Source organism: Haloarcula regularis, assembly GCF_029338315.1.
GTDB classification, from domain to species: domain Archaea; phylum Halobacteriota; class Halobacteria; order Halobacteriales; family Haloarculaceae; genus Haloarcula; species Haloarcula regularis.
Genome location: NZ_CP119794.1, coordinates 1 through 899,703, shown reverse-complemented (window position 1 = coordinate 899,703; position 899,703 = coordinate 1). Strand labels below are relative to the sequence as shown.

The 899,703-nt window shown below is 66.5% G+C and carries 843 protein-coding genes, 15 tRNA genes, 3 rRNA genes, 1 other RNA gene and 115 pseudogenes (1 of these 977 only partly in view); 509 read left to right on the top strand and 468 right to left on the bottom strand.

Annotation, left to right across the window (positions count from 1 at the left end; all coding sequences use genetic code 11):
* A protein-coding gene (locus P1N55_RS04900; RefSeq protein WP_276277844.1) for a cytochrome c oxidase subunit 3 crosses the window boundary here: on the bottom strand, nt 1–130 show its 5' portion. It extends 734 nt beyond the left edge of the window; the window shows 130 of its 864 coding nt (coding positions 1–130); the start codon lies at nt 128–130; the stop codon falls past the left edge of the window.
* Between the two features lie 92 nt (nt 131–222).
* Here P1N55_RS04900 and P1N55_RS04895 point away from each other — a divergent pair, with 92 nt between their 5' ends.
* From P1N55_RS04895 to P1N55_RS04885, 3 genes are all read left to right on the top strand, one after another.
* Nucleotides 223–1,602 carry a hypothetical protein gene (locus P1N55_RS04895; RefSeq protein ID WP_276277843.1) on the top strand — a complete coding sequence of 460 codons (1,380 nt, stop codon included), beginning with the start codon at nt 223–225 and terminating at the stop codon, nt 1,600–1,602.
* Nucleotides 1,599–1,901 (top strand): C2H2-type zinc finger protein, encoded by a 303-nt coding sequence (locus P1N55_RS04890; RefSeq protein ID WP_276277842.1) that lies wholly within the window; start codon nt 1,599–1,601, stop codon nt 1,899–1,901. Before P1N55_RS04895 ends, P1N55_RS04890 begins: the two co-directional genes overlap by 4 nt.
* A gap of 63 nt (nt 1,902–1,964) precedes the next feature.
* Nucleotides 1,965–2,249 (top strand): DNA-directed RNA polymerase subunit L, encoded by a 285-nt coding sequence (locus tag P1N55_RS04885; RefSeq protein ID WP_276277841.1) that lies wholly within the window; start codon nt 1,965–1,967, stop codon nt 2,247–2,249.
* A gap of 36 nt (nt 2,250–2,285) precedes the next feature.
* On the opposite strand, the gene P1N55_RS04880 is transcribed toward P1N55_RS04885, so the two are convergent.
* A complete protein-coding gene (locus P1N55_RS04880) occupies nt 2,286–3,134 on the bottom strand; it encodes a hypothetical protein (protein WP_276277840.1) in 849 nt (282 codons plus the stop codon).
* Nucleotides 3,135–3,147: 13 nt separating this feature from the next.
* Here P1N55_RS04880 and P1N55_RS04875 point away from each other — a divergent pair, with 13 nt between their 5' ends.
* Nucleotides 3,148–4,368 carry a hypothetical protein gene (locus P1N55_RS04875; protein ID WP_276277839.1) on the top strand — a complete coding sequence of 407 codons (1,221 nt, stop codon included), beginning with the start codon at nt 3,148–3,150 and terminating at the stop codon, nt 4,366–4,368.
* A gap of 132 nt (nt 4,369–4,500) precedes the next feature.
* Entirely contained in the window at nt 4,501–4,824 is a 324-nt protein-coding gene (locus P1N55_RS04870) for a transcriptional regulator (protein ID WP_276277838.1), read from the top strand.
* Nucleotides 4,825–4,842: 18 nt separating this feature from the next.
* On the opposite strand, the gene hisF is transcribed toward P1N55_RS04870, so the two are convergent.
* The gene (gene hisF / locus P1N55_RS04865) at nt 4,843–5,658 is read right to left on the bottom strand and encodes an imidazole glycerol phosphate synthase subunit HisF (protein ID WP_276277837.1); all 816 of its coding nucleotides are present in this window, start codon (nt 5,656–5,658) and stop codon (nt 4,843–4,845) included.
* A 401-nt stretch (nt 5,659–6,059) separates the two neighbouring features.
* Here hisF and P1N55_RS04860 point away from each other — a divergent pair, with 401 nt between their 5' ends.
* Together P1N55_RS04860 and P1N55_RS04855 are read left to right on the top strand one after the other, a co-directional pair.
* On the top strand, nt 6,060–6,569 hold the full coding sequence (locus tag P1N55_RS04860; protein WP_455429087.1) for a DUF7344 domain-containing protein: 510 nt from the start codon (nt 6,060–6,062) through the stop codon (nt 6,567–6,569).
* Between the two features lie 53 nt (nt 6,570–6,622).
* Entirely contained in the window at nt 6,623–6,823 is a 201-nt protein-coding gene (locus P1N55_RS04855) for a DUF7550 family protein (RefSeq protein ID WP_276277835.1), read from the top strand.
* A gap of 64 nt (nt 6,824–6,887) precedes the next feature.
* Here the strand turns inward: P1N55_RS04855 and purL are convergent.
* Nucleotides 6,888–9,048 (bottom strand): annotated as a pseudogene (purL, locus tag P1N55_RS04850) (phosphoribosylformylglycinamidine synthase subunit PurL).
* Between the two features lie 116 nt (nt 9,049–9,164).
* Here purL and P1N55_RS04845 point away from each other — a divergent pair.
* Together P1N55_RS04845 and P1N55_RS04840 are read left to right on the top strand one after the other, a co-directional pair.
* Nucleotides 9,165–11,750 (top strand): PAS domain S-box protein, encoded by a 2,586-nt coding sequence (locus tag P1N55_RS04845; protein WP_276277834.1) that lies wholly within the window; start codon nt 9,165–9,167, stop codon nt 11,748–11,750.
* Between the two features lie 58 nt (nt 11,751–11,808).
* Nucleotides 11,809–12,432, top strand: coding sequence for a DUF7344 domain-containing protein (locus tag P1N55_RS04840; RefSeq protein ID WP_276277833.1), 624 nt, complete (start codon nt 11,809–11,811; stop codon nt 12,430–12,432).
* On the opposite strand, the gene P1N55_RS04835 is transcribed toward P1N55_RS04840, so the two are convergent.
* The gene (locus tag P1N55_RS04835; protein WP_276277832.1) at nt 12,416–12,670 is read right to left on the bottom strand and encodes a HalOD1 output domain-containing protein; all 255 of its coding nucleotides are present in this window, start codon (nt 12,668–12,670) and stop codon (nt 12,416–12,418) included. The genes P1N55_RS04840 and P1N55_RS04835 overlap by 17 nt on opposite strands.
* A 102-nt stretch (nt 12,671–12,772) precedes the next feature.
* Nucleotides 12,773–13,336 carry a hypothetical protein gene (locus P1N55_RS04830; RefSeq protein WP_276277831.1) on the bottom strand — a complete coding sequence of 188 codons (564 nt, stop codon included), beginning with the start codon at nt 13,334–13,336 and terminating at the stop codon, nt 12,773–12,775.
* Between the two features lie 89 nt (nt 13,337–13,425).
* Between P1N55_RS04830 and P1N55_RS04825 the strand changes: the two are divergent.
* Both P1N55_RS04825 and P1N55_RS04820 read left to right on the top strand, forming a co-directional pair.
* A pseudogene (locus P1N55_RS04825) lies at nt 13,426–13,661 on the top strand (DUF2249 domain-containing protein).
* A complete protein-coding gene (locus tag P1N55_RS04820; RefSeq protein WP_276277830.1) occupies nt 13,658–14,020 on the top strand; it encodes a cupin domain-containing protein in 363 nt (120 codons plus the stop codon). The pseudogene P1N55_RS04825 and the gene P1N55_RS04820 overlap by 4 nt, the downstream one beginning before the upstream one ends.
* Here P1N55_RS04820 and P1N55_RS04815 read toward each other — a convergent pair.
* Both P1N55_RS04815 and P1N55_RS04810 read right to left on the bottom strand, forming a co-directional pair.
* Entirely contained in the window at nt 14,017–14,286 is a 270-nt protein-coding gene (locus tag P1N55_RS04815) for a glutamyl-tRNA reductase (RefSeq protein WP_276277829.1), read from the bottom strand. The two genes, P1N55_RS04820 and P1N55_RS04815, sit on opposite strands and share 4 nt — an antisense overlap.
* Entirely contained in the window at nt 14,283–14,621 is a 339-nt protein-coding gene (locus P1N55_RS04810) for a DUF2249 domain-containing protein (protein ID WP_346430002.1), read from the bottom strand. Before P1N55_RS04810 ends, P1N55_RS04815 begins: the two co-directional genes overlap by 4 nt.
* A gap of 10 nt (nt 14,622–14,631) precedes the next feature.
* Here P1N55_RS04810 and P1N55_RS04805 point away from each other — a divergent pair, with 10 nt between their 5' ends.
* Nucleotides 14,632–15,930, top strand: a complete 1,299-nt coding sequence (locus P1N55_RS04805; protein ID WP_276277828.1) for a hypothetical protein — start codon at nt 14,632–14,634, stop codon at nt 15,928–15,930.
* Between the two features lie 8 nt (nt 15,931–15,938).
* Here the strand turns inward: P1N55_RS04805 and P1N55_RS04800 are convergent, their stop codons facing one another.
* From P1N55_RS04800 to P1N55_RS04790, 3 genes are all read right to left on the bottom strand, one after another.
* Complete coding sequence (locus tag P1N55_RS04800; protein ID WP_276277827.1) at nt 15,939–16,232, bottom strand: DUF7521 family protein; 294 nt, start codon at nt 16,230–16,232, stop codon at nt 15,939–15,941.
* A 69-nt stretch (nt 16,233–16,301) separates the two neighbouring features.
* Nucleotides 16,302–16,604 (bottom strand): DUF7521 family protein, encoded by a 303-nt coding sequence (locus tag P1N55_RS04795; protein WP_276277826.1) that lies wholly within the window; start codon nt 16,602–16,604, stop codon nt 16,302–16,304.
* Nucleotides 16,601–16,978, bottom strand: coding sequence for a helix-turn-helix domain-containing protein (locus tag P1N55_RS04790; RefSeq protein WP_276277825.1), 378 nt, complete (start codon nt 16,976–16,978; stop codon nt 16,601–16,603). The genes P1N55_RS04795 and P1N55_RS04790 overlap by 4 nt, the downstream gene beginning before the upstream one ends.
* A 166-nt stretch (nt 16,979–17,144) precedes the next feature.
* Between P1N55_RS04790 and P1N55_RS04785 the strand changes: the two genes are divergently transcribed.
* From P1N55_RS04785 to P1N55_RS04765, 5 genes and pseudogenes are all read left to right on the top strand, one after another.
* Nucleotides 17,145–17,714 carry a hypothetical protein gene (locus tag P1N55_RS04785; protein WP_276277824.1) on the top strand — a complete coding sequence of 190 codons (570 nt, stop codon included), beginning with the start codon at nt 17,145–17,147 and terminating at the stop codon, nt 17,712–17,714.
* Nucleotides 17,715–17,778: 64 nt separating this feature from the next.
* Nucleotides 17,779–18,099, top strand: coding sequence for an Htur_1727 family rSAM-partnered candidate RiPP (locus P1N55_RS04780; RefSeq protein WP_276277823.1), 321 nt, complete (start codon nt 17,779–17,781; stop codon nt 18,097–18,099).
* The gene (locus P1N55_RS04775; protein WP_276277822.1) at nt 18,096–19,322 is read left to right on the top strand and encodes a TIGR04347 family pseudo-SAM/SPASM protein; all 1,227 of its coding nucleotides are present in this window, start codon (nt 18,096–18,098) and stop codon (nt 19,320–19,322) included. The genes P1N55_RS04780 and P1N55_RS04775 overlap by 4 nt, the downstream gene beginning before the upstream one ends.
* Nucleotides 19,323–19,558: 236 nt before the next feature.
* Nucleotides 19,559–20,243 (top strand): annotated as a pseudogene (locus P1N55_RS04770) (PHP domain-containing protein).
* Nucleotides 20,243–21,370: an asparagine synthase C-terminal domain-containing protein gene (locus P1N55_RS04765; protein ID WP_276277821.1), complete on the top strand. Its 1,128-nt coding sequence runs from the start codon at nt 20,243–20,245 to the stop codon at nt 21,368–21,370. The pseudogene P1N55_RS04770 and the gene P1N55_RS04765 overlap by 1 nt, the downstream one beginning before the upstream one ends.
* On the opposite strand, the gene P1N55_RS04760 is transcribed toward P1N55_RS04765, so the two are convergent.
* Genes P1N55_RS04760 through P1N55_RS04750 form a run of 3 tightly spaced genes read right to left on the bottom strand, consistent with a single transcriptional unit; the run spans nt 21,327 to nt 23,269 of the window.
* Nucleotides 21,327–21,752: a universal stress protein gene (locus P1N55_RS04760; RefSeq protein WP_276277820.1), complete on the bottom strand. Its 426-nt coding sequence runs from the start codon at nt 21,750–21,752 to the stop codon at nt 21,327–21,329. The genes P1N55_RS04765 and P1N55_RS04760 overlap by 44 nt on opposite strands.
* 31 nt (nt 21,753–21,783) lie before the next feature.
* Entirely contained in the window at nt 21,784–22,260 is a 477-nt protein-coding gene (locus P1N55_RS04755) for an NUDIX hydrolase (protein WP_276277819.1), read from the bottom strand.
* A 40-nt stretch (nt 22,261–22,300) separates the two neighbouring features.
* Nucleotides 22,301–23,269 carry a transcription initiation factor IIB gene (locus tag P1N55_RS04750; protein WP_276277818.1) on the bottom strand — a complete coding sequence of 323 codons (969 nt, stop codon included), beginning with the start codon at nt 23,267–23,269 and terminating at the stop codon, nt 22,301–22,303.
* Between the two features lie 224 nt (nt 23,270–23,493).
* On the opposite strand from P1N55_RS04750, the pseudogene gatC reads away from it, so the two are divergent.
* Nucleotides 23,494–23,770, top strand: a pseudogene (gene gatC, locus P1N55_RS04745) (Asp-tRNA(Asn)/Glu-tRNA(Gln) amidotransferase subunit GatC).
* A gap of 1 nt (nt 23,771) precedes the next feature.
* Nucleotides 23,772–25,049, top strand: coding sequence for an Asp-tRNA(Asn)/Glu-tRNA(Gln) amidotransferase subunit GatA (gene gatA, locus P1N55_RS04740; RefSeq protein ID WP_276277817.1), 1,278 nt, complete (start codon nt 23,772–23,774; stop codon nt 25,047–25,049).
* Here the strand turns inward: gatA and P1N55_RS04735 are convergent, their stop codons facing one another.
* Nucleotides 25,050–25,220, bottom strand: coding sequence for a HalOD1 output domain-containing protein (locus tag P1N55_RS04735; protein WP_276277816.1), 171 nt, complete (start codon nt 25,218–25,220; stop codon nt 25,050–25,052). It abuts the gene before it with no gap.
* A gap of 255 nt (nt 25,221–25,475) precedes the next feature.
* On the opposite strand from P1N55_RS04735, the gene P1N55_RS04730 reads away from it, so the two are divergent.
* On the top strand, nt 25,476–25,658 hold the full coding sequence (locus tag P1N55_RS04730) for a hypothetical protein (protein ID WP_276277815.1): 183 nt from the start codon (nt 25,476–25,478) through the stop codon (nt 25,656–25,658).
* A 13-nt stretch (nt 25,659–25,671) separates the two neighbouring features.
* Here the strand turns inward: P1N55_RS04730 and P1N55_RS04725 are convergent, their stop codons facing one another.
* Together P1N55_RS04725 and P1N55_RS04720 are read right to left on the bottom strand one after the other, a co-directional pair.
* Nucleotides 25,672–26,193 carry a helix-turn-helix domain-containing protein gene (locus tag P1N55_RS04725; protein WP_276278677.1) on the bottom strand — a complete coding sequence of 174 codons (522 nt, stop codon included), beginning with the start codon at nt 26,191–26,193 and terminating at the stop codon, nt 25,672–25,674.
* 13 nt (nt 26,194–26,206) lie between these two features.
* On the bottom strand, nt 26,207–29,905 hold the full coding sequence (locus tag P1N55_RS04720; protein ID WP_276277814.1) for a PAS domain S-box protein: 3,699 nt from the start codon (nt 29,903–29,905) through the stop codon (nt 26,207–26,209).
* Between the two features lie 225 nt (nt 29,906–30,130).
* Between P1N55_RS04720 and P1N55_RS04715 the strand changes: the two genes are divergently transcribed.
* The gene (locus P1N55_RS04715; protein WP_276277813.1) at nt 30,131–30,469 is read left to right on the top strand and encodes a DUF7344 domain-containing protein; all 339 of its coding nucleotides are present in this window, start codon (nt 30,131–30,133) and stop codon (nt 30,467–30,469) included.
* Nucleotides 30,470–30,581: 112 nt separating this feature from the next.
* Here P1N55_RS04715 and P1N55_RS04710 read toward each other — a convergent pair whose 3' ends face one another.
* Both P1N55_RS04710 and P1N55_RS04705 read right to left on the bottom strand, forming a co-directional pair.
* Nucleotides 30,582–31,700: a glycosyltransferase gene (locus P1N55_RS04710; RefSeq protein WP_276277812.1), complete on the bottom strand. Its 1,119-nt coding sequence runs from the start codon at nt 31,698–31,700 to the stop codon at nt 30,582–30,584.
* A gap of 70 nt (nt 31,701–31,770) precedes the next feature.
* Complete coding sequence (locus tag P1N55_RS04705) at nt 31,771–32,820, bottom strand: glycosyltransferase family 4 protein (protein WP_276277811.1); 1,050 nt, start codon at nt 32,818–32,820, stop codon at nt 31,771–31,773.
* An 85-nt stretch (nt 32,821–32,905) separates the two neighbouring features.
* Here P1N55_RS04705 and P1N55_RS04700 point away from each other — a divergent pair, with 85 nt between their 5' ends.
* From P1N55_RS04700 to P1N55_RS04690, 3 genes are read left to right on the top strand one after another with little or no spacing between them, the layout of a single operon-like run.
* A complete protein-coding gene (locus P1N55_RS04700; RefSeq protein WP_276277810.1) occupies nt 32,906–33,193 on the top strand; it encodes a ribonuclease P protein component 4 in 288 nt (95 codons plus the stop codon).
* A gap of 53 nt (nt 33,194–33,246) precedes the next feature.
* Complete coding sequence (locus P1N55_RS04695) at nt 33,247–33,495, top strand: YhbY family RNA-binding protein (RefSeq protein WP_276277809.1); 249 nt, start codon at nt 33,247–33,249, stop codon at nt 33,493–33,495.
* Nucleotides 33,495–34,364 (top strand): mechanosensitive ion channel family protein, encoded by an 870-nt coding sequence (locus tag P1N55_RS04690; RefSeq protein WP_276278676.1) that lies wholly within the window; start codon nt 33,495–33,497, stop codon nt 34,362–34,364. Before P1N55_RS04695 ends, P1N55_RS04690 begins: the two co-directional genes overlap by 1 nt.
* A gap of 404 nt (nt 34,365–34,768) precedes the next feature.
* Here the strand turns inward: P1N55_RS04690 and ffs are convergent.
* Nucleotides 34,769–35,083: signal recognition particle sRNA (gene ffs / locus P1N55_RS04685), an RNA gene on the bottom strand.
* A gap of 66 nt (nt 35,084–35,149) precedes the next feature.
* Nucleotides 35,150–35,563, bottom strand: coding sequence for a DUF7548 family protein (locus P1N55_RS04680; protein WP_276277808.1), 414 nt, complete (start codon nt 35,561–35,563; stop codon nt 35,150–35,152).
* A gap of 78 nt (nt 35,564–35,641) precedes the next feature.
* On the opposite strand from P1N55_RS04680, the gene P1N55_RS04675 reads away from it, so the two are divergent.
* From P1N55_RS04675 to P1N55_RS04665, 3 genes and pseudogenes are all read left to right on the top strand, one after another.
* Nucleotides 35,642–35,917, top strand: a complete 276-nt coding sequence (locus P1N55_RS04675) for a DUF5798 family protein (RefSeq protein WP_276277807.1) — start codon at nt 35,642–35,644, stop codon at nt 35,915–35,917.
* Nucleotides 35,918–36,006: 89 nt separating this feature from the next.
* Nucleotides 36,007–36,081, top strand: a tRNA-Arg gene (locus P1N55_RS04670).
* Nucleotides 36,082–36,186: 105 nt separating this feature from the next.
* Nucleotides 36,187–36,411, top strand: a pseudogene (locus P1N55_RS04665) (IS5/IS1182 family transposase); the annotation flags it as partial.
* Nucleotides 36,412–36,970: 559 nt separating this feature from the next.
* On the opposite strand, the gene P1N55_RS04660 reads toward P1N55_RS04665, so the two are convergent.
* Nucleotides 36,971–37,837 (bottom strand): SDR family NAD(P)-dependent oxidoreductase, encoded by an 867-nt coding sequence (locus P1N55_RS04660; RefSeq protein ID WP_276277806.1) that lies wholly within the window; start codon nt 37,835–37,837, stop codon nt 36,971–36,973.
* A 186-nt stretch (nt 37,838–38,023) separates the two neighbouring features.
* On the opposite strand from P1N55_RS04660, the pseudogene P1N55_RS04655 reads away from it, so the two are divergent.
* Nucleotides 38,024–39,426 (top strand): annotated as a pseudogene (locus P1N55_RS04655) (TIGR00366 family protein).
* 42 nt (nt 39,427–39,468) lie between these two features.
* Nucleotides 39,469–39,711: a hypothetical protein gene (locus tag P1N55_RS04645; RefSeq protein ID WP_276277804.1), complete on the top strand. Its 243-nt coding sequence runs from the start codon at nt 39,469–39,471 to the stop codon at nt 39,709–39,711.
* Between the two features lies 1 nt (nt 39,712).
* On the opposite strand, the gene P1N55_RS04640 is transcribed toward P1N55_RS04645, so the two are convergent.
* Entirely contained in the window at nt 39,713–40,546 is an 834-nt protein-coding gene (locus P1N55_RS04640) for a patatin-like phospholipase family protein (RefSeq protein WP_276277803.1), read from the bottom strand.
* A 557-nt stretch (nt 40,547–41,103) separates the two neighbouring features.
* On the opposite strand from P1N55_RS04640, the gene P1N55_RS04635 reads away from it, so the two are divergent.
* Complete coding sequence (locus P1N55_RS04635) at nt 41,104–41,790, top strand: ZIP family metal transporter (protein WP_276277802.1); 687 nt, start codon at nt 41,104–41,106, stop codon at nt 41,788–41,790.
* A gap of 112 nt (nt 41,791–41,902) precedes the next feature.
* Complete coding sequence (locus tag P1N55_RS04630; protein ID WP_276277801.1) at nt 41,903–42,139, top strand: hypothetical protein; 237 nt, start codon at nt 41,903–41,905, stop codon at nt 42,137–42,139.
* A gap of 42 nt (nt 42,140–42,181) precedes the next feature.
* Here the strand turns inward: P1N55_RS04630 and P1N55_RS04625 are convergent, their stop codons facing one another.
* Nucleotides 42,182–42,532 carry a hypothetical protein gene (locus tag P1N55_RS04625; RefSeq protein WP_276277800.1) on the bottom strand — a complete coding sequence of 117 codons (351 nt, stop codon included), beginning with the start codon at nt 42,530–42,532 and terminating at the stop codon, nt 42,182–42,184.
* A gap of 428 nt (nt 42,533–42,960) precedes the next feature.
* A complete protein-coding gene (locus P1N55_RS04620; protein WP_276277799.1) occupies nt 42,961–44,301 on the bottom strand; it encodes a cation:proton antiporter in 1,341 nt (446 codons plus the stop codon).
* Between the two features lie 439 nt (nt 44,302–44,740).
* Here P1N55_RS04620 and P1N55_RS04615 point away from each other — a divergent pair, with 439 nt between their 5' ends.
* Nucleotides 44,741–45,226, top strand: coding sequence for a cation:proton antiporter regulatory subunit (locus P1N55_RS04615; protein ID WP_276277798.1), 486 nt, complete (start codon nt 44,741–44,743; stop codon nt 45,224–45,226).
* A gap of 8 nt (nt 45,227–45,234) precedes the next feature.
* On the opposite strand, the gene P1N55_RS04610 is transcribed toward P1N55_RS04615, so the two are convergent.
* Together P1N55_RS04610 and P1N55_RS04605 are read right to left on the bottom strand one after the other, a co-directional pair.
* Complete coding sequence (locus P1N55_RS04610) at nt 45,235–46,431, bottom strand: cation:proton antiporter (protein ID WP_276277797.1); 1,197 nt, start codon at nt 46,429–46,431, stop codon at nt 45,235–45,237.
* Between the two features lie 90 nt (nt 46,432–46,521).
* Entirely contained in the window at nt 46,522–47,013 is a 492-nt protein-coding gene (locus tag P1N55_RS04605) for a cation:proton antiporter regulatory subunit (RefSeq protein ID WP_276277796.1), read from the bottom strand.
* 432 nt (nt 47,014–47,445) lie between these two features.
* On the opposite strand from P1N55_RS04605, the pseudogene P1N55_RS04600 reads away from it, so the two are divergent.
* Nucleotides 47,446–47,963: pseudogene (locus P1N55_RS04600) on the top strand (DUF21 domain-containing protein).
* 241 nt (nt 47,964–48,204) lie between these two features.
* Here P1N55_RS04600 and P1N55_RS04595 read toward each other — a convergent pair.
* From P1N55_RS04595 to P1N55_RS04565, 7 genes and pseudogenes are all read right to left on the bottom strand, one after another.
* Nucleotides 48,205–48,477, bottom strand: a complete 273-nt coding sequence (locus P1N55_RS04595) for an FmdB family zinc ribbon protein (RefSeq protein WP_276277794.1) — start codon at nt 48,475–48,477, stop codon at nt 48,205–48,207.
* A 107-nt stretch (nt 48,478–48,584) separates the two neighbouring features.
* Nucleotides 48,585–48,880 (bottom strand): annotated as a pseudogene (locus P1N55_RS04590) (NAD(P)-binding protein); the annotation flags it as partial.
* A gap of 65 nt (nt 48,881–48,945) precedes the next feature.
* Nucleotides 48,946–49,938 (bottom strand): TrkA C-terminal domain-containing protein, encoded by a 993-nt coding sequence (locus tag P1N55_RS04585; protein ID WP_276277793.1) that lies wholly within the window; start codon nt 49,936–49,938, stop codon nt 48,946–48,948.
* 4 nt (nt 49,939–49,942) lie between these two features.
* Nucleotides 49,943–50,188: a hypothetical protein gene (locus tag P1N55_RS04580; RefSeq protein ID WP_276277792.1), complete on the bottom strand. Its 246-nt coding sequence runs from the start codon at nt 50,186–50,188 to the stop codon at nt 49,943–49,945.
* Nucleotides 50,185–50,673 carry a cation:proton antiporter regulatory subunit gene (locus P1N55_RS04575; protein ID WP_276277791.1) on the bottom strand — a complete coding sequence of 163 codons (489 nt, stop codon included), beginning with the start codon at nt 50,671–50,673 and terminating at the stop codon, nt 50,185–50,187. The genes P1N55_RS04580 and P1N55_RS04575 overlap by 4 nt, the downstream gene beginning before the upstream one ends.
* Nucleotides 50,674–50,824: 151 nt before the next feature.
* Entirely contained in the window at nt 50,825–51,412 is a 588-nt protein-coding gene (locus P1N55_RS04570) for a hypothetical protein (protein WP_276277790.1), read from the bottom strand.
* A 66-nt stretch (nt 51,413–51,478) separates the two neighbouring features.
* Nucleotides 51,479–51,886, bottom strand: a complete 408-nt coding sequence (locus P1N55_RS04565) for an adenine nucleotide alpha hydrolase family protein (protein WP_276277789.1) — start codon at nt 51,884–51,886, stop codon at nt 51,479–51,481.
* Between the two features lie 660 nt (nt 51,887–52,546).
* Here P1N55_RS04565 and P1N55_RS04560 point away from each other — a divergent pair.
* The 3 genes from P1N55_RS04560 to P1N55_RS04550 all read left to right on the top strand — a co-directional run bounded on the left by P1N55_RS04560 (nt 52,547) and on the right by P1N55_RS04550 (nt 54,435).
* On the top strand, nt 52,547–52,741 hold the full coding sequence (locus tag P1N55_RS04560; RefSeq protein WP_276277788.1) for a toxin-antitoxin system TumE family protein: 195 nt from the start codon (nt 52,547–52,549) through the stop codon (nt 52,739–52,741).
* A complete protein-coding gene (locus tag P1N55_RS04555) occupies nt 52,725–53,144 on the top strand; it encodes an HVO_A0114 family putative DNA-binding protein (RefSeq protein ID WP_276277787.1) in 420 nt (139 codons plus the stop codon). Before P1N55_RS04560 ends, P1N55_RS04555 begins: the two co-directional genes overlap by 17 nt.
* 307 nt (nt 53,145–53,451) lie before the next feature.
* A complete protein-coding gene (locus P1N55_RS04550) occupies nt 53,452–54,435 on the top strand; it encodes a Gfo/Idh/MocA family protein (protein WP_276277786.1) in 984 nt (327 codons plus the stop codon).
* A 523-nt stretch (nt 54,436–54,958) separates the two neighbouring features.
* On the opposite strand, the gene P1N55_RS04545 is transcribed toward P1N55_RS04550, so the two are convergent.
* Nucleotides 54,959–56,032 carry a TrmB family transcriptional regulator gene (locus P1N55_RS04545; RefSeq protein WP_276277785.1) on the bottom strand — a complete coding sequence of 358 codons (1,074 nt, stop codon included), beginning with the start codon at nt 56,030–56,032 and terminating at the stop codon, nt 54,959–54,961.
* A 184-nt stretch (nt 56,033–56,216) separates the two neighbouring features.
* On the opposite strand from P1N55_RS04545, the gene P1N55_RS04540 reads away from it, so the two are divergent.
* The 3 genes from P1N55_RS04540 to P1N55_RS04530 all read left to right on the top strand — a co-directional run bounded on the left by P1N55_RS04540 (nt 56,217) and on the right by P1N55_RS04530 (nt 57,708).
* On the top strand, nt 56,217–56,492 hold the full coding sequence (locus P1N55_RS04540) for a HalOD1 output domain-containing protein (RefSeq protein ID WP_276277784.1): 276 nt from the start codon (nt 56,217–56,219) through the stop codon (nt 56,490–56,492).
* Nucleotides 56,493–56,788: 296 nt separating this feature from the next.
* The gene (locus tag P1N55_RS04535; RefSeq protein ID WP_276277579.1) at nt 56,789–57,469 is read left to right on the top strand and encodes an IS6 family transposase; all 681 of its coding nucleotides are present in this window, start codon (nt 56,789–56,791) and stop codon (nt 57,467–57,469) included.
* 74 nt (nt 57,470–57,543) lie between these two features.
* Nucleotides 57,544–57,708, top strand: a complete 165-nt coding sequence (locus P1N55_RS04530; protein ID WP_276277783.1) for a hypothetical protein — start codon at nt 57,544–57,546, stop codon at nt 57,706–57,708.
* 90 nt (nt 57,709–57,798) lie between these two features.
* On the opposite strand, the gene P1N55_RS04525 is transcribed toward P1N55_RS04530, so the two are convergent.
* From P1N55_RS04525 to P1N55_RS04510, 4 genes are all read right to left on the bottom strand, one after another.
* Nucleotides 57,799–58,221 carry a universal stress protein gene (locus P1N55_RS04525; RefSeq protein WP_276277782.1) on the bottom strand — a complete coding sequence of 141 codons (423 nt, stop codon included), beginning with the start codon at nt 58,219–58,221 and terminating at the stop codon, nt 57,799–57,801.
* A gap of 88 nt (nt 58,222–58,309) precedes the next feature.
* A complete protein-coding gene (locus P1N55_RS04520) occupies nt 58,310–59,404 on the bottom strand; it encodes a sodium:phosphate symporter (protein WP_276277781.1) in 1,095 nt (364 codons plus the stop codon).
* Between the two features lie 212 nt (nt 59,405–59,616).
* Nucleotides 59,617–60,084, bottom strand: coding sequence for a pyridoxamine 5'-phosphate oxidase family protein (locus tag P1N55_RS04515; protein ID WP_276277780.1), 468 nt, complete (start codon nt 60,082–60,084; stop codon nt 59,617–59,619).
* A 113-nt stretch (nt 60,085–60,197) separates the two neighbouring features.
* Complete coding sequence (locus P1N55_RS04510) at nt 60,198–60,842, bottom strand: phosphoribosyltransferase (protein WP_276277779.1); 645 nt, start codon at nt 60,840–60,842, stop codon at nt 60,198–60,200.
* Nucleotides 60,843–60,944: 102 nt separating this feature from the next.
* Here P1N55_RS04510 and P1N55_RS04505 point away from each other — a divergent pair, with 102 nt between their 5' ends.
* A complete protein-coding gene (locus tag P1N55_RS04505) occupies nt 60,945–61,586 on the top strand; it encodes a dienelactone hydrolase family protein (protein WP_276277778.1) in 642 nt (213 codons plus the stop codon).
* A 43-nt stretch (nt 61,587–61,629) separates the two neighbouring features.
* Here P1N55_RS04505 and P1N55_RS04500 read toward each other — a convergent pair whose 3' ends face one another.
* Nucleotides 61,630–62,049 carry a DUF2267 domain-containing protein gene (locus tag P1N55_RS04500; protein ID WP_276277777.1) on the bottom strand — a complete coding sequence of 140 codons (420 nt, stop codon included), beginning with the start codon at nt 62,047–62,049 and terminating at the stop codon, nt 61,630–61,632.
* Between the two features lie 352 nt (nt 62,050–62,401).
* Here P1N55_RS04500 and P1N55_RS04495 point away from each other — a divergent pair, with 352 nt between their 5' ends.
* Nucleotides 62,402–63,820, top strand: coding sequence for an FAD-dependent oxidoreductase (locus P1N55_RS04495; protein ID WP_276277776.1), 1,419 nt, complete (start codon nt 62,402–62,404; stop codon nt 63,818–63,820).
* Between the two features lie 22 nt (nt 63,821–63,842).
* On the opposite strand, the pseudogene P1N55_RS04490 reads toward P1N55_RS04495, so the two are convergent.
* A pseudogene (locus tag P1N55_RS04490) lies at nt 63,843–64,620 on the bottom strand (SDR family oxidoreductase).
* 114 nt (nt 64,621–64,734) lie between these two features.
* Here P1N55_RS04490 and P1N55_RS04485 point away from each other — a divergent pair.
* From P1N55_RS04485 to P1N55_RS04475, 3 genes are all read left to right on the top strand, one after another.
* Nucleotides 64,735–65,241 carry a metal-dependent hydrolase gene (locus P1N55_RS04485; RefSeq protein WP_276277775.1) on the top strand — a complete coding sequence of 169 codons (507 nt, stop codon included), beginning with the start codon at nt 64,735–64,737 and terminating at the stop codon, nt 65,239–65,241.
* Between the two features lie 73 nt (nt 65,242–65,314).
* Nucleotides 65,315–65,932 carry a class I SAM-dependent methyltransferase gene (locus P1N55_RS04480; protein WP_276277774.1) on the top strand — a complete coding sequence of 206 codons (618 nt, stop codon included), beginning with the start codon at nt 65,315–65,317 and terminating at the stop codon, nt 65,930–65,932.
* A gap of 48 nt (nt 65,933–65,980) precedes the next feature.
* Entirely contained in the window at nt 65,981–66,478 is a 498-nt protein-coding gene (locus P1N55_RS04475; protein WP_276277773.1) for a hypothetical protein, read from the top strand.
* A 20-nt stretch (nt 66,479–66,498) separates the two neighbouring features.
* Here P1N55_RS04475 and P1N55_RS04470 read toward each other — a convergent pair whose 3' ends face one another.
* The 4 genes and pseudogenes from P1N55_RS04470 to P1N55_RS04455 form a co-directional block, all read right to left on the bottom strand.
* On the bottom strand, nt 66,499–66,873 hold the full coding sequence (locus tag P1N55_RS04470; RefSeq protein WP_276277772.1) for a tautomerase family protein: 375 nt from the start codon (nt 66,871–66,873) through the stop codon (nt 66,499–66,501).
* Between the two features lie 67 nt (nt 66,874–66,940).
* Nucleotides 66,941–67,384, bottom strand: coding sequence for a universal stress protein (locus tag P1N55_RS04465; protein WP_276277771.1), 444 nt, complete (start codon nt 67,382–67,384; stop codon nt 66,941–66,943).
* Nucleotides 67,385–67,444: 60 nt separating this feature from the next.
* A pseudogene (locus P1N55_RS04460) lies at nt 67,445–69,010 on the bottom strand (SLC13 family permease).
* A gap of 78 nt (nt 69,011–69,088) precedes the next feature.
* Nucleotides 69,089–69,331, bottom strand: coding sequence for a hypothetical protein (locus P1N55_RS04455; protein ID WP_276277770.1), 243 nt, complete (start codon nt 69,329–69,331; stop codon nt 69,089–69,091).
* A 341-nt stretch (nt 69,332–69,672) separates the two neighbouring features.
* Between P1N55_RS04455 and P1N55_RS04450 the strand changes: the two are divergent.
* From P1N55_RS04450 to P1N55_RS04430, 5 genes and pseudogenes are all read left to right on the top strand, one after another.
* Nucleotides 69,673–69,996: pseudogene (locus P1N55_RS04450) on the top strand (outer membrane protein assembly factor BamB family protein); the annotation flags it as partial.
* 57 nt (nt 69,997–70,053) lie between these two features.
* Complete coding sequence (locus P1N55_RS04445) at nt 70,054–71,232, top strand: outer membrane protein assembly factor BamB family protein (RefSeq protein WP_276278674.1); 1,179 nt, start codon at nt 70,054–70,056, stop codon at nt 71,230–71,232.
* A gap of 175 nt (nt 71,233–71,407) precedes the next feature.
* Nucleotides 71,408–72,106 carry a hypothetical protein gene (locus P1N55_RS04440; RefSeq protein WP_276277769.1) on the top strand — a complete coding sequence of 233 codons (699 nt, stop codon included), beginning with the start codon at nt 71,408–71,410 and terminating at the stop codon, nt 72,104–72,106.
* Nucleotides 72,107–72,196: 90 nt separating this feature from the next.
* A pseudogene (locus tag P1N55_RS19620) lies at nt 72,197–72,956 on the top strand (proteasome assembly chaperone family protein).
* Nucleotides 72,957–73,039: 83 nt separating this feature from the next.
* Nucleotides 73,040–73,480 carry a universal stress protein gene (locus tag P1N55_RS04430; protein ID WP_276277767.1) on the top strand — a complete coding sequence of 147 codons (441 nt, stop codon included), beginning with the start codon at nt 73,040–73,042 and terminating at the stop codon, nt 73,478–73,480.
* Nucleotides 73,481–73,569: 89 nt separating this feature from the next.
* Here the strand turns inward: P1N55_RS04430 and P1N55_RS04425 are convergent, their stop codons facing one another.
* From P1N55_RS04425 to P1N55_RS04410, 4 genes are all read right to left on the bottom strand, one after another.
* The gene (locus tag P1N55_RS04425; protein WP_276277766.1) at nt 73,570–73,782 is read right to left on the bottom strand and encodes a DoxX family protein; all 213 of its coding nucleotides are present in this window, start codon (nt 73,780–73,782) and stop codon (nt 73,570–73,572) included.
* Nucleotides 73,783–73,848: 66 nt separating this feature from the next.
* Nucleotides 73,849–74,253 (bottom strand): helix-turn-helix domain-containing protein, encoded by a 405-nt coding sequence (locus P1N55_RS04420; RefSeq protein WP_276277765.1) that lies wholly within the window; start codon nt 74,251–74,253, stop codon nt 73,849–73,851.
* Between the two features lie 70 nt (nt 74,254–74,323).
* Nucleotides 74,324–75,349, bottom strand: coding sequence for a sulfite exporter TauE/SafE family protein (locus P1N55_RS04415; RefSeq protein ID WP_276277764.1), 1,026 nt, complete (start codon nt 75,347–75,349; stop codon nt 74,324–74,326).
* A gap of 3 nt (nt 75,350–75,352) precedes the next feature.
* A complete protein-coding gene (locus P1N55_RS04410) occupies nt 75,353–75,514 on the bottom strand; it encodes a DUF7512 family protein (RefSeq protein ID WP_276277763.1) in 162 nt (53 codons plus the stop codon).
* A 369-nt stretch (nt 75,515–75,883) separates the two neighbouring features.
* On the opposite strand from P1N55_RS04410, the gene P1N55_RS04405 reads away from it, so the two are divergent.
* Nucleotides 75,884–76,726, top strand: coding sequence for a universal stress protein (locus P1N55_RS04405; RefSeq protein WP_276277762.1), 843 nt, complete (start codon nt 75,884–75,886; stop codon nt 76,724–76,726).
* Nucleotides 76,727–76,736: 10 nt separating this feature from the next.
* Here the strand turns inward: P1N55_RS04405 and P1N55_RS04400 are convergent, their stop codons facing one another.
* From P1N55_RS04400 to P1N55_RS04375, 6 genes are all read right to left on the bottom strand, one after another.
* Nucleotides 76,737–77,918, bottom strand: coding sequence for an inorganic phosphate transporter (locus tag P1N55_RS04400; RefSeq protein ID WP_276277761.1), 1,182 nt, complete (start codon nt 77,916–77,918; stop codon nt 76,737–76,739).
* Between the two features lie 11 nt (nt 77,919–77,929).
* Entirely contained in the window at nt 77,930–78,400 is a 471-nt protein-coding gene (locus tag P1N55_RS04395; RefSeq protein WP_276277760.1) for a DUF6691 family protein, read from the bottom strand.
* 7 nt (nt 78,401–78,407) lie between these two features.
* Nucleotides 78,408–78,893: a YeeE/YedE family protein gene (locus P1N55_RS04390; protein ID WP_276277759.1), complete on the bottom strand. Its 486-nt coding sequence runs from the start codon at nt 78,891–78,893 to the stop codon at nt 78,408–78,410.
* An 8-nt stretch (nt 78,894–78,901) separates the two neighbouring features.
* Nucleotides 78,902–80,095: an MBL fold metallo-hydrolase gene (locus tag P1N55_RS04385; protein ID WP_276277758.1), complete on the bottom strand. Its 1,194-nt coding sequence runs from the start codon at nt 80,093–80,095 to the stop codon at nt 78,902–78,904.
* Nucleotides 80,096–80,396: 301 nt separating this feature from the next.
* Nucleotides 80,397–81,167, bottom strand: a complete 771-nt coding sequence (locus tag P1N55_RS04380; RefSeq protein WP_276277757.1) for an FAD-binding domain-containing protein — start codon at nt 81,165–81,167, stop codon at nt 80,397–80,399.
* Between the two features lie 163 nt (nt 81,168–81,330).
* Nucleotides 81,331–81,564: a hypothetical protein gene (locus P1N55_RS04375; RefSeq protein WP_276277756.1), complete on the bottom strand. Its 234-nt coding sequence runs from the start codon at nt 81,562–81,564 to the stop codon at nt 81,331–81,333.
* Nucleotides 81,565–81,641: 77 nt separating this feature from the next.
* Here P1N55_RS04375 and P1N55_RS04370 point away from each other — a divergent pair.
* The 4 genes and pseudogenes from P1N55_RS04370 (at nt 81,642) to purF (ending at nt 84,592) form a co-directional block, all read left to right on the top strand.
* Nucleotides 81,642–82,699, top strand: a pseudogene (locus P1N55_RS04370) (M20/M25/M40 family metallo-hydrolase).
* An 81-nt stretch (nt 82,700–82,780) separates the two neighbouring features.
* Nucleotides 82,781–82,963 (top strand): LSM domain-containing protein, encoded by a 183-nt coding sequence (locus P1N55_RS04365; protein ID WP_276277755.1) that lies wholly within the window; start codon nt 82,781–82,783, stop codon nt 82,961–82,963.
* Nucleotides 82,960–83,133: a 50S ribosomal protein L37e gene (locus tag P1N55_RS04360; protein ID WP_276277754.1), complete on the top strand. Its 174-nt coding sequence runs from the start codon at nt 82,960–82,962 to the stop codon at nt 83,131–83,133. The genes P1N55_RS04365 and P1N55_RS04360 overlap by 4 nt, the downstream gene beginning before the upstream one ends.
* A gap of 44 nt (nt 83,134–83,177) precedes the next feature.
* A pseudogene (gene purF, locus P1N55_RS04355) lies at nt 83,178–84,592 on the top strand (amidophosphoribosyltransferase).
* A gap of 53 nt (nt 84,593–84,645) precedes the next feature.
* Here the strand turns inward: purF and P1N55_RS04350 are convergent.
* Together P1N55_RS04350 and P1N55_RS04345 are read right to left on the bottom strand one after the other, a co-directional pair.
* Nucleotides 84,646–84,993: a hypothetical protein gene (locus P1N55_RS04350; RefSeq protein WP_276277753.1), complete on the bottom strand. Its 348-nt coding sequence runs from the start codon at nt 84,991–84,993 to the stop codon at nt 84,646–84,648.
* Nucleotides 84,993–85,538, bottom strand: a complete 546-nt coding sequence (locus tag P1N55_RS04345) for a hypothetical protein (protein ID WP_276277752.1) — start codon at nt 85,536–85,538, stop codon at nt 84,993–84,995. The genes P1N55_RS04350 and P1N55_RS04345 overlap by 1 nt, the downstream gene beginning before the upstream one ends.
* Nucleotides 85,539–85,648: 110 nt before the next feature.
* Between P1N55_RS04345 and P1N55_RS04340 the strand changes: the two genes are divergently transcribed.
* The gene (locus P1N55_RS04340) at nt 85,649–86,029 is read left to right on the top strand and encodes a DUF2237 family protein (RefSeq protein ID WP_276277751.1); all 381 of its coding nucleotides are present in this window, start codon (nt 85,649–85,651) and stop codon (nt 86,027–86,029) included.
* 100 nt (nt 86,030–86,129) lie between these two features.
* The gene (locus P1N55_RS04335; RefSeq protein ID WP_276277750.1) at nt 86,130–88,895 is read left to right on the top strand and encodes an AAA domain-containing protein; all 2,766 of its coding nucleotides are present in this window, start codon (nt 86,130–86,132) and stop codon (nt 88,893–88,895) included.
* Between the two features lie 47 nt (nt 88,896–88,942).
* Here the strand turns inward: P1N55_RS04335 and P1N55_RS04330 are convergent, their stop codons facing one another.
* From P1N55_RS04330 to P1N55_RS04285, 10 genes and pseudogenes are all read right to left on the bottom strand, one after another.
* Nucleotides 88,943–89,857: a methyl-accepting chemotaxis protein gene (locus P1N55_RS04330; RefSeq protein ID WP_276277749.1), complete on the bottom strand. Its 915-nt coding sequence runs from the start codon at nt 89,855–89,857 to the stop codon at nt 88,943–88,945.
* A gap of 15 nt (nt 89,858–89,872) precedes the next feature.
* Nucleotides 89,873–90,790 carry a methyl-accepting chemotaxis protein gene (locus P1N55_RS04325; RefSeq protein WP_276277748.1) on the bottom strand — a complete coding sequence of 306 codons (918 nt, stop codon included), beginning with the start codon at nt 90,788–90,790 and terminating at the stop codon, nt 89,873–89,875.
* Nucleotides 90,791–91,091: 301 nt separating this feature from the next.
* Nucleotides 91,092–91,733: a spondin domain-containing protein gene (locus P1N55_RS04320; protein WP_276277747.1), complete on the bottom strand. Its 642-nt coding sequence runs from the start codon at nt 91,731–91,733 to the stop codon at nt 91,092–91,094.
* A gap of 146 nt (nt 91,734–91,879) precedes the next feature.
* Nucleotides 91,880–92,149 (bottom strand): annotated as a pseudogene (gene trxA, locus P1N55_RS04315) (thioredoxin); the annotation flags it as partial.
* Between the two features lie 8 nt (nt 92,150–92,157).
* Nucleotides 92,158–92,286: a hypothetical protein gene (locus P1N55_RS19890; protein WP_407067204.1), complete on the bottom strand. Its 129-nt coding sequence runs from the start codon at nt 92,284–92,286 to the stop codon at nt 92,158–92,160.
* Between the two features lie 70 nt (nt 92,287–92,356).
* Nucleotides 92,357–93,611 (bottom strand): annotated as a pseudogene (locus tag P1N55_RS19615) (M20 family metallopeptidase).
* Nucleotides 93,612–93,615: 4 nt separating this feature from the next.
* Nucleotides 93,616–94,014, bottom strand: a complete 399-nt coding sequence (locus P1N55_RS04300; RefSeq protein ID WP_276277745.1) for a helix-turn-helix domain-containing protein — start codon at nt 94,012–94,014, stop codon at nt 93,616–93,618.
* Between the two features lie 98 nt (nt 94,015–94,112).
* Nucleotides 94,113–94,667, bottom strand: coding sequence for a class I SAM-dependent methyltransferase (locus P1N55_RS04295; RefSeq protein WP_276277744.1), 555 nt, complete (start codon nt 94,665–94,667; stop codon nt 94,113–94,115).
* A gap of 167 nt (nt 94,668–94,834) precedes the next feature.
* Complete coding sequence (locus P1N55_RS04290) at nt 94,835–95,299, bottom strand: DUF6691 family protein (protein ID WP_276278673.1); 465 nt, start codon at nt 95,297–95,299, stop codon at nt 94,835–94,837.
* 3 nt (nt 95,300–95,302) lie between these two features.
* A pseudogene (locus P1N55_RS04285) lies at nt 95,303–95,791 on the bottom strand (YeeE/YedE family protein); the annotation flags it as partial.
* A 260-nt stretch (nt 95,792–96,051) separates the two neighbouring features.
* On the opposite strand from P1N55_RS04285, the gene P1N55_RS04280 reads away from it, so the two are divergent.
* Both P1N55_RS04280 and P1N55_RS04275 read left to right on the top strand, forming a co-directional pair.
* Nucleotides 96,052–96,309 carry a sulfurtransferase TusA family protein gene (locus P1N55_RS04280; protein WP_276277743.1) on the top strand — a complete coding sequence of 86 codons (258 nt, stop codon included), beginning with the start codon at nt 96,052–96,054 and terminating at the stop codon, nt 96,307–96,309.
* Nucleotides 96,310–96,360: 51 nt separating this feature from the next.
* The gene (locus P1N55_RS04275; protein ID WP_276277742.1) at nt 96,361–96,936 is read left to right on the top strand and encodes a DsrE/DsrF/DrsH-like family protein; all 576 of its coding nucleotides are present in this window, start codon (nt 96,361–96,363) and stop codon (nt 96,934–96,936) included.
* Between the two features lie 35 nt (nt 96,937–96,971).
* Here P1N55_RS04275 and P1N55_RS04270 read toward each other — a convergent pair whose 3' ends face one another.
* Nucleotides 96,972–97,100, bottom strand: coding sequence for a hypothetical protein (locus P1N55_RS04270; RefSeq protein WP_276277741.1), 129 nt, complete (start codon nt 97,098–97,100; stop codon nt 96,972–96,974).
* Nucleotides 97,101–97,189: 89 nt separating this feature from the next.
* On the opposite strand from P1N55_RS04270, the gene P1N55_RS04265 reads away from it, so the two are divergent.
* From P1N55_RS04265 to P1N55_RS04255, 3 genes are all read left to right on the top strand, one after another.
* A complete protein-coding gene (locus P1N55_RS04265) occupies nt 97,190–98,233 on the top strand; it encodes a DHH family phosphoesterase (protein WP_276277740.1) in 1,044 nt (347 codons plus the stop codon).
* A 44-nt stretch (nt 98,234–98,277) separates the two neighbouring features.
* A complete protein-coding gene (locus P1N55_RS04260; protein WP_276277739.1) occupies nt 98,278–99,612 on the top strand; it encodes an MFS transporter in 1,335 nt (444 codons plus the stop codon).
* 147 nt (nt 99,613–99,759) lie between these two features.
* Nucleotides 99,760–100,041 carry a YgaP family membrane protein gene (locus P1N55_RS04255; RefSeq protein ID WP_276277738.1) on the top strand — a complete coding sequence of 94 codons (282 nt, stop codon included), beginning with the start codon at nt 99,760–99,762 and terminating at the stop codon, nt 100,039–100,041.
* 21 nt (nt 100,042–100,062) lie between these two features.
* Here P1N55_RS04255 and P1N55_RS04250 read toward each other — a convergent pair.
* Nucleotides 100,063–101,984: pseudogene (locus tag P1N55_RS04250) on the bottom strand (beta-CASP ribonuclease aCPSF1).
* Nucleotides 101,985–102,216: 232 nt separating this feature from the next.
* On the opposite strand from P1N55_RS04250, the gene P1N55_RS04245 reads away from it, so the two are divergent.
* Nucleotides 102,217–102,387: a DUF5786 family protein gene (locus P1N55_RS04245; protein ID WP_276277737.1), complete on the top strand. Its 171-nt coding sequence runs from the start codon at nt 102,217–102,219 to the stop codon at nt 102,385–102,387.
* Nucleotides 102,388–102,564: 177 nt separating this feature from the next.
* Here the strand turns inward: P1N55_RS04245 and P1N55_RS04240 are convergent, their stop codons facing one another.
* From P1N55_RS04240 to P1N55_RS04215, 6 genes are all read right to left on the bottom strand, one after another.
* Nucleotides 102,565–103,206, bottom strand: a complete 642-nt coding sequence (locus P1N55_RS04240) for a PH domain-containing protein (RefSeq protein ID WP_276277736.1) — start codon at nt 103,204–103,206, stop codon at nt 102,565–102,567.
* A gap of 1,275 nt (nt 103,207–104,481) precedes the next feature.
* Nucleotides 104,482–104,820, bottom strand: coding sequence for a glutaredoxin family protein (locus P1N55_RS04235; RefSeq protein ID WP_276277735.1), 339 nt, complete (start codon nt 104,818–104,820; stop codon nt 104,482–104,484).
* 28 nt (nt 104,821–104,848) lie between these two features.
* A complete protein-coding gene (locus tag P1N55_RS04230) occupies nt 104,849–105,130 on the bottom strand; it encodes a BolA/IbaG family iron-sulfur metabolism protein (RefSeq protein ID WP_276277734.1) in 282 nt (93 codons plus the stop codon).
* Between the two features lie 96 nt (nt 105,131–105,226).
* On the bottom strand, nt 105,227–105,637 hold the full coding sequence (locus tag P1N55_RS04225) for a CoA-binding protein (RefSeq protein WP_276277733.1): 411 nt from the start codon (nt 105,635–105,637) through the stop codon (nt 105,227–105,229).
* Nucleotides 105,638–105,813: 176 nt separating this feature from the next.
* Nucleotides 105,814–106,797, bottom strand: coding sequence for a patatin-like phospholipase family protein (locus P1N55_RS04220; RefSeq protein WP_276277732.1), 984 nt, complete (start codon nt 106,795–106,797; stop codon nt 105,814–105,816).
* Nucleotides 106,790–107,653, bottom strand: a complete 864-nt coding sequence (locus P1N55_RS04215) for an SDR family oxidoreductase (RefSeq protein WP_276277731.1) — start codon at nt 107,651–107,653, stop codon at nt 106,790–106,792. Before P1N55_RS04215 ends, P1N55_RS04220 begins: the two co-directional genes overlap by 8 nt.
* A 206-nt stretch (nt 107,654–107,859) precedes the next feature.
* Between P1N55_RS04215 and P1N55_RS04210 the strand changes: the two genes are divergently transcribed.
* A complete protein-coding gene (locus P1N55_RS04210) occupies nt 107,860–108,039 on the top strand; it encodes a hypothetical protein (RefSeq protein WP_276277730.1) in 180 nt (59 codons plus the stop codon).
* A gap of 21 nt (nt 108,040–108,060) precedes the next feature.
* Here the strand turns inward: P1N55_RS04210 and P1N55_RS04205 are convergent.
* Nucleotides 108,061–108,433 (bottom strand): annotated as a pseudogene (locus P1N55_RS04205) (winged helix-turn-helix transcriptional regulator).
* Nucleotides 108,434–108,535: 102 nt separating this feature from the next.
* Between P1N55_RS04205 and P1N55_RS04200 the strand changes: the two are divergent.
* A complete protein-coding gene (locus tag P1N55_RS04200) occupies nt 108,536–108,694 on the top strand; it encodes a hypothetical protein (RefSeq protein ID WP_276277729.1) in 159 nt (52 codons plus the stop codon).
* 82 nt (nt 108,695–108,776) lie between these two features.
* Nucleotides 108,777–110,195, top strand: coding sequence for an FAD-dependent oxidoreductase (locus P1N55_RS04195; RefSeq protein WP_276277728.1), 1,419 nt, complete (start codon nt 108,777–108,779; stop codon nt 110,193–110,195).
* A 168-nt stretch (nt 110,196–110,363) separates the two neighbouring features.
* Here P1N55_RS04195 and P1N55_RS04190 read toward each other — a convergent pair whose 3' ends face one another.
* The 3 genes and pseudogenes from P1N55_RS04190 to P1N55_RS04180 all read right to left on the bottom strand — a co-directional run bounded on the left by P1N55_RS04190 (nt 110,364) and on the right by P1N55_RS04180 (nt 114,049).
* Nucleotides 110,364–111,773 (bottom strand): dihydrolipoyl dehydrogenase, encoded by a 1,410-nt coding sequence (locus P1N55_RS04190; protein WP_276277727.1) that lies wholly within the window; start codon nt 111,771–111,773, stop codon nt 110,364–110,366.
* A 75-nt stretch (nt 111,774–111,848) separates the two neighbouring features.
* Complete coding sequence (locus P1N55_RS04185; protein ID WP_276277726.1) at nt 111,849–113,066, bottom strand: iron-containing alcohol dehydrogenase family protein; 1,218 nt, start codon at nt 113,064–113,066, stop codon at nt 111,849–111,851.
* A gap of 25 nt (nt 113,067–113,091) precedes the next feature.
* Nucleotides 113,092–114,049: pseudogene (locus tag P1N55_RS04180) on the bottom strand (ring-cleaving dioxygenase).
* A 122-nt stretch (nt 114,050–114,171) separates the two neighbouring features.
* Between P1N55_RS04180 and P1N55_RS04170 the strand changes: the two are divergent.
* The 9 genes and pseudogenes from P1N55_RS04170 to P1N55_RS04135 all read left to right on the top strand — a co-directional run bounded on the left by P1N55_RS04170 (nt 114,172) and on the right by P1N55_RS04135 (nt 119,380).
* Entirely contained in the window at nt 114,172–114,360 is a 189-nt protein-coding gene (locus P1N55_RS04170; RefSeq protein WP_276277723.1) for a hypothetical protein, read from the top strand.
* Complete coding sequence (locus P1N55_RS04165) at nt 114,357–115,199, top strand: BKACE family enzyme (RefSeq protein ID WP_276277722.1); 843 nt, start codon at nt 114,357–114,359, stop codon at nt 115,197–115,199. Before P1N55_RS04170 ends, P1N55_RS04165 begins: the two co-directional genes overlap by 4 nt.
* A 244-nt stretch (nt 115,200–115,443) precedes the next feature.
* Nucleotides 115,444–116,235, top strand: a complete 792-nt coding sequence (locus P1N55_RS04160; protein WP_276277721.1) for an electron transfer flavoprotein subunit beta/FixA family protein — start codon at nt 115,444–115,446, stop codon at nt 116,233–116,235.
* On the top strand, nt 116,232–117,257 hold the full coding sequence (locus P1N55_RS04155; RefSeq protein ID WP_276277720.1) for an electron transfer flavoprotein subunit alpha/FixB family protein: 1,026 nt from the start codon (nt 116,232–116,234) through the stop codon (nt 117,255–117,257). Before P1N55_RS04160 ends, P1N55_RS04155 begins: the two co-directional genes overlap by 4 nt.
* A pseudogene (locus tag P1N55_RS04150) lies at nt 117,250–117,900 on the top strand (FAD-dependent oxidoreductase); the annotation flags it as partial. The gene P1N55_RS04155 and the pseudogene P1N55_RS04150, both read left to right, overlap by 8 nt.
* Nucleotides 117,887–118,087: pseudogene (locus P1N55_RS19610) on the top strand (FAD-dependent oxidoreductase); the annotation flags it as partial. The pseudogenes P1N55_RS04150 and P1N55_RS19610, both read left to right, overlap by 14 nt.
* 81 nt (nt 118,088–118,168) lie before the next feature.
* Nucleotides 118,169–118,606, top strand: a complete 438-nt coding sequence (locus P1N55_RS04145) for a hypothetical protein (protein ID WP_276277718.1) — start codon at nt 118,169–118,171, stop codon at nt 118,604–118,606.
* A gap of 1 nt (nt 118,607) precedes the next feature.
* Nucleotides 118,608–118,922 (top strand): ferredoxin family protein, encoded by a 315-nt coding sequence (locus tag P1N55_RS04140; RefSeq protein WP_276277717.1) that lies wholly within the window; start codon nt 118,608–118,610, stop codon nt 118,920–118,922.
* Between the two features lie 110 nt (nt 118,923–119,032).
* Nucleotides 119,033–119,380 (top strand): FUN14 domain-containing protein, encoded by a 348-nt coding sequence (locus P1N55_RS04135; protein WP_276277716.1) that lies wholly within the window; start codon nt 119,033–119,035, stop codon nt 119,378–119,380.
* Between the two features lie 24 nt (nt 119,381–119,404).
* Here the strand turns inward: P1N55_RS04135 and P1N55_RS04130 are convergent, their stop codons facing one another.
* Nucleotides 119,405–120,133, bottom strand: a complete 729-nt coding sequence (locus P1N55_RS04130) for a ribosome assembly factor SBDS (protein WP_276277715.1) — start codon at nt 120,131–120,133, stop codon at nt 119,405–119,407.
* Between the two features lie 112 nt (nt 120,134–120,245).
* On the opposite strand from P1N55_RS04130, the gene P1N55_RS04125 reads away from it, so the two are divergent.
* The 3 genes from P1N55_RS04125 (at nt 120,246) to P1N55_RS04115 (ending at nt 123,104) form a co-directional block, all read left to right on the top strand.
* On the top strand, nt 120,246–120,995 hold the full coding sequence (locus tag P1N55_RS04125; protein WP_276277714.1) for a hypothetical protein: 750 nt from the start codon (nt 120,246–120,248) through the stop codon (nt 120,993–120,995).
* A gap of 90 nt (nt 120,996–121,085) precedes the next feature.
* Nucleotides 121,086–121,964, top strand: a complete 879-nt coding sequence (locus P1N55_RS04120; RefSeq protein WP_276277713.1) for a DUF7139 domain-containing protein — start codon at nt 121,086–121,088, stop codon at nt 121,962–121,964.
* A 96-nt stretch (nt 121,965–122,060) separates the two neighbouring features.
* A complete protein-coding gene (locus P1N55_RS04115; RefSeq protein WP_276277712.1) occupies nt 122,061–123,104 on the top strand; it encodes a disk-shape morphogenesis protein volactin in 1,044 nt (347 codons plus the stop codon).
* 281 nt (nt 123,105–123,385) lie between these two features.
* Here the strand turns inward: P1N55_RS04115 and psmA are convergent, their stop codons facing one another.
* The 5 genes from psmA to P1N55_RS04090 form a co-directional block, all read right to left on the bottom strand.
* Nucleotides 123,386–124,162: an archaeal proteasome endopeptidase complex subunit alpha gene (gene psmA, locus P1N55_RS04110; protein WP_276277711.1), complete on the bottom strand. Its 777-nt coding sequence runs from the start codon at nt 124,160–124,162 to the stop codon at nt 123,386–123,388.
* 2 nt (nt 124,163–124,164) lie between these two features.
* Nucleotides 124,165–124,644 (bottom strand): Rpp14/Pop5 family protein, encoded by a 480-nt coding sequence (locus P1N55_RS04105; RefSeq protein WP_276277710.1) that lies wholly within the window; start codon nt 124,642–124,644, stop codon nt 124,165–124,167.
* A gap of 105 nt (nt 124,645–124,749) precedes the next feature.
* Nucleotides 124,750–125,448 carry an RNase P subunit p30 family protein gene (locus tag P1N55_RS04100; protein WP_276277709.1) on the bottom strand — a complete coding sequence of 233 codons (699 nt, stop codon included), beginning with the start codon at nt 125,446–125,448 and terminating at the stop codon, nt 124,750–124,752.
* On the bottom strand, nt 125,448–125,873 hold the full coding sequence (locus P1N55_RS04095) for an RNA-binding protein (protein ID WP_276277708.1): 426 nt from the start codon (nt 125,871–125,873) through the stop codon (nt 125,448–125,450). The genes P1N55_RS04100 and P1N55_RS04095 overlap by 1 nt, the downstream gene beginning before the upstream one ends.
* 7 nt (nt 125,874–125,880) lie before the next feature.
* Nucleotides 125,881–126,063, bottom strand: a complete 183-nt coding sequence (locus tag P1N55_RS04090; protein WP_276277707.1) for a DUF1918 domain-containing protein — start codon at nt 126,061–126,063, stop codon at nt 125,881–125,883.
* Nucleotides 126,064–126,267: 204 nt separating this feature from the next.
* On the opposite strand from P1N55_RS04090, the pseudogene P1N55_RS04085 reads away from it, so the two are divergent.
* Nucleotides 126,268–126,827, top strand: a pseudogene (locus P1N55_RS04085) (NUDIX hydrolase).
* 48 nt (nt 126,828–126,875) lie between these two features.
* On the opposite strand, the gene P1N55_RS04080 reads toward P1N55_RS04085, so the two are convergent.
* The 5 genes and pseudogenes from P1N55_RS04080 to P1N55_RS04060 all read right to left on the bottom strand — a co-directional run bounded on the left by P1N55_RS04080 (nt 126,876) and on the right by P1N55_RS04060 (nt 130,242).
* Nucleotides 126,876–127,154, bottom strand: a complete 279-nt coding sequence (locus tag P1N55_RS04080) for a glycine zipper 2TM domain-containing protein (protein ID WP_276277706.1) — start codon at nt 127,152–127,154, stop codon at nt 126,876–126,878.
* A gap of 46 nt (nt 127,155–127,200) precedes the next feature.
* Nucleotides 127,201–128,025, bottom strand: coding sequence for a hypothetical protein (locus tag P1N55_RS04075; protein WP_276277705.1), 825 nt, complete (start codon nt 128,023–128,025; stop codon nt 127,201–127,203).
* A gap of 219 nt (nt 128,026–128,244) precedes the next feature.
* A pseudogene (locus P1N55_RS04070) lies at nt 128,245–129,071 on the bottom strand (molybdopterin synthase).
* 83 nt (nt 129,072–129,154) lie between these two features.
* Nucleotides 129,155–129,628, bottom strand: a complete 474-nt coding sequence (moaC, locus tag P1N55_RS04065; RefSeq protein WP_276277704.1) for a cyclic pyranopterin monophosphate synthase MoaC — start codon at nt 129,626–129,628, stop codon at nt 129,155–129,157.
* A gap of 44 nt (nt 129,629–129,672) precedes the next feature.
* Nucleotides 129,673–130,242 (bottom strand): MogA/MoaB family molybdenum cofactor biosynthesis protein, encoded by a 570-nt coding sequence (locus tag P1N55_RS04060; RefSeq protein WP_276277703.1) that lies wholly within the window; start codon nt 130,240–130,242, stop codon nt 129,673–129,675.
* Between the two features lie 235 nt (nt 130,243–130,477).
* Between P1N55_RS04060 and P1N55_RS04055 the strand changes: the two genes are divergently transcribed.
* The 10 genes and pseudogenes from P1N55_RS04055 (at nt 130,478) to P1N55_RS04015 (ending at nt 141,173) form a co-directional block, all read left to right on the top strand.
* A complete protein-coding gene (locus tag P1N55_RS04055) occupies nt 130,478–132,271 on the top strand; it encodes a vWA domain-containing protein (protein ID WP_276277702.1) in 1,794 nt (597 codons plus the stop codon).
* Nucleotides 132,271–134,635, top strand: a pseudogene (locus P1N55_RS04050) (VWA domain-containing protein). Before P1N55_RS04055 ends, P1N55_RS04050 begins: the two are co-directional and overlap by 1 nt.
* Nucleotides 134,632–135,315 carry a chromosome partitioning protein gene (locus P1N55_RS19605; RefSeq protein WP_346430001.1) on the top strand — a complete coding sequence of 228 codons (684 nt, stop codon included), beginning with the start codon at nt 134,632–134,634 and terminating at the stop codon, nt 135,313–135,315. Before P1N55_RS04050 ends, P1N55_RS19605 begins: the two are co-directional and overlap by 4 nt.
* A gap of 2 nt (nt 135,316–135,317) precedes the next feature.
* On the top strand, nt 135,318–136,208 hold the full coding sequence (locus P1N55_RS04045) for a DUF7502 family protein (RefSeq protein WP_276277700.1): 891 nt from the start codon (nt 135,318–135,320) through the stop codon (nt 136,206–136,208).
* Nucleotides 136,205–137,146: an AAA family ATPase gene (locus P1N55_RS04040; RefSeq protein WP_276277699.1), complete on the top strand. Its 942-nt coding sequence runs from the start codon at nt 136,205–136,207 to the stop codon at nt 137,144–137,146. The genes P1N55_RS04045 and P1N55_RS04040 overlap by 4 nt, the downstream gene beginning before the upstream one ends.
* Before the next feature lie 52 nt (nt 137,147–137,198).
* Complete coding sequence (locus tag P1N55_RS04035; RefSeq protein ID WP_276277698.1) at nt 137,199–138,065, top strand: DUF58 domain-containing protein; 867 nt, start codon at nt 137,199–137,201, stop codon at nt 138,063–138,065.
* Between the two features lie 128 nt (nt 138,066–138,193).
* Nucleotides 138,194–138,538 carry a HalOD1 output domain-containing protein gene (locus P1N55_RS04030; RefSeq protein WP_276277697.1) on the top strand — a complete coding sequence of 115 codons (345 nt, stop codon included), beginning with the start codon at nt 138,194–138,196 and terminating at the stop codon, nt 138,536–138,538.
* A 286-nt stretch (nt 138,539–138,824) separates the two neighbouring features.
* Nucleotides 138,825–139,748, top strand: a complete 924-nt coding sequence (locus P1N55_RS04025) for a S49 family peptidase (protein WP_276277696.1) — start codon at nt 138,825–138,827, stop codon at nt 139,746–139,748.
* Between the two features lie 2 nt (nt 139,749–139,750).
* A complete protein-coding gene (locus P1N55_RS04020) occupies nt 139,751–140,743 on the top strand; it encodes a DUF4350 domain-containing protein (protein WP_276277695.1) in 993 nt (330 codons plus the stop codon).
* 178 nt (nt 140,744–140,921) lie between these two features.
* Entirely contained in the window at nt 140,922–141,173 is a 252-nt protein-coding gene (locus P1N55_RS04015) for a hypothetical protein (protein WP_276277694.1), read from the top strand.
* Nucleotides 141,174–141,403: 230 nt separating this feature from the next.
* Here the strand turns inward: P1N55_RS04015 and pyrI are convergent, their stop codons facing one another.
* Nucleotides 141,404–141,871, bottom strand: coding sequence for an aspartate carbamoyltransferase regulatory subunit (pyrI, locus tag P1N55_RS04010; RefSeq protein ID WP_276277693.1), 468 nt, complete (start codon nt 141,869–141,871; stop codon nt 141,404–141,406).
* Complete coding sequence (pyrB, locus tag P1N55_RS04005; RefSeq protein ID WP_276277692.1) at nt 141,868–142,782, bottom strand: aspartate carbamoyltransferase; 915 nt, start codon at nt 142,780–142,782, stop codon at nt 141,868–141,870. Before pyrB ends, pyrI begins: the two co-directional genes overlap by 4 nt.
* 88 nt (nt 142,783–142,870) lie before the next feature.
* On the opposite strand from pyrB, the gene P1N55_RS04000 reads away from it, so the two are divergent.
* From P1N55_RS04000 to P1N55_RS03990, 3 genes and pseudogenes are all read left to right on the top strand, one after another.
* A complete protein-coding gene (locus P1N55_RS04000; RefSeq protein ID WP_276277691.1) occupies nt 142,871–143,386 on the top strand; it encodes a MinD/ParA family ATP-binding protein in 516 nt (171 codons plus the stop codon).
* Nucleotides 143,387–143,525: 139 nt separating this feature from the next.
* Nucleotides 143,526–144,153, top strand: a pseudogene (locus P1N55_RS03995) (RAD55 family ATPase).
* A gap of 177 nt (nt 144,154–144,330) precedes the next feature.
* Complete coding sequence (locus P1N55_RS03990) at nt 144,331–145,560, top strand: glycosyltransferase family 2 protein (RefSeq protein WP_276277690.1); 1,230 nt, start codon at nt 144,331–144,333, stop codon at nt 145,558–145,560.
* A 33-nt stretch (nt 145,561–145,593) separates the two neighbouring features.
* Here P1N55_RS03990 and P1N55_RS03985 read toward each other — a convergent pair whose 3' ends face one another.
* The 3 genes and pseudogenes from P1N55_RS03985 to P1N55_RS03975 form a co-directional block, all read right to left on the bottom strand.
* Nucleotides 145,594–145,779 (bottom strand): hypothetical protein, encoded by a 186-nt coding sequence (locus tag P1N55_RS03985; protein ID WP_276277689.1) that lies wholly within the window; start codon nt 145,777–145,779, stop codon nt 145,594–145,596.
* A 64-nt stretch (nt 145,780–145,843) separates the two neighbouring features.
* A pseudogene (locus P1N55_RS03980) lies at nt 145,844–146,825 on the bottom strand (FKBP-type peptidyl-prolyl cis-trans isomerase).
* 51 nt (nt 146,826–146,876) lie between these two features.
* Nucleotides 146,877–147,899 carry a threonine ammonia-lyase gene (locus P1N55_RS03975; RefSeq protein WP_276277688.1) on the bottom strand — a complete coding sequence of 341 codons (1,023 nt, stop codon included), beginning with the start codon at nt 147,897–147,899 and terminating at the stop codon, nt 146,877–146,879.
* Nucleotides 147,900–147,979: 80 nt separating this feature from the next.
* Here P1N55_RS03975 and cyaB point away from each other — a divergent pair, with 80 nt between their 5' ends.
* The 6 genes from cyaB to P1N55_RS03945 all read left to right on the top strand — a co-directional run bounded on the left by cyaB (nt 147,980) and on the right by P1N55_RS03945 (nt 153,259).
* Nucleotides 147,980–148,525: a class IV adenylate cyclase gene (gene cyaB / locus P1N55_RS03970; protein WP_276277687.1), complete on the top strand. Its 546-nt coding sequence runs from the start codon at nt 147,980–147,982 to the stop codon at nt 148,523–148,525.
* A gap of 60 nt (nt 148,526–148,585) precedes the next feature.
* The gene (locus P1N55_RS03965; protein WP_276277686.1) at nt 148,586–149,788 is read left to right on the top strand and encodes a methionine adenosyltransferase; all 1,203 of its coding nucleotides are present in this window, start codon (nt 148,586–148,588) and stop codon (nt 149,786–149,788) included.
* 225 nt (nt 149,789–150,013) lie between these two features.
* The gene (locus P1N55_RS03960; protein ID WP_276277685.1) at nt 150,014–150,415 is read left to right on the top strand and encodes a carboxymuconolactone decarboxylase family protein; all 402 of its coding nucleotides are present in this window, start codon (nt 150,014–150,016) and stop codon (nt 150,413–150,415) included.
* Nucleotides 150,416–150,479: 64 nt separating this feature from the next.
* Nucleotides 150,480–151,667 (top strand): tRNA sulfurtransferase, encoded by a 1,188-nt coding sequence (locus P1N55_RS03955; RefSeq protein ID WP_276277684.1) that lies wholly within the window; start codon nt 150,480–150,482, stop codon nt 151,665–151,667.
* Between the two features lie 27 nt (nt 151,668–151,694).
* The gene (locus tag P1N55_RS03950; protein ID WP_276277683.1) at nt 151,695–152,237 is read left to right on the top strand and encodes a DUF5804 family protein; all 543 of its coding nucleotides are present in this window, start codon (nt 151,695–151,697) and stop codon (nt 152,235–152,237) included.
* Nucleotides 152,238–152,497: 260 nt separating this feature from the next.
* Nucleotides 152,498–153,259 (top strand): helix-turn-helix transcriptional regulator, encoded by a 762-nt coding sequence (locus P1N55_RS03945; RefSeq protein WP_276277682.1) that lies wholly within the window; start codon nt 152,498–152,500, stop codon nt 153,257–153,259.
* On the opposite strand, the gene P1N55_RS03940 is transcribed toward P1N55_RS03945, so the two are convergent.
* Nucleotides 153,256–154,167: a PLP-dependent cysteine synthase family protein gene (locus P1N55_RS03940; RefSeq protein ID WP_276277681.1), complete on the bottom strand. Its 912-nt coding sequence runs from the start codon at nt 154,165–154,167 to the stop codon at nt 153,256–153,258. The genes P1N55_RS03945 and P1N55_RS03940 overlap by 4 nt on opposite strands.
* A 137-nt stretch (nt 154,168–154,304) precedes the next feature.
* On the opposite strand from P1N55_RS03940, the gene P1N55_RS03935 reads away from it, so the two are divergent.
* The 3 genes from P1N55_RS03935 to P1N55_RS03925 all read left to right on the top strand — a co-directional run bounded on the left by P1N55_RS03935 (nt 154,305) and on the right by P1N55_RS03925 (nt 156,117).
* Nucleotides 154,305–154,700: a thioredoxin family protein gene (locus P1N55_RS03935; protein ID WP_276277680.1), complete on the top strand. Its 396-nt coding sequence runs from the start codon at nt 154,305–154,307 to the stop codon at nt 154,698–154,700.
* A 48-nt stretch (nt 154,701–154,748) separates the two neighbouring features.
* Nucleotides 154,749–155,090, top strand: coding sequence for a cupin domain-containing protein (locus P1N55_RS03930; RefSeq protein ID WP_276277679.1), 342 nt, complete (start codon nt 154,749–154,751; stop codon nt 155,088–155,090).
* A 61-nt stretch (nt 155,091–155,151) separates the two neighbouring features.
* Nucleotides 155,152–156,117, top strand: a complete 966-nt coding sequence (locus P1N55_RS03925) for an NADPH:quinone reductase (protein ID WP_276277678.1) — start codon at nt 155,152–155,154, stop codon at nt 156,115–156,117.
* Nucleotides 156,118–156,135: 18 nt separating this feature from the next.
* Here the strand turns inward: P1N55_RS03925 and P1N55_RS03920 are convergent.
* Nucleotides 156,136–158,273, bottom strand: a pseudogene (locus P1N55_RS03920) (thioredoxin domain-containing protein).
* 103 nt (nt 158,274–158,376) lie between these two features.
* On the opposite strand from P1N55_RS03920, the pseudogene purD reads away from it, so the two are divergent.
* The 3 genes and pseudogenes from purD (at nt 158,377) to P1N55_RS03905 (ending at nt 161,872) form a co-directional block, all read left to right on the top strand.
* Nucleotides 158,377–159,670, top strand: a pseudogene (purD, locus tag P1N55_RS03915) (phosphoribosylamine--glycine ligase).
* 115 nt (nt 159,671–159,785) lie between these two features.
* Nucleotides 159,786–161,279, top strand: a complete 1,494-nt coding sequence (locus P1N55_RS03910) for a TrkH family potassium uptake protein (RefSeq protein WP_276277677.1) — start codon at nt 159,786–159,788, stop codon at nt 161,277–161,279.
* A gap of 38 nt (nt 161,280–161,317) precedes the next feature.
* Nucleotides 161,318–161,872 carry an acyltransferase gene (locus P1N55_RS03905; RefSeq protein WP_276277676.1) on the top strand — a complete coding sequence of 185 codons (555 nt, stop codon included), beginning with the start codon at nt 161,318–161,320 and terminating at the stop codon, nt 161,870–161,872.
* On the opposite strand, the gene P1N55_RS03900 is transcribed toward P1N55_RS03905, so the two are convergent.
* The 3 genes from P1N55_RS03900 to P1N55_RS03890 all read right to left on the bottom strand — a co-directional run bounded on the left by P1N55_RS03900 (nt 161,869) and on the right by P1N55_RS03890 (nt 164,643).
* Nucleotides 161,869–162,663 (bottom strand): mechanosensitive ion channel domain-containing protein, encoded by a 795-nt coding sequence (locus P1N55_RS03900; protein WP_276277675.1) that lies wholly within the window; start codon nt 162,661–162,663, stop codon nt 161,869–161,871. The genes P1N55_RS03905 and P1N55_RS03900 overlap by 4 nt on opposite strands.
* Nucleotides 162,664–162,665: 2 nt before the next feature.
* Nucleotides 162,666–163,478 carry a diadenylate cyclase DacZ gene (gene dacZ, locus P1N55_RS03895; protein ID WP_276277674.1) on the bottom strand — a complete coding sequence of 271 codons (813 nt, stop codon included), beginning with the start codon at nt 163,476–163,478 and terminating at the stop codon, nt 162,666–162,668.
* 133 nt (nt 163,479–163,611) lie between these two features.
* A complete protein-coding gene (locus tag P1N55_RS03890; protein WP_276277673.1) occupies nt 163,612–164,643 on the bottom strand; it encodes a nicotinate-nucleotide--dimethylbenzimidazole phosphoribosyltransferase in 1,032 nt (343 codons plus the stop codon).
* A gap of 85 nt (nt 164,644–164,728) precedes the next feature.
* On the opposite strand from P1N55_RS03890, the gene P1N55_RS03885 reads away from it, so the two are divergent.
* Nucleotides 164,729–164,953 carry a DUF7385 family protein gene (locus tag P1N55_RS03885; RefSeq protein WP_276277672.1) on the top strand — a complete coding sequence of 75 codons (225 nt, stop codon included), beginning with the start codon at nt 164,729–164,731 and terminating at the stop codon, nt 164,951–164,953.
* Between the two features lie 217 nt (nt 164,954–165,170).
* Here the strand turns inward: P1N55_RS03885 and P1N55_RS03880 are convergent.
* Nucleotides 165,171–165,254 (bottom strand) — tRNA-Leu (locus tag P1N55_RS03880).
* An 86-nt stretch (nt 165,255–165,340) separates the two neighbouring features.
* Between P1N55_RS03880 and P1N55_RS03875 the strand changes: the two genes are divergently transcribed.
* Nucleotides 165,341–165,649, top strand: a complete 309-nt coding sequence (locus P1N55_RS03875; RefSeq protein ID WP_276277671.1) for a transcription initiation factor IIB family protein — start codon at nt 165,341–165,343, stop codon at nt 165,647–165,649.
* Here the strand turns inward: P1N55_RS03875 and P1N55_RS03870 are convergent.
* The 5 genes from P1N55_RS03870 to P1N55_RS03850 all read right to left on the bottom strand — a co-directional run bounded on the left by P1N55_RS03870 (nt 165,592) and on the right by P1N55_RS03850 (nt 169,734).
* Nucleotides 165,592–166,137, bottom strand: coding sequence for a phosphopantetheine adenylyltransferase (locus P1N55_RS03870; RefSeq protein ID WP_276277670.1), 546 nt, complete (start codon nt 166,135–166,137; stop codon nt 165,592–165,594). The two genes, P1N55_RS03875 and P1N55_RS03870, sit on opposite strands and share 58 nt — an antisense overlap.
* Before the next feature lie 111 nt (nt 166,138–166,248).
* A complete protein-coding gene (locus P1N55_RS03865) occupies nt 166,249–166,755 on the bottom strand; it encodes a winged helix-turn-helix domain-containing protein (protein ID WP_276277669.1) in 507 nt (168 codons plus the stop codon).
* Between the two features lie 384 nt (nt 166,756–167,139).
* Nucleotides 167,140–168,219 carry a glutamate--cysteine ligase gene (locus P1N55_RS03860; RefSeq protein ID WP_276277668.1) on the bottom strand — a complete coding sequence of 360 codons (1,080 nt, stop codon included), beginning with the start codon at nt 168,217–168,219 and terminating at the stop codon, nt 167,140–167,142.
* Between the two features lie 49 nt (nt 168,220–168,268).
* Nucleotides 168,269–168,901, bottom strand: a complete 633-nt coding sequence (locus P1N55_RS03855) for a fibrillarin-like rRNA/tRNA 2'-O-methyltransferase (RefSeq protein WP_276277667.1) — start codon at nt 168,899–168,901, stop codon at nt 168,269–168,271.
* Nucleotides 168,898–169,734, bottom strand: a complete 837-nt coding sequence (locus P1N55_RS03850; RefSeq protein ID WP_276277666.1) for an NOP5/NOP56 family protein — start codon at nt 169,732–169,734, stop codon at nt 168,898–168,900. The genes P1N55_RS03855 and P1N55_RS03850 overlap by 4 nt, the downstream gene beginning before the upstream one ends.
* Before the next feature lie 170 nt (nt 169,735–169,904).
* On the opposite strand from P1N55_RS03850, the gene P1N55_RS03845 reads away from it, so the two are divergent.
* Nucleotides 169,905–170,333 (top strand): Hsp20/alpha crystallin family protein, encoded by a 429-nt coding sequence (locus tag P1N55_RS03845; RefSeq protein ID WP_276277665.1) that lies wholly within the window; start codon nt 169,905–169,907, stop codon nt 170,331–170,333.
* Nucleotides 170,334–170,512: 179 nt separating this feature from the next.
* A pseudogene (locus P1N55_RS03840) lies at nt 170,513–172,494 on the top strand (AMP-dependent synthetase/ligase).
* Nucleotides 172,495–172,512: 18 nt separating this feature from the next.
* Here P1N55_RS03840 and P1N55_RS03835 read toward each other — a convergent pair.
* The 5 genes and pseudogenes from P1N55_RS03835 to P1N55_RS03815 all read right to left on the bottom strand — a co-directional run bounded on the left by P1N55_RS03835 (nt 172,513) and on the right by P1N55_RS03815 (nt 180,590).
* On the bottom strand, nt 172,513–172,899 hold the full coding sequence (locus tag P1N55_RS03835) for a secondary thiamine-phosphate synthase enzyme YjbQ (protein ID WP_276277664.1): 387 nt from the start codon (nt 172,897–172,899) through the stop codon (nt 172,513–172,515).
* Between the two features lie 48 nt (nt 172,900–172,947).
* Nucleotides 172,948–174,941, bottom strand: a pseudogene (locus P1N55_RS03830) (SpoVR family protein).
* A complete protein-coding gene (locus tag P1N55_RS03825; RefSeq protein ID WP_276277663.1) occupies nt 174,938–176,248 on the bottom strand; it encodes a YeaH/YhbH family protein in 1,311 nt (436 codons plus the stop codon). The pseudogene P1N55_RS03830 and the gene P1N55_RS03825 overlap by 4 nt, the downstream one beginning before the upstream one ends.
* Nucleotides 176,239–178,518 carry a PrkA family serine protein kinase gene (locus P1N55_RS03820; RefSeq protein WP_276277662.1) on the bottom strand — a complete coding sequence of 760 codons (2,280 nt, stop codon included), beginning with the start codon at nt 178,516–178,518 and terminating at the stop codon, nt 176,239–176,241. Before P1N55_RS03820 ends, P1N55_RS03825 begins: the two co-directional genes overlap by 10 nt.
* The gene (locus P1N55_RS03815) at nt 178,518–180,590 is read right to left on the bottom strand and encodes a PrkA family serine protein kinase (protein ID WP_276277661.1); all 2,073 of its coding nucleotides are present in this window, start codon (nt 180,588–180,590) and stop codon (nt 178,518–178,520) included. Before P1N55_RS03815 ends, P1N55_RS03820 begins: the two co-directional genes overlap by 1 nt.
* Nucleotides 180,591–181,049: 459 nt before the next feature.
* Between P1N55_RS03815 and P1N55_RS03810 the strand changes: the two genes are divergently transcribed.
* The 3 genes from P1N55_RS03810 (at nt 181,050) to P1N55_RS03800 (ending at nt 184,556) form a co-directional block, all read left to right on the top strand.
* Nucleotides 181,050–181,427: a DUF5820 family protein gene (locus tag P1N55_RS03810; protein WP_276277660.1), complete on the top strand. Its 378-nt coding sequence runs from the start codon at nt 181,050–181,052 to the stop codon at nt 181,425–181,427.
* 32 nt (nt 181,428–181,459) lie between these two features.
* On the top strand, nt 181,460–181,909 hold the full coding sequence (locus tag P1N55_RS03805) for a UPF0179 family protein (protein WP_276277659.1): 450 nt from the start codon (nt 181,460–181,462) through the stop codon (nt 181,907–181,909).
* Between the two features lie 106 nt (nt 181,910–182,015).
* Nucleotides 182,016–184,556: a PAS domain S-box protein gene (locus tag P1N55_RS03800; RefSeq protein ID WP_276277658.1), complete on the top strand. Its 2,541-nt coding sequence runs from the start codon at nt 182,016–182,018 to the stop codon at nt 184,554–184,556.
* A 48-nt stretch (nt 184,557–184,604) separates the two neighbouring features.
* On the opposite strand, the gene P1N55_RS03795 is transcribed toward P1N55_RS03800, so the two are convergent.
* Nucleotides 184,605–185,408, bottom strand: a complete 804-nt coding sequence (locus P1N55_RS03795) for a M14 family metallopeptidase (protein WP_276277657.1) — start codon at nt 185,406–185,408, stop codon at nt 184,605–184,607.
* A 62-nt stretch (nt 185,409–185,470) separates the two neighbouring features.
* Nucleotides 185,471–185,950: a DUF309 domain-containing protein gene (locus P1N55_RS03790; RefSeq protein WP_276277656.1), complete on the bottom strand. Its 480-nt coding sequence runs from the start codon at nt 185,948–185,950 to the stop codon at nt 185,471–185,473.
* Nucleotides 185,951–186,053: 103 nt separating this feature from the next.
* On the opposite strand from P1N55_RS03790, the gene P1N55_RS03785 reads away from it, so the two are divergent.
* From P1N55_RS03785 to P1N55_RS03765, 5 genes and pseudogenes are all read left to right on the top strand, one after another.
* A complete protein-coding gene (locus tag P1N55_RS03785) occupies nt 186,054–186,569 on the top strand; it encodes a DUF21 domain-containing protein (protein WP_276277655.1) in 516 nt (171 codons plus the stop codon).
* 204 nt (nt 186,570–186,773) lie between these two features.
* Nucleotides 186,774–186,857, top strand: a tRNA-Leu gene (locus P1N55_RS03780).
* A 204-nt stretch (nt 186,858–187,061) separates the two neighbouring features.
* Nucleotides 187,062–187,265, top strand: a complete 204-nt coding sequence (locus P1N55_RS03775) for a hypothetical protein (protein WP_276277654.1) — start codon at nt 187,062–187,064, stop codon at nt 187,263–187,265.
* Between the two features lie 110 nt (nt 187,266–187,375).
* A complete protein-coding gene (locus P1N55_RS03770) occupies nt 187,376–188,212 on the top strand; it encodes an inositol monophosphatase family protein (RefSeq protein ID WP_276277653.1) in 837 nt (278 codons plus the stop codon).
* Nucleotides 188,213–188,291: 79 nt separating this feature from the next.
* A pseudogene (locus P1N55_RS03765) lies at nt 188,292–189,439 on the top strand (DUF63 family protein).
* A gap of 27 nt (nt 189,440–189,466) precedes the next feature.
* Here P1N55_RS03765 and P1N55_RS03760 read toward each other — a convergent pair.
* The 3 genes from P1N55_RS03760 to P1N55_RS03750 are packed head-to-tail and all read right to left on the bottom strand — an operon-like array spanning nt 189,467 to nt 194,308.
* Nucleotides 189,467–191,173, bottom strand: coding sequence for a YcaO-like family protein (locus tag P1N55_RS03760; protein WP_276277652.1), 1,707 nt, complete (start codon nt 191,171–191,173; stop codon nt 189,467–189,469).
* Nucleotides 191,174–191,224: 51 nt separating this feature from the next.
* Nucleotides 191,225–192,040, bottom strand: coding sequence for a transcriptional regulator TbsP (gene tbsP, locus P1N55_RS03755; protein WP_276277651.1), 816 nt, complete (start codon nt 192,038–192,040; stop codon nt 191,225–191,227).
* A 39-nt stretch (nt 192,041–192,079) separates the two neighbouring features.
* Entirely contained in the window at nt 192,080–194,308 is a 2,229-nt protein-coding gene (locus tag P1N55_RS03750) for a hypothetical protein (RefSeq protein ID WP_276277650.1), read from the bottom strand.
* 251 nt (nt 194,309–194,559) lie between these two features.
* Here P1N55_RS03750 and glyA point away from each other — a divergent pair, with 251 nt between their 5' ends.
* Nucleotides 194,560–195,813 carry a serine hydroxymethyltransferase gene (gene glyA / locus P1N55_RS03745; RefSeq protein WP_276277649.1) on the top strand — a complete coding sequence of 418 codons (1,254 nt, stop codon included), beginning with the start codon at nt 194,560–194,562 and terminating at the stop codon, nt 195,811–195,813.
* Between the two features lie 17 nt (nt 195,814–195,830).
* Here glyA and P1N55_RS03740 read toward each other — a convergent pair whose 3' ends face one another.
* Nucleotides 195,831–196,106 (bottom strand): hypothetical protein, encoded by a 276-nt coding sequence (locus P1N55_RS03740; RefSeq protein ID WP_276277648.1) that lies wholly within the window; start codon nt 196,104–196,106, stop codon nt 195,831–195,833.
* A gap of 181 nt (nt 196,107–196,287) precedes the next feature.
* Between P1N55_RS03740 and P1N55_RS03735 the strand changes: the two genes are divergently transcribed.
* Nucleotides 196,288–196,845, top strand: coding sequence for a hypothetical protein (locus tag P1N55_RS03735; RefSeq protein WP_276277647.1), 558 nt, complete (start codon nt 196,288–196,290; stop codon nt 196,843–196,845).
* Here the strand turns inward: P1N55_RS03735 and P1N55_RS03730 are convergent.
* Nucleotides 196,842–196,982, bottom strand: coding sequence for a hypothetical protein (locus tag P1N55_RS03730; protein ID WP_276277646.1), 141 nt, complete (start codon nt 196,980–196,982; stop codon nt 196,842–196,844). The two genes, P1N55_RS03735 and P1N55_RS03730, sit on opposite strands and share 4 nt — an antisense overlap.
* 244 nt (nt 196,983–197,226) lie before the next feature.
* Between P1N55_RS03730 and P1N55_RS03725 the strand changes: the two are divergent.
* Nucleotides 197,227–198,119: pseudogene (locus P1N55_RS03725) on the top strand (bifunctional methylenetetrahydrofolate dehydrogenase/methenyltetrahydrofolate cyclohydrolase).
* A 120-nt stretch (nt 198,120–198,239) separates the two neighbouring features.
* Here P1N55_RS03725 and P1N55_RS03720 read toward each other — a convergent pair.
* Entirely contained in the window at nt 198,240–198,959 is a 720-nt protein-coding gene (locus tag P1N55_RS03720) for a DUF7117 family protein (RefSeq protein ID WP_276277645.1), read from the bottom strand.
* A 59-nt stretch (nt 198,960–199,018) separates the two neighbouring features.
* Here P1N55_RS03720 and P1N55_RS03715 point away from each other — a divergent pair, with 59 nt between their 5' ends.
* The gene (locus P1N55_RS03715) at nt 199,019–199,165 is read left to right on the top strand and encodes a hypothetical protein (RefSeq protein ID WP_276277644.1); all 147 of its coding nucleotides are present in this window, start codon (nt 199,019–199,021) and stop codon (nt 199,163–199,165) included.
* Nucleotides 199,166–199,367: 202 nt separating this feature from the next.
* On the opposite strand, the gene P1N55_RS03710 is transcribed toward P1N55_RS03715, so the two are convergent.
* The gene (locus P1N55_RS03710) at nt 199,368–199,643 is read right to left on the bottom strand and encodes an amphi-Trp domain-containing protein (RefSeq protein WP_276277643.1); all 276 of its coding nucleotides are present in this window, start codon (nt 199,641–199,643) and stop codon (nt 199,368–199,370) included.
* Nucleotides 199,644–199,857: 214 nt separating this feature from the next.
* Here P1N55_RS03710 and P1N55_RS03705 point away from each other — a divergent pair, with 214 nt between their 5' ends.
* Complete coding sequence (locus tag P1N55_RS03705) at nt 199,858–200,133, top strand: PadR family transcriptional regulator (protein ID WP_276277642.1); 276 nt, start codon at nt 199,858–199,860, stop codon at nt 200,131–200,133.
* A gap of 7 nt (nt 200,134–200,140) precedes the next feature.
* Here the strand turns inward: P1N55_RS03705 and P1N55_RS03700 are convergent, their stop codons facing one another.
* Nucleotides 200,141–201,406 (bottom strand): AI-2E family transporter, encoded by a 1,266-nt coding sequence (locus P1N55_RS03700; protein ID WP_276277641.1) that lies wholly within the window; start codon nt 201,404–201,406, stop codon nt 200,141–200,143.
* Nucleotides 201,407–201,532: 126 nt separating this feature from the next.
* Here P1N55_RS03700 and P1N55_RS03695 point away from each other — a divergent pair.
* Nucleotides 201,533–202,797 (top strand): annotated as a pseudogene (locus P1N55_RS03695) (MgtC/SapB family protein).
* 15 nt (nt 202,798–202,812) lie between these two features.
* Here the strand turns inward: P1N55_RS03695 and P1N55_RS03690 are convergent.
* The gene (locus P1N55_RS03690) at nt 202,813–203,136 is read right to left on the bottom strand and encodes a hypothetical protein (RefSeq protein ID WP_276277640.1); all 324 of its coding nucleotides are present in this window, start codon (nt 203,134–203,136) and stop codon (nt 202,813–202,815) included.
* Between the two features lie 152 nt (nt 203,137–203,288).
* Between P1N55_RS03690 and P1N55_RS03685 the strand changes: the two genes are divergently transcribed.
* The 3 genes from P1N55_RS03685 (at nt 203,289) to P1N55_RS03675 (ending at nt 206,814) form a co-directional block, all read left to right on the top strand.
* Nucleotides 203,289–205,175 carry a sensor histidine kinase gene (locus tag P1N55_RS03685; protein ID WP_276277639.1) on the top strand — a complete coding sequence of 629 codons (1,887 nt, stop codon included), beginning with the start codon at nt 203,289–203,291 and terminating at the stop codon, nt 205,173–205,175.
* A 54-nt stretch (nt 205,176–205,229) separates the two neighbouring features.
* On the top strand, nt 205,230–206,165 hold the full coding sequence (locus tag P1N55_RS03680; protein WP_276277638.1) for an HhH-GPD family protein: 936 nt from the start codon (nt 205,230–205,232) through the stop codon (nt 206,163–206,165).
* A gap of 85 nt (nt 206,166–206,250) precedes the next feature.
* The gene (locus P1N55_RS03675) at nt 206,251–206,814 is read left to right on the top strand and encodes a nitrous oxide reductase accessory protein NosL (protein ID WP_276277637.1); all 564 of its coding nucleotides are present in this window, start codon (nt 206,251–206,253) and stop codon (nt 206,812–206,814) included.
* Nucleotides 206,815–206,856: 42 nt separating this feature from the next.
* On the opposite strand, the gene P1N55_RS03670 is transcribed toward P1N55_RS03675, so the two are convergent.
* The 7 genes and pseudogenes from P1N55_RS03670 to P1N55_RS03655 all read right to left on the bottom strand — a co-directional run bounded on the left by P1N55_RS03670 (nt 206,857) and on the right by P1N55_RS03655 (nt 211,015).
* Nucleotides 206,857–207,675, bottom strand: coding sequence for an ABC transporter permease (locus tag P1N55_RS03670; RefSeq protein ID WP_276277636.1), 819 nt, complete (start codon nt 207,673–207,675; stop codon nt 206,857–206,859).
* Nucleotides 207,672–208,394 carry an ABC transporter ATP-binding protein gene (locus tag P1N55_RS03665; RefSeq protein ID WP_276277635.1) on the bottom strand — a complete coding sequence of 241 codons (723 nt, stop codon included), beginning with the start codon at nt 208,392–208,394 and terminating at the stop codon, nt 207,672–207,674. Before P1N55_RS03665 ends, P1N55_RS03670 begins: the two co-directional genes overlap by 4 nt.
* Entirely contained in the window at nt 208,391–208,561 is a 171-nt protein-coding gene (locus tag P1N55_RS19600) for a hypothetical protein (RefSeq protein ID WP_346430000.1), read from the bottom strand. Before P1N55_RS19600 ends, P1N55_RS03665 begins: the two co-directional genes overlap by 4 nt.
* A gap of 156 nt (nt 208,562–208,717) precedes the next feature.
* Nucleotides 208,718–208,828, bottom strand: a pseudogene (locus P1N55_RS19595) (hypothetical protein); the annotation flags it as partial.
* 122 nt (nt 208,829–208,950) lie between these two features.
* Nucleotides 208,951–209,292, bottom strand: a pseudogene (locus P1N55_RS19590) (right-handed parallel beta-helix repeat-containing protein); the annotation flags it as partial.
* 349 nt (nt 209,293–209,641) lie between these two features.
* Nucleotides 209,642–210,316, bottom strand: a complete 675-nt coding sequence (locus P1N55_RS19585; protein ID WP_346429999.1) for a nitrous oxide reductase accessory protein NosL — start codon at nt 210,314–210,316, stop codon at nt 209,642–209,644.
* 102 nt (nt 210,317–210,418) lie between these two features.
* Nucleotides 210,419–211,015 carry a nitrous oxide reductase accessory protein NosL gene (locus P1N55_RS03655; RefSeq protein WP_276277634.1) on the bottom strand — a complete coding sequence of 199 codons (597 nt, stop codon included), beginning with the start codon at nt 211,013–211,015 and terminating at the stop codon, nt 210,419–210,421.
* 368 nt (nt 211,016–211,383) lie between these two features.
* Between P1N55_RS03655 and P1N55_RS03650 the strand changes: the two genes are divergently transcribed.
* From P1N55_RS03650 to P1N55_RS03630, 5 genes are all read left to right on the top strand, one after another.
* Nucleotides 211,384–211,962: an NADPH-dependent FMN reductase gene (locus tag P1N55_RS03650; RefSeq protein ID WP_276277633.1), complete on the top strand. Its 579-nt coding sequence runs from the start codon at nt 211,384–211,386 to the stop codon at nt 211,960–211,962.
* A gap of 129 nt (nt 211,963–212,091) precedes the next feature.
* Nucleotides 212,092–212,709 (top strand): YIP1 family protein, encoded by a 618-nt coding sequence (locus P1N55_RS03645; RefSeq protein ID WP_276277632.1) that lies wholly within the window; start codon nt 212,092–212,094, stop codon nt 212,707–212,709.
* Nucleotides 212,710–212,747: 38 nt separating this feature from the next.
* Entirely contained in the window at nt 212,748–213,011 is a 264-nt protein-coding gene (locus tag P1N55_RS03640) for a hypothetical protein (RefSeq protein WP_276277631.1), read from the top strand.
* Nucleotides 213,012–213,087: 76 nt separating this feature from the next.
* Nucleotides 213,088–215,274 (top strand): OB-fold nucleic acid binding domain-containing protein, encoded by a 2,187-nt coding sequence (locus P1N55_RS03635; RefSeq protein ID WP_276277630.1) that lies wholly within the window; start codon nt 213,088–213,090, stop codon nt 215,272–215,274.
* Between the two features lie 41 nt (nt 215,275–215,315).
* On the top strand, nt 215,316–215,804 hold the full coding sequence (locus P1N55_RS03630; protein WP_276277629.1) for a cupin domain-containing protein: 489 nt from the start codon (nt 215,316–215,318) through the stop codon (nt 215,802–215,804).
* 66 nt (nt 215,805–215,870) lie between these two features.
* Here the strand turns inward: P1N55_RS03630 and P1N55_RS03625 are convergent, their stop codons facing one another.
* Nucleotides 215,871–216,503 carry a hypothetical protein gene (locus P1N55_RS03625; protein WP_276277628.1) on the bottom strand — a complete coding sequence of 211 codons (633 nt, stop codon included), beginning with the start codon at nt 216,501–216,503 and terminating at the stop codon, nt 215,871–215,873.
* 136 nt (nt 216,504–216,639) lie between these two features.
* Here P1N55_RS03625 and P1N55_RS03620 point away from each other — a divergent pair, with 136 nt between their 5' ends.
* Nucleotides 216,640–218,304 carry a tRNA uridine(34) 5-carboxymethylaminomethyl modification radical SAM/GNAT enzyme Elp3 gene (locus P1N55_RS03620; protein WP_276277627.1) on the top strand — a complete coding sequence of 555 codons (1,665 nt, stop codon included), beginning with the start codon at nt 216,640–216,642 and terminating at the stop codon, nt 218,302–218,304.
* Between the two features lie 25 nt (nt 218,305–218,329).
* Here P1N55_RS03620 and P1N55_RS03615 read toward each other — a convergent pair whose 3' ends face one another.
* A complete protein-coding gene (locus P1N55_RS03615) occupies nt 218,330–218,698 on the bottom strand; it encodes a hypothetical protein (RefSeq protein ID WP_276277626.1) in 369 nt (122 codons plus the stop codon).
* Nucleotides 218,699–218,748: 50 nt separating this feature from the next.
* Nucleotides 218,749–219,915, bottom strand: a complete 1,167-nt coding sequence (locus tag P1N55_RS03610) for an outer membrane protein assembly factor BamB family protein (RefSeq protein WP_276277625.1) — start codon at nt 219,913–219,915, stop codon at nt 218,749–218,751.
* A gap of 216 nt (nt 219,916–220,131) precedes the next feature.
* Between P1N55_RS03610 and P1N55_RS03605 the strand changes: the two genes are divergently transcribed.
* The 8 genes and pseudogenes from P1N55_RS03605 to P1N55_RS03570 all read left to right on the top strand — a co-directional run bounded on the left by P1N55_RS03605 (nt 220,132) and on the right by P1N55_RS03570 (nt 228,612).
* Nucleotides 220,132–220,842 carry an MBL fold metallo-hydrolase gene (locus P1N55_RS03605; protein ID WP_276277624.1) on the top strand — a complete coding sequence of 237 codons (711 nt, stop codon included), beginning with the start codon at nt 220,132–220,134 and terminating at the stop codon, nt 220,840–220,842.
* A gap of 51 nt (nt 220,843–220,893) precedes the next feature.
* Nucleotides 220,894–221,924 (top strand): annotated as a pseudogene (locus tag P1N55_RS03600) (NAD(P)/FAD-dependent oxidoreductase).
* Nucleotides 221,925–221,961: 37 nt separating this feature from the next.
* Nucleotides 221,962–224,084: pseudogene (rqcH, locus tag P1N55_RS03595) on the top strand (ribosome rescue protein RqcH).
* Nucleotides 224,085–224,266: 182 nt separating this feature from the next.
* Nucleotides 224,267–224,968 carry a DUF4013 domain-containing protein gene (locus tag P1N55_RS03590; RefSeq protein ID WP_276277623.1) on the top strand — a complete coding sequence of 234 codons (702 nt, stop codon included), beginning with the start codon at nt 224,267–224,269 and terminating at the stop codon, nt 224,966–224,968.
* Between the two features lie 85 nt (nt 224,969–225,053).
* Nucleotides 225,054–225,395: a DUF6713 family protein gene (locus P1N55_RS03585; RefSeq protein ID WP_276277622.1), complete on the top strand. Its 342-nt coding sequence runs from the start codon at nt 225,054–225,056 to the stop codon at nt 225,393–225,395.
* A gap of 117 nt (nt 225,396–225,512) precedes the next feature.
* Nucleotides 225,513–226,235, top strand: a complete 723-nt coding sequence (locus tag P1N55_RS03580; protein WP_276277621.1) for a DUF4013 domain-containing protein — start codon at nt 225,513–225,515, stop codon at nt 226,233–226,235.
* A 39-nt stretch (nt 226,236–226,274) separates the two neighbouring features.
* The gene (locus P1N55_RS03575; RefSeq protein WP_276277620.1) at nt 226,275–227,342 is read left to right on the top strand and encodes an mRNA surveillance protein pelota; all 1,068 of its coding nucleotides are present in this window, start codon (nt 226,275–226,277) and stop codon (nt 227,340–227,342) included.
* Between the two features lie 115 nt (nt 227,343–227,457).
* Nucleotides 227,458–228,612: a sensor histidine kinase gene (locus P1N55_RS03570; protein ID WP_276277619.1), complete on the top strand. Its 1,155-nt coding sequence runs from the start codon at nt 227,458–227,460 to the stop codon at nt 228,610–228,612.
* 4 nt (nt 228,613–228,616) lie between these two features.
* On the opposite strand, the gene P1N55_RS03565 is transcribed toward P1N55_RS03570, so the two are convergent.
* Complete coding sequence (locus tag P1N55_RS03565; protein WP_276277618.1) at nt 228,617–229,381, bottom strand: MBL fold metallo-hydrolase; 765 nt, start codon at nt 229,379–229,381, stop codon at nt 228,617–228,619.
* Between the two features lie 263 nt (nt 229,382–229,644).
* The gene (locus P1N55_RS03560; protein WP_276277617.1) at nt 229,645–230,508 is read right to left on the bottom strand and encodes an ArsR/SmtB family transcription factor; all 864 of its coding nucleotides are present in this window, start codon (nt 230,506–230,508) and stop codon (nt 229,645–229,647) included.
* A gap of 146 nt (nt 230,509–230,654) precedes the next feature.
* Between P1N55_RS03560 and P1N55_RS03555 the strand changes: the two are divergent.
* The 4 genes and pseudogenes from P1N55_RS03555 to P1N55_RS03540 all read left to right on the top strand — a co-directional run bounded on the left by P1N55_RS03555 (nt 230,655) and on the right by P1N55_RS03540 (nt 236,402).
* Nucleotides 230,655–233,401, top strand: a pseudogene (locus P1N55_RS03555) (ATP-dependent helicase).
* 74 nt (nt 233,402–233,475) lie between these two features.
* Complete coding sequence (locus P1N55_RS03550) at nt 233,476–234,102, top strand: beta-class carbonic anhydrase (protein ID WP_276277616.1); 627 nt, start codon at nt 233,476–233,478, stop codon at nt 234,100–234,102.
* A 63-nt stretch (nt 234,103–234,165) separates the two neighbouring features.
* The gene (locus P1N55_RS03545; protein ID WP_276277615.1) at nt 234,166–234,627 is read left to right on the top strand and encodes a PH domain-containing protein; all 462 of its coding nucleotides are present in this window, start codon (nt 234,166–234,168) and stop codon (nt 234,625–234,627) included.
* The gene (locus tag P1N55_RS03540) at nt 234,624–236,402 is read left to right on the top strand and encodes a PH domain-containing protein (protein ID WP_276277614.1); all 1,779 of its coding nucleotides are present in this window, start codon (nt 234,624–234,626) and stop codon (nt 236,400–236,402) included. The genes P1N55_RS03545 and P1N55_RS03540 overlap by 4 nt, the downstream gene beginning before the upstream one ends.
* Here the strand turns inward: P1N55_RS03540 and P1N55_RS03535 are convergent.
* The gene (locus P1N55_RS03535; protein WP_276277613.1) at nt 236,388–237,614 is read right to left on the bottom strand and encodes a lactate racemase domain-containing protein; all 1,227 of its coding nucleotides are present in this window, start codon (nt 237,612–237,614) and stop codon (nt 236,388–236,390) included. The genes P1N55_RS03540 and P1N55_RS03535 overlap by 15 nt on opposite strands.
* A 156-nt stretch (nt 237,615–237,770) precedes the next feature.
* Between P1N55_RS03535 and P1N55_RS03530 the strand changes: the two genes are divergently transcribed.
* Nucleotides 237,771–239,345 (top strand): ATP-binding protein, encoded by a 1,575-nt coding sequence (locus P1N55_RS03530; protein WP_276277612.1) that lies wholly within the window; start codon nt 237,771–237,773, stop codon nt 239,343–239,345.
* 2 nt (nt 239,346–239,347) lie between these two features.
* Here P1N55_RS03530 and P1N55_RS03525 read toward each other — a convergent pair whose 3' ends face one another.
* From P1N55_RS03525 to P1N55_RS03515, 3 genes and pseudogenes are all read right to left on the bottom strand, one after another.
* A complete protein-coding gene (locus P1N55_RS03525) occupies nt 239,348–240,073 on the bottom strand; it encodes a hypothetical protein (RefSeq protein ID WP_276277611.1) in 726 nt (241 codons plus the stop codon).
* A gap of 101 nt (nt 240,074–240,174) precedes the next feature.
* Nucleotides 240,175–242,084, bottom strand: a pseudogene (locus P1N55_RS03520) (ABC transporter ATP-binding protein).
* A gap of 126 nt (nt 242,085–242,210) precedes the next feature.
* Nucleotides 242,211–242,561: a winged helix-turn-helix transcriptional regulator gene (locus P1N55_RS03515; protein WP_276277610.1), complete on the bottom strand. Its 351-nt coding sequence runs from the start codon at nt 242,559–242,561 to the stop codon at nt 242,211–242,213.
* Between the two features lie 136 nt (nt 242,562–242,697).
* Between P1N55_RS03515 and glpK the strand changes: the two genes are divergently transcribed.
* The 3 genes from glpK to P1N55_RS03500 all read left to right on the top strand — a co-directional run bounded on the left by glpK (nt 242,698) and on the right by P1N55_RS03500 (nt 246,089).
* Nucleotides 242,698–244,230 carry a glycerol kinase GlpK gene (glpK, locus tag P1N55_RS03510; protein ID WP_276277609.1) on the top strand — a complete coding sequence of 511 codons (1,533 nt, stop codon included), beginning with the start codon at nt 242,698–242,700 and terminating at the stop codon, nt 244,228–244,230.
* Nucleotides 244,231–244,408: 178 nt separating this feature from the next.
* On the top strand, nt 244,409–244,921 hold the full coding sequence (locus P1N55_RS03505; RefSeq protein WP_276277608.1) for a halocyanin domain-containing protein: 513 nt from the start codon (nt 244,409–244,411) through the stop codon (nt 244,919–244,921).
* Between the two features lie 598 nt (nt 244,922–245,519).
* Nucleotides 245,520–246,089 carry a flavodoxin domain-containing protein gene (locus P1N55_RS03500; RefSeq protein WP_276277607.1) on the top strand — a complete coding sequence of 190 codons (570 nt, stop codon included), beginning with the start codon at nt 245,520–245,522 and terminating at the stop codon, nt 246,087–246,089.
* Nucleotides 246,090–246,093: 4 nt separating this feature from the next.
* Here the strand turns inward: P1N55_RS03500 and P1N55_RS03495 are convergent, their stop codons facing one another.
* The 4 genes from P1N55_RS03495 to P1N55_RS03480 all read right to left on the bottom strand — a co-directional run bounded on the left by P1N55_RS03495 (nt 246,094) and on the right by P1N55_RS03480 (nt 251,579).
* Nucleotides 246,094–247,218 (bottom strand): bactofilin family protein, encoded by a 1,125-nt coding sequence (locus tag P1N55_RS03495; protein ID WP_276277606.1) that lies wholly within the window; start codon nt 247,216–247,218, stop codon nt 246,094–246,096.
* A 288-nt stretch (nt 247,219–247,506) separates the two neighbouring features.
* Nucleotides 247,507–249,165 (bottom strand): AMP-binding protein, encoded by a 1,659-nt coding sequence (locus P1N55_RS03490; RefSeq protein WP_276277605.1) that lies wholly within the window; start codon nt 249,163–249,165, stop codon nt 247,507–247,509.
* Nucleotides 249,162–250,292 carry a glycoside hydrolase family protein gene (locus tag P1N55_RS03485; RefSeq protein WP_276277604.1) on the bottom strand — a complete coding sequence of 377 codons (1,131 nt, stop codon included), beginning with the start codon at nt 250,290–250,292 and terminating at the stop codon, nt 249,162–249,164. Before P1N55_RS03485 ends, P1N55_RS03490 begins: the two co-directional genes overlap by 4 nt.
* Nucleotides 250,293–250,388: 96 nt before the next feature.
* Nucleotides 250,389–251,579, bottom strand: coding sequence for a CaiB/BaiF CoA transferase family protein (locus P1N55_RS03480; RefSeq protein ID WP_276277603.1), 1,191 nt, complete (start codon nt 251,577–251,579; stop codon nt 250,389–250,391).
* A 137-nt stretch (nt 251,580–251,716) separates the two neighbouring features.
* Between P1N55_RS03480 and P1N55_RS03475 the strand changes: the two genes are divergently transcribed.
* From P1N55_RS03475 to P1N55_RS03465, 3 genes are read left to right on the top strand one after another with little or no spacing between them, the layout of a single operon-like run.
* A complete protein-coding gene (locus tag P1N55_RS03475; RefSeq protein ID WP_276277602.1) occupies nt 251,717–252,952 on the top strand; it encodes an ABC transporter substrate-binding protein in 1,236 nt (411 codons plus the stop codon).
* 59 nt (nt 252,953–253,011) lie between these two features.
* Nucleotides 253,012–254,061 (top strand): mannonate dehydratase, encoded by a 1,050-nt coding sequence (locus P1N55_RS03470; RefSeq protein ID WP_276277601.1) that lies wholly within the window; start codon nt 253,012–253,014, stop codon nt 254,059–254,061.
* Nucleotides 254,062–254,107: 46 nt separating this feature from the next.
* Nucleotides 254,108–254,896 (top strand): SDR family NAD(P)-dependent oxidoreductase, encoded by a 789-nt coding sequence (locus P1N55_RS03465; RefSeq protein WP_276277600.1) that lies wholly within the window; start codon nt 254,108–254,110, stop codon nt 254,894–254,896.
* On the opposite strand, the gene P1N55_RS03460 is transcribed toward P1N55_RS03465, so the two are convergent.
* Entirely contained in the window at nt 254,893–255,558 is a 666-nt protein-coding gene (locus P1N55_RS03460; RefSeq protein WP_276277599.1) for an RraA family protein, read from the bottom strand. The genes P1N55_RS03465 and P1N55_RS03460 overlap by 4 nt on opposite strands.
* Nucleotides 255,559–255,686: 128 nt before the next feature.
* Here P1N55_RS03460 and P1N55_RS03455 point away from each other — a divergent pair, with 128 nt between their 5' ends.
* Complete coding sequence (locus P1N55_RS03455) at nt 255,687–256,871, top strand: AGE family epimerase/isomerase (protein ID WP_276277598.1); 1,185 nt, start codon at nt 255,687–255,689, stop codon at nt 256,869–256,871.
* A 2-nt stretch (nt 256,872–256,873) separates the two neighbouring features.
* On the opposite strand, the gene P1N55_RS03450 is transcribed toward P1N55_RS03455, so the two are convergent.
* Nucleotides 256,874–257,884, bottom strand: coding sequence for an aldose 1-epimerase (locus tag P1N55_RS03450; protein ID WP_276277597.1), 1,011 nt, complete (start codon nt 257,882–257,884; stop codon nt 256,874–256,876).
* A gap of 43 nt (nt 257,885–257,927) precedes the next feature.
* A complete protein-coding gene (locus tag P1N55_RS03445) occupies nt 257,928–258,929 on the bottom strand; it encodes a TIGR03560 family F420-dependent LLM class oxidoreductase (RefSeq protein ID WP_276277596.1) in 1,002 nt (333 codons plus the stop codon).
* 127 nt (nt 258,930–259,056) lie between these two features.
* Between P1N55_RS03445 and P1N55_RS03440 the strand changes: the two genes are divergently transcribed.
* Nucleotides 259,057–259,515, top strand: a complete 459-nt coding sequence (locus P1N55_RS03440) for a MaoC family dehydratase (RefSeq protein ID WP_276277595.1) — start codon at nt 259,057–259,059, stop codon at nt 259,513–259,515.
* Between the two features lie 54 nt (nt 259,516–259,569).
* Nucleotides 259,570–260,592 carry an aldo/keto reductase gene (locus tag P1N55_RS03435; protein ID WP_276277594.1) on the top strand — a complete coding sequence of 341 codons (1,023 nt, stop codon included), beginning with the start codon at nt 259,570–259,572 and terminating at the stop codon, nt 260,590–260,592.
* Between the two features lie 18 nt (nt 260,593–260,610).
* On the opposite strand, the gene P1N55_RS03430 is transcribed toward P1N55_RS03435, so the two are convergent.
* Complete coding sequence (locus tag P1N55_RS03430) at nt 260,611–261,078, bottom strand: universal stress protein (RefSeq protein ID WP_276277593.1); 468 nt, start codon at nt 261,076–261,078, stop codon at nt 260,611–260,613.
* A gap of 138 nt (nt 261,079–261,216) precedes the next feature.
* A complete protein-coding gene (locus P1N55_RS03425) occupies nt 261,217–261,552 on the bottom strand; it encodes an L-rhamnose mutarotase (protein WP_276277592.1) in 336 nt (111 codons plus the stop codon).
* A gap of 79 nt (nt 261,553–261,631) precedes the next feature.
* On the opposite strand from P1N55_RS03425, the gene P1N55_RS03420 reads away from it, so the two are divergent.
* Complete coding sequence (locus tag P1N55_RS03420; RefSeq protein WP_276277591.1) at nt 261,632–262,600, top strand: mannonate dehydratase; 969 nt, start codon at nt 261,632–261,634, stop codon at nt 262,598–262,600.
* 1 nt (nt 262,601) lies between these two features.
* Here P1N55_RS03420 and P1N55_RS03415 read toward each other — a convergent pair whose 3' ends face one another.
* The 4 genes from P1N55_RS03415 to P1N55_RS03400 form a co-directional block, all read right to left on the bottom strand.
* Nucleotides 262,602–263,390: an SMP-30/gluconolactonase/LRE family protein gene (locus P1N55_RS03415; protein WP_276278672.1), complete on the bottom strand. Its 789-nt coding sequence runs from the start codon at nt 263,388–263,390 to the stop codon at nt 262,602–262,604.
* 153 nt (nt 263,391–263,543) lie between these two features.
* On the bottom strand, nt 263,544–264,377 hold the full coding sequence (locus P1N55_RS03410; RefSeq protein WP_276277590.1) for an ATP-binding cassette domain-containing protein: 834 nt from the start codon (nt 264,375–264,377) through the stop codon (nt 263,544–263,546).
* Nucleotides 264,374–265,315 (bottom strand): ABC transporter permease, encoded by a 942-nt coding sequence (locus P1N55_RS03405; RefSeq protein WP_276277589.1) that lies wholly within the window; start codon nt 265,313–265,315, stop codon nt 264,374–264,376. The genes P1N55_RS03410 and P1N55_RS03405 overlap by 4 nt, the downstream gene beginning before the upstream one ends.
* Nucleotides 265,316–265,426: 111 nt before the next feature.
* Nucleotides 265,427–266,560: a sugar ABC transporter substrate-binding protein gene (locus tag P1N55_RS03400; RefSeq protein ID WP_276277588.1), complete on the bottom strand. Its 1,134-nt coding sequence runs from the start codon at nt 266,558–266,560 to the stop codon at nt 265,427–265,429.
* Nucleotides 266,561–266,723: 163 nt separating this feature from the next.
* Here P1N55_RS03400 and P1N55_RS03395 point away from each other — a divergent pair, with 163 nt between their 5' ends.
* The 5 genes from P1N55_RS03395 to gfo6 all read left to right on the top strand — a co-directional run bounded on the left by P1N55_RS03395 (nt 266,724) and on the right by gfo6 (nt 271,302).
* A complete protein-coding gene (locus P1N55_RS03395) occupies nt 266,724–267,500 on the top strand; it encodes an SDR family NAD(P)-dependent oxidoreductase (RefSeq protein ID WP_276277587.1) in 777 nt (258 codons plus the stop codon).
* A 52-nt stretch (nt 267,501–267,552) separates the two neighbouring features.
* Entirely contained in the window at nt 267,553–268,209 is a 657-nt protein-coding gene (locus P1N55_RS03390) for a transaldolase family protein (RefSeq protein ID WP_276277586.1), read from the top strand.
* Between the two features lie 51 nt (nt 268,210–268,260).
* On the top strand, nt 268,261–269,226 hold the full coding sequence (locus P1N55_RS03385) for a carbohydrate kinase family protein (protein WP_276277585.1): 966 nt from the start codon (nt 268,261–268,263) through the stop codon (nt 269,224–269,226).
* A gap of 75 nt (nt 269,227–269,301) precedes the next feature.
* Nucleotides 269,302–270,057 carry an IclR family transcriptional regulator gene (locus P1N55_RS03380; RefSeq protein WP_276277584.1) on the top strand — a complete coding sequence of 252 codons (756 nt, stop codon included), beginning with the start codon at nt 269,302–269,304 and terminating at the stop codon, nt 270,055–270,057.
* 162 nt (nt 270,058–270,219) lie between these two features.
* Nucleotides 270,220–271,302: a D-xylose 1-dehydrogenase Gfo6 gene (gene gfo6 / locus P1N55_RS03375; protein WP_276277583.1), complete on the top strand. Its 1,083-nt coding sequence runs from the start codon at nt 270,220–270,222 to the stop codon at nt 271,300–271,302.
* Nucleotide 271,303: 1 nt separating this feature from the next.
* Here gfo6 and P1N55_RS03370 read toward each other — a convergent pair whose 3' ends face one another.
* From P1N55_RS03370 to P1N55_RS03360, 4 genes and pseudogenes are all read right to left on the bottom strand, one after another.
* Entirely contained in the window at nt 271,304–272,164 is an 861-nt protein-coding gene (locus P1N55_RS03370; RefSeq protein WP_276277582.1) for an MBL fold metallo-hydrolase, read from the bottom strand.
* Between the two features lie 93 nt (nt 272,165–272,257).
* The gene (locus tag P1N55_RS03365; RefSeq protein WP_276277581.1) at nt 272,258–273,283 is read right to left on the bottom strand and encodes a substrate-binding domain-containing protein; all 1,026 of its coding nucleotides are present in this window, start codon (nt 273,281–273,283) and stop codon (nt 272,258–272,260) included.
* A 145-nt stretch (nt 273,284–273,428) separates the two neighbouring features.
* Nucleotides 273,429–273,635, bottom strand: coding sequence for a hypothetical protein (locus P1N55_RS19885; protein WP_407067195.1), 207 nt, complete (start codon nt 273,633–273,635; stop codon nt 273,429–273,431).
* Between the two features lie 28 nt (nt 273,636–273,663).
* A pseudogene (locus tag P1N55_RS03360) lies at nt 273,664–274,413 on the bottom strand (ABC transporter permease); the annotation flags it as partial.
* A gap of 143 nt (nt 274,414–274,556) precedes the next feature.
* Here P1N55_RS03360 and P1N55_RS03355 point away from each other — a divergent pair.
* Complete coding sequence (locus P1N55_RS03355) at nt 274,557–275,237, top strand: IS6 family transposase (RefSeq protein WP_276277579.1); 681 nt, start codon at nt 274,557–274,559, stop codon at nt 275,235–275,237.
* Nucleotides 275,238–275,284: 47 nt separating this feature from the next.
* The gene (locus P1N55_RS03350; RefSeq protein WP_276277578.1) at nt 275,285–276,082 is read left to right on the top strand and encodes an ATP-binding cassette domain-containing protein; all 798 of its coding nucleotides are present in this window, start codon (nt 275,285–275,287) and stop codon (nt 276,080–276,082) included.
* Between the two features lie 71 nt (nt 276,083–276,153).
* Here the strand turns inward: P1N55_RS03350 and P1N55_RS03345 are convergent, their stop codons facing one another.
* The 3 genes from P1N55_RS03345 to P1N55_RS03335 are packed head-to-tail and all read right to left on the bottom strand — an operon-like array spanning nt 276,154 to nt 277,836.
* On the bottom strand, nt 276,154–276,396 hold the full coding sequence (locus P1N55_RS03345; protein ID WP_276277577.1) for an amidohydrolase family protein: 243 nt from the start codon (nt 276,394–276,396) through the stop codon (nt 276,154–276,156).
* Complete coding sequence (locus tag P1N55_RS03340; protein WP_276277576.1) at nt 276,393–277,025, bottom strand: amidohydrolase family protein; 633 nt, start codon at nt 277,023–277,025, stop codon at nt 276,393–276,395. Before P1N55_RS03340 ends, P1N55_RS03345 begins: the two co-directional genes overlap by 4 nt.
* A gap of 4 nt (nt 277,026–277,029) precedes the next feature.
* Nucleotides 277,030–277,836, bottom strand: coding sequence for an SDR family NAD(P)-dependent oxidoreductase (locus P1N55_RS03335; RefSeq protein WP_276277575.1), 807 nt, complete (start codon nt 277,834–277,836; stop codon nt 277,030–277,032).
* Nucleotides 277,837–277,981: 145 nt separating this feature from the next.
* Between P1N55_RS03335 and P1N55_RS03330 the strand changes: the two genes are divergently transcribed.
* The 4 genes and pseudogenes from P1N55_RS03330 to P1N55_RS03315 all read left to right on the top strand — a co-directional run bounded on the left by P1N55_RS03330 (nt 277,982) and on the right by P1N55_RS03315 (nt 283,543).
* A complete protein-coding gene (locus P1N55_RS03330) occupies nt 277,982–279,157 on the top strand; it encodes a mandelate racemase family protein (protein ID WP_276277574.1) in 1,176 nt (391 codons plus the stop codon).
* A 1,226-nt stretch (nt 279,158–280,383) separates the two neighbouring features.
* Nucleotides 280,384–281,825: pseudogene (xacF, locus tag P1N55_RS03325) on the top strand (2,5-dioxovalerate dehydrogenase).
* A 414-nt stretch (nt 281,826–282,239) separates the two neighbouring features.
* Complete coding sequence (locus P1N55_RS03320) at nt 282,240–282,398, top strand: hypothetical protein (RefSeq protein ID WP_276277573.1); 159 nt, start codon at nt 282,240–282,242, stop codon at nt 282,396–282,398.
* A 158-nt stretch (nt 282,399–282,556) separates the two neighbouring features.
* Nucleotides 282,557–283,543, top strand: a complete 987-nt coding sequence (locus P1N55_RS03315; RefSeq protein ID WP_276277572.1) for a zinc-dependent metalloprotease — start codon at nt 282,557–282,559, stop codon at nt 283,541–283,543.
* Here the strand turns inward: P1N55_RS03315 and P1N55_RS03310 are convergent.
* From P1N55_RS03310 to P1N55_RS03300, 3 genes are all read right to left on the bottom strand, one after another.
* Nucleotides 283,521–284,081, bottom strand: a complete 561-nt coding sequence (locus tag P1N55_RS03310; RefSeq protein WP_276277571.1) for a DUF420 domain-containing protein — start codon at nt 284,079–284,081, stop codon at nt 283,521–283,523. The genes P1N55_RS03315 and P1N55_RS03310 overlap by 23 nt on opposite strands.
* Before the next feature lie 123 nt (nt 284,082–284,204).
* Nucleotides 284,205–286,475, bottom strand: coding sequence for a CDC48 family AAA ATPase (locus P1N55_RS03305; protein WP_276277570.1), 2,271 nt, complete (start codon nt 286,473–286,475; stop codon nt 284,205–284,207).
* Nucleotides 286,472–286,723 (bottom strand): Hsp20/alpha crystallin family protein, encoded by a 252-nt coding sequence (locus P1N55_RS03300; protein ID WP_276277569.1) that lies wholly within the window; start codon nt 286,721–286,723, stop codon nt 286,472–286,474. Before P1N55_RS03300 ends, P1N55_RS03305 begins: the two co-directional genes overlap by 4 nt.
* A gap of 151 nt (nt 286,724–286,874) precedes the next feature.
* Here P1N55_RS03300 and P1N55_RS03295 point away from each other — a divergent pair, with 151 nt between their 5' ends.
* Nucleotides 286,875–287,648: an alpha/beta fold hydrolase gene (locus P1N55_RS03295; RefSeq protein WP_276277568.1), complete on the top strand. Its 774-nt coding sequence runs from the start codon at nt 286,875–286,877 to the stop codon at nt 287,646–287,648.
* Here the strand turns inward: P1N55_RS03295 and P1N55_RS03290 are convergent.
* From P1N55_RS03290 to P1N55_RS03275, 4 genes are all read right to left on the bottom strand, one after another.
* Nucleotides 287,637–288,341 carry a protein sorting system archaetidylserine synthase gene (locus tag P1N55_RS03290; RefSeq protein WP_276277567.1) on the bottom strand — a complete coding sequence of 235 codons (705 nt, stop codon included), beginning with the start codon at nt 288,339–288,341 and terminating at the stop codon, nt 287,637–287,639. The two genes, P1N55_RS03295 and P1N55_RS03290, sit on opposite strands and share 12 nt — an antisense overlap.
* 50 nt (nt 288,342–288,391) lie before the next feature.
* Complete coding sequence (locus P1N55_RS03285; protein ID WP_276277566.1) at nt 288,392–289,081, bottom strand: metal-dependent hydrolase; 690 nt, start codon at nt 289,079–289,081, stop codon at nt 288,392–288,394.
* A gap of 124 nt (nt 289,082–289,205) precedes the next feature.
* A complete protein-coding gene (trxA, locus tag P1N55_RS03280) occupies nt 289,206–289,577 on the bottom strand; it encodes a thioredoxin (RefSeq protein WP_276277565.1) in 372 nt (123 codons plus the stop codon).
* A 70-nt stretch (nt 289,578–289,647) separates the two neighbouring features.
* Nucleotides 289,648–290,082 carry an SRPBCC domain-containing protein gene (locus tag P1N55_RS03275; RefSeq protein ID WP_276277564.1) on the bottom strand — a complete coding sequence of 145 codons (435 nt, stop codon included), beginning with the start codon at nt 290,080–290,082 and terminating at the stop codon, nt 289,648–289,650.
* A 129-nt stretch (nt 290,083–290,211) separates the two neighbouring features.
* Here P1N55_RS03275 and P1N55_RS03270 point away from each other — a divergent pair, with 129 nt between their 5' ends.
* Nucleotides 290,212–290,511 carry a PRC-barrel domain-containing protein gene (locus P1N55_RS03270; RefSeq protein WP_276277563.1) on the top strand — a complete coding sequence of 100 codons (300 nt, stop codon included), beginning with the start codon at nt 290,212–290,214 and terminating at the stop codon, nt 290,509–290,511.
* On the opposite strand, the gene P1N55_RS03265 is transcribed toward P1N55_RS03270, so the two are convergent.
* Nucleotides 290,508–291,965, bottom strand: coding sequence for a DHH family phosphoesterase (locus P1N55_RS03265; RefSeq protein ID WP_276277562.1), 1,458 nt, complete (start codon nt 291,963–291,965; stop codon nt 290,508–290,510). The two genes, P1N55_RS03270 and P1N55_RS03265, sit on opposite strands and share 4 nt — an antisense overlap.
* 196 nt (nt 291,966–292,161) lie before the next feature.
* On the opposite strand from P1N55_RS03265, the gene P1N55_RS03260 reads away from it, so the two are divergent.
* Nucleotides 292,162–292,235: transfer RNA gene (locus P1N55_RS03260), tRNA-Lys, on the top strand.
* A 240-nt stretch (nt 292,236–292,475) separates the two neighbouring features.
* Entirely contained in the window at nt 292,476–292,715 is a 240-nt protein-coding gene (locus tag P1N55_RS03255) for a hypothetical protein (RefSeq protein ID WP_276277561.1), read from the top strand.
* 18 nt (nt 292,716–292,733) lie between these two features.
* Here the strand turns inward: P1N55_RS03255 and P1N55_RS03250 are convergent, their stop codons facing one another.
* Nucleotides 292,734–293,168: a GNAT family N-acetyltransferase gene (locus P1N55_RS03250; protein ID WP_276277560.1), complete on the bottom strand. Its 435-nt coding sequence runs from the start codon at nt 293,166–293,168 to the stop codon at nt 292,734–292,736.
* A 105-nt stretch (nt 293,169–293,273) separates the two neighbouring features.
* On the opposite strand from P1N55_RS03250, the gene P1N55_RS03245 reads away from it, so the two are divergent.
* Nucleotides 293,274–293,498, top strand: coding sequence for a hypothetical protein (locus P1N55_RS03245; RefSeq protein ID WP_276277559.1), 225 nt, complete (start codon nt 293,274–293,276; stop codon nt 293,496–293,498).
* 25 nt (nt 293,499–293,523) lie between these two features.
* Here P1N55_RS03245 and guaB read toward each other — a convergent pair whose 3' ends face one another.
* Nucleotides 293,524–295,008 carry an IMP dehydrogenase gene (gene guaB / locus P1N55_RS03240; protein WP_276277558.1) on the bottom strand — a complete coding sequence of 495 codons (1,485 nt, stop codon included), beginning with the start codon at nt 295,006–295,008 and terminating at the stop codon, nt 293,524–293,526.
* A gap of 385 nt (nt 295,009–295,393) precedes the next feature.
* On the opposite strand from guaB, the gene P1N55_RS03235 reads away from it, so the two are divergent.
* From P1N55_RS03235 to P1N55_RS03225, 3 genes are all read left to right on the top strand, one after another.
* Entirely contained in the window at nt 295,394–296,281 is an 888-nt protein-coding gene (locus P1N55_RS03235) for a DUF5794 domain-containing protein (RefSeq protein WP_276277557.1), read from the top strand.
* A gap of 40 nt (nt 296,282–296,321) precedes the next feature.
* On the top strand, nt 296,322–296,549 hold the full coding sequence (locus P1N55_RS03230; RefSeq protein ID WP_276277556.1) for a DUF5795 family protein: 228 nt from the start codon (nt 296,322–296,324) through the stop codon (nt 296,547–296,549).
* A 54-nt stretch (nt 296,550–296,603) separates the two neighbouring features.
* Nucleotides 296,604–296,783: transfer RNA gene (locus P1N55_RS03225), tRNA-Trp, on the top strand.
* A gap of 784 nt (nt 296,784–297,567) precedes the next feature.
* Here the strand turns inward: P1N55_RS03225 and P1N55_RS03220 are convergent.
* On the bottom strand, nt 297,568–298,188 hold the full coding sequence (locus P1N55_RS03220) for a helix-turn-helix domain-containing protein (protein ID WP_276277555.1): 621 nt from the start codon (nt 298,186–298,188) through the stop codon (nt 297,568–297,570).
* A 120-nt stretch (nt 298,189–298,308) separates the two neighbouring features.
* Here P1N55_RS03220 and P1N55_RS03215 point away from each other — a divergent pair, with 120 nt between their 5' ends.
* Nucleotides 298,309–299,520 carry an FAD-dependent monooxygenase gene (locus tag P1N55_RS03215; RefSeq protein WP_346429997.1) on the top strand — a complete coding sequence of 404 codons (1,212 nt, stop codon included), beginning with the start codon at nt 298,309–298,311 and terminating at the stop codon, nt 299,518–299,520.
* A 781-nt stretch (nt 299,521–300,301) separates the two neighbouring features.
* Here P1N55_RS03215 and P1N55_RS03210 read toward each other — a convergent pair.
* From P1N55_RS03210 to P1N55_RS03195, 3 genes are all read right to left on the bottom strand, one after another.
* Nucleotides 300,302–300,457: a hypothetical protein gene (locus tag P1N55_RS03210; protein WP_276277553.1), complete on the bottom strand. Its 156-nt coding sequence runs from the start codon at nt 300,455–300,457 to the stop codon at nt 300,302–300,304.
* Between the two features lie 428 nt (nt 300,458–300,885).
* Nucleotides 300,886–301,542 carry a hypothetical protein gene (locus tag P1N55_RS03205; protein WP_276277552.1) on the bottom strand — a complete coding sequence of 219 codons (657 nt, stop codon included), beginning with the start codon at nt 301,540–301,542 and terminating at the stop codon, nt 300,886–300,888.
* Between the two features lie 1,075 nt (nt 301,543–302,617).
* Complete coding sequence (locus P1N55_RS03195) at nt 302,618–304,507, bottom strand: NADH-quinone oxidoreductase subunit D (RefSeq protein ID WP_346429996.1); 1,890 nt, start codon at nt 304,505–304,507, stop codon at nt 302,618–302,620.
* A gap of 114 nt (nt 304,508–304,621) precedes the next feature.
* On the opposite strand from P1N55_RS03195, the gene P1N55_RS03190 reads away from it, so the two are divergent.
* The 3 genes and pseudogenes from P1N55_RS03190 (at nt 304,622) to P1N55_RS03180 (ending at nt 307,586) form a co-directional block, all read left to right on the top strand.
* Nucleotides 304,622–305,278 (top strand): helix-turn-helix domain-containing protein, encoded by a 657-nt coding sequence (locus P1N55_RS03190; RefSeq protein WP_276277551.1) that lies wholly within the window; start codon nt 304,622–304,624, stop codon nt 305,276–305,278.
* 131 nt (nt 305,279–305,409) lie between these two features.
* Nucleotides 305,410–306,320, top strand: a pseudogene (locus tag P1N55_RS03185) (alpha/beta fold hydrolase).
* 804 nt (nt 306,321–307,124) lie between these two features.
* Complete coding sequence (locus P1N55_RS03180; RefSeq protein WP_276277549.1) at nt 307,125–307,586, top strand: DUF4870 domain-containing protein; 462 nt, start codon at nt 307,125–307,127, stop codon at nt 307,584–307,586.
* Nucleotides 307,587–307,688: 102 nt separating this feature from the next.
* Here P1N55_RS03180 and P1N55_RS03175 read toward each other — a convergent pair whose 3' ends face one another.
* Nucleotides 307,689–307,946 carry a hypothetical protein gene (locus P1N55_RS03175; RefSeq protein ID WP_276277548.1) on the bottom strand — a complete coding sequence of 86 codons (258 nt, stop codon included), beginning with the start codon at nt 307,944–307,946 and terminating at the stop codon, nt 307,689–307,691.
* A 253-nt stretch (nt 307,947–308,199) separates the two neighbouring features.
* Between P1N55_RS03175 and P1N55_RS03170 the strand changes: the two genes are divergently transcribed.
* The 3 genes from P1N55_RS03170 (at nt 308,200) to P1N55_RS03160 (ending at nt 310,954) form a co-directional block, all read left to right on the top strand.
* A complete protein-coding gene (locus tag P1N55_RS03170) occupies nt 308,200–308,931 on the top strand; it encodes a DNA methyltransferase (protein ID WP_276277547.1) in 732 nt (243 codons plus the stop codon).
* 87 nt (nt 308,932–309,018) lie between these two features.
* Nucleotides 309,019–310,269 carry a DNA methyltransferase gene (locus P1N55_RS03165; RefSeq protein ID WP_276277546.1) on the top strand — a complete coding sequence of 417 codons (1,251 nt, stop codon included), beginning with the start codon at nt 309,019–309,021 and terminating at the stop codon, nt 310,267–310,269.
* 67 nt (nt 310,270–310,336) lie between these two features.
* Nucleotides 310,337–310,954, top strand: a complete 618-nt coding sequence (locus tag P1N55_RS03160; RefSeq protein ID WP_276277545.1) for a hypothetical protein — start codon at nt 310,337–310,339, stop codon at nt 310,952–310,954.
* A 31-nt stretch (nt 310,955–310,985) separates the two neighbouring features.
* Here the strand turns inward: P1N55_RS03160 and P1N55_RS03155 are convergent, their stop codons facing one another.
* The 3 genes from P1N55_RS03155 to aroC are packed head-to-tail and all read right to left on the bottom strand — an operon-like array spanning nt 310,986 to nt 313,276.
* Entirely contained in the window at nt 310,986–311,390 is a 405-nt protein-coding gene (locus tag P1N55_RS03155) for a hypothetical protein (RefSeq protein ID WP_276277544.1), read from the bottom strand.
* Nucleotides 311,391–311,448: 58 nt separating this feature from the next.
* A complete protein-coding gene (locus P1N55_RS03150; RefSeq protein WP_276277543.1) occupies nt 311,449–312,075 on the bottom strand; it encodes a uracil-DNA glycosylase in 627 nt (208 codons plus the stop codon).
* 1 nt (nt 312,076) lies between these two features.
* A complete protein-coding gene (gene aroC / locus P1N55_RS03145; RefSeq protein ID WP_276277542.1) occupies nt 312,077–313,276 on the bottom strand; it encodes a chorismate synthase in 1,200 nt (399 codons plus the stop codon).
* 120 nt (nt 313,277–313,396) lie between these two features.
* On the opposite strand from aroC, the gene P1N55_RS03140 reads away from it, so the two are divergent.
* The 3 genes from P1N55_RS03140 (at nt 313,397) to P1N55_RS03130 (ending at nt 314,857) form a co-directional block, all read left to right on the top strand.
* On the top strand, nt 313,397–314,065 hold the full coding sequence (locus P1N55_RS03140; RefSeq protein ID WP_276277541.1) for a helix-turn-helix domain-containing protein: 669 nt from the start codon (nt 313,397–313,399) through the stop codon (nt 314,063–314,065).
* A 144-nt stretch (nt 314,066–314,209) separates the two neighbouring features.
* The gene (locus tag P1N55_RS03135; protein ID WP_276277540.1) at nt 314,210–314,563 is read left to right on the top strand and encodes a DUF7344 domain-containing protein; all 354 of its coding nucleotides are present in this window, start codon (nt 314,210–314,212) and stop codon (nt 314,561–314,563) included.
* A gap of 3 nt (nt 314,564–314,566) precedes the next feature.
* A complete protein-coding gene (locus P1N55_RS03130; RefSeq protein WP_276277539.1) occupies nt 314,567–314,857 on the top strand; it encodes a HalOD1 output domain-containing protein in 291 nt (96 codons plus the stop codon).
* Nucleotides 314,858–314,898: 41 nt separating this feature from the next.
* Here the strand turns inward: P1N55_RS03130 and aroA are convergent.
* Nucleotides 314,899–316,189, bottom strand: a pseudogene (aroA, locus tag P1N55_RS03125) (3-phosphoshikimate 1-carboxyvinyltransferase).
* Between the two features lie 185 nt (nt 316,190–316,374).
* Between aroA and P1N55_RS03120 the strand changes: the two are divergent.
* The 5 genes and pseudogenes from P1N55_RS03120 to P1N55_RS03100 all read left to right on the top strand — a co-directional run bounded on the left by P1N55_RS03120 (nt 316,375) and on the right by P1N55_RS03100 (nt 320,168).
* Nucleotides 316,375–317,091: a hypothetical protein gene (locus P1N55_RS03120; RefSeq protein ID WP_276277538.1), complete on the top strand. Its 717-nt coding sequence runs from the start codon at nt 316,375–316,377 to the stop codon at nt 317,089–317,091.
* Nucleotides 317,081–318,334 carry a thiol-disulfide oxidoreductase DCC family protein gene (locus tag P1N55_RS03115; protein ID WP_276277537.1) on the top strand — a complete coding sequence of 418 codons (1,254 nt, stop codon included), beginning with the start codon at nt 317,081–317,083 and terminating at the stop codon, nt 318,332–318,334. The genes P1N55_RS03120 and P1N55_RS03115 overlap by 11 nt, the downstream gene beginning before the upstream one ends.
* 50 nt (nt 318,335–318,384) lie before the next feature.
* Nucleotides 318,385–319,558: pseudogene (locus tag P1N55_RS03110) on the top strand (M24 family metallopeptidase).
* A gap of 199 nt (nt 319,559–319,757) precedes the next feature.
* Nucleotides 319,758–319,919 carry a hypothetical protein gene (locus P1N55_RS03105; RefSeq protein WP_276277536.1) on the top strand — a complete coding sequence of 54 codons (162 nt, stop codon included), beginning with the start codon at nt 319,758–319,760 and terminating at the stop codon, nt 319,917–319,919.
* A gap of 39 nt (nt 319,920–319,958) precedes the next feature.
* Nucleotides 319,959–320,168: a ribbon-helix-helix domain-containing protein gene (locus P1N55_RS03100; RefSeq protein WP_276277535.1), complete on the top strand. Its 210-nt coding sequence runs from the start codon at nt 319,959–319,961 to the stop codon at nt 320,166–320,168.
* 1 nt (nt 320,169) lies between these two features.
* On the opposite strand, the gene P1N55_RS03095 is transcribed toward P1N55_RS03100, so the two are convergent.
* A complete protein-coding gene (locus tag P1N55_RS03095) occupies nt 320,170–320,580 on the bottom strand; it encodes an MPN domain-containing protein (RefSeq protein WP_276277534.1) in 411 nt (136 codons plus the stop codon).
* Between the two features lie 44 nt (nt 320,581–320,624).
* Nucleotides 320,625–321,304, bottom strand: a pseudogene (locus P1N55_RS03090) (hypothetical protein).
* Nucleotides 321,305–321,392: 88 nt separating this feature from the next.
* On the opposite strand from P1N55_RS03090, the gene P1N55_RS03085 reads away from it, so the two are divergent.
* A complete protein-coding gene (locus P1N55_RS03085; protein ID WP_276277533.1) occupies nt 321,393–322,079 on the top strand; it encodes a VOC family protein in 687 nt (228 codons plus the stop codon).
* 7 nt (nt 322,080–322,086) lie between these two features.
* Here P1N55_RS03085 and P1N55_RS03080 read toward each other — a convergent pair whose 3' ends face one another.
* The gene (locus P1N55_RS03080; RefSeq protein WP_276277532.1) at nt 322,087–322,389 is read right to left on the bottom strand and encodes a DUF5779 family protein; all 303 of its coding nucleotides are present in this window, start codon (nt 322,387–322,389) and stop codon (nt 322,087–322,089) included.
* Nucleotides 322,390–322,496: 107 nt separating this feature from the next.
* The gene (locus P1N55_RS03075; protein WP_276277531.1) at nt 322,497–324,311 is read right to left on the bottom strand and encodes a formate/nitrite transporter family protein; all 1,815 of its coding nucleotides are present in this window, start codon (nt 324,309–324,311) and stop codon (nt 322,497–322,499) included.
* A 188-nt stretch (nt 324,312–324,499) separates the two neighbouring features.
* On the opposite strand from P1N55_RS03075, the gene P1N55_RS03070 reads away from it, so the two are divergent.
* The 11 genes and pseudogenes from P1N55_RS03070 (at nt 324,500) to pfkB (ending at nt 335,194) form a co-directional block, all read left to right on the top strand.
* Nucleotides 324,500–325,696: a LeuA family protein gene (locus P1N55_RS03070; RefSeq protein ID WP_276278670.1), complete on the top strand. Its 1,197-nt coding sequence runs from the start codon at nt 324,500–324,502 to the stop codon at nt 325,694–325,696.
* 344 nt (nt 325,697–326,040) lie between these two features.
* Nucleotides 326,041–327,801, top strand: coding sequence for a biosynthetic-type acetolactate synthase large subunit (gene ilvB / locus P1N55_RS03065; RefSeq protein ID WP_276277530.1), 1,761 nt, complete (start codon nt 326,041–326,043; stop codon nt 327,799–327,801).
* Nucleotides 327,802–327,815: 14 nt separating this feature from the next.
* Nucleotides 327,816–328,403 carry an acetolactate synthase small subunit gene (gene ilvN, locus P1N55_RS03060; protein WP_276277529.1) on the top strand — a complete coding sequence of 196 codons (588 nt, stop codon included), beginning with the start codon at nt 327,816–327,818 and terminating at the stop codon, nt 328,401–328,403.
* The gene (gene ilvC / locus P1N55_RS03055) at nt 328,396–329,427 is read left to right on the top strand and encodes a ketol-acid reductoisomerase (RefSeq protein WP_276277528.1); all 1,032 of its coding nucleotides are present in this window, start codon (nt 328,396–328,398) and stop codon (nt 329,425–329,427) included. Before ilvN ends, ilvC begins: the two co-directional genes overlap by 8 nt.
* Nucleotides 329,420–329,719, top strand: coding sequence for a hypothetical protein (locus P1N55_RS03050; protein ID WP_276277527.1), 300 nt, complete (start codon nt 329,420–329,422; stop codon nt 329,717–329,719). Before ilvC ends, P1N55_RS03050 begins: the two co-directional genes overlap by 8 nt.
* Nucleotides 329,716–331,135: pseudogene (leuC, locus tag P1N55_RS03045) on the top strand (3-isopropylmalate dehydratase large subunit). The gene P1N55_RS03050 and the pseudogene leuC overlap by 4 nt, the downstream one beginning before the upstream one ends.
* Nucleotides 331,132–331,776: a 3-isopropylmalate dehydratase small subunit gene (leuD, locus tag P1N55_RS03040; protein ID WP_276277526.1), complete on the top strand. Its 645-nt coding sequence runs from the start codon at nt 331,132–331,134 to the stop codon at nt 331,774–331,776. The pseudogene leuC and the gene leuD overlap by 4 nt, the downstream one beginning before the upstream one ends.
* A gap of 206 nt (nt 331,777–331,982) precedes the next feature.
* Entirely contained in the window at nt 331,983–332,351 is a 369-nt protein-coding gene (locus tag P1N55_RS03035) for a hypothetical protein (protein ID WP_276277525.1), read from the top strand.
* A 110-nt stretch (nt 332,352–332,461) separates the two neighbouring features.
* Nucleotides 332,462–333,443: pseudogene (locus P1N55_RS03030) on the top strand (isocitrate/isopropylmalate dehydrogenase family protein).
* A gap of 78 nt (nt 333,444–333,521) precedes the next feature.
* Nucleotides 333,522–334,283 carry an HTH-type transcriptional regulator GlpR gene (glpR, locus tag P1N55_RS03025; protein WP_276277524.1) on the top strand — a complete coding sequence of 254 codons (762 nt, stop codon included), beginning with the start codon at nt 333,522–333,524 and terminating at the stop codon, nt 334,281–334,283.
* Nucleotides 334,280–335,194 (top strand): 1-phosphofructokinase, encoded by a 915-nt coding sequence (pfkB, locus tag P1N55_RS03020; RefSeq protein ID WP_276277523.1) that lies wholly within the window; start codon nt 334,280–334,282, stop codon nt 335,192–335,194. The genes glpR and pfkB overlap by 4 nt, the downstream gene beginning before the upstream one ends.
* A 20-nt stretch (nt 335,195–335,214) precedes the next feature.
* Here the strand turns inward: pfkB and P1N55_RS03015 are convergent, their stop codons facing one another.
* The 5 genes from P1N55_RS03015 to P1N55_RS02995 all read right to left on the bottom strand — a co-directional run bounded on the left by P1N55_RS03015 (nt 335,215) and on the right by P1N55_RS02995 (nt 338,646).
* Nucleotides 335,215–336,348 (bottom strand): hypothetical protein, encoded by a 1,134-nt coding sequence (locus P1N55_RS03015; RefSeq protein WP_276277522.1) that lies wholly within the window; start codon nt 336,346–336,348, stop codon nt 335,215–335,217.
* Between the two features lie 218 nt (nt 336,349–336,566).
* The gene (locus P1N55_RS03010) at nt 336,567–337,007 is read right to left on the bottom strand and encodes a DUF5799 family protein (protein ID WP_276277521.1); all 441 of its coding nucleotides are present in this window, start codon (nt 337,005–337,007) and stop codon (nt 336,567–336,569) included.
* A 71-nt stretch (nt 337,008–337,078) separates the two neighbouring features.
* Nucleotides 337,079–337,474, bottom strand: a complete 396-nt coding sequence (locus P1N55_RS03005) for an OsmC family protein (protein ID WP_276277520.1) — start codon at nt 337,472–337,474, stop codon at nt 337,079–337,081.
* 138 nt (nt 337,475–337,612) lie between these two features.
* Nucleotides 337,613–338,323, bottom strand: coding sequence for a metal-dependent hydrolase (locus P1N55_RS03000; protein ID WP_276277519.1), 711 nt, complete (start codon nt 338,321–338,323; stop codon nt 337,613–337,615).
* Between the two features lie 59 nt (nt 338,324–338,382).
* Nucleotides 338,383–338,646: a hypothetical protein gene (locus P1N55_RS02995; protein WP_276277518.1), complete on the bottom strand. Its 264-nt coding sequence runs from the start codon at nt 338,644–338,646 to the stop codon at nt 338,383–338,385.
* 284 nt (nt 338,647–338,930) lie between these two features.
* Here P1N55_RS02995 and P1N55_RS02990 point away from each other — a divergent pair, with 284 nt between their 5' ends.
* Nucleotides 338,931–339,824 carry a S1C family serine protease gene (locus P1N55_RS02990; protein ID WP_276277517.1) on the top strand — a complete coding sequence of 298 codons (894 nt, stop codon included), beginning with the start codon at nt 338,931–338,933 and terminating at the stop codon, nt 339,822–339,824.
* A 46-nt stretch (nt 339,825–339,870) separates the two neighbouring features.
* On the opposite strand, the gene P1N55_RS02985 is transcribed toward P1N55_RS02990, so the two are convergent.
* From P1N55_RS02985 to P1N55_RS02975, 3 genes and pseudogenes are all read right to left on the bottom strand, one after another.
* Nucleotides 339,871–340,752 carry a hypothetical protein gene (locus P1N55_RS02985; protein ID WP_276277516.1) on the bottom strand — a complete coding sequence of 294 codons (882 nt, stop codon included), beginning with the start codon at nt 340,750–340,752 and terminating at the stop codon, nt 339,871–339,873.
* Nucleotides 340,749–341,926, bottom strand: a pseudogene (gene priS / locus P1N55_RS02980) (DNA primase small subunit PriS). The gene P1N55_RS02985 and the pseudogene priS overlap by 4 nt, the downstream one beginning before the upstream one ends.
* Nucleotides 341,927–341,965: 39 nt before the next feature.
* Nucleotides 341,966–342,445, bottom strand: coding sequence for a GNAT family N-acetyltransferase (locus P1N55_RS02975; RefSeq protein ID WP_276277515.1), 480 nt, complete (start codon nt 342,443–342,445; stop codon nt 341,966–341,968).
* 134 nt (nt 342,446–342,579) lie between these two features.
* Here P1N55_RS02975 and P1N55_RS02970 point away from each other — a divergent pair.
* A pseudogene (locus tag P1N55_RS02970) lies at nt 342,580–343,675 on the top strand (DoxX family protein).
* A gap of 50 nt (nt 343,676–343,725) precedes the next feature.
* A complete protein-coding gene (locus P1N55_RS02965; protein WP_276277514.1) occupies nt 343,726–345,186 on the top strand; it encodes an RtcB family protein in 1,461 nt (486 codons plus the stop codon).
* A 14-nt stretch (nt 345,187–345,200) separates the two neighbouring features.
* Here the strand turns inward: P1N55_RS02965 and P1N55_RS02960 are convergent, their stop codons facing one another.
* Nucleotides 345,201–345,638 carry a type IV pilin N-terminal domain-containing protein gene (locus P1N55_RS02960; protein ID WP_276277513.1) on the bottom strand — a complete coding sequence of 146 codons (438 nt, stop codon included), beginning with the start codon at nt 345,636–345,638 and terminating at the stop codon, nt 345,201–345,203.
* Nucleotides 345,639–345,724: 86 nt separating this feature from the next.
* Here P1N55_RS02960 and P1N55_RS02955 point away from each other — a divergent pair, with 86 nt between their 5' ends.
* The gene (locus P1N55_RS02955; protein WP_276277512.1) at nt 345,725–346,576 is read left to right on the top strand and encodes a translation initiation factor eIF-2B; all 852 of its coding nucleotides are present in this window, start codon (nt 345,725–345,727) and stop codon (nt 346,574–346,576) included.
* A gap of 42 nt (nt 346,577–346,618) precedes the next feature.
* On the opposite strand, the gene P1N55_RS02950 is transcribed toward P1N55_RS02955, so the two are convergent.
* Complete coding sequence (locus P1N55_RS02950; protein WP_276277511.1) at nt 346,619–346,813, bottom strand: hypothetical protein; 195 nt, start codon at nt 346,811–346,813, stop codon at nt 346,619–346,621.
* A gap of 207 nt (nt 346,814–347,020) precedes the next feature.
* Between P1N55_RS02950 and P1N55_RS02945 the strand changes: the two are divergent.
* Nucleotides 347,021–348,009: pseudogene (locus tag P1N55_RS02945) on the top strand (mechanosensitive ion channel family protein).
* Here the strand turns inward: P1N55_RS02945 and P1N55_RS02940 are convergent.
* Nucleotides 347,970–348,413 carry a universal stress protein gene (locus P1N55_RS02940; protein WP_276277510.1) on the bottom strand — a complete coding sequence of 148 codons (444 nt, stop codon included), beginning with the start codon at nt 348,411–348,413 and terminating at the stop codon, nt 347,970–347,972. The pseudogene P1N55_RS02945 and the gene P1N55_RS02940 overlap by 40 nt on opposite strands.
* Before the next feature lie 128 nt (nt 348,414–348,541).
* Here P1N55_RS02940 and P1N55_RS02935 point away from each other — a divergent pair, with 128 nt between their 5' ends.
* The 7 genes from P1N55_RS02935 to P1N55_RS02905 all read left to right on the top strand — a co-directional run bounded on the left by P1N55_RS02935 (nt 348,542) and on the right by P1N55_RS02905 (nt 352,285).
* Complete coding sequence (locus P1N55_RS02935) at nt 348,542–348,781, top strand: DUF5816 domain-containing protein (RefSeq protein WP_276277509.1); 240 nt, start codon at nt 348,542–348,544, stop codon at nt 348,779–348,781.
* Between the two features lie 72 nt (nt 348,782–348,853).
* Nucleotides 348,854–349,168 (top strand): DUF7116 family protein, encoded by a 315-nt coding sequence (locus P1N55_RS02930; protein WP_276277508.1) that lies wholly within the window; start codon nt 348,854–348,856, stop codon nt 349,166–349,168.
* A 24-nt stretch (nt 349,169–349,192) separates the two neighbouring features.
* Nucleotides 349,193–349,723, top strand: a complete 531-nt coding sequence (locus P1N55_RS02925) for a mechanosensitive ion channel domain-containing protein (RefSeq protein WP_276277507.1) — start codon at nt 349,193–349,195, stop codon at nt 349,721–349,723.
* A gap of 40 nt (nt 349,724–349,763) precedes the next feature.
* A complete protein-coding gene (locus P1N55_RS02920) occupies nt 349,764–350,678 on the top strand; it encodes a metal-dependent hydrolase (protein WP_276277506.1) in 915 nt (304 codons plus the stop codon).
* Nucleotides 350,679–350,763: 85 nt separating this feature from the next.
* On the top strand, nt 350,764–351,384 hold the full coding sequence (locus P1N55_RS02915) for a hypothetical protein (protein WP_276277505.1): 621 nt from the start codon (nt 350,764–350,766) through the stop codon (nt 351,382–351,384).
* Nucleotides 351,381–352,049 (top strand): hypothetical protein, encoded by a 669-nt coding sequence (locus tag P1N55_RS02910; protein WP_276277504.1) that lies wholly within the window; start codon nt 351,381–351,383, stop codon nt 352,047–352,049. The genes P1N55_RS02915 and P1N55_RS02910 overlap by 4 nt, the downstream gene beginning before the upstream one ends.
* 35 nt (nt 352,050–352,084) lie before the next feature.
* The gene (locus P1N55_RS02905; protein ID WP_276277503.1) at nt 352,085–352,285 is read left to right on the top strand and encodes a dodecin; all 201 of its coding nucleotides are present in this window, start codon (nt 352,085–352,087) and stop codon (nt 352,283–352,285) included.
* Here P1N55_RS02905 and P1N55_RS02900 read toward each other — a convergent pair whose 3' ends face one another.
* The 3 genes from P1N55_RS02900 to hisD form a co-directional block, all read right to left on the bottom strand.
* Nucleotides 352,286–352,606, bottom strand: a complete 321-nt coding sequence (locus P1N55_RS02900; RefSeq protein WP_276277502.1) for a hypothetical protein — start codon at nt 352,604–352,606, stop codon at nt 352,286–352,288.
* Nucleotides 352,607–352,764: 158 nt separating this feature from the next.
* On the bottom strand, nt 352,765–353,139 hold the full coding sequence (locus P1N55_RS02895; protein WP_276277501.1) for a HesB/IscA family protein: 375 nt from the start codon (nt 353,137–353,139) through the stop codon (nt 352,765–352,767).
* A 42-nt stretch (nt 353,140–353,181) separates the two neighbouring features.
* Nucleotides 353,182–354,453 carry a histidinol dehydrogenase gene (gene hisD, locus P1N55_RS02890; RefSeq protein ID WP_276277500.1) on the bottom strand — a complete coding sequence of 424 codons (1,272 nt, stop codon included), beginning with the start codon at nt 354,451–354,453 and terminating at the stop codon, nt 353,182–353,184.
* Nucleotides 354,454–354,552: 99 nt separating this feature from the next.
* Here hisD and P1N55_RS02885 point away from each other — a divergent pair, with 99 nt between their 5' ends.
* Nucleotides 354,553–355,101 (top strand): DUF1684 domain-containing protein, encoded by a 549-nt coding sequence (locus tag P1N55_RS02885; RefSeq protein WP_276277499.1) that lies wholly within the window; start codon nt 354,553–354,555, stop codon nt 355,099–355,101.
* A gap of 72 nt (nt 355,102–355,173) precedes the next feature.
* Nucleotides 355,174–355,998 (top strand): CPBP family intramembrane glutamic endopeptidase, encoded by an 825-nt coding sequence (locus P1N55_RS19575; protein ID WP_346429995.1) that lies wholly within the window; start codon nt 355,174–355,176, stop codon nt 355,996–355,998.
* 8 nt (nt 355,999–356,006) lie between these two features.
* Here the strand turns inward: P1N55_RS19575 and P1N55_RS19570 are convergent.
* Nucleotides 356,007–360,554, bottom strand: a pseudogene (locus tag P1N55_RS19570) (glycoside hydrolase family 15 protein).
* A 209-nt stretch (nt 360,555–360,763) separates the two neighbouring features.
* Between P1N55_RS19570 and P1N55_RS02865 the strand changes: the two are divergent.
* The gene (locus P1N55_RS02865) at nt 360,764–361,129 is read left to right on the top strand and encodes a DUF7510 family protein (protein ID WP_276277497.1); all 366 of its coding nucleotides are present in this window, start codon (nt 360,764–360,766) and stop codon (nt 361,127–361,129) included.
* Here P1N55_RS02865 and P1N55_RS02860 read toward each other — a convergent pair.
* Nucleotides 361,083–362,175: pseudogene (locus P1N55_RS02860) on the bottom strand (glycosyltransferase family 4 protein). The gene P1N55_RS02865 and the pseudogene P1N55_RS02860 overlap by 47 nt on opposite strands.
* Before the next feature lie 135 nt (nt 362,176–362,310).
* On the opposite strand from P1N55_RS02860, the pseudogene malQ (P1N55_RS02855) reads away from it, so the two are divergent.
* The 4 genes and pseudogenes from malQ (P1N55_RS02855) to P1N55_RS02840 all read left to right on the top strand — a co-directional run bounded on the left by malQ (P1N55_RS02855) (nt 362,311) and on the right by P1N55_RS02840 (nt 366,662).
* Nucleotides 362,311–363,800 (top strand): annotated as a pseudogene (gene malQ, locus P1N55_RS02855) (4-alpha-glucanotransferase).
* Between the two features lie 39 nt (nt 363,801–363,839).
* Nucleotides 363,840–365,030, top strand: a complete 1,191-nt coding sequence (thrC, locus tag P1N55_RS02850) for a threonine synthase (protein WP_276277496.1) — start codon at nt 363,840–363,842, stop codon at nt 365,028–365,030.
* A gap of 72 nt (nt 365,031–365,102) precedes the next feature.
* Complete coding sequence (locus tag P1N55_RS02845; protein WP_276277495.1) at nt 365,103–365,816, top strand: CPBP family intramembrane glutamic endopeptidase; 714 nt, start codon at nt 365,103–365,105, stop codon at nt 365,814–365,816.
* A 39-nt stretch (nt 365,817–365,855) separates the two neighbouring features.
* Entirely contained in the window at nt 365,856–366,662 is an 807-nt protein-coding gene (locus P1N55_RS02840) for a cytochrome c oxidase subunit 3 (RefSeq protein ID WP_276277494.1), read from the top strand.
* A gap of 8 nt (nt 366,663–366,670) precedes the next feature.
* Here P1N55_RS02840 and P1N55_RS02835 read toward each other — a convergent pair whose 3' ends face one another.
* Nucleotides 366,671–367,189, bottom strand: coding sequence for a hypothetical protein (locus P1N55_RS02835; protein WP_276277493.1), 519 nt, complete (start codon nt 367,187–367,189; stop codon nt 366,671–366,673).
* A pseudogene (locus P1N55_RS02830) lies at nt 367,182–369,466 on the bottom strand (DUF6789 family protein). Before P1N55_RS02830 ends, P1N55_RS02835 begins: the two are co-directional and overlap by 8 nt.
* 144 nt (nt 369,467–369,610) lie before the next feature.
* On the opposite strand from P1N55_RS02830, the gene coxB reads away from it, so the two are divergent.
* From coxB to P1N55_RS02810, 4 genes are read left to right on the top strand one after another with little or no spacing between them, the layout of a single operon-like run.
* Entirely contained in the window at nt 369,611–370,321 is a 711-nt protein-coding gene (coxB, locus tag P1N55_RS02825; protein WP_276277492.1) for a cytochrome c oxidase subunit II, read from the top strand.
* A 46-nt stretch (nt 370,322–370,367) separates the two neighbouring features.
* A complete protein-coding gene (locus tag P1N55_RS02820; protein WP_276277491.1) occupies nt 370,368–371,723 on the top strand; it encodes a phosphohexomutase domain-containing protein in 1,356 nt (451 codons plus the stop codon).
* Between the two features lie 57 nt (nt 371,724–371,780).
* A complete protein-coding gene (gene cdd, locus P1N55_RS02815; protein WP_276277490.1) occupies nt 371,781–372,167 on the top strand; it encodes a cytidine deaminase in 387 nt (128 codons plus the stop codon).
* Nucleotides 372,164–372,988 (top strand): nucleoside phosphorylase, encoded by an 825-nt coding sequence (locus P1N55_RS02810; protein ID WP_276277489.1) that lies wholly within the window; start codon nt 372,164–372,166, stop codon nt 372,986–372,988. Before cdd ends, P1N55_RS02810 begins: the two co-directional genes overlap by 4 nt.
* A 233-nt stretch (nt 372,989–373,221) precedes the next feature.
* Here the strand turns inward: P1N55_RS02810 and P1N55_RS02805 are convergent.
* Nucleotides 373,222–374,383 (bottom strand): annotated as a pseudogene (locus tag P1N55_RS02805) (NAD(P)/FAD-dependent oxidoreductase).
* Nucleotides 374,384–374,537: 154 nt separating this feature from the next.
* The gene (locus P1N55_RS02800) at nt 374,538–375,071 is read right to left on the bottom strand and encodes an HTH domain-containing protein (RefSeq protein WP_276277488.1); all 534 of its coding nucleotides are present in this window, start codon (nt 375,069–375,071) and stop codon (nt 374,538–374,540) included.
* A 123-nt stretch (nt 375,072–375,194) separates the two neighbouring features.
* On the opposite strand from P1N55_RS02800, the gene P1N55_RS02795 reads away from it, so the two are divergent.
* Nucleotides 375,195–376,112, top strand: coding sequence for an NAD-dependent epimerase/dehydratase family protein (locus P1N55_RS02795; protein WP_276277487.1), 918 nt, complete (start codon nt 375,195–375,197; stop codon nt 376,110–376,112).
* A gap of 52 nt (nt 376,113–376,164) precedes the next feature.
* Nucleotides 376,165–377,079: an arginase gene (rocF, locus tag P1N55_RS02790; RefSeq protein ID WP_276277486.1), complete on the top strand. Its 915-nt coding sequence runs from the start codon at nt 376,165–376,167 to the stop codon at nt 377,077–377,079.
* Here the strand turns inward: rocF and P1N55_RS02785 are convergent.
* The 4 genes and pseudogenes from P1N55_RS02785 to gyrB form a co-directional block, all read right to left on the bottom strand.
* Nucleotides 376,994–377,563 carry a glycerophosphodiester phosphodiesterase gene (locus P1N55_RS02785; RefSeq protein WP_276277485.1) on the bottom strand — a complete coding sequence of 190 codons (570 nt, stop codon included), beginning with the start codon at nt 377,561–377,563 and terminating at the stop codon, nt 376,994–376,996. The genes rocF and P1N55_RS02785 overlap by 86 nt on opposite strands.
* Nucleotides 377,533–377,856, bottom strand: coding sequence for a glycerophosphodiester phosphodiesterase (locus P1N55_RS02780; RefSeq protein WP_276277484.1), 324 nt, complete (start codon nt 377,854–377,856; stop codon nt 377,533–377,535). The genes P1N55_RS02785 and P1N55_RS02780 overlap by 31 nt, the downstream gene beginning before the upstream one ends.
* A gap of 16 nt (nt 377,857–377,872) precedes the next feature.
* Nucleotides 377,873–380,325: pseudogene (gene gyrA, locus P1N55_RS02775) on the bottom strand (DNA gyrase subunit A).
* Nucleotides 380,322–382,248 (bottom strand): annotated as a pseudogene (gene gyrB / locus P1N55_RS02770) (DNA topoisomerase (ATP-hydrolyzing) subunit B). The pseudogenes gyrA and gyrB overlap by 4 nt, the downstream one beginning before the upstream one ends.
* A 252-nt stretch (nt 382,249–382,500) precedes the next feature.
* Between gyrB and P1N55_RS02765 the strand changes: the two are divergent.
* The 3 genes and pseudogenes from P1N55_RS02765 (at nt 382,501) to P1N55_RS02755 (ending at nt 386,699) form a co-directional block, all read left to right on the top strand.
* Nucleotides 382,501–384,886, top strand: a pseudogene (locus P1N55_RS02765) (DNA topoisomerase VI subunit B).
* A 1-nt stretch (nt 384,887) separates the two neighbouring features.
* Nucleotides 384,888–385,994 (top strand): DNA topoisomerase IV subunit A, encoded by a 1,107-nt coding sequence (locus tag P1N55_RS02760; RefSeq protein WP_276277483.1) that lies wholly within the window; start codon nt 384,888–384,890, stop codon nt 385,992–385,994.
* 102 nt (nt 385,995–386,096) lie between these two features.
* On the top strand, nt 386,097–386,699 hold the full coding sequence (locus P1N55_RS02755) for a class I SAM-dependent methyltransferase (protein ID WP_276277482.1): 603 nt from the start codon (nt 386,097–386,099) through the stop codon (nt 386,697–386,699).
* Between the two features lie 25 nt (nt 386,700–386,724).
* Here the strand turns inward: P1N55_RS02755 and P1N55_RS02750 are convergent, their stop codons facing one another.
* The 6 genes and pseudogenes from P1N55_RS02750 to P1N55_RS02720 all read right to left on the bottom strand — a co-directional run bounded on the left by P1N55_RS02750 (nt 386,725) and on the right by P1N55_RS02720 (nt 393,895).
* Nucleotides 386,725–387,468: an MBL fold metallo-hydrolase gene (locus tag P1N55_RS02750; RefSeq protein ID WP_276277481.1), complete on the bottom strand. Its 744-nt coding sequence runs from the start codon at nt 387,466–387,468 to the stop codon at nt 386,725–386,727.
* A 48-nt stretch (nt 387,469–387,516) separates the two neighbouring features.
* Nucleotides 387,517–389,175, bottom strand: a complete 1,659-nt coding sequence (gene ligA / locus P1N55_RS02745; RefSeq protein ID WP_276277480.1) for an ATP-dependent DNA ligase LigA — start codon at nt 389,173–389,175, stop codon at nt 387,517–387,519.
* 38 nt (nt 389,176–389,213) lie between these two features.
* A complete protein-coding gene (locus P1N55_RS20105; RefSeq protein WP_455429086.1) occupies nt 389,214–390,008 on the bottom strand; it encodes a DUF7282 domain-containing protein in 795 nt (264 codons plus the stop codon).
* Between the two features lie 793 nt (nt 390,009–390,801).
* Nucleotides 390,802–391,095: pseudogene (locus tag P1N55_RS02730) on the bottom strand (type II secretion system F family protein); the annotation flags it as partial.
* 559 nt (nt 391,096–391,654) lie between these two features.
* Nucleotides 391,655–393,274, bottom strand: a complete 1,620-nt coding sequence (locus tag P1N55_RS02725; protein WP_276277478.1) for a type II/IV secretion system ATPase subunit — start codon at nt 393,272–393,274, stop codon at nt 391,655–391,657.
* A 120-nt stretch (nt 393,275–393,394) separates the two neighbouring features.
* Nucleotides 393,395–393,895 (bottom strand): TIGR04206 family protein, encoded by a 501-nt coding sequence (locus P1N55_RS02720; protein WP_276277477.1) that lies wholly within the window; start codon nt 393,893–393,895, stop codon nt 393,395–393,397.
* Between the two features lie 125 nt (nt 393,896–394,020).
* On the opposite strand from P1N55_RS02720, the gene P1N55_RS02715 reads away from it, so the two are divergent.
* Nucleotides 394,021–394,446 (top strand): DUF5793 family protein, encoded by a 426-nt coding sequence (locus P1N55_RS02715; protein ID WP_276277476.1) that lies wholly within the window; start codon nt 394,021–394,023, stop codon nt 394,444–394,446.
* A 48-nt stretch (nt 394,447–394,494) separates the two neighbouring features.
* On the opposite strand, the gene P1N55_RS02710 is transcribed toward P1N55_RS02715, so the two are convergent.
* The gene (locus tag P1N55_RS02710; RefSeq protein WP_276277475.1) at nt 394,495–395,250 is read right to left on the bottom strand and encodes an NAD-dependent deacylase; all 756 of its coding nucleotides are present in this window, start codon (nt 395,248–395,250) and stop codon (nt 394,495–394,497) included.
* Between the two features lie 90 nt (nt 395,251–395,340).
* Between P1N55_RS02710 and P1N55_RS02705 the strand changes: the two genes are divergently transcribed.
* Complete coding sequence (locus P1N55_RS02705; protein ID WP_276277474.1) at nt 395,341–395,628, top strand: hypothetical protein; 288 nt, start codon at nt 395,341–395,343, stop codon at nt 395,626–395,628.
* A 6-nt stretch (nt 395,629–395,634) separates the two neighbouring features.
* On the opposite strand, the gene P1N55_RS02700 is transcribed toward P1N55_RS02705, so the two are convergent.
* Nucleotides 395,635–396,189 carry a VIT1/CCC1 transporter family protein gene (locus tag P1N55_RS02700; RefSeq protein ID WP_276277473.1) on the bottom strand — a complete coding sequence of 185 codons (555 nt, stop codon included), beginning with the start codon at nt 396,187–396,189 and terminating at the stop codon, nt 395,635–395,637.
* Between the two features lie 86 nt (nt 396,190–396,275).
* Here P1N55_RS02700 and P1N55_RS02695 point away from each other — a divergent pair, with 86 nt between their 5' ends.
* From P1N55_RS02695 to P1N55_RS02675, 5 genes are all read left to right on the top strand, one after another.
* A complete protein-coding gene (locus P1N55_RS02695) occupies nt 396,276–396,713 on the top strand; it encodes a universal stress protein (RefSeq protein WP_276277472.1) in 438 nt (145 codons plus the stop codon).
* 132 nt (nt 396,714–396,845) lie between these two features.
* Complete coding sequence (sucC, locus tag P1N55_RS02690; RefSeq protein ID WP_276277471.1) at nt 396,846–397,994, top strand: ADP-forming succinate--CoA ligase subunit beta; 1,149 nt, start codon at nt 396,846–396,848, stop codon at nt 397,992–397,994.
* A complete protein-coding gene (gene sucD / locus P1N55_RS02685; protein ID WP_276277470.1) occupies nt 397,991–398,863 on the top strand; it encodes a succinate--CoA ligase subunit alpha in 873 nt (290 codons plus the stop codon). The genes sucC and sucD overlap by 4 nt, the downstream gene beginning before the upstream one ends.
* A gap of 42 nt (nt 398,864–398,905) precedes the next feature.
* Nucleotides 398,906–399,901, top strand: a complete 996-nt coding sequence (locus P1N55_RS02680) for an ATP-binding protein (RefSeq protein ID WP_276277469.1) — start codon at nt 398,906–398,908, stop codon at nt 399,899–399,901.
* A 170-nt stretch (nt 399,902–400,071) separates the two neighbouring features.
* A complete protein-coding gene (locus tag P1N55_RS02675) occupies nt 400,072–400,308 on the top strand; it encodes an HVO_2901 family zinc finger protein (RefSeq protein ID WP_276277468.1) in 237 nt (78 codons plus the stop codon).
* 44 nt (nt 400,309–400,352) lie between these two features.
* Here P1N55_RS02675 and P1N55_RS02670 read toward each other — a convergent pair whose 3' ends face one another.
* Nucleotides 400,353–400,787: an SRPBCC family protein gene (locus P1N55_RS02670; RefSeq protein WP_276277467.1), complete on the bottom strand. Its 435-nt coding sequence runs from the start codon at nt 400,785–400,787 to the stop codon at nt 400,353–400,355.
* A 60-nt stretch (nt 400,788–400,847) separates the two neighbouring features.
* Here P1N55_RS02670 and P1N55_RS02665 point away from each other — a divergent pair, with 60 nt between their 5' ends.
* The 6 genes and pseudogenes from P1N55_RS02665 to P1N55_RS02640 all read left to right on the top strand — a co-directional run bounded on the left by P1N55_RS02665 (nt 400,848) and on the right by P1N55_RS02640 (nt 406,707).
* Complete coding sequence (locus P1N55_RS02665; RefSeq protein WP_276277466.1) at nt 400,848–401,750, top strand: ABC transporter ATP-binding protein; 903 nt, start codon at nt 400,848–400,850, stop codon at nt 401,748–401,750.
* Nucleotides 401,751–403,621 (top strand): annotated as a pseudogene (locus P1N55_RS02660) (ABC transporter permease).
* Nucleotides 403,614–404,697: pseudogene (locus P1N55_RS02655) on the top strand (ABC transporter permease). The pseudogenes P1N55_RS02660 and P1N55_RS02655 overlap by 8 nt, the downstream one beginning before the upstream one ends.
* 40 nt (nt 404,698–404,737) lie before the next feature.
* On the top strand, nt 404,738–405,715 hold the full coding sequence (locus tag P1N55_RS02650; protein WP_276277465.1) for an aldo/keto reductase: 978 nt from the start codon (nt 404,738–404,740) through the stop codon (nt 405,713–405,715).
* Nucleotides 405,716–405,866: 151 nt separating this feature from the next.
* The gene (locus tag P1N55_RS02645) at nt 405,867–406,298 is read left to right on the top strand and encodes a DUF7522 family protein (RefSeq protein ID WP_276277464.1); all 432 of its coding nucleotides are present in this window, start codon (nt 405,867–405,869) and stop codon (nt 406,296–406,298) included.
* 121 nt (nt 406,299–406,419) lie between these two features.
* Nucleotides 406,420–406,707 carry a hypothetical protein gene (locus tag P1N55_RS02640; protein ID WP_276277463.1) on the top strand — a complete coding sequence of 96 codons (288 nt, stop codon included), beginning with the start codon at nt 406,420–406,422 and terminating at the stop codon, nt 406,705–406,707.
* Nucleotides 406,708–406,719: 12 nt separating this feature from the next.
* Here P1N55_RS02640 and P1N55_RS02635 read toward each other — a convergent pair whose 3' ends face one another.
* Both P1N55_RS02635 and P1N55_RS02630 read right to left on the bottom strand, forming a co-directional pair.
* Nucleotides 406,720–406,992 carry a hypothetical protein gene (locus tag P1N55_RS02635; protein WP_276277462.1) on the bottom strand — a complete coding sequence of 91 codons (273 nt, stop codon included), beginning with the start codon at nt 406,990–406,992 and terminating at the stop codon, nt 406,720–406,722.
* Entirely contained in the window at nt 406,989–407,492 is a 504-nt protein-coding gene (locus P1N55_RS02630) for a macro domain-containing protein (RefSeq protein WP_276277461.1), read from the bottom strand. Before P1N55_RS02630 ends, P1N55_RS02635 begins: the two co-directional genes overlap by 4 nt.
* Before the next feature lie 93 nt (nt 407,493–407,585).
* On the opposite strand from P1N55_RS02630, the gene P1N55_RS02625 reads away from it, so the two are divergent.
* From P1N55_RS02625 to P1N55_RS02605, 5 genes are all read left to right on the top strand, one after another.
* The gene (locus P1N55_RS02625; RefSeq protein ID WP_276277460.1) at nt 407,586–408,266 is read left to right on the top strand and encodes a YqjF family protein; all 681 of its coding nucleotides are present in this window, start codon (nt 407,586–407,588) and stop codon (nt 408,264–408,266) included.
* 44 nt (nt 408,267–408,310) lie between these two features.
* Complete coding sequence (locus P1N55_RS02620) at nt 408,311–409,012, top strand: DUF2071 domain-containing protein (RefSeq protein WP_276277459.1); 702 nt, start codon at nt 408,311–408,313, stop codon at nt 409,010–409,012.
* Nucleotides 409,013–409,064: 52 nt separating this feature from the next.
* Nucleotides 409,065–409,859 (top strand): HAD-IIA family hydrolase, encoded by a 795-nt coding sequence (locus P1N55_RS02615; RefSeq protein ID WP_276277458.1) that lies wholly within the window; start codon nt 409,065–409,067, stop codon nt 409,857–409,859.
* Between the two features lie 65 nt (nt 409,860–409,924).
* The gene (locus P1N55_RS02610; protein ID WP_276277457.1) at nt 409,925–410,518 is read left to right on the top strand and encodes a DJ-1/PfpI family protein; all 594 of its coding nucleotides are present in this window, start codon (nt 409,925–409,927) and stop codon (nt 410,516–410,518) included.
* A 61-nt stretch (nt 410,519–410,579) separates the two neighbouring features.
* Complete coding sequence (locus tag P1N55_RS02605; RefSeq protein ID WP_276277456.1) at nt 410,580–411,167, top strand: hypothetical protein; 588 nt, start codon at nt 410,580–410,582, stop codon at nt 411,165–411,167.
* 3 nt (nt 411,168–411,170) lie between these two features.
* Here P1N55_RS02605 and P1N55_RS19565 read toward each other — a convergent pair whose 3' ends face one another.
* On the bottom strand, nt 411,171–413,213 hold the full coding sequence (locus P1N55_RS19565) for a PQQ-dependent sugar dehydrogenase (RefSeq protein ID WP_346429994.1): 2,043 nt from the start codon (nt 413,211–413,213) through the stop codon (nt 411,171–411,173).
* A 113-nt stretch (nt 413,214–413,326) separates the two neighbouring features.
* Here P1N55_RS19565 and P1N55_RS02590 point away from each other — a divergent pair, with 113 nt between their 5' ends.
* The 5 genes and pseudogenes from P1N55_RS02590 to P1N55_RS02570 all read left to right on the top strand — a co-directional run bounded on the left by P1N55_RS02590 (nt 413,327) and on the right by P1N55_RS02570 (nt 417,113).
* Nucleotides 413,327–413,575: an MTH865 family protein gene (locus P1N55_RS02590; RefSeq protein WP_276277455.1), complete on the top strand. Its 249-nt coding sequence runs from the start codon at nt 413,327–413,329 to the stop codon at nt 413,573–413,575.
* A gap of 106 nt (nt 413,576–413,681) precedes the next feature.
* The gene (locus P1N55_RS02585; protein ID WP_276277454.1) at nt 413,682–413,831 is read left to right on the top strand and encodes a hypothetical protein; all 150 of its coding nucleotides are present in this window, start codon (nt 413,682–413,684) and stop codon (nt 413,829–413,831) included.
* A 68-nt stretch (nt 413,832–413,899) separates the two neighbouring features.
* Entirely contained in the window at nt 413,900–414,613 is a 714-nt protein-coding gene (locus tag P1N55_RS02580) for a metal-dependent transcriptional regulator (protein WP_276277453.1), read from the top strand.
* The gene (locus P1N55_RS02575; RefSeq protein WP_276277452.1) at nt 414,610–415,317 is read left to right on the top strand and encodes a TMEM165/GDT1 family protein; all 708 of its coding nucleotides are present in this window, start codon (nt 414,610–414,612) and stop codon (nt 415,315–415,317) included. The genes P1N55_RS02580 and P1N55_RS02575 overlap by 4 nt, the downstream gene beginning before the upstream one ends.
* 61 nt (nt 415,318–415,378) lie before the next feature.
* Nucleotides 415,379–417,113 (top strand): annotated as a pseudogene (locus tag P1N55_RS02570) (ABC1 kinase family protein).
* An 18-nt stretch (nt 417,114–417,131) separates the two neighbouring features.
* Here the strand turns inward: P1N55_RS02570 and P1N55_RS02565 are convergent.
* Nucleotides 417,132–418,660 (bottom strand): annotated as a pseudogene (locus tag P1N55_RS02565) (cryptochrome/photolyase family protein).
* A gap of 204 nt (nt 418,661–418,864) precedes the next feature.
* Between P1N55_RS02565 and P1N55_RS02560 the strand changes: the two are divergent.
* Complete coding sequence (locus P1N55_RS02560) at nt 418,865–419,401, top strand: halocyanin domain-containing protein (protein WP_276277451.1); 537 nt, start codon at nt 418,865–418,867, stop codon at nt 419,399–419,401.
* Between the two features lie 311 nt (nt 419,402–419,712).
* On the opposite strand, the gene P1N55_RS02555 is transcribed toward P1N55_RS02560, so the two are convergent.
* Nucleotides 419,713–419,786, bottom strand: a tRNA-Arg gene (locus P1N55_RS02555).
* 80 nt (nt 419,787–419,866) lie between these two features.
* Nucleotides 419,867–420,106 carry a twin-arginine translocase TatA/TatE family subunit gene (locus P1N55_RS02550; RefSeq protein WP_276278667.1) on the bottom strand — a complete coding sequence of 80 codons (240 nt, stop codon included), beginning with the start codon at nt 420,104–420,106 and terminating at the stop codon, nt 419,867–419,869.
* A gap of 206 nt (nt 420,107–420,312) precedes the next feature.
* On the opposite strand from P1N55_RS02550, the gene P1N55_RS02545 reads away from it, so the two are divergent.
* From P1N55_RS02545 to P1N55_RS02535, 3 genes are read left to right on the top strand one after another with little or no spacing between them, the layout of a single operon-like run.
* A complete protein-coding gene (locus P1N55_RS02545) occupies nt 420,313–420,786 on the top strand; it encodes a redoxin domain-containing protein (RefSeq protein WP_276278666.1) in 474 nt (157 codons plus the stop codon).
* 44 nt (nt 420,787–420,830) lie between these two features.
* Complete coding sequence (locus tag P1N55_RS02540) at nt 420,831–421,643, top strand: HD domain-containing protein (RefSeq protein ID WP_276277450.1); 813 nt, start codon at nt 420,831–420,833, stop codon at nt 421,641–421,643.
* A gap of 49 nt (nt 421,644–421,692) precedes the next feature.
* A complete protein-coding gene (locus tag P1N55_RS02535; protein ID WP_276277449.1) occupies nt 421,693–422,091 on the top strand; it encodes a hypothetical protein in 399 nt (132 codons plus the stop codon).
* 90 nt (nt 422,092–422,181) lie between these two features.
* Here P1N55_RS02535 and P1N55_RS02530 read toward each other — a convergent pair.
* From P1N55_RS02530 to P1N55_RS02520, 3 genes are all read right to left on the bottom strand, one after another.
* Nucleotides 422,182–422,252: transfer RNA gene (locus P1N55_RS02530), tRNA-Gly, on the bottom strand.
* 66 nt (nt 422,253–422,318) lie between these two features.
* Nucleotides 422,319–422,975 carry a class I SAM-dependent methyltransferase gene (locus tag P1N55_RS02525; RefSeq protein ID WP_276277448.1) on the bottom strand — a complete coding sequence of 219 codons (657 nt, stop codon included), beginning with the start codon at nt 422,973–422,975 and terminating at the stop codon, nt 422,319–422,321.
* A 141-nt stretch (nt 422,976–423,116) separates the two neighbouring features.
* Entirely contained in the window at nt 423,117–424,151 is a 1,035-nt protein-coding gene (locus P1N55_RS02520) for a tyrosine--tRNA ligase (protein ID WP_276277447.1), read from the bottom strand.
* 91 nt (nt 424,152–424,242) lie between these two features.
* Here P1N55_RS02520 and P1N55_RS02515 point away from each other — a divergent pair, with 91 nt between their 5' ends.
* On the top strand, nt 424,243–424,680 hold the full coding sequence (locus P1N55_RS02515) for a hypothetical protein (protein ID WP_276277446.1): 438 nt from the start codon (nt 424,243–424,245) through the stop codon (nt 424,678–424,680).
* A gap of 72 nt (nt 424,681–424,752) precedes the next feature.
* Nucleotides 424,753–425,790: an aspartate-semialdehyde dehydrogenase gene (gene asd / locus P1N55_RS02510; RefSeq protein WP_276277445.1), complete on the top strand. Its 1,038-nt coding sequence runs from the start codon at nt 424,753–424,755 to the stop codon at nt 425,788–425,790.
* 71 nt (nt 425,791–425,861) lie between these two features.
* On the opposite strand, the gene P1N55_RS02505 is transcribed toward asd, so the two are convergent.
* On the bottom strand, nt 425,862–426,815 hold the full coding sequence (locus tag P1N55_RS02505) for a D-2-hydroxyacid dehydrogenase (RefSeq protein ID WP_276277444.1): 954 nt from the start codon (nt 426,813–426,815) through the stop codon (nt 425,862–425,864).
* Nucleotides 426,816–426,956: 141 nt separating this feature from the next.
* On the opposite strand from P1N55_RS02505, the gene P1N55_RS02500 reads away from it, so the two are divergent.
* The gene (locus P1N55_RS02500; protein ID WP_276277443.1) at nt 426,957–428,315 is read left to right on the top strand and encodes an NAD(P)/FAD-dependent oxidoreductase; all 1,359 of its coding nucleotides are present in this window, start codon (nt 426,957–426,959) and stop codon (nt 428,313–428,315) included.
* Between the two features lie 246 nt (nt 428,316–428,561).
* Here P1N55_RS02500 and P1N55_RS02495 read toward each other — a convergent pair whose 3' ends face one another.
* Nucleotides 428,562–428,891, bottom strand: coding sequence for a hypothetical protein (locus P1N55_RS02495; RefSeq protein ID WP_276277442.1), 330 nt, complete (start codon nt 428,889–428,891; stop codon nt 428,562–428,564).
* On the bottom strand, nt 428,892–429,269 hold the full coding sequence (locus tag P1N55_RS02490) for a hypothetical protein (RefSeq protein ID WP_346429992.1): 378 nt from the start codon (nt 429,267–429,269) through the stop codon (nt 428,892–428,894).
* Nucleotides 429,270–430,863: 1,594 nt separating this feature from the next.
* Between P1N55_RS02490 and P1N55_RS02485 the strand changes: the two genes are divergently transcribed.
* The 6 genes from P1N55_RS02485 to P1N55_RS02460 all read left to right on the top strand — a co-directional run bounded on the left by P1N55_RS02485 (nt 430,864) and on the right by P1N55_RS02460 (nt 435,488).
* Nucleotides 430,864–431,133: a type II toxin-antitoxin system HicB family antitoxin gene (locus P1N55_RS02485; RefSeq protein WP_276277440.1), complete on the top strand. Its 270-nt coding sequence runs from the start codon at nt 430,864–430,866 to the stop codon at nt 431,131–431,133.
* A 3-nt stretch (nt 431,134–431,136) separates the two neighbouring features.
* The gene (locus tag P1N55_RS02480) at nt 431,137–431,388 is read left to right on the top strand and encodes a type II toxin-antitoxin system HicA family toxin (RefSeq protein WP_276277439.1); all 252 of its coding nucleotides are present in this window, start codon (nt 431,137–431,139) and stop codon (nt 431,386–431,388) included.
* A gap of 644 nt (nt 431,389–432,032) precedes the next feature.
* Nucleotides 432,033–432,521 carry a type II toxin-antitoxin system death-on-curing family toxin gene (locus P1N55_RS02475; protein ID WP_276277438.1) on the top strand — a complete coding sequence of 163 codons (489 nt, stop codon included), beginning with the start codon at nt 432,033–432,035 and terminating at the stop codon, nt 432,519–432,521.
* A gap of 25 nt (nt 432,522–432,546) precedes the next feature.
* Nucleotides 432,547–432,687, top strand: coding sequence for a hypothetical protein (locus P1N55_RS02470; protein WP_276277437.1), 141 nt, complete (start codon nt 432,547–432,549; stop codon nt 432,685–432,687).
* 405 nt (nt 432,688–433,092) lie between these two features.
* Nucleotides 433,093–435,039, top strand: coding sequence for an SLC13 family permease (locus tag P1N55_RS02465; RefSeq protein WP_407067190.1), 1,947 nt, complete (start codon nt 433,093–433,095; stop codon nt 435,037–435,039).
* A gap of 224 nt (nt 435,040–435,263) precedes the next feature.
* The gene (locus tag P1N55_RS02460; RefSeq protein ID WP_276277436.1) at nt 435,264–435,488 is read left to right on the top strand and encodes a hypothetical protein; all 225 of its coding nucleotides are present in this window, start codon (nt 435,264–435,266) and stop codon (nt 435,486–435,488) included.
* Nucleotides 435,489–436,004: 516 nt separating this feature from the next.
* Here P1N55_RS02460 and P1N55_RS02455 read toward each other — a convergent pair.
* A pseudogene (locus tag P1N55_RS02455) lies at nt 436,005–436,362 on the bottom strand (winged helix-turn-helix transcriptional regulator).
* Between the two features lie 62 nt (nt 436,363–436,424).
* Here P1N55_RS02455 and P1N55_RS19560 point away from each other — a divergent pair.
* From P1N55_RS19560 to P1N55_RS02440, 4 genes are read left to right on the top strand one after another with little or no spacing between them, the layout of a single operon-like run.
* Nucleotides 436,425–436,778, top strand: a complete 354-nt coding sequence (locus P1N55_RS19560; RefSeq protein WP_346429991.1) for an NAD-dependent epimerase/dehydratase family protein — start codon at nt 436,425–436,427, stop codon at nt 436,776–436,778.
* Entirely contained in the window at nt 436,676–437,125 is a 450-nt protein-coding gene (locus P1N55_RS02450) for an SDR family oxidoreductase (protein WP_276278664.1), read from the top strand. The genes P1N55_RS19560 and P1N55_RS02450 overlap by 103 nt, the downstream gene beginning before the upstream one ends.
* A complete protein-coding gene (locus tag P1N55_RS02445) occupies nt 437,125–437,544 on the top strand; it encodes a DoxX family protein (protein WP_276277435.1) in 420 nt (139 codons plus the stop codon). Before P1N55_RS02450 ends, P1N55_RS02445 begins: the two co-directional genes overlap by 1 nt.
* Nucleotides 437,545–437,554: 10 nt before the next feature.
* Nucleotides 437,555–438,400 (top strand): VOC family protein, encoded by an 846-nt coding sequence (locus P1N55_RS02440; RefSeq protein WP_276277434.1) that lies wholly within the window; start codon nt 437,555–437,557, stop codon nt 438,398–438,400.
* 301 nt (nt 438,401–438,701) lie between these two features.
* Here P1N55_RS02440 and P1N55_RS02435 read toward each other — a convergent pair whose 3' ends face one another.
* Nucleotides 438,702–439,109 carry a (R)-mandelonitrile lyase gene (locus P1N55_RS02435; protein ID WP_276277433.1) on the bottom strand — a complete coding sequence of 136 codons (408 nt, stop codon included), beginning with the start codon at nt 439,107–439,109 and terminating at the stop codon, nt 438,702–438,704.
* 152 nt (nt 439,110–439,261) lie between these two features.
* A pseudogene (locus tag P1N55_RS02430) lies at nt 439,262–439,543 on the bottom strand (SDR family oxidoreductase); the annotation flags it as partial.
* Nucleotides 439,544–439,545: 2 nt separating this feature from the next.
* On the opposite strand from P1N55_RS02430, the gene P1N55_RS19880 reads away from it, so the two are divergent.
* The 7 genes from P1N55_RS19880 to P1N55_RS02400 all read left to right on the top strand — a co-directional run bounded on the left by P1N55_RS19880 (nt 439,546) and on the right by P1N55_RS02400 (nt 447,379).
* Nucleotides 439,546–439,908, top strand: a complete 363-nt coding sequence (locus P1N55_RS19880; RefSeq protein WP_407067189.1) for a CPBP family intramembrane glutamic endopeptidase — start codon at nt 439,546–439,548, stop codon at nt 439,906–439,908.
* A gap of 397 nt (nt 439,909–440,305) precedes the next feature.
* The gene (locus tag P1N55_RS02425) at nt 440,306–440,878 is read left to right on the top strand and encodes a DUF998 domain-containing protein (protein ID WP_276277432.1); all 573 of its coding nucleotides are present in this window, start codon (nt 440,306–440,308) and stop codon (nt 440,876–440,878) included.
* 5 nt (nt 440,879–440,883) lie between these two features.
* On the top strand, nt 440,884–442,860 hold the full coding sequence (locus tag P1N55_RS02420) for a serine hydrolase domain-containing protein (protein WP_276277431.1): 1,977 nt from the start codon (nt 440,884–440,886) through the stop codon (nt 442,858–442,860).
* 57 nt (nt 442,861–442,917) lie between these two features.
* A complete protein-coding gene (locus tag P1N55_RS02415; protein ID WP_276277430.1) occupies nt 442,918–443,583 on the top strand; it encodes a type II CAAX endopeptidase family protein in 666 nt (221 codons plus the stop codon).
* Nucleotides 443,584–443,857: 274 nt separating this feature from the next.
* Nucleotides 443,858–444,667, top strand: coding sequence for a CPBP family intramembrane glutamic endopeptidase (locus tag P1N55_RS02410; protein ID WP_276277429.1), 810 nt, complete (start codon nt 443,858–443,860; stop codon nt 444,665–444,667).
* A 99-nt stretch (nt 444,668–444,766) separates the two neighbouring features.
* Nucleotides 444,767–445,066, top strand: a complete 300-nt coding sequence (locus P1N55_RS02405; protein WP_276277428.1) for a universal stress protein — start codon at nt 444,767–444,769, stop codon at nt 445,064–445,066.
* A 132-nt stretch (nt 445,067–445,198) separates the two neighbouring features.
* Nucleotides 445,199–447,379: a heavy metal translocating P-type ATPase gene (locus P1N55_RS02400; RefSeq protein ID WP_276277427.1), complete on the top strand. Its 2,181-nt coding sequence runs from the start codon at nt 445,199–445,201 to the stop codon at nt 447,377–447,379.
* A gap of 65 nt (nt 447,380–447,444) precedes the next feature.
* Here P1N55_RS02400 and P1N55_RS20100 read toward each other — a convergent pair whose 3' ends face one another.
* Both P1N55_RS20100 and P1N55_RS20095 read right to left on the bottom strand, forming a co-directional pair.
* Nucleotides 447,445–447,870, bottom strand: coding sequence for a DUF7351 domain-containing protein (locus P1N55_RS20100; protein ID WP_455429085.1), 426 nt, complete (start codon nt 447,868–447,870; stop codon nt 447,445–447,447).
* Between the two features lie 230 nt (nt 447,871–448,100).
* Nucleotides 448,101–448,268 (bottom strand): annotated as a pseudogene (locus P1N55_RS20095) (DUF7347 domain-containing protein); the annotation flags it as partial.
* A gap of 134 nt (nt 448,269–448,402) precedes the next feature.
* Here P1N55_RS20095 and P1N55_RS02385 point away from each other — a divergent pair.
* From P1N55_RS02385 to P1N55_RS02375, 3 genes are all read left to right on the top strand, one after another.
* Nucleotides 448,403–448,897 (top strand): hypothetical protein, encoded by a 495-nt coding sequence (locus P1N55_RS02385; protein WP_276277424.1) that lies wholly within the window; start codon nt 448,403–448,405, stop codon nt 448,895–448,897.
* A 161-nt stretch (nt 448,898–449,058) separates the two neighbouring features.
* Nucleotides 449,059–449,916, top strand: coding sequence for a CPBP family intramembrane glutamic endopeptidase (locus P1N55_RS02380; protein WP_276277423.1), 858 nt, complete (start codon nt 449,059–449,061; stop codon nt 449,914–449,916).
* Nucleotides 449,917–450,169: 253 nt separating this feature from the next.
* On the top strand, nt 450,170–451,216 hold the full coding sequence (locus tag P1N55_RS02375) for a CPBP family intramembrane glutamic endopeptidase (protein ID WP_276277422.1): 1,047 nt from the start codon (nt 450,170–450,172) through the stop codon (nt 451,214–451,216).
* A 181-nt stretch (nt 451,217–451,397) separates the two neighbouring features.
* On the opposite strand, the gene P1N55_RS02370 is transcribed toward P1N55_RS02375, so the two are convergent.
* Entirely contained in the window at nt 451,398–451,718 is a 321-nt protein-coding gene (locus tag P1N55_RS02370) for a hypothetical protein (protein WP_276277421.1), read from the bottom strand.
* A 494-nt stretch (nt 451,719–452,212) separates the two neighbouring features.
* On the opposite strand from P1N55_RS02370, the gene P1N55_RS02365 reads away from it, so the two are divergent.
* The 3 genes and pseudogenes from P1N55_RS02365 (at nt 452,213) to P1N55_RS02360 (ending at nt 454,347) form a co-directional block, all read left to right on the top strand.
* Nucleotides 452,213–453,208 (top strand): PAS domain-containing response regulator, encoded by a 996-nt coding sequence (locus P1N55_RS02365; RefSeq protein ID WP_276277420.1) that lies wholly within the window; start codon nt 452,213–452,215, stop codon nt 453,206–453,208.
* A pseudogene (locus P1N55_RS19875) lies at nt 453,169–453,315 on the top strand (hypothetical protein); the annotation flags it as partial. The gene P1N55_RS02365 and the pseudogene P1N55_RS19875, both read left to right, overlap by 40 nt.
* Nucleotides 453,313–454,347 (top strand): two-component system sensor histidine kinase NtrB, encoded by a 1,035-nt coding sequence (locus P1N55_RS02360; protein ID WP_346430023.1) that lies wholly within the window; start codon nt 453,313–453,315, stop codon nt 454,345–454,347. The pseudogene P1N55_RS19875 and the gene P1N55_RS02360, both read left to right, overlap by 3 nt.
* A 32-nt stretch (nt 454,348–454,379) precedes the next feature.
* On the opposite strand, the gene P1N55_RS02355 is transcribed toward P1N55_RS02360, so the two are convergent.
* The 3 genes from P1N55_RS02355 to P1N55_RS02345 all read right to left on the bottom strand — a co-directional run bounded on the left by P1N55_RS02355 (nt 454,380) and on the right by P1N55_RS02345 (nt 455,812).
* Nucleotides 454,380–454,658 carry a hypothetical protein gene (locus P1N55_RS02355; RefSeq protein WP_276277419.1) on the bottom strand — a complete coding sequence of 93 codons (279 nt, stop codon included), beginning with the start codon at nt 454,656–454,658 and terminating at the stop codon, nt 454,380–454,382.
* Nucleotides 454,659–454,842: 184 nt separating this feature from the next.
* Complete coding sequence (psmB, locus tag P1N55_RS02350; RefSeq protein WP_276277418.1) at nt 454,843–455,565, bottom strand: archaeal proteasome endopeptidase complex subunit beta; 723 nt, start codon at nt 455,563–455,565, stop codon at nt 454,843–454,845.
* Between the two features lie 76 nt (nt 455,566–455,641).
* Complete coding sequence (locus P1N55_RS02345) at nt 455,642–455,812, bottom strand: hypothetical protein (protein WP_276277417.1); 171 nt, start codon at nt 455,810–455,812, stop codon at nt 455,642–455,644.
* A 275-nt stretch (nt 455,813–456,087) separates the two neighbouring features.
* On the opposite strand from P1N55_RS02345, the gene P1N55_RS02340 reads away from it, so the two are divergent.
* From P1N55_RS02340 to P1N55_RS02330, 3 genes are all read left to right on the top strand, one after another.
* The gene (locus P1N55_RS02340; protein ID WP_276277416.1) at nt 456,088–456,456 is read left to right on the top strand and encodes a DUF555 domain-containing protein; all 369 of its coding nucleotides are present in this window, start codon (nt 456,088–456,090) and stop codon (nt 456,454–456,456) included.
* 73 nt (nt 456,457–456,529) lie between these two features.
* The gene (locus P1N55_RS02335; RefSeq protein ID WP_276277415.1) at nt 456,530–457,072 is read left to right on the top strand and encodes a CBS domain-containing protein; all 543 of its coding nucleotides are present in this window, start codon (nt 456,530–456,532) and stop codon (nt 457,070–457,072) included.
* A gap of 122 nt (nt 457,073–457,194) precedes the next feature.
* A complete protein-coding gene (locus P1N55_RS02330; RefSeq protein ID WP_276277414.1) occupies nt 457,195–457,353 on the top strand; it encodes a hypothetical protein in 159 nt (52 codons plus the stop codon).
* A gap of 6 nt (nt 457,354–457,359) precedes the next feature.
* Here P1N55_RS02330 and purM read toward each other — a convergent pair whose 3' ends face one another.
* The 3 genes from purM to P1N55_RS02315 are packed head-to-tail and all read right to left on the bottom strand — an operon-like array spanning nt 457,360 to nt 460,573.
* Nucleotides 457,360–458,373, bottom strand: coding sequence for a phosphoribosylformylglycinamidine cyclo-ligase (gene purM, locus P1N55_RS02325; RefSeq protein ID WP_276277413.1), 1,014 nt, complete (start codon nt 458,371–458,373; stop codon nt 457,360–457,362).
* Between the two features lie 50 nt (nt 458,374–458,423).
* Nucleotides 458,424–459,056 carry a zinc metalloprotease gene (locus P1N55_RS02320; RefSeq protein ID WP_276277412.1) on the bottom strand — a complete coding sequence of 211 codons (633 nt, stop codon included), beginning with the start codon at nt 459,054–459,056 and terminating at the stop codon, nt 458,424–458,426.
* Entirely contained in the window at nt 459,053–460,573 is a 1,521-nt protein-coding gene (locus P1N55_RS02315; RefSeq protein WP_276277411.1) for a TraB/GumN family protein, read from the bottom strand. The genes P1N55_RS02320 and P1N55_RS02315 overlap by 4 nt, the downstream gene beginning before the upstream one ends.
* Before the next feature lie 334 nt (nt 460,574–460,907).
* Here P1N55_RS02315 and P1N55_RS02310 point away from each other — a divergent pair, with 334 nt between their 5' ends.
* The 3 genes from P1N55_RS02310 (at nt 460,908) to P1N55_RS02300 (ending at nt 461,996) form a co-directional block, all read left to right on the top strand.
* The gene (locus P1N55_RS02310) at nt 460,908–461,183 is read left to right on the top strand and encodes a PadR family transcriptional regulator (protein ID WP_276277410.1); all 276 of its coding nucleotides are present in this window, start codon (nt 460,908–460,910) and stop codon (nt 461,181–461,183) included.
* Nucleotides 461,184–461,307: 124 nt separating this feature from the next.
* On the top strand, nt 461,308–461,763 hold the full coding sequence (locus P1N55_RS02305) for a hypothetical protein (protein ID WP_276277409.1): 456 nt from the start codon (nt 461,308–461,310) through the stop codon (nt 461,761–461,763).
* A gap of 56 nt (nt 461,764–461,819) precedes the next feature.
* Nucleotides 461,820–461,996, top strand: coding sequence for an HEWD family protein (locus P1N55_RS02300; RefSeq protein WP_276277408.1), 177 nt, complete (start codon nt 461,820–461,822; stop codon nt 461,994–461,996).
* A 122-nt stretch (nt 461,997–462,118) separates the two neighbouring features.
* On the opposite strand, the gene P1N55_RS02295 is transcribed toward P1N55_RS02300, so the two are convergent.
* Nucleotides 462,119–465,160, bottom strand: a complete 3,042-nt coding sequence (locus tag P1N55_RS02295; protein ID WP_276277407.1) for an oligosaccharyl transferase, archaeosortase A system-associated — start codon at nt 465,158–465,160, stop codon at nt 462,119–462,121.
* Between the two features lie 174 nt (nt 465,161–465,334).
* On the opposite strand from P1N55_RS02295, the gene aglG reads away from it, so the two are divergent.
* Both aglG and P1N55_RS02285 read left to right on the top strand, forming a co-directional pair.
* Nucleotides 465,335–466,270 (top strand): glucosyl-dolichyl phosphate glucuronosyltransferase, encoded by a 936-nt coding sequence (gene aglG / locus P1N55_RS02290; RefSeq protein ID WP_276277406.1) that lies wholly within the window; start codon nt 465,335–465,337, stop codon nt 466,268–466,270.
* A 2-nt stretch (nt 466,271–466,272) separates the two neighbouring features.
* Nucleotides 466,273–467,415, top strand: a complete 1,143-nt coding sequence (locus P1N55_RS02285; protein WP_276277405.1) for a glycosyltransferase family 4 protein — start codon at nt 466,273–466,275, stop codon at nt 467,413–467,415.
* Here the strand turns inward: P1N55_RS02285 and P1N55_RS02280 are convergent, their stop codons facing one another.
* The 5 genes from P1N55_RS02280 to P1N55_RS02260 are packed head-to-tail and all read right to left on the bottom strand — an operon-like array spanning nt 467,416 to nt 471,693.
* Nucleotides 467,416–467,862 (bottom strand): sulfatase/phosphatase domain-containing protein, encoded by a 447-nt coding sequence (locus P1N55_RS02280; RefSeq protein WP_276277404.1) that lies wholly within the window; start codon nt 467,860–467,862, stop codon nt 467,416–467,418. It abuts the gene before it with no gap.
* Complete coding sequence (locus tag P1N55_RS02275) at nt 467,859–468,761, bottom strand: sulfatase (protein WP_276277403.1); 903 nt, start codon at nt 468,759–468,761, stop codon at nt 467,859–467,861. The genes P1N55_RS02280 and P1N55_RS02275 overlap by 4 nt, the downstream gene beginning before the upstream one ends.
* A 55-nt stretch (nt 468,762–468,816) precedes the next feature.
* The gene (locus tag P1N55_RS02270; protein ID WP_276277402.1) at nt 468,817–470,256 is read right to left on the bottom strand and encodes a lipopolysaccharide biosynthesis protein; all 1,440 of its coding nucleotides are present in this window, start codon (nt 470,254–470,256) and stop codon (nt 468,817–468,819) included.
* Nucleotides 470,253–471,389 (bottom strand): sulfatase-like hydrolase/transferase, encoded by a 1,137-nt coding sequence (locus P1N55_RS02265; RefSeq protein WP_276277401.1) that lies wholly within the window; start codon nt 471,387–471,389, stop codon nt 470,253–470,255. Before P1N55_RS02265 ends, P1N55_RS02270 begins: the two co-directional genes overlap by 4 nt.
* The gene (locus P1N55_RS02260) at nt 471,304–471,693 is read right to left on the bottom strand and encodes a sulfatase-like hydrolase/transferase (RefSeq protein WP_276277400.1); all 390 of its coding nucleotides are present in this window, start codon (nt 471,691–471,693) and stop codon (nt 471,304–471,306) included. The genes P1N55_RS02265 and P1N55_RS02260 overlap by 86 nt, the downstream gene beginning before the upstream one ends.
* Nucleotides 471,694–471,735: 42 nt before the next feature.
* Here P1N55_RS02260 and P1N55_RS02255 point away from each other — a divergent pair, with 42 nt between their 5' ends.
* Entirely contained in the window at nt 471,736–472,713 is a 978-nt protein-coding gene (locus P1N55_RS02255; RefSeq protein WP_276277399.1) for an alkaline phosphatase family protein, read from the top strand.
* A gap of 3 nt (nt 472,714–472,716) precedes the next feature.
* Entirely contained in the window at nt 472,717–474,171 is a 1,455-nt protein-coding gene (locus tag P1N55_RS02250; RefSeq protein WP_276277398.1) for a sulfatase, read from the top strand.
* On the opposite strand, the gene P1N55_RS02245 is transcribed toward P1N55_RS02250, so the two are convergent.
* A complete protein-coding gene (locus P1N55_RS02245) occupies nt 474,162–475,013 on the bottom strand; it encodes a TrmB family transcriptional regulator (protein ID WP_276277397.1) in 852 nt (283 codons plus the stop codon). The two genes, P1N55_RS02250 and P1N55_RS02245, sit on opposite strands and share 10 nt — an antisense overlap.
* 122 nt (nt 475,014–475,135) lie before the next feature.
* Between P1N55_RS02245 and aglJ the strand changes: the two genes are divergently transcribed.
* Nucleotides 475,136–476,137, top strand: coding sequence for an S-layer glycoprotein N-glycosyltransferase AglJ (gene aglJ, locus P1N55_RS02240; RefSeq protein WP_276277396.1), 1,002 nt, complete (start codon nt 475,136–475,138; stop codon nt 476,135–476,137).
* Nucleotide 476,138: 1 nt separating this feature from the next.
* On the opposite strand, the gene P1N55_RS02235 is transcribed toward aglJ, so the two are convergent.
* Both P1N55_RS02235 and P1N55_RS02230 read right to left on the bottom strand, forming a co-directional pair.
* Nucleotides 476,139–476,465, bottom strand: coding sequence for a DUF5789 family protein (locus P1N55_RS02235; protein WP_276277395.1), 327 nt, complete (start codon nt 476,463–476,465; stop codon nt 476,139–476,141).
* A 49-nt stretch (nt 476,466–476,514) separates the two neighbouring features.
* Complete coding sequence (locus P1N55_RS02230; RefSeq protein WP_276277394.1) at nt 476,515–476,862, bottom strand: winged helix-turn-helix transcriptional regulator; 348 nt, start codon at nt 476,860–476,862, stop codon at nt 476,515–476,517.
* Between the two features lie 136 nt (nt 476,863–476,998).
* On the opposite strand from P1N55_RS02230, the pseudogene P1N55_RS02225 reads away from it, so the two are divergent.
* Nucleotides 476,999–477,417: pseudogene (locus P1N55_RS02225) on the top strand (DoxX family protein).
* A 108-nt stretch (nt 477,418–477,525) separates the two neighbouring features.
* On the top strand, nt 477,526–479,184 hold the full coding sequence (locus tag P1N55_RS02220) for a rhomboid family intramembrane serine protease (RefSeq protein ID WP_276277393.1): 1,659 nt from the start codon (nt 477,526–477,528) through the stop codon (nt 479,182–479,184).
* 1 nt (nt 479,185) lies between these two features.
* Here P1N55_RS02220 and P1N55_RS02215 read toward each other — a convergent pair whose 3' ends face one another.
* The 3 genes from P1N55_RS02215 to dph2 all read right to left on the bottom strand — a co-directional run bounded on the left by P1N55_RS02215 (nt 479,186) and on the right by dph2 (nt 482,889).
* Nucleotides 479,186–479,812, bottom strand: a complete 627-nt coding sequence (locus tag P1N55_RS02215) for an METTL5 family protein (RefSeq protein WP_276277392.1) — start codon at nt 479,810–479,812, stop codon at nt 479,186–479,188.
* Nucleotides 479,813–479,865: 53 nt separating this feature from the next.
* The gene (locus tag P1N55_RS02210; protein WP_276277391.1) at nt 479,866–481,779 is read right to left on the bottom strand and encodes a sensor histidine kinase; all 1,914 of its coding nucleotides are present in this window, start codon (nt 481,777–481,779) and stop codon (nt 479,866–479,868) included.
* Between the two features lie 63 nt (nt 481,780–481,842).
* Nucleotides 481,843–482,889: a diphthamide biosynthesis enzyme Dph2 gene (dph2, locus tag P1N55_RS02205; protein ID WP_276277390.1), complete on the bottom strand. Its 1,047-nt coding sequence runs from the start codon at nt 482,887–482,889 to the stop codon at nt 481,843–481,845.
* Nucleotides 482,890–483,003: 114 nt separating this feature from the next.
* Here dph2 and P1N55_RS02200 point away from each other — a divergent pair, with 114 nt between their 5' ends.
* From P1N55_RS02200 to P1N55_RS02180, 5 genes are all read left to right on the top strand, one after another.
* Nucleotides 483,004–483,402 (top strand): YlbF family regulator, encoded by a 399-nt coding sequence (locus P1N55_RS02200; RefSeq protein ID WP_276277389.1) that lies wholly within the window; start codon nt 483,004–483,006, stop codon nt 483,400–483,402.
* Nucleotides 483,403–483,507: 105 nt separating this feature from the next.
* Nucleotides 483,508–484,338: an MBL fold metallo-hydrolase gene (locus tag P1N55_RS02195; RefSeq protein ID WP_276277388.1), complete on the top strand. Its 831-nt coding sequence runs from the start codon at nt 483,508–483,510 to the stop codon at nt 484,336–484,338.
* Nucleotides 484,339–484,419: 81 nt separating this feature from the next.
* Nucleotides 484,420–485,616, top strand: coding sequence for a hypothetical protein (locus P1N55_RS02190; protein ID WP_276277387.1), 1,197 nt, complete (start codon nt 484,420–484,422; stop codon nt 485,614–485,616).
* Nucleotides 485,617–485,657: 41 nt separating this feature from the next.
* Nucleotides 485,658–486,554: a hypothetical protein gene (locus tag P1N55_RS02185; protein ID WP_276277386.1), complete on the top strand. Its 897-nt coding sequence runs from the start codon at nt 485,658–485,660 to the stop codon at nt 486,552–486,554.
* A 48-nt stretch (nt 486,555–486,602) separates the two neighbouring features.
* Entirely contained in the window at nt 486,603–487,220 is a 618-nt protein-coding gene (locus P1N55_RS02180; protein WP_276277385.1) for a class I SAM-dependent methyltransferase, read from the top strand.
* Between the two features lie 10 nt (nt 487,221–487,230).
* Here the strand turns inward: P1N55_RS02180 and P1N55_RS02175 are convergent, their stop codons facing one another.
* The 6 genes and pseudogenes from P1N55_RS02175 to P1N55_RS02150 form a co-directional block, all read right to left on the bottom strand.
* Nucleotides 487,231–488,154, bottom strand: coding sequence for an ABC transporter permease (locus tag P1N55_RS02175; protein ID WP_276277384.1), 924 nt, complete (start codon nt 488,152–488,154; stop codon nt 487,231–487,233).
* Nucleotides 488,151–489,131 (bottom strand): ABC transporter ATP-binding protein, encoded by a 981-nt coding sequence (locus tag P1N55_RS02170; protein ID WP_276277383.1) that lies wholly within the window; start codon nt 489,129–489,131, stop codon nt 488,151–488,153. Before P1N55_RS02170 ends, P1N55_RS02175 begins: the two co-directional genes overlap by 4 nt.
* The gene (gene nosD, locus P1N55_RS02165) at nt 489,118–490,500 is read right to left on the bottom strand and encodes a nitrous oxide reductase family maturation protein NosD (RefSeq protein ID WP_276277382.1); all 1,383 of its coding nucleotides are present in this window, start codon (nt 490,498–490,500) and stop codon (nt 489,118–489,120) included. Before nosD ends, P1N55_RS02170 begins: the two co-directional genes overlap by 14 nt.
* A 2-nt stretch (nt 490,501–490,502) precedes the next feature.
* Nucleotides 490,503–491,279 carry a hypothetical protein gene (locus tag P1N55_RS02160; RefSeq protein WP_276278661.1) on the bottom strand — a complete coding sequence of 259 codons (777 nt, stop codon included), beginning with the start codon at nt 491,277–491,279 and terminating at the stop codon, nt 490,503–490,505.
* Between the two features lie 33 nt (nt 491,280–491,312).
* A pseudogene (gene nosZ / locus P1N55_RS02155) lies at nt 491,313–493,289 on the bottom strand (TAT-dependent nitrous-oxide reductase); the annotation flags it as partial.
* A 3-nt stretch (nt 493,290–493,292) separates the two neighbouring features.
* Nucleotides 493,293–493,811: a plastocyanin/azurin family copper-binding protein gene (locus P1N55_RS02150; RefSeq protein ID WP_276277381.1), complete on the bottom strand. Its 519-nt coding sequence runs from the start codon at nt 493,809–493,811 to the stop codon at nt 493,293–493,295.
* A 558-nt stretch (nt 493,812–494,369) separates the two neighbouring features.
* Between P1N55_RS02150 and P1N55_RS02145 the strand changes: the two genes are divergently transcribed.
* From P1N55_RS02145 to P1N55_RS02125, 5 genes are all read left to right on the top strand, one after another.
* A complete protein-coding gene (locus tag P1N55_RS02145) occupies nt 494,370–494,567 on the top strand; it encodes a DUF7511 domain-containing protein (RefSeq protein ID WP_276277380.1) in 198 nt (65 codons plus the stop codon).
* Between the two features lie 337 nt (nt 494,568–494,904).
* The gene (locus P1N55_RS02140) at nt 494,905–495,438 is read left to right on the top strand and encodes a DUF7344 domain-containing protein (RefSeq protein WP_276277379.1); all 534 of its coding nucleotides are present in this window, start codon (nt 494,905–494,907) and stop codon (nt 495,436–495,438) included.
* A gap of 393 nt (nt 495,439–495,831) precedes the next feature.
* On the top strand, nt 495,832–496,419 hold the full coding sequence (locus tag P1N55_RS02135) for a metal-dependent hydrolase (protein WP_276277378.1): 588 nt from the start codon (nt 495,832–495,834) through the stop codon (nt 496,417–496,419).
* 95 nt (nt 496,420–496,514) lie between these two features.
* Nucleotides 496,515–496,802, top strand: a complete 288-nt coding sequence (locus P1N55_RS02130) for a HalOD1 output domain-containing protein (RefSeq protein WP_276277377.1) — start codon at nt 496,515–496,517, stop codon at nt 496,800–496,802.
* 213 nt (nt 496,803–497,015) lie between these two features.
* Nucleotides 497,016–497,294 (top strand): DUF5658 family protein, encoded by a 279-nt coding sequence (locus P1N55_RS02125; RefSeq protein WP_276277376.1) that lies wholly within the window; start codon nt 497,016–497,018, stop codon nt 497,292–497,294.
* 25 nt (nt 497,295–497,319) lie between these two features.
* Here the strand turns inward: P1N55_RS02125 and P1N55_RS02120 are convergent, their stop codons facing one another.
* Nucleotides 497,320–497,853, bottom strand: a complete 534-nt coding sequence (locus P1N55_RS02120; RefSeq protein WP_276277375.1) for an HTH domain-containing protein — start codon at nt 497,851–497,853, stop codon at nt 497,320–497,322.
* 670 nt (nt 497,854–498,523) lie between these two features.
* On the opposite strand from P1N55_RS02120, the gene P1N55_RS02115 reads away from it, so the two are divergent.
* From P1N55_RS02115 to aglF, 4 genes are all read left to right on the top strand, one after another.
* The gene (locus P1N55_RS02115; RefSeq protein ID WP_276277374.1) at nt 498,524–498,733 is read left to right on the top strand and encodes a hypothetical protein; all 210 of its coding nucleotides are present in this window, start codon (nt 498,524–498,526) and stop codon (nt 498,731–498,733) included.
* Nucleotides 498,734–498,837: 104 nt separating this feature from the next.
* Entirely contained in the window at nt 498,838–499,458 is a 621-nt protein-coding gene (locus tag P1N55_RS02110) for a 3-keto-5-aminohexanoate cleavage protein (protein ID WP_276277373.1), read from the top strand.
* A complete protein-coding gene (locus P1N55_RS02105) occupies nt 499,428–499,697 on the top strand; it encodes a 3-keto-5-aminohexanoate cleavage protein (protein ID WP_276277372.1) in 270 nt (89 codons plus the stop codon). The genes P1N55_RS02110 and P1N55_RS02105 overlap by 31 nt, the downstream gene beginning before the upstream one ends.
* A gap of 43 nt (nt 499,698–499,740) precedes the next feature.
* Complete coding sequence (gene aglF / locus P1N55_RS02100; protein WP_276277371.1) at nt 499,741–500,469, top strand: UTP--glucose-1-phosphate uridylyltransferase AglF; 729 nt, start codon at nt 499,741–499,743, stop codon at nt 500,467–500,469.
* Nucleotides 500,470–500,511: 42 nt separating this feature from the next.
* Here the strand turns inward: aglF and P1N55_RS02095 are convergent, their stop codons facing one another.
* Nucleotides 500,512–502,047: a right-handed parallel beta-helix repeat-containing protein gene (locus P1N55_RS02095; RefSeq protein ID WP_276277370.1), complete on the bottom strand. Its 1,536-nt coding sequence runs from the start codon at nt 502,045–502,047 to the stop codon at nt 500,512–500,514.
* 122 nt (nt 502,048–502,169) lie between these two features.
* Nucleotides 502,170–503,528, bottom strand: coding sequence for a hypothetical protein (locus P1N55_RS02090; RefSeq protein ID WP_276277369.1), 1,359 nt, complete (start codon nt 503,526–503,528; stop codon nt 502,170–502,172).
* A 109-nt stretch (nt 503,529–503,637) separates the two neighbouring features.
* Here P1N55_RS02090 and P1N55_RS02085 point away from each other — a divergent pair, with 109 nt between their 5' ends.
* Nucleotides 503,638–504,009, top strand: coding sequence for a hypothetical protein (locus P1N55_RS02085; RefSeq protein WP_276277368.1), 372 nt, complete (start codon nt 503,638–503,640; stop codon nt 504,007–504,009).
* 58 nt (nt 504,010–504,067) lie between these two features.
* On the opposite strand, the gene P1N55_RS02080 is transcribed toward P1N55_RS02085, so the two are convergent.
* From P1N55_RS02080 to P1N55_RS02070, 3 genes are read right to left on the bottom strand one after another with little or no spacing between them, the layout of a single operon-like run.
* Nucleotides 504,068–505,045: a hypothetical protein gene (locus tag P1N55_RS02080; protein WP_276277367.1), complete on the bottom strand. Its 978-nt coding sequence runs from the start codon at nt 505,043–505,045 to the stop codon at nt 504,068–504,070.
* Nucleotides 505,046–506,296, bottom strand: coding sequence for an antibiotic ABC transporter permease (locus tag P1N55_RS02075; protein WP_346429990.1), 1,251 nt, complete (start codon nt 506,294–506,296; stop codon nt 505,046–505,048).
* Nucleotides 506,293–507,378 carry a DUF354 domain-containing protein gene (locus P1N55_RS02070; protein ID WP_276277366.1) on the bottom strand — a complete coding sequence of 362 codons (1,086 nt, stop codon included), beginning with the start codon at nt 507,376–507,378 and terminating at the stop codon, nt 506,293–506,295. Before P1N55_RS02070 ends, P1N55_RS02075 begins: the two co-directional genes overlap by 4 nt.
* 810 nt (nt 507,379–508,188) lie before the next feature.
* Between P1N55_RS02070 and P1N55_RS02065 the strand changes: the two genes are divergently transcribed.
* The 3 genes from P1N55_RS02065 to P1N55_RS02055 all read left to right on the top strand — a co-directional run bounded on the left by P1N55_RS02065 (nt 508,189) and on the right by P1N55_RS02055 (nt 514,086).
* On the top strand, nt 508,189–509,697 hold the full coding sequence (locus P1N55_RS02065) for a lipopolysaccharide biosynthesis protein (protein WP_346430022.1): 1,509 nt from the start codon (nt 508,189–508,191) through the stop codon (nt 509,695–509,697).
* A gap of 75 nt (nt 509,698–509,772) precedes the next feature.
* Entirely contained in the window at nt 509,773–511,167 is a 1,395-nt protein-coding gene (locus P1N55_RS02060) for a sulfatase (RefSeq protein ID WP_276277364.1), read from the top strand.
* Nucleotides 511,168–511,428: 261 nt separating this feature from the next.
* The gene (locus P1N55_RS02055; RefSeq protein ID WP_276277363.1) at nt 511,429–514,086 is read left to right on the top strand and encodes a hypothetical protein; all 2,658 of its coding nucleotides are present in this window, start codon (nt 511,429–511,431) and stop codon (nt 514,084–514,086) included.
* Nucleotides 514,087–514,184: 98 nt separating this feature from the next.
* Here P1N55_RS02055 and P1N55_RS02050 read toward each other — a convergent pair whose 3' ends face one another.
* The gene (locus tag P1N55_RS02050) at nt 514,185–515,093 is read right to left on the bottom strand and encodes a hypothetical protein (RefSeq protein WP_276277362.1); all 909 of its coding nucleotides are present in this window, start codon (nt 515,091–515,093) and stop codon (nt 514,185–514,187) included.
* 303 nt (nt 515,094–515,396) lie between these two features.
* Between P1N55_RS02050 and P1N55_RS02045 the strand changes: the two genes are divergently transcribed.
* Nucleotides 515,397–517,253, top strand: a complete 1,857-nt coding sequence (locus tag P1N55_RS02045; RefSeq protein WP_276277361.1) for an asparagine synthase-related protein — start codon at nt 515,397–515,399, stop codon at nt 517,251–517,253.
* Here P1N55_RS02045 and P1N55_RS02040 read toward each other — a convergent pair.
* Both P1N55_RS02040 and P1N55_RS02035 read right to left on the bottom strand, forming a co-directional pair.
* The gene (locus tag P1N55_RS02040; RefSeq protein WP_276277360.1) at nt 517,234–518,196 is read right to left on the bottom strand and encodes a glycosyltransferase family 2 protein; all 963 of its coding nucleotides are present in this window, start codon (nt 518,194–518,196) and stop codon (nt 517,234–517,236) included. The two genes, P1N55_RS02045 and P1N55_RS02040, sit on opposite strands and share 20 nt — an antisense overlap.
* Before the next feature lie 69 nt (nt 518,197–518,265).
* Nucleotides 518,266–519,621 (bottom strand): polysaccharide deacetylase family protein, encoded by a 1,356-nt coding sequence (locus tag P1N55_RS02035; RefSeq protein WP_276277359.1) that lies wholly within the window; start codon nt 519,619–519,621, stop codon nt 518,266–518,268.
* Nucleotides 519,622–519,941: 320 nt separating this feature from the next.
* Here P1N55_RS02035 and P1N55_RS02030 point away from each other — a divergent pair, with 320 nt between their 5' ends.
* Complete coding sequence (locus P1N55_RS02030) at nt 519,942–520,964, top strand: DUF1616 domain-containing protein (protein ID WP_276277358.1); 1,023 nt, start codon at nt 519,942–519,944, stop codon at nt 520,962–520,964.
* Between the two features lie 127 nt (nt 520,965–521,091).
* Here P1N55_RS02030 and P1N55_RS02025 read toward each other — a convergent pair whose 3' ends face one another.
* Nucleotides 521,092–522,222, bottom strand: a complete 1,131-nt coding sequence (locus P1N55_RS02025) for a Gfo/Idh/MocA family protein (protein WP_276277357.1) — start codon at nt 522,220–522,222, stop codon at nt 521,092–521,094.
* 268 nt (nt 522,223–522,490) lie between these two features.
* On the opposite strand from P1N55_RS02025, the pseudogene P1N55_RS19555 reads away from it, so the two are divergent.
* Nucleotides 522,491–523,671 (top strand): annotated as a pseudogene (locus P1N55_RS19555) (FG-GAP repeat domain-containing protein).
* Here the strand turns inward: P1N55_RS19555 and P1N55_RS02015 are convergent.
* Complete coding sequence (locus P1N55_RS02015) at nt 523,638–524,507, bottom strand: glycosyltransferase family 2 protein (protein ID WP_276277355.1); 870 nt, start codon at nt 524,505–524,507, stop codon at nt 523,638–523,640. The pseudogene P1N55_RS19555 and the gene P1N55_RS02015 sit on opposite strands and share 34 nt — an antisense overlap.
* A 139-nt stretch (nt 524,508–524,646) precedes the next feature.
* Between P1N55_RS02015 and P1N55_RS02010 the strand changes: the two genes are divergently transcribed.
* From P1N55_RS02010 to P1N55_RS01995, 4 genes and pseudogenes are all read left to right on the top strand, one after another.
* Nucleotides 524,647–525,795 (top strand): glycosyltransferase family 4 protein, encoded by a 1,149-nt coding sequence (locus tag P1N55_RS02010; protein ID WP_276277354.1) that lies wholly within the window; start codon nt 524,647–524,649, stop codon nt 525,793–525,795.
* A 376-nt stretch (nt 525,796–526,171) separates the two neighbouring features.
* Nucleotides 526,172–527,279 (top strand): annotated as a pseudogene (gene wecB / locus P1N55_RS02005) (non-hydrolyzing UDP-N-acetylglucosamine 2-epimerase).
* Nucleotides 527,276–528,310, top strand: a complete 1,035-nt coding sequence (locus tag P1N55_RS02000; protein ID WP_276277353.1) for a nucleotide sugar dehydrogenase — start codon at nt 527,276–527,278, stop codon at nt 528,308–528,310. Before wecB ends, P1N55_RS02000 begins: the two are co-directional and overlap by 4 nt.
* 64 nt (nt 528,311–528,374) lie before the next feature.
* Nucleotides 528,375–528,554 (top strand): annotated as a pseudogene (locus P1N55_RS01995) (UDP binding domain-containing protein); the annotation flags it as partial.
* 440 nt (nt 528,555–528,994) lie between these two features.
* Here P1N55_RS01995 and P1N55_RS01990 read toward each other — a convergent pair.
* The gene (locus tag P1N55_RS01990) at nt 528,995–529,852 is read right to left on the bottom strand and encodes a glycosyltransferase family 2 protein (protein WP_379690414.1); all 858 of its coding nucleotides are present in this window, start codon (nt 529,850–529,852) and stop codon (nt 528,995–528,997) included.
* A 479-nt stretch (nt 529,853–530,331) separates the two neighbouring features.
* A complete protein-coding gene (locus tag P1N55_RS01985; RefSeq protein WP_276277351.1) occupies nt 530,332–532,161 on the bottom strand; it encodes a COG1361 family protein in 1,830 nt (609 codons plus the stop codon).
* A 234-nt stretch (nt 532,162–532,395) separates the two neighbouring features.
* Between P1N55_RS01985 and P1N55_RS01980 the strand changes: the two genes are divergently transcribed.
* Entirely contained in the window at nt 532,396–532,677 is a 282-nt protein-coding gene (locus tag P1N55_RS01980; protein ID WP_276277350.1) for a HalOD1 output domain-containing protein, read from the top strand.
* Nucleotides 532,678–532,731: 54 nt separating this feature from the next.
* Here the strand turns inward: P1N55_RS01980 and P1N55_RS01975 are convergent, their stop codons facing one another.
* Nucleotides 532,732–533,013, bottom strand: a complete 282-nt coding sequence (locus P1N55_RS01975) for a winged helix-turn-helix domain-containing protein (protein WP_276277349.1) — start codon at nt 533,011–533,013, stop codon at nt 532,732–532,734.
* 159 nt (nt 533,014–533,172) lie between these two features.
* On the bottom strand, nt 533,173–533,718 hold the full coding sequence (locus tag P1N55_RS01970) for a DUF7344 domain-containing protein (protein WP_276277348.1): 546 nt from the start codon (nt 533,716–533,718) through the stop codon (nt 533,173–533,175).
* Between the two features lie 611 nt (nt 533,719–534,329).
* On the opposite strand from P1N55_RS01970, the gene P1N55_RS01965 reads away from it, so the two are divergent.
* Nucleotides 534,330–534,908, top strand: a complete 579-nt coding sequence (locus P1N55_RS01965) for a DUF7344 domain-containing protein (protein WP_346429989.1) — start codon at nt 534,330–534,332, stop codon at nt 534,906–534,908.
* 223 nt (nt 534,909–535,131) lie between these two features.
* Nucleotides 535,132–536,931 (top strand): glutamine--fructose-6-phosphate transaminase (isomerizing), encoded by a 1,800-nt coding sequence (glmS, locus tag P1N55_RS01960; RefSeq protein WP_276278659.1) that lies wholly within the window; start codon nt 535,132–535,134, stop codon nt 536,929–536,931.
* A gap of 896 nt (nt 536,932–537,827) precedes the next feature.
* Here the strand turns inward: glmS and P1N55_RS01955 are convergent.
* On the bottom strand, nt 537,828–538,559 hold the full coding sequence (locus tag P1N55_RS01955) for a DUF7260 family protein (protein ID WP_276277346.1): 732 nt from the start codon (nt 538,557–538,559) through the stop codon (nt 537,828–537,830).
* Nucleotides 538,560–539,143: 584 nt separating this feature from the next.
* On the opposite strand from P1N55_RS01955, the pseudogene P1N55_RS01950 reads away from it, so the two are divergent.
* The 3 genes and pseudogenes from P1N55_RS01950 (at nt 539,144) to P1N55_RS01940 (ending at nt 542,263) form a co-directional block, all read left to right on the top strand.
* Nucleotides 539,144–541,095, top strand: a pseudogene (locus P1N55_RS01950) (archaea-specific SMC-related protein).
* Nucleotides 541,096–541,140: 45 nt separating this feature from the next.
* Nucleotides 541,141–541,761: a rod-determining factor RdfA gene (gene rdfA / locus P1N55_RS01945; RefSeq protein WP_276277345.1), complete on the top strand. Its 621-nt coding sequence runs from the start codon at nt 541,141–541,143 to the stop codon at nt 541,759–541,761.
* Between the two features lie 169 nt (nt 541,762–541,930).
* Nucleotides 541,931–542,263: a hypothetical protein gene (locus P1N55_RS01940; protein WP_276277344.1), complete on the top strand. Its 333-nt coding sequence runs from the start codon at nt 541,931–541,933 to the stop codon at nt 542,261–542,263.
* A gap of 621 nt (nt 542,264–542,884) precedes the next feature.
* Here the strand turns inward: P1N55_RS01940 and P1N55_RS01935 are convergent.
* From P1N55_RS01935 to P1N55_RS01915, 5 genes and pseudogenes are all read right to left on the bottom strand, one after another.
* Nucleotides 542,885–545,286, bottom strand: a pseudogene (locus P1N55_RS01935) (DUF2309 domain-containing protein).
* Nucleotides 545,276–546,760 carry a proton-conducting transporter transmembrane domain-containing protein gene (locus P1N55_RS01930; protein ID WP_276277343.1) on the bottom strand — a complete coding sequence of 495 codons (1,485 nt, stop codon included), beginning with the start codon at nt 546,758–546,760 and terminating at the stop codon, nt 545,276–545,278. The pseudogene P1N55_RS01935 and the gene P1N55_RS01930 overlap by 11 nt, the downstream one beginning before the upstream one ends.
* Nucleotides 546,761–547,201: 441 nt before the next feature.
* Entirely contained in the window at nt 547,202–547,687 is a 486-nt protein-coding gene (locus P1N55_RS01925) for an Lrp/AsnC family transcriptional regulator (RefSeq protein WP_276277342.1), read from the bottom strand.
* Between the two features lie 249 nt (nt 547,688–547,936).
* Nucleotides 547,937–548,977 carry a tyrosine-type recombinase/integrase gene (locus P1N55_RS01920; protein ID WP_276277341.1) on the bottom strand — a complete coding sequence of 347 codons (1,041 nt, stop codon included), beginning with the start codon at nt 548,975–548,977 and terminating at the stop codon, nt 547,937–547,939.
* Nucleotides 548,974–549,389: pseudogene (locus P1N55_RS01915) on the bottom strand (DUF5805 domain-containing protein). Before P1N55_RS01915 ends, P1N55_RS01920 begins: the two are co-directional and overlap by 4 nt.
* A 1,385-nt stretch (nt 549,390–550,774) precedes the next feature.
* On the opposite strand from P1N55_RS01915, the gene P1N55_RS01910 reads away from it, so the two are divergent.
* Complete coding sequence (locus P1N55_RS01910; RefSeq protein WP_276277340.1) at nt 550,775–551,062, top strand: hypothetical protein; 288 nt, start codon at nt 550,775–550,777, stop codon at nt 551,060–551,062.
* A 3-nt stretch (nt 551,063–551,065) separates the two neighbouring features.
* Nucleotides 551,066–551,587 (top strand): winged helix-turn-helix transcriptional regulator, encoded by a 522-nt coding sequence (locus P1N55_RS01905; protein ID WP_276277339.1) that lies wholly within the window; start codon nt 551,066–551,068, stop codon nt 551,585–551,587.
* Here P1N55_RS01905 and P1N55_RS01900 read toward each other — a convergent pair.
* The 5 genes from P1N55_RS01900 to P1N55_RS01880 form a co-directional block, all read right to left on the bottom strand.
* Nucleotides 551,584–552,123, bottom strand: coding sequence for a hypothetical protein (locus P1N55_RS01900; protein ID WP_276277338.1), 540 nt, complete (start codon nt 552,121–552,123; stop codon nt 551,584–551,586). The genes P1N55_RS01905 and P1N55_RS01900 overlap by 4 nt on opposite strands.
* Nucleotides 552,123–552,410, bottom strand: a complete 288-nt coding sequence (locus tag P1N55_RS01895) for a hypothetical protein (RefSeq protein ID WP_276277337.1) — start codon at nt 552,408–552,410, stop codon at nt 552,123–552,125. Before P1N55_RS01895 ends, P1N55_RS01900 begins: the two co-directional genes overlap by 1 nt.
* A complete protein-coding gene (locus P1N55_RS01890; protein WP_276277336.1) occupies nt 552,394–553,263 on the bottom strand; it encodes an FAD:protein FMN transferase in 870 nt (289 codons plus the stop codon). The genes P1N55_RS01895 and P1N55_RS01890 overlap by 17 nt, the downstream gene beginning before the upstream one ends.
* Before the next feature lie 5 nt (nt 553,264–553,268).
* Complete coding sequence (locus P1N55_RS01885; RefSeq protein WP_276277335.1) at nt 553,269–553,523, bottom strand: hypothetical protein; 255 nt, start codon at nt 553,521–553,523, stop codon at nt 553,269–553,271.
* A gap of 507 nt (nt 553,524–554,030) precedes the next feature.
* On the bottom strand, nt 554,031–554,711 hold the full coding sequence (locus P1N55_RS01880) for a helix-turn-helix domain-containing protein (RefSeq protein WP_276277334.1): 681 nt from the start codon (nt 554,709–554,711) through the stop codon (nt 554,031–554,033).
* 219 nt (nt 554,712–554,930) lie between these two features.
* Between P1N55_RS01880 and P1N55_RS01875 the strand changes: the two genes are divergently transcribed.
* The 7 genes and pseudogenes from P1N55_RS01875 to P1N55_RS01850 all read left to right on the top strand — a co-directional run bounded on the left by P1N55_RS01875 (nt 554,931) and on the right by P1N55_RS01850 (nt 564,633).
* Entirely contained in the window at nt 554,931–556,121 is a 1,191-nt protein-coding gene (locus tag P1N55_RS01875; RefSeq protein WP_346429987.1) for a cytochrome P450, read from the top strand.
* A gap of 27 nt (nt 556,122–556,148) precedes the next feature.
* Nucleotides 556,149–556,355, top strand: coding sequence for an amidohydrolase family protein (locus P1N55_RS19550; RefSeq protein ID WP_346429986.1), 207 nt, complete (start codon nt 556,149–556,151; stop codon nt 556,353–556,355).
* A 402-nt stretch (nt 556,356–556,757) separates the two neighbouring features.
* Nucleotides 556,758–557,887 (top strand): annotated as a pseudogene (locus tag P1N55_RS01870) (pyridoxal-phosphate-dependent aminotransferase family protein).
* 222 nt (nt 557,888–558,109) lie between these two features.
* Nucleotides 558,110–560,689, top strand: a complete 2,580-nt coding sequence (locus tag P1N55_RS01865; protein ID WP_276277333.1) for a heavy metal translocating P-type ATPase — start codon at nt 558,110–558,112, stop codon at nt 560,687–560,689.
* A gap of 68 nt (nt 560,690–560,757) precedes the next feature.
* On the top strand, nt 560,758–561,717 hold the full coding sequence (gene kdgK1 / locus P1N55_RS01860) for a bifunctional 2-dehydro-3-deoxygluconokinase/2-dehydro-3-deoxygalactonokinase (RefSeq protein WP_276277332.1): 960 nt from the start codon (nt 560,758–560,760) through the stop codon (nt 561,715–561,717).
* 132 nt (nt 561,718–561,849) lie between these two features.
* Nucleotides 561,850–563,616 carry a pyruvate kinase gene (pyk, locus tag P1N55_RS01855; RefSeq protein ID WP_276277331.1) on the top strand — a complete coding sequence of 589 codons (1,767 nt, stop codon included), beginning with the start codon at nt 561,850–561,852 and terminating at the stop codon, nt 563,614–563,616.
* 45 nt (nt 563,617–563,661) lie between these two features.
* Nucleotides 563,662–564,633, top strand: a complete 972-nt coding sequence (locus P1N55_RS01850) for an ROK family protein (RefSeq protein WP_276277330.1) — start codon at nt 563,662–563,664, stop codon at nt 564,631–564,633.
* Nucleotides 564,634–564,642: 9 nt separating this feature from the next.
* Here the strand turns inward: P1N55_RS01850 and P1N55_RS01845 are convergent, their stop codons facing one another.
* A complete protein-coding gene (locus tag P1N55_RS01845; RefSeq protein ID WP_276277329.1) occupies nt 564,643–565,818 on the bottom strand; it encodes a Cdc6/Cdc18 family protein in 1,176 nt (391 codons plus the stop codon).
* A 409-nt stretch (nt 565,819–566,227) separates the two neighbouring features.
* On the opposite strand from P1N55_RS01845, the gene glpA reads away from it, so the two are divergent.
* Genes glpA through P1N55_RS01830 form a run of 3 tightly spaced genes read left to right on the top strand, consistent with a single transcriptional unit; the run spans nt 566,228 to nt 570,583 of the window.
* Nucleotides 566,228–567,955, top strand: a complete 1,728-nt coding sequence (gene glpA / locus P1N55_RS01840; protein ID WP_276277328.1) for an anaerobic glycerol-3-phosphate dehydrogenase subunit GlpA — start codon at nt 566,228–566,230, stop codon at nt 567,953–567,955.
* Nucleotides 567,945–569,216 carry a glycerol-3-phosphate dehydrogenase subunit GlpB gene (glpB, locus tag P1N55_RS01835; RefSeq protein WP_276277327.1) on the top strand — a complete coding sequence of 424 codons (1,272 nt, stop codon included), beginning with the start codon at nt 567,945–567,947 and terminating at the stop codon, nt 569,214–569,216. Before glpA ends, glpB begins: the two co-directional genes overlap by 11 nt.
* Entirely contained in the window at nt 569,213–570,583 is a 1,371-nt protein-coding gene (locus P1N55_RS01830; protein WP_276277326.1) for an anaerobic glycerol-3-phosphate dehydrogenase subunit C, read from the top strand. Before glpB ends, P1N55_RS01830 begins: the two co-directional genes overlap by 4 nt.
* Nucleotides 570,584–570,666: 83 nt before the next feature.
* On the opposite strand, the gene P1N55_RS01825 is transcribed toward P1N55_RS01830, so the two are convergent.
* The 3 genes from P1N55_RS01825 to ppc all read right to left on the bottom strand — a co-directional run bounded on the left by P1N55_RS01825 (nt 570,667) and on the right by ppc (nt 575,859).
* Nucleotides 570,667–572,430 (bottom strand): hybrid sensor histidine kinase/response regulator, encoded by a 1,764-nt coding sequence (locus P1N55_RS01825; RefSeq protein ID WP_276277325.1) that lies wholly within the window; start codon nt 572,428–572,430, stop codon nt 570,667–570,669.
* Nucleotides 572,431–572,613: 183 nt separating this feature from the next.
* A complete protein-coding gene (locus P1N55_RS01820) occupies nt 572,614–573,066 on the bottom strand; it encodes a universal stress protein (RefSeq protein ID WP_276277324.1) in 453 nt (150 codons plus the stop codon).
* A gap of 96 nt (nt 573,067–573,162) precedes the next feature.
* Entirely contained in the window at nt 573,163–575,859 is a 2,697-nt protein-coding gene (gene ppc, locus P1N55_RS01815) for a phosphoenolpyruvate carboxylase (RefSeq protein WP_276277323.1), read from the bottom strand.
* Between the two features lie 217 nt (nt 575,860–576,076).
* On the opposite strand from ppc, the gene P1N55_RS01810 reads away from it, so the two are divergent.
* The 4 genes from P1N55_RS01810 to malQ (P1N55_RS01795) all read left to right on the top strand — a co-directional run bounded on the left by P1N55_RS01810 (nt 576,077) and on the right by malQ (P1N55_RS01795) (nt 580,413).
* Entirely contained in the window at nt 576,077–576,880 is an 804-nt protein-coding gene (locus tag P1N55_RS01810; RefSeq protein ID WP_276277322.1) for an alpha/beta fold hydrolase, read from the top strand.
* A complete protein-coding gene (locus tag P1N55_RS01805) occupies nt 576,873–578,435 on the top strand; it encodes an AMP-binding protein (RefSeq protein ID WP_276277321.1) in 1,563 nt (520 codons plus the stop codon). Before P1N55_RS01810 ends, P1N55_RS01805 begins: the two co-directional genes overlap by 8 nt.
* Before the next feature lie 110 nt (nt 578,436–578,545).
* Complete coding sequence (locus P1N55_RS20090; protein WP_455429082.1) at nt 578,546–578,866, top strand: DUF7344 domain-containing protein; 321 nt, start codon at nt 578,546–578,548, stop codon at nt 578,864–578,866.
* Nucleotides 578,867–578,907: 41 nt separating this feature from the next.
* Entirely contained in the window at nt 578,908–580,413 is a 1,506-nt protein-coding gene (malQ, locus tag P1N55_RS01795; RefSeq protein WP_276277319.1) for a 4-alpha-glucanotransferase, read from the top strand.
* 113 nt (nt 580,414–580,526) lie between these two features.
* Here malQ (P1N55_RS01795) and P1N55_RS01790 read toward each other — a convergent pair whose 3' ends face one another.
* From P1N55_RS01790 to malA, 4 genes and pseudogenes are all read right to left on the bottom strand, one after another.
* Nucleotides 580,527–580,982, bottom strand: a complete 456-nt coding sequence (locus tag P1N55_RS01790) for a ferritin-like domain-containing protein (protein ID WP_276277318.1) — start codon at nt 580,980–580,982, stop codon at nt 580,527–580,529.
* Nucleotides 580,983–581,073: 91 nt separating this feature from the next.
* Complete coding sequence (gghA, locus tag P1N55_RS01785; RefSeq protein ID WP_276278657.1) at nt 581,074–581,991, bottom strand: glucosylglycerol hydrolase; 918 nt, start codon at nt 581,989–581,991, stop codon at nt 581,074–581,076.
* Nucleotides 581,888–583,463 (bottom strand): annotated as a pseudogene (gene gghA / locus P1N55_RS01780) (glucosylglycerol hydrolase); the annotation flags it as partial. The pseudogene gghA (P1N55_RS01780) and the gene gghA (P1N55_RS01785), both read right to left, overlap by 104 nt.
* 3 nt (nt 583,464–583,466) lie before the next feature.
* Nucleotides 583,467–585,407 (bottom strand): alpha-amylase MalA, encoded by a 1,941-nt coding sequence (gene malA, locus P1N55_RS01775; RefSeq protein ID WP_276277317.1) that lies wholly within the window; start codon nt 585,405–585,407, stop codon nt 583,467–583,469.
* Between the two features lie 210 nt (nt 585,408–585,617).
* Between malA and P1N55_RS19545 the strand changes: the two are divergent.
* Nucleotides 585,618–590,139 (top strand): annotated as a pseudogene (locus P1N55_RS19545) (glycoside hydrolase family 15 protein).
* A gap of 117 nt (nt 590,140–590,256) precedes the next feature.
* Here P1N55_RS19545 and P1N55_RS01750 read toward each other — a convergent pair.
* Both P1N55_RS01750 and P1N55_RS01745 read right to left on the bottom strand, forming a co-directional pair.
* On the bottom strand, nt 590,257–590,454 hold the full coding sequence (locus P1N55_RS01750) for an HVO_0649 family zinc finger protein (RefSeq protein WP_276277312.1): 198 nt from the start codon (nt 590,452–590,454) through the stop codon (nt 590,257–590,259).
* A 91-nt stretch (nt 590,455–590,545) separates the two neighbouring features.
* The gene (locus P1N55_RS01745; RefSeq protein ID WP_276277311.1) at nt 590,546–591,796 is read right to left on the bottom strand and encodes a mandelate racemase/muconate lactonizing enzyme family protein; all 1,251 of its coding nucleotides are present in this window, start codon (nt 591,794–591,796) and stop codon (nt 590,546–590,548) included.
* A 149-nt stretch (nt 591,797–591,945) separates the two neighbouring features.
* Between P1N55_RS01745 and P1N55_RS01740 the strand changes: the two genes are divergently transcribed.
* The 6 genes from P1N55_RS01740 (at nt 591,946) to P1N55_RS01715 (ending at nt 599,518) form a co-directional block, all read left to right on the top strand.
* The gene (locus P1N55_RS01740) at nt 591,946–592,914 is read left to right on the top strand and encodes a sugar phosphate isomerase/epimerase family protein (RefSeq protein WP_276277310.1); all 969 of its coding nucleotides are present in this window, start codon (nt 591,946–591,948) and stop codon (nt 592,912–592,914) included.
* A 12-nt stretch (nt 592,915–592,926) separates the two neighbouring features.
* A complete protein-coding gene (locus P1N55_RS01735) occupies nt 592,927–594,036 on the top strand; it encodes a Gfo/Idh/MocA family protein (RefSeq protein ID WP_276277309.1) in 1,110 nt (369 codons plus the stop codon).
* 81 nt (nt 594,037–594,117) lie between these two features.
* Nucleotides 594,118–594,834, top strand: coding sequence for a TIGR00266 family protein (locus P1N55_RS01730; RefSeq protein WP_276277308.1), 717 nt, complete (start codon nt 594,118–594,120; stop codon nt 594,832–594,834).
* 43 nt (nt 594,835–594,877) lie between these two features.
* On the top strand, nt 594,878–595,957 hold the full coding sequence (locus tag P1N55_RS01725) for a M24 family metallopeptidase (protein ID WP_276277307.1): 1,080 nt from the start codon (nt 594,878–594,880) through the stop codon (nt 595,955–595,957).
* A 75-nt stretch (nt 595,958–596,032) separates the two neighbouring features.
* Nucleotides 596,033–597,730, top strand: a complete 1,698-nt coding sequence (locus tag P1N55_RS01720) for a glycoside hydrolase family 13 protein (protein ID WP_276277306.1) — start codon at nt 596,033–596,035, stop codon at nt 597,728–597,730.
* A gap of 81 nt (nt 597,731–597,811) precedes the next feature.
* On the top strand, nt 597,812–599,518 hold the full coding sequence (locus P1N55_RS01715) for a glycoside hydrolase family 13 protein (protein WP_276277305.1): 1,707 nt from the start codon (nt 597,812–597,814) through the stop codon (nt 599,516–599,518).
* A gap of 119 nt (nt 599,519–599,637) precedes the next feature.
* Here P1N55_RS01715 and gfcR read toward each other — a convergent pair whose 3' ends face one another.
* Together gfcR and P1N55_RS01705 are read right to left on the bottom strand one after the other, a co-directional pair.
* On the bottom strand, nt 599,638–600,273 hold the full coding sequence (gene gfcR / locus P1N55_RS01710; protein ID WP_276277304.1) for a transcriptional regulator GfcR: 636 nt from the start codon (nt 600,271–600,273) through the stop codon (nt 599,638–599,640).
* Between the two features lie 101 nt (nt 600,274–600,374).
* Nucleotides 600,375–601,178: a hypothetical protein gene (locus P1N55_RS01705; RefSeq protein ID WP_276277303.1), complete on the bottom strand. Its 804-nt coding sequence runs from the start codon at nt 601,176–601,178 to the stop codon at nt 600,375–600,377.
* Nucleotides 601,179–601,431: 253 nt separating this feature from the next.
* Here P1N55_RS01705 and P1N55_RS01700 point away from each other — a divergent pair, with 253 nt between their 5' ends.
* From P1N55_RS01700 to P1N55_RS01645, 12 genes and pseudogenes are all read left to right on the top strand, one after another.
* A complete protein-coding gene (locus P1N55_RS01700; RefSeq protein WP_276277302.1) occupies nt 601,432–602,508 on the top strand; it encodes a TrmB family transcriptional regulator in 1,077 nt (358 codons plus the stop codon).
* Nucleotides 602,509–602,719: 211 nt separating this feature from the next.
* Nucleotides 602,720–604,279: an extracellular solute-binding protein gene (locus P1N55_RS01695; RefSeq protein WP_276277301.1), complete on the top strand. Its 1,560-nt coding sequence runs from the start codon at nt 602,720–602,722 to the stop codon at nt 604,277–604,279.
* A gap of 87 nt (nt 604,280–604,366) precedes the next feature.
* Nucleotides 604,367–605,353, top strand: a complete 987-nt coding sequence (locus P1N55_RS01690) for a carbohydrate ABC transporter permease (protein WP_276277300.1) — start codon at nt 604,367–604,369, stop codon at nt 605,351–605,353.
* A 1-nt stretch (nt 605,354) separates the two neighbouring features.
* Nucleotides 605,355–606,343 (top strand): annotated as a pseudogene (locus tag P1N55_RS01685) (carbohydrate ABC transporter permease).
* 7 nt (nt 606,344–606,350) lie between these two features.
* Nucleotides 606,351–607,547, top strand: a complete 1,197-nt coding sequence (locus P1N55_RS01680; RefSeq protein WP_276277299.1) for an ABC transporter ATP-binding protein — start codon at nt 606,351–606,353, stop codon at nt 607,545–607,547.
* Between the two features lie 5 nt (nt 607,548–607,552).
* Nucleotides 607,553–607,747, top strand: coding sequence for a hypothetical protein (locus P1N55_RS01675; RefSeq protein ID WP_276277298.1), 195 nt, complete (start codon nt 607,553–607,555; stop codon nt 607,745–607,747).
* Nucleotides 607,748–607,785: 38 nt separating this feature from the next.
* Nucleotides 607,786–608,856 carry a Gfo/Idh/MocA family protein gene (locus P1N55_RS01670; RefSeq protein WP_276277297.1) on the top strand — a complete coding sequence of 357 codons (1,071 nt, stop codon included), beginning with the start codon at nt 607,786–607,788 and terminating at the stop codon, nt 608,854–608,856.
* 55 nt (nt 608,857–608,911) lie between these two features.
* On the top strand, nt 608,912–609,976 hold the full coding sequence (locus P1N55_RS01665; RefSeq protein WP_276277296.1) for a glucose 1-dehydrogenase: 1,065 nt from the start codon (nt 608,912–608,914) through the stop codon (nt 609,974–609,976).
* A gap of 248 nt (nt 609,977–610,224) precedes the next feature.
* A complete protein-coding gene (locus P1N55_RS01660) occupies nt 610,225–611,613 on the top strand; it encodes an ABC transporter substrate-binding protein (RefSeq protein ID WP_276277295.1) in 1,389 nt (462 codons plus the stop codon).
* Between the two features lie 140 nt (nt 611,614–611,753).
* A pseudogene (locus tag P1N55_RS01655) lies at nt 611,754–612,895 on the top strand (ABC transporter ATP-binding protein).
* 52 nt (nt 612,896–612,947) lie between these two features.
* The gene (gene trmB / locus P1N55_RS01650; protein ID WP_276277294.1) at nt 612,948–614,000 is read left to right on the top strand and encodes an HTH-type sugar sensing transcriptional regulator TrmB; all 1,053 of its coding nucleotides are present in this window, start codon (nt 612,948–612,950) and stop codon (nt 613,998–614,000) included.
* Nucleotides 614,001–614,079: 79 nt separating this feature from the next.
* The gene (locus P1N55_RS01645; RefSeq protein ID WP_276277293.1) at nt 614,080–614,793 is read left to right on the top strand and encodes a dolichyl-phosphate hexose transferase; all 714 of its coding nucleotides are present in this window, start codon (nt 614,080–614,082) and stop codon (nt 614,791–614,793) included.
* A 37-nt stretch (nt 614,794–614,830) separates the two neighbouring features.
* Here P1N55_RS01645 and P1N55_RS01640 read toward each other — a convergent pair whose 3' ends face one another.
* The 6 genes and pseudogenes from P1N55_RS01640 to P1N55_RS01615 form a co-directional block, all read right to left on the bottom strand.
* On the bottom strand, nt 614,831–615,370 hold the full coding sequence (locus tag P1N55_RS01640) for a gluconate 2-dehydrogenase subunit 3 family protein (RefSeq protein WP_276277292.1): 540 nt from the start codon (nt 615,368–615,370) through the stop codon (nt 614,831–614,833).
* A pseudogene (locus P1N55_RS01635) lies at nt 615,367–617,371 on the bottom strand (ArnT family glycosyltransferase). The gene P1N55_RS01640 and the pseudogene P1N55_RS01635 overlap by 4 nt, the downstream one beginning before the upstream one ends.
* On the bottom strand, nt 617,368–618,498 hold the full coding sequence (locus tag P1N55_RS01630) for an ABC transporter ATP-binding protein (RefSeq protein WP_276277291.1): 1,131 nt from the start codon (nt 618,496–618,498) through the stop codon (nt 617,368–617,370). The pseudogene P1N55_RS01635 and the gene P1N55_RS01630 overlap by 4 nt, the downstream one beginning before the upstream one ends.
* A complete protein-coding gene (locus P1N55_RS01625; RefSeq protein WP_276277290.1) occupies nt 618,498–620,120 on the bottom strand; it encodes an ABC transporter permease in 1,623 nt (540 codons plus the stop codon). The genes P1N55_RS01630 and P1N55_RS01625 overlap by 1 nt, the downstream gene beginning before the upstream one ends.
* A gap of 1 nt (nt 620,121) precedes the next feature.
* On the bottom strand, nt 620,122–621,282 hold the full coding sequence (locus tag P1N55_RS01620; protein WP_276277289.1) for an extracellular solute-binding protein: 1,161 nt from the start codon (nt 621,280–621,282) through the stop codon (nt 620,122–620,124).
* Nucleotides 621,283–621,325: 43 nt separating this feature from the next.
* Complete coding sequence (locus P1N55_RS01615) at nt 621,326–622,489, bottom strand: alpha-1 4-glucan-protein synthase (protein ID WP_276277288.1); 1,164 nt, start codon at nt 622,487–622,489, stop codon at nt 621,326–621,328.
* Between the two features lie 244 nt (nt 622,490–622,733).
* Between P1N55_RS01615 and P1N55_RS01610 the strand changes: the two genes are divergently transcribed.
* The 3 genes and pseudogenes from P1N55_RS01610 to P1N55_RS01600 all read left to right on the top strand — a co-directional run bounded on the left by P1N55_RS01610 (nt 622,734) and on the right by P1N55_RS01600 (nt 625,385).
* The gene (locus P1N55_RS01610) at nt 622,734–623,480 is read left to right on the top strand and encodes a beta-ketoacyl-ACP reductase (protein ID WP_276277287.1); all 747 of its coding nucleotides are present in this window, start codon (nt 622,734–622,736) and stop codon (nt 623,478–623,480) included.
* Between the two features lies 1 nt (nt 623,481).
* Nucleotides 623,482–625,060, top strand: a pseudogene (locus tag P1N55_RS01605) (acyl-CoA carboxylase subunit beta).
* A 1-nt stretch (nt 625,061) separates the two neighbouring features.
* A complete protein-coding gene (locus tag P1N55_RS01600; RefSeq protein ID WP_276277286.1) occupies nt 625,062–625,385 on the top strand; it encodes a hypothetical protein in 324 nt (107 codons plus the stop codon).
* Between the two features lie 9 nt (nt 625,386–625,394).
* Here P1N55_RS01600 and P1N55_RS01595 read toward each other — a convergent pair whose 3' ends face one another.
* Nucleotides 625,395–625,760, bottom strand: a complete 366-nt coding sequence (locus P1N55_RS01595; protein ID WP_276277285.1) for a winged helix-turn-helix domain-containing protein — start codon at nt 625,758–625,760, stop codon at nt 625,395–625,397.
* Nucleotides 625,761–625,881: 121 nt separating this feature from the next.
* On the opposite strand from P1N55_RS01595, the pseudogene P1N55_RS20085 reads away from it, so the two are divergent.
* A pseudogene (locus P1N55_RS20085) lies at nt 625,882–626,259 on the top strand (helix-turn-helix domain-containing protein); the annotation flags it as partial.
* A gap of 88 nt (nt 626,260–626,347) precedes the next feature.
* Entirely contained in the window at nt 626,348–626,560 is a 213-nt protein-coding gene (locus P1N55_RS01590) for a helix-turn-helix domain-containing protein (protein ID WP_276277284.1), read from the top strand.
* On the opposite strand, the gene P1N55_RS01585 is transcribed toward P1N55_RS01590, so the two are convergent.
* Entirely contained in the window at nt 626,543–627,832 is a 1,290-nt protein-coding gene (locus P1N55_RS01585) for an RNA-guided endonuclease InsQ/TnpB family protein (protein ID WP_276277283.1), read from the bottom strand. The two genes, P1N55_RS01590 and P1N55_RS01585, sit on opposite strands and share 18 nt — an antisense overlap.
* 204 nt (nt 627,833–628,036) lie before the next feature.
* Here P1N55_RS01585 and P1N55_RS01580 point away from each other — a divergent pair, with 204 nt between their 5' ends.
* Nucleotides 628,037–628,483, top strand: coding sequence for a pyridoxamine 5'-phosphate oxidase family protein (locus P1N55_RS01580; RefSeq protein WP_276277282.1), 447 nt, complete (start codon nt 628,037–628,039; stop codon nt 628,481–628,483).
* Nucleotide 628,484: 1 nt separating this feature from the next.
* Here P1N55_RS01580 and P1N55_RS01575 read toward each other — a convergent pair whose 3' ends face one another.
* Complete coding sequence (locus tag P1N55_RS01575; RefSeq protein WP_276277281.1) at nt 628,485–628,631, bottom strand: DUF7560 family zinc ribbon protein; 147 nt, start codon at nt 628,629–628,631, stop codon at nt 628,485–628,487.
* A 150-nt stretch (nt 628,632–628,781) separates the two neighbouring features.
* Complete coding sequence (locus P1N55_RS01570) at nt 628,782–628,964, bottom strand: DUF7836 family putative zinc-binding protein (protein WP_276277280.1); 183 nt, start codon at nt 628,962–628,964, stop codon at nt 628,782–628,784.
* A gap of 134 nt (nt 628,965–629,098) precedes the next feature.
* Between P1N55_RS01570 and P1N55_RS01565 the strand changes: the two genes are divergently transcribed.
* Nucleotides 629,099–630,250, top strand: a complete 1,152-nt coding sequence (locus P1N55_RS01565) for a thiolase family protein (RefSeq protein WP_276277279.1) — start codon at nt 629,099–629,101, stop codon at nt 630,248–630,250.
* Entirely contained in the window at nt 630,247–630,624 is a 378-nt protein-coding gene (locus tag P1N55_RS01560; protein WP_276277278.1) for a Zn-ribbon domain-containing OB-fold protein, read from the top strand. Before P1N55_RS01565 ends, P1N55_RS01560 begins: the two co-directional genes overlap by 4 nt.
* Before the next feature lie 16 nt (nt 630,625–630,640).
* Here P1N55_RS01560 and P1N55_RS01555 read toward each other — a convergent pair whose 3' ends face one another.
* The 3 genes from P1N55_RS01555 to P1N55_RS01545 form a co-directional block, all read right to left on the bottom strand.
* Entirely contained in the window at nt 630,641–631,084 is a 444-nt protein-coding gene (locus P1N55_RS01555) for an HTH domain-containing protein (protein ID WP_276277277.1), read from the bottom strand.
* A gap of 70 nt (nt 631,085–631,154) precedes the next feature.
* Nucleotides 631,155–631,637 (bottom strand): HTH domain-containing protein, encoded by a 483-nt coding sequence (locus tag P1N55_RS01550; RefSeq protein ID WP_276277276.1) that lies wholly within the window; start codon nt 631,635–631,637, stop codon nt 631,155–631,157.
* Nucleotides 631,638–631,717: 80 nt separating this feature from the next.
* Nucleotides 631,718–632,296: a DUF7547 family protein gene (locus tag P1N55_RS01545; protein ID WP_276277275.1), complete on the bottom strand. Its 579-nt coding sequence runs from the start codon at nt 632,294–632,296 to the stop codon at nt 631,718–631,720.
* A gap of 89 nt (nt 632,297–632,385) precedes the next feature.
* Here P1N55_RS01545 and P1N55_RS01540 point away from each other — a divergent pair, with 89 nt between their 5' ends.
* Nucleotides 632,386–632,523 (top strand): hypothetical protein, encoded by a 138-nt coding sequence (locus tag P1N55_RS01540; RefSeq protein ID WP_276277274.1) that lies wholly within the window; start codon nt 632,386–632,388, stop codon nt 632,521–632,523.
* A 12-nt stretch (nt 632,524–632,535) separates the two neighbouring features.
* On the opposite strand, the gene dpsA is transcribed toward P1N55_RS01540, so the two are convergent.
* On the bottom strand, nt 632,536–633,069 hold the full coding sequence (dpsA, locus tag P1N55_RS01535; protein WP_276277273.1) for a DNA starvation/stationary phase protection protein DpsA: 534 nt from the start codon (nt 633,067–633,069) through the stop codon (nt 632,536–632,538).
* A gap of 112 nt (nt 633,070–633,181) precedes the next feature.
* The gene (locus P1N55_RS01530) at nt 633,182–633,571 is read right to left on the bottom strand and encodes a hypothetical protein (protein ID WP_276277272.1); all 390 of its coding nucleotides are present in this window, start codon (nt 633,569–633,571) and stop codon (nt 633,182–633,184) included.
* Nucleotides 633,572–633,726: 155 nt separating this feature from the next.
* On the opposite strand from P1N55_RS01530, the pseudogene acs reads away from it, so the two are divergent.
* A pseudogene (gene acs, locus P1N55_RS01525) lies at nt 633,727–635,831 on the top strand (acetate--CoA ligase alpha subunit).
* Nucleotides 635,828–636,898, top strand: coding sequence for a phosphotransacetylase family protein (locus P1N55_RS01520; RefSeq protein ID WP_276277271.1), 1,071 nt, complete (start codon nt 635,828–635,830; stop codon nt 636,896–636,898). Before acs ends, P1N55_RS01520 begins: the two are co-directional and overlap by 4 nt.
* Before the next feature lie 270 nt (nt 636,899–637,168).
* Here P1N55_RS01520 and bioB read toward each other — a convergent pair whose 3' ends face one another.
* The gene (bioB, locus tag P1N55_RS01515) at nt 637,169–638,284 is read right to left on the bottom strand and encodes a biotin synthase BioB (protein ID WP_276277270.1); all 1,116 of its coding nucleotides are present in this window, start codon (nt 638,282–638,284) and stop codon (nt 637,169–637,171) included.
* 51 nt (nt 638,285–638,335) lie between these two features.
* On the bottom strand, nt 638,336–639,118 hold the full coding sequence (gene panB, locus P1N55_RS01510) for a 3-methyl-2-oxobutanoate hydroxymethyltransferase (RefSeq protein ID WP_407067188.1): 783 nt from the start codon (nt 639,116–639,118) through the stop codon (nt 638,336–638,338).
* Between the two features lie 112 nt (nt 639,119–639,230).
* On the opposite strand from panB, the gene P1N55_RS01505 reads away from it, so the two are divergent.
* Nucleotides 639,231–639,458: a DUF5822 domain-containing protein gene (locus P1N55_RS01505; protein ID WP_276277269.1), complete on the top strand. Its 228-nt coding sequence runs from the start codon at nt 639,231–639,233 to the stop codon at nt 639,456–639,458.
* On the opposite strand, the gene P1N55_RS01500 is transcribed toward P1N55_RS01505, so the two are convergent.
* Genes P1N55_RS01500 through P1N55_RS01490 form a run of 3 tightly spaced genes read right to left on the bottom strand, consistent with a single transcriptional unit; the run spans nt 639,437 to nt 641,688 of the window.
* On the bottom strand, nt 639,437–639,979 hold the full coding sequence (locus tag P1N55_RS01500; RefSeq protein WP_276277268.1) for an HAD family hydrolase: 543 nt from the start codon (nt 639,977–639,979) through the stop codon (nt 639,437–639,439). The two genes, P1N55_RS01505 and P1N55_RS01500, sit on opposite strands and share 22 nt — an antisense overlap.
* Before the next feature lie 46 nt (nt 639,980–640,025).
* Nucleotides 640,026–641,153: an acyl-CoA dehydrogenase family protein gene (locus P1N55_RS01495; protein WP_276277267.1), complete on the bottom strand. Its 1,128-nt coding sequence runs from the start codon at nt 641,151–641,153 to the stop codon at nt 640,026–640,028.
* Nucleotides 641,154–641,190: 37 nt separating this feature from the next.
* The gene (locus tag P1N55_RS01490; protein WP_276277266.1) at nt 641,191–641,688 is read right to left on the bottom strand and encodes a helix-turn-helix domain-containing protein; all 498 of its coding nucleotides are present in this window, start codon (nt 641,686–641,688) and stop codon (nt 641,191–641,193) included.
* Nucleotides 641,689–641,821: 133 nt separating this feature from the next.
* Between P1N55_RS01490 and P1N55_RS01485 the strand changes: the two genes are divergently transcribed.
* Nucleotides 641,822–641,906 (top strand) — tRNA-Leu (locus tag P1N55_RS01485).
* A 479-nt stretch (nt 641,907–642,385) separates the two neighbouring features.
* Here the strand turns inward: P1N55_RS01485 and P1N55_RS01480 are convergent.
* The 7 genes and pseudogenes from P1N55_RS01480 to P1N55_RS01450 all read right to left on the bottom strand — a co-directional run bounded on the left by P1N55_RS01480 (nt 642,386) and on the right by P1N55_RS01450 (nt 647,742).
* Nucleotides 642,386–642,481: transfer RNA gene (locus P1N55_RS01480), tRNA-OTHER, on the bottom strand.
* Nucleotides 642,482–642,572: 91 nt separating this feature from the next.
* Nucleotides 642,573–644,398: pseudogene (locus P1N55_RS01475) on the bottom strand (FAD-binding protein).
* A 22-nt stretch (nt 644,399–644,420) separates the two neighbouring features.
* Nucleotides 644,421–645,305 (bottom strand): succinate dehydrogenase/fumarate reductase iron-sulfur subunit, encoded by an 885-nt coding sequence (locus P1N55_RS01470; protein ID WP_276277265.1) that lies wholly within the window; start codon nt 645,303–645,305, stop codon nt 644,421–644,423.
* Between the two features lie 2 nt (nt 645,306–645,307).
* The gene (locus tag P1N55_RS01465) at nt 645,308–645,673 is read right to left on the bottom strand and encodes a succinate dehydrogenase hydrophobic membrane anchor subunit (protein ID WP_276277264.1); all 366 of its coding nucleotides are present in this window, start codon (nt 645,671–645,673) and stop codon (nt 645,308–645,310) included.
* Nucleotides 645,673–646,092, bottom strand: a complete 420-nt coding sequence (gene sdhC / locus P1N55_RS01460) for a succinate dehydrogenase, cytochrome b556 subunit (RefSeq protein ID WP_276277263.1) — start codon at nt 646,090–646,092, stop codon at nt 645,673–645,675. The genes P1N55_RS01465 and sdhC overlap by 1 nt, the downstream gene beginning before the upstream one ends.
* A gap of 125 nt (nt 646,093–646,217) precedes the next feature.
* The gene (locus P1N55_RS01455; RefSeq protein WP_276277262.1) at nt 646,218–646,481 is read right to left on the bottom strand and encodes a HalOD1 output domain-containing protein; all 264 of its coding nucleotides are present in this window, start codon (nt 646,479–646,481) and stop codon (nt 646,218–646,220) included.
* Nucleotides 646,482–646,716: 235 nt separating this feature from the next.
* The gene (locus tag P1N55_RS01450; protein ID WP_276277261.1) at nt 646,717–647,742 is read right to left on the bottom strand and encodes a succinylglutamate desuccinylase/aspartoacylase family protein; all 1,026 of its coding nucleotides are present in this window, start codon (nt 647,740–647,742) and stop codon (nt 646,717–646,719) included.
* 111 nt (nt 647,743–647,853) lie between these two features.
* Here P1N55_RS01450 and P1N55_RS01445 point away from each other — a divergent pair, with 111 nt between their 5' ends.
* Nucleotides 647,854–649,206 carry a RimK family alpha-L-glutamate ligase gene (locus P1N55_RS01445; RefSeq protein WP_276277260.1) on the top strand — a complete coding sequence of 451 codons (1,353 nt, stop codon included), beginning with the start codon at nt 647,854–647,856 and terminating at the stop codon, nt 649,204–649,206.
* Here P1N55_RS01445 and P1N55_RS01440 read toward each other — a convergent pair whose 3' ends face one another.
* The 3 genes from P1N55_RS01440 to P1N55_RS01430 all read right to left on the bottom strand — a co-directional run bounded on the left by P1N55_RS01440 (nt 649,207) and on the right by P1N55_RS01430 (nt 651,788).
* Nucleotides 649,207–649,818, bottom strand: a complete 612-nt coding sequence (locus P1N55_RS01440; protein ID WP_276277259.1) for a DNA-3-methyladenine glycosylase family protein — start codon at nt 649,816–649,818, stop codon at nt 649,207–649,209.
* A 47-nt stretch (nt 649,819–649,865) separates the two neighbouring features.
* Entirely contained in the window at nt 649,866–650,420 is a 555-nt protein-coding gene (gene epsC, locus P1N55_RS01435) for a serine O-acetyltransferase EpsC (protein ID WP_276277258.1), read from the bottom strand.
* A 210-nt stretch (nt 650,421–650,630) separates the two neighbouring features.
* Nucleotides 650,631–651,788: an acyl-CoA dehydrogenase family protein gene (locus P1N55_RS01430; protein ID WP_276277257.1), complete on the bottom strand. Its 1,158-nt coding sequence runs from the start codon at nt 651,786–651,788 to the stop codon at nt 650,631–650,633.
* Nucleotides 651,789–651,901: 113 nt separating this feature from the next.
* On the opposite strand from P1N55_RS01430, the pseudogene P1N55_RS01425 reads away from it, so the two are divergent.
* Both P1N55_RS01425 and P1N55_RS01420 read left to right on the top strand, forming a co-directional pair.
* Nucleotides 651,902–653,868 (top strand): annotated as a pseudogene (locus tag P1N55_RS01425) (3-hydroxyacyl-CoA dehydrogenase NAD-binding domain-containing protein).
* A 154-nt stretch (nt 653,869–654,022) separates the two neighbouring features.
* Nucleotides 654,023–654,131: transfer RNA gene (locus P1N55_RS01420), tRNA-Glu, on the top strand.
* A gap of 60 nt (nt 654,132–654,191) precedes the next feature.
* Here the strand turns inward: P1N55_RS01420 and P1N55_RS01415 are convergent.
* Together P1N55_RS01415 and P1N55_RS01410 are read right to left on the bottom strand one after the other, a co-directional pair.
* Nucleotides 654,192–655,097, bottom strand: a complete 906-nt coding sequence (locus tag P1N55_RS01415) for a phosphatase PAP2 family protein (protein WP_276277256.1) — start codon at nt 655,095–655,097, stop codon at nt 654,192–654,194.
* Between the two features lie 203 nt (nt 655,098–655,300).
* Complete coding sequence (locus P1N55_RS01410) at nt 655,301–655,915, bottom strand: universal stress protein (protein WP_276277255.1); 615 nt, start codon at nt 655,913–655,915, stop codon at nt 655,301–655,303.
* A 112-nt stretch (nt 655,916–656,027) separates the two neighbouring features.
* On the opposite strand from P1N55_RS01410, the gene P1N55_RS01405 reads away from it, so the two are divergent.
* Complete coding sequence (locus tag P1N55_RS01405) at nt 656,028–656,546, top strand: DM13 domain-containing protein (RefSeq protein ID WP_276277254.1); 519 nt, start codon at nt 656,028–656,030, stop codon at nt 656,544–656,546.
* A gap of 303 nt (nt 656,547–656,849) precedes the next feature.
* Here the strand turns inward: P1N55_RS01405 and P1N55_RS01400 are convergent, their stop codons facing one another.
* Entirely contained in the window at nt 656,850–657,692 is an 843-nt protein-coding gene (locus P1N55_RS01400; RefSeq protein ID WP_276277253.1) for a hypothetical protein, read from the bottom strand.
* Nucleotides 657,693–657,887: 195 nt separating this feature from the next.
* Nucleotides 657,888–658,463 carry a hypothetical protein gene (locus P1N55_RS01395; protein ID WP_276277252.1) on the bottom strand — a complete coding sequence of 192 codons (576 nt, stop codon included), beginning with the start codon at nt 658,461–658,463 and terminating at the stop codon, nt 657,888–657,890.
* 187 nt (nt 658,464–658,650) lie between these two features.
* On the opposite strand from P1N55_RS01395, the gene P1N55_RS01390 reads away from it, so the two are divergent.
* The 3 genes and pseudogenes from P1N55_RS01390 (at nt 658,651) to P1N55_RS01380 (ending at nt 663,599) form a co-directional block, all read left to right on the top strand.
* Nucleotides 658,651–660,201 carry an SLC13 family permease gene (locus tag P1N55_RS01390; protein ID WP_276277251.1) on the top strand — a complete coding sequence of 517 codons (1,551 nt, stop codon included), beginning with the start codon at nt 658,651–658,653 and terminating at the stop codon, nt 660,199–660,201.
* Between the two features lie 166 nt (nt 660,202–660,367).
* Nucleotides 660,368–661,179, top strand: a pseudogene (locus tag P1N55_RS01385) (ABC transporter ATP-binding protein).
* Complete coding sequence (locus P1N55_RS01380; protein WP_276277250.1) at nt 661,176–663,599, top strand: CPBP family intramembrane glutamic endopeptidase; 2,424 nt, start codon at nt 661,176–661,178, stop codon at nt 663,597–663,599. Before P1N55_RS01385 ends, P1N55_RS01380 begins: the two are co-directional and overlap by 4 nt.
* Before the next feature lie 18 nt (nt 663,600–663,617).
* Here P1N55_RS01380 and P1N55_RS01375 read toward each other — a convergent pair whose 3' ends face one another.
* A complete protein-coding gene (locus P1N55_RS01375; protein WP_276277249.1) occupies nt 663,618–663,752 on the bottom strand; it encodes a hypothetical protein in 135 nt (44 codons plus the stop codon).
* 392 nt (nt 663,753–664,144) lie between these two features.
* A complete protein-coding gene (gene ddh / locus P1N55_RS01370; protein WP_276277248.1) occupies nt 664,145–665,074 on the bottom strand; it encodes a D-2-hydroxyacid dehydrogenase in 930 nt (309 codons plus the stop codon).
* Between the two features lie 339 nt (nt 665,075–665,413).
* On the opposite strand from ddh, the gene P1N55_RS01365 reads away from it, so the two are divergent.
* Nucleotides 665,414–666,307, top strand: coding sequence for a substrate-binding domain-containing protein (locus tag P1N55_RS01365; protein ID WP_346429985.1), 894 nt, complete (start codon nt 665,414–665,416; stop codon nt 666,305–666,307).
* Between the two features lie 331 nt (nt 666,308–666,638).
* On the opposite strand, the gene P1N55_RS01360 is transcribed toward P1N55_RS01365, so the two are convergent.
* From P1N55_RS01360 to P1N55_RS01330, 6 genes are all read right to left on the bottom strand, one after another.
* The gene (locus P1N55_RS01360) at nt 666,639–666,962 is read right to left on the bottom strand and encodes a DUF7521 family protein (RefSeq protein WP_276277246.1); all 324 of its coding nucleotides are present in this window, start codon (nt 666,960–666,962) and stop codon (nt 666,639–666,641) included.
* Nucleotides 666,962–667,303, bottom strand: a complete 342-nt coding sequence (locus tag P1N55_RS01355) for a winged helix-turn-helix domain-containing protein (protein ID WP_276277245.1) — start codon at nt 667,301–667,303, stop codon at nt 666,962–666,964. Before P1N55_RS01355 ends, P1N55_RS01360 begins: the two co-directional genes overlap by 1 nt.
* Nucleotides 667,304–667,409: 106 nt before the next feature.
* On the bottom strand, nt 667,410–668,249 hold the full coding sequence (locus tag P1N55_RS01350) for a hypothetical protein (RefSeq protein WP_276277244.1): 840 nt from the start codon (nt 668,247–668,249) through the stop codon (nt 667,410–667,412).
* Between the two features lie 1,125 nt (nt 668,250–669,374).
* On the bottom strand, nt 669,375–670,253 hold the full coding sequence (locus tag P1N55_RS01340) for a hypothetical protein (protein ID WP_276277243.1): 879 nt from the start codon (nt 670,251–670,253) through the stop codon (nt 669,375–669,377).
* Nucleotides 670,246–670,452 (bottom strand): hypothetical protein, encoded by a 207-nt coding sequence (locus P1N55_RS01335; protein ID WP_276277242.1) that lies wholly within the window; start codon nt 670,450–670,452, stop codon nt 670,246–670,248. Before P1N55_RS01335 ends, P1N55_RS01340 begins: the two co-directional genes overlap by 8 nt.
* Nucleotides 670,453–670,493: 41 nt before the next feature.
* Complete coding sequence (locus P1N55_RS01330; RefSeq protein ID WP_276277241.1) at nt 670,494–671,441, bottom strand: NAD(P)/FAD-dependent oxidoreductase; 948 nt, start codon at nt 671,439–671,441, stop codon at nt 670,494–670,496.
* Between the two features lie 615 nt (nt 671,442–672,056).
* Between P1N55_RS01330 and glmU the strand changes: the two genes are divergently transcribed.
* The 3 genes from glmU (at nt 672,057) to P1N55_RS01315 (ending at nt 674,556) form a co-directional block, all read left to right on the top strand.
* On the top strand, nt 672,057–673,238 hold the full coding sequence (glmU, locus tag P1N55_RS01325) for a bifunctional sugar-1-phosphate nucleotidylyltransferase/acetyltransferase (protein ID WP_276277240.1): 1,182 nt from the start codon (nt 672,057–672,059) through the stop codon (nt 673,236–673,238).
* 65 nt (nt 673,239–673,303) lie between these two features.
* The gene (locus P1N55_RS01320) at nt 673,304–673,489 is read left to right on the top strand and encodes a DUF7576 family protein (protein ID WP_276277239.1); all 186 of its coding nucleotides are present in this window, start codon (nt 673,304–673,306) and stop codon (nt 673,487–673,489) included.
* 152 nt (nt 673,490–673,641) lie between these two features.
* Nucleotides 673,642–674,556: a DUF6544 family protein gene (locus tag P1N55_RS01315; protein WP_276277238.1), complete on the top strand. Its 915-nt coding sequence runs from the start codon at nt 673,642–673,644 to the stop codon at nt 674,554–674,556.
* 177 nt (nt 674,557–674,733) lie between these two features.
* On the opposite strand, the gene P1N55_RS01310 is transcribed toward P1N55_RS01315, so the two are convergent.
* Both P1N55_RS01310 and P1N55_RS01305 read right to left on the bottom strand, forming a co-directional pair.
* A tRNA-Glu gene (locus P1N55_RS01310) sits at nt 674,734–674,808 on the bottom strand.
* A 99-nt stretch (nt 674,809–674,907) separates the two neighbouring features.
* Complete coding sequence (locus P1N55_RS01305; RefSeq protein ID WP_276277237.1) at nt 674,908–676,056, bottom strand: helix-turn-helix transcriptional regulator; 1,149 nt, start codon at nt 676,054–676,056, stop codon at nt 674,908–674,910.
* Nucleotides 676,057–676,263: 207 nt separating this feature from the next.
* Between P1N55_RS01305 and P1N55_RS01300 the strand changes: the two genes are divergently transcribed.
* From P1N55_RS01300 to P1N55_RS01275, 6 genes and pseudogenes are all read left to right on the top strand, one after another.
* Entirely contained in the window at nt 676,264–677,394 is a 1,131-nt protein-coding gene (locus tag P1N55_RS01300) for a branched-chain amino acid ABC transporter permease (RefSeq protein ID WP_276277236.1), read from the top strand.
* A pseudogene (locus P1N55_RS01295) lies at nt 677,391–678,669 on the top strand (branched-chain amino acid ABC transporter permease). Before P1N55_RS01300 ends, P1N55_RS01295 begins: the two are co-directional and overlap by 4 nt.
* On the top strand, nt 678,662–679,495 hold the full coding sequence (locus tag P1N55_RS01290; RefSeq protein ID WP_276277235.1) for an ABC transporter ATP-binding protein: 834 nt from the start codon (nt 678,662–678,664) through the stop codon (nt 679,493–679,495). The pseudogene P1N55_RS01295 and the gene P1N55_RS01290 overlap by 8 nt, the downstream one beginning before the upstream one ends.
* Nucleotides 679,492–680,247: an ABC transporter ATP-binding protein gene (locus tag P1N55_RS01285; protein WP_276277234.1), complete on the top strand. Its 756-nt coding sequence runs from the start codon at nt 679,492–679,494 to the stop codon at nt 680,245–680,247. Before P1N55_RS01290 ends, P1N55_RS01285 begins: the two co-directional genes overlap by 4 nt.
* Before the next feature lie 73 nt (nt 680,248–680,320).
* Nucleotides 680,321–680,584: a hypothetical protein gene (locus P1N55_RS01280; RefSeq protein ID WP_276277233.1), complete on the top strand. Its 264-nt coding sequence runs from the start codon at nt 680,321–680,323 to the stop codon at nt 680,582–680,584.
* A 93-nt stretch (nt 680,585–680,677) separates the two neighbouring features.
* Nucleotides 680,678–681,997, top strand: a pseudogene (locus P1N55_RS01275) (nickel pincer cofactor-dependent isomerase, group 22); the annotation flags it as partial.
* Between the two features lie 63 nt (nt 681,998–682,060).
* Here the strand turns inward: P1N55_RS01275 and P1N55_RS01270 are convergent.
* The 4 genes from P1N55_RS01270 to P1N55_RS01255 form a co-directional block, all read right to left on the bottom strand.
* The gene (locus tag P1N55_RS01270; protein WP_276277231.1) at nt 682,061–683,458 is read right to left on the bottom strand and encodes an ABC transporter substrate-binding protein; all 1,398 of its coding nucleotides are present in this window, start codon (nt 683,456–683,458) and stop codon (nt 682,061–682,063) included.
* A 103-nt stretch (nt 683,459–683,561) separates the two neighbouring features.
* Entirely contained in the window at nt 683,562–684,305 is a 744-nt protein-coding gene (gene thyX / locus P1N55_RS01265; protein ID WP_276277230.1) for an FAD-dependent thymidylate synthase, read from the bottom strand.
* A gap of 56 nt (nt 684,306–684,361) precedes the next feature.
* Nucleotides 684,362–685,021, bottom strand: a complete 660-nt coding sequence (locus tag P1N55_RS01260; RefSeq protein WP_276277229.1) for an RAD55 family ATPase — start codon at nt 685,019–685,021, stop codon at nt 684,362–684,364.
* 10 nt (nt 685,022–685,031) lie between these two features.
* Nucleotides 685,032–685,613 carry a HalX domain-containing protein gene (locus tag P1N55_RS01255; RefSeq protein ID WP_276277228.1) on the bottom strand — a complete coding sequence of 194 codons (582 nt, stop codon included), beginning with the start codon at nt 685,611–685,613 and terminating at the stop codon, nt 685,032–685,034.
* A gap of 143 nt (nt 685,614–685,756) precedes the next feature.
* On the opposite strand from P1N55_RS01255, the gene P1N55_RS01250 reads away from it, so the two are divergent.
* Complete coding sequence (locus P1N55_RS01250; protein ID WP_276278655.1) at nt 685,757–686,332, top strand: MBL fold metallo-hydrolase; 576 nt, start codon at nt 685,757–685,759, stop codon at nt 686,330–686,332.
* Nucleotides 686,333–686,412: 80 nt separating this feature from the next.
* Nucleotides 686,413–686,637: a hypothetical protein gene (locus P1N55_RS01245; protein WP_276277227.1), complete on the top strand. Its 225-nt coding sequence runs from the start codon at nt 686,413–686,415 to the stop codon at nt 686,635–686,637.
* A 79-nt stretch (nt 686,638–686,716) separates the two neighbouring features.
* Here P1N55_RS01245 and P1N55_RS01240 read toward each other — a convergent pair whose 3' ends face one another.
* The 4 genes from P1N55_RS01240 to P1N55_RS01225 all read right to left on the bottom strand — a co-directional run bounded on the left by P1N55_RS01240 (nt 686,717) and on the right by P1N55_RS01225 (nt 690,025).
* Nucleotides 686,717–687,520, bottom strand: coding sequence for an ATPase (locus P1N55_RS01240; protein ID WP_276277226.1), 804 nt, complete (start codon nt 687,518–687,520; stop codon nt 686,717–686,719).
* Nucleotides 687,517–687,786 carry a DUF5827 family protein gene (locus P1N55_RS01235; protein WP_276277225.1) on the bottom strand — a complete coding sequence of 90 codons (270 nt, stop codon included), beginning with the start codon at nt 687,784–687,786 and terminating at the stop codon, nt 687,517–687,519. Before P1N55_RS01235 ends, P1N55_RS01240 begins: the two co-directional genes overlap by 4 nt.
* Before the next feature lie 87 nt (nt 687,787–687,873).
* Nucleotides 687,874–688,485 (bottom strand): superoxide dismutase, encoded by a 612-nt coding sequence (sod, locus tag P1N55_RS01230; RefSeq protein WP_276277224.1) that lies wholly within the window; start codon nt 688,483–688,485, stop codon nt 687,874–687,876.
* 112 nt (nt 688,486–688,597) lie between these two features.
* Entirely contained in the window at nt 688,598–690,025 is a 1,428-nt protein-coding gene (locus tag P1N55_RS01225) for a cryptochrome/photolyase family protein (RefSeq protein ID WP_276277223.1), read from the bottom strand.
* A gap of 88 nt (nt 690,026–690,113) precedes the next feature.
* Here P1N55_RS01225 and P1N55_RS01220 point away from each other — a divergent pair, with 88 nt between their 5' ends.
* Nucleotides 690,114–690,908, top strand: a complete 795-nt coding sequence (locus P1N55_RS01220) for an enoyl-CoA hydratase/isomerase family protein (protein ID WP_276277222.1) — start codon at nt 690,114–690,116, stop codon at nt 690,906–690,908.
* Nucleotides 690,909–690,996: 88 nt separating this feature from the next.
* On the opposite strand, the gene P1N55_RS01215 is transcribed toward P1N55_RS01220, so the two are convergent.
* Complete coding sequence (locus P1N55_RS01215; RefSeq protein ID WP_276277221.1) at nt 690,997–691,278, bottom strand: UPF0058 family protein; 282 nt, start codon at nt 691,276–691,278, stop codon at nt 690,997–690,999.
* Between the two features lie 73 nt (nt 691,279–691,351).
* Nucleotides 691,352–691,567: a ribbon-helix-helix domain-containing protein gene (locus P1N55_RS01210; protein WP_276277220.1), complete on the bottom strand. Its 216-nt coding sequence runs from the start codon at nt 691,565–691,567 to the stop codon at nt 691,352–691,354.
* 175 nt (nt 691,568–691,742) lie between these two features.
* Here P1N55_RS01210 and P1N55_RS01205 point away from each other — a divergent pair.
* Both P1N55_RS01205 and menD read left to right on the top strand, forming a co-directional pair.
* A pseudogene (locus tag P1N55_RS01205) lies at nt 691,743–693,079 on the top strand (isochorismate synthase).
* Nucleotides 693,076–694,854: a 2-succinyl-5-enolpyruvyl-6-hydroxy-3-cyclohexene-1-carboxylic-acid synthase gene (menD, locus tag P1N55_RS01200; RefSeq protein ID WP_276277218.1), complete on the top strand. Its 1,779-nt coding sequence runs from the start codon at nt 693,076–693,078 to the stop codon at nt 694,852–694,854. The pseudogene P1N55_RS01205 and the gene menD overlap by 4 nt, the downstream one beginning before the upstream one ends.
* A gap of 92 nt (nt 694,855–694,946) precedes the next feature.
* Here menD and P1N55_RS01195 read toward each other — a convergent pair whose 3' ends face one another.
* Genes P1N55_RS01195 through P1N55_RS01185 form a run of 3 tightly spaced genes read right to left on the bottom strand, consistent with a single transcriptional unit; the run spans nt 694,947 to nt 696,206 of the window.
* Complete coding sequence (locus P1N55_RS01195; protein ID WP_276277217.1) at nt 694,947–695,486, bottom strand: hypothetical protein; 540 nt, start codon at nt 695,484–695,486, stop codon at nt 694,947–694,949.
* Entirely contained in the window at nt 695,398–695,868 is a 471-nt protein-coding gene (locus P1N55_RS01190; protein WP_276277216.1) for a DnaJ domain-containing protein, read from the bottom strand. Before P1N55_RS01190 ends, P1N55_RS01195 begins: the two co-directional genes overlap by 89 nt.
* Before the next feature lie 56 nt (nt 695,869–695,924).
* The gene (locus tag P1N55_RS01185) at nt 695,925–696,206 is read right to left on the bottom strand and encodes a hypothetical protein (protein WP_276277215.1); all 282 of its coding nucleotides are present in this window, start codon (nt 696,204–696,206) and stop codon (nt 695,925–695,927) included.
* A gap of 81 nt (nt 696,207–696,287) precedes the next feature.
* Here P1N55_RS01185 and P1N55_RS01180 point away from each other — a divergent pair, with 81 nt between their 5' ends.
* The 6 genes from P1N55_RS01180 (at nt 696,288) to P1N55_RS01155 (ending at nt 701,958) form a co-directional block, all read left to right on the top strand.
* Nucleotides 696,288–697,247 carry a 1,4-dihydroxy-2-naphthoyl-CoA synthase gene (locus tag P1N55_RS01180; RefSeq protein ID WP_276277214.1) on the top strand — a complete coding sequence of 320 codons (960 nt, stop codon included), beginning with the start codon at nt 696,288–696,290 and terminating at the stop codon, nt 697,245–697,247.
* Between the two features lie 81 nt (nt 697,248–697,328).
* A complete protein-coding gene (locus tag P1N55_RS01175) occupies nt 697,329–698,288 on the top strand; it encodes a 1,4-dihydroxy-2-naphthoate polyprenyltransferase (RefSeq protein WP_276277213.1) in 960 nt (319 codons plus the stop codon).
* A complete protein-coding gene (locus tag P1N55_RS01170; RefSeq protein WP_276277212.1) occupies nt 698,285–699,337 on the top strand; it encodes a mandelate racemase/muconate lactonizing enzyme family protein in 1,053 nt (350 codons plus the stop codon). Before P1N55_RS01175 ends, P1N55_RS01170 begins: the two co-directional genes overlap by 4 nt.
* Nucleotides 699,330–700,805: an o-succinylbenzoate--CoA ligase gene (menE, locus tag P1N55_RS01165; protein ID WP_276277211.1), complete on the top strand. Its 1,476-nt coding sequence runs from the start codon at nt 699,330–699,332 to the stop codon at nt 700,803–700,805. Before P1N55_RS01170 ends, menE begins: the two co-directional genes overlap by 8 nt.
* Nucleotides 700,806–700,844: 39 nt before the next feature.
* Nucleotides 700,845–701,582: an NRDE family protein gene (locus tag P1N55_RS01160; RefSeq protein WP_276277210.1), complete on the top strand. Its 738-nt coding sequence runs from the start codon at nt 700,845–700,847 to the stop codon at nt 701,580–701,582.
* Between the two features lie 25 nt (nt 701,583–701,607).
* Nucleotides 701,608–701,958, top strand: coding sequence for a helix-turn-helix transcriptional regulator (locus P1N55_RS01155; protein ID WP_276277209.1), 351 nt, complete (start codon nt 701,608–701,610; stop codon nt 701,956–701,958).
* Between the two features lie 118 nt (nt 701,959–702,076).
* Here the strand turns inward: P1N55_RS01155 and P1N55_RS01150 are convergent, their stop codons facing one another.
* The 4 genes from P1N55_RS01150 to P1N55_RS01135 form a co-directional block, all read right to left on the bottom strand.
* A complete protein-coding gene (locus P1N55_RS01150) occupies nt 702,077–702,490 on the bottom strand; it encodes a hypothetical protein (RefSeq protein WP_276277208.1) in 414 nt (137 codons plus the stop codon).
* Between the two features lie 41 nt (nt 702,491–702,531).
* Complete coding sequence (locus P1N55_RS01145; RefSeq protein WP_276277207.1) at nt 702,532–702,831, bottom strand: hypothetical protein; 300 nt, start codon at nt 702,829–702,831, stop codon at nt 702,532–702,534.
* On the bottom strand, nt 702,828–703,844 hold the full coding sequence (locus P1N55_RS01140; protein WP_276277206.1) for a DUF7490 domain-containing protein: 1,017 nt from the start codon (nt 703,842–703,844) through the stop codon (nt 702,828–702,830). Before P1N55_RS01140 ends, P1N55_RS01145 begins: the two co-directional genes overlap by 4 nt.
* 63 nt (nt 703,845–703,907) lie before the next feature.
* Nucleotides 703,908–704,663 carry a DUF2797 domain-containing protein gene (locus P1N55_RS01135; protein ID WP_276277205.1) on the bottom strand — a complete coding sequence of 252 codons (756 nt, stop codon included), beginning with the start codon at nt 704,661–704,663 and terminating at the stop codon, nt 703,908–703,910.
* A gap of 167 nt (nt 704,664–704,830) precedes the next feature.
* Here P1N55_RS01135 and P1N55_RS19540 point away from each other — a divergent pair.
* Nucleotides 704,831–705,192 (top strand): annotated as a pseudogene (locus P1N55_RS19540) (YbhB/YbcL family Raf kinase inhibitor-like protein).
* A 6-nt stretch (nt 705,193–705,198) separates the two neighbouring features.
* Here the strand turns inward: P1N55_RS19540 and P1N55_RS01120 are convergent.
* Both P1N55_RS01120 and P1N55_RS01115 read right to left on the bottom strand, forming a co-directional pair.
* Nucleotides 705,199–706,125, bottom strand: coding sequence for an NAD-dependent epimerase/dehydratase family protein (locus P1N55_RS01120; protein WP_276277203.1), 927 nt, complete (start codon nt 706,123–706,125; stop codon nt 705,199–705,201).
* Between the two features lie 450 nt (nt 706,126–706,575).
* A complete protein-coding gene (locus P1N55_RS01115; RefSeq protein ID WP_276277202.1) occupies nt 706,576–706,995 on the bottom strand; it encodes a hypothetical protein in 420 nt (139 codons plus the stop codon).
* Nucleotides 706,996–707,219: 224 nt separating this feature from the next.
* Here P1N55_RS01115 and P1N55_RS01110 point away from each other — a divergent pair, with 224 nt between their 5' ends.
* A complete protein-coding gene (locus tag P1N55_RS01110; protein WP_276277201.1) occupies nt 707,220–707,564 on the top strand; it encodes a pyridoxamine 5'-phosphate oxidase family protein in 345 nt (114 codons plus the stop codon).
* Between the two features lie 202 nt (nt 707,565–707,766).
* Complete coding sequence (locus tag P1N55_RS01105) at nt 707,767–708,498, top strand: hypothetical protein (RefSeq protein WP_276277200.1); 732 nt, start codon at nt 707,767–707,769, stop codon at nt 708,496–708,498.
* Nucleotides 708,499–709,219: 721 nt separating this feature from the next.
* Here P1N55_RS01105 and P1N55_RS01100 read toward each other — a convergent pair.
* Entirely contained in the window at nt 709,220–709,885 is a 666-nt protein-coding gene (locus tag P1N55_RS01100) for an AIM24 family protein (protein WP_276277199.1), read from the bottom strand.
* A 241-nt stretch (nt 709,886–710,126) separates the two neighbouring features.
* Between P1N55_RS01100 and P1N55_RS01095 the strand changes: the two genes are divergently transcribed.
* The 4 genes from P1N55_RS01095 to P1N55_RS01080 all read left to right on the top strand — a co-directional run bounded on the left by P1N55_RS01095 (nt 710,127) and on the right by P1N55_RS01080 (nt 713,323).
* The gene (locus P1N55_RS01095) at nt 710,127–711,158 is read left to right on the top strand and encodes a sensor histidine kinase (protein ID WP_276277198.1); all 1,032 of its coding nucleotides are present in this window, start codon (nt 710,127–710,129) and stop codon (nt 711,156–711,158) included.
* Between the two features lie 54 nt (nt 711,159–711,212).
* Nucleotides 711,213–712,208 (top strand): GAF domain-containing protein, encoded by a 996-nt coding sequence (locus P1N55_RS01090; protein ID WP_276277197.1) that lies wholly within the window; start codon nt 711,213–711,215, stop codon nt 712,206–712,208.
* Nucleotides 712,129–712,779 (top strand): bacterio-opsin activator domain-containing protein, encoded by a 651-nt coding sequence (locus P1N55_RS01085; protein ID WP_276277196.1) that lies wholly within the window; start codon nt 712,129–712,131, stop codon nt 712,777–712,779. Before P1N55_RS01090 ends, P1N55_RS01085 begins: the two co-directional genes overlap by 80 nt.
* Before the next feature lie 88 nt (nt 712,780–712,867).
* Nucleotides 712,868–713,323, top strand: a complete 456-nt coding sequence (locus P1N55_RS01080) for a hypothetical protein (protein ID WP_276277195.1) — start codon at nt 712,868–712,870, stop codon at nt 713,321–713,323.
* A 126-nt stretch (nt 713,324–713,449) separates the two neighbouring features.
* On the opposite strand, the gene P1N55_RS01075 is transcribed toward P1N55_RS01080, so the two are convergent.
* Nucleotides 713,450–714,028, bottom strand: a complete 579-nt coding sequence (locus P1N55_RS01075) for a response regulator (RefSeq protein ID WP_276277194.1) — start codon at nt 714,026–714,028, stop codon at nt 713,450–713,452.
* 153 nt (nt 714,029–714,181) lie between these two features.
* Between P1N55_RS01075 and P1N55_RS19535 the strand changes: the two genes are divergently transcribed.
* The 4 genes from P1N55_RS19535 to P1N55_RS01060 all read left to right on the top strand — a co-directional run bounded on the left by P1N55_RS19535 (nt 714,182) and on the right by P1N55_RS01060 (nt 717,541).
* Nucleotides 714,182–714,535, top strand: coding sequence for an ArsR/SmtB family transcription factor (locus tag P1N55_RS19535; protein WP_346429984.1), 354 nt, complete (start codon nt 714,182–714,184; stop codon nt 714,533–714,535).
* A 285-nt stretch (nt 714,536–714,820) separates the two neighbouring features.
* Nucleotides 714,821–716,473, top strand: coding sequence for an ATP-binding protein (locus P1N55_RS01070; protein ID WP_276277193.1), 1,653 nt, complete (start codon nt 714,821–714,823; stop codon nt 716,471–716,473).
* A 182-nt stretch (nt 716,474–716,655) separates the two neighbouring features.
* The gene (locus tag P1N55_RS01065; RefSeq protein ID WP_276277192.1) at nt 716,656–717,069 is read left to right on the top strand and encodes a DUF5518 domain-containing protein; all 414 of its coding nucleotides are present in this window, start codon (nt 716,656–716,658) and stop codon (nt 717,067–717,069) included.
* Nucleotides 717,070–717,217: 148 nt separating this feature from the next.
* Nucleotides 717,218–717,541, top strand: a complete 324-nt coding sequence (locus tag P1N55_RS01060) for a hypothetical protein (protein ID WP_276277191.1) — start codon at nt 717,218–717,220, stop codon at nt 717,539–717,541.
* 346 nt (nt 717,542–717,887) lie between these two features.
* Here P1N55_RS01060 and P1N55_RS01055 read toward each other — a convergent pair whose 3' ends face one another.
* Entirely contained in the window at nt 717,888–718,133 is a 246-nt protein-coding gene (locus P1N55_RS01055) for a HalOD1 output domain-containing protein (RefSeq protein ID WP_276277190.1), read from the bottom strand.
* A 257-nt stretch (nt 718,134–718,390) separates the two neighbouring features.
* Between P1N55_RS01055 and P1N55_RS01050 the strand changes: the two genes are divergently transcribed.
* Nucleotides 718,391–718,714: a hypothetical protein gene (locus P1N55_RS01050; protein WP_276277189.1), complete on the top strand. Its 324-nt coding sequence runs from the start codon at nt 718,391–718,393 to the stop codon at nt 718,712–718,714.
* Nucleotides 718,715–720,051: 1,337 nt separating this feature from the next.
* Here the strand turns inward: P1N55_RS01050 and P1N55_RS01045 are convergent.
* Entirely contained in the window at nt 720,052–720,792 is a 741-nt protein-coding gene (locus P1N55_RS01045; protein WP_276277188.1) for a hypothetical protein, read from the bottom strand.
* 230 nt (nt 720,793–721,022) lie between these two features.
* On the opposite strand from P1N55_RS01045, the gene P1N55_RS01040 reads away from it, so the two are divergent.
* The 3 genes from P1N55_RS01040 to P1N55_RS01030 all read left to right on the top strand — a co-directional run bounded on the left by P1N55_RS01040 (nt 721,023) and on the right by P1N55_RS01030 (nt 724,638).
* Nucleotides 721,023–721,400, top strand: a complete 378-nt coding sequence (locus P1N55_RS01040) for a hypothetical protein (RefSeq protein ID WP_276277187.1) — start codon at nt 721,023–721,025, stop codon at nt 721,398–721,400.
* Complete coding sequence (locus P1N55_RS01035; protein WP_346429983.1) at nt 721,397–722,518, top strand: outer membrane protein assembly factor BamB family protein; 1,122 nt, start codon at nt 721,397–721,399, stop codon at nt 722,516–722,518. The genes P1N55_RS01040 and P1N55_RS01035 overlap by 4 nt, the downstream gene beginning before the upstream one ends.
* Before the next feature lie 755 nt (nt 722,519–723,273).
* Entirely contained in the window at nt 723,274–724,638 is a 1,365-nt protein-coding gene (locus P1N55_RS01030) for a sensor histidine kinase (protein WP_276277185.1), read from the top strand.
* A 760-nt stretch (nt 724,639–725,398) separates the two neighbouring features.
* On the opposite strand, the gene P1N55_RS01025 is transcribed toward P1N55_RS01030, so the two are convergent.
* The 5 genes from P1N55_RS01025 to P1N55_RS01005 form a co-directional block, all read right to left on the bottom strand.
* Nucleotides 725,399–726,238, bottom strand: a complete 840-nt coding sequence (locus P1N55_RS01025; RefSeq protein WP_276277184.1) for a CPBP family glutamic-type intramembrane protease — start codon at nt 726,236–726,238, stop codon at nt 725,399–725,401.
* Nucleotides 726,239–726,318: 80 nt separating this feature from the next.
* Complete coding sequence (locus P1N55_RS01020; protein WP_276277183.1) at nt 726,319–726,573, bottom strand: PRC-barrel domain-containing protein; 255 nt, start codon at nt 726,571–726,573, stop codon at nt 726,319–726,321.
* 504 nt (nt 726,574–727,077) lie between these two features.
* On the bottom strand, nt 727,078–728,040 hold the full coding sequence (locus P1N55_RS01015; RefSeq protein ID WP_276277182.1) for a CPBP family intramembrane glutamic endopeptidase: 963 nt from the start codon (nt 728,038–728,040) through the stop codon (nt 727,078–727,080).
* 178 nt (nt 728,041–728,218) lie between these two features.
* Entirely contained in the window at nt 728,219–728,554 is a 336-nt protein-coding gene (locus tag P1N55_RS01010; protein WP_276277181.1) for a hypothetical protein, read from the bottom strand.
* Nucleotides 728,555–728,917: 363 nt separating this feature from the next.
* Nucleotides 728,918–729,322 (bottom strand): hypothetical protein, encoded by a 405-nt coding sequence (locus P1N55_RS01005; RefSeq protein WP_276277180.1) that lies wholly within the window; start codon nt 729,320–729,322, stop codon nt 728,918–728,920.
* A 244-nt stretch (nt 729,323–729,566) separates the two neighbouring features.
* Between P1N55_RS01005 and P1N55_RS01000 the strand changes: the two genes are divergently transcribed.
* From P1N55_RS01000 to P1N55_RS00990, 3 genes are all read left to right on the top strand, one after another.
* Nucleotides 729,567–730,625, top strand: a complete 1,059-nt coding sequence (locus P1N55_RS01000; RefSeq protein ID WP_276277179.1) for a peptidase — start codon at nt 729,567–729,569, stop codon at nt 730,623–730,625.
* A 189-nt stretch (nt 730,626–730,814) separates the two neighbouring features.
* Nucleotides 730,815–731,843 carry a DUF6498-containing protein gene (locus tag P1N55_RS00995; protein ID WP_276277178.1) on the top strand — a complete coding sequence of 343 codons (1,029 nt, stop codon included), beginning with the start codon at nt 730,815–730,817 and terminating at the stop codon, nt 731,841–731,843.
* Complete coding sequence (locus P1N55_RS00990; RefSeq protein WP_276277177.1) at nt 731,840–732,091, top strand: hypothetical protein; 252 nt, start codon at nt 731,840–731,842, stop codon at nt 732,089–732,091. The genes P1N55_RS00995 and P1N55_RS00990 overlap by 4 nt, the downstream gene beginning before the upstream one ends.
* Nucleotides 732,092–732,100: 9 nt before the next feature.
* On the opposite strand, the pseudogene P1N55_RS00985 reads toward P1N55_RS00990, so the two are convergent.
* A pseudogene (locus P1N55_RS00985) lies at nt 732,101–732,609 on the bottom strand (IS6 family transposase); the annotation flags it as partial.
* A 95-nt stretch (nt 732,610–732,704) separates the two neighbouring features.
* Between P1N55_RS00985 and P1N55_RS00980 the strand changes: the two are divergent.
* The 9 genes and pseudogenes from P1N55_RS00980 to P1N55_RS00935 all read left to right on the top strand — a co-directional run bounded on the left by P1N55_RS00980 (nt 732,705) and on the right by P1N55_RS00935 (nt 739,393).
* Nucleotides 732,705–733,350: pseudogene (locus P1N55_RS00980) on the top strand (DsbA family protein).
* A complete protein-coding gene (locus P1N55_RS00975) occupies nt 733,347–733,904 on the top strand; it encodes a tRNA (cytidine(56)-2'-O)-methyltransferase (RefSeq protein ID WP_276277176.1) in 558 nt (185 codons plus the stop codon). The pseudogene P1N55_RS00980 and the gene P1N55_RS00975 overlap by 4 nt, the downstream one beginning before the upstream one ends.
* A gap of 25 nt (nt 733,905–733,929) precedes the next feature.
* Nucleotides 733,930–734,199 carry a hypothetical protein gene (locus P1N55_RS00970; protein ID WP_276277175.1) on the top strand — a complete coding sequence of 90 codons (270 nt, stop codon included), beginning with the start codon at nt 733,930–733,932 and terminating at the stop codon, nt 734,197–734,199.
* Nucleotides 734,200–734,225: 26 nt separating this feature from the next.
* The gene (gene tfe / locus P1N55_RS00965; protein WP_276277174.1) at nt 734,226–734,753 is read left to right on the top strand and encodes a transcription factor E; all 528 of its coding nucleotides are present in this window, start codon (nt 734,226–734,228) and stop codon (nt 734,751–734,753) included.
* Entirely contained in the window at nt 734,753–735,424 is a 672-nt protein-coding gene (locus P1N55_RS00960) for a DUF2110 family protein (protein WP_276277173.1), read from the top strand. Before tfe ends, P1N55_RS00960 begins: the two co-directional genes overlap by 1 nt.
* 7 nt (nt 735,425–735,431) lie before the next feature.
* Nucleotides 735,432–736,212: pseudogene (locus P1N55_RS19870) on the top strand (DUF5803 family protein).
* Nucleotides 736,213–736,273: 61 nt separating this feature from the next.
* Nucleotides 736,274–736,969, top strand: a complete 696-nt coding sequence (locus P1N55_RS00945) for a competence/damage-inducible protein A (RefSeq protein WP_276277171.1) — start codon at nt 736,274–736,276, stop codon at nt 736,967–736,969.
* A gap of 213 nt (nt 736,970–737,182) precedes the next feature.
* A pseudogene (locus tag P1N55_RS00940) lies at nt 737,183–738,252 on the top strand (ATP-NAD kinase family protein).
* 106 nt (nt 738,253–738,358) lie between these two features.
* On the top strand, nt 738,359–739,393 hold the full coding sequence (locus P1N55_RS00935; protein ID WP_276277170.1) for a phosphate uptake regulator PhoU: 1,035 nt from the start codon (nt 738,359–738,361) through the stop codon (nt 739,391–739,393).
* A gap of 14 nt (nt 739,394–739,407) precedes the next feature.
* Here the strand turns inward: P1N55_RS00935 and P1N55_RS00930 are convergent, their stop codons facing one another.
* Nucleotides 739,408–740,589 (bottom strand): LEA type 2 family protein, encoded by a 1,182-nt coding sequence (locus tag P1N55_RS00930; protein ID WP_276277169.1) that lies wholly within the window; start codon nt 740,587–740,589, stop codon nt 739,408–739,410.
* 86 nt (nt 740,590–740,675) lie between these two features.
* Between P1N55_RS00930 and P1N55_RS00925 the strand changes: the two genes are divergently transcribed.
* The 5 genes from P1N55_RS00925 (at nt 740,676) to P1N55_RS00905 (ending at nt 743,592) form a co-directional block, all read left to right on the top strand.
* Nucleotides 740,676–740,891: a DUF7525 family protein gene (locus P1N55_RS00925; protein WP_276277168.1), complete on the top strand. Its 216-nt coding sequence runs from the start codon at nt 740,676–740,678 to the stop codon at nt 740,889–740,891.
* A gap of 66 nt (nt 740,892–740,957) precedes the next feature.
* On the top strand, nt 740,958–741,182 hold the full coding sequence (locus tag P1N55_RS00920; RefSeq protein ID WP_276277167.1) for a DUF7123 family protein: 225 nt from the start codon (nt 740,958–740,960) through the stop codon (nt 741,180–741,182).
* 38 nt (nt 741,183–741,220) lie between these two features.
* Nucleotides 741,221–741,652, top strand: coding sequence for an SRPBCC family protein (locus P1N55_RS00915; RefSeq protein WP_276277166.1), 432 nt, complete (start codon nt 741,221–741,223; stop codon nt 741,650–741,652).
* Nucleotides 741,649–742,464: a carbon-nitrogen family hydrolase gene (locus P1N55_RS00910; RefSeq protein WP_276277165.1), complete on the top strand. Its 816-nt coding sequence runs from the start codon at nt 741,649–741,651 to the stop codon at nt 742,462–742,464. Before P1N55_RS00915 ends, P1N55_RS00910 begins: the two co-directional genes overlap by 4 nt.
* Nucleotides 742,465–742,542: 78 nt before the next feature.
* Nucleotides 742,543–743,592, top strand: a complete 1,050-nt coding sequence (locus P1N55_RS00905; RefSeq protein ID WP_276277164.1) for a DUF4349 domain-containing protein — start codon at nt 742,543–742,545, stop codon at nt 743,590–743,592.
* Nucleotides 743,593–743,813: 221 nt separating this feature from the next.
* Here P1N55_RS00905 and P1N55_RS00900 read toward each other — a convergent pair whose 3' ends face one another.
* Nucleotides 743,814–745,940: an AAA family ATPase gene (locus tag P1N55_RS00900; protein ID WP_276277163.1), complete on the bottom strand. Its 2,127-nt coding sequence runs from the start codon at nt 745,938–745,940 to the stop codon at nt 743,814–743,816.
* An 85-nt stretch (nt 745,941–746,025) separates the two neighbouring features.
* Here P1N55_RS00900 and P1N55_RS00895 point away from each other — a divergent pair, with 85 nt between their 5' ends.
* A complete protein-coding gene (locus tag P1N55_RS00895; protein WP_276277162.1) occupies nt 746,026–746,160 on the top strand; it encodes a DUF7128 family protein in 135 nt (44 codons plus the stop codon).
* Nucleotides 746,161–746,207: 47 nt separating this feature from the next.
* Here P1N55_RS00895 and P1N55_RS00890 read toward each other — a convergent pair whose 3' ends face one another.
* Nucleotides 746,208–746,639, bottom strand: a complete 432-nt coding sequence (locus tag P1N55_RS00890; protein WP_276277161.1) for a DUF5796 family protein — start codon at nt 746,637–746,639, stop codon at nt 746,208–746,210.
* Between the two features lie 99 nt (nt 746,640–746,738).
* Between P1N55_RS00890 and P1N55_RS00885 the strand changes: the two genes are divergently transcribed.
* From P1N55_RS00885 to P1N55_RS19530, 4 genes and pseudogenes are all read left to right on the top strand, one after another.
* The gene (locus P1N55_RS00885) at nt 746,739–747,617 is read left to right on the top strand and encodes a shikimate kinase (protein ID WP_276277160.1); all 879 of its coding nucleotides are present in this window, start codon (nt 746,739–746,741) and stop codon (nt 747,615–747,617) included.
* Nucleotides 747,614–747,901: a chorismate mutase gene (locus P1N55_RS00880; protein WP_276277159.1), complete on the top strand. Its 288-nt coding sequence runs from the start codon at nt 747,614–747,616 to the stop codon at nt 747,899–747,901. The genes P1N55_RS00885 and P1N55_RS00880 overlap by 4 nt, the downstream gene beginning before the upstream one ends.
* A 257-nt stretch (nt 747,902–748,158) precedes the next feature.
* Nucleotides 748,159–748,388: pseudogene (locus P1N55_RS00875) on the top strand (hypothetical protein).
* A gap of 9 nt (nt 748,389–748,397) precedes the next feature.
* Nucleotides 748,398–748,812: pseudogene (locus tag P1N55_RS19530) on the top strand (PIN domain-containing protein).
* Nucleotides 748,813–749,022: 210 nt separating this feature from the next.
* Here the strand turns inward: P1N55_RS19530 and P1N55_RS00860 are convergent.
* The 10 genes from P1N55_RS00860 to P1N55_RS00815 all read right to left on the bottom strand — a co-directional run bounded on the left by P1N55_RS00860 (nt 749,023) and on the right by P1N55_RS00815 (nt 759,383).
* Nucleotides 749,023–749,703 carry a carbonic anhydrase gene (locus tag P1N55_RS00860; RefSeq protein WP_276277155.1) on the bottom strand — a complete coding sequence of 227 codons (681 nt, stop codon included), beginning with the start codon at nt 749,701–749,703 and terminating at the stop codon, nt 749,023–749,025.
* A 206-nt stretch (nt 749,704–749,909) separates the two neighbouring features.
* On the bottom strand, nt 749,910–750,647 hold the full coding sequence (locus P1N55_RS00855; RefSeq protein ID WP_276277154.1) for a DUF7289 family protein: 738 nt from the start codon (nt 750,645–750,647) through the stop codon (nt 749,910–749,912).
* Nucleotides 750,644–751,102 (bottom strand): DUF7266 family protein, encoded by a 459-nt coding sequence (locus tag P1N55_RS00850; protein ID WP_276277153.1) that lies wholly within the window; start codon nt 751,100–751,102, stop codon nt 750,644–750,646. The genes P1N55_RS00855 and P1N55_RS00850 overlap by 4 nt, the downstream gene beginning before the upstream one ends.
* A 1-nt stretch (nt 751,103) precedes the next feature.
* Nucleotides 751,104–752,087 carry a hypothetical protein gene (locus tag P1N55_RS00845; RefSeq protein WP_276277152.1) on the bottom strand — a complete coding sequence of 328 codons (984 nt, stop codon included), beginning with the start codon at nt 752,085–752,087 and terminating at the stop codon, nt 751,104–751,106.
* Nucleotides 752,075–752,695: a DUF7288 family protein gene (locus P1N55_RS00840; protein ID WP_276277151.1), complete on the bottom strand. Its 621-nt coding sequence runs from the start codon at nt 752,693–752,695 to the stop codon at nt 752,075–752,077. The genes P1N55_RS00845 and P1N55_RS00840 overlap by 13 nt, the downstream gene beginning before the upstream one ends.
* A complete protein-coding gene (locus tag P1N55_RS00835) occupies nt 752,692–753,222 on the bottom strand; it encodes a DUF7287 family protein (protein ID WP_276277150.1) in 531 nt (176 codons plus the stop codon). Before P1N55_RS00835 ends, P1N55_RS00840 begins: the two co-directional genes overlap by 4 nt.
* The gene (locus P1N55_RS00830) at nt 753,223–755,259 is read right to left on the bottom strand and encodes a type II secretion system F family protein (protein ID WP_276277149.1); all 2,037 of its coding nucleotides are present in this window, start codon (nt 755,257–755,259) and stop codon (nt 753,223–753,225) included.
* Nucleotides 755,260–755,589, bottom strand: coding sequence for a P1/P2 acidic ribosomal protein (locus P1N55_RS00825; protein WP_276277148.1), 330 nt, complete (start codon nt 755,587–755,589; stop codon nt 755,260–755,262).
* Nucleotides 755,590–755,592: 3 nt separating this feature from the next.
* Complete coding sequence (locus tag P1N55_RS00820) at nt 755,593–758,217, bottom strand: type II/IV secretion system ATPase subunit (RefSeq protein ID WP_276277147.1); 2,625 nt, start codon at nt 758,215–758,217, stop codon at nt 755,593–755,595.
* A 542-nt stretch (nt 758,218–758,759) separates the two neighbouring features.
* Nucleotides 758,760–759,383: an RAD55 family ATPase gene (locus tag P1N55_RS00815; RefSeq protein WP_276277146.1), complete on the bottom strand. Its 624-nt coding sequence runs from the start codon at nt 759,381–759,383 to the stop codon at nt 758,760–758,762.
* A 506-nt stretch (nt 759,384–759,889) separates the two neighbouring features.
* On the opposite strand from P1N55_RS00815, the gene P1N55_RS00810 reads away from it, so the two are divergent.
* From P1N55_RS00810 to P1N55_RS00795, 4 genes are all read left to right on the top strand, one after another.
* Nucleotides 759,890–760,303, top strand: coding sequence for a type IV pilin N-terminal domain-containing protein (locus P1N55_RS00810; RefSeq protein ID WP_276277145.1), 414 nt, complete (start codon nt 759,890–759,892; stop codon nt 760,301–760,303).
* Nucleotides 760,304–760,514: 211 nt separating this feature from the next.
* A complete protein-coding gene (locus P1N55_RS00805) occupies nt 760,515–762,221 on the top strand; it encodes a DUF7289 family protein (RefSeq protein ID WP_276277144.1) in 1,707 nt (568 codons plus the stop codon).
* Nucleotides 762,222–762,311: 90 nt separating this feature from the next.
* Nucleotides 762,312–762,485, top strand: a complete 174-nt coding sequence (locus P1N55_RS00800) for a hypothetical protein (RefSeq protein ID WP_276277143.1) — start codon at nt 762,312–762,314, stop codon at nt 762,483–762,485.
* 63 nt (nt 762,486–762,548) lie between these two features.
* The gene (locus P1N55_RS00795) at nt 762,549–763,103 is read left to right on the top strand and encodes a sugar O-acetyltransferase (protein ID WP_276277141.1); all 555 of its coding nucleotides are present in this window, start codon (nt 762,549–762,551) and stop codon (nt 763,101–763,103) included.
* On the opposite strand, the gene P1N55_RS00790 is transcribed toward P1N55_RS00795, so the two are convergent.
* The 5 genes from P1N55_RS00790 to P1N55_RS00770 form a co-directional block, all read right to left on the bottom strand.
* Nucleotides 763,090–764,004 carry a DMT family transporter gene (locus tag P1N55_RS00790; RefSeq protein WP_276277140.1) on the bottom strand — a complete coding sequence of 305 codons (915 nt, stop codon included), beginning with the start codon at nt 764,002–764,004 and terminating at the stop codon, nt 763,090–763,092. The genes P1N55_RS00795 and P1N55_RS00790 overlap by 14 nt on opposite strands.
* Before the next feature lie 79 nt (nt 764,005–764,083).
* On the bottom strand, nt 764,084–765,133 hold the full coding sequence (locus P1N55_RS00785) for a lysylphosphatidylglycerol synthase transmembrane domain-containing protein (RefSeq protein WP_276277139.1): 1,050 nt from the start codon (nt 765,131–765,133) through the stop codon (nt 764,084–764,086).
* Between the two features lie 34 nt (nt 765,134–765,167).
* The gene (gene surE / locus P1N55_RS00780; protein WP_276277138.1) at nt 765,168–765,965 is read right to left on the bottom strand and encodes a 5'/3'-nucleotidase SurE; all 798 of its coding nucleotides are present in this window, start codon (nt 765,963–765,965) and stop codon (nt 765,168–765,170) included.
* A gap of 64 nt (nt 765,966–766,029) precedes the next feature.
* Nucleotides 766,030–767,433 (bottom strand): small ribosomal subunit Rsm22 family protein, encoded by a 1,404-nt coding sequence (locus tag P1N55_RS00775; protein ID WP_276277137.1) that lies wholly within the window; start codon nt 767,431–767,433, stop codon nt 766,030–766,032.
* Entirely contained in the window at nt 767,430–768,158 is a 729-nt protein-coding gene (locus tag P1N55_RS00770) for a prephenate dehydrogenase/arogenate dehydrogenase family protein (protein ID WP_276277136.1), read from the bottom strand. Before P1N55_RS00770 ends, P1N55_RS00775 begins: the two co-directional genes overlap by 4 nt.
* Nucleotides 768,159–768,313: 155 nt before the next feature.
* On the opposite strand from P1N55_RS00770, the gene P1N55_RS00765 reads away from it, so the two are divergent.
* Entirely contained in the window at nt 768,314–769,087 is a 774-nt protein-coding gene (locus tag P1N55_RS00765) for a fumarylacetoacetate hydrolase family protein (RefSeq protein WP_276277135.1), read from the top strand.
* Between the two features lie 61 nt (nt 769,088–769,148).
* Nucleotides 769,149–770,779 (top strand): annotated as a pseudogene (locus P1N55_RS00760) (GMC family oxidoreductase).
* A gap of 5 nt (nt 770,780–770,784) precedes the next feature.
* On the opposite strand, the gene P1N55_RS00755 reads toward P1N55_RS00760, so the two are convergent.
* Both P1N55_RS00755 and P1N55_RS00750 read right to left on the bottom strand, forming a co-directional pair.
* A complete protein-coding gene (locus P1N55_RS00755; protein ID WP_276277134.1) occupies nt 770,785–772,734 on the bottom strand; it encodes a methyl-accepting chemotaxis protein in 1,950 nt (649 codons plus the stop codon).
* A 175-nt stretch (nt 772,735–772,909) separates the two neighbouring features.
* On the bottom strand, nt 772,910–773,365 hold the full coding sequence (locus tag P1N55_RS00750) for a transporter (protein ID WP_276277133.1): 456 nt from the start codon (nt 773,363–773,365) through the stop codon (nt 772,910–772,912).
* 121 nt (nt 773,366–773,486) lie between these two features.
* Here P1N55_RS00750 and hisC point away from each other — a divergent pair.
* The 4 genes and pseudogenes from hisC to P1N55_RS00730 all read left to right on the top strand — a co-directional run bounded on the left by hisC (nt 773,487) and on the right by P1N55_RS00730 (nt 776,256).
* Nucleotides 773,487–774,568, top strand: a pseudogene (hisC, locus tag P1N55_RS00745) (histidinol-phosphate transaminase).
* The gene (locus P1N55_RS00740) at nt 774,565–775,071 is read left to right on the top strand and encodes an adenylate kinase family protein (protein WP_276277132.1); all 507 of its coding nucleotides are present in this window, start codon (nt 774,565–774,567) and stop codon (nt 775,069–775,071) included. Before hisC ends, P1N55_RS00740 begins: the two are co-directional and overlap by 4 nt.
* Nucleotides 775,068–775,676 carry a CDP-alcohol phosphatidyltransferase family protein gene (locus tag P1N55_RS00735; RefSeq protein ID WP_276277131.1) on the top strand — a complete coding sequence of 203 codons (609 nt, stop codon included), beginning with the start codon at nt 775,068–775,070 and terminating at the stop codon, nt 775,674–775,676. Before P1N55_RS00740 ends, P1N55_RS00735 begins: the two co-directional genes overlap by 4 nt.
* 46 nt (nt 775,677–775,722) lie before the next feature.
* Nucleotides 775,723–776,256, top strand: a complete 534-nt coding sequence (locus P1N55_RS00730) for a multiprotein bridging factor aMBF1 (protein WP_276277130.1) — start codon at nt 775,723–775,725, stop codon at nt 776,254–776,256.
* Here the strand turns inward: P1N55_RS00730 and P1N55_RS00725 are convergent.
* Nucleotides 776,253–776,783 (bottom strand): response regulator transcription factor, encoded by a 531-nt coding sequence (locus P1N55_RS00725; RefSeq protein ID WP_407067187.1) that lies wholly within the window; start codon nt 776,781–776,783, stop codon nt 776,253–776,255. The genes P1N55_RS00730 and P1N55_RS00725 overlap by 4 nt on opposite strands.
* Before the next feature lie 126 nt (nt 776,784–776,909).
* Between P1N55_RS00725 and tpiA the strand changes: the two genes are divergently transcribed.
* Nucleotides 776,910–777,557: a triose-phosphate isomerase gene (gene tpiA, locus P1N55_RS00720; protein WP_276277128.1), complete on the top strand. Its 648-nt coding sequence runs from the start codon at nt 776,910–776,912 to the stop codon at nt 777,555–777,557.
* Between the two features lie 21 nt (nt 777,558–777,578).
* Here the strand turns inward: tpiA and P1N55_RS00715 are convergent, their stop codons facing one another.
* A complete protein-coding gene (locus tag P1N55_RS00715) occupies nt 777,579–779,366 on the bottom strand; it encodes an ATP-binding protein (RefSeq protein WP_276277127.1) in 1,788 nt (595 codons plus the stop codon).
* Nucleotides 779,367–779,512: 146 nt separating this feature from the next.
* Here P1N55_RS00715 and P1N55_RS00710 point away from each other — a divergent pair, with 146 nt between their 5' ends.
* The gene (locus tag P1N55_RS00710) at nt 779,513–779,860 is read left to right on the top strand and encodes a hypothetical protein (protein ID WP_276278654.1); all 348 of its coding nucleotides are present in this window, start codon (nt 779,513–779,515) and stop codon (nt 779,858–779,860) included.
* Between the two features lie 15 nt (nt 779,861–779,875).
* Here the strand turns inward: P1N55_RS00710 and dinB are convergent, their stop codons facing one another.
* Nucleotides 779,876–781,216 (bottom strand): DNA polymerase IV, encoded by a 1,341-nt coding sequence (gene dinB, locus P1N55_RS00705; RefSeq protein ID WP_276277126.1) that lies wholly within the window; start codon nt 781,214–781,216, stop codon nt 779,876–779,878.
* A 17-nt stretch (nt 781,217–781,233) separates the two neighbouring features.
* Between dinB and P1N55_RS00700 the strand changes: the two genes are divergently transcribed.
* Nucleotides 781,234–781,752 (top strand): site-specific integrase, encoded by a 519-nt coding sequence (locus P1N55_RS00700; protein ID WP_276277125.1) that lies wholly within the window; start codon nt 781,234–781,236, stop codon nt 781,750–781,752.
* Nucleotides 781,753–782,040: 288 nt separating this feature from the next.
* Nucleotides 782,041–782,208, top strand: coding sequence for a hypothetical protein (locus P1N55_RS00695; protein ID WP_276277124.1), 168 nt, complete (start codon nt 782,041–782,043; stop codon nt 782,206–782,208).
* A gap of 401 nt (nt 782,209–782,609) precedes the next feature.
* On the opposite strand, the gene P1N55_RS00690 is transcribed toward P1N55_RS00695, so the two are convergent.
* The 4 genes from P1N55_RS00690 to P1N55_RS00675 all read right to left on the bottom strand — a co-directional run bounded on the left by P1N55_RS00690 (nt 782,610) and on the right by P1N55_RS00675 (nt 786,359).
* Nucleotides 782,610–783,437, bottom strand: coding sequence for a hypothetical protein (locus P1N55_RS00690; RefSeq protein ID WP_276277123.1), 828 nt, complete (start codon nt 783,435–783,437; stop codon nt 782,610–782,612).
* Nucleotides 783,438–783,795: 358 nt separating this feature from the next.
* A complete protein-coding gene (locus P1N55_RS00685) occupies nt 783,796–784,449 on the bottom strand; it encodes a restriction endonuclease (protein WP_276277122.1) in 654 nt (217 codons plus the stop codon).
* Nucleotides 784,449–784,793: a hypothetical protein gene (locus P1N55_RS00680; RefSeq protein ID WP_276277121.1), complete on the bottom strand. Its 345-nt coding sequence runs from the start codon at nt 784,791–784,793 to the stop codon at nt 784,449–784,451. Before P1N55_RS00680 ends, P1N55_RS00685 begins: the two co-directional genes overlap by 1 nt.
* Before the next feature lie 687 nt (nt 784,794–785,480).
* Nucleotides 785,481–786,359 (bottom strand): phage NrS-1 polymerase family protein, encoded by an 879-nt coding sequence (locus P1N55_RS00675; RefSeq protein WP_276277120.1) that lies wholly within the window; start codon nt 786,357–786,359, stop codon nt 785,481–785,483.
* 939 nt (nt 786,360–787,298) lie between these two features.
* On the opposite strand from P1N55_RS00675, the gene P1N55_RS00670 reads away from it, so the two are divergent.
* Nucleotides 787,299–787,997 carry a hypothetical protein gene (locus P1N55_RS00670; RefSeq protein ID WP_276277119.1) on the top strand — a complete coding sequence of 233 codons (699 nt, stop codon included), beginning with the start codon at nt 787,299–787,301 and terminating at the stop codon, nt 787,995–787,997.
* A gap of 534 nt (nt 787,998–788,531) precedes the next feature.
* Here P1N55_RS00670 and P1N55_RS00665 read toward each other — a convergent pair.
* On the bottom strand, nt 788,532–788,960 hold the full coding sequence (locus P1N55_RS00665; RefSeq protein WP_276277118.1) for a CBS domain-containing protein: 429 nt from the start codon (nt 788,958–788,960) through the stop codon (nt 788,532–788,534).
* Between the two features lie 80 nt (nt 788,961–789,040).
* Here P1N55_RS00665 and P1N55_RS00660 point away from each other — a divergent pair, with 80 nt between their 5' ends.
* The 23 genes and pseudogenes from P1N55_RS00660 (at nt 789,041) to P1N55_RS00545 (ending at nt 806,567) form a co-directional block, all read left to right on the top strand.
* Nucleotides 789,041–789,793, top strand: coding sequence for a glycosyltransferase family protein (locus tag P1N55_RS00660; RefSeq protein WP_276277117.1), 753 nt, complete (start codon nt 789,041–789,043; stop codon nt 789,791–789,793).
* A 26-nt stretch (nt 789,794–789,819) separates the two neighbouring features.
* A tRNA-Ser gene (locus tag P1N55_RS00655) sits at nt 789,820–789,903 on the top strand.
* A gap of 320 nt (nt 789,904–790,223) precedes the next feature.
* Nucleotides 790,224–791,603 (top strand): hypothetical protein, encoded by a 1,380-nt coding sequence (locus P1N55_RS00650; RefSeq protein ID WP_276277116.1) that lies wholly within the window; start codon nt 790,224–790,226, stop codon nt 791,601–791,603.
* Between the two features lie 52 nt (nt 791,604–791,655).
* Nucleotides 791,656–791,954 (top strand): annotated as a pseudogene (locus P1N55_RS00645) (DUF5785 family protein).
* Nucleotides 791,955–792,053: 99 nt separating this feature from the next.
* On the top strand, nt 792,054–792,305 hold the full coding sequence (locus P1N55_RS00640) for a hypothetical protein (protein ID WP_276277115.1): 252 nt from the start codon (nt 792,054–792,056) through the stop codon (nt 792,303–792,305).
* A 37-nt stretch (nt 792,306–792,342) separates the two neighbouring features.
* Nucleotides 792,343–792,615 (top strand): hypothetical protein, encoded by a 273-nt coding sequence (locus tag P1N55_RS00635; protein ID WP_276277114.1) that lies wholly within the window; start codon nt 792,343–792,345, stop codon nt 792,613–792,615.
* Nucleotides 792,616–792,623: 8 nt separating this feature from the next.
* Nucleotides 792,624–792,977, top strand: coding sequence for a DUF7344 domain-containing protein (locus P1N55_RS00630; RefSeq protein WP_276277113.1), 354 nt, complete (start codon nt 792,624–792,626; stop codon nt 792,975–792,977).
* A 27-nt stretch (nt 792,978–793,004) separates the two neighbouring features.
* A complete protein-coding gene (locus P1N55_RS00625) occupies nt 793,005–793,766 on the top strand; it encodes a GTP cyclohydrolase III (RefSeq protein ID WP_276277112.1) in 762 nt (253 codons plus the stop codon).
* Between the two features lie 79 nt (nt 793,767–793,845).
* Nucleotides 793,846–794,421 (top strand): CBS domain-containing protein, encoded by a 576-nt coding sequence (locus tag P1N55_RS00620; protein WP_276277111.1) that lies wholly within the window; start codon nt 793,846–793,848, stop codon nt 794,419–794,421.
* A 49-nt stretch (nt 794,422–794,470) separates the two neighbouring features.
* Nucleotides 794,471–794,938 carry a GNAT family N-acetyltransferase gene (locus P1N55_RS00615; protein ID WP_276277110.1) on the top strand — a complete coding sequence of 156 codons (468 nt, stop codon included), beginning with the start codon at nt 794,471–794,473 and terminating at the stop codon, nt 794,936–794,938.
* Between the two features lie 32 nt (nt 794,939–794,970).
* A tRNA-Thr gene (locus P1N55_RS00610) sits at nt 794,971–795,044 on the top strand.
* Nucleotides 795,045–795,468: 424 nt separating this feature from the next.
* A pseudogene (locus P1N55_RS00605) lies at nt 795,469–795,903 on the top strand (bacteriohemerythrin); the annotation flags it as partial.
* A 132-nt stretch (nt 795,904–796,035) separates the two neighbouring features.
* Entirely contained in the window at nt 796,036–797,040 is a 1,005-nt protein-coding gene (locus P1N55_RS00600; RefSeq protein WP_276277108.1) for a protoglobin domain-containing protein, read from the top strand.
* A complete protein-coding gene (locus P1N55_RS00595) occupies nt 796,989–797,507 on the top strand; it encodes a methyl-accepting chemotaxis protein (RefSeq protein WP_276277107.1) in 519 nt (172 codons plus the stop codon). The genes P1N55_RS00600 and P1N55_RS00595 overlap by 52 nt, the downstream gene beginning before the upstream one ends.
* Nucleotides 797,508–797,653: 146 nt before the next feature.
* Entirely contained in the window at nt 797,654–798,754 is a 1,101-nt protein-coding gene (locus P1N55_RS00590) for an AI-2E family transporter (protein ID WP_276277106.1), read from the top strand.
* Between the two features lie 106 nt (nt 798,755–798,860).
* Nucleotides 798,861–800,735, top strand: a complete 1,875-nt coding sequence (locus P1N55_RS00585) for an ABC transporter substrate-binding protein (RefSeq protein WP_276277105.1) — start codon at nt 798,861–798,863, stop codon at nt 800,733–800,735.
* Complete coding sequence (locus tag P1N55_RS00580; RefSeq protein ID WP_276277104.1) at nt 800,732–801,700, top strand: ABC transporter permease; 969 nt, start codon at nt 800,732–800,734, stop codon at nt 801,698–801,700. Before P1N55_RS00585 ends, P1N55_RS00580 begins: the two co-directional genes overlap by 4 nt.
* Nucleotides 801,700–802,874 (top strand): annotated as a pseudogene (locus tag P1N55_RS19525) (ABC transporter permease). The gene P1N55_RS00580 and the pseudogene P1N55_RS19525 overlap by 1 nt, the downstream one beginning before the upstream one ends.
* Entirely contained in the window at nt 802,871–803,926 is a 1,056-nt protein-coding gene (locus tag P1N55_RS00565) for an ABC transporter ATP-binding protein (protein WP_276277101.1), read from the top strand. Before P1N55_RS19525 ends, P1N55_RS00565 begins: the two are co-directional and overlap by 4 nt.
* A pseudogene (locus tag P1N55_RS00560) lies at nt 803,895–804,707 on the top strand (ABC transporter ATP-binding protein); the annotation flags it as partial. The gene P1N55_RS00565 and the pseudogene P1N55_RS00560, both read left to right, overlap by 32 nt.
* A 55-nt stretch (nt 804,708–804,762) precedes the next feature.
* Entirely contained in the window at nt 804,763–805,233 is a 471-nt protein-coding gene (locus P1N55_RS00555) for a hypothetical protein (protein ID WP_276278768.1), read from the top strand.
* Nucleotides 805,234–805,329: 96 nt separating this feature from the next.
* Nucleotides 805,330–805,740, top strand: coding sequence for a peptide-methionine (R)-S-oxide reductase MsrB (msrB, locus tag P1N55_RS00550; RefSeq protein WP_276277100.1), 411 nt, complete (start codon nt 805,330–805,332; stop codon nt 805,738–805,740).
* An 86-nt stretch (nt 805,741–805,826) separates the two neighbouring features.
* Complete coding sequence (locus P1N55_RS00545; protein WP_276277099.1) at nt 805,827–806,567, top strand: hypothetical protein; 741 nt, start codon at nt 805,827–805,829, stop codon at nt 806,565–806,567.
* Here P1N55_RS00545 and P1N55_RS00540 read toward each other — a convergent pair.
* The 6 genes from P1N55_RS00540 to P1N55_RS00515 all read right to left on the bottom strand — a co-directional run bounded on the left by P1N55_RS00540 (nt 806,558) and on the right by P1N55_RS00515 (nt 809,525).
* Nucleotides 806,558–806,797, bottom strand: a complete 240-nt coding sequence (locus P1N55_RS00540; RefSeq protein ID WP_276277098.1) for a glutaredoxin family protein — start codon at nt 806,795–806,797, stop codon at nt 806,558–806,560. The two genes, P1N55_RS00545 and P1N55_RS00540, sit on opposite strands and share 10 nt — an antisense overlap.
* Nucleotides 806,798–806,866: 69 nt before the next feature.
* The gene (gene ndk / locus P1N55_RS00535) at nt 806,867–807,331 is read right to left on the bottom strand and encodes a nucleoside-diphosphate kinase (protein WP_276277097.1); all 465 of its coding nucleotides are present in this window, start codon (nt 807,329–807,331) and stop codon (nt 806,867–806,869) included.
* The gene (locus P1N55_RS00530; RefSeq protein WP_276277096.1) at nt 807,331–807,696 is read right to left on the bottom strand and encodes a 50S ribosomal protein L24e; all 366 of its coding nucleotides are present in this window, start codon (nt 807,694–807,696) and stop codon (nt 807,331–807,333) included. The genes ndk and P1N55_RS00530 overlap by 1 nt, the downstream gene beginning before the upstream one ends.
* 3 nt (nt 807,697–807,699) lie before the next feature.
* Nucleotides 807,700–807,927, bottom strand: a complete 228-nt coding sequence (locus P1N55_RS00525) for a 30S ribosomal protein S28e (protein WP_276277095.1) — start codon at nt 807,925–807,927, stop codon at nt 807,700–807,702.
* An 11-nt stretch (nt 807,928–807,938) separates the two neighbouring features.
* On the bottom strand, nt 807,939–808,301 hold the full coding sequence (gene rpl7ae, locus P1N55_RS00520; RefSeq protein WP_276277094.1) for a 50S ribosomal protein L7Ae: 363 nt from the start codon (nt 808,299–808,301) through the stop codon (nt 807,939–807,941).
* A 213-nt stretch (nt 808,302–808,514) separates the two neighbouring features.
* Complete coding sequence (locus P1N55_RS00515) at nt 808,515–809,525, bottom strand: NAD(P)H-dependent flavin oxidoreductase (protein ID WP_379690263.1); 1,011 nt, start codon at nt 809,523–809,525, stop codon at nt 808,515–808,517.
* A gap of 78 nt (nt 809,526–809,603) precedes the next feature.
* On the opposite strand from P1N55_RS00515, the gene tmcA reads away from it, so the two are divergent.
* The 3 genes from tmcA to P1N55_RS00500 are packed head-to-tail and all read left to right on the top strand — an operon-like array spanning nt 809,604 to nt 812,493.
* The gene (gene tmcA, locus P1N55_RS00510; protein ID WP_276277092.1) at nt 809,604–811,844 is read left to right on the top strand and encodes a tRNA(Met) cytidine acetyltransferase TmcA; all 2,241 of its coding nucleotides are present in this window, start codon (nt 809,604–809,606) and stop codon (nt 811,842–811,844) included.
* A complete protein-coding gene (locus P1N55_RS00505) occupies nt 811,841–812,332 on the top strand; it encodes a DUF456 domain-containing protein (protein WP_276277091.1) in 492 nt (163 codons plus the stop codon). Before tmcA ends, P1N55_RS00505 begins: the two co-directional genes overlap by 4 nt.
* Nucleotides 812,329–812,493 carry a hypothetical protein gene (locus P1N55_RS00500; protein ID WP_276277090.1) on the top strand — a complete coding sequence of 55 codons (165 nt, stop codon included), beginning with the start codon at nt 812,329–812,331 and terminating at the stop codon, nt 812,491–812,493. Before P1N55_RS00505 ends, P1N55_RS00500 begins: the two co-directional genes overlap by 4 nt.
* A 1-nt stretch (nt 812,494) precedes the next feature.
* Here the strand turns inward: P1N55_RS00500 and P1N55_RS00495 are convergent, their stop codons facing one another.
* The 31 genes and pseudogenes from P1N55_RS00495 to P1N55_RS00345 all read right to left on the bottom strand — a co-directional run bounded on the left by P1N55_RS00495 (nt 812,495) and on the right by P1N55_RS00345 (nt 836,405).
* The gene (locus P1N55_RS00495) at nt 812,495–813,226 is read right to left on the bottom strand and encodes a GNAT family N-acetyltransferase (RefSeq protein ID WP_276277089.1); all 732 of its coding nucleotides are present in this window, start codon (nt 813,224–813,226) and stop codon (nt 812,495–812,497) included.
* Between the two features lie 80 nt (nt 813,227–813,306).
* On the bottom strand, nt 813,307–813,666 hold the full coding sequence (locus P1N55_RS00490) for a hypothetical protein (RefSeq protein ID WP_276277088.1): 360 nt from the start codon (nt 813,664–813,666) through the stop codon (nt 813,307–813,309).
* Nucleotides 813,667–813,678: 12 nt separating this feature from the next.
* Nucleotides 813,679–815,335: pseudogene (locus P1N55_RS00485) on the bottom strand (FAD-dependent monooxygenase).
* Nucleotides 815,328–816,986 carry an electron transfer flavoprotein subunit alpha/FixB family protein gene (locus tag P1N55_RS00480; RefSeq protein ID WP_276277087.1) on the bottom strand — a complete coding sequence of 553 codons (1,659 nt, stop codon included), beginning with the start codon at nt 816,984–816,986 and terminating at the stop codon, nt 815,328–815,330. The pseudogene P1N55_RS00485 and the gene P1N55_RS00480 overlap by 8 nt, the downstream one beginning before the upstream one ends.
* Before the next feature lie 2 nt (nt 816,987–816,988).
* Nucleotides 816,989–817,843, bottom strand: a complete 855-nt coding sequence (locus P1N55_RS00475) for an electron transfer flavoprotein subunit beta/FixA family protein (RefSeq protein WP_276277086.1) — start codon at nt 817,841–817,843, stop codon at nt 816,989–816,991.
* 203 nt (nt 817,844–818,046) lie between these two features.
* Complete coding sequence (locus P1N55_RS00470; RefSeq protein ID WP_276277085.1) at nt 818,047–818,376, bottom strand: 4Fe-4S dicluster domain-containing protein; 330 nt, start codon at nt 818,374–818,376, stop codon at nt 818,047–818,049.
* Between the two features lie 44 nt (nt 818,377–818,420).
* Nucleotides 818,421–818,624 carry a hypothetical protein gene (locus P1N55_RS00465; RefSeq protein ID WP_276277084.1) on the bottom strand — a complete coding sequence of 68 codons (204 nt, stop codon included), beginning with the start codon at nt 818,622–818,624 and terminating at the stop codon, nt 818,421–818,423.
* On the bottom strand, nt 818,624–819,301 hold the full coding sequence (locus P1N55_RS00460; protein WP_276277083.1) for an alpha/beta hydrolase: 678 nt from the start codon (nt 819,299–819,301) through the stop codon (nt 818,624–818,626). Before P1N55_RS00460 ends, P1N55_RS00465 begins: the two co-directional genes overlap by 1 nt.
* Before the next feature lie 72 nt (nt 819,302–819,373).
* Nucleotides 819,374–821,107: a glutamate--tRNA ligase gene (locus P1N55_RS00455; RefSeq protein ID WP_276277082.1), complete on the bottom strand. Its 1,734-nt coding sequence runs from the start codon at nt 821,105–821,107 to the stop codon at nt 819,374–819,376.
* A 172-nt stretch (nt 821,108–821,279) separates the two neighbouring features.
* On the bottom strand, nt 821,280–822,221 hold the full coding sequence (locus tag P1N55_RS00450; RefSeq protein ID WP_276277081.1) for an ArsA family ATPase: 942 nt from the start codon (nt 822,219–822,221) through the stop codon (nt 821,280–821,282).
* 81 nt (nt 822,222–822,302) lie between these two features.
* Nucleotides 822,303–823,343 (bottom strand): geranylfarnesyl diphosphate synthase, encoded by a 1,041-nt coding sequence (gene idsA3, locus P1N55_RS00445; RefSeq protein ID WP_276277080.1) that lies wholly within the window; start codon nt 823,341–823,343, stop codon nt 822,303–822,305.
* A 4-nt stretch (nt 823,344–823,347) separates the two neighbouring features.
* Nucleotides 823,348–824,693, bottom strand: a pseudogene (locus P1N55_RS00440) (RNase J family beta-CASP ribonuclease).
* Between the two features lie 261 nt (nt 824,694–824,954).
* Complete coding sequence (locus P1N55_RS00435) at nt 824,955–826,151, bottom strand: prolipoprotein diacylglyceryl transferase (RefSeq protein ID WP_276277079.1); 1,197 nt, start codon at nt 826,149–826,151, stop codon at nt 824,955–824,957.
* A 53-nt stretch (nt 826,152–826,204) separates the two neighbouring features.
* Nucleotides 826,205–826,960 carry an isopentenyl phosphate kinase gene (locus P1N55_RS00430; RefSeq protein ID WP_276277078.1) on the bottom strand — a complete coding sequence of 252 codons (756 nt, stop codon included), beginning with the start codon at nt 826,958–826,960 and terminating at the stop codon, nt 826,205–826,207.
* Nucleotides 826,957–827,940 (bottom strand): mevalonate kinase, encoded by a 984-nt coding sequence (gene mvk, locus P1N55_RS00425; RefSeq protein WP_276277077.1) that lies wholly within the window; start codon nt 827,938–827,940, stop codon nt 826,957–826,959. Before mvk ends, P1N55_RS00430 begins: the two co-directional genes overlap by 4 nt.
* Nucleotides 827,941–827,988: 48 nt before the next feature.
* A complete protein-coding gene (locus tag P1N55_RS00420; RefSeq protein WP_276277076.1) occupies nt 827,989–829,326 on the bottom strand; it encodes a cytochrome P450 in 1,338 nt (445 codons plus the stop codon).
* A gap of 61 nt (nt 829,327–829,387) precedes the next feature.
* On the bottom strand, nt 829,388–829,768 hold the full coding sequence (locus P1N55_RS00415; protein WP_276277075.1) for a DUF5518 domain-containing protein: 381 nt from the start codon (nt 829,766–829,768) through the stop codon (nt 829,388–829,390).
* Nucleotides 829,769–829,820: 52 nt separating this feature from the next.
* Complete coding sequence (locus P1N55_RS00410) at nt 829,821–830,201, bottom strand: DUF5518 domain-containing protein (protein WP_276277074.1); 381 nt, start codon at nt 830,199–830,201, stop codon at nt 829,821–829,823.
* 105 nt (nt 830,202–830,306) lie between these two features.
* Entirely contained in the window at nt 830,307–831,107 is an 801-nt protein-coding gene (gene rpsB, locus P1N55_RS00405; RefSeq protein WP_276277073.1) for a 30S ribosomal protein S2, read from the bottom strand.
* Nucleotides 831,104–832,309: a phosphopyruvate hydratase gene (gene eno / locus P1N55_RS00400; protein ID WP_276277072.1), complete on the bottom strand. Its 1,206-nt coding sequence runs from the start codon at nt 832,307–832,309 to the stop codon at nt 831,104–831,106. The genes rpsB and eno overlap by 4 nt, the downstream gene beginning before the upstream one ends.
* Nucleotides 832,306–832,485 (bottom strand): DNA-directed RNA polymerase subunit K, encoded by a 180-nt coding sequence (locus P1N55_RS00395; RefSeq protein ID WP_135303168.1) that lies wholly within the window; start codon nt 832,483–832,485, stop codon nt 832,306–832,308. The genes eno and P1N55_RS00395 overlap by 4 nt, the downstream gene beginning before the upstream one ends.
* Complete coding sequence (locus P1N55_RS00390; protein WP_276277071.1) at nt 832,482–832,682, bottom strand: DNA-directed RNA polymerase subunit N; 201 nt, start codon at nt 832,680–832,682, stop codon at nt 832,482–832,484. The genes P1N55_RS00395 and P1N55_RS00390 overlap by 4 nt, the downstream gene beginning before the upstream one ends.
* A gap of 12 nt (nt 832,683–832,694) precedes the next feature.
* The gene (locus tag P1N55_RS00385; RefSeq protein ID WP_276277070.1) at nt 832,695–833,093 is read right to left on the bottom strand and encodes a 30S ribosomal protein S9; all 399 of its coding nucleotides are present in this window, start codon (nt 833,091–833,093) and stop codon (nt 832,695–832,697) included.
* Nucleotides 833,087–833,524, bottom strand: coding sequence for a 50S ribosomal protein L13 (locus tag P1N55_RS00380; RefSeq protein WP_276277069.1), 438 nt, complete (start codon nt 833,522–833,524; stop codon nt 833,087–833,089). Before P1N55_RS00380 ends, P1N55_RS00385 begins: the two co-directional genes overlap by 7 nt.
* A complete protein-coding gene (locus tag P1N55_RS00375) occupies nt 833,521–833,871 on the bottom strand; it encodes a 50S ribosomal protein L18e (RefSeq protein WP_276277068.1) in 351 nt (116 codons plus the stop codon). Before P1N55_RS00375 ends, P1N55_RS00380 begins: the two co-directional genes overlap by 4 nt.
* Before the next feature lie 24 nt (nt 833,872–833,895).
* Nucleotides 833,896–833,980 (bottom strand) — tRNA-Leu (locus P1N55_RS00370).
* 103 nt (nt 833,981–834,083) lie between these two features.
* Nucleotides 834,084–834,863, bottom strand: coding sequence for a DNA-directed RNA polymerase subunit D (locus tag P1N55_RS00365; RefSeq protein WP_276277067.1), 780 nt, complete (start codon nt 834,861–834,863; stop codon nt 834,084–834,086).
* Between the two features lie 3 nt (nt 834,864–834,866).
* Nucleotides 834,867–835,256: a 30S ribosomal protein S11 gene (locus P1N55_RS00360; protein ID WP_276277066.1), complete on the bottom strand. Its 390-nt coding sequence runs from the start codon at nt 835,254–835,256 to the stop codon at nt 834,867–834,869.
* Nucleotides 835,253–835,768 (bottom strand): 30S ribosomal protein S4, encoded by a 516-nt coding sequence (locus P1N55_RS00355; protein ID WP_276277065.1) that lies wholly within the window; start codon nt 835,766–835,768, stop codon nt 835,253–835,255. The genes P1N55_RS00360 and P1N55_RS00355 overlap by 4 nt, the downstream gene beginning before the upstream one ends.
* The gene (locus P1N55_RS00350) at nt 835,768–836,298 is read right to left on the bottom strand and encodes a 30S ribosomal protein S13 (protein WP_276277064.1); all 531 of its coding nucleotides are present in this window, start codon (nt 836,296–836,298) and stop codon (nt 835,768–835,770) included. The genes P1N55_RS00355 and P1N55_RS00350 overlap by 1 nt, the downstream gene beginning before the upstream one ends.
* Nucleotides 836,299–836,320: 22 nt before the next feature.
* Nucleotides 836,321–836,405, bottom strand: a tRNA-Ser gene (locus tag P1N55_RS00345).
* Nucleotides 836,406–836,618: 213 nt separating this feature from the next.
* Between P1N55_RS00345 and P1N55_RS00340 the strand changes: the two genes are divergently transcribed.
* Nucleotides 836,619–836,933, top strand: coding sequence for a hypothetical protein (locus P1N55_RS00340; RefSeq protein ID WP_276277063.1), 315 nt, complete (start codon nt 836,619–836,621; stop codon nt 836,931–836,933).
* Nucleotides 836,934–836,996: 63 nt separating this feature from the next.
* Nucleotides 836,997–838,062: pseudogene (locus P1N55_RS00335) on the top strand (Mrp/NBP35 family ATP-binding protein).
* Between the two features lie 33 nt (nt 838,063–838,095).
* Here the strand turns inward: P1N55_RS00335 and P1N55_RS00330 are convergent.
* From P1N55_RS00330 to cofD, 5 genes are all read right to left on the bottom strand, one after another.
* Nucleotides 838,096–838,287 carry a 30S ribosomal protein S17e gene (locus tag P1N55_RS00330; protein ID WP_276277062.1) on the bottom strand — a complete coding sequence of 64 codons (192 nt, stop codon included), beginning with the start codon at nt 838,285–838,287 and terminating at the stop codon, nt 838,096–838,098.
* Between the two features lie 211 nt (nt 838,288–838,498).
* A complete protein-coding gene (locus P1N55_RS00325; RefSeq protein ID WP_276277061.1) occupies nt 838,499–839,110 on the bottom strand; it encodes a DUF447 domain-containing protein in 612 nt (203 codons plus the stop codon).
* Nucleotides 839,107–839,943, bottom strand: a complete 837-nt coding sequence (locus tag P1N55_RS00320) for a triphosphoribosyl-dephospho-CoA synthase (RefSeq protein WP_276277060.1) — start codon at nt 839,941–839,943, stop codon at nt 839,107–839,109. Before P1N55_RS00320 ends, P1N55_RS00325 begins: the two co-directional genes overlap by 4 nt.
* A complete protein-coding gene (locus P1N55_RS00315) occupies nt 839,943–840,689 on the bottom strand; it encodes a tRNA-dihydrouridine synthase (protein ID WP_276277059.1) in 747 nt (248 codons plus the stop codon). The genes P1N55_RS00320 and P1N55_RS00315 overlap by 1 nt, the downstream gene beginning before the upstream one ends.
* The gene (gene cofD, locus P1N55_RS00310) at nt 840,689–841,681 is read right to left on the bottom strand and encodes a 2-phospho-L-lactate transferase (protein ID WP_276277058.1); all 993 of its coding nucleotides are present in this window, start codon (nt 841,679–841,681) and stop codon (nt 840,689–840,691) included. The genes P1N55_RS00315 and cofD overlap by 1 nt, the downstream gene beginning before the upstream one ends.
* Before the next feature lie 145 nt (nt 841,682–841,826).
* Between cofD and P1N55_RS00305 the strand changes: the two genes are divergently transcribed.
* From P1N55_RS00305 to P1N55_RS00290, 4 genes and pseudogenes are all read left to right on the top strand, one after another.
* The gene (locus tag P1N55_RS00305; protein WP_276277057.1) at nt 841,827–842,366 is read left to right on the top strand and encodes a protein-tyrosine phosphatase family protein; all 540 of its coding nucleotides are present in this window, start codon (nt 841,827–841,829) and stop codon (nt 842,364–842,366) included.
* A gap of 42 nt (nt 842,367–842,408) precedes the next feature.
* A complete protein-coding gene (locus P1N55_RS00300) occupies nt 842,409–843,632 on the top strand; it encodes an HD domain-containing protein (protein WP_276277056.1) in 1,224 nt (407 codons plus the stop codon).
* Nucleotides 843,633–843,652: 20 nt separating this feature from the next.
* Nucleotides 843,653–844,675: an amidohydrolase family protein gene (locus tag P1N55_RS00295; protein ID WP_276277055.1), complete on the top strand. Its 1,023-nt coding sequence runs from the start codon at nt 843,653–843,655 to the stop codon at nt 844,673–844,675.
* Nucleotides 844,676–844,731: 56 nt separating this feature from the next.
* Nucleotides 844,732–845,206, top strand: a pseudogene (locus P1N55_RS00290) (universal stress protein).
* A 28-nt stretch (nt 845,207–845,234) separates the two neighbouring features.
* Here P1N55_RS00290 and P1N55_RS00285 read toward each other — a convergent pair.
* Together P1N55_RS00285 and P1N55_RS00280 are read right to left on the bottom strand one after the other, a co-directional pair.
* Nucleotides 845,235–846,164, bottom strand: coding sequence for a biotin--[acetyl-CoA-carboxylase] ligase (locus tag P1N55_RS00285; RefSeq protein ID WP_276277054.1), 930 nt, complete (start codon nt 846,162–846,164; stop codon nt 845,235–845,237).
* Nucleotides 846,165–846,343: 179 nt separating this feature from the next.
* On the bottom strand, nt 846,344–848,176 hold the full coding sequence (locus tag P1N55_RS00280) for an acetyl-CoA carboxylase biotin carboxylase subunit (protein WP_276277053.1): 1,833 nt from the start codon (nt 848,174–848,176) through the stop codon (nt 846,344–846,346).
* Between the two features lie 85 nt (nt 848,177–848,261).
* Here P1N55_RS00280 and P1N55_RS00275 point away from each other — a divergent pair, with 85 nt between their 5' ends.
* Nucleotides 848,262–849,176 carry an ADP-ribosylglycohydrolase family protein gene (locus tag P1N55_RS00275; protein ID WP_276277052.1) on the top strand — a complete coding sequence of 305 codons (915 nt, stop codon included), beginning with the start codon at nt 848,262–848,264 and terminating at the stop codon, nt 849,174–849,176.
* Between the two features lie 8 nt (nt 849,177–849,184).
* Here P1N55_RS00275 and P1N55_RS00270 read toward each other — a convergent pair whose 3' ends face one another.
* Both P1N55_RS00270 and P1N55_RS00265 read right to left on the bottom strand, forming a co-directional pair.
* A complete protein-coding gene (locus P1N55_RS00270; RefSeq protein ID WP_276277051.1) occupies nt 849,185–849,484 on the bottom strand; it encodes an acc operon protein in 300 nt (99 codons plus the stop codon).
* Nucleotides 849,485–849,486: 2 nt separating this feature from the next.
* A pseudogene (locus P1N55_RS00265) lies at nt 849,487–851,036 on the bottom strand (acyl-CoA carboxylase subunit beta).
* Nucleotides 851,037–851,150: 114 nt separating this feature from the next.
* On the opposite strand from P1N55_RS00265, the gene P1N55_RS00260 reads away from it, so the two are divergent.
* Nucleotides 851,151–851,774, top strand: a complete 624-nt coding sequence (locus P1N55_RS00260; protein WP_276277050.1) for a uracil-DNA glycosylase family protein — start codon at nt 851,151–851,153, stop codon at nt 851,772–851,774.
* Nucleotides 851,775–851,842: 68 nt separating this feature from the next.
* Nucleotides 851,843–852,346: a DUF555 domain-containing protein gene (locus P1N55_RS00255; protein ID WP_276277049.1), complete on the top strand. Its 504-nt coding sequence runs from the start codon at nt 851,843–851,845 to the stop codon at nt 852,344–852,346.
* An 81-nt stretch (nt 852,347–852,427) separates the two neighbouring features.
* Here P1N55_RS00255 and P1N55_RS00250 read toward each other — a convergent pair whose 3' ends face one another.
* On the bottom strand, nt 852,428–852,664 hold the full coding sequence (locus P1N55_RS00250) for a UPF0058 family protein (protein ID WP_276277048.1): 237 nt from the start codon (nt 852,662–852,664) through the stop codon (nt 852,428–852,430).
* A 186-nt stretch (nt 852,665–852,850) separates the two neighbouring features.
* Between P1N55_RS00250 and P1N55_RS00245 the strand changes: the two are divergent.
* Nucleotides 852,851–853,254 (top strand): annotated as a pseudogene (locus P1N55_RS00245) (translation initiation factor IF-2 subunit beta).
* Here the strand turns inward: P1N55_RS00245 and P1N55_RS00240 are convergent.
* The 3 genes from P1N55_RS00240 to P1N55_RS00230 form a co-directional block, all read right to left on the bottom strand.
* A complete protein-coding gene (locus tag P1N55_RS00240; protein WP_276277047.1) occupies nt 853,255–853,434 on the bottom strand; it encodes a DUF7836 family putative zinc-binding protein in 180 nt (59 codons plus the stop codon). It abuts the pseudogene before it with no gap.
* Nucleotides 853,435–853,530: 96 nt separating this feature from the next.
* Nucleotides 853,531–854,502 carry a transcription initiation factor IIB gene (locus tag P1N55_RS00235; protein ID WP_276277046.1) on the bottom strand — a complete coding sequence of 324 codons (972 nt, stop codon included), beginning with the start codon at nt 854,500–854,502 and terminating at the stop codon, nt 853,531–853,533.
* Nucleotides 854,503–854,710: 208 nt separating this feature from the next.
* Nucleotides 854,711–854,995: a DUF357 domain-containing protein gene (locus P1N55_RS00230; protein WP_276277045.1), complete on the bottom strand. Its 285-nt coding sequence runs from the start codon at nt 854,993–854,995 to the stop codon at nt 854,711–854,713.
* Between the two features lie 102 nt (nt 854,996–855,097).
* On the opposite strand from P1N55_RS00230, the gene P1N55_RS00225 reads away from it, so the two are divergent.
* The 3 genes from P1N55_RS00225 (at nt 855,098) to P1N55_RS00215 (ending at nt 857,042) form a co-directional block, all read left to right on the top strand.
* Nucleotides 855,098–856,147, top strand: a complete 1,050-nt coding sequence (locus tag P1N55_RS00225; protein ID WP_276277044.1) for an NAD(P)/FAD-dependent oxidoreductase — start codon at nt 855,098–855,100, stop codon at nt 856,145–856,147.
* A gap of 67 nt (nt 856,148–856,214) precedes the next feature.
* Nucleotides 856,215–856,679: an SRPBCC domain-containing protein gene (locus P1N55_RS00220; RefSeq protein WP_276277043.1), complete on the top strand. Its 465-nt coding sequence runs from the start codon at nt 856,215–856,217 to the stop codon at nt 856,677–856,679.
* A 75-nt stretch (nt 856,680–856,754) separates the two neighbouring features.
* Entirely contained in the window at nt 856,755–857,042 is a 288-nt protein-coding gene (locus tag P1N55_RS00215; protein ID WP_276277042.1) for a DUF7545 family protein, read from the top strand.
* 56 nt (nt 857,043–857,098) lie between these two features.
* On the opposite strand, the gene P1N55_RS00210 is transcribed toward P1N55_RS00215, so the two are convergent.
* The 5 genes from P1N55_RS00210 to P1N55_RS00190 all read right to left on the bottom strand — a co-directional run bounded on the left by P1N55_RS00210 (nt 857,099) and on the right by P1N55_RS00190 (nt 860,394).
* Complete coding sequence (locus P1N55_RS00210) at nt 857,099–857,263, bottom strand: hypothetical protein (protein ID WP_276277041.1); 165 nt, start codon at nt 857,261–857,263, stop codon at nt 857,099–857,101.
* 65 nt (nt 857,264–857,328) lie between these two features.
* Complete coding sequence (locus tag P1N55_RS00205; RefSeq protein ID WP_276277040.1) at nt 857,329–857,988, bottom strand: 2,5-diamino-6-(ribosylamino)-4(3H)-pyrimidinone 5'-phosphate reductase; 660 nt, start codon at nt 857,986–857,988, stop codon at nt 857,329–857,331.
* A gap of 49 nt (nt 857,989–858,037) precedes the next feature.
* Nucleotides 858,038–858,298: a DUF7513 family protein gene (locus P1N55_RS00200; protein ID WP_276277039.1), complete on the bottom strand. Its 261-nt coding sequence runs from the start codon at nt 858,296–858,298 to the stop codon at nt 858,038–858,040.
* Nucleotides 858,295–859,872, bottom strand: a complete 1,578-nt coding sequence (locus P1N55_RS00195) for a Na+/H+ antiporter NhaC family protein (RefSeq protein WP_276277038.1) — start codon at nt 859,870–859,872, stop codon at nt 858,295–858,297. The genes P1N55_RS00200 and P1N55_RS00195 overlap by 4 nt, the downstream gene beginning before the upstream one ends.
* A gap of 63 nt (nt 859,873–859,935) precedes the next feature.
* Complete coding sequence (locus P1N55_RS00190; RefSeq protein WP_276277037.1) at nt 859,936–860,394, bottom strand: hypothetical protein; 459 nt, start codon at nt 860,392–860,394, stop codon at nt 859,936–859,938.
* 257 nt (nt 860,395–860,651) lie between these two features.
* Here P1N55_RS00190 and P1N55_RS00185 point away from each other — a divergent pair.
* The 4 genes and pseudogenes from P1N55_RS00185 (at nt 860,652) to P1N55_RS00170 (ending at nt 864,892) form a co-directional block, all read left to right on the top strand.
* A pseudogene (locus tag P1N55_RS00185) lies at nt 860,652–861,930 on the top strand (Single-stranded DNA binding protein).
* Nucleotides 861,927–863,687, top strand: a complete 1,761-nt coding sequence (locus tag P1N55_RS00180) for a hypothetical protein (RefSeq protein WP_276277036.1) — start codon at nt 861,927–861,929, stop codon at nt 863,685–863,687. Before P1N55_RS00185 ends, P1N55_RS00180 begins: the two are co-directional and overlap by 4 nt.
* 40 nt (nt 863,688–863,727) lie before the next feature.
* A complete protein-coding gene (locus tag P1N55_RS00175) occupies nt 863,728–864,465 on the top strand; it encodes a metallophosphoesterase (protein WP_276277035.1) in 738 nt (245 codons plus the stop codon).
* 214 nt (nt 864,466–864,679) lie between these two features.
* Nucleotides 864,680–864,892, top strand: coding sequence for a hypothetical protein (locus tag P1N55_RS00170; RefSeq protein WP_276277034.1), 213 nt, complete (start codon nt 864,680–864,682; stop codon nt 864,890–864,892).
* Nucleotides 864,893–864,953: 61 nt separating this feature from the next.
* On the opposite strand, the gene P1N55_RS00165 is transcribed toward P1N55_RS00170, so the two are convergent.
* Nucleotides 864,954–865,724 (bottom strand): creatininase family protein, encoded by a 771-nt coding sequence (locus P1N55_RS00165; RefSeq protein WP_276277033.1) that lies wholly within the window; start codon nt 865,722–865,724, stop codon nt 864,954–864,956.
* A 114-nt stretch (nt 865,725–865,838) separates the two neighbouring features.
* Between P1N55_RS00165 and P1N55_RS00160 the strand changes: the two genes are divergently transcribed.
* Nucleotides 865,839–866,462 carry a hypothetical protein gene (locus P1N55_RS00160; protein WP_276277032.1) on the top strand — a complete coding sequence of 208 codons (624 nt, stop codon included), beginning with the start codon at nt 865,839–865,841 and terminating at the stop codon, nt 866,460–866,462.
* A gap of 88 nt (nt 866,463–866,550) precedes the next feature.
* Nucleotides 866,551–869,385: a DEAD/DEAH box helicase gene (locus P1N55_RS00155; RefSeq protein WP_276277031.1), complete on the top strand. Its 2,835-nt coding sequence runs from the start codon at nt 866,551–866,553 to the stop codon at nt 869,383–869,385.
* A gap of 8 nt (nt 869,386–869,393) precedes the next feature.
* On the opposite strand, the gene P1N55_RS00150 is transcribed toward P1N55_RS00155, so the two are convergent.
* Nucleotides 869,394–870,011: a zinc ribbon domain-containing protein gene (locus P1N55_RS00150; protein ID WP_276277030.1), complete on the bottom strand. Its 618-nt coding sequence runs from the start codon at nt 870,009–870,011 to the stop codon at nt 869,394–869,396.
* 262 nt (nt 870,012–870,273) lie between these two features.
* On the opposite strand from P1N55_RS00150, the gene P1N55_RS00145 reads away from it, so the two are divergent.
* Both P1N55_RS00145 and P1N55_RS00140 read left to right on the top strand, forming a co-directional pair.
* On the top strand, nt 870,274–871,071 hold the full coding sequence (locus tag P1N55_RS00145; protein ID WP_276277029.1) for a plastocyanin/azurin family copper-binding protein: 798 nt from the start codon (nt 870,274–870,276) through the stop codon (nt 871,069–871,071).
* Between the two features lie 51 nt (nt 871,072–871,122).
* A complete protein-coding gene (locus P1N55_RS00140) occupies nt 871,123–872,877 on the top strand; it encodes a MutS-related protein (protein ID WP_276277028.1) in 1,755 nt (584 codons plus the stop codon).
* A 47-nt stretch (nt 872,878–872,924) separates the two neighbouring features.
* On the opposite strand, the gene P1N55_RS00135 is transcribed toward P1N55_RS00140, so the two are convergent.
* The 3 genes and pseudogenes from P1N55_RS00135 to P1N55_RS00120 all read right to left on the bottom strand — a co-directional run bounded on the left by P1N55_RS00135 (nt 872,925) and on the right by P1N55_RS00120 (nt 876,263).
* Nucleotides 872,925–875,303: a heavy metal translocating P-type ATPase gene (locus tag P1N55_RS00135; RefSeq protein ID WP_276277027.1), complete on the bottom strand. Its 2,379-nt coding sequence runs from the start codon at nt 875,301–875,303 to the stop codon at nt 872,925–872,927.
* A gap of 6 nt (nt 875,304–875,309) precedes the next feature.
* A pseudogene (locus P1N55_RS00130) lies at nt 875,310–876,079 on the bottom strand (sulfite exporter TauE/SafE family protein).
* Nucleotide 876,080: 1 nt separating this feature from the next.
* Nucleotides 876,081–876,263, bottom strand: coding sequence for a hypothetical protein (locus tag P1N55_RS00120; RefSeq protein WP_276277025.1), 183 nt, complete (start codon nt 876,261–876,263; stop codon nt 876,081–876,083).
* Nucleotides 876,264–876,422: 159 nt separating this feature from the next.
* On the opposite strand from P1N55_RS00120, the pseudogene P1N55_RS19520 reads away from it, so the two are divergent.
* The 7 genes and pseudogenes from P1N55_RS19520 to P1N55_RS00085 all read left to right on the top strand — a co-directional run.
* Nucleotides 876,423–876,798: pseudogene (locus P1N55_RS19520) on the top strand (halocyanin domain-containing protein); the annotation flags it as partial.
* A gap of 39 nt (nt 876,799–876,837) precedes the next feature.
* Entirely contained in the window at nt 876,838–877,644 is an 807-nt protein-coding gene (locus P1N55_RS00110; RefSeq protein WP_346430019.1) for a halocyanin domain-containing protein, read from the top strand.
* Between the two features lie 4 nt (nt 877,645–877,648).
* A pseudogene (locus tag P1N55_RS00105) lies at nt 877,649–878,174 on the top strand (cytochrome c oxidase subunit II).
* On the top strand, nt 878,174–879,859 hold the full coding sequence (locus P1N55_RS00100) for a b(o/a)3-type cytochrome-c oxidase subunit 1 (protein ID WP_276277023.1): 1,686 nt from the start codon (nt 878,174–878,176) through the stop codon (nt 879,857–879,859). Before P1N55_RS00105 ends, P1N55_RS00100 begins: the two are co-directional and overlap by 1 nt.
* Nucleotides 879,860–879,889: 30 nt before the next feature.
* Nucleotides 879,890–880,447, top strand: a complete 558-nt coding sequence (locus tag P1N55_RS00095) for a hypothetical protein (protein ID WP_276277022.1) — start codon at nt 879,890–879,892, stop codon at nt 880,445–880,447.
* 48 nt (nt 880,448–880,495) lie between these two features.
* A complete protein-coding gene (locus tag P1N55_RS00090) occupies nt 880,496–880,813 on the top strand; it encodes an Hsp20/alpha crystallin family protein (RefSeq protein WP_276277021.1) in 318 nt (105 codons plus the stop codon).
* A gap of 23 nt (nt 880,814–880,836) precedes the next feature.
* Nucleotides 880,837–881,247, top strand: coding sequence for an archease (locus P1N55_RS00085; protein ID WP_276277020.1), 411 nt, complete (start codon nt 880,837–880,839; stop codon nt 881,245–881,247).
* Here P1N55_RS00085 and P1N55_RS00080 read toward each other — a convergent pair.
* The 5 genes from P1N55_RS00080 to P1N55_RS00060 form a co-directional block, all read right to left on the bottom strand.
* A complete protein-coding gene (locus P1N55_RS00080; RefSeq protein WP_276277019.1) occupies nt 881,244–882,431 on the bottom strand; it encodes a zinc ribbon domain-containing protein in 1,188 nt (395 codons plus the stop codon). The two genes, P1N55_RS00085 and P1N55_RS00080, sit on opposite strands and share 4 nt — an antisense overlap.
* A gap of 48 nt (nt 882,432–882,479) precedes the next feature.
* Nucleotides 882,480–883,520: a zinc ribbon domain-containing protein gene (locus tag P1N55_RS00075; RefSeq protein ID WP_276277018.1), complete on the bottom strand. Its 1,041-nt coding sequence runs from the start codon at nt 883,518–883,520 to the stop codon at nt 882,480–882,482.
* A 50-nt stretch (nt 883,521–883,570) separates the two neighbouring features.
* Entirely contained in the window at nt 883,571–884,635 is a 1,065-nt protein-coding gene (locus tag P1N55_RS00070) for a PP2C family protein-serine/threonine phosphatase (protein ID WP_276278652.1), read from the bottom strand.
* A 2-nt stretch (nt 884,636–884,637) separates the two neighbouring features.
* Nucleotides 884,638–885,873 carry a serine/threonine protein kinase gene (locus P1N55_RS00065; protein ID WP_276277017.1) on the bottom strand — a complete coding sequence of 412 codons (1,236 nt, stop codon included), beginning with the start codon at nt 885,871–885,873 and terminating at the stop codon, nt 884,638–884,640.
* A 66-nt stretch (nt 885,874–885,939) separates the two neighbouring features.
* Nucleotides 885,940–887,124: a vWA domain-containing protein gene (locus P1N55_RS00060; protein ID WP_276277016.1), complete on the bottom strand. Its 1,185-nt coding sequence runs from the start codon at nt 887,122–887,124 to the stop codon at nt 885,940–885,942.
* A 118-nt stretch (nt 887,125–887,242) separates the two neighbouring features.
* Here P1N55_RS00060 and P1N55_RS00055 point away from each other — a divergent pair, with 118 nt between their 5' ends.
* Nucleotides 887,243–887,671, top strand: coding sequence for a CopG family ribbon-helix-helix protein (locus tag P1N55_RS00055; protein WP_276277015.1), 429 nt, complete (start codon nt 887,243–887,245; stop codon nt 887,669–887,671).
* 158 nt (nt 887,672–887,829) lie between these two features.
* Nucleotides 887,830–888,321, top strand: a complete 492-nt coding sequence (locus P1N55_RS00050) for a cupin domain-containing protein (RefSeq protein ID WP_276277014.1) — start codon at nt 887,830–887,832, stop codon at nt 888,319–888,321.
* An 8-nt stretch (nt 888,322–888,329) separates the two neighbouring features.
* Here the strand turns inward: P1N55_RS00050 and P1N55_RS00045 are convergent, their stop codons facing one another.
* The 4 genes and pseudogenes from P1N55_RS00045 to P1N55_RS00030 form a co-directional block, all read right to left on the bottom strand.
* Nucleotides 888,330–888,938 (bottom strand): hypothetical protein, encoded by a 609-nt coding sequence (locus tag P1N55_RS00045; protein ID WP_276277013.1) that lies wholly within the window; start codon nt 888,936–888,938, stop codon nt 888,330–888,332.
* Nucleotides 888,928–890,043 carry a DUF3179 domain-containing protein gene (locus tag P1N55_RS00040; protein WP_276277012.1) on the bottom strand — a complete coding sequence of 372 codons (1,116 nt, stop codon included), beginning with the start codon at nt 890,041–890,043 and terminating at the stop codon, nt 888,928–888,930. Before P1N55_RS00040 ends, P1N55_RS00045 begins: the two co-directional genes overlap by 11 nt.
* Before the next feature lie 139 nt (nt 890,044–890,182).
* Nucleotides 890,183–890,825: pseudogene (locus P1N55_RS00035) on the bottom strand (alpha/beta hydrolase).
* Between the two features lie 105 nt (nt 890,826–890,930).
* Complete coding sequence (locus P1N55_RS00030; RefSeq protein WP_276277011.1) at nt 890,931–891,773, bottom strand: VOC family protein; 843 nt, start codon at nt 891,771–891,773, stop codon at nt 890,931–890,933.
* Between the two features lie 75 nt (nt 891,774–891,848).
* Here P1N55_RS00030 and P1N55_RS00025 point away from each other — a divergent pair, with 75 nt between their 5' ends.
* Nucleotides 891,849–893,942 carry a beta-glucosidase family protein gene (locus P1N55_RS00025; RefSeq protein ID WP_276277010.1) on the top strand — a complete coding sequence of 698 codons (2,094 nt, stop codon included), beginning with the start codon at nt 891,849–891,851 and terminating at the stop codon, nt 893,940–893,942.
* Between the two features lie 96 nt (nt 893,943–894,038).
* Here P1N55_RS00025 and P1N55_RS00020 read toward each other — a convergent pair whose 3' ends face one another.
* The 4 genes from P1N55_RS00020 to P1N55_RS00005 form a co-directional block, all read right to left on the bottom strand.
* Nucleotides 894,039–894,254 carry a hypothetical protein gene (locus P1N55_RS00020; RefSeq protein WP_276277009.1) on the bottom strand — a complete coding sequence of 72 codons (216 nt, stop codon included), beginning with the start codon at nt 894,252–894,254 and terminating at the stop codon, nt 894,039–894,041.
* Between the two features lie 285 nt (nt 894,255–894,539).
* A 5S ribosomal RNA gene (gene rrf / locus P1N55_RS00015) occupies nt 894,540–894,662 on the bottom strand.
* 122 nt (nt 894,663–894,784) lie between these two features.
* Nucleotides 894,785–897,716, bottom strand: a 23S ribosomal RNA gene (locus P1N55_RS00010).
* A 362-nt stretch (nt 897,717–898,078) separates the two neighbouring features.
* Nucleotides 898,079–899,548, bottom strand: a 16S ribosomal RNA gene (locus P1N55_RS00005).
* Together the 16S, 23S and 5S rRNA genes form the textbook arrangement of a ribosomal RNA operon.
* Nucleotides 899,549–899,703 lie beyond the last annotated feature (155 nt).

Below are 899,703 nucleotides of genomic sequence, written 5' to 3'. Positions count from 1 at the left end.
TGCCCGATGCGCCGATGGCCGTCACGAACGGCCACCAGCTCGCCTCGCCGAACCCGCGGGGCCAGTCCTCCGTCGCCGGGAGGTGGTGTTCCCCGTGACCACCGTCTGTGCGTTCTTCGGTCGTACTCATACCCGGTCCTTGCGAGTCGATTACTAAAAGCCCATCCAATTCGCTCGCCCGATGTCGGAACATACAGGGACGGGAGGAACCAATCGGAACCGATGACAGTGCGTCGACGCCGGGTCGTCGGCAGCGTCCTGTGTGCGGCGGTGGGGCTCCTCGCGGCCGGCACGGCGAGTGCACACGGGGGGAGCCTGGCCGGCGGCGGCCGGGAGACGCTGACGGTCCCGACCTGGCTCTTCCTCTCGACGGGCGGGGCGGCGGTCGGTGCCTCGTTCCTGCTCGCGTCGTTCGTCACGGACCGGTCGTTCATCGAGCGCGTCCATGCCTGGGGCGTCCCGCTCGCGTCGGGCGGCGAACGGGGCCTGGTGCTGGCTGGCCGGGCCGTCGGCCTTGTCGGCCTCGTCGCTATCCTCGTGACGGGCTTTTTGGGTCCGACGAACGCCCGGACCAACCTGGCGATCCTGCTGGTGTGGGTCGGCTGGTGGGCCGGCCTGGCGATGACGACGTACCTGCTGGGCAACACCTGGTCGGTGCTGAACCCCTGGAAGACCCTCGCGGGGCTGTTGCCGTCGCTGGACCGGGCGTACCCCGACCGGATCGGCGCCTGGCCGGGCGTCGCGGGGCTGCTCGCGCTCGTCTGGGTCGAGGTGGTCAGTCCGCTGGCCGACGACCCGCGCCTGCTCGCGACGGTCGTCGTCGCGTACTCGGTGGTCACGCTCGCGGGCGCCGTCGTCTTCGGCCCGGCGACGTGGTTCGACCGGGTCGACCCCGTAGAGCGGGTGTTCCGGTACTACGGCCGCGTCGCGCCGGTCGGCCGGGGCGACGACGGCTACCGCCTGCGCCTGCCGGGGATGGACCTCTCGACGGCGCGCCTGGTCGACGGCGCGGACGAAGTGGCGTTTATCGTCGCGCTCCTGTGGGTCACCACCTACGACGGCCTGGTCACGACGCCGGCCTGGCGTGACCTGACGACGCCGCTCGTGGCCGCGGGGCTGCCGGCCCACCTGCTGTATCCGCTCGCGCTCGTCGCGGGGTTCGGACTCTTCCTCGGCGTCTACCGCCTCGCCGTCCGGGCCGCCCGGCGGACAGCCGAGACGTACCTCGCCCCGGCGGTCCTGGCCCGGCGGTTCGCGCCGCCGCTGCTGGCCATCGCCGCGGGCTATCACTTCGCCCACTACCTCGGCTACTTCCTCGTCCTCGCGCCGTCGCTGGCCGTCGCGCTGGCGGACCCGCTGGGCTCGCCGGCCCTCGTCCCGGTGCTCGATCTGCCGGGGTGGTTCGGCGGGGTGGCGCTGGCGTCGGTGGTCGTCGGGCACCTCGTCGCCATCTGGGTGGCCCACGCGGCGGCTTACGACCTCTTCCCCGCACGCCTGCAGGCCGTACGGTCGCAGTACCCCTTCATCGCGGTGATGGTCTTCTACACGATGACGAGTCTCTGGGTCGTCTCGCGTCCGGAGGTGCCACTCCCACACCTATGAGCGACACACGACTCGACGACGGCGTCGATACCGTGCCCAGGAGCGACGCGGCCTACGACGTCCCCGAGGGCGCGACGACCTACGAGTGTGGCTACTGCGGGCGGCCGTTCGCCCGCGAGTCCTGGCTCGCGCTCCACCGGGGGCTGGAGCACCCGGGTGCCCTCACGGACGCGGAGGTCGCGGCGTTCCGGACGGCCCACGCCGACGAGGAGGAGTCGCTTGGCACGTTCCGGCTGAAGGCGCTTGGCTCTCTCATCCTGCTGTACTTCGGGCTGTTGATGGTGTACGCGCTGGTCTGACACCGCCGGGTCCGGCACGCGGGAAACGACACGTTGATGGGCCGCAGGCGTCCAAACGTGGACATGGACCTTCGCGTCATCGACAAATCCGACACGGAACTCTCGCTGGAGATCGCCGGCGAGGACCACACGTTCATGAACGTCATCAAGGGTGCGCTGCTCGAGACCGAGGGCGTGACGGCGGCGACCTACGACGTGAACCCCGAGCAGTCCGGCGGGCAGACCGACCCCGTGCTGACCATCAAGACGGAGACGGACGTCGACGCGCTCGACGCCCTCGAGGACGGCACCGATCGCGTCATCGAGAAGGCCGACGCCTTCACCGACGCCTTCGAGTCTGCGGCCTGAACGCACTCTCTCTCTCAGCAGATCACGTCGCTCTTTTCAGCAGACCACGTGCGTGACGAACACGCGCCCGTCAGGCGCGACGTGGACGTCGACACCGACGGTGCCCGTCTCGGCCGGCCGGTAGGCCGCGCCGCGCTCGGCGTAACTGTCGACCAGCGCCGTCGCGAACGCGGTCTCGTCGTCGAAGTCGGCGACCGACTGGGGTGTTCGGTCGAAGGCAACCTCGTAGGCGACGACGCTCGGCCGCGAGCAGGCAAGATCGAACGCCGCGAACGCCTCGCGGTCCGGTCCCTCGCCGCCGCCGTAGCGGGCGTCGACGCGCGCCTTGTTGTAGTAGGCTGCGGCCTCGTCGGCCGTCGCGTTCCTCGACACCGTACTCGCGCCGGCGGCACCGCGGCGTTCGTTCAGGACGGCGACGTAGGCCTCCTCCGTCGCGGCGAGGTCCAGCCCCTCGACCACGTCGGCGCTTCCAGGGGCGTCCGGGACCGCCGGCGGGGCTGCCGGGGCGTCGGTTCCGAACCCCGGTAGCGAGACGAACCCGAAGGTCGTGGCGACGATGAGCGCGAGCAACGCGGCGACGGCGAGGTAGCCGAGGACGTACTTCGGCTCGATGACGTCGCGCCAGGACGTCGCGATCTCGTCCAGCGGGTCGCTCTCGGGCGGGCCGACGCGGCGCTCGAAGTCGGAACCGCCACAGCGGCGACACGGCGGCCGGTTGCGGACGTGCTCGCGCCCACAGTCCTGGCACACCCAGACGGCGCCGCCTTCGACCACCTCCTCGTTCACCTGCCGGACGGCACGCTCGTAGGTCCCGTGGCCGCAGTTGTCACAGGGCGGGTCGTTCTCCTCGTGGGGCTTGCCGCACCACTCACACCGCCATTCCATCGAGTAACCCTAGGTGACCCGTGTACAAAGCCCTCGCGGCTTCCACCTCGCTCGCGCCCCGGCGAACGATGGCTATTTCAGCCTCGGCGGGGACGCCGTGGATACCGATGTTCCTGCGTCGCCCCGCGAGGTGGTCTGGCTGATGGTCGTCCCGCTGCAACTACCCGGACTCGGGCCCCTCGCCGTCGAACTCCTGCTGAGCGCGTTCGCCGGCGGTCTTCTCGGCGCCGCGCTGGGGGCCTACGGGGCCTTCGCGCTGGCCGGCCTGGTCGTCGTCGCCGGCGAGGCGGCGACACTCGTGGGGCGCAGCGTGGGCGCGGAGACGGCGGCCGTCGACCCCTCGCTGCCGCTGGCGGCCGCCGGCCTGACCGGGAGCGTCGGCCTGGGGCCGGTGCTGGGCCCGCACGTGGCATTCGCAGGCGGGGCCGCCGCCGCTGCCTTCGCCGCGCGCCGGGGTGACGTGCCCGCGGACACCGAGTACCACCCGGCCAAGGCCGTCGGCGTCTCGCTGGGAGCCGACCCCGCCGTCCTCGTCGCCGGCGGCGTCTTCGGCGCCTTCGGCTACGCCGTCGCGGCCGTCTCGGGGTCGCTGCTCGCGCTCCCGCTTGACCCCGTGGCCCTCGCCGTCGTCGTCTCCGGGTTCACCCACCGCCTCGTCTTCGGCTATCCACTCGTCGGCCGGCCCGAGGGCGGTTGGCTCGACATGTCGGCCTACGATGGCGAGCGGACTCGCGAGGGCGGCGAGCGGCCGGTGGTCGAACCGTTCCTGCCCCACCAGTCCGGATGGGCGAGGGCGCTGGTGCTCGGCGTCGGCACGGGCCTGTTCGGCGCGTACGTCGCCTACCGGACCGCCAGCCCGTACCTGGCCTTCGGCCTCGCGAGCGTGACGCTCGCGCTGGTCGTCGTCGACAACTACCGGCCGCCGGTGGTCCTGCACATGGCGCTGCCCGCGTCCCTGGCGGCGCTCTCGCTCGTCCCGGCTCAGTACGGCCTCGGCGAGATGACGCCCGCCCTCGTCGCCAGCGAGGTCCCGTTCCTTGCGGCGCTGCTCCTGGGCGCGGGCTTCGGGGCGCTCGCCGGGCTCGCCGGCGAGTTCTTCGGCCGGACGCTGTACGCCCACGCCGACACCCACCTCGACCCGCCCATGGCGGCCGTCGCCGCCACCACCCTGGTCCTCGGAGTGCTGGTGCTCGCCGGCGTCCTGCCGAACGGCGTCGTCCTGCCGATGCCCTGAGCGGGCCCCGGCAACCACCGCCCGGCCGCGGTCGACGGCCGTGCAGCGAGGACTCGACAGACACTACGGTTTGACACACAGATGTTTCGATTCTCCCAAAATATTATCCAGTTGGACGTACCTTATTGACACATGAGTGGAGTGGACGTCTGGCAGCGGGTGCTCCGGTCCCTGGAACACCCCGTCCGTCGGCGGCTGCTGGTCGCCCTCCTCGATCACAACCCTCAGTCCGAGGTCGTGGCGATCCCCGACGACGTCCGCGAGGGCCGTGTCGATCCGGAGACGCTACAGGTGGAGCTCGAACACGTTCATCTTCCGTTGCTCCGTTCGCACGGTTATATCGCCTGGGACGAGGGGCGGGGACAGGTCACCACGGGACCGTCGTTCGAGGAGATTCGACCGGTTCTGGAGCTGTTCGAGGGTCACCGGGACGACATCCCGGACGGGTGGCGCTGATACGTCCCGTCCCCGGCGTCAGAGCCTGACCGGGATACCCACGCTGTCGAGGTACTCCTTGGTCTCGGCGATGGAGTACTCGCCGAAGTGGAAGATAGAGGCGGCGAGCCCGGCGTCTGCGCCGGCTTCGACGAACACCTCCTCCATGTCCTCGGGACTGCCACAGCCCGAGGAGGCGATGACGGGCGTCGAGACGGCGTCACAGACGGCCTTCATCAGCGGGATGTCGTAGCCGTCCTTGGTGCCGTCGGCGTCGATGGAGTTGACGAATATCTCGCCCGCGCCGCGTTCCTCGGCCTCGATGGCCCAGGCGACGGCGTCGATGCCGGTCCCCTCGCGGCCCCCCTTGACGGTGCACTCGAACCAGCACTGCTCGCCGTCGACCTCGACGTAGTGCTCGCCCTCGTCGTCGAAGCGGCGGCGGGCGTCCAGCGAGATGACGATGCACTGGCTGCCGAAGGCGGCCGCTCCCTCCTCGATGAGCTCGGGCCTGGCGATGGCCCCCGAGTTGATGGAGACCTTGTCGGCGCCGGCCCGGAGCGTCTCCTTGATGTCCGCTTTGGTCCGGATGCCGCCGCCGACCGTCAGGGGAATGAAGACCTCGTCGGCGACCGCAGCGACGGTCTCGAGCATCGTCTCCCGGCCCTCGGCGGAGGCGGTGATGTCCAGGAAGACGAACTCGTCGGCGCCCGATTCGTTGTAGGCCTTGGCCATCTCGACCGGGTCGCCGGTGTACTCTAGGTCCTCGAAGTTGACCCCCGTGTAGACCGCCGCGTCCCCGTTCTCGTCGACGTCGACGTCGATGCAGGGGATGATTCGCTTGGTGAGCGTCATTCGGAGAAAGGTTCGCCACATGGCCGTTTGACGGTTTCGACTGGCGCAAGTGAGACTCAGGGCCGGTAATCTCGACTTTCCCGTTTCACGACTGTGTCTGTCCGGCGTTGGCCCCGCTCGGTCGGCGGCGGGCGACGATTTATTTCGTTTACCCCCTGTGTGAATCGAGTGTCCGTCGTCGCGTGAAACCCCTCTCCGTCGGGCGGTCCGGGCGAGATAAGCCGAGCGAAACCGGCCGACTGTGTGTAAACACGAGTGTACTATTCCTCCGGTTGAAGTACCGATACGTCTAACGGCTCTCTGTGACACGCCATGGGACGCAGTGATACGCTCACCGACCTGCGCGGTCGACAGGAGTCCCCTGTCCCCACGCAGTCGGCCGCACTGAACGATGACGACGGATCAGAACTGCCGACCGACGCCGTCTTCACCCTCCTGAAAAAAACGAGCGTCGGCGACGCGTGCTCGAACACCTCGACGGGGCCGAGGGACCGGTCGGTCTCGGCAGGCTGGCCGAGACGATCGCCGCCGAAGAGAACGACGTGACCGTCGCGATGATCGGGTCGGCGGCCCGAAAGCGCGTCTACGTCGCACTCTACCAGTGTCACCTCCCGAAGATGGCCGACATGGGCGTCGTCGACTACGACAGGCGCGGGGGACGGGTCGAGCTGACCGACGAGGCCGAGCAGGTCCTGGAGATGGCCCGACGCGAACCGGACGTCGACCGGCCCTGGCACAAGTACTACGGCGGCGTCGGGGCCGGGGCGACGGTGCTTTTCGTCGCGAACTACCTCGCTCTCCTGCCGATCCACCTGGCGGCCAACGCCGTGAGCGCGTTCGTCGTCGCGTCGCTCGTCGTCCTCTCGACGGCCCACGGCGTCCTCTCCCGCCGGCGGTCCGATGGGGCCTGACCTCGACACGAGAATCCGACAGTTACTCCTACCCGCTCGGAAAACGCACGAGTATGGCAGACGACCACGACGACCACCACGCGGAGTCACGTCCGGACTACGACCCCGAGAACGTCAGCCTGCCCGAGCGAGCACCGCCGCTTCGCTCGACGGCCCCACAGAGCGACTTCACGACGTCCCAGGTCCTGACCGGCGCCGGCATCGCGCTGCTGGGCCTGGTCCTGACGTTCGGCATCGCGTTCGCACTGGTCTGAGACCTGCTGCTGCACGCCCGCGTGTCCTGCGGCCAGATACTCGGCCGTTCGTCCGGCGACGCCGTCAGGCTAGCTCGTCGTCGATGGTCGAGCGGAGGTCGGCGATCTCGCTGGCGTGGTACTGCAGCCGCTCCTCGTTGACCGTCAGTTCAAGGTGGTTCGAGCCGTCGGCCTCGCCGACGACTGTCACGGGCGCGACGCCGTCGAACGCCTCGGCGACCGCCCTCGGGTCGGTGGTCTCGAAGACCACGCGCCCGGGCTGTTCACCGAAGAGCAGGCGCTTACGCGTCCCGCGCTCGACCGTCTCGATGTCGACGCTGGCGCCGGCGTCCTCGTGGACCATCTCTGCGAGCGCGACCGCCAGGCCCGTGGCTCACGTCGTGGGAGGCGAGTACGTGGTCCTCGTCGGCCACTTCGGCGACGGTGCTGACGAACCCCTTCGGGTCGTCGTGCAGGTCGGGGAAGGCGTCGGTGCCGCCGAAGACGGCGCAGTACTCCGAGCCGCCCAGTCTCGGGTCGGCGTCTCCCTCGAGCGCGTGGTCGCCGACGACGACGAGGGTCCCCTCGCCGGACAGCGACATCGGCGGAGCGTCGTACCCCGCCTTGACGCCGACCATCGCGAGCGTCGGCGTCGGCGGGATGGGCCCGGCCTGGGAGTCGTTGTACAGCGAGACGTTCCCGCCGACGACGGGCACGTCGAGGTCCGCACACATGTCGGCCAGGCCGTCGACGATGCCCTTGAACCCGCCGTAGACGTCGGGTTTCTCCGGGTTGCCGCCGTTGAGACAGTCGACGGCGGCGTGAGGGGTCGCGCCCTTCGCCGCGACGTTGGTCGCGTTCTCCAGGGCGGCGGCCCGGGCTCCCTCGTAGGGGGCGGCGTCGGTCCAGTTCGGGTCGGCACCAGCCGAGAAGGCCAGGCCCGTGCCGGCTTCACGGATGGCCAGCAGCGCGGCGTCGTCGCCCGGCAGGACGCTCGTGCGGACCTGGACCTCGTGGTCGTACTGGCGGTAGACCCACCGTTTCGAGGCGGTGTTCGGACTGGCGACGATACGCTCGAAGGCCTCGGTGAGGTTCACGGTCGGGAGGTCACGCTCCTGTGTCGGGGGTTCCTCGGCGGGCAGGTCGTTCATCGGGGCGCCGTCGCCCAGGAACGCCGCCTCGACGTCGACGACCGTCTCTCCTTGGAAGGTGCAGACGTAGTTCGTCCCCGGCTCGGTGAGCTCGCCGATGACCGAACAGCCCAGGTCGTAGCGTTCGGCGAGTTCCGCGACGCGGTCGACGTTCTCCGGAGCCACTTCGTAGACCATGCGCTCCTGGCTCTCGGCCAGGAGAATCTCCGTGGCGTTCATGTTCGGCTCGCGCTGGTGGACGCGGTCGAGCTCGATCTCGGCACCGAGGCCGCCCTTCGCGACGAGTTCAGAGGACGCCCCACCGAGGCCGGCCGCCCCGAGGTCACGGGCCGACTCGACCAGGTCCTCGTCTAACAGCGCCTCGTTGCACTCGATGAGCAGCTTCTCTGCGTAGGGATCGCCGACCTGGACGGCCGGGCGGTCCTCGGTCTCGGCGTCTTCCGCGAGGTCCTCGCTGGCGAAGGAGGCACCGCCGAGGCCGTCCCGGCCGGTCGCGTTCCCGACGAGGACGAGCTTGTTGCCCGGCTGCTGTGCCTCGGCAGTGAGCGTTCGCTCGGGGTCCAGCAGGCCGATACAGGAGACGTTCACGAGGGGGTTGCCCTCGTAGCCGTCGTGGAAGGCGACCGACCCGGCGACCGTCGGGACGCCGATGCAGTTCCCGTAGTGGGAGATGCCCTCGACGACGCCCTCGAAGAGATAGCGGGAGTGCTCGCGCTCGAAGTCGCCGAAGTAGAGACAGTCCGCGAGCGCGATGGGATAGGCGCCCATCGAGAGGGTGTCGCGGACGATGCCGCCGACGCCCGTCGCCGCGCCGTCGAACGGGTCGACGTACGAGGGGTGGTTGTGTGACTCGATGCCCATCGTGATGTACATCTCCTCGCCGTCGTGGGCCGGCAGGGAGACGACGGCGGCGTCGTCGCCGGGGCCGATGACGACCTGGTCGCCCTCGGAGTCGAACGCCGAGAGGAGCGGCCGCGAGGAGCGATACGCGCAGTGCTCGCTCCAGAGGTTCTCGAAGAGGGCCGCCTCCGCCCGGGTCGGCTCCCGGTCGAGTTCGTCGACCACGATGTCGTGGTCCGCGTCGGACAGGCTCATTACCGGCCAGTCGCCGCCGGCCGGCTAAATTGCTTTCCATGCGCCCTCGTCCGACCCCGTCAGACGACGAGTTCCGCCGGCGGAACTGTTATGTCGGTCGTCGACGATTCCGGTGCATGGCAACTCGGGCGGGGGACGTCTACGAGGCGACGCTCGCGGTCTTCGACGAGTCCGCGGATCCACAGGAACCACGCACGACGACGGAAGTGGCGGCCGAGCTGGACTGCGGCCGGCGCGGCGCGTACAAGCGACTGGAGACGCTGGTCGACCGCGGCGAACTCGAGACGAAGAAAGTCGGGGCCAGCGGGCGGGTGTGGTGGCGGCCGGGAGCGGCGGCGTCGGACCTCGGGGACGAACTGGCCCGGTACCGGCGCCTCTTCGACGCGCTGGGCGACCCGGTCTACGAACTCGACGCGGCCGGCCGGTTCACCTACGTCAACGACGCGGCCGTCGAACTCTCGGGGTACGACGCCGACGAGCTGCTGGGCTCGTCCGTCGCCATCGGCATGTCCGAGGCGACGATCGAACGCGTCACGAGCATCATCGGCGACCTGCTGGTAAACGAGACGGCCGACAGCTTCACCGTCGAGTACGAAGCGATACCGAAAGACGGCGACCCCATCCCCGTCGAGAACCACATCGCGTTGCGGCGGGACGAGGAGGGGACCTTCCAGGGGACGACGGGCGTCATCCGTGACATCTCCGAGCGCCGGGCACGCGAGACCGAGATCGACCGGACCCAGAACCTCCTGCGGAACGCAGAGCGCATGGGCAAGGTCGGTGGCTGGGAACTGGACGTGGCGTCGGACGCGGTCACCTGGACGGAGGGGACCCGCCGCATCCACGAGGTCGACGACGTAGAGTTCGACCCGGAACTGGGCGACGGGCTGGACTTCTATCATCCGGACGACCGGGCCGTGATGGCGTCGCGCATCGAGCGCTGTATCGATGCTGGCGAACCCTACAGCGAGGACCTCCGGCTGGTCACGGCGGCCGGGAACGAGCGCTGGGTCCGGGCGGCCGGCGAGGCGCTCGTCGAGGACGGCGAGACCCACACCGTACGGGGGTACATCCAGGACATCACCGACCGCGTCGAGCGCGAGCGGGAACTGCAACGGACGACCGACCTGCTCGAACACGCGGAAGAACTCGCGAACGTCGGCGGCTGGGAACTCGACGTCTCGGAACCGCCGTACGAATCGGTCTGGACCGACGAACTGTTCGAGATATTCGAGATGGAGCCACGAGCGTCCGTGACACCGAAGGCGGTTCTCGAGGCGGTCCACCCCGAGGACCGCGCCCGCGTCGAGCAGGTGATGGACGCCTACCTCGACGGCGAGCAACGCCTGGAGACCGAGTTTCGCATCTGTCCCGACGAGGAGACGGTGAAGTGGCTCCGGGTGTTCTCCGAGCGGGCCGCCGGGACAGACGACGTCGTCCGTGGCGCGATGCTCGACATCACCGACCAGAAGACCCGCGAACGGGACTTAGAGCGCGAGCGAGCCAGCCTCGCCGCGCTCAACAGTCTCCACGAGACCGTCCGGAAGATAACCGAGGCGGTGGTCGACGGGTCGACGCGCGGGGAGATAGAGCGCGCCGCTGCCGACCAGCTCGCTGCGTCCGACTCGTACTCGTTCGCCTGGGTCGCCGACGTCGACCCGCGGACCGGGATGGTCACGCCGCGCGTCGAGGCGGGGGTCGACGGCTACCTGGACCGCGCTCGAATCGCCGTCGACTCGAGTTCGCGACGGGGAGGAGGTCCCGGCGGGCGGGCGATAGCGACACAGGAGATGCAGGTCTCCCGGAACGTCTTCGAGGACCCGACGTTCGAGCCCTGGCGCGTCCTCGCAGAGGAGTACGGGTACACGTCCGTCGCCGCCATCCCCGTCTGTTACGAGGGGACGCTGTACGGCCTCGTGGGACTGTATTCGGACCGCCAGGACGCGTTCGGGGAGACGGAACGTCGGGTCGTCGGCCAGCTCGGCGAGGTTCTCGGCCACGCCATCGCGGCCGTCGAGCGCAAGCGGGCCCTGCTGAGCGACGACGTCGTGGAGATAACGCTGCGTGACCGCACCCGTTTCGAGCGGCCGTCGCTCCCGGACCCGGGCGAGGGGACGGTCACGTTCGACCGGACGATTCCGCTCGACGCCGACCGATATCTCGTCTACGGGCGGGCCACGGGCGACGCGGTCGACATCATGGAAGGCCTGGTCGCGTCACCGGCGGATCCACACTGGGAGGCCATCGAGGTGATCGGAACCGAGTCCCGGACGACACGGATTCAGGCGACCCTGGCCGACCCGCCCGTGCTCGGGCCGGTGGCACGGCACGGCGGTCGCATCAGCGAGGCGACGTTCGACGACGGCATCCTCCTGCTGGAACTCAGCCTCCCCGCGGACGCCGACACCCAGCTGGTCGTCGACCGTCTCAGCGAGCGGTCCCCGGAGATAGAGATGCTCGCCCGCCGTCAGACCACCGGTCGGACGGCCGACGGCGTCGCCGAGTCGGCACTGACAGAACGGCTCACGGACCGCCAGCGGGCCGCACTCGAGGCGAGTTACTACGCCGGCTACTTCGACTGGCCCCGCGAGAACTCCGGCGAGGACGTCGCGGCGTCGCTCGGTATCGGGTCCTCGACCTTCCACCAGCACATCCGCCGGGCACAGAAGCAGGTCTTCGAGGGATTACTCGGCGACGAGTAAACGGGTACCGAATATTTCCGGCAGCGTACCCATTATCGAGTAACCTCAATCATCGTTCATGAGCAAGTCAGGCAAGGGTACGAGGGTCGACCCGCTTCTCATCTCCACTATCCTCTCTGACACCCGGCACCGCCGGATTCTCTCGCTCGTCGCGAACGAACCCGGCCCGATGACGGAACGTGACCTCGCTATCGAACTGGCCGCGCTGGAGGAGCGAACGCCGCCGGGACGGGTGACCGACGACGAGCGAGAGCGGCGGCGCATCGACCTCTATCACTGCCACCTCCCGAAACTGGAGTCGGCCGGCCTGGTCGTCCGGTCGGGCGCCGGCATCAGACTCGTCCCCCGGTTCCCGATCGACCTGGATGCGTTCGATATCTCGCTCCCGTCGCCCGACCGGCCGGATGACCCGCGGTGGGACGTCATCGCCGCCTTCGTCGCCCGCCCGTATCGGCGCGACGTCGTCGAGCTGGTCGCCGATCGGACGGATCCCCTGTCGCTCGAGGACCTCTCGGAGCGACTCGTCGCGGAGGGGGCTGACGGAGCTGTCGAGCGTCCCGACACCCTCCGGCTCCGACTCCATCACGTCGATCTTCCGAAACTGGACGCGGTCGACGTGGTGTCTTACGACGCCAGCGAGCAGCAGGTCCGCCCGGGGCGAGCGCTCACTGCAGTTCTCTGAGGTGGACGCGTCCGGGTTCGACGGTGACCTCGAACTCCTCGTAGACGAACTCCAGCCGCTCGACGCCCGGGCTCTCGAACAGCTGGTTCAGCGCCTTGACGTCGACTGCATCCTGCAACGGTGCCAACTCGAGAACGTCACAGCCCTTCTGTGACGCGACGTTCCGGAGCACGACGTCGCTCGGTCGCTCCTCACCGCCGACGTGGAAGCCGTCTTCACCCCCGCTTGACGTTGTCATCGTTCGATATCGGGGGGAGGATGCCGGCTCACTTTAATTCCCCGACTTCGACGAGACCGCTGGATAGCGGCCGCTTCGGGCGGTATACATATAGCCCCTTTATTATGAGGGTTCCTGTCCGGGATCCTCGGCCGTCTCGACGGCGGCTGGAACCGACCCGGTCTCCCGGTAGCCCCGTTCGATCTGCGCGAGGCGGCCGTTGATGGCCGGGCTCTGGTCGTGAGTCTCGCCGACGCGGACCCGGACGAGGTCGTACTCGTGTCGGTCGGCGAGGTCGTTCCACGCGCGGAAGGCACCGCGGGTCAGCGCGTCGCTCTGCGGACAGAAGGCCGTCGTCGGGACGAACGACGCCCGGAGCACCCGCCGATCACCTGCGTCCGACCGCGCCTCGGCCGTCGCGTCGCGCTCGACGGCGTACCGGAAGCCGGCGTCGGGGTGGCGCCGGTCGAGGTTCAGTCGTGCCAGATTGTACCCGAACGTCGCGTCGTAGACGCCGCGTTCCTCGAAGAGGGTCCGCGTGAGCCGGTGGAAAGCCGCGTGTGCCCGGCCCGTGAGGACCTCGTGGCCCTCGAGGAAGGGCCCAGGGGCCGGAAGGTGGGCCGGGTCGAAGGTGTCGTAGTCGTCGAACCCGCTGTCGGTGCCGCGCACGCCCGAGAGGAATCCCATATTCGTGTGGACGGCCCGGGGCACACAGAACGTGCTGCCGAACGTGTTCGCCGGAACCCCCTCGTCGGGACGGCCCCAAGCCGACGACGATGCCTGCCACGACGCTCGACCTCAGGGACCTCCCGCCGGCACAGCGCCACCAAGAAGTACACGCGGCCTTCGAGGCACTGGACGACGGGGAGACACTCGAGATCGTCAATGACCACGACCCACGGCCGCTCTACCTCGAGTTCCGGGCCGACGTCGAGGCCTTCGACGCCGAAACTACGAGTGTACCGAGGAACAACCGGGCAAGTACGTCGCGAAACTGCCAAAGAGACGATGACCGACAGCAACCTGACAGAGGACCAGATTCCCGACGGCGAACGGGACGCCGACGACACCCAGGGCATCGACCACGTCTCCCTCGAGGACCTGGAGCGAACCGGGCGGACGCGGGTGTTCGAGGGGGAACCCCGGACGGTCCGCCTCGCGCTCCCCGCGGGGGAGACGGTGCCGGCCCACACCCACCCGGGCCGTGACATCGTCTTGCACCTCGTCGAGGGCGCCGTAGACGTGACCGTCGGCGGGACGGCCAGATCGCTCTCGGGGGGTGACGTGATCCGCTTCGACGGCCGGCACGAGGTGTCGCTGACGGCGACGGACGACAGCGAGGCGCTGCTGGTCCTGGCACCGCAGTTCTAGCCGAACAGTTCCATCGCCGTCTCGACGGTCTCGACGTCGTCGGCGCGGTCGGCGGCTCTGAGGCTCTCGCGTGGGACCGCGAGTAACCGCTCGACCAGGCGCTCGCTCAGTCGCTCGACCGCCTCCCGCTGGGCGTCGGTCAGATCGCCGTCGGCGCGCAACGTCTCTATCGCCCGCTCTACCTGGGCCGACCTGACCGTCGCGCCGCGGTCGGACAGTCGTTCGACGGCCTGTTCCACGTCCGGCGTCTCGTCTGTCCCTGTCATCCCTTCCATATCACTGTCACCGTCTCGTCGGTCGTCTCGACTGTCTCGAAGGCGTAGCCCCGCGACTCGAGCCGGGGGTAGAGGTGCCGTGGCGCGCGGTCGTTGTGCTGGACCAGCACGGCGTCGTCGGGTAACTCGGCGAGGCGTTCGAGCGTCCGCGTGAGTGGTTCGGGCGGCCCGAGCGACCCGACCTCGAGGTGTTCGACCGGGGCGTCCGTCGGTGCGTCCGTCTCGGTGAGGGGTGTCTCCGAGGCCATGTATCCCGGTACCGGCGCCGCGCCGGGGACGGTTTCCCCGAACGTGTTCGCCCCCAGGTCCAGCAGGGCCCCGCCCAAGGGGCGACCGATGAACGCGATCCCTGGACCCGTCGACGCCGACGCCGGACCGCCGACGACCATCCCGCTCGCGCACTTCGTCGTCGGGCTCGGGTTCCTGCTCGCGGGGGTTGCGGCCGGGCTCGGTGGCGGGCGCGCGGCCCACCTCGCGCAGGTCCACCTGCTGCTGGCCGGCTGGGTCTGTCTCACCATCCTCGGGGCAATGACGCAGTTCGTCCCGGTGTGGACCGGGACGGCCCTCCACTCGCGACGGCTGGCGGCGGCCCAGTTGCCGCTGTCGGCGCTCGGGTTCGCCGGCCTCGCCGCGGCGTTCCTGACCCACCGTCGACTGTGGCTCCCCGTTGCCGGCGCCCTCGCGCTCGCGGGCGTGTGGACGTTCGTCTACAACGTGGGCCGGTCCCTGCCCCGCGACGAGTGGGACGTGACGACGAGGCACTTCGCAGTGGCGCTCGGTTTCTTCGTCCTGGTGACGGTCGCCGGGGCGGGCCTCGCCCTGGACCGCGCGGTCGGCCTCACGCCGGTGGCCGGCGTGACGCGCGGCCCCCTGCTCGCCGCCCACGCCACGCTGGCGGTGTTCGGGGCCGTCCTGACGACGGTGACCGGGGCACTGGCCCAGCTCGGGCCGATGTTCACGCAGGCCTCGGACTGGGGCCCCGAGCGGACGCTCCTGCGGGCCGAGACGGTCGGGTATCCGCTCGGGGTCGTCCTCCTGGCGGCCGGCCGACTGTTCGGCGTGACCCACCTCGCCCGCCTCGGCGGCCTGCTGGTCGCAGCCGGCCTGTGTGTCGTCGGCGCAGTCCTCGCCGCGCGACTCGTCCGTGGCCCCGTCGAGTGGTCGCCGATGCTGACCCGGTACGCTGTGGTGGCCCTCTCGTTGCTCGTCTGGGCGCCGATCGCGGCCCTCACGTGGTGGCGCGCCCCGCTCTCGCTGGCCGGTCTGTTCGGGGGGCCGGCCGGCGGGACGCTGTTGCTCGCCGGCGTCGTCGGCTTCACCGTCTTCGGGACGCTCTACCACGTCGTCCCCTTCCTCGTCTGGGTCGACCGGTACAGCGACCGGGTGGGACTCGAGGCCGTCCCGACGATAGACGACCTCTACGACGGGCGTCTGAGCCGCCTCGACGCGACAGCGCTGGTCGTGGCCGGCCTGCTTTCGGTCGCACACGAGGGCGGCCTCGCTATCGACGTGCGACTCGCCGGTGGAATTGCGTTCCTGGGGACGGCGGCGTTCGCCGCCAACATGCTCTCGGTGCTGGCCGTCCACGACCCCCGGTCGCCGGTGGCGACCGAGGGTGACGCGCCCGACGGGTGAGTCCTCACTCATCCCTCGCTCGGTTGCTCGGTGTACAGCGAGTAGGTGAGCACTACGAACCCGGCCGCGGTGAAGATGCTCTCGACGGCGACGCTCGTCGCCACGGGGACGTTCAGCACCTGGTGGAGGCTCCCGGCGAATACTGCGCCGGCGGTCACGAAACTGATACCGATCCACAGGGCTCGCATCGCCGGCGACGCGGTCCGTCGGTACGCCTGGTAGGTCAGGTACGTGAGGACCGCCCCGCAAACCAGCGTGACTGTCTTGGCTGCGACCAGCAGGACTGTACTCGTTTCGACCATCGTAACCTGACGGACGACACGCCCCTCCATATAAACTACCCCCAATTTTTAGCCATTGGGAACGGTCCCCTACCGGACGTACAGCGAGTAGAGGATGATGCCGAGGCCGATCGCGGTCATCGAACTCGAGATGAAGACGCTCGTGTTGATGAGCTCGACGTTCAGGTAGGTGCCGACGAGGATGTCCAACACCCCGCCGAGTATCGCCCCGGCTGTGACCACCCCGAACCCGTAGGTGAGCCACTTGTGTTCGGGCGATCCCGTGCGCCGGTAGGCCTGGTACGCGTAGTAGGTGATCAGCCCACCGATGATGAGGATGAGCGTCTTCGAGACGACGATACCGACCTGTGAACTGGGGATGTGTGGACTCATGTCTCTTTTCGCACCTCCGACCAGAGGTTCTCGAGTCGCTGGTCTGGCGACCTGGCCCGGTGAGATATCTCGACGGCGAAGTCCCGGTCCTCGTCGAGCGCGATGACCACTTCCTCGAAGTCGATGGCGTACCGGCTCGCGTGTTGCCCGTCCGAGCGCACCTCCACGCCCTCGTAGAGCAGCGACGACTCGGTCAACAGCTCGAGCTTCCGGTAGGTCGTCGAGAGCGGGATGCCGCTCTCCTCGGAGATCTTGCTCGCCGTCATCGGTTCGTCGAGGACGCTGACGATGGCCCGACAGTCCTCGTCGTCGAGCGCGTCGAGGACCGTCTCCAACTCCGGCGTGTCGTCGTCAGCGAACGGGTCCCGAACCATCCTTGCCCGAACCTGACCCCCCGAACCCTTTAACCTAACCGACTCGTCGGCCCGGTTCCGTCGCAGTCGTGTGGTCTCGCCCGACCCAAACCGTTATTTAGCGGGTAGATCCGTCCGCTGCCCGCGGGTGTGGCTTTGATACTGTTGGGCCGCGTACAGGTAGCGCATGGTCGATGCGCTCCCCTCGTCCCTGACGCGTCTCGGCGCCGCCGTCGGACTCGCCCAGACCTACGGCCTCCCGTTTCGCTGGAACCGCGGGCCGGCCGCCACCTGGTGGGAGCCGCTCCGGCGGGCCGCCTCGCAGGCCCTCGGGCGACGCTTCGACGACCGGCTGGGGCCCCGCCCCATCACAGAGGGCGAGTACGCCGGGTCGCTGCCGGAGTCCCTCGCGACCGCGGAGGACCGCCTCTGGACGGCCGGGTTCGTCAGGAACCCCTTCGCACGGCTGAAGACCCGCGAGGGGGCGCCCGAGCACGCGTCGTGGGTGTACCGCGACGGCCCGCTGGCGCGCAAACAGCTGCACCTCATGCTCTTTCCCGGCCCCGACGGGACGACCGACGTCTACGCCCACGCCGAGCCCTCGAGCGTCAACCCGCTGCTGGCGGGGGCCCACCTGAACGGGGTCGGGCAGAACGTCCGCGAGGGCGTCGAGCGCGCCCGCGAGCGGCTCCCGCTGGACACGGACGGGGCGCCGACGAGGGCCCCCGACGGCCCGTGGGACGCACCGCTCGACTGACGCCGTTCTCAGGCGGTGGGAACTCGGTGGACCCGTTTTTTATGGGGCCTTCTAGAAGGCCCGTATGGAACGCCTGGACGACGAGGTAGACGCCCCCCGCGGAGCGACGAGTCGGGAGTGGGAACTGTTCGTCAGCGAGGACCCGGCGGAACCGCTCACCCACGCCGGGAGCGTGAGCGCGCCGACGGCGGCCGTCGCCCGCGAGCAGGCGAGTGCCCTCTTCGCTCACAGCGTCGAGCGCCTGTGGCTCTGTCCGGCCGACGAGACGCGCCGGTTCCAGACCGCCGAGCAGTCCCTCGTGGCCGACGACGCCCACGCGGACGCCGACGCCACCATGGACCACGAGGAGATGGCCGCCGAGACGCTGCAGGGGGACGCGGAATGATCTCCGTCTCGAAGCTCCTCTGTGACCTGGACGCGGAGGGCGACGGCCTGCGATACGACGCCGCCGACGAGTCCACGAAGTCCCAGATCCGCGACGAGAAACAGCGCCGGCCCGTCGTCGTCTGGAACGTCACCAAGCAGTGCAACCTCTACTGTGACCACTGCTATGCCGCCGCCGACACCGACATCGCCGACGGCGAGCTCTCGACGGCCGAGGGGAAGGCCCTGCTGGACGACCTGGCGGACTACGGCGCGCCCGTGGTGCTGTTCTCCGGCGGCGAACCGCTGGTCCGCCAGGACCTGGAGGAACTGGTCGCCTACGCGAACGAGGTGGGCGTCCGCCCGGTCCTCTCGACGAACGGGACGCTCATCACCGAGGAGCGCGCCGCCTCGCTGAAAGCCGCCGGGCTGAAGTACGCCGGCGTCTCCGTCGACGGCCTCCCCGAGCGCAACGACGACTTCCGCGGCCTGGATGGGGCCTTCGAGGGCGCGGTTCGGGGCATCGAGAACTGTCTGGACGCCGGTCTCAAGACCGGCCTGCGCTACACCATCACCGAGCGCAACGCGCCGGACTTAGAGGGCGTGGTCGACCTGCTGACCGACGTGGGCGTCGACCGCTTTTGCTTCTATCACCTGGACTACGGCGGGCGCGGCACCGAGATCGTCGACGCCGACCTCACCCCCGAGGACCGCCGAGCGGCCGTGAAACGCGTCTGTGACATGACCCGTGCGTACCACGATCGGGGTGAGGAGATCGAGACGCTACTGGTGGGCAACTACGCCGACGCGGCCTACCTCGTGGAGTACGCCCGCGAGCACATGAGCGAGGCCCAGGCCCGCCGGGTCTACGACTACCTCCGGGTCAACGGCGGCGACCCGACCGGCGAACGCGTCGCCGACGTCGACTACCAGGGCAACGTCCACCTCACCCAGTTCTGGCAGGGCTACTCGCTGGGCAACGTCCGGGACCGCCCGTTCGGCGCCATCTGGGAGGACGAGTCCAACCCACTGCTGCGCCAGCTGCGGAACCGCGAGGCCCACCTGAAGGGCAAGTGCGCCGACTGTCGGTACGCCGGCGTCTGCCGGGGCGCCTCCCGCCTGCGCGCGCTCACCACCGAGGACGACCTGTTCGCGCCTGACCCGCAGTGTTACCTGACCGACGACGAGGTCCACGGTCCGGCGCCGTTCGACGCGGGGACCGACGTGGCCAACCCCGCGGACTGAGGCCTCGCCTTTCAACCCCCGAAATCGTCGGGGTGTCCGTTGATTCCCGTCGCGCCTGTATAATCGATCGCAGTCACGACCTGTGAGCGGTCGTACTGCGCACCTGTGTCCAGCCTGGTGACTGGACGGGGGACAAAACTGGTCGATCGGGGCGCCGTCCGGTGGGCACGGACGGTCGGTTTTCGGCCGCGACGCGTATCGGGGCGTTTTTGCCCGGCCATTGCTTACCGCCATCTGTGCTGTCGGTCGAGCTCCACACGCATTCGTCGCTGTCCTACGACGGCCGAGACTCCGTCGAACTCCTCTTAGAGCAGGCCAGCGCCGTCGGGCTGGACGCGCTCGCGGTCACCGACCACGACGAGATCGACGCCAGTCTCCGGGCCGCCGAACTCGCACCGGAGTACGACCTCGTCGGGATTCCGGGCATGGAGGTGACCTGTGCCGCCGGCCACGTCCTCGCGCTGGGCATCCAGGAGGCGATCCCGCAGGGCCTGTCCTTCGGCGAGACGCTCGACCGCATCCGTGACCAGGGCGGCCTCGCGGTCGTCCCACCCCTTCCAGGAGTCGCGCCACGGCGTGTTAGAACACATCTCGAAGGACGAACTCGCCACGGCCGACGCCATCGAGGTGTACAACTCGCGCCTGCTGACCGGCCGGTCGAACCGGCAGGCCGAACGCTTCGCGCGCCGCCGGGGCCTGCCGATGACGGCCGGGAGCGACGCCCACATCGCGGAGATGGTCGGCCAGGCGGTCACGAACGTCGACGCCGACGACCGCTCCGTCGCGGCCATCCTCTCGGCCATCGCGGACGGCCGGACCACCGTCGAGGGCGAGCGAACGCCCTGGCGCATCAGCTTCCGCCAGGCCGCCGGCGGCGCGAAACGCCGCGTCGTCAACCGCCTCACCACCTACCTGGACTGATGCAGGGCGCCGACGCCGACGTCGTCCGGGCCGCGCTCGAATCCGGGGAGCCACTGCCGGGGGCCGGCGGGTTCGCCGGCGAAATCGACGGCGCACTCGTCCGCGACGTGCTGGGCCGGTACCCGCTGTTCGTCGAGCGCGACACACCGGCCTCCGAGCCCCTCCCGGCCGATGCCTGGAGCCACGACCCGGGCGACCTCGAGACGCCGGACCCGTTCCCCGCCGGCCACGTCCGCGACGACGCGGGGACCCGCCGGGCGTGGACACTCCCGGACCCGGACCCGTACGCGGACCGCGAGACGGCCGTCGAGGCCGTCCGGACGGCGGTCGAGGGGAGCGTCGACGCCGTCGACGCCGAGGACCTGGCCATCGCCTTCTCGGGCGGCGTCGACTCGGCGCTGCTGGCGGCGCGCCTCGACGCGCCGCTGTACGTCGCCGGGTTCCCGGAGAGCCACGACGTCGAGGCAGCTCGCTCGGCCGCCGCCGCGCTCGACTGTGACCTGACCGTCGTGGAACTGACTCACGACGCGCTCGAACGGGCGGTCCCCGAACTCGTCGCCGCCACCGGCCGGACGGACGCGATGGCGATCCAGATCGCCCTCCCGCTGTATCTCACGGCCGAGCGGGTCGCCGCGGACGGCTTCGACCGCCTCGCCGTCGGCCAGGGTGCCGACGAACTGTTCGGCGGCTACGCGAAGGTGGCGAAGGCCCCCGAGGACCCCCGGGTCGAGGCAGACACGGTACGGGGCGCCCAGCGCGAGGTCGTCGCGACGCTGCCAGCCCAGCTCGAGCGTGACGTCCTCGCGCTGCGGGCCGCGGGCGTCGAACCGGTCGCGCCGCTGTTACACGACGACGTGGTCGGCGCGGCGCTTCGCCTCGACGACCGGATGCTCGTCGACGGCGAGACGCGCAAGTGGGCGCTCAGACAGGCGGCGCTGGGCTCGCTCCCCGAGGCCGTCGCGACACGTGACAAGAAGGCCGCGCAGTACGGCTCGCTGGCCGCGCGCGAACTCGACCGGCTGGCCCGGCAGGCCGGCTACAAGCGCCGGATGGACGACCACGTCACGCAGTACGTCGAGTCGCTCACGCCGTCGACTCGACCGTTCCGCCGACGCCGCTCCCCGTGACCGTCACCGGCCGGTCGGAATCGAGGATGACGGCCTGACTGACGCTCCCGAAGACGAGCGCACCGAGCGGCGACCGCTTGCGCCCGCCGAGGATGATCATGCTCGCCTCGCGTTCCTCGGCGACGTTGACGATCTGTTCCTCCGGGTCGCCGTGGACGCTCACCGTCTCGACGTCGACGCCCGCGTCGCGCAGCATCTCGAGCATCTTCTTCCCGGAGGTCGTCTGTTCGATGGACGTCTTTTCCGCGGTCGTCTCGTCCTCGAAGACGTGCAGGATTGTCGCGGTCACCGAATCGCTGGCGTGGGGCAGGTCGAGCACGGCGTTGGCCTGGGCCGTAGCCCGTTCTACGTTGCTGTCGATGGGGAGCAGAACACGGTACATGCTAGCACGTTCGTGTCAATTTGTTAAAAATTTACCGCCCCTCGACCGTCGCGATTGCCCGCTGTCCCACCTCGACCACGTCCTCGGGGAACCGGTCCGCGTCGTCCCGCAGGGCCTCGGGCGTGAACCAGCCCCAGTCCTCGGCGGGTTGCTCGCCCGGGCCGGGGTCGATGTCGCGACTCCCCGCTGCGCCGTAGAAGATGAAGTCGATGTGCTGGTGGCCCACGGCCCCGCTCGCGTCGACGTTGATGTCCTCGAGCAGGAAGTGCTGGGGCTGGGGTATCGAGCGGACCGTCTCGCTCTCGATAGCCTCCTCCGGGGCGACCAGGTTCACGTCCAGGCCAAGCTCCTCGCGCGTCTCCCGCAGGGCCGCCTCGTGGGGCAGTTCGTCCCGGTCGATGTGGCCGCCCGCGGGGAGCCACATCCCCAGTTTGTCGTGTTCGTGGAGCGCGACGGCGCCGTCGCTGACGACGTAGACGGTGGCGACGAAGTGGCGGGTGGTCTCCATACCGGTCGGAGGGCCCTCCCGGACGACTAGGTTACGGTCCTCAGGGGTGGACGCTGTCCTCGGCCTCGAGCAGTTCGTGGTAGCGGTTGCGGATGGTGACCTCGGAGATGTTGGCCACCTCGCTGACCTCGCTCTGGGTGACCTTCTCGTTTGTCAGCAGGGAGGCCGCGTAGACGGCCGCGGCCGCGAGGCCCACCGGAGATTTGCCCGAGTGGACGCCCTGTTCCTTGGCGTTCTGGAGGAGCTGGCGGGCCCGGCGCTCGACCTCCTCTGAGAGGTCGAGATCCGAGGCGAAGCGGGGGACGTAGCTCTCTGGGTCGGCGGGCTGGATCTCGAGGCTCAGTTCGCGGACCACGTAGCGGTAGGTGCGGGCGATCTCGTCTTTCTCGACACGGGAGACGCTCGTGATCTCGTCCAGCGAGCGGGGGGTCCCTGCCTGGCGGGCGGCCGCGTACAGCGAGGACGTCGCGACGCCCTCGATGGACCGGCCGGGCAGGAGGTTCTCATCGAGGGCCCGGCGGTAGATGACGCTGGCCGTCTCCCGGACGTTCTCCGGGAGGCCCAGGGCAGAGGCCATGCGGTCGATCTCACCGAGGGCCTGTTTGAGGTTGCGCTCCTTGGAGTCGCGGGTGCGGAACCGCTCGTTCCAGGTGCGCAGGCGCTGCATCTTCTCGCGCTGGCGCGAGGACAGGGAGTTCCCGTAGGCGTCCTTGTCCTGCCAGCCGATGTTGGTCGACAGCCCCTTGTCGTGCATCATGTTCGTCGTCGGCGCGCCGACGCGGGACTTCTTGTCTTTCTCCGTCGAGTCGAACGCACGCCACTCGGGGCCGGGGTCGATCTCGTCTTCCTCGACCACGAGCCCGCAGTCTTCACAGACGGTTTCGCCGCGTTCGCTATCTGAGACCAGGGAGCCACCACACTCCGGACAGACGACTGCCGCTTCCTCCTCGGCCTGCTGGTCTTCGGTTTCGCGCTCACTCGTATATCGGCGGATGGTCGTATCGGTCATTGGTTACGGACAGACGGGTCTGAGGCCCGGAAAACGCCTTCTGTATCCTTCTGTTGTGGCTCGGGCGACTTAAATCCTTTGCTCTTATTCGAAGGGAATTTTGTCGATTCCATAAATTCTGTTGTTAGATGTATTGGTGAGCCTCCGGCTTCAGTAACCACCCAACCTAGTTTGGGGGTCGTCGTTTCGAAACGCTTACCGCCGGGCCAGTCCACCCCGGTGACATGAGCGACAACGCCGTCGACCCCGACGAGGTCCGACACGTCGCGGACCTCGCCCGCGTCGACCTCGAAGACGACGAGGTCGAGCGGTTCACCGAGCAGTTCGGCGACATCCTCGAAGCGTTCGAGGCACTCGACGAGGTGCCCGCGACTGAACGCGACGCCGACCTCGCGAACGTCATGCGCCCGGACGAGGTAACGGAGTGTCTCAGCCAGGACGAGGCGCTCCGGAACGCCCGAGTCCGAGGCGGGGCAGTTCAAGGGGCCGAAGGTGTCGTGAGATGACCGACTACAACGGCTACGTCACGACCGAGCGCATCGAGGGCAGTGACGACGGCCCGCTGGCTGGGCGTACGGTCGCCGTCAAGGACAACATCTCGACCGAGGGCGTCCGGACGACCTGTGGCTCGAAGATGCTCGAGGACTACGTCCCGCCGTACGACGCGACAGTCGTCGAGCGGCTCAAAGACGCCGGTGCCACCATCCCCGGCAAGACCAACATGGACGAGTTCGGGATGGGGACGACGACGGAGACGTCGGCCTACGGGCCGGTCGAGAACCCAGTCGCCGAGGGCCGGGTCCCCGGCGGGTCATCGGGTGGCTCCGCCGCGGTCGTCGCCGCGGGCGACGCCGACCTGGCACTCGGCTCGGACACCGGCGGGTCCATCCGCTGTCCGGCGGCCTTCTGTGGCGTCGTGGGAATCAAGCCCACCTACGGCCTGGTCTCCCGGTACGGCCTCGTGGCCTACGCCAACAGCCTCGAACAGATCGGCCCCATCGCACCGACCGTCGAGGAGGCCGCCCAGCTGCTCGAGGTCATCGCCGGGCCGGACGAACACGACGCGACGACCCGTGAGGCACCCGACAGCGAGGGGTCGTACGCGGACGCCGCCGACGGCGACGTCGACGGCCTCTCCATCGGCGTGCCGACCGAACTGCTCGACGGGGCCGACGAGGCCGTCGTCGAGACGTTCTGGGACGCGATGGACGACCTGGAGGCCCAGGGCGCGACCTACCACGAGGTCGACCTCCCCTCGGTCGAACACGCCGTCGAGGCTTACTACGTCATCGCCATGTCCGAGGCGTCCTCGAACCTCGCACGCTTCGACGGCGTGCGCTACGGTGTCTCCGGCGGCTACGAGGGCAACTGGAACGAGTCGTTCGCGCGGGCCCGCGAGGAAGGGTTCGGCGAGGAGGTCAAGCGCCGTATCCTGCTCGGTACGTACGCCCTCTCGGCGGGCTACCACGACAAGTACTACAAGAAGGCTCAGGACGCCCGCGCGTGGGTGAAACAGGACTTCGACGAGGCCCTCGAGGACGCCGACGTGCTGGCCTCCCCGACGATGCCGGTGCCACCGATGAAACGCGGCGAGAGCCTGGAGGACCCGCTGACGATGTATCTGGCCGACGCCAACACGACGCCGGTCAACCTGGCGAACCTCCCGGCCATCTCGGTGCCCGCCGGCGAGACGCCCGAGGGCCTCCCCGTCGGCCTTCAGCTCGTGGGCCCGGCGTTCGGCGAGCGGACCGTCATCCGGGCCGGCAGCGCGCTGGCCTGATTAGTCCACGTCGTCGGGCGGCGAGCCGAGTTTCCGCATCGTTATCGACCCGTCCTGCGTGACCGTGATCCGGTAGCCGTAGTACGAGAACGTGACCTCCGTCTGGGCCTCGTCGGCGGCGGGTCGCTGAAGAGGTTCTTCAGCATCTCGTCGAGCCGTGAACACAGACACGGGAGGTCGGTGTCCTCGACAGTCTCTACGTCGGCGACTGTCTCCAGGAGCCGGATGTTTGCTTCCCCCGGAACCGGCCCGACCTGGCGCTCGATGATTTGCTCTCTCGGGTCGGCGTCACCGCCTCGGGATACCTCCCTCTCATATTCCATCCTCTGCATCAATCAATATGCAAATAGGCACCGCGACAACGTCGCCACCGGGGCCGACCTCCTCGCTGGTAGCTTTTTGCCCGCAGAGCCCGTATCACACGTGATGAACGTGGCGCGTCTCGGCGTCGACTGGCTCCACTGGCCGACCGTTCTCAAGGGCATCGCCCTGGGAGCCGGCGTCGGTCTCGTCCTGGCGGTCGTCCTGGGTGACTTCTACTTCGGCCTGGCACTTGGCCTGGTCAACGGCATCGCCTTCGGGGTCGGACTGAGCCACTCGCGCGAGTAGCCAAGACGGGCTCTCACGCGCTCTCGCCGACCTCCACGTGCGACTCCGACAACACCGCCTCGAGTACCTTCCGCTCTGCCTTCCGAAGGTGCTGGTGGAAGGTTGGCGGGGCGACGCCGAGCGACTCGGCGACGGCCTCGCCGTTCGCCCGGCGGGGCCACTCGAAAAAGCCCGCGTGGAAGGCCGCGGTCAGGGCCGTCCGCTGGCGGTCCGTCAGGGATTCGACGAGCGTGCGCTGGATGGCCGCGTTTCCCCGGTCGGTCCGCGTCCGCTGCCGGCGTCGCATGAGGGTCGCGGACGGGTAGTCCGACTGGATCGCTTCGACGACCCGCCGAACCTCCGTGTCGGGCGAGAGGTGGACCGTCAGGTGGTAGGCCCCGTCCTCGAGAGTCGCCGACTCTATCCGTCCGCCCACCTCCGCGAGCGTCGAGAGAATTGGCGGATCGGTCGCGTGCAGCTCGAAGGCCGTCTCCGTGCCGCCGTCGCGGAGCGTCAGGTCCGACCAGTCGGGCATCGCCGCGACGACCTCGGGCAGGGACGCGGCCGCGTCAGATGACGCCGTCCCGTAGATGATGTACTCGTCCCCCCCCGACCAGTACGGACTGTTCTATCTCAATGGTTCCCGCCGGAGCGGTGACACCGGGGATCCCCTCGAACAGGTCGCGGACGACGAACTCCAGCTCGACGACTTCGTCGCCGATGAGCGCCCGCTTGCGCTCCGTCGCGGCGATGGCGTGGCCCACCATCTCACCGAGCTGGCTGACGACGTCCTGCTCGGCCGCCTCGAAGGCGTCGGGCCGGGCCGAGTAGACGTTCAGGACGCCGTAGACGTTCTGGCCCTGGGTGAGCGGTATCGCCGCGGACGACCGAACCTCGGTGGCTGCCACCCGGTCGCGCCATGGGCGGTGGCGCTCCGACTCGACGAGGTCCCGGCAGACCTGCATCTCGCCCGTCCGCAGTGCGCGCCCGGTCGGCCCCTGGCCGCGGGGGTCCTCGGGGTCGGCCGTGACGGTGATGTCCTCGAGGTAGTCGTCGGCCCCGGACGCCGTACGGACGGTCACGGTGTCCGTGCTGAGGTCGGGGACGCCGACCCAGGCGAACTCGTAGGAGTCGGCCCGGGCCAGATTCTCGCAGACGACCGACTCGATCTGGTCCCGCGTGGGCTGTTCGATGGCCGCCTTCGTTGTCTCGCGGACGACCGCGTTGAGACTGTCGAGCGCGGCGAGCTGCTCGCGATGCCGCCGCAGCGCGGCCTCGTCCTCGTGACGGTTGCGCGCGGCCGCCAGGACGTTGGCGACGGACTGGACGAATTTGACGTCCGTCTCCGAGAGCGACCGGACCTCGGTGTCGTGTGCGCCGAGGATGCCCCACGGGTCGCTCGCGGACCCGATGACGGTCGAGATGCCGCTCCTGACGTCGTGGTCGGTCAGCAGGTCGGGGCCCGAGAAGCGGTCTTCGGCGGTCAGGTCCTCGACGACCACCGGGTCGTCGACACCGAGAGTGTAGGCCGCCTGGCTCTCGTCGTCGAGGGCCGATATCTCGGCGCTCCCGACGACGCCGTCGGCCCAGCCGACCCCCTGGCGCAGTCGGAGCGTCTCCCCGGAGTCGGCCAGTTCCAGCACCTTGCAGTAGTCCGTATCGAGGACGTCGGCGACCATGCGCGTCGCTTCGGCCATGAGGGTGTCGACGTCACTGTCGTCGAGCGCGCGCTGTCCCAGTTCGGCGACCATCTCCTGCTGTGTCAGTCGGCGCTCGAGCTCGCGCTCCTGTTCGAGCCGGTCGGAGATGTCGCGCACGACCCCGCAACGACCGCCCTCCGGAGCCGACTCGACAAGGGTGAATCGCGTCTCGCAGGGCACGGTGTCGCCGTCTTTGGTGACGACGTCGACCTCGACGCTCCCCACCTCCCGCTCCCCGGCGGCGATTTCGCGGGCCTGGGACTCCGCCTCGACCGTGATGTTGTCTTCCTGAACCTTCGAGGCGTGGGCGCCGAGCAACTCCGCCCGGTCGAAGCCCGTCAATCGGACGAACCCGTGGTTGACCAGCGTGAACCGGCCCGCCCCGTCGACCGCGTAGATGCCGTCGTCGATGGTCTCGACGATGGTCTCGTACTGCTCCAGGCGCTGTTCCCGGGCCTTGCGCTGGGTCACGTCGCGGACGACGCCGACGCGCTCGTGGCCGTCCGTGCCGGTGTCGATGAGTCCGAACGTCGCCTCGGCGATTATCTCGTTGCCGTCGTTCGTGGTGAGTTCCGCCTCGAGTCGCGCCGTCCCACACTCGCCGGCGGCCAGCTCCTCGTGGAGTCGCCGGGCCTCGGCCGAGACGTCGGCGTCGACGATGTCCGCCGCGTTCATGCCGAGTACTTCGTCGGGGGCGTACCCCAGCAGCTCCGCGTAACTCTCGTTGGCCATCGTTATCGTCCCGTCGTCGTCGATGACGTAGACACCGTCACTCATGGTCTCGACGATGGTCTCGTAGCGCTCGAGTTCCTCCTCTCGGCGCTTGCGTTCGGTCACGTCCTGGAAGTACACCGACAGCCCGTTCTCCGACGGATAGGCGCTGACCTCGAACCACGTCTCGAGGGGCGCGAAGTACTCCTCGAAGGTGACCGACTCCCCTGTCTCCCGGGCGCGCCGGTACTCCTGTTCGAACCGCGTGCCGTGGGCCGCGGGGAACCGTTCCCAGATGCGCTGGCCCATGAGTGCGCCGGCGGACTCCTCTAACAGCCCCTCGGCCGCCTCGTTGACGTAGGTGAACCGCCAGTCGTCGTCGAGCGCGACGAAGGCCTCGTCGATGCGCTCGAACATCTCGTCGAGCTCGGCGCTGAGCTCGTCGCGCTGGCGCTCCAGCTGGGCCTCCTGTTCTTTCAGGTCGGTGACCTCCTCGCCGGCGATGATGACGCGCTCGAGTTCGTCGTCGGCCCCGAAGACCGGTCTGGCGCTGAGACGCACCCAGTGGCGTCGCCCATCCGGGTCGTCGTGCTGGACCACCGTCTCCGCCGGCTCGCCCGTCTCGAGGACCTGGGGGACGGGGTGGTCGGCCGTCGAGAGCGGTTCGCCGTCGGCGTCGTAGAACTCCAGGTCGTCGACGTCGAACTCCGCGACGGACTCGGCGTCGAGTCCCACACGCCGCCGCGTCATCGAGTTGACCCGCTCGAGGGTCCCGTCCGCCCGGTAGATGCCAAGCCGCACGGGGGCCGTCTCCAGCAACTCGTGGGTCAGGTCACGTTCCCGCCGGAGCTGGCGCTCTCGCTCGCGCCGTTCGGTCGTGTCCTTCGTTATCTTGATGTAGCCGCTGTGTTCCCCGTCCGTCTCGACGGCCCGGATAGTGACGTTCGCCCAGAACCGGCTCCCGTCGCTCCGGCGGCGCCACCCCTCGACTTGTATCGACCCGTCCTGACGCGCCTGTTCGAGATTGGACTCCGGCACGCCGGCCGCCCGGTCCTCCTCGGTGTAGAACGTCGAGATGTGTTCGCCGAGCACCTCGTCGGCAGCGTAGCCCTTGAGCCGGCGGGCACCGGCGTTCCAGCTCTGGACGCAGCCCTCGACGTCCAGCCGGAAGATGGCGTACTCGTCGACGGCCTCGATGAACGACTCGAACTGTGCCCTGCTCGTCTCCTGGTTCCGCTCGACCCGGTAGCGTGCGGTGACGTCCTGGTAGAACTCGATGCGACCGCCGGCGAACGTCCCCGACTCGATGGGTCTGCTGCGGTGTTCGAGCCACCGGTCGCCCTCGCCCTTGACCCCCGTTACGTGGCAGTCGAATGTGAGGCCGGTGTCCGCGCCGTCGTACACCGGGAGGACGCGTTCTGCGAACTCGTCGGGGTTCGCGACCCGGTCGAGAATCTGCGACCGGACGACGTCGGGTTTGTGCCGGCCGACGATCTCGCCCGCGTCGATGCCGAAGTACCGCTCGATGGTCTCGTTGACCCACGCGACGTCGTACGACTCGTCGAGCACGACGACCCCGATGCCGCTCCCGTCGAGGACGTTATCGATGACGGACGTGGCGTCGAACCCGGTTCCTGGGCCCCCTGGCGATGTGCCTGGAGGCCGCCACCACACCCGGGCGCTCGCTCCGACCTTCTTCGTCTCGAGGTGGTCGGTCGCCGAGAGGCGGTCGAGTCGCTCGTAGGTGCTCCGGCGACCCAGCTCCAGTCGGTCCGCGACCTCGCTCGTGGTCAACGGGGTCCCGTCACCCTCGAACACGTCGAGCGTCTCCCGGAGGGCATCTGTCAGTGGCTCCATACACATATGCCCGTACACAGACCCGCTTCCGTCATCAACCCTCCGCCGGCGGAGGCACCTCTCGGCACGTCTCCGTCACGAAGTGGTACGTATCTGAAATAAAACTGTCGGCGGGGGGAGCCCCTCACTTGACAATGGAAAATATCATACTCCGCCTCGGGAGCCTAATATATTAGCAAGTCGGCTTAGGGGGCAAGGGAACCTTTGTCCAAACACGATCCAAGGATGCCTGCCTACGACCACACATCGGAAGTCCCGGAGACGATGTTTCCCCTCGCGACCGCCGACGTCACGTTGACCGATACCGAACGGCACCAGCTGCTCGCGTCCGAGCGCCGGCGTCTGGCCATCGACGTCCTGTGCGACCTGGACGCACCGGTCGCCCTCTCCGACCTGGCGGCCGAGATCGCGTCACGCGAACAGCACGCCGGGCGGTCCGATGCGGACCTCGTCGAGACCGTCTCGATAGCCCTCCACCACAACCACCTCCCCAAGATGGGGGCACTCGGTATCCTCGATTACGCCCCGGAGACAAACACCGTCGAGGCGGTTCGCGTCCAGTAACCCGCTGACGCTCGCCCGCCCGATGGGCCCCGATCGATGGTCGGACAGTTCCCCGCTGACGCTCGTCCTCGCATCCGAATCCCACTCCGTCAGTCCCCCGCTGGCGCACAACTCACTCTCGCGCCGACGCCAGCACGTCGGCGTAGACCGACTCGAGTCGGTCGACCGCGTGGTCGACGCTGACCTGCTCCCGCCGGTCGAGACACCGCCGTCTGAGCGCCTCGCCCTCGTCCAGAACGCGCTCGACGGCCCGGCGGAACCCCTCGATGTCCCCCTCCTCGTAGGAGTACCCGGTCTGGCCGTCGTGGATGGTGTCCCGGAGCGCGCCCGCGTCGACGCCGGCCACGGGCGTCCCACAGCAGTTTGCCTCCAGGGCGACCAGCCCCTGGGTCTCGACCGGGCTCGGGAACGCGAAGACGTCGAGCGCCGCGTACAGTTCGGGCAGCTCCGCCCGGTCCAGAAACCCCAGGAACCGGGCGTCCAGGTCTCGCTCTCGGGCTTCCGCCTCGAGGTGTTCCCGGGCCGGCCCGTCCCCGCCGAACACGACGGTGACGTCGAGGCCTTCGCAGGCCTCGAGGATGTCGCCGAGACACTTCTCGTAGCCGTGTCTGCCGGTGTAGCCCACGAGCGGTCCGTCCGGCAGGTCGTGGCGGTCACGGAACGCCGTCGCGTCGACGGGTTCGAAGAAGCCGGTGTCGACGCCGTTCGGAATGACCTCGACGCGCGCGTCGGTGCCGACCGTCTCCCGGACGTGCGCGGCCGTGCGCTCGCTCGGCGCGAGGACCACCGCGGCGCGGTCCAGGAACCACCGCTCGTAGCTCTCGGCGCCCGCCTGGACCGCCGTCTCGACGGCGCCGTTGAACGCGACGTACTCGGCGTACTCGCCGGTCGGCGTGTGGTAGGAGGCGACCAGCGGCACCTCGAGCTTGCGCGCGAGGCGCTGGCCGCCCATGCCGAGGCTGAAGGGGGTGTGGGCGTGGACCAGGTCGGCGTCCGCCACGGCCTCGGGAATCTGTGGCATCCCCAGGCGAAAGCCCTCGTAGAACGGGAACGGGAGGCTCCGGACGGGGTATTCGCCGTCCCTGGCCTCGTGGTCGCTCTTCGGGTAGACGACGTCCATCCGCCCGCCGCGGGCCCGCCAGCGGTCTCGCCACGTCTCGACCGTGTAGGTCACGCCGTTGACCGTCGGCAGGTACGTATCGGTGAACGCGGCGACGTGCGGCAGTGCCATCCTCGCGGCGTACCACCACCAGCGGCTAAACCCTTGTCATTGGCCGACTGGGGACCTGTCGGCGAATCGGCTAGACCAGTGCGTCGTAGGTCTCGACCAGGCGCTCGCCGACCCGGTCCAGGCCGTGGTCGCTGGCCGTCTCTCGAGCGTTCTCGCCGAGGCGCTGGCGCAGGTCCGGGTCGTCGGCCAGTCGTTCCAGCGCCGCCCGGAACTCCGCCCGGTCCGCACAGATGAGACAGTCGTGGCCGTCCTCGTAGTACTCGCGGAAGACGGGGATGTCCGAGAGCACGACGGCCTTCCCGCAGGCCATCGCCTCGAGGACGGCGATTCCCTGGTTCTCGTTCTTGGTGGGAAAGAGGTAGACGTCGCCGGCCCCGTACGCCCCGCGGATATCGTCTATCCATCCGGTGAACGTGACGTTCTCGGGCGGGTCCGAGGTCCACTTGCGGACCGTCGCCGAGGCCTGCGGCCCGTCGTCGTAGGGACCGAACCAGGCGAAGTCGTAGTCGGTCGCTTCGGCGAGTTCGCAGAACGTCGTCAGCCCCTTTCGCTCGAAGACGTTGCCCACGGCGAACACCACCATCCCCTCGAGGTCGTAGCGCTCGCGGTAGGTCTCGCGGGTCGACTCGAACCCCTCGAGCGCGCCGACGTCGACGCCGTTGGTGACCGGCCGGATGGGCGCGTCGACGGGGTAGTCCTCCAGGACGCCCTTCGTGTACTCGGAGGGACACAGGACCAGGTCGGCCTGCGAGTAGAACCACCGCAGGTACTCGCCCAGCGCGGGCGCGACCAGGTTCGACCCCCGGAAGCTGTCCCGGAAGTCCTCGCGGGTGACGTGGGCGTGGAGGACGAGCGGGACGTCGTTTCGCTTCGCGTGACGGGCGACGGCCACCGACCCGGGGCCGATCATGTTGCAGTGAGCGACGTCGTACGCCCGGAATACCGGGTCGTCGAAGGCTACTTTCCCGCCCAGCGCCCAGGCGGGGTGCCCGTCGCGCCACGGCGACGTGACCACGTCGACGTCCGTCTCGGCCAGCGCCGCCCGCTGGTGGTCCACCGAGGTGCCGATGCCCGACCGGTCCAGGCGGGACTCCAGTTCGAGGTAGTTCAGGACGCGCACACCCTGGTGCTCGCCGGCCCCGCCGAAAGTCCTACCGACTTCACGCTTCGGAAGGCATTTTCCGGCCCCTCCCGGAGGGGCGACCATGACCGACGAGGCGACCATCGCCCGCGAACGCATCGAGCGACTCCGGGAACTGGCCCGGGAAGCCGTGCTCTCGGGCCACGAGGAGCGTGCCCGGGAGTACGTCCGGCGGGCGCGCCGCGTCGGCGAGCGCCAGCGACTGCGACTGCCGCGCACCTTCGAGCGGTCGACGTGTTCGGCCTGCGACACCTACCTCGTCCCGGGGCGCAACGCGAGGGTGCGGACCCAGGACGGCCACGTCGTCGTCACCTGTGACTGTGGCGCACAGTCACGGTACCCGTACTCGTGACCGGTCGTGTTGGGCACGCTTTTAAAATCCTCGCGATAATTACTCCGCACACAATGGTCGCTGACAACACGGAACGGAAACTTCACGAACTCGACGCGACGCTCCGGGTCGGCAAGCACGGCATCGACTCTGTCGCCGACGAACTCGCCTCGCAACTCGAGGACGCCGAGTTCGTGAAGGTCAAGTTCCTGCGCTCGTCCCGCGGCGGGACGACGACGGAGGCGCTGGCGGACGATCTGGCGGACCTGGTCGGCGCCGAGGTGGTCCGCGTTCGCGGGCACACGGCGGTGTTCGAGAAATGATGCAGGTCGGCCCCATCGCCGAGTTCCTCGACGGGGTCGGGGTTCCGGCGGCCGTCGCCATCGCCTCGGCCGTCGTTTTCGTCGTCGCGTTCGTCGTCATCTACGTCGTCGGCAAGGCGGTCGTGCTCCCCATCGTCGACCGCTCGCTGAAGTCGCGCAACTTAGACGAGCACGCGCGCAAACCGCTCCGGAAGCTGACGAGCATCGCCATCGTCTTCGTGGCTATCTCCGTCGCCTTCGGCCTCGCCGAGTACGGTGACTTCCTCCAGTCGCTGGCGACCATCGCCGCGGCCGCGACGCTCGCCATCGGCTTTGCCATGCAGGACGTCCTGAAGAACTTCGTCGCCGGCATCTTCATCTACACGGACAAGCCCTTCCGCATCGGCGACTGGATCGAGTGGGACGGCAACTCCGGCATCGTCGAGGACATCAGCCTGCGCGTCTCCCGCGTTCGGACCTTCGACAACGAGCTGCTGACAGTCCCGAACTCGAACCTGACCGACGGCGTGATCAAGAACCCCGTCGCGAAAGAGCAGCTCCGCCTCAAGTTCGTCTTCGGCATCGGCTACGACGACGATATCGACACGGCGACCGAGATCATCATCGAGGAGGCCGAGGCCCACGAGGGAATCATGGAAGATCCCGGCCCGTCGGTCCGTCTCGTCGAGCTCGGCGACTCCTCTGTGGGCCTGCAGTCCCGCATCTGGATCGACGACCCGAGCCGCGCCGACTTCGTGAAGACCCGCGGCGAGTACGTCCAGGCGGTCAAGGAGCGCTTCGACGAGGAGGACATCGACATCCCCTACCCGAACCGCACCATCGGCGGCGGCCTGGAGCTGTCCAGCGTCGAGGGCCTGGTCGAACCCTAACCACTTTTTACTGCGGGGGGTTTCCTCGCTCGCTACGCTCGCTGCGGGAACCCCCCATTGCAAAAACGTGGGGAAAAACTGCCGGAAGGCGCGGCTTCGCCGCGCTTCCGGTGAATCGCCTCGCTCCGCTCGGCGGATGCTGGACCGCAGCGGACTGTTTTCTCTATTACGTATCGTCCGTGGGATCGTTCGTCATGGCCGGGAGTGGCCTCCGTGCCACGTCCCGGGGAAGGGCAGGCGGTCGAGAAGTATACCGCGCCGGAGGCGCGGTTTCACCGGACTCGAGACCGGAGGTCGAGAGTCCGGCAGTTTTTCCCCACGTTTTTGCAAGGAGCGGTGCCCGCAGCGAGCCGAAGGCTCGCGAGGACACCCGACGCAGCAAAAAGTGGTCGCGTATGAATGGAAAGTGGACCCCGGGAATTGCCCGACGTTCGGACGAGGGTAATCCCGTTTGCCTCCTCCACCCCGCGACCCCACGAGCGACGGGTGTCCGATGGTCCGCTGCTCACTTCCGTGCCTGGCGGAGTGCCATCGATTAACTACGAGGGCACATCCCTGCAGATGCGACCGCGTAGACCGCCGTCCCCGCGGGACGAGGCTTCCACGTTGGCTCACGGGGTCCACGCCCGTCAGACCGGACGCCCCCCCGGGTTTCGGTCCCCGCTGATGACCATAGTGCGGGTATCGAGGGGGGCCAAACCCCCCGACCTAGTCCACGTGGTGATTCCGCCGCCGCCCCATAAGGGCCTTTCGAATATCCCGCAAACTGACAGACGACGCCCCGCTCACAGCAGGCCGAGCGCGCGGGCGAACCACGCAGACCCCACCGGGATGGGCATGCCGGCCGCGACGACGGCCCACCGGTGGTGTTCGATGAGCGTCGACTCGGTCAGTCCCAGCACGAGGTCACCCGGGACGGTCACGGCCCACGCGAGGCTCAGTCCCACGACGAAGAGGCCGACCACCAGGCCCGCGCCAGCGGCGACGCTCGGGTCGGTCCGCCCCTCGCGCCCGGCCGCCAGGACGATGATGGCGACCAGCGAGAGCACCCCGAGGACGAGTGGCGAGAGCACCCCTGCGCCGTAGTAGGCGCTGACGGCGGTCGGCTCACCGACGATGACGTACGGCGCGGCCAGCGAGAGGAGGAACAGCACACAGCCGACGATGCCGACGATCGGCGCGACGCGCAACGCGTTCATACCGGCGCTCGGAACGGCGTGGTCTTAACGGCGGCGTTCGAGGGAAACCGGGAAATGGCTCCCCCACATAGCGAGCCCATGGGATTGGGTTCGACGGCAAAGAAGATACAGAAAGTAGCGGACGTCGCAGACGATGTCTACACCAAGGTCAACGAGCTGAAGACGCAACTCCAGGACCTCCGCCAGACCGTCGAGGCGACCAACGACCGCGTCGACGACGTCGACCGGGAACTCGCCGAGCAGCGGGCCCTAATCGAGGCACTGGCCGAAGAGCAGGGCATCGACACCGCCGCGGTCCTCGAGGACGCTGCGTTGCCGGCCGAGGAGGAAGCGACGCCCACAGAGACCCAATAAGTGGCAGCCGGTGGCCGTGTGACTGGCTCACCCGGCCCCGTCTCGAACCGGTTGGTTTAAACCACAACGTCGGCATAGCCTTGCACGTAGGGCGCTTAGCTCAGCCTGGACAGAGTGCTTGGCTTCGGACCAAACCGTCGGGGGTTCAAATCCCTCAGCGCCCGTCGCAGGTTTTCGGGGTTCAAATCGACAGATAGCGGTGGGTCTGTTTTCTACCTGAGCGAGATGGAGGATTGCTTTCGTTCGGATGGCGAACGGAGCTGAGTCAACACGAGATTAGCCCACTGATCAAGCATCGTGAGTTCACATCGCTCCACAAGGTATGGAACGCACGCTTAGACGCTGATCTCTACCCCCAACGGAGTCAATCTGAGACCATCAACTCAACACTCAAGCGGAAGCACGGCGCGTTCGTCCGGTCACGCCGCTGGTGGAAACAGTTCCGTGAACTCACTATCCCCTGTCTCATTCATAACGTAGAGCGATCACTCTAAACGGTCAATACAGCAGTCATACTGAGCGGCTGTTTCAACTGCTCAATCTTGCACACTGATTCCAATATATCAGAATTCGGTCACATTTGGAAGTAAGATGGCTTACGCTACTCCCTATGAAGCGATTCACCTCTCCGCTTGGTCAATTCTTTGATTTGAGCGGGTGTCATTGCTCCACAATTCGGACACTCGTAGGTCTGAGAATCAGCGAGGACGCGGATGAGCCAGTCGTCATTAATGCGACTTTCGTGACTACACTCAGGGCAATAGAGCATCACCTTGCCGACCGGCTCTCGCTCAGTAATGGAAATAGAGGGCGTCATTTCCTTACCTTCTCTCCAGACAGGGATAACCATGTCGCACTTCTGCCCGAGTGCCGACTCGTCACCGACGATGGACAATGGACCGGAGACGAAATTGAGTAGTTCGCAGTCTCTATCGACCGGCGTTTCAGCAGGATAATATGTCGGAAGGATAGGATTTCAACAGAGCTGATGTGAAAGTGGACGGTATGCCCGTTCCGTTTCAATCGACGCGCTTAGCTCCCACACGTAGCGTATCAGTACGTCAGGCTCATCCCTCCTTCGTGGGTCATATCTCCACCGTTGAGATGCTTGCTGTGGTGGGAACAGCCCATGACGAACAGATTTGCCACCTCGTAGGGCTCCATCATCTCCTTAACTCGGGTTCGTTCGAGCATTACCTTCTCGACGACCTCGTCGACCGTCATTCCACGACGGTCAGCGGTGTCCGGGAGTTGTTTGGCGACCAGCGCGGTCTTCACATATGCGGTACTGACGGTGAATGCTCGGACTTTGCCATCGCCTTCGGCGGCGATCGACTGTGTCAGCCCCCGTAACCCGAACTTCGTCGTATTGTACGCGACCTTGTCCTTCGTCACGATATGACCGTGGACAGAACACATGTTGCCGATTGCACCTCGGCCGTCGTCGTTGTCCCGAATATGCGGGAGACAGTATTTCGTGAGTACCAACGGCGCTCGCTGCATAATGTCGTGCATCAGATCGTATTTTTCGATTGGGAACGATTCGATGGGAGCGACGGTCTGGATACCGGCATTATTGATGAGATACCGTAACGAGCCCTGATCTGTGGCGGTTTCGACAATGCGCTCGAGGTCGTCATCGTCCGTTAGATTCGCGGTCACAGTAACTACCTCTCCCGGTAATGATAGCTCCGTCGCCCTGGTCTGGACGGCGTCGAGTCCGTCCTCGTCACGGTCTGTCGCAACCACTGTGAGGTCGTTCGCGGCGAGCGCCAGGGCTGTTGCACGGCCAATACCCGCACCGCCGCCAGTCACGATTGCAACGTTTTCGGGCGTGTAGTTCGGATCGTTTATCGTCAACAGATCCTCGCGTGTCAACTCACTGGGGCCGTACTTTGCCATTGCCTCGTCGACAGTCATGTCAGCCATGGTCCGACCGTCGCGCCATACTGGGGAATAGTTACTGGAACAGTGTACAGCTGTCTGTCTGAAAACACTCGACGATGCCGATCGAAAAGCACGACGGTCCCCGTCGCTCTATTCTCATTGCCGGAAAATCAGAGAGGGAGTCGGTGTCTTGATACGTAGCGGTACTGTTTCACCTGCATGCTTGATCTACTCCGGCGATTTGGAGGACTCTGCTCTGATTTGTCGGAAGAGTACATCCCCGATCCGTATGTCATTGCGATACTCTTGACGTTCATTGCCTCGACTGCGGCGCTGCTGACCGGAGCTGGGCCCAGGGAGACGCTTGTCGCGTGGAACAAGGGTGTCTGGACGCTGCTACCGTTTATGGCTTCTATCGCCGTGTTACTGATGGCGGGGGACGCGATCGCCAAGTCACCGAAGTTCACCAGCCAACTCGAGAAGTTGGCACGTATCCCGAACTCCCAGTTTACCGCGGTCTGGTTCGTCGGATTCGTGGCGATGGCTGCCGCACTCGTCTCGTGGGCTATCGGCCTCATCGTCGGTGCGATTATGGCCAAACGTGTCGCCTACGAGTGTCGGGAGAAGGGTATCACCGTCCACTACCCGTTGCTAGCCGCGGCAGGATACACGAGCCTGATGATATATCACGGTGGGCTCACGTCCTCGGTGAGCCTGATGATGGCCGACTCGACACTCATTCCCACGGCCTGGGCTCCGGAATTCCGCCAGATGATTCCGCTCTCGGAAACTATCGGCTCGACGGCGAACATCGTCACCACCGGGACATTGCTTGCGGTTATTCCCGTGGTCATGGGCCTCCTCCATCCCAAAGACGGAATCACGCAGCTCCCTCGGCCGGATTTCAAGGAGATTGACAAAATCGTCCACGCGGCAGACGAGAAACCGACCTCTGCGGTGACGGCCGATGGCGGTCGAGAGCGATTCGCCGACAGGCTGAACGATTCGCGACTCATCGGCCTCGCTATCGCTCTGTTTCCCGCATTTTTCGTACTCAACGCGTGGGTATTGACCCCGGGCGGGGTCTCCAATCTGACGCTCAACAGCATCAACGCGTTGTTCATCACGCTCGCTGTCCTGCTGTGGGTCCGACCGATGGCGTTAGTCGATCAGATGAAACAGAGTGTCGGCAATGTCTCCGGCGTTATTTCCAGTTCCCGTTTTATGCCGGGATCGCCGGTATTCTCACGGGAACTGGTCTCGCGACGCTCATCGTCGAATTCGTCGGTGGATTCGCGACGCCAGCAACGTGGCCAGCTATCGGTGTCTTAGTCGCCGGCTTCGTCAACATCTTCATTCCCTCTGGTGGTGGGCAGTGGGTCGCGATGGGGCCGATAATGCTCGAAATCACCGCCCAGATGGGAATGGAACCGCGTGATGCCTTGCTCATCGAGATGCTCGGAGACCAACTGACGAACATGATACAGCCGTTCTGGGCGATTCCGCTACTGGCGATCGCGAACCTGCGAGCCCGTGACATCATCGGCTACACCACCGTGTCGATGTTGGTCGGCCTCATCGTGGTTTGTGGCTGGCTGACCCTGTTCCTCGTTGTCCTCTAAGCTGAGCGAACTGTATCGACGACACTCGATGGCGTACAGGGAATGACACGACGGCTGTTCGTCGGCGCGGTCGGCGTTGCTGTCGTGCTACTTGGTTGGATTGCGAGTTCGACCGCAGTTCACAGTGCCGGCCATGCAGATTGTTCGGCCCCGGACCCCAGTGAGAAAACGAGGAAACCCGAATACGACGCCAGCGAGAGCGATATGTGCGTAGAGAAAGACGGAGCGGCTCGCGTCTGTTCAGCTGACGACGGGGCACTGGGTGAGGCCAACGTGGCGGCCTGACTCACCTGAGTTGCTGGAGGAACGTTTTCCCCTGTTCGCCATCAGTAACGAGTCGTTCCAGGAATTCGGGGTCACGATCAAGTTTCGTCCGCCAGTCGAGTTTGCGACTCTTCGGGAAGCGAATTCGGCGAATCTCGGTATGTGTGTACCTATCGGGGAGGTATCCTTTATTAATGAAATCGTTGATACGTTCGATAAACCGTATCTCGGCGGTCATCGAGAGGTTTCCGGAGAGCTCGTTCCGGCGGTTGTGGATTCCCTCCATACTGCGTGGCACCTCTGCCCGCTCCTGTGGGTTGATTTTGATGAGCCAGATTTCGTCGGGGTCCGGATTGTCGCTGGCTTCCATGAACTCCTGCATAGGCGGATTCTTCGAGAACAGACCATCCCAGTAGTGGCGGTCGTCGATCTCGACCGCCTCAAACAGATGGGGTTCGGCGGCCGATGCGATGATAGCGTCACTGGAGAGATCCTCTTCGCGGAAGATTTCGAAGGTGCCACCGCAGACATCGATTGCACTGAGGAACAGGCCGGGTTCAGTTCCATCGAGTAGCTCCGGAACCGAGTCGAAATCGATGTAGGAGTTAAGCAGTTCACGGAACTCGTTTTCGCCCCACTTCGAACCTGGTGAGTCGGCCGGGCTAATATCCGGCAGCGGAACACCGGCTCGCTGGAGGGTGATAGTCCATCGGATGATATTGTTTGCAGCCCGATGCAGCGGTGAGGAAGCTGAGAGGTCCTCCCAGAATCCAGAAAGCAATTCGCCCGGGTCCTCCTCGGGATGGATGTGACCATACCAGGCCAAGGTCGCACAGGCAGCGCCCAGACGTACCACTAAAACCGACGATGTTGTACTCGTCGGGCATGTTTCGAAGCAGTTCTCGTAATACACCTGCGGTGAAGGCAGTGTGACTACCGCCACCCTGACAGGCGATAGCGACGTTTGTCTGGCCAGTGGTCATCTACAACTGGTCTTTGGCGAACTGCATTAAGATGCCCGTCTCGGTAGCGGTCGGTGTGGTATTATTTGTAGATATCTAAACATTTTCGTGTGAGGGGATTTATCCACCAGGCCTTCACAGGACTCTCCGAGCAATCATTTAGGCACTCGAGCGGGTTTCGAGTGAGAGCAGAAGCGCCTTCGGCCCTACCAGCAGGTCTTCCTGCTGTCTCGACGGCACCTGATCCGCTGTCACACGGGACCGGTGAGCACGTTCGTCTGTCACTTACGGACCAAATCTTGAGTGTCCTCCTGGTTGGCCTCTCAACTGGGCCGTTGCTCGGCATCCCTCTCCTGTATGGTCTCTATCCACAATCGGTGGAATATTCCCTTACCAGGAGAGGAAGGTGAATGTGGTCTCTCCTGCTTTAGTGCAGTCACTCACGTATACGATGGTTGCGGTCGTCGCAGCCCTCATCGGTGGAATCATCGCTATCTTCCGCTCTCCAGGGGAATATGGCAAGAGTTACATCCAGCATTTCGCTGCCGGCGTCGTGTTCGCTGCGGTTGCCGCCAAACTCTTACCGGATGTCCACGATCGAGCCCCAGTCTGGGTCGTCGTCGGGTTCGCAGTCGGTATCGCCACAATGCTCACTGTCCATCAGCTGAGTCGGTACATCGAGAAATCCGGCGTCGGTGGCGGATTCGGCGGTGCGACGAGCCTGATAATCACGGTCAGCATGAACATGATAATCGACGGGCTGCTCATCGGGGTTGCATTCCTGAACGCGCCAAAGACCGGCGTCATAATCACTATCGCCCTCGCCATCGAAACGCTATTCGTCGGTGCAGCAGCTGTTGCGATTCTCCCGAAGGAACTGGCCGTGTACAAGAAACTTGCTGTACCGCTCCTGTTTGGCTCCCTGCTAATTCTGGGTGTCACCAGTGGGACACTCTTCTTCAGCGGTCTAACCGGTGCTCCTATCGCAGTCGTACTTGCCTTCGGTGCGGCAAACTTGATCTATCTCGTGACCGAGGAACTTCTCGTCAAAGCACAGCAGGTTCCAGAGACGCCGGCGAGTACGACGCTGTTCTTTCTCGGATTTTTGTTGATTTTCGTCTTCGACATGCTCTATTGAGAAATACCGCGCGTATTCCACACGTTTTCCGACGCTGAGCAGCTATCTCGGGTTTCTACAAGACCAGGTTTATATACTCCTGTCCAATTTGTGTTGTCGAGGTTACTCAATTATGGGACTTCTCGATTCGTTTGGAGCGCTTGTCAGTAGTATCATCGCGTCGATCGTACTGTTGGTGTTCGCTATCCTCAGCTTCTTCATCACTGTATTTATCGTCCAAGTCGGAGCCGGATTGGCTGGATACTCTCCGAGTGGTGATTTCGTGGTGCTTTCTGCCGCGATTTTGGCGACCGGTGCAATCGTCGCAGGTGCAACACCACTGTCCGGACTCACCGGAATCAGTGAATAAATATTGAAGGATAGCTGAGGAGTTCAGGTTCGGAGCTTCGGTCTATTCGGGATTTTCTTCCAACGTGACCGTTTCTGGGCCAGTGGCCACAGGGTCGGTCGCTTGCCGTCGCTGCTGGATTGTTTTCACGACTGCGAGACCAGTGTGTTTCACAGCACCAGCTACATGTTTTGCAGCAGTGACTGCTTCTCCTTTGGCTTCTACGACATCTTCTGCCGCTTCGTCGATGTCTTCACTTGCTTCTGCACTATCCACAGCAGCGTCAGTACCCTCTTCAGGTCCGCTTTCGTCCTCGATTGTCTCTTCTGAGCGTCGTTTCCGTAGCTTCCGAAGCGTAACAATTCCGATAGCGGCCCCGGTGACTGCAAGGAGGCCTGTTTTAATTTTACTCACACCTCAACTTGACCGGTCACACATAAAAGGCCGTGCTTATACTATTAATATTTCCAAACGCCGATTATCGTATTCTGTCCTACAGCAGGCGCGTGCCACTTGCTGCGATCGATGCTAGCGACTGCATCGGTTCCCATGCCGAAGCTCTCGCCGCTGTCGGCGATGATGTCCTCGCCGTTGAACAATCGCCAGCAGAACTCCCCGCCCTATCCTCTTACATGCTGAAGATAGTCTTGTTTTCGATCAGGGCGGCGATGGCCGCCTGAGCGGGGTGATTCTGTGGCGAAAGTCGAGTCGAACCACACGTCTCAACGCTGTTCTCAGATGGGTTGTGGGTTCGCCGGGACAAACTACAATGTGAACAATCGAACGAAGTCACGGCCACCCACCCGAAACTGATGTCCGAAGCGAAAGATTGTGATGGCAAATTACACCGTCCCAGAGGGTACGTCGTCCGGAAGGTTCGCGAGCGCACGCCGGAGCAGTGGTGGTGTCATAACGGATGTGGCGATGGCGACGAGCACGATGACGGCATAGATGGTGGGCGTGAGGATTCCGATTGCCAGGCCCAGGGCAGCCACGACGAGCTCCATCGCGCCGCGAGCGTTGAGGCCGATGGCAAGGCAGATGGTTTCTGCTCGGGAGAGGTCCGTAAATCTCGCTCCGAGTACCACACCAAGTGCCTTTCCCAGCACGGCAACGGCGAGTGTGACGCCTGCGACCAGAAGCGTATCCAGCGTGAACAGTCCGCTCAGGTCGACCCGCAACCCGGCCGTCGCAAAGAAGATGGGTGCGAACAGTCCGAGTGCCACCATCTGAAATACTCGTTCGGTCTCCGCGTCGAGTCGAGTTCTTACGAGAACGCCAGCGAGGAACGCACCGAGAACGGCTTCCAATCCAAGTGCGAGCGAGCCGCCGGCCATCGCAAGCCCGACGACGACGACGATCGAAAATCCGGTCAGCACTGGTGATCGAACGTATGCGGTGACATCGAAGAGTGCCTCGACGAGTCGCGGTCCGAGAACAACAGTAACCCCGACGAATACACCGAGGACGACCAGTGTCCGACCGACTCCAAGCGGATTTATCTGCCCCTCACGAGCGATGTCAGACACTATCGTGAGCGCAATCCAGCCCGCTGCATCGATAACGACGGCGACCGTGAGGGTGAGCTGGCCAACTGTTCGGTCCATCGCGTCGAGGTCGATAAGTACGCGTACGGCGACAGGGACCGCCGAGATGCTCAGTGCCGTCGCCAGGAACAGTGCGAACGGCAGTCGCTGTCCGGGTTCGACGAGAAATCTCACGGGGAGCGCCAATCCCAGGGCGAACCCCAGAAGGAACGGCACGACGGAGGCTCCGGTAGCGAGCGCTATCGTCGGTCGGGCATAGCGGCGCACCGTCTGAACGTCAACTTCCGTTCCAGCCAATACGAGGAGGAGAATGAGCCCAAGCGACGCGATGGCTGCCAGTCGATCGGGGACAGGGACGACGATAGCCGTGACCGCAGGAGCAACGAAACCGAGAACCGAGGGGCCAAGCACCAATCCGGTGAGGAGTTCTCCGACGACCGGAGCGAACCCGAGTCGATCAGCGACGATTCCAAGCGTATGTGCAACGGCCAAAACGAGTGTTAGCCCGGCAAGAAACGGAAGTAGCAACTCCGACTCAACGGCCATGTATGTCTTCCTCCAATCGCTCACATTCGAGACTGATATCCTTGACGCACCCCTCGATTTGCCGGAATAGTGCCTCGCTGTCAGCACCATCAGATTTCGACTCTAATGTCGCAGCAAGATAGATGGGATCATTCATTCCGTTCATTGTGAATATGGCCGGTGAGAGGATAGTAGCCCGAATTTCTGATGTGGTCCTGTGCAGACCAACCGAGCGAACCATTCCCTCTCAGATGGAATCACCAAATCAGTCTGACATCTTGTAACTATCGACAACTGATTGAACACGAGTGCTGACTATCTTGCGAGTGTCCAGTTCGCAGTGCCTGTTTGACGCAAGCGGGTACGACTAATTCTGACGGTAGGTCGGCACGTATCTCTTCCATACCGTTGACGCGTCATCCGGGAGGACTCCAGCCACGTCATCATTAGTGCACGCATACAACGGCCCACCATCAGTACGATTCCACGCCCACCGGTGGCTGATACGAGTGGACAGTGCTATTATCTACGTCGCCGGCAGACGGTAACTATGGCAGTCTACGAAACGGATCTCCCCGGCGTTGGTCGCAAGTTCGACCTCGAACTGTCCGACGACACACTCGCGTCGATCGTCGTCCACCACGACGGCCGCTGCGAACTCTACCGCCGTCCGAACCGCGAGGCGAGCGGTGAGAAACTTCTTGAACTGACTGGCGACGAGGCCAACAAGCTCGGCTCGATTCTCGAAGGGGCGTACTTCGAGTCCGTGACCGTCGACGAATTGACGGTTCCACTCGGTGATGCCATCATCGAGTGGGTCGAGGTTCCCGAGGTGTCACACCATGCCGGCGAAACGCTCCGAGAGAGCGACATCGAATCACGGACGGGAACGACGATAATCGCCATCCAGCGCGCGAACGAAACTATCTCGAACCCGGCCCCTGACTTCGAACTCGCGTCTGGAGACATCCTCGTCGCTATTGGGACGCGTGAGGAACACAACGAGCTAACCCAGATCGTTCGCGGGAGCGCCTAACTCTCTGCTCACCCGTCCGAGTATCTGCGAGCAACACGTTCGACGAGGTGCGAGTTTTGCATGAGTACGGTCCCGATGATGCTGGTCAGGAGGACGTACCCGACGGTGAACGCGGGAATCGTCTCTCGAAGGGCGTCTGTCGTGCCGGCTGTCACGAGAAACGCTGCGATAACCAGCGAGAACTCACCGCGAGGGGCGAGTGCACTTGCCATCCGTGACGCCTGTTCGACCGAGAGACCATAGCTACGCCCGGCGAAGAACCCACTGACGAGCTGGCAGAGCAGCGTGACGACAACTGCAACGAGGACGAATCCTGCGACGGAGACGACCACTCGCGGGTTCGTCTGAAGACCGATGACGAAGAAAAACACCGCAGCGAAGAGATTTCGGCTCGGAGCGAGCAGGCTCTCGATGCGATTGACGTGGCTCGTCTGTCCAAACGCCGCTCCGACGACGAATGCGACGATCGCTTCACTGATCCCAGCAGCAAGCCCGAGCCCAGCGACGAGCGCTGTTACGCCGAGCACGCCGAGCAGGAACAGCTCGCTCGACTGGAGATTGAACACTCGGTCTATCCACTCCCCGCCGTAGTAGGCCACCAACCCGAGTACGAGGAGGACGATCGCTGCCTGTCCGAGCGTCCGTGCGAGGGACGTGATATCAGCTGCGCCGAGGACAAAGGCCGAGAGGACCGCAAAGACGGCGGCAGTGAGGATATCCTCGATGACGACGACACCCAGGATCGCCTCGCTTTCTGGATTGGCGATCCACTCCAGATCGATGAGCGACTTGGCGATAATGACCGTCGAGGAATTGAACACGATGAGACCAACGAACAGCGCCTCTAACAGCGTGAAGCCAAAGAAGAGACCGACGAGGATGCCTACCGGGAAGCTGATTCCGACGTCGATGGCACCGGCGCGAGTGAATCGGGTTCGCTTCTGAATCAACGATGCCAGACCCAGTTCGAGTCCGACAAAAAACAGGAGGAGAACGACCCCCAGGTCGGCCAGCAGCCGAATGAACTCGGGGGACTCGATAAGCGTGAGCGAGACACCGCCGACCGACGGTGCGAAGGGGCCGAGTAGAACTCCGACGAGGATGTATGCCGGAATCACCGACTGACCGACGCGCAGGGCGAGCAGTCCACCGACGGCGAGACAGGTCAGAAAGAGCCCGGCAGTAAGGACGAGGTTCGATGTCACCACGACTATGAACAGAATAGCCAGATAGAGACCAATTACAGTTCCGGTGTCTCCGAGGGGTATTCGAGGAGTGAAATCCCTGCCTCGTATTCAGCCGTGAGATGTGTCAGGAGCGAGGAGTTCCTCGAACGCCTTGTGTGCTTCCCCACTTCCGACGACTACGAGGACGTCTTCCGCGCGCAACTCGGTTCCTGGGGTCGGATTCGGAAGTGTCTGCTCGCCTCGCTCGACGGCGAGGATCGAGACGCCCGTCCGGGTCCGAACACCCACGTCACTGATCGTTTTGCCGATGACTGGCGATCCGCTGGGGATAGACACCCACTTGATACGAGCGTCCGAGAGCGCGTCATCGAGTTCATCGTCGACGGGTTCGAAAAAGGTGCCGTCGAATATTTCTGCGAGTTTCTGTGCCTCGCGCTCCGTCGTGGTGAAGAGTTCCTCGCTGTCCGCGTCGGAATTCTCTCGCCAGAACACGTCTCGCTGACCGTCGTTGTGAATGAGGATGGTGAGCGCCTTTCCCTCCGAGAAAGACACCTGGTATCGTCGTCCGACGCCAGGGAGCTGTGTCTCGAATATCTTCATACTCGTTCTCGTTCCACTGGAGTAATGATTGTTTGGTCCAGGTGCGTCGCAGGCGGCGGCTCTCGCACACCGCATCGGGTAGATTTCGACCAGATATCAGATGATAACTCCCTGCGCGAGCGGTTGTCGAGCCCACGAAGCCGATAGAGGAACTTTCGGAGCGGAATCTGAGCCCGATGAACTCAAGGAGACGGTCGTTGAGTCGATCCACGAGTACGTCATTGAATCGGACATCGACACTTGAAGCCCGAAAGCAAGAAGTAAACGAAGCATCTGGACTTCCGATCAATCTGGCTAGTTTTCACTAAATATTTTCACAGTATCCTCCTCAAGTCTCTACCAGAATTGTTCGGGTTAGTAACCGCTTTTTTCTTGTTTACCGCGTGGATTCGACCACCGCTATTTATACACCCATCAACGGACGAATTAGATATGAGTACATTTTCGATCGTGGTACCGTCGCTCCTCGCAGTCATCATTTTGTTGTCATTGAGTGCGTTCTTTTCTAGTAGTGAGTCGGCTATCTTTTCGCTCCCAGAAGAGTGGATTCAGACTGCTACGACGGACAGTACAGGAGAAAGCCATACACTCCAGCAACTTCGCGCGAACCCGCATCGACTGCTTGTCACGCTGCTAGTCGGTAACAACCTCGTCAACATCGCCATCACCAGCATCATCACACTCCTCGTTGCACAGTTCGTTCCCCCTGGGTTCACCGTTGTGATAGCAACACTCAGCGTCAGCGTTCTCATCCTCGTCTTCGGAGAAATCGTGCCAAAATCCTACGGTCTCGGCCATGCAGAGTCGTGGAGTCTCCGTGTCGCTCGTCCGATTTCGTACGTCGAACGTGCATTGGGTCCATTAGTTGGCTTGTTCGATATCGTCACCCGGTGGCTGACGACACTCATCGGGGCGACCAACACATCGAGAAACCATACCTCGACGACTGAGTAGTCGGATTATTCATAGGTTGTATTGACCACAGCTGGGTCAGAACATCTCCCCTGCCGAGGATTCCAACAGAGCAAGGGCGGTCAATTTACTTGTGAATCGGTATCGATATGTGGAGAATCAGACCAGCTTGAGCGGACGATGTCCTCGTCGTGGTCGGTACCGATGAGGCCCATAGCGCAGTCGGGGATCTGCTATCGCAGTCGTAGCAACGCGCGACGGTTCCCCGACGTGGATGTGCTATCCCTCTCGCCGAAGTTGTGTACCGCACTTCGGACAGTACTGAACCGCCTGAAAAATCGGATGAAAGTATTTCACTTCGAATTCGCGACCACACTTCGGACACTCGTGTTTCGGTGGCTCTCGAATCCAGATCGTTCGCTCGGGTTCCGGCTCCTTCTTTCTGATTTTCTCGTCGCCAGCGAGAGCATTGAGTAGTTTTCGAACGAGCTGTTTTGGGGCATCGAGAAGCGAGGCCAGTTCCCCCGTCGTATACGGTTCAAGCGGCTCCATCGACTCATATACCTGATCAGCAGCTAAACCCGAGTCATCCGAGGCCTCGTCTCGAGGATTCGACATGTGAACAATACGTGTATCGGGGTAGTAATCCTATCCCTGTGTTACTCGGCGTGGAGATCGACTCCAGTACCGTCATCATCCGTGAACGACGATTCGACGAGCATTCGGGCGCCGAGTGCAATCGGGCTAATAACAGTATCAGCCCCCGCGTGTTTGAGCTTCTGGATGTTCTCATGTTTCGTCGCGGCCGGACGTCCGGGTTCAACTCACACGCTGTCAACACAGCGAGGGAATCCGCACCATCGTCATTCGTTGCAACCAGCACAGCCCGGGCACGTTCAATTCCGGCCTGAAGAAGCGGGGATTCGTCACTCGGGTTGCCAGTGAGCACGTCAATCCGAGCCACGTCAGCGGCGAGTGAGTAGGATAGGGTAGTTCAAACCTGTGTATTCCGCCGTACCATCATTTGTCTCGCTCTCCCACCACATGTTCGGGTATTGGATCTTCACTGAGATCCCAGTCAAGAGCAGCTTCGGCAGCTGCTTCCACCTCTTTATCATTTTCAACTATCTGTATGCCGTTGGCGGCCTCCAACTTACGGAGCTCGTCTGGACGACCCATCGTGAACAAATCGTCCCCGGACTGAATCAACCGCCCGCTATCGGGCATCGTCTCTATTTCTCCACTGGATGACCGGATTGCGATGATCGTGACATCGACCGCACTGACCGGGAGACCGACGAGCGGACTCTCCTCACCGATTCCGACGATACTCATCGTCTCATCGCCGCGTCGGAGCATCGCTGCGAACTCCCGATCGGGATGCCCATCCGCCGAGAGCGTCATGAGCCGATACTCGACTGTCGGGCCGATCCGATCGGCGATCGATTCGTCCGTCACGACAGTCGTTATCTGGCCAACGCTCGCTCGAAGTTCCGCCATTCCAAGTCGTTTCTCACCATCGTCATCTTTGTACCATAGCTGTAGCGTATCACCCGGTGACGCACTAAAAGGCGGATCAGCACGAATTGCGACTACGGCCGATTTCGGGGGAAGTGTCGGCCCGATTCCCGCCGGGCGCTGACCGACTGCTAGGTATTCGACGGTTCCATCTGCAGTGATATCGAGGTCGACGTAGCCGATATCGTGTTCCTCTCTGAGCCGAGATGTGAGTGCTGACTCGAGTTCGGAGACCGTCAATCCACGAGGGAAATCCAGCTTCCGGCCTTTGAGACCTTTCTTGGAGTCATCAGCAACGGGATCATAGCCTTCGATATCGTCGATTTCGTGCGGAAGCGTGATCGTGATAAACCTACCTGCGGCTCGCACGATAGGGCTAAAGTCTGGTTGGAGCCACCCCCAAGAGAGCCGATCAGACGTTCCAAGAGTATCGCCGAGGTAGCGGCCACCGTACGCCGCAATACCCGCAGCGACAAACACCGTTACGTTGACCATCGCCTCACTGACCGATAATGGATCGCCGGTTCCCCCAGCATATTGGATAAATGAGTCGCGTGTTGAGGTAGATTGCGACGACACCAAGCCCAAGAATCAGTGTCGCACCATCAGGAAATTTGTTTCGAACCCTGACTCTGTAGACAAACGTCGCAATCGTCGTCGCAGCGCCGGCCAAAAGCGCCACTCCCACGATTCGAAAGAGGGCGGCAATTATCGGGTGTGTGAGGAGCGTCCCAATAATATTCATGTCGCCACCTCCTCGAAGGTCTGAAGCTGACTAGATCTCCCGACAATGATCAGTGTATCGCCTGCTAAGAGTTCAGTCGCGCCACGCGGTGCGATGAGCCGCTCAGTCGCTCGCCGAATCGCCAGGATCCCGACACCATAGGTATCCCGTACCTGTGCAGTGCCGATAGTCGTCCCCGAAAGCGTACTTTCGTCACCGATCGTGACTTTTTTGAATCGGTTCCCGTGTTGCTTGAGGACGCCAATCGCTTCGTATTCTCGCTGCTTTCCCCGCGAGTGGACGATCATCGGCGCAAAATCTGCCCCGACGACCCGTCGGGCTTCCCCGGCCGGTAACGCCACACTCACCTGCCCTTCACCACCAGTCGTCGTCGATGTTGTTAACGTCGGCTTTTTGAGATTCTCATCCGACTCGTCATCTTCTGCTTCCGTTGGTGCTGGCTCCGGATCTTTCGACGCTTCGACCCCATTTGTACGGGCACTCACGACTGGACCGGTTACGCCGCCGTCAGGAAGTTTGACCGTGACGGAGTCTCCCCGAGCGACACCCGTCGGCAGGAGCGTCTGTATCGAGACGGCCCGTTTCCCGGAAGGTATTCGACGAGAGAGCCCAGCCGCACTCGGCGCCGCGGATATTTCAGCTCGCCCGCTTGTCGACTACCACTGCCACCTCCGCCAGTTCGTGGTCTGTCGTGAGTCGCTCTTCCAGACGCGTTTCCAGCTCAGTTAGGGACAGATCCGCTGGAAATTTCCAGGAGCTGGTGCGTAATTGTTCGCGAAGGTTCTCTGGGAGTGGCGGGTATCCTTCGATATCGTGAATGTCTCCAGTTGGCCGGATCCGAATCTGACCGTAGGAGTCGACCCGCTCGGCGAGCTCAGCCGAGAGTTGACTCTCCCGGAGTGATTTGAGTGTGAGACGACGAGGAGTCGCGGCACCGAGTTTATCACCCTGACTGTGTGCCCAGAGACAACCCATCAAGATGACGAGAATTGCAGTAATACCCGCCCAACCGCTGGCCAACTGTGGGTCGATCAATCCCATGAGGCCACCAGTGACACCGGCGAGTGTTCCACCTAGGGCGACGACACCGAGCCCTGGCACGGTGACATTCGTGAAGTATTTGAATCCAAAGCCGATCGAGAACGCGATAAACGACGGAAAGAGGGCCGCAATCAAGCCAAGATACACACCGACGAGAATCTCCGAGATTGGTAACGGAGCCATTGGAACGAGTAAGTGACGTACTGCCTAAAGAGGTATTGTTTCGATTGAGGCAGGGATAGGATTGCCTTACTGTTCGTCGGGGATTACATGGATTTCCACATCCAGCTGCTTTGAAAGAAATGATTCGAGATCCACCTCGAAATCAAACGCTTCGCGGAGGAGCTGTTGCCAGGCGGCCCGACGCCGTTCGCTGAGCACGATATGGTCCACCTGCTGGCGAATCGCTTCGTCTAAAACGGCTTCTTCATACAAGAAGCCATCTCGGACGACATAGTGGGCGGGAATGGTTCCGAATTCGGCTTCTACGGTTTCGCGAAGAGTGCTTCGCGGTATCCGGTCATCCTTGTAGAGCCGATTCACGTAGACGATGAGCAGTTCGGGGTCTGACTCGTCTGCGACAAGTTCGAGACCTTTCTCGATGGCTCGCTTATTCCGATCAGTTAGCGGATATCGAACCGGGATAAGAACAGTCATGACTAGTTATCTACCGATTCAACTCCACTCCCTCGCGTGATATCTACATCACCAAGCTGAGCGTGGTCAACCCGTGAGTGCCAGCGGCACTGTCTTAGCGGCGAATCCATCCCTTCCCGACCCTCCGGAGACGCCGAACTGGGGTTCTCTGCTCGGTTTCGTCACTATCGCCAGTTGCTGTCGTGCGCATTTCGTCGATCCCCGTCTCGACGTACTCGACGGCTTGTACACCCGCAGTTCGAGCATGAGACACAGCCGCAGTCGCATGCTCAACGGCCGCTTGTGCCTCAGTCCGAACCGCTTGGGCCGATGTTTCTTCGTCGTCTGGTGTCCCACGCCGTTGACGGAGCGTGCGCAGCGTTAATATCCCGACGGCGACCCCTGTAACAGTAAGTAATCCTGTTTTGAGTTTGTTCATACGGTACCCAACCCTCGAACAAATATAAGGTACGTGACTACCTCGAAGAGTCAGATAAGAACACACCGGCGGGTACTCGTGTTGTAGCTCGTACCAACATTTACTGCGTTGGGCCCTGTAACAACATCTGTGACAGGGGACGATGCACAGCAAATTATCAACGTCACGCGGGACTTCGGTGACCGCTACGCTGAGATCACTGCCTATCAGGTCCCCACGTCTGACCGCTATCCGGAGGCATCATGTACTCGATGCAGTACGGGAATGCAGTCGGTGAAACCATCATCCGGTACGATAACTTTCCCGACCACCCCGACGCAGCACACTACCACAAGCATCGTGCTGATGGAGCCGTTGTCGATGTCGACTTCGATGGACTCCAGCCCCTCTTTCAGCGGTTCAAATCAGCGGTGATTGACCATGGCCACGACTGGTAACTCCGATACGACTGTCCGTACGCTCCACATCCGATTCCAGGCGGGTAGCGACGACGACCTCGAAGCGGCCCTCGCTGCACTCGATCAAGGCGAAACGCCAGAGCCGCATCTCGAAGTCGTCTATCACGACCCAGCCGATGTCCACCGGGTCACCCGACCAAAATCGCTCGAACTCTTACGAGCAATCGTGCAGCACGATCCTGGCAGTATCCGCGAAACTGCCCGTCTCGTTGAACGGGATGTGAGTCAGGTTCACCGAAATCTGACTGAACTCGAAGAACTCCACCTGGTCGAGCTCGTCGATGATGGCCAGTCCAAACGACCGTCGGTCTGGTACGAGGCAATCGATATCGATCTGCCGCTCGTGACACCGGACGTCGGGTCTGACGAAGTGACGGTATAATCGCGGTCGGTCTCTGGGACGGGTTAGTGCTGTGTCAGCAGCATGAATCAAGAGCATATTCTGAAAACTGATATATCCGCCAGTAGTCAACCCCTCGAATTCGGACGTCTCAGGGCCAACAAGGGACTTCGTTCGCCAGTCGACCGAGCGCCCTCAGCGCCAGTACCGTTCCGTTATGGGTTGCGCGTGGCAGACGGCCGGAGGGCGTTTACAAACCGCCTTCGACGCCGCCCGATATTGTGACGTCTCGGTCGGCAGATCGGGTACGTGAGTACCTATTTATATACCGTCTGCGAACGCACCCAGCATGCGATTCGGCGTTCTCGGGACCGCTTCCATCGCTACGAGCGCGTTTGTACCTGCCGTCCGGAACACTGAACATAAAGTGTCGGCCATCGCATCCCGCGAGGCAGACCGTGCGGCCGCGGTAGCCAGGGAGTTCGACATCCCCGAGTGGTACGATGATTACGAAGAATTGTTGTCCGATGATGAAATCGAAGCCGTCTACGTCCCGCTTCCGAACTCGCTTCACGCGAAGTGGACGATAAAGGCTGCCGAACAGGGATTACACGTCCTCTGTGAGAAGCCGCTTGCAACCAGTCCGGGGGAGGCGGAAACGATGTGCGACCGATGTGCGGAGGCGGGAGTCCAGCTCATGGAGGCTTTCATGTACCGATACCATCCGCTAACCGAGCGAGCGCTCGAGGTGATACGCGACTACCTGGACGACGTTCGCTCGATGACAGCGTGCTACCAGTCCCCTCGGTCGGGGAACCTCGTCAGCCTGACTCCAGAGCTGGGCGGCGGAAGTCTGATGCACAACGGGTGCTATGCGGTGGACGCAGCGCGTGCGGTTCTGGGGAATCCGAGACGGGTGTACGCAACCGAGTCAGACGCGCAGAATGCGGGAGTCGACACGCAGTTTGTCGGGTTGCTCGAATACAGTGACGGTGCCACTGCGGTCATCTCGTCGGGATACGATACACACCGGTCGGTCGCACGGTATCGAGTGGAAGCGACGAATGGGTGGCTGGAGACGAACACGGCGTTCATCACGTCGACCACGACCGAGGGCGAGCTGAGATACGCCATCGGTGACCGGTCCGCGGTGGAGACATTCTCGCCCGTAGATCCGTATGCGCGTGAGATAACGCATTTCGTGGAGTGTGTCCGGACAGGCCAGGCACCGCGAACCAGCGGCAAGCAGGGGATAGCGAACATGACACTGATCGATGCCCTGTACGAGAGCGCGGCCAGCAGCCGGGCAGTCGAGGTCGGGCGGGACGACTGAAGGCTGAGGCCGGAAGGGATGTCACTGCGTTCACCCGTTGTAATCGCTCACACCGACGAACGGCTCGGAACGGGATCACCATGGATTCTGGGAGACGGTTCACGCCGGAGAGCGCGGACGAATATATTCGTGTGTCCTCCGGCCCGTACCCGAAGACGCTGTAGGGGCACGCTATTGGTCGTATGCAGTGGTAGCTCTCCTCGCACTATGCACGGAGGCAAGGGAGTGGGTGGTTCCCGGCGAGGATTTCGGGGTGCCGTTGTAGCCCAGTGACGCGTCCGACTGGGCGTCAGCGGCTCCATCGAGATTCAACGTGGCGACGCCTCGTCGAGAGGGCGACTGAACGCAGGTCACCGGAGTGGACAAAGTGGAACCAGCGACGGCGATTCGAACCAGGAAGTCCGTGATGATTGTCGGTCGCTGGGTAATCGCCAGCATCGGGTCGGACGCGACGAGTGGTACCGGTGACACCCCTCGGTCACGGTGACTGCGTTCCCATCCACTGCCGAACTCGCCGTCGCGGTCAGTCGGTCCGAATCTCGAGGCCGTAGGCAGCGACGTCTTCGAGCACGGCGTCCCACCCGCCGACGCTGACCCGGCCGCTCTCTGTCTCGACGGTCAGCCGGGCTATCTCGGGGAGGACGGTCCGGTAGTCGGCGTCGCGGTCTGCCTCCATCCGATAGTCGACGACTGGGCCGACCCACGTCCCGGGCTGTCCCGTATCCGTGTCGTTACCCTCGACGTATGCCTCGACCGGCGTGGCCGATTCCAGCGACGACTCGTAGTCGATGATCGCCCGCCAGGGAGTGAGGTACCGGCGTGGCCGGTGGGTCGGCGTCGCTATCTCCCGCGATCCGAGCCACAGTTGCTCGCTGTATCGCTGGAACATCTCGACGATGCTCCTGTCACGGGTCACCAGCGACGGCCGGCTGACCGACGGGGCAGAGAGGCCACGGAAGATGCCGTAGTCCCGGTCCGCGGCCACGACGAGGTCGGCGTCCTGCCGGCAGTTGACGAGCAGGTCCTCGTGGTACGTGGTGTTCTCGACCGTCGCCAGGTCGTCGGTCTGGACGAGCAACCGGACCGTCACGCCGCGATCCAGAGCCTCGCGAACCTCCGCTTTGAACGCGCCGTACCACTCCATCGGGAGCGACAGAAAGAGCCACCAGTCCGCCGTCTCGATGACTCTCGACACGTGTCGCCGTGCCGACGACTCGTGGTTGACGACCGTCACGTAGCCACTCGGCCGGTCGACGTCGCCCGCAATCGTGTCCAGCTGGTTCATCGCCCGCTCGAAGCGCGATTCGAACTGGCTGACCTGCTGGTTTTTCAGTTCCTCGAGGCCCACCTCCGGGGGTACCGCGACCGCTTCCTTCCCGGTGCTGGCCTCGTTGACCTCGACGAGGCCGAACTCCTGCAGGTCGTCGACGACGTCGTAGATGCGCTGCTGTGGGATCTCGGCCTCCTCGGCCAGTACGGTGAACCGGGCCGTCCCGAGACGGACCGAGGTAACGTAGGCTCGGGACTGGTACTCGGTCAGGCCGACACCCTGGAGTGTCTTCTCGATCTCGTCGGTCATGTGGTTGCTTCGGTCCATCTCTCGGCCGTGCCGTCTCTCGTCCGCACTCCTCCATCCCCGGTACGAAATAACCATCGCATGTCACGTGTAGCAATCGTGGGCACAGACACGCGCCGGACTCCCCTGAGCGAAATAAACTACTGAACGTGGTGATTATCTCGAACCTGCCGGACTTTATTATCTCCCAGAAATCATGTCGTCTATGGAACGGATTTCGTCGCTTTCTTCTCGCATTGCCGAGCGTATCGCAGAACGTGAAGGAATCGACCCGGTAGAACTGTCTCCGCCGCTGTACGAGGTACTCGACGTCGAACAGGTGGCTCGGTTGGTGACGAAATCGAACGCCGATGTCCGCGTCGAGTTCACCTATCTGGGATATCGGGTCGCCATCGAGGACCCGAACGAACTGGTGATCACCGAACGACGGACCGGCGACGGGACAGAGCCCCAGCAGGCCGCGGGCTCCTCGATAGACTAGTCGCTGACGGGGTGGCGCCTTGCGACAGCATCGGTCCCCCTTGGCCCGCACGTTCGAGCGATAGCGTTGCAGGGGCCTCACACCCCTTCACCGCGCGAGTCGACGGGTTCCGACCTTTCTGTATGCGTGTCGCCCCGTCCGGTCTGTGTCCGGCTCTCCCGAAGAGCGGCACGCTTGCGGCGGTCAGTCCAACGGACCCGACTCGTCCAGCCCTGGATGCGTCTGCCGGACGCTCTCGACGGCACTGTCTAGTTGAGCGAGTTTGAGAAGCGAGGAGGCCGTAGCGAGAAGTGTCCATGCAACTCGCAGACCTCCTCAGCGAGACGTTAGATGAGGACAGTCAAGACGTTTGGGAGAACGAGCGCACCCCGACACCCGTCCGGCGGTTTGGGGTGCGTCTCCATACGGCGGGGCTGTCGATCAGGGAGACGGTCGCTATCTTAGACCTGCTGGGAGTCGATCGCTCTCACGGTGCGGTCTGGAACTGGGTTCATACGCTGTCTGAAGCACAGAGCGACCCGCCGACGGCAGCGCCGTCGCGGGTCGCGGTCGACGAGAAACAGATCAAGGTTGACGGTGAGAAAAAGTGGCTCTATGCCGCCGTCGACGTCGATTCGAAGCTGTTGCTAGAAATCGACGTGTTCAGTCGCCGCGGGACCGACCCCGCGGCGGCGTTCCTGCATCGACTCACCGAGAAACATGATGTTGCCGATACAGTGTTTCTCGTCGATGCTGGCGGCTATCTGACTGCCCTCTCACGCCACGATTTGAGCGGTCGGCTCGACTACCGAATCCGGAACCACATCGAAAAGTGGTTCCAGACTGTGACTATGCGAATCGACCGCTTCCACTCCTTCTGGAGGGGCAGTCAGTCCAGCGCGAAACAGTGGCTACAACGCTTCAGATACCACTACAACCATGAACGACCAAACCAAGCACTCGACGGCCGAACGCCAGCTGAGGAGATTCAGAACTAGACAGTGCCCTCTCGACAGTCTTGTTGGCTAGCCGACAGTACTACGGTGCCAGCGCGAGAAACGCCGGTCGGGCCATGAGCGACTCAGACAACATGGACGACGCGGTACAGCGCATCAGAGATGCCTTCGACGACGTCGTCGAGGAGGCCGAAGAAGTGAGCGAGCAGGCGCAGGCGGGCGTCCACGAGGCCATCGACGACCTGGAGGCGCGCATCGAATCGCTCCGCGGCGACGAGTAATCGACGCGCACCTCGCTGACGGTCGCGACCTCGCCCCCGGACGCCGACCGACCGGCACTCGGGGGGACGACGCGGTCGGTCGTCCCCCGGTCACCTGACGACGGTCACCGGAACCGGCGCCTGTTGCACGACGCGCTGCGCGACGTCGCCGAGCAGTACCCGGGAGACGAGCGAGCGGCCGTGGCCGCCGAGGACGATGACGTCGACGTCGTTGTCGCCGGCGTACTCCGGAATCACCCGCGCGGGCTTGCCGAACTCCGTGACGGTCTCGACCGTCCCCTCGTGGTCTCGTGCCTGTTCGCTGGCCTCCGCGAGCAACTCCTCGGCCTTGCTCAGCGCACGTTCGCGGATCTCCGTCGGACCCACGAGCATCTCGGCCCCGTAACTCTCCTCGATGTAGTCGACGACACGCAGGAGCGTGATCGTCGCGTCCGGATGGACCTCGAGGGCGAACTCCAGCGCACGCCGCGAGAGCGGTGACCCGTCTATCGCGACCAGTACGTGGTCGACCATGGCTCAGACTACGGGCGACGGGCGGATATGTCCTCGGCGCGGACACGCTGGTCGGTGCGTCGGGACAGCCGACGCACTCGGACGGGGGTCACCGGAGTACCTGCGGGACGACCAGGAGTGCAACTGGGAGAAAAACGAAGGCGAGCACCACGGCGACGAACGCGCGCCGGTCCTCGAGGACCCGGTCGTCGATGGCCCCGACGATACGGGCGTACGTGTCGTGGACGGCCAGTGCGCCGAGTGTCAGCGCCGTCGCCGTCGCCAGCAGCACGAGGACCACGGCGAAACCGACAGACGACTCGAGCACGGCCGCCACGAGCAGCGTGTCGAACAGCGTCCCCAGGTTCGCACCGAGGACGTACGGGATCAGTTCGTCGCGTTCGATGTACTCGCGGTTGTACAGTGGGACGATGACGCCGAGCGAGAACGCCACGCTCGTCGTGACGCCCGTGATCACCAGGCCGATGGCGAACGAGACCCACGTCCGCCGGAAGTGACTGAAGAACCGACGACGGAGCGTCGACGTGTCGACCCCGGCAAGGAGGCGGTCGAACAGTTTCAGACTCCCGAACAGTAACCCGACGGCCACGAGCACGGCCGGACCGGGTCCGATAGTCGTCGTGATCGTCACTGTGAGCGGTTCGAACAACGAAAGCGGCCTGAGGCCGACGGTCCAGTGCTGACCTACCGTTCGAAACGGTCCGCGCAACACCGGGAGCGTCAGGTACCCGACCACGGTGGCCGGCAGGTATATCGAGAGCGTCAGCAGGAACGCGAGCGTGCCCATGCTGACCGACTTCCGCAGGGAGTAGCGCTCTTTCTGGACGTAATCCAGCGCACCGATGAAGACGACGATGGCCGCGGCGCCAAGCCGCGACCCCGCGACCATCAGGAACAGCTGTGCCGGCGAGAGAACGTCGACGGTGAAAAGCGAGAGCGCGAGCGCGGCGACGACTGATCCGTTCGCGAGGACGTACGCCCCGAGCCAACTGAGCCCCAGGGCGGCGGCGTCGGCGACCAGGACGCGAACGAGAACCGCCTCGAGCACCGGTTGGGCCGACTCCGTGGCCGTCCCCAGCAACTGGACGGCAAACAGGAAGAGGACAACTGGCCCGACGCCGGTCAGCGGGAACAGCCGCGAGGCGGTGAGGCGGTCGACCGCGGCGGCGACGCGCTCTCTCATGCTCCCCAGTCGAGCGTCTCCGCTTCCCGTGACGACCAGATCGGTACCATAGACGGCCTTCGACGGCGCGCGGACTAAACTGTGGGTGGTGGTCCGAGCGTGGGGCCGTCTCGTCCCCCGCGGGCCCGGCCGGCACCGCGACTTCGAACGGCCGACACGCAGGGTCGTCAACCGCGGTCCGGGAACGCCCAGCCGACGAGACGGGGGCGTCTTCACGCCGTCTCGGAGTCGTTCGAAACGTCGTCGCTCGCGGTCTCGACCCGCCGACCGCTCACCGCTGTCGGTTCGAGTTCGTAGAGTCGGCGCTTCAGTTTCGGTCGGTCGCGCGCGCCGGGTTCCCGACGGACTCGGGGACACTGTTCGCGGTGTTCGACGGAAAGCTCCGACCGGGACACCTCCTGCAGGGTTCCGACGGCCACGACGCTCCAGTAGACCGGCGGCGCGGCCTCGTAGACGATGACGCGCGCTCGCGGGTCCGTCGCGAGCACCGCCCGTCTCTCGGTCTGCCGGGGCGGCGTCGGGCGCAGGAAGAACCGACAGGCGTCCGCTTCGTAGCCGTACGCTGCCGGGGTCGCGTACGGTTCGGCGGAGTCCGTAAGCGAGAGGACGGCGGTCTCGTGCCGGTCGAGAAGCGCGTCGCTCTCCGTCCTCGTGAGGGTCGTTGCCTCCGTCGGTGCCATCGTCTCGTGTTACCAACAGACGGGGCGGGGGTCAAAATATTGTCCCATGGGTGTTGGCTGTTCCAAACACCGGTACGGCCGATCACCCGGACCGCCGAACGGACAGGCCGACTTCAGTCCGCCCCCTGGTCGAGATAGGCCATCGCCGCCTCGTCCGACACCTGGTCGAACCGGTCGTAGAACTGCCCGACCCCGCTGAAGTGCTGGGGCGTCCACAGGCAGACGACCTCGTCGGCCAGCTGCCCCAGTTCCGCGACGGTGTCGGGCGGGCCGACGGGTATCGCCAGGGCGAGCCGGTCGGCGCCGTTCTGCCGGAGCAGTTCCAGGCACGCCCTGGCGGTCGACCCGGTCGCCACGCCGTCGTCGACGACCGCGACGGCCTTGCCCCGGACGTCCGGTTCCGAACTGCCCTGGCGGTATCGATCGGCCTTCTGTCTGGCGTTCTGGGCTTCCTTCTCGCGCTCGCGTTCGAAGTACTCCTCGCCGGGGTCGACCTGCCGGAGCGCCGACTCGTTGCGCCACACGCTCCCGTCGCTGGCGACGGCACCGATGGCGTACTCCGGATTGTGCGGCGCCCCGATCTTCTTCGCGACGACGACGTCGAGTGGCACGTCCAGCGCGTCCGCGACGGCGTGCCCCAGCGGGAGCCCGCCCCTGGGAATCGCGAGCACGAGGTCGACGTCGATGTCTCGCTCTCGCAGCGCCGCTCCGAGCTGTTCGCCCGCCTCGCTTCGGTCTGTGAACTGACGCGTAGCCATTGTCCCGGCGTACCTTGGGCCGACAGACGCCTACCGGTTACGGTCAGTTCAGTACGACGACAGGTCCGCACCGCTCAAGGTGCTCGAGTGTGTGCCACTCTCATGGGACAGCAGCACGGAACGAACGTGGCTATCCCGGTCGGCGACGTCGAACTTGACGGGATATTGGCGATACCACCCGACGCGTCGGGTGTCGTCGTGTTCGCTCACGGCAGTGGGTCGAGTCGGCACAGCCCACGGAACAACTTCGTCGCGGAGGTCCTCCGCGACCGCGGCCTCGGGACGCTCCTGTTCGACCTGCTGACCGAGCGGGAGGACGAGGTCCGCGAGAACCGCTTCGACGTCCCGCTCCTGACTGACCGCCTCGTTGCTGCCACCCGGTGGCTCTCGGACCTGGCGGACGCGCACAACCTGCCAGTCGGCTACTTCGGCGCGAGTACCGGCGCCGCTGCTGCCTTGCGCGCGGCGGCACGGGACCCAGAGGGCGTCGCGGCCGTCGTCTCGCGCGGCGGGCGCGTCGACATGGCCACCGACGCGCTCGCCGCCGTCGACGTGCCGACGCTGTTCATCGTCGGGGGCGCCGACACGCAGGTCCTCGACCTGAACCGCGAGGCCTCCGACCAGCTCACCTGCGAGAAAGAATTGCACGTCGTCGATGGGGCCGGTCACCTCTTCGAGGGCCCCGGCGAGCTCGAGGAGGTCGCCGACGTGGCGGCCGACTGGTTCGAGGCGACGCTCGCGTGACCGCCGCCAGGCCGGTCCCGCCAGAGCGCGAGTTCACGTCAGGTCAGCGTTCGCTCCATCCGCCGCCGTCGACGATCTCGAAGAGGTTCCCCCAGTTCTCGTCGTCCTCGCTCTCGGGAAGCGCGTCGCGGAGCTGCTGGAAGTCGGAGGCAGGCACGACGCTCTCGACCAGGTCCACGATGACGCGAGCGTGATGGGCCGCGTCGGCGGGGTCCGACCCCTCGATTTCGCTGACGCGCTCGACATACTCGGCCCAGTCGAAGTGCTGGCCGTGTTCGTGGACCGCCCCCGCGAGGTACCACTTTATCTCGATGGGGAGCGACGCCGCGAGGTCCTCGGCGTGCCCCGCCGAGAGCCGCTGGCCCAAGGGTAGTAACGTCGCCCGAATCGCCCGGACGCTCTGGCCAGTGTCGGCCAGTTCGAGTCGATGCTGTACCTTGCCGGTGAACTCGTCGAAGTTCATACACACAATTTATTTTTCAATGACATTAATTGGGGGGTGAGTCCCGACTCCCGGGAACGGCCGGGACGGGATCCCCGTGACGGTGTGCCCGGTGTCCCCCCGCGGGAGCGTGCACACTCAGGCCCGGTATCCGTTCGGGACAGGGAGTAGAATTGTATATCAATTGCAATATTGGTGTCGGGGGCCGTGGGTACTCTGAGACGGAACACTGGTGCTTCGTGTCTTCAAATCCTCGTTCTGTGTTTCGAATCCCGTTTCTGGGTCGTGTCTGTACTCTCTGCAGTACTATTGCTCTAATGATAGTTCAAAACTAACACAATACTATTTGTGCCTGGCGGACGAACCATTCGGTATGACCGATCCGTTCGTAATCGTCGGTGGTGACGCTGCGGGGATGAGTGCCGCGAGCAAGTTCAAACGCGACGCACCCGACCGGGACGTCGTCGTCTTCGAGCAGGGCGACTGGGTCTCCTACGGTGCGTGCGGACTGCCCTACTACGTCAAGGGAGACGTCGAGACGCTCGACGACCTCGTCTCGATGACGCCGACAGAGTTCATCGAGGACCGCGGCATCGACCTGCGCACCGGCCACGAGGTGACCCACATCGACCGGGAGCGTAAGGTGGTGACAGTCGACGGACCCGACGGGGCCCTCGAACAGCGATACAGCGACCTGCTGGTCGCCACCGGTGCCCGGGCGGTGCAACCGCCGCTCGACGGGATGAACCTTGCGGGCGTGTTCACCCTCCACGGCATGGACGAGGGGGCCGAGATACGCCGGGCCCTGGGCGAGCCGACGCCGACTGCGAGCCGCTCGGAGACCGGCTACGGGTCCGTCGCGAGCGAGTACACCTCGGCCGAGGAACCCGAGACCGTGGGTATCATCGGTGGCGGGTACGTCGGTATCGAGATGGCCGAGGCCTTCGCCGCACACGGGCTGGACGTGCACCTCTTCGAGATGCTGCCCCACACCCTCCAGCCCTTCGGGGCCGAGTCCGCCGCCGTCGTCGAAGACCACCTCCGCGAGCAGGGCGTCACGCTCCACCTCGACACGTCGGTCGAGGAACTCGTCGGTGAGCGAGCAGTCGAGGCGATAGCCGCCGGCGACGAGCGGGTCCCCGTCGACCTCGCGCTGGTCGGCGTCGGCGTGGCGCCGAACACGGACCTCGCCGAGCGTGCCGGCATCGAGACGGGGCCGACCGGGGCCATCGCGACCGACGAGTACGGCCGGACGAACGACCCACACGTCTACGCCGCGGGCGACTGTGCGGAGGCAATTCACGTCGTGACCGGCGCGCCCGACCACGTCCCGCTCGCACTGACGGCGAACCGTGCCGGCCGTGCCATCGGGCAGACCGTAGCCGGCGACCCGCTCCCCGTCGGGCAGATCGCCGGGACGGCGGCGGTCAAAGCGTTCGACCTCGAGGTCGCACGGACGGGCCTCATAGACGAGGCGGGGGCCGTCGATGCGGGGTTCGACCCCGTCTCCGTGACCATAACGACCGAATCGCGGGCCCACTACTACCCAGGCGGGACGGAGCTACAGGTCACGCTGGTCGGCGACCGACAGAGCGGCCGGGTGCTCGGTGCGAGCATGGTCGGGGCCGAGGGCGTCGCAAAGCGCATCGACACTGTCGCGACCGCGCTCCACGCCGGCATGACGGTCCACCAGCTCTCGTCCCTGGACCTGTCGTACGCGCCGCCGTTCAGCCCCGTCTGGGACCCCGTGCTGACGGCCGCGAAGGTGCTCGAGGGGAAACTCGCCGACTGAGCGCGTCGGGGCCGGGCGGTGGTCAGCGCCAGCTCGTCCACCCGCCGTCGACCACGAGCGACTCGCCGGTGATGTAACTCGCCAGATCGCTCGCGAGGAAGGTCGCGGCCCGCGACGTCCTCCGGTTGCCCGTAGCGACCGAGCGGGACCATCCGGGTGAACTGCTGAGTCTGCTGGGCGGCCGCCTCCTCGTCCTCGACTTCCCCGCCGATTCTGGTCTGAATGCCGCCGGGGTGGATTGCGTTGACGCGGACGCCGTCGTCGCCGAGCTTGTGGGCCAGCGAGTAGGTGAACGTCGTGAGCCCGCCCTTCGAGGCGGCGTAGGTCGGCCAGTCGCCGTTCCCGAAGAGGCCGGCGATGCTGGAGACGTTGATGATGGACCCGCCACCCTCGTTCTCGACGAGTCGCTCGCCCGCGATCTGTGACCCGAAGTATGCGCCCTTGAGGTTGATGTCCATCATGTGCCGGTAGTCCGCCTCCGACACCTCGAAGAAGTCCTCGGCGTGCCAGATGCCCGCGTTGTTCACCATCACGTCGATTCCGCCGGCCGCCTCGGCGGCCTCGACCGTCTCGTGGAGGTCCTCCTGGTTTGTGACGTCACACTCCACGAACACCGCCTCCGTGTCAGTCTCGTCCCGGAGCAACTGGTGGGTCGGCGGACCGCCCCCCTTCGGGTCTTTCCGAACGTCGGCGACGACGACTGCCGCGGCGCCGTGCTCTGCGAACCCTCGTGCGATACCGCGACCGATACCTGAGCTGCCGCCGGTGACGACGGCCGTCTTTCCGTCGAGTAGTTTCATCGGTGATGTCCCGACTGGAGAGACGCGCGTGGTCCTGTTAAATCAGAAGGGTGTCCGAGGGCGGTGACGGCGAGCCACAACGCTTTCCCTTCGGTCCCGCCACTCTCCACGCGGATGTACCGGAACGGCCACTACGGAGTGAATCTCCTCCTCTATGCGCCGTTGGGCGCCGGGATCCTGGTCCTGGGAGAACCGCTGCTCGCGGTCGTCGGCTGGGCGCTCGCCGTCGGCCTCGCGACGGCGCCGGACGTCGACCACCGACTGCCGCTCGTCTCGCACCGTGGCATCACGCACACGGTCTGGGCCGCACTCGCCGTCGGTCTCGCCTGTGGTGCAGTGCTCTCGCTGTCGGCGGAATCGGTTGGCCTGTTCACGACGACGGAGGGGGCACTCGTCGGGACCGTCGGCGGGACGGTCGGTATCCTCGGCCACGTCGCGGGCGACGCGCTGACGCCGATGGGCGTGACGCCGTTCACGCCGCTGTCGACGACTCACTACTCGGCGAGTCTGTGGACGGCCGACAACTCCGTTGCGAACTACGGTCTGCTCGTGGTCGGCGTCTTCGTCACCTCGCTGGTCGTCGTGGTCGCGTTGCAGACGGGGTCCGTCGCACCAGTGTGATCCGGGAAGTCGCCGTCGGCCGGAGTGTCACGACTTCGAGAGACACTTACAGCGTCGCCGTCTCCACTCTCGTATGGACCCCGACGAAGTGCGTGAGGACTGGGCCGGTCGATCCGGTCGCTTCTCGCCGCGCTACTACGCCGAACTCGGCCCCAACGAGGTCAGCGAGACGATTCTCGACGCCCTCCGGTACTACGTCTCCGACGACGCCGCGATTCTGGAACTCGGCTGTGGGTCCGGACGCCACCTCGAGCACCTCCGTTCCCACGGGTTCGAGAACCTCGCCGGCATCGACATCAACGACGAGTCCTTCGAGGTGATGGCCGACGCGTTCCCGACCCTCGCCGAGACGGGGACATTCCAGGCCGGTGCCATCGAGGACCTCCTCGGCGAGTACGACGACGACGCCTTCGACGTCGTCTACTCCGTCGAGACGCTCCAGCACATCCACCCGGACGACGAGTGGGTCTTCGAGGACGTCGCCCGCGTCGCCGGGGAGCTTCTCGTCACCGCCGAGAACGAGGGCAACAGCCCAGAGCGCGGGCGCGGGGAGACCGAAGTGAGCTACGTCGACGACGAGTTTCCGCTGTACTACCGCAACTGGAAGCACGTCTTCGCCGAGTACGGCTTCGCCCAGGTGGTTCACGAGCCGACCAAGCGCGACACGATCCGGGTCTTCCGGGCGCCGTAAGCGACCCGCGTGGCAACTGGCTTCAGCCTGGAGCGCCTAGGACCGACGATGGACGACGATAGCGCGCCGCTCTCCGTCGAGGAACTCGCCGACTACTGTCGGACCCAGGCCCGATTTCTCTGGGGCCGCGTCGAGTCGCTCACCCGGGAGGCAAACGAACTGCTCGAGGCGCTCGACGAGGACATCGAGGAGGTACGAGAACGCCTCTCGGAGCGGTCGTCGACGGGCGACGCGAGGCCGGTCTCCCCCTCCGCGGCGACCGGCGGGCGCGCCGACGCCGACCTCGCCGAAATAGAGTCACTGGAGGACGACATCGAGGAGGCCCAGGCAGTCGTCGCGGCCACCCAGGCCCGCCGGGACGCCTTCGAGCGGCTCGCGACGGCCTACACCGACCTCGCGGACGAGGTCGACTCGACCGCGTCGGACGGGCAGACGGCGCTCACGCGCGTCGTCGAGTTCGAGCGTGACCACGACGCGCCGGCGTACTTCGAGGACCAGCGGACGCTCATCGAGGTGGTCGCCGAGTCCGCGACGTCCGAGGAGTGAGCGGCCCGACGACGTCGCGCTCACTCCTCGGTCCACTCGCCCCCGACGCGGTCCACGCCCATCATCGCCTCGCCCGGGTGTTCGGTGAACACGACCTTCATGTTCTCGTCGGGGACGCCGAACCGCTCCGCGGCATATTCCATCGTCGCGAGCGCGAAGGCGCGTTTTCGTTCGAACGGCCGCCCACGGCGGATATCGGCGTCGAGGAAGAGCAGCGGCCCGTCGACGGCACGGCCGAGCGAGAGGCTGGCCCGGTCGTGGGTGCGGACGACGACGGCGACGTGGCCGCTCGTCGTCGCCATCTCGGTGGTGTAGCAGTCGGTCACCCGGTCGGTGAATCCCGATCTCTCGGCCGCGGACAGCGACAGCGTCGTATCGAACTGCAAGAGCGGCATACGTGGTCTCCTCGGGGCATCGAGTTGGCTGTTTTGGCCTTCGCGTGTCGCCTCTCGCGCCCGCGAGTCACTCTCTGCGGACGTAGGTCACCGGACAGGGTGCGTCGAAGAGGACCGTCTGGACCGTCGACCCGAACACGGCCTTGCCGGTCGGGGACCGTTTGGGCCCGCCGACGACGGCGTGGTCCGCGTCGGCCGCCATGTCGACGATGGTCTCGCCGTGCGGGCCGGTCCCGAGGCGGACGTCGAAGTCGAGACCCGCGGCCTCGAGCCGTTCGAACACCGTGCCGAAGGTCCCGTGACGTCCCGCCAGTTCGGACGTCCGGACGTCCTCGAGATCGTCGACGCCGAGGCTCGTCACGGTCGCCCGGTACTGCTCGTCGGTGAACACGAGGCCGACCTGGGGGCGGGCCTGTGCCGCCTCCGCGATGTCAATCAGCGTCTGTGCGAGCCGGCTGCCATGTCCCTCGTCACCCGGACGGACGGCGAGCAGGACCGTATCGAGTGCCATGTATCAATGATACATTTACCCGCGGTTAAACGTACTGGCATCCGGGCGCGGCGCCGTCGCTCACCAGAGGAAGGCCGGCCAGACGAACTGGAAGAGCAGCCAGATCAGGCCGGTGAGCACCAGCGTCATCACGATGTTGAGGACGACGCCCGCCCGCATCATGTGTTCCTGCTTGAGGTGGCCGCTCCCGAAGACGATGGCGTTGGGCGGCGTCGCGACGGGGAGCGCGAACGCAAAGGAGGCCGCGATCGCCCCGCTCACGGCGAGGAAGATGCTGGCCGAGACCTCCGCGAGGCCGAGGATGGACGCGAAGATGCCCCCGATGCCGATGAGGACGGGCACGATGATGGTCGCCGTCGCGGTGTTGGAGGTCATCTCGGTGAGGAAGATGACCAGCAGGACGATGGCGCCGACGACGAGCACGATCGGGGCGTTCGTCAGGTTGCCGAAGATGGACCTCGCGATCCACTCGGTGGCGCCGGTCTTCGCGAACGCGTCGGCCAGGGCGATGCCCCCGCCAAAGAGGAGGATGGTCCCAGTCGATGTCGACGATGTCGTCCCACTCGACGGTATCGGCCAGCACCAGCGCCGGGATGGCGTAGAGCCCGACCATCACGTAGTAGAGCAGGCCCTGATGGCCGGCGACGCCGAAGACGGTCTGGCCCTCGCTGGTCCCGAAGAGCGTGTTGAACCACACCTCGGGGAGCAGACCCTCGAAGAGGATGTCGAGGCCGCCCAGCACCCACAGGCCTGCCGTAGCGACGAAGATGTAGGTGACACGCCGGCCACGGGCGTCGAGTTCGCCCTCCTCCTCGAGGTACCGCTGTGCCTCGGCGCGCGCGTCGCTGACGTCTTCGATCTGTGGCGGGTACAGGTGGAAGGTGAGGATGTACCAGACCAGCGGAAGCGTGAGGGCCACGACGGGCAGGCCGATGAGCAGCCAGTCGACGAACCCGATCTCGTAGCCCAGGATGGCGTTGGCCTGGGTCGCGACGACGGCGTTGGGCGGCGTCCCGATGAGCGTGCCGACGCCCCCGACGCTGGCGGCGTAGGCCGTCCCCAGCAAGGTGGCGATCTGCATGTTGTAGAACGCGTCGCCCGCGGCGTCCTCCTCAAGGACCTGGTCTCGGCCCATCACCTGGCCGAGCACCCCGAGCGCGATGGGGTCATCATCGCCGTCGTGGCGGTGTTCGAGACCCACATCGAGAGGAACGCCGTCGCAAGCATGATGGCGGCGATGAGCTTGCGCGGCGAGGTCCCCATCCGGCTCATTATCCACAGCGCGATGCGCCGGTCGATGTCGTACTTCTGGAGCGCGTTCGCCAGCATGAACCCCGCGATGAAGAGGAAGATGAGGTGGTCCGCGAAGCCCGACAGCGCCGGGTCGATGTCGTCGTAGACGCCAAAGGCGGTCAGCAACACGGGAATCGAGAGCGCCGTCACCGGCAGCGGCAGGGTCCCGGTCACCCAGAGGCCGCCCGCGAAGAACATGGTCGCGACGGCGTACTGTCCGCGGACGGACAGTCCCTCCGGCGACGGGGCGAAGGCGATAAGTGCGGTTCCGAGTGCCACTACCACGAAGAGCGTCAACCTGCCGCGTGAGGTGCCTGTCAGGCGCTGTATCATTGATACAGGGCGCTATTCCGAATATTGATTAATAACTGTTATCATTGATACACCGTCTGCTAACGCACCGCAAACGGCTCAGAAGTTGTCGACGATGGCCCGGACCTGTTCCGGGTCGAGTTCGTCCGTGTACAGCTCGAACAGCACCTGCCGTCGCGACTGCGAGAGGCCACGGGACCCGCTCTCGAGCATCGAGAGGTGTGCCTGCATCAGGTCGTCGACCGCTCGCTCGACGTCGCGCTGGCTGAACCCGGCGGCGACCCGGAGCAACCGCCACGCCATCGGCGAGACGTCCGCGAGGTCGAAGTCCGAGACCGACATCTGTCACCTCCTATCGAGGGGGAGACTCAAAGGTCATCCGCTTCGAACGGTCGTGGACGGGCCCGAAGCCACCCGATTCGGACCGGCCGACCTATTCTCGCGGGTCGAGAACCGCCGAACAGTATTCGGTTGCTGTCGACGTAGTGACACCATGGTCCGGACGTCACGCCGGTCCCTGGTCGTCGCCCTGCTCGCCCTCGGCGTCGTCGCGGCCCGTCGCCGGCCTCGCGGGAGCGACCCAGGTCACGGACTGGTCAGGCCCGCGGCACGACAGCGCGAACACGGGCGCCAACCTCGACGCGCGGGCGCCGACGACAGACGTCGGTCCCGCGTGGACCGCTCGTGTGGGCTCGGCCGGCATGGCGCTCGTCGGCCCGACAGTGGGCGACGGGACGGTGTACGTGGGCAACGGCGACGGCGTCGTCTTCGCGTTCGGCGCCGACGGCGAGCGGCAGTGGCGCACTGACGTCGGCGGAAGCGTCGAGTCGTCGGTCGCCCTGGGCGCCGAGTACGGCTACGTCGTCGTGCGCGACACCGAGACGGACGTCGTGGAGCTCGTGGCACTCGACCGGGCCGGTGGCGACGTCGCCTGGCGGTACGAACTCACGAGCGACCGACCGTACTCCGCGCTACGCGGCCAGCCGGTCGTCGCGGACGGAACCGTCTACGCCAGCGGCGACACGTTCGGGCCCGAGGTCGAACCGCGCCGGTTCCTCGTCGCGGTGGCCGACGGCAGCGAGCGCTGGCGGGTCGACGTCGGCAGCGACGGCCTGACCTCGCCGTCCGTCGCGGACGAGCGAGTCGTCGTCGGTGCTTACGACCCCGACGGCGAGGCGGGCCGTGTCCTCGCCGTCGACAGGGCCGACGGGAGCGTCGTCTGGGAGACGCCGCTGTCGACCCAGCCCGCGCGGGCACCCGCCATCGTCGACGGCGAGGTGTACGTCCCCACGTGGACGGACGTGACGGTCCTCGACGCCGGGGACGGGACCGTCCTGCGCACTCTCGACGTGGCCGCCGGCAGCGAACCCATCGCCGTCGCCGACGGGACCGTCTACGCCGTCGCGGACGACCGTCTCGTCGCGGTGAATGCGACCACCGGGGCCCGCCGCTGGACCGCCGGCGAGTCGTTCGTCGACACGCCGCCTGTGGTCGCCGCGAACGCCGTCGTCGTCGGCGCCGACGGTGCCGTGGTCGGCCTCGACCCCGAGACGGGGCAACGACAGTGGGCCTACGTCGTCGACGAGCGGGTCGGCGTCAGGGCCCACCCCGCAGTCGTCGACGGCGCCGTCTACGTCGGGCCGACGAACCGACGCCTCTACTCACTCGTCGAGGGCGGGTCGGCTGTCCCCGGCGGTCTGGCCGGACAGGTCGGGCACGCCATCCTGAGCGACACGCTGCTGGGGACCCTCGCGGCACTCGCGGCCGCCTCGCTCGTGGCTGGGCTCCTCGCCGGCACGGTCACGCTGGGCCTCGCCCGACTTCGGGGCTACTCCTGGGCCCCGCCGCGCGTGGTGGCCTCGCGAGTGCTCCGGCGACCGTACGCGGACACTGGCCGACTGGCCGCCGCGGCCGTCCACGTCGTCCTCGCCGTCGTCGTCCCCTTCGTCCTCGGCGCGCTCTTCCTGGGCGTGTCCATCGCGGTGCCGGCGCTCGGACTGCCCGCGGTCCCGCTTCTCGGCGGCGGATTGGTCTACGTCGGAGCCCTGCTGGTCCTGACCGCGGCGGGCGGCTGGGCGCTGCTCACCTCCCGCTGGCTCCCGGCGGCCGCGAGCGCGGCCGACGTCGAGCTCGGTCGCCTGCGCCGGCAGGCAGCCGTGGTGGTCGGCACCTACGCCGTGGTCACGGGGCTCGTCTACCCGCTCCTGCTGTTCCTCGCGATGATGCTCGTCTTCTTCCGGTAGTACCGTCGTGCAGCTATTTACTGTCGGCCGGCGAACACGCTCGCGTGCACACCCGGTCCCGAACCGCTCGCCAGTTCGACGAGGTAACCGGCGCCTCCCGGAACCTGCCGGGCACGGGGGCACTCGGCGCGGCTCGCCGTCGGAGCCGAAGGTCCGCCCGTCTCGGCGGATCGGTATGCGAGTGACGCACCAGCTCCTCGTCGTCCTCGCCGTCGGCGTCGCCGTGGTGACCCTCATACTGGCGGCACCGGTGCTCTCGCCCGACCCGACGGTATCGGACAGCGCCTACGGGTACTCGCTGTCGTTCGACACGAACGCGACGCTGCAGAACGCGACCCTCACCGTGCCGCTCCCCGCCGCGGCGGACGGCCCCAACCCGGTCGTCGAGGCGATTCGAGCGGGTCGTCTCGAGGGGCCCGACGCCTGGCAGTACCGGGTCGTCGAGACGGACCGTGGGCCGGCCCTCGAGGTCACGGCGGGGGAGGTCTCTGCGGCGCGACGACCCGACGGCCGGCGGTACTCGTCGTACCTCGTCGGCGTCCGGGCCCCCGTCGACCACGTCATCGAGACGGCTAGCCCCTACGGCCACGAGCCGACCATCGGCCCGGTTGACGGCCGGCGGACCCGCCCCTGTCCCAACCGGGCCGCGCCGGCGCCAGAGACGAAGTGCTACGCCTTCGACGCCCGCCTGTTCGTCTCCTACGACGCCCCGGCGGCGGCCGACGTGTCCTTCGTCGTGGTCCACAACGGGGTGAACACGTACGCCGGCGCCGGCCACGAGATGTACTACGAGCGCCTGCAGGGCGGGCTGGACGGTCCACAGGACGGCTGGGTCGAGGTCGACGGGTTCGCACGGGTCGAGGGCGAACGGTGATTGGCACTCCGCGGCCCGCACGACGAACCCGTCGACGGGTCCGCCGAGGCAGTGACTATTATTGTCCTATCAGGTGAAACACAAGACGACATGGCGACTGCAGCACCATCGTTCGACATCGTGACGGCCCCCGACGCGGACGTCGGCGACACCCTCATTCTCGGCACGGCGAATCTCGGTCTCGCGGGCCTCACGGCCATCGACTATCTGGTCTCGAACACGCTCACCGAACAGGTCGGGCACGTCAGGACGAACAACCTGCCCGACATCACGCCCTTCACCAGCGGCGAACCACGCTTCCCGATGCGACTGTACTCGGCAGACGGGTCCGACATCTCCCTGCTTATCAGCGAGATACTCGTGCCCGTGTGGGCGGGCGAACCGCTCGCTGATGGCGTGTCGGCGTGGGTCGAGGCCCAGGGCATCGAGGAGGTCTGTCTCCTCCACGGCGTCCCGTTCCCACGGCCCCGACGAACACGTCGTCTTTCACGTCGGGACCGACGAGTTCCGGGCCCGTCGCATCGGTTCGGCCGACCTCCAGCCCCTCGCGGGCGGGTTCTTCGACGGCGTCGTCAGCGAACTCCTCCTCCGGAGTCTCGAGGGCGAGACGCCGCCGACCGGCGTGTTGACGACGCCGACGCACCCGCCGGGGCCGGACTTCGAGGCTGCGCTTCGGTTCCTCGACGCGCTCGAGACGCTCTACGGCCTCGAGGTCGACGAGACGGAGCTCCAGGCCCGCTCCGAGGAGATGAAACGCTACTACGAGGAGCTCGCGACCCGGATGCAGTCGATGGAAGGACGCGACGCGTCCGGCGGCCGGGACTACCCTGAAGACCGGATGTTCATGTAGCCTCCCGCGGGACGAATGCGACCGACACGGTGTCGCCGGAGCCCCGGGCCACACCTATGACTGTTCGGAACGTAGACACGTCCATGTACGACCGGATACTGGTGCCGACGGACGGGAGTTCGGACGCCGACCGAGCCGTCGAACACGCTTTGGATCTGGCCGAGACGTACGGCGCGGACCTGTACGTGCTCTACGTCGTCGACACGAATTCCCTCCCGCTCGATCCGCGCACCCAGCAGGTCGTCGGGTACCTGGAGGAAGCGGGCCGGCGCGCGGAGGAGAAGGTCCTCGAACGCGCCAGCGGGCGAGACGTCGATACCGTCATCACTGATGTCCTGGAAGGGTCCCCGCACCAGGTCATCCTCGAGTACGCCGACGACAACGACGTCGACCTCATAGTCATGGGGACCCACGGCCGGCGCGGCCTCGACAGAGTTCTCCTCGGGAGCGTGACCCAGCGCGTCCTCCGGACGGCCGACGTCCCGGTGCTGGTGGTCCGCCCTCCGTCGGACGACGAGGCCTGAGAGTCCCGCACTCGGCGTCGTGTGGTGTGCCAGCGAGGGAGCAGACCGACGCCGGACGCCCCCCGGGCACCGTTACGGCGACGGCACGACTACTCCGGACTCGACGACCGGTCGGTGTACCACCACGCCCAGGCGACGAGGACGGCCTGGAGCGGCAGCCGCGCCCACAGCGCCGCATCGGGCGGGTCGCACAGCGGTTCCGGCACCCCCTCGAGGGTCAGGTCGTCGGTCACCGCCATGTAGACGAGACCCAAGAGGAACCGGGGCGGCCGTTGCCATCTCGAGAGTCGGTGTTGCGACACTGCCCGTCGGTAAGGAAGCGGCCGAGGAATGCCTTCTTCCCGGACCCGGCGTGGCCCGACCCGGCCTCAGCGCTCTACCTGGGCCGCCGACTCGGTGGCCGCCGCGTACTTCGTCTCGAACTCCTGGATGAGCTGGCCCATCTTGGCGTACCAGTCGTTGAGCACGCGCCGCATCTGGCCGGCGATCTCCGACGGGTCCGTCGGGGTGTACACGTGACAGTACCCGCCGTGCTCGTAGTTCAGCTGCTCTTTCTGGATGAAGCCAGCCTGGAGGAGGCGCTGGACCGACCGATAGGCCGTCGAGCGTTCGCGCTCGACCGACTCGGCGACCTCGTCGACCGTCAGCGGCTCCTCGGCCTCGACGAGCGCCTGGAAGCACTCGGTGTCGAGCTGTGAGAGCCCGTGGAAGCACTCCAGCAGGCCCTCACACACCATATCCTGGCGTAACTGTTCGCTCATCGAATCTGGCATTGGTCTACCGGCGACTACGTTTCGAGGGCGTAAAACATTTGTGTGCTTTCTGTACAATACTACGGACGATTCATGCCGGCGAGGACGTCCGTGCCTCCTCCCGCAGCGCGGAGATGCTGCTGTAGACGACGGCGCCGCTGACCAGCAGCGCCGACCCGAGGATGAGCACGAGGCTGACCGTGTTCAGCACGTCGATACCGTAGACGTTGCCGACCTCGCGGACCGCGACGGCCAGCGCGCCACCGAGCAGCATCAGGCCGAAGTAGACCTTGATGTCGTCCTCGTCGACGATGCTGGTCGCGGCCGATCCGACGCGGGCCCCGAAGGCGCTCCCCGCGAGCAGCGGGACCACGATGGAGAGGTCGACGCCGCCGTCGAGCGCGTACAGGAAGCTCCCGAGCCCGCCCGAGAAGACGATCTCGAAGAGGTCGGTCCCGACGGCGATGGGCACCGGCACGCCGATGAGGTAGAACAGCGCGGGCATGCGGATGAACCCGCCGCCGACGCCGAGGAAGCCCGAGAGGAGTCCGGTCACGAACGCGACGCCGAGGATCATCCACAGCGACACGCTGACGCCGCCACGGAGCGATATCATGGGCGGGACCCGGTAGGACTGTATCTTCTTCGCGATGTCCGGGATGTCGTCAGCGTCGACGTCGTCGTCCGCGGCGTCGTGGTCGATGCCGCCGCCACCGCCGCCCTTCAGCGCCTCGTAGGTGACGAAGGCGCCGATACCGCCCAGCAGGACGACGTACGTGACGCTGATGATGCTGCCGGCCATTCCGAGCGACTCGAGGTGCAGGACGATCTCCTTGCCGGCCTCGATGCCGGCGGTCGTCCCGGCGATCATCAACACGCCCAGTTTGTAGTCGACCTGTCCGAGGTCGCGGTGTTTCAGGGTCGCGATGACCGAGGTCCCGAAGACGAAGGCGAGGCCGCTCCCGACGGCGACGCGGGTGGGATACCCCATCACCAGGAGCGCCGGCGTGACCAGGAACGACCCACCCATGCCGAAGAACCCGAACAGAACCCCGATGAGGAGCCCGAAACCGACGAACAGTGCGACCATCGCCAGACCGAGTCCGAGTATCTCCATCTGTTACTTGCCCCGTATCTGTTTGACCACCACGTGTCCGAACGCCTCTTCGACCGCACCGTACCCAACGTAGAGGATAGCGGCCTCGACGAGCACGATGCCGATGAGCGTCGCCGCGTCGACGGCGCCGTCGCCCATCGACGCGAGGGCTCCGAGATCTACCATCTGACATCACCGATACACTTGTTTTGCTCTGTGAATATCATACTTTTCTACTCACCCCACCGTAACCCGAGGAGCCTGATAACGGTTTTGGGTCCGGCGCACAATATTATTGAGAAGTATCTAATCGCTAACCCACCGAAATATTCGGATACGTTATCGAAATATCGGCGTCAGACAGAAATTGTTGAAAGCGTCGTTCGGAGCGCGAAATTAACTTGCGCGCGGCCGTGGAGTCAGGAGCACCCGACACGATCTCACGGCCGTTTCTTGCGACCGTGTCCGAGCCGAATCCACGTTCTGCCCGTCAGGCTGTGTGGATTGTATTGCCCAATCAAAACAATATTAATGCCAGGTATCGTACCCTCGGGTATGAGGGCGATATACGCGACAGACCTCTCGGCGGCGAGCGAAGCAGCGATAGAGAACGAGACGTGCCTCGAGTGTCTCGGCCGCATCGGCGTCGAGACGATCCACCTCGTCACGGTCATCCCGTCCAACGTCCACGCGGGGATGCCCGGGATGGACTTCAGGGAGCGGCGCGAGCGTGGACTCGCCCGGTACCGGAAGGTGATGGAAGACGCCGGGTTCGCGACCGAGACCCACGTCGTGCGCGGGACGCCCCACCGGCGCATCAACGGCATCGCCGAGGCCGAACGCGCCGACCTGACGATAATCGGCTCGCGCGGGCAGAGTCCGCTCGAGAACCGCGTCATCGGGTCGACGGCTCGCAACCTCGCGCGGACCACCGTCGTGCCGCTCCTGGTCAACCGCATCGAGCGCGAGGCCGAGGACCCGGACGTGCTCAGGGAGCACCTGTTCCAGCGGATTCTCTACGCGACCGACTTCTCAGCGAACGCCGAGCGCGCGTTCGACGCGTTCTCGTACCTCCGACACGCCACCCAGGAAGCGACGCTCGTCCACGTCGAATCACCGAAAGACGCCACCGGCGACGCCGAGAACCCGGTGGACCGCCTCGACGAGCTCGCGGCGACGCTGTCGCAGTGGGACATCGACACGACCGTCGAGGTCCGGCGCGGTGACCCGGCCGACGAGATTCTCGACGTCGAAGCGACGGTGCGACCGACGACGACGCTCGTCGGCTCCCGGGGCCGGAGTCGGATGCGCCGGCTGTTGCTCGGGAGCGTCTCCGAGGACGTCGTGGCCCGTGCGAAGGGGAACGTCTACCTCGTCCCGCCGCCACGAACCGCCTGAGCGCCCCGACTTACAGGGCGCTCATGGCCGTCATCGACCCGTAGCCGACGGCCAGCGAGAGGCCGAAGGAACCGGCCCAGGCGCCGACCGTGACCAGGACCTTCCGCGGGTCGACGGCGCTGCCGCCGCCGACCGCGGCCCCGCTGCCGATGATTGCGCTGACGATTATCTCGTTGAACGACACCGGCACGCCCAGGAACACCGCGGTCTGTGCGATGAGAAACGAGGGGACGAGAGCGGCGATGGATCGACGGGGGCCCAGCGAGGAGTAGTCCTGGGCGAGCGACTTGATCATCCGCGGCGCGCCGGTCCACGACCCGACGAGGATACCGACGCCGCCGCCGGCCAGCACGACCGCCGGCGACAGCGTGCCCACCTCGTCCAGCAACGGTAAGAGGGGGCCCACCGCGAGGCCGACCTGGCTCCCGCCGGCCGAGAACGCCACCAGGGAGCCCAGCGCCAGGAGGACGTGTCTGAGCCCGGCCGCCTCGTCGCGACGGATGTCCCGGTACACCGCGACCCAGACGACGAGGGCGACGGCTCCGGACAGGAGGACGGCCGCGACGAGCCCGTCGAGACCGAGGACCCGCTGGCCGAACCCCGCGAGCGACCCGGGGGCGCCGTCGGGGCCGAGGAAGGCGAACTCGACGTTGGCGAGGACGACGCCGACGACGGCAGCGAGAGTGGGTATCGTCGCCGCCTCCGGGACCGACGGCCGTGGCAACACGCTCGCGATGCCGTAGGCGACCCCGCCACCGACGACGGGCGTCAGGACCCACACGGTCGCTATCTGCTGGTACTTCGCCCAGACGGGTGCCCCCCCGAGTGCCAGCCCGACGCCGATGACCGCGCCGGTGACGGTGAAGGCCGTCGCGATGGGATACCCGGTGTAGATGCCGACGGCCATGAGCCCCGCCCCGGCGAGGAGCGCGACGATGACCCCGACCGCGGGGAGACTCACGCCGCCGACGAGGCCGCGACCGACGGCTTCCGAGACATTCGCCCCCTGTGTCACCGCGCCCGCCAGCCCGAAGATGCCGACGACGAACGCCGCGCGCATCGTCGAGATAGCGTTGGCGCCGACCGCGGGGGCGAAGGGAGTCGCACCGCTCGAACCAGCGCCGATGACCCAGGCCATGAACAGACTCGCGAGGCCAGCGACCAGAAAGAGCGCGACGACGGAGACCTCCATCGGTCTGCAGGTCAGTCCGCCCCGGTGGCGGCAGGGTCGGCGGTGTCTGTTCGGCTGCGCCACCACCCCTGTGCGTAGGCCCCGAGGAACATCCCCGCGATGGCCCACAGGATGGTCACGTTGCCGATGCCGAGACTCGCGTAGGCGGCGCCGGGACAGATGCCCGACAGCCCCCAGCCCACGCCGAAGATGCCCCCACCGACGAGGACGTTCCGGTCGAAGGGCTTCAGCCGGCGCTCGAATCGGTCGCCGGTCAGCGGCGCCCGGTCCAGCACGCGCGGCGTGACGAAGAACGCGAGGCCCGTCACCGCCGCGCCGCCGAACATCACGAACAGCAGGCCGAAGTCCTCGAACTGGAGGAAGTTCAGCACCACTTCGGGCCGGGCCATGTGGCTGAACCCGAGGCCGAACCCGAAGATGATGCCGCCGACCAGCACGAGCGGGACGAACATCGGGTGGCGATCCGACGAAGCCCCCGCCATCACGGCGTCACCCCCCCAGCGCGGCGACCACCTGCGCCGTCAGTATCGCCGTGGCCAGGAAGGCCAGTACCCCCGCCAGCGACGTCTTCGAGGCCGAGCCGACGCCACAGACCCCGTGGCCGGAGGTACACCCCTTGCCGACGCGGGTCCCCACGCCGACGAGGACGCCGCCGGCAAGCAGTCGCCACCAGGCGACCTCCGTCGTCCAGGCGCCGCCCTGGTAGACCACCGCGTAGACGGCGGCCCCGAGGACGATGCCGAGCGTGAACACGAGCCGCCAGTCGCGCGAGGCGACGTACTGCCGGAACCGCGACTGGCCGGAGACGTACGACAGCGTCGACTCGAGGAACGTGCTGGCGCCGGCGCTGATGCCGGTGCCGACGTAGATGACCGCCGCCCCGAGGCCGACGAGGAGCCCGCCGACGGCGTACCGACCGATGCCGTTGGGGAACAGGTCGGCGGCGACCTGGAGCGCGACTAGTTCAGGGACCATCACCCGCCTCAGTCACCCGCGAGGGACTCCTGGCTCGCTGCACAGTTGTTCGGCCCCAGCTCGAGCGTGAACGCCCGGTCGTCGTCGACGGCGTTCTGCCCGAGGTTCGTCGCGATGATGTCCTCGTAGTTGGCCGGGCGGGGCGGCATGTCCGACAGGATGAGCTCGACGAACTCGTCCTCGTCCATCGTGAGCGCGTCCATCTCATCGATCAGCTGGCCGATGGGGGCGGTGTAGGTGCCGTCCGCGGCCGGTTCGGCGGCGTCGCTGAAGTGAGCTCCTCCGACGAGCGTGTCGTCGGACAGCGAGAGCACGCGCTCGTTGAGCGACTCGTAGAGCATCCGCGCGGCGTCGGGGGCGCCCTCGTCGCCCTCCTCGAGGTCGGGACGGGCGACGCTCTCGACGAAGAGCCCGTCACCGGTCGCGAGCAGGCTCCCGTCGACCAGGTAGGAGGTCATCCCCGTGGTGTGGCCGGGGGTGTGGACGGCCTCGATGGTGACGTCGCCGACGGAGAACGTGTCGCCGTCCGCGGCGGTCGTCAGTTCGTCCGCGTAGGTGACCCCGCGGTCGACGGCAGCGGCCGGGATGACGCCCTCGACGCCCGCCTCGTCCAGGTCGCGCACGCCCGAGATGTGGTCGGCGTGGATGTGGGTGTCGAGCGCGTACTGCAGGTCGACGCCCAGTTCCGCGGCGTCCTCGAGGTAGCGGTCCGTGAACGCACGGAGCGGGTCGATGACCGCCGCTTCGCCGTCGTCGTAGACCAGGTAGCCCAGACAGCCCGAGGAGGGACGCTGGTACTGGAGGAGGGTGCCCGCACCGTCGTAGTCCGTGACCTCCATGGCCTCGTAGATGCGCGCCCAGCCGTTCATCCCCTCCTCGAGGTGTTCGACCTCGTAGTCGTGCTCTGCGAGACGGCCGGCGACGTACTCGCTGGCCCCGCCTTTCGCACACAGGACCGTCACCTCGCGGTCGTCGGGCACTGTCTCGAGGACGTCCGCGTCGATCTCGTCGTCGAGGAACTCGTAGTACGGGACGTTGAAGGACGTGACGTTCTCGCCGTCGATGGCCCACTCCTCGTAGTCCGATTCCATCCGGGTGTCGAGCAGTGTGACGTCGTCACCGTCGTCGATGCGCTCTTTGAGCGCGGCAGGTTCGACGGTTTCCACTTCTTCGTCCGGGGTCGGGAAGTCTTCTGGATTCATGTCGTCACCCCCACCTACCGGATGGGTGTACTAAACGTTTGCATAGTAATCCAACTTCTATACAATACTACTGAGCGCAGGGCTCGACAGGGGTTCGCCTGTTTCTCCGTCCCCAGAACACGAACGATGAGTACAGTCTGCGATTTCTTCGTGAATTTCGACGCCTCTCGGAGGACGTGCAATGTTCCCAATCGCTCTTGGTCTTGCAAACAAATTCCAATACAGGGCCTCCCGATAGACGCTGTCGACAGCGGACAGGGGCCGAGGTACCACTGTCGAGGTCGGGCGTGCCCGGCCGCGTTCAGAACGAGAACAGTGACGTCTGCGGCCCGTCGTCGTCTCCTGGGTCGTCGTCGTGCCCGCCAGCGGAGTTATTTGTCCGGCCACGCAGGGATAGCGACGCGCGCCGGGCGACCTCGGGATCGGACAGCGCGGCCTCGGCCCTGTCCTGGAGCGACTCGACCTCGTCCAGGCGCGCCTGTCGCGCCGCCTCGTACTCGACCACGGGGTACGGGTGGTCCTCGCCGATGGTGATCCCACACTCGTCCTGGACGTGCAGCGGGGTCTTCTCGGGCTGGTCCAGGTGTTCGACCGGAAGCGGATCGAGTTCCGGCACCCACCGACGGACGAACGCACCCTCCGGGTCGTTGTCACGGACCTGCTTGCGCGGGTTGTACGTGCGCAACATGTTCGTCCCGACGACGCCCGCCTGGCTCTGGAACTGCGTGTAGTTTATCGCCGGGTCCGCGTCGACGACGTTCTCGAGCACCGCAATCGGGTCGCCGTGGGCGCGGGTCAGTTCGCCGCCGCGGTCGGTGTACTGCTCCCGTAGGTCGGCGAGACACTCGTGGAGAAAGCGGATTCGGGCGTCGCAGGCCAGGGATGCGTCGCCGTAGAAGTGCGGGTCGAAGACGAACAGCGGGCAGAGTGTGTCGTACTCACGGGCCGCCTGGCTCAGGGCGGGGTGGTCGGTGGTACGGAGGTGGCGGCGATGCCAGACGATACAGCCGCTGCCGTCCGTCGGCGGTGCGGGCGACGCGGGCGCGGGACGCGGCAACGGCGGGTCCGCCATAGATCTGCCCGGAGTTAGGACTGGGCCGGGTTACCAGGCGGGTTCGTCCCGCTCGCTGGGAGGGCGACTGCTCGTCTCTCGTCGTCACGTCGACGGCGGCTCCGCGACGAACCGTCCGGTACTAGTCGTCGCTCCAGCCGGGAGCACTGCCGTCCCCGTCCGGTCAGTCGGCGTCGGCGTCGCCGCCGAGCATCTTCTTCGCGGCGACGGCGGACGCGAGCGCGAGGACGACCCCGAGCACGGCGAGGAGGGTGACGGGGACGGCACCCGTCCCCTCGTCGGCGACTTCCCCGGTGTCTTCGTCGCTTTCAGTGGCCTCGCCGACCCCGCTGTTGGGGGCGTTGGCGGTGAACTGGGACCCTTCGAGGTGGAGTTCGAACAGCGTAACGTCAACCATGCTGGTAGTTCTCCCCCGTCGACCTTATCGGTTGCCCCGTACCGCCCTTTCATGACGGCCGGGGCCTAACGCCGGGCATGGACGAACCACAGCGTGCGTTCCTCGAGTCGTTGCTCGAGACGCCCGGGCCGTCGGGTTACGAGGCGAACAGCCAGCGGGTCTGGGTCGACTACGTCAGCGAGTTTGCGGACGACGTGTACACGGACGACTACGGGAACGCGGTGGCGAAGCTGGACGGGGCGAGACGTCGGTGGCGCTCGCGGGCCACGGCGACGAGATCGGCTTCATCGTCCGCGACCTCACGGACGACGGCTTCGTCCGGTTGAGCCGTATCGGCGGGTCCGACAAGACGGTCACGCGCGGCCAGCACGTCACGATACACACGGGCGACGGCCCGGTCAACGGCGTCGTCGGGCAGACGGCCATCCACCTCCGTGACCCCGACGACGAGGACGTCGCGGAGATCAGCGAGCAGTACGTCGACGTCGGGGCCGAGGACGGCGACGAGGTGGCCGACATGGTCGACCGGGGCGACCCGGTGACGTTCTCCCAGGAGATTCGCACCCTCGCGAACGGACGGCTCTCGGCCCGCGGGATGGACAACCGCATCGGTATCTGGGCGGCCGCCGAAGGGCTCCGCCGGGCGGCCGAGCGCGGCACCGACGCGACGGTCTACGCCGTCTCGACGGTCCAGGAGGAGGTCGGCCTCCAGGGCGCGAAGATGGTCGGTTTCGACGTCGCTCCCGACGCTGCGCTGGCCATCGACGTGACCCACGCGACCGACGCCCCGGAGTCGCCGGGCAAACGCTCGAACGGTGTGGCACTCGGCGGCGGGCCGGTCGTCTCCCGCGGGAGCGCGAACCACCCGGTCGTCGTCGACGCCCTCCGGGACGTCGGCGAGACGGCGGCCATCGACGTCCAGTTGCAGGCCACTGGCACCCGGACCGGGACGGACGCGGACGCGTTCTACACCTCGCGTGAGGGGATCCCCTCGGTCAACGTCGGCCTGCCGAACCGCTACATGCACACGCCGGTGGAGGTCATCGACCCCGACGATCTGGACGACCTCGCGGACCTGGTGGCCGGGTTCGCCGCCGATGCCGACGCGTACGCCCCCTTCAGTGTCGAGGTTTGAGACCGTCGCGCCGGGCAAAGGCCCCGGGCGACAGGCCGGGCAAGCGGTACGTTTAAGCGGCCATCACTATCCCAACCGAACATGAGTGGACGACCGCTTGACGTACTCGAGGCGTCACTGGGCGAAGAGGTCACCGTACAGCTGAAGGGAGGCGAGATATTCGAGGGCGAACTGACGGGCTACGACCAGCACATGAACCTGGTCATCGAAGACGAAGACACAACGATTATACGCGGGGATAACGTCGTCTCGATTAATCCATGACTGGTGCAGGAACTCCGAGCCAGGGTAAGAAAAACACCACGACACACGTGAAGTGTCGCCGGTGTGGGGAAAAGTCCTATCACAAGAAAAAGAAGGTCTGTGCGTCGTGTGGCTTCGGCAAATCCGCGAAACGACGCGATTACGAGTGGCAGTCAAAGGCCGGCGAGTAACGGTCTGACATCCCACAAATGCACGAAAGTGCGGCGTCGTCGGCATCTCTCTTCAGGACCGAAGTGCCGCCCGCCCGCTCTACTACTCACTGTATGCCCTCCAGCACCGCGGCCAGGAGTCGGCCGGCATCGTCACCCACGACGGCTTCCAGCAACACAGCCACGTCGAGATGGGACTGGTCGGTGACGCGTTCGCTCCGGACGACCTGGAGTCGCTGAACGGGTCCAACGGCATCGGCCACGTCCGCTACCCGACCGCGGGTAGCGTCAACTCCAGTTGCGCCCAGCCCTTCTCGGTCTCGTTCAAGTCCGGATCGCTGGGACTCTCGCACAACGGGAACCTCGTCAACGCCGACGAGATCGGCGACGAACTGGCCGAACTGGGTCACGCCTTCACCTCAGACGGCGACACCGAAGTCATCGCCCACGACCTCGCTCGGAACCTGCTGGAGGAGGACCTCGTGCGCGCGGTCAAACGGACGATGAACCGCATCCACGGGTCCTATTCGCTGACAATCATGCACGACGAGACGGTGCTCGGCGTCCGCGACCCCGAGGGCAACCGACCGCTCTGTATCGGCGAACTCGACGACGGCTACGTCCTCGCCTCCGAATCGGCGGCAATCGACACCCTTGACGGCGACCTCGTCCGCGACGTCGAACCCGGCGAACTGGTCGTCCTCTACCCCGACGGGACCGGCTTCGACACCTACCAGCTCGTCGACCAGGAGCGGACGGCCCACTGCTTCTTCGAGCACGTCTACTTCGCCCGACCGGACTCGACCATCGACGAGAACCTGGTCTACGAGATTCGGCGGGAACTGGGCCGCAAGCTCTGGGCGGAGTCGGGCATCGAGTCCGACGTCGTCCTCCCGGTGCCCGACTCCGGTCGGGCGTTTGCTTCCGGGTACGCCGAGGCCGCCCAGGACGACGGTTCGGACATCGAGTTCGCGGAGGGCCTGATGAAAAACCGGTACGTCGGCCGGACGTTCATCATGCCGACGCAAGACGAGCGCGAACGCGCCGTCCGCCTGAAACTCAACCCCATCAAGTCGACTATCGAGGGGAAGTCGGTCACCATCATCGACGACTCCATCGTGCGCGGGACCACCTCGACGCACTCATCTCCCTGCTGAAAGACGCCGGGGCGGAGGCGGTCCACGTCCGAATCGGCTCGCCGCCCATCGTCTCGCCGTGCTACATGGGCATCGACATGGCCTCCCGCGACGAGCTCATCGCGGCCGGCCGGTCCGTCGAGGACATCCGCGACGACATCGAGGCCGACACGCTGTCGTACCTCTCCATCGACGCCATCGCGGCGGCGCTGGGAGAGAGTCGCGCCGACCTCTGTCTGGGCTGTGTCACCGGCGAGTACCCCTACGACATCGAGGGCGAGGCGACCGACCGCGACGTCGTCCGCCCGGACATCACCGGGAACCCGACGCCCGCGGACGACTGACGCCTCACTGCCGTTCGCTCACTGCCGAGAACCGTCGTGAGCGTGCCGTCCGGTCAGTTCGTCCGCTCGCGGCCGTCCCCGTCGGCCCGTCGCGGTTCCTCGGTCGGCCCGTCGCCCTCCCGACGCGCCCGCGTCCGGGTGCCTGGTTTCGGCCCCCGCACGCGGGTGTCGTACGGCTGGCCGGCGACGCTGTCGGGAATGGCGACCCACGCGAACACGGCGCCCAGCGCCGTCGTCCCGACGAAGACGCCGGCGACGACGGGCAGGGCCGCGCCGCCGTATACCGTCACCATCGCCATCGAACCGCCGACCAGGAGCGAGAACCCGATCTTCAGCCGCAGGAGGAACTGCTCGCGGTCGGCGTCGGTGATGGACGGCCCGACCATCAGCGGCCCGGTCATCAGTAGAACCCCCGGTCGACGTCCTCGTCGATGAGGTCCTCGAACTCGGCATCGAGCAGCTCTTCGGCCTCCTCGAAGGTGTCGGTCAACCCCTCCATCCGTTCGGGGCGGTCGTACTGGTCGAACTCCATCGGGCCGTAGGCCGGCGAGTCCACGGCGTCGAGCACGTCCTCCATCAGCGCGCGTGGCGTGGTCGGCGCGTCGGCGTGGGTCTCGAGGACCGTCTCTAAGTTCTTTGCCTTCTCCTCGGCCTCGTCCTCGTCCTCGACGCCCTGCTGGACGCCGAAGATGCCGGTCCCCTCCTCGGGGAACAGCGGCTCGATGTCGTCGTCGATGCGCCGGGCGACCTGTGTCCCGACGCCCTGGACCTCGAAGGGGTTCTTGGCGTAGGTCTTGAGCTGGTAGACTCCGGCGTCCGGGTGGCCGAAGTAGATGTCCTCGCCGATGCCGTTCGCGCGGTCGCCCCCGACGGCGCGCCAGCCACCGGGGTCGGCGGTGCTCTCCGTCACGTCTTCGATGATGTCCTGCCAGTCGCGAACGCGCATTCGTACCTGCGGGTTAGGTCCCCGCGAGAATGAAGCCATCGGTCTCTCCGACTGGCTACACCTTCACTCCGTACCGAACCGTTATACCGGCGGCCCCGACCACTCGACGCATGGAGAGCGAAGCCAACGTCCTCGGCGGCGACCTCGCGGCCTGTTCCACGGACCCGATAACGGGGTTCATGCGGGACGGCTACTGCTACCCGGTGGCCCGGGACCCGGGCCGCCACGAGATCTGTGCCGTGCTGACCGACGAGTTCCTCCAGTTCAGCAAGGCGCAGGGCAACGACCTGGTGACGTCCCGCCCGGAACTGAACTTCCCGGGGCTGGAGCCGGGTGACGCCTGGTGTCTCTGCGTGCCCCGGTGGGTCGAGGCCCACGAGGCGGGCGTCGCGCCGCCCGTCGTGCTCGAGGCGACCAGCGAGGCCGTCCTCGAGGACGTCCCGCTCGAGACGCTCCGTGAGTACGCCCACGACGACGCGGCCGAGGAATGAGCGGGCGCGAACGACTTTTGGGTATCGGCGCCGTCCCCGTGACCGTGCACGAGAGTCAGGGACCGGCGAGTCGCGCTCGCCGACGACGGGAGGCCGGGCCGTGAGCGGGGCCGACGACCTCCGGGGCGTCGTCGTCGGCGTCGACGGCCCCAAGACCGTCCAGACGAGCCACGGCGAGAGCGACCTCTGTGAGGTGACGTTGCGGCCCGAGAAGGGGGCCGGCGAACCGACGACGGTCACGCTGTGGGGCAAGTGGACCGAGACGGGCGAGGTCGTCGAGCCGGGGATGGAACTGGCCGTCTACGACGCCGAGGAGCGGACCTACCGCGGCGAGACGCAGTACTCGGTCGGCAGCGACGCGGCCGTCGTCGTCGAACCGGACTTCCTCGTCGACGTGACCGACGTCCGCGCGTGGGTCCAGTGCCCGCGGATGTACTACCTCCGGAAACTCGACGGCGCAGACCTCGCGTACCCGCTCGTGAAGGGGACCGTCGTCCACGAGGTGTTCGGTGACCTCCTGCGGGGCCAGGACGTCGAGACGGCAATCGAGGACCAGGTCCGCGAGGCGGGACTGGACATCGGCCTGCTCGGCCGCGAGGCCGACGAGGTGGCCGGCGACGTCCGCGACCACGCGAAAGCCATCGAGGGGTGGCTAAACCAGGGGACGCTCACCGAACACGACGACTGGCGCTCCGAGATGACGCTCATCTCGGAACGATACGGGATAAAAGGGCGGGCAGACGCCGTCCGCCGGGGGATGCCAGTGGAACTGAAGACCGGGAAGAACACGAAGCGCGAACCGCGCTTCCAGGACAAGATCCAGGCGACGGCGTACGCCTTGATGCTTGGCGAGCGCGCGGCGAACTCGCTTGCCGCGAGCGACGTGATGGCCGGCGACGGCGGCTCGCAGAGCCCGATAGAGGCCGCCCCGAACACCGGGACGCTCCTCTATACCAAGAACGCGGCCATCGACCGCAACGAGGAGAGCGGTGACCTCTCGCCGGCCAAGGAGTTCTCCATCGGCCCGGGCCTGCTGAACTACGTCATCCGGACGCGCAACGCCATCGCCGCACTGGAACACGACACCGACGTGCCGACGGGTTACGAGGCCAACGCGAAGTGCGAGTACTGCTTCGAGCAGGACACCTGCATGGCCGTCTCCGGCCGGCTCGACCAGGAGTCCAAGGCCGGCCAGGTCGGCGTGGCCATCCCAGACGAGGAACGCGAGTATTTCGAACGCTTCTACGAGGCCATCGAGGCCGAGCGCCGCGCGGTCCACCGCGAGTACGCGAAGCTCTGGGAACAGACGCCCGGTGAACGCGCCGACGACGACCGGGCGCTCGTCGACCTGGAACCGACGGGCCGGCGAGAACTCGACGGCGGCCGCTGGGAACTGCGCGCCCGCGGGACCGGCGCAGTCTCGAAGATACGCGAGGGGAACCTCGTGCTCGCCAGCGACGGCGACCCGATAAACGGCGACGCCGAACTCGCGCGCGTCGAGCGGCTGGGTGGGATGGACTTGGGGGACCCAGACGACGCGGGCGGCCAGGAGATAGTCGTCACCGCCGACGAACCGCTGGACCTGCGCCGACTCGACGTCTACCCTTCCGAGCTCACCACCAGCCGGCTCCAGAACGCGCTGCACGACGCGCTCCTGAAGCAGTCCGCCGAGGCCAAGGACGTCCTCTTTGGCCGGCGTGAACCGGCGTTCGACCCGCCCGGGGAGACGTTCATCGACAACAACGACGCCCAGGACGAGGCCGTCTCGCTCGCCGTGGGGGCCGAGGACGTCGCGCTGGTCCACGGGCCGCCCGGCACCGGCAAGACCTACACGCTGGCCCGGATGGTCCGGGCGCTCATTGCGCGTGGCGACAGGGTGCTCCTCTCTGCGTTCACCAACCGCGCGGTCGACAACGCCATCGAAGCCCTGGAGGACCAGGGGTTCACCGACATCGTCCGCGTCGGTACCGAGAGCGGCGTCCGCGAGGACATGCAGCAGTACCGCCTGGAGACCGGCGGCGACCCCGGCGAGTGTGCCGCCCGCCTCCAGTCGGCGGACGTCGTGGCCGCCACGACGGCGACCTGCGGCGGCACCGCCCTCCAGAGCCAGTCGTTCGACGTGGCCGTCGTCGACGAGGCCGGCCAGCTCACCGAACCGGGGACGCTGGCCGCGACGACCTTGGCCGACCGGTTCGTCCTGGTGGGTGACCACCAGCAGCTCCCGCCGGTCGTCCAGTCCGAGGCCGAGACGCTGACGACGTCGCTGTTCGAGCGCCTCATCGAGACCTACCCGGACGCCGGCGTGATGCTCGACAGGCAGTACCGCATGGCACAGCACATCCAGGCCTTCGCCTCACAGGAGTTCTACGACGGCGCGTTGCGCCCGGCGAACGGGGACGTAGCCGGCCAGCGCATCGACGACCTATCGGGCGTCTCGCTGGACGCGCTCCCGTCGCACCTGCGCGACCGCGTCTCGTTTGTGGACCCCGACGGCGCGCAGGTCGGCAACACGAACCCCACGGAGGCCGACGCCGTCGCCGACGTGGTCGCAGCCTACCGCGAGGCCGGCGTCGAGGCGGCCGACGTCGGCGTCATCGCGCCCTACCGCGCACAGGTCTCGGAGATATCGCGGCGCCTCCCCGACGTCGCCGTCGACACCGTCGACCGGTTCCAGGGATCGAGCAAGGAGGTCATCGTCGTCTCCTTCACCGCCACCGGGGCGCTGGACGGCCCGCTGTTCGAGGACTACCGGCGCATCAACGTCGCGTTGACGCGGGCGAAGAAGTCGCTCGTGCTCGTGGGCGACGCCGACGCGCTGTCGACCGACCCGGTCTACGGGCGGATGGTCGCGTGGGCGTCGGGGTGACCGGCTGTCCAAACAGGGTAGGTATCACCGATAGCCGGCCGGAGGGCTTAGATAGTGTATGGAAACTCCCACGTTCGAATTCGTCGGCGACACGGTCTCGATGGCGACCGACGTGCCCGGCGAGTGGCTGGTCGCTGACTGTCTCGTCGACCTGGGCGACTGGCGGTAGTCACTCGAAGTCGGCGGGGGTCAGCGTGTCGGGGCCCTCGCTGTCGTCGGTGCCGCCGGCGTCCTCGGTGCCACCCGTGTCCTCGGTGCCGCCGGCCGCGGTAGACTCGCCCGACGGACGTGATCTGTGCCTCGGCGACGGTGGCGGCGTCGTCGACGTTCGCCGACTCGTCTTCCGCCAGGCGGAACAGGTCCACGAGCTCGTGCAGATCCTCGCTGACGCCGCTGAGGTACTGCGCCCGGTCCGCGACCTGGTCCATCGCCTCCGTCTGCTCGTCGACGCCCGCGGCGATCTCCTGGATGGCGGCGCTGACCTCCTGTGCCATCGCGGCGGTGTCGTCGAAGACCGCGCTGACCTCCTCGGCGTCCTGTGCCTGCGAGTCGACCGCCGCCGTGATCTCGTCGACGCCCTGGTTCGTCGCGCGGATGCTGTCTCTGAGCGTCTCGATGCTCTCGACGGCGTCGTCGACGGAATCGGCTCCAGTCGAGACCCGCTCGTTCGCGTCCTGGATGCTCGTCACGAGGTGCTCGGTCATCTCCTGGGCGTCGCCGATGATGTCGACGATCTCGTCGGCGGAGTCCCGCGACTGCTCGGAGAGGCTCTTGACCTCGTTGGCGACGACGGCGAACCCGCTCCCGGCCTCGCCGGCGCGCGCCGCCTCGATGTTGGCGTTCAGCGCGAGGATGTTCGTCCGGTCGGCGATGTCGCTTATCATCTCGACGATGTCGCCGACCTCCTGCATGTGTTCCTCCAGCCGGTCCATCTCCGACGCGACCTCCGAGGAGGCGGCCATCGCGTCGCGTATCTCCTACAGGGCCTGCCTGATGTCGGTCACGCCGGACTCGGTGAGGTCGGTGGCCTCCTCGGAGCGGGCGCGTATCTCCTCGGCCGTGGCGGTTATCTCCTCGATAGAGGCCGAGAGATCGTCGACGGTCTGGTTGGCCGTCTCGGTGTCGCTGGCGAGGCGCTCGGCGCTGTCGGCCATCTCGTCCGTCGACGCGTCGATCTGCTGTATCGACGCGGTGACCTCCTCGCTCGAGGCGCTCAACGTGTCGCTCGTCTCGGCGACGGCCCCGGTCTGGTCGGTGAGCGACGTCAGCACCTGACCGAAGTTCTCGACCACGCGACGGACGTCGTCGTTCATCCCCGAGAACTCCTCGTAGACGGTCTGGAGTTCGTCGTAGTCCACCTCGGGCGGGTCGACCGACGGGTCGACGGTCAGGTCGCCGTCGGCGAGCTTCGCCAGGGTCGCCCGGAGGTCCTCGAGCAGGCTGACCTGGTACTGCTCGAGCGCCTCGGTCCGTTCGCGGCGCTCGATGCGGGCCTGGATGTCGCGATCGACCTCGACGGCGCCGACGCACTCGCCGTCCTCGAACACCGGCGTCACGGTCCGACTGACCGGGATCGCCTTGCCGTCGACGACGAACTCCTCTTCGCGGTCCTGAATCTCGGACCCAGTGGTGATCACCTCCTCGGCGGCGCTACTCACCGTGCTCTCCTCGTCGAGCAGCGCCTCGGGGTGGTTGCCCACTGCCGCCGTCGCGTCGACGGCGAAGAGTGCTTGCGCTTCGTCGTTCAGTCGCGTGATTCGCCCCTGGGTGTCCGTCACGAGTGTCGGAAACCCGAGCCCTGCCAGGACGGAGATGGACTCGCTCTCGGCCGCGTCCGCCGTCTCCGCCATTTCAGTCGTGTCGTCCGGCGATTTTCCGTCGCCGAGCGTACTCATCAGGAACCCCATTCTACAGCGTCATCAATTATCCGTATTAACTGACACCCTCGAATTCTCATAGTTGAGAGCCGGACATCGTTCAGACGATTTCACGGCGTCGATACGGGCCCTTTGGCCGCTCGACCGTACATATTCGGGCCCGGTCAGGTCACGGCGTCAGGTGCCGCCCGACGGGGTGATCTGGACCCGGATGACGGTGTCCGGCGCCGGGTAGTCGTACCCGTTGACGGCGTCGATGTGGGCGACAGTCCCGCGTTCGACCAGGCCGATACCGGCGGCGCGCTGTCGCGGGGCTTGGTCACCCGACGCCGGGTTCCTCGTTTATCTCCGTCCCCGCGTCCCAGAGGCTCACGTGCTCGGTCACGTTCCCGGCGAGCGGGGCGTTGCCGTCGAACAGCGCCATCCCGGTCGGGCCGCCGAGCGCGTAGAACAGGTCGTTCGACTGGACGAACATGGTGACAAGCGAGAGGTACTGCGTCGGTCGTCCCCGCGTGCCCGTGACCTCGAACTCGTAGGCCTCGCCCGGGAACAGGGGTGCAGGCCCGTCGCCGCCGACGGGCGTGGTGAACGCGCCGCTGCTGACGACGCTGTCACGCTGTGCGATAGCGTCCGCGAGACGGCCCGGAGAGCCGTCCTCGGCGATCTCCTCGAGACCGTTGTCGCGTTCGTGGGCGCCGCTGCTGAAGATGGGTTCGTCGCGCGTGTGGACGGCGTAGACGCCCGGGGAGAGCGGGACCGGTTTCCCACCGTCTGTCGTCTGGAGCGCCGATCCGTCGGAGACGTTCTCGATGCGCACCCTGAAGGTGCGAGTGCCGTTCGCGCCGTCGGTCTGGGCGGCGGTCGCGCCGATGCCCACCGCGCCGAGGCCGACGGCGCCGGTGGCGAGCAGGAACCCGCGCCTGCTCATCCCTGCTGTGGGTGTGGATTGCTGGGCAGTCATGTGGTCTCTGTCCCGGATGGGACAGGCCGACAGTCGGCCGCGACCGACATATCGATTTTTCTGAATTACCGCCGAGTCTCTACCAATTCCGGTTCGATTCCCGCCCGGATGGCGCCGCTCACGCCGTCACGGACCGGCGGGCGACGTCACTGGTATCGCTGGATGAGCGACAGCAGCGCGTCCTTGCCCTTGACACCGACCACCTCTTCGACCTGCTCGCCGTCGGCGAACAGCACCAGGGTCGGGACGCCGCGAACCCCGTACTGAGCGGCCAGTTGCTGGTTGGCGTCGACGTCGACCTTGGCGACGGCGACGTCCGTCTCCGCGGCGATCTCCGCCACGGTCGGTGCTATCATCTTGCACGGACCACACCAGTCCGCGTAGAAGTCCGTGAGGACGATGTCGTATTCACCGACCGCCTCGTTCAGTCCTCGACCGAGTGTATCTGTATCGGTTCTGACGGGGAAGGCGCTTCTGAATCGTTTTCGGTACCGTTCTGGAGTTCCTGACGTTTCTTCTCTCGAATCTCCTCTAGTGACTCGTCGTTGCTCATCGAGTGTTCCTTGGTGACCGACGCCCTTAATTGTTTTGTGTGTATGTTGCAATACTACTCGCTCGGACGGTCAGCCAGCGAGCGCGGTCGCGAAGGCTTCCGGCAGTCGCGCGTAGACGGTCGCGTTCGCCACGAGCGCCCCGACGGTGGTGTACTCGTCGACGCCGTGGACGGTGTCTGTGCCGACGCCGAACTCGACCGTCGGGATGCCGGCGTTGCGGAACGTCTTGGCGTCGCCGCCGCCCGTGGCGCTCCGCCGGTAGATACGCTCGCCCGTGACCGCGCCCGCCGTCTCGGCCACGGCGGTCGGGAGCGGGCTATCTATCGGTTCGTACGTGCCGACGCTCCAGTCGGCGTCCTCGATGGTGATGCCCTCGCAGTCGGCGACGCAGTCGCGGATGCGCGCGAGCAGGTCGCTCGTGTCGACTCCGGCCGTCAGGCGGACGTCGACGCGGGCGGTGGCCTGCGTGGGGACGCTGTTGATGCTGTGGCCGCCCTCGAGGACCCCCAGGTTCACCGTCGGCGTCTCGAAGAGCTCGGTGGCGACGTCGGCGCCCATCGTCCCCTCGTAGTAGGCGACCGACTCCTCGACGATGGGGCGCAGTTCCGGGCGCAAGGCCAGCGGTTCGTCGCCGAACTGCGTCCGGATGCGCTCGACGGCGCCGTAGAGGCGGTCGATGGCGTTCTCGCCGAGCATCGGCCGCGACCCGTGGGCGCCCCGGCCCGTCGCCGACAGCGTCAGCCAGATGCTCCCGGTCGGCCACTGTCACCGCGTAGCGGTCGCTGTCACAGGTCGTCTCGCCGATGACACAGCCGGCCGCCGACAGGTCGCGCTGGTCGAGCACCGACTCCAGTCCCGCCGGCCCGCCCGTCTCCTCGTCGCTGACGAAGAGAAACTGCAGGGTGACCGGCGGCGTCGCGTCCGTCTCGACGAACGCCGCGGCCGTCTCGAGCATCGCGGCGACCTGGCCTTTCATGTCCGTCGCCCCCCGCCCGTAGAGTCTGTCGCCGTCACGTTCGCCCAGCGGGTCGCGTGTCCACTCGCCTTCGTCGTAGGGGACGGTGTCGAAGTGGCCGTTGTAGAGGAGGGTGGTGTCGCGCTCGCCGGGCAGCGTCGCCAGCAGGTTCGGTTTCGCCGGGTCGACCGTCAGTCGCTCCGTCGACAGCCCCAGCGCCTCGAACCGGTCCTCGACGAGCGACGCGAGCGCGGCCGTCTCTCCGGGTGGGTTCTGCGTTTCGACAGCGAGGAAGTCGAGCGCCGTCTCCGCGAGTGTCTCGCGGCGGGCGGCGAGGTAGGCCGCGACCGCGTCCGTCGCGTCGGTCACGTCGCTACTGCTCGGGCGCGGCCCGCTCGGGCTGGTCGTACTTCGTGCGGAACTCCTGGATGAGCTGGCCCATCTTCGCGTACCAGTCGTTGAGCATCCGCTGCATGTCGTCGGCCATCTGGTCGGGGTCGGCGGGGAGGTAGACGTGGTAGTAGCCGCCCTGGTCGTAGTTGACCTGCTCTTTCTGGATGAACCCCGCCTGGAGCAGGCGCTGGACCGCCCGATAGGCCGTCGAGCGTTCCCGGTCGACCGCCGCCGCGATCTCGTCGACGGTCAGCGGCTCCGAGGCCGACGCGAGGACGCCGAAGATCTCCCTGTCGAGCGCCTTCAACCCGTGGAAACACTCCAGCAGCCCCTCACACTCCATGTCCTGCTTTAGGTATTCACTCATTGATTCTGGCATTCTATATCAACGTACGGGCGTCGCGAGCATAAGTGTGTGGATTCTATACACTACTGTTGCGCCGGCAGCACGTCGGCTCCGAGAACCGGCTCGCGGTCCTACGCGACGGCGACGACCAGGAGCGTATCCGGCCGTTCCTGCGTGACGGGCACGTCGAAGCCGGCCGCCTCGAACTGCGCACCCGTCTCGGCCGCGCTGAACCGTTCGTCCATGTGCGGGCCGGCCTCGCCCGTGCCGTTTGCCGACCAGTCGACGGTCACGACGCGGCCGCCGTCGGCCAGGGCCCGGCGAAGCTCCGCGAGGGCCTCGGGCGACGCGAACTCGTGGAACGTCATCGTCGAGAAGGCGGCGTCGAGGTGACCGTCGTCGAAGGGCAGGGACGCGACGTCGCTGGTGACCAGGTCCACGTTTGCCGGGACGCCGTTCTCGCGGTGCCAGTCGTGCATCTCGGCCTGGACGTCGACGGCATAGAGCGTCCCGACGAACGGCGCCACCTCGCCGGTGTAAAAGCCCGTCCCGCTACCCAGGTCGGCGACGGTGGCCGTCGGGTCACACGCGAGGTGGCCGACGAGCTCGTCGCGCGAGCAAAACCGGAACCGCGAGACGTCGTCGAGCAGGTCCGCTTTGTCCGCGTCGAAGGTGTGAAAGCCCACGTCAGACCACCCCGATCCCGGTGACCGGACCGCCGGTGAGCAGACGATTCGTCGGGGCGAGTCGGGACCGGACCGCTGGGTTCGGTGCCATCGTCCCGGTGTCGTCGTCGCGGGACAGTAGGCCTGTCGTCTGGCGCGACGACGGGCGTGAGGGAACGCTGGCCATCTCAGTCGGCGGCCACGCTACTCGCGCTGTCACGCGAGCGGCGCGCCCGCCAGTACCCCTGCGCGTAGGCGCCAACGAACATGCCGGCAAGGCCCCAGAGTATCTGGTAGTTCCCGATGCCGACGCTCGCGTAGCCCGCGCCGGGACAGATACCCGACAGGCCCCAGCCGACGCCGAAGACGACGCCGCCGACGGCGACGTTCCGGTCCATCGACTTGACCCGCTTGGTGTAGGCCCGGCCCGTCAGCGGTGCCCGGTCGCCGAACGTCGTCGCGGCCCAGAAGGTCACCCCGGCGGTGACGGACGCCGCCCCCATCACGAGCAACAGCCCGAAGTCCTGGAGCTGGAGGAACTCGAGGACGACCTCGGGCCTGGCCATCCCGCTGTAGGCCAGCCCGAACCCCTCGATGAGGCCCCCGGCGACGATGAGCAGGGTGAAGTACGGGCCGCGGCCGGCGTCGCTCATCAGGGACGCACCCAGCGCCGCGACGCCGAGCGCGACGAGGATAGCGGTCCCCAGGAACAGGGCGACGTTGGCAATCGACGTCCGCGAGACGGAGCCGACGCCACAGACGCCGTGTCCCGCGGTACACCCTTTCCCGATGCGGGTGCCGACGCCGACGAGGACGCCCCCGCCCAGGAGCCGCCACCACTGCACCTCGGTGACGAAGACGGTCGGGTCGAAGAGGGCCTTGTAGGCGACGGCCCCGAGGACGATGCTCACGGTAAAGACGATCCGCCAGTCCCGCGACTGGACGAACCGCGGGATGTTGAACCGCGGCAGTTTCGAGACGTAGGAGAGCGACGTCTCCAGGAACGTGCTGTTGCCCGCGATGATGCCGGACCCGAGGTAGATGACGCTGATACCGAGGCCGACGAAGAACCCGCCGACGAGGTACTGGACGATCCCGTTGGGGAACAGCTCGGGTGCGAACGCGACCTGTGCGAGCGCCGTCATCGGCGCCCGAGCACCTCCGAGTAGCCTGCCGCTGTGGCCGGTGGTCTGTGGACGGTATCGCGGTGAGTTAGGTGGGACATCGTTACATGAGTCTTGTATAGTACGCAAAATAAGACTTTGGATACGCTGGGATATATCGCCATAGAATGGGTCTGAAATACGTTTCGTGCAGGTAATCTAGCCACTGTATTGGAACTGTCGAGCAATACTATCGCAGGGTTTTTATCGTACTGGCCAATACTACCGGGCGAGGAATCACGATGAACTCAGATATCGACGTGTCAGAGACACTCGACGTGCGTGGAGAGAACTGCCCGATGCCGGTCGTCAAGACCAAACAGGCGGTCGACGACATCGCCGAGGGCGAGACCCTCGAGGTGCTGGCGACGGACCCCGGGAGCATGAGCGACATCGGGGGCTGGGCCGAGTCGACGGCCGACGTGGAACTGGTCGACCAGCAGGAGACAGCGGAGGGTGGCGAGACGATCTTCCGGCACTTCGTCGCCAGGGTGGCCTGATGATGCCGGCCAGTTCGCCGACCACGACCCGCGGGGAGGGTGAGCGCTGAGATGAGCACCGACGACACCACGGCGAGCGAACCGACGCCGGACGTGGCCCGACTCGAGTCACGCGTCGAGGAACTCGAGGCCGAGCTCGCGGCCGTCAAGGACGACGTCGGCGACGACCCCAAGAAGATGGTCATCATCGCCACGAAGGGCACCCTCGACATGGCGTACCCGCCGCTCATCCTCGCGAGCACGGCGGCGGCCTTCGGCTACGACGTGACCGTCTTCCACACGTTCTGGGGCCTGGAGATACTCCACGAGGACCACTCCTCGGACCTCCAGCTCAGCGCCGTCGGCAACCCGAACATGCCGATGCCCAACGCCATCGCGGCCCTGCCCGGCATGGACGCGATGACCACGCGCATGATGCGAAAGCGCATCGCAGACAACGACGTCGCCACCGTCGAGGAACTCATCCAGATGTCGCTGGACACCGGTGTCGACCTCCAGGCGTGCCAGATGACCATCGACCTGCTGGACTACGACGAGGACGACTTCTACGACGGCGTCACCACCGGCGTCGGGGCCGCGAGCGCCTTCCAGGAGATGGTCGAGGCCGACATCCAGCTGCTGGTCTGAGCGGCTCCGTTTTGCTGCGCGGGTCCAGCCGCGTCTCAGAACGCACTCGCGAAGTGCAGGATGTCGACGACGACGACGAACAGCACGACGAGCAACAGCAGGAGGATGACTACCTTCAGGTACCACGGGAGGGCGGTCACGTCGTCACCACGGGTTTCGTCCATACCGTCCGTTGGGACCGGAGGACCGAGAACCTTGGCGCCGCTCGACCGGCGGGGAGGGTATTTCACCCTGTCGCCGCAAGCAGTACCTGATGAGCGAGCCACAGGACCTGCGGTCGCTGCTCGTCGAGGGCGAGGAGATAACCATCGTCTGTCACAACAATCCGGACCCGGACTGTCTGGCGAGCGCGTTCGCGCTCGGCCGCATCGCCGCGATGGCCGGCATCGACGAGCGACGCATCGTCTACAGCGGCGACATCTCACACCAGCAAAACAGGGCATTCGTCAACCTCCTCGAGATAGACCTCCAGCCGTTCGACCCGGAGGTCGTCACCGGCCGCGAGAGCGGGTCCCTGGTCGCCTTCGTCGACCACTCCGTCCCGGGCGAGAACAACCGGGTCCCTGAGGGCACGCCGGTCGACATCGTCATCGACCACCACCCCGCGGAGGACATCACCGCCCGCTTCGTCGACCACCGGGAGGAGATCGGGGCGACGGCGAGCATCCTCACCGAGTACATCGAGGAACTGGGCGTCGACGTCGACGCCACGCTCGCGACGGCCCTGCTCTTTGCCATCCGCCAGGAGACCCTCGGCTTTCTCCGCGGGACGACAGGGGCCGAGTACGACGCCGCTGGGTACCTCCACGACTTCGCCGACGGGGAGCTGCTCAGACAGCTGTCCTCGCCGGCGGTCAGCGGTGCGACGGTCGACGCCATCGCCGACGCTATCGAGAACCGCGCGGTCCGGGGATCGGTGCTCCTCTCGCACGTCGGCCGGACGAGAGAGCGCGACGCGCTCCCGCAGGCAGCCGACTACCTCGCGACGCTGGAGGGCGTCGACACAGCCATCGTCTTCGGCATCATCGACGACGAGATCCAGTTCAGCGGCCGGTCGACCGACGCGCGCGTGCACATCGGCGACGTCCTCGACGAGGCGTTCAGCGACGTCGGCAGCGCCGGGGGCCACCGCGAGATGGGTGGCGGGCAGATACCGCTCGGCATCTTCGCCGACTACACCAGCGACGACGCGCAGCTTGTCGACATCGTCGAACAGGTCGTCAGCGCCAGACTCCTGGGCGCGCTCAACCTCGCCGAGAGCAACGACAACAGTCGGGGGGAGACGACCGAGGAGTGAGCCCCCGGCCGAGCCACTAAGTGGGGCGTGCCCGAGATGCACCTATGGCCAAACACCGGTGGTTGCTGGCGTGGGGACTGGGGTCTATCGCCGCGGGGGCGGCGTCGCTGCTGGTACCGCTCTACATCGTCCAGCTCGGGGCGACGCCGTTCCAGCTGGGCCTCCTCGGTGCGGTCACGGCGTTCGTCGGGGCTCCGGGAGCGCTCTTCTGGGGCCGTCTGGCCGACCGCACGGCCAGGCCCCGCGTGCTCGTGCTGTTCAGTCTCGTCGGCGTCGCTGCCCTGCTCGCCGCCGCGCCGCTTCTCACGTCGATTCCGGTCCTCATCGCGGTCAACGCGGCCCTGTGGCTCGTCTTCGCCGCCGCAGGACCGGTCCTGACGCTCCTGGTCGTCGCCGACGTTCCCGAGTCGGCGTGGAACCGCGAAATCGCGCTCCTCAACACCTACCAGGGCTACGGCTGGGCCGGGGGGCTGCTGCTCGGCATCGTCTGGTCCGCGACGGCCGGCCGCGTGCTCGCTCCGAATCTCGCTCAGCAGGGCCTGTTCGTCGCCGCGAGTGCAGCCGCGGCGCTCGCGGCCGTCCTCATGGTCCGGTGGATGCCGTCGCCGTCGGCGAGCCGCCTGGCGGACGTCGACCCCGAGCGCGTCGCGCGACTCCTCTCTGCCGGCCGCCGGGGTGTCCGCGGTGCCACCTTCCTGTTTAACCCCACCCGGCTGTACTGGTCGACCAGGACGGTCCGCCCGCGCGCGCTCGCCGACCGGTTCACACCGACGCTGGCGACGTACTTCCTCGCCGTCGTGCTCTTTTTCACCGGCTTCGCGGCGTTTTTCGCGCCGCTCCCTCTCTATCTGACCGACGCGGGCTTTACCGCTGAGGCGGTGTTCGGGCTCTATCTCGTTTCGAGCCTCGGCTCTGCGGTGTTCTATTCCGGCGCCGGACGCCTCAGCGGCCGGTACGACCTGCGGGGCCTGCAGGCCGGGTCCCTCGGCGTGCGGTCGGTAGCGATGCCGCTGGTCGTCGTCGCCGGTGGGGTCGCCGGCGAACTCGCCGGCACGCTGGCTGTGGGTGCACTGTTTGCGATCATCGGGCTCTCGTGGGCCGTCATCGCCGTCACTGCGGGGACCATCGTCACGCGCGTCGCACCCGCGGCCGTCCGTGGCGAGGCGCTCGGCGTCTACGCGGCCCTGTCGACGCTCGCGACCGGCATCGGGAGCGTCCTCGGCGGGACGCTGGCCGACGTCGCCGGGTTCGGGGTCGCCTTCCTCGGTGCGGGTGCGGCCGTCCTGGCCGGCGCGCTCCTGGTCGGCTCGCTCCGGGGGCTCTCTCCCGACGGGGCACTGGGCCGGGCCACCGTACCCCGCCCGTCCGACCACGAGTGACCGGCCGTGCAACGGCCGGCCGACGGCCTGGCTTCGGCGGCGGCAGCCGCCATCTGGGCCGTCTCGTGGCCACGCGTTCTCGTCTTCCGGGAACGACCAGCACCCTTCATAATGATGGGAGTCCTATACAATAGTGGAGACGTAGTCATGCAAAAGAACGTCGGCGGAATCGACAGAATCGCTCGCCTCGTGCTCGGACCGGTCCTCCTCGTCGTCGGTGTGGCCGCCATCGCCGGCCTCCTGACCATCGCAGCGGGGACGACAGGGCTCGTCGTGGCCGCCCTGCTGCTCGTCGTCGGCGCGGTGCTGACGGTGACCGGCCTGACCCAGAAGTGCCCGCTGAACTCGCTCATCGGGCTCAACACGTTCCGGTCCGGTGGGTCCCACTCGACCACCGAAGACGTGGGTCCGGAATCGAAGTCCGACTGAGCCCGTTTTTCGAACCCCGTCTCAGACGAACCGGAACGTCTCGAGGTTCTTCGGGTTGAACGTCCGCATGTTGAACTTCTGGTAGAGCGCCGAGGACGCTGGTTCGTCGAGGACTCGTCGCCGTGGACACAGAGCACCTTCTCGGGACGGGGGTGCATCGTCTCGACGAACGTCTCGAGACCCTGCCGGTCGGCGTGGCCGGAGAAGCCGTCGACCGTCTCGACGCCCATCTTCAGGCTGACCCGCTCGGCGCGCGGGCCGCTGTTGTCCGAGAGCGTGATCTCGTCCTGGCCGCGCTGGATCTGCCGTCCGAGCGTCCCCTCGGCCTGGTAGCCGACGAACACCATCGTGTTGTCCGGGTCGCCGCCCAGCAGGCGGAGCCACGACATGACCGGGCCGCCGGTGACCATCCCGGAGGTGGTGAGGACGATGCATGGCTCGTCGTCGGCGATGTCCTGACGCATCTCCTCGCCGCCGTCGACCTGGGCGAACTGCTCGGCCAGGAACGGGTTCTCGTCCTCGTAGAGGATGCGCTGGCGGAGGTTGCTCCGGAGGTACTCCGGGTAGGCCGTGTGGATGGCCGTCGCCTCGCGGATCATCCCGTCGAGGTAGACGGGCATCGTCGGGATGTCGCCCTTCCGCATCGCCTCCTCCAAGACGAGCATCAGCTCCTGGGAGCGCCCGACGGCGAACGCGGGGATGAGAATCTTGCCCTCCTTCTCGTGGGCCTCGTTGATCACCTTCCTGAGGACGCGCTCGGAGTCCTCCTGGTCGGTCTGGTAGTCGTTCTTCCCGCCGTAGGTCGACTCGAGGACGAGCGTCTCGACGCGCGGGAAGTCGTTGACCGCGCCGTCGAGCAGCCGGGTGTCCTTGTAGTGGATGTCGCCGGAGAAGGCGACGTTGTACCGACCTTCGCCGATGTGGAAGTGACAGACCGCCGAACCCAGGATGTGGCCGGCGTTGTGCATCGTCAGCTTCACGTCCGGCGCGATGTCGGTGACGTTGCCGAACTCCAGCGGGATGGTGTGTTTCAGGGCGTCCCGCACTTGCTGGCTCTCGTAGGGCGGGGTGCGCCCCTCCTTGGCGGCCACGTCGAGGTAGTCCAGCTGGAGGAGGCCCATCAGGTCGCGGGTGGGTGCGGTGGTGTAGATGGGGCCGTCGTAGCCGTACTTGAAGAGGATGGGGATGAGCGCGGAGTGGTCGAGGTGCGCGTGGGTCAGGACGACGGCGTCGATGGAGTTGGGCCCAGCGGCGAGCGCCTCGGGCACCTGGAGGTAGGGCACCTCGCCCTGTGCGCCCGGCTTGTCGCCACAGTCGATGAGGATGCGCGACTCCGGGGTCGAGAGGATGAAGGAGGCCCGGCCGACCTCGCGACAGCAGCCCAACGTCGTCAGTCGCACCCAGTCCTCGTCGGCGGTCATCGGGCGGTTGATCTGCCGGCCGACCCGTTCTAAGATGTCCCGGCGTTCGTCCCGTTCCTGTTTCAGGAAGTTCCGGACGTTCGAGACCGTCGAGGACTCCATCGGCGGTGTCCGGACGACCTCGGGCGTCCACCCGACGCTCGCAGCGATCTGGTCCAGCGTCTCGCCGTGGCGCCCGATGACCCGCCCGGGCTTCTCGGCCTCGATGAACACCTCGCCGGTCTGGGTGTCGAAATCCAGGTTCTGGACGCCCGCGTCCTCGGGGATGATCTCCTCGATTCGGGGCTGGGCCTCCTTCGGGGGGACAAGCGCGTCCTGGGTGGGACGGACGTTGATTCGTTTCCGGAGGGTCTGGGCGAGGTTCCGGACGATGCCGTCGCGGTTCGCCACCGTCTGGGCGTCCGGCGTGTAGATGACCAGTTCGGGCCCCTCGAACGTCACCGACTCGATGGTGATGTCGCTGGGCGTCTCCGATTCGACCTGTGCTTTGATCTTCGCCAATGTCTCGTCTGCAGTACTCATGATACGGGAAACCTGTCCGTTGAAGATTACGTCGCCGTCGCGAGAACGACGGCTCTCGAGTATCGTTGTCTACCGAAAAGCCGAGGAGAAACAAGAACCTTTGCTTCCCGGAGTCCTGGGCGCGCCCGTGTTTCGCCAACGCAATGGACGCTCGCGAGACGGGACGCGGTACCACACGCCGGAGGCGCTGGCTACCGGACGTTTTTTCCCGCTGGTTCCCCCAGTCTCTCGTATGGGTTTTGGAAGCTACGACGAGTCTGAGCAGAAGGACCAGAACGTAGATACCGACGACAGCGACGGCGTGGCCGTCCACGAGAACGACCACGACGGTGAGGTGTCCTTCGAGACGGAGGCCTCCACCTCGGACCTCGTCGAGAAGCTCGGCGAGATGAAAGACGACTGAGACGGTCGCAAAACGTTCGACCGTGCCGTCACGTGTGTGATAGAAGAGCTGTTATGCCTGCCGAATGAACGCTTTGTGCAGTGAACACATCTCACAGAGTCGAGTCCGTCTACCGTTACTTACCGAGAAACGTCCCAAAAACCGTGAGAACCTGTCAGGTACTTTCGGCTGGGTGGTTCAGACGAGATTCCGGATCTCGTCGGCGAAAGCAGTCGGCGAGTAGATGTTTTGGATGACGATTTCCAGCGTCCCGCCGCCGCCGGACGCGACCCGGACGCTCCCCAACCCGACTAACGCTTCCCAGATGCTTTTTCGTTCCTCGACACCGCGAACCTTCTCGAACGGGAGTTCCTGTCTTACCAGGGACAGGAACCGATATTCCTTGATCAGCCGATGGGTGGTTACGTAGTAGACGATCAGAGTGTTCGTCCAGTAGGTGTGCAATCCCGTGGAAAACAGGAATAATCCGACCACGAACGTGCCAGTTGGATAGACGTAGGGCTTAAACGTAAAAAACAGCAGGTAGCCGGTCACCAGCAGCATACTAAATCCGATCGCGGTTTTCGCAGCTGCGGCCCGCTGTGCCGGATTCCGCGTGTCCAGAACTTCTTCGTCCTCCTGCATAGTGGGTGGCTCTGGAGCCGCGAGAAAATGGATGTACAGGCCGACGAGAATTACGAACGCCCCGAACGCTAACACTGGTAGTCCTACCTCTTTCGGGACAGCGAGACTTGGATTCTGTATATAGACGTGCGCTCCTCCTATCACGAACGGTGCGCCCAACAGCGTGCTCCAGAACGCTGGTAGTCCTCGCGCCATCGTTACGATCCCCCAACCATCTGGTGGACGATTCCGCCCACCGAGAGGAGGAATCCCATCGTGGTCAAATTGAATGGGTTCGATAGAAATTCCGGCTCATTTCCGGAGTTTGAAAGGAAACCACGCTGTCGCTTGTCCGGCCCGCTGGCACTACTCTGTCGGGCAGTTGGCGTCTCACTCCGAGAGGATCGTGTGGTGGTGCCAGTGGATTTCGTTCCGCCGTCGTCGGAACCTGATTGACCTGTGCTATCCCGGGAAGACTGTGTTGCGGTACTGGTTGGCGTAGGCGTCTCGTCGCTGCCATTCACCCTCACGTCCGGATACTGGGTCGGATTTGGCACGGTTACCTCGACCTCCCTTTGCTCGTTGACGAGTATCGTCTGGAGCGGGTCCGGACTTCCTGACTGGTGTGGGGCTGGACTTCAACTCTCGTCCTCCCTGCCAGTTCGACGCCGGTTTGTGAAGCGCCAGTGAACTTCACCATCCCTGCAGGAGTCGTCGTGAACGCGCCGGGACGTACCCCTGACCCGTTCTCTGCCCGGAAATTTACAGGCAGGTTCTCGATGGGGTTCCCCCCGGTGGTGACACAGCGCACAGAGACCGGGTGGCCTTCTGGGAGGACGAATTCACCGAGATCGCCACTCTCGGAGATCCGTCGTTCAGTGAAAGTACGCGAGCGGCAGATCGTCCGGCTTTCTGACCAGACCGGTCGCATCCGTCTCGTTGAAGTACACGATGTGGTACGATCCGGATCCGGGAAGTGAGCCACTGAAGCGCCCGTCCGATCCGATCGTGGTCCGGAGGCGCTGGCGCGGATTCGATATATTGAACAGTTCCACCTTCGTTCCCGCTGGATCTGCTCCGGCCTCGGAGCGCACTGTCCCACTCACTTGTATTTCCTCTTGGGCAACTGCTCGGCCAGCGGAAGCGCAGGCCAAGCCAGTCGCCGTCCCGACAGTTTTCAGACAGAATCGCCGTCGGCTGAGGTCCATAGCAAGCGTTTTCTGATGAAACTAAATAATTATTCCCATCTTTGTGTAATTAGATAAATTGGGTATTTAATTAAATATTCTAGACCATCAGGACTGTCGATCTGCCGGTCATATCCAGTCGTTGGTTGACCGTCCTTCCGACTGTACGTATGATCTCAAACGAGTCTCGAATCGCCGGGTATGGGTAACTGTACCTTCCGACAGCCGTTTCGAAGAACTAGTGTGGTGTTTCGCTTCAACCGTCTGGAAATACAAACCCTGAGTGGAGTGTCTGCAACGCTCTTCAGGGCTGCAGGGTCGACTCCAGTTCGCCGCGTTCGTCGAGCTGCTCTAGGATGTCGCTCCCGCCGACGAACTCCCCGTCGACGAACGTCTGGGGAATCGTCTCGCGGTTGCTGTACTCCGAGAGCGCGGCCCGGAAGGCGTCTGTCGCCTGCAGGACGTCGACCGTCTCGACGTCCTCGCGGTACTGCGTGATGAGGCCCAGGGCCTTCCGCGAGTAGCCACACTGGGGCATCAGTTCTGTGCCCTTCATGAACAGGGCCACCTCGTTTTTCGCGATGGTCTCGTCGACTATCTCCGTGACCTCCTCCTCGGTGAGCGTTTCGGGTTCGAACGACATGCTCTCCCGTAGTGCGACCAGGGGTAAATCAGTGGCGCTGGTGGGGCCCGCGTGGCGTCGCCGGCTCAGTTCGAGGCTCCCTCGGGGCGGCCGTCGTCAGTTCGATGGCGTGGATGTCGCGGGTCAGGTGCTCGCCCAGCGCGTCGTGGACCAGCTGGTGTTGTTCCACCAGTGTCTTGTCTGCGAACTCCGGGGAGACGACCGAGATGGCGTAGTGCTTGTCGTCGTCCGGGTCCCGCGGCGTCGTGACGGTGACGCGCGCGTCGGCGATGTGCTGTTCGATGAGGGCGGCGACTTCGTCCGAGTTCATACTGACCCGGAGGGCGGGAGCGGGCAAAACCCTTGGCCCACCGACTGGCGCCGTGGTGCTGGACCTGTCTACCCGGTCGCCCCAGGTCCGTGTGCCTTACGCCATCAGCTGCTGGTGGGTCGGCTTCATGCAGCGGTCTTGGACCACCTGGCGGCCGGCCGCCTCGGCGCGTTCCACCGCGTCGTCGTCGTGGATGCCCAGCTGCAACCAGATGACCGCGTCCTCGTCCCGTTCGAGCGCCGCGTCGACGATGTCGCTCACCTCCTCGCTGGGCCGGAACACGTCCACGATGTCTATCTCGCCGGGGACGTCCGCGAGCGAGTCGTAGGCCGTCCGGCCGAATATCTCGTCGGCGAAGGGGTTGACCGGTATCACGTCGTAGCCCTTCTCGAGGAGGTACTTCGGTATCTCGTGGGCGTCCTTGCCGGGCGTCGTCGAACACCCGACGACGGCGACGCGCTCGCGTCCCAGAATCTCGCGCAGTTCGTCCGTATCCGTGACTGGCATACTGTCACGTACGCGAGCCGAGCGGATAAGCGCCCTGGGGATGCGTCCGCCCGGCACACAGGCCGCGGAAGGGGTGAGATGGCGGGCATCGCCGGGCACTGCTATGGCTGGGACTATTCGAGCATCCCCGACGAACTCCTCGAACAGGCCGTCGACTTCCACACCTACGGCGAGCCCTAGTCCTCGCGACTCGCGAGGAACTCCTCCGCTCGCTGCTCGCCCAGCGCCTGCAGTTCCGCCAGGAAGTCGGGGTCGCGGTCCAGTTTCGTCGCACAGCCGTAGCGTCGCCCCTTCTGAATCCGGCTGACGTCCGTGTGCGTGAACTCGTCTGCCGGCAGGGTCCCCTCTTCGATCCAGTCGTTGACGCGCTCGATGAAGCGCAGCTCCTGGTTGAGCGAGAGGTTCCCCGACAGCTCGTTCCGGCGGTCTGCGATGACGTCCGTCGTCCGCGGTTCGCCCTCGAATGTCTGCTCGTTTATCTGGATGACCCACAGCTCCTCGGGTTTCCGCGCCGGGGCGACGTGGAACAGGTCGCTGACCGGCGGATTCTGGGAGAACAGGCCGTCCCAGTGCAGGTGGCCGTGGACCTCGACGGCCCGGAACAGGTTCGGCACCGCCGCCGACGCCAGCACCGCGTCGACGTCCACGTCGCCGTCGGTGAACGTCTCGAAGACGCCGGCGTTGATGTCGACGGTGCCGACGACCAGCTTCGGGACGCGCGACTCGCAGAGCTCGGGGATGGCGTCGAAGTCGATGTGGCGTTCGAGCACCGCTCTGATTCGTCGTTTGGCGACTTCGGGCCCCGGAACCTGGTAGGGACTCACCGACGGAATCGGGTAGCCGGCACTCTCCAGCCGCGAGGTTCCCGTCAGGACCTCGTTCGTCCAGCGGTCCTGGGGGGTGGAGGCCGCCAGGTCCTCCCACAGCGCGTCCAGCAGGTCGCGCGCGTCGGCTTCGTCTCCGGTCACGAGACCGTACCACACCGCCAGCGCGTTGAACGCGCCCCCGGAGGTGCCGCTGATGCCGACGAGTTCGTGGTCCTCGTCCCACTCCCGCAGGAGCGTCCGCAGGACTCCGGCGGTGAACGCCGTGTGGCTCCCGCCGCCCTGACAGGCGATGGCGACGCGCGTCGGGCCGCCCTCGCGTTCGGCGTCACTCATACGTGGTGGTGTAGCCGCCGTCGAAGAGCAGGTCGGCGCCGTTGAGGTGCTTCGCGTGCCGGGAGAACCCGAAGACGAAGAGGTTCGCCACCTCGGCCGGCGTCATCAGTTCCTTGGTCCGTGCCTGGCCGAGCATGACGTCCTCGACGACCTCGCGTTCCGAGATGCCCCGCTCCCGGGCGGTGTCCTCGATCTGGTTCACCATCAGCGGCGTCAGCACGTAGCCGACGCTGACAGAGAAGCCCCGCAGCGTCCCCCCGCCCTCGGCGGCGATGGCCTTCGTGAGCCCGTGGATACCGTGCTTGGCCGTGATGTAGGCGGGTTTGTCCCTGGTGGCGTAGTGGCCGTGGACCGAGGACATGTTCGCGATGGCACCGACGCCGTCGTCGGTCGCCCGGATGTGTGGCATCGCCTCCTGGGACATCTTGAACGGGGCCCGCAGCATGATGTCGGTCAGCAGGTCATACTTCTCCATCGGGAACTCGTCGATGCCGGCGATGTGTTGCATCCCGGCGATGTTCGCGACGAACCGGAGGTCGCCCTCCTCGGCGGCGGCCTCGACGACGGCCGCGACGTCGCCGTCGTCGGTCAGGTCCGTCTCGACGCCGTGGACGGTGCCGGAAGCGTCACACTCGGCGGCGACGTCGCCCGTCTCCTCGAGTCCATCGGCGTCGATGTCGGCGCCGACGACGGTGAGCCCGTTGGCGGCCAGCGCGACGGCTGTCGCCCGCCCGATACCTGACGCGGCTCCCGTCACGATAGCCACGTCGTCCCCCGAGAAGTACGGGTCGTCGACGACGAACAGGTCCTCGCTCGTCAGGTCCGGTGCGCGCAGGTCGAACTCGGAATCGGGCATGTATTATCACTCGGGATACAGAACGGCCGCCTCTCAGTTAATTGCAGCTCACGTGCGGATAACGCCTCCTGCCCGCTCCCCCGCGGGTGGGCGTGGGAGTCGGCGGGTTTCGGGCCGGTAACCCGGTAACTACCAGCATACGCAGGTGTTAAGGGTTACCGAGTGGTACTAGGTGATGTAGAGTAACCAAACTGCCGCCACCCCCAATGTCTTCCAGAACTCGCGACACCGACGACCGACTCCCCACGACCGGCCCCGACAGCGAGCGCTACGACCGGTACAGACTCGTCACCACCGGCAACGACGAGGCCATCATCTACGACACGGAGTGTGAGGACGCGTGGATACAGACGGCCATCGTCGTGAACCTGGACGACTGGTGCTGAAACGGGCCTGGTCCCCGCCGATTACCTGATGCCGCCGTCGGGGTCGGTTGGTTCCGTGAGGTGCTCTTGCCCACTGGGCCATCGAGGTGATGACGTCCTCCAGGGACCGGCCCCGCTCCGTCAGCGAGTACTGGACTCGGAAGGGCTGTTCGCTGATGACCTTCCGGTCGACCAGCGTCTTGTCCTGGAGGTCCTCGAGGCTGTCCGAGAGGACCTTCGAGGAGATGCCGTCGACGTCGTCTTTGAGCTCGTTGAACCCGGACGGGCCCGAATCGAGCAGGCGGTGGATGATGACCGGGTGCCACTTCTTGCCGATGAGCGTCGCCGTCGTCGTGATCGGACACCAGTCCTCGCCGGCACACCACACTTCGAGTCGCTCGGGTGAGTCGCTCATGTCTGTCACGCTATTCGTCTGGCATCCGTTTAAAGTTACTGCGCGTAAGCGAGTAACGGTGTGTTACCGTGGCTTCTCGGACCGGGAGCGCGTCGGTCGCACATGGCCCTCGATTCGTTCCGTGCGCCGGACGGGGTACCGGTCACGGCGGTCTCCGCGGGTGAGATGCATGGAGTCGGCCGGGTTGCGGTCGAGACGTACGGCGTCGACGGTCGCGTGGTCCTCGACTGGCCCGCGACAGACCTCGGCAGGGCCGCGTGACCCGCGTCTCACGGCGTCGCGACGGGACCGGTCTACCTCGGGGTAACGCAGATATTAGTGGCCCGCAGTCCAGTATCCGGATATGACCGACCCGTTCGTGGTCGTCGGCGGTGACGCCGCCGGCCTCAGTGCCGCCAGCAAGTTCGCTCGCGAACGCCCGGAGCGCGACGTCGTCGTCTTCGAGAAAGGGGAGTGGATCTCCTACGCCCACTGTGGGACGCCCTACTACGTGAAAGGCACCGTCGAGCACATTACGGACCTGCTCTCGCTGTCACCGGCCGACGCCACGGAGCGCGGTATCGACGTCCGGCGGAACCACGAAGTCGTCTCGGTCGACACCGACGAGGGGGCCGTCACCGTCCACCACCACGGCGAGGAGCTGGTCCAGCCCTACAGCGACCTGCTGGTCGCCACCGGCGCCCACGCGCTGACAGCCCCCATCGAAGGGAGCGCGCTCGAAGGGGTGTTCACGATGCACGGCCTGGACTCCGCCGCGGCGGTCCGGGCGGCGCTCTCCGAACCGGGCGAGTCGGCCGTCGACACGTCCGTCGACGCCGGCGACACCGCGCTCGTCGAGCGGTACACGGCCCGCGAGCCGCCGGAGACCGTCGCCGTCGTCGGCGGCGGCTACGTCGGCGTCGAGATGGCCGAAGCCTTCAGCGAACACGACCTGGACGTCCACGTGTTCCAGCGGTCCGGCCGACTCCTCCCCCCGTTCGGCGAGGCCGTCGGCGAGCGCGTCGCCGACCACCTCCGCGAGCATGGCGTCACGCTCCACCTGGCCACCGAGGTCGAACGACTGGATGGCGAGGACGAGATCGCCAGCGTCATCCACGCCGACGGGCGCGTCGACGTCGACATGGCACTCGTCGGCATCGGCATCGAGCCAAACACCCGACTGCTCGAGGGGACCGGCGTGGAACTCGGCGACTCCGGTGCGGTGGCAGTCGACGAGTACGGCCGCACCTCCGTCGAGGACGTCTACGCCGCGGGCGACTGCGCGGAGATGCACCACACCGTGACGGGCGACCCGGCCTGGGTTCCCCTGGGACTGACGGCCAACCGGGCCGGCCGTGCTATCGGACAGACGGTCGCCGGGGGCCCGGAACCGGTCGGTACCGTCTCCGGGACGGCCGTCGTCAAGGCGTTCGACCTGGAGTGTGGGCGCATCGGCCTGCTGGACCACGCGACAGTCCGTGACGCGGGCTTCGACCCGGTATCGAAGACCATCACGGCGGGGTCGCGGTCGGGCTATTACCCCGGGGGCGACGAGACGACGGTGACCTTGACGGCGGACCGCGAGAGCGGCCGGGTGCTCGGCGGGGCCATCGCGGGCCGCGACCGGGCGGCTATCCGCATCGACACGCTCGCGGCGGCACTGGACGGCGACGCCACCGTCGCCGACCTCGAACGGATGGACCTCGCCTACGCCCCGCCCTTCAGCCCGGTCTGGGACCCGATTCTCGTCGCGGCGAAGGTGTTGCGCGGCCAGCTGGAGTGACGCCACGACGGGGTCCGTCGATGGTTCCCGTCTGGGTTCCCGCCCGCGTGCCGACGAATGATGGGAGGAGGGCCAGACCCCAGTCGACGACGGCGCCGCAGGCCCCGATTATGGCGGTTCTGGACGTGGGCTAACCCGGGCACCCGGACGAAGGGTGCGGTCGGACGGTCACTCGTGGGCGTGGCCGTGGTGTCCCTCGTCGGCCATCGGCCGCCGGAACCGGCCGGCGAACGCGCGGTCGACGACCTCACTCAGCGCCGGGTGGACGTGGACGGCGCCGGTTATCGTCTCGACGGTCCCGCCGCTGTGCATCACCGGCACCACCTCGTGGATGAGCGTCGAGGCCTCGGGGCCCATGACGTGACAGCCCAGAATCGTGCGGTCGTCGGGGTCGATCAGCACCTTCACGAAGCCGTCGGTCTCCTTGAGTGCGCCGCCCATCGCGGTATCGGCGTAGTCGTAGGTCCGGACACCGTAGTCGCGTCCGGCCGCCCGGAGCGACTGTTCGGTCTCGCCCACGCCGGCGACCTCCGGGTTCGCGAAGACCGCGTGGGGCATCACCGTGTAGTCGACCGGTTCCAGGTGGTCGTCGACGAGGAGGTTCCGGGCGACGGTGCTGGCCTCGTGGTTCGCGGCGTGGCGGAACTGGTGGACGCCGAGGATATCGCCCAGCGCCCAGACGTTCTCCGCCGAGGTTCGCAGGTACTCGTCGACCTCGACGTAGCCCTCGGCGTCCGTCTCGACGCCCCCGTTCTCGACGGCCAGTCGGTCCGTGTTCGGAACCAACCCGGCGGCCACCAGGAGTTCGTCCGTCGTCACCTCCTCGACGCCACCGTCCGGACCGGTGACCGAGGCCACGAACTCGTCGCCGCGGTGTTCGACCGCCGTCACCTCGTGGCCGACCCGCACGTCGTGGCGCCTGCCGAACGCGTCGGTGAACGCGCGCTGGACCTCCTCGTCCTCGTCGGGAAGGAGGAACTCGTGGCGGCCGACGACGGTCACGTCCGTCCCGAAGGCGCCGAAGTAGTAGCCCAGCTCGGCACCGATGTAGCCGCCGCCGACCACCAGGAGCCGGTCGGGACGGGTCTCCAGGCGGAGCGCCTCCGCGCTCGTGATGTAGTCGACCTCGTCGATGCCGTCGATGGCGGGGATCTTCGGGCGCGCCCCGGCGGCGATGACGACGTGCTCCCCGCGGATGCGCTCACCGTCGACCTCGAGGGTCCGTTCGTCGACGAACCGGCCCTCGGTGTGATAGAGGGTGTGCTGGTCGGACTGCTCGAGGCCGCGCTCGATGCGGTCCGCGTCGTCGGTGACGTCCTCGGTGACCTCCCGGACGGCCCCGGCGAAGTCCACCGACGCGACGGTGGCCTCGATGCCGAACTCGTCGGCTCGCCGGATGGTGTCCATCACGTCGGCCCGGTGGATGAGCATCTTGGAGGGGATGCACCCGCGGTTGAGACAGGTCCCGCCGAGCGGGCCGTCCTCGACGACGGCGACGTTCATTCCCCGGGAGACGGCCGCCGACGCGACGCTCAGTCCTGCGCCGGAACCGACGACGATGAGGTCGAACTCGTCCATGCCCAATAGTGACACTCTGGGAACAAATACCTGCGCCCCCTGTCCGTCGACTGACCACGGCCGCCTCCCGCCCGCCTACCACGCCGCCTCGAGAATCCCCTCGACGTCTTCTCGTGTCGGTTCCAGTCCCGGTGGTCGGTTGGCCACGAACGCGTCGTCGAGGACCGCCTCGGCGACGGTCCCGAACTCGGCCGGTTCCGGACCGTCGACGTCGCGGAGTCGCGTCGGCAACTCGAGGGCGTCGACGAGTGTCTCGACTCGCTCGACGACCGCCGCCGCGGGGTCTGTGGCGTCACCGACGCCCAGTGCCTCGGCCAGCAGCGCGCGGCGGCCGTCCACGTGTGCGAAGACGTACTCGAGGACACGCGGAGCGACGACGGCGTGGGCAGCCCCCTGCTGGACGTCGTAGGTCCGGGTGAGGCCGTGGCCGAAGGCGTGGACGAGCGAGAGCGTCGTCGCGTCCGGCCTGGCGATGCCGTACTGGAGGAGCATGATCCCCTTCGTGAGGCCGGCGTAGACCCCGAGGTCCGTCTCGCCCTCGCCGAGGGCCTCCAATCCCGCCACGAACAGCTCGAGCCCGCGCATCGCCGTCGCGTCGGTCACTGGCGTCGCCGTCCCGGCGTACAGCGTCTCGATGCCCTTGTCGAACCCGTTCATCGCCGAGGCGGCCAGAATCGGCTGGGGCGTCGTCGCCAGCAGTTCGGGGTCGTAGCACACGGCCGCGGGCATCAGCGAACGGTGGGAGATACCGCCACTCACCGGACGCTCCACAGGACAGCTCGTCGGGTCGGCGGTCACGCCCGCGCCGATGGAGAGGTCCGCCCCGGCGAGCGTGGTCGGGACGGCCACGACGGGTGGCAGTCCTTCTTCGGGGATCGACAGCGTTCCCGTCTCCTCGAACGCCGCGCCGACGGTCTCGGGGGCCTCGTCCGTCGCGGCCAGGACGCTGAGAACTTTCGCGACGTCCAGGCTGCTTCCGCCGCCGAGGCTCACGACCGCGTCGGCGTCTGTTGCCTCGAAGCGTTCGAGCGCGTCGTAGGCCGTCCCGAGGCGCTTGGCCGGCGTCGTCTCCGCGAACACGCCGGCCAGTCGGTCGCCCAGGCCCTCGCGGACCGGGTCGATTACCGCCGCTGTCTCGCCCACAGTCGAGCCACAGACCACGAGCGCGCGCTCGAGGCCCCGCGTGGCGAGCTCGTCACCGAGGTCCGTGACGCAGTTCGCTCCGTAGCGCAGCACCGCCGGGTCGTACTCGAAGCGGAACGGGCCCGAGTACGCGTCGACTGTCTCCTCCATGCGCTGGGCTCTCACCCCTGGGGCTTCACTCCTCGGTCGGCACCGTGGGCCCGTCGAACGGGAGCAACTGGCGTTCGATGACGTCCCGGTCCGTCTCCAGCCACGCCGGGAGGGCGAGCGACGTCCCCAGCTCCTCCAGGTCCTCGTCGACGGTGAAGCCGGGGTCCGGCGTGGACAGTTCGAAGAGGACGCCGCCGGGTTCGCGGGCGTAGAGCGCCCTGAAGTACGTGCGGTCGATTATCTCGCTCGGCTTCATCCCCTGCTGTTTGTACGCCTCGCGGAAGGCCCGCTGGGCCGCCTCGTCGACCGCCTCGAACGCGACGTGGTGGACGGACCCCACGCCCATCCGCCCGCGGGGCAGGTCCGTCTCGACCAGGTCGACGACCGACCCGGGGCCACCCGTGGCGCTCCGGTAGCGGCGGCGGCCGTCCTCGGTCGCCTCGTGTTCGTACCCCAGGACGTGGGTCAGAATGTCCGCGGTCGGCTCGAACTCGTCGACGGCGAGGGTCACGCCGTAGAACCCGCGGAGCTGGTGGGCCTCGGGGACGGGGCCGTCAACCCAGGGGACCGCGTCGGCGGGTGCGTCGGCGGCGACCAGCTCCAGGCCGGTGCCGTCCGGGTCCTCGAACTGGAGCACCGTCTCGTCGAACCGCTCCGTGCGGGTCACCGCGACGTCGTGTGCCGCCAGTCGGTCCGTCCAGTAGTCGAGCGAATCCCAGGTCACGAGATACGCCGTCCGCTGGGTCTGTCCCGCTCCGAAGGTGCCCCCATGGGCGTCCTCGCCCCACGGGAAGAACGTGATGTTCGTCCCGGGCGTGCCCTCGCCGTCACCGAAGTAGAAGTGGTAGGTCCCGGTGTCGTCGTGGTTGACGGTTTTTTTTCACGAATCGCAGGCCGAGGACGCCGACGTAGAAGTCCGCGTTGCGCTGTGGGTCGCCCGCGATGGCAGTGACGTGGTGGAGGCCTGGCGTGGTGGGTGTCATACCCCTCCCTTGGCGGTCAGCGGGGAAAGAGTTCGCTATCGGACACGTCGGCAGCAGCTGTCAAAGACCGGGCGGCACCACTGCACGTGAACTGTTAATCTGGACCGGCCCCTATCGATACCATGACCTGTCCGTTTCTGGAGTACCGGGACGCCGATGGCGAGATGCGGTTCGACACCGGGCGCGCCTACTGCACCGCGGCCTCTCGGTTCGTCCAGCCGATGCGTGCGGACGTCTGCAACGACCGCTACGACCTCGACCACAGTCGTCACTGCGAGATATTCCTGGCCCACGAGGAGCCAGCACCGTGAGTTACGACCGCTTTCTCGCGGGCGACCCGGTGATCGTCACGGCCGCGCTCACCGGCGGCGTCCACGGCAAGGAGGCCACCCCGAACCTGCCCGAGACGCCCGCGGAGATCGGCCGGGCCGCGGGCGAGGTCGAGGCGGCCGGGGCCTCCGTCGTCCACCTCCACGCCCGGCGCCCCAACGGGGAGCGGAGTTTCGCCACCGAGCGCTTCCAGGCGATAGACGACGCCGTCCGCGACCACACCGACGACGTCGTCATCCAGCACTCGACCGGCGGGACCGCGGTCCCCGACGACGAGCGCCACCGACCGCTCCGGACCGACCCGCCGCCGGAGATGGCGTCGCTCGACATGGGCCCGCTCAACCGCTACGACCACCTGACGAGCGAGAACACGCGGGCCCTGGTCGACTCGCTGCACGCAGAGATGGTCGACCGGGGCATCAAGCCCGAGCTCGAGGTGTTCAACGACGGTCACCGCAACGAGGTCGCGGGGCTGCTGGAGCGCCGGGACCTCGACGCACCGGTCTATACGACGCTCATCTTCGGGCCCGGGACGCTGACGCCGCCGACGCCCCGGAACTTCCTCACGGCCATCGACGGCCTCCCCGAGGGCGCACTGTTCAACACTCTCGGGTTCGGCCGCCACCAGTTGCCCTTCGCGACCATGGGCATCCTCTTTGGCGGCCACGTCAGGGTTGGCCTCGAGGACAACGTCTACTATCGCCGCGGCGAACTCGCCGCCAGTAACGCCCAGCTCGTCGAGCGGGTCGTCCGGGTCGCCGAGGAACTTGGCCGACCGGTCGCCACGCCGGCCGAGACGCGGACGATACTGGGGCTGTAGGTCCACACGCCGGAGCAGCGTGCGGACTGGTTCGCCCTGCTTCCGCTCCACTTCGACACCGGTCCGGTCGACTCGGGGCCCTCCACAGGACTGTCGGGAGTTTCCATCCGCGGACCTATATAAATTTACCGTCTGTTCCTGGCTCTCAGGAGTGCGCGTAATTGCTTACCAGAGGGGGTCGAGAACTTTCACGTGACGCACAGGGCGACAAATCGGCAGTGAGAAACAGTCTGAGAATGAATCTATGACAACCGATCCCACGATTGTCGTCGGTGTGAAGCAGGTCCCCGACGACGACGAGGTCGGTATCGACCCGGATACCGGCCACCTGGACCGAGCGAGCGCACCGGCAGTGATGAACCGGCCGGACCGCAACGCGCTCGAGGCGGCGCTGGCGCTCCGGGACGAGACCGGCGGCGAGGTGCTGGCGATGACGATGGGACCGCCGACGGCCACCGACGTCCTCGAGACGGCCGTCGCGCTGGGGTGTGACGACGCCGCCCTCATCAGTGACCGAAAGTTCGCCGGGAGCGACACCTGGCCGACCAGTCTGACGCTCGCGGCCGCCGCCGAGGCGCTGGACGCGGACGTCGTCGTCTGTGGGGAGGAGACGACCGACTCCTCGACCGGGCAGGTACCGCCGGGCATCGCGGCCCATCTCGGCTGGGCCCAGCTGACCTACGTCGAGGCGCTGGAACCAGAGCTCGAGGACGACACACTCGTCGCCATCCGCGACGTCGAGGGCGGCCACGAGGTCGTGGCGGCCGACCTCCCGGTGGTCGTGGCCGTCGCCTACGGGGAAAACGAGCCACGGGCGGCCGGCCTCCACCGCAAGCTCTACGCGGAAAACGAGTTCGAACCGCTCGAACTGTCGGCGGACGACCTCGGCCTCGACGAGAACGAGGTCGGCATGGACGCCTCGCCCACGGAGGTCGGCGGGATGGAGACGGTCGAACCCGTCGAGCGTGAACGCGAGGTCGCCGACGACGTCGACGACTTGCTCGCGTCCCTGCGGGAAACGGAGGTGCTGGCATGAGCGACGACGGCACGGTCGACGTCGACGAGTACAGCGACGTCTGGGTGTTCGTCGAGTCCCACGACGGCGACGTGATGAACGTCTCCTGGGAACTGCTCAACGAGGCGTCGATCCTGACCGAGCAACTGGGCGAGGACCTGGTCGCGCTGGTCGTCGGCGAGGGCTGTGACGACGTCGCCGAGGCGGCCATCGAGCGCGGCGCCGACCGCGCGCTCGTCGCCGACGACCCGGTCTTCGAGCCCTACCGGGCCGACCCGTACGGCGAACAGTTCCGCGCGCTCGTCGAGAAGCGCAAACCCGCCATCGTCCTCATCGGCGGCACGCACACCGGGCGGGACTTCGCCGGTCGGGTCGCCGTCCCCGCCCACGCCGGACTGACCGCGGACTGCACGGAGATCGACGTCGACGAGGACGGCCTGTTGCAGGCCCGACGGCCGGCGTTCGGCGGCAACGTCCTCGCGACGATTCTCTGCAAGGACCACCGGCCACAGATGGCGACCATCCGCCCCGGCGTCTTCGAGGCCAGCGACCCCGACCCCGACCGCGAGGGCGAGATAGAGCGCGTCGACGTGGTCGTCGACGAGGCGGACACGATGTCGGCGGTCCGCGAACGCGAGGTCGGCGACACCGCGGATATCACGGAAGCCGACCGCATCGTCGCCGTCGGCGGCGGGTGTGACGGCGACCTCGAACCGGCCCGACGACTCGCCGATGCGCTCGACGCGGACCTCGCGGCCAGCCGAAAGGCTGTCGACGAGGGCTGGATCGAGGGCGCTCGCCAGGTTGGCCAGACCGGCAAGACCGTCCGGCCGGACCTGTACGTCGCGGTCGGCATCTCCGGGGCGGTCCAGCACGTCGAGGGCCTGAACGACAGCGGCGTGGTCGTCGCTATCAACAACGATCCGAACGCGCCGATCTTCGAGCACGCGGACTACGGCATCGTCGGGGACCTCTTCGAAGTGTGCCCCGACCTCGCGGAACGCATCGATGCCGAGGGACTCGTGGAGGTGACCAATGACTGAGACACTCGACCGAACGGACCGCGAGACTGCGACGCCGCGGTACGACGACGCGTTCGACGTCATCGTCGTCGGTGCGGGGCTCGCCGGGAGCGCCGCGGCCGTCACGATGGCCGACCGCGATCTCGACGTGTTGCTCGTCGAACGCGGCCGGTATCCCGGCGCGAAGAACGTCTTCGGCGGCGTGCTCTACACGCCGACGATACGCGAGCTGGTCGACATCGACGAGGCGCCCCTGGAGCGGTACATCGCCGAGCGCCGCTTTGGAATGTTGACCGACCGGGACGAGACGGCGGTCTCCATCAGCCCGGGCGGGTGGCACGAACCGCCGCACAACGATTCCTACACCGTGCTGCGCGGGGAGTTCGACGAGTGGTTCGCCGACCAGGCGGTCGACGCGGGGGCGACCTTGCTCACCGAGACGACCGTCACGGGGCTGGTAAAGGAGGACGGCCGCATCGTCGGCATCGAGACCGACCGGCCCGACGGGACGATCCGCGCGCCCTACGTCGTCCTCGCGGAGGGCGGCAACTCCCTGGTCAGCGAGGGGGCAGACCTCCGGAGACGGGAGTCCCGCGAGAACGTCGCCGTCGGCGTCAAGGAAGTCCTGGAGTTCCCACCACGAGAACGCCATCGAGGAGCGGTTCCGCCTGACCGGCGAGGCCGGCGCGTCCTACCACTACTTCGGCGAGGGCGCGGTCGGCGAGGCCTTCGGTGGCGGGTTCATCTACACGAACGAGGACACCGTCAGCGTCGGCCTGGCCTACCGGCTCTCCGACGCCGCGACCACCCAGCCGGACCCCGAGGGCACGCTCAACGCCTTCAAGACCCACCCGAAGGTCGCACCGCTGCTCCGTGACGCCCGGACCGTCGAGTACACGGCGAAGACGATCCCCGAGGGCGGCGTGGAGTCGATGCCCGAACTCGTCCACGACGGCGCAGTCATCGTGGGCGACGCCGCCGGCCTCGTCCTCAACAACGGCGTCCACCTCGAGGGGACGAACATGGCCGTCGAGAGCGGCTTCCACGCCGGGAAGGCCGTCGCCGAGGCGGCGTCGGGCGCCAGGCGCGACGACGCGGCGCTGACCCAGTACCGCGAGGACCTCACCGACTCCTTCGTCGTCCGGAACCTGGAGCGATACGACTGGCTGATGGAGACGGTCCAGTCCGACCGCGAGTTCCTCTTCGAGGAGCTCCCGCGGGCGGTGGCCGACGCCGGCAGCGAGTACTTCCAGATGGACAGAGCACCGAAAGAAGAGCACGCGTCCGCGGCCCGCCAGCGGCTGCTCGAGGCCGTCGGCGGGTACACCGGTGCGGCGAAACTGGCCTTCCGATACCGGAACCTGATCTGACATGAGCGCACAACCCACGACCCCGACGATAGAGAACGACTCGCTCGAAGACCGACTGTACACGGTCAAGTACGAGGACCCAGGCGAGTCTCACCTGGACGTGAAGATCCCCGGCCTCTGTGCCGAGAAGTGTGTCACCTACGAGTGTACGTCGGTGTGTCCGGCGAACGTCTGGCGGGAGGACGACGACGGCGTGCCCCAGATCGCCTACGAGAACTGCCTGGAGTGTGGCAGCTGCCGGTTCGCCTGTCCGCACGGCAACGTCGACTGGTCCTACCCGGAGACCGGCGCCGGCGTGACCTACAAGAACGGGTGACAGCTGGCGGCACGCTCGACAGGGCCTGGACTGCTCTGGTCGCGCTCGCAGTCACAGATACGGACGCCGAGAGGCACAAAGGATTTAAAATCAGGTGGTAAGTATCCGATATGGTAGAGTTTGCGTTACAGCTTGACGGCCTCGGTCTCCGGCAGATGGGACTCGAGTTCGGCGGCGGTGGCCTCATCGGCGGCATCATCGGCTACGCCGCGAAGAAGGTCGCGAAGATAATCGCGATCATCGTCGGTCTCGAACTCGCCCTGTTCAAGTTCCTCGAGACGCGCGGCGTCCTCCAGGTCAACTGGGGCGCCATCACCGGGGCGGCACAGGACACTGCGGCGTCCGCGGGCAGCGCGGCCGCGGGACAGCCCCCCTCCTGGCTGCTGTCGCTGCTCTCTGCGCTCCCGGTCAGCGCGGGCTTCACCGGCGGCTTCATCATCGGCTTCAAGAAGGGATAACGGCGGCTTCCCCGGTCGACCGGCTCAGCCCCGGGTGTTCAGGTCGTCCTCGTCTTTGATGATTCGGGTCTCGGCCTGTCCGCTGGTGTGTTCGTTGACGAGGTCGTAGAAGTCGTTTTGCAGGCCGGCCGGGAACGTGAGGACGCCGACCCACGACCCGTCTGACTGCCACTCCTCGCGTTCCAGGTCCCCGAACTGTCGTATCTGTGCCTGAGCGCTCCCGGCGTAGTCCGGCGGCACCTGGACCGCGACGGTCACCTCGTCGAACCGGATGGGGATCACCGGCCGGAGGGCGTCGAGCGCCTCGTCGACCTGGCTCTCGACGGGTTCCATCGGGTCGACCCGGAAGTCCGTCTCCTCGAGGGCAGATTCGATGCGTTCGGGCGGGTGGGGCGCGTCGTCCATCTGCGGGTTCACCGCGTTGCGCGTGATGCGCTGGACGAGCTGTTTGTGCTTTTGCGTCTGCATCTCCCGGCGTTGCTCGGCGGTGATCTGTATCTCGCCGCGCTCGACGACCGCCGGGATTATCTCCATCGGGTCGGTCGTCTCGAACACCTTCTTCAGCATCTCCTCGGGGGGGCGGTCCCCGCGGGAGGCGTCCTCGAAGACGTCCTCCGCGGCGATGACGTCCTCGAGCTCGCCGTCGAACTCGCCGCGTTTCATCGCCAGCGCCGCGTCCGGGTCGACGAGTACCTCGAACCGCTGCCCGTGGGATTCGAGGCGGGCCGTCACAGCCTCGTCAAGCGATATCATACCTGTCGGTTACGGGGGCCGGCTTAAAGGCCTTACTGCGTCGGGAGTGGGGGACGGGAGCGTCAGACGGTCGGGAACCTTTATACCGACGTCTCTGCAAGAGAGGACTCGAATGCGGTCACTGGAACTCACTGTCGACACAGAGACCGCACGGTCGCTCGCGGTCGAGGCGGACGTGCTCGGGTTCGACGGCATCGACGGCTACCTCCGGTGGCTCGTCACGCACCGACTGGACATCGCGGCCGACGGCGAGACGGGCCATCGCCTGGCGGAGTACGCCGACCGGGTGACCGACGTCGAGGCGGACGACGACGTGGCGGCCGTCGCCGAGGCGGCGGTCACAGACGGGACGGGTACCGACGACCGGAACGGCGTCACGGCGCGAATCCAGGACGACCAGCTGACGGCGGCCGCGGATGCACTCTCCTCTGTCGAGGGCCAGCGACTCGATCTGTTCGCTCAGCACGCTATCGCCAGGACGCGCGAGCAGCTGGGCGACGGCGGCACCGGCGAGTACCGGTCGAACCGCCCGCTGGTCGGCGAGAAGCCGCCGGGCGCGGACATCACCGACCTGGACGCCATCGACGTTCCGGGGTGGGACGAGGAGCGGACGGAGCGCCGACAGAAGGCCGTCGGGGCGGCGCTCGCCTTCCTCAGGTCGGAGTCCGAGGCCACGCGCAGCGAGTTCGTCGAGGCGCTCTACGAGGACTACCCCGCCGGGTACGACAGTCCGGACAGCTGGTGGGAGTGTATCACCCAGGGCCTCCGGCAGGTCGACCGGGTTGACCCGGCACACCGGGACAGTCGCGTCTGGCGGTTCCGGGAGACGCCCGGGCGCGTCACCCGGATCTCTTTCGAGTGACCCGCGGTAATCACTGCATACCCGCCCAGGAAAGATTGATTACGAGATGCCGGCAATACTGTTGTATCCGCCTATCACGACCGATGCTCCATGACAGATCAGAACGCTGACGGACGACTTTTCGAGTGGTATCGACGCTACATCGGCGAACCGGACCGTGAGGTGGACGTCTACGTCGGGTTCGCGCTCTTCTTCGGCGGTATCGGGCTCGGCATCGCGGCCTTCCTCATCAGCGCCGCGGGCCAGTTCGCCGGCGCCGAGGGGTACGTCTTCCGCGAGGCGGCCTTCGCCGTCGGCATGATCGCCCTCCCCGCGACGCTCTCGAGCGTCATCGTCCTCCTGCCGGTCGGCCGACGCGCCGTCTACGGCGGCGTGGTCGGGTCGGTGGTCTGTCTCGCGGGCATGGCCTTCTTCGTCTTCGCGTACCCGTTCAACTGGGCGTCGGGGCCCGGCCCGCAGTACGCGATTCACGTCATGTTCGTCTACGGCGCGGGCCTGACCGCACTGCTGGCCTCGACGGGTGGCGCGCTGGTGGCGTACCACGTCGAGCGCGCGCGGCCTGGACCGGGCGACATAGAGGGCATCGAGGACGACGAGAGCGAGACGGTCTCCGACGAGGACATCGAGCGCGACATCGAGGAGGCGATGGCGAACGTCGACATCACCTGGGGCGGCGTCGAACGCCACGAGGGGACCGCACTGAAACTGAACTCCGACCTCGATGACATGGATACCTCGGGCATGGACGTCGAGGCGGACCGGGTCCACCGGAGTTCCGTCGATACGCAGGTAAACAGCCTCCAGAGCCTGAAGGGTGGGAAGAAACAGTCCGACCGGTCGACCTCGACCGTCGACGACCAGACGGACCGCCTACAGGAACTGCGCCAGCGCCAGCGTGAGGAGGCCGAGCAGACACAGGATACCTTGCTCGAACGCGTCCTGGCCCGAATCGCGGCCATCCTGAACTGACGTCGGTCGCGTTCTGGTCGTTCGAGTAACGTGTCATTAATCCAACCTACAGGTAGATTTATCTGTCGAAACGTCCGACGTTCCTAACGTATTACCATGGCTAAAGGTCTCGACGTGGGAACGATGAACTTGATTTCCGCGCAACAGGAAGGTAACGAAACCGTATTCGTCCAGCAGCGGAACTCGTTCGTCGAAATCGAGTATAGCGATATGGCCGAACAGATGCTGTCGCGGTCGGAAGTACTTCACATCCGGAAGGACGACAAGGTGTACGTCCTCGGCGACGACGCCCTCAACTTCGCGAACATCTTCAACCGCGAGACACGACGCCCGATGTCCCAGGGCATCCTCTCGTCCTCCGAGAAGTCCGCGATTCCGATGATGAAGCTCATCATCGAGCAGGTGGTCGGGTCCCCGGACTACCCGAACGAGAAGCTGTACTTCTCTTCGCCTGCCGACCCGATGGACTCGGACCTCAGCACGCTGTATCACCAGAAGACGATCGAGTCGTTCCTCAACGAGATGGGCTACGACGCCGAACCCATCAACGAGGGGATGGCGGTCATCTACTCCGACCTGGCCGACAACGACTTCACCGGCCTGGGCATCAGCTTCGGCGCCGGGATGACGAACGTCTGCCTGGCGTACTACGCCGTGCCGGTGATGAAGTTCTCCGTCGCGCGCGGTGGTGACTGGATCGACGAGCAGGCCGCCCAGGCGACCGGGCGCTCGGTCGACAAGGTCACCTCCATCAAGGAGGACGACTTCGAACTCGACTTCCAGACCGACGTCGGCGGCGTCGAGGGCGCGCTCGCGATCTACTACGAGAACCTCCTGGACTACGTCATCGGCAACATCGTCGAGGAGGTCGACGAGGAAGACGTTGAGGAGGGCCTGGACGTGCCCGTCGTCGTCACCGGCGGCACCTCCTCACCCAACGGATTCGCCCAGCTGTTCGAACAGCACCTGGAGGACGCCAACATCCCGTTCTCCATCAGCGACGTCCAGCACGCCGACGAACCGATGTACAGCGTCTCCCGCGGTGCGCTGGTCGCCGCCCGCTCCGACGAGGGCGAACGCGAGCGACAGGCGAGCCAAGAGCAGGACGACGCCGAAGAAGCGGAAGCGAGCGACGACTGAGGTCTCTTTGGGGTGGGACGGGTTGTCACTGACTGAGCGGTAGCGCTGCTGCCCGCGCCCGACAGTAGGCACTGTTTTGCGGTCGTACTGGTGCGGGCAACTTTCCCGTCGACGGTCTGTGACGGGGTCTATACGATACTCCCCTCGCACGGGGTCGCCCTTGCTGTCAATCCAACTGGTAACTCGAACCGTGGCAGGGACGCCTGAATATGTCGCCATGACTGTTCGTCGCGACCCGAGCGAACAGTCACGAAGCGCTCGGCGCCGTCGACCGGCGGCGGTTACTCCTCGGACTCGCCGGACGCGTCGGTCTCGTCGTCCTCGTCGGTCGCCAGGAGGCCCGCCTCCTCGAGGTGGGCGCGCTTCTCGTCGTCGGTGAGCTCGTGGAACATCTCGGTGTCGACGTCGATGGTCGCCACCCCGATGCCTTCGGGGGCCAGTCCTTCCTCGTTGACGGACTCGAGTGCCGCCAGCGCGAGGTCGATGCCCGCGTCGAGGTCCATCTCCTCGGAGTAGTGCTCCTCGAGGTACTCGCGGATGTCGCCGCGGTCGGCGCCGACGGCCAGCGCCTTCCACTCGTAAGGTGTCCCCGACGGGTCCGTCTCGTAGAGGCGCGGTTCGCCGTTGGCGATGCCGGCGATGATGAGCGCGACGCCGAACGGGCGTGCGCCACCGACCTGCGTGTACTGCTGGATGTAGTCGGTTATCTCCTTGGTCAGCGTCTCGACGCCGACGGGCTCGCCGTAGCGCAGTTGGTTGACCTGGGCCTGTCGCCGGGCGAAGTCGATGAGCTGGCGCGCGTCGGCGACGTGGCCGGCCGAGGCGATGCCGATGTGGTCGTCGGCCTTGTGAATCTTCTCGACGGAGGAGCGCTCCATCAGCGGCGAGCGGATGCGCTTGTCGACGGCGAGGACGACGCCGTCGCTCGTCCGGACGCCGATGCTCGCTGTGCCTCGCTTGACCGCCTCGCGGGCGTACTCGACCTGATAGAGACGTCCGTCCGGAGAGAAGATGGTGATCCCGCGGTCGTACGCCTGCTGTTGACTTTGTCCCTGCATAGTTATCTGAAATCGAGTGCGGTCGTGCCCGCGAACGCGTCGTCGGTCCGAACGTCGATTCGTTCGCCCCGTTCGACGGCCCGACGGTCCTGGTTCTCGAACACGACCTGTCTCTTGGCAGGTGCTTCCGGCGGGCCGCGTATATACTTTTCTTCACAGGCACGCACGGTCCCACTAATACCGCGGACGCGGAGGCCCACCGGGTCGTCGCCGACGCTGTCGAGACAGGCCAGCGCGGCACGGGCCTCGTCAGTGTGGCCTCGCCGGGTGCGGACGATGGCGGTCGCCTCGCCGTCAGTCCGGTCGAACGAGACGACGGTCAGGTCGACCTCGGCGCTGCCGGTGTCTCCCAGCAGGTTCTGGGCGGCGTACCACAGGTCGCGCTGGAGTGCCCGGCGGTCGAACGAGGCGTCCGGCCAGGACTCGATGGCGACCGCGAGGTATCGCCAGCGAGGCCGGAGGTGCTTCGGGAGGTGCTTCACTGCCGGTCGCCCCCGGCCTCTTGACTGCTGTCCATACCGGTCCCAGCGGCGGCCCGGACAAGAAGTGTGTGGTCCGCAATGTGGGCCCCCCTCGCTCGCCAGTCGCTACTCGTCGTCGTTCTCGAGGCGGACGCCCGGCTCGACGAACGACTCGGACTGGCGGTCGCGATTGCGCTCTGCGAGTCGGCCCCACTCCGCCAGGCCCGCACGCACCGCCTCGGCCTCGAACCCGACGGTTTCACCCACGGCGACGAGCTCACGCGGGGCCCGTAACTGCAGGTGCGTGAACGGGTCCGCGCTGACGACGTACGGCGCGTCGGCGTCCGCGACGAGTTCCCGGAGTTTCCGGAGGTCCTGGATCGCCCGCACTCGACTGCCCCCCTCCGCGCGGAGGACGCGGGCCAGCGAGAACTCGACGCGGACGCCGTTCTCGGCTGCGGCGGCCGCCAGGACGTGATTGAAGTCGCCGTCGCCACGCATCGGGTGGGCGAGCACGTCGACTGTCGGCTGTTCGACCGCGAAGCGGTTCATCCGGACGTCGCCGCCGTGGACGGCGACCAGCGTCTCGCTCGATCGCGCGTTCCCGACGAGGCCGCTGGCCCGCGAGGGGTCCTCTGCGCGGACTTCGACGCCACTGACCACGTCGACGTCGTACTCGGCCGCGATGGCGTCCCTGTCGTATGTCGCCCGTTCGTCGCTGTGGTTCCGGACGACGATGCCGTCGAATCCGTACTCGGCGGCCGAAAGCGCCTGTCTGGCGACGGTGCTCGCTCCGTCGGGTCGGGCGTGGACGGCCTCGTACATCACAGCTCGTCCAGCAGTTCCCGCGCGTTCGCGACGGCCGTCTCCCGTTTCGCGGGGTAGGCTTCCACCTTCGCGCGGAGCGTGATGCCGTCGCCGCGGGCCACGTCGCCGCGGAACGCGGCCTGCTTGTCGAACGTGAGGAAAAACGAGCAGTTGTCGTCGACCCGGTCGTCCAGTTCCGCGCGCACCTCGTCGATGTCCTCGAGCGTCGCGACCTGCGTGAGGACGTGCCTGACGTCGTCGGCGTTCTCGACCCGCGCCGAGAGCACCACGATGCGGTCCCCGTAGTGGCCCTCGTTCTCGACCCGTTCGATGGGGTAGTCCTCCGGGAGGAAGGTACGGAGAGCCTGCTCGACGCGTTTCTCGTCTTCCGTCGCGTAACAGAAGGTCCGGAGGTCGACGTAGTGGAAGGGGACCGACGACATCGGGGCCTTACTCCTCGACGGCTTCGAGGTTGTCCTCGGGGACGCCCTGCTCCTGGCCGTCCTCGAACGAGACGGTGTAGTTCGCGTCGCCGAACATCGTCTCGACGACCTGCGTGATGGTGCCTTCCTCTCCGTCGTAGTCGCTGTGCTCGTCGTGGAGAATGACCTGATCGTCTTCTTCGAATGCCATAGGCGCCGGTACTGGACGACTCGTCAAAAAGGGACTGATTCGCCCCGGCATCGGGGCGCGAGGGGCACCGAGCGTGCGGTAACGCCGCGGTTATTGTCGAAGACTTATAGGTAATAATCCCCTACGCCGAGCTATGACCTACTCGTCTACACTTCCCCGTCCACGGTATCGTTTCGGGAGCCCGCACGCCGACTCGCTGGACGGATGACGACCGTCGACAGCCTGTGGTACCTCGCCGACGTCGCCAGCCAGCAGGCCGAGCAGACGTATCACGACCTGGCGACCGCCCACGAGGAGTTCGTGGAGTTCACCCGCCACCGGCGCGTCCCGCGCCACCGGTTCAAGCGGGTGGCCACCGACGCCAAGAACCACGGCGCCCCCTTCGGCGCGCACACGCTGACCTACCGGCCGCCCGGCGACCTCCTGCTCGTCCGCCACGACGGCGTCGGTCAGTGGGTCCTGCCCGGGGGCGAGCTCGACGGCGACGAGTCCTTCCAGGAGGCGGCGCTGCGCGAGCTCGGCGAGGAGAGCGGCGTGGAGGCCACTATCGAGGGCCTGGGAATGCTCGGTCGCGTCGAGTTCTACTGCGACGGCAACGAGACGTGGGGATCCTACCGGTGTTTGAGGCGCGCGCGGAGACGACGGCCGTCAGCGTCTCGGACCCCGACGGCGAGATAAGCGAGGCTCGCTGGTTCGAGACGCTCCCGGAGGACACGCGCGACCGCGAGGAGATCCTGCGGTGGCGCGACCGGTTCTTCGACTGAAGGGCCGCTCCGGGACGGCTCACCGCGGCCGTCTGCGCCCGCGACCGTCTACCGCCGGCCGGGGACGCGGGACTTCGCTTTCGCCTTCGCCTTCTCGACCATGGGCCCGGCGACGGCCCACTCCTCGTCTGCCTTCGAGCGGGCCCGCTGGACCACGGGGGCGGCCGACGCCCACTTCTCGCCGAGAATCGCGCCGACCAGCGCGCCGGCCCCGGCCGCAGTGCTCGCGCCGCGCGCGCTGAACAGCCCGCCGATAGCGCCACCGATGGCCCCGCCGATAGCTGCGTACTTTGCCCTGTTGAATACACGACTGATGCGTTCGCGCATACTAGATATGTCGCGCGGCGAATAGATAAAGATACCCGCGATTCCGTCAGTTCGGGCCGAAGGACTGCCCCTCGCGCGCGTCGGCGTTCACCCGGCGGACCGTCGCCCGGGCGTTGCTCGCGTCGTAGCCGAAGAGGACGCTCTCACCGTACTCCGCGGCCACTTCGGCGGCCTTCGCGAGGTCGTCGATGTCCACGTCGACGGCGTACAGTTCGACGCTGAACGGGGTCGAGAGGCGGTCACGGAACCCCGTCGCGAGTATCTCGAGCCAGTAGGTCGTCGAGTAGGCCATGTCGTAGATGGGGACGACGAACTCGTCGACGTAGGGGTCGAGGTCGTCGATGGCGACGCCGCTGCGGGCCTCCAGGTGGCCGGGGTAGGGGTCCGGATACAGCGTGAGATAGAGGTCACCGGGGACCCGTTCGCGCGCCGCGGCGACGAAGGAGGTGATGACCTCGGTGCGCCAGGCACTCCACTCCTCGAACTCGCTCTCGGCGAAGCGGCGTTCGCAGCGGTCGCAGTGACAGTACTCCTCGCGGGGGAAGCCGACGTCGTCGAGGCGGACGTCCTCGTTGACCGCGGCCGCCTCCTCGATGATGTCGAGCAGGCCCTCGCGGTACCGGTCGTGGGTGGGGCAGACGTAGGTCCAGTCGAAGTACGGCTCGTTGCGGGTGGCCGCTGTCCCCTCGTCGTCGAAGGCCAGCAGCTCCTCCTCGCCCTCGACGGCGTTGTCCCCGAAACACGACACCATGTTGACCGCGCCGGCGACCGGTTCGGCGGCCCGGCCGGTGACGTCCTTGACCTCGTAGAACGCGCGGTCGAACTCCGACCACCCGGTCTCGTCCTCGTTGCGCGTGACGACGCCGTACATGGCGACGGCTACGGCGCTGTCGCTCCTAAGGGTTCGGAAACGTGATCGGAGGGCGGTACCACTGGGAACGTGCCGTCGCTAATCGCGGTAGACGTACGCGAGTGCCAGGAGGGCGATAGCGACGATGGCGATGACCTTCTTCGACATCACATGATACTACGACGATGACTGTAATAGTCCTGTCGCCTAACCGACCGGAACGCCCTCTGTCCCGGCCACCTATCGCTCGTGGGCCCAGAACTCGTCCTCGACGGTGACCTCCTTTTTGAACAGCGGGATCTCCTCTTTCAGTCGGTTGATGCCGTCCTCGACGGCGCGAAAGGCCTGGCCGCGGTGACCGGCCAGGACGACGACGAAGACGATGTCCTCGCCGGCCTCGACGACGCCGGTCTTGTGGTGGAGGCGGACGTCGAACACTCCGTCACGGGCCTCGAGGTCCCGGCGGAGCGCGGCCATTTTCTCCTGGGCGACGCCGTCGTAGCGCTCGAACTCCAGGAACTCCGTCGGCGGGTCGTCGTCGCCGTCGCGGGCGCGGACCCGGCCGGTGAAGGTGGCGATGGCCCCCGAGCGGTCCTCGTCGGGACTGCGCTTTACCTCGCGGACGAGCGACTCCAGGGTCACGTACGGGTCGCGGGCGTCGGTCGCCTCGAGAATCGCGTCGACGTCCGCCCGCTCGCCGTCGGTGGCGCGGTGGACGACAGGGTCGGCCGCCTGCCGGTCCCCGAGGACGACCTTCGGGACTGACGCGCCGGAGCAGCCCTCGACGAACGCGTAGTCGAAGTCCGGCGCCACTCGTCGAGCGTCTCGGCGAGCGTTCGGGACTCGCCGGTGGCGAACCACTCCCCGTCGTCCGTCGTCGCGACGGTGGTGGCCGCGCCGGCCGCGCGATGGCGGGCGGTGTCTTTCCCTTCCGTGTCGACGTCGGGCGCGTGGTCGCAGTGCTTGACCGTCGCCACGCGGTGTGTGTCGGCCCGTCGTGAGACGAGGCGCTCGACGAGTGTCGTCTTCCCGGTGTCTGCGTGCCCGACGATGCCGAGGACCTGCATGGACCTTCCTTGTCGGTACAGATACCTATGTGTTTTCGAAGGGTGAACGTCCTGCTGTCCCGACCCGGGGCCGGGGCCTCGGACTACCTGTCGACCGACTTCTCGACGACGCGGACGTCCTCGATGGCCGTCGACGGGTACCCGCCGTCGGCGTCTTTCTCGTTTGCCTTCACCATGTCCCAGACGACGTTCAACCCGGTCGTCACACCCTCCAGAGCCTCCATCTCACAGCCAGTCTTGCCGACCGTCTCGACGGCCACCGTGACCTCGACGGCCGAGTCGCCGACGTCGAACGCCACGTCGACGTTCGTCACCGGAATCTGATGGCACATCGGGATGGTCTCCCACGTGTGTTTGACGGCCTGGATGGCGCCGACGCGGGCCGTCGCCAGGACGTCGCCCTTCTCTACCTCGTCGGTCGCGATGGCCTCGAGAGTCCCCGACGAGAGTCGGATCTCCCCGCGGGCGACCGCCCGGCGCTGGCTGTCTGCCTTCTCCCCGACGTCGACCATCTGGGCCTGTCCCTCCTCGTCGACGTGTGTGAACTCGTCGGTCATCGGGTGTCCGTTACAGGGCGGTCCGCAAAACCGTACGGGTGCCCTCAGCGGCGGACCAGCCCGAGGAGGTGGCCGACGGCCGGCGCGACGAGGCGCTCGGCGCCGGTCCGGGCGGCGTTCTCGCTCCCGGGCAGGCAGAAGACCAGGTGCTCGTCGACGACGCCGGCCGTCGCGCGCGAGGCCATCGCCATCGGCCCGACCTCCTCGTAAGAGAGCCAGCGGAACAGCTCGCCGAACCCAGGCACCTGCCGGTCGAACAGCGGCCGGAGGGCCTCGACGGTGACGTCGTCGGGTGTCAGCCCAGTCCCGCCCGCCGTCACGACCACGTCGGCGTCGTCCTCGTCGATGGCCGCCGCCACCGCCTCGACGATTGCATCCCGGTCGTCGTCGACCAACTGCCGTCCGACGACGTCGTGGCCCTCGCCCTCGCAGGCCGCCGCGACCACGTCGCCCGCGGGGTCCTCATCGAGCGTGCGCGACGAGGAGACGGTCAGGACGGCGACGGCGACCGCCGACGCGTCGTGTGCGTGGTGGTCGTCGTCCTGGTGCTGGTCGTGTTCATCGGCGTGGTCCTGGCTCTCGTCGTCCCGGTCGTGGTGGTGCTCGCCGGTCATGGTCCCCGTCTGTCACGCGGGCACAATAACTCTCGGCCTTCACCCGGTGTAGGGCTCCAGCGACGTCGCTCGAGTCCCTGCCAGGCGGTCCGTGGACTGAGCCGCCGGGCGACCCAGGGCCGCCGTGACTCGCCGTCGGCGCCCACCGGCTCGCCCCGGTGGCGCCCCTCGACCGGTCCGTCTTCGTGCTAATTCAGACACAACATAAATACGGGTGCCGGGTGTTGTGCCGCCAATGGTCCTCTCGGACGTCTTCCTCTCCCCGCTCGGTCTGGCGGCGCTCGCCCTCGCCGTCCCAATCGTGGTGCTGTACTTCATCCGACCGGAACCCCAGCGGATGGAACTGCCGACCTTCCGGTTTCTCGCCAGTGAGGAACGCCAGCAGGCGACCAACCCGCTGCTCGAACGGCTCTCGCGGAGCCTGCTGTTGCTCCTCCAGTTGCTGGCGCTGCTCTTGCTCGCGGTCGGCCTCGCGACGCCGTACGTGATGGTCAACGAGCGCGCCACGGTCGAGGAGACGGTCCTGGTCGTCGATACGAGCGCGAGTATGGCGACGGCCGACGGGGGGACCACCCGGTTCGCCCGGGCGCTCGAGACGGCGGACGCGGAGGTCACGAGCACCACGTCCGTCGTCGTCACCGGGGACGGGGGTGAGGTCGTCCTCCAGCGGGGACCGCCGAGCGAGGCGCGAGAGACGCTCGACCGGCTGGCGGTGACCGACGCGCCCGGCGACCTCGACGGCGCCATCTCACAGGCGACCGCGCTGGCCGGCGAGAACGCGCGAATCGTCGTCCTGAGCGACTTCGCCGGCGACGACTGGACCGACGCCGTCGCCACCGCCCGCGGTCGCGACCTCTCGGTGGACCTGCGCCAGTTCGACGGCGGTGGCGACGCGAACGTCGGGTTCGTCGACCGACAGTTCTCCGGGTCGGAGGTGACGCTCTCCGTGGCGAACTTCGGGAGCGAAACGGTCACGCGGACGGTCACGCTCGGCACCCGGGAGGCCACCGTCGAACTCGCGCCGGACGACCTGGAGACGGTGACCTTCCCGGTTCCCGCCGGCCGCAGTCAGGCGCGCCTCTCGCCCGGTGACAGTTTCGCGACCGACGACACCGTCGCCATCGCCGCGCCAGCCGACCCCACCGTCGAGGTACTGGTCTTGACCAACGACCCGAACCGGTACCTCATCACGGCACTGGAGGTCAACGACCAGGTGGCAGTCACCGTCGACCGGCCACCGACCACCGTGACCGAGGAGTACGACGTCGTGGTCTACAGCAACGTCGACCCGAACGCGCTCCTTCCCGGCAACGTCGAGGCCGGGCGCGAGGTCATCGAGCGCGGTGGCGGGGTCATCGTCCAGGCCCAGCCGGAACTCCCGTCGCGGTACGGCGACCTCCTGTTGCTCGACCCGGGGCCGGTCAGGACCGCCGCCACGGTCGAACCGACGCCCCCGAACGAGCTGACACGCGGTATCGAATTTCAGCCGCCGAGCGAGTACGTCAGCGGATCGCTCCGCGAGGGGCAGGCCGTGGTCGAGCTCGGCGACGGGACGCCGCTCGTCGCCACCGCCGAACGCGACGGCGGCCGACTGCTGTACTACGGCTACATCGAGGACAGCTCGAGTTTCAAGTTCAACTACCAGTACCCGGTGTTCTGGAAGCGGGCGATCTTCCACCTGGCGAACCGCGAGCCGTTGCCCGCCCTGAACTACGAGACCGGCCAGACCGTCCGGTTCGACGCCGACCGCATCGAGGGCCCGGACGGCCCCGTCGCCGGGCCGACCAACTCGCTCCAGCGGACGGGCTTTTACTCCACGGACGCCCGGACGGTGAGCGCATCGCTGCTGGACGAACGCGAGTCCGACACTGCGGTCGACCCGCTCTCGGATCGGCCGGGCCAGACCGGGAACCTCACGAGGGAGGAACGTCGCAGCGTCCCCCAGCCGCTCACTGAGTTCGCCGCGCTGGCGGGCCTGTTCGTAGTGCTGCTCGAAGTGGGCTTCCTGCGATACCGGGGTGACCTCTGATGCGCGCCACGTACACACTCTCGGACGGCCTGACGCTCGGCGTAGAGCACATCTGGCCGCTCGCCGCGCTCCCCGTCGCAGTCGCGGTCCTCGCGTACGTCGTCTTCCGGAGCGAGCGGGGCTCCCGCTCGGCGTCGGCGCGGAGTCGTCGGCTGCTGTTCGCGAGTCGCGTGCTCGTCGCCACGCTCCTCGTCGTCGGAGCGATGGGGCCGTACACGGTCCAGACCCGCGAGACGCCCGGCGAACCGAGCGTGACGCTGCTGACCGACGAGTCCGCGAGCATGGACGTCTACGCCGACACGCGAGAGTCGCTGGTCGCGGACATCGAGGCAACCGGCGTTCCGGTGACTACCACGACGGTCGGGAGCGAGGACGCCTCGCGTCTCGGCGACGGCCTGGCCGCGAACGTCCAGGAGAACGGGACGGTGGTGGTCCTCTCCGACGGGCAGGTCACCGACGGCCGGAGCCTGGCGGTCGCAGGGGAGAACGCCCGGCAGCTCAACGCGACGGTGAGCGCCGTCGAGCTCATCCCGCGGCGGCGCGAGGCCGCCGTCTCCGTCGCCGGCCCGGAGACCGTGAGCTCGGGCGTCCCGTCGCGGTTCGTCGTCTCCGTCGACGGCGTCCGGCTGCCAGAGGAGTCGACCGTCGAAGTGGCCATCGACGGCGAGGTGGTCGCCACGAAGACGGTCGGCGAGAACGGGACGGCGGCGGTCACGCACACGTTCGACGACCTCGGATCTCACCGGGTGACGGCGACACTCGAGAGCGAGGACGTCTTCGAGCGCAACGACGTCTTCTACAAGAGCGTCCGCGTCGTCGAGAAGCCCGACGTCCTCTATGTCTCGGCCCGGTCGTACCCCTTCGAGAACTTCTTGCGCTCGCTGTACGACGTGACGACGGCCGACTCCGTGCCCGCCGACCTCTCGGGATACTCGACCGTCGTCGTCCAGGACAGTCCCGCGGCGCGGTTCGGGAACGTCAGTTCGCTCCAGGAACACGTCATCGAGGGTGGCGGGCTCGTCGTCGTCGGCGGCGACAACGCCTACGAGAACGGCGGTTACGGCGAATCGCCCGTCGCGTCGATGCTGCCCGTCTCCGTTGGGAACGCCACCGGCGGCACGACCAACATCGTGTTGCTCATCGACGTCTCGGGCAGCGCCGAGCAGGGCATGGCCATCCAGAAGTCCGTCGCCCTCGACGTCCTCGACCAGCTGGGCGACGAGAACCGCGTCGGCGTCGTCGCGTTCAACTTCCGGGCCTTCCGCGTCGCCGAACTCGCCCCGCTGGCCGAGAACCGGGCGACGGTCGGCGAACAGATCCGCCGCCTCACGAGCGGCGGCGCGACCGACATCTCCGTCGGCCTCCAGGGGGCGGACGAACTACTCGGCCAGCGCGAGGGGACCATCATCCTCCTGAGTGACGGCCAGGATCGCCTCGACCGGGCGGCCGCCGTCTCGAACCAGCTCGGGCGGGAGGGGACCCGCGTCGTCAGCGTCGGCGCCGGTCGGAAGGTAAACGAGCGGACGCTGCGGGAGATCGCCGCCGAGTCGGGCGGATCGTACTTCGCCGCCACCGAGACGAACCGCCTGCGCCTCCTCTTTGGCGGTGGGTCGCGCCGGTTCCAGGGCGACAAATTGACCATCGTCACCCGGGACACGTTCATCACCTCTGGCGTGGAGCTGACCGCCAACCCCGGCCAGGCGAACCGCGTCACGGTCAAACCTGGCGCCGACTACCAGGTGGCGACGGCAGACGGCACCCGCAATCGCGTCGTGGCGCTTCGGCCTCGGCCGGGTCGTCTCCATCACGGCCTACGGGAACGACGGCACGCTCGACGGCCTGCTCGAGCGGCCGGACTCGCTGGTGCTGACCAAGTCGGTCAACTACGCCATCGGCGATCCGGCGCGAACCCAGACGGGCGTCACGTCGATCGGCGACGCTCGCGTCGGCAGGGAGACGTCGCTGGTCTACCGCGGCGAGACCCGCCCCGAGGCGCCCGGCGTCAGGTTCCGACAGGTCGCCGAGGATCGCTACCGCGGCGAGTTCACGCCCGCGGAAGCCGGGTACGGGAGCGTCGTCGACGCGGAGTACGCCGCGAACTACCCCGTCGAGTACGGCACGTTCGGCCAGTCGGAGTCGCTGACGAGCCTCGTCGAGGAGACGGACGGCCGACTGTTCGCGCCGGACGAGGGCGCCGAAATCGCTCGACTGGCCCGCCAGCAGTCGACGCGCATCCGGACGGTCCGGGACTCGTGGTCGTGGGTCTTCCTGCTGGCGGCGCTGCTGCTGTTCGTGACGGAGGTGATCGCCCGACGCGTTCAAGTGTACCGCGGGCGCACTACCCTGGAGAGTGGTCTCCCGTGAGCGTCATCGGCCGCACCCTGAACCTCGGACTCGTCGCCCTCATCGTCCTGGCAGTGGCGGGCACCGCCGGTGCCACCGTCTTCTATCAGGACTCGACGGGCGAACTGCAGACACAGAACGACCGCCTGAAAGATGACAACGCCGAGCTCCGCGAGGAGCTGGAAGAGACGCGCGAGGACCTGCGCGAGAACCGGTCGCGCGTCCGGGAACTCCAGCGGACGCTGGAGACGCGGACCCAGGACGTCGACCAGGTCGCGGCCGACCTCGAACGCACGGAGTCCCAGCTCAACGCGACAGAGAGCCAGCTGGCCGAGACCAGACAGGAACTGCGAGCGAGCCAGGAGCGCGTCGGTGAGCTGCAGACCGCCGCGAGCGACCTGCGCGCGGAGAACCGGCGCCTCGAGACGCGGGCGAACAATCTCGAAGACGAGGTCGAGGAACTCGAGACCGACCGTCGGCAGCTCCAGGACGACGTGGAGAACCTCCAGGACGACGTGGAGAACCTCCAGAACGAACTCGAGGACCGAGAGGACGAGGTCGACTCCCTGGAGCAAGAGGTCATCAACCTGGAGGACGAGAACGAGGACCTGCGCCAGGAGAACCGGGAACTCGACGACGACCTCGCCTCGCTGTGCAACAAGGACGACAACGGCCAGGAACCGGAGTGTGACGGGTACTGACGATGGGTAAGAAAGACAGGCCGGTCGGCGAACGGATGCGCGCGGCGCTGCGGGCGGTGCGTCTCGAGGCCTGGAAGGCGGCGATCGTCTACGCCGTCGTCGACGCCGTCGCCCTCTTTCTGGTCGCGAACCTGCTCGTCGCGGCATTCGACCCAGCGGCAATTCCCGCGCAGGTGTCGGTACCGGACCAGCTGACCGACGCGGTCATCACCGTGACCGGCGCCTCGCTGTCGGGCCCGACGGTCCCGGGGTCGGCGCTGGTCGCGCTCGTCGTCGGTGTCGTAACCCTGGTCGTCGAGCTCTGGGTCCGCCTCAGGCGGCCGTTGATCGAGCAGTTCGAGGCGGTCAACCCCGACATCGCAGAGGCGTTGCGGACCGCCCGCGACGCCATCGCCGACGAGCAGGACTCGGCGATGGCCGCCAGGCTCTACGAGGACGTCCTCGCCCAGCTGCGCGAGACGTCCGGCGTCGCGCTGGTGAACGTTTACCGACTGGCGGCCACCGTCTTCGTCATCGCCCTCGTGAGTCTGGCGACGGTCCAGGTGGCCGCGGTGGACCTCGCACTGCTCGACGGGGACGGGCCGGGGTCGCCGACAGACGGCACCGACCGGCCCCGGGAGTTCGAGGGCCTCGAGGACGGCGACTCGGTCCTGGGCGACAGCGAGGACGTCCAGGCCGGCGACGAGAACCTGACGGCCCAGATAGAGTCGACCGGTGGCGAGGAGGAGGTCGACCCGACACAGCAGTTCCCGTCCGAGGAGGGGACCGGCGACCTGAGCGGTGACTTCGAGAGCCAGCAGGCCGGGTTCGCCGGGTCGGAGGACCTGGAGGACGCCGAGCTGATCCGGGAGTACAATCTCCGGATACGTGAGGACGAGGAGGCAGATACATGAGTACGACACACGACATCGACACGATTCAGCGGAAGCTACAGGACGCGAGAGACCAGATACGCAAGCGAATCGTCGGGCAACGCGAGGTGCTGGCCCAGCTGCTCGTCTGCATCCTCGCCGACGGGAACGCCCTCCTCGAGTCCAACCCGGGCCTCGGGAAGACGACGATGGTCCGGACCATCGCGGAGGTGACCGACCTCGATTTCTCGCGCATCCAGAACACGCCCGACCTGATGCCCTCGGACATCACCGGCACCGAGATCATCCGCGAGACAGACCAGGGCCGGGACTTCGTCTTCGAGAAGGGCCCCGTCTTCGCCAACGTCGTCCTGGCCGACGAGATAAACCGTGCCACGCCGAAGACGCAGGCGGCGCTGCTGGAAGCGATGCAGGAGAAGCAGGTCACCGCTGCCGGCGAAACCTACCAGCTCCCCCGCCCCTTCTTCATCCTGGCGACGCAGAACCCAATCGACCAGTCGGGGACCTACGCGCTGCCCGAAGCCCAGACCGACCGATTCATGCTGAAGATTCTGGTCGACTACCCGAACTACGAGGAAGAGCGCGACATCGTGGAGATGTTCACCACCGGGACACAACAGGTGCCAGTGGAGAAAGTGCTCACCAACGACGAGATACAGGCCGCCCAGCGACACGTCCGGGACGTTCCCATCGCCGACGACCTGCAGGACCGCGCAATACGACTGGTCCGGCGAACCCGCGAGGAGGACACCATCGAGTTCGGGGCGAGTCCCCGGGCGAGCATGGCGCTCGTGCTCGCGTCGAAGGCGCGGGCCTTCCTCTTTGGCCGGTCGCACGTGGCCAGTGAGGACATCGAGGCGCTGGCCGCGCCGGTGCTCAGACACCGCATCCTGCTTGACTTCCGCGCCGAACGGGAGGGACAGACGGCCGACGACGTCATCCAGTCGCTCATGGAGTGACGATGGCCGGAGTGTGCTGGCACGGGGGCCGTGTGCCGGTGGAGGGCGACCCGTGACCATCGACCCGGATTTCCTCGACGAGCTCGGGCGGTTCGACGCGGCGCTGAACCGGGTGTCGACGGCGCTGCGCCAGGGCGACCAGGAGTCGCCCCGCATCGGCGAGGGCCTGACGTTCAGCGACTACCGCCGGTACTCGCCGGGCGACGACACGAGACTCATCGACTGGAAGCTCTTCGCCCGCACCGAGGAGTACTTCATCAAGCAGTTCGAGGAGGAGCGCAGTCTGACCGTCCACGTCCTGCTCGACGCGAGCGCCTCGATGGACTACGGCGAGGGACCGGCCGACAAGTTCGAGTTCGCGGCGAAGCTCGGCCTGGGATTTGCCTACCTCACCGCCGAGGAGAACAACGATTTCCTCTTCGAGACGTTCCGCGAGACCGCCGACCGCCTGGACACCGGACGGTCGAACCGGGGCGAACTGCTGAATCTCATCGACGTGTTGAACGATCTCGAACCCAGTGGCTCGGCCGACTTCGAGACGGTCCTCTCCGAGTACGCCGCGCGCATCCGGTCGCGCTCGCTGGTGGTGGTCCTCAGCGACTGTCTGGCCGACCCGGAGGAAATCGAGGCCGGCGTCGCCGCGCTGGTCCGCAACGAGGTGGACGTGCTGGTCGTGCGCGTCCTCGCCCCCGACGAGCGCGACCCCGGGGCCGTCGGCGACGTCCTCTTCGCGGACCCGGAGAGCGACCAGACCCGCCGCTCGTACTTCAGCGGGTCGATGGCCGACACGTACCAGTCGCGGTTGCAAGCGCACGTGGACGCCGTCGCGAACCGTATCACCCGACTCGGGGGCGACCATGTCCTCGTCGACACGGGCGAGGATTATTTCGACGCGTTCGCGAGCGTCTGGTTCGAGTGACTTTGATTGAGGTCCCGTCGAAACCTTCGACCGGGGATCGGTTTCAGGAGGCGTGCTGCATACATGCTACTATCCTGCTGTCGGATTATCAACCTCAATTATATATATCGTTGTAATGTAGCGACCATATGAACAAAACGGGGCAACTATCCGTCTATCGGGGATGCGTACCGGTTGTCGATGCTGAGTACGATAGCACCAGTGGTCGCCCACCGACAGAGACCATCATCAGGGCTCTGGCGGATGCTGCTGGTGTTGAGCCAGTCGATCTCCCGCCGATATACGAGTACGTTGACCCGGAAGCGCTCGATGCCCTGTTCGAGGGACACGACGGAGACACGGACAGTGACACTATCCTCAGTTTCCAGGTAGACGCTTGGAACGTTTTCGTCCACTCGGATGGCCGTATCCGCATCTGTGATGCGAACCAGCGGACCGATCCAGTACCGGTCTTCGAATCTACCAACGCCTGACACGGTTCCGTTTTGCAGTAGGCACAGCTACACGTCTGCGAACCAGGTGGATTGCTGACCGCAGCGTGACGCAAATCTAGCGTCCTCGCTTCCGCCTCTGTATCGGTCATGCGGTTCCTGACAGCAACTGAGCAGTTGTCGAGGGAGTTGCTGCATACAGGGCGCGGCTCTCCCACAGAGCGACATTCCGATCATGGGCCGGCGAGTCGGTCAGTACAGCTGCGAAAACGATCCCAGACCAGAAATTTTTAAATCCAGAACAAAATATCAAAAACGGACGCCCTCCATGGATAATCCAATCGATAGTAGAGTTGCAACTGCCCTCCAGTCGTATACGGTCCTCGCGGTCGTTGCGATTCTGGTCGGCGCGGCACTCGTCCCGTTTGCGACGGGTGTCGTGGCCGAGGACGAACAGTACGTCGCTGTGGTGAACATCGACGAGACGATCAGTGAATCGACGGCACAGGATACGATACAGCAACTCCGCGAGGTGCGGAGTAACGAGTCTGTCAAGGCCGTCGTGCTTCGGATATCGAGTCCGGGCGGGAGCGCCGCTGCCAGTGAATCGATGTACATGGCAGTCAAGCGCCTCGCGGACGAGAAACCCGTCTATACCAGCGTCGGACAGTACGCTGCCTCCGGCGCGTACTACACTGCCGTGCCGAGCGACAAGATCTATGCGACGCCGGGCAGCATCGTCGGGCACGTCGGTGTCATCGGGACGGCACCGAGTGGCGGTCTGAGTCCGGCGGCGACAACCGGTCCCGACAAGGCCCACCGCGGCATGACCAGAGACGAGTATTACGCCAGTCTCGAATCGATGAAGCGAGCCTTCGTCGGTGCGGTCATGTCCGAGCGTGGCGACCGAATAACCGTCTCTCGCGAAACCGTCGCCGAGGCATCTGCGTACAACGGTCTCCGAGCCGTTCAGACCGGCTATGCCGACGACATCGGCGGCTTGGAAGCCGCTATTGACGACGCGGCGACCGAGGCCGGTCTCAGCGAGTATCAGGTCGTCTACCACGACCCGGCACAGCCACGCGGGCTTATCTTCGCTGCCTCGAGCGCACAATCCACGAACGGGAGTGCCGGCAGCGAACAGGCCCCGTACACACACCGCGGCGTCGATTCAGTTCACTTCCTCATGATCTACGGAACCCCCGAAGAGCAACGTGTCGTGTCGAACACCACCGCTGCGGGAGGTGCCTGAACGTGGTCGATACTGGCGTCGTCACGCGTGTCGGCTTCTTTGTCGGCGTGCTCGTCCTGGCTGCCGTGGCGGGCTCATTCGCAACCGGCGGATCTGCTGGGGCCGCACCAGCCGTCAACCAGATCGAAACACCGTCGTTCGACGCGAACGAGTCGGCCGCGACGGCCCCTGCACAGACCGGCGAACTGACGATGGCTGCGAACGCCTCCGGCGAGGTGATCCTCATCGATGCGGGCCACGGTGCGGAGATCGACCGTGAAGCACTCGCCCCGATCGTGACGACACTCACCGAGAACGGTGCGACGGTGCAGTACCACGTCGGGAAACGACAGGGTGGCCGGTCGCTCAACGCCTCGTTACGTGAGGCGGACGCGTTCCTCGTACTCGGTGCGGAAAGCCGGTACACTGAGGCCCAGCTTGCTGGCTTGGACGCGTTCACCGACGCCGGTGGGCGTGTACTGGTGATGAACGAACCCGCCCAGGCGAGTTACGGTGGGTTGGCGCTGTTTGGAATGCCACGTGGCGGGAGCAGTGTGACGAGTCCGCTCGCACCAGTTCTGTCCCAACACGGGCTTGCCTACGACAACGGCTACCTGTACAACATGCAAGAGTACGCGCTCAATTATCGGAGTGTCTACGCGACCCCGACTGGCAGTTCGCCGCTCACTGAGGGCGTCGACCGAACGGTGTTGTACACGTCGACACCCGTGACTGGGTCCAACACGCTCCTGACGACAACCGATGGGACGACCCTCTCACAGACTCGGCGACAGGGCACGTACGGTGTCCTCGCGCGGTCCGGGAACGTCGTCGCCGTCGGTGACGGCAGCATTGCCACGCAGGAATTCCTCTACCGTGCTGATAACGAACAACTGGTCGGGAATCTGCTGGACTTCCTCGTCTCCGGCGAGAAGTCCCCAGCTGACGCCCCACAAAAACCGGAACCGTCATCCGAGACTGGTTCGACGCCGGGCCCCGAGCAGACTCGGCCCTGAGAGATCGGGAATCGACTGCTCGAATTTTTTCGCCTCGCACACGCGCTGGCTGACTGTTCGGAGCATCGCCTCCGATACATCGTTCGGTACAGGAGGAGCACTTCCCGACGGGGAACAGGGACCGTACTAGTCTATCTAGTCCGGGGATATTTACCAGTGAAGTTAGAACCGTGCCGACATGTCTGATAAGCCCTCCATTCCTCAGGCACAAGCGGTATCGTCATATATCGAAGACGGCGCACGTATTGCGGCAATTCTCATCATCTGGGGAGTTCTCTCTGCGGTGTTCACATACGGAGTAAGTGATCTTGGACTGCCCTTCGAGCAACTCTGGCTCCAACTCGGGCAGGTCTTTGCTGTTACTGGTGTGCTTAACGCTGTCCTGTATCTCCTGTACCGCGCCACCGATTACTGGCACAACACCGCCTGACTCTCACCATACCTTTGGAGTAGCGATCAATCTGCAGGTTTACTGAGCGGGTAGTCCATCGGCTTCGAGTCGACACAGACCCGTCGTCTCGCTGCCCGTCCGCTCTACATCCGACACGCGTTTTCTGCTCACTCCCGAGGGTTTCAACAGAGCCTGGTCTGCTGTACCCCGTTTGCAGCTGTATCGCCGACGGCGGGTGATACCGAAACGCCGGACACGGGTCTTGCGGACTACTCCGCGAGGATGTGTGCCGGCAGGTCGTCGCGGATGATGGTGTTGCAGTACTCACAGCGCACGCCGTCGTCGGTGACGGCAAAGCGGGACTCGACGGGTTCGTTTTCGGTGGTGATGCAGTTGTGGTTGGGACACTCGAGGATGCCGACGACGACGTCGGGGCGCTCGACGCGGTGTTTCTCGACGACCTCGTAATTGCGGACGATGTTGATGGATGCGGCGGGCGCGATGAGCGAGAGGACGTCCACCTCCTCTTGGGAGAGCTCGCGGCCTTCCACTTTCACGATGTCCTTGCGCCCGAGGCGTTCGGATGGCATGTTCATCGCGACGGAGACGGAGTCGCCGCTGGTGCCGTCGATGCCGAGGATGGCCAGGACGTTCAGCGACTGGCCGCCGGTGATGTGGTCGATGACGGTGCCGTTGCGGATCTTCGAGACGCGTAATTGTCGGTCGTCGTCAGTCATTGTTCGCCTCCGAGCATCAGGTCCAGGAGCGCCATCCGGACCGGGACGCCGTTGTGTGCCTGCTGGAAGTACTTCGCGTAGGTCGTTCCGTCGACGTCGTGGGCGATCTCGTCGACGCGCGGGAGCGGGTGCATCACGGTGAGATCGTCGGACGCTGCCTCGAGGGTATCGGCGTCGATCTGGTATTCGCCGGCGACGGCGCGGTACTCGCTCTCGTCGGGGAAGCGCTCGCGCTGGATGCGCGTGACATAGAGCACGTCCAGTTTCGGTAGCACCTCGTCTAAGTCGGTGTGTTCACGGACGTCGGCCCCCTCGTCGTGGAGATCGACGCGGACCGACCGCGGCAGCTGGAGCGACTCGGGGCTGATGAAGTGCTGGCGCGCGTCGACGGTGGTCAGGGCGTGGGCCAGCGAGTGGACGGTCCGCCCGTACTTCAGGTCGCCCATGATGCCGATGGTCAGGTCGTCGAAGCCGGCGTTCTCGCGGATGGTATAGAGGTCGAGCAGCGTCTGGGTCGGGTGCTGGCCCGCCCCGTCGCCGGCGTTGACCAGCGGGACGTCGACGAACTCGCTGGCCATCTTCGCCGAACCCTCCATCGGGTGGCGCAACACGAGCGCGTCGGCGTAGCCCTCGACGACGCGGACGGTGTCGGCCAGCGACTCGCCTTTCTTGACGCTCGAGGACTCGACCGACCCCATGTCGACGATGTCGCCCCCCAGTCGTTTCATCGCCGTCGTGAAACTCATCTTGGTCCGGGTGCTGGGCTCGAAAAAGAGCATCCCGAGCAGTTTGTCCGAGTGCCGGTCGGCGTACGCACTCGGCTCCTCGGCGATGTCGGCCGCGTGGTCGAGCACCGCCTCGATGTCGGCCCGTGTGAGTTGTGTCGCGCTGATGATATGGTCGTGCCGCATCTCACACGGAACGGCGCTCCCGATGGTCTTGAATCCCCCGACACGCACGGACCGAGGGTTCAAGTCCCATGCAGGGACCACACCCGCCATGCTCGCGATCGCAGGCGGGAAGGGGGGCTGTGGGAAGACGACGACGGCGCTGGGCATCGCACGCGCCGTGGCGAGGACCGGGCGGCGCCCCGTGGTGGTCGACACCGACCTGGACATGCCCGACCTCCACCGGCGGGCCGGCGTCTCGCGGACGCCCGGCGTCGCGGCCGCCGCGGATCGGGATGCACCGCTGGCCACCGCGCAGGCGTCACCCCGAATCGACGGCGTCGACGTGTTGCCCGGTGCCGGGGCGTCCTCGGCCGCCCTGGCGTCGGTGCTAGACGCGCTCGACGCCAGTGTCCGCCCGGTCCTGCTCGACTGCCCGGCGGGGCCGGTCCGGATGGTGCGACACCGTTGCGCGCCGCGGATCGGTGCGTGCTGGTCTCGACGCCGACGCGACAGAGCCTGCTGGACGCGGTCAAGACGGCGGCGATGGCCCGCCAACTCGATGCGCCGCCGGCGCTCACCGTGGTCTCACAAAGCGACGGTGCCGTCGACCCGGCGCCGCTCCTAGGACCTCACCCTGCGGTCCACGTCCCCGACGTATCACTACCTCCACTCGAAGCGGGGGAACCGGCCGTACAGTACCGAGCGATGGCGAAAAACCTGTACAAGCGGAATGCTTAATCGTGTGGCTGTACGATATTCAGTGAATGGTGAACCGGCTGCGTACGGGCATCGAGGTTCTCGATCGGAAGCTCGACGGCGGTATCCCAGCCGGCAGCATCGTCGCCCTGACGGCCGACCCGGCCAGCCAGGCCGAACTCTTCCTGTACGAACTGACGGCCACGCGCGGGACGCTGTGGCTCTCGCTCGACCGCACCGCCGAGTCGGTGGTCGCCAGCATCGAGCAGACGCCGGCCAACACCGGCGACCCGACGGTGCGACACATCTCCGGGGAGGCGCCGCTGGACAACGCCGGGAAGCTCGTCTCGGCGCTCCCGGAGACGTCCAACCTCATCGTGGACCCTGGACGTCCTGGAGGCCCAGGAGCCCCCGTCCAGGTTCCGCGCGTTCATGAACGACCTCCAGAACCACATCGTCAACACGGGCAGTCTGGCCATCCTCCACTGCCTGGACGGGCGGAGCATCCCGCCGCTCCGGGACACCACCGAGCACTTCGCCGACGTCATCTTCCAGCTCGACACCCGCGTCCGCGGCGACGAGGTGGAGAACCGCCTCGCCATCCCGAAGTTCCGCGGCGGCCGCGCCCCGAAGGACGTCATCAAACTGGACCTCGACGAGGAGGTCAGCATCGACACCTCGCGCGATATCGCCTGAGCGGACCGTCTCTCCGCCGCCGGCGCCGTCCGCCGCTCGTCGTGTCGGTGGTCGCTGTACGGATGTCCGTGCACGTAGCGGCGGCTCCGCCAGACCTCCCAACATCTCGGGGCCTTTCTCGGACGGAGTTACACCAGATATGTACCACTTACCGTCACGCTAATGTGGAGGTACTCCATGGTCGGGATAGGGCTGTACGGGTTGGCGTGGGATTCGGCGTACACACTCTTCGCGTGGACGACGCTCGGTATCTTCTTCGTCGCCACCGTGTTCTGGTTGTTCGAGGTCCTGGTGCTCAGTCGCGCTCCGCGTGGGCCGGTCGAACACGGGCTCGAAGACATCGAAGTCAGGGTCGTGACCGTCGATGCGGCGGCGGTGGTCCAGGGGACGGTGAACGCCCTGCCAGAGGGGTTCGCGGCGGTGCGCGTCGTCGCCGAGCGGGACATCGACGTCGCCGGCGCGGACGTGCGGAACGTGCCGGCGTCGTTCTCGTGTGCCGCCACCCGGAAGGGGCGGGCACTCGAGTGGGCGCGACGCAACGTCGCGTCGACGGCGCCGTACGTCCTCTATCTCGACGAGGACACGATTCTCCGGGAGTGTCCCGGCCTGCCGGACGCGGACGTGGTCCAGCTCTCGGAACAGCCGGTCCGCAGCGGGTCATGGGTCGCGTACCTGGCCGAGATATTTCGGATGGGGTTCCAGATAGAACAGGCCGTGTTCCCGCGGTTCCGGTATCCGCTCTACGCGTGGGGCGGCGGGTTCGCCGTCAGGCGCGACCTGGAGGACCGCGTCACCTGGGACGCCGAGACGGTCACGGAAGACACGAACTTCCTCTGGCGCGCGTTCCAGGACCCCGACGTCGACCTGCAGTTTCTGAACGTCCGCGCGATGAACCAGGCCCCGCCCTCCGTCCGCGAGATGGTCCACCAGCGTCGCCGGTGGATATCGGGGGCCGCCGCAGACTCGCATCTCCTGCCGCTTCGATACAGGCTGCTCTCGCTCCTCCGGAACGCAGCGTGGGGGCTGGTGTTCGTCTCGCCGGCCCTCGCGCTGCCGTTCGTCACGCCGCTGTCTATCGTCGCGTTTCCCGTCGTCTACGGTTACACGGTCGCCTTCCAGCTCGTGGGGCTGTTCGGGTGGGCGTTCCTCGGGTACTGGTACTACGGCGAACGGGTCCGCGTGCTTGCGGCCCTCTTCCTGACGATTCCTGTCGTCGCTGTCGTCCACGCCGTCGGGGCGTTCTGGGCCATCTTCTCGCCCACCACGAACTTCAGAGTCACGGAGAAGGTCGCCCCCGAGTATATCCCGGACCCCCGAATCGACGCGGAACTGGTCGGCGACGAGTCCGACGACGATCCCGACGACCGTGCCCAGGAGCAGGTCGTCGAACCGCCCCGGACCCAGTGACGCCGGACGCCCGGTCTCGCGCCCGAGCGTCGGCTACGGCTCCAAGTTGGGCTCGCCGACCTCCGTACCCAGGACCACCAGGGCGAGCACGAGACCACCCACGGAAACGGCGGCGGCGACGCCCCAGGCGACCCGGCCGGTCAACAGGGTGACGCCGATGCCGAGGGCGATGCCCGGCGGGAGCGCGAAGAGTGCCGGGTAGACGAGCGACGTGCGCATGACTCGTCGTCGCGTGTGGGCCTGAAAACCGTGGTGTTTCGGACCGAGGGCCGCGCCGGCGCCCTTACTCCTCGACGTCGTCGATCTCGTCCATGATCTCCTCGGCGTCGACGTCGGCGTCCTCGAGGGCGTCCTCGATGTCGCCCATGCCGCCACCGCCGCCCATGCCGCCCATCATGCCGGGCATGCCCATGCCCATCCCGCCCAGCTCCTCCTGGACGATGATGCGGTCGATGTCGAGCAGCTGGGTGAGCTGTTGGGCGATCTGCTGTTTGCCCATCATCCACTGCTGGTTCATGGTCAGCTGCGGCGTAGCCTCGATGTAGAGCGTCTCCTTCTCGACCTCGACGGTCTCGTACTCGGGCTCGCTCGCTTCGGCGGCTTCGCCGCCTTCGTCCGAGGCTTCTTCCGAAGCCTCGCTCTCGACGAGCTGTTCTTCCTCGACGGTGTCGGTCTCGAACCAGACGTCGAGCTTCATGTCGAGCATGAGGTCGAGGATGCCCTGGGCCTTCTCCTCTCGGTCGGTGACCTCGGCGACGATCTCGTAGTCGTACTCGACGTCCTCGCCGGCCAGCGGGTGGTTGAAGTCGACGCGTGCGCGCCCGCCGATGATGGTCTCGACGTGGCCGTGCTCGCCGTCGATGTCGACGTGGCCGCCGGGGTAGCGCTCGTCTTCGGGGATCTTGTCCTTCGAGACGGTGCGGACCTCCTCCTCGTCGTATTCGCCGAAGGCGTCGGCGGCCGCGACGGTGACGGTGCCCTCGTCGCCGACCTCCTTGCCCAGGATGTCCTCCTCGACGTCCGGGAAGATGTGGGCCTCTCCCAGGACGATGGTGCGGGGCCCCCAGTCCTGCTGCTCGGTGTCGATGCCGTCCTCCTCCGCGACCGACTCGTCCGTCGTGTCGACCAGCTGGCCGCCGTCGACGGTGCGGGCGGTGTAGGCGAGCTTTGACGACGTCGCCCTCCTGAAGCCCGTCTGTCTGTTCGTCCGCCGTGTCTGCCTCTTCCTCCACCGCTTCCGCGTCGGCCTCGGACTCGTTGCTCATACGGAACTGGTCTGTCGTGGCACTCTTAAGGACAACGTTTCGGGGCCGTCGTCAGTCCGCACCCAGCAGTTCGGCGAGCTTCTCGGCGGCGATGTTCCGCCCGGAGACGGGGATGACGACCGTCTCCCCGGCGAGGTCGTCGCCTGCCTGTCTGGCGGCCGCGACGCCCGTCGCACAGGCTCCCTCGATGACGATGCGCTCGTCGACGAGGAGGTCACGGACGCCCTCGCGGATGGCCGACTCGGAGACGAGGCGGAAGTCGTCCAGCCGCTCGCGGAGCACCTCGAGCGTGAGCGCGAAGGGGACCCGAGTCGCGACGCCCTCGGCCATCGTCTCGACGCGCTCGTGGGGGTCGAGGGTGCCGTCGCGCCAGGCGTCGTGGACGGCCGGCGCCGCCGCGGCCTGGACGCCGACCACTTCGGCGTCCGTCAGCGCGCCGACGGTGAGGCAGTACCCGGCGGCCGTGGAGCCGCCGCCGACGGGACAGAACACCCGGTCGACCGAGGGGAGTTCGTCGACGACTTCGAGGCCGGCCGTGCCGACGCCGGCAACCAGTTTCGGTTCGTTCCCCGAGTGGACGTACCGGGCCCGTCGTTCGGCGGCCAGGTGTTCGATGTGCTCGCGCACGGCGTCGTAGTCGGGGCCGTGCTGGATGACCTCGGCGCCGAACTGCTCCATCGCGGCGACCTTCTCGGGGTTCGCGTCGGCCGGGACGCCGATGGTCACCGGCACGTCGAACTCGCGGCCCGCCCAGGCGATGGACTGGCCGTGGTTGCCCGTACTCGCCGCGAGCAGGCCCCGCTCGCGGAACTCGTCGTCGAGTGTTGCGACCAGGTTGACGCCGCCACGGACCTTGAACGCGCCCGTTGGGAGCGTGTCGTCGCGCTTGAGGTACACATCGGCGCCGAGCTCGGCCGAGAGGGCCTCCGAGCGGACCAGCGGCGTCTCGGGGAGGTGTTGCCGGACGACCTTCCGTGCGGCGGCCACGTCGGCCGTCGACGGCGGCGTCAGGTCGTGATAGGGGAACACTGTCGTCTCGTCCGGCGATTCGACAGGGGTGTACCGGCTGTCCATACCTCCCCTCTCGGGGCCGGGACAGTAAATCACGCGGTCGGAGCGGACCGCTTTTGGGCGACCCGTCCCCACCCCGTGGCATGTACGAAGTCGAAGTGAAGGTGCCCGCAGACCTGGCACGAGTCGGGCGCGCCCTCGCCGACCTCGGGGCCGAGCAGGCGGGCGCGGTGGTGCAGGTGGACACGTACTACGACGCGCCCCACCGGGACTTCGCCGAGACCGACGAGGCGTTGCGCACGCGGGCGGAGACCCGAGACGGCGAGACGACGACGAAGCTCACCTACAAGGGACCGCTCGTCGACGACGAGTCCAAGACCCGCGAGGAGTTCGAGACCGTCGTCGCAGATCCGACCGCGACCGCGAACATCTTCGAGCGGATGGGCTTTGCCCCGGCAGCGACCGTCCACAAGGACCGGCAGTTCTACCGGTACGACGGCTACACCGTGACGCTGGACGACGTCGAGGACGTGGGGGAGTTCGTCGAGGTCGAGACCGAGACCGACGAAACCGGCGTCGAGCGGGCCCGAGAGGGCGCCTACGAGGTCCTCCGTGCACTCGACCTCGACCCGGACGACCAGGTTCGGACCTCCTACCTCGGGATGCTGCTCGAAAATGCAGACGAGTAATCATCGCTGGGCGAACTGTTCCCGTAAGTTATAGAACCCACCGTAGCAAAGGCACGCGCAATGACCGATCGGAACATCCACGTCCAGCCCGAACACGGGCTGGCAGTCGAAGACCAGGACGTCGAGATCGTCGAGCGGAAGGGAATCGGTCACCCCGACTCTATCTGCGACGGCGTCGCCGAGACCGTCGCACGGGCGCTCGCACAGGGCTACATCGAGCGCTTCGGGAAAGTCCTCCACTTCAACACCGACGAGACCCAGCTCGTCGCCGGGACGGCCGCGCCGGCCTACGGCGGCGGCGAGGTGCTCGAACCGATCTACCTCCTCATCGTCGGTCGCGCGACCAAGACATACGACGGACAGCGGTTCCCGGCCGAACGCATCGCACTCGAGGCCGCCCGCGGCTACCTCGACGAGACGTTCCCCCACCTCGACGCCGAGAGCGACATCATCGTCGACGTCCAGCTGGGCGAGGGCTCGGGCGACCTCCAGACGGTCTTCGGCGAGGCGGGTGCCGTCCCGATGGCCAACGACACGAGCTACGGCGTCGGCCACGCGCCGCTCTCCGAGACCGAGCAGATCGTCTACAACACCGAGCGACGGCTGACCGGCGAGTACGCGGCCGACAACCCGGTCGTCGGCCAGGACGTGAAGGTGATGGGCAAGCGCGAGGGCGACCACGTCGACGTCACCGTCGCCGTCGCGATGATCGACGAGCACGTCCCCGACCTGGAGACGTACAAGGCGGCCGTCGAGGACGTCCGCGAGTACGTCCGGACGCTCGCGACGGAGTACACCGACCGCGAGGTGACCGTCCACGTCAACACCGCCGACGACTACGACGAACAGTCCATCTACCTCACGGTGACCGGCACCAGCGCCGAACAGGGTGACGACGGCTCTGTCGGCCGGGGCAACCGCGCGAACGGGCTCATCACGCCCAACCGGCCGATGAGCATGGAGGCAACCTCCGGGAAGAACCCCATCAACCACATCGGGAAGATATACAACCTGCTCTCGACGGAGATCGCCCATTCGGTCGTCGAGGAGGTCGACGGAATCCGCCAGCTCCAGCTGCGTCTGCTGTCCCAGATCGGCTCGCCCATCGACCAGCCACACGTCGCCGACGCGATGCTGGTCACGGAGGACGGCGTCGAAATCGGCGACATCGAGGCCGAGGTCCGCGCGGCCGTCGACGAGGAACTGGCGGCCGTGACCGACGTCACCGAACAGGTCATCGAGGGCGACGTCTCGACGTTCTAAGTCGGCTGTAAGCCGCCCGTCACGTCGCCGGTCGATACTCGGATTTCTGGTACGTATCTCCTCGACCGTCGGGTCGCCGGAGACGTCAGGTATGCCACAGTTAGCATCGGGTAGCGAGCCTACTGTTCAGCGGTGTTAACACATAACAAAGTTCGCCCGCTCCATAGCTGCAGTGCCACCAAGGCACCGCACCGACGACGAACCACGACACAGCGACACCCGACAATGGCGACAACAGAGTCAGCGACAGACGTCCGAGAGGACATGGAGGAGACGTTCGGGATGGTCCCGTCCCCGCTGGATTCGATTCCGGAGGGGGACGTGGCCTCCGAGTGGCCGTTCTTCAAGAAGTACACGGTCGGCGAGTCCGAGATCCCCCCGAAGTACCGCGAACTGATGGGCCTGGCCGTCGCGGCCAACATCAAGTGCCCATACTGCCTGCACTTCCACCGGACGGCGGCGGAACTGCACGGCGCGACCGAGGCGGAACTGGAGGAGGTGGTCTCGCTCGCGAGTCTGACCTCGCGGTACAGCGCGATGCTGCACGCGTCCGGCAAGGACATCGCGGAGTTCGAGGCGGATCTGGCAAAGATAGTGGACCACCTCGAGGCCCAGGGCGGCGACTGAACCGGCGACGAACAGTCGGCAGGGAAGCCGACACCCATTTATTTCCCATCCGGGTACCTCGGATATGTACCCGCCCGGCGCCGACGTGGTCCTCGTCAGACACGGCGACATCGGTGTCAAGAGCGAGCAGGTCCGCCGGAAGATGGAGACCCGACTCGCGGCGAATCTCCGAGCCATGCTCGAGGACCGGGGCGTCGACGGCGACGTCGAACAGCGGCGCAACCGGCTGTTCGTCCACACGACCGACCCCGAGGGCGCCACCGCGGCCGCGGCCGACACGTTCGGCGTCTCGTCGGCCTCGCCGGCCGCGACCGTCGACCCGACGCTCGAGGCCATCTCCGGGGCGCTGGCGGCCGCAGCGCGTGACCACTACGACGGCGGGGCGTTCGCGGTCAGGGCCCGACGGGCGGGACCCGCCGACGCACACCCGTTCGCGAGCACCGACATCGAGTCCGAAGGCGGCGCGGCGGTCTGGGACGCGATCGCGGCGCTTGGCGAGGACCCCGTCGTGGACCTCGAGGACCCGGACTTCGAACTGTTCGTCGAGTGCCGGGAGACGGAGGCGTTCGTCTTCCTCGAACGTCGCGACGGCCCGGGGGGACTCCCGCTGGGGAGCCAGCGCCCCGTCGTCGCGCTGGTCAGTGGCGGCATCGACTCGCCAGTGGCCGCCTGGCACCTCATGCGCCGTGGCGCCCCGGTCGTCCCGGTCTACGTCGACCTCGGTGACTACGGCGGGGTCGACCACGAGGCTCGCGCGCTGGCGACCGTCGAGACGCTGGCCGCCTCCGCGCCGACCGAGGACCTCTCGACGCACGTCGTCGACGCGGGCGACGTCGCAGCCGACCTGGACACCACGATGGGCGACTTGCGGATGCTCGCGCTCCGCCGGTTCATGCTGTCGGCCGCTGAGGCCGTCGCGGAGGACGTCGGCGCCGTCGGCATCGTCACGGGCGAAGCCATCGGCCAGAAGTCCAGTCAGACAAGCGCGAACCTCGCCGTCACCGACGCGGCCACGGCGCTCCCGGTCCATCGGCCGCTACTCACGGCCGACAAGCCCGAGATCACCCAGCAGGCCCGCGAACTCGGCACCTTCGGCGACGCGACCGTCGACGCCGGGTGTGACCGCCTCGCGCCGTCGCTTCCGGAGACGGACGCATCGCTCGAGGCGGTGCGAGCGGCCGAACCCGACGACCTGCTCGAACGCGCCAGGGCGGCGGCGCGCGACCGGTCGGTCGTCCCCATCGAAAGGTAAATCTCCGGGGCGGGCGAGGGCACTGACATGACGCAGGTCTGTCTCGTCGGGAGCGAGGACATCAACCTCCGCTACGAACTGCTCTCGCGTGAGACCGCCCGGAACGCGCTGGCGACCTACGACCTGCAGGAACCGTTCGAGAACTGCCTGGCCGTCGAGACGGTCAGTCTGGGCGCGGCGGTGGCCCTGCTGAACGACCTGAACTGGTACCTCGTCCGGTTCGTCGACGCCGCCTTCGTCCGCGAACCGTCGATTCACGAGACCGAGTGGCTCTCTCGGGACCTGGCGACGGCCGTCAGGGACGACGCCGTCGGCCCCGACGAGACGGACCGGTTCCTCACGGTGTACGGCGTCGTCAGGGACGACGAAGCCGACGTGGAAGACGCCGACGACGACGCGGAGACGGACGCCGGCACGCCGTCTGCGGAGCCGCCGGCCCAGGAGGGTCCGCCACGGCTCGTCGAGCCGATGCTCGTGGCGCGGACGGGCGACGGCATCCCCGAGTACGACCTGCGCGAGGTGGACGACACGCTCGTCGTCAGAGTCACCGAGGACGAGTTCGGCGCGTGACCACCGTACGGAAACGACGGAAGCGCCCGTGTGTCAGAGGCACGACCCATCTGGTTTCCAGCGGGCGCTTCGCCGGGCCCGTTCGTGCCGCCGAACCGGACCCACTCCTATCGTTTCAGTTCAGGGGTACATATACCGAGGGACCGGCAATTCTCCCGGCCCCTGAGCGTGGCCCCGTGTTCGCGGTGTTTTCACCCGCGTGAGTGACAGCATGGCGACCGAAAACGAGTTATTATCCGACGGCGAATATGTAGAACAAAATGTGTGATGTGTCGGCGACGGCTGACATCGTCGCGAAGCGGACCGACGTGCTCCGGGCACTCACGACCCCGCTGACCAAACCTGAACTGGTCGAGGCGCTCGACACGTCCCGGTCGACGGTGGACAGGGCCGTCGGGGCGCTCCAGGACTGCCGCCTCGTCGAACGAGAGGGGAGCCGGTACCGCGTGACGTTCGCCGGCGAGGAGGCGCTCGCGGCCTACGAGGGGTTTCTCGACCGTCTGGAGACACTGCTCGCCGCACAGCCGGTACTGGCCGCGCTCGACGGGCACGTCGACGTCGACCCGGCGATTCTACACGGCGCGGACGTCGTCGAGTCGACGCGGGCCGCCCCCGAGGCCCCCATCGAACACACGATCTCGCTGTTCGAGGGCGCGACGAAGTTCCGTGGCACCGGCCCGGCGGTCATCCCCCGCTACATCGACGCGATGGTCGGCCTCGTCGAGCGGGGGGCGACGGTCGAACTGGTCGTGACCCAGACGGTCGCCGACGCCCTGGAGAGCGAGTATCCGGACGGCCTGGCCGACCTGACGGACGCGGCGACCCTCTCACTGTTTGTCACCGACGAGCCCATGTCGACGGCGGTGTGGACGGCCGAGCGCCCGTCCGGGACCGTCAGCGGCCTGGTGACCTACGCGGACGCTGGCATCAGCGGCGTCGTCAACAACGACACCGAGACGATGAACGCGTGGGCCGCCGACCAGTACGAGGCCTACCGGGAGTCCGCTACCCGCCTCGACTAGTCGAACATCCCGGTCGACATGTACCGCTCGCCGCTGTCCCAGAACACTGTGACGACCAGCGGGTCCTCGACGCCCTCGTCGCGGAGGCGCCGTGCGACGTCGTAGGCCGCGACGTTCGACGCGCCGGAGGACTGGCCGACGAGAATACCCTCCTCGCGGGCGAGTCGACGACACTCGGTCTCGGCTTCCTCGAGGGTGACCGTCACGACGTCGTCCAGGAGGTCGACGTCCAGGTTCTCGCTGACGAAGCCCGGCCCCATCCCCTGGAAGCTGTCCTCGCCGGTCCCCGGTTCCATGCCCGAGAGCACGGCGTTGTTCTCGGGTTCGACGGCGATCACCTCGAGGTCCGGGTACGCCTCCTTGAGCCGGCGGCCCGTGCCGGTGATGGTGCCGCCGGTCCCGACGCCCGCGACGAGCGCGTCGACGGTCCGGTCGCCGACCTGGTCGACGACCTCGACGCCGGTCGTCTGGTAGTGGGCCTCGGGGTTCGCGGGGTTCTCGAACTGGCGCAGCTGGACGTACCCCTCCCGCTCGGTCAGTTCGTCGGCGCGCTCTTTCGCCGCCGAGATGTCCCCGTCGACGAGCTCGATGTCGGCGCCGTAGGCCTTCATTATCTGGCGGCGCTCGGGCGACTTCGAGGACGGCATCACGAGGACGACGTCGTAGCCCTTCGCGGCGCCGACCATGGCCATCCCGATGCCGGTGTTGCCGCTGGTCGGCTCCACGAGCGTGTCGCCGTCGGCGAGCGTCCCCTCGCGTTCGGCCCGCTCTATCATGAACCTCGCCGGGCGGTCCTTCGCGGACCCGCCGGGGTTGAACGATTCGACCTTCGCGGCGACTGTCGCGCCCTCGGGTGCCCGCACGGAGACCAGCGGGGACCCGATGGTGTCGACGATAGACGCGTCCATTGGCGGGGCGTACGCAACCCCGGCATAAACCCCTAGTGGCACCGCCAAAGCGTGCGGGGAGTCACGGGTCTCGGCAGCGTTTTCCGACGGCCCGACAAGCCGGACATTTCAAGCCTCCCGACGTGCTAGGCGTCACCATGAGCGAGACGGAGCGGCTCGAGACGATGGAACCGAACCCGGTGTGGGTCGCCGACGCCTACACCGACACCGTGGACACCCTGAGCGAGTACGGTGACGACCTCGTCTTCCGCGTGTGGGGCGGCGACTGGTGCAAGGACTGCCGGTCGCAGCTGCCCGACTTCGGCGCGGCCCTGAAGGCCGCCGAGGTGCCCGAGGCGAACGTCCACCACTACCCGACCGAGAAGGCCGAGGACGGTTCGAAGACCGGTCCCGGCGTCGAGGCGTACGGCATCGAGTACATCCCGACGGTGGTCGTCGAGTACGACGGCGAGGAGATCGCGCGGTTCGTCGAGGACGAACCCGTGCCAATCGCCGTCTACCTCGCCGAGCGGATCGCCGACGCCCTCGAGTGAGCGCCGCGCCTCGGATACTATTTTCACGGTGGGTCGTGCAGGAGGGATATGAACGTCGTTGCCGACGATTCGTTCGAAGAGGTCGAGGTCGAACCGGGCGTCTACCTCGCACAACTGGCGGGCGGCGAGGAGATGAGCATCCAGCACCTCCGGATGGAACCCGACGCGCTCATTCCGGAGCACAGCCACCACCACGAGCAGGTCGGGTACGTCTACCAGGGCGAACAGACGTTCATCCTCGCGGACGGCGAGGCGGTGACCGTCGGCCCCGGCGGGTCCTACCAGCTCGCGAGCCACGAGGTCCACGAGGTCGAGAACCGCGGCGACGAGGAACTGCTCGCCGTCGACATCTTCAGTCCGCCACGGACCAACCCAGACTGGATGGAGTGAGCCGCGACCCGCCGGTGCGGGGCCGCCCAGTTTTATGTCGGGGCCACGTCTCTCCCCGGACATGCGAGCCGTACGCCTCGACAAACACGGTGGGACAGACGTACTGAGTGTCGAAGAGACCGAGCGACCGGAGCCGGTGGCAGACGAACTCCTCGTCGAAGTCGGCGCCGCCGGCGTGAACCCCGTCGACACGTACTTCCGGGACGGGTCGTACACGCCGGTCTCGCTGCCCTTCACGCCGGGTGTCGACGTCGCGGGCGTCGTCAGCGCCACCGGCGACGCGGTCTCCGGGTTCGAGCCGGGCGACCGCGTCTACGGGACCGGTATCGGGAACGGCTCCTTCCAGGGGGGCTACGCCGAGTACGCGACGGTCCCGACTGACAGGGTCGTCCACCTGCCCGACGGCGTCGACATGGCGGAGGCCGGCGCGGCGGGCGTCGTCGCCGTCACGGCCTGGCGCGCGCTGGTCGACCACGCCGGCCTGGACCCCGCCGAGCGCTGTCTGATCCACGGGGGCTCGGGCGGCGTCGGTCACGCGGCCGTCCAGATCGGTGCAGCGGTCAGCGCCCGCGTCGTCACGACGGCGGCCCCCGAGTACCACGAGACGCTGGCGGACCTGGGCGCCGAGACGGTGCTCGACTACGCCCGTGACGACCTGGCGGATGCCATCACCGAAGCCTCCGACGGCGGCGTCGATGTCGTTCTGGATCACCGCCTCGACGACTACCTCCAGCTGGACGCCGACGTGGCGAACACGGGCGCCCGCGTGGTCGGCATCGGGGAGAACCAGCCCGACCCCGCCTTCACGAACGACGGGGCCGCTCGCTCGAAGGACGTCAACTACCAGTTCATGAGCATGTTCAACACGCCGGACCTTCGGGTCCCGCTTCGCGGGGTCGCCCACCTCATGGACGCCGGCGCGCTGTCGATAGAGATCGCCCGCTCGTACGACATGGAGGAGGCCGCTGAGGCCCAGCGGGCGGTCATGGAGGACAGCTTCATGGGCAAGCTCGTCGTCGAGCCCTGAGCGAAGGCCCGCGTCCCGTCAGTTCTGCCCCCACTCCAGCGCCGCCGTCAGGTCGTGTTGCGGCGGCGAGCACGCGAAGTTCCGGCAGGCGTAGACCGTCGGCTCGCCGTCGACCGGGCCGCGACCGGCCCAGATAGGCGGTGCGTCCTCGAGTCCGAGCGATTCGAGCCAGTCCTCGAAGTCCGCCCCGTCGGCCGGCCGCCAGGCGAGCAGGCGACGCGGGACGTACCGCTGGGCCAGCGTTCGCTCCCACTCGGCCGGCGGGGCCTCGACGTCGCCAACGAGCGTGAGTTCGAGCGCGCCCTGCTGGTAGGTGTCCGTCGCGAGCGTCAGCGAAGCGTGCTGGAGCGGGTTCGAGGAGACCCGGTCCGCGTGGGTTCGGACGACTGCCTCGGCCACCGACTCGAAGCGGTCCTCGGCCCCGAAGTGCGAGAGCGCGAGCAGGAGTTCGACGGCGACGCCGGTGCTGGAGGGCGTCGACTGGTCGGTCAGCTCCTGCGGCCGGGCGACCAGCGACTCGCCGCCGGTGGGCGTGAAGTACAGCGTCTCCGCGTCGGCGTCCCAGAACGCCTCGCAGATGGCCGTCGCCAGGTCGCGGGCGAACGCGAGGTGCTCGACGTCGCCGGTGGCCTCGAAGAGGTTCAGCGCGCCCCGCCCGAGGAAGGCGTAGTCCTCCAGGTAGCCGTCGATGGCGACGTCGCCGTCCTTGTACCGGCGCCGGAGACGGCTCTCGTCGGCGTCCCAGAGGTGATCGCGGACGAACGAGAGCGCGTCGGCCGCCACGTCGGCGTACGCGTCGTCCAGCACGATAGCGCCCTCGGCGAGCGCCGAGATCATCAGGCCGTTCCACCCCGCGAGCACCTTCTCGTCGCGGGCGGGTCGCGGGCGCGACTCGCGGGCGTCGAAGGCCTGGTTCAGCGCGGTCTGGAGGTGTGAGAGCACCTCGTCCTCGGTCAGGTCGAACTCCTCGGCGACAGCCCCGACGGGCTTGCGGACCGCCAGGACCCGCGCGCCGTCGAACTGGCCCCTGCCGTCGACGCCGTAATACGCACAGAAGACGTCCGCGGCCGTCTCGTCGTCGATGGCCGCGTGGGCCTGCTCGGGGGTCCAGACGTAGAACGCGCCCTCCTCGGTGTCACCGTCCGGGTCCTCCGGCGGGGCGCTCACCGCGTCGAGCGTGCTGAAAAAGCCCCCATCGGGGTGCTGGAGTTCGCGCTGGACGAACGCGAACGTCTCCCTGACGACCGACGCGTACCGTTCCGACCCGATGGCCTGGTAGCCCGCGAGGAACGCCCGGGGGATCTCGGCGTTGTCGTAGAGCATCTTCTCGAAGTGGGGGACCGCCCACTGCGGGTCGGTGGCGTAGCGGTGGAAGCCGCCGCCGACGTGGTCGTACAGCCCCCGGTCGGCCATGACGTCCAGCGTCTCCTCGACGACCTGGAGGTAGTCGTCCTGGCCACCATCCGCGTGTGCTCTGAGGAGGGCGTGGATACGTCCGGTCTGTGGGAACTTCGGCCCGCCCGACCCCAGCCGCCGTGCTGGCGGTCCGCCCCCCGGTGAGCGACCGTCGCCGCGGTCTGGACGAGGTCCTCGTCGGGGTCCGCCGGCTGGCCGGCCGTCGCCTCCAGGTCGCTCTCGATGGCGTTGGTCCACTGCCGGGCGCGGGTCTCCATCTCCGCGCGCTGTTCGGGGTCGGCCCAGGAGTTCGCCAGGTCGCGCAACAGGTCGCGAAACCCTGGCTGGCCGCGTTTCTCCTCTGGCGGGAAGTAGGTCCCGACGTAGAACGGCTTCCCGTCGGGCGTCAGCCAGGCCGACAGGGGCCACCCCCCGCCGCCGGTCACCTGCTGGCAGATGCTCATGTACACCGAGTCGACGTCCGGCCGCTCCTCGCGGTCGACCTTGATGGGGACGTAGTGCTCGTTGAGCAGTTCCGCGGTGGCCTCGTCCTGAAAGCTCTCCTCTTCCATGACGTGACACCAGTGGCAGGCGGCGTAGCCGATAGAGAGGAAGATGGGGACGTTCCGCTCCCGCGCGGCCTGGAGCGCCTGTTCGTCCCACGGCTGCCACTTGACAGGGTTGTCCGCGTGCTGGCGGAGGTAGGGGCTCTGGGCCTCGTCGAGGCGGTTCCGTCGCGTCGGGTCCGTGCTGTCGCTCATGCCCGTCACTCGGTGTCGCGCCCGGAAAAACGGTCCGACGAGACGGACGACCGGTCGCCGTGAGAGAGCAATACTTACGTCCACGCCCATCCGGCCTACGAACATGACAGAGACTGTGCTGCTCGTTGGCGGTGGCGGGCGCGAACACGCCGTCGCTCGCGCGCTGGCCGACTCAGACGCCGCGCTGTACGCCTGTGCGGGCAACCGGAACCCGGGCATCGTCGCCCTCGCCGACGGGTTCGAGGCGCTCGACACGACGAACCCAGGCCGTGACGACCTACGCCCGGGAGGTCGACGCGACGCTGGCCGTGGTCGGCCCCGAGGCACCGCTCGCGGCTGGCGTGGCCGACGCGCTCGACGACGCCGGCGTCTACGCCTTCGGGCCACAGGAGGCCGAGGCCCGCATCGAGACGGACAAGGCGTTCCAGCGCCGCTTCATGCGCGAACACGACATCCCCGGCTGTCCAGACTTCGAGACGTTCGAGGACATGGAGGCCGCCTGCGAGTACATCGACGCGTACGACGGCGACCTCGCGGTCAAGCCGGCCGGCCTCACCGGCGGCAAGGGCGTCCGGGTCATCGGCGACCAGGTGACCGCCGAGGAGGCCAAGGAGTACCTCCGGACCTCGGACTACGACCGCGTCGTCCTCGAGGAACGGCTGGTCGGCGAGGAGTTCACCGTCCAGGCGTTCGTCGCCAACGGCGACCTGCGGGTCACCCCGGCCGTCCAGGACCACAAGCGCGCCTACGAGGGCGACGAAGGGCCGAACACCGGCGGGATGGGGAGCTACTCCGACGCCGGCCTCGCGCTCCCGTTTATGACCGAGGACGACTACACCGACGCCGTCGAGGTCATGGAGGCCACCGTCGAGGCGCTCGAGGGCTACAAGGGCGTCCTTTACGGCCAGTTCATGCTCACCGAGACGGGGCCGCGCGTCGTGGAGTTCAACGCCCGCTTTGGCGACCCCGAGGCGATGAACACGCTCCCGGTCCTGAACACGGACTTCCTGGACGTGCTCACGGCTGCCCGCGAGGGCGACTCGCTCCCGCAGCTGTCCTTCCAGCCGAAGGCCACCGTCTGCAAGTACGCCGTCCCGGACGGTTACCCGACCGACCCCGAGTCCGGCGCGAAGGTGACTATCGACGAGGAGAACGCGGGCGAGGCGCTGCTGTTCTACGCCAGCGTCGACGACCGCGAGGACGGCATCTACACGACGACCTCACGGTCCTACGCCGTCGTCGGCGTCGCCGACACCATCACCGAGGCCGAGGAGATCGCCGAGGGCGCGCTCGAACGCGCCGGCACGGAGGGCCTGCGCGTGCGCCACGACATCGGGAAGCCGGACCTCGTCCAGCAGCGCATCGATCACATGGACGAGATCCGCGGCGGCGACTGACTCCCTCGCCGGCCCGGTCGGACTGGGGGTTCAAGTCCCACCGGCCGGTACGGGGTTGCGTGAACGCGACGCCGGGGGCCGGACCAGTGGGCACGTCCGGGGGAGGTACTCGACGGTGGCGCTGACGTCGGTCAACGTCGGCGCGTCGCTGAACATCGTCGGGTCGATTCTCCAGTGGCTCGCCGTTCCGCTCACGATTCCGCTCGCGACGGCCGTGCTCTACGGCGAGGATCCCGTCCCCTACCTGGCGGCCATCGCGGTGGCGCTGGCCGTCGGGACGGCACTCGCCCAGTTCCGGCGCGAGGGTATCTACGACCGCGAGGCGTTCCTGGCCGTCTCGCTGTCGTGGCTCTCCATCGCCCTCGTCGGCGCGATTCCGTTCGTGCTCGAGGGGACCGGCGTGTTCGCGAGCCCGGTCAACGCCCTCTTCGAGAGTATGAGCGGCATCACGACGACGGGCGCGACGGTCGTCCGGGACTTCGGAGCCCACTCCCAGGGGCTGTTGATGTGGCGCCAGGTCATCCAGTGGCTCGGCGGCCTCGGGGTCCTCCTGCTCGCGACGGCGGTCCTCTCGCGGCTCTCCGTCGCCGGCGCGCAGCTGATGGAGACCGAGACGCGCACGAAGAACGTCACGAAGCTCACCCCGGCCATCGGCGAGACGGCCCAGATAATCGTCACGCTCTACCTCGGGTTGACGGCCGCGGCGGCGCTCCTGCTGGGCCTGCTCGGCGCGGTCGGGCTCGCACCGGAGATGACGGCCTTCGACGCCATCGCCCACGCCTTCACGAGCATCGCCACGGCCGGCTTCTCGCCGCGGGCCGAGAGCGTGGGCGCGTTCTCCCCGGCCGTCCAGTGGGCCATCATCTGCATCATGGTCGTCGGCGCGACGAACTTCATCCTCATGTACGCCGTTCTCCGGGGTGACGTCTCGCGCCTGCGCGAGAGCGACGAGCTCCACTTCTACCTGGGGATTCTCGGCGGCGGGAGCGCGCTCATCCTCGGCCTGCTCGTGGCCAACGCGACTATCGCGGGTCCGGAGGCGTCGGTCCGCCACGCCGTCTTCCAGGTGGTCTCTATCGTGACGACGACTGGCTACGCCTCGACGGACTTCAACCTCTGGTCGGCCGCCGCGAAGAACGTCCTGTTCGTGGGGATGTTCGTCGGCGGGATGGCCGGCAGCACGACCTGTTCGATCAAGTCGCTGCGCTGGCTGCTGGTCACGAAGTCCTTCTGGCGCGACCTCAACGTCTCGGCGCACCCGCGGACGATCCGCCCAATACGGCTGGGCGGCGAGGTGGTTGACGAACAGACCGTCCAGAACGTCTACGCCTACACCCTGGTCGCGCTCGTGTTCTTCATCCTCGGGACGGTCCTGCTCATCGCTGACGGCGAGCGAGCGGGTGCGCCACTCACGGAGTTCGAGGCCCTGAGCGCGTCGGCGTCGACGTTCTTCAACATCGGCCCCGCCTTCGGCAAGGCGGGCCCGTACGGGACCTACGAGGGGTTCGCCCGGTCGAGCAAGCTGTTGATGGTCCTGCTGATGTGGGTCGGCCGCATCGAGATCATCCCGGTGCTGGTGCTGTTTACCCCCGCGTTCTGGCGGCGGTAGGGCGGGGAGTTCAAGAGGGGACCGTCCTACAGACTGCCGTGACAGCCCGCGACGGTACCGACGACGACGGGACGGCCTCGACCGACGGGGAGCGGCGCCACGACAGACTCACCCGCCACCCCACGACCGGGCCGCTGAACTCGCTGTACCACTGGACCGACGCGCGCCACCCGGTTCGCGTGATGGTCAACTACGCCGTCATCTTCCTCTGTCGAATCCTTCCCAGCATGCGACTGAAGAACGTCCTCCTGCGCCGGCTGGGGATGACCGTCGGCGACGGCGTCGCGTGGGGCTTAGAGTCGACGCCGGACGTCTTCTGGCCCGACCTCATCACCGTCGAGGACCACGCCATCATCGGCTACGACGCGACGGTGCTGTGCCACGAGTTCCTCCAGTCGGAGTACCGGACCGGCGCGGTCAGAATCGGCGAGCGGGCGATGATTGGCGCGGGCGCTGTCGTCCTCCCCGGCGTCGACATCGGCGCGGGCGCACAGGTCGCGGCCAACTCGCTCGTGGTCGAGGACGTGCCCCCGGAGACGACCGTCGCCGGCGTGCCGGCGGCACCGGTCGGAGAGACAGACAGCGACGCCTAGTCGCGTATCCGGACGACGCCTTCACGGAACACCTTCTGGTTGGGGATGACGTGTTCGCGGCCGTCGCTCTCGACGTGGGTCACGAACATGTCGATCTCCTGGACGATTCCCTGCCGGTCCCCGATGACGATCTCGTCGCCGATACTGTAGGGTTCGGTCAGCAGGACGTAGACGCCCGCGGCACTGGCCGTGAGGACGTCCCGGAGCGCCAGTCCCACGAGGAAGACGAGGCCGAACGCGTAGGCTGCAAGCAGGATGAGCAGCGCCAGCGTGTCCACGCCCAGCTGGCCCAGCGCGATGAGGACGGCCAGGTAGAAGATGCTGTACTTGACCAGTTCCGGCACCACCGTCGCTTCCGGCAGTTTCACGCTCCGCAGGCGCTCCGAGACGATGAGTCTGGCCTTGTCGCCGGCGATGAGGCCGATGATGAGGGCGAAAGCGGCGATGAAGAGGTCGGGCAGGAAGGCGGTAAACCGCGTCCAGTACGCTTCGGGGTCGACGAGCTGGGCGATGTTCAGCGCGACGGTGATGGCGGTGATGTAGACGAACAGCGCCGCGAGGTTCGAGACAATGCCGACCGTCGACGTGCCGAGACTGCGGGCCGTCCGCTCGAAGGGTGTCCCTTCGACGGCCTCGGGGACTCCAAGTTCTCGCATGAACTGCCGGAGCGAGCGCCAGACGAAGTACCCGAAGATGGCGCCGACGACCAGGACGGCCAGCGACAGGACGAACGCGCCCTCCGGCGAGAACACGGTCCGGACGAGTTCCGGCCAGTCGATTCCGAACTGCATCGTCAGTACTCCTCTGGGTCGACTTCGAGGATGAGCTCCCCGCCTTTGAACGCTCGGACCAGCCCGTCGCTCTCGGAGAGCACTATCGCGATCGCGTTGGTGTCGCGGGTGATGGCCCCGCCGGCCATGTGGCGTGCACCGAGCCCCTTCGGGATGTCGACGCCCTCAGCGGAGGGTTCGAGGTACCGGTACGCCGAGACGATCTTCCCGGCGTCGGAGATGACGAAGGCCCCGTCGAGTCGCGAGAACTCCTTGAGCATCACGTTCACGATGGGGTCCCCGACGTGGACGTGGGACTTCTCGAAGGGGTTGTACGACAGCGGCCGGGACTTGTTCATCACCTTGCCGGCGTCGCCGACGACGAACAGCGCGCCGACGGGCTTGCCCTTCTGTCCTTTCTTGCCCAGCTCGACCGCGACCTCGAAGACATCGCGGACGACGCCCGGCTCCGCTCGCGAGTTCACGAACAGGTCGTAGACGCCCGACGGGGAGAAGTCGCTGGTCTCGACGCGTACAACGGTGTTTGCCGTGCCGCCGAGCATGTCTGCCACGCAGACTACCTCCGCCCCCTCGTCGACCACGCCCTGCTCGAGTGCTCCTTCGATGCCAAAGCGAACCCGCCCCTCGATGTCCGTAAACTCCAGCGGGAGCTCGACGAACGGATCAGCGTCGACGGTGTTGTCCGGCGCCACGACCACCACGTCGACGTCGTCGAGCTCCCCGAACTGCTCGGCGTACGAGGCGTTCGGCGAGAACAGGAACACCGCGTCGACGTCTGCGACCACGCCGTCGAGCAGGTCGCGCAACTCGGTCATTGTACCTATCGCCTCGCTTAAGAGGAAAAAAGGTTGCGGGTAGTCTGCCGTCCGGCAGACGCTGGTCCCGGCCACTCTTTCATACTATATCTGATACTATTGGACCCCGGACGACGCAGGCCGCTCCCTCTCCTCAGCTGTCTCCGCCGGCGGGTGGTGCTCCCACCAGGTCGTCGTACACCGCCGCGAACCGCTCGCGGACGGCTTCCAGGGGAACCCCGGCCCGGTCGGCCAGCGCCAGCGCCCCGCCCATCCCGACCCCCTCTTTGGCCTCGCCGGCGACGAACCGCTCCATGGCCACGTGGTCGGCCGCCTCGAACCCTGGGTCGGTCACTGTCAGGTCCAGCGACAGCGTCTCGGCGTCCGCTCGGAGCGTGGCCGTCCCGTCCTCGGCGACGTAACTCGTCGTCGCCAGGCCGAGTCGCCCCTCGTAGCCTCCGTGTCGGACAAGCGCCGCGACGGCGAGTTGCTGGCTCCCCCCGGCCAGCGTCACCGCGGTGTCCGTCTCGACGGCCCCTGCCGTCAGGCCCGCGAGCGTCGCCAGCACCGGGTCGCCCATCCGCCGCAGCGCCCGTTTTGGCTCGCCAGCCGCGTCCCCGGTCTCCATGGAACTCGCCGCGAGCCCCTCGGCGACGACGGCTTCCTTCTGTTCGACCGGGTTCTCCGGCAGCGACGACGACACCATCGACGTCTCGCCGAGTGCCCGCAACACCCCCAGTGCGGTGGTCGTGCCCCCGGGAACCGACTCCGCGAGCCACAACTCGTCCGCCGGGAGCCGGCGACCGAACTGTCGGGCCGCCTCGAAGGCTCCGTAGGCCGACGGCACCGGGTCCTGCTCGGCGATGTCCTTCCCGGGCCGCGCCCCCACCGTGACCGTCGGCGCGCCGGTCCGTTCGGCCAGCCCCCCGTCCACGACGGCCAGGTCGAAGCCGAGCACTTCCCGCACCGCCCTTGTGACCAGCGCCGGCGTCGGGCACCCACTGGGGCTGACCGGCACCGTGTCGGTCCTGACCGGTCGCCCGTAGGTGACCAGTTCCGCGTCCGCCGCGGGCGTCGTCGCCATCAGGTCCGGGTCGGCACCTGCGGCGCTGATTCCGTCTCGCTGGGCCGTCTCCGTCGTTCCGGCGACGAGGACGAACCTGATTCCGTCGGGGGCTCGGCGCATGTGGTCGTGAGTTACTGCAACCGGACTTGAACGCGTCGGTGCGGGCCGGCGTATGTTTTATACGCACGCCCCTCGCCGCTCTACTATGGACGACTTCGAAGAACTCGTCTCCTCGCTGACGCCCCGCGAGGACAACGAGGCCATCAAGTCCTACCAGAACACCACGGCCGTCGCCTGCCCGGCCTGCGAGAAGCCGTTCGACGACATGGTGGTCTGCAAGCGGGACCTGACGTCCTTAGAGATGGACTTCGAGATGGACCTCTGTACAGGCATCCACGACGACTCGGTGATCCTGTTCACGCATCGCTAGGTAGGTCGCGGGACCGGATTCGAACCGGGCGAAGACTCGCTTCGCTCGTCTTCCAGAGTTCATCTCCGTCGGCCACAAAAGTTGTTCGCGAAGCGGTGTGCGGGACCGGTTTTGAACCGGAGCAAGAAATGCTCGCTCACGTCCGTTCGCTGCGCGTTCCTTGCAGGGTTCAAATCCGCTGGCGCAGACACGTCTCTCACGTCCGTTCGAGACGGGATGCGCGGGACCGGATTTGAACCGGCGGACCCCTACGGGATAGCGTCCTAAGCGCTACGCCTTTTCCTGGCTCGGCAACCCGCGCGCACCCGCCAGTTTCCCCGAGGGAGGCAAGAACCCTTCGCTTGCGGGCGACGAAGGTTTAGGTGGCCCGGCGACCAACCCCTGCCCATGTACCGTGCGAGCGATCGGGTGGAACACGACGAGTGGCTCTCGGATATCGAGACGGCGGCGGACAGCCTCGGCCTCGGGACGGCGGCCCGGTCGCACGCGGTGGACCTCTTCCTTTCGACGATTCCTGACGAGGACCGCTCGAAGCGGGCGACGATGGCCGCGAGCGTCTACGTGGGGGCGTTGTTGGCGAGCGAGGAGCGGTCGCAGTCCGCCGTCGCCGAGGCGACGGGCGTCTCGCGGTTGACGATTCAGCAGCGCTGGAAGGGGTTGCTCGAGAGCGCCGGTCTCGAGGCGCCGGACTGGTAGTTACGACGGCGTCCCGCGCCCCTCTCGCTCGGGGTGACGTTGCCGTGCTGGTCGATCTCGCCCTTGACGATGCGCGTCGAGGAGATGATGTCGCCGTCGTCGGCGAGCACGTGGTCGACGACCTCGATCTCCAGCGGGTCGTGCCCGCGTTCGGTGCGTATCTCGTTGATGCGCTTCCCGCCGGTCTCCGTCTCGGGCGAGACGACGAGGACGTCGAACTGCGGTTCGGTGGCGATGCCGGTCGGCTCGTCGAGTTCGCGGATCTGCCACGCCCGGTCGTGGCGCCCGGCGAGGTCGTCGAGTTCGTCGGCGAGTTCGGCGCGGCGCTCGTCGAACGGTCGGATGTGGCGCTGGTCGTGGCGCGTCTTCGGGGCGAGGTCGTCGCTGGTGAGGCCGACTGTCACGTTCCCCAGTTCGAACGCCCGCTCGAAGAGGGCGCGGTGCCCGTCGTGGATAGGGTCGAAGGTCCCGCCCAGCGCGACTTCCATACACCGGGGAATGGCGGGGTCGGATTTAGTGGTGTCGACTTTCGCAATCTTCGTCACTGCGTCCCACGAGTGCGGGGCGAACCGGAGCCCGCCTATCGATACGGTCCGTCCTCACTCTTCGGCGTCGTCCCGCTCGTCCTCGTCGGCGTCCTCGACCGAGATGGTGACCGGTTCGCTCCCCGAGTCGATCTCCTCGTGTTCGCCGCCGAGGTACTCGTCTAGGTTGAAGACGGTGTTCAGTTCCGTCTGGACGTCGCCGACGATGGCGTTGACGAGCTCGCTGGGTGCGATGGCGCTGTACTCGTACGGGTTGTTGCCCGCACCGTCGCTCTCTCGCTTGGTCCGTGTCACCTTCGCCTCCTCGTGGAGTTCGGCCAGCGCCTCCCTGACCGTGCTGGGGTACAGGCCCGTGCCGTCGGCGACCTCCTCGCTCGTGCTCTGTGGATGCTGCCGCAGGTGGACGTAGATCCGCGCCCGCGTCTCGGTGTCCAGCACCCACGAGAGCAGGTCGACGATGCCCTCGTCGAACTGCTCGACCGCGCGGTCGGCCTCCTGTTCGAGTCGGTCGCGTACGTCGCCGCTCTCCCGAAGTTCCTCGTCTGTGTCGTCGTCGGACATGCGTTGTCTCTGTAAGGACGGAAGTTCTGTCGAGATAAAAATCCTTGCCTCGTGTCGTCAGGACCGGACCGCGCCACCAGCTCCCGGCGACGGGCACAACGGTATTCTCCAGAGAGCATTGTATATAAATGCCCCGAAATCGGCGTCCTGCTATCGCCGCTGAAACCGTCCCTCGGGTATTACTTCACTGTAGGTGGTATGGGAGTGCGTCGGACGATTCGACCCGCGCTCGGGGTCGTTCGTCCGCTGCCCGGCCGGTCTGTCCACCGGTGGGACACAGGCCGCACGCCAGGTACGCTCCGGGTGCTGCTCGGAGTGGGGAAACGTGGTGGCTCCCAAAGCCCGACACGCGATTCTCGCCGACCGGTTCGCGACCCGTTCGCGCTACCCGCCGAGTCTGACGTCGTCACAGACAGCCTGGATGCCCTCGCTGCGGAGCCGTCGCTGTCTGGCCGCGCCGCTCTCCCGGTCGATCATCGTTCGGAGGCCGTCGACGCCGAGCCGGTCACACTCCTCGTCGACCAGCGTCGCCACGGACGCCGTCTCCGAGCAGTCTGGTCTGAGCAGGGCCGCCGACTGGCCGTGTCGGAGGGCACGCCACTTGTTGTCGTCGAGGAACTCGCGTCGAATCTCGGTCCCGGACTCCCCGTCCTCGTAGCGGGCGGCGTAGTCGGTCACGAGCGCGTGGACGTACTCGACGAACGCGAGGACGCGCTCCGGGTCGGCCTGTGCGTCGGGTGCTCTGACCTCGACGGTCCCGTGGCCCGAGTGGGGCCGCACGTCGAACCAGAGCTCGCCCCGATCGTCGATGCTCCCGGTCGCGATCATCCGCTCCTCGTAGCGCTCGAAGGCCGCGTAGTCCTCGAAGGCCGTCGGCATCCCGGTGTTCGGAAGCCCCTCGAAGATCTTGGCGCGGGCCGACTGCAGGCCCGTGTCGAACCCGTTCCAGAACGGCGAGTTCGCCGAGACGGCAAGCAACAGCGGGACGTGCCAGCGCAGTTCGTTGGCGACCCAGACGGCCTTGTCGGGGTCGTCGACGCCGACGTGGACGTGCAGGCCCGCCGTCGTGTTCCGGTGCTGTGGGTACTGAATGCGGTCGAGCTGGGCGCGGTAGCGCGGTTTCTCGGCGTGTTCGAGCTCGCGCCACTTCGCGGCGGGGTGCAGACCGGCGGCGGCGATACCGAAGCCGTGGGCCTCGGCGTGGTCGACCAGCGCCTCGCGGACGCCCAGCAACTCCTCGCGGGCGTCCGCAGGGGCCTCGATGAGCGGCGTCTGGGTCTCGATGACGCACTTGAACAGTTCGTGGTCGAGTCGCCCCGCGAGCAGGTCCGGAGGGTCGCCCCCGTAGACGAGTTCGTCGGTCCCCGACGTCGGGCGTCCGTGCTCGTCGACCACGTAGAACTCTTCCTCGATGCCGAGCGTCCCCATCCGGGTGAAGTTCTCGGCAGACCCCGTCTCGTCCATCGAGTCGTGCATCGCAATCGAGGCGCTAAAGCCTTCCGTCACCCGGCGGTTACCGGTCTCGAGGCGTGGCCACCACGCCGAGGTGGTCGTCGTGGTACGGGTCGAGTTCGTTCGTCTCCAGCACCTCGTATTCCGCCTCTATGTCCGCGAGCACGTCGTCGAACACCGCCCGTGGGTCGGCCGTCACGTCCTCGCTTCGTGCCTTGATGGCCGCGAGCAACCGCCCGTCGTCGCCGAGGAACTGCCGGTTGAGTGTCGCCACGCGTCCCTGGCCGCGGGTGGCGACGTCCTGGACCACGACGTCGACGGGTTCGACGACGTGGGCGTAGGTCTCGGGTTTCCGGGCGTCTTTCAGCAGCGGGAAGAGCCGCGGTCGGCTCTCGGCCGCGGCAAGGAGGTCCCGCATCGGCCGCGGGGCGAACTCCACGGCGTACGTCGGGCCACAGAAATCCGCGACGTGGCTGACCGTCGTCCCCGCCGCCGCACCCAGGTACAGGACCGTCTCGCCGCCCGTGAGACCGGTCGCCATCCCGAGTTCGAGCATCGCGCCCAGTTTCGAGCGGTGGGGGTCCCAGCGCCGCCAGGGGCCGTCGGTCGGTTCCCCGTAGACCGGTTCCCCGCGGGTCGCGATGCCCGTCTCGCCGTCGAACTCGTGGTGCTCGACCCCGTCGGGGAGCGTCACGCGTCCGCACCCCCGCGTGCCTGGATTGTTGCGATGCGGTCTTCGAGTTCCTCGGCCAGTTCCGGCCGGCGGTCACCGCTGTAGTGGTCGATGCGCGCCGCGATGCTGAGCTTGCCCGCCAGCGCCCGCGACGCGGACCCGCGGTCCTCGGGCCGGGTCCCGCGGACGTACTCGTGCGTGTAGATGACCCCGTGTTTGGGCGAGGGGGCGCCGCCCTGGAGGTGGGCGAACAGCGCGTCCTCGGCGCCGAGCAGCTGGACGGTCCCGCTGGGCTTCTTCGCGAGCGCCTCCAGGCCGCCGGCCAGCGCGACGAGGCGGGCGGCCAGCACCGGCCCGGCGAGCATCGAGAGGTTCGGCGCGACCGCCGGGGCCGTCCGCTCGATGTACGCCCTGAGCGAGTCGGCCTCGTCAGCCAGCGCGACGGTCCGCTCGGCGAGCGAGCGCAGCGCCCTGTCGGCGTCCGCGTCGTTCTCGCGGGTCGCCACCGCGCGGGCGCAGTCGATACCACTGCCCGACTCGCCGTAGCGGCTCCCTGCCCACTCGGCGACCCGTTCGGCGAGTTCGTTCGCGGTCCGCTCGCAGTCGGCCATCGCTCGGACGGCGTGGACGAGTTGCCTGTCGTCGGCGCCCTCGCGTTCCCGGACGGCCGTCTCGGCGGCCGCCATCGTCGCGTCCTTCAGCCGGTCGTAGTACGCTGTCTCGTCCGCGACGAACCCGGTCTCGACCGCCCGCGTCGGCCAGTCGTCGGGCCCGTCGGCGCGCCCGTCCCGGACCCGTGCCGCAGCAGCCGCCACGTCGTCGGCGTCGACGCCGGCGAACCACCCGTCTGTCATATCTCTCCCTTGCCGGGGCCCCGGGAAAAGGGGCCCGGTTACGTGGTGCCCCGCGACGAACGTGGCGCGCGCTGTCCACGCCCGTCCGTCGGTGTACACAGCTGGACCGGCCCGTTGCTAGCACAGGTGAATACTACTTTATATTTTCAAACGACCTTCAGTAGGGTGTTATGGCAATCCGACGATACCCCTTCGACAGCATGGAACAGTTCTTCGACCAGATGCGCCGCGAGATGTTCGGCGGCTGGGACGAGATGATGAGCGACTGGGACCGACAGGACCTCGGGCGGGTCGACGCCTGGGACGCCGGCATCAGCGTCGAGGACACCGACGACGGCTTCGTCGTGCTGGCCGACATCCCCGGATTCGAGCGCGAGGAACTCTCCCTGCGACTCCACGACGACGTCCTGGTCATCCGCGGCGAACACGAGGTGGGCGACGAGTACGGCTCCCGCAGCCGCACCGTCCACGAGCGCATCTCGCTGCCGGCCCGGCCCGACCCCGAGCACGTCAGCGCGAGCTACCGCAACGGCGTGCTCGAAGTCGAGTTCAGCATCGATGACGATTCCGACGAAGGAACCAGCATCGACATCGAGTAGATCCGGGGCTCGACAGCCCGGCCGACCGATTCTGTATTGCGATGGCCCGAAAGCGGGTTACGGTGGCAGGAGAGTGGGTGACGGATGCGGCTGACCGTGGGCTTCGAGAGAAACTCTTCGAAACGTGGAATCTGTTAACTTCCCTTATATATTTGACCCGGTAGGTCGAAACGGAGGGTATGGCAGGTGACGACCCGCGCCCAGCGTGGCGCGACGCCGAGGAGCGCTACACCGACGAGGTCGTCGGGGACGACACCATCGGCGAGATGTTCGCGGCGAGTGCCCGCCGAAACGCCGACCGGCCGGCCCAGATGTACAAGGGCGGCGTCTACGACCGGACGCTGACGGAGTCGGTCATCGCGACGGCCCCGAACGGCGAGTACGGCACTATTTCCTACGAACGAATGCACGACATCGTCAAGCACCTGGCCGCCGGGTTCCGCGACCTCGGCGTCGGCGCGGACGACCGGGTGGGTCTCTTCGCGAGTACGCGCATGGAGTGGGCGCTCTGTGACTTCGGCGTGCTCTCGGCCGGCGGCGTCGTCACGACGGTCTACAGCGAGTCCTCGCCGCGACAGGTCCAGTACCTCCTCGACGACCCGGACGCCGACGCCGTCGTCGTCGAGAACGAGGAGCACCTCCGTCGCGTCCTCGAGGTCGAAGACGACCTCTCGCTGTCGTTCTACGTGGTGATGGACGACACCGACGTCGACCGCGACGACGTCTACTCCCTGCAGTCCGTCCACGATCGTGGGGCGGACGTCTTCCAGGAGACGGCCTACCAGTCGTGGCTGGACGAGCGGTCGCCGACGGACCTCGCGAGCCTCATCTACACCTCGGGAACGACTGGGCGCCCGAAGGGCGTGGAACTCACCCACCGGAACTTCCGGTCGAACGTCAACCAGGCCCGCAAGCGACTCGGGCCCCGGCCGGACAAACACCCGGACCTGCCGAGCGTCCGGCCCGGCATCCGCTCGATATCCTTCCTCCCGCTCGCGCACGTCTTCGAACGGCTGGCCGGGCACTTCTTCGTGTACGCCTCGGGGGGGGACGGTCGGCTACGTCGAGAGCCCGGACACGCTGGCGGACGACATCCAGCAGATCCGCCCGAACATGGGGGCGAGCGTCCCCCGGGTCTACGAGCGCATCTTCGACACGATGCGGACCCAGGCCGCCGAGTCGCCGGTGAAGGAACGCATCTTCGAGTGGGCGATGGACGTCGCGCGGGCCTACACACGGACCGACGACCCCGGACCCGTCCTCGGGCTGAAACACGCCGTCGCCGACCGCCTGGTCTACAGCACCGTCGCGGAGAACCTGGGCGGCGAACTCGAGTTCATGGTCAGCGGGGCGGGACGCTCTCGAAGCGCCTCTGTGCCACCTTCCTCGGTATGGGCCTGACCATCGTCGAGGGCTACGGGCTCACCGAGACGTCGCCGGTCGTGACCATCAACCCGCCGGAGAACGTCCGCCCGGGCACACTCGGCGTCCCGGTGGTCGACGTCGACGTCCGAATCGACGAGTCCGTCGTCGACGCGACCCAGTTCGACGACGTCGAGGGCCCCCTGGGTGAGCTCCTCGTCGACGGCCCGAACGTCACCCGCGGCTACTGGAACCAGCCGGGGCCGACGGAGCGTGCCTTCACCGAAATCGACGGGAGGCACTGGTTTCGCACCGGCGACATCGTCGAGCAGACCGACGACGACTTTCTGATTTACCACGACCGAATCAAAGAGGTGCTCGTGCTCTCGACGGGCAAGAACGTCGCCCCCCCAGCCCATCGAGGAGCAGTTCGCGACCAGCGACCGGGTCGAACAGATCATGGTCGTCGGCGACGACCAGAAGTTCGTCGGCGCGCTCGTCGTCCCGAACTTCGAGCAGCTCGAGCGGTGGGCCGAGCGCGAGGGTGTGGACCTGCCGGCGGACGACTACGCCCGGTGTTCCGACGAGCGGGTCCGGGCGTGGGTCAAGGAAGCCGTCGACGACGTCAACGAGGACCTAGAGAAGGTCGAGCGCATCAAGCAGTTCGAACTCGTCCCCGAAGAGTGGACGGCCGAGAACGACCTGCTGACCCTCGATGAAGAAGAAGCGCCGCAACATCCGGACCGAGTTCGAGGCCAAGCTCCGGGAGATTTACGGCGAGGACTACAAGCAGCGGTGAGCCGGGCGCGTCGTGCCGTCACCAGACGACGTCGAGCGCCCGTTCTCTGGGCCCGTCGCAGTCGACCAGCAGCACCGACTGCCACGTCCCCAGGTCCAGGTCGCCGTCGACCACCGGCACCGTCTCGCTGGGCCCGACCAGCATCGCCCGTACGTGTGCGTCGGCGTTGCCGTCGAGGGCATCGTGCTCCCAGCCCTCGTCGGCGACGAGGTCGGACAGTGCCGACGCGAAGTCGTCCAGCAGTCTCGACTCCGCTTCGTTGACCGTGACGCCGGTGGTCGTGTGCCGGGCGAAGACGGTGCAAGACCCCTGGAGGTCGGACGGGACTGCGTCCTGTACGCGGTCGGTGACGTCGACCACCGAGAGCCGGTCCTCCGTCGAGACGAGGATGCGTGACGTTCCCATACCCCCCGTATGGGCGGCTCCCCCGAAAACGTCACGGCGACCCGCCGGTCAGGCGAGCCACTCGTCGGGCTTGGTGCTGTAGTCGATGTCCGTCGCTGCGAGGTGTTCGACCTCGGTCCAGTCGACGTCCCTGATGACCACCTCGGACCCGTCGTACTCGATGCGCTTGCCGACCTCCCTGGGCTCGGGCTCTCGGTCGCGCCGCCGGGCCACCTCGACGTCGTGGTCGTCGAACTCCTTGACGATGGTCAGGAGGTTCACCGGCCGCCCCCAGAGCTCGAAGACGCGCTTCAGGACGTCCGTGGCCTTGCTCATGTTCAGCATGACGCCGTTGTACTGGTGGGCCAGCAGCAGTTCGTTGCGGTTCCGGTAGTTTCCGTCCTCGACGACGATGGTCGGCTTGCCGAAGTTGGTGAACTGGAGCATCAGCTTCTTCTTTACGTCCTCGTGGTCCGTCGAGGTGACCCGGTAGTCGCCCGAGGCGTGGGTGTACTCGTAGGTGAAGTAGTCGTTGTCGTCGACGAACTCCTGGGTGAGAAACTCGTCCAAGAAGGTCACGTCGTTGTGGCTCTCGCGGATCTCGCGCATCCGTTCCCACCCACGCGTGTAGTCGACGTCCGCGAGGGCGGCCTCGATGGAGTCGTATCGCGCGTCGTCGAACATGTACCGCGAGACGCGTTCGAGTTCCGACTTGCCGATGCGCGAGAGGAACCCCCGGAACTGCGGTCTCAGGAGCGAGTAGTGGCGCTGTGCCATCCCCTCGTAGGAAAGCACCTTCCAGGGATACATCTCGACGTCGACGTCGCCCGCTCGGGCCGCCGCCAGGGCCTCGGCGTCGACACGCGGATCGTCCGGGTCAAGGGCCTCGAGGTGGCCGACGACGTCGGTCAGCCACTCGGGGGGTTCCAGCAGGTCCTGGATCTCCCGGAAGTCGACGACGTCGGTGAAGTTGCGCCAGGAGATTCCGTCGACCCTGAGGAGGCGCTCGACGACCTCCCGCCTGTTCTCGGTGTTCTCGACGTACTCCCAGAGCTCGAGGCCGAGCTTGTACGGATTCAGCCCCGGCGACCCGAGGACCTGGGCCATGTGGTCGGCATAGAGGACGAACTCGTCGTCGCCGGCGAACCGCTCGCCGGTCATCATCAGCGACTCCCAGTACGCCGCCCAGCCCTCGTTCATCACCTTCGTCATCTTCTGGGGGGCGAAGTAGTACGCCTCGCGGCGCAGCAGCTCGAGCAGGTCCGTCTGCCAGTCGGTCATCTCGACGGCGCGTTCGGCCTCCTCGTCGTAGCGCTTGCCGTGCTTGCGGAGGAAGCCCAACACGTCCTTCTCCGGTTCGGCGGGGAAGGTGACGTTGTCGCCGTCTGGCGCCTGGGCCTCGAGCCACTCCTCGTCGAAGACCTGTCGCCGCACCTCCTCGGAGAGGTCGAGGTTCTCCAGTTGCTCTGCCGGGTCGACGCCCTCGATCTCCTCGAGGCGCTCCTCGACCGTCTGGACCGGACTGTACGGCTTGTGCTGGTCGATGTTGTCCTCCAGACAGAGGACGTGGTCGATGAACTGCTCGACGTCCTCGCGGGCGATGTCCGGGTCCTGCATGTACTCCCGGATGGTCTCGCCGTGGCGCGCGAGCATGCCGGCCGCGTCGGGGTTCTCGGCGAACAGCCCGAACCACTCGTTGTTGGCAAAGAAGTCCGCGTGGGCCTCGACGTGGGTGATGACCGCCTTCTGGTCGGCCAGCGTGTTCGACTCCTGGAGGAACGCGTGGGCCGGGTCGTCGTTGTTGACGATCTCGAAGGCCTTCCCGCCGAGGAACTGGCCCTGTTTCTGCTGGCGGTCGTACTGCATCCCCCAGCGCCAGTGCGGGTAGCGGTTCTGGAACCCGCCGTATGCGATGAGCTCGTTCATCTCGTCGTAGTCGACGATCCAGTAGTTCACCGCGTACGGCGAGAGACCGAGCTCCGGGCGAGGTTGCCCGCCTCGGTGACGGGTTCCTCCAGCTCGTCGGCGATGCGCTGTTTCGCGAATCTGTCGTCTGTCGTCATTGGTCCTCCGTGCTGAGAATCTCGTAGATGGCGTCGATGACGTCCTCCGGCGAAGTGACGTATGCCACGGCGACGTTCTCGGTGTCGCGGAAGTTGCGCTCGACCTCCTCGGCGTGGGTGGCGTTGATGGCGTTGCCGCTGGGCTGGGTCTCAACGTATGCGTGGAGGTTCGCAGGGATCTGTTCCATCAGCGGAATCACCCGCTCCTCGGTGTCGTTCGAGGAGTTCTCGCTGTCGCCGGCGGCGAATACGTAGCGGTTCCACTCGCTCCAGGGGTACTCCTCCTCGAGCTTCTGGGCGGCGAGCTCGTAGGCGCTTGAGATGCGCGTCCCGCCGCCCGAGCGGATGCCGAAGAACTCCTCGCGGTCGACCTCCCAGGCGTCGGCGTCGTGGGCGATGTAGACGAACTCGGCGTTGTCGTACTTCCCGGTCAGGTACCAGTCCAGCGGCGTGAAGGTCCGCTCGACGAGTTCGCGCTTCTTCTGGCGCATCGACCCGGAGACGTCGCGGATGTTCACGACGACGACGTTCTTTTCTCGCTCCTCGATGATCTCTGGGTAGCGGTAGCGTTCGTCCTCGCGGCGGAACGGTATCTGCTCGATGCCGTCGCGGCGGATGCGGGTCGGCGTATCCACCATCTCGACGTTCGCCTCCATCTCCTCGATTGAGTCCCAGGTGGCCTTCTCGTCGGCGTCGAGCTCGTCGTAGGCGTCGTCGATCCAGGCCTTCGAGACGGGCATGTGCTTCTCGCGGGCCCACTCGAAGACCGTCGCCGGGCCCCATCCGTCTACTTTCAGCGCCTCGCGGACGTACTCCTCGTCGAAGTCCATCGCGAGCTTGCGCTTTAACCCCTGCTTGAACAGGCGCTCGAAGTCGAGCGTACTCGAGGGACCGGTCCGGGTGATGTCGGTGTAGTCACCCTCCATCTCCTCGATGACCTTCTTGCCCTTCGGCTCCAGGTCCAGGCCGAGCTGCTCGTCCAGCTCCTGGGCGAACTCCTCGGGGTCCATCTCGTAGTACTCGTGCTCGCCCCCCTTCTCGCCGGGTTCGCCGTCCTCGTCGCCGTCGCCCGGCTGGGGCTGTGGCTGGCCGACAGGGTCGCCCGGCTGGGCGCCCTCGCCCTGGCCGACGCCGCCCTTGTCACGCTGGTCGTACTCGAAGGACGGCAGGTCGATTATCTTGATCGGGATTCGCACCTCGTCGCCCCGGGACTGGCCCAGGTCGCCGTACTGGATGAACTCCGCGAGGTCCTGTCTCCGTTCCTCGCCGACCTCACGGTACCGCTCGAGGTCGTCTTTCAGTCCCATCGGTAACTCACCTGTTTCATGACGTGTCGGCTGGTCAGTTCGGCCGACGCGTGGCTGTAGCCGTGCATCTCTACCATGTTCTCCGTCGCCGTCTCCTTGAGGCGGGCCGTCTGGGTGCCCGACGGCGGGTTGTCCCACTGCCGGGGGTCGAAGTCCTCGTAGGTGCGCCGGACGTCGTCCCAGTCGTGGCTTCCGAGGACGGTCTTGATCACCGGGATCTCCTTGGGGCTGACGTCGCCGACGCGAAACTCCTCGTCGCGTCGCTGCCAGGCGTGGCGGTTCAGCGCGGTGATTATCTTGTCCGTCCGGAACGAGCGGACGGCCTCGTCGGGGTCGTTGCCCTCGTAGTTGGATTCGTCGAACCGCCCCAGGTGCTCTATCTCGAAGACCTTCATCTTCAGCGGGTCCGGGTCGACGAACTCGCCACGCTCGTTGGTGATCTGGTCGTCGGACTCCCAGGCGTAGACGTGTTCGATGTACTCCTCGACGGTGGCCTCGTCGACGCGCTTGTCACGCATCAAAGCGTCGAGCACGTCCCGTTCCTGCTCGCTGAATATCTCGTTCACCTGGACGACCCGTTCCTCGTACTCGCCGGCCTCGCCGGCCGAGAAGACCGGCGCGTCGCCGAGGCCGTCGGCGATGGCGTTGAGCACGTCGCGGGGCATGATGACGTGTTCGACCGGGAGGTCGGGATGGTGGCGGTCCTGGGTCTCGTGGAGCAGGTCCGCGATGACGTCCCGGACGTAGGTCACCGGGATGCCGTGCTCGCCGTCGTCGTCGGTCGGTTCGAGGTCGTAGTCCTCGATGTCCAGCCGCTCGTCGCCCTCCATCAGGTAGCCCCGGTCGAACAGCAGCGCCTTGTCCACCAGGTCGAGGCCGCCGGGCAACTGGGCGGTATCCAGGCGTGAGACGACGGCATACAGGGCCGCTGCCTCGACGGTGTGGGGCGCCAGTTCCTTCTCGGCGACCCGGTCCATGTCGCTCCGGACCGATATGCGCACGGGCTCCTGGATTCTCGCTTCGAGGTCGTCCCAGGAGGCCGGGTCCCAGACGGCAGTCTCGTTGGTCAGCTCGCGGCGGAGCAGCTGGGCCTCGAGCGAGACGTTCGTCAGGTAGGTAAACTCGTGTTTGTCGAGGCGCCGCTTCAGCGCCTTCAGCGGGTCCTGGCCCTCGCGCTCGGCGTGCTGATTGAGCTGGGCCTCGAGGTCCGGATTCGAGATGATGACCAGCTGCGTGTCGATGTCCATCCCGATGCCCTTGTCCAGTTTCACCCGACTTTCGTCGGGGACGTTCAGCAGCTTCTGGAGCAGGTCGGCGTGCTGAGCGGCGTCCTCGACGATGGTCAGCAGGCCGTTGCCCTGCGAGAGGACGCCGTCGTAACTGAACGCCTGGGGATTCTTCCGGCCCCGTGAGTCCAGTTCGCGGAGCATGCCGTGCATCCACGACCCGACCAGGCGCTCTTTGGGGGTCCCCTCGTCCTCCGAGTGGAGGATACCGATACCCTGGCCGACGTCGGCGACGAAGTTCTTCACCCGGAGGTGTTTCGGGTCGGTCACCGCGGAAAACAGGTTGGTGACTCCCTGGCGGCGGTACTGCTCCTCGAGGTAGTCGTACGCCTCCCGGGAGAAAGGGTCCAGCTGGCCGTCGACGCGGATCTCGATGTGGTCCTCGAGGCGCTCGTTGAGGCTGTCGACGATCTCCCCGCGCACGTCGTCGGGGAACACCGTCAGCGGGTGGACCTGGACCGGGCTCTCGTACCAGTCGTCCTCGTCCTCGACGGTCTGGTCTCCGTAGGTCAGCCCGGGGTCGTCCTCGCCGGCGCCGGCGACGTTCCACTCGATGGTGTAGCGCCGGCCGGCTGGCGTCTTCGAGAACTCCCGCAGGCCGTTGATGAGACAGCGCTTGAGCTCGGACTTGCCCGTCGCCGTGGGCCCCTCGAGCCAGATTATCTTCTCGTCTTTCCCGCGGCCCGCCGCGATAGAGCGCAGGTCGTCGACGAAGCCATTGAGCACCTCGGTGTTGCCCAGGATGGCGTGCTCGCCGTCGTTGTAGGGGTCGTCGAAGAACCGGTAGCGCTGTTTCTCCTCGCCCTCCTCGATGACCGTCCGGGTGCCGGCATCTTCGATGGCCGCGAGCAGGTACTTCGAGGCGTGGGACGCTATCTCGGGCGCCTCGAGGACGGCGTCCACGTACTCGCCGAGGCTCATCGGCGCCTCGTAGGTCCTGTCGAGCGATTCGTCCGCGCGGTCGATGAACTCCTCACCCGACATTACTCTTCCATCTCACTCTTTGCGACCTCGGCACCGGCGAACTCCAACACCTCCTTTGCACCCTCTTCGCCGTAGCCCTGTTCGATCAGCGCGTCGATCCACTTGTTGCGCTCGTCGTCGTCCATCTCGGAACTCGACACCAGCGCCGAGAAGTTGATGTTGTGCTTCTTGTCCTCCCAGAGCTTGCGTTCCAGAGCGCGGCGCAGGCGGTCGTTGTCCTGCGGGTTGAACGTGTCGCCCTCGCGGGCGCGCCGGGAGACCCAGTTCGAGACCTCCTGGCGGAAGTCGTCCTTGCGGTCCTCGGGGAGGTTGAGCTTCTCCTCGACCGACCGGAGGAACTGTTCGTCGGGTTCCTGCTCGCGGCCGGTAAGCTCGTCCTCGACGGTCGCGTCGTCGATGTAGGCCATCACGTGGTCCATGTACTTCTCGCCCTGACGCTGGATCTCGTCCATGTCGTAGGCCAGCGCGTGGCGGACGTCCTCGATGGCGCGTTCCTTGTACTCCTCGCGCACGAGTTCGAGGTAGCGGTAGTACTCGTCGAACGAGTCGGCGTCGATGGAGCCGTGGTTCTCGAGGTTGCCCTCGAGGTGGTTGAACGTCGTCAGCGGCGAGAGGAACTGCCGGTCGCGGTGCATCGAGTCCATGATGGCCTCGGCGATCTCGTCGCCGATGAACCGCGGGGAGACGCCGTCCATCCCCTCGCCGATGTCGGCCATCTGATCGGCCTCCTCGCGGAGCTTCTTGACGTCGATGTCGTCGGCCTCGTCGATCTCGCCGTTGTAGGCCTTGGCCTTCTGGACGAGGTCGATGGACTTCGAGTCGGGTTCCTCGATGCGGGTCAGCACGCCGAACAGGCCCGCCATCTCGAGGGTATGTGGCTCGACCTTGATGTCCGGCAGGTCGGCGTTGCGCAGCATCTTCCGGTAGATGCGGGCCTCCTCCTCGTACTGGAGGACGTACGGGAAGTCGATGCGCTTCGTGCGGTCGTTGAACGCCTCCATCTTCTCGTCGCCCTTCTTGTCCCGGTACTCGGGCATGTTCGTCCGGCCGACGATCACCTGGTCGATGTCGATACGTGGGTTGTTCTTGGGCTTGATCGTCTGTTCCTGGCTGGCGTGCAGGAAGTCGTACAGGAACTCCCGCTGGAGTTTCAGCAGTTCCTCGCCGGAGAACAGGCCGCGGTTGGCGTTACAGAACGCGCCGGAGTAGTCGAAGGCCCGCGGGTCGGACTCGCCGTAGATGGCGATCTTCGAGTAGTTGACGTCACCCGTGAGTTCGGTCTCGTCCTGGTTCTTCTTGTCCTTCGGTTCGAACGTCTCGATGCCCTGGCGCTGGTTCTCGTCGGCGACGAAACGGACGATCTCGATGTGGTTCTCGAGGACGGCCTGCAGGTCGTCGTCGTAGTGGGCAAGCAGGCTGTCCATGTAGAACTCCGAGGCCGGGTCGAGCGCCTGCTCGTTGCGAATGGTATACGGGGCGTCAAGCTCCTCGTTGATGTCCTCGATGACCCTGTCGCGCTGTTCCTGTGGCAGCAGGACCAGCGGATCCTGGTTCATCGGGGACCGGACGACGTCGTCGGCCGGGTCCTGGTCGTGGACGACGTCACAGAGGTTCGTCCAGCGGAAGGTGTACATCCGCCCCTCGTCGCGGCGGGTGTAGTCCTCGAAGTAGCGGCGCAGCTGGCGGTCGAAGTCGGACTTGCCCGACCCGACCGGGCCAAGCAGGAGTTTGATGCGTTTTTCGGGGCCAAGGCCCCGGGCACCGGACTTGACCTTGTTGACGAACTCGTGGATGGCCTCGTGGATGACGCGACCGTAGAACGTGTTCTCGCCGTCGTTCAGCGGGTCCTCGCTCGCGAGTTCGTACTCGACGACGCCGGCGTCCTCGTCGTAGGACGTCCCGTAGAAGTCGAACATGTCCGCGACGCGCTGGTGGGCGTTCCGGGCGATGCGCGGTTCGTCGTAACACTGTTCGAGGTACCAGTCGAACGTGTGGGTCGTCCGCAGGTCGGCCGGTATCGAATCTCGGTATTCCTTGCTCAGCGCTTCGAGTGTCTCTTTGTTCTTGCTCATGCTATGGTGGTTGGTGCTTCTCGAAACAGCACGCAGTGGTCTGTGACCACGGGCCGCGGCGGACGGCGTCCGCCTGATGGTGTCGGTCGCAGTCGGGCCGCCGGTTCATCGACCGCTCTGGGCATGCGTGCCGACGGCCGACGACCGACCCGTAGCATCGGGGCGGCGGTTGTACGAATCCTTGCCATGTCTGACGCCCGGGCGGGGTAGGACGTTCGCCCGGGGTGGTAGCGGGGACAGTGTGCGACTGTTTCCGATACTATTTATTGTATGAGGGCTTCAACAATAAGAGCCTTTTCCCCGCCACGGTTATATTCCGTCTTTTTACAGTCACGTTTCGAGTTGAAATACGGCTACGGCGCGGCGATGGTATGGTAACACAACGCATGGCAATGCTGGCTGGTTTATAAATGCCCCCGCCATCGCGGGCTTCTTGGTCGCCCGGGCGAAGAGAGTGGTATGGGACTCGACGCACTGGCCGAGGACTGGACGGTCTGGACCGAGAGCACAGAGAAGGTCGTCCTCGCCTACCGGCCGGACGTCTTCGACGGTGACGGGTTCCCCGCGCCCTGTCTGCCGACGCTCTACCTCACTCGCGGCAGGCGGACCCGTCGGCCGGGCGCCGGCCGGAGCGGCGACGACTGGTTCGTCACGCTCTACCTCGAACCGGAGGTCGACGCAGGGACCGAGCGGTACGGGGACCGCGGGAGTGCCGTCGCGGGAGCGGTCGACCTCGCGAACCGGTTCGCCGTCGGGGACGTCGACTACCGAGCGCTCTATCAAGTCCCCCGCGACGACTACCTCGCCGAACTCGACGAGCGGACCGGCCGTTCCTGACGCTTAACTTCCGCCACCGAGTACGTATCGCTATGTCGACCGTCACGCTCGTCGGAACCCGCCTCGCCGACGTCGGCGAGGAGTTCGTCTACCACGGTGAGGCAAGCGGCTGTAGCGGCTGTCCGTACCGGACGCAGTGCCTCAACCTCACGCCCGGCCGGCGCTATCGCATCGTCGACGTCCGCAAGAACGGCCAGACATTAGACTGTGCGGTCCACGAGGGCGGCGTTCGCGCCGTCGAGGTCGAACCCGCCCCGATACGCGCGAACGTCCCGACAAAAGGCGCCTTCGCCGGCAGCAAGGCCTCACTAGCCGGTCCCTGCCCGCACACCGAGTGCCCGAGCCACCCCTTCTGTGAGCCCGCGGGTGCCGACTTCGACGACGAGTACCGCATCGAGACCGTCGTGGGTGACCCGCCCCACGACTACTGCATGTTAGACCGGGACCTCACGATGGTGGAGTTCGAGGCGCCCGAGGAGTAAGGGCGCCGCGACGCGCCGCCCAAAGTTTTCTTCCGGACCCGGCCCCGTTCGCAGCCGTGATAAATGCCACCAAACTATTATTATCTCCATTCTCGATGGGCGGGTAATGGCTGCCTCGACTGGTGCAATACGGGTGCTGCACGTCGACGACGAGCCCGACTTCGCAGCGCTGGTGGCGACGTTCCTCGAACGGGAGCACGCCCAGTTCGACGTCGAAACAGCCACCAGCGCGGACGCAGGGCTCGACCGCCTCGAGTCTACCGACTTCGACTGCGTCGTCTCGGATTACGACATGCCGGGGCGGGACGGCATCGAGTTCCTCGAGGCTGTCCGCGAGCACGACCCGGACCTGCCGTTTATCCTCTATACCGGCCACGGGAGTGAAGCCGTCGCCAGCGACGCGATCTCCGCCGGCGTCACCGACTACCTCCAGAAGGAGGCGACCCCCGAGCAGTACTCCTTGCTGGCAAACCGCATCGAGCAGGCGGTCTCCCGGCGGCGGGCAGAACTCGACTACCGCGAGATATTCGAGAAGGCCACCGACGCCATCCTCATCCACGACCCGGAGACGGGCGAGGTCATCGACGCGAACCGCCGGTTCTGTGAGATGAACGAGTACTCGCGGGAGGAGGTCCTGGGCATGCACGTCGGTGACTTCTCGGTGGACGAACCGCCGTACACGAACAGCGAGGCGGTGCGACGCATCGGCAACGCCGTCGACGGCGAGCCCCAGGTCTTCGAGTGGGTCAACGAGACGGGGACTGGCGAGCGCCTGCCGGTCGAGGTCCGACTGAAACACACGCGCATCGGCGGCAAGGACCGCGTGCTCGCCCTCGTCCGGGACGTGAGCGACCGTCGGAAGCGCGAGCGCGAGCTCGAGGCCATGGACACGCTCTTCGAGACCTTCGTCGGGGGACTGCCGATGGGCGTCATCGTCGAGGGGGCCGACCGCGAGATCCGCATGGCCAACGACGCGCTCTGTGACCTCTTCGACCTGGACGTCAGCGGCGCCGACCTGGTGGGTCGCGACTGTCAGCAGGCCGCCGAGGAACTGCAGGATCACTTTGCCGACCCGGCGGCGTTCCTCGCGGACATCGAGCGGACGCTGGCGGAGCGCGAACCGGTCAGTAACGAGCGCCTCGAGCTCGCCGACGGTCGGACCTTCGAGCGCGACTACGTCCCGTACGAACTACCCGGCGGCGAGGCGAACATCTGGCTCTACCGCGACATCACGGCCCGGGAGGACCGCCGCCGCGAACTCGCCCGCTACGAGGCCATCGTCGAGAACACCGAGGACGGCGTCTACCTCTTTGACGCCGACGGAACCGTCGAGTTCGTCAACCGGCGCGTCGCCACGGTCTCGGGCGTCGACAGGGACTCGCTCGTGGGCGAACACGTCTCGGTCTTCCGGGACCGCAGCGTCGTCACGGAGGGGGAGTTTCGGACCGTCGAGGACGCCATCGCGGCCATCGCGGCGGGCGAGACAGACGACGTGCGCGTCGAGCTCGGACCCGAGACCCCCGACGGGAAGATCGCCATCTCGCTCCGCCTGACCGCGTTCGACGCCGGCGGTGAGGACAGGAAGGTCCTCGGGTTCTCGAGGGACGTGACCGAACGGAAGCGACGCGAGCGTCACTTCGAGGCCCTGTTCGAGAACGCCTCCGTCCCGATGGTCTACACCGAGTTCGCCGACGGCGAGCCGGTGGTCCGGGACGTCAACGCCTCGTTCGAGCGGGTCTTCGGATACGATGCCGACGGGGCGATGGGACGAAACCTCGATGACCTACTGGTTCCCGACGACAGGCGGGCCGGCGCCGCGGACCTCAACGAGCGGGTCCTGACGGGTGAGCAGTTCACCGCGGAGGTCCAGCGCCAGACGGCGGACGGTGTCCGTGACTTCGTGCTCCACTCGGTCCCGCTCCAGCCCGACGAGGGCAGGACCCACTCGTACGGCATCTACTACGACGTCACCGAGCGCAACGAGTACCGCCACGAGCTCGAACGGAAGAACGACCGGCTCGAGAAGTTCGCCAGCGTCGTCTCCCACGACCTCCGGAACCCGCTGACAGTCGCGACGGGACATCTCGAGCTGGCCCGTGACGAGTGTGAGTGCGGGGCCGATGCCCACCTCGCGTCCGTCCGCGACGCGCTCGACCGGAGTCAGGCGCTCGTCGACGACCTCCTGGCGCTCGCGCGCCACGGTGACGAGGTCGGTGAACGGAGCGACGTCGACCTCGCGCAGCTCGTCGCGGAATCCTGGGAGGCCGTCGACGCGGCCGAGGCGCGACTCGAGGTGGCGTCGCTACCCGTCGTCCGCGCCGACGACCGCCGCCTGAAACAGCTGCTCGAGAACCTGCTCCGGAACACGGTGGAACACGGCGGTGGGGACGTCACCGTGCGGGTCGGCGGTCTCGCGGACGGCTTCTTCGTCGCCGACGACGGGCCGGGCGTCCCCGAGAGCGAGCGCGAGCGCGTCTTCGAGACCGGCTACACGACCGCCGAGGACGGGACCGGTTTCGGCCTCTCGATCGTCACGGACATCGTCGAGGCCCACGACTGGGAGATTCGCGTCACCGAGAGCGATGGCGGCGGGGCCAGGTTCGACGTCACCGGCGTCGACGTCGTCGAGACCGGCACGTCACGGTGACCGTCCCGCAGGGTCCGGGCGACGTCGAGTGCCGGTCCCGGCGTCGGATCACTCGGCCGCGTCCGATTTCAGCACCCCGACCTCCGTGCCCCGGTACCCGAAGACGTCCTCGTAGCCCTCCGGCGAGAGCAGGACGGGGTGGAACGACTCGTCGGCGACCACCGGTTTGCCGTCCATGGACGCGAACTCCTCGCCGGCGTCCACGCGCTCGAAGTTCCGGACGTACACCTCGTAGCGGTCCGCCGCCGACTTCGGAATCGGGTCGCCCAGCTGGAAGACGGGGAGTGACTCGTTTCGCGTCGTCTCGTAGTCCTCCGTCACGCCGACGGCCGCGAGGAACTCGCGAATGACCTGCTCGGCGTTGGCCGACGCTTGGGCCGAGCCCTGGTACCCGCACTCGACCTCGATCGCCTCCGGGGCCACCGAGAAGAGCCGCCCCTCGTTTTTCCCCTTGGTCCGGACGACGGCGTCGACGGACAGCTGGGGGATGACCGCCCGCGCCAGCGGCGTCACCTCGTCGACGAGCGCGAACATGTCGTCGTAGGACTGGGTGGAGTGCAGGGACAGCACTGTGCAGTCGCGTATCTCCGCCGCCAGCTCGGCGGCGAGGCGGACTTCGCGCACGTCGCTGTCCGGGTCGCCGGGGAAGATCCGGTTCAGGTCAACCTCCACGTAGCGGCGGTTCGCCGCCAACGCCTCCTCGTTGACCACGATGAACTTCACCGGTCGGTTCACTGTCGGTGGGTCGGCGAGCACTGCCTCGATGCCGTTGCGACCGCACGGCTCGTCGCCGTGGATGCTCCCGACTATCGCGACGTCCGGCTCGCCCGCACCCAGCTGCTCGACTCGCATCTATCGGGTGCTTACAGGGCCAGCCTTTAGAGTCGTGTGGATTCGCCGTGTCGACCGCCGTCTCAGTCGAGAGCCTCGGCGTACTCGAAGTCGACGTCCCTGGCGGTGGGATAGCCGCCGTCGAACCGAATCTGCCACCCCTCGAGCACCGTGGGGTCCGAGAGCGCGTTGGTCACGGTGGTCCGGACGTCCAGCAGGTCGACGCCGTAGTAGTCGTTTGGCACCCCGCGGAAGTACTGCAGCGAGGTCCGAAAGAGCGAGCGCATGCCGTCGTCGTCCTCGAAGTCGAAGTGCTTGTAGGCGCCCGCGGCCACCTGGACCATCCCGTGGAGGAACTTGCTCTCGGTGCTCCCGCGACCGTAGTTGTACCACTCGTCCTCGAAACAGTCGTGTGACTCGTGGAACTCTCCGGAGTTGTACAACCGGACCCCGTGGACCACGGCCTGCCGGAGCGTCGCGTGCTCCCACTGGCCGTCGCCCCGCCACCCGGCCGGGTTCCCGCTGGGAGGCGCGACGGTCGGGTCCCGCGTGTGGTCGTCCATACCGCCCGTACGCTCGCAGGCCGGGTGAATCCTCCGGTGGCTGGCAGCCGTCGCCCGCAACCTGTAGCGACGGCTTCAAGACTAGGCTCTGTGATGACAGGCCATGAGCAGTGCTCTCACCGTCGTCGGGGGCGCCCTGGCCGTCGTGGTGTTACTCTCGCTGAGTGCGTTCTTCTCGAGCTCGGAGATCGCCGTGTTCTCCCTGCCGCGCGAGTGGATCGAGACACAGGCGGCGGCCGGGGACGACCGTGCGGTACTGCTCAAGGAACTGCACGACAACCCGCATCGCCTCCTCGTGACGCTCCTCGTGGGGAACAACATCGTCAACATCGCCATCTCGAGCATCGTGACGGTCCTCGTGGCCCAGTCCCTCGATCCGGGTCCGGCCGTCGTCGCGACTACCGCCCTCACGAGCGTGCTCATCCTGCTGTTCGGGGAGATCGTCCCCAAGGCGTTCGGCCTCGCCAACGCGAAACGGTGGTCGCTGACCGTCGCGTCCCCGGTCCGGGTCGTCGAACTGGCCCTCTCGCCGCTCATCACTCTGTTCGACGGGGTCACCAGGCGGCTGAACGCGTTCATCCCCGTCGAGACCGACATCGAGAAGCCCTATCTCGAGTGACACCGGTTCGAGCGCCGGGCCACCCACCGGCGTCTTGGATGGTCCACACGAGGGCGGGACCGTATCGGCCGTCGGGACTCACGTTTGTCACGACAGGTCACGGGCCAGTACTGTTTCCGTGGCACATTTATACGAGTCTGCGCGAGTCACTAGCGAGCCAGTCACGGTACCCGACCCTGGACGGTGGTTGGCCGACAGACGCGTGCGAGGGTAGCCAAGCCAGGAAACGGCGGCGGACTCAAGATCCGCTCCCGTAGGGGTCCAAGGGTTCAAATCCCTTCCCTCGCATCGCACGAGGCGCACCGTCGCGCCGAGTAAGATGCAGGAAGACTCGCTCGGAGCGGTCTTCCCTCGCAAATTCCTACCTGCCTCACAGAGTAGTCGTTGCAGTGGACGAGGCGGACTCGAGCTCCGCTCTTGGAGGGCCGTGGCGCTCGTTCGACCGCCGCACACGGGCCTACCTTTATACTGTTTGGTGAGTGATTGACACACATGGCTACGGATCAGTCCGGGACACCCGGCCTCGACGGCCATCCGTTCACCAACGCCGCGGTCATCACAGCCGAGGATACCGAGGAGGGGTACGTCCGGATCGAGCAGTCGCTGGGCAACCAGCTGCGCTACACGCCAGCAGAGGCCGAGGCTATCGCCCAGGAGATTCTGGAGACCGCGAGGGACGCGGACGAGCGGCGCTGACAGCGACCGTGGGGGTCTATCGCCGTCGGTCAAAACTGCTCGACAGCCCCGGGTGACGGTCCCGGACGGGATACCGGGGGTGTTAATGGGGTGGCCCCGAACACGCCGACATGGCCGATGAACACCACCGGGCGGCGGTCGCGGAACGCGCCGCGCGGTCGGGGGGCGTCGTAGCGCGCGAGTCGTTCCGCGGCGAGGTGGCCGTGGAGACGAAAGCGAACAAGAACGACTACGTGACCGAGGCAGACAGGGACGCCCAGCGGCAGGTCGTTGCGACCGTCCGCGAGGAGTTCCCCGGCGACGGGTTCGTCTGCGAGGAAGACCTCACCCAGCTCGTGGGCCCCGAGTCCGGCGAGGACGAACCGACGGCGCTCGAGACGGTGCCGGACAGCGGGGCCGCGTGGATCGTCGACCCGATCGACGGGACGGCCAACTTCGTCCGCGGGTTACACACGTGGACGACCAGCGTGGCGGCGACCGTCGACGGGGTGGCGGTCGGATCGGCGACGTACCTCCCGTCGACGGGCGACCTGTACGCGGCGGGGCCCGAAAGCGTCACCCGCGACGGCCGGACGGTGTCGGTCAGCGAGCGCACGGACCCCGAGACGTTCGCCGTCGCGCCGGCCGGCTGGTGGGACCGGGACGACCGCACCGAATTTGGCGATCTCTGTACCGCCGTCGTCGAGCGCTTCGGCGACATGCGTCGGCTGGGCAGCTTCCAGGCCACGCTGGCGGCCGTCGCCGACGGCGCGCTGGAGGGGACGGTCTGTACCACCCCGACGTACCTCTGGGACACCGTCGCCGGCGTCCACCTGGTCCGCGAGGCGGGCGGGACGGTGACCGACGTAGCGGGCGACCCGTGGGACTTCGACAGCGACGGACTCGTCGCCTCCAACGGCCGGGCCCACGACGAACTGCTCGACGCGGCCGCGGACGCGCTGGACTGACGCCGGCCCGTCGGTCGTTTTCGCGCCTCTGTCGCACGCGACCGGAAGCCTGAAATCTCCCCACGCCGGTCTGTGACCCATGAACACCTTCGGACGAGTCGTCGACGAGTACGGTCCGGAACGGCTCTGGATCGGCTCGTTCGTCACCATCCTCGTCGTGGGAATCGGTGCAGCCCTCGCCGTCCCCCGAGTCGTCTGGGACCGCTTTCTTTGGCGGTACTTCTGGGGCCCGTCTACGCAGACGCCAAAGCGGCCAGCTGTGCCGTGATGACCCCTTCCGGGCCCGAGGCGCTCACGAGCGGCTGTGCCGCCGCCATCCGGGAGGGGCGTATCGTCGCCGAACCCGGATACACCATCGTCTCCGAGGTGGGGTACATGCTCATTCTCATCTTCATGCTGGTGGGCGTCTACCTCCTGCTCGAGAACTTAGAGATCGCCGACGACCCCACACTCTTCTTCGCGTTCGTCCCGTTCATGCTGCTTGGCGGGGCGCTGCGGACCGTCGAGGACGCCACCGACCGCGCGCTCGAGTCGGGCTTTACGCCGATCATCGAGTATCCGCTCAGTTCGCTCATCATCAGCCCGGTCATCTACGGCACCGTCTTCCTGCTGACGCTCGCGACGCTCGTGGCCGCCGTCTGGGCCGAGAAGGAGGGCTACATCGAGAACTACTCGCGCGCGACGGCCGTCACCGGGTCGGTGCTGGTGGTCGTCACCCTGGCGTACCTCTCCGTCGTCGCCGCGACGACGGAGTACTCGACGGCGTACCCGTCGGTGTTGCTGGTCACCGTCGGCATCGCCACCGCCCTCTCGTATGGCCTCTATCGCGCCTTCGACGCTTACAAGCCGGAGATCAACTCGGGCACCGGCCGCATCGGCCTGCTTGTCATCTGGGGGCACGCTATCGACGGCGTGGCAAACGTCGTCCTCGCCGACTGGCTGGACGCACTGAACGTGCCGCTGACGTACTACCCCAAGCACCCGGCCAACGCCTTCATAATCGCGACGACGGAGGCGCTCCAGCCCGCGAACGTCACCGCGCTCGTGGGCACCTCCTGGCCCTTCCTCGTCGTGAAACTGGTCGTCGCGTCCGCCGTCGTGTGGCTGTTCAACGAGGAGTTCTTAGACGAGAGCCCGCGTTACGCTCTGCTCCTGCTCGTCGCGGTCACGGCCGTCGGCCTCGGTCCGGGGACCCGCGACATGCTGCGGGCGACGTTCGGCATCTGAACCATTTTCGCTCCCGGCACCGCTGACCTACGGGAACGGGTGGTGCTCCCGGTCCAGTCGCGCCTCGAAGCCCATCGCCTCTGGCACGCGCTCGGCGCGCTCGCCGAAGAAGGCGTCGTCGAAGAAGAGCGGCTGGGCCGTCGGACAGACGACCCGCACCGCCTCGAAGCCCAGTGCCTCGACGTCCCGAGTCGTGATTCGGGCGCCGTACGGGTCGAAGTCGGCGGCGGTCACCCGGTCGACGAGGGCGGTCAGTTCCGCCTCGCCCTCGGGGATGGTGTCGGGCCCGACGCTGTCTATCGGGACGGTCGTCTCCGTCTCCAGGAACGACGCCGCGGCGTCCGGTCGCTGCGCGAAGTGGCCGATGGCGCCGTCCGAAGCCTGCGCGCCCTCGGGGCCCATCCCGTCGAGTTCCATCCAGTTCTGTAGCGCCTCCTCCAGTGCACCCGTGGCCGCGTCGACGGGATCCAGCGCCGCCGCCGACCCGAGGGCCAGTGCCGGCCACTCGTCGCCGCTGAGCGCGACGGCGACGACGGGGACGTCGACGTCCTGGGTGAGCAGGAGCGTCGTCACGTCCAGGTCCTCGGACCGTGCCCGCCGGCGCAGTGTCTCGAACGTGTCGTGGCCCTCGACGGCGACGGCGAGGGGGTCATATGTCGAGTACCACGAGAGCATCGCCGCGTCGCGCTCGACGACCTCGTAGAGGCCCGACAGCAGCGCCTCCGTGCCCGTGTTGCCCAGGCCAAGGCCGGTGGTGACCGGCGGCCGGACCCGGCGCGAGGGCGGCGGATAGAGCACTGTCTCGGCCGGGAGGTGGACCCCCTCCCCGGTCTCGAGTCGTTCGGCGGGGTACCACTCGATTGACTCGCCGTCCCAGGCCCATCCGTCGGGGCGGACGAACCTCGTGGGGAGAACCGGGTTCTCGATGCGTTCGGGCGGCCCGGTCGGGAGCGACGCGCTCCGGTAGACGGCCGCGGCGTAGCGCTCGTAGCTCTCCCCCAGCCCCTTCATGAACGCCGCGTTCCAGTCGTCGGCGACGCCGGCGGCCTGGCGTGGCGCCGTCGCGTCGCTGAACCCGGACGTATCAGCGAGCGTCGCGAGATAGTAGGGGGCCGGGAACGACTCGGCCTCCCCGACCTCGTGGACCACGCCGACGCGCTCGTCGAGTCCCTGCTGAGCGCGTGCGAGCGCCGGGTCGTCGGGCGCGTCGTGGTCACGTCGGAGCGTCCTGTCGGGGGCCCCGGCGCAGTCACAGCCCGGGACGGGCAGGAACTGGCGCTGGGCGTGTGGCACCTCCGTGACGGTCCCGGGCAAGGCCGCTTCGCCCGCGAGGAACTGCTCGATTCGGTGGCCCGCCAGTGCGCCGACGAACCGCTGGACGCCGGGCGACGGGGCCTGGGCGGGCGCTTCCTGCTCCGCCACGTTCGCGGCGACACGCGTGGAGAGACAGTCGAAACATCCGGTCTCGGGGGCGAAGCCGCTCACCGCGGCGTCGACGACTGGCACGCCGCCGATGCCGCCCAGCTCCACGGCGACCCAGGGCGTCCCCACCGCTCGCGCTCGGTCGGTGGCCCGCGCGAAGCGGTCGCTGGCGACTCGCTCGACGAGGACGGCCAGGTCGGCGCCCTCGAAGTCGAGTTCGTCTTCGTGTCGTACCTCCGTATCCGTGTCGGCGAGCGCCGCGAGGAGGGCGTCGGCGGCCGGCCCCGTCCCCGCGACGTCGATGGTGGTCATGCGCGGTGAGACACGGAGGGGACAGAAAAACCTACAGCCAACGACGGCCGGTCAGGCGGCCAGGATGCTCTGGGTGATGCTCGCCAGGTCGTCGCTGTCGGCCTCCTTCAGTCGCTCGTCGCCGAGCATGAGGCGGAGTCGCGGTCGACCCACGTCGATGGGGACCTTCTCGGTGTCGATGAGACCCATGTCCTCGAGCTTGGTCTTCGTCCGGGAGAACGTCGCCTTGCTCGCGAGGCCGATGTCCTCGCCCCACTTGCTGATGTCGTATAGCAGTTCGCCGTTCTTCGCGGCGACGAGCAGCGCGATGGTCACCTCGTCGAGCCCGTTTCCGTTGCCCCGCGCCGTCGCGAGCGACCCGAGGACGGCGTCGAAGTCGTCGGCTGTCTCCGGGCCGATGTCCGCCTCGAGGGTCTCACGGACGCGAGAGAGCGGCGGCGTCCGGAGTGTGAACGTCTCGGCGTCGTCCCAGACGTCGGCGTAGAACCCGTAGGCGTCGCTGACGAACTCGTCGTCGTCGGTGCCGAGGCCGGCGACGGTGTCGCCGACGGTGACCAGCGCGTACACCTCGTCGCTCGTCACCGCGATGGAGTGGTTCGGCCCCGCCTCGAGCAGCCGGAGCGAGAGCGACTCGGATTCGATGAGGTCGGCGGCAGTGCTCGCGACGATGAAGTCGTCCATGACGCCCTTGAGGACACTCTCCGCGGCCAGCATCCGTACCTCCGGGTGATCGGGATGTTCGTCCAGGGTGCTGATAAACTCCGAGATCGTCTCTCCGGAGGGATTGACGACGTACAGGGTCTCACCGGTGTCGAAGACCGACGTGAGAATGGTCCCGATGTCGTCCTGCACAAGATTTGTACTCATTGTTCTTGCTAGATATATAGTCCAGTATCATATTTAATTTTATTGGCCAAATTCCGTTGAATTCATCCGCGAGAACCCCTCCATCACAGGTCGACTGTTCGGATCTGTCGGGGGAGCGTCGTTATCACACCGCTGAACCTCGTCGGCAGCGTCGACAGTGGCGCCACTCCGCTGCCCGGAACCGCGACACGACGCTGCCTGACGGGCGACAGCGCGGAGAACCGCGGCACTCACACCCGTCTCGAGCGCGTCCGCCAGCTCGTCCGACCAGTAGAACTCGTCGTCGAAGATGACCGGAAACGACGCCTCGCGCAGGCCGGATCGCAGGGTGGCTTCGTCGACGGTGAACCGCCGGTTCGTTCCGTTGAGCGTCCGTTCGTCGGCGAACGGGACCCGGTAGTTCCCGCCCGCCGACCGCGGCGTGACGACTTCACAGGACAGTTCGAAACCGTCGTCACACTCCGAGAGCCACACGACGGTCGGTTGCGTGTGCTGGGCGACGAGTGCGTACGTGCCGTCACCGACGACGGCGTAGTCTTTCCCCATCATGATACGCCGCCGGGCCAGTTCGATGGCCCGCTGGAGGCAAAAGCCGTTGCTCAGCAGGTGGGCGAACGCCGTCCCGACCATCGCCGCGTGGCTGTTGAGCACGTCGGTGAACGTCACCGCGCCGGCGACGGCACCCCGCTCGACGAGTGCAAGTCCCTCGTCGTAGGAGCCACACGCGTTGAGGAAGAAGGTCCGTGTCCGGACGTCACGCAGCGAGCCAGTGGCGAGGTTGCCGTCCGGGCAGCGCAACCCGTCGGCGTCGCAGTGGCCGATGAAGTGGACGAAGTCGTTCTCGTCCTCGAGGACCGACGCCAGTTCGGCCGTCGTCAGTCGCTCGCAGACCGCGACGTCCATCGGGAGGTCCGCACCGCGGTATATCTCGGCGACTGCGTCGTGTTCGTCTCCCATCGCGTCGTCGTTGCGGACGACGGTGACCTGCATCTCGCCCGTCTCGCGGTCCCGGTAGCGAAAGCGGTTCTCGAAGGCCGCCGGCGTCGGCTTGAACGCGTCGATGGGCGTCCCCGGCGCCATCCATGCCTGTGACCGACCGGCACCGAGTTTCGGCGCCAGCACCGACCCGGGTGGCGAATCGGCCCCGCGCGTGGGGAACGCGTCCGTCAGCGTCCGGTCGAGAAGGTCCTGCGGTTCCATCTCCGCCCCCTCGGCGATGTACACCAAGCTGAGCTTGTCGAGCAGGTAGGGGAGACACTGGGTCCGCGACAGCGACGGGCGGACGTGGGTCGAGAGGTGCCAGTCGGGCAGCTCTTCCCGCAGCGGGGCTGTCGGCACCTCGAGGTACCGCTCGAGGCGGCCGGCCGGCGAGAGCGACCGGACCGTCCCCGGGTCGAGGTCCAGTCGGTCCAGCAGGCCCTCGGCGGCCGTGTCGGGGTCGAGCCGCCGCACTAGGCAGTCGAGATAGAACACGCGCCGGAGGACACCCGCGACGTCCGCCTGGAACTGTGGCAGCCGGTCGAAGGTCCGCCTGACGTCCGTGTCCGCCGCGGTCAGGACAGCCCTGTCCCGGTCACCGACACACAGGTCGGCCCCCAGGTAGTACGCGAGGGGTGCGGCGACGAACAGGTCGGCGACGGAGGCCGGCACCCGCAGTTCGATGCCGGTCTCCGCTCGCCGGTCGCGGACCGACTGGGGGACCGAGAGCGTGTCGTCGACGGTCACCAGCGGCGGGTGTCGACGGCGGCCCGGATGTGACCGCGCCGGCCCCATCGTCTCGTGGGCCACGCTCAGGTACGACAGGCCCGCCGCGACGCCCGACACCGTCTCTGGGACCCGTATCCGGGCCGGCCCTGTCTTGTCGTCGGTCCGGCACCCGACCGTCACGGCGGAGCTCCCTCGCAGCGTGACGCGCGTGCCCTCGGCAACCGGCCGGATGGAGGCCGGCCCCTCGAACTGGACCAGCAACCCCGTCGAGTCCCGGGTCTCGCCGCCCGGTTCGAGCGTCACCGTGAGCAGGTACGTGCCCGACGGCAGCGTCACCGTCGACGTCGGCCGCACCACCCCGCCGACGTCCAGGGTCTCAACGGTCGGTGTGCCCCCTGGCACCACGAACTCGGTGGCTTCTCCAGCGTACTGTTCGTCCGTCGCGCGCCGGATCGGGCGGACCACGTCGTCGGTCAGGTCGTCGGCCTGTCGCAGTATGGTTGCGACTGCCTCCGATGGCTCGCCGGTCCACCCGTCGGCGTAATCGTCGTTCAGTCCCACGAACGCTGTCACCCTGGTGACTACGGTACCAACTCTGCGAGTCTCCACTAAATACGTACTGATTCGTGTTGCCGATCCACAATATTTCGGCTCATTATATACCGCCCCGAAACACGGTTCTAAACACCGTTTTCGGGAACGGAAGAAACAATGACAACCGGACCTGACAGGTCGGAAACCCGGTCCGTCACGCGCTATCACACGGTCCTCCAAAGGGTAGCTTATTGTCCGGCGGGTCCAGAGAACCCGATATGACCTACGACACAGTCCGCGAGACGGACCCTGCTGTCGCAGACGCACTAGCTGGCGAACGGGCCCGACAGAACGACACGCTGGCAATGATCGCGAGCGAGAATCACGTCAGCGAGGCCGTTCTCGAGGCCCAGAGTTCCGAGCTGACCAACAAGTACGCCGAGGGCTACCCGGGCTCGCGGTACTACGGCGGCTGTGAGTACGCCGACGAGGTCGAACGGCTCGCCATCGACCGCGCGACGAAGCTGTGGGGCGCCGACCACGTGAACGTCCAGCCCCACTCGGGTTCCCAGGCCAACATGGGCGTCTACCTGGCCGTACTGGACCCGGGCGACAAGATTCTCTCGCTCGACCTGACCCATGGCGGCCACCTCTCGCACGGCCATCCGGCGAACTTCGCCGGCCAGGTCTACGAGGTCGAGCAGTACGAGGTCGACGAGGAGACGGGCTACATCGACTACGAGGGCCTGGCGGACCAGGCCGAGGCGTTCGACCCCGACATCATCGTCTCGGGCTACTCGGCGTACCCGCGCGAGGTCGACTTCGAGCGCATCCAGGACGCCGCCGACGCCGTCGACGCATACCACCTCGCGGACATCGCGCACATCACCGGCCTCGTCGCCGCCGGCGTCCACGAGTCGCCGGTCGGCGTCGCCGACTTCGTCACCGGGTCGACCCACAAGACCATCCGCGCCGGCCGCGGCGGCATCATCATGTGCGACGAGGAGTACGCAGACGACGTCGACTCGGCCGTCTTCCCCGGCTCCCAGGGCGGCCCCCTGATGCACAACGTCGCCGGCAAGGCCGTGGGCTTCGGCGAGGCGCTCGAACCCGAGTTCGAGGCCTACGCCCGCCAGACCGTCGCCAACGCGAAGGCCCTCGGCGACCGCCTCCAGGAACACGGCCTGGACCTCGTCTCCGACGGCACCGACAACCACCTCGTCCTCGTCGACCTCCGGCCCTCGCACCCGGACACGACGGGCAAGGACGTCGAGGCGGCACTGGAGGACGCCGGCATCGTCCTGAACGCAAACACCGTCCCCGGCGAGACGCGCTCGGCGTTCAACCCATCGGGCATCCGCGCGGGCACGCCCGCGCTCACCACCCGTGGCTTCGACGAGGAGACCTGCCGCGAGGTCGCGGACCTCATCTACGAGGTCGTCGACGCCCCCCACGACGACGAGGTCGTCGCCGAGGTCAGCGAGCGCGTGGACGAGCTGACCGACGAGTACCCGCTGTACGACGCCGAGTAGTCGTCCGACGCGGCTCGCTATCGGTGGTACCGATTCCCGTCACCGACGCCCCTGAACAGCATCGTGATCGGGACCAGAATCGCCATCGCGAGCGCGAGGAGCACGAGGATTGGTGTGGGCGGCAGGATAGCCAGCGCCATCGCCAGGGAGTTCCCCTCGGCGGCGTCCATCGCGGCGACGGACCCGCTGTCGTAGAAGACGGTGTAGAGAACGCCGAAGAGTACGGTCATGAACGTGATGTTGAAGAGCGTCCGAATCGGGTGGGTGACGATGTTGACCGCGTTTCGCTTCACTCTGCTCACGTCACGCCGTGCGCCGCGAGTCGTGTCCCTGACGAGCCAGTTTAGCAGACGTCCTGCAGCCATGAGAGAACATGGCCCGCTGACACTATGACTGTAGGCCCTGACAGTGAAAGCAGTCGCCGGTCGTGACGTCTCCCCGCGAAGTTTTCACTGCTCGCCGCGTTGGGCCGGTGTGACCGACCACGACGGGACCAGACGCGCCGTCCTCCTGGCGGGGGCCGCGGCTCTGGTGACGCTCGCGGGGTGTCGTGACGGGCCTCCCTCGGCGGCGCAACCGTCCGACACCGTGACACAGCCGCCGACCGAATCGGCTGCTATGCCGACCGCCGCACCGACCGACGAGCGAACGACCGAGGCACTGGACCTCCGTGAAGCGAACGTCACCGACGTCGCCGTCGAGGCGACCGGAGCCGGCGACCTCCGCTTCGACGTGACCCGCTATCACGACGACGACGGCGAGGACGGCTACGCCGACTGGTGGCAGGTCGAGACGCTCGACGGTGAGCGCCGCGGCCGGCGGGAACTGCTCCACGCCCACTCGACGGCCCCGTTCACGCGGTCGGAGACTATCGCCGTCCCGGCGGCCGTCGACTGCGTCGTCGTCCGGGGTCACGACCAGACGCACGGTTACGGCGGGCAGGCGATGCTGGTATCGGTGGAGAGCGGTGCGACGCGGGCCGTCGACCAGGGGCCGGAACCACGGTCGATGGCCGACCAGTCCTGTCCCTAGGGCCGGACGGGCACGAATACCGTCGACCGTATCCAGGCGTCCTCGCGGTCGACGTCCTCGATGCGGACTACGCGCTCGCCGGCACACAGGAACTCGCCGTACGCGAGCTCGGAGGTGCGCGACTCGCCGTCGGTCATCGGTCGGTCCCCTGCCAGTCGCCGGACACTGCCGTGAACGGACGCTCACTCATGGGTCGTTGGCCCTCGTAGCACGGAGTCGGGTATGGCTGTGACGACAATACGTATTCACTGCCGGGGAGTCGACGCTATCTATATTCACCGTCGCGATAGCCCCGTCGACGGCGCCCCATGCGTGCTACGCCGAGGCATGCGCCGGGCGAATCCGCACCTTAGAAAACCCCCGGTGACGCCACACTAGACAATGACAGCGATTATCGACGGCGACGCGCTGGCCCAGTCGGTCCGCGACGGCCTCGCCGAGAGCATCGACCAGCTCGACGACGCCGGCGTGCGCCCATCGCTCGCCACCGTCCTGATGTCAGACGACCCCGCGAGCGAGACGTACGTCTCGATGAAGCAGGACGACTGCGCGGAGGTCGGCATCGAGGCGATCGACATCGAGATCGACCCCGAGGCCGACGCGGCCGAACTCTACGACACCATCGACGACCTGAACGCCGACGAGAACGTCGACGGCATCCTCGTCCAGATGCCGGTCCCCGACCACGTCGACGACCGACGGGTGCTCCGGGCCATCGACCCGCTGAAGGACGTCGACGGCTTCCACCCTGAGAACGTGGGTCGACTCGTCGCCGGCAACGCCCGGTACAAGCCCTGTACGCCACACGGCATCCAGAAAGCTCATCGAGTCGGCCGGCGTCGACACCGAGGGCAAGGACGCCGTCGTCGTCGGCCGGTCTGACATCGTCGGCAAGCCGATGGCGAACCTCCTCATCCAGAAGGCCCGGCGGCAACGCCACGACGACGGTCTGTCACTCGCGGACGGCAGACCTCGCCGCGGAGACCCGCGACGCGGACATCGTCATCGCCGCGGCGGGCGTTCCCGAGATGATAGACGGCGAGATGATTGCTGAGGGCGCGACGGTCATCGACGTGGGTATCAACCGGGTCGAGGCAGACACCGAGAAGGGCTACGAACTGGTCGGCGACGTCGACTTCGAGAGCGCGAAGGCGAAAGCGGGCGCCATCACGCCGGTCCCCGGCGGCGTCGGACCGATGACCCGCGCCATGCTGCTGTACAACACGGTCAAGGCGGCCAGCCTCCAGCACGACGTCGACGTCGACCTGCCCTGAGACGGGTCCCTGAGTGGTGCGGGTGCCCCTCGTCCGGTGAGCGTACCCGGACGGGCTTCGGGCGGTCCGGGGACTTTGCCGTCGTCCAGCCCGTCGAGGGGACCGCACGGCGCGCCTGCGCTACAGCACGCCGCCCTCGATGCCGGTGAGCCAGTTGTCCGCGGTGACATACGCACTCTCCTCGCCGGTGACGTACCGACCCAGGTCACGTGTGGCGTGGAGCAGTCGGTTCGCGTCGGCCGGGTCGACGTCGCCGTCGAGGGCCTCGATTCGCTTGCGGTGGTCGCGGATGCGCCCGGAGAGGCGCCTGGCCGTCTCGTCCTCGTCGTCGTTGAGGACCGTTCGGACGTCGCGCTGGTAGGCCTCTACGGCGTGAGTCATCGCCAGTCCGAAGGGGACCCGCAGCGACGACGGGACCGCGTCGGCACCGGGTCTGTCGCCCTGGTCGGCGCCGCCCAGCAAGTCCAGGAAGTACAGCTCCTCGTCTTCGGTGACCCGCATCTCCCTGCCCACGTGGGCACCGATGTATTGGAGAACAGTCGCGGCGACGAACGTCTCGTCCAGCGGCTGGAGGGTGCCGGCGTCGATGAATCCCCGTTGGCGCGTATACTCCCGGCACCGCTCTGCCGCAGCCGTCGCGACGTCACGCGTCGATTCGGCGTCGATGCGGCCGCGGACCGGCGTCAGGTCGAGCGTCACCGGCGCGTCCGTGTGTCTGGTCGGTTCGTCGACGCCGACGCTGTGGACGCTCTCGCACTCGGGGCAGGCGATGCTCCCGGTCTCGTAGTACGACCAGCGCGTCCCGCAGTCCTGGCACTCCCGCTCGCCGCGTACTTTCATATCTCCCCCTCGGCGTTCGGGCCTCAAGATTGTTCCGCGCCCGCACCGTAGCCGTGGGTATGCGTTCAGAAGCCGAGATCCGGGACCAGTACGAGTTCCTGGCCGAACAACTGGAAAGCGAGGAGATGCGACACGAGCGGGTCAGGATGATGTTTACACACTACAAGCGGGCGCTGGGGTGGGTCCTGGAGGAAGACCACATCTGAACCGCGGCACCGGAACCGCCGCTCTCGGCTGGCAGGTCGGCGGCGGTCCGGTACTTTTAAGTTATTCTCCCTCTATCTTCCAAGTGACGCTTCGCTTGGAGGGCCGAAGCGTCAGCGGGGACCAATTCAGGGCGGCAAGCGGCCGCATTTTCGGCGGCCGCTTTCCACTTACTTCGCTCGAAATCCGGTAGCCACCGCCTTCTCACTCGATACTCAGTTCACCGTCGTCGCTCGGGTTCTCGGGCCACTCGAGTTCGACCTCGATACTCAGTTCGCCGTCGCCGTCGACGGGCCCCTCGCGTTCCGCTTTGACCTCGAACTCGACGCGAGCCGGCGGGTCGAGCGTCACCGACTGGTCGCCGGCACGGAGTGTGACGTCCGACCCCGAGTCTAAGTTGTCCGCGAGCGTGCGGAGGTAGTCGGCGACGTCGCTTCGGTCCATGACACGCTCGGTCTCGAACAGCACTTCTTCGGGCATACCCGACGTTTGTCAGCCAACTTAATAATCCCGTCGGGCCACCGTTCGACGAGTATGATATGCTGTTGACTCGAATGGTCGACAGGTGCGAACGCCCGAATACAGCCACCTGTGTCCCGATGACCCCGATTTCCTGGAGGTCCGGCGAGTCGAAATCTATCGGATTCGACATAGTTAAACGTTTCAGACACTAACAGATTACTAGAACGTACCGATGCACGACCTCACGGGATTCCAGCGAGACCTCCTCTACGTCATCTCCGGGCGAGAAGAGCCACACGGCCTCGCGATAAAGGAAGAACTGGAAGCGTACTACGAGAAGGAGATCCACCACGGTCGGCTGTACCCGAACCTCGATACCCTCGTCGACAAGGGCCTCGTCGAGAAGGGGCAGCGCGACCGGCGGACGAACTTCTATACGCTGACCCGTCGCGGTCGCCGCGAGATCGACGCCAGGCGGGACTGGGAAGACCAGTACGTCGACCTCTGACCGGGACTCACTCGCTGGTCGGGTCGGCCGACGGCGCCGGCCCTCCCTGCCTGCCGGCCCTCCCTCCGGACTGGTCGGCGTCTTCTGACTCCATAGCGGACGCCGTCGCGTCCGTATCCTGGCCCGCGAAGTTCGTCGGGTCGATCACTCTGGGTTCGATAGGCTGGCCCTCGAGCAGTTCCGGGAGGACGAACCGGGCGAAGTGGACGACGAGGACGAGAATCATCGGCGCCAGGAAGATGCCGTACCAGCCAAACATGAACGGCCCCAGGATGTACGCGAACATCAGTGTCCCCGTGTGCAGCCCCGGCTGGTCCTCGAACTGGCCCGTCTTCGTTCCGAAGGGTCCGATAGACAGCGACCCGCCGCCCGAGACGTAGGGTCGGATGATGAGATCCGGTATCGTATCGACCACGACGAGCGCTACGGCGACAAACAGGCCGACGAACCACCAGCCGTCGCCCTGGATGCCCGCTCCGAGCGCGAGGTAGCCGGCCATCGGGACGTAGACGATCTTCATCCCGATGACGGGGATGAGACTGGCCGCGCCGGCCAGCAGGCCCGTCAGCGCGGGATACGGAACAGAGAGGCCGGCCGGCGCCACTGCGTCGACGAGGCTGAACGCGATGGCACCGATGGCCCCGGTCACGATGGCGTTGAGGATGTTCCCGTAGAACACCCGGTCGAAACTGCGATCCACCTCCGAGAAGTAGCGATCCAGGTTGCCCCGATGGTCCAGGTAGTTCTTGCACCACTCCGCGAGCCGACCGCCGTCCCGGAGCATGTAGAACGCGAACGCCAGCATGACGAACCCGTGGACCAGTCCCGTCCCGATGATGCCGAGGAAGTTGAGCAGCTGGGCAGCCGAGTCGACGAACACGCCCGTGCTCCCGGCGTCGGTGAGCAGCGCCTGCGGATTCTGGACGAGCGCCGAGACGTTGACGTACGGAGAGACGAACTCCTCGAACGGCCCGAAGTTCGCCGACTCCGCGAACCGGCTGAACTCCTGAACCGCGATGGCGAGCGTGTAGTACAGCAGGACGATGAGCGGGAGCGCGAACAGCGACAGCGAGAGGGTGGCCGCGAGGGTCCGCTGGCGAACCCGTCTGTGGACGCGCCGGTAGATGGGGCGGGTCGCGTAGTAGAGGAACACCCCGAAGACGAACGTGCCGATAAACGAGTAGAGGACGAACAGGAGGACGGCCGCGAGGACCACCCCGAACCCGATCCAGAAGGCACGGGGCCAGTCGATGTCGAGGTCGGACGAAACCATGCTCGCCCGTACCACACGGGTGGGGAAAAAAGTGTGCTGCGGTGACTGATCGTCCCGGCTCCCTTCCTTCCCGACGCGCACGGGCGACCGTGGGATATTAAATCGGTTCCGTGAGATCTCTCGGTGATGGGACTCCAGCTCGGGGCGATCCCCCTCGACACGGCGGTGCTGCGGATCTCGCTTGCGGCGGCGCTCGGGATGTTTCTGGGGCTCGAACGCGAGTGGTCGCACAAGTCCGCCGGCATCCGGACCTTCGCCCTCTTTAGCCTGCTGGGGGCGGTGTTCACTATCGTCGGGAGCGAGACGCTGCTGGTCCTGGGCGGCGTGCTCGTCATCGTCCACGGGGTCTTGCTCGCCGTCGAGGGGCTGCTCACCGGCAAGGAGGAGAGCCTGGCACTGACGACGTCCGTCTCGCTCCTGGTCTCCTACGGCATCGGCGTCCTCGTCGCCAACGACTACATCCTGGAGGGCGTCGTCGTCACCGTGTTCTCCTCGCTGTTGCTCGTGCTCAAGCGGGAACTGCACGGGTTCGCCTGGGGGCTGAGTCGGGCCGAGCTGCGCTCGGCGACCGAGTTCGCCATCCTGGCGTTCGTCGTCTTCCCCCTCCTGCCCCGCGAACCGGTGCCCCTGCCGGGGCGCTCTCGGCGGTCACGCTCGAACTCCGGGTCATCTGGCTGATGGTGGTGTTCGTCGCCGGAATCGGCATCGTCAACTACGCTATCGTCCGGTCGTACGGCGGGCGGGGCATCGTCGTCACCGGGTTCTTCGGCGGCCTCGCCTCCTCGACGGCCGTCGTCGGCACGATGCTCGACCACGTCGACCAGCATCCCGCCGCGGCCACGTACGCGCTCGCGGCCATCCTGCTGGCCGACGCGGCGATGGCGTTCCGGAACCTCCTCATCGCGCTCGTCTTCACCCTCCAGGAAGGGGCGCTCCTCGCCGCCCTCGTCCCGCTGGTGGTCATCGTCGTCGGGACGGTAGCCGTCGCGACCTACACGGCCGACTGGTCGGCGTCGGTCGAGATGGACCTCGAGAGCCCCTTCTCGCTCCGGAACGCACTCGGCTTCGGCGGTGTCTTCCTCGTTATCGTCGTCGTCGGCGGCGTCGCCAGCGCGCGGTTCGGGTCGGCGGGGCTGGCGGTCACCTCGGCCGTCACCGGGCTGGTCTCGAGCGCGGGCGCGACCACTTCTGCGGTCCTGCTCTACCGGGCCGGCGACATCGGCCAGCAGACCGCGATGGTCTCGATACTGACCGCGACGGCCGCGAGCGTCCTCGTCAAGGCCGCGCTCACCGCGACCGGCCCCGACCGACGACTGGCCGGCCGGGTCGCCCTCTGGAGTGTGGCCGTCCTCGCGGTGGCCGGGCTGTCGGCCGTCGTGTTGCTCGTCTGACCGGGGAGTCGTCGCTCAGAACTGATAGCGCCTGTCGTCGTCGTCCTGCTGGGGCGTCGGGCCACCGGTCATCTCGTCGTAGGTCATGCCCGAGAGGTACTCGTCGTAGGTACAGTCGTACCCCGACCGGAGATGGAAGTCGAGCGTGCCGCGTTCGACGGCCGACTGGAAGAGCATGTGGACGGCCCGCCGGACCAGCTCGTCGGTGTCCTCGGGATCGAGTGCCACCGACAGCATCGCCAGTTCGTTCTTCGTCTCCCGGTCCAGGCCGACGGCGAGTTCCGAACCGAAGTCGGCGTAGGCGTCCGTGACATCGTCCTGCAGGTCTTCGAGGGACATGAGACGAGTCAGCAGTCGGCCGAACAAACGCCTTCCGACTCGCGTCCGGTCGCTGTCGGTCGTGCCGGCGCCCGGATATGACAACGTTTAATATAAAATCGCGGTAAATGCTTGCACCTGACTCGCCGACAGGTTCTCGGTGAGATTCGACCATGGGGAACGACGGGGAGCATGGGTCGTCCGACAGCGGGGCCGGTGTGAGTGGGTCGGGGAGCGACGAAACTCTCGATTCGGCCGGCACTCGCCTGGGCGCGTTCGCGAACCGCTACGTGGCGAAGCTCGCACTCGCACTCCTGCTCGTCGTGCTGTTCGTCTCTACGGCCGGGGCAGTGAGTTACGTCCAGACCTACAACGACGTCTCCGCGGAGGCGACGGAGAACCTGGAGGCGACCACGGAACGGCGAGCGGCGTCGGTCGGCGAGTGGCGCGCGACGCTCGAAGCGCAGGTGCGGGACTACTCGGTCGCCGACGTGTACGGGAGCAGTCCGGAAGCGACGACCCGCTATCTGCGCGAGGTCCACGCGACGGCGGCCGAACCGGTCCTCGCCCTTCATTACGTGGATACGTCCGGGTCCGAGCACCGCGTCGTGGCCAGCACGGAACCGACCGCCGGCGAGACGGGCGCGCCACGGCACGCTGACTGGCACGCCCTGGTCGAGCGGGTAGCGAGCAATGCCTCGGCCACCACGGCCGTGAGCGTTTCGGGCACCGCATACGAGCGCGACGGCTCGCTCGCACTGTCGGTCGCGAGCCCCGTCAGGAACGCCTCCGGCGTGCTCGTGCTGGTCGCCAGCGCCGCGGAACAGCGCCGTCTCCTCCGGACGGGTGACGACGAGACTCCGTCGGTGGTGCTGAACGGGTCGGGCGTCCCGGTGCTCGGGGCCGACGGGGCGACCGCGGACATCCCGATCGCCGACGAGCAAGTAGCGCGGGCGCGACGTGGTATCGCGACGACCGACCAGCAGGGCGACGCGGTGCTCGCCTACGCTCCGGTGGGGAACTCCCGCTGGGTGGCCGTCACCGCCGCCGAGGCGTCGATGCTCTACGATACCGCCCGGACCGTCCGGAGCGCGGTGGTGCTGCTCGTCGGGACGGCCGTGGCCTCGCTGGCGCTCGTCGGCGTCGTCATCGGCAGACAGACGGTCACGCCACTGGTCGAACTCCGGCGACGGACCCGCGAGATGGAGCGCGGGAACTTAGACGTCGACCTCGAAACCGACCGCGACGACGAGGTCGGGCGCCTGTTCACGTCGCTTTCCAGCATGCGCGACGCCCTCCGCGAGCAGATACGCGAGGTAGAGCGGGCCCGGCAGGCGGCCGAACGGTCGAACCGGGAACTGGAACGACAGAACGAGCGCCTGGAACAGTTCGCCTCGACGCTCTCCCACGATCTCCGCAACCCGCTGACGGTCGCCCGCGGGCAGGTCGAACTCCTCGAGGCGGAACTGGCGTCCCTCGAGGAGGCCGACCAGGAGGCGATCCGGGAGCACACCGAGTCGCTCGAACGCGCTCACGACCGGATGGAGGCGATAATCGAGGACGTGCTGACCCTGGCCCGCGAGGGGGCGACCGTCCGGGACCCGTCGCCCGTCTCGCTGCGCGAGGCCGCCGAGGACGCCTGGGCGAGCATCGACGGCGAAGCGGCGACGCTCACCGTCACGGCCGACCGGATCGTCGAGGCCGACCGCTCGCGGTTGCTCCGCGCGCTCGAGAACCTCTTCCGGAACGCCGTCGAACACGGCGGCCCGGACGTCTCGGTCGAAGTCGGCGACCTCGACGACGGGTTCTACGTCGCCGACGACGGCCCCGGCATCGACGAAGACGCGGCCGGCGACGTCTTCGACTACGGGTACACGACCAGCGAGACGGGGACGGGACTGGGGCTCTCTATCGCCGAGACCATCGCGCAGGCACACGGCTGGCGCCTGTACGTGGATACGACCGCCGGGGACGGGGCGATGTTCGTCTTCGCGGACGTGACCGACGGCGAGGACGCCGCCGACGAGCGGTTCGAGTGGGGCGGCTCCGACGAGGACTGACTCGCCCGCCACGGACCGCCAGGTCCATACCGGGACCCGCCCAACCCTCGCTGGATGACCGACCAGTCGACAGCGACGGACCTGCCCGGCGACCTGCCGGCCGACCCGGCGGCCGTCCAGCGAGCGCTCGTCGAGTGGTACGACGACGACCACCGGGACTACCCGTGGCGCCGTACCGACGACCCCTACCCGATTCTCGTCTCGGAGGTGATGAGCCAGCAGACCCAGCTCGACCGGGTGGTCGACGCCTGGACGGACTTCCTCGAGCAGTGGCCGTCGGTCGAGGACCTGGCTGCCGCCGACCGGGCCGACGTGGTCGGGTTCTGGACGGACCACTCGCTGGGCTACAACAACCGGGCGAAGTACCTCCACGAGGCCGCGCGACAGGTCACAGCGGGGTACGGCGGGGCGTGGCCCCGCGACCCCGACGGCCTCGCGGACCTGATGGGGGTCGGTCCGTACACCGCCAACGCCGTCGCCTCGTTCGCGTTCAACAACGGCGGCGCGGTGGTCGACACCAACGTCAAGCGGGTGCTCTACCGCGCGTTCGGCGTCCCCGACGACGACGCGGCCTTCGAGACAGGCGCGGCCCACCTCATGCCCGAGGGCGAGTCGCGCACCTGGAACAACGCGATCATGGAACTTGGCGGCGTGGCCTGCGGGAAGACGCCACGGTGTGACGAAGCCGGCTGTCCGTGGCGACAGTGGTGTGGCGCGTACCAGTCGGGCGATTTCACCGCACCGGACGTGCCCACCCAGCCGGCGTTCGAGGGGAGTCGCCGGCAGATGCGGGGCCGCGTCGTCTCGGTCCTGAAAGAGTACGACGAACTGCCCCTGGACGACCTCGGTCCGCGCGTCCGGGTGGACTACGCGCCCGACGGCGAGCACGGGCGCGCGTGGTTGCGCGACCTGTGCAGCGACCTGGCTGCCGACGGCCTGGTCGAACTGGACCGCCGCGACGGCCAGCCCGTCGCGCGGCTCCGGTCCTGAGACGGCGATTGCGCCAGGTGCTGGGCACGACAGTTTCGACGGCTGCACCACGAGTGCTTTCTGCCGGTGCCACGTAGCCTCCCGTATGAGCGACCACGAGCCTACCGGCGTGTCCCGGCGCCGCCTCCTGGTGGCCGGGGCCGGCCTCGCCGCAGTCGCCGGGTGTCTCGGCAGTGCGGACCGCCCAGCGCCGATCGCGCTCGACGCCGGCCAGCACTGCGACCAGTGCGGGATGATAGTCGACCAGCACCCCGGCCCGTCGGGACAGACGTACTACCGCGACAACTCGCCGGCGGGACACGACCCACCGGCGAGGTTCTGCAGCACCATCTGTACCTACCGGCACCGCTTCGCCGCGAGCGATCGGGGGTGGCAGGTCCGGGTCACGTACCTCACCGACTACGCGACGGTCGACTACGCCGTCCAGACCGAGGGCGGGTCGCAGTTCGTCTCGGCACATCTGGGTGCCGAGGCCTTCGCGCCCAGCGACGAGCTGGAGGTGGTCGTCGGGTCCGACGTCGTCGGGGCGATGGGGCCCGCGCTCGTGCCTTTCAGCGACCCCGACGCCGCCGACGCGTTCATCAACTCTTACGGCGGTGAACGCATCCCCGCCGAGTCCATCTCGCGCGAACTCCTCGAGAGTCTCTGACTGGTCGTCGACGGTCGACGCTCCGAGGGGGAGACTGGACTCTCAGCGGTACTCGACGGCGGCCGTGGCCCCGGCGAGCGAGAGGACCACCCAGCCGACCAGGCTGACCCAGGCGAGTATCGGGGCGACGAACCCCGACCGCCCCTCGAAGGCGACGTACAGCACCGTCTCGAAGACCAGCCCGCGATAGGCGCTGGTCGGCGAGAGCGCCAGCGCGGCGCCCAACCCGCCCTCGCTCGCCAGGCCCGCATCCAGCGCGCCGAAGAGCGCGACGTCCGTCCCGACGACGACCAGCAGGAGCCCCGCGACGGCCAGCAGGATGGCGCTCCGGCCCGACCCCGCCACGGCCGACAGCGCCAGCGCGATGGCAAGCGACACCAGCGCCAGCAGCGCCGTCAGGGTCAGGAAGCGCACGTAGAGGAACGGCGAGTCGATGCCCCGGTGGCTCGCGAAGACGGTTATCTCTGGCCCGGACGTGGTCGCCACGTGGACGCCCAGCAGTGCAAGCGGGACCACCGTGACCGCGAGCAGCGCCACCGCCCGGCCGACGTAGACGCCGGTCACGTAGGCCCACGTCGGCAGCGGGTACGTCCTGAGGACGTCGAGTTCGCCCCGGACCGCGTCGTCGACGATGGCGCGGTAGCCGACGGCGAAGGCGACGGTTGGGACGAGTACCTCCACGACGAGCAGGACGTCGACGACGGTGGGGACGTAGCCCCCGGACGGCCCGCCGCCCGCCCGGGCCACGCCGAAAGCCACGCCGGTCAGCGCCAGGGCCAGGAAGACGTAGGTCCGTGTCCGGACCGCCCCGCGGAGTTCGCGCCGGACGACCGTCCACAGTCGGGCTCGCGTCCCCGTCATTCCCCACCCTCCACCTGGGCCCGGACCGGTTCGGCGTCGCGGTCCAGGAGTGCCGAGAACGTCTCGTGGAGCGGGCCTCCGGTTCGCTCGCGGAGCGCCGCCGGCGTGTCCGTCGCGACGACGGCCCCCTGGTCCAGGACGACCACGCGGTCGGCCGTCGCCTCGACCAGCGGCAGCTCGTGCGAACAGAGCACGACCGCCCGGCCGTCCGCCGCGATGGAGTCGACCACGTCGAAGACGTGCCGGCTCATCTCCGGGTCCAGCCCGCTCGCGGGTTCGTCGAGCGCGACCACCGGCGGGTCGCCGGTCAGCGCCTGCGCGATGCCGAGCAATCGCGTCATCCCGCCCGAGAGCGCCTCGACACGACGGTCGGCGACCGCGTCGAGGCCCACGCGTTCGAGCAGTCGGTCGGGGTCGTCGTCGACCAGGTCGGCGTAGAACGCAAGCGTCTCGCGGGCGGTAAAGCCCGGACGGAAGGTCGGCCGCTGTGGAAGGTACCCCAGCCGGCGCGTCGCCGACGGCCCTTCGTAGGCGATGGTGCCCGTGGTGGGTGAGTCGAGGCCGACGAGCAACCGCAACAGCGTGGTCTTCCCGGACCCGTTCGGGCCGACGAGCGCCGTGATGGCGTCGGCGGGCACCTCGACGGTCACGTCCGAGAGCGCGGTGACATCGCCGAAGCGTCGCGTCACGCCCTCCGCCGTCAGTGACGGGTCGGTCACGCCGGGGCACCTCCGGGTTCGGTCTCGTTGCGCGCCGACGCCAGCAATCCCGGGTTCGCCGGGTCACGAAGCGGAGCGAGGTCCACGATGCTCGCCTTGCGGAAGCCGGGCGTCGTCCCCCGCAGTGCCCGGACGCCACGGACGCTGGGCGCGGCGCTCAGCGTCACGGCCGCGTCCGTTCGGTGGAGTCGCCTGTCGACGGCGTCCGTGGGCGAGTAGGCCCGGTCGAGTGTGGCGGCAGTCCCGGCCATGTCGTACGCGCCCGCCCAGTAGTTCCCCCGGCCGTCGTGGGTGTAGATGCGCAGCGGTCCGGTACCGGCAGTGGCGTGGCGGTCGTTCGCGACGAAGTCGTTCCCGACGACACGATTCGAGGGGATGACGTTCTCGGCGACGACGCCGACCTCGTTGTCGTAGAGCACGTTGTGCTCGTACAGCGACTGGACGGCGTTGGTCGTGATGCCCCGTCGGGTTCCGACGACGACGTTCTCGGCGACGTACTCCGTGACCCAGCGGTGGCGATACCGCTGCCCGAGTGACGCACGTCGTTGCCGACGACGGCGTTCCCGGTCGGTTCGGTCATGACGACGATGCCGGAGTACAGCTGCCCGCGGGCCCGGTTATCCGCGACCAGGGTGTCGGAGGTGTACATCAGGTGCGTCCCGAACCGGCCGCTCAGGAAGGTGTTGTTCCTGACGACGGTGCCGTGGGCGCGGTGGAGGTAGACGCCGTCGCGGCCGCCCCGCAGCGTCGAGTCCTGGACGACCACCGGCGCGTTCATGGCGATGACGCCCATGAATCCGTCACGCCACTCTGCGGTCCCGTTGACGGTGACGTCGCGCACGACGGTCCCCTCGCTCCGGCGCAACAGGATGCCGTTGGCCGGCGTCTCGACGGTCACGTCCGCAACTAGCAGCGACGATGCGTTCACCGCCGCGACGCCGGCATCGCCGCCGCCGTAACTGTGCAGAATCTTGGTGTCCCAGCCGCCCGTGCCGTCGGTGCCCTCGGTGCGGGTCGTGCGGTTCAGCGTGGCGTTCCCGACGCCGGAGATCGCGAGCCCGGTCAGGGTGACCCGGTCGGCCGTCACCCGGACGACGGTCCCGTTCCCGGACCCGACGAGACTCGCGTTCTGCCCCCGGACGGTGACCGGCTTGGCTATCCGAACCTCCTCCCGGTAGGTCCCCGCGGGGACGAGGACGGTCGTGTTCGGTGGCGCCGCGTCGACGGCCGCCTGTATCGTCGGTGCGTCACGGCCCACGACGACCGAAACGGGCCGGTCCAGCGTGGGCGAGCGCCTCGACGCGCCGGTCTGCCAGGGCGCGCCGGTCGTCGACCCGCTCGCGCACGTCGGTCGCCCGGAGCAACTCGAAGTCGCGCTCGCGGAGCGTGGCCCAGTCGACCGTCTCCCCGCCACACCGGTCGGCGAACGCGGCCGCGCTGTCGGGCGACGCGAACGGCACGACCACCGGCCCGGACGGGATGCGCGCATCGCTCCCGACGACGAACGTCGCGTCCTGGGCCGCCACCCAGTCGGGTCTGCGCGAGGCCGTCAGCGACCCGTCGTCCCGACACGTCGGCGTCACCTCGCTGTAGTCGGAGACGTAGACGGCGAGCGGGTAGCCGAACTGCTGTTCCCGGCCGGGTTCGTTCAGCGCGGCCACCGCCTGTCCCACGCCGGCGTACCCGACGACGAAGCGGTACTGCGAGTAGAATATCTCGGCCTTCGGGATCGAGAGGTCGCGGTGGGCCGCCGCCTGTTCGGTCTCCATCGACGCCCCGAGTTCGACGGTGTCCTCGAACGGCACCGGGTCTGGCGTGGCCGCGCTCACGTCCACCGCGAACGATCCGACGGCGAGGCTCACGACGACCACAACCGCGGTGGCAACGGCCCAGTCCTCGACGGTCGCGTCTTCGAGCCACATCAGTGTATCCTGTCTACTCTCGTGGCGGGTGAAAGTCCTCGCGGTGGCCGTTCGGCCAGCGGGACCGCTCGCGACACCGCCCCCGCAAGCCTCATCGCCCGGTCACCCCTCCTCGAAGAACCGGCCGCGGTACTGTTCGGCCAGTTCGCGGTCGAAGGCCTCGATGCCGACCACGTCGTCGGCCGTCAGGTAGTCCACGGCGTCGACGTACGCCACGGCATCCGCCCGGTCGGCGAATGGCGCGGGGTTGCGCATCATCGGGTCGTCCACCCGGTCGGGGTCGGTCTCCAGCGCGTAGTGGGCGGTCAGTCCGTCGATGGTCTCGCGGGTCTCGAAGTCGGTGACCCAGACGCCGCTGATAGGGGCGTCGGTGGCGGCGAACCGGTCGGGCACCGCGTAGTAGGCGACTAGACAACCGCTCGTGTCGAAGAAGGCCCGCTCGCCGTCCTCGTGGACCACCTGCGCGTTCCAGTCGGGATAGTCCGCGGGGACCATCTGACAGACCGGACAGGACCCCTCGGCCGGGACCGTGACCGGTTCGTCCAGCGACGCCGCGGGCGTCTCGGTCCCGGTGGCCGTCGTCTCGTGGGCGGCGTAACTCGTACACCAGGCTTCGGGGGCGATGGTCCCCTCGACGACGGCACACGCGCCCAGGCCGTCCCCGTTCTTGTCCGGGATGTAGAGTGGCAGTTCGAGCACTGCTGTCCGTCGCTCGGTTCCTCCTGGTAACTGACGGCCGACTTCGAGACGAGCGACGAGGGATCGCGCTGGCTGCCGCCGAGGCTGGTCGCCGTCTCGTAGGCCGCCGGGACGCCCTCGCTCTCGGTCGGCGTGGGCGTGTCGGTGGGAGTGGGCTCGCCGTCGCCACCACACCCGGCGAGACCGACTGCGAGCCCGCTTCCCAGTAGAGCGAGTAACCGCCGCCGGTCGGTCTCGGAGGGTCGGTCTTCCATACGGGTTCGTACGTGGCTGACAGTATTGTACGCTATGGTGCAGGCGTCGAAAGCGCGCTGCGGTGGGTCGCCGCCACCGCTGGTCGTTTATCCCCGGCGCGCGTTCGAAACGGTATGACCGGACCACACGTCGTCGGTATCGTCGGTAGCCTCAGGGACGAGAGTTACACGCGCGTCGGCATCGAACGGGCGCTCGCGGCCGCCGAGGCGACTGGCGCGACGACGGAACTGCTCGACCTTCGGACGTTCGATCTGCCCGTCTTCGACGCGGACGACCGGTCGGCCGGCGACGCCGACGCGTTCGCCCGGCGGGTGCGCGACGCCGACTCGATGCTCCTGGGGACGCCGGTCTACCACGGGTCGTTCTCGGCGCCGCTGAAGAACGCGCTCGACTACTGCGGGTTCGACGAGTTCGAGCACAAGACGGTCGGCCTGCTGGCCGTGGCCGGCGGCGGCTTCCCGATCACCGCCCTCGAACACCTCCGGTCGGTCTGTCGGGCGCTCGACTGCTGGGTCATCCCCCACCAGGCGGCCATTCCCCGTGCCAGAGACGTCGTCGAGGACGGCCGGATCACCGACGACGGCATCGAGGACCGCGTGGTCAAACTCGGCGAGGAGGCCGTCCAGTTCGCGAACATCGAACCTGACCCGCCGAGCTTCGAGAGCACGGAGAACGTCGGTGCAGAAGAGTAGCCGTGCGGGCCGCATTGCGTGCCCGAACCGTAGGCCCCCGTCGCCCGCTGTACGCCCACACCGCCGTCGAACGCCGGCCGTACGGGCAGAGAAGGAAACGGTCAAAGCCACCCAGTCTAGTTGCCGGGTGTGACACAGTGGGTCGAGAACCCGACCGGTGGGCGTGACCGCGGTCCGGCCGCAGTCCTCCGCGCGTGGGCCGAGATACTCGTCCGGCCGCGGCGGTTCTTCGAGGTGGGCGTCGCGCCCGGCGACCAGGCCCCCGGACTCGTGTTCGCCGCGGGTGTCGTCTTGCTCGAGGAGGCCAGCCGGTTCGCGGTGGCGAGGCTGGCGGCGCGGGGCGTCGTCTCGACCGGTCCGTTCGCGTATCCGGCGATCGGCGACTTTTCGCCCGGCGTCGCCCTCCTGGCGATGCTGGGCGTCGTCGTCTTCGTGATGCCCGCGACGGTGCACCTGACCGCGGCGCTCCAGACGCTCCTGCTGGCCCCCGTCGCCGAGAACCGCGGCGGGGTCAGCGAGACGGTCCAGGTCATGTGCTACGCGATGGCGCCATGTGTCCTCGCCGGCCTCCCGCACCCGGAGGTCAGAGTGCTCGTGACCGCGTGGGGCGCGGGACTCTACGTTATCGGGACGACGGTGGTCCACGACGTCGGCCTCGGGAAGGCGGTTCTCGTCGGCGCCGTCCCCGCCGCTATCGTCTTCGGGTACGGGTTCCGCGGCTTCCTCGCACTCTCGGTGCTGTTCTGACGGCGGGGTTTTTATGCCAGGCGCGCCCGCCTTCGGCTATGCTGAGTCTGGACATTGACGACTTCATGCTCGAACTGAAAGACGGCGCGTTCAAGAACATCGGCGCGTCGAACAAGCGGGCGACGGTCAAGCTCTACGACGTCGAGGGGGTGGACGTCCGGGAGTTCGGCGACGAACGCGTGAAAATCGCCTTCGAGGACGACCAGGGCAGCGTCGTGGAGGTGGCGCTGTTCCCGGAACAGGTCCAGGCGGTCGCTGACGGCCTCGAACTGCTCGAATCCGAGAGCGACCTGGTCGAGTGAACACCCGGTCGGTCGCCGGGAGATTCTCGCAGTAATTTCGACAACAGTTTTAGGGCCGAACTATTCACTCCTCTCAATGGGTTCGTGTATCATCTGCGGCAAATCTGTCGACGGAAGCATCTGTGACATCCACGAAGAAGACGCGCTGTTCGAGTTCCGCGGCCACCGCCCCGACCAGCTGACGGTCGGCCGGTACTACCGGGGGAACGTGGACGGCTTCGCCGAGTTCGGCGTCTTCGTCAACATCGGCGACAGCGTCACCGGCCTCCTCCACCGGAGTGAACTGGACCGACGGCTCGACTCCCTCGACTGGGAGCCGGGCGATACCGTCTACGTCCAGGTCAAGAACGTCCGGGACAACGGGAACATCGATCTCGGCTGGTCCATCCGCCAGTCCGAGCGCGAGTTCCGTGGCGTCCTCGTCGACGACCCCGAGATCGGCCACGCGGTCGAGCTCGAGGAACTCGAGGGGGAAGCCGACCACACAGATGCCGACGACGTACAGACCGACGACCGACCCTCAAGTGACGACACACAGGCCGACGACGCGGAGGCCGACGACACACAGGAGGGCGAGCGGGACGACGAATCGACCACCGACCCCTCCGCCGGCGAAGTGAGCCAGACCGGCGACGCCGACCGGGTAGAGGGCGCCGGCGGCACCGTCGGGACGACCGACGAGAGCGAGACCACGACGTCGACCGGTGGCGGTGCCGCCGTCGTCGAGCAGTCGGAGTCGGAGTCGGAGACGGCGGCCGAACCGGTCGCCGCCGACATCGGCGACCTGGCGGACCACGTCGGCGAGGACGTCCGCCTCGAGGGCGAGGTCGTCGGCATCCGACAGACCTCTGGGCCGACGGTCTTCGAGCTCCAGGATACGACCGGCACCGTCGACTGCGCCGCCTTCGTCGAGGCCGGCGTGCGGGCGTACCCCGACGTCGAGGAGACCGACCTCGTGACGCTCGAGGGCGAGGTCCGGCGGCGTCGCGGCGAGATCCAGGTCGAGACGGCGGACCTGACGGTGCTGGAGGCCGAGGCGCGCGACGAGGTCGAACAGCGACTCGCCGACGCCTTAGACGAGCAGGCCCGGCCCGACGCCGTCGACCCGCTGGCCGAGGACGAGGTCGTCGAACAGCTCGGCGAAGAACTCATCGAGGCCGCGACGCTCATCCGCCGGGCGGTCCTCACCGACCGGCCGGTCATCGTCCGCCACGCCAACACCGCCGACGGCTACCTCGCGGGGAGCGCCCTGGAGCGCGCGACGCTGCCGCTGGTCACTGACGAGCACCGCCGGGTCGACGCGCAGTACCACTACTTCGACCGCCGGCCGCTCGAGGGCGGCGTCTACGACATGGACGACGCCACGAAGGACGTGACGACCATGCTGGACAACCGCGAGCGCCACGACGAGAAGCTCCCGCTGTTCGTGTTCGTCGCCGCCGGCGGCACGCGCGAGAGTCTCGACGGGTTCGACCTGCTCGAGGTCTACGGTGCCCCCACCCTGGTCGTCGACGACATCGCCGTCGACGACGAAATCGCCGCGGCCGTCGACGCCGTCGTCTCCCCGTCCGCCTCCGGTGCGGCGACCACGACGGCGACCACGCTGGCGGCAAACCTCGCCGCCCACGTCAACGAGGCCGTCCGCGAGGACCTGCGCCACCTCCCGGCCGTGAGCTTCTGGGAGGACGCTCCCGACGCCTACGTCGCCCTCGCTGCCGAGGCAGGCTACGACGCCGGGGCCATCGCGCAACTGCGCGAGGCCGTCGCCCTGGAGGCGTTCTACCAGTCCTACGAGGACAAGCGCGAACTCATCACCGACCTCGTGTTCGGCGACGAGGACGAGGACATCGGCGACCTGGCGGGCCACATCGCCGAGCAGTTCCGCGAGAAGGTCGACACCGAGGTGGCGACGGCCCGCGCGAACCTCGACTACCAGACGGTCGGGGACGCACGTATCGCCGTCCTCGACACGGACGCGTTCTCCCACCAGTACGAGTTCCCGCCGGAGACGCTCCTGCTCGACGAACTCCACCGCGACGTCCGCGACGAGGCCGACGCGCTGGTCGGCATCTCGACCGACACGCTGTACGTCCGCACCGACGCCGACGTCGACTTACACGACCTGGCGGAGGCGGTCGCCGCGGAGGCCCCCGAAGGCGGCGTGGCGACCCGGAGCGTCCGCGAGGGGTCGGTCCGGTACCTCGCCGGCGAGCGCGGTGCCGTCCTCGACGCGACGCTGAAGGTCCTCTCGGACCGCCTGTAACGCGCCGAGACTTTTTTGCGGCCGGCGCCGTCCTGTCTGCCATGAGCGACGGCCCCGTCAACGTCGCGGACCTCGAGTGGACCGATTACGACCACGGCGACCGGCAGTTCCGGCGCAAGCAACTCGGCGCGGCCGCCGGGGGCGAGGAACTCGGGACGAGTCTCTATACCGTCCCCGTCGGGAAGCGACTGTGGCTCAGACACTACCACGAGGGAAACGAGGAAGCGATCTTCGTCCGCGAGGGCGACGGGACCCTGTGGCTGGGCCCCGACGCCGACGAGCATCGGCTCGCGGCCGGTGACTACGTGGCACTGCCCGCCGGCGAGGCGGGCACCCACGAGATCGAGGCGGGCGAAGACGGTCTGGAGTTCCTGATGGTCTCGACGATGAACGAGCCCGACATCACCGTCTATCCCGACCGGGAGATGGTCGGGCTGTACTCCGGTGCGGCCCCAGGCGACGACGGCGAGGAGCGGCGCCTCTCGAAGTTCGTCGACGCCACCGCGGAACTGGAGTACTGGGAGGCGTAGCGAGGTGTCGACGACCCGGGACGACGGGCGTCGGCGTCTCCGGTCTCTTCGCGGCGGTCGAGCGCCTCAGCGGGATTCCAGCTCCACCGCAACATCGTCGACGTAGTGCGTGGCGTCGCCCTCCCAGATAACGCTCGTCCCGGCGGCGACGTAGAGCGTGTCGGCGTCCAGTTGCGGGGTCGTCCACTCGAAGGCGTACTCGCGCCAGCCCTCGGACAGCCAGAGCGGTTCCCGGAGCCCACCGTAGGGAGTCTCGCCGAGTTCGGTCGTGTTGACGCCCGGATGCGGGAAGTCCTCCTCGCGCGCCGGTCGCTCGGGCCCCAGGCGGACGACGGCGTCCCGGAGCGTGTTGAACGACTCGGACTCGCTCCAGAACTGGACGGTCACGCTGGCCGTGTAGGCCTGGCCGGGCTCGACGCCGACTGGGTGGACACCCCAGGTGACACCGTCGTCGTAGTCACCCTCGTTCCAGATACGCAGCGAACGGCTCCCGGATGCGGCTTCGGCGTCCGAGACGCCCAGTTCCCACTCGAACTCCTCTAGTTCGACCTCCGGGCCGATGGCGGCCCCGCTCTCCCAGTCCCCGATACCGTCCTCGAACCCCTCCTCGAACGCTGCCCCGTCGTCTCCGCCACTGCACCCGGCCACAGTCGCGGCTATCGTCGCCGCACCAGCCCGGAGCACATCACGTCGTTTCATCGACATTATCTACCCGACGAATTGATAAATATGTGAGGGGGCGCGGTACCACACCGCGCCGGTGGCGAGCACGACGGGTCGCGTTCGTCCCCGAGCGACACGCTTATTCGCGCGAGACGACGAAATCCCACAACCGATGCGCACGGAGACGCCGGACCCCGAGGAGACCGAGGCCTTCCAGCAGGTCTGTGCGGAACTGGTCGACCGCATCCTCGCCGGCGACGTCGAACGCGACGACGTCGAATCGGCCAAGATCGACGTCTGCCGGGAGTACTCGGCGCCGAAGGTCCCCCAGAACTCCGAACTGCTCGACTACGCCCCTCAGGAGCACCGCGAAGTCCTGGAAGAGGTGCTCCAGCGAAAGCCCGTCCGCACCGCGTCGGGCGTCTCGCCCATCGCCATCATGACCTCGCCCGAGCGGTGTCCCCACGGGAAGTGTCTCTACTGCCCCGGCGGCCCCGACTCGGAGTTCTCCTCCGCGCAGTCCTACACCGGCCACGAACCGGCCGCCGCCCGCGGCGAGCAGAACGACTACGACCCGTACGGGCAGGTGACCCTGCGACTCAACCAGCTCCGGGAGATCGGCCACCCCGTCGACAAGGCCGAACTCATCGTCATGGGCGGGACGATGACCGCCCGGAGCCACGACTACCAGGAGTGGTTCGTCAAGCGGGCCCTAGAGGCGATGAACGACTTCGACGTCGACGCCGACCCCAGTCCCGCCGAGGAGGTGTCGTTCGCCCAGGACCGCGAGGAGTACGAGTGGCAGTACCTCGAGGACGTCATCGCCGAGAACGAGACGGCCGACGTCCGCAACGTGGCGACGACGTTCGAGACCAAGCCCGACTGGTGTGACCCCGAGCAGATCGACCGGATGCTCGACCTCGGCGGGACGAAGGTCGAGGTGGGCGTCCAGACGACCTTCGAGCGCATCAACCGCGAGATGCACCGCGGCCACGGCGTCCAGGCCTCCATCGACGCCAACCGCCGCCTCCGTGACTCGGCGTTCAAGGTCGGCTTCCACATGATGCCCGGCCAGCCGGGGATGTCGAAGGAGATGTGCCTGGAGGACTTCCGGCGCATCTTCGAGGACAGCGCGTGGCGGCCCGACTACCTGAAGATCTACCCGACGCTGGTCGTCCCCGGAACGGTCACCTACGACTGGTGGACGAACGACGAGTTCGAGCCGCTGGGCAACCAGGAGGCCGCCGAACTGGTCGCGGAGATCAAGGAGATGATCCCCCGCTACACGCGCCTCCAGCGCGTCCAGCGCGACATCCCCGCGGACTTCATCGAGGGCGGCGTCTGGAAGTCCAATCTCCGGCAACTCGCCTGGAAGGAGATGGAGAAACACGGCTGGACCTGCGAGTGCATCCGCTGTCGCGAGGCGGGCCACAGCGACGAGGTGGCCGAAGACGTCGAACTCGACGTCATGACCTACGAGGCCTGTGGCGGCACGGAGCACTTCGTCTCCTTCGAGGACTTCGAGCGCGACGTCCTCGTGGGCTTTTGTCGCCTGCGGTTCCCGAACGACCCCGTCCGGGCGGAACTCCAGGATGCCGCCCTCGTCCGGGAACTCCACGTCTACGGCAACGCCGTCGGCATCGGCCAGCAGGGGGCCGACGGGGACCACCAGCACAAGGGATACGGCAAGCGACTCCTCGCGGAGGCAGAGGAGATCGCCCGCGACGCCGGGTTCTCGAAGCTCGCGGTCATCTCGGGCATCGGCGTCCGCGAGTACTACCGGGAGAAACTCGACTACCAGCAAGACGGGCCGTACGTGTCGAAGCGCCTGGACTGACCATCCGGCGACGCAGCGGCTACAATCACCCAGACTTCTCGGCCAGGCCGATGGCCCCGAAGAGCACGGCGCTCGCCCCGCCCAGGACGACCAGGAGCGTGTAGGCCAGGCCGGACGCGCCGGGTGGAACCCTCGCCAGCCCGCCGAGGATCGCGACGCCGACGGCCGCGTCGCCGAGCGCGCTCAGTGTGTAGCGGGTCACCCGCCGGTCTCTCACCCGGAGCGACCGCTCCGCCGACGCGACCAGAAAGAGGCACCCGGCGATCCCCAGGCCGCCCACGAAGACCGCTCGCCCCGGCGTCGCGAGGAGGGTGCCGGGTCCAGCCAGCGCCCCAGCCGCAGCGACGCCGCCCAGACAGAGCAGTCCAGCCAGGAGGTCCAGTTGGTTCACCACGACCGTTCTTCGCTCGCTCGCGACAACTGCGTTTCGAGCGCTGCGCCGACTCAGCCGTCCGTCGAGCCCGGGCGGAGGGCCTGGAGCCCCATCGGCCCCACGACGAACGCTCGGCCTGCCGCGATTACCGGTGAGGCGTAATCGTGGGCGTGGACCGAGCTGGTCCGCCAGCGCAGGCGATCCGGTTCGAACAGGCCCCCGACTTCCCGGCGGTAGGCCCGGACGTCGCCCGACACGACGAGTACCGATTCGTCGGTCACGACGGGCGCGGCAGTCCCCTCGCTGGGGACGTGTGCCTGCCAGTTCGTCTCGCCGGTCGCCAGGTCGAGCTCGTGGACGTCGCCGGGAACGACGTAGACGACGTCGTCGGCCGCCGCGGCCGCGGCCCGGGTCCCGAGTGAGCGGCGCCAGCGCTCCTCGCCGCCGGGGTCGACGGCGACGGTCTCTCTGTGGCCGGTCTGGACCACTCCGCCGTCGTCGGCGACGACCGGGGCCGCGTACGCCGTGTCGACGGCGACGCGCCAGCGCTCCCGGCCCGAATCCGGGTCGAGTTTCACCAGCGCGTCGCGGTCGGGGACGTAGACGCCGTCCCCAGTCACCGCGGGGGCGACCTGCGTGGCGGTGAAGTCGCCGAGGTTGTACTCGTCGTAGACGAGCGGGTCGAGCGAGCGCCGCCAGCGTTCGGTGCCGTCCGGGGCCAGTTTCACACAGGCCGTCGCGCTTCGGACGTAGACGGCGCCGTCGACGACGGTGACGCCGTACGTCCGGCGCGTGCCGACGCGGTACCGGTCCCGGACACTCCCGTCGCCGAGCGAGAGGACGGCAACGAACGCCGGTGCGGGGTCCGGACCGCTCGTCGCGGGGACAATCCGCGTCGGGACGTAGAGTCGGTCGCGGGCCGGGTCGATCGCGGGGGCGCCGGACAGCTCGCCCTCCAGAGACTGGGACCACTGCTCGACTCCGTCGACGGTGACGGCGACGCCCTCACGTTCGCTCACGAAGTACGCGACGCCGTCGTGGACGGCCGGCGGCGCGTACGGCCAGCTCGCGCCGGCGAGAACGGATCCCTCACTTGATTCCGGCGCGCCGCCGGGGACCCGGTTCGGGTTCGTCGGGCCGTTGGCGAAGGAGTGCCAGTCGCCGTCGTGGAACGGCACCGTTCCGGAGTCTGGGGCGAGGGCGCTGCACCCGGACAGTGCTGCCGTGGCGGCCGCCACGCCAGCCGTCGCGAGGAACCTGCGACGCGACGTGTCGCGCCCGCTCGACTCCGACGGTACTAGCTCGGCCGGGGAAGGGCCAGGCTGGGGTGGAGGGGGATCTGCGGGGGACACGTTCCGGAATTCTAAGCGACGTGGAAAGAATCTTGTGCCGCCGCTACGGGCCGTTCGGCGGCGGACCCGCAGGGTTTTCCCGCTCAGTCCCCTCCTACCGGTATGACGCGACGGCTTCGCGACGGGGTGTGGCTGCTCGAGCTCGGCCTGATTCCCCCGTTCGCGTCGAACGCCTACCTGGTCGACGAAACGGCCGTTGGCGACGGGGACGGCGACCTCACCCTCGTCGACACGGGGCTGTGGTGGAACGAGCCGACCATCGTCGACGAGCTGGGTGCCGCCGGGTTCGCGCCCGCTGACCTCGACCGTGTGTTGATAACCCACTACGACCTCGACCACGTCGGGGGGCTGAACCGACTGGTCCCCGAGTTCGACGGGCCGGTGTACGTCGGGACCGCCGACCTGGACCTCCTCAACGGGGACGCCCACCCGGCCTGGCTCCACCACAAGGGGCTTTTCCACCGGGTCACGCGACAGCTGTTCCCCCTCCCGGACCTCGACCTCTACCCCGTCCACGACGGGGACGGAGTCGGTCGCTTCACGGCCTACACCACTCCGGGGCACAACCCCGGGCATGTCGTCTACTACCACCCGGACGTCGCCGCGGCGTTCCTGGGCGACCTGGTCTGGGAGGACGACGGAGTGCTGACGACGCCGATCCGGTTCGACTCCTACGACATGGTCGAGCTTCGGGCCAGCGTCGTCGAGCTGGCCGAGCGGATTCCGCCCTTCGAGGTGGCCGCGATGGGCCACGGCGACCCGCTCTCCGTCGGTGGGTTCGAGGCCCTCGCCGCGCTCGCGAGCGAGCACTGACACCGCTCGTTTGGGGGTGGATTTTTACTCGCAGCGCGTCTGACAGCTTACATGACCGAGCGATTGGCGGTCGTCGGCGCCGGCGCAGCGGGCGCCGCGGCGACGTACGCCCTCCGGGACGACCCCGTCGAGGTGACCGTCTTCGAGAAGAGCCGCGGCGTCTGCGGTCGGGCGGCGACCCGCCGGAAGGACGACTGCGTCTACGAGTACGGCGCCAACTACCTCAAACCGGGTGACGACCGGGTGACCGACCTCGTCACGGAAGAGTGTCCACCGACGGCCTCGTGGACATCGCGGAACCCGTGTACGCCTTCGCGGCCGACGGCGACATCACTCCCGGTCGCGACGCGGACGAACACAAGTGGACCTACGAGGCAGGCATCACCCAGCTCGCCAAGCGGCTGTTCGGCGCGACAGACGCCACGGTCGAGAACGAGGTGCGCGTCGAGGTACTCGACAGGCGCGCCGACGGCTGGCGGGTCGTCGACAGCGAGGGGACCGACCGCGGAGACTACGACGTCGTCCTCCTGACCCCGCCGGCGCCACAGACGGCCGACCTCCTGGGCCAGGCGGCGTGGGACCACGACGACTGCCGGGCGCTCAGACAGACCGTCGCGTCGGTGCCCTACCGGACCGTCGTCGCCGGCGTCCTGCACTACGACTTCACACTCGACGTCCCGTGGTACGGTGCGGTGAACGCGGACAAGGCCCACGACGTCGGCTGGGTCTCGCGCGAGGAGTGCAAGCGCGGCCACGTCCCCGACGGCGAGTCGCTGCTCGTCGTCCAGATGAACGAGTCGTGGTCGGTCGCGAACTACGACCGACGCCCCGAGACGCTGGTCGAAGCCATCGCCGAGCGGGCGGCCGCGCTGGTTGGCGACGACCGGCTGACCGACCCCGACTGGACGGACTACCAGCACTGGCGCTACTCCCAACCCGAGGGTGAGGTCGACCACGACGCGCTCGCGGGCGCTCGGGACCACGACCTGTACTTCGCGGGCGACTGGGTCGCCGGGGAGGGACGCATCCACGCGGCACTCAGGTCCGGGCTGGACGTCGCCGCGGACATTGCCGGGCGCTGAACGGAACGCCTTTGCGTCGGGGCCGTCAGCCACCGACATGGACCACAAGCGGGAACTGACGAGCGTCGACCTCGCGGCGCTCGAGACGGAACTCGGGGCCTACGAGGGCGCGAAGCTCGACAAGGCGTACCTCTATGCCGACGACGACCTCGTCAGGCTGAAGCTGCGCGACTTCGACCGCGGGCGCGTCGAGTTCGTCATCGAGCTCGGCGAGGTCAAGCGAGCCCACGTCGTCGCACCCGACCACGTCCCCGACGCCCCCGGCCGGCCGCCGGACTTCGCGATGATGCTGCGCAACCGACTGTCGGGGGCCGACCTCGTCCGCGTCGAGCAGTTCGAATTCGACCGCATCATCGAACTGGAGTTCGACCGGGCCGACGGATCGACGACTATCGTCGCGGAGCTGTTCGGCGACGGGAACGTCGCGGTGGTCGACGAGTACGGCGACGTCGTCGACTCGCTGGAGACGGTCCGCCTGAAGTCCCGCACGGTGGCGCCCGGCGCGACCTACGAGTTCCCCTCGGCGCGGTTCAACCCGCTGACCGTCGACTACGAGGGGTTCGTCGCCCGCGTCCGGGACTCCGACGCAGACCTGGTACGGACGCTCGCGACCCAGCTGAACTTCGGCGGTCTCTACGGCGAGGAGTGTGTTCCCGGGCGGACATCGAGTACAACGTCGACGTCGACGAGGTGACCGACGAGCAGTTCGAACGGCTCTACGACGTGGTCACCGACCTCTCGACCCAGCTTCGGGAGGGGAATCTCGACCCGCGGGTCTACTACGAGTCGACGGGTGAGGGCGAGGAGTCGCGCCGGCGGGTCGACGTCACGCCGGTCCCCCTCGTGGAGTACGAACACCTCCACAGCGAGTCTTTCGACTCGTTCAACGCGGCGCTGGACGACTACTTCTTCCACGTCCAGCGCGAGAGCGAGGTCGAAGGCGGCGAGGCAAAACGACCGGACTTCGAGTCCGAGATACAGAAACACGAGCACATCATCCGCCAGCAGGAACAGGCCATCGAGGACTTCGAGGCCGACGCCGAGGCCGAACGCGAGAAGGCCGAACTGCTCTATGCCCGCTACGATCTGGTCGACGAGGTGCTCTCGACCGTCCAGGCCGCCAGGGCCGACGACGTGTCCTGGGACGAGATCCGCCAGACGTTCCGGGAGGGGGCCGACCGTGGCATCGCCGCCGCCGAGGCCGTCGTCGACGTCGACGGCAGCGAGGGGACGGTCACGCTGGAGATAGACGACACCCGGGTGACCGTCGACGCGTCGACGGGCGTCGAGAAGAACGCCGACCGCCTCTACCAGGAAGCAAAGCGTATCGAGTCGAAGAAGGAGGGCGCGATGGCCGCCATCGAGGACACGCGCGAGGACCTGGCGGACGTCAAGGAGCGCCGTGACGCCTGGGAGGCCGACGACGGAGACGAGGAGGAACCCGACGACGCGGCCGACGACGAACCGACCGACTGGCTCGCGGAACCCTCGATCCCCGTCCGCCAGACCGAGCAGTGGTACGAGCAGTTCCGCTGGTTCCACACCTCGGACGGCTTCCTGGTCATCGGCGGCCGCGACGCCGACGAGAACGAGCAACTCGTCAAGAAGTATCTGGAACGCGGTGACAGGTTCTTCCACGCCCAGGCCCACGGCGGCCCGGTGACGATACTGAAAGCGACGGGCCCGAGCGAACCCTCGAAGGACGTCGACTTCCCGCAGTCCTCGCTGGAGGAGGCCGCACAGTTCGCCGTCTCGTACTCATCGGTCTGGAAGGACGGGAAGTTCGCCGGCGACGTCTACATGGTCGAGAAAGACCAGGTGTCGAAGACGCCCGAGAGCGGCGAGTACCTGGAGAAAGGCGGGTTCGCCATCCGCGGTGACCGGACCTACTTCGAGGACACCGAGGTGGGCGTGGCCGTCGGCATCACCTGCGAGGACGAGACGCGGGTCGTCGGCGGCCCGCCGACGGCCATCCGCCCGCAGGCGGCGACGAGCATCACCGTCGAACCGGGCCAGTACGCCCAGAACGACATCGCCAAGCGCCTCTACCGGGAGTTCAAGTCCCGTTTCGCCGACGAGACGTTCGTCAGGAAGGTCGCCAGCCCCGACCGCATCCAGGAGTTCCTCCCGCCCGGGGGGAGCCGGATGGTCGACGAGTGACCGGCACCGGGCCCAGTGAGCCACTCCGTAGCGTGATAGCGACACGCATCTGATACGTACGGTTATATACTTGTTGGTTGTACTAGACGAACGAAGATACTACGTGGTACCTGTGGCAGTCGGCGGACATCCGACGTTCGCCATCGTCGCCCGTAGCATCCCGATCCCACTGGAGGGTCACAATGTTCCAAGAAGCACTCAACTATCCACGCAACGGTGACAGCGCGATCAAGAACATCGCTATCGGCGGCCTCTTGCTGCTCTTTAGCTTCTTGCTCGTCCCGACGTTCCTCGTCATGGGTTATATCGTCCGGGCGCTCCGGATGGTCATGGACGGCGAGGAGGAACCGCCTGAGTTCGACGAGTGGGGCGAACTGCTCACCGACGGGCTGAAGGTGTTCGTCATCGGGTTCGTCTACGCGCTCGTCCCGGCCATCATCGCCTTCGTCGCGGTGATCGCCAGCGGCGCGTCCATCGGCCTGGGCGGCGACAGCGCGGCCGGCGGCCTCGCCGCGGGGCTCATCTTCCTCGTGGCGTCGCTGGTCCTGTTCGTCGTCTCCCTGGCGCTGGCGTACGTGCTCCCGGCCGCAGTCGTGTCGTTCGCCCGTGAGGACAGCATCGGCGCGGCGTTCTCCTACGGCGACCTGCGCCCCATGCTGTTCAGCCGGACCTACGCGACCGGCTGGCTCGTGGCGTTCGGTATCGCCATCCTGAGCGGCGTGATCATCGGCGTACTCAACGCCGTCGTCATCGGTGTCATCCTGGCCCCGTTCGTGTCGTTCTACGCGAACCTCGCCGGGACCCACGCCATCGGCGAGGCTGTCCGAGAGATGCCCGCCATGGAAGAGGGCCCCGACTCGACCGCCGGTCAGGCCGCGATCTAAGCGCGGAGCGGTCTCTCGGTCGATTTTTCGTGTTCGAGTACACGGTGTTCGGGATTGATAGGTCTGGGCCGCGCCGCGCTAGACGATGGAACTCCTCTTCGCGGCGGTCGTGACCTGGCTCGTAATCCACGAGCTCGACGCAATGTACCACCACGAGTGGCGCTTCTTCTTCGCACCGATCCCGGTCACGGACGAGACGGCGTTCCGCATCTTCACCGCGCTCCACGCTCCCGCACTCCTGGTCGTCCTCTGGGTCTTCGAGACTCCGGACTTCCAGCGGGGGTTCGACGTGTTCGTTATCGCTCACGCCGGGGCACACCTGGTCCTGCGGGACCACCCGAAGGTCGAGTTCGATACCTGGTTTTCCGCGGGCTGGATATACGGCGGCGCACTCCTCGGTGCAGCACATCTCTACACGACGCTCTGAGGGGTCCGCGAGTCCTGTTGGCAAATATTTATATTTCTGCTGAGTCAATCGCCGAGTGCCTACTGTCACACGGCGGTCCCCGCCGTCCTCCGAACGGTCACGACAGTACCTGAAACCATGTTAGAAGATGCACTCAAGTTCCCGTGGAAGGGCGAGAAGAACGTCGAGACAATCATCATCGGTGGCGTCCTGAGTCTGCTGGGCGTCTTTATCATCCCGACGCTGTTCGTCTACGGCTACCTCGTCAGGGTCATCCGGCAGGTCGGCGCGGGTGACGACGAGGTCCCCCCGGTGTTCGACGAGTGGGGCGAGTTGCTCGTCGACGGCGTCCTGGCGTTCGTCATCTCGCTCGTGTACTTCCTGGTTCCGGCCATCGTCATCTCCGTCGGCGTCCTGGCCTGGATTCTCCCGGTCGGCGTCGGCACGAGTGTCGGCGGGACCGGCGGGAACTCCGTCGCTATCCTGGGTGTGCTGCTGGCGTTCGCCACAGCCGCCGTGGGGGTGCTCACGCTGCTGGCCGCTGTCTACCTCTTCCCCGCGGCCATCGCGGCGTTCGCCCGGACGGGCTCGGTCGGGGCGGCGTTCTCGCCCTCGACGATCCGCACTATCGGCACCAGCGAAGACTACGCAGTCGCGTGGCTCATCGCCATCGTCATCGGTGTCATCGCGCAGATCGTCGCGGGTGCCGTCGCCGTCACGGTCCTCGGACTCATCTTCGTCCCGTTCATCACATTCTACGGCAACATCGCCAGTGCCTACGCGATCGGCCGGGGTATCGAAGACGCGGACCGGCCGGGTGAACAGGCGGGCGAGTCAGCGACCGGACGGCCGGCGGTCTGAATAGCAGGGCACTTCTGTCACCGCGGTCGAGAGGATCGTATGCAAGTCAAGAGTCGGGTGGCGACCACCGAGGGGCGCGAACGCGCCGAGGTGGTGCCCGAGACGCTCGACGACCTCTGGCATCTCTCCTACATCGTCGAGCCGGGCGACCTGGTTGCGGGTGACACGACCCGGCGCATCCAGCGCGACGACGACACCCTCCGGGACACGGGCGGCGAGCGCGAGCCCATGTGGCTGAAGATCGAGGTCACCGACGTCGAGTTCGCGAAGTTCGCCAACCGCCTGCGCGTCGGCGGCGAGATCGTCGACTGCTCCCGCGAGGACCAGCTGGGCTTTCACCACACGCTCAACGTTGAGGAGCACACCGAACTCGAGATAGAGAAACGCTGGAAGCCCGATCAGAACGACCGCCTGGCGGAGGCCGAGGAGGCCGCCGAGAACCCGGACGTCGCCATCGTGACCGTCGAGGAGGGCGAGGCCCACGTCCACACCGTCGCCCAGTACGGCACCGAGGAGCGCGCGAGCATCACCTCGACGACCGGCAAGGGAGAGTACGCCCGCCCCCGCAAGGAGCTGTTTGCCGAGCTCGCAGAGGTCGTCCGCCGCCAGGACGTCGACGCCTACATCCTCGCCGGCCCCGGGTTCACCAAGCAGGACGCACTGGATTACTTCCGGGAGGAGATACCGGATATCGCCGAGCAGATGACGGTGGTCGACACCGCCAGCGTCGGCGACCGTGGCGTCCACGAGGTACTCAAGCGGGGGGCTGTCGAGGACGTCCAGCAGCGGACCCGCATCGCCGAGGAGGCGGACCTCATCGACGAGCTGATGGCCCGCATCGCACAGGGGAGCGAGGCCGCCTACGGGCCCGAAGACGTCGCCAGGGCCGCCGACTTCGGCGCCATCGAGACGCTGCTCGTCTTAGACGAGCGACTCCGCCTGGAGCGGGCCGGCGAGGGCGACTGGGACGTCGACGTCGACCGCATCATCGAGACGACCGAACAGAAGGGCGGGTCGGTGACCGTCTTCTCCGCCGAGTTCGCCCCGGGCCAGCAGCTGTCCAACCTGGGCGGCATCGCGGCACTCCTCCGGTACCGACTCGACTGAACTGGCGTCGCCGGTCGCCCGCGGCGCGTTCTCGCTCGCCGGGAACTATCCAAACCGGTAATTACCGGCGGTCCCAAAGTCGGCCAACCACGGTGCGGGCCGGGGGTTGCACACAATGTCATTCGAAGACCAGCGTGATTTCGCGAGCCAGGTCGCCGATCTCAACAAGTACGGCCAGGCACTCAACCAGTGTTCGACCGTCGAGGAAGTCGTCTCGCTGACGCTGGAGGCGATGTCCGTGCTGTTCAAGTTCTCACACTCGACGTTCGTCGAGGTCCGGGGCGGCGACCCGCGGGTGGTCCACAGCACGAACCCCAACCTGGCCCCGGGCGACCCGCCGTCCGACATCGCGATGCGGGCCTTCGAAACCGGGAGCGTCGCCACCGAGACGGGGGCCGGGGCCGGCGTCGGCGACGACTCGGAGGTGACCGCGGCGCTTGCCGTCCCGGCCCTGATGGGCGACGACGTGACCGCCATTCTCGAGACGCGCTCGACGTCCGTCGAGTCGTTCGGAGACGAACACAGCAGGCCGATGACCATCCTCGCCTCGCACGCGGCAACGGCCATCAGCAACATCCGCTCGCGCGAGCGACTGGAACGGGCCCGGCGTGACCTCGAGACCCGGAAGGAACTCATCGAGATGTACGATCGCCTGCTTCGCCACGACCTCGGCAACGACCTCCAGGTCATCGCCGGGTTCGCCGACGCCGTCGCCGCCGACGTCGACGGACAGACGGCCGACCACGCCGAGAAGATACAGCGGGCCGCCGAGAGCGCCGCCGACCTCATCGAGCGTGTGGGAGACCTCGTCTCGTCGCTCGAATCGCAGGACGAACCCCAGCCGCGTGATCTGCAGGCGATTCTGTCGGAGGTCGTGGCCGACGTCGAGGCGTCCTACCCGTCGCTCACCGTCGAGTTCGACCCCGGTGAGGCCGACTACCGGGTGTTCGGTGGCGACCTGCTCGACTCGGTGTTCCGGAACGTCGTCTCGAACGCCGCTGTTCACAACGAGGGCGCGGTGACTGTCGAGCTGCGCGTCGAGAGCACTCAGGACCAGGTGGCCGTCACCGTCGCCGACGACGGGGCGGGTGTCGACGAGGCAGTCCGGGACGAGCTCTTCCAGATGGGACGCAAGGGGCCCGACAGTGCCGGCAGCGGGTTCGGCCTCGGATTCGTCCGGGCGCTGACAGAGTCCTACGGCGGGAGCGTCAGTGTCGGCGACAGCGCGGCCGGCGGCGCGGCCTTCCATATCACGCTCGACCGGGTGTGAGCGCTCAGTCGGCGTCGGAAAGCGATATCGTCAGGCCGTCCTCGGCGAAGCGGACGTCGCCGTCGTAGTGGCGCCCGAGCGACGCCAGCATCTCGTCGTGTCGCCCCTCGGTGTGTGGATAGAGGTGCGTCAGATAGATGCGCCCGAGGTCAGCGTCCGCGTCTGCGAGCGTCTCGCCCAGCGCGGACGGCGTCGGGTGGTTCGAGACGTCGACGTCGTCGGGGAACGAACAGTCGTGGACGAGGACGGCCGTCCCGTCCGCGAACGCGACGAGATCGGTGAACGCCTCGGAGTCGCCGCTGAGGGTCACGGTCGGGCCACCGCCGGCCGGTTCGACGCGGTAGGCGAAACACTGCATCGAGTGGCGCGTCTCGGTGGCTTCGAGGGCGAACCCGGGGAGATCGAACGCGCCGGCCTCGACGTCGCGTAGCGTCAGGTCGAGACGGCCCTGCATGTACTCGTGGACCGAGAGGAGGTCACGGACCAGCTGCCCGGTGCCCGGCGGACCGACGACGGTGAGGTCCGTCTCGCCGGCCAGCCAGCGGGCTTTCAGCAGGACGTCCAGGTCCGAGACGTGGTCGAGGTGGTGGTGGCTCAGGAGGACGGTGTCGACGCCCTCGTACCCGACGTCGGTCCGGGCCAGCGTCGAGAGGACGCCGCTCCCGCAGTCGACGAGGAGCGATCGCTCGCCGGATTCGACGAGGTAACCGGTCTGTGCGCGCGTCCCGGTCGGCATGGCACTGCCGGTGCCGAGGAACGTGAGTCGCATAGCGGGAGAGAACGACCGGACGGGAATAGGCGTTTGTATCGGTGGAGGGTGACACTGGGACGCCAGGGACCAGCGTAGGGGCGCCAGCGGAGTGGGGGAAGGGGCCGTTCCGGAGAGAACGGCGATGGCTCGGGCAGGTGTGGCCATCGTCGGGGAGCGGGGAACCAGGGCGGCGGTTCCCGACCCCGTCGACGGCGCAGATAGACGTAGGGAGGGGAGTATCAAAAGCCCACCTTACGGTAAAAACTCCGTTTGAGCGACCGTCAGCGGTCGTACGCCCAGACGGCGGCCACGACGGCGACGACCAGCAGGCCGCCGAGGAAGAAGACCAGGCCCGGCGGGACGTCGAATCCGCCGGCGGCGCCGGACACCTCTGCGAGTTCGGTGGCGACGTCCGTGGGGGTCGTCGCCGGTTCGGATACCGGGGCCTCCGTCGGGGTCACCGTCGGTTCCTCCGTGGGGACCGGCGTCTCGGTCGCCTCGGCGATGCTGACCCCACCGTCGTCGCCACTCGGGGTCTGTGTCTCGGTCGCCTCGGCGATGCTCACCCCGCCGCCGTCACCGCCGGCCGTCGCCGTCGGTTCGGCCGTCGGCTCTGCGGTCGTCGAGAGCGTGGGGTCCGCGCCGGCGTCGCCGCCTCCGCTCGCGGCCTCGCCCCCGTCGCCGCTCGCGGACTGCCCGACGAAGGGGACGCCCTCGGTGATGACCTGCACGGCGACGCTCGCGGCGGTGAGGATGCCGACGACGGGGACGAGTCGCCTCGCGAGCGCGCGCAGCGACCGCTTTCGCTCGCGGGTCCCGACGAACAGCACCAACGGGTCGTCGGGCGGCTGGTACACCTTCATCTCCTGGCCCTTCTCGGAGTAGCGGGTGCCGGCGACGGCGATGAGTTCCTCCTCTTCGAGTTTCTCGAGGTGGTAGGAGACTTTCTGGATAGACATCCCGAGCCGGTCGGCCAGTTCGGAGGGCGTTCCCGGATCGTCGTATACCGCGTTGAGTATCTCGCGGGCCGTCTCGGAGGAGAGCGCGTCGATGACGGCGGAGACGTCCTCGTCGACGCCGACGATCTCGAGTTCGCCGTCCTGGGAGGTGCTCGCCTCGGGACCGCGCGAGGGTAGCAGGGACATATATCGGAATCAGTGACCCCCAGCGGTATATATCTCGTGGAGACTGTGATGGAAATTTCACGGTTCCTGGCGGACCCACGTTCACTTTCACTCCGCGGTCGGAACCCACTTCCCTGCACGGCCCCACGTCACCACCAGAGTGCGAGATGGGAGGACGAGCCCACCTGGCGGAGCTGGACCTGCCCTTCGACCCCGCCACCGTCGATGTCGACGACGAGCCGGTGCTGGACCTGCTGGCACCCGTCGTCCAGGAGTGGTGGGTCGAGCAGTTCGGCGAGTTCGTCCCCGGAAACGGCGGCTTCTTCACCCCGCCCCAGAAGGAGGCCATCCCGCTCATCCACGAGGGGGAGAACGCGCTCATCTGTTCACCGACGGGGTCGGGCAAGACGCTCGCGTCCTTTACGGGCATTATCAACGAGTGTTCGCGAAGGCCCGCGAGGACGCCCTCGAGAACTCCGTGTACTGCCTCTATGTCTCGCCGCTGAAGTCCCTGGCAAACGACATCCACCGGAACCTGGAGGTCCCGCTCGCGGACATCACCGACCGCCTGGCCGACCGGGGCGAGGACGTCGACATCCGCCACGCCATCCGCCACGGCGACACCAGCGACAGCGAGCGCCAGGCGATGCTGGAGACGACGCCGCACATCCTCAACACGACGCCGGAGACCCTGGCGATACTGCTCAACTCCCCGAAGTTCAAGCGGAAACTGGAGACCGTCGAGTACGTCATCGTCGACGAGATACACAGCCTCGCCGAGAACAAGCGCGGTACCCACCTCTCGGTGTCGCTCGAACGGCTGGAGGCGATGGCCGACACGTCGCCCACCCGCATCGGCTGCTCGGCGACGGTCGAACCGCTCGAGGACGTCGCGGAGTTCCTGGTGGGCCGCGAGGAACCGGGTGGGCCGCCCCGCGACTACGAGCTCGTCGACACGCGGTTCACCCGGGACTTCGACGTCGAGTTGACCTGTCCGACCGACGACCTCATCAACACGCCACGCGACGTCGTCACGGGCCGGTTCTACCAGCAGCTGCACGACGAGATACAGTCCCACACCAACACGCTCGTGTTCACCAACACGCGCTCGGGGGCTGAACGGGTCCTCCAGACCCTCCGCGAGCGGTTCGACGACTACGACGAGACGAACTCCGGATGTCACCACGGATCGCTCTCGAAGGACAAGCGCCACGAGGTCGAGGAAGCGCTGAAGGCCGGCGCCCTCGACGTGGTGACCACCTCGACGAGCCTGGAACTGGGCATCGACATGCCCCACATCGACCTGGTCGTCCAGGTCGGGTCACCGAAGTCCGTCGCCGCGCTCCTCCAGCGCATCGGCCGGGCGGGCCACCAGCTAGGCGAGACGGTCGAGGGCCGCGTCGTCGCGCTCGACCGGGACGAACTCGTCGAGTGTGCCGTCATGCTCGAGAAGGCCGAGTCGGGGTTCGTCGACCGCGTGTTCGTCCCGGATAACGCCCAGGACGTGGCCGCCCAGCAGGTCTACGGCATGGCCATCAACCAGGTCCGCCCGGAGCGCGAGGTCAGGGCCATCCTCCAGCGGGCCTACCCGTACCGGAACTACACGGACGAGGACTGGGAACAGCTCTGTCGCTATCTCACCGCCGACTACCCGGGCCTGGAGGACAAGAACGTCTACGCGAAGATCTGGCGCGACACCAACGACCCGCCGGACGGCGAGTACCACTACGACGAGTACGACGTGGGCGAACCGCTCGTGGGCAAGCGCGGGCGCCTCGCTCGCGTCATCTACATGACCAACGTGGGGACGATTCCAGACTCGTTCACCTGTGACGTCTACACCCGGGGCGACAGCCGCTGGGTGGGCCAGCTCGACGAGCAGTACCTCGACACCTTGGAGCAGGGTGACGTGTTCGTCCTTGGCGGCGACCGCTTCGAGTACCGCTACCGCCGCGGGTCGAAGGTGTACGTCGACCCGACAAGCGCCAGGCCGACGGTACCCTCGTGGTTCTCCGAGCGTCTCCCCCTGTCTTACGACATGGGCCGCGAGATGCTCGCCTTCCAGGCGACGCTGCTCGAGAAGCTGGAGGCCGGCGGGATGTCGGAGGTGCGCAACTGGCTCCGGACGTTCCCCGTCGACGAGAACACGGTCCGTGCCATCGCCCGCATGTTCCGCGAACAGGTGGCCTACGCCGGGTCGACGAGCGTCTCGACGCCGGACCGCCTGGTAATCGAAGAGGCGCTGGACCACGACGAGTACGAGCGCCACTATTACGTCCACTCGACGTACGGCCGGCGGTTCAACGACGGGTTCTCGCGGCTGGTGGCCTACTACGTCGCCCAGCGGGCCACCGCCAACGTCCAGGTGGCCGTCGCGGACCACGGCTTTACCCTCTCGATGCCGCTGAACCGGAAAGTCGACGTCGCGGGGCTCGTCAAGGCCATCGATCCGGCCGACGTTCGCGAGGACCTCAGAGCCAGCCTCGAGGGAACGGACCTGCTCCAGCGGTACTTCCGAATCAACGCCACCCGGTCGCTGATGATACTCAAACGCTACAAGGGCTACGAGAAGTCCGCAAGCGAACAGCAGGTCTCCTCGGAGATGCTGCTGGGATTCGCCTCGGACCTCGGCGAGTTCGCCGTCGTCGAGGAGACCTACCGCGAGATTCTGGAGGACAAGCTCCACGTCGACGGCATCGAGGCCGTCGTCACGGACATCGACCGCGGGGCAATCGAGGTAGTATCGACCCGTGTCGAGTCCCCCTCGCCCAGAGCCTTCGGCCTCGCGACCCTGATGGCCAGCGACGTGGTGCTGGCCGAGGACGAGTCGGAGGTCCTCGCGGAGTTCCACCGCCGCGTCCTGGCCGAGATAGACGACGACCGGCCCGGCGAGACGGCGGCGACGACGGACTGAGCCGCGTCACAGACGCCGGTACGTGTTACCTGAACAACTAGTTCGAGGTGGGTTCCCCCCCTTCGTATCGCACGATGCCACATCACACGCACGACCACGACGCCGAATCGCCCGAACCGGGACACGTCCACGCGGCGGTCGACCGAGACATCGACGTCCGCGACGACTGGGCGCGCCGGCGACGGAAGGGGATTCCCACCGACAAGCAACTCCTCGTCGTCGCCTGCATGGACGAGCGAATCCCGGTCGAGGAGGCGCTGGGACTGGACCTCGGGGACGCGCAGGTGTTCCGCAACGCCGGCGGGAAGGTCACCGACGACGTCATCCGGTCGGCGGCGCTCACGACGCAGTTCTTCGACACGACCGAGATCATCGTCGTCAACCACACGGATTGCGGGATGATGAGCGCCCCGGACGAGGCCGTCGTCGAGGGCCTCGAAGCCGCCGCCGGCGGCGACATAGACGCCGTCGACGTAGACCCCGCGCTCCCCGAACTGAACCTCGGCGGGGCGAGCCTCTCGGACTGGGTCCGGATGACCGACGACATCGACGAGGCCTGTCGCACACAGGTCGAACTGCTTCGTGACCACCCGCTCGTCCCCGACGCGGTGACGGTCTCGGGCTACGTCTACGAGGTCGAGAGCGGGCACCTCCGCCGCCCCGGCGAGCGCGTCGCCGACCAGGTCAACGAGCGGGTCTGACCGGGTCGCCGCGGTCCACCGCGGTCCAAACTATTAATCCGACGGTCGTTCCACGAGTGGTGTATGGAGTCGTTGCACCCCCGCGTCAGGATGCTGTGGGTCGGTCGCCGGGTGATACAGGCGACGGTGCTTGCCGCCATCGCGGTCGGCATCGACCGCTTTCTCCTCACGCTCCCGCCCACGCTGGTCGCCGCCGGCTGGCTCGTCCTCGTCGTCCTGGGGACTGTCCACGCCGTCGCCGCCCACCGCATCTGGCGGTTCGAACTTCAGGACGACGCCCTCTATCTCGTCCGGGGCGTCGTGACCAGGACCGACACGTCCGTCCCCTACGTCCGCGTCCAGCACGTCGACACGCGGCGGGGCCCTATCGAGCGGACCGCCGGCCTGTCGAGCGTCGTCGTCTACACGGCGGGCTCGCGAGGGGCCGACATCACCATCCCAGGGCTCCGGCCCGAGCGGGCGACCGAACTGCGCGAACGCCTCCGTGACCTCGCCGGCGAGAGCGAGGCCACCGACGCAGTATGAGACGCCTGCACCCACGGAGCGCGATTCTGCGTGTCGCCCGGGCGGCGGTACAGGGCGCCATCTTCGGCTTCTTCGTCGGCACGGCTCTCGCGGGCGTGCTCGGACTCCCGGCGGTGGCCGTTCCGCTCCTCGCGCCGCTCGCGGCCACCCTGTTCGGCGGCTACGGCTTGCTGCGCTACCTGCGCTTCCGGTACGAGGTCGACGACGACACGCTCAGGGTGGAGTCGGGCGTCGTCGCACGCCAGTCGCGCGAGATTCCCCTCGGGCGCGTCCAGAACGTCGACACCCGACAGGGCGTGTTCAACCGGATGCTTGGCCTGACCGTGGTCGAGTTCGAGACGGCCGGCGGGAGCGCGACGGAGGCCACCCTCGACGCCGTCGGCGTGGCCGAGGCAGACCGCCTCAGGCGACTCGTCCAGGGGTACGACCGCCGGAGGACCGACCCAGCCCGGGCCGCCGACGCGGCGGACCGAGGCGAGACTGGGGCCGCGGACGAATCGCCCGGTGTCGCCGCGGAACTACTCTTTACGTTCTCCTGGCGGGATCTGCTCACGTACGCCGTCGTCTCGGTGCGACCGGCCGCGCCGGTGCTGACGCTCGTCGGCCTGCCGCTGGGGTCGGACGTCGTCGTCGCGGTGTTGCGGTTCAACCTCCGCCTCCTCGCGGCGAACGGCAGCCTCGGGATACCGATGCTCCGCGACATGGCGACGCCGCGACTGGTCGTGCTCGCCGTGCTGACGGGCGTGCAGTTCGTGCTCGTCGCGCTGGTCGTCAGTGCCGTCTTGACCGTCGTCGAGTACTACCAGTTCACGCTCACTCGCGAGGACGACGACCTGCGGTACGAGCGGGGGCTGTTGCGCCGTTACAGCGGGACTATCCCCGTCGGGAAGGTCCAGACGGTCAGCATCCGCGAGAACGCGCTGATGCGCCGGTTCGGGTACGCGACGCTGGTCGTCGAGACGGCCGGGTACGGGCCACAGAGCCAGCAGTCGAGCCAGGGCGTCGCCGTGCCCATGGCGCCCCGCGAGGACGTCTACGAACTGGCCCGCGACGTCGCGCCCTTCGGCGACCTGGCGTTCGAACGGCCGCCGAAACGCGCCCGCCGCCGGTACGCGTTCCGGTACGGCTTCGTCGCCACCGTGCTCGTCGTCGTGGGCTACGCGGTCGACACGTTCGTGCTCGAATCGGGCCGCTGGTGGGTGCTGCTGGGCCTGTTCGCCGTCGTGGTGCCGGGCGCGTACTACCACTGGATCCACCGCGGATACGCGCTGGACGACGACGTGCTCGCGACCCGGACGGGCTTCTGGCGGCGGACCACGCGGGTCGTGCCGTACTACCGCATCCAGACCGTCTTCGTCCGCCGGACGCCGTTCCAGCGCCGTCGCCGCCTCGCCACCGTGACCGCCGACACGGCCAGCTCCTCGAGCCTCGTCGGGGGGAGCGCGAGCGCCTACGACGTCGACGCCGACGTCGCCGGTGACCTGCGGGACGAACTCCGCGAACGCCTCCGGACCGACCTCCTGGAACGGAAAGCCGCGGCCCGGGCACGCGCTCCCGTAGACGAGGCGCCCGCAGAGACGACGAGCGCAGCGGACGAGTCGTCGGGTAGCGAGACGGGCGCCGACGACTGGCCGGACGACGAATGGGGGCCGCTGACCGAGGGGACGGACGACGCCACCGAAGGAGCGGACGAAGCGGACGAAGACGAACCGGACGCTGAGGAACCCGACACCGCCGACCCAAAGACGCGCGACGGGGACTCACCGGACGAGTAGCGTGTTCAGTGCGTCGGGGACGACGAGGACGTCGCTTCCCGGTTCGATGGCGTCGGCCACGTCGTCCGCGGCGTGCATGAGACACTCCTCGACGACGTCGGGTGCCTCGCTGTTTGTCACCCAGACGTCGTAGTCCCGCAGGACCCGTGTGACGACGAAGGCACGCTGCGCCCCCGGTTCGTACCCCTCGGCCATCGTCTCGTAGAGGTCCTCGGCGCTGTCCGCGCCCGAGAGCCAGTCGTAGAAGCGCTGTTCGCCGGTGCCCTGGCCGACGCCCTCCGCGAGTTCGGCCGGCACGACGATGCGACCGCCCTCAGTCAGCGGGTCGTAGTCGCCCAGCGCGACGTACGTCGCGGCGCGGGTCGCCTGGTAGAGGTTCGCGTCCTTGGGCGCGCCGACGCCGGCCACCACGGCGTCGTAAGTGCCCTCGAGAGAGACCGAGAGCGCCTCGCGTGCGCTGGCCGAGAGGTGGCGGACGACGGCCCGCGGGTCGCCGGCCGCCGCGTCGAGGATGCCGGCGGGGCCGTGCGTGACGTTCAGACAGAAGTCGACGCCGACGGCGTCGCCGGCCCGGTCCAGGAACGAGCGGAACGGGTTGCCGTCGACGCGGCCCAGGCGGACCCCTGCTCGGCCGATGAGGTCCGGGCCGTGGGTATAGCCGATCTGTGACTCGCCGCCGGCGCCGACGACGACGGTCTTCGCGCCGCCGGAAAAGCCCGCGTACTGGTGTGGCTCGACCATCCCCGTCGCGAGGACGTGGTCGGCGGCCGCCACCGTCTCGTGGACGTCGACGTCGACGCCGTCGACCTCTCCCACCGTGACAGTCGCCTCGGGGTCGTGGTTCACCGCCAGGTCGGCGTGTTCGCCCAGGGCCGCCGCCAGTTCGTCGTCGGTCATCGGCCGGTGCAGCCCCAGCCCCACGACGACGCTCACCTGCTCGCGGTGGACGCCCGCGCCGGCGAGCGACGACAGCAGGTGCTCAACGAGCACGTCGTCGGGCGTCGCCCGCGTCACGTCCGTCACGACGATGGCGACGGTGTCGTCGGGATCGACTCGTGCCTGGAGTTTGGGCCCGTGGGGGTCGGCCATCGCCGCGGCGGCCGCCTCGTCCGGGTCGACGGCCTGGCCGCCCGGCGGGCGACACACCGTCACCGAGCAGTCGGGCAGCGACACCGCGACGGCCCCGCCACCGCAGGGTACTCGAACGGTCATCGGGGGTAGTTCGGACTCGAGCGTCGAACAAGTGTCGATTTTGTCGATAGTTGATAGGTGGTCGGCCGCGGACGCCGGTGTGTCATGCCGACGATTCTCACGATTGGTATTCGATGACGAACTTTATTGTACGTGGTTTGTAACTATCCGGATACTATGAGGCGACGGCTCAACGCCAGCGGACTCGTCATCGCGGTCATCGGGTTCGTGCTCACCCGGTTCACCGTCGCGCTCGCAATCTACGAGGACCCGGTGCGCTTCTTTCTGGCGGGCATCGCACCGCTCGCGCTCGGTCTGGGACTTGCGGCCTTCGGGGTCGCGCTCTTCGTCGCCGACGTCGACCGGGCCACCGTCCGGACGACCGCGCTGTGGTGTGTCCTCGGCACCGCCGCGATGACGGTCCTGCTCGTCCTGACGGTGCTGGGGTCGAAGACTGCCGACATGTCCAACCTGGCGACGATACGGTCCCAGTCGTACCTGTCGACGTTCCTCATCGGGGGCAGTGTCGGGGGGACGCTGACGGGCATCTACGCCGCACGCAACCGGCGCCAGCGCGGCACGCTCCAGCAACAGACGAACCGGCTGGTCATCCTCAACCGCATCCTCCGACACGAGATTCTCAACGCGCTCACGCCGCTGCGCGGGTTCGCCACCGTCGACCCCTCGGACCACCCGCAAGCCGAACGGGTCGTCAACGACCGGCTCGACGACATCCAGCGGACCGTCGAGGAGGTGAAGTATCTGGTCAGGCACGCGGGCCACGCGCGGGCCGCTGGCACCCCCGTCGATCTCGAGGCGGCCATCGCCGAGAGCGTCGAGACCATCGAGGCGCGGTATCCCGATACCGAGATTCCGCCGGTCGACTGCCCGCCGGGCCTCCAGGTGTACGCCAACGAGCGACTGTCCAACGTGTTCACGAACCTGCTCGAGAACGCCGTCGTCCACGCCGACGACGCGGCCCCCGAGATATCCGTCTCCGTCACGGGCCCGCGGGTCCGGATCAGCGTCAGCGACCAGGGTCCGGGCCTCCCGGAGAGCCAGCGCAAACTGCTCGAGACCGGCGACATCGGGGAGTTCGACGACCCGCGAGGCGGGTACGGGCTGAACGTCGTCCGCCTCCTCGCCGAGAGCTACGCGGGCGACATCGAGACGGCCACGGGCGAGTCCGGGACGACGGTCACCGTCGACCTCGCTCGCGTCACGCCGGACGCCGCCAGCCTCCGGCCGTCCCAGGCGACGCTCTCCCGCCTCCGACCGGCGACGCCGCACCTGCTGGTCGCGGTCGTCAGCGCGCTCCTCGCCGGCGTCGTCTACGGCGCCGTCTCCGAACTGCTGGGCGGGTCCATCGCCGGCATCGGCGTCTTCTACGGCGTCGCCAACCCGCTCGTCGGGTGGATAACCCACGAGTTCCACAGCGTCGTCTTCGGGTTCGTCTTCGTGAGCCTGGTGACCCTGGCCCCGGAGGAGCGCCGGGACGACCTCTCGACGTACGTCGGCGTCGGACTCCTCTGGGGCGTAGTGCTCTGGGCCGTCGCGGCGAGCGTCGTCGGCCCGATGTGGCTGCGCCTGCTCGGGATTCCCGCCCCGATACCGCGTTTCTCGACCTCGATACTGGTGAGTCACGTCGTCTGGGGCCTCTCGCTGGGACTGCTCACGGCCTGGGGCTACCGGAGTGCCGTGCCGCGGCTGCAGCGCCTCCGAGAGCGGCTTGCCGGCGAGCGAACCCGGTGACGTCAGCGCTCGGTGACCGACGTCTCTGGGCCGGTCACGGCGCGTTCGACCCGTGACCTGATACCCCGGAGCATCCCGACGGTCATGAGGACGGTGACCGGATCGAGCACCGCCTCGCTGAGCACCCGCAGGAGGGGGTTCTCGGGCAACCTGACACGGGCCCTGACGAGCAGTCGCGTCTCGTTCTCGCCGACGGGCTCTAAGACGAACGCCCAGACCCACCACGGCGGGTCGTCCGGCGTCTGCAGGACCAGCGAGGCCGGGGGGTTCATCGACGCCACCTCGAGCTCCGCGTCGGGGAACCGGTCGGCACGGCCGAGTCGCACTGTCTCGCCGACGGCCAGGTCCTGGTACTCGGGGACGATCTCGTCGGCGTTCCGGATGCCCAGCCCGACGAGGTTCTCCGCCCAGGTGTAGCTGTAGAACCCGCCGCGTTCCTGGCCCAGCTGGCGCAACCAGGGCCACACGTCCTCGGGCGTCCCGTCGACGGTGACGGCCATCGTCGAGACGCCGTCCGCGTCGGGGAGCAGGGCGTCGCCGGGCAGGTAGCGCCGAACCTCCGACGGGGTCGCGCCCCAGTTCAGCAGGCGTGGTCTCACGGCGGCCCAGTAGAGCGCGCCGACGAGCGCGAGGCCAGCGAGTTGCCGAAGGCGATGCGGGCGGGTGCGGGGTCGGTCGCTCGCCCCGGCGGCGGCCGCGGGCGAACGCGAACGGGAGACTGTTTTCATGTCGTTCACCTCACTAGTCCGTACGCGCTGGTCCGGCATATACGGCTCTGTCAGTCGAAGTTCGAGGGGATGCCGTGCCGACGACCGGGGGCGCGGTCGGCTCAGTCCGTGCTCGAACTGCCTTCGATGGCGGCCCGGCGCGCCACGGCGGCCTCGAAGAAGGAATCCGGCAGTTCCTCCAGATCGCCGGCCTGGACGCGCCAGAGGTTGGCGTAGAGGCCGTCCTCGGCCAGAAGGTCGACGTGCGTGCCCCGTTCGACGATGCGACCGCCCTCCAGGACCAGAATCTCGTCGGCGTCTTTCACCGTCGAGAGCCGGTGGGCGATGGCGACGGTCGTCCGGTCGCGCGCGAGGTCGCGGAGACTGCGCTGGATGATGGCCTCCGTCTCGGTGTCGACGTGGCTCGTGGCCTCGTCGAGGACGAGGATGGCGGGGTCCTTCAGGAAGGTCCGCGCGAGCGCGACGCGCTGGCGCTGCCCGCCCGAGAGTTTCACGCCGCGCTCGCCGACCAGCGTGTCGTAGCCGTCGGGGAGGTTCTCGATGAACTCGTGGGCGGCGGCCCGCCGGGCGGCCGCGGTCACGTCCTCGTCCGTCGCGTCGAAGGTCCCGTAGGCGATGTTCTCCCGGACCGTCCCGTAGAAGAGAAACGGGTCCTGGGCGACGTACCCCACCCGGCGGCGGAGGCTCTCGAGCGAGAGGTCGCGCACGTCGTGGCCGTCGATGCTGACGGTCCCCGACTCGGGGTCGTAGAGGCGCACCAGCAGTTTCACCAGCGTCGACTTACCGCTGCCGGTTGGACCGACGATGCCGACGGTGTCGCCGGGAGCGACAGCGAAGGAGACGTCGCGGAGGACTGGGTCGCCCGTCGGCGTCTCGTCGCCCCCGGTCGATGCTTCGGCCCCGTCGTCCCCTGCGGCGTACCTGAACACGACGTCGTCGTACTCGATGCGGCCGGCCACGTCGTCGAGCGTGCGCGCGTCGGGCAACTCAGTGATCCCTCCTTCGGCGTTTAACAGCCCGTAAACGCGGTCGCTCGAGGCTTTGGCCTTCTGGTAGTTGTTGACGATCTGCCCGAACTGGGCGAGCGGCCAGATGAACTGCTGGGTGTACAGCAGGAAGGTCACGAACGCACCGGGGCTGACGGTCCCCGAGAGACCCAGGGGCGGGCCCTGCAGGACCCAGAACGCGCCCACACCGAAGGTGAGCGCGAAGCTCAGGCCGGAGATGGCCGACAGCCCCGGGAAGAACGTGATGCGCGTCTTGATCGCGTCCCAGTTGGCGTCGTAGTAGGATTGGGACGCCGCCGCGACGCGGTCGGCCTCGTAGGCCTCGGCGTGTTCGGTCTTGATGACCTCGATGCCACCGACGTTGTTCTCCAGGCGGGCGTTCAAGTCGCCGACGCGCTGGCGCATGGTGGCGTACTTGGGCTGGACTCGGCGGACGAACAGGAACGTGAACGCCCCCAGGACGGGCACGGCGAGCAGCGAGACCAGCGCCAGCCACGGGTTCAGGACGACCATGACGACGCCGACGCCGACGACGAGCGCGACCAGTCGAATCGCCGAGCTGACCCCGTCGGTCAGGAACGACTCCAGCTGGTTCACGTCGTTGTTGAGCACCGCGAGGATCTCGCCGGTCCGCGACGCGTCGAAGAACGCCCGGTCGAGGGCCTGCATCCGCTCGTAGGCGTCGACGCGGAGCGCGTGCTGGATGTTCTGGGCGAACCGGTTCCAGCCGTAGTTCTGGAGCCACGACGCGATGGCACCCCGACAGTCACCGCTACCAGGAGGGCGACGACGACCCACACCTGTCCGGTCGCCGTCGTCGGCAGCCACGTGGCCGGGACCAGTGGGAGCTCGAACGGGCGGGTCCCGAGCAGGATGGCGTCTATCGCCAGGCCGAGCGCGAGTGCGGGGACGAGTCCGGACGCCCGGGCGACCAGCGCCATGCCCGTCCCGAGGACGGCGAAGGCGCCGTTCTCGCGGCCGTACTCGGCGTACAGTTGCCACATCGACCCAGCACCGTCTGACCGTGACGGCTCACTCGTCACGTCCGCCTCCGGCCTCTCGCGCGTGTCGTCATTCACCCCTCGCTACGATTCGCGAAGCGATGTACTGGTCAGTCCAGGCCCGGAGAGTCACTTCCGCCCTCCGAAGCGAGCGGACTGGTCCGCCGGTCGCTCGTGCGTGCGGGCCCACTCGCGGAGCTCGCGAAACACGGGCGCGAGGTCGGCCGCCTTCGCCGTCGCCGCGTACTCCACCCGCGGTGGACTCTCGTCGTACTGTGTCCGTGTGACCAGGCCGGCCTCGGCGAGTTCCTCGAGTCGCGTCGAGAGCGTGTTCGGCGAGAGCTCCAGCGCTCGCTGGAGTTCGGTGAACCGCCAGGGCCGCGCGTCGGCCCGGACCAGTTGGTGGAGGATTCCCATGGTGTGTGCCTTCCCGAGCAGCGTAAAGAACGGGGCCGCAGGGCGAGTCGGCTTCGTTTGCATCCGTGTGACTACGGTCCCTGCAGTGATTACGATGTCGGGAGCCATCGATGGACAATACTTATCTGCGCTCCATCTGAGTCTGGGGGTGAACACGGCGCTTTCGTCGCGTCTTTCGCGAGCTGCTGGAGAGCAACCCATGACAGAGACATACATCGGTTCGATAGACCAGGGGACGACTGGGACACGGTTCATGGTCTTCGACCACAGCGGCCAGGTCGTCGCGAACGCCTACCAGAAGCACGAGCAGATTTACCCCGAACCGGGCTGGGTCGAACACGACCCGATGGAGATCTGGGACAACACGAAGCAGGTCGTCCAGGACGGCCTCGAGGCCGCCGGCCTGTCTGCCAGCCAGCTCGAGGCGCTCGGCATCACGAACCAGCGCGAGACCACCATCGTCTGGGACAAGGATACCGGTAAGCCTGTCCACAACGCGCTGGTCTGGCAGGACCGCCGCACCACCGACCGCGTCGAGCAACTCCAGGAGGAAGGGAAGGTCGAGTGGATCCGCGAGAAGACCGGCCTCGAGTGTGACGCGTACTTCTCGGCCACCAAGACGGAGTGGATCCTCGAGAACTCGGACCCGATAAAGACCGAACGCTCCCGCCCGGAGGACACCCGCGAACGCGCCGAGAACGGGGAACTCCTGATGGGAACCATCGACTCCTGGCTCATCTACAACCTGACGGGCAACCACATCACGGACGTCTCGAACGCCTCGCGGACGATGCTGTACAACATCCGCGATCTCGAGTGGGACGACGAACTGCTCGCGGAGTTCGGCGTCCCCGCGTCGATGGTGCCGGAGGTCCGCCCCTCCTCAGACGAGAGCTACTACGGAACCACAGACCCGGACGGGTTCCTCGGCGCCGAGGTGCCAGTCGCGGGGGCGCTGGGCGACCAGCAGGCGGCGCTGTTCGGCCAGACCTGCTTCGACGAGGGCGACGCCAAGAACACCTACGGCACCGGCTCGTTCTACCTGATGAACACGGGGACCGACGCCGTCGAATCCGACCACGGCCTCCTGACGACCATCGGCTTCCAGCTCTCGGGCGAACCCGTCCAGTATGCCCTCGAGGGAGCCATCTTCATTACGGGTGCGGCCATCGAATGGCTGGAGGACGTCGACCTCATCGAGAACGCCGCCGAGACGGAGGAGCTGGCACGGTCGGTCGACTCGACGGACGGCGTCTACGTTGTGCCGGCGTTCACCGGCCTCGGTGCGCCACACTGGGACGGGCGTGCTCGGGGGACCATCGTCGGGATGACGCGTGGCACCCGCCGCGAGCACATCGTCCGGGCGACGCTCGAGGCCATCGCCTACCAGACCCGGGATGTCGCCGAGGCGATGGAAGCCGACTCCGGCGTCGAGACGACCAGCCTCCGGGTCGACGGTGGCGCCGTCAAGAACAACTTCCTCTGCCAGCTCCAGTCGGACATCATCCAGACGACGATAGAGCGCCCCGAAGTCGACGAGACGACGGCACTGGGGTCTGCCTATGCCGCCGGGCTGGCCGTCGGCTACTGGGAGTCCGTCGACGAACTCCGGCAGAACTGGCAGATGGACCGCGAGTTCGCCCCGAAGACGGACGCTTCGGCGGCCGACCGGATGTACGAGCGGTGGGGCAAAGCGGTCGAGCGCTCGCTCGACTGGGCCAAAGAGGAGTGAGCGGCGTCACCACGCTGCCTACCCGTTTCGAGGAGAGCGCCGCTGGCAAACGCGCCCGCCCGAGTGCCCTAAAACCTCCGTTTGCGACGGTAAGGCCGACGTTCTCTATCACCGGAGGAGAAAGTCATCTGTAACTAACTATTAGGCGTGCATCACTCACTCTATGCCAAGTCACATATTGACACGGCGACACCTCCTGCGGGGAGTCCTTGGCGGGTCGGCGGCCGGGCTGGCGGGCTGTTCGAGCGACGGCGGGGACGGTGGTGACGGCGGGGACTCCGTCACTGGCGACGACTACCCGGTCATCGACCGGTGGCTCACAGAAACGGACCTCGGGGGTGCGGCGGACAACTACGACGGTACCTTCGCGGACGAACGGGGCACAGACACCGTGACGGTCGACGTGGGTGCGGAGGGCAACGGGGGCGCCTTCGCCTTCGGACCGGCAGCCGTTGTCGTCAGTGCGGGCACCACCGTCGAGTGGCGCTGGACCGGCGAGGGGAACCCCCACAACGTCGAAGCCCTGCCCGAGGAGCAACTGGGCGAGTCGGACTACGAGTTCAGTTCCGGCGAGGCAGAGGGTGGGTCCGGCGTAAAGTACACCCGGACGCTCGAGGACCCGGGTATCGCCCTCTACCACTGCGAACCGCACTTCGCCCTCGGGATGAAGGGCGGCATCGCCGTCGAGTGAGTCGACAGTGGAGACGCCCCGGACAGACCAGTCCGGAACCTACCCACTCGAACTATTCGATCAGACATTCCAGAAGTGACCTATCGAGGACTCAAATATGGATATATGAGTATAAAATGCCACTTTCGGATAGAACTAACTTTCTAAAGGACATTATCGTACTCGAAATGGCAATTCTAAACTAGCGTGTGCCCATCTATACCTAGATATACTCTGGACTACGTGATCAATACATCTTTGACGGTTGCTTGGCTACAGGACTGGCTTCAGACGACGACCGTCTTCCTCCTGAGTCAGTGTGCCCGGCTGTCCGGGCGGTCACTCCTCGCTGTCGGCCCCGCCACGGCGGCGGGCGGCGATTGCGACGATGGCGACGATGGCGACGATGGCGATGAGTTTCGTTCGGGACATGACAGATAGACGTCCGTCCGAGAGGTGTATAAATATTCGTGTCACGTCTGACGGAGTCGGACGGTCCGTGGGAGGCCCGATGCAGTCCACCGGTTTTCCCGCTTCGCTCACGATCGGTCCGACCGCGAGAGACCGGACCAACCACCGCTGTAATAGTACATGCCGACAAACAGGTCCGTGAGTACTAATGTCAACGTTTCTCGTCGCATACGGAACCAGCGAGGGACAGACCGAGAAGATCGCCGAACGCGTCGTGGCGACGCTGACCGACCGTGGCCACGACGCCAGCGCCCGCGATGTCGCGACACTTCCGGCGGCGTTCGACCTCGAGGGGTTCGACGCTGTCGTGGTCGGGTCGTCCATCCATCTCGGCAAACAGCAGGACTCGGTGGTCGCGTTCGTCGAGCGCCAGCGCGAGGACCTGCGGACGCGGCCGACGGCGTTCTTCCAGGTGTCTCTCTCGTCGGCGGTCGACAACGAGGCGCGCCAGGCGGAGGCAGCCCAGTACGTCGAGGACTTCGTCGCGGCGACGGAGTGGCACCCCGACCGCATCGCGCTGTTCGGCGGCGCCCTGCGGTACTCGCAGTTCGGGTTCCTCAAGCGACTCATGCTCAAGCGCATCGCCAGGGACGCCACGGGCGATACTGACACCGCCCGCGACTACGAGTACACCGACTGGGACGAGGTCGACGCTTTCACGAACGACTTTGCGGCGTTCGTCGAGGGTCGGCTGGGCGTCTCACCCGACACCTCGTAGCGGTCTACGCCGTCGGCGTGTCGCCGGCCGTCTCGTCGAGGGTGGTCTGTCGACCGCCCGACGTCTCGCCTTCGCCGCGGTTCCGGTAGCTCTCCCGGAGGCCGAGCGCGAACGCACCAAGTCCCAGCAGGAAGGCCACCAGTTCGAGGAGGCCACCGAGGAAGGGGATGGTTCCGAGGATGGCGAAGGCGACCAGACCGACGACCAGCGCCAGCCAGCGGTTGGGCGACCCTATCCGGGTCAGCGCCCACGCGGCGATGGCGTACTGGCCGTAGACGCTCCCGACCCAGACGGCGATACCGAACGCGACGGCCCCGAGGATAGTCAGCGGGATGCCGACGATGGTGATCGCCAGCAACACGAGCAGTACCGGCACGGCGATCAGGGTCAGCAGCCCGACCCCGCCGCTCTGGAGGGGCTCTTCGGCGACTCTCGACGCGACACCCGTCGAGAACCGCGGGAATACCCCGAGGAGGACGACGCCGAGCAGGAGACTGGCGACGAGTCCGTAGACGACGCCGACCCAGGACGGGATACTCAGCGCCTGGAAGTCCGGGCCGCCGGACGCCCGGATGTCCGGGTCGCGGACGACACCGCCGGCGACGGCGGCGTCGGGGTCCTGGGTGAACGTCCCGGCGTCGTAGCGGAAGGTGCCGCCGACGTCGGCGTTGGGGCCCAGATCCAGCGTCTCGGCGCCGATGGTGACGTCACCGGCGACGGCCCCGTCGACGAGCGCGTAGTTCGCGCCCGCCTGCAGGTTCCCGCCGACGGACCCGGTCTCGCCGAGTTCGACGGTCGCACCGGCGACGTCGACGTCACCGGCGACGGTGCCGTCGATTCGCACTGTGGCGGCGGCGACCTGCAGGTTACCGTCGACGCGACCGGACTCGGTGACGTGGATCGTCCCCGCAGCACCGGAGACGTCCCCGGTCACGGTCCCGCGGACGACGATGGTACCCGCGACGGCTTCGATACTCGATACGGTCTCGCCCTCCTCGACGACGATGGTCTCCGCAGCGCCCTCGACAGACTGGGCCGCGGCTACGCCGGTCCCTGCCTGGAGGAGGAGTGCGAGGACGACGACGAGCACGAGGGCCCGTCGCCGGAGGGCAGTCGATGTCAGTGCCATGTGGAACAGTTCGTGGAACGAGGTAATAAATTTTCACTGACATTAACTGTCAGGCACGGACGACCATCCGGTGCCAATAGGTCGGTTTTGTCCGCACAACGCACACATTGCGTTCGTAACTATTCTCTCGGACATGTTGCTGATTCCGGCCCCTTCCTCGGCCGTCGAGAGCCCACTCGAGGGCGCGCGGTTCCGAGACGTGCCACCGACAAGGGGACGACGAACGGGCGGCCGACTGCGGGGTCGGCCGCGAGGTGCCTCTTAGACCCACACCGCGGTCAGGGCCGCTCAGGTTCCCGACCGGTCCGTCTTGTCGGTCCGCGTCGTGGGGAGGTCCGAGACGAACTCGACCACGTGGGGTTTCTTGTGGGCGCCCAGCTGGTCGGCGACAGCGTCCCTGAGCGCGTCTTTCAGGTCCTCGTCCCCGCTCCCCTCGCCCGTGAGGACGACGGACGCGACGACGCGCTGGCCACGTTCGGGGTCGGGTTCGCCACTGACGAGCGCCGCCGCGACCGACGGGTGGTCCGTGAGGACGGCCTCGACCTCGAGCGGGCTGATACGGTACCCGGAGGAGACGACGAGTTCGTCCGCCCTGCCCAGGTGTTCCAGGGTGCCGTCGGCGTCGATCCGACCGAGGTCCCCGGTCCTGAGCCACCGGTCGTCCAGTACCGCCTGGGTCGAGTCGGGGTCGTCGAGGTACCCCACCATCACGACCGGGTCCGGACGGGCGACGGCGATCTCGCCCACCTCGCCGTCGGGGACCGGGTCGCCGTCGTCGTCTATCACGGCGACGTGGTGGCCGGGATAGGGGCGACCGAGGCCGTCCTCGACCCGCGGATAGACGCCCTGGGATTCGCCCGCGAGCGCGTTGGCCTCCGTCTGTCCGTAGGCCTCGTTGACCTGTACGCCCAGCGTTTCCTCGGCCCACGTCGCGACGGCGTCTGGGAGCGGTTCACCGCCGCTCATCACGACCGACAGGGAGGTCGCCCGGTCGGCGTCCACGTCCGTCGATTCGCGGAGCTTCCGGAGTGCGGTCGGCGGGAGGAAGGCGTGGGTGACGCGCTGGCGCTCGACCACGTCCAGCGCCCGGTCCGGGTCGAACCCCCGTCTGCGGACCGAGGAGACGACGGTGCCGCCCACGGCGAGTGTCGGGAACACGACGTCGAACAGCGCCCCCGCCCACGCCCACTCCGAGGGCGTCCACACCCGGGCCGCCGCGGCCGCCTCGGGGTCGAAGAGGTCGTACCAGCAGTGATACCCCGGCATCGACCCGAGGAGGTACTGGTGGCCCTGGACGACGCCCTTCGGGTCGCTCGAGGTCCCGGAGGTATAGAGGACGAGCGCAGGGTCCTCGGGCGCCGTCTCGGCCATCGGCGGGGTCGCGCCGCCGCCCGCGTCGCTGGCGAACCGCGAGAGGCCGCCCAGCGCCGACCGGTCCGCGTCGACCCTGACGGTCACCGTCGTCTCGGGCCGCCGGATGCGGTTCAGGTCCGCCCGGTCCCAGCGCCGCTCGTCGACGAACAGCGCCGACGGCGCGGCGTGAGTCAACGTGTGGTCGAACGCCCCGTCGCCCACGAGCATCGACACCGGGACGACGACGGCCCCGAGGCGGTAGGCAGCGAGGTGGACCACGACCTGTTCGGGACACTGCGGGAGACAGACCGCGACCCGGTCGCCGGGTTTCACGCCGTCGGCGGCCAGTCGGAGCGCGACGGCGGCCGACGCCGACGCGAGGTCACCGTACGTGACGGTCCGCGTCGGTCCACTGACGGCGGCCGAACTCCCCCGGTCGGGGACGTGGCGGAGCGCCACCGCGTCGGGGTCGCCGTCGAGGGCGACGGCGGCGATGTTGTAGGTCTCGGGCACCTGCCACGCGAACCCCGCACGCAGCGCCTCGTAGTCGGTGGGGGCCTCCGGTATCGTGTAGCCGGTCCAGTTCCCCGTCATTCCGGGAGCACGCTCGCGAGGGCCTCTGCCAGGTAGTAGGTCGACCAGACGAGTTCCGTGTCGGTGGCGTAGCCACCCGGCCGGTTGAAACAGCCGTGTTCGACCCGACCGCGGGCCGGGTCGTCCGGGTCAGTGCGGAGGTACGACTCGACGAGCGAGTCGAGGATGTCGTCCCCGACCGACCGGAGGTTCGCGACCCGCGGGTCCCGCTCGCCCGCCGTCGGGTCCTCGAGGTGGACGAGCAGACCGTAGGCGGCCAGCGCGGCGGCGCTGCTGTCCCGTGGTTCGCCCTCGGGGGCCGGGACCTCGAAGTCCCAGTGCGGGACCAGGTCGTCGGGGGCGTGGTCCAGGTAGTACTCGACGTTGGCCTCGAGGGCGTCCAGATAGCGGTCGGCACCCGTCGCGGCGTAGGCCGCCGAGAGCCCGGCGATGCTCCACCCCTGGCCGCGCGCCCAGCAGGTGTCGTCGCTGTGGGCCAGTTCGTTGTACTGGCGCTCGAGTTCCCCGTCGGCGTCGAACACCGCGTGGTGCCAGGTCCGGCCGTCCTCGCGGACGTACCAGTCGAGGTGCCGGTCGGCGTGTGAGACGGCGACGTCGCGAAAGCGCGGGTCGCCGACCTCGTCGTAGGCACGCCAGAGCGGTGCGACGGCGGTGTAGAGGTTGTCGACCGCGCCGATGCGGTCCCCCGGGGGGCCGTGGTCGGAGTCGGGCCCGCGGAACTGTTCGGGCCCCTTGATCGCGAGCTTCCCGAGGGGGACCTGTCGCGCGCCCTCGTGGAAGGCGTCGACCATCGCGTCGGCCCCCTCCAGGCCGACCCCGAACAGCGTCCGGTCGCCGCTGTGGTCGTACCCCCGGAACCCGGCGTAGGCGAAGTTCATCCCGCAGAACATCGAGTCCCGTGGCATCGCCGCACGCAGTCGCTCGGTGTGGGCCCGCGCCGCCCGTTCGAACCGCTCGCGGTCCGCCGGGGTCTCGGCGTGGGCACTCGCCAGCCAGAGGAGGCCGACCCAGTGGCCGCCACACCAGTTGCCGTCGGCCGTCGTCTCCCAGGCACCGTCGTCCCGGTCGAACACGTAGGGGAACCGCGAGCCCGTGGCTTCCAGCGTGGTCTCGACGCGGTCCAGCAACGCGGCCAGTGCTCCGGTGTACGACTCGCGAGCCCCCCCTATCCATACGCGTTACTGTGCCGGTGATAGTATTTAAACTCCGCCCTGGAACGCAGTTCAGGGACGTCCGACGACCCCGGCCTCGACCAGTGTCTCGCGCTCGCCCTCGTCGTAGCCGATCTCGGCGAGCACCTCGTCGGTGTGCTCGCCGGGACGGGGCGGGGGTGACCGAATCTCTCCCGGTGTCTCGGACATCTCCGCCGGGATACCGGTGGTCGTGAACGTCCCGTCTTCGGGGTGGTCCAGTTCGACGAGCATCTCGTTGTGCCCGACTTGCGGGTCCGCGGCGACGTCGTGGAAGTCGTTGACCTCGGCGGCCCAGACGTCCGCCTCGAGAAGCGTCTCGAGGAGCTCGTCCGTCGGGCGCTCGCGCGTATACGCTTCCAGCGTCCGCTTTATCTCGTCGCGGTGCTCGAAGGTCTCCTCGGGCGTCCCGTACTCGGCCAGCTCCGGGAGGTCCAGCGTCTCCGCGAGCGCGTCCATGGGCGCCATGGCGATGGCCACGTGGTCGTCCGCCGTCTCGTAGATGCCGTACGGTGCCCCGAGCCAGGCCTGCGCGATGCCTTCCTCGCTGCGTTCGAACTCGACGTCCATGTTGAGCGCGGCGGTGAGCTCCTGGCACTGGAAGTCAAGGGCCGCGTTCAGCAGGTTCACGTCGACGCGCTGGCCCTCGCCGGTGCGTTCCCGGTGGAACAGAGCGACCATCGTGTGAAAAGCGATGAGCATCGCCGCGTGCTCGTCGACGACGGCGGTGCCGGCCGGCGTCGGCGGGTCGCCCTTCCGGCCGGTGTAGTTCGCCAGGCCGCTCATCGACTGCAGGAGGAGGTCCTGGCCCGGGCGCTCGACGTAGGGGCCGTCGCTGCCGAACCCGGTCGCAGAGACGTAGACGAGCTCCTCGTTGACCTCGCGGACGTCCTCGTAGCCCAGACCGAACCGGTCCATGACTCCCGGTCGGAAGTTCTCGACGAGGACGTCGGCCTCCCGCACGACGTCGAGGGCCACGTCCCTGCCCTCGTCGGTGGTCAGGTCGATTGTGATGCTTCGCTTGTTGCGGTTCATCGCGAGGAAGAAGGGGCTCACGTCGTCGAGCAGCCGGCCGCCGGCCTCGAGGGTCCGCTCCCACTCGCCGCCCAGTCGCTCGATCTTGACGACGTCGGCACCCATGTCCCCCAGCTTCTGCGTCGCCCACGGACCCTGCATCATCTGGGTGAAGTCCGCGACGACGACGTCTTCGAGTGCGCGATCCATGTTCGTGCTTCTCTCGCCTGCCAGTATATGTTCTTTGCCCGTTTCGGGTGAGAAGGTGGTAACTACCGGGGCCTGATCACTATCGTCGTCGTTCGGCCGTGGGGTACCTTCAAGTGTGCAGTCGTGTCACTCGTACTATGGTAACGTTACGGCTCGTCGGACGTCCGTTCGAGGGGTTCGAACGCGCACTAAAACGCCAGATGGACTCCTTCGCCGCGTCCGTGGACGCCGACGTGGAGTTCGTGCGGGAACATCGCCCGCTCCCAGAGATACACGAGGACCTCGTGGCGACGGGCGACATCGCCGACGGCACCTACGACCTGTTGCTGTGTCTGAGCGACTGGCTCCCGATGCTCGCCGACGCCGGCTCCCTGACGCCCCTCGACGAGTCCCTCGAGAGCGATCCACCGCCTGACTGGCCGGACGGGTGGGCCGAGAGCCTGCGGGGGTTGATGGCCTACGAAGGCACCACGTACGGCATCCCGTACCACGACGGTCCGGAGATATTCCACTACCGCGTGGACTGCTTCGAGAGTGTCTCCGAGCAGCGCGCCTTCCGCGCCGAGTACGGGCGGCCGCTCTCGGTGCCACGCACCTGGGACGAGTTCCGCGAGGTGGCCGAGTTCTTCACCCGGCCAGACGAGGACCTCTGGGGGACCGTGGTGGCGGCCAAGCCCGACGGGCACAACGACGTCTACGACTTCTGCATCCAGCTGTGGAGTCGCGGGGGGCGACTGCTCGACGACGACGGGATGCCCGCCTTCGACAGCCCCGAGGGGCGGGCGGCGCTCGGGTACTACCACGACCTGATCCACGAACACGAGGTGGTTCCTCCCGAGTCCGTCCAGATGGAGAGTGTCGAGACGGGCCAGTTCTACGCCGACGGGAAGGCCGCGATGATGTGGAACTGGTCGGGCTTTGGCGCGATGGCCGAGGCCTCGGACTCTGAGGTCTTCGGACGGACCAACTACGGCCTCATCCCGCGGTCCGAGAGCCCTGCCGGCGAGCACACCTCGCTGACCGTGACATATGGCCTGACGGTACCGAGCGGGAGCGAGCAAGCCGACCTCGCGTACGACTTCATCCGCCACGCCGCGTCCCCGGAGAACGACCTGGTGACGACCCGCGAAGGTGCGTCGGGGACCCGGTTCTCGACCTGGCGCGACCCGGAAATCCTCCGGGAGAATTCCTTCTACTCCATGGTCGAGGAGGTCAACACGGGCCCGGTCAACACCCTCCCGCGCATCCCCGAGTACGTCGACCTGAACGAGATACTCGACGAGATGGTCGAGGCGGCAGTCGTCGAGCGGTCCGTCTCCGTCGAGGCGGCCCTCTCCGAGGCGAGCGAGCGCGCCGAGCGGTTGCTCGCGTAGGCGACCGTCGAACCGTCAGGCTGGACAACGCTTATGCTCGCGTTGTGGCTTCTACTAGTATGAGCCAGCAGACAGATAGCCCCGCGACCGACTTCGAGTCGCTCCCGCTGCGAATCGGCCTCGGGCAGTTCATGGACCCGACCGCGGACAAGCTCCGCTTTGCCAAGCAGCTGGGCGTCGACGACGTCCTCCTGAACATGTATCGGTACACGCCCGACTACCCGCACATGCCCGACAACGAGCGCATCCCCCTGGAGGGCGACGAGGAGTGGGCCTACGAGAACCTCGTCGAACTGCGCGAACGCGTCGAGTCCTACGGCCTCCGGCTGAACGCCATCGAGAACATCCCCATCTCCTTCTACGACAAGATCATGCTCGGCACGCAGGGCAAAGAAGAGCAGATGGAACACGTCAAGACGACGATTCGCAACATCGGCCGGGCCGGCATCCCGATGTTCGGGTACCACTGGATGCCAAGCGGCGTCTGGCGCAACGTCGACGTCGAGGTCCGGGGTGGGGCCAGTGCCTCGGGCTTCGACCTCGACGCCGTCGACGACGAGCTCACCCACGACCGGGAATACACCGAGGCCGAGCTCTGGGAGAACTACGAGTACTTCCTCTCGGAACTGCTCCCTGTCGCCGAGGCGGCCGGCGTGAAGATGTGTCTGCACCCGAACGACCCGCCCGTCGAGTCCCTTGGGGGCATCCCGCAGCTGTTCCGCAACTTCGAGAACTTCAAGCGGGCGATGGACCTGGTCCCCAGCGAGAACCACGGCCTCGAGTTCTGTCTCGGCTGCTGGTCCGAGATGGGCGAGGACCTGCTGGAGGTCATCAGGTACTTCGGCGAGCGCGACAAGCTGTTCTACGTCCACTTCCGGGACGTCGACGGCACGGTCCCGCGGTTCAACGAGACGTTCATCGACCTGGGGAACTACGACGCCTACGAGATCCTCTCGCTGCTCGACGAGGTCGGGTTCTCGGGCATGGTCATCCCGGACCACACGCCACACGTCGACGACGACACCGACTGGGACCACCGCGGGCGGGCCCACGCGGTCGGCTACCTCAACGGGATGCTCACCGCGATTCGCCACGAGCGAAACGAGTGACGTGGCGGCGACCAAAATATAAGCCGTTCGCGTGCGAGTCTGCGGTATGGAAGCCCAGCGACACGTAGACCGGACGGTTATCGTCACCGGCGCGGCCAGCGGCATCGGTCGGGGCATCGCACGGCGGTTCGGGACGGAGGGCGCGAACGTCGTCGTCGCGGACGTCCGCCGCGACCCGAAACAGGGCGAGCGATACGACAGTGACGAGACGGTCCCGACCGATCAGGTCATCACCGAGGAGACCAGCGGCGACGGGACGTTCGTCGAGACGGACGTCGGCGACCCCGAGAGCGTCGAAGCGATGGTCGAGACGGCCGTCGACACCTACGGCGGGACCGACGTGCTCGTCAACAACGCGGGCATCCAGGTCGTCGGGGACTCACAGACCACCGACGTCGAGGACTGGGCGCGGTCGCTCGACGTGGACCTCAGCGGCGTCTTCTACGCCGTGAAGTACGCCGTCCCCCACATCGTCGAGCGGAGCGGCCAGATCATCAACATCGGGTCGGTTCGGGGCTTCGAGGGCGGCGGCGGGCCCGCCTACGCTGCCGCGAAGGGCGGCGTCGTGAACATGACGCGGGACTTGGCCGTCGAACTCGGCGACGACGGCGTGCGCGTCAACTGCATCAACCCGGGTTACGTCGAGACACCCCTGCAGGACTACCTCACCGAGGAGGACATCGCGCAATCCGCCGAACACACTCTCCTCCCGCGCTTCGGCACGCCGGAGGACATCGGCGACGTCGCCGTCTTCCTCGCCAGCGAGGAGGCGTCGTTCATCACCGGGGCGAACGTCCCCGTCGACGGCGGGTGGCTGGCCCACAGCGGCCTCTAGAAGACGCCGTACTCGTCGTAGGCGGCCAGCGGGGCCATCCCATCGCGGACGGCGTCCCGGACCTCGTTCTCCGTCGCAGCCAACTCCTCGGCTTCCTCGAGGACCGACAGCCGCACTTTCTCGGGCACGACCACGACGCCGTCGACGTCCCCGAGGACCACGTCGCCCGCCGAGACGTCGACGCCGCCGACGACGGCGCTGTCACCCCACTCGAGAATCTCCCAGCGCGGCACCGCGTCGGCCGGCGTCTGGTACGCCGAGAACACCGGGAAGTCCTCTTCCAGGATGTACGAGACGTCCCGGACGCCCCCGTCGAGGACGGCACCCTCGACGCCGGCGGCCTTCAGGGCGACGACCGAGAGTTCGCCCAGCTGTGCCGCGTCGCCGTCGTCGTTGGTCTGGTATGCGAGCACCCCGTGTTCGGGCGCCTCCCCGAGCATCCGGAGTATCCGGCGCATGTTCGCCTCTGGATCGACGCTCCGGTTGGGCCGGCCGACCACCGGGTACGCGATGCCCGCGGTCCGCATCTCGTCGCGGAGCGGTGCGATGTCGGCCCGCATCGTCTGGTCCGCGAACCCCCGGTCGTCGAGCACGTCGACGACGGCCCCGGGGTAGAGTGCCTCGTACCTGCTGGTCAGTTCCGCGAGTGACGGCTCGTCCATAGTCGCCCGTCGGCCGGCAACGGCATAACAGTACGCTCCCGCCTGCGCTCTCGCGGGCTGTCGTCGGTCCCTCGACGCGGCGGTTCGGGTCACGTAGAGTTTTATGCCGTCCGGCGGTACCGACGCCCATGCCTGAGTCACGCTATCGAGACCCCGACTGGCTCCGCCAGCACGTCCGTGACGTCCTGTCGTTCTACTACCCGTCGTCGATCGACATCCACTTCGGCGGCTACGCCGCGCAGCTGGACGAGCGTGACGGTCACTGCTACGACTCGCGGACCCGTCACCTCGTGGCGACGGCGCGGGCCGTCCACAACTTCAGCGTCGGCGTCCTTCTGGACGGACCGGTCTGGTGTCGCACCGCCGCCGAACACGGCCTGACGTTCCTCGAGACCGGCCACTGGGACGAGACCCACGAGGGGTACGACTGGCTCCTCGAGGGCCGCGAGACGGTCGACGCGACCCGGCATTGCTACGGCCACGGCTTCGTGATGCTGGCCGGCGCGCGGGCCCACCAGGCCGGCATCGAGGGCGGGAAGGAGACGCTGGAACGCGCCTACGACGTCGTCGACGAGCGGTTCTGGGAGCCCGGCCACGGCCTCTGTGCGGACGAGGCCAGCGGCGACTGGAGCGACCTGTCGCCCTACCGCGGCCTGAACGCGAACATGCACACCTGTGAGGCCCTGCTGGCGGCCTACGAGGCCACCGGTGAGGACCGCTACCTCGACCGGGCGCGCACCATCGCGTCGACGGTGACCAGGGACCTCGCGGAGGACGACACCGGGCGGCTCTGGGAGCACTTCACCGAGGACTGGGACCCCGACATGGCGTACAACCGCGACGACCCGGCCCACCAGTTCCGGCCGTGGGGCTACCAGCCGGGCCATCACGCGGAGTGGGCCAAGCTCCTGCTCGTACTCCACGAGCACGACCCGGCGGACTGGCAGGTCCGACGGGCCACCGAACTGTTCGACTACGCCACCGAGGCGGGCTGGGACGACGAGCACGGCGGGTTCTACTACACCGTCGACGGGGACGGTGACCCGGTCGTCGACGACAAGTACAGTTGGGAACTCACCGAGGCCATCGGCGCCGCCGCGTTGCTCGCACAGCACGACGACGCCTATCTCGAGTGGTACGACCGGATCTGGGAGCACTCGACGGCCCACTTCGTCAACCCTCGTCACGGGAACTGGTACGCGCGACTGACCCGGAGCCACAAGCGCGACGACCCGAACCGCGGCGTCGCCGTCGAACCCGGCTACCACCCGCTCAACAACGCCTGGGTCGCGATGCAGGCCTTCGGCGAGTAGGGCTACGCTATGGGGTGGGTTTCGAAGGTGACCGTCGACTCACGCGTCTCGCCGGGGGCGAGTGACTCCGCGGTGCCGTTCTCGACGGCCGCTTCGAGGCCGGCGTTGGGAATCGACGTACACGGTTCGAGACCGACGTTGTAGGTGCGCCCGAAGAAGGGCGCCTCGTCGAACCCGCCGAAGGGTTGCCAGTACCAGAGGTACTCGTAGAGCGACTCGGGGAAGTGGACGGTCACGCCGAGGTCCAGCGTCGGGTTCGAGACGGTGTAGCGGCCCTCTGCGAGGTCGGTCAGTGCCACCAGGTCGTGGACGCGCTCGGAGCGCGGCGGGAATTCCCGGAGGTCGACGGGGCCCTCGGGCGTCTCACAGACCGGCCACGCGTAGGACTCGCCGGGCGGCAGTCGCGCGTTGTCGCTGGTCTGGTCGGGGTCGACGAGCACCGTCTCGCAGGGCACCTCGAGGCGGGCGTCGGGACCGACGAGCGGTTCGCCGAGCGCGACGTGCTGGAGCCACGAGTAAGGGACGGTTACTTCCCCTTCGTTCCTGACCGTCTCCGTGACTCGCAGCGCGGATTCGCCTGTCTCGAGTTCCATCTCGCGCTCGACGGTAAACGGGTAGCGCGTGAGCGACGTCGAGAACTCGACGGCCACACGCTCGTCGGAGTCGGTGGTGATTTGGACGTCCCACGGGACGAGGCTCGACTCGCCGTGGAGCGCGAGGGTCGCGCCGGCGACCGACGTCGGCCCGCCCGCGGCGGGGAGGACGGTCTGCCACCCCCCGGGATAGTGGTCGAGAAAGGCGAATTCGCCGTCGGGCGCGCCGGTTGGGCCGGTACCCGGCGGCCGCCACTCGTGTGGCGCCTCGAACAGGACGTTCGTATCCGTACGCTTGTCTCGGATCTCCGTGACGTCGCTCCCCTTCCCCGCGAGCACCTCGACGCGGAGGTGGTCGTTCTCCAGGAAGACGGTATCGATGCCCCGACGCTGGTACTCGTCGGTGACGGTACAGCCCATGGGCGGCCTTCGACGCCGGGCGACAAATAGCTCGGTCGGCGCGTTACTGGAACTCGGGGGCCACTTCGTCGCCGAACAGTTCCATGCTCCGCTCGCTGGGGAAGTCCAGAAACATCAGCTGGAGGCGGTCGAAGCCCAGGCCCTGGATGCGTTCGATCTGGGAGGCGACCTGCGAGGGCGTCCCGATGAGCATGCTGCCCTTCTCGCGGGCGTCGTCGGCGTCGCTCAGCTCCTCGTTCATATCCGACTCCTCACCCCACGGGAGCGGGAAGATGTCGTCGACGGCCGCCTCGACGGCCGCCTCGTCCTCGCGGACGAGCACGTGGGCCAGCCAGGAGCGGCGGACGTCGTCGGGGTCCCGCCCCTCGTTTTCCAGATACTCGTCGAACTTCCGGACCTTGAAGTCGATGGGCTTGCCCCGCGCCCGGGCGCTGATCTCGACGTTCCACTCGTCGGCGTGGCGGGCGATGAGCCGGAGCATCCGGGGACCGGCGCCGCCGATGACGATTGGAGGGTGGGGCTGGCTCGTCGGTTTCGGGTTGTTGAGCGCGTCGTCGATCTGGTAGTGCTCGCCCTCGTAGGTGGGATGTTCCTCGGTGAACATCGACTTCACGACGTGTATCGCCTCCTCCAACATCTCGATGCGGGTGCCGATGTCGGGGAACTCGAAGCCGTAGGCGTGGTGTTCCTCCTCGTGCCAGCCAGCACCCAGGCCGAGTTTGAGCCGTCCTTCGGAGAGGATGTCGACGGTGGTCGCCATCTTCGCCAGCAGCGCCGGGTTGCGGTAGGTCACCGACCCGACGAGGGGGCCGATGTCGACGTCGTCGGTGCGTTCGGCCAGCGCACTGAGCAGCGTCCAGACCTCGTACTCCTCGGCTTTCGGGCCCAGCATGAAGTGGTCCGGGGCCCACAGGCCCTCGAGCCCGGTGTCGACGGCGGCGTCGACCCCGTTCAGTACTGTCTCGCGCTCCACGGTCTCGAGCATCGGCGTGTCCCGGTGGACGCCCGCGCCGGCGTAACACTGGACCATCCAATCGAACTGCATGTGCGCCCCATCGGACCGGAGTGCATAATCCCTTTGGGTCGGGGACCCGTGGAGTGGCTCTCAGGCCTCCTTGCCGCAAGCAGCGTCGTCGCCTGGATTTAATATCGTCTCCGGCGTCACTGGAGACATGGACGCACCCGCCAAGGATACCGACCGGTACTTCGAGGCCATCGAGGAGGGCGAGACCTTCACCGTCGAGGCCGCCCGGACTATCACTGAAGCCGACATCGTGAACTTCGCCGGCCTCTCGGGGGACTTCCACCCGCTCCACATGAGCGCAGAACGCGGCGAGGCGTCGGACTTCGGGGAGCGAATCGCTCACGGCAACCTTGTGTTCTCGGTGGCGGAGGCGCTCGTCGCCGACATGAACCCTCGGTCGTTCTCCTATGGCTACGACTCGCTGCGCTTTGTCAACCCCGTCGGCATCGGGACCACGCTGACCGTCCACCGGGAGGTCGTCGAGACGGAGGTCTACAACGACGAGCTTGGTCGGGTGGTCTACGAGTACGTCGTCGAGGATCAGGAAGGGACGACGCTGCTGGCCTGCGAGCACATCACGCTCGTCGAGCGCGAGTCCGCCGAGTGAGACCTGCCGAGTGACGAAAGCTCCTTTACCGAACCAGACGGACATCTCGACGAGATGGACTACCGACAGCTCGGCAACACCGGCACCCGCGTCTCCGAACTCTGTTTCGGGACGTGGCGCTTCGGCAAGGAGACCAGCGGCGTCGTCGAGACGGACCGCGAGGAGGCCCACGAACTCCTCGATACGGCCTGGGAGCACGGCATCAACTTCATCGACTCCGCGAACGTCTACGGGACGCCCCACGGTCGCAGCGAGGCGTACGTCGGTGACTGGCTCGCAGACCACGACCGGGAGGACTTCGTCGTCACGTCGAAGGTGTACTTCCCGTACAACGGCGACGGCGAACCCGGGCCCAACGACCGGGGACTGGGGCGCAAGCACATCCGCGCCCAGATCGAGGGGACCCTAGAGCGCCTGGGGACGAACTACCTCGACGTCTACTACATCCACCGCTGGGACGAGCACACGCCCATCGAGGAGACGCTGCGGACGCTCGACGAACTGGTCCGCGAGGGCAAGGTCCACTACCTGGGCGCGTCGACGATGGCGGCCTGGCAGCTCACCAAGACGCTGTGGACCAGCGACGTCGAGGGCCTGGAGCGCTTCGAGGTCACCCAGCCGCTCCACCACGCCGGCTACTACGAGGACGTGAAAGAGTACCTCGAGGTCTGTGCCGACCAGGACCTCGCGGTCTGCAACTACTCGCCGCTTGCCGGGGGCTTCCTCACCGGGAAGTACGAGCGGGCCGACCCCGACGACCCCGAGGCCGTCGAGGCCCCCGACGGCGCGCGCGGGAGCTTCGACGACTTCTTCGGCGACTGGTACGCCTCCGAACGGGGCTGGAAGGTCCTCGAGGCGGTCCGTGCCGTCGCCGACGAGGTGGACGCGACGCCCGCACAGGTGGCGTTGCGGTGGGTGATGGACTGGGACGAGTTCACCTGCGTCCCGATCGTCGGCGCGCGGACGCCCGAGCAACTCGAGGAGAACGTCGCCGCCACTGACGTTGACCTCTCGGACGAACAGTGGGACCGAATCATGGACGCACGCTACGACCCCGAGGGCGACCTCTGGGGCTGAGCGTCGACGGGCCGCCTCTCAGTCGCTCCGTCCCTCGGGTTTGACGTAGGTGACGGGACAAGGCGCGTCGAGCAGGACCGTCTGTGACGTGCTCCCGAAGACGGCCTTCCCGACCGGCGTTCGCGTCCGGCCGGAGATGACGACGCGGTCCGCCTCGCGCTTCTCGGCCAGGGTGACCAGTTTCTCGGCCGCGTTGCCGACGAACCCCTCGACCTCGTAGTCGACGTCGTGCTCGTCGAACACGTCTTCCATGTAGCGGACCGACTTGTGTCGGTCGACGATGTCGTCGATGTCCTCTTCCGTGGCGCGGGGGTAGTCGAGTTCCCGGGCGAACTCCTTGAACTCGTCGCCGGTGAACACGTGTGAGAGGATGACCGTCGCGCCGGTCGGTTTCGCGACCTGGAGGACCGTCCGCGCGAGGGTCTCGAGCCTGTCGTCGTCACGTGGGCCGATGGCCAGTACCAGAGTGTCGAACGAAGTATCCATACACGTTTTGCTTCTCGGGGGTCCGAAAAAACACCTCCGGTCGTTACCAACTGGTGAGGACGCTGTCGGGCCGAACGCGGCGGCGAGGCAGGCGAAGGTCCACAGTAGTGTGGGTCTGGTCCGCCGCCGGTGGCCGCCTCAGTCCTCCGGTTCGAACCGCCAGATGCGGTCCATGAACGGGATGCCGGACTCGGGGTCGGCGTCGGGGTCGACGCCCTCGCGCTTGAACTGACCGGTGTAGCGCTCCCACTCGGCGACCGCCTCGTCCCCGTCGACGGCCTCGAGGTACTCGTCTACGTCCTCACACTCGAGGATACAGACCGCGACGTCGTCTCTGAGGTAGAGCTCGAACTCCTCGACGCCACCACGCTCCATCGCGTCTGTCACTCCCTCGGGCACGTCCTCGTGGGCCTCGACGTACTCGTCTCGCTGGGTGGGGTCGAGTCGCTGGATGTAGACTGCTCGTTCGGTCATAACGGGGGCGAGGGCTTCGCCGCCGAAGAGTGTTTGGGCCCACCGTGAGACTTACAATACCCCCACTCCCAGCCCCCCTATGGTAGCTCCAGCACTAATATTGCCGCCAGAGCCGGACGAACGATGGCAGCTCGCGAAACAGATGGGAGTTCACAAGACTGTCATCCACCCACTCGAGATCGGCGACGGCCGGACCCACTGGTCGTACGACGACCTTCTGGGCCTCGACAACTGGCTCACCGACGCGGGCCTCGAGTTCTCGGTCCTCGAGGGCTCGGTCCCCATCTCCGACCGGGTCAGACTCGGCCGGGACGGACGCGACGAGGACATCGAGACGTTCAAGCGGTTCCTCCGGGACTGCGGCGAGGTGGGCATCCCCGTCGTCGCCTACGACTGGATGGCCGGCGTGCGGTGGGCCCGGACCGCCGCCCACGTCGAGTCGCGCGGCGGCTCGTATACGACCGAGTTCGACAACGCGAAGGTCCAGGGCGGGCCGCCGTCGGACGCGGCCAGCGCGACCCACGAGGACCTCTGGGAGGCCCTGGAGTACTTCCTGCAGGAGGTCACGCCCGTCGCCGAGGAGGCCGGCGTGAAACTCGCGCTCCACCCGGACGACCCGCCACGCGAGGAGCTCCGTGGCGTGCCCCGCATCATCAGGAGCGTCGACGCCTACGACCGGGTGCTCAACGCCTACGACAGCGAGCACAACGGCATCACCTTCTGTCAGGGCAACTTCGCCGCGATGGAGACCGACGTCCCGGCTGCCATCGAGCACTTCGGCGACCGGATCCACTTCGTCCACTTCCGCGACATCCGCGGGGACGCCGACCACTTCGTCGAGACGTGGCACGACGAGGGCCAGACCGACATGCTGGCGGCGATGCGCGCCCACGAGGAACACGTCGGCGACGACGTCCCGATGCGGCCAGACCACGTCCAGACGATGGCCGGCGAGGACAACTCCAACCCCGGCTACCACACCCTCGGGCGCCTGTTCGCCATCGGCTACATGCGGGGCCTGCGGGAACAGACGCAGAGCGACCGGTAGGTCAGCCCTCGATAGCCGAGCGGAACTCCGGGACGCCACCCACGCCGAGGTCGACGGTGTAGAGGCTGCCCGCGCCCGCCCCCTCCGTCTCCCGGGTCTCCACGCACGCGGTGGTCACGTACGCCGTCTCGTAGTCCGGGCCGCCGAAGGTCAGCGACGACACCTTCCGCGGGGCGAATTCGACGGTCTCCCGGTGCTCGCCGGCCGGCGAGAACCGGTGGAGCGCGTTGCCGTCCCAGAACGCCGACCAGACGTCGCCGGTCTCGTCGACGGTCATGCCGTCCGGATACCCCTCGAACCCGCCGCACTCGACGAACACCTCGGGGTCCGAGATCGCTCCGGTCGCCCCGTCGTAGTCGTAGCGGTAGATGTTCCCCGGGTTGTCCGGGTCGACGAGACCGGTGTCGGTGAAGTAAAACTGTGCCCGGTCGGGCGTGAATCCCATCCCGTTGGGGAGGGTACACGCCTCGCGGACGAGTTCGAACGTGCCGTCGGTGTCGAGGCGGTACAGCTGGCCGGGGCGGTCCCGGTCCGTGTCGGGCATCACGCCGGCGAACACGCGCCCCTCCGGGTCGGCGATCACGTCGTTGAACCGCTCGTGGAAGCGGTCGGGATCCGGGTCGACCACCGTCCGGGTGGCCCCGTCGGCCTGGTCGAGACGGCGGACGGCCCCCGCCTCCTGAAACAGCAGCAGCGAGCCGTCCTCCTGGAAGGTGAAGCCGCCGATACGCTCTGTCTCGTCCTCGTAGACGAGTTCGTGGGTCCCGGTGTCCGGGTCGTACCGGTAGATGCGCCCCTGGGGATGTCAGCCCAGTAGAGACGCCCCTCGTCGGGGTGCCAGAGCGGTCCCTCGCCCGTTTCGCAGGTGACGTCGGCGACTATCGACGGGTCTGTCATAGCCGAGATATCGGCGGAGGACACCTTAAGAATGGGTGGCGGGCGGTCAGTCGTCGCCGCGGATACCCTCGCGGAGCGTCCCGGTGGTCATCAGGTCGTTGAGCGGTTCGAGCCCCGTCTCGGACGGGTCCAGGATGTCGACCAGCTGTCCCTGGTAGAGGACGCCGATGCGGTCGGCCAGTTCCAGCACCGACTCGATGTTGTGACTGACGATGACGATGGTGATGCCCTGTTCCTTCGAGAGCGTCTCGATGGTGTCCTGGACGAGTCGCGTCGCGTCGACGGACAGCGCGCTCGTCGGCTCGTCTAAGATGATGACCTCGGGGTCGAACGCGAGCGCGCGACCGATGGCGACCAGTTGGCGCTGCCCGCCCGAGAGAAACTCGACCTCGGTGTTGAGGTCGATGTCCCGACCCAGGCGCTCCATCATGATCTCCCCGGAGCGCTCGAACGTCTCGTCCCAGTCGATGTACTTGATGGGGCCAAAGCCCTTCATCGGGAACTGGCCCATGAAGATGTTCGTCGCGATGTCCAGGTCGTCCATCAGCGCGAGGTCCTGGTACACCGTCTCGATGCCCTTCGCGCGGGCCTCGCTCGGGTTCGAGAACGAGACTGCCTCGCCGTCGACGTACATCGACCCCGAGGTGGCCTGGTGGACGCCGCTGAGGATGTTCATCAGCGTCGACTTGCCGGCGCCGTTGTCGCCGATGAGCGCGAATATCTCGCCCTCCTCGATGTCGAGCGTCACGCCGTCCACCGCGGTGATGCGGCCGAACGTCTTCACGACGTCTTCGACGCGGATTTTCGGGGTCCCGCTGACCGCCGGCGCCTCCATCTGTGCCACGCTCTCCGAGTCGGAGGTGGCGTCGTCGGCGCTCATACCGAACCACTCGCGAGGATGCGAGAGCGTATCTTGCTCTGCGTGCTGTACAGCAGGATGGCGACGAGCAGGACGAACCCGTTTATCATCTGAATCTCCGTCGCACCGACCGCGGTGCTGTTGTTCAGTGCCGACTGGACCAGCTGGATGAGGATGACCCCGCCCAGCGCGCCCGTGATCTTTCCGCGGCCGCCAAACAGGCTGATCCCGCCGATGACGGCGCCGGCGAACGCCTGGAACACCAGCCCCTCGCCGATGAGGGGTGGCACGACGCCGACGAAACCCGTAAGCATCAGGCCCGCGATGGCCGAGAGCACGCCGCTGATGGTGTAGATGACGATGATGAGCCGCGAGGTGTCGATGCCGACCTCGCGGGCCGACTTCTCGGAACTACCCAGCGCGTAGACGGCCTGTCCGAACCGCGAGAACCGCATGAGGAGACCGAACGCGAGGAACGCGACCAGCAGGACACCGATGGCGAAGTTCGGCGTGCCGCCGACGTCTAAGTACAGCGCCGGCAGCCCCGTGACCGGCTGGGTCTGCATCGCCGTCTTCGCGCCCTCGAAGATGATGAGGAAGGCCAGCGTCTGCAGGAACGGGTTCAGGCCGACGCGAGCGATCATCACGCCGTTGGCCAGGCCGATGAGTGCGCCCGCGACGAGGATGATGCCGAAGCCGATCCACGGGCTGGAGACGACGTTCCAGCAGCTCGGGCAGGTCCCCAGCAACATCCCGGTGAACATCGCCGAGAAGCCCGCGATCGACCCGATAGAAAGGTCGAAGTGGCCCGAGAGCAGACAGAGGCTCTCGGCCAGCACCAGCAGTCCAAGCGGCACGGCGGCCCACAGCAGGAGCTGGACCGACCGGACGTTCCGGAGCGTCTGCGGGACGAAGACGAGCACCCCGACGATGACCAGGCCCAGGATGGGCCATATCATGTTGTCCAACAGTGTCAGTACGGCGTCGTCCGTGTCGCCGAAACGGCTACGTATGAATCCTTCTTCGGTAGACATGATGTAGTGGAGTCCTGAAGATAGTCGTGGGTCGGTTCAGCCCCAGACGTTGCCCCAGAGGAACGGCTGGTCGTAGTTCTCCTGGGTGATGACGATGCTGTTGGTGCGGAACCACGGGTGCCCGTTCTGCTCGCGCATGATTCCGGGCTCCCAGATGGGTTCGGACCACATCTCGACGCCCTTGTGCTGGCCGGACTCGATGGTGAGGTCGTCCGAGGTGACCTCGGACCCGACCTCCGGGATGACGCTGTCGTCGTTGCCAGCCTCGACGTACTGTTTCATGTACTGCATCGCGATGGGGTTGTAGAAGTAGTTGGGCTGGTCGACGGCCGCGTCGATCATGCCCTCCCCGACGAGCGGGTTCACTTCCGGACTGCCGTCCATCTGGGTCAGGACGACGTGGCCGTCCTCGCCCTTCGGCACGAGCATGTCCTGGTTCCGCAGGGCCTGGACGACGCCCAGCCCCATCGAGAGGTTTCCGGAGTAGATACCGTCGACGCGCCCGTTGGCGTTGATCCACTGCTGGACCGTCGACTGGGCGACGTCGCGGGCGTACTCGCCGTTGAGCGTCTGGACGACCTCCACGCGGTCGTTATCCGCCATGACGTCGAGGAAGCCCTGCGAACGCTGGTTGGCAGACTGGTTGCCCTGGATGCCACGGACGTTGAGGACGCGCCAGGTGTCCTTGTCCGGGTACTGCTCTTCGAGGGCCGCGACCATCTGCTCGGCCGAGGACGCGCCGCCGTCGTAGTTACTGAACCCGACGTAGAGCGGAATCTCCGAACTCGAGGTGTCGGCGTTCGTCGCGAACACCGGCGTCCCCTGCTCCATGGCCTGGTTGATGGCGCCTTCCGCGGCACCGGTCGACCAGACACCCACGAGGATAGCGTCGTGGTCCCCGTTGGTGAAATCACGGATGTCCTGGACCTGTTTCTGTGCGCTCTGCTGGTTCGGCCGGACCTCGAGTTCGATGCCGAGGTCCTCGGCGTAGAACTCCGCGGCTTCGATGTACGCCGTAATCCACGCACCACCACGGACGTACGCCGACATCCCGACTTTCTCGAGCGTGTTGCTCCCGCCCCCGGGGCCGGCGGAACAGCCGGCAATCGCTGTCGCACTGACCGCTGCGCCGGTCGCTTTCAGGAACGCTCGCCTGTTGGTGTCTACCATGCGAACGACGATTCTGCTCCTATTAATATAAAAGTTTATGCGGGATGGCGATTTCACCTATCGAAATTCTATGCTCGATTGAATAATCCGTTGGTTTTGCTGACACGTCTCACACAGTCCACGAAGCCGCAACGGTCATGTGATCCGGTGCCACAGTTCCACTATGGCACTCGACGGTCGGACGGCACTCGTCACGGGCGCCTCGAGCGGCATCGGACGCGGCATCGCCGATCGGCTGGCCGCAGCCGGTGCGAACCTCGTGGTCGCCGACGTCCGCCGTGCTCCGAAGCAGGGCCAGTACTTCGAGACGGACGTTTCCGTTCCCACCGACGAGCTGGTCGTCGACGAACACGGCGTCGAATCGCTGTTCGTCGAGACCGACGTCAGCCACGAGGGCGACGTTCTGGAACTCGTCGCCGGCACGCTAGACCGGTTCGACCGCCTCGACATCCTCGTGAACAACGCCGGCATCCAGATACCGGGCACCACACAGGAGATCTCGCTCGACGAGTGGTACGAGGTCCTCGGGGTGAACCTCACCGGCGCGTTCACCACGGCGAAGTACGCCATGCCGTATCTCGACGAGGCCCCGGCTGGCCGAATCGTGAACGTCTCGAGCGTCAACGCCCACTTCGGCGGGGGCGGCGCGCCCTACGCGGCGACGAAGGCCGCGCTGGTCAACCTCACGCGGGAGCTGGCCCTCGAGGCCGCCGAGGCGGGGACGACGGTCAACACCGTCCTCCCGGGAGTGGTCAAGACGCCGATGCAGGACTTGAACGACGAGGCGACACAGCAGCGCGAAGCCGAGAAGACACCCCTCTCGCGCCTTGGCGAACCGGCAGACGTGGGCAACGCCGTCCGGTTTTTCTGTTCGGACGAGGCGGCCTGGATCACCGGCGCCCAGCTGCTCGTCGACGGCGGCTACAGCGCCGGCCGCTGAGGACAGGGGCGGGCGATACCTTCTTTGAACCCGCCCGCCCAGGACCGGACGAATGAAACTCTACCTCGATACGGCAGACGTCGAGCAGATCCGCGCCGGCGACGCGCTCGGCGTCGTCGACGGCGTCACGACCAACCCGTCAATCGTCGCGGCGTCGGGACGCTCCTATCGCGAGGCCGTCGCCGACATCGCCGCCGTGACCGACGGGCCCGTCTTCGCGCAGGTCATCGCAGACACGGCCGACGAGATGGTCGAGCAGGCCCACCGGTACCAGGAGTGGGCCGACGACGTGGTGGTGAAGATTCCGGCCAGTCGGGCCGGGGTCGAGGCGCTCGCTCGCGTCCGCTCCCAGGGCGTCCCCGCTGGACTGACCGTCGTCTTCTCCGTCGAGCAGGCGATGCTGGCCGCGAAGAACGACGCGGACTTCGTCGCCCCGTACGTGGGCCGACTGGACGACGCCGGCGCCGACGGCCTCGCGACGGTCACCCGGATGCAGCGGACCTTCGACCGCCAGGGGTTCGAGACGGACGTCCTCGCGGCGAGCGTCCGCAACACGACCCAGGCCACGGCGCTGTACGAGGCCGGCATCGACGCCATTACGATGGACCCGCCCCTGCTCGAAGCCCACGTCGACCACCCGAAGACTGAAGCGGGCATCGCGGGGTTCGACGACGACTGGGGCGACCGGGGCAGTCCCATCGAGGACTGAGTCGCCGCTCGCGCGACATGCTATAAGTACCACGGGGGCGACAGTGCCGGTATGGCCGAAGACGGAACTATTCTGGTCGCTGGCGACACGCTCGTCGACTTGCTCCCGGACGAACCGGGGCCGCCCGGCGAAGCAGGGGGGTATACGCCGAACTTCGGCGGGTCGGGGGCGAACGTGGCGCTCGCGCTCGACAGACTCGGCGTCCCGCCGACGTTCTGGACGCGACTGGCCGACGACGACTTCGGCACCTTCCTCCGTGGCCACCTCTACGACTCGGCGATTCCGCCGACCCACCTCGTCACCGACCCCGACGCCCGGACCACGCTGGCCGTCGTCTCCCACGACGCCGACGGCGAGCGCTCGTTCAACTTCTACCGGGGCGACGGCGCCGACACGCGGATGCAGGCCGGCGAGGTCCCGGACGCGACGCTGGCCGAGACCGACTGGGTCCACACGACCGGCGTCACCCTCAGCGTCGAGTCGAGTCGCACCGCCACGCTGGACCTGCAAGAGCGTGCCTCCGGGACCGCGACGGTGTCGCTGGACCCCAACTGGCGACCCGAGATGTGGCACAGTCGCCAGGAGTACGCCGCCGTCGTCCGGGGTGCCCTCGGGAACGTCGACGTCCTGAAGGCCTCCGCCGAGGACCTCGGTCCCGCCGGGTTCGACGACGACCCCGCCGCTGTCGCGGAGGCGGTGACGGCGCTGGGTCCCCACACGGTGGTCCTGACGCGGGGCAGCGACGGGGCGGTCTGTTACGGAACCGAGGAGAGTCCGGTTTCCGGCCTGGTCGAACACCCCGGGTACGACGTCGACACCGTGGACGCGACAGGGGCGGGCGACGTCTTCCTCGCGGGCTTCATCGCGTCGCTCACCAGCGGCGTCCGGGATCCGGAGCGACTGCTCGGTCTCGCCAACGCCGCGGGCGCCGTCGCGACGACCCGACCGGGTGCCGTCTCGGCGCTGACCGGCCTCGACGAGATACGGGAGTTTCACGACGACATTCCGTGGGAGTGAGTCATCGTTCGCCTGGGTTGATAATCCGTTCGGACGAACTGAACAGTTAAGTACCGGGATCCGGTATGGTTCACTATGTCCTCCCAGGCGAACACCGTCAACGCGACACGGACGTCGTTCCGCATCATCGAGGTCCTGAAACGACTGGACGGGGCCGGCGTGACGGCCGTCGCGAGCGAGCTGGACATCCCGAAGAGTACCGTCCACAACCATCTCCAGACGCTGCTGGAGGAGCGGTACGTGCTCAAGGAGGGCGACACCTACAGCGTCGGCCTCCGCTTCCTCGAACTCGGCGAGTTCACGCGCAACCGGATGGACATCTACGAGACGGTCCGTCCCGAGACAGAGACGCTCGCCGAGAAGACCGGCGAGATGGTCAACGCCGCCGTCGAGGAACACGGCCAGGGCGTCTACATCACCCGCCACGAGGGTCAGCAGGCGGTCAGCGTCGACACGTACGCTGGCAAGCGGGTCTATCTCCACTGCACGGCGCTCGGGAAGGCGATACTGGCCGAACTGCCCGAGCCACGCGTCGACGAAATCCTCGACGAACACGGGATGCCCCAGCGGACGGAGAACACCATCACCGACCCCGACGAGCTGAAGGCGGAACTCGAGACGATTCGCGAGCGGGGGTACGCCTACGACCGCGAGGAACGCCTGCCCGGCCTCCGGTGCGTGGCCGCGCCGGTCGTCACCGACGGCGTGGTGGCCGCCCTCAGCGTCTCCGGCCCGACGACGCGCATCAAGGGCGACATGTTCCACGAGGAGATCCCCGAACTGCTCCTCTCGGCGGCCAACGTCGTCGAGATCAACATGGCGTACTCGTGAGCACGGTCTCGTCCGGGCTGAGAGCCAGGTGGGTCTCCCCGGACCTGTCGAACCGACGTCCTCGACGTTGACGGTCGGTCCCCGCGCCGCGCTCAGGACGCCGTCGCCGGGGCAGGCGGTGGGCGCCAGTAGTTCTTTCTGGAACGCGATCGAACGACCCGTATGGAGGTTTCCGCACTCACCGAGGACTTCGACCGACGCGACTGGCAAGACCTGACAGAGACCGACGATCCCGTCAGGTTCGCGATGGTGGGACTTGGCTGGTGGACCCGCGAACAGGCGATGCCGGCCGTCGCCGCCGGCGACCTCTGTGAGACGACGGTGCTGGTCAGCGGCGACCGGGAGAAAGCCGCGTCCGTCGCCGCCGAGTCCGAGACCGTCGAGCACGCCGTCACGTACGAGGAGTTCCACGACGGCGCTGCCAGCGACGCCTACGACGCCGTCTACGTCGTCACGCCGAACGCCAAGCACCTCCCGTTCGTCGAGAGCGCCGCCGCCCTCGGCAAGGACGTCCTCTGTGAGAAGCCCATGGAGGCGACCGTCGACCGGGCAGAGCAGATGGTCGCCGCCTGCAACGAACACGACGTCACGCTGATGATCGCCTACCGGATGCACACCGAACCGGCCGTGCGACGGGCGCGAGACCTCATCGACGCGGGCTACGTCGGCGACCCGGTGTTCGTCCACGGCAACATGACCGAACCCATCCTCGAGCTGGTCCCCGACCCCGACCAGTGGCGGCTCGACTGGGAGCTGTCGGGCGGCTGTGCGGCGATGGACATCGGCATCTACTCGCTGAACACCGCCCGGTTCCTGCTCGACGCCGACCCGGTACGCGTCCAGGGCTCGGTCGCCTCCGTCCAGGCGGAGTTCGACGACGTGCCCGACGAACACGCCGCCTTCCAGGTCGACTTCCCGGACCACACGTACGCCCACTGTACGGCCAGTCAGAACGCGACCATGGCGAGTCACATCAGAGTGACCGGCACCGAGGGCGAGGTGCGCGTCGAACCGGCCTTCTACCCGTGGGACGAGCGGGAGCTCCACGTCTCCCACGGCGGGTCCGACGTGGACGTCGCCTTCGAGCAGATCGACCAGATGGAAGAGGAGTTCGAGTATTTCTCGCACTGCCTGCTGACCGGCGAGGCGCCCTACGCCGACGGCGAGCACGGGCTCGTCGACATGCGGACGCTCAAGGGCGTCTACGAGGCCGCGGCCGACGGGCGCGCGGTCGACCTTCGATAGGTCAGCGGTGCGTCGACGGCGGGACGACACCGGGCGCATCGAGGTCGACTCGGTCGCCGACGCTGACGACCTCGAGTGCCCGGGGGTACTCGTAGGACGCGGCGTGTTCGTGCAGCCCCTTCGGGTCGCCGGTAACGCCTTTCCACATGTCGAAGTGCGTGGGCAGCAGGCGGGCCAGTCGGAGGTCGTTCGCGGCCTCGACGACCTCGTTCTCGGACATGTACCACTTCGTCGGCCTGGTCTCGCTGCCCTCGCTGTGGTGGATGCGGCCGACGGTGCCGAAGGCGAGCACGCCCAGGTCGATGTCGAACTCGTCGCCGATGGCCGCGAAGGCGTCGGCCGGCTTGCTGTCGCCCGGGTGGAAGAACGTCCCGGCCTCGTGCTCGACGACGTACGAGACGGGTTCGATGGCGTCGGGGTCGTCGGCGCCGCGGACGTGGACGGTGAAGTCGCCGACCGTGAACGAGTCGCCCTCGCCGACGACCGAGCGTCGGTCTTCCGTGACCCGCAGGTCGCCCTCGTAGTCCGGTTCGTCGTAGGACGCCTGCGGCGCGTGGAGTGTCCCGTCGTCCTCCAGGAGCGGGCCGTACGACGGCGGGTGCATGTGGTCGATGTGCTCGTGGGTCACGAGGACGGCGTCGGCCGCCGCGTCGGCGGGGTCCATCGGGACCGGAATCATCCGCACGAGTTTCGGCGGGTCGCCGTCCCCGAAGTACGGGTCGACGTACAGTGTCGCCGCCTGTGACTTGAGGACGACGCTGTTGCAGCCGAGATACCAGACGGCAACGCCGTCCGGCGTCGCGCCCGTTATCTCTCCGGCGAGCCAGTCTCCCCACGTCGCGTGAATCGTGTCCTGTGTCATGTTCAGGGAGCCTCCGTCGGTGCTACGGGCCGTCCACTCTCACCGACGCCGCTTAAAATCTGGTCCGGTGGCGGTCGAACGGCACCGACCCGCTCAGCCGAAGTACTGGCTGAGGTAGTCGGATGCGTTGTCCTGGGTGACCTCGAGGCCCTCGATGACGATGGTGTCCTCGACGTCCTCGCCGGCGAGGTGGGCCTTCCCCGTCTCGATGGCGGTGTTGACCATCTCCTCTGGCAGCTGCGCGATGGTCCCGTAGAACTCGTTGTCCGAAAACCGCTGGACCCACGCTTCCGTGCCGTCGATGCCGGTGACCGGCACCGACATGTCCGCGTTCTGGAGCGCCTGGTGAACGCCGAGCGCCATCAGATCGTTCTGACAGAACACGCCGTCAATCTCGTCGCCGTACTGGGTGATGAAGTCCTCCATGACGCTCAGGGCGTTCTGCGTGGAGAACTCGCCGGTCTGACTGGCGAGGCGGCTGAGACTGTCGTTGTTGCTCACGGCGTTGCTGAACCCTTCGCCGCGGTCGTTGGTCACGCTCGCCCCTGGCGTCCCCTCGAGCTGGACGATGTTGTAGGTGTCCTTCTGCTCCATCTCCTCCATGAAGCCCAGACACAGCTCCGTCGAGCGACGGCCCAGCTGGACGTTGTCGGAGGCGACGTAGCTCACCGTCTCCCCCTGAGCGACGTTCCGGTCGATGGCGACGACGGGGATGTCGGCCTCGTTGGCCTGACTGATGGCGTTGATGACTCCCTCGGCCGTAATCGCCGAGATGAGCAGGAGGTCCACCTCGTTCGAGATGGCCGTCTCGACGTCGGAGACCTGCGTGCTCTGTGAGTTACCGGCGTCGTAGAACGTCGAGTCCGAGGCGATGGTCCCGTCGCTCTTGGCGGCGTCGAACGCGTTCTGCATCCGGGCGAAGAACGTGAACTCCAGCGACGGCACCGAGAGCGCGACCGAGGGGGGGGCCGCTCTCTGTGGTCGTCTGCTCGCCGTCCCCGCCGTCCATGCCGTCGTCGCCGTCCCCGCCGTCCATACCGTCGTCGCCGTCACTGCCGTCCCCGCCGTCGCCACTTCCGTCACCGCCGTCGCCGCCACCGTCGCCGCCGTCACCCCCACAACCGGCGAAGAGTGCCGTGCCTGCGATCGCGCTGGTACGGATGAACCGTCGCCTGGGAATGTCGCGTGACATACACTACCGCAATTTGACACGCCCTGTCAAAGAACTATCGGTATAAACGAACGTCCTTTCAGTTATCAGGTATCAGTCCTGGCCGACGACGTTCGCGAGGACGGCCAGCATCAGGACGATGCCCTGGGCGACCAGCTGGCCCGACGGGCCGACGCCCATCAGGTTCAGGCCGTTCTGGAGGATGCCGAGGATGAGCACGCCAACGAGCGTGCCGACCATGTTGCCTGAGCCCCCGAACAGGTTGGCCCCGCCGAGGATGACGGCGGCGATGGGCGGCAACAGGAGTCCCGCCCATCGTCGGGACGGCGCTGCCGAGGCGTCCGAGGGTGACGAGGCCGGCGATGCCAGCAAACAGCCCCGAGATGATGAGCGTCCCCAGCCGTACCAGCGGGACGTTGATACCCATCCGCTCTGCAGCCTGCCGGTCGCCACCGATAGCGTAGATGTAGAGGCCGAACTTCGTGTACGAGAGGAGCAGCTGTGACGCGACCAGCAGGGCGAGGAAGACGATGACGATGCTCGGGAACCCGAGCACGCGGGAGCCGCCGATGGCCGTCAGCGACGCCGGCAACCCGATGATAGGGCGGTTGCCCGAGACGATGAGACCGAACCCGTCGGCGAGAAACAGCATCGCCAACGTGGTCATGAACGACGGGACGCCGAACCGCGCGGTGACGAACCCGGACACGGCCCCGAAGGTGGCACCGAGCAACAGACCCACGAGTATGGCCGCCGGCACCGGGATGGCGAACCCCTCGAACAGCCGCGCACCGACCGCCAGCGTCGCGATCGTCAGCCCGCCGACCTCCATCACCTGGGCGATGCTCAGGTCGATCTCCGCACAGAGGATGGGGAAGGTGACGCCGATGGCCATGATGCCGATTATCGACACCTGCTGGAGCACGTTGACCTGGTTCCCGACTGTCAGGAACCTGTCGTTCAGCAGCGTGAACGCGACGTACAGTCCCACGAGCCCGATTATCGGCCCGTACTGGCTGATCTGTTTGAGCGTGACCTGCTCCCTGGCAGCACCGACGTCGACGGCCGTACGCGCCATGGTCGGGTGCTTCAGGCGACGCGGTAGTAAGTCTTTGGCCGAAGTGACATGTCTGCTCGCTGTCTGACGGTCCGCGACGGGGCCAACGGCACTGTCTAGTTGAGCGAGTTTGAGAAGCGAGGAGGCCGTAGCGAGAAGTGTCCATGCAACTCGCAGACCTCCTCAGCGAGACGTTAGATGAGGACAGTCAAGACGTTTGGGAGAACGAGCGCACCCCGACACCCGTCCGGCGGTTTGGGGTGCGTCTCCATACGGCGGGGCTGTCGATCAGGGAGACGGTCGCTATCTTAGACCTGCTGGGAGTCGATCGCTCTCACGGTGCGGTCTGGAACTGGGTTCATACGCTGTCTGAAGCACAGAGCGACCCGCCGACGGCAGCGCCGTCGCGGGTCGCGGTCGACGAGAAACAGATCAAGGTTGACGGTGAGAAAAAGTGGCTCTATGCCGCCGTCGACGTCGATTCGAAGCTGTTGCTAGAAATCGACGTGTTCAGTCGCCGCGGGACCGACCCCGCGGCGGCGTTCCTGCATCGACTCACCGAGAAACATGATGTTGCCGATACAGTGTTTCTCGTCGATGCTGGCGGCTATCTGACTGCCCTCTCACGCCACGATTTGAGCGGTCGGCTCGACTACCGAATCCGGAACCACATCGAAAAGTGGTTCCAGACTGTGACTATGCGAATCGACCGCTTCCACTCCTTCTGGAGGGGCAGTCAGTCCAGCGCGAAACAGTGGCTACAACGCTTCAGATACCACTACAACCATGAACGACCAAACCAAGCACTCGACGGCCGAACGCCAGCTGAGGAGATTCAGAACTAGACAGTGCCGGGCCAACCCTTTTATTGTACGGCCGACATCTCACAGCCATGGCCCAGGCGACAGCCGCCGACGTGGACCACATCGTCGAGATGGAGGGCATCACGAAGACGTTCGGCGAGGTGGTCGCGCTGTCGGACGTCACGTTCAGACTCCGCCGCAACGAGATTCTCGCGCTGGCCGGCGACAACGGCGCCGGCAAGTCGACGCTCATCAAGTGTCTCGCCGGGGCGCTTCAGCCGGATTCGGGAACCATCCGCGTCGACGGCGAGGTAGTCGAGATAGCGAATCCCCGCGCCTCGAAGGACCTGGGTATCGAGACGACGTTCCAGGACCTCGCCGTCGCCGGTAACCTCACCGTCACCCAGAACATCTTCCTCGGCCGCGAGTCGGTGTCGGGGCCCTCGGGGCTGTTCGGGGTCCTCAACAAACCGGCGATGCGAAAGCGTGCCCGCGAGCTGCTGGACGACCTCGAGATACGCGTCGACGTCGACGAGAAGGTGTCGAACCTCTCGGGCGGGGAACGACAGCTCGTCAGCATCTCCCGAACGCTCCTGTCGGACCCGAAGATCGTCATCATGGACGAACCGACGAGTGCGCTCTCGGTAGAGGGCGCCGACCGGGTCCTCGACCTCATCGACCGCATGCAGGAACAGGGTATCTCCATCATCCTCATCTCGCACAACCTCGACTACATCCGGCGGGCGGCCGACCGCATCCACGTCCTCCACCAGGGCAAGAGCGCGGGCATCGTCGACGCCGACGAGTTCGACCAGGACGAGATCGTCAAGCGGATGGTCGGCGGAATGCCGGAGGGTGAGCGCGGCGAGCAGGCGGCGGACGTCTGAGACGGCCGGCCGAAGTCAGCCGCGCTCTCGCGCACGCGGCGGCACCGCACTATCGAGGGCGAGCGCCCACGCTACGCCTCGTGGACCGACTCGAAGGTCCGGTGGGCCATATTCGCGTAGTCCCGGGCCGAGAGGAACGGGACCGCCTCGACCCAGGAGAGGCAGGCCTCGTAGTCGGCCCAGTCGTCCATCCACGGGTAGTCCGACCCGAGCATCAGTCGCTCGCTCCCGAACCAGTCGGCGAGGTGACGGACGTACCCCCAGAGGTCCTCGTAGGGCCATCCCTGATCGCTCGACCGGGGAAGCGAGCTCACCTTGACGGCGACGTTCTCGTGGGCAGAGAGCGCCTCGAAGTCGGTCCAGGGGACTCGTCGGGGTCGGTCGTCTCGTCCGGGAAGGCCATGTGGTCGACGACCAGCTGGACGTCCGGGTGGCGGCCCGCGAGCGTCTCTACCATCGAAATCTGTTCGGCCTTCGGGAAGACGAACACCGACGTGTCCAGCGCGGCCGCCTCGTTCCAGACGGGTTCGAGCGCGTCGTCGAGTATCCAGTCGGCTGTCCGGTCCAGCTCCGAAGCGTGTTCCTCGTAGGCCAGGCATGCGTGCATCCTGACGCCGAGCATCCGGTCGTGGCCGACGACGCGCCGGAGGTCCGCCCGGACCTGGTCGGGGTCGTCCCCGAAGAAGTCCATCAGGCCGACCCCCCACAGGCGGTCGGGGTAGGCCTCGATGGAGCGCATCGTGTACTCGTTTGCTCGCACGCCGCGGCCGTACAGCGGCGTCGTGACCATGACGCTCTCCTCGACGCCGGCGGCGTCCATGTCGGCGACCAGGTCGTGGGCGGTGTAGGCGCCCTCCCATCCCGGCGGCAGGATGTCGGCCGGCCAGGGCAGTTCCTCGGTGTCCGGGCCCCAGGTGTGGGTGTGGGTGTCGACGAACCGCATGGGACTACTCTAGGTTCCCCCCGCCGCTCACGCGGACGATGTCGCCGACGACGTAGTCCGCCCGGTCGCTGGCGAGCCACAGCACCGCGTCCGCGAGGTCCTCGGGCTGTCCGAGGCGGCCGAGGGGGCGTTTCTCCCCCCGCTCGCGGAGTACCTCCTCGGCGGTCCTGTCCGGGTGGTCCATCGCCGTCTGTTCGGCCTCGTAGCGGGTCTGTGCGGTTTCGGTGACGTCCGTCGAGATGGCGTTCATCCGAATGCCGTGTTCGGCCAGCTCCTGTGCCATCCGCCAGGTCAGCCCGTTTATCGACGTCTTCGAGATGCCGTAGAGACCGAAGGGGCCGGTGCGCCGGTCACCGGCCTGGCTCGTGTGGTTGACGATACAGCCCTCGATGCCCTCGGCGATCATGTGTTCGGCGACGAGCTTCGCGGCGTAGTACTGCGACCGGACGTTGACGTCCATCGTCCGGTTCCACTGGTCCAGCGACGATTCGACGAGCGACGCCTCCTCGGGCCACGTCGCAGCGTTGTTCACGAGGAGGTCTATCTCGCCGAAGGCGTCGACGGCGCTGTCGACCAGGTGCTCTATCGCCGCCGGGTCGCTGACGTCCGCGGTGACGCCGACGACACTTCCCTCCCCGTGGTCATCGAGTTCGTCGGCGACGTTGGCTACCTCCTGTTCGTCCCGGGCGTTGACGACGACGTTCGCCCCGGCCTCGGCGAGTCCCTCGGCGATGCCCCGGCCGATGCCCTTCGTCGACCCGGTGACGATAGCTGATTCGCCGGTGTAGTCGTACTCGGTGTGCCCTACCATGGCACGCGAACCGTCTCACTATGTCGTGATGAATCCACCGGTGGTTCCGAGAGCCCGGGACGGCGTCGGGACGTTCGCCCGACGCGACGCGGTAATCCTCGGGGAAGCACGCAGGTTTATTGTGGTGGTCTCTCTTGGGACCCGTATGGCACCAGAGATTACCAGCATCGAGTCAGTAGAGTTCTCCTACCCTATCGAAGACGTGGGGACGGACCAGCACGGGTTCAACCTCGTCTACGAACCCGGTTCGGTGACCGAACGGAAGCTGTTCGGGCTCAAGATCCACACCGACACGGGCATCACCGGGGAGTACGTCGGCGGGAACTCGCCGGGTGCGGCCCAGGTCAACATGTTCGCCGACTACCTCCTCGGGAAGAACCCGCTCGAGCGGGAACACCACTGGTCGGAGATCAAGCGCGCCCTCCGGAAGTACGACCGGATGGGGATGGGCCCCATCGACATCGCGCTGTGGGACTTCGCCGGGAAGTACTACGACGCGCCCATCCACGAGCTGCTCGGCACGTACCGGACGAAGTTCCCCGCGTACGCGTCGACCTACCACGGCGACGAGAACGGCGGCCTCGACACGCCCGAGGCCTTCGCCGACTTCGCCGAGGAGTGTCTCGAGATGGGCTACGGCGCGTTCAAGATCCACGGCTGGGGCGGGAGCGAGGGCTCGCGCGACCTGGAGCGTGAACTCGAGGCGGTCCACGCCGTCGGCGACCGCGTCGGCGACGAGATGGACCTGATGCACGACCCGGCCTGCGAACTCGAGACGTTCGCCGACGCGCTGAAGCTCGGCCGCGCGTGTGACGAGGAGGGCTTCTTCTGGTACGAGGACCCGTACCGGGACGGCGGCATCTCCCAGCACGGCCACCGCAAGCTCCGTCAGAAGCTCGACACCCCCATCCTCCAGACCGAACACGTCCGGGGGCTCGAACCGGCGACGGACTTCGTCGCCAACGAGGCCACGGACTTCCTCCGGGCAGACCCCGAGTACGACGCCGGCATCACCGGCGCGATGAAACGCGCCAACGTGGCCGAGGGCTTCGGCCTGGACGTCGAGTTCCACGCGCCCGGACCCGCACAGCGTCACTGCATCGCGGCCATCCGGAACACCAACTACTACGAGCTCGCCCTGGTGCACCCGGACTGTCCCAACACGCAACCGCCCGTCTACGAGGGCGACTACTCCGACATGATCGACACCGTCGACGAGAACGGCATGGTCGAAGTGCCCGACGGCCCGGGCCTGGGCGTCGACTACGACTGGGACTACATCGAAGCGAACCAGACGGGGAGCCTCCACACCTACGAGTGAGCTGACCGACGGGGCCGGTATCGTCGGGACCGGGGGTCTCGCCAGGATAGTCCTCGTCGGGATGTACGACGAGGAGACCGGCGGGCGTTCCCAACCGCTGTCCGCGACGTCGTCGCGGTCCTCGACGGGGACATCGAGAACCAGTCGACCGGCGTGGGAGCGGCCCGCCCGCTCGAGATCGTCGTCGCGTTCCCCGTCGCTCACCACACCGGTAGCCAGGTCTCGAGACCGCTCGACCGGCCACTGAAGGACGTGGCGATCACCTTCTGGTAACCGGTTCCTTCCGCTCTCGATTGGACGTCCTTACCGTGTTCACTTCGTGTGAACGATCACTCTCACCGATCTGCCCGATACTCTCGACAGGCGTGGCGAAAATCGCAGTACCCTGCGGCTCTCGGGCGGTCAGAACTGCCTCGCCCCCGGACCGCCCGCAGCCCTTATCCTGTCATGTAGAACAGGGATGTCGAATGGCTGAAAAGAGGTGTCCCCCGTCTCGCGGGAGAATCTCGCATAGATCGCGGGAGTCGAGGCGGTCCGCTTTCGCCTGTTCGGACGCAATCGAGATCGGCGACGTCGCTACGTAAGTCCCGCTCGTCTTCCCCGACCACGACCGACGGTCCGACCCGGCGATACGGGCGGCGTGGCCCCGGCCCTACCTGTGGACGGCCTGGCAGGTCCCCGGCAGTGGGGGGCAGGTGGTCGGTGGTCGGCTACGGCAGCGGGACCCCGACGCCGGTCACGCTCTGCGTACGTGCCGTCTTCCCTGACAGAATAGTAATTCATCCAGGGTGAACGAACAGTCACACAGACGGGAAATATCTTCGAAACCGGCTTAGGGGGCCTCAAACGCCCGAATTCTGTCGATCCCCGGCTGCTTCCAGGCGTGCGAACTCGGTCACTGGAATCCGAATTCCGAACACCGACGTATACTCTAACAAATGTACATATGTCACGAAACTTCGACTCTCTCACGAACGATCGTCAGAAATTCTGTTCATCAGTGGTGAATTCGTCCCGGAGCACTTCGGTCGCCCGTACTCACGCGGTCCGGGGCCACCGCTGGATGCCCTCGCACTCGGTCGAATCGCCGTCGAGCGTGGCTGGCCTCGCTTTAGGACCCTATACCTGGCTCTGCCCAGTTCGCCGCTCGGTCGTGCGCGACACGTGTGCGCGAAGCCCGACGGTCACCAAAACCTTCTCGTAGCCGGGGCGAGTCGCTCCCACTAATGGTAGAGACGTACCACAATTACGTCGACGGAGCGTGGATCGAAGCGGAGAGCGGCGAGACCTACGAGACGCACAACCCTGCGGCCCCCTCGGAGGTCGTCGCCCGGTACCAGCAGTCCGGGACGGCTGACGCCGAGCGCGCCGTCGAGGCTGCGGCGGCCGCCCAGGACGAGTGGGGCACCACACCGGGGCCACAGCGGGGCGCCATCCTGCGCGAGGCCTCGAACAACCTGGCCGCGCGCAAGGACGAGATCACCGAGACGTTGGTGCGCGAGGAGGGCAAGGCGCGCCCGGAAGCCAGCGGTGAGGTCCAGCGCGCCATCGACATCTTCGCCTACTACGGGACGAAAGCCAGCGAGGTCGGCGGCGATGTCAAGCCCGCCAGCGCCCGAGAAGACGCTGTACACGGTCAACGAACCCGTGGGCGTCGCGGGGCTCATCACTCCCTGGAACTACCCCATCGCCATCCCTGCCTGGAAGATCGCGCCGGCGCTGGCCGCCGGGACGACGGTCGTGTTCAAGCCCGCCTCCATCGCGCCCAGCGTCGCGCGCCAGCTGGTCGAGTGTCTGGACGAGGCGGGCCTGCCCGACGGCGCGCTCAACATGGTCACCGGTCCCGGTCGGACCGTCGGAAAGACGGTCTCGACGCACGAGGCGATCGACGCGGTGTCGTTCACGGGGAGTTCGGCCGTCGGGGAGACGGTCGGGTCGCAGGCCAACGAGTCGGGCAAGCGCGTCCAGCTGGAGATGGGCGGGAAGAACCCGGTCGTGGTGATGGACAGCGCCGACGTCGACGAGGCCGTCGACATCGCGGCCGCCGGAGCGTTCGGCGTGACGGGCCAGGCCTGTACGGCGACCTCGCGGGCGATCGTCCACGAGGACCTCTACGAGGCGTTCCTCGACGGTATCGTCGCCAAAGCGGAAGATATCGAGGTCGGTCCCGGTCTCGAGGGCGCCGACATGGGTCCCCACGTCTCGGAGGCGGAGCTCGAGGGGACGCTGGACTACGTGGAGGTCGGCGAGAGCGAGGGGGCGACATTGGAGACCGGGTCGCGAGGTCGAGGCGGGCGAGGGCGGCTACTTCGTGGAGCCGGCGGTGTTCTCGGACGTCGAGCCGGAGATGCGGATCGCCCAGGAGGAGATCTTCGGGCCGGTGCTGTCGGTCATCCCGGTCTCGAGTTACGAGGAGGCTGTCGAGGTGGCCAACGGGGTGCCGTACGGGCTGTCGGCGAGCATCGTCACGGAGGACCTCTCGGAGGCCCACAGTTTCGTCGCCGATGCCGACTCGGGCGTGGTGAAGGTCAACGAGAAGACGACGGGACTGGAGTTGCACGTGCCCTTCGGAGGGATGAAAGACTCCTCGAGCGAGACCTACCGCGAGCAGGGCGACGCCGGCCTGGACTTCTACACCATCTCCAAGACCGTCTACCTCAACTACTAAGACCGCCGTACCGGTATCCGATTTCTCACTCTGGTCAAAGATACCGTAAACTGCCGAATTATCCTCCAATTATGGACATGGGACACGGATTTCGACGACATTGCGGACCGATATCGAACTATCTCTAGTTCTGTAGACCCACTCTCGACTATTAGACAAATAAAACGTCTCGTTCGGGCGCTTGTCGAAATTATATCTGCATCCCTGTCGAATATAATCCCGAACTGAAAATAACGAGGCTATAGTTGGCACGGATAACGCTCGATAATACCTATCGAGTCACGGATTTGTCCGTTGAAACGTCACTCGACACCGGGAGAGGCGATAGCGGTAGGGAGTGTAAACCGTCACAGTCCGCGGCGTACGGGGGGTATGCGGCTCGTACTTTAGTGGAATCGTGGTGTCAAATGACGTATGACCGTCACTGATCACCGGGCGGCCGTCGAGGCCCGGCGTGCCGCAGTCCCCGAGAGCGACGACGACAGGTACTGCCGTCACTGCGAGGCCATCGGGCTCGCGTACGACCCGACAGCGGGCCGCGCTCGCTGTCGGTCCTGTGGCTCGCTGGTCTGACCGGCGCAGGCGGCCGCGGTTCCTCCACCACGATTCGTCGTGCGCGTCCGACAGCCATCTCAGTAGCCCCCGGTTACCGGTCCAGCGGCACCACAGTGCCGGACGGCGGGACGGCGAACGGGGAGAAGGCATATTTCGGCGCGTCCCGTCGATGGGGTATGGGACTGTACCACAGCGTCAGGGCCGTCGCGCGGGCGTCGGGCGACGGACCCATCGACTGGGAGGCCGTCGCCGCCGCGGCGAAAGCGGGGACGGACCCCGGTGACCTCGACGTCTCGACGGCCGAGCGTGAGGGGTACGCGACCGACGTCCGGGACGCGCGAGACCGCGTCCGGCGCGTCAGCGAGCTCGACTTCGACCTGCCCGAGACGGTCGAGATACAGAACCGCCACCACTGGATCGACGCCAACGTCGCCACCTTCGAGCGGGTGATGGCGCCGATCGAGCAGCAGGCGGAGTACATCCCGGGCATCGCCCGGGTCGTCAACACCGGGTCGATGGCCTTCGCGCTCTCGTTTCTGGGCAACAACGTCCTCGGGCAGTACGACCCGCTCTTGCTGGCCGACGGCGACGAGCACGCGCTGTACTTCGTCCGGCCGAACATCCAGCGCGTCGCCGGGCAACTCGACGTCGACGGCGACCGGTTCCGCCGGTGGATCGCCTTCCACGAGGTGACACACGCGGCGGAGTTCGGGGCCGCGCCGTGGCTCTCGGCCCATCTCGAGGAGTCGATGCAAACAGCCATCGACAAGTTGAGCGACGGGAACCTGGACCGCGCGTCGCTCGGGGAACTCGACACCACGATGACGGCCGTCGAGGGGTACGCCGAGCTGCTGATGGACCGGGCGTTCGACGACCAGTACGACGACCTGCGGCGGAAGGTCGACGAGCGCCGCAAGGGTCGGGGACCGGTGGCGACGCTGGTCCGGCGCCTTTTGGGCCTCGGGATGAAGCGCCAGCAGTACGAGCGGGGCAAGGCGTTCTTCGACGCGGTGGCCGACGACCGTGGCGTCGCCGCCGCGGGCCGGGTCTGGGACCGCCCCGAGAACCTGCCGACCCGGGAGGAACTCGACGCGCCGAACCTGTGGGTCGCGCGGGTCGACCCCGAGGTCCCGCCGCCGGTCACCAGAACACGTACAGCATGAGGTAGACCACGACACCCAGCGAGAAGGAGACGAGCCACAGCGTCGCCGCGGCCTTCCCCACTCGCGGGTGGTTGGTCTCGGACAGTCGGGCGGGCGGGTGCGAGAACGCGAGCAGGAGGACGTAGTACACGAGCGGGATGGCGACGATGGCCAGCAGGATGTGTATCGCGAGCAGCGGGAAGTAGACGTAGGTCTCGAGGACGGCGGGGCCAGCGAACTGCGTGGGCCCCTCGAAGATGACCCGGTAGAGATAGAGGACGAGGAAGGCGACGAACAACCCAAAGGTGGCGAGCATCAACCGCCGGTGCCGGCGGACGTCGCCGCGACGGATGGCGCGAACCCCGCCGACGATAGTGCCGATGGCGACGAGACTCAGGGCGGCGTTGACGTGGGGGATGGCGCCGACGACGGCGTCGGGGGGATGGGGCAGCACCGACCGGGGGATCGCACCAAGGACGGCGCCGAACACGACGGCGAGCGAGACGACCGTCAGGAGGCCGGTTATCGGCCCGACGTTGTCACGAACAGTCACCTGCATAGGTCGGGGTTAGGACAACGGCACAATGTGTATTGCGTTCTGCGACGCGGCGATGGGACTACCCTCGTCGCTGTAGACGGAGAAAACGAGCGAGCGAATGCGGACGCCCGGCCGAAACCGGCCCTACTGGAAGGTCCGGCCGACCCGGTCTTCGTCGGCCATGCCGGGTTCGTTACGCTGGAACTGCTCTTCGATCTGTTCGTAGCGGTCGCGGGTCTCCTGGGTGACGCTGGCGTTGACCTCGTCTAAGGCCTGCTCGAAGTGGTCCATCGTCACGCGGACGTTGCCGACGGTGTCGTCGATGTCCTCGGGGTCGACGCTGGCGATGAACTCGCGGGTCGCAGCCATCGACGCCTCGCGGGCGACGGCCTCGATGTCGGCCCCGACGTAGCCCTCGGTGCGGCGGGCAAGCCGGTCCAGGTCGACGTCGTCGGCCAGCGGCTTGTCGCGGGTGTGGACATCGAAGATGGCGCGGCGCGCCTCCTCGTCGGGCACCGGCACGTGGACGTGCCGGTCCAGGCGTCCGGGGCGCAGCAGGGCGCTGTCGATGAGGTCGGGCCGGTTGCTCGTCGCGATGACGACGACGTCCTCCATCTCCTCGATGCCGTCGAGTTCGGTCAGCAGCTGGCTGACCATGCGCTCGCCGACGCCCGAGTCGCCAGACCGGGTGCCCCGTTCGGTCGCGATGGAGTCGATCTCGTCGAAGAACACCACGGTGGGGGCGTTCTCGCGGGCCTTGCTGAACACCTCGCGGACGCCCTTCTCGGACTCGCCGACGAACTTGTTCAGCAGCTCTGGCCCTTTCACCGAGATGAAGTTCGAGTCGGCCTCGTTGGCGACGGCCTTCGCGAGCAGGGTCTTCCCGGTGCCGGGCGGGCCGTACAGCAGGACGCCCTTCGCGGCGTCTAAGTCCATCGCCTCGAAGACGCTGCCGTACTCGAGGGGCCACTGGATGGTCTCGCGGAGGCGTTCCTTGGTGTCCTCGAGTCCGCCGACGTCGGCCCAGGTGATATCGGGGACCTCGACGAACACCTCCCGGAGTGCCGAGGGCTCGATGCCCTTCTTGGCCTCCTTGAAGTCCTCGTCGGTGATCTCTAAGTGTTCCAGGACCTCGGCGTCTATCTCGTCGGACTCGAGGTCGAGTTCGGGACGGATGCGCCGGAGCGCGTTCATGGCGCTCTCTTTGGTCAGCGAGGCGAGGTCGGCCCCGACGAACCCGTGGGTGTTCTCGGCGTACTCCTCTAAGTCGATCTTCTCCGAGAGGGGCATTCCGCGAGTGTGGACCTGCAGGATCTCCTTGCGGCCGTCCTTGTCGGGGACGCCGATCTCGATCTCGCGGTCGAAGCGGCCACCACGGCGGAGCGCGGGGTCGATGGCGTCGACGCGGTTGGTCGCGCCGATGACGATGACCTGGCCGCGCTCCTCTAAGCCGTCCATCAAGGAGAGCAACTGGGCGACGACGCGGCGTTCCACGTCGCCCTGGGTCTCGCCGCGCTTGGGCGCGATGGAGTCGATCTCGTCGATGAAGACGATCGCGGGCGCGTTCTCCGAGGCCTCGTCGAAGATGTCACGGAGCTGCTCCTCGCTCTCGCCGTAGTACTTCGACATGATCTCCGGACCGGAGATGGTCGTGAAGTACGCGTCGATCTCGTTGGCGACGGCCTTCGCCATCAGGGTCTTCCCGGTGCCAGGCGGGCCGTGCAGCAGCACGCCCTTCGGCGGTTCGATACCGAGCTGCTGGAAGAGCTCGGGGTGGCGCATCGGCAGCTCGATCATCTCGCGGACCTGCTCGAGTTCGCCGTCGAGGCCGCCGATGTCCTCGTAGGTGACGTCGGGCGTCTCCCGGCCCTCGGCGGCCTCGCCGCCGCGGATCTGCTCGGCGGGTTTCTCGCTGACCTGGATCTCCGTGGAGTCGGTGACGACGACGGTCCCGGAGGGTTCGGTCTCGGCGATCTTCAGCGGGATCTTCTGGCCGGACATCGACGAGAGCGGACCGAGGCCGAAGCTCACGGGGACGGTCTGGCCCTGGGTGACGGCCTGGCCGCTGAGGTTGTTGCGGATCATCGGCCCGACGTTGCCCCGGACCCGGAGGTTCTGGGGCAGGGCGACGGTGACGTGGGTCGCCGGGTTCACGTCGGCCTTCTCGACCGAGACGCTGTCGTCGATGCCGACGCCGGCCTCCTGGCGGAGCTGGCCGTCGATGCGGACGATGCCGTCGCCGGTGTCCTCGGGGTAGCCTGGCCAGACGCGCGCGACAGCGCGGTTGCCCTGGCGCCCCTCGAGGACGATGTAGTCGCCGTTCTCGAGGCCCATCTCGTCCATCGCACCGCGGTCGATGGCTGCCAGTCCGCGGCCGGCGTCCTTCTGCTTGAGTGGTTTGACGGTGAGTTTCATCGAATCTCCTCCTCGGGGTCGGACAGCTCGATGGTGAGGACGCCGTGGTTGATAAACGCTCGTGCGTCCACACCCGCGGGGAGTTCCTGTTCGTACTGGTCGTCGCCCGCCACGACGATTATCGTCCCGTCGACGATGTCGACGCTGGCGTCGTCGACGGGTCCCACGTCCGCCGCGAACACGACGTGGTCGTCGTACTCGAACCGACGGAAGGGAACGTCGCCGAACAACGTACGTTCTGAATTCATCCTAACGCAAGGTAAGTCAGACAACTATTTAAAGTTTTCGCAAATACGCAACACGGCAGCGGTATGGTGATAATCGATTGAATGCGGTTCACACTCGTTCCGTGCAGTGGGCCACCGCGTTTATTCCCGGCGCTCGCGTGGAAACCGTTACATGGAGACCACGATGCACGACGGACGAGAGACGGCGTACCGTCACGCCCGCCCGGGAGTTGACGGCCAGACGACGCTGTACGTTCACGGAAGCGGCGCGACACACGCCGTCTGGGGACATCAGTACGGCACGGCCGGACCGACCCATCCGGCCGCCGCGCTCGACCTGAGCGGCCACGGGGCGTCCGACGACGTTGACGCCGGTCCGGCGGACGCGATCGACGCGTACACCGCCGACGTGGCGGCCGTCGCCCGGGCCGTGGACGCGGACGTGCTGGTCGGCAACTCACTTGGTGGTGCCGTCGTCCAGCGCGCCGCCACCGGGTGGAATCTGGACCTCTCGGCGCTCGTCCTGCTCGGTACCGGGCCGACCCTCCCGGTTTTCGAGGGCCTGCGGGAGTGGCTGGCGTCGGACTTCGACCGGGCCGTCGAGTTCCTTCACGGCCCCGACCGCCTGTTCCACGACGCCGACGCCGACACCCTGGCCCGGTCGGAGTCCCAGATGCGCGCCGTCGGCCAGCGAGTCACCAGACGGGACTTCCTGGCCTGTCACGGCTTCGACGGGCGCGACCGGCTGGCCGACATCGACGTGCCGACGCTCGCGGTCTGTGGCGAGCACGATCGGCTCACCCCGCGCGCGTACCACGAGGACCTGGCGGAGTCGATTCCCCAGGGGGAGTTCGCCATCGTCCCCGACGCGGCTCACCTCGCGATGGTCGAACGCCCAGCCGTCTTCAACGAGGCGGTCGAATCGTTCTTGGCGTCACTCGACTGAGGTCCCGTCCCCTTCCCAGTAGTAGCGCGGGCCGAGCGTGAGAAAGGCCAGCGCGACGACGAGCATCATCCGGGGTCCGAGCCGACCCAGCGCCGTCGGTGCGACGACGGAGACGGAGAGGACCACACCCATCGGTATCGCCGTCCTGGCACCCGGCTTGGGGAAGTCGAAGGGGGCGACCATCAACAGCGAGAGGACGACCGCCCCGGCTGCGAGGACCAGCGGGCTCGTGATTCCGGAGAGGTAGGCCGTCGCGAGGATGATGACGCCCAGCGTGTTGGGGATGCCGGGTCGTGCGTCGACGCCCTCGATGTACGTCGTGTAGAACGCGGTGCGGATGACCGAGAAGACGGCGTAGACTGCGGCGAGTAGCGTAATGGCGACGATCACCGGCGGGGACGATTCGCCGACGCCGCCGTAGGTGCCCGTCAGCGCGACGAACAGAAACAGGCTCGGCGTCGCCCCGAACGAGATGACGTCGGTGATGGAGTCAAGCAGGGGCCCGACCGCCGAACTGTCGCCCTCACGGGCGACGATGCCGTCCACGGCGTCGAGGATTATCGCGAGGAGCATGAGCCGAGCCGCGAGCTGGAGGTCGGTGGAGGCCACCGCGCCCGCGGCGAATCCGACCACCGCGTTGGCGAGCGTGACCGCATCGGCGACACTGAGCCGTCGGCGCACGTCGAAGCCCATGGGTGTCCGGTCGGCAACCGCCCACAAGAATGACCCGGAACGGCGCTGGCTCACTCCTCGGGCAGGTCGTGGCCGACGACGAAGCGAGCGGCGGTGGCGAGCGTCCCCACAATCAGGAGGTACAGTTGCCACCCGCCACGCGCGACGGGAAACACGCGGTCGACGACTTCCGGCTGTTCCTCGGCGCCCGGATTGGGGTCGATCCCCGTGCTCATCTGGACCTCGCTGGTGTTGCCGATCGACCGGAGCGTCGGCACGCCGCCACCGCCGCCTCCACCGTCACCGCCCGACGATGGCGGACTGGTCTCGACGAACGTCTGGACGATGCCGCGCTGGGTCGACAGCTCCAGCCGTCCGCGAATCTGGTAGAACTGGTCGTGCAGCGGCCACAGCAGGTTCGCGCCGCCGCCGACGGCGTCCAGCAGGACGTGCGCGACGGCGTAGACGAAGACGCAGAACCACGCGACGCGGATCCCGTAGGCTCCCCACCGCTCCCTGACGAACGACTCCTCGCGCACGTAGAGGTCGACGGCGAGGACGGCCGCCGCGACGGCGGGAATCACCAGGTTCGTCGTCGCCGTGCGATGGCCCGCCGTCGAGAACAGCGCGATGAACGCGTCGACGTCGGGAATCGTGACCACGGCCAGCGACACTAGGAGCGACCGCCGGTCGAACGCCGCCCCGAGCAACGTCGCCGCGAGCAGTCCGACCAGCGCGTAGTGGACCACCAGCGAGGGCATACGTTGTCACTCGTCACAGACGAGATGAGTGTTGTGGTCGATCCGACCACGTCCCCTCGGTCTCGCGGACACCTCCGGCGGTATCGGTTCGTGGTAGCCCCCTGGTGCGGAGCGTCGGCCGCTATCAGTCGTACTGCTCGATCAGTTCGCGCAACGTCGACTCGTCGCGCATCCCGACCAGGCGCTCGACCTGGTCGCCGCCGTCGTAGAGTAAGAGGGTGGGGATGCCCTGGACGCCGAACTCCCGGGCCAGCGAGTGGTGTTCGTCGACGTCGACCTTCGCCACGACGACCGGTGTCTCGGCGGCGAGCGTCGCCACGACGGGCTCGAGCATCTGACAGGGGCCACACCAGTCGGCGTAGAAGTCCACGAGGACGACGGCCTGGTCGGCGACCAGCGACTCGAAGTGCGCCCTGCTCTCGACGTGGACCGGCGCGTCGACTGATCGCGGGTTCGTGACCGGGACGTCGTCTGTATTCGGGCCTGCGTCATGCATACCGGCAGAGAGGGGCAGGACGGGTTTAGCCGGTCTGTCTCTGTGCTCCCGTGGTGCACGACCGCGGGAGTTACGTCTCTATGAGTTCGAGGGCTCTGCGCCGCAGGCCCACGTTCATCTGCTCGAAGCCCCGCCGCATCCGCCGCTCGAGTCGGCTCACGACCGGGGTGGCGAACCGGCCGTCGATTTGCTCGTGCTGGGTGAACCGCGTGCCAGCGCCCTCGTCGAGCGGTTCGAGCAGGAAGACGTGCTCGGCGGCGTGGCCGAACAGCGACGTGCGCCAGCGAACCTCCCTCTCGGGGACCACCGCGAGGATGGTGGGGGAAAACGAGACGGCCGGGAGTCCGGGTATCGACAGGCGAGCTGTCACCGTCTCCCGTTCGGTCAGGTCCCCGCGTACACGGAGGAGCGTATTCCACCGCGGGTACGCCTCGACGTCGGTCAGCACCTCCCACACCGTCGCTGGCGGTGCCGGGACGTCGATGGACGCTGCTATCACGGGCATCGGGACTGGCTAGGGACCCTCGACGCAAAAGGCTCCCGTGGGTCGCGTTGCCACGCGCGTCACTGGGGGACCGCCGGGAAGTGCTAGTCGCCGAAGAAGTTTTAAGACCCGTCCGTCCGACCTCCTTCTATGGACCCGGAGAGCGTACCACAGGAGATAACGACACTCGTCGGGCGCGAGGTGTACTCGAACAACGGCGTCTTCGTCGGCGAAGTCGAGGACCTCCGCCTCGACCTGGACCGCCAGGAAGTCACCGGCCTCGCCCTGCACCAGGTCAACACCGAGCTGTTCGACCAGGAGGTCCGAACAGCACGCGGCATCATCCTCCCGTACCGGTGGGTACAGGCCGTCGGCGACGTCATCATCGTCAACGACATCGTCGAGCGCCTGCGCAACCCCGACGACGAAGAAGAGGAAGTCCCGGCCTAACTGCCGTTCCCGTTCTCGCTCGAGCTGTCGACGCCCATCGCCTGGAACAGTTTCTGCTTGACCGCCGACTCCGTCAACTCCAGCAACGTGTCGCGGTTCCCGTCGCTCGTATCGAGGCCCGTGAAGATGCCCAGGGGAATCTCGACGCTCGCGTCCGTCGAGTGCCCGGCCGTCTCGCCCATCTCGCCGAAGGCGTCGCCCAGGACCTTGCCGATGTTCATGCGGATGTCCTTCGAGCGCGCGGCCAGGTAGATGGTGTCGTCGGCGATGGCAAAGACCGCCGTCGTCGTGATGCCCTCGAGGTTGAGGAGGTGCTGGGCCGCCTGCGAGAGGGCGTCCCGGTCGCGGATGAACCCCGCGTTCGAGACGAGGTGACTGCCCTGGACCTCCCGGTTCCGGATGGCCTCGGCCAGCACGTCCAGCGTCTCGGGGCTCATCGAGGGCGACTCGACCTGTTCTAAGGTGTCGTGGTCGGCAAACGGGTAGAGATACGCCGCCGCGGTCAGGTCCGCCGGCGTCGTATCGCGTTTGAAATCGAGCGTCTCCGCGCGAATCCCGTAGAGCAGCGCCGTCGCCACCGTCTCGCTCAGGTTCAGGTCCAGTTCCTGGATGTACTTCGTGAGGATGGTCGACGTCGCCGAGACGTTCGGCCGGACGTCAGAGAACGTCGCGTCGTGGTCGTCCTCGTGCTCGTAGTGGTCGATGATGATGTCGACGTCCTCGATGCTGGGTTCGCCGCCCTTCGCGACGTCGACGAGCGCGAAGGTGTCGTACTCGCTCAGGTCCACGTCGTCCCGCGCAGCGAGTTCGATGCCCAGCAGGTTGACAAACGCGCGGTTCTCCTGGCGGCCGATCTCCCCTTCGTAGACGATGTCGGCCTCGACGTCGCGGCTCTGGGCGATGGCCCTGAGCGCCGCCGCGGACGCGATGGAGTCCGGGTCGGGCGAGCGCTGGACGAGAATCGCCATCCGCTCTTCCGTGCCGTCGATGACGTCACCCAGCTGGGTCGCCTTGTACTCGAGTTCGCCGGTCTCTAGGGCACGCAGGGCCGAGTCGGCGATGACCGCCGAGGGGTTGATGACCACGTCGGCGCCCAGGTCGGCCAGCTCGTCGGCCGAGACGGGGTCGTCCGCCCGGGCGACGATGAACTGGTCGCCGTCGGCCTCCCGGATGTTCAGGACTGCCTCGGCGTTCGCCTCGACGTCGGAGGACATGATGAGGACGACGTCGCGGTCGCTGACCGTCTCGACGATGGTCTCCTCGGCGATGTCCGCCTGCTGGGCGTTCAGGTCCTGGTCGCGCAGGGCCTCGACGCGGCCCTCGTCGGCGTCGAGGATGAGGACATCCTTGCCTTCCTCGACGAGTTCCTCCGCCACGGCGTGGCCGACGCTCCCACACCCGAGGATGGCATAGGTAGACATCGAGGCCATCGTGATGCCGCTGGCTGCACTCATTGACTGTCACGTACGTACGGACGCACTTATATTACACCGTCTCAGTCCGGAGACAGCAACCGCGACAGCGGTCGCAAATGGTGGCCCGTACCCATCCGTGAACGGAGAGACCCGGCCCGCCGTCACCGGATTCCACCGGCCGAAGCGGGTTCGAAAGGAAACGTATTTACAACCCCCTCCGTAACGATGAGTTGCTGGGCCGGTAGCTCAGTCTGGCAGAGCGACGGCCTCTTAAGCCGTCGGTCGAGGGTTCAAATCCCTTCCGGCCCGTCTTCTGCTCCGAACCTTTCGTGAGGAGCGAGGCGTCTACGAAGCATTCGAACCCTGCAGTCGCGGCGCGAGTGTCGCGAGCAACCGTCTGTCTCCGGTTCAGATCCCCTCCGGCCGGCTTCCTCGCCACGGTTCTCTCGACCGTCTACTCACCGGAGTGGCGATCGACTCCCCCGCTGGACTGCTCTCCGAGTCCTATCAGACAGAAGGTATATATCCGACCCGGGAGAGCCACCGACCATGCCGCCCCTCCTACTGTTGCAGATGCCCGGTGCCATCGAACTGCTCATCGTCTTGTTCATCTTTCTCGTCGGCCTCGCGATTCTGGTCGGCGCGAGCTACTGGGTGTACTCCGACGCGTCGAAGCGCGGCAACGACAACGCCCTCATCTGGGCTCTCGCGACCGGCTTTGGCTTCTTCCTCGGCCTGCTGCCGGGCCTTCTGGTCATCATCCTGTACGTCGCTATCGGCCGTAGCTGACCGCCGCTGGCACTGACCCTACAGGGACTTCACCATCTCGACGTGCGGGATGCCGGCCTCCTCGAACTCCTCGCTGGCCGCCTCGTAGCCCAGCCCGATGTAGAACTCCTCGACGCGGCGCTGGGCGTGGACCAGTACCGACGTCGCGCCGCGCTCGCTCGCGTCCTGTTCGGCGGCCGCCATCACACGCTCGCCCAGTCCCTCGCCACGGTAGGCGTCGAGGACCGCGACCCGTTCGACCTTCACCGTCGTCTCGTCGACGAACCGGGTCCGCGCCGTCGCGACGGGAGTGCCGTCGTCGGTGACGAGAAAGTGCCTGGCTTCGGCGTCCTTGTCGTCCATCTCGATGCGCTCGGGGACGCCCTGCTCGTCGATGAACACTGTCCGGCGGACCGCTCGGGCCCGGTCGCCCAGTTCCGCGTCGGTGCCGCTGTGGAGGACGTAGGATGACACGACCGCATTTCGCGGACCGGGACTCTGTATCTTGCGTTCGACGGCGGCCCAGGATCCGAGAACGCCCGTAACTGTCAACAGCGTTCGTGTCGCATCCCTTCGTGTATGCAACTCGACCACGTCACCGACCACGAGCACGACCTCTCGGCCGAGTACCTCTATCCGGCCGACGCCGCGGTGCTCGACGTCGCCGAGCGCGACGGCGCCCTCGTCGTCACCGTGGCCGTCCCGTGTCCGACCTGTAGCGAGACGCTCGCGCTGACAGCGTCCGTGGATGCCGTCGAGGAAGCGGACGTGTCGCTGCCCCTAAGCGAGGAGTACTACGACTGACCGACGGGGTTGAGCGATTCACCAGCTAGCTCTCGGGGCTGTAGTTGGGCGCTTCGTCCGTGATCATCACGTCGTGCGGGTGGCTCTCCTGCTGGCCGGCCGCCGAGACGCGGACGAACTCGGCCCGTTCCTTGAATTCGGGGATGGTCTCGGCACCGACGTAGCCCATGCCGGACTGCATCCCGCCGACGAGCTGGTGGAGTTCGGAGGCGAGCGAGCCCTTGTACGGCGTCGCGGCCTCGACGCCCTCGGGGACGTACTCCTCGTTCTCGTCGTCGTCCTTCAGGTAGCGCTCGCCGCCGCCCTCGTTCATCGCGCCGACGCTGCCCATCCCGCGGTACTGCTTGTACTTCTTGCCGTTCATCGTGATGACGCGGCCCGGCGCCTCGTCGGTCCCGGCGAAGTACGACCCGAGCATGACGGCGTCGGCACCGGCCGCGATGGCCTTGATCGCGTCGCCGGAGTACCGGATGCCGCCGTCGGCGATGACGGGCACGTCGTGCTGACTGGCGACGTCGGCGACCTGTGCGACGGCCGTGATCTGGGGCATGCCGGCGCCGGTGACGACGCGGGTGGTACAGATCGAGCCTGGGCCGATGCCGACCTTCACGCCGTCGGCGAAGTCCACGACGGCCTCGGCGGCCTCGCGGGTGCCGATGTTGCCGACGACGACGTCGGCCTCGACCTCGGCCTTGATCTCGCGGGCGCTGTCGATGACGTTGGCGTTGTGCGCGTGAGCGCAGTCGATAAAGAGGATGTCGACGCCGGCCTCGTCGGCCGCTTGCGCGCGGTCGACCTCGAAGGGGCCGACGGCCGCGCCACAGCGAAGACTGCCGTCGTCGGCACGTGCGGCCTCGTCGTACTCGCGGCGCTGGAGGATGCCCTGCATCGTCACCAGGCCGACGAGCCGGTTGTCGCCGTCGACGATAGGGACCCGCTCGATCTTGTGGTCGTACATCAGTTCCAGCGCCTCGCGTGGCGTGACGTCCTCGGGCGCGGTGACGACCTCGTCGGTCATCGCGTCGCTGACGGCGTCGTCCTCACCGACCTCCAGGTACGGCCGGATGTCGGTCCCGGAGATGATGCCCAGCACCTCGTCGGTCTCCTCGTCGACGACCGGGGCGCCGGAGACGCCCTCCCGCTCCATCATCTCGTCGACCGCACGGACCGTCTGTGTCGGCCGTGCGGTGACGACGTCGCGGATGATGAGCTCGTCGGCGCGCTTGACGCGCTCTATCTCGGCGACCATCTCCGGGACGTCCATGTTGCGGTGGAGGACGCCGAGGCCGCCCTGCCTGGCCATCGCGATGGCCATGTCGCCCTCGGTGACCGTGTCCATCGCGGCGGTGAGGACTGGCTTGTGGAGATTGACCGATTTGGTCACACGCGTCGTCGTATCGGCCTCGTCGGGTTCGACGCGGGACTCCTTCGGTCGAAGCAGTACGTCGTCGAAGGTCAGCGCCTCCGGAACGCGGAGTTTCTCCGAAAAGGGCTCGGAATCGTTCGCCATGTAAACCGTCCAGTATCGCCGGTGAAAAACGTTGCGAGAGCAACCGAGACTGGCGAACGGTCACACACTCACACGTAGCGTACCGTCCAGATTTCGGACCGCTGGTGGGACACACGTTCACTTGTGTACGCTTCCCGTGGAACTCTCGTGGTGTATGCGGCCGAATCTCACACAACGCTTATACTAATATCAACGTTAATTACAGATATGCACTCGACCGAACCCACCCGCGCGGGCGCTGCCCGGCCACGGACGCTCTCTCCGGAGACCGTCGCGACATTTTCGGTGGGCTTCGGGAAAGGGAACTGGCTGTCCCCCCCTATCCAGCCAGTCCAGTGCCGTAGCCGCCCGACGGGAGTTGGGGTATCCCCGACCGTAGGACTCGATGAGTAGCTCCAGACACCCGGTCGCACTCGACGTCGAGCGGCAGGTCGGCCGCGGCGGCCGACTCCTCGCCACCGTCATGTGCCTCCCACTGGTCGACGGCATCTTCCCGGCGCTCGTCCTCGCGGGCGCGCTCTCGACGGCTACCGGCATGCTCGAGGTGGGCCTGCTCGTCTTCGGGGGGTCCGCGATGGTCGCCGTCGTCCTCGCGGAACTCGACGGCACGCCCCGCGAGCAAGCGAGAGTCGTGCTCCTCATCGGCGCCGTGTTGCTCCCGCTCGCCGTCCTCGAGGCCGCCCTGGCCCCGACGCTCGCCGCCGTCGTCGACCTCGCGACGTTCGAGCGGTTCGCCGGCATCGTCATCCTGGCCGTCGCGGCCCAGACCGCGAGCGCCCGCGTCGGCGAGTACCTGCCTCGGCCGGCCATCATCGTTGGTCTCGGGCTGCTCGCGAGTGTCGATCCGGCGGGCGCGCGACTCGTGGTCGATGCCAACACCGAGCTGATGGCTCGCGCGGCCGCCACCGCCGGTATCGGCGTCGGGTTCGCGCTGGCCGTCGCGCTCGCGAGTCCGTGGCTCCGCAACGCCGTCGACATCGACCGGTTCCGCTTCGGGAGCGCCGTCGCCCTGGGTGTCCTGGCACTGTCAGTGCTCGGCGTGATGCCGACGGCCGCGCCCGTCGCCCTGGCGGTGCTCGCCGTGACTGCGCTGCTCTCGTTCGACCCACAGGAGGCCCGCGAGCGCCACACGGAGTACCGCCCGGACCACGTCGACCTCACCGCCGCCTTCGCCGACGGCGGCGCCTCCCAGGGCGTCGCCGGCAGCGAGCGGACCGACCACGGCGCCGCGGTCGACTACGACCCCGACGAGGAACGCGCGCCCTGGCTCTGAGAACGGGAACTTTTAGGCCCGTCTGGCACCGGTGTCCGGTATGGCCGATAACCGCGTCGTGCAGGGACGGATGCAGACCCCCCAGAGCCTCGCCGAGCTCATCGAGGGCGAGAGCGTGATGGACGCCGAGCCGATCGAAGACGCCGACCGGGACTGCCCCGAGTGCGGCGAGAACGTCATCTCGGTCGGGTACATGCCCTCTGCCCTCGAATTCGTCACCGGCTACAAGTGCCAGGAGTGCGACTGGTCTGCCACCGACCGCGAGTGACCGCCGTCTGCCAACCGAAATCCCTTTAATGCAACTCGGGTAAGGCAGGAGTGCGGGGTCGTGGCCTAGTCCGGGAAGGCGGCTGACTCCAGAGGCCACGTGCCTGGGACGAGACTCTAGGGCTGATATACTGAGCGGCCGGCTGATCACCGGTTCGCGACGATGACCCTCTGGAGTTCCGAGGCACAGGACGGAGATATCAGCCGATCGGGGGTTCAAATCCCTCCGACCCCATTCAGTATAAAAGTACAGCGGTGCATTTTGCCGCTACTTTGGTGGTGGTTCTCAGTGAGTCGGGTCTCCGACTCGCCGGAGAGCCTCCCGCTCATCTGTGAGTTCTGTGGAACGGGCATCGAAGATCCAAAGCAGCGCTACCCCGCGCTCGACAATGAGGGGTGTCGGCCGTGAGCCCGCAGTGCGATAACTGCGGCGCGCAGGTCTCCGCCATCGCAATGGACGTGAAACGAACGAAATACGTCTGCTGAATACTGGAAACGTCTTTGGGCTTCAGCTACCGCGTTCTTACCCGTCCTGTAAAATGAATAATCGAATGGTGAGCTGCCTGTTTGATCGATTGCGAACGTGTTCTACACAGTCAGCTGAGTGTGCTGATAAGAACGCCTACAATCAGTAGCACCCCGACAAAAGAGAGTCCACCACCCAGTATCCTATTGTACGTTCGTCCGGCAGGGCTCAATTGTCGAGGGGATCTGCAGAGGGGACTCATTCGGCAAGTGAAGTCGATTACAGCCTGTGGTTTGAATACCGAGGGAAGTCCAGCAGCCACTGCGATGAATCCGACTATCAGGGCATCCAGATTCACTGACTTCGTGTATGTAATGGCTTTGTAAATTCTTTCGGGAAGTTTCTGTGGCACGCGATCAGTCCGTTAGCGATTGTAATGGTTCGGCTGGCACGCACTAAGTATCCAGCACAACCGTCGAAATCTATCATCGGCTGTGGATTTCGACGAGTCCTGAATTGCAGTTACAAGGCGTGGGTAACTGTCCGAGGGGACTCACCTGATGATCGTCTCGAAGACGCGCTGCTCTATCTTTCGAAGATGATCACCGACGGTCGACGGTGCCAACCCAACCGCATCAGCGACGTCTTCGTGAGTGGCCTCACGCGGTGCCTTGTAATAGCCGACATCGATGGCAGCCGTCAGTACCTCCTGCTGTCGGGCCGTCAGCACTCGCATGAACCGAGCAGTGGCAGGGTTGTACTCACCCGTCTCCTCAATCTCGAACGTGAACGATTCGGTCGACATCGACTGCTGATACAGCTCCCTGAATGACGCCTGATCGCCTAACAGGGTTACACGCTGGGAGCCATCGGCCAGAAACGGGATCGGCGTCTCGACGACGACATCTGCCTCCTGTTGCCATTCGAGTACCTGGCGGACGACTTCGTTCGGATCGAATCTGCTGACCGCCATCCAGCGGTCGTCCCCTGAGAGCATGTACTCGTGGACGAAAGAAGATGACGACATAATCTCCTCGTAGCGCTCTCGATCTCCGCTCCCCTCAGCGAGCGTTAGGACCGTGCCGTCATCGAGGAGTTCCACATGGTGGATCGCATCCCGCTGAACCGACGGTTCATCGGTGAGACGCTTCCCGAGCGGGTGGAACCCCGCCACTTCGGTGGGCGCTAAGCGGACTGTCAAATACCGCATATCAGAACCCATCGCAGCGATTGCCTTAAAATAGCGCGGATGACCCACAGAACCCCGTTCCGATTAACACCCGTACCTGGATATATGACGATGGAACAGTCACCCCCGCCGCACGACCAGACGACCCGGGACTTCGAAGCGAACGCGGATATCGCCATCGTAGGTGGTGGCATCTGCGGACTCACCACGGCGGTTGCGCTCGAACAACGGGGCATCTCGCCGACCTTGTACGAGGCCGCTGCCGAGTATAGACCCGTCGGCGCTGGCATCCTGCTCCAGACGAACGCCATGCTCGTCTTCGACCGCCTCGGCATCGCCACTTCGATCCGTGATGCCGGTGTCCCGCTCCAGAACGGTGGTCTACGGTCACTGGACGGCGAGTTCATGACGCGATTCGATTTAGACGGCGTCGAACGCAATGAGTTTGGCTACGGATCCGTCGCCATCCACCGTGCCGACCTCCAGCGCATTCTTCTCAGGAAGTTGAACACCGACGTACAGACCGGAATGGACTGCGTGGATGTCGTCACTACTGACCCGCCGAAAGCCCACTTCGAGGACGGCACGACGATCGAGCCGGACATCCTCGTCGGTGCGGACGGCATCCACTCGACTGTTCGTGAGGCGGTCGCCCCGGGAGTCGATCCGCGCCCCCTCGGGGCCGTCGCGTACCGTGCCCTCGTGACGCTTGAGCTTTCTGAACTGTACCGGACACAGGGATTCGAGGTATGGGGCACTGGCACGTACACCGGCGGTGCCCCCATCGATACGGATCGATTCTACTGGTTTGCGACCGCACCCGAACCGCTCACTGACGGCCAGGCAGACCCTGAAATACGTGAGGCTGCACTGCGTGACTACCTCGCCGAGTATCCCGAACCGATCCCGTCGATACTGGACGGGCTCGACCCCGCCGACCTCATCATCACCGAACTTACCGACCTCCCGGCGCTCGACTCCTGGTCCCGTGGCCGCGTTGTACTCGCCGGCGACGCCGCCCACGCAATGCTTCCGTTTGCCGGACAGGGCGCGGCACAGGCCATCGAAGATGGATTGACACTCGCGGACGCCATCGCCTCCCACGACGGTCACGAGGCTGCGTTCGCAGCGTACGAACGCGAGCGCAAACCGCGTGCGAACCGTGTCCGCCACGAATCTCACCGACTCGGCCGCTTGGGGACGATGCAGTCCAGTCTCGGCTGTCGACTCCGCAATTGCGTTTTCAAGGCCGTTCCTGACGCGGTGATTCGCCGGCTGCGACGCCGCCAGGTCGCCAACACTTCTCTCCCCCCCTGAGAATACGGCCGAGGAGAGTGACGCCACGCGTGACACCGCGATCTCACGGCGAATCTAGAACATGCAGTCGGCAGGACGATGCACGACGCTATCGTTCTGACGGCCACCCCCTGACCTCATCGAAGACCCTGGCGTCGAATCGTACCCGGAAACCACCCCTCATGCGTCGTTCCCACGGCTGATTAATCACGTGCGCTGAAACCGGATCCCGAGCGAACGAGATCGAGACGCAGAACGCCTCCGAGTGCCCGGTCATCAAGACTATCGATAAAGTCTAGTTCGATAACTCGGTTACATAGTCACGCCGTCCATGTCGTTTCCCCGCCCCGCGCGTCGTAGTGTTTCTCAAGGACATCAACGCTAACATCACAGCGCTCGTCGAGAGCATTCTTCGGCCAACCATGCTTCAGGTGGTCGGTGATAGCCCCACGTCGCCGACCACGTCGACGGTCGCCGCTGGCTCCGGCGCTCGGACGACCCGGTCGTGGTCCGGTCGATGCCTGGGCGCACGGTGTGTCGCTTCGCGGGCACGCTATCGATGGTGACGACGTCCGCGATCACGCGCACACGCACCGTGCTCGTCCGAGGAACGCCAGCCTCGTGACTGCCTGGACGCTTCGGCCCTGCCCGCGCAGGTCCGGTATGCGGTGTGTCTCAGCCGGGAGTGAATCGCCGAGTAGTGACCGACTCGCTCGTGTGGGAGCGACCGACGTCGAGTTGCTGGTCATCGGTGCCGTCGACCCGCTGGCGTCGGCCGGCGAGGGTGAGTGGGCTGTGTGCGTTATTGACCGCTCGGCGGGTCGTGGTCATCTGACAGAAAGATGCTCTGGCGGTTCGGGTCGAAATAGACCTCTAACGCCCGGAGCGTGCCAGCGTAGGCAGCGCCCATTACGAAAACGAACCCAAGCAGGGCCGGGAGGAGGTATTGGAGGACCATCGTTTGTGTGGTGTCACGAGCGGTCGATAAACAAATACCGGTCAGTGAGTCCGACCGCTAACCGGTCAGAGGGGACGTGCCAAATGCCGCCGAGGTGACTGACACGTCGCTGTCGACCGTGTACCGCGTGCTGCAACGGATGGGTGGTGTCTCCGAATCGACCAACGGCCACGTCCAGTTCGTGAGTAAACGCCTCGCAAAGAAGTCCTGGGCATCATCCAGTCCGTCGAGCACGCCATCGAATCTGCCGCCGACCGCGCCGCTGGACTGGTGCGCATGGACCTTCGGCAGTCGACCAGCAGTGCGTTCGACAAGTGGATCGCGACGTACGGCGCCGATATCGACTGACCAGCGCACGATCGTGATGTTCGACTCTCTTCGACGTCGCTAGACCAATCGGTCACTGACTGTGCGTTGTCAACTCCGAGTCAGGAATAGATCTCCTCTCCGATAAACGTCCGGTGACCATCAAAAGCCGCATCGAGGTTCCGTCGATGTTTCGTCCATCCCCAAGTGCCATCAGAATACTGCTCGGCGAAACCGGAGTCGACCAAATTCTGTATGCCACCGACCCAGTCACTATACTCTGTATCCATTGGGTAAAACATGATGTCTTTCCAAGCGTAATTTCGGGAAATGCGGCCATGGTCGACGGGATTGGCCTGATAAAACTTCGCGAGCCCGTCCCGAACACCAGACTCACTCAGCCCTTTCTCTTCGGGGAATCCCACCTCTAGCAATGCGTGAATCCGATCGTACTGTGGACTTTCGACGTTCACGATCCGCCACGGATATCCGTAACTGGAAAAAATCGAGGCCGCTAGAATGCACTGGTCACCACATCTACCACCGTGTTCCCACGTTGTTCTCGGTCTCCGGTACCCGTCGTGTTGATCGTAGTAACTGACCTGTGTTCGGAGATAGTTGTGAACTGCGGCTGCAAAATAGGCCCAATGCTCTTCTCGATTGGAATAGTCCATATTGTACTGATCCATGATATACTCCCCGATGTCATCTAGGTCTTCTTCGATATATTCGATATACCCCCGAAGATCCTCAGTGGTCCATTCAGTGCTGTTAGACATTACGATGCAGATGAGTTTACCAGGGGCAAATATATTTCCCCACGATAACTAACCTGAATTTTGCACGACGGTACTGAGAAGATCCGGTAAGGTCGACATCTGCCCCGGGACGTGTGTTCTCCTGTATCGACCGACGCTGTACGTACTGACGGGCGGTAATTCGTGGTGCATTCGCGCGATACGGCACAGCCATCCGGCGGTGCATCCACGTGAGTGTGCTGCGTACGAGTCCCCGGCCCGAGCCGCGGCGACTCAGTTCACGCCTTCGATAACTCCGCCCCCGCTTTGAATTTCACTTCGCTCGACGCCCCACCTGCGTTCACAAGATGCAAAACGGGCGCGTCGAGTGTGAGGTGTGTCACGACGTGGTCACCGCCGGTCACTCATTTCCGGCCCGGCTTCTTTCGAACGAACGAGTCATAGCCCTGCTTATCTCCCGCCGAGAGTACACCGTTCTCCACTAGCGCACCGACTGGCCCTGCGTCGAGTCGTGCTCCTCGTCGCTTCCGAGCGATGATTCGCCGCCGAGTGTCCCCGGTCGAGATCGCTCGCTCCACTTCGGCTCCGGGTCAAAGACCGGACCGTCACCGACGTCCCCGGCTCCAGACCAGTGATTTCGACGGGGATTTGTTCGTCTCTCAGCCCGTCCGCCGGCATCTCGATGGATGGGGTTCGGGAGACGAGTTGCACCCTGCGAGGGCTATCGAACCGGTACTCCCGACGAGTCGGAGGAAACGACGGCGGCGCAGAACCATACTGAGGTCCCGGACAGACGTCGAGCTGATCGTGGTTCCAGCAGGGCCGAGCTCCCGGTTACCCGTCCAGCCGCCCCAGTGTTGTTCAGTCCCCCGGGTCGAGACAGCCCGGCGTCGTAGCGAGGGGGGCGTCTCTCATCGCCTGATGCGGCTTCCGTTTTCCGAGATGTGTCTGGGTCATGAGCCTGTCGCGGCATCGGTGTTCGCTCGGCAAACCAGGCGCAGGACGGCCAGTACGATAGCACCTCCAGGAGGGAGAGTCACGTATTCGAGCTCTTACTTGATCTCTGCGTCTTCTGCTGCAAGCTCGCAGAACTGTCTCAGAAAGTCTTGCGGGTGGTTTGCCCGGCGTCGGCCGCCACGAGCATCGCTTCGAGTCCGTCGCGGTTCTGGTGGCAGCACGCACGGTGACAGGGTTTACAGAGGTACTCGAACTGCTTTTCCTCGCGGTCCCAGCGGTCACCGTGTTTGTCGTACTCACGTGCGTCATCGCGGTCGAGCGTCTCGCCGCAGGCGATGCACGTCACTTGGTGGGCGGAGTCGTCGCCCCACAGCGTCGAGGGTGTCATCGTCACCGATCCACCTCCCATGATGGTGTCGAGGCTCCCGAGGGTCGCGACCAGATCGGGAACGTACTCACCCGCTCCCATCGCCGGCAGTGCTGACAGATTCGAGAACGACGGCCCACGGATCTTGAACCGGGCGGGGGTGTCGGTGCCGTCGGCACGGATGTAGATCCCGAGTTCACCTTTGGCACCCTCGACGGCCCTGTAGCACTCGCCAGCGGGCCGTAGCGTCCGCGGAACGTTGGCCTGGCAGATGCGCTCCTCGTTTGGCCAGTCTTCGAGAAGATCCACGCACTGCTCTACGATGGCTGCCGATTCCTCGATCTCCCGCAGGCGGACGAGGACGCGCGCGAAGTTGTCGCACCCGTCCTCGGTGACGACGTCCCAGTCGAGGTGTTCGTAGTAGCCGTAAGGGTCGTCCCGCCGGAGGTCGTAGTCGATGCCGGAGCCGCGAGCGACCGGCCCCGTACAGCCGTATTGCTTTGCGACCTCGGGCGGCAGTTCACCAGTGTCAACACAGCGAACCTGGAACACTTCGTTGCTCGTCAGCAGCTTGTGATACTCCGCCAGCTTCTGTGGAAGGGTATCTGTGAAGGCACGCACGTTCTCGAAGAATTCCGCTCGGGGTTCGGGAATGTCCCAGGCGACGCCGCCGACCCGGAAGTAGTTAAACATCATCCGCTGGCCGGTCAGGTCCTCCAGGAGGTCCTGGACGACTTCCCGGTCCCGGAAGCCGTACATGAAGGTCGCGGTGAACTCGCCGCTGACGTCGAGGGCGTACATCGCAGTGGCCAAGAGATGCGAGAGGATGCGCGACAGCTCGGCGCTCATCGTCCGGATGACCTGGGCGTATTCGGGGACGTCGATATCGGCGAGATCCTCGATGACGCGGGCGTAGGCCCACTCGTTGAGCAGGCCCGCGCCACCCCAATCCCAGCGATCGGGATAGGGCATGATCTGGTGGCGGTAGGTTCCTCGCTGGCACATCTGTTCCTCGCATCGGTGGATGTAGCCGATATCCGGCTCGACGTCAGCTACCTGCTCGCCGTCGAGGACCGCCTCCAGGTGGAGCACGCCGTGGGTCGACGGATGGTGGGGACCGATATTGAGAAACATCGTCTCACCCTGCCGACTGTCATCTTGGAGGGGGTTGGCGCGCTCGCGCAGCGGCACGATCTGTGGCTGGTTCTGGTCGTCGTCTTTGCGGAGTGGGTGACCCTGCCACGTCTCCGGAAGCAGAATGCGCCGGAGGTCCGGATGACCCTGGTACTCGATTCCCACGAGGTCGTAGGCCTCCCGCTCGTGCCACTCGGCCGTCCGGTAGACCGGTGTGGCCGACTCGCTGACGGGGTCGTCTTTGGTCGTGGGGACGACGACCGACAGCTCGCGCCTCCGGTCGTCGTAGCTGGTGAGGTGATAGACCGTCTCGAAGCGATCGTCGTACTCCTGGGCAGTCACACACGAGCAGTGATCGAGCCCTGTCTCGGAGCGAAGTGTCGAAAGGACCTGCTGGACTCGGTCAGCCCGAATCACGAGTACGGGAGCGTTCTTGTGTGCATCACGGCTGCGGATTGCGTCGTTTGGGAGGGCTGTGACCGCCTCGTCGACGAACTGGCCGGCGGTCGAGCGGTGGTGCCGTTGCATCGTCCACAGAGTATCGGTTTCCGGTGTAGCTCAGTAGGCACGCTGCCTCATCCGTGGTGGAGTTTAAGTGCCGCTAAGCCGTGGTTGTTTAACTTCCGCGCTCCTGGTGCTCGTATGCGATATCTCACAGTGATCGTCAAACCAGATGGAGGAGGGGGGTTCCATCCACTCGGGGAGGAACTGTCAGACGACCCCTCTATCAATCGGAGGGCTATTCATCACATCGAACTGCTTGATGATGAGACGGTACTCCTCTTTGCCGAGGCGAGCGGCAGTAAGGAACGGTACGACCAGATCATGGAGGACTCCCCTCACGTCATCAGTTATCTCACGGCTGGAGACGAACGGTGGATGGCTGTGAGTCACTTAGAGCCGACAGAAGGGGTTCGCCGATCCCTCGAACTACAGCGGGAATCGCTTCTGGTAATCGAGACACCGATTCACTTCACGTCCGAAGACCATCTCAAGGTCACCTACCTGGGGACCGACGAAACATTCAGCAAACTGTACGAATATGCCGATGACATGGACCAGCTTACGTTTGATATTCTCAAGATGGGTGATTATACCGCCGACGGATCATCGTTCGACCGGCTGATCACATCGAGACAGGAGGAGGTGCTCGAGGCAGCAGTCGATCTGGGTTACTATCGTGATCCTCGCCAGGCGTCGCTCGAAGACATCGGCGATGCCATCGGTATTGCTCCCGGAACGGTCGGTGAGCACCTCCGGAAAGCCGAAGAGCGTGTGTTCACCGAACTCGTTCACTGACTCCTGCTCTTGGTCACCGGTTGTGCCGACGAAGTGAATATTCCCGACGTGGTGGGCCTCGAGCGCATAAAACGAGCCACATCGGTGTGGCAGTTCTCGTATTCGGTTCCGTCTCGTCTCTCTACCACGTGATGTCAGTCACGAAACCACCAACGACCGGCGGTACGGTCTCACACACGGATGCATCGTTACTCACCGAGTGCGATGTCGAATCCACCTATCGAGAGGTCAACGACGTGCAATTACACGTCGTCGCCGCCGGCGACCCCGACGCGCCACTGGTCGTCCTCCTGCACGGGCATCCTGATTTCTGGTACGGCTGGCGCGATCAGATCCGTTCGTTGGTCGAGGCTGGTTTCCGCGTGGTCGTCCCCGACCAGCGGGGCTGTAATCTGAGCGAAGCACCCGACGGGATCGATGCCTATCGACAGTCGGAACTGGTAGCTGACGTGCGAGAATTGATCCACAGCGAAGGACGTGAGTCGGCACACGTCGTCGGGCACGACTTCGGAGGATTCGTCGCCTGGAACCTGGCACTCCGTCACCCCTCCACTGTCGATCGAATCGGGATCTGCAACGTTCCACATCCGAGGGTGTATCGGGAGACGCTCCGATCCAGCCCCCAGCAGATCGTGCGGAGCTGGTACGTCTGGTTCTATCAGGTACCGAAACTCCCCGAATGGATGTTGGCTCGGAACGGGATGGCTAATATGGTTGATTCGCTCGAAATAACGTCCAACCCAGGAACGTTCGACGAAGACACGATCTCCTGCTACAAGGCCGCGTGGCGCCACACTGGAATCACACCGAGGATACACTGGTATCGTGGATTCCGTCGTTCTGACCACCCACCACGCGATACCGTTCCCCAGCCGACGCTGATCTGTTGGGGAGAAGACGACGTCGCACTCCTGTCCTCGATGGCCGAAAGAGCGTCGACTACTGCAAAGACGGGCAGCTACGGCTGTTCCCTGGCGCATCTCATTGGGTACAGCATGAGCGTGACGAAGTCACCGAAGCGCTACGCCGCCACATCACGTAACCACGGGACGCGAATCACCCGTGCCGGGGAAACCACACTGTGATTCTTCGACGAGAGCAACGATCGCCCTGTTGGCCCTCTCCGTCCGAGCTGCACACGGAGGGGCGAACGATACCGCTGTGGGTAAACTTTCTACGATCGACGAACAAGCAGGAATGCTCGAAAACACGCAACAGGACAGCTACGGTCCCGATACGTGTTTCGTCGGGGCACAAGATACAGGCCGCCGTGGGCTGTTGTGTCCGTATGGAACAGTCCCGCCCTGACAGCGATACGGAAGAAGACGACGAACAGAGAATCAACGAACGGCTGGATCGCATCGTCGATTTCCTTGCCACGTACCTCCCGTGAACCGCTCTGCAATTCGGCGACGGTGGGTCGGATAGTCGACTCTACTGCTGTTCGTCGCCGCCTCTCGACGCCTCACCCGGCGTCTGCCGCTGGCGTTGAGATGAACCCAATCGTTTCGATGGATTCGAAGACCTTGTAACCCAGACGTTCCCCGACTCATCCAGAACCACACTCGAACGTGTAACCCGGCGGGGTGCGCCCAACGGGTGAGACTGCTCGGTGCGCTCTTCCGACGGGTGTTCAGCGACAGCGAGGCAAAAGCGGAACTGGAGTGACCCGTGGCGGAGGCCGCCACCGCCAGTCACGGGACATCGAGACGACCCGAAGCAGTACGACGGTGTACTGACTCTCACTCGCTCGAACTGATTGTGACTCGGCCGTCGCCGGGCCCAGTCCACGGAACCGGTGCCCTGACACCCCACGTATTTTGTACCTGTCGGGTGACGAACGAGTATGGTCTCCGAACGAGACGACGACCCGGACCTGTCCGATCCCTCCAGTGACGACACCGACGACGGCGAGACGGTATCGGCGGACGCCACTGCCACGCCGGACACGGCGTCCGAGACGCGCGTCGTGACCGACGACGAGCAGACGTGGGCGGTCATCCTCCATGCGTCCGCGTTCACCGGTCTGATGGTCCCCTTCGGGAACGTGCTCGGACCGTTGCTGGTGTGGCTTATAAAGAAAGACGAGAGCGCGTTCATCGACGAGAGCGGGAAGGCGGCGCTGAACTTCCAGCTCACCTGGACGATGCTGATGCTCGTCGCGCTGTTGACGTTGCTCGTGGGCATCGGGTTCCTGCTCGTTCCCGTCGTGGCCGTCGCCTGGATCGTCATCGTCGTGCTGGCGACGGTGCGGGCCAGCGACCGGGAGGTCTACGACTATCCGCTGACCGTCGATCTCATCGACTGAGCGGGCCTGGGTACCGTCGGCCGGATGCGTCTCGGTTTTTGCCACGGAGCGTACTCCGCCTTCCAGCTCGGCCTTTCGAATGGTGGCTTCTGGGCCAGCATCTCACGGCGTGAGACGGTGCCACCAGAAGGTCTGCCAGGTCAGCAGGTTCTCGCTCCAGCGGTCCCAGACTGTCGCCGGGGACCACGGCGAGCGGGCCGGGCCGCGGGAGGAAACGGCAGTGTGACAGTCGGGGCACTTGAGCGTCCGCGTGCCGCGGCGGGTGACGACGCGCCAGTCACCCTCGTAGTGGCTCTGGTGTCCACAGGTCGGACAGAAGAACGTCCCCTTCGTCGGGGCCGGTCGGTCGGTGGATGTCATCGCTCGCGTTCCCGTCGGGGGGCGCTACCTAAAGGATCTGTCTAGGATGGGTCTATAGGGATAGGGAGACCTTTGTTTCATAATATCGTCCGCAGACTGCCCCGATGATAGCCTGCCATCCCATGCAATACACGGGTGGTGAACCGGCGTTCAGGGACGGGCCACTGCACACGACAGCGGCCAGCCGGGTACGGTCCGGCAGTCGGCCGGACCTTCAGAATTCATTTATACGGCGATAGTGTGAGTCCCGCCAATGACCGAGTCTTCCGTCGCCGACCGTGTCGAGTATACGCTCACCGATATGACCGAGTGGGACGGGGTCGACGCGGACCTCGCGATAACCGACCCACCCTTCGGCCTGGAGTTCGACGGGAAGGCGAGCAACTACAACCGCGACACGTCGCGTGTCGTCGACGGCTACGTCGAGTGGGAGACCGAAGAGTACAGCGCGAAGATCGACACCCTGCTGGACGTCCTCGCGCGCAACACCCACGACGAGGGGCAGGCCATCGTCTTCTCCGGGAAGGACAACAGCCACGTCGTCCACCAGGCCGTCCTCGGCCACGACGAGTGGCGGCTCGAGGGCAAACTCTACTGGGCATACAACTTCGCGCCCTACTGCAAGCTCCGGCCGGCGCACAACGTCTACGAGCTGTTCTGGATGGTCAAGGACGACGACTGGTACTACTCCAACGAGTGTTCCTACGATCACTGTCAGGAGGGCGAGGCCAACCTCTCGGTGCTCGACGTCAAGCGCAACTACCTCCGCGAGATGCCCAAGTATCCGACGCGACTGCCGCCGAAGGTGGTCGATATCCTCCTCGACCACTTCTCGGAGCCGGGCGATACGGTGTTCGACCCGCTTGCCGGGGCCGGCGTCGTCGGTATCGCGGCCGCCCAGCAGGACCGCGAGGCGGTGCTGGGCGACCTGAACGAGAACGCGAAAGACGTCTTCGCCGAGACGATGACAGCGCTGACCGACTAGGTGAGCGACGACGGACCGGCAGCCAGCGTGAGACCGACGAGTTACGTATCGCCGGGTTCAATAGCCGAACCGTCACAGGAGTGTCCAATGGGAAGCCTCGACGACATCCGTCCCGAGTGGCGGACGCTCAAGCGCAAGTGGGAGCACAGCTTCCACCCGATGTGTTCGTACATGGGGATGTTCCCCGCGTCGCTCCCGCACTACTTCATCCAGAAGCTGACCGACGAGGGCGACGTCGTGCTGGACCCGTTCTCGGGCCGCGGGACGACGGCGCTCCAGGCCTGCGTCGACGACCGGGTCGGTATCGGGAACGACCTCAACCCGATGGCGTACGTGCTGACGCGGGCGAAGGTCGACCCGCCCTCAGCTGCTGCGGTGCACGACCGCCTCGAGGAGCTGCGCCTGGCCTACGAGGCGCCCGCAATCGACCACGTCCCCGAGAAGGTCCGGATGCTCTATCACGACCATACGCTGGCTCAGCTCGTCTACCTCAAGCAGACGTTCGACCTCGGGACCGAGGGCATCCCCGAGGACCTGCGCTCGCTCTCGCAGGTCGACACGTTCGTCACGGCGCTCCTGCTTGGCATCATGCACGGCCAGAGCGGGCAGTACCTCTCGGTCTCGATGCCCAACACGTTCTCGATGTCGGAGGGGTACGTCAGCGACTACATCGAGGAGAAGGGGCTCGAACCGCCCCGGCGGGACGTCTTCGACAAACTCCAGCAACGCCTACGCACCATCTACAGCGACGGCGCCCCGGCCAGGAGCGGCCACGCGATCTTCGGGGACGCCCGGGACCTGCCCGAGACGCTCGCGGACCTCGACGACGTCGACGGTGTGGACCTCATCTTCACGTCGCCGCCCTATCTGAAGGTCCTCAAGTACGGTCTCTACAACTGGATTCGCCTGTGGTTCGTCGACGAGGAACCCGACGTCGTCGACGAGCGCCTCGACGACGAGCTCGACCTCGAAGCCTATCTCGAGTTCATGACCGAGACGTTCGCCGTGGCCGACGCGGTGCTCGACGACGACAGCGGCGTCGCCGCGTTCGTCATCGGCGACGTCGACCAGGGCGACGAGACCATCAACCTCGCCCGGGAGGTCGCAGACGAGGTCGTCGCCCCCATGGACGGGTTCGAGGTCGGCCGCATCGTCGAGGACAGGGTGCCGGACAACGAGAAGGTCTCACGCATCTGGGGGGAGACCAAGGGCGAGGCCACCGAGATAGACCGCATCCTCATCGCACATCGCGGCGACGTCCACGTCGAGGACGACCCGGACGGCCTGAAGACGAAGGTCCTCCCGGGGCGCCAGCAGACGCTGAGCTCGTTCGACTGAGCGCCGAGCGGCGACGCGACGTGGTCGCTCTGTCCGGTCGGTACCCGAGGCGACCTTGTGATCAAGATTGAGAGTCACACTCGAGGATTTATATCCATCTACTCGAAGGTGGACACATCATGGATGCAAGTTCGTACGCTATGGAACTCCAGAACGTCATCGACGCCGAACGGTACGCCCGCCTCATCGTCTCGCTCGGGTCACACTCAACCGCGCCCAGGACCGCTTCGACAAGTCCGACTTCATCGAACAGGGGGTCGCCGAGTTCTCCGACGGCCGCCTCCGGTGGGTCGACGAACAGGGCCGTGACTTCCGGGACGCCGAGTACGGGTTCGACATCGAGTTCAAGTACGAGTCGGACCTGATGTACACCGCGGCGCGAAAGAATCCCTCGAGCAGCATCAAGCCCAAGATAAAGAACAGCCTCGGGCAGAACAAGGGGACGGACATTCCGGACATGGCCGAGTTCTACCTGCTGGGCCAGCAGGACGCGCTGGCGCTCGTCTCGGCCGACACGCTCGAGGAGTACCTCGTCAGCGTCCCCGACGGCATCGAGGCCCACCTCGACTTCGACGCCCTCTCCTTTATCTTCCGGCCCGAGGACGTCGGCGACGTCGACCCGGTCGAGATAAACTACAAGACGCGCAAGATGGAGATGCAGCGGGAGATTCTCAAGTCGATCTGAGGGTCGCTCGACCCGGCGACGGCCGCGCGCCTCAGGCCGAATCGCCCGGGTCGAACACCGTCTCGAGGTACGACGAGAGCATCCCGCTCAGGTCCGGGGTCGCGGACGCGTCGACGGAGAAGCCGACGACGCGCTTGTCGTCGCCGACGAGGTGTATGACCAGCACCTCGTCGAACAGGAACGTCGCTGCGTGGAGCCGCGTCATCTCTTCGTCGGGTTCGACCGGCACCGAACCGACGCGCTCGGACTGGTAGAGTTCCTCGACACGGACGAGCCGCCCGTGGGCGACGGTCTCGTCGATGTCGTCCCTGAGGTAGTAGACGTCGTTCTTCGACGGGGCGTACTCGACGCAGCTGCGCAACCCGTCGCCGAAATCCGCCCGGAGGTCCTCGAGTAGCCGCGATATCTCCGGCGGGCAATCGGCGGCGGGGACCATGACTCCGCATAGGGTCCACGAATTTAAATAGTTTGACACGTGGGCGGCGTCGCTGTCCCTACCGGCCCCGCCGCCCCTTCGTCTGTCGGTAGTCGCGGCCGAGCGTCTCGCTGAAGTGCTCGAGGAACGCGGTCCGCTGCGCGTCGGTCTGGTCGGCCGGGTGGACCATCGGGACGATCTCGAACCCGCGGCCGCGGATGGTCGTCGCGTGCCGTTCGGTCACGTCTAGGTCGGCCGCGTTCTCGGTCGTGTACTCGAAGGCCAGCTCCTCGAGCGCCCGCTGGCCGACCGGGACCAGTATCTCGGGGTTTATCATCCGTATCTCGCTGTTGAGGTACGGCTCGCAGTTGAGCATCTCCTCCTCGGTCGCCTCGCGGTCGGGGTGGCGACACCGCGTGACGTACGTGAGGAAGGCGTTGGGCAGTTCCGGTTCGTCGGCGTCGGGGTCCTCGCACATGTCGACGGCGGCCAGGATGTCCAGCAGTTCCCGCTCGGTCGCGCCAGTGAAGGGGATCCCCGACGCGTCGGCCCCCTCACTCGGCGACGGGCCCAGGAACAGGAACTCCGCGCCGACGTCGCCGTAGCCGTGGACGACGTTCTCGCGGGTCGCACAGAGCGCCTCGCAGTTCCGGCACTCGGCGTCCATCCCGAAGGGATTCGACATCGACTCCTGGTTCGCGTCCATCTCAGTCCTCGTCGACGGTCTTCGCGTGGGTCCCGGCGTCCTCGGGGTCGTTCTGCGGGCTGGAGGGGTGATAGGCCGTGTCGTACTCGCCGGGGCGGTCGTCCAGCCGGTCCGGGTTGATGCGTCCGCCCAGGAGCATGAAGTCCAGCACGGTGCAGTACAGCATCGCCTCGACGACGGGTACGGCGCGCGGCGGCAAGACGGGGTCGTGGCGCCCGGTGACAGTGATCTCCTTTCGCTCGCCGGTCTCCCAGTCGACGGTCTCCTGGGTCTTCGGGATGGAGACGGGCGGGTGCCAGGACACCTCGCCGTAGATGGGCTGGCCGGTCGTGATGCCGCCCTGGATGCCGCCGTGGTCGTTGCCGACCGGGACGGGATCGCCGTCCGCGTCGAACTCCCAGTCCTCGTTGTATTCGCTGCCGGCGGTCGTCCGGGCCGCGCGGCCGATGCCGTACTCGAAGTCGTTGACCGCCGGGATCGAGTACATCGCCTGGGCCAGTCGCGAGGGGAAACTGTCGAAGCGAGGCGCGCCCAGCCCCGGCGGGACACCGCGGCACTCGAAGTAGATGGCGCCGCCGATGGAGTCGCCCTCTTTCTGGTACCTGTCGGCGACGTCGCGCATCTTCTCCGCGGCGTCGGGGTCGGCACACCGAACCTCGTTTGCCTCGCTGTGTTCGAGCATGTCCTCGAACGTGACCGGGCCGGCCTCGACGTCGCCGATCTGGCAGACGTGGGCCTTGATGGTCACGTCGTAGTCGGACTGGGCGAGCACCGCCTTCGCGACGCCGCCCGCGGCGACCCAGTTGACCGTCTCGCGCGCGGACGACCGGCCGCCCCCGCCCCAGTTGCGGGTCCCGAACTTCGCCGAGTAGGTGTAGTCGCCGTGCGAGGGGCGGGGAGCCGTGATGAACGGTTCGTACTTGCCCGACCGGGCGTCCTTGTTCTGGATGACCATCCCGATGGGCGTCCCGGTGGTGTAGCCGTCCTGGAGCCCCGAGTTGATCTTCACCTTGTCCGGTTCGCCCCGGGAGGTCGTTATCATCGACTGGCCCGGTTTGCGCCGGTCGAGGTCCGTCTGTATCTCCTCTTCGGAGAGTTCGACGCCCGCAGGGACGCCGGAGACCGTACACCCCATCGCCTCGCCGTGAGACTCGCCGTAGGTCGTCATCCGGAACAGACGACCGAACTCGTTGCCGTTCATTATACCGGTGTGAGGGACGGGGGCATTTGAACCTTGTAGATGACGGGACCACCGATCACCCGGTCTCCCGTGCCGATGCATGGGTTTATCATATTTCCGGAGCAAGTAGAGTCAGATCAGATGTCTGTAATCGCGAAGTTCACCATCGACTCCAGCGAATTCATCCTCGGCCAGGTGCTCTCGATGGACGCGGGGACACACGTCGAGATGGAGCGCGTCGTGCCGGCGTCGAGACAGGTCATGCCGTACGTCTGGGTCTCCGGAGTCGATCTGGACGACTTCGAGAAACACGTCCGGGCCGACGACAGCATCAAGTCGCTGACGGCGCTGGATTACGTCGACGGGGAGGGACTCTACCGGGTGCAGTGGAACGAGGACGTCGAGAGCCTGGTCTACGGGATGGCCCAGGTCAACGCCACGATTCTGGAGGCGAGCGGGAACGACCGGTGGAGCTTCCGACTGCGCTTCGACGACCACTCGGGGTTGGCGGACTTCCACAACTACTGTACCGAACACGACATCTCGTTCAACTTAGAGCGGGTCTACACGCTCACCGACGAACAGAAGGGCGGCTACTCGTTTGGCCTGACGGACTCACAGCGAAAGGCCCTGATGCTCGCGGTAGAGAACGGTTACTTCGAGGTGCCACGCGGGACCACACTCGGTGAGATCGGCGAGGATCTGGGCATCACCGAACAGACGGCCTCCGAGAACGTCCGGCGCGGTGCGAACAAGGTGTTGCGCAAAGTCCTTCTGGAGCAGTCGGCGACCGACCTGAGCGAGCGGTGACGGGGACCGAAAGAACGCCTTACTACCGGGGATAACAGGCCGCTGTCGGCAACTGGCCTGAGAAATCGGGGCTTACCCGCTACATAAAAGTCCTGAAATAACAAGGAGCACACTATTGCTAGTCTCTTGCTAAGAAGCACCTGAATGATTCAGACTGAGAAGGCAGACTGGGACCTGATATTCCGCGCACTCGCCAGCGAAGAGCGCCGGACGGTCCTCCGGACACTGTTCGAGAGGAACGGGGAACTGGCGGTGGAAGAACTGGCGACGGAACTGACGGCAGACGAGGCGACTGACGGTGGCACGGACGAAGCCGTCTCGGCCTACCTCCACCACACGGCGCTCCCGACGCTCGCGAGCGCGGGCCTCGTCGATTGGGAACCGACCGAGCGGACCGTGTCGCTGAACGCCTTGGCGTACCGGCTCCCCATCGGAACGGTCACGCCCCAGCTGGTACCTCCCCAGACTGCGGCTCCCCAGCAACGAGCAGACGATTGAGGGATGCGAGAGAAAAGCGACACTCCCGAGGCCCCGGGCACGTCGGTTCGAGATTCGTTCGACTCAGACGGAGACGCGAAACCCAGTGACCGGGTGGTGCAGACCGTCGCCGTACTGACAGACACCGACCCCGTAGACCTCCCTGCATTGTACGACGCCGTGGACCCGGAGGCCCTCAACCAACTCGTCAGCCCGGAGGCAGCCACCCACCTCAATATCTGTTTTACCTACGCGGGGACGGAAGTCTACTTCGGCGAAGACGGTGACCTCGAAGTCACTCTACTCGACGACTGACGCGACGAATCGGGACTGGACGGGGCCGCTCTACCCGGGGATCAGGCCCGCGTCACGGTCGCCCCGAGGTCAGCGAGCACGTCGAAGAAGCCCGGGAAGGAGACGTCCACGTGCTCGGCGCCGGTGACCGTCGTCTCGCCGTCGGCCACCAGTCCGGCGACGGCCAGCGACATGATGATGCGGTGGTCCGCGCGGCCGTCCACCGTCGCGCCGGTCAGGTCGCTGTCCTCGCCGTAAACGACCAGCGAGTCCTCGTGTTCTTCGACGACGGCGCCCATCGCGGTGAGCGCATCGGCCATCGCGCTGACGCGGTCTGTCTCCTTGTACCGGACGTGTTCGGCGTCGGTGATGCGGGTGACGCCATCTGCGGCGGCCCCGAGCGTCGCGATGGTCGGGAGCAGGTCCGGCGTGTCCTCGACGCCCACCTCGACGCCCGAAAGCGCCGACTTCCGGACGGTGAGTTCGCCCGCCTCGCGGTCCCACTCGAGGTCGGCGCCCATCCGCTCTAGCACGTCGACGATGGCGATGTCACCCTGGGCGCTCGGGAACGCCGACGTGATCCGGAGACCGTCGTCTGCGGCCAGTGCGCCCATCGCCAGTAGGTAACTGATGGACGAGAAGTCACCGGGGACGTGGTACTCGCCGCCCGCCGGGTCGTAGGTCTGGCCGCCCGCGACCGAGTACCCCGCGTCCGTCTGCTCGGCATCGACGCCGAACGCCCAGTACCTCGAGCGTGATGTCGACGTAGGGCGAGGACTTGAGCTCGGTCGTCAGGTCGACGTCGATACCCTCGTCGGTGACCGCCCCGGCCATCAGCAGCGCCGTGATGTACTGCGAGGAGACGTCGCCGGGGATGGCGACGGACCCGCCGCCGATGCCGCCGCCGACCACGAGCGGTGCCTGTCCGTTCCCGCGCGTGCTCTCTGCCCGCCCGCCGAGTTGCTCGATCGCGTCGAGCAACGCTCCCTGTGGCCGAGAACGGAGCGAGTCGTCACCGGTGAGCACCGTCAGGCCGTCCTGGAGCGCGGCGGTGGCCGTGACGAGTCGCGTCGTCGTCCCGCTGTTGGCACAGTCGATGACGTCGTCGGGCGTCTCGGGGCGGCCGTGGAAGCCCTCGACGTCGAGCGTCGACTCGTCGGCCGAGCGGTCGACGCTGCCGCCGTAGGCCTCGACGGCCCGCATCGTGGCTCGCGTGTCGGCGCTCACCAGCGGGTCGTGGACCTGGGCCGACTCGGCGTACCCGGCAGCGAGAATCGCACGGTGCGTGTAGCTCTTGGATGGCGGAGCCTGTGCCACCCCGGAGACCGTCGAGGTCGCGATTGTGACGTCCATATCCGCCCGTGGTGACCTGCTGCCAAGAGGATACCGCTCCCGGAAGCCGACGTAGCGACGACAGGCCCCGAAGGCCGCTTCGAACCGGGTAAGCGGGGAATACTTAGTTGCGGTGTGGGCGACTGCATCACGTATTACCACCATGTCAGATTCGCACCTCGAGGAGGCGGGCGGCCGATAGAATCATGCTACTCCAGTCTCTCATCGAGGTACTCCGGGCTTACGCCGGTCTCGTGCTTCCACTGGTATTCTTCGGATTCTTCGCCGTCGCCGGCCTCGCGCTCCTGTTCAACCGGCACCCGGAAGTCAGGCGAACGTTCGCCGTCGGGTTCGTCGTCGTCTTCCTGCTCTGCCAGGTCAGCCTCGTCCCCCTCACGGTGCCGCCGCTCACCACCTACCACAAGTTCTCGAACACGTGGGACCAGGAGCGCGTCGAGTACGAGTTCCGCGTCGTCGACGAGAACGGCCAGGAACTGCGGTTCGACGCGAAGTCGACGCTCGAGTTCGAGGGGATCCGGATGTCCCGTCTCCACCACCAGATGCTGACCGAGTACTCCGAGGAGGAGAACCGGGTGGTGGCGCGGTTCCTCCTGCAGAGCGCCCGGGAGTACCGCGGCGAGCTCGAGGCGGGCGGCGGCCGGAACTCCCTCGTCTGGTCCGACGGTGGCGTCAAGCTTCGCCACGCCACGAACTTCCCGGCCCACGGCCACGTGACTACCTGGACGCCGGCCGAACTCAGCCAGTACGGCGAGTTCGTCGGCCTCCGACTCTACCGCGTCGAGATCGAGTCGTCCGCCGACGGGTCCGAAGTCGTCTCCCAGTCCGAGGCGGTCGTCTTCGAGTACTACGACGAGGGCGAGCCAGGAGCCGCGGCCGAACTGGAGGCACGCGATGTTCGTTAACTACTTCGCCGACGAGGCGCGCTCGTCACCGGTCAACCTCGCGGTCGGGCGGACGATACTCACCGTGTGGCTCGTCTGGAAGACGGCGATGTACGACTGGAACGAGTTCTTCGAGGTGCCGTTCTACCTGACGCCGGAGTTCACGTGGGCGGTCCCACCGGTGGCGCCGGGCCTGTTCATGACCGTCGAGAAGTGGATGCTCATCGCCCTGCTTGTCCTCTTTGCCGTGGGCTATCGCATCCGCTTTACAGGCGGCGTCAGTGCCCTGATTCTGGCGCACTTCGGGACCGTCAGGGAGATACAGAACAACTCCGGCGAGTCCCAGGCGCTGTTCCTCGGGGTCTACTTCCTGTTGTTCTACAGTCTCTTCTCGGAGACGCACGCGCTCTCCGTCGACGGCCTGCGCCGGACGAGAGACTGGTCGGTGGACTCGCTGCGGTCTTTCATCGTCTCCGGGCGAGACTCCTACCAGCTGCCAGCGTTGAAGTGGTCGCTGCTCGTCATCGCGATGATCTACTTCGGGTCCGGGTTCAACAAACTGTTCCCGAACGGGCCGTTCGGCGGGTTCCACGCCGGCTACTTCGGACCGGTCACGCTCTCGCGCATCATCGTGGTCCGCGACGCCTTCTACCAGTGGCACGTTCCCCTCGGCCCGGCGCTGGTGGAGTACCCGGCGTTGATAACCGCCGGGTCCATCGGGACGCTCGTCGTCGAGATGGGACTGCTCGTCGCGGTGCTGCTCGGCGTCACGGTCACGCCCTTTATCATCGGCCTGCTGGGGTTCCAGACGGGCGTGTTGCTCCTGCTTGGCATCTTCGTCGACACCTACCCGCTCTTGCTGACGTTCCTGGCGTGGGACCGCATCTACGAGCGCGTCGTCAGCGACCGGGCCCTCGACGTGGTCTTCGACGGGCAGTGTTACTTCTGCATGCGGAGCCTGTACCTGTTCAGGATACTCGATGTCACCGACACGGTCCGGTTCATCCCGCAGGCGGAGGCGCCCGACGCCTACCGCCAGCGCGGCGACGTCGACTTCCAGAGCGCGATGTACGCGTTCGACGGGACGACGGCCTACGCGGGCTACGACGCCTTCCGTGAACTGCTCCGGCAGTTCCGGGTGTTCTTCCCGCTGGTCTGGCTGATGGGGCTCGCACCCGTCGCCCGCGCCGGTACCAGGGTCTACCGCTACGTGGCGGACAACCGCGGGACGCAGTTCACCTGCCAGGTCGAGAGCGACGACTGAGCGGGTCCCGTGTCGCCACGCCTATGCCCCTCGCCGTCGGTAGCCACAGTATGGACCCCGACCTCTCGCGCCTCGACACGTATCTCGACGACATCGGTGCGGACGGCTACTTCGTCGACGCGGACTCGACGCTGTCCGACCAGCTGTACCTCTCGGGGTTCGACGCGCCCGACCCGTTCATGACGCTGTACGACGGCGAGACGCACCTCCTCTTCCCGCGCAGCCTCGAGTTCGGCCGCGCCAAGCGGGAGTCGCGGGCCGACACCGTCCAGCGCTACGTCGACTTCGACCACGCAGACCACATCGAGGCACACGGCGCCGAGACGGCGGTCGCCTACGTCCTGGCCGATTTCCTGCGCTCGTACGACGTCGAACACGTCGCGGTCCCGCCGCGGTTCCCCCTGAAGACGGCCGACGGCCTCCGCGACCGTGGCATCGAGGTGACCCCCGACACGGACGGCATCGTCACCCAGATTCGGGCCACGAAGACCGACCCGGAGGTCGAACACGTCCGGACCGCACAGCGGGCCAACGAGGCGGCGATGGCCGCCGCCGAGGACCTCCTGCGCTCGGCATCGGTCCGGGACGACGACACGCTCGAGGCCGACGGGGAGGTGCTGACGAGCGAGCGCGTCAAGACCGAGATCGAGGTCACGCTCCTGCAGGCAGGGTGTTCGCTCGACGAGACCATCGTCGCCTGCGGAACCGACGCGGCGGACCCTCACGACCGCGGGAGCGGCCCGCTCTCGGCCGACGAGGCCATCATCGTCGACATCTTCCCGGGACAAGGCAACGAAGTACCACGCCGACATGACCCGGACGTTCGTGAAAGGCGAGCCCAGCGAGACCATCGCCGAGTGGTACGACCTGACCGAGCGGGCCATGGACGCTGCTTACGACGTCCTCGAGGCGGGCGTGACCGGCGAGGCCGTCCACGACGCCGTCTGTGACGTCTACGAGGAGGCCGGCCTGCCGACCCTCCGGAGCGACGAGCGGACCGAGACGGGGTTCATCCACAGCACCGGCCACGGCGTCGGCCTCGACGTCCACGAGCTCCCGCGTCTCTCGCCCGACGGCGGGGAACTGCGGCCGGGTCACGTCGTGACCGTGGAACCGGGGCTGTACGACCCCGACGTGGGCGGGGTCCGTATCGAGGACATCCTGGTGGTCACCGAGGACGGGTACGAGAACCTGACCGACTACGAGAAGCGGCTGGTCGTCTGAGGGAATCCGCCCGAGAGGGTGTGTGGGTAGATACCACACCGCAGAATAGTGGATAATAAATCATTAACGTTTATTACCGATGGCTCGTAACGGAGTAGTACGTCATGCTTGTACCCAAAGCAATTCGCCCGCCGGCACGCCACAGCGACTCGACCAAAGCCCGATCGACCGAACCAACACGACACTATCGACCCCCAGGATGACCACACAGATCACGACCCCGACCGACGACGACGCGTTCACGACCGACTCCGCTTCCTTCCCCGAGACTCGCTCGCGCAGCGACCGCGCACCCATGATGTTCTCGCCGACCAGCGCCGCCGTCATGGGACAGTTCGACACCGAGGCCGACCAGGCCTGAGAGGACAACTCCTTTCCCGTCGGCATCGTAGGATACGCTATGGCCGATTACACCACGGTCTCTATCCCGAAAGACCTCGCCGACCGCGTCGAGGAGACCATCGAGGGGACCAGCTTCTCCAGCACGTCGGACCTCGTTCGCTTCCTGCTCCGGAGCATCGTCGTCCAGCACCAGCGAGAGGGCGAGCTCACCGAGGCGGAGTTCCAGGACATCACCGACCAGCTACGCGACCTGGGCTACCTGGAGTAGGTCAGGCCAGGTACTCCTCGGGCGGTTCGACGTCCAGAATCCTGACGTCCTGCTTCCGGCCCGACCGGTCGAACGCCGCGAACGAGTCGTGGCCCCACGGCGGTATCCCGACGAAGACCACCTCGTGGAGGTCGTCGGCCTCGCTGATGCTCAGGTCGCCCTTCGGGTGCGAGACAAAGCGCCCCTGAGTCTGGCCGGCAGGCATCCCAAGGTCCATCCCGAAGACGGCGTTGACCGACCCTCCGGCCGACGGGAGGTAGAAGTCGGTGAACACCGGCGCCTCGTCGGGCAGCCCCGTCTCCGGCAACTCGCCGGCGGGGGTCACGGAAAGCGAGATGGTCACGTCGGACGGTTCCGCCTCGCCTGCCAGGCGCAACAGAGTGTCGACGAGGCCGCGGGTGATGTAGACCACACCCTACGTTAGCGCGGTGAGCGTAAAGTCCCGTCGGCGCCCCCTCACCCCATGACCAGCGACTTGACCGTCTTCGCGAACAGGCCCGGCGCCCGGGTCCGAGAGCCCTTGAGTGCGTCCGTCAGTGCCGCCGCCGCGTCGTCCATCACGCCGTGCCCGTGGCCGACCAGAATCCGCTCGGGGGCCAGCCGTCCGAGCTTCGTCGGCGGCGTCAGGCGGAGTGCCGGGTGGACGCCCAGGCGCTCCGACCCCACGAGGAAGAAGTCCGCCGTGCCGACGGCCTCCGCGACGACCAGTGTATCGTCGTCGTCCCCGTAGAGAGCCGCCTCCTGCCAGAGCGGGTTCTTGATGACCTTGTGGACGCCGTAGTCCGTATCCGGGAGCTGGCGGTGGACGCGCTCGACGGGGCCGCGAGGTCGTCCTCGACGCCGCTCATCCAGTCGGGGACGTAGACGGGGACGCCGTGCCGGGTGGCGACGGCGGCGCAGTCGCGCTTGTGGCGGTCCAGCAGGAGGACGACGCCGACGACGTCGCCGAACTCGGCGAACAGGTCGTCGATGCCCTCCGCGTCCACCGGGTCGACCACGAACACGCCCGCGTCCGTCGAGAGCACGTGGCTCGCGCGCTGCATCGGTTCGTCCGGGTACGCAATCCAGCTGACGCCGCGGTCCCAGCGGTCGACCGCCGTCCAGTCTGTCGCCGGACCGCTCTGCTTGAGTGACATGTGAGAGCGTACGGCCTTCGGGCAGATAAATGGGTCCGCCACTGGGTTAGGTACCGGGACCTTTGGGGCTGGGCGGCGTACGTCCGCCATGCTCTCTGCCCCGGCCTGGCTGACCCTCGAGGTGAAGTACGCCGACCGCGCGGCGGCGTTCTACGACGCCTTCCTCGAACTCGACGTCGTCGAGGAGTCCGAGTCCGAAGCCGTCCTCGCGGCCGGCGACACCGACCTCCGGTTGCGTGCCCCGGGAGTGGTCCCCCGTGGCGGCCTGCACACTCACTACGCGCTGACGATACCCGACAGCGAGTACGACGACTGGTACGAGCGCCTCGACGCGCAGTTCGACCTGGTCGAGGAGACGTTCGGCGGCGACCGTTCGCTGTACTTCTACGATCCAGAGGGCAACTGCGTGGAACTCGGCGAGCGCGCCCACGAGGGCCGTGGCGTCTCCGGGCTGTTCGAACTCGTCCTCGAGGTGGAGGATCTCCCGGCCGCCGTCGAGTTCTACACCGCGCTGGGCTTCGACGTGGTGGACGACGATCGGGAGTCCGGGCGGGTCAGGTGCACCACCGGCGACCTCGACTTGGAACTGTGGGCACCGCGACTGGGGATCGCCGACGCCCGCGGGGGCGTCCACGTCGACTTCGGCGTGGTCGCAGAGGACCCGGCGTCGACCGCCCGGGCCGTCACCGACGAGGCGCCCGCGGTGACGGCCGTCGAGGAGGGTGTCCGGATACGGGACCCCGACGGCCACTACCTGACGCTGGTCGACGAGTAGGTCGACGTCAGTCCAGGCGGTCGGTGTCGATGCTGACGCCGGGGGGCGTGACGACGAGGAACCCGCGGAAGTGCATGAGCTCGCCGCCGGCCTCGGTTATCGGACGGGCGAACCCCGACGCGAGTTCGTTCAGGTCCCCGTCGACGTGCAAGACGAGGACGGCCCCGCCGTCGACGGCGTCGATCCACTCCTCGTCCGCCGTCGTCCCGTCGAGGACGCCCAGGACCACGCGGTTGCTCCCGCTGGTGTCGGCGTCGACGTCCATCTGGTCCTCGACGGCCTGCAGGTCGAGCCCCTCGAAATCACTCATGCACGGGAGCAGACGTGGCACCAGCAAAAATCCACCGCAGCGCGGGCCGCGCCGGTCCTTTGCCGCCGGCCGGCCCTGGGTGGCCGTGGGCCGGACCCCCCGCCCCGTCAGCGACGGCCGAACAACCGCTCCGAGAGCGACCGGGGCGTCGCCCGCTCGGTGAGCAACACCGAACACTCGAGGTCGTCGACGACCGAGAGGTTCAGCGAGTCGTGGACGAGACGCGTAAGGAGGCCCCGTTCGGTCGCCCCGACGATGACCAGCGAGTGCGACCGGGCCTCGCGGGCGATTGCCGTCTCCACGTCGCCCGAGTCGTCGACCGTTCGCGTCGCGTCCTCGATATTCTGCTCGTGCGCCCAGCGTTTGAGGAACGCCTCCCCCGCCTCGCGTTCGTCGGGGCCGTCGACGACGTGCAACAGCGAGAGGTCGGCGCCGGCCACCGACCGGAGCGTGCGCCCGACTTGCGCGCTCAGCTCGCAGTTGCGCCCGGCCTCGATGGGGAGCAGGACGCGCGACGGGTCGAACCCGCGGTTCTTGAGGACGAGGAAGTCACAGGGGAGTTCGCGTGTCAGGTCGCTGAGCGACCGGGAGGCCCTCGCGGCGCCCCACACCCGGTCGTCGTCCCACTGCATCACGACCAGGTCCGCCTGGTTCCGGCGGGCCACCTCGAACAGGGCCTCGAACGAGCGCTGGGAGACGACCGTGGAGCTCTCGTAGTCGACGTCGTAGTCGGCGGCGACGTCCGCCAGGTCCGCCATCAGTCTGTCCGACTCGTCGACGACCTGCTGGCGCTCCCTCGAGCCGTACCTGCCACGCCCGTCGGGCGTCTGGACGATGTGGACCGGGGAGACGACCGCGTCCGGCCTGTCGCTCGCCAGGAGACAGGCCAGGCGGACGAGGTCACCTTCGGTCCTGGGGTTGAGGATGGGGACGAGAATCCGGTAGCCGTCCTCGTCGGCCACGGCGGGCGCGTCCTCAGTATCCAGCAGCGGCACATAGGAGCGCCCGGCGAGGCTCCCGAGCGTCCACTCCGGTATGGAGAGCTGTCGTTCAGCCCCTTCGAACCGGGCCGACGCGAGCCGCTCCTCGGTGGTCTGGAAGTAGTTGACCACGGTCACCAGCACGACGCCGCCGACAGTATTGCCGAGCAGCACCGGGAGAACGAACTCAGCGAGGCCGAGGCCGAGCGCGATGTCGCCGTGCAACACCAGGTAGGTCATCTCGGTGAAGGAGACGACGGAGTGGTACAGCCCTCCGAGCGGAATCGCGAGGAAGGCCAGGTAGACCACCACGAGGCGGGAGATGGTGTCCCGTGCGGCGTACTCGACCCAGACGACGCCGGCGACGATGAGCCCGGCGAAGGCGGCCTTGCTGAACAGGCTCCACCAGGCGGTGTCGACCCCCTCGCGGGCGATGTCGGCCGCGACCGTCGCGGCCTCCGGTGAGAGGACGCCGCCGAACGCGAGTGCGGCCGCCCCCAGTGCCCCGCCGGTGAAGTTCCCCGCGAGGACGACGAGCCAGTTCCGCAGGAGCGCCGGGACGCTGGCCAGGCGCTCGAGGGTCAGCGCGACGGGCGGGAGCGTGTTCTCGGTGTACAGCTGGTAGCCGCCGATGATGATGTAGATGAACCCGAGCGGATACAGGAGCGCGCTCAGCACCGGGTCCGACCCGGTCGAGGTCTTCATCGAGACGTACAGCATGAAGGTGATCGTGATCGCGAAGCCCGCCGCGAGTGCGCTGAAGAACAGTTCCCGGGACCCCGACGTGATCTCTTCGTCCGCGGCGGCGACGATGCGCTGGAAGACCTCGTCCGACGAGAACCGGTCCCGGACGACGCTGCCGACGGCGGGCGCCCCGCTCCGGGACCGCTCGACGGCCTCCCGCAGCGACTCGTCGCCGTCCGTCCTGTCGATATCGCTCATTGGTGGAACGACTCCGTGGCGCCACTAAGTAGTTCTTCAATTCCGTCGCCGGCCACGGGTGAGTGTGCGAATCCGCCGGAGTCGCGCCGGCTACGCCGGCGCCAGACGCCGACGCCCGCAACGGACAACTATAAGTACCGGAAGCGTCCAGAAAGAAGTGATTATGTCCAACAACGAGGGCACGTCGGATTCTCCGGCGGATCGAGTTCTTCCAGGGCACACTGGATTCCACGTCTGAGATAACAGACGCACGCATTTTCGACACCACGCTGCGCGACGGTGAACAGTCGCCACGCACGTCGTTCAACTACGAGGACAAACGCGAGATAGCCGCGCTGTTAGACGAGATGGGGACCCACGTCATCGAGGCCGGGTTCCCCGTCAACTCCGACGCGGAGTTCGAGGCAGTGCGCGACATCGCCGAGTCCACCCGGGGGACGACCTGCGGACTGGCCCGTGTTGTCGAGAAAGACATCGAGGCGGCGCTGGACTCCGGCGTCGACATGGTCCACACGTTCGTCTCGACGTCCGACGTACAGTTGCAAGATTCCATGCACGCCACCCGGCAGGAGGCGCTCGACGCGGCCATCGAGTGCATCGAGCGCGTCAAAGAGGCCGGCGTCGAGTGCATGTTCTCGCCGATGGACGCCACCCGGACCTCCGAGGGGTTCCTCATCGAGGTCATCGAGGAGACGTCCGCGGCCGGTGCGGACTGGATCAACATCCCGGACACCGTCGGCGTGGCGACGCCCCGGCGGTTCTACGATCTCATCGAGATCGTCGACGCACACACGACCGCGCGAATCGACGTGCACACGCACGACGACTTCGGGTTCGCCTCGGCCAACGCCATCTCCGGCTTCGAGGCCGGCGCGAGCCAGGCCCAGGTGTCGGTCAACGGCATCGGCGAACGGGCCGGCAACGCCGCCTACGAGGAGGTCGTGATGGCACTGGAGTCGCTCTACGACGTCGACACCGGCATCGACACGACCCGCATCACCGAGCTGTCGCGGATGGTCGAAGAGAAGTCCGACATCCCGGTGCCGGCCAACAAGCCCATCGTGGGCTCGAACGCGTTCTCCCACGAGAGCGGCATCCACGCCGCCGGCGTCATCGAGAACTCAGACACGTTCGAACCGGGCGTGATGACCCCCGAGATGGTGGGTGCCGAGCGCGAACTGGTGCTCGGGAAGCACACCGGGACCCACTCGGTGCGCGAACGGCTACAGGATGCCGGCTACGCCCCGACCGACGCCGAGGTCCGCGAGGTGACCCGCCGCGTCAAGGACTACGGCGCGGAGAAACAGCAGGTCACGATGACCGAGCTGGAGCGGTTCGCCAAGGAGCTCGGCGTCGACGAGGAGCAAGAGGAGGTCCGGGCGTAGGCCCATGACGCCGTCTCCGGTCAGAGTTCGTCCCCGCGAGCGACGCGTGGTTTCGGGGCGCCGATTTGTGCCCCGAACGCCCGCCATCGGCCGCCACGTGCGGCAAATCCTCTCACAGAACGCTTATTATCCGGGGCGATTTGGTTCCGTACGTGACGACTGCGCGTGCTGGACACCGCGACCGACCGTCGACCAGCCGCGCGTCCGTACTTCTCGACGAGGGTATCGTAGGGGCCTTCTAGCCCCACACAACCTCACATCCGACGCCGCTCGTACCGACTCGCTACCATCCAACTACAGAGCTATGCACACACCCACGACGATGCGACCCACAGGAGGAAGTTATGAGTGAACGCGCATCGGTCCCGAAAGAGGACCAGACAGAGACCGAACAGGACGACGACCGAGAGCCGATAACCACGGGGGCCCAGTCGGTCATCCGGGCGCTGGAGAACGCCGGGACGGACTACGTCTTCGGCGTCCAGGGCGGGGCCATCATGCCCGTCTACGACGCGCTGTACGACTCCGACATCACCCACGTGACGATGGCCCACGAACAGGGGGCCTCCCACGCCGCCGACGCCTACGGCGTCGTGACCGGCGATCCCGGCGTCTGCTTCGCGACGTCCGGGCCCGGCGCGACGAACCTGGTGACCGGCATCGCCGACGCCAGCATGGACTCCGATCCCATGATCGCACTCACGGGCCAGGTCCCGACCGACTTCGTCGGCAACGACGCCTTTCAGGAGACCGACACCGTCGGCATCACCCAGCCGATCACCAAGGAGAGCTACTTCGCGGGCGACTCGGACACCGTCGGCGACAACGTCAGCGAGGCGTTCGCGCTCGCCGCCTCGGGCCGGCAGGGGCCGACGCTGGTCGACCTCCCGAAGGACGTCACGCAGGGCGAGACGGACCGGGAGCCGATGGCGCCGACGACGCCCGACACCTACGACGTCCCCGAGGAAGCCGACGACACCGACGTCCAGGAGGCAGTCGAGGCACTGGCCGACGCCGAGCGCCCGGTCATCCTCGCCGGCGGCGGCGTGATCAAGGCCGACGCCTCGCCGGCCCTCCGGGAGTTCGCCACCGAATACGAGATTCCGGTCATCACGACGATGCCCGGCATCGGGTCGTTCCCCGAGGACCACGAGCTCTCGCTGGAGTGGGCCGGGATGCACGGCACCGGGTACGCCAACCTCGCCATCACGAACACCGACTGCATGCTTGCCATCGGGACTCGATTCGACGACCGCCTGACCGGCGGCGTCGACTCGTTCGCGCCGGACGCCGAGATCATCCACGTCGACATCGACCCGGCCGAGATCAGCAAGAACATCTACGCGGACCACCCGCTCATCGGCGACGCGAAGATGGTCCTGCGTCAGCTCTACGACGCGATGCCGCGTGCGCCCGACGCCGACGAGTGGCGCGAGCAGTGCCAGGACTGGAAGTCGGAGTACCCGATGACCTACGAGATGCCCGACGACGAACCGCTGAAACCGCAGTACATCGTCGAGACGTTCTCGGAGGTCACGGACGACGACACCATCGTCTGTACCGGCGTCGGCCAACACCAGATGTGGGCCTCCCAGTTCTGGGAGTTTACCGAGCCCCGCACCTGGGTTTCCTCGCACGGTCTGGGGACGATGGGCTACGGCGTCCCCGCAGCCATCGGCGCGAAGCTCGCGGCGCCCGACCAGGAGGTCGTCTGCTTCGACGGCGACGGCTCGTTCCTGATGACGGTCCAGGAACTCATCGTCGCGGTCCGCGAGCAACTCGACATCACCTACGTCGTCCTCAACAACGAGGCGGTCGGGATGGTCCGCCAGTGGCAGGACGGCTTCTACGAGGGTCGTCGGATGGCTTCGGAGTACCCGTGGATCCCGCAGTTCGACAAGCTCGCCGAGGCCTTCGGCGCCCGCGGGTTCCGACTCGAGGACGAAGCCGACGTCGAGGACACCATCCAGGCAGCGCGCGAGTACGACGGTCCGGCCGTCATCGACGCCATCATCGACCCGGCGGAGAACGTCTTCCCGATGGTGCCAAGCGGCGGTGACAACGGGCTGTTCGCGCTCGAAGAATCCCATCTGGAGATGCTCTAACGATGACAGGAGGAATGCCAGGCCCCGCACCTGACGAACGGATGCGCCCCGAGGGTCGACGCAACTCGCAGGGAATCCGCGTCGACCCCGAGGCCGAAGTGACTCACGACCCACGACAGGCCGTGCTCTCGGCGCTGGTCAAACACCGGCCCGGCGTGCTGGCCGAGATCTCGGGCCTCTTTAGCCGCCGGCAGTTCAACATCGAAAGCCTCACTGTCGGGCCGACGGTCGACGAGGATACGGCCCGAATGACCATCCTCATCGAGGAACCGGAACCCGGAATCGACCAGGCGAAAAAGCAACTGCAGAAGCTGGTTCCGGTCATCTCGGTCACCGAGCTCGAACCCGAGGCGGTCCGCCGCGAGCTGGCGCTCATCAAGGTCGGCGGGGAGAAACCCGACGACGTCAACGCCGTCGCGGAGATGTACGGCGGCCAGGCCGTCGACGCCGCCACGGACTCGGTGACCGTCGAGGTCACGGGAAGCAAGCAGAAGATCGACGCCGCAGTCGAGGCGTTCAAGCAGTTTGACGTGCAGGAAGTCGTCCGCACCGGTGCAGCGGCACTGGAACGGGGCGCAGACACACTGGAGAAACATGACTGAAGAATTCACCACCACGGTCTATCACGACGAGGACGCAGACGTATCGCTCATCGAAGACGAGACAATCGCCGTCCTGGGGTACGGGTCCCAGGGGCACGCCCACGCGCTGAACCTCAAGGACTCGGGCATGGACGTCGTCGTCGGCCTGCGCGAGGACTCCTCGTCCCGCGAGGCCGCCGAGGCCGAGGGGCTCCGCGTCGAGACGCCCGACGTCGCCGCCGCGGAGGCCGACCGCGTGGTCATGCTGGTCCCGGACACCGTCCAGCCAGCCGTCTACGAGGCCATCGAGGACGGCCTCGAGGCCGGCGACACGCTCCAGTTCGCCCACGGCTTCAACATCCACTACGGGCAGATCCGCCCGTCCGAGGACATCGACGTGACGATGTCGGCTCCGAAGTCCCCCGGTCACCTCGTGCGCCGGACCTACGAGCGCGACGAGGGGACGCCGGGGCTCATCGCCATCTATCAGGACGCGACCGGGTCGGCCAAGGAAGAATCCCTGGCGTACTCGAAGGCCATCGGCTGTACCCGCGCGGGCGTCATCGAGACGACGTTCCAGGAGGAAGTCGAGACCGACCTCTTCGGCGAGCAGGCCGTCCTCTGTGGCGGCGTCACCGAGATGGTCCGGGCCGGCTTCGAGACGCTCGTCGACGCGGGCTACGCCCCGGAGATGGCCTACTTCGAGTGCCTGAACGAGCTCAAGCTCATCGTCGACCTGATGTACGAGGGCGGCCACATGGGCATGTGGAACTCCGTCTCCGACACCGCCGAGTACGGCGGGCTGACCCGCGGCGAGGACGTCATCGACCGCGAGGGGATGGACAAGATCCTCGAGGAGGTCCAGAACGGCGAGTTCGCCCGCGAGTGGATCAACGAGAACCAGGCCAACCGGCCAGCCTACAAGCAGTACCGCAGCGCAGAGGAGAACCACCAGCTGGAGGAAGTCGGCGGCCGACTCCGCGAGCTGTTCTCGTGGAGCGAGGACGCCGAGCAAGAGACACAGGAAGCACCAGCAGATGACTAGCGAGAAACGCAGTTTCTCGGGGAACGCGAACGGCGAACGCCGTGAGCGAGGGACCGATACCATGCAGGACGTGGACCACACGCATCCACACACGAACGAGACGTTCGGCGCCGCCTTCGTCCGCGGCCCCGCAGTCGCCGCCGACGGCGGCGAGCGGGACGCTGTGGACCCGGACGGCGAGTCGACCGCCAGCGCCGACGAGACGATGGAGGACGTCGACCACGAGGCACCCGGTGAGGGCGTCTCCCGCGCCTACGAGCGCGGGACGGAAGGACGGGACGAGTCAGTATGAGTAGCGGCACGCTCTACGACAAGGTCTGGGACCGGCACAAGGTCACGACCCTGCCCAACGGGCAGGACCAGCTGTTCGTGGGCCTGCATCTGATCCACGAGGTCACCAGCCCGCAGGCGTTCGGGATGCTCCAGGAGCGGGGCCTCGAGGTCGCACGGCCTGACCTGACCCACGCGACGGTCGACCACATCGTCCCGACGGCCAACCAGGACCGGCCGTACAGCGACGACGCGGCCGAGAACATGATGGCCGAACTGGAACAGAACGTCCGGGACGCCGGCATCGAGTTCTCGGACCCGACGACCGGCGAGCAGGGCATCGTCCACGTCATCGGGCCGGAGCAGGGCATCACCCAGCCCGGCAAGACCATCGTCTGTGGCGACAGCCACACCTCCACGCACGGTGCCTTCGGCGCGCTCGCGTTCGGAATCGGGACCAGCCAGATCCGCGACGTGCTGGCGACCCAGACCATCGCGATGGAGAAACAAAAGGTCCGCAAGATCGAGGTCACCGGCGAACTCGACGAGGGCGTCGAGGCCAAGGACATCATCTTAGAGATAATCCGCCGACTCGGCACCGAGGGCGGCGTCGGCTACGTCTACGAGTACGCCGGCGAGACCATCGAGAACCTCGACATGGAGGGGCGGATGTCAATCTGCAACATGTCCATCGAGGGCGGCGCTCGCGCGGGCTACGTCAACCCCGACGAGACCACCTACGAGTGGATGAAAGAGACCGATTACTTCCAGGAACACCCCGAGAAGTTCGAGGAACTGAAACCCTACTGGGAGTCCATCCGCAGCGACGCGGACGCCGAGTACGACGACGTCGTGGAGATCGACGCCGGCGACTTAGACCCCGTCGTCACGTGGGGGACCACGCCTGGCCAGGGTATCGGCATCGACGACCCGATTCCGGCCCGAAGACCTCCCAGAGGACAAGCAGGACACCGCCCGGCGCGCCCAGAAGCACATGCGCGTCGAACCCGGTCAGACGATGGAGGGCTACGACATCGACGTCGCCTTCCTGGGCTCGTGTACCAACGCCCGCCTGCCCGACCTGCGACGGGCGGCCCGCATCGTCAAGGGCCGGCAAGTCCACGACGACGTGCGCGCGTTCGTCGTCCCCGGCAGCCAGCGCGTCCAGCGCGCCGCCGAGGAAGAGGGGCTCAAGGACATCTTCGAGGACGCCGGCTTCGAGTGGCGCAACGCCGGCTGTTCGATGTGTCTGGGCATGAACGAAGACCAGCTCGAGGGCGACGAGGCGTGTGCCTCCTCCTCGAACCGGAACTTCGTCGGCCGCCAGGGCTCCAAGGATGGCCGCACCGTCCTGATGAACCCCCGGATGGTCGCCGCCGCGGCGATCAACGGGAAAGTCTCTGACGTGCGCGACCTGAAGGAGGTGAGCCTCGCATGACCGACGCGACTGAGGAGATTCCGGAGGTCGACTACGTCGAGGGGACCGGTATTCCCATCCGCGGGAACGACATCGACACCGACCAGATAATCCCCGCGCGGTTCATGAAGGTCGTCACCTTCGACGGCCTGGGCGAGTTCGCCTTCTTCGACCTGCGCTTCGACGACGACGACAACCCGAAAGACCACCCGATGAACGAGGAGCGCTTCGAGGGCGCGAACGTCATGGTGGTCAACAACAACTTCGGCTGTGGCTCCTCGCGCGAACACGCCCCCCAGGCGCTGATGCGCTGGGGCATCGACGCCATCATCGGCGAGGGCTTCGCCGAGATCTTCGCCGGGAACTGCCTCGCGCTGGGCATCCCGACGGTCACGGCCGACCACGAGACCATCAACGCGCTCCAACAGTGGGTCGACGACAACCCTGGCGAGGAGATCGAGGTCGACGTGGCGGCCGAGACGGTCCGCTACGGGGGCAACGAGATTTCGGTCAGCGTCGACGACGCCCAGCGCCAGGCCCTCGTCGAGGGCATCTGGGACACGACGGCGCTGATGAAGGCCAACCGCAACGCCATCGAGGAGACGGCCGCGCAGTTGCCGTATCTGGACCAGACGCGGTCGGACCTCGAAGCGGACGATTGATCACGAGGACTTTCATGTCCGAGGCGGAAGCGTCCGGTTCGTAGAAGCGGACGATTAGAGAGCGTCTGCGTTTCGAAGACGCTCTGACACGCTGAGCGGTTCACCGCGAGGGGACTGCGTGGCGTTCCATCGTCCCGGTGGACGGTGACCGTCCGCTGACGCTCGGAATCGTGTAGTTTATCGGTCTCTCACCCGGTAGCACGGTCGTGAACCACTGGCTGCTCCTCGCGCTGTTGTTCGGGTTCATCGTCCCGGTCACGGTCGGGTCGGCCGTCGTCTGGGTCGCCTTCGACGCCGCGACGCGGGGCGTCGAGTGGCCGTGGAAGTGGATCTCGGTGATCGTGTTGACGTATCCGCTCTTTCCGCTGACGCTCCTGTATCTGCGACTCCGTCACGACCGGAAGGGGAAACCGGGGTCGAAGTACTACATCGCCCGGAACGTCGCGGTCGGGAGCATCATCGTCCCGGTGATCGCGGTCGCCATGTCGCCGCCCGACGTCATCGTCCAGATCTTCAGCTGGACGTTCGGTTTGCTGCTCGTCCTGGTCGGTAGCTACCTCTACGAGTGGCTCTGACGTGCTACGGGAGACGAGCGCAGAGTGGTCACGGCCAGGTCCGCCCGGGCCGGCCGGTCACCGTCTCGGATATCGACACCCTCTTTTCGGCCAGCGGTGGAAGTACGTCCATGACACACGAGATCGCAGTCATCCCCGGGGACGGTATCGGGCAGGAGGTTACGCCCGCCGCCGTCGAGGTACTGGAGGCCATCGAATCGGTCGATTTCGACTTCGTCGAGGGCGAGGCCGGCGACGCCGTGCAGGCCGAGACCGGCGAGGCGCTCCCAGGCGACACGGGACCTGGCGGCCGACGCCGACGCGACGCTGTTCGGCGCGGCCGGCGAGACGGCCGCCGACGTCATCCTCCCGCTCCGGCAGGTCGTCGACTCCTTCGCGAACGTGCGGCCGGCCGTCTCCTACCCGGCCCTCGACGCGGTCCAGCCCGACACGGACCTCGTGTTCATCCGCGAGAACACCGAGGGCGTCTACAAGGGCATCGAGAGCGAGATCACCGACAGCGTGACGACGTGTACGCGCGTCATCACCGAGGAGGCTTCGCGGGACATCGCCGAGTTCGGGTTCACGTACGCGAGGCAGAACGGCTACGACGACGTGACCATCGCGCACAAGGCCAACGTCATGCGCCAGACTGACGGCCTGTTCCTCGAGACGGCCGAGGCCGTCGGCGAGGAACGCGGCGCCGACTACGACACGGCGCTGATGGACGCGCTGGCGATGCACCTGGTCATGCACCCCGAGGACTACGGCGTGGTCATCTGCCCGAACCTCGCGGGCGACATGCTCTCGGACCTGGCGGCCGGCCTGGTCGGTGGCCTCGGCCTGCTCCCCTCGGCCAACGTCGGCCCGGAGAACGCGTTGTTCGAACCCGTCCACGGCTCCGCGCCGGACATCGCGGGCCAGGGGGTCGCCAACCCCTCCGCGATGATTCTCTCGGCGGCGATGCTGCTGGACCACCTGGGCTACGACGAGGAAGGCGACCGGGTTCGGGCCGCCGTGGAGACGGTTCTCGAGAGCGGCCCGCGAACCCCCGACCTGGGCGGCGACGCGTCCACCCGCGACGTCACCGACGCGGTACTGGGCGAACTGTAAGCTCCCGCCCGAAGCGCGCAGAAACGAAACGATACGATAGAAAGTGGTAAATCCGGGCCGGGAGAACGGACGAGCGAGATGCTCCCGGCCGAGCGAAAACGGACTATCGTGGAACTGGTGACGGAACGGGACGGCTGTTCCGTCGCACAGCTGGCCGACGAACTCGGCTTCTCGAAGGCGACCATCCGCCGTGACCTCCGTGACCTCGAGGCTGAGGGCCGGATCGAGCGCTCTCACGGGGGCGCCGTGCCGACGTCCTCGGTCGGGACCGAACGGCCTTACGACCAGCGGGAGGTGGAGCGACTGTCGGCCAAACAGGCCATCGCCGACCACGCGAAAGCGGAGGTCCGGGACGGACAGGTGGTGTTTTTCGACTCCGGCACGACGACCATCGAGGTGGCTCGTGCGCTGCCCGACAGCGGGTACGTTGCGGCGACGAACATGCCGACGCTCGCGACAGAGCTCTCCGAGCGTGGCGTCGACGTCAAGCTCACCGGCGGGACGCTTCGCTCCCGGACGCGGGCGCTGGTCGGCCCGACGGCGACGGCCTTCCTCGACCGGACGAACTTCGACCTCCTGTTTCTCGGGACGAACGGCATCGACGCGGCCGCGGGGCTCTCGACGCCCAACGAGGAGGAGGCGGAGGTGAAAGCGCGGATGGTCGAGCGCGCCGGGCGGGTCGTCCTCGTCGCCGACAGTTCGAAGTTCGAGGAGCGGAGTTTCGTCACCTTCGCCGACCTGGACCAGGTCGACGTGCTCGTGACGGACGCCGACCCGCCCGCGGCCCTCGCGGCCGCGCTCGAGGAAGCGGACGTACTCGTAGAGAGTGTCAGCCCATGATTGTCACAGTCACCTACAACCCGGCAGTGGATCAGACGATACAGTTCGACGAACCGATGGAACCGGACACCGTGCTCCGGGCCACCGAGGCGAAATTCGACGCCGGCGGCAAGGGCATCAACGTGGCCCAGATACTCGCGGCGATGGATCGACCGTGCCTCGCGACCGGTATCGTCGGCGGGTTCACCGGACAGTTCGTCCGCGACGACCTGCGAGAGGCCGGCGTCGAGGCGGACTTCGTCCACGTCGACGGGCCGACCCGGTTGAACACGACGGCCATCGCAGCCGGCGAGGAGTACAAGCTCAACCACGACAGCGCGCCGGTGGCCGAGCAGTCCGTCGACGACCTGGTCGAGGCTGTCCGGTCCGCGGACCCGGAACGCGTGGTCGTCGCGGGGAGCCTCCCGCCGGGTGTCTCGACGGCGGACGTCGACCGCATCGCCGACGCCGGCGACTGGGAGACGCTCGTCGACATGGGCGGCGCGTCCCTCACCCAGCTCGAGTCGTCTTACGCCCTGTGCAAGCCAAACCGGGAGGAGCTGGGCGAGGCCACGGGCGCCGACGTCTCGACCGTCGCCGGGTGTGCCCGCGCGGCCGACCGGTTCCGGAGTCGGGGCTTCGACCGCGTCCTCGCGTCGATGGGTGGCGACGGGGCCGTGCTCGCGACGGAATCGGCACTGTACCACGCCGATGCTCTCGACGTCGACGTCGTCGATACGGTCGGGGCCGGCGACGCCCTCCTCTCGGGGTTCGTCGGTGCCTGGGACGACGGGGCGGACGACCTGACGGCGCTCAGGACGGGCGTGGCCGTCTCCTCGCGCGTGGTCCAGCAGGCCGGCACCTCCGTCCCGGTCTTCGACGGGTTCGAGGACGTGCGCGACCGGGTCTCGGTCCGCCGACTCGACGAGTAGGCGCCGTTGAGGCGCTGCAGTCAGAACTTCGAGAGGTAGTCCTCGACGAACGTCCGGACGTCAGACAGCGACGGCTGGTCGGCCGTGCGGACGAAGTAGCCGGCGACTGCGTTCCCGAGCACGAGGGCCGGCGCCGCGTCGAGGCCGGTCACCAGACCCAGGCCCAACCCGGCGTTGAAGTGGTCGCCGGAACTGGTCGTCATCTCGGGTTCGTCGACCGTCGGGTTACCGACGCTGAAGACGCCGTCTGATGTCGCGACGGCCGAGCGCTCGAGGCCGTGGCCGACGAACCAGGTCGAGTCCAGCGCGTCGAAGGCCGCCCGGACGTCGCCCTCCAGCGACCGGTCGGCCGCGCCCGCGTAGGCGTCGGCCAGAACACTCGTCTCGGCCCGGTTCGACGAGACGACGACGTTCGTCACCTCGTCCAGGCGAGCGATTGCCTCGCTGCCGGCGCGGAGCCGATCGTCGTCGAGTTTGCGGACGTCCCCGGGATCGACGAGCACGTGACTCGGCGGATTCTCGACGTCGTCCCAGCGGTCGCACAGGCCCGCGAGGACGTCCGGCAGGTCGGGCGTCTCAGACCAGTAGCCGGTCCCGAGCAGGCGAGCGCCGTCGAGGCGGTCCACGAGCGTGTCGTGGCCGACTGCCTCGTCCAGTGTCGCCCAGTCTAACCCCATCGTGTCGCCCGTCTCGGTCAGCATGAGCTTGCCGTCGTCGAACTCGACGGCGTCGGTGACGCCGTGCTCGCCCAGCGAGTGCATCTCGTAGTCGCCGAACTCACGCTCGAAGGGGTCGGCGACGGGGGCGCCGTACATCCCGACCATCACCGGGTCGAACGCCCAGGTGCCGAAAGCACGGGAGAGGTGACAGGTGTGGCCGCCCGTCCGGGTGCCGTGCTGGAGCCACTCGAACGAGAGCGAGCTGTCGGCGGCCACCGACCGCTCGATGCGCTCGCCCAGCGCGGCCAGCGTCGCCAGCCGGTCGAACGTCTCCGGGTCCGACCGGTCAGCGACCATCTCGCGGACGCGATCGACGTACCCGTCGAAACCGAAGACGACGGGGCCGCGGTCGACGGCCTTCGGGAGAGCGGTCGCCTCGGGGAACTGTTCGAGGGCCCCCTCGACCGCCGCGCGCGTGTCGTCGTCTACGGTCATCGCAGACACCGCCCCGCTGCACACTCGCTGCTGCTCTTCGAACGTGCGGCCCGGGCGTCGTCGCTGTGCCTCCCGACGTCGGTCCGTGGGGGCGGACCGGCGCTAGCGTGTCGCATACGAAGGGTGTTCCCGGAATACGCACTAACCGTTTTCGATTGTGTACGTTTCGTATCGAACGTGCAGGCTCCGTCACGCCACACCGCGTGCGTCGCGGTCGGTCAGGCCGCTATCTCGCAGATTGCCTTCCAGCGCCCCTTGGATTCCAGTTCCTCCTGGAGCTTCTCGGCGTACTGTTGTGCCAGTTTCGCCGCCTCCTCCTTCCGTGCGCTCTTGCTCCCACCTCCACCGAGGCCCAGTGCGGCCTTGACGCCCGAGAAGATGCCGCCGCCGCTGGATCCGCCCGACCCGCCGCCGGCGCCCATCGGGGACTGCTGTTCGATGCGGTCCATCTCGGGCATGACACTCGAGAGCTTCGAGGTGTTGGCCACCACGCGGGCCTCGTCGGGGTTCTGCGGGTTCTCTATCTCGAACTCGACGGCGGTCATCACGAGGCCCCACTGCTGGCTCGAGAACGACGAGGCCTCGACGTGTTCGTTGAACTGCTGGTCGACGGACATCCGCTCGGCCGCGATGCGGTCGGTCCAGGATGAGTCACTCATGGCCCGTCCTTGGGGGGCCGTGCGTATGAGCGTTTCCCGGGACCGCCGCTGCGGTGCCCGTCGACGGCCGTTCAGACGCCGGACTCGATGGTGATGTCGGCGTGGAGCTCCTCGCGGAGCGCCGAGTGGACGTGACAGATCTCCTCGCCCAGCTCGACGATGGCCTCCTCGTCGTCGCCGAGGTCCTGTTCGACCTCGATGTGCCAGCGGATGGCCTCGAGGTCGTCGTCCTCGTCTAAGTCGGCCTCGACGTCGATGGTGACCGTCCCGATGTCGTCGTAGCCGGTCTTGTTCGCGGCGACGCGGAACGCCGGGATGTAACAGGAGGCGTAGTCCGCCGCCAGGACCTGGTTCGCCGACGGCCCGTCCTCGCTGAGTGCGTCCACGACGAGCTCCCACTCGCCGTCGATGACGCTCTCCACCGTGTACCCTTCCTCGCACGTGCTGGTGACTTCGATGTCTGTCATTGCGTTCGGCCACTCTCGGCCCGGCGTGGTAAGTGTTGCTGGGTGGCCCGCGCAGAACTACACAACTGGGACTGCGCCGTCTCGGCGGGGGTGACGACGGGCGGCTTCTACTGTGAGGGCTCTGGCGGGAGGTCGCGACTAGAGCGTGAACGTCTCGTCGCCCTCGAGGACGTGCACCTCGGCGTCGCTCCCGGCCGCTTTCACCTCGCGGGCGAAGTCCTCGACCTCGATCTCGATGGGCGGGAACGTGTCGTAGTGCATCGGGAACGCGTGGTCGACGTCGAGCCAGTCGACGGCGACGGCGGCCTGCCACGGGCCCATGGTGAAGTGGTCGCCGACCGGCAAGGCGGCGGCATCCGGTTCCAGGTACGGGCCGATGACCTCGCGCATCTCGGTCATCAGGCCGGTGTCGCCGGCGTGGTAGAAGGTCGTCGACTCGGCGTCGCTGACCTGCGTCGGAGTCGTATCGGAGACGACGTAGCCGGCCGGCATCCCGCCGCTGGCTCCGTAGGAGGTGTCCATCCCGTTGGTGTGGTCGGCCCGGTGCATCGTCACGAAGGCGTCCCCGAGTTCGATTGTCCCGCCGATGTTGAAGCCGATGGTGTCCGAGACGCCGTAGTTGTCCTCGCAGTACTCGACGACCTCGGGCGTCCCGACGACGGTGCTGCCCCGATAGCGGTCGACGTCGGCGATGTGGTCGGCGTGCCCGTGTGTGAGCAGGACGTAGTCCGGGTGGAGTTCCTCGGGATCGGTGTCGGTTACGGGGTTGTCGAAGAACGGGTCTATGAGCAGGTCGGTTCCGTCGACGGAGACGTGCCACGTCGAGTGGCCGTGCCAGGTTAGCTCCATAAGCGCCCGACGGTACACGTGGCTCGCACTTAACTGTACAGTGGGGTGGCAGGTCCCCGTCAGTCGAACAGGCTCGTCCGGGTGGGTTTGCCCTGCGCGTAGCGGATCCACTTTCGCATGTGCCGGTTCATCGCCCAGAAGAGGACCACCGTCATCGCGAGCAGGGCCACGAGCAGGACGACCCCCAGGACCAGCGGTTCCCGGGCCGGCAGGCCCACAAGCGCGACGATGATGCCGACGAGTGCCATCTCCACGCCCGCTCTGAGTCCGGGGAGGACGAACCCCGGCGAGGGGGTCTCGGACCCGGATGCGTTCTTTGCCATGAGGGGCGGTGGGCGGTCGACAGTATTGAGTCTTCGGCCGACCGTGGGATTCATCGGACTCGGTCCCGACGTAGGGACATGGACAGTTCCCTGTCTCGGCGCCGGTTTCTCGGTGCGCTCGGCGTCGGTCTGGCTGGGGCAGCCGGCTGTCAGTCGCCCGGGCAGGTCGAGGACCAGTCACGGGACCGCTCACTGACGACGTCAGCCCCGCCTCGGAGGCCGTCGGGCCCGAGACCGACGGGAGCAGGTACGCCGACGTCTACCGGCAGGTCGCCGGGTCGGTGGTGTCGATACGCGTCGTCACCGACGACAGTCGCGGGTCACAGGGCAGTGGGTTCCTCGTCGGCGACAGTCACATCGTCACCAACGAACACGTCGTCGCCGGCGGCGACGCCTACTACGTCCGATTCGCGGACACCGGCTGGCGGGAGGCGACGCTCGTCGGGGCGGACGTCTACAGCGACCTGGCAGTGCTCGAGGTCGCCGAGCCGTCGGCGGCCGCGACCCCGCTGACGCTCGCCGAGCGGGACCCCGCCATCGGGACGGAGGTCGTCGCCATCGGCAACCCCTTCGGCCTCTCGGGCTCTGTCTCGGCCGGTATCGTCAGCGGCGTCGACCGGACGCTCAGGAGTGCGAACAACTTCTCCATCGCGGACGCCATCCAGACCGACGCGGCGGTCAACCCGGGCAACAGCGGCGGCCCGCTGGTCGACCTCGAGGGGACTGTCCTCGGCGTCATCAACTCCGGCGGGGGCGACAACGTCGGCTTCGCCATCTCCGCCCAGCTGACCCGGCGGGTCGTGCCCGCGCTGGTCAGTCGAGGCACGTACGAGCACTCCTACATGGGGGTCCTCTTGCGGAGCGTCTCCCCGCTGGTCGCGCGGGCGAACGACCTGGCGACGGCGAGTGGCGTCTACATCGACGACACGGTCGAGGGTGGGCCCGCCAAGGGCGTCCTCAGGGGGAGCGACGGTTCGAGGGTCGTCTCCGGAACGGAGGTACCGACCGGCGGCGACGTGGTTCGGCGTCTCGACGGGGCGCCGACGGAGACACGGCAGGCGCTGGCGACGTACCTCGCCCTCGAGACCAGTCCCGGCGACACCATCGCCGTCACCGTCCAGCGCGAGGGACGCGAGCAGACCGTCGACCTGACGCTCGGCGAACGACCCGAGCCCTGACCGGTACAGCCCGCGCTGGCGGCGTCGATCTCTCTGCCCGTGAGCATCACTCCAGCGGTTCGGCGGCGTCCTGCTCGACCAGCGGGTCCGCGTTGTCGCTGGGGAGCGTGACCACGTCGTCCCGCGAGAGGTCGTACTCGCGCTCGTCGACCCCGAATATCTCGCCCACGTCGTCGGTGATGCGGACGGTCCGACGGGCCACGTCGTCCGGTGCGTCGCCCTCGGGGCCTTCCGTCGACGGACCGCTAGCCTCGTCACTGGCGGCGTCCACTGGTGGGTCCTCGTCGGGTACGTCCCGTGACGAATCGTCCGGTGACGTCGCGATAGCGGCCTCGTCCGGGGGCCGGTCACCGCCGACGTCGTCGGGGACTGGTGGTGACTGCGCCGCGGACTCGGACGCCGACGCGCCCATCACGTCCGCCGCGTCGACTCCCGACGGGTCGGTGTCTCCGGCACCGACCGTGTCGTCTGTCGACGGAGGGGTCCGGGACCCGGCGCTCCCGTCGGCCGACGTCCCTGTCTCGACGGGACTGCCACTCGCCTCTCCGGAGACGACGTCGAGAACGTGGTTGCGGTTGTCCTTGATCGCCTGGACCATCGTCTCGAAGAGGGTCCGTTCCTCCTGGGTGAGGCCGTCGTCTTCCATCGGCATGTCGGCAGCGGCCAGCGAGGCCATCTTGACGATCTTCCCGACGCGGCGCTCGTAGATGGCCTCGATGGTCTGTTCGGCCGTGTTGATGTCGTCGGTGAGGTGGTTCACTTCCGGGGCGTCGAAGGGGTCCTCGGCCCGCTCGGCCGCCCGCGAGCGCTCCTCGCGCAACTGGGCGATGAACTCCCCCGCCTCCTCGTAGAAGGTCGCGCGCAGCTGCTGGAGCTGGTCGGTCTGGCGCTCCCGGGATTGCACGGACTGGAGTTCGTCGAGATTCATTCCTTGCCCTTCTCGGCGCGCCCGCGGGCCATCAGGAAGATACCCACGTGCTCTGGTACTGATTGGATACCCGCCTCGACTGTAAACTATCGCCACCGAGTTCGGCCAGGCCGGGGTCGACGACGTCGACGGTTATCTCGTGGCCGCGGAACGTCTCGGGGACGGGGTCGACCAGCGGGTCGAAGGCCGCGATGTCGTCGCGGTCGAGGCGCTGGACCTCGAGGCCGCTCCCGCCGTGGAGCGAGCCCGGCAACCGGATGAGGCGGTTCGTGTCTGTCGTCACCGGTTCGTCGATAGGGGCGTTGTCGTTCGCGACCGCCTCGTGGTGGAGCACCCGCGCAATCTGGAAGAACGCGGGGTGGACGTCGATGTTGCCGGCCGCGAGCTGGTCGTAGTTGGTGCGGGCGGCGTTCAGGGCAGCCGACGCCTTGCCCTGGCCGATGCCGTCGTACTCCTGCAGGCGCTCGAGGGCCGCCTGCTCGTCCATCTCCAGCAATCTGTCGACTTCGGTCATGATGTGGCCGTGGGTGCGTTCGCCCCACCCGCCCTCGGTCACGAGCGTCCGTTTCTGTGCGGGACTGGAGCGCCCCGCCGTGCCGGAGACGGCCTGTTCGCTGACGAGCTCCTCGAACTCCAGGCCGATGCCCCGCACGTAGTCGACGATTTCGCGGCGCGCCTCCCGGTTCAGGCCGCGGACGCTCTCGTCGCGGACGTGGACGTGGTAGCCACGGCCACCCGAGAAGACGACGGTCATGTCATCGAAGTCGAAGTCGTCCTCGAGGAAGTCCAGCAGGCGCAACAGGGCGTCCTTGCACTTCTCGAGCATCTCGCCGTAGGTGTCCTCGCCCAGCACGACCGAGGGAAGGTGGTCGGCATCGAGGTCAAAGACCAGGTCCGACGAGCGCCACCCCTTGTCGCTCATCGTCGACGCGCTGGGGTCGTCGTACCGGCCGGCAGAGAAGTAGACGTGTCTGGGTTTCTTGCGCCCGAGGAACTCGGAGAGCTCGCCCAGGTCCAGCAGCGATCGGTGGCGGACCATCGTCTCGCCCGGGCCTTCGGTCCACGGGATGAACCCCCACTCGCGTTCGTTCGCGGCCGGCGGCGGCGTTATCGAGGCCCGCCGGTAGTGGTCACCGAAGCGGCCACGCAGGTACGAGAGCGTCCGCTCTTCCATCGGCTACTCCGTTGGTCGGTTCCACTCAAAAGCGTTCTCCTAGCCGCGCAGCAACTTCGACAGTTTGTCCCGAATCGTCTCCTCGCCCAGGCGGAGGTAGTAGGCGTCGCCGCCGTCCTCGTAGTAGTTGTCGATGCGACGCCGAATCTGGAAGCCGATGTGTTTGTAAAATCCCAGCGCCTCCTCGTTAGTCGTCCGGGCGTGACATGTCACGGTGCCGTAGTCCTCGGCGACGCGGGCGATGAGCCGCTTGCCGAACCCGTGACCGCGGTACTCGTCGTCGACGGCGAGAAAGAGTATGTAGCCGTCGCGCCGGACCGCCGCGAACCCGACCAGGCGGTCGTTCGAGCGGTCGATGTAGAGATACACCGTCGAGCGGCGGTACGCGTTGCGGAAGAACCCGTGTCGCTGGCGGAGGACTCCCTCCGACTGGCGGATGTCCTCCTTGAGCCGCCAGGCAGCATCGACGTAGTCGTCGCTGCCTCGCTCTACGATGCGCGTTTCGACGTTGACGCTCACTGGGGAGTACCTACCGCGGGGACGACCATAATTCCACCGCCCTGCCGGTGCTACGGGACCTCCGACCGCAGGACCGCGTGTGCCCCTCCGGCACACAAGGACAGGGTTAGGTGTCTGTGCCCGTACTCTCCCCCATGTCCCTCCGCCGGAGCGTTCGCCCTTTCGCCGCGGTCCTGCTGGTGCTCGCGTTCAGTCGCCCGGTCGCCGGCCACGTCGACTACGTCACCGACGGGCCGGGAGCGGCCGTCGACGCGGTCGAGTTCGCACTCGCGGTGCTGTCGAACCCGTTCAACGCGGCGCTGTTTGCCGGTGCCGGCCTCCTGACTGTCGCCGGGACCGCCGGCTACCTCTGGGCTCGGCCCACGATACCCGACATCGTGGTCCTGCGGAACACCCTCGCGGGCTATGCCGACCTCGTCCCCTGGATGATTCGCCTCAGCGTGGGCCTGCCGCTCGTCGGCGCCGGATTTCAGGGGTACAGTTTCGCGCCGATCGTGGCCTTCTCGACAACGGCCAACCCCGGCCTCCGGGTGCTGTTCATCGGCCTCGGGTTCGTCCTCCTGTTCGGTCTCGCTGTCCGCATCGCCAGCGCGGTGGGCCTGGCGACCTACGCCTGGACGCTTACCGTCGACCCCGCCGCCGTCATCGCTATGGAGTTCGTGCCGGCCTTCCTCGCACTGCTGATTCTCGGCGGCGGTCGGCCCAGCGCCGACCAGATGCTCCAGCAGGTCGCCAGCACGGAGGGGACACTCTACGGTCGCTTCGACCCGATCCACCTCCTCAAGGGCTTCCTCGACGACGTGACGGCCCCGTACCGCCGGTACGTCCCCGTCGTGCTCAGGGTCGGTGTCGGGGCGACGTTCGTCTACCTCGGCCTGTTCCAGAAAGCTCGCGACGCCCGGGAGCGCCCTGCTCGTCGTCGAGAAGTACGACCTAACCGCCGTCGTCCCAGTGGACCCCGGACTGTGGGTGCTCGGCGCGGGCCTGACCGAAGTCGCCGTCGGCCTCGCGTTCGTCGTCGGCCTGTTCACCCGCGGGGCCGCCGCCGTCTCGTTCCTGCTGTTTACGACCACGCTCTTTGGCCTGCCCGACGACCCGGTCCTCGTCCACGTCACCCTCTATGGCCTGGTCTCGGCGCTGTTCACGCTCGGGGCCGGCCCGCTCTCTATCGATCACTGGATCGGACGCCCGGCCGTCACCGACGGGGCGTCGCCTGCGGCGGCCGACTGACGCCCTGCCGTTGCACAGGTGACATTAGCCTGCGGGTCGGAGTGTCGAACATGACCACCTACGAGGCCGGCGACGTCACGCTCGAGAAGGTCCGGGACTACGTCTGGGAGATTCCCAAGCAGGGCGGGATGCGCGTGCCGGCGCGCGTGCTCGCCAGCGAGGCGCTGCTGGACGAGATAAGTGACGACAAGACGCTCGAACAGCTGCGAAACTCCGCCCACCTCCCGGGCGTCCGGAAGTACACGCTCTGTATGCCGGACGGCCACCAGGGCTATGGCTTCCCGGTCGGCGGCGTCGCCGGCATCGACGCCAAGGAGGGCTGTATCTCGCCCGGCGCGGTGGGATACGACATCAACTGCGGCGTCCGGATGCTGAAGACGAACCTGACCTACGACGACGTGCAGGGCCACGAGGAAGAACTGGTCGACGCGCTGTTCGACGCCGTCCCGTCAGGGCTGGGCGGTGGCGGCGTCCACGAGGGCACCGTCGAGGACGTCGAGGCGATTCTCGAACGCGGGATGGACTGGGCGCTCGAACACGGCTATGCCGTCGAGGACGACCTGGCCCACTGCGAGGACGAGGGCTACCGGCCGGAGGCGGACGCGTCGAAGGTCTCCGAGAAGGCCAAGAACCGCGGGCGCGACCAGGTCGGGTCGCTCGGGTCCGGCAACCACTTCCTGGAGGTCCAGCGGGTCACCGACGTGTTCCGGGCGGACGTCGCCGCGGACTTCGGCCTCTCGACCGACCAGGTGGTGGTCCTCATCCACTGTGGCTCCCGCGGACTCGGCCACCAGGTCTGTACGGACTACCTCCGGAAGATAGAGCAGGCCCACCAGGGTCTGCTGAACCAGTTGCCCGACAAGGAGCTGGCCGCCGCCCCTGCGGGGTCGCAACTGGCCGACGACTACTACGAGGCGATGTGTGCGGCCATCAACTTCGCCTGGGTGAACCGCCAGCTCGTGATGCACCGGACCCGGACGGTCTTCGAGGACGTCTTCGACCGCTCGTGGGAGGCCATGGGGATGCACTTGCTGTACGACGTCGCCCACAACATCGCCAAACGCGAGGTCCACGAGGTCGAGGGCGAAAAGCGGGAGCTGTTCGTCCACCGGAAGGGGGCGACACGCGCCTTCCCCGCCGGCCGGCCGGAACTGCCGCCCGCCTACGCCGACGTCGGCCAGCCCATCATCATCCCCGGGAGCATGGGCGCCGGGAGTTACGTGCTCCGCGGCGGCACCGAGTCGATGACGGAGTCGTTCGGGTCGACGGCCCACGGTGCCGGCCGGCTTATGTCGCGCACCCAGGCCAAACAGGAGTACTGGGGCGAGGACGTCAGAAACGACCTCCGGGAACACGAGCACGTCTACGTAAAGGCCCAGTCGGGCGCCACCGTCGCCGAGGAGGCCCCCGGCGTCTACAAGGACGTCGACGAAGTGGTTCGCGTCTCTGACGCGTTAGGCATCGGCGACAAGGTGGCCCGCACCTTCCCCGTCTGTAACATCAAGGGCTGACCCGGCGGGGACTGTCAGCCCCCGTTCCACTCGCTCAGCTTGGTCCGGTTGCCGCTCCGGTTGAGGTATATCGCTATCCGGTCGTCACGCTGGACGCTCTGCCCGTAAGCGTTCCCCGACCCGAGCTGTGTGATATCGCCAGGGCCGACCGTGGCCGTCTCGTTCCGGTTGGCCAGTTCCGCCCACGTGGCGTTGTTCCCCCGCCCGCGGAACTCGATGTTGCCCGCCTCGAGCTCGTCACCGCCGGCGTGGGTGACGATGAGGAGGCCGCTGCCCTCGACGTGGTCGTAGGTGAAGTTGGCCTGCGGGACGCCGCCGTCGTCCTCGCCGGAGAGGACGAGGACGTTCACCCCGACCATCGCCGTCACGGTTATCGTCAGGCCGATGAGCACCGCTACGCCGATGGCCTCTGACATCCCGAGCGTGTCGGTGCGCAGTCGTCGCCCACCCATCTCGTTCCACGGATGGGTGACCAGCGGTATAGGTCATTCGGGTCTCGTGGGGAAGACACATGACGGTCCGGGCCACAGCAGTTGGTATGATAGACGAGACGGTCAAGCAAATCGAGGAGATGCAGACCCACAGTTCTTCTGTCGTCGCCGTGAAAGCCGCCAAGGCACTCCAGACGCTGACCGAGCGGGACTATCCGACCGTGGAGGCGTACCTCCGGACCCTCGAACGGAACAGCCACGCCCTCCAGCGGGCGAACCCGTCTCACGCGTCGCTCCACACCACCCAGGAGGAGATCGTCCAGCGCGTCGGCGACGCGGACCCCGAGGACGTCGAGGCGGCGAAGGCCGTCACGCTCGCGGCCATCGACGACGTGGTCACCGACGTCGAAGGGGCGAAAGACCGGGCCGCCGAACGGGCGGCCGAGTTCATCGCCGACGACGACGTCCTCTTGCTACACGACTTCTCTTCGACTGTCATGGCCGCGCTGGACGAGGCGCTGGCCGGCGGCGCCACGTTCGAGATATACGTCACGGAGTCCCGACCCCGGATGCTGGGCCGGAAGGCGGCCCGCCAGCTCGCCCAGCGGGAGGGCATCGACGTGACGCTCATCGTCGACAGCGCGGCCGGCTACTACGTCAGCGAGTGTGACCGGGTCCTGCTGGGGATGACGTGTATCGTCGGCGACACGTACTACAACCGGGTCGGCACCTACCAGATATCGACGGCGGCGGTCGACGCCGGCGTCCCGATAACCGTCGTCGGCGCCGGCGCGAAACTCGTGGAGGGCGGGTTCGCCTTCAAAAACGAGTTCCGCCCCGTGGCCGAGGTGATGCGCGAACCGGCCGAGGGATTCGAGCTCGCGAACCCGGCCTACGACGCGACGCCGACGGAACTGCTCGACAGCGTGGTGACGGACGACCAGGTCTACGACTACTGACGGGCGTCGTCGGCCGCAGCGGCGAAAATCTGTTTTGCGTGGTCAGTCCGTGTCGACGACGGTCCGGCAGACCGGACAGCGGAGCTGCTCGTGGTCGCCACGCTCGTCGGACTCCCAGTCGTCTCGCAGGTCGATCTCGTGGCCGCAGTCGGGGCAAAACAGGACGGCTTTGCGTCGCTCGTCGGGGGGCGAGAACTCGTCGACGCCGTCCATGGTGAACGGCTCGGTGGAGGTCATCACCTAGAGGGAGGTGGCGAACACGGATATAAGTGTCGGGCAACTGTTTGATTGTTCACGACAGACCGCTCTCGTCTGGTGATTTTACTATCGTATAGATAGTTGATAACTCGTCTCATCCGTCGGTGGCCACGGGGACGATTCCAGGGGTCGAGCCCGCTGTTCCTGAGGGCAACCCTTTTCTCGGGGGCACGTGGATGGTGGGCTATGCGTGCCGGTTCCGTCTGGCTGTTCCAGACGACACCCACCGAGGCAGCCACGGACTTCGGCGGGTTGCTCCCCGTCGCCGTCCCGGTCTGGGTCAATCAACTGCTCTCGGCGCTGTTCGTGCTGGCCGTCGCCTTCGTCATCTCGCGCCTCCTCGTCCGGTTGCTCGGCCGGCGCATCGCCCAGCGCTTCCGCCGCCCCAGCCTCACCCGGACGGCGCTGCGGAGCATCCGCGCCTTCGTGTTCATCTTCGCGCTCCTGACGGTGATGAACATCTACGGGCTCCAGCTGGGCGACATCGCCCTATCGGTCACCGTCTTCTCGGCCGTCATCGGCGTCATCCTCGCGCCCATCGTCGGGAGCATCATCTCGGGGATGTTCCTGCTCGCTGACCAGCCCTACGAGATCGGCGACATGATCGAACTGGCCGACCGGAACCAGCGAGGGTTCGTCGAGGACATCACGCTCCGTCACACGAAGATATTCACGCTGGACAACACCTTCCTGGTGATTCCAAACGGCGAGATCCGCCAGCGGGACGTGATCAACTACTCCGCCGAGGACCCCCGGATACGGCTCTCACAGCAGTTCCTGGTCACCTACGAGAGCGACATCGACGAGGCACGGCGCCTCATCGAGCGCGGCGCACGGCGCTGTGACGACGTCATCGAGGGCGGCCCCGACATCCGTATCGGCGCCGCCCGGTACCCGGCGTCACCGACAGTCTACCTCGACAACTTCGCCGACCACGGCGTGTTGCTGACGCTCCGGTACTGGGCGATGGAACCGTACAAACTCCTTCGCGTCCGCTCGCGGATTCAGACGGCCGTCTGGGACGAGCTGGACGACGCCGACGTGGAGATCGCCTACACTCGCACCTGTACTTCGACGAGACCAGCGGCGAGATGCAGGTCTCGCTGGCCGACGACGCGCCGGCCGGCGGCGCGGGTCAGGCCCCGGAGGAACTCGACGAGGTGCGCGACGGCTGAGCGTCGGGGCTGACCGTCACGACGTCACAGTCGAGTTCCTCACGGAGGAAGTGGTCGATGTCCGGGTCGTCGACGAGTCTGCGGACCATCTTCCGCCACCGGCTGACCTGCTTGCTCCCGATGACGACGACGTCCGCGTCCTGGGCAGCCACCTCGTCCAGGATGGTCTCCTCGACGAGCAGGCCCGTCCGGACGACGTAACGGGTCCGCGGGAGGTGGCCGAACGACTCCTCGACGGCCCGCTTGAGGTCGGTGCGGGTCACGCGGGCGCCGTTCTGATAGAGATTCACGTGGAGAACTGTCAGGTCGGCGTCGTCCTCTGTTGCGACCTTGATGGCTTCCGCGAGCGTCGCTCGCGAGTTCTCCGACAGCGGATAGCGGACCGGGACGACGACCTGTTGCATCGACCGGTGGTTGGCTCTGGGTGTTTATATTCCTAGCGACAGGGACGTCTGCCTGCTGCGGGACCGGGACCACCGTCCGTGACTCCGGAGTCGTAGCACCTTAGCCCGTGGCCGACCTCCGGACACGTATGGACGCCTACGACGGGCCGACGGGGACGACGCTGTACGTCGATACCACCGACGGCGACATCGGGACCAAGGGACCGTTCTACGTCGTGTATGCCGACACAGCGGGCACGCGACGGTGGGGCTACTTCTGCAGTAACTGCGAGACGTTCGACAACGCCATGGACTCCATGGGGCGTATCCGCTGTAACGAGTGTAGCAACCTCCGGAAACCCGACGAGTGGGACGCCGCACACGAGTGACCGTTACCTGACTGTACGTGGATTCCTGTCAGTAGGAACGTTTATACCCTCCCCATTGGTACAGGTTGTCAGATGGGGGCCGTTACCACATCGCTAGGCGAGCAGGCTCGGTCGATATTCGACGAACTCGGTTACACCGTGTCGCGCACTGGCTCAGAGATCCGCGCGGAGTACAAGTGGCGCACCGTCACCGTCTCCGTGCTCGAACCGGACGAGATGCCACCTGAGACCGGCGAACTCCGGTGTTTCGTCACACGGGACGGTGACGTCGGCCGTCTCTATACCCGGTTGCGAGGGATGGACCTGTCCTACGAGTGGGCGCTCATCGGTGTCCAGGACGACGGGGAATACGAGGTGTTCCCCGCCGAAGCCACGCCCACATTTTAAGCCCGCGACGCTCGACTCGCCAGCGTGCAAGTCGACGTCCTCAATCGCGCGTTCGAGCAGATCGTCACCAACGTCACCGACGCGCTGCCGGACATCATCACCGGCATCGTCTTCCTCGCGATAGCCGCGGTGCTCATCAAACTCGTCATGGCCGTCGTCAGGACGGTCCTCGACAACGCGTTACCCGGCGAATCGCCCGTGTACCGACAGTTCATCGCCGTCATGGTGCTCGTATTCCTGTGGTTCGCGGCCGTGCTCTCCTTTCTCTCTATCGTCGGGCTCACCGCTATCGCCGCGTCGCTCGGCACGGCGGCCGGGTTCCTCGCCCTGGGTGTCTCCTACGCCCTGTCGGGGATGATCGCCGACGCCGTCGCCGGCGTCTACCTCCTCCGGGACCCCGACTTCAACCCCGGGGACCAGGTCACCGCCGGCGGCATCACGGGCGAGGTCGTCGCCATCGAACTCAGGAAGACCCGGTTCCTGGTCGACGGCGACACCGTCGTCAGAGCCAACGCTGACATCGAGAAGCAGTGGACGAAGAAAGCCAGCACGTGACACAGGGATAGTTAAGAGTCCTGACCACAAAGTACCTTCAATGTTCGTCGGACACGGGTTGCTGGCGTTCTCGCTCGTTGCCCTCGCCGCGGACCGGTGGGGGCTCCCGCGAGCACGTGCGCTGACCGTCGGCGCGCTAGCCGCGCTCTTTGCCACCGTGCCCGACGTCGACGTCGTCTACGCGCCGGTTGGCCTCCTCCTGCGGTCGGTCAACTCGCTCGGCCCGGACGTGTTCTGGGAGACGGCCAACGTCATCCACCGGGGGCCGACTCACTCGCTCGTGATGGGGGCGGTCCTGGCCGTCGCCGTCGCCCTGTGGGTGTCCGGCCGCGACCCGGCGCGGGTGCTCTCGGTTGGCGTGGTGGGCGGCCTCGTCGCCGTCGCGACGCTGTTCAGCGGCGTGGTGGGCGGCCTCGTGGTCCTCGTGTACGGCCTGGGCGGCCTCGCGGTGGCGCTCCTGACCGAGCGCCTCGACGTGGGGCCGCGCCAGGCGCTGGCCGTCGCGATGGTCGGCCTGCTCTCACACCCCTTCGGCGACCTCTTCACCGGGTCGCCGCCGCCGTTGCTCTACCCGTTCGAGGTCACGCTGGTCGCAGAGCGGGTCCTCCTGCACCCCGACCCGACGGGCCACCTGCTGGCCGCGTTCGCCGTCGAACTGGCGACGGTGTGGCTGGCCGTCTGGACCTACGCGCGACTGCACGGGCACACCCTCACGGCGCTGGTCTATCCCCGCGCCTCGCTCGGTGCGGGGTACGCCGTCGCCGCGTTCGTCCTCCCCGCCCCGACGCTCGACCAGTCGGCGCACTTCGTGTTCAGCGTGCTGGCCCTCGGTGCGGTCGGGACGCCCGTCCGGTCGTTCAGCGAGGGTGTCGACTGGCTGCAGGCGCTCGTGACTGGACTCGCCGCCGTGACCATCGCCGCCGTGGCGTACACGCTGACCTACGGCCTGCTCTGACCCCGTCGGACGCGTCTCAATCGTCGCCCGGGTAGACTGTTCGATAGCCGATAGCATTTTCGGGGTCGGGTCGCTTGCAGAGAGTATGAGCCGGGACGTCACCGACCTCCTGCGCGACAAGCAACTGAACGCGTTGGTCGGGTGGATCATCGTAGCGGTCCTTTTCGCCGTGGCCGCGACGAGTCTTCTCGAGGGAAACATCCTCTGGACGGTGTTCGCCGCGACGGTGGCGGTGCTGGCGTCGTTACCGCCATTCCTGCTCGTCAATCGCTACGCGATGTTGCCCTGGGAGATACTCCTGCTCGCCGCTCTCCCGGTGGTCGGGCGCCTGTTCGCGACGGTGCCGGTCACCGGGAACCTGGCCAGTTATCTCTCGGTGGCGGCCATCGCGCTCATCATCGCCGTGGAACTCCACGTGTTCACGCCGGTCCGGATGACGCCCCGCTTTGCCGTCGTCTTCGTCGCCATCGCGACGATGGCCGCGGCCGGCGGGTGGGCCGTGCTCCGGTGGGGGGCCGACGTCCTGGTGGGGACGACGTTCGTCCTCGACCCGGCGCTGACCGAACACGAAATCGAGGAGGCACTGATGTGGGAGTTCGTCGCCTCGACCATCGCCGGGGTCGGCGCCGGTCTCGTCTTCGCGTTCTACGTCCGCCGCCAGTTGGGGACACGTCGGATACCGTCGGAGGTGCAACCGGAGCCATGAGACTCCGCGACCGCATCGGCATCGGCCGCCGGCGACAGCGCCAGATATCGCGGTTCCTGACGCTCTGTCTCGTGGGCATCTTCGCCATCGGCCTGGAGCGTGGTAACTTGGGTATCCTGGTCAACACGGGCATCGGCCTGCTGGTCACGCAGTTGCCGCCGCTGCTCGAGCGCGACTACGGCATCGCGCTCGACCCCGCCCTGACGCTATGGATCACCTCGGCCGTCTTCCTCCACGCGCTGGGGGTCGTCGGTCTCCCCGGCGCCGAGCAGAACTTCTACGCCACGGTCCCGCTCTGGGACAACGTGACACACGCGCTCTCGTCGTCCGTGGTCGCCGCCGTCGGCTACACGACGGTTCGAGCTCTGGACAGGCACTCCGAGGAGCTCTACCTCCCGCCCCGGTTCGTGTTCGTGTTCGTCCTCCTGTTCGTGATGGCATTTGGGGTCCTCTGGGAGGTCATCGAGTTCTCCGTCTCGCTTTTCGCCGAGTCAACGGGTAACCAGACGATTCTCACTCAGTACGGTCTCCGCGACACGATGCTCGACCTGGTCTTTGACACCATCGGCGCCGTCATCGTCGCCGTCTGGGGCACCGCACACCTCACGGACGTCGTGGGCCACGTCGAGGAGTGGCTGGAAGGGCGAACCGACCTCCGGCCGTAGTTTTATGTCGTCACCGGGCGACTCGACAGTACGCCATGGTATTCAAGAAGATTACACTAATCGGTACCAGTCCCGAGAGTTTCGACGCCGCCGCCGACGACGCCATCGAGCGTGCCGAACAGACGCTCGACAACCTGAAGTGGGTCGAGGTGGAGGAACTGGGCGTCGAGATAGCCAGTGTCGAGGGCCGTGAGTACCAGGCCGAAGTCGTCGTCGCCTTCGAGCTCGAGGAGTAATCAGCGGTCGAGTCGTGTCCACTCGACGCCGTCGTGGACGAGACTGGCGACGAGCACGCGGGTGGAACCGGTCACGGCGACGTCCCGATCGGAGCGGAGTCGGCCGTCGGGCGTCGATAGCGCGACCGTCACGGGACTGTCGCTCGTGAGGCCGTAGGTCCGGGGGAGGACACCCCCGTAGGTGACCCTCTGACCGCCGAGTACAGTCTCGCTTGCTTCGAACAGGACCGTCCTATCCAGTGTGACCCGGACAACGAGACTTCGGCGGGAGTCCCGCTCGTTTCGGAGTCGCAGTGACGCCCCTTCGTCGGGCGGAGCCATCTCGCCGTCGTCGAGACCGGGCGTCGTCGCGTCCGGCGACGGGACCGGTGCCGGGGTGACCGTGTCCGTACGGCGGTCGCTCAGGGTGGTACAGCCAGGCAGTCCGGCGAGCGAGCCCCAGCCCGGTCAGGACCGCACGGCGGGAACGTGTCGGCCGGTCAGGTCCGGAACGATTCGCCACAGCCACACTCGCTGACCACGTTCGGGTTCTCGACGTGGAAGCCCGCTCCCTGGAGGCCGCCCTCGTAGTCTAACACCGACCCTTCGATGTAGTCGATGCTCGCGCCGTCGACGAACACGCGCAGGCCGTTGCGCTCGAAGACATTGTCCTCGGTCTCGGGTTCGTGCTCGAAGCGCATCCCGTACGAGAGGCCGGCACACCCGCCCTGCTGGACGTACAGGCGCAGCCCCGCGACGTCGAGGTCCATCCCTTCGCTCTCCATGAGCTCGCGCGCCTCGGCTGCCGCCTGTTCGCTGACGGCCACGTTCGTCCCGCCCGGTTCCGGTTTGCCGTCGTCGGCGGTGCTACTCATGGGAGAACGTGCGTTCCGGAACGGGTTAACACTGACGCCGACCTACTCCTCCGAGCGCCTGCGGACGCTCTCGGCGTGGGCCTCCAGCCCTTCGGCCTCGGCGAGCGTCGTGATAGTCGCCGAGAGGTCCTCGAACGCGTCCACTGAGAGGCGCTGGACGGTCGTCGAGCGGACGAACGTATCGACAGAGAGGCCGCCGGTGACCCGCGCGGCCCCGCCGGTCGGCAGGACGTGGTTCGTCCCGGTTGCGTAATCGCCAGCCGCGACCGGGCTGTACGGACCGAGGAACACCGACCCCGCCGAGGGGATGCGCTCCAGGAGGTCCTCGTCGTTCGCGGCCTGTATCGAGAGGTGCTCGGCGGCGTACTCCTCGGCGAAGAGGACCGCCTCGCTCATCGAACGGGCGAGGAACACGCCCGAGGCGTCGTTCTCGAGGGCCGCCTCGATGACCGCCTGGCGCTCCCGGTCGTCGACCTGGGCCGCGATCTCGCCTACGACCGCCTCGGCGAGCGCCTCGTCGTCCGTCACGGTCACCACGGAGGCGTTCTCGTCGTGTTCGGCCTGGGCGATCATGTCCGCAGCGACGAACGCGGGGTCGGCCGTCTCGTCGGCGACGACCATGATCTCGGAGGGGCCGGCGAGGAAGTCGATTGCGACGTCGCCCCGGACCGCGGCCTTGGCGGCCGTGACCCAGCGGTTGCCCGGCCCGACGACGATGTCCGTCCCGCTGACCGTCTCCGTGCCGTAGGCCAGCGCGGCGATGGCCTGTGCCCCGCCCACCTGGTAGACGGCGTCAGCGCCGGCGACGTGGATGGCAGCGAGCGTGACGGGGTTGACCGGGTCTGCCGGCGGCGTCGCGACGGCGACGTGGTCGACGCCGGCGACCGTCGCCGGGATGACGCCCATCAGCGCGCTAGAGGGATAGGCGGCCGTGCCACCGGGCGCGTAGACGCCGGCGCTCTCCAGGGGGCGAAAGCGGCGCCCGAGCTCCCGGCCGTCGAAGTCCTCACGCCAGTCCTCGGGGACCTGGCGCTCGTGGAACTCGCGGATGTTCTCGGCGGCCGTCTCGATGGCCGACAGCACCTCGTCGTCGACTTCCTTCACCGCGCGTTCGGCCGCGTCGGTGATGTCGACGTTCCCCACTTCGACGCCGTCGAACTCGCTGGCGAAGCGCCGCAGCGCCACGTCGCCCTCCTCGCGGACCTGATCGACGATGTCGCGGACGTCGTCGCGCACCGCCTCGACCCCGGCGTCCCGGTCGAACAGCGCTGCCCGCTCGTCCGGCGAGAGATCGGCAACCGTACGTACGTTCATAGGCGACGTTCGTGACGCGTGGAAAAACGGGTTTCCCTTTCGACGGGGCCGCCGAGCGCGCTCCAACAGACCCAAACTGCTGGCCGCGAACAGTTGCGTATGACCGACGCCACCGAGGACTGGGCCGAGCGCCTGCGCGCCAACCGCGCCGAGAAAGACCGGTTCCTCGCCGACCACGACCAGTCGCCCATCCCGCCGGACGAACGCGACGCCTTCGAGGGGCTGGCCTACTACGACCCCGACCCGTCCTACCGGGTCGAGGCGACGGTGACGGTCCACGACGACCCCGAGCCCGTCGAGATGGACACCACCGCCGGCCGCACCGTGCGCTACCTCCGCGTCGCGACGCTGTCGTTCGACCTAGACGGCGAACAGTACGAACTGCACGGGTACCGCCAGGCGGGCGACGACCCGACGTCGCTGTTCGTCCCGTTCCGCGACAAGACGACCGGACAGGAGACCTACCACGAGGGCCGGTACCTCGAACTGGAGGCCGACCGCGAACTGGAGGACGGCGACACCTTCCCCGTCGACTTCAACCTCGCGTACGCCCCGTTCTGTGCCTACAGCGAGACGTTCGACTGCCCGGTGCCACCGGAGGAGAACTGGCTCGAGACCACCGTCGAGGCGGGCGAGCGCAGTCGGTAGCCGTCTCCACTGGGCCCGGAACCCTCACCTCAAGAACGAACATTTTTCGTCGTACCGACAGTAGAGGAGGGTATGGAAACTGTCGCCCGAGAGCGCCCCGTCGTCCGGTCGGCCGTCGCACTCGTCGCGGCCGTCGGCCTCGGCGGCGGCGGCCTCTTCCTGGGGTTCGTTCTGGCCCTCCTCGCCGGGTTCGTCCTCTCGGCCGGCGTCGGCATCGAGATGACGCCGGTCCGGTTCATTGTCCTCAGCCTGATATTCGTCCAGGGTGTCGGCGCAGCCGGCGTCGCGCTGACGTATCGCAAGTATCGCCCGCGACTCGCGCCGAGGGTGTGGTCCGTGCTGGGTCTGTCCGGCGGCACCTCCTCGCTCTCGCTGCCGGCAGCGGTGCCGACGGTCGGCCAGGTCCTCGTCGTCGGCGTCGGGTACGTCGCCGCCATCGGTGCCGCTATGCTCGGTGGCCTCGTCGCCTCGGCGCTGAACGTCCAGACCGGCCAGAACGCCGCCGCGGAGGTCGGGATGCAGAACCCCGAGGTACTGCTGTTGCTCATCCCTGCCTCGATCCTCCTCATCGGGCCCGGCGAGGAACTGCTCTTCCGAGGCGTGGTCCAGGGACGACTCAAGGAGGTGTTCGGGTGGCAGGTGGCGGTCGTCCTCGCCAGCGTCATCTTCGCCGGCCTCCACTGGTTCGCGCTCAGCGGCGGGTCCACCACCGGGAACCTCGTCGTCCTCGCCGTGCTGGTCGGTCCCTCGCTCGTCTTCGGCCTGGCCTACGAGTTCACGGACAACATCGTCGTCCCGTCGCTCATCCACGGCGTCTACAACGCGACGCTCTTTACCCTGCTGTACGTCGCCATCGAGTACGGCGAGGGGCTGCCCGAGGCGGCCATGGTGTTCTGAGGGCCCTCTCAAAGCGTAAAGCGCGAGACGGTCGTCCCCGCTCGCTCCAGGTCTGTCCCCGACGCGGCGGCGACGATGCAGGTGTTCTCGCCGTACTCCATCTCGAGGCCCACCTCGAACACGCCGTCCTCGGGTTCGACGAGCGTCGAGTCCACCGGCGTCTTTATCGCCACGAGCGCGCCCGTGGTCTTGCCGCTGAAGACGATTCGGTCGCCCTGGAAGCGGGTGTCGACGCTGAGCGCCGGCCCCCGGTCGTGCTCGTGGACCTCCCGTTCGAGGTACCGCTCGCGGACGAACTCCGGCGTCTCGACGGGCTTGCCGGCGTCGATCCCGTGGGCCAGGCGGACGAACTGGGCCATCGCCCAGGCCAGCGGCGTCGCCGCGCCGGTCCCCTCGCCGAGCTCCCAGTCGTAGTCGGTGGTGTACTGGCGGTCCCAGACCTGTTCGGCGAGCATCCGCCCGGAGTTGGCGAAGCCGGCCATCGCGGAGAGGAGATCCCGGGTCGTCGCTCGCTGCTTCCCCCTCCGTGAGGAGCTCGTACTCCCCGCGCTCGCCGGTCAGGAGCGGCCAGAGCCGCCCCTTGCCGTTGTGCTCGACGGACCACGGGCCGCCCTGGTCGCCCCGCTCGCGCTCGCCGTAGCCGTCGCCGTTGTAGCGATAGAACGCCGGCTTGCCGTCCAGGTCGACGCGGATGGTCTTGTCGACCTCGGCCACCGAGTTGCGGACGACCGGGTCGTCCCAGGGTTTGATACCCAGACGGACCAGTTCGAGGAACCCACCGTCGATGATGTCCCGCTCGTCGAGCGTGGGGCCGCCGTTCGCCAGCGTCCGCTTGACCCCCGACTCCGGCTCGCCGTCGCGGGTCACCCTGACGTAGTACGGCGTGTGCCCGTGTTTCTCGGTGCCCGTCTCGGTCGCGGTCCAGGACTCGACGACGTTGGTCCACTGGTCGGCCAGTGCGAACCACGAGAGGGCGTCGGCGTCGTGGCCGGTGTCCATCGCCACCTTCCCGGCACAGACGAGGCCGGCTATCTCGGCGGCGATAGTCGAGGGGGAGTACCCCGCCTCCTCCTCCCAGCGTTCCTGTGAGGTCGCCGGCCCGTTCTGGACGACGTAGTCGGCCGACCGGCGCAGGTTCTCGAAGTCGTAGCCCACGTCGTCGAACGAGAGTCCCCGCTCCCAGAGGTGGTAGGCCATCACCTGCGGGAACGAGATGTTGTCCATCTGCTCGCCCACCCAGCGCGTCTCGCCGTTGACGTAGGTGTTCTGTGGCACGAACCCGTCCGGTTGCTGCTGGTGGTCGTAGACGAACTCCAGGTGGTCGATGGCCCGGTCTATGCCGTCGACGGCGTCGAAGACGGTAAAGACCTGGTAGAGGTCACGCGACCAGACGAAGTTGTACCCGACGCCCTGGGCCTTCGAGGCGGTGACCACCTCGCCCCAGGGGACCGACGGCGACGCGACAGAGGCACCCTCGAAGGTCTTGTCCTCGACGGCGAGCAGCGTCATCAGCGCGCTCCGGTACTGGGCGGCCAGGTCCGGGTCGTGGGCGACGGCCTCCGGCAGCGGCTTGTCCGCGAGGAACGACTGCCAGCTGTCCCGGTAGCCGTCCCGGATGGACTCGTACCCGGCCGCCAGCGCGCCCTCGGCCTCGCCGAGCGCCGCCGCGGTGTCGGCCTTGCCGGCGAACCCCAGCGCGATGCGGGTGTCCGTCGCCTCCCCGCTCCCGATGCGACCCACGAGGACGACGTGGTCGCTCTCGACGCTGTCGCGTTCGGCCGGTAGGTCCTCCTCGGAGAAGAGCGTCTGGAGGTGCTGGTCGCCGGCGACGCCGACCGTCGCCCAGTCGAAGCGGCGCTCGGCGGCCAGCGCGAGCGCCACCGAGTACCCCTCGCCGTTCTCGTCGACCAGCAGCGGCGGCGTGGCCGACTGCGTGTAGGCCTCCGCGTCGCGGGCGACCAGGTGGTGACCCGTCGATCCCGAGAGGCGGAGGCCTCGTTCCGTCTCGCCCGTCGTGCTCAAGGCGGTGTCGGCGACAGCGAAGACGTCGTAGCGCTTCCCGTCGCGGGCCTCGAACGTGACGTCGGCGACGACGGCATCGTGGTCGGGGTCGGCGGCGTACTCGACGGTCAGCGACCACTCGTGGCCGTGGCCGTCGCTCTGTTCGGTGATGACGTGCCGGAACAGGAGGGCGTCGTCGGCCGCCGGTTCGACGCGTCTGTCGACGGTGTCTGTACCGCTGCGCCGCCGGTTTTCCTTGTGGGTCCGGACGACGTACTGCTCGTCCCGGCAGCGCACGAGGAAATCCAGCGTCCGGAGGTTCATCAGGTCGACGCGCGGGAAGCGCGCCTCCGTCAGCGCGCCCTCGGTGAGGGTGAACCACACCCTGGAGGGGTCCGGACTGCCGTGGTCTGCGACGGTGCTGACGCCGTACTTCTCCCCGGTCGTCCACCGCAGTCGCTCCTCCGGCCCGGTCGGGGCGGGCGCGGTGGGCAGGGCGTTCTGTTCGCCCAGCACTGTCGTGGCCCGCAGTCTGAGGGCGTGGGCGGTGCCCAGCGGGGTCGCCCCGTCGAGCGTTCCGTCGTCGAAGACCTGCGCCGGCAGGTACCCCACGTCGCTGGTCAGCGGGCCGTCCTCCCGCAGGAGGTTGTACAGGTCGCTCCCCCGCTTGAGGAACGCCTCGCCGTTCCGGCCGTATCCCTCCAGCAGTTCACCGAGCGTGGCGGCGGCTGCGGCCCCCATCGCGGTCGCGAGTGGCCAGATCTTCTCGCTCGCCTGGTCCATGGTCCGCCAGCGGTCCCCCTCGAACCGGACGAGGCCGCCGACGGGGTTGCCACGCGGGTTCCGGTAGAGGCCGTTGAGCAGGGCGCCGACGTGGCCCGTCAGGCGGTCGAGGTCGGTCTCCGAGAGCGTCTCGCCCTCCAGCGAGGCGTAGGTCCTGAACGCGTCGACGAGCGCGAACGTCGAGGCGTCGAGGCGCCGGTCCGGGATGCCGTTGCCGTCCAGACGGCGGGCGAACGTCCCGGCGTCCTCGTCCCACAGCTCGTCCAGTCCCTCGTATACCCGGTGAGCACTGGCCGTCGCGGCGGCCTCCACCGCCGGTCCGACCGGCGCTCTGGCGACCGCCGCGTAGGCCTCGAGGTAGCAGGCCGCCGTGTGGGCGAACTGTCCCATCGCGTCCTCCCAGACGTTCTGACACAGATCGGGCAGGTCGTTCTGGTCCAGCGAGTCGTCCAGGGCGTCGACGGCGTCGGCGAGCGTCTCCCGGATCTCCCCGCCCAGGTCGTCGCCGACGTCGTCGCCCCGGGTCCGGAGGAAGCGAGCGAGGAACGCAGTCACCTGCGCCGTCTGGTGGGCCTGGTACTCGCCGGACGTATCGTCGTTCTCGACGTGTGCGTTGGCCCATCCCGGCGCCAGGTCACCGTCCGACGCCCAGACGCGGTGGGGCCATGTCCCGTCGTCGAGCTGGCCGGCACAGTAGAACGCGGCCTTCTCGCCGAGGCGGTCGGCGACGCCGAGGTCGACGCTGTCGTCGACCGCGAGCAGGTGTTTCGCGACGGTGGCGTCCTCGCCGAACCAGCAGTAGCCGTAGCCCCCGGAGTTGACGAAGAAGGGGTCGAAGTCGGGGGCCGAGACGTGCGCGCCCGTCGGGGCCAGCAGGAGGTCGAGGACGCGGAGGTCGGTCCGGACGAGCGAGGGGCGTGGCGACGCCTCGGGGACCGCCACGGACGTCCGTTCGCGGGCCGCCGCCCGGAGGTCGTCGGACGTCTCGTGCGTGCTGACGCAGTGTCTGAGGTCCTCGAGTGCCGCCTCGCGGGAGATGACGTCGTGGTCCGACAGTGGGTGACAAGGGAGGTCCGCGCCGCGCGACCGGTCTGTTCCAGCGGCGCGGTCACCAGAATGTCGCCGCTCAGGTGGGTGTCCTCGTAGCGCCGGGCGGCGACGTCGCGGGGGAACGAGACCGGTTCCTCGCCCAGGAGTTCGTCGAACCGCTCGGGGACCTGGCCGTGGACTTCGTCCAGGCCGGTCGAGGCCGTCACGTAGTCGTGCTCGTGGTGGTGGAACACCTCGACGGCCTTGCTCCCGTCGGGCCCGCCGTCCTGGTGGATGAGGCGGCCGACGCGCGTCTCTCGCCCCTCCGGCGCGAGCGTCATGAACGCGACGAGGTGGGCCTGTGACGGGACGGCCCCCCGGAGTTCGACGTGGGTGACGTGGGCCCGCCCCAGCGTCAGGTCGTACTGGTGGACGGTGAACTCGCCGACGTCGTACTCCGTCTCGACGAGGTTCGTCTCGCGGTAGTAGTGCTGGCGAATCGTGTCCAGGTCGCCAAACCAGTAGGTGTCGGTCTCGGTCCTGATGCCGAGCCGCGATCGGTCGATGCCGTACAGTTCGGAGAGCGGAGCCGAGAAGTCGCGGAGATAGCCGTCGGAGTCGACGTGTACCAGCCGGTCGCCGTGCCCGGAGAAGGCCCCCTCGGTGGTCCGCCGTTCCCCGGCGTACCTGTCGGGGTCGGACCGGTCGCGCTTGTAGTCGTTGAGCGCCGTGCGCAGCCGCATACCCCACCCCTACAGCGCGTCGTGTTTAGTAAATTGGGTGCTTTCCGGGTGTGGTGTCTACTATTGGGGCGAGCTCTCCGTAGCGCCAACGGTCCCGTTCGTCGAGAAACCGGCCCGCAGGGCTGTTCACACCGACGCCAGTTCAGGAACCACGGGCTTTCGGGCCGCGACGGGAGAATACCTAAGGGGCTCACACACCGAGTCGGGGTATGGCCGACCCTACAGAGCCGAGGGACACCGCGGAATCGACCGAGGCGGCGGAGACCGTCTCCTTCGACATGGACATCGTGGACGGCGAGACACGGATCGTCGTGTCGGGGGACCGCGACACCGCCGTCGTCGTCGTCTCGGACTCGGGCGAGAAGATATACCTGCCGCCGGAGGACTTCGACCGGCCGGCGGCCGAGGGCCGCCAGACACCTTACGACAGTCCCTACCAGTCACGGAGCGGGAGCGGCGACAGTCCGTACGACTCCCACCCCGACGCGACCTCCGTCACGGGGCTCGAACCGACCGCCGACGGCTACATCATCCAGCACCCGGAACCGGTGACGGACGTCCGCTTCCTCCGCTAGCTTCGAGCACGTCGTAGTAGAACTCGACGTGTTCCTCGCCGACCTGCTCCCAGGTCCGCTCCTCGTACTCGATGGGCGAGTCGATGTCCAGGGCGTACTCGATGCCCCTGGCGATCGAGTCGGAGTTCGGTTCCACCTCGATGACGCAGTCGTCCGGGAGGATCTCGCCGGCGCCGTTCTCGCAGGCGAGCACGCGCGTCCCGACCGAGAGCGCCTCGACGTAGGTGATGCCGAACGGTTCCGCGAGCGACGGCGAGACGAACAGGTCCGCGTTGGCGTAGTAGTCGCCCAGCTCCTCCTGGGGGATGTACCCCGGGAACCGGACCTGGTCCTCGACGCCGAGCAGCTCGGCGAACCGCTTGAGCTGGTCGGTGAGGTGGCCCGACCCACCCAGCACGAGGGTGACGTCGTCGCGTTTGAGCTTCGGGAGGGCATAGAGGAGATAGGCGATGCCCTTCTGGTCGGTGTGGCGGCCGACGAAACAGCATCTTCCCGTCGATGGCCAGTTCGGCCTTGATGTCCCGGCCAGTGGCCTCGACGGAGGAGAAGCCGTTGTAGATGACCGTCGCGTCGGCGCCGTACTCGGATTTTATCTTCCCGGCGGTGAACTCGCTGACGGCGATGAGGTGGTCGGATCGGTCGGCGACGCGCTGTTCGGTCTCGACCTCCCGCTCGGGCGGGTTGACGTTCCGGTCCGACGACAGGGAGTGGAAGGTCGTGATCCACTCGACGTCGTGGGCTGACTTCGCCCGCGAACCGGGATTGTAGCCGAACCAGTCGTTCGTGTGAATGATGTCCGCGTCTTCGGCGTGGTCGGCGAAGGCGCCCGCCAGCCGGCCGATGCGGGTGATGATGTCACCTTTCCCTGTCGGGACGCCGTGGATGTTCTCGCGCCCCTCCGGTGCGTACTCCTCGGGCAACACCAGCTCGAACTGGACGTCGTCGCGGGGTTGCATCACTTCGAACAGTTCCCCGATGGCCGTATCGAGGCCGCCGGTGATGTTCGGTGGGAACCCCCAGCCAAGCATCAGCACTTTGGGTGGCATATTCGGATACCCGAGTGGATGGCCGATGCGGTTATGTAACTTTGGGCGCGGCCGTCCAACGGGCCACAGCCCCGGTCAGCAGCCCCCTCGGAAAGTATCGGACCGTTGAAGAGGCAGTCCTGTGAACTCCTTCCCATGCGATTCGAACGACAGAGTGGACTCTTTCTCCACCACACGTCGCTGCCGAGCCCGCACGGCATCGGGGACCTCGGGGCCGGCGCGCGCCGGTTCGTCGACTTCCTCGAACGGGCCGACCAGTCGCTCTGGCAGTTCTGTCCGCTCGGGCCCACCTCGGCCGAGTGGGGAACTCGCCGTACCAGTCGTTCTCGGCGTTCGCCGGGAACCCGCTGCTGGTCGACCTGCGCGACCTCGGCGAGCGTGGCTACCTGGCCGACGACGAGCTCGACCCGCCCGAGGGCGTCTCCGAGCACTCGGTGAACTACGGGACCGTCGCCGAGTTCAAGCGCGACCGCCTCCGCAGCGCCTACGAGCGCTTCGACGAGGACGCGAGCGATACCGACCGGGAGGCGTTCGCGGCGTTCCGCGAGCGCGAGGCGGGGTGGCTCGACGGCTACGCGCTGTTCATGGCGCTGAAGTCCCACTTCGACGGCCAGATCTGGACTGACTGGCCCCACGAAGTCAAGACGCGCCAGCCGGATGCGCTCGAGGAGTACCGCGACGAGCTCGCCGACGAGGTGGGCTACCACGAGTTCGTCCAGTGGGTGTTCGACGAACAGTGGCAGGCCCTCTACGAGTACGCCAGCGACGCCGGCGTGCAACTGGTCGGCGACCTGCCCATCTACGTCGCGCTGGACTCGGCGGACGTCTGGGCGGCCCCCGACGCCTTCCAGCTGACCGAGGACAACGACCCGGCCGTGGTCGCGGGCGTCCCGCCCAACCCCGACGACAGCGGGCAGCGCTGGGGGAACCCGCTGTACGACTGGGAGACGCTGGCCGAGAACGACTACGACTGGTGGATCGACCGCCTGGAGCGCCTGTTCGAGATGGTCGACATCACGCGCATCGACCACTTCAAGGGCTTCGACGAATACTGGGCCATCCCCGCCGACTCCGAGGACCCCGCCGACGGCGAGTGGCGCGACGGGCCCGGCGCCGACTTCTTCGAGACGGTCGAGGCCGAGCTCGGCGACCTCCCCTTCTTCGCGGAGGACCTCGGGTTCATCGACGAGACCATGGTGTCTTTGCGCGACCGCTTCGAGTTCCCCGGCATGCGCGTCCCGCAGTACGCCGACTGGTGCCAGGAGGGGCACATGTACCAGCCGATGCACTTCCCGGAGAACGCCGTCGGCTACACCTCGACCCACGACACCGACACCATCGTCGGTTACTACCGCCAGCTCGACGACCGCCAGCGCGACTGCCTGCACTACAACCTGGGGACCGACGGGAGCGAGATCAACTGGGACATCGTCGAGGCGGTCTGGAACTCCAACGCCGTCGTCGCGATGACGACGATGCAGGACCTGCTGGGACTTGGCAGCGACGCCCGGTTCAACCTTCCGGGCAGCGCCACCGGCAACTGGCAGTGGCGCGTCACCGAGGACGGATTCGACGCGGACGTGGCCGAGCGCCTGCGCCAGGTGACCGACCGGACCATCCGGTAGTCCGGCAAGGGCTTTCTCCGGGCCGCTCGAACGCGGCGTATGGATCTCGACGTGACCTGTTATGCCTGCGGTTCGGACGGCCGGCTCGCCGACGGGACCCGCTGTGCCTGCGGCGAGCCTCACTGGCTCCGGACCGACGCGGCCGGCTTCGAGTGGCCAGAGACCGCCGAGCGTTCGCTGTGGCGGTACCGCGACCTGTTGCCGCCGGTCGACCCCCAGGGATTGGCCGCGGCCGCCGGCGGGACGCCGCTGGTCAGGGCCGACCGCTTGGACGACGATGTCGGCGCCCGCGTCCACGTCAAGTACGAGGGCGCGAACCCGACGGGGACGTTCAAGGACCGCGGCAGCGCCGTGGGCGTGACTGTCGCCGAGGCGGCAGGGGCCGCGGCCGTCGGTACGGTCTCGCACGGGAACATGGCCCGGTCGATGGCTGCCCACGCCGCGAGCGCCGGCCTGGATTGCGTGGTGCTCGTCCCGGCGGATATCCCGACCGAACGGCTCGGTCTCATCGCGCGCTACGACCCGATCGTCCTCCGCGTCGAGGGCGGCTACGACCGCCTCTACGAGGCCTCGCTGCGGGTCGGGCGCGACCACGGCGTCCGGTTCGTCAACTCCGACACGCCGCTCCGTGTCGCCGGGCAGCAGACGACGGGCCTGGAGATTCTGGAGGCGTTCGCGCCCGACGGGCCGGACGCCGTCGTGGTCCCCGTCTCCAGCGGCGGCCACGCCAGCGGCCTCTGGAAGGCGGTCCGGGAACTGGAGACCGCTGGCCTGCTCGCGGACCCGCCCGCGCTGTACTTCGTGCAGGCGTCGGCGTGTGCACCCATCGCCGAGGCGTGGGCCCGGGACGCCGACGCCGTCGCGCCCGTCGACGGCGGCGAGACGGTGGCCTACTCCATCGCGAACGCCGACCCACCCAGCGGGACCCGGGTGCTCGCGGCTGCCCGCGACACCGGCGGTGCCGTCCTCGCAGTCGCCGACGACGCCATCCTGGCGGCCCGGCGGACGCTCGTCGAACAAACCGGCCTGTTCGTCGAGTCGGCGTGCGCGACGGCGCTTGCCGGCGCCCGCGACCTGGCGGCGTCGGGGGCGTTCGACCCGACCGACGACGTCGTGCTGGTGGCCACGGGAACCGGCTTCGCCGAACGCGACGTCGACCCGGTCGACCCGACCGCCCGGACCGTCCACGTCGACGCGCTTGACGGGGCGCTCGAGTCAGTTCTCTCCTGAGTCGGCGTCGGCGAAGTTCGACACCCGATAACCAACCCATACTTTTCGCCGTCGTCCCCCAGTGTCAGGTGGATGTCGTCACCCGACCCCGACGCGAGCGCGCTCCGCTGGACGGTCCCCGAGGTCGTGGGCCTCACGGCCGTCGCCATCCTCATCTCGCTGGTTGCCGGCGTCGCCTTCGTCGTGCCCGTCCTCGCGCTCGGGTTCGACCTCGGGACGACGCCGGTCCTCGTCGGTGCGACGGCTGCCGGCCAGGTCGGCCTCCTGCTCGTTGCGTACGCGTTCGTCAGGCGCCGGACCCTCTCTGTCCGGGTCGCTCGTCCCTCTCGCCGGGAGGTCGGCGAGGTGGTCGGGTGGACGCTCGTCGCCCTCGTCGTCGCCGTCGGCGCCTCGGCGCTGCTCTCGGCCGCGGGGCTCGTCCCCGAGTCCGTGATCCAGACGGCCGCCGAGCGCGACCCGACCATCCTGCTCGCGCTGGCGCTCCTGTCGATAGTACTGGTCGCCCCGGCCGAGGAACTGCTCTTCCGCGGCGCCATCCAGGGACGTCTCCGCCAGCGGTACGGTCCGAAGCCGGCTATCGCCGGGGCAAGCGTCCTCTTCGGGTCGGTCCATCTGACGAACTTCACCGGGGCGCTGCCGCCGATTCTGGCCACCATCGCACTCCTGACGGCCGTCGGCGCCGTCTTCGGCGTCGCCTACGAACGGACCGGCAACCTTGCGGTCCCCATCGCGGTCCACGCCACGTACAACCTCGTCCTGCTGTCGGTCTCGTTCCTGTCACTGTAGTGGGAGGCGTTTATACCGACGGCGTCCATTGTGGCCGGTATGGCCGGTTCGACTGCCGGAGTGCACGCGAGCGGGAGCGACCACGAGCACGCGAGTCGCTGGCCCCTCGTGGCCGCGTTCGGTGCCGGCGCGCTGTACCTGGGGGTCGGGCTCGCCTTCGTCGGCCTCGACCTCGTCCCCGCCGTGATACCGGTCGCGCTGGGCGGCCTGGGGGCGGTTGGGCTGGTCGCGGGGCTCGCGGGCTGGGCCAACGAAGCGTTCGTTCGCGACTATCGCGCCGCTCGCGGCGCGTCGGGGTCGCTCTACGACACGACGATGGTCCTGTTCCTGGTCTCCGACGTGGCCACCTTCGCCGCGGGGTTCGTGTACTACGCGTTCGTCCGCGCCGGCCAGTGGCCGCCGGCGCACCTCCCGCCGCTCCTGAGCTCGCTGGTGCTCGTCAACACCGCCCTGCTGCTGGCCAGCAGCATCACGCTGCACTACGGACATCACGCGCTCGAGGGCGGCGACCGGCGGCGCTTCATCGCCCTGCTGGGGCTGACGGTGGCCCTGGGCGTGGTCTTCGTCGCCGGACAGGTCATCGAGTACGTCGAGTTCGTCGTCGGCGAAGGCTTTACCCTCTCCAGCGGCGTCTTCGCGAGCGCATTCTACGGGCTGACCGGGCTCCACGGCCTGCACGTCAGCCTCGGGGTGGTCCTGCTGGGCATCGCGTTCGCTCGCGCGCTCCGCGGCCACTACTCTCCGGAGCGTGACACCGCCATCCGGACGACGGCGCTGTACTGGCACTTCGTCGACGCCGTGTGGGTGTTCCTGGTCGTAGTCCTCTACGTCGGCGCGAGCGTCTGACCGGCGGGTTACCGGGCGCGTCGGTCCAGCGCCACGAGTCGCTGGTAGATGGGTGGCGTGAGGATCATCACGACTCCGAGCCCGATGGCGAACACGCCGAGCGGGAACTGAAGCGGCGCGGCCCGGAAACAGGGATTCTCCGAGACGGTGGTGACGTAGTGTCGCTCGCCCTCGTACGCGACGAGCGACCCGTTCCTGAACGCCGCCGCGTTCGGGAACTCGCCCGATACGTGGGCCTCGTTCCTCGGCGCAGTGAGCGCCTCCCGGAAGGCCGCTTGCTCGGCGGGCGAGAGGTCCTCGAACTGGAACTGTCGGAGGTTCGGTCCCTCCTCGCCGAACCGTTCGGTAGTCGCGTCTGGCCCTTCCACGGCGATGGTCGGTTCGCCACAGTTCAGCACCGGGCCCTCCAGGATGGCGTACCCGCCCGGCACTGCGGCGCCGATGCCGATAGCCACCAGCAAAACGCCGGCGAAGGGCGCGACGTAGGTGAACACCACCGACTCGCGCTCCCCGTCGCCGTCAGTCATCCGACTCGACACCCCAGAAGCGTGCCCGGCGCCGGGACTCGAGGTACTGGTAGGTCACGCTGAGGCCGAGGCCGTAGGCCCAGTGGGCCACGAGGACGAACCCCAGGTAGCCCACCAGCGCCAGGCCCCGCTGGCCCGTGTAGAACGCGACTGCAAAGCCCGTCGAGATGACCGTCGCGAACACGAGGCCCGTCTCGAACAGCAGGCGGCCCGGCAGGTACTCGGAGAACGCCAGGAACAGCAGCGGCCACGTGACGGTGCCCCCGACGAGAAACAGGACAGCGCCGAACAGCGGCCGGGCGGGCAGGCCGACGATCTCGGCGATCTCGCCGAACGACGCCGGGTCGAGCACGCCGACGAGCCAGGCGGTGCCCAGCCCCCCGGCCATGAGGACGGTGCCGACGAAGCCCCCGATGGCCGCGAGCCCCGCATTTCGGGTGACCGTCTGTGCGACGTTGCCCACGCTGCCCTCGGTGAACCCCTTCGGCTCGCCCTCGGGCGCGTACGAACGCCGCGTGCTCGTCGGTTCGGTGGGTTCGATGTCGTACGTCTCGACCAGTCGCCGCTCGAACCACCGCCACTCGCGGGTGAACTGGTTCGTCGCCTTCAGGTTCCAGGGGTCGGTCGTCTTCACGACGTCGCCCTGCCAGTACGACACCAGCATGTTGTAGAGCCACAGCAGGGCGCTCAACCCGATGACGTAGGCGCCGATGGTGGCTATCTGCTGGCCGAACTGGAGTTCGGGCGGGTAGACGGCCTGCCGGCGCGGGAACCCGAGACCCCCGATGACCGTCAGCGTGACGAACGTGACGAAAGAGCCAAAGATGAGGAGCACGGCCTGGAACCGCGCCAGGCGCGTGTCGTACCACCGGCCGGTGATGAGCGGGTACCAGTAGTAGCTCGCGGCGATCATCAGGAACGGGATGATACCGACGACGATGAGGTGGAAGTGCCCGACAACGTAGTAGGTCCCGTGGTAGAGGACGTCGACGGGGATGACCGCGAGGAAGACGCCCGTGACGCCACCGACGATGAACGTCGAGATGCCCCCCGCACAGAGGATGAACGGCGCGGTCAGCCGGACGTCGCCGTCCCACATCGTCGTGATCCAGTTGAACACCTTGATGGCGCTCGGGACGGCGATGGCGATAGAGACCGCCATGAACGAGGCCTTCAGCCGTGGGTCGACGCTCGTCGTGAACATGTGGTGGGCCCAGACGCCGAACGCGAGGACGCCGAGGCCGAGCGTCGAGTAGACGATGAACTGGTAGCCGAAGAGCTTCCGGCCGACGAACTTCGGGAGGATGGTACTCAACAGCCCGGTTGCCGGGAGGAAGAGGATGTACACCTCGGGGTGGCCCCAGAACCAGAACAGGTGTTGCCAGAGGATGGCCCCGCCCCCCCTCCGTCGCGAAGAACGTCGTCCCGAGGTTGCGGTCCAGCAGGAGCATCACCAGGGCGCTTCCCAGCAACGGGAAGGCAAACAGCGCCAGCCCGCTCGTGACGAGCATGTTCCACGAGAAGATGTCCAGGTTCGCCCAGGTGACGCCGTCCTCGCGCTCGTAGACGATGGTCGCGATGAAGTTGATAGCCCCGACCGTCGTCGCGATGCCCGAGAGGTGCAGGCCCAACAGGAGCAGGTCTATCTGTGGGTTCGGTTGCTGGACCGACAGCGGGGCATAGAGGGTCCACCCGACGCTCACCTCGCGGACGGTCAGGAAGAACTCGATGGCCTCGGGCGGGAAAGAGGGAGAGGACCTGTCCGCCGACCTGGACCAGCAGCCCCATCCGGGCCATCAGCAGCGCCGGCGGGAGCATCCAGAACCCGACGGCGTTGACCCGCGGGAAGGCCATGTCGTCGGCCCCGACGAGCAGCGGGAGGACGTAGTTCCCGATGCCGTAGAACACGGGGAGGACGAAGAAGATCAGCATCGTCAGCCCGTGGGTGGTAAAGAGCGCGTTGTAGGTCTCGGGCGTCCAGATGTCCGCGGGCGGTGTCAGCAGTTCCGTCCGGAGCATCATCGCGTCGACGCCGCCCCACAGGCCAGCAATGGTACCGAAAGCGATGTACAGCAGTCCGATGTCACGGTGGTTCGTCGTCGTCAGCCACCGGTACAGCTCGGACCCCACGCGGTCGACCTCGTACTGGAGCCCCTCGCGGGTGATCGCGCCGCCGTCGCTCTCGAGGCGCGCGTGCCAGCGCGAGCGGATCCACAGCGCCAGCACGGCGAGCGCGAGGAGGCCGAGCGCGGTCCCCTCGACGACGGCGCGGTTCACCGGCGGCCTCCCGTGTGCCCCGTGAGCACGGTACGAATTTCAGCCGAGAGACACATCTACCGACGTTGCCAGTGGCTCGATAATAAAACTACGCGACGGCGGCCTGGCGAAGTTATATGACAGTCCCACTACAATCGTGTGCTAATGCGTCTCAGTCGGGTCCTGTCCTGGTCGCTGCTGGCCGTGGCCGCGCTGGGCGCGCTCGCTTCGCCAGCGGCCGCCCAGTCACTCAACCGGGCGGCCATCGACGAGCTCAACGAGCAGCTGCTCTACGTCGCCCTGCCGCTGACGCTGTTCGTCGAGCTCACCCTCGTCTACGCCATCTACCGCTTCCGGAACAACGACGCCCCTCGTCCGACCGTCGACGACCCGGCGCTGGAGGTGACCTGGACGGCCGCGACGGGAGCCATCCTCGTGTTCGTGGGCATCTCGGCGTTCTTCGTGCTCGCGACGCCCTATATCAGTCCCGCCGCGGCGACACCCGCCGACGGAGACGGGGCCGCCGACATGGAGGTCGAAGTGCTCGCCTACCAGTGGGGCTGGGAGTTCCACTACCCGGACTCGGAGGTCACAACCCAGTCGCGACTCGTGATTCCCGTCGACAGGGACGTCAGGTTCCGGCTGCGCACGGTAGACGTGATACACTCCTTCTACGTCCCACAACTGGGCATCAAGCAGGACGTCTTCCCCGGCCAGGAGATGATTGCCCGGACCCATGCGACGGAGACAGGGTCGTACCGTCTCCACTGTGCGGAACTGTGCGGGTCCGGCCACAGTCGGATGGACGGGACGGTGGTCGTGCTGAATCGAAGCGAGTACGACCGGTGGGTCGCGAACCGGACCGCCGAGTCCTGAACTCGGGAGAACGGGGGAATTAAACCGCCCTCACGGAACGCACCGTATGGAGCTGTTCGGGACGGCCGGCATCAGAGGCCCCGTGGACGCCGACGTCACGCCAGAACGGGCACTGGCGGTTGGGCGGGCCGCTGGCCGGGACGGCAAGACGTTCGTGGTGGGGTACGACGGTCGCGTCACCTCCCCCGCGCTCGCCGACGCGGTAGCCGCCGGTCTCGAGAGCGCCGGCGCACGGGTGGTCGAACTCGGACGCGTGCCGACGCCGGCGCTCGCCTACGCCTCGCAGGGCCGGCGCGGCGTCATGGTGACCGCGAGTCACAACCCCCCGACGGACAACGGCCTCAAACTGTTCGTCGACGGCGTCGAGTACCACAGCGACGCCGAGCGACGCATCGAGGACCGCGTCGCCGCCGACGCGGCCACAGCATCGTGGGACCAGTGGGGCGCCTCTGACAACGAGGCCGTCCTGCCGGCCTACCGGGCGGCGGTGGCCGAGTACGCCCGCACGCTGGGGACCGACCCGTCGGCACTGACCGTCGCCGTCGACTGTGGCAACGGCGTGGCCGGCGTCGCCACGCCCCAGGTCCTCCGGGAACTGGGCGCGAACGTCGTGGCGACGGAGGCGAACGTCGACGGGCACTTTCCGGCCCGCGAGAGCAAACCGACGGCCGAGTCCCTCGCGGCCCTCCGGTCGTTCGTGCGAGATACCGACGTCGACCTGGGCATCGGTCACGACGGCGACGGCGACAGACTCGTGATCCTCGACGCCGAGGGCGAGGTCGTCCACGAGGACACCATCGTCGCGATGCTGGCCGAGGAGTACACCGCCCGCTCGAGTGCAGACGATCCGGTCGTCGTCACCACGCCCAACGCCTCGGGCCGTATCGACCAGCGCGTCGAGGCGGCCGGCGGCCGCGTCGAACGCGTCCGCCTGGGCGCCCTCCACGAGGGTATCGCCGCCGTTCGCGCCGACGCCGGCCGGGACACTGACGTGGTCTTCGCCGCCGAACCGTGGAAGCACGTCCACCCGGCGTTCGGTGGCTGGATAGACGCCGTCGCCAGCGCGGCTGTCCTCGCACGACTCTTCGCGGCGACACCGCTCTCGGAGCGCCGTGCCGTCGTGGACGAACGGCCCTACCGGAAGCTGAGCGTCCCGTGTCCGGCGGCGGCCAAGGTCGACGCGATGGAGACGCTCGGCGAGTCCCTTCCCGCGACCTTCCCCGACGGGGTGGTGTCGACCGACCACGGTGTCCGCCTCTCGTTCGACGACGGGGCCTGGGTGCTCGTCCGCCCGAGCGGCACGGAACCGTACGTCCGCGTCTACGCGGAGAGCGAATCCGTCGACGACCTTGTCGACCAGGTGGAATCGCTGGTGCAGACCGCTGTCGACGACGCGAGGTAGGGTCCGTGCCAGTTCACCCGGCGGTGGGTATTTCACCCGGCCAGTCCACCCGTGACCATGGACGACCTCATGCAGGCCGCGCGGGACGCAATCGACGCGTCCTACGCGCCCTACTCCGAGTACCGTGTCGGTGCCGCCATCGAGACGGCCGACGGCACTGTCTATACCGGCTGTAACGTCGAGAACGCGAACTACAGCAACAGCCTCCACGCCGAGGAACTCGCCATCGGGTCGGCCATCCGCGACGGCCACACCGAGTTCTCGCGACTGGCTGTCTCCTCTGCCGCTCGGGACGGCGTGACACCGTGTGGGATGTGTCGCCAGACGCTCGCGGAGTTCTGTGACGACTCGTTCCCCATCGTCACCGACGGCGACGACGGGACGGAGTACACGCTGGGGGAGCTCCTGCCGGCGACCATCTCGCCCGAGCACCTGGGCAAATGACCGGCGACAGCGAGGACCCCAGCGACGGGGTCCAGTACCACCTGGCAGTCGGTCCCGGCGACGTCGCCGACACCGTCCTGCTCCCCGGGAACCCCGAGCGCGTCGAAAAGGTGGTCGAGGGCTGGGACGACCACGACGTCGTCGGCGACCACCGCGAGTACCGCACCGCGACCGGCACCCACGAAGGGGCGCCGCTCTCGGTGACCTCCACCGGCATCGGGTCGCCCTCGGCAGCCATCGCCGTCGAGGAACTGGCCCGCGTCGGCGCGGAGACGCTCCTCAGAGTCGGGTCCTGTGGCGCCATCCGTGAGGAAGCAAGCGTCGGTGACCTCGTCATCACGACCGCCGCCGTCCGTCAGGAAGGCACCAGCAAGGAGTACGTCCGCGAGGACTACCCGGCGAGCGCGGACCACCGCGTCGTCTCGGCACTCGTCGCTGCCGCCGAGGAACTGGGCTACGACTACCACCTGGGCGTGACCTGCTCGACGGACAGCTTCTACCCCGGCCAGTCACGCCCGGGCTTCGACGGGTTCGAGGCCCGCGGAAGCGAGGAGAACCTGGAGGAGCTCCGACAGGCCGGCGTCCTGAACTTCGAGATGGAAGCTGCCGCCATCCTCACGCTCGCCAGCATCTACGGCCTCCGGGCCGGCGCGGTCTGTACCGTCTACGCCAACCGCGTCACGGGCGAGTTCCGGACCGAGGGCGAACGGAAAGCCGCCAAGTGCGCCAGCCTCGCGGTGACCTACCTCGAGCGGATGGACGAAGCGGTCGAGGCAAGCGACAGCGACCACTGGCACGCCGGGCTCTCGATAGAGCGATAGCGAGGCTGGGGCCAGGAGTGCGCTCCGTCGCATGATTCGGGGAAGGGCAGGCTCTCGGATACGGATCGGAATTGATATCGTGAGTAGTTGCATCCGGCGCCGAAGGCGCCGGTTCACCCGCAGCGCGCGGACTGCCGCGCGGCGACGCCGCGCGAAAGGAGCACGCAGCGATTTTTCCCCAAGTTTTTGCACGACTGAGGGCGCGAAGCGCCCGAAGGAGTTGCAAAGTGGGTTTACATATCCGGCCACGCCTTCGCGGCGCGACCGATGCCGGTGACGTCGGCGATCCAGCGGGTGGCGATGCCCTTCTTGAGAATCTTGGCCGGGAGGCCACCGAAGGTCGAGATGGGCACGCCCATCACGTCGTGGGCGACGGCCTTCTCGCCGACGGAGATGACGGTCCCCTTGTCCTTGTGGGTCCAGGTGGTCAGGGGCTGGCCGCGGACGGCGCGGGCGAGGTTCTCGCCGGCGACCTCGGCGGCCTGCCAGGCGGCCTGGGCCGTCGGCGGCGCCGGCTGTTCGCCGGGCTGGTCGATGAGGGCACAGTCGCCGATAGCGAAGACGCGCTCGTCGTCGGTCTGGAAGTCGCTCTCCGTGTGGATCCGGTGGTTGCGTTCGTCCTTGTCGACGGCGACGTCACGGATGGCGTCGCGACCGGTGATGCCGCCGGTCCAGACGAGGACGTCGTAGTCGAGTTCCTCGTCGTCACCGATGTAGACGGTCTCGTCGTCGACTTCGCCGATGAACTCGCCGCACATGATCTCGACCTCGCGCTCGACGAGGCGCTTGCGGAGCGAGCCCTGCAGTTCGGGGTCGTTGCCCGGGAAGATCTCGTCGAGCCCCTCGACGAGGTGAATCTCGATGGGGGCGTTGTGCATGTCACGGAACTCCGCGACCTCACCGGCGGTCTGGATGCCAGAGAGGCCCGCGCCGCCGATGACGACCTGGGCGGGGTCGTTCTGCGTGGCCTCGCGCGCGGCGTCCTGGATGGCCTCGTGGATGCCCAGCGCGTCGTCGAGACTCTTGAGCGTGTGGGCGTACTTCTCGAGGCCCTCGATGCCGAAAGGCCGTCTGGGAGCCGAGACAGACGAGGAGATAGTCGTAGTCGACGGCGTCGTTGTCGGCGAGTTCGACGACGCGCTCGTCGGTGTCGATGTCGACGACCTCGTCCTGGATGAACGACGTCGTCGGTTGCTTTATCTCGTGGACCGGGATCGTGATCTTGTCCTGGACGGACGGGTCGCGGATACAGCGGTGGGATTCGTGGAGAACGAGGTGGTAGTCCGTCTCCGAGATCCAAGTCAGGTCCGCATCACCGTTCAACTCGTCTTCGAAGCTCTTGACGGCGCCTGCACCGGCGTAGCCAGCACCGAGCACGACGACCTTATCAGTCATATCTCACCTTGAGAAGTGGGGTGATACAAAGGCTTTGAAACGTCTGCGAGAGTACCGTCTTCCCGCGATAATAATCATGTGAGATGGCGGTCGGCGTCGGCACTGGTCGGCGAGAGGGGAAACAGAGCGACCGAAGAAAGAAATCGCGACCGGACTAGTGCTCGGGTTCGCCCGCCGGTGCTCGCATGTCGTCGATGGTCAGGATGAGCTTGTTGTTGGTGTCGTCCTTTCCTTCGACGGTCCCGATGATCTGGAGTTTCGACAGCGGGGTCGGGCCCACCGTGACGGAGTCGCCCTCGTGGAACCCCGAGATCGAGCCCTGCAGCTGGATCTCGGCGCGACACTCCTCGGGGTGGTGGACGCTGGTGAGATCGATCTCCTCGACGTTCGAGTGCTCGACGAGGTCGCCGTTGTGTCGGAGGGGGACCTCCGCGGCCTGTTCCATGTCCTGTATCTGGAGGGCGTCGTAGGCCGTCGCGGTCGGCTTGTAGCCACCCTTCGGTCCGGGTACGCCCTCGACGAGCTGGAGGGCTTTGAGGCTCTGCATCTGGTTTCGGATGGTCCCGGGATTGCGGTCGACCTCGGCGGCGATGTCCTCGCCCTTGACGGCGGACTCGCTCTCCCGGTATAAGTTTACCAATTCCTGGAGGATGTTCTTCTGACTCGGAGTCAATTCGATTGATGACATATTGCCTCGTTCGGTGTAGCTGTCCTTAAACCCGGCGGTGAACATCATCAACAATCGCCGCTGTCCGGCAGCTTTCGTGCGGAAAACGACACCACTATGACGCCTGCTCGTGGGTGACTATCCATGAACGGCAATCGCGTGCTGGTGACCGGCGGCGGCGGGTTCATCGGGTCGAATCTGGCCAACGCGCTGGCCGAGGACAACGAGGTCGTCGCGTTAGACGATGGCTACCTCGGGACACCGGCGAACCTCGACGAAGACGTCGAATACGTCGAGGGGAGCGTGGTCGACGACGACCTCCCGACCGACGTCGACGTCGTCTTCCACCTCGCGGCGCTGTCCTCGTACGCGATGCACGAGGACGACCCGACGCGCGGGGCCCGAGTCAACGTCGAGGGGTTCGTCAACACCGTCGAACAGTCCCGCGACGACGGGTGTGAGACGGTCGTCTACGCGTCGACGTCCTCTATCTACGGCAGTCGGACCGAACCCTCCCCGGAGTCGATGGACGTCACGGTCAACACGGGGTACGAGGCCTCGAAGATGGCCCGCGAGACGTACGCCGAGTACTTCCAGAACCACTACGACCTCTCGCTTGCTGGCATGCGCTTCTTCTCGGTCTACCAGGGCTACGGCGGCGCCGAGGAACACAAGGGCGAATACGCGAACGTCATCGCCCAGTTCGCCGACGACATCGCGAACGGCGAGTCGCCGGTGCTGTACGGCGACGGCACCCAGACCCGGGACTTCACTCACGTCGACGACATCGTCCGCGGACTGGTGCAGGCGGCCGAACACGAACTGGACGGTATCTACAACCTCGGGACCGGCGAGGCCTACGACTTCCTCACCGTCGTCGAGATGATAAACGACGAACTGGGCACCGACGTCGGCCCCGAGTTCGTCGAGAACCCGATCCCCGACGACGTCTACGTCCACGACACCTGTGCCGACGCCTCGAAGATGCGGGAGGCCACCGGATGGGAACCCCAGATATCGTTCGAGGAAGGCATCGAGCGCGTCTGCGAGCAGTACACCTGAGTGCTATCGAAGGAGCACCGGGCTTTTTCTCGCCGCCCCGAGAACTCGGTGTATGCAGTCGAACGTCCGTATCCTGGGTGTGCCGATGGATCTCGGCGCCGACCGTCGTGGCGTCGACATGGGACCCTCCGCCATCCGGTACGGCGGGCTCGCCGGCCAGCTCGAGCGCCTCGGATACGACTGCGTCGACGGCGGCGACATCGCCGTCCCCAACCCCGAGGAACGCGACCCGGATTCGGCGGTTTTCGAACGCGGTCGTGCGAAGTACTTCGAAGCGACCCGCGACGTCTGTGCCGACGTCAGGACGGCTGTCGAGGCCACCGTCGCGGACGACGAGTTCCCGCTGGTGCTTGGCGGCGACCACTCCATCGCCATCGGCACCGTCGCCGGGGCGGCGCGGCCCGACGAGGAGGTCGGCGTCGTCTGGTTCGACGCCCACGGCGACTTCAACACGCCCGCCACCTCGCCCAGCGGGAACACACACGGGATGTCGCTCGCGGCCATCCTGGGGAGAGGCGAGTTCGCCGACCACGACTGGGCACCGACGCCGGCGGTCAGCGAGGAGAACGTCGTGCTGGTCGGCCTCCGGGACGTCGACGACGGGGAACGCCGCCTCATCAACGAGAGCGAGGTCACCGCCTACACCATGTCGGATATCGACACGCGGAGCGCCCCCGCCGTCGTCGAGGAGGCGCTCGACGTCGCGACCGAGGGTACCGACGCCATCCACGTGTCACTCGACATGGACTGGCTCGACCCTACCGAGGCGCCGGGCGTGGGGACGCCGGTCCGCGGCGGCGTCTCCTACCGCGAGGCCCACGTCGCCATGGAGTCCGTCGCCGACAGGCGCGAGTCGCTGCGCTCGATGGAGCTGGTCGAGGTCAACCCCATCCTCGACGACCACAACCGAACGGCGGAACTGGCCTGTGAGCTGGTCGCCAGCGCGTTCGGCAAGCGGACCCTCTAACCGGTGGTGTAGCGGTGGAGGTCCGGGTAATCGTCGATGATTCCGTCGGCCCCGCCGCGAGCGCCCGGCGGGCGTCCTGCCAGTCCCGGACCGTCCAGACGTTGACGGCCGTTCCGAGCGCCGCAGTCAGATCCACCAGTTCCGGATGGTCGACCTGCGCGAGTGGCACGTGGAGCGCGTCGACGTCGTAGCGCCGAGCGACCGTCGCCCCGGCCTTCCAGTCCCGCCGGCCGAACAGCGCGGCGAGACGGGCGTTTGGCCGGCGTGCCCGGACTGCCGCGAGCGCACCCTCGCAGAACGAGGAGAACAGGACCTCGGTCTCGCACTCGTCGGCCATGGACAGCACACGTTCGACGAAGGGCGTCCATCGCTCGCGGGCCGCCACCCGATCCTGTCCCGATAGCGCCTCGAACGGCCGGATGGCCGTCGTGCCGGGATTTTTCAGCTCGACGTTCAGGCCGACGTCTGAAGGGCGTGCCGCCACGACGTCGGCGAGCGTGGGGACTCGCTGGTCGGTTCCGAGGACACGCGCCCCGTGACGACGTCCGTCGGCCGGTCCCAGACCAGACCCTCGCAGTCGGTGACACCCCTGCTCTCGTCGGTGTCGCCGAGGTGGTTGTCGTGGAAGACGACGACGTCGCCGTCCCCAGTCGGCATCACATCCACTTCGACCACGTCCGCTCCGCAGTCGGCGGCGCCACGGACAGCGGCGACGGTGTTCTCGGGGAAATGGCCGGCAAACCCTCGGTGTGCGATGGTCGTCGGGGGGTCTGCCATCGGAACGGGTCGGTACTCAGGCCCCGTCGTCCACGGCGGGGACGACGGTCACGCTCGCGACGTGGTCGCCCGCCTCCAGGCCCATGATGGTGACGCCCTTGGTGTTTCGGCCGACCTGCGAGACGTCGCCGGCCCGGATGCGCATTATCTGCCCCGCTTCGGACATGATGACGAGGTGGTCGTCCTCGGTGACGGCCTTCGCCGTCGCGACGGGACCGTTTCGCTCGTCGGTCTTGATGTCGATGAGGCCCTTGCCGTACCGGGACTGGCGCCGGTACTCCGCGAGTTTCGTCCGCTTCCCGTAGCCGTTCCGGGTGACTGTCAGCAGCGCGCGCTCGTCGGCGTCGTCGGTGGCGACCATCGCGGCGACCCGGTCGTCGTCCCGGAGGTCGATGGCACGGACGCCGCGTGCCGACCGCCCCATCTCGCGGACCTCGTTCTCGTCGAAGCGGATGGTCATCCCGTGCTCGCTGGCGACGACGAGGTCCTTCGTCCCGTCGGTCACCTCGACGTCGATGAGCGCGTCGCCGTCCTCGAGTTTCGCGGCGCGGATACCGGTGGTGAGGATGTTTTCGAAGTCCGCCGCACAGGTCCGCTTGACGTAGCCGTGGCGCGTGACCATCGTGATACACTCGTCGGCCTCGAAGTCGTCGGTGGAGACGACGGCGGTTATCTCCTCGCCGTCGTCCAGGTCGATTACGTTGACCGCCGACTTCCCGCGGGCGGTCCGGGACATCTCGGGGACCTCGTAGGTCTTCAGCCGGTAGACCTGGCCCTGGTTGGTGAAACAGAGCAGGTAGTCGTGGCTGTTGGCCCGGAAGACCTTCGAGACCCGGTCGCCCTCCTTGGGGTCCGAGCCGATGATGCCCTTGCCGCCCCGACCCTGGGGGTCGAAGGCGTCGACGGGCATGCGCTTGATGTAGTCGTCCTCGGTGATGACGACGACGCAGTCCTCCTCGGGGATGAGGTCCTCGTGGGTGACCTGGCCCTCGTCCTCGACGATGGAGGTGCGTCGGTCGTCGTCGTACTCGGCTTTCATCTCCTGAAGTTCGTCGACGATGACGCCGTCCAGCTTGGCGCGGCTGTCCAGCACCGACTCGAGATACTCGATGGTCGCCTGGACCTCCTCGTACTCCTCCTCGATTTCGGCAGTCTCCATCGAAGTCAGCGAGCCGAGTTGCATCCGGACGATGTGGGCCGCCTGGTCCTCCGAGAAGTCGAACTCCTCGTGGAGGCCCGCGCGGGCGGCGTCCCGGTCCTCGCTGTTGCGGATGAGCTCGACCACGTCGTCGACGTTCTCTAAGGCCTTCAGCCGCCCTTCGAGGATGTGGGCGCGGTCCTCGGCCTCGGCAAGGTCGTGTTCGGAACGCCGGCGGACCACCTCGCGGCGGTGGTCGATATAGTGCTGGAGCGTCTCTTTCAGCGAGAGTACCTTCGGCTGCCCGTCGACCAGCGAGAGGTTGATGACGCCGAACGTCGACTCGAGGTGGTGGTCGAGCAGGCGGTTCTCGACCACGTCGATGTTCGCCCCGCGCTTGAGTTCGACGACGATGCGGACGCCGTTCCGGTCGGACTCGTCCCGGAGGTCTGCGATCCCCTCGATCTTGCCCTCGTTGACGTCGTCGGCGATGCGCTCGACGATGCGGGCCTTGTTTTCCTGGTAGGGGAGCTCCGAGATGACGATGCGTCCGTCCTCGCGGTCGACCTCGTACTCGGCGCGGACCCGGAGGCGACCGCGGCCGGTCGTGTACGCCGAGTAGATGGCGTCGCGGCCGACGATGTTGCCGCCGGTGGGGAAGTCCGGTCCCTTGATGTGGTCCATCAGGTCCTCGACGGTGGCGTCGGGGTCCTCGATGAGCGCGACGGTGGCGTCGACGAGTTCACCCAGGTTGTGGGGCGGGATGTTCGTCGACATCCCGACGGCGATGCCCGACGAGCCGTTCAGCAGGAGGCTCGGGACCTTCGCGGGCAGGACGTCGGGTTCCTGCAGGCGGTCGTCGTAGTTGCTCGAGAAGTCGACGGTATCTTTCTCGATGTCTTCGAGCAGTTCCTCGGCGATGGGGGCCATGCGGGCCTCCGTGTACCGCATCGCCGCGGGCGGGTCGCCGTCCATCGACCCGAAGTTCCCCTGGCCGTCGACCAGCGGGTAGCGCATCGAGAAGTCCTGGGCCATCCGGACCAGCGTGTCGTAGATGGCGCTGTCGCCGTGGGGTGGTAGTCACCCATCGTCTCGCCGACGATGGAGGAGGACTTCCGGTGGCTCGATCCCGACGTGATGCCCATCTCGTGCATCGCGTAGAGGATACGCCGGTGGACGGGCTTGAGGCCGTCACGGACGTCCGGGAGCGCCCGCCCCGCGATGACCGACATCGCGTAGTCGATGTAGGACTGCTCCATCTCGTCCTCGATGCGGACGTGTTTGATGCGCTGTGCCGGCGGCGTCGCGTCGTCTGATGCGTCCGAACTCATATGTCGACCCACTCCGCTTCCGGGGAGTGTTCCTTGATGAACTCCTTGCGCGGTTCGACGGCGTCGCCCATCAGGATGTTGAACATCCGGTCGGCGGCCGCCGCGTCCTCGATGGTGATCTGTTTTAAGATGCGGTTCTCCGGGTCCATCGTCGTCTCCCAGAGCTGGTCGGGGTTCATCTCGCCCAGGCCCTTGAACCGCTGGACCTGCGTCGGGTTCCCGTCGCACTTCTCCTCGACGATCTGGTCCCGCTCAGCCTCCGTCATCGCGTCGTACGTCTCGCCGCGATAGCGGATGCGATAAAGCGGCGGCTGGGAGGCGTAGACGTAGCCGGCCTCGATGAGCGGCTTCATGTGCCGGTAGAGCAGCGTCAACAGGAGCGTCCGGATGTGGGCCCCGTCGACGTCGGCGTCGGTCATCATGATGATCTTCTCGTACCGGAGGTCCTCGATGTCGAACTCGTCGCCGATACCGGTGCCCAGCGCGGTGATGAGGTTGCGGATCTCATTGTTCTCTAAGATGCGGTCCAGGCGGTGTTTCTCGACGTTCAGGATCTTGCCCTTGATGGGAAGGATGGCCTGGAACTCGGGGTTCCGACCCTGTTTGGCGCTGCCGCCTGCGGAGTCGCCCTCCACGACGAACAGTTCCGCTTCGCTCGGATCGCGGGTCTGGCAGTCGGCCAGTTTCCCCGGCAGGGCCGTCGAGTCCAGCGCCGACTTGCGCCGAGTCAGCTCTTCGGCCTTCTTTGCGGCTTTTCGGGCCTTCGCGGCCTCGACAGCCTTGCCGACGATGGCCTCGGCGGTGTCGGGGTTCTCCTCGAAGAACGTCGCAAGGCCGTCGTGCATCGCCGATTCGACGACGCCGCGGACCTCGCTGTTGCCGAGCTTGGTCTTGGTCTGGCCTTCGAACTGCGGGTCGGGGTGTTTCACCGAGATGACCGCAGTCAGGCCCTCGCGGATGTCGTCCCTTCAGCGTGTCGTCTAAGTCCTTCAGGAGGCCGTTGTCGGTCGCGTAGTCGTTGACCACGCGCGTGAGTGCGGTCTTGAAGCCGGTGAGGTGGGACCCGCCTTCGCGGGTGTTGATGTTGTTCGCGAAGGCATGTATCGAGCCCTGCAGGTCGGCGGTGCCCTGCATGGCGATCTCGACCTGGACGACCCCGTCTCCGATGTCCTCCTCGTCCTCGAAGTAGATGACGTCGGGGTGCAGGGGCTCTTTGGTCTCGTTCAGGTACTCGACGAACTCCCGAATCCCGCCTTCGTACTCGAATGTCGTGGTGTCGCCGTCGCGTTCGTCGACCAGCGAGATGGCGACGCCGGAGTTGAGGAAGGCCAGCTCGCGCAGGCGCGACTCGAGCGTCGAGAAGACGAACTCGCCGGTCTCGAAGATCTCGTCGTCGGGCCAGAACCGGACCGTCGTCCCGGTCTCCTCTCCGGGTTTCAGGTCGCGGACCCGTTCGAGTTCAGTCTCGGGTTCGCCGTGGTCGAAGCGTTGCTTCCAGACCGCGCCGTCGCGCTTGATCTCGACCTCGAGCCACTTCGAGAGCGCGTTGACGACGCTCACGCCGACCCCGTGGAGGCCACCGGAGACCTGGTAGGATTTGTTGTCGAACTTCCCGCCCGCGTGGAGGATGGTCATCACCACTTCGACGGCCGGGACGCCGTGCTCTTCCTGTATGTCGACGGGGATGCCGCGGCCGTCGTCGCTGACGGAGACCGAGCCGTCGTCGTGAATCGTCACGCCGATGGTGTCACAGTACCCCGCCAGCGCCTCGTCGATGGCGTTGTCGACGACCTCGTAGACGAGATGGTGGAGCCCCCTCGCGTCGGTCGAGCCAATATACATCGCGGGCCGTTTCCGGACGGCCTCGAGCCCCTCGAGGGTCTGGATAGACTTTGCGCCGTACTCATCAGACTCACCTGACATAGGAACTTACGAGGTCTAGTAGCGGGGGGGAATATAAAATCCCCGCACGCGCGTGCGGGAGCCGTCGGATTTCTCCGTCAAGAACTGCTCACACGGCCCAGATTCCCGTCGTCCGGGACGCCGATTCACCCCTGCCGTGGACGGTCGCTCTGGTCGTCTCCCCGACGGAGTGTCGACCCCGGGTTCGCCCGTTTCACTTTCACTCCCCTGGCGAACACCTTTTAAACTCGACGTCAGTACATTCCCACGTCAATGACCTCGTTTCAGTCGCAACTCGGTGAAGGCGAGGGAATCGCCGAGGAGCTGGCCCAGACACAGCGGGCCATCTCCATCGCCGAGTTCTTCGAGAAGAACAAGCACATGCTCGGGTTCGACTCCGAGGCCCGGGCGCTGGTCACGGCCGTCAAGGAGGCCGTCGACAACGCGCTCGACGCCTGCGAGGAGGCCGGCATCCTCCCCGACATCTACGTCGAGATCCAGGAGGCCGGCGACTACTACCGCCTCGTCGTCGAGGACAACGGGCCCGGCATCACCAAGGAACAGCTCCCCAAGATCTTCGGGAAGCTCCTCTATGGCTCCCGGTTCCACGCCCGCGAACAGTCCCGCGGCCAGCAGGGCATCGGCATCTCCGCGGCCGTCCTGTACTCGCAGCTGACCTCCGGCAAGCCCGCGAAGGTCACCTCCCGACCGAAGGGACAGTCCGAGGCCCAGTACTTCGAGCTCATCGTGGACACGGACACGAACGAACCGGAGATAAGCGTCGACGAGACGACGACCTGGGAGCGCCCCCACGGCACCCGCATCGAACTGGAGATGGAGGCCAACATGCGCGCCCGGTCCAGCCTGCACGACTACATCCAGGACACCGCCGTCGTCAACCCCCACGCCCGCATCGAGTTCGACGAACCGGGGCTGGACGAACCGCTGAAGTTCGAACGCGTCGAGGGCGCCGAGCTGCCGGCCGAGACGTCGGAGATACGCCCGCACCCACGGCGTCGAACTCGGGACGCTGCTGAAGATGCTCGACGAGACGGACTCGTACTCCATCTCGGGGTTCCTGCAGGGCGAGTTCACCCGGGTCGGCGCGAAGACGGCCGACAAGGTCATCGCGAACTTCAACGACTACCACTACGGTCGCGGCATGGCCTGGCGGCCACCGCAAGCCCACGAGGACACGGACGTCCGGGCGGCCGTCGAGGACGCCGTCGCCAACAAGGGCGCCGAGGCGACGGCGGCGTTCGCCGAGGCCGTCGCCGACGCCATCCGCGACGGCGAGCGCGTCGCCCACCACGAGATCGTGGCCATCGTCGACGAGGTCGCCGAGGACATCGAGGCCGAGTACGACACAACCTTCGGCGCGACGGTCACCGAGAACGCCGTCGAGGCCGCCTGGTCGGCCGTCGTCGCCGAGCGACAGAGCGACCTCTACGGACTGGTCGACGACGCGACGTCGACCCGCAAGGACGACGCTGCCGTCGAGGGCATCGCCAGCCGCCTCGTGGACAAGTTCGGTGACGGCCGCCACCGGGTCACGCGCAAGGACCTCCGGGACTACGTCGACCGGGCCGCCGACATGACCGAGGACCACGACGACGCCACCTTCGGCGAGACGGCCCGCGAGAACATCATCGATGCGCTCTGGGACGCCGCGGTCCCGGTCCCGGACGACCCGCCGAACGTCTCTGCCGTCGCCGACGACCGGGACACCGCGAGCGACCTCCTGACTGCGATGCGCGAGGCGGACATCATCGCCCCGCCGACCGACTGCCTCTCACCGATAACCGCGGAACTCGTCGAAGAGGGGCTTCGCAAGGAGTTCGACGCCGACTTCTTCGCCGCCTCGACCCGCGACGCCGCGGTCCACGGTGGCGACCCGTTCGTCGTCGAGGCCGGCATCGCCTACGGCGGCGCCCTGCCTGCGGAGGGCGCCGTCGACGTGATGCGCTTTGCCAACCGCGTCCCGCTGGTCTACCAGCGCGGCGCGTGTGCGACCACCGACGTGATCAAGAACATCAACTGGCGCAACTACAACTTAGACCAGCCCGGCGGTTCGGGCATCCCCAACGGCCCGGCGGTCATCATGGTCCACGTCGCCTCGACGAACGTCCCCTTTACCAGCGAGTCCAAGGACGCCATCGCGAACATCCCCGAGATGGAAGACGAGATCGAACTCGCCATCCGCGAGGCCGCCCGCGAGCTCAAGAGCTATCTCAACAAGCGCCGGTCGATGCAGCAACGCCGGAAGAAACAGAACAAGCTCGCCACTATCCTCCCGGAGATGGCCCGGAAGCTCACCGAGGTCACCGGGAACGAGGAACTCGACATCGACGACTCGCTGGCCCGCATCATGAACAACGTCCTCGTCGAGCGCGAGGTCGAGGACGGCCGGGTCCGGCTGATCGTCGAGAACAACGACGACCGGAACGCCGACGTCGAACTGACCGACATCGTGACCGCCGAGCCACAGGACACGAACGGGGCGACGGTCGTCGAGATGGACGGCGAATGGTTCGTCAAGTGGTCCCCGACGGTCGGGGCCGGCGAGCGTGCCGTCCTGGAGTACAGCGTGACAGACGAGGCCGAGTTCACCGTCTCGGTCGACGGCGTCGAAGACGAGAAACTGACGGTGAACGCCTGATATGAGTTCAGAGTCAGATATCCCACAGCAATCAGAGACGGCCCGCGAGCGACTCATCGACCTCGCGGCGGAGTTCTACGACCAGTTCGCCGGCGGCGAGGTGCCGTCGATGCGCATCCCAACGCGGACGAAGTCCAACATCGAGTACGACGAGGACAAGAAGGTCTGGGTCTACGGCGACCGCCACTCGACGCGGTCGGCCAAGTCGGTCTCGGGCGCCCAGAAGCTCCTGAAGGCCATCTACACAATCGACTTCCTCTCGAAACAGCTGGAGGAGGACCGCTCGTCGACTCTGCGTGAGCTGTACTACCTCTCCGAGTCCTGGGACATGGAGGACGCGCAGTTCAACGACCAGGACGAGTCCAACCAGCTCGTCGAGGACTTAGAGATCGTCTCCGAGGTCACGCGCGAGGACTTCCACATGCGCCCCGAGGAGTCCGGCGCGACTATCATGGGCCCGCTGAGGCTCCGCGAGCAGACCCGCCGGGGCGAGCGGGAGATTCACTGCCAGGAGGACGTCGGCGAGGGCGGCTACCAGATTCCGAACAACCCCGACACGATCGAGTTCCTGGAGAACGACGCCGACTTCGTGCTCTGCGTCGAGACAGGCGGCATGCGCGACCGGCTGGTCGAGAACGGCTTCGACGAGGAGTACAACGTCATCGTCGTCCACCTCAAGGGCCAGCCGGCCCGAGCCACCCGCCGCATCACCAAGCGCCTCCACGACGAACTCGACCTCCCGGTCACCGTGTTCACTGACGGCGACCCGTGGTCGTACCGCATCTACGGCTCCGTCGCCTACGGCTCTATCAAGTCGGCCCACCTCTCGGAGTACTTGGCCACGCCGGAGGCGGAGTTCATCGGCATCCGACCGGCCGATATCGTCGAGTACGAACTGCCGACGGACCCGCTGTCGGACTCCGACATCAACGCCCTCGAATCCGAGCTCGAGGACCCCCGGTTCCAGACGGAGTTCTGGACGGAACAGATCGAACTCCAGTTGGACATCGGGAAGAAGGCCGAACAGCAGGCGCTGGCCTCGCGTGGCCTCGACTTCGTGACCGACACCTACCTGCCCGAGCGCCTGACCGAGATGGGCGTCCTCTGAGGCCACGCCGGCTGTCTTCGCTGCGTGACTCGACAGCACCGCCAGCACGAGTGGCCACGCTGGGCAGAGGATTCATCCCCGCGCCGGCCCTCACTCCGTCGTATGGACTGGGACGAACGGTTCCGGAGCGGGTCGTACCCGCGAAAGCCCGACCCGCACCCGGTACTCGAGCGGTACCTGCCGACCTTCCCCGAGGGGCGGGCACTCGACATCGCGACGGGGACCGGTCGCAACGCGATTCCGCTGGCCGAGGCAGGCTACGACGTCGACGCGATCGACCAGTCGCGCGCCGGCCTCCGCGTCGCTCGCGAGAATGCGACGGAAGCCGGCGTCGCGGACCGCATCGAGTGGATCCAGGCCGACGTCCCCAGTTACGGGTTCCCCGAGTCGACGTACGACGTGGTCACCGTCAGTTTCTACCGCGTCGTCGACCGGTTCCCCGACGTCGTCGAGGCGCTCACCGACGGCGGCTGTTGCTTCGTCCAGCACCACCTCCGGACGACGGACGACGCCGACGTCGGGCCGTCGACGGACCGCTACCGGTTCGCCGCGAACGAACTGCTGCGGACCGGCCTGGGGTTGACCGTCCTGCACTACGACGAGCGCACGACGGCGCGTCCCGATGGCCGCCGGTCCGCGACGGCGCAACTGGTCGCGCGCAAGTCCAGCGGGGGGCGCCAGCCGTATCCCGACATCGGGGAGTGAGCGGACGGATTGGGGGCGACGCGCCCTACCGGTCGAGGACGACGGGCACGTGTCGGCTGGCGACGTCGGCCGCGAAGGCCTCGTCGTCGGCAGCGAGTGAGTCGAACGTGTTGTAGTGCATCGGGAGCACGAGGTCCGGATCCATCGCCTCGGCCAGGTCGGCGGCCTCGTGGCGGTCCATCGTGAAGCTGGACGCGATGGAGGGGACGAACAGCGATACGTCGAGTTCGGCGTGCCCGTCGAGGACGTCCGAGTCGCCGGTCCAGAAAACTCTCGTTCCGTCGAGGGAGACGAGGAAACCACAGCCGATCCCCTTCGGGTGGATGGGCGCCCCGTCTGGCTCGACGTTCGGTCCGTCCTCGTGGTTGTAGGCCGGGACCGTCCAGATCGGCGTCCCGTCGACGAGCAGTTCGTCCTCCATCGACACCTCGCGGACCTCGTAGTCCAGGTCGGCGAGCCGATCGAGGTCGCGGTCTGACTGGTGGACGTCGATGCCCTCGAACGCAACTATCGTCGCGTCGGACTTGGCGACACGGCGGATGCCGTCCGGATCGTAGTGGTGGATGTGTGTCACACAGACGATGTCGCCGTCACGGGCGTCGTAGTCCCGGGGGTCCGGGTGGCCCGCGTCGGGGTCGTCCGGTTCCCACTCGCCGGTGAGGACGCCGTATCGCCCCGGGTCGAAGTAGACGACGGTGTCGTCGGCCTCGAGTCGGAGCGTCGCGTAGCCGAGCCACTCGGCGGTGATGTTGTCGTGTCTGACAGTCATGTGTGACGATACACGCACCAGTCTGAAACAGATGTCGGTCGCGGCCGCTCACTGCCCCTCGGCGAGTCGCCCGAGGCGCTCGAGGGAATCCGCCTCGTCGGGCGGCTTGTCCTCACGCACGGCGACGAACCGGGGGAACCGGAGCGCGTAGCCCGAGTCGTAGTTCGAGGAGGCCTGTATCTCCTCGTAGCCCACCTCGAAGACGACGGTCGGGTCCAGGCGGACCTGCTGGCCGGATTCGGCCGTGACGAGGGGTTCGAGACGCTCGGTCAGTGCCTCGAGTTGCTCGTCGGTGATGCCCGTCGCGACGTTGCCGACCGTCGTGAACCCATCGTCGGTCCGCACGGAGAGTTCGAACGTCCCAAGCACGTTCGCTCGCCGGCCCTCGCCCCACTCGGCACCGGTGACGACGCAATCGACCGTCTCGACGTCGGGTTTTCGCTTGCGCCAGCGTTTGCCCCGCTTGCCGGGCGTGTAGGCGGCGCCGGGGTCCTTGAGCATGATGCCCTCCTGGCCGGCCGCCAGCGCCTCGCGTTCGATGTCGCCGATAGCGTCGGCGTCTGACTGGAGCGCGAGCGTCGAGACTGTCTCGCTCCCATCCGGAACCAGCGATTGCAGGCGGGCGTGGCGCTCTCGCAGCGGGACGTCGAGCAGGTCCTCGCCGTCAGCGTGGAGACAGTCGAACGCGTGCAGGCGGACGGCGACGTCGGCACGCGTTGCGGCGACGTCGTGTTTGCGTCGGAACCGCCGCAGCACCTCCTGGAAGGGCAACGGGTCACCGCCGTCGTCGACGGCGACTACCTCACCGTCCAGAATCGCGGGCACCGAGAGCGTCGACTCGACGGTCTCGACCACCTCCGGGAGGGGGTCGGTCACCTCCTCCATGTTGCGCGAGAACAGGCGGGCGGACTCGCCGTCGAAGTGGACCTGGACCCGAGCGCCGTCGTACTTCCACTCGACGGCGACCGTGCCCCAGTCCTCGAGCGCGCCGGTGATGGTCCCGGCCTGTGCGAGCATCGCCTGGACCGGCCGACCCACCTCGAGGTCGATGGCGTCGAGGCCATCGACGCCCTCGTCGCGGGCCACTGTCGCCACGTAGCCGTAGTCGTTCGAGACCTGGAGGGCCCGCTCGACGGCCGCGACGGGGACGTCGAACGCCGCGGCGACGGCGTCACGGACGGTGCCCGTCCCGACCCCGATGCGCATCTCCGAGAGGACGAGACGCGCCAGGTACCGGGCCTCCGTCGGCGAACAGCGGTTGAACAGGCCAAAGAGCATCTCGACTTTCGTCGACTGGCTCCCGTCGCCGTCGACGGCCGCCAGATCGACTAACTCGCGTGCCACCTCGGCCACGGTCAACTGCTCGCGTCCACCGGCCCCGAACGCCGCGAGGCCCTGCTGCCCGCCGAAGTCGTACGCGGCGGCCACGGCCCCGATCTCGCCGACCTCGGCCAGGCGGTCCTCGACGTCTCCGGCGGAGACGTTCTGTCCGGCCGCGCGGGCGATGGCCTCGTGGCAGAGCTGTGGCCCGATGTCGAGCGTGCGGGAGTCGTGAGCCGGGAACACCCGACCCTGGACGAAGCGCACGAGGTGGGCCAGGTCGTCGTCGGCGTCGGCCAGCAGGTCGGTCACCGCCGCGACGACGGCGGTGTCTGCGCTCTCGGCCTCGATTTCGGCGGCGGCATCGGCGAAGGCGGCGAACTCCATCTACCGCGTCTTCCCCGCTGACGACCGTAAACCCAGCGTCACTCGACCGTCAGTTCGACTGTCACGAACTCCGCGTTGCCGGTCGCGGCGTAGGGCTGGTCCGGGCCGCCCGCACCCTCGAAGTCGTAGTCCAGGGCCTGGTTCCCGTTGGTGTCCTGGTGGACCACCAGGACCAGCGGCGTGCCCGTGTTCACTGACCCGTCGAGTGAAATCCGGAGGTCACGGTGGGTGCCGGCCTGGAGGTACCCGGAGGTGCCGACCACCGGGCCCTCGGTGTCGCTCTCGTGGACCACGACGAACCCGCCGTCCGAGAGCGACGCCGATTCGACGGTCAGTTCGCCCCCGTCGACGGGCTGGTCGGCGACGGTCAGCGAGGCGACGGGCGAGGAAAGGAGCAGGAAGGCGACGTAGGCCACCCCGAGCAGGACGGCTGCGTGTTTTGCGCCGTCCTTGAGCGTCCCCTCGCCGAGCTGGCCGCCGATGAACCCGGTCAGGACGGCCTGGATGAGCGCCGTGTGGAAAAACACCAGCGTGTAGGCCGCCTTGTCGACCCTGCCGAAGCGGGCGAACTGGTCGACGCCGACGCCCAGGCGGTTCGCCGACCCGACCGGCGTCGGGACGTCCGAGGGGAGCGCCGGCACGAGTACTTCCTGGACGGCGACGATGATGACCAGGAAGACCAGAAAGGAGATGTATATGACCACCAGGTACGTCAGCATCTGCTGCCGGCGGCGCTTTCGCAGCTGGAGTTCGGAGCGCGCCTGGGTCGCGGCGATACGAAGGACCGGCCCCAGCTCCCCGGAGGCTCGCATCGAGTGTATCAGGAGCGTCACGACCCGGATAATCGCCGTCGTCTTGATGCGGCGCCCGAACCGGACCAGCGCGTCGTCGACGTTGGCCCATCCGGATGTCCGCCCAGATGCGCTTCACTTCTGGCGTGAGGACGCCGACGTCGTTCCCCCGGACGCGGCGGATGCTCTCGACGATGGTCATGCCCGCCTCGTTGAGGCTCGCCAGGCGCTCTAGCAACTCCGGCGTCGCCTGCTCGATACGGGCGACCCGACGGACGTAGACGAACCTGACGACGGCGAAAGCGCCCAGCACGAGCAACGCCGACTGGACGAGCAGGTCGTCGAGCAGTCGCACGTTGACGATCGAGGTCTGGAAGGCCGCCGGGGCGCGCAAGGCAAACGCCAGCACCGCGACGGGGACGGCGACGTAGAGCACCTGCGTCGGGTTCCAGACGAGCGTCTCGACCGGCGAGCGGAGTATCCGTTTCACCCGCCGGACCCGGTCGTACAGGCGCAGGCGGGCCCAGTTGTCGGTGGCCGTATCGACGTGGCCACCGTCGGTGACGCCGGTCTCGGGCCGTACCGCCGGTTTGCCGAACGTCGTCGTCTCCAGGCGGTCCAGCACGTCGGTCGTGCCGCTGTCGCTGATCCCGAGCGCTTCCATCTTCGACGAGAGGTAGACCATGAAGCCGGCGTTCGCGAGCGGGATGGCCAGATACGCGAGCAACTGGAGAAAGGGGAGCGTGTCGGTCGTCGTCAGGCCGAACACGAGCAGTATCGTGATGAGAAAGAGCACTCCGGCGACGAAGATCGTGACGTAGGCCTCCGCGATCGTGGCGAGGCTCTCGATGATGTCCGCCTGTCGCTGGGCCGCGTCCTCCTGGTGTCGCTCGTACTGGTCGCGGAGAAACGACTCGAGGGACTGCCCGCTCTGGAGGACGCTCGAGAGGTTCTCGGTGAACGTCTTCATCTTCTCGCTGGGCGTGCGGTGTGAGACGTGCTGGAGCGAGGAGATGACGTCCCGGCCAAAGAGGTCCATCTCGCGGACGGCGATGGATATCTCGCGGGACATGTCGCCGTAGATGTCCTGGTTCCGACCGAGCACCCGGACGATGTCGGGGAACGACATGCCGCCCCGGGCGAGCGCGTACATGAAGGCGATGTTCCGTGGCATCCCCTCCTCGATGTTGCGCCGGCGCACCGCCGCGGTGTTCTTCGGGAGCTCCCAGCGCAGTATGTAGGTCAGCCCGGCCGCCCCTGCGCCGGTGAAGACGCCACCGGCGGCGAGGACGGCGAGCGTCCGCGTCGGGGCCAGCACCAGTTCGAAGCCACGGATGCCCAGGGCGTTGACCATCGTGTTCGGCAGGCCCAGCAGCAGGTCGACGATGGTCGGAATCGCGAGCAGGAGCAGACCCACGAGGTAGGCCCCACCGAGTGCCCCGCACACCGCCGCGATCGCCGTAAACAGGTAGGTGCGGGCAGCGTATCCGCGGTAGGTCTCGCCGATGTACGCGGATTCCAGGACTCGCTTGCGCTCGGGTGAGGCCCCCACGTACCGGCCGAAGAGGCGCCGCGAGAACCGCGTCAGGCGGCGGTCCCAGGGCTCGCTGACGAAGCCGAGGCCGACGACCGAGAGGAGGACGACCAGCAGCGCGAGCGGTGTCAGGCCGAGCGGGTTCAGGGCCATCTCAGGTGGACTCGTCGTCGATGCGTTCCATGACCTGTTCGGCGTCGGCGTAGTACTTGTTGACCATCGCAGTGAACCGGCGATAGTCGGAGATTCCCTCCCGGCGGAGGTACTGGAGGAACCGTCGGCGGTTCTGCAGCTCCGTGAGCAACTCCGACTGGCTCCAGCCCCGTTCCGAGCGTATTTCGTCGAGCAGCTCGCTGTTCGACCGACTGAACTCGTCGCCGGTCGACTGCCAGGCGTAGGTGTTCGAGTAGTCCAGTTCGCCGGTCCGCTGGTCGATGCCCTCTATCTCGGCGATGGTCTTGGCCCGCCGGACGCGCTCGTCGCCCGACCGGGCGAGCACCTGGACACAGAGGATGTCGAGCGACTGGACCATCGGTCGGGGCACGTTGATGGGTTCGTTCTCCAGGCGGTTGATGACCGTCTGGACCGAGTCGGCGTGGAGCGTCGAGAACGTCGTGTGGCCGGTGTTCATCGCCTGGAACAGCGTGATGGCCTCCTGGCCGCGGACCTCGCCGACGACGATGTACTCCGGGCGGTGCCTGAGCGCCGAGCGCAGGAGGTCGTACATCGTGATGTCCGAGTCGTCCAGGCGTTCCCGGGTCACCGACGAGAGCCAGTTGTCGTGGTACAGTGAGAGCTCGCGGGTGTCCTCGATGGTCAGCACCTTCGACCGGGGCGGGATGAACATCGAGACGGCGTTCATCGACGTCGTCTTGCCGGCGGCGGTCCCCCCGGCGAAGATGAGCGACTTGTTCGACTCGATGGCCAGCCAGAGGTACGCCAGCATCTCGACGGAGAAGGTGCCGTACTCCAGCAGGTCGATCGGCGTGAACGGTTCGTCCGCGTACTTCCGAATGGTGAAGGCGCTGCCTCGCGGGGTCACTTCCTGGCCGAGCGCGAGTTCGATGCGGGACCCGTCGGGCAGCGTCGTCGAGACGACGGGGTCCGAGACGGAGACGTGCCGGCCCGAGCGCTGGGCCAGCTGGATGACGAACTCCTCGAGTTCCTCCGACTCGTAGGTGATGTTCGTCTCGACGTCGGTGTACTCGTCGTGGTAGACGAAAATGGGCAGGCCCGCGCCGTCACAGGAGATGTCCTCGATGGCCGGGTCGTGCATCAGGGGGTCGATGTAGCCATAGCCGAGAAACGAGCGGTAGAGGTAGTAATAGAGGCGGTAGAACGTCTCCGGTTCGATGACCACGCCGTACTCCTCGAGGCGAACGCGGAGTTCCTCGCGTAGCGCCGCCTCGGGGTCGCGGTCCACCGAGTCCCGGTAGATGAGCGGCCCGCGGATGTCATCGTACAGTCGGTCCAGCAGTTCCGCCTCGATGTCGGTCAGCGAGGGTTCGACCACGTGGTACCGGTTCTCGTCACGGTCGGGGTCGTGGTTGATAGAGACGAAGGCAAAGGGGGCGTTGAGCCAGTAGCGGTCGAGTTCTTCCTGGCCCGCCAGGCCGTCGAAGGCGACCAGCGAACCGTGTCGGCCCGGGTCGTAGTTCGACTCGGGGATGGCCCCGCCACTGAGCATGGTCGCCGTCCGCGAGAGCCACGACTGGATGTGGCCGAGCGGGTCCTTGACGACGTCACCTGGATCTGGTGTCTCGGGATTGGACATCTACTCAAACGACCGGTGATCGCGGCGTAGGCTACGGTCTGTCTTGGTTTGTTCGGCCTCCTACTTAAATTCGCTCTCCAAATTATCACGAGAGAGTACGGTATCGTCGCGCGAGCGGAGTCAGGTGCGGTCTATCGTCAACAGGAGATAGGCAAACAGGGCGGAGAGCGCCGCACCGACCGGGAGGGTGACACCGGGGAAGAACCGGACGAACAGCGCCGTGGCGGCCAGCGTCGCGAGCGCCACCAGTCCCAGCAGGCCGCCGAACAGACGCACTGGATCCAGCGGGAGCACGTCGCCGACCCGTTCCTCCTCGAAGTAGTAGTAGGCGCTCAGCGCGAACGGCAGGGCAAACAGGACCAGCGCGGCGAACCCGAGCGTCCCGGCGAGCGTGAGTTCGGACGACGTCTGGAACCGCGCCACCTCCCACGCCCACAGGAATGGGCGCTCGTTCTCGATGGTCGCCCCGAAGATGAACTGGAGTCGGAAGGGGAGAAAGCGCAGGGCGACGACGGTGAGATTCGACACCTGGAAGACGGAGACGGACCACGGCGCCAGCGCGACCAGCCACGTCGAGAGGACGGCCAGTTCGCCGGCGTACTCGGATTTGACCCAGGCCATGACGTCTCCAGAAGGATGGGGTGCCAGGGAAAAGCTACCGATACCAGCCAATCGGTTCGACCGGGTATCGTCACCCCGCCGCCGTTACGTTCATTGCATCGCGACACCTAGCGAACCGTACCCGAATGAGGCGCGACTACTTCACCGTCGACGTAGAGCCAGACCCGACCGACGGGGGGAAACCGACGATACGCATCGACTACAGCGGCCCGACAGAGGGATTGCGCGAGCGCCTCAGCACAGCCACCGGGACACTCGACGCCGACGAGATAGACGTCACGCTGCGTCGTCAGCCCGGCGACGAGGACGGCGTCGTCTCGCTGTCGACGCGGCTGACAGGCGAGTACATCCTCGAGGCGGCCGCCCCGACGGAGGCGATTCTGGCCCTCGTCAGCGCCGCCGAGGACCGCGAGGACGGCACGTACGAGGTCCGCCTGACGGACAGTGAGGGGCAGTCGATCGTCTACGAGAAGCGGACGTTGCTCGTCTACGATCACGACGGAAGCCTGCTTCGCAGTCAGAGCCTGATTCCCGGCGGCGTCCAGCTGTGATTACGGAGAACCGAGGAGAAAGCCCCGTGATTTAGCGCGGGGAGGATGTCAACGGACACGCCTGACGACGGCCGGCAGGACGGTCGTGACGTCGTCGCGGACGACGTGAGTCGCCTCGTCGTCTCGCGGCGTCGGGTCGTAGTTGACGACGACGAGCGTGCTCCCCGCTTGCGTGGCGACCCGGGGTAGGAGCGACGCGGGCCGCACCGAGAGCGAGGACCCGAGCGCCAGGAATACGTCGCTCTCCCGGGCGAGGCGCTGGGCCGCGTCCATCGCCTCGTCGGGCACGGACTCCCCGAACAGGACCACGTCGGGGCGGTAGACGCCGCCACAGTCACAGCGTGGCGGTAGGTCACCGTCTGCGGCCCGGTCGAACACTTCGTCTGCCGGCAGCCGGTCGCCGCAGTCGTCACACCTGACACGCCGGTGCGTGCCGTGGAGCTCGACGATCCGGTCGGTCCCGGCGGCGCGGTGGAGGCCGTCGACGTTCTGTGTAACCACGGCCTCGAGTAGCCCGTCTGACTCGAGGTCGACGAGCGCCTCGTGGGCAGCGTTGGGGGCCGGGTCGAGGTCGGCGTAGATCGCTCGGCGGAGGTCCAGTCTGTCACGCCAGAACCCCGTCGGGTCGGCGTCGAACCGTCGGCGGTGGAAAGACATCGGGTCGAACTCGTCCCAGACCCCGTCCTCGCCGCGGAACGAGGGGATGCCCGACGCCGTCGAGACGCCCGCGCCGGTCAGCGCGACCGTCGAGTCGGCGGTCTCTATCGCGCTGGCCACGTTCTCGAGTACGTCGTCCCCGGTCACGTCCGGGCGTACGACAGCGAGGCAAAGCGTCGACGGTACGACGACGGCCACGTCCGACGGGTTATACGGGTATCGGCCCCAGCGATGGGTATGTGTTACGACCGGTTGACCGAGGACGGGGTGGCCGAGACGCCGCTCCGTGTCCTGGTGGCGTCGGAACTGCGCTGTTCGCTCCGGAACGGCGGCCTGGCGGGGGCGCTCGTCCTCGGTGCCGCACTGTTCGAGGGGGCGGCCGCGTTGCTGGTCGTCGCGAGCGTGGCGGGCGCCGTGGCGCTGGGGGCCGTGGTGCACCTCTGTCTGTTCGTCGCCGGGGCACTCGTCCAGCGTGGGCGGGCCCGTCTCGGTGGTCGCGGCGAGGGACTCTTCGGATCGGCCTGAGTCTCGTCAGGCCAGGCCGCCGAGCAGTCGCCCGACGGTGAACGCGACGGCCGCGGCGAGCATCCCGACGACGAACATCTCGACGCCGTTGACGTACCAGGCGCGCCGGGTCACCAGACTCCGACTCGCCCCGACGAGGAAGAAGGCGACACCGGTGAAGCCGATGGACAGCGGGAAGGCAGGCGTGGCGGCGATGATGTACGGCACGAGCGGTGCCCACCCGGCGACGACGAACGCGCCGAACGTGACCAGCGCCGTCCGTCTGGGGGACTTCCCGCCGTCGAGGTCAGCCGGGGGGCCGTCCGACGAGTCGGCCCGTACCGACTCCCTGTAGTCGAGTTCGGACCGGCGGCTGAGGTAGTTGCTCATGCCCATCGAGAACCCGTCGGCAAAGAGGTTCGCGGCCCCGAGAACGAGGACGATGGAGGGGTTCAGGGCCGCGCCGGCGATTCCCGAGACGACGGCGAACGTCGTGACGATGCCGTCGTTGGCGCCGTAGATGACCTCCGCGAGGTACCGGCCGGGCGATTGCACCTCGTCGCCGAGGAGCCGTTCGATCACGTGCCGCGATAGGTCGGTGGCCGACAATTACGTTGTGCCATCGAACGGGGAGGAAGGTTTTGGACCCAGCGCCGCGAGCGTATCATATGGCCGAAGTTATTCTGGTCCCCTACGAGGGGTCCCCGCTCTCGAAGCGCGCGCTCGAACGGGTCCTCACTCACCACCCCGACGCCGAGATACACGTCCTCTACGTCGTCGACCCGATGCTCGCGGTTTACGACGCGGAGACGGAGGGACTCCCCGCCGCCAGTTCGTGGGTCGAGGAGATGGACGCGCACGCGGCGACACTCCACGCCGACGCGGAGGCGCTGGCGGCCGACTACGACTGCACGGTGACGACTGCCACCGTTACCGGCCGACCTGCCCGCGAGATACTGTCGTACGCCGACGAACACGACGTCGACCACGTCGTGATGGGGAGCCACGGGCGGTCCGGCGTCTCGCGACTCGTCCTCGGGAGCGTCGCCGAACAGGTGATGCGGCAGTCGCCGGTCCCGGTCACCGTCGTTCGAGAGGCTCCGTGACGGCCTCTGTGCCCCGAATCGCACGACCGGGAACACGGTGCCGAAACGACCGGCAATACTGTGGGTCGGGAACCGGCCGCCCCGTCGTGTACAGACGGATTTAAACCGTCCCCACTCCCCTTTCCGCATGACATGCGATTGCACGAATACCAGGCGAAGCGAGTCTTCGCCGACGCGGGCGTCCCCACTCCCGCATCGAGTCTGGCCGAGACAGTGGAGGAGGCCGTCGACGCGGCCGAGGAGATCGGCTATCCGGTCGCTATCAAGGCACAGGTACACGTCGGCGGGCGCGGGAAGGCCGGCGGCATCGAACTCGTCGAGAACGCCGAGGAGGCCCGCGAGGCCGCAAAGAACATCATCGGGATGGACCTCAAGGGCTACCACGTCAGGACCGTGCTCGTCGAGGAGGCCGTCGACTTCGTCAACGAGCTGTACGTCGGCGTGACCATGGACCGCGGTGAGGGCAAGCCCGTCGCGATGGTCTCGACGAAGGGTGGTGTCAACATCGAGGAGGTCGCCGAGGAGACCCCCGACGCCATCGCGCGCGAGCACATCGACCCCGCGTTCGGGATGCACCCCTTCCAGGCTCGGAAGGTCGTCTACGAGGCCGGCGTCGACCGCGACCTCGCCAACGACGTGGCGAGCGTCCTGCGCACGCTCTACCAGCTCTGGGACGACCGCGACGGCAGCGACGTCGAGGTCAACCCGCTGATGATCACCAGCGACGACGAGGTCATCGCGGCCGACGCGGTGATGAACATCGACGACGACGCGCTCTTTCGCCAGCCCGAACTCGCCGAGATGGGCGAGGAGGCGGCCGAGGGCGACGAGCTCGAACAGAAGGCCGACGAGTACGGCTTCGACTACGTCCGCCTGTCGGGCAACGTCGGCATCATCGGCAACGGCGCGGGCCTCGTGATGACGACGCTGGACCTCGTGGACCACTACGGCGGGTCGCCCGCCAACTTCCTGGACGTGGGTGGCGGCGCGAAGGCCGACCGCATCGCGAACGCGCTCGATATGGTGTTCTCCGACGAGAACGTCGACTCGGTCGTGTTCAACATCTTCGGCGGCATCACCCGCGGCGACGAGGTCGCGATGGGTATCAACCAGGCCCTCGAGCAGTTCGACGAGATTCCGAAACCCGTCGTCGTCCGACTCGCGGGCACGAACGCCGAGGAGGGTATGGAGATTCTGAACGAGGACCTGGTGACCGTCGAGCACACGCTGGAGGACGCCGTCCAGCGTGCCGTCGACTACGCCGGGGAGGTGGACAAATGAGTGTTCTAGTCGACGAAGACACGCGCGTGGTCGTACAGGGTATTACCGGCGGCGAAGGGAAGTTCCACACCGAGCAGATGCTCGAGTACGGGACCAACGTCGTCGCGGGAGCAGTGCCGGGCCGTGGCGGCCAGGAGGTCGCCGGTGTGCCGGTCTACGACACGGTCCACCAGGCCGCTCGCGAGGAGGACGCCAACGCCTCCGTCGTGTTCGTGCCGCCCGCGTTCGCCGCGGACGCCTGCTTCGAGGCGCTCGACGCGAAGGGGCTGGACCTCGTCGTCGCCATCACCGAAGGGGTACCGACCCAGGACATGTCGCGGGTCTACCGCAAACTGCAGGAGACCGACGCACATCTCGTCGGTCCGAACTGTCCCGGCGTCATCACGCCCGGCGTCGCCAAGCTGGGCATCCTCCCGGGCAACATCTTCTCCTCGGGGAACGTCGGGCTGGTCTCGCGCTCCGGCACGCTGACCTACCAGGTCGTCGACAACCTCACCGACCGGGGCCTGGGCCAGACCACCGCCATCGGCATCGGCGGCGACCCCATCATCGGCACCGGGTTCATCGACGCCCTCGAGCTGTTCGAGGCCGACCCTGACACCCACGCCGTCGTGATGTGCGGTGAGATCGGCGGCGAGGACGAGGAGGAGGCCGCGAGATACATCGGGGCCAACATGGACACGCCCGTCGCTGGCTTCATCGCCGGTCGGACGGCACCGCCGGGCAAGCGCATGGGTCACGCCGGCGCCATCGTCTCGGGGTCCGGGACCGGCACCGCCCAGTCCAAGATCAACGCGCTCGAGGACAACGGCGTCCCTGTCGGCGACACTCCCGAAGAGGTCGCCGACCACGTCGAGGACCTGCTGTAGGCGGCGACGGATTCATAGGGGCCCCTTTCGTAGCGGTCGGCAGTGAACCGAACGGGTGAGGCAGTACGGGTCGCCGTCGTCGGCGAAGCCACGACGCACTCGGAGCCCCTCGAGTCGGACCTCGACGCCGGGGCCGTGGATGTCGTCGCGTCCACGGAGACCGCGGCGGCGGCAGCCGACTGCGACGTCGACGCCGTGGTCGTCATCGACGCGCCGCCGGGCCACGACGGACTCGCCGAACTCGAGGCGGCGCGCCAGGCTGACCCGGCGCGGCCCGTGTTCGTCGCCACCGAGTCGACCGACCCGGCGCGCGTCGAGGCGCTGCTGTCGGCCGGCGCCACGGACGTGACGGTACTCGACAGTCCCGGGAGTCCGGCACAGCTCGTGGCACGGGTCAGTGCCCGGACGACCACGCCGACCGGCGACGGCCACCGCGTCGCACACCGCTGGAGCGACGTCGCGAGCAGCCTCGCCCACGACGCGAAGAACCCGCTGAACGTGGTCGTCGGGCGGCTTGAACTGATGGAGGTGGACCCGGTACACGCGGACGCGATCTCCCGATCGGTCGACCGCATCGGCTCGCTGCTCGAGGAACTGTCGACGCTCGGGTCGGCGAGCCGGCGGGTCACGGAGACGGAACGCGTCGACGTCGGCGACGTCGCCGAGACGGTCTGGCGGACCCTCGATGCCGGCGACGCGACCCTGGAGACCGACGACGACGTCACCGTCGAGGCAGATCCCGAGCGCCTGCAGACGTTGCTCGAACGCCTCTTCGAGAACGCCCTCGAACACGGCGGCGAGGACGTCACCGTCACCGTCACGGCGACTGACAGCGGCTTCGCCGTCTCTGACGACGGACCCGGCATCTCCGCCGACGACCGTGACCACGTCTTCGAGCAGGGGTACGCGACGACGGACGCCGGCGAGGGGTACGGCCTGTTCGTCGCCGCGACGATCGCCGACGCCCACGGGTGGACCCTCGAGGTCGGCGAGAGCGAGGCCGGCGGGGCCCGCCTGTCGGTGATCACCGGCCGCTGAGTGACGCCGCGGTAGGGCTGGCTGAACCGACCGCCCACGACGAGATGGGCGGACCGACGGACGCTACATCGACGCCGCTACCGAGAACGGAGATATCGGGGTAGGACCGCCGAAACGCTACTCGTGAACGTTCCGGTGTAGATATAAGGCATGAATATGTATCTTCCTCTATGCCTCACACTTGCCGGAACTGCAAGCGGACGTTCGGCACGGAACTCGAACTCGAACTCCACCTCGACACCTGTTCTGCGGGCCAGCTCTACTGCGACGAGTGTGGCGGGCGCTTCACGGAGCGCTCGGCCACAGAGGACGGGTGGTACTATCGCTGTCCGAACGAGGACTGCGACGGCGAGGGTATCGGCGAGGACATCCACAACGTCTCTGACGCGCGAGTAACGAACCGGTAGTCCTGCACCCGTCCCGACACAGGCACAGCACCCCCGAGCAGCGCTCAGGGGCCCACCGAGCGTCCGGCGGCGAGCGACGCCACGTTCCGGCAGGCTCGCACACACACCGGCACGTAGCCGGCGGCGAGTACGGGGATCTCGAAGACGACCCGCGAGCCGTGGGTCCCCGCGTCCGCCCGGTGGCCCGTCGCCGGAATCCGGGCGACGTCCCACGTCCACCGGTAGGCCCGGCACGCCGTCACTTCGAAGGGGAGCCAGAGGCCCCCGACGGTCCGAACCCGACCGGTCGTCCCGGCCTCGATGACCCGGATGTCGGCCTCGACGTCGGTGATGGAGGGCCCCCAGTCGGGCCACAGCGCCGTGTCGGTCAGGACTGTCCACACCGTGTCCCGCGACGCGTCGACGGGGTGGCTTACGACCAGTCGGCGTCCGTCCGCCGTGTGCCGTACCGAGACGTCCGTCTCGCCGATGGCGGTCATTATCAAAACCAATAGACCGGCGCCAAGGTATAGGTTCGTGCCGTCACAACCGACGCGCAGATGATAGACGCCCGTGATCTTCGCAAGGAGTACGGCGATTTCGTCGCCGTCCGGGGCAGTTCGTTCACGGTTGACCGGGGCGAGGTGTTCGGCATCATCGGCCCCAACGGCGCCGGCAAGACGACGACGCTGAAGATGCTCGCCGGCCTGTTGGACCCGACGAGCGGCGAGGCGACCATCGCCGGCTACGACACCGAGACGACGGAGATGCGCCGTCGCCTGGGCTTCCTCCCCGAGGAGTCGCCCCTCTACGAGGAGATGACCCCCCTCTCGTATCTGGACTTCTTCGCCGACCTCTACGACGTCGACCCGGACGTGGCCGACGAGCGGACCCACGAGACGCTCGACGAACTGGACTTAGAGCACCGCGACCGGAAGCTGGGCGACATGTCGAAGGGAATGAAACGGAAGGTAGCCATCGCCCGATCGCTCATCAACGACCCCGACGTGCTCATCTACGACGAACCAGCGTCGGGTCTGGACCCGCTGACGACCAACTACGTCATCGAGTTCACCGAGCAGCTGGCCGCCGAGGGCAAGACCATCGTCTTCTCCGCGCACAATCTCTTTCACGTCGAATCCATCTGTGACCGCGTCGCCATCATGAACGAGGGCGACATCGTCGCCCGCGGCGACCTGGCGGCACTCCAGGACGAGTACGGCGAGACGCGCTACCACGTCTACACCACCGTCGACGTTCCGGACGCCACCCGCGTCAACGGCAACTACGAGCGGGTGGTCGAGAGCATGGCCGCCGTCGAGGAGACCCGGGAGGCCGCACAGGCCGCGGGCGGCGAAGTGGTCGACATCCGGACCGAGGAGTCGAGCCTCGAGGAGGTGTTCCTCAACGTGGCCGACGCCGGCACGCGCGGGACGCGGTACGTGGGGGAGGACGCGACGTAGATGGAGTGGGACAAGCTCCTGCGCGTCGCGCGGTGGGAGGTGACCAAGAACGCCGGCGGCCTCGACCGGCGGACCGTCGCCGTCATGGCGCTGTCGCTGATTGCGATGGGCGGCGTCGCGGCCATCGCCGTCGGCGGCGGTGGCGCCGGCCTGGACGACGGCCTCTACCGCGTCGGCGCCGACGACGCGAGCCCGTTCTACGACGTGGCGGCCGCCGACGGGACGTTCGTCGTCCGGGACCCGGACCCGGCGGCCGTCGAACGTGGCGAGCAGGAACTGCTGTTCCGCGGGACCCGCCTGGTCAGCGTCCCGCGGACGCCGAAAGAACGCGCCGCACTCGACGAGTTCCGCTCCAGCACCGAGCGGTACAACGACCGGACGCTCGCTCGCGACGACAACCAGACGGCGGCGTTCCCCGTCTCGGTGACGCTGGTCTACCGGGAGCAGGCCGGTGCCGACGTGCTGGACCCGCGCGAGGACGGTGGGGCCGCGGGCAGCGATAGCGACAGCGACGACGGGGCCAGTGGCGGTGGCACCGGTGACGGCGGTGGGTCCGACGGCGGCGCGAGCGCGGGCGGCAGTGGTGGCAGCCTCGGCGAAGCCGGTGGTGGCGGGGCGAGCCTGAGCGGTCTCGGCGCCCGCTTGACCGGCGAGGTGCAGGGCGGTACGCCGTCGGACATCTCCCCGCCGTTCCCCTTCGAGTCGCTCGTGCTCGCCTTCCTCTATATCGTCCCGATGAACTTCGTCATCCAGGCCTACGGGTCGTCGATGCTCTCGGAGCGGCTGAACCGCCGGGGCGAGCTCCTGCTCGTGACGCCGGCGTCGCGGGCCGACATCATCGCGGGCAAGACACTCCCCTACCTGCTGGGCGCGGTCGGGGTGGCGACGGCCATCACCGCGACGCTGCGTTTCGGCGGCCTCGCGCCCGGTGGAAGCCCCATCGCCGTGCTGGCGGTGGTCCCGCTGGCACTGCTCTTCCTCGCGGCGACGTTCTGCGGGGCGATGTTCGCCCGGTCGTTCAAGGAACTGACCTTCGTCACCGTCACGATAACCGTCTCGCTGACCTCCTACGCGTTCGTGCCGGCCATCTTCACCGACATCACACCCATCGCGCTCATCTCGCCGCTCACGCTGGTCGTGATGGACCTCACCGGGCAGGCGATCAGTCCGTCGGCCTTCGCCTTCTCGACGCTCCCGCCGCTGGTGACGGCGCTCGTCCTCTTTGGCCTGGGGGCCGGCCTCTACCGCGAGGAGGACATGTTCACCCAGCGCCCCATCCCGCTGAAGGTGCTCGATGCGCTGTCGGGGCGCATCAGGTCGCGGCGGAGCGCGGCCAAGATGAGCGTCGTCCTCCTCCCGTTCGTCGTCGTCGCGGAGCTGGTCGCCATCGCGTTCCTGTTCGTCCTCGACTCGGTGTCGCTGAACGTCTTCGGGACGAACCAGACGCTGGGCGTCCTGCTGATTCTGGGCGTCGTCGCCGTCGTCGAGGAGGTGGCCAAGAGCCTGCACGTGTACGCTGGCTACGACGCCGCCCGGTACGAGCGGACGGTTCGCTCGGCGCTCGGGCTCGGCGCGCTCTCGGGGCTGGGCTTTTTCCTCGCCGAGAAGGGCCTCCTCATCGCCCGTCTCTCGGACCTCGAGAGTCTCTCCATCGGCCAGGCAGCGCTCCAGGGGCGACCCCGCCCGCCGGCGTCCCGCTGTGGGCCGTCGCCCTGCTGTTCTTGCTCGCGCCGCTCGTCTTGCACACGGTGACTGCGGCGCTGTCGGCTGTCGGGGCGACCCGGGGCCGGACGGGCTACCTCGCCGGCCTCGGGGCGGCCGTGGTCGTCCACTTCGCGTACAACCTCACGGTGGTGACCAGCCTTGTCTGATCGGCCGTGGTGGCGCGACCCGCGTCTCGTCGTGGCGAAGCGTGACGTCCTCTCGCTGTCCCGCGAGAAGACCATCGTGCTGGCGCTGCTCATCCAGCTGTTCGTCGCCGGGTTCTCGTCCTTTCTCGTCGTCGGCCTGACCTCGCTGTACGACCCGTCCTCGGTCGCCACCCAGGACGTCGAGATGGCCGTGACCGGCGACGCGCGGGCGGAGCTGCTCGAAGCGGCCCGCGAACAGGAGGGGGCCCGCGCCATCGTCTTCGAGGACCCCGACCGGGCCAGGCAGGCGTTCCAGGACAGGCGGGTCGACGCGGTCCTCGTCGGGCAGTACGTCTCGGCGCCAGACGGGGGCGGGCGGACGATAGACGTCATCGCGACGGCCCGAGGGGAGCATCCGGTCGACGCTCGTCGTCGTGGAGGTCAGGCGGGTCCTGAATGCGCTCGAACGCCAGGAACGCGTCGAGCGAGGCCGCTCGCTCGACGAGCCACCGGCCCCGCTCCCGCGCCAGATCGGTGCCAGTCCGTACTTCGGGTTCACCTACACCGTGTTGATCCCGCTCTTGCTCTTCTTGCCGCCCTTTATCAGCGGGTCTGTCGCCGTCGACGTCGTCACCGAGGAGATAGAGCGCGGGACGCTGGAACTCCTGCGGGTCGCGCCCGTCTCCCTGCTCGACATCGTCGACGGAAAGGCGCTGGGGATGGTCGTCCTGGCGCCGCTCCAGGCGTTGCTGTGGGTCCTGTTGCTCTCGACGAACGGCATCGCCGTCGCCAACCTGGGGACGCTGCTCGTCTTCGTCACCGCCGTCGCCCTGCTCGTGGTGACGTTCGGCGTCGTGCTGGGCCTGGCGACGAAGCGCCGACGGCCCGCTCAGTTGCTGTACTCGGTGCTGACGCTGGTCGTCTTCGGCGCGGCGGTGCTGCTCCCCGAGCACCCGGCGACGACGGTGGCCAAGCTCGCCGTCGACAGTTCGACGCTGCTGACCTACGGCCACGTCGTCGCCACGGTCGCCGTCGCAGCCGGGGCCTACGCCGTCGCCAGACGGTACGTCGGCGCCGTCGACCCCGAGGGGCTCTGAATCAGGTCCTCCCTTTTTATGCTCGGCGGTCGCCGTGGGTATGGAGTACACGACACTCGGTTCGACCGGCGTTGAAGTCAGCCGCCTCTGTCTGGGGTGTATGAGTTTCGGGACCTCCGACTGGCGGGACTGGGTCCTCGAGGAACCCGAGAGCCGCGAGATCATCGAGCGCGCCATCGACCTGGGCATCAACTTCTTCGACACCGCCAACATGTACTCGCTGGGCGAATCGGAGCGGGTCCTCGGGAACGTCCTGGCGGACTACGACCGCGATGCACAGGTCGTCGCGACGAAGGGATTCCACCGGATGGACGAGGACAACCCCAACTCGGCGGGGCTCTCGCGGAAGGCCCTCGAACAGGAGTGTGCGAACTCGCTTTCCCGCCTGGGGATGGACACCGTCGACCTCTACCAGATCCACCGGTGGGACTACGATACGCCTATCGAGGGGACGATGCGGGCCCTCGACGACCTGGTGCGCCGGAACCAGACGCGGTACGTCGGCGCGTCGTCGATGTGGGCCCACCAGTTCGCCGAGGCGCTCCACACCAGCGACCGCGAGGGGCTGGAACGGTTCCTGACGATGCAGAACCACTACAACCTGCTCTACCGCGAGGAGGAACGCGAGATGCTGCCGCTGTGTGACAAGGAGGACGTCGGCGTCATCCCGTGGAGTCCGCTCGCGCGGGGCTATCTCACCCGGCCCCACGAGGAGTTCGAGGCGACCACGCGCGGCGAGACGGACGACCACGCCCGGGGCCACCCCTACTTCGAGGGGAACGGCCGCCAGGTCAACGAGCGCGTCCAGGAGCTGGCCGACGAGTACGACGCCTCGATGGCCCAGATCGCGCTGGCGTGGGTCCTCGAGAAGGAGTGGGTCGACGCACCCATCGTCGGCACCACGAGCATCGAACACCTGGAGGACGCCGTCGCCGCCCTCGACATCGACCTCTCGGCGAGCGACGTCGAGTGGCTCGAGGAACCGTACGAGCCGGTCCGCGTGTCCGGCCACGAGTGACGGACGGAGGCCCCGACCAGGATGGACGCGCCCGCAGCCACAGTTGCTTCCAGGAGATTTGCTGTTCCATCGCCGTTCTTCGCCCCGATTTCGAATGATTGAGGGGAAATCCGACACATAACTTTAAGATGTCAGAATCCCTACGGGGCGCATGTACTCTGTCCCGTTCAGCACCGGCATCGACACCACGTTCGCCGACAGCCTCATCAGCGCCGCCCGGACGACGCTGGGCGATACCCTCCGCAGCGTCATCTACTTCACAGAACGAGACATGGACCTGCTCTACGTCCGCAAGGACCTCTACGAGACCCAGCAGGGCGCCATGGAGGTCAAGTCGCGGCTGGTCGAGTTCGAACGCATCGGCTTCGACGAGGCGCCGGTCCGGTCGGTGCTCTCCGTCCCGAGCGACCCCTCCAGCATCGGGACCTACGAGTTCACCGTACGGATCCACGACGACGGCTACGTCATCCGCCTCCTCGGTGACGGCATCGGCGTCCTCCTGACGACCGACGAGATGGAGGTCGAGGCCTTCCAGGACGCCGCGAAGGCCGTGACGGGACTCCTCGAGGAAGCGGTCGACTGAGCGCCACCGCCGACCGGTCCGTGCCCCTCGGCGGGCAGGTCACCCCGGGCAGGGTGCCGGTGGTGTCAAAGATTAAATAGAACCATCCCGTTCGTCTAGATGAGGTGTGTGAGCAATGCCCATGTCACGGACCGACGACCGGGTGCAGTCGGGACGCACGTGCGGAGCGGACGCTCCGGATGGGCTCCCGGTCGACCCCGTCGAACACTACGTCACCGGCTTCGTCGGGTTCGCGCTGACGCTCGTCGGAACCGCGATGGTCTACCCCGCGCTAGCGGCTGCCAGCGAGGTCCTGCACTACCTCTCGTCGACGCTGCTGGTGTTTACCTTCCTGGCCGCCTGGCTGCTGGTCTGGCTCACGCTGGAGGTCCTGTGGGAGTGGCGCGCGGGCCGACTGGTGCTGACCTGAGCGCCGTCGCCGTCAGGGGACCCGCCCGCCGCGGGTTCCGGGCTGGCCCGTCCCGGCCTGCTCGTGCGTGTGATGGAAGAAGCGGACCAGCGGCGTTCCGTCGTCGTCGCTGACTGGCTGGAAACAGACGCGCCTGAACCGCTCGTTGTCGAGCAGGTTCACCATCAGCCCCTCGTCGTGGACCGACACCGACTCGAAGTCTGCGCCACAGACCGGACAGCGGACGGGGCCGTCCGACTCGGGTTCGGTGGCCCCGGTGTCGGCCGGTCTGTCGAGGTCCGTCACGCCGTGTGTACCTCGTCTGCCACGCGCCGGATGCGCTCGTAGTCCTCGTCGGAGTAGGCGATGAGCCGGACGTCCTCGAGCGAGTCGGGGTCGAACGCCCCGATGGTCTCACAGATGATTCGGACACCGTCCTCGAAGTCGAACCCGGCGATGCCACACCCGAGCGCCGGGAGGACCATCGACGCACAGCCCAGCGCGTCGGCCTCCTCGAGGGCGTTCCGCGTGGCGTCGCGGATGCTGTCGGCTGTGGAAGACCCGCCCGGAGGCATCGCCGCCGCGTGAATCACGTACTCGGCGTCCAGGTCGTACGCGTCCGTCGTCGCGACGCCGCCGAGTTCGACCGGCCCCTTCGAGACGGCCTCGTCGTCCAGCCCCGCGCCGGCCGCCCGTTTGAGCGCCCCGGCGACCCCCGACCCCATGTGGAGGCTCGTGTTCGCGGCGTTGACCAGTACGTCCGCCGACTGGGCGGCGATGTCGCCCTGGATGACCTCGAAGTCCATACGTGGGCCGTCGGCCCCGTGGTCAAAGCGTTGCCGGGAGCGTGGGGACACCTCTCACGACAGGCCGAAAGTCCTCGAGTACGTACGGCTGGTATGGACATCCTCCGGATGCGCTGGCGGGACGTGGGATTCCTCCACTGGCCGGTCGACCCGTCCGTCGTCGCCGAGACCCTCCCCGACCCGTTGACCGTCGACACCTACGACGGCGACGCGTACCTGGGTGTCGTTCCCTTCCGGATGGCCGACATCAGGCCCCGGGGGAGCCCTGTCGGCCGCTCGTTCGGCGAGTTGAACCTGCGAACCTACGTCCGCGCCGGCGGGACCCCCGGGGTGTACTTCTACAACCTGGACGCCGACGACGCGCTCAGCGTCCGCCTCGCCCGTCGACTGTTCATGCTGCCGTACTACTCGGCGTCGATGCGCGTCGAGTCCCGCGACGGTCGAGTGCGGTTCCAGAGCGAGCGGCCCGGGACGAACGGGCCGACGGCCCGGTTCGACGTGACCTACGAGGGTGACGGAGCGCCGTCGACACCCGACACACACTCGCTGGAGCAGTTCCTCGTCGAGCGGTACCGGTTCTACGCAAGCGCGGAGAACGGGCAGGTCTACTACGCCGACATCAACCACGAGCCCTGGCCACTGGAGGGCGGGACGGCCGACGTCCGCCGGAACGAGCTCTTCGACGTCAACGGCTTCGAGTACCCCGACGGCGACCCGCTCGTCCACTACAGCGAGGGCATCGACGTCTCCGCTGGCGTCCTCCACCGGTTGTAGGGCCGGGCGCTACACTGATTGCGGTCCTGCCCCAAGCAGGGGACGTGGTCTCGGTCAGCCCGCTGCGGACGACGCTCGACGACGTGTGCTTCTGTCACTGGCCGGTCGACCCCGACGCCCCGAGACTGGTGGTGCCCGACTGGCTCACCGTCGAGGCCGTCGACGGGGACGCGTGGATCTCGGCGGTCGCGCACACCGTCGAGCGCGTCCGGGCGTTCGGCGTCGACCTGACGCGGCCGGCCGCTGCCGTGAACCTGCGGACGTACGTCCGGGGGCCGACCGACCAGCGCGGGGTCTACTTCCTCGGTCTGTACACCGACGACCGGTTCACGCGGGAGGCGGCCGGCCGCCTGCTCGGCCTCCCCTATCGCCGCGGGCGTCTCGCCGTCCGCCACGGGGCCGGTGGGTCGACCCGCCGGACGCTCGACGTGGACGGTCGCCGAGCACTGGACGTCGAGTACACGCCCGCGGATAGCGACGGGACGACGGCACCGCCAGACTCGCTCGCGGGCTTCCTCGTCGAGCGTGAGCGCTACTTCGCGACGGGGCCCGCCGGGACGCGCCTCGTCGGGAGCGTCGGGCACGACCCCTGGCGACTCGTCCCGGTCGAGGCGTCCGTCGGGAGTGCACCTCTCGAGCTGGTGGGGCTTGAGGGTGCCGTCGCCGACCCGCTGGTCCACTACAGCCCCGGTATCGAGGTCTCCCTGGCGCCGCCGACGCCACTGGCCGGGTCACGGCGTCGGTGACGTCGGGTCGGGCGAGACGGCTTTTTGTCTCTCGGGCCCCAAACCCCGGTAGATGACCTACGGGGGTGTAATTCTGGATCTGGACGGAACCGTCTACCGCGGCGACACCCTCCTGCCTGGCGTCTCCGACGCCATCGACGAGATACGGCGTCAGGGGGCCGACATCTGTTTCTTCTCGAACAACCCGCTCCACGACGGCACCGAGTACGTCGAGCGACTCGGTGCCCTCGGCGTCGACGCCCGCCCGGGCGAAGCCTGCTCGTCGGTGGTCGTCACCTGTGAGTACCTCGACTCGCAGCACGCCGGCGACCGGGTGTTCGTCGTCGGCAGCGACCCGCTCCGGGCGCACGTCCGCGGAACATCGGTCGACGTCGTCTCGGACCCGGCGGCGGCCGACGTCCTGCTGGCCTCGTGGACGGACTCGTTTCACTACCGCGACCTGGTGGCGTCGCTCCGTGCCGTCGACGAGGACACGACATTCCTCGGGACCGACCCGGACCGGACGTTCCCCGACGAAGACGGGCGGGCCACCCCTGGCTCGGGCGCCATCATCAACGCCATCGCCGGCGTCGTCGACCGGGACCCGGACGCCGTCCTGGGTAAACCCTCGCAGGTGGCCGTCGACGCAGCCCTCGACCGGCTCGGCCGTCAGCCCGAGGAGTGCCTGGTGGTCGGGGACCGCCTCGATACGGACATCGCCATGGGGGCGCGAGCCGGCATGACGACGGCGCTCGTCACGACGGGCGTCACTGACGAGGCCGACCTCGCCCGCAGCGACGTTCGACCGGACTACGTCCTCGACTCGCTCGCCGAGGTGGGGCGGCTCTTCGAGGAGACGCCGGAATAAAGTAATCTGATAATTCACCTCTGTCTTTATTTCCGCCGAGCGAGAACGTACGAACGGTGGAACCAATGAGCAACGACATCCTGATGATAGTCGGCGACTTCGGCGAGGACGCCGAGATACTGGTCCCGTTCCAGGCACTGCAGATGGTCGGTCACGACGTCCACGCGGTCTGTCCGGACAAGGAAGCCGGCGAGAAGATCAAGACGGCCGTCCACGACTTCCGTGGCGACCAGACGTACATGGAGGCCCGTGGCCACGACTTCGAGCTGAACGCGACGATGGCCGACATCGACCCCGGCGACTACGACGCGCTGGTCGTCCCCGGCGGCCGCGCACCCGAGTACCTCCGGACCTACGAGTCGGTCATCGAGGCGGTACAGCACTTCTTCGAGGCCGACAAGCCCGTCGCGGCGCTCTGTCACGGCCCGCAGATCCTCGCCGCCGCGGGCGTCCTCGACGGGTACGAGGCGACGTCGTACCCGGCCTGTCGGCCCGAGTGTGAGGCCGCCGGGTGCACGTGGGTCGACGGCGTCGTCCGCGACCGGAACCTCGTGACGGGCCAGGCCTGGCCGGACCACCCCGAGTGGCTCGCGGAGTTCATGACGCTCATGGGCGACGAGGTGACCCACGGCGACGCGGCGGTGCCGGCCGACGACTGACATCCCTTCGCGGGCGAAACACATTTTTCGACGCCATCCGTCAGATACGAAACGAGTCTCAGTGTCGTCATCTTCCACCGGCCTCGCTCGGAACGCCGAGCGGGGCATCAGAGTCACACTCGTCGCCATCTTCTTCGTCGGCGTCCGTCGGCGGAACTGGAGTGCAGCGGTCAACGCCGTGCTCTCGCTGGCCGGAACCTTCCTCCCGCGGGCCATCGAATCCAGGTACGACGTCGAGTTTCTGCCGTGGCAGCGCCTGTACACCGGGTCGGCGATGGTGACCCACGCCGTCGGCATGCTCGGCCCCTACGACGACGTCTGGTGGTGGGACCACCTCACGCACACCCACTCGGCGACGCTGGTCGGCAGCCTCGTCCACGTCGTCACGCGACGGCGTGGGAACGACCCCACTGCGACCGTCCTGGGTGCCGTCGGCCTGACCGGCATCGCCTGGGAACTCGCGGAGTACGTCATCCACAGCGCCGCGGAAGCGCTGGACATCGAACCCATGCTACGGACCTACGGGCGGACGGACACGCTCTTTGACCTCTGTTTCAACCTCGTCGGCGCGCTGGTGGTCATCGCCGTCGGCGACGAGTACCTCGAGAACTTCGTCGACCGGGACGAGGGTACCCAGGACGGCCGCTGAGGGTCATCCCTCGACGAACCGGTCGGGGACGTAGGCGTACAGCGGCGCTGGGACGAACCGGAGCGCGTGCTTCGTCAGCCACGGTATCCGCCGGCGGACCAGCGCGTAGGCAAGCGAGACCAGTACCGCCCCGGCGACGAGCATCGCCACCGGCCCGTCCGTCACGGCGAGTGCGGGGATCGCGACGGCCGAGGCGACGAGGGCGTCCTCCGGCGATCCGTCGTAGCGAATCCACCGGCGAGGGGCGTGCCAGCGCCCCCGGAAGTGGTCGTACACCGCACGTTCCGACCCCGCCTCCCAGGGGCGCAACTCGAGGCCCCCGCCGAAGATGTCCATCGTCGAGTGCAGGGCCGCCCCCAGCAGGAAGAACCCGACCCCGACGGTGACCGGCGTGTTCGCGACGGCCACGGCCATCGCCGCGACGCCGACGAGCACCCAGTAGTACGTCGGGTAGTGCAGCGTCTTGCGGTGGCCCACGTAGAGGTCCAGGTCGGGGAACACCCCGCCGGCGAACGCCCCCACCATCGCGACACCCGCGTACTCCGGGTTGGTGATTGCGACGACGGACGCGACGGCCACCCCGACGAGCGCGTGGGTCGTTGCCATCATCTCGCCCGAAGATATCGCGTTACGACGTAAAACCGTATCGGCAGGTATGGTACCACGCCGACTGCCTCCCGCAGCCAGATCGGATAGCCGACACTCAGCGCTCCCGAATCCGGTGCACGACGCCGCTCTCGCCACCCACGCGCGCTCGGTCGTACAGACGAGCAGCTCCCCCTCCGGCGTCCGGCCGAACGCGAGCACGTTCTGGCCTACGTCCTCGCCGACGATGGGGACAGCACGGACAGGCCAGCGGCCGCTGTCGTGCTCGCTCGCGACGAACAGGCGGCCGTTCGCCCGCCAGTCGGCGAAGACGTACCGTCCTTCGAGGGCCGGAATCGCCGCCCCGTCGTAGAGGTATCCGCCGATGACGGAGACGCCCGAGACATCGCTCCCACCGTGGGGGTACTCGATAATGGGGTCGACGAGTGCCTGGCCGTCCGGCGTCTCGGTCGGGCAATCCGACGCATCGAAGCAATGTGTCGCCTCGCGGACGTTCCATCCGTAGTTCCCACCCCGTTCGACGAGGTTCACCTCCTCGAACTCGTTTTGCCCGACGTCGGCGACGAAGAATCGACCGTCCGGACCGAACGAGAAGCGCCAGGGGTTGCGAAAGCCCCAGGCGTAGTGTTCCTCGAGGCCGGACTCCCCGACGAGCGGGTTGTCGTCCGGAATCCCGTAGGACTCGCCGCTGGGGGCGTCGTCCACGTCGAGTCTGAGGACACTCCCGAGGAGGTTCTCGGTGACGTCCTGGCCGTTGCCGCCCTCGACGGCGTCGTACCAGTCGTCGACGTGGCCCCGTCCCCGGTCGCCGCCACCACCGCCGTCGCCGACGGCCACGTAGAGGTACCCGTCCGGCCCGAACGTGATAGCGCCGGCGTTGTGGTTCGACTGTGGCTGGGGAATCTCCAGGACGGTCCGTTCGCTCCCCCGGTCGACGGTTCCGTCGCTGACTTCGAACTCGGCCAGCACGAACGTATGCGAGAAGTTCTCTGGTGTCCCGTCCCGTCTGGGCGCGCTGTACCTGACAAACAGGCGGCCGTCGCCGTCGTAGTCGGGGTGCAGCGCCAGGCCGAGCAGGCCACGTTCGTCGTAGCCGTTGACGGACACCATCCGGTCGCGGACGTCGAGGACGGGGCGAGACTCCCCCTCGGGACCGATGCGAGTGACGACACCGGCCTGGTCGGCGACGAAGTACTCGTCCGGCCGGGGCGCGAGGACGTCGACGGGCGCGGTGAACCCGTCCGCCACCGGGTCCCCGGTGAGTTCGAGCGAGGCGAGCGACTGATCGGGCGTCTCGTCAGGGGACGGTGACGAGGGCCCGTTGTCGTCGTCCGTTTCGGTACGCGAGGACGCGGACCCACCCGGACCCACGCACCCTGCGAGCCCGCCGAGTCCGAGCAGGCCCGCCTGGAGGAACTGACGTCGGCGCTGTGAGACCATACCCGCCGTTGGGGCTGGAGTGACAAGAACGCGCGGAATAAACTTCAAACAACGGAAGAGTGTCCCCTCTTCGAACCTTTTATGGAACGGCTGGCGGTACAGTGAGACGAACGATGGTAGACAAAGCAGACCTCCGAGAGCAGTTCGTCGAGGCGTTCGAGGGTGCGGACTACCCCATCTCCAGTCCGATGGACCTCGTCCCGGCCCTGCCGGCCGGCCCGTCGACGAAGTTCGAGTCGGGCGAGTTCTCGATGACGGCCATGGAACTGAACACGAAACTCGACGGGGAGTTCCCCTACGAGAGTGTCGACGCGTTCGTCGACGACGTGATGGAGTCGCTCGAGAACCAGGACCTCATCTGAACGGCCGGCTCCGGTCGGACGGGTACGTCGACTGCGAGCCGCGGCGCCGTGACAGCCGCCGGTGCGTGTCTCGTCGTTTTATCAGTGACCGTTCCCAAGCGCGGGTATGTTGGTCACGCCGGTGGTCGAGACGCTCGTCAGCACGTTCGGCCCGTTTCTCATCCCGGCGACGCTCTTCATCCTCGGTGCTATCGGGTACCTCTTCCTGTACCTGTTGACCAGGTACCGCACCGAGACCTACACCGCCGACGAGTGAGGGCCCCACGGGGCCGGGAACGTCACCACATCATCACACTTTTGAATTAGACGCGTCTAAATTCGGCTATGCTGAGCGCGAAGATGGAGGACTACCTGAAGGCCATCTACACCCTCGAACGGGAGGGCGGCGGGTCGGTGGCCACCTCCAGACTCGCCGAGAAGCTCGAGGTCACGCCGCCGACGGCCACGAGCATGATCGAGAAACTCACCGAGCGTGGCCTCGTCGACCGCGAGAAGTACAAGGGCGTGACGCTGACACGAGAGGGCGAGACGGTCGCGCTCGAGGTCATCCGCCACCACCGGCTCATCGAGACGTTCCTGAGCGAGGAACTGGGCTACGACTGGGCCGAGGTCCACGAGGAAGCCGAGATACTCGAACACCACATCAGCGAGGAGTTCGAGCGTCGCGTGGCGGACCGCCTCGACCAGCCCGCGGTCGACCCGCACGGCGATCCTATCCCCAACGACGCGCTCGAACCAATCGACGACGCGGGCGAGTCGTCGCTGTCGGACCACGGGGAGGGCGACCACCTCGAGGTGGTCCGGGTGCGGGACCGGGACCCTGAGGAACTCACGTACCTCGACCGGGAGGGCATCACGCCAGGGACCCGGTTCACCGTCGAGGAGATCGCGCCCATCGGGCTGATGACCGTCCGGATCGACGGGACGGGGACCGTCTCGCTCCCCGATCACATCACCGAGGCCATCCAGGTCCGGCCGCTCGAAGAGCCCCGCGCCGAATCGACCGCCCTCGAGACCGACGAATCCACCCAGTCATGAGCGAGGTGACCTGGCTCGGTGTCCTCGTCATCGCGGCGGCGGCCCAGCTGGCGGTCCTCCCCGGCGAGAAGGTCCAGTTCATCATCGCGGGGCTCTCGACTCGGTTCCACCCGGCGATGGTCGTCGCCGCCGCCGGGAGCGCCTTCGCGGGCTGGACCGTCGTCGAGATCTGGGTCGGTCGGCGCGTCACGGACCTGCTGCCCGGCGTCTACCTCGACGCGCTCACCGCGCTGCTGTTCGTGGTCTTCGCCGTCCTGCTCGTGCGGTCTGCACCGTCGGACGGCGCGCCCGACACCAGCGGCCAGCCCGGTATCTCCAGCGACGGTGGCGAACTGGAGGTCCGCGTCCCCGTCCTCGACGTGCGCGTCCCGAACAGACTGGGCGGGTTCCTCCCCATCTTCGCCATGATGGCCTTCGGCGAGTTCGGCGACAAGACCCAGACCATCACCATCGCGCTCGCGACCCAGTACCCAGCCTTCCCCACGGCCATCTGGACCGGCGAGATGCTGGCCATCATCCCGGTGAGCATCGCGAATGCGCTGTTCTTCCACCGCTTCTCGCACGCGTTCGACCTCCGGAAGGCCCACTTCGTCGGCGCGGCGATATTCCTGTTTTTCGCCGCCGACTTCGCGCTCGCGGTGACCGTCGGTGTCTCCGTCTGGGAGACCGTGGTGGAGGTCGCCAGCGGCCTCGTGCCGGTGTGACCGGGTGCCGCTGCTGCCTCGTCCAGTACACTCATCTGTCACGGGCCCCGACAGACCGGTAGTGAGCGACTCCGAGAGCGGGGGTCCCGGGTCCGACCAGCGCGGCGAGGCGCGGCCGACCGGCCTCCGTGTCACCCTGCGCGCCCTCCTGCGGACGGTGGTCATCGTCTGGCAGTTCGTCCCTGGTGCTTTCCTGGGCCCGGGACAGACGCCGGTTCGTCCTCTTCGGCCGGTCGCGCTCCGTGCCGGCGGCCGAGCGGACGCGGCGGGCCCGCGAACTCAAGGCGACGTTCGTCGACCTCGGCCCGGCCTTCATCAAACTCGGTCAGATGCTCTCGACCCGGCCGGACGCCATCCCACAGGAGTACGTCGACGTCCTCGCGGAACTGCAGGACCGCGTCCCGCCGGACGACTGGCGCGACATCCGGCAGGTCATCGATGCGGAACTGGGGCCCGTCGACGAGCAGTTCGACGAGTTCGACACGACGCCCATCAGCGGTGCCTCGCTTGGCCAGGTGTACGTCGCCGAGTGCGACGGCGAGACGGTCGCCGTGAAGGTCCTCCGACCCGGCATCCGACAGCGGGTCGAATCTGACCTCCGTGTCCTGCGCGCGCTGACGCCGATTCTGACCAGCGGTGCGCCGCCCGGCCAGGCCTACACCCTGGAGAACCTCGCCGAGGAGTTCACGGCGACCATCCGCCGGGAGATGGACTACGGCCACGAGGCGCGGATGCTCCGGGAGATCGGTGCGAACTTCGCGGACAGGGACGACGTCGTGATGCCGTCGGTGCTGCCCTCGCGGACCACGGACCGTGTCCTCACGATGACCTACGTCGACGGCGTGAAGATAGACGACGTCGAGCGACTCGACGAACTCGGTATCGACCGGCGGGCACTGGTCCGCCGGCTGGAGGAGGTCTACATCCAGATGATCGTCGAGGACGGCGTCTTCCACGCCGACCCGCACCCGGGGAACCTCGCGGTCCAGGCCGACGGGACGCTCGTCTTCTACGATTTCGGGATGACCGGCCACCTGGGTGCCCGGACCCGGGCGCAGCTGATGGAGTTCTACGTCGCGCTGGCGGCCGACGACGTCGACCGGGTGATGGACGCCTTCGTCGCCATGGGTGCGCTGGACCCGCAGGCCAACCGCGAGGTGATGCGCGAGGCCTTCGAGATCGTCATCGAGCAGTTCCGTGGCGAGGACATCAGCCAGTACCGCATCGAGGAACTCGTCGGCCAGTTCGAAGCGCAGCTGTACGAGTTCCCCATGCGACTCCCGCAGGACCTCGCGCTCGTGGTGCGCGTGACGACCGTGCTCGAAGGGGTCTGCCGGGCGCTCGACCCCGAGTTCGACTTCATCGACATCATCACCGAGTACGTGATGGAACAGGGCGCGGCCGACGCCGGGACGGCCGTCCGGGAGGAGGTCCGGACCGCCGCGACGGCCACCGCCCGGGCGCTGGTTCGCACGCCGCCGTCGCTCGAGTCAGCGCTGGACACCGCCAGCCGCGAGGAGTTGTTGCTCCGGGCGCTGCTCGCCGACAGCGATGGACTGACGACACGGATGGCGGGTCGACTCCTGCTCGGTATCGTCGTGAGTGCCGGCGTCCCGGTCGTCGCCTTCTTCTACACACGCGGCGATCTGGTCGCCCTCGGGACGGCCGTGGCGGTGACGGCCATCGCCGCAGCGGCGCTCCTCGTCTCGTTTCGCCGGCGGCGTGGCCCCCGACTCGCCCAGCCTCAGTTCACCCGCCACGAACTCCGCCAGCGGGGGACCGACACCGACGAGTGAGCGCCGGCCCGGGTGGGTCTAGAGATCCCCCCGTGTGGCCATCGTCCGAACCGTTTCGGCCCGTTCACGTATCGCTTCCCGCTCCTCCTGGTCCTTGTTGTCGAGGTGCCCGTAAACCAACCCCATCCGGTGGTTCGACCGCAGTGGCCCTCGTTTCGGTCGAGGAAGTCCCAGTACAGCGCGTTGAACGGACAGGCTCCCTCGCCGGTGGTCTTGGTCTTGTAGTAGGGACACCCCGAGCAGTAGTCGCTCATCCGGTCGACGTAGTTCGCCGAGGCGGCGTACGGTTTCGTCGCGAAGACGCCCGCCCCGAACAGCCCCATCTCGACGACGTTCGGCGTCGTCACCCAGTGGAAGGCGTCGACGTAGCCCGCGTGGAACCAGCGGTTGAGCTGGGCCGGGTCGACGCCGTAGACGAGCGCGAAGTTCGAGAGCAACATCAGGCGCTCGATGTGGTGGGAGTAGCCCCGCGTCCGGACGCCGTCGACGACGTCCGCGAGACACGCCATGTTCGTCTCTCCCGTCCAGTAGAACGGCGGCAGGTCCTCCTCGGCACCGAGCTGGTTCGCCTCGGCGAGAGCCGGCATCTCGCGCCGGTAGACGTGGCGGAGGAACTCGCGCCATCCGAGCACCTGCCTGACGAACCCTTCGACGCTGTTGAGGGGCGCCTGGTCGTCCTCGTAGGCGGCGATCGCCCGCTTGATGACCTCCCTCGGGCCGAGCAGGCCGAGGTTGAGCGACGTCGACAGCAGGCTGTGGCTCATCGCCCACTCGTCGCAGCGCATGGCGTCCTGGTACGGCCCGTACTCGGCGAGACGGTTCGCGACGAAGTCGTCCAGCGCCCGGACGGCCTGCCGTCGCGTGACCGGCCACCGGAAGGGCGCGGGGTCGGCCCAGTCCCCACCGTACGGCGGTTCGTCGTACCCGCCCGCGAACGTCTCGTCGACCCACGCGGCCACCTCCCTGGTCAACGCGTCGGGTTCGAACGCCGGCGGGTCCGGCGCCGTCCAGTCCGCCGGTGGCGTCTCGCGGTTCTGGTCGTCGTAGTTCCACTCGCCGCCCACCGGTCGGTCGCCGTCCATCAGGTAGCCCGTCTCGCGGCGCAGGAACCGGTAGAAGTCTTCGTGGCGGTAGCCGTCGGCCTCACCGGCCCACTCGTCGAACTGCGCCGGCGAGCAGACGAACCGCTCGTCGTCGACGAACTCGACAGACCCGCCCGCAGTTTCGACCAGTTCCGTGAGGCGGTCGCGTTCGCGCTCCGTGACCGGCGCCGGCGTCACCAGCGTGTCGCTCGGATGCGCCTCGAAGTGGCGTTCGAGGGCGTCGGCGAATGTCTCCTCCCGGTAGTAGTCGACGGTCCGCCCGGCGTCCCGGAGCTCGTCCCGGAAATGGCGCATCGCGCTGAACACCAGCGTGAGCTTGTGTGGGTGGTAGGGGAGTTTCCGTGCGAACGACGTGGCCTCGACGAGCACGACGCGTTCGTTCGGCCGGTCCGCGAGCGGGCCGCGGCGGCGAACGAGATGGTCACCGCGAAGCCAGACAGTCACGGCGTGGTCCTCCGGTGCATGACCGCCGCTACCGTGCGTAACGTCATCAAACCACGGCCCAACGAGGTTGGTAACGGCTGTGATACGTCCACAAATAATCGTGATCTAATCGTGCGTATTCTCCGGGTAGAGTGGTCCCTGAGCCCGTTCTGGTGGTCCGGAAAACGCCCTCCTTTTATGTCTCGAATCCCAACAAATGCGTGTATGCAACCAAACCTGGATCGACGGACGTTCCTCCGTAGTACCGCTGCTGTCTCGGCCGTCTCGATGCTCGCTGGCTGTGGTGGCGATGGCGGCGACGGTGGTGACGGCGGTTCGGGCGGCGACGGTGGTGACGGCGGTTCGGGCGGCGACGGCGGTGACGGTGGCTCCGGCAGCAGCGACGCCAGTAGCGAGGTCTCGGACTACCTGAGCGACGCTTCCAACTTCGAGGGCCAGGTCCAGGACATGACCGGGCAGGGCGAGGTGACGGTCATGGTCGGCGCCGAGGGCAACGGCGGCGCCTTCGCCTTCGAACCGGTCGCCATCTCCGTCTCGACGGGAACGACCGTCGTCTGGGAGTGGACCGGCGCGGGCGGCACCCACAACGTCGTCGAGGAGGACGGCGCGTTCGACTCCGGTTCGGCCGTCGCCGAGGAGGGGACGACCTTCGAACACACCTTCGAGGAGGCCGGAACCTACCTCTACCAGTGTGAACCCCACGTCTCACTCGGGATGAAAGGCACTGTCGTCGTCGAATAAGCCCGTCTCCACTGGTCTTCTCTCTGGGACTCGAGCCGGAGCGGGACGGTCGCCTCACTCCGCTCGGCGCTGCCTCTGGTAGGGTTGCGAATCGATGGTCGCCCTCCAGGCTTCGCTGTCGCTCACCCACTACGGGCGTGGCGGGAGTGAGCAAAGCCGGAGGCTTTGCGAACTACGCCACGGCCGGGAACGAGCGAAGCGAGTGAGCGGCCGTGGCGGGATTCGAACCACGGTCGGACGTGCTCGCTTCCTGCGCACGACCTCCCTGATTAGAATCCCGCCATGCCGGTTCGCTCCCTTCGGTCGCTGCACGGGCGTGGCGGGATTCGAACCCGCGATCGAGGGGTTAGGAACCCCTCGCCCTCGTCCACTAGGCCACACGCCCTACCGGGTCGTCGGGGAGCGTGTGAAAAACGCTTTCGCTACCGCTGGCGGCGTCGAAAAGCGGAGGAAGATGGAGCGGAGTTACTTCTCGGTCTCGGTGCTGGTATCGGCGTCGGCCTCGGTGACCTCGGTCGTCTCGGAATCGGCCTCGCCCGTCGCCCCCGAACGCATCTCCTCGAGCTCCTGCTCGACTTCCTCGCGCCCCTTCTGGAACTCGCCCATCGCCTCACCGGTCGACCGGGCGAGTTTGGGGATCTTGTTCGCTCCGAACAGGAGGACGGCGATGAGGAGGATGACCATCATCTCCGTCGTCCCCGGCATGCCGGGGAACAGTGGTACGAATGGTGCTGCCATTGTAACCGGAGTTTACGTGGTTGTTATTATAGTCTTTGCAAAAGTCCCGTTCCTGGGCCGCCGTTGATGGATTTTCCGGCGGCAGCGAACCGGCCCACGGCGGGGCCATCATCCTCGATCGGTCGGACTCTTTCCCAAGGGCTATCAGCGCCCACTGCAAACGCCCGCCGGACATGATTACTGTCGGTGACACCGCCCCGGACTTCACTGCACCGCTCGCCAACGGCACCGTCGACCAGTTCACGCTCTCGGAGGCCGTCAGCGATCAGCCAGTCGTCCTCGCGTTCTTCCCTGCCGCGTTCACCAGTACCTGCAGTCACGAGATGAGCACGTTCCAGGACCGGCTCGGTGAGTTCGCGGACACAGGCGCCGACGTCTACGGCGCCAGCATCGACACGCCGTTCACCCTCAACGAGTTCCGTGCCCAGCTCGGACTCGAGTTCGGCCTGGTAAGCGACACCAACCGCGAGATAGTCGACGCCTACGACATCTCGATGGACTTCGAATCGAGCGGCGTCCGGAACCTCGCAAAGCGAGCGGTATACGTCGTCGACACGGATCGAAGTGTCTCTTACGCCTGGGTCAGCGACGACCCCGGCGTCGAACCGGACTACGACGAGGTCCTGGAGGCTGTCCGCGACGACTGACTCCCCGGGAAGCCCTTTTTGTGTCGGCCCGCCTCTTCGAGAGTATGAGTAGCGACGATGCCACCCACGGCGGCCGGCACTACGACGAGGACTCTCAGCACGCCTTCCCCGACGGCCGCGTGAACGCAGTGCTCCACTCGATCGCCGAGAACGAGCGGATACAGACCTATCTCGACGCACAGAACGTCAACCCAGTCAAGCGGATGCGGTACAACGACCACGGCGCGAAACACATCGATATCGTCCGCCACCGGGCACTGTGCCTGTACGACCTCCTCAAGCGAGGCGACGTCGAGTTCAACGGCGCGAGCGACCAGGGCCTCGAGGAAGCCGACGAGGCCGTCATCATCGCGCTCGCCGCCACGCTGCACGACATCGGCCACGTCGTCCACCGGGACTCTCACCCGTACTACTCGATCCCGCTGGCGGCCGACATCCTCGACGACTTCCTGCCCGAGTTCTACGACGTGCCCGAGGCGATCCGCGTGAAGGGGGAGGTGCTTCACGCCATCCTCTGTCACCACACCGAGGAGACTCCCCTGACGCTCGAGGCTGGCGTGGTACGCGTCGCGGACGCACTGGACATGGAACGTGGACGCTCTCGAATCCCCTACGAGAGCGGCGGCCGCGGTATCAATACCGTCTCCAGCCAGGCCATCGAGCGGGTGGAGCTGAACCCCGGGGAGGACTTCCCCGTGCTGGTCGAGATAACCATGAACAACGCGGCCGGCGTCTACCAGGTCGACAACCTCCTGAAAGCCAAGCTGAACCAGTCCGGCCTGGAGGGCCAGGTCCGCATCGTGGCCATCAACAGTCACGACAACGGCGACCAGATCGTCGAGCGAATCGAGCTCTGAGCGAGGGCGTGACACAACGATTTTGTATCCAGGTAACATATCTCTGGGTATGAGTGTCACACCCAAGGGTGGGGGAACGGGTGGGCAATCCGTACCGCGAGACGACGCGGACGACCGGTCGCTGACGCGACGGGTGCTGGACGGACTGACGGAGGTGCTCCGGCGCGTGCCGGGTGTCCGGCGAGTCGTCCCGGAGGGCGACGACAGGGACAGAACGGAAGTATCGGGAGACTCGCTGGCGGACACGGCCGTCGACCCACCACAAGGGGGGAGCGTCGCCGGACTCCCCGACCGGCGCCGTCCGTTCACGTATCCGGCGCGGAACCGTTCGGAGCGAAACGCAGTCGAACTCGTCGGCGAGACACGCCAGGATACACTGACCATCACGCACCCGGACAACCCCGACGCCTCGATAACCTCCGACGTGTGGGAAGACGTCGAGCCGTGACGGCTCGATGGGTGTGACACCGGTTCTTCACCCGTTTTGATTCAAATCCCTCTGTACAACATTCGCTGCTCGCGTTCGTTCCTCGCAGAATGCGGCGGCCGGGATTTGAACCCGGGCCATGAGCTTGGAAGGCTCAGGTCCTACCACTAGACCACCGCCGCTCGGGTCGGACGTCCGTTCACGGGCACGCCGTGTCGCGAACGTACCTGGTCTTACCCGGGTGTCCGTTAAGGGCGTTTCCCTTCCGGTTCGACGACGGCATAACAGTTCCCGCTCGAGACCTCGAAGTCGACGACCTGCAGCGCACGCGCGTCCAGGGCGGCACGGAACTCAGCCGGTGCGTAGATGTGATAGAACCGCGGGACCGTATCCCCGCCGGGGAGCGTCCAGTCGACGGTGGTGTCGAATCCAGTCGCCGCCTCCGCGTCGGCGTCGAAGCGGTCGTGTGCGGTGCTCCAGACACTCACGAGGGCCTGGCCGTCCGGAGCGAGGACGCGAGCGAGTTCGTCGAGGCTTGCCGCCCTGTCATCCGCCGTCGGGAGGTGGTGTAACGTCGCGACGTAGACCGCCAGGTCGACGCTATCGGCTACCAGCGGCAACCGCGAGGCGTCTCCCTGAACCAGGGCGACGTCGCCGCCCACCCGCTCGTGGGCCGCCGACAGGAGCGCACGACTCGCGTCGACGCCCACGACGCGGCTCGCGACGTCGGCGAGCAGCGCAGCGTGACGGCCGTTGCCACACCCGAGGTCGAGTGCGGTGTCGACGTCTCGGCCCGTCCCGACGAACGCCTCCACCTCGGGCCAGGCGTACTCGCGCGTCTTCGAGAAGTGCTCGCCGATGACCTCGTACGTCTCGCGGACGCCGTGGCGGGACCGCTCGTCCATGTCACCGACTGGGTGAACCGGCGGCTTACGGGTTTCGACAGCGTGGCTCGACCGTGACCCGGTCACTCAGAGTTACGGACCGGCTCGAGAAATGTCGCGGAGCACGACGACTGTCGGTCCCGCTGCGTGGGCGCCCCCTCGCTACTCGCCGTACACGTCGGGGTAGGCCTCGGCCAGCAGGTCGGCCTCCTCGCGCAGTCGCTCCCGCACGGGGTCGATGACGTCGGAGATCGCCGACGCCGCCGCGGGCTTGAGGTCCGCGGGGTGCAGTTCGCCGCTCAGGAATTCCGCTTCGACGGCGTCGTAGGCCTCGTAGACGAGGTCGCCACCGTACTCCTCGGGTCGTTCGACGACGAAGTCCTCGCCGCGCTCTTCGAGCACCGGGAAGACGAGGTGGTCGAGGTACTCCAGGACGCCGTTGTCCTCCAGTTCGCCGGCCGGACAGTACGCCTGGCCGATCTTCTCTTCGACTTCCTCTGGGCTGTCCGTCAAGTTGATCTTCGATTCCTCCTCGGAGGCGCTCATCTTGTCGCCATAGAGCCCCGAGAGGAGCGGGGCAAACAGGCAGACGGGGGCGTCGCCGCCGTGATCCGGAAGAATCTCGCGCGAGAGCATGTAGATGCCGCGTTGGTCGACGCCGCCGTAGGCGATGTCCGCGTCGAGCGCCTTCACGTCGAGGGTCTGCATGAGCGGGTACAGCAAGCCGCCGAGTTTCGGGCTCTCGGACTCCCGGACGACCTCGCTCGCGGCGCGCTGGGAGCGCGAGATTGTCGTCTCCGCGGCCATCCGGTACATCTCGAGGGTGTACTCCTCGTCGAGCTGGAACTCCGTCCCGCGGACGAACTCGATATCGTCGGGGTCGGCACCGGCCGCGTCGATCATCGCCTCGATGGCGACCTCGTAGTACTCAGAGCGGGCGTCGAGCAGGTCGAACGGGCTCTTGTTGTCGTCGAGGTGGGCGTGCAGGTCGGCGATGAGCACCGTCACCTCGACGCCAGCCTGCAGGAAGTCCGCGAGCTTCCGCATCGTCGTGAAGTGGCCGATGTGCATCTCGCCGGTCGGCGCGTAGCCGATGTAGGCCGATGGGTCGTCGTCGAGCAGTGCTTCGAGTTCGTCTTCCGTGACGACCTCCTGTGTGTGTCTCGTCACCAGGTCGAGTCGCTCGGCCGTATCCATACGCTCCGGTCCCCGCTCCGGCGAGTAAAACGTTCCGTGTCGCCTCGCCCGGGAGCGGCACACACAAGTCCGTCCGGCCCAACACGGCGACATGTACACGGGGAAGACGGAGACAGCCTGTTGTCTGTGTGGAAACCCGGACATCGAGACGCGTATCGACCTGCCTCCGCGTGCCGTCCCGCTGCTGAAACACTCGACGGCCATCGCCTGGCGCGACATCGTCGGGGAGGTGTCCATCTACTTTTGCGAGCGCGGCTGGGAGACGGTCCGCGACCTGGTGCTGGAAACCGGGATGAGCCCCCTCTCACGGTGTAACGTCGCCCACGCCCCCTTCGACCTGCGCGAGGACTTCGAGGCGCTGCTGAACGACGTCCGCGACGAACCGGACCACAGCGACCTCGAGCGCGAGATGCGCGAGTCGGCGGCAGCGGTGCTCTCGGACCCCGAGGACCCATACGTCGACGAGCGCGACCTGGTGGAGGCGCGGGTCGTCACGTGGGCCTTCGAGGACACGCTGGTCGAGCACTGAATCTGACGGCGCATTGACAGCGGTGGACGATACCCAAACTGCTTAGTGTACCCGACGCAGACCGGTAGCACAATGTCTGTACGCGTAGGCGTTCTCGGCGCGACCGGGGCAGTGGGACAGCGGCTCATCCAGCTGCTCGACCCGCACCCGGAGTTCGAGATCGCCGCACTGACCGCGAGCGAATCGAGTGCCGGAAAGACCTACAGGGAAGCCGCCAAGTGGCGGGTCAACTCACCCATCCCCGACGACGTCGCCGACATCGAGGTCGGGGCGACGACCCCCGAGGACGTCCCGGACGACGTTGACCTCATCTTCTCGTCGCTCCCCTCGAGCGTCGGGGCCGAGGTCGAACCGGAGTTCTGTGAGGCGGGCTACGTCGTCTCCTCGAACTCCTCGAACGGCCGGATGGACCCGGACGTCCCGCTGACCATCCCCGAGATCAACGCCGACCACGTCGACCTCATCGAGGTCCAGCGCGACGAGCGCGGGTGGGACGGCGCGCTCCTGAAGAACCCCAACTGCTCGACCATCACGATGGTCCCGCCGCTGGCCGCCCTCGATCAGGCCTTCGGCCTGACCGACGTGAACGTCTCGACGCTCCAGGCCGTCTCGGGCGCGGGCTACTCCGGCGTCACGTCGATGGAGATCATCGACAACGCGATTCCGCACATCGGCGGCGAGGAGGAGAAGATGGAGACCGAATCCCGGAAACTGCTTGGCTCGTTCGACGGCGCGGAGGTCAGCCTCCACGACATGGACGTCGCGGCCTCGTGTAACCGCATCGCGACGCTCGACGGCCACCTGGAGAACGTCTGGGCCGACACGGCCGAGGACGTCACTGCCGACGAAGCGGAGGACGCGATGGCTGAGGTCACCGGCATCGACCTCCCGTCCTCGCCCGAGCGACTCATCACCGTCTTCGAGGAGCCCGACCGCCCACAGCCGCGCCTCGACCGGAACGTCGAGGACGGCATGGGCGTCGCCGTCGGCGGATTCCAGACGACGACGAAGGGCGTCCAGTTCAACTGCCTCGCCCACAACACGATGCGCGGCGCCGCCGGTGCGAGCGTGCTGAACGGCGAGCTCCTCCAGCAGCGCGGCTACCTGTAAGGAGCCGACGCCCGCGGATTCTTCGAGGAGCTACGGGTCGGAGCGACGCGTCTCCCCGCCGTCAACAGCACCTACAGGTCGACCTGGTTCCTGAGGTCGTCCCAGGTCCCCGTCTCCTCGTGGCGGCGGACGTTCTCCGCGACGATGTCCGCCAGGCGCTGGAAGTACGACTCGGTGTGGCCAGCGTTGTGTGGCGTGATGAGCACGTTGTCGAAGTCCCAGAGCGGGTGGTCGTTGGGCAGCGGTTCGGGGTCGGTGACGTCAAGCGCCGCGCCGCCGATACCGTTGTGCTGGAGCGCGTCGACCAGCGCGTCCGTCTCGACGACGGGCCCGCGGGCGACGTTCGAGACGACCGCGGACGGCCGCATCGTATCGAAGACCTCCGCGTCGAAGAGGTGTCGCGTGGTCTCGGTCAGCGGGCACGCGATACCGACGTACTCCGCGTCGACGACGGCCTCGTGGATCTCGTCGAAGCCGTACACCTCGTCGGTCGGTCCCCCTTTCTCTGGCGAGTACCGGACGCCGACGGTGTCGACGTCGAACCCGCCCAGCCGGTCGACGATCGACTGGCCGATGGCGCCGAGACCGACGACACAGACGGTACTCCCCGCGAAGTCCGTCGAGGGGAACGACTGCCAGACGTGCGCGCTCTGTTGCTCGCGGGCGGTGAGGAAGTCACGCGCGAACGACAGCCAGCTCCCGATGACGTACTCGGCGATGTTGGGGCCGTGGACGCCGGAGGCCGTCGTCAGGGCGACGTCGTGGGCCGCAAGTTCCGAGAGCGGTAGGTGGTCGTAGCCCGCGAAGATGCTGGCGAACAGCTCCAGGGATTCGGCCCGGTCGAGGACCGCCTGCGGGAGCGTCACGCCCGTCAGGACCGTCGCGTCGGCGACCATTTCGCGCTCTTCCGCCGGTGTCCGTGCGACGGCGACGTCGTAGTCGGGCAGGCGGTCTCTGAGCGCGGTCACGTACCGGTCGATAGGGATCCCGTGGATGTTGTGTCGCATCACGAGGATGTCTGTCATCGTGGCCTCCGTGCGTCGATATCGCGCATAGGTGGCCTGCTCACCGGACTGGCAAAATTGTGACGGCGAACGGCCGCGAGACGGGCACTCGAGCGGTCCGAGACAATAGGTTTTAGCCACCGGGGCGGCACGACTGTGCGTATGGAAGACGTAGACGTCGCAATCGTCGGCGGCGGCCCGGCCGGGTCCTCGGCTGCCCGGGCCGCGGCCGCCCACGGCGCCGACGCTGTGGTCCTGGAGAAGGGGGTCCCCAGGGCCGACCGCGAAGGGTTGGGTCCGGACTCGACGGACGCGGCCGGACTGCTCGATTACTGGCTCGACATCATGGAATTCGAGCCCGGCGAGTTCCCCGAGGACGTAGTACTGAGCGAACTCGAGGGAGCGAGGTTCTACGGCCCCGACAGCGAACTCGAACTGACCGAGACGGGCATCGACGCGACCTACGACGGGTTCGGGTTCACGTTCCACCGCGCGAAGTTCGACGACTGGCTCCGCGAGCGGGCCCTCGAAGCCGGCGCGGACTACCGGACGGGCGTCAGCGTCACCGGGGTCGAGTCGGACCTCTCCCGGACGCCACGCCACACGGTCTCCCTCGCCGACGGCGAGGACCTCCGGGCCGACGCCGTCGTGCTGGCCGACGGGCCCCAGCGCACCGTGACCAGCGGGACCCTCGACCAGTTCCTGCCCGACGGCCGCTCGATGGCAGAGATTCTCCCCTCGACGTCGGCCAACCACATCGCCTACCAGGAACACCGCCGGATGCCCGAGGAGCTGTTCGACCCGGACTTCATCGACTTCTGGTGGGGTATCATGCCCGGCCACACGGCCTATCCCTGGATATTCCCCAACGACCCGCCGGTGGCCCGCATCGGCCTGACGATGCCTATCGGCCTCGACATCGCCGACTACGACAAGAGCGAGTGGGACCTGCTGCGCCCCGAGGACGAGGGGATCCCCCGCGGGAACGAGTACATCGAGCGACTGCTCGAACGGCAGTTCCCCGACTACGACCTCGCCGACTTCCCGTTGGTCGAAAACAGGGGGAAGTCCGGCGGGTCGGAGACCTACCCCATCTCCTCGACGCGCCCCATCGAATCGCCCTGCCGGGCGGGCATCGCCGTCGCCGGCGGGGCGATGGGCGCGACGTCGGCGTTCCACGAGGGCGGCGACCACGTCGCGGTCCGAACCGGGAAGATCGCCGGCCGACTCGCCGCCCAGGGCCGTCTCGAACGGTACAACGACGAGTGGCACGCCGCCATCGGCGACGAGATACTCCGGAACGTCACCTTCGCCGACATCGTCCGCGACTGGGGCCCGGCCGACTGGGACCGGGCCTTCGGCACCGCAAACGACCTCATGGACGCCCGCGGCATCAAGGCCGACGCGGCGCTCCGGGGCGGCTACTACGGCCTGAAGATGGTGCTGTCCTACAAGTGGGGCAAGTTCGGCTACCGGAACGGCCGGTACGTCCAGTTGCGCGAGTCCGATTACACGGTGTAGGCCGACGCCAGGCCGTTGCCGACCCGAACGTCACGCTTAGGTGTCCCGACCCGATAGTCTAGAGTACGTGCCTTCAATCCCCGGCCGAGGCCCGACATCGGGACGATGACAGACCGGAGAACCCGGGCGCGTGACACAGCAGACCCGTCGCCTTCTGGCGACCGCCCGGCACGAGGGTTTGTCGGCTGACCTGGCACACCGCCCAGGATGATGCCGGACGTTAGTGTTCCGGGCGCACACTCTACCTTAGCGTAGATACGTCTCCAGTTTGGTTACGACCTGTTCAACGAACGCATCCGTCACGCGGCCTTGCCAGGCGACGAAATCCTCACTTCGTGGAGAGTGTACAGCCCACGGGGCGACGTACGATGCCCGAGGCACACCTCCTATTTCCCAGACGTCGTCTGAGAGTGCAAGCGAATCGTCGTACGCCTTCGTCGAGATGGCGACTGAAATGTACTGTTCGCCGTCGAAGGGGTGCGTTTCGTTGTTGACGATTAGCCACGGACGCTGTCTATCAGTCCCGAGTTTGAACGGATCCGAACTCCGTACGACGTCGCCGCGCTCCGGTTGCATTTAGGACTCGTCCTCACTCACGTCCCGTTCACTCGGATGCGGTGTGTCCGGAGCCGTAGAGTCCCATTCGTCGGCGTCGATGCCGCCATCGTTCTCGTCCAATCGCTCACTTTCGATGTGGAGGTCGTATGCGTCAGCGAGGCGGCTTTCGTCGGGGGTGATTGCCCAGTATTCTCCTCGGTGCCGAACCAGATTACGTGCCTTCAGCCGCGAGAGGGCGGTTCCGACTGCGTTTGGGTTCTCGCCGATAGCACTGGCGATTTCAGACCGGGTGAACGCCTGGTCGCGGTGCGTGTACAGATACGTAACCACCTGCTCGGGGATCGTCGGCCCCTGTGGGAGATCTCCCGACTCGAAGTCGTCGATGCTCACAGGCATGGGATGAAATTAGTGTGCTGATGTAATTAGTGTACTGCTGTACCACGGACGTTCAGCTACAGGAATCTAGCGCGAACTAACTCGTCGTTTAATCCGGACGTACACACCTCCGAAACCCGTAGCATACGCAACCGCTAGGGAAAGGAGCCATAACCCACCGATTAGAAGCAGAGACTCTTCTCCCATGGGAGCATAGATTGCGTTTGCCGCGGCGACGTTCCCGAGTACGAAAAGGACGAAAGTGAGTCCACCGAACAGCCATAGACTCCGTTCCGAGATTCGAGGATTTTGCTGCAACAAAACGTATGCTACGAGGAACGAACCTCCGACACTAATCAGCATGGACAGCGGACCTGCTGTACCCGGTTCTCGAACGAGTGTAACCGTAACCGCAAGCAGACCAATACCGATAGACAATGTGAGAGAAGCACCTACTCTGACCAATCGCCAACCGGAAACCATGCTCAAGGATGGTTGCATGGTTGACAAAAATTATCCGCCATTTGTCTGGTAAGAACGCGTATTACATCATGCCTTACTCGGATACCGAACAGACCTGCGATCTCCAGTCCGCCGTCCGACTCCGACTTCTGGAAAAGCAGTGGAAACTACCGTCGAACAGTATAGTCTCGGTTGCGCTAGTTAGCTGGGTCGTACTATCAGATTTCAGGTTCACCGAGTCTACTAGTAGAAACTCGCTCGGTAGTGTTCCGGGCGTACATTTCGAGTATATTATTAGAAATATTTGTAAATAATATATCTCGATTCAGTTGTGATCTACCGATGAGTCCGGTTCTTTGGTAGTAACCGTTCTTCTTACTGGATTCTGATTACCTGCGTCTAATCTGGCGGCGAAGCAACTCCCCGCCCACGTACCCGATACAGCCGAATAAACACCCCCATGAGACGATGAGGAAATCAAGGTCGAAGAGAAAACCCAATCGCTCTGTGACCGTGAACCCTTGGTATAGGAAGAACACTTCGACAAGGCCTGTGGAGAAACACGAAACAGGAACTGGCAAGACCCAGAATGAACCCGCGACTGAAGTACGCGAGTACACTGGACGATATTATTGCGATGAGTGTCGCAATGAACGGGGGGCTCGGGCCACCCCACGAAACAAACGAAGCAGAGCCGAAGACACCTGTTAGATAACCGATTGCGACGACGAATGAGACGGCAAGAGACCCGACTATTGATGTCCTCAAGTCCACATCGTTACTCCCAAAGAGAACTTCAGCCCAGTACATTCCAAGCCCCGATTTCGTAACCTGTAATTGTAGGTTTTCTGTCTAAGACTCGGCGTATTGCGAATGTACACAGAGTGAGTGTTTGGTCGTTGATTGCCTGCTGGGCTCACCCTCTGTATTCAGCAGGCAATTGCTGACGATATAGTACCAGGATATCGACATCCACGACTCGGAATCCGTCCGTGCCAAGGTCATTCCTGAAGTAGATTACATGTGTCGACCTTCTTCGGTCAGTGGGCTATCCCGGCTACTCCGACTGTTCGAGGAATCTGGATAGATGTGAGACGTTCGGATAGCCACCGACCAAACGCTTATTCGACGCGTTGCACTATCCGTAGCTAGAATGGCCAGTTCGACCAGAGACGGAGCGACTCACACCGACGAGATTCGTCTGTGGCGCGAGGACGATTGGTGGGTCGCCAAACACGTCGAAACCGGAGTCACGACGCAAGGCCAGTCCAGAACGGGTGCACTAGAAAACCTCGACGAGGCGGTTGCGCTCCACAACGACGAGATCGGGAGAGAGCCGACCGACGAGGAACTCCGTGAGATGGGAATCGACCCGGCCGACAACAGGACCGGTGACCGGGACCCACCGGACGTGCTCGACTAATCGATGGGCAGACGGACGTTCTCCGGCATGGAAGTCGTGAAGGTCCTGGTCAACGTCGGGGGCTTCGAGTGGCGACGGACGACTGGCGATCACGCACAACTCTACTACGAGCACCCCACGAACGTGGACGACCGACGGCGAGTCACAGTTCCGTTACACGACGAGCTTCGGACCGGAACGCTCCGTGGCATCGCCGACAGTGCCGGGGCCAACGACTTCGACGCGTTCTGTGAGTGGATCGACCGCCACGCCTAATCAGGACGGACAGGATGACATCCGATAGCCACACCGGCGACCGTACCCCGCTCGACGACGTGTGGACGATATTCGTCGAGAACTGGTGCGACGAGTCGCCAAGGCAGACCGGGACGAACACCGCAACATCTACGACGCCCTCGAAAACGCGTAGGCACTAGCTTTCGACGGTACGCTGCGGTTCAGTCGGAGAACACATCAATTTCACTTCCACCGGCCCTACTAGTAGAAAATCGGCCGGTAGTGTTCCGGGCGCACATTTCCATATGCAATTAAAATTATTTGAAAATAATACAAATCGTTTCAGTCACGTCTGCCGTTGAAACCTGTTCGCCCCTAGTAACTGCTCTTCCTACGGAGTTTGGGAACAGTCGATGATGACGAGCTTGGAATGAGGTCTGCCGGGAGTACTGACATTTGTCAGCTCCGGCTAGTCGTGCTGCATACAGGGCGCAGAGTCAGCACGGTCGGTTCTCGGAATACTCGAACATACACCGTATTTCCACTCTGTTGAACCGAACCGTTCACCTGCCACTCCAGCCTACCAGTCTATTCGTTCCGTCCACAACCCGTCTGTAGAGTACGTCCGAGACACACCCTCGGAGAGAGAAACCAATAGGTCCGTTCAGCGTGATGCTCCGACAATGACCGACTCGCTCTGGTATCCGTCGGTCGACGACGTTCTCGACATCCACGAGGACATCGTCTCCGAGTATCCGGACACCAGTCCCGGCGTCCAGAACCGCGGGGATATCGAATTCGCGCTGACGTACGTCAGCGAGGGGAGTTACGGTGAGGTCCCTGAAACGATTCACGAGAAAGCGTTCCACCTGCTTCGGCTCCTCGTGGCCAATCACCCGTTCGTGGACGGGAACAAGCGAACCGCGCTCAACACGACGACAGTATTCTATCTGCTCAACGGGCATCGGTTCGAGTACGACGACGAGATCAGGGAGATACTGAAGCAGTTCGAGACGGACGAGCGGACGGTCGATGAAGACGACGTGCTCGAATATCTCCGAACGCACACGACCGAGGTGGATCTGAACGAAGTCATCGCACGATGGCGAGGCGACCTCGTAGAGTATGGGCTCAACCAACTGTCCGACGACTCGACGGACCCGAACGATTAACCGGACTCGTAGACAACAACCACTCATGGCGACGGAAGAACAGACTGGTGACCGTACCCCGCTCGACGACGTGATGGACGATATTCGTCGAGAATTGGTGCGACGAGTCGCCAAGGCAGACCGGGACGAACACCGCGACATTTACGACGCGCTCGAAAACGAGTAGACAATAGGTTTCGTTGGTACGTTGAGGTTCAGTCAGTAAACACACCGATTTCACGTCCACCGAGCCTACTAGTAGAAACTCGGTCGATAGTGTTCCGGGCGTACATTTCGAGTGTTCTAACAGTAATATCTATAAATAATATAGACCACTTCAGACTCCGTCTATCGTTGAGTCAGGTTCTTCCGTATTGGCCCCTCTTTTTCGCCGGATTTCGGAAATTGTCGATGAGGACGAGCCAGGGATGAGGGCTGGCGGGAGGGCTCACATCTGTCAGGTTTGGGTATCCGTGCTGCATACAACACAAATTCTATGTGATCAGTCGAACAACCCCCGGAGAAGGCGAAAAGATGGGTCCTCTCTTTTTTCTTATTTCATGGAACAATAGTCCCTCTACAGCAACTCCCCGTGCAGCTTCCGATCTCGTTCGACGTAGTCGTCGTACTGTCGATCATCGCTATCGTCTTCGTCCTCTTCGTTACCCAGCCGGTTCCGATCGACGCCACCGCGGTCGGCCTCGTCGTCGCACTCGTCCTCCTTGGCGAGTGGACAGGTGTGTCACCCGAGCAGGGCGTCTCGGGGTTCTCGAACCCCGCGACTCTCACCGTACTGGCGATGTTCGTCCTGAGCGAAGGCGTCCGACGGACCGGCGTTATTCAGATCCTTACCCGGAAACTAATCGCGTTCGCCGGGGATAACGAGTTCCGGCAGTTGCTCGCCACGGTCACACTCTCCGGGCCGCCGGGCGGGGTCGTCAGCAACGTCTCGGTCGTCGCCGTGTTGATACCGGCGATAATGAACCTTGCTCGGCAAACGAAGACGTCGCCCTCGAAGCTCCTGATACCACTGTCGTTCGCCTCGATGCTCGGCGGCATGCTCACCGTCGTCGGGACGATAACGAACCTCCTGGCGAGCGAGGTGTGGGTCCAGGTGGGTGGTCCCGATGCGGAACCGTTCGCGCTCCTCGAGTTCACGCAGCTCGGCGCTATCGTCTTGCTCGTGGGGATCGTGTACCTGCTCACCGTCGGTCGATACCTCACTCCGGCACGGATCGAGCCGGCGGGCTCGCCCACCGACGCGTTCGGTATGACCGACTACCTCACTGATGTCGTCGTCATGGAGGACTCGCCGCTCGTCGGTTCCCGGGTCGGGGAACTGAGCGAGCGGGACCTCGATCTCGACGTGTTTCAGATCGTCCGTGGCAACCGGACGCTCTCCCGCGGGCTCGGATCGGAACGAATCCAGGCCGGCGACGTCCTCTCCGTCAGGGCCGACCAGGAAACTCTCCAAGAGGTCATCGAACAGGGCCACCTGCAGCTGTTACCGGAGCTCATTGAGGCGGCCACGGAGGACGATGCGTCCCTCCCGCCCGGCTTCTCGCCACGGCGTCACGGCTGGGAGCCGCCCGAGGCGGAGCGCAGCGACTCTCTCGCCGGGGATGAGACGTCTAGCGAAGACACAGAGGAGGACGACGACGAGACGGATGAAGAGGCTCCCGACGAGGAGATCGAACTCACCGAAGTCGTGCTGTTGCCCGGGCCCTGGTCAAGTCGGCGCAGCGGTGTCGCAGACTTCGAGCGCGACTACGACGTGACAGTTCTAGCGATCCGGCGCGGCGACGAAGTGATCCGCCAGCGTCTCCGAGAGGTCCGGTTGCAGGCCGGCGACGTTATTCTCGTCCAGGCACCCGATCAAGTACTCGATCGCATCGCGCGAGACACGAATGTCGCCATCGCAGGCGAGGACAGATGGGAGGATTTCGACCGATCGAAGATCCCCATCGCGCTGGGAATCCTCGCTGGCGCCCTCGGCCTCGCGGCACTCGACGTCCTCGGCCTTATGACGAGTGCGTTGACGGGCGTTGCCGCGATGTTCTTCACGGGCATCCTCACACCCGAGGACGCATACGAAGCGATCGACTGGGAAGTGATCTTCATGGTGGCGGGTGTCATCCCGCTTGGCATCGCAGTTGAGGCATCGGGAACTGCGGATCTCATCGCCGACCTCGTCGTTTCCGTCAGTGACCTCTTTCCCGTGATTGTGGTCCTGGGGCTGTTCTACCTTGGGACCGCGGTCATCACAGAGATGGTCAGTAACTCCGCCAGCGTCGTATTGCTGTTGCCAATCGGGGTCGAGGTCGCCGGCCAACTCGGGGCCAATCCCTTCGCGTTCGCAATGGCTGTAACCTTCGCGGCCAGCACACCACTCCTGACCCCCGTCGGCTACCAGACGAACCTGATGGTCTACGGACCAGGCGGGTACAAATTCACGGATTTCGCACGCGTCGGTGGACCATTACAATTGATCCTGACTGTCCTCACGACAGTCGGCATCGTATTCTTTTGGGGAGTATAATCCAGTGACAGTGGCGAGCTAGCAGCGATACCGCGACGCTCAAAGCCACACCAGCTAGGTGGTTACCGACCGACGAGCTCTATGGTCGGATTGCTACCGGTTACAAACTGTTGTGATGACTGTGATAAGTCGATGTGAATATAGGATTGGCCGACGGGTAACTCTCAGGCGAACGATTAATATCACTTCCCCAATTTGATACCGGTGAGGACTCCAAACGAGCGATGGATCCACGAACCGTCTTCAACAAGCATCCCTATGCTACGATGGTCACCGCCGTATTTCTCTTCTCCCTGCTGATAACAGCATTCTACTTCTTTGGCTTGTATCCTGGCGTACCGGAAACCCAGCCGAAGTTGGACAGATTACTCACGATTACAGTGATCCTTTTCGTCGCTACATCTGTGACCTGGATTACAGCAATAATTCTGAGGTGGGATACTATCTAATCCACTTCGGCGTGAACTATTCGTTTTGGCTATCGGTACATTGCGAAATATTACCACTTAGCGGCCGAACACAGACTGATACGGGTAGCGCTCCAGCAGTCATTACACGACAAACACGTTGGAGACTTCGATCCGTGGGCGCCACCGATTTCACAGCAGAGGGTAGAGGCCGTTTAGTAGTGAATAACACATTCACAGAGCCTACTAGTAGTTTCTCGCCCGGTAGTGTTCCGGGCGTACATTTCGAGTATGCTATTAAATTATTTGTGAATAATATAATTGAGTTCAGCTGCGGGCTGTTGTTGAGACAGATTATCCATAGTGAGCCGGTTTCTCGCTGTATCTTCCGGGTTCCAGCCGATTCTGACCGACCAGGAATGAGGTCTGCCGGTGAATCGTGGTCTGACGGTTTACTTGTCCGTGCTGTACACACGACGCGTCTTTGTTACGCGTTCTCTCAACGGTCGTACAGAGTGGACAGTGACTAATTCGGCGATTCGCACGTTTCGATTCAGTCTATTCGAGCCAGTCCGCGCCCCAGTTGTCTAATGCATCGAACACAGGGCAGAGGTCGTTTCCTTTCTCAGTCAGCGTGTAGTAGCTGGCGACTGGTGACTCCAACTCCTTGCGGTTCTCGACGAAACCCTGTTCCTTCAGGTCGTCGAGCACACGCGAGAGCGTGTAGGAGCTCGCTCCGGTTGAACGTTTGAGTTCGTTGAATCGCTTTTCGCCGTCTCGCAGGTCGTTGAGGACGATGAGCTTTCCACTTCGCCCCCATTTCCTCGATCGCCCCGACAACGTTGCAGAGGTCCGCATTTCGTCGTTCGACTTCGGAGTCTTCGTCAGTTTCAGTCGATGGTGGTTGGGTCGCCATTACTTGGTCACTCTATTGTTGCCTGAATTATATATAGGTTTGGGAGCAAACTAGGTAATGTAATGGAACTACAAAACTCGACGGTACTCGTGACCGGTGCAACCGGGAACATGGGCCCGTACGTGACCGATTCGCTCATCGATAGTGGAGCAAACGTCATCGGTACCTACGTCACCGACACGGCAAGAGATGACATCGGGACCCGCGCTGAGAACGCCGATGCAGTATCGTACTACCAGGTCGATCTGACCGATCAGGCACTGTCGAAGCCTTCGCAGAAACCGTTGCCGACGAACACGGAGCGGTTGATCATATTGTCGGACTCGCGGGCGGGTTCTCGATGGGCGGCGTCAGCGACACCGACGCCGATGCCTTCCAAGCCGCACTTAATCGCCACGCGACGACGGCGTTCCTGACCGTCAAGGCCTTCGCGGGCCATCTCGACGAGCAGAGCAGTGTCGTCCTGTTCAGCTCCGACCGCGCCATCGACCCTGTCGGTGGTACGCTCGCGTACGATGTCGGCAAGGGGGCGGTCCGTACGTTGGCCGAATCACTCGATGTCGAACTCGATGCACGCGTCAACGCGATTGCCCCGTTCCTCATCGACGTTCCGGGGAACCGCGAAGCGATGCCCGACGCCGACTTCTCGGAGTGGACGGCCCCCGAAGCCATCGTCGATGAAGTGGTTCACCTGCTCTCGAACGAGGGTGTGAGGGGCCAGATCGTCCAGCTGACCGGTAGCCAGTCCGAGGTGGTAGCCTAATGGCGCTGGAGACTGCAGCTGGTGGGCTCGCCTTTCTGGTGGGTCGCGTCGTCTTCGGCGTCCTGCTCGGATTCATGGGCCTTGGACACTTCACTGGCCTCGACGGGATGAGCGGCTACGCCGAGGCCAAGGGCGTCCCCGCCCCGAGACTCGCTGTCATCGTGTCTGGTCTTATGCTCATCGTGGGCGGGCTCGCCATCGCGCTTGGCGTCTACCCAATAGTCGGTGCAGCGGTGATTGCCCTGTTCTTCCTCGGGGTGACGCCGTTCATGCACGATTTCTGGACGGTCGACGACCCGGAACAGCGGCAGGCGGAGATGACGAACTTCCTGAAGAACGCGACACTCTTCGGCGCTGCGCTCGTCTTTGCAGCATTCAGTAGTATCGCATGGCCGTACGCATTCAACATCGGACTCTGAGATGGCATCCATGACCACCCAACCAAATGCAGACGTACTCCCCCAAGAGGCGCACATCGGTCGGACCGCGCTTCGCGTCAACGACCTCGAAGAGCTGACAGGATTCTACCGGGATGTCGTTGGGCTCAGCGTGCTTCGTCAGTCCGACACCAGTTCCGTTCTGGGTGTCGAGGATACACCGCTCCTCGTCTTGGAGAGTGATGAAGATGCGCTCGGCCGGCACCGGTCGGGAGCGGGACTGTTTCACAATGCGTTCAGAGTCCCCTCGCGTGCGGCGTTGGGTGACGCGTTATCTCGGATTCGAGACCACTGGCAGCTCGGCGGCGCGTCTGACCACGGCGTCAGCGAAGCGCTGTACCTGACCGACCCAGAGGGAAACGGCATCGAAATCTACCGGGACTTCCCCCGTAGAGACTGGCCTCGGGCCGACAACGGACGCATCCGGATGGGTACGTATCCTCTCAATCTCGACCCGGTGGAAGCCGCTGCCGAAGGTGACACAGGATTCCCTGCTGGAACAGATGTGGGACACGTTCACCTCGAAGTATCCTCGCTGAAGGCGTTCGGTGACTTCTACGGGGACATCCTCGGATTCGAAATCCAAACAGAAGCGCCAGCCGCACTCTTCGTCGGTGCTGGTGGCTACCACCACCACATCGCAGCGAACACGTGGCACCACCGAACCGAGCCCATCGACGGCAGAGGGTTGTCCTGGTTCGAGGTGGTCCTTCCTGACCCAGCGGCACTTAACGAACTCAAAGAGCGAATCGGAAATAGTCAGTATCAGACGACTGAGACAGCCGACGGGATCTCTGTCAACGGTCCAGACGAGATCGAAGTGAGATTCCGAATCTGAACTGACTAAGAACTTCGCTTAGTATCCCCCTGAACGCGTGGAATGTCCGACTAACTCGGAATTCAGCATACTCCGACCGCTACTCGTTTTCTTCTAAGCTATTTCCACTCCCACCGAGGCTATTAGTAGATTCTCGCCCGGTAATGCCCGGGCGATATTCACTCACACTACTGAAATTATTCTAAATTAATATCGGCGCTCACAGAGTTCTAAACGCGATTAGACCTGAGCTGGACACAGGACGCCTGTCGCCCAGAGGTTTCTGCTGGACCCCGCTCGGACGGATTTGTAGCTTCAGGGGTCAGGTATCCAACCCGGGATCGTACTCCTCGTCGGTGACGTGATCTAGCCAGTTGACGGCGGTCCCGTCTCGCTCTTCCTGGATAGCGATGTGGGCCATCGCGGTCTCCGGTGTCGCACCGTGCCAGTGTTTCTCTCCGGGTGGGAACCAGACCACGTCCCCCGCTCGAATCCGCTCTATTTCGCCGCCTTCGCGTTGCACGAGACCACAGCCACTCGTTACGATTAGCCGCTGACCGAGCGGATGGGTGTGCCAAGCGGTCCGAGCCCCCGGTTCGAACGTGACGCTCGCCGCTGCTGCCCGAGCCTCTCCTTGCGAGTCGAACAAGGGGTCGATTCGGGTGTTTCCTGTGAAGTACTCGTCGGGGCCGTCGATAGATGGTCTCGAACAACCGTCAGTGATGTCCATGCGTTGTATCTGCTCTGTAGTTGGTTGACTGACAAGTTAGGTCCGGTGCTATCAGGAAAGCGTATTTATGAGTGTATCTGTGCCAACCTCAAGGCTAGAAGGTGTTCCTTCGCCCGTCGAATCTCGATAAGACGGACTCATACGACCCGACGTTACGGCTGAACCTGGTCGAGAGGACGAATCAGCACTTCGTTGATGTCGACACGTGGGGGTTGAGTCACCACGAACGTGATCGTCCGAGCGATGTCCTCGGGTGCCAGCGCGTCCATCGACCCGACGTAGCCCTTGACGTTCGACTGCAGTTCCTCGTCGGGGATGTGTTCGAGCAGTTCCGTGTCGACTGCCCCCGGTTCGATGGTAGCGACGTGAATCCCATTCTCAGCGATGTCGAGTCGGAGCGAATCACCGAACATCTTCACGCCGGCTTTCGCTGCCAGTGCAACTGGTGATCGTCGTGACAGCCGTCGTCACAGAAGAGATTCTCTGGCGTGGCTATCCCATCGAACGCCTGACCGAGGTGACAGGCAACGTGTGGATCGGTGCTGTCGTCAGTGGAACCGTGTTCCTCGCCGTCCACTTCCCCGCCTGGGATCGTCGGGGCAATCCCGCAAGCAGTCTTCACGCTCGTCATCGTGGGTGTCTACGTCTGGTCACGCAACGTGGTGGCCTGTATGCTCACCCACGGCGTCATCAACGTCGTCATGATTCTTGTTTTGCCAGCGCTCCACTGACCAGTCGAGGACTACTCAAGAGGGCGACTGGCCCACGGCACGTGATCTTCCGGGATCCGGTGTTCTAGTTCCTTATCAACTACGTGCTGTGAGTCTTTCACCGACCGCTTGGATCGTCCGGACTGACTACACTGCAGCCTCGCCAGGCGCAGGTCGGCTCGGCATGTAGTTGCTGGACACGCTCTTCCTCGTCGAACGCAGACGCCCTGGAGTTCTCGACGACGAAACCGTGACGAGATTTGACTGACCGTTTTCCGCGTTCCTGAACGAGTCTGGATGAGGGATACGCCACATCGTTTTGGAATTGCCCGCTGTTCGTTCTCACCCAGTGGGAAGCGCCGTCTCGACTTATAGTATTATTTAACTAACACTAGTACGGTGAACAATACATGAGTCAAGTCGAATCCACGGCTGAACCGGTCATCTCGATTCGGGGGGTAGCGATCGCACCCGGAACACTGGCGGGTGTCTGCTTTCGCACTCGCGGCACAGTTTATCACCGTCATCATGCTCGCGGCGGCGATGGTCCCGGGCTACGATTTCCGCGCGGCTGCCATCAGTGATCTCGGCGTGTTCCCCGAGACGGCACTCCTGTTCAACGTCTCGCTGGTCGCGGTCGGCGTGCTGAATCTGGCGGGGGGTTACTTCTTCTACCGCGTCCACGGGAAGCGATGGCTGCTGACGATATTCGCGCTGGCCGGCGTCGGTGCGATCGGCGCCGGCCTCTTCCCGCTCGACACCGGTGGCCTCCACGGCCTCGCCGCACTGCTCGCGTTCGTGTTCTTCAACGTACAGGCCATCGGGAGCGGGACTCGCCTCAGTGGTATTATGCGGGCACTGGCCCTGCTTGCTGGCGGGCTGGGACTTGTCTTCGTCGTGTTGATGGCGCTCGGTGACGGTGGGAATACTGCCGCGTTCGGCCCCATCGGGCACGGCGGCACCGAACGGATGATCGTCTACCCCGTGATGCTCTGGTTGGTCGCCTTCGGCGGCTACCTGCTCGGGGAGAACGACCACGCGACTGTCTCTACTCGGTAGGTCGGATGTTCGACCGACGAATACAGCTCATCGGCACGGTCGTACTCGTCGTCACACTCCTGAGCACGCCGCTCGTCGCGACAGTCGCCCCGACTACCGCCGCGACCTCGACTCCGCAAACCCCCGCGTCCACGCCGGTCGATCAGGCCGACCCGACCGACCGGACGGAGACCGAGGCGTGGCTCGACGAGACGATGGCCCGCCAGCTGGAGGAATACAACGTCCCGGGCGCAGCCGTCGTCATCGTCAGCGACGGCGAGGTGGTTCTCGCGAAGGGCTACGGGGACGCTGACCTCGCATCGCAACGACCCGTCGATGCCGACAGGACGGTCTTCAGCGTTGGCTCGACCGGGAAACTCGTGACGTGGACGGCAGTGATGCAGGGCGTCGAAGACGATCGACTCGAACGCGACACCGACGTCAACGACTACCTGACCGACTCCGCAGTCACGGTCCCGGACACGTACGACGAACCAGTCACACTGGAACACCTCGGGACGCACTCGGCTGGGTTCGAGGACACCTTCGCGGGGATGGTCACGGACGACCCTGCGGAGATACGTCCGATGGAAACAATTCTCGCCGAGCACCGGCCTGCACGCGTCAGGCCGCCGGGCCAGTTCGTCGCATACTCGAACTACGGAACAGCCCTTGCTGGACACGTAGTCGCCGAGCAGTACGAGGCGAACTTCACCGAACTGGTCGACGACCGCATCTTCACGCCCCTCGCGATGGACGACACGACGTACGCCCAACCGCTTCCCGCCCGACTTGAGTCCCGGCGGGCCATCGGGTATACCTTCCAGAACGGCGAGTATCAGGCCCACGACCCGGTGATCTGGACACTGCCGCCAGAGGGCGGATCGCTCCGCACGACGGCGGCCGACATGGGGCAGTTCATGCTCGCCCACCTGAACGAGGGGCAATATGGCTCGGAACGCACTCTCGAGGCAGAGACGGTCCGTGAGATGCACAGCCGACAGTTCACGAAGTCCGAGGCAGTCCCGGAACTCAACGGAATGGCCTACGGCTTCATCGAGATGGACCGCAACGACGAGACGATCGTCGGCCACTGGGGCGATACGCCCCGGTTCAAGAGCCTGCTCGCGCTGTACCCCGAGCGCGATACCGGCATATTCGTCGTCTACAACAGTCCCGGTGGTGGCCCTGCCCGGTTCGAACTCCTCGACGCGTTCACCGATCGGTACTACCCGCGGTCGGATACGCCAGACGTGGAACCACCAGACGGAGCCGCCGAGCGAGCCCGAGAACTGTCGGGTGACTACCGCTCGCTGACCATCTCGGAATCCTCCTGGGAGCGCGTCCTCGGCGTGATGACCCGGACGTACACCGTCAGGGGGACTGACGAGGGCTATCTGACTACCAACCGACTCGGGGCAGGGACACAGACGTGGGTCGAACGTCGGCCCGGCGTATACGAGGAGGTCGGCGGGGGCGACATGCTGGTCTTCCAGTTCGACGAGGACGGCCGCGCGACCCATATGTTCCGACACTCCTTCGGGCCGGCCACGTACGAACGCGTCCCGTGGTACGAGGGCCTCACGGTGCTCCAGACCGTCCTCGGCGCAGGAGTCGTCGCCTTCATCTCGGTCTTGTTGCTCTGGGTCGGTGGCCCGGTGTGGCGACGGTGGCGAGGGGGCGACATCCCGAGCGACCGCGAGCGAGCGGCCCGCTGGCTCCTCGGCGTGGTGAGTTTGCTCTGGCTGGCAGTGCTGGTCATCTTCCTTTTGGCCTGGATCAACTTCGACGCCGAAGCCGCCTCGCCGTCGCTGGCACTCCAGGCTGGGAAGGCCCTCAGATGGGTCGCACTCGCTGGGACGGTCGGTGCCGTCGTTGCGACTGGGGTCGCGTGGCGTGACGGTCTCTGGACTCGCCTGGGCCGACTGCATTACTCAGTGGTGACGGCGCTCGCACTCCTGTTCGCCTGGCAACTCTCCCTGCTCGGGGTTCTGCCCCTGTAATGGCGATTCGAGACACATGATTCCAAAACCAACGACCGACCGCCGGCGTATCGAACCATGAGACAACAACTTCGCAGGCTCGTCGACGCACATCCAGTCGCGACGTTTTTCGCGCTCGCCTACGCCATCTCGTGGCTGGCGTGGCTCGGTCCGGTCCTCGGGCTGGCCGAGCCGATACGGACGCTCGGATTCATCCTTGGGGGGTACGGCCCAGCCCTTTCGGCCCTCGTCGTCGTATGGGCTGGGAGCGATTCAGTCCGGGCGTGGGCACGCCAGATCGTCGACTGGCGCGTCGCGCCGCGGTGGTACGTCGCCGCACTCACCATCCCACTCGTACTCGTCGCACTGACGAGCGTGGGTCTCGAACTCGTGGGCACGTCTGTCGATCCCGGACTCCTTCCCGGCCGGGCCTCGCTCGTCCTCGTTTCCTTCGTCAGCATCGCTCTCGTGGGTGGGGGCAACGAGGAACCGGGCTGGCGGGGGTTCGCACTCCCGAAACTCGAGGAGCGCTACTCACCGGTGTCTGCGACCCTTATTCTCGGCGTCGTCTGGGCACTCTGGCACCTCCCGCTGCTGGCGACCGGACCCACGACCTTCCACGGACTCGCGGAGTTCGTCGACCTCGCACCGTCGATCGGGGTCCGCATCCTCAACATCGTCGGGATCGCGTTCATCCTGACCTGGATCTACAATGAGACAGGGAGTGTACTGCTCGCGATCTAGCACACGCCGGGTTCAACACGGCCAACAGCACACTCGTCCCGCTCCCGCTCGACGTCATCAGCGCCGGCGATTCCACGACGGTCCTCGCCGTCACGACGGTCGCTGTCTGGGTGATCGTCGCTGTGCTGTTCGCCACAACCCGCGGCCAGTTCGGGTACGAGACCGAGGACAGTGCAGCAAGGACGTGGACTGCCGAACACAGTTCGGAGGGTCAATGACGGGGAAAGACGGTGGTGGCACAACGGCTTTCTCGACGCCGGGTGTCGACGAACCCATGTCCCCGACTGCGACTCGCTCGACGTTTGCCCGTCGGTTCGGTACGGCCTTGCTGCTTGGCCTGCCCGGGATAGTGGCGCTCGTCAGCTACATCTACCTCAGCACACCGCCGAGTGCCGTCCCGGCCGGCCTGTCGCTCCCGCTGCTCGCGGTCGTCTCCGCTGTCAACCCCACGCTCCTCCTCGTGGTCGCGTGCCTCCTCGGTGCGTACGCTGCGCCCCGGGCTGGACTCCAATCGTACGTCATCGACCGGAGAGAGGGTGGCGACGGTATCTGGCGTCACCTCCGGGACGACATCGGTCTCGCCGTCGCCGTCGGTCTCGGCGGCGGTGTCCTGATCGTCCTCCTCGACGCGGTGCTGATACAGTTCGTTTCTCAGGACCTTCCTCAGACAGCCATCGGGGCGACGAGACCGACCGTGCTGGACGTCCTCGCGTACGCTCCCGTCCGGTTCCTCTACGGCGGCATCACAGAGGAGCTCATGCTCCGCTTCGGACTCATGTCGCTCCTCGCGTTCGTCGGGTGGCGCGTCACCGGCCGCCGAACGGATGGTCCGCGACCTGCCGTCATGTGGACCGCGATCGTCGTCGCCGCCGTCCTGTTCGGTCTGGGGCACCTCCCCGCGCTCGCCCAGGCGGTCGATCTCACTCCCGCACTGGTCGCGCGAACAGTACTCCTGAACGCGGTCGCCGGCATCCTGTTCGGGTGGCTCTACTGGCGACGCAGCCTTGAGGCCGCGATGGTGTCTCACGCCTCCTTCCACGTCCCGATCCTCGCGCTCTCGGTGGTGCAGGTTGCGCTGCTCTGATGAGGGCCCACCCAGAGAACTGATTTCGAGGATGCCACGCTGCAATATGACGCTGCTCGGAGCGGTACGTTCATTTTTGGCTCTGTCGAATTCAGTCGTATGCCCGACAACGTGCTCGTCGCCTTCGACGGCTCTCAGCTCTCCGAGCGTGCGCTCGGATACGCGCTCGAGACCGTTCCGGATGCGAACTTCACCTCCATCTACGTCATCAACCCGGTGGATTCGGTCATCGACGTGGAGGCCGGAGGGCTCGCGGTCGCACACGAATGGTACGACAACGCCATCGATCAGATCGTACTCGGTAGCCACGGTCGGTCGGGACTCGACCGGGCGTTACTCGGGAGCGTCGCGGAGACGGTCACTCGCCGCGCACAGATTCCGGTGGCGGTCATCGCATGACTCCTTCTGGGCCGGGCTGTGAGACGGCGACAGTCGTCGCTCGCTCGGCTGACCGGACCCACAGGCCACCGGTCGGCGAGTCGATGCCGTCAACGCGACGCGACAGTCCCTCGAACCGGAGGCACGCAACCAATGGCCAGTACTGATTCCGACCCACTCTCGACGTGTACGATCCCCATCGAACGTCGAGGGGGACGTGGCGAAGCGGGAGCACGCTCGCTCGAACGACAGTTGGAGCAGGCGCCTGGCGTTCACGACGTCGAGGTCTCGTTCAGAACCGGAAGCGTTCGGGTCGCGTACGACGAGCGTGTCACTGACGAGGAGACGATCAGACGGGTGGTCCGCGACCGGAACGTCTCACTGCACGACGAGGGCGAGACGGAGTCGGACGAGGTCAGCACTCGCTCGGAACTCAGACGGGAGGCAGTGTTCGTCGCCCTGACACTGTTGGGAATGGTCACCGGTCTCGTGACGGGGTGGCTCGACGGGCCGACTCTGCTCGGGTGGGTTGGATACGGCGGCGCGTACGTCTTCGGCGGCTGGTACGGGCTCAAAGGCGCAATCGAGACACTCCGCCACCGCGCTGTTGACATCGACTTGCTGATGATCGTCGCCGCGGTGGGTGCCCTGTCGATCGGGGCGCCGTTCGAGGGCGCGATGCTCCTCTTTCTGTTCTCGCTGTCGAACACGCTCCAGCACTACGCGATCGGCCGTTCTCGCCGGGCGATCAAGTCCCTCGTCGAGATGCGGCCGGACGACGCGCAGGTGCTTCGCGACGGCGAAGAGGTCACCATTCCCATCGACGAGGTCGCAGTCGGTGACGTGTTCGTCGTCCGCCCGGGGGACAAGATCCCGCTCGACGGCGTCGTCACGTCCGGCGAGGGAACGGTCGATCAGTCCTCGCTCACCGGCGAGTCAGTCCCCGTGCCGAAGGAACCCGGCGACGAGGTGTTCGGCGGGACGATAAACGAGAGCGGGAGCCTCGAAATCGAGGTCACCCGGCAGGCCCACGAATCGGCGATCAGTCGCCTCATCCACATGGTCGAACGGGCCCAGAGCGAGAAGGCCCCGACACAGCGACTCATCGACCGACTCGAACAGCCCTACGTCCTCGGTGTCTTCGCACTCACGATCGCCGCAATCGGGATTCCACTCGCGCTCGGGAGCGAATTCACCAGCACGTTCTACCGGGCGATGACGCTCATGGTCGCCGCCTCGCCCTGTGCGGTCATCATCTCGACGCCCGCGGCGGTCCTCTCGGCGATCGCTTCCGGGGGCAGGCAGGGCGTGCTGTTCAAGGGTGGTGAGCACGTCGAGACAGCAGCGACAATCGACGCCGTCGCCTTCGACAAGACCGGGACGCTCACGCAGGGTGATACGCAGTTGACCGACGCGTTCGTCCGAGCGTCAGCGGGCGACGGTGCACTGACCGAGGACGAACTGCTCGCAACCGCGGCCGCGGTCCAGGCTCGCTCCGAACATCACCTCGCTCGTGCGACCGTCACGGCGGCAGAGGAACGCTCGCTGACGGTGCCCAGCGCACGGGGCTTCCAGTCTGTCGCCGGGAAAGGCGTCCGGGCGGAAGTCGAGGAGGTGACCATCCACATCGGGAACCGGAGTTACTTCCGGACCGTCCTGGAGGACACACGAATCGAGGGCCTCGAACCTGGATTAGAGCGGCTTCGATCGCTGGAAGCAGAGGGTAAGACGAGCGTCCTCGTCGCTCGGGAGGACGAGGGCGGTGTCACTGTACTGGGGTGGCTCGCGTTCACCGACACGGTCCGACCAGGTGCGGCCGAGATGATCGCCGACATCCGCTCGCTCGGCGTCGAACACATCGTGATGCTCACGGGTGACAACGAGCGCGTCGCACAGCGGATCGCCGACGAGGTCGGCATCGACGAGGTGCAGGCCGAGTTGCTCCCGGAGGAGAAGGTGACGACTGTCGAGGAGCTGGTCAACCGACACGAAAACGTGGCGATGGTCGGCGACGGCGTCAATGACGCCCCCGCCCTCGCAACAGCGAGCCTCGGTATCGCGATGGGTGGTGCAGGGACCGACGTCGCGCTCGAGACCGCCGACGTGGTGTTGATGGGTGACGACCTCAGCAAGATCCCCTACGTCCTTGGACTGGGACGCAGGACCCGACGGACGCTCGTCGTCAACCTCGCAATCGCGTTCGGCGCGATTGCACTCATGGTCGGGGCGATTCTCCTCCGGGGCATCCCGCTGCCGCTCGCCGTGGTCGGCCACGAGGGGTCGACGGTTCTCGTGTCGTTGAACGGCCTCCGACTGCTAGGGTTCCGAAAATAGGAACCACAGCGAGTGTGAATCGGGTCACGGGTCCTGTGGCGCGGGCAGGCTTCGGTGCGCTCGTCTCAACTCTCTCGCTCGAACGAGAGGAGAGTTCCGCGGCCGTCGACAGTCGAGACAGCGACGGCATCGCCGAGGCGGAGGTCGAATTCCACACGTGATTCGTCCCCGGAGACGACTCGCATCTCGCCGTAGGTCTCGCACAGTTCCCACGGGGGAGTTTCACGGAGTTCGATCCCGTGCTCTCGATAGAACGCTTCCACGCTGGGGTTGTGCATGACCGTCTGCGGCGGCAGCAACCGAAGCTCGGTACCACACTGGCTGCACGGGTAGTAGTACTGGATCGGGTATGGCTCCTCGTCGGTTCGGAGTCCGTGTCCGAGTGCGCCCCAGCAGAGTGGACAGAACCCTTCGCTATCTTCTCGATGTAGTGGTGAAAGAGCAGCCTCACACGGTCGAGGAACTGGTCGGCCGAAAGGGACTCGATCCAGCTCGGAGGGATATAGATTTCGAGGAGGAGATGGTCGTCACAGCCGATCTCGAGGTATCTCTCCTGATACGTAGCGGTCAGGGGAGCAGGACAGAGTGGACACGCTCGTCCGAGTGGGACCGCCTCGTATTCGTGCTCCGGCGCGTACGTCGTCGCCTGCAACAGACTGAAGAACTGGATGCCGCCGTGGGTGAGGCGATAGCACTCGTCCTCTTTCGTCACGAGCTGGTCGAGCAGGCGCTTCCGGTGGTCGGTGAAGTTCCCCGAATCGTCCGTGGTCGTCGCTCCGAACAACTCACTGAAGGACATTCCGGGCGCACTCGGTTCCTCGAATTGCTGATTCGCGAGTGCACAGAGTACCTCGAACCGGGTCTCGTTCGAGAGGAGATTCGCGCCGATTCGATTCCGGACTGGGACATCTGTGTGTGGCTTTCGTGACTCACGGTTACATCTACTGACCCGTATAGTGTAAGATATCTAACTGAAATCAGGTGCAGGGATGACTTACGTTCACGCTCTGTGTCAGTTTATCTATGAGCCCCGAACGGTCCGAGTGGTATCTGGGGAGCGTGATTCGCGAACGGCGTCTCACGTCGTTTTTCGTGCTGGCGTACGCGCTGGCGTGGGGTGTGGAGCTGGTTCCCGACCTGACTGGGATGACACAGCCCTCCTGGACGAGCTGGTTCTTCGCGGGCTTCCTGGGCGCGCTCGCACCGTCGGTCGCCGCGGCAATCGTCGTCTGGGCCAGCGGCGAGAACGTCCGCGAGTGGTTCCGCAGCGTCGCGAAGGTGCGGGTCCATCCGAAGTGGTACGGCGCGGCCATCGTCGTCCCGTTTCTCATCGTCTACGCAGCCGGTATCGTCTCGTGGTGGGTCGACCGCGAGCACCTGTTCCGAGACATCGCGTGGGGTGTCGCCGGGTTCATTCTCGCACTCCTTGTGACCGCTGGGATTGCCCTCGGGTTCCAGTCGCTGCTGGAATACTCGAAACTAGTCGGTGGGGCGCATTATCGTGGCTGGCAGTATTAGCCGGTGGGAATACCGGATGATGGGGTGAGCGGAGGCGACGTCCGTGGACGGTCTATCCCGGGACCGTCGGCGCAGTTACATCGGTTCTACTGACGGAGCTCGATTCTCGCCACGGGAGAACTCTGGAAATGTTCAAATATATGTGAATATAGTCTAACGCTATGGCCCTCCGCATCCGCAGACACGTCAGTAACCACCCAGTGGCGACGTTCTTCGTCGTCGCGTACCTGCTCTCGTGGACGGCGTGGACGCCGCTGGTTTTCGGCGACTGGTGGGCGACGTGGTCTCCGTTGATACTCGCAAACGACCTCCAGACGATGCTGTTCATCATGGTCGGCGGGTTCGGTCCGCTCGTGGCCGCAGCGCTAGTTACGTGGGTCATCGGCGACAGCATCCGTGAGTGGGCAGCGCAACTCCTCCGATGGAACGTTCCCGTCAGGTACTGGGTGTTCGCACTGTCGTTCCCGGCTATCGCCGTCATCACGGCGAGTGCCATCCACATGTTCGTGTTCGATGGTCAGTTCAGCCCCGAGTCGACCAGCGTCCTCCTGCTGTATCCGGTGCTGTTCCTCCAGGTCTTCCTCGTCGGTGGTGGCAACGAGGAGCTCGGCTGGCGTGGCTTCGCGTTGCCGCGACTACAGCGATCGTATTCGGCACTCGCCGCGAGCCTGATCATCGGCGTCGGCTGGTTCGCGTGGCACCTGCCACTGTTTCTGGTCGCGGGGTCGACACAGGCCGGTGACCCGGTGTACTACTACGCCCTCGCGGTGATAGCGCTCTCGGTCGTGTTCACCTGGCTCTACAACGAGACTGGCGGCAGTGTTTTGCTGACGATGGTGTTGCACGCGTCCGTAAACACTGGCGGCATCTTCTACCTCGTCGGCGGTGGGACCGCGCTCCAGACCGATCTGCCAAATGGGCTCTATGCGGTCGTGTTCCTGTTAGCCGCGCTGGTCCTCGTCGTCGTTTATGGCAGCGAGCGACTCGCTGACGTGGACGCCGTCGAGGCAACCGTATAGAGCCCTGTATCTCGTACGCCGCTCTGACAGCCTTCGAGGAGCCTTTCACGACTGTGTTTCAGATAGAGCGCGAATCGGTCACTCGGCCCTACCGCAACCGTCGAAGAATTGGATGAGTCCAATTTACGGAGACGCCCCACAGTACCGGAGACGACCGGAGGAATGGCGTGAATCGGTGTACGTGGAGAGAGGCAGCGTCTGTGATAAATGTGGCCACATCTACAGTTATGCGGTCGCGGTGCGTACTGCTTTCATGATCTTCAGCAGGTACATCTGGAACGCTTCGGAGGGGCGCGCTCGTGCGCCCGTTCGCGTGGCTGTCGGATTCGTCGTGATCGCCCTCTTTGCCGTCGTTGGGACTCTCGTCGCCGAACTCGCGATGAGTGTTTTCTGGCCGTCGAGTTCGTTCGCATACTATCTCGTCGGGACGACTCTCGGTCTCGGAGTTGGTGCCGTCGCCGGCGTCGGCATCGTCGCCCGCTACCTTGACAGGCGTCCACTGACCGATTACGGGTTCCGTGGCGGTCGTACCTGGTGGCGTGATCTGGTCGTCGGTCTCGGCCTGGCGACCGCCGTCCAAACTGCCGTACTCGGCGTCGAACTGGCGAGCGGGTGGGCCGTCATCACGGAGACACTCGTCGCGGGACCCGGAGGCTTCGTGCTGGCGATGGTCGCCTCGCTCGCGCTGTTCGCGGTTGTCGCCCTCTACGAAGAGCTGGTCGTCCGTGGATTCGTATTAAAGAACGTCGCAGAGGGCCTCGCGGGATACGGTGCAACAGTGGCAGTCGCTATCGCCGTCGCCGTTTCGAGCCTTCTGTTCGGTGTTGTCCACGTAACGAACGCGGGGGCGTCGTTCGTCGCAGTCATCGGCATCGCCGTCATTGCGATTACCCTCGCGGTGAGCTACGTGGTAACCGGACGGCTCGGTCTCGCTATCGGATTCCACGCTGGCTGGAACCTGGTGATGGGTGTGGTATTCGGTCACCCCGTCAGCGGCATAGAGGCGCCCGCGCGCATTCTCGTAGTCGACACGACCGGGCCGGCGACGTGGACTGGCGGGGCTTTCGGTCCCGAGGCCGGACTGTTGGGCGTCCTCGCGGCACTTGCCGGCCTCGTGGGGGTCCTCGTCTACGCCAGGCTCAGTGAGGGCCGAATCGGCGTCCACGTTGATCTGCTCGTCCCGAGGCTCCGCGGAGACGGAGCCACCCTCAATACGGTCGACGTCACCACCGAAAGCAAGGATTCCACCGGAGCGAACTCGGATGTCAGCTCCGGCGCGAGCACAGAGTCGAGTAAGTAATGCACGACTCACGACTGGCTCGTTTCCAGTGGTCCTCGTTGCCCCCGGTACGAGAGACATCCTCTGTATCTCGTACGCTGCTTCTGACAGCGTTCGGTGAGGTTTCTGCAGCCGTGGTGCAGACTGGGCGGATCGTCAGCACGTTCAGTAACACGACGACAGTCTTCTATCCGATCAACGGTCACAGATTTACCTGCGCCGATGAAATCAGGGAGATACTGAAGCAGTCCGGAACGGATGAAAGACAGTCGACGAGGACCAAGTGATCGACTATCCCCGCACGCACCCCACCGATGTCGACCTGGACGAAGTCATCGCGCAGTAGCGAGGTGACCTCGTCGAAGATGGTCTCGATCAACTGTCCGACGACTCGACGGAAGAACAGACTGGTGACCGCACTCCACTCGACGACGAGATGGACGACAGCCGACGGGAACTGGTGTTGCGGGTCGCCAAGGCAGACCGGGACGAACACCGTGACATCTACGACGCCCTCGAACACGAGTCGGTTCCCACGTAGCTCGGCGTTTCACCGACCGATTCTTCGACCGTCATTTTCCCCGAGCCTACTCGTAGAGACTCACTCGGAAGTGTCCCGGGCGTCCATTTCGGAATCGCGCTAGTCCCTTCCCTGGAACCGTGTACATTGTCACAGACTAACATAAAGACTATATCCCGATACGTCAGTTTCGTACACTGTATGCTTGGGTGTCGGACCCGGGAGCGTCTCACGTCGGGGTGTCTGCGAGCACCCGGGCCACACCTCGCCCGTTTGCGATGCCCGATCTGCCCCATCTTGCCGTCCTCCACGAAACACATGATGATACTACGCTGTCCCCAGGCCTTCGCCACCGATTTCGCGAGGTGCTCCTGTGGCTCGCTGTCCACGCCATTTGTGGTCGACTGGCCGCTGCCGCGTGAGACTGGCGGCCCAGTCACGGCATCGATCGACGACGCAAGGCTGGCGACCGCTCCAGAAAGCGGGGTGGTCGACGGATGACCTCACCTGCAAGCGAGCACGCTGCCGACGGCGGCCCGGTCGCCATCCTGCACGTGGACGACGACCCGGACCTCCTGGCGCTCACCAAGACCTATCTCGAAACACAGAACGACCAGTTCGAGGTGACCACGGCTACCGGCGTCGACGAGGGGCTGGCGACGCTCGCCGACCGCCAGTTCGACTGCATCGTCTCCGACTACGAAATCCCGGGTCGAAACGGCATCGAGTTTCTCGAGGCCGTCAGGGCCGAGTTCCCGGACCTACCCTTTATCCTCTATACCGGGAAAGGGTCCGAGGAGATCGCCAGCGAGGCCATCTCGAAGGGGGTCACCGACTACCTGCAAAAGGACACGGGCACGGGACAGTACACAGTGCTCGCCAACCGCATCACGAACACCGTCGAGCAGTACCGGGCCGCGACCGCGCTCGAGGCGAGCCGGGACCGACTCTCGCTGCTGGTCGAGCAGTCGCCGATGGGCGTTCTGGAGTACAACGAGGCCTTCGAGATCGTCCGACTGAACGAGACCGGCGAGGATATCCTCGGGTACTCTGAATCGGAACTCGTCGGCGAGACGTGGGAGGTGCTCGTCACCGAGGAGAGTTACGAGGACGTCGACCGGGTCACCGACGAGCTCATCGAGGCGCGGGGCGGGTTCCGAAGCGTCGACGAGAACGTCCGCAAGGACGGCGAGCGAATCGTCTGCGAGTGGCACAATCGCCTCATCACCGACGACGACGGCGACGTCGTGACCATCATCTCCTTGTTCCAGGACATCACCGACCGGAAAGAGCGCCAGCGCGACCTCGAGCGGTACAAGGCGTATCTCGATGGGTCGACGGACATCATCACCGTCCTCGACGAGGACGGACGGATACAGTACCAGAGCCCGTCGGTCACACGGATTCTCGGCTACGAGTCGGCGAGGAGGGGTTCGACTACGGCCACCCGGACGACAGGGCCTCGGCGTACGAGACATTCACGCAGCTCCTGACGAGCGACGAGCGCCGGACCAAAGACGAACTCCGGTTCCGGACGGCGACCGACGAGTGGCGCTGGCTCGACCTTCGGGCCACCGATTACCGGGACCACCCGGGCATCGAGGGCGTCGTCGTCAACAGCTGCGACATCACCGAGCGAAAAGGGCGCGAACAGGCGCTCGAGGAGACGAAGGGACGACTCGAATCGCTGTTCGACGAGTCGCCGGACATGATCAACCTCCACGACGCGGACGGGAATATCATCGACCCGAACCCGCGACTGTGCGAAGAGACCGGCTACGACAAGTCGACGCTAACCGGCATGGCGGTCTGGGACATCGACGAGCGCGCCGACCCGGAGACCGCCAGGGCCCACTGGCAGTCGATGGACCAAGACGACGAACTCACGGTCGAGGGACGATACCGCCGAAAAGACGGGAGTACGTTCCCCGTCGAGGTCCACACCCGGCGCCACGACATGGACGACGAGGCGCGGTTCATCGTCGTCAGCCGGGACATCTCCGAGCGGAAAGCGCGCGAGGAGCAACTCGAGCAGTTCGCGTCCGTCGTCAGTCACGACCTCCGAAACCCACTCCACGTGGCGGGGGCCAACCTCGAACTCGCCCGCGAGGACTGTGAGAGTGACCATCTCGACCGTGTCGAGGACGCACACGAGCGCATGTCGACGCTCATCGACGACCTCCTGCAGCTCGCTCGGGACGGCAATCAGGTGAACGACGCCGAAGCGATCGACCTCGCGACCCTGGTGACGGAGTGCTGGCAGACCGTCGAGACGGAGGCGGCGACGCTGCGGGCGGACAGCGATTGTACCGTCCACGCCGACCGGTCCAGGCTCAAACAGCTCTTCGAGAACCTGCTGCGAAACGCCGTCGAACACGGCGGGGAGTCGGTGACAGTCACCGTCGGGACGCTGGCGGACGGCTTCTACGTCCAGGACGACGGTCCAGGGGTTCCGGCCGAAATCGGGGACGCGGTCTTCGAGCCAGGGTGGTCGAATCTCGCGGAGGGGACGGGATTTGGCCTCAGCATCGCTCGCAAGGTCGCCGATGCTCACGGCTGGTCACTCGACTACGCCGCCACAGAGACGGGCGGCGCCCGGTTCGAGATTACCGGCGTCGAGGTCACCCGCTGACGGCGGGACGCGACAGCGGATTCGATGGGGGCCTACAGCGAGGTCAGTTGCTTTACCGACTCGCTGACGCGGTGCAGGCCGGCTTTCCACGCGACGAGACTGGACTGCACCGGTGCCGTGTACCGTGCCCACGCGTCGTCGTCGCCGCGTGCTGGCCGCCTGTCCACGACGTCGTAACACGCGGGACAGCGACGCTGGGTGTGTCCTCGGAGGGTGTACTCCACCCAGTCGGTGTCGGCGTCGCCGCGGTACTCGCAGTTGGGACAGAACAACGTCGATTTCATTTTTCGGGGCGGTTCCGTGGAGGTCATACGTAATCCTTCGACTAGCAGTATAAGTGCCTTCTGTAACGAGGAATTTCTGGACGAATATGCATGTACGTCGGTGAAATCGTGCGGGACTCCCGGCGACGTCGTCCCGGATGCGACGAACGTTCCGGGCCGAGCCGGACCAGCGGACCGAGAACAACGTGTCCCGGGAAACGAACAAGCCGGATTACAGGAGTTCGTCGAAGTCGTACCCCTGGATGTCGACGCCCTCGCTGGTGACGTCGGCCAGGTAGATGCCGTTGCCGGACCCGGTGTCGCGCTCGGCGGCGGCCTTGATGGACGCCGCGGCAACCTCGCGTGCCTCCTCGTTGCTCATGTCGTCCTCGTAGCGGTCCTCGAGGGTCCCGTACGCGACAGTCAGCCCGGACCCGGTGACGGTGTAGTCGTCTTTCATCACACCGCCGGCCGGGTCGATGGAGTAGACGTGGTGACCGTCCTCGTCGACGCCACCCAGAATCGGGTTGATAGCGAAGAAGGGGCCGCCGCGGGCGAAGTTACCCGCGAGCGTCGAGAGGGCCTGCATCGACATGTCCTCGCCCCGGCGGGCCTCGTAGAGGTTGACCTCGGCTCGGAGGGTGCGGATGAACGACTGGGCGCCGCCGACGCTCCCGACGAGCGTGAGGGCCCCGGTCGGGTGGATCTGTTCGACCTTCTGGACGTTCTTGTTGGAGACGAACCGCCCACCGAGGGAGGCGCGCATGTCCGTCGCGATGACGACGCCGTCGGCCGTCGTGATGCCGATGGTGGTCGTCCCCGTCTTGTTCACCTTCTCTGTGTCCTGTGGGGATTTCTCGGGCAGCGACCCGACCTCGGGTGCGTACGGGTCGCTCTGGAACTCGTCCGCACTCGGCGGTCGGGAGAAATCGGGGCCGGGAGTTGTCTCTCGCATTACCAACCGGTATCAGTCGGGCGGTGATAAAACCTCTTCTTGTGGTGAGCCTGACCGCCACCAGGCGGCTCTCACCTCACGCGCTCGCCTGCTCGTAGGCCTCGTTGAGCCCCGTCACGAGTCGTTCGACGGGCAGTCTGACACCGAGTCGCTGGGTGACCATCGCCACCGGGAACAGCACGATACCCAGCACCAGGCTCAGTTGGTACAGCGCGAGCAACGTCGTCTTGTACAGTTGGGATTCCATCGTCCCTCGGTCGTCCAGAGGAAAACGCCGGTATAAATAAGTTATCACCACCGCTCAGTCATGTTTGAACGTTCGTGACAGATAATCCGGCCGCAGTCTGGCGATTAAACTCCACTTGTAGAGAGTCCAAGTCACTGAGTCGTTCACCCCGTTCGCGGTGTAACTGGACCATGAGGGAGCACCGGAGTCTGGATAAGTTATGGGAATATTCGCGATGACGTGCGCACCGCGAGCGAATCAAAACTAACGAATAGGCGGGCGTCGTTGCATCGGGTATGAACTATCTCGTAGCGATGGAAGCAGCCTGGTTGGTCCGTGACGTCGAAGACATCGACGACGCCATCGGTGTCGCCGTGAGCGAGGCGGGGAAACGGCTCAACGAGGCGGAGATGGACTACGTCGAGGTCGAGGTCGGCGCGACAGGCTGTCCCGCCTGTGGCGAACCGTTCGACTCGGCCTTTATCGCCGCCGACACGGCGCTGGTCGGGCTCGTCCTCGAGATGGACGTCTTCAACGCCGAGTCGACCGAACACGCACAGCGCATCGCCAAGAGCGAGATCGGCGGCGCTCTCCGCGACGTCCCCCTGAAGGTCATCGAAGTGTTCGAAACCCAGGAGGACGACGAGGCCGAGGCCGAGGCCTGACCGGCGCGCATCACCGTCGCTGGCCCTGGCGTGTAGCCGATGGCTTTTTGTATAACCATTAGTAATACGGCGTATGGAGCTGCCGACGCCCGAGGACCTCCGGGAGCGCCGGAACGAGCTCGGACTGACCCAGAGCGAACTGGCCGAACAGGCCGACGTCTCCCAGCCGCTCATCGCGCGCATCGAGGGCGGGGACGTCGACCCGCGCCTCTCGACGCTCCGCCGCATCGTCAACGCACTCGAGGAGGCCGAGGGCGGCATCGTCAGGGCGTCGGACCTGATGAACTCTCCTGTTGTCTCGGTCGCCCCGGACGACTCGGTCCACGAGACGAAGGCGCTGATGGACGAGCGGGGGTACTCGCAGGTCCCCGTCATCCGCGACGGTTCGCCACAGGGACTCATCGGGAACTCGGACATCCGCCAGCGCCCGGAGGAGAACGTCGGCGACCTCCCCGTCGCAGAAGTGATGCACGAGTCGATCGCGACGGTCGAGCCCGATGCGACCATCGACGAGGTCGACGCCTACCTCAACCACAACGCGGCCGTGATGGTCGTCGAGGACGGGCGGACCGTCGGCGTCATCACCGAAGCCGACATCGCCCGGACGGTCAGCTGACGGCGCCGGGCCCGCGCCGTCTGCGACCGTTATGTACCCGCTTCCGTCGCTCAGCCACTGCCTTCGCGCTCGAACTATCGGGTGGGTATTTCGGTCGGTCGCGAGACGATTGGGCTAGAGCCATGTCACGAACCGTGTCCGTCGACGAGCGTCTGGAATCAGCCCTGGAGCAGGCAGAGCACGACCGTGTCCGCTATCATCTCAGAGAAGCGCTCCAGTTGCGCGTCGCCGAATCAGTGCGCGAGAGCGACGCCGAACTCGAGCCTGTCGAACCAGCCTGAGTGGGCTCAGCCGGACAGTTCGAGGCCGCGAATCGAGACCACCTCGTCGCCCTCGGCCACGGAGCCGACGATTCGCGCGTCCTCGGACGCGTCGACGACCGACTGGGCGTCTTCGGGCGGCAGCGCGGCCACGAACCCGGTCCCCATGTTGAACGTCCGGTGCATCTCCTCGTCGCTGACGTCGCCCTCGGTCTGGACGAACTCGAAGACCGGCTGTGCGTCGAACGGGTCGTCGACGTCGTAGCGGAATTCGCCCATCCGCGTGAGGTTCGTCCAGCCACCGCCCGTGACGTGGGCCGCCGCGTGGGTCTCGTGATCCCGGAGGGCCGGGAGGACGTCGCTATAGATGCGCGTCGGCGTCAGCAGTTCCTCGCCGATGGTCACCTCGGGGTTCGGCGGGAACGGGTCGCCGTACTCGTGGTTCCGGGTCACCGCCTCGCGGGCCAGCGTCAGCCCGTTCGAGTGGATGCCCGAGGACGGCCATCCGACGATGGCGTCGCCGGCCTCGGCCTCGCCCGGGAAGACGCCGTCCTTGGGCGCCAGGCCCGCGCACGTGCCGGCGATGTCCAGTCCCTTGATGACGTCGGGCATCACGGCCGTCTCGCCGCCGACGAGCGCGACGCCGGCCCGCTCGGCACCCTCGCGGAGCCCTGCGCCGATTGCCTCGCTCGTGGCCTCGTCGGGCGCCTCGACCGCGAGGTAGTCGACGAACGCCACCGGTTCGACCCCCGCCGCGACGAGGTCGTTCGCGTTCATCGCCATGCAGTCGATGCCGATGGTCGAGTAGTCGTCGACGGCCTCGGCGACGAGCAGTTTCGTGCCCACGCCGTCCGTCGCGAGCGCGAGGTACTGGTCGCCGATGTCGACCAAGCCCGCGTAGTCGCCCTCGAACTCGCCGGCAGCGCCGATGAGCGCCTTCGTCGCCGCCTCGCTGGCGTCGATGTCGACGCCCGTCTCGGCGTAGGTGAGTCCCTCGTCCTCTGCGCCCTCGTCCTCCGGGTCCCCGTGCTCGTCGGTCATATCCGAGTGGGCACGTGGCGCGGGCAAAGCGCATCGTTCCCGGGGCTGGCCTACAGGACCGCGAAGCCAGCGACGCCGAAGAGGACGACGGCGAGGACGGTGCCGACGAAGGCCGCCTTGCTCCAGGACCACACCTTCCGACCGTCGAGCGGGCCGAACGGGATCATGTTGAACCCGGCCAGGAGGAGGTTTATCTGGACGCCCATCCGGGTGAGGTCGAGGAGGAACCCCCGCAGGCCCGCCAGTTGCGTCGCGAGCACAGAGACGATGAACAGCAATGCCAGCCCGAGGTTCGTCACCGGGCCGGCCAGCGCGATGAGGCCGCCCTCGCGTTCCGTGATGCGGCCGCGGTGGACCACGGCGCCGGGCGCCGCAAAGAGGAAGCCAGCGAGGCCGCCGACGATGGCGAAACCCAGCATCCGGTAGTCGGCCTTGAACGCGGCGAGCTGGCCAAAGCGAACGGCGACGACCTTGTGGGCGAGCTCGTGGAGCAAGAATCCGACGCCGACGGTCAGGAGACTGACCACGAGTGTCGAGACGACGCCGCTGACGGTGAGGCCGCCGATCTGGCCCAGGAGCGCCATCCGGATGTCCCGCTCGAGGAAGAGCGTGAACGCGACGCCCAGGGCGGCCCAGGCCACGAGCAGGTCCTTGAGCTCCTCGTCGCTGAAGGTGATGTTCATACGACCAGGCCCCAGATGAGGTCGGCGCTGTTCTGTGCGCCCTCGATCATCTTCGAGACGACCCAGCCGACGTCGCGGTCCTGCGAGGCGAGATACGGCAGCGCCACGACCGGGAACAGGAAGCTCGCGATCATGCTCCCGATGTTCGTCATGGCGACGATGAGGATGAGTCTGAACAGGGGTACGGCGCGCATGCGCTGGACCAGGTCCAGTACCGGCGACTCCTCGTCGGCCAGGATCTCGTTGAGCTTCCCGATGTCGCCGACGTTGACCGAGAGGTAGCGCAGTTCGACGTAGCCGGCGAACCAGCCCGGGGCCAGCAGCGGGTTGACGCTGGTCATCCAGGCGACGCCGCCGCCGACCAGGGAACTGCTCCAGTGGGCACCGGCCAGGCGCGCCAGGCCCGCGGCGACGATGCCGTTGATGAGGAACCAGGCGGCGAATATCTGGAGCAGGAAGGTGTCGCGCACGCCGGCCATCGCCAGGAGGGCGAAGAACGCGACGAACCCGACGGTGATGCCCCAGCCGACGAGCTTGTACAGCGAAAACCGGCTACCTGTCTCCTTCCCGACAAGCGACTCCATCGGCGGGAGCGACTGGGGGTTCTCGAGATACCGCTCGATGCCTTCCCGGTGGCCCGCGCCGACGACGGCGACGACGTCGTAGCCCGACTCCCGCAGGCCGACGAGGCGATGGGCGATGAACGCGTCGCGTTCGTCGATGAGCGCCTCGGCGCCGCCCGGCGAGAAGCGGCGGAACTCCTCCATCATCGCCGAGACGACGTCCGTGTCGGTCAGCTGTTCGATGTCGAACTCGTCGATGTCGTCCCCGCCGCGCTGGCGGGCGAGCAGCGCAGCGATGGCCGTCCCGACCAGGAGCGTCACCGCCACGCCGACCAGCAGCGCATCCAGGATACCGACGATCGACCCGCCGACGGCGCCCGCGACGGCCGGCGGGAGGATGAACGGGCCACCGAGCGCCGAGGCCACGACGAACCCCGAGATGCCGAGGACGGCGCCGATGCTGAGGCCGACGGTGAGCGGCGGACCGAGCTCGGCCAGGAGACTCCCCACGAGTCTGAGCTTCTCTCTGGCCGTCAGTCGAGCCCAGAACCGTTGAACGGTCGTCTGGATGTCGCGGTCGACGAGTGCGACGCCCAGCCCCAGCTCCTCGGCCGTGTCGATGGCCGCCTGCATGTCGGCGCCCGGTTCGATGTCGAACTGTTCGCCCAGGCGGGTCTGGATGTACGAGAGCATCCAGTACGCGAGGAACTGAAAGACGGTGTTCCCCTTGAGCAGGTCGCTGGCGTCGAGGTCGTCGGGCGTCTCGCCTTGCATCTGCCGGTACCGACCCTCGTCGAGTTCCACGGCGACGATGTCGGGACGCGAGGTGGCTATCGCCTCTTTCACCTCCGCGACGCTGTGCTCCGAGACGTGGGCGGTTCCGACGACCTGGACGGACCCCTTTCCCGATGGCTCCGGGAGGTCGTCCGGCGCCGACTCCGCGTATTCGGTCATCACCCGCCTTACACAGTCATCTCCTTTACCGTTGTCGGGTACGGGCGAGGGCACGGGGACGAGCACCCGAGGGACCCGATGCCGTCCCCGATAGTGCGATGGTCCGCTAGTTCAGGATCTATCCCTGACACTTATCGCCCCGACATCGCTCCCCGTAATGTTTATTCGTCTAGATGTGGGGCCGTGGCGCGGGACCGGAGCCCGGCCAGTGGTGCGTCGGGAGCGGCACAATTCGTCTCCCGTCGGTTCACTACGAACGTACCACCGAGGTAGCTACTCACTCCGAGATTAACAAGAGTGATATATGTAGGGTACGTTGAACAACCTACCGTTTATGCACGACCTAACTGGTTTCCAACGTGACCTGTTGTACGTAATCGCCGGGCTGGACGAACCCCACGGCCTCGCCATCAAAGAGGAGCTCGAGGAGTACTACGAGGGAGGCGTCAACCACGGGCGGCTCTACCCGAACCTCGACACACTGGTCGAGAAGGGGCTCGTAGAGAAGGGCCAGCTCGACAGGCGGACGAACTTCTATACGTTGACCCAGCGAGGGCTGCGGGAACTCGACGCCCGGCAGGACTGGGAAGCACAGTACGTCTCGGCGTAACGCCCGACGTGTGTGCCGGATACGACCGGGCCGCGGCCAGTCACAACTGGGGACGTGACCTAGAGGGCCCTCTCCGGGACTCCCACGGCCTGATTTTATCCCGTGTGGCGCCGTACGGTCGGCCATGGGGCTCGACGTCGCGACGCCGGCGGTTCCGGAGCTCGCTACCGGAACGTCGGTCGACGAGTACGACGACGCGGACGTCCAGGGCGACGAGTACAGACGCGAGGAACTCGCCGAGGCGCTCGAAGCGGGCGCCTGGGCCGACGCGTTCGACGAGTGGGCGGCGCAAACCGGCCTCGAGGAGTCAGCGTGGCAGATCGTCACCGACCTCGGTCTGGTCGGGGAGTTCGACTTCTTCTGGGACTCCTTTGCCGGTCGCGTCGGCTACCACGCGCCGGGCCTCCCGGAGGACTGGCGCGAGCGGGAGGTCCACCCCGACATCGAGTCATGGGCGACCGTCTCGGGCATCAACGCCGCCCTGACCGAACTCGGTCAGGTCGTCTGTGACGTGCTGGCCGACGACTACCTCGAGTGGGAGGCCGAAGAACCCGACGTCGACGACCTGCCGGACTTCTGAGCCGGTCACCCCGGGAGACCGGCACGCTGATAGGGATTCGTCTACTGTCACCGCACATGGCAGAAATCGTACCCCCACGGGAGCGGGTCTGTGAACGGTGTGGGCGACACGACGTGTGGGACGACAGCACGGTCGGCTGGGTCATCGCCGTCGAGGACGGCGAGAGGGAGGCCGGCAGCCCCTACTGCCTGCACGAGTGGGACATCAGCGGGACCTACAACCCGCTCGCCTGAGGCCGGCGGTCGGTCCGACGCAAACACCTTCTGTGTGACTGTGCCAGAGAGACATCTACAGCCTGAGCCAGTGCGTCGACGGCGACATGCGCAGAAACCCGCACCGAAACGAACGAGGGCAGTCAGGGGGCGACGACGGACCGCTCGCCGGAGATCGGCGCGAGCGAGCTCGAGGCGTTCGTCGAGGTGTCCGACCCGCTGGTCTCGTTCGTTGTCGTCTGCTCACCGTCGTCGGTGGTGGCGTTGCCCGCCGTCTCGTTTTCGCTCTGGGTGTCGTTGGTCTGTATCTCGAAGGCCGGTTCGAGTTCGACGGTCGACGCCGACTCGTTCTCGCCGATGACCTGCCCCTCGGTGACGTTGGTCGTCGCGGCGAAGGGCATCTGGACGCCGTTCTGTGCGCCCGTCGCGGTCAACTGGTAACTCGTCTCGGCGCGGACGCTGACGTTCGTGTAGCCGGCTTCGGTCCCCCACTCGTCGTAGCCGGTCGTCGAGTACGGGACAGTCATCTCGAAGTCCCCGCTGGCGTCGGTCTGTGTCTGCTGGCGGTAGACGAACGTCTCGTTGGTCTGTTCGTTGTGCATCCGCACGGCGGCGGTCACCGTCGTGTTGGCCGGACCGGTGCCCTCGATGGTCGCGCCCGGGACTCGCTCGAACGTCTTGGTCCACGCCGGGGTGTTGGCGTTCATCAGGTCCGCCCCGGCGTCGGGCATGCAGTAGTTCACTCCCTCGAGGGGCATGCTCGTCTCGTTTGCCGTACAGGTGCTCGCCTGCCGGAGCCGTAGCCCGATGCTCTGTGCCTCGATGAGCGTCGCGCGGTTGTGCGCCGAGGACTCGTAGCCGGTCATCGAGCTCGACCCGACGTAGCGGTAGTGCTCCATCGCCGGGACGCGTTCGCCCGGATTGGTCCCGAACCCGCCGACCTGGGCGGTCCCGTCCTCGCGGACGAACTGGCGAGCGGCGGACATGTTGGGGAACTGCTTGAGGGTGCGACCGTCGGCGGGGGTGACCCTGAAGGTCCGTCCGTTGACCGTCTCGCGGTCCCAGTCGACGACGAACGGTTGTGGCTGCACGGCGCTGCCGTGGAACTCGTAGAGGCGCACGACCGTCGTGTCGTAGTAGTCCTGGCTCCGGTAGTAGAACCGCTGGTTGGTCACCTGGCCGTTCTGCTGGACCTGGATTGCCCGGTAGTAGTCGGTGGCGGTGGTGTTGTACTGGTCCTCGAAGCGCGGCGGCGCGAAGAACTTGCCCTGGAAGCCGGGACCGGCGGCGACCTGCGTCATCTTCCAGTCGACGGCGACGTACCGCGTGTGGGCGTCGTCCTCGTCGATCCCGTCGAGCACCGAGTTGGCCTGCTCCTCGGTCGGCGCGAGCAGGAAGTTCGCCGCGAGGTCAGAGCCCTGCTGGAACGGGTTCGCGTTGGGGATGCGCTCGGCCTGGGTCGTGATCCAGTGCCCGTAGTCCCACCAGGAGATGACGCCGTACTCGCCCTCGCTGTAGTCGAAGTCGTCCTGAATCTGGTAGGTGCCGTAGTACTCGAGCGACCGGTTGCCGCCGACGCCGTAGGCGCCCTCCTCGGGGGTGTTGCCCTGCATCCACTCGAGGTTCTGGTCCCAGCCCTGGATCCCGTCACCGGGGTTGGCCGTGCTGCCGTAGTCGAGTGCCGTCGGCGTGACGAACACCAGCGGCCCGACGACGACGAACACGATGGTGATGACGGCGAGTACCTGGTACGTGTCGACGCCGTCCGCCGCCGAGAGGTCGATCCAGTCGACGGCCTTGCCCACGACCAGACCCGTGAGCGTCGCGATGGGGAAGACGGCGTAGACGCCAAAGCGCAGCTGGGTGAGCGTTGCCGCGAAGATAATCGCCGTCCAGACGACGACGAGGAACTCTTCGGCCGACCGCCTGCTGCCGAACAGTTGCTGGAAGAGGACGTACAGCGCGCCGATGATGGCAAGCAGGAGCGCGAGACCGTACTCGTTGTACAGCGACGAGGGATTTTGCAGCGGCTGGGCCTCACCGACGGAGGTCTGGGTCGCAGATGGCGAAGCGGTGAAGCCGACGACCCGGAGCACCTGGTCGACGAAGTAGCTGAAGACGTCGGGCAGGAGGATGGCCATGAGTATCGCCCCGACGGCGATGATGCCGAAGACCGTCACCGGGTAGAGGTTCCGGTCGAGCGATTCGGCCTCGACGTAGCGGGCGAGCCAGGCCATGAACACACACCCGAACGCGACCGCGAAAGCCAGGAGCGGCTGGAGGACGGAGTGGTCGGTCGCGGTGAGTCCGAACTTCTGGAGGGACGCAAGCGTGAGGACGCCGACCGTCCCCATCGTCACCGCGCCGACGATTGCGGTGTGTTCCGGACTCTGGCCGCGCCAGAACTCGACGACGAGACGGAAGAGGAAGAACGCGCCGAGGATGCCGATGAGGAGGACGGCCGGCGGCCAGGTCCACAGGTAGATGGCCACGCCGAACCCGGCGAGCACCGACCAGCCGACGGTGTCACGGAGGGAGGCGACGTCGCGTTCGACGAACTGCTCGTAGATGGGTCGGTCGCGTTCGGCCACGCTCAGGGCGACCATCACCCCGAGCACCGCCGTCACCTGGAGGAGGCCCTCGGCGACCTGGTGGTCGTAGACGCCGACGAGACTCCGCTGGGTGAAGGTGCCGGCCGACAGTGCCAGGACGACGACGGCGGTGACGCCGCCGATGCGTCCGCCCAGGCGCTTGCCGACGTAGTAGGTGGGGATCGCCGCGAGCGTCCCCATGACGGCCGGCGCGAACAGCGCGGTCATCGCGACGGTGCCTTCGCTCGGTGACCCGAGACCGAGCACCAGCGCGACGGTCCCGACGACCTGGTCCATCAGGGTGCCGAACTGCCCGGAGCGATTCCCGATGGGGAACCGTGTCCAGGGGTCGAAGGGCATCGTCGCCGGCCAGTTCCTGACGACGTACATCGTCGACCGGAAGTGGTAGAACGGGTCGTTCCCGCGGAAGAGCACCTCGCCGTCGACGACGAAACGGCGCCAGTTCTGTACGCGGTTCCAGAGCATGAACCCGACCATGACCAGCAGTATCGGGACGTGATACCACCGCTCGGCCCAGTCCAGGGCGGCGTCGAGTTCGGGGTTGTCGTCAAAATAGCCCGACGATTGACTCATTGGACGGAGAAACTGCCAAGGCGCGCATAAGCCTTTTGACCTCTGGACGAGCGCGCGCCTCGAACAAGCAGCGACACGTCGGCGGTCTGGCGGTTCAGCATCCCGCGCCGCCGCGAGCGACGGACTACATGACGGATAGAAACGACTAACAGCACCGGTCGTCCATGGCCCGACATGCGTGTCTCGGTCGTCCTCTGTACACACACGTTGGACCGGTACGACGATTGTCGCGCGGCGGCCGAGAGCGTCCTCGACCAGACCTACGACGACGTCGAGCTGGTGCTGGTCTCGGACGGCGACGAGGCCGTCTACGAGCGCTACGAGGCGGACTTCGGCGGCCGCGAGGACGTCCTGACCCACTGCAACGACGAGAACGTCGGCCTGCTCGAGAGTCGGAACAACGGCGCGGCCGTGGCGACGGGCGACGTCGTCGCGTTCATCGACGACGACGCTATCGCCGACGAGCGGTGGGTCGAAGCACTCGTGTGTGCGTACGACCGCGAGGATGCACTGGCTGTCGGCGGCCGCATGACACCGGCGTGGATCGCCGGCAAACCGGCCTTCCTCCCCGAGGAGTTCTACTGGCTCGTCGGCGTCACCCATCGCGGGTTCGGCCCCGACGGCGATCCGGAGGCAGCGGGCGAGGTCCGCAACACCTTCGGCTCGAACATCTCGTTTGACCGCGAGGTGTTCCTCGACCTGGGGGGGTTCGACGACGACATCGGCGGCCGACAGGGGGAGAAGAACCTCCAGGGCGGTGAGACCGAACTCTGTGCCCGGCTCCGAAGCGAGTACGACGCGGGCGTCTACTACACCCCGGACGCGCTGGTGGCCCACAAAATATTCGACTACCGGACCGACCCCGGCTGGCTGGTCGACCGGGCCTTCTGGCAGGGGTACTCGAAACGAGGGATGGAGGTGTTCGTCCCCGAGTCGACCGGCGAGGAGTCGGCCTTCCTCGGCGACCTGCTGTGCTCGTTCGTCCCGGACCGTCTCGGCGGCCTCGCCCGCTCACCGTCCGTCGCGGGCGTCCTCCAGCTCGTCTTCCTGTTCGTCCTGACGGGGGCCGTCGGCGTCGGCTACCTCTATGGCATGTACGTGTGGGGATGACGATGTCGGACACCGACCTGCCGGATGTCTGCGTGGTCACTCACCCTCTCGCGGCCGCGGGCGAGAACGCGACCCGGAGCCTGCTCGACATCCTCTCGGCCATCACCGCTGTCTCGCTCGTCACCGCGGACCTGCCGGCCGACTCCGAGATTCGCGACCGGCACGAACTGATCGAGCTGACCCAGAAGGGCGCCGGCGACTCCGTGCCGGTCGCCGCCGGCAGGTTCCTCCTGAACCAGCTGCGGATGTGTCGCGTGCTCGCGAATCGCGACGAGGACGTCGTCCTGTTCTACGGCGCGACGTCGTATCTCCTCCCGATACTCGCCGCGCGACTCCTCGGCAAGACCGTCCTGGTCGAACCCCGCGGCGACGTGCCGCTGACCCTGCGACTCAACTGGGAGCAGCGATTGCCAGATCCGGTCGCCCGGGGCCTCGCCGGCCTGGTCCGCACACTCGAACGGGCCGGCTTCGCCGCTGCGCACGGCGTCGTGACCTACACGCCGTCGATGACTCGCCAGCTCGGCCTCCATCCCGAAGCGCCCGACGTTTTCCCCCAGGGCGCCCGGTACGTGCGGACCGACGAGTTCGACGTGACCACCCCACATGCCGAGCGCGAGCGGGTCGTCGGATTCCTCGGGCGACTCGACGAGGAGAAGGGGATCCGGGCGCTCGCCGAGGTGGCCCGGGACCTCCCCGACGACGTCACCTTCCGCTTCATCGGCGACGGCGACCTGCGCGAGTGGCTGGCGGGCGAACTCGCCGCCGAGATCGAATCCGGCCAGGTCCAGCTGGCCGGCTGGGTCGACCACGACGACGTCCCCGGGGAACTGAACCGGCTGTCCCTGCTCGTGCTCCCGTCCCAGCCGACCGAGGGCTTGCCGACGACGATTCTCGAGGCGCTGGCCTGTGGGACTCCCGTGTACGCGTCGCCGGTCTCCGGGGTCCCTGACGTGGTTCGCGACGGTGAGACGGGGTTCCACATCCACAGTCGCGACCCGGCCGCGCTGCGGGACGGCATCGAGGCGATACTCGGCCGCGACGACCTCGCAGCACTGAGTGCGAACGGACGGGAGCTGATCGAAACCGAGTACAGTTTCGAGGCGGCCTGCCAGCGGTATCGCGAGATTCTCGCGGCCGTTGCCTGACTACTCCTTGTAGCCCAGGCGGCGGAGCCGTTCCTTGACGTCCTCACTCATGTCGGGGCGTTCGACGTCCTCGGCCATCGTCGACTCTACGAGCTGTCGGTGTGTGTCGAGGCGTTTCCGCAGCCGCCGTTCCTCGTCCGGGTGCTCGTCGAGGACGTTCTCGTGTTCCCCGGGGTCCTCTGCGAGGTGATACAGCGCGTCCGGTTCGTTCTCGTGGACGACGAGGTTCCACTCGGAGTCTCTGACGCGGATGTGCTCGCCGTCCTCGTCGCGGTAGCCACCGATAACGTCGGTCCGTTCCCACTCGCCGTCGAACACCAGGTCGCGGAGAGTGTACCCGAACCAGTTGTCCGGAATCTCGAGGCCGGCACTGTCGACGAGGGTCGACGGGAGGTCGGTCAAGCCGACGAGCTCGTCGTACTCCCCCTCGTCGTCCCATCCGCTCACGAACAGGGGGACGTGGTTCTTGACCTCGAGCAGTCGTGCGCCCCGAAATAGCCGTGTTCGAGGAAGTGGTCGCCGTGGTCGGCGGTGAGTGCGAGCAGGTAGTCGTCGCCCCACTCGTGCTCGACGGCGTCGAGCAGGCGGCCGACCTCGGCGTCGTTGAACTTGATCTCGGCGTCGTAGAGGTCGATGAACGTCTGGTATTCCTCGTCGGTGACGTCGTCGGGGTTCTCGATGAACTTCCGGCGGAGCCGGATGGACTCCTCGTGGGAGACCGGTTCGTCGAGGAACTCCCGCTGGTACTCCTCGGGCGGGAGGAACGGGTGGTGGACGTCCATGTAGTGGACCCACGCGAACGTCGGGTCGTCGCCCGTGTCCTCGACGAACTCGATAGCCCGGTCGGTCATCTCGTCGGCGGGGACGTGGTACGAGCCCACGTTCATCCCCTGAGAGGACTCGAGGAAGTCGTAGCCCTTCTTCAGGACGTCGAGCACGACGCCGTCGAGATTCGTCTTCGCCCACTTGCGGAACTTCGAGGTGGCCGACTCGTCGGGCGCCGAGTCGAAGAACTCGTCCCAGCCCCTGTCGTAGCCGAACTGCCCGGACACGTAGAGGTTCGAGTGGAAGCCGCCTGTGCGGTAGCCGGCGTCGTGGAACACCTCCGAGACGAGCGTCTGGTCCGCCGAAATGCGCTCGTGACCGCCGTACATCATCGGCGTCACGCCCGTCAGGATGCCGGGGAACGAGAACCTGGTGCCGCCGACGTGCGAGTGAGCGTTCGTGAACCGGCTGCCGCGTGCCGCGTGCTCGTCGATGTTCGGCGTGACGTCCCGCTCGTACCCGTGGTACCCCACGTGGTCGGCTCGCAGGGAGTCGATCGTAACGAGGAGGACCTTCTCCATGTGTGGATTTCCAGCACTGTCGCCATTAAGGATTCCCATGGCGACCAGGGGACTCTCAGGCGGCCTGCGGAACGAGCGAGAACGCTTTCGAGCGAATTCTCGGTGCAATCCCCAGCAGGACGCCGAAGTAGACGACGCCGCCGAACCCGGCCAGCAGGACGGTCCCCACCCGACCGCTCGGTGCCAGGCCGACGACCGGGAAGACTGCACCGGCCATCACCAGTGCCGCGACGACCTGCCGGAGTAGTTCGCCGACGGGGATGCTGACGCTCTCGAGAATCCCCTCGAGGACCCAGTAGCCGGCGACGGCCCGGAGCAGGGAGGACGACGCCGTCGCGAGCGCCGCGCCGAACCAGCCGATCTGCCAGACGAGGACGACGTTCAGCACCATGTTGACCACGATGAACAGGCCGTTGACGCGGAACGCCGCGTCGGGACGGTCGATGCCGTTGAGGACGTTCGTGAACTGCGACGCGAAGACATCTGCCAGGTACGCGAGGATGAGAACGAGCAGTATCTGTGTCCCCTGCCCGAACTCGGGCCGGTAGAACCTGAGGACGCGCTCGCCGAGCACGAGCGTCCCGAACAGCCCCGGGATGACGAAGATCGCGCTGAACGCCAGCGCCTCGTCCAGATAGTGGCGGATGCGGTCGAACCCGCTGTCCGTGCTGAGTTCGCTCACCTCCGGAAAGAGCGTCTGGCTGATGGACCCGCTCGCGATGGCCAACATCGAGGCGATACCCCACGCGGCCTCGTAGATGCCGATGAGTGACGCGCTGACGAAAAACGAGAGGACGATGGTGTCGAGCCACCCGAACACGCGACCGCGCAGCGCCCCGGCCCAGGCGAACTGTGCGTATCGCAGGAGGCTTTTCACCTGGGCGAGTGACGGAATCGAGGGCCGATACTTGCTGAAGACGAAGCCAGCCACCGCGACGAGCGCGAGCGACGCGGCGTGTCCAAACGAGATGCCTGCGACGCCCAGCCCGAGGACGAGCGCCCCGACCTGGAACGCCGTCCGGCCGATTCGCTCCCCGGCTTTCAACCATCCCGTCGTGGCGACGCGCTTCTGCCCCTGAAGAACCGCCTGCGCCGTCTGGTGGGCGATGGCGGCGGTGAGCAACACCGCTATTTCCACGTCGTACTCGATGAGGACGATCATCAGCTCGCGGTTTCGCGAGACGACACCGCCCAGCAGTTCACCGGCAGCGAGCACGAGCGCGGCCAGCCCGGCGGCCAACACGATGTTCAGCAGGACGCCCCCGCCGAAGAACGCCGCCGGCGACTCCCGTTCGCTCATCCGCTTCGTGACCGCCATACTGACCGCGTTCGACGGGATGACCAGCCAGAAGAAGCCGAGCGAGACCACCACCGAGTACCGGCCGAGCCCCTCAGCTCCCAGGACGAACGCGATGAGCCACGTCGCGAGGAACCCCGCCAGCGTGACGACGACCTGTGAGGTGAAGTGGGAGGCGGCGGTCTTTCCGAGTCTCATTCCATGTACCCGAGGTCGCGGAGCTGCCGGGTCACCGCGTCGGAGAACTCGCCTTCCTCTGCGTCCCCGACCGGCTGCCCGTACTTGTCCAACCAGTCGCCCAGTTCTTCCTCAAGCGCCGCTCGTTCCTCGGGATAGTCCCCCGAGACGTCCTCGTCCTCGTCGGGGAGCGCGAACAGCTCGGCCTTCTCGGAACTCCGCTGGTACTTGAACTCCGGCGTTCGGAGTGCCGTCAGCGTCTCCGTGTGGAACCGAGAGGTATCGAACGACGGATTGTGTGCGAGCAGTTCGTCGAAATCCGTCGGGCCGCGCTGCGAGACGGCGAAGTCCCGCGTCTCTTCCCGGAGGTCGACGCCGATTGTGTCGCCCGGGTCACCGCCGGCGACGTTCAGCAGGGTCCGGAACACGTCGAGGTGCTGGACCGTGTCGTCGCCGTCGACGGCCAGGTCCTCGTCGAGTCCCTGGACGACCAGCGGCACGCGCGTAACCGCGTCGTGGAGGACGTAACTGTGCGACAGGAGGCCGTACTCGCCGAACAGCTCGCCGTGGTCGGCGGTGATTACCACGACGGTGTCCCGGTCGCCGTGCGACTGGATGTAATCGAAGAGGCGCCCCACCATCTCGTCGGTGTAGGCTATCTCCGCGTCGTACATCGCCTCCAGCGCGGCCCACTCGTCGTCGGTCAGCTCACAGCCGTTCGCGACGACGTCCTCCAGGTTGTAGTGGACATCGAGCGCGAACTCGGCGGCCTCCGTTCCCGACATCGAGATGTCGTCGGTGAACCGCTCCAGATACTTCCGGGGCGGGTAGTACGGGCGGTGCGGTTCGTTGTAGTGCAGGTAGAAAAAGAACGGGTCGTCGTTGCGCCGGAAGTCAGCGAGCCAGTCTTTCGCTACCTCGTTCATCAGGTACGCCGACGAGTGCTTGGCCGTATCCCTGGACAATCCCGCAGAATGTGTCCGGAGGTTCAGCGCGTACGAGAGGAGCGGCCCGATGCCGGCCTCGTGGAGCGTCGACGAGGAGAGCCACTGGAAGCGGTCGAATCCCTTATCGAGGCCGGTCGCCGAACTGAGATACGAGTTTCGGGAGAGACACGCCGTGGCGTAGCCGGCGTCGGCGAATCGCTCTGGCATCGTGGTGATGGAGTCGGGGAGCCGGTTGCCGTCGACGCCGACGGTGTTGTGTGAGGGGGGGGTAGCCGCTCATCATCGCCCCGGTCGATGGCAGCGTCGAGAGGCTGTGGGCGATGCAGTTCCGGAACGCGTGTCCGTCGCGCCCGATACGCTCGAGTTCCGGCGTCGTCTCGCGGTCGTATCCGTCGAGGGTGGTGTGATCAGCCCTGACGCTGTCCAGCGTGATCCAGACGATGTTGGGGCGCTCCATCGCTACGTGGGTGGTCCGTTTCCGGGGGAGAAGTTTCTGTGTTCCGGTTGCCATCCGAAAGAGATTAGCGGCCGCCGGGACTCCCCCGTGACAACGATGGTCCTCGTCGTCCTGGGTATCGACGCTCTCGACCCGGAACTCGTCGACGGGCAGCGACACCCGAACCTCGTGCTGGACGCCCACGACTCGATAGCGACGATCGACAGCGTCGAGGGGGAACCGAGCACACACGAGCTCTGGCCGACGATCATCACGGGACTGGAACCCCGTGAGCACGGCCTGACGCTCGACGACGACGGCGTCGCCTGGGAGAACCCGCTGCTCGACGCCGGGAGCCGGGTCGCCGACTACCTGTTGCCCGACCCGATCCAGACCCGCATCGGCGCCTGGATACTCACGAACACCACCGCCGACGCGTTCCGGACGCCGGCGACGTACTACGCAAAGCGGGGCATCGAGACGGTGTTCGATACCACCGACGGAACCGCTATCGGCATCCCGAACTACGTCGTCGACCCCGACGAGACCGACCGGGAGAACCAGCTCCGCCAGAACATGGGCGACCTGTTCCAGCGGGACCCGGAGGCCGTCGGCGGCCACCGGTCGTCCGACCCCGTGGCGTTCTACGAGCAGTGTCTCGAGATGGTGATGATACGCATCGCCCGGGCCCGGCGGGCGCTTCGTGGCGGCACGTCCGAGCTCGTCTTCGCGTACACGAGCGGCCTCGACCTCGTCGGCCACGTCGCCTACGAGGCGCCGGGACTCCAGCGCGAGGCGTACGACGAACTAAACGACTTCGTGGGCGAGGTCCGTGACGACCTGGGCGAGAGGGACGAACTGGTGCTCGTGAGCGACCACGGCCTGCAGGACGGTGTGCACACCCACGAGGCGATGGTCGCCAGCACCCGACCGGGAATCGTCGAGGCCATCTCGAGCGTCCTCGACGTGAAAGGCGCCATCGAGGCCGAACTCGAGAGAGTCGACCACAGCCCTCCTGAGCGCACCGTCGAAACGGCGGGTCCCGGCGACGCGGACGCGGTGAGGGAACAGCTCGAAGACCTGGGGTACATGTGACCGATGACTACTGATCCGAACGTCCTCCTGGTCGTCCTCGACAGCGCTCGCGCACAGAATCTCAGCCTCTACGGGCACGCGAACGAGACGACCCCGTTCCTCGAGTCGTTCGCCGCGGCGGACGCGACAGTCTACGAACAGGCACGTTCGCCCGGCGCCAGGAGCGTCACGAGCCACGCCAGCCTCTTCTCGGGGCTCCACGTCGAGGAACACGGCATCGTCTCGGCGGGCCACCGGCTCGACCCGTCGGTGTCTGTCTTCGCGACGCTCCGCGAGGCCGGCTACGATACGGGCGTGTTCACGGAGAACGACTGGCTGACGGCGGTCGACGTCGGGCTCAAAGACGGGTTCGACACCGTCGTGGGCGCGCGAAACGTCCCGTTCCCGGCGGGCATGAATCCCCACGAGTTCGTCTCCAACGAGGGACAGGGGCAGTACAGTGCCTTCGTCAGAGCGGCACTCGGGAGCGACCAGCCGTTCAAGTCGCTCGCCAACGGCGTCGCGACGAAGGTCCAGTCGGACTACAAACGGTTCCTGCCCGACGGCGTCCGGTCCTCGACGCCGGCCGACGTCTACGTCGACGCGTTCCTCGAGTGGAGCGAGCGACGGGCGGGGCCGTGGGCGGCGTGTGTCAACCTGATGGACGCTCACATCCCGTACGAGCCGACTCGGGAGTACGACGAGTGGGGCGGGGCGAAGGCCCGCAGTCTCCAGTCCGCATTCGAGGACCAGAAGTGGTCGTTCAACGCCGGCGACCGGCCGTGGTGGCAAAAGCGGGCCGTCGAGTCGCTCTACGACGGGGCGATACGACAGCTCGACGGCGAACTCGAACGACTCGTCGGGGCACTTCGAGACCGAGGGGCCCTCGACGACACCCTGCTCGTGATCACGAGCGACCACGGCGAGGGCTTTGGCGAACCGAGCCGACTCCGCCCGGGTATCCGCGTCGCCGAACACGGCGTCGCGATCCACGAGGTGCTGTTCCACGTCCCGCTCGTGGTCCGCCAGCCCGGCCAGATGGACGCAGCTCGGTTCGACGAGCCCGTTTCCCTCACCGCGTTCCCGGACGTCGTCGCGGGGGCCCGGGACGGTAAGACGACCCCCGGTGCGTTCGTCTCGGACGACCCGGTCATCACGACGGCGGTCGGACTCGACGAGCCGCTGCGAGAGCGGGCCGGGAAGTACGTCGAGGACCTCTCGCCGTGGCTGGGGACGTCTCGGGCCGTCTACGAACGCGACGGGGACGTGGTCCACAAGTACTGCGCAAAGGAGGGCTCGGCGGTGACGGTGGACGTACGGGACGCACAGACGAGCTACAAGACGGCTTCGGACGGCCTGGAGCGCGTCGAGGCGGCCTTCGCCGATATCGAGCAACTCGACGTCCGCGAGGACGGCGAGGACTTCGACGAACTTGATAGCGCGACCTACGACCGGCTCGAGGACCTGGGCTACGTGTAGACGTCCGCCGGCGCCTGACTCTCGTGTTCCCACACCAGGTCGAAGTACCGCTGCATCCCGGCCACGAACGAGCCGTTCTCGGTCAGCGCCGCCTGGCGCATGTGGTTCGGGACGTCGGGTTCCTCGACCAGCAGGATGGCCTCGCCGCCGTCGTAGTCCATGCTCGGGTCGACGACGGTGCCACGCCAGGGCAGACGCTGCTCGCTGAAGCGAACGTCGACGGTCGGGAACTCCTGCTCGAGTCGCTCGACCACCTCGGCCTGGACGGCAGCCTTCTCGGCTGGCAACCAGTCGGGGTCCAGGAACAGCACCGCGACGTCGACGCCCGCGTCGACGGCGTCCCGGAGTGCCCCGGCGACGCTGTCGAGGTAGGCGAAACTGTTCGTGATGATGCGCAGCGTCTCGTCGGCGTCACGATAGAGCCGTCGCGTCTCGCGCTCGCTGGGGTCGCCGACGTCGACAACGTGGAACAGCTCCGCCGTCGGCGAGATGTCCTCGCTGGCCCGCTCGTACCGCGGGCGGTACTCCCCGAGGAACGCCTCCCGGTGCGTGTCGATGTCCTGGGTGAACCCCTCGAAGGACTGGCGGCGGTTCTCCACTGCGCGGTCGAGGATGGCCTCGGGGGCTTTGGGCTGATATTCCTTGGGCCGTCCGGGGACGACCTTGATGAATCCCCGGTCGGCCAGCGAGTCGAGGACGCCGTAGATGCGGGCCTTCGGGATGCCAGTGGCCGAAGCGAGGTTCGGCGCGGTGGTGCGACCGAGCGAGAGCAGCTGCTCCAGGGCTGTCGTCTCGTACTCGGTCAGTCCCAGGAGCTCGAACACGTCCGACGGGTCGGCCATACCGGAGCCATCGGGGCCATCGTAGTAAAAGGCGCGACTCGGCGCGCTCCCAGCACGGTGGGGCAACTGCCTGCCAGCCGGACCCGTGATTTATTTGAGTGCGCGTGGTGGACGTTCGGACAATGGTCGACCGTGACGACGTCTGCGTGTTGCTGCCGACCTACAACGAGGCGGAGACCATCGGGTCCGTCGTCACGGGTTTTCGGGAGGCCGGGTTCGACAACGTCCTCGTCGTCGACGGTGGATCGGGCGACGACACGCGAGCCATCGCGGAGGCGGCCGGTGCCCGCGTCGTCCAGCAGTCCGGCAGCGGCAAGGGCCAGGCGGTCCGCGAGGCGGTTCGCCGGTGGGTCGAGGAACCGTACGTGCTGATGGCCGACGGCGACGCGACCTACCGGAGCGAGGAGGCAGACCGGATGCTAGAGCCGCTCCTCTACGGCGACGCCGAGCACGTCATCGGCGACCGGTTCGCCAACATGTTACCGGGGGCGATGACGCGGCTCAACATGGTCGGGAATCGTCTCATCAATCGCGCGTTCGCGGTCATCCACGGCCGCGAGATGGGGGACATCCTCTCGGGCTACCGGGCGTTTACCCGCGAGTCCTTCGAGCGGCTGTCGCTGTCCGCCGAAGGGTTCGGCATCGAGACGGAGATGGCCGTCGAGTGTGTCAAGCACAACGTCCGGACCGAGGTCGTCCCGATTACGTACGAACCCCGGCCCGACGAGTCCGACACGAACCTGCACCCGTTCCGCGACGGGGCGACCATCATCCTCACGCTCTACCAGATGGCCAAGACGAACAACCCGCTGTTTTACTTCGGGAGCGTCGGCCTGAGCTCGATTCTGATGGGGGGCGTGCTCGCGGCCTACGTCGCGTACGACTGGTTCGTCAACAGCACCTCTCACGAGGTCATCGCGATGGTGGGCGGCGTCGCCATCCTGCTCGGCCTCCAGTTGCTGATGTTCGGCGTCCTCTCGGATATGATCGTCGCGGTCAACCGCGAACAGACCCGTCAACTCGAGGACATCGCTCGGAAACTGACCGAGGAGGACCGCACCGACCAGCGGTCGGGGAACGTCGAGACGGAGGCGACTGTCACCTCCGGCGAGTCGGAAGACTGACTCAGAAGGGGACGAGCGAGCGCAACTGCGCGAGGAGGCTGGTCCCGCCAGAGAGCCGCTTGCGCTCGAAGACCGGGTGGAGCGCGTTCAGCAGGTCCTGTTCGGTCTCGAAGCGCTGCTCCGGGCTCTCGTCGAGGGCCTCGTCGACCGTCATCGTGTGTCCGGCCGGGTCGTAGGGCACCTCGATCGTGCCGGCCGTGGCACGAACCTCGCCGGCGGTGGCCGGAAACTCCAGGTCGTCGCTGGGCAGTTTGCCGTCCAGCGCCGCGATACCGAACTCGATGACGTCTGGTTCGTCGCTGTCGTCGCTTGGTGGCCGGACTCCCATTGGGTGCTGATTCGGACCGGGGGGGTCGAAAATCCTGTGTTCGTGTTCCTCACTCGGCGTCGGTCGCGAGCCACTCGTCGGCCCAGGCTTCGATCTCCTCGAAGACCGGACAGAGCGACCGTCCCTTGGGGGTGAGCCGGTAGTACGTCGCGACGGGCGCGTCCTCCTCGAGGCGGCGCTCGACGAAGTCGGTCTCCTGGAGGTCGTCGAGGACGCGCGAGAGCGTCCGCGAGCTCGCGTCGGTCGCGCGCTTGAGTTCGTTGAAGCGTCGTTCCCCCTCTTGGAGTTCGTGGAGGACGACGAGCCGCCACCGCGACCCGATCTGGTCGAGCGACTCGACGACGGCACACGGTCCGGTCTCTTCCTCGACGGCGTCTGTGAATACGTCCGATGACATCGATGCTACCTGGTATCGCCTATGTCCGGGAATCGATATATAGGTTCGGATTCGAACCAGGTAACGTGACGAAATCACCTGACGACTGGTACCGGAACCGGACGACGACCGCCGCGGCGACGGAGGTGCGGGCCTGATGGCCTTCGAGACTGCCGGTGCGGCCGAGGTGTTCCTCCTCGGCCGAGTCCTGTTTGGCGGCATCCTGGCGTTCATGGGGCTGAACCACTTCCTGAACGGCGACCAGATGATCCCGTACGCCGAGATGAAGGGCCTCCCCGCGCCCGCGCTGTCGGTGTACTTCAGCGGGGTCTGCTGGCGTTCAGCGGCGTCTTGCTCGTCCTGGGTGCGTATCCGGTGCTCGCGGCCGGTGCGCTCGCGACCTTCCTCGTCGGGTCGGCCCTGACGATGCACGACTTCTGGGCCGTCCCGGAGGACCAGCAGCAAGACGAGATGACGCAGTTCCTGAAGAACGTCGCGATGGCCGGCGGCGCGTTCGCGCTGCTGGCCGTGGCGGGGACGAACTGGCCCTACAGCCTCGGCGTCGGCCTGTTCTGAGGGGGCCCGGTGCGGCCCCTCGTTGCGCGCTCCATTCGCGTACGGCCGGCCGAAGACGGCCGCTGACACGGCGTCAGTCATAAATCCTCGCCGTCCAGAGGGAAACCAATGATACAGGCGACGCCCGAGTTGCCGGGTGTGTTGACCGGGTTGCCACTGCGTGCGGCCGCTGTCGTCCTCGTCGTCCTCGCGACAGGCCTCGGGTTGCGACGCGTGACCGGCGCGCGGGTGCCCGACGTCGTCCGGACGCGACTCCTGCTGGGCGTGCCGTGGGGGACGCTCCTGACGATGGGGGCGCTCGTGGCCGTCTACCTGTTCCTGCAGGGGACGTGGTGGCACCCGCGCCCGCTCGTGACGCCGTTCCGGACGTGGTCGTACTTCTACCCGCTGGGCATCCTCACGAGCGCGTTCACCCACAGCGGGCAGAGCCACATCACGGGCAACCTGCTCGGGACCCTCGTCTACGGCGCTGTCGTCGAGTACGCCTGGGGACACTACCCCAGACGGCGGGGGGTCCAGACGTTCACCTCGCTCCGGACAAATCCCTTCGCCAGGGTGCTCGCGATTCCGCTGGCTGCATTCGTCGTCGGCCTCTTCACCGCGCTGTTCGCCATCGGCCCCGTGGTCGGGTTCTCCGGCGTCGTCTTCGCGCTGGCGGGCTTCGCACTCGTGACCCGGCCGGTGCTCTTCCTGGGGGCCCTGCTCGCCGGGCGCATCGTCGACCTGTTCGTGCGGGCGCTCCGGTTCCCCGAGTTCACGGCGCGGGCGCGCCAGCAGTTCGTGACGCCGTGGTGGGCCGACGTCGCCATCCAGGGCCACGCCATCGGGATGCTGGCCGGCGTGGTGCTCGCTGTCTGGATGCTCCGGCGTCGTGAGTCCCAGCCCAACGTGCCCCGCGTCTTCTTCGCTGCCCTCGTCTTCGCCGTCTTCCAGGGATTGTGGGCCATCTACGTGCCGCTCGGCGGCGGTCGATTCACGCTGTTTCGGTGGGTCGGGACGGCGGGCGTGTTCCTGCTCGCGCTCCTGGTGGCTGTCGCCGTCGCCGACGTGGATCAACCGCTCGAGGTCGGGTTCGAGCGGCCGAGTGCCTCGCTTGCGACGCTGGCGCTCCTGGTCGTTCTGGGGGCCCTCGCGTTCGCGGCGGTCCCCGCGAGCGTGGTCACCATCGGGCCCGAGGAGGTGCCCGACGACGGCGTGACGGTCCGCGATTACGTCGTCACCTACGACGAGAACGTCCGCAACGAGTACGCGGCCGGCATCTGGACGCCGGTCGAGACGGACCGGACGATCGTCAACGAGAGCGGCGTCATCGTCGCGAGCGACGCCCGCGAGACGTGGCTCCCGGTCGTCCAGAAGGGGCAGCTGGCGCTGAACGGGCGAGCGACGGTCGTCGTCGGCGGTATCGGGTGGCGCGAACAGGTCGTCGCCAACCGGACCGGGTGGGTCGTCCTCGGCAACGACACCGTCTATCGGGTCACCCTCCGCCGGGCTGGCGGCGAGCCGAAACCGGTGTTCGAGTCGCCGCCCTCGACGCCGCCGACGACCGTCGCGGGCCGGAACGTCACCGTTCAGGCAGCCGAAGACGGGTTCGTCCTCGAGGTCTGGCGGGGGAACCAGACGCTCGGGGTCGGCCGCGTCCCGGCCAACATGACGACGGCGGACGTCGGTGGGCTGACCTTCGAGCGCAACAGGACGCGCCTCTTCGTGGCGCGAAACGACACTCGCGTCCAGATAGCGCGCTACCAGACCGACCAGCGCGAGCGGTGACTCACTGCCAGGCGACGCGGAAGACCTCGGCGGTGATGACGCGCGTCTCCTCGTCGTGGAAGTCGAACTGCCGGGGGAGTTCGAACGCCGTCTCGAAGGCGTGGGTCACCTCGCCGCCGTTGTCGGCCGCGAAGGACTCGACGAACTCCTGACTCCCTTCGTTGTGGACCGAGTAGGAGACGGTCGAGAGCTCGGCGGCCGTCTCGAGGAACCGCCGGTCGGCGTGTTCGTTGCCCGACTGGGCACCGAAGGGCGGGTTCATCACCACCGTCGTCTCCGAGACGAGCGGGCACAGCGGCGCCGCCGTGGCGTCACCGCGCACCCAGGAGACAGAGGTGGTGGACCCGACCTTGCGCTCGTTCTGCCGGGCGGTAGCGAGCGGCGCCGGGTCGATGTCCACCCCGACGACCGTCTCGGGCGACCGGAGCGCCGCACCGAGCGCGAGCATCCCGGTGCCACACCCGAGGTCGACGACGGTGCGGCCCTCGATGTCGCCCTGCAGGTCGGCCGTGTGAACGAGGTGTGCCGCCAGCTCGGGCGGCGTCCGATACTGTTCCAGACTGGCCCGTGGGTTCTCGAACCCGGCGACGACGGCGAGTTGCTGGGCGAGGGCGCTCTTCGTCGGCATCAGTTCTAATAAATCGAGGTCATGTAAAAACCTTTGGTGATGTTTGATAGTTATTAGTCGCGGACGAGTTCGACGACGAACGCGGCGCCGCCACTGTGGCTCTCCTCCACCCAGATCGTGCCGCCGTAACTCTCTATCATGGCGTCGACGAAATACAGCCCGAAGCCCGTTCCGGCCGACTCCACGCCTTTTGCCCCTCGCTCGAAGACCCGGCGACGGACTGACGGACGGATTCCGCCGCCGTCGTCGGCGATTCTGACGGTGACCGCCTCGGCGGTGGCCGTCGCCGTCACGTCGATCGTGACACCGCCGTCGACCTCCGCGTGCTCGATGGCGTTGGTGAAGATGTTCCCGAACACGTCGCTCAACAACTCGTCGGCCAGCACGTCGTAGTCGCCGGGGAGAGAGACGTTGACCGTCGCAGACGAGTCCATCGACCGCGCACGCTGTGCGGCCGACTCGACGACCGGCGTCAACGCAACCGGCTTCGAGTTGCTGAGGCCAGGGTCAGCCAGCGTTTCGAGGACGGCCCGGACCTTCTGTGTCAGGTCGATGATGTCGTCGCTCCAGTCGACGATCGTCTCCGCGAACTCCCGTTGCTGGCCGTCGAGCGCCGACGCCAGGAACTCCCCGCGCGCACGGATGACGTGCATCCCGTTGAGCATGTCGTGACGCAGGATGCTGTTGAAGAAGTCCATCTGCTCCTGTTGACGCCGCAGCGCCTCGTTGGCCCGTTCGAGCTCGTCGTTCTTCGCCTCGATCCGTTGCTCCCGGGCGACCCGCTCGAGAGCGGCCGTCGCGGTCCTGGCGAGGATCTCCAGCAGGACCCGTTCGTTGTCCGAGAACGGCTCGACGCTCGTAGACCCGACACACAGCAGGCCGAACTCGTCGAGTGGGAGATACAGGACCGTCCCGAGCGGGACGTCAGATGCCCAGGGAGTGTCGAGTTCCCGGTAGTCGTCGACCACTGTCGGCTCGCCGCTGTCGAAAATGGCCTGCTCGTCACAGCCTGGCCCAATCGCGGGGAGGTCCCTGACCGAGTCGACGCCCGCTAACTCGACTGCGTCGACCGTGCCGCCGACCGGGTGCAGCGTGTCGTCCGTCCCGTCGTCGGTCCACATCACAGCGAAAGGGCGGTCGACGATGTCTCTCGCCAGTTCCGTGACCGTCTCCGCCACGGCGGACTCGGTGTGTGTATAGAGCAGTTGCTTGGTCGCCTCGCTCAGCGATTCGACGTGGGTTTCGTGGCGTTTCAACTCGGTGATGTCGCGAGCGACGCCGACGACCGCCGTGAGGTCGCCGTCGTCGAATATCGGCCGATACCACGTCTCGAAGACCATGCCATCGACAGCCTGAGTGGACCGGACTTCCTCGCCCGCGAGAGCCCGTTTCGCCGCGGAGACGATGTCCGGGCTCTCGGCGTAGACGTCGAAAATCGACTCCCCGACGAATTCGCCGGGCGATATCCCGAGCGCATCGAGTCCCTTCCCCGCCGAACTCGCGAACGTCCCGTCCGGGTCCAGCGTGAACATGACGACCGGAAGGTTCTGGACCAGGGTCCGCAGCTGCTCGGTCTGTTCGGTTTGCTCGCGCTCGAGTTGCTTGTTCTCGGAGACGTCCTCGGCGAAGGCGAGGACGGCGTCGTCGTCACCCTCCGTCGACCGCTTCAGCGTCACGTCGACCCACCGTCGGTCTCCGGCCGGCGTCTGGACCACCCACTCTGTCTGTGCCGAGCCGTTCTCCATCGCCTCCTCGACGACCGAAGCGGCGTCAGCCGTGGTGAACCCCGGCGGGCTGAACGCGCCGACCGGCGTCTCCAAGAGCGTCTCGTAGTCGAGGCCGACCAACTCACAGGCGGCCTGATTCGCAGCGCGAATAGCGCCCGTGGACGGGTCGTGCACCATGACCGCAGTCGGAGAGAGCTCGAAGATGTCGCGATAGGGCGCGCGGTCCGTGTCCGTCGACATGGGTAGCGATTCGTGTGTCCCTACAAGAGTATGTCTCCTGCATTCTCACTGCCGAAAATGGGACTACCAGGTGCCGTGGAACGTGTCGAACTCCAGGGACTCCAGGGGCTTCTCGCCGACGGCGATCTCGTACTCGCCGGGCGTCAGCATCGGCTTCTTGAACTGCGGGCCGTCGTCGGTCGTGATGCGCGGACACCCGGTGTTGACGTAGGCGTCCATCCCGAAGTTGGTCAGGCGGTCCGGTGTCACCTCGTCCATCGTGATGATGTAGGCGTCGTCGTTGTTCTCGACGATCTCCTGGGCCTGCTCCCAGCGACCCTGGCCGATCTTCGTACAGAAGATGACGCCCCACGTCTCTGCGTCCATCGCCTTGTGGACGGCGGCGTAGCGCTGTTTCATGAACTGCTCCGTGTCGGCGATGGTCAGCGCGTTGTTGACGGGGTCGGCGATGATTACCTTCTTGTCCGGATGTTCCATCGCGAGGCCGAGCGGGTGGAACTTCCCGCCGCCGACGTAGAGAATCTGGTCGGCGTCGACGTCAGCCGAGGCGTAGTTGCAGCCCAGTACCTGTCCCTCGTGGGTCAGGCGGTCGTCGCCCTTGCGGGTGTGGACCTCGAAGCCGCGGTCCTCGAGCCACTCGCGCATCTCGCCGAACTTGTTCATGTGCTGGGCCGTCGTCACGAGGCCCACGTCGGGGTCCGTCTCAGGCGGGGCGAGTTCCTCCTCGAAAGCCTGCTCCATGATGGGGAAGACGTCGACGTTCGAGAACAGGGGGACGTAGATTATCTTGTCCGACTCCTTCATCGGGGAGTGGCCGAAGTGGACGAAGACGTCGGTGCGGCGCATCAGGTAGGTGTCGAGGTCGCAGGCGCCGTAACACGGCTGGCCCGATATCATCACCTGCACGTCGTCGGGCAGTTCCACCCGGAGGTCGTCGGCGACGGCGGGGCCACGGCGTTTCAGCCCCTCCGGGAACTGGAGGCCGACGGTCGCGGCGTCCCGCTCGACGACCGCGTCGACGATGCGGTCGAGTTCGTAGTCCCACTCGCGGTCGTGTTTCAGCGAGAGGCCCGTGTTGCGGAGGTCGCCCTCGGTCCGTTCCTGGCTCATTGGCCCCGGATACCCGCTCGGTGCGTAAAACCTCCGCGCTTCGTCCTGGCGGCCGTGACGGCCCCGCACACGCCTTCGGCAGGTTCATACAGCGCGAGTCCCAACCGATCGCTAATGAGCATCGAGACCGACACTGCGACCGAGGACGCCGGCGACCGGGTCGACCAGCTCGCACGCGAGTTCGGCGAGGCCATCGCGGACCTGCCGGTCTACCAGCGCTACCAGGAGGCCAAGGCGGCCGTCGAGGCCGACGAGGAGGCCCAGTCGGCCATCCAGGAGTTCGAGCAGATCCGCGAGGAGTACATGCTGGCCCGACAGACCGGTCGCGCCACCCAGGAGGACCTCCGGAAGGTCCAGTCGGCACAGGAGGAGCTGCACGAGATGCCCGTGATGAGCGAGTACCTCGAGGTCCAAAACGAGCTCGAACTGCGCCTGCAGGAGCTCAACGAACTGGTCTCCGCGGAGCTGACAGTCGACTTCGGCGGGAAGGCCGGCGGCTGCTGCGAGGACTGAGCGGCGGGTACGCGAGGCTTTCAGGACCCATTTCTGATGCCTACTCGGGGACGGCCCCGCCGGTGGTCCGTAACGACTTAACCCGCGCCGCGAGCAGTCCAGGATATGCCCGTAGACTCCGACTGGGACGACTGGCTCCCGCGCGCTATCGAAGACGCTGACCCCGACGGCCTCGCCGTCTGGTTCCTGGGCTGTAACGGCTTCGCCGTGAAATCCAGCGGCGGGACGACGGCGTTCGTCGACCCGTACCTGGGCATCGGCGACCCGCCGCGGACCGTCCGGATGATTCCGGTGCCGTTCAACCCCGAGGACGTCGTCGAGGCCGACGCGGTCCTGGGCACCCACGAGCACACCGACCACGTCCACGGCCCGTCCCAGGCGCCCATCCTCGCCGGGACGAACGCCGACTACTACACGACGGACAGCGGCCACGAGGTCATCCGCGAGGAGGCGTGGCTCGACAACTGGGCGGTCACCGACGACCAGCTCCACGAGGTCACCGAGGGCGACGCCATCGAACTCGGCGACCTGACGGTCCACGTCGAACCGGCCAACGACCCCGACGCTGACCACCCGGTGTCGCTCGTCTTCGAACACGAGGCGGGGACCTTCTTCCACGGCGGCGACGCCCGACCCGGCGAGTTCGAGTCGGTCGGCGAGGCCTACGACATCGACCTCGGTGCGCTCGCGTTCGGGACCGTCGGCATGATAGCCGACAGCGAGACCGGCGAACCCACGCGAACGCGGTGGTACAACGACGAGAACATGATAATCGAGGCGGCCAACGAACTTCAGCTCGACGCCCTCGTGCCGACCCACTGGGACATGTGGAAAGGGATGACGACAGAGCCGACCGTGCTGCACAACCACGCGAACAGCTTCGAGTACCCCCGCTCGCTGGAGGTCGTCGAGATCGGCGACCGCGTCGACCTATAGTCTAATTTACACGACGTTCCCGGACCCAGTCCCGAGAACTGGCACGTATCTTTAAGAGCGTTGACTGACGCAATAGGATACATGAGCGACTCACAGGCCTACGAGACAGTCACCGCTTCCGCCGACGGCGTGACCGTCACGAAGCGGTTCGAGGAGGACGATTTCCCCGTGCCTGCTATCGCATTCAACGTCGTATCGCAGCGGACCGAGGCCGTCACCCTTCGACTCGTCGACAGCGTCCCGGACGACGTCGCCGTCGAGGACCTGGGCTTTCACCCAGAGTACGGCAGCGAGTACTGGGACATCACGGACGACCAGATCACCTTCGAGCGTGAACTGGAACCCGAATCCGAGTACACGACGGTCTACGGCATCCGGGCGACAGGCACCGACGACATCGAGAAGTTCCTCACCGAGCCCGTCATCGAGGGTGTCGACCCACCGTTCGAGGGCGACGAGGACGATATCGTCGGCAGCACCGACGACGCCATCAAGGACGTCATCTCCGGGGAGGCCGACAGCATGCCGGGACTGGAGGACGACGAGGGACACGAGGAAACCGAGGACGTCGAGACGCTCGACCTGAAAGACCCCAGCGCCGGGCGCGCGGTCCCCGAGGACGACATCGAGGCGGCAGAGGACGACGCCGAGGCCGAGGGCGACGACGTCGAAGCAGCCGAGGCCGAAGCCCAGACTCCGGCGGCCACTCTCGCGAACGGCAGCGTCGTCGCGGCGATGGCCGCCGAGATCCGCAACAACGAGGTCTCCGAGGCGGACGTCGAGATGCTCAAACGGGCGCTCGAGGCCGTCTCCGACGACGAGGGCGGGAGCGGCGCGAACACTGCCCGCATCAACCGCATCCAGTCCGACATCGCGGATCTGCGCGCGTACACCGACGCTCTCGAGGAGTTCCTCGACGAACACGGGACCGGCGAGGAGCTCATCGAGGAGTTCAGCGAGCGCCTCGACGCCTTCGAGGCCGAACTGGATGCCTACGAGGCCGACATCGAGGCGGCCACGTCGACGGCCGAACAGGCCTCGAACGAGGTCGAGGACGTCTCCGGCGAGGTCTCGGAACTGGGCCACGAGGTCGACGACGTCGAGGCGTCGCTGGACGACCTGCGGGACTGGGTCGAGTCAGTGGAGGCCGACGTCGAGGCAGTCCGCGACGAACTCGGTGACGGAGAAATCGACGACCGGCTCTCGGATCTCGAGTCGGACATCGAAGACCTCAACGAGTGGCGCGAGCAGCTCTCCTCGGTCATCGGCGGCAACTAGCAACCGAACTCGTTTTACCGCCGCCCGCTCTCCTCCCGACAATGACGACGACCAGAGTGGCCGTCCCGCGGAAGGGACGCCCCCTCGAAGCCGTGCTCGAACGGCTCGCCACTCGGACCGGGACGACCGAGCTGGCCGACGACATCATCTCCACCCTTCAGTACGAGAAAGCCGTCACCAAGGGCCGCCAGACCGCCGACGAGCACGTCTACCAGCGACTCGCCGACTACTCCTCGCTCGAGGACCCGACCGAACCGGAGTTCACGCTGCTCCGGGACGACCGGGACGGGATGCCCCGTCGGGTCGTCTTCGACAGCGTCACCGTCCCGACCGACCACGGCGACGTGCAACTGGTCGGCCGCGAGGAACCGTTTCGGGCGCTGCGGACCCACGAGTTCGCGCTGGGTTTCGACAGCGCCGATCTCGTCCTCGAGGAGGTCGTCCAGCTGCGTGCTGATCCCCTGACCAGCATCGCCGAGATCAACGACCGCATCGACCCGCTTGACACAGACGTGCGCGTCGTCACCGGCCTGGGGGATACGGTGTATCACACGCTGCTCGCGACGCCGGAGGTCGTCGACTCGCAGGACTGCGCCCTCGACCGGGCGTTCGTCTCGGCGTACGCGGGCGACCTGTGTATCTCGCCCCGCTACGAGCGACTCGTCGAGGCCGTCATCGGGACGGAAGCCCTCGATGACGTCTCGTTCACCTATCCGGACGGTGGGCGCGAGGAGGAGGCAGACATCGCGGAGACGGGCCTGGGCGTCTACCTCACCGTCTCTGGGTCGACGGCACGGGACCACGGCCTGGAACTGGGCGAGCGCCTGTTCCCCAGCGAGACGGTGCTGCTGGAGAACGAACACGAGCGCACGCCGACCACCGAGCGGGTCGCGCGACTGTTCGAGCAGCCCGAGGAGACGGCGCTCCAGTCGGTCTGAGACGCCGTCGGGGCCCACAGTTATCACGGTACCGACACTAGCACGGACATGGTCACCAGCCGGGAGTGTCCGCTCCGGCACGTCTACGACGCGGCCTACACGGGCGTCCCCAACTGGGACATCGGCCGTCCACAGCGGCCGTTCGTCTACCTGGAAGAGCAGGGGCTGGTCCGGGACCCGGTCCTCGACGTCGGCTGTGGCACCGGCGAACTCGCGCTGTTTCTCGCGCGCCGGGGCCACGACGTGCTCGGCATCGACCTCTCGACACTGGCCGTCCGCCAGGCGAGGGAGAAGGCGCGCTGGCGACGGATACCCGCACAGTTCCTCGTGATGGACGCGCTGGACCTCCCGCGACTGCGCACCGTGGGCCTCTCGTTCCGGACGGTCCTCGACTCGGCGATGTACCACGTCCTCGGCGACCGCGAGCGTGACCGGTTCGTCGCGGCGCTCGAAGCCGTGCTCCGACCCGGTGGCCTCTACTGTGTCCTCGGCGACGCCGCGGGACCCGACCGGCCCGCCTACGGCATCGGACCGGCAGAACTCGACCGGCGGTTCGGCGCCGGCTGGGACCTCGTCTTCGCCTACGAAACACGCTTTGAACGTCGGTGGGGGTCGACGCCGGCCTTCTTCGTCGGTCTCCAGCGGACCGCAGAGACGGACCGCTGACCACAGGCGGTCAGAGTCGCCGCCGGTAGATGGCCCGGCTCGCCAGGGCTATCGGCGCGACGGTCCAAGCGAGCAGCGCCGCGCCGACGACGGGCACCGAGAGGCCGGCCTGGGCCATGACGGCGCCGAAGCCGCCCGCGACGACGTCGACCTGCGAGAGCGCGAGGACCCGGAAGCAGTCGACGGGGTTGAGCAGGACCGCCGCTGCGACCGCTGTCCCGCCGGCGTCGAGCGTGGCGACCACGCCCAGCGCCACCAGGTCGTGGAGGAGCGCCATCCAGAGCCACAGCGCCAGCGCGACGCCCAGCGCGTGGGCCTTCTCCGCGACGAGCGTCGAGACGAGGACGGCGACGGCGAGCACCGCACACGCCATCAGTACCGCCGTCAGGACGACAGCGACGTACGTGCCGAGGCTCCCCAGCCCCAGGTACCGGACGGTCAGCAGCGCGCCGGGGACGAACCCGAGCAGCATCGCGCCGCCCAGCACGGCCGCCCGGCCGAGGTACGCGCCCGCGACGACCCGGCCCTGCGACACCGGGAGCGACAGCAGGAGCTCGAGCGACCCCTGCTCGTCGGCCCCGACGATAGTGTCGTACCCGAACGCGAGCGCGGCCAGCGGGACCAGGTAGACGCCGAGTTCCGCGAGCGTCGCCACGACGGCGTCGAACCGGCCGGGGCCGACGGACGTGGCCCCGAACTGGACGACGGCGGCGCTGAACAGACCGAACAGGAGGACGACGCCCAGCGCCCACCGACTCCGCACCGCGAGGCGATACTCGCGGGCGGCGACGGTGAGCACCGGCCAGTCGGGCAGCCGGAGGGCACCCCCGTCGGCGCGCAACTCGTTGGTGGCGCCCGCAGCGGCGAACCCGCCGTCTGGCTCTACCGCGGTGGCCCCGGGATGTTCTCCGTCGCCGCGTTCCTCGGGATTCATGCCGTCTCACCTCCGGCGGCGTCGCCGGGACTGGCGTCCGGCCCGGAAGTAGTAGACGCCGTCCCGACGGCCTCGTGGAAGGCGGCCTCCAGGCCGGGTTCGCGAACCTCGAACCGGTCGACTGCGTGGCGCTGTTGGACTATCGTCAGCAGGTCGTACGCGCTATCAGGCCGGCAGGTCACCTCGAGACGCGGGCCGGTCCGGGAGACGCTCCCGGCGCTCGCCTCGTCGCGAAGCGTCGCCGTGGCCGCCTGGGCCTCGTCGGCGTCGGCCAGCGTGAGGCGGACCGTGACCTCGTCGCCGGTCGCCCGCCGGAGCACCTCGACCGGCCCCTGCATCGCGACCCTGCCGTCGGCGACGACGACGGCCTCGTCACAGAGCTGCTCGATCTCGCTCAGCGCGTGCGAGGAGAAGACGATGGTCACCTCGGTCTCGGCCGCCAGCGACTCGACGATGTCGTGGAACGCCTGGATGCCCTCTGGGTCGAGGCCGGCGGTCGGTTCGTCGAGGACGAGCACCGACGGGTCGCCGACGAGTGCCGTCCCCAGGCCGAGCCGGCGGTTCATCCCGTTGGAGTAGCCGCTGACGGGACGGTCGGCCGCCTCGGCCAGCCCGATGGTGTGCAGGATGCGCTCGACGTGGTGGGCCCGCTTTTCGGCGGGCACCGACCGCATCCGAGTGTGGAAGCGGAGTATCTCCCGGCCGGTAAGGTTCGGCGGGAAGCCCGCGTGCTCGGGAAGGTAGCGCACCCGCTCGCGGACCGCCGGTCCGTCGGCCGGATCTAGACCCGCGACGCGGACGGTCCCGTCGTCGGGCCGGTTCAGGCCGACGAGCAGCTTGAACAGCGTGGTCTTTCCGGCGCCGTTGGTCCCGAACACGCCCAGGGTCGTCCCTCGCTCGACGGACAGGCTGAGCCCGTCGAGGGCCTGCACGTCGCCGTATCGCTTCGTCACGTCCTCGATGTCAATCGCGTTCATAGTAGGTCCTCCAGTTGTCGTGGGGCGGTTCGGTCAGCGGGCGGGCGTCGACCACGCCGGGTGACTCGATGACCGGCACGGCGGACTGTGCGAGACGGACGGCGTCGAACGCCGGGCTGCTCGCGAACACCCGCGCGGCCGGCGTCTCAGCGGTCAACTGCTGGACGGCCCCGGCGGGCTGGTAACGCGTCTCGCCGACGCCGTCGTCGTCCAGGTCGGTCGGGTTCGCGCCGGACCAGTAGTTCCCGACGCTCTCGTTCCAGGTGACCTGCTCGCTCATCACGGCCAGCACCGCCCGGTCGTTCCGGACGAAACTGTTGTTGACCACCGTCTCGTCTTTGCTGCCGGCCGCGATGTGGACGCCGACGTCGTTGCCGACGACCAGGTTGCTGGTGATCTCGTTGCTCACGGAGTTGTAGACGAACAGGCCGTTGTCGTTGCCGACCAGGTGGTTGCCGCTGATCTCCGTGTCGTCGATGCTCTTGACCAGCAGGCCGTGGCCCGACTGGCCGGTGTTGTTGACCGCGACGTTGTCCCGGATGACCAGGTGCTTCGAGACCATCAGCGCGTACCCGACGTCGTTGTCGAACGCGGTGTTGTTGTAGAGGTGGCAGTCGTCGGAGTACATGTAGTGGACCCCGTACCGGAGGTCCCACAGCGTGTTGTTGCTGGCTACCACGTCCTTGGCCCAGTTGTAGTAGAGGCCGTCGCGGACGGTCGTGATGGCGTTGTTCCGGATGATGGAGTCCTCGGTCTTCCAGATCTGGATGCCGTTGCCACGGTCGGTCAGTCGGGTGATCTCCTCGCGGCCGACGATGGTATTGTTCACGACGCGGGCGTCGCTGACGCCGTTCAGCCAGACGCCGAACGTCATGTCGGTGATGCGGCTGTCCCGTACCGTGACGTGGCTGGCGTTGACCAGGACCGCCGCGTCGTTCTCGGCGGTGCTGTAGCCGCTGTTGCGGACCCACAGGTCGCTGACGGTGACGCCGGGGGCATCGACGGTGAGCACGTCGCCCTCGCCGTCACCGTGGAGCAGGGCCGACCCCGGCTCCCCGCCGACGATGGTCAGGTTCGCAGTTCGGACGGTGACCGTCTCGTCGAAGCGCCCGTCGACACGGACCGTCTGGCCCGGTTCGGCCACGTCGACGGCTCGCTGGAGACTATCGTAGGACTCCCCGGCGACGGTCGCCGTGCCGTCGGCGGCCGGGGCGCTGAACCCGTCGGTCTCGGGGACGTCGGGGTCGAACACTAGGTCGCCGTCGGGTCGGTCCTGGCCGGCGACGGCGGCCGCCGCGACAACCGACAGGACGAGCACGGTGGCCGTCGCGACGGCGAACGCGCGTTCCGCGCGGTGGGTCTCGAACATGGTCAGTGGTCCTCGCGCTCGGCGTCGACGCGGGGTGGCGCTGACTCGCTCGGTTGCTCGGTTCGCTCGTCGGTCCCTCGTCCGACTGCCGCCGGCAGCCGCGAGAAGCCGTCACGAACCCGACCGGGGAGCTCGCCGAAGCGCACGTCTGCGTTCCGGTAGTAGAACGCCACGGCGAGCATCCCGACGGCGGTCATCGCCATGTACGCGCCGAGGCCGAACCGGGAGACGCTGGTGATGTTCGCCACCTCGTAGCGGCCCCACAGCGGCGGGGTGAAGCCGCTGACGCCCATCACGGGCGCGTCCGGGTCGAGGGTGTGGCCGGCCTGCCAGAGGCGGTACTGGATGTCGGCGACCATGACGGTAAAGACCGTCACGGTGCCGGCGAACTGGTAGGTCAGCCCCCGCTTGAGCTTCTCCGTGGTCGGTGCGATGGCGACGAAGACCGTCAGCAGCGAGACGGCGACGAACGCGACCGGCCCCAGCGACCACTCGGGGACGTCGATGGCTCGTTCCTCTACCGGGTAGTTGGGCTCGATGAACACCGGATCCGGGTAGTAGAACCCGATGTAGTGGTTCAGCCGCGCCATCTCGGTGAAGTCCCCGCTCAGGTGCGGGTAGGCGTACAGCTGGAGGTGCAGGATGGTGTCGGGGTACTGCACCGCCTTGACGCTAATCTCCCACATCGGGAAGGCGAGGGCTACCACGAACAGCACCGCCGCTAGCACGGGCAGGCCCCGCCTGACCTCGCCGAAGTCGTCGAGGGTGGGTCGTTGCATGACTGGGCACCTCCGGTGGGCGTTGTGACTAGTCTCCGCCGGTTCGACGATCATCCGGCTGCGCATCTCCAGGTGCAGGGCACTGCAGAAGTACGTACAGTAGATCCAGTACACGCCGGGGTCGTCGGCGGTGAAGGTGACGTGCTGGGTGTCCTGCGGTGCCACCGCGTAGTTGATGTCGTGTTCGGGGATGGCGACGCCGTGGATGATGTCCTGGACGCTCTCGATGTTGGTCGTCTTCAGCGTCACCTCGTCGCCCTGCTGCACGGTGAAGTCCGGCAGGCCGAACTCGGAGCGCTTCGTGGTCATCTTGACCTCGACGCTGTTCTCGCCGGTGCGCTCGACGCCGGAGTCGGCCTCCTCGATGTAGGTCTCCTCGTAGTCCGCCGGGTCGTAGACCTTCTTGGCGTCGATCTTGTCCCTGTGGGCGAACACGCAGTCGTGGGGCTCGGGATACGCCGGGTGGTCCGCGACCAGTTCCATCGAGGACTCCCCGTCGCCGATGTGGATGAGCTGGTCGTTGTCGGGCATGATGGGGCCGACCGGCAGGAAGCGGTCCTTCGAGAGCTTGTTCAGGCAGACGAGCCACTCGCCGTCGGGGTCGGTGGTCATCGCCTCCAGGGCCTGGATGTGTCCGGGGTTGTAGTGGACGTCCTGCTTCTCGATGATCGGGTCCTCGGACCCGGTCTCGGCCTCTACCGCCTGCTGGATGTCCCACTTGGCGACCTGGGAGTCGATGAACAGGGACGTGTAGGCGTGGCCGTTGCCGTCGAAGGTCGTGTGCAGCGGCCCGAGCCCGACTCGCGGCCGTCCGGCGACGACCTCCTCGGGGTCGCTGGAGTCGGCGAGCTTGTTGATGTCGAGCATCGTCACCGTCGGCGAGAGCTTGCCGGCGATGAAGGCGTAGTCGCCGTTGGGTCCGACCTCGACACAGTGGGGGCTCTTGGGCGTCGGGACGTACTTCACGATGGGACGGTCGCCCTGGTTGAGCGGGCTCTCTTGCGTGCCGTCGACGACGGGCACGCCGTTGACCTCCTCGTAGTTGCCGTTCTCGACGGCCTGCTCGATGGCCGGCACGTCGAAGGCCTTGACGTTGTCCCGGTCGTCCTTGGTCATGCCCTGGATGGCGGTCGCCTCCTCGCTGTTGTAACAGGAGGCGATGACCCACCGGCCTTCCTTCCCGGTGTCGTTGATGTCGAGGTTGCCGTCGACCTTGACCTGCCACTGGGCCTGCATGGACTCGGGGTCCACCGCGACGAGCAGGGACGTGTACTCGTCGGGGTTGGCGGCGTCCGTGCCGTCGTTGGGCAGCGGCGCGCGGAACTCGCCGTTGCCAAGCACGTACTTGGTGTCCGGCGAGAGCACCGTACAGCCGTGGATGGCCTGCATGTTCGGGACGTCGGTGATGGCGTCCGTCTCGAAGTACGTCAGGTTGACACGGGCGATGCGGCCGTTGGCCTTGTCGTTGACGAAGAGATACTCGCCGTCGTAGTCGCCGTCCGTCTCCGAGAGGTTCGGGTGGTGGTTGTCGCCCCAGGTGTAGTCGCCGGCGTCTTCGAGCATCTCCGTGCTGCGATCGGTGTAGCCGTACCCGCTCGCACAGTCCGTATTGAACACGGGGATGCGGGTCAGTTCGCGCATCGACGGGATGCCGACGATGCGCAGCTCGCCGGAGTGGCCCCCGGACCAGAACCCGTAGTACTCGTCGTGTTCGCCGGGTGCGACCAGGTGGTCCGCGGCGGACCCCCCGTCGGACTGGGACCCACCGGGGCTCCCGCTGCCGTTCGAGAGGCCGGAACACCCGGCCGCGGCGCCCATCGCGCCGACGGCCGCGCCGGCTTTCATGAAGTCACGACGGTTCAGGCTGAGGCCCGGCAGGTCGAGCGAGACGCCGTCGTCGTCCGGTTCTGGCGCGTCGACTTCGGCCAGCACCTCGTCTAAGGTCTGTTCGTACTCGTCGATGACGTCGTTCGGGTCGCGAATCTCGGACTCGTTGGAGTGCTGTGACATAGGTTACACCACCTTGATGGTACCGACCATCCCGTTCATCTCGTGGGGGATGCAGTAGTACTCGTACGTGCCGGTCGTCTCGAGGGTGACCTCGTAGGTCTCGCCCTTCGGGATGTTACCGCCCTGTTCGTCGCCGTAGGCGTCCTTCGCGGCCTGTTCAGAGTCGTAGCCGCCGGACGCGAAGTAGGAGGCGCCGTCCGGAATCTTGTCCTCGTAGGCCGTCACCGTGTGGCCGATGCTGCCGACGTTCTCGAAGGTGAGCGTCGTGCCCGCCTCGACTTTCACTTGCTTCGGTTCGTAGGCGAGGCCGTCGGTCATCTCGACCGTCGTCGCCTCGACGAACTCCGAACCGCTGTCGCCGTCGCCGCCGGAACCCTCCTCCGTCTCGATGGAGCCGCCGGAGTCGCTGCCACCGGCGTCGCTTCCCCCGGAGTCGCTGCCACCGGAGGAAGAGCACCCGGCGATCCCTGCGCCGACAGCCGACACGGCGAGTCCACGGACGAACGTTCTACGCGTGGTCATGATGCCTCACAGTTCGACGTGAGGGAGACTCCCCTATATACGGGGAACTAGGCTTTCACCGGGCAGGAACCCACCCGAATACGTTCGGGACGTCTTCATATACCCCCGATGAAGCGCCCCGGGGAGTGATGCTGTGGCCCCTCACGCACCGAGCAGTTCAGTGCCGCGTGCGCCGGCGGCGCGCGACCCGAGTCGACAACCTCGAACGTTACAGGAACACGGAATTCGCTATGCTTTTCACCAATATGGCCCCATTATAGACTTATCTAGTTATGTTATCTGGATGCTCAATTATTAAAACTGCGTTTGGATATATATGTCTCGTATATGGGTCAAAATTTCCGAACGCTTCTAAGAAATCTCGCTCACTATAGCCGAAAGATGCAAACACCCCTCTGGAGGAAGAGGCATCACAGCCAACGGCACGCGCTGACTGTGACTCACCCACACTCGACCGTCCAGGGGTTCGATGCGTTGATCGTGTCGTAAACCGGGCCTAACTGTTATCAGTATGTCAATAACCTTGTCGTCAACGGGGAGACTCCTTTGCGAAGAAGAATGGCACGGTTTGACACGGATGGCAACTCGGAAGGGGTGCTCGACGACGAAGAAGTCTGCCGGACTGTCATCGAACGGTCCCGGCAGCGTCCCGATCGGTGCACGATATTCGACACCGACTCGAGCGGGAAGATGAGCGCGACGCGCTGGCTGTCCGCGACGGAGGGCTCGTTCGTGTTCTCCGAACTGATGCGATAAGTCCGGGCCCCGAGACTCGCGTGTCGCGGAGGGATGCATCGCTCGGCAGGTCCGTCCGTCGGTCAGCGGACTGGGGGGAGTACTGCCCGACGGGACGCAGCGTGGGACGAGTCACGCGTTTTCGAGTGCGACAGACACGGTTGCTCCTCAGTAATGCTACCCGACGCTACCGACCGGTAATCCCGTTAATGACCGTGCACGTGAGCGTTAATTCGTATTTACCCATAGGGTCTCAGGTAACGTAGTTGTAACAATGCATTACCCGGAGGAGGGTACGTGTAGCCACTGACAAACCAGTGACAGCCTCTGGACGGCAAGGAGAACTTGAACGGAACCAATGTCAACTGATAATACGGAACTCTCGCGGGACCGTGTCTTCGACATCCTCAGTAGTCCGAGACGCCGCTACGTGCTCCACTACCTGCGAACTGAGGAGAGCCCCATCGAGCTGACGGCACTCGCCGAAGAGGTCGCAGCCTGGGAGAACGACACGACCGTCGAGAAACTATCGTCGCAGGACCGAAAACGGGTCTACGTATCGCTCTATCAAACGCATATCCCCAAGCTCTCGGAAGCGGGACTCATCGAGTACGACTCCGAGTCCGGAGACGTGGCGCTCTCGAACCAGGCGTCTGAGATCGACCCTTACCTCGGGACCGAGAACGACGAGCGACCGTGGTACCTCTACTACATGGTGCTCGCGGCAGCGAACGTCGTCCTGCTCGCGTTCACGAGCCTGGGCTTCCTGGGCATCGGCGAGACAGCCGTCGCGTTCGTCGTGGTTGCCTCGTTTCTGGTGCTCACTGCGGTGCACGCCGCCATCCATTACCGGGAGCAGTCAGGGGCCTCGGGCGGCTTCGAAGAAATGTAAGTTCGCGTTACCGCCGTCGCTGGTCACCGCGTCGCGTCTCTCACTCCTCGTCGTCCGCGCTCTGTTCGGGCATGAGCTGTTCCGGTTTCCGCATGTAGACCGGCGTCTTTGCGAACTCGGCGATTCGTTCCATCTCGCTTTCAGAAATGAACTCTGGCATTACACGAGTCCACGACAGCCGAAGACATAGTAATTCAGACCGTATAGCCGAGTAGTGGCCGTGTTCTTCCGGCGTGGTAGTTTATTTATTCCTGAGTAAACAAACGTCAGACCCTGCAGAAAGGTACGAATACAACGTTCGTACGCGTAGTATCACTATAACAACTGGCGACTCGGTAGTAGCAGGCCTGTGAACAAGCCAGGACCGTCGTCACGAGGGGAAGTGACTGCCTGATGTGGCCGTGGGAACATCTCGCCGTCGGATACATCGCGTTCTCGCTCCTCCAGCGGGCACGCGACGGCCGGGGCGTCCGGACGTCGGCGGCTGTCGCCCTCGCGCTGGGGACCCAGCTGCCTGATCTCGTCGACAAACTGCTTGGATGGGGCCTCGGTGTGCTGCCTGGCGGGCGATCGCTCGGACACTCCCTGTTGTTCGTCGTGCCGGTGGTTGTAGTCGGGTATCTGGTCGCGCGACACCTCGGCCGACGGGACGTCGGGACGGCGTTCGCCGTCGGCTACCTGTTTCACCTCCCGGGCGACATGGCCTACCCCGCGCTGCTGGGCGGCGACGTGGCGTACCGCTTCCTCCTCTGGCCGATCGTCCCCGCGCCCGAGTCTGAACCGGTGACGATACTCGGCCGGACGCTCGAGTTACTGACGTATTTCACCGGCGAGCTGACGAGCAGTGCCGGGCCCGTCTACATCGTGTTCGAGGCGCTGTTGCTGGGGACGGCGCTGGTCCTGTGGCTGCGAGACGGGCATCCGGGGCTCCCGACGAGCGGCCGTCGCCGCACCGCAGACGAGAACACGCCCTCGCGATAGGGGCCGGATACTACCCACTCAGTATCAGGTTACTCAAAGATTATATATTCACGGACACTACTCTCAGGTACTGGCCGATCCAGTAGTGTAGTATCATGGCCGAAACAAAGCCCAACTCAGAACGAATCGACAGTCAGCACGGCGCCTACCGGGGTTATATTCCGAACGAACAACTCGCGACGCAGACTATCGCCAGAATGCTCGCGGAGATAGAGGGGTGTAGTCCGTTGGACGTCGGCCCGTTGGCAGACGATATCGATACGGACGCGCTGAACAAACTCGTAGCACAGAATACCGACGAGGACTTCCGGATCACCTTCTCCATCGACGGTTACACGGCCGAGGTCGCCGGCGACCGGTCCGTGGTCCTCACCCCCAGGTAACGTCTTATCCGGCCCATCTGTTCTCTTCATTCGATAGGGCGCTGGTAATCCGAGGTTACGGTTTGATTCCGCCGGTACTGAGCTCGTTACCTTGTAGTGTCATGTCGATGAAGAGGTATGTCCGACCAGCGAGGGTCAGTGAACGTCGGCTGGTTCTACGTTCGGCCGCCCGTGGGGTGGGTCTCGTCTCTCGAACGAGGACTCTGGGCTCTGGTGCTGGGGACAGCCACGGCAGATACCGTCCTCACACTCGTCGGTCTCCAGCTCTGTTTCGTGGAGGCGAACCCGGTCGCCGCGTGGGCGATCGAACGGATGGGCGGGCTGGGGCTGATACTGCTGAAGGGGGGTGCCCTGGTGGTCCTCTACGGCGTCGTCGAGCGGCTTCCGGTGAAGTACGCGCTCGCGGCACTGGTGGGATTCACCATCCCCCAGCTGACCGCGACGGTGCTCAACACGATGCTCTTTATCAATCACGCGGCGGCCTGCGTCTGAGACGCGTGTCCCCCGAGAGGGGAACTTACTCTGTCGCCGGCGTCCCGGCGACGTGTTCTGTTGATTGATCCGCCCGGGCTTCCAGGATCTCGACGGCGTCCCTGACTGTGTAGCACTCGCCGTCGATGATACAGGGGAAGACGCCCACGAGTTCGTCTGCCTCGTACATCGCAGTGCACTGACTCGGTGGGACGATACTCCTGAACGACTGTCCGGTCATCGACGAGTCGACATCCTTGATTCGGAAGTGCGGAGAGATGTTCACGTCTTCGTCCGCCGCGAACGCGAAGAAGTCGCCGATGGTTTCGACGATGTGTTTGCCGCTGTCGAGCGAGGCGAGCGGTCCCTCCGTACAGATTCGCCTCCCCCACACCGTCACACACACGTCACCCAGCCGTTCGTTCGCTTGGAGTTCGGTGAGCGTATCGACGAGCCGTCCCTGTGACTCGTGATTCTCGACCGGAGCGAGCGTCTGGACGAAAAACTCGATGCGACTCTCTGGTCCCGGAGTTGGCAGATACGCTCCGATGGGAGATTCGGTGCCGCTGTAGTTGTCCATTCGTCTCGCTCGACTAGTTTCCAGGGTATAGATAAAACTGTAGCAGACCGTTTCGACGGTAATTCCGGTGTTTCGTGACCGTTCACGTCGGTTGATTCGAACTAATCGACGGTTGCTCGCAGGGGGGTCGGGGCACCCGCTCAGAGTCGGCTACCCGGGTACGATAAGTACGAGCTTATCGTCGAGAGACAGGAGTGTCGTCCCGCCCTCCCATCGCACAGTGTGTTCCTGAGAGCGATACCAGACGCCGAGGACGACCTGACTGAGTCCGTGTGCAAACCGGGAGCGTCGACCGCAGTTCTGTGGCTCGGTCGATCCTCGGCGGGCGAGAGCGAGCGCCTCGGCGGCCGGGGCCGAACAGCCTCCCCGTTCTATCCGTTTAGGTCCAGTAATCTGGACTTACCACGTTATCGAGGGTTGTAGACCGTTCGTCTGTCGGACGAAGCGCGCACCGGCGACCGACCACCCGATGCCAGACTGGTACGTATCTGGGATGTACAAGATAGTATACTGTCAGCAGTTGGCTGGTACTTTGACGCAAATCCTTTTCAGGTAGTATGTTCTTTCCGCGATATGGACCGACGTGGACGAACCGGTGGGCGGCGTAAAGTTGGACTTACTCGCATCGATCAGCGGCCCTGGCAGGCCGATGCCAGGGAGGCCTGAAGACATGGCACAGCTCGGTGAGGAGACAAGCTGGGACGACGTCCCCGACGACCCGCACCCCGAGAAGCACCTCGGGTACGAGATGGAGGAGCTCACGGTCATCGAATCGGCCACGGACTCGAAGTACATCTTTCTCCCGGCCGACGAGTCCCAGCTCGGCGAAGAGGAGTTCATCGTCGTCGGAAAGCGCGCGCTCTGTGAACTGAAACAGTAACGCGCCGTCGTGGACCGCGCGCCGCCGGATACGCACCTAATAACAATACCCCGTTCTGGCCTAGCCACCGGTATCAGTTCCTGCCTGGGGGACTCGACGAAACGATGACTTACCACGACTATCTGCGAGGCGACGATCTGATTCTCAGCCTCGCACCGACCGGCTACCGCGAGCCAGACGAACAGACGAGTTACGTACCCGTGACGCCCGAGGAGATCGCAACAGCCGTCTACGAGGGCCAGCTGCAGGGGGTCAGCATCGCACACGTCCACGGTCGGAGCGACGACGGGACGCCGGAGCCGAGGCGCCTGCCCGCGGTCGCACGCGCCATCAGGGCCCAGACGACCGACGTGCTGGTCGAGTACGGCGTCGGCCCGGACACCGAACTGGGTGACTACCTCGACGTCATCGACCAGGGCCCGCGGCCGGACATCGCGGAGGTGCGGGTCGGTCCAGAGCAGTACGGGCACCGCGGGGTCAGCACGGTGAACCGCCGCGACGTCGACCGGTTCCTCAAGGAGCTTCCGGGACCGGGACGTCAAGCCCAACCTGCTCGTGACCAGCGGGCGGGACCTCAACGAGGTGTACCGACTCGTTCGGTCCAACGTCGTCGAATCCGATCCGCTCCTGACGCTCAAAATCGGGGCGCGCGACGGGACGGTGGCGACGCCACAGGTGTTGCTGGCGCTGCTCGATGCCGCCCGACCAGGCCAACGTCCTCGTGAGTGCGAGCGGCCCCAACCAGTACCCCCTGACCACCATCGCCACCTTCTACGGCGCACACGTGCGGACCGGGATGGAGGACAACCTCTATCTCGACCGCGAGACCCCGGTGCAGGACAACGCCCAGCTCGTCCAGCGGGTCGGCGAACTCGTCTTCCACTCCCAGCGCTCGTTTGCCACCTTCGAGGTGGCGCGAGACATCATCTCGGTTGGCGACCAGCAACGCGACATCAGTGCCTGAGAAGCGGACGTATACTTTATACCGGTCTGCTGGTATCCAGCCCATGGACGCTGTCATTCTCGCGGCCGGTGAGGGGACGAGGCTCCGCCCGTTGACCGACGACAAGCCCAAGGGCATGGTCGAGATCGACGGGCGCCCGATTCTGACCGACTGCTTCGAACAGCTGCGCGACCTGGGCGCGACGGCGTTTCACCTCGTCGTCGGCTATCGCAAGGAGGACATCATCAGTCACTTCGGCGACGAGTACGTCGGCATCCCGATCACGTACGCCCACCAACGCGAGCAGGCTGGCCTCGCCCACGCCCTGCTGACCGTCGAGGACCGCATCGACGACGACTTCATGCTGATACTGGGCGACAACGTCTTCCGGGCGAACCTAGCGGACGTCGTCAACCGCCAGCACGAGGCCAGGGCGGACGCCGCGTTCCTCGTCGAGGAGATTCCCTGGGACGAGGCGAGCCGCTACGGCGTCTGTGACACGAACGAGTTCGGCGAGATAACCGCCGTCGTCGAGAAACCGGCCGACCCGCCATCGAACCTGGTGATGACCGGGTTCTACACGTTCTCGCCGGCCATCTTCCACGCCTGTCACCTCGTCCAGCCCTCGGACCGCGGCGAGTACGAGCTGTCCGACGCCATCGACCTCCTGTTGCACTCCGGACGGACCATCGACGCGATTCCGATAGACGGCTGGCGCATCGACGTCGGCTACCCCGAGGACCGCGACGAGGCCGACCGTCGACTGCAGTCGGCGGTCACACAGACGCAGTAACGCACCTGCAGTGTCGCTGTGGGCGCCACACCGCTTGCTGGCCTACGAGGAGGTATCGCCGTCACCGACCGAGACGTTCCCACCGCGACTCCGCTGTGACGCCTCGATGGGCAGGTCGGTACACTCGCTGGTGCTGGTCAGGTCCTGGACGTTGACCGTCGAAGCGATGTTCGTGATGTCCGCACCCTGGACGTCGATGTTGAGGTCGCGGATCGTCGTGTCGTTGGAGTCGTTGATCAGGATGGCGTCGCGGAACTGGCTCCAGAGGATGCACCCGCCCTCGATGAGCGACCCCGGGCGCCCGTTGATTTCGATGATCGGTTTGCCGTAGGAGCTGCCCATGGCGACGAGATTCTGTATCGTCACGTTCCACGGGCGCTCGGCCGTGACGCCGAGGCGGGGGTCGCGCGGGTCGTCTATCTTCAGTGCCTGGACGCCGTCGGCGTCGATCTCGAACCGGCAGTCAACCACCTCGAAGGCGCCGGCCGAGCCGTCGGCCCACACCGCCGCTTTCGTCCGCTCGGGCGTATTCTTGACGATGAACTCACAGTTCTCAATACGGCCACCGGTCTTGCCGAGCCTGCCCGTCTCCCAGATGATACCGTGAGGGTTGATGAGCGAGCCGCGGCTGTCCGGATGCAGCGTCTCGGCGTCGATGACGAACCGGCTGTTCTCTACTACCGACCCCTCGCCGCCGATGCGCAGGCTGGTCTGGTTGTTGTTCTCGAAGAGACAGTCCGAGATGCGGACGGACCCCGGGGTCCGGGAGGCGTAGATGGCGTTCGTCCCCGTATTCGAGATGTGGGAGTTCCGGATGTGCAGGTCGCCGACGTGTCGTTGGCCGAGCCAGATACAGCCAGCGTTCGCGTTGTTGTCGAGGTGGCCGTGGGAGACGATGTCGGTCGGCCCGGTGCGGACCAGTCCGTCGACGACGGCGGTCCCGCCGGGGTCTAGGGCCATCGGCACCAGGTTGTCGATTGCCCCCTTCTCGACGACCGGATTGAAGCCGATGAACTCGACGTCCTGGACGTGGACCTTGTCCTCGGCCCGCATGACCAAGCCGAGGCTCCCCTCCCTGGATTGGCTGTAGTCGAACGCCACGTTCTCGACGAGCTGGCCGCTGCCGCCGTCGGAGTTGACGAATCGGCGGCCCTTGCCGGGCGTCGTGACGAAACGGACGTCGCGGGGGTTCTTGCCGAGGCCGAGCACGCCCCAGTTGGTGACCGGTTCGGCCGGCGGTTCGGTCTCGAAGCGGTAGGTTCCCGGAGGGAACGTGATGAGGACGTTCCCCTGTTCGAACGTGGAGAGCAACTGGTCGTCGATCGGGTTCTTGCCCTTCGGGTCCATCCCCAGGTCGTCGACGGCGTGAACCACCGTCTCGAAGGAGATTCCGTGACGTGGATTCAGGGAGCCGGAGGGCTCGGGGGTCGGTGTCTCACTGGCGGGCGGCTCCTCGGTCCGGTTCGAGGGCGTCGGCTCTGTATCCCCGTCATCGTCCGACGACAGGGACGCACAGCCAGCGAGCACCCCCGCCCCGGCGAGTGCGGCGCTCCTAGTGAGAAAATCGCGTCGCTTCACGTTGGCTGACGATTGGCTCCTGCGTGCAAGGTTATTGATGGCCTACTGGCGATGAGGCCGTCGTCAGTGGACGAACACGGCCGGCGAAACTCACGTGACACCCAGTGTCGACCCCCGGGCCATCACTCGTCGATGTAGTAGACGTTGACGTCGCCGTTCGACTGGACGCGATGGACGCCGTCTGTGGTCTTTATGCGCTCGAAGCCCGCCTCGGTGTACCGGAAGCCGTTGTACACCTCGAGGTCGCGGGTCCGATCGTACTGGCTGATGACGAGATACTTGTCAGTGTCGTAGACCCCTGTCACCCCCCCGTTGAACACCGTCTCGTTGAACACCTCCGGGCCACGGTCGCGCCCATCCTCGCTGTACTGGAGAGCGTTGATGAAGCGGCCGGCGCCCATCCGCACCCCGCCGAAGATGCGCACCTCCTTGTCCTGGTTCTCCAGCAGCGTGTCGTACCCGTTCATCTCCGTCTCGGTCACCTGCGCGTTCGGCAGGAGGATGAACGGCGAGGCGAACGCCACGAGCAGGGCCGCCGCGAGGACCACTACCGTCGCCACGCCGAGCACCGGACGCAGGTCACGCCGGAACGGGGTCGAAGCGACGTGAAAGAGCGCGATGGCCCCGAGAATGGTCACCAGGACCATCCCGAACCCGACCTGCCTGAAGAGGTAGGCATCGATGTCGCCCAGGAAGTGGACGCCCAGGAACGGGATGAGCACGAGGCCGCCGTACGCGAAGTAGATGACGACCCCGTCGGTCTTCTGTGACCGGGCCTGGAAGCGCGAGGAGAGTACGCTGAGGACCAGGCCGCCGGCCAGCAGCGAGTAGATGGTGCTGACGCCGAACAGCTTCACGAATATCTCGGCGAGGCTGGCACCGGCCGCGGCCGTCGATTCGCCGTGTTGCTGGACGACTTGCCCGGCCTCCTCGTTGCCGGTGATGGTCTCCTGGACGCCGGTTATCATCAGATCGAGCACGCGATACGTGTTCTCGAACTGACCGGCCCAGAGCGCGAACACGACGGCCAGCAGGACGAACTGGCCGTAGATACCCCGCATCTGGGAGACCGCGTGCTCCTTAGATCGGCGCCGGTAGACGAACTGCACCAGCGTGATGGTCCCAAAGAGGAGCAACACGTTGAACGCGGCCTGGGGGTGCAAGAAGACGACCGCCACGAGGGCGACGGGGAGGACGAGCCCCGTCGGCGACAGGAACCGCGGCAGGGCCTCGTCGACGTGTTTCTTCGTCACGTGCGCGAACAGCAGATAATAGATGAAGGCGGTAAACAGAATCGTCATCGAGAACGTGTGAAAGCTCTCGTGGGTGCTGATGTGGTTTATCGGCATCATCAGGAACCCCGAGAAGACGCCGACGAAGATCGCCTTCCGGTTCGAGTACAGCACGTAGAGTGCCAGCGGGACGAACACGACGAAGAGCAGTTTCACCAGGAGCGTCACGTAGAGCATTGACTGAGTCATCTCGACGCCCGACGGCGGCGAGGAACACTGAGATCATGTGGAACCCGGGGTATATCATCTCCTGTGGGGCGAGCATCCCGTCGGCAATGTCGCGCGCCCAGCCGAGGTGGTGCAGGGAATCGCCGTGACCGTAGAACAGGTACCCACGGATGATCGGGAGGGCGAAGATACTCAGCACACCGAGGACGGCGAGCAAGAGTGCGAGCGAGCCCAGTCGGTTGTCGTAGGCCCCGATGGCCACGCCGATCGCAACGAGGAGCGCAATCGAGAGGCCGACCCAGTACAGCAGCGGCGTGCCCGAGTATATCGATACTTCGTAACCGGTGGCAGGGCTGTTGTGCGCGGTGACGAAGGCGAAGACGAGGGCGCCGAACCCGACGAGCAGGGCGGCTTTGAGCCCGTATTGTCGCCGGTTGGACCGACGGTTCCCAGTCCCGTTCATGATGCCATCTTGCTCCCGCTAGACGGTGTTCCCAGATAGTTATCGTCAGAATAACGCTCCGACACCGGGACTTCCCCCCGCCGGAGTGTCGACCCTGTTACAGGTATCCGAGCGCACGGAGTCGTTCCTCGGCGCCGTCTTCGTCGGCTGTCTCTCCCGCCCGCTCGTCCGCGGCGACACCCTCGACGATGTCGCGGCGCGTCTCGCTCTCGACGACCAGCCACGGGACGGTGACGAGCGCGTCCGCGTAGACCGACGGCGGGTGCCCGTACATCCGGAACGGGACCGGGCATGGGGTGGGCCGCTCGCCGACGAGGTTCCCGTGGTCCGAGGTCACCACGGTGCGGCCGCCCAGCTCCTCGAGCAGGTCCGCGACGTGCTCGAGGGTCAGCTGGAGGTTCTCGTTGTACCCCTTCCAGAGGTCGGCCTCCGAGACGACGCCGCGCTGGAGGAGGTCCCAGACGTTGTGGTGGTCGCTCTCGGCGGTCTCGCCGGTTGCCTGCCGCTTCGAGAGCTCGATGCCGGCCTGATCGTCGACGAGCGTGCGGCCGAACTCCCCGATGAACGGGTAGTGTGGCTGGACGAAGTGGGCGATGATGCGTTTGTCGGGGAACCGCTCCTGGGCCTCGAGGGTCGCCGCCACCATCGCCTCGGGGCGGACGGTGTTGAAGTCCTCGTCCCAGGCCGCTTTCCAGACCGACACCGTCTCGTAGAACGGCGCATCGAGGTTGACGTCGACTTGGGGGTTGGCCGTGACGTAGACCGTGTCGTCGAACGTCTGCCCAGCGAAGTTCCGCTGCAGGAATTCGGCGGTGTTTGACCCCTTCGAGACCCGGCGTTGCAGGTCGCCCTCCAGGGTGTTGTGCGCGGCGAACATGTCGTAGCGACACGCGTCGAGGATGAGGAGGTTGTCCCACTCCTCGTCCATGACGTCGATGCCGTCGTTGCCGTGGACGTACCGGAAGTAGGGCTGGACGAGCGTGGCGCGGACGGCGAAGGGCATCGCTATCTCGCGCCACCACGCCGGGTCGTCCCAGTGGTTCCGGAGGTTCGTCCGGACGATGTCTATGTCCATTCAGGTCCCCCCGTCGCGATGGCGTTCCTCTAAGTACACGGATATCGCGTAGGCCATCCAGGCCTGACACCAGCGCATCAGCGTGAACCGCTTCGTGTAGAAGCGGCGCTTCTGGTAGTAGAACTGCCCCTCGCCGGCATAGAGGTTGGCGAAGACCCAGTCCAGTATCTTCCGGGCGACGGTGAACTCGCCGGCCTTCGAGAAGACGATGATGCCCTGCGTGGCCGCGTGGATGTCCTTCGGGTAGGCCTTCTGTTCGTCCCAGTTGGGCGCGCCGTTGGCGTCGAACAGGTACTCCCGGTGGAAGTCGAGCGCCCGCTCGATGGTCTCGCGGTACCGGTCGTCGCCGACGACCTCCTGGTACCGCTGGTACGCCTCGAGGACGAACCCGTTGTGGTGGTTGTCCATCGAGAGGTGCGACGCCGAGGGAGGATCGCGGTACTTCCAGCCCCCGATGTCGGCCTGTTTGGTCGCGATGTAGTCCAGGAGTTTCTGTGCCCGTTCGAGGTAGACGGGGTCGTCGAACGCCTCGTAGAGGTCGACGTGGATGCGTGCCCCGAGTGCGCCGCCGTTCAGCGTGTAGAACTCGCCGTCGAAGAGCGGCTGGTAGACGATTCGAGCCCCGCCGTCGAACTCGGTGTATTTCAGGTCCTCTGCGACGAAGGACGCCGCCGACCGGGCGACGTCGCCGTACTCGTCGTCGTACGCCGCTGCCCGGAGGAGCGCCTTGACGCCGTAGGACGTCGGGACGACGTTGGGCGTGTTGGCCGGCCGGCGCTCGTCGAGTTGCTGCATCTCGTGGGTGTGCCCGCCACAGAACCCGGCGTAGCCCTCGGCTCTGTTGTCGACCAGCCAGTCGACGAGCGCCCGCGACTCCTCGCGGTACCGCTCGTCGTCAGTGAGCGCGTACGCGGTCTCGTTGGCCATCGAGAACAGCGCGGTCCCCTTGAAGTTCTGACGCTGTTCGACCAGCAGGAAAGGCCTGACGTTCACCGGTGCGCGCTTGATGCTCTCCTGGACGGCGATGTTGACCCACTTGTTGTCGACGGGAAGCGCCTGGAGGACGCGGCTGCTCATCCCGTCGAAGTAGTCGTATCCGGTGTAGTCCCGCTCCCGGGCGTACTCGAGCGTCTCGAGCATCACCTGGAGCAAGAACGCGTCGTCGGCCGCTAGGTCGTCGCGGTGTGCCGTGTCGTGGACTCGCCGCTCGCCGTTCGAGCGGGCGGGCGCTTCCAGTCCGTCCCCGCTCATCTGTCGGCCTCCAGGTCGTCGACGAGGCCCTGCGTGAGCGAGACGACTTCGTCTCTGACCGTCCGGGCGCGCTCGCGACTCGGCGCTGCGTCGGCCGCGTCGAGGCCCGCGAGGTACGCGCCGATCTCGGGGACGTCCCGCGAGTGGAACACCCGGCCATCGTCGACCAGCTGCTGGTCGACCGAGAGCAACGAGTTCGGGAAGAACGACACCGCGGGCGTCTCCATACAGGCCGCCTCGCGGGCCATCGTCCCCGACCCGGTCATCACACACCGGGCGTGCCAGGCCAGGTCGAGGCCGTTCAGCGCGTTCGGCGGCGTGTACACCCGGTCGTCGGGGAAGGCGTCCGCGTACGTCTCGTCGCCGCGTGACCGGGGCAGATAGACCACGTTGAAGCCACGGTCGACCACTTCAGCCAGCAAGCGCGGGACGATAGACTGGTCGACGTCGACGTAGGCCGCGGTCATCGCCTCGGGTCGGACCACGACGTACTCGTCGAACGGGAGCGTATCGAGGAACTGCGGGGTCGGCTCGAAGTCGGCCACGTAGACGTGCTCCTTGAGGCCGTCGTAGGTGTGAATCGACCCGCTGCTGGCCCCCCAGCGCTTGAGCTCCCAGGTGTCGAACGCGGCGGGCACCACGTTGTGGGTCGCCATCGCCTCGAGGCGGTTGTACAGTTCCTCCGCCCGGAGGCCGTCGACGTGGGCCGTGATGTCGTTGTCGGTGAAGTGGATGGAGGGGATGCCCTGCGCCTTCGCCGCGAGGATGCACATGGCGTTTCGCGAACAGAGCGCGAGGTCGGCGTCGGGCGCCTGCAGGCCCAGCTGTGCCGTCCGGAGGGGAATCCCGAGTTTGCGGACCGTCGGGTTGTCGAAGTCACGGCCCACCGTCCGGACGTCGAACCCGACCTCTCGGGCGAGTGGCACCGTCTCCGTCTTCTTCCGGACCGTCACCGTCGTCGTCATCGGGTCGAGGCCGTCGACCAGCGCACGGAAGAAAAACGGGTGGGAGGGACTCACGAGGTCCACCCACGCGTGGGACTGCCGAGGGGCGGAGGACCCGACGCTCGCCTCAGTCGCCATCGGCACCTCCACCCGCCGGCCGGCGGCCGGACCGGTCGCTCGCACCACTGGGAGGCGACGACTCGGCGACGCACCGCTGTGTGACTGGGACGTGCTCTACCCGACGTTCACGGCTGCCGTAGTGCCTGTTCACTCTCATGTCTCGGATGTGTCAACAGGAACCGTCTGTGGGCTTTGTTATGGCCGGCCTGTCCCTGCCGAACCTGTCGGACGGCGGGCTCGTCCGGCCGGTGTCCGTGTCATGCCACCGGGGCGGAAACCACCAGTAGGGCCCGTCAACGACCGGATGCAGTCCGTTCGGTGAGCTTCGTCGACCGGTACCGGTACTCTCCCACCGGCCATAGTGACGGTAGCGGACGCTCGACCCGCCCGGAGGGTCGTGCCGTGCCGTCACGGGGCGGTAATCGTCGTTTTCGGTGATCGGGTGAACGGGGACCGTGACGGCGCCGACGACCGCAGGCGGGTACGGACACGAGCCAGCGCGCTGGGACCGAAGTTTCGCGGGAGGGCGGCCGAACACCGGCTGCCACGTCGGTCTGTGAATCCATTATCCCGACCATAACAATACCCCGGTCATCGAAAGTGAGTCCCACATGGAAGCAACACCCAGACCGAGCGGGTCGTCTGCCATACGGCAGGCGGTCCGCTCGCAGGGTCGCCCGGCGCACGGGTCGTGGACGCACGCGAAAGAGTGTGTATCCCAGTCTGTCGCCGGTCTACGGTATCGGTCGTCGACGAGTGTCGCTGCCGGCCGCCGCCCGGGCGACCGGCCGTCGCCGGGAGCGGGCGGACCGTCGAGGGGGTACTGACATGGGTCTCCGCTCGAAGCTCAGCAACCTCGTCAACCGTCTGATTCCCAGCGGGGGCGTCGCCGAACGCGCCGTCAAGAGCGGTATCTGGATGGCCGGCCAGAACGCGTTCGGCCGGGCGCTACAGCTGGTCATGCTCATCATCCTCGCGCGCCTCATCGGGCCCTCCGAAGTGGGGCTGATGGGTATCGCCCTGCTCACGCTGAGCGGGGTCCGGAAGTTCACCAAGATGGGCCTGAACTCCCAGCTGATCCAGCAGGTCGACTCGAACGTCGACAGCTATCTCAACACGACCTGGCTCTTAGAGATCGCCCGCGGCGTCATCATCTTCTCGGTGCTGTTCGCCGCGGCCCCGTTTATCGCCCAGTTCTTCGACACCCCGCGTGCGGCGGACATGATCCGCGTCATCGGGCTGTCGCCGCTCATCCTCGGGCTCCAGAACCCGGGCGTGGTGTACTTCTCGAAGAACCTCGATTTCCACAAACGGTTCGTCTACTACCTGTCGGGACAGGTCCTCCAGCTGACCGTCGCCGTCGGCTACGCGCTCTACGAACCGACCGCCTGGGCGTTCATCATCGGGTTCGTCAGTGGCGACGTGATGATGCTCGTGCTGTCGTACGTCCTCCACGACTACCGCCCGTGGCCCTCGTTCGACCGGGCGAAGGCGGGCGAACTCATCGACTACGGGAAGTGGCTCACCGCTTCGTCGATCCTGTACTGGCTGTACAGCGAGGGCGACGACGCGTTCATCGGGTGGCTGCTGACCCCGGCCGCGCTCGGGTTCTACCAGTACGCCTACCAGTTCTCGAATGCGCCGGCGACCGAGATCGCCCAGGTCGTCTCGAGCGTGATGTTCCCGGCGCTCTCGAAGCTCAAGGAAGACACCAGCAAGCTCCGTGAGGGGTACTTACAGACGCTGCGGGTCACCGCGTTCGTCTCGTTCCCCGCGGCGATGGGGATCATGATAATCGCGCCGAGCTTCGTCAAGGTGTTCCTGGGCCCCGAGTGGGAGACGATGATCCCGGTGATGCAGATACTCGCGATATTCGGCCTCCTGCGCGCCATCTCCAAGACCTTCGGCCCGCTCTGGAAGGCCATCGGCCGCCCGGACTACATCACGAAGCTGAGCGCCATCCGCGTGGTGCTGCTCGCGATATTCATCTGGCCGGCGACCGAAGCCTACGGCATCGTCGGCACCGCGCTCGTGGTGACCGGCATCTTCATCTTCCCCATGATGCCGATGGACATGTACATCACGGTCAAGGCCATCGACGGCACCTTCACGCAGGTGCTCCGCGAGCTGTTCTACCCACTCGTCGCGAGCGGGACGATGGCCGCCGTCGGCTGGTACGCCGCCTCGGTGCTGGACCTGCGCCCGGTCTTCGAACTCCCGATGCTCATCGTGCTGGGTGTCGTCGTCTACGGCGCCGTGGTCATCTTCCTCGAGACCCAGTTCAACTGGGGCGTCCGGCAGAACGTCCAGACCGTCATCTCGAGCATCAAGGCCTGATTTCGGGCGCTACCCTCCCTGAAAGCGGCGGTAGTCACCATTGAATTAAACCGATCGACAGTCACTGGGAGCATAATGGTACAGCGAGATATCGTCTGGATCTCCCTCGAGAGCGTCCGACAGGACCACACCACCATCGGTGGACACGACAGAGACACGACGCCGAACCTGGCGCGACTCGCGGCCGACCCGCGGGGGGCGGCGTTCGGGAACTGCTTCTCGCACGGCATCTGGACCCGGACGTCGAGCACCTCGATACTCACGGGGCGGGCGCCGGTCGACCACGGCGTCCTCGCGTTCGACTCCAAACTCAGTTCGGAGGTGGCGACGATACCCGAGCAGCTGGCCGCGGCCGGCTACCACACCGCCTGTATCTCGCCCATCGCGCAGGTTAGCGAGGCGACGGGCCTGGACAGGGGGTTCGACGACTTCCACTATCTCAACTACGACACCCTCCTGCAGGAGGCCGGCCCGGTGACGATGGCGAAGTTCCTGAGCAACCTCAACCGCCACTCGGCCGGGCTGACGACCGATACGAAGAAACACTGTATCGGCTACCTGGGAACCGAGATCGCCAAGCGGCACATCCGGCAGGCCGAGACGTCGGACGACCCGCTCTTCCTCTATACGCACATCGGTGACAGCCACCACGCCTACTACCCGCCCAAGGGGTGGCGCACCCAGTTCGAGGACGACCTCGAGCTCTCGCTGGAGGAGGCGCTCGCCGTCTCGCTGGACATGTCCGACCGGCTGGTCGAACACATCGCGAACGGGGCGTCGTTCACGGACGCCGAGTGGAACGCCATCGAGGTCATGTACGACCAGTGCCTGCTCTACGTCGACCATCTCGCCGGGACTATCGTCGAGGAGGCACGGCAGCGGCTCGACGACCCGATAATCGTCGTCACGTCGGACCACGGCGAACTGCTTGGTGAACAGGGTCTCCTCGCGCACATGCTCGTGGCCAACACCGCTGTCTCGAACGTCCCGATGGTCGTCTACGGCGTCGACGGCCTTGCGGGCAGCGACGAACTCGTCCAGCACGCCGACGCGATGCGGATGGCGCTGAACGAGTGTGGCCTGGAGATACCGGTCCCGGCCGGGTTCGACCTCAGGGAGACCGAGCGTCCGTTCGCGGTCACCCAGCGGGGCGGGAAGCGAGCGGCCAAGAAGGTCCGCCAGCTCAAAGAACAGCGGCCGGACTACGACGGGTCGGCGTTCCCCGAGGGCGACCTGACCAGTCTCAGGACCCGGGACTTCCGGTACCAGCGAAGCGACTCCGGGGAAGCCCTGTTCCGGCTCCCCGACGAGGTGGTGGACGTCTCCGGGGACCACCCCGACGAACTCGAGCGGATGCAGGCACGCTGTGCCGAGTGGCTCGACGAGCACTCACGGACGCGCGCGTCCGAGGGGGAAGCGGCGTTCTCGCGGAACATGGAGCGCCAGCTCAAGGACCTCGGCTATCTCTGAGGACGGCCCGGCCCGGAGAGACGGGGACTACCGACCGACCGCTGACGGCTGTTCGGGCCAGTAAGGTGCTCTTACTACAGAGCGAGTCCGGTTGAGAGTCCATCGGCTGATGGAGGATAGAGCTGTACTTCTGGTTGATATCGCGCCGACTGGTACGTAAACGAGATTACCTGGCTCGCAACGTGGGGGTCAGTGGAGTGTATGCTAGAGTAAGCTGGGAAGAACGGCTAATTAAGGGCCTATTAAGTCTCGGATACAGCGATGGACGACGAAACACCACCGCAGAAAGATGTCCCTACCGGGACGGAACGGACCGACGCAACCCCCCGCGGAGCGCGTGAACGAGAATCGACGCCCCCCGACGCGGAGGCGGGAGAAGCGCCAGACGAGGCGGCCGACGGTCGCTGGAAACCAGACCTTAACCGGCGTGATTACCTCCGACTCGGCGCCGCCGCGGTCGCCGTCAGTTCGACGGGCATCGTCGGGAGCGCCGCCGCCGCGACGGAACGCTACGGCATCCAGTTCGGGACGGTCGTCGACGCCGTCGACGACCTGGGGATGGACCCAAACGGGAACGACCCCATCGACTCGGCGCTCGAGAACACCCTCAGTGACGGGAACGTTCTCATCGAGTTCCCGGCCGGCGACTACTACTTCGAGAGCACGAACACCTTCGGGTCGCCGGACAACTGGGGGATCTGCGGGCTCGGGTCGACCCCCGGCGACGTCCGCTTTTTCACCGACGCCGGCGAGGGCAAGTTCTTCCTGAAGACCAACGGCGGCAGCGGCCAGCTCGTCGAGAACGTGACCCTCGACTACAGCTCCGACAACGACGGGAGCCTCGGGATGGTCATCCGGGGTCCGGACGCCATCCGGGTCCAGGACGTCCACTACGTCGGGTTCAATCCGGTCAACGAGGCCGGCGCCGTCAACAACCTCGTCCCGATGGCCACCGACCCGAACGGCTCGGCCGTCATCGACGGCGTCAAGCGCACCGGCCCGACGGACATCGTCTCGCACGGCCACCTCGACGGCAACTCCAACGAGGGCCCCGTCTGGCTGGGCGAGCGCCACGAGGGGTCGATCCTCTTCCGGAACTGCCACTTCGCGAACACGGGTACGAACGCCGTCTACGCCTCCCGGACGCCCGGGACGGTCCACTACGAAAGCTGTCTGTTCGAGAACAACAACCAGACGTCCATCCGCATCGGCGGTGGCGGCGGCGACCAGAACACGATCCGGGACTGTACGTTTCTCATCGACACGGAGAACGCAGACCCGGACATCGGCGGGGAGTTCATCAACCCGCACGGCGTCATCTGTGAGACAAAGCGCGTGACGCCCGGGCCCATCCTCGTCGAGAACTGCGAGTTCATGTACAAGAGCGGTCCCGACCGCGGTCGGTGCATCTTCGTCGACGGCAACGCCGGTCCCCTCGAGATCCGGAACAGCCGCGTTCGCTCGGAGGTGTCGGCCGTCAACGCCGTCTACGCGCGCACCGACCCGCGGTGGGGCGACCCTGCCCCGGACCAGAGCATCGACGTCATCGACAGCCAGTTCTCCGGCGCTGGCGAACTGGAGGTCGTCGGCGGGCGACCCGCTGTCATGGACGGCGGCTGTCTCTCGTCGCCGGTCTCGGGCGTCGACGTCTACGACAACGTCTCGCGGGACGCCTGCGAGATTCCGGACACCTCCGCACCCGCTGATTCGACCGATGAGGAGACCACCACGCCCGAGGAGGAGGAGGACACGACGACCACGACGCTGGACAACCAGGTCACGGTCACCGGCACGGGCACCACGACCAACTACCAGTACGCGGTCAGCGGGACCGTCGAGGCGACCGGCGACATCGAGGACTGGGACACGGTCAACGAGTCGTCCGTCGACGCCTGGATCACCAGCGACGGCACCAACGACACCTACACCTACTCGAAGGCGATCGGGAGCGTCGAGTTCGTCGAGGGCGAGGCCGAGGTGTCGGTCAACGGCGTGCAGGTGGACCCGGCGACGCTGAGCGCGGACTCGGCGTACCCCAATACCCTCCAGATCGTCGGGGACGGCACGACCACGAACTACGTGGCCTCTGTCTCCGGTGAAATCGTCGACCACCCGGCCTTCGGCACGTCGCTCAGCCAGTACGATACGGTCGACGGCGGCACCGTCGACGGCTGGGTCACCGACGAGATGGACGGCCTCCAGTTCTCTGGCCAGCTGGAGTCCTTGGAGTTCGTCGAGGGCGGCACCACCGTCTACCTGAACGGGTCCCAGATAGACCCCGCCAATTTCGACGGGACCACGAGCGAACCCGCGCTGACCGTGACTACCGACGCCGTCAGCGACGTCGGCAGCACGTCGGCGACGCTCGACGGCACGCTCTCCGACCTCGGTGGAGCCAGTTCAGCCGACGTCGCCTTCGAGTACCGGCCCGTCGGCGGGTCCTGGACCGCCACTGCGGCCCAGACGCTGTCGGCCGCCGGGTCGTTCTCGCAGTCGGTCTCGGGGCTGAGCGGTAGCACGGACTACGAGTACCGGGCGACGGCCACCGCGTCGGACGGCGACGCGGCGACCGGCGGTACGAAGACGTTCACCTCGGGCGAGGCCACGACGGACTCCCCGCCGGTGGTGAACCGCTTCAACGTCTCCGAGGCCGGTCGGAACGACCCACACGCAGAGATCACGATCAACTGGGACGTCTCCGACGTCGACGGCGACCTCGACACCGTCTCGATCGAGATCGCCGACGACTCCGGGTCCGTCGTCCGCAGCACGTCCTGGACGTTCAACGGCACGAGCACGGCCTCGGACACCGACGAGTATCGCTTCAAGAAGGGCGGCGGGGTCGACTACACGGTGTCGATCACCGTGACCGACCTGGCGGGCAACTCCGTCACCGACCAGACAGTCGTCTCGTCGTAACCGCCACCGCCGGTCGGGTCAGCCGTCGACCCGAGACGGCGTGGCGCTCACCGAGGCAGACCCGTACGATTCCCCATCGCTTTTCGAACTCCACCTGGTCAGAGGTATCCGAGGTCAGCGAGGCGGTCCTGGACTGCCTCCTCGCTGACGTCGGCGTCCTCGCTGGCGGCCGCGTCGGCGGTGATCTCCCTGCGCGGCCCGTTCTCGTAGACGAGCCACGGGACCGTCACCAGCTGCTCGGTGTACAGTCCCGGCGGGTGGCCGTAGTCGGTCACCGGCAGCGGCGCGGAGCGCTCGCCGATCATCTGCCCGTGGTCGGCCGTCACGACCGTCTTACCCTGTAACTCGGTCATGAGCGCCTCGACGTGCGGGAGCGCCACGTCTAAGTTCTCGCGGAAGGCGGCCCACAGCACCGCATCGGAGATGCCCAGGTCGCCAGTGAGCGCGCTGTCCCACTCGAAGTTCAGCTGGTCTAAGTCGAAGTGCTGCCGGCCCGTCGGCCCGATGAACGGGTAGTGGGGCTGGAGGAAGTGGACGACGAGGCGCTTGTCGGGATACGTCTCGGCGGCGTCCAGCGCGAACTCGCGGACCGTCTCGGGAAGCACCGTCCGGTACTCCTCGTGCCACCCGAAGTCCTGCCAGACGTTGATCACGTCGTGCAATTGGGCGTTCAGGCGGTCCCTGTTGCGGTAGTACATCGGACTCGCCGTGACGTAAACGGTGTCCCGGAGGTCGCGATCGGCGAAGTTCGATTTGAGGAACTCGCTGGTGTGCGAGCTCTTCGAGATGCGTGACTCGAGCGTGCCCGGCAGTGAGTGCTGTTCCTCGAACATGTCGTACCGGCACGCATCGAGGATGAGGAGGTTGTCCCAGTCCTCCTCGAAGACGTCGATGCCCCGGGGATTCCCGGTCTGGCGGCCAAGCCGGGTGTGATAGAGGCGGTTCACCTCACGGACGGCCAGGCCGGGGTTGGCCATCCCGCGCAGCACTTGCTGAAAATCGTACATGGGCGTCCTTTCCGATATCTATGCATTGTTATTGTCTCGATACACCCCCGAAACCGGCAGCCGGGCGTCGGCGTGGCCATTTAGTCTACCGATAACAATGTCTGACGACGGCAGTACTACCGGTATCCCCCAGCGGGCCGACTCGAACCGGCTCGTTCCCCGGGACTACTTTGCCATGATACGACGACGGACGCACCTACCGATACTGCTCGCCTCGACGGTACTACAGCCCGACGCACCGACGACGCGGCGGAGTCCGTCGGCCGTGGACCCCACGAGTCATATCTGGACGGTGAGTGCCCGATGACCGGCGTCGCCGGCGGGTCGACCGGGTCGACGCCGCTCGACTCTCTGCTCGAGCCCATGCACGAGGAATCCTGGTACGAGGTCGACGCAGTCGACTTCGGCGACCTGGGTGTCGCGCTCGTCCACCACGGACAGAGGGACCCCGGCGGAGGACTGACGTGGCACGACGACCACCGTGCGGGCGTCGTCTACGGGGCCATCACGAACCTCGACGACCTCGAACTCTCCAGCGAAGGCCTCTTCGAGGCGGTCCTCTCCCGGCCCGACGAGACGCTGGCCGCCCTCGACGGCCCCTTCCTGCTCGTCGCGCTCGACCGGGACGCCGACCGCATGGTCGTCGGGACCGACAAGCTCGGGACGCGTCAGTGCTTCTACACCAGCGACGGCCCGTTCGCGTTCGGTTCGAACCTCGCCACGCCGCTCGCGGCGGTGTCCGGTCCGACCATCGACGCCCAGGGCCTCAGCGACATGCTGCTCATCGGACAGGTCTGGGGTGAGAAGACCCTCGTCGAGGAGATATCGGCGCTCCCCGCGGCGTCCGTCCTCGAATACGAAGGCGGGATCCGCGACGTCCGCTCGTACTGGCAGTTCGAGTTCGAGACCGGCCCGCAGGACGACCCGATGGCGCCCATCGTCGAGGCGTACCGGCAGGCCGTCGCGGACACGTCCGCCACCATGGACGGGTCCATCGGCCTCTGGCTGTCGGGCGGCCTCGACAGTCGGACTCTCGCCGGCGAACTGTGCGAGCACTTCGATACCATCACCACCTACACCTACAACGCCAACCCCTCGAACGGCGGGAACAGGCGCATCGCGCGCCAGATATCCGAGCGCCTGGGCGCGCGCAACGAGGAGGTCCCGCTCACCCCGGACCGGTTCGTGGACGTCTTCGACGACGCCGTCACGCTCACCAGCGGCATGCTGACCTGGCGGACCTTCCTCAACCTCACCGCCGTGTTCAACATCGAGGACCCGGCCGACGTCGTCCTTGAGGGCTGTGGCCAGGGGACCATGCTCGGTGGCGGCCTCAGCCAGGACGTGCTCAGTCGCTACGACACCGTCGAAGAGTCCCTCTACCAGGAGAAACACCAGAGCAGTCGGCGCGACGTCCGACGGCTGCTGGCCGCCGACGTCGATCCGATGGCGACCTACCGGAGCGTCGTCGCCGACTCGACGGCGCCGGACTCGGTCGGGAAGGCGCTGGACTGCTACTACCGGAACTACATGGCCCGCGGCGAGTTCGCCAGCAACCCGCTGGCCCGGAGTCAGGTCGGGAGCCGCATCCCCATCTGTACAAGCGGGTTCCTCGACGCCGTGAGCAAACTCCCCCTGGAGTACCGCGGCGATACCATTCCGTTCACCGGCGGCACGATTCCGGCCGGCACGTCACGCGGGAAGCTCGAACTCGCGCGGCGGCTGGATTATGGGCTGAACGGCATCCCCTACGAACGGACCAAGATGCCCCCGAGCCGTCCGCTCTGGCTCCACGTCGTCGGCTTCGTCGTCAACACGGCCACCAAGCGACTGCTCGGCAAGAACGCCTACGGCGGGCGACGCCTCCAGCAGGTGTGGTACGAGGACCACGACGAGATGCGAGCGATGATCGACGGCCTCCTCGACGACGCGTGCGAACGCGAGGTGTTCGACGCGGACGCCATCGAGGCGCTGCGGACGGCCCACTGGAACGGCGAGGCGAACAACCTCGGGCCGCTCGCGGCGCTCTCGACGGTCGAACGCTGGTTCCAGTTGCACCTCGATAAATTCGACCGACAGCGAAACGCCCGTCAGACCCACTGCCAGCGCCGGCACGGCCGAGTGACCGGTCGCTCGACACCTATCCTATCGAAGTCTTGAGTTTTCGCCGGAGTCCTTGCGCCGGCTTGTACGTCAACGGTCCGCCCACCGCCAGCAGGAGGTACAGGTACGCCTTCGGGGCGAGCGGGTCGTACCTGATCGCCCGGCCGAACGTCCGGACAGCCGTCGCGTAATACCCGTTTCGCAGCGCGGAGGACCCGAGCGTGAGCGTCAGCGTCGAGACGAAGCGCCGCTCGGTTCCCCGGCCGAACCTGGCGGCCAGCGGGCGGTGTTTCTCCAGCAAGAGCGGGTACGAGACGTCTCGCTTCGCCTCGAAGTCGTCGGTGATCTGGTCGTGTGAGGTGACCCGTCGCGTGACGACGGGCTCCCTGAGCGACGCGTATTCGCAGTTCGTCGAGAGGCGGATGTGCCACTCCAAGTCCTGCCAGCTGGGCAATTGCTCGTCCGGGAGACCCGTCGCGTCGATGACGCTCCGACGGACGGTAAAGCGGGAGAACGAACCCGCCCGGACCGTCCCGCGGAGGATGCCCTCGGTCACGTCCCCCTCGGCGTCCGGGACGACCCTCCCGAGTTCGTCACCTTCCTCGTCGACGATGCGCGTCCCGGTCATGACGACGCCGACGTCGGGGCCGGACGCCTGGAACACCGAGACCACGCGCTCGACCAGGGTCGGGTCCCAGTAGTCGTCGTCGTCTAGGAAGGCGACGAACTGGCCGCTGGACCGTTCGATGCCGGTCCGGCGGGCGGCGTTCCCACCCCGGTTTTCGTCGTGGCGGACGACCTCGGCGCGAGCGAGGTCGTCGAACGAGACGTCCGCGAGGAACGGTTCGACCGGGTCGGGGGAGTGGTCGTCGACGACCACGAGCTCGACCTCGGGGTACGTCTGGTCGACGACGCTCCGGACGGCGTCCGTCAGAAACTCCGGGCGGCCGTACGTCGGGATGACGACGCTGACCAGCGGTGACTCGGTGTCTGTCTCCATCACTCGTCAGTTCCCGACGAACCACTTTGTTATGATACGTCTGTTCCGCGCCGTCTGTCGCTTCGTCTGTCACTCGGCCGACGGCGCGCCGTCCGCGATGGACTGCATGTCCCAGAGATCCGACATCGTGACGACGGGGACCCCGAGGTCGTCGATGAACTGCATCGTCTCCTCGAAGGCCGCCGTCGCGACGTGGTCCGTCGAATCGCCGACCGTGCGGTACATGATGGGGACGACCTGACGGTACTTCTGGGCGAGTTCGACCGTCTGTTTCGTCGTCTCCAGGTCAGCACCGTTGACCCGGCTGACAGACAGTGGCCCGGTCAGCTGCCCGCTCGGGCACCGGCCGCTCCAGAGGCCGAGGTAGTGGTACTTCGAGACGATGTCGAATGTCGTCTTCGTCACGCGCCCGAAGGGGAAGGTGACGAATCGGGCGCCGGATTCGAAGCCGTTGTCGACGAGCCACTGCTTGGCCCCGCGCACCATCGCGTCCTGTTCAGACCGGACGAAATCCGAGAGAGCGGACTCGCCCTGCGGAAAACTCACGACGTCCCAGCCGGCGCCCTGCAGCGCCTGCAGCTGGGTGAGGTCGATACGTTGCTCGGTGCCGACGAGGCGCGGGATGACCCCTGCGACGCCGGGGACGTCGTACTCCTGCATCACCGGGAACGCGTTCTCGTACTGCGACAGCGACATGTCGTCGAACGTGATGAGGACGGCGCCTTCGTCGAGTTTCGGCGTGACGCGCAGCTCGTCGATGCGGAAGTCGGCCTCGCGTTCGTCGCCGACCCACGACTGGACGCGGATCTCGCGGACGTCGGTCAGGTCCGGCGATCCGACCTCGCTGGTCGCGCCGAAGTCGAGCCGCAGCCAGCCGTCGGTCTCGTCCAGCGGGCGCCACATGTCCAGTCGGTTCTGCCGGTTCGGGGCCATGAGCTGCAGGCGGAGGTTCGAGACGCGCGTCTCGCCGGTGCCCGGGTGGACGGCCATCGAGAGGTCCCAGTCGCTCAGGTCGATCCCGTCCTCGAACGACCGGCCGATCCACGTCCGCACCTCCGATTCGGTCGCCGTCAGTCGGGCCGACTGGCCGGGGTACGGTGACTCGCCGCCGGCCAGCGACCCGTCGAAGACGTCCCAGTAACTGAGGTTGCTGAAGTCCTCGAGGAGGCGCCCCTGACAGCGAGCGCGCTCGCGGCTGTCGAGCTCGACGGTCAGGGGACCGGTCGGCCCCGACCCCGTCGCCGGTGAGCAGCCGTCGTCCGTGCCGACGGGGCCGTCACGAGCGTCGCCGTCGGTCGGTTCCTGGTCCTCGCTACCCGCGCCCGGGCTCGAGTTCGCCGGCCGCACGAGACAGCCCGCGAGCCCTGTCAGCGCTATCGCGCCGGCCTTGATGGCGGTACGTCGCGAGATTGGGGACCCGTTCATTTGGTATCGGGTGTCTCCCCGAACGGTTTGTACTGGCCTTGCTAATATCCGGTAGGAGGTGCCTATTCGGGTATCGGCAACGGAACGGCCGTGGGCCACGGCGACGGTTCCAGCGCCGTCCGACGACCTGCGGCGGGCCTGTCGGTTCGACCATCTCCGGGCGACCGGGCGATGCGATGCCGGCCGCTCGTACGGGCCTGTACGCGGGAGCATAGTACGACCATAACAAAGACGAATATCCACAAAGTGGCGCTACAAGATGGCTATCGTAGATTACGTGCGGGCCGGTGGGGCCCGGGAGCGGACCGACGAATCGGGTCGTGAGGCTGGGTTCGACGCCGACACGCGAGGAGGGGACCGTGGGCGATAGCATCCGGTCCCTCGTCGCGCAGCTCGCGGACGTCTGGCTGATCGTGGGCCTGCTCGCAGTGGCCAACGTCGCGTTGCTCTTGCTCCCCTCGCCCGTTCGACTGTTACTCGCCGGCGTCTTCCTGTGTCTGCTGCCGGGCTACGCGCTCACGACGCTCGTGTTCCCGGCACGGCGCGGGCGGCAGACGGCGAACCCGTTCAGGCAGAACTTGAACGACGGCGTCCTCGGCGAGGGCGAGCGGGCCGCTCTCTCGCTCGGGCTCAGCGTCGCGCTCCTCCCGCTGTTCGGCATAGGCATGGCCTTCTCCGCCCTCCCGCTGACTGTGCAGAACATCCTGCTCGTCGTGACGGCGTTCGTCGTGGTGGCGCTGGCCGGTGGCACCGTCCGCCGGCTGCGGACCTCGTCCGACGCACGCTACAAGGCCCCGTTCTGGTACTGGCTGGGCGAGGGTTACCGTGGGTTACAGGGCAACACCGTCGACGTCCTTCTCAACGTCGGGCTGGCAGTGGTTGTCATCGCGGCGATGAGCACCTTCGCCATGGCGCTCACGACCCCCCAGGACGGCGTCACGTACACCGAGGCGTCGCTGTTGACGGAATCACCCGATGGGAAGCTGGTGGCAGGCAACTACCCCACCGAGCTCGGTCCCGACGGCCGGGCCGACCTCGTCTTGCGCGTGTCCAACCACGAGGGCGAAGACAAGGTCTACACCGTCGTCGTGCAGTTACAGCGACTCGAGGCGGGGAGCGAGGGCGCACGAGCGGTCACCGAGCGGTCCGAACTCCTCCGTGAGGTCCAGCGTGTCGAGAGCGGCGAGAGCTGGGAGTACGACCACACCGTCACGCCCACGCTGTACGGCGAAGACCTGCGGGTCGCCTACCTCGTCTACGCGGGCACACCGCCAGCGAACCCGACCACCGACAACGCCTACCGGTACCTGTCGCTGTCCGTCGACGTCACCGAACCCGCCTGATTGTCCGGTACCCGGTACGATATCGAACGCGACGCTTTTCAGCGAACAGCGATTCGGAGACGGTCGTCTCGACCATTTGAGTGCAGCTGTCACAGTTACGTGGACCGTCGACGCGACGGATCGAGAATCAGTCGGCCAGCAGTTCGCCTTCCTCGACCATCGACTCGAGGGGGTTGTCGGCGATCTCGAGCGGCAGGTGGACGCGCGTCCGCCGGCGCGAGGACTCCCAGCAGGCGAAGATGAGCTCTGTCGCCTGCAGCGCGTTCGACGCCGAGAGGGCAGATTCGCTGTCGGCGTCCACCGCGTCGACGACGTCGGCGATGGCCCGGTCGATCAGCGTCGGAGTGCGAGCGCGCTCGGCGCTCACCATCGGCAACCGGGCGGCGACGCGCTGTTTCGCGGCCTCGACGAGCGACCCCTTCGGGCCGTGAACGGTGTCGCCACCGGTGTCGAGCGTGCGCCACCCGCCGTCGGTCCGGACCCGGAGGGGAGCCTCGTCCCCGCCGATCTCGATGACGCCGTCGCTGCCGACCAGGCGTAGCAGACACGAGAGCATGCTGTCGTCGCCGGTCGCGGCGAGTCCGTAGACGCCGTTCTCGTAGCGCCACTGCGCGATAGCCATGTTCTCGTTGTGGGCGCCAAACTGGACGTTCTCCTCGGAGTAGTCGAGGCCTGCCAGCACCCACTCGGCCCGTGCCTGGTCGGTGAAGTAGCCACAGAGGTCAAAGAGGTGCGACCCGAAGTCAAAGAGGTTGTCGCCGCCGATCTCGATCCGTTCAAGCGTCCCGATGGTGCCGTCATCGAGCGCCTCCTTGGCCTTCGTGAACGGGCCCGCGAAGCGGCGCTGGTGGTTGAAGGTCAGTGTCACCCCGCGCTGGTCGCACGTCTCGACCATCTCCCGGCAGTCCTCCCACGTCGTACCCATCGGCTTCTCGCAGTGGATGGCCCGGACGCTCTCGCCCCGGGCGACCTCCATCACGACGGGGGCGTGGACGTGTGGCGGGACACAGACGCTGACGATGTCGGGTTCGACGGCCGCCAGCATCTCCCTCGCGTCTTCGAAGACGTTCCCGGCCGGGATGTCCCAGCGCTCGGCGAACTGTTCGGCGTTCTCCCGGACGATGTCGGCACAGCCGACCAGCTCACACGCGTCCAGTCGGGCGTACGCGCCGGCGTGTCGGTACGCCATGGCGAACCCGTCGGTGTCTGGATTGTCCGGGTCCGCACCGGTCCCCACGATTGCAACCTTGTAGGTCATCGGTGAACCAGTGTGGCCGAGTTCACAAGGTTAGAAGCCGCGTACTGTCGGCCGCCCTCGCGTCTCGGATTCACTCCGACAGTGGTGAGTGGGAGCGTGCTCGCGACCGCGTCACAGCGAGGGGAGCGAAACGCCGTCGGCGACGACATCGGGCGGTACGCGCTGGCTAATTATCTGTCCCGGCGACTCACGATCAGTACGAGACGGGGCCTAGCTGGACTGTGCACGCGCTGGCGCGAGCGTCGGTCCGCGGTCCCGACCACGAACCATGAGCGAAACCGAACGACAGCAGTCCCGGACGAAGTTCAGACACGAACAGATCGACGCGAACCCACCGTGTTCCCGCCTCGGGTTCTGTCTCACGACAGACCTGACGGGGAACGGCCTCCCCGACGTGATCGTCGGCGGCGCCGGACAGGGGTTCCCCGGCCGCGATTTCGTGGCCCAGCTCGACCGAGACACCCCCCTTCCGGTGGAGGCGATGCTCGATCTGGTCGGGGTGGAACACACCAACCTCTTCTGGTACGAGAACCCCGGGTGGGAGCGCCACGACGTGGCCTTCGCCCCGAACCTGGACGTCGGCGCGACGCTGTGTGACGTGACCGGCGACGGGCGGCAAAACGTCGTCGTCGGCCAGGGCATCAACAACACCGACGTCTACTGGTTCGAGATGCCCGACGACCCCCGCGAGCCGTGGACGCCTCACCTGGTCACCGACACCTTCGAGAAGTACCACGACCTGGCGGCCGGCGACGTCGACGGGGACGGTGTCGACGAACTCGTGGGTCTCTCCCAGGAGTCCGAGACCGTGTTCTACTACGACATCCCGGAGGACCCGACAGTCGAACCGTGGCCGGAATCCTGTCTCCACATCGTCGACCGGGGCATCGAGATCGAAGGGCTCCGAATCAGGGACATCGACCACGACGGTCAACACGAGATCATCGCCGGCACCTACGTCTACCACCGCGACAGCGGCGCTGCGACCGGGTGGCGTCGCGACCCGGTCGTCACCGGGTGGGACGACACGCGGGTCGAACTGGCCGACCTCGACGGCGACGGGGACCTCGAAGTGATCTTCTCGGAGGGGGACTCCCCCACTACGGTACCCATCCTGGCCGCGTCGCGGTCTTCGACGGGCCGGAGTGGACCGGAACAATCCTCGAAGACGGTCTCTTTTGCCCCCACACGCTGCAGGTCGCGGACTTCGACGGCGACGGGACCCCCGACATATACGTCGCCGAGATGGGGCTGGGCGAGAACGACGACCCGGTCCACCTCCTGTTCAGGAACCGCGGCGACGGGACCTTCGACAGGGAAGTCGTGTCCAGGGGCATCGAGACCCACGAGGCCGTCGCCGTCGACATGACGGGGGACGGCCGGATAGACATCGTCGGGAAGTCATACGCGCCGGATCACCACGTCGACGTCTGGTACAACGAGAACTGACCGGTAGACGGACCCCTATTCTGCGGACGTCGTCGGATTCTCGCGGGTGGCTCGACGCTCGAAGGGAGGCACCCCGGAGTCCAACTCGGGTGCGTCCTTCCCCAGCAGGTCGAGGACGCCCCTGATGCGGCCTGCAGTCCCGGCAAGCTGGGCCCCGGCCTTGACCAGCGATCCCCTGAGCCCCGCACGACGTAGTACTTCGGGTTCAGCGCGCCGAACACCGTCATCGAAACGACCTCGCGCATCGAGTAGCCGACCTTGCGCCAGTAGTACGGATGCTGTGTCTCGAGGTTGTACATCTTGCGCCAGTAGCCGGGGACGCTGTCGGCGTAGGAGTGTGTGACCACCAGGTCTGGGTCGTAACGGATGTCGAACTGGGTCCGCACCCGTGCGGCGAGCTCTTTCTCCTCGTGGCCCCAGCCCATGTTCTCGTCCCAGCCGCCGACTGCCTCGAACACCTCTCTGCGGACACCCATGTTGTTGCCCCAGAACGTATCGACGTAGCGAGGTTCGTCACCTCGGTTGTAGTGGGCCGTGAAGTGACGCGCGAAGATGTCCGACCGCGGGTGGACCGTCCGCCCGGAGTACGCCGGCTCTTGCTCGAGCGTCTCGACGGCCCGTTCGAGGTAGTCCTCGCGCGGGAGCGAGTCGTCGTCGAGGAAGACGATTTTGTCCGCCCGTGCCTGTCGTATCCCCTCGTTCCGTGCCTTACAGACTGGATAGTCGTCACGGACGACCACCTCGTAGTCGTCGTACGTCCCCCGTTCGAGATAGTCCACCACGTCTAACTCGTCGTAGGACTGCAACGTCGCCACGACGACGCTTACCGAAACCATTGAAATCTTCGTTCGAAAGCTCGACACTGTCAGTATTTATTATACGTCCCTTTCCACCCTGAAATCACCGCCGTCCCGGCCGGGCAGGTCGGCGACATGTAGTGATTAACAATACGTCGACTCCGGGTAGCCCTCCGCAATGGCTGACCCATCGCCCGAGTCGCTGCTCATCGTCGGACCGTGTCGGCAAGAGACCGGCGGCGTCTCACAGTTCCTCCGGGGGCAGGCAGACGAGCTCAGTGACCACCTCGACGTGACCGTTTACAACACCAGCGTCCCGGCCGGGAGCGACGCCCTGGACGCCGGCGGGTTCGCGAAGGCGCGTTGGCTGGTCCTCGCGGCCCTCTCGGCGCTCTCGCGAGTGGTGCTCTTCCCCCTGTATCTCGACGCCGACGTCGTTCACGTCCACGCGTCCTCCCGCGTCTCGTTCTACCGGAAGTCGATATACATCCTGCTGGTTGCGCTCCTCCGTGACGCCCCCATCGTCGTCCACATCCACGGGTCGGACTTCGACGACTTCCTCGCGGAGGCCGGGCCGGGCCGGCGGGCGTACATCCAGTTCATCTTCGACCGCTGTACCGAGGTCGTCGTCCTCTCGGAGTACTGGGCGACGGTCCTCGAGCAGGAGCTGACCCTCGAGTCCGTCAGCGTGCTCCCGAACCCGGTCCAAGCCGAGGACTTCGCCCCGGTCTACGGCGTCGACCCCCCACGGATCGTCTTCGTCTCGAACCTCATCGACCGCAAGGGCGTCGAGGAGTTCGTGACCGCGGTGCGCCGCCTCCTGGACTGGGCGGACCTCGCGTTCACGGTCAGCATCGCCGGGAAGGGACCGCGGTCGGACATCGTGACGGACCTGGCAGCCGAGTTCGACGCCGTCGAGTACCACGGGTTCGTGAGCGAGCGGCGCAAGCTCGAACTCCTGAACGAGGGGTCGATATACGTCCTCCCCACGTACGCGGAGGGGCTCCCCATCTCGCTGCTCGAGGGGATGGCCGGCGGGAACGCCATCGTCTCGACGACCGTGGGGAGCATCCCCGAGGTCGTCGGCCCGGGGAACGGTATCCTGGTGCCGCCCGGCGACATCGACGAGCTTTGCGAAGCCATGGAGTCACTCGTCCGCGACGACGACAGGCGGACCGCGATGGCCCGGACGAACCGGGAGACTATCGAGGCCGGGTACACCTGGGACCACATCACCGACCAGCTCCTCGCGACGTACGACCGGCTCGTGACCGGGGGTGGCGCACGGTCCGGCCGGGTCACCGTCGATGCCCAGGTGACCGACTGATCGTGGGTCCGATTCAGCACGTTACAGCGAGGAGAGAAGGAGGTCGTTATCCGGACCGACGACCCGAAGAGAGTGACTAACCCGTCACGAGGCGACCATGTGCCGGGGCAGACGCGAGGGTCCTCGACGGGTCGTTCCACCCTCGATACGGCGGATCGTCGCGACGGCTCCGTCGCTGTTGCCCGGGAAACCACCCACCGCCCGGCTAGCAAACGAATGCTACTCCGACACAACTATTAGAAATTTGAATAGTAAGTAGACGACCAGGTGGTAAAGAGACCGAACCGACGAAAGGAGTTGCTTCCAGCGATCTGTTTTTCACGCCCGAATCGATAAGAAACAATTTACAAAGCGGATATACCGGGTCTTCAGGCCTGTGAGCACACACATCGCGTTCGTCCTCGGGACCAGACCCGAGATAATCAAACTCGCCCCGGTAATCAGAGCGTGTGTCGACGGAGACGTGCCCTTCACGGTCATCCACACCGGACAGCACTACTCCGAGAAGCTCGACGACGTGTTCTTTACCGACCTCCAGCTCCCCGAACCCGACTACAACCTCGGTGTGGGGTCCGGGACTCACGGCGCCCAGACCGGGCAGATGCTCGTCGAGATCGAGCAGATCCTCCTCGACGAGGACCCGGACGTCGTGCTGGTCCAGGGCGATACGAACTCCGCACTGGCCGGTGGCATCGCGGCGATGAAACTCGACGTCCGGCTGGGACACGTCGAGGCGGGCCTCCGTAGCTTCGACCGCGACATGCCCGAGGAACACAACCGCGTCCTCGTCGACCACGCCGCAGACCTCCTGTTCCCGCCGACCGGCGATTCGGCCGAGCGCCTCCGGGAGGAGGGCATCCCCGCCGACAGAGTCAGCGTCACCGGCAACACCGTCGTCGACGCGGTCCTCCAGAACAGAGACATTGCCGCGGACCGCAGTACCGTCCTCGAGGACCTGGGTGTGGCCGCCGGCGAGTTCGTCCTGCTTACGGCCCACCGGCCAGGCAACGTCGACGACCCGGAGCGGTTCGCCCAGCTACTCGAGGGCGTGAACCGGTACGCGGAACTGACCGACAAGCCCGTCCTCTACCCGATTCACCCCCGCTCCGAGGCGAAGCTCGAGGAGTTCGGCCTGACGGTGCCCGAACACATCCGGTGCATCGAGCCGCTGAACTTCCTCGAGTTCCTCCACCTCGAGGACACCGCCTCGCTCGTGTTCACGGACTCCGGTGGCGTCCAGGAAGAGACGTGCATCCTCGGGACCCTGTGTCACGCTCAGGGAGAACACCGAACGCCCCGAGACGCTCGAGGTCGGGTCGAACGTGCTCGCCGGTCCCGAACCGGAAAGCATCGTGGTCAACGCCTTCGAGATGCAGACCCGTGACACCGACTGGGACCTCCCCTTCGGCGACGGCCACGCCGCGGCCCGCATTCTGGCGGGATGTGGCATCGAGACGGCAGTCACCTCGGAGGTGCGGGCATGACGAGCGTCGCCGTCCACGGACTCGGGTACGTCGGTCTGCCGACCGCCGCGCTCTTTGCCAACGAGGGGTTCTCCGTCGTCGGCGTCGACACAGACCGCGAGCGCATCGAGATGCTCCGTGAGAGCGCGCCGCCGTACAACGAGGTCGAACTCGAGGCGTACGTCCAGCAGGCGCTGGACTCGGGGCGCCTGTCGCTCCAGACGACGGCTACAGAAAGTGACTACCACCTCATCTGCGTCCCGACGCCGTTCGACGAAGACGCCGAGCGCGCCGTGCTCACGTACGTCGAGCAGGCCGCCCGGAACGTCGAACCCCACCTCCGCGAGGGCGACACGGTCATCCTCACCTCGACCTCGCCCCCGGGGACGACCGAGCATGTCGTCGGCCCCGCGCTCGAGATAGGCGGCCTCCGCGCCGGCCGGGACTTCCACCTGGCGCACTGTCCCGAGACCATCCTCCCGGGGAACATCCTCCACGAGATCAAACACAACGACCGCATCGTCGGCGGTATCGACGACGACTCGACCGAGTCGGCCGCGTGGCTGTTCGAGTCCGTGACCGAGAGCCACGTCCACCGCGCTCCCGATCCGACCACGGCGGAGTTCGTCAAACTCACGCAGAACACCTTCCGGGACACGAACATCGCGCTGGCCAACGAGCTCGCGAAGGTGGCACGCGACTACGGCGTCGACGTGCGCTCGAGCTTCGACCTCGCCAACACCCATCCGCGCGTCTCGTTGCTCACCCCAGGGCCGGGGGTCGGCGGCCACTGTTTGCCTGTCGACCCCCACTACCTGGGCCAGAACTCCGACTCCGTGGACCTCATCGAGTGTGCTCGCGACGTCAACGACGGGATGGTCGAGTACGTCTCCGATATGCTCACGGACGAACTGGGGAGCCTGGCCGGCGCCAACGTCGCCGTCTTCGGTCTGGCGTACAAGGGAAACGTCGACGACGCCCGCAACAGCCCCGGCGAGCGCTTCGCCAGGACCCTGTTCGAGGAACCGCCGCTCATCACCACCGACGGGTGAGCAGAGTCTCGACGTCCGCGTCTACGACCCGTACGTCACGACCTCCGAGTTCGAGCTCTCGGACTACGAGAGCGCACTCGCCGACGCCGACGCCGTGGTCATCACCACGGACCACGACGAGTTCGCCGACCTCTCTCCGGACGACCTCCGCGACCGGATGCGGGGCAACCTCGTCATCGACACGAAGTGGGTCCTCGACGCCGAGGAGTGGGCGGAACACGGCATGGACGTCGAACAGCTGTAACGAAGGTTTTCAGGACCGCAGTCGTCCAGTGACGAGACGCGCTGTGAGCGATTGCTCCACCCCTGCGGCGCGAGCGTGGCCGACGTAGATTCTGACGGCCGAGTCACGGCGACGTGTCTCACGGGAGCGGAAGCACAGACCGGTAGAACGCGGTGAGGATTCCGATCCCCGGGTTCACGATGTCGGCAGCAGTGCCTCCGTACCACCGGCTGTCGTGGTGGTGGGACCGAGCAGGAGATCTCCGGACCGGGCCGGTCGTCGTCGATCTCGATCACGTCCGCGATTCACTCCCGGACACTAGCTCGACTGTCGTCGCTCGTGTTTCGACGGCACGTCTGACTCGAGGCGGCCACCACAGAGAGCGGCTTCCAACCAGCACAGCGGCTCACTGAACTGGCCATCGTCAACAAAAAACCGGAACGCCTCGGCTCGGACGACCTTCATGCCGTCGTGGCGGAGCGGCTCGGCCGCTCGACGTACTTCGTCCACAGCCGCCACAGAAGGCCGCGCAACAGGAGCAAGGAGAGCCTGGGCACGAAGGAACCGTAGCGGATACCGCTCTCCTCGTCGCCGTACAACGCGTCCATCGGGACGTCGACGACAGTGAAGTCGTGGACGTTCATCTTGATGAGCACGTCGTTGAGGAACCCGTAATCGTCGTAGAGGTCGTCGAGCGACAGTCGGTCCAGCGCCTCCCCGGAGATGGCCGTGTAGCCGTTCTGTGGGTCCCGAATGGTCCAGTGACCGCTGGCGACCATCGTGAGGACGCTCAACAGCGTGTTCCCGAAGAGCCGCCAGTTGGACATCTGCCGGCAGTGTTCGAGCGAGACCAGGCGGTTCCCCTTCGCGTACTCGGCGGTGCCCTCGACGACCGGGTCGATGATACGGTCGAGGATGTCCGGGTCCATCTGTCCGTCCCCGTCCATGACGGCGACGACGTCGAGGTCGTTTATCAAGGCGAGTCGATAGCCGGTCTTGACCGCGGCACCCCGCCCGCTGTTTGTCTGGTGTCTGACCGGGACGATGCGGTCCCCGAGCAGGGACGGCGACGCGAACTCCTGGCCAGAACCGTCGGTGAGGGCAGCGATCCCGTCAGTGGCTGTCTCGGGTGCCTGGTCTGTCTCCGGCGGCGTCTCGGCGACGTACTCGGTGATGACAGACCAGGTCTCGTCGGTCGATCTGTCGTCGACCACGAACACCTTGTCGACGAAGCCGGGTATCGTCTCCAGCACCTCGCCGATGAAATCAGCCTCGTTGTAGACGGGGATGACGACGCCGACCGAGGATCCGCGGTACATCTCAGCCACCTCCGCCGGTGGCCAGTCGAGTCCCGGTCGACGTATCGACCGCTCGTCGTCCGTGCTGGAGGCACACGTCCTGCGGGTGGCCATCAGAGCGACCGTCGTCGATTCGTGCGTGGGTACGTTCAGTAAATGTCATGCTGCGTCGGTACCGGTGACGTCGACCCCGTGTCGACCATCCCGTTTCCACCCTCTCCTTCCCCAGAAAGTCGCATTGTTATTCCTTGCTTTCAGTCGGTAGTGACGGTATTCGGGGCAACTCGATACCAGGATGTTGCGTGCAGGATGAATCAGGCAACGCAGGGCGTTCGCCCACGGTCGCCAACCGTCGGCCGACCGCAACGACTGACGTACGCACCTGGTGTGAGACGACCGACACAGAACAGGACAGCGCGACGGAGGCCCGGGGTGGCTGCGCTGAATCGATCCGTGAGCGAGCGGTGATACCGCAAGAAAGAACGAGCCGCGACCGTGGGTCAGTCGAACTGCGCCAGGTACGCGTCGCGGATGGCTGCCTGTTCCGTGTCGTTCAGGCTCTCGTAGTCGGTCCCGTGTTTCGCCTGGGCGAGTTCGTCCCAGGACTCGACCGTGTCACCCTCCTCGGTGAGGAACTGGGCGTCGTACTCCGCCTCTATCTTCTGCTGGAGGTCCATGTCGAGTTCGCTGAACTCGAAGTCTTCGCTTCGGGGCACCGGGACGTCGTAGACCTTGCGCGCGAACTCTTCGCGGGTGTAGACCTGCGTGATGTCGAGGCCATCGGCGAACGGCTGGCGGGCGAATATCTCCTCGATCTGGGGCGTGGTCTCTCCGCTGAGCTCGTCGTAGTGGTGGCCGGTCTTGGCCACCGAGATCTCGTCGAGCGTGGTGTACTCGATGTCCGCACTGGTGTCTTCGGTATCATCGTCGTCTGCCCCACCGGAACCACTGTACGGTGGCCACTTGGCTACGAAGACGGAGTTCTTGGCGGTATCCTCAGTCTTGACGCTGTAAATAAACGTGCCGGTGATGAAGTCCTCGACCGGAAGCGGATCCGGGTCCTCCAGGTACGGGACGTCGAAGACGACGTCTTTGGTCTCGTTGGCCGCGAGCGTGACGTTCTGCGTGAGGCCATACGATTCCGGTTGGTCGTCACCGTCGATGTCGATTTTGAGTTCGACAGACTGCGTGTCCGGCGCGTCACCGGTGTTCTGGATCGTGGCCGTAAACACCATCGGGTCGCCGATGTAGAGGGTGTCGTTCCCGCGGAGTTCGACGACAGTGAACTCGCTCTCGCGGACGCGCAGGTCGGCCGACGCCTCGTGGTCGGTCGACGCCAGCGAGTAAGTGTAGTTCCCGCGCGTGTGGGTGGCCGTGTCGACGCTGAACTGGAAGTCGGCGGACTCACGGGCGCCGAGCGTCAGCGTTCTGTTCTCGAGTGCCTGGCCGTCGTGGGTGAACGTGACCGTCTGCGTGCCGTTTACGTCGCCGACGTTCGACACGGTCCAGGTGACGTTGGCCGTCTCACCGCGAACGACGTCGAGTGAGCCGTTCACGTCGGTCACCTCGAACGTGGCCGGCTGGTGGACGACGAGGCTGCCGCTCCGCTCGTCGTCCCCGGTGCGCAGTTCGTAGCGGTACCACCCGGGCGAGCGGTCGGCAGTCCCGACCGAGAAGGAGACGGTGCCGGACTCGCTTGGGCCGAGCGAGAGTGACTTGCTCGTCTCGAGGTCGTCCTCGCCGAAGCCGCTCCCGTCGGTCAGGTAGAGCTCGACGTCCTGGACACCGCTCGTCTCGCCGTCGTTCGTGACGGTGGCAGTGATGGTCGTGCTGTCGCCCTGGACGACAGGGGAGGACGCGTCACTGTCGTCGAGGGTGAACGTCGCCGGTCGGAGGACGACGAACTCGTTCGTCTCGAGCGGGTCGTCGTCCCCGGTCGTGATCCCGTACGTGTAGGTGCCCGGGTCCATCCCCTCGCTCTGGACGGTCAGCTCGACTGTCCTGGACGCGTCCGCACCGAGCGTGACCTCCTGCTTTGCGACGGTCGTATCGAGGACGCCGTCACCGTCGGTGTCCACGCGGAGTTCGACTTGCCGCGTCCGTTCGGACGATTCGGGGTTCTGGACCGTCGCCCAGACGGTCACGTCCTCGCCCGGGAGGACCTGATCGGAGTCGTCCACGTCGCCGACCGCGAAGTCGACGTCTGCTGTCTCGAGTGATTGTTCCTGTGCAGAGAGCGGTTCACTGAACCCTCCCGTCACGGCACCGACCGTGACGATTCCGACGACTGCGAAGCCGATCAGAACCAACTGCCTGTGGCTGATAGCCATGTCACAGTAGACCGAATACGGAGATATTGTTAGATAGATTGTAATAGCATCCGGGTACGTTCCAGTTCGAGATGGCGTCACGAACGACCCGGTAAGCAGTCTGGAACGATTCGATTAGGAAGGGCTTCCGTCGCTCGGTTTCGGCAGTGTCCGGCGGGGCCGCCGGCGGACGTGGGGACACGTCGTCCCCACCGAGTTCAGTAGATATTTATAACCGCTCGCGAAAGCGGAGGTATGTGGACGGACGAGAAACCGGGAGCTGAAGAGAGTCGCATCGAGGATTTCGTCGACCGGCCACCGAGCGCGGAGATCGCTTTCAAGCTCTCCGAGACACTCGAGAAAGACGTCACGGATATCGAACCCATCGGGAACCAGATCGACACCGACGCGCTGAACCGTCTGTTCCAGCGGAGCGCAGGCGCCGACTTCCGGTTCGAGTTCACACACGCGGGCTGTCACGTCGAGCTGGACCCGACGGGTATCGAGGTCGACCGACTGGACAGCGCACGCGAGTGACCCAGATACCGGGACGAGAAACGTCGCGGGACGGTCGGTCCAAACTGGGGACCGTCAGGCCATGTTCTTTCGTTCGATGGTCTCCCAGACCTGCAATCCTTTGTCCGTGATACCGTAGACGCGCCCTTTCTTCCGATCTTCCGATACCAGGAGGTCGACGAGGTCCATCTCCCGAAGCTCCTGTAGTGCCCGTGAGACGTGCGCGATACTGAGCTCGCGGTCACTCGCGATGAGTGACGGTGTCGCCGGACCTTCCGACAGCCGTCGAATCGTCTCCACGCGATACCGTGAACTGATCACGTAACTTACCTTGTCCCACTGATCGAAGTCTGCCATTATGCGTTGTTCGGCGCTGTAGTCCAGGAGCCGACCGCGCGCTGACGCCGGTCCCTGCGGTTTGTTGTCACACCGACTGATAGATATTTCACGTGGTTCGCGGATAACTCTTGCGCACTCGAGAGGCACGTCCCCGCGACCGTTCCCGGACGGGAGGTGTCAGTCACTGGTGGTCACCTGTATCGACGCCGGGTAGCGCGAGAGCTCGGCCGGGAGTTTTCGGGTGCGGTTCCTGTGTTCGACGAAGCCGCCGACTGCGCTGAGTCCGACGCCGGCTACGAGCAAGAACACGGCGAAGTAAGCGAGCGACAGGGTCAACGACGGAACCAGTGAGGCGACGCCGAACAGGACCACCGCGAACGCGGACGTCGCCGTCGTCAGGTAGTACCAGGGAACCCACCGGCTCTCTTTCGACAGGTAGGCGTCTATCTCGTGGATCCGATCTGTCGGGCGAACCGACTCTCCCTCGTGGGCAACGAGCCCCACCGACTCGAGCTTCGGAATGTGCGTCTGGTACATCGAAACGTAGACACGCTTGCGCTGTCGACTCGTGAGGTCGACGGGCGCGACACCCTCCTCCCACGCGGCGACCTTCGCAGCCAGCGTGGTCACTTCCACCGGTGTCGCTGCGGTCCGGAGGATGTGGAGTATCGCTCGACGGCGAGGGTTGCTGAGCACCTCGTAGGCGTCGTCACGTGGTATCACTGCAGAGTCAGAGCCTATCATCGGCTTTTACTCCCAGTGTCTTTCGTACGGGGTCCGAGTCAGGTGGTTTTCGTAAATCACAGTACAGGATTTGGCGTATAAAGGCCTTTGTTACCTGGGCCATACCTCATGTATTCGGAGCCAAATGGCGAGATAGCTGGCGCAATCCCTGGTTATTTTGTATTGCTGCGTTCCACGTACGAACGACCGGACCCCCCGATGCTACCGAATCGACGTGGTAGTAACCGTTTCGCCGTAGCCGACACGGTGTCAGTTACCCCCAACCCGGGGAACGACGAACCTACCGAGTCCGCTACGAGCGCCGACAGCACGACCTCGAAGAGCGTCCCAGGGACCCGATTGGCCACAGCAACGTCTTCCCTACTATCTGTATAAGATGATATTATCGAATTAGTATCGCCTACTCAGCAGTTGCAAAGGATTAAGTACTTTCCAATAGAATAACAGTTATACCGAGTACAATCGGGTGGCTACTCCAGCCACGGGGAAGAGCCGACACACCCTCGTAAGGCCTCGTGAATGGGCCACGGTAGCGGGAAAGGGAAACTATGGGAGTCAAGGATCAATCAATGTCGCAATCGGAACGGAACGTGGACGAACAATCAGTCACTACTAGCACTTCAGAACAGGTTACAGCGGAGTCAGAGACCGACGAGGCGTCCGACGAACCGCCGGAACCGTCACTCGACCTCATCTTCGAGATCCTGAAGAACAGCCGGCGCCGGGAGGTCATCAAGTATCTCCGCGAGCGCGACGAACGAGTCTCGCTGTCGGACCTCGCAGAACACGTCGCGGCCGTCGAGAACGGTATCACGACGGCCGAACTCAGTTCGAGCCAGCGCAAGCGGGTCTACGTCGGCCTCTACCAGTGTCACCTCCCGAAGATGGACGACATCGGGGTCGTCGAGTTCAACCAGAACCGCGGTCACGTGGAACTCACCGACGAAGCCGTCCACTTCGAGAAGTACCTGGACCACGCCGACGACGGACCGGCGCGTCGCTGGTACAAGTACTACGCAGGCGTCTCCGTCGTCGGGGTCCTCGTCCTGGCGCTTTCGGTCCTCGCACCGGTTCCCGGCTGGGCGGTCATGGCGATGCTCGCACTCGTCGTCGGTATCGCCGGCGTCACCTCCGCGCTGCACTGGGCGGCCGAGAACAGCGACGACTGAGGCTTCATTTTCCGCAGCTCCGGCAGTCGGGTAGACGTCGTATACTTTCCAGAAAGACTCCGATTACAATACGGTGACGACGTGACTGAGTGAGCGTCTACCAGCAAACAGTCCCCACTATGATTCAACGTAGCACGCCGGAGTCGCTCTCGGAACGGAACGCACCCAGCCAGCGCGACCACGGTCCGACCGCCCAACAGTGCGGCCCGCACTGGAGGTAGCGATGTGTGGCATCATCGCGGCCAACGGTACCGAACCGGTCCTCGCGAGCGTCCTGCGTGGACTGCAGAACCTCGAGTATCGGGGCTACGACTCCGCGGGAGTCGCCGTGGGTCTCGAGGACTCGCTTGCCGTCTGCAAGCACGCCGGACAGATTTCGTCCCTCGTGGACGACGTCCGCCGTGACCTCCCCGACGGGACGAGAGCCATCGGGCACACTCGATGGAGCACCCACGGGCCGCCGACCGACGCGAACGCGCACCCGCACACGGACTGTTCGGGTCGGGTGGCGGTGGTCCACAACGGTATCATCGAGAACCACGAGGAACTGAGGGCCGAACTCCGCGCGCGCGGCCACGAGTTCACGAGCGAGACGGACACCGAGGTGGTCGGACACCTGATAGAGCAGTCCATCGAGTCGGGAGCCGACACTGAGACGGCCGTCCGGTCGGCCATCGACCGACTCGAGGGCAGTTACGCGGTCGCCGTGCTCGTCGAGGACGACGACCGGCTATTCGCGGCGCGGCGCGGGTCGCCACTCGCGCTCGGCGTCGGTGCCGACACGTACTATCTCGGGAGCGACGCGCCCGCCTTCCTCGAGTATACCGACCACGTCGTCTACCTCCAGGACGGCGACCTGGTCACGCTCGCGCCGACGTCCTACGAGGTCACCAACGACGGCCGGGTCGTCCAGCGCGAGGTCGAGACCATCGACTGGAGTCCGGCCGACGCCCGAAAGGGAACCTATGACCACTTCATGCTCAAGGAGATCTACGAGCAGCCGTCGGCCATCGAGCAGACGATACAGAGCCGTCTCTCGGACGGGGCCGTCAGACTCGAGGAGCTCGACGCACTCGACGCCGGGTCGCTCTCTGCTGTCCACTTCGTTGCCTGCGGGACGTCCTATCACGCCGGTCTGTACTGTGAACAGCTCCTCCGCGAGCGAGGGGTCGATGCCCAGACGTTCCTCGCCTCGGAGTACAGCGACTCGCCACCGCCGGTCGGCGGCGACGTCCTCACCGTCGCAGTCACCCAGAGTGGCGAGACGGCCGATACGCTCGAGGCGGTCCGCCACGCGCGAGCGGAGGGCGCGACGACCCTGGCCGTGACCAACGTCGTCGGGTCCACGGTGACCAGAGAGTGTGACCACCACGTCTTGATACGGGCGGGCCCCGAGATCGGGGTCGCCGCCACCAAGACGTTCACCTCACAGATAGCCACCCTGCTGTTGCTCGCCGAGCACCTGGTCCGAGCACGCGACGGCGACGCGAGCGGTTACCCGCTCGACGCACTGGCGGCACTCCCGGACCACGCGGCGGAGACGCTCGACCGGTCTCGCGCCGGGGCCGTCGCGCGCCGCTACGCCGACGCCGACTCATATTTCTTCATCGGGCGCGGGACCTGCTACCCCGTGGCCCTCGAGGGGGCGCTGAAGCTCAAGGAGATCTCATACGAGCACGCCGAGGGATTCCCCGCCGGCGAGCTGAAACACGGGCCGCTGGCGCTCGTGACCTCCCGCACGCCAGTGATCGCGTTGTTCTCGGGGCAACACGACGAGAAGACGCTGAGCAACGTCGAAGAGGTCCAGGCCAGGGGCGCCCCGGTCGTCGCTGTCGTCCCCGAGGGCAGCGACCTGGTCGACGGCGGGTTCGACGAGGTCCTGATTGTCCCGGACACCGCTCCCGAACTGACAGCCGTCCTCGGGAACCTCCAGCTCCAGCTGTTCGCGTACTACGTCGCCGACACGCTCGACAGGGCGATAGACAAGCCCCGGAACCTCGCGAAGAGCGTCACAGTCGAGTGAACTTGGGCCGGGCAGACGACCCGGTGTGTCCCCGGTGCCTTTCTGAGACTTCGGGTCTTCTCATCCTCGGGGGCCTCGTTCTCCTTCACCCCTTGATACTGGGAGTTAGGCCGTTGCAATCGAGGAGCGTCTCACTGTCCGACACTGTCGGAGCCGCTAGTGGCGTCTTGTGAGGGCACCTGCACTGCGTCGTCGCCACTGTGGGACGGTGTTCGAAAGAAACGTCGAATCGGAGTTTTTGGGGGAGAGATGCGGGGTGCGAGTGCCGAAAACGGCCCGGCAGTCGTCCCGATGCTTGGCCTGGGGTGGGTGGGGTCGGGTGGGATGGCAAGGGATGTCGGCCAAATAGTCGCTGTAACTTCCTCTCCCCGAGTAGTACCAGGCGATACAGTGATATTGTTATAACCGAGTTATCCGGGAGTAATAGCGGATTGCGCCGAACGGGCAAACCCATTGATAAAGGACGACTGACAATCCAGAGAGCGGGCGGTCCTCGTGCCCGTGCACGCCGGCCGAGTGCTGAAGTCGGCCGGGGCCCGCTCTACCGTCGACGCGGGAGGCGTCACACGCGAGTGGAGTCTGTGCCGACGTCGGGACCGGCCGCGGCCAGCAGGCTTCCGCCGGGGTCCGACGGTGTCCGGCATCGCCGGGTGCGGCGCGATTCGGCATTGTAAATCTCTCCCTATCGCCGGTTTCGCCAGGTGAAATGGCACGTCCGGCGGCTCCGGCGGCAGTACCACTTGCCCGGGAGAGGGTCGCTACGGAGCGAATCGGGAATTCGTCGACTGGCGGATACGATAAGTAGCGATTACTCTGGGGGACGTGGCGTCTGGTCGACTACTTAGTATCGGCGCGCCTGCCGGACCAGCAACACGACGGATGCCGACTGCCCTGGCCTACTGGAGCGACACCGATTCACGCAGGCGGGCGACGCTGGTCAGGACGGGGTAGGTCCACTCGGGCTCCTCGTAGAGGTACGAACAGAAGTCGTGGTTGTCGAACGTCTTGGTCCGGTCGTGGAGTGTTCGCTGTCTGGTGTCGGTGATGGCCCGCAGTTCGCTCTCGAAGGAGTTCCGGTACCACTCGGGCAAGACGCTGCTGTCGATCGGCTCGAGGAGGTCGGCGAGGTCGGCGGCCGCCCGTTCGACCGACGCCTCCTCGGCCTCGACGCAGGAGAGAAGCGACTGGCGCTCGTCGATGGCCCGGTCGACGCCGCCGAGTAGACCCTCCTTGAGCGTCCGCGAGAACTGGACGTCGCTACCCGGGCGCAACACGGCGGCGAAGTCCCAGCCGAACTCGCTCGCGATGCTCTCGACCAGCGTGTCCCCGTAGACCTCGTGCTGGTGATCGACGGCGTAGAACGTCTCCTCGTAGGCCCGCCGGACGGTGTCCGTCTCGTCGCTCGATCCCGTGTCGATCCCGACTGGGAACTGCCCGCGACTGCTCACCGCCTCCGGAGGCACGTCCTCCACAGCGTCCCGGAACGACTCGAGGGCGTCACACTCTGCCGTGAGTTCCCGCCGTTCGCGCTCCAGAGACGCCGTCGCCGTCTCGAGTGGTTCCGCGACGTACTCGTTGAGCGAGTCGAGGAACCAGTGGGGGTTTTCGCGGGCGGGGGAAGTTGACATGGGTGACTGTACCGTGTTAAGAACAATAAATGTTTTACTTACCAACCGATATCGCCGGGTCACGCGCGTGGCTTTATATACGAGCGTGGCAACCCAGACCTGCCCGTGGAGGACGGGTGTGGTCCAATCGATACGGAGCGGTCCTCTCCGCCCGGATTCGACCGGTGGCCCTCAGTCCGGGCGCCCAGGTGAGCGATACGTCGGGAGTCAGAGACAATCCCAGACACACTCGACACGAAATTGAGATATTCGCAGCCAAATGTATTTTGTTTGAACAGAAGTTCGACGATTTGGTCCCAAAGGAGTCCCCGGACAGGGACCCAACACGGGGTAAACGTGACAGAGGGCGACGCCACCCCGCAGCTACGGGACGGCGCCGCCAGTCTGGGCTGGCATCACTACGGTGTGGCGATGACAGGACGGTCGGACAACTCTGTCCCCACGCCCCGGGCGTGGGCACCAGGGTGAGGGACGTAACACGCGCTCGTGAGTAACAATTGTACATTCATTATCACGGCCGCTGCGGGCCGTAGACGTCGCTTCGACCAGTTGATTTTTATAATGGACGTGCCAAACGGGTAGCAATGAGTTCATCGAGTCAGGTCTCCGATGTCGCCCGATTCGACGTCGAGCACATCGGCGGGATCGATAGCGCACAGGTCGACATCCCACCCGGGGTAACCGTCCTGACGGGGAAGAACGCGACAAACAGGACGTCGTTCCTCCAGTCCATCATGGGTGCGATGGGCAGTCGGGAGGTGACACTCAAAGGCGATGCCGACGAGGGACACATCCGACTCGAGTTCGGCGGCGAGACGTACGAGCGAACCCTCGCTCGCACGGGAGACGCCGTGAAGTTCTCGGGGGACCCGTTCCTCGAGGAACCAGAAGTGGCGGACCTCTTCGCGTTCCTGCTCGAGACCAACGAACCCCGGCAGTCCGTCGCCCGTGGAGACGACCTCCGGGAGATCATCATGCGCCCCGTGGATACGACGGCTATCAAGGAGGAGATCAGCCGACTCGAAGCGGAGAAAGAGGAGATAAACGAAGAGCTCGCAACCATCGAGAATCGGAAAACGGACCTCCCAAGGCTCGAACAGCGCCGGACCGAGCTGCGCGAACAGATCGAGGACAAGCGCGACGAGTCGCCGAACTCGAGGCGGAGATCGACGAGAACAGCCAGAACATCGAGGAGAGTCGTCGCGAGCAACAGAAGCTCGAGTCGAAGCTCGACGAGCTCCGCGAGACGCGCTCGGAGATCGAGTCCATCCGCCGGAAGATCGAGACCCAGGAGGAGAGCATCGCCTCGCTGAAATCGGAACGGAGCGAACTCGAGACCGAACGCGAGGAGCTCCCGTCGGCCCCGATGGGCGAACACGCGAACCTCGAGGACGAGATCGTCCGACTCAGGGAACAGCGCCAGTCGCTCAGTACGGAGATCTCCGACCTCCAGAGTCTCATCCAGTACAACGAGGAGCGACTCGAGGACGACGACTACGAGGTCCTGCAGACACTCGAGGACACGTCGACGAGTGGCGAAGTGACCGACAAGCTGCTCGCCGACGACGAGGAGGACCTGGTCTGCTGGACCTGTGGGTCGACCGTCGACCGCGAACAGATCGAGGCGACCGTCGAGCGGCTCCAGTCGCTGCGCCAGGAGAAGGTCGCCGAACTGAACGACCTCAAGACGGAACTGGAAGACCTCAAGGACCAGCAGTCGGAGGCCAAGCGCAAACAGCGCCGGCGAGAGCAACTCGACGAGAAGATCGACGACATCGCGGCCGAGATCGACCGGCGGACCGAACAGGTCGAGTCGCTCAAGGAACAGCGCCAGTCGCTGACCGAGACGGTCGAGACCCTCGAGTCCGACGTCGAGGACCTCGAGTCGGAGGACTTCGAGGAGATCCTCTCCCTCCACACGGAGGCCAACCAGCTCGAGTTCGAGATCGACCGCCTCGAGTCTGACCTCGACGAAGCGACGGAGGAGATAGAGACCATCGAGGGGATGCTCGAGGACGCCGAGGAACTCAGGACGGAGCGCGAGGAGCTGGGTGACCAGCTCACGGACCTCCGGACGAAGATCGACCAGATCGAGAGCCAGGCCGTCGAGGAGTTCAACCAGCACATGGACGCCCTGCTCGAGACCCTCGAGTACGAGAACCTGGACCGCATCTGGATCGAGCGCGTCGAACGCTCCGTTCGCGAGGGGCGTCGCACCGTCGACCGCGCGATGTTCGAACTCCACATCGTCAGGACGACCGAGAACGGCGCGGCCTACGAGGACACCATCGACCACCTCAGCGAGAGCGAGCGGAAGGTGACGGGGCTCATCTTCGCGCTGGCGGGCTACCTCGTCCACGACCTCCACGAGGTGGTCCCGTTCATGCTGCTCGACTCGCTCGAGGCCATCGACGCGGACCGCATCGCGGCGCTGGTGGACTACTTCAGCGACTACGCCGAGTATCTGGTCGTAGCGCTCCTCCCCGAGGACGCCCAGGCGCTCGACGACGACTACCACCGAATCACCGACATCTGAGGGCGACACGCTTTTACTGGTCTCGCCCCACGTTTCAAGCAATAGATGGCTGACGCGACAGAAGACCGTCCGTCGAGCAAAGTAGCCCGGCTCATCGACGACTACGACCTCGACGGACTCGGCGCGGAACTGGAAGCTCGCTGGACGGGGACGGGCGAAGAGCGGATGAGCCTCCGCGACCTCGCGACCCTGTTCAACAAACGCCTCCTGGAACAGCGACTGCTCGACGCCGGCATGAGCGCGCTCGAGACGAACGTGGACATGACCTACCGGAACCTCACCGACGAGGAAGTGAGCACGGGTGTCCAGACCGACACGCGCAGTCGACTGGAGCGAAACGGCGTCGACGTCGACGACCTGTTGGGCGACTTCGTCACGTATCAGGCGATACGCTCGTATCTCAAGGAGTGGCGGGGCGCGGCCTACGAGGGGCCGTCCGACGACGAGAAGATACAGAAGGACCTGGAAAGCATCCAGCGGCTGATGACGCGGACGATGTCGGTCACCGAAGAGCGCATCGAGAAGCTGCGCAACTCGGGGCGGTTCGACCTCGGGGAGTTCGAGGTGTTCCTCGACGCCCAGGTCCTCTGCCAGGAGTGTGGCGCCCAGTACTCCGTCACGGAACTGTTCGAACAGCGCGGCTGTGACTGCGAACGCGGGTCCTGACCGGCGAGACGTGTCGCGCCGTGTGGAGTTCGACGACACCACACACCTTCGACGGCCGTATAGCGAGTCCCCGGCGTCGGTCGGTCGATGCCCGTATCTCGAATCGATACGTTCGCAGAACCGCCATAGATGGAAACACTTTTAGGATTTCTCTGTGAATGCCATCGATATGTCCGACGATTCCGAACCGGAAAGCGATACTGTGGCCGTATCACTCGAAATTACGGGTAACTACGACGACGTCATGGACAGACTCCAGTCGCCGACCGACGGAAGCCCGGGGCTCGAACCGCTCATGGCCGACCTGGAGACGCTGCTCGAGACGGTCGTCCAGATGGACGGTGGCACGCGAAGCGCCATCGCGGAACGGTTGCCCGACACGATGACTGTGGACTTCGACGCACAGGCAGTCGTCGACACCCTGCAGGTGCTCGAACGGTACGACCTGGTCGTCCTGGAGGGCAACACCTGGAAACCGGGCCCGAACCTCCAGCGAGAGTAAGTCAAGACGGCGGGAGAGGTGGTCAGTACGGCGGGGATTCGGCCTCGATGACGCCGGCGAGGTCGTCGTAGTGGCTCGTATGGAACCGGGAGGGCACCCCCATCGAGAGAATCGAGTCGCCGTGACCGAGCGCGACCGCCATGTCTCCCTAGTCGGGGAAGTAGTGCGTGACCGTCTCGGGCGGCGCGTCGAACTCGACGCGGCCGGCGGGCGCCATCTCGACGGCGTAGGAATCGCCCCGGGATTCCGTCGCTTCCCCGTCCGCGGACGCTATCTGCTCGGGTGTAGCCGTGGCCGTCGGCGTGTCGGTCGACGGCTCGGCGGTCGTGTACCTGCTGCCGTCGGCGCCGTCGTCGCTCGAACAGCCAGCGAGGAGGGCGCCGCCGTACTGCAGGACGATCGTCGTGTCGTGTGGTCGGATCCGTCCGCGTCGTCGTACATATTGTTTAGGCCAACCTAAAGAATAAAACCCCTTTCGATATTTAGGTCGGCCTAAAGTAGGGCGGTCGCACGGTTCGGTCGGCGGGCACTATGACCGGGCCGCTCGCCAGCGGGGGAGGTCCGGCGGGAGGCGGGTGGTCGCGGACACCGCCGGCAGTAGCGAGCTCGAATCCAGTGTGGTCAGTCGTCCGCGACCGTCGGCGCCCTCGCTTCCGCCGGGCGCACTTCCGGCTGGTCGGCCACCGGGGTCCACTCCAGGTCCGCCTCGTAGTGGAACGCGCGGTGGCCCTGGGTGGGGTCGACGACCGTCAGCGAGAGCCAGTCGTTGTCCAGCAGCTCGGTCAGGTGGTCGTGGCCGGCCAGCACCTCGGTGGTGCGGTCGACCGGGGCGTGGACGACCGTCGAGAGACGGAGCGGCTGGTGGTACGGGTCGCCGTCGGCGGCCATCAGCGACTCGAACGGGAGCCCGGTCATCAGGTCGCCGCCGTTGCCCTGGTAGACCCCGACGTTCCCGACGGGGTTGTGGGTCACCTTCGACCCGCTGCCGTAGACGGCGTTGTCGACCGTCGAGAAGTAGTACTGGGCGTTGATCCACTGCGTGACGACCATCGGGCCCGTGAGTATGGCCTCGAGGGCGTCGCCCTCGGGGTCGGTCGACCAGTCGTAGGAGTGGAGGAACGACCGGCCGTCGAGAACCAGGTCCTGGGTCAGGGCGCGTGGCCCGACGACGAACCCGGCGTTGCCGGCCAGCCCCCACTCGGGGCGGGTCTCCGCCCAATCGGCGGCGCGGCGTTCCGTCTCGCCGACACCCGTCGAGGCGCCGGCGTCCATCGACCCGGCGCGCTCGGCCGCCGCGCTCTCGCGAGCGGTGGCGAGGTCCTCGCGCAACTGCTCGAGCTCGTCGGCGTGGCTCTCGGGGACGTGGCCGTCGAACAGTTCGACCTCGTCGGTCGTCGTGTTGTGTTCGCCGGCGAGGAAGACGGTGTCCTCGGGTACGTCGACGCCGCGCTCGCGAAGCGCCGCCTGGACGTCCGGGTCGTTACAGATGGACGCGAGCACGCGCGCGTTAGGCCGCCGGGGTTGCCGGCACAGGCCCCGCAGTCGAGACTCGCGTCGTAGGGGTTGTTGGTTGTCTCGCTGGCGTGACCGGTGAAGACGACCAGGCGACCGAACTCCGCCCACCCCATCAGGTCGAAGGCCGTCGCGGCGTACTCGACTTTCTCCTCGTGGGTCAGCCCCACCGGGAGGTCGCCCGCGTAGGTGTGCTGGTGGTGGACGGTCTGGTCGCAGAACTCGTGTCCGTCGGGGACCGCGTCCTCAGCGGTGTCGAACAGGTCGGCGACGCGGCCGGGAACGAGCGTCCGGGCGGCGAGTGCCAGTCCGTACCCGCTCCCGGCCTGCTCGACGAAGCCGAAAGCCGTCGCGGGGTTCGTCTTCAGCGTCTTGACGGCCGACCCCGCGGTCTCGCGGAGGTCCGTCCACGTCGCGTGACTCGCCCGCGTGTCGTCGTCGGTCGGTACCTCGGAGATGCGGTGCTGCGGGTCGAGGATGGGCGGACAGGCGTCGACGGCCACGTCGTCGTAACCCTGGTACTCCATGGGGATGCCGAAGAACCCGGCGTAGCCGTGGGTCTCGTAGTCGCCCGCGGCCTCGACGTGACGGCGGATGACCTCTGATCGGGTGTCGATACAGAAGACCAGTTGCGCGTCGGGGCGCCCCGACGACTCGCGCTCTGTGAACAACTTGCTCTCGTCGGCGACGTGCTCGACGACGTCGCTGCGGTAACTCGCCTCCCAAGCGGTCAGGAACGCGTCGGCGAGTTCGTCGACGGTGTCGGCGTCGGCGCTGTCGGGACCGGTCGATGGTTCGATATCCACGTCGAAGGCGTCGAGCAGCGCGAAGCGGGCGGCGAGGTACCCCTCCAGCGTGATGGGGTGGGCCGACTGCCAGTCCCCGCCGTCCTCGACGCGCTGCTTGACGAACCCGGTCCAGCCCGGGAGCGCGGCCAACTGTTCCTCGAGGATCGGGACCCACTGGCTCTCCGGGTATGGGTCGAGCAGCCTCTCGATGGCCGTCAGCGGCGTCTCGGGCAGGTCACGGACGATCCCCTCCTCGGGGATGTCGCCGTCGTGCTCGGCCACCGTCCGGAAAGCGGCGTAGAACCCGGCCTCGCGGTCCGGCATCGCCCACTCGGCGCGCCCCTCGTCGATGAAGTCCGCCAGCCACTTCGTCAGGACGTGGTCGACGCGTTCGGTGGCGGTGTCTGGGGCGTCGTGCTCGGCGTCGGTGTCCATACGGTCGAGCAGGCTCTCCGGGTCTCCCTCGAAACCGCGTTCCGCGAGCTCTGCCTCGAGTATCTCGGGGTCTATCTGCCCGTCCTCGAGGGCGGCCCGGTAGGTCTCGGGGCGCGGGTACCCGCGCCCGCCGAGCAGATCTGCGGCCTGGATCACGGCCCGGTCGAACGGGAGGTCCTCGAACCCCGCGAGGGGGTTGGCCGTCACGAACGAGTGGATCGGCCAGACCGACCCGACGGTAGTCGCTGCCTTGTCGATGCTGTCGTGAATCGTCGTCTCAGTAGTCATCGTAGTCCTCCGCGGTGGTCGTGATGGTCTGCTGTGGTGGTTGGCTCGCGTTCACCAGCGCGACGTAGAGGCGGTGACTCCGTTGATGGATGCCGGTCTCCACGGCGAGATAGACGCCGACGAAGGCGACCGCTACGAGGGCGTGAAGGGCGGTCAGTTCGGTCGCCGCCGTGACGGCCGGCAGTCCGGACAGGAGGCCCGAGATGGCGGTGTAGACGAGCGCGTAGACGGTGATGGCCGGGAAGAAGACCAGCGGAACCGCCCCGTAACGGACCGTCGCCGAGAGGTCGCTGTGCTGGACGACGCTCCTGGCCGCGTGGAGCGTGGTGAGGACCACGAACAGGGCCAGCAGGAGGCCGCTATCGGGGCTCGTGCCCTTTCCGGTCAAGAACGCGAAGAGCGCGCCGCCGGCGAGTGCCGTCACGAGCGTGACGGAGATGTCGGTCAGGCCTGTCCCCGCCGTCGCGGACGACCCAGGAGCACGGCGCTGGACCTGGCCTCCCGCGCCCAGGAACTGGTAGGCCTTGTAGAAGCCGTGGAGCACGAGGTGGGTTATCGCTGCTCCGAAGAACCCGAGTCCGGCCTGCAGTATCATGAATCCCATCTGCCCGACCGTCGAGCAACCGAGCTCGCCCTTGACGTCCGACTGGACTGACTTGAGCAGCTTCCCACCTAGCGCGCTGACGGCGCCGACGACGACGATGGCCAGCAGTATCGTGGGGTCGACGCTGACGACGGGGGCGAAGCGAGTCAGCAGGATGCCGCCCGCGTTGACGAACCCCGCGTGCATGAGCGCCGACGCCGGCGTCGGCGCGGTCATCGAGGAGAGCAGCCAGGTGTGGAAAGGCACCAGGGCGGACTGTATCATCGCTGCGAGGACGAGCGTCCCAGCGGCGACGACCAGGGCCGTCCCATCTAGCGACCCGGACACCGAGGCGACTCCTGAGATCGTCGTCGCCCCCGTCGTCCACCAGAGCGTCGCCACCGCGACACCCAGGAGCGCGCTGCTCGCGAGGAAGTACCTGCGGGCGACCTTCGCGGCCGCCTGTGCCTGGTTCCACCCGTCGACGACGCCGACGAGTCTAGCCATCAGAAGTCCCATCGTCAGCCACAGCGCGCCGAACAGGGCGACGTGGTCGGCGGCGACGAGCCCCATCACGACCACGGTGAAGCCAAACACGGTGACGAAGAAGTCGGTCTCGACGGCGTTGCCGGCCATATAGCGGCGCGAATAACTGTGGACGATGCCGCTGAAGAACGTGACAACCACCCACAGCAGGACGGTCAGGCCGTCGACGACGGCCACGCCCGGGACCACCCAGGCGCCGTCGGACAGGAGTCGGGCGCCCAGGACGGCGATGCTCGCCGCGAACAGCGACCACACGAGCCACGTTAGTGCAACGGGCACGAACGGCGACTCCGCCGTCGTGTCCGGGAGCGCTCCGACCGTCGGTTTCGGGTTGTGTCCTGACATCGTTCGGTCCGGTCTGCGACCAGTTCCGGCGTTCGGGGTGGCCCGGATACCGTCACCGGTCGTCTCTACCCCGATATTGTAACAAACTGTCTATTAAATCTATCTAATTTACCAGACTGTTCGACAATAGGTTATGAAAGAACATTATGATTCCAGGTGGATAGTCCGACGGACCCTTTTGATTACGGGCACGCGATAACGGGAGCAGGCACAGGGTCGACGGTACCGGAAGCACACCACAGGTCCACACGGCTCGTGCTGGGGGTTATGAGAGCGTCCGTCGGAGCAGTGCCAACCCGTGCTGAGCGACAGTAACCCGGCGACGTCACCGGCCGCAGAACAGCATCCGCGACGCCTATCGCGACGCGGGGACGTGAGCATCTGGAGCAGCGAGGGGGTTCAGACGGGGAGTCACCCGTGTTTAGCCCCACCCTTCGGCGCTCACTCGTCGTCCGCGGTCCCCGTCCGGGTGTCGAACCTACCGAAGGGGGTCGTCACGTGGCTTCGAACGAGGACTTCGTCGGCGACGGTAAGGCCCATGTCGAGGAGTTCCTGGGCCACCGGCGTGATGTCGCTGTCCGTCTCGCCGACGGCGGTGACGAGGAGGTTCTGTTCACCGGTGACGAGTTCCTGCACCGAGACGACGCCGTCTATCTCGAGGATTTCGGGGACGATGTCGCCCCGGTCCGGGATCGACGCGGTGCAGTAGAGCAACATCCGGAGCGGGTACCCGGACTTCTGGTAGTCGACACTGGCACTGTACCCCTTGATGACGCCCTCGGACTCGAGGCGCTGGATGCGCTTGCGGACGGTGCTGTCCGAGGTTCCGGTTCGCTCCGCGATGTCGCCGGACGACATGTTCCGGGCGTCCTCCTGGAGCGCGTACAGTATCGCCCTGTCGACCTCGTCGATGTCTCCGTCAACCATACCGGGGTGTCCGCGGCAGAGACACTTTACCTTTGTACGTTGCGCGGGTCCCAGTAGCGTCGGCTTTCGTTCTGTGTGTTACTCGAGGTCGGCACCCGACTCGACGTGGCGACGCATCGCTGCAGAACGACCCGCCGATCGGGGCCCAGGAGACGCGGTCGTGGCCGCGATTCGGTATAGCGACATACAGTTTACAAGGGCGGCAGCAAACACTCCGCCGGCCACACGAGTTGTCAAAGTCCAATACTTTCAGTCCAGTAGTCGGTAGATATTGGACTCGTAGACTGCCCGGATACGGTTACCCCACTCGTGGGTGTACGTGTCGATGACGTCCTGTGCAACGTCCCCGCGGAGGTATTTCACGACGCCCCTATCGCCGGTTCGGTCCCGTAGATGTGTCGTGAAGAAGTGTCTGAAGTAGTGGGGCGTGACGTTCTCTTCGGCACCGCCACCATCCCGGTACCAGCCACGTTCCCGGGCGTGGTTCTCGACCGCGTGGTGGACCATGTCCGGGGTGAGCCGTTGCCCCCAACTTCCACTCGTCGAGAGGAAGAGCGGCTCTGCATCGGATTGCGAATCTGGGCGAATCGCAAGCCACCGGCGCAACACGGCCGCCAGTTCGTCGTCGACCGGGACTGTCGTGTCACGCTTTCGCTTGTTCGAGGCCGTCCGTTCCTCCCCGTTGACGACTGTCCCGCGAGCCGGGCTCGCAGCCACGTACAGCGAGTTCGGCCGGCCGTCGAGCGCGGCCCTGACGGGCACGGGCGGTCGTGGACCCGGGTCTTCGAGGTTGAGGTCCCGGACGTCGAGGTTACAGAGTTCGCCGACACGCATCCCCGTCTTCAAGAGGGTGACGACGACGGCCCGTTCCAGTGGGTGGGAGATATCAGCGACGAAGGCTCGCATCGCCGCTACGTCGATCTCGCGGCGCGTCGGATCGGTGTTGATGGACTCGTCCATCTCCTCCATGACCAGCGTCATGGGGTTGCCTTCGAAGGTCCCGACTTGGGTCATGTACGCGAAGAACCGGTGGAGGTACGACGCGTAGGTCGCGACCGTACTCTCGCTCTTGTCACCCCGCAGGCCGTGGACGTAAGCCATGCAGTCCCGGTGGCTCGCATCCTCGATCGGGACTGGGCGGTCACCCGACGCCAGAAAGGATTCGAAGTCACGCAGCACGCGCTCGTAGAACGTCCGGGTCCGGTCGCTCTTCCCGTGGAACGTGATGTCGTCGAGGAAGTACCCGATCGCGTCTTCGTCGGGGTCGGAACCGGCAGTCTCGGAACTCATCGGTCGAGGACGTACCCCCCGTGGCGACCGCTGTATCTGACCTGCCCTCGCGACTGGAGGTCCTGGAGCGTCTCGTCGAGGCGCGCCTCGATGTCGTCGGTGAGCTCGGTGAGCAACTCGTCCCAGTCGTAGTGCCCGCCGTCGGAGAGCGTCTGAAGGACCCGGTCTTCGAGGCCTTCACCCCCAGGGGTCACGTCCCGGGAAGGGGTTCCTCGGGGCTACGCTCCGAGGCGTCGTCCGACGACGTCGATTCGGGCGGTTCGAACCCGCTGCGGCCCGCCTGCACCATCGTTCGGACGAACTCGCTTTGACTCATGTCGAGTTCGTCCGCGTGGTCTTGCCAGTGAGCTTTCTGGTAGGCCGGAACGTACGTCCGGACGACCGCGCGCTCGGTGCTGTCGTCACTCGGCATGTGAGGGCCCACTCACCCGACCATTATCAAAGTGTGGCCATCTACACGGATAAACACACTTATTCGTGCAAGTGAGTATACTTTTGCACCCAGTCTGGGGCCACACACACGGATAAACACTTATAGAATGGAGCATGGGTAACTCTACATAACTATAATCACAAATATAAATTTAGGTGGCATCGACGGATGAGGGCGAACGGCTACTCCCCAAGCAGTTCCCACTGCGTCGAGCAATCTGTCCATCTCGTCGGCTCAGCTGCAGATCCCCTATCACTCGGGTGGGGGCATCACGGACGGCAAGTGGTTCCCGCGGGACGGCCAATCGAGACCCGTTCGGTTCGGCTTCCGAACAGCCCGGCAGTCCCTACAGCGCCGACAGCGCGACCCGGTACCTTGTAGACTCGAGAACCAGCACTGCAAACAGTTTGGTGTTGACCGGATGGCCAGAACAGGTCCTCCCCCGGTATCCCCACGGCGGATGCCCCGAAGTGAGCGCCTACCTCTCAACTCCGAAGCGGCCCCAGCAACAGACCGACCGGTGCCTTCAGGCGGCGTACGCAGGCGGAGAGACGACTCGACAGTCCCGACTGCCAACGAAGTGGGCACCAGTGGACCACCGACAGAAACGGCCCCGGCTACCAGCGGCCGCAGGTGAAGACTAGCACGCCGACCTGACGTCCGTCCCGCCTGACAATCCCTGTGTATCGGCCGGCGAACGACTCGTAGCCGAAAATCTTCCACGTCCACCCACTCAGAGAGGCGCGCTGTCGACAGGGTCCGAAAGCATCTCTCGACGAGGGGAGTGTGGCGTGTTCGGGGACGAGGGAAGTCTACTGACGTGCCCCGAGACGCCGAGAGCGACGATACGTGGCAGTTCACTACTGGTTCCCGAAGAGATACTCTCTTACTCCCGGGCCGGCTACGCGGATACATGAAAGGCGCTCACAGCGGGGGCCGGCGGAGGCAACGTCCGGGACAGAGGGCAAACGATGGCATCTGAACTGGACCTCCTGTTCATGGTTCTGATCGTCCTCGTCGTGATGGTCCTCAGCATCGTCGGGTCGCTCTATCTACTCCGGTATCTCGTGCGATACACGTTCGAGTCGTAGCCTCGGTGCCGCCTTCGCCAGTGGGGTGCTGGGCCATCAGGAGCTCACCACCACCAAATGTGTCATCTCAAGAGCCAAATTCAAATGCTCGCTCTCGCTCACGTAAACCTCATATCGCGATACATAATTGGCTCACAGAAGTTGACTAATCGTCTCGATGTGTAGGATTGGATTCGACGGTTGAACGCCAATCGTTTTCCCCGCTACCCGCCACGGTTGAATTGTATCGATCGCCGAGCACGTCGCACCGACCGTGTGCACAGATAGAAACGTATGCCACTCTCGCAACTCCTCGAACAGTACGTCAGTCTCGGTATCTTCGTCCTCGCTACAGGGCTCAGCGTCCTCAGTTTCCTCGCATGGCGACGGGAACGCGATGGCCGGATGCGAATCGTCACGCTCGGATACGGGATGTTCGCGGTCTACGGACTCATCGTGTTTCTCGAGTATCCGTTGCTCCCGTATTTCCCGTATGCAACGCTCGAGTTGCTCGAACACGGGAGTGCGATCCTGATTCTCGGTGGCCTCCTGACGTTTTTCATCGCGCTGACCCGGGACTGAGCAATGTCGGACCCGGATCTCGAACTGGCCTCTCGACGGAGAATCTACCAGCGGATTGCCGACACGCCAGGGGTTCACTTTCGTGGGCTCCTCGACGACCTCGAGTACGCACAGGGGACACTCCAGTATCAGCTCCGGTGGCTCGCCGACGAGGGTCTGATCGACGTCTCGGACGACGGCAAGTACACGCGGTACTATCCGGCTGCCGAGTTCGACGAAACCGATCGGACAGTCATGAATGCCCTTCGCCGGGAGTACAGCCGTCGCATTCTCGCGCACCTGCTCACTGACGGCCCGCTCTCGACGACTGACCTGAGCGACCGCCTGGATAAAGCCCAGTCGACCGTCTCGTGGCATCTCTCGAGGCTCGCCGAGGCCGACCTCGTCACGAAAGAACGCGACGGCCGGCGTGTCGTCTACGAAGTCAGCGATCCTGATCGGGTCAAATATCTGTATACGGTTCACCGGCCCTCGTTCACTGACAAGGTCGTCGACCGTATGCTGGGTCTCTGGGATAGCTATTAACCCGTCGCGTTCGACGAAATCCCTCGAAGCACCAGCAGTCGCAACAGGAGCACGTACGCGAGAAACGCCACCGAGGGGCCCAGCAGGGGCCGGACGAGTCCCATCAGGTCAGTACCGATCGCCGCAGCATGGATTGTTCCGAAAGCGAACCCGGCGTACGCGAACGAGTGGACGACGCGTGGGCCCCACGGTTGCTGGAAGCGCTTCGCGTCCGTAAAGCCCAGGACTGCGACGACGAGCACGAGCAGTCCCCCCGCGCCCACGGCGACGGCGGCGAGGAAGTACGACATCGAGTATGTCGGCGCCGGGACCTGTCCGGTGACGACGAACCACGCGTCGAGGACACCGAGCCCGGCGTGCAGCAGCGTGACGATCATCGCGAACACGGACAGTTCGATGTGGACGCGTCGGGCGGCCTCGTGGAGCACACCGAACGACTCGGTGTTATACAGGATGCCTGTGAGAACTGCCAGATACAGCGTCGGATACGTGACGAGTGCAGCACCGCGGTCGAGATACCAGACAATCGCCGACATCACGAGGCCCCCGTCGTCGCCACGACGTCGGGACAGCCGTCCGCGTCCTGGAACCCATTCGTCGTCTCCGGTCGCGTCGGACACCGATCGGCGGAGTCGTTGGTCCCGTCGCCGTCGTAATCGGCTGGTGCCTGTCTCGAGGACACTCTCTGAGTGCCCAGGTCACTCTGTTTCTCCTCGGTCGCCTGGGTAGCACGGACGTCGCCGATCTGCCAGAGGATCGGTACCGCCACGACCAGGACGACGATCGCGACGACGGTGAGCCGCTGTTTATGTGTCCATGACATGTGTGTCGAACCCCTCAGTCGTACGAAAGACGCCGTCGTGGATGATGAGCGCCTCAACCCCCTCCCACTCCACTGCTAACTCGCGTGCCTCGGCGAGCGGGAGCGACGCCAGCGTCGTCGCTAAGGCGTCGGCTTCCATGCAGTCTCGCCGCGCCACGACGGTGACAGATTCGTGACGAGCGCCGACCGTCTCGGTGGTCGGATCGTAGACGTGGTCTGTGCCGTTTCGCGAGCGTCGGTACCCGCCGGAGGTCGCGACGTGCCAGTCCGTGTGCAGAACCTTCAGCGGCATGTCGTCGTCGTACGGGCTCTCGACGGCGACCGGTCCAGTCGGTGGGGACAGATCCCCGCCACCGCTGACGAACCCGCGTCGGCCGAGTCCCGCGAGCGTCTCGGCGGTTCGGTCGACGATGTAGCCCTTGGCAAGCCCGTTCAGGTCGAGTTCGATGTCGCTGGTGACGGTGGCGCCGTCGACGTGGACTGTACCGCTGTCGAACGTCTCGGGTAGTGTGTCGCTGTCACCGCGCAGGTACGCTTTGAGGTCCTGTTCGACGCGACCCTGCTGTATATCGAACACCTCGTCGGTCCGGTCGTAGTATTCGAGCCCACGGCGAACGATACGGGCGACGTGTTCGTTTACGACCGCTCCAGCACGGTTGAGCTGGCTGACAGCACTCGTCTCGTCGAAGGCGTTCAACTGTGCTTCAAGTGACTCCGCCGTTTCTCGAGCCCCAGTCACCGCAGTTTCGGCCCGGATGCCTGTCGCCTGGATCCGAAACGTCGTATCGCAACAGTCGAACTCGCGGTGGCTGTCTCCGAACCGGTCGTAGACCGGTGCGAACGAACCAATCATCTCGGTCATTCGTCCGCTTCGTGTTCGTCGTCCTCGTGTTCCGCTTCGTGTTCTTCACCATTCGCTTCGTGTTCGTCGTCCTCGTGTTCCGCTTCGTATTCTTCACCATTCGCTTCGTGTTCGTCGCCCTCGTGTTCCTCGTCCTCGTATCCAGACTGTGTCTGGACTGCTGGGGTGAAGTCCCGGTTGGGCGTCGGCGCATCAGCCGCGACCTGTTGTGATGCGTCCGACGGGGTCGCGTCTGGTGCGTCAGACTGCACGCCACCCTGTGCGAGGCCGCCACCGGGCAGAGCGAGGGCCCCGGCGACACCAGCTGTGAGGAGCGCACCGACAAGAGTGAAGGCAACGAGTTTGTTTCTGGGGACAGGGGCACGCATGATTAGCTGCCTCCCGGGTTCGAATCGCTATCACCGGCGTGTCGGTCGTTTCGTTCTGACATTGCAAATGGAGTCGATACAGCCCTAGTAAATCGTTCGCGTCCAGCCATCGAATCTTCGTACAGCTGTCGAATCGATAGATGGTCCAGAACGAGGAGGAGGGCAAAGCAGAGGACGAGCGTCAAGAGCCAACTCGATCGACTCGTGAATTCCTCGCAACACACCGTCTGTAGGCCTGGAACACACCGTCTATAGGCCCTGTCTGCTGTTACACACAGGACACAATCACCAGTTAGCCCCACGTTTGGACTTCCGTGACGGGGATATTATCCCTGTGTCCACTGCAACCGGTCTTGCCGGAGCCCCCGCCGCTCACGGCAGGTGAGGGTGTCACTTCGTGGTAGAACGGTCTTCGTAGAGCGTTACGAGTCGCGCCTCTGCCTTTCGCAGATGGTTTGCGGCGGTACTTTTCGAACAGCCGACCTCGTCAGCGACTTCTCGAACGCTCGCCTGGCGCGGGATTTCGTAGTATCCGCGTTCCCGTGCGACGTCGAGTACCTCCGCTTGGCGGTCGGTCAACGCTGTAACTTGCAACTCCCGGTATGCATCGTATTCCCCGAGACGGTCGATCGATACCGAAAGGTGGTCAGGGAGATTTGCGACCAGCCCTTGGAGGGCATCTTGTTTGCCAGCCACCTCGAAGAGCATCTCACCATCGGTGCCGTATTCGATCGGTGGGACGACGAGTAGTTCAGTATCGGTGAGGAGAGCACGCAGGCGACTGGCGAATCCCTGCGGTTTCTCCCGAATGTAGACGTAGAAGCTGCGGTCATCGACTGGCGTCACCTCGTACTCTCGGATATCGTCGACGGTGTCGAGCGCAGCGAGGTACGCCTCTTTCCCCTCCGCAACATCCCCGACGATATAGAGCAGGGTAGTGACGTACTCGGGGTTCGAGAAGTTCCAGTGGCGCAGGTACGCGCGACGAAGCGAGTCCTGTTCAACGAGGAATTGGTGCATCCGATGGCGAGCCGCCGGCGGGAAGTGGATCTGTAACTGGAGATACCGCATTTAGCGAGATAGCTGTCCGTTAATTATAAAAGGGCATGGACAGGTCCGACAAAACGCTAGCGCCCCGGTGTCGAAAACACGTGTATATGAGCTCGGAAGTGAGTGACCCACCCGGTCCGCGCGGATTGCCAGTTGTCGGCAACACAATCGATTTGAGCCGCGACATCCTGGCGTTTCGAAGAACTGCGCGACGAGTACGGTCGCGTCGCACGTTACGAGGTGTTCGGGACCGATGCGTGTATGATCGCCCATCCGGACGCGGTCCAGCGGGTGCTCCTCGACGATCACGAAGCCTTCGGGAAGGGTGAGGTGTTGACCCGGAATCTCGCAGACGCGATGGGCGAGGGGCTGTTCGTGTCCGGTGGTGACCAGTGGGAGAATCAACGAACGCAGGTGCAACCGGCGTTCTACCGGAAACAGTTGCACACGTACGTCCCCGAGATGCAGTCAACTGCAGCAGAGACAGTCGAACAGTGGCGTGATGGCATGGTTGTCGATGTCAACGACACGATGACCGCGACAACGATGGACGTGCTCGGTCGAACGCTGTTCGGCGTGGACGTGCGGGAAAACCCAATCGTCTCGGAAGCGTCGGACGCGATTCTCACCCGGTTCGATACGAGCCGGTTCTGGTCGTTCCTCCCGGACCGTCTCCCGACACCGACGAACCGGCGGTACAGACGGAAACTCGACAAACTCCAGCAGTTCGTCGACGACCTGGCCCGACAGCGGCGTCAGCAAGACCCCGAGAATCGTGGCGACGATCTGCTGTCGCTCCTCGTGGGGTTCGTCGAAGCGGGCGATCTGACGGTCGACGAACTCCGCGACAACATGGTCACGTTCCTCTTCGCCGGACACGAGACGACGGCTCTTGGGCTGACCTACACACTCCTCTGTCTCGCTCAACACCCCGACAGACAGGCCGACCTTCAGGCGGAAGTCGACGCCGTCTGTGACGGGCGAGTAACTGCTGGGGACCTCCCGGAACTCGAACGGCTGGAGCACGCGATCGACGAGGCGCTGCGGCTCTATCCGCCCGTGTACATGTTCTTCCGGGAAGCGAAGCGCGACGTGACGTTACAGGGATACGACATCCCGGCAGGCACGACGCTGGTCCTGCCACAGTGGGCCGTCCACCGTGACCCGGCGTGGTGGGACGATCCGGAAACGTTCCGTCCGGAGCGATTCGACGGCGACGCCGGCCGCCCAGAGTACGCATACTTCCCGTTCGGCGGCGGCCCTCGTCACTGCATCGGGATGCGATTCGCGCGTATGGAGATGAAAACCGTTCTCGCGACACTGCTGGACGAATACTCCTTCGAGCTCGTGTCCGACCCGGACCCAGACCTCATCGCCAGTACGAACCTCAAGCCGGGCGGTCCGATCGAGATAGCACTCGACGTGCGGTGAAAATTAAGCCAGTTGAACTGCTGTATTATGACGGTCCACTACCTCACCGACCGGCTGTCGATTACACGCCAACCGACCGAACTGATGTCGAGATCCGAGATGACGATCACTGGTGCCCACGCGCTGGGTCTCGAGAGGGAGATTGGAAGTATCGAGGTGGGAAAACGGACCGACATCGTGGTACTCGATCCGCACGACATCGGCCATTCAGTAACGTCCCGTCCGCGATCATAAACACGATGCCGGCGAGTGACGTCGAGACCGTAATCGTCGACCGGACCGTGCTACTTGAAGCAGGGAACCGTCCGGTCGATGGACGCCGACTCCATCGTCGCCGATGCCGAGGACGCGCGACAAACTGCAGGTGACGACAGGGTGGTCGACGTCGATAGCCGAGAGTTCGCCACCGGACGCCTCGATCGTGCGCCGGATCGCTGTCCGACCGACGCTCCGAGTCCTCGAACGCGGGTTCTTGCCGGACTACCTCCCGTAGAGACCACTGTGTACGCGCTGCCGTCGACAGCAGTGGCCGGACGGTCCGACGAAGTCGTATTTTTTTATTGTATCGTGTCGAAACGGTTCGGCATGGTCGAGAAACCAGCTGTCGGCGAACTCACGCCACCGGACCGAACGTTGATGGGGCCTGGGCCGAGTGACGTCCACCCACGGGTCCTCCGAGCAATGAGCACCCCTCTTGTCGGGCACCTCGACCCGTCGTTCATCGAGATCATGGACGAGGTACAGGACCTCCTGCGGTACACGTTCCGCACCGACAATCAGTGGACGATCCCCGTCTCCGGCACCGGGTCGGCGTCGATGGAGGCCGCCGTCGGCAATCTCGTCGAGCCCGGCGACACCATGCTCGTGCCGACCAACGGGTACTTCGGCGACCGGATGGCGAGTATGGCCGACCGCGCCGGCGGTGAGGTCGTCACCGTCGACGCACCGTGGGGGGAACCGCTCGACCCCGCCGACGTCGAGGCCGCCTTCGACGAACACAGTCCAGACGTGTTCGGCTTCGTCCACGCCGAGACCAGTACCGGGGTCCTCCAGCCGTCCGTCCCCGAGCTCACGAGCATCGCCCACGAGAACGACGCGCTGGTCGTCGCTGACACCGTGACGTCGCTGGGCGGCGTGGAGTTCCGTGCCGACGAGTGGGACGTCGACGTCGCCTACTCGGGGCCACAGAAGTGCCTCTCGTGCCCGCCGGGTGCGAGCCCGCTCACGCTGAACGACGACGCGATGGACAAGGTGCTCTCACGCGAGCAGCCACCCCGCTCGTGGTATCTCGACCTCTCGCTGCTGGAGGGATACTGGGGCGAGGAGCGTGCGTACCACCACACCGCACCCATCACGAACGTCTACGCCCTGCGGGAGGCCCTGCGCCTGGTCGCCGAGGAGGGAATCGAGCAGCGGTGGGAGCGACACCGGGCCGTCGCGAGCGCGCTGAAGGCCGGCGTCGAGGCGATGGGCCTCGAGCTGAACGCCCCCGAGGCGTACTGGCTCCCCAGCCTGAACACGATTCGGGTACCTGACGGCGTCGACGACGGCGCTGTCATCCAGTCCCTCCTGGACGAGTACGACCTCGAGATCGCCAGCGGTCTCGGTGCCCTCGAGGGGACATCTGGCGTATCGGTTGCATGGGCCACTCCGCCCGGCCGAAGAACGTGAGCTACCTCATGACGGCACTCGGCGACGCTCTCACCGAACAGAGCGCCGACGTGGACGTCGAAGCGGGGCTCGCGGCGACCAGCGACGCACTCTAACCGTCAAGACAACCGGCCCCGCGGACCGGGGCAGAGTGGCTGATGATCGTCTCGCCGACGGCGACAGATTCACCGGCCGTCGAGACCCCCGGATCGCACGAGTACTGCTCGGATAACGACGGCTGGATTAATAATCCATCTCCCGCAATATAATATTCTTAAGTACTTCAACGGCGATTTATAGCAGCCAACTTAATAACCGGGCGTCGGCTAGATACAGCTATGACTGCCGACGGTCGAGAGCCATCCGGGAGCGGCGGTGGACGAAGTCGGCGAGGGACGAATGCGCACGACGACGCCGTCGGTGACGCGTCGACCGTCCGCTTTGCCGTCCCGGAGATGGACTGCCCCTCGTGTGCGGGGAAAGTCGAGTCGAGCGTCCGGACACTGTCCGGTATCGAGGACGTCGACCCACAGGTGACGGCCGGGACGCTCGTCGTCCGGTACGACGGGGACCAGACCTCGCCGGCGGCTATCGGCGAGCGAATCCGGAGCGCGGGGTACAGCGCCACGGTCCAGGGCGTCGAGACGACGACGCTGTCGGTCCCCGAGATGGACTGTGGCTCCTGTGCCGGGAAAGTCGAGCACGCCCTGGACGGGGTGTCCGGCGTCCTGGAGTACGAGACGTTCCCGACGACGGGGACGGTCGACGTCGAGTACGAGACGGCACAAGCTAGCATCGACGACATCGTGGCAGCGGTCGAGCGGGCAGGGTACGAGGTGACCGGTCGTGACGACGACACGGCCGACGGCGACGGGACTGCCAGCATCTGGACGGGGCCCAGGGCACAGAAGACCTGGGCGAGCGCCGCCGTGGCCACGCTCGGGTTGATGTTGGAGTTCGTCGTGCCGGAGCTGAACGAGCAGTTTGGCCCGGTGCTGGGGACGGGCCTGTCGCCGGCCGACGGCCTCTTCCTCGTCGCCGTCGCCGTCGGCGGGCAGGCGATTCTCCGGAACGGGTACTACTCGGCGCGCAACCGGAACCTCGACATCGACTTCCTGATGTCGGTGGCGATACTGGGCGCCATCGTCGCTAGCCTGGCCTTCGGCGAGGCCCTGTACTTCGAGGCTGCGACGCTGGCGGTCCTGTTTAGCATCGCCGAGCTCCTGGAACGATACTCCATGGAACAGGCCCGCGACTCGCTGCGCGAGCTGATGGACCTCTCGCCGGACGAGGCGACGGTCCTCGACGGCGACGGGGAATCGACGGTCCCTGTCGAGGCCGTCGACGTCGGCGACGTGGTCGTCGTCCGCCCCGGCGAGACCATCCCGATGGACGGCACCGTCGTCGAGGGCGACAGCGCCGTCGACCAGTCGCCCATCACCGGCGAGAGCGTCCCGGTCGACAAGACGGTCGGCGACGAGGTGTACGCCGGGTCCCTGAACGAGGGCGGGTACCTGGAGGTCGAGGTGACCTCGGCGGCCGCCCAGAGCACGCTCTCGCGGATCGTCGAGATGGTCGAGGACGCCCAGTCGAACCGGACCGAGCGCGAGCAGTTCGTCGAGCGGTTCGCGGACCGGTACACGCCCGCGGTCGTGACCTTCGCCGTCCTCGTGACCGTCGGCGCACCGGCGGTCCTGGGTGTGACCTGGGCGACGGCCGTGGTCTACGGGCTCACCCTCCTGGTCCTCGCGTGCCCGTGCGCGTTCGTCATCTCGACGCCGGTGTCGGTCGTCTCGGGCATCACGAGCGCCGCGAAGAACGGTGTGCTCGTCAAGGGCGGACGCCACATCGAGGCCATGGGGGCCGTCGACGTCGTGGCCTTCGACAAGACCGGGACGCTCACCCGGGGCGAGCTCACGGTCACCGACGTCGTCCCGCTGAACGGGAACACCGAGGCAGAGGTGCTCCAGTGTGCCCGCGGCCTCGAACGGCGCAGCGAGCACCCCATCGGCGAGGCCATCCTCACTACCGCCGACGGCACCGAGCCCGAACCGGCGGTCGACCAGTTCGAGAGCATCACCGGCAAGGGCGTCCGCGCCGACCTCGACGGGACCCCGCACTACGCGGGCAAACCGGGGCTGTTCGACGAGCTGGGCTTCGACCTCTCGCACGTCCACGCGACAACCGACGGCGGCGTCGTCACCCGGACCGCACAGGCGATGTGCGACCGGAACAACTGTCTCGACCTGCTCGAGGAGACGGTCCCGGCGCTCCAGGCAGAGGGGAAGACCGTCGTCCTCGTCGGGACCGAGGACGAACTGGAGGGCGTCATCGCGGTGGCCGACGATCTGCGCCCGGAAGCCGCAGCGACGGTCCGCCGACTCAAACAGCTCGGCGTCGAGCACACGGTCATGCTGACCGGGGACAACGAACGGACGGCGCGCGCAATCGCCGACGCGGTCGGCGTCGACGAGTACCGGGCCGAGCTGCTCCCCGACGAGAAGGTCGCGGCCGTCGAGTCCCTGGCCGAGGCGTACGGCGACGTCGCCATGGTCGGCGACGGCATCAACGACGCGCCGGCGCTGACGACGGCGACGGTCGGGATAGCGATGGGGGCCGCGGGGACCGACACCGCCATCGAGACGGCAGACGTCGCACTGTTGAGCGACGACCTCACGAAACTGCCCTACCTGTACGAACTCGCCGGGAAGACCAACGGCGTCATCAAACAGAACATCGGCGCCAGCCTCGCGGTGAAGGCGGGCCTCGCGCTGGCGGTGCCCTTCGGCTACGTCCCAATCTGGCTGGCCGTCCTCGCCGGCGACGCGGGGATGACCCTCGGGGTCACGGGCAACGCGATGCGCCTCTCCCGGGTGGTGCCGGACGCGGCCGCCGGCGAGGCCGCGACGCCCGAATAGGACACCGCGGCGGAGGTTCGCCGACGAATTCTCAGGGATTTATACCGACCCCGCCACCACGGAGGCGTATGGTTGATCTGGTCACGTTCGGCGAAACGATGCTCCGACTCTCTCCGCCAACCCAGGAGCGAGTCGAGACCGCAGACCAGTACGACGTCCACGTCGCTGGCACCGAGTCCAACGTCGCGGTGGCGGCCCAGCGACTCGGCCTCGAGAGCACGTGGGTCTCGAAACTCCCCGACTCCCCGCCCGGCCGGAAGGTCGTCAACGAGATCCGCGGCCACGGCGTCGACACCGACATCGTCTGGGACGATACGGCGAACGCACGCGTCGGGACCTACTACCTGGAGCAGGGCGAGGTCCCGCGTGGGAACAACGTCATCTACGACCGCGCGGGCGCGAGCGTGACGACGGCCGAGACGGCCGAGCTGCCGACCGAGCTGCTGGAAGAGACGACGGCGTTCCACACGTCGGGCATCACACCGGGGCTCTCGGAGACGCTCGAGGAGACGGCGGCGGACCTGCTGGCGACGGCCGACGAGGCGGGCGCGACGACGAGCCTCGACGTCAACTACCGGTCGAAGGTCTGGCCGCCCGAGGAGGCCGGGTCGGTCCTGACCGATCTGTTCCCGCACGTCGACGTGTTGCTCACCGCGAAGCGCGACGCCGAGAACCTCTTTGACCGCACGGGGTCGGCCGTCGAGATAGCGTCGTCGCTCACCGACGACTACGGATTCGACGTCACCGTGGTCACGCAGGGCGCGAAGGGCGCCGTCGCAGCCACCGCGGACGAGCAGTTCGACCAGCCGGCCTACGAGGCGACCGACGCGCACCCGGTCGGCTCGGGCGACTCCTTCGTCGGCGGGTTCCTCTCCCAGTACGTCACGGGCGAACCGATTCCCGAGGCGCTCCGGTGGGGGGCGGCGACGGCAGCGCTCAAGCGGTCGGTCCCCGGCGACATCGCCGTGCTCTCGCCCGACGAGGTCGAACGGGTGATGGAGGGCGACAGGGCCGAGATCTCCCGGTAGCGAGACGCCACAATCGCCTAAGGGCGTCGGCACAGCGCCGTCAGACAAGTTTCTTATCCCCTGCCACGGTACGCTGGAGTATGACTCAGTCTACTCCCGTTTCGCTACCAGGGCGCACGGAGGGACCCGTAGATGCGTAACGCGAAGATCGTCTGTACGCTGGGCCCGGCCTCCGAGTCGGTCGAGGAGATCGCGGAACTCGCCCGGGCGGGGATGTCGGTGGCACGGCTCAACGCGAGCCACGGGTCGCCGGAGCACCGCCGGGAGATGATCGACCGCATCCGGGAGGTCGACGAGATCGTCGACCAGCCCGTCGCGGCGATGCTGGACATGCCCGGGCCGGAGGTCAGGACCGCGCCCCTCGAAGCGCCGATACAGCTCGAGGAGGGGTCGACGGTCCGGTTCGTCGTCGGGGACGACGCGACGCCGGAGGAGGTCGGCCTCTCGAAGTCCATCGCGGCGGCCGGCCCAGGTGACCGCGTACTGCTGGACGACGGCCGAATCGAGACGACCGTCGACCGGGTCGAAGACGGGGTGGTCTATGCCACCGTCGAGAACGGCGGCGAGCTCGAATCGCGCAAGGGCGTCAACGTCCCCGGTGTCGAACTCGGCCTGCCGACCATCACCGAGAACGACGAGCAGGAGCTGGACGTCGCCGCCGAGAAGGAACCGGACTTCGTGGCGGCGTCGTTCGTCCGCGACGGCGAAGCCATCTACGAGATCAACCAAGCGATCGAGGAGCGCGGCGTCGACATCCCGGTCATCGCCAAGATAGAGCGGTCGGGCGCCGTCGAGAACTTAGCGTCCATCATCGAGGCGGCCTACGGCGTGATGGTCGCCCGGGGGGACCTCGGCGTGGAGTGCCCGCTCGAGGACGTCCCCATCATCCAGAAGCGCATCATCCGGAAGTGCCGCCAGGCCGGCGTGCCTGTCATCACGGCCACGGAGATGCTCGACTCGATGGTCCACTCCCGGCGGCCAACCCGCGCGGAGGCCTCGGACGTCGCCAACGCCGTCCTCGACGGCACCGACGCGGTGATGCTCTCGGGCGAGACGGCCATCGGCGACCACCCGGCCCGCGTCGTCTCGACGATGGACCGTATCGTCCGTGACGTCGAGGAGAGCGAGGAGTACGACGAGGCCCGCGAGCAGTGGGTGCCGGCCGCGGGCGATACCCGGACCGACGCGCTGGCACGGTCGGGCCGGTACCTCGCACGCGACGTCGACGCCTCGGCACTCGTGGCCGCCTCCGAGTCCGGGTACACGGCGCTGAAGGCCTCGAAGTTCCGCCCGTCGATCCCGATCGTCGCCTCCACGCCGAGCACGCAGGTCAAGCGGAAACTCGCGCTCTCGTGGGGCATCTCCCCGGTCACGACCGAGTACACGAGCGAGGGTGCGGACGCGGTCATCCAGAGCGCGGTCCAGGCAGCACTGGACACCGAGGCGGCCTCGGGCGGCGACACCGTGGTCGTCATCTCCGGGATGATGACCGAGCTCGAGGGGATGAACACCGCGAACATGCTCAAGGTCCACGTCGCCGCAGAGACGGCCGCCCGCGGCCGGTCGGTCGTCGAGGGCATCTCGACGGGGCCGATCCACCGCATCGACCCCTCGGGCGACATCGAAGCGATGCCGACCGGTGCCATCCTCGTCGTCCCGGAGCACTTCGACGCCGAGCTGGTCGGCGAGACGAGTCGCATCGGCGGTATCATCGACGAACACGACGGCATGACGAGTTACGCCGCCATTGTGGCCCGCGAGCTGGGCGTGCCGATGGTCTCGGAGACGACCCTCCCGGACTCCGTGACCGACGGCACGACGGTCACGCTCGACGCCGAGCGGGGCGTCGTCTACCGGGAAGCGACCGACCGCGGCCGGACCGGCGACCGGCCCCGGTAACGAATATGTGCAATTAAGTACTGCTGGGGCGACCACACAACCAACATGGCCGCATACGCAGGCGTCGACCTCGGTGCGACACATATCCGCGCCGTCATCGGCGACGAGTCCGGGACGATTCTGGGGTCACACAAGACGAACACGCCCCGTGGCCCCACCGGAATCGCCGTCACGGAGGCGGTCCTCGACGCGCTCAGGCAGGCAACGGATGCCGCAGGAATCGGGCCGAGCGACGTCACCGCGGCCGGCATCGCCGCCATCGGACCGCTGGACCTCGCGGAGGGCATCATCGAGAACCCCGCAAACCTCCCCGACACCATCGACCGAATCCCCCTGACGGGCCCCGTCTCCAAGCTCGTCGGGAGCGAGCAGGTCTTCCTGCACAACGACGCCAACGCCGGGGCCATCGGCGAGCGCTTCTACTCCGACCGCAACCCCGACGACATGGTGTATCTCACCATCTCCTCGGGCATCGGCGCCGGCGTCGCCGTCGACGGGAACATCCTCAGCGGGTGGGACGGCAACGCCGGCGAAGTCGGCCACATGACCATCGACCCCCACGGGTTCATGACCTGCGGGTGTGGCCACGACGGTCACTGGGAGGCGTACTGCTCGGGGGACAACATCCCGAAATACGCCATCGCACTCCACCGCGAGGATCCCGTCGAGACGGCCCTGCCCATCGAGACAGAGGAGTTCTCGGCTGCTGATATCTTCGAGTATGCGGGCGAAGACGACTTCGCCTCCCACGTCCTCGACCAGATCTGTCACTGGAACACCATCGGCATCGCGAACATGGTCCACTCCTACGCGCCGCTGGTCATCTACGTCGGCGGTGCCGTCGCCCTCAACAACCCCGACAAGGTGCTCGAACCGATTCGCAACCGGCTCGACGACATGGTCATGGCGAACATCCCCGACATCCAGCTGACGTCGATGGGTGACGATGTCGTGGTCCGGGGCGCACTCGCCTCGGCGCTGACCCGCGGGACCGGCGACCGCGACATGCTGCGGTAAACCGGGCGCTCAGCCCCCGAGGTCGTAGAGGCGGCAAAAGGCCGTCGGCGGAAACCGCGGTTCGACGCGACTTGGTGGGCGACCCTGCCCGGTCCAACCGTCGGCCTTGACGCGGTCGACGATGCCCGCCTCGGCCATCTCGTAGAGGAAGCGCTTGACCGTTCCCGGCGAGAGGTCGACGACGTCGCGATCGCTGATGGCCGCCGTCGTCCGCGTGACCGACGCCGTCTCGTCGTCGTCGAGGTCGATGAGTTCTCTGAGCACTGTCTGGCGGTTCGCCGGGAGCGCGAGGACGCGTCCCAGTTCGACGCAGGGCGACGGCATCTCGTCGATGGCCGCCTCCACGTCGCCGCCGGAGATACGGTCCCGGCCGGCCGACTCGGCGGTGGCCGCCGCGACGAGGAGGACCGCAAGCGCGTGGTGGGCGTTCCCGTCGGCCCACCTCGCGATGCGCCGGGCGACCGTGTGCTCGAGCGCCTGCTGTGTCAGGCCGTCCGACGCCCGTGTCATCACGATGTCGACCAACGTCTGCTGTCGGTACGGCTCGATACCGAGTTCGCGGGCAGTGTAGTCGGTCAGCCGGGCCGCCGCGGGCGGGGACTGGCCGACGGCGAGCCAGCTCGTGTTGCTCGGGAGGCCGGCAAACAGGTCGACGAGCGCCGTCGGGTCGGTACCGTCCGGGTCGTCGACGTGGTCGACGGCGACGACGGCGCCGGTGGGGCGCCCGTCCAGCAGCTCCCCCAGACGTGATCTGAGCGTCTCGGTCCCGATGCCGTGTTCGGGTACGGCCTCCTCGGTGAGGCTGTCGAGGATGGCGTGATAGAAGGCGAACTCGCTCCCGGTCGCCCGGGTGTCGACGTAGACGAAGGCGGGCGACGTCGCGGGTTCGGCCCGCGTGCTCGTGTGGATTACCGACCGCCCGTCCGTGGGCAGGGCGTCGAGCTTCGCGAACAAGGCCGTGACGACGGCCGACTTGCCCGTCCCCATCGGCCCGTGGACGTACGCGTTCGGCGGAAGGGTGCCCTCGAAGACCGGATCGAGGTGGTCGAGCAACCGCTCGAAGACCGGGCCCCGGTCCGTCGGCTCCTCGGCGTGGAACACCGGCGACAGCGACTCGTAGTCGCGGACGAGTCCCTGAGCGCCCTCACGCCGCTGTCGCCGTTGGATGCGGGATTCGAGGTCCATCGTTCGGGAGCGGTGGTCCGGATAGTTACCGAGGCCCGGACCGTGACGGTAAACATTACAGTGACGGGTATAAAGATTACTGCGAGCCGGGGCGTCGGCTCGTTCGAGACGCCCGGAAGATCCGGCCCGGCGTCGGGTTCACGACGGGCCGAAACCTGACGATGTCGACCCCGCAAGACGGCACGTTCGGGAGACGAAGCAGTGCACAACGGCCCGAACCGGCGAAGCCGGGAGGTCGCCACGCGTCGCCGGCTTCGTCACTCGGGGACCGCGACCGGGAATAACGAACCGGACCGGCTACCGTCCGTCCACGTCACGGTTCGTTCACGGTTCCGCACGGAAATTTACTGACGCCATCCGGTTCAACGGTAAAATAAAGTGCGTGGCATCCAAAGTCGCGGTAAGGTAGATGGCATCGACACCACACATCGCCGTCCTCGGTGGCGGTTCGACCGGTGCGGGGATCGCCAGGGACCTCGCGATGCGGGGGCTCGACGTGACGCTCCTCGAACAGGGGAACCTCACGCACGGGACGACCGGGCGGATGCACGGGCTGCTCCACAGCGGGGGCCGATACGCCGTCTCGGACCAGGCCAGCGCGACCGAGTGCATCGAGGAGAACCGCGTTCTGCGCGACATCGCCAGTCACTGCGTGGAGATGACCGGCGGGCTGTTCGTCAAGCGACCAGAGGACTCCGAGGCGTACTTCGAGGCGAAGTTGCAGGGCTGTGCGGACTGTGGCATCCCGGCCGAAGTCGTCTCGGGCGAGGAGGCCCGGGCGATGGAACCACACCTGGCGAAGGACGTGGACAAAGCCATCTCGGTGCCCGACGGGGCAGTCGACCCCTTCCGGCTCGTCGTCGCCAACGCCGCCAGCGCCCAGGAACACGGTGCCCGGATCGAGACCCACTCGAAAGTGACCGACCTGCTGGTCGAGGACGGTGAGATCGTCGGCGTCGAGGTCGAACACGCCTCGGGGCCGGGCAAGCGCGTCCACGGGACCGAGGGCGGCACGGAGGAGATACGCGCCGACTACGTCGTCAACGCCACCGGCGCCTGGGCCGGGCGCATCGGCGACATGGCTGACCTCGACATCGCCGTCCGCCCGTCGAAGGGCGTCATGACCATCATGAACATCCGGCAGGTCGATACGGTCATCAACCGTTGCAAGCCCAAGGGCGACGCCGACATCATCGTCCCCCACGAGACGACGGCCATCCTCGGCACCACCGACGAGGAGGTCGAGGACCCCGAGGACTACCCCGAGGAGCAGTGGGAGGTCGATATGATGATCGACACGCTGTCGGAACTCGTGCCGATGCTCCAAGAGGCCCGGACCATCCGCTCGTTTTGGGGCGTCCGCCCGCTGTACGAACCGCCGGACGTCGGCAGCACGGACCCGACGGACATCACGCGAGACTTCTTCTTGCTGGACCACGAGGACCGCGACGGGATGCCGGGGATGACCAGCATCGTCGGCGGGAAGTTCACCACCTACCGGATGATGGGCGAGCAGATATCCGACCACGTCTGTGGCAAGTTCGGTATCGACGCGACCTGCCGGACTGCGGCCGAACCGCTCCCGGGCAGCGAGGACTTCTCGGTCCTGCGGGACTACATGGACGAGTTCGGCCTGCGCTCGCCAATCGGCCGCCGCAGCGTCGAGCGCCTCGGCTCGCGGGCCGACGAGGTGCTGCAGACCGACCGGCCGAACCCGACGGTCTGCGAGTGCGAGGGGGTGACCCGCGCTGAAGTCCAGGACGCCATCACCCAGTCGGGGTCGGACCTCAACGCCGTCCGCATCCGCACGCGGGCGACGATGGGCAACTGCCAGGGCGGCATCTGCAGTCACCGACTCGCGAACGAGCTCCACCGGGAGTACGACCAGCACGTCGTCCGCCAGGCGTGGGACGAGCTCCTCCAGGAGCGCTGGAAGGGCCAACGCCACGCGCTGTGGGGCGAACAGCTCTCCCAGGCGGCGTTGAACTACTCGCTGCACGCGACGACCCAGAACCGTGACCACGACCCCGCCGACGGCGACCCCGTCGACTTCGCGGCGTTCGACGACGGCGTCGACCACACCGGGGGGTCGGGCGGCGCGGACGTCGCCGCCGACGGGGGGCGACATGGCGATTGAGTCGGAGGTACTGGTCGTCGGCGGCGGCCTGGCCGGACTCACGAGCGCCATCACCGCCGCCCGCGAGGGCGCGGACGTGCGCCTGGTCTCCTACAAACAGAGCACGCTCCGACACGCCTCCGGGCTGGTCGACCTGCTCGGGTACACGCCCGACGGCGAGGGGCCGCTGACCGACCCGTACGCGGCGATGGCCGACCTGCCCGACGAGCATCCCTACCGGACCGTGGGCGTCGAGACGGTCCGTGAGGCGATGTCGCTGTTCGACGCGGTGACCGCCTACGATGGCGGCCACACCGACGCCAACGCCCTGCTCCCGACCCACGGCGGCACGGTGAAACCGACCGCGCGGTATCCCCCCGGGGCCGCCGCGGGTGTGGCGAGCGACGACCGCGACATGTTGCTGGTGGGTCTGGAGTCGATGACCGACTTCGACGCACCCCACGCCGCCGCCCACATGGACGCCGCCGGCGTCCCGTTCGGCGTTCGGGGGGTCACCATCCAGTTCCCCGGCGACCTGCGCGCGGACGCGAAGGTGACCCGGTACGCGAAGCTCCTTGACACGAACGGCGAGGTGGCCGTCCGCGGCCGGAAGCGCCCCGTACGCGACGCGCTCGCCGAGCGCGTGAACCCGCTGCTCGAAGGCGAAAAGCGGGTCGGCTTCCCGGCGGTGCTGGGCGACGACAGGGCCGACGCGGTCAGGGCGACCCTCGCCGAGCGGATGGGCGTCGACGTCTTCGAGGTCCCCGCGGGCCCGCCGTCGCTCCCCGGCCTGCGCCTCGAGGACGCGCTGTTCGAGGCCCTGGACGAGTCGGGTGCGAGTTTCGAGACCGGTAATCCCGTCGTCGAGTACGAGGGCGACGGGGGCGTCGAGCGGGTCTTCCTCGAGAAGAACGGCGCGAAGATTCCCGTCTCGGCCGACCAGTACGTCCTCGCGACGGGGGGCCTGGTCGGCAAGGGCATCGAGTCCGACCGCGAGGCGGTCCGCGAACCGGTCTTCGACTGTCACGTGCCCCACCCAGCGGACCGCTACGACTGGTTCGACGAAGCCGTCTTCGGCGACCACCCGTTCGCGGCGTTCGGCGTGACGACCGACGCCACGTTGCGACCGCTGGACGAGTCCGGTGCCCCGGAGTTCGACAACCTCCGGGCCGCGGGCGGTGTGCTTGGCGGGTACGACTACGCGGCCGAGAAGTCCGGCAGCGGGGTATCGATCGCGACAGGCTACGCGGCGGGCCGGAACGCCGCACGGGAGGTACAATGAGCGACGCCGAAGAGAGCCCTACATTCGAGCCAGCTGCACCGAACACGGGAGACGAGTTCGAACCGGTCGACGTCTTCCCCGATAGCGACGACTTCGACCTGCGCCCCGGCGCGGACTCCTGTTACAAGTGCTCCACCTGTGACACGAACTGTCCGGTGGCGGAGGTCGACGACGACTTCCCCGGGCCGAAGTTCCAGGGGCCCGAGCAGTGGCGCCTGAAACAGACGGACGACGACTACACAGTCGACGACTCCATCATGTCGTGTTCGAACTGCATGCGCTGTGACAACGCCTGTCCGTCGGGCGTGCCGCTCAGCCAGATGCACAACACGGCCCGGGGCGAGTACGTCAGCGAGCAGATGGACACGCTCTCCGTCGAGTACGTCCGCAACCGCATCCTCGCGAACTACCGGACGTCGGCGTTCCTCGCGAGCAAGGTCCCGCGCCTCGCGAACGTCGCGATGAACTTCGGCCCGGCCCGCTGGCTGATGGAGAAGACGCTGGGGGTCACCAGGGAACGGGACTTTCCCGAGTTTGCGACACAGACCTTCCGCGAGTGGTGGGCCGACCGGGGCGGGGCCGACGCCTCCCGCCGGAACGCCCGCGAGCGCCGCGAGCGCCGCGGCGAACCCACCGACGGCGAGAAGAAGGTGGCGTACTTCCACGGCTGTTACTCCAACTACAACACCCCGGAGGTCGGGAAGGCGATGGTCAGGGTCTACGAGCACTTCGGCTACGAGGTCGTCGCGCCCGAACAGCGCTGCTCCGGAACGCCGATGTTCGCCAACGGGATGCTCGCCGACGCCCGCCGGCACGCGGAGGTCAACGTCTCCTCGATGTCGGACCTGGTCGAGGAGGGGTACGACGCCGTCGCGTCCTGTACGTCCTGTTCGATGGCGCTGCGCCAGGAGTACCCCGAGCTGTTCGACATCGACGGCATCGAGGAGGTCGCCGCGAACACCTTCGAGGCCCTCGAGTACCTGCGCATCAACGAGGACCTCACCGGCGCGGTCCGGGAGGCGGAGGTCTCGGGCGACCTGGCCCGAGAGTTCGCCTACCACGCGCCGTGTCACGCCCGCAATCAGGGTCTGGACCGCCAGGCCGTCGAACTGTTCCGCGACCTCGAGGGCGCGGGCATCGAGGACGTCGGCGAGTCCTGCTCGGGCATCTCGGGCACCTACGGCTGGAAGGAAGAGAAGTACGAGAAGTCGATGGAGATCGGCGAGGAGATGTTCGAGCACATGGCCCACGCCGAGGGCGAGGTCGGCATGACCGAGTGCCCCACGTGTGCCATGCAGATGGAACACGGCTCCGGGTACGAGATCCGCCACCCGCTGGAACTGCTCGAGGCCGCCCTCGTCGAGTGAGTCGGTCGCCGTCCCGGCGACGACGGGATTCGGAGGACCACAGCGTCACTGACCCACCACAGTGCGAGTGCTGAGGCGGCCGGTCACCCGACCGGGTCGACGCCGGTGAACTCGAAGCGGGCGCCGCCCTCGGGCCCCGTGGTGACCGAGATGTCCCAGCCGTGGGCGTCGGCGATACGCTCGACGATCGCCAGCCCGATACCGGTCCCGTCTTCGTTCGTCGAGTGGCCCGGTTCGAACACCGCCTGGCGCTCCTCGAGTGGGATACCCGGACCGTCGTCGGCCACGTAGAAGCCACCGTCGAGGCGACCGGCGGTGACGGTCACGTCCCGCCCGCCGTGTTCGACGGCGTTGCGGACGAGGTTCTCGAGCAGTTGCACCAGCCTGCTCCGGTCGGCCCGTAACCGCACGTCGCCCCGTATCGCGAGCGTCGCCGCTTCCGTGTCGACGGTCGTCCAGCACGCCTCGAGGACGTCGGCGAGAGAGACGGCTTCGACGTCGTCCAGGTCGCGCCCTTCCCGTGCCAGGGTCAACAGGTCGTCGACGAGCGCCAGGCTCCGGTCGACCGCCTCGCTGGCCCGGTCGACGTGTTCGTTGTCGCACTCCTCGCGGGCCAGTTCGAGGCTGCCTTCCGCGACGTGAAGCGGGTTCCGGAGGTCGTGGCTCACCATCCCGGTAAACGCGTCCAGTCGCTTGTTCTTGCGTTCGAGAGCCAGTTCGCGCTCCGTGCGCTCGGTGACCACCTCCTGGAACCCGACGAAGTTCGTCACCTCGCCGGTCCCGTCCGCGATTGGCGCGACGGTGACCCGGTTCCAGAACTCGGTGCCGTCCGCGCGGTAGTTCCGCAGTTCGACGGTGACCGGTCGCTCGTCGTCGATCGCCGCCCGCAGTTTTGCCACCGGTTCCGGGTCGGTCCCCTCGCCCTGGAGTAACCGGCAGTTGCGGCCGAGTATCTCCGCTCGATCGTAGCCGGTTATCTCCTCGAAGCGGTCGTTGACGTAGACGAGGGGGTTGTCGTCCTGTGAGGGGTCGGTGAGCGTGATGCCGACGGGGGCCTCGTCCATGGCGCGCTCTTTCAGAGCGAGGTCGGCCTCACGGTCCCGTGTATCGCTTATGTCCCGGACGGTACAGACCATATCGCCCGTCTCGGTCCGTGAGACGACGTGCTCCTCCGGGAACGTCGACCCGTCGGCCCGGAGGCCGGTCGTCTCCCCGTGCCAGTACCCCTCCGACGCGACCGCCGGGAGTATCTCGTCGTACGCGACGTCGGTGGCCGCGTCCGGGTAGACAAGCTCCCAGTGCTCGCCCAGCATCTCCGCGGGTTCGTACCCGTAGATGTCGGCGTAGGCCCCGTTTACGTAGACGAACCGGCCGTCCTCGTCGAGGATGCTGATGCCCTCCTGTGCGCTCTCGACGGCCGCGAGGTGCCGTTTCCGGGCCACCTCGGCCTCCGTGCGCTCGACGGCGTTCGATATCTTGTTGGCCAGCATCGCGTACTGTTCGGTCCCGCCGGACTTCTGGAGGTACTCCGTCACACCGGCCGAGATAGCCTCGCTCGCGACCGTTTCGCTCCCTCGTCCGGTATACAGGATGAACGGGAGGTCGGCGTACTCGCTCCGGACCGCCTCGAGAAACGCCAGCCCGTTCTTCCCGGGCATGTTGTAATCGGAAACGACACAGTCTGGCCGACTAGTTTCGATGCGGTCGAGTCCTTCGGCCGCGGAGGATGCCGTTTCGACGACGAACCGGTCGTCCTCCCGCTGGAGGAACGTCGCGGTCAGCTCGGCGAACTCCGGGTCGTCGTCGACGTGGAGCACCCGAATCGTGCCGCCACTTGCCACGGTCACCCTTGCTTGTAGACGAGTGCCGGTACAAAGAGGTGTCGGCAGATGTCACTCGGGATGGTCGTTCTGCGGTGGCAGCAGCCTCGAGCGGGCGGCCGCGACGAGTGCTTCAGTCGGGGGGTCGTCACTCGAGCGTGGAGGTCGCTGCGTCCCGCTCGCCGGCAGAGACAGAGAGAAGAAGGGCGTTTACTCCTCGCCGCGGACGAAGGTGACCGGGCACGGCGCGTTCAGCATGACCTCCTGTGCGGTCGAACCGAAGACGGCCTTGCCGGTCGGGGATCGCTTGCGGCCGCCGACGACGACGAGATCGGCGCCGGTATCCTCGGCGAGCGAGACGATCTGGTCGCCGTGGTTCCCGACGGCTCCTCGGGCGGAGTGGACGATGCCGGCCTCTTCGAGTCGGTTGCTGAGATCACGAACCGTCGTGTGTCGGTCGGCGACTTCGTCCGGGTCCGCCTCGCCGGTCGAGGCGAACTCGAGTCGGTCGACGACGTCCTCGTACTGGTCCTCCGTGAAGACGTGCGCGACGGTGACCTCCGCGCCGGTGGGGCCGGCGATGTCGATGACGGTGCGGGCGAGTTCTTCGACGCGGTCTTTGTCGTTCGGGCCGACCGCGAGCAGTATCTTTTCGAGCGCCATGGGCATCTGTCCACTCGGCTGAACAGTAAAGGCTTCGGAAATACTACTACTGTGGTAAATTTCCCGAGTCCGACAGACAGGGTGCCCGCTGGACGGTTATCCGGTGTTCTTCATCCCGGCGGCGATGCCCTGGACGGTCAGCCGAAGCGTGCGCTTCTCGGTCTCTGTCAGGTGAGACTGGGCCAGCAGGCGGACCTGCAGGAGGTTCAGCGGGTCAACGTAGGGGTTGCGCCGATCCAGATTCTCCTCGAGCCAGTCGCGGTCGAGCAGTCCCTCGCGGTCGGTGATCTCCGTGACGAGGTCGACGGTCCGCTCGTACTCGTCCTCGATGCGCGGGAAGATGCGGTCGCGAAGGTCCCCGTCGGCGAGGTCAGCGTACTCCCGGGCGATCTCCATGTCGGTCCGGGCCAGCGCGAGCGAGGCGTTGTCTATCTTCGTCCGGAAGAACGGCCACTCCCGGTACATCTCCTGCAGGGATTCGATGTCCCCACCGTCTTCGAGGTAGGCCTCGAGGCCGGTGGCGATGGAGTACCACCCGGGGATGATACAGCGAGCCTGGGTCCAGGAGAACACCCACGGGATGGCGCGCAGGTCGTCGACACTACGGTCCTCGCTGCGGGAGGCCGGCCGCGACCCCATGTTGAGGTTCTCGATGACCGTGATGGGGGTGGCCTGTTCGAAGTAGTCGACGAACCCCTCGGTCTCGAGCAGGTTCTGGTACTCGTCGCGGGCGGCGTCGGCCGCCGTCTTCATCGCCTCTGACCACTCGTCGGGGATGTCCTCGACCGGTTCCTGCAAGGCGTTGTAACGGGCCCGGACCTGGGCGTTGAGCATCTGTTCGAGGTTGCGCTCGGCGATGTCCTCGTTGGCGTACTTCTCGGAGATGGCCTCGCCCTGCTCGGTGAACTTGATCTGGCCGGTGACCGTCTCGTTTGGCAGGGCCAGCATCGCGTCGTTCATCGGGCCACCGCCGCGTGAGATAGATCCGCCGCGACCGTGGAACAGCCGCATCTCGACGTCGTAGTCGCCCGTGATGTTGGCCAAGCGCTTCTGGTTGTTGTACAGCGACCAGTTTGCGGCGAGGAACCCGTTTTCCTTGTTGGAGTCCGAGTACCCCAGCATTATCTCCTGGATGTTGTTCCGCGCCTCGAGCGCCTGCGAGTAGGCCTCGTTCTCGAACAGGGTCCCCATGATGCGCCGGGCGCCCGAGAGGGCGTACTCGGACTCAAGCAGCGGGACGATGTCCAGCCCGCAGTAGCCCGGCAGGTCGACGATGCCGACCTGGTCGCCCAGGAACAGGACCTCCAGGACGTGGCTGGGCTCCTCACACCAACTGATGGCGTAGGTGTCGATGGCGTCGACGCCGTACTCCTTTTGCCACTCGGCAGTCTCGCGGAACCGGCGCATGACGCGCTTGGAGTCGTCCGAGAGGCCGTCGGTCTCTGTCATGTCGATGACCGAGTCCTCCTGGAGGATTGCCTCGGTCAGGAACTCGACGCGTTCGTCCTCGTCCATCCCCTCGTAGTCGATGCCGTGGCGGTCGACGGCCTCGGCGATGGCGTTGGTGTGCATCGCGCGGTGGTCGCGCAGGTCGAGGCTGGCAAGCGAGAAGCCGAAGGTGTCGACCTTCCGGTAGAGCGGGTCGACCTGCGACTCGGCGATGACTTCGGCGTCGTTCTCGCGCAGGCTCTCAGAGATGGCCCGCAGGTCCGTCAGCAGATTCTGGGGGCCGTCGTAGCCGCCTTGCCGGACGTCGCCCACGCGCAGCACCGACTCGCGCATCAGCTTGAGCTTCTGCCGGTAGGGCTCGTCGGGGTAGCGTTCCTCGGCCTCGCTGGCGACGCCGGGGAGACGCTCCTTGTGGTCCGCGAGCCGCTCGTCGAAGCGCTCGTCGGTGTCGATGTTGTCGGCGTCCTGGCTCAGCACGCCCGAGAGTTCCTTGAGTTTGTCGCGGTACAGCGGGAGGATGGTGTCGCGCTGGCGTTCCAGCGTCTCCTCGGTGACCTCAGGGGTGACAAACGGGTTGCCGTCGCGGTCGGACCCGGCCCAGGACCGGAACTCGTAGAGCTTGGAGACGTCGACGTCCTCGTCGTACTCCTCGTCGATGGCGTGTTCGAGTTCGTCGTAGACGCGGTCGATGACGTCGAAGAGGACGTTCTCCAGATACCACTGGACGTTGAGGGCCTCGTCGGTGACCTCGGGGCGGCGGTCACGGACCTGTGGGGTCTGCCAGAGACTGGTCACTTCGGCCTCCAGGTCGCGCTCGACGAGGTCCTCCTCGCGGTCTGTCAGGCGGACCTCGTCTAAGGTCTCCAGGTCGCGAGCGACGGCGCGGAGCTTGGCCTTCACCGTCTTCCGGCGGGCCTCGGTCGGGTGGGCGGTGAACGTCGGCTGGATGAGAACGTCCTCGAGCACGTCCTCGAGCGTCTCTGCGTCGGCCCCGCGTTCGGAGAGCACCTGTACGGCCTCGGCCACGCTGTCCTCGAGGACCCCCTCCTGGCTCTCCTCGCGAATCTGTCGCACTCGGTGGCGCTCCTCGGCGAGATTGATGAGCTCGAAGTACGTCGTGAAGGCCCGCGAGACGATGTCCTGCTCGGCGGGCGAGAGGCGGTCGAGCGTACGGCCCACGTCCGTGCGCGTCTCCGCGTCGCCCCGTCGGTATTCGATAGACGACGTGCGGATCTTCTCTACGGTCTCGAAGGCGTCGGTCGACGACTGGGCCTCGAGGACGTCGCCGAGGAGCTCCCCCAGCTCCCGCACGTCCTGTTTGATATCTCTGGCGTGCAAAGTCATACCATTCCGTCCCAAGCCGAAGCGTAAAACTGTATTGAAATGGGGTGGGGTAGGCGTTCGATAATGACAAACCCGCCCCGGGTCGACCGGCGGCGGGGCCGCGCCGTCAGAGTGGCCAACGGCCCACGCGATCGCCTCCCACCGGGAGCCGGTCTACGGGGACGAAGGTTTTACCTCCGGGACCCGATCATCGGGGCAACGGCAACAGCGACCACGCATGGAGTACGCTACCAACGACGGCGTCCGCCTCGCGTACGAGCGTCGCGGCCCCACGGACGCACCGACCGTCGCGTTCGTCGAGGGCATCGGCTACGGCCGGTGGATGTGGCGCTGGCAACGGCAGGCCCTGGACGACGAGTACGACACCATCGTCTGGGACAACCGCGGGACGGGCGACTCCGACACGCCGGAGGGGCCCTACACGATGGATGCGATGGCGAGCGACCTGGCCGCCGTGCTGGACGACGCGGGGGTCGAGACGGCCCACGTCGTCGGGGCCAGCATGGGCGGGATGGTCGCCCAGCAGTTCGCCCTGGAGTACGACCGCACCCTGTCGCTGGTCCTCATGTGCACCACGCCCGGCGGCCCGGAGGCAGTCCCGATGCCCGAGGCCACGGCCGAGCGGATGTTCGAGGTCCCCGAGTCCTACGACGAGCGCGAAGCGCGCCGGTACAAGATGGCCGCGGCGATGAACGAGTCGTTCGTGGCCGAGCACGACGCCCTCGTCGAGCGCATCGTGGACTGGCGCATCGAGTCCGACGCCGGCGAGCAGGCTCTGGCGTGGCAGGCAGCGGCGGTCGACGCCTTCGACGTCCACGACCGCCTGGGGGAGATTCGGGTCCCGACGCTGGTGCTACACGGGACGGACGACCGGGTCGTTCCGGTCGAGAACGCCGCCCTGCTGGAGGCCGGGATTCCCGACGTGGAGGTGGTCCGGCTCGAGGGCGCCCCCCACCTGCTGTTCATCGAGCACAGCGACCGGGTGAACGAACGCCTTCGGGAGTTCCTCGCCGATGTCTGAGTTCGGCCGCCCCCAGGAGTGGGTCGGTGCCTGGAGCGAGAAACGCACCGCGCTCACGCCCGACCGGACCGGCCTCGTCGATGCGACGACGGGCGAGCGCTACACCTACGCCGACCTCGACCGGCGCGCGAATCGGACGGCGCGGCTATTGTGCGACCGGGGCGTCGACGAGGGTGAGGCCGTCGCCGTCGTCTCGCGAAACCGGCCGGGGCTGGTCGACCTGTTCTTCGCGACGGGCAAGACCGGGAGCGTGCTGGCGCCGCTCTCACACCGGCTGGCGCCGCCGGAACTGGGGACCCTGCTGGCCCGCGTCGACCCCGAACTCCTCGTCGTCGAAGCGCCCTTCGTCGAGCTGACTGGCGAGGCGCTCGAGGGAACAGACGTCGAGTGTCCGGCGGTGACGCTCACAGACGGCGAAGCGGGGACGTCGACCGAGGGGTCGTTCCCGGACGCCGAGGCCTACGTCGACGCGCTCCCGGCGGATGACGACCCGGTCGAGACGGCGACGCTCGCGCCATCGGACCCCCACCTCCTGCTCCACACCGGCGGCTCGACGGGCACACCGAAGGAGACGGTCCTGACTCATCGGGGCATCGTCTGGAACTCGGTCAACACCATCACCTCGTGGGGCCTGCGCGACGACGACGTGACGCCGATGGTGTTCCCGATGTTCCACACCGGCGGGTGGAACGTCGTCACCGTCCCCATCTGGCACATGGGCGGGACCGTCGTCGTCGCCCGGGAGTTCGACCCCGGCCAGGTCCTCCGGGTCGTCGAGGACGAGGGCGGGTCGGTGCTGGTGGCCGTCCCCGCCGTCCTGCGGGCGATGACCGAGCACGCGGCCTGGTCGGACACCGACCTCTCGACGCTCCGGGTCGTCAAGTCCGGCGGGGGGCCGTGCCGCCAGGCCGTCATGGAGGCCTGGTGGGACCGCGGCGTCGACCTCTCGCAGGGCTACGGCCTCACGGAGTGTGGACCGAACAACTTCGCGATGCCAGAGGGGTGGCCCCGGGAGCAAGCCGACAGCGTGGGACGACCGGCCATGCACGTCGACGCACGCGTCGTCGACGACGGCATTCCCGTCGACCGGGGCGAGGTCGGCGAACTGGAGCTGCGGTCGCCCCACGCCGCCGCCGGCTATCTGGACGCCCCCGAAGAGACGGCGGCGACGTTCGGCGACGACGGGTGGGTCGCCACGGGTGACCTCGCCCGCGTCGACGACGAGGGGTTCTACCACGTCGAGGGGCGCAAGAAACACATGTTCGTCAGCGGGGGCGAGAACGTCTATCCGTCCGAGGTCGAGGACGCCATCGCCGACCACCCGGCCGTCGACGAGGTGATCGTGGTCGCGGTGCCCGACGACCAGTGGGGCCGGGTCGGGCGCGCGGTCGTCGAGGGCGACACGGACCTGACCGTCGACGAACTCAGGGACTTCCTCGATGGCCGTCTCGCCCGGTTCAAACACCCGCGCTCGCTGGCGTTCGTCGAGACGATGCCGACGTCCGGGCCCTCGAAGCTCGATCGGGACGCCGTCGTCGAGCGGTTCGGCGAGTGACCACTAGAGAGCCTAGATACCTAGGTTATTTCCTTATTGGTCACTGCAACCTTTGTAGGACACGTGCGGGGCCCCGGCGACTCCGGAGAGACATCCCGCAGGACTGAACCATGGCCAACGGTGACAACCTAAACGGTACCCAACAACTGAGACTAACCGAGACCGAGCGCCACGAACTGCTCGCCAACGAACTGCGGCGGGAGACGATTTCGGTACTTGGCCGGGCAGCGCCACCAGTGACACTCCAGGACCTCTCACACACCATCTGGGCGACGGCAGGCGTACAGATGGAGCGACAGGGTCCCGAGCACGTGAAGGTCGCCCTGCACCACAACCACCTCCCCAAACTGACCGCCCACGGGCTCATCACCTACGACGGCGCCGAGAAGACCGTCGTCGAGATCCAGGTCAGTGACGCCTTCGACATCTAGGGGCCACGGGATACTTACCCGGGGCTGTCGAATACCCTCGAATGACGTTCGATCGTTCGAGCGGTGTCTTCCTTCATCTCACGGCGCTGCCCGGCCCGGACGGCGTCGGAACGCTGGGCGCACCGGCCCACGACTTCGTGGACGCGCTCGCGGCCGCCGACCAGTCGCTCTGGCAGTTTTGCCCGCTCGGCCCGACGGCCGGCGGCTTCGGCAACTCGCCGTACCAGGCCTACTCGGCGTTCGCCGGCAACCCGCTGCTGGTCGACCTCGAGGCGCTGCGGGCGGCCGGCTGGCTGACCGACGCCGACCTCGCGGACCGCCCCGACTTCGACGAGCACTGGGTGGAGTACGACCGAGTGAACGCTTACAAGACCGACCGCCTGCGACGTGCGTTCGAGCGGTTCCGGACGACGGCGACTGACGACGACCGGGCCGCACTCGATGCGTTCGCGGCGGCCAACGCGGCCTGGCTCGACGACTACGCGCTCTTCCGGGCGCTGCAGACGGCTTTCGACGACGATGGCTGGACGAGCTGGCCGGCGGCCGTCCGAGAACGCGACCCGGATACGCTGTCCCGCTATCGCGACGACCTCGCCGACGAGATCGAGCTCCGCGTGTTCTGTCAGTTCTGCTTCGACCGCCAGTGGCGGGCCCTCCACGAGCACGCGAACGAGCGGGGCGTCTCGCTCGTGGGGGACATGCCCATCTACATGGGACTCGACAGCGCCGACGTCTGGGCGAACCCGGACCTGTTCGACCTGGACGAGGCCAACGAACCGGCCGCCGTCGCCGGGATGCCGACGAACCCCGACGGCCACGGCGAGGGCCAGCGCTGGGGCAACCCGCTGTACGACTGGGACGCGATGCGGGCCGAGGACTACGCCTGGTGGGTTCGCCGGTTCGAGTCGTTGCTGGACCGCGTCGACGTGGTCCGCGTCGACCACTTCAAGGGGTACGAACAGTACTGGGCCATCCCGGCCGGCACCGCGAACCCGGCCGACGGCGAGTGGCGCGACGGACCGGGCGAGGCCCTGTTCGAGGCCGTCGAGGCCGCGCTTGGCGACCTCCCGCTCGTGGTCGAGGACCTCGGCGGGGTGACCCCGGAGTTGCGTGCGTTCCGGAAACGGCTGGGGCTGCCTGGCATGAAAGTCGCCCTCTACGCCGACTGGTGTGCCGAGGACCACGAGTACCTGCCCCACCGCTATCCCGAGGACTCCGTCGCGTACACGTCGACCCACGACACGACGACGGTCGTCGGCTGGTACGAGGACGTCGCCTCCGACCGTCAGCGCGACTGCCTCCAGTTTGCCCTCGATACCGACGGGTCCGCGGTCCACTGGGACGTCATCGAGGCCGTGTGGGCCACCGATTCCGTGTTCGCCATCGCGCCGTTCCAGGACCTCCTCGGACTGGGCGGGGAGACCCGGTTCAACACACCCGGGACCGCCGACGGGAACTGGACCTGGCGGCTCACCCGGTCGGGGCTTGCCGACGACGCCGTGTGGACCCGACTGTCGGACATGACCGAAGCGCACAGGCGGGACTGATCGGCGAGAAAGCGTCTAGCACACTCGTCCCGCGCGTGCGCGATCGATTAAACTGTAACTCGACGACTGGCGGTCCGGGACGTCCGTCCCGGATGTGAACGTGACGGGCGCGCTCAGTCCGTGCGGTACTCGGTCCGGAACCCGCGGAACTCCGTCCGGTGCGCTTCCTCGTCGGCCAGCAACGTCACCGCGAGGTCCTCGGTCACCGGGTCGTCCGCCGCCTCGGCGGCGTCGATGAGATCGCGGTACGTCGCGATGGCGTCCTCCTCGGCGTCGAGGACGCCCTCGATGACTGTCAGGACGTCTGTCGAGTCCGCCGGCGGCTGGAGCGACTCCTGTCGGGCGACGAAGTCCATCGATCCCGGCGGCTGGGCCTCCAGTTGCTTGAGCCGCTGGCCGATCTGTTCGGCGTGGCCCAGTTCCTCCTGAATGTCGGCCTTGAGGCTCTCTTTGATCTCTTCGGCGCGGACGCCGTCGAGGACGATGGCGTTGGTCTGGTAGTTCATCACGGTCTCGATCTCGTCGGAGTAGGCCTTGCGGAGCAACTCGACGACGCGGTTGTCTGCCATACCGGAACTTTCGCTCTCGGGAACATAAAGGGGGCGGTCGTGACAACCACCCGTCGAATGCGAGCGGCGTCGACGCGACAGGGGGCTGCCGTCAGTCCAGTGAGCGGACGAACAGCGTCGACTGGCTATCGGCCAGTTCGACGGGTTCGTCAGCGGCCGCCACGTCCAGGTCGGGCGAGGACAGCGCGATCTCCCAGCCGGCGTCGTCGACGTCGACCAGATCCGTCGGGACGACCTCCTCGGCGACGCCTTCCATCGTCGCGACGAAGAGGATCTCCTCGCTCTCGTCGGGCGCGCGACGGAAGCCGTAGTACAGCACCGTCCCGTCGGTCGGGTAGACGTAATCGAGTTCGTCGTCGCCGGTGAGGCCGGTGGTCACCCACTCGTGGTCGTGGCGGAACTCGCGGACCGCGAGGTCGAAGGCGGTCCGCTCGTCGCCCTGCTGGTCGTGCCAGTGTGCGAGGTTGAAAAACTCGCCCATGTCTCGCATCCAGTCGCGGCCCAGTTGCTCGAGTTCCCCGACCGTGAACTCGTCGCCGACGGGCGTGCCGGCGGCGTTCAGCAGGTCGACCATCTCTGCCTTGTCGTAGTCGGTCATGCTGACCACGTCGGCAAGCAGGCCGAGGAACTCGCTCAGCTCCTCGCGGGATTCGAAGCCCCACTCCTTGAGCCGCCCGAAGTGCTCGTCGCTCGCGAAGTCCTGCGGGCGGACCTGCCACTCGGGGAAGTTCGCCTCCTCCGAGAGTACCTTGAGGTTCCAGACGGCGTCCGTGTCGCGGACGAAGCCCCAGGGGGCCGCGCATGTTCGCGTGCGTGAAGTCCATCGGACAGCCGGGCATAAACCCGTGGAACAGCATCGAGGAGGCGGGGTTGTTGTACGCCTTCCGCAGTTGTTCGTTGCGGGTCTCGCCCAGGTAGCGGTTGATCTGGGGCTGGCTGAAGGGCGGGTCCGGTTCGAGCTGGGTGCCGCGGCGGATGGTGTCGTGGTTGGCGACCCCGGAGATCCAATTCTCGCCCATGTCGGCGACCTCCCTGACGCGCCACCACTTCGTCGCCCAGAACGTCTGGAGCGCTGGGGTGTTGTGCGCGAAGGTGACCGGCCCCCACTGGTAGGAGTGGGTGTTGCTCGATGAGCGTCCGGTAGGTCGAGGCAAGTTCCCAGTCCGAGCGCGGCCACGGCCGGCCGTCCTCGTAGATCATCCACGGCCGGTACTCGACGCCGGCGACCTCCTGGGTCACCCGGTCCATCTCCTCGAGGTAGTCGTCGTCGTGCCACTCCTCCTCGGCCTCGGGGTCCCAGTTCGTGAAGTCCTGGGCGCCGTCGACGCGGATGCCGTCGGCCCCGAAGTCCATCTTCCGGCGCTGGAGTTCCAGCAGGCCGGCCCGGACGACGGGTTCGAGGTAGTCGAGTTCCTGGCCGTACATGCCGGGCCCGGCGAACCACTCCTCGTTGAGCAGGGGGAGTGCGCCGTTGTCGGCGTGGCCCAGTGCGATGTCGAAGATGACCTTGACCGGTTCGGGCAGCGTGTGCAGCGTCGCGATGAGGTCGACCAGTTCGTCCGGGCGGCGCGATTCGAGGATGGCCGGGTTGACCGTCCCGAACCCGGAGATGACGATGTCGTAGCCCCAGTTGAGCATGTCCGGGCGGCGGACGTCGACCCGGAGCTTGTCCCCCCGGGAGCCGTCGACGAGCCAGTAGCCCAGTTCGTCCTCGTTTTGCGTGATTGGGGCGACGGGCATCAGCTGGACGGCGTCGTAGCCGACGAAATTGCGTTCCGCGGGCATCAGTTCCGCGTCGTCGTCGGCCAGTTTCTCGCCGATGGTCTCGAACTGGCGTTTCAGGCCCGCGAGCGTCCCGGACTCGGTGGCCGTTCCCGGGTGGATCTCGAGCATGCTCGTCGCCGGTTCGAACCGCGGGAGGCCGTCGTCCTCGGAGGCGTACGGTTCGACGCCGTCTGCCTCGAGGTTCTGGAAGTACTCGCGGTCGTCGCGCTCCTCGTCCAGGCGGTCCATGTCGTACAGTTCGGGCGGACCGTACGCGCCGAACGGCACGGAGTCGGCAAAGGGATCCGTGACGGTCTCTCGCTCGCCGTCGACCTCGTAACTGAGCCGGTACAGCGTGCCGAGTTGCTCGCGCGTTCCAGGGCGGGGCCCCTCGACGGCGGCCCACGTGAACTCGCCCTCGCGGCGAGTCTCGACGAACTGGCGGTCGAACGTGACCGTCTGCTCGTCGGCGGTCAGGTCGACGTCGTCTTCTGCCGTCAGCAGTTCGAGACGGACGTCGTCGGTCGGCACCGCGTCGACGAGCTGTGGCGTCCAAAACCCGAACTCGGCGTAGCCGTCGCGCCAGTGGGCACCGAGACGGGTTGTTATCTCCTTTGCCGCCTCGAAGCGCTCCTCGTGGGCGTCCAGTCGCTCGCGCTGCCACTCGGCGAGCGCGGCGGTTTCCTCGTCGAGGGTCCTGCAGTCAGGGAGCGACATGGCTCACTCCGACCCGGCGTACAGGACGGCGACGTTCTCGACGGTAGCGTCACCGTCGGCGGCCGAGACGTCCTCGTCGTGGACCTCGTCGAACGCGTCGACGTCCTCGTCGGGGAACGAGACGGTGGCCTCGCTCCCGCCGAAGTTCAGCGCGACGACGTAGCGGTTGCCCTCGTCGTCCTGGCGGGCGAAGGCCGTCACGGCGTCGTCGTCACACTGGTACTCGATCTCCTCGTACTCGCCCTCGTACTGCAGAGCGGGGATGGTGTTGCGCGTGTACGTGAGGTCCTGATAGTACTCCCGGAGGTCCTCCTGAGCGTGCTCCCAGTGGATCTCCCCGCGGCGGTTGCGCTCGCCGATCTCCTGGCCGGCGTAGAGCATCGGGACGCCGGGCAGCGTGAACTGTGCGGCGGCGGCCGCCTCCAGGGCCTCGCGACCGCACTCCTCGACGTAGCGCGTCTCGTCGTGGTTCTCGATGTAGAGCATGAAGCCGGCGTGGTCCGGGAAGCCCGTGACCGCGCGCTGCTCCAGTGCGTCCAGCATGTCGTCGGCGTCGGCGTCGCCGCGGCCGATCTGTCGCAGGGTGAAGTACAGCGTCGTGTCGAAGTGGATGTCGAAGGCGAGGTTGTGGAAGTCCGCGATGTACGGGATGGTCTCGTCCAGCAGGACGAACTCGGGGTGGTCCTCCTTGACGCGCTCCCTGATCTCCTGCCAGAACGGCGTCGGGACGGCCCACGCCATGTCACAGCGGAACCCGTCGACGTACTCGGCCCACTTGTCGACGGCGTCGAGCAGGTGTCGGCGCACCTCAAGGTTCGTGTAGTCGAAGTTCGCGATGTACTGCCAGTCGAAGTACGTGCCGGGCGACCCGTCGTCCTGCCACTCGTACCAGTCGCGGTACTCGGGGTCGCCGGCCTGGGCCTTCTGGAAGAACTCGTGGTCGCGCGCGGAGTGGTTCAGGACGAGGTCGAACAGGACCTTCATGCCGCGGTCGTGGGCCGCGTCCACGAGGTCGGTGAATTCTTCCTCGGTGCCGAGGTCGTCGGCGATCGAGAAGAAGTCCGTGATGTTGTAGCCGTGGTCGAAGCCGTCGTGCTGGAGGACGGGAGTGAGCCACAGCGTGTCGACGCCGTTGTCCTGGATCTCGCCCAAGTTGTCCTGGATGACCTCGAAGACCGACTGGTCCTCGTCGCCGTCCTTGTAGCCCCGGACGTAGATCTCGTAGAGGCTCATCTCCTTGCCCCACTGGGGCGGGTCGTTCAGCAGTTCGACCTCGCCGTCGGGGTGGACGCGGACGGCGTCCGGGACGCTGTACTGCTCGCCGATGGCGACGGCGTGGACGCGGAACGCCTCCTCGACGTTCTCGAGCGGGGCCGTCGCTTCGCGGTCGCCCGTCTCGAATCCCTCGGGTTCGGGGTCCCGGTCGTCGACGACGAACTCGACGTCGAGCGTCTCGTCTGTGGCGTCGCTGCTGGGCGAGGTCTTGACCGTCGCCTCGACGACGACGTCGTCGCCGCGGACGCCACCGGAGAGCTGGATGCGGGGTCGACCGCGCTGGTCGTCGCTGTCGGTGCCCAGTCCGGAGCCGCGGGCGCTCCCGCTCGCGCCGCCGGACCACTGGCCGCTGAGCCCGCTCTCGCCACTGACGCCGCTGACGCCGCTGACGCCGCTCTGGCCGCTCGCGAGGCCACCCACGGATTTCTCCGAGGGGAACACGCGGACGGTCAGTTCGTGGTCGCCGGTCGGCCCGGAGAGCACGACCGTGTAGACGCCGGCTGCGTCCGGCGTGAACGAGATGACGGCGTCGTCGCCGAGTGTGGCGTCCGACGCGGCCGGTGCGTCGCGAATCTGCCATCGGTACGTCGCGTCGGGGTTCGGGTCCCTCGGCGCGAGTTCTATGGTCTCGCCGACTGCCGCGAATCGGGGCTGCCCTGGATGCTTCATATCTATGAACCCTCTTCACGACCTAAAGTTTCTTACTCATTGAGCTCGGGTATGCGTATTAATTTGCAAAATTAATCAACTTCTTTACGCCCGATACCGGACACGTTCGATCACCTGCACACAGGTCATCGCACCGGCGGTACCCGTTCGTGCCCGTTTTCGTTGCCCCAACCGCCAATGTTTTACTCCGTCTGCCACGTTGGCCGACTAATGCGCCTGCGAACCGCCCTCAACGAATACAAGGGCCGCCTCGACGAGCCGTTTCCCGGCGAAGCACCGACGACCACCGGTGCGTTCTCCGGGTTCGGCGACCGCCTCATCTACGTCGACAGGGACGGCTCGTTTCGAGACTACTCTGCCGAACTGTCTGGCCTCCACGGCGTCGACCGGTCCCGCTTCGGTATCGATACCGGCGACTCTATCCAGTGGTTCGACGACATCGACCCGATCCGCCAGCACTACTACCGCGAGACGCCCCTCGTCGAGACGGAGTACGACGCCGGCGCCTTCAGCGTCCACCAGTACGACCTGACGCTGGGACGGGCCCACCTCACCCACGTCGAACTACGCGGCGAGGTCCCGGCGGACGCGAAACTGGTCGCCTTCCTCACGCTCGCCCCGGAAGGGAGAGAGACGCAGGTCAGCCGCCTCGTCCACGAGTCGGCCGGCTACGAAGACGAACGCGTCGTCGAGGTCTACCACCGGCGCGAACACGACTACGTCGCGGCGTCGACGCAGGTCGAGATGGCCGTCGGCAACCGCGTCGAGACGATGGCCGAGCTGCTCGACGACGCGCCGATCCAGTACCCCCGCGAGCGCCACGTCGGCAAGATGGAGCGCGGGTCGCTGACCGGCGACATCGTCGTCGCGGCCGAGCTGGAGAAGGTCGGCCGCGCGGCCCGGACGACGCTTGTCACCCAGCTGTCCGACCACGAGGAGACGACGCGCGAGCAGGCACTCAGCGACGTCACGCACGCGGCGCGGACCCACGCCTCCGTCGACGACATCCGCGACGCCGCGCTCGACCGGGCGATCACCGCGATCCCCGAGGAGACGCCCCACAGCGACGAGGTGACCGCCGACCTGCGCGCGCTGTCGCTGCTGACGGCCCCGACGGGGGCCCGACTGGCGGCCCCCGAGTTCGATCCGTTCTTCGAGCACTCGGGCGGGTACGGCTACACCTGGTTCCGCGACGACAGCGAGGTGTCGGCCGCGCTGCTGGAGGTGTCCGAGCGCATGGGCATCGAGCTCGACATCCAGTTGCTCGACAGCGCCCGCCTGTACTGCCGGACCCAGCGGGAGGACGGCACCTGGCCCCACCGCATCTGGGCGGTCGACGAGCGACTCGCCCGGATGGGCCAACGAGCGCATCGAGGGCGTCGGCAACGGCTACCAGGCCGACCAGACGGCCTCGGTGACTGCGTACCTCGCGACAATCCTGAGCGAACGCGAGGACCTGCTGACCGCGGAGGACCGCGCGCGAATCGTCGAGACAATTCAGGACGCCGTGCGCGGCCTGGACGACAGCCTCGGGGACGACGGCCTGCCGCTGCCCTGTCAGAACGCCTGGGAGGACATGACCGGACGGTTCACCCACACCACGGCGAAGTTCCTGCAGGCGTACGCGACGGTGGCGGACGCGCCACTCGAGGGCGAACTCAGGGAGCACGCGGCGACGCAGGCCGACCGCATCTACGAGGCCCTCGACACCCTCTGGAGCGAGGAGCAGGACCACTACGGGCTCCGGCTGCGCGACGGGAGTCTCGACGACCGGGCCGACTCGGCGGCGCTCGAGCTGGTCAGCGGCGTGCGGGCCTACGCGAAGATAGCACACGTCGACGACGAGACGCTGGTGCGCCTCGAGAAACACGTCGAGAACGTCGTCACGAAACTGTACCGCGACAACGGCAACGGCGTCGCGGGGCTCATCCGCTACGAGGGCGACCCCTGGCGGCGACACGAGCAGGCCCAGGAGAAGCTCTGGTCGGTGTCGACGGCGCTCGGGACGATGGCCGCCACGGAACTGGGCATCCTCGCCGACGACCTGGGGTACGACGCCGCCGAACTGCTCGACCTGGCCGGCGACCTCTACTCGCTGTTGCTGAACGACGGCCCGTTCGGAACGGACGTCGGGTTCCTGGCCGAACAGGTCTTCGACGACGGTCGGCCCGACAGCGCGGCGCCGCTCGGGTGGACCCACGCCGTCCGCCTCCAGGCCACCGCGACGCTCCGTGACCTCGGCGCTCTGCCGACGCCCGCGAAACCGGCCGGGCCCGAGGAACGGCCCCACTGGACGACCGGCGAGAAGTACGGCGTCGCGACGGTGGCCGACCACGACGCGGCCGAACCGTCGAAGGTGTGGTTCACGCTCACCGAGGGGGCGCTCACCGAGGCCCGCTACCCGCATCGACTCGATGAACCTCCGGACGATGGACTTCCTGGTCATCGACAGCGACGCGGACTCGGACTACGTCGCCCGGACTCACAACGAGTCACGCCGGGACGACCACGCCGAGACCGTCGAGCGCCGGGCGGAACTCATCGAGGAGGACGCGCTCCTGTTCCGGCACACCATCGAGGAGACGGGCGACGGCCACGGCCACAAGTGGCGGCTGGTGGCCGACTACGTCACCGACCCGAAACACGACGCCATCCTCGCGAACGTCTCGTTCGAGGCGGCCGACGACAACGAGTACCAGGTGTTCACGGTGGTCGATACGGCGCTGACGAACACCGGCGACACCGACCGTGGCCTCTTGCTTGGCCAGTCGGGCGAGTACTCGCTGGCGGCGCGGGACTCCTCCGCGTTCGACGTCTACGACGAGGAGCACCTCCTCGTCGACGAGCACGGCGAACCGTACAACGTCGCCGTGGCCCTGACCAGCGCTAACCGCTTCGACTGGGCCTCCGTCGAAGTGGCGGCCACGGACCGTGTCCGGAACCTCTTTGCCGACGGCGAGGTGCCCGACCCCCACGAGGAGGCCTACGAGGAGAACGTCGTCCTGGTCGGGCGCATCGGGACCGGGAAGTCGCTGTCTGATACGGTCGCCATCGGGTTCGCACAGGAGTCAGACACGGCCGGCGCGCTCGGTGAGGCCGACGGGGCACTGACGCGCGGGTACCACAAGGTCAAAAACGCCTACGTCGACTCCTGGGCGGACTTCCTCGAGGACAAGCAGCTCCCGGCGTCGGTCACGAACCCGCGGGAGCTGGCCGCCCAGTACAAGGCGTCGATGATGGTGCTGCAGGCCTGTGAGGACAAGACCTTCGACGGCGCGGCCATCGCGAGCCCGTCGGTGCCGTGGGGCGACGCGGTGCCCTCCGACCGGCCCAAGAGTTACGGCTACAACTTCGTCTGGTCTCGGGACCTCTACCAGACGTTCACCGCCTTCGAGGCCATCGGCGAGCTGGAGACGGCCGCGGACGCGCTGGCGTACATCTACGAGTACCAGCAGGAAGAGGACGGGTTCATCAGAACACCTACCTCCAGGGTCGCACCCGGTGGGGCGGCGAGCAGATGGACAACATCTCGTTCCCGCAGGTGATGGCCTACCACCTCGCCGAGCACGGGTACACGTTCGACGACGTCGACTACGCGTACGAGAACGTCCGGCGGTCCTCGGACTACGTCGTCCGGAACGGCCCGGTGACCGCCCAGGAGCGCTGGGAAGAGGAGTCCGGGTACTCGCCCAGCTCCATCGCCGCCGAGATCGCCGGCCTCGTCTGCGGGGCGGCGGTGGCCGAAGACCAGGGGAAGCTGGGCGACGCGCTCGTCTGGTACGCCGTCGCCGACCAGTGGGTCGAGGACGTCGAGTCCTGGACCGTCACCGAGGAGGGGACCGACGGCATCCAGCAGACGCCGTACTACGTCCGTATCACCCGGGACGGCAACCCCGACGACGCGGCGCGGCGGGCACTGGCCAACGGCGGGCCGATGATAGACGAGCGAGAGATTATCGACGGCGGCTTCCTCGAGCTGGTCCGCCTGGGCATCAAGCCCTGGGACGACGAGGTCGTCCGGAACAGCGTCGACGTCGTCGACGACACCATCCGCGTCGAGACGCCCAACGGGCCGGGCTTCTACCGCTACGTCGGCGACGGCTACGGCGAACTCGAGCGCGACGACGAGGGGGCGCCGTGGCACCCCCACGAGCCGGACGGCAAGGGTCGGCTCTGGCCGATCTTCACCGGCGAACGCGGCGAGTACGAGCTGTTCGCGGACACGACCGACGGGGAGAACGACCCCCAGCGCCTGCTGGAGACGATGGCCAACTTCGCCAACTCCGGCCGGATGATCCCCGAGCAGGTCTGGGACATCGACGACCCCAGCGACTACAACTGGGAGTTCGGCGAGGGGACCGGGTCCGCCACGCCGCTGGTGTGGTCAATGGCGCAGTTCATCCGCCTCGCACACGGTATCGAGCAGGGCGAACCCATCGAGACGCCCGCGGTGCTCCGCGAGCGCTACCTCGAGACCGAGCGGCCGGAGGGTCCCGAGCTGTGGGTCGACACGGCCTACGAGACCGGCGGCCTGGTCATCACTGTCCAGACCGACGGCGACCTCGTCGCAATCAAGACCCCCGCCGAGACGGTCGTCAGCGAACCGACCACCGGGGGGGAGTTCGTGGTCCGCGTCGCCGCGGCCGCCGGCGAGAACCGGGTGACCGTCGCCGCCGCCACCGACACCGACCTCGAGACGGCCGGAACGACGGTCGAGCGGTTCACGCTCTGACCGACGGAGCGGGCACAGCACGCGGTCTCGGCCGGCCGCCGCTGCTCGCCGTGTCGTCACTCGGTCCGTGTCCCCGGAGGTGTCGTCCGCCACAGGGCGACCGGGCCCACGGCACGCTCAGAGCGTGACCGTCCGCGTCCGGACGTAGCCACACCCCGGACAGAGGTGTCTGTAGTTGATCCGTCGCCCGTCGGCCGCCGTCTGCCAGGACCCGTCGTCGTCTTCGTATCCGCATTTGGGACAGGTGAGGTCCTGGTCGGTGTAGCGCTGGCTGAGCCGCTCGAAGGGCGTCAGGCCGCTCCCGCTCCGTGCCATGTGTTACCATTACTTATCCGACACGATAAAGACTGGGGTCGACCGGGTACGTCGAGGCCACGAAACGTGAGAACCGACCGCAGAAGCGTCTTTACGCCTCGTCGAAGACGGTGTCGCCCTCGACTATGTGTTCCTCGACGGCGTCGAGGTCCAGGGTCAGGCCGAGGCCGGGCTCTTCGGGAATCTCGATGTAGCCGTCCTCGATGACGGTCTCCTCGACCAGGTCCTCCCACCAGCCCAGTTCATAGGAGTGGTACTCGACGGCCAGCGAGTTCGGGATGGCGGCGCCGACCTGGGCGCTGGCCATCGTCGCAATCGGCGAGGAGACGTTGTGCATCGCGACGGGGACGTAGTACTGGTTCGCGACGTCGGCGATCTTGCGGGTCTCGCGCATGCCGCCGACCTTGGGCATGTCGGGCGCGATGATGTCGACCGCCTGGTTCTCGACGAGGCGCCGCTCCTCGGTGACCCGGTAGCGGTTCTCGCCGACCGTGATGGGCGTCGTCGTGGACTTCGTGACCTCCTCCTGGACCTCGAGGTTCTCCGGCGGGACCGGATCCTCGAGCCACCAGACGTCGTAGTCCTCGATGGCTTCGGCCAGGCGCTTGGCCGAGCCACCGGAGAACGTCCAGTGGCAGTCGAAGGCGACGTCGGCCTCGTCTTTGACCTCCTCGGTGACCTTCTCGACGATCTCGGCCTTGTGGCGGATCTCGCCCGGACGCAGGTGGCGGTTCGCGCGGTCCTTCTCGAAGCCGCTGGGGACGTCCAGGTCGAACTTCATGGCGTCGTAGCCCAGCTCGTCGACGACGCGGCGGGCCTCGGCGGCACAGGCGTCGGGGTCGGCCTCGTCCTCGGTGTGACAGTCACAGTAGACCCGCATCCGGTCGCGGTACTTCCCGCCGAGCAGCTGGTAGGCCGGGACCTCCAGAATCTTGCCGGCCAGGTCGTGGAGCGCGACCTCGATGCCGGCGATGGCGGTGATGGTCACACCCTCGATGGAGCCCTCGCCCGACATCTTCTGGACGAGGTGTTCGTAGAGGCGGTCGATGTCCAGCGGGTTCTCGCCGACGACAAAGGGCTTCATCCGCTCGATGAGCTCCGGAACGCCCGCGCCCCAGTAGGCCTCACCTGTCCCGACGATGCCGGCGTCCGTGTAGATGCGTACAAGCGTCCACGGGAAGTTCCCGTCGACCATCGTCGTCTGGACGTCGGTGATCTCGACGTCCCGGCCGCCGCCCCGCTTGGCGGTGACGCCCATCGTCTCCGCGGAGAGCTCGCGCATCGTATACTCTGCGTTCGGGTCGTGCAGGTCAGCGTAATCCACGTCGTTCGCGTGTCCCATGTGGAGGTCTTGCTATCCCCGTCACAAAAGTCTAGAGGGAACGGGCGGGGAGCCGTGCGAACGGCACACAGTGCGGGAACCGTCTCACGAGCGGACGACGATGGGCCGCACGGGAAGGTTTTATCAGTGTCATTTTCGACTACTCACCTATGCAAGTCGGAGTACTCACCGTCCCGCTCGGTGACCAGTCCCTCCCGGACGCACTGGCCTACCTGGACAGTATCGGCGTCGACGCGGTCGAACTCGGCTGTGGTGGTTTCCCCGGCGACGATCACCTCCCCCGCGCGGACTACCTCGACGACGAGGGCACACAGGCCGAACTGCAGGCCCTGCTCGACGAACACGACATGGACGTCAGCGCGCTCGCGACGCACAACAACCCGCTGCACCCCGACGACGAGCGTGCCGCGGAGGCCGACACCGAACTGCGCGAGGCCATCCGCCTGGCCGACCAGCTGGGCGTCGACGCGGTGACCTGCTTCTCTGGGCTCCCGGCCGGCGGCCCCAACGACGAGGTGCCCAACTGGATCACGGCACCGTGGCCGACCGAACACGCCGACGCCCACGAGTACCAGTGGCGCGTCGCCGACGAGTACTGGTCGGACCTCGCCGCCCACGCCGCCGCTCACGACGTCGACGTCGCCATCGAGATGCACCCCAACATGCTCGTCTACGAGCCTCGCGGCCTCCTGCGACTTCGCGAGATGACCAACGAACGTATCGGCGCGAACTTCGACCCCTCGCACCTCTACTGGCAGGGCATCGACGTCACCGAGGCCATCCGCCTTTTGGGCGACCACGACGCCATCCACCACGTCCACGCCAAAGACACGAAGGTCTACGAGTCCGAAGCCCGCGAGAAAGGGGTGCTGGACACCGCACCCTACACCGACGAGCCCAACCGGTCGTGGCTGTTCCGCTCTATCGGCTACGGCCACGACGAGAGCCACTGGAAGGACGTCGTCTCGACGCTGCGGATGGTCGGCTACGACGGGACGCTCTCCATCGAGCACGAGGATTCCCTCACCAGCGCGCGAGAGGGGCTGGAGAAGGCCGTCGACGTGCTGGACCGCGCCGTCTTCGAGACGCAACCGGGCGACGCCTACTGGGCAGAGTGAGGTGACCGTGACATGACAACAGCCCCCCTCTCCATCGGCGTCCTCGGCTACCGCTTCATGGGCAAGGCCCACGCGAACGCCTTCGCGCGCCTCCCGATGTTCTTCGAGGACGCGCCGGCCGTCGAACGCGACGTGCTCGTGGGCCGGGACGAGGACGCACTCGGGGAAGCAGCCGACAGGCTCGGCTTCGCTCGCACCGCCACCGACTGGCGCGACGTGGTCGACGAGGTGGACGTCTTCTACAACCTCGGGCCGAACCACATCCACGCCGACCCCTCGATAGCGGCGCTGGAAGCCGGGACGCCGGTCTTCTGTGAGAAGCCGCTCGCGCCGACGCTTGAACCCGCCCGGGCGATGGCCGAGGCCGCACGCGACGCGGACGTCCCAGCCGGCATCGCGTTCAACTACCGGTTCATCCCGGCCATCCAGTACGCCAAGGGACTCGTCGAGGACGGCCAGCTCGGCGAGATTCGACACTTCCGCGGGCGCTACCTCCAGGACTGGCTGACCGACCCCGAGGCGCCGTGGTCCTGGCGCAACGACGCGGAGCTGGCCGGCAGCGGCGCTCTGGGCGACCTCGGGGCCCACACCGTCGACCTCGCCCGGTTCCTCGTCGGCGACGTCGACCGCCTGAGCGGCCACCTGCGGACGTTCGTGGACGAACGACCCACCGAGGACGGGTCGGAGACCAGACCCGTGACCGTCGACGACGCCTACAGCGCCCAGGTCGAGTTCGAGAACGGCGTGATGGGTACCCTCGAGGCGTCGCGGTTCGCCAACGGCCACAAGAACGACCACACCATCGAGATCGAGGGGTCGAAGGGGAGCCTCCGTTTCTCGCTGGAACGGCTGAACGAGCTCGAACTCCTGCGCGAGGACGGGCGCGGGTTCGAGACGATACTGGTGACCGACGAATCCGACCCCTACGTCGACCACTGGTGGCCCCCGGGCCACGTCATCGGGTGGGAGCACACGTTCGTACACGAGAACTACGAGTTTCTCTCCGCCGTGGCCGCCGACGGACAGTACGAGCCGAGCTTCGATGACGGCCTCGCGGTCCAGCGGGTCCTCGACGCCGTCGAACGGAGCGACGAGCGCGGCGAGTGGGTCTCAGTCGACTGAACCGGCCGCGCTCGGCCTCGTCGAGAGTTCTCATCCTGTGAACATTTATACCGGATAGCGCGCAAGGTACACTGAACTGTCATGGACATCCAACTGACACACAAGCCGGCGTACACGCACGTAGTCCTCGACATGGAAGATGGGGAATCGATACTCGCGGAACCGGGCGCGATGGTGAGCCACTCGTCGACCATCTCGATCGAGACCACGACGAGCAGGGACGGCATCCTCAGCTCGGCGAAGTCACTGCTGGGCGGCGAGTCACTGCTGGCAAACGAGTTCACGGCCAGGGGTGGACCGGGGCGCCTGACGCTGGCCCCGCCGGCACCCGGCGACGTTAGCCACCACGAACTCGAGAACGAGACGCTCTATGCCGTCGACGGGGCGTTCCTCGCGGCGGACCCGTCCATTGACATCGACTCGGAGTTCGGCGGCATCAAGTCCTTGCTCGCGGGGGCGAGCATCACGCCGCTGGCGCTGAAAGGGACCGGGGACGTCTTCATCGAGGCATTCGGCGGCCTCGAGTCCGTCGAACTCGAGGCCGGCGAGACCTACACCGTCGACAACGAACACGTCGTCGCGTGGGAGGACTCCGTGGACTTCGACGCGCGGCGGGTCGGCGGCCTGAAGTCGACGCTGCTGAGCGGCGAGGGCCTGGTGATGGACTTCACCGGTCCCGGGACCGTCTGGTACCAGACGCGCGGGCTGGACTCGTTTATCGCCGCCATCGCCGAGTCGCTCCCGGGAAACCGGGACAACGACGGCGGCGGGGCGCCGGACATGACCGACTTCCTCTGAGCGGGTCGGCCGAATTTATTACCGGTCCTCGGGATGGACGGGTATGTCAATCGAAGCGCGACTCGACGCGTACCTCGCCGAGAACGACCACGAGGCAGTGTGGTTCGCCCGACCCAACTCGTTCACCTGGCTGACCGGCGGCGACAACGTCGTCGACCGGGCCGGTGACGTCGGCGTCGCGGCCGCCGGCTACGACGGCGACGGGGTGACCGTGGTCACGAACAACATCGAAGCGCCGCGCCTGCGCGAGGAGGAACTCGCAGCGGACGTCGATGTCGAGACGTTCGAGTGGTACGACGGGAGCCTCGCCGAGGCCGTTGCCGCGGTGAGTCCGACGCCCGCCGCCGCCGACTTCGACGTCGGGGGATTCGCGTCGGTCGACGCCAGCGTCCTCCGCCAGCCCCTCACCGACGCCCAGGTCGACGCCTACCGGGCCCTGAGTGAGGAGACGGCCGCGGCCGTCGAGACCGTCGCCAGGGACATCGACCCCACCGACACGGAACGGGACGTCGCCGCCGCGTTGCACGAGGCGCTGGAGGCGCGGGGCATCGCCTCGCCCGTCGTCCTGGTCGGGGGCAGCGAGCGGGCCCAGCGCCACCGCCACTACACGCCCTCGTCGGCACCGGTCGGGGACTACGCGCTCCTCTCGGTGACGGGCAACCGTGACGGCCTGTTCACCAGCACGACCCGGACCGTGGCGTTCGACCCGCCAGCGTGGCTCGAAGCGCGCACGCGGAAGGCGATGCGCGTCGAGACGTCGGCGCTGGCCGCCACGCGAGCGGTCGGCCACGATGGCGGGACGGCGGCCGAGGTCTTCGCCGCGATTCAGACCGCCTACGACGGTGTCGGGTGGGACGGCGAGTGGCGAAATCACCACCAGGGCGGGGCTGCCGGATTCGACGGACGGGAGTGGATCGCGACGCCCGACAGCGAGGCCCCCGTGGTGCTCCCACAGGGGTACGCCTGGAACCCGACGATTCAGGGCGCGAAGAGCGAGGACACCCACCTGGTCACCGAGGAGGGCATCGAGACGCTCTCGGCGACCGGCGAGTGGCCCACCCGACGCGTCGAGGCGGTGGGTCACGACCTCGAGCTGGAGCGCCACGACGTCCTGCACCTGTAGCCGACCGGCCCGCGCTCCGCACCGAGTACAACATTTATTAGCAGTTTGGCGCAATGGTCTGGAGAGCCCTCACTGATGTGTCCCAGCCAACCCGACGTCGACAGGCGGTGGTGGAAGGAGTCGTTCGTCTACCAGATTTATCCCCAGAGCTTCAACGACACCGACGGCGACGGGCTCGGTGACATCCGTGGCATCATCGAGCGTCTGGACTACCTCGACGATCTGGGCGTCGACATCGTCTGGGTGAACCCGCTGTACGAGTCCCCACACGTCGACAACGGCTACGACATCGCGGACTATCGCGCCATCAAGGAGGAGTACGGCCGGATGTCCGACTTCGACGAGCTCCTCGAGGGGATGCACGAGCGGGACATGCGCCTCATCATGGACCTGGTCGTGAACCACACCAGCGACCAGCACGCCTGGTTCCAGCGGTCCCGCGCGGGCGAGGCGCCCTACGACGACTACTACTGGTGGGTCGAGGGCGATCCGGACGACGACCCGCCGAACAACTGGACGTCGGGCTTCGGCGGGTCGGCCTGGGAGTACGACGACGAGCGCGAGGCGTACTACCTCCACCTGTTCGACGAAGCCCAGCCGGACCTGAACTGGGAGAACCCCGAGGTCCGCGGAGAGATATACGACATGATAACCTGGTGGCTGGAGAAGGGCATCGACGGCTTCCGGATGGACGTGTTCAACCTCATCTCGAAGCCCCCGGACCTCCCCGACGGCGACGAAGACGAGGGCTGGGTCGGGAGCGAGCTGTTCGCCAACGGGCCGAAGGTCCACGACTACGTCAGCGAGATGGTCGACGAGACGTTCAGCAACTACGACGTCATGACCGTCGGCGAGGCCATCGGCGCCGGACCCGAGGACGCAAAGCAGTACTGTGGGCCCAGCGGCGACGGCCTGAGCATGGTCTTTCACTACGAGCACATCCTGCTGGACTTCGGTTCGGAGTCGGGGTGGTGGGAAATCGAGGAGTGGGAGCTGTCGGACCTCCGGGAGGTCCTCTCGGAGTGGCAACGCGAACTGAACGAGGACGACGCCTGGAACACCATCTTCCTGGGCACCCACGACTGGCCACGCATCGTCTCCCGGTTCGGCGACGACGAGGAGTACCGCCGCGAGTCGGCGAAACTGCTCGCGACCTTCCTCTTCAGCCTGCAGGGCACCCCCTACGTCTACCAGGGCGACGAGATCGGCATGACGAACTACCCCTGGACCAGTATGGACCAGCTGCGGGACGCCGACGCGCGCAACCGACTGGAACTCGCACTGGAGGACGGCGCCATCGACTCCTTCGATAAGGTTCGGGACGTCATCAGGTATCGGTGCCGGGACAACGCCCGCACGCCGATGCAGTGGGACGACAGCGAGCACGCCGGCTTCACCGACGGCGAGCCCTGGATCAACGTCAACCCGAATCACGACGAGGTGAACGTCGCCGACGCCCGAGCCGACCCCGACTCCGTCTGGCACTACTACCGGGACCTCATCGACCTGCGCCACGACAGCGACCTGCTGGTCTACGGCGACTACGAGCTGCTGAGCGAGCACCACTCGCAGGTGTGGGCGTTCACCCGGACGCTGGGCGACCGCGAGGCGCTGGTCGTGTTGAACTGGTCTGCCGAACGCGCCACCTACGAACTCCCCGCTCGGGTCGAGTCCGACGACGCCGTGGTGCTGGTCGCGAACTACGACGACCCTGGCGAACCGCTGGCGCCGCTGTCGCTGCGACCCTACGAGGCACGCATCTACGAGCTCTGACCGCTCGGCCCCGGACCGCCGTGCGCCCGCGGGTGCTAACACAACAGTTAGGGCGGGCGCCCGACGATATTCGGCAGAGCGATGACCAGTGGAGACCCGCCGCCGGCCGAACGAATCGACCGCGAGTGGTGGACGGAAGCCACCGTCTACCAGATCTATCCGCGGAGTTTCAACGACACCGACGGCGACGGCGTCGGCGACCTGCAGAGGATCGTCGAGAAGGTGCCGTACCTGGACGATCTGGGGGTAGACGTCGTCTGGCTGTGTCCCGTCTACGACTCCCCGCAGGCCGACAACGGTTACGACATCCGTGACTACCGGGCTATCGACGAGACGTTCGGGACGATGGCCGACTGGGAGGCCCTGCGCGACGCGCTCCACGACCGGGACATGAAACTGGTGATGGACCTCGTGGTCAACCACACCAGCGACGAACACGAGTGGTTCGAGAAGTCCCGGCGGCGCGAACCCGGGTACGAGGACTTCTACTACTGGCGCGACGAACCCGCCGACGGCGGCCTCCCGAACAACTGGGAGTCGTACTTCGGCGGGCCGACGTGGACCTTCGACGAGGTGCGCGAGCAGTACTATCTCCACCTGTTCGACACCAAGCAACCGGACCTGAACTGGCGGAACCCCGACGTCCGCGAGGCCGTCTACGGGACGATGCGCTGGTGGCTGGACAAGGGCATCGACGGCTTCCGGATGGACGTCGTCAACCTCCTCTCGAAGACCGAGGGACTCCCTGACGGAAAGGAGAGCGGGCAGGTCGGCACCGAACACTTCGTTGGCGGGCCACGCATCCACGAGTACCTGCGGGAGATGAACGACGAGGTGCTCTCGGACTACGACGTCATGACCGTCGGCGAGACGCCGGGGACGGACGTCGAACAGGCCCGGGAGTACATCGAGGACGGCCTCGGCAGCGTCTTTCACTTCCAGCACATGCTGATCGACGTCGACGGGGACAGTCGATGGGACGTCGCCGACGACGAGTCGCTGGGCGAGTGGGACCTGCGGGACCTCAAGCGGGTGCTCACCCGGTGGCAGGAGGGGATGGAAGACGGTGGCTGGAACAGCGTCTACCTGAACAACCACGACCAGACCCGGCCCGTCTCGCGGTTCGGGAACGACGCGGAGTATCGCGTCGAGTCCGCGAAACTCCTCGCGACGCTCCTGCTGACCCTTCGCGGGACGCCCTACATCTTCCAGGGCGACGAGATCGGGATGACGAACGTCGACTTCGAGACGTTCGAGGAGATCCGCGACGTGGACGCGAAGAACCACGCCGAGCTCCTGATGGAGGAACACGGGACCGACGACTACCAGGACGTCCGCGACGTCGTCAACGCCCGGAGCCGGGACAACTCACGCACCCCGATGCAGTGGGACGACAGCGAGCACGCCGGCTTCACCGACGGCGAGCCCTGGATCAAGGTGGCCGAGAACTACCGGGACATAAACGTCGCCGCCGCCCGGGCCGATCCCGACTCCGTGTGGCACTACTACCGCGATCTCATCGACCTGCGCCACGAGCGCGACGTCCTCGTCTACGGCGAGTACGACCTGTTGCTGCCAAACGACGAGGCAATCTACGCCTACACGCGGACGCTCGGCGACGAGTCGATGCTGGTGGTGTTGCACTTCGGCGAGGACTCCCGGTCGGTCGACCTGGGCGACGTCGCGGACGGCGCGACGCTGGTTCGCGCGAACTACGGCGGCGCCGAGGCGGAACTCTCGAATCTGCAGCTCAGGCCGTACGAGGCGCGGGTCTACGACCTGCACTGAACGGTCGACCGTCGACGCGCCCACACCGGTCGCTGTGGCGACGGCGTCGCTTGCCCTGGCGAGAGAGAAAGCGGCAGAACCGTATTCGAACGGGCGACCAGCGCCGCCGGGACCGGGACTTACTCGTCGGCCTCGACTCGGATGACCTGGACGAGCGAGTACACCGGGACGTCCTCGATGTCCTCGACGCCGCGCTTGTCGGCCAGGACCACGCAGGCGACCGGGTTCCCGCCCTGCTCGCGGATGGCGTTGATGGTCTCGGACATCGTCTTCCCGCTGGTGATGGTGTCGTCGACGATGAAGCAGTCCCGATTGCGAATCTGGGCGAAGTTCCGCGAGAACGACCCGTCGCTCGTGGCGTCGTCGTCGTCGTCCCACTGGTGTTTCGTCGGGGCGTACGTCCCCAGGTCGGTCTTCAGTTCCTGTGCGACGGTAGTCGCGAGCGGCGCGCCGGCCTTCTCGATGCCGATGGTGAGGTCGATATCCTCGCCCTGTTTCGAGAGGAGGTCCGCCATCGCCGCGCCCAGGTGGCGGAGACGGGCGCTGTCGCGGCCGATGGCCGACCAGTCGACGTGGATGTCGTGCGGGCCGCCGGTGGGCGTTGACGGGGTCGGCGTCGCGCCGGCACCGCTTCGTTCGACGAGCCAGCTCGCCGTCTCCCGGGAAACGTTGAGCTCGTCGGCGATTTCGCCCTTCGAGAGGCCGCGCTCGGCGAGGTCCGAGGCGCTGTCCACGAGGTCGTCGATGTTCTTCATGTACGTGTCTCCGCGTTGGAGGACTTAATAGGCCATGCTCTCGGGACAAGTGTCTCCGGTTTCTCGGAACGGCACCCGCCGCCCGCCGGATCCAGCCGTGCTCACTCGGCCGGGAACGTATACAGGCGCTGTCTGCAGGACGGGCAGACGAGCGTCTCCCGGGGTGACTCCCGTGGCGTCGTGTAGCCACCGCAGCACGAAACCGCGGAGGACTCGCGCAGTTCCGTCCCGCAGGCCGGGCAGTCCTCGAGGAACATGCGGAACGACTCGGCGGCCGCGAGACGGAGTCGCTGGTCGTCGAGACGGTCGTCGAGGACCTCGTAGGCGGCGAGTTCGGCGATGGCCAGCGGTCGAGCGACCAGATCGTTCTCGGCGCCGACGACCACCCACTCCCTGCCGTCGGCGACCAGTGCGTCGGCGTCGTCGACGTGGGCCAGCGTCCGGCGGACCTCGACTGCGAGACCGTCGAGCGAGCGGTCGGCGAGCTGGTCCATCCGCCCGTGCCAGTCGGCGTCTACGTCGTCGGCCACGTACAGCATCTCGTCGTCGGCGACGACGACGCCCGCCTCCAGAAGTTCCTCCAGCACCTGCTCGCCGTCGAGTTCGACGTCGTCCGCGAACGAGCCGGCCCCGTCCGTGTCCGGATCCCCGTGGAACAGGCGGTCCGGGAGCGGCGACGCGCCGACCAGCTGGGGCGCGAACCGAGGTGTGTACGGGACGAGGTACCCGCGAAGGTAGACGACGGCCACACCGAGCGTGCCGACGACCAGGCTGGCGACGGTTCGCTCGCGCACGCGCAAGAGAAGAACGAAAGTACCGAGTAGCACGAGATTGACCACGGTGCACGGCCAGCAGCGATTCGCTCCGGTGTACGACTCGTCGCGGAGGGCATCGAGGTCGGTCATCGCCCCGATGTATGGGAGTCGCCCCTAAGAGCGTTCCCGTCGGGACGACAGGCTGTGTGAACGGCCACCAATGCATTTAACAACAGGTGTTGTTATGTATGTGCATGGATAGAGACGAGAGCTCGTCGACGGCTCTCGACCCTCGCCCAGTCGACCGGTCCACGCCAGATGACCCTGGGTGGACGGCCGCCGAGGGCGTCGAGACGGGACGTACCGGACCCGCGAGAGACGCTGTCGTTCGACCACGAGAGCGATGAACGACGACGAACTCACGGAGATACTCGAGGACGCCGGCCTCTCCCCGTACCAGGCAGACGCGTACGTCACGCTGCTCGAGATGGGAACGGCCACCGCGACGGACATCGCGGACCGGTGTGACGTCCCCGACCCGCGGATCTACGACGTGTTGCGGGACCTGGAGTCGAAGGGCTACATCGAGACGTTCCAACAGGACAGCCTCTCGGCGCGGGCACACGACCCGGAAGTCGTCCTCGAGGACCTGCGGGCCCGGTCGAGTCGCTACCTTGACGCCGCCGAGTCCATCGAGGAGCGGTGGAACCAGCCCGAGATAACTGACCACGAGGTGAGCATCGTCAAGCGCTTCGAGACGGTCAAGAATCGGGCACGGGAGCTCATCGAGGACGCCGAGAACGAGATCCAGCTGGGCGTCAGCGCCGAACAGTTCCTCGAGTTCCGGGACGCGCTGATGGCGGCCCACGACAGGGGCGTCGACGTGAAGCTCAGCATCTGTTCGGAGTCAGAGGACTACGTCCCCGATATCGCGGACCTCGAGGGGACCTGCATGGAGGCCCGCCACCGGGACATGCCCTCCCCCTTCCTCATCATCGTCGACAGGGTGTGGACGTGTTTCGCCCCGCACCAGCGGTCCATCAACGAGTACGGCGTCCTCGTCCACGACCGGACCCACTCCTACGTCTTCCACTGGTACTTCCGGACCTGCCTCTGGGAGATATGGGACACCGTGTACACCGAGCGTACCCCCGAGACGCCGATAACCTACGTGGACTTCAGACAGGCAGTCAGGGACATCGAACCGCTCCTCAACGAGGGGGCGACGATTACGGTGGCGGTCAACGGGTACGAGACGGGGACGAAGACACCCATCGAACTGCACGGCGTCATCACCGACGTCGACTACACCGGGAGTTCGCTGGGCCGGACCGAACCGATCCCGCTGGCACAGCTGGCCGGCAGGGTCAGTGCGACGCTCGAGACGGACGAGGGGACCTACGAGATCGGCGGGTGGGGTGCGATGGTCGAAGCCATCGAGACGACCCGCCTGGTCGTCGAGGACGTGCGGTACGACTGAGCGCGAGAAACTTTCCGAGAGTTTACGCGTTCGAGCGGCTTGATTTCACAAATAATCGTTTTGTATTTCGGCATATTTATATATCGAGATTGCTCGACAGCGCACTCCTGTCGTAGTACCAACTATTTCGCGGTGGGACGATTGTATTTACAACACCTGTGGTTAATTATGGGAAACATTTAAGTACTGACCGTGTAATCACACGATAGACATGTCGGACAACGACACCACAGGCGACAGTACATCGACAGGCGTCTCGCGGCGACGGTTCGTGCAGGCCGCCGGGGCGACTGGCGTGGCAGCGGGTATCGCTGGCTGTGCGGGCGACGGCGGCAGCGGTGGTGACGGCGGTTCCGGCGGCGACGGCGGTTCCGGCGGCGACGGTGGCGACGGGGACGGTGGCAGTTCCGGGGACGGTGGCAGCGGCGAGACCACGACCGTCCGCTGGGGCTTCGACCCGGTCGCGGTCCAGAACAACGGTGACGCCATCAAGCAGGCCCTTCGCGACAACGGCCTCCCGGAGAACATCGAGATCCAGTTCGTCCCGCGCGACCAGGACACCGGGCAGGCGCGGTCCAACTACAACCGCCTGCTCTCGGCCGGCGAGACGGACCCGGACATGTTCCTGATGGACAACGGCTGGACGAACATCTTCATCCAGCGGGGACAGATCGCCAACCTCACCGAGATGCTCCCGGAGGACCTCCTCTCGGACATCGAGGACAACTACTTCACCGGGTTCACCGAGACGGCTATCGACCCGTCCAGCGGGAACCTCTTTGGTGTCCCGGTCTTCCCGGACTTCCCGACGATGCAGTACCGCAAGGACCTCGTCGAGGAGGCCGGCTACAGCCCCGAGAGCAACAACTGGGCCACCGAGCCGATGACGTGGGAGGAGTGGTCGAACATCACCGCCGACACGCTCGACAACTCCGGCGTCGAACACGGCTGGACGGTCCAGTGGGACATCTACGAGGGGACCTCCTGTTGTACCTTCAACGAGGTCATGTCCTCGTGGGGCGGCGCGTACTTCGGCGGCCGCGAGAACCTCTTCGGGCCGGTCGGCGACCGGCCGATCACGGTCAACGAGCCCGAGACGGTCAAATCGCTCAACATGATGCGGAAGTTCGTCCACGACGAGGACTTCGGCGGCGAGTTCGACGGCTACGCCGGTAACATCGTCCCCACCGAGATTCTGGGCTGGATCGAGGAGGCCTCGCGGGCACCATTCGCGAACGGCGACGCGGTCATGCACCGCAACTGGCCCTACTCACTGGCGCTCACCGGCCGGAACCCGGAGGAGACCGAGGACCCGGCACTGGGTGAGGACCTCGGCGCGATGCCGATCCCGTACGCCGTCTCCGAGGAAGACGCCGCACAGCAGGGCGTCGGGGGCACCACGTCCGCCCTCGGTGGCTGGCACATGACCATCAACCCCAACAGCGAACAGAAGGACGCCGTCGTGGAGGTCATCCGCGCCGCGATGCAGCCCGACTTCCAGCTGACCCTCCTGTCCCTGCAGGGGTGGCTCCCGCCGCGGCCAGAACTCTTCGACTCCGACGAGGCCGCCAACGTGCCGGTCGTGGGTCGCTACATGGACACCCTGAAGGTCGCCGGGAACAACTCGCTCGCACGTCCGGTGACGGCCGTCTGGAGCCAGGAGTCGACGAACATCGCCCAGCAGGCGAACCGCGCTGTCGGTCAGGAAGCGTCCTCGCAGGACGCGATGGACGCGCTTGCCCAGAGCCTCTCGGACATCGAGAACGCATAACGGCGCCGTAGCCTGGGGCTAGTTTTAACACAATCCTAGTTTATTATTGATTATGGAGTGGAACAATACGCGGAGGGAAAGAGGGACATGAGCACAGATACCGCACGCGAGCGTGAATCACGCCGGTCGGGCGCACTCGTCAACGCGATGCGCTGGATGGAGAACCTGAGCGACACGCAGTACGCGTACCTGCTCTTGATACCGGTCTTCATCCTGCTCGGGGTCATCGCTCTGTACCCGCTGTTGCGGACCTTCGAGCTCTCGCTGTTCGAGGTTTCGGCCGACTTCTCGAGTACGTCGTTCGTCGGCATCGGGAACTACGTAGAACTGTTCGCCGGGGAGAAAGACGTCTTCCTCCCGGGCGACACCAACTTCCTGCCGGGGAGTCTCGGACTCCAGGCGCTCATCACGAGCGCGCTGGTGGTGACGATCATCTTCTCGGTGGTGAGCGTCTTCTTCGAGACCCTCATCGGGCTCGGGCAGGCGCTCATCCTCGACCAGGACTTCTACGGCCGCCGGTGGGTCCGTGCGGCCATCATCATCCCGTGGGCGGTGCCGGTCGTCATCCAGGGGATGATCTTCTTCCTGATGTTCAACTCGAACATCGGCTTCCTGACTCCCGTGCTGGCTGACCTCGGGATCCTGGCTCCGACGAACACGCTCAACGACCCGGCGAGTTCGCTCTTTATCATCATCGTCGCCGACATCTGGAAGACGTCGGCGTTCATGGCGCTGCTGATACTGGCTGGCCTCCAGAGCATCGATCGCGGCCTCTACGACGTCGCGAAGGTCGCCGGGGCCACCAAGTGGCAGCAGTTCAAGATGATCACGTTCCCGCTCATCCTGCCGACCATCGGTATCGCCGTGCTCTTCCGGTCGGTCCAGGCGATGCGGGTCTACGGTATCATCGACACGGTGTCGAAATGCTCGGTCGTCCCGTCGCTCTCGTGTATGGTCGTCGCGACCTTCAACACGCGCGAGGGCACGTCGGCGGCCATCGCCTTCGTCACGGCGGCCATCATCGGTGCCGTGGTGATGGTAATCATCCTGTGGCAAGGGGAGGACGCGATCTGAGATGGCAACCGCGACAGACCAAGACTCCGACGACGAGGGCGGACCGCTCGCTCGGTGGACACAGAGCGCCATGGCGAACCCGGAGAAGGTGTACCGTGCGCTGTTCTACGCAGCGATGGTGTTTTTCCTGGTGACGACGATGTTCCCCTTCTACTGGCTGCTCGTGCTGGCAGTCACCCCCGAGGGGAACCTGCTCGCCGGGAGCTCCTGCCCCAGGTCGCCGGGTTCACGTTCCCGCTCCCGACGCCGAAGGGGTTCAATCCGGGAGCATTTATCTCCGTCTTCGAACAGGTGCCGTTCCACCTGTACATGCTGAACAGCTTCGCGCTGGCCGTCTCGACGACGGTCATCGTGCTCCTGGTCGCGAGTCTGGCCGGCTACGTCTTCGGTCGGCTCCGCTTCCCGGGCCGGGCCGTGCTGATGCTGGGCATCCTGGCGATCAGCTACTTCCCGCCCGCCGCGTTCGTCATCCCGCTTTTCCAGGCGTTCGCAGCGAACGCACCGATCACGATTCCGTTCACGCAGGTCCCGCTGTTCACGCCGCCGCGGCTCCTGAACACGCCGGGATCGATGGTGCTGCCCTTTAGCGCGCTGTTCATGCCGCTGTCGGTGTTCATCCTCACGACCTTCTACGGCCAGATTCCGGACGGCCTTGAGGACGCCGCGCGGGTCGAGGGGACCACGCGTCTGGGCGCGCTGTTCCGCGTCATCATGCCGCTGTCGGCACCCGGTGTGGCGACGGCGGCCGTGCTGACGTTCATCGCCGTCTACAACGAGTACTTCTTCAGTTCCATCATGGCGACGTCGCCGGAACCCGCGAAGTGGTCGCCGATCGTCGGCGGTATCCTCAGCTACCAGACACAGTACACCACGCAGTTCAACCTGATGGCCGCCGCGAGCGTCGTCGGGGTCCTTCCCGTCGTCATCCTCGTCGTCGTGGCACAGGAGCGCATCGTCAGCGGACTGACCTCAGGAGCACTCAAGGAGTAATACAACAATGGCACGAGTCAGACTCGAAAACGTAACGAAACGCTACGACGACCAGGGTGAGGTAGTCACCGCCGTCGACAACATGAACCTCGACATCGAACACGGCGAGTTCATCTGCTTCGTCGGCCCCTCGGGGTGTGGGAAGTCGACCACGATGGAGACCATCGCCGGCCTGACCATCCCGACGGAGGGCGAGGTCTACATCGGCGACCGCGAGGTGACCAACCTCCCGCCGAAGGACCGGGGTATCGCGATGGTGTTCCAGAACATCGCGCTGTTTCCCCACATGGACGTCTACGACAACATCTCCTTTGGCCTCCGGCTGCGGGACTACCCGCAAGACGAGATCGACCGGCGCGTCGAACACGCCGCCGACATCGTCCAGCTCGAGGGCATGCTCGGGCGGATGCCCGAGGAGATGTCCGGCGGGCAGCGCCAGCGCGTCGCCATCGCACGCGCCATCGTCCGCGAACCGGACGTCTTCCTGATGGACGAGCCGCTGGCGAACTTAGACGCGAAGCTCAAGGTCCACATGCGGACCGAGCTCCAGCGCCTGCACAAGGAACTGGACACCACCATCATCTACGTCACCCACGACCAGGAGGAGGCGATGACGATGTCCGACCGGATCGCCGTGCTCAACGCCGGCAGCCTCCAGCAGATCGACCCGCCCCTGACCTGCTACAACGAACCGGACAACCTCTTTGTCGCCGGGTTCATCGGGTCGCCGTCGATGAACTTCGTCGAGGCCGAGGTGACCGAGACCGAGCTCGTCTCCGAGAACTTCTCGATATCCTTCGACCCCTCGACCGTCGAGGGCGTCGGCGTCGGCGACCAGCTGACGATGGGGATCCGCCCGGAGGACATCTACCCGGCGAACCTGAAAAACGAGGTCGCCGACCCCTCGATGAACATCGAGGCCCAGACGGACGTGTTAGAGCCGATGGGCGACGAGATATTCGCCTACCTGCTGCTGGGCGACGGCGAGACGTCGATGTCCCAGGAACAGGCGACCAACGACCAGCTGCTGATGAGCATCGAACCGGACTCCGACATCGAGGAGGACGAGGACATCGAGGTCGTCGTCGACCGGCGCAAGACCCACCTGTTCGACACGGCGTCGGGTGAGGCCATCGTCCACGGCCTCCAGCAGGCCGAACCGGCCGGGTCGGCGTCCGGCGGCGAGGTCGAATCCGACGACTGAGCACGATGCCCGGGACCCTCTGGTGGACGCTGGCGCTGCTCCTGTTTTTCTTCTGGGCGTACGGTATCGTGTCGTTCGTCCTGGACCTGAAAAACACGATCATCCCCGGCCTCATCCAGTATCGGCGGGGGCGTCGCAGGCAGAAACAGAAGGAACAGCGCGAGAAAGAGCGCGAGGAGCGGGAACAGCAGCTCTACTGACCCGCACCGACCCGTTCTAGAGCACGCACACACAGCACATGACAGACCCGTCTTCGGTGAGCCTCGGAATCGTCGGTCTCGGAAACATCGCCCGCATCCACTGTGACGCACTCGAGAGCCAGGGCCTCGGTGACGTCGTCACGGCCGGTGTCGACGTCGACGCCGACGCGCGGGCGGCCTTCGAAACCGAGTACGACGTCTCCGTGTCGGCGGACCCGGAACCGGTGTTCGAAGCCGTCGACGCCGTCATGGTGACCACACCGAATCGCTATCACGAGGAGTACGTCGTCGCGGCACTGGAGGCCGGCCTCGACGTGCTGGTCCAGAAGCCACTCGCCGACGACCTGGCCGGCGCGGAGCGGATCGCGGCGGCCGCCCGGTCGGCGCCCGGATTCTGTATGGTCGGCTTCCACAACCGCTTTGCGAGTCCCGTCCGGACGCTGGCCGCCTACCGAGAGCGCGGGACGCTCGGGACCGTGAGCCACGTGGAGGCCAACTACGTCCGCCGGCGCGGGATCCCGAACCGCGGGTCGTGGTTCACCCAGGCCGACGTCGCCGGCGGGGGCTCGCTCATCGACATCGGCGTCCACGCCATCGACCTCTCGCTGTCCCTGCTTGGCGACCCGGACGTGGTCGAGGTATCGGGAACGACCCGTTCCGAGTTCGGCTCGCGGCCCGACTACGGCAACGTCCGTGCCTGGCGGGCCGACGAGGGCGAGGGCGGGTTCGACGTGGACGACTCGGCGAGCGCGTTCGTCCGCTGTGCGAACGGAGCCACGATATCGCTCGAGGTGGCCTGGGCGACGAACCGGCCCGACAGCAAGGAGTACTACGTTCGAGGCGACGCCGGCGGCGCCAGACTGGACCTCGGGGACGGGTCGCTGACGCTGTACGAGACGGCCGACGTCGGCGGTATCCACCACCGCACCACCGACGTCGAGACGGCGCCGAACGACCCCCACGCCGTCGAGGCCCGGCGGTTCGTCGAGGCCGTGGCCGCCGGCGAGTCGCCAGCGGTCAACACGGTCGAGCAGGCACTGACCGTCCAGCGGGTCGTCGACGGCATTTACCGGTCGAGCGAGGCCGGGGCCGCCGTCGGAATCGAGTAACAGCGCGGTGGCAGTGAAGAAAGCTTAATCCGTGGCGTCTGACCTTCTCAACAGTATGAAAACGATCGCGGTCCGCGAGGGGGAGACCGAGCCGGCGCTCGTCGAGAAGGAACGGCCGACGCCCGACCGTGGCGAGGCGCTGGTCAGGACGCTCAGGGTCGGCGTCGACGGGACCGACCACGAGGTCATCAGCGGCGAACACGGCGGCTACCCCGAAGGCGAGGACCACATGGTGCTGGGCCACGAGGCCGTCGGCGTCGTCGAGGACCCCAACGGGACGGGACTGGCACAGGGGCAGGTCGTCGCGCCGACCGTCAGACGGAAGCCGAACGGCGAGACCAACGACTTCTTCCGGCGCGGCGAACCCGACATGGCCCCGGAGGGGGACTATTACGAGCGCGGCATCGTCGGCGAACACGGGTTCATGGCGGAGTATTTCACCTCGCCGGCGGACTTCCTGGTCCCGCTCCCCGAGACGCTGGCCGAGTACGGGTTCTTCGTCGAACCGATCTCGATTACCGCCAAGGCCACCGAACACGCCTTCGCCACGCGGGAGCCCTTCGAGTGGCGCCCCGAGGCCGCCTGTGTCCTGGGGAACGGGTCGCTCGGACTCCTGACTGTCTGGATGCTCGGCCAGGAGTTCGACCGCACCCACTGTGTCGGGCGCCGGGACCGGCCGGACCCGACCGTCGACATCATCGAGGACCTCGGGGCGACGTACATCGACTCGCGCCAGACGCCCGTCGACGAGATTCCCGAGCACTACGAGGGGATGGACTACATCTACGAGGCGACCGGGTTCGCCCCCCACGCCGTCCAGACCGTCCACGCACTCGCCCAGAACGGCGTCGGTGCCCTGCTGGGCATCCCGGCCTCGTGGGAGTTCGAGATCGACGGCGGCGCGCTCCACAACGACATCGTCCTCCACAACAAGTGTCTCATCGGCACGGTCAACTCCCACGTCAAGCACTTCGAGATGGCCCGCGAGACGCTCGGCGAGATGCCCGAGTCGCTGCTCGAGGACCTCGTGACGACGGTGGTCGGCCCCGAGAACGTCGACCCGGCGTTCGTCGACGACGACGAGCAGATCAAAGCCGTCGTGGAGTTCGACACGCTGTAAGTGCCCGGGCTGTTCGGGTCGGTGGATGTTTCGGACCGGCGAACACAGTCGTCCGCAATCCGACAGGTCTCCTACGCCGACTGAATTGGTTCCTGGACGTTCTGTCGGCCACGTTCGGCGGGAGGCGAAACAGCCGGCCACGTGTCAGGCGGTTTCGCTCTCGGAGCTGAAAGTAAAATGAACGCTGTTGTCATACGCGGTATTAAGTGCGAATCGTCAATACGGAGTGATGAGGTACTGCTGTACTCATGACTGACGAATCCTCTGACAGGCGGCTATCGAGACGTAACGCGCTTCGCATCGCGGGCGCTGCAGGAGCTGCATCACTCGCCGGGTGTGGCGGCGACGGTGGCAGCGGCGGCGACGGTGGTAGCGGTGGCGACGGCGGTGACGGCGGCAGCGGTGGCGACGGCGGCAGCGACGGTGACGGCGGCGACGGCGGCAGCGAACAGACACAGACGAGTACGCTCGAGGTAGCCCACTGGTGGGGCGAAGGCGACGGCCTCGAGGCCATCCAGGCCGTGATGGACGCCTTCGTCGAGGAGTACCCGTTCGTGGACTTCGACGACAACCTCATCGCGGGCGGGGCCGGCCAGAACCTCCAGTCCAACATCCGGACGCGCATCCAGAACGGCAACCACCCGAGCACGTGGCAGAACTGGCCCGGGGCGGCGCTGCGGCCGTTCACGGACGCGAACCTGCTCGAGGACATCGGTGACTCCGTCTGGAGCGAGAACAACATGCAGGAAGCGTACCTGGACGGGCCGAAGGCAGCGGCCCAGCCGGCCGGCAACTTCGTCACGGTGCCCCTGAACATCCACCGCATCAACAACCTGTTCTACAACGTCAGCGTCGTCGAGGACGCGGGCGTCGACCCGACCAGCCTGGAAACGCCGGCCGACGTCACCGAGGCCCTGCAGGCCGTCTCCGACGCCGGTTACACGGGGATGGCCCACCAGACCAACGCGCCGTGGTCGACCATCCAGCTGTTCGCGACGGTCTATCTGGGCATCACCGACGCGGAGACGTACGGCGCCACGTTCGAGGACGGCGAGATCGACGCCAACAGCGACGCGCTGGCCGAGGCGCTCGACATCGTCCGTGACTACAGCGAGTTCTACCCCAGCGACGCCGGCTCGATCTCCTGGACCGAGGCCAACTCGCAGGTCATCAACGGCGACGCCGCCTTCATCCACCAGGGCGACTGGGCGGCCGGCACGTACATCACCAACGACCTCGCCTACGGCGAGGAGTGGGACTACGTGCCGTTCCCCGGCACCGCCGGCAACTACGCGCTGAACATGGACTCGTTCCCGTACCCCATCAACAACCCGTCGCCGGAGGCGACCACCCTCTGGTGTCGGTTCGTCGGCACCGCCCGGGCCCAGGAGATATTCTGTCCGGGCAAGGGCGCCATCCCACCCCGGAACGACGTCTCCACGGAGCCGTTCAACGACTTCTCGACGGACCAGATCGAGGACTTCCAGAACAGCGACGCCCAGCCACGGTCGCTGGCACACGGCCTGGCCGCACCGCCCGAAGTCGCCTCGGGTGTCAGTTCGGCGATCAGCTCGTTCATCTCCGGCGCGTCCAACGACGACGTCATCAGTCAGCTGTCGAGCGCGTACAGCGAGTAGACACCGACACCCGACGCCGTCTTTTGACGCCGACGCGGGTCGAGGACCCGACCGAGAGAGCCGAATGTGGAGGTCTACGGGCCGATATCGAGCGATAGGGCAACAATGATATACGCGGTCTCTCAATCACCCACCACGCGATGGCACGACTGACACTCGACAACGTGACGAAAGTCTTCGACGACGACGGGGAGCAGATCGTCGCCGTCGACGACGTCGACATCGACATCGAGGACGGCGAGTTCCTCGTCCTCGTCGGGCCCTCCGGCTGTGGGAAGTCAACGACGCTCCGGATGATCGCCGGTCTCGAGGACGTCACGACGGGCGAGCTGCGCATCGACGGTGAGGTGGTCAACGACGTCCCCGCGACGAAGCGAAACATCGCGATGGTGTTCCAGTCGTACGCGCTGTATCCGCACATGACCGTCCGCGGGAACATGGCGTTCGGTCTCGAGGAGTCGACCGACCTCCCCGACCACGAGATCCGCCAGCGCGTCGAGGAGGCGGCCGACCTGCTGGGTATCCCGGAACTGCTCGACCGCAAGCCCGACGAACTCTCCGGGGGCCAGCAACAGCGCGTCGCACTCGGGCGCGCCATCGTCCGAGACCCGGAGGTGTTCCTGATGGACGAGCCGCTGGCGAACCTCGATGCCAAGTTGCGAGCGGAGATGCGCACCGAGCTTCCAGCAGCTCCAGCACGACCTGGGCGTGACGACGGTCTACGTCACGCACAATCAGGTCGAGGCGATGACCATGGCCGACCGGGTCGCCATCTTAGACGAGGGCGTCCTCCAGCAGTGTGCCACGCCACTGGAGTGTTACCACGAGCCGAACAACCTCTTCGTCGCCGGGTTCATCGGCGAACCGTCGATGAACTTTCGAGGTGACCAGAGAGGGGACGACGCTCGTCGCCGACCACTTCGAGTACGAGCTCTCCGAGGCGACGCTTGCGGACCTGGGTGAGACCAACGACCTGACGCTGGGCATCCGGCCCGAGGACGTGGAGCTGAAGTCGGCCGTCGACGGCGACCACGACTACCACGCGCTGGTCGACGTCGTCGAACCGAAGGGCGACGAGAACGTCGTCCACCTCGCCTTCGAGGGCGCGCCCGCCGCACAGAGCGCGCTGTTTACCGCCGTTATCGACGGGATGCGCAGCGTCGACGCGGACCAGCGGCTCGTCGCGGGCTTCCCGGAGTCGGCGATCCACCTCTTCGACCGGGCGACCGGCGAGGCGCTCCACAACCGCGAACTCTCGGCGGCCGACGCGCCCAGTCTCTGACCCCATATCTGAAGGCGAAGTCTCTTTGTAGGCGACTCGAGAACCCCTCCACATGGCAAGTGACGACCTGGAGGCCGCCCTCGAACAGGTCATCTCACAGTTCAACCTCGGCGAGTACGAGGTCGCAGCGTACCTGGCCGTGCTCCAGCACGGCGAGCTGACCGCCTCGGAGATAGCGGAGAACACCGACATCCCACAGCCCCGGGTCTACGACACCGTCCGGAGCCTCAGCGACGTCGGCCTGGTCGAGCTGAAGGAGACGCGCCCGATGAAGGTGCTGGCAATCGACCCCCGGGACGCCTTCGGCGACATCCAGTCCTCGCTGGACGACCTGGTCGACAGCCTCTCGGAGCGATACACCGCGCCGGCCCGCGAACCGGAGGCGGTGTCGCTGGTGAAGTCCCGCCCGACGATACTCCGGTACCTGGAGGACATCATCGAGGCCGCCGAGTACGAGCTGATGCTTTCGTTGACCCCCTCGCTGTTGCGTCGGTTCGAGGATCGCCTGCGGGAACGCCACGACGCGGGCATCGCCACCGAGATCCTGGTCTCGCCGGCCCGCGACGCCCCCGACGAGTCGGAGTTCGACTACGAGAGCGTCGCAACCACCGTTCGAGGGCGGCGCGGCATCACCACGCCGGTGGTGGCCATCGCGGACGGGAACTACTCGATGTACGCCACCCGCGAGAGCGTCCGCGGCGACACCGACCGCTACGGTGTCATCTTCAACCGGTCAGAGCTTGGCTTTCTGGTCTCCGGGTTCCTCAACACCGTCCTGTGGACGACGGCGGACACGATATCCTCGGACGGGGACGGACTCCCCTTCCCGCGGCGCTACGGCACCATCAGGCGCTGTATCTCCGACCTGAGCAGCATGGAGGGCGAGTTCTACGCGACCATCGAGGGCCGGGACGTCGAGACGGGCGACCACTGGGTCGTCGAGGGGCGCGTCGCCGAAGCCTCCTACAGCTCGAACCGGGAGGTGGCGACGCTCGTCGTCGAGACGGACGACGGCATGGTCGACGTCGGCGGCCAGGTGGCCGCCTACGAGGACATCGAGGCCTACGAGATTCTCGTCGGCCGCGACGGCGTCCCCGAACTGTAACTCCACGGATCCGACAATCCGCTGTCGCTGTTTTTGGCGAACCTAAAACTCAAGAGGGGCCAGCCCAGAGGAGTTGCTAATGAGCCTGCAGCACACTGCAGACCGGACGGATGGGACCTACACCTTCGACGACGTGGCCGTCGTCATGGGGACGTACAACGAGGAGGCGGCCATCGGCACGGTGCTCTCGGACATCGAGTCGGTCACCGACGGCCGGGCCGAGGTGGTCTGTGTCGACGGGTCGAGCGACCGCACGCCCGAGATCGCCCGGGAACACGGCGCTCGCGTCGTCGAACAGGAACCACAGGGGTACGGCGTCGCGGTGCGCGAGGCCGTCCTCACGCCGGACCGCCCCATCGTGGTGACGACGGACTGTGACGACACGTACCCGATGGAACGCCTGCCGGACTTCCTCGACGAGATCAACGACGGCGCGGACGTCGTCAGCGGCGACCGGCTGTACTTCGGGGCCGACGAGATGCCCGCCCTCAACCGGCTCGGCAACGAGCTGTTCGCCCTGTTCGCGAGCGCGCTGATGGGCCGGCGCGTCCACGACACCACCACCGGGATGCGTGCGTACCGGCGCGAACTCCTCCACCAGATCCGCTGGACGGAGAACACCGGCCTCTCGGCCGAGCTGCTCATCCGGCCGCTGATGCGGGGCTACGACGTCCGCGAGCGCCCCATCGAGTACGACGAGCGGGCCGGCGAGACGAAGCTCGACCCGTTCTCGGGCGGCCTCGCCATCGCGAAGTCCATCGGCAAGGTGGCACTCGAAGAGCGGTTCCGCTGAGACGCCACACCGGAAACGTCGCCCCGCCGGGAGAGCCTCACTCCGGCGGGTGCTGGTAACTGTTCGTGCCGCCGGGGTGGCCCTGCGGGTTCTCGATGCCGACGAGTCGCCCCCCGGTCGGCGAGCTGTAGAGCGCGAACTGGAGCTCGTTGACCAGGTAGTAGCGCACCCGTTCGCGTGGGTCGCCGTGGGGGTCCGGGTCCGCGATGGCGACGCCCATGCCTCGCAGCGTCTCCGCGCGTCTCTCCGGCGAGAGCGCCACGAACGAGGCGTCCTCCCACTCGGTCGCGTAGTCGTCGAGCGCGTCGACGGCCTCGGCGATACCGCGTGCCCGCTCCGGGTCGGCCCCGACACGGCCGGCGAGGTAGCCGTCGACGAACTCGCGGACACCCGATACCGCGCTCGGGTAGACCACGTCGGCGACAGCGTGGACCGTCTCGCGGTCGTGGGCCGAGAGCGGCCCGTCGCTTTTCTCCTGTTCGTCCCAGGTGAGCGCCGCCGCACCGCCGGCGACGGCGATCCCCGCGGCGCCCAGCGCTTTCAGTGCGTCCCGTCGGGTGAGTTCGTAGTCGGTCATGAATCGGCCTCCGTGAGCGTCGCGTTCAGTCGAATCCCCTCGCGATGGCTTCCCGGGATATACGCCGCCTCGCCCCCACAGCGCCGCTGGTCCCGGCACATCTCCAGTCGGGGCGTCAGCGCCCGGACGCCGGTTTCGGTCCGCTCTACCGGGACGACGACGCGGTAGGTAACGCCCGCGCCGGTCCCGTAGTCGACGAAGGCGTTTACGGCAACCGGGCCGCTGTTTGGCGTCGGGACCGTCACCGTCTCGTCCAGTGCGGGGCCGGAGAGGCGGGTCTCCGCGTCGTCGACCCGGACGGTCAGGTTCAGCGTCTCGGCACCTCTCGCGGTGGCGTAGGCGTCCTCCTGGCCGTCCGTGAGCCGGAGCGAGACGAGTTCGGCCTCGCCGGGCAGACCCGCGCTGACGTCCGTCCGGACCGCGCCCCCTTCGACGACGCGCACCCGCTGGACGTGGGGCTCGACGGACAGGCCCAGGAACGGCGCCCACTGCCCGCGGAAGACGTAGCGGTAGTACGTCCGGTCGGGGTAGGCGTCGACGACGGCGAACTGCCGGTGCTGCATAGCGTAGACCGTCCCGTCGTCGAATCCAGGGTCGTTGCGCAGGGCCTGGAACGGGTGGTTCAGCCAGTCGCCGTAGGGCGTCGGGAGGAAGACGACGCTGTCGGCGAAGTCGTCGGTCTCGAAGGGCTCGTAGGCCTGCTCGTACTGGCGGGTCACCTCCAGGTTGTCGCCGACCGGCTCGGCGGCGACGGCGACGGCGGTGGCCCCGCCGAGCGTCGCGAGCAGCACGACCGCCACCGCGAGCGCGGGCCGCACACGGTCGGGTTCGACCCGCTCCTCGACGGTGGTCCGAACCCACTCCCAGCCACGGCGGACGCCCACCGCCCCGAACGCGACGGTCGGCAAGAGCAGGTCCACGTGGTAGTACGGCCCCAGGAACCGAACGAGGCCGTCCGTGGGGTCCGCGAGGTCACCGAGCATGTTGACCGTCCCCCAGAAGTAGAGGTTGCCCAGCGTGACAGCGAGGAGCACACCCGCGAGCGCGAGGCGACGGGAGTCGAGGCCGCGCCGGGTCGCGGTCCACAGGCCCAGGGCCGCCACGAGCGTCCCCAGCGGTCCGGCGACGACCCAGCGGGTCGCGTACTTCGAGAGGAGTTCAGCGTTGGCGGTAAGGGAGAGCGCCGGTGTGAAGTCCCGCGAGTACCCGAGGATGGACCGCCGACCGAACCCGAGGCCGTCGTTGGGCGAACACCTGGTAGGGGAACACGAGCGGGTCGCCGGTGACGACGGCGTTGTACGCGAGCGTCACGCCGACGCCGGCCAGGCCACAGAGGGCGGTGAGGCCGACCCGGGCGACGACCGGCGGGTCCAGGGCACGGAGCGACCACAGCGCGTGCAGGACGAACGGCGTCGCGAACAGGACGGCCGTGTAGGGCCGCGAGAAGAACGCGAGGCCGATGCTGAGGCCAGCGAGCGCCGCGGTACGCGGACTTCCCGTGCGGTCCGCATGGAGGTAGGCGGCGGCGAACCCGAGGTTGTACATCGTCGTCGGAACGTACGAGAGGAACACCGACGCGTCGACTAGAAAGAGCGGCGACCCGAGCAGGAGGGCCGTGGCGACGACGCCGGTCCGGCCGTCGAAGGCCTCCCGGACCGTCAGGTAGGTCAGCGCGAGCGTCGCCGCCGCGACCAGGCCGAGCGCGATGCGATAGCCACCCAGCAGGCCACCCACGGCGAACGTGGCGGCGGCGACCGGCGTGTACTTCGGATAGAGCTTTCCGCCCGCGTCCACGAAGAACCACGGGCGGAACGTCTCTGTGACTGGCGGGTCCATGAAGAGCTGGCCCTCGAGCAGCATCGCCGCCTGCTGGAGGTAGACGGCCTCGTCGTGGTTGGAGGTGTGGTACGGGAAGACGACGTGAGCGAGCGCGAAGACGGCCACCCCGCCGACCGCCGCGAGCAGCGCGGCCTGGACGCCGGGGCGACGCAGCCGCCTCATTCGGTGGGATACCAGGCGAGTTCGTGGTCCGCCGCGAGGTCGACTTCGACCGGCTCGCCCGGTTCGAACGTCTCGACGTGGTTGTGCATGCAGTGGACGATGTCGCCGCTGTGTAGCTCGACGCGGTAGACGAAGGAGGGGCCGTTGTACTGGCGGTGGACGACGTAGCCGTCGGCCTTCGGCTCGCTGGTCGGGACGGCCTGCAGGTCGTCGGGCCGGACGAGCACGTCGACCATGGCGCCGTCGTAGGCCTCGACGGGTCCGTTCAGTCGATGCGTGCCGAACGAGCCCAGGCCGGTCTCTATCGTCTCGTCGACCACCCGCGCAGAGAGGAAGCTGGCCTGGCCGAGGAAGCTCGCGACGAAGCGGCTCTCGGGGTTCTCGAACACCTCGCCGGGGTCGCCGACCTGGGCGATGGCGCCGTCGTTCATGATGGCGACCCGGTCGCTGATCGACAGGGCCTCCTCCTGGTCGTGGGTGACGGAGATGGCGGTGACGCCGGCCCGCTTGAGGATCTTGCGGACCTCCTCGCGCATCTCGACACGCAGGCGGACGTCGAGGTTCGAGAAGGGTTCGTCCAGCAGGAGGACGTCCGGTTCCGGCGCGAGCGAGCGCGCCAGCGCGACCCGCTGTTGCTGGCCGCCGGAGAGCTGGGCGGGCATCTTGTCGTGGTGGTCCCGCAGGTCGACCAGCTCGAGCAGTTCGTCGACACGGCTGGCGGTCGCTTCCGCGTCCATGTCGGTGAGGCCGAAGGCGATGTTCTCCGCGACGGAGAGGTGCGGGAACAGGGCGTAGTCCTGGAAGACGATGCCGACGTCCCGCTCCTCGGGCTTGCGGAAGATGCCTTCCCCGGCGATGACATCGTCCTCGAGCGAGACGGCCCCCGCGGTCGGTCGCTCCAGGCCCGCGATCATCCGGAGCGTCGTCGTCTTGCCACAGCCGGACGGCCCGAGCAGCGTCAGGAGTTCGCCCTCCTTGACCTCGAGGTCGAGGTTCTCGACGGCGAGTTCCTGGCCGTAGTCCTTCGAGACGCCGTCGAGTCGCAGGACCGTCCGGTCCGGATCCGATACCGCCGCGTCGACAGATTCGAACGCGGAGAGCCGTCGTGAGCGTGTTTGGTTCGACATTAGGAACTACCCTCCCGTCTGAGGATGACCAGCATGGAGAGCCCGGAGACGCCGACGAGTATCAGCGCCGGGACTGCGGCTTGCCCGTAGTAGCCGGCCCCCTGGACGAGCCAGATGTACGTTACGAACGTCTCGAAGCCCGTCGGCCGTAACATGAGCGTTGCCGGCAATTCCTTCATCGTCGTCAGGAAGACCAGCGCCGCCCCGGCCGCCAGTCCCGGCGCCACGAGCGGCAGGACGACCTGCCGGAACGCCGAGATCGGGTCGTAGCCCAGCGACCGCGCGGCCTCGATGTAGCTCGGGTCCACCTGCAGAATCGACGATTCGGTCGTCCCCACCGCCTGTGGAAGGAACCGGACGACGTAGGCAAAGACGAGCAGGACGACGCTCTGGTAGAGGAAGGGGACGTACGCCAGTCCCAGGTACACGAGCGCCAGCCCCAGCACGACGCCGGGGACGGCATAGCCCACGTAGGTCGCTCGCTCGGGCAGCGACGCGAGTCCCGTGTCGCTGCGCGCCGCGAGGTACGCCACGGGCAGCGCCGCGAGGACGCTGATGGCGGCGGCCGCCGCGGCCAGGCCGACGGAGTTCCACGCGTAGGAGAGCTCGAAGGCGAACCCGCCGCCGACGTAGCCGGTGCCCGAACGCACGAGCCACCGCAGGAGGATGGCGACGGGTAAGACCAGACAGAGCGAGGCGATACCGGCACAGAACGTGAGGGCCGGAACTTTCCAGCGTCCGAGTCGTATCTGTCCCGGCTGGCGCGACCCGCGACTGACGTAGGCGCCGTCACGGCCCGCGTTGAGCCGCGACTCGACGGCGAGGATGCCAAGCGCCATCACCAGCAGCAGCATCGACAGCACCGACGCGTAATCGAGCCGTCGGGCGCCAAACTCGTTGTAAATCATCCGGGTGAACACGTCGTACTGCATGATGGCGGGCGTCCCGAAGTCCGAGAGGGTGTACAGTGCGACCAGGAGGGCGCCGGCGGCGATGCCGGGCGCGATCTGTGGCAGCGTGACGCGCTTGAACGCCTCCCAGCGGGTGTGGTTCAGCGAGCGGGCCGCCTCGACGACGGTGCCGTCGAACGAGAGGAGGGCGGCCCGCGTCGTCAGGAAGACGTAGGGGTACGTAAAGAGCGTGAGCACGAGTACGGCGCCGTGCAGGCCGTAGACGGTCGGCAGTTGCTCGACGCCGAGCGGCGCGAGCAGGTCTGCGAGTGCGCCACGCGGCCCGAACGCCGAGACGAAGGCGAACGCGCCGATGTAGCTGGGAACGACCAGCGGGAGCGCCGACGTGATGGTCCAGAAGCGCCTGAACGGGAGGTCCGTCTGTGCGGTGAGGATCGCGAGGGGCACGCCGACGACGATGGAGGCGGCGGTCACGCCCACGACGAGCGCGAGCGTGTTCAGCGTCACCTCGACGGTCGTCTGGCTGGTCAGCAGTTCTATCGCCCGGGGGACGGCTATCTCGCCAGCCCGGAGGAACAGCCACACCAGCGGCGACAGAACGACCAGCGAGATGGTGAGTGCGACCACTGCGAGCAGTGTGGGAGCCGTCGAGTCGGTGTGCTCGGCGGACGTCTGCTCCCGGAGCCGCTCGAAGCGGTCGCTGGAACTCATCTCAGAGGACTCCCGCCTCCCGCAGGAGGTCGACCGTCCCCGCGACGTCGGCGAGTTCGGTCAGGTCGATGTCCGGCGGGTTCAGCTCGTCGATGGTCGGCAGCCCACCGACGGGCTGGACCCCCGGAATCATCGGGTACGCGAAGGTCCGCGTGGCGAAGAACTCCTGGGCCTCCGCCGAGAGGATGTGTCGGACGAAGTTCGCCGCGAGCTCGCTGTTCTGGGTCCCCTGGATAATCTCGAGGCCGGAGACGTTGACGAGTGCGCCCGCGTCGCCCTCAGTGAACGCCAGGTCGAGCGGGGCGTCCTCGCGAGCGGACTTCACCCGCTGGGAGTAGTAGTGGTTCGCGAACCCGGCGACGAGTTCGCCGTCGGCGACAGCGTTCGAGACGCGGAACTCGTCGGGGTACTCGCTGATACCGGCGTCGAGCATCGCCTGGAGCCACGTCCTGGTCTCCTCGTCGCCGCGGATGAGCCGCATCGCCGTGACGAACGACTGGAACGCGCTGTAGGTGGGCGCCCAGCCGAGACTGTCCTGGAACGCGGCCGTCTCCGGAAACGCCTGGACCGAGGAGGGAATGTCGGAGGCCGACAGCTCGTTCGTGTTGTACGGAATGGCACGTGCGCGGCCGGCGATGCCGACCCAACGCCCCTCGCTGTCCTGGAACTCCGCGGGGACTGCAGAGAGCGCTTCCTCGGGGAGCGAGGCCGTGGCGCCGGCGTTGGCCACGGCACCGAGCGACCCGGCGTCGACGGCCATGAAGACGTCGGCCGGGCTCTGGCCGGCGTTGGCCTCCTCGATGATAGTGTTCGCGAGATCGCTCGAGGCCTCGAGGCGGTGGTTGGTCGTGAAGTCGGGGTAGCGACGCTCGAGCAGTTCGATGAGGTCGAGGTACAGGCCGCCCTCGCCCCCACCCAGGTACAGCGTCAGTTCGCCCTCGAGGGCTGGCAGGTCCTCGATGGAGGGGCCGTCGGGGTCGGGTCGCTGGGCGACCAGCGGGCCCGACCCGCGGAAGTCCGCAAGCGACACGGGTCCGGTGTCGCCGTCGCCGCCGAGCGAGAGGCCGGAACACCCGGCCAGTGCCGCAGCGGCCGTCGCACCACCCAACTGGAGGAATCGACGACGGGAGGAGGTCCCGTCGGAGAGAGTGTCGTCGGTCATGTTGTATTGTAGTAGTTTTAGGTTTACCTAAATGGTTTGCGTTTTAGTCGTCGGCCGCGACGGGGATGCGGTCGGCCCGTCGCGAGTCGAGTTCGGCCAGGCAGTCGAGCCAGTCGAGCATGAACTCCCCGCAGTAGTTGAGGAAGGCCCCGTTCTCCCAGTCGCTGAAGTCGCCGTCGGCGAGCGCTTCGCCCATGGCGTCGAAGGCCTCCCGGTAGGAGTCGGCGTCGTCGGCTGCGTCGTCGACGACCTCCCAAACGTGTTCGTTGAGCTCGAGACCGTGGACCTCGTTGGTCAGGTCAGAGAACGTCGAGCGCGGGGCCTTGTTGTGCTCACAGAGCGGCGCGCCGTTGTAGATGTGCTTGTCCAGCAGGTCGGCCGCGCGCTTGAGGAACACGCCCGACCAGATGTCGTCGAACCGGCCGACGTCCCACTCGTTGTCGTCCATCGGCAGCTGGTAGAACGCCGGGACGACCTCGCGGCGGAACGCGAGGTTCATCGAACAGACGGTGAGGTAGTTCCCCTCGGCGGCGACGAAGTCCTCGTCGAAGTCGGACGCCGACGTCCGGGTCTGGGCCTGCCCCTGCAGGTCGCCGTCCATCAGGATGCGGACGGCGTCTAAGTCCGGGACGTTCGTCCACAGTCCCTGGGAGGCCACGACGTCGTCGACGTAGGTCGTGTCCGTCTCGACGGACTCGTCCATCGCGGCGTAGGGGTAGCCCCGCGGGTAGAGGCCGTGCTCGTCCTCGTTCTGGTAGAGGACGTTGACCCAGTCCTCGTCGGAGCGGACGCGCTCTATCTCGCCCTCGAAGGCGAGATTCTCCATGTGGGTCCCGAAGAAGTCGACGTCCTCGTGGGGCAGCGTGTCGTCGTCGATGAAAAAGCCGTACTCGAAGTCGTTGGCCCAGAGGTACAGCAGGCCAAAGGAGGTCTGGGCGTGACTGGCCGCCGGGACGAGGTGGTCGTACTCGCCGACGCCGTGGTCGGCGAACCACGCCTCGCGGGCGGTGCCGTCGAACACCGCACCGGCGACGCCCTCCTCGTCGAGCATCGTCTCCATCGCGTCGGTGTCACAGAAGTCCTCGGTGACGAGGACGAAGAAGAGTCGGTCGAGGTCGAACCCGTGGTCCCGGGCGTTCTGGCAGTACTCGCGAAGGCACTCGTGGTTGCGGATGGTGGGTACCACCACGCAGATGTCCCGTGTCATCGTACTCGGGATTCTTTAGGCCGCCCTAAAGAGGCTTCTGTTTTAGGTTGCCCTAATTGTATACGGTCCGAGTAGTTCCCACGTGGATCTGTATACGTACCGGCAGGTTGAGAGGGGGTGGCAAGGTCATTATATTCCCGGTTCGGGGATTAACGAAGTATAAGGCGAACTATTATTTGGCTGTGCTTTGCCCTCTATGGTGAGAGATGAATACACCAAACCACGGGGGTTGCGCACCGGACACATGTATCTGAAGGACCAGACCTGTGTCGTCACCGGCTCGTCGCGAGGTATCGGTCGGGGTATCGCCGAGGACCTGGCCGAACACGGCGCCAACGTGGTCGTCAACTACCGGTCCTCCAAGGCGGAAGCCCGCGAGGTAGTCGACACGATAGCGGAGATGGAGCATGGCGAGGCCGTCGCCGTCCAGGCGGACGTGGCCAAGCACGACGAGGTCCTGGAGATGCGAGAGGCCGTGGTCGACGAGTTCGGGTCGCCGGACGTGCTCGTCAACAACGCTGGCATCACCATCGACAAGAAGTTCGAGCACATGTCCCGCGAGGACTGGCAGACCGTCATCGACGTCAACCTCGGCGGCGTGTTCAACTGCACCGACGCCTTCTACGACGACATCCGCCACGCCGAGAACGGGCGGCTCATCAACATCTCGAGCGTCGTCGGCCAGCAGGGCAACATCGGGCAGGCCAACTACGCGACGACGAAGTCCGGGCTGTTCGGGTTCACGCGCACGCTCGCACTGGAACTCGCACACACCGGGTCGACGGCCAACTGCGTCGCGCCCGGGTTCGTCCGCACGGACATGCTCGAGGAAGTCCCCGAGCGGGTCCAGGAGAAGATTCTGCGGAACATCCCGCTGGACCGGTTCGCGACCGTCGAGGACATCGCCTGCATCGTCCGGTTCGTCGCCAGCGAGGAGTCGAGTTACATGACCGGACAGGTACTGGGCGTCAACGGCGGCATGGAGTGGTAACATGAGCAAACAGGAAGAACCCGAAGACGAGAGCGAGGAGCAAAGCGCCGTCGAGGAACTCCGCGAGCGACGGGAGGAAGCCAAGCTCGGCGGCGGCGAGGCACGTATCGAGGCCCAGCACGAGAAGGGCAAGATGACCGCGCGCGAGCGCATCGACTTCCTCGTCGACGACGGGACCTTCAACGAGGTCGACCCCTTCGTCGAGCACCGGTCGACCAACTTCGGGATGGCGGACAAGACGTTCCCCGGCGACGCCGTCGTCACCGGCTACGGCGACGTCGACGGCCGGAAGGTGTTCCTCTTCGCCCACGACTTCACGGTGCTGGGCGGGTCGGTCGGCGAGGTCGTCGCCCAGAAGATCTGCAAGGTGATGGACAAGGCCATCGAGAACGGCGTGCCCGTCATCGGCCTCAACGACTCGGGCGGGGCCCGCATCCAGGAGGGCGTCGATTCGCTGGTCGGCTTCGCGAAGATATTCGAGCGCAACACCAAGGCCAGCGGCCTCATCCCCCAGATTTCGGCCATCATGGGCCCGTGTGCCGGCGGCGCGACCTACTCGCCGGCGCTGACCGACTTCACGTTCATGGTCCAGGACACCAGCCACATGTTCATCACCGGCCCGGACGTCATCGAGACGGTCACCGGCGAGCAGGTCTCGAAGGAAGAACTCGGCGGCGCCGGCTCACACTCCTCGAAGTCGGGGGTCGCACACTTCTCGTACCCATCGGAGGAGGAGGCCTTAGAGAACATCCGCCGCCTCCTCTCGTATCTCCCAGAACAACATGGAGGACCCGCCGCGGGTCAAACCCTGGGACGACCCGGAGCGCGAGATTCCCGAGGTCACCGACATCGTCCCGTCGGCCCCGCGGAAGCCCTACGACATGACGAAGGTCATCGACCAGGTGGTCGACGAGCAGTCGTTCTTCGAGACCCACGCCAACTGGGCGCGCAACGTCGTCGTCGGGTTCGCCCGGATGGACGGGCGCTCGGTCGGCATCGTCGCGAACCAGCCCCGCGTGAGCGCGGGCACGCTCGACATCGACGCCTCCGAGAAGGCCGCCCGCTTCATCCGCTTCTGTGACTCGTTCAACATCCCGATCGTCTCGTTTGTCGACGTCCCCGGGTTCATGCCCGGCACCGACCAGGAGCACAACGGCATCATCCGCAGAGGGGCGAAGCTCATCTACGCCTACGCCGAGGCCACCGTCCCGCTGCTCTCGGTGGTCGTCAGGAAGGCCTACGGCGGCGCCTACATCGTCATGTCCTCGAAGTTCCTCGGCAGCGACGTCAACTACGCCTGGCCCGGCTCCGAGATGGCCGTCCTCGGTCCCCGCGGCGCGGTCAACATCCTCTATCGCAACGAGATCGCCGACGCGGACGACCCCGACGCCAAGCGTCAGGCGCTGATGGACGAGTTCCGCGAGGAGTTCGCCCACCCCTACGGCCCGGCCAAGCGCGGCTACCTGGACGACGTCATCGAACCGAAGGACACGCGCAAGCGCCTCATCGACGACCTGGAACTGCTCGAGCGCAAGCGCGAGGACACACCGCCGAAAGACCACGGCAACATCCCGCTGTAAGATGTCCGCACTCGACGACCCCGAAGCGCGACCGGAGGAGGGGGCCGACACCGTCTCGACGACGGTGACCGTCGAGGGAGGGGACCTGACGGTGGCGATTCCCGCCGACGCGAGTCAGTCGGAGGCCGCCGCCATCGCCAGTGCCGTCGGGGCGCACGTGAGCGACAGACAGCGAGCGGCGGTCACCGCTGCGGCGGCCGACGGCGTCGAGTATACCGACCAGTGGACGCTGGCCGCGCGACTCGAGCGGTTCGGGAAGCGGCGGTGGCCACGCGACGTCGAGCGCGGCGACGAGTGGGCCGCCGCTGGGAGAGCGACGTACTGACCGACCGGGTCAGCGGCCGACCGTCCGTTCGCTATCCTCGACGGTGACGGTGAACTCGTCGAGGTCGACGTCGAGCGAGACCGCAGAGACGGTGCGGACGTACTCGCTCTTGTGGTTCCCGTCGGCCCGGAACCGGGTGTGTTCCTCGATCAGTCCGGCCTCGACGAGACAGTCGACCTTCCGGTAGAGCGTCGACACCGGGACGCCCAGCGCGTCGTGGAGTTCCGTGACGGTCAGCGAGTCGGCCTCGAGCGCGCGAAGGACCCCGCGACACTTCTCGTCGGTCAGGACCGACAGCAGGTCCGACTCGGCGATGGCTCTACACGCCGTCTCGTCTCGACTGGCTGTCTCGAACCGGTGTGCGTGTGACGACATCGGGGTGACTCTACCTCGCTGTATGCGACGGGCAGTGAGAGTGGGTTAGCCAGCATATGATGGGTGGTTTAAGTAGTTGCGTCGGGAGTTTTAGATAGGAGTCCCACGAGGTACCGAACGAATGGGGACCGGCATCCGCGCCGAGGTTCGTGTCGAACCCGGGGCGACCTGCCTCGTCGCACGGACGGCCGCACGGACGGGCACACAGAGCCGAGCGGTCAGGAAGAGCGTCAACGCCGACGCGCCCGACCGGTCAACGGTCGAGTTCATGCTCGAGGGCAACGACTGCGCCGTCGACGCCGGCGCCGACCTGCCGGACGGCGTCGACCCGGTCTTCGACTACGGGGACACGACGGTCTACCGGTACACGAGCGACGGGACCGACCGGTGTCCGTGCGACTGCATCGAGACGTACGACTGCCCCATCGCGGACCGCTACGTCCGCGACGGGTCGGTGTTCCTGACCTTCCACGCGCCCGACGTCGGAACGTTACAGGACCTCGTCGCGGACCTCCGCGAGACGTTCCCGGCGGTGGACGTCCAGCGACTGCTCCGGTCGGAGGGGGGGTCGCGACGACCACGACTTCGTGTTCGTCGACCGGGGGGCGCTGACGGCCCGGCAGCGGGAGGCCCTTCGCAGCGCCCACGAACTGGGGTACTTCGACCACCCGAAACGGGCCAACGCAGGCGACGTCGCGGAGGCGATGGGCATCAGTCGGCCGACGTTCAGCGAGCACCTCGCAGCGGCCCAGTCGAAGGTCCTCGACGCGTTGCTGGCGGAGTCAGCTACCAACGGCTGAAGCCGTTGGCTTGTCGGTGGACTCCCGTTCTGCCGACACGTAGGTGTCGGACGCCACGTCAGTAGCGTTCACGGTCATCGTCCCCGACTTCAGGGCGTACTGACAGAACGCCCCTCCAGCGGGGGGCTTCTGCCCTCGCTGGAGTTTGAGTGCGAGTTTCCGGGCAACGTTCGCTGCGTTGTAGTCGGCGTTCACCGAGTACGAACAGTCGAGACACTCGAAGTGCTGGGCGTCACGATTCTCTTTGAGCGTACAGCCACACTTCGAGCATTGTTGGCTGGTGTAGGACGGTTCAACTGTTTCGACCACGATACCAGCCAGTTCCGCCTTGTGTTCGGTCTGTTGTTGAAGTTCGCGGAACGCCCACTGCTGGAATTTCTTGTCGTCGCTGATACGCGCTCGAATCTGCTCCAAGTCCTCGAAGGCGATGTGCGTACAGGCGTGGCCCTTGGCTTCGGCAACGATTTCTTTGGAACACCGATGAAGATACTCTCTACTCCAGCGACCGAACCTGTCGCCAATGCGCTGGAAGGTCAGGTGTGCGCTCCGTGTTCCAGTCTGCTGCAGGCTGGCCCGTCGTTTCTCGAACTCGCGGCGCTGATGATTGAGGTAATCAGCGTTGCCGACGAATGCACCCGTTGAGGTCACGGCGATATGGTCATCAACGTTGCAGTCCACGCCAAGCACTTTCGAATGCTCGGCTTTCTCAGGACTGCTCACATCGAGTTCTCGTTCCATGACCGCGTGCAGGTAGAACTCGTCGGCTTCGCTGTCGTAGTGGACAGTGCTGGTCGAAAACGAATACTCGTCGTTCAGCAGGTACTCGCCGTGTGGTGTTCCGTCTGTGTCATCGGGCAGGTCGTATTCGCATTCGACCCTGCCGTTGACGGTGGCGAGACTCACCTTGTCTCGGTAGTAGGTGGCGGCTCGCTTGTCATAGACGATGCTGAACGTGTCGTAGTGAGGCTTGCTGGTGTTCTCGCCCTCGGCAAGCCGGTCAACGCAGTTGCCAATATCGTCGGTGGCGCGTTTGATTGCCTTCTGGACGAGGTTCGCGTGCAGGTAGTCTGTTTCTTCACGAAGGTCGTCGTAGATGGCGGCTTCGGCTTCGCTCTTGCTGGTCACGCAGTCTTCGTCGGGATAGCGCCACGCCCAGTCTGCAGTGCGGTTCGCGGAGTACTGGAATTTGTCGTTGGTGGCGTGGAGGTCGCTCTTGCGGTCGTCAGGCACGTCGAGACGGACGCGAACCGTTCGAGTCACCTCCCACGCCATGTATGTCACAGTAATGGCTACTCCTTATTAATATTTTATACAGCGTTAGGGAGTCGGCAATGCTGTGTTCGGTGGATTGCTCCGCGGAGCTTAGGCGCTTCCTCCCACCGCTAAAGCGGGTGTGGGCTTCCGCGCTGTTACCGCTGTGAGTCCCCGGTCTCGACCACCGGCACACTTACTATCGGCCACAATTTATTTCGGACAATGTCAGGGGACGGGACGGTGGAGATGACGGGGACGGAGATCGGGCGGTTTCTCGAGACGAACGGATTCGGCGTCCTCTCGCTCGCAGCGACAGCGCGCCCGTACGCGATTCCGGTCTCCTACGTGTACGACGAGACACGCAGCGAGTTCCTGCTCCGGCTAGGCCACCTCGAGACGAGCGAGAAAGACACCTACCTCGACGAGTCGACACCGGCCAGACTGGTCGTCTTCGACGGGGCGGCAGGGCCACGGAGCGTCATCTGCGACGGCCAGTTGAACGAACTCGAGAAGACGGACCTCTCGCCACACCGCATCGAGGTCCTGGGTGCGGGCGAGACGCCGGCCTTCGACATCTGGGAGGCGGACAAAGAGCGCTTCGACGTGAGCGTCCACTGCCTGCAGGAGACCGAGCTCTCGGGGCGGAAAGCCGTGCCCGCCGGTGACTGACTTACTCGCACTCGAAGGCAGTGGCGCGCACGGTCGTCCCACAGACGATGCATCCGCTCTCGAGAATCGCCGCCTTCATGGACTCGTTGACCTCGATGTGCTCTGCACACTCGGGGCAGACAAACAGGATGCCAGCGCTCCCGCTCATCTGACACGTCTCGCCTCCCTGTCCGTCCGGCCCGGCGGTCCCACGCCCCGCCCCGGGTCGAGTGGGTCCATGGTCCGAGGTACCCCCGCCCGGGGCTTATAAGTGATTTAGTCTTATCATCTCGTGAGAGCGTGCCGGATACCGGCCCGCTCAGGCGGCCAGCTCGGTCAGAATCTCGAGGTCGCGTTTCGTCTCGCAAAACTCGCTCACCGGGTGGGTCACGCCGCAGGCGTCACACTCGTAGTCGACGGACGGCCCGTCGAGGTCGGCGGGATTTACCTCCCAGCGCTCGGTGCAATCGGGACACTGCAGCGTTATCCAGGCTTCCTCCATGTCCGTGGCTGACCGGGACACGGTAATGAATCTTGTGCGGATTCGCACCCGTCGGGACAGCGTCCGGGCGAGAGCCACACCCAATGTGTAGTCGGACCGAAATCTACACGGGGCGTCCCCGAGAGTCACCGCACATGGGAGTCGCAGTAATCGGCGCGTCGATGACGAAATTCGGGCAACGTGACGCCTGGCTCGGCGAGTTGCTCTCGCAGGCCGGGGAAGAGTGTCTCGACGACGCGGGTGTCACACCGGACGACGTAGAGCACCTGTACGTCTCGAACATGGCCAGCGGCGAGTTCGAGGGCCAGACCGGCGTGATGAACCTGCTCGCCCACGACCTGGGCCTGATGCCGGCGTACAGCGAACGGGTCGACCAGACGTCCTCCTCCGGCGGGGCGGGCATCTACGAGGCCTGGCAGTCGGTCGCCTCCGGCGCCAGTGACATGACGCTGCTCGTCGGCGGGGAGAAGATGACCCACAAGACGACGGGCGAGGCGACGGACATCATCGCCTCCATCACCCACCCCACGGAGTACAAACACGGCGTGACGCTCCCCTCCTTCGCGGGGATGACGGCCCGGCACTACCTGGAGCGGTTCGACGCGCCCCGGGAGTCGCTGGCCCGAGTCGCCGTCAAGAACCACAAGAACGGCGTCGACAACCCCAACGCGCAGTTCCAGAAGGAGATTACCGTCGAGAAGGCCCTGGAGTCACCAATCATCGCGGACCCGCTTCGCCTGTACGACTTCTGTCCCATCACCGACGGGAGCGCGGCGATGATGTTCACGACGGAGGAGAAGGCAGCGGAGATCGCGGACGAGTACGCCGTCGTCTCGGGTATCAGCGGGGCGACCGACACCCACGTCGTCCACGAGCGCGACGACCCGACCATCATGGGCGGTGTCGTCCAGTCGAGCAAGGATGCGTACGAGATGGCCGGGCTGGGACCGGAGGACCTCGACGTCGCGGAACTGCACGACATGTTCACCATCCTCGAGTTCCTGCAACTGGAGGGCATCGGCGTCGCCGAGCAGGGGACCGCCTGGGAGCTGGCGATGGACGGGACGACCGCCAAGGACGGCGCCCTGCCCATCAACACCTCGGGCGGGCTCAAGTCCAAGGGCCACCCGCTCGGCGCGAGCGGCGTCGCCCAGGGCGTCGAGATATACGAACAGCTCGTCGGCGAGGCCGGCCCGCGCCAGGTCGACGCGGAGACGGCGCTGGCCTGTAACGTCGGCGGCTTCGGGAACTGTGTCATCACCACCATCATGGAGGCAGCAGAATGACGCTGGAAGCAGGCATCTGTCCGAACGGTCACGTCTCGTACCCGACCCACCCCCGCTGTCCCGACTGCGGTGAACCACAGGACGAGACGCTGGACCTCTCTGCACGCACGGCGGAAGTCGTCACCTGGACGAAGTCGACGGCGACGCCGCCCGGCGTCCGCCAGCCAAACACGATGGCCATCGTCGAGTTCGACCTGACCGACGAGGACCTGACCGACGACTTCGTCCGCGCGCTCGGCCAGGTCACCACCGAACACGTCGAGACCGGCGACGAGGTCGAACCGGTCTACGTCGACCAGCTGCGCGACCCGGCGGAGGGCATCAAAGAGCCCGAGAGCCAGGACTGGGACGGCTATCGCTGGGACCCGGTCTGACGGGTACTCGAGCTCGTCAGGCCGAGGAGTACCGTTCGGCCGAGGTTTCGGCCTCGAGCGTGTCGATACCGTCCATGACACTCTGATAGCCGGTGGGGCCGACGTGGGGGTAGACGGCACGGATGTCGCCGCCGGCGAGCAGGGCCAGGCAGATGACCGGGAGCGAGACGACGTCGTCGTTCGTGCCGGTAAACCAGTTCGACCGGGCGTGGTGTTCGAAGGCCGGTTCGAGCGAGACGTCGTGGTCGTCGGCCCACGCCTCCAGGGCGACGACGGAGGGCATCACCGGGTCGCCGTCCGTCGAGCTGGCCTGTCGGAACCAGTAGGTTACCGTCACGTCGTCGATGGCCCCTGCCACGCGGAGTGCCTCGAGCCGTCCGAGGATGGTCTCCCGGCGCTTCTCCGTCGCCATCGGTGCTGGCGTCCGCACGTACAGTGTAGCCCCGTCAACGTGTTTCATGGTAACATCCACCGGTATTCGAAGAACCTACGACAGGTGACGAGATAGCCGTATCGGTAGCCCGGACAGGTCACTCGGCCATCGTGACACGGGTAGCCTCTTTCCGGAGCACGTCCGGGCGCGAGGAGAGGCGCTCCACGCACTCGGTGACGGACTCGGTGCCGCCGGCGTCCGCGTGGGGAGCGACCCGGACAAGTTCGTCGCCCTCGCAGACGGCGAGGCACATCGTCGGCATCACGAGGTGGGTCTCCTTCTCGCCGGTGGTCGTGCTGTAGCATTCACGGGTGTCGAAAAAGGGCGCCAGCGAGACGTGGGCCTGCCCGGCCCACTCGCGGAAATCCTCGTAGCGGTTCTCTTCGGTGGATTCTGCCGGGCTATCGGCACAAACCCGTTTGTCCCAGACCACCGTCTCGACGTCGTCGAGTACGCCCGCGTCGACGAGGTTCCGCAGTGCCTCTTCCAGGGCTTCCCGGCGCCGGGCGGACGGCGCGGGCAGGTCTGCGCGGACGAAGAAGACGGCTCGTCGGTGGCCGGGGTACTCGCTGTTTGACATCTCTGTCCGGACCAAGACACTATAACATAATAAATCATTATGTTTGGGCAGACCTCGCGACCTGTGGCTCCCCGGGTCGGCTACGAGCCGTCGTCGGATTCGTTGTCGTCCCCGCCGTCCTCGCGTCGGTTCACGTCGTCCTTTATCGATTCCAGCTCGGCGTCGACGTCGACGGCGACGTCCTCGGGGGCCTCGTCTTCGCCCGACCGGCTGTCCTCCGCCGCCTGCACGCGGTCACGGAGTTCCGAACGGAGTTCGCGGGCCTCCGTAAGCAGTTCCCGGGCGTCCTCGTCCTCTGGCGTACCCTCGACGGCACGCTGGATCTCCGCGAGGGCGTCGTCCAGTCGCCGCAGTGTGACGTCGCTCAGGTTCGCGGCCCGCTGGCGGACGTCTGCCGCCGCCGATCCCCCCGCTGACGGCCGCCCCTCTGCCAGCCGAATCGCCCGCCGAAGCAGTTTCAGCGCCTCGATGTTCGTCCGGAGAACGAGGATGGCCGCTGGAATCGTCACGTCGTTGGTGAACCGGAGCAGCTCCCCCGGCGTGGGCGGCCGTCGCCGGCCGCGAGCGGTCCGTGGTTCGACGGCCGTCTCGAGGTCCCGGAGCGTCGTCACGAGGTCCGTCACCAGGGCAGTCAGGTCCTCGTCGGAGCGGTCGCTCATGCCCCCACTAGCCCCGTGACCTACAAAAGCCCGCCGTCGACCGGTGGAGAGAGAAACGCTTTTGTCTTTAGGCTCGCCTAATCCAGTCGATGGCAGTCGAATACGACGACAGTGGTCGGCCCGTCGTGAGCGCTCACAGCAGCGAAGCCGAACGGACCGTCTTCACCGAGCGCGACAACAGCGACGGGTGGATTTCGACCGATCTGACCGTCACGCCCCGTCCGTGAGTCGGTCCCGGGCTACCCCTGGACGAGCGTGTCGTCCTCGAGGTAGTGTTCGATATGGTGGGCGTCCGCTTCGACCTCGACGAGGATGTCGCGCAACATCTGCGACGTGGCGTGGTCACCGAGGTTCGCCGTCAGCTCGACGTGGTCGCGCAGCGACTCGATGACGTCGCCGTACATCTCGAGGTCGTGTTCGAGCGAGGTACGGATGTCGAACACGTCGTCCGGCTCGGACTCGACGGCGGCGTGGTCGGCGATGGCGGTCGGGCCCGCAACCGGCGTCCCACCCAACGCCTGGGCGCGTTCGGCCAGCTCGTCGGCGGCCTCCTCGGCGTGTCCCGCGGCTTCGCCCAGGAACAGGTGGAGGTCGCGGAACTCCGCGCCCTCGACGTTCCAGTGGTGCTTTTTCAGCTGGTGGTACAACACGTACGTGTCCGCGAGGTCCTGGTTCAGTGCGTCGACTACCTGTCGGGCCTTCTCCTGGTCGAGACGGAGACCGTTCGCTTCGACCGAACCGAACTCTCGGCGGACGTGTTCCTGTGTCGCCATAGCATCAGACGTAGGGGCCGAACCGACATAAATTCCTCGCGAGCGTGAATGTGTCCCGAAATGTCAAGTTTGGCCCCGTCACTGAGCAGGTCGGCCGTCGGCAACTACGGGGTCACGCTGACTGCGACCGGACCGCGATGAGTGGCACCAGGTTCTCTGCCCCCGCCAGCGCGTCCGCTGAAAGCGTCCGGAGGACCTGTTCCTGGTGGACGGCGACCAGGGCCGCCAGCACCTGGTCATCCAGGTCGAGGTACTCCCCGTACTCCTCCCAGACGGCGGCCCTGACCCCGACGACGTACCGGTCGGGGGTCCGCTCGAGAACCGGGTCCGCGTACTGCTTGCGCCACTCGTAGACGAGGTCCTCGACTCCGGGGTTCTCCTGCATCGTCCGCTGGTGGTCGACGAGCGCGTCCGCCAGCACGTCCCGGGAGACGTCGTTCTCGGCCGCGACGGCACGAACAACCTCGTCGTCGAACGGTGCCATGAGGTCGGCGTCTGTCATCGGTGAGCCTACTCCCCGGGAAGGCAAAAGGGGCGTGCAATCGGCCGCCGACGGGGGTCCTCCCGCAAATGAATTTCGATGCCGGGCCCGGTTCTCACCCCGTGAGAGTGACCCAGCAGATATATTCGATCAGCGGGAGAACCGCCACTAGAGGCATGGGACGACTATCGACGCTTTTCGCGCCGGAACGAGTGGCCGTGATCGGTGCGACCGACTCGGACGGGTCCGTGGGTCGCGCCATCACGTCGAACCTCCTCGCATCGTTCGACGGCGATGTCGTGGCGGTCAACCCATACAAAGACGAGGCGCTGGGCCTGCGGTGCTACGACACTATCGGCGACGTCGACGACCCCGGAAGCGTCGACGTGGCCGTCGTCGTCGTGCCACCGAACGCGGCGGTCCAGGCAATCAGAGAGGCAGGTCAGGCAGGGGTACAGAACGTCGTCGTCATCACTGCCGGGTTCGGCGAGACCGGTAGCGAGGGCATGTCCCGCGAGCAAAAACTCAAGGAGGCCGCCCGTGAGTACGATCTCAACCTCGTGGGGCCCAACAGTCTCGGGGTGATGTCGACGCCCGACGGACTCAACGCCACGTTCGGCAACGAGATGGCCAACGAGGGAGACATCTCCTTTATGAGCCAGTCCGGGGCCTTCGTCACGGCGGTGCTGGACTGGGCCGCAGAGCGTGACGTGGGGTTCAAGGACATCGTCTCGCTTGGCAACAAGGCCATCTTGGACGAGGGTGACTTCGTCGCCGAGTGGGGCGAGGACCCCCAGACGGAGGTCATCCTCGGCTACCTGGAGGACATCGCCGACGGGACGAAGTTCATCCGGACGGCCCGGGAGGTGACCCAGGACACGCCGATCGTCCTCGTCAAGTCCGGCCGCACCGACGCCGGTGCGAGCGCCGCCGCCTCCCACACCGGGGCGATGGCCGGGTCCGAGCGAGCCTACGAGGCGGGCCTCGAACAGGCCGGAACGCTCCGCGTCGAGTCGGTCCAGGAGCTGTTCGACTACGCCCAGATCCTCTCGGGCCAGCCCCTCCCCGACGGCGACGAGATCGCCATCGTCACGAACGCCGGCGGGCCGGGTGTGATGACGACGGACGCCGTCGGCGACTCGGACCTCTCGCTGGCGGAGTTCGAAGACGGGACGCTCGACCGGTTGCGTGAGTCGATGCCCGACGAGGCCAACATCTACAATCCGGTGGACATCATCGGGGACGCCCCGGCAAAGCGGTTCGAGCTCGCCCTGGAGACGGTGCTCGCGGACGACAACGTCTCGATGGCCGTGGTCGTCGCCTGCCCGACGGCGGTCCTCTCGTTCGAGGAACTCGCCGAGGTCATCGTCGAGAAACAGGCGGCCCACGAGACGCCCGTGGCCACGACGCTGATGGGCGGGAAGTCGGTCGGCGCCGGCCAGGAGGTACTCAGCGAGGCGGGCATCCCGAACTACTTCGACCCCGCGCGGGCCGTCGACAGCCTCGACGCCCTGCGTGACTACCGGCAGATTCAGGCCCGCGAGTACGAGTCCCCCGCCTCGTTCGACGTCGACCGGGACCGGGCCGAGGAGATACTCCGCACGGCCGCCCGACGGGACACGAACCGGCTCGGCGTCGAGGCGATGGAACTGCTCGACGCCTACGGCATCCCGACGCCACAGGGCGCCGTGACACGGTCGCCGACGGAGGCCGAGGAGGTGGCCCAGGACATCGGCGACGACGTCGTGATGAAGATCGTCAGCCCGGACATCCTCCACAAGTCCGACATCGGGGGCGTCGAGGTCGGCGTCCCGCCGGAGGAGGTCCGTAGCACCTACGAGGACCTCGTGGTCCGGGCCCGAAACTATCAGTCCGACGCGACGGTGCTGGGGTCCAGGTCCAGGAGATGGTCGACCTCGAGTCCGGCACCGAGACCATCCTCGGGATGAACCGCGACCCGCAGTTCGGGCCCCTCCTCCTCTTTGGCCTGGGCGGCATCTTCGTCGAGGTGCTCGAGGACAACACCGTCCGGGTCGCGCCCGTCAGCGAGCCCGAGGCCAGGGAGATGCTCGACGACATCGAGTCCGCGCCGTTGCTGCGCGGCGCCCGCGGCCGGGACCCGGTCGACGAGGACGCCCTCGTCGAGTCCGTCCAGCGGCTCTCCCAGCTCGTCACGGACTTCCCGGCCATCGTCGAACTGGACATCAACCCGCTCGTCGCCACCCCCGACGGGGTACAGGCAGTCGACCTGCGACTCACGCTCGACCAGGAGAAACTATGACCGACACGAACACGCTACTCGTCACGTCCACGGAGGAAGGTATCGGCAAGACGGCAATCACGCTCGCCCTGGCGAAACAGGCCAAGGAATCGGGCCTCTCCGTCGGCTACATGAAGCCGAAGGGGACCCGACTCCAGAGCGCGGTCGGCAAGACCCGCGACGAGGATCCGATGCTCGCGCGCGACCTCCTCGAACTGGACTCGGAGATGCACGAGATGGAGCCCATCGTCTACTCGCCGACGTTCATCCAGGAGGCCATCCGGGGCCGCGAGGACCCCGCCGAACTGCGCGAGCGCGTGGTCAGTAACTTCGAGTCGCTCTCGGAGGACGTCGACCTGATGGTCCTCGAGGGGAGCGACCGCCTGGAGACCGGCGGCATCGTGAACCTGACCGACGTGGACATCGCCGAGGCGGTGGACGCGGAGGTGCTCCTGCTCAGCGGGTATGCACAGGGCGGCGACATCGACGAGGTGCTCGACGCCGCACGGACCCTTGGCGACCGTCTCGCCGGCGTGCTGTTCAACGGCGTCACCGACGACGCGATGGACACCCTGACCGACGACGTAATGCCGTTCCTCTCCGGTCGGGACGTCCCCGTCTACGGGGCGCTCCCGCGGGTCCAGGAACTGGCGGGGGTCACCGTCGAGGACCTCTCGCGGAGCGTCGGCGCCGACATCCTCACCAAGGAGGCCGATACCGGCGCACACGTCGAGCGATTCTCCGTGGGGGCGATGGGCGGGAGCGCCGCCCTCGAGCAGTTCCGCCGTACCCGCGGGGCCGTGCTCATCACCGGCGGGGACCGGTCGGAAGTCCAGACGGCGGCCCTGGAGTCCTCGGGCATCAAGGCCCTGCTTCTCACCGGCGGTCTCAGGCCCGCGAGCGCCGTCCTCGGCCGCGCGGAGGACGAGAACGTCCCGATACTGCTCGTCCAGTCGGACACGCGGACGACCATCGACCGCGTCGAAGACGTCCTGCGGTCCGGACGCACCCGGGACCGGGACACCGTCGAGCGGATGCAGGACCTGCTGGTCGAGAGCGGGAGTCTCGACTCGCTGCTCGACCTGTAGGCCCCGATTTCGATTGCGATTCCGAGGGCCGAAACTAGGCTCGTTGACGGGTTTCTACCATTATCTCCAGATGAAACGTACGTCAGACTTTTTGCGTCAGACGTTGAAAGTGAAAGTGGAGCCGGAAGGCTCCGTAGTGTCACACGCTACGGGGGCATCGCCCCCGAAAGTTCCCTTTGGTGTCTCCCCGCCGAGCGACGCGTCTCGTGAACGGACTGGCTGTTGTCCGGAACCGTCACAGCCGCCGCCCGCTCGAACCGACCCGCGTCGTCAGTCGTCCGACTCTCCGTCCGACCTACCGTGTGCCGTGCCGGTAGCCGTCTCGGGACCGTCCTCGGCGTGGCCTCGCTCGCGGACGGCGGCGGGGTCGAAGTCGTTCGCCTCGGTGTTCGGGGCCAGGCCCGCGGCCTCAATGATGGCCAGGTCGTCGGCGGCCGACTGGCCCTCCGTGGTGAGGTAATCTCCGGTGAGGAGGCCGTCCGCGCCGGCCTCCAGGGCCGCGACCTGACCGTCCGTGTCGAGGTTCACCTCCCGGCCGCCGGTGAGGCGGACCCGAGCGTCCGGGTGGAGGAGTCGGTAGACGGCGATCGTCTTGACGACCGCCTCGGTGGTGATGTCGGGCAGACCCCGCTCGGCGAGTGGGGTCCCCGCGACGGGGTTGAGGATGTTGACGGGGAGCGAGGAGACGCCGATGTCCTGGAGCGCGATGGCCGCGTCCACGCGGTCGGTCGGGGACTCGCCCATGCCGAGGATGACGCCCGCACAGAGGTCCATCCCCGCCGCCTTCGCGACTTCGAGCGTGTGGACCCGGTCCTCGAAGGTGTGGCTCTGGACGACGTCGGGGAAGTACCCCGGCGACGTCTCAATGTTGTGGTTGTAGTGGTTCACCCCCTCGTCGGCGAGGATTTCGGCCTCGGTTTCGGTGAGGATGCCCAGACTGGCGTCAACCTCGACGGCCGTCTCGTCGCGGACCAGACGGATGGCCTCGATGACCTCCGCCCACTCCTCGGGCCGTTGCTCCCTGGAGACGCCTTTCTCGGCGACGACGATGCCAAACCGCTGTGCGCCGTCGCGCTCGGCGCGCCTCGCGGCCGCCAGTATCTCCTCCGGGCCGAGGAAGCCGTACTCGTCGATACCGGTGTCGAAGTGGACCGACTGGGCACAGAAGCCACAGTCCTCGGCGCAGTTGCCGGCCTTCGCGTTCACGATTGAACAGGCGTCGACGGTGCCGTCGCCGAGCTCGCGCCGGACGTGGTCGGCTCCGGCCGCCAGAGCGTCGACCGGTTGTGCGATCAGTCCGAGGCCGTCGCGTCTGTCGAGGCGGTCACCGTCGAGCACCCGTGCGATAGCGTCGTCGACCGTGCGGTTACCCGTCTCGTAAACCACACCTCGAGTGTCTGTTGACGGGTGGAAAAAGATTCGGGTGGCGTCGATCGGTCAGTACAGGTCGTCCAGTTCGTCGACCGTCCCGCCGTGTTCCTCGGCGGGGAACTCGCCGTCACGGACGGCCGCGACGTAGTCGGCGACGGCGTCGGTCACCTCGCTCCGGACGTCGCCGAACTGCTCGGCGAAGGGCGGGGAGGACTCGGCGAGGCCGACGACGTCGGTGAACACGAGCACCTGGCCGTCGCAGTCACCGCCGGCACCGATGCCGATGGTCGGGATGTCGAGTGCCTCGGTCACCTGCGCGGCGAGGTTCGACGGGACGTGTTCGAGCACCAGCGCGAACGCACCGGCGTCCTCGTGGGCACGCGCGAGTTCGAGGATCTCCGCTGCCTCCTCGCGGTCGGTCGCCTGCCGGGTGTAGCCGCTCCGGTTGACGCTCTGGGGCGTCAGCCCCAGGTGCGCCATCACCGGGATGCCCAGGTCCGAGAGGCGTTCGGTCAGGTCGACGGTGTGTGGGCCCGACTCCAGTTTGACCGCGTTGGCGCCCTCCTCCTTGAGCATCCGGCCGCAGTTCCGGACGCTCTCTCCCTCGTCGGCCCCAAAGGAGAGGAAGGGCATGTCCGCGACGACCAGGACCTCGTCGGTCCCCCGAGCGACGGCACCGACCCGGGACGCCATCTCGTCGAGGGTGACTGGAAGCGTGTCGTCGTGGCCGAGGACTGCGTTGCCCATGCTGTCCCCGACGAGGACGACGTCGACCCCGCTGTCCTCGACGAGTCGGGCGGTGACCGCATCGTAGGCGGTCAGCATCGTTATCGGCTCCTCGCCGGCCATCGCCTGCAGGTCCTGACAGTGGTCATGTCCGTGGCCGGGTGCGCCGAGGTATTACGTGTTCGGGTTGGCTGGAACCGCAAGGGGCATCACACGGCCGGCAGAACCTGTATGCGTGCCAGCAGTCGAACAGACCGACCCGGACGGCGTCGACTTCGGGTGGGTGATGCAGGTGACCTTCCTGACGACCATCCTCGTCGGGACGCCCGTCGTCGTCGCGCTCTCGGCGCTCGTGACGCTGTCGACCTGGTCGGCGCGGGCGCTCTTTGCCGTCCGGGTCGGGGCCGTCGTCTGGTTCCTGACCGCCGTCAGCGTCTACCTCTACGCCCGGTACCGGCGCTGATCGAACGACCGCGCCCACGCGAAGTCGGTGCCGGCCCGACGGGCCGTCTCGGCGTCGCGTTCCGAATCGCCGACAAAGACCGTTGCCGCTGGCGTTGCGTCCAGCCGGTCGACGACGGCGAGTAGCCCCTCGGGGTCCGGTTTCGCGCTGCCGAGGCTGTCGCGCCCGACGACGGGACCCACGTGCCCTTCGATGTCGTGGACGCCCAGCGCGGTCCGGACGGCGTCCTCGGCGTTGAGCGAACAGACGCCGACCGGGACGGCGTGTGGGAGTCCGTCTGCCAGGTCGAGACGGGTCGATTCGCGGGCGCCGTCGCGTTCGAAGCGCGCTATCGTCTCCTCGACGACGTCCCGGTGGCCCGTCTCGTCGGACAGATGCAGCATCTCCCAGAGGCCGCGCGTCCCCGTGGCGACGCCTCTGTCGGTCAGTACCTCGTCGACCGCCGACGCGACGGCCCCCCAGTCGACGGCCAGTCGGACGAGCGTGCCGTCGAGGTCGTAGACGACGGCGTCGTGAGTCATGGGCGAGGGTAGCGGGCCGCCGACCAAATGCCTTCCCACCCGCGGGTCACTCCAGCAGGTCGCGCGCGATGACGTTCCGCTGAATCTCGCTGGTCCCCTCGTAGATGGTCGTGACCTTGGCGTCCCGGTAGAACCGCTCGACGGGAAACTCCGTCGTGTAGCCGTAGCCACCGTGAATCTGGACGGCCTCGTTGGCCACGTCGACGGCCCCCTCGCTCGCGAAGTACTTCGCCATACTGGCCGCCCGTCGGGCGTCCTCGCCGCGGTCCATCCGCGCGGCGGCGTCCCAGGTGAGCAGACGGCCGGCCCGGACCGTCGTCGCCATCTCGGCGAGCGTGTGCCGGATGGTCTGGATGTCGGCGATGGGGCCGTCGAACTGCTCGCGTTCCTGGGCGTAGGCCAGCGCCTCGTCCAGCGCGGCCTGGGCGACGCCCGTCGCCTGGGCCGCGATACCGATGCGACCGCCGGTGAGTATCGAGAGCGCCGCCGCGAGCCCCTCGCTCTCCTCCGTGAGTCGGTAGCGTGCGGGAATCCGCACGCCGTCGAAGGTCAGCGAGGTCGTGTCGCTGGCCCGCAAGCCCAGCTTGTCCTCCTTCTCGCCGACCGACAGTCCCGCCGTGTCCTTCGGCACGAGGAACTGCGTGATTGAGTCGTCGTTTGCGGGGTCGGTCTTTGCGAACACCACGACGACGCCCGAGCGCTGGCCGTTCGTTATCCACTGCTTCTCGCCGTCGAGGACGTACTCGTCGCCCTCGCGTCGCGCGATCGTGGCCATCTGCCGGGGGTTCGACCCGGCCTGGGGTTCCGACAGCGCGAACGCGCCGACCGGCCGCCCGGTGGCCATCTCCGGCAGCCACTCCTCGCGGACACGCTCGTCTCCGAACTCGGCGAGACAGGAGATCGTCAGGCAGTGGACCGAGAGCGCCGTCGCCACCGACAGCGAGCCGTAGGCCAGCTCCTCGTTGACGAGGGCGTAGGTCAGCCGGTCCGCCTCGAACCCGCCGTAGGCCTCGGGGGTGGTGAGGCCGGTGACGTCCAGGGCGGCCAGGCCGTCCCAGGCGTCCTCGGGGAACGATTGGGCGCGGTCGGCCTCGCGTGCCGTCGGACGGATCTCCTTGACGGCGAAGTCTCTGACGGCGTCCCGAATCGCGCGCTGGTCGGGCGAGAGGTCCATATCCCCGGTAGGGGCGGCACGGAGAAAGGTATCGGGGTCAGTCCTCGACCAGTTCCACGTCGAGGAACTCCTCGAGCTTGGCGACGAGCGACCCGCCGACGCCGGCCTGGGTCGCACGGCCCTGTTCGACCGCGAGGACGTCCGACTCGTCGGCGTCGATCTCGGCTGCGAGGTCGGCGGTCTGGAGGCCGGCCGCCTGTCGCGCCTCGGTGACGCGCTTGCCGTACCCCTTCACGAGGTAGGGCAGCTGGTCGTCGTCGTAGTCGGCGCCGTCCTCCCAGTGGGAGGGGTCGCCCTGCTGGGCGTCCCGGAGGCGCGCGGTGTTCTGTGCCGCCTTCTTCCGGCGTGCTCGCTCGTCGTCGTCCCCACTGGTCTGTGTCCGGTCGGTCTCGCCGTGGTCGCGTGCACAGTCACGACACAGCTGGAGGGTCGCACCCGCGACGTCGGCGGTCTGGAGGTCACCGCCTTCGGCACCGCAGAGCTCGCAGCTCCCGCCGGCGCTGTCGCCCCCGCTGCCGGTCGAGTATTTGGCCATGCGGTCGGTAGCGTCCTCGTCGTATTTGAAACGCCCGGTTCGGCAGGGATGGGACACCCTGGCGCGGTCGGGTCCAAAGGAAAGCGCTTTTATTATGCCACGGGATACGAAATAACGCAGTAAGACAGAGCGAGCGTGGGTAGCCAAGCCAGGCCAACGGCGCAGCGTTGAGGGCGCTGTCCCGTAGGGGTCCGCCGGTTCAAATCCGGTCCCACGCATCGCTACGACACGAGCACATCGCGAGTGTCTGTCGATGCACGGCCGGTTTGAACCCCGGCAGACGCAGCGCGCGAGCGACCGTCTGCAGACGGTTCAAATCCGGTCCCACGCATCGCATGCGAGGGACGTGCGAAGCACGGCCCTCGATACGAGGCGCTACCGGCGCCGAGGTCGATGCAGGTGCTTTCCCTACATGGGTCAGCACCCACGCACAATTCCTTCCGGGATCACTCGATGAGCGCCGCCTCCGGACACGTCTCACGAGGCAGCAAGCGCAACACTCGTGTCCGACCACCACCGGAACCAGACCGTCAAGACGTGGGTTGTTCTCAACATTTGAAATTGATAGTCAAGAGTTATAACCTACTATCGTTGATGTCTACATAGGCACCCCGGTGGTGCCTGGTCCTTCACTCCTTTCCCCTTTCCCTGCCAGCAGAGCGTCGCTGTTGTCGCCGACTGATCAGCCGATCGCTACTGGAAGGGGCGGGATTCGAACCACGCGGAGCCCTGTGCGGGTCGACTCCCGGCCGGGGTAACCTGCCGGAACGCTCTACCACTGAGCCACCCTTCAGCGGCGCACTCCTGGGCGCGCCACCGAAGTTACTGGGAGCGTGACCGGTCAGAAACGGGCGAAACGGCAGTCGAGAGGCATGTCCGGCGGTTCAGTACGAGCGTTCCTTGGGCTCGTAGGTCTGTTCGTCGCCCTCGAGGATGACGGGTTTGTAGTAGAGTTCGGGCGTCCCGTCGTTCCAGGCGAGCATCGTGTGTTTGATCCACTCGTCGTCCTTTCGCTCCTGGTGTTCGGCGCGCCAGTGGGCGCCACGGAACTCTTCGCGGGCCAGCGCGCCGAGCGTGATGGCCTCGGCGACGTCTAAGATGTTGCGCGTCTCGATTGTGTGGATGAGGTCGGTGTTGTAGGTGCGCGAGGGGTCGGCGACGGCGACCTCCTCGTAGTCGACGCGGGCCTGCCGTATGTCGCGGAGGGCCTGCATGAGGCCGTCCTCCTTCCGGAAGACGTTGACGTTGTCAGTCATCGTCTCCTGGACGTCGGCGCGGACTTCGGCGTGGTTGATGCCGTCGGACTCGAGGAGGGTGTCGACACGGTTGCGCTCCCGTTCGACCGCGTTCTCGATGACGGCTTTCGGCTCGACGGCCGCCCCGTCGGCGGCGACGTCCTCGCCGCCGGCGTCGATGGCACCGGGTTCGACCGGCGGGTGGACGTCGCCGGCCTCGCTCTTGGCGGAGGGGCCGGTCTCGATCTCGGCGGTCTTCATGTCCTTACCTGCTGCGTGGTAGCCGGCGCGGGCGCCGAAGACCAGCAGTTCCGGTAGGGCGTTGCCGCCGAGGCGGTTCGCGCCGTGCAGCGAGACACAGGCCGTCTCTCCGGCGGCGTAGAGCCCCTCGATGCACGTCTCGCCGTTCTCGTCGGTCTCGACGCCGCCCATGGCGTAGTGCTGGCCGGGCTTGACCGGCATGGGCTCGTCGAGACCGTCGACGCCCTCGAAGTCCTCGGCGAGGTGGAGGATGTTCTCCAGGCGGTCGAGGATGCGCTCCTCGCCCAGGTGGCGCATGTCGAGGTGGACGTACTCGTCCTCGATGCCCCGTCCCTCGTTGATCTCGGTGAGTTCGGACCGGGAGACGACGTCGCGGGAGGCCAGTTCGCCGGCGTTGTTCGCGTAGCCGTACTCGAACATCAGACGCTCCTCGTTGTCGTTGTAGAGGATGCCGCCCTCGCCGCGAACCCCCTCGGAGATGAGCACGCCCGTCGACGGCAGCGTCGTCGGGTGGAACTGGATCATCTCCATGTCCTCCATCGGGACGCCGGCGCGGTAGGCCATCGCACACCCGTCGCCGGTGTTGGCGACGGCGTTTGTCGTGTGGTCGAACGCCTGGCCCAGCCCGCCCGTCGCGAGGATGACGCCCCCCCTTCGCGCGGAAGCCCTCTATCTTCCCGGACTTGATGTCGTAGGCGACACAGCCGTGGCACTCGCGGTCCTCCGGGTCGTCGTGGTCCGTGACGGCGAGGTTGGTGACGTACCACTCGTCATAGACCTCGATGCCGCGCTTGACGACCTGCTCGTACATCGTATGCAGCAGGTGATGGCCCGTCTCGGCTCCGGCGTAGGTCGTCCGCGGGTAGGAGAGACCGCCGAACGGTCGCTGCGAGACCCGGCCGTCGTCCTCGCGGGAGAACGGCATCCCCCAGTGTTCGAGCTGGATGACCTCCTCGGGCCGTCTTCGCGAAGGTGTCGATGGCGGGCGCGTCACCCAGGTAGTCCGAGCCCTTCATCGTGTCGTAGGCGTGGAGGTCCCAGGAGTCGCCCTCCTGGAGCGCGGCGTTGATACCGCCCTCGGCCGCCCCGGTGTGACTTCGCACCGGATGGAGTTTCGTCACGAGGGCGACGTCGGCACCCTCTTCGTGCGCTGCGATGGCCGCCCGGAGGCCGGCGCCGCCCGCGCCGACCACGATAACGTCGTGTTCGTACATTAGTTGATGTCGCGTCTTAGGATTACCAGAACTTGAGGTTGTTCTTCACCGACTCCCGCTTGAGCGCCTGGATGTGCTCGGTCAGCGGGATGTCCTTCGGGCACACCTCGGTACAGGAGAACTGGGTCTGACAGCGCCAGACGCCGTGTTCCTGCTCGATGATGCGCAGTCGTTCCTGCTTTCGCTGTTCGCCCTCGCGTTCGTCCATCGCGAAGCGGTAGGCCTTGTTGATGGCCGCGGGGCCCAGATACTCGTTGTCGCCGGCGGCGATGTTACACGAGGACATGCAGGCGCCACACCAGATACACCGGGTGGACATCTTAACCGTCTCGCGGTTCTCGCGGGTCTGTCGCTGTTCCTCTAGGTCGTCTTCGGGGAGCTCGTCGGGGTCGAAGAAGGGCTCGACGGCCTCCATCTGGTCGTAGAAGTGCTCCATGTCCACGACGAGGTCCTTGACGACCTCCTGGTGGGGGAGCGGTTCGATGCGGACCGGGTCCTCGAGGTCCGATAGCTGGGTCTTGCAGCCGAGTCGCTGCCGGCCGTTGACGAACAGCGCGTCGGAGCCACAGACCGCCTGGCGACACGAGTGACGGAAGGTCAGCGACGAGTCGTAGCGGTCGCGGGCGTAGATGAGCGCGTCGAGGACGGTCATCCCCTTGTGGTAGGGGACGGTGAAGTCGTCGAAGCGCGGCTCCTGCTTGCCCTCGACTTCGGGGTCGTAGCGGAACACCTTGAGGTGGACCGTCTCCTCGTCGTCGAGGGTCTCTTCCTCGGCGACGCGCTGGGCCTCCTCCTCCTGGAGGCGCTGGCGCTTCGCCGCTCGGCGACGGTCACCGGGGGACTCGACCTCCGGTTCCGCCTCCTGCTCTTCCGTTTCCGTCTCCTGTTGTTCGATTTGTGTGCTCATTGTTAGACGAGGTTGGTCATGGCCAGTGCGACGCGGGTCCCCTGCACGACGAGCAGGAGGCCGGCGACGACGAGAAGGTACTTGACGGCGTTCTTCTGCGACCCCGTGAGGCCCTGGTTGACGAGCGCGTTGTAGACGCCGTTGACGCCGTGGAACGTCGCCGTCACGAGGAACAGCCACATCGTCGCGAAGTAGCCAACCTGACTCATCCGTGCCTGCGTACCGAGGAACGTGATGTCGGCGGCGTGGTTCACGAAGTGCAGCAAGACGAAGTGGAAAGCGAGGACGCCGATCAGGAAGACGGCCGTCAGCCGCTGGAACAACCAGCGGCGGCCGCCCCGCTCGAAAGAGGAGTAGTGTTCGGCCATCAGACGAGCTTCCCCCCGAGGAACGTCGGCACGCTGGCGACGACGATGGCGCCGGTCAGCACCAGCGACGCGTAGAAGCTCTTGTCCTGCGATTCCAGCCCGACCCCCAGGTCGACCATCAGCAGTCGGATGCCGTTGAGGATGTGGAAGACGGCCACGGCCAGGAGCCCCACCTCCAGGAACCGCACGACCAGCAGACTCTCCAGGCCCGCGATGGTGTTCGTGTAGATGTCCGCGCTCGACTGTGCGGCCGCCGGATCGACGTTGATCGCGGTGCTCAGGACCGCGATGTGGGTAAAGAGGTAGCCCACGAGCACCCAGCCGGTGAACTTGTGGAATATCCAGGCCCACATCCCGGCCGTGAACTCCCGCCACCGTCCGAAGTCCTCGACGGTGCCGCGATTGTAAGACTGACTCATACAGTGGGGGGTTGGACCGGGGACAGATAGTAGTTACTACCGCGTGCGCACGTCGCCGGGACTGGCGGGCGGTTTCCGGCAATATCCGACGGAAACCGGGCGTCACCTGCCACCGGGTGGCGGGGTCAGTCGAGGGGTTTCGAGACCGTACCGTCGACGTGGATGGCGTCCTCGGTCACGATCACGTGGTGTATCCCGTACGTGAACTCGAGGGTGAATGACACGCCGTCGTGGCGGACGAGGTGATCGAGCGCGTCCGTGTCGATGACGGTGTCCAGCCCCGGTTCCAGATCGAGTGGATCGATACCGTCGAGTTCGGCTATCGCCTCGACGATGCGGACCGAGACCGGGACCGACACCCGGGACCGTTCCGGAGCGTCTAGGGGCATGGTGTTCCAGGGAGCGTCCGTCGGCGGGGGCGGCATGTACCGCCTTGGTGAGAACGGCGTTCGTCGAGCGTAGTCTGTCGGGAGTTCATGGGATGGACTGTGGATTGAGGCCGTGTGTGGCCGTCGGGCGAGCCCGTGCTGTAAACTAAGTGTAATAATTGCCTCGTAGACATATAGGACTGCCGGTGTCCTGTCAGCGACTCGCACGTTCGACACCCGAACGCGATGGCCCCGGTCAGCGGTCCTCGGTCGACACCGCACCCATCTGCTCGAGCGCACGCCGGGTCCGCTCGTCGAGGTGCACGAGGTGACACAGCGGGTTCCCGGGGTAGACCAGCGGGTTCTCCAGCACACCGACGAGCAGGCCGGTGAAGGGCGCGGTGACGTCCGTGGTCTCTGTCTTGAACGGGTTCGTGATCGTACAGATGGTATCGCCCTCGTAGACGATGCCGCCCCGCTCGTGGTGCATGTCGACGAGGCCGCCCGCGTCGGCCCGGAGCCAGGTCTTGTCGCCGGACCCGTTCTCGACGACGGCGCGCCACCCGGGCCACCGGACGACCTCGCTCTCCAGCACGCCGAACTCCGCGAGAACCGAACGGACGCTCTCTAAGGCGCTGTCGATGAGTTCGCGCTGGAACCGGTGGGCCTCGCCCATCTCGATGGTGATGGTAGGCGTCCCCACGCGACTGGCCTCACGGCGGAGCGACCCCTCCGGGCCTTCGGAGGCGATGATGAGGTTCGAGGCGAAGGCGTTCGCCACCCGGGCCACGTCCGGGTCGGACATGTCGGCCCGGACGTGCAGCATGTTCGTCCGCCCACGCGTCGAGGTGTGGAAGTCCAGGCCCAGGTCACACGGTTCCAGAAAGTTCCGGAAGATGCGATGGGCCATCCGCTTGGCGCTGGTCGAGTCCTGCTGGCCGGGGAACGACCGGTTCAGGTCGCGGTCGTAGATAGGGAGGTACCGCTCCTGGGCGATGAAGGCGGGGACGTTCAACACCGGGAGACAGACCAGCGTCCCCGCGAGGTCGTCGTGGTCCCACTCCTGGGCGACCTCCCGAACGACCTCGACGCCGTTGAGCTCGTCGCCGTGGGCGGCGGCGCTGAGAAACACCGTCGGCCCTGGCCGTTCGCCGTTGACGATGGTGACCGGCATCCGGACCGCATCGCCCATGTACGTCTCGCTGACGGTGTACCGCACGTTCTGAATCTCACCAGGGTCCACCCGGCCGCCGTCGTACGTGAACGGCGTGGCCTCGTCCATGCCACCTACGAGCGGGTCCGGGTATATAAACGTCACCGCCCGGAGTGAGACGACCTGTGATACGGCAGGTGGACCAGCAACCCTTTTTTGGGGCGGGGTGAATGTCGCGCCATGAGCGACGAAGACATCACGGTGGGCGTGTTGAGCCTCCACTCGAGCAAGGAGTCGAAGGCCATTCTGAACGCCGCCGACGAGATGGGCTACGACACGGAGTGGCTGCGCGCCCAGAACACGCGCGTCGAGGTCGAAGACGGCGAGGCGACCCTCTACCCCGAGGTCGACGTCATCGCCAACCGCCTGTTGCTCTCGAGCGACGAGCACCCCGCCGAGGGAATCGGGCTGGCGCTCACCCTCGAACGACTGGTGCCGATGCTGAACGAACCCATCGCCGCCACGAGGGCGCTCCACAAGTTCGCCAGCGCGACGGCGCTGGTCGACGCGGGCGTCCCCATCCCCGACGCGGTGCTCGCGCTCTCGAACAGCGAGCTGAACGCCGCCCGCGAGCGCTTCGGCGAGCAGGCGGTGTACAAGACGGCCATCGGCACCCACGGCGGCGGGACCTGGATGGTCGACCTGGACAACCCCGTCAACTCCCAGGTCGGGAACCGCCACGCCTTCCTCCAGGAGTTTATCGACCACGACGGGGGCCGTCACCACGACCTGCGCGTCTACGTCGTCGGCGACCGAATCGTCGGCGCGATGAATCGCTACGCGCCCGAGGGCGAGTGGCGGACCAACGTCGCCCTGGGCGGCGACGTCGAGGATATGACGAACAAGCTCCCCAGTCGGGTCCGCGAGATCGCGCTGAACGCGGCCGACGCCGTCGGCCTCGACTACGCCGGCGTCGACGTCATCGAGGGCGAAGACGGCTACTACGTCCTCGAGGTCAACCCCACGGCAGGGTTCCGCGGCCTCTTCGAGGCCAGCGGCATCAGCCCGGCGCCCTACATCGCCAAACTCGCCATCGAGCGAGCGGGCGGCCACGTCCCCGAGGCGGCCGTCGACCGAATCTCCGGCGTGCTCGACGACTCTCGCCCGGCGTGTATGCCCCGCGAGGAGACCAAGCGCAAGCCCGAGCGCGTCACCATCGGCTACATCGAGGAGGTCCAGGTAACCGGGACACGGGGGACCGAGACCATCCTCGCGAAGTCTGACACCGGGGCGACACGGACCAGCATCGACTCGCAGCTGGCAGCCGACATCGGGACCGGCCCCATCAAGGACATCGTCCGCATCAAGTCCGGGAGCCTGAAGTCCGGTCGCTCCCGCCCCGTCGTCGACCTCGTGGTCGGCATCGGCGGCGAACAGCACACCGTCACCGCCAGCGTCGAGGACCGCTCGCACATGGACTATCCCCTCCTTTTGGGTCGGGACATCCTCACCCACTACCAGGTCGACGTCAACAAGCGCGCCGACAGCGAACCCGACCGGGAGGAGGAGGAAGAGGAGACTGCCGAGGAGTAGCTACGACTCGACGACTTCGTCGACACTCTCGGCGATGTCCTCGCTCGCCCGCCAGAGGTACAGCGAGGCGTAGCTGCGGAACGGCGCCCACGCCTCGGCGTACGTCGTCATCGCCGCGCGGTCCTCGACGTCGCCGACGACGGCCCGGAACCCCTTGCGGATGCCCAGGTCGCCGACCGGGAAGACGTCCTCGCGGCCCAGCGCGAACATCAGTTGCATGTCGGCAGTCCACCGGCCGACGCCGGTGATGCCGGTCAGTTCCGACCGGACCGCGTCGTCGCTCATCCCCGCGAAGTACTCCATCGAGTAGCCCTCCCGCCGGAAGGCGTCGGCGACCTCGTTGACGTAGCGGGTCTTCTGCCGGGAGAGGCCGGCGTCCCGCAAGATAGCGTCGTCGGCGGCCAGGATCCCCTCGGGCGTGACCGAGACGGCGTCGAACAGGCGTTCGCGGGTCGCCGCCGCCGACGCCATCGACACCTGTTGGCGGAGAATCGAGACGACCAGGCGCTCGAAGAGGTCGTCGGCCGGATCCAGGGTGAGCTCGCCGTGGGCCTCGACCAGCGGGCCGATATCGTCGTCCGCTCGCAGCGTCTCGTGGGGCGAATCGCTCATGGGGATAGGTCGGCCTCGGGCGGAAAGAACCTGTCTGTCCCGACCGGTCAGCCGTCGACGACGGCGGGGTCCCGCGTCGGGACGGCGTCGGTCGCTTCGGCCGGCCGCGCGGGGTTGCCCACGACGGTGGTCTCCGGGGGCACGTCGTCGACGACGACGGCGCCCGCGCCGACCGTGGCGTTCTCGCCGACCGTTATCGGCCCGACGAGCGTCGCGTTCGCGCCGACGGTGACGCCGTCCTCGAGCGTCGGGTGGCGCTTCTCGCGTCGCATCGACTTCCCGCCGAGTGTCACGCCGTGGTACAGCAGCACGTCGTCGCCGATGTCGGCCGTCTCGCCGACGACGGTGCCCATCCCGTGGTCGATGAACAACCGGTCGCCGATGGTCGCGCCCGGGTGTATCTCGACCCCGGTCAGGAACCGCGCGAGGTGCGAGAGCAGGCGTGCAGCGAGCGTGTGGTCACTGACCCACAGGGCGTGGGCCAGGCGGTACAGCCAGACTGCGTGGAGGCCGGCGTAGGTGAGGACGACCGCGACGGTGCTGACAGCGGCGGGGTCTTTCGCCATCGCCGTCCGGATATCGTCTCTGAGTGTGGTGAACATGGTGTGGTGGATTTGGTCGGCTATCGGGCAGGCGGGACGTCGGTCGCGCGAGTGGACGGAGAATCAACAGCGACAACAGGGGCCGTGCAGGCGGTGATGCTCGTCGGCGAGCGGGTCGAACCGGTGTGGCCGTCGGGCGTGACCCATATACCCACATCTATACGCGAGAGCGGACTAAAACCCGACGGTTCGGCGGACGGCGTCGAGGCGTCACACGATGCCCTTGCCCAGCAGTTCGCGGGCGATGATGTTCTTCTGTATCTCGGTCGTCCCCTCGTATATCTGGGTTATCTTCGCGTCCCGGTAGAACCGCTCGACGTCGAAGTCGTCGACGTAGCCGGCCCCGCCGTGGATCTGGACCGCCTCGTCGGCCACCTCCACGGCGACCCGCGAGGCCTTCTCTTTCGCCATCGAGGCGAGTTGCGTGAGCTGCTCGTCCTCGTTGTCGACGCTCCAGGCGGACTTGTAGGTCAGCTGTCGGGCGGCCTCGATCTCCGTGAACATCTCGGCGAGCTTGTGCTGGATGGCCTGAAACTCCGAGATGGGGCGGTCGAACTGCTCGCGTTCCTTCGCGTACTCCAGAGCTCGTTCGGCGGCCCCGCGGGCGATGCCGACGCCCTGGGCGGCCACGCCGGTCCGGGTCTCGTCGAAGAACTGCATGAGCTGGAGGAACCCCGCCCCGCGGGTTCCCACCAGGTTCTCCTCGGGGATCCGCACGCCGTCGAGGACGAGTTCGGCCGTATCGGAGGCGCGGATGCCCAGCTTCCCGGTTATCTTCTCGGCCTCGAACCCGTCGCGGTCGGCCTCGACGACGAGTTGCGAGAAGCCGTTGTAGCGGCCCTCGGCCTCGGGGTCGGTCTCACAGAGGACCACGAAGTAGTCCCCGACCGACCCGTTGGTTATCCACATCTTCGTGCCGTCTATGACCCACTGGTCGCCTTCCTTGCGGGCCCGCGTCGACACCGAGGAGACGTCAGACCCGGTGTCCGGTTCGGAGATGGCGGCCCCCATCACCGCCTCGCCCGTGGCGACGGGTTCGAGGAACCGCGCTTTCTGTTCGTCGGTCCCGAACTCGACGATGGCGTCGGCGCCGAAGGCCGCCGACTGGATGCAGAGGCCGATGCCGGGGTCGGCCGCGAACAGCTCCTCGGCGAGGATGACGTTCGTGAGCGTGTCGTATCCCGTCCCGCCGTACTCCAGGGGGATGTTGCTCCCCGTCAGCCCCATCTCGGCGGCCTTCCGGACGATTTCGTCCGGGTACTTCTCGGCGCGGTCGTACTCCGTCGCGACCGGTTTCAGCTCGTTCTCGGCGAAGCGACGGACCTCGTCGCGGACCTGGCGTTGCTCGTCTGAGAGTTCGAAGTCCATACGCTACCTGTTATCGTAACCCACAATAACTATTTGGCGAACGGAATAAACTCAAGCGAGGTTTTCGTCCGAGAGAAACGTTGAAACGTGGGCCGACTGTGGTGACGAACGTCATGGATTTCGAGGACATCGACACTATCGCGGTACTCGGCGCGGGGAACATGGGTCACGGCATCGCCGAGGTGGCCGCCCTCGCCGGCTACGAGGTTCGGATGCGGGACATCAAAGACGAGTTCGTCCAGGACGGGTACGACAACATCGAGTGGTCGCTGAACAAGCTTGCGGAGAAAGACCAGCTCACACAGGACGAGGCCGACGCGGCGCTGGACCGGGTCACGCCGCTGGTCGACGTCGAGGAGGCCGTCGGCGACGCCGACGTCGTCATTGAGGCCGTCCCCGAGAAGATGGCGATAAAGAAGGACGTCTACCAGGAGGTTGTCGAGTACGCACCCGACGAGGCCATCTTCGCCACCAACACCTCCAGTCTCTCTATCACAGAGCTCTCGGAGGTGACCGACCGGCCCGAGCAGTTCTGCGGGATGCACTTCTTCAACCCGCCGGTGCGGATGGCCTTAGTCGAGGTTATCTCCGGCGCCCACACCAGCGAGGAGACGCTCGAGGCCATCGAGCAACTCGCAGAGGCCTTCGACAAGTCGCCGGTCCGCGTCCGCAAGGACTCGCCCGGGTTCATCGTCAACCGCATCCTCGTCCCCCTGATGAACGAGGCGTGCTGGCTGGTCCACGACGACGAGGCGACCATCGCCGAGGTCGACGCCACCACGAAGTTCAGCATCGGCCTCCCGATGGGGCGCTCGAACTCTCCGACCAGGTGGGCAACGACGTCGGCCTCCACGTCCTCGAGTACCTCCACGAGGTGCTGGGCGACGCCTACACGCCGTGTCCCTTGCTCGAACAGAAGGTCGAGGCGGAGAAATTCGGCAAGAAGACCGGAGAAGGGTTCTACGACTACGAGGACGGCGGCGTGGAGATTCCGCGTGACGCCGCTCGCGAGGACATCGAGACCCGACTGCTGGCCCTGCTGGCCAACGAGGTCGGTAAACTCGTCGAGAACGACGTCGCACCCGTCTCGGACATCGACGAGGCCGTGATGCTCGGCGGCGGGTGGCCCGAGGGGCCGGCGAAGATGACTGACGCGGCCGGCCTGGAGACGCTCGTCGAGACGCTCGACGAGCTCCACGGGGAGACCGACGACCCGCGATTCGAGGCCAGCGAGGGGCTCCGTGACGCCGCCGAGGAGGGGGGCTTCTACGGGAGCGACGACGACGGGGACGCGATGGCCTACGACACCATCACCGTCGAGACCCTCGACGGACACGTCGGCCACATCGAGCTGGACCGGCCCCACCGCATGAACACGGTGAGCCTGGAGATGCTCGACGAGCTCGGCGACGCCATCGACCGACTCGGCGAGAACGACGCGGTCCGGGCCGTGCTGGTGACCGGTGCCGGCGACAAGGCGTTCTCGGCGGGGGCCGACGTCGTCGCCTCGGCGAGCAACGCGAACCCGCTCGACGGCATCGAACTCTCGAGGAAGGGCCAGGAGACGTTCGGCAAGTTCGAGGAGTGTCCGATGCCGGTCGTCGCGGGTATCGACGGCTACGCACTCGGTGGTGGGATGGAACTGGCCACGGCGGCGGACCTCCGGGTGGCCTCCGAGCGCTCGACGTTCGGGCAACCGGAACACGACCTGGGGCTGCTTCCGGGGTGGGGCGGTACCCAGCGCCTCGCGAAGATCGTCGGCGAGGGGCGCGCGAAGGAGATTATCTTCACGGCCGACCACTACGACGCCGCCGAGATGACCGACTACGGCTTCGTCAACGACCTCGTCGGGAACGACGAGCTGTTCGACGAGGCGCTGGCTCTGGCCGAGAAGCTGGCCGCCGGGCCGCCCATCGCACAGGACTTCACGAAGCGGGCGATGCACGCGGGGCGCGACGACGAGAACGCGGGCCTCGAGGTCGAGTCGCAGGCGTTCGGCCACCTCTTCGCCACGGAGGACCTGATGGAGGGACTGGCCGCCTTCTCGGCCGACCGCGACCCCGAGTTCGAGGGCAAGTAACCGGGCTCCCTGGCCGGGTCCGAACCGTGCCCGCCGGTCGAGCCCCGGAGCCGCTCGCGGGGCCGTTGCTGACAGGTGAGTGACTGTGCGAGCGGTCCACGCAGAGCCCCGATTTCGATGGGGTTAAATTGAAGCACCCGAAACCGACGAGTGCGCTCGGTTGGTGTAGTCCGGCCAATCATCTTGGCCTTTCGGCTCGCCCGGAGGTTCGACCTCCGCGAGGAAGACAGCCGAGGACAGGGGTTCAAATCCCCTACCGAGCACATTCTCACGGAGCAACCTGGTGAGCGACGCCGCCGGCAGGGACCCGAGTTCCGACCGGCCTACCACTCTGCGAACCGCTCGCCCAGCAGCGGTGCCCCGACGGTGCCCCCAGCACCGACCGCGCTACCGAGGAACGTGAGCGCGAGTGGCGGTTCGAGTGCGGTGATGGCGACGAAGAGACCGCCCACGGCACCGAGGACGACGAATCCGGTAACCGCCGCACGCCGCGTCGTCGGGTGGGCCGGCGTCGAATCCGCGACGGCCCGCCAGACGACCCACGCGCCGGCGGCAGCCCCGACGGCGGCGACGCTTTCGAACGTGACCCCGAGAAGAACGCCGAGAGACCCGACGCCGGTGGCGACGAGGAGGACCTGTCCGGGCCTGGTACCTCCGTCCGTGAGCCGGTAGAGGGACCAGAGGACGAGCCCGCCGACGACGATCCCGACGACGACGTCGACGAGGTAGTGGACGCCGAGAACCAGCCGCGACAGCGCGACGAGACCGATGATGACGCCGGCGATCCCCGCCCGTTTTCTGAACGAGCCGCGCCGAAGAACGAGCGCACAGCCGCCCCAGGCCATCGTGCTGCCGAGGGCGTGCCCGCTCGGGAAGCCGTACCCGTCGGCGGTCGCGACGGTCGCGAACAGGCTCCGGAGGACCGGCGGCAGGACCAGCACGTCGCCGCCACTGACAGACGGTGGGCGGGGCAGCTGGAAATATGCCTTGAGCGCCCCGACGAGGGCAACCGCCGTGAGCACGAGCCCCAGGACGAAGAGCCCGCGGCGTCTCTCGATTCCCCACCGGGGCAGCTGGTCACCGGCCACGTAGAGCGTGCCACCCAGCAGAAAGAGAAACCACCCGTCGCCGAGCTGAGTGAGCAGGCCAAAGAGCACGAGCACTGGCCAGTCTGCGGCGGTATGAATCGCGTCGGTGACCCCGATACTTCGCCCGTTTTCGAAGACCATATCTGGACAAGATTCCCCTGACCGCCTTCAGGCGTGTGTTCGGCGGTCACCCTCTTCGGTGTTGTCCTGCCCGACTTCGATCTCACACACTCGCGTTCCGTCGCCAAGTCCGTCGAACGACCTTCGAGTGGGAGAACCGCGCAGTTCGACTGGTTCAGCGACACGCCCCCTCTGTGGGGGGGTTTGGCACACTCTTCTGCGAGTTACGAGATGATGCTCGTCCGCTGGGTGACGGGGTCGACGTAGATCAGATACGAGTCGGCCTCGCTCTCGGCGTCGACGACCCACACGCTCACCTGTCGTTCGGCGGCCGCGACGGTTGCGTCGATTCCCTCCCGTTCGAGGGCGTCACGAGCGATGGCCATCGCCTCGTCCTTGTCGTCGACGGTGACGTTCGTCTCCGGGAGCCTGACGGTCATGACGGGACAGCGGGCCTGCCGGACCAGCCGTTCGGCGACGCTCCCGATGAGGCGCCGCTCGACGCCGGAACGGCCGTGGGTCCCCGAGACGATGAGGTCGGCGTCCATCTCGTCGGCGTAGGCGACGATGCGCTGTGCCGGGTCGCCGTGCAGGATGGCCGTCTCCACGTCGATACCGTGGTCACGCGCCATCCCCGCGACGCGGTCGACCACCTCCCGCCCGCGGTCCTCCAGTTCCGTCTCGTCGGTCTGCCCGCCGACGAGCGTCCGCAGGCTCTCGTCGACCACGTGGACCACGTGGATCGTCGCGCCGTAGGTCTCCGCGATGTCGATTGCCTGGAGGGCGACGTGGGCTGAACCGACGCTACCGTCAGTCGGGACGAGGATGCGTTCGTACACAACAGTCCCAACGCTCGCGGCCCACATGAATGATTGTGCCGCTCCAGACAGATTCCCGATTCGTGTCGGATTTGGAACAACCGATATCCCCCCACGTCGCGTCGCTCTCACTATGGTCACCATCCGAACGTTCGCGACTGGCGGGGCGATACTCGCGGTCGTCGTGGTCGTCGCGAGTCTCGCCGTCATCGGCCCGTCCGATTTCTTCCTCCCCGAACAGTCCACGCAAGTCGACGAGGAACTGGCTGACGGGGACGCCGAGGTACTGGCCAGTGGCTCGTTCGTCGGCACCTCCGGGTACGACGTCACCGGGACAGTGCTCCTGCTGCGCGACGACGAGGGGCTTTTCCTCCGGTTCGAGAACTACAGCCAGACCCAGGGCCCGGACGTGTTCGTCTACGTGACGCCGTCCCCAACACCGGACTCGAGGGCCGAGATTACCGCCGGCACGAAGGTTCCCATCGATGGCGGGGCCGACGATGGGGAGAGCACGAAGGAGGGGACCTTCACCCAGCGACTGCCCGAGGGTGTCACCGCCGCAGATATCAACGGCGTCGGGATCTGGTGTGAACGGTTCTCGGCCCCATTCGGATACGCCGAACTGAACCCGGTCTCCGGCGAGACGACCTGACGAGCGGTGCCGAGCAACCATGTCGTCAGCCGATTCCCTGCGCCAGTGTCCCGAACACTGGCCGATGTCACCTCGGCGGTTCTGCCGCCCGGTCCAGACGGCGTCCACCGCTTCCAGAACCCGTCTGAACGAGAGATCAGGCAGTACCCACCAGCCGCTGGGGGGTCCTCTGGCCCGAAACCGACTCCCATCGCCCGACCTCGTTCCGCGGCGGCGACGGCGGTGTTTAGTTAAGGGAAGATAGCCGCAAACAGCCAGCCGGGGCGTTCTGGTTCTCTGAACCGGGTGCTGCTAAAGTAAACACTACCGATTCCCGTCGGACAGGCTTTTTTGCACCCGTTCAGCGACGGCTGACTGAAACGCTGCCAGCGAGGCGACGAACTCACCGCCCGAAAAGAGGTCCACGTACGACTCCCGGGCGACGTCCGAAACCAGCCGGTCGCGGACCCCCTCGACCGTCACCGAGTGCCCATCCGTCCGCAGCGCCGCCGCGGCACGCTCGATGCGGTCGTCAGTCGCGTACTCTTCCGCCAGGACTGCAGCTGTCCGTGCGTCGGGCGCCGACTGGGAACGGCCGTCGTCACACCGTGCCACGGCGCGCCCACCGGATTTGTCACGTATCAGGACGCCGGCCGCGTGTCCGTCTCGCCACTCGGACTGCGGGAACTCGGACCCCTCGGTGTACTGCGTGACGTCGATGTGTGCTGCCGGCACCTCCTTGTCGATGGCCGGTAACGTGGGCAGGCCCAGGCGCTCGAAGACACCGGTCGCCGAATCCGGGGGGAGGAATCGGTCCTGCCGACCTGACCACACGTCGACGCCGACGAACGCCGGCAGCCGCTGCCAGTCGAACTCGATGCCCTCGTTCCGGGTCGCGATTCCGCAGAAGGTCACGTCGCTCGGGTCGTCAGTCGCCGCTTCCAGTGCTTTACGGTCCAGTCGCTGGTCGATGCAGTCTGCCGCCCGACGGTACTGTGGTGGCACGGAAGCGGCCGTCTCGTAGGACTGGCTGGCTGTCGCAACTGTCACGAGGCCGGACGCGGCCACCTGGAACCGAAACTCCGCGCCGGTCGGGAGTTCCTGCACCCAGACGTGGCCGGAGAACTCGACGTCGCTACCGGCGGGTGTCTCGGGACATCGTTTCACAGTCGACCACACAGTCCCGGGGTAGTAAAGTCGTGTGGCGGTTCCGCACGCTGCATCCGGGCCTGGTGGTGAACCAGCGGGAAACACCGCGGCGGTGTGCGGACCATCTCGACGAGAACGTTCCTGACAACTCCAGCGACCATCGGTCTGGCCGACCGTGTCCAACGACCCGCCTGCAGTGCGGAGAAGTGGAACCTACGGAACCCTCCCGAGCATCGGGACGACGACGAACAGATATCCCAATAGCAGCCCAAATTCGACCAGCAGGATAGCAGTGTACACGATGGTATCCCTGTAACCGCGGTCCGCTCCAAAGAGCGTGAAATGCCGATTCATATCACTCTCCGACGGACCGGTTTGAAACACGAACCCGAACCCCTGGACGATGAGAAACAGCTCCACCGCAGCGAATATCGGACCCTGACCTGAGTCGATGAGCAGTCCCGGGAGCACCACGAAGACGACGAGCGGGAGCGCGACGGCAAACGGGGCGAGGACCGTCGCAACCAGCGATTCGGTCGCGGTTTCGGCAGGTGGCGGTGATGGAGTCGAGCCAGCTGCTGGTCGAGAGTGGGGGGTCCCATCGTCGACGAAGACAACTCGGTCTGTTTTCGTCGAGGAGAGGTCGAATACCTCGAATTCGATTCTCGTCTCTCGGCCGAACAGGTACGTATGGGTGAGGTGGTGCGTGTATTCGTGGGCGACGACCGCCGGGACGAAGACGATAGACAACAGCGCCTCGAGCCGCCCGGAAACGTCCCGTATCCACATACCGTCCGAGTATCTGCGTGGCCGGGTAAAGAACGTGGTCTCTGCGTGGGGCCGCGATCGTCTCCCTGTCGGCGGTGTAGCATCGGCTGCAGCGACCGGCGCACGTGAATCAGCTCCGGTTGCGACCAGGTCCAGATAGGTACTACTATGACCGACCAACCTGCTGACAAAAGCACGGGTAGGTCCAGTGTCATCGAAGCGTGTCACCCCGGTCCTGACGATCGCCGTCGCCCTCCTCTTGCTGGGGGCCGTTGCGACGATCCCCACCGGCAGGTCACTCACCGTCGCCGGCCAGTACGCTGTCGCCACGATGGTATTCGCGGCAGTGCTCTGGGTCACCGGCGCGCTTCCGCTTCCGCTGACGGCCCTGACAATCCCCATTCTCCTGACGGTGTTCGGGGTCTATCCAGACTTCAGGGACGCTGTCGCGGGCTTTGCCGATCCGGTCATCTTCCTGCTCCTGGCGGGATTCATGTTCGCCGAAGCGCTCCAGAAGCACGCCATCGATCGGCGGATCGCCCTCTCGTTGCTCGTCCGATTCGGGACGTCCGCACGGGGACTCGTCCTGGGCGTGATGGTCGCGACGGCACTCCTCTCGATGGTCATCTCCAATACGGCCACGGTCGCCATGATGGTTCCAATCGTCCTCGGCATCGTCGAGAGCGTCACCGACCTGACGAAAGCGGGTGGCGAGAATCCGTCGGCGAACGCGTCGAACCTCCAGATAGGGATGTTGCTCGGGGTCGCATACGCGGCGAGTCTTGGGGGTGTCGGCACGCTGATCGGCACCCCGCCGAACGCCATCGTCGCCGGCCAGCTGAACGAACTGCTCGGCTACGAGATCACGTTCGTCGAGTGGCTCGCTATCGGACTCCCGATGGTGGTCGTCACGCTCCCGGTCGCGTGGGTGCTCCTGACGTACGTCGTGTACCCTCCGCAACGGTACGACGTCAGCCGTGCCCGGGACCGTGCCCGTGACCAACTTCGCTCGATGGGGGCGCTCTCGACCCGTGCCCGTCGCACCGTCGCCATCTTCGGCGGGACTGCCTTCCTGTGGCTTCTCGGCGGGTTCGCGTTCCTGTTCGACGACGTCCTCCCGCGCGAGTGGTACGTGACGCTCTTTGGCGGAACGGGGCAGAACGTGTTCGGCACTGCTGGCCACGAGGGCGTGCTGTTCTACGTTCTCGTCGGGCTGCTCGCCATCCCTGCACTGGTCGTCAGCGGCGCGACAGCCTGGGACGACCTGATCGAGATCGACTGGGGGACGTTACTGCTTCTCGGCGGCGGCATCTCGTTGGCGAACGCGCTGGCCGATACGGAGGCGACTGTGTGGCTCGCGGAAGTGACACTCGGTGCTCTCACGGGAACGCCGGTCGTCGTGATCCTCCTCGTGATAATCACGATGACGGTTGTCGTCGGCGAGCTGGCATCGAACACGGCGATGGCCGCCATCCTCGCCCCGCTCCTGATCAACATCGGACCGGCGTACGCTGATGCACTCGGCACGTCGAGCGAGCTCACATCGGTGCTTCTCGCAGTGACCGGAGCGATCGCTGCCAGTTACGGGTTCGCGTTGCCGGTCGCGACACCCCCCAACGCGATCGTCTTCGGCACGGGGTATATCGAACGCGAGCACATGCTCCGAGCAGGCGGGTTGCTCGACGGCATCGTCATCCTTCTGACGACGGGTGTCTCCTACCTACTCATCCAGTTCTTCTGGCCGATCGTCCTCGGCTGAACGTCGACGCGAGCGAGACACGTCGAAGGCACGCTCATGCGGTGGACGGAAGCGGATGCCGATCAAACGCCGCCCCACAGTCCCGTCCGTGATGATGGGGAGAGCCAGACACCTGAGACGACGGCCGAGTCAAACAGTTTTGTACTGGGTTGACATATTTGGAGGTATGGCTCTCGGCCCTCCATCAGCCACCGACGGGGAACGGGCGGCCGCTCGGGACCTCGCCATCGAGACGACCGGACTGACCAAACGGTTCGGCGACCACGTCGCCGTCGACCACCTCGACCTCGCCGTTCCCAGGGGAACCGTCTACGGGTTTCTCGGCCCGAACGGGGCGGGCAAGACGACGACGATGCGGATGCTGACGACCCTGTTGCCCCCGTCGGCGGGGAGCGCGACGATCATGGGGGCGCCGCTCACCGACCGCGAGGCAGTCACCCGAAGCTCGGCTACCTCCCGGAGACCCCGCCGCTGTACGACGAACTCAGCGGTCGCGAACAGCTCTCGTACGTCGCCTTCCTCCAGGACATCCCGGACGCGGCCGCCGCTGACCGGATCGACGCCCTGCTGTCCCGACTCGACGTGGCGGACGCCGCCGACCGACGCATCTCGACGTACTCCAAGGGGATGCGACAGAAGATCGGACTGATACAGGCGTTGCTCCACGAACCGGCTGTGCTGTTCCTGGACGAACCCACGAGCGGCCTGGACCCGCGGGCCGCACGGACCGTCCTCGACGTGATCCTCGAACTCGTCGACGACGAGACGACGGTCTTCCTCTCGACGCACATCCTCTCGGTCGTCGACGAACTCGCCGACACCATCGGCGTCCTCCACGAGGGCCGGCTCGTCGCCGAGGGCGCGCCGACGGCCCTCAAACAGCGGGCCGAAACGGGTGAAGAGCGCACACTCGAACAGGCGTTTCTCGAGGTGACGGCCGACCACGATGCTGAAGCCGTGGTCGAGAATCAGTCATGAGCAGGGTCGGGCACGACATCCGCCACGGACTCGTCATCGCACGGGTCGAACTCCGCCGGTCCATCCGGAAGTCCTTCGGCACCCGGAAGCGACAGCTGACGGCGGTCGCATTCGTCGTCCTGTTTACCCCGACGCTGTTGTTCTGGGCCCGGACCGCACACTCGTCCGGGCGTTCGGCCGCCCAGCAGGGGGCCCTTCCACTCGAGACGCTTGGCGTCCAGGTCGGCCTCCTCGCCGTCGTGTTCGTCGTCATGAGCGCCTTGCGCGTCGTCCAGCAGGGTCGTCCGGAGGGCGACGACCTGCTCTTGACCGCGACGAGTCCGCGCGCCGTCCTCTTCGGGACGACCGCCCACCTGACCGTCCAGCTCGTCGGCTTCATCTCGCTCCCGACGCTGTTGTTCGCCGGCGGATTCGCGCTGGGAGCCGGGTTTCCCTCGCTCGTGGTGACCGCTGTGCTGGCGGCGATTCCGCTGTTCACGGCCGTCTCGTTGACGGGGACGGTCCTCGGACAACTGGTCGTGCTGGGACTGTTGCACAGCCAGTTCCTCCGTTCGGCCGGTCGAGCGTTCGGCGTGGTGCTCCTGCTGGCGCTGCTGGGACTGAGTTACGCCGCGATGGCACCGCTGGTGGGTGCGACCGGTTCACTCGAACCCCTGACCGCCGTCGCGTCCCCCGTGGTGCTGTACCTCGCGTTCGCATTCGTCGGGACGCCGCTCGGGCCCGAACTCGCTGCGGGGTCACTGCTGGTCGGGGCGGGAGTGGTCGCGAGCATCCCGGCGCTCTTGGCCGTCGCAGACCGGCTCGCGCCGCGGCTCTGGTTCGCCGACGCGACGCCGTCGACGCTCGCACGACGGGACGAATCGACGACCACCGCACCCGCGGACGGATCCACCGGGAACCCCGACCGGCCGTTCCCCCCGCGACTCGGTCCGCGACCTCTGGGTGTCGCGCTCGGGCTGTGGACGCGGTGGATTCGCCTCCCCGTTCGCTTCTCACCGCTGTTCCCGCTCGTCATCGTGCTGGCGACGGCGGTGTTCGGTGTGCTCGGCGAGCCCGAACAGGTGCCACTCGTGGTCGGTGGCGTGCTGGCGTTCGCGGGCGTGTATGTCTCCGGGGCCACGTTCGGATTGAACCCACTCGGGGAGGCCAACGAGATGCGTGCCATCGAGTATCTGTCGGCGACGGACGCTCGGACACTCGTGCGCGGCCACGTGCTCGCCGGCCTCCTCGTCGGGACGCCCATTGCCGTCGTCGGGGCCGTCGTCGCCGCGGGCACGCTGGGCCTCGCGCCGGTGGTCGCGGTCGGGCTCGGTCTTATCGCGGCGGTGACGACGGTCGCGAGCAGTGGTGTCGCGGTCGGAATCGGGACGCTGATCCCGTCACACGACACGCGGCGGACGTACCGCGGATACGAGGTGGCGACGCCGAGTCAGTGGGCGCTGATCGCGTACATGGTCGCGGCCCTGCTGGTCGCCGCCATCGCCGCGATAGCGGGCGTGCTGGTCCTCTTCGCCGGTGACGCCGGCACCCAGTCTGCCATCACAGTCGCCGCTGCTGCCGTCACCACGGTCGTGCTGGCTGGCGTCGGGTTCGCCGGCTATCGGGCCGCGATCGGACGGTTCTCGTCGCCGCCGTACGCGAGCGGCGCGGAGCGATCGGGGAGTCGGGCGCTGCTGTCGGCCGGTGGCGGCGAGGCCGAAGGTGCGTCTGCGAGCAGTCTCGAGTCGGCGTCGTTCACCCGCACGCAGAAGGTTCGCGGACTCGTCCTCCTCGGAGCGTTCGTCGTCCTCCGAGCGGTCGCCGTCCGCGTCTGGAACCGGTACTTCCCCGGCGGCTACAGCACCGATCCGCTCTTCCTCGCGTTTCTCGGTGGCGTCTTCCTTTTCCTCTCGGTCGGACTGGTCTATCTCGGATTCACGCGCTGGGTCGGTGTCGACCTCCGTGCGTGGTGGGTCGAGCGCGGCCGACTTCGCGGTGACCTGGCGTGGGGTATCGTCGGCACGATTGCCGTACTCCTCGCGACGCTCGGCGGCGGGCTCGCGATCTCGGCGATGCTGCCCGGGCTCGGTCAGGTGGGGACGGCCGGGGCCGCACCAGCCCCGGCCGTTAGCGGGAGTACGGGGACCGACTGGGTCACGACGCTCCTCCTGGGATGGTTCTTCGGGTTCGCCATCGCCGCGTTCCAGGAGGAGACGCTCTTCCGTGGCTTCCTCCAGGGACTGCTTCGGGAGCGCTACGGTCGCGCCGTTGCAGTCGTCGGCCAGGCGGCCGTCTTCGCGCTCGCCCATCTGACGTACTACCCGGTCTCGGCGTGGCCGCTCGTGCTCGTGGTGCTACTGGTCGGCCTCGTCACCGGCTGGCTGGTCGACCGGCGTGGGACGCTGCTGGCTGCAGGCATCGCCCACGGGTTCGTCGGGTAGTCTCGACCCGGTTACCCATCAGGTAGCGACCAGCTGGGCCACGACGAGGACGGTCACCACGACGGCCAGCCCGACCATCGCGTCCGTGAAGATGCCGTACTCGGCGGGCCGTCGTGCTTCGACCTCGGGTCGCAAGAGCCGGGCCGCACGCATAGCGGTCGCTCGTTGGGGGGGTTGATCACGCTGGCGCTGGTCACCTCGCCGGGCGAGGGCGTCCCGAGACGTCGACCGATATCGCGTGTCGGGACATGACCGAAACCGTCGCGGCCACAGATGTCAGTCAGTCGGTAGCTGATTGCCGATCCCGCGGAACGGATATCCCGCACGGATCCTCTTGCGTTCACTGAGCGTCAGCGAAACGGCAAGGGCCACGTGCTGTCTTCGGCTGTTGCCCGTCAAAGGAGCAGTCGAACCACCGCTCAGTGACGAGACCTACCGGGTGGCGGCCGGCTTTCGCCTTGCCCGAAAGCGACAGGACATCCCCCCTCGAGCCGCTGCAGACGGCTTCGAACTGTTGTGTTGGCTATCACAGCCCGAACAATAGGCTACACGACTCTGTTGACTGGGGATCGCCCGTCGCGGAACCGTTGGACGCTCTCGCGCACGATGGCAGCGACGTGGCGACCGTAGTCGCGGGTGAACGCCCCGCAGTGGGGCGAGACGATTACCTCGTCCATCTCCCACAGCGGTGAGGACTCCGGCAGGGGTTCAGTCTCGAAGACGTCCAGTGCTGCACCAGCGATCGAACCCGCGTCGAGCGCATCGATCAGCGCATCCTGATCGACGACGCCACCGCGAGCGACGTTGATCAGGTATGCGTCCTCCTCCATCGCGTCTAAGACCGCCCCGTCGACGAGCTGTTCGGTCTCGTCGGTCAACGGAACCGCCAGAACGACGAACCGGGCATCGGTGACGGCCGTCTCCAGATTGCTGGGTGTGTACGTCCGGCCGACTCCGGGTTCGGGTGTCGGTGTCCGCCGGACGCCCGTCACGTCGAGGCCGAGGCCGGCCAGTCTATCGACGATCCCGCGCCCGAGGCCACCGAGCCCGACGACACAGGCACGCTCGCCGGCAACGGTCCAGCCGTCGTCCCAGTCTGGTTGGGACCACTCGCGGGCTTGCTGGTGGGCGACGTGTTCGTGCAGCCGTCGAGCGAACGCGAGGACGTAACTCGCGACCGTCTCCCCGATCGCATCCCCGTGGATCCCGGTGCTGTTGGTGAGAACGACGCCCGCAGCGTCGAATCGGTCCTCCGGAAATCGATCGACGCCGGCCTGTATCGAGTGGACCCAATCGACGTCGAAAAACGCCTCGCGATGGGCGAGCGTAACGACGGCGTCACAACCCCTGATCGAGTCGGGCGTGTCTTCGAGGACGACCGTGTCGATCGGGCTATCGGTCAGTTCGTCGCGCAATACCGCCGGCGGAAAGACCGTCGATACAGTCGGGTGGATGCCGAGCCGTTCGAGAGCCATATCCGGCCTGTCGGTGTGCCGCCTCGTAACTGTTGTCTCGACCGGGTGGATCGCGGCCATCCCCAACATGCACCAGCGTAGTGTGCCTGTCCGAACATGTTCCGGGATGGCTACTGTTGGTAATAAATAACTGCCGCGTTGGACGTCCCAGCCGGTGAGAGCTGTCGACGTCTGAGTAGCGCGCACGCGGCGGTCACGGGTCGGTAGTCGTACCGAGTTGCTTGGGGCGGTAGAGACGGGTGCCGTCTCGGTCGGCCATGACGTGTACGTTCCTGGATTAGAGTAACCGATTCTGATTGCGGTAGTGGTATAACGTGTCCATAGTACATTGACAATAGTGTGCGTCGACGGAAATACGTCCAGATGCTCGGCGTCGGCGGATCGCTCTCGGTCGCCGGCTGCGCCGGAACTCGTCTGTCCGCTACCGACGCCGACCTACCGATGAAGACGCTTACGCTCGCAACCGCCACCACCGCCCACGATAGCGGACTTCTGAGCGCACTGACACCCGAGTTCGAAGCGTCGTTCGGCGCGACGCTGAAGACAGTCGTCCGGGGCACGGGAGCCGCGCTCCGAACAGCCCGGGACGGCGACTGTGATATCGTCCTCGTTCACGCCCGGTCGCTGGAAAACGAGTTCATTCGCGCCGGCCACGGAATCAACCGGCGGCGCCTCATGGGCAACGATTTCCTGATTGTCGGCCCATCCGACGATCCGGCGGACGTGACCGAGCGCTCCCCGACCGGGGCCTTTCGTGCGATCGCCGAAGCGAAGGCGCCGTTTCTGTCACGGGGTGACCGCTCGGGGACGCACATCCGTGAGCGCCAGGTGTGGGCGGAGACCGGTATCACGCCGTCGGGGGCGTGGTACCGTGAGACCGGTCAGGGCATGGGTAGTACGCTGATCACCGCTGAACAGGTCGGGGCGTACACGTTGACCGACCGGGGGACGTTTCTCAACGTGAGCAGTGACGGACCACTCGAGGCACACGTCGCTGGTGGACTCGAGGATCCACCGCCGTTGCTTCGCAATGACTACGCGGTCATCCCTGTAAACCCCGCCCGACACGAGAGCGCATATCCACTCGCCATGGCGTTCGTGGGGTATCTCACCGGCCCCGGGCAAGCGACCATCGCGGAGTTCCAGGTGAACGATATGCAGGCGTTTCGCCCCACAGCACTGTCGTCTCAGCCGAACTTCGGTCAGTACGTGCCAACCAGTTGGCCCGAGTAGCGACGCTGAATCGGCGAGCACCAACCACCAGCACGGGAACCCGCTCGACGTCGTGACAGACGCCGAGGTGTTCTACCGGCACTGGGATTGTGTCGCACGCCGGTGTGACACTCAGTCACTATCTTCCGCACGGTGGTTCTCTCAAACGCTGAGGAATACAGCAGAGACGGCTATCTCGAACCGCGGACCGCCATCCTCGGCATCGGTCACGGAGATCGTCCAGCCGTTGGCCCCGACGATCTCCGCGACGATAGCCAATCCGAGCCCGGTTCCTGTGGGACTATCGGTGTCGCCGAAACCGAATAGTGTCGTGTGGTTGGGAACCGCCTCGTCACGTCGTCGTTGCGACCCGCAGTGAGTACGCGATACACCCCAATCCGACTACCTGTGTCACGCGTACCAGCAGGCGAAACACGTTCTGTAGGTGGATCGGAACGAGCCGGAAGGCAATTAGCCCCTGTCCGGCGACGGCGAGCAGGTACGTCAATCCAAAGAGGAGGATCATACCCACGGAGAGCCACCGCATCGATGGGTCGTCGTTGCGTCGCAGTCCACGATACGCTTGATAACCGATGTAGACACCGATCACGGCCGACGCGGTCGCAGCGATTCCGGCGAGGACGCTGATCGACGAGTCCAGACCGAACACGACCATCAGAACCGCCCCCACAGTTCCGTCAGCTGATCCGCGACGTCGGCTTGCTGTCGGTCGATCTCCCACGATAGAGAGCCATTCCGAACGGCGAGTTCGAAGCGGTCGAGCCGAGAGACGTACACAGCCTCATGATGGCCGTCTGAGCGCGGACGCGTCTGTTCCGCCACGAGATCCGCATCGCGTAGCCGGTCGAGTCGTCGATAGATAGACGTTGTCGACAGGCCACAGTGCTCGCCGAGTTCGTTGGCCGACATCGGACGCTCGCTCGTGGCGGCCAGTATCGACCGGACGTGCTCGTCATCGAGGAGAGTGAGGACGGTTGCGAGGTCCGAATCGGTCATCGATATGTCACGGGTACTATCCCTCGTACATAGTTTGTGGAGGTCCGGATGGGGTGTGGAACGGTGCAAACACTGCTGTGACGTGCTCCCCGGGGCAACGACTCCACTAGTCATCGGTGGTCCTCTGTAAGTCGGCGCCGAAGAGGACGTGGAATCTCACATCACCGGTCGAATAGACGAGATTCAATCCCCTCGCCTCCGGCCGATCTTTCAGGTCGACTGTCGCAGTCGACCCTCGGTCGATAGATCGCTGTTCAGGCCAGAGCGGGTGTTTGTCGATTCCGCCAGGGGCGGACTGGTATTCGAGGTCGTAGAAGAGTCGATTGGCGGGGACAGACTCACCCGCCTCATGCCGGACGGTGGCGCGCGCTGGCTCGTCTTCCTGTGTCAGCCCCCACGTCACTTGGGGGAGGTCGTACTCGGGAGGCAGTTCATCGGTGTCGTCGAGCGGGATTCGCGTTTCCACCGTGGCGAGCCGATCGTCGACGGCGACGTCGAACGTCTCGGCTTCGGATGTGAACCGATAGTCTTCCTCCCGGAGACCACGCTCCAGTGCCTCCCTCGTGGCCACGTTGTCGGGCTGTCGGTAATAGTAGAAAACCACCTGATAGGCAGCGTCCTCGTCAAACCGGAAGGCGTCTGCCATCAGCACCGGACGACCGGTCGGGTCGTGGATAGCTGTGTTGACGCCGAGATAGGGATTACTCCCGGCGGCCGTGATGAGTCGGTCGAACGCCCTATTCTCCTCGTGATATCGAAGCCGGTGTCCGGTGCCCGCATCGATGATGGCGTCGAGATTCGGCGCCGCATGGCGATACGCGCTCGTCCACACGATGGCGTCGTCTCCGACCGCAACGCGGCGAACGGTGTCCGACCGAGCGAAGACCGTGAAATCCCGATACTCGCCCGTCCGCTCGTACCCGCTGTCTACGACAGTCTCGATCACCGCCGACGGCTCGAACGACGCTTCGATTACAGTTCCAAATCGGGAAGCTCACCACCCGATCGTAATTCTCGAAGCCGATGCCGAAGTAATCGAGACTCGCTTTCAGGTGAGCCTGTCCGGTGACGAATTTTTCGGGTGCATCCGGGCGGCGCGTCGTCGAATCGAGCGCCACGAAGTGGTACGGTTCATCGAATCGATCGAGGCTCGAAGGGGCTGGGAGCCACTTTCGATACGTCGGGTCTGACGCGGGTGGTGCGTCGAGACGTCCATACCGCTGGTCGTCACCGAGCGGGGGCAGGCTGGAGAGACAGCCGGCCGTCAGAATCGACAGCGAGCCAGCCACTGCGGTACCGCTCCGGGTGAGAAACTGTCTTCGAGTCCGATCGGGGGAGGGCCGATATGAGTCAGGGGGCATCCTACAAGACGAGCATCCGGCGGCAAGGGAATATAAATGGCTCATCGACCACAGATGGTCGTAGATCGACGATGGGTTATAGGGTGATCGAACACGCCGGGGTCGATCCCTCGCGATCCCACAGCGGTCCGTGACTGTCCGCGTCAGACCGTCCCGTGCCGCCACAAAACGGTCCGGGAATCCGATCCATTCGTACCCTCTGTTCGGTGGGACTTGCGACACCTATTTGACCTCTGTCAGTACCGGAGTCATCGAGACAGGGCCTCTAATGACTTCCTCCACGGCCTGAAGGCCGTGGCATCCGGCCACCGGATGACCGGCCTACAGACTGCGCATCCCGAGCTGGGGCCGATTGCAGATGTGTCGCCAGGGGAATCGGAACGCTGTCGGGGGAATCCTTCGAGAGTCCGAGCGCCGAACCTCGTCACGTTCGAACTGCGCCAGACACTTCACCCCTGAAACGGCCGAACATCAGCTGCAGCGTTTCGCTCGCCGGCAGACTGCTCCAAACTAACCACTACCGGGTCACTCAGAGCATGTCTGAAAGGTAAATCTGGAAGATAGTGATCAGGATTGGCAGCAAGATTGACCCGGCAAGTCTAGTGAGGATGCTCAGTTGTAGCGGATAGAGGCTTACAGAGTTATAATTCTCGAAATTCCGCTGTACTCTCTGCAGTTCCAGTCGCTTGTTCAGTTCGGAAATCTCATTCTTATCGGGAGTATGTATCTGCTGCTCTACCGTGGCATACTGCTGTCTGAGATCCTCGAGTACTGAATCGCGATATCGTTGGGCGCGCCGGTTCACGATAACTGTCGGATACAGGAACGACAGGAATATCGTCAAAATGTAGATGCCAGTGATCCCAAATATGACTGCTGTCGTTCCACCCGAATCTGCAAAGTAAAAGAGGAGTGGGAGAAACAGGGAGGCTGAAGAAAAGAGGAGCGTCGTCCGGATCGCGATTGAGCCGACGATACTCAGCCCCCCCCAATCCATCAGGATGTAGGGGATCTATTTCCAGATCGTACTTCGTTATTTCGTGGATCAAGAGGATCGTGGTTACTGGGCCGACGAACCCGTGCCCGAGTACGGCGCCGATATAGATACCGTATGCGTATGTCGTGTAGAGAAAGAGAGAGCCTGCCCCACTCATTCCCATCGTTGTCAGTGCAGGCTCACTGACATAGATGATCGACGCGATGCTGACCGTCCAAAACGCTGAGACCGAAAGACGATGACGGGCAAAAAATTCGTTGTACTTCTTCGCTATGTCAGCCCGCTCTTGTTCGTCAGTGAGAAGCTCGGAGAGGTCTGTGAAAAACTCCGGCAGAACTCGTTCGTCATAGTACCAGATCAGATACGGTGCGATGTTGACCCACAGCAATCCAAAGGCAGACGAGTAAATGAAGACTGGCGTCAACGTCTCCCAGAAAAGGACGGAGTAGATCAACGCCAAGACGTTCCAGGGCATAGAGAACTTTAAAATTCCCAGAATCAGTGGGTTCTCTATCCCCCACAGCCCCCGTTCCAGTCGTTCACTCACCCAATGGGTGTCGTAATCGAATTTATCGTATACACGCTCAGGCATTCGTATACTCCCAGGAATCGGTGTAGGCATCGAACAGGCGCTTGATGATGCCCCCATTCGCCACTAATCTGGTGGCCACACTCGGTGACCGCAGGATCCTTCGAATCACGACGTTCGGCCGTCGAGTGATGTCGTCGATGGTTAACCCCGCAAGCGCTTCGGCGACATCGGCCAGTAACTTCGGATCTTCGTGTTCCACCCACGCTCCTCGCATCAGGTGTGCCAACCTGTATTCCGATTTCATGCTGTTGTACAGTGTGTGGAATACTCTGTTTCCTTCCCGGCCGCGATCAGGTCCGCCAGTAGATACGAGGACCGGATTCCCTGACAGATGCCTTCGCCCTGATACCGGTTGGCGATCCCCGCCGCATCGCCGACGAGGAAGACGTTTGATTCTGGGTGATGTGTCTTCTTTGGATCAAGGCTCGGGCCGCGTGGAATCGTATAAATATTCACATCAGCTCTGTCCGGGACGGGGAATCCATTACGTTCCGCTGCTGCTTCGAATGCACGCATGTAGTCATCCGGTCGCTCATCGCCCGCCCAGCCGATACCGACGTTTGCACGATTCCTGGACTTCGGAAACGACCACGAGTAGCCGACGTACCCCTCGAAATATATCCGGGGATACTCAACGTAGTCGCTGAAATCACCCTCGACAGTCGCATTCAATGCGACCATGTCGCCCGTGTATTCCGGAACACGATCGTGAACCTTGTGTGTGAGAGAGGGTTGGCCCGTCGCATCGACGACGTAATCGTATTCGTCACAGATGTCACGATATTCAGAATGGGAGACCGAACGACCGGTCTCGAAGAGCACACCGTCATCCGACAGCGATTCTGCCCACCGGCGTTCTACAACATCACGATCGCAGATATAGCCCGCCTCACATCGGAGGTTCGAAGTACCCAGCGGCGTCTCGGTTGCACTTCGGTTCATGCCACTGTATACTCGAAGCTGGAAACCACGGACGTTGTTCAAGAAACCGTTTGCTGCCGTCTTCTCGAGCGGGACAAGCGTTGAATCATTTATTGCCTCCCCACAGTCGACTCGCTTGTTGTCATACTCTTGCCGCTCGAACACACGAACTTCACCAATCCCGCTCAGATCATTGAGACTGTCTGCGGCCGCAAGTCCGGAAACCGAACCGCCGATCACGGCTACATCGTCCGTATCTACTCCCATCTCTTCACAACAGGTCGCCCCAGGGACATTATAATTGGGGGAAATCCGCCGGAATACCGGGTGAATTTTCCGCTGAAGGGCGAGAGCCCGAATTGTAGATAGCAATAGCCGGCAATTGTGGCTATACTCGGATTGCGTTCCACGTCAACCTGGTTGCCTCCGAGTCGCTAGGTTCTCGAACACGACAGAGTACCCGTGGTCGCGCGTTGTTCACCGAGCGCATCCGAATGCGTGCTCGGCTGTGACCGTTCAGGCAGGAAGTTTTCAGCTCGGATCGCCAGGCACGGCGCTCTCTGATCTCCGTCCTCGAACCGAGAGTGCAGGCGTGAACGGCGCGCCCGTCCCTGGCGAGAGGTTGCACAGAGCCCTCGAGGAAGGCGAGCGACGACTCGGTCGAGTTCCGGTCGAGTCGGTTCGGACCAGTGTTATCGTCGCGGCCGGCGACTCTGTCGGCGGACCCGGTTTGGTCATCTGTACCCACGTCGCCCGGGTAAGGGGAACGTTCGAATCCGGCGAGTAAACCGACGAGCCGAGCGTTCTGTGCCAGTCCGATTGCTCACCACCGGCGATTCCGACAGCAGTAGGTATTTTTCGGGGCCGCGTGACGTGTCGTGCATGCAAGCTGTCGTACTCGCGGCCGGCGAGGGGACTCGAATGCGGCCGTTGACCGCACAGACACCGAAGCCGATGCTGCAGGTGGCCGACCGGCCGCTGGTCGCCCACACCGCCGACACCGCGGTGAACGCGGGCGCCGACGAGCTCATCTTCGTCGTCGGCTACGAGGCGGCCGACGTCAGGTCGTACTTCGGCGACACCTACCGGGGCGTCCCCGTGACCTTCGCCGTCCAGGAGGAGCAACTCGGGACGGCCGACGCCGTCGACGCGGCCAGCCAGCATCTGGACGGCCCCTTCGCCGTCCTGAACGGCGACAACCTCTACGACCAGGCGAGCGTCTCGGCGCTGTTCGACGCTGCCCCGGCCATCGCCGCCTACCGCGTCGAGGACCCGCGAAACTACGGCGTGCTCTCGACGGACGGCGAGACGGTGACCGGAATCGTCGAGAAGCCCGCCGACCCGCCGACGGAGCTCGCGAACGCCGGCGCGTACGTCTTCCCCGCCGAAGCCCGGGACTGGCTGGACGTCCCGCTGAGCGAACGGGGCGAACGCGAGATAACGGACGTCCTCGCGCGGGTCGTCGACGAGCACTCGGTGACGGCCGTCGAGGTAGAGCGATGGCTCGACGTGGGCCGCCCGTGGGAACTGCTTGAGGCAAACGAGTGGAAGCTCGCGGACATGGAGCGGCGCATCGACGGCGACGTGCGGGGCGACGCCGACCTCAGGGGGACCGTCGTCGTCGAGGCGGACGCCGTCGTCGAACCGGGCGTCACCATCGAGGGGCCGGCGCTCGTCCAGTCCGGCGCCCACGTCGGCCCGAACGCCTACATCCGGGGCGCGACGCTCGTCGGTGAGGACTGCCACGTCGGCCACGGCGTCGAGGTCAAGAACACGGTCATCTTCGAAGGGTCGAACGTCCCGCACGTCTCTTACGTCGGGGACAGCGTCCTCGGTAGCGACGTCAACCTCGGTGCGGGCACGCAGGTAGCGAACCTCCGCCACGACGGCGACCCGGTCCGGCTGACCGTCAAGGGCGAGCGCGTCTCCACCGGCCGGCGGAAATTCGGCGTCGTCGCCGGCGACGGCGCGAAGACAGCGATCAACACCAGCCTCAACGCGGGGGTAGTCCTCTCGCCCGGGGCGACGACCGTACCCGGCGAGAGCGTCACGCGCGACCGGTAGTGTGGGTCGTTTTCTCGACACGAATATGTGGGATTAAGTACGGCCGATTCCACTCTCGGGTAAGAATGGTCGACCCGACATCGGATCACCACGAAGATATCGACGAGGAGGACGCGCCAAACTGTGTAACCTGTGGCGACCCCATCGCCAACGAAGTGACACACAGAGTCATCACGTGGATAGAGGAGGGGACCGTCCAGACGGCGCACTTCTGTGACGAGGACTGCCGAATGAACTGGGACACGGAGTAGTCGGTCAAGACCCGGTCTGATTCTACCGCCCCACTTTTCCTCGGCCGCCCGGTCCGGCACCTGTCGCCCAGCGGTGTGACCCTGCCCGCCGGTCGACAGTTCGACTGGGCGACCACCACGTTTTATCTCGAGGCCATCGTATCGACCGGTTGATGAATTGGTCCCCATGTGATGGCGCCCCTCCCGGCCGTCGGTCGGCGCTCGCGGTCGCAGGCCTGCTGGGCACCGCCGGACTGGTCGCGGCCGGCCTCGAGCGACGCCGGTTCGCCCGCGCCGTCGACGCACAGACCGACAGACTGCTCACGACGGCGTCGGTTCGAGAGGGAAAGTTCGACCGGGCGGAACTCGACGGACTGCCGGCCCCGGTGGCGAGCTACTTCGACGCCGTCCTCGAACCCGGCCTGCCGTACACGGCGGCGGTTCGCCTCGAACAGACCGGCGCGTTCCGCCTCGGCGATGCCGACACCCCGTGGCGCCCGCTGACGGCGACCCAGTACTACACGACCGCGCCGCCCGGCTTCGTCTGGGACGCGACTATCGACCTGGCACCGCTGCTCCCGGTCCGCGTGGTCGACGCCTACGTCGACGGCGCCGGCGTCCTCGAGGCCCGACTGCTCTCGGCACTACGGGTCGCGAGGGCGGGACCGTCGCCCGAGATGGACGCGGGCGAGCTGCTCCGGTACCTCGCCGAGGCCGTGTGGTTCCCGACCGCCCTCCTGCCCAGTAGCGGCGTCGAGTGGGAGGCCGTGAGCGGCTCGGCGGCGCGGGCGACGCTCGAGCACCTGGAGACCTCCGCAACGGCCGTCTTCCACTTCGACGACGACGGGCTCGTCGAGCGGGTCACGGCCGACCGCTACCGCCAGTCGGACGACGCGTACGCCCCCTGGACCGGCCGGTTCGAGGACTATCAGGTCCGGAACGGCCGGCTCGTGCCGACGCGGGCGACGGTCGAGTGGGCCCTCCCCGACGGGCCGGTTCCCTACTGGCGGGGGACCCTCGACGCCATCGAGCACCGGACCGAGCGGGTACGGTCCGCGCCGCGGCAGACGACCCTCTCCGTGTGGTGAGTCTGCCACGGCGAAAACGCCACCCCGCTGTCACTCGCCACGAGAAGACGTAGGATGCTCCGTCAGGGATTCGAACCCGAGGCGAGACTCGCTGTGCTCCTCTCGCGTGGTTCGAAGCCCTTCCGTCGCATCGATGTGGCTCGGGCTCGCTATCGCTCGCCACGAGAAGACGTAGGATGCTCCGTCAGGGATTCGAACCCTGGTCATCACCGTGAGAGGGTGATATGATTGGCCGGACTACACCAACGGAGCGCATTCGATTGTAGCGAGGAGTGACGTATAATCATTGCGCTTCACGGCCGCCCTGTGTGGGTTTCTCACCCGGCAGTCGCGGTCGGGCCCTCCGAACGGTCACTCCTCGTCGAAGGGCGACTTCGTGGCGTCGGGCTCGTGGCCGGCGAGGCTGATGATGTTCTCGCGACCCACGCGCAGTTTGCTGATCTCGCCTTCCTCCTCCATGTCCGAGAGAAGCATGCTCACCTTCGATTTCGACCAGTCGGTGCTATCGACGATGTCGACCTGCTTCATCCGCCCGCCGTTCTCCTCTAAGAGCTTGACCACCCGGTCGCTGTCGGTCAGCAGTTCCGCCTCCGCGACGTCCGGTTCTGCCGGCTCCCGGTCGGCCGTGGGCTCGGCGGTTACCGCACCCCCGTCACCGCCCTCGGCTGGTCCACGGGAGGCGGCCGCACCCGAGTGCCAGGCAACGGCCCCGCCCAGGCCGAGTACCACGACGGCAGCGACGGCGAGCAACATCAGCCACGCCGGCTCGCTGTCGGCCGGGGGAGCGGCCGTCCCGTCGGTCGTGGGCGTCTCTCCGTCCGTGGCTGTCGTCCCGTCGCCCACGGCGGACCGCGGCCCGAACTCGACGAAGGGACGGCGGTCGTTGAACGACTGCTCGCCGTTCCAGGTGACGGTAGCGCTACGGGACAGCGAATCAGGCTGACTGATGGAGTCGGGCCTCGGCTGGGCGTCCGTGAACGCGAGCGACGGGCCCCGTTCGAAGACCAGCGATTGGCTGGAACCGATGTAGAACCCCCCGGCGAAGACGTCGTTGACGACGACGCTGCCCTCCGAGACCACGGCGAAGTTCGTCCACAGGAACGACATCCGGACGGTGCCGCTGCTCTGTATGGGGTCGACGCCCGCCGACCGCCGGAAGTTGCGTGCGTCCATCTCCCGCCCGGTAGCGTTCGTCCCGACCTGCGTGAGGACGTCGGCCTGCGAGACGAAGTTCGTGTACAGCTGCGTCTCGTTGTTCTCGAACGCCGCCGCGTAGTCCTCGAACTGTTGCCGTTCGGACTCGTTGTTCAGCGGCGTCCGGTGTTCGATGGACCAGCGCGCCGACCCGTTCTCGTAGACGGTGACGCGGAACGCGGTCTGGTCGAACCCGTCCGGCGTCTGGACCGCGGCGCTCTCCTGGGCACCGCCGACTGCCGGTACCACACCGACGCTGACGAGGGCGAGGAGGACGATGGCACAGGCAGCGACCGGGCGCGACATCTATCCACATTGACCCGAGGACCGCATAAAAGCACTGTGAATGGACCCGAATCAGTCGCGACGTCCCGTCGCCTTCCCGGGGTTTCGTCCCGATACCCGGCACATGCGACGGCCGTGGCCCCACGGCCCCGGTATGACGACGCGCGAACACTGTCTGGACGGCATCAGAGACTTATTTACGCTGGAGGGTACAATGCCTGCCAATAGATGAGTATCGTAGACACAGTAGCTGACAGTCGGCGACTGTTCGTCGAGCGGCCCGGGACGGCGGCGATCGGCGCCGTCGTCGGGTTCCTCCTGCTGGACCTCGTAGTGAAACTCGCCGGGACGTCGGTTTTCTTCCTCGGTTTCAAACTCCTGGGTGGGGCGTTGACCGTCTCGTCGCTCGCATCGATGGTGCTCGACGGTATCCTGGTCGGGCTGGCGGTGGGGTTGGCCGGCATCGGCCTCTCGATGACCTACAGCATCCTCGATTTCGCCAACTTCGCCCACGGTGACACCGTGACGGCGGGCGCGTTCATCGGGTGGGTCGCCGCCTACGTCGTCGGCGGCCTGGGGACCGGTGCCTCGCTTGCCGACCTGTTCATGTTCGACTCGGGCCAGCAGCTCAGCGCGCTGACCGCACTCGCGCCGGTCCTGCTGGGCCTCGTCGTCGCCGGCGTGGGAACCGTCGCCGTGGTGTTGCTCGTCGACCGACTGACCTACCGCCCGATGCGGGACGCGGGCAACATCTCCCTGCTCATCGCCTCCATCGGCGTCGCGCTCGCGATGCGGTACATCATCGCTTTCGTCTTCGGGACACAGACCAGCGGCGTCGCCACCAGCGGCGTCCAGTTCGTCCTGCTGGACCTGGCGGGCCAGCGCGCGGTGACAATCACCGACAACGAACTCGCCCTGCTGGTGGTCGCCGTCGCCCTGATGCTGGGCGTCCACCTGCTGCTCCAGCGGACCAAACTCGGGAAGGCGATGCGGGCGATGGCCGACAACGAAGACCTGGCACTGGTCAGCGGCATCCCGACCGAGCGGGTCATCCGCCTGACCTGGATCCTCGGCGGCGGCCTGGCCGGCGTCGGCGGCTACCTGCTCGTCCTGGAGAGCGGGACCATCTCCTTTAACTTCGGCTGGATTCTCCTCCTGCTCATCTTCGCGGCGGTCATCGTCGGCGGCATCGGGTCGATATACGGCGCGATGGCCGGCGGCGTGCTCATCGGCCTCGTCGACAGCCTCGCACTCATCTGGCTCCCGTCGGGACTGACGCGTGCGGCGGCGTTCCTCGTGCTCATCGTCGTCCTCTTGCTCCGGCCGTCGGGCATCTTCGGGGGGGTGACCACAGCATGAGCGAACCGACGGTCCGCGACCGACTCGACGAGCTGCCCGACGTCGTCCTCGTCGGCGGCTACATCGTGGCCATCTGGCTGACGATGGTCGTCCTCGCACGCGTCGTGGGCGGCAGTCAGTGGCCGAACCTCGCGGCCGGGTTCGTGGGCAGCGTCACCGTCCTCATCGGCGCCTACGCGGTGCTGACGCTCGCGCTCAACCTCCAGTGGGGCTATACCGGCCTCTTCAACATCGGCGTCGCAGGGTTCATGGCCGTCGGTGCGTACACGATGGCGATACTCACCGCGCCGGTCGATCCCGGGGCGGGCGGCGTCCCGGGATTCGGCCTCCCGCTCGTCGTCGGCGTCGTCGGCGGGATGGTCGTCGCGGCCGTCGTCGGCGGCCTCGCGGCGCTCCCGGCGCTGCGGCTGAAGGCCGACTACCTGGCCATCGTGACCGTCGCGCTCTCCGAGATCATCCGGTTGTTCGTCAACTGGAGCGGCGTGGCCGAGATAACCCTGTTCGGCGCGACGTTCGGGACCGGCGGCGCGACGGGCATCTCCTTCGAGGCCCCCGACGACGTCGTGGCCGGCCTCGTGACCGGCGTCGGAAGCCCGCTCGTCGCGGCCGGCGAGGCCGTTGGTGTCTCGAGCCCGAACCTGGTCAACATCGCCTACGGCCTCGCGCTACTGGCGGTGGTCGCCGGCGCGTACTGGGTGCTGACCCGCCTCTCGAACTCCCCGTTTGGCCGCGTGCTCAAAGCCATCCGCGAGGACGAGACGGTCACCCAGTCGCTCGGAAAGGACACCCGCCTGTTCAAGATCAAGGCCTTCATGATCGGCTGTGCGCTGATGGGGCTCGCGGGCATCCTCTTTCGCGGCGGTGCGGGCTACATCAGCCCAGCAGTTCCGTCCCGCCATCACGTTCTACGTGTTCGCGGCGCTCATCATCGGCGGGTCTGGGTCGAACACGGGCAGCATCCTCGGGGCGGCGACGTTCTCGGCGCTGCTCTTTTATCTCCCGGCGCGGATCGGCGAGAACATCCCGCTGGGTGGCGGCGGGTCGGCGGGCAACATCGTCGAGGCCGTCGCCGCACTCGCCTCGCTGGACCCGACGCCCTTCGTCGCGTATACGGTCGGGAACATCAGCACGCTCCGGTTCGTCCTCATCGGCGTCGTCCTCATCTACATCATCCAGAACCAGCCCAAGGGGCTGCTCGGTCACCGGAACGAACCCGCAGCGAGCGTTGACCTGAACGAACGGCGATCCCAGCCTGGAGGTGACAGCGATGAGTGAGTCCGAGGCCACCGCCGCGAGAGACCGCGAGTTCGCGGTACGCAGCGACGACATCGACGACCCGCTCCTCGAGGTGGACGGCCTGCGGAAGGAGTTCGGGGGCGTCACCGCCGTCGACGGGGCGTCCTTCGCGGTCGAGACGGGGGCGCTCACGGGCCTCATCGGCCCGAACGGGGCCGGGAAGTCGACGACGTTCAACTGCATCGCCGGCATCCACGCGCCCACGGCAGGTCAGGTCCGGTTCGACGGTGCGGACGTCACCGGCTTTCCCCCCTACACGCTCGCGAAGCGCGGCCTCGTCAGGACGTTCCAGATAGCCCGCGAGCTCTCGGAGATGACGGTGCTGGAGAACGTGATGCTCGCCCCACCGGACCAGGTCGGCGAGTCGGCGTTCCGTGCCGTCGCCCCGGGACTACGCGCGGGTGTCAGGGACGACGAGCGCGACGTGGTCGACCGGGCCTGGGAGACCCTGGAGTTCTTCGAGATAGACCACCTGGCTCACGAGAACGCCGGGACGCTCTCGGGCGGCCAGCGGAAGCTGCTAGAGATGGCCCGGGTGCTGATGACCGACCCGGAGATGGTGTTGCTCGACGAACCGCTGGCGGGGGTGAACCCGACGCTGGAGGAGAAACTACTCGAACGAATTCACGACCTCCGGGCGGACGGGCTGACCTTCCTGCTGGTCGAACACGACATGGACATCATCATGAACCACTGCGAACACATCATCGTGATGCACCAGGGCGCGGTGCTCGCGGAGGGCGACGCGGCGGCGATACAGTCGAACGAACAGGTGCTCGAAGCGTACCTCGGAGGTGACGTATGAGCCAGCAGGCACAGCGGTCCGACGAGGTGACGCTGCCGGCCCCCGAGGAGAGTCTGCTGGCGGTCCGGGACCTCGACGCCGGCTACGGCGACCTGCAGGTCCTCTCGGACGTCGACATGGACGTCGGCGACGGCGAGTACGTCGTCATCGTCGGCCCGAACGGCGCGGGCAAGTCGACGGTGATGAAGTCCGTCTTCGGCCTGACGACGTACATGGGCGGGCGGGTCATCTTCGACGGCACCGACATCAGCCAGCGCTCGCCGGACCAGATCATCCACGAGGGCATCGGCTACGTCCCCCAAAACGAGAACGTCTTCGGAAGCCTGAGCGTCCGCGAGAACCTAGAGATGGGCGCGTACATCTTAGACGAGGTGCCCGAAGACCAGATAGAGCGAATCTACGACCGCTTCCCCATCCTCCGGGAGCGCTCGACCCAGAAGGCCGGGACGCTCTCGGGCGGCCAGCAGCAGATGCTGGCGATGGGCCGGGCGCTGATGCTCGACCCCGACCTCCTCTTGCTCGACGAACCCTCGGCCGGCCTCGCGCCGGACCTCGTCACGGAGATGTTCGACCGCATCGACACCATCAACGACGACGGGACGGCCGTCCTGATGGTCGAACAGAACGCGAAGGAGGCCCTGCGCCGCTGTGACCGGGGCTACGTCCTCGTCCAGGGGCAGAACCGCTACCAGGACGCGGGCGAGACGCTCCTGAACGACCAGCAGGTCCGCCAGGACTTCCTCGGCGGCTGAGAGCGGGGCGTATCCGAGCGGCGGACTGCCGAGACCGGGAGACACTTGCCGCTCGGTGCGCACCACCGCACGTATGCCCTCCTCGAGACCCTTCGTTGACCCCGCGACCGGCTCGCTGGACGAACAGCAGATACTGGTCGAGGCCGTGCCGCTGGCGAAGCTGATCGGCCTGTTCGTCGCCATCAGTCTGGTCCCGTTCGCACTGGTGTTTTTCGTCCTCGGCGATTCCGCTCTGGGCGTGCTGGTGGGACTGCTCGGCCAGTTCGTGCTCGCGGTCGGTGCCGGCGTCGTCCTCGTCTACGCCGTCGCCCGCGGGACGCAGCTGGCGGAGGCCTGACCGCGAGGTCGGATACCGGGCGGCCCCGCCACCGCCGGGAGTTACCCCCACGTTTATTCTCCCTGCCCGACCCGCCTACAGTATGGACAGGACTCGCTCGCAGTCCCGGAATCGGTCGTCCTCGAAGCGACAGGCGAACAGGCGCTCCCGGAGATGGGCGTCGTCGAACAGGTATGGGAGACCGACCCCATCGACCCGGCGGACATCGAGGCGCTGACCCGTCAGGCCGTCGAGTCGCTTGACTGGGGCGGCGTGCCCGACGGTGGCGAGGTGGCGATCGGCGCCGGCAGTCGCGGCATCGCCAACCTCGCGGCCATCGTCGGCGGCGTCGTCACCGCCGTCGACGAGCTGGGGTACGATCCCTTCGTCTTCCCCGCGATGGGGAGCCACGGCGGCGCCACGGCCGAGGGTCAGCGGGAGAAACTCGAAGCGCTCGGCGTCACGGAGTCCTCCGTGGGCTGTGAGATACGCTCGAGCATGGACGTCGTCGAGGTGGGGCGCACGGCCGAGCGTGACGTCCCCGTCGTCGCGGACGCGAACGCCGTCGCCGCCGACGCCATCCTGCCGGTCAACCGCGTCAAGCCCCACACCGACTTCGACGGGGCTGTCGAGAGCGGCCTCTCGAAGATGCTGGTCATCGGCATGGGCAAGCAGCGCGGCGCGAAGATCGCCCACGAGTGGGCCGTCGACTGGAGCTTCCGGAACATGATTCCGGAGATAACCGAGCAGCTGCTCGAGGCGTTGCCCGTCGTCGGCGGGGTGGCCATCGTCGAGGACCAGCACGACGACACCGCAATCATCGAGGGAGTCCGGCCCTCGGGCTTCTTAGACCGGGAGGCCGAACTGCTCGAGACGGCCTACGACATCATGCCCACGATCCCCTTCGACGAACTGGACGTGGTCGTCGTCGACCGGGTCGGGAAGGACGTCAGCGGCCAGGGGATGGACACGAACGTCATCGGGCGCCGGCCCTTCGCCATCAACGAACCCGCGCCCGACCGACCGGACATCAAGCGCATCTTCGCCCGCGGCCTCACGGAGACGACCCACGGCAACGCCATGGGCATCGGGTCGGCCGACTTCGTCCACGAGGCGGTCCTCGACGAACTCGAGGCCGAGAAGACGCTCATCAACGCCATCACGGCGAGCACCGTCCGGGGCGTGCGGCTCCCGCCCGTCGTCGAGACAGACCGGGCCGGGCTGACGGCGTCGCTCTCGACTGGCGGCGTGGTCCCGGCCGGCGAGGCGCGGGTCCTCCGGGTGACAGACACGATGCGGCTGGACAGGATGTACGCCTCGACGGCGCTGCTGGAGGCCGCGCGCGACCGGGACGACCTCCGGGTGGTCGGCGAGGCGGAACCCATCGCGTTCGAGGACGGCCAGTTCGCGGCCCCGACGCCCCACCAGGGGTGAGCCGCCGAGACGCGCCGCTGGGCGACGGTGCCGAAAGAAACTGCGGCCGTCTCCGGTCGCTCCTCAGAGGGTCATCGCAGTGTTGAGCTGCGAGGTGTAAGAGGACTGCTGGGACTCGAAGCTGACCTGCTGGGCGACGGTGCCGCCGGCCTCCTCGAAGGCGTCGACGAACGCCTGCTGGAGCGCCTGGCCGTAGCTGTTGTTGAGATACAGCGTCGAGGCCGTCATGCCGCCGAGGTTCTCGGTGGCGACCTGGGCCAGCACCTGCCCCTGGAGCGCGTCGCTCGGGGGCGTCCGGAAGAGGAAGTCCTCGTCCTCGAGCCCGGTGATGGCCGGCGACGTCGCCGACGGCGAGCAGCCGACGACCTGGTTGTCGACGAGGACGTTCCGGGCCACCTGGATGGTCGTCTCGGACCCCGCCGGGCCGGTGATGGAGGGGAAGCCGGCGCTGACCAGGGAGTTCGCGGCGTCGATACCGGCCTGGGCCTGAGACTGGGTGTCACCGACCTGCGTCTCGATGGTCTGGTCGATCGCGTCGCGCAGCTGGATGGCCGGCAGGAGCGCGCCGTCGCGGATGGCCACGCCGAGCGGCCCGAGGTCGCCGGTCTCGGGCTGGAGCACACCGAGTCGGACGGTCCGGTCCGCCCCGCTGCCGCTGCCGGACGGTTCGGGCTGCGGGATATCGCCGGACCCGCCGAAGTCGACCGTCTCGCGGGTCTCGACGCCCTCCTCGGTGAAGCCGAAGACCTGGTAGCGTGCGGCCGTGATGTCGCCGGCCTCGTCGAAGTTGACGTTGCTGGAGGCACCCTCGTACTGGATGTTCTCCCCCGCCGCCGCGGCCTCGGCGGCCTCGGGCAGCTGCTCGGGCGTGTAGGTCGTCCCGCCGGGGTTCGCGACGACGCGCATGTGGTCGCGGATGGACGCGCCGTCGTTCGCACCGGCCATCAGGTTGGCGAGAATCTGGACCGCGGAGGCGTCGTAGGCCTGCGAGGTGAACACGCCGGCCTGGTCGTAGTCGAACTCCTCCAGGAACAGGCTCTCGAAGGTGTCCTTCCCGGGGCCGGACGACGTCGGAGCCGTCCCGCGGACGTTCGACATGTCGTTGCCGACGTCGCCCGGGAGGTCGCCGGACTGGAGCCCGTCGGTCACGAGGATGTCGGCGTCGTCGTCGCCGTAATCGGCGTAGAAGTCCTTGAACAGCTGGACGCCGCTCTGCGGGTAGCCGACGACCATGAGGACGTCCGGCGTCTGGGCGCCGCCACCACCGTCGCCGGTGCTGCCGCCGTCGCCACCGTCGCCGCCATCGCCGCCGTCGCCACCACCGTCGCCGCCGTCGCCACCACCGTCACCGCCGTCGCCGGTCTGCTGGGTCGAACAACCGGCCAGGCCCCCGAGGAGGCCGACGGTGCCGACTGTTCCGGTCCGTTTCAAGAACGTGCGTCGATCGTGGTCTCGACTCATGTCTTCCGTTGGTTGGCCCCACTAGTAGAAATATGTTGCCCGTTCCGCAACGATTTCTGTGCCGGCCGCAGACACTATGCCGACCGATTTCGCGCCCCGCCTGTCAGGGTGCGAGACGGTTCTTCCGGTTTCGCATGTGCTCGTTGTAGTGCTCGAAGGTGATGGGACACCACTCCTCGGCCAGGTCCAGCATGTCCTCGGTCAGCCCGCGAATCTCCCACTGTGCGTCGGCGGCCGCCCGCATGTCGGCGACGTGCATCAGCATCCGGGCGTTCATCGACATGACGATGTTGACCTCCGTCCCGATGGGGAGGACGAACCGCGCGTCCTCGGGCGGCATCCCGAGGTCCAGCAGGTCCTGATACGACCGGACCGCGTTCTCGACGGCGTCCGTGAATATCGCCTCGCGCTCCGCGACAGTCTCCTCGTCGACCTGGCCGGACTTCTGGTTGCGCCCGACCCAGGAGGGGTCCGTCGCCGAGGGCGGGACGACGACCATCTCGCCCTCGCGGACGTCGGCCGGGTCAACGTCGTCGAAAGAGACGTACCGCATCGACTGCACGTCGAAGGAGACGTGCCGGTGGCGGGTAATCTGGGCCATACACGACCGGGAGACGCCCTCGACCGCGAAGGTCGCCTGCGCGTGTTCGAAGGGGCCAAAGTGGCCGTGGTCCAGCAGGTGGCCGATGAGCGTCCGCTTCTTGTCCTCGATGGTCTCGCCCTCGACTGTCTCCATCGTCTCCTCGAAGGACTGGTCCCCGACGAACCCCGCGCTGTAGTCGTTCCGTGCCGCCTTGCAGATGAGTTCTTCGGGGTCGTCCGTCGACTCGAGCAGCGTAACTTCCATACCGGGTGGGTGAACCCGAGGGTGAAAAATACTTCCTCCCGCGGTGGGACCGTCGTTCAGAGCTGCTTCCAGGCCGTCGGTTCGTTCGCCAGTCCCAGGACCCGGGCCTCGCGGCCGCCGGCCTCCGCCTCGCGCACCTCGATGAGGCCGTCGAAGGCCTGCTTGATGACCTGGAGGGTCTGGGAGTCGTGGGCACCGGAGTCGATGGTGAACACGCCGATGTAGTCGGCGGTGTCCAGCCGCGACGAGAGGACGTGACAGAACTTGAACACCGTCTTCTTGTCGGTGTAGGTCAGCATCGTCGACAGCGAGACGAGCGCCAGTCGCCCCCTGGTGCGGCCGGCGTTGTGGAGCCCCTCGATTGCTTTCGTGATGCCGATACCGATGCCGGTCAGGTCGCCCGGCGATGACACCTGGTGGACGAAGGTCCCGTCGAGTGCGTCGGCGTCGACGCCGCCCTCGCCCCGGCAGTCGACGACGCCGAGCTGGGAGTCAGACAGTTCCGGCACTTCGTCCTGGAACACCTGCGCGATGTTTCTCGCGCTGTCGTTGGTACTTACCACGACCGCGCCCTCGCCGTCTCGGGCCCCGTCCGTGAGGATATCGTACGCAAGGCGTTGCTTCCCACTCATCGCCGGGCCGGAGAGGAGGATGCTCGACCCGGGCCGAACGTCGCGCAGTTCCTCGAAATCGAGGACAGATGATAGATCGTACATGGTAGCTCCGTTACTCCTCGTCTGCACTCAGGCCACGGAGCGTCGCGATGAAGTCGGAGTCGTCCTCGATGCCGCCGAGAGTCTCCGAGAGGCCGTCGCGCATCTCCGCGATGTCTTCGGTCAACGCGTCGTACTCGTCGCTCTCGGCCAGTTCGGCGCTCGATTTCGTGGCCTCGAGGGTCGCCTGCTTCTCGACGAGCGCGTAGTACTCCTGGAGCATGGAGTCGTACTCGGAGCGCTCGAGCAGATTGGAGACGGTGTCGTGGAGCTGCTGGCTCCGGATCGGCTTCGAGAGGTAGGCGTCGAACCCCATCTCGAGGATGTCGAAGTCGGGTTCCACGGCCGTCACCATCGCCACTCGACAGCCCAGCGCCCGCTCGCCGATGCGCTCGAGCACCTCGTCGCCCGAGAGGCCAGGCATCATCCGGTCGAGGAGAACCACGTCGACGGACGCGTCGAGCATCTCGAGGCCCTCGTCACCGTTCTTGGCCATTCGAACCTCGTATTCGTCCTGCAACCAGAGCTTGTAGGTCTCTGCGACGTCGGGTTCGTCTTCCACAATGAGAACGACAGGGGGGTCCACATCGGACATCAGTGATTCTACTGGGCGGGTACCGTATCCACGTACATAGCCCTGTGGGTGTCGTTATCAGCGTTGTGAATCGAGCGCTGGGCGGAGGTGGCAGCGACCGAGAGAGCGACACCCACATTGGCACGCCCGCCGAACGGTCGGGCATGATCCGGAACCTCGCACGCGGCGTCCAGGCGTTTACCAGCAACGCGTTCCTCGTCACCGGCGAGCGAACCGTCCTCGTCGACGTGGGCAACGAGTTCGACGTCGTCGGTGCGGTCCGCGAGCACACCGACGACCTGGACGCCATCGTGCTGACACACACCCACCACGACCACGTCGGGAACCTAAGAGCCGTCGTCGACGCCTTCGACGTCGACGTGTGGGGCCAGGACCAGACACAGCCGGGCGTCGACCACGCCATCGCCGACGGCGAGACGGTCCAGCTGGGCGACCACGGGTACCTGGCCATCCACACGCCGGGCCACAAGGACGACCACCTCTGCTTTTACTCGGCGACTGCGGGCGTGCTCTTCGCGGGCGACCTGGTCTTCGCCAACGGAAGTTTCGGCCGCACCGACCTCGAGGAGGGCGACAGGGACCTCCTCGTGGACAGCATCGACAGGGTGCTCGACGTCGTAGACGAGGACTTCGGCGAGCTGCACACCGGTCACGGCCCGAGCGTCACCGACGCGCCGTACCACGACGTCGAACGCTCCTGGCAGGCGGCCCGGTTCTGACCGCGTGCCGACGGAGCGTCAGCGGCGTTGACAGGTGGAGGAACCCTAATGTACCCCTGTCGCAAAGCCCCGGTAAGCCAATGTTACGCTGTTCGCACGAGGGGTGTGCCTGGCGGGCCATCGCGCCCTCCGAGGCCGCCGCTCGCGCGCAACTCGCCGACCACGTCGCCACGGAACACGCCACGACGGTCGACGCCGACATCCCCGACGGGAAGGTACAGGTCCGACTGGACGGAGACGACGAGTGGCAGACCGTGACCCTCGAAGAGGCGCACGAACTCCACCGGGACGTCCACGACGACTGACGCGCCGCCCCGGTAAGACCGTGTTACCGCCCCGCACGCCCGGCTCGGGAACGACGCCTCGCCGAGCGCGGCGCCTCCCTCAGTCGAACGCTGTCGCCAGCAGCGCGTCGTAGGCGTGGTCGTACGCCTCCGCGACAGCTGCCGGGTCGCTCCGTTCCTCGCTGGTGAGGGCCGGAAGCCGGACGGCGCCGGTGCGCTCGATGAGGTCCACGACGTTCCCGACCCGCTCCTCTAACTGTCCTTCCTCGGGACTGCCGCTCGCGATTTCACACGCCTTCGCGTAGCGGCGGCCGTCGTAGAACCGCGCCCGTCCAGGTTCGACGACGGCGACTGCGTCCGGTTCCAACCCAGAGAGCGGGCGGGCGACGTCGCCGTACGACTCGACGACCGCACGCTTCGCCGCGGCGATGTCCTCGGCCACACCGTCCAGAGCCGGGACGTGCATCGCGGCCATGAGGTCGTTGAAGTCCGTGACCGACGTCACGCGGGGGGCGTTCTCCAGCGGAAGGCGTTCCTCGACGGAGGGCGGCAGGTCGACGGTGCCGTTGACCACGAACTCCTCGCCCACGCGGTCGACGACGAACTGTTCGTGCTCGCGCCCCAGCAGGCCCGTGCCCGCCCCGGCCGAGGGGTGCCAAAGGCGGTGGACTGGATTTATCGCCTCGGGCGAGACGTCAGCGGCCGTCGCCGCAGCGAGTCGCTTCGCATCCTTCCCGTAGAGGCGGCCCTCGGCCGTCGCCCGCTCGTAGTCGTCGTGGTCGAACCAGTAGTTGTTCCCGGCTCTCGGCTTGTAGCCGCGCGCGCCGGTCCGTTCGAGCAGGCCGACCGTGAACGTCGTCTTGCCGGCGTCGACTCGGTCGGCGCCGGCGACCAGGAGGTTCATTCGTCGGCGAGGCCGTAGAGGCCGACGACGTCCTCGTCGCTCGGTTCGGCAAAGACCAGGTCGTCCTGGTTGTAGATCATCCACGGGATGGCCCAGTCGATGAACACCGACTCGTTGAAGTCGCTGAGTTCGGCGTCGGCTGGCAGGCCCTGCAGCAGCCGGGCCAGTTCCGGTATCGTATAGAGCAGGTCCGGGTCGAGGATGTCCGCTGGTTCGTGCAACTCGAACGACAGGATCTCGTCGTAGTCGGCCTTCCTGGCAGGCATACCCGCGGGTATGCCGAGGGCGTGGGTAAATCCCTCGGAGTACGCGTCGCTGGTCGGATCGCGTCGAAAGAAATGCTGGTTGGAGCCCTACTCGAAGTGCTGGACCGACTTCTCGAACTGTTCTGCGGCGTGGTCCCAGTCGACGACTTCGAAGAAGGCGTCGATGAAGCTGCCGCGGTCCGGTCCGTAGTCGTAGTAGTAGGAGTGCTCCCAGACGTCGAGGGCCAGGACGGGATGTGCGCCCCAGAGCGCGCCCTGGTCGTGCTTGTCGACCTTGACGTTGCGCAGTTGCTTGGCGACGGGGTCGTAGACCAGGAGTGCCCAGCCACCGGCGGCGCCCGCGGCGGCCTCGAACTCGGCCTTCCAGCCCTCGTAGGAGCCGAAGTCCGCCTCGATGCGGTCACGGAGCGCGCCCTCGGGTTCGCCGCCGCCGTTGGGGTCCATGTTCTCCCAGAACAGCGTGTGGAGGTAGTGTCCACAGCCGTTGTGCGTGACGTTCCCGAGCGCACCGGCGGTCGAGGAGTGGTCCCCCGACTCGCGGTTCTCGGCGAGTGTCTTCTCGGCGGCGTCGAGGCCGTTTACGTAGCCCTGATGGTGGGTGTCGTGGTGCCAGGTGAGCACCTGTTCGGAGATGTGGGGCTCCAGTGCGTCGTAGTCGTACGGAAGTGGTGGAAGTTCCGGGTCAGAGTGTTCGGACATATCAAATCGCCTCCAGTATCTCACAGGGCCGGACACCTGTTAAACGTTTAGGAGGCGGTGGGTTTCGTACCGACGTGCGAGCCGACCTGACTGGCGGGTCGGCCGCCGGCGTCTAGTCGTCGCCGCGGGCCTGCTCGAACATCTCGATGGCCTGCTCGCGTCGCTCGCTGTGGTCGACGATGGGGTCCGGGTACTCGGGGGCCGCGTTGCGCCGCTGGGTGAGCGACGCTTCGTGCCAGCTGTGGATTATCTCGGGGTCGGTCTCGCGCAGTTCCGGGACGTATCGCCTGATGTACTCGGCCTCGGGGTCGTAGCGCTCGCCCTGGGTCATCGGGTTGAAGATGCGGAAATAGGGCTGGGCGTCGGTCCCGGTGGAGGCGGCCCACTGCCACCCGCCGTTGTCGTTGCCAGTGTCGTGGTCGACCAGTTTCTCCCGGAACCAGTCGTACCCCTCGCGCCAGTCTATCAGGAGGTCCTTGGTCAGGAACGAGGCCACGATCATCCGCACGCGGTTGTGCATGTAGGCCTCCGCTCGCAGCTGTCGCATCCCGGCGTCGACGATGGGATAGCCCGTCTCGCCGTCCTTCCAGGCCTGGAGGGCTTCGGGGTCGTGGTTCCACTCGATGGGGCGCTCGTAGGACTTGTAGTTCGCCGTGACGACGTTCGGGTTCGCGGCGAGCACCTGCGTGTAAAACTCGCGCCAGGCCAGTTGCGAGAGGAACTCGTCGACCGACTCCGCCCGCTCGCTCCCCGGTTCGACGGCGTCCCTGGCAGCGACCGTCCGCTCGTAGACCTCCCGGATGCCGACGGTGCCGAACTTGAGGTGGGGCGAGAGGCGCGACGTACACTCCTCGGCCGGGTAGTCACGCCGGTCGTCGTAGCGGTAGACGTCCGCTTCGAGAAAGTCCGACAGGAGCTCGCGGGCGACCGCCGTCCCCGCCGGTGGCACGTCGGCCTCCGGGTCGTCGAAACCCAGGCCCGAGCGCGTCGGCAGGTCTGTCGCGGCAAGGGCGCCCAGGCGATCCACGTCCACCGAGGCGAGCGCGTCGTCGTCCGGCGGGTCGTAGGGCGCCGCCTTCTCGCGGTCCTGCCACTTCCGGCCGAAGTAGGTGAAGACGCTGTAGGGATCGCCGTCGTTGGTCGTGATCTCGCCCGGTTCGTGCAGGACGGCGTCCTGGACGGCCTCGCGGGTGACGTCCGCGTCGTCGAGCGCGCGTCGCACCGCCGCGTCGCGTTCACGGGCGAGGCCCGAGTAGTCCCGGCCCCAGGTCACGTGGTCCGCGTCGAGTTCGTTCGCGAGCTCGGGCAGGACCTCCCGCGGGTCGCCGCGGGCGACGAGCAGCTGGCCACCCGCGTCGCGGTACCACTCGGCGAGTCGGTCCAGCGCGTCGAGCATGAACGCGACGCGGGGCGGGCCCGCGTGGGCGAGGACGTCGCGGTCGAAGACGAACACCGGAACGACGGGGTCGGTGGCGGTCGCTCGCGCGAGCCCGGCGTTGTCGGTCGCCCGCAGGTCCCGGCGGTGCCAGTGGATGCGCATACGCCTCTCTCGTCTCGGGCGCTACAAAAGGTCGTACCCAACCACGTTGGACGCCAGGGTTTTCCCGGTCCCCGGCGTCGGGTGAGCCATGTCCACAGACACCGTGGCGTTGCGTATCGCCGACGGCGTGGCGACGGTGACGCTGAACCGACCGGACCGCCGGAACGCACTCGACGTCGACACCGCGCGGACGCTCGTCGAGCGGTTCGAGACCATCGCCGACAGCGACGCCCGCTGTGTCGTCCTCGAAGGCGACGGCGAGGCGTTCTGTGCGGGCGGGGATATCGGCGCGATGGTCGAGGGTGTCGCTACCGACGTTCCGCCGGCCGACCGGGTCGAGCACGCCGCGACGGCCATCAACGACGCCGTGGAGGCGGTCTACGACTGCCGGCTCCCGGTCGTCGTGAAGCTGGACGGACCGGCATACGGCGCGGGGGCCGGCCTGGCGCTGGCCTGTGACGTCCAGCTCGCGAGCCCGGACGCGGCGCTCGGCTTTGGCTTCCGCCGGGTCGGGCTGGCCGTCGACTCGGGCATCTCCTATTTCCTGCCGCGACTCGTCGGCCCGAACAAGGCCAAGGAGCTTGCGTTCACCGGTGAGACGGTCGGTGCCGAGGAGGCGCTGGAGCTGGGGCTGGTCACGCGGGTCTTCGACGAAGACGCATACGACGAGGAAGTCACGGCCTTGGTCGAGACCATCGCGTCGGGGCCGACCGTCGCCCTGACCCAGTCGAAGCGGCTCGTCGACCGGGGCGTCGAGTCGTCGTTCGAGCAGGCGCTGGACCGCGAGGCCACCGCCCAGGGCATCGCCTTCACGACTCACGACCACGACGAGGGTGCGCGGGCGTTCATGGAACAGCGAGAGCCGGAGTTCGAGGGGCACTGAGACGAACCGCAGTCACACACGCAGCCGGCGCGGTCGCTGACCGGCCGATAGAGAGAGAGAGAATAGGGGCGCCCGGTCGCTCGCCGGGTCAGAGCTTGCGCTCTGCGTCCTCGGCCAGTTCCTGCATCCGCTTGCCGACGCGGCCGGCGTCGGAGAACTCGTCCTCGCTCATCGCCGTCGCCAGCGCGTTGCCGAGGACGAACACGGCGTGTTTGTGCTCGCTTTTGGACTTGTGGACGTCCGAGGGACGGACGTCGAGTTCCTGATACTGGTCGAACAGGTCGGCGTCGACGGAGTCCATCTCGTCACGGAAGAACTCCATTATCGTCACCATCTGTTCGTGGAGTTCCAGCAGCTCGTCTTTGTGCATGGTTGTCTACTCTATGTGATGGGAGCGGTATAAGAATTACCCGGGAAGGGATACCAGACCGGCACGCTCGGGGTCAGAAGACGTACTCGTCGTCGTGTCCCATCATCCCGTCGTCTTCGAAGCCTGGCTCCTCGTCCTGATCCTGTGGTCCGGATGTCTTGTACGCCTTGAGACCCGTCGAGAGGAGGTCTTCGATGGCTTCCTCGCGGTTGAGGAACTCGCCCTGCTCGACCAGTTGGGCGATCTGCATCTCGAGGTGTTCCGGGACCGTTATCTCTACCTTTGGCATCGCAACATGGGGTGCTTAGACCAACCCGTATTTAAAACTGGCGGGGGGCTGAGACGTTCGGACCGGACCGTGACCGGCCGTCGACTCTCGGTGAGTCCCGGCTCGTCCGCGGGACGCCGCCGGGCCGTTCCCACGATAGTTAGGCTCAAAGGGACGGACTCCTAACACCGGGCCAATGGAACCACTGCGTGGCGAGGAGGCGACGGTCGGCGAGACGGCGGTCGTCGCACGTGGGTGTCGCGTGGACCGCGCGCCGGTCAGGGGGCTTCTCGAGACGGACGCTCGCCCCCGGTTCGCGTGGGCGACGGGGCCGAGACGGTGGCCGCTCGCGGTGCGGCTGCGACGGTCACGGCCGACGGCCCGACGCGCTTCGACGACGTCCGAGCGGCCGCCGAATCGCTCTTCGAGTCGTGTTCGGTCCAGGCCGACCTCCCGAGCGCGGCACGCCCCAGGCTGTTCGGCGGGTTCGCCTTCCACGACGGTGACGTGACCGACGGGGCGTCGCCGTGGAACGGCTTCCCCGGGGCTGCCTTCTTCCTCCCGTCGGTCCAGCTGACCGAGACGGGCGAGGGCGCCTGGCTGACGACGGTCGCCACCGGCCCGGACTCGAGAGAGACAGCCGGAGCGTCCCTCGAGACGTGGCGACAGCGACTGGCAGCGGTCGACGAGGGGCCGGTCGGGGGGCCGCCCGGCATCGACCACGTCGAGCGAACGCCGACCCGGGGCGGGTGGCGCGAGCAGGTCCGGGCGGCGCTCCGGAGCGTCGAACGGGGAGACCTGCAGAAGGTCGTCTTGGCCCAGTCGCTGGCGGCCAGCCTGCGCGAGGAACTCTCGGTCCCCGACGCGCTGGCGCGACTCGCGCGGACGTACCCGGACTGCTACCGGTTCATGCTCTCGCTGTCGGACGGCGGGACCTTCTTCGGCGCGACGCCCGAGCGCCTCGTCTCCCTGCGGGGGCGCACGGTCCGGACCGAGGCGCTCGCGGGGTCGACCGGGCGGGGCGACACCCCGGCCGAGGACGAGTGGCTGGCGACGGAACTGCTCGAGAGCGAGAAGGACCGTCACGAGCACAAGCTAGTCGCCGACGCCATCCGCGACCAGCTCGAGCCGTTCGCCTCGTCGGTGCGGACCGGCGAGGTGAGCGTCCGCCGCCTGGCGACGGTCCAGCACCTCCGGACCCCCATCACGGCAGAACTCGACAGCGACCGACACGTACTGGACCTGGTGGAGGCGCTCCACCCGACGCCGGCCGTGGGCGGGCTCCCGCCGGACGCGGCGCTGCGGACCATCCGCGAGACGGAGACGTTCGACCGCGGCTGGTACGCCGCCCCCGTCGGCTGGGTCGACGCTGCCGGGAACGGCAGTTTCGCGGTCGGCATCCGCTCTGCGGTCGCCCGCGACCGCACCGCGACGCTGTTTGCCGGCGCCGGCATCGTCTCCGACAGCGACCCCGACCGCGAGTGGGACGAGGTCCAGCTCAAGTACCGGCCGATGCTCGACGAACTGGAATGAGCCACCCGAACGTCAACACGCTGTGGGCCGAGACGCTGGTCGCGGAACTCGCCGCCGGCGGCGTCGAGGCCGTCTGTATCTCGCCGGGGAGCCGGTCGACGCCGCTGACCGTCGCGTTCGCCCAGCACCCCGACGTGACGGTCTACTCGCACCTCGACGAACGCTCGTCGGCGTTCTTCGCGCTCGGCCGGGCCCGGCGAACGGGACGACCGACGCCGCTGGTCTGTACCTCCGGGACCGCGGCGGCGAACTTCCACCCGGCGGTCGTCGAGGCCACGCAGTCGAACGTCCCGATGCTCGTCCTGACGGCCGACCGGCCGCCCGAGCTCACAGACAGCGGGGCCAACCAGACCGTCGACCAGGAGCAGCTGTACGGCGGCGCCGTCAGGTGGTACCGCGACATGCCCGAACCGGAGGCCGAACCGCGCAAGGTGCGGATGCTGCGGACGACGGCGGCCCGGGCGCTCGCCGAGTCGACCGGCGCCGACCCCGGCCCGGTCCATCTCAACTGCCGGTTCCGCAAGCCGCTGGAACCGACCCCGGTCCCGGGAAGCGACCCGGACGGCGTGCCCGAGGACTGGGCCGAGGCCAACCCGCTCGAGGCGAACGGACGCGAGGGTCCGTTCGTGACGACGGCGTCAGGACGGCCGACGCTCGACGGCGCGACGCTCGACCGTGTCGCGGGCGCGCTCACTGACGCCGAACGAGCGCTGGTCGTCGCGGGCCCGTCCGACGACGGACTCGGACGGGACGCGCTCGCGCGACTCGCCGAGGCCACGGGCGCGCCGATGCTCGCCGACCCGCTCTCTGACCTCCGCTTTGGCCCGCACGTCACGCACCTCGAGGCCCCCGTCTGTGGCGGGTACGACGCGTATCTCGGCTCCGAGGCGACGGCCGACTGGCCCGACCCCGACGTCGTGGTCCGCGTCGGCGCCTCGCCCACCTCGAAACCGCTCCGGAACTACCTCCGCGACGCCGACTGCCGGCAGTTCGTCGTCGACCCGACGGGCGGGTGGACCGAAGCGGAGTTCACCGCGACGGACCTGCTCGTGGCCGACGCGGACGCCACCGTCGCGGCCCTCTCCGAGCGAGTCGACGGTCGGGTCGCCGACGGGTGGCGCGACCGGTTCGTTGCCGCCGAGCACGCCCACTGGGACGCTGTCGAGGCGGCACTCGGCGAGACGTACTGGGAGGGCGGGGTCCTTGCGGACGTTCTCCGGAACGCGCCGGACCCGGCGACGGTGTTCGTCTCGAACAGCATGCCGGTCAGGGACGCCGACCGGTTCGGACGACCGCGGGCCGCCGACCTCACGGTCCTCGGGAACCGCGGCGCCAGCGGCATCGACGGCATCACGTCGACGGCGCTTGGCGCGGGGAGCGCGACCGAGGACCCGCTCGTGCTGGTGACCGGCGACCTCGCGTACTACCACGACATGAACGGCCTGCTCGCGGTCGGTCGCTGCGACGTCGACGCGACCATCGTGCTGATCAACAACGACGGCGGGGGTATCTTCCACGTCCTCCCCATCGAGGACTACGAGACGTTCGAGGAGCAGTTCAAGACGCCCCACGGACTGGACTTCGACCCGACTGGCGACCTCTACGGCCTGGAGTTTCGCCGGGTCGACGGTCGCGAGGACTTCCTCGACGCCTTCGGTGAGTCGGTCGAGCGAGAGGGCACGCAAGTGCTCGAGGTCCAGTTCGACGCCGCACGGAGCCACGCCGTCCGCGACGACCTTGCCGCCCGCGTCCGCGAGGCTATTGCCACTCGCTGAGGGAGGGAGCGAGTGGGTCACCACGGAAGTGACCGATGGGAGACCGCACGGGGCCCCCTCGAGAGGTTCCCGGCACACCGTCGATGGATATTCTACAGGCGAAGGACGGAGATGGTCAGGACGGTGAAGCCCAACGGCAGCCAGGTAGCCAGCAGGACGGCGATACCGACCAGCGACACGAACGAGAGGTTCAGCCCCAGCAGGACAAAGGGCATGACGATGCTCCAGGGGCCAAAGACCAGGAGCGCGATGCGGGGCATCGACTGGAGGTAGCCCACGACAAGCAGGAGACAGCCGCCGAGAACGACGTTCACGAAGAGTGGGAAGGCCGGGACGAGTGCGCTGAAAAGCAGCACCGGGTACAGCGAGAACGTGAGGCCGAGCAGCGTCAGGTCCCGGCCGGTCGGGATCAAGTCGCCGGACTGGGACCCCCAGCTCTGGGAGTTCCTGACGCTGTAGCCCCCGCCGGTGTTCCAGTCCGACCCGGACCCGTCGCTGGCCCCTGACGTCCGAGTCGCAGTCGACTGCGAGTCGCTGGACGCGTCAGCCGCTGTCTCCTGCGCGCTGGCGTCGGGCCCGCCGGCGTCGGTGGTCGCCTCGGCCGCCCGCCCGCCGGACGCGTTCGCTGGCACGGCGCTCTCGTTCTCGACGGGCCCGTGCCCGCTCTCTGGCGTCCTCGGCGGTCGACCGTGTGTGCTGTCGGCCGCTGGTCGACGTCGCCTCGCCGTACCCGGCGCGACGGGCCGCGCTGGCGACGTCGCTCTCGCTCGCACTGGCGGCGCTGGGCTCGTCGCCCACGTAGGCCTCGTGGCCGATGCGGTCGTAGCGCGCCCGCTCGGCCTCGTCGACGAGGACGTCGCGGGCGTCGATGAGTTCCCGCGTCGTGGCCCCGGCGTCCGCGTCGTCGTTCACGTCGGGGTGGACCTCCTTCAGGCGCTCGCGGTAGGCGGCCTCGATCTCGTCTGTGGTCGCGTCGGGCTCAACGCCCAGCACGTCGTAGAACGTCTCTGTCATGTGCGCGAGCGGTAGTGGCTCAATGCGGAGAGGAAGTAAATCCTCACCGCCGATTCTCAGTCGTGGTTCTCGGGCTCGCGGTTCCCGGTCTCGGTCGCGTCTTCGCCCCAGGCGTCACCGCCGCCATCGGTTCGCTGGCGGGCGAGGTCCTCCAGGGCGGTCGCGATGCGTGCCAATATCCCCACGAGGTGGTAGAACAGATAGACCAGCCACAGAGCCACGATAATCAGGAACCCGAGGAGTATCTGCTGGGCGATTACCAGGCTGTACAGGACGACCAGCACCGAGAGGCCGAGCAGCGCGAGGCGGATCTGTCGGTCGTCGAAGGTGGAGGGCATATACGAGCATGCACACACAACGCTCAGGAAAACGTTTCGCTCACTGGGAATCTTTTTGCGCCGTCCCCCGTCACCGTCGGTATGGTCTCAGAGATATTCGACCCGGAACGGTGGGACCCGGTCGACCGGTTCGACTTCCGCGACATCACCTACCACCGCTCGACGGAGACGGGCGCGGTCCGCATCGCCTTCGACCGCCCCGAGAAGCGCAACGCCTTCCGGCCGGAGACGGTCGACGAGCTCGCGACGGCGCTGGACCACGCCAAACGCCTCACCGACGTCGGCTGTATCCTGCTGACCGGGAACGGGCCCTCGCCGAAGGACGGCGGCTGGGCGTTCTGCTCGGGCGGCGACCAGAGCATCCGTGGCGAGAGTGGATACGAGTATCGGGCCGAGGAGGATAGCGAGTCGCGGCGCGACTCGGACACGTCGAGCGGTGAGCGCGGCGAACCGCGAGACGTCGGCGACGAAGACGCGCCCGAAAACGTCGGACGCCTCCACATCCTCGAGGTCCAGCGCCAGATCCGCCACATCCCGAAGGTCGTCGTCGCCGTCGTGCCGGGGTGGGCCGTCGGCGGCGGCCACTCGCTGCACGTCGTCTGTGACCTCACCATCGCCAGCGACGAGCACGCGAAGTTCCTCCAGACGGACCCCGACGTGGGCAGTTTCGACGGCGGGTTCGGGTCCGCGTACCTCGCCCGACAGGTCGGCCAGAAGAAGGCCCGTGAAGTGTTCTTCCTCGGGAAGACCTACAGCGGCGCGGAGGCCGCGGAGATGGGAATGGTTAACGACGTCGTGCCACACGACGACCTCGAGTCGACCGCCATCGACTGGGCGAAACGCATCAACAGCAAGTCGCCGACGGCGATGCGGATGCTGAAGTACGCCTTCAACCTCGACTCGGACGGGATGGTCGGCCAGCAGGTCTTCGCCGGCGAGGCGACCCGACTGGCGTACATGACCGACGAGGCCCAGGAGGGCCGCGACGCGTTCAACGAGGGGCGTGAGCCGGACTTCGACGACGTGCCCTGGCACTACTGACGGACGAGAACGCCCCGTGACGGGGGCGGCCGGTCGGCACAACCACAGCCGATATGGGGATGTGGCCCCCAGATTCGGCCAATGAGTACAGCGACGGCGGACGTCTCGAGACGGAAGGCCTGGCTCATGGCGGCCCGGCCACAGACGCTCCCGGCGGGCGCCGCGCCCGTCGTCGTCGGCGTGGGGGTCGCCGTCCACGCCGGGGTGTTCGCGCTCGGCCCGGCGCTGGCGGCGCTGGTGGGGGCGCTGCTCATCCAGGTCGGGACGAACTTCGCGAACGACTACTACGACGCGGTGAAGGGGGCGGACACGGACGAACGGGAGGGCTTTACCCGCGTGACTGCGGGCGGCCTCATCGAACCGGCGGAGGTCAAGCGGGCCATGGCCGCCACCTACGGCCTCGCCGTCGTCGTGGGCGTCTACCTGGTTGCCGTCGGCGGCCTCCCCATCGTCGTCGTGGGCCTCTCTGGTATCGCCGCCGGCATCCTCTACACCGGCGGCCCGCTCCCCTACGGCTACCGTGGCCTGGGCGACCTGTTCGTGTTCGTCTACTTCGGTCTGGTCGCCGTGATCGGGACCTACTACGTCCAGACCGTCGCGAACATGCCAGGAGTCGGCTCGTTCCTCACGACGCTTCCGGCGGGGAGTGTCACGGCCACGGTTGTGACCGCAAGCCTCCCGGCCGCCGGGCTCTCGACGGCCATCCTCGTCGTCAACAACATCCGCGACCGGGAGACGGACATGGCTGCGGGGAAGAAGACGCTGGCGGTCTACCTGGGCTACACGTGGAGCCGTGTGGAGTTTCTGATACTTGTCGGGATGGCGTACGTGGTGCCGGTCGTCTTCGCGCTGGACGCCGCGTTCGGCCCGTGGGCGCTGGCCCCGCTGCTCTCGCTTCCGCTCGCCGTCTCCGTCTCGCGGACCGTCCTCACCGAGACCGAAGGGGCCGCGCTGAACCCCGCGCTGGAACGGGTCGGCCAGACGCTGTTCGTCCACTCGCTGCTGTTCGCCGTGGGCCTGGCGCTCCCGCAGGTGCTATGAGAGTCGAAGCGTTCGCGCTCCCGCTGGCGAAGCCCCTCGAGACGGCAACGGGACCCATCTCGACACGTGAGGGCGTCGTCGTCCGGTACGACCACCGCGGCGAGACCGGCGTCGGCGAGGCGACGCCGCTCGCGGGGTGGACCGAACCCCTCTCGGAGTGCCAGGACGCCCTCGACGTGGCGGCCGACGCCGAAGCGTCGGGCGGCCACAGCACCGCGTTGCTCGAGCTGGACGCGCTGGACGTCCCGGCGGCACGCCACGGGTTCTCGACGGCGCTGCTCGACGCCGACGCCAGGGCCGACGGCCTGCCGCTCTCCCGGTGGTTCGACGCCGACCGGGACTGCCGCTCGGTCCCGGTGAACGCGACGATCGGCGACGGCCCGCCGGGGGAGACGGCACGGGCGGTCGCGGACGCAGTCGCCGCGGGCTACGACTGCGTGAAAGTCAAGATCGGGAACCGGCCGGTCGCCGCGGATGTCGACCGACTCCGCGCGGTCCGAGAGCAGGTCGGCGAGGCCGTGACCCTCCGGGCCGACGCCAACGGGGCCTGGACGAACGACGAAGCAGAGGCGGCCTTCGACGCGTTCGAGGACCTCGGCGTCTCGTACGTCGAGCAACCGCTGCCGGCCGACGACCTGGCGGGCCACGCCGCCCTGCGCGAATCTGAGTTCGACGTAGGCGTTGCGCTCGACGAGTCGCTGGTCGGCCGCCGGGTCGACGCGGTCCTGGACGCCGACGCCGCGGACGTGCTCGTCCTCAAACCGATGGCCCTGGGCGGCCCCGGCAACGCTCACACGCTAGCGATGCGCGCCCGCGAGGCCGGCGTCGAACCCGTCGTCACGACGACTATCGACGGCGTCGTCGCGCGGCTGGCGGCGCTGCACGTGGCCGCGGCGATCCCGGAGGTCGCACCGTGTGGGCTGGCGACCGGCGACAGACTCGAGCGCGACCTCGGCCCCGACCCGACGACGGTCCGGGACGGAGAGATGACCGTGCCACAGGACCCCGGTCTCGGCGTCGACCCCGCGGAGGTGCGGCCGGATGCCTGAGCCGGTGGACTGGCCGACGCGGGACCTGGTGACCCACCGGGTCGAGAGCACGCCCGAGCGGACGGCCGTCGTCGGCGAGGACCGGGAGCTGACCTACCGCGAACTGGACGCCGCCGTCGACGACGCCGCGGCAGTCGTCGAGGCGTTCTCGGCGGACCGCGTCGCGACGCTCGTCGACACGCGAGTGGCGGTGGGGTCGCTGCTGTTCGGGGCGATGCGCGCCGGGGCGACGCTGGCACCGCTGAACGTCGAACTGGCCGCCGAGGCACTCGAATCGAATCTCGAGGCACTCGACCCCGATCTGCTGGTCTGTGAGCGGGAGACGCGTTCGCTCGCCGCCGAGGTGGCTCCCTGTCCGGTCGTCTCGCTCGACGGTGGGGCTGGCGGCGAGGTGGCGACGTTCGACGACGTCGCGGCCGAGACGGCCCCGCCAGCTGCCGCCGAACTCGCCCTTGAGGACACGCAACTCGTCCTCTTTACCTCGGGGACCACCAGCGAACCGAAGGGCGTCCGGCTCACCGTGGGCAACCTCGTCGCGAGCGCGACGGCGTCGGCGTTCCGGCTCGGCGTCGCCGCCGACGACCGGTGGCTCGTCTGTCTCCCGACCTACCACATGGGCGGGCTGGCGCCGTTCGTCCGGAGCGCGCTCTACGGGACGACCGTCGTCGTCCAGCGCGAGTTCGACGTCGAGCGAATCCCCGAGGTACTCGCCGCAGAGCGCGTGACCGGCGTCTCGCTCGTGCCGACGATGCTCACCCGGTTGCTCGACGAGGGGTGGACCCCCCACGACGCGCTCCGGTTCGTCCTGCTGGGTGGCGGGCCGGCCAGCGAGCCGCTCGTCGAGCGCTGCCGGGAGCGGGGCGTCCCGGTCTGTCCCACCTACGGGATGACCGAGACGAGCTCGCAGATCGCCACCGCGCGCCCGGAGACGGCCGCGGCCTATCCCGGGACGGTGGGACAGCCGCTCGTGTTCACCGAGGTTCGCGTCGTCGCCGACGGCTCGCCGGTCGACCCCGGCGAACGGGGCGAACTCGTCGTCTCCGGACCTACGGTGACGCCTGGCTACCTCGACGACGCGCGGACCGAGGCGGCCTTCGGTCCGCACGGCTTCCACACGGGCGACCTGGGGTACCGCGACGCAGACGGGCGGCTATGGGTGGTCGGCCGGGTCGACGACCGGGTCGTCACCGGCGGCGAGAACGTCGACGCGGGCGACGTCGCGGGCGTGATTCGCGAGCATCCGGCCGTCAGCGCAGCCGCCGTGGTGGGGCTCCCCGACCCGGAGTGGGGCCAGCGAGTCGCCGCGCTCGTCGTCGGTGACGTCGACGAGGCCACCGTCCTCGAACACTGTCGTGACCGCCTCGCGAGCTACGAGGTGCCGAAGACGGTCCGGGTGGTCGACTCGCTCCCCCGGACACCCTCGGGGACCGTCGACCGGGCGGCCGTCCGGGACCTCCTCGAAGCGTGAGCCAAGTCGTTTTCTACCGTCGGCCCCTACCACACAGGCGTGTGTACCATCGTCCTCGCGTGGCAGGTGTTCCCCGAGACGCCCGTCGCCTTCGGCGCGAACCGCGACGAACGACTCGACCGACCCTCGCAACCGCCCAGTGAACGCCAGTGGGGTGCCCGCGTCGTCGCACCGAGCGACGAGGAAGCCGAGGGGACCTGGGTCGGCTACAACGAACACGGCCTCCTCGCGGCGGTGACGAACCGGTGGGTGGACGCCGACCTGGCCGCAGAGCGGTCACGAGGACTGCTCGTCCGTGACGCGCTGAGCCACGAGAGCGCCGAGTCCGCCGCTCGCGCGGTCGAGCAAGCGACCAGGGAGGCGGAGTACGACGGGTTCAACCTCCTGCTCGCCGACGAGAACGCGGCAGTCCTGTTCGAGTGGGACGGCCAGCTCGCCGTCAGGAACTTAGATCCCGGCGTCCACGTCGTCGTCAACGTCGGCGCCGACGGGGACTACCGCGTCCCCGGCCACCGCACGGACGTGGGCGAGCGACAGGCGGTCAGCGCCGACCGGCTCAGGGACCACCTCCAGGTCCAGCCCGGCGAGGACGACGACGCGTGGCTCGACCGGACGGCCGCGGCGATACGCGACCACGACTTCGGGGTCTGTGTCCACGGCGACGGCTTCGGGACCCGCTCGTCGTCGCTCATCACGCTCGGCGCGCGCCGCACCTACCGGTTCGCGGATGGCCCGCCCTGCGAGACCGAGTACCGCCCGGTCGAAAGTCACATTTAACCGGCCGACCGTCAGTGTACCATACATGAGCTCGGCAGCGTCGGAGGCGGACCTCTCTGAAGACGAACGAGCAGGGCTGGAACTCATCCGCGAGTCGGGCGGCATCCACCAGAGCGACTTCTGGAAGGAGCTCGACGTCTCCTCGCGCAAGGGGAGTCGCATCGTCGAGTCGCTGTTCGATAAAGACCTCATCCAGCGCGAGGAGACGGTCTACGACGGCCACAACACCTACTATCTCACCCCCGCGGCCAGGGACCTCGACTTCTCCCTGCTGATGGCCGGGGACCAGCTCTCGCCGTTCATCGGCGACGAGGAGGTCGACCCTCACGACGACACGTTCTCGCAGTGGATCATGAACCTGGCCTACGAGGGCTGAGCACCGGGTCGAACGACGCGGCGGTGTTTCTCCGCCGGTACTCGCTACTGGTCGCCCGTCACGGCGTCGTCACTGGCCGGAAGCGTCACGCGAACCGCTCAGAAGCGCCGCGAGAACCTCAGTCTTCGAGCGCGTCGGCGATGCGGTCGAGCGACCGCCGGACGTCGTGGACCTCGTCGCGGAGTTTCCGAATCTCGCGCGTGAGTTCCTCGTTGTCGCCCCCGCTCTCCTGTTCGCGGCCGGGACCGGGCTGGCCGCCCATGCCGCCGGGGCCGCCGGGGCCGCCACCGCCCATCATGCCGCCCATCATCTGTGCGAACGGGTTGCCGCCCATGCCGCCGGGGCCGCCACCGCCCATCATCTCCTCCATGCGCTCCTCGCGGCTCATTTTGCCCTCGTCGCCCTCCTCGCGCTCTTCGGCGCGCTGCTGGCGGATCTCCTCGACGCGCTCGCGGAAGGACTTCTCCTCGCCGTCGTCGCTGGCTGTCTCTTCGCCCGCTTCCTCGCCGCTCTCTGTCTCGTCGTCTGCCATGGACGCGGATTCGGTAGGGCCGCAGAAAAGGGTTGTCGTCCTCAGGCGAGTCGGCGCACGAGCAGGGAGATACCCAGGCCGCAGGCCAGCACGATGACCAGGTTGAACCCGGCCCGGAACAGCGGCCGGTAGCGCCGCGTGACGAACTCGGTGATGGCCGCGGAGGCGGCGAAGTAGAACTGGAACGTCGCCACGAGCGCGACCAGGACCAGGATGGCGAAGGCCGCCCACATCGCGTAGGTTCGGATGGACCGGTCCTCGGCGTCGTCGCTGGACTCGGCTGGCGAGTCTGGCTGTTCGTCGGTGTCTGTCGGGGTGGTCGAAGTAGCAGTGTCTGTCATAGTCGCCTCCGTGCGAGTGCGATGGTTCCGGCGACCAGCGCCGCCAGCGCCGCGACGGCGGTGAACCCGGGGCCGCTCCCGCCAACGGTCGAGTCCATGGACGGTGCCTCCGTGGCCCGCTCGCGCTCGGGTTCCTCGGCGAAGTCGCCGGACTCGAAGCCCACGTCACGCCGGGTCTCGTTGACCTCGAGGGTCTCCTGTGGGTCGAGGTTGGCCGGGGCGCTCTCGGTGGCGATGATGACCCCATCTGACAGGAGGATACCGTCGAGCCAGTAGTTGTAGCCGTCCGGAACGGTGAGTTCCGCGGTGACGGTCTCGGTCCGTCCGGGCCGAATCTCGCCGACCCGGAGCCGGGTCTCGTCGGCGACGACGTTCGAGTCGGCCTGGCGGGCGCGCAGGCGCAGCGTCAGGTCGCCGGCCGGCTCGTCGCCGCGGTTGGTGAAGTACACCGAGACGTTCAGCGTGGTCCGGTTGTCCGCGACCGACTGGATGCGGTAGGCGATGGGTCGGAGCCCGGCGCTGTTGCCCTCGAAGCGGTGGAAGGAGACGCTGCTGCGTGCGTACTCGGGCGTGAGCGCGTCGACGTTTCGCACCTCGGTCCGGCCGGTGGTCCGGCGTTCGCCGTCGGCGAAGACGATGGTCTCGATGCGGTAGCCGCCCTCGCGTTCGACGGCGAGTTCGGTCTCGGCCGATACCTCCTGTTCACCCGTGACGTTGCCCAGCGACTGGCGCCGCGTCGTCGTGACCAGCCCGGTCTCCGCGTCGACGACCCGTGTCTCGACGGTGACGTTCCGCGCCGTGCCACCCCGGTGGGCGATGCGCGAGTCGAGCACCAGCGTGACCGACTCGCCGCCGATGTCGGTGGCGTTGACCGTCGTCTCGCGGAGGTCGAGGTGGCTCGGGCGGATGTCCTCGTCCGGTTCGGTGAGGACGTCGGGGACCGCCGTGGCGCCGGCGACCATCGCCAGCGCGAGGAGGGCCATGGCCAGGGCGAGTGTGACTTCTCGTCTCACACGTCGGTCTCCAGACGCCTGTATTAAGGGTCTTGTGTAGACACCGGCGCGGTTTTGAGCGACCTACCCGAAGGCGCCGAGGCTCGACTGCAGGTCGCGGTCGGTCCCGCTGTCGGTGAGTTCGTAGCCGACGAGGTCCCGCAGGTCGACGGCGTACGTGCTCCCGTTGTTATCGAGGACGGCGACCCGACCCTTCGTCCCCCTGACCGTGCCCGTCGCCAGCGTCTCCGCGATCGGGCGCTCCGAGAGGTCGAGGCCGTAGTCGAACGCGAACGTCTCCAGGGCGTCGTACGCCGCGAGCAGGGCGTCCCAGAACGTCTCGTCGACGGGCTCGGCGAAGCCGGCCACCTTCGTCGGGACGCGGACCCGGTCGCCCAGGTCGGTGGCGATGTCGGCCTCGATCTGCCGGGCGATGCGGCCGTCCGTGACAGTCCGCAGGTGGACCGCGCGGTCGGCGCCTTGCTCGCGCAACCGACGTTCGAGTCGCCAGGAGCGCGTGACGCCGACCTTGACGACGTCGGGGGCGAACGCGGCGAGGTAGATGGCGTGTTCCTGGTCGCAGGCGTCGATGGGTTTGGTGCAGTCGCCGGTACACCGCGCACAGGGCCAGCGGTCCGTGTGGTCAGGGCAGTACGGGGCGGCAGCGTTCGCACACGCGAGGTGAGTGTCGCCGTCGACCGTCCCCGCGCAGTGTCGCTCGCCGAGCGTGTAGGCGAGTTCGGTGCCCGGTGCCAGCCGTTCGGTCCTGACGAGCCCGTCCTCGGCGATGCTGAGGGCGGCTGGCGACTCGACGCGAGACTGGTATCCGACGACCTGCACGTGCGCGGGTTGGCGGTCGGCGCTCAAATGCGTACCGGGCCAGGTTTTTACAGCCGGCTGTCATCTGTTCACACATGGAGGGCCTTCGGCTGACGAGTCCCGCGTTCGACCACGGCGAGCGAATCCCCGAGAAGTACGGCTACACCGCCGATAACACGAACCCGCCGCTGGACGTTGGCGGCGTTCCGGACGAGGCTGTCTCGCTGGTGCTCGTCGTCGACGACCCGGACGCGAAGGACCCGGCCGGCAAGGTGTGGGACCACTGGGTGGTCTGGAACGTTCCGGCCGCGCAGACCCACGTTCCGGAGGACTGGTCGCCCGACGAAGCAGTCGAGGGACAGAACGACTACGGCGAGGTTGGATGGGGCGGCCCGAACCCCCGGACCGGGAGCACACCTACCGGTTCGTCGTCTACGCGCTGGATACGACGCTGGACCTTCCCGCAGGCGCGAGTAAGGACGACGTCTACGATGCCGCCAGCGGGCACACGCTGGCGAAAGGTGAACTGACCGGGACGTACCCGGCCTGAACCGGCTCAGAGCTCGGCCAGCAGTTCCCGGGCGGACTGGCGGACCGCGTCGTCGCTGGACTGGGCGGGCTCCCACCCGAGTGCCGACAGCTTCTCGACGGAGAGGCGCATCCGCGGGACGTCACCCGTCCAGCCGCGGTCACCACCGGTGTACTCCCGATCCGGGTCGACACCCATCTCCTCGGCGACGATGGTCGCGATGCGGTCGACCGACGTCGTCGTCCGCGTCCCCAGGTTGAACACGTTGTGGGCGTCGTCGGCGTGCTCGACGGCGTACAGCATCGCGTCGATGCACTCGTCGACGTGCATGTAGGACTTCTCCTGGCGCCCGTCTCCGAGGATGGTCAGCGAGTCGGGGTCCTCGCGCAGCTTCTCGATGAAGTCCGGGATGACGGCCCCGCGCAGGCGCGGTCCGACGATGTTCGCGAAGCGGAACACCCACGACTGCATGCCGTGGCTGTGGGCGTACGTCGAGACGAGCGACTCCTCTGCGAGCTTGGTCGCGCCGTAGACGCTGATCGGTTCCAGGGGCGCGTAATCCTCGGGGGTGGGACGCGGCGCCTCGCCGTAGACGGTCGATGACGACGTAAACACGATCTCGTCGACGCCCATCTCGTCCATCCGTTCCAGGACGTTGTACGTGATGGTGCTGTTGTCCTCGAACTGCCTGCGGGGGGCGTCCGTGTCGACGAGCTTCGAGGCGGCGAGATGGACGACCAGGTCCACGTCCGGCGTGATGGCCTCGGCGACGACGGCGGGGTCCGTGAGGTCCCCGTCGACGAACGTCGCCTCGTCGTGTACCCACTCGGCCCGCCCGTTGGACCCGTCGTCGGCGACGACGACGTCGTGGTCGCCGACCAGACGGTCGACGAGGTGTGACCCGATGAACCCTGCACCGCCGGTGACGACGACGCGCCGTGAAGAACTGATCATGGTGCAACGGGTGCAGGCGAGTAAAATAGCGTTGCGGTCCGGCGACGTCGTGGTAACTTGCCATCGGTTCCACCAGCCGACGAAGGCTTCGAGCCACGATACTGCCGTCGCCGGCTCGACGTTGCCAAACGTATCTGGAAACGAGGAGTGTCGTCAGTTTGTCGCACGACAGACACCTTCGACGCGATTCCGCGTTCCGTGGCGACGACTATGAAATTGGAGTCCGAGTCGTGAGAGTGCGGCTTGGGGGGCGGCGTCATCAACGAAAGATGTGGCATCGTCGATATCGTAGTCTCTCGAGGGTTATCGAGATGGATGGGAGAACTTCCCCACAGGTAGTAGACGGGTATTCAACGGGCCACAAGATCGCTGTGAGAGAAGAGTTAGGGACGTAATGACGCTGTTGATGAGATCTAACAGTGCTGAAATCGAGCGGATGTCGATCCGGAATTAATCGTCGGCAGTAGCGAACCCAGCTGAGCCACCCCCAGTAGCGTCAGCAGACTGTGTGACTGATTTGTAGAACATGATAAGCATGGATACAATGAGGGCGGTACCCCAGAGGAATCCTGTCGGCATCAGAAATCCGAGGCCGAATCCTTCGCCAAGCCAAACGATTCCCGGAATTCCCCACTGACCGGCAATAAAAAGACCAGTGACTGCAGTTCGAAGCGTGCCAGTAATCCCTAGCGCCGGGACCGCAAACCCCATGACGATCGCGAGGATCGACAAGACACCCAGGTGGGCGTGGCCACCGATCATCCACGGTGGAACCCCATTCCCACCTGCCAGGAGAACGAACTGATGCATCCCGACGGCCATCATCACTGCCAATCCCAGGAATCCGGAGCCTTTGAGTGCACGTGTCATACGTAACACCACAAGAGACCGATCCATCTTACATAAAAATTACCGTTGATACGTTTCTTGGTATAACTCTACCGGCCACAGGATTAACCACGCTACCCCGTGACGTCCGGATATGAGAGAACTAGAAGCAGACGAGATCGACGAGATGCTCATCCGGAACGGGGTCGGTGTGCTCGCGATGGTCGACGGAGCGGTCCCGTACGCCGTCCCGATATCATTTGGATATGATGTCTCGCAACCGATCTTCCCGATGCAGTGGGGTAGCGGGTACGAAGGCAGGAAATTCGGTAATCAGCGACAATCCGAATGTTTGCCTCACCGTCTACGAGCAGGATGTCGACGACGAGAGCGTCTGGCGGAGTGTCGTCATCACGGGCGAGATATCCGAGATAGACACCGAAGACGAAGAGAAAGCGTACGCAATTTTGGCTGCAAATGCGGAATTTCCGCCGGATTTTGGCATCTGGGGAGTTCCGTTCGAAGAAGTCGAGTTTCGTCTCTTTGGGTTACAGCCCGATGATCGTACAGGCCGTGAATTCTCGACCGAGTACGGCGGATGGGATACCTGAAGAACACCTCGTTTGCTACTCCATCGACCAACAGAAGAACACACTCCAAATAGACACACGCGGTGGTTAATTCGAGGGGAGCCAGGAAGAGTCAATCCCGACGGTAACCCAACGGGACGGTTGGTAGCGGGTACGCGAGGTGAGTAGTTTCTGACCTGTTACGAGGTGGAGATTTTTTCACGCCTTCCTGAGCAGATTTGTCATGGCCCTCCAAATTGGCCGTGCGATTAGCAACGGTGTTCGCCGGAGTCTCTCTCCGGTTGGAATCGTATTGATTGTCCTCACTGCCGTCTACGTCCTGTTGTTTTCCAGTTCGGTGAACACGATCATCGCCAATCAGCTACCACCAGATGTCCAGCAACAGGCACAGATCGGCTTGACGCTGCCGCTCTCCAGTGTTGGAGCGGGCGTTGTCGGTCTCGCCGCATTGGTGTTCGGAATGGTGCTCTATATCGCCGCCGCGCGGGCGTTCACTCGGACGGGGCCCGATCGTGGGTCGGTCACCGGGTCGCTGTTCACCCGTCGGATCGGTCGAGCGCTTGTGAGTGCAGTGGGCGCGAACATCGTCATCGGCATCGCGACGTTCATCGGGTTCCTCCTGCTTGTTATCCCCGGGATTTTCCTCATGGTGAGTTTCGCGTTCGGCCTGTTCGTGATCGCCGTCGAGGACGCCCGGCTCATGGCGTCGCTTCGACGTAGTTGGGACATCGCCCGGGAGAATCGCTGGCGGCTTGCTGGATTGCTTTTGCTCGTCGGAGTCGTGACTGGACTCATCAGTAGTCTCGGGTCGGTCGTGTCGTTCGTGAGCCCGACTGCCGGGCAGGTAGTCAGTCTCCTCGTGACCACGCCGCTGGTCGTCGTCAATTACGCGATTATCGCCGACGCCTATCTGCAGTTGCGCGACGGGGGGTCGGGTGTCCTCGATCAAGAGTGAAGGGTCTCAGATTCTGCAGCGCCTCGAGAACACAGGGAGACCAACGGTCCGAAGGGCGTCACCCGAGTTCGGCTCTACTGACTAGTGACGCTGGGATTCGAGAGTGAGATCCGACGAAGAATGCCATATTCGTGTGTCTCCGTGGGCCGACAAATACCCACGACCGGCACGGTCTAGTCTAGCGCCTCGTCAGCTGGCGTCGTTCCGTCGAGCGATTGGTGCGGGCGTTGCTGATTGTCGTAAGTCACGAACTGTGCGACCCATCTACTCCTGCTCACGGTAGTGCTGAGCGAACATTTCTGAAAATATCGCAACTACGGGGACGAGATTAGCGCCGGTTCCAGCCAGCTCGCTCAACGGAACGAGTTGAAAGACTGCACGCGTGATCCCGCCGAGAATGAGCAAGCAACCCGCAATCAGACTCAGCAGATCGTTTCTCCCGTATCGGTAGACTCGGGACACTCCCCAGAGAATGAGGCCCAACGGGAGGAACCACTGAACTACGTCCCGAAGTGGGGGATACAACGTCACTGTGACCACAAGTACAACTCCCCCACGAGGAGCAATAACATGCGGCCGAGGGGACGATCCCAGATAGTGTGCCCTACATCCCGTATTTTCATCAGCAAGTCAGCTTCGTTCATTTCTGGGTAAAGCACTCCGTACAGTTCCCAGCCGGCTGTTCTTCTGTTGTCATCGGCGGACGGACTGCTGGACGGGTCTAATTCTCGCTGGCGTGTTCCTCGTACGGTTGGACGACGACGTAGCCGCTGTCCCCGTCGAAGTTCATCTGGAACCGTTCGCCGGACTCCTGACCGATCATATCGGACAGGTTCTTGTTGACCTGAACGGTCGGTGAAGTATCACTCCAGGCGACTGTTGCACTCGGGTCGGTCGAGACCGGTGGTTGGAGAACGATCGGATCGGCATGCGTCGTGATGGCGACGTATCCGGGACCGTCCAGGTACACGTTCGTGAATCCTCCAGCGAACGATCCCGCGAGCGTGTCCATCGAGGAGATCTCATAGGAGACGCTCGGCTCGAACGCGAGAACGTCCTCGCCATTGACGGTGATCGAGTCATCGGCGTCGAGTTCAAGCAGTTGGACTTTTTTCTCGCTATCGGCGAGGTAGACGTGACCCTGTCCTTCGATGGACATCACTGGCGTCCCCTCACCGGTCGCGGCCTGTTTGATGAATCCGGTAATTCCGCCTTCGGCGGATGCTTTTCCGGTGAACGACAGGTCACCCGTAAACGCGATCATCGACCCAGCTTTCGCCTGTACTGATCCATCGACAGCGACGTCGAGTGTGTAGCTGTTCTCCAGTTGGAACGGTGCGTCGGACTCCGTGGTGACGTGTTCGGAGGCGAACTGATCTATGTCCATGGGTACGAAGCTCCGCTTTGGGCTGTATCAGTACTCGAAGCGGAGACGGTGTTAATTCAGGCACTGTGTTTCCGAGTCAGAAGCGGCAAGCAACAATATACGTCTCTCCACACCATCGTGTTGCATATGGCCGGGTGTCAAAATGTTCTCCGTCGACGGGGCAGCCAGCGACCATCGGACTGTGTGAATATGGTCCGGACCACCGTCGGAACGTAACTCAGCGATGACAGACGAGAATCGCATGGCGATCACGTTCGACGACTTTCCGGAGCCGATCATCGCGTACGGGATAGAGGGTGGCGAGCCTCGTATCACAGCCCTCAACGGGGCCTTCGAGTCCGTCTTCGACGGTATCTCAGCGGGGATGCCCGTTGCAGCTATCTTCGAGCAGTTTCGCGTTGTCAACCCAACGGATACCGAGTCCCCAATTGCGGATCTCCGTCGTGGTGACAGCGTCAGCATCTATCTCGACGGGGTCGGTGAGGGCGGTCCGTTCTTCGCTCGGACGATCTCGTCCGGCCGTGATACCGGCTACGTCGTTTTTACAGACCTGAGTGCGTGTCGCGACGTTGTAGAGGGTCCCGCCGTCGACCAGGTGAGTAGTGTGATCAGTCACGATCTCCGTAATCCACTGGACGTTGCCAAGGCACACCTTCGGGCAGCACGGGAGACCGGGGCTGACGAGCACTTCGACGCCGTAGCGAACGCACACGACCGGATGGAACAGATCATCCGTGACGTCCTCACCATCACACGAGATCGCACCGCTGTGGATCCGTCGGCCGACGTCTCGGTCGAGACTGCTGCGAGGGATGCGTGGGAATCCGTCGATACCGAACGGGCTACTCTCGAGGTAACGGACACGCTTCCGACTGTCACTGCCGACGCTGACCGTCTGCGAAGACTGTTCGAGAATCTATTTCGGAACAGTGTGGAACACGGTTCCACGGGCAGCCGGCCGCAGGCCGGCGACAGCGTGGAACACAGCTCAGACGTCGATGACCGACCTGTTGGCCAAGAAGGGGAGGCACAGTCGAAAGGTGGGACGATTATCACCGTCGGTGCGCTGGCGGACGGCTTCTACGTCGTTGATGACGGCCCAGGTATCCCTCCGGACGATCAGCGCAGGGTTTTCGAGGCAGGGTATTCAACTCGAGGTGACGGTACGGGCCTCGGGCTCGCGATAGTCGATCGGATTGTCGCTGCACACGACTGGGAGTTGACGCTCACGACCGCCCCGAATGGCGGTGCTCGGTTCGAAATCCGATTCTGATGCCGACGACTGGCGCTGTGGCCGGAACCAATAGTTCATTATCGAACGACTTGAGTGATAGTAGCTATGGATGACCGACTTCAAAACGCACCCGTCGGCGTCCTCGAGGTCTTGCCGGATGGGACGCTGACCGACATCAACGAGGTTGCGCAGTCACTGATCGGCTCGACAGCCGACGCGATCGGAACGTCCCTCGCGGAGGTCTTCCCGCGTTCCGTCGAGGATTCGCTACTGATCGCAATCGAAGGCGATGCGGTTACTGAGACCTCTTTCGAGGAGTACTATCCCGACCTGGAACGGTGGCTCGACGTCTCGATTGCCGCTACTGACGAGGGTGTCACGGTCTATCTCCAAGACGTGACAGAACAGAGACGATACGAACAGTCTATCGAGCAACTGCGGATCGAGCGCAAGCGAACGGCCATCATCGAGAACGTGTTTTCGGAAATCCTTGCGGAACTCGTCGGTGCCACGTCTCGTGAGGAGATCGCCGAAACGATCAGTCGGAGCCTCGGTGGTACCGATATCTACGAGTTTGCCTGGGTCGGCGAACGCGAGATAGGGAGCGACGATCTCGTGATCCACGCTGTCGGCGGCGAAACCGGCGAGACATTCGCGGCTGTACGAGACGTACTCGACACGGAGACAGCGACTACCCTGGAGGAACGTGCGATCGAGAGTGGTCGTCTCCAATCTGCGCAACCACTGGCGGAGACGGCTCACGTTCCAGAGTCGGTTCGGACGGCTGGATTCGCGGACGGCGTTCAGTCCGCCTTGGCGATCCCCCTCGTGTTCGGTTCGAACGTACACGGCGTGGTCGGCGTCTACGCGGCCGGAACTGAGGCGTTTTCCGATCGTGAGCAGACGAGTTTTGAGACGCTAGGTGAGGTAGCGGGCTTCGCGGTCACCGCTGCCAGGAACCGGAATCTACTGCTCTCTGACACTGTCGCAGAACTCACCTTCGACGTCGGTGATAGTTCGGTCTTATCTCGGCTCAGTCAGTCGCTCGCGTCGACGCTGGTGCTCGAAGGACTGGTCCCACGGGGATGAAGCGTTACTCTGCTTCGTCTCGGTCGAGGACCTCGATATCCAGGTACTCGAAGATGCCGCGACTCAGATCGAGGGTATCGACGAAGCCAGATCGATCCGTGAGTCCGTATCGGGTGGGACCGTTGGGCTCACGGTACAGGGTTCCTCACCCTTACTCGCGGTATCGTCTCTCGGCGGGACTGTTCGACGGGCACACTTCGAGAGCGGGTCCGGGCAAATCGCCGTCGAGCTGCCGCCAGACGGTGACGTGCGGCGTATTGCAGACACTCTCAGTCGTGAATTTGACCTCGAGTTCGTCGCGAAGGAAGAACGCGAGCGATCGGTGACGACCGCTCGTGAATATCGCGAGGAGTTGACCGACTCCTTGACCGAACGGCAACAGACTGTCCTTCGGACCGCGTACCTCGCGGATTACTTCGAATCTCCCCGTGGAAGCACAGCAGAAGAAGTCGCTGCCTCGCTCGACATTACCGGATCGACGCTCCTGTATCACCTGCGAGCAGGACAGCGCAAGCTACTCGAGGCGTACCTCGACGAACATACGCGACCTTCAGAGAACCGTCGAGGATAACGACAGCGTCAGTGTGAACCGTCGAATCGCGCTTCAGAGAGAGAAACACAGATCGCACTGATATGTTCCCGGAGACGCAAGCGTGAGTATGGTCCTGGCGGAACTGGGCGTCGTCGCTGGCTTCTCAGTCAGTATTCTTCTGTTCTGGTCGCCGCTTCTAGCCGTCACACGCCTCCGTGAGCTGTTTCGCTGGCCGACTAACTGGCTCGTCGTGAACTATCTGTGCATCGGCGGCGGGATAACCACGATTCAATCCCTCTCGTATCTCGGTGTCATACTCCTTACTGCAGGGACTGATACGGTCACGGGGAGCGATGCAGTAGGTATCGTTGGCGGTGTCATCGTCTCCAATATCGTTCTCCCAGCTGTCATCTCGCTTGCCGCACTCCGAATGCTGCCCGAGCGCGGCTATTGGACCCCCACCGGCGACGGACTGAACGGCTACATCGCCCTCGGAATCGGAGTCATTTGGTATGGGGTCATCGCGTCTGTCGGGTTCGTTCTCATCGGACTTGCACTTATGTTTGCGAACCTGCCAATGTGACACCGTCTTCGTGACGTGGAGGCCGTTTCGAAACGAGAGTGAACGAGACGACAGTAGTAGCTCTCGCTGCAATCGAATACCACCAGTTCGGAACAGCAGCGCTGCTGGGTTTCTACGGGGTGAGTGTCAGACGTCTTCGCGCTCGATCTGGTCGAATTGGTCGAGAATACCGGCGTCAGTCAGCAGTCGTCGCGTTCGTCGTTCGAGATGTGCTGCTTGCGCTGCGATCTCTGCGTATCCCTCGTGCTCACGGCGTTTCTCTGCACTCAGTTCCGCTTCGAGGACCGCGCGCTTGGCTTCGACACTGAAGAATTCTCCGAGTGTTTCGTAGGCGAGAATCTGCCGTTGCTGGTCGACCACCGCGCGCACGTCCTCCCGATCAACTGGCTTGCACAGATAATCATCGAACGGCATCTCCAGGACTTCGACTCCCGGATCGACCGCAGTCACCATGACGACACGGCCATAGAAGCCTCGCTCGTCGAGTTCCGCCAAAACGTCGTCGCCAGACATGCCCGGCATATGCCGGTCTAAGAGGACGATATCGACCGGTGATTCAGCGATAATCGAGAGAGCTGATTCACCGCCATAGGTGGTCTCAACCTCACAGAACCCTCGCAATCGCAGTGCATACGCGTCTGCTACTTCCTGCTCGTCGTCGACGACGAGCGTGCGTACATCCATCGCGCCATCAGTTCCGGGCATCGGTCGTGTGCTCTCGTACGGCGTTCGTGACTGAATCCCCATAATTGATGGCCTTCTCTACGCGTGTCTGTCTGGACTCCTAGAGTCGAGTTCGTCGAGAGGTCTGCATACCTAGCATCATACTCCAGTACGTGACGGGCCATCTCCAATAGTATGTCCGTCCATTCCGAGACACCCTCCCCGAAGCGTCCAACCGACCGCGTAGAGAACGACGACCTCACGACAGCCGAACTATTCGACCTCTTCGGTGACGAGTACACCCGTCGCGTCTACGAAGCCGTGGCTGAACAACCGCGAAGCGGACGTGAGATTGCCGACGCTGCCGACGTCTCGCGGCCAACAGTATACCGTCGGCTCAACGATCTTCGAGACGCTGGTCTCGTCAGAACCGAGATGACCATCTGTGAAGATGGGCACCATCGAGATCGGTTCGAAGCTGTCAATACCTCGCTCTCGCTCTCGCTCGGTGACGGCGGCATGGACGCGCTGGTCAGCGTCGCGGATTGATCTCGAAGCCATACGCCGGTTTCTGATAGAGAAACACGGCACTGCCCGTTATTATCTGAGGGGGCTACAATTCACCTGCCCGTCTTGCCCCCAGACGGGTCCCTGACCCCCACCCCACCCCCTCCGCCGGTCCTCGCGACGCACATCGGCCCTCTATTCGAGAACTGTAGCGGTCTTCATTTGCGACGTGCCACGACACACTACCTGTTTGAGATGGCTGAGACGGCCAATGTATCACCGAATTCATACCACACGACGAGCAAGAGTCAGTTGAGTCCTCGAATAATGGCCCTCGTAGAGACACTCGGTTTACTCGCTCTCACCGCTGCTGCAGCCTCTCTCCTCGGTTGGACGACGGTGACCGCGTTTCGATCTCGGGAGCAACCAAGCGCAGAACCGTTTATTGCCCTTCTCGCTACGCTAACACTCTGGGCGATATTCGCATTCGGAGCGGAACTTCCAGGCATATCGTCTGAGGGACTGCTCGCAACGGCATTTTCTCTCGGACAATTCGGTTCTGCTCTGATCATTCCCGGGATTTGGATCATCTATGCACTCAGCTATACCGGTCGCGGAACCGGGCTGACATGGAAACGAATCGGGTTGCTCGCTGGGATAGCGCTCCCAGTCGTGTTGAGTGGGATCGTCCTCGCGCTCGGACCGTCAGAGAGAGCTGTCGAACGAATGCTTGCCCCGCTAATTGGCTGGGAACTACTCTACGGTTTCGCGCTGTTCGTGTACGCGACGTACCTGCTGTTCGATTTCGGGGGTAGCCACGCCCGGGTTTCGAACACGCTCGTAGCGATACTCACCGGCGGTGTCGCTGCGCCGTATCTGGTCAGCCTTGTCGGGAACAACAGCACTCTCGTCGGTACGACGACGATCGGACTGTTCGTGTCCGGCGTACTCCTCGCAGTCGCCGTGCGACGATATCCTGTTATGACTGGCTTTCCGAAAGCCGACCACGTCGCACGAACGCGCGTCGTCGAAACCCTACAGGAGGCAATCGTCGTCCTCGATTGGGACGACCATATTCTCGATCTGAACGAGGCCGCTGTCGCGTTGTTCGATGGTTCGGGGTCGACGATGATCGGCGAACCGATCCGGTCAGTCATCGATGGTCTTGAGGGGACAGACCTTCCCGCAGGGGCGACGGGAACGGTTGCACTTCGGACGTCGAAGGGGCGCCGACAGTTTCAGTTCAGCGTCTCCGGAGTCGACGAAGCCGCGACAGACCACGCGGACGACCCCGTTGCTAGAACCGTACTGTTCCGTGACGTCACTGACCGACAAACTCGGGAGCAGCGCCTCACAGTTCTCAACCGCATTCTCCGCCACAACGTGCGGAACGACCTGGACGTCGTACTCGCATACGCCGACCACGTTGACGACGAGGAACTACGGACTGGGATTCGAGAGAGCACATCCGGTCTCCTCGAACTGAGTAAGAAAGTCAGAGACGCAGAAGCGGTCATGACCGAGAGCACCGACCCGCCGGAACCGGTCGACCTGACCGAGGTTGCGACCACCGTCGTCGACCAGTTTCGCACCGACGACAATGCAGCCGACATCTCGCTCGTCTGCCCCGACGAGATATGGATCTCCTCTCACCGGGCGGTGATTCGACTGACGCTCTCCGAACTGCTCGAGAACTCACTCGCACACACGACCAAGGACTCGCCTGATATCGAAATCGGAGTTCGAGAAGTGTCGGACGGGACGGTCGAAATTACCGTCTCGGACGATGGGCCCGGACTCCCCGAACGAGAACAGGAGATACTCACTGCGGGAACTGAAACGCAGCTCAAACACGGACAGGGAATTGGACTCTGGGTCGTCAACTGGGCGGTCACCCAGCTCGGAGGCGACCTTCACTTTCGGGAAAACGACCCGGAAGGCAGTATGGTCACGATTCGACTCTACGAGGCGCGAAGATAACTAGCGGGTTCGCAAGCGCGAAGAGAGCACGCTCTGTTGAGGGAGATACCGACTCCGTCCGGGGATCTACCCAACGGGCATACTTCGGGTACACGGAACGACGTGTTCGACCCAGCAACACTGCAACGGGGTTCATAGAAGAGTCAATTAATTTGACTGTGGTTCACATTGGTCCCCTCCGAATGACAGAGACGTGGAAGTACGCCCTCGTCGGCGGGCTGCTTGCGCTCCCATTCACTGTGCTCGCAGCGTGGCGCTCGCCGGAGAATATATCGCTCGGGATGGTCGTGGTCGGGAGTACGATCGCTGGCTACCTGATCAAGCGACGCGGTGGGAACAGTACCGCGACCGGACTCCGAGCCGCACTTATCGGTGGCTTTCCGGCAGTCTGGCCCCTAAGCGAACTGGTCTGGGCGATTCCGACGGTCCCGAATCCGCTGTGGTTTCGGGCGATCGGCGTCGCGATGATACTTGGGATTGGTGGAGTTGTTTTGGCAGTAGTGGCCGTCTGCGGAGCGCTCGCAGGCCGCGTCGGTGGCTGGCTGGCCGAACGGCGCGGTCACGGTGGTGTGGCCGATGCAGGCGGTAGGGTCTAGTGGAAGGGCTCGAATACGAAACGCTGGAGCGTCTCCGCCACTACTGTTGCCACTGATTCCCTGCCCTCACGTCGAAAAGTGCTACTCCCCCGTCCCGTAATACGATGTCACCTTCGTGGTGGTACGGCATCCTCTTGTTCTCGTCGCCGTGACGACTCTCCTCGCTCATTTCGGCACCCGGACGTTCATCGCCGTCTCCTCGTCCGGAGGTGACCCGAATGTCGCTGCCGGCGTCGCCTCGTTCATGCTTGCCGTGGCCGCGTTTTGGGGCGGTATCTTCGTGGCGCTCGTCGTTCTCGGATGCCTGCTCGGAGACATCTGGGCACGCAGGGGTGCGGAGGAGTGGTCGCCGAGCGCCGCGTGGAGTCTCGCCGGGTTCGCCCACCTCGGTGGCGCCGTCTTCTCGCTGCAGGTGGTCGTCTCGGTTCTCTCACTGACCGACTACTTGAATCGGCGCTACGACCGTCTCTGACGCAGGTGAGTCTCTTACTGTTCGAGTGGAGGACCGCAGTCGTTTGACTGGCACGCGTACTCGCCAGTCGTTCCCGGAAGAACTCCTCGACCGCGTCTCCTCCCTCTCGGTCGCCGCATGGTCTACTGCTCGGGAGATCTCATACGGATCGTCGTAACTGTGTCCCGGTGGTTCGCAAAGACGGTCCGGCGACTAACCGGTACTGAATTACAGTAGACCCCCTCTGTTGCTGATAGTTTGTTGAGACCGTGCTGAATAGAGAGCGTGAGTCGGCCACTGACTTTCTACCAAAGAATGTAACGCGTAATCGAGGAATTGTCGTGATATGTGATGCACACCCACCCAATCACTGATGTTGTGGATGAACAGAAACACTCCCGTCGCCAGCTAGAGAGACGATTGTGCCAATATATTCGAACTGAACGAGAAGATCTTGATCATCGCCAGCGTGGGTAACTAATGATTCCAAGGCATCAACATCTACAGACTCCTGTAAGGGTGGCAGATCTTCAACCACACATTCGTATAGTTGTGTTAATTCATCGACTATTCCAACAACTATTGGTTCCACCCTTGTCTGGCCCAGCATCATACCTTGACATACGTTCTATGAAGAGAAAAGAACGCCTTTATTCTCAATAACTGAGAAACCCTGCGACGGACGAACTCATCATTCTGCCTCTACCCTCTGCATCGGTCACCCTGTAACTGACAGACCCTGAGTAAGTCGAAAAGGTGCTGCTGCATACAGAGCGCTTATGCATCATTGAAGTACGTTTAGAGTAACCTCGTACCAAGCTCTGTGTTGCGGAATGCTTACATTATTTAGGGGACAAATGGGGAAGCGAAATGGTTCCCGATTCACGACCTCCTGAGACATCCAGTAGCAGCTCTGAGTCGAGGCCAGAACCCGACGGTGGGACTTCGCTAGGATTCGATCAGGCTGCTCTCTACAGAGTCATTCACACCGCAGTCAAAGATGCTCTTCTTGATGTGATAGGGACACTGCTGCTCGTTGGTATCGCCTTGGTACTTGTTCTTGCCGGCGCGCAAGCAGTTGCCTCATCGACATCGACGCTCGGGAGTGTGGCTGGATTCGTATTTGTGGTGGGTGGCCTCTACCTCGCCGCTGCGACACTTGAACTCATCCCACCGGTCCGAGAATGGATTTGAGTCACCCAGTCTGATTATCGATTCGTGTTCCCCAAGTTCCCCTGAAATCACCAGTAGCGATGTGGTGAATGGACCATCTGTATCTCGCCGGCAGTTTTGCCAGAAATCAAGTAGTTTCCTGAGGCACTGCTGCATACAGATGGGCTATATACCGGTTATCAGCCTATGTGTTAGATTGCCCAGTGTGAGCAAGACCGTTACGACTGCACCGATCCCGCCCGCAATGACGAATACGAAGAGGCCTGTTGCGTAGGTCATACTCGCTGTGACGCTTGGGACGAGTAGTGGAATCCCGTATACCATCAAGAAGGCTATCAGACTGTAGGCGACAACTGCGATTCCTCCTCGTACGGCTGGACTCCGACTGGCCAAGGGCCCAACACGGAATCGTCCACGTCCGGCCGGGAGAATATACCCGAGTTGTACGACTACCAATCCAATAACCCCGACCAGTATTGCGTGGATATATGTCAGACCTTCTAAAAAGCCGTCACTCTCGGGAGGTCCTACCGGCATTGAAGCAACTGTGTTAAGCCCACTAGCGAACAAACCAACCCCAACGAAAACCAAGAGAGCACGAAGTAAACCGAAATATCGGTTGAGTATCACACTTCCCGGTAGCGACGAGGTACGTATGGGTGTTTTGACGAACGCCTTCGGACCACACTGGCAGAAATTTTTAGCTCTCACTGACGGACACAGTTCGCACGCACAGTGGGCAGTTGATTCTCTCAGGAGTACCTGAAAGCAATGAAGGCGTCGTGCTGAACTCTCCCTCTGCATCGGTCACCCTGTAACTGACAGACACTGCGTAGGTGGAAAAGACGATGCTGAATAGAGAGCGCAGATCTCGCACGGAGCAACGTCCCGCTTTCAGGCAGTGGAAGTGCTCAGTATAGTCTATTCAGGAATCTGTCAGAAGTTCTTGGATAGTGAAAATGACCAAATGATTAATATATATATTTAGTAATTAGATATAAATATGAACGGCAATGAAGAACGGGTTTGCAACCGAATCACGGACCATCTAAAAGAGGCATTGGCGTCAGAAAAATTGTCAGAGTGTAACTATCACTCCCGGGAAGCACTTCAGTTATTTGAGAGTGTCAAAAAGAGGTCGATTAACTCCCACGCCAACTAAACAGTTGGTTCGCTGGCTTCAACTCGAAAGAAATAAGGATAACGTGCTGACTACACCCTCTGTAACTCGCACGCCACACTTGTCAAGTTATGGGTGGTTCGCCAGAGTCAATAACCGATATCGGTGGCCGTTTCCCCGGTGAACGATTGGACGGTGTGTTCCCACTGAACGGCTGTCACCGCATCTTCTTGGAAGATCACGCGAGGGAACTCCTCGAGGGTGCTGCTCCGTTACGCAGTTGCACGAACGAATCGGCGAGAATTCCGTACATCACGATAATGAGCACCGAATTGACGACGAGCGAGGCGAGCTGTCCCGCCGACGGCGAGACGAAGGCGAACAGCGAGCCGATTGCACCACCGATGCCGCCGAGAACCCCGAACAGGACGACGAGTGCGAGCAGTCGCCAGCGGTTTCCGCTCGCTAGTCCCCAGCTTCGCCGGAGCGCGTCGATGGGGCCGGTATCCTCGACCGCGACAGCGAACAGCGCGAACTGGAAACTTACTGTGAGAAACAGGCCGGGGACAAACAGGAGCGCAAACCCCAGCGGGACTGCCACTGCGAGGATAACACTCACGACGAGCGCGGACAGGAACGCACGCCCGATACGGCGGGTGAACAGCCCGCCGGGCAGCGACGAGAGCTCGGAGGGATCGCGTGTCAACAACCGGGCTGTCACGAGAAAAACGCCGACGCCGAGCAACAGCGCCGCGCCGCCCAGCGCGGCTGCGACCGCAGTCGACAGGGGGAGCGTAAAGCCGATCGTTCCGACATCACCGGGTTGCACACTTGGCGGGAGTTGGTTCACGACGATAGTGTTGAACGACCCGACGAAGACGACCTGATAGCAGATCGTTAGCACCAGCGCGACGATGCCACTGACCGAGAGTGCACGTCGAGTACCACGCCCGAGTGCTTGGCCTAATTGGAGCGTCATGCGATCGACTTCGAACACACGAGTTGTGAAGCTACACCAGAGTTTCTCGTTCAGAAGATCGACAGACGGCCAGATATCGATGGCCACGACTCTCACCCAACCATTCCGGCTGGGGGAGGGTGATGGAGCGGTTCGCTCGTGGACCCCTCCCGAGTTGCTACCTGGGAAACAGTGAGGTACGTTAAACTGTGTCGACACCCATTGACGACCATGCCTATCTCTGATACCGAGTGGAACGACGGTGTCCGAGCGGATCGTGCGTCGACGACCGGGACGACCCCCGTCAGCGAGTACGAGGACGAGAGGGAGTTGATCGTCGCGTTCCTCTCCGAAACGTCGACAACGCGTACACGAAGGCCGAGATCGTCCGCGGCGTCGACTTCGGCGACGACGCTCGTCCCGAGACGATCCGCGAAGTGCTGACCGAGATTCAGGACGAACTGGTCGATGTCGTCGGTGATGTCGTCGCAAGTGGGATACTGGCCAACGACGTCGACGAGGCACTCGACGAGCTCGTCGCCGAAGGCATGGTCGCGGAGAAGGAAATCGAGACGGCCGACGGGGCAACGACGTACTACCGACTCAACACCGACGACGCCTGGGAATGACCTCGCCGAGTCCGTCCACCGACTGTTCGGACGCTGGGGCCGAACGGACCGAATCCCGGCGTCAGATGTCCCGGAGAACGGCCCTCCAATCACTCGGTGTACTTTTCACCGGCGTTGGCGCTGGGTGTATCGGTGGGTCCGGGCCATCCTCCGATCGGATCCGCTGGCGCAAGAGTATTCGTGGGCGCCCCCTCCTCGACGGGGGGACGCTATACGTCATGGAGCGACTGACGCTCCACGCGCTGTCGCCGACCGACGGGAGCAGACAGTGGGTGACTGAGTACAGCGAGGACGATTTCGATCAGCGACTCTGTCTTCGCAGCGACATCGCCGTCGATAGCCAACGAGTCTACGTTCCTGGTTGTGACGGGCTCCGTGCCCTCCGTCGATCGGACGGCGAACAGGCGTGGGACGTCGACTCGCCGCTCAGACAGGGTGTCAGCGTCGGCGACGGACGGGTGTACGCGAATGCGAAAGACCTCCTCGCTATCGATGCTACCAGTGGTGATGTCGTCTGGCGCGCGGAAACCGGCGGCGAACGCCTCACGAGGCCGGCAGCGACTGCGGATGGTGTTGTCGTCACCAATCGTGTCGACGGAATTGTCACCGCGTTCGACGTCGAGGGCGAGCGACGGTGGACACACCGTACCGACACCGAGACGCGAAGCCCGACGATCGCAGGCGAGACCGTCTACGTGGCCACGTCGACCGAACCAGGTAACGCAGGAAGACTGCTCGCGTTGAACCGTACCGACGGCGACGTTCGATGGGCGGTCGACACGCCGTCGCCGAAACGCGGGACGCGTCCGGTCGTCGACGGCGACGTGGTGTATCTCGGCTGTAGCGGGCGGGAGCACGGAACGCTCGTCGCACTCGACCGTGGAGATGGCACCGAACGGTGGTCCTTCACGGACGAGAATAGCACGGTGTACGAACCCGCCGTGACCGACGATGCGGTGTATGCCGGATCGAATGACAACCACGTCTACGCGTTCTCGCGGACGGGTGAACTCCAGTGGCAACTCGAAACGAACAGCGTGGTCGGGACGGTCGTCGCGGGGGAGGAGTTCCTCTACGCGGCGAACAACGAACGGCTCTTTGCCATCGACCCGTCGTAATCACCTCCGGTTTGGCGTTCGCCTCCGTCTCGGCGGAGGCTCGTTGCCTGCGGAGGTGATCGGTCATCTCTACTGGCCTCTCTGGACCCCAGTGCCTGACCGATCGAGAGTTCAGATTCGGTAGCCCATCCGATAGGCGTCCACGAATTGGTGGGGTGGATCTAGCTCCGACACATGGTGACAGCACAACCGCGCCACCGATGAAATTAATAATCTCGTACGGGACCATCGAATATGATCGGGGTCTGTGACGCGCCGCATCGAATTCCGATATGAGTCTCACGTCCTCTCTACCCGAGTCCGTTCGCTCGCGCTACGCACTGAAACTGCTCGGCATATCGCTACTCATCGTCATCCTGATTACGGCGCTCACGACGGTGACCGCGTTCCAAGTGTCTGACCGCGTCCGTGATAACCAGCTTCGATCGGTTGAGACGAACGCCGAACTCGAAGCGCGTGCGCTTGGCCAGTGGATCGACGGCAAACAGCAGGTGGTTCGGACACTCTCGAACCACGAGGGGCTGACGCCGGTTTCTAGTGACCGAACGCAGGCCACCCTCACGACCGAACTCGATGCACTCTCCCCGGAAACGGCGTCGCTCTCGGTCGTCGAACGGAGCCCACACACACACTCTAACGGGACGACTGAAACCATCGTCGCCAGCACCGACACTCAGTTCGTCGGTCAGCAATTGTCGGTGACTGATGTCAATTGGAAACCGACACTCGGGTATAACTTCGACGACACTGGCGACGTGATTCTCTCGCTGGTGTACACGGATGGCAACGAAACCTTCGTCGCGCTAGCGTCACCGATGCCGGGCGGAGAGCACGTTCTCGTCGCCGAGTACGAGACGAGCGTTCGGGCCGAACGCTTCACTAGCGCGATCGACGGCACCGACACGCTCGTCCTCGGGGGCTACACCGCCTACGTCCTGTTCGACGAGAACGAGTCCAACGGCATCACTCCCTACGAGGGAGACAGGGCGAACACGACAATCGCGCGAACGATCCTCCAGTCCGATCCGACCACCGACATCCACGGGGCCGTACTCACCGAGACCGAAGTGAAGGGCTACTACAGCGTCCCCGGTGAGAAGGTCGACTGGGTGGTCGTCAAGGAAGTCCCACGATCGAAGGCGCTGGCGGTGACTGACCGAGTGCAGCGTGATCTCTGGCTGATGGTCGGCATCGTAATGGCTGGCTTTCTGCTTATCGGTGCCGTCATCCATCTGGGTCCAATTCGGTCGGTCAAACGACTAGCGAGGCAGGCCAACGCGATTGCCGAAGGTGATCTCAACGTCGAGATAGACCACGGCAACCGGATCGACGAGGTCGGAGAGGTTCAGTCGGCGTTCGCCAACACCAAGGCCTACATCGAGACGATTTCCGATCAAGCTGAGGCACTCTCTCGCCGAGCATTCGACGACGATGTCTTAGAAGCCGACGTCCCTGGTCGCGTCGGCGAGTCGGTGGCGACCATGCACCACGACCTGCAACAGTTCCTCACCCGGCTCGAAGTCCTCAATCGCATCCTCCGTCACAATCTCCGGAACCAACTCGACGTCATCAACAGCCACGCCGAGGCGCTCGACGACACCGAACATCGCGAGGCGATCCTCGCCGCAACCGGGACGTTGGCTGCTCTGGGGACTCGTGCTCGACACATCGACCACATCCTGTCCAAGGATCCGCAGCCGACGACGGTCGATCTCGCCGATCGTATCGAGTTGATACTGAACGATATCGAGGCCGATGGCGTCACTGTCAGCACCTCGCTTGCCGACGATGGGACGGTAGTTACCGACACCGAGATCCTCACCACTGTACTCCGGAGCCCGCTGGAAAACGCCACCGAGTACGCAGACTCTAGCGTTAGTGTCTCCGTCGAGCCGACCGACTCGGGCTGTACCCTCGAAATCAGCGACGACGGTCCGGGGATCCCCGCATCTGAGCTGGAGCCGTTGGCAACCGAACAGGAGAACCCGTTACAGCACAGTCGGGGACTCGGTCTCTGGGAACTGAAGTGGGGTGTCGACAAACTCGACGGCGACCTCTCGTTTGTACTCGATAACGGTACGACAGTCGTGATCCAGCTGCCGGATCTCGAACCGATCTAACCTCGGGTACGCGTGCTTTCGCGGGAACGGTCAACGCCGGTCTTCCACCGAACCACTTTGACGATCCGATAGGAAATCGTGGATGCGGTGGTCTCGGCAAATCGGTGCACAGCGCGCCGCGTGATTTGCCTCGTCGGTACGAGTAGCCTCGCAGGATGTGGCGGGCTTGACCTTTCCGGCAGCCCGAGTGAACGTCCCCCAGACGCTCTCGGTACGTCGTGGCCTCCTCCAGCCGGGGAGTGGCAATTCCCGCGGAGCGACCTCCGACATACCGCACGGAGTCGGCGCACACTTGGTTCTCGACCCAGGGGTACGTGGCGGTCTCAGGCTGAAGAGAGTCGGTGCTGGACTCGATGCCCATCGGCCGGATAGACTGCAACGTCGCCTGTCGCTGGGTCGGTGGTTCTGTGGCGGCTCTCAGCTCGTGACAAGGTGACCCCTTCAGCGGCGAATACCGTGCGGTTTGGCGAGCTCGGATGGGGCGTTCGCAGTCGTCGATGCGTCGTCTATCACCCGGAACAGCCAGCAGACGTGCCAGCAGTTCCGGCTGCCATAGTCGCGAGGACGGCGCGACGTGAAAGCGGGGGCTTTCGACTGTGATAGTCGAGTAGGCGACCGGAAGCGTTCGGAGTTCCGAGAAGAGCCCGCAGAGAAGTGCCACTCCTACAGCGGCAATCGTCGTTATTCTTCGATACTGAGACGGACCTGGTACTCGAGCGTTTCCCGGTCGTCACCTCTCGAATACCGTGAGACTCGTCCCTCAATCGCTCGCTTGTGAGGCCTCCTGCCGTGGCGACGTGACCGGTATTCTCTCAGATTCCGTCAGGGACACGGTCACGAGCACGAGCAGGACGATCGCGGCGTACTCGATAAGCCCTACGAGAAGGTGTAGGTTCGACGGAATCTGAACCGTGAGGAGGAACGGTGGCTGATTCATCGTCGCGTGGAAGAGGGCGACGAGCCAGAGATTCCTCGTCACTGCGTACACGAGCCCGTAGGCGAGGCCCGCAAGGGTCAGCCCGAGGAGATGACTGGCCAGTGCGGGACCGAGTCCGTGATTCGACATGAGAAACCACCTAGGCAGATGGAAGAGGGCAAACAGAACCGCCCCGACCGCCACGCCGATAGCGGCCGCACGTCGGGCATTCCCTCTCGCGAGTGCGACTGCTTTCGACTGGAAATAGCCGCGAAACACGACCTCCTCTGGAATGGCTGTGAAGACGAGGGCGCTTCCGAGTGCTGCCAGATAGGGCAAGGGGTGGGCGACAACCCGCGACGCGACAATGTCGAACCCGGAGACGCCGAAGTGGGCGAGACTGTAGGCCACGAGATTGTAAAGCGCCCAGAACGTGATGAGAACGCCCAACACTGGCACGAGAGAACGAGTGGACGGGAAGAGTGAACGGGGTGAGACGCCCTCGACTGTGAGTGCGCCGAGTCCGGCGACGATGAGGAACACGCCCCACGCCATTCCCAGAATGGGTGACGGAGATGCACCTGTAGCCACGAGCGCGAATCCCGATAAAACGACGATTATCAGGAGATACGTTACGATGGGGACCAGAGGCCCGCGCTCGAACACGGGCGAGTCGCTCGACATACGCGACATGCGGACGAAGTTCGAAAAGACTCGGTAAAGTCTCTTTTATTCGTCACACGGTGCTGGCACAATGCCTCAAACTATCCACTACGCGTCGATGGAGCCGAAATGATGAGGTGATCACTAACGGTTTCGAGCACCGTTGCAGGCAAATGAATACGACCTTCCACAGTCTGCTCGATGTCGAATATCTCTTCACGATCGGTTTCGACGATGACCGTCTCGAGATTCCCGGATTGAGGGTCCACTGTCAGACTGTATAAACGGCCAACTCGTTGTCCGTCTTTGCTCATTACCTGCTTACCGGAGAGCTGATTTGCAAGTATCGGGGACACGTACGAAAATACAGTCCCTCTCCAGATAAATTCTTGTTATATCCGCGTACAAACCCTTTCGTTCGCAGTAGAGGAGGACCCCATCCATCCGTGTTGGTCACCACTGTGACGTTCGATTCGTCGAGGTCGTCGGGCCCGATACATAGGTCGGCAAAGAGGGCACCGCCACGTCATCTGTGCCCGTCTCGGTGGCCGGTTACTGCTCGCGTACATTCGCTGGCGGGACGGACAGGTACAAATCAACGAACGTGTGAGACAGTAGAAGCCAACCACTGACCAGGAGGACGACAGGCGAGTGCGATGCTTCGAAGTGTTCGGAAGGCAATCGGATTCACGAACCGGACGCCCAACAGAGCGCTTGTTTCGCCCGAGGCCTTGTTGGAATGGGTATCCTCTGATAGTGTCAGTGTGTGAGATACAGAGGAGGGATTCAGTATGACCTGTGATCCGTCCTCAAGGGGGCAGCGCAACTGGCGCACAACACGGTAGTTCGCCGGTAAGTGTCTATTGACCCGGACTGTCCTCGTTCATTACCGTGTCTGGCTTGACCGAGAGACGCCCGTCCCGTAGATATGCCCAACCGGCGACGAGGAGATACCCACAGACGAAAACGGGAACGATGACGATCGGATCGAGCGACTGGAACTGAAGCCTCGCCCCGGAAACAGCGTGCTCCGCGCGCACGACTGCCGGACCAACCGCCCCAGGAGGCCCAAAGAAGATGTTTTGCTCCGCGAGGTTGATGCCCGTATGCAAGCCGATCGGGAGTGCGAGTTCGTTCGAGAGGAGGTATGCCAGTCCGAACAGGCCGCCCATCACAGACGTCATGACCAGCGCGTACAGTAACGAAACGCCATCCGGATTCGATCCCAGTGGACCGTGAAGGAATCCATAGACGAGCGAACTGCTCAGCCACGCGCCGAGTGCTGCCATCGTCGGTGACAGGTCTCTAACAGCTAACCCTTCCGCGGCGTTCTCAAGAAAGAGGCCCCTGAACAGCGTTTCTTCCCACAACCCGACGAATACCCAGCCGATCAGGACGACTCCGAACCCCGTTGCGAGCGTCTCTGCGGCCCCTGTCGAGAGTGTGTCCACCGTCGTTACCACGCCACGCTGGTGAGCGAGTCCGAACGCGAGCCCGACCAGCCCAATGCCGATGACAACACCGACTACTGCGTCAACACCCCAGCCGGGAGAGAGGGAAAAGCCATAGTCTGAGAGCTGTCGGTGGTCGATGTAGCGAGCCAGCAGTCCAGCTGTAGCGAGAACAGCAAGAACGGCAAACAGGTGGGCCACAAGCGGGACAAACAGGTCCGGGATCGCCACTCGCTGAACCACGAGTACGCCGCCGAGAGCACCGACAAATGTGAGGCCAACAGCGATGACGATGCGCCATGAAGCACGCAAACGGTTATCGATGGTTCCACGAAATATTCGGTTACCTACGGCGATCAGTCGCCTACCCATACGTCTGGGTTATCAGTCTCTCACAACAAAAGCGGAGCCAGCGTTTCAGAATCGGAAACGCCAGTCACATAGACTCACCTTCGAAATTCCCACGCACGATATGCGCGGTATATTCAGCACGGTTACTGGAACCGATCATCGCGTGATTGTTCATCACCCCCGATCTTCTGTAGCCCGACTACGGGGCTCCGTTCAGGGACACACCCAAAAGCGTGGCCATACTCGCACCGCCTGTCGCGAGTAGCGCGTGTCGACGTATACCTGCGGAGGCAGAACCACTCTCTAATCGGAGGGAGAACCCGAGCGTCGCAGCTGCGAGATAGACGCCGACAGCGACCACTCCGACCTCGATGGCGACTGTCTCGGGAGAGATTGACAAAAATACGGCCTGCATCCCTGCGGAGACGGGGACGAACGCGATACCGAGCAGTACCATCGTCCCGATTGCCATCTGAGACAGGGTACCGAACACCGCCCAGCCGACGATCATCCCGAGCGTTCCGATCGCAGTCATCCGGATCGTGAGTCCTCGCGTCAATTCGATGTCCGTGAGAATCGCCTCGGTATCGTCGACGTTACCGCTGGCCGTTATCGACGGTCACGCTCGATGTACTCTTGAATTGTTCCGTACCCCCCGGTGCTAGCGATTGAGATACCCGGAATCCCACGCGAATAGAAGCGTGAATACGGTAAAGAAGAGGAGGACCCAGACCAACCTCGGGAAGCTCCTGGTTCGGGACTTCCGTCGAGGGGGATAATCGCGGTAGTGGCGATGAACAGCGAGAGGGAGAAAGACAACACATATTTGACGAATGTTCGGATCATACTCGAGAACCGTTCCCAGAGACACTGTTCTCGAGCGTGGGTGTGCATCTCATTACAACCCAACAACTCGTTCGACGTTCTGCTGGACGGTGAAATGGCGACCACCTCGCGCGATGTCGGCGCCGTAAAACGCCAGAGAGGAGGCTCCGATCGTCGTCACCACGAATAGAAAGAGATCCTGACCGGAGGCGGCCCCTGCGACGATCTCCGGTGCGTAGGTAACCGGCCACATGAGTGCGAACGTCACGTACGACAGGCCAACGAGGTGGCGCCACGAAAGTGTAATCGGACCCAGTGACAGTGCTGAGAGGGTTCCAGCGAGGATCGCACCGAGACCAGCGAGCCCCATGAGAACGATTGGACTCGAGACCAGTACCGCTGGTCCGAAGACGGCTGTGAGACATGCAACGAGGAACAGATCGAGGAGTCCGAGATAGAGGAACTGCGACTGCTTCACACCTGGCACTATCCGTCGAGAGACAAAAATTGTACTGCCAGACGGACCCACGGAACATGACCCACGTGAACGCCGCTTCGTCATAGGAGGCGACATCCTCGAAGGTACGATTCGCTAGCATCTCTCCGGAGTTCGACACGATTTTGTCAGTCTCACAGAATCGTATGCGTATGGTCCCCCTCCAAGCGTCCTCGCCCCGCTCGGACCAGCTGTCGCCGCACTCGTCGGACTCGTCCTCCTCGGAATGATCGTCGGGACGGTCGGGAATGCGGTCGTCCGTCGACTGTCGAATCCCGTCGGGAAGTATCGTCTCCTGTATGCCGCGGTGCTGTTTCCGGTGACGATCATCGCCTACGGTCTCCTGGCACTGCTTGGGTTCGGTCCCGCGCTCGTGGGAAGCGCCCCAGGCGTTCCGGACGTCCTCGAAGCAGTCCTCACCAACTTTGTTGACTTCCTCGCTGCGGGACTCGTCTGGATCGCCGCGTATGCACCCACAGTGCGTGGTGTTCGAGACGCACGCGACGTCGAACTGTCGACACGGTCTGCGCTTGCGAAAATGGCCCGCTATGTCATCGGATTGAGTGGGTTCGCTGCGGTGCTAATCGCACCCCTAAAGGTCGTCTCGTTTGGTTCCTCACCGATCGGGTTCACGATCGGTCTGGCCCTCGTGGGAGTCATCATCCTCTACGTCTCCCCGTGGATCGTTCCGTTCTTGCGTGAGACGAGTGAACCGACCGGTGAGTCGGCCGAGCGCCTCTCGACGCTCCGCTCCCACGCTGGTCTCGACGTTCGAGACGTGCGTGTGCTCGACACCGACGACGAGGAGACGGCCACCACGCTCGTCCGTGGTCCTCCCGGCTACCGACGGCTGTTCGTCACGAGCACGTTCCTGGACGCCTTCGACGACGAGATCGCGACGGCCTTGCTGGCGATTGAGGCGGGCCGACTTCGATCACACGTGTTCGAGAGACGGGTGAGTACAGTGCTCGTCGCCGGGGTCGCGTTGATCGCCTCAGTAACCGGTATGGGTCAACGGTGGCTCCTTCTCGGCACATCGTTCGTGGTGCTTCTCGTCGGCTTCTGGGCCTCCCGTCGTGGGATCCGGACGGCCGACGAGTATGCTTCCGAGCGGGTCGGCGCGACCGCTGTCGCCGAGGCACTCGATCGGTACGCCGAGATTCACGCAATGGAGCCGTCACGGCGGCGAATACCGAACCCGCTCTCAGTGAACGTCGCGCTCGGGGACCGAATCGACCGTCTCGATCGCGGGACCAACTCGCGTCCTCCATGGAGTACGATATGAGGGTGGCCCCGATCCACCGTCAGGACCACGGCTACAGGCGTTCCAGCGAGGAGATCGAGGACACCATTGCGTACGCCGAACAGCCTGAACGCGCGGAGTGACCACCTCCCCTGGTAGTCACCAGAATCGGCGACAACCGGAGGGTTGTTTGTCCCTGCGGTGGGACTGCCGAGAGTGTCGGGTCCCGCTATGCTCCGCTCGGTCGCGTTCACGTCCCTCCTCCAGGGGCTGGTCGTCCCGGTCGGCGTCCTCCTCCTAGACTGGCCCATAGCAGTCGTCCTCGGGGTGTTCGTCCTCGAGATCGTGGCGGTCGTCTGCTGGGCCGTGGTGAAGATTCCCTTCGCCGCCAAGCGCCCTCGAAACATGATCGACGGGGACGACCGACTCCTCGGGCCACTCCAGACGAAACGGGGATCGGTCACTTTCCCCGGGCCGCTCCCGCCCGTCTACCCCCGGAACGTCCCGACGTTGCTCCTGACGGTATGTTTCCTCGCACCGCTCGAGGTCGGCGCGGCGTTCCTCGTTTTCGCGTTCACCGACCCGACGGTTACGACTCCCGTCGTCAAGCAGTTGGTGCTCGGTGGCGCCGTCGTGTTCCTCGCTGAAGGGATCGAGACGGCCCGTGAGTACTTCGCTCGCGGTGGGTACCGGGATCACTCGCCGCGCTCGGTCGTCCTCGTGCCGTTCAAACGCCTGTTTGGCGTCGGCGCGCTGCTGTTCGTCGCCGGACCGCTCCAGGGTGCCGCGGTGAGCGGCGAGGTCGTTCTCGGACTCCTCGTCGTCGGAAAGCTCCTCTACGACCTCCGACGATTCCAGGTGGCACGCGACCCCGACGCTCGGGGGGTATTCTACCGGCTCTACGGGAGCGCCGAGACCGAACCGGAGTCGGTCCCGGTCGAGGTTCCCCCGGGCGACCCCGTGGTCTGTGACCGCCCGCCGCAAACCGCGGCTCTGCTTGACGCGCTCGGTAGGGGTGTCACGTACACGCTCACCAGTAGCGTCCTCATCGTCTACGTCGCGGCTGCGTTCTTCCTCGCGTTCGGTGCGACGGCCGTCGGACTCGTCTTTCTCGGCGTTGTCGCCGTAGTCGCCGGTGTTAGGGCGGTCTCGCGGTACCTCCGGTACGGAACCGTCGAGTACCGGGGTACGACGGCACGCTCGTCGTCTACGACTGGGTGCTCGACGAGCCACAGGCTCGACTCGAACGGAGTGCCGTGACCGGCCTCGAGGTCACCACGGACGCCGTCGACCGGGTGTTCGACACGCGGACGGTTCGACTCGGCGGGATGGACGACGACGCGCCGACGTTCCGACTGACGGTCCCCGACCCGGAGGAGTTGGAGGGTGACGACGCCGACGCGAACGAGTCACTGTCGCTCGTTCACGTCCGCGATCACCGTCAACTGGTCGATGCCCTCGGTGTCAGCTGGCGACTGGACGAGTCAGTCGCCCCGCCGAGCAGGTAGTCAGAGCGAGACAGCGTTCCGATTTTCGTGGCGACACACCTGAGATCGGCTCCCTGCTCGTTGCAGCGCAATTTGGAGGTGTTGAGCATCATCGACGGGAAAAGCGGGGGTTTCGCTATCATGTCTTTGCCGAAGTTCGCGCAGGAAACGTTCTGTGAGAGCGGTCGTAGCTGTCCCAAACAACCGGACGTAAAGCAGTTCGTTCGACTGCGGGTCGGCGGCAGCGGACAGCCAGAATTGTCCGTCGTTGATCCAGATTACCGTGTCGTCGAGCGCGATATGAGTCGATGATTCTCCGGATTCAGGCTGTAAATCGGCCTTCTGCACCCAATCGTGGATGGCTTATCGACTGCGACAGAGACCCAGACAATCGAGTGATTCGACGGTAGTCGACAGCGAAAGACCCGCACCGTGCGATTGAATATCCAGCGCCATCGCTGGTTCGGGTGTCCGCTCGCGCTCGATAAAATCCAGATCAACCGGTCGCAATCTCCCGTGAGGCGGTCTATCTCGGACATCGAGCGTTCGAAACACCGACCGCCGCATCCGTATCGTAACACGACGGTCCGGCGATGACAACGTCGTTTTATATCTCCCGGGGCGAGTGACGGGTATGACAAACTCGACGCGTCGCGACGTGCTCGCCGCGGGCGTGGCCCTCGCCGGCGCGACGGCCGGCTGTCTCACCGGGTCGAGCGACACGGCTGAGTCGCCGTCCCCGACGCCCACCGGCGAGACGCTTCCCACCCCCGTCGCGGGCGACCCGGACGCAGACGTCACCGTCGCCGTCTACGAGGACTACGCCTGCCCCCACTGCAAGACCTACTCGGTCGAGGTCTTCCCGCAGGTCGAGGCGGCGTTCCTCGAAGACGGGAGCGTGCGATACGAGTTCCACGACTTCCCCATCCCGGTCGACGAGGCGGTGTCCTGGCAGGCCGCCAGCGCCGCTCGCGCCGTGCAAGACGAGGCCGGCGACGCGGCGTTTCACTTACAGCAAGCGCCTGTTCGAGAACCAGGCCAGCCTCGGTCCCGACGTCTACGCCGAGCTGACCGAGGGGATCGGCGCCGACGGCGAGACGGTACGACAGGCCGCAGTCGAGGAGCGGTACCGGCCGACCGTCGCCGCCGACAGGCAGGCCGGCATCGACCGCGGCGTGGAGGGGACCCCGACCGTCTTCGTCGACGGCGACCCCGTCGAGTGGAGCAGGGTTGCCTTCGAACCGATCCGCGAGGCCGTCGAGGCCGCGAGGGACGCATGAGGGGCCACGAGTCGGTGACGGTGCTCCGCCTGGGCCACCGGCCGGGCCGCGACGAGCGCATGACCACCCACGTCGGACTCACGGCGCGCGCGCTGGGTGCCGACCGGGTCGTGATGGCCGGAGCGGCCGGCTCCCGGACCGACACCGTCGTCGACATCACCGACCGGTTCGGCGGCCCATTCGACGTCGAGACGACCGACGAACCGAGACGATACATCCGCGACTTCGAGGGCACCGTGGTCCACCTGACGATGTACGGCGAACCGATCCAGGACGTCGAGGCCGACGTCAGGGCGGCCCACGAGGACGGCCCCCTCCTGGTCGTCGTCGGGGCCGAGAAGGTCCCCTTCGAGGTCTACGAAGAGGCCGACTGGAACGTCGGCGTCACCAACCAGCCCCACTCCGAGGTGGCCTCGCTGGCGGTCTTCCTCGACCGGCTCTACGAGGGAGTCGAACTCGACCGCGAGTGGGAGGACCCCGACCGCGTGGTCGTCCCGAAAGCGACCGGCAAGCGCGTGGTCGACCCCGACGACGCGGCCGACGAGGGGGCGTGAGCGACGCCCGTCGCGGTGACTGACCGTGCTCGACGGCATCACGGGGGCGACCTCGCGGGTCCTTCCGGTGGTCGGCACGCTGTATCTCCTCTACCTCGTCACCCAGCCGCCGCCGGCACGCTGGGTCGGATTCGCCTGTCTCGCGATACTGGCGCCGTTCGCCGTCGGCTGGGCGGTCGGACGGGCGTTCGGCGTCGGTCCGTGGGGGGGACTGACCCCACCACACGAACCGGAAGACAGGCGTGTAATCGGGCCCAGTAGCGGCCGTCACCAGCCCCGGACCCGATGGATTTAACCACGTGACCGCCGGAAACACGGGTAATGGCTTTCGAGGACCTTCTGGAGGACCCCGTGATACAGAAATACCTCCACGAACTGGTCGGACCGAAGGGGATGCCGGTCGCCGCCGCGCCGCCGGACGGCGAAGTGACCGACGAGGAACTGGCCGAGGAGCTCGGACTCGAACTCAACGACGTCAGACGCGCCCTCTTTATCCTCTACGAGAACGACCTGGCGACCTATCGCCGCCTCCGCGACGAGGACTCCGGGTGGCTCACGTACCTCTGGACCTTCGAGTACGACAAGATTCCGGAACAGCTCGAAGAGGAGATGCACCGCCTGCTGGAGGGCTTAGAGGACCGCCGCCAGTACGAGCGGAACAACGAGTTTTACCTCTGTGAGCACTGTGGCATCCGCTTCGAGTTCGGCGAGGCGATGGAGTTTGGCTTCCAGTGCCCGGAGTGTGGCAACCAGGTCGAAGCGATGGAGAACACGCGCCTCGTGACGGCGATGGAAGACCGCATCGATGAACTGCGGGACGAACTGAACGTCGACAGCGTGGAAGCCTGATGGTCGTCCTCGGGACGAAGGTGTACGTGACGGGCGACGCCCGACAGCGTGCACTCGACGGCCTGCGGTCGCTGGTCACGAACGAGTTCGGCGAGCTCGACGTGTCGTTCGACGTCGGGCACCGGGAGGACGACTTCCCCACCGTCACCGTCGACGGCCCGGACGCGACGGTGGCCCGGAACCTCCTGCGCGAGGAGTTCGGCGAGCTCGTCACCGACCACGAGCCCGGCGAGACGTACGTCGGGACGCTCGACTCGTGGGACGAGGACGGGTTCGTCCTCGACGTCGGGTTCGGCCAGTCGGTCCGGATTCCCGCCGACAGGCTGAACCTCGGCCAGGGCTCGCCGGCCCAGATCCGCAAACGGTTCGGCATCGTCCAGCACATGCCCCTGCGGTTCGTCGCCGGTGACGACCCCCGCCTGGCCGACGAGACAGTCGACCGGCTCTACGACTGGTCGCGGGGGAACGGCCGGGTCAACGCCAACAGCGTCACCCGTTCGCAGGCCCGCGCGACGGTCAACCGCGCCGGCCACGCACAGGACATCGTCACCGTCGAGCGCGTCGGCCTGCTCGAACAGAGCATCGTCTGCCATCCCGACACCGACGCGCCGGGCCTGCTGGCCGACATCGGCCGGTTCATGAAGTCGGAACTGCTCGCGGTCGTCCCCTGACAGAGCCATGCAACGGCGTCACTACGCGCTCATCGGTCTCGTCGCACTGCTCGCCCTCTCGGGCTGTACCGGCCTCTTTGGCCCCCAGGAGTCGGACCCGGCGCGCCTGAACCAGAACGCGAGTTACGACTGGGAGACCCCGGAGGACGCGACGCTCGTCGTCGACCGGTCGTCGTACACCGCCGTCTACGACGTGCGGAACAACTCGACGTTCGAGGTGTACAGCCGCGACGGGCTGGGCCGCGAACAGTCGGTGCCCATCCGCGCGCTCCGGTTCAGGTACGATAACGGGACGGTCATCAGCGCGGCCAACTCATCGATGACCGCGACGGAGGGCGGCCGGCGCACCGAGATACAGTTCCCGGGGAACGTCACCGGGGAGGTTGCGTTCACGGCGCCCCGCCTGGGCAAGACGTTCGCGACGCCGACGCTCGTAGACGGGGGCTCGTACGCAATCACGCTTCCGCCGGGCCCGCGTGGGCATCCCGCTGCTCTCGCAGGTCAGTCCCGGAGCAGACGGGAAGACCGTCGAGAACGACCGGCAGACGATCCGGTGGGAAGAGGTGACGACGCGCGGTGTCAGCGTCCGGTACTACCTCCAGCGCGACCTCTTTATCTTCGGCGGGGTTGCGCTCGTCGCCATCGTCGTCGGCACAGGCGGCGTGCTCTACTACTACCGGCAGTTACAGGAGGTCAGACGCCGACGGAAGGAGGCCGGAATCGACCTCGAAGAGGAGGACTACGACGACGACCCCCGGGACCGCGGTCCGCCGCCGGGGATGCGGTAGGCCAGTCGGACCGCGCGCCCGTGTCCCACAGTATTTGTATCACGGTTCCCTACCAGAAGGTATGCGTGTCGCGGTGGTAACGGTCGGCGACGAACTGCTCTCGGGCGAGACGGTCAACACGAACGCGGCGTGGCTCGGCCAGCAGCTGGCGGCCCGCGGCGTCACCGTCGAGCGAGTGACGACGATACCCGACCGCCTCGCGGACATCGCCCGAGTGGTAAACGAGTACCACGCCGAGTACGACGCCGTCGTCGTCACCGGGGGCCTCGGGCCGACACACGACGACGTGACCATCGACGGCGTCGCCGCCGCGTTCGGCCGGGACGTCGTCGAGAGCGAGGCGGCACTGGCCTGGCTCGAGGAGAACGGTGGGTACACCCGCGACGACCTGACCGAGGGCACCGGCGATGTCCCCGAGGGGGCCCGCGTCCTGCCGAACCACGAAGGCGTCGCTCCCGGCTGTGTCGTCGAGAACTGCTACGTCCTGCCGGGCGTCCCCGCGGAGATGAAGCGGATGTTCGAGGAGGTGGCCGAGGACTTCGCCGGCGAGAGCCGGTACGTCGCCACCGTCGACACGGCCGAACCCGAGAGTGCGTTGCTCGACCGCCTCGCGGAGGTCCAGGAGCGGTTCCCGGTGAAAGTCGGCAGTTACCCCGGCGACAACGTCCGGATCCGGTTCGAGGGCGGCGACGAGGCCGTCGTCGAAGAAGCGGCGGCGTGGCTGGAAGACCGCGTCGAGCGACCGGACGCCCAGTGACTGGTCGGCCCCGACCGGCTACCGGTAGAGGTACTGGAGCCAGAGGAACGTCACCAGCAGACCGCCGAGCGAGATGGCTGCGCCTGCGGCGTTGATGACGCCTGGCTGGACGTGACTCGCGAGCAGCGTGACCATACCTGGCGTTGCGTGGCGGGTGGCTTCAAAGGCACGTTCCCGGGTCCCTTTTGCCGTTGCTTGCGCTAGAGTGACCAGATGCGCAGAATCGGTGTCGTGGTCAACCCCATCGCGGGGATGGGTGGCCGCGTCGGCCTGAAGGGTACCGACGGGAAAGTAGCCGAAGCGCGCGAACGGGGGGCGGAACCGCGGGCCCCCGACCGGGCCGCCACCGCCCTGGAGTCGCTGGCCGAGGTGGCCGACGGGGTGACGCTGGTGACCTACGGGGACCCGATGGGGGCGTCGCTCGTCCGCGGGACCGGGTTCGACCCCGAGGTGGTCGGCGACCCGCGGGACCCCGAGGAGACGACCGGCGCGGACACCCGAGCGGCCGTCCGGGCCTTCGTCGAGGCCGGAGTCGACGTCATCCTGTTCGTCGGGGCGACGGGACGGCCGTCGACGTGGCCGAGACGCTCGAGGAGCTGGACGACGAGACGCCGATACTCGGCGTCCCGGCCGGCGTCAAGGTGTACTCGTCGGTGTTCGGCGTCTCCCCGCGGGCAGCCGGCCGCATCGTCGCCTCGTTCTCCGAGACCGAGCGGGCAGAGGTCAACGACATCGACGAGGACGCCTTCCGCGGCGGCGACGTGGTGACCGAACTCCGGGCAGTGGCCACCGTCCCGGTGGCCGAGCAGCGCCAGTCGGCCAAGCAACTGGGCGGGGGAACCGTCGAGACGCTGGCCGAGGGCGTCGCCGACAGCGTCGAACCGGGCGTCACCTACGTCCTCGGCCCGGGGAGCACCGTCGGTGCCATCAAGGAGGCGCTCGGGTTCCAGGGGACGACGCTGGGCGTCGATGTCTGGCGCGACGGGGAAGTGCTGGTCGAGGACGCCGCGGAGTCTGACATCCTCGCGGTCCTGGGCGACCGGAACGTGGTCGTCGTCTCGCCCATCGGCGGCCAGGGGTTCGTCTTCGGCCGTGGCAACCAGCAGCTATCCCCAGAGGTCATCCGGCGGTGTGACCTCGAAGTGGTCGCCTCCCGGCGGAAGCTCGACACCATCGGGACATTGCGCGTCGACACCGGCGATCCGACCCTCGACGATGACCTCCGGGGGTGGCTGAAGGTGCGGGTGGGACGCCACGAACGCCGACTCGTCGAGGTCCGATGACCACGTCCGCCCAGACTGTCCCCGCTCGAGACATGATTGTATTCATTTCTGGAGATTAAGTTGTGTATAGTCAAGATTAAGGTCTGGTGTCGCTAACCAAGGGGATATGGAAACGCGGAAGGTCCAGCGACTGGGTCCCTCGACGCTCGCGATGACGCTCCCCGCGGAGTGGGCGAGCGCACACGACGTCGAGAAGGGCGACGAAGTCTCGCTCCGAATGGGCGGCAAAGGCACGCTGACGGTCATGCCCGAGTCCGTCCAGACAGAGGAATCGGAGGCGATCATCTACGCGGAGAACTTAGACGCCGACGCCGTCGAACGGGCAATCGTCGCCCAGTACGTGCTCGGCCGCCGGGTCATCCACGTCGAGGCCCCCGAGGGGGGGACCCTCGACTCTGCTCACATCAACGCCGTCTACAACGCCGAGACGCAGCTGATGGGACTCGGCGTCATCGAGGAGACGCCCGAGCGCATCGCCATCCGCTGTTCGGTCGACCCCGAGGACTTCACGCTCGACAACCTGCTCGAGCGCCTGGAGTCGACCGGCTCGACGATGCGAAACGAGGCGATCAAGGCGCTGGCCCACGGCAACCCTGACCTCGCCCAACGCGCCCTCAACCGGGAGCGGCAGGCCAACAAGATATTCGTCCTCCTCCTTCGGCTCATCTTCACCGCCTACCAGAACCCGAACCTGGCGCGCGCGGTCGGCCTGGAGGACGGCTTCCCGCTCATCGGCTACCGCTCTATCGCGAAGAACCTCGAACTGACCGCCGACAACGCCGAGGACATCGCCGAGATCGCCCTGGAGGCGACCGACCACTCGCTGGCCGTCGACAGTTCGACCATGCGACGCATCCGTGACTTCACCGACCAGGTCAACGAGATAACCGAACTCGCCGTGCAGTCGGCCGTCGAACGCGACTACGACACGACCATCGAGGTCCGCAGGATGTACCGCGAGATCGGCGACAAGGAACACGAGATACTCAACGACCTCCCGGAGATGGACAATCAGGACCTCCTGCAGGTCCGTGAGGTGCTCGTCAGCCTCCAGCAGACCGCCGAGTACGCCGTCCGGAACGCCGAGATCGCGACGAACCTCGCGCTCAACGAGCAGTCCGAACACACCAAAATCCAGTAAGCCGGGTCGCGCGCCTACAGCAGGCCCTCGTCTTCTGTCGCAGTTTCTGTCGGCGTCGTCGTCTCCGTTGCGGTCGGCGACGCCGTCCCGGTGGCTGTCTCCGTCGCCATCGTCGAGTCGTCACCGAGGAGGCCGCCGTCGTCTTCTGTCGCGGTCGGCGTCGCCGTTTCCGTCGCGGTTTCTGTCGCCGTCGGTGTGGGAGTCGCTTCCTGGTCCTCGTCGTCGGTACCCGCTCCCGACGAGTCGGTACCCGTCGGGTATTGGGCCTTGTTCCCGAAGATGTCCGTCTCGATGGTCTTCTCGTAGTCGATGGCGTCGAGGTCCACGCGGAACGACTCGCCGCCGCCCTCGAGGACGAGGTAGAAGTCGATCCGGAGGTCGGTCACCTGGTTGCGCCGGAGGTGGGTGACCCACCACTCGTCCAGGTGCTGGTTCCGGATCGCGGTTCGTGCCTCGATGGTCTCCGTGGACCTTGGCGCGATGACGTATCCGCGTTCGGACTCGCCGGTCCCAACGGTCACGTCGTTCATCGTGACGGTGTAGCCGACCTTCGTGACGGCATAGGGGACCAGTTTGGGGTTGTAGACGGTGAAATCGAGGTCCAGCGGCGTCCGCTGGCGCGTGAGGTTCGCGCGGTCCCAGGTTCCCCGCGTCTCGTTGACATAGAGGACCGGGTCGGCGACCAGCGGCTGGGTCGCGTTCACCGGCCGCGTCTCGGTGGAGTTGAACTGGCCGACGACGTCGGTCTCGACGGTCCGGTCCTGTGTCGTCGAGACGGACCGGCCGAGCGTCGACGACGTCACGGTCGCGTCGACGGTGACGTCGGAGATCTCGCCGCTCTCGACGTGGGTGTACCACCACGCGGGGATGCGGTCGTTCCGCATCCGGGTGGTGAACGCGAGCGTGGAGTTGCCACGGGCCAGCCCCAGGCCCGCTTTGCTCCCGGTGGCCATCTCCACGCCGTTCATTCCCACCGTGTAGTTCACCGTGGCACCGCTCAGCTGGACCCCGACGGGGTTCGGGTTCGACACCCCGAGGTCCGTATGGACAACTGTGGCGGACTCCGAGACGTTCCCGAAGTGGTTCTCGACCGATTCGACGCTCGGTGCCCCCAGAACCCCCATCGCGAAACCGCCGCCGACGAGCACTGCCACGGCGAGCGCGCCGACGACGACGAGATTCAGTTTCCCTGCCATGGCGACCCTCTATTCTGGGGCGGTAAAGGCTATGTGGCCCGCGCCACCCCGAATGAACTAAGTGTGCTACAGCGGTACGACCGACAATGGCATCGAACTCGCCCGGGACCGACATGGGGATCGGTCTCGGCCTGGTCTTTGGAATCGTCGCGCTGGTGGCTGTCGTCCTGACCGCGGCCAACGGCTACGCCTACGCGCTGAACGGCGTCGCCTCGGTCCGGGTCACCAGCGGTATCGTCTTCGGTATCGGCCTGCTCGCGGCCGGGCTGTCCATCGTCGCAATCCACGTCTACGACGCCTAATCGCACGCTGGCGGCCGGCTCGCCCGCAAGAGCAACCGTTAAATTTGCACAGGCCCAACGTATAGTATGGCCGACTTCAGCGAGGAAGACCAGCGCATACTGGAGTACCTCCGCGACAGGGTCTCCCGTGGCGAGAGCTACTTCCGCGCGAAGAACATCGCCTCACAGATCGGCCTCTCGGCGAAGCAGGTCGGTGCGCGCCTCCCACGCCTCGCCGAGGAAGCCGACGAGGTAGAGATAGAGAAGTGGGGCCGCGCCCGGTCGACGACCTGGCGGGTCACCACGGGCTAGTCGGTGGATTATTGCGGGAGTAGACCCCACCCACAGGTATGACTGTCCGGGTCGAACGCACGATTACCGTCTCGGCAGCGCCGGAACGCGTCTGGGAGTTTATCGCCGACCCGGAGAAGCGAGCGCGCCCCATCAGCGTCGTCACCGACTTCGAGGTCGTCGACGACGAGCGGGCCAACTGGTACCTCGAGCTCCCGATTCCCGTCGTGAACCGGACGCTCCGCGTCGAGACCAGAGACGTCGAGCGTCGCCACCCGGAATACGTCCGGTTCGTCGGGAAGTCGAAGGTAATGCGCGTCCAGGGCGAACACGAGCTCGAGGAGACGGACGACGGCGGGACATCGTTGACGAACCGATTCGTCGTCGACGGGCGCCTCCCCGGCGTCGAGCGGTTCTTCAAGCGAAACCTGGACGCCGAGATGGACAACCTCGAAGCCGCGCTCCGCGAGGACCTCGAAGTCACAGCATGAGACTCACGCTAGCCCAGATTTCGGTCGACCCCGGCAGCGTCCAGGGCAACGTCGACCGTGCGACCGACGCAATCGAGCGCGCGGCCGCCGACGGCGCGGACCTGGTCGTGTTGCCCGAGCTGTTCAACGTCGGCTACTTCGCGTTCGAACTGTACGGTCGCCGTGCGGAGCCACTGGACGGCGAGACGCTGTCGACGATCCGCGAAGCCGCCACCGAGTACGGTGTCGCCGTCCTCGCCGGGAGCATCGTCGAGGACCTGGCGTCGAGCGCGGCCGCGGGACTCACCGTCCCGGCCGAGGAGGGGCTCGCGAACACAGCGGTGTTCTTCGACCGGGACGGCCGGCGCCGGGCGATCTACCGCAAACACCACCTCTTTGGCTACGGGTCGGCCGAGTCGGACCTCCTGGAACCCGGCGAGCGCGTGCCGACCGTCGAGTACGAGGGGTTCACCGTCGGTATCACGACGTGTTACGACCTGCGGTTCCCGGCGCTGCACCGCCGTCTCGTCGACGAGGGTGCGACGCTGACGCTCGTGCCGAGCGCCTGGCCGTACCCGAGAGTCGAGCACTGGAAGCTCTTCCCGCGAGCGCGAGCCGTCGAGAACCTCCTGTATGTCGCCGCGGCCAACGGCGTCGGAACCTTCGACGAGGCGGAGCTGCTCGGTCGGTCGACCATCTTCGACCCATGGGGGACGACGCTCGCAAGTTCCAGCGACGAACCGGCGCTGGTGACGGCCGACGTCGACCCCGGGCGCGTCGAGCGCGTCCGCGAGGAGTTCCCCGCGCTGGAGGACGCCCGCAGCGACTGGTGAATGTACAGCGGCTCTTTCACAAAAGACGCGTTTTGAGCGTCCCTGACCACTTTATTCCCGGAGTGAGGAGAGGGCACCATGCCCTCACGACCGACGATTGCGCTCCTCGTGGCCGCGACGCTGTTGCTCGCCGGCTGTGCCGGCGCCGGGAACCAAGTCAGTGCGAACGGCGGCGACGGCGCAGAGATGGCCGCCAGCGCCGGTGACGCCGGTGCACAGCAAGCGGCACCACAGCCAGCGGAGTCTGGCGGCGGCGACGGCGGCAACGGCGGGAGCGTCGCGCAGGCAGACCAGCTGCGCCAGCAGCGAGCCATCATCAAGACCGGTCGGATGGTCGTCGAGGTCGAGAACTTCTCGACCAGTCGGACCGCCGTCGCCGACGAGGCCAGGGGCATGGGCGGGTACGTCAGCGACTCCAACCAGCAGCTCCACCGGACCGGCGACGCGACGTGGAGAACCGGCTACATCGTCGTCCGGGTCCCCAGCGAGGACTACGAGGCGATGCAGGCGGCCGCCGCGGAGCGAGGCACCGTCGTCTCCGAGGAGACGGAGACGAAGGACGTCACCGACCAGCTGGTCGACCTCGAGGCGCGACTCGAGAACCTCCGCCAGCGCCGCGACCGACTGCGGACCTTCTACAGCCGGGCCAACGACACCGAGGAACTGCTGCGCATCGAGGAACAGCTCTCCGAGGTCCAGGGCGAGATCGAGCGTCTGGAGGCCCAGCGACGCTCGCTGGAACAGCGCGTCGCGTTCTCGACACTCAGGATCGAACTCCGGGAACCCGCCCCCGGCGCGGGCGACATCCGGACGCAATATCACCAGCAGTCGCTCGTGGCCGTCTTCCTCGGGTCCGTCGAGGACGTCTACGTCTTCGGGCGGGCGACCCTGGTGACCGCCGCGGCGGCGCTCCCGTGGCTGGCGGTCCTCGCGGTGCCAGCCATCGGCGCTCGGCGCCTGCTCAGGGGGCGCAGCCTCTCGCTGCCCTCCATCCGCTCGTCCGGATCGGAAGCGGAGGCGGCAGACGCCGCCGAGACAGCGGACGGCCCGAGTGATGCGACCGGGGCGGAAACCGACGAAGTCGAGGCGGGCGCCGCCGACGGCGAATCGCGAGACGACAGCGGGTAGATACGGCCGACACCAATCGTTTTTTGAGGGTGGGGTGGGTATACCAGCGCGCCGGCACGGCGCTTTTCACGTCACGCCGGTACCTAACGCCCGTCTCGCTGCTCGGCCACACGGCGTCGCTCGTCCGCCAAAGGCTGTCCGGACAGCCTTTCTCCTCATCCACCCACCTTCCGCGGTATACCTTCGCCACGCTTCGCCGAGCCCTCGCGCCGGCTCGGCGGCTACCGCTCCCGTTCCCGTTCGAGCGCCCGCTCGAAGTGCTCTCGGGTGATGACCACCTCGTCTGCACGCTCGCTCGCGGCTTCGGGCCCCAGCTCGGCGGCGGCCTCGCGGATGGCGAGCATCGACGCCTCGCGGACCACGGCCTCGAGCTGCGCCCCGGAGAACCCCGCCGTCTCGGCCGCGAGGTCGGCGATCGAGACGTCCGGCGCGAGCGGCTTCTCCCGGGTGTGGACCGCGAGAATCGCCTCCCTGGCGGGCGACTCGGGATTTGGCACCTCGACGTGCTGTTCGAGGCGTCCCGGCCGCAGGAGCGCGTCGTCTATCATGTCCCGGCGGTTCGTCGCGGCGAGAACGACCAGGTTGGGGTTCTCGGTGATGCCGTCGAGCTCGGCCAGCAGCTGCGAGACGACGCGTTCGGTCACCTCGTTGCCCTGCCCGCGGTGGCTGGCGATGGCGTCGATCTCGTCGACGAAGATGATGCTCGGCGCGGTCTGGCGCGCCCGCTCGAACAGTTTGCGGACCGCCTCCTCGCTCTCGCCGACGTACCGGTCCATGATCTCCGGCCCGGCGACGTGGATGAAGTTGACGTCGCTCTCGCCGGCCACGGCCCGCGCGAGCAGCGTCTTGCCGGTGCCCGGGGGGCCATACAGCAAGATGCCGCTGGGCGGGTCGGTGTTCGTCGCGGTGAACAGGTCGCCGTAGGCCAGCGGCCACTCGATGGTCTCGGTGAGGACCTGTTTGACCTCCTCTAAGCCGCCGACGTCCGCGAAGGTCGTATCGGGCGACTCGGCGACGTACTCGCGCATCGCGCTCGGTTCGACCGTCGCCAGCGCCTCGTCGAAGTCGACTTTCGTCACCGCTGGGGAGTCCCGGTCGCGTCGCAGAGCGACCATCGCCGCCTCCGTCGTCAGCGACGCCAGGTCCGCCCCGACGAATCCGTGGGTCCGGGCGGCGATGCTGTCGAAGTCGACGTCGTCGTCGATGGGCATCTCCCGCGTGTGGACCTCCAGAATCTCGCGGCGACCCGCCTCGTCCGGGACGCCGATCTCGATCTCGCGGTCGAAGCGGCCGCCGCGACGGAGTGCGGGGTCGACGGCGTCGACGCGGTTGGTCGCCCCGATGACGACGACGTTGCCCCGCTCCACCAGACCGTCCATCAGCGTCAGCAGCTGGGCGACGACGCGGTTCTCCATGTCCGCGTCCTCGTCGCGCGAGCCCGCGATGGAGTCGATCTCGTCGACGAACAGGATGGCGGGCGCGTTGGCCGCCGCGCGGTCGAACGCCTCACGCAGGCGTTCCTCGCTCTCACCCTTGTACTTCGAGACGATTTCGGGCCCGGAGATAGTGTCGAAGTAGGCGTCGACCTCGTTGGCGACGGCACGGGCGATGAGGGTCTTCCCGGTCCCCGGCGGGCCGTGCAGGAGCACGCCACTTGGCGGGTCGATACCCAGGCGGCGGAACTGCTCGGGTTCGGACAGCGGCAGCTCGATCATCTCGCGGATGCGGTCGAGCTCCTCGTCCAGGCCGCCGATATCCTCGTAGCTGATGCCCGTCTCGGTCTCCGCGGCGTCGGGGTTCACCCGGTCGTCCCCGGACGGCGCGGGCGAGGCCTGCTGGCGCTTCTTCTGGCCGTCTCCCTCCCGGTCGAGGACCGTCACGCGCGTCTCGTCGGTGACCTGCACGGGGCCGTCGGGCGTCGTCCGCCGGACGAGGAAGGTTCCCAGGCCCTCGACGTGGACGCGCTCGTCGGCCTGGACCATCCGATCCAGGAGGCGGTCACGGACGGTGTACTCGTACTCGTCGGTCCCGGGGATGGGGTCGACCGGCTGGACGGCAATGTCGGTGGCCGCCACCACCGACCCCTGGCTGACGGTCACCGTCTCGCCGATGTTGACGCCGGCGTTCGCGCGGGTGTCGGCATCGATGCGGACGAACTCGCCCTGTTCGTCGGCGGGCCACACCTTCACGACGGTCATCCGGTCGCCCTCGACGATGACGGGGTCGCCGCTCAGGACGCCCAGCTGGCTCCGGGCGGACTCGGGGAGGCGGGCGATACCGCGTCCGGCGTCCCGCTTGTGTGCCCCCTCGACCGTCAGTTCGATGCCCTCGTCGCTGGACCCACTCATGGCGGTCTGTAGCGCTCGGACGCCCTTGAGGATTCCCTTCGTGTCGCGGGAAAACAATATACGGGCGCACGTCAGAGAGTGTCATATGGTGGTCACGACCGAGCGCGACGACATGACCTGGTACAAGTGCGAGACCTGTGGGCTGATGTTCGACGACCAGGACGACGCGCGCCAGCACGAGTCGAACTGCGACGACGAGGACCCGTCGTACATCCAGTGAGCGAGCGCGGGGAGCTGTGAGGGTCGCGTGGTTCCCGGCTCAATCGTTCAGACGCCGTCCGGGACGACCTCGAAACTCCGCTCGCCCATCTCGTCCTCCTCGAAGACGAAGACACGCCCGTCCGCGACGTCGAAGTCGACGTCCACTTCGACGCGCATCTGGTGGTCCCTGACCGTGACGCCGGGGAACAGTTCGTCCTCTGCGCCGTCCTGGAGGATGACCCGGCCCACGCCGCTGTCCTCGATGATGTCGTCGTGTGTCCGCAGGTCGTTGACGTAGACGAGGATACCCGTCGTCTCTGTCTCGTCGGTTACCAGCACGTGCGTGTCCTTGCCCGGGGCGGTGCGGACGCTCTCTGCTACCTTCGACGGGACGCCGTGATAGAACGCCGTCCGGCCGTCCAGATACTCGACGGCGACGCCGTCCTCGGTCAGTTCCACGGACAGGGTCGAGGGCGCGATGTCGGACCGGTTGCTCATACCCGATCATTCGGCCCCCGACCCAAAAACTGCGCGTTGTGGCCGGAGCGGTGGCCGCTTCCGCAGGTAGTAAATACTCCCGGGCGGGAGTAGGGAGCGATGGAAGGGAAGGCAGCCGCGCCCGCCGCCGGAACGGTCCTGAACGCGCTCTCGACCGGCCGGGGCTCGGCGTTCGCCATCGACGAGTACACCACCGCGACGGTGGAGCTGTGGACGGACGAGGAGGGCATCACGGGCGAGGTCGACGGCGCGCCCGAGGCCGACACCCGCCTCGTCGAGCGTTGCGTCGAGTACGTCATCGACTCACACGGCGGCCCCGAGACGGTCGGATTCCCTGCTGTGTCGGGCGGCCACGTCCGCACCGAGAGCGACATCCCGATGGCCTCGGGGCTGAAGTCCTCGAGTGCGGCGGCGAACGCGACGGTGCTCGCGACGCTGGACGCCCTCGACGCGACGGAGCGGATGACCCGCGAGGACGTCGCTCGGCTGGGGGTCATGGCCGCCCGGGACGTCGGTGTGACCGTGACCGGGGCGTTCGACGACGCCTCGGCCTCGATGCTCGGGGGCGTCACCGTCACCGACAACGAGGCCGACGAACTGCTGGCTCGCGACGAGGTCGACTGGGACGTGCTCGTCTGGACGCCGCCCGAGCAATCGTTCAGCGCGGACGCCGACGTCGAGCGGTGTCGCAAGATAGCGCCGATGGCCCGCCTCGTCGAGGACCTGGCGCTGGACGGCGACTACCAGCGGGCGATGACGGTCAACGGGCTCGCCTTCTGTGCCGCGCTCGGCTTCGAGACGGAACCACTCGTCGAGGCCATGAGCCAGGTCGACGGCGTCTCGCTCTCGGGCACCGGGCCGTCCTTTACGGCGGTCGGCGACCGGCGGGCGCTCGAGCAGGTCAGGGAGTACTGGGACCGCCGCGACGGCCACACGCTGTTGACCACGACACAGACGGAGGGAACACAGACAGTATGAGCACGAACCCCGAAGACATGTCGCTCGAGGAACTGCGCGACGAGATACGGAGCATCGACCAGGAGATCGTCGAGAAGATCGCACAGCGGACCTACGTGGCCGACACCATCGCCCAGGTCAAGGCGGAGAAGGACCTCCCGACCACCGACGAGGCCCAGGAGCAGGCCGTCATGGACCGCGCCGGCCAGAACGCCGAGAAGTTCGACGTCGACTCGAACCTGGTGAAGGCGGTCTTCCGGTTGCTGATCGAGCTGAACAAGGTCGAACAGCGAGAGAGCCGATAGACGATAGAACGGCTATTTCAGGCCATCTAGCCGCTTATTAGTCGACAGGAGTGTCGATCCTCGACGTCACTTGCGAATTTTGGACTCGACGAGCAGTCGGAAGACCGGACACTCGTCTGCATCTAGTACGTTCCAGCAACTCCGTTCAAGTACCTCGCCCAGTCTCGGTGAGAGAAACACCGCGAAGCTAGCGGTCAGTTCTTGTTGCTGTGCTCCCACCCAAAAACACAATATACTGTGTACACATAGTTTTCTGTATGCCTAGTATCACCGTCAATGTCGACGACGACCTCAAAGACCAAATGGAGAGACACCCGGAAATCAACTGGAGTGAGGTTACCCGACAGGCCATCCAGGAAAAAATCGAGGCACTCGAAGTGATGGACGAACTCACGTCAGGGAGTGAACTCACCGAGAGCGACGTTGCCGATATAGCCGATAAATCAACGAGAGCGCGCGCAAGCGCGTCGAAGAGGAGTCGGAGTAGCCTCAACGAATGAAGCTGGTCGTCGATGCCAACGTCGTTATCTCCGCACTCATCGCTGACTCGAAAACTCGTGAACTCATCGTCACACTCGAACCCGACCTCACGACACCCGAGTTCGTCTACGAGGAGAGAGAGCTACACAGAGTTGATCGTCGATAAGTCCGGCATGGATCCAGAGCGAGTCGCCAAGTTCGTCGACCTTCTGTTTCAGTATATCGAGGTCGTCCCTGCTAGCAAGTTCTATCCTTACATCGAGGAGGCCGACGCAGCGATCGGTGAGACTGATCCCGACGACGTGCTGTACGTCGCCTGTGCTCTGGCCGGTGATGCAGCCATCTGGAGCGACGACACTGACTTCGACGAGCAAGATGTCGTCGAGGTATATTCGACGACCGATGTGATCGGCATATTCGACACGCGCTAACTAACCGATCATCCTGATTGTCGGTCACAGAAGTTTTGTATATATACACCGTCTAGTGAAAGGCGCTGTATCCTGTTCTTAACAGTGTGAGTTCATATAGCCTGGCGTTGTTTTCGAAAGAATCCATGGTGGATTTCAGTACCTGAACGAGGTAGAGCAGCGCGAGAATCGATAACATCCGCGCCCGGGCAAGGCAGCGGCGGCTGACCGCTAGTACTCCCAGAGCCGATTGATTCTGCCTGCGACCGACGGATTGTCCCCGCGCAGCGTCTCGACGTCCGTCTCGCCGTCGACGTTGATGACGTGGACCTCCCCACGTCGCTCCGAGTAGACGTCCTGGAAGTCGTAGACGACGCCCACGACGTCGGTGTCGTCGGGCACGTCCTCGCTCTCGCGTAGGAACTCGACCTGGCGGTCGACGTTGTACTCGACGAGGTGGTTGACGGCCTCGCTGTCGGAGAGGCCGTCGGGCAGCGCCTCGACGCCGGATTCGAGGTGGGGTTTCAGGATGTCGATGCAGTGCTGGATGCCCGGTGCCTCGTCGACGCCGTCGGTGAGGGCGGCGTAAGTCGCCGTCACGGCGCCACAGCTGGTGTGGCCGACGACGACGACGGTGTCGGTGCCCGTGTGAGCAACCGGGTAGAGGACGTCGCCGGAGACGGCCGGGCCCGAATCCGTGTGCTGGACGACACGGTTCCCGATGTTCCCGGCGGTAAACAGGTGGCCGGGCTGGTCGTTGCCCCACATCCGGTCCTGCAGGACCCGCGAGTCCGAACAGCAGACCGTGACGGCATCCGGATACTGAGCGTCCTGCACGTCGTCGAAGCGATCGGCAAACTCGCGAGCGTGGTCGGCGTTGCCCGCGAGGAGGCCCACGACAGTCTCGTTCATACCACTACGACTGGCCGGGCCGGATAAAGGGTTTGATGAATCGGACGCTCGTCGGCATCACAGTTGGCCACGCTGAGAGTGTGACCGGGGCAGCGTCGGCGGTCCGCCCTCGTGCGCAGGCGGCGATGCCACTCGAAGAGTGAGAATCGACGTTCAGGAGCGACCCCGGCCGACTGCCGACGGACGGCGGGTCGACCGGGGCGTGTTCAGTTGTCGAACCGAACCTCGACGTCGGTCACGGCGACAGTCACCTCGCTGGTCGTCAGCGTGCAGGTAACGGTGTCGCCGCTCCGGGAGCAGGCGTCGGTCGCCTGCTGGGCGTCGAGGTACCGGAACCAGGCCTCGCTGCGCGGGCTGGTCACCGTCAGCGTGACGTCGTCGTAGACGCCTGCGGTCTCGGTGTCGGCCCGAAGGACGGTCGTTCCGGCGTGCGTGGTCCGAACCGTCGCGCTGCGCTGTCCGGCGACGGACGTCGAGCCGACGCCCTCGGTTCGGACGACTGGAAGCACGGTGTACTCGGTGGTCAGGAGCATGGCCGGTGAGTCGACCATCACCTGTCCGTCCGGGTCCGAGCGGATCACCGCGCCGTTCTCGTAGACGACGTCCGTGCCGGTCCTGCCGTCGAGGACGACGGGCGTGACCGCGAAGGTATGCGTGAACCCGTCGGCGGGGACGTCGATGGTGATCGTGGTCGTCTCTGCCGCCGCGAGCTGCGAGCCGTACAGTTTCACCGTCGTGGTGCGACTCGGCACTTCGTCGCGGACGACGTCATCGACGTTGTCCGAGAGGACCTCGAACGACCGGACGCCGTTGGTGACGCGCTCGGCGTCCTGGACGTGGCCCAGGGTCGCGAAGCCGCTGACGCTGACCAGCGCGACCATCACCAGGACCATCGAGAAGATGACGACGAACCCGACCGTCGAGCTCTGCCCGCGGTGGTTCATCCGGTCACCTCCAGGGTGCCCGTCGCCCGGTCGTACGTGACCGTGACGGGCCCGCCGTCGACGGTGGTCTCGGCGATGGGGGTCCCGGTCGTCAGGTCGACGGCCGCCGAGACGCCCACGGACGGGCTCGTGACGACGAGGCGGTACCGGTAGGCGTCCCCGGTGGTGCCGACCTGCTCGATGGCGATGCGGTACTGTTCACCGGCGACGCGTTCGGGCAGTCGGTCGGTGACACGGACCGTCGTTGGGGCGTCGGTCGCCCGGACGAGGGTGTCCGCACCCGCCAGCTGGTCGGCCAGCGAGTTACCGAGTACCTCCAGTTCCGTCTGGGCCGTCTGGTCGCGTTCGGCCGTGACCAGCGACCCAGTCGACGTGAACAGCGAGATGACCAGCAACAGCGTGATGGCGAGCGTGGTCACGAAGCCGATGGCCGGGGAGACGGCGCGGTCGCGCATCTCAGGCACCTCCCTCGACCGTCGTCTCGGCGACGTACTCCACGCTGGCGGTCACGTAGGTGACCCGGACCGTGGCCGACGCAATCTGTCCGTCGGCGGTCGGGCCGGTGGACGCGTCGAGGCCGAAGTTCCCGTCGTCGACGCCGGTCGGCGCGTGCTCGACGAGCATCGTGTAGGTGCCCGCGACGCTGTCACCAGCCCGGAACGCGACGCTTGCCGGCGCGTCCAGGTCACCGAAGGTGGCGAGCGCGCTGCAGGATCCGGCACCGTCTATCGTCCCCGCCACGGGGTCGATGCGGACCAGCTGACCCGGCGGGCCGGTGACTTTGCACGGACTGTGCAACGTCCCGGTCGCGTCTTCGACGCGGACGACGACGGCCGACTGGTTCGCGTAGACGAACAGCCGCCAGGTGTCGCCGTCGGCGTCGGTTACGACCACGCGGTAGACGCCGTCCCCGGTCAGGGTGGCGGCGTCTCCGTCGAGGTCGGACTCGACCAGGGCGCTCTCGGAGACGTTGAGTCGAAGGTCAGACACCGCGACGACGTCGCTCGCGACCGTCCAGTCGGCGTCGGGGCTTGCCGCGCCGCTGCGGAAGTCCCGCGACGAGACGGTCTGTGCGATGCGCGTCTCGTGGGTCGAGTCCACGAGGGTCACGTCCGCGCGACCGCCGCGCATCGCCGCGTCGTCGTCTGCGGCCGCGCTCCAGTCGGCGACGCTCGATTCGAGTTCGGTCCGGAGTGCGGCCTGGCTCTCGTTGCGGTTCGCGTTGGCGTAGGCCATCGACCCCGCGACACCGTCTGTCGCGGCGGCCGTGAAGCCGAGTGTCTCGCGGGTGTCGTCGCTGCCGGTCGTCGCCATCGTCTGGGCAAACGCCGAGGCATTCAGCACCAGCGTCAGGGCGACGAACAGGACGGCGATGCCGAACGTCGTCACCAGGAGCACCTGGCCGCGCTCGCTCGCCCTGGCTGCGCTCAGGTAGTCCACAGGACCACCTCCACGGAGACGACGTTGTAGACGCCGCTGCCCGCCGCGTCGTCAGGGGCGTAGAACGACCCCGAGGAGACGGTGTCGCCGCTCGGCACCGCGGCCGTCGCGACCGACCCGTCGTCGTCGTAGTACAGCGGGTCGTCGTCGTAGAGCGTCACGAGCGTGGCGACGCGGACGGCGTCGTCACTGGGCGTGCCGCTGTCGACGATAGTCCTCGTCGCGGGGTCGTCCCCCGGCCGCTGGTAGCGGACCTCGACGTTGTAGACCACGCCGTCCCCGGCGAAGCTGCGCCGGAGCTGCTCGCCGAACGCCGTCGGCAGGTCGCCGTTCGCGTACCCGGAGTCGTAGGTATCGAGCCCGTAGAACGCCTCGGCGCTCGGGTCCCAGTAGAGGACGGTCCGCTTCAGCGACCCGTCCGCGGCGGCGTCGTCGAGAACGCCCCCGGCGACCCGTTCGAGCTGGGTCACCGAGTGGGCACTCGCGGTCGTCGCGCTCTGTGGCGTGACGGCCGTCGCCTGGAGCGCGAACAGTATCGCACCCAGGAGGAGCAGCGCCGAGACGAGCGCCTCGAGCGTGAACACCTGTGCTCTGTCGTGCACGGTCACCAGACCTCCACCACCAGGAGCGCCTTCGTCCCCGCGAGGGAGACGTGGCGCTCTGCGGTGACGACCGAACCCTCGCCGGACTGGTAGGCGTCACCCACGGCGAGCGGGATGGCGCTACCGGTACACGGTGCGACGACACCGCCGTCCATGCAGAGGACGGCGCTGTCGGTCCGGCCCGCGTCGTCGGCCCGTATCGAGACGGTGACGCGGTAGCGGTCGTCGATGCCCAGCTGGTCGGTCAGGGGCTGGCTCGTCTCGAGCGTGGGACACGCATCGGGGCTGTCCTGGCCGAAGAAGTCGGCCGTGCACGCCGGGTCGAGCGCCGCGGACGCCGGCTCGCCGAGGTGGAAGTCGACGAGCTGGTTCGCGACTCGATCGGCGACCATCGGGGTCTCCTGGTCGCCCTGGGTCGAGGAGACGAGCCCGGGGACGAACATGAAGACGAACCCGACCACGACGAAGAACACCGCCATCCCCGTCAGGAAGTCGAGGGTCACCTGGCCGCGAGCGATGTGGGACGCGGACATCTACGCCACCACCGTCCAGACGGTCAGAGAGAGCGCGAGGAGCACGACGACGTACTTCGCGCCGGCACGGAGGCTGGCCTCCCGGAGGTACCCGGAGATGAGGCCGGCGAACACGGCCTGGATGGTCACCGCGTGGAAGAACATCAGCGAGAGCAGGTTCGCGTCGATGCCGCCACCGAGCGAGATGCCCGCCGCGCTGCCGGTCCCCGGGCCGGTCCCGAACCCCGCCATGACGTCGATGAACTGCACCTTCAGCAGCGCCATCACGCCCAGCAGCGTCACGTAGGTCATGAGCACGATGGCCACCTGCATCATCGAGCGGGAGTGGCGTTCGCGCCGGAGGTCGTCGGCGTTCTCGCTGGCGCTCGCGGCCGTCGAGAGCACCACGGCGATGTGGCTCGAGGCCTCCTGGGCCTTCGTGACCAGCTTCACCGTCCGGGCGAGCTGGGGCATGTGGTACTTGTTGTTGAACTCGATGAGTGACTCCTTGAGGCTCATCCCGAAGTGGACCTTGTGGTGGATGAGCCGAAGCTCCCGGGCGAGCTTGTCCGAGGAGGTCTCGGAGACGGTCTTGATGGACTCGAGCACCGTCGCCCCCGTCGCGTTGACGGAGGAGAGTTTCAGGAGGGTGTCCGAGAGGGTCCCGAGTATCGCCCGCCGGTCGCGCTGGTTCCAGGTGTGAAAGACCGCCATAGGGATCACGACCAGGAACAGCGGGATGTAGACGTAGACGAACGTCGACCACACCGGCTGCTGGACGACGCCGGCCCAGGACGTCGGGACGACGCCCGAGAGGGCCGCCGCCGCGACCAGCGAGACCGACGCCGGCACGCTGAGCGCGAAGGTGTACAGCGGGTTGTCCCTGAAGAACAGGTGTGGCTTGCGCAGGAGCGCGACGGTCTCTTCGAGGTTTCGCCTGGCGGCGATGCGGTCGAAGATGTGGTACGTGCCCGTGAACGAGGTGATGAACCCGATGTTGTTCAGGCCGGACCGTCGCTCCGTGTCGAGCCAGATGCTGGCGTTGCGGGGCTTGATGAACCCGTCGCCGAACTCGTCGCGCTTGATCGTGGTGACCAGCACCAGGAACGCGAGCGCGATGGTCGGGATGAGCGCGTAGACGGTGATATAGAGCATCATCCGCGACGCGTTGCCGAGCATGTTCATCACCACCAGGATGATGATGAGCAGCAGGGGAAACAGGGAGATGGTGATGTACATCTCGCCGAGCAGCTCGAGCACGTCGAGGGTCTGCTCCTGTTCCTGCTTCGCGGTGCGCATGTACTTGTGCTTCTTGTCCTCCAGGAACTGCGTCATGTCACCACCGCTGTGGATGATCGAGAGCATGTCCACGAGGAACTCCCGGAGCTCGTCGCTGGGGGAGTGGTCCATCTGGTTCTTGATGGCCGTCCGATAGTCGACGTCGAGCGTCTTGGTCTCCCGCACGATGGCCTGGAACTCGCGGGCCACCTCGCCGTAGGTGTCGTCGGCCTTGGCCATCGCCTCGAGCAGCTCGAGCTGGTTCAGGCCACCCAGCGAGAGGGCGTACATGAACGACACCGAGTCCGACAGCAGCATGTTGATCTCGCGCTTGCGCTCGTTGGCGCGCAGGTACGGGATACCGACGACGGTCCCGAACCCGCCAGCGAAGCCGAAGCCGCCGAGGGCAAAGCCCAGCAAGAGGACCACGAACGGCGCTCTGGCGGTTCGCACGAGGTCGACGAGGGCGCCGCTGTCGGGCAGCGGGACGCCCAGGAGCGGCCCGGCGAAGAAGCCGAGCGAGGCAAGGAGGTACCCGAGTCCGATGCCGAGGACCCAGAACACCAGCCCCGTGAGGACGCCCACGGCGATGGCGCGAGAGAGATACATCTCGACGGTGTCGGGCATCCGCGATTCGGCGAGCTTCGAGTCGACGGACTGGACGAACGGTTCGTCCTCGTCGAAGAGCAGCTCGTAGACGGGATAAAACAGGTTCCCCAGCTGGTCCCCGTTCCCCTCGAACGTGCGGATTGATGACTGTGCACCGGTCTCGGTGGCCATCTACGCCTCCGACCTGTCGCTCGAATCCACCGCCTCGCCGTCGACGTCGTCAGGCCGAGCGGTCGCCTCGGCGGACTCCTCGTCGCGTTCGTGGGCGTCGCTGACGGCGTCGGCCGACTCGTCCGCGTCGGCTTCGAGCGCCAGTTCGCCGGCCTCTACGGCCGCCGCTTCCGTCGCCGCGATGTCGACGTCCTCGAGGGCCGCGACGACGGCCTTCACGCGGGACGTCTCGACGTCGCCGCCGGCCGCCTCGATCGTGGCGGTCAGGTTCTGTTCGTTGATCTCCGCACCGGTCTCGTGCAGCATGAGCACTGCGTAAACGTATTCCATTGCTTACTCCGTAGATTCCGCGTCCGCTCGGTCGTCGCTCAGTTCCACGGCCTCGGGGCTGTCAGACTTCGTCTCGCCCATGCCGTCGGTGGCCAGTCCGTCGCGAATCTCCGCGCCCGCGGCGCGGATGGCCTCGGGCAACGCCCCGAAGAGCGTCCCGGCCGACTGCTCGTGGTAGTCGCCGAATATCGTCGACTCCGCGACGTCGAGGATTTCCTTTGCGAGCGCGGCCGTCTCCTCGCCCGGTGCCGGGCGGGGGACGAGTGCCTCCTTCGCGGGGTCGATGTCGATGAGGACGCTCTCCATCTCCCGGAGGTCGGCGAGACTCTCGCCGAGTTCGCCGTGGGCCATCAGGCCCAGGATGGTGTCCGGGTCGTTGATGAACGCCTGGAGCGTCGCGGCGACCTCCGAGTAGTCGGAGTAGCCGTTGTCGATGAGGTAGGCCAGCACCGTCTTGCGCTTGAACAGCTCGTCCTCGAGCTGCTCGCTGTCCCACCCGCGGTCGAACTTGATGTCTTCCAGGGTGTTCGAGCGACCGAGGCGCAGGAACTCGTCGGTCTCCGGTTGCCACTCGTATATCTCCCGGACGTTGATCTCGTCGTTCTCGGGGTCGTAGTGGTTGACCTCGGTGATGGTCTTGTTGCGCCGGACCTTCCGGCCCTGCACGCGGGTCTGGGTCTGGACCGACACCAGGTCGAGCCCGGTGAACATCGTCTTTGAGACGTTGATGGGCGCCGTGGTGAAGCGCTTGAGCACCTCGCCGACAGAGTCGGCGTGGAACGTCGTCATGGTCGTGTGCCCGGTGGACATGACCTGGAAGAGCGTCCGACCCTCCTCACCGCGGACCTCACCCATCACGATGAACTCGGGGCGCTGTCGGAGCGCCGCTTCGAGCAGGTCGAACTCGTCGACGTCGCCGGTACCGTCGTCGCCGAAGGAGGGGCGGGTGACGCTCGCGACCCAGTTGCGCTGGGGCAGCTCCACCTCGCGGGTGTCCTCGATGGTGACGATCTTGCTGTTCGACGGGATGAAAAGCGAGATGGCGTTCAGGCTGGTCGTCTTGCCCGACGCCGTGCCGCCGGCGAAGACCAGGCTGCGGTTGTTCTCGATGGCGAGCCACAGGAACGCCATCTCGTCCAGCGAGAAGGTGTTCCAGTTGATGAGGTCGATGGGCGTGTACGGGACGTCCTTGAACTGCCGGATGGTGTAGTTGGTCCCGTGGTCCGACACCTCCCGCCCCAGCGTGAGCTGGGCGCGCGATCCGTCAGGCAGCGTCGCGTCGACCTGCGGGCGGCGTTTCGAGATGCCCTTGCCGGCCCGCTGGGCCAGCTTGACGACGAAGTTGTCGAGGCCGGCCTCGTCGTGGTGGACGTTCGTGATGATGTTCTCGTACTCGGAGTGGTAGACGAACACCGGCGAGTTGTAGCCGTCACACGAGATGTCCTCGACGTTGACGTCGTGCTTGATGCCGTCGATGCGCTCGTAGCCGAGGAAGTCGCGCTGGAGCACGTAGAGCAGGCGTTCGACCTGCGCCTCCGTGAGCGTCCCCGCGTCTTCGGCCAGCACGGCGGGTTCCGGCCGGGCCTTCAGCCCGCGGAGTTCGCCGTCGTGGTCCTCGCGCGCCTCGCGCTCGCCGAACAGCGCCCGGAACTGGTCGGCCACGCTGTCCTCGGGGCCGCCCTCGAGGAGGTCGTACTGCTCGAGCAGTCGGAACGTCTCGTCCTCGATGATGACCGACCGGTCCTCGTCGGACCCGTCGATGAGGGCGTCGTCCTCGGAGTACTTGATGGCGTTGCGGAGGCGGCCCGTCAGGTAGTCCCTGACGTTGACCTCGATGTCGTTCATGTAGGGCTCGACGAGGTAGTACTTCTTCTCGTTCTCCTTGACCGAGTGGAAGACGACCACGAACGCGTAGGGCTTGTGGACCCAGTAGCGCTCGACCTCGACGAAGTGGCGCTTCTTCTCCATCGACACTGCCTTCTCCAGGTCGTAGCGGTTCGCCAGCGTGGTGCAGCCGTCGACGTCGGAGAAGAACAGGTCCTCGTCTATCTCGGGGTTGACGTTGACCGTCCGCTCCTCGACGATGCCGTCGAGTGCGTCGGCGAACGCGGCCGCGCGCGAGAGCCGTGACTCCACGTCTTCAGGAGCGAATCCGAGGAACGACTCGGCGTCGAACGGTTCGACAGACCCGTCGGCGGCCCGCGGGACGTCGCCCTCGTCGTCGTAGTAGTACTCCCACTTGAAGTGTTCCCAGGTGTACTCGTCTTTGGTGACCGGCGTCTCGACGATCCAGTCGCCAAACTGGGCCCGGAACTGCCGGCCGGCGAGGCAGCCCTCGCCCAGCTTGGCCGGGAACCGGTCGGGGTGGAACCCCAGGTATGCCTCGGGCGAGAACGCCGTCGCGCTCCAGTCACGCACGTGCGTGACCTGACTGGCTTGCTTCCGCCGACCGAGTCGGCCCAGGAACCCCTGCTCGAGGTCGGCCGCTTCGCTCGCTTCCTCGACGACCGCAGGGACGTCGTCGGCGTAGCCGACTTCGGCCATGAGGTCGTCCCAGGTGTATGTCCCGACGGCGACAGGTTTCGGCTGTCGTCCGTCGCCGGCCGTGGGCTGCCGTTCAGCAGCCATCGGCCACCCCACCCTGCGTTGCTGACACCGCTCTGATCGTACGTTCCTTCATTGAGTCGCTCCTGAACACACGTCGGCAGCCGCGAACACCGACTCACCGGTGTTATCCCTTGCGTACCCGTTACGTATGTTTACGTTCCAATCAACGACAGGTATCAAATTGGTAATAACCCCTGTAACGGTCCGTACAGAGCTGCTACCGTGCAGGCTATGCCTGACGGGTGTGGAAGTATCGCGGTACCGGGTAAGAATGAATTACCTACCACGCCCCAGTGGTATTATTTTCACTTGCGAGACGGCGTGGCGAAAGCTGGTCGAATCGGGGTCAAAATTGACCGAATCGAGTTCAGAACGGCTCGCCTTCCGTGCGGAGTGGTAGCAACGAGTCCAGTCCGAGGGTCATGCGGTGGAACGTGGCGGGTGCGAATCCGGAAGATCGGGAAGCACGACTGGACAGGCGGACTCGGCGAAGACCCAGGACACCCTGGTGACAGCGAAGCAACCCGCGACCAGCAGGCCGGCGCGAAGCCACGAGCGGGGATTCAGGCGATGTCGCGGCTGGTGTCGATGGCGACTTCCTGGGTCAGTTCCAGTTTGAGGGTCTCGTCGAAGGGGACCCCGCCACGGAACTTCGGCACGATGAGCCGGTTCTCTATGTTCTCGCCCCGGACCTCGGTAGAGAGCTCGAAGATGACGTCCGCGAGGTACTCCGTGATGTCGCGCTGGGCGTGCACCTGCCGGCCGTCGAGGCCGTGGAGGACGGCGTAACTGTCCTTCGAGAGGAGTTCGCTGCGGACGTCGTTGAGGAAGTGGAGGTACTCCTGTGTCTGGCCGCTCTCGAGCATGTCGATGGTGTCGACGATGACCGTCGTGTTCGAGGGGGAGTTCTCGATGAGCGCCAGCGCCTCGGTCAGCGGGCGTTCACCCAGAGCGTGGATGTTCGTCGTCTCGAGCGTGCCGCCGGCGTGCTCGATGGCTGCGCGGACCGCCGCCGGCGAACGGGCAGTGGTGAGATACAGCGTCGGCCGCGGGGCCGTCAGCTCGTAGAGCATCTGTTCGGACTGGCTGGCGGGGTCCGCCGAGAGGAGCACGAGGCTCCCCGCCGGCAACCCGCCGGCGAGTTTCCGGTCGAGGACGCCGATCCCCGTCGGGAGGTGGTCGGTCATCGGGCCGCCCCGCGGCGTGCTGGTCCGCGCTCGCACGCGTGCGGAGCGCCGCCGCGCTCGAAGACGAGGCGGACCGCGGTACTGTCGTGTGTTCGGATGTCGAGTGGCATTCGCTGTCTGATCGTTCAGGTCCAGCAGACGTTGTTAATACCACACATACGTTCGTCGATATACCGGAAGCATACTGCTAAATCCTCGGAATAAAGCCACTAACATCTCGGAATAGTACTTCTACTGTCCAGTAAGGCCCGGTTATTGCTGAAATAACAATGACCACATAGGGAGTTTGAGAGAGTTGCAGAGATGGCCGATAGGGTGCGCGGAATCGCGGTGACGCCAGGACGGGGTTACCGGAATCCCGCCCGCAAACGGATGCCTGCCGCCGACGGCAGGCCGGCGTGACGGTGTGGGGGGCCGCCAGGGGCGGCCGACCGACAACCAACGTCCGCGGGGGGTCGACGATTTGTGTCGCGAACACGCCCGGGAGTCATCGAGCACAACCAACCATGCAACTACAGCACTTCAAAGCGATGTTCGACGAGGAGAACGCAGTGTCGCCGGTCATCGGCGTCGTCCTGATGGTCGCGATCACAGTCATCCTCGCGGCCGTCATCGGGTCGTTCGTCCTGGGACTCGGTGGCTCCTCGAGCGTCACGCCACAGGCGAGTTTCGACTTCGACTACGACGGAAATGCGGTGACCATCACGCACGACGGAGGCGATACCATCGACGCCGCTGACCTGACCGTCACGGGCTCTGTCTCCGGCGACATCACCAAAGTGGGCTCGCTCACCGACGTCTCGGCGGGTGTGGAACTCGTCGATGGAGAGACCATCGACTCCGGCGAGACCATCCGGGTCGTCTACAACGACCCCAACACCGACAAGAGCGCCGTGCTGGCGGCCTCCGTCGCCCCGTAACCACGGCTGAGTCGACGACGTCGACGACTCCCGATTCCGGCGATTGACCCGCCCCCGACCGGGACGGGGCCGACCCGGGAGCGCAGACCGACGAGACGACTACCAACAATTTCCCATACATGAACCACGGACCCACCCCGACGATTGCCCGCGTGACCGCCCCGAGCGTGGGCGGGCGCGAACAGGACCGCGGCCAGTCGGAGATTTCGGTGTGGTCCTGCTCTTTGCCATCGTCGTCTTCGGCGTCCTCGCCGTGGTCGTCGGCGGGACGGCCGTCATCGGAGAGCTGCGCGTCGACGCCGAGGTGTCCGCCGCCGAGCGGTCGCTGGCGACCTTCGACAGCGAGGCGAGCGCGGTCGCGCTCGGGAACTCGCCGTCGAGGGAAGTCGATCTCGGCCTGACCGCAAACGACGGCGAACTGCGCTCCCACGACAGCAGCTGGCTGCGCGTGGACGTCTACAACGACACCGACGGGACGACCACCGAAGTCGTGAACGCCACGCTCGGGACCGTCGAGTACGAGAACGACGGGACGACCGTCGCCTCGCAGGGCGGCGGGGTCTGGCGCAGCGACGGCCAGGGCTCGGTGATGCTCTCGCGGCCGGAGCTGCACTACCGTGACCGGACGCTCACGATGCCCCTCGTCGTCGTCGACGGGGACCCGGCACTCCAGAGCGACGTCCAGATAACCCGCACCGGCGAACCGGTCCGGCACTACCCGAACGCGACCAGCGGGCTTGAGAACCGGCCCGCCGGCGGGACGGTCACGGTGACCGTCAAGAGCGAGTACTACGAGGCCTGGGGTCGGTACCTCGAGGCCGAGACGGACGCAATCGTGACCTACGACCACGCGCGCTCGCAGGTGACCGGGCTGTTCCTGGTGCTGCCGGGACGGGCCGCGCTCGACGCGGGTCTGATCGCCACCTCGAACAACGGCGAACTCGCCATCACCGGGACCGGCGCCTACGTCGACAGTTACGACTCCTCCGAGGGCAACTACTCGGAGACCCGGGCCGCCGACGGGCTCATCCAGGCCGCCGGCGACTTCGAAGCCAGCGGGGACTCGCTGGTCGACGGGAACGTCAGGTCCGGCGGTGTCGTCGACATCCAGGGAAGCGCGTACATCAACGGCAGCGCCGCCTACACCAGCCTGCCGGCGCCCGACGCCACCGAGGAGACGAAGATCGCCGGCGGCACCAGACAGATCACCGGCGTGACCACTGTCAACCCCATCGACCCGTTCGTCGACCGCGTCGCCGCCGAGGTGCGACAGAACAACGACAACGGCGCGACGCCGCTCATCACGGCCGAGGAGTTCACGATGAGCGGGGCCACGGCCGAACTCGACGCGGGCAGGTACTACGTCCACGACGTCGAGCTCGACAACGGCGAGACGCTCGTGCTCGATACGAGCGGCGGCGACGTGACCATCGTCGTCCGCGACTACGTGAAACTGACCAAGGGTGGGAACGTGACCGTCCAGGGCGACGGAACCGCCCAGATATTCGTCCAGAGCGAGGCTGCGACCACCGTCTCGCCGACCGGCCTGGGGAACCAGGACGTGCACTTCCACGTCGGGAAGAACGCGGCCGTCTACGTGCCAGGCGAGCGGTCGAGCCATCTCAGCGTGATCGCCCCGAAGTCGTTCAAGATGACCGTCGCGGGCGCCAACAACAAGCGGGCGTCGTTCGACGGTCTCGTCTACGCCCCCGGCGGCGAGACGGGGACCGGCTACCTCTACATCAAACAGGGCGACCTGTACGGCCTCGCCGTGGTCGGCAACCTGACCGTCGGCCAGTACGGGGCGGCCCACTACGACTACGGCCTCCAGCGCACGGGCGGCATCGACTCGCCGTTCTCGACGCTCGAGGCACTCTACGTGACCGAACACCGGATTCGCGTCACGTCGGGGAACTGAGACAGGAGAGAGAGACATGATTCACAACGAGACCCACGACGACCGACCCGGCATCGAGCGTTCGACCGATCACTCCGCGGAGGGAACGTGATGATAGCCATCCCCGCGTTCCGCCCGGCTCACGTCTGCGACGACGACTGTGCCCCGTGTACCGACGTGTCGACAGTCCTCTACGAGTGTCGCCACTGCGGGACCGCCGCAGGCGTCGACGACGCGGTCTGTCACTGCTGCCAGCGGGACGAGATCGTCCGGTACGTCATCTGAACCGGTCCAGGCGGCGCTCGTTGGCGTAGTTTTATCCGGGGACCGACCGAAGCAGCGCCACCGATGCCCTCCGAGAAAGCGAAGATGCTCGACGGGGACCTGTACGACCCGAGCGACGCGCAGCTCGTCGCCGAGCGGCGAGCAGCGCGCGAACTGACCCAGCAGTACAACGGGACGGGTCACGACGAGACGGCCCGACGCCGGGAGATTCTCGACGACCTATTCGGGTCGGTCGGCGGCGAGATAACGGTCGAACCGCCCTTCCGGTGTGACTACGGGTACAACGTCCACGTCGGGGACTCCTTCTACGCCAACTTCGGGTGCGTGGTGCTGGACGTCTGCCGGGTCGAGTTCGGGGACCGTTGCATGCTCGGCCCCGGCGTCCACGTCTACACGGCGACCCACCCACTCGATGCCGACGAGCGGGCGGCGGGCGCCGAGTACGGAAAACCCGTCACCGTCGGTGACGACGTCTGGCTCGGCGGCAAGGCCGTGCTCAACCCGGGCGTGACCGTCGGCGACGGCAGTGTCGTCGGGTCCGGCGCCGTCGTGACCGAGGACGTCCCGGCCGGCGTCGTCGTCCAGGGGAACCCCGCGAGCATCGTCAAAGAGCTGTGACCGAGAGCCGGCGGAGTTCGTCCCGGAGCGCGCGCCGTTTCAGCAGGACGAACCCGACGACGATACACGCGAACCCGGTAGCGGTGAGCACCGTCGGCGTCTCCGAGAGGACGAGAAAGCCGGTCACCGCGGCGACGACGGGGGCGGCGTACGAGACCAGGTTGATCTCGATGGGGCCCAGGCGGTCCAGCAGGTCGAAGTATATCAGGAACCCCAGCGCGCTGGCGACGACGACGAGATAGCCCAGCGCCGCGAACGCCTCGGGCGTCCAGCGAATCGTCGCCGGAGACTCCCCGATGGCGGCGCTCGCACCGTGCAACACCAGCGCGCCCAGCACCATCGACCACGCCTCCATCGTCTCGATGGGGAGCGAGGCGTCGATGCGGCGGGTGATAACACTCCCGAGGGCGAACGAGGCGGCAGCGAGGAAGACCAGCGCGAGCGAGACGGTCCGGGCGGTGACGACAGTATCGGGGTCCGGGGCGCTGAGGATGCCGACGCCGAGGAAGCCGACGAGCAGGCCCGCGACGCCGACCGCCGTGAGGCGTTCGGCGGGCAGGAAGACCCGGGCGAACGCCGTCGTGAGTATCGGCGAGAGGCTGACGACGATTGCCGCCGTCGCGCTGGTCGTACCCCGTTCGCCGACGAAGAGGAAGGCGTGGTAGGCCGCGATCAGCAACACGCCGCCGACGGCGACGGCGCGCCACCCCTTGCCCGTCCGGGGGCGCCAGCGGTCGGTGGTGTAGCCGGCGTACGCCAGCATCAGGACGCCAGCGACGTCGTAGCGCAGGGCGGCAAAGAGGACGGGCGGGAAGTACGCCAGGCCGGACTTGATGGCCGTGAACGCACTGCCCCAGGCGACGGCGAGCGCGACGAACAGGAGCGCGTTTCTGAATCTCATGGCGAGGCGTCAGTTCGAACGTCCAGGGGCCCGGATTTAACCGAGGCGGTTCGGCGGCGGTACGCGTCATCCGGGGCCCCTACTCCAGGGCCCGCCAGACCGACGCCGAGAGGTAGGCGGACGCAAGCCCGCCCACGGCGACGACCAGCCAGTACGACACGAGGCGATAGAGGAGGACGGCGGCGGTAGCCACCTCCGCCGAGGAAACTGCGAGGACGACGACCGCCCCGGTCAGCGCGACCTCCGAGGTTCCGAGACCGCCCGGCGTCGGCAGCAGCGTCGCGACGCCGCTCGCCGGTGCCAGGAACAGCGCCAGCGCCAGCGGCAGGGAGACGCCGACGGCCGAGAACGACAGCGAGAGCGCGAGGCCGACGGCCAGCCACCCGGCTATCCCGAGCGTCCCGGCGACGGCGAGGCGGCGCCGGTCCCCGGTCGCCCGCTCGAAGGAATGGAGGAACGACTCGACGCCCGCGGCCACGCGCTCCGGGGCCAGGCGCCGCCCAGCGCGGGCGGAGAATCGGTCCAGTAGCAGGTGCAACAGCGCCGCGAACTGCAGGAACAGGCCGGCGACTCCCTCGCGACGGTAGGCGACGATGACGACGCCGGCAAACAGCCCGGCGGTGACCGTCGAGAGCAGTGCCACGACGTACGGCCCCTGGAGGCCGGCGACCGGCGTGATGACCAGCCCCGCCAGGCCGACGGTGGTCACGCCGAGCGAACTCCCGAACCGAAGCAGTTCGCTGGCCGAGACGGGCGGGAACACCTCGCCGAACCGCCGGTCCAGGTCCTCGGTGACGGCGTAGGAGATAATCGCCGCGCCGCCGAGGTTCCCCAGCGGGAGGACGAGCTTCCCGAAGGTCCCGGCGAGCGCGGCCAGCAACAGCCGATGCCGGGGCAGCGAGTCGTCGACGGTCCGCAGTATCCACACCGTCATCAGGTTCCAGCACAGCTGGGCGAACAGCGCCGCCGCCGCTGCGAGCGCGAGCACCCCCAGGTCCGCCCCGAGCAGTGCAGTCGAGATCGCGTCGGTGTCGAGCGAGAAGACGAGCAGGTGCAACAGGACGACGGCCAGGACGACACCGACCAGTGCGCGCACCCGGCCGGAGCGGTATCGAAGGGCCGTCGCCATCCCACCTAACGTGGGGAGACCGACGACTATGAAGTTAGGGGCTGGCCTCGGGGTCGTATGTCGACGCCAGCGCGTCGAGGGCCTCGTGGTGTTCGGTCGTGTGCGGGGCGGTCAGCGGCGAGACGCTCACCTTCCCGTCGACGACGGCGCGGCGGTCGGTCCCGTCCGGGTCGGGGATGTCGCCGTCCGCCATGCGCTCCCAGATACGGTCGTGGAGGGTCACGTGGGCGTTCTCGTGGACGGCGTCCATCTCGTAGAGTCGCGAGGGGCGGGTGATCTCGATGTCGGCGGGGCCCCACTCGGCGACGGGCGCGTTGACGTTGAGGTAGTCACACTGCTCGAAGACGCCGGCGTCGAGGGCGTGGTCGGCGAGGTAGCGCGTCGCCCGCACGGCCTCGTCGTAACTGTCTCCGTTGGCCTCGATGTCGGTGAAGGCGGCGTCCTCACGGACCGGGATGTACATCGAGACGGCGAGGGCCGGGACGTCGAAGAACGTCGCCTCGACGGCGGCGCTGACCGTGCCCGAGCGCCCGAGGACGTACGCGCCGAGGTTGGCCCCGCGGTTACACCCCGCGACGACGAGATCCGTCTGGGGGACCAGCGCCTCCAGGCCGGCGACGACGCAGTCCGTCGGCGTCCCCTCGACGGCGTAGCCCAGGTCGTGTTCGCGGACGTCGACCTCGTGGGAGATGGCGCGCCCGACGGCGCTCTGGTCCGTCGCGGGCGCGACAACGGTGACGTCGCCGACGTCCGAGAGGCCCTCGTATACCGCCCGGAGTCCAGCGCTGTCGATGCCGTCGTCGTTCGTCAGCAGGATAGCCGGCTCGTCCATACCCCCCGTCGGGTCGTGGCCGAGAAAAGCCCACCGCCTCCTCGCGGTTCGGTGGCCGGGGGACTCACCGCGCCCGGTCGACGGTCGTCTCGCCGTCGACGACGACGTTGTACGCCGCCTCGTCGTCGTTCCACAGGACGAGCGCGTTCCGGATTGAGAGTAGGTCGCCGTAGTCGGCCGTCCGGAGGTCCTCGTTGAGCAGCGAGGGGTCGGTGCGGACGGCGAAGTGGTCGACCGACTGGCTGCCGTCGCCGAGCAGATACAGCGGGTTGGCGTCCTCGCTGTCCGAGAGGTCGTGGCTGAGCTTGACCGCCAGCAGGTTCACCCGGCCGGTGACGTACTGCTCGGCGTCGGCCATCGGCGCGTGGGTGCCACGGTCCGGCGTCAGCTCGATGCGGGTCCGGCCGTCGGTCCGCAGGACGCTGAAGGCGTACTGGACGTCGACGTTGACGAACTCGCCGGTCCCGCCGCCGGCGTCGTCGAGACGCCGCTGTATCTCGGGCACCTGGAGGTCGGGCTTGCGGTCGAACGACCACGAGTCGCTCGCGGGCGCCAGGTGCGGCCAGAGGCGGACCGTCGGTGCGTACACCGTCGCCGGGCCGTCGTCGGCGACGGCGCGTTCGACCTCGCGGAGCTGTGTCGCCGTGTTCCGGTCGGCCGGCGCCATCGCCAGCATCGTCCCGTCGGCCGCGAGCGCCGAGAGGTAGCGCTCGACCACCGTGACGGGGTCTGCGAGCTCGCTGAGGACGTTCCCGAAGACGACGAGGTTGTACTCGCCGTCGGGGGCGAACGTCTCGGCGCGGTCGCGGTGGACTGTCCACTGGACGTTCGTGTCGGTCGACTCGAGGAGCGTCTCGAGGACGTCCGCGGCGGCGCTGGGTTCGACGGCGTGGTACTCCAGCAGGGCGTCGTCGGGGAGCAGGTCGACGAGCGCGAGGGCCGGGCCGCCGACGCCGGCGCCCACGTCCAGTACCCGCAGTTGCGAGGGAAGCAGGCCGTCGGCCGCGAGGTCCGCGAGGAGATACTGGGTCGCCGCGTAGTAGTCCGGGAGGTGGTAGACGGCGTACCCGTGGGCGGTGAGCGCGTCGTACTCGACGTCGGCGCCGTGGAGATACGCCTCCTTTATGTCTCGAATCCGCTCGCGGAGTCGGGAACCGCTGTCGCCCAGCTCCCAGTCGGGGCCGTACGCGTCGGTCAGCAGGTCGTCGACGAGCGACTCGTAGGCGGCCGGGAACCGGTCGACGCCGTGGAATGACACCTCCATGGGCCCCTCCGGCGCCGGGACGAACGTCCCGTCGTCCTGTTCGAGCAGTCCGAGGTCGACGGCCTCCTCGCGCAGCACCTGCCGGACGACGGCGGGGTGGGGCTGCCCCTCCACGTACTCGAATATCTCCTCGGGGTCGACGGGGCGGACGCTCCGCAGGTACCGTGCGTTGTCCCGTATCTGGTCGCGCGTCGCCTGGTTCATGAGAGGTCGTCGTACAGCTGCTGGAAGTCGTCGTAGTCCGCGTCCGCGATGCGCCGGGCGGCCTCGGCGACGGGTTCGGCCCCGTCGAAGGTCCGCTGGATGTCGGCGTAGACGTGCGGGTCGCCGCCGGTGACCTGCTCGACCAGGTCGAACAGGCCCGTCGAGACCGGCGTCTGGAACTCGTCGGGCACCCTGTCGGCGGCCAGGGCAAAGGCGAGGATGGCCGCGTGGGCCCCGGCCTGGACCGTCTCCATGGCCTCGTCGTGTTCGGCCGGCGTCGTCTCGAAGCAGTGGTTGCCGGCCGCCCTGAGCACGTCGAGCAGCGCCTCGGTCGCCTCGCCGCCGCCGTCCGTGACGACGGCGACGTTCCCGGGGGCGTTCTCCGGCGCGAACAGCGGGTGGAGGCTCATCCGGGCGGCGTCGGGTGCGGCCTCCCGCATCGCGTCGACCGGGTCCGCCATGCTCCCGGTCACGTCGACGACGGCGTCGGACGCGAGCGGGGCGTACTGCTCGATGGCGACCCGTGCGGCGGGCATCGGGACGGCGACACAGACCACCTCGAAGCGCTCGTCCGTGTCGGTCGGCACCGCGCGCCCGTCGACGGCCTCGGCGGCGGCGCGGGCGACGACCGGGTCGGTGTCGGTGAAGGCGACTGACGCCGCGTCCCGGACGGTCCGGGCGAACCAGCGCCCCATCGCGCCAGCACCGACGACTAAGACGTTCATTGGCGGCCGTAGCCCGTCACGTCTCAAAAGCGGTTCGGTCACCCAGCCACGTGGTGATACCCCAGGAGACGTAGACGCGGTAGACAGTCGTCGAACAGGCTGCTGGAAGGGACGCCTCCTAAACGCTTATCCCTCGCGCGCGAGTCCGCAAAGCCATGAAGCGCGTCCGATTCCGTGATTCCGCGGGGAACGTCCGCGGCGGCCACTGGACCGTCGAGGACGGCGAACCCAAGGTCACCGCCGCCGCCGGCCCGTACGGTCGCATCGCGTTCGGCGACGAGATGTACTCGCCCGACGAGGTCGACATCCTGCCGCCGTGCGAGCCGACCAAGATCGTCTGTATCGGCCTGAACTACGTCGACCACGCGGAGGAGACCGACAGCGAGATTCCGGACCGGCCGATGCTGTTCCTCAAGGCCCCCAACTCCGTCGCCTCCCACGGCAGCAATCTGACGCTGCTGTCCGGGAAAGAGCGCATCGACTACGAGGCGGAACTGGGCGTCGTCATCGGCGAGCAGTGCAAGAACGTCAGCGAGTCGGGCGCGATGGACGTCGTCGCCGGGTTCACCTGCGTCAACGACATCTCGAACCGCGACGACCAGGACGTCGAACAGAACTGGGTGCGCGGGAAGGCCTTCGACAACTCCGCGCCCATCGGCCCGGTGGTGGCCACGCCGGAACACGTGCCCGAGGACGCGAGCATCGAACTGCGCGTCAACGGCGAGACCAAGCAGTCCTCGTCCCGTGACAACCTCATCTTCTCTATCCCCGAGCTCATCGCGGAGATAACCGACTACATGACGCTGGAACCGGGTGACGTCATCTCGACCGGGACGCCCGCCGGCGTCGGCCCGCTGTCGTCCGGCGACGAGGTGGAAGTCGAGATAGAGGGTATCGGCACGCTCAAACACTCGGTCAAGATTCCCTGACCGGGCTGGCGGCCGCGGAGATGACAACGGATAAGTTTAGGCTCACCTAAGACGTTCCCAGATGGGGCGGGAACCGTCCGAACGCGTCGACGTCTGTGTCGTGGGTGCCGGACCGGCCGGGGCACTCGCTGCGAGCTCGCTCGCCAGCGACGGCCACGACGTCGTGGTCCTCGAGGCGGGCCCGCGGTTCGACTTCGAGAGTCGCCAGCGCCGCATGGAGGAGGCGATTCGCCCCGGGCACCACGGGTCGGTCTGGGAGATGGGCGGCGAGCGCGACGCGTTCAGCGCCACCGGCGAGCAGTACTACCCGCTGAACGTCGCCCGCGTGAAGGGCGTCGGCGGATCGACGCTGCACTGGCAGGGGATGGTGATGCGACTGCACCCGACGGACTTCGACGGCGGCCACGGGAACGACGACCCTGCCTGGCCCATCGGGTACGACGACCTGCGGCCGTACTACGCCGATGCCGAACGGGCACTTGGCGTGGCGGGCGACGCCGACAACCCCTTCGCGCCGGCCCGCGAGGACCCGTTCCCGCTCCCGGGGTTCCCGCCGTCCCACAGCGACTCGCTGTTCGCCGAGGCCTGCGAGGCACTCGGCATCACGACCCACTCGGTGCCGAACGCCCGCAACTCCGAGGGCTACGACGGCCGCAGCGCCTGTGTCGGCTACGGCACCTGTCAGCCGGTCTGTCCCTCCGGCGCGAAGTACGACGCCAGCGTCCACATTCAGGACGCGGAGGCGGCGGGCGCCCGGGTCGTCGACCGCGTCCCCGTCCAGCGTCTCGAGACGGACGGCGACGGGCGCGTCTCGGCGGCAGTGTACGCCACCCCCGACGGGACCGAGCACCGACAGGCGGCCCGGGAGTTCGTCCTCGCGGCCGGGGGCGTCGAGATTCCGCGCCTCCTCCTGCTGTCCCGCTCGGCGGCCCACCCCGACGGCCTCGCGAACGCCTCGGGCCTGGTCGGCCGGTACTTCATGGACCACCTCTTTGCGGGTGCCGGCGGGACCCTCGACCGGGAGACCAGACAGAACCACGTCGGGTTCATCACCAGCGAGTGCCACCAGTTCTACGACGACCCCGGGCAGGCTGTCGAACGCATCGAGACGGGCGAGACCGTCGTCCCGTCGGCCGGCGAGCGACTCTCGCCCATCAAACTGGAGTTCCTGAACTACGCCGGTCCCTCGCCGGTCGAACTGGCACTCGACGCCGACGACTGGGCGACTCGCTGCTGGCGGACCTCAGAGGGGACTACGGCACCAGCATCGCGATGGGCGGCCTGGTCGGCCAGCCGCCACGCCGCGAGAACCGGGTCACGCTCGACACCACGACCACCGACGACCACGGCAACCCCGTCCCCGACATCCAGTGGTCGTTCGGCGACCGGTTGGCGCGCTCGGTCGACCGGGCCACCGACATCCAGCACGCGGTGCTCGACGAGCTGGGCGTGGACGTCTCCTGGACGGTCGGTCCCGAGAACACCGGCCCGGCGTACCACCACATGGGGACGACCCGGATGGGGACCGACCCCGAGACGAGCGTCGTGAACCCGCAGTTGCGGACCCACGACCTGGCGAACCTCACCGTCGCCTCCTCGTCGGTGTTCGTCACCAGCGGGTCGATGAACCCGACGCTCACCATCGCCGCGCTCGCACTGAAAGCCGCCGACCACGTCGCAGAACGGTTGTAGGCGGGCTAGAACTCGGTGCCGCCGTCGGCGAGGTGGGCGCCGCGTCCCCCGGACGTCCCGGCGGCCGCCGACTCGCCGACGTCGAACGTCTCGATGAGCTCTTGCAGGCGCGTCGCCCGGTCGCGCAGCGACTCGACGTTGCTGGTGACCTGCGAGATGGAGGCGGTCTGTTCCTCGGCAGCGGCCGAGGCCTGCTGGGTCTCGCCGGCGGTCGACCGGCTGATGTCCGCGACCTCCTCGACCATCGCGACCACCTCTTCCGTGCTCGCGGCCTGGTCGTCGGTGGTGTCGCGCACCTCCTGAATGCCGCTGTCGGTCGCCCGGGCGTTGTCGGCGACCGTGTCGAACGCTGCCACCACGTCCTCGACGGCGTCGACGCTCTCGGCCATGTACGACTCCGCGGCCCGCGCCTCCTCGACGGTCGCCGCGGTCTGTGACTGGGTCTCCTGGATGAGCTGTTCGATCTCGGTCGCCGACTGCTGGGTCTCCTCGGCCAGCTGCTTGACCTCGTTGGCGACCACGGCGAACCCGTCGCCACCGCCGCCGTCGCCGGCTCGCGCAGCCTCGATGTTCGCGTTCAGCGCGAGCATGTTGGTCTGCTCGGCGATGTCGCCGATGAGCTCGATAATCTCGCCGATCTCGGCCATCTGGTCGTCCAGCGACTCGACGTTCGCGACCGTCTCGTCGATGGCCGACTGGACCTCGCGGGCGTCGGCGATTGCGTCCTCGGCCGTCGACTGGCCCTCGTCGGCGACGTCGGTCATCTCGCGAGACCGCTCTGCGATCTCCGAAGCGGAGGCGGCCGCCTCCTCGACAGTAGCCGAGAGGTCGGTCATCTCATCTGCGACCTGTTCGAGCATCTCGCGCTGTTCGTCGGCCCCGCTGGCGATGGTCTGGATGGACTCGCTGACCTCGCTGCTCGCGTCGCGGGCCTCTGCCGTGCCGCTCGAGGCCTCCTCGCTGGCGGTGGCGACGGTGTCGGCAAACGACTGTATCTCCCACATCGCCTCGGCCGTCTCGTCGAGCATCCGGTTGAACGACTCGCCGATCTGTGTCATGGCGTCGCTCTCGCTGTCCGGGTCGAGGCGCACGGTGAGGTCGCCTTCGGCGGCCCGGGACATCCCCTCGCTGTAGGCGTCGGCCTTGGCCTCGAGGTGGGTGACCAGCGCCTCGACCTCCTCCTGGCGCGCCTCGGCTTCGGCTTTCAGCCGCTCTGCCTCGGCCATCTCGGCCTCTATCTCCTCGCGCCTGGCCTCGAGGTCGTCGATCTGCTCGGTCTTTGCCTCCACTGCCGCGAGTTGCTCGTGGACCTCCTCGCGGGACACCTCCGTCGAGTACCAGTGGGCCATCAGCGCACCGGCGAGACCGAGGATGAAGATTGCGTGGACGACGGCCCAGGCGAGCGGGTTCTCGACCGCTGCCGTGTGATTGTACATCTCGCTGGGGTTGTAGAGCCCGAAGACGCTGTGCTCGACGGTGACGAAGAGAATCCCGACCAGGAAGGGCAGCCAGTCCTCGTAGATGGCGACCACGGCCATCACGACGAAGAAGTGGAAGTGGGCCTCGATGAACCCGCCGGAGAAGTGGACGAGGACCGCCGATGCCGTCAGCAGCCCCATCGAGGCGATAGCGGTCCGTGCCCGCCGCGGCAGGCGGGACGTGTACCCGAGGGCCGCGAACACGAGCAACACACCAGCCTCGAGGAATACGTGAGACGGTTCGAACGCAGGCAGGGTCGCGCCGGTCACCAGCGACTCCGTCCCCTCGAACAGGCCGATGAGGACGAGGAAGGGGACGTGCGCCACGATGAGCCAGAGGATCTTTCGGTGGCGACTCCGCCAGGTCTCGTCGGGGATCGTGTCACCGGCGGGGATGTACTGCAGGAACTCGCGAACGGAGTGTCCCAACCCGGTCCCGCCCGAACGGGTCGTGCCGGTCGCAGCCGATTGTGACATAGTTTGGTCACTCGAGTACCTCGGAAAAACTGTTCCCCTCCGACTATCAGGAGCTATAATCGGGTCCGGATGGGCGGCCAGATGACGGCGGACGTTCGAGCGGCCGTTCGCGAAGATGAAATCGTTATTGAAACCGTAGGTGTCCCGACGGGCGTCGGAGAGCAGCGCCTTCTGGTCAGCCAAAGAGGCCGAGGATCGCGCCGGCGTCGAGCAACAGGAGCACGGCGACCAGCGACGCCCCGAGCAGGAAGGGGCGGGCCTCGCGGGCCGGTTCGCGGACCTTCTGTGCGTCGAACCCGTCCTCGAGTTTCGACCCGGCGACTTCGACGAGGCCGGCCAGCAGGAACCACAGCGCGACCATCGCCAGGACGAGGTGGCCACGGGGCGACCCCGTCAGCGACTCGGCGGTGTAGCGGGTCGCGGCGAGGTGCCCGCCCGTGAGCAACAGCAGGAGCGCGCTGGCCCGCGAGACGGTCCGGAGTTTCCCGGTCATCGCCGCGAGCGGCCCAGGGCGTGCGTCCCCCGCCATCGCCAGGGGTAACACGGCGTAGGTAGTGAACAACACGCTTCCCGACCAGAGTCCGGCGAACAGCAGGTGCACACCGAACACGCCAGCGTCGACGACGCTCATACCCGGTGGTAGGACGGCCCCCTCTTGAACCTCGGGGAATCGACCTGCCGGCGACCGGCCGCCGAGACGGCTCAGCGGACATGTGGCCACGTTTATGCCGCCCCACCCGTTTGAGTCAGCCATGGAACCACGGGACCTCTCGTCGCATACGGTCTATCGGGCGGGTCGCGGTATCGAGGAAGTCGCCCGGGAGCTCGGTCTCGACCCCGATGACATGGTGAAGCTGGCGTCGAACGAGAACATGTTCGGCCCCAGCCCGCGGGCCGTCGAGGCCATCCGGGCGTCCGCCGAGCGGATGCACTCGTACCCGAAGGCCTCACACACCGACCTGGTGGCCGCCATCGCGGGAGAGTGGGACTGTACCCCCGAGCAGGTGTGGCTGGCCAACGGCGGCGACGGCGCGCTGGACTACCTCGCCCGGGCGATGCTCGAACCGGGCGACGACGTGCTCGTCCCCGACCCGGGATTCGCCTACTACCCGATGAGCGCCCGCTACCACCACGGCGGCGTCGAGGAGTACACCCTCGCGAAGGAGTTCGACTTCGCCCAGACGGCCGACACCGTCCTGAGAGACTACGACGGCGAGCGCATCGTCTACCTGACGAGCCCCCACAACCCCACCGGGGCGGAGTTCTCGCGGGCCTCCGTCGAGGCCATCGCCGCCGGAACGCACGACGACACGCTCGTCGTCGTCGACGAGGCCTACGGCGAGTTCAGCGAGTCCGAGAGCGTGCGCCCGCTGCTGGACGACCGTGACGACGTCGCCATCCTGCGGACCTTCTCGAAGGCCTACGGCCTCGCCGGGGTCCGCCTCGGCTACGCCCTGGTGCCCGAGGCGTGGGCCAACGCCTACGCGCGCATCAACACGCCATTCGCGGCCAGCGAGCTCGCCTGTCGGGCCGGGCTGGCGGCACTGGACGACGACGACCACGTCCAGAAGTCCGTCGAGACGGCCGCCTGGGCCCGCGAGTACATCCGCGAGGAGCTGGCCGCCGACACCTGGAAAGCGGGGGGAACTTCGTGCTCGCGGAGGTCGGCGACGCGTCGGCCGTCGCCGAGGCCGCCCAGGCCGAGGGGATCATAATCCGTGACTGTTCTTCCTTCGGGCTGCCCGAGTGCATCCGTATCACCTGCGGGACCAGGGAGGGCACGAAGCGGGCCGTCGCGGTGCTCAACGACGTCATCGAGGTGGTCGAGGCGTGAGAGTCGCCGTCACCGGGACGCCGGGGACCGGCAAGACGACGGCGACCGACCGGTTGCAGACCGACCTCGACGTCGTCCACCTCAACGACGTCATCAAAACGGAGGGGTTCTCGACCGGGGTCGACGAGGACCGAGGGAGCCTCGTGGCCGACGTGGACGCCGTCGAGGCGTGGCTGGAGGGGCGCGATGATATCGTCTTCGAGTCCCACCTCGCCCACCACTTCCCCGCCGACAGGGTGGTGGTGCTCCGCGCCCATCCCGACGCCGTCGTCGAGCGACTGCGCGACCGGGGCGATTCGGACGCCAAGGCCTACGAGAACGCCGAGGCGGAGGCGCTCGACGTCGTCCTCTCGGAGGCCGTCGAGCGCCACGGCCGTGAGGCAGTCTACGAGATAGACACGACCGACCGGGACCCCGACGAGGTGGCCGCCGCCATCGAGGCCGTCCTCGCCGGCGAGCGCGCCCCGAGCGCGGGTGAGGTGTCGTTCATCGACTGGCTATGACGCTGGACCAGTACCGCTCGCTGGCCGACCGGGCGCTCGTGCCCTTCGTCAGCGCCGCCCGGGCCGTCGGCCTCTCGCCCAACGGCGTCAGCGTCATCGCGTTCCTGCTGGCCGTCGCCGCCGGCGTCGTCTTCGCGTTCGCCGCGCGAAGTCCGCTCCTGTACCTCGCCGGCGCGCTCCTGGTCTTTTTCAACGGCTGGCTCGACATCGTCGACGGCGCGCTGGCACGGGAACTGGACGTCGCCTCGGCCGGCGGTGACCTGCTGGACCACGTCCTCGACCGCTACGCCGACCTCGTCATCATCGTCGGGCTGGCGGCGGGCCTGGACCGCTGGGCGCTGGGCGTCGCCGCCGTCACCGGCGTCCTGATGACCTCGTACCTGGGGACCCAGGCCGAGGCCGTCGGCCTCGACCGGGTCTACGGCGGCCTGCTGGGTCGGGCCGACCGGCTGGCGCTCGTCGGCCTCACGACGGGCGTGGCCGCGTTCGTCAACCCGTCCTTGCTCGGGGTCACGCTCGTGGGGTGGTTGCTCGTCGTCTTTGCCGTCGTGGGACACATTACCGCCGTCCAGCGGTTCTACTACGCGATGCGGGCCCTGGAGTGACAGCCCAGCGCACCATTTATACCGTCGGCCCGTCTACCGTGGGCACATGGTTCAATGCGAGATGTGCGGGAAGGATGTCGCCTCCCCCAACCGCGTCAAGATCGAGGGGGCCGAACTCGACGTCTGTGACGAGTGTACGGACTTCGGGACGGAGGTCAAGACCCAGGACAGCTCGTCATCGACCTCCACGAAGTATTCGACGTCCTCGAGCGGGTCCAGCAGTTCGTCGTCCTCGTCGTCCTCTGGCGGGTCGTCCTCGGGTGGCAGCAAACGCCGTCGCCGGGACATGTTCGACGAGATGGACGAACTCGCACAGGACTACGACCAGCTCATCCGCGAGGGTCGCGAGTCACAGGGCCTCAGCCAGAAGGAGCTGGCCCAGAAGCTCAACCTGAAGGCGAGTCTCATCCGGAAGCTCGAACACGGAGACTCGCTTCCCAGCGACGACGTCCAGAAGAAACTCGAGAAGGAACTCGGCATCGACCTCAGCGCGGCCGGGAGCAGCGACGACACCGAGTGGTCCAGCGGGTCCAGCAGCGGCGAGTACACGCTCGGCGACGTCGTCAAGCGCAAAGACTAGAGCCTGAGGTCCGACTTCTCGACGTCCAGGTCAGTCGCGAGCTCGTCGACGCTGTCTGCGAGCGCCTCGATGTCTGCCTCCAGTTGCTGGTAGCGATCGCTGTCCTCGAGTTCGGCTGGCGACTTCTCGACCCGGAGGACGTTTCGCTTCAGCTTCTTGCTGGTCAGCGTCTGGAGCTTGTCGTTGTAGGTCGCGACCTTCGAGAGACGCTCGACCAGCGAACACAGGTCGTCGCGGGTGACTGGTTTCACCAGGTAGTCGTCGATGCCGATGCCGATGATGTCGAAGTCCGGGTTCACGGCCGTCACCATGGCGACGCGACAGCGCAGCCCCCGCTCCTCGATCTCGGCAAGCACCTCGTTGCCCGAGACGACTGGCATCCGGCGGTCCAGCAGGACGACGTCGACGTCGGTCGAGAGTCGCGCGATGCCCTCCTCGCCGCTGTAGGCCGTCAGGACCTCGTAGCGGTCCGCGAGGTAGTCGGTGTAGAGGTCGGCCAGATGCTGTTCGTCTTCGACGACGAGCACTGTCGGCACGGGCGAGCCCCCCTGAGTCACGGTTCGACTGAGAGTTCCGCCCGGGCGGCCTTAACCTTCACTACCCGCCGACCCGATTGCACAACCTATTTGCGGGCGGCCGTCGCTGATTCGCGCATGTTCGTTCTGGTCAACCTCAAGGCCTACCCGTGTGACCCAGTCGAAGTAGCGACGGCCGCCGCCGACGTCAGCGACGAGTCGGGCGTCCGCGTCGCCGTCGCCCCGCAGGCGGCCCACATCGAGTCCGTGGCCGAGACGGGCGTCGAGACGTGGGCCCAGCACGTCAGCCCCAACGAGCACGGCAGCCACACCGGCAGCACGCTCGCCGAGGCCGTCGCCGACGCCGGCGCCGTCGGCACGATGCTGAACCACTCCGAGAACCGCCTGAAGCTGGCCGACATCGACGCCTCGCTCGACGCCGCCGACCGCGCGGACCTAGAGACCATCGTCTGTGCGAACAACCCCGACCAGATCGGCGCCGCCGCCGCGCTCGGCCCGGACGCCGTCGCCGTCGAGCCGCCGGAGCTCATCGGCACCGGCACGCCGGTCAGCAAGGCCGACCCGGACATCGTGACCGGCGCAGTCGACGCCGCGGCACGCGTCGATGGCGACGTCGACGTCCTCTGTGGCGCCGGCATCTCGACGGGCGAGGACCTCGTCTCGGCGAGCGACCTCGGCGCGACCGGGGTCCTGCTGGCCAGCGGCGTCGCGAAGGCAGACGACCCGCGCGCGGCGCTGGAAGACCTCGTCGAACCGCTCGTCTGACGGGAGACGCTTCTCGCGGCCTCAGTCGTCCTCGAAGACCTCGCGCTCGATGCGCGAGGCGTACTCCTCGATGCGCATGTCGTCGAGGTCCGCCTCGCTCTCCTCGGCGACGAGGTCGCGCAGGCGGTAGTCGTAGGCCCCACGGCCGACGTGCTCGATGAGGCCACGCAGGCGCAGCGTCCGGTTCCGGGCGTAGGCCGCCGTCCGGTCGCCCGAGCCACCGGAGGAGAAGTGCGCGTTCAGCGGCGTCCCCGGCCCCTGCTCCCGGTAGTACGAGAGCATCCGCCGGGTCTTGGTCTCCATCTCGGCGACGTCCGCGAGGATGTCGCCGACGACGTCCGGTTCGTCGGACGCGGATTCGCCGTCGGTCCCTGTCGCGTCGGCCTCGTCGTCCGACGGGTCGGCGTGTCCGTTCGTGGACGCCGCCTCCACGTCGGCGGCGTTCGCCATCGCGGCGGCGAAGGCGGCGTCGGCCCCGCCCCCCTCGGCCGTCGCGCCGCCGTCCTGCCCGTTCGCCGTCGGCCCCGAGCCGTTGGCCGAGGCGCCGTCTGCACCGCCGTTCATCGCGGTGCCGGCGTCCTCGAAGGCGCTGAACGCGTCGCCGAACCCGCCGCCGGACGTCCGGTCGGCGGCCGGCGGGTCCTCGTCGGTCGCCGCCTCAGACCCGGCATCCTCGCCGTCGGGGGCCGCGTCTTCGGGGGCCGCGAACCGGCCGCGGCGCTCGCGCATCCGCTCTTGCTCGGTCCTGCCGGGGTTGTAGTCGTCGACGTGGTCGATGAGCGCGCTGGTGAACTGCTCGGCCATCCGCGAGAGGTCGCGGGCGTCCTGGAGCTCGGTCTCCAGTTCCGCGATGCGGGAGTTCTTCTTGTCAAGTTCCTCGCGCAGCTCCTTGATGCGGCTCTCGGTGGCCTGTTTCTCCTCGCTGATGGTCTCCAGTTCCGAGACCAGATCCTCGCTGACAGACTTCAGTTCCGGGCGCTCGAAGTCGTCCAGACCCGGCGTCGCGCCAGCGTCGAAGGTCTGCTTGCGGTGGAACTGGACCCGGCGCACCCGCTCGGACCAGTCGGACATCATGAACGCCTCGCCGTCGTTTAAGTCCTCGACGGCGTTCTCGTACTGGCTGTCGAGGATGCGCCCGACCACTTTCGTGTCGTTGTTCCAGGTCAGACGGTGCCAGACCAGCCAGTCACACTGGGTGATGTAGTCTTTTTTGACGTCGGCCGGGCGCTGGCTGATGCCGACGATGCCCAGACCGTGTTTGCGGCCCCGTTTGCCGATCTTGATGAGCATCTTCCCGACCTCGCCCATCCCACCCTTCTCGGGGATCCACTCGTGGCACTCCTCGACGAGCATCAGGAACGGCTGTTTCTGCTTTTTGGCCTTGGCGAACAGTTGTTTCGACACCTCGGTCAGCAGGTTCTCGGCCTCCGCCTCGTCGAGGTACGAGGAGACGTCGAGGATGATGGGGACGTTCTGTTCGAGCGCGAGCGTGGCTATCTTCCCGGCGTGTTCCTCGGTGACCTGGATGTCACACTCCTCGTCGCCCCCGACGTGGAGGATCTCGTACTCCTCTTTGAGGCCGTAGTATTCGCCGTCGATGTCGACGACGAGCAGGCCGAACCCGTTGTCGAGCAGCTTCTCTGCGACGACGCTGGCCGTGTTGGACTTGCCCGACCCGCTCTTGCCCGTGATGAACCCGCGGCCGGTGAGCAGTTCGACGACGGGGATGTCGACGGACTGTCCGGGGTCGTCCGACCCGCCCGGGCCGGCGCTCGTGTCCGCGACGGTTATCGTTTCGGTCTCTCCCATACGTTTCTGACGGAGCTACGCGTCCCTCGCCCCATAACCTTCAGTCAGACGCTAGTCACACGGGTTACACGACGTGTGGGTGTCACGGGGAGGGCAACGGCTATTGCCCTGGCACGCGCTAGCACGCATGGAGGGTTCACGTGGGCATGGCGCGATACGAGACCATCGTCGAAGACGGCGTCGTCTACGTCGGCAGCAGCGACGGCCCTATCGAGGTGGCGCCGCTCGACGACGTCGTCGACGCCGTCGGCGGCCCGGCCTGGACGATTCGCTACACGGACGCCGAGAAGGAGCGCTATCCGGGGATGGACACGAGCGACGAGGGCCTCGTCGTCGACGTCGTCGACATGCTCAACGCCATGACCCACGGCGAGCAGTTCGTCCAGACGCTGGCGGCCCACCCGACCGTCGTCCAGGCCGAGGACGAGATCTCGCCCCGGGCGGGCCTGCTGGTCGGCAAACTGCTGGAGAACCTCGAGAACGGCGTCTCCTGACGACCGCGAGGGGTATCAGACGAACTCCCAGAGCGTCGTCTGTCCGTCTGGGCGTCGGCCCGGGAACGCGCCGGAGTCCGACGCCTGGGCGTCGACATCGGCGTCCGTGGGTTCGCCCCCGTCGGAGAAGGCATCGAGCGAGGGCTGGTCGGCCCCCCGCTCAGAGTCGTCGTCAGGTCGGTCGCTCCCCGTCCCGTCGCCGTCGAACCCGTCGAGACTGGCCTGTTCGCCGGCGGCGAAATCGAGGTTCGAGACGCGGACGCCAACCTTCCGGACGGCAACGTCGTCGAACTCCGAAAGCAGGTCCAGCGCCACCGACTCGACGAGTTCCGGATCCTCGACCGGGCCGGGGAGCGACCGGGCCCGCGTGTTGACGTCGTAGGGCGGTTCGACGACTTTGATGCCGATGGTCTGGTACTGGGCCGCCTTCCGGGCGGCGCGGTCGGCGACGGCCTCGGCGAGCGTCCGGACACGGCGGCGAACCGTCTCCGTGGCGTCCGTCGCGTCGGTGAACGCAGACTCCCGCGAGAGGCTCTTGGGGTTCCCGCGCGGCGTGACCCGGCGTTCGTCCTCGCCGCGGGCGAACCGCCGAATCTCGCGGCCACGCTCGCCGAAGCGGCGTTCGAGGGTCTCGGGGTCCGCGGCCGCCAGGTCGCCCGCAGTCTCGACGCCGAGTTCGCTCAGTTCGCGCGCGGTCACCGGGCCGACGCCGTGGACCTCCTCGACAGGGAGGTCGGCGAAGAACTCGCGTACCTCGCCAGGGCGGACGACGACCATCCCGTTCGGCTTCTCCCGGTCGCTGGCGACCTTCGCGGCGCTCATCGTCGGTGCGACGCCGACGCTGGCAGCGACGCCCACCTCGGCACGGATACGCGCTTTCAGGTCCCTGGCCCACGCGTCCACCTCGCTCCAGGCCACCAGGTCGGTCACGTCGAGGTACGCCTCGTCGATGCTCACCTCGCGGACGACGGCGGCCTCGTCGTGGATTATCTCCCGGACCTCCTCGGCCACCGACTCGTAGAACTCCATGTCCACGGGGCGGTAGAAACCCGCGTCCGCGACGTCCAGGTCCGGGTCGCCCGCCGCGTCCACCTTCCGGGGCAGGGCCGAGAGCGCCTGCGAGATGGGCATCGCCGACTCGACGCCGTACTCGCGGGCTTCGTAACTGGCCGTCGCTACCGCGCCGTGGACCTCGTCGGCCTCGTAGCCCATCCCGACGACGACGGGTTCACCCTCGAGCGCGGGTTCCCGGCGGCGTTCGCACGCGGCGTAGAAACAGTCCATGTCGACGTGCGCGACCACCTGATCCGTCGTCGACGTACGCACACCGTGCGTAGACAGCGATTCGTTGCCCATCGGGGTTCGTCAGAACAATGGTATCGAACAAACTCCAACCTATCGGCGCACGTAGAGCCTTCGAACTATACCTCGATGATTGTGAGAACGAACTATCGCCCAACACGATCGAGGCGAAACGGTACCGTCTCGGTTTTTTCGTTGATTGGTGTGAAGGAGCAACCAACGTTGAACGTGGAACGACTGACACCGACTTATCCGACGTAGATGACCGTATCAGCAATCTCAATGAGTTATCGGGGAGAGACATCATCCAGTACAAAAACTGGCGTAAAGATGGACTCAAGACCGTCTCTCTCAAGACACAGTTGTCGGAGCTACGGACATTCCTTCGATTCTGTGTGAGTATTGACGCCGTCGATGAATCAGTCCCCGCCAATATGCAAGTTCCAAAACTCGACAAGGGAGAAAACGTTCGTGAGACTATGATGAGCGAGGAAGAAGCAACCACTCTCTGCAACTTCCTCGAACGGTATCAATACGCTTCTCTCGACCACGTACTGATTCTTCTTCTTTGGCAGATGGGGCTCGAATGAGCGGAGTCCACAGTCTTGATGTGGAACACATCGATACAGAGAACAACCGAATTACCATCGAACACCGTCCCGAAGACGGAACACGACTCAAGAACAAGGAAGATGGAGAACGTGTTGTCACGGTCCCCGCATCGACGATCAGTATTCTCGAAGATTACGTAGAGGTGAACCGTACACCCGTCACGGACGAATACGGTCGACGCCCGTTACTGTCAAGCGATAGCGGTCGAATGGACAAGCGAACACTCTCGAAACACGTCTACAAATGGACGTGCCCTTGTCAGTACAATGAACCGTGCCCAGCTGACAAAGATCCATATGAATGTGAGTATACTGGGTCACTTCGTGGAGCCGTCAAGTGCCCTCACAACACTCGGCCTCATGATATCCGAAGAGGAAGCATCACTTCGAATCTTCGGAAAGACGTCCCCGAACGTGCCATCAGCGACAGAATGAACGTATCAATCAATACGTTGGATAGACACTATGATGAACGGACCGAGACAGAGAAAGCAGAACAACGGCGTGAGTGGTTCAACGAGGACTAACTAATCACTCAATTCATCAAAGTGCATCCGAGGAAAGCGTGGGATGACAGATACTAGTGGATAGGGCTTCGGTCGGGTATCCCACTCCTCGCTCGGGCATAAATGCCACTCGCTTCGGGAGGGGATACCACGACTCGAAGCCTTCACAGTCTGATGACAATGAAGAATAGGGAGATAGTTGTGTTTTACCATCAAATGTTGAAGGACGGTGGTAGTTGGTTAAGCACTTTGAACAAAAATCCTCACTCCCTCCCGACAATGGTTGATACTGGAATATCGATTGCGTATTATCAATAAGTATACCAAAATTCACACAGAGTTAATCATATCTATTATAGCAGTAGGGTAAACTGCATTATTGAGTTTGAAATCAGCATATTGATCAAATTCGCCAGCATGCACACCTAACAATGCTCTCTTATTGTCGTATGTCATTAAATTGGCCGCGACATGCACGTTCTCTGGTTTATTTGGATCCTGCATTATACTCTCTGGTGGTTGTGTAATGACTGGAGAGCCACTTAATCCAGGATGTGTAACAGCATCAGTGAGAAAGGCCTTCTTGGGTATCCCTGCGGTTGTATCAACCAGCTCCTCAACTGTTCTTCCATAAGGACTTGATATAACTGCGTTTCGGGCTACTGGATACGAGGGTCCAAAATACTCAAGTGGATATCCCAATATTATTGCACCAGATCCCCCAGAAAAAATCATAGACATCGGACGACTTTCTGGAAAATCTTTCTCACGAAACGCCAAATTTCCATACTTATAATCGCTGGAAATTTGCTTTGGCGGTAGTATGTTAATTTGAGAATCTACGACTGGTGGTTTTAGGGGTATAATTCCTATATCAACCCGATGATCATTATTGAGCCAAAGCTTTTCATCATTTTTGTTTCGGAGCGTGAGAGTACTCTCTTCGAATTTATCTAAATCAGAGGGGTCATTTCTAATTCTTATTTTAGCTTTCTGTAGCTTGCATCCATTCTCTGTCTCAAAACCCAAAGCATGACGATTTGTAATTAGATAGGTCTCATCAGAATATCGGAAAAAGAATCCCGTGGCATGATTGTCATTAGCGTAGATTATTGGTGTAGTGGTCAGATAGTGTCCTGTTATTGGATTTTGTCTCATACGCGACATTCAAAATCTGGGTGCTTATAACATGATGGGCGGATAAGATCAGATAATGCTTGTAAAGAATATGTTTCAGCAGTTTTGCGATTCTTCGAGATAATTGGTGTTGCTGAGTAGGCGTTCTGTTTTATCACGACTGCCGAACAGATTGACGATATATAACCGTTCGAAGGCTCCTGTAAGTAGCCACCCATTGGAGAGAGATACCACGGACGTGCCACGCGAAGGAGCCAGCCAACAGTCAGGATAGTGTGTAGATCCCCCATCGAAGGATATGTCTTTGGGATTTAGATATGTGGCATGGTAGAGGGCTTCCCTGTCCCTCGAATCGAACAAAAAGTCCAGGTGTGAATTATCAAAATACGAATACTCGGACAACCAAAAACACGATTAGTAGAATAAATCCGAGCGCGAGCAATCCTTGCCCTACTGCAAGGATTGCTTCCTCAGTAGACATTTCTTCATCAGTTTCCACTCTCACTTCGTTACCGCTATTGACCGACGATGGATCATCTCGAGTAGACTGGAATTTCGGTGCATCATCGTTATTGGTCTCGTCTGTCGGAGTATCATCAATGGGCTGGTCGACGTACCTGTCGACGAGATCGTATGCATCCACGTCGTCAATAATTTCGAGAAGGGAATCTCCGTTGATTGTCTTGACATTTAGTTCCGAGGCCCGATCCATAGCATGAGAAGTGAAATCACTGGTAGTTACGACGATCACTGAATCTGCTTCAGGCACTTGTCTCTTGAGAGAAGCATACTGCTGAATCTTCGAAGAGGACACTTTATTCTCGGGTGCATTCCGTTTCACCTGGATTACCTGTGTCTGGTTGAATGGATTGGACTTCCGTACTAAAACGTCGATCCCCGCATCTTGGGACTCAGTGGTAACTTCTGCTTCCCACCCCTGTCGTTCCCATAGTTCAGCTATAAATTTTTCAAATTGGTATGGGTCGATTGACCCGAAAGATTGCTTGATACCCTTAGCGCGATTTTCGCTCATTAGTTACTTATCTTCCGAACAAGGGTTTTCAGTCCTTTGTAACCCTTCTTCAATGATTGGCCAAGAATCATCATTCCTTCCTCAACGGCTTGGTCCAGTTCCTCGTCGTTCGCTATTGGCTCGGATTGTTCCAACCAAGCTGGGGGACGCATGTCTAATGCAGGTTGCATGGGTTCAATTCCAGCCATTGATTCCATTTCAGCATTGAACGCGTCGACTGAATCGTATCGGTTCAACACATTGCTGACGTATGATGAGGAGCAGCCACACATATCGGCAATCTGTTGACTTGCCCTTGGGTTGTTCCTGGCAGTAATCAGGATGTCCCGCTGCAGGTCCGTCATATCAGACATAATTGGAAAGTATCTGCTTATTATACTTTAACACTTGGTCTGCTTTTAGTGACATGATCGGTGTTAGGGAGGGCTCTTGTCAATTATTCATTACTCTGTGCCGATTTACAAAATCGAAAATAATCGAGCCTCCATTTCACGAGAGCGTTCTTCCAATAAACACGGACCAAGAGCTTTTGATTCGTAGTTCGGCACGCGCAGATTTACTTACAATATTCAGGCAATAATAACACTCAACAATCCTGCTCGCGCAAAAGACCCTCTCCCGAAAGGATCTACAATGAACGTATAGGTAATGTGGAGGGTTCAAGGAAAACGACAGTCAAAGGAAATTCGGTCATCCGATATATGATATCTGATTCTGTTCAAATACTTTCCGTGCCTTATTCTGAATGGGCAGCAGGAGTACACAGTGGTGGGTCACGGCAATAATCCTCAGATGTCTTCAAGGATGGACGCATATTCCAATACACGGTAACTCACCACTGTGTTACCTTGCGGCCAATAGAGACTGCTAACGACTTTTGTTGATTTTTCAGTTTAGATTCTGTGAGTTAATTAAAAATAGAGGTGTCAGGACTGAGTAGTACGTTCTTTAAGGATTCTCATTTGACCCAACAGCAATTGAGTATCCATCTTGGTACTTAATATACTAGTCACGAGTTCATCGCTATGATCTCAATTCACATAACGACCTGAAAATGTAGTGTGATTGTTTTGAATAGCCGTACTTATCGTCTGTTTGACGTAATCGCTCCGTGTTTGTACTTTTTTCCTTCGTCCGCGTTCGGATTTTCGCCACAATCTCTTCATCAATTCAGGATCTTCGCGAGTCCAGAAGGCGAGGCAACCACAGAGTGCCATATCTGCCTCAGATGGCGATGAATACATGACGGACCCCTCGGAGTTGAGTAGATCAAGACACTTCTGTGCATGAGTACTGCTATCATCAGCATACGCTTCTATAGTCCTTCGAATTCTATCTACCTGGGGACTGTCTCCCTCCCCTCCGCCAGAAACTGCAATTTCTCCCGATTGTGTCGTCATAGGGAATCGGCTATGGATATCCTTGATTAGATTTTGTCGTTCGGGGATAGTATCTTGTGGACCGATGTCTGGAATCCGCTCTCCTGTGACAACGATGTAACGCCCATCCTCGTAGGCTTCAATGCTTCCAAAATCGTGCTCGGTGTATTTGTGCCCTCGCTCATCAAGCAATTCTCCACGAACAAAGACGTGCGCTCCTGTGCGAGACGATGAAATCTCGGCGTAACTATCCAGGTTGCGGATGTCGTCACGTGTCTGTTGACTGAATGTGCCGTTACGGGCTACGTTATCATAGTCAAAGACTACAAAGGGATCCGACTTTGTCAAAACAAACCCGATCCTCAAATCATCGAGTCCATCAGAGTATTCGACTGCCGTCTCGTAATCAAGCAATGCGTCGATATCCGACCATTTCCGTGGACTCACAGGCTGTTTATTTTCTGTTACGACCCATTGATCAAACGAGCGCAGATCCTCTGGAATATCCGTCTTGATATCTAATTCACTCATGGGTGTTGAATTTACGGAACGTTAGTTTGATGACGCCCTCAGTGTCGATCTTTTCGAATGTGCCATTAGCGTGGTCAGCATATCCTGAATCGATTGCTTCGTTGACCGACTCAAACCGTTCGAGGATTGCAAAGCCGATGGCTGCACCGTATATCCCCCAATAATGAGCCGAATAGGTTCGCATATCGGCATCGAGGCATCGTTCAACAGTTCGTTCCATTACATATTCAGGAGTTTCCAGCTGTGAGCATACACACCGTACAGCCATTGCATCGTCTTTCTTCCTTACTCGCTTGTCCGAGTCATTAGCGTAGTCTCTCCATCCAACTTGGGTCCTCCACAACCGCCGATTCTTACGATGGTCGTCCGAGAACGGTTCATCCTGATTTGCTCCCGTCCAAGCAGTGAATGTATCAGGATTAGTCATTCCCGAACGGCGACTGCCAACGACAGCTTCATTATAATAGTCGCGACTCTTGTATGCGAAAGAATCTTCGCGTATGTCTTGACGACGTCGACGAGACGCATGCCTAACGTTTGGGGAGAAGGTGCAGATATCCGTCGAGTTTGATGGTTTAAATTCTGTACCATGCTTATGCCGTAGACCACCCATCTTAGGTTGCGCATTCATTCGAAATCACGAGCGTGCCGAATTTAGCTCGGACTTTTCAGCCAACAACAGTGGAGATTCCTTTGGTTCTACTCCAGAGATAGAGCCATTCCACGGTATCTGACGAGACCAGGAGTTGTGACACGAACAAACATGGAATCACTTTTCGGCATTCCGCTCGAATATTCGTTGGAATTGTAGCCATAAGTAGAAGTCGTGGCCATGGTGAAAGTAAAGACCATATCAGCTATAATGATCCCCATGTGTAGCCTTGATGATGGGTATGCCAAGGAAAATAAAAGGGCAGCGACAATCGACACTGTAAGAAAGTGACAAAGAAAGCTATTGTACAGGGGGAGATTCACATTGCACAAAAAGATAGTAGAAACCTCTTTGACAGAAAAACCGAGGAAACTGAAGTCTTATTTGTTGAAGGACGGTCGCAAACTATTCAACTCGATCACTCTTCGGTAGGGTACGTACTCTTTCTAATCGGATATCTCACACTTGAACTTCTATATCAGACATTCAATCTGCTTGACGAACTTCTCCCGTCAAGGAATTTGTGGGACATACAGGACGAAGCAGAACGTCAGGGATTGGATGTCCATTCGGAGATAGATGCAGAGCTTCATGAGATGTGGGCTTGGATCGAAGGTACTGGCGAAAAGATGCTCTATATCGTTGCTGTCATTTTTGTTTCGTATGCAATCGGGTTAGTCATAATTGACCTACCGACCTTCTTGATACCAAATAAATTGATGCCAGCCATTGTGATAGCAGGAACCCCTTTTGTGTATTCTGCTTGTGCCGTATTCCTCATTGGGGATGATAGTAAGAGAGATGAGATTATGTCACGCTCAATCGTTGAATACAGCAGACAGGAGGGATACTCGGAAGTTCTTGTTTTGTGCGGTGACAAACATGCGGCTGGAATATCGGACCGATTAGAGGATCGTGGATGGAAAGTTGATATGGAACGGAGTTCCCATCCATTGGCTCGGTTTACACGGTTCGTTACAGAGTGAGATCAATGATATCCTACTAGTGTGTCCACTTGCTGAAATCGGCAGTACTTTTTGTTTGAGACAACCGCCGTATTGAACGAACCCCGAGATGGCGAACGGACGCGACACGAACGACCGAACCATGCGGGAACATACCCGTGAGACTGTTGTCAAATCGCCCGAAGTCTGGTGGTTTGGGATTCAACGTAGTAAGTAGAAACAGTCCATGTCGACGTGCGCGACCACCTGGTCTGGGCCGTCCGTGCCCGGGAGTCGCGCGGCGTCCATACGTCTACGTGTATGCGGGGCGTGAAAACCCCTGCGTCGGCCGACCAGACTCGCCAGTACGGGTGCGGGTGTGCTCGCAAAACCAGTCGAGGGGTCTGACGGCCAGGGGCGGCCACGCCCCCCGGCGCCTGGTCGTCCGTCGATGCCGATTCCGGAGTGCGTCAGCGGTACTTCCCGCCGGGAGCGCGTACTGACCCATGGTAACGTATCTCACAAACGAACATCAACGTTTCGCTGCCCGCGACCCGTCAACCCGGTATTGCCGCGTCAGGTCGGGTCCCACTCCGCCCGGAGCGAGGCGGCGTTGGAGAGCTCGGACCGCAGTTCCGTGAGGTGCCAGACGACGTCCGAGAGCGTGACCATCCCCACGAGGTCGATGCCGTCGATTACGGGCACTTTCTTGACGCCCTCGTCGGCCATCGTCCGCGCCACAGTCGAGACGGCCGTCGACGGTGTCGTCGTCACGACTGGCCGGTGACCGACGGCCTCCACGGAAAGCGACGAGAGCGGGTCGTCGGTCTCCAGCGCGAGTCCCAGCGCGTCCGATTCAGTGACGATACCGACGGGGTCCCCCTCCCCGTCGACGACGACCACGGAGCCCACCCCCTCCTCGAGCAACCGGCGGACGGCGTCTGCGAGCGTGGCGCCGACCGGGACCGTCACGACGTCGGTCGACATGAGGTCACGAACCTGCATGGCTGGACAACTGCGGAGACGACCAAAAAGAGTGGGGGCCGAACGCAAACGACAAACACGAGAGGGTCCCAGTGACGAGTATGACCACTGTCGCAGTCCTCGCAGACCCGCCCGCCGAGGGCGCCGTCCTCGAGGACCTCGCCGGGGGACTGCTGTCTGACCGCGAGGCCGCGGACCTCTACGCGGCCATGCTGGCCGACGTCTGTCGGGCCGTCGAGTCCAGCGGCGCCGACCTGCTGGTCAACTACCGGCCGGCCGACCAGGTACCTGGGGTCGACGACCCCGAGGCCGCGATTCGAGAGACGCTGGACGCCGAACTCGAGTCGCCGGCCGACGCCCGCTACGAGGTCCAGGTCGGGTCGACGTTCGCGGGCCGCGTCGGGAACACCGTGACCCACCTGCTCGAACGGGAGTCGGTGGCCACCGCCGCGGCCGTCGAACCGACCGCCGCCCTGCTCGCCCGCCAGCAGATCGACAGCGCCGCGATGAAACTGCGGTCCAGCGACGCCGTCCTCGGCCCGACGATCGACGGCCGGGTGTACTTCGCCGGGTTCGGCGATCCGGTGGACTTCGACGACGCGTACGCGACGCCGAGCGTCCAGAGGCTGACCGAGCGGGCGGACGACGCCGGCCTCGATGTCGACTTCCTGCCGACGAATCCGGTCGTCGAGACGCGCGCGGACCTCCGGACCGCGGTGCCGATACTCCGGGCCCGGCGGCAGGCCGGCCGCGTCGTCCCACCACGGACCACCACGCTCGTCCAGCAGTACGGGCTCCAGGTCCGCGACGAGGGCGCGGGCCCCGAACTCGTCCGGGAGACCGACAGGCCTTAGAGGAATCGTCCAGTAGGGCCGACTGCGGTGGGGTGGCAGAGCGGCCTATTGCGCCTGCCTTGAAAGCAGGTATCCTCACGGATTCCTGGGTTCAAATCCCAGCCCCACCGTATTTTGCCACGAGCAACTCGCGAGTGGCAAATACGTCAACTGGGATTTGAAGCCGACGAGTCGCAGCCCCACAGCGAAGCGAGCAGGACCGTCTCGGCTCGGTTCAAATCCCAGCCCCACCGTTTTGCTGCGAACGACAGTGAGCAGTGAACGGTGCACCTGGATTTGAAGCCGACGAGTCCCATACCGCGCAGCGACGCGAGCAGGACCGTCTCGTGCGAGTCGTGATATAGACTCGACGGTCATCGAGATGGTCGCTCAAACGTCGACCGAAGCAATCACGCAGTTTTATACGGACGGTGCCGGTCATAACACGTATATGAGCCGACAGAAGCGGTCCCCGGGCGACACCCTGACAAGAGCACTGCAGTTCGGTGCTGTTGCCATGCTCGTTGCGGGTGCGGTTATCGGGACGGCAGCAGCCGCACCGAGTCTCGTCGTCACCGGCGGGCATCTCGAATCGTCGGAGGCGCTGGTCGGTGACGACTTCAACGTCACAGTACGCGTCGTCAACGTCGGGAGTAGCGGGGGCGGGCTTACTGTGGATATCCAGCGGAACGGGACGAAGATCGCGAGCGAGCGGGTCGTGGTGCCCGGCGACTCGGACACGCGGATCGTGAAGTCCGTGGTCTTCGACAACCCGGGGACGTACCGGATCACTGCTAATAAAGAGGAGATCGGTATCGTGCGCGTAAAACGCGCAACAGCGCAGGTGACAAACGAGACAAATGCGAGTCGGTCCATGGCAATACGGACCGGTGGCATCCCGACGACCGACCCCTACGACATCGACATACCGGCGGCCGAGAACCGTTCGTTCGCCATCGAACGGTGGACGGTCGAAGCGAGCGAGGACCGGTTCACCCAGCGCGTCACCGAGTACACCACCCCGTCGGCGTCGTCGGTGACGCTACCGGACGACGAGGGGACGTCGGTGCTGGGCGTCGTGACGGTCGGGTCGAGCGGCGGCGTCGACGCGGTGCGGATGCGGGTCGCGGTGAATCGGACAGCACTTCGTGACGCCGGCATCGAGACGGACGCGCTCGCCCTGTACGCACAGAACGGGTCGACCTGGACCGAACTCGAGACGTCTGTCGTCGACGAGCGGACCGACGCCGTGGTCTACGAGGCGCGGGCGGCGAACTTCGACACGCTGGTCCTCGGGACCATCCAGCCGGTCTTCGACGTCGGGGAGACGAACCTCAGGACCGTCCCGACGACTGACGGACGCCGGATCGTCGTGGAGACCGCCGTGACGAACAGCGGCAGCGTCGCCGGCGACTACGAGGCAACGATGACCGTCAACGGCGAGTCGGCCAACGCCTCCGTCACGAGAGTTCCGCCGGGCCAGCAGCGGACCGTCACGCTCGCGACCGACGTCACGAGCGCCGGCGAGTACCGGGTCGCGCTGAACGACCGGAGCGTCGGGAGCGTCGTCATCACGGAGGCACAGGTCGCCGACGAGCCCACTGACCAGCCAGGGACCGACACCGGGACGGTATCGCAGCCAGGTGGCGACGGTGACGGCGACGGCGACAGCGATGGCCTCCCGGCCGGTCTCCCCGCGACCGTGTTCGGCATCGACACGGTGCTCGTCGCGGGCGGCGTGGCCGTCGCACTGCTCGTGTTCTTCGGTGCGCTCGCAGTGATGCGACGTGGAAGCGGTGACGGGCCCGGCGGCTCCGACTTCGAGCTCTGACCCCGGACCGCGGGAGAGAAATCCTTTTTGTGCCGGTGTCCCACCGTCCGGTATGGACTGGCCGCACGACCCGGACGGGGACGAAGGTAGCGAAGGACGGCGCAAGTACGGCCACGCAGTGCTTGCGAAGAAATCGACGAGGACGAGGACTTCCCGCTCGAGGCGGCGGCGTTCGTCGAGGCGTACGGCGACCACCCGGTCCGCATCGACTACGAGACGGTCGTCAGCGTCGAAGACATCTTCGAGTACGTCGACCAGGAGTCCTTCGAGGACTTCCCGGACTTCCACAAGGCGGTCGGCCGGGCGCTCCGCGAGGCGGACTGGTGGCCCTACCGCCTCGAGCACGCCTGAGCACGCGTTGCTCCGGAGAGTGTCTCGACGCGGACCCCGCGACCCGTGCGCCGGGTCGTGGCAGGTGGAGTTATCCTTCAGTTAGCCACGAGTGCCCTTGTGGACGAGCCGCCCGCCGACGTCGCCGAGGAGAGCGGGGAGTGGGCGTACCCGTCGCCGACTTCCGACGACACCGATCCCGAGACGGTCGCCGAGATGGACCCGCCCGCCGCGACATCCGAGGACGTCGAAGCGACGCCCACCGAGTCGATGCCCGAGCCGCCAAAACGTCCCGACGCGCTCTTCGGGGGCAACCTGGCCGACGGACAGCGCCTTCACTGGTACCTCCGGGGGACGCGAACGTCCTCGTGATGGCCAAGGGACGCTCGAGCGCGAGCACTACCGGGAGGTGACCACCACGCCGCTAGTCCGGACGGACGACGGGGCCTTCGAGTGGGCGATTCCCGCGCGGCTCATCAGAGGGCACGCGACCGCCATCGACGGCCTCGAGGAGGCGTTCATCCAGCCGGGACGGGCGATTCACTTCCGAGCCGCCACGGCGATGCTCGACGGCGAGACGCGCACCTGTTACGCGATGACGACGGACCGGCTGGAGCAGCTCACCGGGAGACTTCTCGTGTGGTATGTGACCGCACTACATACTTATGCTGGTACGCTGTAGCTGGTACCATGGCGACACAGGACCCCGATACGGAACGGGACGGACCGCTACCGCCGGACGTCGTCGCTGACCTGCTCGCGGACGAGCGGCGACGGCGGGCGCTGGAGATTCTCGACCGGCGCGACAGACCGGTGGTCGTCGGCGACCTCGCCAGGGCGGTGCTCGCAACGGAGCGGAACGTGCCCGAGGCGGAGGTTCCGGACGACGAGGTCGACGCGGTCCGGGCGGAACTGTACCGGGACCACCTCCCAAAGCTGACCGCCACCGGCGTCGTGGCCTACGACTCCATGGTCGGCACCGTCGAGTTGCGCCGCCCGGACGTGCTCCCCGACGGCGAGCGGCCGATTCCGACAGACCAATAGCCGAGCGTCGACAAGCGGCTACCGACAGTGACGAATACGCAGGTTACGCACATCCAAATCGACAACTACGGCCCGTGGACGGTGACGCCTGAGCCGCGGCGCGAAGTCGACCTCCAGACGATGCAGTCGCGACTGTATGCCGACCTCGCGCAGCTGTTTGGCAACCGGGACGGCTACATCTTCTTCTCCAGGTTCGACAACATGATCGCCGTCACGAACGGCCTGGACATGGACGACCACGCCCTCATCCAGGAGTCCGTGGGGAACCGCTACCCAGTCTCGATGAGCCTCTCGGTCGCGACGGGGACGACGCCTGCCTCGGCGCTGGGCACGGCGACGGAGCAACTCCAGGCAGCCGGGAGCGCACAGGACAAGGGCCGCCGCGAGGTCCTGCGGGGCCAGACCATCGACGAGGAGTTCCGGACCGGGACGGACGTCCAGCTGGCGCACTTCGACGTCGACGACGCCACCGAGAAGTACACCGACCAGCTCAACGAGTTCGACACGTTCATCCGCATCGAACAGGGCTACGCCGCGCTGATGAAGTACATGCGCGAGAGCCACGACTCGCTTTCCTTCTTCGTCGGCGGGGACAACGTCATCGCCGTCTGCCCCTCGCTCGGCCGGCGCGACTACGAGGACGCTATCGAACACGTCCGGGAGACGGTCGACGTCGAGCTCAAGGTCGGGGTCGGCGATGGGCGGACGGCCGCCGATGCCGGCATGGACGCCAAACACGCCCTGGAACACTGTCGGGCGACGGGCGAGCCAGTCACCATCGAAGACTGAACGACTAGCACACTAGGGATGGACGTGGCATAAGCGTACTGGGGGTATCTTTTAGACTCGTCGTGTGGTACACCCTCGCATGAACGGTTCCGTGACCGTCCGGGAGGTGATGGATCGGGAATTCCTCGGTGCGAGCGAATCCGACAATCTTCTCGAGACGACCGAGTTGTTGGTACGGAGTGACGACGAGGCGGTGCTGGTCTTGCGCGGAAACGATCCGGTCGGCTGGGTCACCCGCGACGACATCCTCGCACACGTCGTAGGCGAGGTGGCGACGGACTCGGCGACAGTCGGCGAGGTGATGAACGAGTCGCTTCCGGCTATCGGCCCGGACGCACGGCTCCCCGAGGCGCGAGATAAGATGGCCACGCTCGCTGCGTCCTGGTTGCTCGTCGTCGAGGAGGGGGAACCGCTGGGCACGCTGACGGCGAGCGACATCCTCTCGACGTCGTTGCTGGAGGGCGAGACGACAGCACCCGTCGAGACGGCCGAACAGATGGCGACGACGGGCCGGGCGGCCACGACCGACGGGACCGACTCCATCGCCGAGGACAACTTCGACGACCAGGGCATCTGTTCGGCCTGCGGGACGCTGACACAGAACCTCTCGTCGTTCAACGGCCAGTTGCTCTGTGCCGACTGTCGTGACGTCTGAGGCCTCCAGCCGACCAAATCGTTTTCCCCGTTCGACACGCACTTCGGGTGTGGAAATCCGGACCGCCACGACGGGTGAGACCGAGACCGTCGTCGACCTGTGGGTCGACCTCGCGAGCGACCAGCGAGCCCACGGGTCCCACCTGCTGGCAGCGGCCAACCGGACGAACATCCGCGAGTCTATCGCCGGTCGAATCGTCGGCGAGTCCGTGCTGGTGGCGACTGTCGACGAGGAGATCGTCGGGTTCGTGATGTTCACCGTCCGCCAGGGGCGCTACCGTCAGGACGTCCGGCAGGGCTCGATCGAGAACATCTACGTCCGGCCCGACCACCGCGGACGGGGCATCGGCTCGGCGCTGCTGTCGGCCGCCGAGGGCCGACTGGCCGACGACGGCGTCGACACGGTCACGCTCGAGATGATGGCCAGCAACGAGGACGCGCGCCGGTTCTACCGCAGGCACGGCTACACCGACCACCGCGTCGAACTGGAGAAGTCGGTAGAAAACGATACTCTCTAAACGGTCCCCCCGCAATCACCGTACGCGAACGCGCCAGGGGAGCTTGGGTGGTCCAAGCACTCGACTTGTAATCGAGAGTTCGTGGGTTCAAATCCCACCCCTGGCTCTCGACCGTTCCCCCGAAGTCCGACACGACGTGCACCGGGCACCTCGAAGCAATCCTCCGTGGCCTGTCTGTCCAGTACCGTAGGTTTCCACGCCGACCGGTACTGCTGGCTCCCCAGTGGGTGACTGACTTCGATCAGTCGTCTCCGGAACGGAGTATTTCGTAAGAGACGAAAGGAAATGTCTCACCGCGACGCGTGAGGCATGTGACGGGGCAGCCTCGCCCGGCTGACGGACCATGGCGGACACCATCGGTGTCGGGACGAGAGACAGTGGCCCGGCTTCCGCATCGAGGATTCGCTGGGACCCGTCGGTGTGGAACCGACATTTTTTCCGCAGTTCTCAGAATTGTTAGAAAATCAAATGTTCCCATCGAATGGGAACCCGAGCGGGTATTTTATTACAACAGTGCTGACGTTCAGAATATGCCCCTGATCGAGTGGGACGACCGACGCTACAGTACCGGAATCGAACGATACGACAAGCAGCACAAGCGGCTCTTCGAGGTGCTGAACAAGCTTCACGAAGCGATGGAGGAGGGCCGAGCAGAGGAAGAACTCGGCGACGTCCTGCGGGAGCTCGAGCGCTACACGGAGTACCACTTCAGTGACGAGGAGGAGTTCATGGAGGGCTGTGGGTTCGCAGACGACTGCTCCGAGTGCTTCTTTGGCCACCAGGAGATGCACGAGGAGTTCGCAGCGAAAGTCACCGAGCTGCGTGAAAAGCACGAGAACGGCGAGTACATCACGATGGAGGTCCTCGAGTTCGCCCGCGACTGGCTGGACTCCCATATCGCAGGCGGCGATCAGGACCAGAGTTACGGCGACTATTACGACTCCGAGGTCGACACCTACGACTTTGGCACCCACGAGATCGACGAGTCGACCTTCCAGTAATTCGGTCACGATCAGGAAACAGGAGGAACACAGAACCCACCATCCTTTTTTATGAGCTCAAATCCGGAAGAAGACGAAACGACGGGAGACGATGCTTTGCGCGAACACCTGGAAGTTGGAGAGACAGTCGAACAACTTGACTTCTCCCCTGCCAGGATACAGCGGTTGAAAGCGGCTGTCGGATTCGATGACAGCGATGTGAGGCGGCTTCGGGCGCTTGCGTCGTCCCTTCCTGCGATCGACACCCTCGACGAAGCGGTCCGTCCGAGTGAGGACTCGGATGAGACCGTCTCTGGTGCGGTCGACGAGTCCTCGATCGATAGCGATGACTATGCCGAGATTCAGCGTGCGTATCTCGATTCGCTCGTCTCCGGAGACTACGGTGAGTCCTATTTCAGGACACGGGCCGGTCTCGGCACGTTCCTCGATGAATCTGAGATACCGGTCCCGTTCTATCTCGGGCAGCAACACTCCAACTTCGAGATTCTCGTGGAGGCGACATCCGACCGAACCCAAGAAGCGGTGAGTGAGATTCTCGATGCAGCAGGTGTCGAGGAATCGACCGTCCAAGAGGTGCGAGACGAGATCCAGACCAACAACGAGGCGCTGGAGTCGGCGGCGAAGTTGCTCACTCTGGACCGGCAAGCGATCGTCGAGTCGTTCGTTCGTACCCGAGAAGCAGTATATGAGGACGAGCTGGAACGCCGCCGGGAGATCGCCGACGGCTCACGCGATGGTGTCGACGAACTCAAAAACTTGGCTGGGGAGGTGACCGCTGGAAGCAACGAGATCGCGGATTTGACAGAGACGGAGGCGGAGAACGTCTCACAGATCCAGGATGAGATGTCGAACTTGAGTGCGACTATCGAGGAAATTGCCGCGACTGCCGACCGCGTGGAGTCGGTCAGTGAACGTGCCTCGACGGTCGCGTCAGAGGGGCAAGAGTCCGCCGAGGAAGCAGTCGAGGATCTGGAGTCGATCGAGGAAGAGGGCGAGAAATCAAGGAGAGCATCATCGAACTGCAAGAGCGAACGGAACAGATTAGCGACGTGGCAGAGGTCATCAACGACATCGCCGACCAGACGAATATGCTGGCGCTGAACGCCTCGATAGAGGCTGCCCGAGCGGGTGAAGCCGGATCCGGATTCGCCGTCGTCGCCGACGAAGTCAAGAGCCTCGCCGAGGAGTCCCAACAGCAGGCACAGGAGATCGACGCGACGATAGCCGATATCCAGGAGGTGATCGACCAGACGGTCACGAACGCCGAGGCGACTATCGCAACGATCGACGATGGCGTCGAGAACGCGGAACGGGCGATGAACCAGCTCAACGAGATCGCCGACGTCGTTACGGATGCTGCACACGGGACCAAAGAGGTGTCTGAAGCGACAGACCAACAAGCCCGGTCCGCAGAGGAGGTGGCCACGAAAATCGACGAGACCGCCGAGAGAGTCGCTGAGATCGACGACGAGATACACGAGATCGCGAAATCCAGCGAACAGCAGTCGGCAAAGGTCTTCCAGATTACGTCGGACCTGAAACAACTCTCAGAGTCGTTCGCAGAGTAGCGAACGATCACGGCCCGCGAAGCCTCGCCCGGGTAGCGCTCGTCGGCGCGTTCGCGGGCCGACCTGTCGGCCCGCTGTCGACTCGCGGCTGCGACCCTCTCACGCGTCGCCCGCAGATTTATCTATACCCCCCTGCAGGAAGTGATATGGACGAGAAACGGCTCGTCGTCGCCCTCTTTGGCGTCCTCGTCACACTGGTCATCGGTGTGCTCGCCTACCAGTTCATCGCGGCGCTGACGGTGTCGGTGTTCCTCTATTACTCGACCCGGCGGTTCTACAAGTCGCTGCGGCGGCTCCGACTGCCGGCCCGCGTCCGCGCGGTGATCGTCATGGCGTCGCTCGTGCTCCCGCTATTGTTGCTTGTGACATACGCCGGCGTGTTGCTCGTCATCGAGTCCCGCCAGTTCGTCGAACAGTACGACCTCCTGACCGTGGCCGCGACGCACGTCGCCTGGCTGGACGACGTGGGAACGATGCCGGACCTGACCATCGAGGGGCTCTACGGGGCCTACCAGTCCGGCCAGTTCTCACCGGTGCTCAAGTTCGTCGGCGACCACGCGGCGCTGGTGACGTCGGTGGTCTCGAACTTCTTCCTGAACCTCTTTATCAGCGTCATCGTCACCTACTACCTCCTGGTTGACGGCGGGCGCATCCGCGAGTGGCTGTTGCGCTTCGACGACGACGCCGTGATTCGGGAGTACCTGGAGGCCGTGGACGCGGAACTCGAGGCGGTCCTCTTCGGGAACCTGCTGAACGTCGTCGCCATCTCGCTGATCGCCATCGCCGCGTTCTCCGGGTACAACGCGCTGGTCCCGGCGGCCGTAGAGGTCCCCTACCCGGCCCTGGCGGGGGCCCTGACCGGCATCGCGAGTCTGGTCCCCGTCGTGGGCATGAAAGTCGTCTACCTCCCGCTGACCGGCATCACCGCGCTCCCCGTCGTGCTCGGCGGCGACTCGTCGCTACTGGTGTTCGTGCTCGTCTTCCTCGTCGTCGCCGTCGTCGTGGTCGACACGGTCCCTGACCTGCTCTTGCGACCGCTGCTCAGCGGCGAGAACACGCACGTCGGGTTGTTGATGCTCGCGTACACGCTCGGCCCGGTCGTGCTGGGCTTTTATGGCCTCTTCTTCGCGCCGATACTGCTCGTCGTGGGGCTGACGTTCGCGACGACGGCCCTCCCACGACTTCTTGGGGCCGACGAACCCGGCGGCGTCGCGCCGGACCAGTTGCGCCTCGACGACTTCCGGTGACGCCGACCCGGGACGCAGTGGAAAGCGGACCCCGGGGTCAGCACGGCCGCGCAGGCGGCGACGCAGACCGACAATTAATAATCGTACGGTACTGTTTCGCTAGATAATGCCAAACAAGGATTCGGAACCGACGTCGCTCTACCGACCGAATCGGCGGGACCTCTTAAAAACGCTCGGGGTCGGTGCGTCGGCGTCCATCGCCGGCTGTAGCGTCTTCGGCGGTGGTGGAAGCGAGAGCGGCAGCGGACAGGAGGGCGGCGACGGCGGTTCGACGGACGGGTCGGGGCCACGACAGCCCTCGGGCGAGTTCGTGGGCGTCGCGGGGTCGGACGCCAACGGGCTGAACTGGCTCTACACGAACGACACAACCTCTGGTGCGTACGTCGGCCTGACGCTCGACGGGGCGTGGGCCGTCGACAACGACCAGAACGTGTTCCCGCTCTGGGCCGAGCCCTCGACGGAGGACGGGCAGACCTACCGGATTACCCTCCGCGACAACCTCCAGTGGGGCGGCGACTACGGGCAGATGACCGCCGAGGACTGGGTGTACATGATCAGGAACGTCTTCCAGGGCGAGGACAACTGGGCGGGCTACACCAGCGCCACCGACTGGTTCCGCCAGGGGGAACCGATACCGGTCGAGCAGGTCGACGAGCTCACCTTCGAGCTCCAGCTGCCGGAGGTCGACCCGACGTTCCCGCTGAAGCCCATCCTGTGGGGACAGAACTGTCTGCCGAAGGGAATCCTCGAGAAGTACGTCCCCGAGAAGGACGCCGAGGGCCTCCAGCAGGACGAGGAGATACTGAACCTCGAGTACACGGGCAACCTCGGCCCCTACACGTTCGAGGAGTGGAACCGGGAGTCGCAGTTCCGCACCACGCGCAACGAGGACTACTACCTCCGCGACGTCGAGGGACTGGGCGAGGAGTGGACGAACGCCCCGTACTTCGAGTCGTACCGGATACAGGTCATCCCGGAGGAGTCCTCGCGGCTGAACGCCCTGCGCGAGGGCGAGGTCACCACAGCCGGCATCCCGCCGAAGAACGCCACGGAGTTCCAGGACTTAGAGAGCGTCGACGTCTACGTCCAGCCACAGCCGTTCGTCCAGGCCATCAAGTACAACATGCGGGCCAACGGCTGGGAGCTGTTCCGGGAGATACCGGTCCGCCAGGCGTTCGTGATGGCGGTCAACAAGGAGACGCTCGCGAACAACCTCTTCCGGGGGTTCGCGGAGCCGGCCTACACCATGCAACCGCAGTTCTCGAAGTGGTACGTCTCGGAGGGGATGGACCAGTACACCTTCGGGACCGGCGACCTGTACGGGAGCGAGGTCGCCAGGCGGCGGATGCGCCGGGGCATCGAGGGGACCGACTATCGATACGACGGCGACACGCTGGTCGACCCCGACGGTGACGACGTGAGGCTCTCGCTGTTTGCGAGTTCCGCCAGCCAGGTCAACCAGACTCTCGCCGAACTCATCAAACAGGAGGTCGAACGGAACCTCGGCGTCGGCATCTCGATAGAGACCGTCCCGGGGAACACCTTCCAGCAGAACTACGCCGCGAACAGTTCGCCAGAGGGAGAGGAGGTGCCCTGGAAGGCTGGCCTGTTCAACGGCGGTCCCCGGGACGTCTCGGTCAGCCAGGAGCCGTGGGACATGTCCATCGTGCTCGGGTTCAACACCTACCCGCGGACGCCCAGTTCCAGCGCCGTCTTCTTCCAGGAGCGGGGCAGCGTCAACTACTTCGGCTACGTCCCCGAGTCGAACATCTCCCAGCTCTACGCGGAGGCCTCACGGACCGTCGACGAGGAACAGCGCCGTGAACTGTACGGCGAGGTGTTCCAGAAGCTCGCCCGCGAACAGCCCTTCGGCTTCCTCATCATGGAGTCGGACATCACGGGCGCCCAGGACGAGCTCGTCGGCCCGACAGACACCTTCGCCAGCGGGTGGAACTCACAGACGTACTACTTCGACAGATGAGGTGGTACGTCGCGAGACGCCTCCTGTGGGCGGTCGTCGCCACGTTCATCATCCTCTCTATCACCTGGGCGCTGCTGTTCGTGACACAGCAGCAGGCGCTGGCGTCCATCCAGTTCCAGGCGGCCACGAGCGGCGGGGACGCCGAGGCCGCGAAGGAGGCCTTCGAGGCCCAGCGCGGCCTCGACCGGCCCCTCTGGGAGCAGTACAGCAGTTACATGACGAACATGGCGACGGGGAACTGGGGCTACAGCACCTCGCGGGGCCAGCCGGTGACCGCCGCCATCATGGAGGCGCTCCCCTACACGGTGATGTACTCCGTCCCGTGGACGATCCTGACCGTCGCGTTCGGCCTCGGTATCGGCCTGTACTCGGCGACCCACCAGTACTCCCGGTTCGACTACGCCGCGACGTTCGCCGCCTTCTTCGGGTACGCCATCCCGAACTTCTGGTTTGGCATCATCCTGCTGGTGGTCTTCGGGGTCCACCTCGACCTGGTGCCCATCGTCTTCAACCCCGAGGCGCCCGTCTTCAGCCTCGAGAACGTCAGGCAGCTGGTCCTCCCCGTGTTCGTCCTCACCACGGGGTCGATAGCCAGCCTGACCCGCTACACCCGCGCGGAGGCGCTGGAGTACGTCGAGGCCACGTTCACGAAGACGGCCAAGGCCAAGGGCGTCTCGGACCGCCGCATCCTGCTCTTGCACGTCCTGCGACCCGCGGCAGTGCCGCTCTCGACGATCCTGGTCGCGGACCTGCTGGGCCTTTTCATCGCGAGTTCATACCTCGTGGAGGTCGTCTTCGGCATCCCGGGGCTCGGCCAGCTGAGTTTCAGGGCCATCCAGACACAGGACACGGCGCTGGTGCTCGCGACGACGCTCATCGGCGTGTTCATCGCCATCGTCGGGAACCTGCTGCAGGACATCGCCTACACGGTGCTGGACCCGCGAATCGACTACGGTGATCGGTGATGAGTTCCGACACACCCAGACGTCGGTTCGAGGACATCGACTGGGAGGCAGACAGGGGCGTCGTGATGAGTCGCCAGACCGCGGGCTTCCTGGCGACGCTCGCGGCGCTCGGAGTGACCTTCGCGTACGACTACATCCGCGAGGCGCCGCTGTTCTCCCCCAACCCCGTCCTCCGGGACGGCTGGGACCTCACCCAGCTGGACTGGCTGTTCCTGCTCTCGCTGGCGCTCTTTGCCTTCTACTTCGTCGTCCCCCTGGTGACCCACCGGCGGATGACCGCCCACTACTGGCGGCAGTTCCGCAAGAACCGGGCGGCGGTGATCAGCCTCGGGTACCTCGCCGTCGTCGTCGTCCTGGGGCTGGTCGGCCCCCTCGTCGTCACGAAACCGTCCGTCGAACTGATACAGAGCTCCAGCCGCCGGTCGGGTTCGCCGTCGACAGCTCCATCCCGCTGCAGTGTGTCGGCGAGACGGTCGAGGGTCGGTGTCGGGGCAGCTGGCAGTTCCCGCTGGGGACGACCGGCGACGGGAAGGACATCCTCGCGCTCGTGGTGCTGGGGATGCGGGTCTCGATACGCATCGGCCTCATCACCTCCTTTCTCATCATCAGCATCGGTGCGACGGTGGGTACCGTCGCCGCCTACGTCGGCGGCCTCGTCGACGAGGTGCTGATGCGCTACGTCGACATCCAGCAGGTCTTCCCCTCCTTCCTGCTGTACCTGCTGCTCATCTTCCTCTTCGGCGGCAGTCTGCTGATGTTCATCCTCGTCTTCGGCCTGTTCAGCTGGGGCGGGACCGCCCGCCTGGTCCGCAGCGCGGCGCTCCAGCGCTCGGAGGACGAGTACGTCGCCGTCGCGCGGGCGGCCGGGGCCGACACGAGCCACGTCATCCGCCGGCACATCCTCCCGAACGTCTCCGGGACGGTCATCACCAACCTGACGCTGCTGATCCCCGGCCTCATCCTCTTCGAGGCCGGCCTGGCTTTCCTCTCGCTGGGCGATCCGACGATTCCCTCCTGGGGCCAGACCATCGCCGCCGGGCGCTCGGACCTCCGGACGGCCTGGTGGGTCTCGACCGTCCCCGGCGTCTTCCTCTTTTTGACCATCCTGGCGTTCAACTTCGTGGGCGACGCGTTCCGCGACGCGCTGGACCCCCGCTCGGAGGGTGACCGATGAGCGGGCAGCGACAGCGGACGGCCGACCCGGGGACGGAGGGCCCGCTGCTTTCGGTCCGGGACCTCACCGTCGAGTTCGAGACCGAGCGGGGGACGCTGCGGGCCGTCGACGACGTCTCCTTCGACGTCGACCGCGGCGAGACGGTCTGTATCGTCGGCGAGAGCGGGAGCGGGAAGACGGTCACCGCCGAGACCATCACGAAACTGATTCCGACGCCACCGGGGCACATTCTGGACGGCACGGTCGAACTCGAGGGGCGCAACCTGCTCGACCTCTCGGAGCGACAGCTCCGGAAAGTCCGTGGGGACCGCATCGCCCACGTCTTCCAGAACCCACAGGACGCCCTGAACCACTGTTTCACCGTCGGCTGGCAGATCCGCGAGGCCATCCAGACCCACGAGGACGTCGGGGACAGGGCAGCCCGTGAGCGGGCGATAACGCTCTTAGACCGGGTGGGCATCCCCGACGCGACGAGCCGGTACGACGAGTACCCCCACGAGTTCTCTGGCGGGATGCGCCAGCGAGTGGTCGTCGCGATGGCGCTGGCCTCGAGCCCGGACCTGCTCGTCGCCGACGAGCCGACCACCGCGCTCGACGTCACCATCCAGGCGCAGCTGCTCGACCTCTTAGAGGAGATCCAGGATGAGTTCGGCATGTCCATCCTGCTCATCACCCACGACCTGGGCGTGGTCGCCGAACTGGCCGACCGCGTGGTCGTGATGTACGCCGGCCGGGTGATGGAGCGCGGGGGCGTCTACGACGTCTTCGACGCGCCGGCCCACCCCTACACCAAGGCCATGTTCGACTGTCTCCCCGGCCGGGGGCGGGATCTCCGGGCCATCGAGGGGACGCTGCCGGACCTTCGCGACCCGCCGCCGGGGTGTCGGTTCGCCGGCCGGTGTGACTTCGCCCGCGAGGAGTGTCACACCGGGACCCAGCCTCCGCTGTACGACGTCGGCAACGGACAGGACGCCTCCTGCGTGTACTACGGGCCCGACGGTGACCCCGAGGCGCTCCGCGATGGCCACGGGGAGGGCGATCACGATGAGTGAGCCGCCGCTGTTCGAGATCGAGAACCTGGAGAAGCACTTCCCGATAACCAAGGGCGTGCTCAGGCGGCAGGTCGGCGCGGTCAAGGCCGTCGACGGCATCGATCTGACGGTCGAACGTGGCGAGACGGTCGGTCTCGTCGGGGAATCGGGCTGTGGGAAGTCGACGGCGGCCCGGACGATGGTCAGGCTCGAGGACCCGACGGGCGGGGCCATCCGCTTCGAAGGGGAAGACGTCACCGACGTGACCGGGAGCGAGCTCAAGGCCTACCGGCGCGACGTCCAGATGATATTCCAGGACCCCAGTGCCAGCTTCGACCCGCGGATGACCATCGGCGAGTCCGTCGCCGAACCGCTCGTCATCCACGGCGTCGCCGATCGGGCGCTCCGCCGGGAGGTCACACAGGACCTGCTGGAGCGGGTGGGCCTGTCCGCCGACGACGTCGACCGATACCCCCACGAGTTCTCGGGCGGACAGAAACAGCGCATCGCGCTGGCCCGGGCGCTCGTGCTCAACCCGGACGTGCTCATCGCGGACGAACCGACGAGCGCGCTGGACGTCTCGGTCAAGTCCGAGATCCTGACGCTCATCGAGGACGTCCAGGCCGAGTTCGGACTGGGCCTGTTGCTCATCAGCCACGACATGGGCGTCGTCCGCGAGGTCTGTGACCGGACGGCCGTGATGTACTTAGGCGAGATCGTCGAGCAGGCGCCCACCGAGCAGCTGTTCACGTCGCCGCGACACCCATACACGGAGGTGCTCGTCGCCTCGATACCGACCATCGACCCGCGCGAGCGCGGCCAGCGCGTCCGCCTGTCCGGAGACGTCCCGTCCGCGAGTGCGCCCGAGCGGGTGCCGGTTCCACACCCGCTGTCCGAAGGTCATCCCGCCCGACGGGTACGACCTCGAGCAGTCCGCCTGGCGGGCCGTCCTCGACTTCCGCCAGCGCCTCGCGTCGGCGGGCATCGACCAGGCGGGCGTCCGCGAGTTCGTCGCCGCGTCGGCCGACGTCCCCGTCGAGACGGTCACCGACGGCCAGGTCCGCGACGCCGTCCGCGAGGAGTTCGGCATCCCGGACAGCCTCTCGGATCCGGAGGTCGACGCGATACTGCGCGATGCGCTCGAGCTCGTCGTCGACGGGGCGGACGACCGGGCCCACGAGCGCCTCGTCGAGGCGTTCCCGACGGTCTGTGCCCGCGAGGCGCCGCCGGAGACGTGGGTCGACGACGACCACCGCGCGGCGTGTCACCTCCTCGAGTCCGACGCGGACAGTCCTCGCCCGGCCGATACGTCCGCGCCAGAGCGGTGAGTCGGGCGTGTCGTCCGGTCGGTTTCGGAGCCGCTGATCTCTGGGAACTCCCCCGCTCGCCGGGCGCTTATATCCGTCCAGCCCCTATACTGCGGTATGAGCGAAACCGAGGGCGAACTCCCGGAGAACGACGCCGAGTGGCGCGAACTGCTGACCGAGGAGGAGTACCGCATCCTGCGCGAGGCGGGGACCGAACCGCGGTTCAGTAGCGACTTGCTGGACATCAAGGACGACGGCGTGTTCGCCTGTGCGGGCTGTGGCGCCGAACTGTTCGACAGCGACGAGAAGTTCGAATCGGGTACCGGGTGGCCGAGCTTCTGGGACGTGCTCGAGGAGGGCACCGTGGAGACGCGACTCGACACCAGCCACGGGATGCGCCGCACGGAGGTCGTCTGTGCGACCTGTGAGGGCCACCTGGGACACGTCTTCGACGACGGACCCGACCCGACGGGCAAGCGGTACTGCATCAACGGGGCCGCGCTGGACTTCGTGCCCGACGACGAGTGAGAACGGCAGCCTCACTGACACGAGGCGGTCGAATCCACCGCAATACTTTCGGTGGTGTGTGACGGTCACAGGGATAGAGTAGCGCTGTGACCACAGACCACGCCGAGCCAGCCGACGCATCGACCGACGACCACCTGCTCGCGCCATCGGTCCGGGCCTTCCCGTGGCTCCCCGCGGGCCTCGCGGCCGTCGCCACCTTCCTCCTCGAGTACCTCGTCGTCGCGACCATCTTCGTCGTCGGCCCCTCGTCGGTCGACCGGAGCGCGGCGCCTATCGACTCCACGGCCGCCGTCGTCATCCAGTACGGGCACATCCTGTTCAACGCCCACCACGTGCCCACGGTGACCCGCGCGACCATCAAGATCGGGGGGTCGCCGTTCGGGAACGACCTCTACTTCGCGACCGGGGCGTCGGTCCCGCCGGTCGTGTTCTTCCTCGTGCCCGTCGTGGCACTTTTCGCCGCCGGCGCGCTGTTCGAGACGTATCGCCCGGGGACACCCGCCGAGAGCGTTCTCGAGGAGAGCGCGCTCGTCGGCACCGGGTTCACCGTCGGCTACCTCCTGTGTGGTGTCGCCGGGACGTTCGTCCTGGTACAGCAGTGGGCGCTGGTCGCCCAGGAGGAGACGGTCGGAACCGCATCACAGGGCCCGATGCTGTCGGTGACGTTCGTGGCGTTCTTCCTGTTCCCGATGGTGCTCGTCACACTCGGCGCGGCGGCGGTTGCCTACCGCCGGTCCCGGACCGACGACGCGATCGGGCCTCCCGAGGACGGCGACCCAGCTGGCGAGCCAGCCGCCGCGGTGCCGGCCGACGACGATCAGGCGTAGGTCTGCTCGGCGAACTCCAGGATGCGCTCCGACTCGGCCATCGTGACGCCGTGGTCCTCGTCGACGAGGACCGGCACGCCCCGCTGGCCGGAGACGCGCTTGACCTCGTCGCGCTTCGAGTGCAGCGCCTCGACCCACGCCGTCTCGTACTCGACGTCGAGTTCGTCCAGCCGGTCGGCGACCTTCTCGCAGTACGGGCACCCGTCGAGCTGGTAGAGTGTTCGACTCATACCCGCCGGTAGGGGCGGGTCCCTGAAGGTGGTTGCGCTCGGCGAAGCCCGGGACGACCGAGGCCGGGCTTACTCGTAGAGCCAGGTCTCGTCGATGCGGTCCCAGTCGACGAGCTCGTCCTCGTCGAAGAACAGCGAAATCTCGCGCTCGTTCGCGCCGGGGTCCTCGTCGTCGGAGCCGTGGATGACGTTCCGACCGAGGTCCAGCCCGTAGTCACCGCGGATGGTGCCGGGAGCGGACTCGGCGGGGTCCGTCTCGCCCATCATGGTGCGGACCTGGCTGACCGCGTCCTGGCCCTCCAGGACCATCGCGAAGACCGGGCCCGACGTGATGAACTCGACCAGGTCGTCGAAGAACGGCTTGTCCTCGTGTTCGCCGTAGTGGTCCTCGGCCAGCTCCCGGTCGATCTGCATGAACTTGCCGCCGACCAGCTTCAGGCCGCGGTCCTCGAACCGGGAGACGATGTCCCCGATGAGGCCACGCTGGACCCCGTCGGGCTTGACCATCACGAAGGTGCGCTCGGTGTCGGCCATTACGCCTCAGCCTCCTCTGCTTCCTCGTCGTCCTCGTCGGCGTCGTTGTCGAGGTCCTCTTCGGCGGCTTCGAGGTCGGGCGCGGCGTCCTCGTCGTCCTCGTCGGCGTCTTCGGCCTCGTCGACCGAGGTGGTCTCGGCTTCCGCTTCGTCTTCGTCGGCCTCGTCGTCCTCGACGACGGTCCCTTCGGGGCCGCGACCGGACTCGGTCCACTCGAGCGTCCGGGGCTCGCGGCCGAGGTCGGCGTTGTTCTCGCACTTCGAGGAACAGAAGTGCGTGGTCGATCCGTCGTTGCTGACGAACATCGTGCCCGTGCCGGGCTCGATGTCCGCACCGCAGTAGTCACACTCGCGTGTTCGGGGCATCGGTTACTGACCTCCGATGGAGTCGGCCTCGCGGGCCGTTTCGCGCAGCTGGAGGACGTCGCCCTCGCGGACCGGGCCGAGCACGTTCCGGGTGATGATGCGACCCTGGTTCTCGCCCTCGCGGATGCGGCACTTGACCTGCATGGCCTCGCCGTGCATCCCCGTCCGGCCCACGACTTCGATGACCTCTGCGGGCGTGGCGCCGCTGCCTTCGGATTCCTCAGCGCTCATGTTCGGTCACCTCAGCGGAGCTCCTCGACCTTGTCCGCGATGTCCTCGACGTCGGCCTCGGCCTCGCCGGCGTCGACGATGGCGGCCGCGGCCGAGCCGACCTCGAGACCGGCGGCGTGACCGAGGTCGTCCTGCTGCTCGACGAAGATGAAGGGGACGCCCTTCTCGTCGGCGAGCTCCGGGATGTGCATGACGATCTCCTCGGGCTGGACGTCCTCGGCGACGAGGACGAGCGCCGCGGAGCCACGCTCGATGGACTTGGTCGTCTCGTTGGTTCCTTTCTTGACGCTTCCTGTATCTCGTGCGACTTCCAGCGCTTCGAGGGCGTCGTCCTCGAGGTCGGCCGGAACGTCGAAATCTACGTATACTGGCATTTGTGTGGTCACCTCCTGCACGCGGGCTCACGCTCCCCCGCCGTGACGCGGCCGAAGCCGCGGCGCACCACGCTGGTGCGCGGTTTCCTGAGAAGGCTGGGAGCATCATCAACCCGGCGCAGGCTGTACCCGTTTCTGTGCCACCAGCCCTAAAAGCGCTTTCGAAGCCGAAATCCCGTGCCAGCGCGGCACACGGTCGTCGTCGGGGGGTCTTCACCGTCGAACGGCCTCGGTGGCACCGTCGAGCGCGACGACGGCCTCGCTGAGCAGTGACTCGACCACGGTCGCGGCCGGCGGCGCGTCGGTGGTCACCCCGACGCTCTGTCCGGCGTAGTGCGGGAGCGCGTCGACGTCGCCCGCCATGCCCGCGAGCGGCGGCACGTCGGCGTACCGCTCGACGGGGTCGCCATCGGCCGTCGTCGCCACGGTATCGCCGACGCCGGGGCGCTCGTCTCCTCCCTCCGCGGCGGCAGCCTGTACGTCGCCCGTCTCTATGACGCGATGCGGTTGGTCAGGCCAGCCACGGTCGAACAGTTCGGTGCGTCGAGTCGCCGTCTCGGGGGCGTCGGTGAGCGTCGAACGATAGGACTCGTGTGCACCCGATTCCGCGGTCGCCACGAACCGGGTGCCGAGCCACACGCCGTCGGCGCCCAGCGACAGGGCGGCAGCGACCCCGCGGCCGTCTCCGATACCCCCCGCGGCGACGACCGGAACGTCTATTGACTCGGCGACACGCGGGACCAGCGCCATCGTCGTCACGTCGCTCTGGACGTGGCCACCGGATTCGGCCCCCTGAGCGACGACCACGTCGGCACCAGCCGCGACCGCCTCGCGTGCTTCTGCGGCGCTGCCGACGGTCACCAGTGCCACACCGCCAGCGTCGTGGACGCGGTCGACGTAGGGACCGGCGTCGCCGAACGAGAACGAGACCACCGTCGCACCGGCGTCGAGACAGGCATCGAGGCACGCAGACGGCGAGCGCGTCCCGGTCGAGTCGTCGAGGACGACGTTGACGCCGACGACCCCGTCGGTGCGGTCAGTCGCGGCCTGGTACGCCTCGGCGACTGCACCGTGCTCACGCCAGGACATCGCGAGCAGCCCCAGACCGCCGGCGTCGGCGACGGCGGCTGCGAGTTCGGGCGTCGAGACGCTCCCGACGGGGGCCTGTACGACGGGGTGCTCGATACCGAGCGCTGGACAGAGCGGCGTTCGGAGGGCGGGCATGGTCGGACATCGGTCCGACGGGCCAAAAATCGGGCGAACGACCGTCAACACCTTACTTCCGGCCGTGCCAGCCCCGGTATGGAACTGGCCCGGTCGCTGCGTGCCGAAGCCCGCCGGTCGAACGAGCGACGGCTCCTCGTTCTCTCCGGTACCTGCAATCGGGTTCGCGACCGCGCCATCGACGCACTGGACGCCGCCGGAATCCCACGGAGCGAGACGACGATCCTCGGCCCCGACCGGTTCGTCGACTGCGAGCAGTACCGACAGTCCCGCGGCGACGAACTGCTCGGCCGGACCCGAACCGCCGTCGTGCTGGACGCACACGCCGACCTCCGGCCGAACGCGCTGGGGCGCGCCGCTGGGGCCGTCGATGGTGGCGGACTGTTGATTCTGCTGACCCCGCCCCTGGACGGGTGGCCAGAGCAGCACGATGCATTCGACGAGACGCTCGCGGTGCTCCCCTTTACCGTCGACGACGTGACTGGGACCTTCCGCCGGCGACTCGTCGGGACGTTGCGTGCACACCGTGGCATCGCCATCGTCGACGTCGACGGCGACCGAATCGAGAGAGACGGGCTGACAGATCCGGCACCACGACTGGCCCGGACGCCACCGACGGCCCCGGCCGACGCGGCGTTCAGGCCAGAGACGTACGACGCCTGCCTCACCGACGACCAGGTCGCCGCCGTCCACGCGTTCGAACGACTCCGGGAGCCCAGACAGGCCGTCGTCGTCGAGGCCGACCGGGGCCGCGGGAAGTCGAGCGCCGCGGGACTCGCCGCGGCGAACCTCGCTCTGGACGGACAGGACGTGCTCGTGACGGCACCGAGTTACCGGAGTGCGGGCGAGGTGTTCGCGCGGGCGAGTTCGCTCTTCGAGGCGCTCGGCGTCGCCGTGACCGGGCACAGGGACGCGGACCCGCGGACGCTGACCGTCGGGGACGGACCCGGCCAGGTTCGGTTCGTGCCGCCGGCCGAGGCCGTCGCGCTGCCGGGCGACCCGGACGTGGTCGTCGTCGACGAGGCAGCCGCGCTCCCGGTCCGCCGCCTGGAAACGCTGCTTTCCGCGCCGGCCGTCGCGTTCACGACGACAGTCCACGGCTACGAGGGGGCGGGCCGGGGGTTCTCGGTCCGCTTCCGCGACCGGCTCGCAGAGAGCGACCACGAGGTGACCGACGTGTCGATGACGACGCCCATACGCTACGCCGAGGCCGACCCGGTCGAGGTGTGGGCGTTCAGGGCCTTGCTGCTCGACGCGCGGCCGCCGGTCGACCCGCTCGTCGCCGAGGCGACGCCGGAGAGGGTGGCCTACCGCCGCCTCTCGACTGCGGACCTGCTGGCCGACGAGCACCTGCTCCGGGAGGTCTTCGGCCTGCTGGTGCTGGCCCACTACCGCACGGAGCCGGCGGACCTCGCCCGCATGCTCGATGCCCCCAATCTCAGCGTCCGGGCGCTCACCCACGAGGGCCACGTCGTCAGCGTCGCGCTCCTGGCCCGCGAGGGCGACCTGTCGGCCGAGACCCGAGCGACGATGTACGGCGGCGGGCGCATCCGCGGCAACATGGTCCCCGACGTGCTGACTACCCAGCTGCGCGACGAGGCGGCGGGCGTCCCCGTCGGCCAGCGCGTCCTCCGCATCGCGACGCACGCCGCGGTGCGCTCGCAGGGCCTGGGGTCGCACCTGCTCGCGAAGGTCCACGAGGAGTTCGCGGATGACGTGGACTGGCTGGGCGTCGGCTACGGGGCGACGCCCGAGCTGGTCCGCTTCTGGCAGGAGAACGGCTACCACACGGTCCACCTCTCGACGACGCGCAACGACACGAGCGGGGAGTACTCGGCGGTGATGCTCCAGTCGACGTCTGTGGCGGGCGAGTCACTGGCGACCCGGCACGCCGCGTGGTTCTGTGACCGCATTCCGTCCGTGCTCACCGACGCGCTGGACGACTGCGACCCGGACGTGGTCCGGACGACCCTTGCGGCCGTCGCGGCGACGCCCGACGTCTCGCTCTCCGACCTGGAGTGGCGACTCGTCGCGGGCGTCCCCGGCGGCGCGTCGATACTCGACACCGACCCCGCGCCGTTCCGGGTGCTGACGCTCCGGCACCTCGTCGACCCGGCCGACCCCGACGCGCTGACGGCCGACCAGGAGCGCCTGCTCGTGCGGAAGGTCCTCCAGGCCGACGACTGGTCGACGGTCGCCGACGACCTCTCCTTCGTCTCGCGCCGTGAGTGCATGCGGGCGCTGGGGCGAGCCGTCGAAAGATTGACGCGTCTCTACGGCGACGACTGGGTACAGGAGGAACTCGACCGCCACGCATGATCTCGTCCGGGCTCTCGCTGGTGCTAGTCCTCGCCGCGTTCGCACTGCTCGTCGGGGCCGTCGTCGGCAGTCTCGTCCCGCAGGTCCCGGGAGCGCTGCTCTCGCTGGCCGGCGTTCTCCTCTACCGGTACGCGACGGGCGAGCCCGGCACGCTGCTGCTGGCCGGCCTGGTGCTCGTCGCCGTCCTGACCTGGGTCGTCGACGTCGCCGGCGGGGCCGTCGCCGCCCGCGTGGGCGGCGCGTCGAACCTCACGGCCGTCGTCGCCGGCATCGTCGGCCTCGTCCTCTTCTTCCTCACGGGGCCGCTCGGCATCATCCTCGGCGTCACGGCCACCGTCTTCCTCGTCGAGTTCCGCCGTCAGCAGGACGCCCGAAAGGGTGCGAAGGCCGCGCTGGTGACCACGGTGGGGATGCTCGCCTCGGGCATCGTCCAGGCGCTGCTGACCGGGTCGATTCTCGTCACCATGGTGGTGGTCGCGCTGCTATGACCGAGTGTGCCGAGGCGGACTGCGAGCGGGAGGCCGCCGTCGAACTCCACATCCCGTGGGACGCAAATCGGACGGTCTGTACGGCCCACGCCCGGGTCTGGTCGCAGAAAGACGGCGTCGTACCGGAACCCTTAGACGAGTTCGACGCTGAGTTTCGCTGACCTACAGCGTCTTTGCCATCATCGTCTCGTCGACGTACTCGTCCTCGAACTTGTAGTGGCCCTCGCGGACGGCCTCGACCTCCCAACCGTGGGCCTCCAGGAACTCGATTGCGTCCTCGTTGGACGCCGGAATCGAGTTGTAGAGCTTCTCGTAGCCGTTCGAGGCGGCCCACGCGGTCCCACGTTCCAGCAGGTGCGACCCGATGCCGTGCCCGCGGTAGCGTTCCAGGACACCCAGCGTGAGCTCGGCGGTGTGGCGCAGTTTCGTGCTCTCGGGGTGTTTGAGGTGGACCCAACCGACGACGTCGTCGTCGATACAGGCCACGAAGAAGATACGCGATTCGAGTTCGTTGTGCCGGAGCAGGACGCCCTCGCTGTCGACGACGTCGGCCACCGTCTCGGCGTCGACGTAGCCACCGCCGCCGATGGCCTCGCGGATCGCCCCGACGAGGCCCGTGAGGTCCTCCTGGCGGGCCTGCCGGATGGTAAACTCCAGGTCGTCGGCGCGGAACTCCTCCTCGACGGTGTCCTCGTAGGCGACCCGGAGTTCGCCCTCCCGTTCTTCCAGTACGCCGTCGCGTTTCAGGAGCGCGACGTGGTGGCCGAACGGCCGGGGTTCCATCTGGAGCGCCTGCCGTGCGACCTCCGGCTTGACCGAGCCGTGTGACTCGATGTACTCGTAGATGTCTTTCCGGTCGTCGTGGTCGAACTGGAGCGGTTCCGTGAGTTCCATGAGACCTGTTACCACAGGCCGGTACTTAACGTTTTATCATACAGGAATCGGAGGGAAGGTGCCGGTTACCGACCGACGAGTCACCGGTCGGGCACGCCCGTCAGCACCTGGGCGGTGTCGCGGGCGTTGTGGGTGTCGACCAGCAGTTCGGCGGCCTCGCGGATGCCGTAGGTCCCGGCTAACTGGACGCCGTAACACCTCGCGTACAGGTCGAGCCAGTCGTTCATGACCCCCTCCAGGCGGGTGAAGGCGTCGTCGTCGAAGCGGACCCACGAGTCCCCGGTGCGTGCCTCGCAGTACAGCGAGACGGTCGGACCGAAGCCGTCCCTGACGAGGTCCATCGCCCGCTCGTCGTCCGGCGGGTCGGGGTCGAACGAGTTCCGGACCGCCTCAACCCGTCGTTCGAGGGTCGCGATGCGGTCGACGTACTGCCGGGTCATCGCTGGTCGCGGCTACCCCTGCTGGTAGTCGACGCCCTTCCCGCCGGCCGGGTGCTCCCAGTGCGTGTCGGCGACGACGGCGCAGGTCCCACACTCGACGCAGGGCTGGGTGTCGAGGCTCACGAGGTGTTCCTCGGCGCCGTTGGTCTTGACCGTCTCGTCGCGGTAACACCCGCCGCCGAAGTCCTTCGCGCTGACCGGACAGGCCGTCACGGCCGTGCCCGACGCGGCAAAGGAGTTGTCCAGCAGTTCGATGTGGGGCTCGCCGACGTCGTAGGTCAGATCGCCGATGCGGTCGTCGAGCTCCGGCGGTTCGACCGTGTTGGTGTCGGTCACCCGCTCGCCCAGCTCCTCCGCGATGACCGTCGGCAGGGTCACGTAGGGCAGTTTCGTGTCGGGGATCATCGAGACGAGCGTCGGCGAGGAGTACGCCCGCTCGAGCAGGCCGCCCGTCAGCTTGATCCCGACGCGGCCGATGGTGGACTTCACGAGCGAGTTCGAGATGTTGTCGACGGCCTCGAGTTCGCCCATCTTCCCGAAGATGTTGTAGTTCGAGGGGCGGAGTTTATCCATCACGCCCTCGTCGTACAGCTTCGACTCGTAGAGCTCGCCGGCCTGGTGGGGCGACCCGCGGGACTTCGCGTCGGCGAAGGCCTCGGCGGCCAGTGCCCCGGCCGTCACGGCGTGGTTCATCCCCTTGATGATGGGGCCCTGAGCCTGCATCTGGCCGGCGGCGTCACCCACGAGCACGAGGCGGTCCTCGTGCGGGGACGTGTGAGCGACCTTTCGAGTCCGGGACGAGCTTCGCGCTGTACTCAAGTTCCTCGTACTCGTCGCCCAGCCACTGGGCCAACAGCGGGTGGGTCAGCAGGTTGTTCAGGAGTTCGTGGGGTTCGGCCCGCTCCTCGGCGATGGAATCGAGGTGGAAGACGGTCCCGATAGAGAGCGACGACTCGTTGGTGTAGAGGAACCCGCCGCCGCGGACGCCGTCGAACAGGTCGCCCGAGAACAGGTGGGCGACGCCCTCGTCGTCGTCGACGTCGAAGCGCTCGTTGATCGTCTCGGGGTCCATCTCGACGGTGGCCTTCACGCCCTGGAACCACTCCTCTGGGTCCTCCCAGTCCATCAGGCCGGCGTCGCGGGCCAGTTCGGAGTTGACGCCGTCCGCGGCCACGACGAGGTCGGCCTCGATGGGGTCCAGTTCCTCCGTCTCGACACCGACGATCTCGCCGCCGTCGCGCAACAGGCCGGTGACGTGGACCTCCGTCAGGAGGCCCCCGCCCGTCTCGCGCGTGAGTTCGTGGACCCGCTGGGCAAGCCAGGAGTCCATCTTCCGGCGCAGGACGGCGTCGGCCCACTCCGTGTCGTGGTGGTGCAGGTCGCCGATGTCGAAGGACTTCACCCGGTCGCCGGCGATGTTGTGGATGTAGTTCTCGGTCACCGGTCGCTCGCTGGCCTGCTCGCGGAACTCCGGGAACAGGCTGTCGATGGTGTACGGTGCGGACTCCTCGGCGTAGATGAGCCCGCCCGAGACGTTCTTCGAGCCCGCGTCGACGCCGCGTTCGAGCACGAGCGTCTCGACGCCGTTGCGCGCGAGGTTCGCCGCGGCGGCGGCCCCCCCGGGGCCACAGCCGACGACGACGGCCTCGTAGTGTTCGTGGTCAGTCATCGCTGACCTCCTGGAGCGCCGCGGCGAGGTCACCCGACTCCACGGCCTCCGTCAGTCGCGGCAGCACCTCGAAGAGGTCGCCCTCGATGACGTAATCGGAGAAGTCGGCGATGTCGGCGTCGGGGTTGGTGTTGACGGCGATGATGGTGTCGGACTCGTCGCAGCCGACCTTGTGCTGGATCGCCCCGGAGATGCCGGCGGCGATGTAGACGGCCGGTTCGACCTCCTGGCCGGACTCGCCGATCTGGCGCTCCTCGGTGATGTACTGCTCGACGTGGCCGTCGAACTGGTACGAGGAGGTGATGACCCCGCGCGAGAGCCCGAGGTCGGCGTCCTCGAACGCGTCGACGAGGTCGAGCGCGAGTTCGACGCCCTGCGTCGGGTCGTCGCCGATGCCCCGGCCGACCGCGACGACGACCTCGTTGCCGGTGAGGTCCACGCCGCCCGAGAGCTGGTCGAACTCGGTGACGTCCACGAGGAACCAGTCGTCGTCGAGGTCCATCTCGTAGTCGACGACTTCGGCCTCACGTTCGTAGTCGGGGTCCTGGATGTCGAAGCTCCCCGGGATGACCGACCCGCCCTGCGGGTGGAAGTCCCGGTTGGGCTTGTCGATACACAGGATGGTCGAGTACTCGAACCCGGAGAAGTCCGGGCGCTTCATGTGCAGGACCTTCTCGAACTCCTTCTTGTCGCCGGCCGTGCCGACCTTCGCGGGGTTCGAGATCATCGCGTTCTCGATGTACAGCCCCGAGCAGTCCGAGGCCAGCCCGGAGTCGAGCTCGCCCTGGACCAGCGCCGAGAGGTCCCGGCCGTTGTTGGTCGCCGGGAACAGCGTGTAGCGCGGTTCGTGGTAGTCCTTCCAGTCGACCTCCTGGCGGTCATCGTGGGCCAGGTCGCCGCCGGCACGCGCCATGTCACAGAATATCTCCGTGTAGGGCTTGTGCCGGAACCGCTCGAGTCGGTCGTCCTCGTGGTAGAGGACGAGGTCGGCGCCGTGGGCGATGACCTCGTCGACGTGCTCGCTCGCGTCGGACCCGATGAGGACGGCGACGACCCGTTCCTCCTCGTCGTAGTCGTCGTTGTAGTCGTCCATCAGCTGGCGGGCCTTCCCGAGCATCTCCTTCGAGACGTCGACGAGCTCGCCGGCCTGGGTCTCACAGTAGACCCACATGTCGCGATACTCCGCGCCGACGGTCCCTTCGACCCACTGCTTGTCGTTGGTCGGGTGGTCGAGCTCGGGGTACTTCTCCTCGGGTGGGACGTACTCGACTTCCCCGGCGTCCTCGTCCTCCTCGGTCCCCTCGACGGACTCGATGCGGCTCTCGATCTGGCTGATGGCGCCCTTGCGGTTCTCGCCCTCTTTCTCGCGTTCGAGGATGTCCCGGAGGACGTCGCCGTCGTCGACGTCCCGGACCATGTTCGCGATGTCCGCGATGGTCAGTTCCGAGAGGTCGACCGTCTCCGGGTCGACTTCCTCGTCTTCGGCCTCGAGTTTCTCGATGCGGCTCTCGATGAGCGTCTTGACCGGCGTCCGGTCCTCACCGCCCGTCTCGAGTTCGAGCATCTCCCGGAGTTCGTCCGGGTCGTCGATGTCCTTGATCTTCGGTCCGAGGTCCGCGATCTCGTGTTCCGTTGGGTCTATGTCGACCATGGTCAGTCACCTGCCGCGTAGGGGGTCAGTTCGTCGAGCACCTGTTCCATCGCCGCGTCGTCGTCGGCCTCGACGTGTGTGGCCTCCCGTTCGGAGGGGGCCTTCGGGATGGGGTCGACGCCGGCCACGATGGTCGGCGAGCCGTCCAGCCCGATGTAGTCCGGGTCGAGGTTGAGGTCCTCGTGGTCCCACACCGTCACCAGGTCCTCGTAGTCCTCGGCCCGCTCCTGGGTCTCCTCGCGGAGGTCCTTGTGCTTCAGGCGATGTTCGGCCCGCCGGTAAGTCGGCTGGAACTCCGGGTCGGCGACGATGAAACACGGCATCGGCGCCTCGACCGTCTCGATCTCCGAGATGTCGCCGTCGACCAGGCGCTTGGCCCGCACCACCTGCTCGTCCTCGTCGATGTCCAGCGAGATGACGTGGGTGATCATCGGCCAGTCGAGACACCAGCATGTCTGGGGCCCGGTGTGGCCCGTCTCCCCGTCGGCGGTCTTGAAGCCCGCGAAGACGAGGTCGGGTTCTTCGTCGAGTTTCTCGATGCCCGTGGCGACGGTCATCGCCGTCGCCCACGTGTCCGCGGCCCCCATCTCACGGTCGGAGAGGAGATACAGGTCGTCGGCGTAGACGTCTCGCATCCCCTCCTGGAGGACCTCCTGGTAGCCGGGCGGGCCCATGCTCATCAGGGAGACGTTCCCGCCGTTGCGGACCTTCGTCTGGAACGCGGCCCGGAGCGCGTGTTTGTCGTTCGGATTCATCACCGTCGGTGTCTTCCCGCGTTCGAGGTGCCCGTCCTCGTCGAAGGAGACCTGTCCTTCACGGAAGTCGGGGACACCTTTCGTCAAGACTACAGTGTGCATATTTCTCACGACCCTCGTGGCCGTATGTCACATTCGGGTCGGTAATAAACTTATGTTTACAAACCCGCTGACACGAGGGGCTTGCCGGTATCGAGCAGGGCTGAAGACGATAAAAGGGCACACCGGACGCTAGGCGGGCGGGATTACGAACGCTCGGGACGGACCGCGCGGGACGCGAGTCAGACAGCGAGTGCGGTGCGCGGTCAGATACGACCGGCCCGACCGGGGTCGACGTCGATGGCGTCGACCGGACAGACGTCCACACAGAGCATGCAGTCGATGCACTGGTCCTCGTGGGCGGGGTCGGCCTTGATCTCGCTCTCGGGGTGGTCCGGCGTGTCGACCCACTCGAAGACGTCGACGGGACAGTCCTCCAGGCAGGCGCCGTCGGCGATACAGATGTCGAAGTCCACGGCGACGTGCGTCCCGTGGATGCCGAGCGTCTCTGGTTCGTCGACGGGGCCCCACACGTTGTGTCCGTCGTGCTGTGCAACGGCCTCGCGGTTGTCCTCGAACTCTGGGTCGATGGCCATTGGTACCTGGGACCACTCGGCGGGGATACTTAAAGTTTCGACCGTCAGCGGGGGGTCGACCCGCCGTCAGGCGGCCCACTCACCCCGTGGCCCGCGTCTGACCCCGGTCCGGCCCCCGCGTGCTGGTCGAAGAAGCGGACGGTTCGCTCGTAGACGTCGTCGTAGAACGCGCCGTTGAACGGGAAGGCGTGGCCGCCGGGGACGACATCGTGTTCCACGGCTGTCAGCGGCCCCAGCGCCTCGGCCATCAGTGCTGTCTGCTGTGGGGAATCACCGCGTCGTCGCGCCCGTGCAGCAGCAACGTCGATGGCATCGAAACGTCGGCCTGGGCCACGGGCGAAGCCAGTTCGTACGCCTCCGGCACCTCGCCGGGCGTGCCGCCGAGGTACTGGGCGTGCGTGTCCACGTCGTGTTCCGTCTCGTCGAGGCGCGCGAAGGCCCGGAAGTCGTAGACGCCGGCGTAGCCGGCGACGGCCGAGAGCGCCGAGGAGGTCCCGGGGTAGAGGTCGGGTTCGAATGCCGGGTCGTCTGCCGTCGCGGCCGCAAGCACGACGAGGTTCGCCCCGGCGGAGTGGCCGGCGGCGACGACGCGGGTCGGGTCGCCGCCGTAGGCCTCGCCCTCCGCCCGGCACCACTCCACGGCGGCCTTGACGTCCACCAGGGGGGCCGGGAACGTCCACGCCGGAGCGAGACGGTACTGCGGTTCAACCACGAGGTAGCCCGCTTCGGCCAAGTCGATGGCGTGGCGCGCGAACTCGCCCTTGTCGCCGACGGCGAACCCGCCGCCGCGGACGAGGACCGCCATCGGTTTCGGGCCGTTCGTCGCCGTCGCCTCGTAGAGGTCCAGGTGGAGTACCTCGTCGCCGACCTCCTGGAAGGGCACGTCCCGCTGGACCGTGACCGTCGTCGCGTCGCTGCGTGTCACGTCGGTGCGTCCGACCGTCCCCGTAAAAAGGGTTCGGGCGCCGCCCCAGCGAAACGGGCGTCGCGCCCGCGGTCAGGGGTGGGCGAAGTACGCGACCGACTCGCCGTCGGGGTCGACGGCGTCGACGCGGGCGAACCCGATGCGCTCGAACTGGAGCAGGTCGTCCGGGTCGTACTCGAGGACGCCCGGCTCGACCCGACCCGTCACGTCGCCGTCCATCGTCCGGAGTCGGAGCTCGGGGCCGTCGGCCGGGGCCCAGTGGACCACGTCGACGCCCTCCTCGCGGACCACGTCGATGTCGGTGCCGGCGAACTCGAAGGCGTCGCGGGTGTGACGGACACAGCCGTACCCCTTCAGCCAGACGCGCTCACCGTGGGGCGGCAGGTCGTCGCCCTCGAGTACGACGCCGTTCGCGACCGAGATGTCGCGCTCGCCGCGATTCTCGTAGTCGGGGTGGGCCGGGGGGTGACCCTCCTCCGGGCCACCGACGACCATGCGCTCGACGAGGCCGCCGTGCTCGTCGTCGTCTCGGACGAAGAACGCACGGTCGGTCTCGTCGTCGATCAGGTCGCGGTTGTTGGCGTACACCGACGACATCGCGAGGTCGACGTTCGACGTCGACGTCCCCAGGTCGATCATCGCGTCGACGAGCGCCTGGCCGCGGATACCCCGGCGTTCGAGGCTGGCGACCGTCGGCGCGCGCGGGTCGTCCCACCCGTCGAGTTCGCCCTCGGCGATCAGCTCCGAGATGGTCGAGGTCGACAGCGAGACGTCGTACTCGTCGACCTGGACGTGGCCCCAGTGGACGACCTCGGGGTACTCCCAGTCGAAGTAGTCGTAGACGAACCGCTGGCGCTTCGCCGAGTCCTGCAGGTCGATGCCGCGGATGATGTGTGTGACGCCCAGCAGGTGGTCGTCCAGCCCGCTCTGGAAGTCGAGCATCGGCCAGCAACGGTAGTCGGCGGCCGCCTCGCGCGGGTGTGGCGTGTCTATCATCCGGAAGGCGACGAAGTCCCGGAGAGCGGGGTTCTTGTGGGTGATGTCGGTCCGCACGCGAAGCACCATCTCGCCGCTCTCGTACTCGCCGTCGACCATCGCGTCGAACTCCTCGTGGACCGTCTCGGCGTCTTTCTCGCGGTGCGGGCAGGCCTCGCCGCTGTTCTTCAGGTCGGAGAACTCGCCCTGCGGGCACGAGCAGGTGTAGGCTCCGCCGCGGTCGATGAGGTCACGGGCGTACTCGTAGTACGTCTCGACGCGGTCGCTCGCTCGCACCACGTCGTCGGGTTCGAAGCCCAGGTAGTCGATGGCGTGGAGAATCTGGTCGTAGGCCTCGAGGTCCGGGCGCTTGGTCTCGGGGTCGGTGTCGTCGAACCGGCAGACGAACTCGCCGTCGTAGCGCTCCTTGTAGGTGCCCACGACGGCGGCCATTCGCGCGTGGCCGATGTGCCACGGGCCGTTGGGGTTCGGGGCAACGCGCATCCGGACGGTGTCGACGTCCTCGGCACCCGGGAGGTCGGGCAGCGGGTGCTCCTCGCCCTCGTCCTCGGCCTCCAGTTCCGCGAGTTTCTCCGGGGCGAGTTCTTCGAGGCGCTCTCGTCGTTCGGCGGCGTCCATCCCGTTGACCCGGTCGACGACCGGCGCGATGATGCCCGGAATCTCGTCTCCGTACTCTCGGAACTCCGGGTTCTCTCCCATGAGCGGACCCATGATGGCCCCGACCTGTGCCTCGCTGTCGTGTTTGACCGCGTTGAGGAGGGCGTTCGTCTCGGCGGCCTCCTCGATACGCTCGCGTAGGCCTTCGTCCATGCCTGAAACGTGCGGCGGGAGGCCTCAAAACGCCGTCGGGTTCACGACCACCTTTTTGCCGCTCGGGTGGCCTACCGGCAACCGCTCACGGCAAACACCTGGGGGAAAAGGCGGCACCTCGCTTCGCTCGGTGCCGTGAACCGCGTTCGCTCCGCTGGCGCGGAAAGAAACGTCACAGCGTCTCGTCGTCTAACCACGTCCCGACCCGCTCCAGCGCCTCAAATCCCGTCACCTCGCCAGACTCGTCGGGAACCGTCCAGACATCGAGGTCGGGAAATGACTCGCGCAACTGCTCCAGTGCCTCGTCCTGCACTGCCTTCTTGCCCCGACAGCGCTCGCAGTCCCCGGGATCCTCGATGACCTTGTTCACGACGAGCGTCGTCACCGGTACCTCGAACTCCCGGAGTTGCGCGACCAGGCGCTCGCTCTCGCGGACGGCCATCGTCTCGGGGATCGTGACCACCCGGAAGGCCGTCTGCTCGGGGTCACGGAGGACCGCCCCGACGCGCTCCATCCGCTCGCGCATGGCGGTGAAGTCGTCGGGGCCGTCCTCGCGGCGACCCGCCGCCAGCGGGCCGAACATCATCGTCCGCGCGGTCGAGATCTTCCGGCGGACCTTGTCGCGCAGATCCAGCGCCGTCGTCATCCCGCGGCCGAGGACCGACGGCAGGTCGAGGAGCCGTAGCGTGTGGCCGGTGGGCGCGGTGTCGAAGACGACGCGGTCCCACCGGTCGCTGTCGATGTAAGTCGCCAGTCCCTCCAGCGCGGCCAGTTCGTCGCTGCCGGGCATCACGCCGGAGGTGAACAGGGCCGCGACCTCGTCCTCGTCGAGTCTGATGCCAGCGTCGGCGAACTCCGCGGCCAGCGTCTCGAAGGTGGCGCGATAGCGGTCGACGCCGGCCTGTGGGTCCACCTCGACGCCCCAGCAGTTCTCGCGGATCTCGACCGGGTCGCCGCCCACCTCGCGCTCCACGGCGTCGCCCAGTGAGTGAGCCGGGTCCGTCGACACCACGAGCGTCTCTTCACCACGTGCAGCGAGCTGGAGGGCCGTGGCGGTCGCGACGGTCGTCTTGCCGACGCCGCCCTTCCCGCCGTAGAGGACGAATCGCGTCACATCCGTCCGTACGGACGGTGCGCATTTAGTTCCGCCCCGGCCCGGCCGCTGGGTCGAAAGCGGTATGGGCTCGTCGACCGTTCAGTACTCGCGTTCGACGAGGTAGTCCGCGATACCGGAGAGGAGGTCGCGGGCCTCGTTGTCCGGGAGGACCTCGAGGTTCTCCTTGCCGCTCTGAACCAGTTCCTGGGCCCGGTTCCGGGCGTACTCGATGGACCCGGCCTCGCGGAGGCGCTCGACTGCCGCATCGATCTCGGCCTCGGAGACGTCGTCGACGGAGTCCGTGTCCACGAGGTTCGCCACGTCGACGCCCTGCTGGCGGGCGTGGAGCGTCACGAGCGTCTGTTTGTCCTCGACGAGGTCGGAGCCGCGCTGCTTGCCCAGTTTCTCCGAGGGCGTCGTCAGGTCGAGCAGGTCGTCCTGAATCTGAAACGCCCGCCCCACGTCGAGGCCGTGGTTGTACAGCGCCTCGACCGTCGCCTCGTCGGCGCCCAGCAGCGTCGCCGGGATGGACGTCGACGCGCCGTAGAGCACCGCGGTCTTGAGTTCGACCATCTCGAGGTACTCGTCGGGCGTTACGGCGGAGCGACCCTCGAACTCGATGTCGAGGGACTGCCCCTCACAGATGCGGGTGCAGGTCGTCGCCAGTCGCCGGTTTGCGGCGACGGTCCGGTCGTCCGCGGCGCCGGTCGACAGCAGGAACTCGAACGCCTTGGAGTAGAGCGTGTCGCCAGCCAGGATGGCCGTCGAGAGGTCGTACTCCTTGTGGACGGCCGGGACCCCCCGTCGGAGGTCGTCGTCGTCCATGATGTCGTCGTGGATGAGCGTGAACGTCTGGATGACCTCGATGGCCAGTGCCGCCGCCATCACGTCGGCGCGGCCGCCGTCCAACGTCGGGAACTCACGGTAGTCTGCCGACAGCGGGTCGACGTCGAGCAGCGATTCGGCGACCAGCAGGAGCACCGTGGGACGGAGTCGCTTGCCGCCAGCGTCCAGCAGGTAGCGGGTCGCCTTGTAGAGGTGCTCCGGTTTCTGGACCGGCAGGTCCTCTGGGAGGGCCGCATTGACCCGCTCCCGTCGTGCGAGGACGGCGTCTTCGACCTGCTGATGGCGTTCGGACATTTCGTTATTCCGTGAGCTGGATCATGTTCCCGTTGCGGGTGACGTGCAGGTCACGACCCACCTTGTAGCCGAGGTTCTCCGCGAGGTCGACGTAGGGTGCGAAGCCTTTCAGGCTCTGGTGGGCGGGGATGACGTTCTGGGGCTGGAGCGCCTCCAGCATCTCGTAGTGGCCCTCCTCGCGGAGGTGGCCCGAGACGTGGATGTCGTCGTAGATGCGAGCGCCCTGCATGCCCAGCAGTTTCTCGGACTGGTAGCGCTGGCCCTCGTTGGTCGGCTCCGGGATGACCCGGGCGGAGAACAGCACCTTGTCGCCCTCGTCCAGTTCGTACGGGGTCTCGCCGCGGCCCATGCGGGTGAGCATCGCCCGTGGCTCGCCCTGGTGCCCGGTGACGATGGGCAGGAAGTTCTCCTTGCCCTCGTTCATGATCCGCTTGAACGTGCGGTCGACGGACTTGCGGTGGCCGTACATCCCCAGATCTTCCGGGAAGTCCACGAAGTTCAGCCGTTCCGCGGTGCCCGAGTACTTCTCCATCGAGCGGCCCAGCAGCACCGGCTGACGGCCGATGTCGTCGGCGAACTCGACGAGGCTCTTCACGCGGGCGATGTGCGAGGAGAACGTCGTGGCGACGATGCCGCCGTCGTAATCCTGGATGCTCTCCATCACGTCACGCAGGTGGCGACGGGCGACGGCCTCCGATGGGGTGCGTCCCTTCTTGCCCGCGTTCGTACAGTCCTCGATGTAACAGAGGACGCCGTTGCCCTCGCGGCCGATCTCGCGGAACCGCTCCATGTCGATGGGGTCGCCGATGACCGGCGTGTGGTCCATCCGCTTGTCCAGACCGTAGACGACCGCGCCCTCCGGCGTGTGGAGGACAGGGTTGATGGCGTCGATGATGGAGTGGGTGACGTTGACGAACTCGAGTTCGTTTTTGTCGCCGATGCGCATGGTCTCGCCGGCCTCCATCTTCTGGAGGTCGTTCTGGACGCCGAACTTCTCCTCGCCCTTGATCTGCTGTTTGACCACTCGATAGTGAAGGGCGTCGCCACGATGGGCGCGTCGTACCGGTGGGCCAGCTTCGAGATGGCGCCGATGTGGTCGAGGTGGCCGTGGGTCGGCACGATGGCCTTCACGTCGCCCTCGAGGTCGGACATGACGCGGTCGTCCGGGATGGCGCCCATGTCGATGAGATCCAGCGAGTGCATCCGCTCGGTCTCGACGTTGTCGTGAATCAGTACCTTCGAGAGGTTCAGGCCCATGTCGAAGATGACGACGTCGTCCCCTGCACGGACGGCCGTCATCTGTCGGCCAACTGCCTCGTAACCGCCGATTGTCGCAATTTCGACTTCCATAGTTGTAGGTCCGAGTAGAGCCGGTCGCGGAACGCGGTCGGGGGAGGCAGCGACGGTAGCAGCTGTGCAACGGCGTCTCGGTTCCGCGTCGTCGCCGAGGCCGACCGGATATCCGTAGCCCTGGCGACGCAGTGGAAGGACTCTCGTCCTGACGACGACACCCGTCGTCTGCCGGCCGCCGAACCGCGTTCGCGAGCGGCCGTGCGCTCGGTTATCCGGGCATACAACGTCGGTTCTTAAAACGGTGTGGGTTCGGCCGCGCTACTCGTCGTCGAGGGTGTCCGAGAGGGGATCCTTCTCGCTCGCCGGCTGGAAGCCGCTCATGCCCTCGTCGGCGAGCGTCTGGCCGTCGTCGGACTGGTCATCGAGGTCCCCGGCGTCAGCGTCGGCGTCCGCCTCGCCGGCGTCCGTACCACCGGTGTCCCCGTCGGCACGTCCGTCCCCGAACAGATCCTCGGCTGTCCGGGGCCTCGAGACCGACTCGGCGTGGTTGTCGGCGCCGAAACCGTCGCCCGCATCGCGGTCCGCGGGGGGCGCCGGGTCGTCCCGGGCCGACCTCGACTCGTCGGCGCCTGCCGTCTCGAACTCGGCGGGGTCCGGCGGCGTCCACTCCTCGGGTTCGTCGGTCCCTGGAGTCGCATCCACGGGCGTGTCCGACTCACTCCCGAACTCCTCGGGTGACACAGAGTCGTCGGTATCGTCGTCGGCGTCGGCAGGTTCGGTCGACACCTTCGGCTGGAAGTCCTCCGCCTCCAGGTCCGTCACCGACTGGTCGGCCTCCGTGGGGTCGTCGCCGGCGGGACCGGCCGCACCCTCGTCGACGTCGTGACCCTCGGCCGACGCCGGTTCGGCCGTCGATGGCTGGTCGGGACTCTCGTCGCTCGCTGTCGGTTCGAGAGCGTCTGTTTCGGATGCCGGCTGCGCGTCCGAGGCCGACTGGTCCGCACTGGCCGGGTCTGAGGCGGGGTCGGCGTCCCCCGGGGCCGGGTCGGAACTCGACGGGTCGGTCGCGTCGTCCGTTGCCGAGGTCGGACCCGAGTCGGCTGGCTCGGACGCCGTCATCTGCCCAGCGGTGGCCCCGCCGTCGCCGCCGGCCGCTTCGCCCGCCGCCGCGGCACTCGCAGCGGTCTCGGATGCGTCCGACGACGACGTTTCGTCGGCCGGTGTGTCTTCGGTGATCGATGTGTCCCGGGCAGCGGCGGCCGCCGTCCCGACCATGACGGCGTCGGCGATGAGCTTGTGTCCCAGGCCGACGAGGCCCGACAGGGCGACCAGGCCACCCAGCACGATGAGCACGACGCCCGCGATCGCGCGACTCCCGCCCGCCGGAGAGCGAGGCGAGCTGCCCAGTGCCGACGAGAGCGACGCCGGCCCCGGCCAGGACCGCACTCGCGAGGAGTACGACGAGGAGGGCGCCCAGAAACCGAGTCCCGTAGCGATAGAGGTCAGCGAGGCCAACAGCGGTCATGGGTCCACAATCGATAACGCCGGTGAAATAGGTTACGCCGACCTTACTCCGCGCCAGCGCCGCCGCTCCCCTCGATGGTCGTCCCCGGTGACTCGCCGGCGAGGAAGGCCCCGAGCGAGTCGGGCCCGAAGACCTGTGCCGGCGCGTCCAGTGCGAGGAGCGCCCTGACCTTCGCGGCCATCCCGCCCGAGACGTCGGTCGCGTCGCTTCCGCCGAGTGCGGCCGCCACGTCCTCGAAGGCCGTGATGCGCTCGACGACCTCGCCCGCCTCGTCGAGGACCCCGGGGACCGTCGAGCAGACGCCGACGCGGTCGGCGTCGACCGCCGGCGCCAGTTCGACGACCAGTTCGTCGCCGCTGAGCACCGTCGCGCCCCGCCCAGCGTGAGCGACGAGATCACCGTGGAGGACGGAGACGAAGCCCTCTGCGAGCAGCGTCCGGACCTGGGCGGTCGGGAGCGTCAGGTCGCCCGCGGCGTCGCGCGCGCCGGCGGAGAACGGGTGAACGGGGACCGCCGGGACGTCGCGCTCCGCGAGCGCGCTGACGACGGCGTCGTTGAGGCGCCCCATCGCGCCGTGAATCGCCCGGACACCCGCTGCGTCGCGCGTCCCCTCGGTCGTGCTGACACCGTACTCGGCGGCGTGGTGGTGGCCGAAGCTCCCGCCACCGTGGACGAGGACGATATCGCGGTCGGCCGCCGCGACGGCATCGGCGGCGTCGGCCAGCGCCGCGTCGTCGACGGTCTCGGGGCGGTCCTTCTCGGTCACCACGCTCCCGCCCAGCTTCAGGACGACCGTCATTCCCGGCAGACCCCGTCGGTCGCCAGCTCGGCGCGGAACGCGTGGGCACAGCCGGGTGTGTAGCGCAGCGCCGTCAGCGTCTCGTCGGTGTCGTCCAGGGCGACGATACACCCGCCGCCGCCGGCGCCGGTGAGTTTCGCGCCCAGCGCGTCGGCGTCGCGGGCGGCCCACACCATCGCGTCCAGCGAGCGCGAGGAGACCCCCAGCGCCGAGAGCAGGCCGTGGTTGAAGTCCATCAGCTCGCCCAGCGTCTCGTAGTCACTCGTCCCGAGGACGGACTCGCCCTCGCGGACCACGTCGCCGATGGCCGCGACCGTGTCGGCCGCGAAGTCGTACTCCTCGCGGAGTTCGCGGACGCCAGCGACGAGTTTGCCGGTGTCGCCGGCGCCGCCGTCGTAGCCGATGACGAAAGGGAGCGCGTCGACACCCTCGATGCGCCGGCAGTCGTCGCCCTCGACGCGGACGGCCCCGCCCATCGCCGAGCAGAAGGTGTCGGCCCGGGAGGCCTGGCCGTCCTGAACCTCGTACTCGACCTGGTAGGCGCGCTCGGCGATCTCCTCGGGGGCGAGTTCGACACCCAGTTCCCGCGTGGCGGCGTCGATAGCCGCGACGACGACGGCCGCCGAGGACCCCAGGCCCGCCCCCAGCGGGATGTCGCTCTCGACGACGATCTCGAAGCCCGCCCCGGGCCGGTCGGCGGCGTCCCGGGCCTGCTCGACGGCCGCCTGGATGTAGCCGATGCCGGCCTCGACCAGCGAGTCCGAGACGTCGATGTCCGGCCGGTCCCCCTCCGCGCCGGTGTACTCGACGGTGTACCCGTCGAGCGTGAGATCCTCGGCGTGGATTCGCAACCCGTCTGCTCGCTCGGTGGCCGTCACGCGGGCCCGGCGCTCGATGGCACAGGGGACCGCGGGCTCACCGTAGACGACTGCGTGCTCCCCGAACAGATACACCTTGCCGGGGGCGCTCGACGTGACCATACCCGCCCGTGGACGCCCTGCGTGTTAGGTGTTTTCGGACCGGCGCCGTCAGCGTTCCACCACACGCATCTGCATCTCCTGGCGCGGGTGGGCCGTCAGCGAGGGCATCAGTTCCAGCGGCGTCTCGCCGAGGAACTCCAGGCGGAAGCGTTGCGACGTCGCGGCGACGATGAGCTGGGCCTCGAGCATCGCCAGGTGCTTGCCGATGCAGTGGCGCGGCCCCCCGCCAAAGGGGAAGTACGCGAACCGCGGGCGCTGCTTGGCCCGCTCTGGCCGCCAGCGCTCGGGGTCGAACGTCTCGGGGTCGTCGTAGAACCGGGGCGACCGGTGGACGCCCCACTGGGGGAGCATCAGCGTCGTCCCCGCTTCGACGGGATAGCCCGACAGCGTCACGTCCTCGGTCGGTTCCCTGAAGATGGTGTAGACCGGGGGGTACAGTCGCATCGCCTCCTGGATGACCCACTCTAAGTACTCGAGGTCGCGGACGTGTTCCATCCCCGGGGTGTCGTCGCCTACCACCGCGTCGAGCTCCTCGTGGACCCGCCGTTCGGCCTCGGGGTGCTCCGAGAGGAGGAACCACGTGTAGGTCAGTGTCAGCGCCGTCGTGTCGTGGCCGGCCAGCAACATCGTCATCATCTCGTCGCGCAGCTGTTCGGGAGACTCGACGCCGTCGTCGCGGGCACGGATGAGAATCGAGAGGAAGTCCATCGGGCCCTCCGCGTCGGTTCCGACCGACTCCTCGCGGACGGCGATGATGTCGTCCAGGATCGAGTCCAGCGTCTCGACGGCCGAATCGAAGGCGTCGTCGTCTGGCATCGGCATCCACCGCGGCGCGGCGAAGCGGATGGGGTCGGGTTCGAAGCGCTGGCCAAGCGGCACGAGCTGCTCCTCGATGGTCCGGACCCGCGTCTCGGAGAGTTCGACGCCCATCATCAGATCGAGGATGACGTCGAGCGTCGTTCGGGTCATCTCCCGTTCGACGTCGACGACGTCGCCGGCGTCCCACCGGTCGATGCGCTTCGTTGCGTGGCGGGTGATGCGGTCGGCCATGCCCGAGAGCCGCGACATCGAGAACGCGGGGTTGGCGAGCATCCGCTGTTGCTCCCAGGTCTCGCCCTCGCTCAACAGCAGGCCATCGCCAAGGAGATCGCCGAGCGCGTCACCCTGGAAGTCGGGCTTGCGGAATCGGTCGGCCTCGGAGACGAGGATGCGCTCGATGGCCGTCGGGTCACAGATCATCAGCGTGTCCATCGGCCCCATGTCGAAGCGGGCCACGTCGCCGTAGGCCCGCTCCAGGGCCGAGATGAAGCGAAACGGGTTGCGCGCGTAGGTCCGACTGCTCCCGAACAGCGGTTCGCCCGTCGGTCCCGGGGGAATGCCTGACATTGCGTCGACAGTAGGGCCGGACACGTTTGAATCGTGTGCCCAACGAGGTCGGGACGGGGCGTCAGAGCCACCGCTGTGGGTCGAGGTCCCAGTCGGTGTTGGCCGACACCCAGACGCCGCCGAGTCCGCCCAGCGCGCTCAGGCCGACAGTGTAACAGAGGAAGAGCAGGCCGACCAGCGCGAGAAAGAGCCCGTAGCCCGGCGTGCCCGGCGGAATCCCGAATCCGAGCACTCCGGCGATGTAGACGGCCGGGACCAGCAAGACGAGCAGCGGGAGCATGGCGATGACGCCGGCGAGCGTCCCGAGCCATAGCCCAGTGAGATAGCCGCCGCCGTGCCGGTTGGCGGCCACTGCACCACCGACGACGGGCGAGAACGGGACGACCGAGAGTGCCAGCGTCACCAGTGCACCCCACCCGGCGTCGACGAGCGTCGCTCGCATCTCTGGACGGCATCTCGTCGGCCGGACGAAAATAGTTGCTGTGACGCCGTCGTTAGTTGCCGATGCTCGTGTCGTTTTTCACGTAGTTGCCGAGCCAGCCGCCGAGCGCGCTCAGTCCGACGATGTAGACGGCGCCGAACAGTCCGCCCAGGACGAACACGAGGAGGCCGAACGCGCCGAACGCGCGGGGCGCCCCGGCAAAGCCCAGGAACACGACGAACACCACGAAGCCTATCAGGAACAGGACGGCCGCGAACACGAGACCGACGAGTCCGGAGATAAAGCCCACCCGGAGCCCGTCGTTTCGCTCGCCGCCCTCGAGGTAGCCGGCGAGCGCACCACCGAAGACTGGCGCGAACGGAACGAAGCCGCTCAGGAGGGCTGTCGCGACGGCGCCGATGACCGCGTTGAGGAGGGAATCGCCTTCTGCCATGGACTGGCGTTCTCGTGGGCCATCTATGTCTTGTGCCGCTGCTCACCGGCGAGTGCCGTCGCTATCGAGGCCGACCGGACGGAAACGAAGCGAGAGAAGCGGGCGTCAGATCTCGGACTCGAAGTCGTCGAGCCCGTAGGACGGTTCGGCGCCGCGGCGGTCGAGCGTCTCGTTGGCCAGCAGCCAGTAGACGACCGACAGGGCCTTGCGCCCCTTGTTGTTCGTCGGGACCACCAGGTCGACGTTTGACGTGGTGTTGTTGGAGTCACACATCGCGATGACCGGGATGCCCACCGTGATGGCCTCCTTGACCGCCTGGGAGTCGCCGATGGGGTCGGTGACGACCACGACGTCCGGTTCGATGTAGCCGTCGTAGTCCGGGTTCGTCAGCGTGCCGGGGATAAACCGGCCCGTTCGGGCGCGAGCACCCACGGCGTCGGCGAACTTCTCGGCCGGGAACCGGCCGTACTGGCGCGACGAGGCCACGAGGATCTGCTCGGGCTCGTAGTTGGCCAGGAAGTCCGCGGCCGTGCGGATGCGCTCGTCGGTCATCGAGACGTCGAGCACGTAGAGACCGTCGGTCCGGACGCGGTGGATGAACCGCTCCATGTCCTTGGTCTTCTGCTGGGTCCCGATGTGGACACCGGCGCCGAGGTAGTCCTCGACGGGGATGAGGAGGTCCGCTTCCTCCTGCTCGCCGGGCATGACGTCCTCGTCGAGCTGTGGGCCCGCGTCGGCGTCGTCCTCGGTTGTTTCTTCGGCCTCGGCCGGGGGACTGTCCTCGGCGTCGGCGACCTGTTCGTCGGCCGTCTCGGGGTCGGCGTCGGCGTCCGCTGCCTCGTCCTCGCTGGACGGGTCGTAGTCGGAGTCCGCCGCGTCGAGCCCTTCTTTTTCGTTGCCGCTCATACTGCGTTGTCTTCGATACGGATGAGTTCGTTCAGTTTGGCTGTGCGTTCGCCGCCGACCGCGCCCGTCTTGATGAACGGGGCCGCGGTGGCGACGGCGAGGTGTGCGATGGTCGTGTCCTCTGTCTCGCCGCTGCGGTGGGAGACGACCGATTCGTAGCCGTTCTCGGTCGCCAGCTCGATGGCGTCGACCGCGTCGGTCAACGTCCCGATCTGGTTGGGCTTGATGAGGATGGAGTTGCCAGCGCCGACGCTGATACCGCTCTGGAGGCGCTCGACGTTCGTCACGAAGAGGTCGTCGCCACAGACCAGCGTCTGGTCGCCCACCTCGTCGGTGAGGTCCGCGAAGGCCTCGTAGTCGTTCTCGTCGAGGGGGTCCTCGACGTAGACGAGGTCGTACTCCCGGACCTTCTCGGCGATGTACTCGATCTGCTCCTCGGTGGAGCGGACCTGGTCGTCGTAGACGTAGCCGCCCTCGTCGTCGTCGTACAGCTCCGCGCCGGCGACGTCGAGGCCGAACTGGATGGCGAAGCCGAAGTCGTCGGCCACCGTCTCGACGGCCTCGTGCATGATCTCGAACGCTTCGTCGTCCGAGATCGAGGGGGCCCAGGCACCTTCGTCGCCCTTGCCAGACGGCAGGTCACGTTCCAGCAGGATGTCGTGGACCTCCTGGTGGACCGCGGCGTTGGCGAAGACGGCCTCCTCGACGCTCGGCGCGCCGACGGGGGCCGCGAGGAACTCCTGGATGTTGGTGGCGTCCGCGGCGTGTTCGCCGCCGCCGATGATGTTCCCCAGCGGCGTCGGGAACTCGTTGCCACGGAAGGTGCCACCGAGGTGCTGGAACAGGGGGGCGCCCAGCACGTCGGCACCGGCCTTCGCGGCCGCCATGGAGATTGCGACGGCGCTGTTGGCGCCGATGCCCGAGAAGTCGTCCGTGCCGTCGGCGGCGTGCAGCGCCGCGTCGACGTCGCGCTGGTTGCCGGCGTGGACCTCCCCGACGAGTCGCGGGACGGCCTCCTCGCGAGCCTTCGCGATGGACTCGTTGGCCGGGAGTTCGATGGCCTCGTACTCGCCGGTACTTGCGCCGCTCGGTGCCTTGCCGCGCCCGAAGCCACCACTCTCGGTGATGACGTCGGCCTCGACGGTGGCGTTGCCACGCGAGTCGAGGATGCGGCGGAGTCGGACGTCCGTGATGAGTGTCACTTGTGGTCACCCCGTTTGACAGTGAATGGCAACACGCCGGCGTCGTACTCCTCGGCAGCGATGAGGATCGGCTGCGTGTGCTCCGTCTCGATCAGCACGGGTGCGCCGTGGGCCAGCTGCAGCGCTCGCGCGCCGAGTTTGCGGGCCTTCTCGTAGCGGCTCTCCTGTGCGTTCATTGGTATGGAGCGACGATGTCGACGAGGTCCTTGTGCGAGACGAGCATCCGGCGACAGCAGTGCCGTTCGACGCCGAGCTCGTCGAGGACCATCTCGGGGTCCTCGGGCTCCTCGGCCTCTCGCGTGCGCGCCTTGAACTCCTCCCAGTGCTCGGCGACGACGTTACCACAGGTGAAACACCGAACCGGTACCATCATACCTGCATCACCTCAGCGGTAGGATTTCTGGTAGCGGGCCCGTGCGCCGGGGCCACCCCACTTCTTGGGTTCGGACTGTCGAACGTCGTTGACCAGCAGCGAGCGGTCGAACTCCATGTACGCGTCGCGGAGTTCGGCGTCGTTGGTGAACTCGACGAGGCCGCGTGCGATGGCGGTCCGGGCCGCGTCGGCCTGGCCCATGACACCGCCGCCCTCGACGGTCACCTCGACGTCGATCTCGTCGCGCAGGTCGTCCTCGGCGATCCGGAACGGCTCCAGCATCTTCAGCTGGGCCAGCTCCGGTTCGACCAGTTCGACCGGCTGGGAGTCGATACGCACACGCCCCTCGCCCTCGCGGATGGTGGCGCGGGCGACGGCCGTCTTCTTCTTGCCTGACGTGTTCGTTACCATGTCTTGTTCGCTCCGAGCGTCTCGCTGATCTCTGCCAGCGTGACGAACTTGATGTTCGAGAGTCGGTCCAGCGACGTTCCCTCCAGCACTTCACCCTCGTCGTCGTACGGGTTGCCGACGTAGACGCGGACGTTCTCGAACGCTTCGCGGCCGCGCGGCTTCTTGTGGGGGAGCATGCCGCGGATCGAGCGCTTGAGGATGCCGTCCGGTCGCTTCGGGTAGAAGTACGCGTTGTCGTCGCCGATGTCGACGCGCTTCTTGTACTTCTCTTTGATCTGGTTCTCGCTGCCGGTGACGACGGCCCGTTCCGCGTTGACGACGGCCACCGTCTGGCCGTCGAGTGCCGTCTCTGCCACCTGCGAAGCGACACGACCCATGATGCAGTCGCGGGCGTCGACGACGACGTCCGCGTCGAACTCTGCGACGCTCATCGGATCACCCGGACGTGCGAGCCTTCGGGATTGTTTTCGATTGCCTGTTCGAGTGATACAGCCTCTCCGACCTGGTCGATCTTCTTCTCGGCGGTTCCGGAGAAGTCGACGGCGGCGACGGTGACGTCCTTCTGCAGGACACCGGAGCCCAGCACCTTGCCCGGCACCACGACGGTCTCGTCTTCCTGGGCGTACCGCTCGATGCGGCCCAGGTTGACTTCCGCGTGTGTGCGCCGGGGCTTCTCTAGGCGCTCGGCGACGTCGCCCCAGACGGCGCCGCCCGACGACCGGGCGGCCGACTTCAGGTCGGCGATGAGACTACTGAGTCTCGGATTCGTCTTGCTCATAGCGTTCCTCCTTTGTAGGAAAAGTGCAGGGAGCAGGATTTGAACCTGCGGACCCCTACGGGACAGCGCCCTGAACGCTGCGCCGTTGGCCAGACTTGGCTATCCCTGCGTGCATTACTGCGTTTTTCGTGCCCCGTAAAACCCCTTTCGGTCCTCGCGCTCGGGGGGCGGGCGGTCATCGGCGGCGTGGGTGTGGTACGGGGCATCTGTGCTTACAGCTGGATTGCTTCTTTCAGTTCGGTCGCGCGGTCACGCAGCGACTCGACGGCGCGCAGGACCAGTTCGTCCGTGGTGAACGACCCGTCGGTCTCGACGTGGAACACGAAGGCGTTCTCGACGTCTTCCACCTCGAGTTCTTTGCCCGGATAGCGGTTCCGGAGGTCGTTGTCGAACTCGGCGGTCCGGACGAGGTCGCCGTCCGTGGCGTCTCCGGCCGCGTGTTCGGCGGCCTGCTCCTCGATGACGCCACGGAGGATGTTCGGGTCGTCGTCCTCGAACTCGCCCTTGTCGCCGACGACGGACACGCGCTGCAGGTGGCGGTAGCCGACGGCCACGCCGCCCTGGTGTTTCGCGTGTTCCCGACCGGTGTCGAGGACGGCGTCGGCCTCGACTTCGAGGCGCTGGCCGTCCTTCAGGTCGATGATGGGGATGTTGTCGTCGGCCGGTTCGACCATCGGGTCACTGGAGACGAGGTCGCTGGAGTAGGCCGTGTTCGGCCCGTCGACCGACAGCGACAGTGTCACCTCGTCGCCGACCTCGAAGTCGTCGAGGTCGGTCGTCAGCGGGACCAGCCCCAGTCGGAGGCCGATCTGCTCGTTGAACATCACGCTGGTGTTCTCGATGACGCGGACGGTGTCGATGCTGAAGGTCGGCACGTCGGCGATCATCGCACGGCGGATGCCGTTGGCGAACGCGGGCGTGATGCCGCGCACGAGAACGAGGCTCTCGCGCTCCCCGCGTTCGACGAACTCGACCTCGTAATCCTGTGTCATTGGTTAGAATCCGGAGTTCTTGGGTGCGCGCGTGCCGTCGTGTGGTGTCGGCGTGACGTCCTCGATGCGGCCGATCTCGAGGCCGGCACGGGCCAGCGCTCGGATGGTCGCCTGCGCGCCCGGCCCGGGGGAGGTCTGCTGGTTCCCGCCGGGGCCGCGGACGCGGACGTGGACGCCTTCGATGCCGCGGTCGAGCGCCTTCTCGGCGACGACCTCGGCCATCTGCATGGCCGCGTAGGGCGATGCCTCGTCGCGGTTCTGCTTGACGACCGTCCCGCCGGAGCTCTTCGCGAGCGTCTCCGCGCCAGTCTGGTCGGTGATGGTGATGATGGTGTTGTTGAACGATGCGTGGACGTGGGCGATGCCCCAGATGTCGTCTGTCTCGTCGCTCATTCTTGGGCCTCCGCGCGGGCTGGGTGGAGTTCGTCCGACAGCGAGCTGTTCTCGTCGAAGCCGATGGAGTCCTCGACGGCGACGTCGACTTTCATCGACGGCCGGGTGACACGCTGGCCGTCCAGCACGATGTGTCCGTGGACGATGAACTGACGGGCCTGCTCGGGCGTGTTGCCGTAGCCCTTGCGGTAGGCGACCGTCTGGAGTCGGCGCTCGAGGACGTCGGTGACGTCCAGCGACAGGACGTCGTCCAGCGCGTCCGTCTCGCTGAGGATGCCGTAGCGCTGGAGGCGGGCGAGGAACTCCTCGGCCTCTTTCTCGTTTTCGCCGGTGCGGCCCAGCAGCTTCCGGGCCTCACGGCGGTAGCCACGCAGTTCGGACTGTGCGCGCCACAGCTCCTCCTTGTTCTTCAGGCCGTAGCGCCCGCTGAGGTTCTTCTCGTCGGCGATGCGCTCGCCCTGGAACGGGTGGTTGGGCGTCTCGTAGAACTTGGTGTTCGAGCCAAGCGCCATTATTCGTCATCCTCCGCGGCGGCTTCCTCAGCCTGCTCTTCCTTGATGGCCTCGACGTTGACACCGATGGTGCCCTCCGTCCGGCCGGTGGACTTGGTTCGCTGTCCGCGGACCTTCTGGCCGCGCTTGTGGCGGACGCCGCGGTAGGAGTCGATCATCTTCATGCGGTTGATGTCCTGCCGACGGGTGAGCTGCAGGTCGTTGCCCGTCTCGTGGGTGGTCTCACCGGAGAAGTAGTCCTTCTGGTGGTTGGTCATCCACTCGGGCACCTCGTCGGCGTAGTTCTCGACGGCCTCGACCACGTCGTCGATGACGTCGTCGTCGAGTTTACCGAAGACCGCCCGCCGGTCGACGCCCGCCGTCTGGGCGATGACGCGAGCGGCGCGGTGGCCGATGCCGTTCAGTTCTGTCAGCGCTCGCTCGACGGACTTGGTCCCGTCGAGGTCGGTCTGTCCGATGCGGACGAAGTAGCGGATGTCCTCCTCTTCGGCATCCGCGTCCTCGTCCGGCGTGGGGTCTTCTGCACTCATATGTGGGTAATCGTTGGGTGAGCGTCGTGGCTGGGATTCGAACCCAGGAGGCTGTACGCCACAGAGTTAGCAACCCTGCGCCTTGGGCCAGGCTTGGCTACCACGACACACGCTGTCTGGAAACTCGCGCCCGCGTCGCACGGACTCGGGGGCGCTCCCCCTACACGAGTGTACCTGTCCCTATTCCGGGGTTGTATTTAAACGCAACGAAGCAAGCGCCACGCGTGACGGGGCCACAGACACCCTGTAGCGCACTCACACGCTCTCGTACACGCGGCGGGCCAGTACCGACTTGCCGCTCCAGTGACAACGTGTCGGGCATGGACGACCACGCACGCACGGACGGCGGGACCGTCGTCGACCCGGCGGACCGGGTTGCCGTCCGCCGGAACCTGGAACGCTTCGCCGGGGCGTCGGCCGTCGAGGCGACCGAGGAGGGTGACCTGCGGGCGACCTTCGGCGGGCGAACGCAGGTCACCGTGACCGCGGACGGCGGCGTCGAGGCGGGGATGCCGCTGCACGCCTTCCACGGCCCCGCCGACCGACTCGAGTTCGACCACGAGGGCGGCGAACTGCGGGTGACCCACGCGCTGGGTCCAGACGGGACCACGACGTACGTGTTCCGCCGGCCCTGAGCGCGTCGGTCACCGCTCCGGGTGTCACAATCCTTATCGCACCTCCGTGGCCTACCCGGATACATGAACGAAGACGACGTCCGCGAGCGACTCCGCACCGTGGACGACCCGGACCTCGGGGACGACATCGTCACCATGGGACTGGTAAACAGCATCGACGTCACCGACGACGAGGTCCGGATCGACCTCGCGCTGGGGGCGCCCTACTCCCCGACCGAGACCGCCATCGCCAGCGAGGTCCGCGAGGCGCTTTCCGACCTCGACCGGGCGGTCGACCTCTCGGCGAGCGTCGACCGGGGCGTCCCGGAGGAGGGCGACCCCCTCCCGACGGTCAAGAACGTCATCGCCGTCGCCTCCGGGAAGGGCGGCGTCGGGAAGTCCACCGTCGCCGTCAACCTCGCGGCCGGCCTCTCGCAGCTGGGCGCGCGCGTCGGCCTCTTCGACGCCGACGTCTACGGGCCGAACGTCCCGCGGATGCTCGGCGCCGACGAGTCACCCCGGGCCACCGAGGACGAGGAGATACTCCCCGTCGAGAAACACGGCCTCCGGCTGATGAGCATGGACTTCCTCGTCGGGAAGGACGACCCGGTCATCTTCCGTGGCCCGATGGTCGACAACGTACTCACCCAGTTGTGGAACGACGTGCGCTGGGGGCACTTGGACTACATGATCGTCGATCTGCCGCCGGGCACCGGCGACACGCAACTGACGATGCTCCAGCGCGTCCCCGTCTCGGGTGCGGTCATCGTCACGACGCCACAGGAGGTGGCGCTGGACGACGCCCGCAAGGGCCTGCGGATGTTCGGCCGCCACGAGACGCCCGTGCTCGGCATCGTCGAGAACATGTCGACGTTCGTCTGCCCGGACTGTGGGGGCGACCACGACATCTTCGGGAGCGGCGGCGGCCGCGAGTTCGCCGCTGAGACCGACATGCCCTTCCTCGGCGAGGTGCCCCTGGACCCGTCCGTGCGCGAGGGCGGCGACGGGCCAACCCATCGTCCTCGACGAGGACAGCGAGACCGGCGGCGCGTTCCGCGACATCGCCGGCCGCGTCGCCAACATGCAGGGCATCGTCCACCGGCGAACCCAGTCCGAGGCGGCCCAGGCCGCGGCCGAAACGGAGCAGTGACTACCGGGGCGCGAGTCGCGGAGAAGAGACGGGTTACGCTTCGACGGCGGCGTTCTGCTTGCGGGTGACGTAGCCAGCGATCCGGTTGCGGACGCCCTTGGACTCGATGTTGGTCAGCTCCTCGACGACGTCCTTGTTGTGCTCGAAGTCGGCGCCGAAGGCGTCCGGGTACCGTTCCATCAGCAGTCGCCCTGTCTTCTTGACGTAGGCGGGTTTGATTGCCATGCGCGTTTCTTGCCTGGTGGCACTCAAAAAGGGTTCGAAACGTCTTCCGACGCCAGTTCGCGGTCTGGAACCCGTTACGGTTCCCCGCCCGAACGGGCGAACATTCAAGACTGCAACCGGGCAAGCCCGGGCTATGTCCTGACCTCCCGAGGCGGCGTGTCCCGCGGTCGGCTGACACAGCACGTCGCCCACCGGTCGTGTCGCCTGTTCGCTACCACTCCGCGTCGACGAGCGTCTCGAGCCGCCGGAAGGCGGCCCGCTCTCGCTCGCTGCCGGCGGTCTCGACCACGGACTCGAAGTACCGCAACCGGTCCAGCAGCGTCTCGCGGTCGTAGGCCTGGACGTCGAGTCGCGACGCCGCCACCGTCGCCTCGACGACGGCCGCGTGCCCGCGGTTCGTCGTCGGCACGACGCGACGGCGGACCGTGGACTCGGCGGGCCGAAGCGCCCACGTCACCCACTGCGTGCCCGCGTCGGTCCCGGCGTCGCGCTCGGTGACCGTCACTCGAGTCCACGCGTCCGCGCTGTCGAGGACCGGGTCCGCCTCCTCGCGCACGGACAGCGCGGCCTCCACGAAGTCGACCGGGTCCCGGGAGAACTGCACGTAGCCCCCGCCGCGCTCCGAGAAGTTCCGCCAGGTCCGGGTCCGGCCCCAGGTCGTCGCCGTCGCCACGCCGTCGTCGCCGGGTTCGTGCACGCCGAGCGCCGCGACGTTCCAGTGGTCGTTCGGGCCCAGAGTCGTCACGACGGACTCGGTGACGCCGGCCAGGTCGACCGGCCACGATCCCTCGTCGCTGGCGTCGTCGGGCTGCTCGTCGCTCACACGACCAGCCCCCGTTCGAGCGCGACGAACAGCGCCCCGGCGACCAGGTCGGCCGTCGTCCCCGGGTTGACGTCGCGCGCGACGAACTCCTCGGCCAGGTCGGTCGCGTCCTCGTCGCCGTCGAGGACCGCCTGCGCGCGGCGCTGTACCTCCTCGGCCGTCGCCCGGTCCTGGCGTTTGACGACGAAGGTGTCGGGTTCCGCGGCGAGCAGTTCCAGGAAGGCGCGAGCGGCGCGGTCCGGGACCGGTCCGTCGCCGTCGAGGATCGACGCGGCCGCGTCGAACACCCGTTCGAACTCCCCGACCCACTCGGCGGCGACGCCGTCGACCGCGGCGCTGCGCTCCATCACGTCGAACAGCGTGAAGCCGCGTGCCTCGAGCGCGGGAACCGCGTCGCTCCCGCGCCGGACGTCGAGCGGTTCCAGCCCCGCGGGCGGGTCCTCGACGGCGACGTCGACGTGCTCGAACGCCCGGTAGAAGTCCGCCGCGTCGGCCACCGTCGTCGCCCTGACCGCGGCGTCGGCACCTGCCGGCGAGAGTGCGTCCTCGCTCGCGGCGGCGACCAGCGGCGCCAGCACGAGCAGTGCGCCGAACTGCGTGTTGCCGGCCGACTGCTCGGCCATCCCGGCGACGGCCCGCTCGAAGGCGTGGCCGACCCGCTCGCCGTCCGCCGCGAGTTCGAGGCCCGGCCGTGCCCCCACCGCACCGGCCAGGAAGTGTTCGAACCGGAGGTCGTCGTACTCGCGCTCGCGGTCGACGTTGCCCGGCTTGGGCGTCCCGGTGACCTCGAGCAGGAGCGCCAGCTCGGCGTTCTGGGCGACGTCCCGGGCCATCACCGGGTGACCTCCCGGCCGACCCACTGGTCGGCCGCGGCCCCGACCGCCTGGAGGACCGCTGGGTCGTCGCTCGCCCGGCCGACGCTGACCGCGTCGGCGCCGTACTCGAAGTACTCTCGCGCGGAGCGCCGCCCACGGACGCCGTTGTTGGCGACGACGAACAGCGAGGCGGCGTCGGCCACGTCGGCCACGACCGGCTCAGAATCCATCGCGTCGACGTGGATGGCGTCGGCCCCTGCGTCGTCGATGGTCGCCGCAACGGCCGGGAGGTCGACGCCGCCGACTTCGGCCCGGACCTTCACCGAGACGGCAGCCCCCGTCTCGCTGGCCGTGCGAACGTGGGCGGCCAGGCGCTCGGGGCGACACAACAGCGCTTCTCCCGCGCCGGCGGCACACATCTCGTCCTGCCGGCAGTGCGCGTTCACTTCGAGAATCGCGCCGTGGTCGGCACACACTCGGGCGGCGCGTTCGGTCGCCTCCAGCGACGTGCTCCGGACGTTGCACCCCGGGCGAATCTGGACGTCGGCGAGCGCCCCGAGCTGGGCGTCCAGGAAGGCGACGGGGTCAGTCGGGAGGAATTCCGATCGGTCCCGGTCGACGAGTCGACGGGCGGCCTCGCGCGTCGGCTCGTCCAGCGAGATGCCCCCGAGGAACGCACAGCCGGCGTGTTCGGCCCCGTCGCGGGCCCAGTCGGCGTCGGCCTCGCCGCTGAGACTCGCCAGCGCGAGGCGGGGGCGGAACATCAGGTCACCTCCGCGAGCGCCGTCTCGACGGCTCGGGCCACGCGTGCGGCGTCGGCGTCGGTGTCCAGCGTCGTGTCGGTCCGGACGACCGGGCGGTCCAGGTCCGTCCCGTCGGCCTGGTCGAGCACGAACGCGTCGGCGAAGGGATACGCCTCGGCGACGCCCGCCGTGCTCGGTTCCAGGCCGGTCCCGGCCATCAGCTCGGCGGCCGGCCCGGAGAAGACCTCGTCCTCGACGAACGGCGAGACGGCCACGACCGGCGTATCGGCGAGCGTGCGCTCGATGCCGTCGACGGCGACCATCGGCCCGAGCGAAGTGACCGGGTTCGACGGGCCGACGACGACGGGTGCATCGAGGGCGGTCCGGACCGCGTCGGTCGGTGCGGCCGTCGCTGCACCTCTGAACTCGACATCACGAACCGGTGGGTCGCCGCCGTGGCCGACCCACCACTCCTGGAAGTGCATCGGGCCCTCGTCGGTGTGGACGATAGTCGCGACGGGGTCGTCGCTCATCGGCAGGAGCGTCCGCTCGAGGCCGAAGGCGTCGGCGAGGTGTCGCGTGGCCTCGGTCAGTGAATGGCCCGCATCGACCAGGGAGGTGCGGGTCACGTGGACCGCGCGGTCGCGGTCGCCGATGTGCATGAACTCGGCGACGCCGGAGAACCGGCGCCAGGCGGCGATGTCGCGACCGTCGGTCTGTCGCTCGTCGGGGAGGTACTGTGGCCCCCCGGGCAGGTCTGCGGCGTCGGCGAGCCGGTGGAGTTCGTCGTGTGTCTCGGCCGTGTCGTCGTCGATGCCCCACCACGTCTTCCGGTCGAGGACGCCGCCCTCCAGAAAGAGGACCGTGTCCAGGTCCGGGCAGACGAGGTGGCCGCCCAGCTCGACGTCGTCGCCGGTGTTGGCGACCACCGTCGTCTCGGCGGGCGGGAACACGTCGTCGGCGCCGGCGAGGAGTTTCGGCGTGCCCGTCCCGCCGGCGAGGAACGTCACCATACGCCGACGTGGGGGAACCGATTGTATAAACGTGGCCCTGTCCGGGAGTCGCGTCCGGACGCGACGCGACACTGGAGAATCAGACATGAGAACCGAGCGAACAGGTTCAAGTCGGTGGACCGGCAGCTGTTGTATAATCGCTGTCATGCAGCGCCTGAACCCACACCGATTCGCACCCGCCGCGCCCGACGAGACCGACGTCTTCGGCGCCTGTGCACCCGGCTGGCACACGGCCGCCGGCCACGAGGCGGCACTGGACGACTGGCTCGACTACGTGCAAGACCAGGGCGTCGAGCGCGTCTGCTGTCTCCTCCCTGGCCGGCAACTGGACGCCTCCGGCCTGAACGTCGACCGGTACCAGTCGGCCTTCGGCGAGTCGCGGGTGTGCCACGCGCCGGTCCCGGACCACCATCTCGTGTCCGAGGCACGACTTCACGGGGAGATTCTCCCCTTCCTCGCGGACGCGAGAGACGCCGAGGAGCGCACGGTCGTCCACTCCCTGGCCGGCATCGGTCGGACCGGGCAGACCCTGGCCGCGTGGCTCGTCTACGACCGCGACTACGGCCCGGACCGCGCCGTCGAGACGGTCAGGGAGATGGGCCGCGAGCCAAGCGACGCCATCGAGGCCGGCAACGCCAATCCCGGGGACCTCACGGCCCTGCTCGAGTCGGTGGCGCGACTGTAGCTGTCAGTACCGTTTAGAAACCGGCCACCGTAGCACGACCAGATGACCACCATCAAGGACAGCGTCCACGACCACATCGCGGTCGAGGGCGTCGCCGAGGACCTCCTGGAGACGCCGCCCGTCCAGCGGTTGCGCCACATCGCACAGCTGGGGACGGTGACGCTCGTCTACCCGTCGGCGAACCACACGCGGTTCGAGCACTCGCTTGGGGTCTACCACCTCGCCGACCGGGCCCTCTCCGAACTGGGCATCGAGGGCCAGCAGGCCGAACGCGTCCGTGCGGCGGCGTTACTTCACGACGTCGGCCACTCGCCGTACAGCCACAACGTCGAGGCCGTGGTCCACCGCGAGACCGGGAAGTACCACGACGACGTCCACGCGCTGCTGGACCGCGGGGCCGTCGCCCGCGTCCTGACCGACCACGGCCTCAACCCGGACCGGGTCGCGGACCTGGTCGCCGGCGACGGCGAACTCGGCCAGCTGGTCTCCGGGGAACTCGACGTCGACCGGATGGACTACCTCGTGCGCGACGCCCACCACACGGGCGTCCCGTACGGGACTATCGACCACGAGCGGCTCATCCGCGAACTGCGCTTCGTCGACGGGGAACTGGTGCTCGACGAGGGGAACGTCCAGACCGCAGAGTCGCTGTTGCTCGCACGCGCGCTCATGAATCCCACCGTCTACCAGCACCACGTCGCGCGCATCGCGAAGTCGACGCTCCGGCGCGCGACGGACCGTCTGCTGGCGGCGACCAACTGGACGGCCGACGACCTGCGGCGCTGGGACGACAAGGACCTCCTGGTTCGGCTCCGGCGCTGTGACGAGACCGCGGAGTACGCGCGCCGCCTGGGCGAGCGCGACCTCTACAAGCGGTCGGTGTGGGCCGAACGCTCCGCGGTCCCCGACGAACTGCTGACTGCGGACTACCGGGACGTTCGCGCCCGGGAACACGCCATCGCGGAGGCCGCCAGCGTCGATCCCGACGCGGTCATCCTCGACGTCCCCGCCGAGCCGGCGATGAAAGAGTCGACGAGTCGAATCCTGATCAACGGCGAGGTCCGTCGCCTCGGCGAGCAGTCGACGCTCGTCAACGCGATACGGGCGGCCCAGCGCGACCAGTGGCGACTCGGCGTCTACGCGCCCGAGGGCGAGAGCGAGCGGGTCGGCGAGGTCGCGGTCCGCGAGCTCGGTCTCGACATGGACGGCGCGCGCGTCCGGGACGTCCGCCAGGGCATCCACGCGACCCTCGACGAGTTTAATTGAGCGACGGTGGACCACTAGTTATGATACTCGAAGGCACTATCCTCCGTGGCCGGTCGTTCGACCCAGTCGAGGGGCGGGTCGTCGTCGAAGACGGCCGTATCGTCGCACTCGAGGAGGACGAGGTCTACAGTGACGACATCGTCCTCCCGGCGTTCGTCAACGCACACACCCACGTCGGCGACTCCATCGCGAAGGAGGCGGGCGAAGGACTGAGCCTGGAAGAGCTGGTCGCCCCGCCCGACGGACTGAAACACCGCCTACTCCGGGAGTCAGACCGGAGCGAACTGGTGGGGGCGATGGCGCGCAGTCTCGCGTACATGGAAGCGTCCGGGACCGGCGCGTTCGTCGAGTTCCGCGAGGGGGGCGTCGAGGGTGTCCTGGCGCTTTCGGCGGCGCTCGAGGACTCGCGTCTCGAGAGCGTCGTCCTCGGTCGTGAGTCCGTAGACGTGCTGGACGTCGCCGACGGGTTCGGCGCCAGCGGCGCCAACGACGCCGACTTCGGCAACGAACGGCGGGCGACGAGGGACGCCGGCAAGCGGTTCGGCATCCACGCCGGCGAGGTCGACAGCAGCGACATCAACCCGGCACTGGATCTGGACCCCGACTTCCTCGTGCACATGGTCCACGCCGAGCCCCTCCACCTCACGCGGGTCGCCGACAGCGAGGTGCCGGTGGCGGTCTGTCCCCGCTCGAACCTCGTCACAGACGTGGGTCTCCCACCCGTCGAGGACCTCCACGAGCGGACGACGGTGGCACTCGGGACGGACAACGTCTTCCTCAACAGCCCGTCGATGTTCCGGGAGATGGAGTTCACCGCCAAGCTGTACGACCTGCCCGCCCGCGAGGTGCTGGCGATGGCGACGGTCAACGGGGCCGAACTCGCGGGACTGGACTGTGGCGTCGTCGAGCCGGGGCGCCCGGCGCGACTGACAGTGCTCGACGGCGAGTCCGACAACCTCGCCGGCGCACAGAACGTCGTCCGGGCCGTCGTCCGGCGCGCGGGGACGAGCGACGTCAAGCGGGTCGTGTTGCCCGAGTCGTAGGCGACTGTGCTAACAGCCACCAAACACCTATGCTGTTACCTGGTCTACACTAGAGCATGTACGACCGGATACTGCTCCCGACCGACGGCTCCGAGGAGATGGAGTACGTCATCGAACACGCCGTCTCGCTGGCGAAAACCCACGGCGCCACGGTCCAGGGGCTCTACGTCGTCGACACCGGCCGGTTCGCGTCGCTGCCGGTCGGTAACTCCTGGGAGGGCCTCACGCAGATGCTCAGGGAGGAAGGCGAGCTGGCGCTGGACGAACTGGAGGCCTACGACGTGGGGGGCGTCGACGTCGAGGGCCACATGGTCGAGGGCGACCCGACGACGGAGATCCTCCGGTACGCCGACGAGGCGGACTGTGACGTCATCGTGATGGGGACCCACGGCCGCGGGCATCGACAGGCTCCTGCTTGGCAGCGTCGCCGAGCGCGTCATCCGCCAGTCACACCTGCCGGTCGTGACGGTGCCGGTCAGGCGGGGCGAGCAGCGCGAGGAACCGGTCTCGTCGGTCAGGGCCACCAACTAGCGGGCGTCAGCCGCGTCCGTCGGTCCGGTCAGGCCGGTCGGAGGTGGTCGCAGTCACCGGCCGCGACGGTGACCCGACCGTCCGCAGTCTCGACCACGAGCGACCCCGGGAACGTGACGTCGACGGCCTCGCCCTCGACGGTCCCGTCCGGCGTCTCGACGCGGACCCGTTGTCCCAGCGTCGTCGCGTACCCTCGCCAGGCGTCGACAATGGCGTCGGGCGACTGCCGGAGGTCGTCGAACTCCTCGAGGACGCGCTGAGTGAATCGCCGGCGGTCGACCGGATGCCCCAGTTCCGCTTCGAGACTCGTCGGAGCGGCATCGCTGGGGAGCGCCGCCGGGTCGACGTTCGCGTTGATACCGACGCCGACCACGACCCAGGAGATGCGGTCGGCCTCGCCCTCCATCTCCGTGAGTATCCCGACGAGCTTGCTGTCGCCGACGAGCACGTCGTTGGGCCACTTGATGCCGGCGTCGACGCCGGCCTCGCGGGCCGCGCGGGTGACCGCGACGGCCGCCGCGAGGGTGAACACCGGTGCGTGGGCCATCGGGACGTCCGGTCGGAACAGAATCGAGAGCCAGATGCCGCCACTGGGCGAGGACCACGCGCGGTCGAGTCGCCCCCGGCCGCCGGTCTGTTCGTCGGCCAGCACCACCACGTCGCGCTCCCCCTCGGCCGCCAGGTCGCGCGCGCGAGCGTTCGTGCTCGGGATGCTGTCGTGATACTCGACCGCAAAGGGGGCGTCGAGGCCGTACTCGACCGCCGCGCCGCCGAACTCCGGGACCGCCGCCAGCCGGTACCCGTCGTCGGCGCTTTCGACCTCGAAGCCGCTCTCGCGCAACGCCTCGACGTGCTTCCAGACCGCCGCGCGGGAGACGCCCAGTTTCTCGGCGACTGCCGGCCCCGAGACCGGCCCGTCGGCCAGCGCCTCCAGCACGGCGTGTCGCGTCTCGTTCATGCCCCCAGTTAGTGACCACGTAATAAAAAGCGGCCGGAGGCCGGCAGCGTACCGTGCCTCGCTTCGCTCGGCACGGTTTCACCGCGAGCGCCGACCGGCGCTCGCGGCTTTTTATCATACCTTTCTGCGAGGGGGTGCCCGCAGCGACAGCGTCGCGAGGACACCACCCTCGCAAAAAGTTAGCCGATGACGAACAGCAGGTCGCCCATGTCGACGGACTCGCCCTCGCCGATGGCCACCTCGTTGATGGTGCCGCTGCGCTCGGTGACGATGTCGTTCTCCATCTTCATCGCCTCGAGCACGCAGAGGACGTCGCCGGCCTCGACCTCGTCGCCCTCCTCGACGTTGACCTCGAGGATGGTCCCCTGCATCTCGGCGGTGACCTCCTCGCCCTCGGCGCTGGAGCCGCTGGACCCGCCGCCACCACCGCCACCGGCCGGGCGTTCGGGGCGCTGGCCGCCGCCGGCGTCGACGTCGCCGACGTTGATTGGCGGGGCCCCGCGTTCCTCGAGTTCGACGTCGAAGCGCTTGCCGTTTACCTCGACGGTGAACTCGCGCTCGACGACCTCCTCGTCGTCGGGTTCGGACTCGGACTCGTGGCCCCATTTTTCCTGGGCCTCCTCGATGCGTTCTTCCAGGGTGTTGTCCAGGTACTTCGTGGTGTGGGTGCCGCCGACGAACTCGTCGTCGGTGAGCATGAGGCGGTGGAAGGGGATGACCGTCGGGAAGCCCTCGACCTCGAACTCGCTGAGCGCGCGGCGGCCGCGCGAGATGACCTCGTCACGGTCGCTCCCGTGGACGATGAGTTTCGCGATCATCGAGTCGTAGTCGGTCACGAGGTCGTCGCCCTGGCGGAGGGCGTCGTCCATCCGGACGCCGATGCCCCCCGGCGGGTCGTAGGTCTCAAGCGAGCCGCTGTTTGCCGGCGCGAAGTCCTTGGCGGCGTTCTCGGCGTTGATGCGGAACTCCATCGCGTGGCCGTCGACCGCGACGTCGTCCTGGGCGAAAGAGAGATTCTCGCCCTGGGCGACCCGGATCTGCCACTTGACGATGTCGATACCGGTTATCTCCTCGGTGACACAATGCTCGACCTGGATGCGGGTGTTGACCTCGAGGAAGTAGAAGTTCGTGTCGGGCCCAAGCACCTCGCCGGGTTCGCGGTCGGTGTCCTCCTCGACGAGGAATTCGACAGTTCCGGCGTTGTAGTAGTCGGCCTCGCGGACGCCCCGGCGGGCGGCCTCGCCGATCTGCTCGCGGAGGTCGTCCGACAGGGCCGGGGAGGGGCCCTCCTCGATGACCTTCTGGTGGCGGCGCTGGAGCGAGCAGTCGCGTTCGCCCAGGTGGCGCACGTTGCCGTCGTGGTCGGCGATGATCTGGACCTCGATGTGGCGCGGGTTCTCCAGGAAGCGTTCGAGATAGACGGAGTCGTTCGAGAAGTAGGCCTCGCCTTCGCGTTTCGCGGATTCGAGCTGGTCTTCGATCTCGTCTGGGCCCTGGACGATCTTCATACCGCGGCCGCCGCCACCGCCCTCGGCCTTGATCGCGACCGGGAACCCGTGTTCGTCGCCGAACGCCTCGACCTCTGTGGGGTCGTCGACTGGGTCTGTCGTCCCCGGGACGATAGGGACGTCCGCAGCCTGCATGATCTTCCGGGCCTTCGTCTTCTCGCCCAGTGCCTCCATGGCGTCGCCGGACGGGCCGATCCACGTCACGCCGTCCGTCGCCTCGACCTTTCGGGCGAAGTCGGCGTTCTCCGCCAGGAACCCGTATCCAGGGTGGATTGCGTCGGCACCGGCCTGCTTGGCGGCGTCGACGATGGCGTCCTGGTCCAGATAAGAGTCCGCCGCGCGTGCCGGGCCGACGTTGTACGCCTCGTCGGCGAACCTGACGTGGCCGGAGTGCTTGTCGGCCTCGGAGTAGACGGCGACCGTCCCGATTCCCAACTCCACACAGGCCCGCATGACCCGCACCGCGATCTCCCCGCGGTTAGCGACGAGTACCTTATCGAACATATGGCTCCTTACCGAGACTCACCCCATAAAACTAGGCGGAAACGTAATGTCGCCGCTGCCTCGTCTCTGGTATAGAGGCGATAGTATGGATAGAACGTCGCGCGCTCGCGGAACGCTGCTGGGCCTGGCCTGTGGCGACGCGCTGGGCCGGCCGGTCGAAGGGTGGCCCCGGTCACGCATCGCCCGAGAACACGGGCGCCTGACGGAGATGCAAGCCCGCGGGGCCCACGGCCTGCCGGCGGGCGCGGTGACCGACGACACCGAGCTTGCGCTGTGTCTGGCCCGAAGCATCGTCGAGTCCGACGGCTTCGACGCGGACGACGCCGCCCGGCGCTTCGCGGCGTGGTTCGAGGGCGACCCGACGGGAATTGGAGGAATGACGAGGCGGGCCCTCGCTCGCGTCGCGACCGGGGAACCGTGGGACCGGGCCGCAGAGCACGTCTGGCGACAGAGCCCGGAGGGACACAACGCCGGCAACGGGAGCGTGATGCGGTGTGCGCCGCTCGCGATACGCTTCGCCGACGACCCGGCGACGCTGATCGAATCGAGCATGACCTCCTCGCGCCTGACCCACTGGGACCCGCGCTGCACCCACGGCTGTGCGGCCCTGAACCTGGTCGTCGCCGGGTATCTCCGTGGAGCGGACGACCCCGTGTCGGCGACGCTCGACCGACTGGACGAGGACGCCCCGACCGACGTGGCCGTCGCCCTGCTGGAGGCCAGGGCCGCCACGGACCCGACGATGCTCCCCGTGACCGGCTACGTCGTGGACACGCTCGAGGCCGGCGTCGGGCACGCCCTGCTGGCGCAGTCGGCCGAGGAGGCGATCGTCACGGCGGTCAACAACGGCGGCGACACCGACACTGTCGGCGCCGTCGCGGGGGCCGTCGCCGGCGCCCGGTTCGGCGTGGAGAGCCTCCCGGAGACGTGGCTCGACGAACTCACGGTTCGCACGGAAGCGATGGCGCTCGCGGACCGACTGGCAGAACGGGGCCGCTGAGTCGGCGGTTACATCCGGTCGACGCGCCCGGCGGCGCTCCAGGGGTCCGTCGGGGCGTCGGCCGGGACGTCGACGTGTCGCTTCTGGGTGTCCCTGACCCGGTTCGAGAAGAGCCACTCCTTGCCCGCCCAGGTCGGTTCGTCGCTCGTGGCGGCAGCGGCGGCCGCGGCCCGCTGCTGGTCGGTCACGTGGGCGCCGATGGCGACGGCGATGGCCGCCGCCTCGTCCGGGGAGGCGTCCGGGAGCGCATCTGCTATCGTTTCGACGAGGTCGGCGTCGACAGGGGCGTTCGCTGTCTCTGTCGCCATTGTCACAGTGGGATGTTCCCGTGTTTGCGGTCGGGCTGGTCCTTGCGTTTCCCCCGCAGGAGGTCCAGGTCCTCGATGAGCCGCGGCCGGGTGTCCTGCGGTTCGATGACGTCGTCGACGAACCCGCGCCTGGCGGCGATGTAAGGGTTCGCGAAGGCGTCGCGGTACTCGTCGATGAGCTGCTGGCGGCGGGCCTCGACGTCGTCGGCGTCAGCCAGTTCGTCGTCGTAGAGGACGTTCACCGCACCCTTGGGCCCCATCACGGCGATCTCGGCGGTCGGCCAGGCGTAGTTCATGTCAGCGCCGATGTGCTTCGAGGCCATGACGTCGTAGGCCCCGCCGTAGGCCTTGCGCGTGATGACCGTCAACAGGGGGACGGTCGCCTCCGAGTAGGCGTAGAGGAGTTTCGCACCGTGGTTGATGATGGCGTTTCGCTCCTGGTCCTTCCCGGGCATGAACCCGGGGACGTCGACGAACGTCAGGATGGGGATGTTGAAGGCATCACAGAAACGGACGAACCGGGCCCCCTTCCGGGAGGCGTCGATGTCGAGCGTCCCGGCGTTGACACGGGGCTGGTTGCCGACGACGCCGACGCTGTGACCGTCCAGGCGGGCGAAGCCGGTGACGATGTTCCGGGCGAAGGCTTCGGCCACCTCGAAAAAGGAGTCTTCGTCGACGACGCCGTCGACGACGTCGACGATGTCGTATGGCTTCTGTGGGGCTTCCGGGACCGTCTCGACGAGGCTCCCGTCGCGCCGCTCCGGGTCGTCCCAGGGCTCGACGCTCGGCGGGTCCTGGACGTTGTTCTGCGGGAGATACGAGAGGAGATAGCGGATCTCGTCCATCGCGGCCTTCTCGTCGGCGGCGGTGAAGTGGGCGACGCCGGACTCGCTGGCGTGGGTCTCGGCCCCGCCGAGTTCGTCGAAGCCGACCTCCTCGCCGGTGACCGTCTCGATGACGTCGGGGCCGGTGATGAACATGTGGCTGGTCTCCTCGACCATGTAGACGAAGTCGGTGATGGCTGGCGAGTAGACCGCGCCGCCGGCACACGGACCCATGATGGCAGAGATCTGGGGACGACGCCGCTGGCCTGCTGGTTGCGGTGGAAGATGTCGGCGTAGCCCGCCAGCGAGTCGATGCCTTCCTGGATGCGGGCCCCCGCCGAGTCGTTCAGGCCGATGATTGGCGCGCCGTTCTCGATGGCTTTGTCCATCACCTTACAGACCTTCTGGGCGAACGCCTCGCCCAGCGACCCGCCGAAGACGGTGAAGTCGTGGGCGAACACGTAGACTCGCTCGCCGTTGACCTCGCCGTAGCCGACGACGACGCCGTCGCCGGGGGCGTGTTTCTCGGCCATGTCGAAGTTCGTCGAGCGGTGTTCGCGCAGCGCGTCGATTTCGACGAAGGTGTCGTCGTCGAGGAAGTAGTCGATGCGCTCGCGAGCGGTGAGTTTGCCCTTCTCGCGCTGGGCCTCGATGCGTTCCTCGCCGCCGCCGCGTTCCGCCTCCGCCTTCCGCTCGCGGAGGTCCTCGACGCGTTCGTCGTGGGTCACGCGACATCACGGCTCCGGGACCAGGACATACCGGTCCCGTGGTGGGCATCCGAGAAAAGCGTTACCCGAACGGAATCCGTCGGAGTTTTGCCCGGCCCTGCCCTGTCACCGCTCGTGAAGAACATCACGGCAACGCAGCACAACCCGTTTGGCTTCCAGCCGCCGTGTGAGCCGTTCGTGCCGGGCTACGGCGACGCGAACGCGGATTTCCACGTCGTGGGCGACCACCCCGGGGTCCACGGCGGCAGCGAGACGGGGATTCCGTTCACCGGGACGCCCGCCGCCGACCGCCTCCAGCGCGCGCTCGCTGCCGGCGGCCTCCTGCGGGCCGCTGGCACGCCGCCGACGGTCGAGAAGACCTACCTCTCGTACCTGTTTCTCTGTGGCGACCGGACGCCGACCGAGGACGACTACGCGGACCACGAACCGATGTTCGATACCGAGGTCCGGGCCATCACGTCCCACGTCCTGCTCCCGGTCGGCGAGCGGGCGACGACGCACGTCTTCAGGAACATGACCGCCGAACCGGCCGACGACGTGGACATGGACGCGCTCCACGCCACGGAAGTCAAGGGGAGCGGCTGGCTCGTCTTCCCCATCAAGGACCCCGGCGAGTGGACCGACGAGGACGAGACGGCACTGGTCGAGGGCCTGCAGGCACTCCTCCGGACGGACTACCGACAGGAAGCCGAACTCGGCCGGTTCCTCCCCGGCGACGACCTCTGGCGGGTCCGCTGAGAGGCCCCGTGGCTGTCGTGTGCGAACGCGGGCCAACCTTCATAATATAGGCCAACAAACATACCTGTATGGACTGTAGAGTTGTCGTTGAGGCGGCCGTGCCCGTCTACGACGTCTCGAATCCGGACGAGGCGGTCCGCATCGCCATCTCGAAGACGGGCGAGATGTTGAATCCGGATCTCAACTACGTGGAGATAAACATGAGCGAGCGCCACTGTCCACACTGTGGCGACTCGCTCGAACCGGCGTTCATCGCTGCCGACGAGAGCCTGGTCGCCCTCGAACTGGAGATGACGGTGTTCAACGTCGAACGCGACGAGCACGCGGCCCGCATCGCGCGCAAGGAGATCGGCCAGCGACTCGAGAGCATCCCGCTCGACGTCGTCGAGATCGAGGAGATCGTCGAGGAAGACGACGAACCAGAAGCGGACGAGGTCGAGGAAGACGACGAACCAGAAGCGGACGAGGTCGAGGCAGACGAGGCGGAGTCGTCGGTCAAAGCCGACGATGTCGCCGGTAATGAGTCGGCCGACGAGGTCCTGCCCGAATTCGAGGAACTCATCGACGAGTGAGTCAGACACGGCCCGAGCGGGCACAGGTCGGGAGAGAGGGCTCTCGCTAGACAGATCTCTTGGGCGGGGAAAGAGAGGGAGTCAGTCCGCAGCGGCAGAAACGGGTTCTTTCGCGTCCTCGGTCATCTCCGAAGTGATGCCGTCGACCAGGGCGAAAACGGCGGCCTTGTGGTCCGTCTTCGACTTGTGGATCGATGTGGGCTTGACGCCGAGTGTCGCGTACTCGTCGTGTTCGACGTCGGATCCGGTCTCTGCTTCGTAGTGGTTCTGTACCTGCGCAAGCAGGCCGTGAAGATGGATGAGCTCCTGCTTTTTCATGGTCACCCCACTCTAACGACTGGAAGTTTATAGTACTACTCTGACGAAGGTTAACACACTACTAGAATTATCAATCGTTACACTCAGCCCCGCTACGGTCGGTTGAGCGGCGTGGTACGGAGACCCACGGTGATGTGCCACGCGCGGTTTGGAAGAATTTTTTTCACCAGCGACCGTACCTTACGTATGGACTACGAGGACCACTCGAGAAGGCGCTCGACGAGACGCCGGACATCGACGGGACGGACGACCGGTTCGAGGTGCCCGATCCGGAGGTCCGCCAGGAGGGGAAGGTCACCGTGTTCGAGAACTTCCAGCAGGTCTGTGACCGTCTCGACAGGGATCCCGAACACGTGATGAAACACCTTCAGATGGAGATGGGAACAAGCGGTCACATCGACGAGAGCGGGCGCGCGCGGCTGACAGGATCGTTCGGGAGTGACCGGCTGGAGGAGGCCATCGTCACGTACCTCCAGGGATACGTCCTGTGTTCGGAGTGTGGGCTGCCGGACACGCGGCTCGAGCGCGAGCAGGGCACCGAAATTCTCCGATGTGAAGCCTGCGGGGCGCGAACGTCGACCGGCGAGTAGTTACTGTAACCCCTTCAGGGTCTGGAGGTCGCGGTCGGTCCGCGTAAACTCCGCGAGCCGCCGACTCGCGTGGCAGTTGGGACAGTGGTAGGTGGTGGTGTGGGGCGGCAGCTGACTGGGCGTCGACTCCCAGCCCTTCTTGCACTCGGGGCACAGCAGTCGTACGTACGCTTCTTCCATGTCTGATAATGACACACACTGGGTGCCGTATAAAGGTTTGCCGTCCGGGACTCGCGACGAGGGCTGCGGCGGGCGGACGCGCCGAGCGAGGCATGCTTACGCAGGGACGTTCTCGGCCTCGAGCAGCTCCTTGTACCGGTTGCGGATGGTGACTTCGGAGATGTTGGCCACCTCGCTGACCTCGCTCTGGGTGACCTTCTCGTTTGTCAGCAGGGCGGCGGCGTAGACGGCCGCGGCGGCCAGGCCGACGGGCGACTTCCCGGAGAGCAGGCCGGCCTCCCGCGCGTTCTCGATGAGGTCACGCGCCTGGCGCTCGGACTCGTCGCTGAGGTCGAGCTCGGAGATGAACCGGGGCAGGTAGTGCTCCGGGTCGGCGGGCTGGACCTCGAGGCCCAGCTCCCGGACGATGTAGCGGTAGGTCCGGGTCAGCTCCATCTTGTCGACGCGCGAGACGACGGCCATCTCGTCGAGCGAGCGGGGGTTGCTCGCCATGCGGGCCGAGGCGTACAGCGCCGACGTCGCGACGCCCTCGATGGACCGGCCGGGGAGCAGGTCCTCGCTCAGCGCGCGGCGGTAGATGACGCTCGCGGTCTCACGGACGCTCTGGGGCAGGCCCAGCGCGGAGGCCATGCGGTCGATCTCGCCTAAGGCCTGCTTGAGGTTGCGCTCCTTGGAGTCGCGGGTGCGGAACCGCTCGTTCCAGGTGCGCAGGCGCTGCATCTTCTGGCGCTGCTCGCTGGAGAGCGACCGCCCGTAGGCGTCCTTGTTCTGCCAGCCGATGTTGGTCGACAGCCCCTTGTCGTGCATCATGTTCGTCGTCGGCGCGCCGACGCGGGACTTGCGGTCCTTCTCCGCGGAGTCGAACGCGCGCCACTCGGGCCCGTGGTCGATCTCGTCTTCCTCGACCACGAGCCCGCAGTCCTGGCAGACCGTCTCGCCGTGCTCGGCGTCTGTGAGGACGTTGCCGCCACACTCCGGACAGACGTCTATCCGCTCCGTCTCTTTGCGTTCGACCTCCTGTTCTTTGGGCTCTTCCTGCGTGTTGGTGCGTACTGGTGATTCACTCATGATGGGGGAACTCACATCCTGCCGGGGGCGTAATGGTAAAAAGTACTCCCCGCTGGCTTCTTACCTATAGTTAGGGAGAAAGAGTTATAAACTTTGGTGGTCGTGATAGCAAACCGCACGACTGCGGGCGTGTCGACGAGCACCGCCCCGATGACGCCGCCGTGTCCCGACCGGAGCGGACGAACCGGGCGAACGGCCCGCCGGCGTCTCAGACAGTGAACAGGTGGCCCTCGGTGGGCACGTCGAACAGACCGATGCGTGCGCCGGCGTCGAGCCAGGCGTGGCCGTAGGAGAAGGCGGCGAGCGCGTTGACCGGGTCGTCGTCGGCCCGGAAGTGGCGACCGTCCTCGAGATACGAGGCCGCCATCTCCGCACACTCGAGGGCGGCGTCGTGCATCGGCGTTCCCTCCGGTGGCGCGACGTCGGCGGCGTCGAGCGCCTCGGCGAGCAGTCCCTCGTAGCGGTCGGTCTTCTCCTCCAGGTCGGCGGGCATACCCACAGCGAACGGGCGACGGCGCCTAAGCGTGTCGGCGGCCGTGTGCGGTGCCGACAGGACAGCGCAAAATAATTACCGGCGTAGACAGTACTGACCTCTATGACCGAGGAAGTCGAACACCGACGACTCATCATCGCTGGGTCGGGCATCGCGGGGCTGACAGCTGCCATCTACGCGGCGCGAAGCAACAACGACCCGCTCGTGCTCGAGGGCGACGAGCCGGGCGGCCAGCTGACCCTGACCAGCGAAGTCGAGAACTATCCCGGGTTCCCCGAGGGCCTGTCTGGCCCGGACCTCATCAACCGGATGAAAGAACAGGCCAAGCGGTTCGGCACCGAGATCGACCACGGCATCGTCACCGACATCGACGACAGCGAACGCCCGTTCCGCGTCGAGCTGCGCGATGGGACCGTCTACACGGCTGACGCGTTCATCGCCGCCTCCGGGGCCAGCGCACGGACGCTGGGCGTCCCCGGCGAGGACGAGCTGATGGGCTACGGCGTCTCGACGTGTGCGACCTGCGACGGCGCGTTCTTCCGCGGCGAGGACATGCTCGTCGTCGGCGGCGGCGACGCCGCGATGGAGGAAGCCCACTTCCTCACGAAGTTCGCGAACAAGGTGTACGTCGCCCACCGGCGCGAGAACTTCCGCGCCGAGGACTACTGGATCGACAAGGTCCAGGCGAAAGCCGACGCGGACGAGATCGAGCTCCTCCGCAACACGGAGCTGCTCGAGGTCCACGGCTCGGCCGAGGAGGGCGTCGACCACGTCACCCTCGCCGAGAACCCGGAGGGCTACCCCTCGGAGAAGCTCGACGACCCCGAGACCGAGCAGTACGACCTGGACGTCGGCGCCGTGTTCGTCGCCATCGGCCACACGCCCAACACCGAATACCTCGAGGACACCGGCGTCGAACTCGACGAGACGGGCTACATCGTCGCGCAGGGCGGCAAGGGCGCCGGCCAGACGGCCACAGACGTCGAGGGTATCTTCGCGGCCGGCGACGTCGTCGACTTCCACTACCAGCAGGCGGTCACCGCCGCCGGCGACGGCTCGAAGGCGGCACTCGACGCCGACGACTACCTGGAGGACCTCGAGGCGGCCGAGGCGAAAGCGGAGTCGGAGGCGACCGCCCAGGCCGACGACTGACGACCGACGCCACACTGCGAACCGGTCTCAGTACTGCTTTATCTCCTCGGCAGTCGTCTCGGACGATATGAAGACTATCGAGACGAGCATCGACATCGCGGCCCCGGCCGCGGACGTGTGGGCGACGCTGACTGACTTCGAATCCTACGGCGACTGGAACCCGTTCGTGAGTGAAATCTCGGGGACCGTCGCCGAGGGCGAGCGACTGCGCGTCCGCCTCGACCCGCCGGAGGGGCGCGCCATGACGTTCAAACCGCGCGTGACGGCGGTGGTGCCCGGCGAGCGCCTCGAGTGGCTCGGCCACCTGCTGGTCCCCGGCCTCTTCGACGGCCGCCACGAGTTCCGCCTGGAACGCCTGGGCGACGACCACACGCGATTCTACCACCGCGAGTCGTTCTCGGGCGTCCTCGTCGGCCTGTTCCTCGATGCCGCGGACGTCCGAAACGGATTCGAGGGGATGAACGAGGCGCTGCGGACCCGCGTGGAGGGTCGTGCCGTCGAAGAGCCCGGTGCCGGCCCGGTCGGGGTCTGACGGGCGTCGGTCGCCGTGGCGGTCGCCGAGCACGCACCCGACAGACCCTTCTGTCGGGTCCGCGAACCGACGGCCATGACAAGTGACACTGTCACGCTGACCATCGAGACGGACGACGCCACAGACGAACTGACGGTCCCGGCCGACCTCCTCGAGATTCTGCGGGAGGAACCGGGCGAGTCGGACCCCCAGGTCATCGGCGACCTCGCGATGTTCGGCCTCGCACAGCGCATCCACAGCGCGGTCCACCACGCCCAGGGCGAACCGGACGCGGAGATCGCCGCCCTCGAGGAACAGACCCTCGATCTCTTCGAGGAGCGGTTCGGGACGACCTTCGGCGAACTGACCGGCCACGACCACTGAGCGGGGACAGCCGTGATGAGCAGTTGGCCAGGTGCTGCCAACCGACGACTCGTGGGTCAGTCCCCGCCGTCGGTCTCTAATGCGTCTGCGATTCGTTCGAGCTGTAAGCCGACGTAGCAGAGCGCCTGCGTCTGCATTATCGCCGGGTCCCTGGACCACTCGTCGGTGATGTACGCCGCTCGTTTGCCGGCCTGGTCGAGGTAGTTGCTATCAGTCGGCATGGTACCGCTACGCACCACAGCGTACCAACGTTTTCGCCGGCTCGCGTCGGGCGCTCGCGGGACCCTCAGACCGACCAGGTCAGGAGGACACCGTCGTCGAGGCGCTCGACGCGCTCGAGGTCGAGTTCCGGGAACCCCTCGGTGAACCCGTCGCCGTCGGCCAGCGTCGGCGCGTCCCGGCCACCGATTATCGTCGGCCCCACGAACACCGAGAGCTCGTCGACCAGCCCCTCCTCGACGAGGCCGAATATCAGCTCGCCGCCGCCCTCGACCAGCAGCGTCTCGACGCCCTCGCCCTCGAGTTTGCCCAGCGCCGTGGTGAGGTCGACCCGGTCCTCGCCCGCCGCGAGGACGTACGCGCCCGCCTCCTCCATCTGTTCGACGAAGTCGGTCGGGGCGGCACGGCTGACCAGCAGGTAGGTCTCGGCCCGGCCGTCTAGCACCGTCGCCTCGGGCGGTGTCCGGACGTGGGAGTCGGCGACGATACGAGCGGGGTTCGGCGGGTCGCCGCGTTCGCGGCGCCCGGCCCGCCGGTCAGCATCTTTGACCGTCAGCGAGGGGTCGTCGGCGAGGACGGTCCCGACGCCGACCATCACGGCGTCGCAGTCGGCCCGCAGCTGGTCGACCCGGTCGAAGTCCTCGGGACCGGAGATATCGAGCTGCTCGCGACGGCGCGAGGAGAGCTTCCCGTCGGCGCTCATCGCGGCGTTGACGACGACGTGCATACTCGCCCGTATTACCCTGGCTCAAAACCGCCTTTCGGTTCCGGCCGTCTCAGAAGGTCGCCGTATCGAGCGTCTCGAGCAGCTCGGCCCGCCCCTCGTGGGATGCGTCGTCGAACTCGGTGACGCGGAGGCGGACCCGCGTGTCCGCGGGGACGTGCTCGTCGAGCGTGAGCAGGGAATCGCCGATGCGGACGACGCTGGTCTCGCCGTCGGAGCGCGTGACGAACGCGACGAGTTCGGCGCCCGGGTCGAACTCAGGCGTTTTCGACCGGAACCGCCACCCGGCGAAGTACTTCTCGACGAGGCTCATACCCGCGCCACCTCCTCGGACTCGCGGTCGGAGACGTACTCGCGGCCAAAGCCGGTCCAGGCGGCCAGCAGGAAGGTCACCAGGAGCAACCAGCCGTGGAAGACGTAGGGCACGACGGCGACGGGGTTGACGAGCATCGACTGCTCGAACCACGGGTAGGCGTCGGGTAGACCCTGCATGGCCGCGATGCCGACCAGTACCCCGCCGGCCCACGGGAAGATGTATCCCAGCGCCGAGGTGTTGGCGTCCAAGATGTTCGCCCGGCGGTAGCCGTTGAGGTTGAACCGCCGCCCGATCGTCGAGACGTATGGCGCGATGGCGATCTCGGCGGCCGTGTTGATGGTGATCATCGCGTTGACCGTCGCCGTCCCCAGCACCATCGTGGTCTCGGCGCGGGTGACCGTCGTGGCGACGTGGTCGAGCAGCCAGTCCTGGAGCGCGGCGAACCCGCCGCCGCGAATCATGATGCGCGCGCCGGCGACGATGAGCAGGGTGAGGACGATGAGCGGGAAGAAACCCTGCGCGCCGTTGTAGATGCTGCCGCCGACGCTCGGCGAGGCGCTGGCGTCGACGATTTCGACGACGGGGAGCGACGAGAGCGACTGGGCGACGCCGGAGCGCGCCGGGGCCCGGAAGACGAGCATCTCGGGGATGCTCGCCAGGCCGAAGGCGAGGTTCGCCGCCACGGCGACGACCAGGCCCCACGAGATGGCCTCGACGATGTGGCGACCTCTGACGGCCGTGACGATGACGACGCCCATCGAGACCAGGTGGAGCAAGCCGGCCGGGGTGGCGCTCTCGACGAACACCTGTCGCGCGTCGCCGGCGACGTCGATGCCCGGCATCACGGACCCGGCGACGACGTAGGCCCCGAGCGCGACGATGGCCGGGAGGATGGCGTACTTGAACCGCGAGGCGACGACGCCGCCGATGTCCGAATCCTGCGTGACGGCGCTGACGATGGTCGTGTCGCTGACGGGCGCGAGGTTGTCGCCGAACACCGCGCCCGAGAGGATGGCCCCGAAGACGAGGACCGGGCTCGCGCCCAGCAGGATCCCTGCCGGGAAGAAGAGCGTGGTGAACGCGACGGTGGTCCCGTAGCCGGTCCCGATGCCCGTCGCCAGCAGCGCGGCCAGGACGAACGTCGCCGCGGGGAACAGCGCCGCGCCGATGTCGACGGCGTTGGCCGCCCAGACCAGGCCGCCGACGAACCCGCCGGCCTGGATGGTCGCCGAGAACATCCCGGCCCACAGCCAGGCGACGATGGCCGTCGCCGCGACCCGCTGGGTCATCCCCTCGAAGATGGTGTTCGCGTAGGTCTTCCAGTCGCCTTTCACGAAGAACATCCCGACGATGAGCGCCAGCAGCATCCCCGCGACCAGTCCCGTGGTGTCGGAGATACCGAACAACCCGCTCTGGACGATGGCCCAGACGATGAACAACCCTATCGGGAGCCCGCTGACCAGTTTGCCACCGTGGAACTCGATGTCGGGGCCTCCCCCAGGCCCCCCACCGACGTCGATGTCCAGCGAGTCCTCTACCGAACGCTGTTCGTTCTCGTCACGTCGCGACATACGTGGGCCATCCGCATACGGCACACACAAAGGTGCCGGTTCGACGACGCCCGCCGGGCAGTCTCAGCCGGCGTCGTCCTCGGGCGGGTCCGCCAGAGTCGTCGCGTCCAGTTGCTTGACCGCACCGTCGACCGTCTTCAGGTCGAACGCCGGACCGTCGACGACGAGTTCGGCCACGTCGAGGATGGCCTCGGCCGACCAGCCCTTGATGCGGGCGACGCCGGCCTCGTCTATCTCGACGAACGTCCGGGGCTTTCGCTGCTGGCCCATCGACCAGTTCGAGTCGTCGATGGTTATCTCCTGGCCGCCGATCGTCGCCCAGTTGAACACGCAGGCGTGCTGTACGCGGGGTTCGTCGCTCCGCTCGTGGTCGGTTCGCGTCCACTGCTCGTAGTCGACCCCGAAGTGGGCGGCCCAGAGGCGCAGGTACTCGAAGTCGAACTTCTTCTTCCCGTCGTCGTTCCGCCCGGTCCGCCAGATGACGTGTGCGTCCGACGGCTTCGACCCGAAGACTCCGGCCACGTCAGTCCCTCCTGGTCCCGTCCCGTCTACCGTCGGTGGAATCGCCGTCGCTCACGCGGCACACCCCGGTGACCCGGGCCGGGTTGCACGTGTGACCCATACCCACAGCGATGCCACTCTGGTAGATAAGCGTGGTGGCAATTGGTGCGTCGACCGACACTCTCGGGCCAGTGTCCGGTTCCCTGTCGGACGGCCCGCCGCCGACCGCGAGACAGCCCCGCAAACCCTTTTCCCTGCCCCCGCCGAACGACAGTTCGATGTCTCTCGAAGACCATGCCGAGGAACTCGCCTCCGACCTCGGCGTCGACAAAGAGGAGGTCACACAGCACTTAGAGAAACTCGTCAGCTACTCGGTGCCGATGGACGAGGCCAAACAGAGCGCCCGCCGGAAGTACGGGAGCGGCTCCGGAAGCAGTGACGGGGCCGGGCAGCGCAAGCCCATCGCCGAGGTGACCCGGCGATTCGAACGTCACGGTCACCGCGGTCGTGCTGACCGCCGGCCACCGGACCATCCAGTACAACGACGAGGAACACGTCATCCGCGAGGGCGAACTCGCCGACGAGACCGGGACCATCTCCTATACGGCCTGGGACGGGTTCGACGGCGACCTGGCGCCGGGCCAGACGCTCAAGCTCGAGAACGTCAGCCTCCGCGAGTACGAGGGCCAGCCGGAGCTCAACCTCGGCGACAGCACCCGGGCGACGGTCCTCGAGGAGGACCTCGCGGTCGACGCCCGCGTCGGCGGCGACCGGCAGCTGAGCGAGGTCACGCCCGGCGACCGCGGCATCAACGTCGAGGTCGAGGTCCTGGAGTGCGAGGAGAAGGTCATCGACGGCCGCGACGGCGAGACGACGATCCTGAGCGGCGTCCTCGGCGACGAGAGCGCCCGGACGCCCTTCACCGACTGGGACCCCCACGACGAGCTCAGTGAGGGGGCGTCGGTCCGTATCGAGGAGACGTTCGTCCGCGAGTTCCGCGGCGCGCCGGCGGTCAACCTCTCGGAGTTCTCGGCGGTCACGCCGCTGGAGACGCCGGTGCAGGCCACCGACAGCGCCCCGCAGATGGCCATCCGCGAGGCGATCGACAGCGGCGGACTGTTCGACGTCGAACTGCGCGGCAACGTCATCGAGGTGCGCGACGGGTCGGGCCTCATCGAGCGCTGTCCGGAGTGCGGTCGCGTCATCCAGAACGGCCAGTGCCGGACCCACGGCACCGTCGAGGGCGAGGACGACCTCCGGACGAAGGCCATCCTCGACGATGGAACGGCCACCGCGACGGTCATCCTCGACGCCGACCTCACGGCGACCGTCTACGGCGGTGACATCGACGAGGCGCGCGAACACGCACGCGACGCGATGGACAAATCCGTGGTCGCCGACCGCATCGCCGAGCGCATCGTCGGCCGCGAGTTCGTCGTCCGCGGGTCGCTGTCCATCGACGAGTACGGCGTCAACCACAACGCCTCGTCGTTCGAGGCGGCCGCCGAGGACCCGGCCGAGCGTGCCACGGCCTTCCTCCGGGAGGTGGACGCATGAGCGCGAACGGCGACGACCAGCCCCGACTGCGAGAGGTCGCCTACCGCCTGTTCGCCACGGAGTTCGACGACGCCGACTTCTCGTACTCCGAGTCCGACGAGGAGCGGGCGCCCAACTACGTGGTCACGCCGACCGGCGCGCGAGTCAACCGTCTGTTCGCCGTCGGCGTGCTGACCGAGGTCGAGTCCGTCAACCAGGAGGTGCTCCGGGCGCGAGTCGCCGACTCGACGGGCGCGTTCGTCGTCTACGCCGGGCAGTACCAGCCCGAGGCGCTGGCGTTCCTCGAGTCGGCCGAGCCGCCGATGTTCGTCGCGGTGACGGGCAAGGCACGAACCTTCGAGCCGGAGGACAGCGACCGGGTGTACACCTCCATCCGCCCGGAGAGTATCAGCGAGGTGGACGCCGAGACGCGGGACCGCTGGGTGGTCCAGGCCGCCGAGCAGACCGTCGAGCGCGTCGGGCTGCTCGCGAGCGCCAAGCAGACGGGGCTCGCGGGCGACGAGTTGCGGCGCGCGCTCGAGGCCAGCGGGTACACCGAGGCCCAGGCCGCCGGCGTCACGCTGGCGCTGGACCACTACGGCACCACCGGCGACTACCTCCGGGCGCTCCGGGAGACGGCGCTCGACGCGGCCCGCGTCGTCACCGGCGAGCGAGACGAGGCCCGCGGCGTGTCGATGCGCCCCGACGACGGCACGGACGACCCGATTCCGTTGCTCGCCGACGCCGAAGTGTCGGTACCGGACCCCGAACCTGAACCGGCGGGCGAGAGGGTCACAGCGACGGCGACGGACAGTACTGAACCGGGTGACGCCGAACCGACGAGCGAGGCGTCAGCTGGTGCGACCGAGCCGACGACAGAGGCCCCGTCGAGTGCGACCGAACCGACGTCGACCGAGCCCACCGAGAGTGAGGCCACCGAGCCAGACGAGGGCGCGGCGGCCACAGAACAGGCGGGCGATTCGACCTCCCCGGACGAGACGTCCACCGCTGACAGCGAGCGCGACCCAGCGCCCGAGGACCAAGTCGAGACTGGTCCCGCGGAGACGGAGTCAACGGTGTCGACAGAGTCGACCGCGATGAGTGCGGCCGATGCTGGTACCGACAAAGCCCCGTCGGCAAGTCCCGACCCCGATCCGGGGGAAGCAGGGGCCAGCGAGGCCGACGCCGGGCCCGCTGGAGATACGGCGACCGACGCCGAGCCGGCGACCGATGCCGAGCCGGCGACCGACGCGGACGACGACCTCGGGGACTTCGACCCCGAGTTCGAGCTCGACGAGGACGAGCGCGAACAGATCGAGTCGGAGTTCGGGACGGAGTTCCAGAGCGGGACCGACGTCGACGACCCCGGCGAGGCCGACATCGAGACGCCCAGTCCCGAGGAGGTCGAACGAGTCGCGGCGGAGGCCGAGGAGTCGACCGCAGCGACAGCGGAGAGCGGTACGTCGACGTCGGGGAGCGAGGACGTCCCGGCGGGGGACCCGGCGACCGAGGACGCAACGGCCCCGACGGCCGACGGTTCGGCCTCCGACGCCGGCAGTTCTGAGACCGCGGACGCGGCCGACGTCGACCTCGAGGACGCCGTGATGGAAGCGATGACCGACCTCGACGACGGCACAGGTGCCGACCGGGAAGACCTGATCGGGGCCGTTGCCGACCGCCACGGCGCCGACCCGGCGGCCGTCGAGGACGCCATCCAGGACGCGCTGATGGGCGGTCGCTGCTACGAACCCGAAGACGGCAAGCTGACCCCGATCTGAGACGCGGCGCTTTTCTCGCGTGGCCGCCAACGTCGGGCCGATGGCGGTCGAACCGCTCCCGGGCGTCCCCGCCGCGACGGTCGAAGCCGGCGGCGAGCGACTGCTCGTCGTCGCCGACTACCACGCCGGCATCGAGGCCGGCCTGCGCTACGAGGGGGTCGAACTCGCGTCGGCGGCCGAGGACCGGCGGCGCCGTCTGACGGACCTCGTCGACCGGGCGGCCCCGGACCGCGTCGTGGTCCTGGGCGACCTCGGGCACGCTATCGGCGACCCGTTCGCCGAGGAGCGGGCCGAACTGGCCGCCCTGTTCGACGCGCTCGCCGTCCCCGTGACGCTGGTGAAGGGCAACCACGACGGCGACCTGGAGGACGTACTGGAGTCCATCGGCGCGGGCGTGACGATGACGCCGGCCCACGGCATCCGCCTCGGCGACGTGGGGTTCGTCCACGGCCACACCTGGCCGTCGCCGGACGTCCTCGCGGCCGACGTGGTATGCGTGGGCCACGAGCACCCAGTGGTCCGCCTTCAGGACGAGGTCGGCGGCGTCCGCAAGGAGCGTGCCTGGCTCCGGGGCTCACTCGACCGGGACCCCTTCGACGCCCCCGTCGGGGCAGACGCCGACCTCGTCGTCTTTCCGGCGTTCAACGACCGCTCGGGCGGGACCTGGGTGAACGTCGAGGGACAGGACTTCCTCGCGCCGTTCCTCCCGGCCGCCCTCGACGGCGGGGAGGCGTTCCTGCTCGACGGGACCCGACTCGGCCCCTACCGGCGAGTCTAAGCGAGGTGGGGCCGGGGACAGTGACCTAAGTAAGAGCGAGTTACGTCGGTAACACGTACCAGCTGCGTACGCGTCCGGCGGGGCGTCCGCGACGAAACTGGCGCGGAAAATTGTCACTATTTCTCGGCGAAAAGTGGTGGAATTCAGATTTCTCCGTTGATAATGGCTGGTAAGCAGTATATACTAACGTCCGTAGGGAGACGATACCCGTTCGATGACCCGCGAGAAAACAGAGATTTACTGTGCCGAGTGTGGTACCTGGCTCACCATCGACCACGGCGGGAGCGTGACCTGTAAGTGTGGCACACAGTTCTCGATGACCGAGACGTCCTACCCCGAACGTCGGCCGGAGGCGGACAGGACGCCCTCCCCTCGCGGGCATCCGGTACGACTGGACCTCTCACAGCAGGTCGAGAGTCGCAAGTGAGGGCCTGATCTCGAAAGACTCGTCCGGGTTATTTCTCGTTGTCCCCCCATCCTGACCTTGCTCACACGTGGTCGGCCGGGAGCAGCGCCTCGGCCGGCCGGTCGTCGAGCCACGAACAGAGCCGACAGAGGTGGTCCAGTGCGGCCTCGAACAGCTCGGCGCCGACATCGGCGCTGGCGTCCGTCTGGTCGCCGAGCACGCCGTTCTCCGTGTTGTCGATCGCGTCGTAGAACGTCCGGGCGCCGTGGACCCGCCCCGTCTCGTCGTCGAAGTCAACGAGCCCGCCGTCCCGGGCCTCCTCCAGGCGGTCCTCGTGCACGAGGTCGCCGGCCAGGTGCTGGACGAGCGCCGTCTCCTTCGGACCGCCGTGGGGGCCGGGATGCTCGAAGGCGTCCTCGATGCGGTCGGTGATGCTCTCGTCCCACATCCACTCGAGGGCGTACATCGTGCCGTCGTCACGGAGCCGCCGCCCCACCTCCCGGAGGTGTTCGACGTTGCCGCCGTGGGCGTTGACGTAGACGACGCGGTCGATGCCGTGGTACGCGAGGTTACGGGTGAGGCTCTCGAGGTAATCCCGGAACGGCCCCGGGTCGGCCCACATGGTGCCGTGGAACTGGCGGTGGTGGGGGCTGACGCCGACGTTGATGGTCGGCGTACAGAGGTAGTCGGTCCGCTCGGCGGCGGCCCTGGCGAAGGACTCGGCGATGATGTGGTCGGTCCCCTCGGGAAGGTGCGGGCCGTGCTGTTCGGTCGACCCCAGGGGAACGATCGCGAGCGATTCGGCGTCGAAGTACGATTCGAGGTCCGGCCAGGCCTCGTCGGCGAGATACATGACCGCTCATGGACGCCGGACGCCCTTGAACATGTGGTCGGCCCCGGCAGCGCCGCGCCGGTGGCGTGGCACACCCACCAACGCTTATGTAGACAGATGGCCTCCGGTCAGGGTATGCCAGACGACTCGCCGTTCGGTCGGCTCGGGGGCCGATTCGAGGCGCTGTTGTTCGGGGAGCGAGCGCGGGCCTACCGGCTGTTCGTCCGCGCGACGTTCGTCCTCGCCGCTGCCCTTGCGCTGGCCTACGTCGCCGTCCAGGGCGGACTGGTGAGCCTCGGAGCCGACGCGGCGTCGGTGCTGGGGGTCGCGACGGCCGTCGCCGTCGCCGTCCTCGTGCTCTCGGGTATCGTCGAGTTCGTGGTGCTGGGGCGGGTCTACCAGCGCGGGACGACCGAGGTCGCCCAGGCCGCGGCCGACCTCGAGCACGCCGCGGAGCAACTCGAGGAGACCGCGGCGGAGCTAGAGGAGACTGCCGAGGAAGTCGAGGGAGCCGCGGAGACGGTCGAAGGGGCCGCGGCGGACATCGAGGAGACGGGCGAGCACGTCGAGGAGGCCGCCGAGGTGCGGGACAAGACCACGGGGGCGATGGAGACGGCGGACGCCGCCGTCGAGGAGGCCGCCGAGGCAAAGCGGACTGCGACGGCGGTCGAGGTGACCGCCGAGGAGCGCCGCGAGCGACTCCCCGGCGAGCACGAGGACGCGGACGGCGAGCGGGAAGCGGACGACGGGCGCGAGTGACCAGGCCGGGGGCCTCGCGGCCAGTGTGTTCGAGTCGACTCACGACGACACAACGTGTTTAACCAGTTGCGGCGGCTAGTCGACCCCGATGACCGACGGGGCCGTGCGGGGCGAGGCGGCGTTCACCGCGCTGGGTGACGAGGTTCGGAGCGCCCTCTCGGAGCGGGGGTTCTCGACGCCGACCGAGCCACAGCGGCGTGCGATTCCGACGCTGGTGCGCGGGCGCGACACCCTCGTCGTCGCGCCGACCGGGACCGGCAAGACCGAGACGGCGATGCTGCCGGTGCTCGACGCGCTGGCACACGACGAGGAGCGATTCGGCATCGGCGCGCTCTACATCACGCCGCTCCGGGCGCTCAACCGGGACATGCGCCAGCGCCTCGACTGGTGGGGCGAGACGCTCGGCCTGGAGGTCGACGTCCGCCACGGCGACACGACCGACTACCAGCGACAGAAGCAGGCCGACGACCCGCCGGACGTGCTGGTCACGACGCCGGAGACGCTACAGGCCATGCTCACCGGATCGAAGTTGCGGACCGCGCTTTCGGACGTCTCGCACGTCGTCGTCGACGAGGTGCACGAACTCGCCGCGTCGAAACGCGGCGCTCAGATGACCGTCGGCCTCGAGCGACTCGCGGAACTCGCGGGGTCGTTCCAGCGCATCGGCCTCTCGGCGACAGTCGGCGACCCGGAGGCGGTCGGGAAGTTCCTCACCGGCGGGTCGGCGTGTGCCATCGTCGAGGTCGACATCGGGAGCCGTCTCGACGTCGAGGTGGTCCGCCCGGCGGTGACAGAGCGCGACGAACGGCTGTCGAGCAAACTCGTCACCGACGCCGAGACGGCCAGTCACGTCCGCTACATCGACGACCTGATCGCGGCCCACGACTCGGTGCTCCTGTTCGTCAACACCCGCCAGACCGCCGAGGCGCTTGGCTCGCGGTTCAAGGAACTGGGCACGGACCTCGGGGTCCACCACGGGTCGCTCTCGAAGGAGGCCCGCATCGAGGTCGAGGACCGCTTCAAGGACGGCGACCTCGACGCCCTGCTGTGTACGTCCTCGATGGAGCTGGGCATCGACGTCGGCCACGTCGACCACGTCGTCCAGTACGGGAGCCCCCGGCAGGTCTCGCGCCTCGTCCAGCGTATCGGCCGGGCGGGCCACCGGAGCGACCAGGTCTCCTCGGGCACCGTCGTGACGACCCACGCCGACGACACGCTGGAGGCGCTGGCAATCGCCCGCCAGGCCCGCGAGGGCGAGGTGGAACCCGCCGAGATACACGACGGCAGCCTCGACACCGTCGCCAACCAGATCGCGGGCCTGGTCATGGACACCGGGGAGATACGGGCGATGGAAGCATACGGGATACTGACCCGCGCGTACCCGTTCAGGGACCTCCGAGAGGAGGCGTTCAAAGACGTCGTCAGGGAACTCGCGGCCAACAACGTCGTCTGGCTGGACGAGGACCGGGACACCCTCGAGAAGCGCCGTGGCACTTGGCAGTACTTCTACCAGAACCTCTCGATGATTCCCGACGAGGCGACCTACGATGTCGAGGACGTCGCCTCCGGCAAGCAGGTCGGGACCCTCGACGAGCGCTTCGTCGTCAACTTCGCCACGCCGGGCGAGGTGTTCGTCCAGCGCGGGGAGATGTGGCGCATCACGACCATCGACGAGGAGGAGGAGACGGTCACCGTCTCACCCATCGAGGACCCCGCCGGCGAGGTGCCGTCGTGGGTCGGCTCGGAGATTCCGGTCCCGCGTGCCGTCGCACAGGAGGTCGGCGAGGTCCGGCGAGTCGCCGGCCGGCAGTTACAGGACGGGGCCGACGTGGCGTCGGTCGCGGCCCACCTCGCGACGCGGTACGACGCGAGCGCCGAGACCATCGAGACGGGGCTTTCGGACCTCGCGCGACACGAAGCCGCCATCCCCGACGACGGGACCGTCCTCGTCGAGTTCCACGGGCGGGACGTCGTGCTCAACGCCTGTTTCGGCCACAACATAAACGAGACGCTCGGGCGCGTCCTCTCGGCGCTGCTGGGTCAGCGGGCCGGATCCTCGGTCGCGATGGAGGTGGACCCGTACCGCATCGAGCTAGAGGTGCCGCGGCGCATCACAGCCGGCGACGTCGTCGAGGTGATAGAGGAGACCGACCCCGACCACCTCCCGGCGCTGGTCGACCTGAGCCTGAAGAACGCCGACGCGCTGAAGTTCAAGCTCGCCCAGGTCGCCACCAAGTTCGGGTCGCTGAAGCGCTGGCGGGGGCGCGGCTCGACCGACTTCGGCCGGGACCGTCTACTGGCGGCGCTGGAGGACACGCCGATGTACGACGAGGCGCTCAGGGAGGTCAAACACGAGGACCTCGCCATCGAGGCGGCGGCCGAGGTGCTCGCGGCGCTGCAGTCCGGTGACGTCGCCCTCGAGACGGTCGCCGAGCGCACGCCGGTGGGCCTGGGCGGGCGCTCGTCGGGTCGCGAACTGCTCTCGCCGGAGAACGCCGACGCGAGCGTCATCCAGACGGTCCGCGAGCGCATCCAGAACGACCGCGTCCTGCTGTGCTGTCTCCACTGCAAGAAGTGGGACCGCAAGCAACAGGTCAAGCGGGTGCGCGACCAGCCCCAGTGCCCGAAGTGCGGGTCGACACGCGTCGCGGCGCTGAACCCGTGGGCCGACGAGGTGGTGTCGGCGGTCCGGGCCGACGAGCGAGACGAGGAGCAGGAAAAGATGACCGAGCGGGCCTACCGCGCCGGGTCGCTGGTCCAGTCCCACGGGCGCCAGGCCGTAGTCGCGCTGGCGGCCCGGGGGGTCGGCCCCCACAACGCCGCGCGCATCATCAACCGCCTGCGCGAGGACGAGGACGAGTTCTACCGCGACATCCTCCGTCAGGAGCGAGAGTACGCCCGGACGCAGTCGTTCTGGGGCTGAGGTGGGCGTCAGGAGTCTGGTTCGTCGGGCTGGTCGCGGTCGCTCGGCGCTCGCCCGGCGAGTTCGTGGAGCCGCCCAGGTTCGCCACGCGCCTGTCGAGCGGCGCGGGCGGCGACCCGCCGGGCGAGCACCAGCGCGAGGACGGCCGGCACCGCCAGCGCGACGACCCCGAGGACGAGGACGTTCGACTCGACAGTGGACTGGCCGCGCCCGGCGTCGACGACGACGGCGACCAGCACGGCGCCGACCCCGCCGACCACCAGGTAGAGCCCGCGGGCGAGCGCGGCGCTCGGGTTCGGGAGGCGGGCGAGATACGCGGCGGGAACCAGCCAGCCGAGAAGTGCGAGGGCGGCCACCAGGGGCAGTGAGAGGCCCCCGACGGCGATGACGACGGCGTAGGCCACGAGGGGCGCGATGGCGATACCGAGCGCCAGCCCGGTCAACAGCACGGCCCAGCGCGGCGCCCTCTCCAGGTCGCCGTCCGTCGCGTCCAGGCGGGCCGCGACGGCCTCCGGGTCGAGGGCCGCGAGCAGCGGCCTGTCACACACCGGACAGCGCACCGCGTCCGGGTCGACCGGCTCGCCACAGCCGGCACAGACCTGACCGTCGGAGCCTTCGAGAGCCATACTTCCGGTTGTGTCCAGGGGGGCTTGAGTGATGCGCCGGGGACCGGGTAGACGGAAAGCCCCGCTTTCCGGACGGCAGCGGCGTGAGCGGCCGTCGGTGTGAGAACGCATCAAATGCCACCGTACTTCGAGGCCCCGCGGGTAAGAGCGTGTTGCCGACCGGTAAGCGAACGTGGGGCGTTGGTAATCGCGGCTTCGTCGTTCGGGACGAATAAATATCAAGTAAATAACAATACGGCACCCGTTCGAGGGCTGGGACGCTATGTCGAGAGACACACACGGCCCGTACCGGCGCGACGTCATGAAGACCATCGGCGCGGGCGCCGCGGTGTCGGTCCTCGGCGGGGCCGCGATGGCCCAGGAGGACGACGACGGCGACGAGGGAGCGGACGGGGACACGGACGACGACTCGGGGACGGTCCACACGGTCCAGACGCTCATCGCCGGCCCAGCGACGAATCCCGAGCGACCGGCGGACTTCTTCTTCCAGCCCACCGGGCTCCACGTCCAGCCCGGCGACGTGGTGAAGTTCGTCTTCACGACGCCCGACCACAACGTGGTGTCGTACCACCCGGCGTTCGGGATGCGGCGGCGCGTCCCGGTCGGCGTCGACGCCTTCTCCTCGCCGCTGCTGGGGTGGCGAGCCGACTCCATCGCGGACGACCAGATAGAACCGCCTGCGGAACCGGGCGAAGGAGGAGAGGAGGGGGAGGACGGCGAAAACGGCGAAGATGGCGAGGGCGGCGAGAACGGAGGCGAGGAGGAGACGAGCGCCCCGGTGCCGAGCACCTGGCTCCACGCCTTCGAGACGGCGGGCGTCTACGACATCCTTTGTTCGCCCCACGAGGGGTTCGGGATGAACCTGCGCGTCGTCGTCGGCGACGTCGAAGAGGCCCCCTTCGAGACGTCGAACCCCGACAACCTGGCCCCACCGCGCGCGGGGCCGGTGGGCCTCGCGCGGGTGACGCTCACCGACCCGGCGCTCGAACCGGCGAACATCGTCGAGCAGGGGCGTGTCCCCTGGCAGGCCCTGTCGGCGAACCAGAGCGGACAGGGGTGAATCACGCGTCGTTCATAAACGACTAAACGCGGCCCGCCCATCGCCACGCCCATGCGACTGGAGGAGTACTGGGGAATCGGGCCGAAGACGTCCGACCTGCTGAGCGAGGCACTGGGCGTCGAGCGGGCCATCGAGGCCATCGAGTCGGCGGACACGCGGACCTTGACGGCGGCGGGGCTCTCGCGTGGGCGGGCGACCAGGATTCTGCGGCGGGCCACCGGCGCGGAGTCGATGGATCTGCTCGCCACCCGGGACACCCGCGACGTCTACAAGGAACTGCTTGACCTCGCCGAGGAGTACGCCGTCACGGCGGACGCGGCGGACCGCATCCGCGTGCTGACGCCGCTCCCGACCCGTGAGGAGATGGAATCGCGGCTCGACGACGTGCTCGAAGCGCGCGACACGTGGGCCGACCTCCCGGACGCCGACCGCGAGGCCGTCATCGACGCCTTCGACGGCTACGACGCCGAGGGCGGCGAACTGGCGGCCGTCGAGACGGCCATCGCGCTGCGCGAGACTGGCGTCGAGGCGGGCGTCTTCGAACCGCTCGCCGAACTGGACGGCGACGCACTCGCCGACGCCCGGGCGGCACTCGCAGGCTTCGCGGGTGGCGGTGACCGGGTCGGCGAGGGGGCCGACGAGGAACTCGACCGCCTGCGCGAGCAGCTGGGCCAGGTCGAGGACCTCGCGGCGGAGTCGGCGACCGTCGTCGAGGCCGTCCAGGAGGGGGCGCGCCGGCCCGCCGAGTTCCAGGACGCGCTGGTGCGCCACGTCGTCGCCGAGACCGGACTGGACGCGGCCCGCGTCCGCGATGCGATGCCCGGCGAGGCGACGGACGCCCGCGACTTCGTGGAGACGGCCCTGCGCGACCTGCGGAGTGCGCTCCGCAGCGATCTCGAGGCCCGCGAGGCCGAGGTGGCCGACCGGCTGGAGGAGAACCTCGCGGCCGCCCGTGAGGACGTCGACGCCGCCGTCGAGGCGGTCGGGGACATCGCGCTCTCGGTGTCCCTGGCCCGGTTCGCGCTCGCCTTCGATCTCGTCCGACCGACGTTCGTGGCGGGCCGCAAGACCATCGCCGTCCGGGCGGCCCGCAATCTCGCGCTCGCCGACGTCGAATCTGTCCAGCCGGTGACCTACGCCGTCGGCGACCACGACCTGGCGGTCGACCGGGCGAACGCGCCGCCGACCGGCGACCGCGTCGCGGTCCTGACCGGCGCGAACTCCGGAGGGAAGACGACGCTGCTGGAGACGCTCTGTCAGGTCCAGTTGCTGGCCCAGATGGGCCTGCCGGTGCCTGCGGACGCCGCCGAAGTGGGGGTCGTCGACACTATCGTCTTCCACCGCCGGCACGCCTCGTTCAACGCCGGCGTCCTCGAGTCGACGCTCCGGTCGGTCGTCCCGCCGCTGACCGACAGCGACCGGACCCTGATGCTCGTCGACGAGTTCGAGGCCATCACGGAACCGGGCTCCGCCGCGAACCTGCTGCACGGCCTGGTGACGCTGACCGTCGACCGCGACGCGCTGGGCGTGTTCGTCACCCACCTGGCCGACGACCTCGAGCCGCTGCCCGACGTCGCCCGCGTCGACGGCATCTTCGCCGAGGGCCTGAACACCGACCTCGAACTCCAGGTCGACTACCAGCCCCGCTTCGGCACGGTCGGCAAGTCCACCCCGGAGTTCATCGTCTCCCGACTGGTCGCCAACGCCGCCGACCCGGTCGAGCGGTCGGGCTTCGAGACGCTCGCCCACGCCGTCGGCGAGGAAGCCGTCCAGCGGACGCTCTCGGACGCACGCTGGACCGAGTAGGCGGCCGGTTCGCCGTCGTCGTGACTGTGCTGGCGGGTCCGACCCGGTCAGTCGCTCTCCGGGGCCAGTCGCGCCGGGCCCGGCGCCGACTCCGCCTCGGTCGCGGGCGACCCCTCGGCAAGCGAGCGCGTGGAGTTCCCGACGACGAGCAGACTGCTCGCGGTCATCGCCACCGCCGCGAACAGCGGGTTCAGCAGGCCGAGCAGCGCGAGCGGGAGTGCGACGGCGTTGTAGCAGAACGCCCACGCGAGGTTCTGCCGGACCCGCAAGCGCGTCGCCGCAGTCACGTCCAGCAGGTCGGGGACGGCCCCCAGGTCGTCGGTGGTCACCACGGCGTCCGCGGCGTCGGCCGCGAGCTGGGTGCCCGAGGCCATCGCGACGCCGACGTCGGCCGTACCCAGCGCCGGCGCGTCGTTGCTCCCGTCGCCGACCATCGCGACCGTCCCGCGGGACTGGAGACGCTGGACGACTTCGGTCTTTGCCTCCGGCGGGACCCCGGCGAACACCTCGTCGACGCCCGGGTGCGATTCGAAGGTCGCCGTCGCTTCGGGGCTGTCGCCGGAGACGACGACCACCTCGTGGTCGCAGGCCAGCGCGTCGACCGTCGCCTCCCAGTCGTCCCGCGGCCGGTCGCCGGCGACGACGAGGCCGCGGGCCCGGCCGTCCCAGGCGACCAGCGCCGGAACCTTGCCCGCGTCACGCGCCGCGTCGTACCGGTCCCGAAGGTCGCCGTCGACGGCCAGTTCCAGCGACTCGAGGAGGTCGACGGTGCCGACGACCGTCCGATCGCCGGCGACGACGGCGCTGACGCCGCGGCCGGGGTGCGTCTCGAACGCCTCGACGTCGGCATCGGGGACGGCGACGGCGTCTGTCACGGCCGCGGCCAGCGGGTGATCGGCGAACTGCTCGACGGCAGCCGCCCGGCGCATCACCGACTCGTCGGCGCGCTCGAGCAGCGCCATCTCGCCGGTCGTCAGCGTCCCCGTCTTGTCGAATGCGACGACGTCCAGGTCGGTGGCCGTCTCGAAGACTGACTCGCCGGTGACGACGACGCCGGCGTCGAAGGCCCGGCGGATGCCGGCGGCCGTCGCGAGCGGCGTCGCCAGCCCCAGCGCGCAGGGACAGGAGACGACCAGCACCGCGAGGCCGGTCAGCAGTGCATCGGTCGGCCCAGCGCCAAAGAGGAGATGGGCGCCCGCCGCGACGACGGCGAGGACGACCACCAGCGGGACGAACACGGCGGCGATGCGGTCGACGAGTCGCTGGACGCCCCCGCGGCCGCTCTGGACGTCCCACAGCAGCGTCGCGAGGCGGTCGACGGTGCTCTCGGCGTCGGGGCCGACACTGACGACGACGCCGCCCTCGGCCAGCAGCGACCCGCCGAGCACCTCGTCGCCCGCCGTCTTGCGGACCGTCCGCGACTCCCCGGTCACGAGCGACTCGTCTGCCGCGCCGTCGCCGGAGACGACGGTGCCGTCGACCGGAATCCGGTCGCCGCTCCGGACGACCACCTCGTCGCCGGGGCGGAGGTCGGACACGTCGACCGTCTCCGTCCCGCCGGCCGTCCGACGGGTGGCCGTGTCGGCCCGCTGGGTCGTGAACTCGGTCAACCGTTCGAGCGCGCCCCGGCGGACCCGGTCCTGGTAGTAGTCGCCCAGGGAGACGGCCATGACGATGACCGTCGCCACGTCGAAGTACACCTCGGTGTGACCCAGCAACACTGCGAGGACGCTGTACCCGAAGGCCGTCGTCGCGGCCATCGCGACCAGCAGGTCCATGTTCGGCCGGCCCGCCCGCAGACTGACGTAGGCGCCCCGGAGCAGGGGCCACCCGGTGTAGCCGACGACGACGGCGGTCATCACGGCCATGTTCCACAGGAGGTAGTCGCCGGCCGACCCGGCCGGGTCCAGCAACAGGAGCGACCCCTCGACGCCCAGGTACGCCGGGTAGAGAAAGAGGACGTACCAGAGCATCGTCATCATCCCGAAGAAGCCGCCGACGATGAGCCGCCCCTCGAGTTCGTACTCGTCGTCGTCCCCGTCGTGGCGGTGGCTGGCGTCGTAGCCGGTGCCCGCGACGACGTCCGGGAGCCCCTCGCTATCGAGGACGGCGGGATCGTAGGTGACTTTCATCGTCCCCGTCGGGTAACTGGCCGCTGCGCCGGTCACGCCCTCGTGGTCGGTCGCGCGGGCCTCCAGGAACGTCTCGCAGGTCGCACAGTGCATCCCGTCGACGGCGAGGTAGGCCGTCTCGCCGTCGGCGTCGTCGGGGTCGGTGCCGGTGTCGGCGTCCGCGACGGTGGCCGTCGCGGGGTCGTCGAGGGTCCGTGCGACCTCCAGACAGCCCCGACAGCAGAAGGTTCCCTCGACGTCGTCGTCACTGACCGCGGCGTCGACCGGCAGGCCACAGAGCGTGCAGTCGGCCATCTGTCGTCACATCCAGGGCATCGGCAGCGGTGGCTTGGGGATCGAGACGCCGAAGGCCGCCAGCCCGTTCGCGAGGGGGACGAGCGCGAGAACGACGAAGACGGCGCCCAGCACCCGGTGGAGTGTCGACCGACGGGCCGGCGAGAGCGTCCCGAAGGCCGTCCCGTAGGCGAACACGAGCGGGATGGTCCCCAGGCCCAGTGCCGCGAGCGAGAGGGCGCCGGTCACCGCAGACCCCGTCGCGAAGGCGTACAGGAACGCCGGGTACAGCAGCGGACACGGGAGCAGGCCGTGCATCGCCCCCAGTGCCACCATCCCCGGACCGTCGACCCAGGCGTCGATCCTCGCCACGAGCGTCGCCGAGACCCGCTGAAATCCGGTCCCGACGACCGGGAGCGAGGCGGCCAGGTCCACGGCGCTCCCGCGGGTCAGGTAGCCGAGACCGACGGCGACGATGAACGTGCCGACGAGCACACCGACGGCGCCGCGCACGGCGGTGCCGATCTGTGCGAGGCCGGCGATATCGAACAGGAAGGCCCCGAGCGCACCGAGCAGCGCGCCGATCGCAGTGTAACTCAGCGTGCGGCCGACGTTGAAAGTGCCTGCTGTCGGATCTCGTGTGTCGAGACCGGACCGCCGTCGTCGAGCCTGTCGGCGTAGGTAGTGACCAGCGGCCCACACATCCCGAGACAGTGGACGCTGCCGACGAGGCCGAGGCCGACAAAAGCGAGCAGACCCGCCGTCTCGCCCGTTCCCACCGGGAGCCCGGGATCCATCTCAGGCCGGGGCACCCTCCGACGCGCCCTTCGCCGTCATCCAGTAGAGACTCGCGGCGATGAGCACGACGTTGACGAGCGCGAGCGCGACGATGGTCCGGCCTGTCCCCTGTAGATAGTAGGCGACCGGGGCCAGCCCGGCGAGTGCGAGCAGCGTCACGATACGTGGGTTCGACATCGACATGGACAACGCTTGGGCTGACCGTGTATAAAAAGGGATGGGGCGTTCCTATCCGCTGAAAACACTGGGTGCTTTTTAGTCGGTGACGTTGTTTCGGGTGGATATGGGCCGACTGACCGTTGGAGCGACGACAGTGACGGATCGGCCTCCTGTAGTGGAGGGATGTGGATGTCACTAAGAAGGAGACAGTTCATGCAGGGCGCGGCCGGCGCGACCGCGCTCGGTGCGGCAGGACTAGCATCGGCACAGGAAGAACCCGACTACGGTGGCTGGTTCGACGACGTCTCGAACTTCGACGGCACCGTGGACAAACGCGGGCAAGACACCGTCGAGATCACCGTGGGGGCACAGGGGAACAACGGCGCGTTCGCCTTCGACCCGCCGGCCGTGATGGTCAGCCCCGGCACCGAAGTCGTCTGGCGATGGAACGGTGAGGGCGGCGGCCACAACGTCAAATCGGACGGCGACGGCCCCCTCGACTCGGGGTCCCGTCGCGGAATCGGGGACCACCTACGCACACACATTCGAGTCAGAGGGCATCTTCAAGTACGTTTGTGTCCCCCACGAGTCGCTGGGCATGAAAGGCGCCGTCGTGGTCCGACCCGGGGGGTCGGGCGGTGGCGGCAGTGGCCAGCCCCAGGGGCCGCCCGCGAACCCCGACTACGGCGGCTTCTTCGACAACGTCTCGAACTTCGACGGGACGACGGTCGACAGGACCGGCCAGGACACCGTCGAGATATCGGTCGGTGCCCAGGGGAACAACGGCGCGTTCGCCTTCGACCCGCCGGCGGTCAGAGTCTCGCCGGGCACGGAAGTCGTCTGGACCTGGACCGGCGAAGGGGGTGGCCACAACGTCGTCTCGGACGGCGACGGTCCCCTCGACTCGGGGTCCCCCGTCGCGGAGTCGGGGACCACCTACTCCTACACCTTCGAGGAGATGGGCGTCTACCAGTACGTCTGTGTCCCCCACGAGTCGCTGGGCATGAAAGGCGCCGTCGTCGTCGGCGGCCCCCTCGAGGGGGGTAGCGGCGGCGACGGCGGCGGCGGTGGCCGCGGGAGCATCGAACTCTCCGGGCCACAGTGGCTCCTGAGTGGGTCCGTCCTGCTGGCGTTCTTCTCGCCGCTGCTGTTCGCGGCGGTGATGCGCCGGCGCTACCGGGAACAGCCGCCCCAGATGGGCACCGACGACGACCTGGAACGTGCGACCGGGCCGGCCCCGGTCGAAGAAGCGGCGGAGACCGAACCGGCGGTGGAGCTGTCACACGACGAGTACGACCCCAAGGGGACGGCGGCGCTGGTCGCCTTCTACTTCGTCCTCATCGGACTCCTGTGGGCGTTCATGTACTTCGTCGAGTTCCTCGGCCGCGTGTCGGTGATCGGGTGATAGCATGCAGGTTCACAACTTCGAAAAAATCTGGCTCGGCGCAGCGATACTCCTCATCGTCGGCTTCATCGCCACCATCTCCTATGGCACCGTCGGTGCCGGCATCTCGATGGTCGACGACTCCGGAGGGCAGATCAGTGCACAGGCAGTCCAGAACGGCAACACCGGGACACAGTTCGACGACCCCGGCGTGGTCCAGGCGAGCGAGGATCGGGTCGTCGTCTACGTCGTCGCCCAGCAGTTCCAGTTCCGGCCGGGCAGCGGTGACACCCATCCGGGTGCCCGCCGATACGCGCGTGACGTTCAAGGTGACCAGTGCCGACGTCGTCCACGGGTTCTCCATCGCGGAGACCAACATCAACACGATGGTCATCCCCGGACAGGTCGCCGAGGTCACGGCCGTCTTCGACGAGACGGGGACCTACGGCCTCGTCTGTCACGAGTACTGCGGGGCCGCCCACCACACGATGGGCGGGTCCGTCGAAGTGGTCCCGAAGGACCAGTACGAACCACAGGAGGTGAGCAACTGATGGTCTTCGTCGACGAGTACCCCAAGACTTCGAAACTCATCCGCAGTCAGTTCATCGTCTCGTTTATCGCCCTGGCGCTCGGTGCCCTCTTTGGCATCGTCCAGGCGCTGCACCGCACCGGAACGTTCCGGATATTCAGTTCCGCGGACTACTACACCATCCTGACGGGGCACGGCGTTCTGCTGGCGTTGGTCTTCACGACCTTCTTCATCGCCGGCCTGTTCGCGTGGGCGGTCTCGAACAGTCTCGAGCGCGAACTCCCCCAGCGGGCCGCGTGGGGCGCCTTTTGGCTGATGCTGGTCGGCACCGTGCTTGCCGCCGTGGCCATCCTCGGTGGCCTCTTCGGGGCGCCGTCTATCCTCGGCCACTCGCTGAAGGCCGACGTGCTGTTCACGTTCTACGCGCCGATGAAAGCCCATCCCGCGTTCTACCTGGGTGCCGCGCTCATCATCGTCGGCTCGTGGATCGCCGGCTACGCCTACTTCAGATCGCTGTGGAACTGGCGCTCCGAGAACCCCGACGAGCGCATCCCGCTGAAGACGTTCATGGTCGTGACGACGATGCTGATGTGGTACATCTCGACGGTCGGCGTCGCCGTCGAGGTCGTCGTCTTCCTCATCCCGTGGTCGCTGGGCCTCATCAGCAACGTCGACCCGCTGCTGACCCGGACGCTGTTCTGGTACTTCGGTCACCCGGTCGTCTACTTCTGGCTGATGCCGGCGTACCTCGTCTGGTATACCGTCCTGCCGAAGCTCGCCGGTGGCCGCCTGTTCAGCGATCCGCTCGCACGCGTCGTGTTCGTCCTGTTCCTGCTGCTCTCGACGCCGGTCGGCTTCCACCACCAGTACGTCGACCCCGGCATCCCCGAGGGCTTCAAGTTCATCGCCATGACGAACACGATGTTCCTGCTGTTGCCCTCGCTACTGACCGCCTTCACCGTCGTCGCCTCGCTGGAACACGGGGCCCGGCAGAACGGCGGGAAGGGCTACTTCAGCTGGCTCCGGAACCTGCCGTGGGGCGAACCGGCCTTCGCCGGCTGTGCGCTCGCCGGCCTGATGTTCGCCGCCGGCGGGTTCTCCGGCATGATCAACGCCGGGATGAACATCAACTACCTCGTCCACAACACGCTGTGGGTGCCCGGCCACTTCCACCTCACCGTCGGCACCGCCTTCGCCCTGACGGCGATGGCCATCAGCTACTGGCTGGTGCCACAGATAACGGGCAAGAAGCTCCAGCGGCGGGGGATGGCGGCCGTCCAGCCCTACGTCTGGTTCATCGGCATGGCGCTGATGTCCAACGCGATGCACCGGGCCGGCCTGGCCGGCATCCCGCGCCGGACCGCGGAGCCGATGTACAGCGAGTTCTCCTTCGAGGGCGTCGCCGGCACCGTCGGCGAGATGCGCCTGCAGATCGCCATCGGCGGCACGCTCCTGTTCGTCGGCGCGGCGCTGTTCCTCGTCGTGATGGCCGAGACCTGGATCGCCCACCGCGGCGGGCGCCTGCGCGTCAACAGCGTGTTCCCGGACCCGCTGTCCGGTCCGGAACACAGCCCGCGCGTCCTCGACAACTACAAACTGTGGACTGCCATCGCGCTCGTCCTCATCGTCATCGCCTACGGGCCACCGCTCGCGGCCATGGTCGCCGACGGCATCACCGCGCCCGGTAGTCCGCCGATTCCGGTCTGACCCGACCCGTTTTCCCCCATCCGCTCACCAATGTTCGACGACGTCTCAGGCCCCGACCAGACGACGCTGATACGAGTCCTGATAGTCGTGGGTATCGGCCTCCCGATACTCATCGAGATCGCCACCTTCGGTGGGATGCTCAGCCACTACGTCGCCGGCGGTGACGGCGGCGACGCGGCGACGGCGAGCGCCAAGACGCCCACCCCGGAGGTGACCGGAGCCGACACCGGCGACGAGGTGCTGACACAGGCCCCACCCACCGTCCACATCTCGCGGGCGTCCGTGCTCACCACCGACGACGGCTGGCAGTTCCTCCTGACGTTGAACGTCACGAACGACGGGGAGGAGCCGACCGAGGTACAGGTCGGTGCGGTCACGGCCCGCAACGGCGCGACCGTGGCGGGGACGGGCACGACCGGGAACCTCCAACCCGGCGAGACCGGCCAGGTCACCGGCTCGTGGATGCTCCCGTCCGGCGAGCGCCCGGCCAGCGTCTCGGTGACCGTCGCCACCGCCACGTCCGACGGTGGGACGGATTCGACGGCCTACACCGTCGAGCTGGGGGACATTCCGGTTTCCAACCAGTGAAAAGGGCGCACACAAGTTATTAGCGTGGCCGGCGAACCCCCACCCGAGGTGACACACGTGACGACACATCATCCCCGGAAAGGCGTGGAGCTGTACCGCGAAGACGACGCGTACGTCGTACTGTTCGACCTGCCGGACCACGACCCCGCCGACATCGAGGTCCGCTGGCACGACAGCCGCCTCCACGTCGAGGCCGTCGAGGGCGACGCGACCGGCCGAAGCGGCGTGTTCCACCGGAGCATCGGCCTGCCGAAGGCCATCGAGGAGGGGAACATCTCGGCGGTGTACGAGGACGGCGTCCTGACGGTAACGGCCCCGGTGAGCGACTCGGGGCCCGAGCACCACACCGTCGACGTCCAGTACTGAGGCTGGAGTCACCGAGGGGCCCCATGCCATTCGACCTCCGCGAGCACACTGCGGACGTGGCCGTCGAAGCCACCGGCGAGAGCCTCGGTGCCACCTTCGCCGCCGTGGCCGACGGCCTCGCGGCCGCGATGTGTGACGACGTCCCCCCGGCGGGCGAGCGCTTCTCGGTGACGGTCACCGCCGAGTCGGGCGAGGCGCTCCTCTTCGATTACCTCGATCAGCTCATCTACGAGCGCGACGTCCGCGCGGTGCTCCCCGTCGACAACGAGGCGACGGTGCGCGCCGACGGCGACGAGTGGCACCTCGAGGGGAGCGCGCGCGGCGTCCCGCTGTCGGCCGTCGAGGCCCGCGAAGTGAAGGCGGTGACTTACTCCGAGATGGCCCTGGAGGACCGCGCCGACGGCTGGCGCGCCTACGTCGTCTTCGACGTCTAGTCGAGACGCTCGCCGCAGTTCGGACAGAACCGCGCCGACCCGTCGGCCGGCACGTCGACGTGACAGGCCGGACACCGGTCGGACGTCCCCCCGCCTGCGCCGTCGTCGGTGTACACCGCGGTGTCGGCGAACCACTCGTCTGCGGTCGTCCCGTCGGACGCCGTCGTCTCGTTCTCCGCAGCCGCCGTCTCGTCCGGGAGCGGCTGGTCCGGCGTGAACACGCGGGTCCCGCCGGACTCGTCGGCGTCAGCCGGTGCTTCGTCGGTCTCGTCGGACGGCTCGGTTTCTGCCAAAGCGGCCTCGTCCGCGTCCGTCTCGGCCACCCCGTCGTCCTGCGCCGGACGGGCGGCTGCGGCCGATGGTGCCGCGGTACGACGGCCCACACTCGGGTAGCGCTGACCCGGCCGCGGTTGCGGATTCTCGAGCGGCGCGCGCAGCGCGACGACCAGGCCGGCGACGGACTGGGGCACCAGGTAGGCCGCCGCGAGCACCGCGGGCCCCATCACGGCGACCGAGCGAACGGTGCCCGCGTCGGCGCCGCTCGCGGCGACAATCGTCTGGGCGACGGACGCGACGCCCGCGGCGGCCAGTCGGTCCCCGAGCACCACGCTCAGCGCCCCCAGCGCCGGCGCGTGGACCAGCCACCCGACCGCGAGACTGGCCGCGGCGATGACGGAGAGCAGAGCGAGCAGCGGCGGCACCGAGAACGTGTAGACCCGGTAGCCGTAGGCGAGCGTCCGGACGAACAGGTGCGCCGCGGCAACGGCGCCAGCGGCGACCAGCAAGGGGGACGGTCCGGTCGCGGCGCTGGCGGCCACCAGCGCGAGCACGACGAGACCGGACGGTGCGACCAGCGCGCTCGGGTGGTCGAACCGGTAGCGCGACGCGAGGTTGCCCCGCGTGTTCTTCAGCGCGCGGTCGAGCAGCGCCGCCGCGACGATCGCCGGGACGAGTATCCAGCCGACGGCCGCGAACACCACCAGTCCGTCGACGGGGACAGAGTCGACCGAGAACAGGACCGAGCCGGCGAGCGACGGGGCGACGGCGTCGGCGAGCGTTCCGGTCCCGAGGACCCAGCCGCCGTAGACGACGACAGCCAGGAGTCCGCCCGCGAGGACTCGCCGCTCGGCGCCGACCAGGCGGACGGAGTCGCGGAGTTCAGCGGGCAGGGAGCCGCCCCACATTGGTCAGTGATTTCTACAGCGGGCGCTTAAGTGTGGGTGGAATCCCGGTCACGGCGCCTCGATGGAGATGGTCGCCACGCCGGACAGTTTCAGCTCGTCGCCGGGCCCGACGGGTTCGCGGTCGCCCTTCCGCAGGGAGCGACCGTTGAGCGTCGTCGGGTTCTCGCCCAGGTCGACGAGGTAGAACCCGTCGGCCTCGCGGACGAACCGCACGTGTTCGCGGTGGATGCGGACCGCCTCGTCCTCCGGGCGGCCGGCGTCGGCAAGGGCCGCCCGGACCTCCCGACCCACCCGGTCACCGTCGGCGACGGTGATGGTGGTGCCAGCCACCGAGAGCACCAGCGAGTCCGGGATGGCGGCGTCCTCGTCCGCGGACTGCGCCGCCAACGCGTCGACGGCGTCCCCCTCTCCGTCGACGTCACTCCCGGCGTCTTCGGACCCGCCCCGGTGGGCGTCGAGGTCCTCGCCGCAGTTCGCACAGAAGTGCTCGTCGCCCTCGAGGTCGGTACCACAGGACGGGCACTCCGTGAGCTCGTCCCCGCCAGGCTCGACGGCCTGGACGTCGGCCCCGCACTCGATGCAGAAGTTCGCGTCCGCGTCGAGTTCGGTCCCGCAGTCGGGACACTCGACGGTCGCGGGTTCGTCGGCCGCGTCCGCGTCGGCGTCCGCGTCGTCCCTGGCCTCGGATGGCGCCGCGTCCTCGGTCGCCGACTCGGCACTGGCCGGTTCGGACGCGTCCGCGTCCTCGGTCGCCGGGGCCTCCTCCCCGTGGTCGTCGGCGGCACCCACGTCGCCCTCGCCGGCGTGTTCGTCCTCGGGCGTCGAGTCGGTCTCGTCGGCTGCTGGGCCGGCGTCACCGGAGTCGTCGTCGGCCGTCTCCGTGCCCGGTTCCGCTATCGGTCCGGCCTCGGGGTCGGCGGCCGGCGCGGCGTCTCCACCCGCCTCGTCGGCGTCGCCCGCCTCGGTGTCGCCGTCGTACTGCCACTCGCCGCAGTCGGGGTTCGTACACCAGCCCCCGGCGGCGGTCGGGTCGAAGGACTGCCCGCAGATGGGGCACTCGACCGCGTCTCCGTCGTCTGTGTCGGCCATGGCTGTCGCTACCTCCCAGGGGGCAAAAACAGTTGCCCACGCCATGCCCCTCAGTTATCGGTCACGACGACGGTGTCGCGGTCCCGGACGTCGACGTCGGAGTCGACGGCACGAACCGCCAGGCCGCCGGCCTCGGGCGTCTCCGGGAGCGCCGAGTCCGCAAACAGGAGGACGGAGACGTTGTCCTTGCCGCCCCGGTCGTTGGCCAGCGAGACGTACTCGCGGGCGGCCGCGTCGAGCGTTGTTGCCTCGAGAGCGACATCGCGAATCTCGGCGTCGGTGACGACGGCCTCGCGGACGCGCTCGGCGACCTCGTCCGAGCGTCCCGATGCCACGTACTCGTCGTACAGGTCGGGGGCGTCGGTCTGAGCGTCGACGAGGCCGTCGCTGGTCACCACCACGGTGTCCTCGGCGTACAGGCGGACGCTCCGGGTGTCGACCTCGACAGACGCCTGCTCGGGGTCCTCGTAGCCCGACCCGCCCAGCGCGCGGGTTATCTGGTTGCCGTCGGGGTGGACGTGGGTCTCGACGGCGTCGAGTTCACCCGCGTCCTCGCGGTCCCGGACGACCGAGTGGTCCCGGGTCAGCCGGTCGATGGTCTCGCGGGCCTCGTTGACGGCGTAGGCCCGGCTGTCGCCGACCCAGCCGTAGTGGAGGTAGCCGTCGGCGTAGACGCCGGCGACGACGGTGGTGTACGACTGAGTGCCGGCGGCCGCTGCGTACCGGACGATGTCCCGGTGGGCCGCGACGATAGCGGCCTCGACGTCCGCCTGGATACCTTCTTCCCCGCGGGCGTCCGGCAGCACCGACCGGTCGACGTCCACGTCGAACTGGTCAGGGTGGCGGCGGGCCGCGCGTATCGCCACCGGCGCCAGGCGTTCCGCGACGGCCGTCGTCGCGATGTACGACGCCGCGTCGCCCGCGTCGTGACCGCCGGCCCCGTCCGCGAGGACGAAGGCCGCCGCCGAGCGGTTCATCGGGCGATCGTCGTCGCGGGTCCCCCCGCGGTAGCCCTCGCGGTGGCCCTCCTCGAAGACCGTCAGGGCCACGCTGTCCTCGTTGATTCCCCGTCCGCGTTTCCGCTCGCCGATGTCGTAGTTGGTGCTGTATCGCATGGTCATGTCTCCGGGTGGAACTCGAACGTGACGCCGTAGGTGGGGTGGACGAGCGACACCAGGTCGCCGTCGTGCAGGCGGACCGACTCCGGCGGGACCCGCCCGTGGCGGTCCGTGGGGTCCTCGCCCTCCGCTCGCAGGCGCTCGCGTCCCGCCGCACAGAGGACCCGCTGCCAGCCCTGCCCCTGCTGGACGAAGGTGCCGTTGAGGCTCCGGTCCTGGAGGTACCACTCGCCGTCCGCGGTGTCGAACTGCACCTGGACCGACGAGATGTACTCGCCCTGCGGGTCATCGATGGCGATGGAGGCCGACGGGCCACTTGCCCCCCGCCGCCCGATGGTGTCTCCGGGTTCGACGGTGAACCGCTCGTCAGCCTGGATGTACCGGACCGAGGCCCGCGCCGGCGGTTCGGGGTCGCGGTTCTCGAGCACCTCCTTCAGGACCGTCGCGTTCCGGTAGCGGTCCCGGTAGTCGGTCTGGGTGGCCCGCTCGACGATTTCGGCCAGGTAGTCCTCGCAGTCGGCCCCGAAGTCCCGCGGGTCGACGCCGTCTTTCTTCGGGACGCTCCCCTTCAGGAGAAAGAGGAGGATCTTCCCGATGGAGTAGACGTCGGACCAGGGCCCCTGACGGACGTCGGTCCGACTGGCCTCCGCGACCTCGCGGGGTTTGAACGGCCCCAGGATGGTCGTCCCGGAGTTGCCAGTCGACGGGTCGCCGTCGGCGTCGAACCCCGTCGCCGTGTTGAAGTCGATGAGCGTCGGCGTGATGTCGGGCGTGAGCATCACGTTCTCCGGTTTCAGGTCGCGGTAGACGATCTCACGTTCGTGGAGGAAGCCCATCGCGTCCGAGAGGTCGATGCCGATTTGCCGGACCTGCTCGGTGTCCTCGATGGGCCCGTGGCGGTCGATCACCTCGTCGAGTTCGATGCCCCCCGCGACCAGCTCGACGACCAGGAAGGGGACGTCGCGTTCGGTCACCTGGTCGTAGAGGTCCATGACGTTCTCGTGGCCGCCCGCCGCCCGTATCTTCAGGAGCGACTCGGCCTCTTTCTGAAAGTACGCCTCGATGACATCGGGGTCGTTCTGGGACTCCGTGTAGTTGGGGTGTTTGAGCACGACGCTGTCGCCCGTCGTCCGGTCCGTGGCCCGGTAGGCCTTCGCGAACCCGCCCTTGCCGAGGAACTCCTGGAGGTCGTAGCGGTCCGCGATGACGTCGCCGGCCTCGGGTTCCCAGGTCATGGTGTCACTGGCGTGGACGCGCGGCGACGCGCGCAACCGAAGACCATCGGGGGCCCCGTCGTCCGGTCACTGCTGGAGCCCCTCGTCGGTCACGATCTTCGTCGCCTCGCTCTCCTCGGCCCGACCGCCCTCGGCGACGATCTGGGTCTCGCGCTCGGCGGACTTGACCGCCTGCGTGTCGGCGCCGTGGATCGTGGTCATCTTCTCGACCTGGGTCTGAGCCTCGGCGACGTTGCCCTTCCCGAGTTCGGTCTTTATGACGGTCTGGCGGTGGTCGATGTCGACGTCCTCGTTGTGGACGGCGAGCTGCTCGGGGTCGTCGGTGTACTCGACTTCGATTGCCCCGTTGGCCGTCTCGCCGCGAGCGGAGAGCGTCACGTCGGCTAGCGTCACCGTCTGGCCGACCTCGCGTGGCGGTGCGTGGACCTTCAGGACGACGCGCTGGGTCTCCCGCTCCAGCAGGTCCGGGAGCGGAATCTCCGTCGCGTTGCCCGCCCACTCCACGTCGACTGCTTGCGTCTGTGGCACCGCGCGGTACACCTCGCTGACCTCGACGCCGTCGGCCACGTCGAGTTCGAGCGACGCGTCGGGCGCGACGAGCGTCCCGGCCGCCTCGACGGCGTCGCCGAAGAACGACTCGATGTCGCCGGCCGACTCGAGGTGGGTCCACTCGCCCCGGGCCGTCTCGCCCAGCGTCCGGATGGTCTCTTTCCGGTAGTCCGACCCGATGCCCGCCGACTTGATGCGGATGCCGTCCTCGTCGATGGCGCGGGCCAGCGTCTCGAACTCCGCCTCGCCGTGGCTCTGGTCTTTCCCGTCGGAGAGAAAGAGGATTCGACGGGCGGTCCGGTCGTCTGCCGGAAGGTGGTGCAAAGCGTCGCGAGCCGCGACCAGGCCCCGGTAGATGTCCGTCCCGCCGCCAGCGGCAATGTTCGCGACGCGGTCGAGGGCCTCATCGCGGGAGATGTCGCCCCAGCGTGTCGCGTCCAGCACCGTCTCGACCTCGGTGTCGAACGTGACGATGGAGACGTAATCGTCGGCCTCGAGCAGGCCGAACACCCACTCGGCCCCGTCGCGGGCCTGCTGGATGTCGTCGCCGGCCATCGACCCGCTCGAGTCGATACACAGCGCGATCTGTCGCGTCGGACGGCCCGCCCGTCGGCCTGGGTCGACCTCTATCTCCGCGGTCAGTTTCGCCCCGTCTCCCGGGACGTACGGGCGGTTGACGTCCGTCACGACGTTCACAGTCATACTGTGAAGCTGGTCAGACTATCCGATTATAAGTTTTCCCTGGGAGGGCGGTTGGGTGTTCCACGGCAAACTGTCGGGTTCAGTAATCCTTAATAGTTTAGTCCCCTCCGATTAATACATGACCGTAGTCAGCGTCTCGATGCCGGAATCGCTGCTCGAGCGCATCGACGAGTTCGCCGAGGAGCACGGCTACACCGGCCGGAGCGAGATCATCAGGGAAGCCAGCCGGAACCTGCTGGGCGAGTTCGAGGACAAGCGCCTCGAGGGGCGGAAGCTCATGGGCATCGTCACCGTCCTGTTCGACTACGAGACGACGAGCGTCGAGGAGAAGATGATGCACCTCCGGCACGAACACGAAGGCATCGTCGCCTCGAACTTCCACAGTCACGTCGGCGAACACCGCTGTATGGAACTGTTCGTCCTCGAGGGGGACCTCGAGGAGATATCGTCGTTCGTGGGCAAGATCCGCGCGACGAAAGACACGCTCAACATCGACTATTCGGTGGTTCCGGTCGACGACTTCGGGACGCTCGCCGACGTGGAGTGAGAACCGCGGCCCCGCTCAGAACGTCCCGCTCAACTGTGCCTGGACGTCGACGGAGCCGCCGTTCTCCGCGAGTCAGAAGACGCTTCGCGTTCGCGACGTTCGTGACGGAGGATGTGTCAGTGCTAGTTTATGTTATCGGCCGCCGTCCTAGAGCCTCGATGAGTTCGACAACCGCTCCCCCGGAGAAATACGACGTCATGCTCGGCCAGCTGGGCGCTCGCCTCGACATCTCGTGCACCGAGAACGAAGCGAACGTGGCCATCGTCGAGCACACGCTCCCGCCCCACACACTCGCGGCGCCGCTGCACCGGCACAGCCGCGAGGACGAGATCTCCCACGTCCTCGAGGGCGAGATGACGGTCCTCGCCGACGACGAGGTGACGACGGTCCCGGCCGGTGAGTCGGTCGTCAAGGGCCGGGGCCGATGGCACACGTTCTGGAACGCCGGCGACGAGCCGCTCCGGTTCCTCGAGATAATCGCGCCGGGCGAGTTCTCGGAGTTCTTCGAGGAAGTAGCCGACCTCGGGACGCCGGACCCGACCGACGAGACGTGGGCCCCGCAGTTCCTCGCCATCGGCGAGCGCTACGGCTTCGAGGCCGACCTCGAGGCGACGCCGGAGCTGCTGGAAACGTACGATCTCCAGATGTAAGGTCCGGTTCAGACCGCGTCCGGCTGGACCTTCGTCCCCACCCATAGCAGCGTCCCCAGCAGCGCGACGACGGCGACGGGAAGGAGCCACTGGAACACCGTCAGGACGCCGGCGCTGGCCTGGACGCCGACGACCAGCAGGACGGTCGGGCCACAGCAGACCACGCCCGAGAGCAGCCCCGGAATCCCGGCGGCCGCGCCGGCGCCGGGGCCGATGCGGCAGGCTTTCGGGCCGCGCCACGCGACCAGCGAGACGCCGAAGTTCAGGCCGACGAGAGTCGCCAGCACACCCCCGAGCGCGAGGTTCAACGGGGCGACGAGCAGTTCGACGGGGCCGACGACGAGCAGGGCCACGGGCTCCCACTGGAAGGGGCCGACCGGTCGGAACGCGCGGGCCAACGGGTTCTCGACGGCGGAGAGTTCGAATCCCCAGGGGCCGGTACCCAGGTGCGAGAGCCCGTACAGGTAGACCACGAGGTAGACCACCGCGGCGACGGCGAAAGCGCTCTGTCCGTCCCGCCGGGTCATCGCCCCGCGGACGGCCACGGCCGTGTTGCTCAGCAGTCCCAGCGTCCGGCCGAGCACGGTCCGATCCCCGGTCGAGACCTCACTCGACATACGGAATCCCCGGGTAGAAGCCCGCCCACGCGAACCACATGCCGTCGAACGCGAGCGTCCGCTCGAGCGGCAGGTCGGCCGCCGCATAGGTCTCGCTGTCGACCCGGTAGCCCTCGCCGTCGGCCGTGACTGTCGTTTTCTCGCTGGTCTCGTAGACGTAGCCCGTCTCGAGGGCCGGATCGGCGACGGCGACGTAGTCCGTCTCGCCGATAGCCCCGCGCAGTACCCGTTCGTCCAGCAGCGACGCCTTGTCGAACGAGAGCGCGCCCTCGGTCGTCCGGGTGCCGACGACGACGTCCTTCGGGTGGGTCCGGTCGTCGCTCACCAGCGGCGAGAAGATGGTCCGGTCGCTGGTGTAGGACCCCCCGTCGGGGTTGTACTGGCCGTAGGGGTCCGACCCGTACCGCCGGGAGAAGCCCGTCTCGTCGGTCAGGACCACGGTGTCGGGGTAGAACGCCCGCCAGTGCTCCCAGGAGGTCCAGACGACCCGGAACTCCCGGAGCGACTGGCCCTCCATCGGGCCCTCGACGGCGGTGCCGATCACCTGGGGCCACCGGCTGTCGGTCCCGCGGTCGTACATCACCAGGTTCGAGTTGACCAGGTCGCCCGACGTCCCGAACTCGACCGGCCCGCGCTCGAAGCCCTGGGCGGTGCCGGTCAGCGGGCAGTAGGTTATCGCCACCGGGTCCCCGCCGAGCACGTCGTTGACGATCTCGTGCCAGACGAGTATCGACTGGGGGTAGGCCTTCGCTTCGCCGTCGCGGACCGCTCCGAACACCGGGTCGCCGGGGTCTACCGTCGCCTCGTCGGCGGATGCGAACTGCGGGTCGTCGATGGCCGGGATACCGTCTTTCGGCACGCCGCCGCTGGTAATCTCGCCTCGAATCGTTTCGACGTCGTGGCCCAGGAACAGGCGCCGGTCGGCCGTCGGCGGGCGGGCGCCGCTTTCGCCAGTCGTCGCCCCGCCCGCCGTCGTCGACGTCCCGCCGCCCTCGGTCTCGGTGTCCGAGCGAGTCCCAGACCCCCCGGTTCCGGTACAGCCGGCGAGGCCGGCCACGCCTGCGGCACCGAGCACGCGCAGGAAGGTCCGGCGTTTCGTGTCCATACACCTACTGGTCGCGCCAGCGGCAAAACCTCGCGGTGAGGCACCGGTAACCGCACACGACCGCCTCCGCAGTTATATACCGCTACGTACGGTCGGCCCGGAATCGTCGTATCGGGGTCCGGCACACCCCCCGGCCCCGTCACTCCCCGTCCAGCAGGTCGACGACGAGTTCCGCGACGGCCGAGAGTTCGTCCTCGTTCACGCCGTGACCCATTCCCTCGTAGATGCGCTCGTCGACGTCACCGCCCAGTCGCTCGAACACCTCGGTCGTGACCTGGACCCGCTCGAGCGGGATGTGCGGGTCGACGTCGCTGCATCCGACGAACACGGGCGTCCCCTCGAGGTCGCCCTCGTAGTCGTCGGGGTCGACAGACTCGCCGATGAGGCCGCCGCTCAGTGCCACGAGCGCGCCGTAGCGCCGCGGGGTGCGCGCGACGAACTCGCTCGCGAGACAGGCTCCCTGGGAGAACCCGAGCAACATGACCCGCTCCGTGGGGACGCCGGCCGCCTCGACCCCCTCGATGGCGTCGCGAATCGCCTGCAGGCCCGACGAGCGGCCCGGTTCGTTCTGCTCGACGGGCGCCAGGAACGACTGGGTACCAGGTGTTCCGGGCCGCCTGCGGCGCGAGCAGCGCCAGGCCCTCCTCGTGGACCTCCTCGCCCATCTGGACGATACTCCGGGCCGTCGCACCCCGCCCGTGAACCAGAATCGCGGCGGCGCGGGCGTCCTCGAGTGGCGTCCCCGCCGTGACGAGCGGCTGGCCCTGGTGTGGCCCCGACATTCAGCTTCCCTCCGACGACACGTCGCTGTCCGTTGCGGTCATACCGTCTGTACCGGCCCGACGGTCTTGAGTCGTTTCCTCCGGACCGTGCGGGACGTGGGCGACTCACACACCCACTCGAAGGCGGAGCGAGACGTCGTCCGGGGCCGTCACGGCGATGCCGTCGTCTCTGTCCGTCACCGCGACGTCCGCCGCTTCGAGGTGCTCCCTGACCGCCGCGAGGGCCGCCGCGTCGGGGAGGCGGAGTTCGAACCACGCCAGCCCGCGCCCGCGCTGTGGCGCGGTCCGCCCGCGCCAGGGGTTCAGGCCGAGATGGTGGTGATAGTCGCCGGCGGCGACGAACAGCGCCCCCCGCATCTCTTGGCGACGCCTCAGCCCGAGCGTGTCGACGTAGAACGCTCGCGCGGCCTCGACGTCGGTCACCTCGAGGTGGACGTGGCCGACGTCGGTCCCCGCGGGAACCCGCTCGCCGCCGTCGCTCTCGGCGCGCAACTCATCGAGCGAGAGGGGCAGCGTGTCCATCTGGACCCGGCCGTCGGCGGTCTCCGGCCACTCACCGCGCGGGCGGTCACGGTATATCTCGACCCCGTTTCCCTCCGGGTCCGAGAGGTAGAGCGCCTCGCTGACGTGGTGGTCGGCGGCCCCGTCGAGTCGCGCGCCGGCCTCGACGCGCTCCAGTGCCGCGCCGAGTGCCGCTCTCGTGGGGACGCGGACGGCGAGGTGGAACAGGCCGGCCTCGTCGCGGCCCCGCTCGGGTCGGTCCGGGGCGGCGACGAGTTCGAGCAGCGGCGTCGTCCCGTCGCCCAGGACGACCCGCTCGTCGGTCCGGTCGTGGACGACGAGGCCGACGACCGTCTCGTAGAAGGTGGCGAGTCCGTCGGGGTCGGCGACGGTGAGTGCGACCCGGCCGACGGTCGTCTCGGGGTGGATGGTACCGGTGTCGGGCATACGGTACCTTCGTCTGACCGGGGGATAAACGACGCGCACCCAACGCCTATATCCGCGCGGCCCGGCGGTCGAGGTATGACTGACACGGACGGGGTCGAGGCCCTCGTGCAGGCGCTGACCCCCGCGGAGAAACGCTCGCTCGTCCACGGGGCCGTCGACCCCGAGGGCACCGCGACAGGCTACCTGCCGGGCGTCGGCCGACTGGGGATTCCGCCCATCCGACTCGTCGACGGGCCGCTGGGTATCCGGGCCGAGGGCGAGCGGGCGACGGCCTTCCCGGCCTCGCTGGCGACGGCGGCGACGTTCGATCCCGACCTGGCCCGCGAGCAGGGCGCCGCGATGGCGCGCGAGGCGACGGCGCTGAATCAGGACGCGTTGCTCGCGCCCGGCGTGAACGTCGTCCGGGTGCCACACTGTGGCCGGAACTTCGAGTACCTCTCGGAGGACCCCGTGCTGGCGAGTTCGGTGGGGTCGGCGCTCGTCTCCGGCATCGAGTCCGAGGACGTCGTCGCGACGGTGAAACACTACGTCGCCAACAACCAGGAGACCCACCGGACGAGCGTCAGCGCCGACGTCGACGAGCGGACGCTGCGCGAACTGTACCTCCCGCCGTTCCGGGCGGCCGTCGAGGCCGGCGCCGGATCGGTGATGACTGCCTACAACCGAGTCAACGGAACCCACATGAGCGACCACGGGCGCCTCGTCGGCGACGTGCTGAAAGGCGAGTGGGACTTTTCGGGCTACGTCGTCTCGGACTGGTACGGCCTGGAAACGACGGTCGGCGCGGCGAACGCGGGGCTGGACCTGGAGATGCCGGGGGTGCCCGCCGAGAACGAGGACGCCGACCTCGAGGCGTTCGAGTGGCCCGACGGCATCCCCGATGCCACGCACGCAGGCCTGTTCGGCGACCCGCTGGCGGCGGCCATCGAGGCTGGCGAGGTGCCCGCCGAGCGTCTCGACGACATGGTCCGGCGGGTCCTCGAGCAGTTCGCCCGGACCGGTCACCTCGACGGCGAACGAGGCGAGGGGGAACTCGACAGCGAGCGCCACCGCGACCTCGCGAAACGTCTCGCCACCCGCGGAACGGTCCTGCTCGAGAACGACGGCGTCCTGCCGCTGGCCGGCGGGGTCGACGTCGCCGTCGTCGGCCCGCACGTCTACGAGGCGAAGGTCGGCGGCGGCGGGTCCTCCGAGACCACGCCGTTCCACGCGGTGACGCCCGTCGAAGGGGTCCGGGCCCGGGCGGACGGCGCGGTGACCGTGACCCGCGGCATCCCCGAGATCGAGGACGTCTCGCTGTTCGACCTCCTGCCGTTCGTCGAGGGCGGCCGCGAGGAGTCCGAGAGCGACGCACCGGACCGGGAGCCATCGCTCGAGCGAGCCGTCGACGCCGCCGCGGCCGCCGACGTCGCCGTGGTGTTCGTCCGCGACACGACCACCGAGGCCAGGGACCGCGACTCGCTGGCGCTTCCCGGGCGACAGGACGAACTGATCGAGGCGGTCGCCGGCGCGAACGACCGGACCGTGGTGGTCCTGCGCTCTGGCGGCCCCGTCGAGACGCCCTGGCGCGAGGACGTCGCCGCCGTCCTCGAGGCCTGGTACCCCGGGCAGGCCGACGGCGACGCCGTCGCGTCCGTGCTCTACGGCGACAGCGACCCCGGCGGGCGCCTCCCGGTCACCTTCGCGCCCGAGGCGGCCTACCCCACGAGCGACGAGCGGCGGTTCCCCGGCGTCGACGGCGTGGCCAGCTACGACGAGGGCGTCTTCGTCGGCTACCGCCACTTCGACGCCACCGACGCCCAGCCCACCTACCCGTTCGGCCACGGCCACTCCTTCGCGACCTTCGAGTACGGCGAGCCGACGGTCGACGGCGAGACGGTCTCGGTCACCGTCGAGAACGTCGCGGACCGCCGCGGGCGGGAGGTCGTCCAGGCCTACGTCCGCCCGCCACAGGTCGAGGGTGTCGACCGCCCGGTCCGCGAGTTCGCCGGGGCAGCCGCCGTCGAACTCGACGCGGGCGAATCCGAGCGCGTCGCCGTCGACCTCGCCGACCTCGCCCGGTCCCGGTACGACCCCGACGACGGATGGACCGTCGACGCCGGGACCTACACCGTCGAGGTCGGCCGGTCCGCGGCCGACGTCAGGGCCACGACAGCCCTCGAGAGGTGACCACCCAGGGACGGCCGGTTATCCCGACGTAACCCCAAACCGGCTTCCAGTCGGTTCTCTGACTCGAATCGTGGCATTTAGCGGCAAATATATCCACTACCTGGGGCGGGCCACTCGGCCCCAGACGGTCTCGAGTGCCCGGAACGGCGGGATTGCCCACCAGTTCGCCCGCTGCCGACCGTTCCCGGTAGCGCCGTCGTCGGCACCGCCGCGGGCGTCGCGACTGTCGAGCGAGTTCCGACAGGCGACGACGGTGACCCCGCGGTCGAGCACCCACAACACCGCCGGTTCGACCGTCGACGGGTCCAACACGTGCGAGACCCCGCCGAGTTGCAGACGATCACCACCTCGCCGGCGACCGTCTCGTCGTCACACAGGTTCTCTGCGTTGCGAAACACTCGCTTTGCGTACTCCGTTTCGCCGTCCGGGAGATGATAGATCGTGCCCGGGACGTGCACCGGTTCGCTGTCGTCCATACGCGAGCGTCGGCCGGCACAGCCAAAAACGGCACTCACGGCTGTCGCGGTCGCTGTACAAATACGAAAAGCCCCGGGGAGCGCCATAGATGGCTCTCTCCGAGGGCAATAAAGTATGAATGGTCGGCGGCGAACCGAGTTTCCCAGAGGCTCGCGCACTCCAGTACTCACCGGAACGCTGGCGGGCTTATCTTCCGTGTTCGGGATGGGTACGGGAGGCAACCCCGCCGCTATGGCCGCCTTAACGCCGAGTCGTGGAATCGAACCACGAGAGTACCAGACCAGGTCTCGGTCGGTCCTACCACCGTGGGTACGTGCGATCCAGTTTGCGCCTGGACTCGTTCATGCAACGAGTCACAGTGCGTATGATTGATGGCTTCAGGTTGTTAGTGCTCGTGGGCTCAACGTCTCGTTACCTCGACGCGCACACCCCGAGTCTATCGACCGCGTCTTCTACGCGGACCTTCAGCGGTGTCTCTTTTCCAGGTGGGTTTCGAGCTTAGATGCGTTCAGCTCTTACCCCGTGTCGCGTGGCTACCCGGCACGTGCTCTCTCGAACAACCGGTACACCAGTGGCGACCAATCGTAGTTCCTCTCGTACTATACGATCGTTCCCGTCAGACACCATGACACACCCAGTAGATAGCAGCCGACCTGTCTCACGACGGTCTAAACCCAGCTCACGACCTCCTTTAATAGGCGAACAACCTCACCCTTGCCCGCTTCTGCACGGGCAGGATGGAGGGAACCGACATCGAGGTAGCAAGCCACTCGGTCGATATGTGCTCTTGCGAGTGACGACTCTGTTATCCCTAGGGTAGCTTTTCTGTCATCAATTGCCCGCATCAAGCAGGCTAATTGGTTCGCTAGACCACGCTTTCGCGTCAGCGATCCTCGTTAGGAAGATCACTGTCAAGTCATCTTTTGCTCTTGCACTCTTCGCCGGGTCTCTGTCCCGGCTGAGATGACCTTAGGGCGCGCTCGATATCTTTTCGAGCGCGTACCGCCCCAGTCAAACTGCCCGGCTACCGGTGTCCTCCTCCCGGAGTGAGAGTCGCAGTCACCGACGGGTAGTATTTCACTGATGGCTCGGTGGCCTGCTAGCGCAGGTACCTGTGTAATGCCTCCTACCTATGCTGCACATCGGCGACCACGTCTCAGCGACAGCCTGCAGTAAAGCTCCATAGGGTCTTCGCTTCCCCCTGGGTGTCTCCAGACTCCGCACTGGAATGTACAGTTCACCGGGCCCAACGTTGGGACAGTGAAAGCTCTGGTTAATCCATTCATGCAAGCCGCTACTGATGCGGCAAGGTACTACGCTACCTTAAGAGGGTCATAGTTACCCCCGCCGTTGACAGGTCCTTCGTCCTCTTGTACGAGGTGTTCAGATACCTGCACTGGGCAGGATTCAGTGACCGTACGAGTGCTTGCGCATTTGCGGTCACCTATGTTGTTACTAGACAGTCCGAGCTTCCGAGTCACTGCGACCTGCTCATCTCCTGAGCAGGCATCCCTTATCGCGAACTTACGGGACTAACTTGCCGAATTCCCTAACGTCGGTTGCTCCCGACAGGCCGTGGCTTTCGCCGCCATGAACACCTGTGTCGGTTCTCGGTACGGACACTATGCTCGTCTTTTCACGGGCCCCAGGTTGAACCACGTTTCCCTATCTCGCCGTTCGTCCGCTTCGTGCCGTTATGGCTTCCACGGAGTTTGACGATTCGACTGGGCGAAGGCCCAGCGTGGTCGACCCCAGGGCGTCAACTTTGAATGCATAGCGGCACGGGAATATTAACCCGTTTCCCATTTCGTCATAGTCGAGTTGCGGTATGACTTAGGACCGGCTAACCCCCAGCTGATCAGCAGTGCTGAGGAACCCTTATTCATGAGGCCGTCGGGGTTCTCACCCGACTATCGCTGCTACTATGGCCAGGATTTTCGTCACTATTCGGTCCACAGGAGTTCTCACCCCTGCTTCCACCCAAATAGAGCGCCAACCTACTCGGTCACCCTGTGACGGGTGCGGAAAGGTCTCGGTGGTGGATTTGAGTCCCGATCATTTTGGGCGCCTCAAACCTCGGCCGGTAAAGCTGTTACGCTTTTCTTAGAGGGTAGCTGCTTCTAGGGCTTCACCTCCCGGCTGTCTAGGGCTCGAGACCACCTTCAGAGGATTACACTTAATCCACACTTGGGGACCTTAACCTTTCTCTGGGTTGTTCCCCTCACGGTGCACAGGCTTACCCCGCACACCGGAATCCTCACGTCAGCGGCGTTCGTAGGTTTGGAGTTTGACAGGTGTGCCGACTCCTCTCGGAGGCGGTCACACCAATCGGTCGCTCTACCCCACGAACTACCTCGGTGAAGGTCATGCTTCGACATGTTTCGGTTGGAACCAGCTGTTGCCGGACTCGATGGGCCTTTCACCCCTACACGTAGATCACGAGAGGGTATTGTAGGACACCAACTCTAACAGGCCTCCACGTGCCTTTCGGCACGCTTCACCTTGTCCACGCGTAGATCGTCCGGATTCGGGTCGTGTCCATATGGCTCCCCGCCCTTGAAGACGGCGGCCCTCGCCGTGAGGCTGCGGCCATGTCGGTTTCCCTGTGCCTCCCCGGATACTCCGGTTAGACTTGCCATGTAGACACACTCCCTGGCTCGTTTTTCAAAACGTACGATAGAACATCGGCTTCCCGTGAGTCTTACTGGACGCTCGCGCGTCGGTCATTCGTCAGGGGACCTTGTATGCCCTATCGCTCCATCGCCAGCTGAGTTCAAGCTCTATTTCACCTCCCTTCTGAGGGTACTTTGCAGCGTTCGTTCACACTACTTGTGCACTATCGGTCTCGAGGAGTGTTTAGCCTTCGCAGTCGATGCCTGCGACATTCGCGAGGGATATCCAACCCCCGCTACTCTGGAACCACCGCACACCGTACTGACCTCGATTACGGGACTGTCACCCTGTTTCGTGCTCTGTTCCAAGAGACTTCGTCGAGATGGTCGAGTGATGAGAGGTGGCCCTGACACCACATTGCCCGTGAGGGCTTCGGTTTGGGCTGTATCGCGTTCACTCGCGGTTACTAACGACATCGCGTTGCGCTTTCTTTTCCTGCCGGTACTAAGATGTTTCAGTTCCCGGGGTTCCTCATTGCGCGAGGCAATTGCTGAGGAGATTCTCATTCGGAAATCCATGGTTCTTCGCCTCCGTGCGGCTCCCCATGGCTTATCGCAGCTTGGCACGTCCTTCATCAGCTCTCGAGCCGAGCTATCCACCAGCTGGCATAGTAGCCAACGTCAATTGTGACTCGCTAAACTGCACTGAACGAGTCCAGTGGACGCCTGGATCGCACGTACACACGGTTTCATTCTCGCCCCCAAGGTGGGAGAGGTGGGCGAGTCGACCCTTCCCAGCCGCGGTTTCACCCGGGCTGGTGCATCAGTCGTCGTATCACATCCGAACCCCGTCCCACACTTAAGGGAGCGATTCGGGCGCGACACGAAGTACGGACCCGTCGGGAGTTGCACCCGACACCCCGGAAGGGGTATCCGCCTCGGATAGGTCTCGTGAGCCCAGCGGGCCCATACAGCAGTCCGCTTCGGTGTCGTCGGCGGATGCCGACAACGATTGTGGGCTGAGGTAGAACCTCAGTCCCGTTCTGTAGGAGGTGATCCAGCCGCAGATTCCTCTACGGCTACCTTGTTACGACTTAAGCCCCCTTGCGGAGCCCAGATTTGACCTGGGTATCCAGGCCTCATCCGGACCCCACTCGGGTGCTTTGACGGGCGGTGTGTGCAAGGAGCAGGGACGTATTCACCGCGCGCTTCTGACACGCGATTACTACCGAATCCAGCTTCATGCGGGCGAGTTTCAGCCCGCAATCCGAACTACGATCACGTTTGGAGATTAGCTCCGCCTCTCGGCGTCGCATCCCACTGTCATGACCATTGTAGCCCGCGTGTTGCCCGGTCCATTCGGGGCATACTGACCTACCGTTGCCCATTCCTTCCTCCGTTTTAACAACGGCAGTCTCCGTAGTGTACCCGACTATCGCTAGATATCGCTGGCAACTACGGATGTGGGTCTCGCTCGTTGCCTGACTTAACAGGACGCCTCACGGTACGAGCTGACGGCGGCCATGCACCTCCTCTCAGTAGCGTCGGGTAAAGTCGTCAACCTGACCGTCATTACTACTGTCGGGACCGGTGAGATGTCCGGCGTTGAGTCCAATTAAACCGCAGGCTCCTCCGGTTGTGGTGCTCCCCCGCCAATTCCTTTAAGTTTCATCCTTGCGGACGTACTTCCCAGGCGGCCTGCTTATCGTCTTCACTACGGCACATCACGTGCTCATGGCGCGTGACATACCTAGCAGGCATTGTTTACAGCTAGGACTACCCGGGTATCTAATCCGGTTCGAGACCCTAGCTTTCGTCCCTCACCGTCGGGTCCGGTCTCTTGACGTGGTTTCCCCATTGGTGGTCCGTCCAGGATTACAGGATTTCACTCCTACCCCGGACGTACCCGTCAAGTCTCTCGGCCCCAAGCCGTGTAGTTTCCGCTGGACGCCGGCCAGTTGAGCTGGCCGATTTCCCAACGGACTTACACAGCAGGCTACGGACGCTTTAGGCCCAATAATATCGGCCATCACTTGGACTGCCGGTATTACCGCGGCGGCTGGCACCGGTCTTGCCCAGTCCTTGTTCCTGAACCACCTTACGGTACAGAAAAGCGAGGACTATATGCCCTCGCACTCGGAGTCCCCCTATCGCACTGTCGTGCAGTGTAAAGGTTTCGCGCCTGCTGCGCCCCGTAGGGCCCGGAATCTTGTCTCAGATTCCGTCTCCAGGCTCTTGCTGTCACAACCTGTACCGATTATGGGCACGGTGGGCCGTTACCCCACCGTCTACCTAATCGGCCGCAGCCACATCCTACAGCGCCGGAACGTTTCCAGCTCTCGGCACTCCAGCGTGAGAGCTGTATCCGCTATTGGCCTCAGTTTCCCGAGGTTATCGCGGTCTGTAGGGTAGTTTGGCCACGTGTTACTGAGCTATACGCCGCGGGTCCAACCCGCGCGACTAGCATGGCTAAATCGGACTCCGATAGCAATGGCCTCCGGCAGGATCAACCGGAATGTGCTGACTGAGTCAGCGGCGGGCGTTGCGCGATGCAACGTCTGAGTGTGGTATCACTCCGTCGGAAGCGTAACCCATTGATTCCAAATCAATGGTAACTGCTGTATGGGTCCGTGGGCTCACATCAGATTCCATCTTGACGGCGGACCGCAGGG

Coding starts and splice junctions, on each gene's coding strand:
- P1N55_RS04160 (WP_276277721.1), top strand. CDS start 115,444: ATGACAACCGATCCCACGATTGTCGTCGGTGTGAAGCAGGTCCCCGAC.
- P1N55_RS00515 (WP_379690263.1), bottom strand. CDS start 809,525: ATGCCCGCCCTCCGAACGCCGCTCTGTCCAGCGCTCGGTATCGAGCAC.
- P1N55_RS01895 (WP_276277337.1), bottom strand. CDS start 552,410: ATGTCATGGACACATAAACAGCGGCTCACCGTCGTCGCGATCGTCGTC.
- P1N55_RS04795 (WP_276277826.1), bottom strand. CDS start 16,604: ATGAGTCCACACATCCCCAGTTCACAGGTCGGTATCGTCGTCTCGAAG.
- purM (WP_276277413.1), bottom strand. CDS start 458,373: ATGACCGACGAGCACGGGGACCCGGAGGACGAGGGCGCAGAGGACGAG.
- P1N55_RS02475 (WP_276277438.1), top strand. CDS start 432,033: ATGACCGACTCGCTCTGGTATCCGTCGGTCGACGACGTTCTCGACATC.
- P1N55_RS03165 (WP_276277546.1), top strand. CDS start 309,019: ATGGGAAGCCTCGACGACATCCGTCCCGAGTGGCGGACGCTCAAGCGC.
- P1N55_RS03570 (WP_276277619.1), top strand. CDS start 227,458: ATGTCATTCGAAGACCAGCGTGATTTCGCGAGCCAGGTCGCCGATCTC.
- P1N55_RS01110 (WP_276277201.1), top strand. CDS start 707,220: ATGATGTCTCGCAACCGATCTTCCCGATGCAGTGGGGTAGCGGGTACG.
- P1N55_RS00890 (WP_276277161.1), bottom strand. CDS start 746,639: ATGAGCAACCGGTCCGACATCGCGCCCTCGACCCTGTCCGTGGAACTG.
- P1N55_RS00220 (WP_276277043.1), top strand. CDS start 856,215: ATGAAGACTATCGAGACGAGCATCGACATCGCGGCCCCGGCCGCGGAC.
- P1N55_RS00490 (WP_276277088.1), bottom strand. CDS start 813,666: ATGACCCGGCAGTACGTCGACCGCATCGCGACCCTCGAACGACGGGTT.
- ndk (WP_276277097.1), bottom strand. CDS start 807,331: ATGGCCGACACCGAGCGCACCTTCGTGATGGTCAAGCCCGACGGGGTC.
- P1N55_RS03565 (WP_276277618.1), bottom strand. CDS start 229,381: ATGCGACTCACGTTCCTCGGCACCGGCAGTGCCATGCCGACCGGGACG.
- P1N55_RS03340 (WP_276277576.1), bottom strand. CDS start 277,025: ATGCGGTTCGTCGACACCCACACCCACACCTGGGGCCCGGACACCGAG.
- P1N55_RS01620 (WP_276277289.1), bottom strand. CDS start 621,282: ATGACCGACGACACTCTCTCCGACGGGACCTCCTCCCGTCGTCGATTC.
- P1N55_RS01610 (WP_276277287.1), top strand. CDS start 622,734: ATGTATCTGAAGGACCAGACCTGTGTCGTCACCGGCTCGTCGCGAGGT.
- P1N55_RS02835 (WP_276277493.1), bottom strand. CDS start 367,189: ATGACTGACGGCGACGGGGAGCGCGAGTCGGTGGTGTTCACCTACGTC.
- P1N55_RS04130 (WP_276277715.1), bottom strand. CDS start 120,133: ATGATATCGCTTGACGAGGCTGTGACGGCCCGCCTCGAATCCCACGGG.
- P1N55_RS00070 (WP_276278652.1), bottom strand. CDS start 884,635: ATGCGATACAGCACCAACTACGACATCGGCGAGCGGAAACGCGGACGG.
- P1N55_RS04410 (WP_276277763.1), bottom strand. CDS start 75,514: ATGGTAGATCTCGGAGCCCTCGCGTCGATGGGCGACGGCGCCGTCGAC.
- P1N55_RS01225 (WP_276277223.1), bottom strand. CDS start 690,025: ATGCGCATCCACTGGCACCGCCGGGACCTGCGGGCGACCGACAACGCC.
- P1N55_RS04265 (WP_276277740.1), top strand. CDS start 97,190: ATGAGCGAGCCACAGGACCTGCGGTCGCTGCTCGTCGAGGGCGAGGAG.
- P1N55_RS03965 (WP_276277686.1), top strand. CDS start 148,586: ATGACCGATCGGAACATCCACGTCCAGCCCGAACACGGGCTGGCAGTC.
- P1N55_RS03455 (WP_276277598.1), top strand. CDS start 255,687: ATGCCTGAGTCACGCTATCGAGACCCCGACTGGCTCCGCCAGCACGTC.
- P1N55_RS01270 (WP_276277231.1), bottom strand. CDS start 683,458: ATGAGTCGAGACCACGATCGACGCACGTTCTTGAAACGGACCGGAACA.
- P1N55_RS01580 (WP_276277282.1), top strand. CDS start 628,037: ATGTCAGGGGACGGGACGGTGGAGATGACGGGGACGGAGATCGGGCGG.
- P1N55_RS04660 (WP_276277806.1), bottom strand. CDS start 37,837: ATGACTGTCGACGAGGCAATGGCAAAGTACGGCCCCAGTGAGTTGACA.
- P1N55_RS02295 (WP_276277407.1), bottom strand. CDS start 465,160: ATGAGTCAATCGTCGGGCTATTTTGACGACAACCCCGAACTCGACGCC.
- P1N55_RS02050 (WP_276277362.1), bottom strand. CDS start 515,093: ATGTACGATTTTCAGCAAGTGCTGCGCGGGATGGCCAACCCCGGCCTG.
- P1N55_RS00210 (WP_276277041.1), bottom strand. CDS start 857,263: ATGCCGACTGATAGCAACTACCTCGACCAGGCCGGCAAACGAGCGGCG.
- P1N55_RS04510 (WP_276277779.1), bottom strand. CDS start 60,842: ATGGCTACGCGTCAGTTCACAGACCGAAGCGAGGCGGGCGAACAGCTC.
- P1N55_RS04645 (WP_276277804.1), top strand. CDS start 39,469: ATGACACGACGGCTGTTCGTCGGCGCGGTCGGCGTTGCTGTCGTGCTA.
- P1N55_RS03300 (WP_276277569.1), bottom strand. CDS start 286,723: ATGAATTCAGAACGTACGTTGTTCGGCGACGTTCCCTTCCGTCGGTTC.
- P1N55_RS03270 (WP_276277563.1), top strand. CDS start 290,212: ATGGACCCGGAGAGCGTACCACAGGAGATAACGACACTCGTCGGGCGC.
- P1N55_RS01495 (WP_276277267.1), bottom strand. CDS start 641,153: ATGGACCTCTCGCCCGACCAGCGCGCGATTCGGGACGCCGTCAGAGAC.
- P1N55_RS03450 (WP_276277597.1), bottom strand. CDS start 257,884: ATGGGCTGTACCGTCACCGACGAGTACCAGCGTCGGGGCATCGATACC.
- P1N55_RS01185 (WP_276277215.1), bottom strand. CDS start 696,206: ATGCCCTCCACCTTCGACGACCGACAGATCCGCCTCGCGCTGCTCGGC.
- P1N55_RS00810 (WP_276277145.1), top strand. CDS start 759,890: ATGCAACTACAGCACTTCAAAGCGATGTTCGACGAGGAGAACGCAGTG.
- P1N55_RS00390 (WP_276277071.1), bottom strand. CDS start 832,682: ATGATGGTACCGGTTCGGTGTTTCACCTGTGGTAACGTCGTCGCCGAG.
- P1N55_RS02045 (WP_276277361.1), top strand. CDS start 515,397: ATGACCGGCGTCGCCGGCGGGTCGACCGGGTCGACGCCGCTCGACTCT.
- P1N55_RS03825 (WP_276277663.1), bottom strand. CDS start 176,248: ATGGGACTGAAAGACGACCTCGAGCGGTACCGTGAGGTCGGCGAGGAA.
- P1N55_RS01585 (WP_276277283.1), bottom strand. CDS start 627,832: ATGGCGTGGGAGGTGACTCGAACGGTTCGCGTCCGTCTCGACGTGCCT.
- P1N55_RS00680 (WP_276277121.1), bottom strand. CDS start 784,793: ATGACGGACCTGCAGCGGGACATCCTGATTACTGCCAGGAACAACCCA.
- P1N55_RS00825 (WP_276277148.1), bottom strand. CDS start 755,589: ATGGAATACGTTTACGCAGTGCTCATGCTGCACGAGACCGGTGCGGAG.
- P1N55_RS00915 (WP_276277166.1), top strand. CDS start 741,221: ATGACTGTCCGGGTCGAACGCACGATTACCGTCTCGGCAGCGCCGGAA.
- psmA (WP_276277711.1), bottom strand. CDS start 124,162: ATGCAGGGACAAAGTCAACAGCAGGCGTACGACCGCGGGATCACCATC.
- P1N55_RS02920 (WP_276277506.1), top strand. CDS start 349,764: ATGTTCGTCGGACACGGGTTGCTGGCGTTCTCGCTCGTTGCCCTCGCC.
- asd (WP_276277445.1), top strand. CDS start 424,753: ATGTCTGTACGCGTAGGCGTTCTCGGCGCGACCGGGGCAGTGGGACAG.
- P1N55_RS04055 (WP_276277702.1), top strand. CDS start 130,478: ATGGTCCTCTCGGACGTCTTCCTCTCCCCGCTCGGTCTGGCGGCGCTC.
- P1N55_RS02930 (WP_276277508.1), top strand. CDS start 348,854: ATGGGGGCCGTTACCACATCGCTAGGCGAGCAGGCTCGGTCGATATTC.
- P1N55_RS04220 (WP_276277732.1), bottom strand. CDS start 106,797: ATGAGTGACGCCGAACGCGAGGGCGGCCCGACGCGCGTCGCCATCGCC.
- P1N55_RS01975 (WP_276277349.1), bottom strand. CDS start 533,013: ATGGCAGACTTCGATCAGTGGGACAAGGTAAGTTACGTGATCAGTTCA.
- P1N55_RS00790 (WP_276277140.1), bottom strand. CDS start 764,004: ATGAGATTCAGAAACGCGCTCCTGTTCGTCGCGCTCGCCGTCGCCTGG.
- P1N55_RS00120 (WP_276277025.1), bottom strand. CDS start 876,263: ATGTCGATGTCGAACCCACGTATCGTGACGCTGCTCGCACTCGCCGGG.
- P1N55_RS00820 (WP_276277147.1), bottom strand. CDS start 758,217: ATGGCTGCTGAACGGCAGCCCACGGCCGGCGACGGACGACAGCCGAAA.
- P1N55_RS03150 (WP_276277543.1), bottom strand. CDS start 312,075: ATGGACGCGAACCAGGAGTCGATGTCGAATCCCTTCGGGATGGACGCC.
- P1N55_RS01105 (WP_276277200.1), top strand. CDS start 707,767: ATGGCCCTCCAAATTGGCCGTGCGATTAGCAACGGTGTTCGCCGGAGT.
- P1N55_RS00905 (WP_276277164.1), top strand. CDS start 742,543: ATGCCCTCACGACCGACGATTGCGCTCCTCGTGGCCGCGACGCTGTTG.
- P1N55_RS04845 (WP_276277834.1), top strand. CDS start 9,165: ATGGCAACTCGGGCGGGGGACGTCTACGAGGCGACGCTCGCGGTCTTC.
- P1N55_RS02180 (WP_276277385.1), top strand. CDS start 486,603: ATGGTCACCAGCCGGGAGTGTCCGCTCCGGCACGTCTACGACGCGGCC.
- P1N55_RS03605 (WP_276277624.1), top strand. CDS start 220,132: ATGACGCGACGGCTTCGCGACGGGGTGTGGCTGCTCGAGCTCGGCCTG.
- P1N55_RS03985 (WP_276277689.1), bottom strand. CDS start 145,779: ATGCGCACGTCGCTCGTCTACCCGGCACTCTTCGCGCTCCCGCCGGGC.
- P1N55_RS01300 (WP_276277236.1), top strand. CDS start 676,264: ATGAGTATCGTAGACACAGTAGCTGACAGTCGGCGACTGTTCGTCGAG.
- P1N55_RS00715 (WP_276277127.1), bottom strand. CDS start 779,366: ATGGGAGAGACCGAAACGATAACCGTCGCGGACACGAGCGCCGGCCCG.
- P1N55_RS01570 (WP_276277280.1), bottom strand. CDS start 628,964: ATGGAGGAAGCCTGGATAACGCTGCAGTGTCCCGATTGCACCGAGCGC.
- glyA (WP_276277649.1), top strand. CDS start 194,560: ATGACCTACGACACAGTCCGCGAGACGGACCCTGCTGTCGCAGACGCA.
- P1N55_RS03690 (WP_276277640.1), bottom strand. CDS start 203,136: ATGTCCCTCGAAGACCTGCAGGACGATGTCACGGACGCCTACGCCGAC.
- P1N55_RS03395 (WP_276277587.1), top strand. CDS start 266,724: ATGGCACTCGACGGTCGGACGGCACTCGTCACGGGCGCCTCGAGCGGC.
- P1N55_RS01940 (WP_276277344.1), top strand. CDS start 541,931: ATGTCCGACGATTCCGAACCGGAAAGCGATACTGTGGCCGTATCACTC.
- dacZ (WP_276277674.1), bottom strand. CDS start 163,478: ATGACCGAGTTGCGCGACCTGCTCGACGGCGTGGTCGCAGACGTCGAC.
- P1N55_RS03515 (WP_276277610.1), bottom strand. CDS start 242,561: ATGCAAACGAAGCCGACTCGCCCTGCGGCCCCGTTCTTTACGCTGCTC.
- P1N55_RS01920 (WP_276277341.1), bottom strand. CDS start 548,977: ATGAGTTCCGAGACTGCCGGTTCCGACCCCGACGAAGACGCGATCGGG.
- P1N55_RS04430 (WP_276277767.1), top strand. CDS start 73,040: ATGTACGACCGGATACTGGTGCCGACGGACGGGAGTTCGGACGCCGAC.
- P1N55_RS02380 (WP_276277423.1), top strand. CDS start 449,059: ATGGCCCTCCGCATCCGCAGACACGTCAGTAACCACCCAGTGGCGACG.
- aglF (WP_276277371.1), top strand. CDS start 499,741: ATGGACGCTGTCATTCTCGCGGCCGGTGAGGGGACGAGGCTCCGCCCG.
- P1N55_RS04040 (WP_276277699.1), top strand. CDS start 136,205: ATGAGTACGACACACGACATCGACACGATTCAGCGGAAGCTACAGGAC.
- P1N55_RS00585 (WP_276277105.1), top strand. CDS start 798,861: ATGCCAAACAAGGATTCGGAACCGACGTCGCTCTACCGACCGAATCGG.
- P1N55_RS01210 (WP_276277220.1), bottom strand. CDS start 691,567: ATGCCAAAGGTAGAGATAACGGTCCCGGAACACCTCGAGATGCAGATC.
- P1N55_RS03390 (WP_276277586.1), top strand. CDS start 267,553: ATGAAACTCTACCTCGATACGGCAGACGTCGAGCAGATCCGCGCCGGC.
- P1N55_RS01640 (WP_276277292.1), bottom strand. CDS start 615,370: ATGACCGACTACGAACTCACCCGACGGGACGCACTGAAAGCGCTGGGC.
- P1N55_RS03800 (WP_276277658.1), top strand. CDS start 182,016: ATGGCTGCCTCGACTGGTGCAATACGGGTGCTGCACGTCGACGACGAG.
- P1N55_RS01190 (WP_276277216.1), bottom strand. CDS start 695,868: ATGACAGAGACGTTCTACGACGTGCTGGGCGTTGAGCCCGACGCGACC.
- P1N55_RS00050 (WP_276277014.1), top strand. CDS start 887,830: ATGAGTTCGACAACCGCTCCCCCGGAGAAATACGACGTCATGCTCGGC.
- P1N55_RS00380 (WP_276277069.1), bottom strand. CDS start 833,524: ATGAGCGTCGCAGAGTTCGACGCGGACGTCGTCGTCGACGCCCGCGAC.
- P1N55_RS04715 (WP_276277813.1), top strand. CDS start 30,131: ATGCCTGCCTACGACCACACATCGGAAGTCCCGGAGACGATGTTTCCC.
- tbsP (WP_276277651.1), bottom strand. CDS start 192,040: ATGAGTACAAATCTTGTGCAGGACGACATCGGGACCATTCTCACGTCG.
- P1N55_RS03120 (WP_276277538.1), top strand. CDS start 316,375: ATGCTACTCCAGTCTCTCATCGAGGTACTCCGGGCTTACGCCGGTCTC.
- P1N55_RS03635 (WP_276277630.1), top strand. CDS start 213,088: ATGGGTTCGTGTATCATCTGCGGCAAATCTGTCGACGGAAGCATCTGT.
- P1N55_RS02070 (WP_276277366.1), bottom strand. CDS start 507,378: ATGGCGACTGAGGCGAGCGTCGGGTCCTCCGCCCCTCGGCAGTCCCAC.
- P1N55_RS00860 (WP_276277155.1), bottom strand. CDS start 749,703: ATGAACGAGACTGTCGTGGGCCTCCTCGCGGGCAACGCCGACCACGCT.
- P1N55_RS02505 (WP_276277444.1), bottom strand. CDS start 426,815: ATGACAGACATCCTCGTGATGCGACACAACATCCACGGGATCCCTATC.
- P1N55_RS02345 (WP_276277417.1), bottom strand. CDS start 455,812: ATGGAATCCCAACTGTACAAGACGACGTTGCTCGCGCTGTACCAACTG.
- P1N55_RS01025 (WP_276277184.1), bottom strand. CDS start 726,238: ATGTCGAGCGACTCGCCCGTGTTCGAGCGCGGGCCTCTGGTCCCCATC.
- P1N55_RS04690 (WP_276278676.1), top strand. CDS start 33,495: ATGCAGGTCGGCCCCATCGCCGAGTTCCTCGACGGGGTCGGGGTTCCG.
- P1N55_RS03210 (WP_276277553.1), bottom strand. CDS start 300,457: ATGGTCCTCCAATACCTCCTCCCGGCCCTGCTTGGGTTCGTTTTCGTA.
- P1N55_RS01150 (WP_276277208.1), bottom strand. CDS start 702,490: ATGGCAGACGACGAGACAGAGAGCGGCGAGGAAGCGGGCGAAGAGACA.
- P1N55_RS01615 (WP_276277288.1), bottom strand. CDS start 622,489: ATGACACGGGACATCTGCGTGGTGGTACCCACCATCCGCAACCACGAG.
- P1N55_RS00975 (WP_276277176.1), top strand. CDS start 733,347: ATGAGGGGCCACGAGTCGGTGACGGTGCTCCGCCTGGGCCACCGGCCG.
- P1N55_RS03715 (WP_276277644.1), top strand. CDS start 199,019: ATGCGTTCAGAAGCCGAGATCCGGGACCAGTACGAGTTCCTGGCCGAA.
- P1N55_RS00355 (WP_276277065.1), bottom strand. CDS start 835,768: ATGGCGCTTGGCTCGAACACCAAGTTCTACGAGACGCCCAACCACCCG.
- P1N55_RS02585 (WP_276277454.1), top strand. CDS start 413,682: ATGTTGGTCACGCCGGTGGTCGAGACGCTCGTCAGCACGTTCGGCCCG.
- P1N55_RS04835 (WP_276277832.1), bottom strand. CDS start 12,670: ATGACAACGTCAAGCGGGGGTGAAGACGGCTTCCACGTCGGCGGTGAG.
- P1N55_RS04385 (WP_276277758.1), bottom strand. CDS start 80,095: ATGAATCCAGAAGACTTCCCGACCCCGGACGAAGAAGTGGAAACCGTC.
- sucD (WP_276277470.1), top strand. CDS start 397,991: ATGAGTGTTCTAGTCGACGAAGACACGCGCGTGGTCGTACAGGGTATT.
- P1N55_RS04565 (WP_276277789.1), bottom strand. CDS start 51,886: ATGACTGTTCTTATCCCGGTTCGATATCCGCTAACTGATCGGAATAAG.
- P1N55_RS04555 (WP_276277787.1), top strand. CDS start 52,725: ATGGCCACGACTGGTAACTCCGATACGACTGTCCGTACGCTCCACATC.
- P1N55_RS03705 (WP_276277642.1), top strand. CDS start 199,858: ATGCACGACCTCACGGGATTCCAGCGAGACCTCCTCTACGTCATCTCC.
- P1N55_RS00795 (WP_276277141.1), top strand. CDS start 762,549: ATGCCCTCCGAGAAAGCGAAGATGCTCGACGGGGACCTGTACGACCCG.
- P1N55_RS01735 (WP_276277309.1), top strand. CDS start 592,927: ATGACAACAGCCCCCCTCTCCATCGGCGTCCTCGGCTACCGCTTCATG.
- P1N55_RS03170 (WP_276277547.1), top strand. CDS start 308,200: ATGACCGAGTCTTCCGTCGCCGACCGTGTCGAGTATACGCTCACCGAT.
- guaB (WP_276277558.1), bottom strand. CDS start 295,008: ATGGCGAACGATTCCGAGCCCTTTTCGGAGAAACTCCGCGTTCCGGAG.
- P1N55_RS04395 (WP_276277760.1), bottom strand. CDS start 78,400: ATGGCGGGGGCTTCGTCGGATCGCCACCCGATGTTCGTCCCGCTCGTG.
- P1N55_RS01380 (WP_276277250.1), top strand. CDS start 661,176: ATGAGCAGGGTCGGGCACGACATCCGCCACGGACTCGTCATCGCACGG.
- pyrI (WP_276277693.1), bottom strand. CDS start 141,871: ATGACTGACGACGACCGACAATTACGCGTCTCGAAGATCCGCAACGGC.
- P1N55_RS01075 (WP_276277194.1), bottom strand. CDS start 714,028: ATGCCCGGAACTGATGGCGCGATGGATGTACGCACGCTCGTCGTCGAC.
- P1N55_RS04140 (WP_276277717.1), top strand. CDS start 118,608: ATGAGCGCACAACCCACGACCCCGACGATAGAGAACGACTCGCTCGAA.
- P1N55_RS01530 (WP_276277272.1), bottom strand. CDS start 633,571: ATGACAGACGCCGACCTCATGGCACCGTTCGACGACGAGGTTGTTCGT.
- P1N55_RS02120 (WP_276277375.1), bottom strand. CDS start 497,853: ATGGACAACTACAGCGGCACCGAATCTCCCATCGGAGCGTATCTGCCA.
- ligA (WP_276277480.1), bottom strand. CDS start 389,175: ATGGAGTTCGCCGCCTTCGCCGATGCCGCCGCCGAAATCGAGGCCGAG.
- P1N55_RS02285 (WP_276277405.1), top strand. CDS start 466,273: ATGTCGGACACCGACCTGCCGGATGTCTGCGTGGTCACTCACCCTCTC.
- P1N55_RS00565 (WP_276277101.1), top strand. CDS start 802,871: ATGAGCGGGCAGCGACAGCGGACGGCCGACCCGGGGACGGAGGGCCCG.
- P1N55_RS02460 (WP_276277436.1), top strand. CDS start 435,264: ATGGATCCACGAACCGTCTTCAACAAGCATCCCTATGCTACGATGGTC.
- P1N55_RS01955 (WP_276277346.1), bottom strand. CDS start 538,559: ATGTCAACTTCCCCCGCCCGCGAAAACCCCCACTGGTTCCTCGACTCG.
- P1N55_RS04320 (WP_276277747.1), bottom strand. CDS start 91,733: ATGACTGCCCAGCAATCCACACCCACAGCAGGGATGAGCAGGCGCGGG.
- P1N55_RS02715 (WP_276277476.1), top strand. CDS start 394,021: ATGAGGCGCGACTACTTCACCGTCGACGTAGAGCCAGACCCGACCGAC.
- P1N55_RS02175 (WP_276277384.1), bottom strand. CDS start 488,154: ATGAATCCCGAGGAACGCGGCGACGGAGAACATCCCGGGGCCACCGCG.
- P1N55_RS04135 (WP_276277716.1), top strand. CDS start 119,033: ATGGTAGAGTTTGCGTTACAGCTTGACGGCCTCGGTCTCCGGCAGATG.
- tmcA (WP_276277092.1), top strand. CDS start 809,604: ATGGAACTGGCCCGGTCGCTGCGTGCCGAAGCCCGCCGGTCGAACGAG.
- P1N55_RS01930 (WP_276277343.1), bottom strand. CDS start 546,760: ATGTCAGGACACAACCCGAAACCGACGGTCGGAGCGCTCCCGGACACG.
- P1N55_RS00030 (WP_276277011.1), bottom strand. CDS start 891,773: ATGCCCGACACCGGTACCATCCACCCCGAGACGACCGTCGGCCGGGTC.
- P1N55_RS00855 (WP_276277154.1), bottom strand. CDS start 750,647: ATGAACCACCGCGGGCAGAGCTCGACGGTCGGGTTCGTCGTCATCTTC.
- P1N55_RS01520 (WP_276277271.1), top strand. CDS start 635,828: ATGACCGACACGAACACGCTACTCGTCACGTCCACGGAGGAAGGTATC.
- P1N55_RS02315 (WP_276277411.1), bottom strand. CDS start 460,573: ATGACCGAATACGCGGAGTCGGCGCCGGACGACCTCCCGGAGCCATCG.
- P1N55_RS02590 (WP_276277455.1), top strand. CDS start 413,327: ATGGTAGACAAAGCAGACCTCCGAGAGCAGTTCGTCGAGGCGTTCGAG.
- P1N55_RS04605 (WP_276277796.1), bottom strand. CDS start 47,013: ATGAAGATATTCGAGACACAGCTCCCTGGCGTCGGACGACGATACCAG.
- P1N55_RS00360 (WP_276277066.1), bottom strand. CDS start 835,256: ATGAGCGACGAGACAGACGACATCTGGGGCATCGCCCACGTCCACGCA.
- P1N55_RS01155 (WP_276277209.1), top strand. CDS start 701,608: ATGAGCTCGGCAGCGTCGGAGGCGGACCTCTCTGAAGACGAACGAGCA.
- P1N55_RS00925 (WP_276277168.1), top strand. CDS start 740,676: ATGGCATCGAACTCGCCCGGGACCGACATGGGGATCGGTCTCGGCCTG.
- P1N55_RS02780 (WP_276277484.1), bottom strand. CDS start 377,856: ATGGCAGACCCCCCGACGACCATCGCACACCGAGGGTTTGCCGGCCAT.
- P1N55_RS02610 (WP_276277457.1), top strand. CDS start 409,925: ATGAGCAACGACATCCTGATGATAGTCGGCGACTTCGGCGAGGACGCC.
- P1N55_RS03640 (WP_276277631.1), top strand. CDS start 212,748: ATGCTGAGTCTGGACATTGACGACTTCATGCTCGAACTGAAAGACGGC.
- P1N55_RS01070 (WP_276277193.1), top strand. CDS start 714,821: ATGGCCCTCGTAGAGACACTCGGTTTACTCGCTCTCACCGCTGCTGCA.
- P1N55_RS03405 (WP_276277589.1), bottom strand. CDS start 265,315: ATGATATGGCCCATCCTGGGCCTGGTCATCGTCGGGGTGCTCGTCTTC.
- P1N55_RS02000 (WP_276277353.1), top strand. CDS start 527,276: ATGACGAGCGTCGCCGTCCACGGACTCGGGTACGTCGGTCTGCCGACC.
- P1N55_RS02440 (WP_276277434.1), top strand. CDS start 437,555: ATGACCACCCAACCAAATGCAGACGTACTCCCCCAAGAGGCGCACATC.
- P1N55_RS03680 (WP_276277638.1), top strand. CDS start 205,230: ATGACCGACCAGTCGACAGCGACGGACCTGCCCGGCGACCTGCCGGCC.
- P1N55_RS03940 (WP_276277681.1), bottom strand. CDS start 154,167: ATGGACGCGTCTATCGTCGACACCATCGGGTCCCCGCTGGTCTCCGTG.
- idsA3 (WP_276277080.1), bottom strand. CDS start 823,343: ATGTCCGAACGCCATCAGCAGGTCGAAGACGCCGTCCTCGCACGACGG.
- P1N55_RS04885 (WP_276277841.1), top strand. CDS start 1,965: ATGGACCTTCGCGTCATCGACAAATCCGACACGGAACTCTCGCTGGAG.
- P1N55_RS00150 (WP_276277030.1), bottom strand. CDS start 870,011: ATGGCTCTCGAAGGCTCCGACGGTCAGGTCTGTGCCGGCTGTGGCGAG.
- P1N55_RS03435 (WP_276277594.1), top strand. CDS start 259,570: ATGGACTACCGACAGCTCGGCAACACCGGCACCCGCGTCTCCGAACTC.
- P1N55_RS02405 (WP_276277428.1), top strand. CDS start 444,767: ATGCCCGACAACGTGCTCGTCGCCTTCGACGGCTCTCAGCTCTCCGAG.
- P1N55_RS00835 (WP_276277150.1), bottom strand. CDS start 753,222: ATGTCCGCGTCCCACATCGCTCGCGGCCAGGTGACCCTCGACTTCCTG.
- P1N55_RS03935 (WP_276277680.1), top strand. CDS start 154,305: ATGAGCGAGACGGAGCGGCTCGAGACGATGGAACCGAACCCGGTGTGG.
- P1N55_RS02200 (WP_276277389.1), top strand. CDS start 483,004: ATGAGCATCGAGACCGACACTGCGACCGAGGACGCCGGCGACCGGGTC.
- P1N55_RS00500 (WP_276277090.1), top strand. CDS start 812,329: ATGACCGAGTGTGCCGAGGCGGACTGCGAGCGGGAGGCCGCCGTCGAA.
- P1N55_RS00945 (WP_276277171.1), top strand. CDS start 736,274: ATGCGTGTCGCGGTGGTAACGGTCGGCGACGAACTGCTCTCGGGCGAG.
- P1N55_RS01050 (WP_276277189.1), top strand. CDS start 718,391: ATGGTTCCCGATTCACGACCTCCTGAGACATCCAGTAGCAGCTCTGAG.
- P1N55_RS00045 (WP_276277013.1), bottom strand. CDS start 888,938: ATGTCGAGTGAGGTCTCGACCGGGGATCGGACCGTGCTCGGCCGGACG.
- P1N55_RS02340 (WP_276277416.1), top strand. CDS start 456,088: ATGAACTATCTCGTAGCGATGGAAGCAGCCTGGTTGGTCCGTGACGTC.
- P1N55_RS01705 (WP_276277303.1), bottom strand. CDS start 601,178: ATGACCGACCTCGATGCCCTCCGCGACGAGTCGTACACCGGAGCGAAT.
- glmS (WP_276278659.1), top strand. CDS start 535,132: ATGTGTGGCATCATCGCGGCCAACGGTACCGAACCGGTCCTCGCGAGC.
- P1N55_RS01595 (WP_276277285.1), bottom strand. CDS start 625,760: ATGTCGTCACACGCACACCGGTTCGAGACAGCCAGTCGAGACGAGACG.
- P1N55_RS01715 (WP_276277305.1), top strand. CDS start 597,812: ATGACCAGTGGAGACCCGCCGCCGGCCGAACGAATCGACCGCGAGTGG.
- P1N55_RS02575 (WP_276277452.1), top strand. CDS start 414,610: ATGAGCGAGGTGACCTGGCTCGGTGTCCTCGTCATCGCGGCGGCGGCC.
- P1N55_RS01630 (WP_276277291.1), bottom strand. CDS start 618,498: ATGTCGAACCAAACACGCTCACGACGGCTCTCCGCGTTCGAATCTGTC.
- P1N55_RS00420 (WP_276277076.1), bottom strand. CDS start 829,326: ATGTCAGGCATTCCCCCGGGACCGACGGGCGAACCGCTGTTCGGGAGC.
- P1N55_RS00930 (WP_276277169.1), bottom strand. CDS start 740,589: ATGGCAGGGAAACTGAATCTCGTCGTCGTCGGCGCGCTCGCCGTGGCA.
- ilvB (WP_276277530.1), top strand. CDS start 326,041: ATGAGTGAACGCGCATCGGTCCCGAAAGAGGACCAGACAGAGACCGAA.
- P1N55_RS00385 (WP_276277070.1), bottom strand. CDS start 833,093: ATGGTAACGAACACGTCAGGCAAGAAGAAGACGGCCGTCGCCCGCGCC.
- P1N55_RS03500 (WP_276277607.1), top strand. CDS start 245,520: ATGTCAACGTTTCTCGTCGCATACGGAACCAGCGAGGGACAGACCGAG.
- pyk (WP_276277331.1), top strand. CDS start 561,850: ATGCGTAACGCGAAGATCGTCTGTACGCTGGGCCCGGCCTCCGAGTCG.
- P1N55_RS00145 (WP_276277029.1), top strand. CDS start 870,274: ATGTCGAGAGACACACACGGCCCGTACCGGCGCGACGTCATGAAGACC.
- P1N55_RS01405 (WP_276277254.1), top strand. CDS start 656,028: ATGGTCACCATCCGAACGTTCGCGACTGGCGGGGCGATACTCGCGGTC.
- P1N55_RS20090 (WP_455429082.1), top strand. CDS start 578,546: ATGGCCAACGGTGACAACCTAAACGGTACCCAACAACTGAGACTAACC.
- P1N55_RS01215 (WP_276277221.1), bottom strand. CDS start 691,278: ATGCACAAAGACGAGCTGCTGGAACTCCACGAACAGATGGTGACGATA.
- P1N55_RS03890 (WP_276277673.1), bottom strand. CDS start 164,643: ATGCGCCGAGCCCCCGACGGAATCAGGTTCGTCCTCGTCGCCGGAACG.
- P1N55_RS03960 (WP_276277685.1), top strand. CDS start 150,014: ATGGCGACAACAGAGTCAGCGACAGACGTCCGAGAGGACATGGAGGAG.
- P1N55_RS03795 (WP_276277657.1), bottom strand. CDS start 185,408: ATGCGAGTCGAGCAGCTGGGTGCGGGCGAGCCGGACGTCGCGATAGTC.
- P1N55_RS03930 (WP_276277679.1), top strand. CDS start 154,749: ATGAACGTCGTTGCCGACGATTCGTTCGAAGAGGTCGAGGTCGAACCG.
- P1N55_RS02220 (WP_276277393.1), top strand. CDS start 477,526: ATGATACAGGCGACGCCCGAGTTGCCGGGTGTGTTGACCGGGTTGCCA.
- P1N55_RS01810 (WP_276277322.1), top strand. CDS start 576,077: ATGGAGTACGCTACCAACGACGGCGTCCGCCTCGCGTACGAGCGTCGC.
- P1N55_RS04870 (WP_276277838.1), top strand. CDS start 4,501: ATGAGTGGAGTGGACGTCTGGCAGCGGGTGCTCCGGTCCCTGGAACAC.
- P1N55_RS04405 (WP_276277762.1), top strand. CDS start 75,884: ATGAGGGCGATATACGCGACAGACCTCTCGGCGGCGAGCGAAGCAGCG.
- ilvN (WP_276277529.1), top strand. CDS start 327,816: ATGCCAGGCCCCGCACCTGACGAACGGATGCGCCCCGAGGGTCGACGC.
- P1N55_RS02065 (WP_346430022.1), top strand. CDS start 508,189: ATGGGTCTCCGCTCGAAGCTCAGCAACCTCGTCAACCGTCTGATTCCC.
- P1N55_RS00630 (WP_276277113.1), top strand. CDS start 792,624: ATGGCGACACAGGACCCCGATACGGAACGGGACGGACCGCTACCGCCG.
- P1N55_RS00475 (WP_276277086.1), bottom strand. CDS start 817,843: ATGCACACTGTAGTCTTGACGAAAGGTGTCCCCGACTTCCGTGAAGGA.
- P1N55_RS01455 (WP_276277262.1), bottom strand. CDS start 646,481: ATGCCCCTAGACGCTCCGGAACGGTCCCGGGTGTCGGTCCCGGTCTCG.
- P1N55_RS00195 (WP_276277038.1), bottom strand. CDS start 859,872: ATGTCGCGACGTGACGAGAACGAACAGCGTTCGGTAGAGGACTCGCTG.
- P1N55_RS04420 (WP_276277765.1), bottom strand. CDS start 74,253: ATGCCAGATTCGATGAGCGAACAGTTACGCCAGGATATGGTGTGTGAG.
- P1N55_RS00180 (WP_276277036.1), top strand. CDS start 861,927: ATGAGCGCGAACGGCGACGACCAGCCCCGACTGCGAGAGGTCGCCTAC.
- P1N55_RS01320 (WP_276277239.1), top strand. CDS start 673,304: ATGGTCGACCCGACATCGGATCACCACGAAGATATCGACGAGGAGGAC.
- P1N55_RS03425 (WP_276277592.1), bottom strand. CDS start 261,552: ATGACCGAACGAGCAGTCTACATCCAGCGACTCGACCCCACCCAGCGA.
- P1N55_RS02365 (WP_276277420.1), top strand. CDS start 452,213: ATGACCTCACCTGCAAGCGAGCACGCTGCCGACGGCGGCCCGGTCGCC.
- P1N55_RS01545 (WP_276277275.1), bottom strand. CDS start 632,296: ATGAGCGACCGCTCCGACGAGGACCTGACTGCCCTGGTGACGGACCTC.
- P1N55_RS04455 (WP_276277770.1), bottom strand. CDS start 69,331: ATGTCGGTCTCGGACTTCGACCTCGCGGACGTCTCGCCGATGGCGTGG.
- P1N55_RS03810 (WP_276277660.1), top strand. CDS start 181,050: ATGGGACTCGACGCACTGGCCGAGGACTGGACGGTCTGGACCGAGAGC.
- P1N55_RS19565 (WP_346429994.1), bottom strand. CDS start 413,213: ATGGTCTCACAGCGCCGACGTCAGTTCCTCCAGGCGGGCCTGCTCGGA.
- P1N55_RS01645 (WP_276277293.1), top strand. CDS start 614,080: ATGAGCCTGCAGCACACTGCAGACCGGACGGATGGGACCTACACCTTC.
- P1N55_RS04755 (WP_276277819.1), bottom strand. CDS start 22,260: ATGGAGACCACCCGCCACTTCGTCGCCACCGTCTACGTCGTCAGCGAC.
- P1N55_RS00055 (WP_276277015.1), top strand. CDS start 887,243: ATGACCGTAGTCAGCGTCTCGATGCCGGAATCGCTGCTCGAGCGCATC.
- P1N55_RS02885 (WP_276277499.1), top strand. CDS start 354,553: ATGACCGACGCCACCGAGGACTGGGCCGAGCGCCTGCGCGCCAACCGC.
- P1N55_RS02615 (WP_276277458.1), top strand. CDS start 409,065: ATGACCTACGGGGGTGTAATTCTGGATCTGGACGGAACCGTCTACCGC.
- P1N55_RS02795 (WP_276277487.1), top strand. CDS start 375,195: ATGAACGGCAATCGCGTGCTGGTGACCGGCGGCGGCGGGTTCATCGGG.
- P1N55_RS04830 (WP_276277831.1), bottom strand. CDS start 13,336: ATGGGATTCCTCTCGGGCGTGCGCGGCACCGACAGCGGGTTCGACGAC.
- P1N55_RS01045 (WP_276277188.1), bottom strand. CDS start 720,792: ATGACGCTCCAATTAGGCCAAGCACTCGGGCGTGGTACTCGACGTGCA.
- gatA (WP_276277817.1), top strand. CDS start 23,772: ATGACCGACTACAACGGCTACGTCACGACCGAGCGCATCGAGGGCAGT.
- P1N55_RS01175 (WP_276277213.1), top strand. CDS start 697,329: ATGAGTACAGCGACGGCGGACGTCTCGAGACGGAAGGCCTGGCTCATG.
- aglJ (WP_276277396.1), top strand. CDS start 475,136: ATGGTCGACCGTGACGACGTCTGCGTGTTGCTGCCGACCTACAACGAG.
- P1N55_RS04095 (WP_276277708.1), bottom strand. CDS start 125,873: ATGTCGTCGGTCCCCTTCCACTACGTCGACCTCCGGACCTTCTGTTAC.
- P1N55_RS02470 (WP_276277437.1), top strand. CDS start 432,547: ATGGCGACGGAAGAACAGACTGGTGACCGTACCCCGCTCGACGACGTG.
- P1N55_RS03460 (WP_276277599.1), bottom strand. CDS start 255,558: ATGGACGAGCCGTCACTCGCGGAACTGACCAGCAGGTACGAGGCACTC.
- P1N55_RS00170 (WP_276277034.1), top strand. CDS start 864,680: ATGACCCGCGAGAAAACAGAGATTTACTGTGCCGAGTGTGGTACCTGG.
- P1N55_RS04270 (WP_276277741.1), bottom strand. CDS start 97,100: ATGGACGAAACCCGTGGTGACGACGTGACCGCCCTCCCGTGGTACCTG.
- hisD (WP_276277500.1), bottom strand. CDS start 354,453: ATGAACGTACGTACGGTTGCCGATCTCTCGCCGGACGAGCGGGCAGCG.
- P1N55_RS00895 (WP_276277162.1), top strand. CDS start 746,026: ATGGTGGTCACGACCGAGCGCGACGACATGACCTGGTACAAGTGCGAG.
- P1N55_RS04520 (WP_276277781.1), bottom strand. CDS start 59,404: ATGAGAGAGCGCGTCGCCGCCGCGGTCGACCGCCTCACCGCCTCGCGG.
- leuD (WP_276277526.1), top strand. CDS start 331,132: ATGACCGACGCGACTGAGGAGATTCCGGAGGTCGACTACGTCGAGGGG.
- msrB (WP_276277100.1), top strand. CDS start 805,330: ATGAGCGAAACCGAGGGCGAACTCCCGGAGAACGACGCCGAGTGGCGC.
- P1N55_RS03850 (WP_276277666.1), bottom strand. CDS start 169,734: ATGACAGACGGGTGGTTCGCCGGCGTCGACGCCGACGACGTGGCGGCT.
- P1N55_RS00910 (WP_276277165.1), top strand. CDS start 741,649: ATGAGACTCACGCTAGCCCAGATTTCGGTCGACCCCGGCAGCGTCCAG.
- P1N55_RS03215 (WP_346429997.1), top strand. CDS start 298,309: ATGACGATGGAACAGTCACCCCCGCCGCACGACCAGACGACCCGGGAC.
- P1N55_RS02960 (WP_276277513.1), bottom strand. CDS start 345,638: ATGGGTGGGCGACGACTGCGCACCGACACGCTCGGGATGTCAGAGGCC.
- P1N55_RS00530 (WP_276277096.1), bottom strand. CDS start 807,696: ATGCCCCGAACACGCGAGTGTGACTACTGCGGTGCGGACATCGAGCCC.
- P1N55_RS02665 (WP_276277466.1), top strand. CDS start 400,848: ATGATAGACGCCCGTGATCTTCGCAAGGAGTACGGCGATTTCGTCGCC.
- P1N55_RS04615 (WP_276277798.1), top strand. CDS start 44,741: ATGGCAGTCTACGAAACGGATCTCCCCGGCGTTGGTCGCAAGTTCGAC.
- P1N55_RS02810 (WP_276277489.1), top strand. CDS start 372,164: ATGACCGGCGACAGCGAGGACCCCAGCGACGGGGTCCAGTACCACCTG.
- P1N55_RS02235 (WP_276277395.1), bottom strand. CDS start 476,465: ATGGGAGTCCGGCCACCAAGCGACGACAGCGACGAACCAGACGTCATC.
- P1N55_RS01180 (WP_276277214.1), top strand. CDS start 696,288: ATGGTCTCAGAGATATTCGACCCGGAACGGTGGGACCCGGTCGACCGG.
- P1N55_RS00295 (WP_276277055.1), top strand. CDS start 843,653: ATGATACTCGAAGGCACTATCCTCCGTGGCCGGTCGTTCGACCCAGTC.
- P1N55_RS01395 (WP_276277252.1), bottom strand. CDS start 658,463: ATGTGGATACGGGACGTTTCCGGGCGGCTCGAGGCGCTGTTGTCTATC.
- P1N55_RS01670 (WP_276277297.1), top strand. CDS start 607,786: ATGACAGACCCGTCTTCGGTGAGCCTCGGAATCGTCGGTCTCGGAAAC.
- P1N55_RS02910 (WP_276277504.1), top strand. CDS start 351,381: ATGAGACTCCGCGACCGCATCGGCATCGGCCGCCGGCGACAGCGCCAG.
- P1N55_RS00580 (WP_276277104.1), top strand. CDS start 800,732: ATGAGGTGGTACGTCGCGAGACGCCTCCTGTGGGCGGTCGTCGCCACG.
- sdhC (WP_276277263.1), bottom strand. CDS start 646,092: ATGAGTCAGTCTTACAATCGCGGCACCGTCGAGGACTTCGGACGGTGG.
- P1N55_RS02075 (WP_346429990.1), bottom strand. CDS start 506,296: ATGAGCGGGGACGGACTGGAAGCGCCCGCCCGCTCGAACGGCGAGCGG.
- P1N55_RS02035 (WP_276277359.1), bottom strand. CDS start 519,621: ATGAACGGGTCCCCAATCTCGCGACGTACCGCCATCAAGGCCGGCGCG.
- P1N55_RS00960 (WP_276277173.1), top strand. CDS start 734,753: ATGGTCGTCCTCGGGACGAAGGTGTACGTGACGGGCGACGCCCGACAG.
- P1N55_RS02060 (WP_276277364.1), top strand. CDS start 509,773: ATGGTACAGCGAGATATCGTCTGGATCTCCCTCGAGAGCGTCCGACAG.
- P1N55_RS03945 (WP_276277682.1), top strand. CDS start 152,498: ATGTGTGATGTGTCGGCGACGGCTGACATCGTCGCGAAGCGGACCGAC.
- dph2 (WP_276277390.1), bottom strand. CDS start 482,889: ATGAGCCAGGAACGGACCGAGGGCGACCTCCGCAACACGGGCCTCTCG.
- P1N55_RS00275 (WP_276277052.1), top strand. CDS start 848,262: ATGGATAGAACGTCGCGCGCTCGCGGAACGCTGCTGGGCCTGGCCTGT.
- P1N55_RS04125 (WP_276277714.1), top strand. CDS start 120,246: ATGCGGTCACTGGAACTCACTGTCGACACAGAGACCGCACGGTCGCTC.
- P1N55_RS02300 (WP_276277408.1), top strand. CDS start 461,820: ATGGCAGAAATCGTACCCCCACGGGAGCGGGTCTGTGAACGGTGTGGG.
- P1N55_RS02755 (WP_276277482.1), top strand. CDS start 386,097: ATGGACTGGGACGAACGGTTCCGGAGCGGGTCGTACCCGCGAAAGCCC.
- P1N55_RS04215 (WP_276277731.1), bottom strand. CDS start 107,653: ATGCCCGATTCCGAGTTCGACCTGCGCGCACCGGACCTGACGAGCGAG.
- ddh (WP_276277248.1), bottom strand. CDS start 665,074: ATGGCTCTCGAACGGCTCGGCATCCACCCGACTGTATCGACGGTCTTT.
- P1N55_RS00415 (WP_276277075.1), bottom strand. CDS start 829,768: ATGCGAGCGACGCTCGTCGACGCCGGGTGGGGTGCACTGGTGACGCTG.
- P1N55_RS01450 (WP_276277261.1), bottom strand. CDS start 647,742: ATGGACGAGGCCACGCCGTTCACGTACGACGGCGGCCGGGTGGACCCT.
- P1N55_RS04680 (WP_276277808.1), bottom strand. CDS start 35,563: ATGAACGCGTTGCGCGTCGCGCCGATCGTCGGCATCGTCGGCTGTGTG.
- P1N55_RS03330 (WP_276277574.1), top strand. CDS start 277,982: ATGGCACCAGAGATTACCAGCATCGAGTCAGTAGAGTTCTCCTACCCT.
- P1N55_RS01235 (WP_276277225.1), bottom strand. CDS start 687,786: ATGCCTGCCAGGAAGGCCGACTACGACGAGATCCTGTCGTTCGAGTTG.
- P1N55_RS04015 (WP_276277694.1), top strand. CDS start 140,922: ATGTCTGATAAGCCCTCCATTCCTCAGGCACAAGCGGTATCGTCATAT.
- rdfA (WP_276277345.1), top strand. CDS start 541,141: ATGGCTGACGCGACAGAAGACCGTCCGTCGAGCAAAGTAGCCCGGCTC.
- P1N55_RS03575 (WP_276277620.1), top strand. CDS start 226,275: ATGCAAGTCAAGAGTCGGGTGGCGACCACCGAGGGGCGCGAACGCGCC.
- P1N55_RS01245 (WP_276277227.1), top strand. CDS start 686,413: ATGTTACGCTGTTCGCACGAGGGGTGTGCCTGGCGGGCCATCGCGCCC.
- P1N55_RS04440 (WP_276277769.1), top strand. CDS start 71,408: ATGCGAGTGACGCACCAGCTCCTCGTCGTCCTCGCCGTCGGCGTCGCC.
- P1N55_RS02335 (WP_276277415.1), top strand. CDS start 456,530: ATGGAGCTGCCGACGCCCGAGGACCTCCGGGAGCGCCGGAACGAGCTC.
- P1N55_RS00140 (WP_276277028.1), top strand. CDS start 871,123: ATGCGACTGGAGGAGTACTGGGGAATCGGGCCGAAGACGTCCGACCTG.
- P1N55_RS04080 (WP_276277706.1), bottom strand. CDS start 127,154: ATGCGCGAACGCATCAGTCGTGTATTCAACAGGGCAAAGTACGCAGCT.
- dinB (WP_276277126.1), bottom strand. CDS start 781,216: ATGGGCAACGAATCGCTGTCTACGCACGGTGTGCGTACGTCGACGACG.
- P1N55_RS03050 (WP_276277527.1), top strand. CDS start 329,420: ATGACTAGCGAGAAACGCAGTTTCTCGGGGAACGCGAACGGCGAACGC.
- P1N55_RS01080 (WP_276277195.1), top strand. CDS start 712,868: ATGGTCCTGGCGGAACTGGGCGTCGTCGCTGGCTTCTCAGTCAGTATT.
- P1N55_RS03975 (WP_276277688.1), bottom strand. CDS start 147,899: ATGGACAGCCGGTACACCCCTGTCGAATCGCCGGACGAGACGACAGTG.
- tfe (WP_276277174.1), top strand. CDS start 734,226: ATGGCTTTCGAGGACCTTCTGGAGGACCCCGTGATACAGAAATACCTC.
- P1N55_RS00080 (WP_276277019.1), bottom strand. CDS start 882,431: ATGTGGGGCGGCTCCCTGCCCGCTGAACTCCGCGACTCCGTCCGCCTG.
- P1N55_RS00110 (WP_346430019.1), top strand. CDS start 876,838: ATGAAAGGCGCCGTCGTGGTCCGACCCGGGGGGTCGGGCGGTGGCGGC.
- P1N55_RS02245 (WP_276277397.1), bottom strand. CDS start 475,013: ATGGCCGACCCGTCGGACGTGTTCGAGCTCCTGGGACTGACCGAGTAC.
- pyrB (WP_276277692.1), bottom strand. CDS start 142,782: ATGCGGCACGACCATATCATCAGCGCGACACAACTCACACGGGCCGAC.
- glmU (WP_276277240.1), top strand. CDS start 672,057: ATGCAAGCTGTCGTACTCGCGGCCGGCGAGGGGACTCGAATGCGGCCG.
- P1N55_RS01255 (WP_276277228.1), bottom strand. CDS start 685,613: ATGTCCGATGTGGACCCCCCTGTCGTTCTCATTGTGGAAGACGAACCC.
- P1N55_RS03135 (WP_276277540.1), top strand. CDS start 314,210: ATGATTCAGACTGAGAAGGCAGACTGGGACCTGATATTCCGCGCACTC.
- P1N55_RS02445 (WP_276277435.1), top strand. CDS start 437,125: ATGGCGCTGGAGACTGCAGCTGGTGGGCTCGCCTTTCTGGTGGGTCGC.
- P1N55_RS00590 (WP_276277106.1), top strand. CDS start 797,654: ATGGACGAGAAACGGCTCGTCGTCGCCCTCTTTGGCGTCCTCGTCACA.
- P1N55_RS00880 (WP_276277159.1), top strand. CDS start 747,614: ATGAGCACGAACCCCGAAGACATGTCGCTCGAGGAACTGCGCGACGAG.
- P1N55_RS02420 (WP_276277431.1), top strand. CDS start 440,884: ATGTTCGACCGACGAATACAGCTCATCGGCACGGTCGTACTCGTCGTC.
- P1N55_RS00660 (WP_276277117.1), top strand. CDS start 789,041: ATGACCACTGTCGCAGTCCTCGCAGACCCGCCCGCCGAGGGCGCCGTC.
- P1N55_RS03870 (WP_276277670.1), bottom strand. CDS start 166,137: ATGGAAGTCGCGCTGGGCGGGACCTTCGACCCTATCCACGACGGGCAC.
- P1N55_RS00650 (WP_276277116.1), top strand. CDS start 790,224: ATGAGCCGACAGAAGCGGTCCCCGGGCGACACCCTGACAAGAGCACTG.
- P1N55_RS02895 (WP_276277501.1), bottom strand. CDS start 353,139: ATGAGTAGCACCGCCGACGACGGCAAACCGGAACCGGGCGGGACGAAC.
- P1N55_RS02995 (WP_276277518.1), bottom strand. CDS start 338,646: ATGGCAAAGAACGCATCCGGGTCCGAGACCCCCTCGCCGGGGTTCGTC.
- mvk (WP_276277077.1), bottom strand. CDS start 827,940: ATGGTCACGTCGAGCGCCCCCGGCAAGGTGTATCTGTTCGGGGAGCAC.
- P1N55_RS04000 (WP_276277691.1), top strand. CDS start 142,871: ATGCTCGCGATCGCAGGCGGGAAGGGGGGCTGTGGGAAGACGACGACG.
- P1N55_RS03525 (WP_276277611.1), bottom strand. CDS start 240,073: ATGAAAACAGTCTCCCGTTCGCGTTCGCCCGCGGCCGCCGCCGGGGCG.
- P1N55_RS04820 (WP_276277830.1), top strand. CDS start 13,658: ATGACCGACAGCAACCTGACAGAGGACCAGATTCCCGACGGCGAACGG.
- P1N55_RS02760 (WP_276277483.1), top strand. CDS start 384,888: ATGAGTTCAGAGTCAGATATCCCACAGCAATCAGAGACGGCCCGCGAG.
- P1N55_RS00095 (WP_276277022.1), top strand. CDS start 879,890: ATGTTCGACGACGTCTCAGGCCCCGACCAGACGACGCTGATACGAGTC.
- P1N55_RS02520 (WP_276277447.1), bottom strand. CDS start 424,151: ATGGATACGGCCGAGCGACTCGACCTGGTGACGAGACACACACAGGAG.
- P1N55_RS00455 (WP_276277082.1), bottom strand. CDS start 821,107: ATGGACGAAGGCCTACGCGAGCGTATCGAGGAGGCCGCCGAGACGAAC.
- P1N55_RS04815 (WP_276277829.1), bottom strand. CDS start 14,286: ATGACAGGGACAGACGAGACGCCGGACGTGGAACAGGCCGTCGAACGA.
- P1N55_RS02105 (WP_276277372.1), top strand. CDS start 499,428: ATGCCGCCCGACCAGGCCAACGTCCTCGTGAGTGCGAGCGGCCCCAAC.
- P1N55_RS01725 (WP_276277307.1), top strand. CDS start 594,878: ATGTCAATCGAAGCGCGACTCGACGCGTACCTCGCCGAGAACGACCAC.
- P1N55_RS02630 (WP_276277461.1), bottom strand. CDS start 407,492: ATGGACTTCGAGGTCATCCAGGGCGACATCGCCGCCCAGTCGGCGGAC.
- P1N55_RS03730 (WP_276277646.1), bottom strand. CDS start 196,982: ATGACCGACGGCGAGTCGCGCACCTCCGAGCTCGCGTACGGCGAGTTC.
- P1N55_RS03410 (WP_276277590.1), bottom strand. CDS start 264,377: ATGAGCGCCGACGACGCCACCTCCGACTCGGAGAGCGTGGCACAGATG.
- P1N55_RS04060 (WP_276277703.1), bottom strand. CDS start 130,242: ATGACCGGCGAGCACCACCACGACCGGGACGACGAGAGCCAGGACCAC.
- aroC (WP_276277542.1), bottom strand. CDS start 313,276: ATGAACGGCAACGAGTTCGGTCGTCTGTTCCGGATGACGACCTACGGC.
- P1N55_RS03010 (WP_276277521.1), bottom strand. CDS start 337,007: ATGAGTGACTCATCCTGGACCGACCGCATCGCGGCCGAGCGGATGTCC.
- P1N55_RS02525 (WP_276277448.1), bottom strand. CDS start 422,975: ATGGACGAGCGGTCCCGCCACGGCGTCCGCGAGACGTACGAGGTCATC.
- P1N55_RS19535 (WP_346429984.1), top strand. CDS start 714,182: ATGTCCGTCCATTCCGAGACACCCTCCCCGAAGCGTCCAACCGACCGC.
- P1N55_RS00160 (WP_276277032.1), top strand. CDS start 865,839: ATGCCAGACGACTCGCCGTTCGGTCGGCTCGGGGGCCGATTCGAGGCG.
- P1N55_RS00675 (WP_276277120.1), bottom strand. CDS start 786,359: ATGAGTGAATTAGATATCAAGACGGATATTCCAGAGGATCTGCGCTCG.
- P1N55_RS02695 (WP_276277472.1), top strand. CDS start 396,276: ATGGCCGAAGTTATTCTGGTCCCCTACGAGGGGTCCCCGCTCTCGAAG.
- P1N55_RS02965 (WP_276277514.1), top strand. CDS start 343,726: ATGACCACCTACGAGGCCGGCGACGTCACGCTCGAGAAGGTCCGGGAC.
- P1N55_RS03420 (WP_276277591.1), top strand. CDS start 261,632: ATGGTAGCTCCAGCACTAATATTGCCGCCAGAGCCGGACGAACGATGG.
- P1N55_RS01820 (WP_276277324.1), bottom strand. CDS start 573,066: ATGGCGCTCGAAAAGATACTGCTCGCGGTCGGCCCGAACGACAAAGAC.
- P1N55_RS03295 (WP_276277568.1), top strand. CDS start 286,875: ATGGAGACCACGATGCACGACGGACGAGAGACGGCGTACCGTCACGCC.
- P1N55_RS02150 (WP_276277381.1), bottom strand. CDS start 493,811: ATGACCACGCGTAGAACGTTCGTCCGTGGACTCGCCGTGTCGGCTGTC.
- P1N55_RS00270 (WP_276277051.1), bottom strand. CDS start 849,484: ATGGCGACAGAGACAGCGAACGCCCCTGTCGACGCCGACCTCGTCGAA.
- P1N55_RS03815 (WP_276277661.1), bottom strand. CDS start 180,590: ATGAGCAAGAACAAAGAGACACTCGAAGCGCTGAGCAAGGAATACCGA.
- P1N55_RS02480 (WP_276277439.1), top strand. CDS start 431,137: ATGGGCAGACGGACGTTCTCCGGCATGGAAGTCGTGAAGGTCCTGGTC.
- P1N55_RS01540 (WP_276277274.1), top strand. CDS start 632,386: ATGGCAGTCGAATACGACGACAGTGGTCGGCCCGTCGTGAGCGCTCAC.
- psmB (WP_276277418.1), bottom strand. CDS start 455,565: ATGCGAGAGACAACTCCCGGCCCCGATTTCTCCCGACCGCCGAGTGCG.
- P1N55_RS04530 (WP_276277783.1), top strand. CDS start 57,544: ATGAGCGACTCAGACAACATGGACGACGCGGTACAGCGCATCAGAGAT.
- P1N55_RS02355 (WP_276277419.1), bottom strand. CDS start 454,658: ATGACCTCCACGGAACCGCCCCGAAAAATGAAATCGACGTTGTTCTGT.
- P1N55_RS00735 (WP_276277131.1), top strand. CDS start 775,068: ATGACGCTGGACCAGTACCGCTCGCTGGCCGACCGGGCGCTCGTGCCC.
- P1N55_RS03885 (WP_276277672.1), top strand. CDS start 164,729: ATGGACGACTTCGAAGAACTCGTCTCCTCGCTGACGCCCCGCGAGGAC.
- P1N55_RS00665 (WP_276277118.1), bottom strand. CDS start 788,960: ATGCAGGTTCGTGACCTCATGTCGACCGACGTCGTGACGGTCCCGGTC.
- P1N55_RS04545 (WP_276277785.1), bottom strand. CDS start 56,032: ATGGACCGAAGCAACCACATGACCGACGAGATCGAGAAGACACTCCAG.
- P1N55_RS00755 (WP_276277134.1), bottom strand. CDS start 772,734: ATGTCACAATCGGCTGCGACCGGCACGACCCGTTCGGGCGGGACCGGG.
- P1N55_RS01250 (WP_276278655.1), top strand. CDS start 685,757: ATGATCCGGAACCTCGCACGCGGCGTCCAGGCGTTTACCAGCAACGCG.
- P1N55_RS04275 (WP_276277742.1), top strand. CDS start 96,361: ATGAGCACCGACGACACCACGGCGAGCGAACCGACGCCGGACGTGGCC.
- P1N55_RS04760 (WP_276277820.1), bottom strand. CDS start 21,752: ATGTACCGTGTTCTGCTCCCCATCGACAGCAACGTAGAACGGGCTACG.
- P1N55_RS02580 (WP_276277453.1), top strand. CDS start 413,900: ATGCTGAGCGCGAAGATGGAGGACTACCTGAAGGCCATCTACACCCTC.
- P1N55_RS01750 (WP_276277312.1), bottom strand. CDS start 590,454: ATGGCACGGAGCGGGAGCGGCCTGACGCCCTTCGAGCGGCTCAGCCAG.
- P1N55_RS03710 (WP_276277643.1), bottom strand. CDS start 199,643: ATGCCCGAAGAAGTGCTGTTCGAGACCGAGCGTGTCATGGACCGAAGC.
- P1N55_RS02560 (WP_276277451.1), top strand. CDS start 418,865: ATGCAACCAAACCTGGATCGACGGACGTTCCTCCGTAGTACCGCTGCT.
- P1N55_RS01555 (WP_276277277.1), bottom strand. CDS start 631,084: ATGAAACACGTTGACGGGGCTACACTGTACGTGCGGACGCCAGCACCG.
- P1N55_RS04525 (WP_276277782.1), bottom strand. CDS start 58,221: ATGGTCGACCACGTACTGGTCGCGATAGACGGGTCACCGCTCTCGCGG.
- P1N55_RS04115 (WP_276277712.1), top strand. CDS start 122,061: ATGGCTAAAGGTCTCGACGTGGGAACGATGAACTTGATTTCCGCGCAA.
- P1N55_RS04710 (WP_276277812.1), bottom strand. CDS start 31,700: ATGGCACTGCCGCACGTCGCCGCGTTCACCGATACGTACCTGCCGACG.
- P1N55_RS00430 (WP_276277078.1), bottom strand. CDS start 826,960: ATGACGGTCGTCCTGAAGCTGGGCGGGAGCGTGGTGACCGAGAAGGAC.
- P1N55_RS01360 (WP_276277246.1), bottom strand. CDS start 666,962: ATGGTCGTGTTCGGTCTGGACTCGTCGATCAGCGTCCTCGCCGGAATC.
- P1N55_RS03530 (WP_276277612.1), top strand. CDS start 237,771: ATGAGGCGACGGCTCAACGCCAGCGGACTCGTCATCGCGGTCATCGGG.
- P1N55_RS03190 (WP_276277551.1), top strand. CDS start 304,622: ATGCGATATCTCACAGTGATCGTCAAACCAGATGGAGGAGGGGGGTTC.
- P1N55_RS03245 (WP_276277559.1), top strand. CDS start 293,274: ATGCAACTCGACCACGTCACCGACCACGAGCACGACCTCTCGGCCGAG.
- P1N55_RS01440 (WP_276277259.1), bottom strand. CDS start 649,818: ATGAGCGATTCGCCCCACGAGACGCTGCGAGCGGACGACGATATCGGC.
- P1N55_RS02485 (WP_276277440.1), top strand. CDS start 430,864: ATGGCCAGTTCGACCAGAGACGGAGCGACTCACACCGACGAGATTCGT.
- P1N55_RS00060 (WP_276277016.1), bottom strand. CDS start 887,124: ATGACTGTGAACGTCGTGACGGACGTCAACCGCCCGTACGTCCCGGGA.
- P1N55_RS04340 (WP_276277751.1), top strand. CDS start 85,649: ATGGAGAGCGAAGCCAACGTCCTCGGCGGCGACCTCGCGGCCTGTTCC.
- P1N55_RS01375 (WP_276277249.1), bottom strand. CDS start 663,752: ATGCGTGCGGCCCGGCTCTTGCGACCCGAGGTCGAAGCACGACGGCCC.
- P1N55_RS03445 (WP_276277596.1), bottom strand. CDS start 258,929: ATGCAGTTCGATTGGATGGTCCAGTGTTACGCCGGCGCGGGCGTCCAC.
- P1N55_RS01115 (WP_276277202.1), bottom strand. CDS start 706,995: ATGACACGTGCACTCAAAGGCTCCGGATTCCTGGGATTGGCAGTGATG.
- P1N55_RS04720 (WP_276277814.1), bottom strand. CDS start 29,905: ATGGAGCCACTGACAGATGCCCTCCGGGAGACGCTCGACGTGTTCGAG.
- P1N55_RS01035 (WP_346429983.1), top strand. CDS start 721,397: ATGACCTCGCCGAGTCCGTCCACCGACTGTTCGGACGCTGGGGCCGAA.
- P1N55_RS04515 (WP_276277780.1), bottom strand. CDS start 60,084: ATGGCACCGACGGAGGCAACGACCCTCACGAGGACGGAGAGCGACGCG.
- P1N55_RS00470 (WP_276277085.1), bottom strand. CDS start 818,376: ATGGCCATCGACCCAGAGTTCGAGGACAACCGCGAGGCCGTTGCACAG.
- P1N55_RS03675 (WP_276277637.1), top strand. CDS start 206,251: ATGAGCGACCACGAGCCTACCGGCGTGTCCCGGCGCCGCCTCCTGGTG.
- P1N55_RS03865 (WP_276277669.1), bottom strand. CDS start 166,755: ATGTCCGACGACGACACAGACGAGGAACTTCGGGAGAGCGGCGACGTA.
- P1N55_RS01290 (WP_276277235.1), top strand. CDS start 678,662: ATGAGTGAGTCCGAGGCCACCGCCGCGAGAGACCGCGAGTTCGCGGTA.
- P1N55_RS03320 (WP_276277573.1), top strand. CDS start 282,240: ATGACCGTCACTGATCACCGGGCGGCCGTCGAGGCCCGGCGTGCCGCA.
- P1N55_RS00235 (WP_276277046.1), bottom strand. CDS start 854,502: ATGAGTGAATCACCAGTACGCACCAACACGCAGGAAGAGCCCAAAGAA.
- P1N55_RS02320 (WP_276277412.1), bottom strand. CDS start 459,056: ATGAACATCACCTTCAGCGACGAGGAGCTCAAGGACCTGCTCGTGGCC.
- P1N55_RS02545 (WP_276278666.1), top strand. CDS start 420,313: ATGATTACTGTCGGTGACACCGCCCCGGACTTCACTGCACCGCTCGCC.
- P1N55_RS02720 (WP_276277477.1), bottom strand. CDS start 393,895: ATGGCCTGGGTCAAATCCGAGTACGCCGGCGAACTGGCCGTCCTCTCG.
- P1N55_RS04480 (WP_276277774.1), top strand. CDS start 65,315: ATGGACCCCGACGAAGTGCGTGAGGACTGGGCCGGTCGATCCGGTCGC.
- P1N55_RS03310 (WP_276277571.1), bottom strand. CDS start 284,081: ATGCAGGTGACTGTTCGTGACAACGTCGGGCCGATAACCGGCCTCCTG.
- glpK (WP_276277609.1), top strand. CDS start 242,698: ATGACAGAGACATACATCGGTTCGATAGACCAGGGGACGACTGGGACA.
- P1N55_RS04535 (WP_276277579.1), top strand. CDS start 56,789: ATGCAACTCGCAGACCTCCTCAGCGAGACGTTAGATGAGGACAGTCAA.
- P1N55_RS01430 (WP_276277257.1), bottom strand. CDS start 651,788: ATGGACTTCGAACTCTCAGACGAGCAACGCCAGGTCCGCGACGAGGTC.
- P1N55_RS04550 (WP_276277786.1), top strand. CDS start 53,452: ATGCGATTCGGCGTTCTCGGGACCGCTTCCATCGCTACGAGCGCGTTT.
- P1N55_RS03140 (WP_276277541.1), top strand. CDS start 313,397: ATGTCTGTAATCGCGAAGTTCACCATCGACTCCAGCGAATTCATCCTC.
- P1N55_RS04765 (WP_276277821.1), top strand. CDS start 20,243: ATGCAGGGCGCCGACGCCGACGTCGTCCGGGCCGCGCTCGAATCCGGG.
- P1N55_RS04230 (WP_276277734.1), bottom strand. CDS start 105,130: ATGAACTCGGACGAAGTCGCCGCCCTCATCGAACAGCACATCGCCGAC.
- P1N55_RS01415 (WP_276277256.1), bottom strand. CDS start 655,097: ATGGTCTTCGAAAACGGGCGAAGTATCGGGGTCACCGACGCGATTCAT.
- P1N55_RS01865 (WP_276277333.1), top strand. CDS start 558,110: ATGACTGCCGACGGTCGAGAGCCATCCGGGAGCGGCGGTGGACGAAGT.
- P1N55_RS04505 (WP_276277778.1), top strand. CDS start 60,945: ATGGGACAGCAGCACGGAACGAACGTGGCTATCCCGGTCGGCGACGTC.
- P1N55_RS04805 (WP_276277828.1), top strand. CDS start 14,632: ATGAACGCGATCCCTGGACCCGTCGACGCCGACGCCGGACCGCCGACG.
- P1N55_RS03650 (WP_276277633.1), top strand. CDS start 211,384: ATGACCGGACCACACGTCGTCGGTATCGTCGGTAGCCTCAGGGACGAG.
- P1N55_RS02305 (WP_276277409.1), top strand. CDS start 461,308: ATGGGGCTCGACGTCGCGACGCCGGCGGTTCCGGAGCTCGCTACCGGA.
- P1N55_RS00410 (WP_276277074.1), bottom strand. CDS start 830,201: ATGGCAGAAGGCGATTCCCTCCTCAACGCGGTCATCGGCGCCGTCGCG.
- P1N55_RS03315 (WP_276277572.1), top strand. CDS start 282,557: ATGGGACTGTACCACAGCGTCAGGGCCGTCGCGCGGGCGTCGGGCGAC.
- P1N55_RS00685 (WP_276277122.1), bottom strand. CDS start 784,449: ATGAGCGAAAATCGCGCTAAGGGTATCAAGCAATCTTTCGGGTCAATC.
- rpsB (WP_276277073.1), bottom strand. CDS start 831,107: ATGAGCGGCAACGAAAAAGAAGGGCTCGACGCGGCGGACTCCGACTAC.
- P1N55_RS02645 (WP_276277464.1), top strand. CDS start 405,867: ATGTACTCTGTCCCGTTCAGCACCGGCATCGACACCACGTTCGCCGAC.
- P1N55_RS04260 (WP_276277739.1), top strand. CDS start 98,278: ATGGCCAAACACCGGTGGTTGCTGGCGTGGGGACTGGGGTCTATCGCC.
- P1N55_RS04210 (WP_276277730.1), top strand. CDS start 107,860: ATGTCTTCCAGAACTCGCGACACCGACGACCGACTCCCCACGACCGGC.
- P1N55_RS00465 (WP_276277084.1), bottom strand. CDS start 818,624: ATGGCCGAGGCGCTGGGGCCGCTGACAGCCGTGGAACACGATGTCGTC.
- P1N55_RS03845 (WP_276277665.1), top strand. CDS start 169,905: ATGGCAATCCGACGATACCCCTTCGACAGCATGGAACAGTTCTTCGAC.
- P1N55_RS01445 (WP_276277260.1), top strand. CDS start 647,854: ATGAGCGACGAAGACATCACGGTGGGCGTGTTGAGCCTCCACTCGAGC.
- P1N55_RS02090 (WP_276277369.1), bottom strand. CDS start 503,528: ATGACTCAGTCAATGCTCTACGTGACGCTCCTGGTGAAACTGCTCTTC.
- P1N55_RS03290 (WP_276277567.1), bottom strand. CDS start 288,341: ATGGGCTTCGACGTGCGCCGACGGCTCAGTGTCGCCGATGCGGTCACG.
- cdd (WP_276277490.1), top strand. CDS start 371,781: ATGGACGACCTCATGCAGGCCGCGCGGGACGCAATCGACGCGTCCTAC.
- P1N55_RS00155 (WP_276277031.1), top strand. CDS start 866,551: ATGACCGACGGGGCCGTGCGGGGCGAGGCGGCGTTCACCGCGCTGGGT.
- P1N55_RS03115 (WP_276277537.1), top strand. CDS start 317,081: ATGTTCGTTAACTACTTCGCCGACGAGGCGCGCTCGTCACCGGTCAAC.
- P1N55_RS04800 (WP_276277827.1), bottom strand. CDS start 16,232: ATGGTCGAAACGAGTACAGTCCTGCTGGTCGCAGCCAAGACAGTCACG.
- P1N55_RS00040 (WP_276277012.1), bottom strand. CDS start 890,043: ATGGACACGAAACGCCGGACCTTCCTGCGCGTGCTCGGTGCCGCAGGC.
- P1N55_RS04090 (WP_276277707.1), bottom strand. CDS start 126,063: ATGGCATTCGAAGAAGACGATCAGGTCATTCTCCACGACGAGCACAGC.
- sod (WP_276277224.1), bottom strand. CDS start 688,485: ATGTCCGAACACTCTGACCCGGAACTTCCACCACTTCCGTACGACTAC.
- P1N55_RS03080 (WP_276277532.1), bottom strand. CDS start 322,389: ATGAGTGATTTCGAGGGGCTCGACCTGCAGGCCGTCGAGGACCAGATG.
- P1N55_RS03700 (WP_276277641.1), bottom strand. CDS start 201,406: ATGGTTTCGTCCGACCTCGACATCGACTGGCCCCGTGCCTTCTGGATC.
- P1N55_RS03175 (WP_276277548.1), bottom strand. CDS start 307,946: ATGACATCCACCGACCGACCGGCCCCGACGAAGGGGACGTTCTTCTGT.
- cyaB (WP_276277687.1), top strand. CDS start 147,980: ATGTACGAAGTCGAAGTGAAGGTGCCCGCAGACCTGGCACGAGTCGGG.
- P1N55_RS00065 (WP_276277017.1), bottom strand. CDS start 885,873: ATGACCTGGGAACCCGAGGCCGGCGACGTCATCGCGGACCGCTACGAC.
- P1N55_RS04025 (WP_276277696.1), top strand. CDS start 138,825: ATGGATAATCCAATCGATAGTAGAGTTGCAACTGCCCTCCAGTCGTAT.
- P1N55_RS02080 (WP_276277367.1), bottom strand. CDS start 505,045: ATGGACATAGACATCGTCCGGACGAACCTCCGGAACCACTGGGACGAC.
- P1N55_RS00100 (WP_276277023.1), top strand. CDS start 878,174: ATGGTCTTCGTCGACGAGTACCCCAAGACTTCGAAACTCATCCGCAGT.
- P1N55_RS04730 (WP_276277815.1), top strand. CDS start 25,476: ATGAACGTGGCGCGTCTCGGCGTCGACTGGCTCCACTGGCCGACCGTT.
- panB (WP_407067188.1), bottom strand. CDS start 639,118: ATGGCCGGCGAGGAGCCGATAACGATGCTGACCGCCTACGATGCGGTC.
- P1N55_RS01680 (WP_276277299.1), top strand. CDS start 606,351: ATGGCACGAGTCAGACTCGAAAACGTAACGAAACGCTACGACGACCAG.
- P1N55_RS02170 (WP_276277383.1), bottom strand. CDS start 489,131: ATGAACGCGATTGACATCGAGGACGTGACGAAGCGATACGGCGACGTG.
- P1N55_RS00775 (WP_276277137.1), bottom strand. CDS start 767,433: ATGAACCAGGCGACGCGCGACCAGATACGGGACAACGCACGGTACCTG.
- tpiA (WP_276277128.1), top strand. CDS start 776,910: ATGTTCGTTCTGGTCAACCTCAAGGCCTACCCGTGTGACCCAGTCGAA.
- P1N55_RS01100 (WP_276277199.1), bottom strand. CDS start 709,885: ATGGACATAGATCAGTTCGCCTCCGAACACGTCACCACGGAGTCCGAC.
- P1N55_RS02640 (WP_276277463.1), top strand. CDS start 406,420: ATGTCACGGACCGACGACCGGGTGCAGTCGGGACGCACGTGCGGAGCG.
- P1N55_RS03535 (WP_276277613.1), bottom strand. CDS start 237,614: ATGACCGTTCGAGTACCCTGCGGTGGCGGGGCCGTCGCGGTGTCGCTG.
- P1N55_RS02540 (WP_276277450.1), top strand. CDS start 420,831: ATGAGTAGCGACGATGCCACCCACGGCGGCCGGCACTACGACGAGGAC.
- P1N55_RS03990 (WP_276277690.1), top strand. CDS start 144,331: ATGGTCGGGATAGGGCTGTACGGGTTGGCGTGGGATTCGGCGTACACA.
- P1N55_RS03475 (WP_276277602.1), top strand. CDS start 251,717: ATGGTAACGTTACGGCTCGTCGGACGTCCGTTCGAGGGGTTCGAACGC.
- P1N55_RS02195 (WP_276277388.1), top strand. CDS start 483,508: ATGCCCGTAGACTCCGACTGGGACGACTGGCTCCCGCGCGCTATCGAA.
- P1N55_RS00495 (WP_276277089.1), bottom strand. CDS start 813,226: ATGGAACTCACGGAACCGCTCCAGTTCGACCACGACGACCGGAAAGAC.
- P1N55_RS00250 (WP_276277048.1), bottom strand. CDS start 852,664: ATGAAAAAGCAGGAGCTCATCCATCTTCACGGCCTGCTTGCGCAGGTA.
- P1N55_RS02040 (WP_276277360.1), bottom strand. CDS start 518,196: ATGGAGACAGACACCGAGTCACCGCTGGTCAGCGTCGTCATCCCGACG.
- P1N55_RS03585 (WP_276277622.1), top strand. CDS start 225,054: ATGGAACTCCTCTTCGCGGCGGTCGTGACCTGGCTCGTAATCCACGAG.
- P1N55_RS00690 (WP_276277123.1), bottom strand. CDS start 783,437: ATGAGACAAAATCCAATAACAGGACACTATCTGACCACTACACCAATA.
- P1N55_RS01010 (WP_276277181.1), bottom strand. CDS start 728,554: ATGACTGCGATCGGAACGCTCGGGATGATCGTCGGCTGGGCGGTGTTC.
- P1N55_RS02940 (WP_276277510.1), bottom strand. CDS start 348,413: ATGCAACAGGTCGTCGTCCCGGTCCGCTATCCGCTGTCGGAGAACTCG.
- P1N55_RS01095 (WP_276277198.1), top strand. CDS start 710,127: ATGGCGATCACGTTCGACGACTTTCCGGAGCCGATCATCGCGTACGGG.
- P1N55_RS02500 (WP_276277443.1), top strand. CDS start 426,957: ATGGAAGACGTAGACGTCGCAATCGTCGGCGGCGGCCCGGCCGGGTCC.
- P1N55_RS04585 (WP_276277793.1), bottom strand. CDS start 49,938: ATGGTCAACGTAACGGTGTTTGTCGCTGCGGGTATTGCGGCGTACGGT.
- dpsA (WP_276277273.1), bottom strand. CDS start 633,069: ATGGCGACACAGGAACACGTCCGCCGAGAGTTCGGTTCGGTCGAAGCG.
- P1N55_RS03285 (WP_276277566.1), bottom strand. CDS start 289,081: ATGCCCTCGCTGGTGGTCCACTACGCGCTGGTCGGACTGCTCGCGGCG.
- P1N55_RS04790 (WP_276277825.1), bottom strand. CDS start 16,978: ATGGTTCGGGACCCGTTCGCTGACGACGACACGCCGGAGTTGGAGACG.
- P1N55_RS03835 (WP_276277664.1), bottom strand. CDS start 172,899: ATGGGAACGTCACGCATCCTCGTCTCGACGGAGGACCGGCTCTCGGTG.
- P1N55_RS03085 (WP_276277533.1), top strand. CDS start 321,393: ATGCTCTCTGCCCCGGCCTGGCTGACCCTCGAGGTGAAGTACGCCGAC.
- P1N55_RS03900 (WP_276277675.1), bottom strand. CDS start 162,663: ATGCAGTTCGGAATCGACTGGCCGGAACTCGTCCGGACCGTGTTCTCG.
- P1N55_RS01910 (WP_276277340.1), top strand. CDS start 550,775: ATGCCACTCTCGCAACTCCTCGAACAGTACGTCAGTCTCGGTATCTTC.
- P1N55_RS01660 (WP_276277295.1), top strand. CDS start 610,225: ATGACTGACGAATCCTCTGACAGGCGGCTATCGAGACGTAACGCGCTT.
- P1N55_RS00350 (WP_276277064.1), bottom strand. CDS start 836,298: ATGAGTGCAGAAGACCCCACGCCGGACGAGGACGCGGATGCCGAAGAG.
- P1N55_RS00215 (WP_276277042.1), top strand. CDS start 856,755: ATGACAAGTGACACTGTCACGCTGACCATCGAGACGGACGACGCCACA.
- P1N55_RS03275 (WP_276277564.1), bottom strand. CDS start 290,082: ATGCCCGTGATAGCAGCGTCCATCGACGTCCCGGCACCGCCAGCGACG.
- P1N55_RS03075 (WP_276277531.1), bottom strand. CDS start 324,311: ATGAGCGATATCGACAGGACGGACGGCGACGAGTCGCTGCGGGAGGCC.
- P1N55_RS04475 (WP_276277773.1), top strand. CDS start 65,981: ATGGACGACGATAGCGCGCCGCTCTCCGTCGAGGAACTCGCCGACTAC.
- P1N55_RS00750 (WP_276277133.1), bottom strand. CDS start 773,365: ATGAGCGTCGTCGACGCTGGCGTGTTCGGTGTGCACCTGCTGTTCGCC.
- P1N55_RS01675 (WP_276277298.1), top strand. CDS start 607,553: ATGCCCGGGACCCTCTGGTGGACGCTGGCGCTGCTCCTGTTTTTCTTC.
- P1N55_RS00300 (WP_276277056.1), top strand. CDS start 842,409: ATGACCACCATCAAGGACAGCGTCCACGACCACATCGCGGTCGAGGGC.
- P1N55_RS03015 (WP_276277522.1), bottom strand. CDS start 336,348: ATGACCGTAGACGACGACACGCGCGCGGCGGTCGAGGGGGCCCTCGAA.
- P1N55_RS01625 (WP_276277290.1), bottom strand. CDS start 620,120: ATGAGTTCCAGCGACCGCTTCGAGCGGCTCCGGGAGCAGACGTCCGCC.
- P1N55_RS01790 (WP_276277318.1), bottom strand. CDS start 580,982: ATGGCAGACAACCGCGTCGTCGAGTTGCTCCGCAAGGCCTACTCCGAC.
- P1N55_RS00135 (WP_276277027.1), bottom strand. CDS start 875,303: ATGGCCGACTGCACGCTCTGTGGCCTGCCGGTCGACGCCGCGGTCAGT.
- P1N55_RS02955 (WP_276277512.1), top strand. CDS start 345,725: ATGATAGACGAGACGGTCAAGCAAATCGAGGAGATGCAGACCCACAGT.
- pfkB (WP_276277523.1), top strand. CDS start 334,280: ATGATTGTCACAGTCACCTACAACCCGGCAGTGGATCAGACGATACAG.
- P1N55_RS02310 (WP_276277410.1), top strand. CDS start 460,908: ATGCACGACCTAACTGGTTTCCAACGTGACCTGTTGTACGTAATCGCC.
- menE (WP_276277211.1), top strand. CDS start 699,330: ATGCCTGAGCCGGTGGACTGGCCGACGCGGGACCTGGTGACCCACCGG.
- P1N55_RS00255 (WP_276277049.1), top strand. CDS start 851,843: ATGGACTGTAGAGTTGTCGTTGAGGCGGCCGTGCCCGTCTACGACGTC.
- P1N55_RS00205 (WP_276277040.1), bottom strand. CDS start 857,988: ATGCACGTCGTCGTCAACGCCGCGATGAGCGCCGACGGGAAGCTCTCC.
- P1N55_RS02025 (WP_276277357.1), bottom strand. CDS start 522,222: ATGACCTACAAGGTTGCAATCGTGGGGACCGGTGCGGACCCGGACAAT.
- P1N55_RS00085 (WP_276277020.1), top strand. CDS start 880,837: ATGCCATTCGACCTCCGCGAGCACACTGCGGACGTGGCCGTCGAAGCC.
- nosD (WP_276277382.1), bottom strand. CDS start 490,500: ATGTTCGAGACCCACCGCGCGGAACGCGCGTTCGCCGTCGCGACGGCC.
- P1N55_RS04630 (WP_276277801.1), top strand. CDS start 41,903: ATGGGACTTCTCGATTCGTTTGGAGCGCTTGTCAGTAGTATCATCGCG.
- P1N55_RS01065 (WP_276277192.1), top strand. CDS start 716,656: ATGACAGAGACGTGGAAGTACGCCCTCGTCGGCGGGCTGCTTGCGCTC.
- P1N55_RS01170 (WP_276277212.1), top strand. CDS start 698,285: ATGAGAGTCGAAGCGTTCGCGCTCCCGCTGGCGAAGCCCCTCGAGACG.
- P1N55_RS03465 (WP_276277600.1), top strand. CDS start 254,108: ATGGAAGCCCAGCGACACGTAGACCGGACGGTTATCGTCACCGGCGCG.
- P1N55_RS04360 (WP_276277754.1), top strand. CDS start 82,960: ATGACTGGTGCAGGAACTCCGAGCCAGGGTAAGAAAAACACCACGACA.
- P1N55_RS04045 (WP_276277700.1), top strand. CDS start 135,318: ATGGGTAAGAAAGACAGGCCGGTCGGCGAACGGATGCGCGCGGCGCTG.
- hisF (WP_276277837.1), bottom strand. CDS start 5,658: ATGACGCTCACCAAGCGAATCATCCCCTGCATCGACGTCGACGTCGAC.
- P1N55_RS19890 (WP_407067204.1), bottom strand. CDS start 92,286: ATGAGCAACGACGAGTCACTAGAGGAGATTCGAGAGAAGAAACGTCAG.
- P1N55_RS04155 (WP_276277720.1), top strand. CDS start 116,232: ATGAGCGACGACGGCACGGTCGACGTCGACGAGTACAGCGACGTCTGG.
- P1N55_RS01990 (WP_379690414.1), bottom strand. CDS start 529,852: ATGTACCGCGGATCCTCGGTCGGCGTCGTCATCCCCGTCTACAACGAG.
- moaC (WP_276277704.1), bottom strand. CDS start 129,628: ATGACCGACGAGTTCACACACGTCGACGAGGAGGGACAGGCCCAGATG.
- P1N55_RS00330 (WP_276277062.1), bottom strand. CDS start 838,287: ATGGCAATCAAACCCGCCTACGTCAAGAAGACAGGGCGACTGCTGATG.
- P1N55_RS03335 (WP_276277575.1), bottom strand. CDS start 277,836: ATGGTAGGGCACACCGAGTACGACTACACCGGCGAATCAGCTATCGTC.
- P1N55_RS03760 (WP_276277652.1), bottom strand. CDS start 191,173: ATGACCACCATCGACGTCGCGGGGACGGGGCCGGCCGCCGACGCCCTC.
- P1N55_RS02160 (WP_276278661.1), bottom strand. CDS start 491,279: ATGCAACGACCCACCCTCGACGACTTCGGCGAGGTCAGGCGGGGCCTG.
- P1N55_RS00885 (WP_276277160.1), top strand. CDS start 746,739: ATGGAAGGGAAGGCAGCCGCGCCCGCCGCCGGAACGGTCCTGAACGCG.
- P1N55_RS01985 (WP_276277351.1), bottom strand. CDS start 532,161: ATGGCTATCAGCCACAGGCAGTTGGTTCTGATCGGCTTCGCAGTCGTC.
- P1N55_RS04225 (WP_276277733.1), bottom strand. CDS start 105,637: ATGCCAGTCACGGATACGGACGAACTGCGCGAGATTCTGGGACGCGAG.
- P1N55_RS04190 (WP_276277727.1), bottom strand. CDS start 111,773: ATGGACGAGTTCGACCTCATCGTCGTCGGTTCCGGCGCAGGACTGAGC.
- P1N55_RS01240 (WP_276277226.1), bottom strand. CDS start 687,520: ATGAACCTCCTGGTCGCCGGCGCCGACCGAGTCGACGCCGGCAAGACG.
- P1N55_RS02840 (WP_276277494.1), top strand. CDS start 365,856: ATGGCCGGTTCGACTGCCGGAGTGCACGCGAGCGGGAGCGACCACGAG.
- P1N55_RS02415 (WP_276277430.1), top strand. CDS start 442,918: ATGAGACAACAACTTCGCAGGCTCGTCGACGCACATCCAGTCGCGACG.
- P1N55_RS02550 (WP_276278667.1), bottom strand. CDS start 420,106: ATGCCGGGGACGACGGAGATGATGGTCATCCTCCTCATCGCCGTCCTC.
- P1N55_RS04290 (WP_276278673.1), bottom strand. CDS start 95,299: ATGAGCGACGCCGGCCGCGGCCCGTACTTCACCCTGCTCATCGTCGCC.
- P1N55_RS03235 (WP_276277557.1), top strand. CDS start 295,394: ATGAGTAGCTCCAGACACCCGGTCGCACTCGACGTCGAGCGGCAGGTC.
- P1N55_RS04750 (WP_276277818.1), bottom strand. CDS start 23,269: ATGACCGATACGACCATCCGCCGATATACGAGTGAGCGCGAAACCGAA.
- P1N55_RS03770 (WP_276277653.1), top strand. CDS start 187,376: ATGGCCGATGAACACCACCGGGCGGCGGTCGCGGAACGCGCCGCGCGG.
- P1N55_RS02215 (WP_276277392.1), bottom strand. CDS start 479,812: ATGCCGACGAAGAGCGCCCTCGCCCAGCAACTCGCCGTCGTCGCCGGG.
- P1N55_RS01000 (WP_276277179.1), top strand. CDS start 729,567: ATGATCGTCGGGACGGTCGGGAATGCGGTCGTCCGTCGACTGTCGAAT.
- P1N55_RS03440 (WP_276277595.1), top strand. CDS start 259,057: ATGGACGCACCCGCCAAGGATACCGACCGGTACTTCGAGGCCATCGAG.
- P1N55_RS03805 (WP_276277659.1), top strand. CDS start 181,460: ATGTCGACCGTCACGCTCGTCGGAACCCGCCTCGCCGACGTCGGCGAG.
- P1N55_RS03400 (WP_276277588.1), bottom strand. CDS start 266,560: ATGGTAGACACCAACAGGCGAGCGTTCCTGAAAGCGACCGGCGCAGCG.
- P1N55_RS02110 (WP_276277373.1), top strand. CDS start 498,838: ATGACTTACCACGACTATCTGCGAGGCGACGATCTGATTCTCAGCCTC.
- P1N55_RS01880 (WP_276277334.1), bottom strand. CDS start 554,711: ATGCGGTATCTCCAGTTACAGATCCACTTCCCGCCGGCGGCTCGCCAT.
- P1N55_RS04785 (WP_276277824.1), top strand. CDS start 17,145: ATGGTCGATGCGCTCCCCTCGTCCCTGACGCGTCTCGGCGCCGCCGTC.
- P1N55_RS04775 (WP_276277822.1), top strand. CDS start 18,096: ATGATCTCCGTCTCGAAGCTCCTCTGTGACCTGGACGCGGAGGGCGAC.
- P1N55_RS01550 (WP_276277276.1), bottom strand. CDS start 631,637: ATGTCAAACAGCGAGTACCCCGGCCACCGACGAGCCGTCTTCTTCGTC.
- P1N55_RS02535 (WP_276277449.1), top strand. CDS start 421,693: ATGAGTGTCACACCCAAGGGTGGGGGAACGGGTGGGCAATCCGTACCG.
- P1N55_RS04300 (WP_276277745.1), bottom strand. CDS start 94,014: ATGCCAGAATCAATGAGTGAATACCTAAAGCAGGACATGGAGTGTGAG.
- rocF (WP_276277486.1), top strand. CDS start 376,165: ATGCAGTCGAACGTCCGTATCCTGGGTGTGCCGATGGATCTCGGCGCC.
- P1N55_RS02385 (WP_276277424.1), top strand. CDS start 448,403: ATGAGCCCCGAACGGTCCGAGTGGTATCTGGGGAGCGTGATTCGCGAA.
- P1N55_RS04280 (WP_276277743.1), top strand. CDS start 96,052: ATGAACTCAGATATCGACGTGTCAGAGACACTCGACGTGCGTGGAGAG.
- P1N55_RS01315 (WP_276277238.1), top strand. CDS start 673,642: ATGAATTGGTCCCCATGTGATGGCGCCCCTCCCGGCCGTCGGTCGGCG.
- P1N55_RS02950 (WP_276277511.1), bottom strand. CDS start 346,813: ATGACCTCCACCGAGCCGTTCACCATGGACGGCGTCGACGAGTTCTCG.
- P1N55_RS02845 (WP_276277495.1), top strand. CDS start 365,103: ATGTCGTCACCCGACCCCGACGCGAGCGCGCTCCGCTGGACGGTCCCC.
- P1N55_RS03925 (WP_276277678.1), top strand. CDS start 155,152: ATGCGAGCCGTACGCCTCGACAAACACGGTGGGACAGACGTACTGAGT.
- P1N55_RS03005 (WP_276277520.1), bottom strand. CDS start 337,474: ATGACAGACATCGAAGTCACCAGCACGTGCGAGGAAGGGTACACGGTG.
- P1N55_RS02145 (WP_276277380.1), top strand. CDS start 494,370: ATGGCACGGTTTGACACGGATGGCAACTCGGAAGGGGTGCTCGACGAC.
- P1N55_RS04380 (WP_276277757.1), bottom strand. CDS start 81,167: ATGGCGGACCCGCCGTTGCCGCGTCCCGCGCCCGCGTCGCCCGCACCG.
- P1N55_RS00200 (WP_276277039.1), bottom strand. CDS start 858,298: ATGAGCCTCGTCGAGAAGTACTTCGCCGGGTGGCGGTTCCGGTCGAAA.
- P1N55_RS01355 (WP_276277245.1), bottom strand. CDS start 667,303: ATGACCGATTCGGACCTCGCAACCGTCCTCACTCTCCTCGATGACGAG.
- P1N55_RS00315 (WP_276277059.1), bottom strand. CDS start 840,689: ATGTTCCGCCCCCGCCTCGCGCTGGCGAGTCTCAGCGGCGAGGCCGAC.
- P1N55_RS02130 (WP_276277377.1), top strand. CDS start 496,515: ATGGCCGAAACAAAGCCCAACTCAGAACGAATCGACAGTCAGCACGGC.
- P1N55_RS03630 (WP_276277629.1), top strand. CDS start 215,316: ATGAGCGACGGCCCCGTCAACGTCGCGGACCTCGAGTGGACCGATTAC.
- P1N55_RS03785 (WP_276277655.1), top strand. CDS start 186,054: ATGAGCAGTGCTCTCACCGTCGTCGGGGGCGCCCTGGCCGTCGTGGTG.
- coxB (WP_276277492.1), top strand. CDS start 369,611: ATGCGTCTCAGTCGGGTCCTGTCCTGGTCGCTGCTGGCCGTGGCCGCG.
- P1N55_RS00165 (WP_276277033.1), bottom strand. CDS start 865,724: ATGTATCTCGCCGACGAGGCCTGGCCGGACCTCGAATCGTACTTCGAC.
- P1N55_RS04170 (WP_276277723.1), top strand. CDS start 114,172: ATGACCTGTCCGTTTCTGGAGTACCGGGACGCCGATGGCGAGATGCGG.
- P1N55_RS02055 (WP_276277363.1), top strand. CDS start 511,429: ATGGACGACGAAACACCACCGCAGAAAGATGTCCCTACCGGGACGGAA.
- P1N55_RS04185 (WP_276277726.1), bottom strand. CDS start 113,066: ATGGAGGAGACAGTCGACGCGTACTCGGGCCCGTTCCGCTTCGAGTAC.
- P1N55_RS03495 (WP_276277606.1), bottom strand. CDS start 247,218: ATGGCACTGACATCGACTGCCCTCCGGCGACGGGCCCTCGTGCTCGTC.
- P1N55_RS03625 (WP_276277628.1), bottom strand. CDS start 216,503: ATGAAACGACGTGATGTGCTCCGGGCTGGTGCGGCGACGATAGCCGCG.
- P1N55_RS02935 (WP_276277509.1), top strand. CDS start 348,542: ATGGACGCCTACGACGGGCCGACGGGGACGACGCTGTACGTCGATACC.
- P1N55_RS00320 (WP_276277060.1), bottom strand. CDS start 839,943: ATGGCCCGGGACGTCGCCCAGAACGCCGAGCTGGCGCTCCTGCTCGAG.
- P1N55_RS02115 (WP_276277374.1), top strand. CDS start 498,524: ATGGCACAGCTCGGTGAGGAGACAAGCTGGGACGACGTCCCCGACGAC.
- P1N55_RS02800 (WP_276277488.1), bottom strand. CDS start 375,071: ATGTCATCAATCGAATTGACTCCGAGTCAGAAGAACATCCTCCAGGAA.
- P1N55_RS03860 (WP_276277668.1), bottom strand. CDS start 168,219: ATGGACGAGACGGGGTCTGCCGAGAACTTCACCCGGATGGGGACGCTC.
- P1N55_RS00280 (WP_276277053.1), bottom strand. CDS start 848,176: ATGTTCGATAAGGTACTCGTCGCTAACCGCGGGGAGATCGCGGTGCGG.
- P1N55_RS03720 (WP_276277645.1), bottom strand. CDS start 198,959: ATGAAAGTACGCGGCGAGCGGGAGTGCCAGGACTGCGGGACGCGCTGG.
- aglG (WP_276277406.1), top strand. CDS start 465,335: ATGCGTGTCTCGGTCGTCCTCTGTACACACACGTTGGACCGGTACGAC.
- malQ (WP_276277319.1), top strand. CDS start 578,908: ATGACGTTCGATCGTTCGAGCGGTGTCTTCCTTCATCTCACGGCGCTG.
- P1N55_RS04325 (WP_276277748.1), bottom strand. CDS start 90,790: ATGAGTACGCTCGGCGACGGAAAATCGCCGGACGACACGACTGAAATG.
- P1N55_RS02675 (WP_276277468.1), top strand. CDS start 400,072: ATGCCTCACACTTGCCGGAACTGCAAGCGGACGTTCGGCACGGAACTC.
- P1N55_RS04415 (WP_276277764.1), bottom strand. CDS start 75,349: ATGGAGATACTCGGACTCGGTCTGGCGATGGTCGCACTGTTCGTCGGT.
- P1N55_RS00995 (WP_276277178.1), top strand. CDS start 730,815: ATGCTCCGCTCGGTCGCGTTCACGTCCCTCCTCCAGGGGCTGGTCGTC.
- cofD (WP_276277058.1), bottom strand. CDS start 841,681: ATGGTGACGTTCCTCGCCGGCGGGACGGGCACGCCGAAACTCCTCGCC.
- P1N55_RS01805 (WP_276277321.1), top strand. CDS start 576,873: ATGTCTGAGTTCGGCCGCCCCCAGGAGTGGGTCGGTGCCTGGAGCGAG.
- P1N55_RS04075 (WP_276277705.1), bottom strand. CDS start 128,025: ATGTACGGCGTCGTCACGCGCAACGAGGACGAGACCGGGTGGTCGGAG.
- P1N55_RS19585 (WP_346429999.1), bottom strand. CDS start 210,316: ATGTGGCTCGAAGACGCGACCGTCGAGGACTGGGCCGTTGCCACCGCG.
- P1N55_RS03000 (WP_276277519.1), bottom strand. CDS start 338,323: ATGGAGCTAACCTGGCACGGCCACTCGACGTGGCACGTCTCCGTCGAC.
- P1N55_RS04890 (WP_276277842.1), top strand. CDS start 1,599: ATGAGCGACACACGACTCGACGACGGCGTCGATACCGTGCCCAGGAGC.
- P1N55_RS03955 (WP_276277684.1), top strand. CDS start 150,480: ATGTACCCGCCCGGCGCCGACGTGGTCCTCGTCAGACACGGCGACATC.
- P1N55_RS00850 (WP_276277153.1), bottom strand. CDS start 751,102: ATGCGCGACCGCGCCGTCTCCCCGGCCATCGGCTTCGTGACCACGCTC.
- P1N55_RS00480 (WP_276277087.1), bottom strand. CDS start 816,986: ATGGTCGACATAGACCCAACGGAACACGAGATCGCGGACCTCGGACCG.
- P1N55_RS01565 (WP_276277279.1), top strand. CDS start 629,099: ATGGGAGTCGCAGTAATCGGCGCGTCGATGACGAAATTCGGGCAACGT.
- P1N55_RS03480 (WP_276277603.1), bottom strand. CDS start 251,579: ATGGATCGCGCACTCGAAGACGTCGTCGTCGCGGACTTCACCCAGATG.
- P1N55_RS04580 (WP_276277792.1), bottom strand. CDS start 50,188: ATGAATATTATTGGGACGCTCCTCACACACCCGATAATTGCCGCCCTC.
- P1N55_RS04695 (WP_276277809.1), top strand. CDS start 33,247: ATGGTCGCTGACAACACGGAACGGAAACTTCACGAACTCGACGCGACG.
- P1N55_RS01905 (WP_276277339.1), top strand. CDS start 551,066: ATGTCGGACCCGGATCTCGAACTGGCCTCTCGACGGAGAATCTACCAG.
- P1N55_RS00505 (WP_276277091.1), top strand. CDS start 811,841: ATGATCTCGTCCGGGCTCTCGCTGGTGCTAGTCCTCGCCGCGTTCGCA.
- P1N55_RS03180 (WP_276277549.1), top strand. CDS start 307,125: ATGGTCTCCGAACGAGACGACGACCCGGACCTGTCCGATCCCTCCAGT.
- P1N55_RS00225 (WP_276277044.1), top strand. CDS start 855,098: ATGACCGAGGAAGTCGAACACCGACGACTCATCATCGCTGGGTCGGGC.
- P1N55_RS01340 (WP_276277243.1), bottom strand. CDS start 670,253: ATGCCTGAGCGTGTATACGATAAATTCGATTACGACACCCATTGGGTG.
- P1N55_RS03670 (WP_276277636.1), bottom strand. CDS start 207,675: ATGACGGGGACGCGAGCCCGACTGTGGACGGTCGTCCGGCGCGAACTC.
- P1N55_RS03130 (WP_276277539.1), top strand. CDS start 314,567: ATGCGAGAGAAAAGCGACACTCCCGAGGCCCCGGGCACGTCGGTTCGA.
- P1N55_RS04100 (WP_276277709.1), bottom strand. CDS start 125,448: ATGTACGAGGCCGTCCACGCCCGACCCGACGGAGCGAGCACCGTCGCC.
- P1N55_RS02330 (WP_276277414.1), top strand. CDS start 457,195: ATGTCACGAACCGTGTCCGTCGACGAGCGTCTGGAATCAGCCCTGGAG.
- P1N55_RS01900 (WP_276277338.1), bottom strand. CDS start 552,123: ATGTCGGCGATTGTCTGGTATCTCGACCGCGGTGCTGCACTCGTCACG.
- P1N55_RS04375 (WP_276277756.1), bottom strand. CDS start 81,564: ATGGTTGACGTTACGCTGTTCGAACTCCACCTCGAAGGGTCCCAGTTC.
- P1N55_RS01740 (WP_276277310.1), top strand. CDS start 591,946: ATGCAAGTCGGAGTACTCACCGTCCCGCTCGGTGACCAGTCCCTCCCG.
- P1N55_RS02820 (WP_276277491.1), top strand. CDS start 370,368: ATGGAGCTGTTCGGGACGGCCGGCATCAGAGGCCCCGTGGACGCCGAC.
- P1N55_RS02410 (WP_276277429.1), top strand. CDS start 443,858: ATGTCCCCGACTGCGACTCGCTCGACGTTTGCCCGTCGGTTCGGTACG.
- P1N55_RS01560 (WP_276277278.1), top strand. CDS start 630,247: ATGACGCTGGAAGCAGGCATCTGTCCGAACGGTCACGTCTCGTACCCG.
- ppc (WP_276277323.1), bottom strand. CDS start 575,859: ATGACTTTGCACGCCAGAGATATCAAACAGGACGTGCGGGAGCTGGGG.
- P1N55_RS01890 (WP_276277336.1), bottom strand. CDS start 553,263: ATGATTGGTTCGTTCGCACCGGTCTACGACCGGTTCGGAGACAGCCAC.
- P1N55_RS03265 (WP_276277562.1), bottom strand. CDS start 291,965: ATGAGTGCAGCCAGCGGCATCACGATGGCCTCGATGTCTACCTATGCC.
- P1N55_RS03305 (WP_276277570.1), bottom strand. CDS start 286,475: ATGAAACTCACCGTCAAACCACTCAAGCAGAAGGACGCCGGCCGCGGA.
- P1N55_RS04345 (WP_276277752.1), bottom strand. CDS start 85,538: ATGCGCGTTCGCGACTGGCAGGACATCATCGAAGACGTGACGGAGAGC.
- P1N55_RS00935 (WP_276277170.1), top strand. CDS start 738,359: ATGGAAACGCGGAAGGTCCAGCGACTGGGTCCCTCGACGCTCGCGATG.
- P1N55_RS04560 (WP_276277788.1), top strand. CDS start 52,547: ATGTACTCGATGCAGTACGGGAATGCAGTCGGTGAAACCATCATCCGG.
- P1N55_RS04635 (WP_276277802.1), top strand. CDS start 41,104: ATGGTTGCGGTCGTCGCAGCCCTCATCGGTGGAATCATCGCTATCTTC.
- P1N55_RS02915 (WP_276277505.1), top strand. CDS start 350,764: ATGAGCCGGGACGTCACCGACCTCCTGCGCGACAAGCAACTGAACGCG.
- P1N55_RS03950 (WP_276277683.1), top strand. CDS start 151,695: ATGACGCAGGTCTGTCTCGTCGGGAGCGAGGACATCAACCTCCGCTAC.
- ilvC (WP_276277528.1), top strand. CDS start 328,396: ATGACTGAAGAATTCACCACCACGGTCTATCACGACGAGGACGCAGAC.
- P1N55_RS00525 (WP_276277095.1), bottom strand. CDS start 807,927: ATGAGCGCTGAGGAATCCGAAGGCAGCGGCGCCACGCCCGCAGAGGTC.
- P1N55_RS01845 (WP_276277329.1), bottom strand. CDS start 565,818: ATGGACCTCGAATCCCGCATCCAACGGCGACAGCGGCGTGAGGGCGCT.
- P1N55_RS03775 (WP_276277654.1), top strand. CDS start 187,062: ATGGCTACGGATCAGTCCGGGACACCCGGCCTCGACGGCCATCCGTTC.
- P1N55_RS04350 (WP_276277753.1), bottom strand. CDS start 84,993: ATGACCGGGCCGCTGATGGTCGGGCCGTCCATCACCGACGCCGACCGC.
- P1N55_RS02515 (WP_276277446.1), top strand. CDS start 424,243: ATGTACACGGGGAAGACGGAGACAGCCTGTTGTCTGTGTGGAAACCCG.
- P1N55_RS04330 (WP_276277749.1), bottom strand. CDS start 89,857: ATGGCCGCCTCCTCGGAGGTCGCGTCGGAGATGGACCGGCTGGAGGAA.
- P1N55_RS01720 (WP_276277306.1), top strand. CDS start 596,033: ATGTGTCCCAGCCAACCCGACGTCGACAGGCGGTGGTGGAAGGAGTCG.
- P1N55_RS03370 (WP_276277582.1), bottom strand. CDS start 272,164: ATGACACAGGACACGATTCACGCGACGTGGGGAGACTGGCTCGCCGGA.
- P1N55_RS02375 (WP_276277422.1), top strand. CDS start 450,170: ATGATCTTCAGCAGGTACATCTGGAACGCTTCGGAGGGGCGCGCTCGT.
- P1N55_RS04595 (WP_276277794.1), bottom strand. CDS start 48,477: ATGGAGCCGCTTGAACCGTATACGACGGGGGAACTGGCCTCGCTTCTC.
- P1N55_RS02010 (WP_276277354.1), top strand. CDS start 524,647: ATGGCTGACCCATCGCCCGAGTCGCTGCTCATCGTCGGACCGTGTCGG.
- P1N55_RS04465 (WP_276277771.1), bottom strand. CDS start 67,384: ATGGCACTCGATACGGTCCTGCTCGCCGTCCGTCCGGGTGACGAGGGA.
- P1N55_RS00230 (WP_276277045.1), bottom strand. CDS start 854,995: ATGCCCGCCGACCTGGAGGAGAAGACCGACCGCTACGAGGGACTGCTC.
- P1N55_RS04880 (WP_276277840.1), bottom strand. CDS start 3,134: ATGGAATGGCGGTGTGAGTGGTGCGGCAAGCCCCACGAGGAGAACGAC.
- kdgK1 (WP_276277332.1), top strand. CDS start 560,758: ATGGTTGATCTGGTCACGTTCGGCGAAACGATGCTCCGACTCTCTCCG.
- P1N55_RS02985 (WP_276277516.1), bottom strand. CDS start 340,752: ATGAATCTCGACGAACTCCAGTCCGTGCAATCCCGGGAGCGCCAGACC.
- P1N55_RS04700 (WP_276277810.1), top strand. CDS start 32,906: ATGACCGACGAGGCGACCATCGCCCGCGAACGCATCGAGCGACTCCGG.
- P1N55_RS02725 (WP_276277478.1), bottom strand. CDS start 393,274: ATGTCCAATCCCGAGACACCAGATCCAGGTGACGTCGTCAAGGACCCG.
- P1N55_RS01490 (WP_276277266.1), bottom strand. CDS start 641,688: ATGGCCAAATACTCGACCGGCAGCGGGGGCGACAGCGCCGGCGGGAGC.
- trmB (WP_276277294.1), top strand. CDS start 612,948: ATGGCAAGTGACGACCTGGAGGCCGCCCTCGAACAGGTCATCTCACAG.
- P1N55_RS03380 (WP_276277584.1), top strand. CDS start 269,302: ATGTCCTCCCAGGCGAACACCGTCAACGCGACACGGACGTCGTTCCGC.
- P1N55_RS04400 (WP_276277761.1), bottom strand. CDS start 77,918: ATGGAGGTCTCCGTCGTCGCGCTCTTTCTGGTCGCTGGCCTCGCGAGT.
- P1N55_RS03545 (WP_276277615.1), top strand. CDS start 234,166: ATGGAGTCGTTGCACCCCCGCGTCAGGATGCTGTGGGTCGGTCGCCGG.
- P1N55_RS04570 (WP_276277790.1), bottom strand. CDS start 51,412: ATGGCTCCGTTACCAATCTCGGAGATTCTCGTCGGTGTGTATCTTGGC.
- P1N55_RS03350 (WP_276277578.1), top strand. CDS start 275,285: ATGGCCCAGGCGACAGCCGCCGACGTGGACCACATCGTCGAGATGGAG.
- P1N55_RS01980 (WP_276277350.1), top strand. CDS start 532,396: ATGTGGACGGACGAGAAACCGGGAGCTGAAGAGAGTCGCATCGAGGAT.
- trxA (WP_276277565.1), bottom strand. CDS start 289,577: ATGCATGACGCAGGCCCGAATACAGACGACGTCCCGGTCACGAACCCG.
- P1N55_RS02705 (WP_276277474.1), top strand. CDS start 395,341: ATGTGTTACGACCGGTTGACCGAGGACGGGGTGGCCGAGACGCCGCTC.
- P1N55_RS03355 (WP_276277579.1), top strand. CDS start 274,557: ATGCAACTCGCAGACCTCCTCAGCGAGACGTTAGATGAGGACAGTCAA.
- P1N55_RS01665 (WP_276277296.1), top strand. CDS start 608,912: ATGAAAACGATCGCGGTCCGCGAGGGGGAGACCGAGCCGGCGCTCGTC.
- P1N55_RS00920 (WP_276277167.1), top strand. CDS start 740,958: ATGGCCGACTTCAGCGAGGAAGACCAGCGCATACTGGAGTACCTCCGC.
- P1N55_RS04485 (WP_276277775.1), top strand. CDS start 64,735: ATGTACCGGAACGGCCACTACGGAGTGAATCTCCTCCTCTATGCGCCG.
- P1N55_RS00240 (WP_276277047.1), bottom strand. CDS start 853,434: ATGGAAGAAGCGTACGTACGACTGCTGTGCCCCGAGTGCAAGAAGGGC.
- P1N55_RS02495 (WP_276277442.1), bottom strand. CDS start 428,891: ATGCAACCGGAGCGCGGCGACGTCGTACGGAGTTCGGATCCGTTCAAA.
- P1N55_RS04470 (WP_276277772.1), bottom strand. CDS start 66,873: ATGCCGCTCTTGCAGTTCGATACGACGCTGTCGCTGTCCGCGGCCGAG.
- P1N55_RS00395 (WP_135303168.1), bottom strand. CDS start 832,485: ATGAACGCACAGGAGAGCCGCTACGAGAAGGCCCGCAAACTCGGCGCG.
- P1N55_RS01850 (WP_276277330.1), top strand. CDS start 563,662: ATGGCCGCATACGCAGGCGTCGACCTCGGTGCGACACATATCCGCGCC.
- P1N55_RS03550 (WP_276277616.1), top strand. CDS start 233,476: ATGCCACATCACACGCACGACCACGACGCCGAATCGCCCGAACCGGGA.
- P1N55_RS02625 (WP_276277460.1), top strand. CDS start 407,586: ATGGACATCCTCCGGATGCGCTGGCGGGACGTGGGATTCCTCCACTGG.
- P1N55_RS01330 (WP_276277241.1), bottom strand. CDS start 671,441: ATGGGAGTAGATACGGACGATGTAGCCGTGATCGGCGGTTCGGTTTCC.
- P1N55_RS03230 (WP_276277556.1), top strand. CDS start 296,322: ATGGCCGATAACCGCGTCGTGCAGGGACGGATGCAGACCCCCCAGAGC.
- P1N55_RS01690 (WP_276277300.1), top strand. CDS start 604,367: ATGAGCACAGATACCGCACGCGAGCGTGAATCACGCCGGTCGGGCGCA.
- P1N55_RS03875 (WP_276277671.1), top strand. CDS start 165,341: ATGTACCGTGCGAGCGATCGGGTGGAACACGACGAGTGGCTCTCGGAT.
- P1N55_RS04240 (WP_276277736.1), bottom strand. CDS start 103,206: ATGGCGCGAGGACTACCAGCGTTCTGGAGCACGCTGTTGGGCGCACCG.
- P1N55_RS03105 (WP_276277536.1), top strand. CDS start 319,758: ATGACCACACAGATCACGACCCCGACCGACGACGACGCGTTCACGACC.
- P1N55_RS03470 (WP_276277601.1), top strand. CDS start 253,012: ATGAGCCAGCAGACAGATAGCCCCGCGACCGACTTCGAGTCGCTCCCG.
- P1N55_RS01695 (WP_276277301.1), top strand. CDS start 602,720: ATGTCGGACAACGACACCACAGGCGACAGTACATCGACAGGCGTCTCG.
- P1N55_RS03560 (WP_276277617.1), bottom strand. CDS start 230,508: ATGTCCCTGCTACCCTCGCGCGGTCCCGAGGCGAGCACCTCCCAGGAC.
- P1N55_RS04120 (WP_276277713.1), top strand. CDS start 121,086: ATGACAGATCAGAACGCTGACGGACGACTTTTCGAGTGGTATCGACGC.
- P1N55_RS03155 (WP_276277544.1), bottom strand. CDS start 311,390: ATGGTCCCCGCCGCCGATTGCCCGCCGGAGATATCGCGGCTACTCGAG.
- P1N55_RS02190 (WP_276277387.1), top strand. CDS start 484,420: ATGAGCGACTCACAGGCCTACGAGACAGTCACCGCTTCCGCCGACGGC.
- P1N55_RS01925 (WP_276277342.1), bottom strand. CDS start 547,687: ATGGTTGACGGAGACATCGACGAGGTCGACAGGGCGATACTGTACGCG.
- P1N55_RS00375 (WP_276277068.1), bottom strand. CDS start 833,871: ATGAGCAAGACGAATCCGAGACTCAGTAGTCTCATCGCCGACCTGAAG.
- P1N55_RS02265 (WP_276277401.1), bottom strand. CDS start 471,389: ATGCCAGAGCGATTCGCCGACGCCGGCTACGCCACGGCGTGTCTCTCC.
- P1N55_RS00770 (WP_276277136.1), bottom strand. CDS start 768,158: ATGAACGTCTTAGTCGTCGGTGCTGGCGCGATGGGGCGCTGGTTCGCC.
- P1N55_RS00340 (WP_276277063.1), top strand. CDS start 836,619: ATGGACGACCACGCACGCACGGACGGCGGGACCGTCGTCGACCCGGCG.
- gfo6 (WP_276277583.1), top strand. CDS start 270,220: ATGGAGGTTTCCGCACTCACCGAGGACTTCGACCGACGCGACTGGCAA.
- glpA (WP_276277328.1), top strand. CDS start 566,228: ATGGCATCGACACCACACATCGCCGTCCTCGGTGGCGGTTCGACCGGT.
- P1N55_RS19560 (WP_346429991.1), top strand. CDS start 436,425: ATGGAACTACAAAACTCGACGGTACTCGTGACCGGTGCAACCGGGAAC.
- P1N55_RS00075 (WP_276277018.1), bottom strand. CDS start 883,520: ATGGCCGACACAGACGACGGAGACGCGGTCGAGTGCCCCATCTGCGGG.
- P1N55_RS03100 (WP_276277535.1), top strand. CDS start 319,959: ATGGCCGATTACACCACGGTCTCTATCCCGAAAGACCTCGCCGACCGC.
- P1N55_RS01285 (WP_276277234.1), top strand. CDS start 679,492: ATGAGCCAGCAGGCACAGCGGTCCGACGAGGTGACGCTGCCGGCCCCC.
- P1N55_RS02670 (WP_276277467.1), bottom strand. CDS start 400,787: ATGACCGCCATCGGCGAGACGGACGTCTCGGTACGGCACACGGCGGAC.
- P1N55_RS02650 (WP_276277465.1), top strand. CDS start 404,738: ATGGAGTACACGACACTCGGTTCGACCGGCGTTGAAGTCAGCCGCCTC.
- P1N55_RS02750 (WP_276277481.1), bottom strand. CDS start 387,468: ATGACTGTCAGACACGACAACATCACCGCCGAGTGGCTCGGCTACGCG.
- P1N55_RS04235 (WP_276277735.1), bottom strand. CDS start 104,820: ATGTCGTTCGAACCCGAAACGCTCACCGAGGAGGAGGTCACGGAGATA.
- P1N55_RS00365 (WP_276277067.1), bottom strand. CDS start 834,863: ATGACACAGGATTACGAGGTCGAGTTCGTCGAACGCGGGGAGCGCGAG.
- P1N55_RS02255 (WP_276277399.1), top strand. CDS start 471,736: ATGGTCCTCGTCGTCCTGGGTATCGACGCTCTCGACCCGGAACTCGTC.
- P1N55_RS04200 (WP_276277729.1), top strand. CDS start 108,536: ATGGCCCTCGATTCGTTCCGTGCGCCGGACGGGGTACCGGTCACGGCG.
- P1N55_RS01145 (WP_276277207.1), bottom strand. CDS start 702,831: ATGACAGACACTGCTACTTCGACCACCCCGACAGACACCGACGAACAG.
- P1N55_RS00285 (WP_276277054.1), bottom strand. CDS start 846,164: ATGAACGAGACGCGACACGCCGTGCTGGAGGCGCTGGCCGACGGGCCG.
- P1N55_RS03255 (WP_276277561.1), top strand. CDS start 292,476: ATGCCGCCCCTCCTACTGTTGCAGATGCCCGGTGCCATCGAACTGCTC.
- P1N55_RS02270 (WP_276277402.1), bottom strand. CDS start 470,256: ATGAGACTCGGAAAGACCGCCGCCTCCCACTTCACCTCACAGGTCGTC.
- P1N55_RS04855 (WP_276277835.1), top strand. CDS start 6,623: ATGGCAGACGACCACGACGACCACCACGCGGAGTCACGTCCGGACTAC.
- P1N55_RS04540 (WP_276277784.1), top strand. CDS start 56,217: ATGGAACGGATTTCGTCGCTTTCTTCTCGCATTGCCGAGCGTATCGCA.
- P1N55_RS04840 (WP_276277833.1), top strand. CDS start 11,809: ATGAGCAAGTCAGGCAAGGGTACGAGGGTCGACCCGCTTCTCATCTCC.
- P1N55_RS03195 (WP_346429996.1), bottom strand. CDS start 304,507: ATGCAACGGCACCACCGCTCGACCGCCGGCCAGTTCGTCGACGAGGCG.
- P1N55_RS03820 (WP_276277662.1), bottom strand. CDS start 178,518: ATGTCGGGTGAGGAGTTCATCGACCGCGCGGACGAATCGCTCGACAGG.
- P1N55_RS02135 (WP_276277378.1), top strand. CDS start 495,832: ATGTGGCCGTGGGAACATCTCGCCGTCGGATACATCGCGTTCTCGCTC.
- P1N55_RS02865 (WP_276277497.1), top strand. CDS start 360,764: ATGGCCGACCCTACAGAGCCGAGGGACACCGCGGAATCGACCGAGGCG.
- P1N55_RS02140 (WP_276277379.1), top strand. CDS start 494,905: ATGTCAACTGATAATACGGAACTCTCGCGGGACCGTGTCTTCGACATC.
- P1N55_RS04255 (WP_276277738.1), top strand. CDS start 99,760: ATGCAAAAGAACGTCGGCGGAATCGACAGAATCGCTCGCCTCGTGCTC.
- P1N55_RS00700 (WP_276277125.1), top strand. CDS start 781,234: ATGGTATCGAACAAACTCCAACCTATCGGCGCACGTAGAGCCTTCGAA.
- P1N55_RS02260 (WP_276277400.1), bottom strand. CDS start 471,693: ATGGCAACCGGAACACAGAAACTTCTCCCCCGGAAACGGACCACCCAC.
- P1N55_RS02435 (WP_276277433.1), bottom strand. CDS start 439,109: ATGGACATCACTGACGGTTGTTCGAGACCATCTATCGACGGCCCCGAC.
- sucC (WP_276277471.1), top strand. CDS start 396,846: ATGCGATTGCACGAATACCAGGCGAAGCGAGTCTTCGCCGACGCGGGC.
- P1N55_RS02490 (WP_346429992.1), bottom strand. CDS start 429,269: ATGCCTGTGAGCATCGACGACTTCGAGTCGGGAGATCTCCCACAGGGG.
- thyX (WP_276277230.1), bottom strand. CDS start 684,305: ATGGAAGTTACGCTGCTCGAGTCGACGGACGACCCCGAAGAACTCATC.
- P1N55_RS02230 (WP_276277394.1), bottom strand. CDS start 476,862: ATGTCATCGGACGTATTCACAGACGCCGTCGAGGAAGAGACCGGACCG.
- P1N55_RS00815 (WP_276277146.1), bottom strand. CDS start 759,383: ATGACCGACCACCTCCCGACGGGGATCGGCGTCCTCGACCGGAAACTC.
- P1N55_RS01500 (WP_276277268.1), bottom strand. CDS start 639,979: ATGACTCACGACGCCGTCGTCTACGACCTCGACGGCACGCTCGTCCGA.
- gfcR (WP_276277304.1), bottom strand. CDS start 600,273: ATGAAGAACATCGACGACCTCGTGGACAGCGCCTCGGACCTCGCCGAG.
- glpB (WP_276277327.1), top strand. CDS start 567,945: ATGGCGATTGAGTCGGAGGTACTGGTCGTCGGCGGCGGCCTGGCCGGA.
- P1N55_RS03490 (WP_276277605.1), bottom strand. CDS start 249,165: ATGACGGGGAACTGGACCGGCTACACGATACCGGAGGCCCCCACCGAC.
- P1N55_RS04780 (WP_276277823.1), top strand. CDS start 17,779: ATGGAACGCCTGGACGACGAGGTAGACGCCCCCCGCGGAGCGACGAGT.
- P1N55_RS03790 (WP_276277656.1), bottom strand. CDS start 185,950: ATGGACGACCACACGCGGGACCCGACCGTCGCGCCTCCCAGCGGGAAC.
- P1N55_RS01830 (WP_276277326.1), top strand. CDS start 569,213: ATGAGCGACGCCGAAGAGAGCCCTACATTCGAGCCAGCTGCACCGAAC.
- P1N55_RS04895 (WP_276277843.1), top strand. CDS start 223: ATGACAGTGCGTCGACGCCGGGTCGTCGGCAGCGTCCTGTGTGCGGCG.
- P1N55_RS00175 (WP_276277035.1), top strand. CDS start 863,728: ATGGCGGTCGAACCGCTCCCGGGCGTCCCCGCCGCGACGGTCGAAGCC.
- P1N55_RS03385 (WP_276277585.1), top strand. CDS start 268,261: ATGGCCGAAGACGGAACTATTCTGGTCGCTGGCGACACGCTCGTCGAC.
- P1N55_RS00620 (WP_276277111.1), top strand. CDS start 793,846: ATGAACGGTTCCGTGACCGTCCGGGAGGTGATGGATCGGGAATTCCTC.
- P1N55_RS01700 (WP_276277302.1), top strand. CDS start 601,432: ATGAACGACGACGAACTCACGGAGATACTCGAGGACGCCGGCCTCTCC.
- P1N55_RS01600 (WP_276277286.1), top strand. CDS start 625,062: ATGTCCGCACTCGACGACCCCGAAGCGCGACCGGAGGAGGGGGCCGAC.
- P1N55_RS01055 (WP_276277190.1), bottom strand. CDS start 718,133: ATGATGCTGGGCCAGACAAGGGTGGAACCAATAGTTGTTGGAATAGTC.
- P1N55_RS03620 (WP_276277627.1), top strand. CDS start 216,640: ATGCGCACGGAGACGCCGGACCCCGAGGAGACCGAGGCCTTCCAGCAG.
- P1N55_RS00540 (WP_276277098.1), bottom strand. CDS start 806,797: ATGAGTCGAACACTCTACCAGCTCGACGGGTGCCCGTACTGCGAGAAG.
- surE (WP_276277138.1), bottom strand. CDS start 765,965: ATGGACGAGCCGGCTATCCTGCTGACGAACGACGACGGCATCGACAGC.
- P1N55_RS02905 (WP_276277503.1), top strand. CDS start 352,085: ATGGTATTCAAGAAGATTACACTAATCGGTACCAGTCCCGAGAGTTTC.
- P1N55_RS01730 (WP_276277308.1), top strand. CDS start 594,118: ATGGACATCCAACTGACACACAAGCCGGCGTACACGCACGTAGTCCTC.
- P1N55_RS02250 (WP_276277398.1), top strand. CDS start 472,717: ATGACTACTGATCCGAACGTCCTCCTGGTCGTCCTCGACAGCGCTCGC.
- P1N55_RS00900 (WP_276277163.1), bottom strand. CDS start 745,940: ATGAGTGGGTCCAGCGACGAGGGCATCGAACTGACGGTCGAGGGGGCA.
- P1N55_RS03540 (WP_276277614.1), top strand. CDS start 234,624: ATGAGACGCCTGCACCCACGGAGCGCGATTCTGCGTGTCGCCCGGGCG.
- P1N55_RS02400 (WP_276277427.1), top strand. CDS start 445,199: ATGGCCAGTACTGATTCCGACCCACTCTCGACGTGTACGATCCCCATC.
- epsC (WP_276277258.1), bottom strand. CDS start 650,420: ATGTTCACCACACTCAGAGACGATATCCGGACGGCGATGGCGAAAGAC.
- P1N55_RS01015 (WP_276277182.1), bottom strand. CDS start 728,040: ATGGGTAGGCGACTGATCGCCGTAGGTAACCGAATATTTCGTGGAACC.
- P1N55_RS01575 (WP_276277281.1), bottom strand. CDS start 628,631: ATGAGCGGGAGCGCTGGCATCCTGTTTGTCTGCCCCGAGTGTGCAGAG.
- P1N55_RS00785 (WP_276277139.1), bottom strand. CDS start 765,133: ATGGCGACGGCCCTTCGATACCGCTCCGGCCGGGTGCGCGCACTGGTC.
- P1N55_RS04390 (WP_276277759.1), bottom strand. CDS start 78,893: ATGGTCCCTGAACTAGTCGCGCTCCAGGTCGCCGCCGACCTGTTCCCC.
- P1N55_RS01260 (WP_276277229.1), bottom strand. CDS start 685,021: ATGTACGATCTATCATCTGTCCTCGATTTCGAGGAACTGCGCGACGTT.
- P1N55_RS03205 (WP_276277552.1), bottom strand. CDS start 301,542: ATGTCTAACAGCACTGAATGGACCACTGAGGATCTTCGGGGGTATATC.
- glpR (WP_276277524.1), top strand. CDS start 333,522: ATGCTCCCGGCCGAGCGAAAACGGACTATCGTGGAACTGGTGACGGAA.
- P1N55_RS01465 (WP_276277264.1), bottom strand. CDS start 645,673: ATGGCCGAACACTACTCCTCTTTCGAGCGGGGCGGCCGCCGCTGGTTG.
- thrC (WP_276277496.1), top strand. CDS start 363,840: ATGGATCTCGACGTGACCTGTTATGCCTGCGGTTCGGACGGCCGGCTC.
- P1N55_RS03430 (WP_276277593.1), bottom strand. CDS start 261,078: ATGGATACTTCGTTCGACACTCTGGTACTGGCCATCGGCCCACGTGAC.
- P1N55_RS04500 (WP_276277777.1), bottom strand. CDS start 62,049: ATGAACTTCGACGAGTTCACCGGCAAGGTACAGCATCGACTCGAACTG.
- P1N55_RS00025 (WP_276277010.1), top strand. CDS start 891,849: ATGACTGACACGGACGGGGTCGAGGCCCTCGTGCAGGCGCTGACCCCC.
- P1N55_RS00800 (WP_276277143.1), top strand. CDS start 762,312: ATGATAGCCATCCCCGCGTTCCGCCCGGCTCACGTCTGCGACGACGAC.
- P1N55_RS04145 (WP_276277718.1), top strand. CDS start 118,169: ATGCCCGAACTCGTCCACGACGGCGCAGTCATCGTGGGCGACGCCGCC.
- P1N55_RS19550 (WP_346429986.1), top strand. CDS start 556,149: ATGACGGTCCACTACCTCACCGACCGGCTGTCGATTACACGCCAACCG.
- P1N55_RS00710 (WP_276278654.1), top strand. CDS start 779,513: ATGGCGCGATACGAGACCATCGTCGAAGACGGCGTCGTCTACGTCGGC.
- P1N55_RS01220 (WP_276277222.1), top strand. CDS start 690,114: ATGTCCACAGACACCGTGGCGTTGCGTATCGCCGACGGCGTGGCGACG.
- P1N55_RS01280 (WP_276277233.1), top strand. CDS start 680,321: ATGCCCTCCTCGAGACCCTTCGTTGACCCCGCGACCGGCTCGCTGGAC.
- P1N55_RS00730 (WP_276277130.1), top strand. CDS start 775,723: ATGGTTCAATGCGAGATGTGCGGGAAGGATGTCGCCTCCCCCAACCGC.
- menD (WP_276277218.1), top strand. CDS start 693,076: ATGAGCCACCCGAACGTCAACACGCTGTGGGCCGAGACGCTGGTCGCG.
- P1N55_RS04195 (WP_276277728.1), top strand. CDS start 108,777: ATGACCGACCCGTTCGTGGTCGTCGGCGGTGACGCCGCCGGCCTCAGT.
- P1N55_RS00305 (WP_276277057.1), top strand. CDS start 841,827: ATGCAGCGCCTGAACCCACACCGATTCGCACCCGCCGCGCCCGACGAG.
- P1N55_RS04030 (WP_276277697.1), top strand. CDS start 138,194: ATGAACAAAACGGGGCAACTATCCGTCTATCGGGGATGCGTACCGGTT.
- P1N55_RS02275 (WP_276277403.1), bottom strand. CDS start 468,761: ATGGAGAAGGTCCTCCTCGTTACGATCGACTCCCTGCGAGCCGACCAC.
- P1N55_RS03590 (WP_276277623.1), top strand. CDS start 224,267: ATGTTCCAAGAAGCACTCAACTATCCACGCAACGGTGACAGCGCGATC.
- P1N55_RS02015 (WP_276277355.1), bottom strand. CDS start 524,507: ATGGTTTCGGTAAGCGTCGTCGTGGCGACGTTGCAGTCCTACGACGAG.
- P1N55_RS00830 (WP_276277149.1), bottom strand. CDS start 755,259: ATGGCCACCGAGACCGGTGCACAGTCATCAATCCGCACGTTCGAGGGG.
- P1N55_RS01745 (WP_276277311.1), bottom strand. CDS start 591,796: ATGGGACACGCGAACGACGTGGATTACGCTGACCTGCACGACCCGAAC.
- P1N55_RS00695 (WP_276277124.1), top strand. CDS start 782,041: ATGAACCGTGCCCAGCTGACAAAGATCCATATGAATGTGAGTATACTG.
- P1N55_RS04495 (WP_276277776.1), top strand. CDS start 62,402: ATGACCGATCCGTTCGTAATCGTCGGTGGTGACGCTGCGGGGATGAGT.
- P1N55_RS02900 (WP_276277502.1), bottom strand. CDS start 352,606: ATGGCTCCGCCCGACGAAGGGGCGTCACTGCGACTCCGAAACGAGCGG.
- P1N55_RS01305 (WP_276277237.1), bottom strand. CDS start 676,056: ATGTCGCGCCCGGTCGCTGCCTGTGCCATCGTCCTCCTCGCCCTCGTC.
- P1N55_RS00765 (WP_276277135.1), top strand. CDS start 768,314: ATGAAGCGCGTCCGATTCCGTGATTCCGCGGGGAACGTCCGCGGCGGC.
- P1N55_RS04365 (WP_276277755.1), top strand. CDS start 82,781: ATGAGTGGACGACCGCTTGACGTACTCGAGGCGTCACTGGGCGAAGAG.
- P1N55_RS02185 (WP_276277386.1), top strand. CDS start 485,658: ATGACGACGACCAGAGTGGCCGTCCCGCGGAAGGGACGCCCCCTCGAA.
- P1N55_RS04675 (WP_276277807.1), top strand. CDS start 35,642: ATGGGATTGGGTTCGACGGCAAAGAAGATACAGAAAGTAGCGGACGTC.
- P1N55_RS04620 (WP_276277799.1), bottom strand. CDS start 44,301: ATGGTGCTGACAGCGAGGCACTATTCCGGCAAATCGAGGGGTGCGTCA.
- P1N55_RS19575 (WP_346429995.1), top strand. CDS start 355,174: ATGGAAACTGTCGCCCGAGAGCGCCCCGTCGTCCGGTCGGCCGTCGCA.
- P1N55_RS03685 (WP_276277639.1), top strand. CDS start 203,289: ATGGGGAACGACGGGGAGCATGGGTCGTCCGACAGCGGGGCCGGTGTG.
- P1N55_RS01120 (WP_276277203.1), bottom strand. CDS start 706,125: ATGATCAGTTCTTCACGGCGCGTCGTCGTCACCGGCGGTGCAGGGTTC.
- P1N55_RS03580 (WP_276277621.1), top strand. CDS start 225,513: ATGTTAGAAGATGCACTCAAGTTCCCGTGGAAGGGCGAGAAGAACGTC.
- malA (WP_276277317.1), bottom strand. CDS start 585,407: ATGAAGCATCCAGGGCAGCCCCGATTCGCGGCAGTCGGCGAGACCATA.
- P1N55_RS04245 (WP_276277737.1), top strand. CDS start 102,217: ATGGGTTTTGGAAGCTACGACGAGTCTGAGCAGAAGGACCAGAACGTA.
- rpl7ae (WP_276277094.1), bottom strand. CDS start 808,301: ATGCCAGTATACGTAGATTTCGACGTTCCGGCCGACCTCGAGGACGAC.
- P1N55_RS02210 (WP_276277391.1), bottom strand. CDS start 481,779: ATGTCGACGGACACGGACCGCGCGCCCTATCGCGACATCTTCGAGCTC.
- P1N55_RS01470 (WP_276277265.1), bottom strand. CDS start 645,305: ATGAGCACACAAATCGAACAACAGGAGACGGAAACGGAAGAGCAGGAG.